The sequence below is a fragment of the Bradyrhizobium sp. USDA 4501 genome, assembly GCF_054062115.1.
The window spans coordinates 3,346,366-4,250,796 of sequence record NZ_JBSSEX010000001.1; the positions used below are offsets into that span (position 1 = coordinate 3,346,366).

The following is a 904,431-nucleotide window of genomic DNA, read 5'->3' on the forward strand; positions in this document are numbered from 1 at the left end:
TCGCTGCTGGTGAGCTTGAAGCTGCTCGAGACCGGGACGACGCTGTCCGTGAAGTTGGTGGTGAGCTTGGTGTTGGGATTGTTGTTGTCCGTGAACTTCAGCGCAAAGACGTCGGAGATCAGCTTCTGCGCATCGGTCGACAGTTGCGCCGACGAGACGAAGCTGACGCTGCCCTGGCCGTTGACAATGGTCTGGGTGCCGGCCTGATCGACGGTCGCGATCGGATTGAGCGTCGTCTTGTCGAACAGGATGTAGGAGCCGGTGCTGCCATCGGGCTCGACCAGCACCTGGAATTTGGCCGGCGGCACGCCGCCGGTGCCCTGCACGTCGAAATCGATCTCGACCAGCACCGCGGTGCCGCGGATGCCCATGGTCGCGACCGGCGTATCGACCTTCATGTCGCCGTGCTTGGCGGTCGCGCCGGCCACGAAGGAGATCGTGCCCGAGACCAGACTCATCAGCGACGTATTGCTCGACCCGTTCGGGTCGTAGATCATTTCGTTCAGCACCATCTTGGCGTTCGGGCCGAGACCGAACACGGTGCCGTCGATGAAGGTGATGCCGAGCGTCGAGTCGCCGCCGGATTGCACCACGTCACCCTTGTTGACGTTATCGCCCTGGTTCAGGACGATCGCGACGCCGTTGCGGATGGCCGTCGCGTTCCCGGTCAGCTTGGTGACATGGCCGATGACCTTGGCCGGCTCCGCCGCGCCGCCGGCCTGGGCATATTGAGTATAGCCGGTGAGTGCGCTGACGAGATCGCCGGTGAGATGCGCGCCGTCAGGCGACGCCAGCGGCGCGCGCTTCTCGCCCTTGAAATAGTCGTGCAGGACGAGTTCCCGATCGTCCTTCGCGATGACGAGGTCGAGCCCGGCCCGCTTGAGGTCGCCGGTGAACAGCAATTGCCCGTCGTCGACGATGATCGCGCCGGGCGGAGCATGCGTGGAAACGCTGTCGACGTGCACGTATCCACGGGCATAAGCGTCCGTGTTCGGCAACAGGCCGTCGAATTTCTCGACAAAGTTCACTGCGGATCACCGCACGAGAGTTAATATTGTTAAAATATCCGAATGATTATGCCTGCATATCATCGGATAAAGCTTGGCGAAACCACTCTGTGCTTGCGCAAGGTGGCCCTGTTGTGCGGTTTGACTGGATGTGACTTGGCTCACGCTGTGAAGAGCCGTGTAGTTCGGATTCGTTTGACGGTACCATAAGGTGGGATTCAAGCCAAGATACGTACTGAGCCACGTATTCGTGGTATTGATTGGCATTTCTGTACTTGCCTCTATTTCCCCTTAGCCCAGAGCGGGCATTTGACCCCAATTTCCCGGCCAAAGCTGTGACTTAGCTTACAAATCACAGCAGTCCCGTGCGCGGACCGGCCGGGTTAACCAGAGGGCAAGGATGAGTTGCAAAGCAGTGGAAAAAGGTTCGCCGCTTCCTTTCACAAACCGGTAAAGTTTTCGGGACCCCAAGCAGGCGCCCTTTAGCCTCTTCCCCTGATTCCCCACATCTTAAGTCGATTCGAAGGGATCGTTCGCCATGCTGCCCGGCATGAAACGATCCGATCGCGTGCGCGGTGCAATTTCCACCCGCCGAAGAGCGGACAGGGGGTGTCGGATGAGATTCTCGCTTCGCCCGCTTGCGCTGCGCGCCGTCATGCTGGGCTTCGGCCTGGCCCTGGCCGCGCCGGTTGCCGAGCTCAATGCCGCTTCGCTGCTTTCGCCCGGTCCGGCGACGCTGATCAGAAAATCGACCGAGCCGTTCGGCCTGACGACCAGCCTGCTTGCCGACGGCGGCCTGCACGACAAATGGCTCGGCGTGCAGCGCCAGCTCGCCGACGAATTGGAGCAACTGGCAGCCTGCGAGAGCGACCGCGCCGGCTGCGCGTCGCCGGCGGCGCTGCGATTCCTGGCGATCGTCGAAGCCGGACGGGCGCGTCAGGGTCGCGCCCGGCTCGGCGAGATCAACCGCGCGATCAACCTTGCGATCCGTCCGGGCAGCGATCTTGCGGCCTATGGCGAGCCCGACGTCTGGGCGACGCCGCTCGCCACCTTCGCCCGCGGCAGCGGCGACTGCGAGGACTATGCGATCGCGAAACTCGTGGCGCTGCGCAAGGCCGGCGTGGCGCCGGAAGATCTGCGGATCGTCGTCCTGCATGACCTCGTCGGCGGCGAAGACCATGCGGTGCTCGCCGCGCGGCTCGACGGCCGCTGGCTGACGCTCGACAACCGCCGCATGGCGATGATCGAGGACAGCGACATCAGGAGTTTTCGGCCGACCTTCGTGATCGACCAGCACGGCGTCAGCCGCTATGTCGATGCCCCGCTCGTCGCCGAGGCCGCTTGGCGGCCGGCGGCGCGTACGAACTAAGAGCCGGCCAGAAATACTTTCCGTGATTGCGAGCGAAGCGAAGCAATCCATCCCTCCGCGGAAAGATGGATTGCTTCGTCGCTCGCTCCTCGCAATGACGAGTGAATCCAGATGAGCGACTGCCCGTCAGAACATCAGATTATCCTTCACCAGCACCCAGCGGCCGCCCTTGACCTGCTGCACCTGGGTGATGGTGTTGGCGAGATGATCCGTCTTGGAGAACTTGGTCGGCGGCGAGCTGAAGATGTCGAGGAATTTGTCGCCTGACTCCAGCGAGTCCAGCATCTTCTGGCCGGAGAGATCCTTGCCCGCCTTCTGGGCGTAGAAGGCAAAGGTCATCACCGCGTTGTAGCCGATGATCGCCTGGGTATTGGCGTCGGTGTTGAACATCTTCTTGTAGTTCACCAGCCAGTCCTTCACCTTGCCCTTGGCCGTGTCCTCGTAGGGAATCTCGAAGCCCGAGGCCGCATAGAGCCCTTCGACGGCTTCCTTGCCGAGCGCCGGCACTTCGAGCACGTTGGTCGGGGTGGCGCCGAGGAAGGTCACGTCCCAGCCGAGCTTCTTGGCCTCGTTCATCGCGCCGATGGTCTCGCGGATCACGGTGCCGAGCACCACGAGGTCGCAGCCGTCGGCCTTCATCTTGGCGACCTGCGCCGAGAAGTCGGAGGCGCCGCGCTTGTAGCTCGTGACCGATGCCGGCTGCACCTTCATCGCGCCAAGCTGCTGGGTAAAGCCGTCGAGCACGTTTTTGCCGTACTCGTCATCCTGATGCATGATGCAGGGCTTCTTGAAGTTCTTCCACTCCATCATGTATTTGAGCGCGGCGCGCGTGCTCTCGACATAGGGCAGGAGGTTGTTGAACTTCAGCCGCTCCTGCGGCTTGGCGGGATCGAACTTGAAGGTGAATTCGGCGGCCGTCAGCGGGAACAGCTGCAACACGCCCGCATCGAACAGGATGTCCTGCGCGGCGAGCACGGTCGGCGAGCCCATCGGGCCGATCATCGCGAACACCTTGTCGCGCTCGACCATCTTCTGCGAGGCCAGCACCGCCTTCTTCGGATCGTAGCCGTTGTCCTCCAGGATCATCTTGATCTTGCGGCCGTTGATGCCGCCGCCGGCGTTGATCTCCTCAACCGCCATCTTCATGCCGTTGGACACCGGAACGCCCCAGACCTTGATCGGGCCGGACAAGTCCTGATGCGTTCCGATCACGATCTCGGTCGGCGAGATGCCTTCATTGGTGACCTTGGTCTGGGCTGCGGCCGGCAGACAGGTCAGCGCCAGCGCACTCACCGCAAGGCCCAGCGCCTTCAGCGATTTCGACATTGCAGTCTCCTCCTTACATGGCCCATGTTAAGCGAAGGGTCGGGCCTGCTCGCTCCTTCGCCAATTTCTTTCTCCTCGGCTATGCCACCGCGCGTTCGCCATACATGGCGGCGATCTCGGCCGCGTAGCGCTTGTTCACGAAGCTGCGCTTCAGCTTCATGGTCGGCGTCAGCTCCTCGTCCTCGGGCGTGAGCTGGCGCTCGATCAGATAGAATTTCTTGACGGTCTCGACGCGCGCGAACTTGACGTTGACCGCCTCGACCTCGCGCTGGATCAGATCCTGGATTTCGCGTGCGCGGCACAGGCTCGCGTAATTGGTGAAGGGGATGTCGTGGTCCTGGGCGTATTTCTCGACATTCTCCTGGTCGATCATGATCAGGCAGGTGAGATACGGCCGCTTGTCACCGATCACGACCGCATCCGAGACATAGGGTGAGAACTTGAGCTGGTTCTCGATCTCGGACGGCGTGATGTTCTTGCCGCCGGAGGTGATGATGATGTCCTTCATCCGGTCGGTGATCTTGACATAGCCTTCATTGTCGATCGTCCCCACGTCGCCGGTGTGCAGCCAGCCTTTGGCGTCGATCGTCTCGGCGGTCCTCTCCGGCTGGTTGAGATAGCCCATGAACAGGAAATCGCCCTTGATCAGGATCTCACCCTTCGGGCAGATCATCACCTCGCCCCAGGGCGCGGCCTTGCCGACCGAGCCGAGCTTGATGCGATCCGCCGGCATCATGGTCGCGACGCCGCAATTCTCGGTCTGGCCGTAGACCTCGCGCATGTCGATGCCGAGCGCGAGATACCAGCGGATCAGATCCGGCGAGATCGGCGCGGCGCCGGTCAGCGCAATCCGGCAGCGGTCGAGCCCGAGCATGCGGCGGATGTTGCGGAACACCAGCCAATAGGCCGCGCGGTTGGCGAGCCGCAGCGACAAAGGCGGCGTCTCGCCCTGCAGCCGACACTCGGTCATCCGGTTGCCGATCGCGAGCGCGCGGGCATACATCCAGTTCTGGAACGGGGTCGCATCCTTCAGCGCGATGGTGATGCCGGAATAGAACTTCTCCCAGATCCGGGGCACCGCGAGGAATGCGGTCGGCTGCACCTCGCGAAGATTGTCCGGTACCGTCTCCGGGCTCTCGGCGAAATTCATCACCGATCCCAGCGCGAGCGAGAGGTAGTAGCCGCCGACCCGCTCGGCGACGTGGCAGAGCGGCAGAAACACCAGCCGCTCCTCGCTGTCGGTCGAGGGGTAGAGATCGTTGGCGTGGCGCATCTGGTGCGTCACGCTGCGGTTGGAGTGCATCGCGCCCTTGGGCGGGCCCGTGGTGCCGGAGGTGTAAACCAGGATCGCGAGATCGGAGGCGGTGCGGCTGCCGGTCATCTCGTCCCACAGCGCCGGATTGCCCCAGGCATGATTGCGGCCGAGCGACGTGAATTCCGCGAGCGACAGCACCATCGGATCGGAGAAGCCGGAGAGGCCCTCCATGTCGAACACGACGATCCTCTCCAGCGTCGGACAGCGCGACCGGCAGGTCAGCACCTTGTCGAGCTGCTCCTCATCCTCGACGAAGATCACCCGCGTGCGGGAATCATTGATGAGGTATTCGACCTGCGCGGCCGAATCGGTCGGATAGATGCCGGACGAGACGCCGCCGGCGCACAGGATGCCCATGTCGGCGTAGACCCATTCCGGCACCGCGTTGGCGATGATCGAGCCAACGTCGCCGGGACGGAAGCCTGTGGCATGCAGGCCGTAGGAGATGTCCTTGGAGATCTGCAGCCATTCGCGCCAGCTGGTCGGTTGCCAGATGCCGAACTTCTTCTCGCGGATCGCGGGCCTGTCGCCACGCGTTTGAACCGCGAGCAGAAAGCTCCTCGCGATCGTGTCGGCAACCGTCAGCACCGCTGGTCCGGCCATGCGCGCTCCCTCCTCTGCCGCCCGTCTCACGCGCCGGCTTGTGTTGCCGGTCTTGTTGGCGAAGCGGGCCTGAAATCTAGCTCCAACTCTCGTTCAGTGCCAAACCTTCCTCGGCGCCATTGCCAGCGCCCAGTCATTCTCAACGCCACGTCTTCTTCTTTTTCCAGCGCCGCTCGCCGCGCGCACCGGCTTCCTTGGCGCCGAGGTAGAACTCCTGGATATCGGGTGAATTCATCAGCCGCTCGCAGCTGTCATTCATGACGACGCGGCCGATCTCCAGCACATAGCCGTAATGCGCCGTCTCCAGCGCGATCTTGGCATTCTGCTCGACCAGCAGGATCGACATGCCCTGCTCCTCATTGACGCGGCGGATGATGGTGAAGATCTCCTTCACCAGGATCGGCGACAGCCCGAGCGACGGCTCATCGAGCAACAGCAGCGTCGGCCGGTTCATCAGCGCCCGCCCGATCGCCAGCATCTGCTGCTCGCCGCCCGAAAGCTGCCCGGCCGGCTGGCCGAGCCGCTCCCTTAACCGCGGAAAATAGCCGTAGACGCGCTCGAGGTCCTGCGCCACACCGTCGCGGTCCTTGCGCAGATAGGCGCCCATCATCAGGTTTTCGCGCACCGACAGGAACGGAAACACCTCGCGCCCCTCCGGCACGTGGCTCAGCCCGAGCCTCACGATCCGGTCGGCCTCCATGCGCTGGATCGGCTTGCCGAGGAATTCGATCGAGCCCTTCTGCGGGTCGAGGATGCCGGAGATCGTCTTCAGGACCGTGGTCTTGCCGGCGCCGTTGGCGCCGAGCAGCGTCACGATCCGGCCGCGCGGCACCTCGAGGCTGATGCCGCGGATCGCCATGATCGGCCCGTAATAGCTTTCGATGTTGGAGAGTTTCAGGATGATGTCCGCTGTGCTCATGGCATCATCCTCATGCGCCGAGATACGCTGCGACGACGTCGGGATGGTGCTGCACCTCGGACGGCGAGCCCATCGCCAGCACGCGGCCGTAGTTCAGCGCGATGACGCGGTCGGAGACGCGGTTGACCAGCGTCATGTCGTGCTCGACCATCAGCACGGTGATGCCGAGCTCGCTCTTCATGTCGCGGATCCAGAACGACATGTCGTCGGTCTCCTCGACATTGAGGCCGGAGGACGGTTCGTCGAGCAGGATCAGCTTCGGCTCCGAGCACAGCGCCCGCGCCAGCTCGATCACCTTGCGCACGCCGTAAGGCAGTCCCGAGATCAGCTTGTCGCGGTAGGGCTCGAGATCGAGGAACTCGATCACCTGCTCGACGCGGCGGCGATGCGCCTTCTCGCCGGCGCGAACGCTCGGCAGGAACAATAGCTCCTGCCACAGCCGCGTGGTGGAATGGCGATGGCGGCCAACCAGCAGATTGCTCAGCACGGTCGCGTTCTCGAACAGCTCGATGTTCTGGAAGGTGCGGGCGATGCCGAGTTTCGCGATGTCGTAGGCCGGCTCCTGGGTGATGTCCTGATCCTCGAAGAAGATCTTGCCGGAGGTCGGCGGATAGATCCGCGAGATCAGGTTGAAGATCGAGCTCTTGCCGGCGCCGTTGGGCCCGATGATCGAGAGGATCTCGCCCTTCTCGACCGCGAAGCTGACCGCATCGACCGCCTTGAGGCCACCGAAGTGCAGCGACAGGTTCTCGGCGCGGAAATAGCTCATCTGTTCCGCTCCGATTTCACGTAGATCTTCTGCCGCTTGAAGGTTGCGCGTTTGTAGAGCGGGAACAGCTGGAAGAAGAGCTTGATCTTGAGCCAGCGGCCGTAGAGTCCGAGCGGTTCAAACAGCACGAACAGCACGATGATGATGCCGTAGATCGCGCCTTTCAGTCCGTTGGCGGAGGCGAAGGCTGCGACCGCGTCCTGGATATGGCCCGCGCGCTCGGTGCCGGCGCCGAGGGTCGCAGCAATGCCGCCGATCACGCCCGGCATATCGTCCTTCAGATAGGTCAGGAACGGATCGATCATGACCAGGAAGATCGCGCCCAGTACCGCGCCGTGCAGGCTGAACGTGCCGCCGATCAGGATCACGATGATGAACTCGATCGAAAGCTGCAGCGTGAACATCTCGGGCGAGATGAAGGAGAGCTTGTGCGCGAACAGCACGCCGGCAAAGCCGGTGATCGCCGCCGAGATCGCGAACGACTTCACCTTGTAGAGTGCGACATTGATGCCCATGCTGCGCGCCGCGGTTTCGCTGTCGCGGATCGCGACGAAGGCGCGCCCGGTCGGCGAGCGCAGCAGATTGAGCGTGCCGACGATGGTCAGCACCAGCACCGCAAGGCAGAGGTAATAGAAGGTCGGGCCGTCGCGCGACACCGTCGTGCCGAGCAGCTGCATGGTCTTGACCCGCATGCCCTCATTGCCGTTGGTGACGCTTTCCCAGCGCGCCAGGATCTCCTCGACGATGAACGCAAAGGAGATCGTCGCGATCACCAGATAGATGCCCTGCAGCCGGCAGCGCCGGAAACCCGACCAGCGCGCCGACCACGCCGGTCAACAACCCCGCGGCGAGGAAGTAGACCAGAAACGGCACATTGAACTGCTGCAGATAGGCCGCGGTGTAGGCGCCGATCGCAAGAAACGCGGCATGGCCGAGCGAGGCCTGTCCGGTGAAGCCGGTCAGGATCAAGAGCCCGACGCCGACGGTCGCGTAGATGCAGACGAAGACCAGCTGGCTCATCAGATAGCTTGAGAGCACGTAAGGCGCGATCAGCAGCACCGCCAGCAACAGGCCGTAGGAATAGATGTAGCCCGAATGCGGGAACAGCTTGATGTCGTCTTCGTAATCGGTCTTGAAGAGAAACCGCATCCGTTGCTCCTCAGACTTTCTTCCGGACGTGAAGGCCGAACAGGCCCTCGGGCTTGAGCAGCAGCACCGCGAGCAGCACGATGTAGGGCGCGACGTCCTTCCATCCCTGCGGCAGATAGAAGCCGGCCATGCTCTCGATCACGCCGATCAGGACGCCGCCGACCACGGCGCCCGGGATCGAGCCGAAGCCGCCGAGCACCGCAGCCGGAAACGCCTTCAGCCCCAGAACCAGGCCGACATTGGAATGAATGAAGGTGATCGGCGCCAGCAGCACGCCGGCGCAGGTCGCGACCGCGGCCGAGATCGCCCAGACGATCGAGACCACCCGCTTGACCGGAATGCCCATGTAATAGGCAGCCAGCATGTTCTCGGAGCTGGCGCGCATCGCGGTGCCGAGCGTGGTCCGGTTGAAGAACAGATAGAGCAGCGCGCACAGGATGATGGTCGCCGCGATCACCGACAGCTTGTCGTAGGCAAGCACCAGGCTGCCGATCCGAAGCACGCCCTGGCTGAACGGCGTCTCGATCTTGAAGTCGTCGGTGCCCCAGATCATGCCGGAGACCGAGCGCAGGAAATAGCCGAGCCCGATCGTCGCCATGATGATGGAGAATTGCGGGTAACCGAGGATCGGCCGCACCACGAGCCGCTCGGCCAGCATGCCGAACAGCGCCATGCAGATCACCGCGCCGGCGAACCCGACCCAGTAATTCAGCCCGAGCATGCCGATGAAGGTGAAGGCGAAAAAACCGCCCAGCATCATCAAATCGCCTTGCGCGAAATTGACGACCTCGGTTGCCTTGTAGACCAGCACGAAGCCGAGCGCGATCAGGCCGTAAACGCAGCCGAGCGCGATGCCGCTGACGAGCTGCTGAACAAAGTCCAGCATCGTTCCCTCCCCGATGCCCGGCGATTCTTATCCGATCGCTCGTTGCATCCCGCCTTCACGCCCTTGTGTCTGGAGCGCCGAAAGCCGCCTATGTCCGCCCCGATTGAGCCAAAAGGCCCGATCCCTGTCAACAAACCGCTGTTGTCGCTGTATCATCACATTTGCGGAGATTTGCCGCAGCACGGACTAATACGGATATCACCTTTGATTTGCCCCGTGCGATTCACTGCACCGAAACGGTTTTTGTCCAAGCTTTGCGCAACCGACGAGCGAAATTCCGGATCGCCACCCCGCCATGACACCTGAACTGTCCGCACTCGCCGTGCGAGGGTTAACCAAGCGTTTTGACCGCCCGGCGGTCGACGCGCTCGATCTCACGATCCGTGTCGGTGAGTTCTATGCGCTGCTCGGACCGAACGGCGCCGGCAAGACCACGACGCTGCGCATGGTGGCGGGGCTATTGCGGCCCGATGCCGGCTCGGTGTCGATCCTCGGCATCGACGCGCTGGCCGATCCGGTCGCCGCCAAGCAGATCATGGCCTGGGTGTCCGACGAGCCGATGATCTACGACAAGCTGACGCCGCTGGAATATCTCGAATTCGTCGCCGGCCTGTGGGGCATCGATCCGCGCACGTCGGAGAGCTCGGCGCGCGATCTCCTGATGTCGCTCGGGCTCGCGCCGCATCTCAACGAGCGCTGCGAAGGCTTCTCCAAGGGCATGCGCCAGAAGGTGGCGCTGGCCGGCGCGCTGGTGCACGATCCCCGCCTGATCATTCTCGACGAACCGCTGACCGGCCTCGACGCGCTGTCGGCGCGTCACGTCAAGGGACTGCTGCAGAAGCGCGTCCGCGCCGGCTGCACCGTGATCATGACGACCCACATTCTCGAAGTCGCCGAGCGGATGGCCGACCGGATCGGCGTGATCGCGGCCGGCAGGCTGATCGCCGAGGGCACGCTGGCCGAGCTGCGCGCGCAGAACGGCCGCAACGACACCACCCTCGAGGACATGTTCATCGCGCTGGTCGATACCGAAGCGGCGGCCGCGTGAGCTCGATCGCCCACCTCACCTGGTTCGCGCGGCACGAATTCCGCCTGGCGTGGCGCGAATGGCTGGCGATGATGACCGGCGGCCGTCGCCGGCGCAATCGCGCCGTGATCGGCCTTCTGATCTTCGCGGCGATCCTGCATCTGCCGGCTTATGCCGTGGTCAACCGCTATGCCGACCTGCGGTTTCCGCTCGACCCGTCGTCGCTGATCGTGCTGACCGCGACGATCTTCCTGGCCTGGGCGCTGATGCTCTCGCAGGCGATCGAGTCGGTGACGCGCGTGTTCTACGCCCGCGCCGATCTCGATCTGATCATGTCGTCGCCGGCAAAACTCACCAACATCTTCTCGATCCGGATCGCCGCGATCGCGCTGACGGTGAGCAGCATGGCGCTGTTGCTGTCGACGCCGTTCATCGACGTGCTGATCTATCTCGGCGGCCCGCGCTGGCTCGCCGGCTTCGGCGTCGTCCTTGCGATCGGGCTGTCGGCGGCAGCCGCCGCGATCGCCGTCACCGCGTTCCTGTTCCGCCTGATCGGGCCGAGCCGGACGCGGCTGGTAGCGCAGGTCGTCTCCGCCGTGATCGGCGCCGGCTTCGTCATCGCGCTGCAGGTCGTGGCCGTGCTGTCCTACGGCACGCTGTCGCGCTTTGCCTTTCTGACCTCGGAAACCGCGGCGCGAATTGCCCCCGCCCCCGACAGCCTGCTGTGGTGGCCGGCGCGGGCATCGCTCGGCGACCTCGAAATCATGCTGCTGCTGCTCGCCGCGGCGCTGGTGATGCTCGGCGGCGTGATGGCGCTATTCGCACCGCGGTTTGCCGATACGGTCGCCAGCGTCGCGGCCAATCCGGCTGCGGTGACGCGGGGACGCGCCCGCGCCTTCCGGGCCGGCTCGCGGCAGCAGGCGCTGCGGCGCAAGGAATTCTTGCTGCTGCGCCGCGATCCGTGGCTGCTGTCGCAGACCCTGATGCAGATGCTCTATCTGCTGCCGCCGGCGCTGATGCTGTGGCGCAGCTTCTCCGGTACGTCGACCGCGATCGTGCTGATTACGCCCGTCATCGTGATGGCCGCAGGCCAGCTCGCCGGCGGGCTCGCCTGGCTGACCATCTCCGGCGAGGACGCGCCCGATCTGGTGGCGACCGCGCCGCTGCCGCCGTCACGCGTGACCCGCGCCAAGGTCGAGGTGGTCCTGATCGCGATCGCCGCAATCTTCGCCCCGCTGGTGGCCGCGCTGGCGTTTGCCTCGCCAGGGCAGGCCGCGGTCACGGCGATCGCAATCCTCATCGCGACCGCATCCGCCGCCGCGGTCCAGCTCTGGTTCCGCGCACAGGCCAAGCGCAGCCAATTCCGCCGGCGCCAAACCTCCTCCCGCATCGCCACCTTCGCGGAAGCCTTTTCCTCGATCGGCTGGGCCGCAACCGCGGCGTTGGCCCTGACAATCCCGACGGCCGCGCTGGTCAGCGGCATTCTGACGCTGCTGACGCTTGCCATCGCCTGGAAGATCAGCCCGCGGCGCTAGCCTTCATCACCTCGATCACCGCCGAGGCAAACGCCTCGGGCGCTTCCTGCGGCAGATTGTGGCCGGCATGCGGAATCAGGCGATGGGCAAGGCGGCCGGTGTACTTTGCCGCGGTGCGACTGCCGTCGGTCGCGAACGTCACGCCGTCGTCGGCGCCGTCGAGCGAGATGGCGGGGACCCTGATGACAGGCAATGTGTCGAGCCGCCGCTGCAAATCCGCATATTGCGGATCCCCGTCGACAACGCCGTAACGGTGCCGATAACTGTGGATCACGACGTCGACATAATCAGGATTGTCGAACGCAACCGCGGTCCGCTCGAAGCAGGCGTCGTCGAACGCCCAGCTCGGCGACCATTGCGACCACAGGATTTTGGCGATGCCGCGCCGGTTGGCGGCGAGCCCCGCCCGCCCCCGCTCGAGCTGGAAGTAGTACTGATACCAAAGCGGCACCTCGCGATCAGGCGGCGCCGGCACCATCGCATGCGCGATGTCCTGGATCATGTAGCCGTTGGTGCAGACGAGTCCGATGCATCGTTCCGGCCACAGCGCCGCACCGATCGATGCGGCGCGGCCGCCCCAGTCATAGCCGGCGAACACCGCGCGCGCGATGCCGAGCGCGTCCATCAGCGCGATCAAGTCGGCGCCGACCGCCGCCTGCTCGCCCGAGCGCGGCGTCGCCTTGTCGCGGAACGCCGTCGGTCCGTAGCCGCGCAGATAGGGCACGATGACCCGACAGCCTTGCGCCGCCAGCATGGGCGCGACGTCCACATAGGAATGGATGTCGTAGGGGAAGCCATGCATCAGCAGCACGGCCGGCCCAATGGAGGGGCCCGCTTCGTAATAGGCGATGTTGAGCACACCGGCGTCGACATGGCGCAATGGCTCGAGCCGTTTGGTCGAAGGCGCGCGCTGCGAAGAGACGGTATCAGTCACGCAGAACTCCCTGATCTCGATCGTTTGCGCGGCATCCTAGCGTGTCCCGACGCAATAATCGCCCGGCTCGTGTTGCAGCCCGCGCCATGGAGCGATGCACGGGCCTCATCATGACGGCGCGCCAATTGCGCGCTACTCTTCCGTCCGCGGATGCCGCCGCAGACGGAACAGGTCATGCTGAGATTGCTCGCCGCGCTCGTCTTGCTGGGATCATTGACCGGTCACGCCTTCGCGCAGGACGCCCGGCGCAGCGAATGCCTGGCGATGGCAAATGCGCCGCCGCGCGCCGTTCCCGTGAGCTACCGCCGCGTCGCGGACAAGAACGCGACCAAGTCCGACGAAGTCGCGATCACCTATGCCGGCCATTCGACCTACTATATCGACACGCCCGGCGGCATCCGGATCGCGACCGACTACAACGGCGTCTATCGGACCGGGCGGCTGCCCGACGTCGCGACCATGAACCGGGCCCACGCGACCCATTACACGCTGTTTCCCGACCCCAAGATTCCCCACGTGCTGCATGGCTGGGGCGAGAACGGCCAGGCCGCGCATTACGCGATGCGCATCGGCGACGTCTATATCCGCAACGTCACCACCGACATTCGCCGCTACTGGGGCGAAGACCCCGGCGGCGAGATGATCAAGGACGGCAATTCGATCTTCATCTTCGAGGTCGCCGGCCTCTGCATCGGCCATCTCGGCCACCTCCACGTCAAACTCGACGACAGCCATTTCGCCGCGATCGGCCGGCTCGACATCGTGATGGTGCCGATCGACGGCACCTATACGATGTCGCTCGACGGCATCTCCGAGATCACCAGGCGATTGCGCGCCGCCGTCGTGCTGCCGATGCACCGCTTCGCCACCCCGCTCGACGAGTTCATGCACCTGATCGGCCAGCAGTTCGAGATCGATCGCCGCGGCGGCGAGCGCACTTTGCGGATTTCGCGCGACACCCTGCCGGCGACGCCGACGGTGATCATCCTCGATGGGGTGTGAGGCTCAACGCACTCATTCCTCCGCCGCCTGGCTGCGCCGGTAGTGCCGCCGCGATTTGGCAAGATTGCCGCAATCGCCCATCGAGCACCACCGCCGGTTCTGAGTACGGCTCTCGTCAACGAACAACCAACCGCAACCCCGCTCATCCTGGCACTGCTTCACCCTCAGCGCACGGGGCCCGGTCAGAAGGCTCACCGCCGACCATGCGATCGGCTTGAGCAGCGTCTCGGGCGCAACTTTCCCGGCTGTCGGCAGCCACCGCAGGGTGTCGCCGACAGGTGCGAGCGCAACACCGCCCAACGCGGCTTCAAGGTATCGGTTGATATCGGCCAGCGCCGTCGGATCGATCCGGCCGCCTCCGATGCGGGCGATAAAGATCCTGTAGAGCGCCTCGCGCAGACCATGCGCCGCATTCAGAAAGGCATCGGCCTCGTGCGGTGAGGCTTTCCATCGCGCCCTGAGCTGCGCGGCGATCCGGCTATCCGCCAGTTCGGCATCGACCAGCCATTTCAGAATGGAATCCGAGGTCGCGATCCGATCCTCAACCAGGTCGCGGAGACGCCATGCGACCGTATTGACGAACTTGATGCTGAGCTCTTCCCGGGACGACGCCTCAGGCGAAGGAACGCGCGGCATGGTCCAGCAACTCCTCCGGAACGCATAACCCCTTAATGGGTTGGATTTGATAACCCATTAAGGGGTTAGAATCTAGCTCGGGAGCCCCGTATGCCCAAGCGCCTTTTGATTGTCGGCGCGTTCGCCGCCATCTATCTGCTTTGGGGTTCCACCTACTTCGCGATCGCGCTCGGCTTGAAGTCGATCCCGCCGTTCCTGCTGATGGGCCTTCGCTCGCTTGGCGGCGGCCTGATCCTGATCGCGCTGAACGGGGCTGACGTCACGCGCGTTTCGCGGTGGAACTGGCTGACCGCAGCACTCTGCGGCGTGCTGTTCTTCGTCGGCTGCCATGGTGTTCTCGCTTATGCCCAGCAATCGGTTCCGTCCGGCATCGCCGCGATCATGCTGGCTACGATCCCGTTCTGGGTGTTGCTCATCGATTTCCTGTATCCGCAAACCCGGCGTCCCGCGACCGTGACGCTGGCCGCATTGCTGCCCGGCCTTGCTGGTGTGGCAATCGTGGGCTGGCAATCGGCCGAACAGGGCCATTTCAGTATCCTTCCCATTCTGCTGCTGCTCGCTGCGGCGTTCTCCTGGGCGGTGGGCACGGTGCTGTCGCGTCGGACTTCGGATCATGGTTCGCCAACATTGTCGTCAGGCATGCAACTGTCGATCGGCGGCGCGGTCCTGTTTGCAATCAGTCTTGCGTCGGGTGAACTGGAAGGCTTCTCGCCGCGCGACGTTTCGGCGCCCTCGCTCGCGGCCGTGATCTATCTCGCCATCGCCGGCAGCGTCATCGGCTTCACGGCATTTCGCTGGCTGCTCGACAATGTGTCGACGTTCATGGTCTCGACCTACATCTTCGTCAACCCGATCATCGCCGTGCTGCTCGGCACGCTGATTCTGGGCGAGCCGTTTTCCGTCACGATGTTGTTTGGAGCGCTTCTTGTCATCGCCTCGGTCATCATCACCTGGCGCACCGAGCAGGCATCGCCGGCGTCGGCGAGGCAAGCTCAGTCGATGACATGGTCGCGACCGGCAATACGGTCGGGGTGACCGGCACGCGCAGACGTACGCATGCCTCCTCAGGCAGAGGCCCGGTTTGACGCGCTCCTGCGCGGCTCGTTATCCTCCCCAAAGCCGACATCGTATCGGCGGCCGACAAGAGCAAGAACAGGGAGCATCATCCATGGCCAGCACTCTGCCCGCCTCCGCCAGCGGGCTCTATGCCAATCCGCGCGAAGACTGGCTCGCCCAATACACCGAGGAGATCATCGATCCGGCCCGTCCGATCGTCGATCCGCATCACCATCTCTGGGACCGCGGGGGCTTGCGCTATCTGATCGAGGAGATGCGCGACGACATCGCGTCCGGCCACAACATCGTGGCCACCGTCTATGTCGATTGCCGGTCGATGTACCGCGCCGACGGTCCGGAGGCGTTCCGTCCGGTCGGCGAGGTCGAGTTCGCCAACGGCGTCGCGGCGATGGCGGCGAGCGGCGGCTACGGCAAGGCGGCGATCTGCGCCGGCATCGTCAGCCACGTTAACCTTCTGATCGGCGATCAGGCCAAGGCGGTGCTGGAGGCGGAGATTGCCGCCGGCAACGGCCGGTTCCGCGGCATCCGCCACTCCTCGGCCTGGGATGAAGACCCCAACGTCGCGCATATGTACGCGAACCGTCCGAAGGGCATTCTGCTGGACTCCACCTTTCGTAGGGGGTTCGCCTGCCTGGCACCGCTCGGCCTCAGCTTCGATGCCTGGTTGTTCCACCCGCAGATCGGCGAGCTGACCGACCTCGCCCGCACCTTCCCCGACACTCGGATCGTGCTCGATCATTGCGGCGGGCCGGTCGGCACCGGCCGTTTCGCCGGCAAGCGCACGGAGACCTTTCCGGTCTGGCAGGCGTCGATCCAGGAGATCGCCAAATGCCCGAACGTCGTGGTCAAGCTCGGCGGGCTGGCGATGTGCCTGCTCGGCTACGACTTCCACCTCCGCCCCAGGCCGCCCTCGTCGGAGGAACTTGCTGCCGCCTGGCGGCCTTATGTCGAGACCTGCATCGAGGCGTTCGGTCCGGACCGTTGCATGTTCGAGAGCAACTTCCCACCTGATAAGGGGCAATGCAGCTACCAGGTCATCTTCAACACCTTTAAACGGCTTGCATCACAATATAGCGAAGCCGAAAAGACGGCGTTGTTCTTGAAGACGGCAAAGGATGTCTATCGGCTCGATATCGGGTAAGCTCTCGACTCATGGATGACGGCATCACCATCCGGCCGCTTCGAGAGGCTGATGCGCAAGCGGTGGTCGAACTTTACGCAAAGGCAGCCGCGGTGGAACCGCGGCTAGGCCCTGTCACGCTGCCGCAATGGGACCAGTTCCTGAAGCTGCCGCAGAACCGCGGCGGGCGCGACTTTCGCGTAGCCGAGCGCGATGGCGTGCTCGTCGGCCTCGCCGAGTCGTCGTTGCGCGACCAGGGCGCGCATCACACCCGATTCCTCAAGATCGTCGTGGCGCCCGAGATGCGCCGCCGCCGGATTGGCCTCGCGCTGTTCGACGAGGTGCTTGCGATCGACGCCGACGCCGATCTCACCGTTCAGACGCTGGTGAGCAGCGACTGGCCGGCCGGAATGGCCTTCGTGGCCGCCTTCGGCTTTGTTCATGTCGAGTCCGAGATCGGGATGAAGTGCGTCGAGCCGTTGCAGCCGGCGCGCACGCTCGCGGCCGCGCGCGCCACCATCGAGCAGGTCAGCGACGTCACCGCCTGCGCGGGCGAGGTCGCGCGCATCCATAACGCCGCCTATGCGTCGGACGCCGCCTTCCGCCTGTACTCGCGGGAAGAGATGGCGCAGGTCCTGACCGAGAGCGAAGTCTGGATCGCGTCGGAGGATGGACAGATGTCGGGCTTCTGCCTGACTGAACTGGAGCGGAACTCGATGTGGATCGAGTCGGTCGCCGTCGACCCGGTGCGGCAGGGACGCGGGCTCGGCCAGCTGCTGGTTTATCGCGTGCTGGCCGCACACGACGTATCGGTCGAGCACCCGTGCTGGCTCAACGTCTCGAGCCGCAACGCTCCCGCGCTGAAGATCTATCGCCGGCTCGGCTTCCGGCCGCAGCACGAGACCTGCCGCTTCAGCGCGCCACGCGGCGACCTGCTCGCCGCGCGGGGGCGGAGGTTTCAGTAGAGCGCGATGAGATTGGGTCGGTAGCGACGGCGACGGGATTGCGCTCCCTCGCCCCGTTCTTACGGGGAGAGGGTTGGGGTGAGGGGCCTCTCCACATATTCGGTGACAGCTGCATTCGCGGAGGCGCCCCCTCACCCGGATCGCATCTGAAGATGCGATCCGACCTCTCCCCGCACGCGGGGCGAGGTGAAGAGCGTCGGCCCCCTTACGCCCACTCGCCCTTGCGGAACACCGGCACGCTGCGACCGTCGGCATGGATGCCGTCGATATCGGTGTGGGCGGAGCCGATCATCCAGTCGATATGGATCAGGCTCTTGTTGCCGCCCAGCTCGGCGATCTGCTGCGGCGTCAGCTTGTCGCCATTAACGAAGCATTTCGAGTAGCACTGGCCGAGCGCGATGTGCGAGGCGGCGTTCTCGTCGAACAGCGTGTTGAAGAACAGCAGCCCGCTCTTCGAGATCGGTGAGGAATGCGGCACCAGCGCGACCTCGCCGAGGCGGCGCGCGCCCTCGTCGGTGTCGAGCACCTTCTTCAGCACTTCCTCGCCGCGCGAGGCCTTGGCCTCGACGATGCGGCCTTCCTCGAACTTGACCGAGATATTGTCGATCAGCGTGCCCTGATAGGACAGCGGCTTGGAGCTGACGACGTGGCCGCTGACGCGGCGGCAGTGCGGGGTGGTGAAGACTTCCTCGGTCGGGATGTTGGCATTGCAGACGATGCCGTTCTTGGCAGTCGACGCACCGCCCTCCCATTCATGACCGTCGGCGAGGCCGATCGTGAGGTCCATGCCGGGTCCGGAATATTTCAGCGCGTGGAAGCGCTGGCCGTTCAGCCATTCGGTGCGCTCGCGGAGCTTCGCATTGTGCTGTGCCCAGGCGGCGACGGCGCCATCCTGATCGACGCGGGAGGCGGAGAAGATCGCATCGGCAAGCTTGGCCACCGCGACGTCCTCGGCATCGTCGGGGGAACACCTGCTTGGCCCAGGACGTGCTCGGATAGGCGATGATGTTCCAGTTGGTGTCGAAATTGACGATCTTCTCCAGTGCCGGCTGGTAGGCGATCGAATTGGCCTTGCTGGCGCGCGCCACCTTGACCGGGTCTTCGCCCGACAGCAGCATCGGATTGTCGCCGACGATCGCAAGCCGCGCGGTGTTGGCGCCGAACGCCTTCGCCATGCCCTCATAGAGCCAGCTTGCGGCGCGATCGAAACTCGCATCGTTGGCGTAGCGGTAGCGCGCCAGCGTGAGCTCCTCGTCCGAGAAGAATGGCGTCACGAGACCCGCACCGGCCTTGTAGGCATGCTCCACCACCCGCCGCACCAGCGGCATCGCTCCGGCGGGCGCCGTGAGCAGGAGATCCTGCCCCGGCTGCAGCTGCAGGCCGACCTTGATCGCGACTTCGGCGAGCCGGTCGAGCTTCACGGGATCGATCGATGCGGAAAGGTTGCGTTGATGTGCGGTCATGAAGCGCCGTGTCGTTTGAGGAACCCTCGGGATTCGTAGTCCAATTCGATCCGCATCCGCAAGGTTCCTGCCCGCCGCGCCCGATCACGCGACGGCGAGCAATTGCCTCGAATTTTACCGCTTCACCGAGGCCAGCACCCGGTCGACCATCTGCGGCGCCAGGCCGAGATAGTTTTTCGGCGCGGTGAGGCGGTCGATCGTCGCCCGATCGATCCGGCTGGCAACGCGATCATCCGCCGCCAGCGCCTCGGCCAGCGTCAGGCCCTCGTCGTTGGCGCGGCGGCAGGCGTCATAAACCACGTCATGCGCCTCCTGCCGGCCGATCGCGGGCGCGAGGCCCATCATCACGGCTTCGGCCACGATCAGCCCGCGGCTGATGTCGAGATTGTCGGCCATCCGCTGCTCGTCGACGATCAGACCGCCAAGCGCGAACCTCGCCTGGTGCAGCGCGCCCGCGGTCAGCACGAAGCTCTCCGGGATCGCCATCCATTCGGCGTGCCACGGACCGGTGGCGCGCTCGAAATCCTGCACCATCGCATCCAGCATCAGGCCGGCATGCTGGCGCACCGCCTTGGCGGCGGCGAGCATCAGCTCCGACGAGATCGGGTTGCGCTTCTGCGGCATGGTCGAGGACGCGCCGCGCCCCTTCACGAACGGCTCGTAGACCTCGGCGAACTCGGTCGACGCCATGATCATGATGTCGAGCGCGATCTTGCCGAGCGTTCCCGTGACCAGCGCGAGGAAATTCACCGCTTCGGCCAGACCGTCGCGCGCGACATGCCAGGTCGCGACGGGCACGCCGAGCCCGAGTTCCTCGCACAGCGCCCGCTGAACCTCGAATCCCTTGTCGCCGAGCGAGGCCAGCGTGCCGGCGGCGCCGGCGAACTGGCCGACCAGCACGCGCGGCTTCAGCTCCACAAGCCGCGCGGCGTGGCGATCGAACGCGGCTAGCCAGATCGCGGTCTTGTAGCCGAACGTCACCGGCAGCGCCTGCTGCAGATGGGTGCGGCCGGCCATCGGCGTGTCGCGGTATTTTTTCGAGAGATCGGCGAGGATGCCGCGCAGCGCACCGATGTCGTCCTCGATGATCTTCAATCCATCGCGCAGTTGCAGCACGACGGCGGTGTCCATGACGTCCTGCGTGGTCGCGCCCCAATGAACGTAGCGGCCGGCCTCGCCGCACTGCTTGGCCATCTGATGCACCAGCGGCAGGATCGGGTAGCCGACGACGTCGGTCTCCTGCCGCAGCAGATCGAAATCGAGCGCGGCAACATCGGTACGTTTTGCGATCTCCGCGGCGGCTTCAGCGGGAATCACGCCGCAGCGCGCTTCGGCCTTGGCCAGCGCTACTTCGACCTCGGCATAGCGCTCGATCAGCCGCAGGTCGGAAAACACCTCGCGCATCTCGCGCGTGCCGAAGGCATCGCGAAACAATACGGAATCAAGCACGGTGGTCGAGGTCGGGAAGGCGGACATGGGCAGATCCTGTTGCCGGTCGCGGTCGGCAACGTCCCTATCACGGCAGAGGCCGGTGCCCTACCCCTCCGGCGGCGCCTCGCCGAACACCTCGGCTGCGATCTTGCTGGTCTCGATCGCGGCCGGAATGCCGCAATACATCGCCACCAGCAGCAGCACGTCCTGCACCTGCGCGGCGGTGCAGCCATTGGCCAGCGCGCCCTTGGCATGGACGCGGAACTCGGCGGGCTTGCTGCTCGCCGCGGTGATGCCGAGCATCACGAGGCTGCGGATCTGGTCGGACAGCCCGCTACGCTCCCAGACGTCGCCGTAGACATAGGCATTGATGATGTTCTGCAGCGGCGTGCCGAAGTCACCCGCAGCCGCCATCCGCTTGGCGACATCGACCTCGCCGAACATCTTCTGGCGCCGGCGCAGTCCGCGCGCATGGAGATCGCTGATGTCCACCATCGTCGTCGGGCTCCCTGAATGGGCTATTTATACGGATAAATATGACACACCTCAACATTCCAGCGGGCATAACGCTTGCCTTTCTGATGTATTTGTCCGTATAAATCTGCAAAAGCAGACACGGGAGGAGACCGGGATGAAGTTACGGCTGGGGCTGCTCGCAGTCCTGCTTGCGACGCTTTCCATCCTGCCGGCTTTCGCCGCGGACGATTTCCCGCAACGGCCGCTCAAGATCATCGTGCCGTTCCCGGCCGGCGCCGGCCCCGACAACGTTGCGCGGCTGGTCGGCCAGCATCTGCAGGACGCGTTGGGCCAGACCGTGCTGATCGAGAACCGCGCCGGCGCGCTCGGCAGCATCGGCGCCCAGGAGGTCGCCCGCAGCGCGCCCGACGGCTACACGCTGTTGATGGGCACCAACACCACCCATGCCAGCAACGTCGCGACGCTGAAGAGCCTGCCCTACGACCCGGTGAAGGATTTCGCACCTGTCATCCGCACCACCACCACGGCGATGGTGCTGCTGGTCAATCCCAAGCTCGCGGCCAGGGACCTGCCGCAGTTCCTCAGCTACGCCAAGGCCAATCCCAACCTGACCGCGGGCTACGGTTCCGGCGCATCGCAGATCTCGATCGCCCAGCTGCAATCGCGCGGCGGCCTGTCGCTGGTCGCGGCGTCGTATCGCGGCGTCCCGCAGGCGATGACCGACGTGATGGCGGGGGTGATCGATCTCACCTTCGGCGACTTCTCGGTCGCGATCCCGCAGATGCAGGGCGGCACCTTGCGCGGCATCGCCGTGACGTCGGCGACCCGCAACGAGCTGACGCCCGGCCTGCCCGCGCTCGCCGAAGCGATGCCGGGCTTCGAGGCCACGATCTGGTACGGCCTGTTCGCGCCCGCGGGCACGCCGGAACCCGTGGTCAGCAAGCTCTACGCCGAGTGTGCGAAGTACCTCGCGATGCCGGAGACGCGGAAGAAGCTCGCCGATGTCGGCGTGATGGTGGCGCCGCTCGCGCCGGCCGAGTTCGGCGCCTTCGTCAGGAGCGAGGTCGTGCGCTGGTCGGCGGAGGTCAAGGCGGCCGGCATCCAGCCGCAATAAAGCGAGGCGGCGTCGCATCATGGCTTGCGAGACACCCGTTGGCATGATTGGCCTGGGGCTGATGGGATCGGCGCTTTCCGCGCGGCTGATCGACGCCGGCATCGGGGTGATCGGCTTCGACATCGACGCGGCGAAGACAGATGGCCTGAGAGCCAGCGGCGCCGAGTTCGCAGCGTTCGCCGCCGACGTCGCGGCGCGCTGCCGGACCATCGTCATCGCGGTGTATGACGCGGCCCAGGTCAGGACGCTGCTGCCGGACCTCGCCAACGCGACGCCGCCGCCGCGCGTCATCTGCACCACCACCTGCGCGCCGGGTGAGATCGTGGCAATCGCCGAATTCGCCTCCCGCTCGCGCCTCGCCTTCATCGAAGCGCCGATCTCGGGCACCAGTGCCGAGGTCCGGGCGGGCGCGGCCACCGCGCTGGTCGCCGGCGATGCCGACATCATCGACGCCGCCGCGACGACGCTCGATATTCTCTGCCCGCAGCGGGTCAATGTCGGCGCGATCGGCAATGCCAGCCGCACCAAGCTCGCCATCAATCTGATCCTGCAGAACAACCGCGCCGCGCTGGCCGAGGGCATCGCCTTTGCCGAAAGCCTCGGCCTCGACGGCGCGGCGTTCCTCGCGACCGCGCGGCAATCGGCGGCATATTCCAAGGCGATGGACAGCAAGGGGCCGAAGATGCTGGCGCGGGATTTCTCGCCGCAATCGCATATCGCGCAGACCTTGAAGGATGCCGAACTGATCCTGCAGGAGGCCGGTCGGCACGGCCTGCCCTTACCGCTAACCTCGGTGCAGGCCGAACTGCTGCGCGCGGCGATCGCACTTCAAGGCCCTGACAACGACAGCGCCGCGGTCATCGAGGCGATCCGGGCCGGCCGCGGCCACGGTGAGGGACAATCATGATCAACTGTGCGATCGCAGGCCTCGGTCGATGGGGCCGCGCACTGGTCCGGGCCGCGCGCAACGAGCCGCGGCTCAGGATCGTCCGAGCGGTGGAACCCGACGCCAACGGCGCCGCCGGCTTTTGCGAGGCGCACGGCCTCTCCATCGCGGCGAGCCTGGACGATGTCCTCGCCGACCCTCGCATCGATGCCGTGCTGCTGGCGACGCCGCATTCGCTGCACAAGGGCCAGGTGATCGCGGCAGCCGGCGCCGGTAAGCAGGTGTTTTGCGAGAAGCCGCTGGCGCTTCGGCGCGCCGATGCCGCAGAGATGTTCGCGGCGTGCCGCAGCGCCGGCGTGGTGCTCGCGGTCGGGCATAACCGCCGGTTCTGGCCGTCGATGCAGGCGCTGCGCGCGATCACAGCCAGTGGCGAGCTCGGCACCATCCTGCATGTCGAGGGTCACAATAGCAACGAGAACTCGCGGAGCATCACGCAAGGCTGGCGGCTGTCGCCCGAGGAATCGCCGGGCGGCGGCCTGACCGGCGCGGGGCTGCATGTGCTCCACGGCTTCGTCAACCTGCTTGGTCCCGCGCGCCAGGTCTATGCCCGGTTGAGTGCGCGCGAGGCCGGACCGCCGCCGCTCGACACTGCAACCTTGGCGATTGAATTTGTGAATGGCGTGAGCGCAACCCTTGCGACAATTCGCGCAACACCGTTCTATTGGCGCGTGCATGTGTTCGGAACGAAGGGATCCGCCGAGGTGCTCGACGAACAGACGATGGTACTGCGGAAATCCGGCGAGGCGCCTGCGACGACGCGCTATCCGGCAATCGACACCCTCACCGCGGAACTATCGGCCTTTGCCGACGCCGTCGAAGGCAAGCAGCCGTTCCCGGTGCTCGAGGCAGACGTGCTGGCGACGCTCGCCGCGTTCGAGGCTGCGCTGCAGTCGATGCAATCGGGACATCCGGTCGTCTGCCATACGGCATACCAGTGATCCGCCATGTCTGAACAACCGGACCGAGCGCGATCGTCCCGTTACCGCGACATCGCCACCGGACTGCAGAAGGACATCCGGCTCGGCACCTATGCGGTCGGCAATCTGCTGCCGACCGAGACCGAGCTGATGGCGAGCTATCAGGCCAGCCGGCAGACCGTGCGCGAGGCGCTGCGCATCCTGATCGACCAGGGCCTGATCGTGCGCCGCGCCGGCCTCGGCTCGGTGGTGATCGCATCCGAGCCGCCGGTGCTGTTCACCCACAGCGTCAAGTCGCTCGGCGAGTGGCTGCGTTATTCCAACGAAACCTACCGCGAGGTCGTTGCGAGCAGCGACATCGTCGCCGACCGCAAGCTGGCCGGGCTCTTGAAATGCGAGCCCGGCAAGAGCTGGTTCCTGATCGAGGCGGTGCGCCGCTCCGACCAGTTCGCAGCCCCGCTCGGCTGGGCCGAGATCTACGTGCTGCGCAGGTTCGCCGATGTCGTGACCCGGCCCGACCACGGCCGCACCCCGGTGCATGAGCAGATTGCCAGGATGTACGGCCAGGTCACCGAGCGCGCGCAGATGGAAATCTTCGTGCGGGGCATGCCGGCGCCGATCGCCAGGGCGCTCGGCGTCAAGACCGGCTCGCCGGCGCTCACCGTGGTACGTCGCTACTACGGCCAGCGCGAGGAACTGTTCGAGGTCACCATCACCACGCACCCCGAGGGGCGCTACACCTACACGATGGATATGCAGCGCTCGCTGCGGCCGAAGCTCTAGCGCACCCGGGCCAGATGGGTGCTGGCAGAGGTGTGTGCCGTCTGCGGGGTGCCGCTCACGCCCCAGATCGCGACCGCAATCAGCGCGGCCGCCCAGACATAAGGCACAGCATTCAACTTCTTCATTTCCGGGATCATCCCCAACGTCTCAGCAGGACCGACCAACCTCTCGACCCAGGTCGTGAATCTCACCACCGCAGTCCTCAGCGTCTCACCAGGCAGCCGTCCTTCACAACGCTACTAAGGTTAGACCTTGTCGGTTTCAGGACGCCTTCGTGCGAATCCGGAAATGATTTCGTCGGAACCGGGCTCTCTTATCCGAATTGATGAGACGGCGGGCCGAAGGGGTCCGGCTCCATTCGAGACAACACTTAAGAGAATTTTCTGCCCAAATTTGAATCAGACGCACAGCAAACCTTCCAAAGATGCACCCACTGAATTCTTTTTGATTGTCGCCCCGACTCCCGCCGTGCCATCAGGGCCTGTGACACTGTGATGACAAGGGTTTCTCCCGTGACTGCCGAACCGGCCAAACCGCAAGGCGACTCCCGTCGCCGCTCCAAGGAAACCCAGGACGAGGTGGCGCGGTCGCTGGAACGGGAATTGAAGCTGCTGACGGAAGAGCGCCAGGAGCGCGCGCTCCGGTTCGGCCTCGACATTGCGGGCAAGACGCCGAAGGTGGACCAATAAGGTCGCCGCCGCGCTGAGAGCCTCGGGCGCATAGTTTCCTTAGCATTGTCGATTCGCGCGGCCGTCTGCCATGGCGGTGTGCGTGTTGGCGTGCGCCGGTCGTGATTTCCTGCGATCATGCCGCCAAGGTCGCTGCGCGGGCACGACGCCTTCTGCACTATTGCAACGACCAGTCCCAGCTACAACGTCCGCCGCGGCGTATGGGTCCCGGCCTTCGCCGGGACGACGCGAAGGAAGCCGAGCTTCACGTGCCCGAAATGGACAGGGACGCGGCCCGCGCTCGAGCTATTGCGCGCCCGGCGCTTCAGCGTCGGCCTTAACGTCGCGGCCGAAGCGATCCTTGCCGCTGAGCCGGGCCTTGCCGCCATCGAATGACAGCAGCCATCGGCGGTCGGTATCGCCGCCGACCAGACGCAGGTCGATCGCGAATGTCTCGTTGTCCTGCCACGTCCCCTTCAGCGCCATCACGCCGAGCGCCGTTGGCTGACCGAGACGGTAGGCACCGTCGAGCCCGATCGGTCCTGCCAGGGTCGTCACCGGCCTCGCCGGATCCGGCGTCGACGTTTCGAGTTCGTAGTGCGCGGGCTGATCCGTCAGATGCAGCGTTAGTGCCCGCAAATTGAAGCCATTGGCCGGGAAGCGCCAGGTCTTGCCGGAGATGGCGGCGGCCGTCTCGGGCACGGCACCAACCGTCGACGGCTTTTCGGTTGCGATATCGCGCAACGCGCCCGCGAGCTGATTGCCGCCGACGGAGTTCACCGGCAGCGCCGTGTCGGATTTGACCGCGCCCGAAATCTCGTCGGCCATTCTGCCGAACGAGCAATAGTCGCGCGCGGTCACGACCGTGACGATGTCGAGCGCGGGAAACAGCATGAGGAGCTGGCAGCGGTCGCCGACCGCCATGACAACCTGCCGCTGCGACATGACCCAGAAGAAATTGGCGTAGCGCAACGATGAGTCGAACGAGGCGTGCATCTCCGTCGTCGCATGCCTGATGCGGTCGACCCAGCCGGTCGGCAGCAAGCGCTGCCCGTCCCATTCACCGTCATGCAGATAGAGCAGACCGATCCTGGCCGCGTCGCGCGGCGCGAGCTGAAGCCCGCCGCCGCCCTGCGTCAGTCCGGGACCGATGCTGTGCCAGTACGGCGCGGCTATCCCGAGCGGGCGAAACAGTTTGGTCACCGCGTAGTCCCGCGCGCTCATGCCGGTGAGCTTGTTGATGATCGCAGCCAACAGCTGCGCATTGCCGGTGTTATAATCAAACGCCTCGCCCGGCGCCTTCGCCATCGGGCGGTCGAGGATGAACTGGATCGCATCAGGGCTGCGCCCCCACTCGATCAGCGAGTCCGGTCGGCCACCCTCAACGCCTTCGGTCCAGGCCATTCCCGAGGTCATGTCCAGCATGGTCTGGACCGTGATCGCCCGCTTGCGGTCGTCGAGATTGGCGATGCTGCGATCGCCGAAGAAATCCACCATACGATGGTCGAGGCTGTCGAGCACGCCATCCCTGAGCAGCATCGCGACCAGCGTGCCGGTCACCGCCTTGGTGACGGAATTGAACAGATGCGGGATCTCCGGCGTGTAGGGCGCATAATAGGCGTCGAGCACGATCCGGCCGTGCCGCGCGATCAGAAGGTTATCGAGACTGTGGTCCGCGCCAAAATTGACGAGCCGCGCCAGCGCGGCGGAATCCATCCCCTGCTCTTCCGGCGTCGAGGTCTGCCACTGCCAGGTCTGCCACTGCGAGGTCTGCGGCATCGGCTCGGCGGCGCCTTGCGCCCGGGCTGCGCCCGACAAAGCCGAAGCTGCAAGCACGAGCCCTGCAAGCATCGGCAGCGCCAAACGTTGAACTTGCATCGGCGTCTCATTGCGACACGGCGGAGAGCCGCACCATCCGCGATCCCTCGCTTGCTTGTCAATCGCCGCCGCGACCGCGCGCCAATCAGGACGGGCAAGACGTCTAGCGCTGCCGCTGCGCGAGATAGAATCCGGCCAACACGGCGGCCAATCCGGCCGCCTGCAGCGTGGTTGGTGGCTCGCCGATCAGGAGCCATCCCAACAGCAGGGTCAGCACCGGCACTGTCGCAGGAAATACGGCTGCGCGGGCAACGCCCAGGCGCTGGATCGACACCGCGAACAAATACATCGCCGCGGGCCCGGCCAGGATGCCCTGGGCGATGGCCTGCAGCGTGTTTTCATGCAGGCCGATGGCCGCATCGCGAGCGAGCCCACCCGAGACGGCATAGAGTGGAAACAGCGAGAGCGACAGCACGCTGATGACGCTGGCCACGGAGAACGCCGAGACACGCCAATAGCGCACCAGCGTGGCGAAGCCCGCGAACATCAAGCCGGTCGCAACGAAGATCAAATCGCCGATCACGGCGCTCGGCCCCATATGGCCGATCGACTCGCTGCCGATCACGGCAAGGCCGACGACGATGACGACAGCGCCGGCTGCCCGCGAGAGCGAGACCGCTTCCTTCAGCAAGACGACCGCGAGAAACAATCCACCCAGCGTCGCGCAGGACGGCTGGATCACGCTGCCATGCCCCAGCGGCACGAACATGAAGCCGGCATAGCTGATCAGCGACATCACCGGCCCGCCCAGCAGCATCAGCGCCATGCCGCGGCCCCAGCCGATGCCGCAGAGATCGCGGAGGCCGGCGCGCACAACGAGCGGCAGGAAGACGATGCCCGACCACAGGAAGCGATGCATCAGCAGGTCGACCGGTGTGAAACCGACCTTCAGGCCGTGTCGGGTCGCCACGAAGCCGAGCGCCCAGCACAGCGCCGCACCGAGGCCGCATGCGACCCCGAGCAGGATGGCTTTCGTATCCGGAAGAGCTGCAGCCTTGGCGATGGCCGAACGTTCGTTCATCGCGAACGACTACGTTAGTGCCGGAAGCGGATCAACCCATCGATACGCACGGCTGGTTGGCGCAAGCCTGCCAGGGTCCGCTTGGATCAAGCTCTGACGTCATTCCGCGCTGCCGCGATGTCCGCTTGCTGCAAAGGGCGAGCTCGAGGGCCGGTTCACCCTAAGGGAAGCTGGCCTTTCACAGACAAGACGTGGGACTTACTTCCGCGGTTCAACCACGGTTTTTGTCGATCCGTCCGGCGCTCCCTGCATTCCCGGCGGGCTTTGACCTTGCGGGCTTTCCGGCGGCGCACCACCTGATTTTGTTTCAAGTGGCCCGGTCCAACCTTGTGGCTGCAATTGACCTTTTTCTTCCGGTGCCGAGCGCCCCGTTGCCGTGTTCACGTCCTTGTTGGGATCGGCCTGGGCTAGCGCGAATCCACACGACAACGCCCAGCCAATCGTCGTCATCAGAATGATCCTCATTCCGACCTCCCTTGGCTAATCGTACCAAACAGGCTGCACCGGCTTCGGTTCCGTTTGCCGAAGGAGGCGACCAAAACCGGCGTCAAACGATACCCGCTATGGGTCCAGCAGCGGACGTTCGGATGTGGAGCATCAGTCTTAAGCCGCGGGCGAGCCGCTGCGTTGAGGAAACAGCCGAGGTGCCCCCTCAGGAAGTAACTCGCAAGCCTGGAGCACGCCGTAGACGAGCGCTGCTAAAATGATGAAACCGACAATGCGATTGAGTTTGAACACCAAATCTCGAAGCTCTTCGTTGCCAAGCGCCATATTGCCCGAGATGCATCACTCGCAGCAAGAGCACCGAGGCCACGAAGATCAACGCCGCCATCATGCCGCGATGATCGAATGCTTGTACAACCGGGCCACCAACGTAAACAAAGGCCCTTCGGAAGATCAGGCGGCGCTGTAGCCGCCGTCGACCACGTGCGATGCGCCGGTCATGAACGACGCCTTGTCCGAGCACATCCAGACCACGGCTTCGGCGATTTCCTCGGGCACGCCCAGGCGACGGACCGGCACCTTGGCGATGATCTCGTCGTAGCGTTCATCCATCGTCTCCTTTGTCATCGGCGTCTTGATGTATCCGGGATTGACGCAATTCACGCGGATGCCGTCCTGGGCATATTCGATCGCGGCGGACTTGGTCAGCCCGACGACACCGTGCTTGGTCGCGACATAGTGGCCGGACGTCGCGAGGCCGACCAGGCCTGCGATCGAGGCCGTATTGACGATGGCGCCGCCACCGCCCTGTTTGAGCATTTGCGCGACCTCGTATTTCAGGCACAGGAACACGCCCATCAGGTTCACCGAAAACATCTTGGCCACCGAGGCTTGCGTGAGTTCATGAATGCGCTGGCCGGGCGGGCCGACGGAGCGCCCGGCAACGCCGGCATTGTTGAACGCACAATCGATGCGCCCGAACGCCGAAACCGTGCGGGCCACCATGTTCGCGACGTCGGCCTCGTCGGTGACGTCGCCCTGGATCGCGATCGACTGGCCGCCGGCGGCATTGATCAGCGCGACCGTCTCCTCGATGCCGTCCTTCGAGAGGTCCGACACCGCCACGCGCGCGCCTTCACGCGCCATGGCAATTGCCGTCGCCCGGCCGATGCCGGAGCCGCCGCCCGTCACCAATGCGGCCTTGCCGTCCAGAATGCCTGCCAAGAGAAACTCCTCGAGCGCGATGAGAGTACGATGAAATTGGGCTGAATCATTAATGCGCATGAGCTCTTTGTTTGAGCATGTTCTTGTCGGAAAACCGCTTCGCACTTTTCCGGATCATGCTCTAGCGCTTGCCTTCGATTGCGATCTCGACGAGGTACGGCCGCTGCGCCGCGACAGCCTTTGCGACGGCACCGGCAATGTCGTCGGCCTTCTCGACCCTGACCGCCTCGACGCCCATGCCGGCCGCGAGATGCACGAAGTCGAGCGCGGGGCCGGTGATGTCCATGTTCTGATAGGGATGCTGGGTACCGGCCTCAAAGTTCTGGCGCCAGACGTCCACATTGTGCTTGAGGATGCGGTACTCGCGGTTGGCCAGCACCACGAACACGATCGCAAGCCTGTGGTGCGCGGCGGTCCACAGCGCCTGGATCGCGTACATCGCCGAGCCGTCGCCGGAGATCGCGACCACCGGACGATCCGGCATCGCGACCTTGACGCCGATCGCCCCGGCGAGGCCCTGGCCGATGCCGCCGCCGCGGCCGCCGAAATAATCGCCGAAGCCGCGATAGTCGAAGGCGCGCGCGAGATCGAGGCTCGCCGTGATGCTTTCATCAACGATGACGACATCATCGGGCAGGCCGCGACGAAGCTCCGCGGTGACACGCGGCATCGCGGTCGGCTGCCGGTCCCGGCTTTTCTCGACCCGCGCGCGATAAGCCTCCTTCTCCTTCGCCTGCAATTCGGCCAGCGCGGCATTGCGGTTCTGCGCGGCCTGCCTGAAGTCCGCGCTGGCCTTTGCACGCACCGCCTCCGTCAAGGCACCGACGCTGACGGCGATGTCGCCGACGATGCCGGCATCGAGCCGGTTGTTGAGCGCGAGACGCTCGGCCGAGGCTTCGATCTGCAGCACGGACGCGCCGTCAGGGATGTGGCCGCCAGGCGCAAACCAGATGTCCTCAAAGAACGGGCCGCCGACCAGCAGCACGAGATCGGCATCGCCGAGCGCCTTGCGCACCTGCCTTGCGTCGCCCGGAAGCGACTGACGATAGCTCGGATGGCTGGTCGGGAACGGCGCGTGATGGCGGAGCCCCTCGAACCACACGGTGGCGCCGATCGCTTCCGTGAGCACCACCAGCGCCTGCTCGCCGCCCGATCGTGCCACGTCGTCGCCAGCGATGATGGCCGGCTTTTTCGACTTCAGAAGCAGCGCGACAAACGCTTCGATGCCGGCCGGATCGGGGCGCGGCGAGCGCCACAAATTGTCCGGCGCCAGAGCATCGACCGCGGTCTCCTGTTCCATGACGTCGATCGGCAGCGACACGAACACCGGCCCCTGCGGCGCATCGGTCGCCACCTTGAACGCGCGGCGCATGATCGGCGCGATCTCGTCGGCGCGCTCGATCTGCACGCTCCACTTGGTCACCGGCGCCGCCATCGCGACGAGGTCATGGCCGAGCAGCGGATTCTTCAGCCGCATTCGCGTATCCTGCTGGCCGGCCGTCACGACCACGGGCGAACCCGCCTTCAGCGCGCCGTACAGCGAGCCGATGCCGTTGCCGAGGCCGGGAGCGACGTGCAGGTTGGCGACCGTGACACGCCCCGACGCCTGCGCGTAGAAGCTGGCGGCGCTGACCGCGACACCTTCATGCAGCGCCATGATGTATTCGAGTTGCGGAAATGCGGGCAGGCTGTCGAGCAGTGGCGTTTCGGTCGTGCCAGGATTGCCGAAGATATGACGCACGCCGTGCGACACGAACGATTCCATCAGCACACGGCGCCCGCGCATTCGCTCCCTCTCGATTGTTCTGATCCGTTTTGCGCATCATCGGCCGGGGAGCGCCCCGTGGCAACCGTGCGAGACGGCCAGCATCCGCGCGCCCGGCTGCGTCTTCCGCATGGCTTCAAGGCGCAGCCGCGCCAGCGAGACCACGGCCCTGCCACTTCCGCGGCCGAACCAGCCAAAGAAAAGGGCCACCGTTTAGGTGGCCCTTTTGCTTATTTCTTGAGGTTGGCGGCAAACAGCTTTGCGGCTTCGGCCTTGGATTCCTGATCGGCCTTGGCGTCGTATCTGAGCGGCAAATTGAACTTCTTGCCGAGCTCGGTGGCTTCGGGGTTGGTGAACGCGTGAACCGCGCCGGGATACTCGACGATACGGTAATCGGCCTTCGCGGCGTCGAAATCCTTCTTCAGCGCATCATACTGCTCGCGCTTCACGAACGGGTCGTCCGCGCCGTTCAGGATCAGGATTTTCGCCTTGATGGTGCCCGGCGCCGGTGCGGGGGTATTGAGACCGAGCGAGGCGTGGAAGCCCGCGACGGCGGCAAGATCGGCGCCAGTGCGCGCCATGTTCAGCACCACCGCGCCGCCGAAGCAGTAACCGACGGCGCCGATCCGCTGCGGATTGACCGAGGCCTGCTTGGCGAGTTGCTCGCGCGCGGCATTGAAGCGCTGCTCCATCACCTTCGGGTTCTTCATCACCGAGCCCGAGAGCGCGCCGGCATCCTTCGGGTTGTCGGCAGTCTTGGCGTCGCCGTACATATCCGCGATGAAGGCCACGTAGCCCTGCTCCGCGAACTTCCGCGCTTCGTTATGGATATGCGGGGTGATGCCCCACCATTCGTGCACCATGACGATGCCGGGCCGCTTGGCCTGGGTCGCGTCGTCATAGACGACGAAGCCCTTCATCGTGGTCTCGCCGTCGGTATAGGTGACCGGCTCTTCCTTGACCGCTGCGTGTGCGCTCGCGACCATCGCGATGGCGCAGAGTGCTCCCACTATGTTCGTTATGATCGTTCGCATGCTGACCTCCTGCGGGTTTGGCACGACGCGACATTGGCATACCAGCGAATCCTGCGCTAGGCTTGGAAAGCGGAGCCGCTTCGCTCGCCGGCTGCGCATCATCTCCCGAGCGCGCGGGCGTCTGGCCCGCGGCCGAGCGCGCCAACATTTCTGTCGGTTGCTGATCTGTGAACGATGTTGCGTCAAGGTCAGCGCGTCGCCGTTGCTGAGCTTGTCGCGCTATCGATGAACGCAACCGGGGTGCCCTTCGCGACACCGGCCGCGACGCGCTGCGCGTCCCAGTTGGTGAGCCGGACGCAGCCGTGGGACTCCGCCTTGGAGACCTTGCCGGGATCGGGCGTGCCGTGAATGCCATAGCCTTCGCCCGAGAGGTTGATCCAGACCACACCGACCGGGTTGTTCGGACCGGGCCTGATCGTGAACGGCGTCTTCGATCTGACGCCCTTGAACGCGTATTTCGGATTGTAGCGATAGGTCGGGTTCTTGTTGATCGCCGTCACCTTGAGCGTTCCGCTCGGCGTCGGCTTCTCCGCGCTGCCGACGGTCGCAGGATAGAAGCCGAGCAGCTTACCTGCTGCATCGAACGTGCTGAGCGCCTGCCGCGTCTTGTCGACCTCGACGCGCGCGACCTGCGGCGGTTTTCCGGCGTCGACGACGTTGGCAACCGCAATGGTCTCGCCGGCCTTGTCGAACTTCTGTCCCGGATTGAGCGCCTGAAGCAGTGCCTCGCTCATGTGGAATTTTTCGGCGAGCGCTTCGCGCGGACTGGTATAGCCCAGCGCCGGCAGGCTCTTCATGCTCTCCATCCTCGCGGGAATCCTCTTCGCGAACGGCCCCTTCACGTCGGCGTCGACGATCGTGTAGCTGACGATCGCAGGCCCCTCGCTGGCGGTTGTGAGCCCGCTCCAGAGCTCCGGCGTCACCGCCTTGTCGAAGGACAATCCATTCGCGTCGGCAAACGCCCGGAGCGCCTTCTGCGCGTTGTCGCCCAGCTTGCCGTCGATCTCGCCGGGAGAAAAATGCGCGCGGTCGAGCAGGATCTCGAGCCTGGCAACGAAGGCGTTGAGCTGACCACGGTCCGGCAATTTTGCCGGCGGCGCCGCCACGTCGTTGATCGCGGCCGCATCAAGACCCGCGGCCACCGCCGGCGCGGCCGACACAAGCAAAAGTGCAATCGCAAAACGTGCAACGGAAAACGGTCGGAACATCGTGCATCCCAACGTGATCATCTTCCGTAAAGCTACGGAAAGCGTCGAAGTTCCAATGCGAACAGCGGCGAAGTTCCACGGCGGAACAGCTGATTTCGCGGCTTCGCCGCAATCGACCCGCTAAAAAGTCGTGATCCGAAGTGCATTTGCGCGCAACTCACATCACAATTCAGGTCTCTGGAAGCAAATGCGATTTGTCATCGCGGCGCTTGCCGCGTTTCTTGTCTTGATGCTCGATTTCGATCGTTCGCCCGGCTCGATCAACGCCTCAACCCAAGCCCCGACATTCTCGCGCGACGCGACATCCGACGCCGTTCCGTTTGCCGCGCGCTTTATCGAAAGCGCTGATGCCAGCGAGGCGCCCGCTGCGACGGACGCGGACAAGACGCCCGCGCCTGCGGCGCAGCCGAGCGATGCCGCGGCCGAGCCGCAGCTGTCCGCGATCGACAAATTCTGCCACAGCCTGAAGGACGCGGCGCAGGCGAGCGAAATCCCCGTTGCGTTCTTTGCGCGGCTGATCTGGCAGGAGAGCCGCTTTCGCTCGAACGAAATCAGCCATGCCGGTGCGCAGGGCGTTGCGCAGTTCATGGCCGGAGACGGCGGCCGAAGTCGGGCTCGACGATCCCTTCGATCCGCTGCAGGCCTTGCCGGCATCCGCAAGACTGCTGCGCAAGCTGCGCGACGATTTCGGCAATCTCGGCCTGGCGGCGGCCGCCTACAATGCCGGCAGCGGCCGCGTCCAGAAATGGCTCGCCCGGCAGAGCGAGCTGCCGCGCGAGACCCGCGACTATGTCCGGATCATCACCGGCACCAAGGCGGAGGACTGGATCGAGCGTGCCGAGACGCTCGCCATCCGCATCGACTTGCCGGGCGAAGCGCCGTGCGAAGGCATAGGCGGCCTCTCGAAGGCGAAGGATGTCGCCTTCGTCGCGGCGTCGCCGACGTCCGCGGTGACGACGATCATCCGCAAGGCCGAGGCCGCGCGAGAGACGGCAAGGTCGGTCGCCGGCCGCACACGCAAGCGGCTCGCGCTGCTGCTCAGAAGGAGCTCGCCGGGCGCGGCCCGGCTCGGCAAGGCGCGCCCGACCGTCGTCGCCGCCAAAACGAAATCCGGCAAGACCCGCGCCATTCACGTCGCCTCGCGCGCGCGTTCGTCGAGCTGAGGCAGCGTCACGACGCGTGCACCGCCGCAAGCGTGGGCCGGCGATATTTCCGCTCAGGAAACTGAGCGCACTGGTGTATGTTGCCGGTCGTTTTCAGATCGGTTTGCTTGCAATTTTCGTTTCCCAGTGGGCGTTGTCATGACGTTGATCGATGGTTTGGGTTATCTGGCGTCGGCGCTTGTGTTGCTGACGTTCTGCATGAGTACGATGTTGAGCCTGCGCGCTGTCGCGATATTCAGCAATCTGGCATTCATCAGCTATGGATTGGGCGACCGGATCTACCCGGTGCTCATCCTGCATATCATTCTGCTGCCCCTGAACGTGGTGTTGCTGTTCCAGATGGTTCGGCTGCTTCGGAAAGCGAAGCGTGCTGCAGCGACGGACCTTTCTCCGAACTGGCTGCAGCCGTTCATGCAGCCGAAGCATCTCAAGGCGGGAGAAACGATCTTCCGGAAGGGCGACGACGCCGACCTGCTGTACATGGTCGTGTCCGGCGAGGTCACGTTTCCCGAGATCGATCGCGGGGTATCGGCGGGTGAACTGTTCGGCGAGATCGGGTTGTTTTCGCTCGAGCGCCGCCGCACGCAAACCGCTCAAGCCGCGACCGATGTAGATCTGCTCTGGATCAGCGACAGCGCACTGAGGAAGCTTTGCGAGCGCAACCCGGGACTGTCGCTGTATTTCCTGCGCCTGACGGCGACGAGGATGACGGAAAACGCGGCCCGCGCGATCGGGGTCGGCGAGGTGGCGCCCAGTCCGGCGTAAGGTGCGCCGCCTCGCTTGCCGGCGCTACGGCGCGGACGACGCCGCAAGGCTCGGCAGCGGCGCAAACTGCATCTCTGCAACGGCCGAGCCGGCGTATGCACTGGCGATCAGGATCATGACTCGAATGGCGACGAACATGGTGCCTCCTCAGTCTTGTTGTTGGTCTTTCAATGCCAGAGACTTCTTTCCCGCCGGTGAGGAAAGCTGGTTGCCGCAACCTTGAAGGCATTGGTAAGCGGGCCGTTTACGCAAGCCCATTCATGAGTTGGGAACCGTATCGGCCGATCGGCCGCAGCACTAAACGCGCGGTTCACCGTCACCGGGCATTGTTCGCCTCAATCAAGAAGGCGCAAGCACAATGCCGATTTTCAGGACGATCCTTGTTGTCGTATCGATTTTTCTTGCCGGTTTGTACGTCTACGACAGCTGCCGCAGCGATGGGCTCGCCATGCCGGTTTCGGTAAACGAAATCCTTGCACGGCGCTGGCCGGAACCGGACGCGTTTCATCTGACGGCAGCCCCTGTTTCCGCGACCGCCGGCACCGTGACGCCGGCCGCGCGCGTTAGGGAAACGTTTGCGATGTTCATCCCCAAGGATGCGCGACGCCATCCGATGCAGCGCAGCCTTTAGAGCATGATCCGGAAAAGTGGAAACCGGTTTTCCGAAAAGATCATGCTCAAACAAGGAGATGAGATCATGATGCGATTCTGTGGAAACGCATCATGATCTAGCGGCCTCGAGTCAGCCCAGCGACGCGCCGGCCTTGGCGCGGCTTATTCCGAGCGTCACGATGCGCTGCAGGAGATCCGGATAGTCCAGCCCGTCATGCCCGGCGGCCGTCGCGAACTCCTGGCTCTTGGCGATTTCGGGGTTGGGATTGGCTTCGATGAAATACGGAACGCCATTGGTGGACAGGCGGAAGTCGATGCGCGCATAGCCATCGAGCCCCAGGGTCCGGTAGATGCGCTTCGCCAGCCGTTGGATATGGGCGGATAGTTCCGGCGTGAGATCCTCGGCCGGGCCGTCGACAATCCCGACGCGCTCCTGATAGCTGGTATCGTGCTTGACCTTTTCGGTGGCGATCTGGCGCGCGGCAGGGCCGCCCATGCTGCCGAATTTCAGTTCCCACACCGGCAGCACCCGCAGCCGGTTGTTGCCGAGCACGCCGACATAGAGCTCGCGTCCCTCGATGAACTGCTCGGCGATCGCGGCCGTTCCGATCCGCTCATGGATGAAGGCGACGCGCTCGGCGAGCTTCTCGTCGGTATCGACGATCGACGCCTGCGAGATACCCAGCGATCCATCGCTGCTCAGGCTCTTGACGATCAGCGGCAGCTCGAGACGCGGCGGCCGCTTGACCTTGCGGCGCATCGGAAACACGGCGAAGGCCGGCACCGGGATCCGGCGATGGTGCACCAGCGTCTTGGACAGATCCTTGCCGCGCGCCAGGATCAGGCCGCGCGGGTTGCACCCGGTATAGGCGATCTTCATCAGCTCGAGATAGCTCGCGATGTGCTGGTCGTACACGACGTCGTAGTGAAACTCCTCCAGCAGCGTGAACACGACGTGCGGCTTGAAGCCCTCGATCTCGTCGCGCACCGGCTTGATTTCCTCCTGCACGCCGAGCGGACGTACCTCATGGCCGGCCGCGCGCAGGGTGCTGACGACGTCGTATTCCGTCTTCCACTCGTTGATCTCCCGCGCGCTGTATCCATCGCTGGAGTCGGGCGGCACACAATCCGGGTGCATCAGCACCAGAATGCGAAGCTGTTTCATAGCGCGATCCATTTCCGGCGCGACGGGCCGAACAGCGCGTGCATGGTCTTGGCGGTCAGCAGAATGGTGAAGTTTGTCACGAGCTTCTGCTCGGGGCCGACGGCACGCAGATTGAGCTCGCGGCAGCGCGAGATCATATCATCGAGCACGGCATCGAGCGTCAACTGGTTCTCGCCGGTCCACCGCGCCACCAGCTGCCTGATCTGGGCGCGGTGCCGCCTGATGAAGGCCGCGGCCGGCGGACGCCGATAATGCCGCGGATCGGCGGAGAACAGCTTGGAGAGATCGCGGTCGTAGGTCTTCGGCGGCGTGAAGGCGTAGAATGCCTGCTTCTTCCTGTAGTGCTCGGCGAGCGTTTGCTTGAGCGTATGCAGCGGATCGACCCGCTCGCGCGTCGGGAGCAGCGGCCGCTTGCCGGCGATCTCGCCCATCAGCTCGTCGACATATTCGAGCTTCTTCAGCGCGGGCCAGCCGGCATAGCGCGTCCGCCAGTTCGAGCGCGGCCGCAGCCACACCGCGAAGGTCTCGGCGAAGTCCTCATCCGGATGGCTCTGCGCGTACCAGAGCCGAAGATGCTGAACATAATTGCGGCTGGCCGGATTGGGCCGGTAGTAGCGCGGATAGTGCTGCGACGACGGGCCGAACAGCTGCTGCCAGCGCCGGCGGCGCTGCAGCTGGTAGCCGTGCTGCACGGCGTGCCCCGCCTCGTGGCGGAGAATGGCCATGCATTCGGACCACGAGGCGCCCTCGACGTCGAGCATCATCTTCTTCTCGAGCTTCATCAGGCGGGGATGGGCGAGGTAGAACGGGATCGCGATGCCGGGCACATCTGCCGGGCTGAACCATTCGCTCGAGATCCACGTGTGCGGCCGCAACCGGATGCCGCGCTCCTCGAGCTCCTCATAGAGAGTATTCACACAATCGGCGAGCCAGGTGCCCTCGACGGCAACCCTCAGACGATTGAGCGGTTGCGCGAGCAACTGCTCGTCCGTCAGCTTTTCCCAGGCAAATTTGCGGCGCGGCATAGGCTTCCAAAGTCTAAAGCAAATCGGACTCTGGATGGTGTCATAGGTTGCCGCCGGCAACAACCGCCGGGCCTTCGCGGCGAGCCTCGGGCCAATGCCGGCATCGGGCCGGCCCGAGTGTCCGCCTTGGGCGGCGGGCAGCGCGCCGAGCCCGATCGCCGGCGCAAGGCGACGCCCATCTGGCGTCCTACGGCCTGACCCAGCGTTGCACGGCCGCGGCGGTGTCGGCCGGCCTGGTGTTGAAGCAGATGGCGGCATCGGGGGCGAGCCGGTGCACCAGATTCAGGATCGTCTCGAACAGCAAGAGCCGCTCCGGCGGCTCGCGCAGCCCGGCACCGATCACGACGCAGTCGTAGCGGCGCGCGTTGAGGGCCGCCGCCGTCACGGCTTCCGCCGTATCGCCGAGGTCGATCAGGCAGCTCTCGACGTCGTAGCCGAGCGTCCGCAGGCCGTCGATCTGCGCGTCGAGATAGCTGCGCACCAGCTCGGGCGTGAACTGCGGCATGACGGACAGATCGACGAAGGTCGGGTCGAGGCCGATCGCCAGCACGGATGGCTTCGTCATGGTGGCAGTTCCCGGTCCGAGAGAATTTCGTCCGAGCATGCCGCAGGTTTGAGTCGAAATCGCGGACACGACGACCCGCAGCAACCTTGTGAAGCCCGGGTGAGCGAAGCGACACCCGGGGTCGCTCGTGGCAAAGACCCGCATGTCGCTTCGCTCATGCGGGCTACATGGTTTCGCTCCGCCGGAATCGCGGAGCCGTCAGCGGCAGCCATGATCCTGCGCGGCACGCGCAGCGATTGCGGCGCGCCGCTTGAGGAACTCGCGCTCGCGCGAATTGCCGGCTAATGCGGCGGCGGCCTCGAACGCGGCATGCGCCTCCGCGAAACGGCTCAGCTTATTCAGCAGATCGCCGCGCACGCTCGGCAGCAGATGATAGGATTTCAGCGCCGGCTCATCGGTGAGGCCGTCGACGATCGCGAGCGCGGCAAGCGGCCCCTCGGCCATGCCGATCGCAACTGCGCGGTTGAGCTCGATCACGGGTGAATCCAAGAGCGCGGCGAGATCGCCGTACAGCGCGGCGATGCGGCGCCAGTCGGTCGCGTCCGGTGTTCCGGCTTCGGCGTGGCAGGCGGCGATCGCGGCCTGCAGCACATAGAAGCCGCCGGCGCCGCCGAGCTCGCGGGCACGCGCCAGCGCGAGCTGCCCGCGGCGGATCTGCAGGCGATCCCACCGCGCACGGTTCTGGTCCATCAGCAGGATCGGCTCACCGGACGCATCGGTGCGCGCCGCCATCCGCGAGGCGTTGAACTCCATCAGCGCCAGCAGGCCGTGCGCCTCCGGCTCCGATGGTGCGATCGAGGTCAGCACGCGGCCCATGCGCAGCGCCTCGTTGCAGAGCTGCGGCCGCAGCCATTCGTCGCCGCTTGCCGCGGTATAGCCCTCGTTGAAGATGAGGTAGACGACCTCGAGCACGGAGGCGAGCCGCTCGGACAGCTCCTCGCCACGCGGCGTCTCGTAGGCAAGGCCTGACTCCGACAACGTGCGCTTGGCGCGCACGATGCGCTGGGCGATGGTCGCCTCCGCCTGCAGGAAGGCGCGCGCGATCTCCTCGGTGGTGAGGCCGCAGATCATCCTGAGCGCCAGCGCGGCGCGCGCCTCCCGCGACAGGCGCGGATGGCAGGCGGTGAAGATCAGCCGGAGCAATTCGTCGCCGATATCGTCGTCGAGCGCGGCATCGAAGTCGGGCATGGTCTCCTGCTCCCGCGCCAGGTCGTGCGCGATCACGCCGTGCTTTTCGGCCAGCATGCGGTTGCGGCGCAGATGATCGAGCGCGCGGCGCTTGGCCGTCGCCATCAGCCAGGCACCGGGCTTTTCCGGCACGCCATCGGCCGGCCAATGCTCAAGCGCGGCGACCAGCGCTTCCTGGGTCAGGTCCTCGGCGAGCGGCACGTCACGCAGCATCCGCGACAGGCTGGTGATCAGCCGCGGCTGCTCGATGCGCCACACCGCAAGAATCGTGGCCTGGATGTCGGCGGCCGTCATCGCCGCCGACCTGGATTCTCGTCCTGACGCGTTTTCTTCACGCGAACCGGCGTCCACTTCGCTTGCGAACGCCCTGTTCGCGCGGCGCATCAGGCGCAGGCGGACACATCGACCTGACAACCGCCGTCGGCGCCCGGGGTGGCGAATGGGCGAACCTCACAGGTTCCCTCCCAACCCGGCATATGCTCCTTGTGCAGCTGCATGAACTCCACGGCGGCGGCGACCGCCTCTTCCTTGTTGCGGAGCTCGAAGATCGCATAGCCGCCGATCATCTCCTTGGTCTCGACGAAGGGCCCGTCGACGACGTTGAGCTTGCCGTCGGTGATGCGGACCTGGGCGCCCATCGCGACCGGCAACAGCCCGCCGGTGTCGATCATGCGGCCCGCCTTGATTTCCCGCTCGGCAAGCCTGCCCATCGCCTCCATCAGAGCCGGCGTCGGCGGGCCCGGAGGCTGGGGCGAGGTGACGATATACATGAAGCGCATCGGAAAACTCCTGTTGGGCGAGACGCGGCGATGATCGCCGCAAGACCGGCTCGCTATGGGGAACGACGATCCGGGAGGGGGTGAATCGACATGGGAAAGGGAATTTTTTTCGGGCAGAAGCAAATCCTTGTCGTCCCTGCTTTCGCGCTAGCGTGTCTACACGGTTTTGGGGCGCGACAGATTGACTCGGTGCAGCAAGAAGTGGCGTCTCTGCAGCATGTTGTATGATTCTCTCACTGGCGCTTTGATTCGAAGGAGCGCCAGCGATGCAGCCGGATTTGTCTTTGGGTGAGTTCGGGGACGTTCGTCTCGACAAAAGGGGGCGACGCTTCTCCGGGCTATGCTTTGCACGCGCAGCGTCTGCTTGCGCCAGATGGCCCGGGGCGATTGGGCTGCCAATATGGCGTTCTGGCGGTTTGTGAACAACCCCCAAGTCACGATCGATAAATTGATTGAGGGCTGGAGCGCGCAGACGCGGACTGCGGTCAGCGGGCGTCATGTGCTGGCGATCCAGGATACGAGCGAGGTCAAGTTCCAGACCCAGGCGGGACGGCGGCGCGGGCTGGGCAAAGTCGGCAAGGGCAATGCTCGCGGCGTGCTGTTGCATGCGATGATGGCGGTGGATGCCGACAGCGGGGTCTGTCTTGGCCTTACTGGCGGCAACGTTTGGACGCGCAAAGGCAAGGTAAAAATCCCGCATGAGCGGCGCGCCTTGGCCGACAAGGAGTCGGCGCGCTGGGTGACGGCCGCCGAGCAAGGCCGCGACGTCCTGGCAGATGCCCGCATGATCACCGTCGTCAACGACCGCGAGGGGGATTTCTTTGCTCACTGGGCGCTGACGCCAGCTGAGAATGTCCATCTTCTGTCGCGTGCCATGCACGACCATGCGCTGGTCGATGGCGACACACTTTATCAGGCGGTCGAGCGGAGCCGCTTCTGCGACAACGCGGTGATCGATCTGCCGCAGCGAATGGATCGGCGCGGCCGGCAGGCCCATCTCTCGATGCGCTTCGGAACCGTCGTGCTCAAGCGGCCGCAGAGGCCCGGCGTCACCGACTTGGCGGAGGGCATCAAACTCAGCTTCGTAGAAGTGGTCGAGTTGCATCCGCCGAGAGGTGCGGAGCCCATTCGCTGGCTGCTCCTGACCACTCATCCGGTCGCCACCGCTAAAGACGCCTGGCAGATCGTCTCCTGGTACCGCCAGCGCTGGATCATTGAGCAACTCTTTCGCTCGCTGAAGAGCCAGGGTTTGCGCATCGAGGATAGTCAGATCGAGAGCGCCGAAGGCCTGATCAAGCTCGTGGCGGTCGCCACCAGAGCGGCATGTATCGTCATTCAACTCGTTCAGGCCCGCAACAGTGGCGAAGAATTGCCGGCTGAATTTGTCTTCACCGCAGAAGAGATCGAGACGCTCAGGGCCATCAACAAAACCATGAAAGGTCGCACCGAGCTTCAGAAAAACCACCATCGCCCCAACACCCTTGCTTGGGCGGCATGGATCATCGCAAAACTCGGCGGATGGACCGGCTACGCCTCCCACCGTCCACCTGGACCAATCACCTTCCACACCGGAATGGCCCGCTTCCAAATCCTCGCAAATGGCCCGACAAACGTGTAGATGCACTAGTGCGAAAGCAGGGACCCATAACCACTGGGTTGAGTTGCTGAAGCGAGCCATGGCCACAGCCGCGCAAAACCAACCGGCATCGTGGCTATGGGTCCCTGCTCCCGTGCGCAATTGCGCACTAGGCGCGGACGACACGGAGCTTGTGGCAATCCCGTAGCCGGGTGAGCGAAGCGATACCCGGGGAATGCACCGGCGAAATCCCGCATATCGCTTGCGCTCATGCGGGCCACGAAGCCAGCCCCGACCTACTGCTCCCGCAGCATGATCAGCGGATCGGCGCTGTCCGGGACACGGCGCCACTGGGCGTTGTCGTCGGCCTCGAACTGCCAGGTCTCGCCCTTGGCCGACATCAGGATCATCTGGCCGTGATCGAGCCGCCACATGGTCGGGTTGAAGGAAGCGACCGCGGGATCGCATTTGCCCTTCAGGAACACCTGGAAATTGTCGTTGCCGGCGTCGGTGTTGGTCAGCACCAGCGTGCAGATCGCCTGGCCGTTGCCGCGCACCATCGACCAGTCGCCGATCATCTGGTCCATCGATTTGGCGAGCGAGCGCGCCGCGGCAAGGTTTTGCAGGATGTAGACGCCCTCGTTGGTGCGCATGCCTTCGAAGATGCCGGTTTCGACCTCGGTGAAATCGATCACGGTCTCGCCGGCGGCATTGTGCAGCCGCACGATGTCGCCGAGGCCCTTGATGCTCCAGCCGGTGATGTCCTTGGTGAAGGGCAGCGCGGCGGCGCAAGCGGGCTCGAGCTCGAGCTTGAAGCCTTGCGGCGCCGCATCGCTCTTCAGCGTCACGACGCAGGTCTTGCTGCGCTCGGTGGTGGCGAGCTCCCACTGCCCGATCATGTCCTTCTTCAACGTCGTGACGTCCTGCGCCGCTGCCGGACCGCACGCGGCCAGCAGCAGACACAGCACGGCGTTGAAGCGGGACAACGACATCAGCGATCCTTGACGGGCGTTTCGGCAACCGGCGTCAGCGGCGGCTTGCCGGCGAACCAGTTCTTGATATTGTCGACCACGAGCTGGTCCATCGCGTTGCGCGTCACCACCGAGGCCGAGCCGATATGCGGCAGCAGCACGACGTTCTGCATCGCCTTCAATTCGTCGGGCACGTTCGGCTCGGCCGCGAACACGTCGAGACCGGCGGCCAGGATGGTGCCGGACTTCAGCGCCGCGACCAGCGCCGGCTCGTCGACCACCGAGCCGCGCGCGACATTGATCAGCACGCCGCGCGGACCGAGCGCCTTCAAGACGTCGGCATTGATCATCTTCGCCGTCGAGGCGCCGCCCGGCACGATGACGATCAAGGTGTCGACCGCCTTCGCCATCTCGATCAGATCGGGATAGTGCTTGTAGGAGACGTCCTTGGACGGATTGCGCGAGTGATAGGACACCGGCACCCGTGACGCATCGAGCCGGCGTCCGATCGCTTGGCCGATCCGGCCCATGCCGACGATGCCGATCTTGCGGTCGCGCAGCGAGCCGACGCTGAGCGGATAATTCTGGGTCTGCCACAGCCCGGAGCGCACATAGCGGTCGGCCTTGACGAACTCGCGCAACGTCGCGATCAACAAGCCCATCGCGACATCGGCGACCTCCTCGGTCAGCACGTCGGGCGTATTGGTGACCACGATATTGTGATCGCGCGCATAGGCGGAATCGACGTGGTCGTAGCCGACGCCGAAGCTGCCGACGATCTCGAGCTTCGGAAACATCGCCAGCGCGGTCTTGTCGGTCGCCATCGTGTGATAGGTGACGGCGATGCCGCGGATCTTGGCCATCGTATCGGGCGTCAGCCGCTCGAGGTCGCCGCGGCTCTCAGCGCGGTGCAGCACGTATTGATCGGGAAAGCCGTTTTCGAGGATTGGCCGGATCGGTCCATAGATCAACAGATCGATCTTTTCGGAAGAAATCGGGGCCATCAACTGTCCTTTCCTAACGCGCTTTCATGCCAACGCCGCAACAACAGGTGCGAAACTAGCGCCAGCAACCCATAAATGACAATCCCGGCCAGCGATAGCAGCAGAAGTGCCGCGAACATGCGGGGAATATTCAGCCGGTAGCCCGATTCAGCGATCCGGAAGGCGAGGCCCGAGCCGGCGCCGGCGCTGCCCGCCGCGATCTCCGCGACCACGGCGCCGATCAGCGACAGCCCACCGGCGATGCGCAGACCGCCGAGGATATAGGGCAGCGCCGCGGGCAGCTTCAGGAACAGCAGCGTCTGCAGCTGTGAGGCGCCATAAAGTTGAAACAATCCGGCGAGGTTGCGATCCACCGAATTGAGGCCGAGCGTCGCGTTCGACAGCACCGGAAAGAACGCCACGATCCAGGCGCAGACGATCACCGCGGTCTGCTGCTGCAGATAGATCAGGAGCAGCGGCGCGATCGCGATAACGGGCGTAACCTGCAGCACCACGGCATAGGGAAACAGCGAATACTCCAGCCATTTCGACTGGTTGAACAATAGCGCCAGCACGATGCCGCCGACTGCCGCGGCAACGAAGCCTTCGAGCGTGGTCAGGAGCGTGACGCCGAGCGATTGCGACAGGATAGGCCAGTCCGCAACCAGCGTCTTCAGCACCAATAGCGGGCTCGGCAGCACGTAAGGTTGGATGCCATAGCCGCGGACGATGGCTTCCCAGAGCAGGAGGCCAGCGGCGAACACCGCAAGCGGCAGCAGAAAACGGACGAGGTCTTGCGGAGATTTCATGCGCCCGCCTGCCCTGCATAGGATGGCGCCAACGCGCTGGAGACCTCGCGGCAGAACGCGGCGTATTCGGCCGACGTGCGGAACTCCTCGCCGCGCGGTTCCGGCGAGGTGATGCGAAACTCGGCGCCGATCCGGCCCGGGCGCGCGGTCATCACGATCACGCGCTCGGAAAGATAGACCGACTCGAACACGGAGTGCGTCACGAAGATGACGGTCTTGTGCAGGGTGCGCCACAGCGACAGCAGGTCGTTGTTGAGGCGAAACCGCGTGATCTCGTCGAGCGCCGCGAACGGCTCGTCCATCAAGAGGACATCCGGATCGGTGACCAGCGCGCGCGCCAGCGACACCCGCATCTTCATGCCGCCGGACAATTCGCGCGGATAGGCTCTCGCGAACTCCACAAGCCCGACCTGATCCAGCGCCGCATCGATGCGCGCGTCGGCGGTGGTCGCAGGCAGCCGGGCAAGCTTCAGCGGCAGGCGGACATTGTCGCGCACCGTGGCCCACGGCATCAGGGTCGGCTCCTGAAATACGAAGCCGATGCGGTGGCTGCCGCGCTGCTCCGCGCCATGATGCGAGACCTCGACCGTGCCGGCGCTTGGCGTGGCGAGACCTGCAATCAGCCGCAGCGCGGTGGATTTGCCGCAACCGGAGGGCCCGAGCAGCGAGACGAACTCGCCGCGCCTCACGTCGAGGTCGAGCGGCCCGAGTGCCCTCACGCCGCTGTCATAGGTCTTGCTGACGCCGCGCAGGCGCACAGCCGACGCTGCATCAGATCCAGACAACGCAGGCTCCGCCATCGCCCGTCCGCACCCGTCAGTTCTTCGGCCGGAGCTCGGCGCCGACCGCCTTGTTGACGAAGCGCAGCGTGTAGCCCTGGCGATAGTCGATGGCGCTCTTGACCACGCCGGCCCGCACCATCTTGTCGAAGAAGCTCGCCATCCGCTCGTCGGTCATGGCGCCGATGCCGTTCTTGATGGAATCGCCGGAATCGACGATGCCGTGCTCGCGCATCTTGGCGACGCAATAGGCGAGCAGCTCGTCGTTCATGTCGGGATTGAGCTTCTTGATCATCGCATTGCCGGCCGAGTTGTCGCCGTAGACGTAGTGGTACCAGCCGACGATCGAGGCATCGACGAAGCGCTGCACGAGGTCAGGCTTCTTGTCGACCAGGTCGCGGCGGGTCTCGATCAGCGTCGAGTAGGAGTTGAAGCCGTAATCGGCGAGCAGCAGCACGTTCGGCTTGAAGCCGGCGGCTTTCTCGACCGCGAAAGGCTCCGAGGTGACGTAGCCCTGCATCGCGGTCTGCTTGTTCACGATGAAAGGCTGCGGATTGAAGGTGTAGGGCTTCACCTTGTTCTCGTCGAAGCCGTATTCGGACTTCAGCCACTGGAAGTAGCTGGTGATGCCCTCCTTCGAAATCAAAAGCGTGAGCGGCTTCAGATCCTCGATCTTCGTGGCCTTGACCTCGGGATGGGTCAGGAAGACCTGGGGGTCCTTCTGGAACATGGCGGCGACGGCGACCAGCGGCACGTTGTTGGTGACGGCGTCGAAGGTCTGCAGCGAGTTCGCGCTCATGAAGAAGTCGAGCTTGCCCGCGATCAGCAGCATGCGGTTGTTCTCGTTGGGACCGCCGGGCACGATGGTGACGTCGAGGCCGTATTTCTTGTAGGTGCCGTCGGCGAGCGCCTGGAAGAACCCGCCATGCTCGCCCTCGGCGACCCAATTGGTGCCGAACGAGACCTTGTCCAAGGTCTTGTCCGAGGTCTGCGCCCGCGCCGGGGCAAGCGCCGCGGCAACGCAAAGCGCGGCGGTCAGAAGGCTTGTGGTTAACGCTCGCAGAAAAAAGGCCGGGATCATGGTTGGACTCCGTCGATCATTATGGCCCATGATGGAAGGCGGGAAGACGTGGACCGCGCCCGGAGACGCGAACCCGTTATGATGTTAAACAAACTAGCCTGCAAATCCATCCCGTGAAACGCTTGTATTGAAACGACCGGCTTGATGACTTCTCAGCTTCCGCCCCGCGACTGGACCGCCATCCACTGGCCCGATATCGCCAAGGATACGGCCGCGCACTGGATCGCGGTGCTGCCGCTGGCCGCGACCGAGCAGCACGGGCCGCATCTGCCGCTCGGAACCGACGTCATGATCGGCGAGGCCTATCTTTCGCGGGTGCGAGAGTTGCTGCCGGCGACCACTCCCGCCACGTTCCTGCCGTTGCAGCCGGTCGGCATCTCAACCGAGCACATCGATTTTCCGGGTACCTTGACCTTGCCGACCAACGTGGCGCTGAACAGCTGGATGGCACTCGGCGAGAGCGTGGCGCGCGCAGGCGTCAGGAAGCTCGTGATCGTGACCAGCCATGGCGGCAATTCCGCCGCGATGCAGCTGGTGGCGCAGGATCTGCGCGCGCACCATCAGATGCTGGTGGTGACCACGAGCTGGTCGCGCTTCGGCGCGCCCGACGGGCTGTTCGACGCCGGCGAACTGCGCCACGGCATCCATGGCGGCGCGGTCGAGACCTCGATCATGCTGGCGAAATATCCGCACGCCGTGCGCAAGGATGCGATCGCGGACTTCAAGCCGGCCAGCGTGCGGATCGAGAAGGATTATCGCTTTCTGTCGACGCAGCGGCCGGCGCCGTTCGCCTGGCAGGCGCAGGACCTCAATCCGAGCGGCGCGATCGGCGATGCGACCAAGGCCTCGGCCGAGAAGGGCGAGAAGCTGATCGAGCACGGCGCGCGCGCGTTCTGCGAGCTGCTCGCCGATGTCGACAGGTTCGATCCCGGCGTATTTCGCGGCAAATGACCGCGATTGCTTCGTCCTGACAAGCGCGACGAAACAATTCGCGAAACCATATTTCCGCCCCGATCTTCGAACCGGAACCGGACAGCCTCCGTCCAACGGGCATGCGGACCACACCGGCGCCGCCCACACAGGATGGAGTATTCCATGTCGATCAAGACCAAGTTCGCCGCCCTCGCCCTCACCGCGCTCGCCGTGACCGGCACCATCGCGTCCACGACGTCGCAGGCTGAAGCGAAGCCCTATGGCTGGGGCTGGGGCGTTGGCGCAGGTCTCGTCGGCGCCGCCGTTGTCGGCAGCGCGATCGCGGCCAGCGACGGCTATTACTACGGCGGTGGCTATCGGCGCTGCGGCTGGGTGCGCCAGTTCGACGCCTACGGCAATTACATCGGCCGCGTGCGCAGCTGCTCCTACTGATCGACGCAATTCCCAGGGTTGCGGATCCTGCGTTCGGCACGGGTCCTCATCCACCCCGTGTCGCAACCGACCCGTCCGGCGATCCCCCCGGGCGGGTCAATTCTTGAACGCAGCGATCACAGATACTTCGCGACCAGCCTGAAATCGCGCAGCACGGCTCGCCCTTTCGGCCCCGATGCCTTCAGCGTCTCCTCCAGGCTGTGACCGATGTGATCGTGGATCAGCGCCTTCTTGGCGCTCTCGATCGCGCTCTCCACCGCCTGCAATTGCTGGGCGATCTGCGCACAAGGCCGGCCCTGCTCGATCATCTCGACGATGGTGTCGAGATGGCCGTTGGCGCGCTTCAGGCGCCTGGCGATCGCCGCGTGCGGATGGTCGTCGGACATCTGGCTCTCCTATCCTCCGGGGAGGATAGCTATGATCCTCCCCGGAGGATAGCCGAATCGACTTGACAGGCCATTGTCGCGGGCGTAGTGCCCGATGGCGGGAACGTTCGTTCCGCCCCGGGGTTCTGGCCCCGGAGACAAGTCGATCCACGAGCCAGCACAGAAGGCACATGGGCAGTAGCAACTCAGGCGACAGTAGTCCGGCGATGCCGGGACTGGTGACGCCGCAACACAGCAAGACTGATCGCGCAGATCTCGCCTGCGTGGACGGGTGGTCGCGCCCAAGCTGACCACTGCTCCTCACCGGCCTGCCGCGACCAGCGGAAGTGGAGGTGAGCGATGTTCGAAAAGCTCGCAAAATTCCGGCAAGCAAGCCCGCGGCGCGTTGTCGAGCCGCGGCGCATGCCGCCGCCGGCCGCCATTCATTGCAATGACAACCTGCCGGGCTTTCGCCGCCTGGCGGGCCGCCGCCGGCGTCCAACCCCGGCCTGTCATTGGGTCCTGATCGACGGCCGCCTGGAATGCCGTTGGATCGTCGACGACAGCGGCGGTGATCTCGATCAGCAGCGACGCGCCGCAGCGAAGCCACGGCTGTGCGCTTAGGCCGACCGTGAGGGCGGGCTTGATAACGACGGTGCTGCCGCTCCCTCTCCCCGTTCTTGCGGGGAGAGGGTTGGGGTGAGGGGCCGTCTCCGCGCACACGGTGATAGCTGAGTTCGCGGAAGCTCCCCCTCACCCGGATCGCATCTGACGATGCGATCCGACCTCTCCCCGCACGCGGGGCGAGGTGAAGCGGCGCCCGCTGCTCGGTCGGAAGTAGTTGTCTTGGTTTAGGAGACCGACATGGACGAAGGACCTAGTTGCCCCGTTGCGCGGCATTCAGGCGCGGCAACGGGATTCTCGATCTGCATCACATCTGGAAATGCCGCTGCTCACGGCAGCGGAGACGTGCGCGCCTGACGACGCCTGCGTCCCTCCCGCCGTGCCGAAAGGCGGCGAGGAGACGCGAAATGACCGAAAGCAAGACCACACGAACCGCCATTCTCGACATCGCGCGTGCCGGCGACATCCACGGCGCGCTCGGCAGCATCGCTCGCGACGACACCGCGCCGCGCGCGACCTTGCTGGCCCGGCTGAAGACATTGCTGGCGATCGTCGGCCCCGGCCTGATCGTGATGGTCGGCGACAACGACGCCGGCGCGTTCGGCACCTATACCCAGGCCGGACAGAATTACGGCACCGCGCTGCTGTGGACGCTTCTGCTGCTGATCCCGGTGCTCTACGTCAACCAGGAGATGGTGGTGCGGCTCGGCGCCGTCACCGGGGTCGGCCATGCGCGGCTGATCTTCGAGCGCTTCGGCAAGTTCTGGGGTGCCTTCAGCGTCATCGACCTCCTGGTATTGAACGCGCTGACCATTGTCACCGAGTTCATCGGCATCACGTTTGCACTTCATTTTCTCGGCGTCTCGCAGTTCTGGGGCGTGTTGGCCTCGGCTGTTATCGTGATGCTGGCGGTCTCGACTGGCGACTTCCGCCGCTTCGAACGCTTCGGCATCGCGCTGGTCGCAGGCAGCCTGCTGCTGGTACCCGTGATCCTGATGGTGCATCCGCCGGTCGGGCAGATCGCCTCCGACTTCTTCGTGCCGAAGATGCCGCAGGACGCCAAGCTCAGTGAGGTGATGCTGCTGATCGTCGCCATCGTCGGTACCACGGTGGCGCCGTGGCAATTGTTCTTCCAGCAGAGCTACATCGTCGACAAGCGGATCACGCCGCGTTTCATCCGCTATGAACGGATGGATCTGTGCATCGGCATCGTGCTGGTCGTGGTCGGCGCGGTGGCGATGATCTCGTTCTGCGCGGCAGTGTTCGCAGGAAAGCCCGAATTCGGCAATTACACCGACGCGCTGGGGACCGCGGTCTGCCTCGAGACATATGCCGGCCGGCTGCCGGCGGTGCTGTTCGCCCTTGCGCTGCTCGATGCCTGCATCATCGGTGCTGCGGCAGTCTCCCTCGCGACCGCTTATGCGATCGGCGACGTGTTCGCGGTCAAGCACTCGCTGCACCGCAAGCCGTGGGACGCGAAGGGCTTCTACAGCGTCTATTGCGGTCTGATCGTGCTCGCGGCGGCGCTGGTGCTGACGCCGGGCACGCCGCTCGGACTATTGACCAACGCGGTGCAGACGCTGGCCGGCGTGCTGTTGCCGAGCGCGACCGTGTTCCTGCTGCTGCTATGCAACGATCGCCACATCCTCGGGCCCTGGGTCAATTCCGTCAGGCTGAACCTGTTCACCGGCGCGGTGATCGCGGGGCTGGTGATGCTGTCGGTGATCCTGACCGCCGCGGTGCTGTTCCCCGATCTCGGCGAGACGTGGATCATCGGCATCCTCGTCGCCGGCAGCCTGCTCGCGTTGTTGGTGACGGCAGCCGTCAAGTTCTACGAGATGTCGTCGCGCCGTCACGCGTCGTTCCGCTTCAAGCGCAAGCCGCCGCGAGAGTCTTTTCATGTCGAGCGCGACAGCTGGCGGATGCCGCCGCTCGACCGGCTGCCGCCGGCGCGGCTCAGCCCGCTGAGCCGGATCTGGATGATCGTGCTGCGCGGCTATCTCGTCGTCGCCGCCGGCCTCGTGCTGCTGCGGATCGTCCAGCTCGCCACGGTGGGAGCGTGACCGCGCTCAGTCGCGGCCGGCGATGGGGCGCGATCGTGCTGCTGAGGCTGGCGAGCGCCGTCCTGCGCGGCGCGGCCGCGCTCCACCGGAAACGCACAATCTCAAACGCCGGGCTGCGGACGGCGCTGTCGCTGGCGCGATGTGTCGAACGGGCCGGCGCGCGGGTCGTGCTCGGCAGGGCATCGCAGCCGGCACTCATCAACACATAGGACGAGAACAGTGACCGCATCGATTGAACGGTCGGGTCGCGACCGGTTTGCCATGGACAGGCGGCCGATCGCCGCCGATGTGGCCCGCCACCTCGCGCTGTTACGTGACTGTCACGGTGGCGTGCAAATCGGAACGGTATTGGGCGCGCCTCAGTTGCTATTGCGAATTATTTGCAATAAGCGACAGGGGATGCTAGGTGCTGATCTGGCTTTGGATGGGACGACACAGATCGGACCGGGGACGGCGGGCGATGATTTCAAATCTCGGGTGGCAAGCGGCCACCAAATCTGCAGTGATGCCGGGCGAAACCGCCACTCGTTCGCGGAAAGCCGCGTCATGACCTGCGTCCGCCTCTTCCGGGTCCAGATCGCCGCCGGCGCAGCGCTCGGTGCGGCAACCTTCGGCGCGCCGGCGACCGCGGCCGATCTGGCGCTCAAATCCCCCGCCGCCAGGGCGGTCTACAGCTGGACCGGATTCTATGTCGGCGCCCATGTCGGCTATGGCGACGGCACGCTGGGCCCCGGCACCAATCCGATCCTGGAACAGGGCGTGTTCTTTCCGCCCACCATCACCGGCGGGATCGGCGGCTTCCAGGTCGGATACAACAGGGAATTCGCCAACCGCTTCGTGCTCGGCATCGAGGCGGATGCGACCTTCACCGGCCCGACCGACCTGCCGCGGCGGGTGCTCGGCCCCTTCAATTCGTCGATCGACTATGTCGGCACGCTGCGCGGCCGCGCCGGCTACTCTTTCGGCACCTGGATGCCTTACGTGACCGGCGGCTTCGCCTGGGGCCACAGCCAGGTTCGGGTCAACGACGCCGCGGGCGAGGTGATCTCGGAGCCCGGCCAGTACCAGACCGGCTGGACCGTCGGCGCCGGCGCCGAATTCGCGGTGAGCGGCAATTGGACCGCCAAGGTCGAATACGACTATGTCGACCTGTCGCGCCGCACGCTCGGCCTCAATGATTTCGGCCTGCCCGGCGTCAGCATCGACCCGCGCATCCATTTGCTGAAATTCGGCCTCAACTATCAGCTCGGCGACTCGCCATGGTCGGCGACGCCGACGCGCACCGCACTGCCCGAATCGAGCGACTGGAGCGTGCACGGCCAGACGACGTTGCTGCCGCAGACCTATCCGTCCTTCCGCTCGCCCTATGCCGGCACCAACAGCCTTCCCGGCGCGAGGCAGTTGCAGCAGACCTGGACCACGACGGCGTTTCTCGGCGTGCGGCTCTGGGAAGGCGGCGAGTTCTACTTCAACCCGGAAACCGCGCAGGGCTTTGGCCTCAACGGCACGCTCGGCCTTGCCGGCTTCTCGAACGGCGAAGCCCAGAAGGCCGGCGCGCCGTTCCCGAAAATCCGGCCGCAGCGCTACTACTTCAAGCAGACCTTCGGCTTCGGCGGCGAGCAGGAAGACGTCGCCGACGGCCCGAACCAGATCGCCGGCAAGCGTGACATCGATCGCCTCACGCTCGTGGTCGGGCGCTTTGCGGTCGGCGATTTCTTTGACGGCAATTCCTACGCCAAGGACCCGCGCGCCGATTTCATGAACTGGGCGATGTGGGCGTCCGCCGCCTACGACTTCCCAGCCGACTTGCCCGGCTACACCCGCGGCGCCGTGGTCGAGCTCAACCGCAAGGATTGGGCGGTGCGCGCCGGCGTGTTCCAGGTGCCGAACGCACCGAACAGCGACGTTCTGGTGTTCAACACCGGCGGCGCCGTGGTGGAATTCGAGGGCCGCTATTCGATCTTCGACCAGCCCGGCAAGCTGCGCGTCGGCGTGTTCGGCAACCGCGGCAACACCGGCAATTACGCCCAGGCGCTCGCGATCGAGGACGCCAATCCGGGGCTCGACATCAACGACGTGATGGCCGGCATCCGCAAGGACAATCTGAAATACGGCTTCTATCTGAACGGCGAGCAGCAGATCGCAAAGGATGTCGGCCTGTTCGGCCGCCTCAGCTGGAACGACGGCCGGACCGAGATCCTGTCGTTCACCGATGTCGATCGCAGCGTGTCGGGCGGCCTGTCCATCAAGGGCAGCAGGTGGGGACGGGCGAACGACACGATCGGCATCGGCGGCGCGATCAACGGGCTGTCATCAGCGCATCGCGACTACCTTGCCGCCGGCGGCCTCGGCCTGCTGATCGGCGACGGCGCGCTGAACTACAGCCCGGAGCGGATCTTCGAGACCTACTACGCCTATCAGGTGAACAAGAACCTGACGCTGACCGCGGACTATCAGTTCATCACCAACCCCGCCTACAACGCCGACCGCGGCCCGGTGCACATCTTCTCCGGCCGCATCCACGGCGAGTTCTGAACGCGCCATCTCTGGGTCCCGGCCTGCGCCGGGACGACAGCAAATTGCCGCGCCGTTCTTCTCAACGATGTCTCGGAGTTGGTTGGTTCGGGCAGCGAACGCCCTCTCCCCACTCAGATATATGTAGACCCCCCGGGCTTGCCGCAAGCCCGGGGTCATCCCGTAGAACGCGCGCCCAATCGAACGGAGGGAGTGCGGGATGCGGGAACATGCTGTCGTGATTGCCGGCGGAGGTCCGACCGGGCTGATGCTGGCGGGCGAGTTGACGCTGGCGGGAATAGATGTTGCGATTGTCGAGCGGCGTGCGGGGGAGGACCTGATCGGCGCTCGGGCCGGCGGCCTGCACGCGCGCACCATCGAGGTGCTCGATCAGCGCGGCATCGGCGACCGCTTCGTCGCGCTGGGGACGCGCCATCCGGCAGTGCTGTTCCATTCGCACCTGGTTCCGCTTGAGATCACCGACTTTCCGACCCGGCGCAATTTCACGCTGGGGCTCCGGCAGAACCATATCGAGCGCCTGCTCGGCGAATGGGTCGGCGAACTGGCGGTGCCGATTATCCGCGCGCGCGACGTGACCGGCTTCACGCAGGACGACGTCGGCGTCGACGTCGAACTGTCGGATGGCCAATTGCTCCGGGCACAGTATCTCGTCGGCTGCGACGGTGGCCGGAGCCTCGTCCGCAAAGCGGCAGGCATCGAATTCGCCGGATGGGATCCGACCACGAGCTGGCTGATCGCCGAGGCCGAGATGTCGGGCGAGCCGGAATGGGGCTTTCGCCAGCACGACACCGGCACCTCGGCAATCGGCAAGGCGGACGCTGGCGGGCGGGTGCGGCTGGTGCTGGCCGAGCGGCAACTCGGCACCGACCGGGAGCCGCCCCTGCGCGACGTCAGCGAGGCGCTGGTCGCCGCGTACGGCACCGATTTCGGCATCCACAGTCCGGGCTGGATCTCGCGCTTCACAGACATGACCCGGCAGGCCGTGACCTACCGCAAACAGCGCGTGCTGCTGGCCGGCGATGCCGCCCATGTGCATCCACCGATGGGCGGCCAGGGCCTCAATATCGGCGTGCAGGACGCGGTGAACCTGGGCTGGAAGCTGGCCCAGGTGGTCAAGCAGATCGCGTCGGACAGCCTGCTCGACACCTACGAAGCCGAACGGCATCCGGTGGCGGCCCGCGTGCTGCGCAACACCATGGCGCATGTCGCGCTCAACCGCACCGATCCGCGCACCAAGGCGTTGAACGAGATCGTCTCCGACCTTCTGCGCATGGACGTGCCGCGCAAATGCTTTGCCGCGATGATGTCCGGCCTCGATCTTCACTACGATCTTGGCGACGGCCATCCGCTGCTCGGACGCCGCATGCCCGATCTCGATCTGGTCACCGCCAACGGCCCGGTGCAGGTCTTCGCGCTGCTGCAGCGGGCGCGGCCGGTTCTGCTGAATTTCGGCGAGCCCGGCGGCATCGCCATCGCGGGATGGACCGACCGGGTTCAGCTGGTCGATGCCGAGTATCGCGGCGCATGGGAGCTTCCCGCGCACGGCACGGTTTCGGCCCCGATCGCGGTGCTGGTGCGGCCCGATGGCTATGTGGCGTGGGTCGGAGAGGGAACGCGCGCGGGGCTAACCGAGGCGCTGACCAAATGGTTCGGCGCGTCCGCCGGTACGCAATGAGCGTAGCCCCTACCCCGCCGGCTGGAACGAATCCGCGCGCGCCATCGCCCAGGCGTCGCGGAAGCGGCGGTCCTGGGTGCCTTCGAGCAGTTCGCCGGAGCGCAGCGTCGGATAGAGCTCGGCGAAGGAAGAGACCTCGGTGGTCGAACTCCGCTGCGAGAAGTGGATCGGGCGCAGCTCCTTGGTGTGCTCGAGGCCGGCGGCGGCGAGCAGCTCGGTCAGCGCATGCAGGGTCGAGTGGTGGTAGTTGTACACGCGGTCGATCTTGTCGGGCACGTAGAGCGCGCGGTTGCGGATCGGGTCCTGCGAGGTGACGCCGGTCGGGCAGCGATCGGTGTGGCAGCTCAGGGACTGGATGCAGCCGAGCGCGAACATGAAGCCGCGCGCCGAATTGCACCAGTCGGCCCCGATCGCCATCGCGCGCGCCATGTCGAACGCGGTCGCGATCTTGCCGGAGGCACCGATCTTGATGCGATCGCGCGCGCCGATGCCGATCAGCGCGTTGTGGACGAAATTGACGCCCTCGCGCATCGGCATGCCGAGATGGTCCATGAACTCGAGCGGCGCGGCGCCGGTGCCGCCTTCATTGCCGTCGACCACGATGAAGTCGGGATAGAGGCCGCTCTCGTGCATCGCCTTGCAGATCGCCAGGAATTCCCAGGGATGGCCGATGCACATCTTGAAGCCGGCCGGCTTGCCGCCGGACAGCTTGCGCATCCGGGTGACGAATTCCATCATCTGCAGCGGCGTCGAGAACGCCTTGTGATAGGCCGGCGAGATGCAGTCCTCGCCCATCGGTACGCCCCGGATCTTGGAAATCTCCTCGGAAACCTTCGCCGCCGGCAGCACGCCGCCATGGCCGGGCTTGGCACCCTGGCTGATCTTGAGCTCGACCATCTTGATCTGGTCGTCACCCGCGACGCTTGCGAAGAGATCCGGATTGAAGGTGCCGTCGCGGTTGCGGCAGCCGAAATAGCCGGAGCCGATCTCCCAGATGATGTCGCCGCCCATCTCGCGGTGATAGGGGCTGACGCCGCCCTCGCCGGTGTCGTGGGCGAAGCCGCCCTTCTTGGCGCCGGCATTGAGCGCCCGCACCGCGTTCGGGCTGAGCGCGCCAAAGCTCATCGCGGAGATGTTGAAGACCGAGGCCGAATACGGCTTGGTGCAGTCCGGGCCGCCGATGGTGATGCGGAATTTCTGGTCGGCCCTCGGCTTCGGCGCCACCGAGTGGTGCATCCACTCATAGCCCTCGCGATAGACGTCCTCCTGGGTGCCGAACGGCCGCTTGTCGAGCACCATCTTGGCGCGCTGGTAAACCACCGCGCGGGTGTCGCGGGAGAACGGCATGCCGTCCTTCTCGCTCTCGAAGAAATATTGCCGCATCTCCGGGCGGATTTCCTCGAGCAGGAAGCGGACATGCGCCGAGATCGGGTAGTTGCGCAGCACCGCGTGGTTCTTCTGGGTGAGGTCGCGAATGCCGAGCAATGTCAACGCGCCGAAGATGACCAGCGGGATCAGGACGATCCTGAAGACCTTGTGATCGAAAATTCCAACCAGCAGCAGGAGCGCGGTGACGACGGCGCAGATGGTCAGCACGATGAAGCGCGGCGAGAACGGAAGCAGCACTGTATCCATGAAATTCCTCCGGTCTGCCCAAATGACCTGTCGGCCGCGAGCCTAATCCAACTCGCGGAACAAGTGCACTACGGTTATACGGCCGAGCAGTCACAGATGTGACAACCGCCCGAATGGGCGGGTGCGGATACCGGTCAAACTAAAACGAAATCGACTTTTGCACTGCAACGAAGGGGAGCGCATGCGATAACCTGCCGTCGCAGGGCGCGCTGCCAAAATATCGAAAACAACCCCATGCAAAGGAGCCGGCGACGCCTGCGCTCGACCAGGCACCTTGACACGTCGGGCAAATCAGCGGCATTATTCTATTATCCCGAAATCGTGATGTGAATCTGCGGCTCCTCCAACCCGTCATCCCTGCCTGGTGCGCAATTGCGCACGGGAGCAGGGACCCATACGCCGCGGCGGACCTTCATCGATCACGCCGATCGAGACACCTTCATCGCCAAATTCGTCCACGACTACAATCGAACCAGGCTCAAATGCCTCCGCTACCAGGCCCCAATGCGGGCCCTCGCCAATCATACGGGACCAAACACTTTCGCAGGGACGACGATGGGGATGGTTCTCGATTCGAGGCGTCGCACCACGCGGTGTCATCACCCGCGCATGTGAGTGCGCTTGCAGAGGAGATGAGGAGAGAGCACCGTTCGCCTAATGGTCGTGCGGCTGCAATTCGTGCGGGATGTGGCCCGGCTTCAGACCGTCGCCGTCGAGCCAGGCGTTGGTGGTGTCGAGCGCCCGCGTGATATGATCCGAGGTCCGGGAGAAATCGTAGGGCGAGCCGACCAGCGGGCAGAGCGGCGGCACCACGAAGTACTCGACATCGGGCCCGATGTTCTCGAGCTCGTTGACGAGCTGCCGCGCGATCAGGAGCGTCAGCGCGTGCAGGGCATTGGCGAGCGCGCCGACCGGCGGCGCCTGGTTGGCGCAGGCATGCCCGGTCGGCAGCACGATCAGCCGTTTGGCGCCGTGCCTGACCGCGACGCGGACCGGCGTGTTGCTGGAGATCGCGCCATCGGCCAGGAAACGATCGCGGTAGTGCACCGGCGTGAACGCGCCCGGGATCGCGGTCGATGCGACGATCGCCTCCGCGGTCGAACCTTCCGACAGCACCACGCTGTCGCCGCTGATGATGTCTGTGGTGACGATGTGGATCGGGATCCGCGCGTCCTCGAGATTGCGGAACGGGATGTAATCGTCGATCAGCTTGCGGACGCCGTCATGCGGGATCAGGAAGTCACGCCGCCACAGGAAGCTCACCAGCGTCCGCCAGGTCACCGGAAACACGTCCTGACGGCTGAGGCCGCGCCAGATCTCGGCCAACCGCGCGACGCCCGAGACCGTCGGGTCGCCGGCGTAGAACGCGCCGTTCAGTGCGCCGACGCTGGAGCCGACCACCATGTCGGCAACCACGCCATGCGCGGCCAGCGCCTGCAGCATACCGACCTGGATCGCGCCAAAGCTGCCGCCGCCGGCAAACACAAAGGCGGTTTTCGGTGCATCCGGATCGGTGATGGACAAGGTTCTGCTCCCAAATCGCCGCGTTCGCGCAAAGGCCGCGCGGCGTTGGGGGCGTTATAGCAGCGTGGCAATGGTGCGCACTACAAACACCATCGTCGTCCCGGCCTAGTCTAGTGAGCAATTGCGCACGGGGCCGGTGCCCATAACCACAAATCGGGATAGGGGGAAGCCTCGCGGCTTCTCCCCTCCCACACCACCGGACATACGGGTCCGTATCCGGCGGTTCGGTGGATTATGCGGGCTGCTGTGCCGCGACGGAAGCCAAGCCGAGTGCCCTGAAGAACGCGATTGGCATGGCGATGGTGAGCGCGGGGCTGTTCGCGAGCCGCCAAGGGCCATGCGGGCTGCCGGCGGTTTGTGCCGCCAGATCCCGGCCGACGCCGCAGCGTCGCAGCTCGGCAAAGCGAGTGTCACCGCGCTTCCATTGTTTCCAGGCGATGGCGCGCAACCGCCGCCTGAGCCATTCGTCAAGTGTGCGCAACACCGACGGGGTTTGGCAGATGCCGAAGTAGCCGCGCCATCCGATCAGATAGCGCGATAGTTCCTTGGCAATCTGCGCGAGGCTTCGGCCGCAGGTGCGTCGTGTCAGTCCTCGGACCTTCGCCTTGAAGCGGGCAAGTGCCTGCGGCGCGATGCGCCGACGCGGTTCTTTCCCACCGATAAAGCTGAAGCCTAAGAACTTGCGAACGCTCGGTTTGGCGACCGCGCTCTTGGCTTTGTTGACCTTGAGCTTGAGGCGCTTTTCGAGGAACCGTTCGATGCCCGCCAGCACCCGCTCGCCCGCCTTCCGACTGCGCACATAGATGTTGCAGTCATCGGCGTAGCGCACGAAGCGATGGCCGCGTCTTTCCAGTTCCCTGTCCAGCACATCCAGCATCAGGTTCGACAATAGCGGCGAGAGCGGACCGCCCTGCGGCGTACCCTCTTCCGTCGGACTGACCAGCCCTCTCTCCAGCACACCCGCATTCAGGAATCCGCGGATCAGCTTCAGGAGGCGCTTGTCAGTCACCCGCTTGGCAACGAGCCTCATCAGGATGTCGTGGTTGACCCGGTCGAAGAACTTCTCCAGGTCGATGTCCACCACGAAGCTGTGGCCGGCCGCAATGTACGTCTGCGCCCGTTCCACCGCCTGATGCGCCGAGCGCCCCGGCCGGAAGCCGAAGCTGGTCTCGGAGAACGTCCCGTCCCAATCCGCCTGCAGCACCTGCATCACCGCCTGCTGGATCAAGCGGTCGAGCACCGTCGGGATGCCGAGCGGCCGCAGGCCGCCCGACGTCTTCGGTATCTCCACCCGCCGCACCGGCTGCGGCTTGTAGGTGCCCTCAAGCAACTGGGCTCGGATCGCTAGCCAGTGCTCCTTCAGGTGGGCCGGCAACTCATCGACGGTCATCCCATCGACGCCCGCCGCGCCCTTGTTGCGCGTCACTTGCGCCAACGCCGTCTTCAGGTTCTCACGCTCGATTACCGCTTCCATCGACGGCCCTGCGGCCGCCGGGCGTTCGAGGGCGGTGGCCGCCGCGCGCGCTTCGGACTCTTGGGCGGCGGCGTTCGGGGCTTCACCCTTCGCTCCGGTGCCCAAGTTCAGCTCGACCTGATTCTTCTGCCGCATGGCTCGCGCGAGATCACCGTTCTACTGGCCACTTCCACCGTTTGGGCCTTCGACGGCACGCCACCGCCTACTATGCCCGCTGCTGACTTCTGCGCTGCGGTCAAGTCGCCTTACGACGACCTCAGTCCCGTTACCGGGACACAGCACAGACCTCCCGAGGTAAGACCGACCGCCTTCACCGCACGCTCGCCGGATTTACCACCCCGACCCTTGATGACTATGGACTTCGCGATCACATGCTCGCTCGTCCGGCCGGGTAGGCCTCGTTATCCGGTAATTGTCCATCGAGCCGCGGCTTTGCTCCACGCTGTCTTCAGACCCCACCTCGCGATGACGCCCTTGCGCTTCGCTAATCCTTCGCCGTCATCAGGCTGGATAGAGGACTTCCACCTCCAAGCTGTCGTTCATACTCGGCACACATGCAAAAGGCTGAAGCCCGGTGGGCCTCAGCCTTCGTCCAATCAGCAACGGTGGTTATGGGTCCCGGGTCGCGCTTCGCTTGCCCGGGACGACACCGGTCAGCGCTCGACGAACGCCTTCTCGATCACGAAGTGACCGGGAGTGTTGCCGCTGCCTTCCTTGAAGCCGCGCGTCTCGAACAGCTGCTTCAGCTCTTCCAGCATAGCCGGGCTGCCGCACATCATGATGCGATCGGTCTCGATGTCGAGCGGGCCCTGATGCAGGTCACTGAACAGCTGGTTGGAGGTGATCAGATCGGTGATGCGGCCGCGGTTGCGGAACGGCTCGCGCGTCACGGTCGGGTAGTACGAGAGCTTCTCGGACAGCAGCGGCCCGAACAGCTCGTCGTCGCGCAGCTTGGCGACCAGCTCCTCGCCATAGGCGAGCTCGGAGACCTGACGGCAGCCATGCACCAGCAGGATCTGATCGTAGCGATCATAGACCTCGGGGTCCTTGATCAGGCTGGCGAACGGCGCGAGGCCGGTGCCGGTCGACAGCAGCATCAGCCGCTTGCCGGGAATCAGGTTGTCGGTGATCAGCGTGCCGGTCGCCTTGCGGCCGACCAGAATGGTGTCGCCCTCGCGGATCTTCTGCAGCTTGGAGGTGAGCGGGCCGTCCTGCACCTTGATCGAGAAGAACTCGAGCTCTTCCTCGTGATTGGCGCTCGCCATCGAATAGGCGCGCAGCAGCGGCCTGCCGTCGACCTCAAGGCCGATCATGGCAAACTGCCCGTTCTGGAAGCGGAAACCGGAATCGCGGGTCGCCCGGAAGCTGAAAAGCGTATCGGTCCAGTGCTGAACGGAAAGAACTTTCTCTCGATAGAACGCGCTCATGGGTTTTCGTTTTCTCGACTGACCAGAATTAGAATGGTTTGATTTCTAGACGGCTCGCGACGGCGCGGAAGTGGCCGAAATCACTGAAGATCTCGCGTGTCCATTGCGCCAATGCAGGAGATAGTCAAGATCAACTGGCGTGCAATTGCGATCTCAGAATGGCAGTCGTTCGATTTCGCGCAGAGGTTCAACGACGTCATCGTTAACACGTGGCGCTGTACGTAATTTACTTGCTGAGATCGGCATCGATCTGGCAATTAATTGCTACAAAAACCGCGGTGAAGGGAAAATGATCTCGTGGTCCTGATCAGCCAGCGAATCTTCCTGGAAACCATCAAAAAATATTGTTTGGCGCACGCGATTGCCGTCGAGGTGCGGTCCGGCGGCTGGCTGGTCACCATGACCAAGGGCAACGCGCGGCGGCTCGCGATCGGCTACGACGTCGGGCTGAACAGCGCGGTCGCGCATCAGGTCGCCAACGACAAATCGGCCTGCGCGGACGTGCTGGCATCGGCCGGCGTCCCCGTCATTCCGCATACGCTGTTTTTGGGCGCGAAGCTCAGCAAGCACATCCCGGGATCGGACTCGCTGGACGCGATGCAGCGTCTGCTCGAGCAGCATCCGCAGGGGCTCGTCATCAAACCCAATGAGGGGACCTCCGGCGAGCTCGTGTTCCGCGTGACGACGCGGGCGCAATTGGAGACCGCGGTCGCGCGCGTCCTTGCCGCACATCCAAGTCTCGCCATCTCGCCCTATGTCGAGATCGTGGACGAGGTGCGCGTCGTGCTGCTCGATGCGCGCGCGCTGATCGTCTACGGCAAGGCGCGCCCGTCGGTGACTGGCGACGGCATCCAGTCGCTGCGCGCGCTGGCGCAGGCGAGCGCGACGGCCGAGCAACTCAAGACCATCACCGAGGATTTCGATGCCGCCGCGCTCGACGCCGTTCCGCCCGCCGGCGAACGGCTTCTGCTGAACTGGCGGCACAACCTCGATGCCGGCGCGGAGCCCGTGCTGCTCGCCGATGACGCAATGCGCGAGGCCTGCGTCGCGCTCGCGATCAAGGCCGCGCAGGCCGTCGGCATCCGCTTCGCCTCGATCGACGTCGTGCGCACGGATGGCGCGTGGAAAATCCTCGAGGTGAACTCCGGGGTGAAGATGGAAGCGCTGGGGCGCCGGCATCCGGCGTTGGTCGAGGCGGCGTATTCGGCGGCGCTGGACGAAGTGTTCGCGTAGCGTTTCCCTGCCCGACGACCCGGGCTCGCCGGCGCCATCCTGCACTGTGAGCGCCCGATCAGTCTTGCGGGTGCTCCTTTTCATAGGCGGCGACGATCAATTCCGATTGCTCGACCTGTGCCATGAGACGGTCGATCTCGGCTTGCGTCTCCGGAAACACGTCACCCCCCGCCGTATTTCCGGATTGCAATTCCGCGATCAGTTCCCGGTTCTTCGCAATCTGCTCCCGGTGCCAATCGATTTCGGGATCATCTTGCATGGGCCACCCGTCGGCGAGATCTACGACGCCAGCTCTCGCAGCAGCATGGGTGGATAAACCGGCTTCTCGAAAAACTTGACGCCCTCAGGCAGCGCGCTGTCCGGGGGCCGGCCCGAGATGACCATAACGCGCACGCCCGGGTCGCAATCGACGGCCAAGCGTGCAAGCTCGACGCCATCCATTTTGCCCATGAGCTTGATATCGGTAACCACCAGCGACGGATGACGCATCTTGATGGCCAGCGCTGCCGTCTCGGCATCTTCGCACTGGATGACGTCGAAATGGCCTTCTTCCAACAACAGCGCAATCATGTCGCGCTGGATCGTGTCGTCTTCGACCACAATTGCTATTTGACGAATTGGTCTCGCGTAAGCCATGGCGACCTCCGAACGATCAACCAGAGTTAATGATCGAGGACGCTGATGGTTCTGGTTCCCGCTTCATGAGGGACTGTTCCGGCAGACCTTTGCAGGTTCCGTGCGGAACAACTTTGCAGGTTTCAGCGTCATCGATGGGCGACAAGCCGGACGAGCCGAATGGTTCGGGCCTGAGCAAGGGAATTCTTGCGAGATAGTGCCAGGAGGCAGAGCTCATGAAGAACGTTGTGCAGTCGGATCAGGATCCTTGCGGACCCCACGGGACTGACGTGACGGCCGGCGCGACAGGCTATGCGTCCTCTCGACGATTGATCGAGGATCAGGCGCTTAAACGACCCGCGCTCGCCAAGCGGCCCAGGATGCAGCACGAGACGACCGATCCGCTCCGCGCTCGCCTGCCGCACGACGTCATTTCCGAAATGGAAGCAGAGCTGAAGCAACAGGTCGATCGAATCGTCGCCGAACGACATTAGCCGGTGAAGCGACGAGTTCGCAGACCGCAACAGCCGAATCTTGCCTGCCGATGATGCTCCAGAGATCGCGGCGCGTGGACACTCGAAGGAAGATCCCGCCGGATCGACGGAGCTTTGATGGGAGCGATTCTTGGGCGCGCGGTTTTCCAGGTCATGGTTGTTCTGGCGGCGGTCGGCATCGTTGCCCTCGCATGCATGGCGGTTCGCGGCGGCTGACGCGGGGGCGGCGGTACAGCCGGCACCGAAGTTCTGACCGTCACTTTGATCGATTCAGCGCCTTGCTCATCCTGCGCAAGGGAGTACGCTTCCGTGCATTGATTGATCCGGAAACAGATTATGCGCAAACTTCTTTTGAGCTTCGTCGCACTCGCGGCGTTCGCCGCCGCCTTCAATCCTCCGGCCGCCAACGCGGTGTTTTGGCGCGGCGTCACGGCGCCGACGAATATCGACATCCACGGCTACCCGATCATCAAGGAGCCGCCTCCGAGCACATGCCAGTTGATCCATGTGAACGGATACTGGGTCCGGCAGTGCCTGGATTTGTCGCGGCGCTATTGGCGGTGAACGGCGCGCACCGGACTTTCCGACCTCTCCCTTGAGGGGAGAGGCCTAAATTCGCGGCTAGTTCGACCCGCCCGGCGAATCGTCGAGCGCCTTGAAGGCCTCTTCGAGCTGCGGTGACAGCGCGACGTTGAGCTTCTCGCCGGTCGGCAGCCGGGCGACGAACCATTTGTTGTAGAGCGGGACGATGTCGCGGTTCGAGGCCAGCCTGCGGAACGCGCGCTCGACCACGTCCTTCATCTGCGGCTCGCCCTTGCGGTACATGATGCCGTAGGGATCGTAGGACAGGTAGTCGCCGGTGACGCGGAATTTGTCCTGCGACTTGTGCCGCGCGATCAGGCCGTGGAGCAGGATGTCGTCGGTCGCGAACGCATCCGCCTTGCCGTCCACCAGCATCTGGTAGGACTGCTCGTGGTCGGGGGCGGTGACGATGTTGAGGCCGAGCTTTTGCTTGGCGTCGACATTGTGCATCGCCTGCTCGTTGGTGGTGCCCTTGGTCACCACCACCGTCTTGCCCTTCAGGTCGGCGACCTGGGTGACGCCGGAGGCCTTCGGCACCATCAGCTTGGTGCCGGCCACGAACATCAGCGGCGAGAATGCGACCTGCTTGCCGCGCTCGGCATTCGCCGTGGTCGATCCGCATTCAAGGTCGATCTTCTTGTCGACGACCGCCGGAATGCGGTCGTCGGAGGTGACCTTGACGTAGTCGACCTTGAGATTGGCGTCGTCGACCTCGGTCCCGATCTCCTCGACGATCGCATCGCACAGCTCGAGGCTGTAGCCAATCGGCCGGTTGGAGTGATCGAGGAACGAGAACGGCGGCGAGCTTTCGCGATAGCCGATCCGCACCGTGTGCGTGGCCTTGATGTTGGCGAGCGTGGGGCTGAGCCCCTCGCCCGCCGGCTGTGCGGACGCCGGTGCGGCGAGCAGGCTTGCCGCCAGCAGACACGCTGACAGCAGGCGTGTCGACAGGAGAGGCGCCTCAGCCCGTATCGGCCTCCAGCGGGCGCGATGCATGCATCCCTCCCGTCAATGGCCGGCCATCACGGCGCCGGGCACCGCATCCTGCGGCACCGCGTCGTCTGGCCCGAGCTCGTGCTCGGGCTTCAACTCACCCTCCCACTTCGCGACCACGGCGGTCGCCAGCGAGTTGCCGATCACGTTGGTGGCGCTGCGGCCCATGTCGAGGAAGGTGTCGATGCCCATGATCATCAGCAGGCCCGCCTCGGGGATGTTGAACTGCGCCAGCGTCGAGGCGATCACCACCAGCGACGCGCGCGGCACGCCGGCGACGCCCTTGGAGGTGATCATCAGCGTCGCCAGCATCGCGAGCTGCGTGCCGAGCGACATCTCGATATGGTAGGTCTGCGCGATGAAGATGCTCGCGAAGGTGCAGTACATCATCGTGCCGTCGAGGTTGAAGGAATAGCCGAGCGGCAGCACGAAGGCCGAGATGCGCGAGGAGGCGCCGAACCTGTTCAGCCCCTCCAGCGTCTTCGGATAGGCCGCCTCCGACGAGGCGGTCGAGAACGCGATCATCAGCGGCTCGCGGATCAGCCGCAAAAGATGGCTGTAGCGCGGCCCGATCACGATGAACCCGACGACGACCAGGATGCCCCACAGGATCAGGAGCGAGAGATAGAATCCGCCCATGAAGACGATGAGCTTCCAAAGCACGCCGAGGCCGTTCTTCGAGACGGTCGCCATGATCGCGGCCCACACCGCGAGCGGCGCGAACAGCATCACATAGCCGGTGACCTTGAGCATGATGTGCGCGAGGTCGTCGATCAGGCTCATGATCGGCTTGGCCCGTTCAGGCATCGCACCGAGCGCGACCGCGAAGAACACCGCGAACACGACGATCTGCAGAATCTCGTTCTGCGCCATCGCGTCCGCGATCGAGGTCGGGATCAGATGGGTGAGGAATTTTTCGATCGAGAACGCCGACACCGGCAGCCCGGTCGACTGCGCCTTGTCGGGCAGCGTGCCGGGGAAGTTGGCGCCGGGCTGCAGCAGGTTGACCATCACGAGGCCGAGCAGCAGCGAGACGAAGGAGGCGGAGACGAACCAGCCCATGGTCTTGGCAAAGATGCGGCCGAGCTTGGCGCCGCTTCCCATATGGGCGATGCCGCCGACGAGGGTTGCGAAAACCAGCGGCGCGATGATCATCTTGATCAGACGCAGGAACAGCATCGCGATCAGGTTGACGTCTGCTGCGATCTCGGCACGGCTGTCAGGAAAGTAGTTGAAGACAATCGTCCCCATCGCGATGCCAAGTACCATCGCAATCAGGATATACTGCGTAAACCTGCTGGACATTCTCTTACCCCCGTCAGTTCCCGGCGGAGGGCAAGTGTGGCAGATTTACGCAGCTACGCAACACGCTTCGCGTCCAGCGGGACTTTGCCGAAACGTTCCCGTTGTGGAATGCCAGCGCGCGGACTAGCGTTCATGCAGCGCACAATCTGTGCAAGGCGCTGCGCGCGTCGCGGTCAATTTGCATGCGAAACGACCAACGCCAAGGGAAGGCAAAGCGAAGGCAAAGGGGGAGACACCGCCAATGAACGACACCGTCAATCGCCAGATCCTGCTTGTCGAAAAGCCGACCGGCAAGCTTGGCCCCGAGCATTTTCGTCTGACCACGGGGACGATCCCCACGCCGAAGGACGGCGAGGCGCTGGTGCGGACGCGCTACATCTCGCTCGATGCCGCCAACCGCGCCTGGATGCACGGCGCCACTTACCGCGCTGCGGTGGAAGCCAACACCGTGATGGCCGGCGGCAGCATCGCCGAGGTGATCTCGTCGAAGGATTCTACCCTGAAGCCCGGCGACATCGTGTTCGGCGACACCGGCTGGCAGGATTATGCCGCCGTGCCCGCCAAGCACCTGGCAAAGATGCCGAAGCTCGAGCCGATGACGCATCTGCTCAGCGTCTACGGCGTTGCCGGCCTGACCGCCTATTTCGGCCTGCTCCACGTCGGCAAGCCCAGGGAAGGCGAGACCGTGGTGGTGTCGGCGGCCGCGGGCTCGGTCGGCTCGATCGTCGGCCAGATCGCCGGGATCAAGGGCTGCCGCGTCGTCGGCATCGCCGGCGGCAAGGACAAGTGCCATTGGCTGACCAGCGAGCTCGGCTTCGACGCCGCGGTCGACTACAAGGACGGCGCGACCTACAAGGCGCTGCGCGCGGCGGCGCCCAAGGGCATCGACGTCTATTTCGACAATGTCGGCGGCGACATTCTGGAAGCCTGCCTGGCGCAGATGAACAATCGCGGCCGCATCGCCTGCTGCGGCGCGATCTCGCAATATGACGGCGTCCCCTCCGCACACGGCCCGCGCGGCGTGCCCGGCCTGATCGTGGTGAAGCGGCTGATCATGCAGGGCTTCATCGTGATGGACTACATGGACCAGCGCGACGCCGCACTCGCCGACCTGCAGTCCTGGGTCGCCTCGGGCAAGCTCAAGGTGCAGGAGGACGTGATCGACGGCCTCGAGAACACGCCGCAGGCGCTGATCGGGCTCTTGGCCGGCGAAAATCGCGGCAAGCGCATGGTGAAGGTGTAGGCGGGGAACATCTCCGAACCCGTCATCCCCGCGCAAAGGCTTCGCCTTCGTCGCTGGAGGAGCGCGTAGCGCGTCTCGAAGGATGCACGGCCCGGCTGGTGGCCGTCGCCCCTTCGAGACGGCCGCTTCGCGGCCTCCTCAGGGTGACGGGGATGCAGCGCAATCTCTCCCCTCGTCGTCCCGGCGAAAGCCGGGACCCATAACCACAGGGTTGAGTCGTTAGAAAGCTGTGGCCCCAGCGTCGTGCAGCAATGACCTTCGGTGGCTATGGGTCCCGGCTCCCGTGCGCAATTGCGCACTAGGCCGGGACGACATCGAGTATGTTGCGTCATCGAGAGTCATCCATTCACGGCCTCTCAGGGGCACGGTGATAGGTTTGAATGCGCAGACCTAATGCGCCGTGCCCGACGCCTGTGGAGCGGCTTGCGGCGCCGTCTTGCCTTTCTTCGCCTTGCGCCAGTTCTCAAAACTCTGCACCACGACGAAGAACGCCGGCACGAACAGCACGGCGAGGCAGGTCGAGGCGATCATGCCGGAGAACACGGTGATGCCGATCGACTTGCGGGCGTTTGCGCCGGCGCCGGTCGCGATCACCAGCGGCAGCACGCCGAGGATGAAGGCGAACGACGTCATCAGGATCGGCCGGAATCTCGCGCGCGCCGCGTCGATCGCCGCATCCAGCACCGACCGTCCGTCGCGCAGATGACGTTCCAGCGCGACCTCGACGATCAGGATCGCGTTCTTGGCCGACAGCGCGATCAGCAAGATGGTGCCGATCTGGGTGTAGAGGTTGTTCTCGATATTCAGGCTCAGCAGCACCAGCGTCGGGCCGAGCAGCGACAGCGGCACGGCGAGGATCACCGAGATCGGCGCGTACCAGCTCTCATATTGCCCGGCGAGCACGAGATAGACCAGCAGCAGCGCCAGCGCGAACACGTAGTAGATCTGACTGCCGACCTCCTTCTCCTGGTACGACATCGCCGTCCACTCAAAGCCCGACCCGGGCGGCAGCGTCTTGGCCGCGATCTCCTCCATCAGCGCCATCGACTGGCCGGACGAGTAACCCTGCGCCGGCAGCCCGATGATGGAGGCGGACGGATAGAGGTTGTAGAGGCTGATCAGCGACGGTCCGATCGAGGGCGTGATCTTGGCGACCGTGCCGAGCGGGATCATGTCGCCGTTGCTGTTGCGCACCATCATGTTCTCGATGTCGCGCAGGCTCAGGCGGTACTGTGCCTCGGCCTGGGTATAGACCTGGAAGGTGCGGCCGAACTTGGTGAACTGGTTGACGTAGCTGGCGCCGAGATAGGACGACAGCGCCGCGAAGATCTGGTCGGGGGTGACATGCAGGGTCTGCGTCTTGATGCGATCGACGTCGACGTCGAACTGCGGCACCATCGAGCGGAACGACGACTGGACCCGCTGCAGCGCGCTCTGGGTCTGTGCATTGGCCACGATCGCCCCGGTGACCGCCTGCAGCTTGCCGTAGTCGGCATTGCCGTCGCGCAGCTCGACCTGCATGGCAAAGCCGGCGGCGTTGCCGATGCCCTGGATCGGCGGCGGCGGGATCACCAGGATGCGCGCCTCCGGGATCACCGCGAGCTTGTCGTTGAGCCCGTAGACCAGCGAGCGCAGATCCTCGCCCGGCCCCCGCGCACTCCAGTCCTTCAGGATCAGATAGGCGACGCCGGCATTGGCGAGGCTCGAGGAATTGTCCAGCGCCGAGATGCCGGCGATGCTGACCACCTGGTCGACGCCCGGGGTCTTGCCGGCGATCCTGGTGACCTCGTCGAGCACGTGCTGGGTGCGGTCGAGGGCCGCGCCGTCGGGCAATTGCACCGCGGCGAGCAGATAGCCCTGGTCCTCGATCGGAATGAATCCGGTCGGCACCCGCGACAGGCCGTAGCCGGCAAGCCCGATGATGACAAGCGCAACAGCGACCGAGGTCTTGGCATGCCCGGCGATGCCGCTGACCAGCCGAGTGTAGCCGCGCTCGAGCCGGTCATAGACCGCGTTGAAGCCGCGATAGAAGAAATTGCGCTGCTCGGGCGGCGCGGGGGGACGCAGCCATAGCGCGCACTGTGTCGGCTTCAGCGTCGCGGCGTTGACGGCGCTGAGCAGCGCGGTGGCGGCGATCACCAGCGCGAATTGCGCGTACATCCGCCCGGTCAGCCCGGGCAGGAACGCCGCCGGCAGGAACACCGAGATCAAGACCAGCGTGATGCCGACGATCGGCGCGAACAATTCGTCCATCGCCTTGATCGCGGCGTCGTGGCCCGACATGCCGCGCTCGATATTGTGCGCCGCGCCCTCGACCACGACGATGGCGTCGTCGACCACGATGCCGATCGCCAGCACGATCGCAAACAGCGTCGACAGGTTGATGGTGAAGCCGAGCGCCGCCATGGCCGCGAACGCGCCGATGATCGTGACCGGCACGGTGGTCGCCGGCACCAGCATCGCCCGCCAGTCCTGCAGGAAGACCAGGATCACGACCAGCACCAGCAGGCCGGCCTCGAACAGGGTCTTGTAGACCTCCTCGATCGAGGCGTTGACGAATTTGGTGGTGTCGAACGGCGTGTCGTATTTGATGTCCTGCGGGAACTGCCTGGCGAGCTCCGCCATCTTCTTCTCGACGGCCTTCTCGACCTGCAAGGCATTGGCGCCCGGCGACTGGAACACGCCGATGCCGGTCGCGGGCTTCTGGTTCAGCGAGAAGATCTGGCTGTAGGTCTGCGCGCCGAGCTCGACCCAACCGACGTCGCGGACCCGGGTGACGTCGCCGACATTGCCTGTCTTGACGATGATGTCCTCGAACTGGCTCTTGTCGTCGAGCCGGCCGTTGACGTTCAGCGTGTACTGGAACGCCTGGCCCGCCGGCGTCGGCGGCGCGCCGACCTGGCCGGCGGTGACCTGCTGGCTCTGCTGCTGGATCGCCTGGATGACGTCCTGCGGCACCAGCCCGCGCACCTGCAGCTTGTTCGGATCGAGCCAGACCCGCATCGAATATTGCCCGGCGCCGAACACCGTGACGTTGCCGACGCCCGGAAGGCGCGACAGCTCGTCCCGGATGTTGATGGTGGCGTAGTTCGACAGGAACAGGCTGTCATAGGTCTTGTTCGGCGAGGTCAGCGTCACGAACAGCAGGATCGAGGTCGACCGCTTCTGGACCGTGACGCCCTGGTTCTGCACCGAGGTCGGCAGCTGCGACAGCGCGCTGGAGACACGGTTCTGCACCAGCACCTGCGCGAAATTGAGGTCGGTGCCGATCTTGAAGGTCACCGTCAGCGTATAGGTGCCGTCGGCGCCGCTGTAGGACTGCATGTACAGCATGTCCTCGACGCCGTTGACCTGCTGCTCGATCGGCAGCGCCACGGTGTCGACCACCGTCTTGGCCGAGGCGCCGGGATAGCGCGTCGTCACCTGTACCGTCGGCGGCACCACGTCGGGATATTGCGCGACCGCGAGATTGTACAGCGCCACGCCGCCGATCAGGATCATCAGGATCGCGATGACGTTGGAAAGGACCGGGCGCTCGATGAAGAATTTCGAGATCATGGCGCGTGCGTCCTATTTGGCGGCTGTCGGCGCCGCGTCGGCCTTCTGCACCTGCGGATCGACCTTCTGCCCGGGGATCGCGCGCAGCAATCCGGCGGTCACGATGCGGTCATCCGGCTTCAGGCCACTCTCGATGACGCGCAGCCCCTCATCGAGCGGGCCGGTCGTCACCTTGCGCTGCTCGACCACGTTCTCGGCATTGACGACCAGCACGTAGCGGCCGGCCTGGTCGCTGCCGATCGCGACGTCGGGCACCAGCAGCGCCTTGTCCTGCTTGTCGAACGGCACGCGAACGCGGACATAGAAGCCGGGCAGCAAGGTCCGGTCCGGATTTGGGAACACGCCGCGGACCGCGAGCGTGCCGGTCGACTGATTGAGGGTCGGCGAGATGTAATCAAGCTTGCCCTTGTGCGGAAAGCCGGTCTCGGTCTGCAGGCCGACCTCGACCGGCAACTGCCTGAGCTCGTTGACCGTCAGACCACGACGGCGCGCTTCATCCCGCACGCGCTGCACGTCCTGTTCGTTGACGTTGAAATTCACATAGATCGGATCGAGCTGCACGATGGTGGCAAGCTGCGTCGGCGACGTCACGCCGACCAGCTCGCCGATCGAGACCAGGTGATTGCTGACGATGCCGTCGAACGGCGCTGCCACGTTGGTGTAGCCGTAGTTGACCGCCGCGATCCTGGTGTTGACCTGAGCCTGCTGCAGGCTGGCCTGGGCGTTGTCCCGGGTGGACGTCGAGGTATCAAGGGTCGCTTGCGAGACCGCCTGCCGCTGCACCAGATCGGTCTGCCGCTTAAAGTCGAGCTCGGCCTGCTTCAGCGTCGCCTGCGCGCCGACCTCTGCGGCCTGCGCCTGTTCCAGCTTTAGCTTGTAGGTCTCCGGCTCGATCGTGAACAGCGTGGTCCCCGCCTTCACGAAGGAGCCGTCCTGATAGTTGATCGCCTGCAGGAAGCCCTGCACGCGCGCGACGAGATCGACGGTCTGGATCGGCGCGGTGTTTCCGGTGGCGTCCAGATAACGCGTGACGGCGCGCTGCACCGGCGGCGCAACCTCGACCTTGGGCGGCGGCGGCGCAACAAAACTGTTTTGCTCGCAGGCACTTAAACTGACGAAGGCCGATACGACGAACGCGATGCGCGCAAGCGGTGCATTTCGCAGCCGCACAAAACTGCTCCGACCGAAATGTGCCGACGCGCGCGCATGCCTCATGTCCGAGCCTCGATTCAAATGACTAAATTTAAAGATCTCGTGACGGGCAAGAAATCCGCCTGCTTCATCCATAGCAACAATCCGCTTGCAGCGGAACTCGAAAGCGAAAATGATGCCGCTCGCCGAGGTTGCTACAACAAGACTTTTTCAGAACTCAGTTCTGTTGAGCCGGAGACATCCGGCGCGACCAGAGGATTAATTCAGATGATCAATGCGTTGACACGAGCAACGAAGCTGTCCGCATGTCTTGCGCTTGCAGCATCCATGAGCACCGCACCGGCCTTGTCGCAGGCGCCGACCCAGGCGCAGCGCGACGCCATCAAGTCGCAATGCCGCAACGACTACATCGCCCATTGCTCAAGCGTACCGCCGGGCGGCGAAGCCTCGCTGCAATGTCTGCAGAAGAACATGGCAAGCCTCGGACCGGGCTGCGCCAGCGCGGTGAAGGCCGTCGAAGCTCCGGCTGCCGCACCGAAGGCAGACTCCGCGCCCGCGGCGGCCAAGACCGAAGCTGCTCCCGCGGCAGCGGCCAAGCCCGCCACCGAAGCCGCCGCACCGAAGGCGGCCGGGACGCCGTCCAACACGCAGATCTCCGCGATCCGCAGCGCATGCCGCTCCGATTATCCCAAGGTTTGCGCGGGCGTGCCGACCGGCGGCGCGGCGGCGCTGCAGTGTCTCGAAAAGAACAAGGGCAAGCTTTCGCCGGCCTGCGAGAAGGCCGTCGCCGCCGCTGGTGGCGGCGCCGCCGCGCCGGCCGCCGGCGCTGCAGCGACGACAGCACCAGCCGCGGCGCCGGCCGTGATCGCGTTGCGGCCGCTGCGACCGCGCGAAGAGCTGTTCGTGCTGCGCTCGGCCTGCGGCGCCGACGTCCGCTCGATCTGTGGCGGCGTCCAGCCGGGCGGCGGGCGGATCGTGCAGTGCCTTGCGACCAATGCCGGCTCGCTGTCGCCGGCGTGCCGCGACGTGCTGGCGCCGTTCGCAGCGCGGTAATCCTGTTGTCACGCTAGAGACCGGAGAAGGGAGCAAACAATGCTGCGTATCGTCCTGACCGCCGCGCTGCTTTGCGGCGCAACCGCTGTCTACGCGCAGGAACTGACCACCGCGCAACGCGACGCCTGCATGGGCGACTACGAGAAGTTCTGCAAAAGCGTGACGCCCGGCGGCGGCCGCATCATCGCCTGTCTCGCCAAGCAGAGCGACAAGCTGGCGCCCGCCTGCAAGAAGGTGCTGGCGGAAGCGGAAAAGAAATAGCCGCGCCGGCGGTGAGACGACAGGTGCCCGGCGATTTGCCGGGCACGGAACCGCAGCACCTTGTTGCCACCTGCAGGCCAACCATGCCTCACCCGGGAGAGGGAATTTTCATGCGTTCAATATTGCTGATCGCCGCGGCCCTGCTGTCCTTTGCCGCGACGATGACCTTTGAGTCCTCCGACGCCAATGCGGTCGTTTGCGCGCGCGGCGTCTACCGCGCCGGCTGCGCCGGTCCCAACGGCGCGGTCGTCGCCCGCAAACCCGTCGCCGCCGGCTGCCGCTGGGTATGGGTCGACGGGGTCAAGGCCCGCCGCTGCTACTGAACCCTTCGGCCCCACGCGGCTAGTCGCCGCACGCATTTTCCCTCTGGCGTTCCCGCCGGAGGGCGATTAGTCTGGCCTAAATTGTAAGTACACTGTCAATCTGGGAGGCAGACGTTGCGGATCGCCGTGATCGGCGGAGGGCCCGGCGGGCTCTATTTCGCCTATCTGTGGAAGAAGCGTCATCCCGACGCCGAGATCGACCTGTTCGAGCAGAACGCGGCCGGTGCCACCTGGGGCTTCGGCGTGGTGTTCTCCGAACAGGCGCTGGACTTCCTGCGCGCCGACGACCCCGAGACGGTCGACGCCATCGCCCCGCTTATGGAGAGCTGGAAGAACATCACCCTCAATCTGCGCGGCGAGAGCGTCGAGATCGACGGCGTCGGGTTCTCCTCGATCGGCCGGCTGGCGCTGCTGACGATCCTGCAGGAGCGCGTCCGCAGCACGGGTGTCACGCCGCGCTTCGACACCGTGGTGCAATCGGTCGACGAGCTCAGGGATTACGACCTGATCGTTGCCGCCGACGGGCTGAACTCGATGGTCCGCCGCGGCTATGAGTCCGCCTTCGGCGCGTCGGTCTCGCATTCCACCAACAAGTTCGCCTGGTACGGCACCACGAAGACCTTCGCGACGCTGTCGCAGACCTTTGTGGCCACCGAGCGGGGCAGCTTCAACGCCCATCACTATCGCTATGCGAAGGACATGAGCACCTTCCTGGTCGAATGCGACGCGGCGACCTGGGCGGCCTACGGCTTCGCCGACAAGAGCATCGAAGAGTCGCAGGCGATCTGCGAAGATATATTCGCCGCGACGCTGGACGGCCACCGGCTGATCTCGAACAAGTCGGTGTGGCGCAATTTCCCGTGGATCTGGAACGAGCGCTGGTCGCACGGCAACATGGTGCTGATCGGCGATGCGCTGCATTCGGCGCATTTCTCGATCGGCTCCGGGACGCGGCTTGCGATCGAGGATGCGATTGCGCTGACCAAGGCGCTGGAGACCGAGAGCGACATTGGCGCCGCGCTTGCCCGCTACGAGAGCGAGCGCAAGCCGATCGTGAAGAAGCTCGTCACCGCGGCGCGGACCAGCGCCGACTGGTACGAGCATTTCCCCGCGCACATGACGCTCGACCTGATGGATTTCGCCTACAGCTACATCACCCGCTCCGGCCGGATCGACGAAGCGCGGCTGCGCGCGATGTCGCCCGCCTTCATGGCCCGCTACGCAGCCGCAAAGGGACAATCATGACCGGGATCGCCGACCAGGTTCCGCTGGACAATCCCGGTGCGCGCGAGATCGGCTTTACGATCCCCGAGCGCTACAATGCGAGCCGCATCCTGTTCGACAATCTCGGCAACGGGAATGCCGAGCGCCTGGCGCTGACCGGCCCGGCAGGCTCGCGGACCTATCGCGAGCTCTGCACTGAGGCCGCACGCTGGGGCCACGCCTTCCGGTCGCTCGGACTGCAGCGCGGCGACCGCGTGCTGCTGTTCCTCGACGACACCCCGGCCTATCCCGCGGCATTCTTCGGCGCGGTGCGCGCCGGCTACGTGCCGCTCTTGATCAACACGCTGACGACGCCCGAGCTGCTGCAATTCTACCTGTCCGACGCCGGCGCGCAGGTCGCCGTCACCGATGCGGAATTCTGTGGGCGCTTCAACGCGGAAGCCTGCAAGGACACGCCGCTGCGTACGCTGGTGGTGGTCAACGGCGCCGCCGGCGATCACGCGGCTGCCGAAACGCGCGAGGCCGCTGATTGGCTGCAAGCGTTTCCGACCGAGCTCGACGCGGCCGACACGCACCGCAACGAGATGGCATTCTGGATGTATTCGTCGGGCTCGACCGGCCGTCCCAAGGGCATCGTGCATCTGCAGCACGACATGGCCTATAGCGAGCGCGCCTTTGCCCGCAATGTGCTGAAGCTTTCGCCCGGCGACATCTGCTTCTCGGTGCCGAAGATCTTCTTCGCCTACGGTTTCGGCAACTCGATCACGTTTCCATTTTCCGTCGGCGCCGCGACGCTGCTGCTGCCGGGCCAGCCGAAACCGGCCGCGATCTTCGCGGCGATCGGGCAATATCGCCCGACCGTGTTCTTCGGCCTGCCGACGCTCTACATCTCCCTGACCAAGGCTGAAGGTGCCGACACCGCCGATTTCTCCTCGCTGCGGATGGCGGTCTCGGCCGCCGAAGTGCTGTCAGCCGACGTCTTCAACGGCTGGAAGCGGCTCACCGGGCTCGAGATCATCGAAGGCCTCGGCTCGACCGAAGTGCTGCACGTCTATCTCAGCAACCGCGCGGAACAAAAGAAGCTCGGCGCCGCCGGCCTGCGCGTGCCCGGCTACGAGATCATGCTGCGCGACAGCGATGGCCGCGAGGTCGGCGACAATGAGGAAGGCATCCTGTGGGTGCGCGGCGATTCCGCGACCCCGCTGTACTGGAACCGGCCGGACAAGACCGCCGAGACCGTGCGCGAGGACGGCTGGATCTACACCGGCGACCGCTTCATGCGCGACAGCGACGGCTTCCACTTCTTCCGCGGCCGCGCCGACGATCTGATCAAGATCTCCGGCCAGTGGGTCTATCCGCTGGAGGTCGAGCTCTGCCTCGCCGATCACCCCGACGTCCGCGAATGCGCCGTCTACGCCGCCGAATTGCCGGACCGGCGCATGACGCTGCGCGCCGTGGTTGTCATGAACAAGGCCGGCTTCGACACAGCCGAAGCGACGCGGCGGCTGCAGGACTACGTCAAGACAAGGCTGTTGCCGTACAAATATCCGCGCGAGGTCAAATTCATCGACGAGCTGCCGAAGACCGGCACCGGCAAGATCGACCGGCAGGCGGTGATGCGGATGTAGGGCGTTGGTTGATGGACGCGGCCACCGCAAATTCAATGTCGTCCCGGCGAAAGCAGGGACCCATAACCACAAATGCTTGTGGCGCAAAGGCTGGGGCCCCAGCCTGCCATCACAACAGCCTTCGGTGGTTATGGGTCCCGGATCGCGCTTCGCTTGTCCGGGACGACGAGCATTAGCTGCCCCGCCATCCCGCCACACATTCGATGTCGTCCCGGCGAAGACCGGGACCCATAACCACAAATATTTGCGGCGCAAAGGCTGGGGCCCCAGCCTGCCATCACAACAGCCTTCGGTGGTTATGGGTTCCGAATCGCGCTTCGCTTGTCCGGGACGACGAGTAATTAGCTGCCCAGCCCCGTCCCGCCATACAGCCAGGCGATGTCATCGCACCACTCGACCTGCGACTTCGCGCTCATGATCGCGTTGCGGATGCGGGCGTGCTCGCCTGCGGGATGGTAGACGTGTTCGCCGATCGCGCGTGACATCAGTTGCACGCGCGCGGTGCGCGGGAAGCGTTGCGCGCTGTAGGCCTCCAGCGCCGCTGTCTGGTCATCGTGACTGGCCAGCATGTGCGACAGGCAGACCGCGTCCTCCATCGCCTGGCAGGCGCCCTGCGCGAAATATTGCAGCATCGGATGCGCGGCGTCGCCGAGCAGCACCACGCGGCCGTCGATCCACTGCTCGTTCGGATCGCGGTCGCACAACACCCAGAGCTTCCAGTTGGTGCCGTGGCGGATGATGTTCTGCGCCCGCTCATGGACGTGGGTAAAACCCTTCATCACCTCGGCCTCGGACACCGGCTTGCCTGCAACCGGCTCCGGCGCATTGTTGTGATAGGTGACGACGAGGTTGAACACCTTCCAGCCCGACAGCGGATAATGCACGATGTGGCATTTCGGGCCGGCCCACAGCGTCGCCGCATTCCAGCGCAAATCCTCCGGCATCTGCTCGGTCGGGATCACCGAGCGATAGGTGGTGTGGCCGGAGACGCGCGGCGGGCCGTCCGACGTCACCTGCTTGCGGATGTTCGACCACAAGCCATCGGCGCCGATCAGAAGCCGGCCGGTGATCCGCTCGCCATCGGCGAGCTTTGCCGTCACCGACGAACCATCCTGCTCGTAGCCTGCCACCTCGCTGGACACGCGCAGTTCGATCAGCTCGTGATTCTGGCACGCGCGCAGGAATACGCCATGCAGATCGCCGCGATGTACCACGGCATAGGGATTGCCAAACCGCGCGCGAAAGGCGTCGCCGAGATCGATATGGGTGATCTCGTCGGCGGTCAGCGCATCCATCAGCCGGAGCTGATCGATATAGACGGCCATGTTGCGCGCGGCCTCGCCGACACCGAGATAGTCGAAGGCGTGGAACGCGTTCGGGCCGAGTTGGATGCCGGCGCCGATCTCGCCGAGCGCGGCGGCCTTCTCCAGCAGGATCGAGCGGATGCCTTTTTGCGCGAGGCCCAGCGCCACGGCAAGGCCGCCAATGCCGCCACCCGCGATCAGGACAGGTCTCGTCTCCGCCATCAGCCCGACCTCCCGAGATGTTCGAGCGCGTCCTCGGCGCGCAGCGGCACCCGCGACGCTTCGTTGTTGAGGTCGACGAGCTGGGTCAACAGCGCCAGCAGCGTCTTGCGGTCGGCCGGCTTCAGCGGCTGCAGCATCCGCGCCTGCGCCTTGTCGACCGAGGGCATGATGTCGCTCAACACAGCCGCGCCGGCCTTGGTAAGATAGAGCAGCTTGACGCGCTTGTCCTCGGGCGCCGGCTTGCGCACGATGAACTCCTTGGCCTGCAGCCGTTCGATCACGTTGCCGAGCGTGGAACGGTCGAACGCGATCACCGCCGAGAGCCTCGTGGCGTCGATGCCGGGATGGGTCGAGATCGTGACCAGCGCGGCGTATTGCACCGGCGTCAGGTCGAACGCCCTGCACTCCTCGATGAACAGCGCGACCGCGATCTGCTGCATCCGCCGGAACAGGTAGCCGGGCGCGGTATAGACCGCGTCCATGGTGACAGGCGCTGGTTTGTTATTCGGCATCGGGCTGCTTGTCCGGAGCGGCGTCGGCAAACGCCTTGATTTGCTTTGCCGCGGCCTCGGCCTTGAGCAGGCGCGGATAGGCCGAAACGTCGACGCCGAAGCGCCGCGCATTGGCGAGCTGCGGCACCAGGCAGAGATCGGCCAGTGTCGGCGCATCGCCAAAGCAGAACGGGCCGGACTCCGCCGCGATCAGGGTCTCGCAGGCCGACAGTCCCTCGCGATTGGCCCAGGCCGCCCATTCCGTCACCTGCTCCTCGGGCAGGCCGAGCTGACGCAGCCGCGCCAGCACCTTCAAATTCTGCACCGGATGCGTGTCACAGGCGATCGCCTGCGCAAACGCCCGCACCTTTGCGCGCCGCAGCGGATCTTTCGGCAAGAGCGGCGGGTTGGGATTGGTCTCGTCGAGCCATTCGATGATCGCGAGCGACTGGGTGAGGATCGCGCCGGCATCGCTTTCCAGGGTCGGCACCAGCCCCTGCGGATTGATCGCGAGATAGGCCGGCGCGCACTGCTCGCCCTTGCGCAGATGATGCGGCAGATGCTCTGAGGTGAGCCCCTTCAGGTTGAGGGCGATCCGGACCCGGTAGGACGCGCTGCTCCGGAAATAGCCATGCAGCTTCATCGGAACCTCCCTTGCATTATTCTGGTTTGACGCGTTTTCCTTGCGCGAACCGGTATCCACTTCGCTCGAAAACGCCATGGCTTGCTTCATTGACGCTAGCCATATTGTCAGTATACTGTCAATTAAATTGCACCGACAAGAATGATGGGAGGCTTGCCATGGAAGCCGTGCAGAAGACCCCGGAGCGCGAGGCATTCTACAAGAAGATCGACGGCCAGAACCTCTCGGCGCTGTGGAACGTGATGAACGATCTGATCACGCCGGAGCCGAAAAGCGCCTGCCGTCCTCACTTGTGGAAGTTCGACCAGATCCGCGACTACATGAACGAGGCCGGCAAGCTGATCACGGCCAAGGAAGCCGAGCGCCGCGTGCTGGTGCTGGAAAATCCCGGCCTGCGCGGCCAGTCCAAGATCACGACCTCGCTGTTCGCCGGCGTGCAGATGGTGGTGCCGGGCGACATCGCCCCCGCCCATCGCCATGCCCAATCGGCGCTGCGCTTCGTGCTCGAGGGCAAGGGCGCGTTCACCGCCGTCGACGGCGAGCGCACCGCGATGTCGCCGGGCGATTTCGTCATCACCCCGTCGATGACCTGGCACGACCATTCCAACGAAACCAATGAGCCGATGTTCTGGCTCGACGGGCTCGACATCCCGGTGGTGCAGTTCTTCGACTGCTCGTTTGCCGAAGGCGCCAAGGAAGATCAGCAGTCGATCTCCAAGCCGGCGGGCGCCAGCTTCGCGCGCTACGGCCACAATCTGCTGCCGATCGACCAGAAGCGAACCTCGAAAACCTCGCCGATCTTCAACTATCCCTATGAATACACCCGCGAGGCGCTCGAGAAGGCCAAGGCCAGCGACGAATGGGACGCCTGCCACGGCCTGAAGCTGAAGTTCTCCAACCCCGAGACCGGCGATTTCGCGATGCCGACCATCGGCACCTTCATCCAGCTGCTGCCGAAGGGTTTCAAGACCGCGCGCTATCGCGCAACCGATGCGACCGTGTTCGCCGCGATCGAGGGCAAAGGCCGCACAAGGGTCGGCGACCAGACCTTCGAGTGGGGACCGCGCGATTTGTTCGTGGTACCGAGCTGGCACTGGGTCACCCACGAGGCCGATGCCGACTCCGTGCTGTTCTCGTTCTCCGACCGCCCGGTGCAGCAGAAGCTCGACCTGTTCCGCGAGGACAGGGGCAACGCGTAACGATCGTCTGCGCAAGGCACGCAGCGCCCACCTCACGTCGTCCCGGCGAAAGCCGGGACCCATAACCACCAATCTTGATTGGTTGAACGCGTTGGAGCCCCAGCCTTTTTCTAACAACCACGCCCTGTGGTTATGGGTCCCGGCCTTCGCCGGGACGACACTTTGTGTGTGGCGGCAGCGCCCCCCTCACCGCCAGTGCAACAACCTCGTCTCGAGCAAATTGATCAGCTTCCCCACCGCAAGCCCGAACAGCGACAGGATCACGACGCCGGCGAGCAGCTGATCGGTCTGCATCAGATTGCCGGCCTGCAGGACGAAGGCGCCGATGCCGTATTGCGCGCCGATCATCTCGGCGCTGACCACGAGCAGCAGCGCCACCGACGCGGTGATGCGGAAGCCGGCGAGGATCGAGGGCAGCGCGCCCGGCCAGATCACGCGGCGGACAATGGCGTGGAACGGCACGTTGAAGCTTTGCGCCATCCGGATCAGGTTGCGCGGCACGGCATCGACGCCGCTATAGACCGAGATCGCGGTCGAGAAGAACACGCCAAGCGCAATGGTCGCGATCTTCGGCTCCTCGCCGATCCCGAGCCACAGAATGAGCAACGGCAGCAACGCGATCTTCGGAATCGGAAACAGCGCCGAGATGAAAGTGATGCCGACGCCGCGCGCCATGGTCGACAGCCCGATCGCGAAGCCGACCACGACGCCGGCGGCCGTGCCGATGAGCCAGCCGGTGCCGATCCGCATAATGGACCACGACAAGTGCTGCCACAACGCGCCCGACATCGCGAGCCTATAGATCGCGACCGCGATCGCCGACGGCGCCGGCAGGAACAGCGGATTGACCCAGCCTGCGCTGCCGGCGAGCTGCCAGAGCGCGATCACGAGCGCGAGCGCGATCCAGCCGGCATGGCGGCTGCCGCCAGACGTGAAGCCGGCGCCGCGAAACGCGACCGGGCGCGTCGTCTCCGCCGACTGGTCTTTCGCTTCCTGCGGCGCGCGGTCAAGCATGCTGGACCTCGCGTTCGGCATCGATCGCTTCTTTCCGGATCAGCGACCACAGCTCACTTTGTAGCGCGGCCATCGGCCCGCGCGCGTCCATCGTGCCGCGCTCGGCGCGGGTCATCGGAATGGTCACGATTTCCCGGATACGACCGGGGCGGCGCGACAGCACCACGACGCGGTCGGCGAGCCGCACCGCTTCCTCGAGATTATGCGTGACATAGACCGCGCCCATCGCGCCGTCGGCGAGCAGACGCACGAAATCCTCCATCAGGAGCTCGCGGGTCTGCGAATCCAGCGCCGACAGCGGCTCGTCCATCAGCAGGATCGCGGGGCGAACCGCGAGTGCCCGCGCAATGCCGACGCGCTGGCGCATGCCGCCGGACAGTTGCTTCGGATAGGCGCTGCGGAAATCCGACAGCCCGGTGCGGCGCAGCGCATCGTCGATCACGGCGCGGCGTTCGCCGGCACTCAAGGCGGTGTGCAGCAGCGGAAACGCGACGTTCTCCTCGACCGTATCCCACGGCAGCAGCGCAAAATCCTGGAATACGAAGGTCAGCGGATTGAGGCTATCAGCCGGCGCCGCGCCGCGCAGCTCGGCAGCGCCTGTAGCTGGCCGCAGCAGGCCGCCAAGGATCGACAGCAGCGTGCTCTTGCCGCAGCCGGACGGACCGACGATCGCGACAATCTCGCCGGCGCGCACCGTGAAGGAGACATCGTCGAGCACGTCGAGCGCGCCGAAGCGATGGCTGATATGGTCGGCGATCAGGTCCATCTACCGGCTCACTCTTTGACCCGTCATCCTGAGGAGCGCGCACTTGCGCGCGTTTCGAAGGATGGACGGCCGGTCACTATCGGGGCCGTCGATCCTTCGAGACGCCGCTTCGCGGCTCCTCAGGATGACGGGGATAGAGTGGTGTCTGCGGTCTAACATCAATCCGCCTTCACGTAATCCTTGGCGATGATCGCATTGGCATCGAAACCCTTGTCCACGAAACCCTGCCCCTGCAGCCATTTGATCTGGTTGTCGAGGTTCTTCACGTCGAGCTTGCCGTCGGGATCGATATAGGCGCAATTGCCGACCACCTGCGCGACCGGCAGGTTGGTGTATTTGGCGATGATCTCGAGCAGCGGCCTGGTCTTGTCGTTGATCGGCGCCACGCCGTCCTTGATCGCAGTCAGGATCACGTCGTGATATTCGTGGTCGGCACGGGTGAGCGCGGTGAGCAGCCTGGTCACCAGCGGTGCGTTGGTCAGCGCCTTCGGCGACGCGAAGATCGCCCCCAGCTGCCACGGCGTCTCGTCGCCGACCCAGCCGAGCAATTTCGCGCCGTTGGAATCCATCAGCGTCCGCGCGGTCGAGACCGGCAGCAGCGCGGCGTCGACAGTTTCGCCCTTCAGCGCCGCGGCCGCGTTCGACAGCGACTGCAGCGGCACTACCTTCACGTCGGACAGCTTGAAGCCGTATTTGTCGGCGAGCAAGCCGAGCGAATAATGGAAGCTGGAGCCGACCTGGGTCACCGCGACGCGCTTGCCCGCCAGATCCTTCGGCGTCTTGAGGCCGGCGGCATAGGCGTTGTTGCTGGCGAAGTAGCCGATCAGGGGATAGCCGGCCTTCTCGCGGCTCATGCCGCCGATCACCTTCAGCGTGCCCTTGCCGGCGAGATTGTAGAGGCCGGCGGTGACGGCGGTGATGCCGAAATCGACATCGCCCGACGCGGTCGCGACCGCGATCGGCTGCGCCGCGTCGAAGAACTTGAGCTCGACGTCGAGGCCGGCGTCGCGGAAATAGCCCTTGTCCTGCGCGATGAACACCGGCGCCGAGGACGACAGCCGCAAGACGCCGATCTTCGCCTTCAGGAGATCATCGGCCCGCGCAATGCCGCTCGCGGCCCACACCAGGAGACCCGCGAGTGCGAGCCGCGCCCAACCCATCATTGCCGTCTCCACCTACAACCCCTCGGGCACGGCCTGATCGCGGCCGATGAACGCGCCCTGTTTGCCAAGCTGTTGTTGCAACTTTTCGATGGAAATGTCGCGCGGAATCGTATTGCCCGACAGCGCCAGCGCCGCCGCAGTTCCCGCCGCCTCGCCCATCACGAAGCAGGCACCGGAGACGCGCGCCGCCGATTGTCCCTCATGGGTCATCGAGGCGCAGCGGCCGGCGACCAGGAGATTGTCGACGCCCTCCGGTACCAGCATGCGGTACGGCAACTCGTTATAACCGCGGCTCTCGGGGATCGGCGGAAACTCGAAGATCACATCACCCGGCACATGGGATTCCTTCGGCCAACCATTGACGCCGATCGAATCCTCGAACGAGGCGCAGCCCAGCACGTCCTCGCCTGACAGCATGTAGCCGCCGATCACGCGCCGCGTCTCGCGGATGCCGAGCTGCGGCGGCAGATCGACGATGTAGGAATTCTCGAAGCCGGGCACCGTGCGCAGGAACCTGAACGCTTCGACCGCCTGGCGGCGGCCCTCGATCTCGCCGCGCGTCATGTCGTCAGGATCGATACCGGAAATGGCGCCGCCGTCGCTTCGCGTCACCTGGGTGAAATTCACCCGCCATTCGATCTGCGATTTCTGCGGCCGCACGATCGCCGACTTGCGCGGGAATGTGTGGGTGCCGGCGGCCTCGGCCTCAGCCATCAGCGCCGGGATGGTGCGCCAGGCATCGCCGGCCTTCGCTGGATCGATGCCGTTGAGGCGGAACATCATCGAGGGGTAGAGCATGCCGCCGGCATTATCGCCGACTTCATGGGGCGCACCGGCCCACACCGCGAGATCGCCGTCACCGGAGCAATCGATGAAGATGCTGGCGCGCACGGCCTGACGGCCGGCCTTGGTTTCCACCATCAGCGCACGGATATGCGAACCATCCATGACGACGCCGGCGCCGAGCGCGTGGAACAGAATGTCGACCTTGTGATGTGCGAGCAGATCGTCGGCCGCGATCTTGTAGGCCGCGGTGTCGTAGGCCTGCGCAAGGATCTTGCCGAGGATCAGATGTGGCGCGTTCAGCCCGCCGAGCCGGTCAATCCGCGCCAGGAGGTCGGAGGCGATGCCCTGCACCACGCGGTGCATCTCGCCGAAGATGTTGGCGTGCAGTCCGCAGAAGTTGGTCACGCCGGCCGCGGTGCCCATGCCGCCGAGAAATCCGTAACGCTCGATCAGGAGCGTCCGCCGTCCGGCACATGCCGCGCCGACCGCTGCCGCGATGCCGGCCGGTCCGCCGCCAAGCACCACCACGTCATATTCGCCATAGACCGGGACCTGCCGCGCAGGTTCTTCGATCGTGCTCGCTCGCATCATTTCCGCCCTGAACAAAGTTGATTGGGCCAACTATGAATTGATGCAGATTGCAGTACAATCCACCAAATTATGTAATCAGCTTTCGCGAATCGAGAAAGACGAGCAAGGCAGATGGATACGCTGGTCAATCTCGAAGCCTTCCTTGCCACCGCCGATGCCGGCGGCTTTTCCGCCGCGGCGCGCAAGCTCAACGTCGCGACATCCGTCGTCGCCAAACGCGTCACCCAACTCGAGCAGCGGATCGGCACCGCGCTGTTCCACCGCTCGACCCGCCAGTTGCGGCTGACCGAGTCCGGGCAGCAATATGTGCATCGCGCCCGTGGCGTGGTTGCCGATGTCGGCGATCTCTTGTCGCGGATGGGCGAGAAGCAGCGCGACCTCTCCGATCATCTGCGCGTCAAGGCGCCGACTTCGCTGACGGTGGCGCGGCTCGCCGATGCCTTCACGATCTTCCAGAAACAGAACGGAAGCGTGAAGCTCGAGATCGTGATGATCGATCGTCCGGTCGATCCGGTAACCGAAGGTTTCGACCTCGCGATCGGCGCCTTCCCGCATTCCTTCGGCGGCGTGGTCGACGAGCCCTTGTGCCGGCTGCCGCGCCTCGTGTGCGCCTCACCGGCCTATCTGAAGAAGCACGGCATACCGAAGCATCCGCGCGACCTGGTCGATCATCGCTGCCTCAGCTTCCTGCCGACCGGACCGGAATGGCCGTTCGAGGGACCGCGCGGCCGCATCAATATCCAGGTCCGCCCGATTCTCTCTTCGAACGAAGGCCGCGTGCTGACGCAAAGCGCGATCGCCGGCAACGGCATTGCGCTGCTCTCGCATTATCTGGTCGCGGACGCGCTGCGCGACGGCGCGTTGCAGCCGGTACTCACCGACTTTCCTATTCCGGAATTGTGGGTCAAGGCCGCCGTTCCCGAGCGCCGCATCGATGCCGCCGCGGTGCAGGCGCTGCTGAAGACATTGAAGAAATCGCTGTCGCAGCCGCTGTGATGCGACGCCGGCGTTGCCGTTGGCATGCCGACCTGAGACAAGGACGCGAAAGGATCGCCCGCTTGAAACTCCTGATCTCAATGTCGTTTGGTCTCATCATCGTCGCTGGGCCCGCGGCCGCGATCGAGACCTGCCGCTTCATTGAGGCCAAGGCGGAGCGCGAGGCCTGCTACCATCGGCAAGAGCAGGAACTTGCGGCGAAGCGCAAGCCCGAGCCGCCGGTGACGCGGTCGAGCGAATCGAAGACGTTAGATCAGCTGCAGCAGATGCGCCGCGACGACGAAGAGGTCTATCGCAGCATGCGCGGCATCTGCCGCGGCTGCTGAGCTTACGCGCCGCCGCCCCACCGGCCCGCGCGCTTCTCGGCGAAGGATGCAAGCCCCTCGGCAGCTTCCGCGGTCTGCCGCTTGGCTGAATGCAGCTGGACGAGGCGCTTGTAGGCCGCATCGTCCACCGCCATGCCGCCGAACGAGCTTTCCATCGCGAGCTTCTTGGTCTCGGCCATCGCATCCGGGGCATTGCCGAGCAGCTGCTCGACGACCTTGGCGCCGGCGCTGTCGAGATCGGCCAGTGGCACCACCTCATGGACGAGGCCGATGCGGCGGGCATCCTCGGCGCCGAACCGTTCGCCGGTCAGCGCATAGCGGCGCACCTGGCGGACGCCGATCGCGTCGCAGAGCTGCGGGATGATGATCGCCGCGGTCAGGCCCCAGCGCACCTCGGTGATCGAGAACAGCGCATTGTCGGCCGCGATCACGATATCGCAAGCCGAGATCACGCCGGTGCCGCCGCCGAAGCAGCCGCCCTGCACCAGCGCGACGGTCGGGACCGGCAGCGTGTTGAGACGCTGCACCGCCTCGAAGGTGGCGCGCGACGCCGCCTCGTTCTCCTCGAACGATTTCGGCCGCACGCCGTTGATCCATTTCAGGTCGGCGCCGGCCTGGAAATGCTTGCCGTTGCCCTTCAGCACGACGACGCGCACCGGCCTGGTCGAGAGATCGTCGATCGCGGCCAGCACGCCTGCAATCAGCGCGCCGTCATAGGCATTGTTGACCTCGGGACGATTCAGCGTGACGGTCGCGACACCCCGCGCATCGAGGCTCCACAGGACTGGGCTGGCCGACATGACGTTGCTCCCTCGTTCGGCATTGCTGTTATCTTGTACTGGCCTTGCACTATGGCGAGAGCGGATGCCTTGATCCATCACTTTCGAGCGCGCGCGACCGCGCCACGCGCATGACGGGTTGCGCGATGCCCCGCGCTTGTGGAAACTGACCGGGCACGTTGCGGAGAATTGTTCCACTCATGCGTATTTGCATTTTCGGCGCGGGCGCCGTCGGCAGCCACTTCGCGATCCGGCTCGCACGTGCCGGCCATGATGTGGCCTGCGTGATGCGCGGGCCACATCTCGACGCGGTCAGGACCAACGGACTGACGCTGAAGGTCGGCGACACCAGCATCACCGCGAAGGTGAAGGCCTCAGCCGATCCTGCCGATTTGGGACCGCAAGACATCGTCATCAGCACACTGAAGGCGACCGGCATCGGCGCGCTCGCAGCCGGGCTCCCGCCGCTGCTTCAGCGCGACACATCAATCGTGTTCGCGCAGAACGGCATTCCCTGGTGGTACGATCTCGGCCTGCCGCCACAGCATCCCGCGATCCCCGATCTCGGCTTCCTCGATCCCGGCGGGCATTTGCGCAGCGCCGTCCCGAAGCAGCGGATCATTGGCGGCGTGATCTTTTCCTCCAACGAGGTGGTCGCGCCGGGTGTCGTCGCGAACCTGTCGCCGGACCGCAACCGCCTCTTGATCGGTGAATGCGACGATCGGCAGAGCGAGCGCATCGCCCGCCTGCGCGCGGCGCTCAACGACGCCGCGATCGAATCGCCCGAGGTCAAGCAGATCCGCGAGACGATCTGGTCGAAGCTGTTGACCAACATGTCGATGTCGGTGCTCTGCCTGTTGACCGGGCTGACTGCGCGCGGCGTCCGCGACGATCCTGACATGCAGGACGTGATCCCGCGCCTGCTCGACGAGGCCAATGCGGTGGCGACACACTATATTCCCGAGGTCAAGCGTGTCACCCGCTCAGGGCCGGCGCCGGACCACAAGCCGTCGATCCTGCAGGACTACGAACTCGGGCGCGCCATGGAGATCGACGCGCTGGTGCGCGCACCGGCGGCATTCGCCCGCGCGGCCGCCATTTCGACCCCGATGCTCGACCTGATGGCCGCGCTCGCGATCCAGAAGGCGCGTGACAAGGGCCTGTATCAGGGCTGACAATCCGACCCACCACGATAACAAGCAGGGACATCGAACCATGCAAGTCAAGGACAAGGTCTGCGTCGTCACCGGCGGCGCGAGCGGGATCGGCGAGTCGGTGGCGCGGGCCTATGCGGACGCCGGTGCTCGCGGCGTCGTGGTCGCCGATCTCAAGACCTCGCGCGATCGGCTCGCGAGCGTCGCCGGCGATATCGACGGTCTTGCCGTTACCGCCGATGTCGGGCTCGAGGAGGACATCAAGGTGTTGATCGCCGCCGCCGAGGACAAATATGGTCCGGTCGACGTGTTCTTCTCCAATGCCGGGCTCTCGCGCAAGGGACAAGAGACCGCGTCCGATGCCGACTGGGACGTGAGTTGGCGCGTGCATGTGATGAGCCACGTGTACGCGGCGCGCGCGCTGGTGCCCGGCATGCTCGCGCGCGGCTCCGGCTATCTCATCAACACCGCATCCGCCGCGGGGCTATTGGCCTCGCTGAACTCGATGCCTTACGGCGTGACCAAGAATGCCGCGGTCGCGCTCGCCGAGCATCTCGCCATCCAGTATGGCGATCGCGGCATCCGCGTCTCCGTGCTCTGTCCGCAATCGGTGCAGACGGGCATGACGACGCCGGGTCCGAGTGCCGCGCGCGTCGACGGCGTGCTGCAGCCGGGCGAGGTTGCGCGCATGGTGATCGAGGCGATGGCGGAAGAACGTTTCCTGATTCTGTCGCATCCGCAGGTGCACGAATACATGCAGCGCAAGGCCACCAATCGCGAGCGCTGGCTGTCCGGCATGCGCCGCCTGCGCGACCGGATCTATGGCGGGGTGGCGTCATAAAAACTTCATCCGTCATTGCGAGGAGCGACAGCGACGAAGCAATCCATTCTCGGCATGCGGCGCCATGGATTGCTTCGCTTCGCTCGCAATGACGAAGCTTAGTCTTCTGGAGCCGGCGCGAATCCTTCGAGCAAACCCGTGTATCTCTTCGCCCCAGGTGAGGCATAGGCACCGCGGCGCGACGTCGTCAGCTTGAGGCCGGCAAGCGCTTCCGCCTGCTTCACCGCGGCGGCCACGCCGTCGACCACGGGCACGCCGAATTTCACCGACAGCTCATGGGCAAGATCAGCCATGCCGGCGCAGCCGAGCACGATGGCGTCCGCGCCCTTGTCCAGCGCGCGGGCGATCTCGGCCTCCAGCTTCGGCCTCGCGCCCGAGCCCGGCTTCTCGAGATCGAGCACCGCGACGTCGCAGGCAGTAACCACCGCGCGGTCGGCAAAGCCGTAGCGGCGGACCAGTTCCTCCAGCGGGACGATCGAGCGCGGCAGCGTGGTGACGATGCCGATGCGCTTGGCGATCTGCCCGGCGGTGACCAGCGCCGCCTCGCAGATGCCGACCACCGGATAGCGGGCCGCCGACCGCGCGGCATCGAGCCCGGTATCGTCGAAGCAGGCGATGATGCCGGCGTCGGCATCGGGCGTCTTCAGCAACGCCTCGATCAGCCCGGGAACGGCGAAGGCCTCGTCATAGAAGCCTTCGATCGAGGCCGGTCCCATCGCAGACGTGACGGCGACGATCTCGGTGCCCGGTGCGGCCACCGCCCGCGCGGCGGTCGCGATGGTTGCGGTCATCGACGCGGTGGTGTTGGGATTGACGATCAGGATCTTTGTCATGGGTGGAGAATAACATCCCTTTCGCGGCCAAGCGTAGCCCGGATGAGCCAACGGGTCGCGCGAACGCGCGCCCGATGACAGGCTCCGCGATATCCGGGACCGATCTCGCCCGCGGCATGCAGACCCCGGATGTCGCTTGGCTCATCCGGGCTACACACCTATGCATGCTCCGCCACCCAGCCCGCGAAGGCATCGAGCACCTCGGCCATCACCTCGTGGTCGTTGCGGCCGGAGCGCTTGAGGACATGGAAGGAGTGGTCGGCCTCCTGCACCAGATGCAGCGTCGCGCGATGACCCAGCCCCTTCACCACGGGCTCGAGCAGGTCGAGCTCGGCCAGCGCGTCGCGGGTGCCCTGCAGGAACAGCATCGGGACCTTGACCTCGGCGAGATGCCTGGCCCGCTCGCTCGACGGCTTGCCGGCGGGATGCAGCGGAAAGCCGAGAAACAGCAGCCCGCGCACGCCGGCGAGCGGCGCCTTGGCCTGTGCCTGCGAGGTCATGCGTCCGCCGAACGACTTGCCGCCGGCGAACAGCGGCAGTTCGCCGCAATGACGCGCAGCTTCCGCCACGGCGGCACGCACCGTTGCCTGCGCGACGGCGGGCGGATCGGGCCGCTTGCTGCCCTTCTCCATGTAGGGAAACTGATAGCGCAATGTCGCGATGCCGCGCTCCGCCAGGCCCTCCGCAATCGCGACCATCGAGGGATGCGTCATGCCGGCGCCGGCGCCATGGGCAAACACATAGGCGCTACGGGCCTGCGCCGGCCGCAGCAGCAGCGCGGACACCGTGCTGTCGTCCGAGACCGTGATCGTGAGCGGCTGCACGCCTGACGTGTTCAAGATGACATCTCGAAGAATTGTTGCGCCGTTGTTTCTAGCCGCAGGCCTCGATGCGCGCAAATGCCGCCGCGGAGGGAACGCCGCAAGTGAACTGGCTCACAGCCAATCAACATTTCCGTTGTTAGACCAAGCGCCGCCACTGTAGGATGGCGCACACCGCATCACACGCTTAACGCGAACTCGTTTTTCGGCGAATTTTAACATCTCATCCATATCACGCGCGGATACCGCGAATTGGGGGAACGGGGCATGCCTCGCAAGACGATATTCGTCATCGGACTGTTGATTGTCGCCGGCGTGCTCTATTTCAAGGACGATATCGAGACGGTGGCGAGCGGCTTCCGCGTCAAGGTCGTCGACTACCAGCCGCCGGCAAAGACGGTGTGGCTGGATCAGAATGTCAGCGCGGAGCGGCTGCGCTGGTTCTATCACGCCGACCAGGGCACACGGACCTTCGGCATTCCCCATGAATGGTTCATGGCGCTGGAGCAGCCGACGGTCTGGCCGCTGTTCACCGCGGCGCCGCGACTCAGCGAGACCAATTATCTCGGCCGCTTCGGCTTTATTCCCGACACGGTGATTCCGGGCAAACCCGATGCGCTGCCGATCGGCTTTTCGCAGGGCGGCCCGATGGCCGATGCCAACGGCGCGCCGTGGCGCAATCCGCACAGCAAGGCGGATATGACCGGCGTCGGCCTGACCTGCGCCGCCTGCCACACCGGCAGCTTCAGCTATCGCGGCACCGAGATCGTGATCGACGGTGGGCCGGCCAACACCAATCTGTTCGAATTCCAGAAGAGCGTCGGCGTCTCACTGCTGCTGACGCGGTTCTGGCCGGGGCGCTTCTCGCGCTTTGCCGACGAGATCCTCGGCAAGGATGCCAGCCTCGACGAGCGCATGGCGCTGCGCGGCCAGCTCGACCTCGTGCTGAAGCAATACGCCAACATCAATTCGCTGGAGAACAAGGTCGCCGCCAACAGCGTCGAGGAAGGCTATGCGCGGCTCGACGCGCTGAACCGGATCGGCAACCAAGTGTTCTCGATCGACCTGAACAACCCGAACAACTACGCCTCGCATTCAGCGCCGGTGCATTTCCCGCGAATCTGGAACGCACCGTGGTTCAGCTGGGTGCAATATGACGGCTCGATCATGCAGCCGATGGTACGCAACGCCGGCGAGGCGCTCGGCGTCAGCGCCGAGCTCAACCTGCTCGACGAGTCCAAGGGGCTTTACAAATCGAGCGCGCGGATCGACGTGCTGCACGAGATGGAGCGGATGATCGCCGGCGAGCCGCCCAGCGAGGACAAGGGTTTTGGCGGACTTGCTTCGCCGAAATGGCCGGAGAACATCCTGCCGCCAATCAACATGGACCTCGCGAAGAAGGGCGGCGAGCTCTACAAGACGCATTGCCAGGGCTGTCACGGCCCGGCGATCGACAGCAAGGCGCTGCCCGCGAGCGAAGCCTTTGCGCTGTTCAAGGACAAGAGGCGCTGGACCAGGAACGAGGCCGGCCAGCCGCTGCTCGATGTCGAGATGATTCCGATCAGCCATATCGGTACCGACAGCGCGCAAGCCGAGGGCCTCGCGCACCGCACCGTCGAGACGCCGGCCAATCTGAACATCAAGGACAGCAGTTTCGGTCCTGCGCTCGGCGATCTCGTCGAGAAGACCGTCGACTATTGGTACGACCAGAACAAGACCCCGCCGGAAGATCGCAAGCGCATCAACGGCTACCGGCCGAACGAGATCCAGGCGCCGCTCGCCTACAAGGTCCGGCCGCTCAACGGCATCTGGGCGACCCCGCCGTATCTGCACAACGGCTCGGTCCCGACCATCTACGCACTGCTGTCGCCGGTGAAGGACCGTCCCGCAACCTTCTATCTCGGCAGCCGGGAGTATGATCCGAAGGATCTCGGCTACGTCTGGAAGGACAAGATCAGGAACGCCTTCATGCTCGACACCACCAAGCGCGGCAACGGCAATTCCGGACACGAATTCTCCAACGAGAAGCGCACCGGCGTGATCGGGCCGGAGCTGAAGGAAGACGAGCGCCGCGCCCTGATCGAGTTCATCAAGACGCTGTAGGCCCCCGAAGGGACTGCGCCCCCTCTCCCGCTTGCGGGGGAATCGCATATAGAAAAATCTGTCGGGCAGCGTCCTCGCGGCCATCCTTCGAGACGCCGCTGCGCGGCTCCTCAGGATGACGGGTCTTGTTTTGCGGCACTCATGGTGAGGAGCGCCGCTTGCGGCGCGTCTCGAACCACGAGGCCGAGTTACCTCCGTAGCCGCTGAAGGTCATATGCGATTGCCCTACCCGCAAGCGGGAGAGGGAGCCGACTGCCGATGCAGCGGCTGTCCTTCAACTCCTCGGCACCGGCTGCCGGCGCGCCGGGCGGGTCATGGCCTCGAGCTCGAGGAGCTGGTTGAGCTGCGCTTCGGTCAGCAGTTTTTCCTCCAGCACGATGTCGGCGACCGAGCGGTTCTCCTTGAGCGCACGGCGCGCCACGCGCGATGAGGCCTCGTAGCCGAGCGACGGCGCCAGCGCCGTGATCAGGCCGATCGAGCCCTGCACCAGGCTGCGGCAACGCTCGCGATCGGCCTCGATGCCGTCGACACAGCGCTTGGTCAGCGTATCGACCGCCGCCGTCAGCATGCGCAGCGAACTCAAGACGCAATAGCCGATGGTCGGCTCGAACGCGTTGAGTTGCAACTGGCCGCCTTCGGCGCACATCGTGACCGTGAGGTCGTGCCCGATCACCAGGAAAGCCACCTGGTTGACCACTTCGGGAATGACAGGATTGACCTTGCCGGGCATGATCGACGAGCCGGCCTGCACGGCGGGCAGGCGGATTTCGCCGATGCCGGTGCGCGGCCCCGACGACAGCAGCCGCAGGTCGTTGCAGATCTTGGACAGCTTGACCGCAACGCGCTTGAGCACGCCGGAGAACAGGACGAAGGCGCCGAGATCGGACGTCGCCTCGATCAGGTTGGAGGCAAGCACCATCGGCTGGCCGGACAGCCGCGACAATTCCTCGACCGCGAGCGCCGCATAGCGCGGATCGGCATTGATGCCGGTGCCGATCGCGGTGGCGCCGAGATTGACCTCGCGGAACAGCGCGGAAATCTCGTTCAGGCGCGCGACATCCTCCTTCACGGTCACGTGGAAGGCATCGAATTCCTGGCCGAGCGTCATCGGCACCGCATCCTGAAGCTGGGTGCGCCCCATCTTCAACACGTCGGCGAACTCCACCGCCTTGCCTTTGAGCGAGTAGGCGAGATCGTCCAGCGCGCGCACCAGCGGCTGGGTGGCGAAAATCACCGCGAGCCGCAGCGCGGTCGGATAGGCGTCGTTGGTCGACTGCGCCATGTTGACGTCGTCGTTCGGATGCAGCGCGTGATAGTCACCCGGCTTGCGCCCCATCAGCCGCAGCGCGACGTTGGCGATCACCTCATTGGCGTTCATGTTGGTCGACGTGCCGGCGCCGCCCTGGATCGCGTCGACGACGAAGGATTCGGCATAGACCTTGTCGGTCGCAATCTGGGTGCAGGCCGCTTCGATCGCATCCGCCTTCTCCGGTGCGAGATAGCCGAGCCGCTTGTTGGCGCGCGCGGCAGCCTGCTTCACCAGCGCCAGCGCGCGGACGAATTCCGGGAAGTGCCCGACCGGCACGCCGGTGATCGGAAAGTTCATCACCGCGCGCTTGGTGTGAATGCCCCACAGCGCATTGGCCGGGACGTCGTCCTCGCCGAGCAGATCGTGCTCGGTGCGGGACTGCGCCTGCTCGATCGGCACGGTGCGGACGGTCGCGACCGCGAGCTGGCTGGGGCCGCTGCCGCTCTCGCCGGAGGGGGACGCGGCAGCTGCAGCGTTGGCGGTCTCAACCTTCGATTCGGCCATGGTACCTCCGTTACCTCACGCAGATCGTGTCGTCAGCGACGCCATGATGCGCCCGGCGGGCGTCGAAAGCCAATGCCTATCGGCAGAGTCTTGCACACCGGTGAGCGGCAAGACGCGGAAAACCGGCATTGGCGCGCGCCGAACCGTGAGATTAAGGACTTTGCCTTATCCGTCATGATAACAACAACTTATAGCTCGATATCGCGACCCGCTTCGCGACCGATGCGGCTGCTTTCTCCGCCCCGTCGTCGCGTGCTAGACGAGCATCGATTGGCGCAAGGGCGCCGCCGACACTGAACGAACCAAGGACCAAAGCCGTGTCCAACAATAACGAAGCGATCACCATCAAATTCCGCTGCCCCGCGGAGCTCGAGGGCAAGATTCCGCCGCCGATGCCTGCGTCGTTGGGGCTTCCCGGATGGCTCAAGGCGATGCCGACGCAGGCCTTCAATACGATGAGCAATCGCGAAGAGGATACCGTCAAGCGCTGCCCGCCATTCGTCGATGCGATGACATCGGGTTTCCTTTTGCCGCTGATCTGCGATCTCAAGGTCGAGAATGGCGCGATCACCTGGGACAACGACCTTCCCGCCGGCGGCGCGCTCGAATTCCCGCGCTCGCCTGTCGGCTTCCACGACGAAAGCCAGGTAGTCGGCTCGCCGCTGTTCGAGCCCGACCGTTTCGTCATCAAGTTCGTCAATCTGTGGACCATCGAGGCGCCGCCCGGCTACTCGCTGTTCTTCACGCATCCGGTCAACCGGTTCGACCTGCCGTTCACCACGCTGACCGGCATGGTCGATTGCGATCTGTTTCACGACAGCTGGGTTCATTTCCCGGCACGCTGGCACGACACCAGTTTCAACGGCGTATTGCCCAAGGGCACGCCGGTTGCGCAGTGCTTCCCGGTGAAGCGCGAAAACTGGGTCGCGCAGACCGCCGCGATGACGCCGGATGAAACATCGCGCGCCCAGGAACTGACCAACAGGATGGCCCGCGAGTCCGGACTCTATCGGCGCCAATTCCGGACGTAGAGCGGGCGCGCGAAGCTCCGCTGCGGCCTCCTCCGTCATTGCGAACTACCCGATGGGAGGCTCGGCATCCACCGCCGTCGTCCTGGCGAAAGCCAGGACCCTTAGCCACCGTCTTCGGTGATGAGCGGGACCGCGGCCCGGTAGCGCTCAACAATTGAGATTTGGGTAATGGGTCCTGGCTTTCGCCAGGACGACACCGACTATGGGGCGCGATCCTGAGCCAGTTCGGTGTCTTCACCCGGATGCGGGCGATCCAGCATTCCAGAGGCGCTTGTGCTTGAGCGCAGAGGCCGCGGCTTATCCCCGCCGCTCTAGATTCTAGTTTTGACGCGTTAGCGCGAGCCGGTGTCCGCTTCGCTCGAAAACGCCCTAGGACCGATCGACATTCATTGCATCCAGATCATTGCGGCAGCGAGATGGATGAAGCCGGTAAAGTTGTCAGATCGCCTGTCATAACGGGTTGCCAAGCGTCGGAAGTGTTTGAGCTGGCAAAAGCAGCGCTCGATGCGGTTGCGCTGTTTGTATGCGTCGGCGTCGTGCGGAATGATGATCCTGCGGGTGCGGTTTGACGGGATCACCGCCGTTGCGCCGATTTCCGCGATGATCGCACGCAGGGCGTTGCTGTCATAGGCCTTGTCGGCGAGCACGGCATCGCCGCTTTGGCCGTGGAGCAGTGCCGGCGCCTGGGTGATGTCATTAACTTGCCCAGCCGTGACGATGAAGCGGAGCGGACGGCCGAGCGCATCAGCCAGCATGTGGATCTTGGTGGTCAGTCCACCTCGGGAACGCCCCAGCGCCTGATCTTTGGCCCCCCTTTTCCGCTCGTCGCCTGCTGGTGGGCGCGAACGATGGTGCTGTCGATCATCAGATACTGGTTGTCGCGATCGGCGGTCAGAGCAGCGAACACGCGCTCCCAGACGCCGGCATGGCACCAGCGGCTGAAGCGCTGATGCACCGTTTTCCACTTGCCGTACCGTTCCGGCAGGTCGCTCCAGTGTGCGCCCGATCGCAAAACCCACAAACATCCGTTGACGAACAGTCGATTGTCCGCAGCCGTACGTCCCGGGTCGCCAGCTTTCCCCGGCAGCAGTGGCGCAATCCTCGCCCATTGCGCCTCCGTCAGCTCATATCGTTTCGCCGCCACCATCTGCTCCGTGTCTCGAATCACGGAACTCTATGAATCAGCGATCAAACCGCTTGGGAATCCTGAATGTCGACCGGTCCTAGCTCAGAAATTCCGCAAAGGCGCTGCGACGGAAGAAGAAGCGGCCGTGCGATGACATGATCAGCGCGGCGGTCGTGCGGCCGATCATTTGCGGCCGGCCGCGCAACGCGAGACGCAGATTGGCCTCGCCGGCCGCGCGGTCGCCCATTTCCAGAAGACTGGCGGAGAAGCTGAGACGCGTCAGCGGGTCGTCGGGGCGCTGCGCCACCACCTGGCGGTAGAGATCTGCCGCGGCGGCATATTCGCCATCGAGCAGCAGCACACGCGCGAGCGCGCCCAGAACATCGGGATGTCCCGGCGCCGCATTGCGCAGCTTCTCCAGAATCTCGCGCGCCCGGCCACGCTCATTGCGCTGGGGCAGCAGCTGCGCCAGCAGCAGCTGAAACTCGAGGCTCTCCGGCGCGAGAACGAGCGCGCTCTCGATGACGGCAACCGCCTCGTCGATGCGACCGGCCGAGTGCAATTGCCCTGCCAGCGCCTGGAATGCGGGCAGGTACGGCGGCCGCCGCGCGGTGGTTCGCCGCAGCACATCGATCGCCTCGCTGCCGCGACCAGCGCCGCCGAGCGCAGCGCCAAGCAGGGTCTCGAGGCCGGGATCCTCGACGCGGCGTACGGCTCGCTCGAGCGGTGCGATCGCTTCCTCGTTGCGGTTCTGGATCATCAGCGCCCGTGCCAGGATCGAGGCCGCGCCGACATCGGTCCGGTTTGCCTTCAAGACCTCCGCCGCCAGCCGCTCGGCTTCGACGACCTGTCCGATCTGCAATGCGACCACGGCGCGTTGCAGTACCGGGGATGGGCTGGGCCCGCGATTGGAAGGAGGCGGCGGTTTCGGCATGCGGTCCGTCGTGAGATGGTTGTTGTCAGCCGTTATCACTGCCGCCGACGGAGCGTCCAGCGAAAGTCGCATCCGGACACCGAGATACCGTCCGGTTCCAGCCCCGCCGACCGATTTCATACGTCCCTGCGGGCGTCAGGCGACAGGGGATCCACCCTCCCCCTGCAATTTTTCGACTGCTTAACCTATTCAATCTAGCTTGGGTTGCCATAACAGGGCCCGGCCTGATGCTCGCAACAACGCTCGAAACAATTCAGTCGACGGACTCGAAGCGCGCCAACTACACGCGCGGAATCCTCGTGATGCTGGTCGCCGCCCTCCTGTTCAAGGTTGTGTGGTTCTCCCAGCTGGGGCTGGGGCACGGCCGCGAACTGGTCGACTTCGCCGCCTTCTACATCACCGCAAAGCTGGTGTGGCTCGGCGACCTCGACCAGGCCTATCAATTCGCGAAGCTCGCCATCATCGAGAAGCAGGCGTCGGGCGGGCACGACGGCTTCATGCCATGGACCTATCCGCCGCAATTCAACCTGCTGCTGGCTCCGTTCGCGCTGGTCCCGTTCGGGATGGCCTATCTGTTGTTCATGGCCTCGACGCTGGCTCTTTATCTCGCGGTGCTGCGGCGTCTTGCCGGAAACCGGTTCGTGCTCGTGCTGATCGTTTTCTTTCCGACGATCGGGGTCACGCTGGCATGCGGTCAGAACAGCTTCCTTACCGCCGCACTGATCGGGCTGGTGTGCCTGTACTTCGAAGAGCGGCCGATGCTCGCGGGCGTGGCCCTTGGTCTCATGATCATCAAGCCGCATTTCGCCGTTGCCTTCGCACTCTATGCCATCCTGCGGCGCTCGTGGATCGTCGTGATGACGGCCAGCGCCGTCGTGCTGATCAGCTCGACGATCTGCACCGTGCTGTTCGGCATGCAGATCTGGACCGTGATGCTGCAGAGCGTGCACGATTCGTCGGTATTCCTGCGGGAAGCCTACTATCCGCTGTATCGAATGGTCTCGACCTATGCCGCGCTGCGAACCACGGGGTTCTCCGCATCGGCAGCGTTTATCGGCCAGGGCGTGGTCGCTGTCCTTGCGCTCGGCATCGTGCTGGTCGCGGTCTACCGCAAGATGCCCGCGCGCGAGAGTCTCGGCCTGACCGCGATCACATCGGTCTGCATCAGCCCCTATGCGTATGATTATGACTTCCTGATCTTCAGTGTCGGAATCGCGCTGCTGTTGCCGGCGCTTCAGGCCAAGGCCCGCGAGTGGGAACGTGCGATCATCTATGCCGCGCCGATACCGATCGGAGCCTTCGGCTACATGCACACGGTCCATAACAACACGCCGCGCACGGACGTCCATTGGGTCGACGTGCTTTCGATCGGAGGCTTCGGGATCGCCGCGCTGATCACGCTGATCGTCGCAATCCTGCTGCTGCGCGAGTCAAGCAGGGGCTCTCCCGTTCCGGCGCAGGGGCCTCTTGCGAGGATTTGAGCACCCGGCGCGACACGCCCAGCGATCACGCAACACTCACGGCGCCACCATTTCGAGACGATCGCGCGCCGGCAGGGTCGACGCGAAGGCCTTCAGCGCGCCGGCGACGAGCTCCGGCTCCGCGGCCGGCGTGACGTAGAAGCTTACGTCACCCCGCGCGCCGGTCACCGGAATCGTGTGCAGGATCGCGACCTTCCTCCAGCTCGCCGGCACGCCCTGCGCAAACCAGCTGTCGTAGATCATGGCGACGCCGACATGATACTCGTCGGCGAGCGCGGCCATCTCGGCCGGGCCGTAGCGGCCGGCGCGCTTCGCCTTGCGCACGCGCTCCGAACCGAGCCCCCACAGATCCAGGACGAAGTTCGCATTTCCCCAGGCAACGAGCCCAAGATCGTTCACGGCAACCGGCCGCCGGTAGAGCTGCTGGGCAAAGCGCCCCAACTGATAATGCTGCTCGTAGACGCCGCGCGAGGCAAACGGCGTCTCCAGGGCGGCGCTGACATAGCCCACGCTGGCAAAACCGGCCAGCCCGACGCTGGCGAGCGTCGCGGCGGTCCATTGCGGGACGCTCAAGACCGCTCGCGCGCGTGCAACCGCGTAGAGCAGCGCCAGCACCGCAAGCGCAACGATGTAAACCTCATACCGGTAGAACCAGCCATATTGGCCAAAGCCGAGATGCGCAGCGATCGCGGCGAGCACCGTCGCACAGACGATCAGGGCGCCGCGGTCGGAGCGGAGCAGCGCCATCACGGCGGCGAGCGCAAGACCGAGCAGCATCAGCCTGAAGCCGGCGGGATCAGCGAAGCTGTCGCCGAGATTGCGGAGGATGGAGGCGATGACGCCGGTCCCTTCATAGCCGGATTCGGCGATGCGCGATTTGAGCAATACCGAACTCGGCAAAAGCGGGAGACCGAGCGAGGCCATTCGCGCGAAATACGCGGCGAACGCGCAGAGCGTGACGGCGGCGGCCGCGGCGGCAAAACGGCGCTGGCCGAGCAGGGCAAACCCCGTCATCGCCGCGATGGCGAACGCGATTCCCTCGAAGCGAATCAGCGGCAGCAGCACCAGCGCCGCGAAGTGTATGACGGTCGGCGACCGTCCGCGCGCGGCTTCGGTCAGGCCGCCGAAAGTCGCGACCGTGGCCCAAACGTGAAGACTGTGCTCCATGCCGGTCATCGGCAGGGCGATCGCGCTTGACGAAAAAATGGCGAGCAACGCGACGAAAAACAGCAGCGACTTCTCCCGGCCGGGGCCAAGCAGTTCAGCCGATTCAAGAATGCGCAGGAAAGCCACGACGGTCGCGGCCGCTGCCGCGGCATTGATCAGGAGTGGACCGAATGCGCCAAGATGCAGCGTCTCGGTCACGGCCAGCAGATAGGGCCAGATGATCGACGAGCTTGGCGACGAGACCTCGGACGCAGTGACGCCGTAGCCGCCGGACAGGATGTGATCGGCGACGGCGAGGTGGATGTAGGGATCGTCGAGGGTGAAGATCAGCCTGCCGTCGCAGAGCATGACGCTGAAGATCAGCGTCGCCGCGAACAGCACGAGCCACAGCGATGCCGTCACAAGCGGGACGCTCTGCCGGATCGCGCTGGATCGCGGGAACGACGCGTGGTTGGCGGCGACGCCCGGCATCAGATACGCATCCGTTTGAAGATCGTCTCCGGCAGCGCGCAGATGATCGCCATCACCAGCCGGAAGCGGCGCGCCACATAGATCACGTCACGCGGCCTCGTCACATCGGCCCGGAAGATATCCTCCGCGACCCGATCCGGCTGCACCGTCAGGGGAGCCGGCAGCTTCATATGCGCCGTCATCCTGGTCCGCACGAATCCCGGCTTGACGGTGACGACACGGACCTTGCCCGCAAGCGCCAGGCGATTGCGCAAGCCGGACAGGAATTGCGAGAAGCCGGCCTTGGCCGCGCCGTAATAATAGTTCGAGGCCCGCCCGCGATCGCCGGCGACCGAGCTCACGCCGACGATGGTTCCCGAGCCGCGCGTCGCGAAGGCTTGCGCGAACAGTTCGAGCAGCAGGCTGGGCGCCTCGAAATTGGTGCGCATGATCTGCGTCGCAAGCTCGGGATCGGTCTCGGCACGCTGCTGATCGCCGAGCTCCCCGACAACGCATACGACGGTGTCGGGAAGTGGGGAAAGACCGGCGACGAAGCCGGCAAGCTGCCCGGTCTGCAGCGCGTCGAGCGCGACAACCGAGATTTCGGTACCGCTTCGCGTCTTGATGTCGTCCGCATTGCGCTGTGCCGCGGCGATATCGCGGGCGGCGAGCATCACACGCCATCCGTCCCTCGCATAGCGCAGCGCGGTCGCGTGCCCGATGTCCGAACTGCCGCCAATCACCAGAATTGATTTTGTGCCGGTCATCAAATTCCAAGCCGTGCTGAAAGATGGGACACGAGGCGACTGTTCGCCCCGATCTGCTGGCGGATGTCGCGCAAGGCCGCAAGGCCGGGATATCCGGATTCGAATGTCGCGCGGGACTGCCGCGCATCCTTGGCGAGATAGAGCCGGCCGCCGGCATCGACCACCAGCGCGTCGAGCTGGTCAAGAAACCCGAACAGCGCGTCGCTGACCGGAAAGTCCATCGTCAGCGTGTAGCCGCGGAGCGGAAACGACATCGGCCCGCTGCCTTCGCCAAGCTGCTTGAGCACCGCAAGAAACGACGCATCGCCGCGCCGCGACACACGATCGAGAATTTCGGCGAGAACGCGGCGCGCGCGGCCAGCCGGGATCACGCATTGATATTGCACGAAGCCGCGCCGGCCGTAGATCCTGTTCCAGTCGGCGATCGCATCGAGCGGAAAGAAATACGGGTCCCAATGGACCAGCCGCGGCTTGCCCGGATGCGCGGCGCCGCGACGGAAGTACAGCTCGTTGAACGCCCGCATCGATGCGCGATTAAGCAGCCATCCCGGAAACAGCTCCGGGACCGCGAGCCGCGACGCGCGAAGCCTGGGAAACGCTTCGAGGCCGGGTCCCAGCATATCCCTGACGCGCCGCGTGGCGTGCTCGGCAAGATAGACGAGCGAGCGTCCGAGCGATGCCCCGCGCGCGAGGCAGTCGATCCAGGCCACCGAATAGGTGGTCGATGCGCTGCTTTCCAGCTGATCGATCGCCGCGTCGAGATTGCCGGCGACGCGGGTGTCCTGACGCAGCCAGGCGGTCTCGATCGGCAGCAGCCGCAGCGTCGCGTCGAGGATCATGCCCGTCAGGCCCATGCCTCCCAGCGTCGCCGCAAACAGCGCGGCGTTTTCCGATCGCGAGCAGGTGACGATCTCGCCGCCAGGCAGCGCAAGGCGGAATGAATCGACGATGGTGCCGAAGCCGCCATCGCGATGATGGTTCTTGCCGTGGACGTCGGCCGCGATCGCGCCGCCGACCGTCACGAATTTCGTGCCGGGCACGACTTTGAGGAAGAAGCCGCGCGGCTCGAAAGCGGCAAGGATGTCGGCGATGGTCACGCCGGCTTCGACCGTCAATCGCGCGGTTGCGGCATCGAAGCTCCGCATCCGGTTCAGGCCGCGCGACGAAATCGTGGATTGCGTTCCGATCGCGGCATCGCCATAGGCCCGCCCGGCTCCGCGCGCGACGACGCCGGACCGCGCAACCAGGTGGTCCCGCGCGCCCGCGGGCGTCTGCGGCGCCAGCAGTTCGGACGACGCCTTCGGATAGTTGCCCCAGCCGGACAGGCTAATGCCGCCCGGACTGGAGGTCGACATCACAGCTCCTGGTAACGCAGCCGCCGGCATCGCTAGATGGCGGCGAACATGATGGCGCCGATCGCGCCGAGCGCGACCCAGCTGACGCGATCCCTCAGCGCAAAGATGACCGGATCGTCGTCGATCAATCCGCGCTGCGCGAACAACATCACGCGGCCGATCCAGTACATCAAGATCGGGCAACCGACCCAGAGCAGTTGCGGATGGCTGTAAAGCGCGCGCACCGTATCGGACGAGATGTAGAGCGTGAAGATCACGACGGCGTTGAAGCCTGACGCGGCGGCGAGGATCGCGATCATCGATTTGTCCCCGACCTGGTAGCCGCGCGCCGCCAGCACGGCGCCGTCCGGCTGGCCGGCGAGCTCGATATAGCGCTTCACCAGCGCCAGCGACATGAAGATGAACAGCGAGAAAGCGAGCAGCCATTCCGACATCGGCACGCTGATCGCGACGGCGCCGCCGATCACGCGGACGGTGTAAAGCGTGGCGAGCACGACGACGTCGACGGTCGCGATGCGCTTGAGCCAGAACGAATAGGAGGTGGTCAGTGCGAAATAGCCGAGCAGGACGCCGCCGAACTCGATCGATATCGACAAGGCGATCGCAAATGCGGCGACCAGCGCCAGGGCCATCGCGCCGACGGCCCGCGATGCCAGGATGGCGCCGCTTGCGATCGGGCGGTTGCGCTTGGTCGGATGCGCGCGGTCGGCCTCGACGTCGAGAAGGTCGTTCAGGATGTAGGCGCCCGACGCGCAGAGCGAGAATGCGATCACGGCAAACAGCGACGTCGCCGCCGATCCCAATGCGAATTTGTGTGCGGTCAGCAGCGGCACCAGCACGAGAGCGTTCTTCGCGTATTGATGCACCCTGAACAGCTTCAGCCAGCTGCGCATACTGACGCGCATACTGACCAGCGCGGGCGCGGACGGCTCGGATCGAGCGGGGCGCGCGAGGCGCGATGCGGAATCGGGCAACGCGACCGCCGCGCTGCCGATATAGTCAAAGCCCTGCCGAAGCACGGGCGGCAGCTCTTCGCGCTGCGCCGGCGGCAATTGACGTTCCGGCGCGGCGGCCCAGGCGGTGAAGACGCCAAGATGCTCGGCGACCGCGCTGACGAACGGCTCGGGATAGGTTTCCGAGCAAAGGTAGACCGGGCGGCCTTCGCCCAGCACCTGCAGCAGGAACCTCACCGCGTCGTGGTCGAATTGCGCCCGGGACGGATCGAACCCCGATGGATCTGCACCATGCGCTGATCGCGGTTGCGACCCGAAGGAAGCGGTGATCGCCGCGGCGAAAGCGCGGAGGCGGCGGATCAGATCGGATGCGATATCGGCCGGGACGGAGCTTCCCCGCACCATGACCTCGTCGACATCGACGACGAGCGGCCGGCCCTTCGAACGCAGCGGGTCGCGAAGGGCATCGCCGCCCCCCTGCTCAACCCGTTCTGGAACGCTAGCTCGCATACGTGCGGTCTTCCGGTGCCCCCTCCCCATTGTCCCGGGCTTTCCCTAATTTGGGGTGAACTTGATTTAGGGTGAACTTGGGGGGAGCGAACGCCGGGCAGATGGCGCCGAAATGCGTGGTGAAAAGCCTCACCGACAGCGCGCGGTGAGCGAAAAATGGCGATCCCGGGAAGACTCGAACTTCCGACCTACGGTTTAGGAAACCGTCGCTCTATCCGGCTGAGCTACGGGACCGCACGGCCCGCAGCGAAAGCATGCGGGCGTCGCCATCCCATAGCAGAGCTGCCGGGTGATCGCCAGCCCGCGCCACATCGGGCGCGCGCGAAGTTGCATGGCGTTTGGCGCGTCGCGCGTTACGCCACCTGGCGTGCCGGATTCGAGGCGGCATCCGCGCTGGCCCGACGCGCCGGGAGAAACTCGATGGCTTCATCCTTCAGCGAGCCGAAGCGCAGCGTCATGATATCGAGAGCATAATTCTGGTAGAGCCGCCACGGCCGGCGCGAGCCCTGCTTGGGGAACCTGGCGGCGGCGCGCTGGATATAGCCCGATGAGAAATCCACCCAGGGCAGTTCGGCGACATCAGGATCGTTCCGCCGCGGCGTGACCTGCGCGTAGCCGTTCGCCTTCATGTGGTTGAGCATGCGGCAAACATATTCGCAGGTCAGGTCGCATTTCAGCGTCCAGGACGCATTGGTGTAGCCGAAGGCGGCGGCGAGGTTCGGCACGCCCGAGTACATCAGCCCCTTGTAGTTCATGGTCTTCGACAGATCGACGCGCGCGCCGTCGACATTGATCTCGAGTCCGCCGAGCACCTGCAGATCGAGGCCGGTCGCGGTCACCACGATGTCGGCGTCGAGCACATTGCCGCTCTTGAGCTTGATGCCCCCACGCGTGAAGGTCTCGATCTGATCGGTGACGACGGACGATCTGCCGTTGCGCAGCGATTCGAAGAGATCGCCGTTCGGCACCAGACAAAGCCGCTGGTCCCACGGATTGTAGCGCGGCGTGAAATGGGTGGCGACGTCGTAGTCCGGACCGAGTGCATGCCGCACGCCGCCGAGGATCAGCTTCTTGACGCGCTCCGGATCGCGCTTGCAGAGCCGGTAGAAATACATACCGAACAGCACGTTCTTCCAGCGCGTGAGGCCGTAGGCGAGTTTCGCGGGCAGCCGCGCGCGCAGCCAGTTGGCGACTTTGTCCTCGTCGGGCCGCGCCACGACATAGGTCGGCGAGCGCTGCAGCATCGTGACATGGGCGGCGGTCTTGGCCATTTCCGGCACCAGCGTCACCGCGGTCGCGCCGCTGCCGATCACCACCACCTTCTTGGCGGCATAGTCGATGTCGTCGATCCATTTCTGCGGATGGACGACGCGGCCGGCGAAATCGGCGATGCCGGGGAAGTCGGGCGTGTAGCCGTGTTCATATTTGTAGTAGCCGCTGCACATGAACAGGAAGCTGCAGGTGAAGCGCTCGATCGTCTTCTCCGGCCCGCGCTCGACCTCGACCGTCCATTGCGAGTCCGCCGACGACCAGTCGGCGCGCACGACGCGATGGTTGAAGCGGATGTTCTTGTCGATGCCGTAGGCGCGCGCGGTCTCGCGCACATAGTTCAGGATCGACGGGCCATCCGCGATCGCTTTCGGCTCGGTCCACGGCCGGAACGAATAGCCAAGCGTGTACATGTCGGAGTCGGAGCGGATGCCGGGATAGCGGAACAGGTCCCAGGTGCCGCCAATGCAGTCGCGGCCTTCAAGAATGGCGTAGCTGCGGTCAGGGCAGTTGGCCTGCAAATGATAGCCGGCGCCGATGCCCGACAGTCCCGCGCCCACGATCAACACGTCGAAATGAACGGACACGCCTTGACCCTCCCGTGGCAGTATTGACAATACATATTGTCAGATAACTTGACATCTGACAATGCCTCGTGTCAATACACTTTCATGGCAAGCATCCGGAAAGCCCGCCTCTATGGCGGTATGGACGCCGAGGAACGCCGCGCCGAGCGGCGGCTCAAGCTGATCGACGCGGCGATCGAGGTCTATGGCGAGGTCGGCTATCGCGGCGCCACCGTGAAGGCGATCTGCGAGGCGGCCGAGCTGACCGAGCGCTATTTCTACGAGTCCTTTACGAACAGCGAGGCTCTGCTGATCGCCGCTTACGGCCATGTCGTCGGCCACCTGCACGAGGAAATGACCGCGGCCGCTGCAGCCGCAGGCGACGATGCCGAGATGAGGCTGCGCGCGGCGCTGACGCTCTATTTCACGCGGCTGAAGCAGCACCCGAAGCCCGCCCGGGTCTTTCTGCTGGAAATTTCAGGCATCAGTCCGGCGGTCGATGCCGTCAAGCTCGACGCCTTGCGCGTCTTCAGCGACATCCTGGTGCCGCCGGCGCTCGACCCGAAGCGCAGCGGCAAGGGCGCGGCCGCCTCGCTGCTCTCGGTCGGCATGGTGGGCGCCGTCATCTCGATCGCGCTGCGCTGGGTGTCGAAGCAATATCCGCAGGCCGTGGAAGAGGTCGTCGCGATCGCCGCCAGCTTCTGCCGCGTGGCGCTGACCGAGGCCGGCCACCGTGAGGATGGTCACTTATCGTAGCGGCCGGATCGCACCGGCCAGCGGGACCCGCCGATTTTCGATCATGTTTCGCCAGCGCTTGCGGACCCGGCCCCTAGCCTGTCGCTGATTTAACTTGCATATCGGGCCCCTGGGTTTTCTTATGCCCGGTACCGGGCGCAACGAGGTGCAGCCTGTTTCGCCTGACAAAACAACGCTGTTTGCATCGGCGGAGCTGAATTTTGGTCGATCTGCACAGGCTTGACGATGTGACCGCGCGCCTCGGCGATGTGGTTCTCGATCCCTCGACCTGGCCCTCCTTCATGGACGAGGTCTGCGCCGCCGTCGGCGCGACCGGCGCTGCGATGCTTCAGAGCGATATCCGCACTGAAGACATTCCGCGCACGGACTCGATCACCGAGTATTTCACCAAGACCTACTTCCCGCACAATCTTCACCTCACCGACATCCGCGCGGCCCGCGGCGTGCCGCTGATGCATGCCGGCGTCGATGTCATCACCGATGCGGATCTGTTCGAATCCGAAACCGAGATGCTGCGCGATCCGCTCTACGCCACGCTCGGCGAGTTCGGACTGAAATGGTTCGCGGCGATCGGCTTCCACTCCGGCCCGGCGTTATGGGCACTGACGATCCAGCGTTCGCCCAGAGAAGGCTTGTTCGACGCCGACGAGATCAAGGCGCTGCAAAGGGTGTCGGCGCCGCTCACGGAAGCCGCGACGCTCTCCGCCGTCGTCGGCCGCTCCGCACTCTCGGGCATCACCGGCGCGCTCGATCTGATCCAGGTCGCTGCGATTGCCGTCGGCCGCTTCGGCACCATCATCGGCATGAACAGCCAGGCGGAACGCTGCCTCGGCTACGACCTTGCGATCCGCAACAATCGCCTCACCCTGCTCGACCGACAGGCCAATGCCGATCTGACCAGGCTGATCGATCAGTTGGCCCACAGCTCGGACCTGCACCCATTGCCGTCGTCGCCGATCGTGGTGCGCAGGATCGACAAGCGGCCGATCGTGATCCAGATCCAACCGGTGCCTCCGGCGGCGCGCTCGCCGTTCCTCGGGGCGCGCGCGATCCTGTTGATCCGCGATCTCGAAGGCAGCGCCGCGTTCGATCAGGCGCTGCTGGCGGCGACGTTCGAGCTGACGCCGGCGCAGGCACGCCTCGCCGCGCGGCTTGCGCGCGGCGATTCGGTCGAAGCGGCCGCGCAGGCGGCCGGCGTTGCCCTTGCCACCGCGCGCAATCAGCTCAAGACGATCTTCCAGAAGACCGGCACCCACCGGCAGGCGGAACTGGTTGCGTTGCTGCACAGGGTGAAGTGAACGATTAGAGGCGAATTGTTCTGATCTCCGGCCCGTTCCGATGAGATTCTTCAATTATTCCAATCGCGAAGGCTGTGTTCCATCAGCCGCGGCAACATTCCACAGGTCAGGAAAATCGTCGGGTTCCCGGGTGACAAGTGTCACTAAAATGGCGACAATCTGCTCACTCTGTGTCGTTCGGGTTTGGTCTCAATGTCCGTGATGCCGTCACGATCATCGACGTTGGCTGTTGCCGCTTTCGCCGTCGCTTGCGTGCTGGCGCCGATGAGCGCGCACGCGCAATGGTGGCGCGGCGGCCCGAAGGACTTCGAGGACTGCGCAGACCTCGCCGAGAAGGCGAAGACCAGGGAAGACAAGACCGCGCAACTCGCCGATTGCAACGCCAAGTTCGCCGGCCGTCGCAAGCCTGGCGGTGGCTACACCTATTACGACTTCATGCAGGACCGCAGCTTCGACATCGCCGGTCCCAATCCGACGCCGGACGAGCAAAAGAAGATCGACCAGGAATATACCGGCTATCTCGAGCAGCAGCGCCGCTCGCGTATCGTCGCGGCGTTCAATGCGAAACAGCTCGAGCGGCAGGAGACACAGCCGGTGCGTCCGCCGCAGGTCCAGCAGGCGTCGTTGCACAATGAGCCGGTGCGCAGTGAGACTGCGAAGGTCCCCGTCCCTGCTGCAAGGCCGGTCAAGCCGCGGGGCGCTGCCGTACCTATTCCTGAGCCGCGGCCGCGGGCAAGCAACTGCGTGAAGGGTACGTTCTCCTGCGAATGGCCGCGGCTTTCCGAGGGATTGGACGGCCTGAAGAAGCTGTTCACGCCGACACCGCCGCCACCGACCAAGGTTGCGAAGCGAAACTGACGGTTCGCTTGGTCATTCCGGGGCTCGCGCAAGCGAGAACCCGGAATCTCTCTGCCGTCGAGATTCCGGGTTCGTCGCTTCGCTCCGCCCCGGAATGACACCGCAGGCTCAATCGGTAATCACCATCGCCCAAAACCTGCGGTACGGCGACTTCGGATTGTCGACGAAGGCGACGCCGACGCGCTTGGCGCCCGGCATCAGCAGGTTCTCGCGATGGCCCGGCGAATTCTCCCACTGCTTCAGCATCTCGGCGAAGGCGATGAAGCCGGCGCCGATATTCTCGGCGGCGCGCTGCTTCTTGAGCGGCGCGATGCGCGTGAAGAAGCTGCCGCCCGCGGAGTGGCTGACCGATCCGGTCGCCGACATCGCCTGGGCCTGCTTCAGCGCCATCGCGTTCAGCTTCGCGTCGAGCTTCACCGCGGGCATGCGGTTGGCGCGCCGGTAGGCACTGATCGAGCCGGCATAGTCGGCGGCACCTGAGGCCGTGGTGAAGCCAAACACGAAGGTGAGCGCGAGGAACAGCAGCTTCATCTGAAGTCGTCTCTGTAATGGATCAGTGCGCGCGGGTGCGCTTGTGGTGTCGGGGCGCGACCGATTTGTGCGCAGGCGTGGCCGCTCGGCTGGCTGCCGCAGCCGCCGCGCGCTGCTCCTGCAAGCGCGCATCATAGCCAGGCGACGGTGTCACGGTCGGCGGCGCCGCACGGACCGGGCCGGCCGCGAGCGCAGCAAGCGTGAACAGCATGATGCTGGACCATTTCATGATGTCATCTCCTCTGTTGTTCGATCGACGTGGCGGACGATCATCGGCGTTCATGGTCACTGCCATCGCGGATCTGTTCGGGCGTTAGCCCCGGCGAGCCCTTGCCGTCCGCCTCCGCCTTCCGGATCAGCGCGATGACGCGGCGCGACAATGGCGCCTCGAGCCCGCGGCGATCCGCGATCGCGGTAATCACGCCCTGCAAATAGTCGATCTCGGTGCGGCGGCCGCGCTGCAGATCCTCCCACATCGAGGAGCGCGCCTCGGGATCGATCTTCATGGTGCGGCCGAGCAGCATGTCGAACAGCGCATCGGGCAGCCGCAGCAAAGGCGGCATCCAGTTCGACGGCAGCGGCGTCGGCGACACCGGCGCAATGCCTTCGGCGCGCACCGCGGCCAGGCCCTCGGCCATCTGATCGGCAAGCAGTCGTCGCCAGCCGCGCTGCGCGAGCTGTTGCCGCAGCGGAATATTGGACAGCGCATTGAGCGCATTGTTGAGATTGACGATCAGTTTGCCCCACTGCACGCCGTCGATATCGCCGGTGGGCTTGATCGCAAGGCCCGGCACCGACAGCCGCGCCGCGGTGCCCGCGTCATCCTGCGCGATGACGATGTCGCCGGAGGTCGAGCGATGGAAGCGGCCGTCGCCGAGCGCGACCACGTTGAACGGCACCATGCCACCGAGCACCTTGCGGCCCGGCAGGCGGTCGCGCAGCAGCGGCACATTGCCGACGCCGTTCTGCAGGCTGATCACCGCGGCATCGCCAGGCGCGTGGCGCGCGATCACATCGGCCATCGCAGCGGTATCGGCACTCTTCACCGTCATCAGCACGGCCTGAACGTCGGACAAGATCGACGGATCGTCGGACACAATGAGCCGGTCCGCGGATACCGTCCGCTCGGAGCCGTCAAAGCTGCTGATCCGCAAGCCGTTGCCTGCGATCTCCTGGATCAGCCGCGGCCGCGCCAGCAGCGCGACACGGCGCCCCGCAGCCGCGAGCGTGCCGCCGACGAAGCAGCCGATGCTTCCGGCGCCCGCAATGCCGATCGGCCGGTCCTCGTTCATGTGGCCAAACGTCCATTCATCATTGGCTCGATAGCAGACCTGGGGTTGCCTGCCTATTTCGACGCACCGCGGGCCGGGTGGCCCGCCCTTGTAACCGTCATGGGCGGAAGCTATGTTTCCCGCTCGGGGCACGGTTGCGGCAGGAGACGATCATGGGTTTACTCGACGTACTCAACGGCATGCAGAACGGCCCGCGCGGTCCGAGCGCGCCAAGCACCTCATCCGACAGTTCGAGCGGCGGCGGAATGTCGCCGATGACGATGGCTATCCTCGCGCTGCTCGCCTGGAAGGCGGTCAAGCATTTCTCCGGCGGCCAGGCGGACGCGAGCGCCCCTGAGCCGAAGCCGGCGCAGGCGCCGCCGCTTCCTCCCGGCAACGTCACCGCAGGCCTGCCCGGCGGCGCCGGTGGCGGCGGGCTCAGCGATCTGCTGAAGGGCGGCCTCGGCGGCCTGCTCGCCGGCGGCGCAGCCGGCACCGTGCTCAGCGGCGGCCTCGGCGATCTGCTCAATCAATTGCAGCAGAAGGGCCATGGCGACGCGGCCAATTCCTGGGTCAGCAACGGTCCCAACAAGCAGATCGCGCCCGGCGATCTCGCCAACGCGCTCGGCGCCGACCAGATCAACTCGCTGGCATCGCAGAGCGGCCTCTCGCGCGACGAACTGCTGCAGGGCCTCAGCCAATATCTGCCCGACGCGATCAATCACCTGACGCCGGACGGCCGGCTGCCAAGCGGCGACGAGTTGCACCGCAGGCTCTGACGGTAGCGTTGATTCCATCTGAGGAGGACGACAGTCATGGGCGGCATCATCTGGGTCATTATCGTCGGCTTTGTCGCGGGGATCATCGCGCGATTCCTGTCGCCGGGACCGAACAATCCAAGCGGCTTTATTCTCACCACCGTGCTCGGCATCGCCGGCGCGTTTCTTGCGACTTTCATCGGCCAGGCGATCGGCCATTACGGTCCCGAACAAGGTGCCGGCTTCATCACCGCCACGATCGGCGCTCTGGTGGTGCTGTTCATCTGGAATCGGCTGGTCGCGGCGCGCGTGATCCCGGATATCGGAAACAGGTGACGCCGTAGGCGTCATCCCGGAGCGATGCGAAGCATCGAATCCGGGATCTCGAGATTCCGGGTTCGATGCTAACGCATCGCCCCGGAATGACGGAGCAACGACAGGTTCAAAATCAAAATGCCCGGGCCAGGCCCGGGCATTTTTCATTTGTGCAACGGCGCTCCGTCACTGAATCAGATGCATGCCGGCGTCCATGCGGACGAACTCACCGGTCATGTTGCTCGACGCCGGGCTCGCCAGGAAGCAGACCAGGTTGGCGATGTCTTCGGCCGTCGAGGCGACCTTCAGCGGCACGCGCGCCACCACGGCATCGCGCACCTGCTTGGCGCCGGCCTCGCCGCGGCCCTTGGTGAACCAGGGCGTATCTATATAGCCCGGACACACCGTGTTGACGCGGATCAACGGTGCCAACGCGCGCGCCAGCGACTGCGTCATGGTGTTGAGCGCGCCCTTGCTCGCGGCATAGGCGACCGACGAACCGCCGCCGGAAATGCCTGCAACCGAGGAGACGTTGACCACCGCCGAGGGACGGCTAGATGCCTTTGCGCCGGCTTCGAGCAGCGCGCGCGCGGCACGAACCATCTGGAACGGGCCGATGGTGTTGACGGCGTAGATGCGCTGGAAATCTTCCGCGGTCAGGCCGTCGAGATCGTGATGCGGCACGTGCTTGGTGGTGCCCGCATTGTTCACGAGCACGTCGAGGCGGCCCCAGCCCTGCGCGGCGGCTGCGATCTTCTTGCAGTCCTCATCGCGCGAGACGTCGCCCTGCACCACCAGCACCTCGGCGCCCTGCTTGCGGCAGGCTTCCGCGGTCGCCTCGGCTTCCGCCTTGCTGTTGGAATAATTGATGATGAGGCGCGCGCCCTGCGTGGCGAGGATTTGCGCGGTGGCGGCGCCGAGTCCCGATGCCGATCCCGTCACGATCGCGCACAAACCATCCTTGGACATCTGCATTTTCCTTGTTGTTGTGAGCCAGATGAACTCCGGCGGCGGCACACCATATCGCGTGGAACGACATCTGCAAGCCGCGCCCAAAATCCTCACGTGTACGCGTTCAGGCCCTTTTGCAGGCTGGCCCACTGCGCTTCGTCATGGCCGCAGATGATCTTGACGCCGGACGCCTCGAGCCTGGCGATCTCGTCGAGCGACTTCAGGAACTGGCCGACGTCAAGGCTGTTCCTCGGCGAGGTCCGCTGGTCGAGATTGGCGCGCACACTGAGCGCGTCGGAGGCGAGCAGGAATTCGCCGCTGTTGTCGAGCTTGACCAGCGCGCCGGTCGTTCCCTTCGAGTGTCCGGGCAGCGGGACCAGCGTCAGCTTGCCGTCGCCGAACACATCCATCTGCTTGTCGAAGATCTCCATCTTCAGCGGATGATCCCAATCCGCCTTGATATATCCGCGATCGAACGCGTTATCGGCATTCGCGGCCTCGATCTCGAGTGCGTGGACGAAGATCGTCGCCTTCTTGAAGAAGGCGTTGCAGCCGCAATGGTCGGTGTGCAGGTGGGAGCAGATCACCACGTCGATGTCATCAGCGCCAAGGCCAACGGCCTTCAGGCTCGTCAGCACATGATCATCCGCCGGCATGATCGGGCGCATGTATTTGGCGAGCGTGCCGAGCCGCCCTTCAGGATCGGTCGCGACATCGGGATGGCATCCGGTGTCGAACAGCACATTGCCCTGCGCATGCCGCAACAGCACGCAGGCGACCGGAAGCTCAATCATCTCGCCGCGCGCCGCATCGGGCAGATAGGTCCGCTTCGACATCTGGAGACGGCCGCCCGACAACATATGCATCTTCATCTCGTTACCTCCGCTTTTGGCTTCAAACTACATATGAGTTTTATGGAAACTCATAATGGATTTGACAGCATATTATTCGTCCTTATAGCTTCCGCGCAACGTCGCGATCGCATGACAAATGCGCTCAACGAAGCACCCGGGCTCCTTCGGATCGGCATCGTTGGCATCGATCAGCGGCCGTCGAAGGGAAGTTTCGCCACGATGTACACCGTGTTCAGCACGTTCGCTGCGACATCCGATGCGGCAGCGTTCAAACCCTTTCTCTGCATTCCCGCGCGTGCCGACCGCGCATACTTTCCCGATGGCGTCGAACTGTCCTATGGCGGCATTGCGCGGCAGGTCTGCGCATTGCGCGATCAGTACCGCGCAGCAGGCTTCGGCCACGGCCACCGCGCCTGCCTGCTGCTGGAGAACCGCCCCGATTTCATCGTGCACTGGCTGGCGCTCAATGGCATCGGCGTCTCGATCGTTCCGATCAACCCGGCCTATCGCGCAGCGGAAATCGAATACCTGATCGCGCATGCCGAACCCGACCTGATCGTCACGCTGGCCGATCAGAAGGAATTGCAGAAGCCGCTGACCGGCGACGTTCCGCTGCTCACCGTCTCCGGTGACGATCTCGGCGCCAGCGTCGAGACAGTCCCGCACGCCCAGCGGCCGCCACCGCGCGCCGACGAGCCGGGAAGCGAGACCGAGGCTGCGCTGCTGTACACGTCAGGCACGACGGCGCGTCCGAAGGGATGCATCCTGACCAATGAATACGTGGTCTCGACCGGCCGCTGGTACGTCAGCCACGGCGGCGAGGCGACGTATCATGCCGGAATGGAGCGCCTCTACAGCCCGCTGCCGCTGTTCCACATGGCCGGCCTGACGCTGACCCCGATCGCGATGATCTTGACCGGCGGCTGCCTGATCCTGCCGGAACGCTTCAACGCAAAGTTTGCCTGGCACGACATCGTCGCATGCCGCGCCAGCGTGCTGCATTATCTCGGCGTGATCGTCGCGGCCCTGCTGGCGCAGCCGGAGACGCCGGACGAGAAGGCCCATGCGCTGCGCTTCTCGATGGGCGTCGGCGCCAATCCCGAGCAGCGCGCGCGAGCCCGCGAGCGCTTCGGCATCCCCTTCGTCGAAGGCTGGGGCATGACGGAGACCGGGCGCAGTCCGTTCAACACGGTCGAGCCGCGCCATCTCGAGACCAACACCATCGGCCGCAGCGTACCGGGGCTCGAAATGACGATCCTCGATGCCGACGGCAATACGCTGCCGGCTGGCGCAGTCGGTGAACTCTGCGTGCGCCATTCGGAAGCGACGCCGCGGCGCGGCTTGTTCTCCGGCTATCTGAAGGACCCCGAGGCCACCGAGCAGGCCTGGCGCGGCGGCTGGTTTCGCACCGGCGACAGCGCCTGGCAGCACGAGGACGGCGCCTTCGTGTTCGTCGACCGGCTGAAGCATCTGGTCCGGCGCGCCGGCGAGAACATCTCGGCGGCGGAGGTCGAGGCCGTGCTGACGACGTCGCCTCAGGTCAAGCAGGCCGCAGTCATCGCCGCGCGCGATCCGATCCGCGACGAGGAAGTTGCGGCCTTCATCGTGAGCAACGACGGCGCCGATGCTTCACGCGAGCTCGCGCAGGACATCTTCCGCTTCTGCCGCGAACGCCTGGCGGCGTTCAAGCTGCCGGCGTGGATCGCTTTCGTCGCCGAGTTGCCGCTGACCTCGACCAACAAGATCCAGAAGCACGTGCTGCTCGGCGCGGACAGGGATCCGCAGTCGCATCCGGGCATGATCGACCTGCGGCAAGACAAGACCAACGCCATAAGGCAATCGAACTAGAGGAAACCAGGGACAATGACATCGAGATACGGATGGATCGCCGCGAGCGCTGCAATCCTCTCAGTCGCCTTCGCCGCCGCGCCATCCCACGCGCAGATTTCCGACGACGCGGTGAAGATCGGCGTGCTGACCGATCAGGCCGGACTCTACGCCGACGCCGCCGGCCCCGGAGCGGTCGAAGCGGTCCGGATGGCGATCGCGGATTTCGGCGGCAAGGTGCTGGGCAAGCCGATCGCGATGGTCGATGCCGACCATCAGAACAAGGCGGACATCGGCGCCGGCATCGCGCGGCGCTGGTATGAGCAGGAGAATGTCGACGTCATCGTCGATTTCGCCAATTCCGCCGTCGCCTTCGCCGTGCTCGAGCTCACCAAGCAGAAGAACAAGGCGATGCTGGTGTCGTCGGCCGGCTCCTCCGATCTGACCGGAAAGGGCTGCTCGGCGAATTCGGTGCAGTGGACCTACAACACCTATGCGCTCGCCAACAGCACGGTGCGGGCGCTGGCCAAGGAAGGCGCGAAGAGCTGGTACTTCGTCACGGTCGACTACGCCTTCGGCCACGCCCTGCGCAACGACGCGGCCAGGACCGTGGAGAAGGTCGGCGGCAGCATCGCCGGCGAGGTGCGGCATCCGCTCAACAGCATGGATTTCTCGTCCTATCTGCTGCAGGCCCAGAGCTCGAAGGCTGACGTGATCGCCTTTGCCAACACCGGCGGCGACCTCGCCAACTCGATCCGGCAGGCGCAGGAATTCGGGATGGCGCACACGCAGAAGCTCGCGGCCTTCCTGATGCAGACCAGCGACATCCACGCGATCGGTTTGCAGGCCGCCCAGGGGCTGCAGCTCGCGACCGCCTTTTATTGGGATCTCGACGACAAGACCCGCGACTTTGCCGCGCGCTTCATGGCCAGGACCAAGAAGCGGCCGACCATGGTGCAGGCCGGTCTCTATTCCGCGGTCATGAACTATCTCAAGGCGGTGGAGAAATCCGGCACCGACGACGGCCCCAAGGTGATCGCGCAGATGAAGGACATGCCGATCGACGATTTCTTTGCCCGCAACGCATTCCTGCGCGAGGACGGCCAGCTCATCCACGACATGTATCTCGTGCAGGTGAAATCGCCGGCCGAATCGAAGGGCGCCTGGGATTACGAGAAGCTGGTTCAGGTGATTCCGGGCAAGGAGGCGTTTGCGACGCCGGAGGAGAGCGCCTGTCCGCTGCTGAAGAAATGACTGCGCGCACGAATCCACGCACCACAGGCAAGAAACCACAGGCAAGGCTGGACATCCCATGACTGAGCTGCCGCTGCTGTTCACCCCGCTGCAACTGCGCGACCTCGAACTGAAAAACCGGATCATGGTCTCGCCGATGGCGACCTATTCGGCGCAGGAGGGGCGCGCCACCGATTGGCACACCGCGCATATCGGCAAGCTCGCCGCCGGCGGCGCCGGCCTCGTGTTCGTCGAGCAGAGCTCGGTGAACACCCAGGGGCGCATCACCCATGGATGCCTCGGCATCTGGGACGATGCGCACATCGCGGACCACGCCGCCCTCGCCGCGCTGATCCACAGCTTCAACGCCAAGGCCGCGATCCAGATCGCACATGGCGGCCGGAAAGGCTCCTCGCAGCGGCCGTGGGAAGGCGGCAACCCGCTCGGCGAAGCTGACATCAAGGCACGCGGCGAAGGCCCATGGCAGATCGCGGCCTCGAGCGGCATTCCCTTCGATGACGGCTGGCCGGCACCGCAGATGATGACTTCAGAGCAGATCGATGCCCTGGTGGACGACTATCGCCAGGCATTTCGTCGCGCCAGGGCGGCCGGCTATGACGTCATCGAGCTGCACTGCGCGCACGGCTATCTGATGCACTCGTTCCTGTCGCCGCTGGCGAACAACCGCAACGACGAGTATGGCGGGTCGCGCGAGAACCGCATGCGCCTGCCGCTGCGGATCGCGGCGATCATGCGCGAGGAGTGGCCCAGCCATCTGCCGGCCTTCGTCCGCATCTCGTCGGTCGACGGCGTCGACATCGGCTGGTCGATCGAGGACTCGATCGCGTTTGCGGCGGAGCTGAAGGCGATCGGGATCGACATGGTGGACTGCTCGTCGGGCGGCATGAAGCTGCCGCGCGGCAATTCGCTGGTGTCGCGCACCCCGGGCTTCCAGGTGCCGTTCGCCGAGCGCATCCAGAAGGAAGCCGGCATGCCGACGGTGGCGGTCGGGCTGATCCGCGAACCGGACTACGCCGAAGCCATTTTGCGGGACGGCAAGGCGACGCTTATTGCGCTCGGCCGCGAACTGCTGTGGAATCCGAACTGGCCCGCGCAGACGGCGCTTGCGCTCGGATGCGATCCGGAGTGGACGAGTTGGCCGGAGCAATATGGCTGGTGGCTGAAGCGGCGGGTGGCGCAGCAGGGACGATAGCGATGCCGGTGGCGAAGAAGGATGTAGCGAAGGCCGGCGCGGCTGCCGGCGCGCGGTCTTTCGACGGCCCCGATTTCCCCGGCGACACCTCGCGCGACCTGCCGAAGATGGACAATGCAGTCAAGTCGGCGCGGCGCGTGTTCGACGTGCTTGAATTCTTCGAGGAGCACCAGCGCGCCGCCTCCGCGATCGAAGTCGCGGCCGCGCTCAAGTTCCCGCAATCCAGCACCTCGGCGTTGATGCGGACGATGACGGCGTTCGGCTATCTCCACTATGACACCAGCCGCCGCACCTATATCCCGACGCCGCGGATCTCGATGCTGGGGCACTGGCTGAGCCCGGCGTTGTTCACGAAGGGACGCCTGGTCAATCTGATGGAAGAGCTCTCCGCGCGGACCGGAGAGACCATCATGCTCGCGGTGCGCAACGGGCTCAGCGCGCAGTATGTCCATATCATTCAGGCCAAGCTGCCGATGCGGCTGTATGTCAAGGCCGGAACGCTGCGGCCGCTGGCGCGATCCGCGTCGGGTTACGCGCTGCTGTCGGCCTATCCGGACAAGGAGGTGCGCCGCCTGGTGCGCCTGATCAACGCCAACGAGAGCCGGCCCGATCGTCAGGTCGACATCAAGGCGCTGCTGCTTGAGCTGAAGAAGGTCCGCGCCAAGGGGCACGCTTTCTCGCTCGGCCTGGTCACGCCGGGCGCGGGCGCCGTCGCCATGAACCTGCCGCCGATTGCGGAATCGAACGAACCGCTGGTGCTGTGCGTGGCCGGATTGAACGACGCACTGGTCACCCAGGAGACCGAGTTCGCCGACCTGATGCGGAAGGCAATCGAGTTTCATCTGGCGGACTGAACTTATGTCGGCGGCCGGTTTGCGCGTGTGCGTGGCATACAAACGGGGACAATCGAAAGTTCACTATGCGGAATTCATGCGCCAAGTCCGGCTTCATGCCATCCGCGCAAGTGGCCCTGCGGGCAGCGCTTGTCACGGCTATGGCTTTTCCGCATCATTGAGCGCAAGACAACATCGCAAGCAGGGCAGGGCCGAACAGCCAGCCCGAGCCAATCAACACGAGGAACGCTGTGGCGGAGAGTGAAAACATCGTCGCCGAGACCGCGGAAAAGATTTTCGCCGATCTCGCGGATGCCCAAACCATCAATCACGACAAGCAGGGCGCATGGAAGGCGCCGCTGTGGCAGGCGCTGACCGAAGCCGGCCTGCCGCTGTCCTGGGTGCCCGACGATCTCGGCGGTTCCGGCGCCAGCCTCGCCGAAGGATTCAGCGTCCTCAACGTCGCTGGGCGGCATGCGATCGCTGTTCCGCTGGCCGAAACAATGCTGGCCGGCTGGCTGCTGACGCAAGCCAGGATCGCCTCTCCCGAAGGCGAGATGACCGTGCTGCCGGCAAGCCCGAAGGACCGCGTCACGCTGAACGCCGACGGCTCGCTCTCCGGCCGCGCCCGCGGCGTGCCGTTCGCCAAGGACGCAAAACATTTCGCGGTGCTGGCTGAAGGCAATGGCGGCGTGTCGGTCGCGCTGCTCGATGCAGCGAAGTGCCGGATCGAATCCGGCATCGGGCTCGGCGGCGATCACAACGACACCGTCACGCTCGACAAGGTGCAGCCGGTCGCCACCAGGCCGGCGCCGAAGGGTTTTGACCAGACCACGCTGATGCTGATGGGCGGCGTGGTGCGCAGCCTGCAGATCGCCGGCGCGCTGGAAGCGATGCTCGACATCTCGGTGCGCTATTCCAATGAGCGCATCGCCTTCGAGAAGAAGATCTCGAAATTCCAGGCGGTGCAGCACAACCTCGCGCGGCTCGCCGGCGAAAACGCCGCGGCACTGGCCGCTGCGACCTCGGCGGCGGACACGATCGTGAACGCCAAGTCGCTGGACACTGATGCGGTGTTCCTGGAAGCCGCAGCGGCCAAGGTCCGCTGCTCGGAAGCGGCGGAGAAGGGCAGCGGCATCGCGCATCAGGTGCATGGCGCGATCGGCTTCACCATCGAGCACATCCTGCACCGCTATTCGCTGCGGGCGCTGGCCTGGCGCGACGATTTCGGCTCGGAGAGCTACTGGGCGGTCGAGCTCGGCAAGCTCGTCGCGAATCGTGGCGCCGATGAATTGTGGCCGCTGGTGGCTTCGCGCTGAGATCAGGCAGAAAGATCAGGACTGGACATCATGACTGCAGCCCTTCGTTTCGATCCGATCCGCCTGCCGGAAAAATGCGAGCAGCTCCGCAAGGAGGTGCGCGCCTTCCTCGCCGAGGAAATCGCCGCCGGCACCTTCGATCCCCACGCGCCGAACCGCGAGGACAATGACGCGCCGGAATTCTCCCGTCGCGTCGGCGCCAAGGGCTGGCTCGGCATGACCTGGCCGAAGAAATATGGCGGCCAGGAACGCTCGTTCCTCGAGCGCTACGTGGTCACCGAGGAGATGCGTGTGGCGAACGCGCCGACCCGGCGCTTCTTCGTCGCCGACCGCCAGAGCGGGCCGGTGCTGCTGAAATACGCGCCCGAGCACATCAAGATGGACATCCTGCCGCGCATCTGCCGCGGCGAGGTCTGTTTCGCCATCGGCATGAGCGAGCCGAACTCCGGCTCCGATTTGTTCGCGGCGAAGACCCGTGCAACCAAGACCGACGGCGGCTATCTGATCAACGGCACCAAGATCTGGACTTCGTCAGCGCACATCGCCGACTACATGATCGCGATCTTCCGTACCTCGCCGCCGACCAAGGAAAACCGCCGCCACGGCCTGACCCAGTTCCTCGTCAAGATGAAGCAGCCGGGCATCCAGGTGAATCCGATCGGCCAGATCACCGGCCAGTTCGAGTTCAACGAGGTCGTGTTCACCGACTACTTCGTGCCCGACGATCACGTGCTGGGCGAGGTCGATGGCGCCTGGAAGCAGGCGACGTCGGAGCTCGCCTATGAGCGAAGTGGTCCCGAGCGCTTCCTCGAGACCTATTACGTGCTCACCGAGCTCGTGCGCGCGGTCGGCAAGAACCCGGACACCCGCAGCGCCGAGGGCATCGGCCGCCTGGTGGCGCAGGTGCACACAATGCGCCGCATGTCGGTGTCGGTCGCCGGCATGCTGCAGGCCGGCAAGGAGCCGGTGGTGGAGGCCTCGATCGTCAAGGACATCGGCACGGTGTGGGAGCAGCAGCTGCCGCATCGCGTCCGCGATCTCGCCGCCTTCGTCGAGGAGACCGCGACCAACCGCGAGACGCTGGAAAAGCAGCTCGATTTCGCCATCAAGACCGCGCCCAAGCTGACGATCCAGGGCGGCACCACCGAAGTGCTGCGCGGCATCATCGCCCGCGGACTTGGCCTGCGCTAGCCGCGCGGGCACGCCTGCGCTAATTCAACGAGGACAGATCATGACCAAGTACACTGATATCGGCGTCGAAACCCACGGCCATGTCGGCCTGATCGAAATCCGGAAACCCCCGCTGAACTTCTTCGACGTCGCGCTGATCAACCAGATCGCCGACGCGCTGGAGGAGTTCGACAACAATATCGAGATCCGCGCCTCGGTGCTGGCGGCGCAAGGCAAGGCGTTCTGCGCCGGTGCCAATTTCGGCGATCCGGCCCGCCAGGAGCAGGAGGAGCGCGCCAAGAGCGATCCGGCTTCCAACCTGCCGATCAACCATCTCTACGTTCAGGCGGTGCGCATCTTCCGCAACAAGAAGCCGATCGTCGCGGCGATCCATGGCGCCGCGATCGGCGGCGGCCTCGGCCTTGCCGTCTCGGCCGACTTCCGCGTCGCCTGCCCCGAGGCACGCTTTTCGGCCAACTTCACCAAGCTCGGCTTCCATCCGGGCTTCGGCCTGACCGCAACGCTGCCGGAACTGATCGGCAAGAACAATGCCGAGCTGATGTTCTACACCAGCCGCCGCGTCACCGGCGAAGAGGCCTATCGCTGGGGCCTCGCCAATGTGCTGGTGCCGCAGGATCAGGTGCGGGCGGAAGCGATGAAGCTCGCGCAGGAGATCGCCGAATGCTCGCCGCTCGGCCTGGTCTCGACCCGCGCCACCATGCGCGCCGGCCTCGCCGACCGCGTGCTCGCCGCAACCAACCATGAGCTCGCCGAGCAGACCAAGCTGCGCGCGACCGAAGACTTCAAGGAAGGCGTCAAGGCCACCGCCGAGCGTCGCGTCGCCAACTTCAAGGGGCGGTAGCCGCAAGCGCCGCTCTCTCCACGGGTCGTCCCGGCCTAGGTGGTGTGGACTCTAAGGATTCCCTTTTAGGCGCAAATCAGATTCAAGGCTGCTTTTGGGGAGGCCGCCTTGGGTGTGATGGACCGCTTGGTATTGAGCGACGCGACATGGGAGCGGATGGCGCCGCTGATCATCGGCCGGCCTGACCAGAAGGGTTCGACCGGACGGGACAACCGGATGTTTGTGGAGGGCGTACTTTGGATCGTGCGCACTGGCTCTCCCTGGCGTGATCTTCCGGAGGTGTTTGGAGACTGGAACAGCGTGTTTCGGCGCTTCAGTCGATGGAGCATCAAGGGGGTCTGGTGGCGCATATTCGAAGCGATGTCCGGTGATCCGGACTTCGAGTATCTGATCGTCGACTCCACCATCGTCCGGGCGCACCAGCACGCCGCTGGGGCGAAAAAAGGGGGTCTGAAGATCAGGCGATCGGTCGCTCGCGCGGTGGCCTGAGCACCAAGATACATATGGCCGTTCGCGGCCTGGGATGTCCCGTACGGTTCAAGCTCACCGCAGGTCAGAAGAGCGACGTACCGCAAGCCGCCGAATTGATCGAGGGATTACCTGCCCAGGTCGTCATGGCGGATACGGCTTATGACGCCGATCACTTGCGCCAGGCGATCGCTGCCAAAGGCGCGCTCGCCGTCATCCCCAACAACCCGTCACGTGCGCTCAAATATCCGCTGGACAAGCACCTCTATGCCCAGCGTCATCTCGTCGAATGCTGCTTCTCAAAACTCAAGCAGTTCCGCCGCGTCGCAACCCGCTTCGAAAAGACCGCCCGAAATTACCTGGCCGTCGTTACTCTCGCAGCCATCGTCTTATGGATGCGATAAATGTCCACACCACCTAGTGCGCAATTGCGCACGGGAGCCGGGACCCATACGCCGCGGCCCGCGGAAGGGGCACAAGCGGCGTCGGCTTCTCTTACAACTCACTTCGGTGGTTATGGTCCCGGCTTTCGCCTGGCTTTCGCCGGGACGACACCGGGGAGATATCTAGCTACCCCCTCGGTACCACCAGCGCATCGACGATCGTGACGCCCTGCCCCTCGGGGTGCACCAGCACCGGATTGACCTCGATCTCGGCGATCTCGCCTCGGTGCTGCGCCGCCAGCACTGAAATCTGCGAGATCAATCGGGCGAGTGCCGCGACATCCGCCTTCGGCGCGCCGCGGAAGCCGTGCAGCAGCGGCGCGGCCTTCAGCGTCTCAAGCATCGTGCTCGCTTCAGCCGGGCTCACCGGCGCGGGGCGATAGACCACGTCCTTGAACAGTTCGGTAGTGATGCCGCCGAGCCCCACCATCACCATCGGCCCGAACGTCTTGTCCGTCATGGTGCCGACGATGATCTCGACGCCCTTCCTGGCCATCGGCCCGACCAGCACGCCCTGGATTTCAGCGCCCGGCCGCTGCTTCTGCACCGTCTCCAGCATGTCGCGATAGGCCGTGAATGCCGCGCCCTTGGCGGCGATGTTGACGCGGACGCCGCCGACCTCGCTCTTATGCGCGATCGCGGGCGACTGGATCTTCATGACCAGTGGAAATCCGGCGCGCTCGATCGCAGCGTTGAGCCCGTCGCGGTCGGTCACCAGCACCTCATCCGGCAGCGCAATGCCGGCCGCGCGCAGCAGCGATTTGCTGTCATATTCCGACAACGTCTTCGACGTGAGATGCATGGAGAGATCGTGCGCCGGCGACGCTGATGCCGAGATCTCCGGCGCGGGCTTGAAGCCGGCATAGTCCGCCAGCCGCCGCATTGCGACGCCGACATGGGTCAGTCCCGAGAGCACCACCACGCCCGACTTCGCCAGCTCCTGCCGCGCGAATTGCGACGGCAGCGTGTAGGAATAGAACACCACCGGCTTGTTCTGCGCCGCGATCACCGGCTTCAGCTCGGCTTCCTTGAACGGCATCCGCGTCTCGCTCGACAGCGACAGCACCACCAGCGTCGCGTCCACTTCATCAGACGTGTCGAACAGCTCGATGCTCTTCTGCAGTCCGCCGGATGACACGCCCTGCGCGGTCACGTCGACCGGATTGCCCGCCGCGCCGTAGGACGGCATCCATTGCTTGATCTGGCTCTGGATCGCGGCTGAAAGCTCCGGCACGCGCAGGCCCTGCATCGAGACGGTATCGGCGCCCCAAATGCCGGCGCCGCCGGACACCGTCAGCACCGCGACGCGATCGCCCTTCGGCAGCGGATTGGTGGTCAGAACCGCGGCAATGGTCACGGCCTCGTCGAGGTCGTTGGAGACGATGAAGCCGTATTTCGCGAACACCGCGTCATAGGCCGCCGACCAGCCGGCCATGCTCGCGGTGTGCGAGGCCGCCGCGCGCTCGCCAGCGCCGGAGCGGCCCACTTTAGTTACGATGACGGGCTTTTTGAGCTCTGCGGCGCGCTTCGCCGCCGCCAAAAACTTGTCGACGTCGCGGATACCCTCGATGAACAGCAGGATCACGTCGGTCGAGGCATCCTGCACCATGTAGTCGAGGAACTCGCCGGCGCCGAGATCGCTCTCATTGCCGGCGCTGACGACATAGCTCAGCGCGACGCCGAGCGCCTTGGCGCGATGATAGATCGCAAAGCCGATGCCGCCGCTCTGCGCGACGATGCCGATCCGCCGCTTGCTGGCGACCAGATCGGGCGCATCCGGCTTGACGTCGACGGTCGGGCTGAAGGTCGCGGCGACCTTCTGCGCCTGGCTGTAAAACCCTTCGGCGTTAGGGCCACTGATCCGCATCCCGGTCCGCTTCGCCAGCGCGACGATCGCATCCTGCATGTCAGCGCTGTCGCCACCTTCCTCGGCAAAGCCGGACGAGATGATGACCGCGTTCTTCACACCGGCCGCCGCGCATTGCTCCAGCGCCGGCAGCACTGCACGGGCGGGAATGACGATAACGGCAAGATCGATCGGCGCGCCGATCTCGGCGACCGACTTGAAGCATTTCAGCCCGTCGATCTCGTCATAGTTCGGATTGATCGGATAGAGCGCGCCGGGATAGCCGTTCTTGCGCAGCATCGCGAGCAGCCGCCCGGGAATCTTCTCATGATCGCGCGAGGCGCCGATCAGCGCGATGCTCTTTGGTGCGAAGAAGGTATCGAGCGGATGCGGCATGGGGGCGTGTTCCCAATTGTTGTTGTTGCTCTTGACGATATTGGATCACCGCCGCCGGCTCAACCGCTCTCCCCGCAAGCACCAATCGTTCACCGTCACCCTGAGGTGCGAGCGAAGAGAGCCTCGAAGGGTGCACGGCCACTAGCCGGGCCGTGCACCCTTCGAGACGCCGCTTCGCGGCTCCTCAGGATGACGGGAGAAAGATGCGTAGCCCGGATACAGCGCAGCGCAATCCGGGGGCCGGTCTATCCGCGAAGAACGCGGCGGCCCCGGATTTCCCTTCGCTGCATACGGGCTACGAAATCACGCCGTCAGCTTGAACGTCACGCCGCAGAGCTGGAACCCGTCGCCCTTCACCGCACAGCCTCTCGTCTTCGCCGCCTCCAGCACCTTCGCCTTGTCGGCGACCTTGAACGTCAAGCCGCTCATGATCTCGCTGTCGCCCTTGACGAAGCGGAAGGTGCTGTTCGGCAGCTTCACCACGGCACCATCGGCGGGAATGCCGATGATCCTGCCCCAATGCGTCGCCAACGCCTCAGGCTCGGGGCTCTGCATCTCGACCGTGGTCAGCGCCAAAGTCGTGTCCTTGCGGATCGACTTCTGCCAGTCGGGGCCGGCCGGCGGGTACGGTCCCAGCACGTCGTCGCTGCCGTCGGTGTGGTTGAACTCGATGAAGGCGGCTCGGCAGTCGCGCGGATGCAGCTGCACGCCGTGATATGGCGCGTGCGTGATCACGTTGGCGGTGCGCACGCCCATCGCGTTGGCCTTGGCGCCACGCGCGTCGGGATCCTCACAAACGAAGATCGCCATATAGCCGCCGCGGCCGCCGGTCTTCTCGATGAAGCGGCCGGCCGCCGTCCCCGGCCCCGGCTGGAACGGCGCGACGACTTCGAGCAGGATGGTATCGACCGGCAGCAGCGCATTCTCGAGGCCGTATTTCGCGACGTTGCCGTCGCGATAGCAGACGTCGAGGCCCATGATCGCGGAGATGTCCGCGATCACGGGCGCAAGCTGCGGCGCCACCAGGCAGATCTGCCGCAGCCGCATGTACTCGGCCATGGTCTACTGCCCCTGGAAGGTGGGCTTGCGCTTCTCGACGAAGGCTTTTGCCGCTTCCTTGTGGTCCGTGGTCTCGCCGGCACGCGTGTGGTGGATCGCCTCGCCGTCGAAGCAGGCTTCGAGGGTCATGGTCTCGGCATTGTTGATGTTGCGCTTGATGTAGCCGAGCGCCACTGACGGGCCCTGCGCCAGCGACCGCGCCAGCTCCAACGTCTCGGCCTCGACGTCGGCATCAGGCACCACCTTGGAGACCATGCCGAGATTGTATGCTTCCTGCGCCGACAGCACCGGCGACATCATGTAGAGCTCGCGCGCTTTCGCGCTGCCGAGCATCTTGGTCAGGAAGTAGGTGCCGCCGTAGTCGCCGGAGAAGCCGACCTTGGCGAAGGCGGTGGTGATCTTGCAGGAGGCGCCGGCAACGCGGAGATCGCAGGACAGCGCGATCGAAAGCCCGGCGCCGGCCGCGGCGCCGTCGAGCTGCGCCACCACCGGCTTCGGCATCTGGTGCAGGATGCGCGAGACCTCCATGCCGCGGCGCAGGTTGGCCATCTTGGCCTCGAACGGCAGCGGGGCGCGGCCTTCCGCCATCGACTTGACGTCGCCGCCGACGCAGAAGGTGCCGCCGGCGCCCCGGATCAGCACGGCGCGCACCTCGGTATCGTCCTGCGCCCGCCGCGCCGCCTCGACGAGGCCGCGCGTCATGTCGGGATTGAGCGCGTTGCGCCGATCGGGGCGGTTCATGGTGATGGTGAGCAGGCCCTTGTCGAGGGATTGGAGGACCATCTGATTATCGCTCATGGCGTTTTGCCTTTCGTTGTTATTTTGATCCCGGGTTCGTGCTTCGCACGCCCCGGGATGACTGCGTGACTTCGTCACTTCGTCACTTCTTCACCAGCGGGCAGCGCGACTCCGACAGCGGCTGGAAGGCCTGGTCGCCCGGCACGGTCGCCACCAGCTTGTAGTCGTCCCAGCGGCCCTTCGATTCCGACGGCTTCTTGACCTCGAACAAATACATGTCGTGCACCATACGGCCGTCCTCGCGGATCTTGCCGTTCTTGGTGAACATGTCGTTGATCGGGCTCTCCTTCATCACCTTCATGACGGCGGCCGCATCGGTGGTGCCGGCGGCCTTCACCGCCTTGAGATAGTGCGTCACCGAGGAATAGACCCCGGCCTGTGCCGAGGTCGGCACCCGCTTGGTGCGCTCCATGAAGCGCTTCGTGAAGGCGCGGCTGTCGTCGTTGAGATCCCAGTAGAAGGCTTCCGCCAGCAACAGGCCCTGCGCGGTATCGAGCCCGACGCTGTCGATGTCGGTGACGAAGGCCAATAGCGGCGACAGTTTCTGGCCGCTCTTGGTGAGGCCGAATTCGGCTGCCTGCTTGATCGCGTTGATGGTGTCGCCGCCGGCATTGGCAAGGCCGATCACCTTGGCCTTCGACGCCTGCGCCTGCAGCAGGAAGGACGAGAAATCCGAGGTGTTGATCGGATGCCGCACGCTGCCGAGCACCTTGCCGCCCGACTTCACCACGACGTTGCTGGTGTCCTTTTCCAGGTCCTGACCGAACGCGTAGTCCGCGGTAAGGAAGAACCAGGTATCGAGACCGGATTTCACCGCGGCAAGGCCGGTCACATTGGCCTGCGCGAAGGTGTCGAACACGTAGTGCACGGTATAGGGGCCGCAGGCCTCGTTGGAGAGGCGGATCGAACCCGGACCGTTGAACATGATGATCTTGTTGCGCGCCTTGGCGATTTCGGCAGCGGCGAGCGCGGTCGCGGAGGCCGCGACGTCGAAGATCATCTCGACGCCCTGGTTATCGATCATGTCGCGGGCGATGTTGGCGGAGAGGTCAGCCTTGTTGAGATGGTCGCCGACCACGATCTCGACCTTGCGGCCGAGCACCTCGCCGCCGAAATCCTCCACCGCCATCTTGGCAGCGGTTTCGCTGCCCGAACCGGTGATGTCGGCATAGAGGCTCGACATATCGAGGATGCCGCCGAGCTTCAGCGGAGGCTTGTCCTGCGCCAGCGACGCATTCGCCGAGATCGCAAACGCACAGGCCAACACGCCGGCCAAAACTCGTCTCATTCCAATCCTCCCTTGCAGCGCGGACCTCGTTCCATCAGGTCCGTTTCGAGGGCCGGATCATGCCGCATGGCCTGCACTGCAGCAAGCCGCAGCGGCAGCAATCTGTTTTCCACTAAGCGGAATGAAGCGCCGCGCCGGAGCTTCCGGCGGCGCTGCGATCAGAGATGAAAGTCGGGAACGGTCTGATGGGGCGTTCCCGCCGGCAGGCCGAGGAACAGGTACTGCATGCCATAATGTCCGGCGAATGCCGATGCCGTTGCATCCATGATGATGCGACCGCCCAGATCCAGATGCAATTCCGGCCGGGTAATAGCCCCGAGTGTGTAGGCCGGCACGATGGTCTCGTTGATATGCAGGGCGTCGAAGACGGCGGACACCGCCGAAAGCGAGGCCGCATTGCCGGCCAGGTCGACGACATCGGCGCCATCGGCGGCGAAGCCGGTCACCGCCAGCGATCCGGCACGATCCGTCGATGACACGATGTGATCGAATACCAGCTTCGAGGAATCGCCGAGCAGCGCCGTCGCCGCGGCGTCGTAGATTGCGGTGCCGCCATCGTTCAGCGTCAGGCTCGGCGTGCCGCCATTGACATGCACCGCCTCGTTGAAGCCGACCGTCAGTTGCACCAGCGAACCCGGCGCCGCGACGCCGCCGGAGGGCGTCGCCGTGATCCCGGCGAGATGGGGCGCCGTGGTGTCGAGGGTGAACGTCAGGCTCGACGACGCGCTGACATTGCCGGCGGCGTCGACCTCCTGCACCGTGACGGAGTGCATACCATCAGCCGTAAAGACCGGCGCCGCCGTGGAGAAGCCCGAGGCGCCGTCGGCCTTGTAGCGCAGCGTGTCGGCCGCATCGAACTTGGTGTAGTCGATCAGCGGATTGCTGGTGATGTGGTCGGCGCTGGAGACGCCGGTGTCGCGGTGCAGCGCCAGCGTCGGCGCCGATGGCGCCTTGGTGTCGCCGGTGAAGCTGACCGCGTTGCTCGCTCCGCCGGCGTTGCCGGCGATGTCGGTGTAGCTCGCCCCTGCAACCGAAAGATCGGCCGACAGATGGTCGGTGACATCGGCGGTGAAGGTCGCGGTGTAGATATCGTGGCCCGCGCCATTGATGCCGACATGGACGAGGCTGCCCAGCAGTCCGCCATGGACGGTGACGTCGCCGAGTCCGAAACCTGCGACCGCCTCGGAGAAGGTGAACGTCATCAGCGCGGCGTCGCCGGCGTGCAGCAGGGTGTGATCGGCCGCCACCGATACCGTCGGCGGATGCGTGTCGCCACCGATCGTCGCGGTATTGCTCGCCGCGCCGGCATTGCCTGATACGTCGGCATAGCTTGCGGCCGTGACCCGGATCGAACCCGCCACGACGTCGTTGATATCGGGCGTGAAGATCGCGGTGTAGACGTCCTGCCCCGACACGTTGAGCCCGACATGGACCAGGTTGGTCACCGTGCCGCCGGCGACGACGGTATCGCTGAGCGCAAAGCCCGCGACCTGCTCGGAGAAGGTGAAGGTGACAACCGAAGTCTGGCCCGAAAGCACCGCGCTCGGGCTCGCGGCAACCGACACCGTCGGCGCTCTGGTATCGCCAGTGAAGCTGATGGTGCCGCTCGCCGCACCGGTATTGCCGGCAACATCCGTATAGCTCGCGGCGGTGACTTGCACCGAGCCCGCTTCAGTGTTGCTTTCGTCCGGCGTGAAAATTGCCGTGTAGACGTCCTGGCCCGATGCGTTGACGCCGACATGGAGCAGATTGCCCAACGCCCCGCCATGCACCGTGACGTCACCGAGCGCGAAGCTCGCGATTTGTTCGGAAAAAGTGAACGTCACCAGCGCGGTCTGGCCCGCCAGCAGCGCGTGACGGTCAGCCGCGATCGACACCGTCGGCGCCAGCGTATCGCCGCCGATCGTCGCGGTGTTGCTTGCCGCGCCGGCATTGCCGGCCACATCGCCGTAACCGGACGCATTCACCTTCACCGAGCCGGTCTCGGTGTCGCTGACATCGGGCGTGAAGGTCGCGGTGTAGACGTCCTGCCCAGCCCCATTGAGCCCGACATGCACGAGATTGCTCAGCGCGCCGCCATGGACGGTGATGTCGCCAAGGGCGAAGCCCGACACGGCCTCCGAAAAGGTGAAAGTCGCGACCGAGAGGTCGCCGGCCAGCACCGTGTCGGGATTGAGCGTGACGGAGACCGTCGGCGCCAGCGTGTCACCGGTGAAGTTGATGGCGTTGCTGGCAGCGCCGGCGTTGCCGGCCGTATCGCTATAGCTCGATGCATTGACCTGCACCGAGCCAGCCTCGGCGTTGGTGACGTCGGGCGTGAAGGTCGCGGTGTAGATGTCCTGGCCGGCGCCGTTGACGCCGACATGGACAAGGCTGCCCAACGCGCCGCCGCTGACGCTGATGTCGCCGAGCGCGAAGCCCGCGACGGCCTCGGAGAAGGTGAAGGTCACGACCGCGGTCTGACCGGCGAGCAGCGTACCATGGTCAGCCGAGACCGATACAGTCGGCGCCTTGGTGTCGCCGCTGAAGCTGATCGTGTTGCTCGACGAGCCGGAATTGCCGGCCGTATCGCTATAGCTCGATGCATTGACCTGCACCGAACCTGCCTCGGTGTTGGTCACATCCGGCGTGAAGGTCGCGGTGTAGACGTCGTGGCCGGCGCCATCGATGCCGACATGGGTGAGGTTGCCCAGCGAACCGCCCTGGACCGTGACATCATCCAATCCAAAGCCGCTGACGGCCTCGGAGAAGGTGAACGTGACAACCGCGCTATCGCCGGCAACCAGCGTGGTGTGATCGGCTGCAACCGCCACCGTCGGCGCCTTGGTATCACCGGTGAAGCTGATCGCGCTGCTTGCCGCGCCGGCGTTTCCGGCGCTGTCGGTATAGCTTGACGCGTTGACCTGCACCGAGCCCGCCTCGGCGTTGGTCACGTCGGGTGTGAAGGTTGCCGTGTAGATGTCCTGGTGCGCGGCGTTGACGCCGACATGCACGAGATTGCTCAGCGCGCCGCCGCTCACCGTCGTGTCCGTCAACGCGAAGCCGGTAACCGCCTCGGAGAAGGTGAAGGTGACGGTCGAGGTCTGCCCGGCCAGCAGCGCGGTCGAGCTCGCCGCAACCGACACGGTCGGCGCGATCGCGTCGATCACGAGATGCAGGTCGGTCGCCGCATGGGTCACGTCGGCGTCCTGGCCGCCGGGATCCCTGATCGTGCCGCCGTTGAGCGAGAGGCTCTGCACCTGAAGATCGGACGTGCTGTCGCCGTCCTGCACCGTGTAGCTGAACACCAGCGCCTGCGAGCCGCTGCCGCTCAGATAGGTCGCGGCCTTGCCGTCGTTGAGCAGCAACTCCGGCGCGCCGGTCACGTTCACCGTGTTGCTGAAGTTGACGGTGATGGTCACTACCTTGCCGGCGTTCAGGATCGTGAGATGATCGGTGGTGTCAGAAGTGACCGAGGCGATGCTCGCCTGTGACCGGATCTCGAGATGCGGAGAGGCCGAGCCGTCGGACGCCAGCATCAACGAGCCGGCCGAGGCGCCAGCGCCAAAACTCAGTTTCAGTGATGCGAGCGTCGTGCCGCTGCCGCTTTTCACCAGCAACACGCCGTTCGCATAGGACAGCGTCGTCGTGGCATCATAGGCGATGTTGCCGAAGTCGATGGTGTCGCCGCCGGCAAAGCCGGTGATCGACGTGCTGAAGGAGGCGCCGGAGAATGCCGCGGCATCGAGCACGAGTTTTTCGGTACTGCCGTCGGTGAAGGCGATCGCGCCGGTCCCTGCCGCGCCGTTCGCCGCCAGCTCCAGGATGGAGCCCTTGATGACGGTGCCGCCCGAATAGGTGTTGTGCGCGGACAGCACCAACCGGCCGCCGCCGGTCACCTCGACATCACCAGGCGTCGTGCCATCGGAAATGACGCCGCTCTGGGTGACGGTCTCGCCGGCGGCGACGTTGAAGACCGGATCGCCCGCGACGGTGATGTTGCGGGTCTGCGTGAAGCCGTCGGTGAAGCTGATACCGGTGCCGTCGCCAAGCTTCAGCACATTGGTCACCGCGCCGAGATTCACGTTGGCGGAGATCGACACCCGGGTGCCGGCGCCGCTGACCGTGGTATTGCCGGTGTAGGTGTTGTTGCCGCCGAGGATGACGGTGCCGCCGCCGCTGATGGCGAGGCCCCCAATGCCCGCATTGGCACCGGTGCCGCCATTGCCGCTCTGGTCCGCGATGTCGTTGGCAACCGTCAGCGTCTGGCCGCTGGCCGGCGTGAAGCTGAGATTGTTGTTGCCCTGGATGAAGATGCCGGAGCCGAAACCCGAGCCGCTGGCCTGGCCGATGCCATTGGTGCCGCCCTTGACGGCGCTGAAGCCGGAATCGTTCGACAGCGAGCCGCCCTTGACGGTCAGCGAGCCGCCTTGCTGAACGAAGATGGTGCCACCAGCGCCGAGGCCGCCACCCCCACCCGCCGTGCCATCACCGCCGCCGAAGCCGCCGAGCCCGCTGACGCCGCCACCGCCGCCGAAGCCGCCACCGCCGCCATAGCCGCCGCCACCACCGAAGCCACCATTGCCGAACGCCCCGCCGCCACCGCCGTAGCCACCATTGCCGCCGTCGATTGCGTTGCCGCCGCCGACGCCACCGCCGGTACCGTGCGCGCGGTTGTTGTTGCCGAAGAAGCCACCCGCGCCGCCGCCGCCGCCATTGGCGCCGCCCGTTCCGCCATACCAGTAAAGCATGGTCCCGCCTCCGAACGGGATCAGGTAGCCGTCGACGCCTTTGCCGCCCCCCGCGGCGCCGGGAACGATGCCAGCGGCCCCGTTCTGAAATGCGGCAGAGTTCGCACCCTGTGCGTGAAGGCCGATGCCGCCACCGCTGCTGTTTCCGCCTTGGCCCCCCATGCCGCCACCACCGCCGAAGCCGTCGATGTTGGCGTTGCTCGCGGTACTGCCGGTTCCGCCATTGCCGCCGATCGCGACACTGTTGTGAAATACGACATTGTCGATCGTGGCGCTGCCGTTCGCCGAGACGAACAGGGCGCCGCCGAGCCCGGCGCCACCGCCGCCGCCGCCCTGGATGATGCCGCCGCCGGCCGCCACCGTGTTCTGGATGGTCAGGTTCTCGAGATTGACGTTGCCCGCATAGACGAAGAAGCCACGCTGGGCGTTGAGGCCGTCGATCGTGTGCGTGCCGCCGTGGCCGTCGCTGCCGTTGATGGTGACGCTCGATCCGCTCAAGAGATTGAGCGCGTACAGCTCCGACGAGAGGCTGAAGCTGGCGGTGATGTTGATGGTGTAGTTGGCATTCGGCGCGGCGTTCTGGCCGCCGGAATCCATCTGCAGGATGGCCGCATTGAGCTCGGTGACGTTTGAGACATTGAAGACGCGGGTCGACACAAGCTGCACGACCGTGCCGCCATTCGCATCCTGCGAAAGCTGGAAGCGGGCGCCGCCGTCGAGCCCGTTCACCGTCAGCGTATCCGTCACTGTGCCGTTCGAGATCGAGAGCGTGTTGCCGGAAAGACTGACCGTGTTGAGCGAGGTATTCTGGGTGTTGTAGTGCAGCCCGGTCAGGTCGATGGACTGGCCGGGATTGAAGTTGGAGATGCTGTTGGTGAGCGCGTTGCCGGTCAGCGCGGCGTCGTCGATCTTCAGCGTGCCGGGAAGGCCGGTCGTGAAGGAGATGTTGCCGGTGCCGGCTGCGCCGGCCGTCGCAAGCCACACTGTGCCGGAATAGATCGTCGTGCTGCCATAAGTGTTGGCATGGCCGAGCACGAAGGTGCCGCCGCCGTCGATGCCGAGATTGCCGCCGCCACTGATCAGGGCGGTATCGGTGACGGTTGCGCCGTTCGCGATCTTCAGGAGCGAGCTGCCGCCGACCGAAATTGAGTCGTCGAACGTGCCGCCCGTCGTCAGCGAAAGATGCGCGCTGCTCAGGTTGAGCGTCCCGGTCAACCCCGCGAGCTGACCGAGCCCGAGCTGCAACGTGCCGGCGCCCGACAGCGTGAACGTACCGGAGCCGCTGATCGCGCCGGTGTCGGCAATCGTGCCGGACGAGATGTCGAAGGTGCCGCCAGCGGCGGTGACCTGGATGTTGTGGGTGAAGGTGTAGCCGCCGGTCGTGGTCAGCGTGCCGCCGTTGAGGATCAGCGCACCGGCCGAACCGCCAATGTTGTTGTCGGCCGTGATCGAGAGAGTGTTGCCGGCATCGATCTGCGTGCCGCCGACATAGGTGCTCGCACCCGTCAACGTCAGCGTACCGCCGCCGGAGACGACCAGCTTGCCGGTCGTGCCGCTGCCGCTGATGCCACGTTCGTCGGCGATCGTGTCAGCTATCGTGAGCGTCGTCGATATCGTCGGCCCGCCCGCGAAGGGGGAGGAGATGGCGTGCGTCGGCGTGACGATCATCGTGCCCTGGATGAAGATGTCGCCATAGGCGGAGCCGTTACCCGCACCATTGGCGCCGGTGCCGCCGGTCTCGGTCGCATCCATCAAGGTGCCGCCGATGACCGTCAGCGTGCCGCCTTGTTGAACGAAGATGTCGCCGCCGGCGCCAAGGCCGCCGCCACCGCCGCCGGCGAGCGAGCCGCTGCCGGCGCCGAATCCGCCGGTGCCGGGCGTGCCGTTCGAACCGCCGCCTCCGCCGCCGAAACCGCCATTGCCGCCGGTATGCGCGTATCCGCTGCCGTTGCCGGAGCCGCCGCCACCGCCGCCCATGCCGCCGGCGCCGCCGAAGCCGATCAGGGTGCCCGAGGGGCCGCCGCCCACCGAGTTGGCGCCGCCGATGCCGCCGCCGCCGCCACCGACACCGCCGCCACCACCGCCGCCACTCGCGCCACCGCCGGCATGTGCTCCGTAGCCTGAGCCGCCGTAATTGTCGGCGCCCTGTCCGCCGCCCGCCGCACCTTCGATCGTCGCCGGTGTGCCGCCCGCGGTCTGCGCCCCGGTCGAGGGATGCTGGCTGTCGGAGCCCGCCTCGCTGTAACCGCTGCCGCCATTGCCGTGATAGCCGTAATAGTCTTGGCCGCCGAAGCCGCCGCCACCACCACCGCCGCCATTGCCGCTGCCGCCATCGGCACCGATGCCGCCGCCACCGCCGCCGCCGCCGGCCGGATCGACCACGCCGCCATCGCCGCCCTTGGCCGTGTTGCTGCCGAAATTGACGTCGTTCAGCGTGACGTTGGCGTTCTGTCCGACGAACAGGCCGCCGCCGAGGCCCGCGCCGCCGCCGCCACCGCCGACCCCGCCATTGCCGCCGCTCGCAACCGCGTTGACGATCGTGAGGTTCTTGAACGTCACCGTGCCTGATGTGACGACGAAGCCTTGATAGCCGCGCGCATCGATGATGTCGCTATAGTCCTGTCCGCCGAGTTGATTGTTGTAGTCGGAGTTGCCGTCGAAGGTCAGCGTTGAGCCGTTCATCAGATTGATGGCCGGCAGATCGTCCAGCAATTGCAGCGTGCGCGCGCCGGACGAGAGCGAGAAGTTGATGACGTAATCGGTGTTGGCCGCAGCCAGACCACCGCCGACGCTGATCGCCGAGATCGCGTTGTAGAGCTGGAGATAATCGTGCAGCGGATCGCTGGTCGTCAGCGTCAGAACAACGGGATTCGACACAAGGACCTCGGCAATATGCGTGAGCGACCGCAATCGGTCGCCTTTCAAAAAATTGCCGAATAGTTACCTTGCGCCGCAAGTCATTGGCAACAATAACGAATTCTCATTCCGCGCACGGAGTTGCAATCATGAATGGGTAAGGTTGACGCGTGCGAGGGCCGCTCGACGCACGATCGGACGGCAATTTTCGTCACGACGAGGGGTGCTGAAGACGAGTTCGTCCCGCGACAGGCACGCATTGATGTGAAACACCAATTTCGCCTGTGCACGCGATGAGAAGCGCCGCAGAAAAATTGACCACCGAATCAACGATGGCATCCCTCGATGCGATTTCGCTTCGCTTGTGGTGGCTCTGAAGCGATCTTTCCATCAGACTGTCCTTGTTGGCGACCACGCTCCGAGCGGAGCGCGCCGGAGTGACGAGTGCCGCATGACGCCTCCACGCGATAGAGCATGGCGTCGCCGTCCGTGGGCGGTGATGATGACAGCATGCGTCCTCGCGACCGGCGCGTGCAGCGGACGCGCCGAAGCGGCTGGATGCAATTTCGAGATTCAGGGCGAGGGTCGCGTCGCCGCCATCGTCGATGCGCGCAGCCTGCGGCTCGACGACGCCCGTGAGGTCAAGCTCGCCGGTATCGAGGTGGCCGACAAGGCGAAGACCATCGCTGCACTGACGGCGCTGCTGGTCGGCCGCGAGGTGACGCTGCGCGGACAGGACGACACGCCGGACCGCTATGGCCGGCAGCCGGCCTACGCATTCCTCGAAGGCAGTGAGAAGCCCGTGCAGAGCGAGTTGCTGCGCCAGGGCCTCGCTGTGGCGTCATCCGAGGTCGCCGACAAGGACTGTGCGGCGGCGCTGATGGCGGCCGAGGCCGAGGCCAGGGCCGCCCGATCGGGAACCTGGGCCGAGGCCACCGTCATAAAAAACGCCGAAAGTTCCGCCGATATTTTGACCGGGATCGGGCGTTTTACAGTGGTCGAGGGCAGGGTTTTGTCCGTGCGTCAGGCGGGCGCGACGACCTACCTGAATTTCGGTCGAAACTGGACTCAGGACTTTGCTGCGACTATTTCAAGGCGCATAGTCCCTGCGTTCGAGGCGGCCGGGCTTGCGCCCAAGTCTCTGGAAAATCGTAAGATTCGTGTACGAGGCTGGGTGGAAGCACGACGTGGGCCGCGAATCGAACTGCTCCGGGTGGGGCAGCTTGAAGTGCTCGGCGGGAACTAGAGGCCCAAGGGACTCAAGAGACCCAGGGGCCATGCCCCGGTCTTTTTACGGGACAATTTGTGAGTTTTTGACGTGATTGAGCGCGCAGGACGGCGTGAAGAGGGGACTGGCCGCCGCCTTTTGGCTGCGCCGGCGCTCGTCTGCGCCGCCCTGACGCTGTCGGCCTGCGGCAATGTCGGCCGGTTCGAGCAGGCCGCGCCCACGGCAGCAGCGGCGCCGGTAAAGCCGAACCGCGTGGTACAGCAGACGCCCACGAGCGAACGCGAACATGAGCGCATCCTGTCGTCCTATGGCGGCGCCTACGACGACCCGAAGCTCGAGGCCCTGATCAGCAAGACCGTCGAGCGGCTGGTCGCCGCCTCCGAACGACCCGACCAGGCCTACAAGGTCACGATCCTCAATTCCGGCGCGGTCAACGCCTTCGCGCTGCCGACCGGCCAGCTCTATGTCACGCGCGGCCTGATTGCGCTCGCCAGCGACACCTCCGAGCTCTCCTCGGTGCTGAGCCACGAGATGGCGCATGTGCTGGCCAAGCACGCGGCGATGCGCGAGGACCAGGCCCGCCAGGCGGCTGTGGTGACGCGCGTCGTCACCGACATGAGCACCGATCCCGATCTCACCGCGCTGGCGCTCGCCAAGACCAAGCTGACGATGGCGAGCTTCTCGCGCCAGCAGGAGTTCGAGGCCGACGGCATCGGCGTCGGAATCGCCGCTCGCGCGCATTTCGATCCCTACGGCGCGGCGCGCTTCCTGACCGCGATGGAGCGCAATGCCGCGCTCAAGATCGGCAAGACCGCGCTCGATCCGCGCGCGCAGGACTTCACCTCGTCGCATCCGGCGACGCCCGAGCGCATCAACAACGCGCAGACCACCGCACGGCAATACTCATCGCCCGAGAGCAACGAGCGCGATCGCGAGACCTATCTCGCCGCGATCGACAACATCGTCTATGGCGAGGATCCCAGCGAAGGGTTCGTGCGCGGCCGCCGCTTCCTGCATCCCAAGCTCGGCTTCACCTTCACCGCGCCCGATAATTTCACGCTCGACAACACCGCGCAGGCGGTGATCGGCGTGCGCGAGGGCGGCAGCCAGGCGATGCGCTTCGACGTGGTGCGGGTCCCGGCCGAGCAGTCGCTCGGCGACTACCTGAATTCGGGCTGGATGGAAGGGGTCGAGAAGTCATCGACCGAGGACCTCAACATCAACGGCTTTCCGGCGGCGTCGGCCACCGCCCATGGCGACCAGTGGCAGTTCAAGGTCTATGCGCTGCGCTTCGGCAGCGACGTCTACCGCTTCATCTTCGCCGCCAAGCAGAAGTCCACCGAGAGCGAGCGTAACGCGCGCGAGACCGTCAATTCGTTCCGCCGCCTGACGCTCGACGAGATCCAGGCCGCGCGCCCGCTGCGCATCAAGGTCATTAACGTGCAGCCCGGCGACACCGTGGAATCGCTGTCGCACCGCATGTCCGGCGTCGATCACCCGGCCGAGCGCTTCCGCGTGCTCAACGGCCTCGACGCCCATGCCCAGGTCAAGCCGCGCGACCGCGTCAAGATCGTGGTGGATTGAGGCCGCGAGGCGTCGTGCTCGCGCCTCACCACCGCTGTCGTCCCGGCGAAGGCCGGGACCCATAACCACCGTCGTTCATTATTGGAAGAAGCTCGGGCCACAGCGCGCTCGAACAACACAACCCTGTGGTTATGGGTCCCGGCCTTCGCCGGGACGACAGGCTACATTCTACTTCGCCTTCTCCTTGAGGAAGGCAATGATGTCGGCGCGATCCTTCGGGTCCTGAACCTCGTAGAACATCTTGGTGCCCGGAACCATCGTGTCCGGACCGGTGAGCCATTTGTCGAGATTCTCCTCGGTCCACACGATCTTCGAGTTCTTCAGCGCCGGCGAGTAGTCGTAGCCTGCGACGGAGCCGGCTAGGCGGCCGACGACACCCTTGTGCATCGGGCCGACGTCGTTCTTGTCGATCGAGTGGCAATCGCCGCAGCCTTGGTACAGCGTGGCGCCGCGCGCCGCATCTCCCGCGGCACGGGCGCTGTTCAGGGCGAGCAGAATTGCGATGGCCGCCATCGCGGCAATTTTGGCTTGCCGCGGCGCCAGCACGCCTGCGATCGAACGAATGCTCATTCCCGGGGCTCTCCTGTTTGCCACCACAACAGGAGCAGGCATGCCGCGATTCTATTCCCTGGAATGCCGCGCGCTCGCGCGACCGGCGACTGACGAAGATTTTTGAGCCAACCGGGAATTTCCCCGCGCCCCGCCGATCTCTATCGAAAGCTGCCACCTCCGCAGCGGCGCCGGGCTATTGGAGCATCCCCAGTGTTTCAGAATCGGTTCGGCGCCGTCGCTCGACTTGCCGAACTCGGGTGCGTGCTTGCTGCGCTCACACTCGCAGCAGCCACCGCCGCGCGCGCGGACGGCTGTCCCAAGCCGGGCGACGAAATCGCGACCGACCGGCCCGACGTCACCAATTCGAGTATCGTCGTGCCGGTCGGGAGCCTGCAGAACGAGAACGGCATCAACCTGACCGGCCGGAGCAGTGGCCGCAGCATCGACGGCAGCAACAGCCGCTGGCGGCTCGGGATTGCGCCCTGCCTCGAGGTGCTGATCGACCTACCGAGCTATGTCGGCACCGTGAAATCGCCCGGCGCGTCGGGCTTTTCCGACGTCGCGCCTGCCATCAAATGGCAGATCAGTCCGCTGCCGGGGAAGATCGACCTCTCGATCACGGCCGGCGTCGCGCTGCCGACGGGCGCTGCCGAAATCGCCGGTCGCGGCGCGCAGCCCTACATCCAGTTGCCGTGGTCATGGGAGTTGCATGACGGCTGGGGCGTCAGCGGCATGTTCACGGAATTCTTCCGCCCTGCCGAGCTGACCGGCCGGCACATGTCGGAAGCGACCTTCGTGATCGAGAAGAAGCTGACCGAGCGGATCAGTGTGTTCACCGAATATGTCGGCGACTATCCCGACGGTGCGCGGCCGACCCAGCTCATCAACTCCGGCGGCCTGTACCAGATCACGCCGACCCAGCAGATCGACTTCCATATCGCGTTCGGACTCAGCCGCAACTCGCCGAACTACATCGTCGGCCTGGGGTACTCGTTCCGCGTCGACGGATTGTTCCGCTAGCCCACCTCCCCTTGAAAAGGGGAGGTCGCTTTGCTCGCCAGAGCAAAGCGGGTGGGGATCTGCTCTCTCCGCTTGCAGCGGAGCCTATGGCTGATCCCAACCTTCCCCCTTTCAGGGGGAAGGAGAAGAGTTCAACCCTCGGCTTCGCGCAATCCGCTCAGCCACAGCGCCAGCAGCGTCCACACCGCGCCCGACAACAGGTACGCACCGGCCGAGATCAAGCCGAAATGCGTCGCCAGCAGCAGCGCCGCGAGCGGCGCAAAGCCGGCACCGAACAGCCAGGCTAAATCCGAGGTCAGTGCCGAGGCCGTGTAGCGATAGTTGCGCGCGAAGCTCGAGGCGATCGCGCCCGACGACTGGCCGAACGACAGGCCGAGCAGCACGAAGCCGAGCACCATGTACACCGTTTCGCCAAACGCGCCGGCATCGAGCAGCTGCGGGGCAAAGCCGCTATAGACCGCGATCGCGACCGCAGACCCGAGCAGCAGCGGCTTGCGCCCGACGCGGTCGGCGATCATGCCGGAGGCGACGATCGCGACGACGCCGACCATGGCGCCGATCATCTCGATGATCAGGAAGCGCACCGGGCTTTCCTTGGTGAACAGGAACACCCAGGACAGCGGAAACACCGTGACCATGTGGAACAGCGCAAAGCTCGCCAGCGGCGCAAAGGCGCCGAGCAGGATGTTGCGGCCCTCCTGCGCGATGGTCTCGCCGACCCGCGCCGGCTCGAGATCGCGGCTTTCGAACAGCTCGGAATATTCATCCGTCGCCACCATGCGCAGCCGCGCGAACAGCGCCACCACGTTGATCGCGAACGCGACGAAGAACGGATAGCGCCAGCCCCAGTCGAAGAAATCATCCGCCGAGAGGTTGCCGGCGAAGAAGGCGAACAGCGCGCTGGCCACGATCAGCCCGAGCGGCGCGCCGAGCTGCGGCACCATCGCGTACCAGCCGCGGCGATGCGCCGGCGAATTCATCGCCAGCAGCGAGGCAAGGCCGTCCCAGGCGCCGCCCCAGGCGATACCCTGCAGCACGCGCGCGGCGGCCAACAGCCAGATCGCCGCGACGCCGATCGTGTCGTAGCCGGGCAGAAACGCGAGCGCCACCGTGGCGGTGCCGAGCAGGAACAGCGCGATGACGAGCTTGGCGCCCTTGCCGTGGCGGCGGTCGACCGCCATGAAGATGACGGTGCCGAGTGGCCGCGCGGCGAAGGCCAGCGCGAAGATGCCGAATGAATAGAGCGTGCCGGTCAGTTCATTGACGAACGGGAACACCAGCTTCGGGAACACGATGACCGAGGCGATCGCATAGACGAAGAAATCGAAGAATTCCGACGTGCGTCCGATGATGACGCCGATGGCGATTTCGCCGGGTTTCGCCTGCCCGTGACCTGATGCGGTCGGGGTGCCGTGAGCCATTGCTGGGGCTTGTGCCATCGCCGGAGAACCGTCCTTTGGAGCACGATCAAACCGGTTTTCCGAACAGACCGTGCTCAAACAAGAAGTGAGGCCACGGGCAGATTGCCACGCGGTCCACCTCACCTTCTGACCCTCCATCCCGCAGTGCAACATTGGACAAATTGTCCAATGTGAACTTTGCTGCATTGCAGCTACCCCTTGGCGGAACTCATAAAATTCAAGTGGGGTGAGCCGTGCGCGCCTTGAAATTATTGGCCTTATTGCCGTTCGCGGCGCTCCTTGGCGGGTGCGATTTCGTCGTCCTGGCGCCTGCCGGCGACATCGCCGTCCAGCAGCGCGACCTCGTCGTCATCTCGACCGTGCTGATGCTCATCATCGTGCTTCCGGTGATGGCGCTGACCGTGTTCTTCGCCTGGCGCTACCGCCAGTCCAACGCCGCGGCCCCCTATGAGCCGGAGTGGGATCACTCCACCCAGCTCGAGCTCGTGATCTGGTCGGCGCCGCTGCTGATCATCATTTGCCTCGGCGCGCTGACCTGGATGGGCACCCATCTGCTCGATCCCTACCGCTCGCTCGGCCGCATCGCCGCCGACAAGCCGATCGAGAGCAAGGACGCCCCGCTCAATGTCGAGGTGGTCGCGCTCGACTGGAAGTGGCTGTTCATCTACCCGGATTACGGCGTCGCCGCCGTCAACGAGCTCGCAGCTCCGGTCGACCGCCCGATCCGCTTCCGCATCACGGCGTCCTCCGTGATGAACTCGTTCTATATCCCCGCGCTTGCCGGCCAGATCTACGCCATGCCCGGCATGGAGACCAAGCTGCACGCGGTCGCCAACAAGGAAGGCACCTATCGCGGCTTCTCCGCCAACTACAGCGGCGCCGGCTTCTCCGGCATGCACTTCGACTTCAAGAGCCTGTCTGGCGCCGATTTCGACAAGTGGATCGCCACCGCCAAGGCGAGCAGCAACATGCTCGGCCGCACCGACTATCTGCAGCTCGAGCGTCCGAGCCAGAACGATCCGGTCCGGCTCTACCGCTCGGTCGACCGCGATCTCTACAAGGCGGTCCTCAACATGTGCGTCGAGCCCGGCAAGATGTGCATGAGCGAGATGATGGCGATCGACGCCAAGGGCGGCCTCGGCCGCGAAGGCTTCAACAACACGCTGCCGCTGACCTACGACAAATACGCCCGCCGCGGCGCGCCGCTCGGCTCTGAGCCGACCTTCGTCGCCGGCATCTGCTCGATGGACGAGATCAAGGACGCGCCGTCGCACGAGGTCACCGCGCCGCTCGACCTGACGCCGCTGCGCGGCTTCGGGCTGAAGCGCCCGCCGTTCTCGCCCGCGCACCCCTCGTCGACATCCTTGCTGCTCGGTCAGCGTCCGAAATCAGAGTCCTGAGGAGGACCGCATGAATCCCGATCTCGTCAAGATGATCTTCGGCCGCCTCAATCTGGAGGCGCTGCCGATCCACGAGCCGATCCTGGTCGGCACCTTCGCGGTGGTGGCGACCGGCGGCCTCGCGCTGTTTGCGATCGTCACCTATTTCCGGCTCTGGACCTATCTGTGGCGCGAGTGGTTCACCACCGTGGACCACAAGCGCATCGGCATCATGTACATGATCCTCGGCATCGTGATGCTGCTGCGCGGCTTCGCGGACGCGTTGATGATGCGGCTGCAGCAGGCGATCGCCTTTGGCGGCTCCGACGGTTACCTCCCGGCCCATCATTACGACCAGATCTTCACCGCGCACGGCGTGATCATGATCTTCTTCGTGGCGATGCCGCTGGTGACCGGCTTGATGAACTACGTGGTGCCGCTGCAGATCGGCGCACGCGACGTCTCCTTCCCGTTCCTCAACAATTTCAGCTTCTGGATGACGGTCGGCGGCGCCGTGCTGGTGATGATGTCGCTGTTCGTCGGCGAATTCGCCCGCACCGGCTGGCTCGCCTACCCGCCGCTGTCGAACATCGGCTACAGTCCCGATGTCGGCGTCGACTATTACATATGGGGACTACAGGTCGCCGGCGTCGGCACGACGCTATCGGGCATCAACCTGATCTGCACCATCGTCAAGCTGCGCGCGCCGGGCATGACGATGATGAAGATGCCGGTGTTCACCTGGACCTCGCTCTGCACCAACGTCCTGATCGTCGCCTCCTTCCCGGTGCTGACGGCGGTGCTGGCGCTGCTGTCGCTCGACCGTTACGTCGGCACCAACTTCTTCACGAACGACTTCGGCGGCAACCCGATGATGTACGTGAACCTGATCTGGATCTGGGGCCACCCCGAGGTCTACATCCTGGTGCTGCCGGCGTTCGGTATCTTCTCCGAGGTGACCGCGACATTCTCCGGCAAGCGGCTGTTCGGCTACACCTCGATGGTCTACGCCACCGTCGTCATCACCATCCTGTCCTATCTGGTCTGGCTGCACCACTTCTTCACGATGGGCTCCGGCGCCAGCGTGAACTCGTTCTTCGGCATCACCACCATGATCATCTCGATCCCGACGGGCGCGAAGATGTTCAACTGGCTGTTCACGATGTATCGCGGCCGCATCCGCTTCGAGCTGCCGATGATGTGGACGGTGGCATTCATGCTGACCTTCGTGATCGGCGGCATGACCGGCGTGCTGCTGGCGGTGCCGCCGGCCGATTTCGTGCTGCATAACAGCCTGTTCCTGATCGCGCATTTCCACAACGTGATCATCGGCGGCGTGCTGTTCGGCCTGTTCGCCGGCATCAACTACTGGTTCCCGAAGGCGTTCGGCTTCAGGCTCGATCCGTTCTGGGGCAAGCTGTCGTTCTGGTTCTGGGTCTCGGGCTTCTACTTCGCCTTCATGCCGCTCTATGTGCTCGGCCTGATGGGCGTGACCCGAAGGCTCCGCGTGTTCGACGATCCCTCCTTGCAGATCTGGTTCATCATCGCGGGCTTCGGCGCGTTCCTGATCCTGCTCGGCATCGTCGCGATGCTGGTGCAGTTCGCGGTCAGCATTCTGCGCCGCGAGCAGCTGAAGGACACCACCGGCGATCCCTGGAACGCGCGGACGCTGGAATGGGCGACCTCGTCGCCGCCGCCGGACTACAACTTCGCCTTCACGCCCGTGGTCTACGACAACGACGCCTGGTGGGACATGAAGCGCCGCGGCTACAGGCGCCCGCTGACCGGCTTCAAGCCGATCCACATGCCCTCCAACACCGGCACCGGCATCATCCTCGCCGGACTTGCGACGGTGATGGGGTTCGGCCTGATCTGGTACATCTGGTGGCTCGCCGCCGTCAGCTTCGTTGCGCTGCTCGCGGTCGCGATCGGCCACACCTTCAACTATCACCGCGACTTCCACATCCAGGCGGATGAGGTGGTGCGGACTGAAGACGCGCGGACACGCGTGCTCGCCGCGGGAGCCCAGACATGAGCGTAGCAACAACCGTCTCCACCCAGGACTCCGAGCCGATCTTTCACGTTGTGGACGAGCACGATCATCCGGAAGGCGCCAGCACCATGCTGGGCTTCTGGATCTACCTGATGAGCGATTGCCTCATCTTCGCGATGCTGTTTGCGACCTATGGCGTGCTCGGCGGCAACTATGCCGCTGGGCCATCGCCGAAGGACCTGTTCGACCTCAAGCTGGTCGCGCTCAACACCACGATGCTGCTGCTCTCCTCGATCACCTATGGCTTCGCCATGCTGACGATGGAGAAATCGAGGATCGGCGCGACGCAAGCCTGGCTCGCCATCACCGGGCTGTTCGGCCTCGCCTTCCTCGGCATCGAGCTCACCGAGTTCGCGCATATGATCCACGAGGGCGCGACGCCCCAGCGCAGCGCCTTCCTGTCGTCATTCTTCACCCTGGTCGGCACCCACGGCCTGCACGTCACCTTCGGCCTCGTCTGGCTGGTGACGCTGATGGTGCAGACCGCGCGCTTCGGCCTCATCGAAGCCAACCGGCGCCGGCTGATGTGCCTCTCGATGTTCTGGCACTTCCTCGACGTGGTCTGGATCGGCGTCTTCACCTTCGTCTATCTCCTGGGAATGCTGCGATGACAACAAAAGCTCACGCCAAAGCTCATACGCTCGAAGCCAATGCCAGCCACGGACATGGCGATCACGGCGGCGCGGCTCACGGCTCGCTGCAGAGCTATCTGATCGGCTTCGGTCTCTCCGTCGTCCTCACCGCGGTGCCGTTCTGGCTGGTGATGACCGGCGCCATCGCCGACAAGCAGGTCACCGCGCTGATCGTGCTGGTGCTCGCCGCGGTGCAGATCGTCGTGCACATGGTGTACTTCCTGCACATGAACACGCGGTCCGAGAACGGCTGGACCATGATGGCGATGATCTTCACCGTCGTCATGGTGGTGATCGCGCTGACCGGCTCGCTGTGGGTCATGCATCATCTCAACATCAACATGATGCCGCTGCACGACATGAGCCAGATGCCGTGACGATGCGGTCTGCCAGACCCTCGCTGTTGCTGCTCACGCTCGGCATGCTGGGCGTGGTGCTGCTGAGCGCGCTCGGTATCTGGCAGATCGAACGCCGGACCTGGAAGCTGGCGCTGATCGAGCGGGTCGAGCAGCGCATGCATGCCGCGCCGGTCGCGCCGCCGCCCCCATCGTCATGGCCGGCGGTCACGGCCGCGAGCGATGAATACCGCCGCGTCACCCTACGCGGCACGTTCCTCAACGCCGACGGAACGCTGGTGCAGGCCGTCACGGCCGAGGGTCCCGGCTTCTGGGTACTGACCCCGCTGCAAGCCGCCGACGGAACCACCGTGCTGGTCAACCGCGGCTTTGTTCCCGCTGATAAGCGCGATCCCGCGACACGGCGCGATGGCGAGCCGCAGGGCGCCGTCAGCGTCACCGGACTGCTGCGGATGTCGGAGCCGAAGGGCGGCTTCCTGCGCAGCAACGATGCTTCGGCCGGCCGCTGGTATTCCCGCGACGTTGCCGCCATCGCCGCCGCGCACGGACTGTCGCATGTAGCCCCCTTCTTCATCGACGCCGATGCGACGCCAAATCCGGGCGGCTACCCAATCGGCGGGCTCACTATCGTGCGGTTTCCGAACAACCACCTGATTTACGCGCTGACATGGTTCGCACTGGCCCTTATGCTGGCGGGCGCGCTCCTGCGCGTCATCAGCGGCAGGAGCCGCGCCGGCGCCTCCGATCCAAGGTGGGATTCACGGCGCGCCGCCGTGCGCCGCTTGATCGGCGCAGCCCGCAATCTGTCTCGCGACACAGGCCCAGATGCTCGAGCGCACATCGGATCTGCATGACGACAAGGCCGCGACCGGCGCGGCGGTAACGCCGTCCGCCGCGGGCGCGGCCGCCGGCATGCCGTTCGACCTCGCAGCGCCCGCCGACATCGCGACCAATCGCAAGAACATGGCCCTCCTGGTCCAGCTGCGCTGGATCGCCGTGATCGGCCAGATCGCCACCATCGGCTTCGTGCAGTTCTGGATGGGCGTCGCGCTGCCGCTGCTGCCCTTGGCGGCCGTGATCTCCGGGCTGGTGGCGCTCAATGTCGTCAGCCTGCTGTGGCTGCGCTACCGCGCCGACATCAACAACCGCGAGCTGCTGGTCGCGCTGGCGCTCGACGTCGCGGCGCTGACCGCCCTGCTCTATCTCAGCGGCGGCGCCACCAACCCGTTCACCTCGCTCTATCTGCTGCAGGTGACGCTTGGCGCGGTGCTGCTCGATGCGCCCTCGACCTGGTCGCTGGTGGCGCTGGTCTGCATGAACTTCGCCTGGCTGACCAGCTATTACCGGCCGCTGGAGCTGCCGCAGCAAGGCTTCGCCGATGCCTTCAACCTCTATATCGCCGGCACCTTCATCGGCCTCGTGCTCGACGCCGTGCTGCTCGTGGTGTTCATGACCCGGATCAACCGCAATCTGCGCGATCGCGACCTGCGCCTCGCGGCGCTGCGCCAGCACGCCGCCGAGCAGGATCACATCGTCCGGATCGGCCTCCTGGCCTCCGGCGCCGCGCATGAGCTCGGCACGCCGCTCGCCTCGCTCTCGGTCATCCTGGGCGACTGGCGCCGGATGCCCGCGCTCGCCTCCGACCCTGAAATGTCGCAGGACCTCGGCGAGATGGAGATCTCGGTGCAGCGCTGCAAGTCGATCGTGACGGGCATCCTGCTCTCGGCGGGCGAAGCCCGCGGCGAAGGCTCCTCGCCGACCACGGTCACGGCGTTCCTGACGGCATTGGTGGAGGAATGGCGGACGACGCGGCCGTCGGCCACGCTGTATTTCCGCAACGCCTGCGGCGCTGATCTCGCGATCGTATCCGACATCGCGCTCAAGCAGGCGATCTTCAACGTGCTCGACAACGCCGCCGAGGTGTCGCGCGACTGGATCGAGCTGACCGCCGAGCGCAATGCCGACACGCTGGTGCTGTCGGTGACCGATCGCGGCCCGGGCTTCTCGCGCGAGATGCTGGCGCATATCGGCAAGCCGTATCAATCGACCAAGGGCAGCCCCGGCAGCGGCCTCGGCCTGTTCCTGGTGGTCAACGTGGTGCGCAAGCTGGGCGGCGTGGTGACGGCGCGCAACCGGCCGGACATCGGCGCCGCGGTCAGGCTCGAGCTGCCGCTCTCGACGCTCGCGATCGGAGACCATCTTGACGGATGAACGCCAGCTCCTGATCGTCGAGGACGATGCGGGTTTCGCCCGCACATTGAAGCGCTCGTTCGAGCGCCGCGGCTATGATGTGGCGGTGTCGGCCTCGCTCGACGAGGTCCGCCAGCTGCTCGAGCAGCAATCGCCCGGCTATGCGGTGGTCGACCTGAAGCTCGCCGGCGGTGCATCGGGCCTTGCCTGCGTCGAGGCGTTGCACACGCATGATCCTGAGATGCTGATCGTCGTGCTGACCGGCTTTGCCAGCATCGCGACGGCGGTCGAGGCGATCAAGCTCGGCGCCTGCCACTATCTGGCCAAGCCGTCAAACACCGACGACATCGAGGCCGCGTTCCTTAAAGCGCAGGGCAATGCCGCCATCGAGGTCGGTGCGCGGCCGACGTCGATCAAGACGCTGGAATGGGAGCGCATCCACCAGACCCTGATGGAGACCGACTTCAACATCTCGGAAGCCGCCCGCCGACTCGGCATGCACCGCCGGACATTGGCGCGCAAGCTCGAGAAGCAGCGGGTGAAGTAGGCGATAGAGGCGGATGACGCCGACGACATCCGCGCATGCGCACCTGCCTCTTGCTTTGTCACGACATCGCGGCAACATCCGCCGCAGTGTCAATGTACTCCTGAAAGCGGACCGCCTTCCCGTCACGGTACTTGAAAACGTGGGCCCATTCGTTCGTTACAGTCTTGCCTGTTTTCTTTGCCCGCGCCGTGAGTGTACCCAGGACCACGACGGTGTCGCCCTGCTCAATCATCTCACGCGGCGCGAACTCGCTGAATTCCAGATTCTCGCCAACCTGGACGAAGAAGTTTGCAATCTGCTGCTTTCCCTTGAAGGTCCCGGCCCAAGGCAGTTTGTCCTGGGGACCCGGGGTTATCCACGTGCAGTCGTCATCGATCAGATCCCTCATGAGCGTCGGAATGTCACCACGTTGAAAGGCCTCATAACCCTTCCTGGTTGCCTCAACATTGGATGTCATCGAATTTCTCCTCGCTGCAAATTGATGGGGTCAGTTTAATGTCGATCAAATAACGGCAGGGCGGTCAGCATAGCACGCCGCGCTCCGGTTGCCGTCGTCATCCATGAAGCAAGACAAGACGATACTGGTCAGGATCGTTTACGTAGCTTCGAGCGTCATTGCGGCTCGCTTCGCTGCCAGTGTAAAGCGACGGCATGAGTAATGCCGACAAGCTCTTCCAACCCGACCCTGACAATGCCGACCATGCGGCCATGATCGCGGCGGCGATCCGCTGCATCGACGATTTCACCGACCGCTTCAACGCTCGCGATCTCGCCGGCATGGACGCGCTGCTGCACTTCCCGCACGTCATCCTGTCCGGCGAGCAGCTCGTGATCTGGGATGGCCCGGGCCAGCTGCCGCCGTCGTTCTTCAACGATCTGGCGCGCACCACGGGATGGACGAAGAGCACCTATCAGCGCAAGGAGCCGGTGCTGGTCGGGCCGCGCAAGGTGCATCTGCTGGTCGAATACAGCCGCGACCGCGCCGACGGATCGATTGCCAGCCGTCACCGCAATCTATGGATCGTGACCTCCGAGAACCGCCGTTGGGGCATCAAGCAGCGCTCGTATTGAGCACGCGGCGCGGCAGCATCAACGGCGTAGCCGACGGGCTACCGCCGAGCCAGGAAGACCCCCAGCAAGAATGCAACGGCAAGCGATTGAAGCGGAGCCGCCCTGGTCGCTTCACTCAAGTGATGCAGCCACCGATCTTGTTGCGGCAAAGGTTCGAATACGCCGCGCTCAGCCATCTGACGGATCGCCTCTGACGCCTGCTCTATGCGTTGTTCAGGACTGGCAGTTGAAGCAATGGAGTTTTCGTTAGCCATCCGACGAACGGGCCTTCTGTATCAGCACTAACGTCCCTCGATTGCGGACTGTTCCTCGGCTCCTTCACTAAAGCGATGCGCTCAGTCATTCCTGAAGAAATTCGCGAACGGACGCGGCGGGGAGTCATCGTCTTCAGACGCCATGATCGGCACTTCGTGGCGTCGCGCCTGCTCCAAGAGCACCGGAGCTTCGCGGCGTTGCTCGCCTTGTTCGATGCGCCGCGGTTGACGCCTCGCCTGCTCGGTCGCGACGCGCTTCGCCTTGCGTTCGGCGTAGCGCTTACGCCGCTCCTTTTCTGCAATGTCAGATTTTCTCGTGTCCACCACGTCCGCCTGCTTCTCGACAGGCGCTTGTACGTCCTTGACCGGCTCCAGTGGCGGCTGCGGCGGTGAGGCTGCGTCTGGCGTGGCGGGCTCTCGTTGGGTGGCGGGTGGCGGTGGCTGCGCAGCTTCTGCCGTGGATGGCAGGATAACGCGCGCTGGTTCCGCGGGCGCTGGCGAAGAGACGCGCGCGGGGGCGCCGGCAGAATCCTTAAGCGCCGAATTCGCCATGAACAGTCCACCACCGAACCCAGCGCCTAGGATAATAAAAGTTGTTCCAACGCCTGCGAAAAAAATGCCTGCCTTTGATGTCATGGTCCGCTCTCCTCATTGGCGAGCGAACGCGCGAAAGTTACCGGCGTTCCGTTTCGGGATAAGTCGGCAACGTGTGCCGCTGGTCCAAGAGTCCAGCGGCGCGGACAGTTTGGAATATCGATCTGCCCGGGCGAAGATCGCGGTCGAGGGGCTGCAACTTGCGGAGAGCCTGCACCCTCACCCGGATTGCATTTGCCATGCAATCCGACCTCTCCCACAAGGGGAGAGGTAAGCGTGCCCCACGGACACGCCGCCAAAGCAAAAAGCCCGGTCTTGCGACCGGGCTTTTGTTTTCAATCCGTCGAACCCTTTCAGGCGGCTTCGTCCTCGACGGCGGTATCGTCGCCATCGGTATCGGCATCCTCGCCATCGGCATCACCCTCGCCTTCACCCTCGGCTTCTGCCTTGGCGCCGCGGCGCGGGCTCTTGGCGAGCTGGCCTTCGATCTCCTTGATCGCCTCGGTCTCGGTCGAGTGCTGCACGACCGCGATCTCGCGCGACAGGCGGTCGAGCGCCGCTTCATAGAGCTGGCGTTCGCTATAGGACTGCTCGGGCTGCGATTCCGAACGATAGAGGTCGCGGACCACCTCGGCGATCGCGACGATGTCGCCCGAGTTGATCTTCGCTTCATATTCCTGGGCGCGGCGCGACCACATGGTGCGCTTGACGCGGGCACGGCCCTTCAGCGTCTCCAGCGCCTTCTTGACCAGCGCCGGCTCCGACAGCTTGCGCATGCCGACATTGGCGACCTTCGCCGTCGGGACGCGGAGCGTCATCTTGTCCTTCATGAAATTGATCACGAACAGCTCGAGCTTGGCGCCCGCGATCTCCTGCTCCTCGATCGCCAGGATCTGGCCGACGCCGTGAGCGGGATAGACCACGAATTCATTGGCCTTGAAGCCCTGACGCTGCGTCACGACCTTCTTCGGCTCCTCGATGCGCGGCGCGGCGGCCGGCTTGGCGGCAGCCTTCGGAGCAGCGGCGGGGACGGCAGCCTTCGGGGCGGCCGGCTTCGGCGCAGCAGCCGTCTTGGTCGCGGCAGGCTTGGGGGCGGCCTTGGCAGCAGCGGGCTTCGCAGCTGCCGCTTTCGCGGCAGTCTTGGCAGTCTTTTCTGGCATCACGCTTCTTTTGTTCTTTGAGGACTTTGCAGCCGCCGCCTTCTTGGCCCCCTTCACGGACGCCTTGGCACGGCCCTTGGTTGCGCTGCGAGCAACGACAGCGGCTTTTTTCGTCGTCTTTGAAGCACTCTTTTTACGCGTTTTCTGTGACACAGCCTGCGCGCGGAAACTGCCACGCCCCTGTTCGAGTTTGCGGGAACCTCGAAGCCACAAGGTACGCATGGCAGGGGGTTCTTGGCCTGTAATGTGTCAGATATAGCACATTTTCCGCAAAAATCAATGGTTTACGCCCGATTCCGGGCATAACAGGGGCCGTTCAGGTCATATGTCCGTCATTAGGGTTAAATCGGCGGCCGAACGGAGGGCCGCGGCGGACCAGAGTCCGACCTTACCAAGGTACTCCCTGGCGAATCAGTCGCCGCTGCCGGGATTCGGAGAAAAATATTTCTCGAACTTGCCTTCCTTGCCTTCCCACTCCTTGGCGTCCTCGGGCGAGTCCTTCTTCTGGGTGATGTTCGGCCAGCTCTTGGCGTAGTCGCGGTTGACCTCGAGCCACTTTTCCAGGCCCGGCTCGGTGTCCGGCTTGATGGCGTCCGCCGGGCATTCCGGCTCGCACACGCCGCAATCGATGCATTCGTCGGGATGGATGACCAGCATGTTCTCGCCCTCGTAGAAGCAATCGACGGGGCAGACCTCGACGCAGTCGGTATATTTGCACTTGATGCAGGCTTCAGTGACGACGTAGGTCATCCAAAACTCCGGAACGATCGATTTTTCTGGGGTTGCGTAGCGCAGGAATACCGGGGCCGCAAGGGAAGCGGCCCTCGAAAAACGCCCGTATTCTCACGCTCCTGCCACCCAAATTGAGATAGCAAGCGCTAGATAACTACTCCTTACCGGCCTGCAAATTGCCAGCCTGCAAATCCTCGTACAGCACCCGCGCCGAGCTGGCATCGCCGCGCCGCTCGGCAAAGCCGATCACCTTGAGCACGCGGACGCTGTTGTCGAGCGCGACGGTGACGACGTCGCCCGCCTTCACCGCATGGCCCGGCGATTTCTCACGCGCGCCGTTGATCCGGACATGCCCCGATACGACGAGTTCAGCGGCACTGGTGCGGGCCTTCACCAGGCGCGCATGCCACAGCCATTTGTCGAGGCGCTGTCGATCCAAACTAGACCAAGCGTTAAACCAAGGGTTGGACTATTCCTTCCGGCCTGCAAGCTGCTCTTTCAGGGCAGCGAGCTTGGCGAATGGCGAATTCGGATCGATCGGCCGGTCGCGCTCGCGCGGCGCGCTCGAGGCGTAGGGCCGATGCGACGGGCCGCCCTCGCGCTTGTCGCGGCCGCCCTTGCCGAAATCGCGGCCACCGCGATCACGATCGCCGCGCTCGCCCTTGCGGTCGCCGCCGAACTTGTTGTCGCGGCGACGCTCATTGTCGCGATCGCGACCCTTGCCTTCGAAGCGCTCGCGGCGCTGGCCCTTGTCGTCCCTGTTGTCGCGGGCCTGCGCGCCTTCGGCGGGTGCCGCAGCCGGATCCGCGGGCGCGCCTGGACGCGGCGCGCGGAAATCCTGGTGACGGCGCGGACGGCGATGCTGTTCGCGCTTGCTGTCGCCCTCGCCGCCGCCTTCGGCGGCCTGCGCGCCCTCGGCGGGCTTGCCCTGGTGACGGCCGCGGTTGCGATCGTGGCCGCGATGATGCGGACGGCGCTCGTCGGAGCGGCCGCCGGGACGCCAGACTTCGACCAGCTGCGGCTCGGCCGGCGTCTCCGCGGCGGCGACAGCGGCTTCAGCCTGTGCTGCCTCGGCACTCGCGGTCTCCGCGGCTGCGTCTGTGGCGGTCTCGGAGGGTGTCTCTGCAGTGGCTTCCACGACAGGCGCGGGCTCGGATACCGCTTCCGAAGCGGGCGCCTCGGCAGCGGGCTCTTCGGCGACAGCGGCGGGCTCCGCGGCAACTTCTGCCACGGGCTCGGGCTTGGTCTCGACGACGACCGGCGTCGCCTCGCTGGACACCACCTCGGCAAAGCCGACATCGGGCAGCAGCGCGGCCGACGGTGCGGGATCGCCCGACACCGGCTGATCCGTGGCAGCCTCGGGCGCTTCGGCCACAACCTCGGCGGTGGCACCGACCGGCGCATCCACGGCGGCCTCAGAGGTGACCTCGACCGGCGGCGTCTCGGCGGCGACCGTCTCGGTGGTCCCGGCCACGGTCTCCGTGGTCTCGGCGACGGCCTCCGTGGCCTCGGCCGGCGCGGTCTCGACGGGCTTCGGCGGCAGCGGCGGACGGCGGTCCATGCGGTAGCCGAGCGCGCGCAGGATCGAGGCAAAATCCTCGCCTGCGGAGCCGGTCAGCGAGGTCATCGCCTGCGTCACGACAAAGCCGCGGCCGTCGAACGCACCCGCAGGCTTCTCGCCCGGCGAGGTCTCGCGCCAGGCCAAAGCGGGGCGGATCAGGTCGGCGAGCCGCTCCAGGATGTCGACGCGCACCGCGCGCTCGCCGCACTGGCGATAGCCGAGTACGCGATAGGCATCGCGCGGCAACGCCTTGTCGACCGGGAACGAGGTGCGGCCGCTGGAGGCGAGATGCTGCACATTCGACAGCGCCGCCATGTCGGCGTTGCTCTGCTTCTCGGCCCACAACAGCGAGGCCAGCGAGCGCGCCGCGGGCTTCAAGAGCTGCGGGAAATAGATGTGGTAGGCGCCGAACCGCACGCCGTATTTGCGCAGGGCCGCGCGCGAGGGCTGGTCGAGATCCTTCATCTCGGCCGCTATCTTCGCGCGTTCGAGCACGCCGAGCGCCTCGACCAGCTGGAAGGCGATGCCGCGGGCGATACCCTGCAGGTCCTCGGCCTTGGACAGTTCGAACAGCGGCCCGAGCAGCTTTTCAATATGCGTCTTGAGCCAGAGGTCGAGCCGGGTCTGCACCGCTTCGCGCGAGGCGCCGGTCAGCCGCTCGTCGGAGATGATGCGCAGCCGCGGATGCAGCGCGTCCTCGGCGGCCACCAGCTTGGCCACCGCATCGCCGGTCCAGCGGATGGTGCCGTCGGAGGTCAGCACGAACTGCTCGTCGGGGGCGGCGCCCAGTTTCTCGGCGCGCGCATCGATCTCGCGCGCCAGCACCTGCTGGGCGGCGGCTTGCAGCGCCTTGGCGTCGCTGCCGGCCTCGGCCGCATCAGGTGCGAAGGTGAAACCATCGAGCCGGCCGATCACGTGGCCTTCCACGATCACTTCACCGGTCTTGCCAATTTCCGTATTCAAAACTGAGTTCTCCCGCAGGCGGCGCATCAATACACTGGTCCGCCTGTCAACGAAACGCTCCGTGAGCCGTTCATGCAGCGCATCGGATAATTTATTTTCGAGCTCGCGCGTGATCCCCTGCCAGTGGTCCGGGTCGTAGAGCCAGTCCGGCCGGTTGGCAACAAAGGTCCAGGTCCTGATCTGCGCGATCCGGCCCGATAGCGTGTCGATATCGCCGTCGGTCCGGTTGGCCTGGTCGACCTGGGCGGCAAACCATGCGTCGGGGATACGCCCCTTTTGCATCAGGAAGCCATACAGCGTGGTCACGAGTTCGGCATGGGCGGCCGGCGACAGCTTCCGGTAGTCCGGAACCTGGCAGGCCTCCCACAGCCGCTCCACCGCGGCCGCCCCATGCGCGAGATCGCGCACCTCGGCGTCGCGCGCAACATGCTCGAGCACGCGCAGGTCCTCGGCCACCGGGGCCCGCGTCAGTGCCTCATGATTGGGCGACAGCGCCAGCGACACCTGCAACGCGCCGAGCGAGGCGAAGTCCAACTTCGCGTTGCGCCATTGCAGCACCTTGACGGCATCGAAGGTGTGGTTCTGCAGCGCGTTGACGAGCTCCGGCTCGAACGGCGCGCAGCGCCCGGTGGTGCCGAAGGTGCCGTTACGCGTCGCGCGCCCGGCGCGGCCCGCGATCTGCGCGAATTCGGCCGGCGTCAGGCGGCGGAACTGATAGCCGTCATACTTGCGGTCGGAGGCGAAGGCGACGTGATCGACGTCGAGATTGAGCCCCATGCCGACCGCGTCGGTGGCGACGAGATAATCTACGTCGCCGTTCTGGAACATCGCGACCTGGGCATTGCGCGTGCGTGGCGAGAGCGAGCCCAGCACCACCGCCGCGCCGCCATGCTGGCGGCGGATCAATTCGGCGATCGCGTAGACTTCGTCGGCGGAGAACGCGACGATTGCCGTTCTGCGCGGCTGCCGCGTGATCTTGCGGTCGCCGGCGAATTCGAGCTGCGACAGCCGCGGCCGCGTGATGATCGAGGCACCCGGCAACAGCCGCTCGATCATCGGCCGCATGGTCGCCGCGCCGAGCAGCAGCGTCTCGTCGCGGCCGCGGCGGTTGAGGATGCGATCGGTGAACACATGCCCGCGCTCGAGATCGGCCGCGATCTGGATCTCGTCGACCGCGAGAAAGGACACATCGAGATCGCGCGGCATCGCTTCCACGGTCGAGACCCAGAAGCGCGGCGCCTTCGGCTTGATCTTCTCCTCGCCCGTGACCAGCGCGACGTTATCGATGCCGGCACGATCCGCGATCTTGTTGTAGACCTCGCGCGCCAGCAGCCGCAGCGGCAGCCCGATCAGGCCCGACGAATGCGCCAGCATGCGCTCGATGGCCAGATGCGTCTTGCCGGTGTTGGTCGGCCCGAGCACCGCGGTGACGCCTGCACCGGGCACGCGGTCATTTCCGAACGAAGTTGAGAAAGCCATATTTTGCAGGTGTTTCTTGAATTGTTGGGGCGCTCTCTGATCCGTCATCCCCGGTACAACGGCGAATTCGCCGTTGTACCTATGGGCAGCGCGTCAGCGCGTCTCGAAGGATGCACGGCCGAGATCGACCCGTTTGCGGCGATCTTGATGAGACAGCAGGGCCGTCGCCCTTCGAGAGGGCCGCTGCACGGCCTCCTCAGGGTGACGGTGAGGGATTGACGCTCTGGTCTTCACTCCTTCACGCGTCCTTTTCACAAAATCTGTCTCACAATGCGACGCTTTCCGTGCCTACCTTAAGCGCTGGAACGACTCTAGAACGAATCGCGGCCGAATCGCTGACTCGATTTGGGACCTGAAACGTTCACCGCAACATCTCGGGCAGGCTGACGGCGGCGGCACTAGATCAAGTTTGAGAGGGCTCCACAAGCACAGGATATGCGGACTGAATTCCTTAAGTTCCAGGGGCGGGCGAGTCGAATCAGAAGCGGACAAGAGTCAACTGGATTCCGGTGACATTTGTTGCTGGTCCGCGCCTACCTCTGTCTGTCATTCCGGGGCGCGCGTAGCGCGAACCCGGAATCTCGAGATTCCGGGTTCGCGCTACGCGCGCCCCGGAATGACGGTGCGACTTACTGCGTCTTCGCCACGCGCGGCGGCGCGGCTGTGGTGACGAAGGAGGTCGCTTCCAGCATGGCCTGGCCGAGCGGGGTCGGGATCGTCATGCGGAACGGCACCAGCAGTCGGGTGCCGGCGATCGGCACGAAGGCGATCTCGATGTTGCGCTGGGCGGCGAGATATTTGATGACCGGGCGATCCGGGATGTAGCCCGAGATCGGTACGAAATAGAGCGCGCAAACCAGCGCCGGGCCGTGATAGCCGCGCTCGGCCTTGACGATCTCGACCCGCTTGAAATCGAGCTTGAGGTCGTAGCGCATGCGGCCGTCGAAGATGCCGGCGCCACTGCGGCAAATATCCGGGCTCATCAATTCGGCATTGCCGGGCGCGCGCAGGAACGAGCCGGTCATCGGATCGAACACGTTCTTCTTCTGCGCGTCGGTCACCGGCAGGCGGTCGGGATCGACCGGCGGCTCCGGCTCGATCGCGGATTCCTTGATGCCGCCATTCGCCAGCACCATCCGGATCGTCTCCGACTTCTTCGAGGTGGTGGTGGTCGCGGTGTAGGAGGTGGCGGCCAGCGCGCCGTTGACGACGCGGCCCTGCGAGGCGCCCGCGCCGGAGCCGCCGGAAAACGCCTTCAGGAGGCCTGCGGTGCCGCCCTGGGCCGAGGCCGAGAAGCTGTCGTCGCCGATTTCGATGGTCCAGCTGCCCTTGCCGACCGGGATACCGGCCAGGGTCGCCTCATACTGGGCGTCGAGCCGCCCCTGCGCGCTGGCGCGCTCGGCGCAGAACAGCAGCAATGCGCCCGCGCAGAGGCCGAGCAGCCGGCCGAGCGGGGGCAAAATGGCAATGGCGGTGGTCACTTAACCTACCTGACGGTCCTGCTATCGGCGCTCTATCCGTTGTCCATTTCGGCGTTCAATTCGGCCGGACAACAAGGCGCATCTTGTATGGAACCTAGACTTGCAGCCGAATACGCCCTTTATATGGTTGCCATATCTGCCGTTAAGTGGCTGGAAGACCTTATGAACCGGCATTTCCGGTGCCCCGCATGCGGCGATATAATCTTGACGCCCGGGTATTCTCCCCCTATACACCCGCGGTTCCTGGAAAATGGACGCGAATTCAAAACCCCCGCGCGGGCCGTGTGATTGCACGCCCTTCGAGCGGCGGGGATGCAATAAGGATTTTGTAAGATGTCCCGGCGCTGCGAACTGACGGCCAAGGGCCCCCAGACGGGCCACAAGGTGAGCCACTCGAACATCAAGACCAAGCGGCGCTTCCTGCCGAACCTGGCCAACATCACCTTCATCTCCGAAGCGCTCGGCCGCAACGTGCGCCTGCGCGTCTCGACCAACGCACTGAAGAGCGTCGACCACAATGGCGGCCTCGACGCCTACCTGCTCAAGGCCAAGGCCGACGTGCTCTCGCCCCGCGCCCTCGACCTGAAGCGCGCGATCGAGAAGATGGTCGGCAAGCCGGCACCGGTGAAGAAGGCGAGCTGAGCGAGACTGCGGGAGCGGAATTCGCGGGAAGAGAGATTTGAACGGCCGGGTCGGATGACCCGGCCGTTTTTGCTTGGCCAACAAACTGGCTACCGAGATGGTCGCTCTGGTTGCATGCGTCGCACATTCATGCGTGAACGCTGGACCAATTTCGGAAGGGGACACGCGGGCTCTCGTGTCAAGCGACGCATCAGTGCATTTCGTCGACTTGGTATCAAAGCAATAGAATTGAAATGAGACCGCGATCGAGGCGCGATGGCGAAGTGGAATCTTCTTTGCGCAATGACGACCGAAGTAAAATCATCCATTGCTCTGCGTAAGGAGAGATGGATTGCTTCGTCGCTTCGCCAAGGCTTCGGCGGACAAGTCGTCGCTTCGCTTCTCGCAATGACGGCGTCGCCATGGGTTGCGACAGTTCGCTGACAGCTGCTGCCAATGACAGCGGTGTCATCTCCTCCATCACGCGCACATCACACGAATCTTCTGCTTGATCCATCGAGAGCGCGTGAAGAAACGCTTAACGCGCGCGCCCCGACCCACAAAGAAAGCCTATAAATAAAGGCAAAAGCGGCTTCTCGCGTGGGCTTGTCGCGCCGCAGCCTTGGCGAAGGCGGACGTTAATCACAACCTCACGCGATCAATCACGAGCGCATGAGGCGCATGCAAAACGCCACGATCTCTTCCAGATATTAGTGTGCAAACAAGCCGTCCGACACGAATGCGATTCGACGCGGTACGCCGCATCGTCTCGAAGACCGTGAGAGACATCACGGCCAGCACAACTGATTGTGAGGCATGTGCGCCGCACTCTTGGGAAGAAGCCTGGCCGTTCCTATGTCACGTCCAAAGAACGACCCCGATAAAGGAATTGCTCGATGCAAGTTCGCGCAGCCGATCCGCGCGGAAGACTGGTGCCTGCGATTGCAACCGCCGCCGTGGCGGTGCTCGCCACGGCCGCCCTCGTCATCCTCGAATTCAACCCGCCCCGCAATGTGCAGGCCGCGGCCGAGCCCGGCATGATCACCTCCGCCGCCGCCAGCAGAGCCGGCGCCACCGTGCTGCCGACCGATCCGGTGACCACCGGCAGCGTGCGGGTGCGCTGAGGCGCGACTCTCTCATCATCGTCGTCCCGGCCGAGTGCGCAATTGCGCACGGGGGCCAGGACCCATTATCACTAAAGTTTGCCGTTACGCGGAATGTTGCCCCAGCGTCGCTCCAAATAAGCAGTTGGGGTAATGGGTCCCGGCCTTCGCCGGGACGACGCTGGTGGTTACACCGTGCCGCTATAGCACCAGCCGCATTTTCGCATCCCTGCCCCGGCGTCTCACCACAAGCCCAACGTGCGGCCGCTCACGTAAGCTCTCCCTCGCGAACAAAACAAAAAGCCACAGGGAGGCTCACGATGATCTGGAAGGCCATTGCGGCAACAGTCGCGCTTGCGCTCGCGACACAGGTTCACGCCGCCGAAAAGAAATATGGCACGGGCGCCAGCGACACCGAGATCAAACTCGGACAGACCTCGCCATTCTCCGGCGCGGCGTCGGCCTACAGCGTGATCGCGAAGACGCAGGCCGCCTACTTCAGGATGATCAACGACCAGGGCGGCGTGAACGGGCGCAAGATCAACCTGATCACGCTCGACGACGGCTACTCGCCGCCGAAGACGGTGGAGCAGACGCGCAAGCTGGTGGAGCAGGAGGAGGTCGCCGCGATCCTCAATCCGCTGGGCACGCCGACCGGCCTGGCCGTGCGCAAATATCTCAACGACAAGAAGGTGCCGCAGCTGTTCGTCGGCGCCGGCGCCACGCTGTGGGGCGACTACGCGCATTATCCGTGGACGATCGGCTTCCAGCCGTCGTACCAGGCCGAGACCGCGGTCTACGCCAAGTATGTCCTGACCAACAAGCCGGACGCCAAGATCGCGCTGTTCTACCAGAACGACGACGCCGGCAAGGATTACGGCAACGGCTTCAAGAAGGGGCTCGGGCCGGAGAACACCGCGAAGATGGTGGTGGCGGAAACGACCTATGAATCGACCGATCCGACGGTCGACAGCCAGATCGTGAAGCTGAAATCATCCGGCGCCAACGTGCTGTTCATGCACGCGATCCCCAAGCAGGCGGCGCAGGCGATCAAGAAGATCGGCGAGATCGGCTGGAAGCCCGACCTGTTCTTCCTCGCGGCGACCTCGACCTCGGTGTCCTCGGTGCTGAAGCCGGCCGGCTTCGAATATTCCAGGGACATCATCTCGTCCTACTCGCTGAAGGATCCGAACGATCCGCAGTGGAAGTCGGATCCGGACGTGATCGCGTGGCAGGACTTCATGAAGAAGTATTTTCCGGACGGCAATCTGCAGGACCAGCTGATCGTCTACGGCTATGTGGTGGCGGAGGCGACGGTGCAGGTGCTGAAGCAGTGCGGCGACGACCTCACCCATGAGAACATCATGAAGCAGGCCGCCAACCTCGACATCGCGCTGCCGATGTTCCTGCCCGGCATCAAGGTGAAGACCTCGCCGACCGACTACTTCCCGGTCGAAGCGATGCGGCTGCAGAAGTTCAACGGCGAGACCTGGCAGCTGTTCGGCGACACGATCGGGAACGATTGAGGGGGGGTTAAACGCAAATCCATCCACGTCGTCGTCCCGGCGAAGGCCGGGACCCATTACCCCGACTGGATGGAGTGGCGCGACGCTGGGGCCGCAGCCCGCTGCAACAACAGGCTGCGGTGGTTATGGGTCCCGGCCTCCGCCGGGACGACGAGGAGGTTAGAGTCCGTTCGCAAACAAAGGCCGGGACGACCGGAGATTAGACGCCCCGCTCCAGCAACACCCGAAAATCCGCCCGCGCGCGCTGCGCCTCGGCGCGTGCGGCCTCTGACGCGTCGCCGAGGCCGAAATAGCCGTGAATCAGGCCCTCGCCGGAATGATAGCTCACCGGCACGCCGGCCGCCTGCAACGCCTCGGCGTAGGCATGGCCCTCGTCGCGCAGCGGGTCGAACCAGGCTGTGGTGACCACCGCCGGTGCCACACCCGCAAGGCTCTTCGCGCGCAGCGGCGAGACGCGCCAATCGGCGCCCTCAGCCTTGTCGGCGAGATAGTGCCCGCAGAACCACTGCATCGTCGCCCGCGTCAGGAAGTAGCCGTCCGCATTCTCGGCGCGTGACGGAAATTTGGCGTTCTCGGCCACGTCGGCAAAATTGCCGACCACATCGGTGACGGGATAGACCAGCAATTGCCCGGCGAGCCTGATGCCGGCGTCGCGGCAGGCCAGCGCGGTGGCGGCGGCGAGATTGCCGCCGGCGGAATCGCCGGCAACGCCGACGCGGGCGAGATCGCCGCCGAATTCATCGATCCGCGCGACCACGTCGCGGATCGCGGCGAACGCATCCTCGAAGGCCCCTGGAAAGTGCGTCTCCGGCGGGCGGCGGTAATCGACCGAGATCACGACCGCGCCGGTGTCGATCACGAGGTTGCGGGCCTGGCGATCATGCGTCTCGAGATCGCCGGCGACCCAGCCGCCGCCGTGGAAGAAGATCACGGTCGGCGCCGTGCCACGGCCGCTCCGATAGAGCCGCGCGCCGAGCTTGCCGGCGGCGCCAGCGACCTCGATATCGCGTGCCACGTCGACCGGCGGCGGCGGCACCGCCTTGCGCGCCTCCGCCAACGCCCGGAGCGAATCGCGACAGCTCTGCGGCGTCATGGTTTCAGGATCGCGCAGCGGCAGCAGCGGGATGATCTTCTCAATGACGGGATCGAGCGGAAGCGGCATGGGAGTCCTTCAGTGCGAGTGCGTGGAGTTCAGGTGAGTTGCTTGGAAAGCGTGCCGGCCTCGATCGCTGCGATCTGCAGCGCGATGAAGCGGCTGTAGATGCGGGCCTGCGAGAACGCGCCGCCGGCGAACCAGAGGCCGGGCTGCGGCGTGCGCGTCCACATGTTGCGCAGCTCCTGGGTCGCCTCGTCGAAGCCCCAGACGCGGCCGACGCGGGCGGCGATGTCCTCGCCGAACAACCTGCCGACCAGATGGTCCGGGCCCTTGTAGCCGGTGGCGAGCACGAACAGCTCGGCGGCGAGCGACGTGCCGTCCTTCAGCGCAAGGCCGGCGGCGGTGATATCGGCGATGTCGGCGGCCTGGATCAGGCGGATCTTGCCGTCGGCGATCAATTCGGAGCAGCCGACATTGAAGTAGTAGCCGCCGCCGCGGGAGCGAAACTTCAGCGGCCAGCCGGTGCCGTCCTCGCCGAACTCGAGCCGGAAGCCGGCGCGCTCCAGCCGCGACAGCAAGGGCGCATCGAGCCGCTTGACCTCGTCGGTGATGATCCTGTGCGCGATCTTCATCACCGGGAGCGGCACGCCGGAATTGAGGATGTCGCGCACCTCGATCGGCGGGCCGTCGCCGAGATAGGTCTTGTCGTAGAGCTGCGCCGGCTCGACATTGACCACCATGGTCGGGCTGCGCTGCACCATGGTGACGTCGGCGCCGGCGGCGTGCAGCTCCTGGCAGATATCATGCGCGCTGGTGCCGGTGCCAAACACGACGACCGAACGCCCCGCCCATTCGCGCCCGGCCGCGAAGGCGCTGGAGTGCAGCACCTTCCCCTCGAAATTCCCGATGCCGTCGATCCTGGGAATGTTCGGCGTGCCGCTGACGCTGGTCGCGAGCACGATGTGCTTCGGATGCAGCGTGCGCGGGCCGCTGGTCCCTTGCAGCGTCACGGTCCAGCGCTGCGTCGTATCGTCATAGCGCGCGCCCTCGAACGAGGTCTCGGTCCAGAAGTCGAGCTCCATGATGTCGACATAGCTCTCCAGCCAGTTCGCGATCTTGTCCTTCGGGATGTAGTCCGGAAAGCTCGGCGGGAACGGGAGGTAGCGAAACAGATTGACCGGCGTCTTGTTGTGCAGCTTGAGCCCGCGATAGCGCAGCCGCCAATTGTCGCCGATGCGCCGCTCGCGATCGACGATCAGGGCATCGAGCCCGATCCGCTTGCACTCGACCGCGGCCGCGATGCCGGCATGGCCGCCGCCGACGATCAGCACATCGGGCTCGCGGTCGGCATAGGCGCGCGAGGCCTGCCGCTGCTCCAGCCAGTCGGGTGCGGCGAAATCGCGCGCATGGGATTGCTCGGCGGCGCCATCGGCGCGCGCCTCGCAGATGCGGTTGAAGTCGAGCATCGTGGAGAACGTCCACGCCACGGAATTTCCGCCCCTCTCATGCAGCAGGCGGACCGCACCGGTGCCGGGACCATTCGACGTGTCGAAGGTGAAGACCGCCTCGATCGTCTCGCGTCCGGCCACCACGGCCCGCCGCGGTATCAAGGCACGGTCATCGAGACGAAATCCGCTCGCGCCGACCGCTTCAGCGCGCGTCAGCAGTTCGGCAACGACGCGCTGCCGCCCGCTGAAGGTCGCAAATTGCCAGGAGATGCCGAAGATATTGCGCCAGTGGCTCTCCGGCGCAAGCAATGCGGATAGAGCCTCCATGGAGCGGCTCGCGAGCGCCGCATCCAGCGCGCCGATCCATCGCTCGGCGGCAAGTTCAGGCGCGTCCTCCGTAGCCGGGTTCAGTTTGTCCAGCATGATCGTGCTTTCTCGGGAGCAGTTGCCGTCTATCTGACAACATGCTCCCGAAAAGCACAACCATCATGCCAAGCCTCATGCGACGTGTTGCGCCAGCTGCGCGGGCTCGGCCTCGCCCTCATCGCCGGCGGGCTCGGCCTGCGGCGCGGGCGCCGCGGCGAGTTCCGCTGCTATTTCCTTGGCCAATGCAGTGGCACTGACATAGTCGGTCTTGCCGGTGCCGAGCAGCGGCACCTTGTCGATGACGCGGATATCGGCCGGCACCGCGAGCTCGGAGGCGCCGACGCTCTTGGCCTGGCGCTGCATCGCGGCGCGGTCGGCGTCCTTCTGCGTAGTGAGCAGCACGATGCGTTCGCCCTTGCGCTGATCGGGCAGCGTGACCGCAACCGACATGGCCTGCGGCCAGATCGCGGCCGCGATCGCCTCCACCGCGGACAATGAGACCATCTCGCCGGCGATCTTGGCGAAGCGCTTGGCACGACCCTTGATCGCGATGAAGCCCTGCGCGTCGACCGAGACGATGTCGCCGGTGTCGTGCCAGCCTTCGGGCAGCGGCTCGAGCACGCCGGGATTCTCGGCACGGAGATAGCCGAGCATCACGTTCGGGCCCTTCACCGACAGGCGGCCGCCTTCCTCGATGCCGGGGACCGGATCGAGACGGTACTGCATCAGCGGCGAGATGCGGCCGACGGTGCCCTGGCGATTGGCCATCGGCGTGTTCATCGCCAGCACCGGCGCGGTCTCGGTGACGCCATAGCCCTCGAGGATGCGGATGCCGTAGCGCTCCATGTAGATATGCCGCGTGCGCTCCTTCACCGCCTCCGCACCGGCGATGACGAGCCGCAGCGTGCGGAAGTCATAGGCATGCGCCGAGCGGGCGTAGCCGGTGAGGAAGGTGTCGGTGCCGAACAGGATCGTCGCGCCGGTTTGGTAGATCAGCTCGGGCACGATCCGGTAATGCAGCGGCGACGGATACATGAAGATCGGGATGCCGCCGAGGATCGGCATCATCATGCCGCCGGTCAAACCGAACGAGTGGAACACCGGCAGCACGTTGAACACCTTGTCGTTGGCATTGGCATCGACCCGCGCCAGCGCCTGTGCCGCGTTGGCGAGGATGTTGCGATGGGACAGCACGACGCCCTTCGGCGTGCCTTCCGAACCCGAGGTGAACAGGATGACCGCGGGATCGTTGGCCTTGCGGGCGACGCGCGGCGCGATGCCGGCGCGGAAGCCCGCGACCTTGTCGGCGAGGCCGATGCCGGCCCTGACATCCTCGAGATAGACGACGCGCGCCTGGCCGGCGAGCGCCGCGATCAGCTTGTCGAGCTTGCCCTTCTCGATGAAGGCCTGCGAGGTCAACACGGTCTTCACCTGCGCCGCCTTCATCGCCGCCAGCATGTTGACTGGACCTGCCGAGAAGTTGAGCATCGCCGGCACGCGGCCGATGGTCTGCAGCGCCATGAACACGACGGCGACGCCGGCCGAGTTCGGCAGCAGCACGCCGACATTCTCGCCGACCGCGGTGCCCTGCTCGAGCTTGCGGCTCAGCACCTGGGCGCCGAGGATCAGCTTGCGGTAGGTCAGCTTGGTGCCGAGCGCGTCCTCGATGATCGGCTTGCCGGTGTCGCGGTCGCGATAGGCGTGGCCGAGGCCCTCGAACAGCGTGTGGTCGAGCATCGCGTTCTGGACCATGGCGTTGATCATCACGTCCTGCAGCGCGGCACCGGCGGCATTGCGGCGCGCCTTGCCCTTCAGCGACTGGTCGACCGGCAGCTTCACCGGCGGCAGGATCGAGATCGTCACCTTGGGGAACCAGGAGCGCTTGATCTCGCCATTCTTGAGATAGCTGAGATGCGAACGCTGCGCGCCCTCGATGCGGACCGGGACGACGACCGCATCGGCCTTGTCGGCGATCATTGCGGTGCCGTCATAGACCTTCATCAACGAACCCGAGACCGTGATGCGCCCTTCCGGGAAGATCACCACCGGCTCGCCGGCGGCGACCAGCTTGATCAGGTCGCGCGCGGCCAGCGGCTTGGTCGGGTCCATCGTGTAGTGCTTGATCATCTTCAGGAACGGCTTGGCCCACCACGCCTTGGAGATGCCGGTGTCGACCGCGAAGCTCGCATCGATCGGCAAGGTGGCGTGCAGCAGCGGGCCATCGACCAGGCTGACATGGTTGGGCGCGATCAGCATCCGCGTGCCCGATGGCGGCAGGTTCTCCATGCCGCGCACCTCGACGCGGAACAGCGCCCGGAACAGCAGCGCGCCGAAGTCGCGCACGCCCTCCTTGCCCCACTTGCTCAGCACGAACCAGACGGTGCCGAAGCTCGCGACGGCGAGGCCGAAGAAAATCCAGGCGATCGGCAGGCCGATATATTGCAGGGCGCCGACGAACACCGCGCCGGCGACCATGAAGCCGGCCTGCAAAATGTTGCCTGCGGCGATGATGCGGGCGCGCTCGGACGGCGCGGTCCAGGCCTGCACGGCAGCGAACGACGGCACCACGAACAGGCCGCCGCCGAAGGCGAACAGGAAGAAGTCGGCCAGCATGCGGAAGCCGCCGAACGAGGTCGCGAACGCAACCGCGGTGACATCCTTGCCGAGCGAGGTGGTGGCGATCGCCCAGGCGAGGTCGAGGCCGACCACGCCCATCACGATGGCGCCGATCGGCACCAGCGCGAGGTTCGGGCGGACATGGCTCAGCTGCGCGGCGAACAGCGAGCCGGCGGCAATGCCGATCGCGAACACGGCAAGGCACAGCGTGACCACGCCCTCGGTGCCGCCGACGCCTTCCTTGATCAGCGCAGGCAGCAGCGACAGCACGATCGCACCGACCATCCAGAACCAGGACACGATCACCATGCCGTCCCACAGCCGCGGCTCGGCATAGAGCGACTTCAACAGGCGCACGGTCGAGGTCCAGGGATTCTTGGTGATCGGCAGATCCGGCGCGGACGGCTGCGTCACCGGGATCCGTGACGCAAAGCCCCAGGACAGCACCGACAGGCCGACCACGGCGGCACAGATCCAGCCCATGTGGCTGGCGCCGGCGACGAACATGCCACCCGCAATGGTGCCGATCAGGATCGCCATGAAGGTTGCGCCCTCGACCAGCGCGTTGCCGGTCGCGAGTTCAGACACCGACAGCTGGTCGGGCAGAACAGCATATTTCACTGGGCCGAACAGCGCCGCGACGATGCCGAACAGCGCCAGCGCGATGAACAGCAGCGGGATCGAATGAGTGAAGAAGCCGGCGGCGGCAAACGCCGCGGCGAAGATCTCGAAGAACTTCAGCCGGCGGGCGACGACGGACTTGATGTAGCGGTCGGCGAGCTCGCCGCCGAGCGCCGACAGCACGAAGAACGGAGCGATGAACACCGCCCCCGCGAGCTGGACCAGCGCCGGCCCCTGCTCGTTGGCGACGCCATACAGCAGCATGATGACGAGCGCGTTCTTCAGCACGTTGTCGTTCAACGCCGAGCAGAACTGCGACCAGAACAGCGGCGCGAAGCGGCGGGACGTCATCAATTCCTTGATCATGACCGGTTCCTTGGGTTAGCGCGCACGGCGCTGCAGGTCTGCGAATTCGGGTGGCGGAGAATGGTGAGCGTGGAGAAAATGACGGGGATGCCGCAGCCTTTAGTCTTTTCCGCAACGTATCGGTTCGAAGGCGCGCAAAATCGGGCGAACCGGGACGTCGCGACATTGCCCGCCAGAGATGTACGAGACCTTATCCAGACCTGGGGTTGATCGACGCCGGATAGGCTCGCAGGGGACATGGTGAGCGCTTTGTTGAGGTTTCGCCGACAATTGCGGGCCGCGTGCTTCAGGTCAGTTCACTCAAGCCGCCGAACGGTGACCATGGGCAGTTGCGCGGCTTGCAGCGGCCTCCGCTCGCAGCCGCCTGGCGCGGCGCGCGCCGATCCGCGCGCCGCTGCTCCAGGACGCCTGCGACGTCGCAGGCGCGGGCAATCCGCTCGATCGGCGCGGTCGCCAGATTGAGGACGGCGCGGCCGAAGCCCTTCACGAGCTCGATCGCGTCATCGACAAGGGTGGTGGTCAATTGAAGTGCTAGGGTCTGCATCTGAGTGGCCTCCTATGCCAACTTGAGCAACGCTCAAATTAGTAGTATAAAAATGAACACTGTTCAAGAAGAATCGCGACGAGACCGAAAAAAACTTCAGCGGCGGGCCCTGCTGATCGAGATCGCGTGCCGGTCAATCGCCACTAAGGGATTGAGATCACTCAAGGTTCGCGATGTCGCCGAGGCCGCCGGCTGCTCCATCGGCAGTGTCTATAATGAGTTCGGCGACTTCGACGGGTTGATCCTGACGGTGAACCGGGAGACCTTTCACGCCCTGACCACGCGGCTCAAGGCGGTCCCGGCCGACGATCCCCTGCGCCAGCTGCACGGACTTGCCGACGCCTATCTCGGCTTCGCCACCGAGCACGCCAATCTGCTGCGCTCGCTGTTCGAGCACCGGATGGAGGACGACCGGCCGTTTCCGGAAGACATCCTCACGATGGTGATGGAGGCGTTCGCGCTGATGCATGCGCCGCTGCTCCGGCTGCTGCCCGATCGCGATCCCGACGATGTCGCGTTGCTGTCGCGGACGATGTTCTCCGCGGTCCACGGCATCATCTCGCTCGGCCTCGAAGAGCGCATGGTCGCGGTCCCGCCTGAGATGCTGCGCGAGCGCCTCGCGCAGTTCGTCGACACGCATCTGGCGGGGCTCGGTGTTTCGCGGCGCGCGTAATCACACCGGGTGCGCTTCGATCAGGTTTGACTGCGTGCAATGGGGCCCGGGTGGGCAAGGGTCCAGAGCGGTTCGAGGAACACGACACCGGTACCTCCCTCGCGGAAGACGAGCTTGAACTCGATCCGCCCATCCGCGGCGATGGAGGCGGAATGCAGTCCGGTATTGCCGTCATAGCGCAAGACGTCGTCGAGGACATATCCGGTGAAGCCACCGGAAAAGCCGGGCCCGGGTACACGGCTGTGCGGCATCGCCGGGCCGTTCACGAGATAGCCGGTCGCGACACCATCCCGATCGACATTGGTGACGATCATCATGAATTGGCGGTGCGAATTGATCCAACCCTCGGCGCTCACCCACACGCCGAGAAAGCGGCGGACATTGTCCGGTACGTCACTTGCCGGCGCGCGAACGCGATAGGCGGGAAGCGGCAGCTGCTTCTCGGCGGCCAGCGCGGTGATCCGCTCGACATCCTGCTCCGGCACGATGCCGTGATCCTGCGGCACAAGCCAGTGCGCCAATTCGGCCAGAGGATGCCACATCCCGTTGGCCAGCGGCGGCACGGATGCGAATGATGCGAAGGCGATCACCGACAGGCCGGCGATCAGCAACCATCGGGGAAGCGCGGCCAAGCGTGCCGCGATACCGCGGGGAGCGGACGTTCGGCGCGAGACGTTCTGCGATCCATGATCGTGCGGCGGCGGCAGCGGCCTGGCATCGAGGCGATAGCCGCGGCGAGACACCGTCTTGATGATGCGGTGGTCATCATCGCGCAGCTTCAGGCGCAGCTCGCGGACGCACTGGACGAGCGAGTCGTCGGAAACCGCGACGTTACCCCAGACCGCCTCGTGCAGATCCTGCTTGGATGCCAGCCGCCCGGCATTGCCGGCGAGATAGCCGAGCACCGCGAATGATTTCGGCCTGAGATCGAGATCGACGCCATCCACGCGGGCTACGCCGCGGGCGAGATCAAGCTCAAAGGAATCAAATATCAAAACGGAATCAGTCGCCGGGTCCATAGAGGTCACTCCATGCCCACAGACGGCACCAATCGGGAAAATTTAGCAGGAAATTCGGCGTTCTGTCACTTCTTCATCAGGACTTCCCTGGCGCGAAGCCGATAGTCGCGAACCGGCCCGGCATCATCTCCGGGCTCGCGGGAGGTTGGCCATGTCGAGTACCCGGTTTGCCATGTTGGTCGGGGCCGTTCTGGCGCTTGCGGCGGTGCGACCGGGACCCACCCAGGCGCAGGACGTCGTAAGGGTCGGGCTGGTGATGCCATTGACCGGCGTTCTGGGGCCGGTCGGCAAGCAGGCGGTCGCCGGGGCGCGGCTCTACATGGCGCAGCACGGCGACATGGTCGCCGGCCGCAAGATCGAATTGATCGTCCGGGACGATGCCAGCCTGCCCGACAATGCCAAGCGCATTGCGCAGGAGCTGATCGTCAACGACGGGGTGGCGATCCTCGGCGGCGGGTTGACGCCGAGCGTGCTGGCGCTCGCGCCGCTGGCCAATGAGAGCAAGACGGCAACCGTCGTGATGGTATCGGGCACTTCGATCGTGACCGAACGGTCGCCTTACTTCGTGCGCACCAGCTGGACGCACGCGCAGCAGGCCAGCGTGCTGGCGGATTGGGCGGCGAGAAACGGATCGAACCGGGCCACCATCATCGCATCCGACTGGGCACCCGGGCGCGAAGCCGCCGGCGTATTTTCGGCGAGCTTCACCGCGGCAGGTGGAACGATCGTCGAAGCGCTGAAAGTGCCGCTGGCCAACCCCGATTTCGCGCCGTTCCTGCAGCGCGCGCGGGATGGCAATCCCGACACTCTGTTCATTTTTGTCCCGACAAGCCAGGCCGGTATCCTGGCCAAGCAGTTCGTCGAGCGCGGGCTCGACAAGAGCGGGATCAAGCTGATCGGCCCCGGCGACATCGCCGACGACGAGGACCTGCCGGGCATGAGCGATGCGATGATCGGCATGATCACGGCGGGGTTCTACTCCGCCGCGCATCCATCCGAGCTGAACCGCGACTATGTCGCGGCGTTTCGCAAGGCCAACGCGAATGTTCGACCGAACTTCATCAGCGTCAGCGCCTATGACGGCATGCATCTGATTTACGAGGCGCTGAAGGTGACCGGCGGCAAGACCAATGGCGATGCGTTGGTCGAAGCCATGAAGGGCATGGCCTGGGAAAGCCCGCGTGGCCCGATGTCGATCGACCCGAAGACGCGCGAAGTCGTCCACGACATCTACATTCGCAGGGTCGAGAAGGTCGGCGGCGAACTCTACAGCGTCGAGCAGGAGACGTTCAAGGCGGTCAAGGACCCCGCCAAGGTCGCGAACCGATGAGGGAGGCGCAGTAGCAGCTGATCCGGCTCGGCGTAGGCCTTTGCGGTGTCCCGGCGTAGCGGTGACGGCCGACACAGGACTTGCGTTCAGACCATCCCCCCTGCAACACGACCGATCCCGAGCCAGCAAACCAGCCTCGTCCAACGCCACTCCGACGCTTCACGCGCGCGCCCGCGCGATCGTGCCGCCGACGATCTGCATGGCAACGCCGAGCACCCAGCCCGCCATGATGGCCGCGGTCCAGCCGATGTCCGGCTCGCTGCGCAGCACGACGACGCCAACCGAGAAGAACGCAACCATTGTCGCGAGGAAGGTCCCGATCGCGCCGAGCAGCTCCGCCGCGTCGATTTTGCGCATCGAGGCCGTATCCTTCGGATGGAACAGCTTGGGGGGCGTATCGATGCCGAGATAGAAGCCGATCGCGCCGCCCAGCATCATGATGAGCAGGAACGCCTGCGAGGTCAGCGCCGAGACGCTCGAGCCGACATGGATGGCGACAAACAGACCGCTTGCAGCTCCCGCCAAAGCAAGGCCGAAGCGCTCTAGGACATGGGCAAATTTTCTGACGTGGCTGCGCATGGCTGTGCCTCATCAATGAATTGCGCCACTATCAGGCTAGGCCTTTTCGCAGCAGCGCGAAAGCGGTCACCTCTCACATGGCCGCGACCACGTGACGCTTTGTGCGCCAGTTCACACCTATCGCGGCATGGAATGATTAAAGAGCGATCAAAGGTAGCAATCGATCCGGTCCCTGCTACGCTGCGCCATCCGCTTCATTCGTTTCAGCGAGCATCCTTTAATGCCGAGTCCGAAGATCATTATTCTGTCCGACGGCACCGGCAACGCCGCTTCCAGCGTCTGGCGCACCAATGTCTGGCGGATATTTCAGTCGCTGGATTTGCAGGGCAATACGCAGGCCGCCAAGTATGATGACGGCGTCGGCACGTCGAAATTCATTCCGCTGGCAATCCTCGGCGGCGCCTTCGGCTACGGCCTCAAGCGCAACATCCTCGACGCCTACAAGTTCATCTGCCGGAACTACGACCACGCGAAAGATTCGAAGGTCTACCTGTTCGGATTCAGCCGCGGCGCGTTCACCGTGCGCACGCTCGCCGCACTCATCCTCGATCAGGGCCTGATCGCCGCGGACACCGAATCCGAGCTGCACGACGGCGCGGTGAAGGCCTATCGCGCATACCGGGCCGAGGGCTACCACTCGATCTGGCGCATCGAGGTGCTGTTCCGCGCGCTGCGCGACTATGTTCTTGTACCGCTGTGGGATCGCCTTCGAGGCAACAAGCCGTACGCAAGGATCGCGCGGAAGCCGGTGCCGGCGATCGAATTCATCGGCATCTGGGACACCGTCGCGGCCTATGGCCTGCCGATCGACGAGATGACGCGCGGCATCTCCAACTGGGTGTGGCCGCTCGAACTACCGAACCGGATTCTCAGCCCGAAGGTCAAGTGCGCGCGACACGCGCTGGCGCTCGACGACGAGCGCACGACCTTTCATCCGGTGCTCTGGACCGAGCAAGAGCCGGGGCAGCCCGCACCGGCCGTGCCGACCAGCATCGATGGCGAGCGCCTCGTCCAGGTCTGGTTCGTCGGCATGCACGCCAATGTCGGCGGCGGCTATCCGGACGACGCTGTCGCATTCGTGCCGCTGGCCTGGCTGGTCGACGAAGCCGTCAAGCGCGGCCTCGCATTCAAGAGCGCACCGATCGCCGACCCTGACGCGATCAAGTCAATCAAGTCCTCCGAGGACAAGGATGGCCGCCTCTACGATTCCCGGGCCGGCCTCGGCGCGTACTACCGGTACGGTCCGCGCAAGGTCGCCGACCTCTGCAACGATCCCTATGCCGGCGTCAGCGTGCCGATGCCGAAGATCCACGAGAGCGTGTTCGAGCGGATCGACAGCGGCGCCAATGCCTATGCCCCGATCGGACTTCCGCCGAACTACGTGGTCGTGTCGCGCAGCGGCCAGGTCACTCCGCTCGGCGCCAATACGTTTGAGACGCCCGCGGGCGCACCGGCGCGCTATGCCGCACAGGAGAAGCTGTGGAACTACGTCTGGATGCGGCGGATCGCCTACTTCGCCGCGCTGGCGGCGTCGCTGCATCTGGCCACGTTCTGGCTGTTCCATAACCAGCACAAGGAGCACGAATTCAGCTCCTATGTCAGGATGATTTCGGAGCTGGTGCGCTTCGTTCAATCGTTCCTGCCCGATTCCTTTCATTGGTGGACCGATTGGTACGCCGGCAATCCGGAATGGTTCGCCGGCGGCATCCTTGCTGTCATCGTGCTGATGGGTGCCGGCAGTTCGCTCAGCGCGACGATCAGCGACAGGATGCGGATCATCTGGCGTGACCGCGCGAAGCCGACGCCACTCTCCGGGTTCATGCACGAGGCGATCTATCGATTCCGTACCAGCGCGGTCTATCAGTGGATTCTCAACGTCGGAAAGCGGCATGTCGTCCCTTTCCTGCTCACGGCCCTGCTGGTCTGGTTCAGCGCGACGCTGGTCAGCCACTTCCTGTTCAATCTCGCCGATTCGACGGGGGCATTCTGCAAGGGCACTGCAACGGACAAGCTTGTCGCCGTCGACAAGGGCATCCCGCAGGATGCCGCCGACTTCGACACCGGCGCCATCTGTGCGCCGACCGGCCTCAAGGTCCGCACCGGGTTCAAATACGAGATCGCGATCACGATGTCGGAGCCATGGGAGGACGCCGGCCGCGCGGTGACGCCGATCGGATACCGGACCTCGACCATCGAAGGCACAAAGCAGTTGCGCGGCTATTTCGCGATCTTCCTGCGGCGGATCCTGTTCCGGCCATGGTTCAGGCTGATCGCACGGGTCGGAGAGACCGGCGTCGACGAGTATTTTCTCGACCCCCTGCCGGTGTCGAACACCGACCCGCAGGTCTACAAGGCGCGTTTCACCGCCGATCGCAGCGGCGAGATCTTCCTCTACGTCAACCAGGCCGTCATCAGCCTGCCCTGGGTCTGCGGATGGTTCTACGGCGACCATAAGGGCAAGGCGAAGGTCACGGTGCGGTTGCTGTAGGAAGCCGCGATCGGGCCCACAGCATCGCGGCCCAACGGGTGCGCACGACGTGACCGATCTGTGATCCTGCCGACAGACCAGGTTGTAGATTGTCTGGCATACTCTCCTTGCTAGATCAGCTGCCCCGACGCCCGGAACGATCCGACGCGACTTCAGGGATCGCCGGGCGACGTTGACGCGCCAGGTTCATGTCGACCGGATATTTCTCAGCCGCGATTTGGAGGCATCACCATGATTTTCCACAATTCAGGCGTTCCCGACCACCGACGGCATCTTCGTGGTCTGGGAGGTCGCGGCAATGATCCCGGACTGCCTCGGCTTTGCGCTGTATCGTCAGCAGCAGGGCAAAAGTGCAACCGTGGTCGACACCTGGGTCGGGTTCGAGGACCAGGCGCAGGATCACAAGCCGGGCGAACATCGGCCGAGCACCGAATGGCCGGTGCAGAAGACCAACTGGACCGATTTCCTGGCGCCAACCGACGCGCCGGTCCGCTATGGCGTCGTTCCGGTTCTCAAGGACGGCGCCACCAAGGTGAAGCCCGCCTACAGTGCGCCAGCGACATGGACCGAATACGTCTCCGCAATGCCGTCGGGCCCGCTCAAGCCATGGTTCAACCGCGGCACGATCTCGGCGCAATGGCTGTCGCGCGCGATCGGCAAGGACAAAAAGCCGGCGCAAACCCTGGAGAAGGCGATCTCGACCAAGGGCAACAAGATCCGTGACTTCCTCAAGGGCCAGCTCGGCGCCCGCCTGCTGGCGCTGTTGGCTGAAGCCAAGAAGAGCAAGCGCGACGTCTATCTCGCGCTCTACGAGCTCAACGACCCTGAGCTGATCGCCGCGCTGACCGCGATGAAGGGCAAGGCGCACGTCGTGCTCGGCAACAGCACAGGCAAGTCCGACGCCACCGCCAAGGACACCGAAAAGAACGCCGGCGTGCTGAAGAAGGCCGGCGTCGACATCGTTCGCCGCAAGATCGCGCCGAGCCGTTACGCCCACAACAAGTTCGCGGTGTTCTGCGACGGCGCGCAGAAGCCGAAGGTGGTCTGGACCGGCAGCACCAACTGGACCCGGACCGGACTGTGCACCCAGAACAACAACGGGCTCGAGATCACCGACGACAAGGTCGCGGCGGCCTATCATGACCATTGGAAAGCGATCTACGCCGACGGCAGCAAGTCGCCGAAGGCGCTGGCCGTGGCCGGCGATCACGAATGGCCCTTCACCATCGGCAAGTCGAAGCTCAGCGTCTGGTTCACGCCCACCACCAGGAGCGGTGACCTCAAGGAAGCCACCAGGATGATCGAGGACACCGAGCATGGCGCGGCGTGCCTGATGCTCAATCCCGGCAACAAGGGCCTGCTCGGCCCGATCCTGGAGAAGGCGCAGGACAAGAAGCTTTATGTGCGCGGGGTGCTCAACAATTTCCCGGCGCAGGGCAAGGACAGCCCGAAGGATCAGCTGCAGCTCCTGGCCGGCGACGGACAGCAGCAGGTCTTCAAGGGCAAGCAGATCGCCGACGTGATCCGGCCCGCCGGCATCGACAAGACCGCGGACTGGTGGGAGCACGAGATCAAGAACACCGGCAAATTCATGATCGCCGTGCACAGCAAGGTGATCGTGCTGGATCCGGCCGGCAAGAACGCGGTGGTCATGACCGGCTCGCACAATTTCTCCGACCGCGCCAGCACCAAGAACGACGACAACCTCGTCATCATCAGGGGCGATTCGCAGCTGGCGCTGACCTATGCCGCGCGCATCGTCAGCATCTACGGCCAGTATCGCTGGCAGGCCTGGCGCAACACGCCGGAGGGCCAGAAGGACAAGGGTCTGAAGCGCAGCGACACCTGGCTGAGCAACCGCATCGGCAAGGGCTGGGCGGAAACCGAAACGCGGTTCTGGCTCGGCACCACCTGACGCCGGCGATCCGTCGTGAACAAGGGGCAGCGTTACCGCTGCCCCTTGTTATCCTCTCCGCCAAACCTACGCCGCGCGGCCGACCGAGGCGTCGAGATGCTTCAGCCGCGGCAGCACCTCCTGCTTCAGGAGCCGCAGCGAATTGTGCCAGGCTTCCGGCTTGTGCTTGTAGTCGAAGCCGAACACCAGGAGCACGCCGAAGCCGCCGACCTCCTGGTAGATCTGCTCGATCTTCTCGGTGACGGTCGCAGGCGAGCCGACGATCCAGTTGTTGCGCGCGCAATATTCGACCGTGACGTCGCTGTCCGGCACGTCGGGCGAGGCCTTCAGGTAATCCTTGAAACCAAAGTGGCCGAGCAGCGGCAGGAAGTACTCGCCCATCATTCGGCCCATCATGTCGCCGGTCGACAGCTTCCATGCTTCTTCATCGGTGTCGGCGACGAATACCTCGCGCACCATTCGCCAATCCTTGCGGCTCGGCGTGCGGCCGGTCTTGGCCGCGCCGGCTTCGACCGAATCCCAGTGGCTGCCGACATAGGCAGGGTTGAGGTTGAGGCTCATCGGAATGAAGCCGCGCTCGCCGGCGAGCTTCAGCGTATCCGAATTCTTGGAGAGCCCCGCGACGCCGATCGGCGGATGCGGCGCTTGCTGAGGCTTGATGTGCGGCTTGAGGAAATCGAACATCGTGTCCGGCTTGGTCACGGTCCAGAACTTACCCTTGTGGGTCCAGGGAGCCGGCTCGGTCCACATCTTCAAAATGATCTCGAGCGCCTCGCGGGTCATGTCGCGGTTCTGTCCCGACATGCCGTCGACATTGAACATCGCCCAGTCGCTCGGCAGCCCGGAGGCCGCGACGCCGAAATTGAGCCGCCCGTTCGAGAGGTGATCGAGCATCGCGACGCGGTTGGCGAGCTCGGCCGGGTGATGATACGGCAGCAGGAAGCCGCCGGGCCCAATGCGGATGTTCTTGGTCTGCAGCAGCGCCTGCGCGATCAACAGATCAGGCGACGGATGCGGCTCCCAGGGTGCGGTGTGGTGCTCGCCGATCCAGGCTTCCTGATAGCCGAGCTCGTCGAGCCAGCGCAGCACCTGCAGGTCCCAGTCGTGGCCCTCCTTCAATCCGCACTCCGGCGGATGCGACGGCATCGCGAAGTATCCGAGTTCCATGGGTTTCCTCTCTTTGTTCGATGCGTGTCTTCCGCACGCGCTTCGAGAGTAGCTGCCCCGGCTACGGCAGAACAATGGCCTTGTCGCATCCGGCTCGGCCGGGATTCATGCGTAGGGCGTATCCTTCAGCATGATCGCGATACCGGAAAAGCTTCGCTCCATGATCCGCAGAAAGGTCTCGCGTGACGATGCAGCCGACCTGCGGGCCTTGTGCTCGCGAAGCCCTTCCGCATAGGCGACGGTCAGCGCCGTGACCACCATCGACGCGGCGAGCCGGGCATCGGCATCGGCGAGCGGGCGCTTGATAGCTGCCGCCAGCACGCTCGCGAGATCATCGACCAGTTCGTCACGCATCTCGCGCGCCCGCGCCGAGAGCGCCGGGCTCTCGGCGACGGTGCGCCAGAATTTCGCCGTCGCGTCGGTGAATTTCGCGAACGGATGCACGCGATCCGCCAGGCTGTGCACCAGCTTGCGGAGGGTCGCGATCGGCGCCTCGCCGGCCGGGCGCTCGGCAAAGGCAGTCCGCAGCAACTGACGGCTTTCCTCTTCACGGTCGAAGAACAGGTCTTCCTTGCGTGGAAAGTAATTGAACACCGTCATCCGGGAGACCTCGGCGGCCTCGGCGACTTCGGCCACCGAAACATTGTCGAAGCCGCGTTCCAGGAACAGCTCGGTGGCGACATCCGAGATCGCCTGGCGCGTCGCCTCCTTCTTCCGCTCCCGCAATCCGCCCTGATTTGACATGCGGGAATTTGTACCATAGTAAATATTATACTGAGTATAATTTTATGGTGACGGCGTGACGCGTGAACGAACCGATGTGGTTGTGGTCGGTGCCGGGCCGACCGGACTGCTGCTGGCGATCGAACTGACCCTGGGCGGCGCCGACGTGATCGTGATCGAGCGGCTGACCGAGCCCGACCAGACCATCAAGGCCGGCGCGATCGGCGCGCTGGCAGGCGAGGCACTGGAGCGCCGCGGCCTCGGCGACGCGATGAATGCGGTCGAACGCAGCATGGCGGACAGCATGTCCAGGCTCATGAAGGGCGCGGGCGATGCGAGCGAACTGCCGTTCAAGAAATTCGGCGGTCACTTCTCGGGCATTTTCCTGATCGACCAGACGCGTCAGCGCGAGCCGGACCGGCGGTTGCGCGGGGGTGAACCAGCAAGCCCTGGAAACGATGCTCGCCGGGCGCGCCCACGCGCTCGGCATCGAGATCAGGCGCGGCTGCGAGTTGATCGATTTCGAGGATAGCGGCGACGGCGTCGTGGCGCGGACCAGGGACGCGTCCGGCGATGCCACGCTGCACGCGGCCTATCTCGTCGGCTGCGACGGCGGACGCAGCGCCGTGCGCAAGCGCGCGGGCTTCGCATTCCCCGGCACCGAACCGACCCTCACCGGACACCAGGCCATCGTCGATCTCGATCATCCGGATCGACTTCTGCCGGTCGGCTGGCGGCGAACGCCGGTCGGCATGATGGCCTATGGACCGATTCCCGGCCGGGTGTTCCTGGCCGAGTTCGACGGACCGCCGGCCGATCGCAGCGCGCCGGTGACGCGCGAGGAGGTCGAGACCACGCTGCGCCGGATCAGCGGCGTCGACGTTCGCGTCACCGCTGTCAAGACCGCGACGCGCTTCACCGACAATGCGCGACAGGCCGACAGCTATCGCAGGGGCCGCGTCCTCTTGGCAGGCGATGCGGCGCATGTGCACTCGCCATTCGGCGGACAAGGCCTCAATCTCGGCCTGCTCGATGCGGTCAATCTCGGCTGGAAGCTTGCGGCGGTCGTGTGCGATCGCATGCCCGACAGCCTGCTCGACAGCTACACCGAGGAGCGGCATCCGATCGCGGCAAGGGTGCTGGCCAACACCCGCGCCCAGGTCGCCTTGATGCGGCCTGACGTCATGACTGATGCCCTGCGCGAGATCGTCGCTGATCTGATGAGCCTCGACGAGGGCACCCGCTATTTCGGCGAAATGATCAGCGGCATCAGGATCCGTTACGATCTCGGCAGCGACCATCCATCGGTCGGCCGGCTCTCCGGCAATTTCGCTCTCGGCGACGGCGACGCGGAAACAACCCTGTTCGATCAGATGGAGGACGGCAGGGCCGTGCTGGTCGATGCGACTGATGGAGCCGCGTCGGCGATCGCGGCACGCTGGGATATCTTCGTGCGATGCGTGCCGCGACGTAGCGGCGCTTCGCTGCTGATCCGTCCGGATGCCTGCATCGCCTGGGCGGCGGACGACGCCGACACAACGGGCCTCGACGCCGCGCTCACGCGCTGGTTCGGGCCCGCCATGCCGTGACCTCGCAAGCGAGGTGCGCTGTCAGCGCGTCCCGAACGTGGTCTTGCCGAACAGCGCTTTCTGCGTCGAGGGCTGCGAGCGCCAGTATTGCGGCGGCGCGTTCACCTCGCCGCCGAGTTCGGCGGCAGCGTGCCAGCCCCAGCGCGGGTCGTAGAGCATGCCGCGGGCGAGCGCGACCATATCGGCCTTGCCGGACGAGACGATCTCCTCCGCCTGCTTCGCTTCCGTGATCAGGCCGACCGCCATTGTGGTAACGCCGGTCGCCTCCTTGACCGCCAGCGCCGCCGGCACCTGGTAGCCCGGCCCGAGCGGGATCTTCTGCAACGGCGAGACGCCGCCGGACGAGACATCCATCCAGTCGACGCCGCGCTTCTTCAGCTCCCTGGCAAACTCGATGGTCTGCGCAAGGTCCCAGGCGCCCTCGACCCAGTCGGTCGCCGACACCCGCATGCCGATCGGCTTGTGATCCGGGAATACGGCGCGCACGGCGTCGAACACTTCGAGCGGGAAGCGCATGCGGTTTTCCAGCGAGCCGCCATAGCGGTCGGTCCGCTTGTTGGCAATCGGCGACAGGAACTGGTGCAGCAGATAGCCGTGCGCGCCGTGCAGCTCGAGCGCATCGATGCCGAGCCGGTCGGCGCGCCTCGCCGACGCGACAAAAGCCTCGCGGATGCGCGTCAGGCCGGCGTCGTCGAGCGCCACCGGCGCGGCCTCGCCTTCCTTGTGCGGGACGTCAGATGGTCCGACCGTCTGCCAGCCGCCTTCGGCAATCGGGATCAACTGCCCGCCCTCCCAGGGGCGCTGGCTCGACGCCTTGCGGCCGGCATGGGCGAGTTGCATGGCGACCGCCGCTTTCGAATGCTTGCGCACCGAGGCCAGGATCGGCTTCAGCGCCGCCTCGTTGGCGTCGTTGTAAAGACCGAGGCAACCCGGCGTGATCCGCCCGATATCCTCGACATGGGTGGCCTCGATGCAGAACATCGCCGCGCCGGACAGGGCCAGCATGTTGATGTGGGTGAAGTGCCAGTCGTTGGCGGAGCCGTCGACGGCCGAATACTGGCACATCGGCGAGACCATGACGCGATTGGAGAGTCTCAGGTCGCGCAGTTCGATCGGGGAGAACAGGGTGCTCATGCGGCGGATATCCGGGATCGGGGAGAGGGCCCGGTTAAGATAGAGGCACCACGGCCGATCACCAACCGTCCGGATGGCCGCGCAGGCCGGGGCGCAGATCAGCAATGTCCTGACGGGGTCCCTCCGGGCCGGCGCCCTCAGTCCACCAGCGTGAACTGCAGCAGCAGGTTGCGCTGGATCAGGGAGAAATTGTCGTCGGAGACCATGGTCAGCACGGTCTCGCCCTCCTCCGTGACATGGGCGTCGATGCCTTCCATATTGTCGATCTCGTTGCCGAGATCGGCATTGAAGATCGCGGGGCCGTCGACCACGGCGCCGGGCGCGATATCGGACAGCGCGAGACGGCGGATGCGGATGCCGACGCCGCCGAACCAGGAGAATTTCCGCTCCAGAATCAACAGACCGCCCGACGGCAGCAGGAGCGCGTCGCTGATATCGAAATTCTCGCTGCGACGGACGCTGAACTGGCCCGGCGTCTTGCCGCCGACCAGGAAGGCGACCAAATTGCCGCTCGCATCGAGCCCGCGTTCCGAGAATGCGATCAGCGTACCGGCAAGCGGCTGGCCTTTCGGCACGAAGACGAGCCCCTCCAGCCCCTTGTTGTTGGGAAGCTTGCGTACCGCCGGCGGCAGCGCAATCACCTCGCCGCGCGAGCGGGTAAAGCCCTTGGCGAAATCGAAGCGCAGCACCTGGTTGACCCGCTCGAGCCCGACATAGGCGAACGAGCCGTCGAGCGCGAGCGATTCCGAATCATACCAGCCGCGGGTCGCGGTGATCGGCCTGCCGTCGGCGCCGAGCAGCGGTGCCGCTTCGACATCCTCGAGCCCGACCATCTCCCGGCCGCGATAGACGATGCGACCGGTGAACCAGCTGCCCTGGTCGCTGACCGCGATGAAGCGTTCGCCCTTGGCATCGAGCCGTAGCGCGGAGAGGCCGCCGAAACCGGAGAACGACGAGGTCAGGATCAGACCGCTGCGATATTCCAGTGCGCCGAACCGCGTGCGCGCGCGGTCGCGGATATCGAACGACGGCAGCGGCCGCGCGTTGACGTCGATCGAAACCGGTTCGTTGACCCGGTAGGGGCTCGGCCTCGCAGCCGGCCTCGGCGTTGCCGGCGGCTGGGTCGCGCTCTGCGCCTGCGCAAGACGCGGCAAGGCGGCGGCCGACAGCCCCGCCGCCATACCTTGGAGGAAACGGCGGCGGCTAGGGGGGTGAGCGCATGTCTCACGAGTGGAGGCGGCGCCGGATGCCCGGCGCGGGCGCCGAGCCGTGGGTCTCGCTGAACAGCTCGGCGAGCTTTTCGGTGATGGCGCCGCCGAGCTCTTCGGCGTCCACGATGGTCACGGCACGGCGATAGTAGCGCGTCACGTCGTGGCCGATGCCGATCGCGATCAGCTCGACCGGCGAGCGGGTCTCGATCTCGTCGATGATGTGACGCAGATGCCGCTCGAGATAGTTGCCGGGATTGACCGACAGCGTGGAGTCGTCGACCGGCGCGCCGTCGGAGATCATCATCAGGATGCGGCGCTGCTCGGGGCGCGCGAGCAGGCGCTTGTGCGCCCAGTCGAGCGCCTCGCCGTCGATGTTCTCCTTGAGCAGGCCTTCGCGCATCATCAGCCCGAGGTTTTTCCGCGCGCGACGCCAGGGTGCGTCAGCCGACTTGTAGATGATGTGCCTGAGATCGTTGAGGCGGCCCGGATTGGCCGGCTTGGCCGGCCGCGAGCCACGCTTCGCGCGACTGCCCGCCCTTCCAGGCGCGCGTGGTGAAGCCGAGGATCTCGACCTTGACGCCGCACCGCTCCAGCGTGCGCGCCAGGATGTCGGCGCAGGTGGCGGCGACCGTGATCGGGCGGCCGCGCATCGAGCCGGAGTTATCCAGCAGCAGCGTCACCACGGTGTCGCGGAAGGTCGCCTCCTTCTCATGCATGAAGGACAGCGGATGATAGGGATCGGTGACGACGCGCGACAGCCGCGCCGGATCGAGGATGCCCTCCTCGAGATCGAAATCCCAGGCCCGGTTCTGCTGCGCCATCAGCCGACGCTGCAAGCGGTTGGCGAGCCGCGCCACGATGCCCTGCAGATGCGCGAGCTGCTTGTCGAGATAGGAGCGCAGCCGCTCGAGCTCGTCGTGATCGCAGAGGTCTTCGGCGGCGATCACCTCGTCGAACTTCGGCGCGAAGGCGTGATATTCCGGACCGCGCGGCTCGTTCTGTCCGCGCGCATTCGGCCGCGTCGCCTCGCCCGGCGTCTCGTCGTCGCCGAGCTCGCCGTCGTCGAACGTGTCCGACGTGGAGGCCTGCGCGCTCTCCATCGCGCTTTCGCTCATCTCTTCCGCTGACGTCTGCGCCTGGTCGGCGCTCATCTCCTGCGCGGCGTCGGAATCGGGCGAGCCCTCGGCACCGGACTGATCGCTCTCGCCGTCCTGATTCTCGTCCTGGTCGTCGTCATCGTCCGAATCCATGTTGCGGTCGTCGCCGAGATCGAGCGCCGACAGCAGATCATGGACGAGGTCGCCGAACCTCGCCTGGTCCTCGGTGAAACGGCTGAGCTTGTCGAGCCGCGAGCCGATCTTGTCCTCCAGGGTCGGACGCCAGAGATCGACCATCTTCTTGGCGGCCGCGGGCGGGGCCATGCCGGTGAGACGCTCGCGCACCAGCATCGCCAGCGCATCCGACAGCGGCGCGTCGGCGCGGTCGGTGATCTCGTCATACTTGCCGCGGTGGAAATGATCGTCGAGCATCGCGGTGAGGTTCTTCGCAACGCCCGCCATCCGCCGCGAGCCGATCGCCTCGACGCGCGCCTGCTCGACCGCCTCGAACACCCCGCGCGCCTGCGGATTACCCGGCATCAGCTTGCGATGCACCTTGGGATCGTGACAGGCGATCTTGAGCGCGATCGAATCGGCGTGGCCGCGCACGATCGCCGCATCGCGCTTGGTCATCTTGCGCGCCGGCTCCGGCAGCCGCGCCTTGCCGGGCGCAAGCCCGGGGCGCTCGGCGGCGAAGGAGACCTCGAGCTCCGGCTTCTTGGCGATCGCCTTCAGGCACGCCGATACCGAGCGCTTGAACGGCTCGGTCGGCGCTTCCTTGGATCCGGGACGGAATTTGATGTTGGAGGTTGTCATAGCGATTTCGTAAACCAATGGCGCGTCACGCCGCCGGGATACCCCTCAATCGAACCGAACTCTTTATATCCGTTGGCGCGGTAGAAGCCCGGCGCCTGGAAGCTCATCGTATCCAGATAGGATCGCGTCGCTCCGAAGCGCCGCGCCTCGTCCTCGATCGCCTTGATCAGCTTCGCGCCAAAGCCCTTGTTGCGAAACTTCTGCTCCATCCAGAACAACTGGATGAACAACACCGCGGTCCAGACCTCGCCGACGATGCCGCCGACAATCTCGTCGCCTTGCCGCAGCGAGATGGCGAAGCGCTTGTACTTCTGCTTCCCCATCTTCTTGTTGTTGTAATGGAGCAATCCGCCGAGCACCGCCTTCTTCGTCTGTGTGACTGTGCGCTCGACGGAGATTTTCGGCATGGACTAGCTGAGCGCCACGTTGACCGAGGATTCCGGCAGCTCGACGTTGAAGCAGCGCTGGTAGAACTCGGCGACCAGCGGCCGTTCCAGCTCGTCACACTTGTTGAGGAAGGTGACGCGGAACGCGAAGCCGATGTCGCTGAAGATGTCGGCGTTCTCGGCCCAGGTGATCACCGTACGCGGACTCATCACCGTCGACAGGTCGCCATTGGCGAACGCGTTGCGGGTCAGATCCGCAAGCCGCACCATCTTGTTGACGATGTCGCGGCCTTCCTGCGTGCGGTAGTGCTTCGCCTTCGCCAGCACGATCTCCACTTCCTCGTCATGGGCGAGGTAGTTCAGCGTGGTGACGATCGACCAGCGGTCCATCTGGCCCTGGTTGATCTGCTGGGTGCCGTGATAGAGGCCCGAGGTGTCGCCGAGGCCGACCGTGTTGGCGGTCGAGAACAGGCGGAACGCCGGATGCGGCTTGATCACCTTGTTCTGGTCGAGCAGCGTCAGGCGGCCGGAGACTTCAAGCACGCGCTGAATCACGAACATCACGTCCGGGCGGCCGGCGTCGTATTCGTCGAACACCAGCGCGATATTGTGCTGCAGCGCCCAGGGCAGGATGCCGTCGCGGAATTCGGTGACCTGCTTGCCTTCCTTGACCACGATCGCGTCCTTGCCGACGAGGTCGATACGGCTGATGTGGCTGTCGAGGTTGACGCGCACGCAGGGCCAGTTGAGGCGGGCCGCAACCTGCTCAATGTGGGTGGACTTGCCGGTGCCGTGATAGCCGGTGACCATCACGCGGCGGTTCTTGGCAAAGCCCGCGAGGATCGCGAGCGTGGTGGCGCGGTCGAAGCGGTAGTCGCTGTCGACTTCCGGCACATGCGGATCGACTTCGGAATAGGCGGGAACTTCCAGGTCGCTATCGATCCCGAAGACCTGCCGGACCGACACCTTCATGTCGGGCAAGCCGACGGGTTCCTGAGCTTTGGTCTGGACGGCGGTCGTCATTCATCCTCCGAGGTCCCGGGCGTTCCCGAAACCAGATTAATCGTTTGGCTGCGGATGGGGTGCTTCGCATAAGCCTAGCAGAGAGCAACGGTTGGCAGAAGCCCGCGAGCAAATCAAAGTTCCGTTGTTCTATCATAAAGATAGGAGCGAAACTCGGTTTTTGGAAGGCTGCCCTGCAAATCCCGCCGTACTTTTGCCGCAGCGCCACGACGGCCGGCCCGGATCGGGCACTTTTCAGCCCGGCGGGGAGTTGTTAGCTCTCAAACCGATAACACCGCCACATGGGAATTTTGTGACTTCATTCCTTGACCCTTTGATCGCGTTCGTTTCGGCCCATGCCTGGCTTGCCTATCTGACGCTGTTTCTGGCCGCCCTGCTGGAAGCGGTTCCGGTGATCGGCTCCCTGGTGCCGGGCTCGACCATCATCCTGGCGTTGAGCGCGCTGGTGCCGGGTGGGGAACTGAAGCTGCTCCCGGTGCTCGCCGCAGCCGCCGCCGGCGCGATGCTCGGCGACGGCACCGCCTACCTGATCGGCCACCGCAGCCAGCGCGAGATCCTGTCGGCCTGGCCGCTTTCCAACTATCCGCGCGTGGTGGCGCAGAGCGAGGCCTTCTTCAACCGCTGGGGCGTGCTCGCGGTGTTCTTTGCCCGCTTCGTGCCGCCGATCCGCGCCTTCGTGCCGATCACGGCCGGCGCGCTCGACATGCCGCCGGTGCGCTTCTACGCGGTCAACATCCCCGCGATCATGCTCTGGGCGCCGGCGCATGTGCTGCCCGGCGTGCTCGCCGTCACCGCGCTGCATGACTATGCCGGCCTGCCGCATCATGGCCATGTCGGCAAGCATCTGTGGATGTTCGCGGTCGCGGGCGGCGCCGTGATCCTGGCGCTGGCCGTCTGGACCATCCGCCGCCGGCACGGCGGCAGCCTGATCGAACCGGCCAAGCCGGCCAAATAGCTAGATACTGTTGGTCGTTCCCGCCCGCCCGGGCGCCGGTCCGACATAGCGCGCGCGAGGCCTGATCAACTTGCCGAGCTGAAGCTGCTCGCTGGCATGTGCGATCCAGCCGACGCTGCGCGCCATCGCAAACAGCGCAAGCTCGCTGCCCGCGGGCATCCGCAGCGCATGCACCAGCACCGCCAGCGCGTAATCGATGTTGACGAACTCGCCGGTCGCTTCCGCGATCCGCTCCGGCACTTCCCTGGTGAATTTGCGCGGCGCGCCGGCCCGCGTCAGCGCTTCGAGCAGCGAGATCGCACGCGGATCGCCCTTCTTGTAGACGCCGTGCCCAAAGCCGGCGAAACGCTCGCCAAGCGCGACCCGCTCACGAACCACCGGCGCAACGTCATTGTCGAGCATCGTCTTGACGAGGCGCGAGGCGAGCACGCCGGCACCGCCATGCATCGGTCCCTTCAACGCGACGAGACCCGCGATCACGGCGTCGTACAGATTGAGCCCGGTCGATGCCGCGCAGCGCGCGGTGAAGGTCGACGCATTCAGTTCGTGATCGGCGAGCAGCACCAGCGCGCGGCGGATCAGGTCGGGCGCGTGCTTGTTGCCTGGCGTCCAAACCTGCGCCACCTGCTCGTGCAGCGGCTCGTTCGATGGCGCAGCGTTCAGCATGGTCGCGACCAGCAGCCGCAGGATGCGGCCGCCGATCATGGCGCGGCCGTCCGGCGCGCGCGTGAAGGCGCCGGGATCGGCACTTGCCGCCAGCGCCAGCACGGCCACCGTCCGATCGATTGGCTGGGCGCGGCGCGCGGCTTCGGCGATCGCGCGCATTTCGTCCGAGACGTGCGGGCAATTGTCCGGCGCGAACGGATCGACGCCGGTGACATCCCACAGTAGCGTCGCGGTGTGCTCCAGCGTGTCGCGCTCGGCGAGCTCGACGCAGTTGACGCCGCGATAGATCGGGCCTTGCTCGGTGATGGTTGCGATCGCCGAATCCATCACCGGCAGGTCGGCGTCGAAATTACGGAAGCCCCGCGGCTCCGGCGACGGCACGCGGCGCTCCTTCAACCCCCTGATGTCCTCGGCGCGGTAGCGGTGGCTGCGCGAATCCGGCGACGGCTCTGAGCGGATTAGCCCGCGGCTGACATAAGCGTAGAGGGTCGCCGGCGAGATCGCGAGCTCGGCGGCGGCTTCGCGAGCGGAGAGGTAAAGCTCGGCGGATTTTTTCATATTGATTTATATAATCAAGATTGATCAACTCGTCGAGAGGCCTGACCTTGAAGGGGTGAAGCAAGGAGATCAGGCCATGAATATGCACCTCACCAAGAGCCAGATCGGTCTGGACGGCGTTCCTGCCGCCGAGACCGTGTTGAGCCATGTCGACGGCGAGCGCGGCGAATTGATCATCGCCGGCGAGCACGTCGCCGACCTCGCGGGCAAGTCGAGCTTCGAGGGCGTCACGGCGCGGCTGTGGAACGGCGCTACCGGCAAGGCGCTGAGTGAAGCCAATGTCCGCGCCAGCCTCGGCGCCGCCCGCCAACGCGTCTTCGCCCGCCTGCCGGACCTGCTGCCGGCGACGCGCGGCATGTCGATCGTCGACGGCTTCCGGGCCGCGATCGCGGGCTTGCGCGGCGAGAACGGGCTGGAGCACGAGGCGACCATCGTCGGCGCCTTCCCGGTGATCGCCGGCGCCCTGGTCCAGCACGCCAGGGGACATGACCCGATCGCGCCCGGACCCGAATGCCGGCCACGCCGCCGACACGCTGCGGATGCTGCTGGGCCGCAAGGTCGAGCCGCGCGAGGTCGCCGCGCTCGACGCCTATCTCGTCACGGTCTGCGATCACGGCATGAATGCGTCGACCTTCACCACGCGGGTGATCGCCTCGACGCAGGCCGACCTGTTCGCGGCGATCACCGGCGGCTATTGCGCGCTGACCGGCCCGCTGCATGGCGGCGCACCTGAGCCGGTGCTCGAAATGCTGGACGCGATCGGGACGCGCGAGCGCATCAAGCCCTGGGTTGACGGCGCGCTGGCGCACGGCGAACGGCTGATGGGATTTGGTCACCGCGTCTATCGCGTGCGCGACCCGCGCGCCGACGTGCTGAAGGTCGCCATCGAGCGCCTCGAGGCCAGTGGTGCCGACCTGCCATTTGCCGGCGAGGTCGAGGCTTACATCCGCGAGGCGCTGCGGAAAAAGAATCCGGAGCGGCCGCTCGAGACCAATGTCGAGTTCTTCACCGCGATCCTGCTCGACGGGCTGGAAATCCCGCGGCAGGCGTTCACGCCGATCTTTGCCACCGCGCGCGCCGCCGGCTGGACCGCGCACGCCCTGGAGCAGCGGCGCACCGGGCGCCTGATCCGGCCGAGCTCGTCCTATGTCGGGACGGTGCCGAAGGGGTGAGGGCTAACCACGAACCGTAGCCCGAATGGAGCCAACGGGTCGCGCGAACGCGCGCCCGACGACAGGCTCCGCGAAATCCGGGAACGGTCTTGCCACGGATCGAGGGGGCCCGGATTGCGCTGCGCTTCATCCGGGCTACAAAACTGCACCGTTGGACGATGGCGGAGCCACACACTCCGCCGTCGTCCCGGCGAAGGCCGGGACCCATACGCCGCGGCCCATCGATGGGGCAATCGGGCAGACATCTTGTGCAAACGATAACGGCCGGTGGTTATGGGCCCCTGCTCCCGTGCGCAACTGCGCACTAGGCAGGGGCGACGGAGGCAAGACTTCAGGCCTCGCGCACCACGGTCTTCAGATAGTTGTACGCCTTGATGATCTCGATCAGGCGATCCTCGGTGGAGCGGTCGCCGCCATTGGCGTCGGGGTGGTGCTGCTTGACCAGCGCCTTGTACTTCGACTTGACGTCTTCGAGCGTCGCCTCGGCCCCGAGCCCCATCACCTGCAGCGCCTTGCGCTCGGCGTTCATGACCTTGCGGGTCTCGGGCTTGGGCTCCGCGCCGCCCGGTCCGGGGCGCCAGCGGCCGCGGCCGTTGAGCTCGGAGAACACGTGGAACGGATCGGCGGCGGCATCGAGACCGCTCTCGCCCTTCTTGCCGTTGTTGGCGCCCATCTTCCAGGTCGGACGGTGGCCGGTCAGCGCGTCCTTCTGGTAGCGCGCGACGTCGTCAGGATTCATGCCCTGGAAGAAATTGTAGGACTGGTTGTATTCGCGGACGTGGTCGAGACAGAAGTGCCAATACTCGCGCGAATTCTCGCGGCCTTTCGGGGCGCGATGCGCGCCCTTGTTCTGGCAACCCGCCCACTCGCAGGTCACGGCCTGCTCGCCGGCCTGCGCCTGGCGCTTCGCACTGACCTTGGTCGGCTTGATGCGAATGGAGTCGAAGAATTTTGATGAATCGATCGGCATGTTCTCTTTGACTACGCAATGCACAAATCTTCAAGTCTTGACATTGCGCGGACCTCGTTTCCCGCTTGCACCATTGACGAAAAGCTGTCGCGAACCTAACTCCGCCGCCATGAGCACCAAAGACGCTATCATAAACAAGTTGCGTGAAGCTTTCTTGCCGGAAAGCCTCGACGTCGTCGACGAGTCACATCTGCATGAGGGCCACGCCGGCCACAGGCCAGGCGGGGAGACGCACTTTCGGGTATATATTGTGTCTCCGGCCTTCGAAGGGAAGAGCCGGATCGAACGCCATCGCATGATAAATGCGACGCTGGCGCAGGAACTCGCCGGCTCGGTGCATGCGCTGGCGATCCACGCCCACGGCCCCGGGGAAAAGCCGCGCTAGTTCGCGCTTGCCTCAAGACGAAGCAGTGGTTTTCCTCTATGAGAACAGGATGGACCTGCTCCCTGCGTGAGCAGGTGAAACTACGGATTGCACCGCCACGCATGATATGGGGCCATTGATGATCCCTTGCTGGCCACGTTTCCGGTCGATCGTCACCGCCGCCGGCCTGCTCCTGATCTGCGCGATGCGCCCGGCCTCGGCGCTGGACATGCCGAGCCCGTTCGTCCAGGAGGTGCTGATCAAGAGCATCCTGGTCTCGCTCAACGATGCGGTGGCCGCGAACAATTTCACCGTGTTCCACGCCAAGATCTCAAAGCCGTTCCGCGACCAGTTTCCGCCCGACAAGCTCAAGACCATCTTCAAGGATCTGGTCGACAAGCACGCGGTGTTCGACGCCGTGGTTGCCAAGCCGATCGTGCTCGACGAGGACGCCAAGATCGACGACAAGGGCGTGCTGCGACTGAAGGGACATTTCGACACCACGCCCAAGCAGGTGAAGTATCAGCTCGGCTTCATCCCCTCCGACGGCGCCTGGAAGCTGTCGGGCATCTCGATCGATATCGAGTAGGTCCACGCCGCTGCCTGATCCGTCATCCCCGCGCAAAGGCTGCGCCTTTGTCGCTGGAGGAGCCGCGAAGCGGCGTCTCGAAGGATGCACGGCCACCGGCCGGGCCGTCGACCCTTCGAGACGCGCGCGATGCGCGCTCCTCAGGGTGACGGTGCTAGGAGACTGGCCAACTCGAACTAGAACGCCGTCCCCGCCCGCTTCGGCTTCTTCTCCTCCAGCTCGGCCTCGCGCGGGACGGCGACGATGCGCAGCGCGGTGATGCGGTTGCGCTCGCGGCGGAGCACGCGGAAGCGGAAGCCGTGGAAGGTGAAGCTCTGGCCGCGCTCCGGGATCGAGCGCGCCTCGTGGATCACGAGGCCGGCGACGGTGGTCGCCTCCTCGTCCGGCAGGCGCCAGTCCATTGCACGGTTGAGATCGCGGATCGGCACCGAGCCGTCGACCACCACGGATCCGTCCGGCTGCGCCCGCACGCCGGCGACCACGACGTCATGCTCGTCGGAGATATCGCCGACGATCTCCTCCAGAATGTCCTCCAGCGTCACCATGCCTTCGACCTCGCCATACTCGTCGACCACGAGGGCGAAGTGGGTCTTGCGGCGGCGGAACGCCTTCAGCTGTTCGGAGACCGGGCGCATCTCCGGCACGAACCAGGGCGGCAGCGCGATCGCCGAGGCATCGATCGCCGACATGTCACCCTCGTTGGCGCGCATCGCGCGCAGCAGGTCCTTGGCGTGGAGCACGCCGACGATGTTCTCCGGCTTCTCCCGCCACAGCGGGATGCGGGTGTATTCGCTCGCCAGCACCTCGCGCACCAGTTCCTCGGGCGGCAGGTCGGCGTTGACCATGGTCATCTCGGTGCGATGGACCATGACGTCGGAGACCTGCAGTTCGCTGAGATCCAGCAACCCGCCGAGCATGTCGCGATCCTGCTTCTCGACCTTGCCCTCGTGATGCAACAGATCGACCGCACCGCGCAGGCGTTCGGTCGGCGACAGCACCGCCTGATGCGCCCCGACCTTGATGCCGAGCAGCTTCATCAGCGCCAGCACGATGGTCTCGATGATGGTGAGCAGCGGCCCCAGCACGAAGATTGTCAGCCGCATCGGCCGCGCGACCAAAAGCGAGATGCGGTCGGGCGCGTTGATCGCGATGGTCTTGGGCAGCACCTCTGCAAACACCACGACCATCACGGTCATGACAGCGGTGGCATAGAGCACGCCGACGTCGCCAAACCAGGCGGTGAACACGCCGGTCGCCAGCGCCGAGGCGCCGATATTGGCGATGTTGTTTCCGAGCAGCAGCGCGCCGATCATGCGCTCGCGCATGTTGACCAGCTTGGAGACCACACCGGCATCGGTGTTGCCCTGCTTCGACAGCCGCAGCATGCTGGCGCGCGAGGCGCCGGTCAGCGCCGTCTCACTCGCCGCGAAAAACGCCGAGATGAACAGGCAGAGCAGCACGATCGAGAAGGTGAACCATCCCACTGAACTGATCCGTGGCTAGAGCATGATCCGGAAAAGTGTGTAGCGGTTTTCCGAAAGGATCATGCTCAAATCAAAAAGATAGAGCGGGATGACGATCCGAAGGAGAGGCATCCCGGTCTAGGCCTTCAGCTTGGCTTGCAGGAAGTCGCGCACCGGCTGCGGCTCGACATTGTTGGCGATCACGGCGCGGCCGACGGCCTCCAGCAGGATGAAGGTGAGCTTGCCGCGCTTGACCTTCTTGTCCTGCGCCATCAGCGCCAGCAGCGCGTCGGCGTCGGCAAGGCCTTCCTGCGCGAAGCCTGCGATATCCTGCAGGCGCGTCGGCAATCCGACCGCGGACAGATGACGCGCGATGCGCCCCGCATCGTCGGACGAAATCATGCCGAGTTGCGCCGAGAATTCCGCCGCCAGCACCATGCCGACCGCGACGCCCTCGCCGTGGAACAGCCGGTCGGAGAAGCCGGTTGCGGCTTCCAGCGCATGGCCGAAGGTATGGCCGAGATTGAGCAGCGCCCGCTCGCCGGTCTCTCGCTCGTCGCGCGAGACGACGCCCGCCTTGGCGCGGCAGGAGGTTGCGATCGCGTGCTCGCGCCCGGCGCCGCCGGCGAAGATGTCGGTGTGGTTCTTCTCGAGCCAGGCGAAGAAGGCTTCGTCGCCGAGGATGCCGTATTTCGCGACCTCGGCGTAGCCGGCGCGGAACTGGCGCGGCGACAGCGTGTCGAGCACCGAGGTGTCGGCGATGACCAGCACCGGCTGGTGGAATGCGCCGATCAGGTTCTTGCCCTGCGGCGAGTTGATGCCGGTCTTGCCGCCGACGGAGGAATCGACCTGCGCCAGCAGCGAGGTCGGCACCTGCACGAAATCGACGCCGCGGCGCAGGATCGCGGCCGCGAAGCCGGCGAGATCGCCGACCACGCCGCCGCCGAGCGCGATCACGAGGTCATTGCGCTCGATCTTCGCCGCGATCAGCGCCTCGCTGACCTCGGTCAGCGTGGCATAGCTCTTCGAGCCCTCGCCCTCCTCGACGACGATCCGCGACGTCGGCACCCCCGCGGCGGCGAGCGACGCCTCGGTCGGCTCCAGCCAGTGCTTGGCGACGGTGCGGTCGGTGACGATGGCGGTACGCACGCCGGGCCGCAGCGCCGCGACACGCTCGCCGAGTGACTGCAGCACGTCGCGGCCGATCACGATGTCATAGGCGCGGTCGCCGAGCGCGACGTCGACGGTAACTGAGGCGGAATGTTTCAAGGGCGCAGTCATGAGGTCGCGTTCAATCCATCACAGGTGGTTGCTCGTCGGCCGGACGCGCACCGCACAGATGCGCATGCAGGGCCTCGAGGCATTCGTCGACGATGCGGTCGTGCGGCACGTCGCGCGAGGCAATCGTCAAATCGGCGGTGCCGTAGACCGGCTCGCGCTCGCTGAGCAGGCGGTTGACGGTCGCTTCGGGGTCGGGGGTGTGCAACAGCGGACGATCGGCGCGGCGGCGCACCCGGCGCATGATGATATCACTGTCGGCCTTGAGCCAGATCGAGATCGCGCGGTCGCGGATCCGGTTGCGGGTCTCCTCGCGCATGAAGGCGCCGCCGCCGGTCGCCAGCACGACCGGGCCATTGCCGAGGATGCGGGCGATCACCCGCGCCTCACCGTCGCGGAAATACGGCTCGCCCTTGCTCTCGAAGATCTCCGGGATAGTCATGTCCGCCGCCGCCTCGATCTCGGTGTCGGCATCGGTGAACGGCAGCTTGAGTCGCGCCGCCACCCTCCGGCCGATGGTCGACTTGCCGGCCCCCATCATGCCGACCAGCACGATCGACCTCGTCCCCAGCGCGGCCGCGATGTCGGCCTCCAGGGTCGGGTGGGTAGGCGCCGGTACGGCTGCGTCGGACATCAAAAAGCTCGGATATTGGGACGAATTGTTCAGAATTCGAGCCACCTATACTACCCCCGGCGACACCCTTACCAGCGACTCTTGCAACCGCGCGGGGAACATGTTGGATGATTTCATTGGTTAATTCGCCGCCCGAGTCGCCTCCATGCCCAGCCTGTTCCGCTTCCTGACGGTCGTCGCCGTGATTTTCGGGATCGGCTACGGCATCGTCTTCGCGCTGGCGAATTTCGTGCACCCGAAACCGCGGGAAATGACGGTGACCATCCCACCGGATAAGTTCCTCAAGAAATAGACGCTATGATTCCGGCATGCCCGCTGCTGCCAAAAATCCCGCCAAGACCCTCGCCAAGTCCTCCGACGCCAGACTGACCGCGTTGTTCCTCGACATGCTCGCCGCGGAACAGGGCGCCGGCGCCAACACGCTCGACGCCTACCGGCGCGACCTCACCGATTTCTCCGACTACCTCGCCCATGCCGGCGCCGATTTCACCAGCGCCGACACCGAGACGCTGCGTGGCTACCTCGCCGACCTCGATGTCAGAGGCTTCAAGTCGACCAGCGTGGCGCGGCGGCTGTCGGCGATGCGGCATCTCTACCGTTTCCTGCTCAATGAGCGGGTCCGCACCGACGATCCGGCCGCGATCCTGTCCGGCCCGAAGCGCGGCCGCGGCCTGCCCAAGGTGCTGTCGATCGCCGATGTCGACCGCATGCTGACCCGCGCCAAGGAACTGACCCAGACCGACGTCTCGCCGGCGCAGCGGCTGCGCGCGCTGCGGCTGTATTGCCTGCTCGAGGTGCTCTACGCCACCGGCCTGCGCGTCTCCGAGCTGGTGTCGCTGCCGGTCTCGGCGGCGCGGCGCGACGCGCGGATGATCGTGGTGCGCGGCAAGGGCAACAAGGAGCGGCTGGTGCCGCTGAACGACGCCTCGCGCCAGGCGATGGCAGACTATCTCGCAGCGCTGGAGGTGATGCAGCCGAAGGCGAAGAAGGCCGCGCCGGCGAAATGGCTGTTTCCGTCCTCCGGCGAGAGCGGCCATCTGACCCGGCAGCATTTCGCCCGCGATCTGAAGGAGCTCGCGAGCGCCTCCGGCCTTGCGCCGCGGCTGGTCTCCCCGCACGTGCTGCGTCATGCGTTTGCCAGCCATCTGCTGCACAATGGCGCGGACCTGCGCATCGTGCAGACCCTGCTCGGCCACACCGACATCTCGACCACCCAGATCTACACCCATGTGGTCGAGGAGCGGCTGAAGAGCCTAGTCCGCGACCTGCACCCGTTGGCGGAGAAGTCCTAGGGATTCGAAGCCCAGAGACCTCGATACCTTCATCTGATCCGCCTTGACTTCCGCTTCGTCTCCGCAGAAAGAGCGTCACCTGCTTGCGATCCCGAAGCGTGCATTCCACCCGGATGCGCGTTAACCGTTTGAAGTTACAAAGCTTCTCTTTCCGACGCCGAAACCGCTTCGCCCCTCGCACCGATCTTCCCTATATTGAGTTGATGCCCGACCCGATGCGCAGCTATCTCGACTTCGAAAAACCCGTCGCCGAGCTTGAATCCAAGATCGACGAGTTGCGTGCGCTTGCCGCAAGCGGCAGCGACATCGGCGACGAGGTCGCGCGGATCGAGGACAAGGCGGCGCAGGCGCTCACCGAGCTCTATTCCAATCTGACGCCGTGGCAGAAGACGCTGGTGGCGCGGCATCCGCAGCGGCCGCACTTCACCGATTTCATCGGCGGCCTGATCACCGAATTCACCCCGATGGCCGGCGACCGCAAATTCGCCGACGACGAGGCCCTGGTCGGCGGCTTCGGCCGCTTCCGCGGCGAGAGCATCTGCGTGGTCGGCCAGGAGAAGGGCGCCACCACCGAGAGCCGCATCAAGCACAATTTCGGCATGGCGCGGCCCGAAGGCTACCGCAAGGCGGTGCGCCTGATGGAGATGGCCGACCGGTTCGGCATTCCGGTGCTGTCGATCGTTGATTCCGCCGGCGCCTATCCCGGCATCGGCGCCGAGGAGCGCGGCCAGGCCGAGGCGATCGCGCGCTCGACCGACGCCTGCCTGTCGCTCGGTGTGCCCAATGTCGCGATCGTCACCGGCGAAGGCATGTCGGGCGGCGCCATCGCCATCACCACGGCGAACCGCGTCCTGATGATGGAGCACGCGATCTACAGCGTGATCTCGCCGGAGGCGGCATCCTCGATCCTGTGGCGCGACGGCACCAAGGCGCAGGAAGCCGCCAACAGCATGAAGATCACCGCCCAGGACATGCTGCGCTTCGGCGTGATCGACCAGATCCTGAAGGAGCCCTCGGGCGGCGCTCATCGCGACCCGGGCGCGATGATCGCGACCACGGGCGATGCCATCGCCCAGGCGCTCAACGACCTACGAAATCTTGATCCGGACGCGATTCGCAAACAGCGGCGCCAGAAATTCCTCGATATCGGCCGCAAGCTCGGCTGAGGCGCCCAAACCGCCCGATTTTTCGTCCAAATCGACCAATTTTGCCGTAATTGGGCCCCGAGCCGGGTCTTTAACATTCCTTGAACCATGCCTGCTACCGTGAGGGCTGTCCGCCCCGGTTCAGGTTGCGAGCAGGGGTCGTCGAAGGCTAATATTTTACACAATGGCTTCAGGGCATATTCGCCGTGTTGGGGTCGCGAAAATCGCCCGGTGGGTGTGGAGCTCGGACTTGACTCATCGCACGCTCGTACGCGCGCTTCTGACCTCGGCGGTCCTCGCCGCAGGCGTCATGCTCGCCGGTTGTGACAGCGACCAGATCTCGCTCGCGCAGAACGCCAAGGCCAACCAGCCGGTCCCGCCAAAGCTCGTCGCTGCCATGACCGAAAAGGACATGGACATGCAGTCGCCGATCCTGGTGCGGCTGTTCAAGCAGGAGGCCGAGCTCGAGGTCTGGAAGCAGAACCGCTCCGGCCAGTTCGCGCTGCTCAAGACCTATCCAATCTGCCGCTGGTCGGGCGACCTCGGTCCGAAGGTCCGCGAAGGCGACCGCCAGGCGCCCGAAGGGTTCTACTCGATCAACCCGAGCCAGATGAACCCGCAGTCGGCCTATTACCTGTCGTTCAACACCGGCTATCCCAACGCCTTCGACAAGGCGCTCGGCCGCACCGGCTCGCAGCTGATGGTGCACGGCGATTGCTCTTCGCGCGGCTGCTACGCGATGACCGACGAGCAGATCGCAGAGATTTACTCGCTCGGCCGCGAATCCTTCTTCGGCGGCCAGAAGGCGTTCCAGCTGCAGGCCTACCCGTTCCGGATGACGCCGGTGAACATGGCCAAGCACCGCAACAATCCGAACATGCCGTTCTGGAAGATGATCAAGGAAGGCTACGATCATTTCGAGGTGACGAAGCAGGAGCCGAAGGTCGACTTCTGCGAGAAGAAGTATGTGTTCGACGCGGTGAAGGCGCCGGGCGCGACACGCGATCCGGTGTTCGACGCCTCCGCGAAGTGCCCGGCCTATGTGATCCCCGAGGAGATCGCGAGCGCCGTGCACGAGAAGGAGCAGAAGGACGCCGCCGAGACCGCCAAGCTGGTATCCAAGGGCACGCCCGTTGCGCGCCTCAACACCGGCATCGACGGCGGCATGAACGCGATCTTCGCCTCGAAGATTCCGGAAGGAAACACCGGCCTCTCCGAAGGCGGCGACAGCCAGGCGCTGGCATCGATGTCGCTGGCGCGCGCGCCCGGCACGATCCCCGGTACGGTCAATCCGCCGAAGCCCAATCTCGCGGTCCAGCAGGAAGAGCCGGTCGTGGCGACGACGTCGTCCACCGCATCGTCAGCCGGCACCCGCGTTGCCTCGGCGAACGCGTCCGACAAATCCGCCTCTGACAAATCCGCCTCTGACAAGTCCGAAGGCTTCTTCTCCAGCTTTGCCCGCAAGGTCGGGATCGGCGGCACCGCCGACGCCAGCAAGACGACCGCTCCGGCCGCTGCCGCACCAGCCAAGCCGAAGGTCGCCGAGGCCAAGCCGCAATCGGTGGTTCGCGTCGCCCCCAAGGCTGAGCCGAAGCAGGCCGCCAAGCCCGCGCCGAAGCCGGCAGTGACCACGGCCGCAGCCGCCGCACCGGCCCCGTCGTCGTCGACCCAACTCGCCGGCTCCGCGCCTGTGGTGCAGACCAACTCGTTCGACACCCGCTTCTCGGCGGTGAAGTAGGCGCAGCGCGTCTGCGCGAAGACAGCTCGCTGCCGCTTGTCGCAATGCCGCTGTAGCGCAAACTATTTCCAGCCGTCGTCCCTGCGAAGCAGGGACCCAAAATCACCGAACTTGATCGTGAATGGGATCGTGGCCCCAGCGTCGCGCAACAACTCTCATTTGGGGTAATGGGTCCCGGCCTTCGCCAGGACGACACTGAATGTGTGGCGCGGTCTGTGAGTCACACCACAATGTTCTCGCGACATGATTTGTCCGAGCTTTGCTCTTCGTTCCGCCCTCTCCGTTGGCAGAGCGCGCAGGGAGGCCGGGCGCCGATCGCACTCAAGGCGCCGCACCGCCAGCTCGCGGCTTCAAACGCCACGCTCCGTCACGTCGCATGCGCGTTGGCAGGCGACGGGTTACATTCCGTGGCTTTCGAAAACCTTCTTGCAGCTTCGGCTCAGGCTGGCCCGCTTCATCTGAAGACAGTTCTGCACGGCACCGTCATTGCCGAGGTCCTTCCGGCAGAAGCGCTGTGCATCGCGCGTGCACGCGCTCTGTTCCGATGGCGTACCGGAATGCTGCGCCAACGCGGCACCGCTGCTCATCACGGCAGCAGCAACAAGAGCTGCAATCGAAATATAGCGCATTGTGACTTCCTCCCGCGGCCTAACGGGCAGCGGGGGCCCATCGTTCCTTTGGGAACCCGGATTCCATCCTACTTCGGCCGCGGGTCCTCAAGCCCCTTGCCGGGATCTTCCAGATGCCCGGTGCGCGCGAGGTCGACGGCGGCGCCGAGCGCCTGCGCGACATTGCGCACCTGTTCCTGGAAGGCCTTGTCTTCGTCGAGATCGCGATGCGACGTCGCATAGGGCTTCATGTAGCCGACATAGCCATCGATCTCGGCCCTGCCGCCGGCCGAGATCAACTCCATGTCGGTGAGCCAGTCCGCAAGAAAGCGGCGGCATGTTTCCGCACCGACGCTGTCGCCGTGGACCACGATGCCGAAATGCCGGCCGCGCAAATGCTTGGGGTATGGCCAGCCCTTGAGTTCGAGCGCCTTGGCTTCGCTCGCGGTCTTGCCGTGGGTCGAGGTCGGATCGGGATTGCCGCCATCGGCGCAGACCAGGCGATCGATCATCGCCTTGAGTCCGGTCGGCGTCTGGTACCAGTTGACCGGCGAGATGATCATGATGCCGTGCGCGCGCACCCACAGCGGATAGATCTCGTTCATCCAGTCGTCGGTTTGCCCGAGCGAGTAGTTTGGATAGCAGCTGCACGGCCAGTGGCAGAGTGCCATCGAGGTGGAGACGCAGGACTTGCAGGGGTGAATCTCCCTGCCGAACTCGGACGTCAGCCGCGACAGATCGAGCACATCGACCGCGAGGCCCATCTCGCGGAAGGCGGCCTCGGCGATCTCGACCATGCGCCAGCTTTTGGACATCTCGCCGGGACACGTGTGCTCGCTGCGCGAGGAGCCGTTGATCAGCAGGATATGCGGCGCTTCGTTTGGATCGTCGTGCCTGCGCTGCGCTTCATCGATGGCATCGCGCGCGGACAGCCAATCGACCGCGAGATCATAGTCGGGATCGGCAAAACCGGGGCCGGCCTTGCGGGTAACCGGCGCCTTGCGCGAATGACGATAGGCGTCCCAGGCGCCGGCGATGATCGTCGCAAGCTCCGTCTGCATGGATTGAAAGACCGGATCGGCAAATCGCTTGCGGTAGCGCCGTTCGAATTCATCGCGCGAAAGCTTGACCGGCGGCATCCCCTTGCGAACGTCCGGCTCCGTCATCGACACCTCTCCCTGCCTACAATCCATCGCCCGCCCTGCATCCCCATTGGCGCGCGAAGCCTCGGGATTGAGCCTTGGGATCGGGTCGAGACGGGCAAGAGTTCAAGAGCATCGATCTGCATTTGGTTCCTTGCACGCCGATTAGGACCCATGCCGCGCCTGGTGCGTTGGATGGGAACCTGACCATGGATACGACAACCAGAGTTCGCGCACGCCGCCAGCGAGGCGCCCCCTTCCCGATCACCATTCGCCCGACCGCGGCGGACGCCATGATCGCGCGTGCGATCGCCCGCAACACCGCACCTGCGCCGGAAGAGATCGCCCGCACACTGACCTGGGGCGCTGACGAAAAGGTCCTGCTTGCGCTCGCCGCCGCAGGCTGGCTCGCCTCGCGCGGGCGCGGTGCCTCGCTCGAGCGCGCCGGCAATCACGCGCTGCTGGTGACGGTCGCAGCATCGCTGCTGCCGCATGGCCTGAAGTTGCTGTTCAACCAGACTCGCCCGGATCGCCTGACCGTGGCCGGCCATGCCAACGGCATCCCGATCTCTGGCAGGCGCGACGACGCCTTCCCATCCGGCCACGCGCTGCATATGGGCGCGCTGGCGTCGGCGGCAGCGACATTGCCCGCCGGCGCGCGCCGCCCAATCCAGGCACTCGCGGTCGGCCTCTCGCTGACGCGCATTATGGTTCTCGCACACTGGACGAGCGACGTGATCGCGGGATTCGGGCTCGGAGCACTTCTCGAGCGGCTGCTGCGATTGTGGACCGGCTATCACGGTGACGATCCACCGCGGGGCAAGGCGCGATGAGCGAATATGTCATCCGCTTTCTCGTGGGCGGGGCCGTGGTGTCGGCCTTCGCGATGCTGGGTGACGTGCTGCGTCCGAAGAGCTTCGCCGGGCTGTTCGGCGCGGCGCCGTCGGTTGCGCTCGCCACCCTCGGCATCGCCGTGTACCAGCACGGCACCGACTATGCCGGCCTGCAGAGCCGCGCGATGATGGCTGGCGCCGTTGCGCTGGCCATCTATAGCTTCGTGGTCTGCCAATTGCTGATTCGCGCGAGGCTCCGCGCTGCCCCCGCCACCTTGCTGGCGCTTGTCGTCTGGCTCGCGATCGTGTTCGGCTTGCTGGGCGTTGCCGGAGGACAGGCATGACACCGGTCCGCGTCTCACTGTCCTCGCTCAGGGAAAGCCGCTGGACCGAATATCTGATCCGCTTCGTGCTCGGTGGCGGCGCCACCGTCCTGACCGGACTGATCAGCAGCACGTGCGGCGCCTATGTCGGCGGCGCCTTTCTTGCACTCCCCGCCATCTTCTGCGCCAGCGCCACCCTCATCGAGAAGCATGAAATCCGCCGCAAGCGGAACGCCGGCCTCGACGGCACGTGGCGCGGGCAGCAGGCCGCGGCGCTCGATGCGGCGGGCGCAGCGCTCGGCGCGGTCGGCATGCTGGCATTCGCCATCGTCTTCGCGCTGACGGTGGGCCGCAGCGTCCCGGCCGCCTTCATCGCGGCATCGCTGGCCTGGCTGATCTGCTCGGTCGCGGCCTGGTATGTGCGTCGCGAGATGCGATCGGCACGGCGGACGCGGACGCCGGGAGACGGCGTGATCGGCCGCAAGGCCGACCGCCTGCCGCATTGAAGCCTGCTACGGCGCCAGATAGCGCAGCAGTTCCGGATCGCTCCGCACCTCGCTGGCGCCGCCCTGCAGCGCGACGCGGCCGCGGTCCAGCACATAGGCATAGTCGGCGACGCGCAGCGCGAGGTCGAGATGCTGCTCGACGATCACGACCGAGATGCTTTTGGCGAGCTCGATCAGCCGTTCGGTGATCTCCTCGATCACGCCGATCCAGACGCCTTCGGTCGGCTCGTCCAGCAGCAGCAACTTTGGATTGCCGAGCATGGCGCGGCCGATCGCCAGCATCTTGCGCTCGCCGCCGGACAGCGTGCCGGCCGGCTGGTCGAGCCGCTGGCCGAGTTTCGGAAAGATGGCCAGCACGCGATCGACGGCGCTGGCATCGGAATTGAACAGCGAGCCGACGGCGAGGTTGTCGCGCACCGACAGGCGGGCGAACACCGAATGCTCCTGCGGCACATAGCCGATGCCGGAGCGCACCCGCTCCTCGGTGCGCCGCCGCGTGATGTCGCGGCCGTCGAAGAACAACTCGCCCTGCGAGCTTGCGAGCTCGCCGACGATGGTCTTCATCAGCGTGGTCTTGCCGGCGCCGTTGCGGCCGAGCACGGCGACGCCGCCGCGCCAGGGGATGCCGATGTTGACATCGAACAGGACCTGGCTGCGGCCATAACCGGCATCGAGATGCCGGATATCGAGGAAGGTTTGCTCAGGCACGGCGAAGATAGATCTCCTGGACGCTTTTGTTGGCCTGGATTTCCGCGACCGTTCCCGAGGCCAGCACCTTGCCCTGGTCGAGCACGGTGAGGCGGTCGCAGATGTCGCGGATGAAATCGAGGTCGTGTTCGACGATGACGAGCGAGCAATGCTGCTTGATCGGCTGCAACAGCTCGCCGGTGACACGGCGCTCCTCGAGGCTCATGCCGCCGGTCGGCTCGTCCAGCAGCAACAGCCGTGGCTTGCCGGCGAGCGCCATCGCGATCTCGAGCCATTGCTGCTGGCCGTGCGACAGGGCCGCGGCGGCATCATGTGCGCGATCGGCGAGCCGGAACTGGGTCAGCATCGTCATCACCTGATCGTGCAGCTTCTTGCGGGTCCGCGACAGCACGAGGTCGAACAGCGAGCAGTGTGCCTGCAGCGCCAGCAGGATGTTGTCATACAGCGTCAGCGTCGGCAGCACCGAGGTGATTTGGAACTTCAGGCTCATGCCGGCGCGCGCGCGCTCGGTCGGCGTGAACGCGGTGATGTCGGTGTTGACGAAGGAGACCTTGCCCGTGGTCGGCACCTCGGCGCCGGCGACGCATTTCATCAGCGTGCTCTTGCCCGAGCCGTTGGGGCCGATCAGGCCGTGGAACTCGTTCTCGCCGACGGTCAGCGCTGCACCGTCGAGCGCGGTCAGCTTGCCGAACACTTTGCTGATCCCTTGCGCCTCAAGGAGCGGCATTGCCGGTCTCCTTCGGGGCTTTGCCGAAACTGCCGACCCGCTCGCGCTCGCCGAGCACGAAGGAGATCAGCCCGAGCGGCCGGAACATGATGACGAGCAGCAGCAGCACGCCGAGGATGATCGGCCAGACGTCGCGGTAATTGTCGGACAGCCAGAAGCTGACGCCCTCGATGATCACGGTGCCGATCACGGCGCCGATCAGCGTGCCGGAGCCGCCGAACAAGACGTAGAGCACGACCTGGGTCGAGAACACGACGCCCAGCATGTTGGGCCAGACGAAGCCCTCGTGGAAGGCATAGAGGCTGCCGGCAAGACCGGCGATGGTGCCGCCGACCGCAAAGATGATCGCCTTCAGATGCTGCGCCTTGTAGCCGAAGAAGGCGATGCGCTGCTCGTTCTCGCGCAGGCCGGCGAGCGCGAGGCCGAATTGCGAGCGGACCAGGAAGCGGCAGAGCAGATAGACGACCACGAGGATGCCGAGCACCATGTAGTAGTAGATCGGCCCCTCCTCGAACTCGTAGCTGCCGAGGGTGAGCGGCGGGATCGACGGGATGCCGTTCTGGCCGCCGAGATAGTACCAGCCGCGCGCCAGCCGGTCCGCGGCATAGGAGCCGGTGAGGGTGCCGAGCGAGACGAAGATCACGCTCGAGGGATAACGCCCGAGCAGCAGGAAGCCGCCGAGCAGCAGCGACGCGGTGAGCCCGATCAGCGTTCCGGCAGGCAGGATCAGGAGGATCGAGGTGACGTTGAGATCGCGCGCCAAGAGCGCCACGCCGTAGCCGGCGGCGCCGAAGAACAGCGCCTGGCCGAAGCTCATGATGCCGGCATAGCCCCACACCAGGTCGAACGACAGGGCGAACAACGCGAGGATCACCACGCGGGTGGCGAACACCGTCAGATAGTCCTGCAGCACCCATGGCAGGACCAGTGCGATCAGCAGCACCAGCCCTTCCACGATCGGCAGGACCTTCCATCCTGCCGATACCCGTCCCGCCGGCGCGCTTGCGGCCGGTGCACCCTCGCCCGTCACGACATCTGGTTCCTCACCGACGCGTGCGACAGCCTCTCTTGCTCCAACCATGGATCGCTCAGCATTCCTTGGGATCAACGAGACCGTCGCTGCGCGCGACGATCTCATAGTTCCCGCCTTTGGCAACAGCGGTGTACATCTTCATCTTGCAGTGACGCTTGCCCGGCACCATCTCCGCCGGTCCGCCCGGCCCTTCGGCGATCTTGGCGTGGTCGAGCGCGGCCGCAACGGAGTCGCGGTCGACCTTGCCGGCCTCCTTGACCGCCGCCTCCCACAGCTTGAGGCCGCGATAGGTTCCGGTGGCGGCGCTGCCGGCCGCGAACAGGAAGTTGCCGGGGAAATCCTTCTCATAGGCTGCCTGGAGCTTGGCGTCGAACGGATCCTCCTTGGTCAGCACCTTGAAATAGTCGAGGCAGCTCGCAAGGCCCTCGATCTCGTTGGCCTGATTGATGTTGAGCGTGTTCTCGTCATAGTAGACGCAGGCGAGCCGCCCGCCGTTCTTGAGGAAGCCGGCTTCATAAAGCTGCTTGAAGAACGGGCCGACGCCGGGCGGGATCACGGTGTTGAACACGACGTCGACCTTGTTGGAGATGACGCGGTTCACGGTGGCCGAGAAGTCGACCTGGTCGAGCGGGTAGTATTCCTCGAACACCACCTCGCCGCCGTTCGATTCGATCACCTTGCGGGCGTAGACGTTGAGCGTGTGCGGCCAGACATAGTTGGCGCTCGGCAGCGCGAACTTCTTGCCGCCGTTCTTGATCAGCCAGGGAATGAAGGTGTCGCACTGCTGCGCCGGGGTCGGTCCGGTGCAGAACAGATAGGGCGTGCACTCCTTGCCTTCGTAGAGCTGCGGATAGATGTAGAGCGTCTTGCCGCGCGCCACGATCGGATCCTTGATCGCATTGCGCATCGACGAGGTGATTCCGCCGAGCACCATGTCGACCTTGTCGCGCTGGATCAGCTTGCGGACATTGCCGACCGCGACCGATTCGTTCGAGGCAGTGTCCTCGATGTAGAGCTCGAGCGGCCGGCCGAGCAGGCCGCCGCCGGCGTTGATCTCCTTGATCACCATCTTGGCGACGTTGGCGTCGGCGTTGCCGGCATAGGCGATCGGGCCGGTCAGGTCGGTCGCGATGCCGACCTTGATCGGTCCCTCCGCTGCGTTGGCCCAGTCGGGCCTGACCACCCAGCTGCCGACCCCGGTCGCGAGCGCGCCGGTCGCGAACGCGAAATTGCTCATGAAGCGGCGGCGCGTGAGATTGGTGCGATCGAACATCTGACTAAACCCCTTTTCCCGATATGAGGCCCTGCGGGCGGAATTTGATGAAGGCAATGGCGAGCACGAAGACCAGGACGTCGGCGACGACAGGAGACATCACCCAAGGCAGCGCCGCGCTGAGCGTGCCGATCACACCGGCGCCGGCGACCGGACCGATGAAGGAGCCGACCCCGCCGACCATCACGGCGACGAAGCCCTGGATCAGGAAGCGGATGCCGAGATCGGCGAACAGGCTGAACACCGGCACAATCAGCGCGCCGGCAAGTCCGGCCAGCGCCGCGCCGAACGCGAAGGTTGCCCCGTAGATCAGGGGCGTCGAGATGCCCGACGCGCGCGCCAGCGCCGGATTCTCCAGCGTGGCGCGGACCCGAAGCCCGAACGAGGTGCGCGCCAGCAAGAGATAGCAGCCACCCATCACCAACAGCGTGATCACGATGATGGTGAAGCGCCAGGCCGAGATGTGGACCGAACCGAGGTCGATCGAGCCGCCGATCGGCTCCGGCACCGTGAGATAGAAGCCGCCGATCAGGCCGCGCACGCTTTCGCGGATGATCAGGCCGAGCGCATAGGTGCCGAGCATCGCCACGATCGGCGCGGCGTAGAAGCGCCGGATTATGAGCGCCTCGAGCACGAAGCCGATCGCGCCGACCACGAAGGGCGCCGCGACCATGCCGGCCCAGACCGGTGCGCCGTGGGCGTAGGCCAGATAGGTGACATAGGCCCCGAGCAGGACGAACTCGCCCTGCGCGAAGTTAAAGATGCCCATCATGCTGGCGATGATGCCGAGCCCGAGCACCACCAGCACGATGATCGCGCCGAAGCTCACGATCTCGAACGCCGCGGCAAAAGTGCTAGCCATGTCGTTCGATCCGGCGTTCGATCCATCCAGCCTGCGTCTGCAACAAGCGGCGCCTCACATCTTCTTCCAGTCGCCGGCCTGCTCGAAGGCGTGCGCGGCGCGGTAGATGGTGGATTCCTCGAACATCCGGCCGACCAGCATCAACCCGACCGGCAGGCCGTCGACCATGCCGCAGGGCAGCGACATCGCCGGGTGGTGGGTGATGTCGAACGGCGCGGTGTTGGTGATCATCTCGAGCGCACGGGCGACATAGTCCTCGCGGCTGGCATTGGCCGCCGGCAGCGCCGGCGCCTTCATCGGCGTGGTCGGCAGCAGCAGCAAGTCGTAATCCTTGAACGCCTTGTCATAGGCCGCGGTGAGGCGGCGGGAGATGTTGAGCGCCTTGCCGTAGAAGCGCGGACCGAAATTGTTGTTGATGTAGGTGCCGAGCATCATGAACAGCTTGGTGGTCTCCGACAGCGAGTCCGCCTGGCGGCGCCAGCCGCGATGGAAGTCCATCAGCGAGGTCGAATAGAGGTCGGGCCGGCTGAGGCCGTAGCCGTCGCCGAACATCATGGTCTGGGTCAGGCCTTCGGTGCCGATCGGGGTCCAGATCGCGGGGCCGACCATGTGCATCGGGATCGACACGGTGTCGACCGAGGCGCCGAGATCCTTGAAGCGCTTGGCCGCCTCGCGCACGCTTTCATTGACCGCGGCTTCCGCGGTCGGCTGCTCGAAGCCTTCCTTGAGGATGCCGATCTTCATGCCCTTGATGCCCTTGCCCAGCGCCTTGGTGTAATCCTCGACCTTGGGCGCCTTGATGCGCGGATCGTAGCCGTCGTCGCCGGCGATCACCTCGAGCAGCAGCGCGTTGTCCTCCACCGTTGCGGTCATCGGTCCTGTGTGGTCGACGAAGATCTCGATCGGCATGATGCCGGTATAGGGCACGAGGCCCCAGGTCGGCTTCATGCCGTAGGTGCCGCAGAACGAGGACGGCATGCGGATCGAGCCGCCCTGGTCGCCGCCGATCGCCATGTCGACCTCGCCGAGCGCGACCACGACGCCGGAGCCCGACGACGAGCCGCCGGCCGAATAGCCCATCTTGTGCGGATTGTGCACCGCTCCGTAAGAGTTGGTGTGGCTGCCGCCGGACAGGCAGAAGTGCTCGCAATGGGTCTTGCCGGCGATCTCGGCGCCGGCATCGAGCATCCGCGTGACGATGGTGGCGTCGAAATCGGGGATATAGCCTTCCAGCGTCGACGAGCCGTTCGTCATCGGCACGCCGGCCAGCATGATGTTGTCCTTCAGCGCCACCGTCTTGCCCTTGAGCTTGCCGGACGCCGCGCCCTTCACGGTCGACTTGTAGTACCAGGCGTTGCGCGGGTTCTCCTCTGGCGCCGGGCGATAGCCGGGCGTGCGCGGATATTTCACCGCAGGCAGTTCGTCCGGCATCGCGGCGATCACGTTGTAGGCGTCGATCGAGCCCTGCATCAGGCCCCGGAACGAGGCCACATCCTCATCGGTCAGTGACAGGCCGCACTGCTCGGCGACGGCACGAAGTTGCGTTGGCGTGGGAAGGACGACGGTCACGGCGCTCTCCTGATAGCTTTTGATCTTTGGATTTGATCCCTCGACGCAGGTGCAGCGGCGCGCTGCCCGCGCGAACCGCTCACCCCGTTGCTGTATTGAAAACGGAAATATTTTCCTTTTCAAGTATTATTTCGCAAAACCTTCCGGCGACGCTGTCGCACTGCTCAGATCGGCTTGATCACCCTGAAGTCGAGACCGTCGGCTTCGGCAAGATACATCGGCATCCTGGCATGGCCGCTGCGCACCGTGACCGGACCGCGCGGGCCGCGATAGACGAGGTTGTCCGCCGCCGCGAGCAGCGGCCGCATGTCCAGCGTGCCGGCGCGCTTGGCGGCGGCCTCGAGCAGGCAGAACCCTTCATAGGCGGACTCGCTGCACGAGCCGACCGGCGGCGCGAACGCACCGAACATCGCGCGATAGCGGTCCCTGAAATCGTCGCCTTCGCGTGAGCCGACGGAGGGGAAATAGCCGGAGGCGCAGTAAAGGTTCTCGGTCTTGTCGGCGCCGATGCCGAGCAGCGCCGTCTCGTCGAAACAGCCGGCAAAGCGCAGCGTGGTGGCGGCAAGGCCGGCATCGGCGAAGGCGCGGTTGAAGGTCACGCTATCGGTGCCGATCAGCGAGATCAGCACGACATCGGGTTTCGCGGCGCGGATGCGTTCCAGCTGCGCGTCGTGATTATCCTCGCCGACCGGCACGAACTCCTCGCCGACCACGAGACCGCCGGTCTCCTTGATGTAACGCTTCACCGCGCGGTGCGACTGCCATGGCCAGACATAGTCGCTGCCGATCAGGTACCAGCGCGAAGCGCGCTTCGCCTCGGCCAGCCAGTGGATCGACGGCCGGTTCTGCCAGCGTGGCGTCTCGCCGATCGCGATGACGCCCGGCGTCCGCTCGCCGCCTTCATAGACCGGCGTGTAGATGTAGGGGATCTTGCTGCGGGTGATCAGGCCGCGCAGCGCGACGCGCACCGCGCTGGTGTGCATGCCCATGATGAGATCGACATCGTCGGACGCGATCGCCTGCTCGGCGCGATCGAGCACGTCCTCGATCGGTCCGCCGGCGTCATAGACCGAGAACTCGACCTCGCGGCCGAGGATGCCGCCGCGCCGGTTGATGTCGGCGACGGCGAGCTGTGCACTCGAGGTCGCGGCCGGTCCCCACATCCCGGGCGAACCGGTGCAGCAGACGAAGCCGGCGATCCGCAGCCGGCTGCGCGCACCGCGCGGACCGAAACCGTCCCGATCCATCGGAGAAAACACCCGATCGGACCGCGCCGACGTCAGGTTCCGGAACAGCAGGGAAGGCGGGCATGGAAGGCCGCCATACCTGTTGCTCAAGGTTCGGGCCATGACGTAGGGCGTCGAATGCACACCTGCTCCTGTCTGGCACCGGCAAGCCGCGCGGCGAGCGCGGCATCGCCCGGTCCATCTAGATCGTCCTGATCACATTGAAGTCGAGACCGTCGGCCTCGGCAAGATAGATCGGCATCTCGGCGCGGCCGTCGCGAATTGTGACGGTGCCGCGGGCACCGCTGTAGACGAGATTGTGCGCCGCGGCGGACAGCGGTCCGATCGACAGCGAGCGCGCCTGATTGGCCGCCGCCTCGAGAAAGCGCATCCCCTCATAATTGGACTGCCCTACCGAGCCGATCGGCGGCGCATGCGCCCCGAACATCGCGCGGTAGCTGGTCCGGAAGTCGTCATTGGCGCACGAATCGATGCAGCCGAAATAGCCGGAGGCGCAGAACAGGTTTTGGGTCGAGTCGGGGCCGATGCCGAGCATCACGGTCTCGTCCATCGCGCCAGCGTAACGCAGCGTGGTCGCGGCAAGCCCGGCCTCGGCGAAGGCACGGTTGAAGGTGATGCTGTCGGTGCCGATCAGGGTGATCAGCACGACATCTGGCCGTGCTGCGCGAATCCGCGCCAGATGCGGCTCGTGATTGTCCTCGCCGAGCGGAACGAATTCCTCGCCGACGACGTGGCCGCCGGCCTCCTTGATGTAGCGCTTCACCGCGCGATGCGACTGCCAGGGCCAGACATAATCGCTGCCGATCAGGTACCAGCGCTGCGCCTTCTTGACCTCGGTGAGCCAGTGGATCGCCGGCCGGCTTTCCGCGCGCGGCGTCTCGCCGATCGCCATCACCCCCGGCGTCCGCTCGCCGCCCTCATAGACCGGCGTGTAGACATAGGGGATGCGGCCGGCCGTGACCTTGCGCAGCGCGAGGCGCACCGCCGAGATATGCGAGCCCATGATCACGTCGATCTCGTCGAACGCGATCGCCCGCTCGGCGCGGCGCACCACCTCCTCGATCGGGCCGCCGGCGTCGTACATCGACAATTCGACCTCGCGGCCGCGGATGCCGCCGCGGCGGTTGATCTCGGCGACCGCGAGCATGACGCTGTTGGCGGAGATCGGCCCCCAGATGCCGGGCGCGCCCGAGAAGGTGATGAAATTGCCGATTCGAAGCTTGCTGTCGGTGCCGCCACGGCGCGAGGACCCCGGCTTGACGGTCAAAGCGAGATCGGCCGCGCAGGACGACGGATTTCGAAACAGCAGCGGCGGCGCGACGGGCAAGCCGCCATACGCCTGGGAAGAGACCGTCGAGAGCACGCCAACTCCTGTCTGGGAAGCAGTACGCAACGCAGCCAGCGGGCGGTCGCGGCATCCGCCCCTTGGTTGGGGGAATATCCTAGGTGAAAATATTGAATATTCAACAATTGAAGTGCATATAGAAACGGCATGAGTTGCCGGACATTCATTCACCGGGTCAGGAACCAGGTCTCACGCCGTGGCTAAACCGCCGAAAGAAAATTCCCCGATCACCGAACATCTCGCCTACCTGCTGGCGCAAGCCAACCGGGAGATCAACCGGCAGTTGGAGACGCGGCTCGCCAAGGAAGGCGTGCCGGTCGAGCAGTGGCGCATCCTGAAGGTGCTGTCCGACGGCAACGGCCACTCGATGGGCGAGCTTGCGGATGCTGTGCTGCTCAACCATCCGACGCTGACCAAGATGATCGACCGCATGGTGTCGGACGCGCTGGTCTATCGCGTCCAGGATCCCAAGGATCGCCGCAAGGTGCTGATGTTCGTCTCCGACCGCGGCAAGGCGCTGTGCCGGCGGCTCAACTCGCTCGCGGTGAGCCAGGAGGAGCACATCGTCGAGAGCTATGGCGACAAGTCGACCACCGAGCTCAAGCGCCTGCTGGAAAGCCTGATCGGCAGCGCCAATTAAGGCCGCGCCGGCCCGGCGCGCTCCTGCCGAAACCATCGAAAAAAGACCGGCAGGAAATGTCGGGATGCAGCGGTTTGGTGCGTCCTTGGGGCGCGCCCTGCGGCGCAGCCTTCGCGCGCCGTCGCGCAGGCTTCCCCGATCGACAATTAGCGAGGACTTCCCGTCATGACTTCGATCACGCCGTTCCTCTGGCTCGACAACAACGTCCGCGATGCCGTCGCCTTCTACCAATCGGTGTTTCCGAACGCCAAGATCGAGACCGTCAGCGATTTCATGGCGAGCTTCGAGCTCGAGGGGCAGCGGTTCCACGCGCTCAATGGCGGGCCGCAGCACAAGTTCAACGAGGCGGTGTCGTTCTTCCTGAGCGTCGAGACCCAGGAGCAGGTGGACTACTTCTGGGAGAAGCTCACCGACGGCGGCCAGGAATCGCGCTGCGGCTGGCTCAAGGACCGCTTCGGCCTGTCCTGGCAGGTGATCCCGACCGCGCTCGGCCGCTATCTCAGCGCCCCCGATCGCAAGGCAGCCGACCGCGCGATGCAGGCGATGCTGAAGATGCAGAAGATCGTGATCGCCGATCTCGACAAGGCCTTCGCCGGCTGAGAGCGATGCGGCTCGACGGGCGCGGGCCAGTCGCCCGCCGCCTCAGCGCGCGCGGCGGCTACGCGTACCGGCCGTGGCAGTGCTTGTACTTCTTGCCTGACCCGCAGGGACAGTCCTCGTTGCGGCCGACCTTGCCCCAACTCGCCGGATCGTTCGGATCGCGGTCGGTGGCAATCATCCCCGGCGCCAGCGAGGCCTGGGCGTAGGTCGCTTCGGTCAGGCGGGCCTGCGCGAACTCGTCCTCGCCGGTGTTGGGATCGAGCTTGTGCGCTTCCATCAGCGGCAGCGGCTGCGGCGGCTCCTCCGGCGGCACGATCTCGACCCGCATCAGCTGCGCGGTGACGGCCTCGCGCAGATGCGCGCTCATCTCCTGGAACAGGTTGAAGGCCTCGGTCTTGTACTCCTGCAACGGATCGCGCTGGCCATAGCCGCGCAGGCCGATCACCTGGCGCAAATGGTCGAGCATGATCAGGTGCTCGCGCCAGAGATGGTCCAGCGTCTGCAGCAGGATGGTCTTCTCGACGTAACGCATCACGTCGGGACCCCATTGCGCGACCTTGGCGGCCATGCGCTCGTCGACATGGGTCTCGATGCGCGTCAGCAGCTCCTCGTCGGCGATGCCCTCTTCCTTGGCCCATTCGTCGACCGGCAGATCGACATCGAGCACGCGCTTCAGCTCGTCCTTGAGGCCGGCGGTGTCCCACTGCTCGGCATAGGCGTGCTCGGGAATGTATTTGGCGACCACGTCCTCGACGAAGGCATGGCGCATGTCGGTCACGGTCTCGACGACGCTGTCGTCCTTCATCAGGTCGACGCGCTGGTCGAAGATCACCTTGCGCTGGTCGTTCTGGACGTTGTCGAACTTCAAGAGGTTCTTGCGGATGTCGAAGTTGCGCGCCTCGACCTTCTGCTGCGCCTTCTCGAGCGCCTTGTTGATCCAGGGATGGATGATGGCTTCGCCTTCCTGCAGGCCGAGCCGCTGCAGCATGCTGTCGAGCCGGTCGGAGCCGAAGATGCGCATCAGGTCGTCTTCCAGCGACAGGAAGAACTTCGAGCGGCCGGGATCGCCCTGACGGCCGGAACGGCCGCGCAGCTGGTTGTCGATGCGGCGGGATTCGTGACGCTCGGAGCCGATGATGTAGAGGCCGCCCGGCTTCTTCACGGTTTTCGCGGGCTTGTTGCCCTTGGCGGGCTCGACCTCGAAATCCTCTTCCGCCTTCAGCACGATCTCGCGGAAGCGCTCGATGTCGGCCTTGATCTGCTCGATCTTCTTGGCCTTCTCGGCCTCATCCGTGATCCCGGCGGTCTCCTGCTGGATCCGCATCTCGAGCGAGCCGCCGAGCTTGATGTCGGTGCCGCGGCCGGCCATGTTGGTCGCGATCGTGATCGCGCCCGGCACGCCGGCTTCCGCGACGATATAGGCTTCCTGCTCGTGGAAGCGCGCGTTCAGCACCGCGAACAGCTTTGCCGGCTTGCCGGCACGCGCGGCGGCGTAGAGCTTCTCCATGCCGGATTCGGACGTGAAGTCGATCTGCTTGTAGCCGTGTTTCTTCAGGTACTCGGCCAGCACTTCCGACTTCTCGATCGACGCCGTGCCGACCAGCACCGGCTGCAGCCGCTTGTTGGCGCGCTCGATCTCGGCAAGGATCGCGGCGTATTTCTCGTTCTGGGTGCGGTAGACCTCGTCGTCCTCGTCGAGGCGCGCCACCGGCAGGTTGGTCGGGATCTCCACGACCTCGAGCTTGTAGATGTCGAACAGTTCGTCGGCTTCGGTCAGCGCCGTGCCGGTCATGCCGGACAGCTTCTGGTACATCCGGAAATAGTTCTGGAAGGTGATCGAGGCCAGCGTCTGGTTCTCGGGCTGGACCGTGACGTGCTCCTTGGCCTCCAGCGCCTGGTGCAGGCCTTCCGAATAGCGGCGGCCCTGCATCATGCGGCCGGTGAACTCGTCGATGATGACGACCTCGTCGTCGCGGACGATGTAGTCCTTGTCGCGCGTGAACAGCGTGTGCGCGCGCAGCGCCTGGTTGACGTGATGCACGACGGAGACGTTCTCGACGTCGTACAGCGAGTCGCCCTTGAGCTGGCCGGCGTCGCGCAGCAGGTTCTCCAGCTTCTCCATGCCGGCTTCGGTCAGCGTCACCGTGCGCTGCTTCTCGTCGACCTCGTAGTCGTCCTTCTTGGCGAGATTCGGCATGAAGGTGTCGATGGTGTTGTAGAAATCCGAGCGGTCGTCGAGCGGGCCGGAGATGATCAGCGGCGTGCGCGCCTCGTCGATCAGGATCGAGTCCACCTCGTCGACGATCGCGTAATAGTGCTCGCGCTGGACCATGTCCTCCAGGCGGTACTTCATGTTGTCGCGCAGATAGTCGAAGCCGTATTCGTTGTTGGTGCCGTAGGTGATGTCGCAGGCATAGGCAGCCTTGCGCTCGGCGTCGTCGAGGCCGTGCACGATCACGCCGGTGGTCAGCCCCAGGAAGGCGTAGATCTGGCCCATCCAGCCGGAGTCGCGGCGGGCGAGGTAGTCGTTGACGGTGACGACGTGGACGCCCTTGCCGGCGAGCGCGTTCAGGTAGACCGCGAGCGTCGCGACCAGCGTCTTGCCTTCGCCGGTCTTCATCTCGGCGATGTCGCCCTCGTGCAGCACCATGCCGCCGATCAGCTGAACGTCGAAATGGCGCTGGCCGAGCGTCCGCTTGGCGGCCTCGCGTACGGTGGCGAAGGCCGGAACCAGGATGTCGTCCAGCGTCTTGCCGCTGGCGAGCTGCTGCTTGAACTCGGCGGTGCGGGCCTTGAGCTGATCGTCCGTCAGTTTGACGAGCTCGGGCTCCAGCGCGTTGATGGCGTTGACGCGGGACTGATACCCCTTGACCCGACGGTCGTTGGCGGAGCCGAAAAACTTGCGGGCGAGCGCGCCGATCATGCGAAATTCCTGTTCTTCGGTCTCGAGTTCGGTCTTCGTTCAGTGTTGGAATTCAACTTGGAATTCAGTCTTGGATTACAGCCTGAGATGGTCCGCCGGATCGCCTATCAACTCAACGTGACGCGCTACGGTTCGAGCCCCGGCCCGGGGGCTCCTCCGCCAATTGAGTGGGAAACAGGCCATCCTGGGTTCAACGGCGAAAAACGCAGCAAAATAAGCGCTCTCGCCGCTGACGCGGTTGGCCAGAGATATGGCCCGGTCGGGGGGTTGTCAACGCTGGCAAGATGTCAAGGAATTCATCATTTTGACAAGACTTTCGCGTTGCCAATGTAACACGATTGGGCGAGTGTCCGCCCCGCTCGAGCTTCCCCCCTTTGAGACAAGGATTTTGCATGACCACCTCGCCCCCGGAAACCAAAACCGGCCTGCGCCTCGGCCTCGCCACCCTGGCCGCGACGGGCTGTCTTGTCGCAGTGCTGGCTGCCGGCCTCCCGGTCCGGGCCGCGGAATCCGATCCGGTGCTGGCGAAGGTCAACGGCTCGGAGATCCACGCCAGCGACGTGGCGCTCGCCGAGGAGGAACTCGGCCAGAGCCTGCAGCAGATGGACCCCTCGACCCGCAAGGACAACGTGCTGTCCTTCCTGATCGACATGAAGATCGTGTCCAAGGCCGCCGAGGACAAGAAGATCGAGAACAATGACGACTTCAAGAAGCGGCTCGCCTTCACCCGCAACCGCCTGTTGATGGACAGCCTGCTTGCCAGCGAGGGCAAGGCCGCGACCACCGACGACGCCATGAAGAAGGTCTATGAGGAGGCCGCCAAGCAGATCACAGGCGAGCAGGAGGTGCGCGCCCGCCACATCCTGGTCGAGACCGAGGACGAGGCCAAGGCGATCAAGGCCGAGCTCGACAAGGGCGCCGACTTCGGCGAGCTCGCCAAGAAGAAGTCCAAGGACCCCGGCGCCTCCGACGGCGGCGACCTCGGCTTCTTCACCAAGGAGCAGATGGTGCCGGAATTCTCCGCGGTCGCCTTCTCGCTCGAGCCGGGCAAGATCTCCGATCCGGTCAAGTCGCAGTTCGGCTGGCACATCATCAAGGTCGAGGAAAAGCGCAACCGCAAGGCGCCCGACTTCGAGCAGGTGAAGGCCCAGATCGAGACCTATGTGACCCGCAAGGCCCAGGCCGACTATGTCGCCAAGCTGCGCGAGGCCGCCAAGGTCGAGCGCATGGACAAGCCGGCCGATGCGGCCGCGCCGGCGGATGCCGCCAAGGACGCGCCGAAGCCGGCCGACAACAAGATGGCGCCGGCGAAGAAGTAAGCTTTGCGACGTCGATAGCTTCAATGCGCGATGGCCGGGCTCGTCCCGGCCATTTTGCTTTTTTAGCCCGTCCTCGTAGCCCGGATGAAGCGCAGCGAAATCCGGGGTCTGTTGCCGCGGAGGGACTCGTCCCGGATTGCGCTTCGCTCCATCCGGGCTACACATTCGTCGCGCTACCGCTTCCTTGAACGATTCATGACAGCGCGTTCGCATCGCAGCCCTCTCCCGCTTCTTGCGGCGAGATGTTATGGAGCGCTTCCCTCCCCGTAGCCGGAAGCTTGCCGATGTCCACCGCCGTCTCCCCCCTCGCCCCGCCCGACGTTCCCGAGATGCCCGTGATCGCGGGTGTGCGGCTTGCGACCGCTGCCGCCGGCATCCGCTACAAGGGGCGCACCGACGTGCTGCTCGCGCTGCTCGACAAGGGCACCGCGGTGGCCGGCGTCTTCACCAAGTCGAAGTGCCCGTCGGCGCCGGTCGAATGGTGCCGCGCCAAGCTGCAGGGCGGCGCTGCGCGCGCGCTGGTGGTCAATTCCGGCAACGCCAACGCCTTCACCGGCAAGACCGGCAAGGCGTCGACCGCGCTGACCGCGCAGATCGCGGCGAAGGCGGTCGGCTGCTCGACATCGGACGTGTTCCTCGCCTCCACCGGCGTGATCGGCGAGCCGCTCGACGCCACCAAGTTCGACGGCGTGCTGGCGCAGCTCGCGGAGACCGCGACCCCCGATCGCTGGATGGACGCAGCGAAGGCAATAATGACCACCGACACCTTTCCGAAGGTCGCCACCGCGACCGTCAAGCTCGGCAAGGCCAAGGTGACGATCAACGGCATGGCCAAGGGCGCCGGCATGATCATGCCCGACATGGCGACCATGCTGTCGTTCATCTTCACCGACGCGCCGCTGTCGGCCTCGGTGCTGCAATCCCTGCTCAAGGCCGGCGTCGAGGACACCTTCAATGCGCTGACCATCGACGGCGACACCTCGACCTCGGACACGTTGCTGGCATTTGCAACCGGCGCAGCCGCTGCCAACGGCGCGCCGAAGATCTCGCGCGCCGGCGACCCGCGGCTGAAGGCCTTCACCAAGGCGTTCCAGCAGATCCTCGCCGATCTGTCCGAGCAGGTGGCGCGCGACGGCGAAGGCGCCCGCAAGCTGGTCGAGGTCGTGGTCGAGGGCGCCACCACCAAACCGTCGGCGCGCAGAATCGCGATGTCGATCGCCAATTCGCCGCTGGTGAAGACCGCGATCGCCGGCGAGGACGCCAATTGGGGCCGCGTGGTGATGGCGGTCGGCAAGGCCGGCGAACCTGCCAACCGCGACAAGCTCTCGATCTCCTTCAACGGCATCCGCGTCGCCAAGAGCGGCGCGCGCGACCCCTCCTACAACGAGAAAGAGGTGTCGGAGGCGATGAAGGCGCCGAAGATCCAGATCAAGGTCGCGCTTGGCCTCGGCAAGGCCAAAGACCGCGTGCTGACCTGCGACCTCACCAAGGAATACGTCGCGATCAACGGAGATTACCGGTCTTAATCGCACACCTTCCTACCCGTCATCCTGAGGAGCGCGTAGCGCGTCTCGAAGGATGCACGGCCACGAGAGCGCCGCATAGAGAAACCCTGGCCGTCGACCCTTCGAGAGAGACGGCCGCTTTGCGGCCTCCTCAGGGTGACGGTGATAGAGCGTGTGCGCTTCGCTAGCTGCTGATCCGCGCGTCGGCGACGGCCTTCTTGAACAGCGCGTTCATCGCGTCGGCGATGCCTTGCGTCGGGCTGACCTCGAAATAGAAGCCCGGCGACGCGCAGGCCTGCATGTTCTGCGCGATCTGGCTGTTCGGCGACGGGCCGAACGGGCCCTGGTTGAACGGATCGATCCAGGTCATGTACCAGCCGTTGGTCGGCAGCTGCAGGTAAGTCGTGTAGAGCACCGCGATCTTGATGCCGCGGTTCTTGATGGCCGTGCACAACGCCGGATTGATCGGCGACTGGCAGCGATTGCCGCCGCTGACCGGCTTCAGGCAGCTTGAATTCGGTTCGTCAGCCACGCCGTCGGACACGAAGAACAGGTATTTCATCGGCGCCGCCGCCGTGCCCGGGCCCGGCGCGCTGATCGCGTTGCTGATGGCCGGAAGCACCTTCGAGAACTGGCTGTCCTTGTCGGCGGTGTAGGAATCGTTGTTGCCGTAGACGCCCATCAGGTCGATGTTGCCGGCCGCGGTCTTGGCGCTCGACAGGCTGGTCGACAGCGAGAACAGTGCGCGCAGGCCGATCGTCTTCGACGAGGCGCCGAAATCGTAGATCGCCATCCGGTACTGGCTGGCATAGGTCGCGGTGTTCGCGGCCGTGTCCATCAATTGCTGGGTCGCGCTGCGCAGCACGTCGATCCGCGTCGTCACGCCGAGCGTCTTGGCGAGATTGTAGTAGTTGTTGGCGTCGTTGTAGTCGTGACAGGCGAAGGCGCACTTGTCGGACGTGTTGTTGACCATCTTGGTCACGTCGGCGGGCGTCGCCGCAACCCCCATCGACGGCGAGTTGTCGAGCAGGAGATAGAAATCGATATAGAGCGGCATGTTCGCGGTCGAGGTCGACGCGCCGGTCACCGTCATCTTGCTTTGTCCGATCACGCCGAGGAACATGGTCGGGACATCGGCGGTGAACTTGACCGTCGAGGTGATGACCCCGCCGGTCTTGGTCATGGTCGGCGTCACGCTGGTCAGCGTGAAGCTGTTCTGGTTCAAGATGTTGCCGTTGAAGATCTTGGCCGCATCGGCTTCGCCCGCCTGGATCTCGCCGTCCGAGGTCATGGCGCCGGCGGCGATGAAGCCGGGCGATGCCTTGGCGATCGATCCGACGCTCGCGGCGTCGGCGGCCGATATCAGCTTGCTGCGGATCTGGTTGGCGCGGGAATAGTCGACCGCGCATCCGACCGCGACGACGAGCGGCAGCACAGCGAGGCCAAAGGTCATTGCGATGTTGCCGGAGCGATCGCGACGGAAACGGCTGATGGTCCGGATCAAGGTGCTCATGGGTTATGTCGGCAAAGAATATGATGGGCAGATAAATGAGAACCTTCACCCTGCCGGATACGAATTAAGGCCGGCTTATCGCGATCGCGGAAAGCCGCGCGGGCATAAATCGTTTGGCTGACAGCGCGTTGCTGGTTAATGAAAGCTTGCAGACTGGAAGGAATCCCCCGCCGCATGGCTGACATCAAGCTGACCCTCGTCGTCGCCTGCGCGCTTGTCGATGCCGACAAGCGCGTGCTGCTGGCGCAGCGCCCCGAGGGCAAGGCGCTGGCCGGCCTGTGGGAATTCCCCGGCGGCAAGATCGAGCCCGGCGAGCGGCCGGAGCAGACCCTGATCCGCGAGCTGCATGAGGAGATCGGCATCACCGTGAGCGAGCCGTGCCTCGCGCCGCTGACCTTCGCCAGCCATGCCTACGAGACCTTCCATCTGCTGATGCCGCTCTACATCTGCCGGCGCTGGGAGGGCATCGCGGTGGCGCGCGAGGGCCAGAACCTCGCCTGGGTCCGCGCAAGCAAGCTGCGCGACTACCCGATGCCGCCCGCGGACATCCCGCTGCTGCCGCATCTGATCGATCTGTTGCTGTGATCCTCTTCGCCTCTTCCGCTTGCGAGGGAGGCGCGCTGCCAAAATATCGAAAACAACCCCATGCAAAGCAGGTGGCGGTGGCCGGCGTCCGACCAGGCGACTTGACACGTCGGGCAACTCACCGGCATAATTCCATTATTCCGAAATCGTGCAAGCTCCACTCGCCTTTTCCCGCAAGGACAGGGCAATCGCATATGGCCGTTTGAGGCGATCGGAGTTCCCACAAACTCGTCATGCCCGGGCTTGTCCCGGGCATCCACGTCTTCGTTTCCACGCGGAGAAAAGACGTGGATGGCCGGGACAAGCCCGGCCATGACGGCGCGGAAGAATCGGTTCATTCCATATGCAATTGCCCTCCCCCGCAAGCGGGAGAGGGAGCCCTAGCATCGTGCGTCCCTAGCGCTTCGTCCCCTTCACCGCCGCCTCAAGGCTCGCCTTCGCCGACCCTGGCTTGAGCGGCTTCGGCTGGCTTTCATGCGGCGCCCAGCCGGACAGCCAGACGATGTCGAAGGTGGCGCGGATGCGGCCGTCGGGATCGGCGAAGCGTTCGCCGTAGATCTGCGCCATCCGCAGCATGGTGGCGCGGCGGGTTAAGGTGTGCCGGCGCTCGCGCAGCACATTGGTCGCACCCATGCGTCGCAGGTCAGCCATCAGCGCGAACGCGCTTGAATAGCGCACCACGACGCGGTCGACGTCGGTGACCGGCAGCGCGAAGCCGGCCCGCTGCAACAGCGCGCCGATATCGCGCAGATCGGCGAACGGTGCGACGCGCGGCGACGCCCCGCCCTCGCATTCCGCCTCCGCCGCGGCAAAGCTTTGCCGCAGCTCGGTCAGCGTATCGCCGCCGAGCATCGAAGCGAGCAGCAGCCCGTCCGGCTTCAGCGCCCGGCGGAGCTGCGCCAGCACGCCCGGCAGATCATTGACGAACTGGAAGGCCAGCGCGGAGACCACAAGATCGAGCGACTCCGGCGCCAGACCGAGCGCTTCCGCCTCGCTGAAACCGATCGCATCGACCGCGGCGACACGCCCGCGCAGGACGTCCGCGAGCCCGACACCCGGCGTCCAGACATCGGCCGCCGCCGAAAAGCTGCGCGATACCGCCTGCAAGCGGTCCGCCATGTCTTCGCTGGCACGCTCGAGCAGGAATGTCGCCGCGCCCTCGCGCCGCGCGCGCGCCAGCCGCGCGCCGAGCAAGGCGCGGTCGAACAGGATGGGGGCTGAGGGCGGGTTCGGTGTCATGCCGCTGGTTACGCCGGACCGCCGCCGCAGGCAATGCGCCTTGAGCCGGCGTTGCTCAAACGCTAGCCTCGCCCGCCATGGACGCCGAGGCATCACCGACACGCTCCATTACCGGTCACGTCCAGCGCGCGCTTGGCGCGATCGGGGGCGCGTGGCTGCGCACGGCGCGGCTGGCGCTCGATATCGCGCTGCCGACGCTATGCGTTTCGTGCCGCGAGCCGGTCGATGGCGAGGGGGTGTGCGCGGCCTGCTGGGCCAGATTGTCGTTCATCGCGCCGCCGTTCTGCCCGCGGCTCGGGATTCCCTTCGTCTACGATCCCGGCCCCGGGCTGCTGTCGATGGAGGCGATCGCCAATCCGCCGGCCTACAGCAGAGCCCGCGCAGCGGTGCGCTATGACGATGTCGCGCGCACGCTGGTGCACGCATTGAAATACCAGGATCGCACCGATCTGGCGCCCACAATGGGTCGCTGGATGGCGCGGGCGGGGAAGGAATTGCTCCACGACGCCGATCTGCTGGTTCCGGTTCCTCTGCATTGGCGGCGCGGCTGGAGCCGGCGCTACAACCAGTCCGGGGCGCTCGCCAAGGTGATCGCGCGCCAGAGCGGCGTCAAAATGACTGCCGAAGCGCTGCGGCGCATCCGCGCCACCGAGCAGCAGATCGGGCTGTCACGCAAGGATCGCGCCAGCAATGTCCAGGGCGCATTCGGGGTCGCCGATGAACGCAAGGCTGACGTCCAGGGCCGCCGCGTGATCCTGATCGACGACGTCCTGACCTCGGGCGCGACAGTGGACGCCTGCGCGCGGGCGCTGCTCCGCGCCAAAGCCGCGCAGGTCGACGTGCTGGTGTTTGCCCGGGTTGTCGATACCCACCGCGCTCCCATATAATCTGACATTCTGGTTCAACCGAGCGCACCATGACCGCTGCCATTGAAATCTACACCCGCCCGGGCTGCGGTTATTGCAGCGCGGCCAAATCGCTTTTGACGCGCAAGAACGCCGCGTTCACCGAATTGAGCGTCGCCAGCAACCCGGCCTATCGCGACGAGATGTATGGCCGCGCCGGTGCCGGCTCGACCTTCCCGCAGATCTTCATCGGCAAGACCCATGTCGGCGGCTGCGACGAGCTCTACGCGCTCGACCGCGAGGGCAAGCTCGACGGCCTGCTCAGCAACGGAGGCGGCGCCTGATGACGGAGAACATTTTCACCGCCGCCATGGTGCAGATGCGCACCGGATTGCTGCCGGAGCCGAGCCTCGAGCAGGGCACGCGGCTGATCCGCGAGGCGGCGGCGCAGGGTGCCAAGTACGTGCTGACCCCTGAGGTCAGCAACATGATGCAGCTCAACCGCAAGGCGCTGTTCGAGCATTTGGCGAGCGAAGAGGACGATACGTCGCTCAAGGCGTATCGCGCGCTGGCCGCCGAGCTGAAGATCCACCTGCATATCGGCTCGCTGGCGCTGCGCTACTCGCCGGAGAAGGCGGTCAACCGCTCGTTCCTGATCGGGCCCGAGGGCAATCTGCTCGCGAGCTACGACAAGATCCATATGTTCGATATCGATTTGCCCGGCGGCGAAAGCTACCGCGAATCGGCCAATTATCAGCCCGGCGAGACTGCCGTGATCTCCGACCTGCCCTGGGGCCGGATCGGACTGACTATCTGCTACGACGTGCGCTTCCCGGCGCTGTACCGTGCGCTGGCCGAAGCCGGCGCATCGTTCCTCACCGTGCCGTCCGCCTTCACCCGCAAGACCGGCGAAGCGCATTGGCACACGCTGCTGCGCGCCCGCGCCATCGAGACCGGCTGCTTCGTGTTCGCGGCAGCGCAGGCCGGCCTGCATGAGAACAAGCGCGAGACCTTCGGCCATTCGCTGATCATCGACCCCTGGGGCGAGATCCTCGCCGAGGGCGGCGTCGAGCCGGGCGTGTTCCTGGCCGAGATCGACCCCGCCAAGGTCGAGACCGCGCGCAAGACCATTCCCTCGCTGCAGCATGGCAGGCGTTTCGGCATCGCCGACCCCAAGGCCGGCCCGGAACATCTGCACCTCGTCCGGGGTTCGGCATGATCCGCTACACGCTGCGCTGCGAGCGCGGCCACCAGTTCGAGAGCTGGTTCCAGAGCTCCTCGGCCTATGAATCGCAGGAGCGGCGTCACCTGATCGATTGCCCGTCGTGCGGCTCAAGCAAGATCGAGCGCGCGATCATGGCGCCGCAGATCGTCAGCAAGAAGGGCCGCGAACCGGCCCAGCCGGCGCTGGCCGCGCCCGTCGAAGCGACCGGCAATGAATCGACGTCGCTGATGATGGCGCAGGAGCGCGAGCTGCGCAGCAAGCTGAAGGAGCTGCGCGACCACATCGTGAAGAACGCCGACAATGTCGGCGACCGCTTCCCCAACGAAGCGCGCAAGATGCACTACGGCGATATCGAGCACCGGCCAATCTACGGCGAAGCCTCGCCCGAAGAGGCCCGCGCGCTGATCGACGAAGGCGTCGAGGTCTCGCCGCTGCCGACGCTGCCGGAAGACCGGAATTGACGCGCAGCGTCATTCCGGGGCACGCGAAGCGTGAACCCGGAATCTCGCGCCGCAACCTCGAGATTCCGGGTTCGGTGCTGCGCACCGCCCCGGAATGACAATCTGGGAAGAGCATGCCCCCCGACTCATTCTCCTCCTGGCAGGTCTGGGCGTTTCTTTCCGCCGTCTTCGCCGCGCTTACCGCGATCTTCGCCAAGGTGGGCGTCGAGGGCATCAACTCCGATCTCGCCACCCTGATCCGCACCGTGATCGTCTTGATCACGCTGTCGGCCATCTTGTTCGCGACCGGACAGTTCGCCCAGTCCGGGCCGATCTCGGCGAAGAGCTGGCTGTTCCTGCTGCTGTCCGGGCTCGGCACCGGCGCGTCATGGATCTGCTATTTCCGCGCGCTCAAGCTTGGACCAGCCACACTCGTCGCACCGATCGACAAGCTCAGCGTGGTGCTGGTGGCGCTGTTCGGCGCCACCTTCCTCGGCGAACGCCCCTCGGCCTATGGCTGGCTCGGGATCGCGCTGATCTCCGCGGGCGCGGTGCTGATCGCGGTGAAAGGGTAATTACGCGGCGATCAAGAGCGCGACGCCGATCACGATCAGGACGATGCCGAACATCTCGCGCAGCGAGAACGGCTGCTTGAGCGAGAAATAGGCCACGCCCTGCGCGAACAGAACCTCGATCAGCGCCAGCGTGCGCACATTGGCGGCGGCGGTGAGCGCGAACGCCAGGAACCAGAATTGCGATGAGAACGCGCCCATGAAGCCCGCGAACATCGAGGGCCGCCACAACTTGAGGATCGACCTCAGCACGTCGGGCGCGCGCAGCAACAGATAGACCGACAGGATCAGCGTCTGCACGAGGAGGCTCCACATCAGCGTGTAGGAGGCCGCCGTGACAAATGAGACGCCGGGCACCGCGATGATCGCGCCGCGAAAGCTCACCGCCGAGATCGCGAACACTGCGGCGGCGCCGAGGCCGAGCACGGTCGGGCGCAGGTCGGCAAAGCTCTTCTGCCCGCCGGGCCGCAGCGCGGTGATGATGACGCCGATGGTCGCGATCACGATCGCGATCACCTTGGTCGTCGTTAGATGGTCGCCGAGGAAGATGAAGCCGAAGATCGCGGTCTGGATCGCCTCGGTCTTCATGTAGGCCGTGGTGACGACGAAAGAGCGGTCGTTCATCGCCAGCAGCATGAAGCCGGTGCCGACGATTTGGCTGAGCGCGCCGGTCACCAGCCACGGCCAGAACGACGATGACGGCCACGGCACGCGATCGCCGGTCAGCAGCACCGCCAGCGCGAAGAACACCACCGAGAACGGCAGGCCGAACAGGAAGCGGATATTGGTCGCGCCCCAGGTCCCGAGCGGCCCGGTCAGATGCCGCTGCATCGCATTGCGCGCCACCTGCCCGAACGCAGCGACGATGGTGAAGGGAATCCAGAGCGAGGCGATCGTGAACATGGGGGATAAGGAAAGCATGCCGGCGGGAGTACACGCCCAGCGTGCCGATTGCCGCTGACGCGGTCAACCGAGTGGGCGCATGACTGGATTGCGCGATGTCCACAAACTTCCGTAGCCCGGATGAAGCGAAGCGCAATCCGGGGCCAGCTCATCCGCGGACGAAGGGGTCCCGGATTACGCTACGCTCCATCCGGGCTACGAATTCTGTGTTCGCAGGGACGACACCTGTTGTGTGGCCAAGGCCGTGACACTCAACTCACACCTCTTCCGCCACCACCATGTAGTTCACGTCCATGTCGGTCGACACGATCCATTTGTCGGCGAGCGGGTTGTAGACCACGCCGGCCTGTTCGGTGACGGTGAGGTTGACGTCGCCGAGATAGCGCTCGAGCTCGGCGGGGGTGACGAACTTGCTCCACTCATGGGTGCCGCGCGGCAGCCAGCGCAGCACGTATTCGGCGCCGACGATCGCCAGCGCAAAACTCTTCAAGTTGCGGTTCAGGGTCGAGACCACCATCAGCCCGCCGGGCTTGAGCATGACAGCGCAGCGCTTGATGAAGGCGCCGACGTCATTGACGTGCTCGACCACCTCCATCGCCAGCACGATGTCGAAGCGCTCGCGGGCGTCCATCTCCTCCACCGTGGTGCAGCGGTAGTCGATCGACAGATGGCCCTTGTCGGCGTGCAGCTTCGCGGCAGCGATGTTGGTGGCGGACGGATCGATCCCGATCACCTGGGCCCCTAACCGCGTGAACGGCTCGCACAACAGGCCGGCGCCGCAGCCGATGTCGAGCAGGCGCAGGCCGGACAGGCAGCTGAGGCTCTTGGCGTTGCGCTCGAACTTGCGGCAGGCCGCGTCGCGGATATAGGTCAGGCGCAGCGGGTTGATCTTGTGCAGCGGCGCCATCTTGCCGCGCGGATCCCACCATTCATCGGACAGTTTCGAGAATTTCGCGACCTCGGCCGGATCGACCGAGCTGGCGGAGGCATTGGCGGAGGAACTGGCGGAGAAACCGGAAAGAGTTGATTGCGTGGCCATGATTGCGCGCGCCCCTATCGCGCGGTGATCGAATTGCGGAACGACAGCGGCGCGGCGATGGTCCTGATGGTCTCGATGCCCTCGCCGACGCCGCGGATGGTGACGTCGCCGTAATTGAGCAGGCGTCCCATGATGCTCTGGTTGACGTCGACGCTTTCGACCTTGTCGAGGCTCATCTCGAAGGTACGCCGCTTGATGAAGCCGCTCTTGTGCACCACGCGGAAATTGGTGACGTCGGTTTCGGTGGTCCAGCGGTGGAACCAGGCCGCGGCGGTCCAGTACAGCGCCGCGACCGCGACCACGGCGGCGGCCGCAAAGCAGGCCATCACGAGGCCGTCGACCGTCGTCATCCGCGACAGGATCAAGAGCGCCAGCACCACGATCCAGGCCCCGATCGCCGGCAGATAGAACATCCAGTGCGCATTGGTGGAATACAGCACCTTCTCGCCAGGCTGCAGGATCTCATCGATATAACGTCCCATCCAATCCGCCTTCGAGTTGCCCCGTGTTACCCGTGCGCCACAACCCGCCCGCAACCGGTCAAAACACCCCCAAAAGACACTCGAGGGCCCCCTACCTACCGGCTTGCCCCCGGGCGCGGCGCTATGTATACGCGCGTTTCGGTCCCCGCGCTTGCGGTTTTCGGCATGGGTTAACCTACTTATCCTCTTAAAGGAATAGACGCGTCGTCATGGGCCGCCTCGTGATGAAATTCGGCGGTACATCCGTCGCCAATATCGATCGTATCCGCAACGTCGCGCAGCATGTGAAGCGCGAGGTCGACGCGGGCCACGAGGTCGCCGTCGTCGTCTCCGCGATGTCCGGCAAGACCAATGAGCTGGTGGCCTGGTGCACCGATGCCTCGCCGATGCACGACGCGCGCGAATATGACGCGGTGGTCGCCTCCGGCGAACAGGTCACTTCGGGCCTGCTCGCGATCGTGCTGCAGGGCATCGGCATCCAGGCGCGCTCCTGGCAGGGCTGGCAGATCCCGATCAAGACCTCGGAGGCGCATGCCTCGGCGCGCATCCTCGATATCGACGGCACCGAGATCATCACCCGCTTCAAGGAGCGCAAGGAAGTCGCCGTGATCGCCGGCTTCCAGGGCATCAATCCCGACACCGGCCGCATCACCACGCTCGGCCGCGGCGGCTCGGACACCTCGGCGGTGGCGATCGCCGCCGCGCTGCGCGCCGACCGCTGCGACATCTACACCGACGTCGACGGCGTCTACACCACCGATCCCCGCGTGGTGCCGAAGGCGCGCCGGCTCGACAAGATCGCCTTCGAGGACATGCTGGAACTTGCCTCGCAGGGCGCCAAGGTGCTGCAGGTTCGCTCGGTGGAACTCGGCATGGTGCACAACATGCCGATTTTCGTGCGCTCCAGCTTCGACAAGCCAGAGGATATCGACCCGCACGCCAACCAGCCGCCGGGCACGCTGATCTGCAGCGAGGAGGAAATCATGGAAATGCACGTCGTCACCGGCATCGCCTTCTCCAAGGACGAAGCCCAGATTTCCGTGCGCCAGATCGAGGACAAGCCTGGCGTCGCCGCCGCGATCTTCGGGCCGCTCGCGGATGCCAATATCAATGTCGACATGATCGTGCAGAACGTGTCCGAGGACGGCAAGACCACCGACCTCACCTTCACCGTTCCGGCCGGCGACTATAACCGCGCCAAGGACACGATTACCGCCGCCAAGGCCAAGATCGGCTACGCCCGCGTCGATACCGCGACCGACGTCGCCAAGGTCTCGGTGATCGGCAGCGGCATGCGCAGCCATGCCGGCGTCGCGGCCAAGGCGTTCAAGGCGCTGGCCGACCGCAACATCAACATCCGCGCCATCACCACCTCCGAGATCAAGTTCTCGGTCCTGATCGACGCCGCCTACACCGAGCTCGCGGTCCGCACGCTGCACACGCTGTACGGCCTCGACCAGGCGTAGGCGCGACCGGCAGGGGCAGGGCTCGCTCCGCTGTCATTCCGGGGCGATGCGACAGCATCGAATCCGAAATCTCGAGGTTCCGGGTTCGCCGCTTCGCGACGCCCCGGAACGACGAGACCGAGCACTGGCCGTGCTCCCCAGCCGCGCCCCGGAGTTAGAATTTCTCTTAGCGGGCGCAGCATTGGGCTGACGCAGACGTTATTTGCTACTGGCAGGCGTTTTGCTTGGCAAAGCAAGCCTCGATTGGCTATACGGCCAGTCAGGTAGGCTGTCGCAAACTGTGGCACAGTTTAGTGATCCCGAATCGGCGGGAACTGGCGAGCGGCGACGCCGAATGATTAAAATTGTTGTTTTTGACGAGTTTTGCGCCAACGGCCGGCCGCACCGGTGCGCTGGCTACGTGGGGAGGGACTGAAACATATGCGGAGCGCGTCGGGAGGCCCCCGCATCCTGTTGAGACGGCTCCGCGAGACCATGGCGGAGCAAGTCTCCGCCCAGGAGCGGCTCGACAAGATCGTGGTGCTGATCGCGGCCAACATGGTGGCCGAGGTCTGCTCCTGCTACGTGCTGCGCATCGACAACACCCTCGAACTCTATGCCACCGAAGGTCTGAACCGCGACGCCGTCCACCGCACGGTGATGAGCGCGCATGAAGGCCTGGTCGGCCTCGTCGCCAGCGAGGCGACGCCGCTCAACCTGTCCGACGCGCAAAGCCATCCCGCCTTCGCCTACCGCCCGGAGACCGGCGAAGAGGCCTACCACTCGTTCCTCGGCGTGCCGATCCTGCGCGCCGGCAACACGCTCGGCGTGCTCGTGGTGCAGAACCGCGCCAAGCGCACCTATGTCGAGGAAGAAGTCGAGGCGCTGCAGACCACCGCCATGGTGCTGGCGGAGATGATCGCCTCCGGCGAGCTTGCCGCGCTGGCGCAGCCCGGCGCCGAGCCCGCCGCGCGGCACTCGCTGCACAAGACCGGCGCGGTGCTCTCCGACGGCATCGCGCTCGGCCACGTCGTGCTGCACGAGCCGCGCGTCGTCATCACCAACTACATCGCCGAGGATCTGCCGAAGGAGATCAAGCGGCTCGACACTGCGCTCGCCAATCTGCGCGCCGATCTCGACCGCATGCTGGAGCGCGGCGACGTCGCCGACGGCGGCGAGCACCGCGAGGTGCTGGAAGCCTACCGCATGTTCGCCAACGACCAGGGCTGGTCGCACAAGCTGCACGAGGCGGTCGCCACCGGCCTCACCGCGGAAGCCGCCGTCGAACGCGTGCAGTCCGACACCCGCGCGCGCATGCTGCGCTCGACCGATCCCTATCTGCGCGACCGCCTGCACGACCTCGAGGATCTCGGCCATCGCCTGATGCGGCAGCTGGTCGGCCAGGACCATGCGCCGTCGCGCGAGCAGCTGCCCGACAACGCCATCCTGATCGCCCGCGCGATGGGCCCGGCGGCGCTGCTCGACTATGACCGCAAGCGGCTGCGCGGCCTGGTGCTGGAGGAAGGCACCGCGAATTCCCACGTCTCGATCGTGGCGCGCGCGCTCGGCATTCCCGCGGTCGGCGAGGTGCCGAACGCGCCCGGCATCGCCGACCCGGGCGATGCCATCATCGTCGACGGCATTTCCGGCGAGATCTATGTCCGCCCCTCGACCGAGATCGAATCCGCCTATGCCGAGCGTGTCCGGTTCCGGGCGCGGCGGCAGGCGCAATATTCGGCGCTGCGCGACAAGGCCTGCGTGACCAAGGACGGCCAGCCGATCGAGCTTCTGATCAATGCCGGCCTGACCATCGACCTGCCGCATATCGACGACACCGGCAGCGCCGGCATCGGCCTGTTCCGCACCGAATTGCAGTTCATGGTGAGCCCGAACCTGCCGCGCTCGAGCGACCAGCTCGCGCTGTACCGCACCGTGCTCGACGCTGCGGGCTCCAAGCCCGTCACCTTCCGCACGCTCGACATCGGCGGCGACAAGGCGCTGCCCTATATGGAGACCGTGATCGAGGAAAATCCCGCGCTCGGCTGGCGCGCGATCCGGCTCGGCCTCGACCGTCCCGGCCTGCTGCGCGGCCAGATCCGCGCGCTGCTGCGCGCCGGCGGCGGCCGCGCGCTGAAGATCATGTTCCCGATGATCTCGGATATCGCCGAGTTCGACCAGGCCAAGGCGATCGTCGAGCGCGAGTTGACCTATCTGCGCCAGCACGGCCATTCGCTGCCCGAGCGGATCGATATCGGCACCATGGTCGAGGTGCCGGCGCTGCTCTACCAGCTCGACGAGCTCCTGAAGAAGGTCGACTTCGTCTCGGTCGGCTCCAACGATCTGTTCCAGTTCCTGTTTGCTGTCGACCGCGGCAATGCCAAGGTCTCCGAACGCTTCGACATCCTCTCGGCGCCGATCCTGCGCGCGCTGCGCGACATCGTGCGCAAGGCCAAGGCGGCGAAGAAGGCCGCCTCGCTGTGCGGCGAGATGGCCTCGAAGCCGATCGGCGCGCTGGCGCTGATCGCAATCGGCTACCGTTCGCTTTCATTGTCGGCAACCGCGCACGGCCCGGTCAAGGCGTTGATCCTCGACCTCGATGCCAAGAAGGCCGAGGCGATGATCAATCCGCTGCTGGACGCGCCGGTCGGCAGCGTCTCGATCCGCGCGGCGCTGACGAAGTTTGCGGAAACCGAGGGGCTGGCCTTGTAGCGACGCTGCCGTCGCCGCTGCCGCCCCCTCCGTACCTTCCGCAATTCGAGATACCGCTATGCTACCCGAAGCCAAACTCGACGTCTTGCTCGCCCATCATGCCTCGCTCGAGGCCGAGCTGCTCGGCGAGGTCAAGTCCGAGCGCTATGTGCAGATCACGCGCGAGCTCGCCGAGCTCAACCCGTTGATCGACGCGGTGAAGCTCTACCGTTCTGCGCGCAGCGAACTGGCCGATACCGAGGCGATGCTGGCGGACGCCGGGACCGATCCCGAGATGCGCAGCATGGCGGAAGCCGAGCTGGAAACGCTGCAGGCGCGGCTCGGCGAGCTCGAGCAGCAGATCCGGATCGCGCTGTTGCCGAAGGACGCGATGGACGACCGCAACGTGATGCTGGAAATCCGTGCCGGCACCGGCGGCGACGAGGCGTCGCTGTTCGCCGGCGACCTGTTCCGGATGTATGAGCGCTTCGCGTCCTTGCAGGGCTGGAAGGTCGAGGTGATTTCGGCGAGCGAAGGCACCGTCGGCGGCTACAAGGAAATCATCGCCGAGGTGCAGGGCCGCGGCGCGTTCGCCAAGCTGAAATTCGAATCCGGCGTGCACCGCGTGCAGCGTGTGCCCGACACCGAGACACAGGGCCGCATCCACACCTCGGCCGCCACGGTCGCCGTACTGCCCGAGGTCGAGGACGTCGACGTCGATATCAAGGACACGGACTTGAGGATCGAGACCATGCGCGCGGGCGGCGCCGGCGGTCAGCACGTCAACAAGACCGAATCGGCGATCCGCATCACCCATCTGCCGACCGGCATCGTCGTGATGATGCAGGACAGCCGCTCGCAGCACAAGAACCGGGCGTCGGCGATGAACATCCTGCGCTCGCGCATCTACGATGCCGAGCGCCAGCGCGTCGAGGCGGCGCGCTCCGCCGACCGCAAGGAGAAGGTCGGCTCCGGCGACCGCTCCGAGCGCATCCGCACCTATAATTTCCCGCAAGGACGCGTCACCGACCACCGCATCAACCTGACGCTCTACAAGCTGCCGCAGGTGATCGCGGGCGAAGCGCTCGGCGAATTGATCGACGCGCTGACCACCGAGCACCAGGCGGCACAGCTCGCCGCGCAGGGCGCCACGGCCTGACGCGCGCCGCCGCTTGCGCCGGCGGATGCTGCACTCAGTCCTCTTCGGAAGACGGCGAAGACTTCAGCAAGCGGCGCAACGCCGGGCTCGCGACGCGGCGCAGTTCCTCGATGTTCTTCTTCGAGACCGCCTGGAGCTTCTGCTCTCCCTTTGCCGTCAGCTTGAGCTGAACCCGCCTCGCGTCGTCCGGATCGGCAAGGCGGCTGACCAGTCCGAGCTTTGCCATGCGGTTCATCAGTTCGACGGCGGAGTGATGCCGGATCAGCAGGAACCGGGCGATGTCGCCGACGGTCGGCGGACCGGGATCGACGAAACCCTTGATGCCGAGCAGCGCCTGATGCTGCCGCGGCGTCATTCCGGCCTTCCGGGCGCCCTCCTCGCTGAATGCGAGAAACCTGCGCAACTCGTAGCGAAACTGCGCCAGCGCCCGGTAGTCCACCGTCGCGGCCACGGCCTTGCGTTTGGTTGCGCCGGCGAGCGCTCGTCGTTGCTTTGGTTGCGGCATTCGATCGTCCTGCTGCTGGCTCGCTCCGCCGGACGGCAGACGCCGTGCAACGCTATCAAGCCCGCGCCGGACGCACCATACTACCGGCCGCCCTTCCACTCATGTTTTCAACGGTTTGACGATCGAGCGGCGGGGCCGCGCAAGCTCAGGGCTGCGGCCAGTGATCGTAGGTCGAGCTCAATATTTTCAGCAGCACGATCTGGAAGGCGACCGGAATCCGCGGGCTCCTGCGGCGAATGGATTTCTCCAGCGCCTCGGTGATCTCGCTCTTGGTGAGATGCCCGGCCGAGGCACGCGCGACCAGATCGCCCCAGACCTCCGACAACGACTTGCCGGTGTGATGGGGAGACGGGATCGTTATTCCGCGCGTCTCGGCCCAAGCGATGATCTCGCGCATGGTTTGCCGTCCGCAATTTCGCGCCGTCGCGAGGTGGCGCGCGGTGAGCAGCCGCAGCAGATCGTCCGGCGGCGCCCAGCCCACCTTCGGCGGCACTTCGTCGAGCAGCTCTACCGCCAGCTCCTTCAGGACGTTGATCGCGCGGATGCTCAGGCTGCCCGATTGCCCGGCGCCACCGTGCTCGGACACGGCGTGCTCTCCGGCATTTCCGGTGCGACTTGAAGGCTCCTGGATCATCGCTCCCTCACTTACAGGACCCGCCCCCGGTCGGTAAACCCTCGATACATCGTAGAACGATATTATTTCTATCGTATGCCGATATGATTCGACGAAAGGTGACATTGACTAAATATGCCGGTGGGGAATTGTAGCTGTGACAGGCTGGTCGATTGCAGCCGGCGCATCGTGCCGCCGATCGATCCGATCAGGCGACGAGTGAGCATGCGCGCCAACAATCAATATAATTGGAGGATACTGAACGATGAGCACCAAGGATTTTCGGCCGGGCAGTGCCCCGAACGTTTCGCGCCGCACTTTGCTGCAAGCCGGCGCGGGCCTGATCGGCGGCAGCGTGCTGCCGGCCTCGATCGCATCGCGGGCCTTCGCCGAGGACCACCCGGCGATCGGAACCTATCCCGCGGGCACGTCGGGCTCTTCGGCGTTCATCGGCATCTCGGTCCCGCGCACCGGCACCTATGCGGTGCAGGGCGAGGATGAGCTCAAGGGCTACCAGCTCGCGATCGAGCACATCAACAGCGGCCACGAGCTGATCAAGAAGATCTCGCCGAAGACCAGCAAGGGCGTGCTCGGCAAGGAGCTGAAATTCGGCGTCGCGGATTCCGCGGCGAAGCCGAACGAGGCCGTGCAGGCGCAGCAGCGCTTCATCTCCGAGAACAAGGCGGTGATGATCACCGGCGGCACATCGAGCGCGGTCGCGGTGGCGCTGAACAAGCTGGCGCAGCGCGAGAAGGTGATCTTCGTCTGCGGCATTTCCGGCTCCAACGACACCACCGGCAAGGATTGCGTGCGCTACGGCTTCCGCCAGAACTTCTTCGGCCAGACCGCCGCGGCGGCGATCGCGCCGGTGCTGATCAAGCAGTTCGGCAAGAACAAGAAGGCCGCCTACCTGACGCCCGACTACACCTACGGCCACACCGTCACCAAGTCGATGCAGGACTACCTCGCCCAGGCGGGCTGGACCACCGTCACCAACCAAGTCTCGCCGCTCGGCGCGCCGGACTATTCGTCCTATCTACTCAACGTCGCGAACTCCGGCGCCGACGTGCTGATCAACGTCAACTGGGGTCACGATGCCGTGCTGTCGACGCAGCAGGCCAAGCAGTTCGGCGTGCTCGACAAGATGAAGCTCGTGGTGCCCTACCAAGTGCCGTTCATCGCCCGCGAGACCGGCGGCCTGATGCAGGGCGTCTACGCCGCGACCGACTATTGGTGGACCATCGAGGACAAATATCCGCTGGCCAAGATGTTCAACGAGGCCTTCGAGAAGAAGTACGGATACAAGCCGGAATGGGGCGCAGAGAACGCCTATGTCAGCTTCGCGCACTGGGCCCGCATGGTCGAGGAAGCCGGCAGTTTCTATCCGCCCGACATCATCAAGGCCTATGAGAAGGGCGAGACGCTGCCCTCGCTGGTCGGCGACGTCCACTATCGCCCCGAGGATCATCAGTGCGTCCGCCCCGTCGTCATCGTCCGCGGCAAGATGGAAAAGGAGATGAAGAACAAGGAGGACTATTACGAGGTGATCGAGATCGTCCCCGGCGACGGTCTGATGCAGAAGCCGGATGCGTTCGGCTGCCATCTCGGCGACTACACCTGATTAACGTGGGAAGACTCGGCGCCGTGGGCGGGGCGACCCGGCCCGCGGCGCCGCTTTTCTCGGAACGCATCCTCCACTGACCGGGCCAGGTATACGGCTGAGTGAACGCGCGTCATGATCAACTGGCCAAATTTCGTCTCGCAACTTTTCAACGGACTGGCGCTCGGCGCGCTGCTCGCGCTGATCAGCTCCGGATTGACGATCATCTACGGCACACTCGGGGTGCTCAACCTCGCCCACGGCGCCATGTTCATGATCGGCGGCTACGCCGGATACGTGACCTATTCCTACACCGGCTCGTTCATTCTCGCCGTGATCGCAGGCTCGCTGTTCGTGATGGTGCTCGGGATTGCGATGGAGCGGATCATCGTCCGCCACTTCTACCATCGCCCGCATGAGGACCAGCTGCTGGTCACGTTCGGCCTCGGCATCTGCTTCGTCGAGATCGTGCGGCTGATCTTCACCAGCCAGTCGCAAGTGGTGCCGCCGCCGGCGCTGCTGCAGGGCATCACCTCGCTCGGCTTCCTGTTCTACCCGACCTACCGGCTTGCGGTCGTCGGCATCGTCGCGGTCGCGCTGGGCGCGCTGTTCCTGATCCTGTACCGCACCCGGCTCGGCATGATCGTGCGCGCCGGCATCGAGGATTCGGTGATGGTCGATTCGCTCGGCATCAACGTCTACCGCGTCTTCATGATCGTGTTCGGCATCGGCGCGATGGCCGCGGGCTTCGCCGGCATCATCAACGCGCCGGTGGTGTCGCTGACGCCGGGTGTCGGCGACGACATCCTGGTCGAGACCTTCGTGGTGGTGGTGATCGGCGGCGTCGGCTCGTTTCCCGGCGCCATCCTCGGCGGACTGATCGCCGGCGAGATCATCAGCATCACCTCGATGTTCAACCCCGGTTACGCCTACGTCATGCTGTTCGCGGCGATGACGCTCGTGCTGGTGCTCAGACCGCATGGCCTGCTCGGCACGCAGGGCCGCGAATGACGACGGATATCTAGATGCTTAAACAGCGCCCATACCTGATCGAACTCCTGACCGCCGCCGGCCTTATCGTCGCGCCCTTCGTGCTGCCGTGGCTCGGCTTCGCGCCCAACACGGTGAACCGGATCCTGGTCTGGGGTCTGTTCGGCCTCGGCTTCGACATCCTGTTCGGCTTCACCGGCCTGCTGTCGTTCGGCCAGTCGGCCTTTTACGGCACCGGCGGCTTCGTCGCGGCCTATCTGCTGACGCGCGCCGGTTTTCCATACGTCGTGCTCGCGCTCGTCATCGGCATGATCGCGGCCGCCGCCACCGGCTATCTGATCGGCCTGATCGCGCTGCGTCGCACCGGCATCTACTTCGCGATGATCACGGTGGCGATCGCCGAGGTGTTCTTCTTCGTCGAGTTCAATCCGCTGTCGGACTTCACCGGCGGCGAGAACGGGCTGCCGGGCGTGCCGACCCCGAGCTTCAATCTCGGCTTCACCACGCTGCACTTCACCACCGGCTGGTCGCTCTATCAGTTCCTGGCGCTGTGCTACTTCATCGGCGTCGTGATTGCGCTGCGCATCGTGCGCTCGCCGGTCGGTGCCGTGTTCAGCGCGATCCGCGACAACCCGCTGCGCGCGACCGCGGTCGGCCACAACATCCACGGCTACAAGCTCACCGCCTTCGTGATCGCCGCCGCCTATGCCGGCTTTGCCGGCGGGCTGCTCGGCGTGCTGCAGGCCTTCATGCCGCCTGACGCGTTCACCTTCGACACGTCGGGGCAGCTCGTGATGCAAACCGCGATCGGCGGCCGCGGCACGCTGTTCGGGCCGCTGGTCGGCGCCGCGGTGTGGCTGTCGCTGCAGGACTTCCTGCAGGCGGCGCTCGGGCTCGGCGCGGCCTGGAAGCTCGTGCTCGGCATCGTGTTCGTGCTGCTGGTGTGCTTCCTGCGCCGCGGCATCATCGGCGGCCTCGCCGATCTTTACCGCCTCCTGACCGGACAGCGCGGCGCCAAGGAGCCGGAGGAGAGCGCACCCGAGGTCGTCGCCGTGGCAAGCGAGCGGCACGCCACGGCGCCCGCCGCGCCGAAGCCGGTGGCGGCTCGCGCCGGCGGCAATCCGTCCGGCCCGATCCTCCAGGCCAGGGGCCTGACCAAACGCTATGGCGGCCTGCTCGCCAACAGCGACATCGACTTCACCGTCAATCACGGCGAGCTGCGCGGCATCATCGGCCCGAACGGCGCCGGCAAGTCGACCTTCTTCAAGATGCTGAGCTGCGAGGTGCATCCGACCTCGGGGACCATCCTGTTCGAGGGCCGCGACATCACCGGCATGAATGTCACCGACGTCTGTCAGCTCGGCCTGACCAAGAGCTACCAGGTCAACCAGCTGTTCACCGGGCTGACGGTGCGCGAGAATTTGGTGATCGCGGCGCTGTCGGCGCTGCGCGGCAAGTTCAAGCTCGATCTGTTCCGCAGCATCGACAGCATCCCCGGCCTGTCCGAGCGCGTGCAGCAGACGCTCGAGCTGGTCAATCTGACCTCGAGGCCGGACACGCCCGTGTCCGAGCTTGCCTATGGCGAGAAGCGGCGGCTGGAGATCGGGCTGGCGCTGGCAACGTCGCCGAGCCTGTTGCTGCTCGACGAGCCGCTGGCCGGCATGAGCCCGCGCGAGCGCGTCGAGACCGTCAAGCTGCTGAAGTCGATCAGCCAGGGCCGCACCATGATCATCATCGATCACGACATGGATGCGCTGTTCGAGCTCGCCGAACGCGTCACCGTGCTGCAGGAGGGCCGCGTGCTGGTCGAGGGAACGCCGGAAGAGATCAAGACCAATTCGACCGTCCAAGAAGCCTATCTTGGCGGCGTGCATGGAGTGCTCGCCGCATGAGCCTGCTCGAGGTCAATGGACTGAACAGCTATTACGGGGATTCCCACATCCTGTTCGACGTCTCGATGCGCGTCGAGCGCAACGAGGTGGTGGCGCTGCTCGGACGTAACGGCGCCGGCAAGAGCACGACGCTGAAGAGCCTGATGGGCGTCGTCACCCCGCGCCGCGGCTCGGTGATGTTCGACGGCGTCGAGATCTCCGGCCGGAAGAGCCACAAGATCGCGCAAGCCGGCATGCAGCTGGTCCATGAGGAGCGCCGTATCTTCGGCAGCCTGAGCGTCGAGGAGAACCTCGTGATCGCCGGCCTGACCGCCTCGCAGCGCTGGCCGCTCGACCGCATCTACGAGATGTTCCCGCGGCTGCGCGAGCGGCGCGGCAACCGCGGCACCGACCTGTCGGGCGGCGAGCAGCAGATGCTGGCGATCGCGCGCGCCTTGGTACGCGACCCCAAGATCATCCTGCTCGACGAGCCGTTCGAGGGCCTGGCGCCGGTGATCGTGCTCGACCTGATGAAGGCGTGTCGCGATCTCGCCGAGGCCGGACAGACCATCGTGCTGGTGGAGCAAAACCTCGCCGCGACGCTCGCGCTGGCGCAGCGCATCTACATCATCAACAACGGGCACATCGTCCATGAAGGGCCGGCGCAGGAGATCAAGGCGCAGCCCGATGTTCTGCAGCGCTATCTCGGGGTTTAGGGCGCGTCACTTTCTCCGCCGTCATTGCGAGCCAACGGGTCGCGCGAACGCACACCCGATGACAGGCTCCGCGAAGCAATCCATCGGTCCGCATGCGCGGATGGATGGATTGCTTCGTCGCTACAGCGCAAAATTGCTTTACAAATTTTGTCGCGAGCTCCTCGCAATGACGAACTCGATATTGCGCATGGCCTCTCGGGATAGGGATTACGGCATTCCCGCGTCGGACCGGGCCCACCCGCTCACCCACCCAGCGCCGCGATCATCCGCCTGGCGTGATCGGCGAGCACATCCATCTCCGCCTTGACGGTCTGCGCCGGCAGCAGTGCGACGCCGGCCTTCACCGGCATCACATGCATGTGCAGGTGAAACACCACCTGACCGCTGGCGGGCTCGCTGAACTGCTGGATGATGATGCCGTCGGCCGCGAACGCCTTCATCGCGGCGATGGCGATGCGCTTGGCCGACCGCGCCACCGCGGCGAGGTCGTCTTCCGCGATGTCGAGGATGCCGCGCGCGGGCGCCTTCGGAATCACCAGGGTATGTCCCGGCGATCGCGGCATGATGTCGAGAAAGGCAAAGGTCCGGTCGGTCTCGTAGACCTTGAAGCTCGGGACCTCGCCGCGCAGGATCCTGGCGAAGATGTTCTGGTCGTCATAGCCCGTCATGGTCGCGCGTTCCGGATCGCTAGGTTCAGATTCTGACCGTGCGCGCCGGCCGCACGGGGCGCAAGTGATATCGACGCCGCATCGACCATCGGCTAACAACGCGCCATGAGCGAACCCGCAGGACATGGCCAGACCGTCGAGAGCATCAGGCGCAGCCTCACCGCCCGCCTCAAGGCGGCCGGCCACGACGCCGCCGAGCTCGATGCGCGACTGCTGGTCGGCGCCGTGCTGGGGCTCGATCTGACCGGCATGATCACCGGCGCGAAGCGCGCGCTGACGAGGGACGAAGCCGATCGCCTCGAGCACCTCGCGCAGCGCCGCCTCGCCGGCGAACCGGTCGCGCGCATCCTCGGCGTCAAGGAGTTCTGGGGACTGCCGCTGCACCTGTCCGCCGCGACGCTGGTGCCGCGCCCGGACACCGAGACGGTGGTCGAGCGCGCACTCGAACTGCTGCGCGCCGACGGGGTGGCCGAGCGCGCGTTGCGGATCGCCGATCTCGGCACCGGTTCTGGCGCGATCCTGCTGGCGCTGCTCTCGGAACTGCCGAACGCGCATGGCTTCGCCACCGACATCTCGACGGAGGCGCTGCAGACCGCGAGCCGCAACGCCACCGCGCTCGGATTCGCCGATCGCACGACATGGATCGAGTGCGACTACGGCCGCGGGCTCGTCGGCGCGTTCGAGCTGATCGTGTCCAATCCGCCGTACATCCCCTCGGCCGACGTCGCCGGACTCGACATCGAGGTGCGCGCGCATGATCCGCGCGCGGCGCTCGACGGCGGTGCCGACGGGCTCGACGCCTACCGCGCGCTGATTTCGCAATCTGCGGGTCTTTTGACCTCAGGAGGATTTCTGGTTGTGGAAGTCGGACAGGGTCAGAGCGGCGACGTTGAAGCGCTGATGACGGCATCCGGGTTATTCCCAACGGGGCCGCCAAAGGCCGATCTGGGGGGCATCCCGAGGGCCGTTTCCGCCCGCCGGCTGCCCCGATAAAGTCCTATTGGAACGAAAAAAAACCTCTTGGATTATCCCCCGGGAACGACTACGTTCCGGGCACAACATCGGTGCTGGCCCCGTAATCCGTTACGGGTGATGACCAGGGTTCAGCAGAGCCCGCCGATCGAAAGGTTCCAGGAACGCAGGTCATTATAGAGCGCAATAGCCGAAGCTGTGCTGCTCTCGACCGCCAAGCGAACGAAAGCCTGTTATTGCGCTTGAAGACTTACGCACGAGAACTGAGCCTGTCTCAACGGGCGGAATGATTTGGTCGCTGGCGCGATTGCCGGCGGTTGGGGAACGCGTCTTTGCTGCACGCGACTTTGCTGAACGAGATGGTCGGCGACATCGAAACCACTTCGAACGGTATTGCGATTCCGTGTGCCTAGGCGCGCGCCGAATCGGACTCTGGGAATCGGACTTCTGAGAAATCGGACTGTGGACTGCAATAACTTCAGGGCTGGAATAAAAGGCGACAGATGAGAAACGGTCAGAACAACAAGCGGATGCGCAACCGGAATAACAACAACAATAACAACAACAATAACCGGCGCGGCCAGAATCCCCTGACACGGGTGTACGAATCGAACGGACCTGACATCAAGATCCGCGGCACGGCCTCCCACGTGGCCGAGAAATACGTTCAGCTTGCGCGCGATGCGCGCTCCTCCGGCGATCCGGTGGCCGCTGAGAACTACTACCAGCACGCCGAGCACTACTACCGGATCATCGCGGCCGCGCAGGAGCAGTTCCGGCAGAATCAGCAGCCGCCGCGCCCCGACGCCGAGGTCACCCCGACCGAAGACGGCGACGACGACAGCGACGGCTATTCGAGCTTCGGCCAGGAGCCGGGCTTCGTGCCGCAGCAGCAGCAACCTTTCATGCGCGACAACGGCCAGCAGCCGTACCAGCGCGAGCAGCAGCAGCCGCGCGAGCATCGCGAGCGCGACCAGCAGCCGCGTGAGCACCGCGAGCGCGAGCATCGTCCGCAGCCGCAATATCAGCCGCAACCGCAGAACCAGCCGCAGCCCGCGATGGCCGATGCCGGCGGCGTCGATCGCCTGCCCTCGTTCATCACCGGCGGCGCGCAGCCACAGGTCAACGGCGCCTATGAAGGCAATAATGGCGGCGCAGAACGCGGCGAACGGAGCGAGCGCTTTCCGCGCCGCCGCCGCCGTCCGCACGGCCCGCGCCCCGACATGGCGACGCAGCCCGCACCGAGCGACGACTTCAATCCGGGCAACGAGTAATCCTGAAAATCTGTCACCCTCCCTTCACGGGGAGGGTGAATTGTCCGCGTCACGCCTCGGGTCGTGTTACGACTCTGCGTGAGTCGATTTGCGCGTCGCCGTCGAGGACGGCACCAGCACCGGACGCAATGACGGGATCAGCTGCGTGCGCTCGCGACGCGCGGGAATCGCCCGATAGACCTGCTTGGTCGCCTCCACGATATGCACGCCGGCGAACGGCATCGACAGCGCCGCGCCGACCCGCTCCCACGCCATCGCCGAGCGCAGGAACCAGCTGCCCTGCACCGGCGGCATGAACAACGCCTCGCCCCACGACGACGGCGTGAACCAGGTCTGCCGCAACAGCTGCGTGATCTGCGCCCGCGAATAGGGCCGGCCATGGCCGAACGGCGTGGCGTCGGTGCGCGTCCAGACGCCGCGGCGGTTCGGGATGACCGCGATCAGCCGCCCCGACGGCGAGAGCACCCGCCACACCTCGCGCAGCAACCGCTCCGGGTCATCGGACATCTCCAGCGCGTGCACCAGCAGCACGCGGTCGACCGCGGCATCCGGCAGCGGCATCGAGAATTCGTCGATCAAGGTGGCCAGCGCCGGCCGGCCGGTCGGCCATTTCAGCACGCCCTGGGCCGCCGGCATGAAGGCAATGCAGCGCTCGCAGGACTCACGGAACAGGCCGAGATAGGGGGTCGGATAGCCGAGGCCGAGCACGCGCTGGCCTTCCGCGTTCGGCCACCGCGCGCGGATACCCCGGTTGATCAGCTGCCGCGCCACGATGCCGAGGCGCTGCGAATAGAAGTCGCGCAGGTCGATGACGTCCATGGTGTTTAGCCTAACACGCCCCCTGCTGCCCGGGTGCGCCGAAAATTGCATTGCCGCCGGAGCGTTAACGCCATATTTCACCCCTATATTGGGCGCGTTAAAAGCATGACCCGGGAAAGTCGATACCGGTCTTTCGAATACATCATGCTTTGAAAATGTCCGTCCCGTTTGTTCGTGGAGATATCATGACCGCCGAAATTCGCACCTTCAGCTGCCTCACCGACAATTTCGGGTATTTGATCCACGATCCCGCGACCAAGGCGACCGCGTCGATCGACGCGCCGGAAGCCGGCCCGATCATCAAGGCGCTGGAGCGCGAAGGCTGGACGCTGACGGATATCCTGATCACCCATCACCACGGCGACCATGTCGGCGGCGTCGCCGAGCTGAAGCAGAAATACGGCTGCCGCGTCGTCGCCCCGCACGACCAGTCGGCCAAGATCGCCAATGTCGATCTGCGCGCCGCCAATGCCGATGTCATCAAGGTCGGCAGCCTGCTCGCACGCGTGGTCGAGACGCCCGGCCATACGCTCGATCACATCTCCTATGTGTTCGACGGCGAGAAGGCGGTGTTTGCCGCCGATACGCTGTTCTCGATCGGCTGCGGCCGGGTGTTCGAGGGCACCTACCCCATGATGTGGGATTCGCTGCTGAAGCTGCGCTCGCTGCCGGACGATTTCCGTCTCTATTGCGGCCATGAATATACCGCTTCGAATGTGAAATTCGCGCTCACCATAGAGCCCGACAATCCGGCCCTGCAGAAGCGGGCCGAAGAGGTCACAAAGCTGCGCGCCGAGAACAAGCCGACGATCCCGGTGCTGCTCGGCGACGAGAAGAAGGCCAACGTGTTCCTGCGCGCCGACGAGCCCGCGGTAGCGGCGAAGCTGCACATGAAGGGCGCAGATCCGGCGCTGGTGTTCGGCGAGCTCCGCGAGCGCAAGAACAAGTCGTGATGGCCGACCTCTCGGCGGCCGACATCATCGCGCGGCTCGCGCTGCAGCCGCATCCCGAAGGCGGGCACTATCGCGAGACGTTTCGCGACGCGCGCTGCGACGCCAATGGCCGTGCGCATTCGACCGCGATCTACTTCCTGCTGGCGCGCGGCGAGCGCTCGCATTGGCACCGCATCGACGCCGTCGAGATGTGGCACTATTACGCCGGCGCGCCGCTGACATTGCGGATCGCGCAGGACGGCGGCCCACATTCGATCACGCTCGGGCCGGATGTGGCGCGCGGCGAGCAGCCACAGGCAATCGTGCCGGCGGACACATGGCAGGCTGCGGAAAGCAGCGGCGACTGGACGCTGGTCGGCTGCACCGTCGCGCCGGGATTCGAGTTCGCGAAGTTCGAGCTGGCGCCGAAGGGCTGGGAGCCCGCTTCGTAAGAGCTTTTTCCCGTCATCCCCGCGCAAAGGCTTTGCCTTTGTCGCTGGAGGTGCGAGCCTTGCGGCGCAATTGCGCCGCTGGGCGAGCCTCGAAGGATGAATCGGCCACAGACGGGGCCGTCGACCCTTCGAGACGGCCGCGTTGCGGCCTCCTCAGGGTGACGGTGAAACAGTAGCAACAACCCTCTTCGTAGGATGGGTAGAGCGCAGCGAAACCCATCAATTCCTATCTACTCTGCGGGATGATGGGTTTCGCTTCGCTCTACCCATTCTACGTTCTTTTTCTCAGCACCATGTCCTTTGCCGCGATCAGCCCGCCGCCGGCGATCAGGATCGCGGCGATCGCGATATTGGCGCTGGGCTTGGCGAAGCCCGCTGCGATCAGGAACGCGGTCGAGAGCAGCGGCGTGGCATAGGAGGCGGCACCGAGCACGCGGATGTCGCCGCGCTTCATGCCGATATCCCAGGCGAAGAACGCGGCCCCCACCGGACCGATGCCGAGCGCGACGACGGCAAGCCACTGCAGCGGCGTCGCGGGCCACACCGTCGTCTCCACCATCATGTGCACGAGCGCCGCAAGCACGGCGGTCGCGAGGCAGAAGCCTGCCACCGCATCGGTCGGCACCGCCTTGAGCCGGCGCGACATCACCGAATAGGACGCCCAGACGAACGCCGCGACGAAGGCGGCCGCGAAGCCTGGAATCTGCTCTTTTGTGAAGGCGCCGGTGTTGCCGGCGAACAGCAGCACGGTGCCGGCGAGGCCGAGCAGCGCGCCGACGATGTGATGCACCGCAAGCCGCTCGCCCGGCAGCAGCGACGAGAACAGCACGATCAACAGCGGCCAGAGATAATTGAGCAGCCCGGCCTCGGCCGGCGGGGCGAAGCGCAGCGCCAGGAAATACAGCGCGTGATAGCCGAACAGCCCGCCGACGCCGACGACCCAGGCGACAAGCGGTTGCTTCAACGCGCCGAAGGCTGATGGACGCAACAGGAAGCTCGCGAACGCCACCGCGGCGCCGATCGCAAAGGTCATGGCCGCGAGCTGGAACGCCGGGATCGTCCCGGTCGCGACCGTCATGACCGACAGCAGCGACCACATCAGGATGGCGGTCAGTCCGACAAGGGTGGCAGTTCGGGTCGTCATCTCAATTCAATCCGTCGTGGCCGGGCATGACTATCCAAAGGATGGCGGTCTGAAGCCGCTCGCCGATGTCCCGGCCGGCCACGTCTTCCTTCGCGTGTGGCGCGTTGTAAAGACGAAAATGCCCGGCACAAGGCCGGGCATTCGCTACTTGATTGTGCGCGCCTGCGACGCGACGACGCTACTCGCGTCAGGCGTGATACTGGCCGCCGTTCACCGTCAGCGTCGAGCCGGTGATGAAACCGGCATCGTCGGCGGCGAGGAACACCACGGCCCGCGCGATCTCTTCGGGTTCGCCGAGCCGGGCGACCGGAATCTGCGGGATCACGTTCTTCTCGAGCACGTCCTTCGGCACCGCCTGCACCATCTCGGTGTTGATGTAGCCGGGGCAGATCACGTTGACGGTGATGCCGCCCTTGGCGTTCTCCAGCGCCAAGGCCTTGGTGAAGCCGATGTCGCCGGCCTTGGCCGCCGAGTAGTTGACCTGGCCGAACTGGCCTTTCTGGCCGTTGATGGAGGAGATCGAGATGACGCGGCCGAACTTGCGGGCGCGCATGCCCTCGATCACCTGGCGCGTCATGTTGAACAGCGAGCCGAGGTTGGTGTTGATCACGGCATTCCACTGCTCGACCGTCATCTTGTGGAACGCGGTGTCCTTGGTGATGCCGGCATTGTTGACGAGCACGTCGACCGGGCCGAGATCGGCCTCGACCTGCTTGACGCCGGCCGCGCAGGCGTCGAACGATGCGACGTCCCACTTGTAGACCGGAATCCCGCTCTCCGCCTTGAACTTCTCCGCCGCGGCGTCATTGCCGGCGTAGCTCGCCGCCACCTTGTAGCCCGCCGCTTTCAGCGCCTTGCTGATCGCAGCTCCAATACCGCGCGTTCCGCCCGTCACCAATGCAACACGTGCCATGTCCGTTTCCTCCTTGGCCGTCTTTTATGACCGGATAACTCCGGCCTACGCACTCACAACCCCTCGAAACAAAAATGCCCGGCGCAAAGCCGGGCATCTTATTTATCAGCTCGCTTCGCGGTTGACAGATGATCTTTTCATCACCTAACCGGCCTCGCTGCCTTTTGTTCAGTCGCGTGCAACGCACATAGCGATGCCCATGCCGCCGCCGATGCACAGCGTCGCGAGGCCCTTCTTGGCATCGCGCTTCTGCATCTCGTGCAGCAGCGTCACCAGCACGCGCGCACCCGACGCGCCGACCGGATGGCCGATCGCGATCGCGCCGCCATTGACGTTGACCTTGGCCGGATCCCAGCCGAGGTCCTTGTTCACCGCGCAAGCCTGCGCCGCGAACGCCTCGTTGGCCTCGATCAGATCGAGGTCGGCGATGTTCCAGCCGGCCTTCTTCAGCGCGGCGCGCGAGGCGGGGATCGGGCCGGTGCCCATGATCTTGGGGTCGACGCCGGCCTGGCCCCACGACACGATGCGGGCCAGCACCTTCTTGCCCTGCTTGGCGGCTTCCTTGGCGGTCATCAGCACGACGGCGGCGGCGCCGTCATTGATGCCCGAGGCGTTGCCGGCGGTCACGGTGCCGTCCTTCTCGAAAGCCGCGCGGAGCTTGGCCATCGCGTCGAGCGTGGCGCCGTGGCGCGGATACTCGTCGGTGTCGACCACGATATCGCCCTTGCGGGACTTGATGGTGACCGGGACGATCTCGTCCTTGAACTTGCCGGCCTTCTGCGCCGCCTCGGCCTTGTTCTGCGAACTGACCGCGAACTCGTCCTGCTGCGACCGGGTGATCTGGTACTGCTTGGCGACGTTCTCGGCGGTGTTGCCCATGTGGTAGCCGTTGAAGGCATCCCACAGCCCGTCCTTGATCATGGTGTCGATCAGCTCGAGCCCGCCCATCTTGACGCCGCCACGCAGATATTGCGCGTGCGGGGCCATGCTCATGGATTCCTGGCCACCCGCGACGACGATCGAGGAATCACCGTTGAGCAGCGCCTGGTAGCCGAGCGCCACAGTGCGCAGGCCCGAGCCGCAGAGCTGGTTGACGCCCCAGGCCGGGCTTTCCACCGGGATGCCGGCCGCGATCGAGGCCTGGCGGGCCGGGTTCTGGCCCTGCGCGGCGGTGAGGATCTGGCCCATGATGACTTCGGAGACCTGACCGCCCTCGACGCCGGCACGCTCCAGCGCCGCCTTGATGGCGATGGCCCCGAGGTCATGGGCCGGCGTGGTGGCGAAAGCGCCGTTGAAGCTACCGACGGGGGTGCGGGCGGCGCTGACGATGACGACATCGTCTGACATGGACATCTCCTATGGGTTGTAGCTGGGTTTCTCGACGGCGGGCGGCCGATTTGGCGGGCCTGTCTCTTGACGGCTATCCTGTAAACCTCGTTGAGACATGTCAATCGCACTGTCGGGCAAATCGCGCCGCGACGCACTCAAAATGACGCCCTTGGCACTTTCCTGAGCAAATCCTATGCTTTGGAATTAACCGCACAGCACAAAACTGTAGCCGAACCGCTTTGAAAATGCTTACCTTTGCTGCGATGCGTTGCATTTTGCCCTGCGGCGATGCCGTAGGGTTCCAGGTTCTTCGGTGTTGAAGTGAGAGCCCATGGCAAAATCTGAACAACCGACCACGATCAAGAAATACGCGAACCGGCGGCTCTATAATACCGGGACGAGCACCTATGTCACGCTCGAGGATCTCGCGGCGATGGTGAAGGAAGGCGAAGATTTCCTCGTCTATGACGCCAAGACCGGCGACGACATTACCCGCTCCGTGCTCGCGCAAATCATCTTCGAGCAGGAAAACAAGGCCGGGCAGAACCTGCTGCCGACCACTTTCCTGCGCCAGCTGATCCGCTTCTACGGCGACAGCATGCAGATGGTGGTGCCGAAATATCTCGAACAGTCGATCGAGACGCTGACCAAGGAACAGGAAAAATTCCGCAAGCAGATCGCGGGCGCGCTGAGCGGGACACCGTTTGCGCCGCTGGAAGAACAGGTCCGCCGCAACATGGAGCTGTTCCAGCAGACCTTCTCGATGTTCAAGCCGTTCGTGCCGCAACGCGGTGGCGGCGAGGCCGACAAGGCGCCGGAGCCCACGCCCGATGACGGCAACATCGACGATCTTCGCCGCCAGATGAAGGACATGCAGGAACGCCTCGAGCGCATGTCGCAGCCGACGAAGAAGGACGAGTAGGTCTCGTTCAGGTCCGCTGCCGGCCCGGCCGGACCTCCGGCCGCCATCACTTCTGAAGTCCTGACGGCGGCTCTCGCCGACGTCGGGCGGTCTCCGTCTGGTCGAGCATACCCTCGCGGGCGCGTCTATGCAGGCCGGCGGCAGACGAGATCGATTTCGATCAACGCATCATAGGCGAGACCGGTGACGCCGACGCAGGTGCGGGCCGGCAGGCGGTCGGACGGGAAATAGCGGCGATAGGTCTCGTTCATCGCCGCATAATCTTCCTTGAAGCGCGTCAGATAGATGCGCGACATCACGATATGCTCGAGGCCGAGATCGAGGCCCGCAAGCACCACGCGCAGATTCTCCATCACCGCGCGGGTCTGCGCCACGATGCCCTCGGGCAATAGGCCGGGTGCGGCCGGCGTATCCGGCATCTGGCCGGTGACGAAAACGAAACCATCCGTCTCGACCGCGTGGCTGAACGGCGCGACCGGCTTCGGGCCGCCGGATATCATGTGAAATTGCAACGACGTCTCCTCGCCTGCTCTCTGATGGATCATGATGCGTTTCTACGGAATCGCATCATGATCTCATGTCTTTGTTCGAGCACGATCTTTCATGCTCTAGTGTCCCGAATCCGAAGTTCGCATCATTTGCCGCACCTTCGGAGCGAACTTCGGATTCGATAAGGACACTAGCAAACTTATGATTCTAGTGTGCTTTATGAATGCGAAGTTCGTGAAAGTGGCTGCCGCGAAATCGCACGAACTTCGCATTCAGCACTAGTTTTGCGGCGCGTGATCGAAGACGCGCTTGCTGAGAATGGCATGGACGCCCCAATTGCCGTCCACCACCTGCGTCACGCCGAAATCCACCGCCACCGACATCAGCGCGATCGCCTCGTCCTCGGTAAGGCCTTTGATGTTCATCAGGAAGCGCCGCATCTTGCGGAACGCATCCTTCATCGCGAGATCGAGCGACGAGGTCGCGTAGACCTCGCTCTGCCCCTTGGCGCCGAATTCGGCGAGATAGTTGGGATGACTGAAGCCCATCAGCACCCAGTCGGCTTCGGTCTCGATCAACGGATAGGTAAGATCGGCGAAGGGCTGATTGGTAAGCTCGTTCTTCTTGTGCAGGATGACCTGGAATGTGCCGGTCATCGAGCATTCGATGGCGGTGCCGCCGAGTTCGCCGTCACCCTGCGCAGCATGGGGATCGCCGACTGACAATAGCGCGCCCGGCACCGACACCGGCAGATAGACCGTCGAGTCCTTGCCGAGCCGCCAATTGTCGAGATTGCCGCCGAAATATGCGGGCGGGACGGAATCGACAAGCTCGGCCTCGCGCGGCGCAAGCGCGATGACTCCGAAATGCGGGCGCAGCGGAATGCGGATGCCGTCGAGCACGTCGTGGCGGCGCCGCACCGATGACGGCGGGATCGGGATGCCCGGATAGTCGTAAGTCTTGTGCAGCGTCCCGAACGGATCGGTCTGCGGCTCCCAGCGATAGGAATACAGCGCACGGGCATGCGGCGCGTCATCGTCGTCGACGATCTCGTAGATCGTCACCGCCTCATGGGCGTTCTGCTCGGCAAGGAACTCCTTGTAGTGATAGCCCCACCAGGCCGCGACGCTGCTGCCGAACACGCGGCCCTCGAAGTCCGGATTGCGGCTCGCGCGCGGCGCGATGTCGAGGATGCGGATTTCCAGTACGTCCCCTGGCTCCGCATCCTTCACGGCCACCGGCCCGGTGCAAATGTGAACGCCGAATCCCTCGCCGGCGCCGCGGCCGTAGATCGAGGCATCGAGCGGGCCGGCGCCGCGGCGATCGACGTTCTTCCGATCGCGCGTCCAGTGGAACACGCTCTCCGCGCCTGGATCACCCTTGATCATGCGCTCGGGATCGTCGGAGGCGTGCTGGGTCAGCGTCTCAATGGTGATGGTGTCGCCGGAGCCGATCTCGACCTGCGGCGGCAACGAATGGCTGAAATAGCCCCAATGCACGCGCGAGGCATCCGCGGCGAGATGGTGATGGCGCGGCGCGTCCGCGATCTCCACGTCGTGCGCGTTGAACGGCGCAGCCGTCCTGCGCGCCAGCGCTGCGCGCCGGCTGCACAGCTGCGCCAGCGCCTGTTGAGGCCAGCCGCGTTGCACCGTGGCCGCGGATGCGGTCTGCCGCTCGGCTTCATGCTGGCGGAATTCGCGCGGCGACAGACCGAAGCGCTGGCGAAACGCGCGGCTGAAATGGGCAGAGTCGTTGAAGCCGACGCGGAACGCGATCTCGGAAATCGAACGATGCGCCTCGGCGGGATTCGACAGATCGGCCCAGGTGCGCTGCAGCCGACGTTCGCGCAGGTAATGCGTGAAACTGGTGCCGGCCCCCTCGAACAGCTTTTGCAGATAGCGTTCAGAAATGCCCTCGGCACTGGCGATTTTGACCGGCGTCAGACCGGGTTCCTCGAGGCTGCGTTCGACGGTCTGGCACAGGCGATGCAGCGTCGCTGCCTTGGAAGCGCCGCCGCCGCGATCGCCCGCCGTCTCGCCGTGCTGACGCATGAAGGTCGGCAGCAGATCGGCGAGACTTCGCGCCAGCGCCGTCCATTCGACATCGGACAGCGCGTCGAGATCGCGCGCGGCGAGCTCCATCATCTGCGCGAATACGCTGCCAAAGCCGCCGGGCTGGAGCACCCGCACCTCGCCGCCTTGCAACGTGGCGCGATGGCGATGTGCCGGTTCGGACGTCACCGACAGCACTACCGCGCGCATCTCGCGCTGGAACGACACGCTCCAGTCCCCTGCGCGTGGCAGCAAGAGAAGATGCCGCGCAGCAACGATCTGATAACCGGTGGTCGTCTTCAGCGCCACCCCGTCTTCGAGCGGCAGCAGCACCAGCGGATGATCGGCCACAGCATCCGTGCGCGGCGACACCGATTGTGGCCCTGCCGAAAGCCTGGCCAGCGTCACGCCCTGAAAGCTGCGCCGCACCGCGATGGCATGGCCGGCATGGGTGCTCGTGGCGACCGTGGGCTGCAAGCCGACCGACGCCAGGACGTCCCGCCACGCCTCGGGGCGGTCGCCTTCGGAGTAGGATTCACTCGTGAACGGACGCAACCTCATGCATCGACCTTTATGGCCGAAGCGAAGCAATCTCCGTGCCATCCCCAAGGATGACACGTCCTGCTCGGTGGCCGGCGCGTGATCAGTCACACCGGAACACGTTCTTGCGGATGGTCCCGTGCACGCCCCAATTGGCGTCGACCACCTGCGTCACGCCAAAATCTGCCCCCACCGACATAAGCGAGATCGCCTCGTCCTCGCTGAGCTTGTGCACCGTCATCAGGAAGCGCCGCATCTTGCGAAAGGCGTCGCGCATGGCGCGGTCGAGGCTGGAGTGATTGGCGATTTCGAGCTGCGCATTGGCGCCGAGCTCGGCGAGATAGTTCGGGTAGGTGAAGCCGTAGACCGACCAGGCGTCGGGGGTTTCCAGCATCGGATGCGTCAGGCCTTCGAGCTGTGTGCCGCCGAGATCGCGATGCTTGTGCAGGATGAATTCGAAATCGCCGGTGAGCGAGGTCTCGATCGCCGTGCCGCCGAGCTCGCTGTCGCCCTGCGCGGCATGCGGATCACCGACCGAAAAGAACGCACCGGGCACCGCAACCGGATAGAACATCTTGGCCCCCTTGCCGACGCGCCAGTCGTCGATGTTGCCGCCGGTATAGCTCGGCGGGATCGAGGAGACGAAATCCTGCTCCGACGGCGCGAGGCCCATGGTGCCAAAATGCAGCCGCGCGGGCACACGGACATTGCTCAGAACATTCTCACGCTTGACGACGGTGGCGTGATCGACGCGGACGCCGGGATAATCGATGGTCGGGTGCACGATGCCATCAGGATCGGTCTGCGGCGTCCAGACATAATTGTAGACCGCTTTGGCGAAGGGCTCACCCGACGCGTCGAGCTCGAAGATCGTCACCACCTCGCGCGGCTTCGGCTCTTCGATCAGGTCGTGATAGTGAAAGCCCCAATTGGCCGCGACGTTGGAGCCGAAGCATTTGCCGGCATGGCAGGCGTTGCAGGCCGGCCTCGGTCGCACGTCGAGAATGCGAACCTCCAGCACGTCGCCCGGCTCGGCGCCTTCAATCGCCACCGGACCGGTGAGCAGGTGCACGCCGACGCCTTCGCCGGAGCCGCGGATGAACGGCCCTTCGATGGGCCCCGAACCACGCCGCACCACCGCCTTGTGCTCGCGCGTCCATTTGAATACGCTCTCGGCACCCGGATCGCCCTCGATCATGCGCTCGTAATCGTCATTGGCGTGATGCGTCAGCGTCTCGATGGTCGCGCGGTCGCCGGACTTCAGCGTCAATGCCGGCGCCACGACCTTGCTGAAATAGCCCCAATGCACAGTCTTCGCAGATACCGGCAGCAGATGATGTTTCACGCAGGGGTCCTCACGCGGATGGAAACGGAACGGGTTCTATTCATGCGACCTCGGCCTCCATGGCATTGAGGAAACGCTGCGCGACCGGATTGCGCGGATTGCTCAGCACCTCGTCGGCCGGGCCCTCCTCGACGATCGCGCCATCCGCCAGCAGCACCACGCGATCAGCGACTTCACTGGCGAAGCGCAGTTGATGGGTTGAGATGATCATGGTGAGGCCGTCTTCCACCGCGAGGCGACGGATCACTTCAAGGACCTCATTGACGAGTTCGGGATCGAGCGCGGAGGTCGGCTCATCCAGCAACAGCACGCTGGGATTCGGCGCGATCGCACGGGCGATGGCGACGCGCTGCTGCTGGCCACCGGAGAGATGCCGCGGCAACGCATCGGCGCGGTGGCTGAGGCCGACGCGCCCGAGCAGTTCGGTCGCCCGGCGATCCGCATCGATGCGCGACACGCCATGCACCCAGCGCAGCGGCCCGGCGATGTTCTCCTTCGCGGTGAGGTGACCGAATAGGTTGAACTGCTGGAACACCATACCGACACCGACCTCGGCGCGCGCCTGCGCCAACAGTCGCGGCGACAGCGCCTTGCCGCTATCGCTGAAGCCGAGCCGGCGACCGCCGACCTTGATGCTGCCGTCGTTCCAGAGTTCGAGATTGTTGATACAGCGGAGCAGCGTGCTCTTGCCGGAGCCGGACGGCCCGAGCAGCGCGACCACCTCGCCGATCCGCACCGTGAGATCGACGCCGGCGAGCACCATTTGCTTGTCATAGCTTTTGCGCAATGCGGCAACATCGACCGCCACATTGTTCCGCTTCAGGATCTCGTTGCGTTTGGCACGATCGACACGCTCGGTCTGCGCCCGCGGCGGCGGCAATTCGGCGACACCGGCATCGGGCAAGATCTCGGGCGGCGCGTCCTCGGCCGCAATCAGCGGATCATCGAATCCCTGCGCGCGATACCCCGGCATCATCCGCATCAGCTTGATCTGCTTCGATGCGCGGTCGAGATCGAACAGCCATTCGAGGAACAGCTGGATGCCGGCGATCGCCGCGGTAAGGAACAGATAGATCAGGCCCGAGGCGAAGAAGATCGAGAAGAAATCGAAAGTTGCCGACGCCATCTGGGTCGAACGCAACGTCAGCTCCTGCACGGCGATCACCGACGCCAGCGAAGAATTCTTCAGCGCGCTGACGGTCTCGTTGCCGAAGGCGGGGATCATCGAGCGGATCGCCTGCGGGGCGATGATCCGGCGCATCAGGACGCCGGGCGTCATGCCGAGCGCCTGCCCGGCCAGCACCTGGCCGCGATCGACGCCGAGCACGCCGGAGCGCAGCATCTCGGCGATGAACGGAGCTTCGTTGCAGGCCAGCGCGAGGCCGGCGGCGAGAATGGCCGGTAGCTTGATGCCGATCTGCGGCAGGGCATTATAGGCGAACACCATCTGCAGGATCAGCGGCGTGCCGCGAAAGATCACGGTGTAGACCCGGGCGAAGGACGCCAGCGCCCTGAAGCGGCTGAGTTGCATCCACGCCAGGATCACACCGAGGATCAGGCCGCCGAGCAGACCGAGGGCGGTGACCTGCAAGGTCGCCTGAATGCCCTCGATCATATACGGCATGGTCAAATAGTGGAGGAACAGCTCCATGGAGCATGTCGTCCTTTTGCCGGTGCTGGGGCCTACTTGACCGTCAGCAGACCGGGCTCGATCAGGTTCTCCGGATCGAGATTCCACTTCTTCAGCAACGCGAGCTGATCGCCCGATTTGTAGATCTCGGTCAGCGCCGCCTTCACGGCATCGCGGAAGGCCGGTTTGTCCTTGGGCACGCCGATGCCGACTTTGTACGGGATCGTCACCGCGATAGCTTTTTCGAGCTTGTCCGGATAGGCCTTCACCGCATTGTCGACGGTGTTGACGTCGTTGACATAGGTGTCGGCGCGTCCGGCCAGAATCGCCTGGATGCAGTTGGCGTTGTTGTCGTAGAGCTGAATGGTCGGCTCAGGCTTGCCCTCCTTCTTGCACTCCGGCACGAGCGCCTGGATCAGCGGAACTTCAACGTAGCCTGTGTTCTCGGCCGCTGCCGCACCGCACATCGAGGTGTTGATGCCGGAGATCTTCTTCGGATTGCCCTTGGCGACCAATACGCCGTCGAACACCTTCGAATAGGTGATGAAGTCGGCCGCCTTGGCACGCTCTTCCGTGGCGTAGATGTCGGAGATCACAATGTCGGCCTGACCACTGGACAGCGTGGTCAGAAGTGCGGCGAAGGTCACCGCCTTGTAGGTCAGCTTGAAGCCGAGGCATTCGCCGATCTGCTCGCCGAGATCGATATCGAAGCCGACATATTTGCTCGGATCCTTCGGATCGATCGACTCGTAGCCCGGCGTATGCGGATTGATTGCGTTGACGAGGGTCTTGCCCTTCCAGTCCGGATACTTTGCCTGCAGCTCCGCACAGGCGGCCGGCGCAGCTGCCCTGGCGTCGGTTGGAGCACCGACGCCCACAACGAGCAATGCCCCTAACGCTGCGATGTGCATGAGTTTGTACGCGCGCGGAAAAGATAACGTGACCATTCGATCCTCTTTCGACGTTGTCATGGCGCAAGCCACGGTCCAAACCTCGAAGAAGTAAACGGCGGTCTCCGGCGGAAAACTTGTCTGGGGACGCACAATTAATTGGATGAACTCCCGCCAAACCTTGGGCAGGACGCGCTCATATTTTGAGCAATCCCTTTCGCGGGTATCACGACCGATATTGTGAAACGGCCTATGGCCGCTTCAGCCCGTGGCGGGCACGGGCTTCTCCGCCGACGCGTTCCACGGGCGGTCCGGCGAGGCGAGGCCGATCAGGCGGCCCTGGATGAAGTCGCAGCCCCATTCGCGCAGCATCACGGCGGCTTCCTCGTCCTGCACCCATTCGGCGACCGTCCTGATCTCGAGGCGGCGGGCGAGATCGATCAGCGTTTGCACGAAAGCGCGGTCGTCGGCCGAACGCACGATGTTCTGCACGAAGGCGCCGTCGATCTTCACGATGTCGACGCCGAGCTTGCGCAAGTTGCGGAACGAGGTGTAGCCGGCGCCGAAATCGTCGATCGCGATCCGGCTGCCGAAGTTCTTCAGGCGCGTGACAAAGCCGCGCACGTCGTCGATATCCTGGATCGCCACCGTCTCGGTGATCTCGACGATCAGCCGCTCGCCGACGCCGGGATGCGCGCGCATCAGGGATTCGATGGTGGCCCACCAGTCCGGATCCATCGTGGTGTCGGGCGAGATGTTGAGGCTGAGCTGTACGCCGGGAGCGGCAGCGAGCTCGGCGATGGCGAGCTCCAGCACACGGTGATCGACCAGCCGGATCAGGCCGAGCCGCTCGGCGACCGGCACGATATCGGGCGCGAGCAGCGCGCGGCCGGTCGTCCTGCTCCATCCGGACCAGGCACTCGTAAAACGCGGGCTGCCGCAGGCGCGCATCGACCACGGGCTCGAAGCCGATCACGATGCGGCGCTCGTTCAGCGCGGTGACGATCTCGTCGGTGACGCGGATGTTGACGCGGCGCTGGGCGTCGCGCTCGACATTCGGCTTCCACAGCGCGAACGATCCGGCGCGGCGGCTCTTGGCCGCGTCCAGCGTCTCCTGGGCGCGATTGACCGCCTCCTCCGCCGACCGCGCATGGCGGGGAATGGTGACGGCGCCGATCGAGACCGTCACCGATACCGGGCCGGACTTGGTCGGCACCACCTCGTCGCGCACCGCGGCCAGGAAGCGCTCGGCCGCGACATTGGTGTCGTCGACGGTGCAGTTGCGCAGGATCAGGCCGAACTTGTTGCCGGAGAAGCGGCCGAGCATGTCGCCGCTGCGCAGCCGCGCACGAATCCGCTTCGCGACCTCGGCGATGACGGCGTCGGCGACATCGAAGCCAAAGGCATCGTTGACGCGCGCGAGGTGATCGATGCCGATCAGCATGAAGGCGCAGGAGGAGCGGAAGCGCGCGCACTCCTCCATCGTCTCGGCGAGCGAGGCGATCAGATGGGTGCGGTTGAGCTCATTGGTCAGCGGGTCGTGCCGCGACAGCTTCAGCAGTTGCTCGTCGCGGGCATGCCGCTCATTGTTGATGCGGACGACGCCCTGCACGCGCGCCGGCCTGCCGTCGGCGCCGGCAAACCAGCAGCCGGTCTCCTCGATCCAGATCACCGGCGCCGAGGTGACGGCCCGCACGCCATATTCGATCCGGTAGGGAACGCCCTCCCCGCCGCGTACCGGCGCCGGCGCGGACTGGCCCAGCGCATCAGTACGAACCGAGCGCGATGGCTCGATCAGCTTTGCAAGCTCGGCACCGCTCGCCAGCGCCGCGACCGGGATATCCGGGAAGACCGCCGCCACATTGTCGCTCCAGGCGATCGCATCGCTCGCGAGGTCCCAGGCGAATGTCGCTTGGCCGAGCGAGGCGAGGATGCTGGCAGCTGGCGGGACAGGGGGCATCGAACATGTCTCGATTTGGGACGGCGCCCGGTGATTCTACACGCTCTCAAGATAGTGGTTCCGGCGAATCCAACGCTAGGTGAAGTTGATAAATAATCTGGAAACCACGTTTTCGACTGTCCGGGAACGAACTGGGGACGGCGGGCATGACCCTTGCCACAGGGGTGTTGCGGAGGGCCGCAACGTCCCAAACTATGACGCTGCAACGGGTCGCAGACGATGCCGGATGTCGATCAATCGGAAATCCTCGACGGCGAGTGCACCGGCGATGCTGCGGCGGCCAGCACGGCGCTTGTGCCGCTGGCCGCGACCACCCATTGGGCGCCCAAGATCCCGCTGCCGCATGCCGATCCGTCGTTTGTGGCTCACCTGATCGCAACCGCCGCACACGAGCCGCAGACGCGCGGGCAGCGGCGTGGGTCATTGGCCGACGCGCAGAGCGCTTACGGCCCGCATGTCGACGAACGCCGCAGCGTGGCGCGGCGGACTCGGCAGATCATCTAGGAAAATATCAGCGCTGCGGCGTGTCCGACGGCGGATGGCCGCCCGGCTGCAAATCCGGCGAGGTCACCGTCGGCTTTGGCGCGGACTGATCGAGCAGCACGGATTCCGCAACCGACGTCGCCGAGGGGACCGGTGCGGCCGGTGGCGGCGCGGCAGGCGCCGGTGCTGCGACAGGCGCGGGCTCGGAACGCGGCGTGGGCGCCTCTGCCGGCGGCGCGGGCTGTGGCGCCTCGGGTTGCGGCCTGCTGACGCTCGGTGCCGCAGGCGCGACCATCGCACGGCGGCGGGTGCGCAGCGCAATTCCGGAAATGAAATCGACCAGCGCCAGCAGCGTGAGCAGGCCATAGGTCGAGTTGCCGAATTTCGGCCAGAGCACGAATTCGGCGGCGGCGGCGCCGAACACGATCAGCGACAGCAGATGGTCGGTGAGATATTTCGCGCCGGGGCGCGCGCCCTTGATGACCTCGAGCAGCAACAGCAGCACGGCGGCGGCGAGCAGCATGTCGCTGAGCGTGATCTGCCACTGCTCGCCCGACAGCAATGTCAGCCTGATCAGCGGGTCGGTGAACGACACGCCGGGCATCAGGAAAGCGATGATGTTGTAGACCGCGAGCGGAACGAGCAGCAGCGGAAAACCGACCATCGGGGCTTGCGCCTTATTCAGGGAGAACCAGCAATGCGGCGATGCTCATTGGCCTCGCCGCGGACGCGCCCGTCTTGGCCGCACTCGTTGACCGAATTCAGGCGCCGCGCCGCATGGCTGCGGCGCGTAGGCCGAATGTCCGATCAGGACTCTTTCTTGGCCTTCAGGACCTGGCGGCCCTTGTACATGCCGGTCTTCAGGTCGAGGTGGTGCGGACGGCGCAGTTCGCCGGAGTCCTTGTCCTCGACATAGGTCGGGGTCTTGATCGCATCGGCCGAACGGCGCATGCCACGGCGCGACGGCGAGGTTTTTCTTCTGGGAACGGCCATGACGGTGTCCTCTAGGGGTGTTGCGGAGGCATCGTCCGAAATGGGGACGAGCGCACAGCGCTTCAAAGCGCCAGCTGCGATGCCGGTAAGGCCGCGCTTATAGAGGAAGGCACTGCGTAAAGCTAGGGCCGGAGACAGCAAAAAGCGTCCGAAATCGGCCTCAGGAGCCGCGATTTTCGCGCCAGCAGCGCGTCACGGAGTTGGCCCGGACCATATAGGTGGCGGACAGCCTGCGGACCCCCGGGCCGGGGTTCCGGGCGCTCCTCTTGACCGGATTCGGCAGGATCGCGGCCAAAAGCGCGGCCTCGCGGGCTGACAGCCCAGCGGCGGACCGGCCGAAGGCATATTGGGCGCCGGCTTCGGCGCCGAACTGGCCGGACGGGCCCATTTCCGCGATATTGAGGTAGATTTCCAGGATCCGCTGCTTGGGCAGCACGAGATCGATCCAGAGGGCCAGCGGCAGTTCCAGCCCCTTGCGGATCACGCTGCGGCCGGACCACAGGAACAGGTTCTTGGCGACCTGCTGGGTGATGGTCGAGCCGCCGCGGGCCACCTCGCCATCCTCGGCGTCGTCGAGCACCTCGCGCAGCGCGCCCCAGTCGATGCCCCGATGCTTGCAGAAATGAGCATCCTCCGAGCCGACCACGGACCGCACCAGATAAGGCGACATCGCGCCGAAATCGATCCAGTGCCGCGTCACCGGGGCCCCGCGCAGGGTCCGCCACGCCATCAGCGCCGAAACCGGATGGCCGGTGCGGTAGAACGGCGCCACCAGATACGGCAGCAACAGCAGGGCCAGCAAAAGCAGCAATAAAATTCGGACGATGCGCAAAACAGGGGTTTCCGGGGAGGACCATTCCAGGAAGGATTTGGGACCCGCCCGCCAGAACACGGCCGGCGCCGTCGACGTCTGCGGGATAATTCACGGTTTTTCCAGCACTTTTAAGGCGCATTCCGTCGCAGGGCGGGAATTGACGAAGCCGATGCCATCAACGATTGTCCGGCCGAAAATCGATCTGGAGCAATTCTTAATGACGACCGGTACTGCAGAGTTTTCCAAGCGGCTGGACCAGACCGCGGAGGATACCGAAGCCCTGCTCGCCAAACTGCTGTCCGACGCGACCGAAAGCGATGAGATCGTGCGCCCGAAGCGGCTGATCGAGGCCATGCGCTATTCGAGCCTCGGCGGCGGCAAGCGGCTGCGGCCGTTCCTCGCGGTCGAGAGCGCGGCGGTGTTCGGCATCCCACGCGAATCCGCGCTGCTGGTCGGCGCCGCGCTGGAATGCATCCACTGCTACTCGCTGATCCACGACGATCTGCCGGCGATGGACAATTCCGATCTGCGCCGCGGCCGCCCGACCCTGCACAAGGCCTATGACGACGCCACCGCGATCCTCGCCGGCGACGCGCTGCTCACCATCGCCTTCGACATCATCACCCGTGATGCGATCCACAAGGACGCCCAGGTCCGCCTGCTCCTGACCCGCGCGCTGGCGCGCGCCTCCGGCGTCGGCGGCATGGCCGGCGGCCAGATCCTCGACCTCGCCGGCGAAGGCCGCTTCGGCGACCGCGAGCCGGTCGACGTCGCGCGCCTGCAGCAGATGAAGACCGGCGCGCTGCTCCGCTTCGGCTGCATCGCCGGCGCGATCCTCGGCCAGTCCTCGCAAAAGGAGTACCAGGCGCTCGACGATTACGGCAAAGCGCTCGGTGAAGCCTTCCAGATCGCCGACGATTTGCTCGACGTCGAGGGCGACGCCGCCGCGCTCGGCAAGCCGGCCGGCGCTGACGCCGCGCTCGGCAAGACCACCTTCGTCACCCAGCTCGGCATCGATGGCGCCAAGCAGCGCGTCCGCGATCTCCTCGCGCGTGCCGACGCCGCGCTGTCGGTGTTCGGCGACCGAGGCGACGTGCTGCGCGCGGCCGCCCGCTTCGTCGCCGAGCGCAAGAACTAGCCGAGAGCACAGCGCGAAATGAACAAGGAGATCGACGACCGCCTTGTTCGCTTCCGCAAGCTGCCGCTGCCGGTCCGCGTCGTCGTGGGCCGGCCGCGCACCTTCGGCTCGATCGCTTTCGGCATCCTGGCTGCGCTGCTGGTGCCGGGAGCACCGCGCATCGTCACGCGCCTGCTCGCGGGCTGGGATGCCTTCGCCGCGCTATATCTCGTGCTGGCCTATGTGATGATGCTGCGCTGTGGCGTCGCCCATATCAAGCGAAGCGCCATCCTGCAGGACGACGGCCGTTTCCTGATCCTGCTGCTGACCGCCTTCGGCGCGCTGGCGAGCCTCGCCGCCATCGTGTTCGAGCTCGGCGCATCGAAGGGCAGCCCGGCCGGACTGGCGCTGGCAATCGTCACCATCACGCTGTCATGGGCCTTGGTGCACACCGCGTTCGCGCTGCACTACGCCCATGAGTATTACCGAGGCAAGACGCCCGGCGGATTGCAGTTTCCGAGCGGCGAGGAACATGCCGACGCCGATTACTGGGACTTTGTCTACTTCTCGTTCGTGATCGGCATGACCGCGCAGGTCTCAGACGTCGGCATCACCGACAAGATCATCCGCCGCACCGCGACCGTGCACGGCATCATCTCGTTCGTGTTCAACACCGCGCTGCTCGCCCTGATGGTGAACATCGCCGCGAGCGCAATCTAGCTGCGCGGCATGATGAGATGCCGTGCGCAGGGCGGTCGGCAAGGGCTACAAGCAGCACGCCGATGACGTCGTGCGAATTTATTCCCCGCCTTGCGTCACGTGCTCCTGATATTGCGGCAGATCGTCCGATATCGCGTACCACGGCGCCTTGGAGCCGACGAAGATATGGGCGGTCGGCCGGATCGCCGGCGCATCGCGCAGCGTACCCATCGCGACATGGACATAGGCGCCGCCGCGGACCTGCGAATAGAGCAGCGAGCCGCAGCGGCCGCAATGCGCGTCGTGGGTGAGTTCATCGCCATAGATCAGGAGCTCATCAGCGCCGCTGACCACGGTGAATTTGTCGCGCGCGATTCCCGCGAATGGCTTGAACGCCGATCCCGTGGTGCGCCGGCAGTTCGAGCAGTGACAATTGAGCGCATAGGCAAACGCGTCGGCCACCTCGTAGCGCACGTCGCGGCAGAAGCATTCGCCGGTCAGGATATGTTCGTTCGAATTTGCAGATGCGGTCACAACTCGTCCCTCACGCAGAATTTTGTCGCCGGCCATGGCGCAATCTAGCGGTTCATGGCTAAATCCTAGCATTGTGTCTCTGACAGTCCATTCCGTCATTCCGGGGCGCGACGAAGTCGCGAAGCCGGAATCCAGAGGTTGTGGATCGAGATTCCGGGTTCTCGCTTCGCGAGCCCCGGAATGACACTGAGTGAATCACGCGTCAGAGACGCAACACTAACAGATCAAACCCTGCCGGGAGGACCAACCGATGAGCCAAGATCGATCCAGCGTCGAAAGCGTCGTGCAAACCTATTTCGACGGTCTCTACGAGAGCAATGCCGACAAGCTCGCCGAGGCTTTTCATCCGAGCGCCGATTTGCGCTGGGTGGAGAAGGGCGAGCTGAAGGTCCTGACCGTGCCGGACTGGCTTGCCCTGGTGCGCAAGCGCACCTCGGCGAAGGCCGAAGGCAAGCCGCGCGAGGATTTTATCGTCACCATCGACCGCTCCGACGACAACACCGCCTTCATCAAGGTGCGCTGCCAGCTGCCGCCGCGCTATTTCACCGACTATCTGGTGGCGATGAAGCTCGCCGACGGCTGGCAGATCGTCTCGAAGTCCTACCGCTACGACCTCAGGGATTGATCGATCGGGCGCGGCGCGCCCGCGACGGCTTTGTGACACGCCCTCCGCGGTCCGGCGCCGGCCGGACCGCATTGACTGGCACCGGTTTCCGGGCGAATTGAGCCCGTTATGGAAGCCAAATTTCAGATTTTTCTCACTTTGCTCGGCGTGCTGGCGGGAACCGCCCTGCTGGCGCGGCGGACCGATATCGCGCCCGCGATCCTGCTGCTGCTGGTCGGCATCGTGCTCGCCTTCGTGCCGGGCATGCCGTCGCTGGAACTGCCGCCCGAGCTGGTGCTGCTGGTGGTGCTGCCGCCGCTGATCTATTCGGCGAGCGTCGCGATGAGCTGGCGCGAGTTCAAGGCCAACCTGCGGCCGATCATCCTGCTGTCGGTCGGCTGCGTGATCTTCACCGCCTTCATGGTCGCAACCGCGACCCATTATCTGATCGGCCTGCCCTGGAGCATCGGCTTCCTGCTCGGCGCTATCGTCGCGCCGCCGGACGTGGTCGCCCCGCTGGCGATCGCCCGCAGGCTCGGCATGCCCCGCCGCATCCTGGTGGTGCTCGAGGGCGAAGGGCTCGCCAATGACGCGACCGCGCTGATCCTCTACCGCTTCGCGCTCGCCGCGATCACCACCGGGCTGTTCTCGCTGCCGAAGGCGACCGGCACTTTCCTCGTCATCGTCGCCGGCGAGATCGCGTTCGGCACCGCGGTCGGCTGGCTCAGCCTGCGCGCCCGCCGCCGCGCCCGGGATCCGCAGGTCGAGATCACGCTGTCGCTGATCACGCCCTATCTCGCCTACTGGATTCCCGAACATTTCGGCGGCAGCGGCGTGATCGCGACCGTCGCCTGCGGCCTCTACATGAGCTGGAACGGGCCGCTGTTGATCTCGGCCGCGACGCGCCTGCAGGGCATCTTCTTCTGGGACTTGATCATCTATCTGATCGAGGGCCTGCTGTTCCTCTTGACCGGCTTCCAGATGCGTTCGCTGTACGAGAAGTCGAAGTCGTTCCCGCTGCACGACATCCTCACCGCGACCGTGCTGGTCGCCGTCATCGTGATAGTGGCGCGCTTCGTCTGGGTGTTTCCCGGCACCTATCTGCCGCGCTGGATCAGCCGACGCGTGAGCGAGCGCGATCCGCTGCCGTCGTGGCGGGCGGTGTTCGTGGTCGCCTTCACCGGCGTGCGCGGCGCGGTCTCGCTCGCCGCGGCGCTGGCGCTGCCGCTGACATTGCCGAGCGGAGACGCCTTCCCGTATCGCGACCTGATCCTGTTCGTCGCCTTCGGCGTGATCTTCGTGACGCTGGTCGGGCTCGGCCTCACTCTGCCACCGGTGGTGCGCTGGCTCGGCCTCGTCAGGGACGGGCGCAGCGAGCACTTCGCCGAGCACGAGCAGGAGATCGCGGCGCGGCGCGAGGCGCTGAACGCCGCGCTGAAGTCGCTCGATGCCATCACCGACGACCGCGAGCTTTCCGACGAGGTGATCAAGCTTTTGCGCTCACGGCACGAGATCCGGATCAACCAGCTGCCCGACTCGCTCAATCCCGACACGCACGACGTTTCCGCCACCGGCACCGAGCTGACGCGGGAGCTGATCGCCTCCGAGCGCAAGTTCATCCACATGCTGCTGCGCGACGGCAAGATCACCGACGAGACAAGGCGCCGGATCGAGCGCGACCTCGACCTCGAGGAAGCGAGCCTCGCCAACCGCGAGTATCGCAGGATTCCGTTGTAGCGCGTGTAGCGCGCGGTATCCCTCCCCACGTCGTCCCGGCGCAGGCCGGGACCCATAACCACCGTCGCTGGCTTGGCGAAGGTTCGGGCCACAGCGCATCTCAACAATATCCAACGGTGGTTATGGGTCCCTGCTTTCGCAGGGACGACAGCAGAGATTACTCCGCCGCGGCGTTCTGGCCGGGACCGCCGACGAAGCCGGCGGGATCGCCGAACCGCTCGATCATGACGGCCGTGAGGTCCTTGGTCTTGCTGGTGACGCAGGCGCCGGAGCGCACGGTGTAACGGTCCTGATGCTGAGCATGCGGCGGCGCCTCGCCCTTCTGCAGCGCGCGCGCCGCCTCCATCATAAGCTTGCGGAAATGCATGATGCCGAGATCGGTCGGGCCGAGATGCTCGCGGGTGCGGTCGGCGATCGGGCCCTGGCTGTCCTGCACCGCGGCGTCCTGCTCGGAGACGCCCTTGATGCCGGTGTAGCTCTTGGTCCGCTGCAGCTTGCGGTCGATCAGATAGTCGTTGGCCTTGTTGCGCAGCGGCACGTAGTTCTCGTCGACGACAGCCATCACGCCGTTGCCGTTGGCGTAGCCTTCGCGCTCGGCATCGGTCAGCGGCCGGTGCGGATTCCACGCATAGGTGTAGATCCAGCAATTGGTGTCGGTGACCGGCACGAAGGTCTGGCCGAACATGTTCTCGCCCGGCATCGAGCTCGGCGCGTAGCTGTGGAACGGCATCAGGAACTGGGCGATGCGCCAATAGATGTTGTCGCTGCCGGTGAGCCGTCCGCCCGCCACCGTGAGGCCGGCCTCATGCGGATTGATCTTGATCACCGGGCGCGGGTCCTCGGCGATCCAGCGCATGTGATCGGTCGCGACCCGGGTCAGCGGGTTCACGAAATGCTTCTTGATGTCGAGGATCTCGTTCTCCTCCTTCTCGAAGGAGAGATGCGCGAAGGTGAAATGCGCGGTGTCGATCGAGCCTTCCACCGCCTGCACCCAGTTGCAGTCCTGCCACTTCTTGGTGACGAAGCGGTGCGAGGCCGGCAGCAGCGCCATCTCCAGCGCCGGCAGCTCGGGCATCTGATCGGCCGGACCCATATAGGCCCAGATCATGTCGCCCCATTCGCGCACCGGATAGGACTTGATCCGGATCAGGTCCTTTGCGTTGAGGTCGGGATACGAGGTCGGCATGTCGACGCAGCGGCCGTCGGTATCGAACTTCCAGCCGTGATAGACGCAGCGGATGCCGCATTCCTCGTTGCGGCCGAGCCAAAGATTGGCGCCGCGATGCGGGCAGTACTGGTCGATGACGCCGACCACGCCTCTGGTGTCGCGGAAGGCGAGCAGCTCCTCGCCCATCACGACGATCTTCTTCGGGTCGCTGTCCGGCTCCGGCAGTTCCTCGGACAGCAGCACCGGAATCCAGAACCGCCGCAGCAATTCGCCCATGCCGGTCCTCTCACCGGATTCGGTGAGGAATTTGTTGTCCTCGGCGCGAAGCATGGGCGGTCTCCCGAATTTATTTTCGTTGTAGTTCGTAGGATGGGTGGAGCGCAGCGATACCCATCAACTTTTCGAGCCACACGATGAGACGATGGGTTTCGCTGAGTTTATCATCGTGCCGCGCGTTGCGCGGACCCGTTGGCTCTACCCATCCTACGAAATCTCACACCGGCCGCTCTCCCTTCACGGTGACGCGGGTGCCGGAGCGGGTGTGCGGCCAGTAATCCCACATCGCGCGATGCTGGGCGCAACGGTTGTCCCAGAACGCGATCGCGTTCTCGGTCCAGCGGAAGCGGCACTGGAACAGCGGATTCTCGGCGTGCTGGTAGAGATAGGCCAGCATGGCGTCGCTCTCGTCGCGCGGGATGCCGACGATGAAGCGGGTGAAGCCGCGATTGACATAGAGCGACTTCTTGCCGGTCACCGGATGGGTGCGGACCATCGGATGCTCGGCGCGGGGATATTCCCGTTTGTCGGCGACGCCGTAGTTGGCATACAGGCCACGATAGGTCTGCTCGCCGTCATGCAGCGCGGTCAGCCCGTCGAGATAGGCCTTCATGCGGTCCGACAGCGCCTCATAGGCGGCGTACATGTTGGCGAACAGGGTGTCGCCGCCGCGCGGCGGGCACTGCTTGATGTAGAGGATCGAACCCATCGGCGGCTCGAGATCGCAGGACACGTCGGTGTGCCAGCCCTCGCCATTCGCGCGTGGCGAATCCTTGTCGGCATAAATCTTCATCAGCGCCGGATCGCCCTCGTTGGGCGCGGCCGGATGCACATGCAGCTCACCGAACTTGCGGCCGAAGGCGAGATGCTGGTCGGGACTGATGTGCTGGTCGCGGAAGAAGATGACGAGGTTTTCGGCGAGCGCGCGATGGATCTCGTCCATCTGGCGGTTGGAGCGCGCATCGTCGCCGACCAGCTTGCCGATATCGACGCCGGAGATCTCCGCGCCGATGATCGGCGTCAGCTTCTCGACGCCGATGGTCTCATAGGGCTCGGATTGGTCGGCGAGGTGGCGATAGCGCGGACCCTGCTTGCCGGATAGCGAGCTCATGGGCGTTCTCCCAATCATTCTTGATTGGGAGCATCGTAGCGCGCATCGACGGAAGCGCAATCTGCGCCTCAAACATATCTGTCGTCCCGGACAAGCGCAGCGAAGCGGAGCGCAGATCCGGGACCCATAACCACAGGACCGGGTTTTGCGGAGGCTGGTAACCCGCATCTCGCGCCACAACCACGTCCTGTGGTTATGGGTCCCGGCCTTCGCCGGGACGACGGTTGAGTGTGGGTCACGCGCGGAGTGAAACTACTCCGCGGCGCCGGCCTGTTCCGGCAGCTTGGCGCCGTTGCCGTAGCGCTGGTCGATATAGTCGATCACCAGTGCCTTGAAGTCGGCGGCGATGCCGGGGCCGCGCAGGGTGCGGAACTTCTTGCCGTCGACGAAGACAGGCGCGGCCGGCGCTTCGCCGGTGCCGGGCAGCGAGATGCCGATATTGGCGTGCTTGGATTCGCCCGGGCCGTTGACGATGCAGCCCATCACCGCGACGTTGAGCTGCTCGACGCCCGGATACTTGGTCTTCCAGGCCGGCATCTCGTCGCGGATGAAATCCTGGATCGAGCGCGCCAGCTCCTGGAACGTGGTCGAGGTGGTGCGGCCGCAGCCCGGGCAGGCCGCAACCAGCGGCACGAAGGTACGGAAGCCCATGGTCTGCAGCAATTCCTGCGCGACCTGCACTTCCAGCGTGCGATCGCCGCCGGGCTCCGGCGTCAGCGAGATGCGGATGGTGTCGCCGATGCCCTGCTGCAGCAGGATGCCGAGCGCAGCCGAGGAGGCGACGATGCCCTTCGAGCCCATGCCGGCCTCGGTGAGGCCGAGATGGATCGCATAATCCGAGCGGCGCACCACTTCTTGATAGACCGCGATCAGATCCTGCACGGCCGACACTTTGGCCGACAGGATGATCTTGTTCTTCGGCATGCCGAGCTCTTGCGCACGCGCGGCCGACAGCAGCGCCGACTGCACCATCGCCTCGCGGGTCACCGCGCGGGCATCGCGCGGATTGGCCGAGGCCGTATTCTCGTCCATCAGCTTGGTGAGCAGCTCCTGGTCGAGCGAACCCCAATTGGCGCCGATGCGCACCGCCTTGTTGTTCTTGTTGGCGATCTCGATGATGTCGGCGAACTGCGTATCGCGCTTGTTCTTGAAGCCGACATTGCCGGGATTGATGCGGTACTTGTCGAGCGCCTCGGCGCAGGCCGGATATTCGGCGAGCAGCTTGTGCCCAATATAGTGGAAGTCGCCGATCAGGGGCGTGGTGATGCCGCGCTTGCGCAGGCCGTCACGGATGTGCGGCACGGCAGCGGCGGCTTCCTCGCGGTCGACGGTGATGCGGACCATCTCGGAGCCGGCGCGGGACAGCGCGGCAACCTGGGCGATGGTGCCGTCGACATCGGCGGTGTCGGTGTTGGTCATCGACTGCACGACGATCGGCGCGCCGCCGCCGACGGCGACGTTGCCGACCATGACCTGCGTGGTTTGGTGCCGCGGCGCGGGGCCGGCGACGTCGTCTTGCGGCAAAATCTCGGGCTTGTTCATGGCGTCTCGAATATCAGGTTTTGGTGACATTCACCAAGGGGGCGATGGGCCTCGCGCGCGGCGGGCCAAACGATCATGTTTCGGAGTGAATTCAATAGCTTATGGCGCCGATTGAGGCCAAACGCAAGCCATGCAGCGGCGTCCTGCATGCCCAGCTATATTGGACCGGATTGGGGTGAATCAAAGGGCAAAGTGACAGCTTTTCATGTGATCTGGCGCATCTTAGCATCCCGTTAAACACACACCGGGAGGACGCAAAATGGCCGGCAACAGCGAGCTGATCACCACGGCGGAACTTGCCGAGATCCTGACCCGGCCGGATCTTCGCCTGTTCGACTGCACGACCTATCTGGAGCCGGCCCCCGCCGGCAGCAACGCTCCCTATATGGTCGTCTCGGGCCGCCAGACCTTCGAGGCCGGCCACATCCCGGGCGCCAATTTCCTCGATTTGCAGGCCGAATTCTCGGATGCCCATACCCATCTGCGCTTCATGATGCCGCCGACAGCGCAGCTCGAAGCCGCGTTCGGCCGCCACGGCATCTCGGCGGGCAGCCGCGTCGTGCTCTATTCGATCGGCACCGCAATGTGGGCGACGCGGTTCTGGTGGATGCTGCGCTCGCTCGGCTTCGAGGGTGCCGCCGTGCTCGACGGCGGCATCGACAAATGGACCGCCGAAGGACGCGACATCGAGACCGGACTTGCCGGCGGCTATCCGCCGGCGACGTTTCCGGCGCGGCCGAAGGACGGCATGTTCGTCGACAAGCATGACGTGCTCGCCGCGACCACGGAGGGCGACACCGTCATCGTCAACGCGCTCGGCCCGCAATTCTACAAGGGACTGGAGCCGAGCCGTTACGGCCGGCCCGGCCGCATCCCCGGCAGCGTCAGCGTGCCGGCGGCGACCTTGATCGATCCCAAGGCCAAGACGTTCGTGCCGCTTGAGGAGGCCGAAGCAATCTTCGCAGCGCAAGGCATCACCAGGGACAAGCGCGTCGTCGCCTATTGCGGCGGCGGCATCTCCGCGACCATCGACCTGTTCCAGCTGCATCGGCTCGGCTACGACAATCTCACGCTCTATGACGGCTCGATGGGCGAATGGGCGAAGGATGCAGAGTTGCCGATCGAGAAAGGTTAGCGATCGACAAGGCTCTTTCCACTCGTCGTCCCGGCGAAGGCCGGGACCCATAACCACCGCGTTTGGTGATGAACGGGATTGTGGCCCCAGCGGCGCGCAACAATTGAGATTTGGGGTAATGGGTCCCGGCCTGCGCCGGGACGACACTGAATTTGTTGCGCCGCTCGTGAGTCATACATCCGCATTCTCGCGACATGAATCGTCGGAGTCTTGAGGCGATCAAGCCGGCTTCTTGACGATCTCAAGGCCGCGGGCCGCCAACTCCTTCAAAATGCTCCGTGCCAGATGGGAGCACTCATCCGGCTTGATCCAGCACGCGCTCCGCCAGTCCGGATCATCCTCCTTGGAGTATGCGGTGAACGCGGAGCGAATACCGGCTTCAATTGCATCGATGGCATCGATTGGCATCAGCGCGCCTCCAACGGCATCCCTCGCATGGGAGCCTTCGTGGAGGCGATGTTGACGTAAATCGATACCGTCCGCAATTGCGCCTGAAGGCCACAATTGTCCGCTCAGCAATAGGGAAACGTAAATCTTCGCCGCTAGAGTGCTGCCGTCTGCCGGAGATGGTCGTGCATCCCACCGCGTCGATCGCCACCTGTTTCAGGAAGTATGCTGATTTCACCGGACGGGCTTCGCGCGCCGAGTTCTGGTGGTTCTTCGGCTTTTGTCTGCTGCTCCTGCTCGCAGCCCATCAGCTCGACAAGACGGTCTACGCCGCCGTCGCAATAGCGCTGCCGCTGTTTGCCGTGACGGCCCGGCGCTTCCACGACAGTGGCCTAACCTCCGGCCTTGCGGTGTTCTTCGCCGTTGCGCCGTTTGTCATCTTCTACTTCTTTTCCGCTGTCCAGGATCGCATCGAGGCATGGTTTGGCGTGCACGTGCCGTATGGATTGATCGCCGCGATCCCGGCGACCTGCGCCTTTGCTTTCTCTGCCTTCTGCTTCCTCGCCGCACTCGGCCGCCGAAGCCTGCAGACCGCTTCGACGGCACTTGCGACGTCCGGCGTCGATTCATCGGAAGCACGTCCGCCTGATCCGGCCGTGCTCGCCAGGCGAGAGGCGGAACGCAAGGTCTCCGGTTTTTCCAAAGCCGTCATGGCCGTATTCGCGATCCCGGCGGATGGCGGGGCGTCGGCCGTCGCCGACAAGACCGACCCCGGCGTAATTGCCGCGTGCGGGATCGTCGTCGATCTCTGCGCGCGTTACGGACACGGCATCACCTCACCGCCATTCAACGCGCTGTTTTCCGGATCAGGGGCGCGACTTGAGGCCGCCGGCTGGCACGCCCTACCGGACGGCGGCGCGGAGATCGACCTGAACCATCGCGCAAGCACCAGCATCGTGCGCAATTGCGCAGTTGAACTGCGCAAGGACGCGGGACAGACCGACATTGCCGGCCTGCTGCGCAAGGAGAAAGAGCAGTTGCAGGCGGCCGAGACGGCGACGCCGGAACAGGATCGGACGACGGCCTATTACGCGCTCGACGGAGCGGGCGCAGCCGGATTCATTGCGATCGAGAAGCTGCGTCAAAGCTACAACACCTATTTCCGAATCCGCATCTGCCTTGCCGAAGGGCATGGGCGCGCCGCGATGGAGACCCTGCGATCGTCGACGCTCTACCAGGCATTCCGCCACGCGTTCTCCGATGGCGCGCCGCCCTATCCCGCGTTCGGCCAGAGAATCATCAAGGGCTATCAGCCGATCCTCTACCGGGACGGGCTCGGCATCTCACTCGAGGTCACCGATCTCGGAGCCGGGAGCGCAAAAATGCTTGCCGGCCGCGGGCTGCATCTTCCGCCGGTCTACGTCGATTTCGAGATACATGAGCGGATGATGTAACGGGATTGCGCTCCGGTTGTCTGCGGCATTCCGCTTCTCTTTGCTCGTCATCCTGAGGCGCGAGCTCTTGCGAGCCTCAAAGGATGAACGGCCCGGGTGCCGGCTGGGCCGTCGTGCTTCGAGACGCGCGTTCCGCGCTCCTCAGCATGACGGGGAGAGAGTTGAGCGCACGGCACCCAGGATAACCTCACGCCGGCACGTTGGGATCCGGCGTCACCTTCGGGTCGGGCTTGTTGACGAGATAGAGCCCGGCGATCACCAGCAGCGCGGCGACGCCGAACACCGCCGTCAACGTGTCGTGCATGATGAAATAGGCCGCGACGACGCCGAACAGCGGCGTGACGAAGGTGAAGGCCGACAGCTTGCTCGCGGAGTAGGTTTTCACCATCGCAAACCAGATGACGAACGTGCAGCCCACCACCCAGACCGCCTGATAGGCGAGCAGCGAGATCGACAGCGCGCTCGGCACATGCTCGATGCGCTCGCCCGCGATCCAGGCGGCGAGGCCGAGGATCGGAATCGAGATCGCGACCTGGTAGCCGAGCGCCTTTTCCGGCGCGGCCTTGCGCAAGCCCGTGCCCTTGGCGACCAGCGTAGTTGCCGCCCACAGCGCGCCGCCGCCGACCACCATGAGGTCGCCGAGCAGCACCTTGGCATCGACGTTCGGCTGCGGCACGCCGATCGCGAGCGCGACGCCGGCAAAGCTCAGCGCAAGCCCGCTCCACTGCACGGTCGAGAGACGCTCGCCGAGGAACTGGTGCGAGCCGAGCGCAACGAAGAACGGCGCGGTGTAGAGGAACACCGAGGCGCGCGAGGCCGAGGTGAAGACGAGGCCGGTGAAGATCAGCACGAACTCGCAGCCGAACATCAGCCCGGCGACGATCCCGGGGACGAGGGTGCCGTCGCGCTCGAAGAATTTGACGCCGCGCAGGTGGCCGACGATCAGCATCACCGGCAGCGCGCCGGCGGAGCGGATCATCGCCTGCAGCATCGGCGGCACGTCGGGCAGCGCAAGCTTGACCGCGAGCTGGTTGAAGCCCCAGCTCACGCACAGCATCAGCATCACGGCGATGGCGCCGGGCGGCAGCCCGTGTCCGACGCTGACGGGCCTTGTGACGCTGGCGGAGATCGCTTGGGTCGACATGTTTCCTCGCGGGCCGGCTTGGTGCCGTGTTGTTAATTGCCGGTTGGGCTCCCTCGCCCCGCTCTTGCGGGGAGAGGGTTGGGGTGAGGGGCCGTCGCCGCAAATTCGATAGAGGCGAGCGTGCGGAGAGTCCCCCTCACCCGAAATTCGCTACCGCGAATTTCGACCTCTCCCCGCAAGCGGGGCGAGGTAGCTCGAAAGCAGTGCGAGTTAGCTGAAACCATCGCGCCATCACGTCTTTTGGCAGTGCGCACAGGTGCCGGCGATCTCGACGACGGAGAGTTTCGGGATGAACCCCGAGGCCCGCGCCGCCGCGGTCAGGCTTTGCGCGACGGGGGCGGCCGGGATCTCGCCGACCGAGCCGCAATGGTCGCAGATCAAAAACGCCACCATCGAGGTCTCGTCATGGTCATGCGCGCAGGCGAGGAAGGCGTTGCGGCTCTCGATGCGGTGGACGAGGCCGTTCTCCATCAGGAAGTCGAGCGCGCGGTAGACGGTAATCGGTGCCGGCCGCGGCATCGTCTTGGCCAGCTCGTCGATCACCTCATAGGCGCCGAGCGGGCGATGGCTCGACAGCAGCGCCTGCAGCACCTGACGGCGGATCGGGGTGAATTTCTGGCCGCGGCGAGCACACACCTGCTCGGCATGCGCCATCGCGTCCGCGGCGCAGCGGCCGTGATCGTGGTCGGGGGCAGGAAATGTCGGCTTGGCCAGGCTCATTGCCTCGATATGTAGCATTTGCGCGCCCGTTCCCAAAGCCCGGCTCTCAACCCCGGTTCGCCGCCGCGTTGCAGCCATGCCCGCAATGCGGGGCAGCCTCGCGTTAACCCGGCATGCAGAAATCATAAGCAAGCTTATTATATCCCAAGCTTATGGAGGCAGGATCGATGCGCGGTTCGGTGGACACCGATTTCTTGTTTACGTTGGGCGAAGTGTTCCGGCTGATCCGCGTCTATGCCGACAAGGAGGCCGCACGCTACGGCATCACCCGCGCGCAATGGGCCGTGCTGTCCAAGGTGGAACGCCAGGAAGGGTTGAAACAGACCGAGCTCGCCGAGCTGCTCGAGGTGCAGCCGATCACGCTGACGCGGCTGATCGACAAGCTCTGCGACAATGGCTGGATCGAGCGCCGCAGCGACGAGAACGATCGCCGCGTCAACCGCCTCTATCTGAAGAAGGCCGCGCGCCCGCTGCTCGGCAAGCTCGCCGGCCTCCGCTCCGAACTCACCGCGACCGCGCTCGAGGGCATCAGCCCCGCTGACGCGTATCGCCTGCTCACCCAATTGGAATCGATCAAGGAAAACGTTCGCAATGCCGTCCAGACCCCAGCCGGCGAGCCCTCCCGAAAGGAACAGCGCTATGGCTGAACCCGTCCTCAAACTGGCCCCCGAGCAGAAGAGCAATCCGGGCGAGCCTGCGCCGTCGGGCAAGGCCAGCCGCGCGCCGCGCCGTCGCCTGATGGCCGGTCTGCGGCGCTATCGCCGCACGCTGCTGCTGGTCGTGCTGCCGACGCTCGCTGCGATCGGCGGCATCGTGTTCTATCTCAATGGCGGCCGCTATGTCGGCACCGACGACGCCTATGTCGGCGCGCAGAAGGTGCTGATCACGCCGGAAATCTCCGGCAAGATCGACAAGATCGTCGTGAAGGAAGGCCAGCACGTCAGGAAGGGCGACGAACTGTTCGAGATCGACCCCGTGCCGTTCCGCCTCGCGGTGGCGCAGGCCAAGGCCGCGCTCGACCAGACTAGGACCACCTATGACAACCTGGTCGACAACATCAAGATCAACGGCAGGATGCTGGAATTCGCCCAGCAGAGCATCGAATTGAAGAAGCGCGACGTCGAACGCAAGTCGACGCTGGCCAAGCAGAATTTCGGCTCGCAGCTCGACCTCGACAACGCGGCGAATGCGCAAGTGACGGCCGAGAGCCTGGCGCAATACATCAGGCAGCAGATCTCCAAGGACAAGACGCAGCTGCTCGGCGATATCGACCTGCCGATCGAACAGTTCCCGCCCTACGCCCAGGCCAAGGCCAAGCTCGACGACGCCCAGCGCAATCTCGACCACACCGTGCTGCGCGCGCCGATGGACGGCGTCGCGACCCAGGTCGACCAGATCCAGCTCGGCCGCTTCGTCGCCGCCGGCTCGCCGGTGTTCTCGATCATCGACGTCGACCATCCCTGGGTCGACGCCAATCCGAAGGAAAGCGACTTCACCTATGTCGCGGTCGGCCAGCCGGTTGAGCTCGACGTCGACGCGTTCCCCAACCATCGGTTCAAGGGCAAGGTCGGCTCGCTGTCGCCCGGCACCGGCGCACAGTTCGCGATCCTGCCGCCGCAGAACGCGACCGGCAACTTCGTCAAGGTGGTGCAGCGCGTGCCGGTGCGGATCTATTTCGACGAGAACGATCCGTTCGTGAAGAAGCTGAAAGCCGGCATGAGCGTCTACGCGACGATCGACACCAACCACCGCCGCACGCTGGCCGGCCTGCTCGGGCTGGCGCCGGCCTCGGCGCACCCGGACCACGAGTAGAGAGAAGAAGCGGTCGATCATCGACCGCAGAGACAGTGCGCCCCCTGTCCCGCTTGCGGGGGAGCGGGTTTCCAACGCTCGAACAGGACCGACCTGAATGAATGCACCGTCACCATCCGCCGTACCCGGCATGCGCCGGAACATGGTGACGATCTGCGCGATGACCGCGACGATCATGCAGGCGCTCGACACCACGATCGCCAACGTCGCGCTGCCCTATATGCAGGGCTCGCTGTCGGCCTCGCAGGACCAGATCAACTGGGTGCTGACCTCCTACATCGTCGCGGCCGCGATCATGACCGCGCCGGTGGGCTGGATCGCCAACCGCTATGGCCGCAAGCGCATCTTCATCATCTGCTCGGCCGGCTTCACCGTCGCCTCGGTGTTCTGCGGCCTGGCGCAGGACATCAACCAGATGGTGCTGTTCCGCCTGCTGCAGGGCGTGTTCGGCGCGGCGCTGGTGCCGCTGTCGCAGGCCGTGATGCTCGACTCTTACGCGCTGCATGAGCGCGCGAAAGCGATGTCGATCTGGGGCATGGGCGTGATGATGGGCCCGATCATGGGCCCCTCGCTCGGCGCCTGGCTGACCGAGACCTATTCCTGGCACTGGGTGTTTTTCGTCAACCTGCCGTTCGGCGCCATCACCGTGCTCGGCCTTGCCGTCTTCATGGACGAAACCAAACAGGACCTCAATCTGCGCTTCGACTGGTTCGGGTTCGGCGCGCTCGCGGTCGCGATCGGTTCGCTGCAGCTCGCGCTCGACCGCGGCGAGCAGCTCGGCTGGCTGGAATCCAACGAAATCATGATCGAATTCATCGTCTCCGCGGTCGGCTTCTACTATTTCTTCGCCCATTCGCTGACGACCAGCCGGCCGTTCATCCAGTTCGCGCTGTTCAAGGACAAGAACTTCCTCGGCGGCTGCGTGTTCATGACTGTCATGGGCCTCGTGCTGTATTCGACGATGGCGCTGTCCTCGCCCTATCTGCAGAACGTGGTCGGCTACCCGATCATCACCGCGGGCCTGTTGTTGGCGACCCGCGGCGCCGGCACCTTCGTCGCGATGATGCTGGTCGGCCGCATGATGCGCTACATCGAGGCGCGCACGCTGATCATCTCCGGCCTGGCGCTGACCGCGGCCTCGCTGTTCCAGATGACCGGCTGGACCGACATGACGCAGGCCAACGAGATCATCGTCGTCAGCGTGATCCAGGGCTTCGGCTTCGGCCTCGTGTTCGTGCCGCTGTCGACGGTGGCGTTCATGTCGCTGCCCAACCATCTGCGCACCGACGGCACCTCGATGCTGACGCTGTTGCGCAACGTCGCAAGCTCGGTCGGCATCTCGATCGTGATCGCGCAGCTGACGGAAGGCGGACGGCGGATCTACGCAAAGCTGTCGGAGCAGATCAATCCGTTCAACCACGCGCTGCAGATGCCCGACGTATCGGGCATGATCAACCTCAACACCGATGCCGGCCGCGCGATGGCCGACAAGATGGTGGCGGCGCAGTCGCAGATCATCGCGTTCTCGCACGACTACCAGCTGGTGATGCTGTTCATCCTGGTCTCGATCCCGCTCGCGCTGATGATCGGCTCGACCAAGGCCACGCTGCGCGCGCAGTCGGCGCCATCGGATCATGCCGCGGTGATGGAGTAGGTTTTCGCCCTACGTTCTCCGAGTGTCGGGGCGATTGGTCACACCGTCATCCTGAGGCGCGAGCACTTGCGAGCCTCGAAGGATGCACGGCCCCGTTGGTGGCCGTCGACCCTTCGAGACGCGCTACGCGCTCCTCAGGGTGACGGTGAAAGAGTGAGGACGCCCCCTCCGAAAGCGCAAGACGCCGCAGCCGCAAGCCGCGTTGACTTTCCGACCTTGCCTCCCAATACTCCGCAAAAACAAGCAGACCCGTCATACAACTGACGGTTTCAGGGGAGGACGCGATGCCGACTTCACGCAGGACGCTGCTGAAGACTTCAGCGGCTGCCGCCGCTGCTTTCAGCTTGGATTGGACACGGGCGCAGGCGCAGGCCGAAACGGTCCGGATCGGTGTGATCTACGACCTGACCGGCCCGTTCGCCGCCGGCGGCTCGGTCGCCTCCTCGATCGGCACCCAAATCGCGATCGACCTCGTCAACGAGAAGGGCGGCATCGGTGGCAAGTACAAGATCGCGCCGGTCAACGTCGATTCCCAGAGCAAGCCTGATGTCGCGATCAACGAGGCCAATCGCCTGATCGACCAGGAGAAGGTCGACATCCTCAACGGCGTGTTCGCAAGCTCCCACGCGGTGCCGCTCGCCGCCAAGGTCGAGCAGCAGAAGCGGATCCTGTGGATCACGACCGCAGTCTCGACCGCCGTGTTCAAGGACAAGAACCTGCAATACGTATTCCGCGCGCAGATCCATTCCGACCAGTACGGCCAGGCCTTCGCGAGCTTCATCAACGAGCACGCCAAGGCCAAGCTCGGCATGGAGCCGAAGGACGTTAAGGTGGCGCTGATCCATGAGGACGGACCCTATGGCGTCGGCGTCGCCGCCGCGGACGAAGCCTTCGCCAAGGAGGTCGGGCTCCAGGTCGCGCTGAAGGAGGGCTATTCCGCCTCCGCGCCCGATCTCTCGGTGCTGGTCACCAAGCTGAAGCGCGCCAAGGCCGACGTGATCTCGCATGCCGGCTACAATCCCGACATCACGCTGTTCCTGCGCCAGGCACGCGAGAGCGGGCTGAAGTTCAAGATGCTGTTCGGCGCCGGCGCGGGCTACAGCCAGCTCGACAAGCTGCGCGCGACCTTCGGCGCCGACATCGACAATTTCTGCAACATCGATCCGGTGCCGGCGCAGCTGCTCGATCCCGCCAAGCTCGCGCCGGGAATCGGCGACCTCACCAAGACCATGGTCGCGCGCTACCGCGAGAAGACCAATGCGACCGAAGTGCCGCCGCACTGCTCGATGGGCTTCAACCAGACCTGGATCCTGCTCAACAATGTGCTGCCGGTCGCCAAGGAGAAGTACGGCGGCTTCGATCCCGAGGCGATCCGCAAGGCGGCGCTCGACGTCGACATCCCCGCAGGGGGCACCATCCAGGGCTATGGCGTGAAGTTCTATCCGCCGGGCACGCCGCTGTCCGGCCAGAACGAGCGCTCGACGCCGGTCGTGATGCAGAACGCCGGCGAGCGCATCACCGTGGTGTGGCCGACCAATATCCGCACCCAGGATCCGGTGTTTCCGCTGCCGAAGGGCTCGGTGTACGCGGCGTAGCGTGGCGACGAGGCGAGACTGCCGCCGCATCGGGGCTGCGCTCCCTCGCCCCGCTGTTGCGGGGAGAGGGTTGGGGTGAGGGGCTTCTCTCCGCGAATGCGATCGCGATGAGACCTGTACCCCCTCACCCGGATTGCATCTGGCGATGCAATCCGACCTCTCCCCGCAAGCGGGGCGAGGTGAGGTGAGATGTCGCCTCGCCGCTCGAGCGAATGACGCGGTGACAACCTCTCATCCGGCGCGCTGTGCGCGCCACCTTCTCCCACAAGGGGAGAAGGGAAGAGCAGCCGCAGGGTAACCAAAAGGAGTGCGACGACGTACCAGACTCACATGCTGCTCTCGACTCCGTCATCCTGAGGTGCGAGCGGAGCAAGCCTCGAAGGATGGACGGCCCGGCATACGCACTATGGGACGAGAGCAATCACGCTGCTCCTCCCGCGCCGTTACAACACCACCCGCCTGCCCTCATCCGCCGCCCAGTAGCCGGCGTAATTTACCCTGGTCGTCTCATACGCCAGCGCGAGGTCCGCGAGGGGCTGCCGCCCGGTCGCGACGCATTCCATGAAATCCTGGATCTCCTGCAGGTAGCCGCGGGTCCATTCCTCCTCGAGGCAGACATATTGCCAGCCGGTTTTGCGATCGACCTTTTCGGTGATGTAGACCGAGGCGAGCTTCTCCTCGCTCGTCTGGTAGCTGGTCAGATGCGTGTTCGGGGTGATGTTGGCAAACAGTGAGCCGCCGCTCGTATAGGTCTCGATCAAATTGCGCACGCCGCCCATGATCATGTCGCCGGAGAACACCGTTGCCTTGGTGCCGTCGGAGAAGGTTGCGGTCAGCGTGCCCCAATCCTCGACATCGACAGGATTGGCCTTGATGTAGGCGCGCTCCTCGGATTTAAGGCCGGCGGTGACATTGCCGACGTCGCAGGTGACGCTGGCGACCGTGATGGTCTCGCCGCGCGCTTTGGCCTCGACCTGCTTGAGATAGAGCACCGCCGACAGGGGATGACAGCCCATCCGGATCAGCGAGCCGCCGCCGGTCATCGCCCACTCGGCGGCATGCGCCGCATGCGAGCCGGAATGGCTCTCCTCGCCCTTCATGAACAGGATCTTGTCGCCTGTCGCGCGGATGATCTCCGCGGTCTTGGTCACCGCCGGTGCGTAGATCCAGTCCTCCGCATACATGAAGAGTTGTCCGCTTCGCTCGATCGCGGCGCGGGTCACCTCCATCTCCTCCATCACCCGCTGGTACATCAGCGCTTTCGGCACATGCCTGCCGATCGGCGCCTTGTCGCCGTCGCGGCCGAAATAGCCGCTGAACGGCTTCTCGCAGATCACGTGCTTGCCGGCCTGCATTGCCTCGACGATCATCGCGGCGTGAAGGTTCGGCGGCGTGCAAATGTCGATCACGTCAAGCTCGCGGTCGGCGATCAGCTCGGCGAAGCTGCGATAGGCGTTCGGGATTGCGTGCTTGCGGGCGAACGCATTGACATGATCGCCGCGCGCCGCGACCGCCCTCACCTCGACGTCGACGCCATAGACGCGCCGGTAGGCAACCATATGCAGCTCCGACACGAAGCCGCAGCCGGCCAGCCCGATCCTGATTTTTGTCATTTTGTGTCTCCGCCCCTCAGGCGGGCGCAGAGTAGCGTGCGGCCATCACCGCGTCGAACGCATTTGCCATGACATCCGTCGAAGGCATCATTGTCGTGAACAATTCGAACGCGTCCGCTGCTGCGTAGATCGCAAGATCGCGCCCGGTCAGAACTTTGGCGCCCTTGGCCTTGGCCGCCAACAGCAGCGGCGTCCACAGCGGCGTGTAGACGGCGTCGGCGACCCACATCGACGGATGCAACAAGCCGTCCGGCACAGGACTGTCGCGGCTCGGCAGCATGCCGACCGGCGTTGCGTTGACGACGCCGGTCGCGCCATCGACCGCGCCCTCGACGCTGGCGACACCACGAACCGCATGACGGCTGGCCAACTGACCGGCCAGCCGCGCGACCTTCGCGGCATCGGCATCGAAGATGCGGAACTCACCAACGCCGAGGATGGCGAGCGCGAAGGCGATCGCCTTGCCGACGCCGCCGGTACCGATCAGCGCGATCGGGCCGCGCGGCGCTGACGCAAGCAGCGGCGCGATTGCGCGCGCAAAGCCGGTCGCGTCGGTGTTGTGTCCGACCAGCCGCGTGCGATCGACGACGATGGTGTTGACCGCGCCGATCGCACGCGCATCGGGTGCGAGGTCGTCGAGCAGCTCGACCACCGCCTCCTTGTAGGGAAAGGTGACATTGACGCCGGCAAAGCCGAGCCGCCGGATGCCGTCGAGCATCGCGCGCAGCTCGTCGCGGCCGGCGCCGTTGACCTCGATGAGCTGGTAGTGGACGCGAACGCCGAGCGCTGCTGCGGCCGCTTCGTGCATCGCAGGCGCCGCCGAATGCGCGATCGGATAGCCAATCAGCCCCGTCAGGAAACGGTCGCGCATTGTCCCTCACGTCAGTCGCGTTCAGCTCATGCGGTCGAGTCGAGCATAGCTGTCTTCCATGCCGTGCTCCATGCCGGTCGCGAGCATCGCTGCGCGCGTTTCGGCATCCGGCAAGGTCATCCGCATCGTCATCAAGGTGCCGTCGCCGTCGGGCGCAAAGCGCGTCTCGACATGATTGTCCGGCGTCGGATCCGGCAGATGCATGCGCTCGACATGCACGATGCGGCTGAACGGTTCGAGCGCGAGATATTCGCCGGTCAAATGAAAGCCGCCGCCCTTCCCGTCGGTCCATTCGTAGCGGATCCTGCCGCCGGGCTTCGCCTCGCTGATGCAGACCGGCATGGTCCAGCCGTCGGGACCGAGCAGCCATTTCTGCAACAGCTCCGGCTCGGTATGCGCCCGATACACCGCCTCCGGCGGCGCGACGAAGCGCCTGGTCACGACGACATAGCGGTCGCCTTCGGTCTTCAGCGTCAACTTGCTCATGGGGATACCCTTCACTGCTCAGGCTTCATTGTGGCCAGCACACCGTCCAGCCGGTCGTAATTGGTTTCCAGCGCACGGCGCAGCATGCCGAGCCATTGATCGATCTCGGTAACCGCTGATGGCGCCAGCCGGCACGGTCGCTTGGTGCCCTCGATCCGCCGCACGATCAGGCCGGCGCCCTCGAGCACCTTGAGATGGCGGGAGATCGCGGGCTGGGTCATGTCGAACGGCTCGACTAGCTCCATCACAGTCGCCTCGCCCAGCGCGAGGCGCGCCAGGATCGCCCGGCGGGTCGGGTCGGCGAGCGCGGAAAAGGCGGCGTCGAGGTTGGCCATGCTTTATCTCGCATCTGTTATATAATAACATTATTATATAACAGATGCCGCATGGTCAAGCCAAATCCGCTGCGGCGAACGCGCGCAGCGGATTTTTCGGCCGTCCCCCAAAGTTGGATTGGCGCGCCGCTGGCGGCGCGCAGCTAGACGTCGAAGAACACCGTCTCGTTGTCGCCCTGCAGATGGATGTCGAAGGTGTAGACGCTGCCCGCGCCGGCGTTGCGCCTGGCGATCAGCGTCGCGCGTCGATCGGCCGGCACCAGCGCCAGCGTGGAATCTGTGGTGTTGCCGGCTTCATCTTCGAAATAGATCCGGGTGTAGAGGTGCAGCAGCATGCCGCGCGCGAACACCGCGAGCCCGATATGCGGCGCCTGCGGCTTGCCGTCGGCATCCGGCACCACGCCCGGCTTGATGGTGTCAAACGAGTAACCACCGCTCTTGTCGGTGCCGCAACGGCCAAAGCCCTTGAAGCTCGAATTGGGCAGCGCGCGCGCATCCTGCGGATCGGAGAAGCGGCCCTGGCTATCGGCCTGCCAGATCTCCAGCATGCAGTCCGGGATCACGGCGCCGTCGCCGTCATAGACCTTGCCCTCGACGCGGATGCGCTCACCCGAGACGTCAGGCGTCAGAAGGTTGTTGGTAAAAGCGTCGTTCCATTCATATTCGCCGTTCGGCGTCAGGCCATACTTGAAATAGGGGCCGACGGTCTGCGAAGGCGTGATTCCATCAGGACGCGGGTTCGACACGTTACTTGGTCTCCATCGGCGTGGCACTCTGCCCGCGCAGCACGATATCGAAGCGGTAGCACAGCGCCCATTCCGGCTTGGTGTTCTCGAGATCGAACGACGAGATCATCCGCGCCCGCGCCTTCTCGTCCGTCACCGAGTTGAAGATCGGATCGAACGGGAACAGCGGATCGCCCGGGAAGTACATCTGGGTCACCAGCCGCGAGACGAACGAGTGGCCGAACACCGAGAAGTGGATATGCGCGGGCCGCCAGGCGTTGTGGTGATTGCCCCAGGGATAGGCGCCGGGCTTGATGGTGATGAACTTGTAATAGCCCTTGGCATCGCTCTGGGTGCGGCCGGCACCCGTGAAGTTGGGATCGAGCGGCGCCGGGTGCTGGTCGACGACATGGATGTAGCGGCCGCAGGCATTGGCCTGCCACAGCTCGACCAGGGTGTTGGGCACGCCGCGGCCGTCCTCGTCGAGCACATAACCATGCACGATGATGCGCTCGCCGAGCGGCTCGCCCTTGGCCTGGATGGTGAGGTCGTTGTCGTGCGCGCGCACGGTCTCATGACCATAGACCGGCCCGGTCAGCTCCGAGAGCGTGTGCCGCAGCGGGATCAGCGGCTTTGAGGGTACGCGCTTGATCGCGCTGCGGTACGCAGGCGACAGGCGCGCCGGATGGACGCTGTTCGAAGCGACCGGATAGATCAATGTCATGCGCATTCTCCGGGCCGGATTGCCGTTGGCGCCGAACGTCAGGCCGGCGCCTTGAAATCGTAGGAGATGCGCCCGGCCGGCAGAAAGAACAGCGCGATGACCGCGCCACCCCTGACCTCCGGATAGTGCCGGCTGCCGGGATCCGGCGCGGTCCAGCCCGGCCCCTGCCAGCCCTGCAGCCCCTTCAACTGCGCGCCCTTGTCGAGGGGAACGACGAGGTTGAGCTCGCCATAGGGGTGACCATGATATTGCCCGCGCAGCACGTCGTGATCGTCCTCGTCCTTGAAGCGGCGCGGATCGGTGCTGTTCATGTAGACCGCGGTGATGCTGAACTGGAACGTCTCGGGGACCGGCTCGAGGATGCGGCTGCGCCGATAGTTCGGACCTTCCACCTCCTGGTTCGCCGCCCAGCCCTCCTCGACTCCCATTTTGATGAGGCGGGCGAGATCCTGGTACAGCGCGCTGTCCTCTCCATAGGTCTCGTTGAGCCATCGCTCCATCGCCGCGCTCGGCGTCATGTCCTTGACCTCGCGCAGAAACGGAATGCTGCGTTCGATAAGCTGTTCCCGGCTTCCCATGACTCTCTCCTGTCTAATCCTCGAAACCCTTGAAGGAGGCGAATGCCTCCAGTTCCGCGCGCGGCATCAGCCGCGTGCGCGACCGCTCCCTGGGGTGGCCCATCGAGATCCCGCAGGCCACCATCTGCTCGGCGGGCATCGACAGCAGCGGACGCAAGATCCGATGGAATCTGGCGAAGGTCTCCTGCGGACAGGATTGCAGCCCGCGTCCGACCGCCGCCAGCATCACGTTCTGGATGAACATGCCGAGATCGAGCCAGCTTCCCATCGCGAGACGCCGATCGATGGTGACGATCAACCCAACCGGCGCGCCGAAGAACATGAAGTTCTTTGCGGTCTGCCGGCTCCTCGCCGCAGCGTCGCTTTGCGCGATCCCGAGCGAGTCATAGAACAATCGCCCGAACTCCTGACGACGGCCGAGATACGGCTCGGGGAAAGCGCTGGCGTAGTATTGATATTCGGAGACGTGCTCGTTCGGCTCGTTCTCATACGCATCCAGCAGCGCAGCCGACACCTCGGTCTTGGCGGCGCCGGCGAGCACGTAGACGTGCCAGGGCTGGATGTTCGCGCCGCTCGGCGCGAACCGCGCCACGCGCAGGATCTGCTCGATGGTCGATCGGGAGACCGGACTGCCGGAGAACTCGCGGCACGACAGCCGGCCGGCGATCACCTCGTCGATTGGATTGCGTGCGGCTCCGCACGCCACATCCCGGTCGATCACGACTTCTTCACGAGCGAGCATCCGCCGTCCTCCATCGGTCTGAAGGCCTCTTCACCCGGGATGGTGGCCAGCAGCTGGTAGTAGTCGAACTGGTATTTCGACTCTGCCGGCGACTTGACGCGGAACAGATACATGTCGCGGACCAGCCGGCCGTCGGGACGGATCCTGCCGTTGCGGGTCATGAAATCGTTGACCGGCAATTCGCGCATCTTGGCCGCGACCGTCGGCCCATCAAGCGTGCCGGCGGCTTCGACCGCCTTGAGGTAGTGCATGACAGCACCATAGGTGCCGGCGTGGATCATGGTGGGCACCTTCTTCGTCTTCTCGATGAAGCGCTTCGACCACGCCCGCGTCTCGTCGTTGAGATCCCAGTAGAACGCCGAGCTCAGCATCAGGCCTTGCGCACTCTGCAGCCCAAGGCTGTGAATGTCGGCGATGAAGACGATCAGGCCGGCAAGCTTCTGCCCGCGCGTCACCCCGAACTCGCCGGCCTGCTTCACGGCGTTGATGAAGTCGCCGCCGGCGTCGGCGAGCGCGATCACGTCGGCCCTGGAGGCCTGCGCCTGCAGCAGGAAGGACGAGAAATCGGGCGTGTTGATCGGGTGTTTCACGGCGCCGACCACCTTGCCGCCGGTCGTGTCGATCACCTTGCGGCTGTCGGCCTCGAGCTGCGCACCGAGCGAATAGTCGGCCGAAAGAAAGAACCAGGACCTGGCGCCGAGGCGCGAAATCGCCCTCGTCGTCCCCTGCGACAGCGCATAGGTATCGTAGGTCCAGTGGATGCCGGTCGGCGAGCACTCGTCGCCGGTCAGCCGGGACGTTGCCGCGCCGGTGGCGAGAAACAGCTTCTTCTTGTCGCGCGTGATGCCCTGGACCGCCAGCGCGACCGCGGAATTCGGGACATCGAGAATGGCCTCGACATTGTCGTTCTCCAGCCAGCGCCGGGCAATCGCCGAGCCGGTATCCGCCTTGTTCTGATGATCGCCGGCAACGATCTCGATCGGGCGGCCCAGCACCTTGCCCTTGAAATCGTCCACCGCCATTTGCGCCGCGACCACCGAGCCCTCGCCGCCATTGTCAGCGTACAGCGACGACATGTCGGTCAGCACGCCGAGCCTGACCGGCCCGTTCTGTGCAATCGCCGACGTCGCCGTCGCCACCAGCATCAACGCCAGTCCGATTGATTTACGCGCGCCACTTCGGGCCAACATCACCCAGGCCTTCATCGCTCTTCTCCTCCCAACCCGGCGCCGGCAATCTTGGCCAGAACGCCGCGTTGCGGAAGTGAAAGTCTTGCAGAGTGATCCTGAACCGGCTTCAGATGGCAGGTGGTGACGACACGGCTATACGCTCGTGGAGAATCCGCTCGGTTGCATCCGCCAGACGCCTGGCCTTAACTGCCGTCGATCGCGGAATTTTGCCGAGGCGAGCGATCTGCCATAGACGGGGACTCTCAGCGTGTCCGTTTCCTTCAAGACTCTGGACCTGAACCTGCTCAAGGTGTTCGACGCCGTCATGGAGGAGCGCAGCGTGCTGCGGGCCAGCCAGAAGGTCGCGCTGAGCCAGTCCGCAGTTAGCCACTCGCTCGCGCGGCTGCGCGAGATGCTGGACGACGAGCTGTTCGTTCGCACCGCCACCGGCATGCAGCCGACCGCGCGCGCATTGACGATGGCCCCGCAGGTTCGCCAGGCGCTGCGATCGCTGGAGGCTGCGGTCGAGCTGCCGACCTTCGCTCCGGCGGTCTCGACCAAGCCGTTCACGCTGGCCGCGAACGACTTCACGACCATGGTGCTGGCGCCGCCGCTGCTGAAGATCCTGGGCCGGGAGGCCCCGTCGATCGATCTCACGATCAAGCCGGTGACCCGAATCGATCTTGCCGAGCAGATCGACCTCGGCCGCATCGACGTCGCGATCGGCGTGTTCTCGTCGCCGCCGAGCCGCTTCCGCACCGCGCTGCTGTTCGAATATGACGATGTGCTGATCGTCGGCAAGAAGCGCAAGCTCGACCGGCTCGACAAGGCGAAGCTCGCTATCTTGCCGCTGGTCGTCGTGTCCTTCGGCGGCGAGCAGGAGGGCGCGATCGGCGGCTTCATTTCCGAACGCGGGCTTGCCCGGCGTTCGGAGATGTACGATCGCCCCGCGCTCGAGCGCGCGCTGGCCGACAGCGACCGGCCGCCGCGGATCGCGGTCTCGCTGCCGCATTTCCTGGCCCTGCCCGCGCTGCTGGTCGATTCCGAATTGGCGGCGATCGTGCCGCGGCCGCTGGCGCGCGCGCTCGAACAGGCACATGCGATCACGACCCACGAGCTGCCCTACACCACGACGCCCGTGGAGGTTCGGCTGCTCTGGCACGAACGCGTCGAGGACGAGCCTTCGCACGAATGGCTTCACGAGGTGCTCCGGCGCGCCACCGAAGAGCTGCGGCGCGGCGGCTAGCGGCCGGGCTAGACGTCGAAGAACACCGTCTCGTTGTCGCCCTGCAGATGGATGTCGAAGGTGTAGACGCTGCCCGCGCCGGCGTTGCGCCTGGCGATCAGCGTCGCGCGTCGATCGGCCGGCACCAGCGCCAGCGTGGAATCTGTGGTGTTGCCGGCTTCATCTTCGAAATAGATCCGGGTGTAGAGGTGCAGCAGCATGCCGCGCGCGAACACCGCGAGCCCGATATGCGGCGCCTGCGGCTTGCCGTCGGCATCCGGCACCACGCCCGGCTTGATGGTGTCAAACGAGTAACCACCGCTCTTGTCGGTGCCGCAACGGCCAAAGCCCTTGAAGCTCGAATTGGGCAGCGCGCGCGCATCCTGCGGATCGGAGAAGCGGCCCTGGCTATCGGCCTGCCAGATCTCCAGCATGCAGTCCGGGATCACGGCGCCGTCGCCGTCATAGACCTTGCCCTCGACGCGGATGCGCTCACCCGAGACGTCAGGCGTCAGAAGGTTGTTGGTAAAAGCGTCGTTCCATTCATATTCGCCGTTCGGCGTCAGGCCATACTTGAAATAGGGGCCGACGGTCTGCGAAGGCGTGATTCCATCAGGACGCGGGTTCGACACGTTACTTGGTCTCCATCGGCGTGGCACTCTGCCCGCGCAGCACGATATCGAAGCGGTAGCACAGCGCCCATTCCGGCTTGGTGTTCTCGAGATCGAACGACGAGATCATCCGCGCCCGCGCCTTCTCGTCCGTCACCGAGTTGAAGATCGGATCGAACGGGAACAGCGGATCGCCCGGGAAGTACATCTGGGTCACCAGCCGCGAGACGAACGAGTGGCCGAACACCGAGAAGTGGATATGCGCGGGCCGCCAGGCGTTGTGGTGATTGCCCCAGGGATAGGCGCCGGGCTTGATGGTGATGAACTTGTAATAGCCCTTGGCATCGCTCTGGGTGCGGCCGGCACCCGTGAAGTTGGGATCGAGCGGCGCCGGGTGCTGGTCGACGACATGGATGTAGCGGCCGCAGGCATTGGCCTGCCACAGCTCGACCAGGGTGTTGGGCACGCCGCGGCCGTCCTCGTCGAGCACATAACCATGCACGATGATGCGCTCGCCGAGCGGCTCGCCCTTGGCCTGGATGGTGAGGTCGTTGTCGTGCGCGCGCACGGTCTCATGACCATAGACCGGCCCGGTCAGCTCCGAGAGCGTGTGCCGCAGCGGGATCAGCGGCTTCTGCGGCGAACGCTTCACGGTGGAGCGATAGTCCGGCGACAGCCGCGCCGGATGGGCCGCAAGCGATTGCAGCGGGTACAACAAGGTCATGGCGAATTCCTCCGCGGCCCACGCGCCCGGTGAGCTCACGTCAGATCATTATAATGCATAACCAATTTGGGGAAGGGCTGTTTTCAGCCCCTCCAAGCCATTGGCTTAATTAAGTTTTTCGATCGCGACCGCAACGCCCTGACCGACTCCGACGCACATAGTTGCCAAGGCAAGCTTCCCGCCCCGCTTCTCCATGCCGTGCACGGCGGTCAAGACCAGCCGCGCGCCGCTCATGCCGAGCGGATGGCCGAGCGCGATCGCGCCGCCATGCGGATTGACGAAATCGGCGTCTTCCTTGACGCCGAGCTGGCGCAGGCAGGCGATACCCTGCGAGGCGAAGGCCTCGTTGAGCTCGATCAGGTCGAAGTCCGACACCTTGATGCCGAGGCGTTCGACCAACTTCTTCGTTGCCGGCACCGGACCGATGCCCATGATGCGCGGCGGCACCGCGGCCGAGGCAAGGCCGAGGATTTTTGCGCGCGGCGTCAGGCCGTGCTTCTTCACCGCGGCTTCGGAAGCGAGGATCATCGCGGCGGCGCCGTCATTGACGCCGGACGCGTTGCCCGCGGTCACTGTGCCCGGATTGCGCACGATCGGCTTCAGCTTGGCGAGACCTTCGAGCGTGGTCTCCGGACGCGGATGCTCGTCCTTGTCGACGGTGATCGGGCCGGCCTTGCCGCCGGGCACTTGGATCGGAACGATCTCCTCGGCGAAATAGCCCGACGCAATCGCCGCGCCCGCACGCTGCTGCGAGCGGATCGCCATCGCATCCTGATCGGCGCGCGACACCTGGAATTCCTCAGCGACGTTCTCGCCGGTCTCTGGCATCGCATCGACGCCGTACTGCGCCTTCATCAGCGGATTGATGAAGCGCCAGCCGATTGTGGTGTCGTAGATCTCGGACGAACGCGAGAAGGCTTCCGCGGCCTTGCCCATCACGAACGGCGCGCGCGTCATCGATTCGACGCCGCCCGCAATCGCGAAATCGATCTCGCCGGCGCGGATGGCGCGGCCCGCAGCGCCGACTGCATCGAGGCCGGAGGCGCAGAGCCGGTTCAGGGTCTGACCGGGAACCGACTCCGGCATGCCTGCGAGCAGCAGCGCCATGCGCGCAACGTTGCGGTTGTCTTCGCCGGCCTGGTTGGCGCAGCCGAAATAGACCTCGTCAACCTCGTTCCAATTGAGCGTCGGGTGCTTGGCCATCAGCGCCTTGATCGGGGCCGCGGCGAGATCGTCGGCGCGCACCTTGGCGAGCGAGCCGCCGAAACGGCCGATCGGGGTCCGGACGGCATCGCAAATGAACACATCATGCATTGAATCTCTCCCTGAATGCCGCGACTTAGCGCTGGATCGGTTGGAACTTGAGATCGGTTTTAGGAGCGTGCCCGCGGCAGGTCAATTGATGCGGCTGCGCGCCCCGCACGCATTGCCGTGAGGGCTGACATAATTGGCGCGTGGACAGGGTGGAAAACCCCGACTTCGCGGATAGGACCGCGCGACGAAATTTTGTAGTTTCCGCCCCCTCATGACAGTCCAGCAGCCCATCCCCGTTCCGCCCGAGCCCGCTCCTGCCGCCGAGGCGCCGTCGCGCGTCACGCCGATGATGGAACAGTATCTGGAAATCAAGGCCGCCCATCCCGGCCTGCTGCTGTTCTACCGGATGGGCGACTTCTACGAACTGTTCTTCGAGGATGCGGAGATCGCCTCCCGGACGCTCGGCATCGTGCTGACCAAGCGCGGCAAGCATCAGGGCATGGACATCCCGATGTGCGGCGTTCCGGTCGAACGCTCCGAGGATTACCTGCATCGCCTGATCGGCGCCGGCCATCGTGTCGCGGTGTGCGAGCAGACGGAAAATCCCGCGGAGGCCAAAGCCCGCGGCAACAAGAGCGTGGTCCGCCGCGGCGTGGTGCGGCTGGTGACGCCGGGCACGCTGACCGAAGACACCCTGCTCGACGCCCGCACCAACAATTACTTGATCGCGATCGCGCGCGCCCGCGGCTCGGCCGGTGCGGATCGTCTTGGCCTTGCCTGGATCGACATTTCGACCTCCGAATTCATGGTGACGGAGTGTGCGACCGCGGAGCTCGCGGCGACGCTGGCGCGCATCAATCCGAACGAGGCCATCATCACCGATGCGCTCTACAGCGACAGCGAGCTGGCGCCGACCTTGCGCGAACTGCCGTCGGTGACGCCGCTGACCCGCGACGTGTTCGACAGCGCCACCGCCGAGCGGCGACTCTGCGACTATTTCGCGGTCGCGACCATGGACGGCCTGTCGGCGATGTCGCGACTGGAGGCGACCGCCGCGGCCGCGGCCGTCACCTATATCGACCGCACCCAGGTCGGCAAGCGTCCGCCGCTGTCGCCGCCGGCGCGCGAGGCCGCCGGCACCACGATGGCGATCGATCCGGCGACCCGCGCCAATCTCGAACTGACGCGCACGCTCGCCGGCGAGCGCCGCGGCTCGCTGCTCGATGCGATCGACTGCACCGTCACCGCGGCGGGCTCGCGCCTCCTGGCGCAGCGCCTTGCCGCGCCGCTCACCGACGTCGCCGTGATCGCGCGGCGGCTCGATGCCGTCTCGGCCTTCGTCGCGGATTCCGCGGCGCGCGAGGACGTCAGGACCGTGCTGCGCGCGGCGCCCGACATGTCGCGCGCGCTGGCGCGGCTCTCGGTCGGCCGCGGCGGCCCGCGCGACCTCGCCAGCCTGCGCGACGGCATCCTCGCCGCCGACCAGGCGCTGGAGCTGCTGGCGCAGCTTTCCAATCCGCCGGCCGAGGTTTCGACCGTGATGGCGGCGCTACAGCGTCCCTCGCGCGATCTGGCGCAGGAATTCTCCCGCGCGCTCTCCGAACAGCTTCCGCTGATCAAGCGCGATGGCGGCTTCGTCCGCGAGGGCTATGAAGCCGCGCTCGACGAGAGCCGCAATTTGCGCGACGCCTCGCGCCTCGTCGTCGCCGCGATGCAAGCGCGTTATGCCGAGGATACCGGCATCAAGACGCTGAAGATCCGGCACAACAACGTGCTCGGCTATTTCGTCGAGGTCACCGCGCAGCACGGCGACAAGCTGTTCGCGCCGCCACTGAATGCAACCTTCATCCATCGCCAGACGCTGGCGGGGCAGGTCCGCTTCACCACCGCAGAGCTCGGCGAGACCGAGGCCAAGATCGCCAATGCCGGCGAGCGCGCGCTCAATCTCGAGCTCGAGATCTTTGAACGCCTGAGCGCGATGGCGCTCGCGGCGAGCGCTGATCTGCGCAATGCCGCGCATGCCTTTGCGATGCTCGACGTCGCGACGTCATTGGCCAAGCTTGCGATCGACGACAATTACGTGCGGCCTGATGTCGACGGCTCGCTCGGCTTTGCGATCGAGGGCGGCCGGCATCCGGTGGTCGAGCAGGCGCTGAAACGCGATGGCCAGCCGTTCATCGCCAATGCCTGCGACCTGTCGCCGGCGCCGGGCCAGAAATCCGGCCAGCTCTGGCTGATCACCGGTCCGAACATGGCCGGTAAGTCGACCTTCCTGCGCCAGAACGCGCTGATCGCGCTCTTGGCACAGATCGGCTCTTACGTGCCGGCGTCGCGGGCGCGGCTCGGCATCGTTGACCGGCTGTTCTCGCGCGTCGGCGCCGCCGACGATCTGGCGCGGGGACGCTCGACCTTCATGGTCGAGATGGTCGAGACCGCGGTGATCCTGAACCAGGCCAGCGAACGGTCGCTGGTGATCCTCGACGAGATCGGCCGCGGCACCGCGACGTTCGACGGGCTGTCGATAGCCTGGGCCGCGATCGAGCATCTGCATGAGAGCAACCGCTGCCGCACGCTGTTCGCGACGCATTATCACGAGCTGACCGCGCTCTCGGCGAAACTGCCGCGGATGTTCAACGCCACGGTGCGGGTCAAGGAGTGGCAGGGCGACGTCGTGTTCCTGCACGAGGTGCTGCCGGGCTCGGCCGATCGATCCTACGGCATCCAGGTCGCAAAACTCGCCGGCCTGCCGCCCGCGGTGATCACACGCGCCAAATCGGTGCTGGCCAAACTCGAGGCGCAAGATCGCGGCCAGACCGCGCGCGCCTTGGTCGACGACCTGCCGCTGTTCGCCGTCCCCTCCCGCGCCGCCAGCGAGGACAAGCCGCCGAGCGAGGCCGATCTGCTGGTCGAGGCGGTGAAGGCGCTGCACCCCGACGAAATGTCGCCGCGCGAGGCGCTGGATGCGCTGTATGCGCTAAGGGCGAAGCTGCCGAAAGCGTAGGTGCTGTCGTCATTCCGGGATGGTCCGAAGGACCAGACCCGGAATCTCGAGATTCCGGGTTCGATGCTTCGCATCGCCCCGGAATGACGGCGTCAACGTTTTACTTTCCTCCGCCCGATCTGCCACAGCACCAGATTCCAGACGATGCAGGTGGCGAGCGCGCAGCAAAGGCCGATTAGCGAGCCGAGTTGCAGCACCGCGACGTGCAGCACCGCAACCCCGAGGCCAAAGCCCATCAAGCCCCAGGCGCTGTTGGCGAGCACGGCGGCAGTTGCGGGGCCGCCGACGCGCGGATGCAGGATCAGCATCATCGAGGAGAATACGATCGGAAACAGCGCCATCACGCCGGTGACGCGCGGGCCGACCCAGCCTGACGCCGTGACCACGGTGCCGACCAGGCTTGCGACCAGCGCGGCGCGCAGCGGAATGTCGTACCAGCGCCGCGCGATCAGCGGCATTTTCGCGACGTGCCGATAGGGCCGGAGCAGCGGGATGCAGATCGCAAAGGTGATGGCGTTGACGATCAGCCCGGCGGCGAGCGACCACTCGAACTGGCGGATGATGGTGGCGAGCACCAGCCACACCGCGATCGCGCTGCCCGCGCTGATCCACATGCTGAAGCGCTGCGCCAGCACGGCGTAGGTCAGGCCCATATAGATCGTGGCGGCGTTGACCGGCAGGCTCGCCAGCGCCCCCTCGGCGATGAAGGCGGGGTCATGGTCGAGCGCGAGGAAGGTGTAGGACGGCCCGGCCGAGATCGGCAGGGTTGCGATCAGCGCGCCGATCACCGGTCCCGAACGCTCCGTGATGATGGACGCGCTGACCACGAATGCGGCCGCAACCGCCATGCGCAGCACGAGGATCAGGACGAAGTGGAGTTCGGGGGACATTTGTTCCGTCGCCCCGGCGAAGGCCCATAGGCGCTAAGATAGTTTGATCATAGTCTGATAGTGGCGCTTATGTCTGGGTGGCTCGCGTAGATGTCGCCGGAGAGCGTGACTGGCTCTGCAGAGTAGAGCGATTGCGGGCTGTGGAATGATCGCTTGCCGTAGCGAAGCGACGAGCTGGCGCAGCAGACGCCACGTCACTGGGTGGGTCAGGCGGCGTCGGGCAAGCGGGGAGAGTCTTCGAGTTCGTCGACGAGCGGCTCGAGCAATAGAATGATCAGCAGATGAGCGAGGATATGGGGTCTGGCGGACCGCTCGTCGGTTCCGGGAGGTCCCTTCAGGCCAATCAGGCTTTTCAGCCGCTTGAAGCCGAGCTCAATGCGCCATCGCAGCCGATAGAGGGCGAGGATATCTGCAGTCGTGAAGTCCTCTGGCCTGAGTGAGGTCACCAGGATCACCCAATCTGCGGCGTCAAGTGTTTGCCTGGAGAGCTGATGACCTCCCTTTTGTGCAGTCCGGCGCGCCTTGCGTCGCGCAGCCGCAGCAGCTTGCGCCGGCTTCTTCGCGGCAACCAGACGCACTGCGAGCGGCGGCGCACCTGACTTGCGCTTTATCCAAATCGGCCGATCGATCAGGCCACGCGCCGAGGCGTTGCGCAGTTCGGCAGTGAGGTCAACAAGATTACCTTCGGCATCGAGCCAGCGCGCGCTCTTCCAGCCGGCCCGGATCACGAAGTCTGCATCGGCATCGACGAGATGCGCCATGCGCTCCGGTTGCAGATAGGCGCGATCGGCAAGACGGATCTCACCGGCAACCGCCGGTATCCGATCCAGCGTCTCGCCCGCTCGCTGATCGGTCAGCTCGAAGTGACCAAAGCGCTCCTGCGGAAGATCGAACGCGCTATGGATACGCCACACTGCGTTCTTGTTCCTGCCGCTCGTCCCAGCCTTGGGGACCGTCGTGGCGTCAACAATACGGATCAGACGACCGCGGCTCGCCTTCGGCGCCGCGTCGGCAAGCGCCTGCTCGACCAAGATTGCCAGCCAATCTCCGCACTGACGTAAGCGATACAACAGAGCCACGTTGGAGATATCGACAAGCCCAACCGACGTGGCCCATGCCGCCGTCAACCGCAGCCCTTTCTCACCAAGGCAATAAGCCAAGATCAGGCGCAGCAAGTCGACCGCATTGCTGATCTCCCGCGGACGGACAAACGCCTTCGTCTTGCGCGCGCTAATGTTCAGAGCCTCGGCTCCGCCAAGTCGGGCGACAACGCGCGCCCAATCTTTGTTCACAAGCGATTCGTGTGCCATTCCATCTTGGAATCACAAACGAATCCAAGGCGCAAATCCTATTTTAGCGCCTATGGGCGAAGGCCGGGATCCATAACCACGACTGTTCGTGTGGAACGAAAGCCGTCGGACAGCGCGGCTTGAACCGATGGGACACGGCGTATGGGCCCCGGCTCCCGTGCGCAATTGCGCACTAGGCCGGGGCGACGCGCTAAACCCGCTGCATCGTCACCGAAACCTTCGGGCCGCTCTTGATGGTCTGATAGACCACGCAATAGCGCTCGGTGAGTTTCAGCAAGAGATCGAGCTTGTCCTGCGGCGCGTCGGTGCCGATCTCGAAGCGGAGGCGGATCTCGCGGAAGCCGACCGGGGTCTCCTTGTCGACGCCGAGCGTGCCGCGGAAATCGAGATCGCCCTCGGCGAAGACATTGCCGGGCTTCAGCGGCACGTCGATCGCGGTGGCGACCGATTTCAGCGTGACGCCGGCGCAGGCGACCAGCGCTTCCAGCAGCATGTCGCCGGAGCAAAGCTCGAGCCCGGAGCCGCCGGTAGCGGGGTGGAGGCCGGCGATCGCGAGCGCACGGCCAGTCTCGACCTTGCAGGCGATGCTCTCATTGTCGATCGATCCCTTGGCCTTCAGCGTGATCACGGCGGCCTGGGGGTCGGTCTTGTAGCGCTCCTTGATCGGAGCCTGCATTGCGCGGAGTTCGGCGGAGTCCATGGGTCTGCTCCCGGCTATTCTTCTTAAAGCGCGATGAGACTCAGGCTGAAATCGTCATCGCGCTTTAGATTCTTGTTTTAGCATGATCTTTTCGGAAAACCGCTTCACACTTTTCCGGATCATGCTCTAGCCGATGTAAGGCCTTAAGGAGCGGATGTCACCACCACATCGCCTCGCCGGCGCTGGATTTGTCGGTGACGTCCCGCACCGAACGGTCGAGCGAGCGGTCGAGCGCGGTCAGCACGCGGCGCTTGAAGGTGTCGAACAGCTCCGATTTGCGGTCGCGCGGCCGCGCCAGGTTGATGGTAATCTCCTCGAACAGCCGGCCCGGCCGCGGCCGCATCACCAGCACGCGGTCGGCGAGCACCACGGCCTCGTCCACGTCGTGGGTGACCAGGATCAGGGTCGGCCGCGTGTCGGCCCACAGATCGAGCAGATGATCCTGCAGATCGCGCCGCGTGAAGGCATCGAGCGCCGAGAACGGCTCGTCGAGCAGCAGCACTTCGGGCTGCGGCACCAGCGCGCGGGCTATCGCGACCCGCTGCGCCTGGCCGCCGGACAATTCGCGCGGCCAGGCCGCGGCCTTGTCGGCAAGGCCGACGCGGGCGAGCGCCGCCACGACGCGCGCGCGCCTCGCCTCGGCCGGAAGGTCGGCGAGGCCGAAGCCGATATTGTCGGCGACGCTGAGCCAGGGCAGCAGCCGTGGCTCCTGGAAGATGATCCCGATCTTGGCGTGCGGCGATGATATCACCGCATTGTCGAGCGTCACGCTGCCTGAAGAGGCGCGATCGAGGCCGGCGATGGCGCGCAGCAGCGTCGACTTGCCGCAACCGGAGCCGCCGATGATCGCGATGATCTCGCCGGGCGCAATCTCGGCCGAGAACCGCTCCAGCGCGTGGACGCCGTTCGGATAGGTCTTGCCGACTACTTTGAGCGCCAGCATTACCGCCCTCCCCGCGCGCCGAACGCGTCCTGCCAGCGCAGCAGCGGTGCGGCGGCGACCTCGATCAGCCAGTCGGTGAGCTTGCCGAGAATCGCGAAGATCACGATCGCGGCGAGGATCTGCGCCGGCTTGCCGAGCTGCTGGCCGTCGAGCAGGAGGTAGCCGAGGCCTTCGGAGGCGCCGATCAGTTCGGCCGCGACCACGAACATCCACCCCAAACCGAGCCCGACCCGCAGCGCAACCACATAGGCCGGCAGCACGGCGGGCAACAGGATGCGGCGGATCATCGCCGGTCCGGACAGGCGGAACACGCGGCCGACCTCGACGATCTTGCGATCGACCGACAGGATTGCGCCCATCACGCCGAGATAGATCGGAAAGAACACGCCGACCGCGATCAGCGCGACCTTCGAGGTCTCGAAGATGCCGAGCCAGAGCACGAACAGCGGCACCCAGGCGAGCGAGGGGATCGCGCGCAGCGCCTGCACCGTCGGATCGAGCAGCCGCTTGGCGAAATCCCAATAGCCGGAGATCGCGCCCATGATGGTCCCGGCGACGACACCGAGCGCGAAGCCCGCGCCCACGCGCCACAGCGTCGCGAGGATATGGCGCGACAGCTCGCCGCTCTTGGCGAGCTCGACGATGGTCTCGAACACCTTTGACGGCGGCGGCACCAGGCGGCCGTTGGAATAGCCGAGAGAGACGACGAGTTCCCAGCCCAGCGCCAGCGCAACCGGCAGCACGAGCCCGAGCACCGGACGCGCATAACGCGACCACCGCGCAGGTGCACCGGGCGGGGCCGTCTGTTCCAGCGCGGGCAGGTCAACGGTCATGGCCATAGCAACAACTATTCTTCCGACGGGATTGCAAGGTGGGCCAGTCCAACTCCATCCACGTCGTCCCGGCGAAGGCCGGGACCCATAACCACAGGGCGTGGTAGTCAAGCGAGCTGGGGCCACAGCCTTGTTCAACAATAAAGCCCTGTGGTTATGGGTCCCGGGTCGCGCTTCGCTTGCCCGGGACGACGGAGGTTGGCTTAACGACGGCGGTTAGTTTAACGACAGCGGTTAGTTGGTGGGCAGCGGGACCTGATCGTCGACCAAGGAATCCAGCGCGGCCTTCACGTCGGTCTTGGCGTCGATCACGCCGGCCTGCTGCAGCGCGAGGCCAGCCGCGAGGATCGATTCGCGCTGCGGGGCGCCGATCCGGCTGTGGGTCAGCTCGGTGCGCTCCTTGAGCTGCTTGTCGACCACGGCGTCCGGCAGCTTGGTGACGGCGATGAAGGTCTTCTTCAGCTCGTCATAGTTGGCCAGCGAATATTTCCGCGCTTCCTCGTACGTCGCGAGCACGCGGCGGACGATATCCGGATGCGCCTTCAGGAACTCCTCGCGCACATTGAGGATGCCCCAGGTGTTGGCTTCCGCCTTGCGGTAGAACAGCTTTGCACCGTCCTCGACCTCCGCCTGCGCCATCATCGGATCGAGACCGGCCCAGGCGTCGACGTCGCCGCGGATCAACGCGGTCTTGCCGTCGGCGTGCTGCAACAGCACCGGCGTGATGTCCTTTTCGGTGAGACCGGCGCCGAGCAGCGCACGAACCAGGAAGATGTGCGGATCGGTGCCACGCGTCACCGCGACGCGCTTGCCCTTGAGGTCGGCGACGGACGCGATCCTGGAGTCCTTGGTCGTGACCAGTGCGGTCCATTCGGGACGCGAATAGACATAGATCGACTTGATCGGGTTGCCGTTGATCTTCGCGACCAGCGCCGCCGAACCCGCGGTCGAGCCGAGATCGATCGAACCGGCGTTGAGGAATTCGAGCGCCTTGTTGGAGCCGGCCGACTGCACCCAGACGATGCTGATGCCGTCCTTGGCGAATTCCTTTTCCAGGAGGCCCTTCTGCTTCAGGACCATCGACACCGGATTGTAGGTCGCCCAGTCGATCCGGATCTCCTTCAGCGCGTCGGCGGCGCGCGCCGCGCCGGGCAGCAAGGTCGAGACCGCGAGCAGCGCAGCGAACGTGCGCCGGGAAAATTTTTGCATTCGTCGACCCCCTCGATCAGTTTTAAGAAACAATCTTTTATTTCAATGAGTTAGCCTTGCGGTCAACGAGAAAATCTCTACCCTTTACGGGATGGCGCGAGAACGATCTTGCTCGAAGCGCCGCCATGAGAGCATGGAGCTGCTGTCGTTATACTTTGGTCAGTGACAGCAACGGCTCCGTCCGATATCGGATGAACCTATGGACAGCGTCGTAGCCGAGGCCCGCCCTGAAGCGGATGATCGTTTCGAGACCGAGCGGATCACCGCGGCGGTGAATGCACTTGCCGAACGGCATGCCGGCCGCGAGGACCAGTTCCGCGCCGCGATGGCGCAGCTGCTCAAGGCCGAGCTGATCGCCGCGCGCGCCACGGCGCAGGCGCTGCTGCTCAAGGACCGTCACGGCCGGCGCTGCGCCGAACGGCTCTGCTTCGTGCAGGACGAGATCATCCGCATCCTCTATGCGGCGGCGACCCGGCACCTCTATCACTCGCCGATCCCCTCGGGCGCCGAACGCATGGCCGTGGTGGCCACCGGCGGCTATGGCCGCGGGCTGATGGCGCCGGAGTCCGACATCGATCTGTTGTTCATCCTGCCCTACAAGCAGACCGCCTGGGGCGAACAGGTCGCCGAAGCCATTCTCTATTGCCTCTGGGACATGGGGCTGAAGGTCGGCCACGCCACCCGCTCGGTCGATGAATCGATCCGTCAGGCCCGCGGCGACATGACGATCCGCACCGCGATCCTCGAGACGCGCTTCCTGACCGGCGACCAGCCGCTTTATGACGAGTTGGTCGAGCGCTTCGACAAGGAGGTGGTGCAGGGCACCGCGTCGGAATTCGTCACCGCAAAGCTCGCCGAGCGCGAGGAGCGGCATCGCCGCGCCGGCCAGTCGCGCTATCTGGTCGAGCCCAACGTCAAGGACGGCAAGGGCGGCCTGCGCGACCTGCACACGCTGTTCTGGATCGCCAAATACGTCTACCGCGTGCGCGAGACCGACGAGCTGCTGGAACGCGGCGTGTTCGACGCGCAGGAATACCGCACCTTCCGCCGCTGCGCCGACTTCCTGTGGTCGGTGCGCTGCAATCTGCACTTCTTCGCCGGACGCGCCGAGGAACGGCTGTCATTCGACATGCAGCGCGAAATCGCGGTCCGCCTCGGCTACACCTCGCATCCCGGCATGCAGGACGTCGAGCGCTTCATGAAGCATTACTTCCTGATCGCGAAAGACGTCGGCGACCTCACCGCGATCCTGTGCGCCAAGCTCGAGGAAGAGCACAACAAGCCGGCGCCGGTGCTGAGCCGGATGGTGGCGCGGCTGCGGCCCGGCACCAAGCGGCGGCGGGTTAACGGCAGCGACGACTTCATCGTCGACAACAACCGCATCAATCTCGCCGCGCCCGACGTCTTCAAGCACGATCCGGTCAACCTGATCCGGATCTTCCGCCTTGCGCAGCAGAACAACCTCGCCTTCCATCCCGATGCGATGCGCACGGTGACGCGCTCGCTGAAGCTGATCAACACCCAGCTGCGCGAGAACGATGAAGCCAACCGCCTGTTCATGGAGATCCTGACCTCCGACAATGCGGAGATCGTGCTGCGGCGGATGAACGAGACCGGCGTGCTCGGCCACTTCATCCGCGCCTTCGGCAAGATCGTGTCGATGATGCAGTTCAACATGTACCACCACTACACGGTGGACGAGCATCTGCTCCGCTGCATCGGCTACCTGCAGGACATCGAACGCGGCGGCAACGAGGAGTTCACGGTCGCCAGCGACCTGTTCCGCAAGATCCGCCCCGAGCACCGCCCGGTGATCTATATCGCGACGCTGCTGCACGACATCGCCAAGGGCCGGCCGGAAGACCATTCGATCGCCGGCGCCAAGGTGGCGCGGCGGCTGTGTCCGCGGCTCGGCTTCTCGGCGGCCGACACCGAACTGGTGGCGTGGCTGATCGAGGAGCATTTGACGATGTCGACGGTGGCGCAATCGCGCGACCTGTCGGACCGCAAAGACCATCGAGAATTTCGCCGCCGTGGTGCAGTCGGTCGAGCAGATGAAGCTGCTCACGATCCTGACCACGGCCGACATCCGCGGCGTCGGCCCGGGCGTTTGGAACGGCTGGAAGGCGCAGCTGTTGCGCACGCTGTATTACGAGACCGAGCCGGTGCTGACCGGCGGCTTCTCCGAGGTCAACCGCGCCCAGCGCATCGCGGTGGCGCAAGCCGAATTCCGCCGCGCCTTCACCGAATGGCCGGAGGCGGAGCTCAACGCCTATATCGGCCGGCACTATCCGGCCTACTGGCTCAAGGTCGAGCTGGCGCGCAAGATCCGCCAGGCCCGCTTCATCCGCGCCAGCGAGCAGGCCGGCCACAAGCTTGCGATCAATGTCGGCTTCGACGAGGTCCGCGCCGTCACCGAGCTGACGATCCTGGCGACCGACCATCCGTGGCTGCTGTCGATCATCGCGGGTGCCTGCGCGTCGGCCGGCGCCAACATCGTCGACGCCCAGATCTACACCACGACCGACGGCCGCGCGCTCGACACCATCTCGATCTCGCGCGAATACGACCGCGACGAGGACGAGGGCCGCCGCGCCACCAGAATTGGCGAGATGATCGAGCACGTGCTGGAAGGCAAGCTGCGGCTGCCCGAGGCGGTTGCCAAGCGCACCGTCCGCAGCAAGGCGCGGCCGTTCATCGTCGAGCCCGAGGTGACCATCAACAACCAGTGGTCCGACCGCTACACCGTGATCGAGGTCTCCGGCCTCGACCGGCCCGGCCTGCTCTATCAGCTCACCACCGCGATCTCGAAGCTCAACCTCAACATCGCCTCCGCCCATGTCGCGACCTTCGGCGAGCGCGCCCGCGACGTGTTCTACGTCACCGACCTGCTCGGCGCCCAGATCACCGCTCCGACCCGGCAGGCCGCGATCAAGAGCGCGTTGCTGCATCTGCTGGCGAGCGAGGACCAGGCGGCGAAGCCGGCGGCGTAGATCGAATCGTAAGAAGCGTACACGCCTGTCCCGTCATCCTGAGGAGGCCGCGCAGCGGCCGTCTCGAAGGATCGACGGCCACGTTCCTTCCCCAAGAAAGTGGAAGTATGCGGAAGCGGCCGGGCCGTCGATCCTTCGAGACGCGCGTTCCGCGCTCCTCCAGCGACAAAGGCGAAGCCTTTGCGCGGGGATGACGGGATCGAAAGCCGTTTCCACCGAAGGAGCGAAGCCCCAATCCCATGGCGTATCAACCGAACAGCCGCATCAGCAGGGCCTTGCCGACCGGCGCGGCGCGCACGCCTTGGAAAGCGCGGACATATTCGCCGGCATAGAATGCGCGCACGACATTGACCCGGGTCGCGACCGCGTCCTCGAAGCGGACGCCGAAGCCGTCGCGGGTGCGCCGGACCACAGTCGCGGCGACGTTCTGTCCGTAGACATTGCATTTGATCAAGGAACCGATGGCGGGCGGGACGGGATCGATGAAGCGCGCACCGGAGATCGAGATGTCGGCCATCCGGATCAGCCGCATCTCGCTGTCCTGATGGATCAGGATCGGCTCGTCGCGCTCGAACCGCTCGGCCTTGCGGCGCCGCGGCTGCTCGATGCAGATGAAGCACACGATCGCGAGCACGACGCAATTGTACAGGCTCCAGGCCAGCGCCAGCCCGCCATAGGCGATGTTTTCGCCGCGCAGATGCAGGATGAAGGCGTAGGCGATCGCAAACAGCGTGATCAGCAGGGCGGCACCGTAGAGCCGCAGCAGCGGCCACTCGATGAAGCGGCGGTTGCGGTCGCCGCCCTTGGCCGTCACCTTGAATTTGTGGCCCTGCGGCCTGGCGAGGCCGGTCACGACCGCCTTCAGCACCGCGGGCGCCGCGATGTATTGCGACACGTCGGTCATGATCGCGAGCGAGCGGCCGCGCGAAATCCAGGCCATCGTGAAGGCGTGCCAGACATAGAACGGCAGGAAATATTTTAGCAGCTCGAACAGGTCGGCATGGACCGCCTTGATCCCGAACAGCAGATAAAGCCACGGCACGACCAGGCCGAACACCTTGGTGCCGTAGACCGCCGCCCAGCTCATGAAGGCGTCGACCAGCGACAGCCGGTCCATGAAGGCGAGCTTCGATTGCCGCGAGAACGGCCCGCTGCGGCCGCGGAAGATCTGCATGAAGCCGAGACACCAGCGTCCGCGCTGCGTGATGTATTCCTTCAGTCCCTCCGGCGCGAGTCCAATGGTCAGGCGCTCGTTCAGATAGACCGTGCGCAGTCCCTTCTCCTTCAGCCGCAGTGTGACGAGGTAATCCTCCGTCACCGAATCGGTCGGGAAGCCGCCGATCTGCATCAGGCCGGAGAAGCGGATCAGCGACGAGGTGCCGCAGCAGAATGCCGTGTCCCAGGCATCCTTGGCCGGCATCAGGATATCGAAGAAGAAGCGCTGCTCGTCGGGCCACACATCGGTCGCCGCGAGATTGGTCTGGATCGGATCCGGGTTGATGAAGTGCTGCGGCGTCTGCACGACGCCGACGCTGCCGTCCTGCATCAGGCTCATCGCCCGGGTCAGGAAATCCGGCATCGGGACAAAATCCGCATCGAGGATCGAGATGAACTCCGGCCGCTCGGCCAGCCCGGAAACGTGCTGGAGCGCATGATTGATGTTGCCGGCCTTGGCGTGGCGGTTGTCCGGGCGGGCCAGATAGTTGCAGCCGAGCTCCTGGGCGAGCCGGCGCAGCCAGAGCCGCCGCCCGTCGTCGAGCACCCAGACGCGGTAGTTCGGATAGTTCAGCCCGGTCGCGCCGATGATGGTGCGCTCCAGGATCGCTTTCTCCTCGTTGTAGGTGCAGATGAAGACGTCGACGAGCGGCGCGTTTGCGGGCAGCTTCGATCGGCGCAGGATCGAATTGACCTCGGGTGAGCGGTCGATCGTGCGGCTGAGGAACAGCAGCGACAGGCACACCGCGATCATCGAGGCCGCCTCGGCCAGCATGAAGGGATAGCCGACCAGCGCGTCGGCGGTGAGGCCCGGAGGCGGCAGGGTGTGGGTCACCCGCCACGCGAAATAGTGGACCAGCAGGACGAACGACATGCCGGTCATCATGACGCGGGCCAGGGTCTGCTCGCGGCGGAGCAGGGGCAGGATGGCAAGGCAGGCGCCGAAGGCGACCAGCCCGGGCGCGAATGCCGCCATCATGACTTTGCCACGTCCGCGTTGAACACCACGCGCCCGGTGCGGCCGACCGCGCAATCCTTGCCCGTGGTATCGAGCGCCGGCATCGAGACCGTGACCCGATAGGGTTCCTTGTTCAGCGCATCCGGATTGATCGCAAGGTTCGCGGGCGCGCCCGACGCGCCGGTGAGATTGACGATCTCGCCCTGCAGCGCGGCGCTGCCGTCATTCGGCTCGAAGCTCGCCTGCTCGCCGAGTTTCAGTCCGTTGTAGACGCTCTCGGTGACGTTCGCCGTGACCACCGCGCCGCTGCAATCGAGCAGCTTGAGCAAGGGCTGCCCGGCCCTGACGTCCTCGCCGGGCGACGTCATCATCTCCCAGATGCGCCCGCCGACCGGCGCCTTGATGTCGGCTTCCGCCCGGTTGACGTAGTGCAGCTGCTCGGCTGCGATCTCGTGGGTCAGCCAGTCGATCTCGGCATCGGCATGCGCCAGATCGGCGCGCAGATCGCTAACGCGCTGGCGCATCTCCTCTTCGCGCTGCACGGAGCTCGGCCGGTCATTGTAGCTGTCGCCGAGATAAGTGCCATTCCTTGCGGCGGTGAGCTCGACCTTGGCGGCGTCGAGACGCCGTCGAGCGCCGATTTCGGTCTGCTGCGAGATCGCCTGCTCGCGCGTCAGGCGGGCCATTTCGACCGTCGACACGCTGCCCGACTTGATCAGCGACGACGCCCGCTCGACGGCGGCCACGGCCTCCTCCCGCCGTGCGGCGGCGGCCTCGATCGCGGTCTGGATTTCGGCGATCCGGGCCTCGAGCTGAAGGATGCGGCCGTCACGGAACTGGCCGGCCTGGCGGGCAAGATCCTGTTGCGCCGTCTCGGCGGCCGCAAGCTTGGCGGCCAGACTCGGGCGCTCATTTTCCAACCGCGACATCTGTCGCCGGAGATCATCGAGCCGGGCGCGATCGCCGCGTGCGTTAACGACGTGAAGGATCGCATCGCCCTCGTGAACCACGCTGAGCTGCGTGGATTTCTGCGGCTTCGCGCTCACGGTGCCGTCGATCGGTGAGCGCAAGGTCACGATCCTGGCGTTGACCACGGCCTCCACGCTCGAGGTCTGCAACACAGCCCTGAGCGGCAGCCATCCGAAGACGGTGACGATGGCAAGGCCAATGCCGACCTTGAGCAGGCGGCGAACCATCCGGCCTGAGCCTGCGGGCGCTTCGGGATGGGGAGCGCTATCGCTGGCCGGCTCGTCATGCTCCGGCTGCAGCCGTTCCTGCAGATCGCGCTGCAATCCCCGTGCGCCGTCGGCCTCATTCCTGGTGACGGAATTATTGTCTTCGGGAAGCGGCTTGTGCTGCTGTGCCTGATTCATAGTGACCGGCCCCTGATCTGTCAGTGCGCGAACCAACGCACAGCTCTGCAGAGCGATGCCGTTGCCGGACAGATCCAATAATCAGGTGCTTCAAAAGCGGCTAAAGCGAACCGGGCATCTTTCGAAAAAATTGCTGCAATTTGCCGCCGTCGGGAGCCTGGCGCGGGAGCCGCGCCGTCGACCTGCTCCGCCCATCATTGCGGTGCGCCATTGCGCAGCCGAGGGCGTCTGCAGAACTGAGCCCGGAATCCATCAGGGCCGGGGCTAGGCGGGGAATGGATTCCGGGCTCTCACGGAGGCTGTGATCGGACCCGTCTTGCGCGACCCAGGCGTGAGCAGCCAGCGCTTCGGTCCCGGCAGCCTGCCGGACTTGGAATTCAGGGCCGGCTACCGCCCTGAGTCTGGCGCGTCGAATTGCGGCTGCAGCGCCGCCAGGCTCGCTCCCAGCAAGGCCAGGTAGCTGGCCTGACAGACCACCACGCCCAGATCGAATGCGTCCAGCAGATCGATCCACGGGTTGTCGGTCAGCGTGCTTGCTGTTTGCCTGCCACCAACGATAACGGAAGGCTGGAAGCTGCGATCGCGTCTCTGAGGCCTTGCCTCGTGGTCGACGTCGTCGGAGCAAACGATCAGATGCAGGCGCGCGCTGGGCATTTCAATCTCCGTCACTGATTGGCGATTGCTGAACCCCGGAAATCTCTGCCGTCGTCGAGTTACCCAATAAGCGTAGTCACCGGGATGGAACGGGCCATTGAACGGAGGTTGATCCGACCGTTACATTCGGTGGGGACGACTCATACTTGAGTTTAGGTCGCAACCTGGACCTGAGCGCGCTCAACGGCTTCGCTTTCTGCGCGATCCCACGGGTGTGGACCGCCAAAAAGGCCGGCGTCATCCGCCCGGGCGGCAAGAAAGCTGCTAATATACAGTCTATTGGGAGGGCGACGTTGTCGCCGCTGATGGTAGCAGTCACCTAGCGACGCAGCGCGGCCCATGATGATGGCCAAGTGCTGGGCTGCCGATGATCCGCGACCCGACCACGAAGTCCTGGTCGGCCGAGCAATGGCTGCTCGGCGGCATGGTGCTGGCCTTGGCGACAACCTGCATCGGGCTGTTGCTAGGTCCGCAGCCGGCAGCTTCCGCCCATCTGGTTGCCCTGGCGCTGCTCGTCGCGTCGCTGACCGCCGCATTGCTGATGATCCGCCTGGTGGGCCGTTCGCAAAGGCGGATGGAAGCCATGTTGCGCGGCCGAGCCAGCAGCGAGGAGCGCGCGATGGAGGCGCTGCGCAACAGCGATGCGCAATGGAAGGAAGTATTCGAGCACAACCCGGTCATGTACTTCATGGTCGACGCAACGGGGCTCGTGCTGTCGGTCAACACGTTCGGCGCGGCGCAGCTCGGCTACACCGTCGACGAACTGCTTGGACAATCGGTGCTGCGGGTCTTTGCCGCCGAAGACCGGGACATGGTCCAGCGCAACGTCGCGGCATGCCTCGACAACATCGGCCAGACCCACAATTGGGAAATCCGGAAGGTCCGCAAGGACGGTTCACGGATTTGGGTTCGTGAAAACGCCAAGGCGGTGCGGCGGCTGGGCGATCAGCTGATCGTGCTGATCGCATGCGAGGACATCACCGAGCGCAAGCACGCCGAAAATGCGCTGCAGCAGAGTGAAATGTACCTGACCGAAGCCCAGCGATTGAGCCACACCGGCAGCTTCGGCTGGCACGTCGCCAGCGGCGAGATCATCTGGTCGGAAGAGACGTTCAGGATCTTCGAATTCGACAGAGCTCCTTCCATCACACATGCCACGGTCCTGCAGCGCGTCCATCCGGACGATCGCGCCCGCGTGCAACGGACCATCGACCGCGCCTCGCTCGACGGCAAGGACTTCGAGCACGGCTACCGATTGCTGATGCCCAATGGGGCGATCAAATTTGTTCACGCCAGGGCGCATGCGGCGACGAATCTTTCGGGCGACACCGAATTCATCGGAGCGGTCACCGACGTGACCGCCCGCAAGCGAGCCGAGGCGGAGTTGCACGAAGCGCAGACCAACCTCGCACACGTCACGCGCGTGACGGCGCTCGGCGAGCTCGCCGCATCGATCGCCCATGAAGTGAACCAGCCGCTTGCCGCCGTGGTCACCAATGCCGCGGCATGCCTGCGGTGGCTCAACCGGGCGGCCCCCGATCTGAACGAAGCCCGCGGCGCGGTCAGGTCGATCATCAGCGACGGCAACCGGGCGGGCGAGGTCATCCAGCGCGTCCGCGCGATGGCGAACAAGACGACCGATCAGAAGGCGCCACTCGACGTCAATGAAGTCATCAACCAGGTGATCATCCTGGTGCAGCATGAACTGCAGCGCCACCATGTATCCTTGCAGCTCGACCTCGCTCCCGCGCTCCCGTCTGTCGTTGCCGACCGTATCCAGCTGCAGCAGGTCATCCTCAACCTGGTCCTCAACGGCATCGAGGCCATGCAGCCGGTCACGGACCGGCCGCGGGAACTCGTAATCCGGACGCGACATGACGAGGTCGGGCAGATCGTGGTCACGGTCACCGACTGCGGCGTCGGAATCGCGACCGAGAATGCCGAACGGCTGTTCGACGCCTTCTACACCACCAAGGCCAGCGGCATGGGAATGGGGCTGTCGATCTGCCGATCGATCGTCGAAGCCCACCGAGGCCGCCTGTCCGTGACCGGAAATAGCGGCCCCGGTGCGACGTTCCAGTTCACCTTGCCACTGCACGAAGAGGATCATGCATGGTGACCGGGCGCGCGGCATCGCCTTCTGGTCTGGCAAACGCCGAGGATCCCATCGTCTTCGTCGTCGACGACGACGCATCCGTGCGGGACGCGCTGAGCAATCTGTTCCGGTCCGTCGGCTTGCGGACCGCAGCATTCGGCTCGGCCCATGAATTTCTGCAGCGCAAGCCTCCGGATGTCCCGAGCTGCCTGATCCTCGACATCCGGCTGCCCCGGCTCAGCGGCCTCGACTTTCAGGGGGAGCTGGCGAAGGCGGGCATCGATATTCCGATCATCTTCATGACCGGCCACGGCGATATCCCGATGACGGTCAGGGCCATGAAGGCCGGCGCTGTGGACTTCCTGACCAAGCCATTCCGCGATCAGGACATGCTGGATGCCGTCACGACGGCGATCGAGCGCGACAGGAGTCGTCGCGATGAGGCCAAGGTTCTTGCCAACCTGCGCGCCGCCTTCGCGACCCTGACGCCGCGTGAACGCCAGGTGATGACGCTCGTCACGGCGGGGTTGATGAACAAGCAGGTCGCCGCCGAAATCGGTGTGGCCGAGATCACAGTGAAGATACACCGCGGGCACATCATGCGGAAAATGGCGGCAAAGTCGTTACCCGATCTGGTCAGGATGGCACAGATGCTCCAGATCGGACCGGCAGCCGGCGGGGCGCAAACCTAAGTATGATTCTCCGGCCCCGATTGGCGACGCACTGTGGTCCCCACATGATGCACACGCCAGAGGCCCTTCCGGCCCGGGATAACCTCCTTGCCCAACCCGCCAGTGATATCAATCATCGACGATGACATGTCGGTTCGCACCGCGACCGACAATCTCGTCAGGTCGCTAGGCTACGCGGTCGAGACCTACGCGTCGGCCGAGGAATTTTTGCACTCGCCCCGCCTGAATGACACATCCTGTGTGATCGCGGATGTCAGGATGCCGGCCATGAGCGGGCTCGACCTGCAGAGCCACCTCATTGCCAGCGGACACCGCTTTCCGTTCATTTTCGTCACGGCGTTCTCGGTCGAAAGCGATCGCGTCCGGGCGCTGAAGGCTGGAGCGATCTGCTTTCTGAGCAAGCCCTGCGACGGGGACGTCCTGATCAAATGCCTCGATACCGCCCTCAGGCAGCACAGCGCGGCGCCGGGTGCGTGAGTTGGATCAGCCATCACCAGGCCGGCTATACGCAAGGATGATGCCACAAAACATCTGGACAAGTTGCGCATGGACGGCGGCGGCGCGAGATTTCGCATCGTCGTCCTTCGGGAAGATCGACGGCGAGGACAGCACCAGACATTTTGATTGGCAAATGGCAATTCCTCGGAGGGAGGTCGCCATGCGTGCGGAACCGCGCTGCGCCCAGTGTGACAGCGAAGAGCCCAAGATCATCTGTTTGCGAAATCCGGCGGGCGAACGCTACTGCGGACGCCTCTGCCTCTACAAAGGCCAGGAGGACTTCATCCGCTGGCTTTGGCGCGCGAATGCGGAGGCAGCGTCATGACAGCTCGTTGCGGAAATCCGGCCTGCAAGCGGCCTTTCGGGCTGATCCGGCATAATTGGTATTTTGAGCAGTTTTGCTCGACGAAGTGTCGCGAGATCCACAAGCGGCAGCTGGAGCGCAACAAGGCCTATTGGAAGTGGCTGTATCCCTTCCCCAGAACCGGCGCCCCATCGAAAAAGCCGATCTGACGACGTTGGCCAACAACGCGCAAGGAGTCTCACATGACGACGGTCGATGCGATGCTGGTAGGAGCGATACTCGCGTGGGTGCCTTCGCTCGTCGTGTTCCTCTATGTCGTGCGCGATCTGCGTAACATGCCCAGCGAAGATCTCGATTGATCGCCACACCGGCGGCCGAAGCGGATTGCTGGATCGTTGTCTTGACGCGCTTCTTCACGCGAACCGGTTCCCACTCGAAAACGCTCTAGACCTCCACGCCCTCGTGGCGTAGCAGCCAGCGCTTGCGCTCCAGCCCGCCGCCATATTTGACCAGTGAGCCGTTGGCGCCGATCAGGCGATGACATGGCACGACGACGCTGATCGGGTTGGAGCCGTTGGCATGGCCGACCGCGCGCATCGCATTCGGCGCGTTCAGTTTCGCCGCCAGCGCGCCGTAGCTCATGGTGGTGCCGTGCGGAATGTTCGGCAGCGCGTGCCAGACCTTCTGCTGGAACGGCGTGCCGGCGACGCGCCATTCGACATCGGTGAGACGATCGAGATCGCCCTTGAAGTAATCGCCGAGCGCCTTGCGCATCGCAGCCGGCGCGTGGCCGTCCCGCAGCGTCACGGCGCCATAATGCAGCCGCAGCAGGTCGAGCATGCGCCCTTCATAATCGTCCCAGTCGAGCGCGCGCAGCACGCCGTCATCATCGGTCACCAGCAGCGCAGTGCCGATCGGGGTCTTGAGGCGGTCGAGGTTGAAGGTCTGTGGAGTCCTGCGGTCGGCCATTGTCATATCTCGGGCAAGCAGATCGGCCGGCATACAATTCACCGCCCGCATGCTAGCGTCCACCCGAATTCTGGGTAGAGCGTTTTTCGAGCGAAGCGGAGACCGGTTCGCGTGAAGAAAACGCGCCAAAACAAGAATCTTGAGCTTCGATTCTGATTCAATCAGAACCGAAGCTTTGGGGGGCCGCAATATGTTGTTGCTTGGCAATGTTCTGGTCGCGGTGGTGGCCATGCTGCACGTCTATTTCCTTGTGCTCGAGATGTTTCTCTGGACCAAGCCGCTCGGGCTGAAGACGTTTCGCAACTCGATCGAGAAGGCAAACGATTCCGCGGTGCTCGCCGCCAATCAGGGGCTCTATAACGGCTTCCTCGCCGCCGGACTGATCTGGGGCCTCGTACATGGCAATCCGGCCTTCGCGTTCCAGATCAAGACATTCTTCCTGCTCTGCGTGATCGTCGCCGGTGCCTATGGCGCCGCCACCGTCAGCCGCCGCATTCTTTATGTGCAGGCGGCTCCCGCTGCGTTGGCGCTGATCCAGCTCTGGCTGGCCTAAAGCGCGGGCGCGCTTTTGTTTTCTTGAGCATGATCCGCTCGGAAACCGCTTCACAGTTTTCCGGATCATGCTCAAACGCGACATCGCGCGCAGGGTGCATCGTCTTGCAATGGCCCAGCCGTTCCTCCATCATCCCGTGCAACGGTGACATCCGCCGGCCTGAGCTTGCGGACAAGATCACCGGCAACAGGGAGGTCACGGACATGAGAAGCGTGCAATTGCTCGCTGCGACGGCGCTTGCGATCGCGTTGTCGGTTACATCGGCCACCGCGCAGAAGAAATACGACATCGGCGCGACCGACACCGAGATCAAGATCGGCCAGACCGTGCCGTTCTCCGGCCCCGCATCCGCCTATGCCGGCATCGGCAAGACCCAGGCGGCGTACATGAAGATGATCAACGATCAGGGCGGCATCAACGGCCGCAAGCTGAACCTGATCCAGTATGACGACGCCTATTCGCCGCCGAAAGCGGTCGAGCAGGTACGCAAGCTCGTCGAGGGCGACGAGGTGCTGTTCACGTTCCAGATCATCGGCACGCCGTCGAATGCGGCCGTGCAGAAATATCTGAATGTCAAGAAGGTGCCGCAGCTGCTCGCCTCCACCGGCGCCTCGCGCTTCTCCGACCCGCAGAACGCGCCGTGGACGATCGCGTTCAACCCGAACTACCAGTCCGAGGGACGCATCTACGCCAAATACATCCTGGCCAATCACCCCAACGCCAAGATCGGCATCTTCTACCAGAACGACGATCTCGGCCGCGACTACATCACCGGCCTGAAGAGCGGGCTCGGCGACAAGGCCGCCAGCATGATCGTCACCGAGGTGTCCTACGAGCTGACCGACCCGACGGTCGATTCCCAGATCGTGAAGCTGAAGGCCGCCGGGGTCGATTTGGTCTATGACGCCTCGACACCAAAATTCGCCGCGCAGGCGATCCGCAAGATCGCCGATCTCAACTGGAACCCGGTGCACATCCTCGACATCAATGCGAGCCCGGTGTCGGCGACGCTGAAGCCGGCCGGTCTCGACATCTCCAAGGGCATCATCTCGACCAATTACGGCAAGGACCCCGCCGACCCGCAATGGAAGGACGATCCCGGCGTGAAGGCCTATTTCGCCTTCATGGACAAGTATTATCCGGAAGGCGACAAGCTCAACACCGTCAACACCTACGGCTACTCGACGGCCGAGCTCCTGATCCAGGTGCTCAAGCAGTGCGGCGACGACCTCACCCGCGAGAACCTGATGAAGCAGGTGACCAGCCTGAAGAAGTTCGTGCCGAGCCTCGCGCTGCCGGGCATGTCGATCACGACGGGGCCGAACGACTACCGCATCAACAAGCAGATGCAGATGATGAAGTTCAACGGCGAGCGCTGGGAGCTGTTCGGCCCGATCATCGAGGACACCGGACCGGCGGGCTAGCCGCGGTCGGGACGAGACTTCACTCACTCTCCCCGTTCTTACGGGGAGAGGGTCGGGGTGAGGGGCTGCTTCCGCGCACCGCTGCATTAGCTGCCCCCGCGGAGACTCCCCCTCACCCGCATCGCATCTTCGATGCGATGCGACCTCTCCCCGCAGGCGGGGGCGAGGTAAAGCGGGCCCCCGCCTTCGCGCCGCTCCACCCACCTTTTCGCAACGCCCCCTACTTTGGTTGACTGAAATCGCTCACCTTTTCGGCAGCGCTCGTCTTGCGTTGCAATAACGGTTCCTCCACTATCCCGGCCCAGCGATGGCGACCGCGGGACCTTGAACCCGCGGACAAGATCATCGGCCAACCATCAGTCACGTGAGGGAAACAGCACTATGAGGAACGGGATTTTCCACCTGGTCACGGGAACGGCGCTCGCGATCGCGCTGTCAGCAACGTCGGCCTTTGCGCAGAAGAAGTACGATCCGGGCGCGAGCGACACCGAGATCAAGATCGGCCAGACCGTCCCCTTCTCCGGACCGGCCTCCGCCTATGCCTCGATCGGCAAGACCCAGGCGGCCTACTTCAAGATGATCAACGATCAGGGCGGCATCAACGGCCGCAAGATCAACCTGATCCAGTATGACGACGCGTATTCGCCGCCCAAGGCCGTCGAGCAGGTTCGCAAGCTCGTCGAGAGCGACGAGGTGCTCTTGACCTTCCAGATCGTCGGCACGCCGTCGAACGCCGCCGTGCAGAAATATCTCAACGCCAAGAAGGTGCCGCAGCTGTTTGCCGCCACCGGCGCCTCGAAGTTCACCGACCCGAAGAACTTCCCCTGGACGCTCGGCTTCAACCCGAACTACTTCGTCGAAGGCCGCATCTACGGCCAGTACATCCTGAAGGAGCACCCCAACGCCAAGATCGGCGTGCTCTATCAGAACGACGACCTCGGCAAGGATTATCTGAACGGCATCAAGGCCGGGCTCGGCGACAAGGCCGCCAAGATGATCGTGGCCGAAGCCTCCTACGAGGTCTCCGACCCGACCATCGATTCCCAGGTGATCAAGATCAAGGACGCCGGCGCCGACCTGTTCTTCTCGGCCTCGACGCCGAAGCAGGCGGCGCAGGCGATCAAGAAGATCGCCGAGCTCGGCTGGCACCCGATCCACATCGTCGACATCAACGCGACCTCGGTCGGCGCCGTGCTGCAGCCGGCGGGCCTGGAAGCCTCCAAGGGCCTGATCAGCACCAATTACGGCAAGGATCCGGCCGATCCGCAGTGGAAGGACGATCCGGGCATGAAGCGCTATTTCGACTTCATGGCCAAGTACTATCCCGACGGCGACAAGAACTCGAACTTCAACACCTATGGCTACTCGACCGCCCAGTTGATGGTGCATGTGCTGAAGCAGTGCGGCGACGACCTGACCCGCGACAACGTACTGAAGCAGGCGACCAACCTGAAGAATGTCGAGCTCGACATGGCGCTGCCCGGCATCAAGGGCAACACCGCGCCGAACGACTATCGCGTCAACAAGCAGCTGCAGATGATGCGCTTCAACGGCGAGCGCTGGGAGCTGTTCGGCCCGATCCTCGAGGACGCCGGCCCGGCCGGCTAGTCGGTTCGCGCAGGTTTGAAATGCAATCGGCGGCCTCCAGGCCGCCGATTTTGTTTTTTGTGACTCGTCATTGCCGGGCTTGACCCGGCAATCCATCAATTGAGAAGGCCTTTTCTCCGATGGATGCGCGGGTCAAGCCCGCGCATGACGATATCGGCCGACGGCCGACATCGTCACTCCGGAATCTCGCCGAAATTCTTCCCCACCGGCAGCACGGCATGGCGGATCAGGCGGGAATCGTCCACCGCGGCCTGGCGGTGCTTCACCGCCTCGCGATAGACCGGATCGCGGATCATCTCGACGAAGGCAGCGACGCTTGGATATTCCGCGATGAAGCAGTGATCCCAGCGCTCCTCCTGCGGTCCGATCAGCATCAGCTCGAAGCGGCCTTGCCAGACGATGCGGCCGCCGAGCCGTTCGAACACCGGCCCGCTCTCGCGGCCGTAGGCCGCATAAGCCTCCGCGCCGGTGGCCTTGCGGCCGTCGGGATAGGCGGCCCATTCGCGCAGGCGCACCAGGTTGAGCATGTGGATCGGGCCCGGCCGGTTGTTGTCCCGGAACTGCGCGAAAACGTCCTTGGTCGGATCGATATGGCCCATGCGGTGCTCCTTCGTTTCTTGTTCCCTAGCGCGATCGCTCGATCGCGCTCTTCCATCCTGTTTGAGCATGATCTCCGCGCAAACGCTCCGCGTTTGTCGCGAGGGAAAACCGGTGCCCACTTTTCCTGATCATGCTCCTTATGTAGCACGCGCTGCCTCACCTCCTAATCCCCCGTTAAGCTTTGCGTAACCGCCCCTTAAACCGGGAACGCTAGCGTGCGTCCCTGTCAGGGTGTGAGCGTTGCGGATGGCGTGGGGACGGAAAAAAGGCGGTGCGCGCAAGGAGCCGCTGTTCGGGCTTCCGGCCGCGCTTGCCGACCTTCGGCTGTCGCCGTCCGATCGCATTCCCGGCGGCGGCGACGACAAGCCCGCCAAATCCAAACCCAAGAGCAGCGACAAGAGCAGCGATTCCGGTAGCGAGAAACCGCGCCCGTCGCGCAGCGGCAGCAAGCGGCGCAGCAAGTCGCGGGGCTTTGGCATCGGCCGCCTGTTCTATTGGACCGCGGTGCTCGGCCTGTGGGCCGGCATTGCGGTGATCGGTGTCGTGGTGTGGGTCGGCGCGCATCTGCCGCCGATCCAGTCGCTGGAGATTCCCAAGCGTCCGCCGACGATCCAGATCGTCGGCATCGACGGCAGCGTGCTGGCGCAGCGCGGCGAAATGGCCGGCGCCAATATCGCGTTGAAGGATCTGCCGCCCTATCTGCCGAAGGCCTTCATCGCGATCGAGGACCGCCGCTTCTATTCGCATTACGGCGTCGACCCGGTTGGCATCCTGCGCGCGGCGGTGACCAACCTCCTGCACCGCGGCGTCTCGCAGGGCGGCTCGACGCTGACCCAGCAGCTCGCCAAGAACCTCTTCCTGACCCAGGAGCGCACCATGCAGCGCAAGCTGCAGGAAGCCGAGCTCGCGCTCTGGCTGGAGCGCAAGCATTCCAAGAACGAGATCCTCGAGCTCTACCTCAACCGGGTCTATTTCGGGTCCGGCGCCTACGGCGTCGAGGCCGCCGCGCAGCGCTATTTCGGCAAGTCGGCGAAGAACGTGACGCTGCCGGAAGCCGCGATGTTGGCCGGCCTCGTCAAGTCGCCGTCGCGGCTGGCGCCAAACCGCAACCCTGAAGGCGCCGAGCAGCGCGCGCAGGTCGTGCTGGCGGCGATGGCCGACGCCAAGTTCATCACCGAGGCGCAGGCCAAGGCCTCGATCGGCCAGCCCTCGATTGCGGTGAAGCCGGCCGGCGCCGGCACCGTGAACTATGTCGCCGACTGGATCGGCGAAGTGCTCGACGATCTGGTCGGCCAGATCGACCAGGACATCGTGGTGCAGACCACGATCGATCCGAAGCTGCAGAACGTCGCCGAAGCCGCCATCATCGATGAGCTCGCCGCCAAGAGCGTGAAGTTCAATGTCAGCCAGGGCGCGCTGGTGGCGATGACGCCGGACGGTGCGGTGCGCGCCATGGTCGGCGGCCGGAACTACTCGGAGAGCCAGTACAATCGCGCGGTCACCGCGAAGCGCCAGCCGGGCTCGGCGTTCAAGCCGTTCGTCTATCTCACCGCGGTCGAAGCAGGGCTGACGCCGGATACCATCCGCACCGACGCGCCGCTCGACATCAAGGGCTGGAAGCCGGAGAACTACACCCACGAATATTTCGGCTCGGTGACATTGACCCAGGCCCTGGCGATGTCGCTGAACACGGTCGCGGTGCGGCTCGGCGTCGAGGTCGGCGCTAAGAACGTGGTGCGCACCGCGCACCGGCTCGGCATCTCCTCCAAGCTGGAGTCCAACGTCTCGATCGCGCTCGGCACCTCGGAAGTCTCCGTGATCGAGCTGGTCGGCGCCTATGCGCCGTTCGCCAATGGCGGCTACGCCATCTCGCCGCATGTGGTGACCAAGATCAAGACCAGTTCGGGCAAGCTGCTCTATGACCGTCCGACCGATCCGCCCAACCAGGTGATCGAGCCGCGCTATGATTCGATGATGAACAGCATGATGCGCGAGACGCTGATCTCGGGCACCGCGCGCAAGGCGGAGATCCCGGGCTGGACAGCCGCCGGCAAGACCGGCACCAGCCAGGATTATCGCGACGCCTGGTTCATCGGCTACACCGCCAAGCTCGTCACCGGCGTCTGGCTCGGCAATGACGACAATTCACCGACCAAGAAGGCGACCGGCGGCGGCCTGCCGGTCGAAGTGTGGACCCGCTTCATGAAGGCGGCGCATCAGGGCGTGCCGGTCGCGGCGATCCCGAACTCGCAAGGCAGCTGGGGGCCGGCGAACCTGATGCAGATCTCGTCACAGGTCACCGCGCCGTCAGCGCCGGCGGGACCGATGCAGATTCAGCCACCGATGCAGGCATCGCAACCGCCCGCGCCGGTACCATCCGGCGGTTACTATCGCCCGCCACCGCCGACGCCGGCCCGCGCCTCGGCGCCACCCAACCCGAACGCGCGGCCCGAGGCTGCGGCTGGACTGGACGGCTGGCTGGCGGATCGGTTGTTTCGGTAGAAGTCGGTAGGCGGACGGATCGCGTTGCTCCGTAGCCCTGATGAAGCGAAGCGTAATCCGGGACCAGTCACGCCATCGATGAAAGCTGCCCCGGATTACGCTTACGCTCCATCTGGGCTACGCACTCAAGCCGTCATCCCCCGCGAAGGCGGGGGATTCAGTACGCCTCAGCCCCTGGATTGAAGACAAACGCCTCTGGAATACTGCATCGCCCGCTTTCGCGGGCGATGACAGCAACGTTCGGGGCGAACAGCGCGCCCTACTCCTGAATTCCGTAGCGGTGCAGGTCGTTGCCGTAGGTGTCGAGCCAGTTCTTGGCGCGCGTTACCGACGCGCAGACTTTGTCGACCACCCGCCAGAACCGCGCCGAGTGGTTCATCTCGACGAGATGGGCGACCTCATGCGCGGCGAGGTAATCGAGCACGAAGGGCGGCGCCAGGATCAGCCGCCATGAGAACGACAGCGAACCCGCCGAAGTACACGAGCCCCAGCGGCTGGACTGATCGCGGATCGAGATCCGGCGTACCCGCACGCCGAGTTCCGCGGCGTGAAGCTGCGCCGCCTTCTGCAGGTCCTTGCGCGCCTCGCGCTTGAGGAAGTCGTGCACGCGGCGATCCATGTACTCGACGCCGCCGGCGACGCAAATGATCCTCTCGCCGCTGTCGCGCGTCTCGGTCCACACCGTGCCGCGCTCGCCCGAGCGGTGCACCAGGCGATGCGGCACGCCGCGCAACGGCACCACGGTGCCGGGCTGGAACGGCGCGGCCTTCGGCAAGCGGCCAAGACGGGCGGCGATCCAGCCGCCATGGAGATTGGCGAACTCCTTGGCTTCCGGAATCGTGCCGCGCGGCGGCATCGTCAGGATCGCTTCACGATCGGTTGGATGTATCCTGAGTGTGTAGCGGCGCGCGCGCCTATGCCGGCGCAACCTGACGGTGAAGAACTGGGAGCCGTGTCTGACCAATACGGTCGCGGGTTCGGCAGGCCGCCGATAGAGGAGCGCGCGAGTAGCCATTTCTGAGAGTCCGGGGAGCAGGAGTTCGCCCGAACTTTGCCATATCCGCCGCCAGGGAAAGCGCTCGGCGCAAAAACAAATCATTTGCCCAATATACAGGGGCTGGACGTTAATTGACCTCTACAGGCAGGGGCTGGAACCGGAATTTTTCCGATGAATCAAGGTTACGAAAAAGGCCCAAAGAATGAAATTACATTCACCCTTTTGGCCTTGCCCGATTTGGGATTCTTTTAGTTAAATCAGCGACTTGCGCGACCGCGAAAATCGCGGCCGGGGCGATACCTATTCGGCGGCGGCGACCAGCGAAAGTCGCGTATTGGCCGCCGAAACCATGAAATCGGAGATCCGCGGCACGATTTCGGAGCGGAAACGCGAGCCGTTGAACACGCCATAGTGCCCAACGCCCTTTTGCACGTAATGCACGCGGCGATGGTTCGGGATCGCGGTGCAGAGCGCGTGCGTCGCCTCGGTTTGGCCAAGACCTGAGATGTCGTCCTTCTCGCCTTCGACCGTCATCAGCGCGACGCGGCGGATCTTCGACGGATCAACCGGCTTGCCGCGATGGGTCATCTCGCCCTTCGGCAGCGCGTGCTTGACGAAGACGAGGTCGACGGTCTGCAGGTAATATTCGGCGGTGAGATCCATCACCGCGAGATACTCGTCATAGAATTCGCGGTGCTTGTCGACGAGATCGCCGTCACCCTTGACCAGATTGGCGAACAGCGCCTTGTGCGCGTCCATGTGCCGGTCGAGGTTCATGCTGATGAAGCCATTGAGCTGCAGGAAGCCCGGATAGACGTCACGCATCACGCCCGGATGCGGGAACGGCACCTTGGTGATGACATTGTTGCGGAACCACTCGATGCCGCGCTCTTCGGCGAGGTTGTTGACCGCGGTCGGATTGCGCCTGGTGTCGATCGGCCCGCCCATCAGCGTCATCGACAGCGGCACGAACGGATCGTTGTTGGCTTCCATCACCGAAACCGCTGCCACGACAGGCACGGAAGGCTGGCACACCGCGATGACATGCATATTGCCGCCGAGCGCGTGCAGCATCTCGATCAGGTAGTCGACATAGTCCTCGAGATCGAACCGGCCAGCCGCGAGCGGCACCATGCGCGCGTCGGCCCAGTCGGTGATGTAGACCTCATGGGTCGGCAGGAACGCCTCGACTGTGCCGCGGAGCAGCGTCGCATAGTGACCCGACATCGGCGCCACGATCAGCACGCGCGGCTGCGGCGAGCGCAGCGGGCGCGTCAGCTTGCGATCGAAATGCAGCAGGCGGCAGAACGGCTTTTCCCAGATCGAACGGACCTCGACCGGAGTGCGGATGCCGTTGACCTCGGTCGTCGGCAGGTTCCATTCCGGCTTGCCGTAGCGGCGCGTGGTGCGCTCGAACAGCTCACAACCGGCGGCGATCGACTTGCCGAACTCGGTGTGGGTCCACGGATTGAGCGGGTTCTGAAACAGGATCTTGGTGGCGTCGGTTACCGCGCGCACCGGATTGAGCGACGCATGCGCCATCTCGTACATCCAGTACAACGGCGTCGTGAGTGCCGGGCTGCCTTCCGCCGCTAGTGGCGGGGCACCGCCAAATTCACCGATGGGCATAGTATTTTCAGACCCCTGTTTTGCGCCGCAGCATACTGACCAATGCGTAACAATGCGTCAATGCGCCGCGAGCCGAATCTGGGGGCGATATCGGGCTAAAAGGCCGAGAATCCACGAGAAAGTGACATTTATTCACCACCGCCGAGCAGCGACCCGTTGCGCTTGGCGCTCTGCAAAAGGGCAAGGAAGATCGCAAAAGAGGCAGCGAACAGGAGCGCGTTGATGACCAGCGCCCACGCCATCAGGTCGGCGCGGAAGACGTGATCGATCAGAAGCGAGCGCATGCCTTCGAACACATAGGTCGGCGGCAGCGTCCAGGCGACAGCTTGCAGCCAGGCCGGCAGCACCTCGACCGGATAGTAGATGCAGGCGAGCGGCATCACCGCGAACATCAGCGTCCAGACGATGCTTTCCGCCCCTAACCCGTTGCGCAGCACGAGGCCCGAGGCGAACACGCCGACCGACCAGCTCGTGAAGATCAGATTGCAGAAGAACGCGATCAGCGGCAGCCCGATGGCGTAGAAGTTGAAGCCGAAAAAGAACAGCGCCAGCAGCGTCATCGGGATCACGCCGATGGCGAGCCGGATCAGGCTCATGATCATCAGCGAGAGCAGGAATTCGATCGGCTTCAGCGGGCTCATCATCAGGTTGCCGAGGTTGCGTGCCCACATCTCCTCCAGGAACGAGATCGAGAAGCCGAGCTGCCCCCGGAACAGGATGTCCCACAGGATCACGGCACCGATCAGCGTGCCGCCCGCCTTGGCGAAGAAGCCGGATGCCTGCGAGATGTAATTCTGCAGGAAGCCCCAGGTGATGATCTGCAGTGCCGGCCAGTAGACCAGCTCCAAAAGCCGCGGCCATGACGACATCAGAAGATACCAATAGCGCAGCACCATCGCGTTGATGCGTTGCAGTGAAATGGTGTGCTGGTGCTGGCTGACGAGTTCACTCATGGTGTGCCCTCAGGCGCGCCCTCCCGCACCCGGCCGCGCGCCACGTCGAGAAACACCTCTTCCAGCGTCTCGCGGTTGTAGCGCGCCATGATCCGCTCGGGGCTGTCGTCGTCCTCGATCTTGCCGCGCTTCATGATGATGACGCGGTCGCAGAGGCGCTCGACCTCCAGCATGTTGTGTGACGCCAGCAGGATGGTCGCGTTATGGGTCTTGCGATAGGTCTCGAGATGCTGCCGCACCCAGTCGGCGGTATCCGGGTCGAGCGAGGCGGTCGGCTCGTCGAGCAGCAAGAGGTCCGGTTCGTTGATCAGCGCCTTCGCCAGCGCGACGCGGGTCTTCTGCCCGGCAGAGAGCTTGCCGTTGGAGCGGTCGAGGAATTCCTTGAGATCGAGATCGTCGGCGAGCTGGTCGATCCGCTCACGCAAACGCTGCACGGCATAAAGGCGCCCGAAAATGGTCAGGTTCTGCCGCACCGTGAGCCGCATCGGCATGTCGACGTAGGGGCTTTCGAAGTTCATCCGGCCGAGCACGTCGTAGCGCTGCTCGGGGATTCGTGCACCGAGCACCTCGACGCTGCCCGAGGTCGGCAGCACCAGGCCCATGATCATCGCGATCGTCGTGGTCTTGCCGGCGCCGTTGCCGCCGAGCAGGCCGGTGATGCTGCCGCGCGCGATGCGGAACGAGATGTCGTCGACCGCGCGGGTGGTCTTGTAGACCTTGACCAGATGCGCAACGTCGATCGCGGCCGACTCGCCTTGTTCAGCCGCCGGAGCTTGCCTCTGACCTGTCCCGACCTGTTGCATATGGCCGTCATTGAGCCATTGCGACAATAAGCGCAAGGCTCGGCGGTAATTAAAGGCTTGGCGGTAATTAAAGGCTCGCCCTGCATCGTTGCGCTAAGTCGCGAATTTGTGCGCCGCCCACGGCACAGCTAAGGTCCCGGGATGACCGACGTCGCTTCCGATTTCCGCCAACCCCGCCGCTACGTCCGCCTGGATACGATCCTGCGGCTGCGCTGGCTCGCCGCGCTCGGCCAGCTCGTCGCCATCTTCATCGTGGCGCAGGGACTGGAATTCGACGTTCCGATCGTCCCATGCGTCACCATCGTGACGTTCTCGGCGCTGCTCAATCTGGCGCTGCAGATCGCCTTCAACCCGATGCAGCGGCTGGAGCCGGCCTATGCCGCCGCCCTGCTCGCCTTCAACATCGTCGAGCTCGGCGGGCTCCTGTACTTCACCGGCGGATTGCAGAACCCGTTCTCGTTCCTGTTCCTGGCACCGGTCCTGATCTCGGCCACCGTGCTGCCGATCCGGCTGACGATAGCGCTCGGCTGCCTTGCGGTCGCCTGCGCCTCGGCGCTGTTCTTCTACCATCTGCCGCTGCCTTGGGACGCCGACGATCCCTTGGTGCTGCCGCCGATCTATTTGATCGGCGTCTGGCTTTCGATCCTGCTCGCGATCGGTGTCACCAGTCTTTACGCATTCCAGGTGACGGAGGAAGCGCGCCAGCTCTCCGATGCGCTGGCCGCGACCGAACTGGTACTGACACGCGAACAGCACCTGACTCAGCTCGACGGCCTCGCCGCCGCCGCCGCGCATGAGCTCGGAACGCCGCTGTCGACGATCTTCCTGATCTCGCGCGAGCTCGAGAAGACGGTGCATGACGCGGCGATCGCCGGCGACCTCAAGACCCTGCGTGAGCAGGCGCAGCGCTGCCGCGACATCCTGAGCAAGATCGCGCAATTGTCATCGAGCGGTGCGCCGTTCGACACCATGAAGCTGTCGACCTTGATCGAGGAGGCGGTGGCGCCGCATCGCGATTTCGGCATCAACATCAAGGTGCGGCTTGCTGTCGCAGCAACGCCTGAACCGGTCGCCGCGCGCAATCCGGCGATCCTCTATGGCGTCGGAAACATTCTCGAAAATGCGGTCGATTTCGCGCACCAGACCGTCGAGGTGAACGCGTGGTGGAACGCCGAGACCGTTGAAGTCGTCGTCTCCGACGACGGTCCGGGCATCGCGCCCGACATGCTGAAGCGGATCGGCGAGCCGTATCTGTCGCGTCGCCGAGGTGCGGATGAGGCCCAAAACCCACGTGGGGGCCTCGGTCTGGGCGTTTTCATCGCAAGGACGCTGCTGGAACGCACTGGCGCCAAGGTGTCGTTTACCAATCGCACCTTTCCCGATCACGGCGCCGTGGTGCAGATCGTCTGGCCGCGCGAGCGCTTCGAGGAAGCCGCGCCTGGCGACGAAACCGAATCCTAAGAACGATTCTTAATCGCGACCCTGGCATTACGGATGCATTGCTCTTTCCGGACAAGCACGCGACTTTCGGCTGCCTTGGCAGCGCCGCAGTAGGACCCCATATAATAGGGGTCTGCCACAGGGAAAAATGGATCGTGAACGCCATCACTGAACTGAATGACCATGCCGACCGCTCGCTCCTCATCGTCGAGGACGACAAGCCGTTCCTGGAACGCCTGTCGCGCGCGATGGAGACGCGGGGTTTCGCGGTGAAGTCATGCGACACGGTATCTGATGGTCTCGCCGAGATCGGCCGCGCCGCGCCCGCTTTCGCAGTCGTCGATCTTCGCCTCGGCGACGGCAACGGCCTCGACGTCGTTTCGGCGTTGAAGCGCAAGCGCCCCGAGGCGCGCGCGATCGTGCTGACCGGCTACGGCAACATCGCCACCGCCGTCACCGCGGTGAAGATGGGCGCCGTCGATTATCTCTCGAAGCCCGCCGACGCCGATGACGTCGTCGCCGCGCTGCTCGCGACCGGCACCGAGAAGTCCGAGCTGCCGGCCAATCCGATGTCGGCGGACCGCGTGCGCTGGGAGCACATCCAGCGCATCTACGAGATGTGCAACCGCAACGTCTCGGAGACCGCGCGCCGCCTCAACATGCACCGCCGCACCTTGCAGCGCATCCTCGCCAAGCGCGCCCCGCGGTAAGCGATACTTCATTTGCTTTCGCGATGGCCGGGCTCCTCCCGGCCATTTGCTTTTGTAGGGTGGGCAGCTTCGTAGGATGGGTGGAGCGAAGCGATACCCATCCTCTCTCCCGGTGTCCCGAAGCTGATGGGTTTCGCTTCGATCTACCCATCCTACGGAATCCAACAAGCTGTCCGTCACCCTGAGGAGCGCGCCCTTGCGCGCGTCTCGAAGGGTCGACGGCCACCAGCCGGGCCGAACCATCCTTCGAGGCTCGCTCCGCTCGCGCCTCCAGCGACAAAGGCGAGGCCTTTGCGCGGGATGACGGGGCAACAGCAATGTTATTCGCTAAAACTCGGCGTGCCCCTGCGGATCGACCAGCCGGTTGATGCGCTGCGCCGCGGCCATTGCAAAGCGCACCGTCATCGCCTTGCGGGTTGCCGCCGGCAGGCGATGCTCCGGCGCCTCGCAATGCAGATGCCCGCCATAGGCGTCGGCGATGATCAAACCGGTGTCGACGGGAAAGATCTCGCACGGCAGATCCTGCGTGAAGGCGAAGAACAGCCGGTCGCAATGCATCCGGTAGTCTTGCCATTTCTGGTCGGCGCGCAGATCCTCGACCGATGACTTGATCTCAACGATCCAGATCTCGCCGCGCTCGTTCAGCGCGACCAGATCGGCTCTTCGGCCGGACGGCAGCGGCAATTCGCTGATGCAGGAAAATCCCAGCGATCTCAGAAGCCTCGCCGTGCCGCGCGCGATCGCAAGCGCGGTCTCCGACTGGCGTCGGTCGGGCGCGGGCACAAGCGCGATCTGGCGGGCGGATGAGTCCATTGCGCGAAGATTAGCCGATTCCACGAGACCATGATCCGGAAAAATGGAAGCCGGCTTTCCGCGAAGATCATGCTCCAGCCGATAGAGCGCGGCAGCGTCAGGCCGGCACGGAGCGTCGTCCGTCTCCGTTGTGGGACGGCGCTCCGCAGGAACCCGTCGCCGCTTCACCGCTTATCCTCCCGGCCGCCGCCACGGGTGGGACTGGAGAGGATTGCCTGGTGATCGACGACCTCTGGTACAAGAACGGAGTGATCTACTGCCTGTCGGTTGGCACCTACATGGATGCCAACGGCGATGGCATCGGTGATTTCAGCGGTCTGCTCCGGCGCCTGGACTATTTGCACGGGCTCGGCATCACCGCGATCTGGCTGATGCCGTTTCAGCCTTCGCCCAACAGGGACGACGGCTACGACATCTCGGATTATTACGACGTCGATCCGCGCTACGGCACGCTGGGCGATTTCGTTGAATTTACCCATGGCTGCCAGCAGCGCGGCATCCGCGTCATCATCGACCTCGTCGTCAATCACACCTCGGATCAGCACGACTGGTTTCGATCGGCGCGCAGCTCGAAGGACTCGCCGTACCGCGATTGGTATGTCTGGTCGGACAGGAAGCCCGCCAATGCCAACACCGGCATGGTGTTTCCCGGCGTTCAGAAATCGACCTGGACGCGCGACAAGCAAGCCGGCGCCTGGTACTTTCATCGCTTCTACGATTTCCAGCCGGACCTCAACACATCGAACCCGCATGTGCAGGCCGAGATCCTCAAGATCATGGGGTTCTGGATTCAGCTCGGCGTCTCGGGCTTCCGCATGGACGCCGTGCCCTTCGTGATCGCGACCAAGGGCGCCTCCAGGCGCAAGCCGGTCGAGCAGTACGACATGCTGCGATCGTTTCGGGAATTCCTGCAATGGCGCCAGGGCAACGCGATCATCCTCGCTGAAGCCAACGTATTGCCCGAGACGGACATGGAATATTTCGGGCGTGACGGCGACCGGATGCACATGATGTTCAACTTCCATGTCAATCAGCATCTGTTCTACGCGCTGGCGTCGGCGGATACGAAGCCGTTGGCGAAGGCGCTGACGGCGACCAAGCCACGGCCCGCGACCGCACAATGGGGCTTGTTCCTGCGCAATCATGATGAACTCGACCTCGGCCGCCTGTCGAAGCCGCAGCGCGAGACGGTGTTCGAGGCATTCGGTGCCGACAAGAGCATGCAGCTCTACGACCGTGGCATCCGGCGACGGCTTGCGCCCATGCTGGGCGGCGACCGCCGACGCATCGAGCTCGCTTACAGCGTGATGTGCACGCTTCCCGGCACGCCCGTGATCCGCTACGGCGATGAGCTCGGCATGGGCGACAATCTCGACCTGCCCGAACGCGGTTGCGCGCGCACACCGATGCAATGGTCGACCGAGCCACACGCCGGCTTCACCGAGAGCGATCGGCCATGTGTGCCCGTCATCGAGAATGGACCTTATGGCTATGAGCACCTCAACGCGGCCAAGCAACGGCGCGACCCCAATTCGATGCTGAACTGGACCGAGCGCATCGTCCGTATGCGCAAGGAAGTCCCCGAGGTCGGCTGGGGAGATTTCAAGGTTATCGCAAGCCGAAACCCCGCCATCCTGATCATCCGGTACGACTGGCGTAACAACTCGGTGCTGTTCGTCCACAACTTCGCGGAAAAGCCGCTCGAGATATCGTTCAACGTCGGGCTGCCCGACGACGCCGGCAAACTCCTCGTCAATCTCCTGACCGAGGACCACAGCCGCGCCGACGAGGCCGGTCGCCACAAGCTTCTGATCGAGGCCTACGGCTATCGCTGGTATCGGGTCGGTGGGCTCGACTATCTGCTCAAGCGCAGCGACATCGATACCATGGAGCCACGCACCCGGCGTCAATCGTCCTGATGCGGCCCAAGGATCACGCCCTCATTGGCGCGCAGATCGAGCACGCCTTCGACCTTCTCGCCCTGCCGGTCCATCAAGGTCGACAGCAGGACCTCATTGCTGAAGCCGATCGCGCTCGAGGAGACCGACGCGGCGGCCGCGCCGAAGTTCAGCGCGATCACGGCCACGCCCTCAGTGCTGCGCCGCCGGTAGAGCAACACATCACCGTGCGCCGCCACCGGCTCATAGCTGCCATGGACGAGCTGCGGCAGCCTTCGCCGCAGCGCGATCAGCGCCTTGTAGAGATTGAGGATCGACGTCCTCTCGGCTTCGAGACTTGCGACATTGTCGCTGGCAAAATCCTGCGCCAGCGGCAGCCACGGCGGAGCCGTCGAGAAGCCGGCATGGCGCTCGGCGCTCCATTGCATCGGCGTGCGGCAGCCGTCACGGCCGACGCCCATATCCGGCACGTTCTTCTCGAAGGGGTCGCGCACCTGATCCGGCGCAATCGCAACCTGACGCATGCCGATCTCGTCGCCGTAATAGAGCGTCGGCGTGCCGCGCAGCGTCAGCAGCAGCATCGCCGCGACCGGCGCCTGCGCCGGCCCTACCCGGCTCGCCACCCGCGGCCGATCGTGGTTGCCGAGCACCCAGTTCGGCCATGCCCCCGGCGGCAGCGCCTTTTCGTAGTCGGCGATTATCATCTCGACCGATCGCGCGCTCCACAAGGTCGACAGCAGCGCAAAGTTGAACGGCATCTGCGCGCCGCGCAGATCGTTGCCGTAATAGGCGACCAGCCGATGCAGCGGCAGATAGATCTCGCCGATCAGCACGCGGTTGTCGAATTCCTCGGTGACGCCGCGCATCTCGGTGATGACGGTGTGCACCTCGAGCTGATCGGTCGAATATTGCGTCAGCAGCTTCTCGTGTGGCGGTCGGCCCGCGCGATAATGCGGGTTTGTCGGGTTATCGCGGAAGTCGGCATCCTTGATCAGGTGCCAGATCACGTCGACGCGAAAACCGTCGACACCCTTGCGCAGCCAGAAGCGCATCACGTCGTAGATCGCGTCCCTGACCTCGCGATTGCGCCAGTTGAGATCGGGCTGCTGCGCGAGGAAGGCGTGATAATAGTATTGGCCTGAGGCCTCGTCATACGCCCAGGCGCTGCCGCCGAACTCGGACAGCCAGTTGTTGGGCGGGCCGCCGTCCGGCGCCGGATCGCGCCAGATGTACCAGTCGCGCTTAGGGTTATCGCGCGAGCTCTTCGCCTCGATGAACCATTGGTGCTGGTCGGATGTGTGGTTCGGCACCAGATCGAGGATCAGCTTGAGGCCGGAATCGTGCGCGGCCACGACCAGCGCGTCGAAATCCTCCATCGTCCCGAACAGCGGGTCGATGCCGATGTAATCGGAGATATCGTAACCGAAATCGGCCATCGGCGACGGGAAGATCGGCGACAGCCAGACCGCGTCGACGCCAAGCCGCGTCAGATAGGGCAGCCGCGTGATGATCCCCTTGAGATCGCCGACGCCGTCACCGTCGCTATCCGCGAACGAGCGCGGATAGACCTGATAGAAAATGCCGCGCCGCCACCAGTCCCTGCTGTCCTGATCCATCCCGTCCCCCCAAGCTCGCAGCCCGGCCCAGGCCGCTCCGCGCCCGGAGTGGCCGATCGGTTCAGGGATGACGCACAATTCGGGACGGAAAGATGGCCGGATTCGGCCGCTGTAGCCCGTTCAATGCCGAGCCATCGCCAGCTGATAGATGGTGATCAGCACCTCGAACAGGATCAGGAAGACGATGATCAGCTCCAGCCGCAGCGAGCGGCTGGTGTCGATGATGTCGGTCAGCACCTGCGCGGTTTCGGCGACGACTGCGAGCTTGCGGTTCAGCGATTCCGCACGCTCCTTCAATTCGTACTCGTCCTCGAGCCGTGCATAGAGGCGCTCGAGCTGCGGCTTGTCCCAGAGGATATCGGGCTTCTCCGACACCTCGACCGGTCCGGCTACGCGATGCCGCACCAGCAGCGCGTTGCCGATGTGCTTGAGGATCGCAACGCGTCCGCGATGGACGCGGCCGCCCTTGGCGAGCTCACGCGCAAGCGGCTCGGTCGTGTCGAAGACTGCGCGGACCTCGCGCTCGTGCCGCGCCAGCACCACGCTTTTCGCCAACGCCTCGCCGACCAGGATCAGCCGCTCCGGCGAGAGGCCCTGCAGATAGATCGGGCCGCCCGGCGGAATCTGATCCTCCTTCTCGGCGGCGAGCTCGATGATCGCGATCTCCTCCTCGCGCCGCGTGAACAGGCCGGTCATGCGCGACTGCAGGCTGCGCAGGAATTCATCCTCCTCCAGCGCATTGAGGCCGATCAGCACGACGACGCCGTAGCGGAACAGGATCGCCACGCCGTTTTCATTGACGCGAAACGCCAGCGGCGTCGTGGCCAGCACGTCGCCGCGCTCGAGGCCCGACGTGTTGATGCGATCCGCGACGAAGAAGGCGCGCGCGGTGGTCCGGGGTCCGCCGAGCGGTGATTTGGAAGCCTGGGTCATGAAGTTCCGGACTGCGAGGACTTGAATCATGATCGAGAGCAGCCGCGTACCGGCCTGCTCACGAACTTGTTCTGCTGGAGGTGACCTTATCACGGTCCTTTTTGGGATCACACGCCGGGGCAGCCGCATTTCCAGCGCGTGTTGACGGCGTTTCCCGGAAGCCTATGGTGCCCTCATGAACGAGACAACAGACACCAAACCGAAGGCCGGCGCGATCATCGTGCCGGTGACGCTGTTCGAGCAGAACTGCACCATCATCTGGCACGAGCCCACCAAGAAGGCCGTGGTGATCGACCCGGGCGGCGACGTGCCGAAGATCCAGGCCGCGATCAAGCAGACCGGCGTGACGGTCGAGAAGATCTGGCTGACCCACGGTCATATCGACCATGTCGGCGGCGCCGCCGAACTGCGCGACGCGCTGCAGGTCAAGATCGAGGGCCCGCATATCGCCGACAAATATCTGCTCGACAATGTCGTCTCGAGCGGCGCGCGCTTCGGCATGACCGGGGTGCGCAATTTCGGGCCAGACCGCTGGCTCGATGAGGGCGATCAGGTCTCGATCGGCGACCTCACCTTCGACATCCTGCACTGCCCCGGCCACTCACCGGGCAGCGTGGTGTTCTTCAACAAGGAGCTGCGCTTCGCCCATGTCGGCGACGTGCTGTTCGCCGGCTCGGTCGGACGCACCGATTTGCCCGGGGGCAGCCACCCGACCCTGATCCAGTCGATCAAGGACAAGCTGCTGCCGCTCGGCGACGATGTCGGCTTCATCTGCGGACATGGCGCCGGATCGAGCATCGGCCAGGAGCGGATGACGAATCCGTTCCTGACCGGCGAGATGTAGCTACTTCATCAGCCCCGCGGCGGTGAGCGCCCGCGTGATGACGCCGCCGACATCGACACCCTTGCTCCGTCGCTTGCGCGGCCGATCGCTCTTGCGGCCGGATGCCACCTCCGGCTCGGCCGCGGGCACCGGTACCGTCATCGAGACCGTGTCAGCGCGCTCGCGCGGAATTCCGGTCGGCGCGATATGCGGCTGACGGACCTTGTCGGTCAGGCCGAAGAAGCTCGCGATGTGATAGGAGGAGGAGATCCCGGCCTCGATCAGGAACGCGCCCTCCACGCCATAGCGCTCGTCATTGTCGGCAAGCCCGAGCGGCGTGCCATGCGCCATGTCGGCGATGGTGTAGGACTCGACCAGCGTTTCGCCCTCGGCGTTCCACCACACCTCGCGCGGATGGCCGTCGACATCCGCCTTCGACATCGCGGCAAGCGGCAGGCCGTGCACGTCGAGCCACTGCCGCACGATTGCATCGGCATTGCCGGGATGCACGGTGCGGTCGGCACTGCCGTGCCACACCGAAATCTTCGGCCAGGCGCCGCCATGCGTCGACGCGTTGCGCACCAGACCGCCGAGCTCGGGCGCGGAGAGCGCGCTGCCATGCATCATCGCGTGCAGCGCTTCGCGCAGATCGGTGGCGACGCCGAACGGCAGGCCGGCGATGATGGCGCCGGCCGCGAACACATCCGGATAGGTCGCGAGCATGACCGAGGCCATCGCGCCGCCGGCGGACAGACCCGTCACATAGATGCGGCGCGGGTCGATCTCATGCGTGCCGACCAGATGCGCGATCATCTGCCTGATCGACGCGGCCTCGCCCTGCCCGCGCGCGATGTCTTGCGGGTTGAACCAGTTGAAGCAGGTGTTGCCGTTGTTTAACGCCTGCTGCTCCGGCATCAGCAGTGCGAAGCCGTAATGCGCCGCAAGCGCCGACCAGCCGGCGCCGAGATCGTAGGACGCTGCAGTCTGGCCGCAGCCATGCAGCACCACGACGAGCGCGGGTGACCGCGCCAGCTGCGCGGGCACGAACGAGAACATCTTCAGATCGCCGGGGTTGACGCCGAATTCGGTCGTCTCGACGAGCGGCGTCGGCACGGCCGGCGCGAGTGCGCCAAGGCCGCTGAACGCGTTCATCTTCGGCAGATGACGCAGAAATTCGACGTTGTTGATCAGGGACAACAGCAACTCCTGAGGTGATTTAGTCTTCTGTGTCACCCGATCAGATAATTGCTGCACTGCAAAATGAAAAGGCCGTGTGCTGTCTTTCCCTGCGGAATTTGTGAGAATCGGCGTTAATGCGTGATCGCGCTGCGAGCCGGCCGAAATAGTTGCCATAGCACCTTGTTTGAGCACCAACTTTTCAGGAATGCGCGCCGCGTGGCGCCGGATTCACGCCGTGGCGCGGCGCATCCATGACAGAAATGCGGCTGAAATTGCGATCGACAGCACAAACAATGCGCATGCCGCAAACAGCGCCAGACGTGCTGACATCGTACTCTCGATTGCGAAGAAGACTGCGCCGATCGCGGCAACGCCGGCCGCGTTGCCGATCTGCGTCGTCGTGCCGTACATGCCGGAGCCGGCACCGGCGCTCGCGGGCTGCACGCTCGCGAGCACCGCGCTCGACAATGGCGCCATGACGAGCCCCTGACCGTAGCCGAAGATCATCAGCACCACCGCGAGCAGCAGTGCCGACGGTGCCGCGACCACCTCAATCGTCGCGACGAGCACGGCGAGACCGACGATCTGCAGCGCACAGCCCTCGATCAGCACCAGCGTGCCGCGATGCCGGGCGCGCACGCCGCTGTGACGCGAGGCAACCACGAAGGTCAGCGCCAGCGGCACGAACACCAGCCCGGCCTGTAGCGGCGGAATCTGCAAGCCCTTCTGCATGAACATGGTCATGATCAGGTAGAACGACAGGTTGGCGAAGAAGAAGGAAAAACACCGCGACCAGGCCGCGCATGAAGGCGCGATCCGACAGCAGCGACAGATCGATCAGCGGCATGCCGCCGCGGCGCGCGACGGACCGCTCGAGCCGCACGAAGGTCGCGATCACAGCGATGCCCACGGCCATCACCAGCCAGACCCATGCCGGCCAGTTGAGATCATGGCCAAACAGCAGCGGACCGATCAGGCACAGCAGGCCCGCGAACAGCACGATCGCGCCCGGGATATCGAGCCGCGTGCCGGCCCGGCGCGGCACCGTCGGCATGATCTTCAATGCCGCCGCGATGATGACGACGCCGCACGGCACGTTGACGAAAAACACCGCGCGCCAGCCGAGCCCGGCGAGGTCGAGCGTCACCAACACGCCGCCGAGCATGAAGCCGGCGGCGCCGGCGAGCCCCAGCACGATGCCGTAGATGCCGAACGCCCGCGCGCGGGCGGCGTCCGAGAACAACAGATGCAGCGTCGCCAGCACCTGCGGCACCATCAGCGCCGCGGTTGCACCCTGCGCCAGCCGGGCGATGATCAGCTCTGGTCCGGACTGCGCGAGACCACACCACAGCGAGGTCACCGAGAATCCGGCGACGCCGGCGATGAACACGTTCCTGGTGCCATGGATGTCGCCAAGCCGGCCGCCGGTGACCACCAGCGTGGCATAGGCGATCAGGTAGATCGCGATCACGGCCTCGATCTCTGCCGGCGTCGCGTGCAGCTCCGCCGCGATCGTCGGGATCGCGACGTTGACGATGAAGGCATCGACCCCGAACATGGATTGCGCCGACACTACGATCGCCAGCACCCACCAGCGGCGGGACGTGTCCGCTCGCGTCGAAACGATCTGGTGCATGTCCTGTCCTGCCCGAAATGACGTTATAGCGGACATCAGCAGATTCCGGTCATCGCTTCGATTACCTGCGAGGTAAGCCCGGGATCACAGACGCTCGAGCCCCGGCTGCCAATTTGCGTTGACGCGCTAGGAAACATTCCGGACGGCGGCAATCGCCGCCGATTTGCGCAACAACCATGCGACCGCCGCAACCCCCGAGCATTGCCTTGCCCCGGGCCACCCCGTAGGTTGGCGGAAAGCCCCCGATAACAATAGTCCGGAGAGAACGACCCATGGCGCGCCTCAAGTTCGGAGCCTTCCTCGCCCCGCATCACCCGATCGGCGAGCATCCGATGCTGCAATTCCGCCGCGACCTCGATTTCGTCGAGCAGCTCGACGCGCTCGGTTACGACGAATTCTGGTGCGGCGAGCACCACTCCTCGGGCTGGGAGACCATCGCCTCGCCGGAAATGTTCCTGGCCGCCGCCGGCGAGCGCACCAAGCGCATCAAGCTCGGCACCGGCGTGGTCTCGCTGCCCTATCACCACCCCTTCAACGTCGCGCAGCGCATGGTGCAGCTCGACCACATGACCGGCGGCCGCGCCATCTTCGGCTCCGGCCCCGGCGCGCTCGCTTCCGACGCCCACACGCTCGGCATCGACCCGATGACCCAGCGCGATCGCCAGGACGAGGCGATCGCGGTGATCCGCCGCCTGTTCAACGGCGAGCGCGTCACCGCCAAGACCGACTGGTTCGAGATGCACGACGCCGCGTTGCAGATCCTGCCGCTGCAGGAGGACATGCCGTTCGTGGTGGCCTCGCAGATCTCGCCGTCGGGCATGACGCTCGCCGGCAAATACGGCATCGGCATCATCTCGCTGGGCTCGATGTCGACCCAGGGCTTGATGGCGCTGCCGCAGCAATGGCAGTTCGCCGAAGATGCCGCCAAGAAGGCCGGCACCACGGTGAGCCGCGCCAACTGGCGCGTGCTGCTGTCCTGGCACATCGCCGAGACCCGCGAGCAGGCGCGGCGCGAGGCCGGTGCCGGGCTGATGCGCTGGCACAACGAATATAACGTCGGCACCCTGATGCGGCCGGGCCTGACCGCGTTCTCCTCGCCCGATGAGGCCGTCGACAAGACCGCGTTCGTCGAAGGCGCCGCGTCCACCATCGGCACGCCGGATGATCTGATCAAGATGATCAAGAACCTGGTCGATGTGTCGGGCGGCGTCGGCTCGATCATCGGCTTCGCGCACGACTGGGCCAATCCGGAAAATACCCGCCGCAGCTGGGACATGGTCGCGCGCTATGTCGTGCCCGAGATCAATGGCTATATTGACGGCCTGCGCAAGTCGCGCCAGTTCCTGATCGACAACCGCGCCGTGTTCGAGCGCGCCGGCCAGGCTGTCATGGCCAAGATCATGCAGAACGACAAGGCCGCCGCCGCCCTCCAGCAAACCGGCCCCGGCCGCGTCGCGATCCCCGCCGTGAACGCACCGGATCTTACTAAGGCCGCGGCGAAACAGAAGGCGTGATTTGTGATCCTTCCTGGAGGAAGAAAAAGCGCTGGAGGAAGAAAGAACGCCAGCTCGCGCCACACCCACCGCCGTCGTCCCGGCGCAGGCCGGGAGGTGGATTCACATTCGAAGTGCAACACTTGAGCAAAGGACTCGGCAGGCGTGCGGTAGTCAAGGCATTTGCGCGGGGTGTTGTTGTAGGCGGCGATGAACTGGCGGAATCTGGCGGTCGAGAGGGTTACGAGATCCGTCTTGCGGGGAATAAAGCGGCGCATCCTGCCGATGGCGTTCTCGATGCCACCCTTCTGCCAGGGGGCATGGGGATCGCAGAAGAAGGTCGCGATCGAGAGGCGGTGCAGCGCCAGGTGACCGGCGAACTCGGTGCCGTTGTCGAAGGTAACGCTCTGGCGCAGCTCTTGTGGAAGGGGCGCGAAGAAGCCCACGAGATGGCGGGCGACACCGCGCGCGACCTTGCTGGCAAGGCGGATGCCGAGCAGCAGCCGCGAGGTGCGCTCGTGCACGGTCAGCACGGCCTGACCGTATTTCGAGAACATCATCAGGTCGGCCTCCCAGTGCCCGGGCACGCTGCGGTCGGCCGCTTCGAGCGGCCGTTTTGCCAGGGATACACGGCCTTCGATGAAGCTTGCGGGGCTGCCGCCCCGCTTGCCGCGGCAGCCGGGCTTGCTCTTGGCGCGCGGCAGATAGCGCCGCCAGTTGAAGTCCGTGGTGCGCCTGAGTTGGCGATAGATGAAGCGGTAGATGGTCTCGTGGGAGATCACCTTGCGCCCGTACTCGCGGGCCAGCCGGCCAGCGACCTGCTCGGGCGACCAGCCGCGGCGAAGGCGTTGCAACACCGCGCGGCGCAGGCCGGGCTCCCGTTCGAGGCGTCCGCCCGTCCAGCGCCGCGCTCGCATCTGGTGCTGGGCATAGCTCGGCTTGTAGCCGACCTGGCTCCCCCGATTGCGCCTCAGTTCCCGAGAGATCGTTGATGGCGAGCGATCCAGAGCTGCCGCGATTTGCCGGACCGAGCTGCCATTGGCCGATCGGCAGGCAATCTCGCATCGGTCGTCCAGAGAGAGCTGCTTGTAAGTCCGCCCCATGGCAACACCTCCTCAAGGAAGTGTTGCACTTCGTTTGTGAACTCAGGGGGACCCATACGCCGCGGCGGGTGTTGTGAAAGGGGCTCGTCCTTCCAGCATTGGGCAACAATCACCATTCGTGGTTATGGGTCCCGGCCTGCGCCGGGACGACGGTGGGGATGGTTTGCGCTTCAAACGCCAAACAATGCGGCGTCATCACCCGCACATGCCGCGTGCGAGTGAGACCATTCGAATGTGTCAAGGTCGTAAGCCTGATGACCTCGCGCAACCAACTCTTCGATCGCGGACGATTTCTCCGTTCCAGACATGCCCGTGATCAAGACGCACTTCATACTTTCTCCTCGCCCTGAAGGAATCGGCAGTGCACGCTATGGATTGCTTCCGCCTTCGCCACGGTTTCGGCGGACAAGTCGCGTCGCTCGCAATGACGGATGCTGCTACCCCGCGCCCTGATCGAACGCCTTGCGCAGCGCGACGTAGCCGGCCTGCTGTTGGCTCCAGTTGCGGCCGCCGGTGATGGCGCCGTCGATCACGAGGTCATGGCCGTTGATGAAGCTCGACTCGTCGCTCGCCAGGAACACCGCGGCATGCGCGATGTCGTCGGGCAGGCCGGCGCGCGGCATCGGCTGCGCTGCCTTGTAGACCTCGCGCATCACGGCCGCGGTCTTCTCCGCCGCTTCCGTCGACAGCCCGAGCGCCTTGCCGAAAATGCCGGTGGCGATCGCGCCGGGCGAGATCGAGTTGACGCGGATGCCGGACTCGCCGAGCTCCATTGCCACGCATTTGGTGAAATGGATCACCGCGGCCTTCGCGGCGCCATAGACCATCGACGACGAGAAGCCGGCGAGCCGTCCGGCGATGCTGCCATTGTTGATGATACTGCCGAAGCCCTGTTTGCGCATGTAGGGCGCGGCATGCTTCATGCCGAGCATGACGCTGCGCACCAGCGTCGCCATCGCGGCGTCGAACCGCTCGACGTCGAGGCCTTCGATGCCCCCGGTCTGCGCCGGGCCGCCGGCATTGTTGAACAGGCAGTCGATCCGGCCGAACTTCTCGACCGCAAGCGCGATCAGCGCCTGCATCTGTTCCTCGACCGTGACATCGGTCTGACGGAACACGCAGGTCTCGCCGAGCTGTTGCGCCAGTGCCTCGCCCTCCGGCGCGCGGCGCCCGGCAATCACGACCTTCGCGCCCTCCGCGACAAAGATCTCCGCCGTGCGCAGCCCGATGCCGCTGGTCGCCCCTGTGATCACCGCGACCTTGCCGTCCAGCCGTCCCATGTCGGTCCCCTCAACTTACTTGTATGATGTTGCGGATATTCCCCAGCTCCTGCTGCCAATACAAGCACTTGCAAGCCGCCACGGTCGCGAGGTCCGCCTGTGGCCAGAAGGCCACTACTGCGGTTTTTCGGTCGCAGCGGCCTTATTTTGGGTCGCCTGTTCACGTGAACTGGAACGACCGATGGCGAAGTGGATCGACGATTTCAGGGCGTGTTGGCGGGGCGATGCCCAGCCGTCGGTGCGGCTTGCGGTCGCCTTCGCGGTGCTTTGTCTCGTTTTGGCCACGGCCGCGCGCTTCGGGCTCGCCCAGATCCGGCCGGATGTGTTCTTCACGCCCTATTTCCCGGCGGTGTTCTTTGCCACCGCCCTTGGCGGTTTCCGGATCGGGATCGCGACCGCGCTGGCGAGCGGCCTGCTCGGCGTCGTGCTCAATTTCAGCGGCGCGCACGCCGATCCTGCGCGCTTTGCGCTGCTGATGATCTTCTGGGTTGTGTGCGGCATCGCGATTTGGGGCGTCGAGCATTACCGTTCCCTGGTCGCACAGCAGCGCGAAGTTTCCAAACGGCTGATCGAGGAAGAGCAGTACCGCAAGGTGGTGGTCGACGAATTGCAGCACCGGCTGAAGAACAAGTCCTCGACCATTCATGCCGTACTGCATCAGGCGCTGCAGGACCGGCCCGATGTCTGGCAGCGCATCGACCATCGCATCCGCGCGCTCTCGGCAACCGACGATCTGATCGCGCGGGTCGACGGCTATGGCTGCGATATCAAGGATTTGCTGCGCTCGGAACTCGGGCCCTACGGCCACGTGCGGTTCAACCTCAATGGCGAGCAGCTGTTCCTGCCCGCCAAGCTCGCCGTCTCGCTGGCGCTGATCTTCCATGAGCTTGCAACCAACGCCGGAAAATACGGCGCCTTCTCCTCGCCGCGCGGATTTTTACAAGTGTCATGGACCGTCGACGACGGACGTCTCAACGTGATCTGGGACGAGACCGAGGGACCAGTGGTCGAGACGATCGGCGAAGCCGGCTTCGGCACCAAGCTGCTCAAGTCGGCGCTGCGGCCGTTCGACGGCAAGACCGAGATCAGTTACCTGAAGACCGGTGTTCACTGCACCATGCAGTGCAAGCTTCCGAGCTGTTGATAAGTCGGCTTTCCGGCACACGCGCATGCGTTGATGCAACCGCGCGCTGCGCAATCGCTTTCAGCAGCGGTCGCAGCCGACATTGATACTCTGTTAATGACGATTGCCGCGACGGCTTGCGAAAGCCGTCGCGGTCTCATTCTGTCACGGCATTTCGCAGGTCCGCTTAACCAAAACTACAACGGACTTTGCCAAGGTCGGCGCATGCACAGTCTCACCAGACACGATTTTCAGGCGGGCGCGGCAGTGCCCGGCCAAGACGATATTTCCGGCAATGAATTGCGTATCCTGCGCGACCTTCTCCAACTCCTTCCGGCGGGAGTGACCGTCCAGGACGAGCAGGGCCAGATCATCCTGGTGAATGAAGCAGCCGCGAGCCAGCTGCAGCTGGCCGCCAGCGCGAGCCAGCCGTCCCCGGTCGACGAGCGCCACGCCGCCAACCTGGACCTGCTGCGCAGCGGCCGTCCGGTGGTGCTCGAGGAAACGCTCTCCTGCGGCGCATCCAAATACGTGTTCCTGACCTCGCACCGGCCCGTCCGGATCGCCGGTCGCAATCTCCTGATCTCGACCTCGACCGACATCAGCGAGCAGAAGGCGTTCGAGGACCAGCTGTTCCGCTCGGCCTATTACGACGAGCTGACCGGCCTGCCGACCCGCCGGGTGATCGAGCACCGCGTCAACGGCTTGATCCGCGACGATTCGCAAGGCCATTTCGCGCTCGCCTTCCTCGACGTCGACAACTTCAAGCACATCAACGACTATTACGGCCACGCGATCGGCGATGCGCTGCTCGTTGAGCTGTCGAAGCGACTCGGCCACGCGCTGCGCGACACCGATATCCTGTCGCGCATCTCCGGCGATGAATTCCTGCTGCTGCTCAACCCGATCAGCGGCAATGACGAAGTCGCCGAATTCATCCATGTCATGCAGGAGCGGCTGAAGGCGCCGTTCTTCATCGAGGACTCCGAGATCTTCGCCTCGACCTCGATCGGCGTCAGCCTCTATCCGATGCATGGCCGGAGCTACGAGGCGCTGCGCCAGAATGCCGATATCGCGATGTACCGCGTCAAGAACAACGGCAAGGGCTCGACCGCGTTCTTCGACAACAGCATGGAGCGCGAGGCGCTGGCGCGGATGAAGATCGAGCAGTCGCTGCGGCTGGCGATCCTGGAAAAGCGCTTCTGCTGCGCGTTCCAGGCCAAGGTCGATATCCGCACCCAGGAGGTGAAGGGCATCGAGGCGCTGGTGCGGCTGCGCGACGACGAGGGCGTGATCCAGGCGCCGGGCACCTTCATTGATCTCGCGGTCGAGCTCGGCCTGATCGACGAGCTGACGTTCCTGGTGCTGGCGGAGATCGTCAAGTCGATCGACCTGATCAACGACACGTTCGGTCCGACGGCGACGATCAGCATCAATGTCGCCGCCAAGCAGGCCTCCAACCTCGAATTCATGCGCCGGTTCGCGCGCGCGCTCGAGGAGACCGGCTTCCCCAAACGCTTCATGATCGAGGTAACCGAGGACGCGTTCGTGACGCGGTCGCATTTCCAGGACCAGATCCTGCCGATCCTGCGCGGCATCGGCGTCGGCATCTCGATCGACGATTTCGGCATCGGCTATTCGTCGCTGTCGGCGCTCGCCGATATCACCGCCGACGAGATCAAGATCGACCGCTCCTTCATCACCGACATCCATCAGCGGCCGCGCAGCCAGGGCATCTTGCGCGCGATCGAATCGCTGAGCGAGGCGCTCGGCATGACCGTGATCGCCGAGGGTATCGAGTCCTACGAGGAACTCACCTATCTGCAGGCCGCGACCAAGATTCGCTATGCCCAGGGCTATTACTTCGCCAAACCGATCTTCCTCGAGGATTTGAAGCCGGCGACGCCGGTCGCCAGCGAAACGCGCGCCAGCATGGCCGCGCGCCCCGCCCAGGAAGGCCGCCAGGGCTATTCGCGCGCCAGCGGTTTCCGGCGGTAAGCGCGCGATGTGACTGCGCTCCCTCTCCCGCTTGCGGCGGAGGGTTGGGGTAGAGGTTTCACCACGAGTCAAAACTGGGGAGAGAGCCCCCACCCGCCGCGCGCTGCGCGCACGTCGACCTCCCCCGCAGGCGGGAAAGGTAAGAACGCGAGACCACTGCAGACGCCCTACTTCTCCAGCACCGCCAACGGCTGCACGCCGTTATTCGCGGGACCGGCCTGCATCGTGATCAGCATCATCGAGACCATGTCGTAATAGCCCATGATGGCGATGATATCCGTGATGCCGCGCTCGCCGAATTTATCCAGCGCCGCCTTGTAGACAGCGTCGCTGACCTCCTTGTCGCGATAGAGCGCGATGCCGAGATCGTACAGCGCGGCCTCGTCGTCCTTCATGCTATCGGGCCGCGTGCCCTTGGCGATCGCGTCCGCGATTTTCGGATCGAGCCCGCCCTTGATCGCCAGCGGATGGTGCGCGGACCATTCATATTGCGCGGTCCAGTGCCGCGCCGTGATCAGGATCGCCATTTCGCTGAGCCGCGCCGGCAGCGAGGTATTCCACCGCAGATACTCCGACAGGTTCGACAGCTTTGGTGCCAGATCGGGATTGCGGATATAGGCGCGGTAGGGCGGCGCGGTGAATTTGGCATTGCGCGGCGGCGCGCTGATCATGTCGGCCCAGGCCTTTTGCGCCGGCGACAGCTCCTCCGCCTTCAGCGGCGCGAAGCGCACGGCGTCCTCAGCCCGCACGGCCGACACCGACAATGCCAGCGCCGCCAAGATCCCTGCTCCGAATATTGTTCTCATTGTTGTTCTCCCTTTTCGGTGCAGGCGTCTTTGCGCCCTGCCCGGTCGCGCGAGATTAATTGCCGTCGCGATGGATGCAATGAGGTGCCAGCTGTCGTTCGGTGCCGGCCGCCGGTGAAGCGCCTCGTCACGGCAGGCGCGCGGTTAGGCCACACCTACCGCAGCGCCGGGCGGCGGCGTATATAAAGAGCAGTCCCAAGCGGCGCGAAGGTGTCAGCCATGCAGCCTGTATCTATCCTCCTGAACATCCTCTGGATCCTGATCGGCGGCGCGTGGATGGCGTTCGGCTGGCTGGTCGCCGCCGTGATCATGGCTGTGACCATTATCGGGCTGCCCTGGGCGCGCGCCGCCTTCAACATCGCCGTCTACACGCTGCTCCCGTTCGGCTCGCGTGCGGTGCGCCGCGATGAGGTGACCGGCACGTCCGACATCGGTACCGGACCGCTCGGCGTGATCGGCAATCTGATCTGGTTCATCCTGGCCGGCTGGTGGCTCGCGATCGGCCATGTGATCACCGCGATCCTGCTGGCGGTGACCATCATCGGCATCCCGTTCGCCTGGGCGCATCTCAAGCTTGCCGGCATCGCGCTGTGGCCGATCGGTAAGGTGATCGTGCCGGCGTGACGCTGGCCAGGCCGTCGACGGCTAGTGTCCCGAATCCGAAGTTCGCATCATTTGCCGCACCTTCGGAGCGAACTTCGGATTCGATAAGGACACTAGCAAACTTATGATTCTAGTGGTTTATGAATGCGAAGTTCGTGAAAGTGGCTGCCGCGAAATCGCACGAACTTCGCATTCAGCACACTAGAGCCAATCCTTCGTGGTCTGGCTGCAAGCCTGGTAGTCGCGCCGCCAGACGAAGCCAGCGCCACCACACGGCGGGCGCGGGCGCGAGGTGGCGGGACACTCATTCCTGACCCGCGCGGCGGTCCCCCAGCCGTCGATCACGCAGGCACCTCGTGAGGTCCTGTGGCAACCGTCACCGCATCCCTCTGCGGCGTTGGCCGGGGTCAAGCCGAGGAAGGCACCGGCTGTCAGAAGCGTGATCAAACCTGCTCTCATGATGTTCTCCATCGAGCTGTCGGTCGTGCTGCTCCATTCGCGGCACAAGCGTAGGCGATCTCTGTGCCGCTTGCCACCGTCTCCGCGCACAAATTCTGGTGTCGGGGGGCTCAGCGCGCTGCTTCGCAGCCGGGGATGTCGAATACGGCGGTCAGGCCGCAGGGCGAATTGAGCATCTTGCCGCCGGCATGGCCGACGCCGGGCACATCCCACACGCTGTGGTTTGGCGCGCCGCCGTCGCGGGCCTGCATCACGGCGGCATAGGAATGCCCGCGCGCGTAACGGTACGGCCCCTGGGCCTCCGCCATGCAGGATTTGTCGAGCGCGGGATGATTGGGGTTGGTGTCGAGCGTTCCGAGCAGATAGATCACGCGGCGCGCGACATAGGCCTGCTCCAGCGCAGCCGGCGAAGGCTCGGCAAGATAGGGCGGGCGGTCGTCCATACCGAATTTCCAGCTGTTGTAGCCATGGCAGTTCGCCGCGATCGCGGGCTCCGGCCGCTCCTTGGTGAAATAGGCGTAGGAGGACGGATTGGCGACCACATAGCGCACGCCGATGCCCTCGCGCAGCAGCAGCTGATCGCCCTTCACCGCGATCGCATAGCGCTGCACCACCTGGCCGCCGCCGGAATGACCGAACACGACGACCTGCTGCAGGTTCGGAAACAGCTTGCGGTCGCCGAGCTTCGCCAGGATGGCATCGAGCGCCTCGAACGAGCTCGCCGCGCTCGGCGCGAGCGCAGGCTCGCCGCCCTGCCAGCCATAGAGGCTCCAGCGCAGCGTCTCCGCCGGCAGCTTGAAGGCCTCGACGTCGGACTCGATCAGGAATTGCGGCGCGATCATCAGCGCATGCTCGCCGGCATCGCCGGCCGCGGCCTGCGCGCTCAGCGCCGCGCGAAAATAGTCGTCGGCATTGCGCAGCACGCCATGCAGCACGAGCACCGCGCGCGTAACATCCGGCAGCGGGTTGGACCAGTCGGCCGAGAGGTAGAGCGGAAAGCTCGCTTTGCCGACGGCAATCCGCGCATTGGCGATCTCCTTGACCGGTTTCCGGTCGCGCTCGGTCTGTGCCTGCGTCGCGGACGCCGCGGGTACGTGCGCCGCCGCCACGACGAGCAATGCCGCGGCCGCAAGCCAGGCCCGGTGATGCATGGTTCGACTCCGTTGCTGCCGCGAGCTCGGCTGGATCATGGCGCGTCAGGCGCAGATTCACCCGTGAATTTTCGGAAAGCTTCCGCACCCGCACCTCAGGCCACGAGCCGTCCATGATTGTTGGCGGCGAGGATCGGGCGGATCAGGCGGCCGAACCGCTCGGCCTCCTCGTCGTGCAGATAACCGGACAGGCAGAAGGAGTGGCAACCGGCATCGATGAACTGCTGCAAGGTCGCGGCGCATTGCGCGGGATCGCCGACCACCGCGATGCCGGCGCCGGGCCGCACCTTGGTGATGCCGGTCCACAGATGCGGCATCAGGAGATCGCCGTAGTCGCGCGCGAGCTGCTGCACGCGCTGGTTGGCCTCCGAGCGATTGTAGAGCGTCTTCATCTCCTGCTTCTGCCGCTCGGTGGCGTGGCGCACCAGCTGGTCGGCCGCCTCCCAGGCATCTGTCTCGTTCTCGCGGCAGATCACCTGCAGCCGCATGCCGAAGCCGATCGCATCCTCGCGGTCATGCGCCCGCGCCATCCGCCGAATCTCGGCGATATTCTCCGCGATGCGCTCCGGCAGGTCGCCCCAGAACAGATGGACGTCGGAATGCTTCGCCGACACCTCCCAGGCCTGCCGCGAGCCGCCGCCGAGATAGAATTTCGGAAACGGCTGCTGCAACGGACGCGGCCTGATATGCGCGCCGGAGATCGTGTGAAACCTGCCCTGGAAATGCACCGGGCCGCGCGTCGTCCACAGCGCCTTGAGGATCGAGACCTCCTCCTCCATCAGCGCGTAGCGTTCCTCTTTGGCATAGCGCACGCCCTCGGCCTCGACCTCGCTCTCGTTCTGGCCGGCGATCAGATTGATGCAGATCCGCCCGCCCGACATCTGGTCGAAGGTCGAGATCATCTTTGCCATCAGCACCGGGTTGATATAGCCGGGCCGCGCCGCAATCAGCGGCTTGATCCGGCTGGAGCGCGCCGCCATGAAGGCGCCCGTGATCCAGGCCTCCCAGCACACCGAGCCTACCGGGATCAGCAGATACTCGAAGCCGGCGTCCTCGGCGGCCGCGACCACGCGCTCGCAGAGTTCCGGCGAACCGGCGATCTGGGCCTCCATCAGCCCATAGGCCGTGGTGTCGCCATGCGTGGGCAGATACCAGCCGAATTCCAGCGGACGCATGGGCAAACTCCCTCGAAAGACAGCCTTTTTCCGCGGCCTGTCATATTGTCGGGAGCCAGTTTACAGCCCTTAACCAGTTGGACAACGCCGTTGCCGACGCGGAGCCAATCAGCTAAATGAACCCCTGCACGCACCCGTAGCTCAGCTGGATAGAGCGTTGCCCTCCGAAGGCAAAGGTCACACGTTCGAATCGTGTCGGGTGCGCCATTTCCGCTTCGTTCGCCGCCGTTCAATTGTAGCCTTTGCTGCGATTCCCCCAGCTTAGGGGATTCTTTCCACAACGTTGGGCCGGTTTTTCTCGAGCCAGGCGACGGCCTCGGGTCCATCGACGACACACTCGAAGGTTTCCCAAGTTGGGTCTTCCAAAGACTCCAATTGCAGTCGCTTCGCCGCATACTCAATGAGGTCGTGGAGGCGTTCGTATCCTCGTCTGTGCTCGAGGGAATCTGCAATCGCAGTGCTGGTCCATCCTCGTTGGGCCAAATCGATAATGCTCGGAGCGTCAGCCTCGCTGAACCACGGCGTGGCATCGAACTCGATGCAGCGAACATTGTCGGCGGTATGGCAGGTGGCGTGGATCATTGGATTCCTCCGTTTGCCGGCTAACTACCTGCGCCAGCATCGCGCTTCTCACATCGCTGCCTCGCACACCCTCAGGCCTTGACTAAGTCCCCCAGCAGGTTCGCCGCCACCGTCAGCTTGGCGAGGGTCAGGCCGCTGGCAGCGATCTCCTCGACCGAGCGGCGGATACGCGTCGCCTCGGGGTGAGCCGCGAGCCAGGTCTCGACGGCCTGCTGGCCAGACTGGCCGGTTGCCAGCATATCGGCGGCCAGTCTCCTTTCGGCGCCGGCGATCTGCTCGACGGCGCGATCTATGGCCATGCGTTCGAAATAATCGTTGGCCGGCACACTGCGTGCGGCGGCGATGATGCGGTCGAGACGGAAATTCGCCTCGGCGGCGTAGAAGGTCGCGGCGGCATCGCCGATGGGGCGCGTGGTGCGCTCGGCAACCGTCACGATGTCGGGAGCCGAGACCAAAGCGTCAAGATCGGCGAGCTCTCCGGCGAGGCCGGCCGGGACACCGGCGTCGGCGAGTTCCTGCCGCCGCTTGACGCGCGCGGCTTGCAAGTCCGGCGGCAAGGCAGTGTCGAGCCCGGCGACGATCTGGCGGATCGCCGGGCCGAAGCGCGCGACGACGGCCTCCAGCCCGTCCTTGAAATCGGCATTGCGCACGTACCAGACCATGCGGGAGAGCAGGAGGTCCTGCACCGAAGCGTAGAGGGACAGCTGCAGCTGCCCGTCGATGCAGGCGTCGAGCGCGTCGATCGCGTCATTGAGCCACTTCAGGCCGTAGCATTCATCGACCGCCACATAGGCCATGACGATGGTCGGGATGTCGGCGTCGGTCTCGTCGATCAGGCGCACGACGCAGGCCGGGCCGCCGCGATTGATCACCGCATTGGCAAGACTGGTCGCGATGATCTCCCGCCGCAGGCGATGCAATCCGGCCGCGGTCGGGAATTTGTCCTGAACCTCGCGCGGAAAATACTGGGATAGTTCGCGGGCAAGATAGGGGTCGTCGGGCACGCTGGTGACGAGCAGATCATCGTAGAGGGTCAGCTTGGCGTAGGCGAGCAGCACGGCAAGCTCGGGCCGCGCGAGGGACTGGCCGCGCCGTGTGCGCTCGGTGAGCGCGGCGTCGTCGGGCAAGAACTCCACGGCGCGGCTCAGCAAGCCGCGCTGTTCGAGCGACTGCATCAGGCGGGTGAGGAAACCGGTCTCTGCCACACCCTTGCGCTCGGCCAGCGACAGCGCCAGCGTCTGCAGATAGTTGTTGCGCAGCACCAGCACGCCGACCTCGTCGGTCATCGCGGCAAGCAGGCTGTTGCGGTCAGTGGGACTGAGGCGTCCCTCGCGTTCGGGGCGCGCCAGCGCGATCTTGATGTTGACCTCGACGTCGGACGTGTTCACGCCGGCCGAATTGTCGATGGCGTCGGTGTTGAGCTTGACGCCCTTCTGCGCCGCTTCGATGCGGCCGCGCTGGGTAACGCCGAGGTTGGCCCCTTCGCCGATCACCCGGGCACGCACGTCGCCGCCCGCGATGCGGATCGGATCGTTGGCGCGGTCCCCGACCTGGTCGTCGCTTTCCCCGGAGGAGCGGACATAGGTGCCGATGCCGCCAAACCACAACAGGTCCGCGCGAGCCTTCAGGATCGCCGTCATCACCTCGAAAGGCGTGGCTTGCGGCTTGTCGAGATCGAGCAGCGTGCGCACTTCCGGCGCAAGCGGGATCGCCTTGAGCGAGCGCGAGAACACGCCGCCGCCCTGCGAGATCAGCGACTTGTTGTAGTCCTGCCAACTCGATCGCGGCAGATCGAACAGGCGCTTGCGCTCGGCGAAGCTGGTCGATGGATCGGGTGAAGGATCGATAAAGATGTCGCGATGATCGAAAGCCGCCACTAGCCTTGTCGCCGGCGAGAGCAGCATGCCATTGCCGAAAACGTCGCCCGACATGTCGCCGACGCCGACCGCGGTGAACGGCATGGTCTGAATGTCGGTGCCGAGCTCGCGGAAGTGGCGCTTGACCGCCGTCCAGGCGCCGCGCGCCGTGATCCCCATCTTCTTGTGGTCGTAACCCTGGCTGCCGCCGGATGCGAAGGCATCGCCGAGCCAATGGTTCATCTCGGCCGAGATCGCGTTGGCGACATCGGAGAAGGTGGCGGTGCCCTTGTCGGCGGCGACGACGAGGTAGGGGTCGTCGCCGTCGTGACGCACGGTGGATTCGGGCGGCACGACGATGTCGCCGTCGAGATTGTCGGTGAGCTCGAGCAGCGAGCGAACGAAGATGCGATAGCTTTCGGTGCCCTCCGCGAGCCAGGCGTCGCGCTTGGAAGGCGGCGGCAGGCGCTTGGGCACGAAGCCGCCCTTGGCACCGACCGGCACGATCACGGCGTTCTTGACCTGCTGCGCTTTCACCAGGCCGAGGATCTCGGTGCGGAAATCCTGCGGCCGGTCGGACCAGCGCAAGCCACCGCGCGCAACCTTGCCGAAGCGCAGGTGGATACCTTCGACACGAGGGGAATAGACGAAGATCTCGTAGAGCGGTCGTGGAGCGGGCAAGTCGTCGATCCGGCGCGCCTCGAACTTGAAGGAGATCACCGGACGCGGGTGTCCATCCTCGCCGATCTGCCACAGATTGGTGCGAACGGTAGCCTGCACCAGATTGGTGAAGCGGCGCAGGATGCGGTCTTCATCGAGCGAGGCGACGGATTTGAGCTGTTCCTCGACCTCGGCAAGCAAAGCCGCCTCGCGCGCCGCGCGCTCGGCGTCCGTCAAGGCGAGGCGCGGATCGAGGCGGGTCTGGAACATCGCGACCAGGCTGGCCGTGATCGCGGCGTTCTTGCGCAAGGTCTCCCACATGTAATCCTGAGTGAACGGAGCGCGGATCTGGTGCAAATAACGCGACAGCGCCCGAATGGTCGAGACTTCCCGCCAACTTAGGGCGGTGCGCAGGATCAGGCCGTTATATCCGTCGGATTCGGCGCGATCGGTCACCACCGCCATGATCGAGGCTTCCAGGCGATGGCTGAATTCCGGATTGATCTCGATGGGCTGGCCGTCACTGGTCTCGATCGTCATGTCGTGCAGCCATACCGGGGCAGGCCTGGTACCGGGCACGACCTGATAGGTGCGTTCGTTGACCACGCGCAGGCCGTGATTTTCGATCACCGGCACGCGGTAGGACAACGACAGCGGTACGCCGTCCGAAAACACCTTCAGGCCGAAGCGCCTCGGATCGTCGCCTTCGATGCGGTAAACCGAAATCGTCACCGGGCGCGCCGGCGTCAGCTTTTCGACGGTCGTGATATCGGCGATCGCCTGTTCCGCGCCGAACACCTCGGTATAGCCGCCGCTGAAGGCCTGGGCATATCGGTTGGTGAGCATGCGCGCCCGCATGCCATCGGTCGACGCGGTGAGCGCGGCCTTCAGCTTGTCGGCCCAGGTCGCGGCAATGGCGCTGATCCCGGCTTCGAGCAGGGCGCGGTCGACGACGGGCGTTTTGCCTTCATAGCGCCCGATGATGAAGTGGACGCGCGCAAGCGCCCCTTCCGGGAATGACACGTAGGAGGCGGACAGCTTCCCTTTGTAGGCCTGCGCCAAAAAGGCTCCGACGCGCGTGCGGACGTCGGTGTCGTATTTGTCGCGCGGAATGAAGGTGAGGATGGAGACAAAGCGATCGAACTTGTCGACCCGCGGCAGCGCCCGGACGCGCGGGCGCTCGTAGAGGATCAGGATCTCGATGACGAAGTTGTAGAGCGTGTCGACATCGATCTGGAACAGCTCGTCGCGCGGATAATCTTCGAGAATATGCATCAGCGCCTTGCCGGAATGACCGTTCGGGTCGAAGCCCGCGCGCTGCAGCACCCGCGAAACCTTGTGGCGAACATAAGGGATCTGCCGTACCGAGCGAGTATAGGCGCCCGAGGTGAAAAGGCCGACGACGCGCAACTCGCCTTCGAGCCGGCCGTCGGGCGAGTAGAGTTTGATGCCCACATAATCCATCCGGGTGCGGCGATGGACGCGGCTGGAGACATTGGCCTTGATGACGATCAGCAGGGTCGGCTCGTGCATGAACTCGCGGATTTCCGGTGTCATCACCACCATTTCGCTGCCGCGACGCAGGACCTTCACGTCCGGATCGCGCAGAATGCCGAGGCCTTCGCCGGTTGTAATGTCGTCCGACGCGTCGCTGTCGGGCGAGAAGCGATATTTGCGCACGCCGAGGAAAGTGAAATTGTCCGCGCAGAGCCATTGCAGGAACTGATTGGCTTCGGCGAGTTCGTCGATCGGCAGCGGCGGCGGATTGGAAGAGAACGTCTTGATCGCTTCCTCGACACTGTCACGCATGACGCGCCAGTCGGCAACGCAGGCGCGGACATTGTTCAACGTCCTGGTCAGGCCGTCGATCAGCTTCTGGCGATCGGAATCCGCATCCAGGCGGGTGATGTGGAGATGAATCAGGCTTTCGCGCGCGCCCTTTGCTCCGTCCGGCAGTGCTTCCCCGTAGAATCGCAGCAGCTTGCCTCCATCGTCGCGCTCCACCGCGATGATCGGGTGAGCGACCAGGGTGACCTCGAGGCCCTGCTCGGCGAGCTCCGCCATGGTGGAATCGAACAGGAAAGGCATGTTGTCGTTGAGAATTTCGAGCACGGAAATCTCGCGTCCGTTCGGCAACGTCGGATTGACGACGCGGATATCGGCGCTGCCGGCCGTGCGCCGCTGCACGTGCTCCCAGGCCTGCTCCGCCAGCAGGGCAAGCGAGGCGGCATCGTAATTGGCGAGATCCTCGATATTGGTGTAGCCGAACAAGGGCTCGGCAAAGGCCCGGGGGCTCTTGCCCGCTGGCACGCTGCCCGCTGCATCGCGGATCAGGGCTGCCCGGGCCTTGTCGTCACGCCACGCCATAATGTCCTCCATTTGCCGTGCCGTCCGATCGCAGCCGCGACCATCCGCTTGATTCTGGAGTGCATCTCTTCGTGCGTTGCGATCGAATGCTACGCGAAATCCTAGCTTCGACGGCTGCCGACGACAATACTACGATCCCGCAGCGAACGGCGCACGCTGTCGTGAGGCGTGCTGAATTTCGCTTGCGACAGCGGGTGGGCCGAAGTCGGCCGACGGCGGCCGAACGCCTGGGGCAGGAAAAATCACATGCAATTTCAATTATGTATGGGTTCGCGCCGCTGTTCGGCAGGGATGTCGTATCTGACGGTGGCGGTCAGCGACGGCGGGCAACGACCGCACTCAGGTCAGGTCTTTCGGCATCGTGATGCCGAAGCGGACAATCTGGCGATGGATGGTCGAGCGATCGACGCCGCGTTCGCGCGCCACCTGCGAGACGTTCCAGCGATTGTTGCGCAACGCCGCAAGTAGCGCATCGGCTTGCCGCGACGTCGCCGCTCTGCCACGTGCCGGCTTTCCGGAGATATCCTCACCCAGGGGATGAGCGATCCGGTCCGGCAGATCGGCAAGATCGATCGTGCCGTCGTTCGACAGCGCGCAGCCATGATCGAGCGCATTGATCAGCTCGCGGATGTTGCCGGGCCATTGGTACTTGAGCAGCGCGCTGCGCGCGCTTGCCGTCAGCGCATAGTTGGCCTTGTGCTCCGTCGAAAGCCGATGCAGGGATTGATCGATCAGCCACTCGATATCGGTGCGCTGACGCAGCGGAGGCAGCGCAAGCACCGCGCCGTTGAGGCGGAAATAGAGATCCTCGCGGAACTGCCCCGCCTTCACCAGCGTGACGAGGTCGCGATGGGTGGCAGCGATGACGCGGACATTGAGCGGGACCGGCCGGGTGCGGCCGACCGGTGTCACCTCGCGCTCGGCGAGCACGCGCAACAGGCGCGTCTGCGACGAGATCGGCATGTCGCCGATCTCGTCAAGGAACAGGGTGCCGCCGTCGGCTTCGAGCACGAGACCCTTCTTGCCCTTGGCCGCCGCTCCGGTGAAGGCGCCTGCCTCGTGGCCGAACAGCTCGCTCTCGATCAGGCTTTCCGGCAGCGCGGCGCAGTTGACCGCGACGAAGGGCCTGCCTGCCCGCGCACTGACCGAATGCAGCGCCTTCGTCAGGTGCTCCTTGCCGGTGCCGGTTTCGCCGGTGATGAGCAAGCCCATCTGGGTGTTGATGAGCTTGGCGGCGCGCGTCACCACGTGATGCATGGCGGGATCGCCGCGGAACAGGTTTCGTAGCGGCGCCGGAAGCGCCGACTCGCTGCGGGAGGAGGCCGGCGCCGCCAGCTTGTTCGGGGGCGGCAAGGTTTGCGCGAACAACGTCGCGCCGCTATTGGCTAGCCGCAGCGTACGTTGGCCGGTGGGGCGCGAATGGGCGAAGCGCGGCAGATCGTCGATGGTGCATTCGAAGATGTCGGACACGCCGAAGCCGTCGGCCCGCAGGCGAAGGTCCGGACGCTTGGCCAGTTCGCGGGCGAGCAGCTGCCTTGCGCGATTGTTGAAGCCGATGATGTGGCCGCTGCTATCGACGGCCATCACATAGTCCGGATCGACATCGGCGAATTCCGCGGAGCCGGACAGCTTGATGATCCATTCCTGCCGGAAACGGTTTAGCAGATTCGCATTCTCGATCTTGTGAGCAAACGACTTGACCAGTTGCAGCGCCAGGAACTGGCTGGCCTTCGGTTCCGGCGAGCGCAGCGCGGAGATATCCAAGACCGCAGCGAGCTTGCCGCTGGGATCGAAGACCGGCGCGGCCGTGCAGGTCAGCGGAATATGGGTGGCGTCAAAATGGTCGGATTGATGCACCGTCAGGGCTTCTTCGGTCGCGATGCAGGTGCCGACTGCGCAAGTGCCGGCATGCGGCTCGTTCCAGTCGGCGCCGAGATAGAGGCCGGCCCTGCGAAGCGTGTTGTTGAATGTCGGGTCGCCGATGAAATCCACCGTGATGCCCCTGGCATCGGTGAGCAGCAGCACATAGCCGAGTCCGGCGATCTGACGATACAGCATCTCGACGCCGAAGCGCGCCGTGTGCAGGAACTCATCCATGGCGTCGCGATGCTCGCGCAGCCGCCCGGACGTTACGATATGAGCGTCGCGCAGCACCAACGGATCGAGCTTGTGTTCGGAGACGCATCGCACCCACGACTGATGGATGATTGCGTCACGCGCGCTGCTCTGGCCGTCCGCAACGCGAACCAGCTCGTCGATGTGCGCAGCCCGCTCCGTCGTCACGGCTGATGCTCCTGGATGTTTCCCCGCACGTTGTTGCGTCGAGTGTCACTCGGATTGTGCCGCCGATCAAGTTTGTTGCGTGCAACACCTGTTGCATGACGCAACAAGTGAGGCGGCCTGGCGCCGACAGCTAACGCGAGGAAATGCCGAGCGTTTTTCGAGATTCGCCGCAATGGCATGAGGCTTGCTGACATGGTGGTCGAGGCAAGATTCGACCTCGCTAACAAACGCGCCGGACCCACGACGCAAAGGCGATCGACGCCGGCATATGGGAGAATGAAACCATGCTCACGAAGGCCCCGGACGGAAAGATCACCGCGCTGCTCGACGAGTTCAACGTCGCATTGTCGTCGGGTGACATCGAACGCGCGATCGCGCTGTTCCAGACCGATTGCTACTGGCGCGATCTGGTCACCTTCACCTGGAACATCAAAACCATGGAAGGCAAGGATCAGATCCGCGACATGCTTCAAGCGCGGCTTGCGGATAGCAAACCGTCGGGATGGCGCATTGCCGATGGCGAAGCCGCGAGCGAGGCCGGCGGCATCATCGAGAGCTGGATCGAATTCGAGACCGATGTCGCGCGCGGCTATGGTCACCTGCGCATGAAGGATGGACGCATCTGGACCTTGCTCACCACCATGGCCGAGCTCAAGGGACATGAGGAAAAGTCCGGCTCCACCCGTCCGCTCGGCGCCAAGCACGGCCATTGCAAGGACCGTAAGAGCTGGCGCGAGGAACGTGACCAGGAAATCACCGAGCTGGGTCATGCAAAACAACCCTATGCGCTGATCATCGGCGGTGGCCAGGGCGGCATCGCGCTTGGCGCGCGGCTGCGGCAATTGAACGTGCCAACCATCATCATCGAGAAGAACGAACGCGCCGGCGATTCCTGGCGCAAGCGATACAAGTCGCTCTGCCTGCACGATCCGGTCTGGTACGACCATCTGCCCTATATCGACTTCCCGAAAAACTGGCCGGTGTTCGCGCCGAAGGACAAGATCGGCGACTGGCTGGAGATGTACACGAAGGTGATGGAGCTCAACTACTGGAGCTCGACCACGGCGAAGTCGGCCAAGTATGACGAGAAGGCCGGGGAATGGACCGTCGTGGTCGAGCGCGACGGCAAGGAGATCACGCTCAAGCCGAAGCAGCTCGTGCTGGCGACCGGCATGTCGGGCAAGGCGAACTGGCCCACCTACAAGGGGCAGGACATCTTCAAGGGTGAGCAGCAGCATTCCTCGACCCACCCGGGGCCGGAGAAATATCGCGGCAAGAAGGTGGTGGTGATCGGCTCCAACAACTCCGCCCACGATATTTGCGCGGCGCTATGGGAAGGTGGCGCCGACGTCACCATGGTGCAGCGCTCGTCCACGCATATCGTGAAATCCGACACGCTGATGGATATCGGGCTCGGCGCGCTCTATTCGGAGCAGGCGGTGGCGAGCGGGATGACCACGCGCAAGGCCGATTTGATCTTCGCCTCGTTGCCCTACAAGATCATGCACGAATTCCAGATCCCGCTCTACGAGCAGATGCGCGAGCGCGACAAGGATTTCTACGCCGCGCTGGAGAAAGTCGGCTTCATGCATGATTGGGGCGACGACGGCTCCGGCCTGTTCATGAAGTACCTGCGCCGCGGTTCGGGCTATTACATCGACGTCGGCGCCTGCGATCTCGTGATCGACGGTTCGATCAAGCTCAAGAGCGGCAAGGGCGCTGCGGTGCGGGAACTGACCGAAACCGGCGTCAGGTTCGTGGACGGCAGCGAACTCCCCGCCGATCTCGTCGTCTATGCCACCGGCTATGGCTCGATGAACGGTTGGGCCGCCGACCTGATCTCGAAGAACGTCGCCGACAAGGTCGGCAAGGTCTGGGGTCTTGGATCCGATACCACCAAGGACCCCGGCCCGTGGGAGGGCGAGCAGCGCAACATGTGGAAGCCGACCCAGCAGGAGGCACTTTGGTTCCACGGCGGCAATCTGCACCAGTCGCGGCATTACTCCCAGTATCTGGCGCTGCAACTGAAGGCGCGGATGGAAGGCATCCCAACCCCGGTCTACGGCTTGCAGAAGGTTCATCACCTCGGTTGATCGACCTGGCGATAACGAGGTGTCGGGCGGATCGTCGTGCGATCCGCCCCTCGACAGATCGGATGGAGATCGAACCGTGCCGATCGCCGTCCAGCTTCGGGCCGATGCCTGCGAGACAGCCGGCACCGGTTGCCTTCCCGGTTGACCACGATACTGGCCGGTCTGCCAGCTTCCCGCAGACCGGCCTCGCCTCAATGATGAGCCGACACGCTCTTCATGCATTGGGACAAGAGATCGGCACCGGCAAAGTGGCCTACATCGCCCAGGCTGATCATGCCAACCATCCGCTTGCTCTTGTTGATCACAGGCAGTCTGCGAATCTTCAGCGTTTCCATGTGATGTATAGCTTTCGTCAGGTCGTCGTCTTCCCGGCAGCAGTGGATGCCTTCGGTCATCACATCCCGCGCTGTGGTGCGCGCAGAGTTGAAGTCCTTGCTCGCGAGACCTTTGCAGACGAGGTCGCGATCCGTCACCATCCCGATCAGACGATCGTCTTGCCCGATCGGAATGCAGCCGATGTCGTGCCCTTGCATCAATTTCGCGATTTCGGTGATTGGCGTGTCGGGGCTCACCCAATCGACGCCCTTGTGCATCACGTCCTTGACTTTCATGGAGGACCTCCCGTCCAAGGCAGCACCCCCTCGCTCGCAATTATACAACAGAGCTGGCGCGACTGCATACGTGCTGCGCCTTAAGGCACGATGAAACCGGGTCGAAGCGTTATCGCGCTCGAGCCCCTTGCTTGAGCATGATCTCCGCGCAAGCGCGTTCCTCCCTTGCCTCGGGGAAGAGCCGCTTCGCACCCCTCCGGATCATGCTCCAGTCGGGGCGCACAGATAGATGGTCCCGCTGTCACGCCGCCTCAGTCATGCGCACTGAAGCTGCCATGCAGGGAACCGGCGGTCAGGCGTGCGAATTGCGCACGACCGAGATGAAGCAACGTCTCATGATCGCCGGCTTCGATATAGATCTCGGGCTGCATCCGGATGCTGTCATCAACGATAACGTCGAGCCCGTAGCAGCTACCGGCGGCGGGAACCGCCCCGTGCGCACAGTCCGTGAACAGCCGATCGATCTCGCCTTCAGCGGCCATGGCGATATCGTCACCGAATCTCGCCCTGAGATCCGCCAGCCTGAGGTGATGCGATGCCGGCAGCACGGCGAGCAGATACCCGTCGTTGCGGCGCAGCACAATGGCCTTGGCCAAGCGATCGCCCGAGACGTGACAAGCCTGGGCGGTAAGGGCTGACGACATCGTCAGTACGTGCGGGATTTCGTCGTACTCGATGTTTTCTGCAGCGAGATAATTGTGCAGTTTGGGAGAAATGGTCATGACGTCACCTCCGGTGCGACATGCAACCATCCACCGTGGTCGTGCCCGCCGCACGATGAGCGGCTGCGTGGTTCTCAAGACAGAACATAGGTCTTGTCGCAGGACACTGCAATTCGATCCCTAACGGGGGCGCCGCGCCAAGTTCAAGTTCCGGGCCTTGTCCAGATTGCGGGCCTCGGCCAGCGCCGCCGCGCTCGGCAACAGGGCCGACGCAAGGTCGGCCTCGGTGAAATCTGCGCCGGCGACATTGGCGTCGGATAGGTCGGCTCCCGCAAGGTCAGCTCTATGGAGGCTGCAGTTCGCCAAATTGGCATTCTGCAGTTGCGCAAATTCGAGATCGGCGCGCGAGAGATTGGCGCCGCTTAAATCCGCGTTCCGCAGATCGGCGGATTTGAGCACGCCACGCATCAGGCCCATCGATTGGTTGCGCATATCAGCGCTCAGATCGGCGCCCGCAAGCCTGGCCCCGATCAGGCTAGCACCGGAAAGATCGGCGGTTATCCGAGCGCCGCTCAAGTCGGCGCCGCCAAGCTTGGCGCGTTGCATCTGCGTGCCGAGCAGCGATGCCTTGACGAGGGACGCCCCCGTCAAGTCTGCGTCGATCAGCCAGGCCTGGTTCAAGATAGCCCGATCGAAGCGGGCGCCTTTCAGATTGGTCTGGTTGAGCTTTACGAGATGAAGGTTGCCGCCGGAGAAGTCGAGGCCCGAGAGATCGAGGTGCGACAGTCGCTTTCCATCCAAATCTGCAGTGCGTCCGTCCCCTTGAGGGATCGACTTGAGGAGCGCATCGACCTCGGCGCGCGTCATCTCCGACGCCGTCATTTCCGGACTGTTGAGGTCGACACTCCGCAGCATGTCCTGCGACACGGCGTCAGTCGAATCAACCAGCAGCGCCGCTATCGACACAAAGGCGAATGCGAGACGAAACGACATCGCCGTCTCCCGCCGCTCAGAAACCCGGTATTGTCTCTTGTATTCTCCGGGTTGGCCGCGCCGTCAGGTTAGCTGGCCGGCTCCGGCCTATGCCAGAGTATGAAACCGGATATCGATCCTGGCAATGCCAGTGACCGTCTCAGCCGGAGCAGCACGAGGCGGAGCAAGCCAGGCGCGGAATATGGTCGGGCACCTTCATGCCGCTGAAGGAATGGTGCCGGCTCAACCCGAGGCAGATCCCGATTGACGGGACGCCGCCAACACCTCGCGATGCGCCACCGAGCCGGTCAACGCAGGGTCAGCCGGCCGCGCTCGTCAACAAGCGCCGGAAAATGGGCCGCGAGAGTGGCGGTGAGCGGCGCGTCCCGCTCGACCACTTGAAACGTCATTCTGCCGAGCCGGTAGCCCGCCCCGAAGGCGGCGGCGAGATTGTCGGGCGAGACCACGACAACGGATTTAGGCTTGTTCGTGTCGGTGAACGTCACCAGCGTCGGATAATCCTTCGGACGCAGGACGCCGGATGGCTTGGCTTTGACAGCCGCGCTCATGGTTCTCGCGTTGTCCCCGGACGGAGGTGGCGGCGCCAGCTCGCGATAACCGAGAACCTGGACGACGATATGCGGCATGCTGCTCAGATAGCTGTAATTTCGATCGTAGTTCGTCGCGAACAGAACCTTTCCGTCGCCAAGATCCACAAATGGGGCTTCGCCGTGCACGGTGAAGCCACCACCCCAGTCGGAACCACCAGCGCCCGGCATCGGGATCAGGAATTCCCGCTCAAGGCGCAACTCCATGACTGAAGAGCCGGACCTCATTCCGCCGGGGGTTTCGACCTCGATGGTCATCCGGTAGCGCAAAGATGCCTGCGGCGTACTGCATCGGACCAACAGCCACGCCAATGCAATGGCCATGACGGCAAGAATGACAGGCCGTTTCAAAAGGACACCTTTGCGCAGCCAGCAATCGGATATTGGCCGTCTTTCGCTTCGCTGATCATTCGGCTGCCACCGGCAACCGCCTTTGCGGCGGATCTGTCAATTCGATACATCCACCCGCACATGTCTGAAGTCGTACCGTTCAAGATCGGAGCGGGAGATCGAGACGACGAGGTCGCTGACGTCGCCGCATCTGAAATGCGTGAGATTGTTGCTCGGAAATTGCAGCAGCATGACCGAGTTCGGCTTGTTTTCGATAAAGTCCGCGCACCAGCCGCGCGGGGCGCCGCCGATCTGGAGCGTGGCTTGCTCGGCGTCGAACGCCCAGTCGGTCTCAAGCGGATGCCGGGCCGCAGGGATCACTGCATCGGGATCGTCGGCGTAAAGCTGCTTGGCGATTTCGGAGCGCAACACCCTGTACCCCGTCGACCAAAACTCCGGCAGCGCCTGATCGGCCGCACGCTCATCGAGCAGCCGATAGAGCGCGGTCCACTCGTCGGGCACGAACGCGGCCTCGCTCTGGCGATTGCGGATCCTGCGCATGACCGCTTCCAGCTCTGCGACGAGCGCCTCGGCCTTCTGCTGCCTGCTCCGTGCGATGGCGGGCCTCTGGCCCTCGCTTGCCTCGGCCGTTCCGAACCTGCGCAATTGCTCATGCGCCCAGTCGCGCTCGCTCTCCGCGCGCCCGCGGGCGTCTGCCCAGCTTTCGGGCGGCGGCAGCCCGCGACCATGCGCCATCGTCGTCTCGAGCGCCGCGGCGTTGTCGATCCAGAACGCGTAGTACAGTTTGCGAATCCCGCGAACCCGCGCCGCATAGGCTTCCCAGTCCTGCGGAAACTTCTCCCTGTATTCCAGCCAGCCGGCGAGATCGGCTGAAACGCCCCTGTCGGGCGACGGCATCCGTACGTCGGCCTGAATATCTCGTTCAAGGTCCTGAATGAGCCGAACCAGCCCGGCATATCTGCGCCCTTGCTCGGTATCGGGCGGCAACAGAGGCGCTTTCGATTTCACCCAGATCGGCGCCAGAAAACCCTCGCCATTGGCGAGCTCGATTTCCGACTTGTCGAGCGCCGCAACGAAGCTGCCGCCACGCTGCAAGGTGATCTCGTCGTGCAGCTCCCTGATGCGCAGGACCAGTTCGGCGCGGGACAGCCAGCTTTGCAACGAGAATGGCTGCTCCGCTTCGGAACGTGCCAACGCCTCGCGCAGCCGTTCCGCTGTTTCAGCGAGTTGCTCGAACGCAGTCACCAGCTCCTTGCGCGGCGGCTTGAGCCGCGCTTCCTGCTGCCGCGCCGCGTCGGTCAGACGCGCCGCCCACGCCCTCGATTGGGCAAGCGCCTCCTGCACGAGCAGTTCGAGCGTTCTCCAATCGATCGGCTGAAGCTCCCACGATGCGATGGCGAAAACGGCATCGGCAGAAGGATTGCGCCGCAGCCGGTTTGGAACGCAGCTTTCGCCGTCGACGGGATGCACGAAGTCGAGCGGCCATCTGGGCGGCGGTGCCAGCAGCCCGTCATACTTGTCATCGACCCAATACAGACCCGTGGCGCTCTTCTGCCAGGCGCGTTCGTTGCCGCGTTGCGGTCCGAGCGTCGGTTGATGGATCACCTTCACGTCGATACGGCCGGACACGGCTGCGAAAAATGCCAGCCACCCCGCCCTCGGACCGACGCCGCCCCACAGGCTGGGCGGCAAGGATGCGCAATTGATCTGGCAAAGAAACTGATACGGCTGGCCGTCCCTGCCGGGCCATTGGAAGGGATCGGGAAGCTTTGGATTGCCGCCGATCCAACCGATCTCGGCTGCCGCCGGACGAGCCGGAATCGCAGCGCGCAGCCATACTGCATTCCGGTCATGCGCGGCCGGGTCCTCATCCGAGGCCTTGGCAAGCATCTCCAGATTGTACGTTAGGAACTTGGCAATAAAGTCCTTCATCGCGCGCCGCACCTCAACCTGGGCCAGAATATCGGCGTCGATTCAGGATTGCGCCATCCAAATTCTGTATCTTGGAAAGCGAGTTCTTAATTCCCGCGGACGGGCGCGCTTGATCAGGTAAAGGCCAGGACTGTGCTACGTGCCATTTCGCCGCACGTTGGGCGGCGCGGCGCGACCGCAGCGGCGCCGCTCACATCGACGATCGCACGAACGTCCGTCCAAAGTCGCCGAACGCGCCATCGACCGCTGACCTCTCGAGCCGATCGTCGCTCCAGCCGAGCCATTCCGTAAACACCTCGCCTGTGTGTTCGCCGAGCATCGGCGGCGGCGTGGAAGGTGGCGGCGGTTCGTCGCCGAACCGCGTCGGCCTCGCGATGAACTTCACATCTCCCGCCGCCGGATGGCTGATGGTCTGGACCATTCCCCGCTGCGTGAGTTGAGGCGTTTCGCAGACCTCGCCGACCGACTTGATCGCGCCGCACGGAATGCCCGCCGCGCCGAGCGCCTGCAGCCAGTCGGCGCGACTTCGCCGGGCAAAGATCGGCGAAAGGATCGCGACGAGCTCGTTGCGGCTCGCCGCACGCTTCGGAGCGGTTGCGAAGCGGATGTCCTCGCGCAGCTTCGGACGGCCGACGACGCCGCAAAACGCCGCCCAGAACTTGTCGTTCGCGACCCCGACATTGATCCAGCCGTCACTCGCCTCGAACGGTTCATACGGGCTGATGGTCGGATGGACATTGCCGCGGCGCTTCGGGCTTTGTCCCGAGGCGAAGTACATGCCGGCGTTGAACGTCAGCAGCGACGCCATGGCGTCGAGCATGGAGACGTCGACCCGGCCGCCCTCGCCGGTGCGGCTCTTGCGCATCAGCGCGGCCAACACCGAATGCGACGCATAAAGGCCCGTGACGAGGTCGGCGATCGACGTGCCGACCTTGGTCGGCGGTCCGTCCGGATCGCCGGTGATGTCCATCACGCCGGATTCGCCCTGCAGAATCAGATCGTAGCCGGGGCGCGCGGCGTCGGCACCGGTGCGACCGAATCCCGAAATGCTGCACAGGATGATGTCGGCCTTTCGGGCGCGCAGCGCGTCGAAGCCGAGCCCCCATTTGTCCAGGGTGCCGGGGCGGAAGTTCTCGATGACGACGTCTGCGACGGATGCAAGATCGAGCACCGCGTCGCGCCCAGCCGGCGACTTCAGATCGATGGCGCAACTTCGCTTGTTGCGGTTCACCGACAGAAAATACGCACTCTCGCCGCCGACGAAGGGGGGTCCGTAACGGCGGCTTTCGTCGCCTTGACGCGGATCCTCGATCTTGACGATGTCGGCGCCGAGATCGCCGAGCTGCATCGTGGCAAACGGGCCGGAGACCACTCGGCAGAGGTCGAGGACCCTGATGCCCGACAGCGGCTCGCGATCAGACGATCGCATCGGCGAGGTCCTTCATCGACGGCACCAGGATATCAGGCTGATGCGGCGTGATGCCGAACGGGCGGCTGCGCCGATCGATGAAGGCCGTCCGCATGCCGGCGGACTTGGCGCCGATGCAGTCGAAGGCATGATTGGCCACGAACAGCACCTGCGCCGGCTTCACGCCCATGATCTCGGCCGCTTTGGTGTAGGTCGCGACATGCGGCTTGAACGAATTGGCCTCCGCCACCGAGATCACGCGATCGAACGGGACCTTGTGGTATTGCTTCGCCGTCTCGAGCATGTCCGGATCGCCGTTCGAGAGCACGACGAGCTTGTACTTGCGTTGCAGCCGCGCGAGCGCGTCCGGCACCTCCGGAAACGGCACCAGCTTCTCGATCTCGCCCACGAGGTAACGCACATCGTCCATCGTGTAGTCGATCTTCGCGCGATCCATGACGTGGGCAACCGCGCGGTGCCCGATCTCGCGATAAGGCGTGTGCTCGCGATGCAGCAACGCATCGATCATCGAGTTCTCGAAATGCGTGCGACGCCACCACGTGACGAAGGAATCCGGATCGCCCCTCCAGCCCTTCTTCTCGAGGAACGGCGTCGCGATCCTGGTCAGGCCGCCCTGCATGTCGACGACCGTGCCGTACTGGTCGAACATGCAGATCTTCACGTCGCGCTTGATCGTCTCAAAGCTCATTGATGCCCTCCTTGGTCCTGATCGATTGATACGCGCTGCGCCATCATGGATGAAATGGATTTGTTATCTTTCGTCATTCACGATATGAATGATGGATGAACCTTCGATCCATCGACCTCAATGTGCTCGTCGCGCTGGACGCATTGCTGACCGAGCGTCACGTCACCAAGGCGGCAGACCGCGTCGGCCTCAGCCAACCCGCGATGAGCAATGCGCTTAACCGGCTGCGCGCGATGTTTAAGGACGAACTCCTGGTGCGGACCACAATCGGGATGAAGCCGACGCCCCGCGCCACCGAACTGGCGGAGCCGCTGCGCCAGGTCCTGCGCCAGGTCGAGCGCGTGATGGCGAGCGACGCCGGCTTCGATCCAGACCGGACCGAACGCACCTTCACGATCAGGATGTCGGACATTCTCGCGTGCCTGCTGCTGCCGCGACTCGCCGCAGCGCGGCCGCCGGAGGGGCGGATCTCCTACAACACGATCCATCTGCCGCCCGCCCTGACGATCGATGCGCTCGAGCGGGACGAGATCGACGTCGCGGTGAGCATGGGGCTCGAGCATTCCGCATCGATCCGTTCGGAAACGCTGCTGCGAGACCGCATGGTCTGCCTGATGCGACGCGGACACCAGATCAAGCGCGCACGGCTGACTTTTGAGCGCTTCATCGCGCAGGAGCACATGAAGGTCTCGATGAGCCCGACCGATCTTCGCTTCGTCGACGACGTGCTCGCCGAACGCGGCCATCGAAGACGCATTGCCCTGAACGTGCCGCATTGGCTGGTCGTGCCTCACGTCTTGAAGAAGACCGATCTGCTCGCGGTGATGCCGAGGCACCTCGCGACCGTGCTGATGGACGACGATCTGAGGATGGAGGAACTGCCGTTCGAGTCCGCGCCGTTCGACTGGATGTTGTACTGGCACCGCAGATACGATCAGAGCAACGCGAACGGCTGGCTCCGCGACCGGATCAGGGTGGCGTGCTCCGACCTGAACTAGGCGCCGAGGTCCGCCGGCCTCCGCGCCATGGGCGATTGACGTGCTGCCTCGGCGTCCGTGACGGCCGATGCGTCCTCTAAAGAGCGCCCCTTGGTCTCGAAACCGAACACGAGGAAGACCACGGCCTGGAAGACGAGGATGCCGGCCAGGGTCGTCAGCACGCCGGTCAGCCCCTGCCAGGCGAAGATCGCAACCACGACGTATTGAACCAGCGCGGTCGCGATGCGTCCGGATGTGGCGCAGATCGCCGTGCCGCGAAGCCGATACCGCGTCGGAAACAGTTCGGGGACGTGCATCGCGAACCCGGTCGCCAGCATCACGTAGATCGCCGTGATCAGCAGGAAGCCCACACCCGCGAGCGCAACACCATCCGGCATGTATGGATAGGCGATACCGAGCGCCGCTGCCGCAATCGACGAACAGACGATCGACAGCCTGCGTCCGAGCCGGTCCGCCAGCACGAGCCCGATCAGCGATCCGACCGGGCCGCCCAGCGCCATCACCGTGGTGTAGCCCAGCGAGGAAACCACGCTGTGGCCGCCCTTGACCATGAAGGTCGGCAGCCAGCCGATGAACCCGTAGAGGCTGAAGCCGACGACGATGTGCAACAGGCTGCCGAGCAGCGTGCGCGCGAGATACGGCGGCTGGAACAGACGCCAGACCGCGCCGGGAGACTCCTGCACCGGCGCGCGGGCAGCGACGGCAGGCAGTGTCGCCTTGCGCGCGGCCTCGACTTCGATCGCCGACAGGATCTTCTCGGCTTCATCGGCGCGTCCGTTGGCGGCGAGCCAGCGCGGCGATTCCGGCATCGACTTGCGCAGAATCCAGACGACCATCGCAAGGCAACCGACAAGGCCGAACATGTAGCGCCATCCAAGCGTCGGGATCACCCACAGGCCGACCATCGACGAGACGAACAGCGAGAAATTGGTGATCACGGCCAGTAGCCCGATCCAGCGCCCACGCGAGGAAGCCGGCACGAATTCCGTCAACGTCGCGTAGCCGACCACGATCTCTGCGCCGAGGCCAATGCCGATGATGAAACGCAGGCCGATCAGGACCATCATGTTCGGCGCGAAGGCCGCGGCGATCGAGGCGAGGCCAAAGATCGCGAGGTTCATCTGATAGGAGAAGCGGCGGCCGAACCGATCGCCGAGGATGCCGGAGCACCACGCGCCGATCGTCATCCCGACGAAGGTCGCGGAGACGAATGCGGCGTTGAGCTCGAGCGTCGACCAGCCTTCCTTGAGCACGGCGCCCAGCACGCCGCCGGCCAGATAGATATCGAACGCGTCGAGGAACATGCCGGCGCCGATCAGGGCCAGGATGCGCCAGTGGAATCCGCAGATCGGTAGCCTGTCGAGGCGCGCGCCCGCGTTGATGTCGATGTCGGCGGATCGCGCCATGCCAAACCTCTCTGCCCGGCCTTTGGCAGCCGGATGCTCCGGGCACCGATTGATGACGCGCAGGGGGTCGTCGTCCAATTCAAATCGAAAATTCGACTATTTGGCGCAGTGATGAAGCTGACGCGACCGCACCGTCGCGTTCCATCCTGACACCGAGCTGACTTGCATTCGCCGTCGTTAACGATCCCGCCGTCGCGCGATCTCGAAATCACGGTGTCAGCACAAACATTCACAACGGGTTCATGTCGCCGCCACTATTCGACTCCAACGCTGGGGGAAGAAGATTGGAGTATGTGCCATGCGCCGCATCGCCGGACTGCCTTTCGCCTTGGCTCTCAGCCTCTGCTTCTCTCACCGCTCGCGCCAGCACGCGGGCAGCTTGCCATCGGCATCACCGTCAATGCGGCGCCGCCGCCATTGCCGGTCTATGTCCAGCCGCCGATCCCCGCGCCCGGCTACATCTGGACTCCGGGCTATTGGGCATGGAGCGACGATACCGGTTACTACTGGGTGCCCGGCACATGGGTGCTTCCGCCTGCGCCTGAATTGCTGTGGACCCCCGGCTATTGGGGCTGGAACGACGGCGCCTACGCCTTCCACGCCGGATATTGGGGCGCGACCGTCGGCTTCTACGGCGGCATCTCTTATGGCTTCGGCTACACCGGCGTCGGCTATGAGGGCGGCTACTGGCGCGGCGGCAGCTTCTTCTACAACAGCTCCGTCAACAACATCTCGAACGTCTCGGTCACCAACGTCTACAACAAGACCGTCGTCAACAACACAACCAACGTCAGCTATAACGGCGGCACCGGCGGCACCACGGTGAAACCGACGCCGCAGCAGCTCGCGGCCCAGAGCGGGCACCACGTGGCCGCGACCGGCGAGCAGACGCGACACGCGGAAGCGGCGATGAAGAATCCGGCGCTGACGCTCGCCAACAACCATGGTCATCCGGCGGTCGCCGCGACCGCGCACGCAGCACGGTTCAGCGGCGCCGGCGTGGTGGCCGCGCGCCCGGGCAAGCCGATCGCGGCGCCGCCGCCCCGACATGCGCAACCCACGGCCGCACACGCCTTGCCAACGGGACATGCTCTCCCGACGGGGAATGCTCCGCCGCCAGGACATGCCCTGCCGACAGCAAATGCTTCGCCGGCCGGACACGCTCTACCGACGGGGAACGCTTTGCCGCCGGGACACGCCTTGCCGACTGCGCATGCTCTCCCCGGCACCGGCGCACATCCCGCACCCGCGCCGCACGTCGCTCCGCCGGCGTCAAGACCGCAGCTCGTGCAGCATGCACCGCCGCAGCCACGCGCGGTCGCGCATCCACCGGCACCGCGCGTCGCGCAAGCGGTTGTGCATCGGCCCGCGCCGCCGCATGTGTCACGACCGGCGCCACGGCCGCATCCTGCTGCGAGGCCGCGTCCGGCGCCACACCAACACTCATGATCGGGCTCATCGGCGTGCCTGCAAGGGCACGCCGATGTCGTATGAGACCCCATCGCGCACACCACGACCGCGATGCGATCATCATCCCTGACTTTTGGGCGCGAAGCGCGCCGTCAAGCCAGCGCGTCGGCCGCACAGCTGATCCCGTCGTAGATCTCCTCGAGATCCGCCTCGGTGACGCAATAGGGCGGCATGACGTAGATCGTGTTGCCGAGCGGCCGCAGCAGCAGATTGCGGCGTTCGAAGAAGGCCTGAAGCTTTGGGCCGATGCCGGCGAGATAGCCCGCATCGCTCGCCTTCAGATCAAGTGCGGTGACGGTCCCGGTGCGGCGGACGTTCTCGAAGCGCGCGTCGGCACGGAACGCGGCGAGCAGACGCTCCTGCATCGCAGCCACCGCGGAGACGCGCGCGCCTGCACCGTGTTGCCAGAGCTCGAGGTTTGCTTTTGCAGCAGCGCAGGCGACCGGGTTTGCCGTGTAGGAGCTGGAGTGGAAGAAGGTGCGCGAACGATCGCTGGAATAATGCGCGTCGTAGATCTCGGCCCGGCAAAGCGTCACCGCGAGCGGCAGCGAACCGCCGGTGAGGCCCTTCGAATAGCAGGCGATATCGGGCCTGACGTCGGCCTGCTCGCAGGCGAACAAGGTGCCGGTGCGGCCCCAGCCGGTCATCACCTCGTCGGCGATGAACAACACGCCAGCGGCTGCGCAGATGCGTTTCATTTCCTTCAGCACCCAGGGCGGATACATCAGCATCCCGCCCGCACCCAGGATCAGCGGTTCGACAATGAACGCTGCCGCGAATCCCTTCCTGCACGCGGCTTCGAGCGCGTCGAGCGTCGTCTGTTCATGGCCAGGCGCCGGAAACGGGATCGACGCGACGTCGAACAGCAGCGGCTCGTAAGCCTTGTTGAAGACGCCGCGCGCGCCGACGGACATCGTCCCGACCGTGTCGCCATGGTAGGAGTTTTCCATTACGATGATCTGCGTGCGCGTCGCGCCGATATTGTGCCAGTAGCCGAGCGCCATCTTCAGCGCCACCTCGACGCTGGTCGAGCCAGAGTCGGAGAAGAACACGTAATCGAGCCCATCGGGCGCCAGCTTCAACAGCCGCGCGGCGACCTGCTCGGCCGGATCGTGGGTGTGGCCCGCGAAGATGATCTGGTTGAGCTGCTCCGCCTGGTCCTGGATCGCGCGCGCGATGTGCGGATGGCAATGGCCGTGGGTCACGACCCACCAGGATGCGATCGCATCGATGATGCGGCGATCATCCGCGGTGTAGAGATAGGCGCCCTCCCCACGCACGATCCTCGTCATCTCGCCGTGCAGCGCGTGCTGGGTGAACGGGTGCCAGATCGGCGACTTCCGAGCGGATGTCATGGATTGAAATCTTCCCGCCGGAACGACGCCTTGAACGCTGCCTGCAGCGTGTCTGCCGCAAGCGGAGCAAGCCAGGGCAACCGGCCTAGCCGGCGCACCTGCCCGATCTCGCAGATCGCGCGCTCGCTCTCGGGATTGCTCTCGCCGATGAATGCGATCCCGTGAATGTCGATCCCGCGCGTGCGCAGCGCCTCGACCGACAACAGCGAGTGATTGATGGTGCCGAGCGCGGTGCGGGCGCACAGCACGACCGGAAGGCGCCATCGCGCGAAGATATCGATATAGAGCGTGTTGCCGTCGAGCGGCACCATCAGCCCGCCGGCGCCCTCGATCACCAGCGGACGGTCCCCGGCATCGGGCACGCCGAGCGCGGCAGCGTCGATGCGCACGCCGTCGAGTGCAGCAGACTGATGCGGCGAAGCCGGCGTTCGAAGCCGGTAACGCTCCTGCACGATGCGATCCGCCAGGAGCCCGCCAAGCCGTGCGACCAGTTCCGCATCGGTTTCCTCCTCGAGGCCGGCCTGAACCGGCTTCCAGTAGCGCGCGCCGAGGAAGCCGGCGAGGCCCGCGGAGAACACCGTCTTTCCGATCCCGGTATCGGTGCCGGTGATCACGATCCGGCTCGTCATCGCGACCAGCCTTTGGTCTCGTCGACCAGCGCGTCGAGCAGCGCGCGCACGTCGTCCTCGTCGACATTAAGGGTCAGCGCAATCCGCAACCGGGCAGAGCCTGCCGGCACGGTCGGCGGCCTGATGCCTCTGATATCGAAGCCGCGCGCCTGCAGCGCAGACGCCAGCTGCATCGCACGCGCATTGTCGCCGACGATATAGGGCACGATCTGCGAGCGCGACGGGCTGCGCCAACCGCGCAGGTCGAGCTCGCGATGCGTGAACGCGACCAGTTTTGCCAGGCGCTGCTGATGCACGGGCTCCTGCTGCAGGATCAGCAGCGCCTCGCGCACGGCGACGGCCACAAGTGGCGACGGTGCAGTGGCGAAGATGAACGGGCGGCAGCGATTGATCATGAAGTCGCGCAGCACGGTCGAAGCGGTGACCAGCGCGCCGGCGGCGCCCAGCGCCTTGCCGCAGGTATGAACGATCACGAGGTTCTCGCGCCCCTCATAGGACGCCGTCAGCCCACGCCCCTGCTCGCCATAGACGCCGGTGCCATGCGCCTCGTCCACCATCAGGAACGCGTCGTGCCGGTCCGCGATGGCGACGAGGTCGTCGAGCGGCGCGACGTCGCCATCCATGCTGTAGACGCTTTCGACCACGATCCAAGCCCGGCCCGTGCCGCCCTCGGCACGCCAGCCGCGAATGGTGTCTTCGACCGACTGGGGATCATTGTGCGCGCTGATCCGGAATTCGGCCCGGCCGGCCCGCGCGCCTTCATGGATGCTGGCGTGCACGAGAGAATCGAGCACCAGGAGATCGCCGCGCTGCGGCAGCGTCGTCAGCACGGCGAAATTGGCGACATAGCCGCCGCCGAAGAACAGCGCCGTCTCGGCTCCAAAGAACGCGGCGGCTTCGGCCTCTAGCCGTTCGTGCTCCTCGCAATTGCCGCGCAGCAGCCGCGACCCACCGGCGCCGATCGGTGTGCCGGCCTCGAGCGCGGCCGAGACCGCATTCTTGATGCGCGGCGCGTTCGCGAGCGCCAGATAGTCGTTCGAGACGAAATCGATGCCTGCGCGCGGCTTGAGACCGCGCAGCCGATCGTCCTTGCTCAGGGCGTGCAAGGCCGCGGCGTAATCAGCGACCTTGGCCGCATGGATTGCGCTCATGCTTCTCTCTCAGATTTGTAGTTGGTCGCGCGGCGAATCCCGCCGCGCGCGTGCCGGAGTTGCGCTCAGGCGAGGGCGGAGTTGATGCCGAGCCGGTCCAGCAAATCGGCGTCGCGATCGCGCTGCGGGTTCCTGGTGGTCAGCAGCACATCGCCGATGAAGATCGAATTCGCGCCGGCGAGGAAGCACATCGCCTGCAGCTCGTCGGTCATGTATTGCCGTCCGGCCGACAGCCGCACCACGCTCTTCGGCATCATGATCCGCGCAGTGGCAACCAGACGCACCAGCGCGATCGGATCGGGCCGTTCCGCGGTGTCGTTGACCGGAACGCCATTGACCTCGTTCCACAGATTGATCGGCACGCTCTCCGGATGGCTGGGGAGATTGGCAAGCAGCATCAGCATGCCGAGCCGGTCATCGACCTGTTCACCCATGCCGATAATGCCGCCGCAGCAGACCTTGATGCCGGCGTCGCGCACATGCGCGAGCGTATCGATGCGATCCTGCAGGGTGCGGGTGGTGATGATCTTGTCGTAGAACTCGGGCGAGGTGTCGACGTTGTGGTTGTAGAAATCGAGCCCGGCGTCAGAGAGACGCTCGGCCTGCTTTGGCGTCAGCATGCCGAGCGTGACGCAGGTTTCCATGCCGAGGCCCTTCACCGCGCTGACCATGTCGCAGACCTGATCGAGATCGCGGTCCTTCGGGCTGCGCCAGGCCGCAGCCATGCAGAAGCGGGTTGCGCCGGCGTCCTTGGCGCGCTGCGCGACCGCGACCACTTCGTCCCGCGGCATCAGGCGAGTGGCCTTCAGGCCGGTGTCGTAATGCGCGCTTTGCGAGCAGTAGCCGCAGTCTTCCGGGCAGCCGCCGGTCTTGATGCTGAGCAGGCTCGCGGTTTCGACATGGTTCGGATTGAAGTTGGCGCGATGCACGCCTTGCGCCTGAAACATCAAATCCGCGAACGGCAAATTGTAGAGTGCTTCAGCCTCGGTACGGTCCCAGGTCTTGCGGGGCGCTGCACTGGTGCCGCTGTCGGTCCGTTCGATTTCCACGACATCAACCATATGGCTTGCTTTCTCGTTTGCTGTGGACCATAGATAATCTGGCATATTATCTATGATCTGTGGACTTAGAACGATGCTAGCCGAGCCAGTACGCGCGCGCACCCGTTTTTACGATAGATAATCTATGACGAGCGAAGGCGAGAACACGACCACCGCGGGGCGCATCGCCGAAGCGATCGGCGAGCGCATCATCAACGGCGAATTGCTGCCGGACGCGCCGCTGCGGCAGGATCATGTCGCGCGCGAATTCCATTCGAGCCACGTGCCGGTGCGCGAGGCCTTCAGGCAATTGGAGGCGCAGCATCTCGTTGTTGCGGTGCCGCGACGCGGGGTGCGGGTCGCGCCGCTCGACACCAGGTCGGTGAAGGAAATCGCCGAGATGCGCGCCGCGCTCGAAGTGGTCGCGTTGCGCAATGCCGCCCCCAGGCTCACATCGGCCCATCTGGCACGGATCGAACTCGCCATGATCCAAGGCGACAATGCCGAGACGGTGCAGGATTTCGAGATGGCCAATCGCGCCTTTCACCATGCGCTGGTGGCGCCGTGCGCGATGCCGCGGCTGCTTGCCAGCCTCGACGGCCTGCAGCTTGCGAATTCGCGACTGGTGTTCGCGATGGCGCGCAACGCCGGCTGGCGGCCGCGGCCGAGCCAGGATCATCGCGTGATCCTGCAGGCGCTGCGCGCACGCAACATCGAACAGGCCTGCAGCCTGCTGGCGCGGCATATTCAGACTATCGAGCGGCTTGCCCTGCCGGCAGCGTGATCACTTTGCTCCGAATCGAGCGGTGGACTCCGGTTCACCTCGCCCCGCGTGCGGGGAGAGGTCGGAACGCATCGGCAGATGCGTTCCGGGTGAGAGGGGGGTCTCCGCGAGAGTATCTGTCTCCGCGTGTGCGGAGGCAGCCCCTCACCCCAAACCCTCTCCCCGTAAGAACGGGGCGAGGGGACGCGCCGCCTTTGCGACCGCCATTCAATCTAATCCCATCCTCTCTAAGCGATCGCGACGATCTCCAGCTCCTGATCGCCCGAGCCTGCGACGTCGCCCAGGGCTTTGCCCATCAGCGACCTCGCTACCGGCGAGACAAAGGAAATCGAGCCTGCCTTTGGGTCGGCTTCGTCCTCGCCGACAATGCGATAGGTCTGCACCCGCCCGTCGGCGCGGCTGAAAGTCACCGTGCTGCCGAAGGCAACAGTTTCGGTGGAAGCAGGGTCAGGCACGACCTGCGCGGTGCGGAGCCGCTCTGTGAGATAGCGCGCGTCGCGCAACGGAACCGCCGACTGCCGCCGCCGTTCGTTGACGTCGTCCAGCTGCTGCGCGGCCTCAAGGGCCTCGCGTGCCGCCTGGAGCTCACGCTCCAGCGCCTTGCGTCCTGCTTCGGTCACCAGGTTGGGATGCGGCGAAATGGGGCGGTCCGGCAACAGCGTTTCGGACGCGGTCTCGGCACTTTCTTCCTTGGTGAAGGCAACGCTCAATCCAGAACTCCATCGATGAGGCCAGCAGCATAGACCCGCCCCACGCGCCTCCCTAATGCGCGAAGGGATTAGGCAGGATCTAATGCGAGGCAGGCTGTTCCGCCTTGGTCCGTCTGCCGAAGCGGTTCTTTACACCCTCGCGCCAGCCCTGGAAGGTGACGAACAGCATCGGCACCAGGAAGATGCCGACCGAGCTTGCGGCGAGCATACCGCCGAACACCGCGGTGCCGACCGCACGGCGGCTGATTTCCGCGGCACCGGTCGCGACCACCAGCGGCACCAGGCCGAGGATGAAGGCAATTGATGTCATCATGACGGCGCGGAAGCGCATTTGCGCGCCCATCGTCGCGGCCTCCGCGATCGGCTTGCCGGCCTCGCGCTGCTCCTTGGCGAACTCGACGATCAGGATGCCGTTCTTGGCGGCGAGCGCGATCAGCACCACGAGGCCGATCTGACCGTAGAGATCGAGGTTGAGGCCCGCGAGCTTGATCGCAAGATAGGAACCGAACACGCCGACCGTGACCGATAGCAGCACGGGAATCGGGATCGTCCAGCTCTCATACAGCGCGACCAGGAACAGATAGGCAAACAGCACCGCGAGGCCGAGAATGATGCCGGTCTGGCCGGAGGCCGCCTGCTCCTGATAGGCCGTGCCGGTCCACTCGTAGGAATAGCCGGAAGGCAGCGTCGACTTGGAGAGCTCGGCCATCGTCGCGATCGCGGTGCCCGAGGACACGCCCGCCGCCGGGCTGCCGTTCACGGTGACCGAACGATAATTGTTGTAGCGCGTGATCACCTGCGGTCCGGTCACGATGCGCAGGCTTGCGATCGAGCGGATCGGCACCATCTCGCCGCCGCTGTTGCGCACATAGATCTGCCAGATGTCGGGAATGTCGCGGCGATCGGTGGCATCGCCCTGCACATTGACCTGCCAGGTGCGGCCGAACAGGTTGAAGTTGTTGACGTAGATGCCGCCGAGCGTGGCCTGCAGCGCGGTGAAGACGTCGGCCATGTTGAGGCCGAGCGCCTGCGCCTTGGCGCGATCGATGTCGAGATAGACCGACGGGTTGGTCGCGGTGAAGGTCGAGAACACGCGGGCCAGATTCGGATTGCGGTTCGCAGCACCGATCAGCCCGCCCATCACGCTGCTGAGCGAGGCCGGATCCTGCCCTTCGAGCGCCTCGAGCTGATATTCGAAACCGCCGGAGGTCGAAAGCCCGATGATCGGCGGCAGGTTGAATGGCAGCACCGAGGCCTGACGGATCTGCGATCCCCCGACGAAGGTCTGCCCGATCGCAGCCTGCACCGAGTCGGTGACAGCCTTGCGATCGGCGAACGCCTTCATGCGCGCCACCATGAATGCCGAATTCGGCTCGCTGGCACCGTCGAGCAGCGAGAAACCGATGATCGACAGCACATGGTCGATCGCCGGATTCTTCTTCAACAGCGCCTCGACCTGCTTGGTGACCTCGCTGGTGCGTGCCACCGACGCGCCGTCGGGCAATTGCACCGCGATGAAGAAGGCGCCCTGATCCTCCTCGGGCAGGAAGCCGGTCGGCGTGATCTTCGACACGCCGAACACCGCGCCGGCAAACACCAGCACCGCAACCAGTGACAGCACCGCCACACGAACCAGCCGTTGCACCACGCCGGCGTAGCGGTCACGTACCCAGTCGATGCTGCCGAGCACCCGTCCCATGATGCCGCGGCGCGGCCCGCCATGACGCAGGAACACGGCGCACAGTGCCGGCGACAAGGTCAGCGCATTCAGCGCCGAGATCACCATCGCGGCGCTGATCGTCACCGCGAACTGGCGGAACAGCGTGCCGGAAATGCCGGGGATGAACGCGATCGGCACGAACACCGAGAGCAGCACCAGCGAGATCGCGATGATCGGCGCCGTGATCTGCGCCATCGCCTTCTTGGTGGCGTCGGCCGGCGATAGCTCCGGCTCCTCCTCCATGACGCGCTCGACGTTCTCGACCACGACGATGGCGTCGTCGACCACGATGCCGATCGCCAGCACCATCGCCAGCAGCGAGACTGTATTGGCCGAGTAGCCCAGCGCCAGCAGCACCGCGAACGCGCCGATCAGGCTGACCGGAACCGCGACCGCGGGGATCACCGTGGCGCGCAGATTGCCGAGGAACAGGAACACCACGATCACGACGAGCACGAAGGCTTCGCCGAGCGTCTTCATCACCTCCTTGATCGTATCGGACACGAAGGTGGTGGAGTCGTACTGTACGAGATAGGTCAGCCCCGGCGGAAACCGCTCCGACAGCCGCGCAAGCGTGGCCTGCACCGCCTTGGCCGTGGTCACGGCATTGGCGCCAGGCGCGAGATAGATGCCCATCGGCACGCCGGGATTGCCGTCGATCCGCGACTCCGAATCCATGTTCTGCGCGCCGATCTCGACACGAGCAACGTCCCGGATCCGCAGCACCGAGCCATCCGGATTGGCCCGCAGCACGATGTCGCCGAACTGCTTGGATGTCGTCAGGCGGCCCTGCGTCTGCACATTGAACTGGAACTGCTGGTCATTGCTGATCGGACGCGCGCCGATGCGGCCGACCGGCGCCTGCACGCTTTGGGCCCGGATCGCGGCGATCACGTCCGACGGCGCCAAATTGAGGCTGGTCAGGCGCTGGGTGTCGAACCAGATCCGCATCGAGTAGTTCAGCTTCGCGAACAGCGAGGCCTGTCCGACACCAGGCGTGCGCGAGATCGCGTCCAGCACGTTGATGATGGCGTAGTTGGTGATGAACAGCGGATCCTGATCACCGCTCTTGCTGTACAGCACGATGAATTGCAGCACCGCCGAGGATTTCTTCTGCACGGTCAGGCCCTGCGCCTGCACCTCGGTCGGCAATTGCGCGAGCGCACTCTGCACGCGGTTGTTGACGTTGACGGTGTTGATATCAGGATCGGTGCCGAGCGCGAACGAGACCGTCAGCGTGTAGCTGCCGTCATTGCCGCTGGTCGACTTCATATAGAGCATCTTGTCGACGCCCACGACCTGCGCTTCCAGCGGCTGGGCGACGCTCGATTCCACCACTTCGGCCGATGCGCCGGGGAATACGGCGGAGACCGTGACCTGCGGCGGCACGATGTCCGGAAACTGCGCGACCGGAATCTGCATCAGCGCCAGCGCGCCCGCGATCGTGATCACGAACGCGATGACGATCGCAAGCCGCGGACGATCGACGAAGACGGCAGAAATCATGGGTTATTACCCGTCGATTTCGGCGCGCTGCTCGCGGCGCCATCCGCCGAAACCTTCATGCTCGACTGGATCAGCGCGCTGACGGGCCCCGGCGCCACCACCTCGCCCGGCTTGACCTTCTGCAACCCCTCGACGACGACCTTGTCGCCGAGCGAGATGCCGCTCGTCACCGCCGCAATCGTTGCGGTCGATTGCCCAAGCTGGATCCGCCTTTGCTCGGCCTTGTTGTCCGCGCCGACGACATAGACATATTCGCCCTGCTGGTCCGACAGCACTGCCGAACGCGGGATAGCCAGCACCTCGACCGGCTGCACGCCTTCGAGGAGAACGGTCACGAACTCATTGTCGGTGAGTTCGCGGAGCGAGCCGCCAGCCGCGACGGAAGTATATGTCGGCGGATTGGGGATGGTGCCGCGCAGGGAGATGGTATCGGTGTTCTGCGCGATCGTGTTGTTGACGAAGTTCAGTTCGCCGGTCTTGTCGAAGAGCCGGCCGTCCGGCAACCGCAGGCGGATGACGACGGCCTTGAAGCCGCCGCGCGTCGCATAACGGTCGCGCAGATCGAGCGCCTCGCGCACCGGCACGGGAAAGGTGACATACATCGGGTCCTGGCTGACGATTGTCGTCAGGGTTCCCGAGCTCGGCGTCACGACGTTGCCCTCGGTGACCGCGGTGCGTCCGATCCTGCCGTCGATCGGCGAGTGGATCATGGTGTAGTCGAGATTGATCTGGGACAGGTCGACCTGCGCCTGCGCGGCCTGCACCTGCGCCTCGAGGCTCTGCTGGTTGGCGACCGCCGCATCAACATTGGATTGCTGGCCGGCCGGGCCGCCCATCAGGGCCTTGGCGCGATCGGTGGTCAGCTTGGCGTTGACCAGCGTCGCCTGCAATTGGGCGACCTGTGCCTTCTTCGATGCGAGATCGGCTTCGAACGGTCCGCGCTCGAGTTGATACAAGAGATCACCGGCCTTGACCTCGGAGCCCTCGACAAAGTTCCGCTTGTCCAGGAACGCGGTCACACGCGCCACCACGTTGACGCGGTTGGGGGCTTCGATGCGTCCGAGAAATTCATTGGTTTCGGTGATCGGCCGCTTCACCGCCTCGAACACGCCCACGGCAGGAGGCCCGGGCGGCCCCGCCTGGGCATGGGCCGCCGATACTCCCGCCGCCATTAGTCCCGCCGATACGAGAAACCCTGCCAAGCCACCGAGCATGCGTTCCGTACCACTCATGCAGTCCAACCCTTCGGCTACCAACAGACGCTACGAGACGGATATGACGTCGAGTTCCCTCAGACCCGAAGGTCAGGATGGGCAGTGCGTTGCAGCAGATCATAACGCGGCCAATCCGACAATGCTGTAAGCTGATCGCGATCGTTGCGCCGATCCCGACGACAGCCAGCTTTGTGAAGCGCCGCGACGCCACCATGACACAGCCATTGCGGCCGCGCGGACCGGCTCAGTGCATGCCGCCGTCGCCGAAAGCTCCCGTCAATGTGATCCCACACGAGCGCACTCTCGGTACCCTCGAGGTCAGGCTGCGCTCACAACGCGATGGCGTTCTTCAAGCGAGAGGTGTCTTGATAGGCTGGCGACGCCAGACGTTCGGATAGCCACGGCCGCGCGCGCTTGCCGCTGACCTCGTGCACACCGTCGAAGATGTCCATGTCGATCAAATGCGGATGGCCTGACGATGCGTAGACCGACTGCATTTGAGAAAACTTTTCATCCCGCCCAAGTTCCAGCGCGTTTGCACCGTCACGGCTCCCGATCTCGACGAACAGCGGACACGGGCAGAGCAAGTACGCCAGCTCCGCGCCGGTGTACTTGGCGCGGCCGTTGCTGAAATGAATGTAAGCCGCAAGTTCGACGCCGAGATTCCTGGTGATCACGGATGACATCAGGAACTTCTTCTCGTCGCGCATATATCCGGACACGACAGTCGGCCGCATCTGCCCCGTCGCGGCTTCCAGATGCAGCGCGAGAAAGGCGCCCCAGGACACCCCGTAGACGCCGACATTCAAACCCGACACGCCGGTGAGCTTTCTGCAAACGATTTCGCCGGCGTCGAGCGATGCGCATGACACGTTGTGGGCGGAGATGCCGTGAGATGCCAGCATCGCGGCGATGTTGTTCTGGCTCTCCTGATTTCCGATCTGGACGATGTAAGGACACCAGACGACGTAACCGTCCCGACATAGCCGTTTGCCGAGCGCGTTCATGTAGTCCTTGTCGGCATCGTCGAAGCAGCGCTCCGGCGTGCTCGCCATGCCGTGGCCGAGCAGGATCAACCCCTTGAATTCTCCGTCGGGAATTCCAAGACATCCGCGCACCGGCACGCCGCATTCCAGATCGAACTCGACCTTCACGACCGAGAAGCCATCCGCCGGCGCGCGCCAGAGCACCCGGATCTCGTCGTGCGACGGCCGATAAAGCCGCCGCGCGCGGAAGAGAGATCGCATCTCTCCGCGAATCTCCGAACCGGTTGCCACCGCGCGCAGCCTGCCGCTTGCCGCGATATCGAACAACGACCGGCAGAACTGATCGTAGCCAAGGGTCGGCAAGTCGACATTCGCGCATGATCCCTGGCAATGGCCCAGCACCAGCCTGTCGCTGCCGGCCCGCGACGAGGGGCCGACCAGCGTCATCAACAATCCGGAAAGAGCCCTGCGACTGATCATCGACTCTCCCCGAGCCGACGATGGCTCGTATGAATGTCAGAGGTGGCCGCTCAAAGCGCGATCAGACCCGGTTTGAATCGTCATCGCGCCTTAGGCCGCCCGTTAGGCATGATCCTTTTCGAAAAACCGCTTCGCACTTTTCCGGATCATGCCCTAGCTGGCGCCACGGATTGCGCGGATACAAATTAAAGGATGTTCATGCTCGAACGATCGCGTGCAACGTTGCAAATGTGTGACGCCGGCGGGCTTGGCGCAGCGCCAGTCATGCCAATCCGGTTTCGGGATGCTTCGGAATGTTTCCATCTGTCACGTAGCTTCGATTTCGCCGCGCGCGGCGATGATCGTCAGGCCCTGATTATCGAGTCTTCATCAAGTCCCTATCAAGTCATGGGGCCGCCCCGCCGACCTGGCATCGAGCTTCGCCTTCGTCGTCCGTGCGCCGGCGGCCGCGCGCCGGATCGCAGCCGAGCGAGCGAGACCCCGGCCGCCGCGCGAAAATCGCGAAGAAGAGGCGGCGAAAACGTCGGAATTCCCTCCTGATGCGCGTGAACGCGCACCGGAATAACCCGGACTCGTGGGTTGGGCCGAATTACTCTACGCAATATTTCCGGGGTCGATGGGTTTATCTATTGGGCAACAACGGTTTTTGGGATGACCGATGGCGAACGACCTGCACGAGCATCTGATTGAACTGGCCTATGAGGCCGCGGTCGTCCCCGAATTGTGGCCGAATGTCCTGCATCAGGTCGGTGCAATCGCGCGTGCGCGCGGTATCGTGCTGCTGACGGCGGCCCCACACGACGTCCGCTGGGTCGCGTCGCCCGACATGCACGACGACACGGTGGCCTATGTCGAGGGCGGCTGGCACGAGCGCAACGGGCGATTGCCGCGCCTGCTCGCGGCCAACCATGCCGGCTTCCTGCGCGACATCGACGTGTTCGATACGCCCGAGGAGGTGCAGCAGGACTTCCAGATCCGCGAATTCTTCCGCCCGCGCGGGCTCGGATGGGGCGCCGGTACTGCGATCCCGGTGCCGAGCGGCGACGTGCTGATCTACAGCGTCGAGCGTGAATACCAGCACGGACCGATCGAGCGGGAAGCAATCGAGCAGCTCGACGCGCTGCGGCCGCATCTGGCGCGTGCCGCGCTGCTGTCGGCACGGCTCGGGATGGAGCGCGCCAGGGCGGCGACCGAATCGCTGGCGATGCTCGGCCTGCCCGCGGCAGTGCTGCGGCGCGGCGGCCGCCTGATGGCAGCCAACACGCTGTTCGACCGCCTGGTGCCCGACGTGATGCAGGATCGCGGCGAGCGCCTGACGCTGGCGGCGACCACTGCCGATGCGCTGTTCGCACAGGCGCTAGCCGCGCTTGATCAGGGACTGATCAGCGTGGAGGTGCGCTCGGTGCCGATCGCGGCGCAGGAGGATCGGCCGCCGCTGATCGTGCATCTGGTCCCGATCCATGGCGCGGCGCGTGACCTGTTCGACCGCGCGGCGGCGATCGTGATCGTGACGCCGGTGGTGCCGGCCGAGGTGCCGACCGCGGAAGTGCTGCAGGGCCTGTTCGACCTGACACCGGCGGAGGCGCGCGTGGCGCGCGGCATTGGCGAAGGACGCACCGTCGAGGCAATCGCCGGCGCTTTCGGCATCTCCCGCGAAACGGTGCGCAACCAGCTCAAGGCGGTGCTGGCCAAGACCGGACTGGGCCGGCAGGTGGAGCTGGCCAGACTGCTCGCCGGCGCGAAGGTGCCGCCGGGGTCGTCAGGAGACTAGCGCACGCCGCGCAAGCCTCGGTACAGGGGTCGATGCGATCCTCCGGGAATTCGCAAAACGATCGCATGTTCAAACGGCACCGGTTACGCTAGGGGTAGCTCCCGTCCCTCCGTGCGCCCTCCCGGCGCACGTCCAGTCAATGAGTGCATCTGAATGGCCGAAGCCGACCTCGACGCCGTCATCCGGCAAACCGCAAAAGCGCAGACCAAGGCCGTGATGGCGGCTGCCAAGAAGCGCCAAGCCGTCTGGGTCGCGCGCGCGGCCAAGGCCAAGGACAAGGAGACCAAGGCGCGCTTCCGCTTCCTGGCCAAGAGCACGATGCTGAACGCAACCGCGACCGCCAAGCGGTTGCAGAATTCGGCCGAGAACGCCGCCGACGCCTATGCGCGCGCCATGAAGAAGGCGATGGAAGAGCCGCCGCCGGCCAAGAAGCCTGCGAAGAAGAAAACCGACGGCTAGTCGATGCCGCGTTACGTCGTCCTGCTGCGCGCGGTCAATGTCGGCGGCACCGGCAAGCTACCGATGACCGAGTTGAAGGCAATGTGCGGCGATGAAGGATTTGCCGACGCGCAGACCTATATCGCCAGCGGCAATGTCGTGTTCTCCTCGAAGCTCGGCGCGGCCAAGGTCAAGGCCACGCTGGAGCGGCGGCTGCAGGCCTATGCCGGCAAGCCGGTCGGCGTCGCCGTCCGCAGCGCGGACGAGATCGCCGCGGTGCTGAAGGCCAATCCGTTTCCGAAAGCGCCGCCGAACTATACTGTCGCGATCTTCCTCGACGAGCCGCCGCCCAAGGACGCCTTGAAGGACATCAAGGGCCAGCAGGACGAAGAGGTGCGGCTCGGCAAGCGCGAGATCTATGTCGCCTATGGCAGCGGCATGGGCCGCTCGAAGCTGAAGATCCCCGCCGCCGCCAAGGGCACCGCGCGCAACATCAACACCATCGCGAAGCTCGCCGAGCTGGCGGCGGGGGACAACGAGGGTTAGTTCGCCCATTGAAATCCGTCATCCTGAGGAGCGCGCACTTGCGCGCGTCTCGAAGGATGCACGGCCCGGCTGGTGGCCGAATCATCCTTCGAGGCTCGCTCCGCTCGCGCCTCAGGATGACGGTCAAGCAGTCTGACAGCTAACTCTCCCGCACCGCGAATCCTTCGGCGCTGAGCCTTGCCAGCACCTCCTCCAGATGGGCGCGGTCGCGGGTTTCGATCACGAGCTCGAGCAGCGTCGCCTTCGCCGGAAGATCGGAGAAAGTGCGCTGATGCGAGACCTCGATGATGTTGGCGCCGGCATCGGCAAGCAGGATCGACACCGCCGCGAGCTGTCCGGGCCGGTCGACGATGTCGAGCGCCAGTTGCGTCAGTCGTCCCTCGCGCGCGAGCTCGCGGGTCAGGACCGAGGCAATCAGCCTGGTGTCGATATTGCCGCCGGTCAGCACCAGGCCGACTGAGCTGCCCGCAAAGCGCTCGGGAGCTGCGAGCACCGCCGCGAGACCGGCAGCGCCGGCGCCTTCGACCACCGTCTTTTCGATCGAGATCAGGGTCGCGACCGCGCGCTCGATCTGGTCCTCGCTGACCAGGATGATGTCGTCAACGAGCTCGCGCACGATTTTCGTGGTGATCTGCCCGGGCGCCTTGACCGCAATGCCCTCGGCGAGGGTGTCGCCGCGCATCGGCAGCTGCTCGCCTTTGACCGCATTGTACATTGACGGATAGAGCTGGGCCTGCACGCCGACGACCTGGATCGACGGCTTCAGTGCCTTCGCGGCCGTGGCGATGCCCGAGATCAGCCCGCCGCCGCCGATCGGTACCACCAGGATATCGAGCTCCGGCACCGTCGCGAGCATTTCAAGTCCGATCGTGCCTTGCCCTGCAATGATCAGCGGATCGTCATAGGGATGGATCAGGATCAGGCCCTTCTGCGCGGCATGCGAGCCAACGAACGCGAAGCATTCTTCCAGCGTCTGCCCGGTGATGATGACCTCGGCGCCGTGCCGTCTGGTGTTCTCGATCTTCACCATCGGCGTCCCGATCGGCATCACGATGGTAGCGGGGATGCCGAGCCGCTTGGCGTGATAGGCGACGCCCTGGGCGTGATTGCCGGCAGACATCGCGATCACGCCGCGCTTGCGCTCCTCTGGCGACAGCGCCTGCAGGCGATTCAGCGCGCCGCGCTCCTTGAACGTCGCGGTGAACTGCAGGTTCTCGAATTTGAGGAACAGGCGGCAGCCGCAGATCTCGCCCAGCGTGCGGCTCTCGTTGCAGGCCGTGACCATGACCGCATCCCGGATCACATCCGCGGCACGGCGTATGTCGGCAAGGGTGATGGCGGCGGTATGGGCAGGCTGCGGCATCGGGTTTCGCTTTGGTCCCGTTTCGTCAGACGGAACCTAGCGGGTTTCGGCGCCGAACACGACCGCGCTTTAGCGTGCGGTCAACACCCGTTCCTCCGGCCTCGCCGGCCCGGTCAGTTAAACCTCATCACATTTCGGGCATACCAGCGCGGTGCGGAAATGCTTGTCGAACACAATGGTTCGCGTCCTGCCGCACTGGCAGCGCATCGGCTTATCCATGGAAGACCGGCCCGGGTTAGAGATGCAAGGAAAGCGTGCGCCCGGCTACCTCGGTCCGGTTAACCCGATATGACTTGAGGCCGGATAATTTGTCGCGCGGCTAGAAGAGACCAGCGCTGAGATCGAGGCCGTAGCTTGCCCTGAGCGCCGCGACGAACAGGACCGCGGAGGCAAGCAGCAGGACATGCCGGGCGATGCTGCTCCGAAGCGAATTGGCCGGAAACGCGCGTGCGATCGATTGAGCCAAAGCAGTCATTTGCGACCTCCGGAACCACGTCCCGAAGGTAGGTCGCGGGCAGCGCAGTGAGGTTCAATGCGGCTCGCGGATCGGCCGGCGGCGCGCCAATGTGCTCTGTTCGGGATCACTCGGTGCCCGCACCCGATTCTTGAAGCGGTGACCGACCACGATCAGCCTGCCCTCGGCGCGGATTACGGTATCGGCCGATGGCGCGGACGGCAGATTGTCTTGCGTGACCGCTTCCAGTGCACGCAGGAACTCGCGACCGGCCGATGTGATCTCCCAGCCTTCGACGTCACGGAGCACATAGCCATGGCTAAAGATGTCGAGTTCGGGGACCCGCGACGCCAGACGTTTGATCCGCGCATGCCAATCGTCGCCGCTCGATGAGAGCACGGCGAGATCGTGCTTAAGTGAATTGATTGTGGTTTGCCGCGGACGTGACTGGCCAATATTTTTAAGATCGCAACCTGTATGCTCAACTCGACGCCTCGACCGCCACGGTTCTTTTTGTTCTGCGCAGCCGACCTGGAAATTATCGCGCTGATGACTGAGGCGTCCAGTCATCAGCGCCAGATATCCAGAACCCGACAAAACGGTATCGACTTACGCCGCGCGTGATGTGCCGACGCGGCGCTCGGGCCGGTGCGACGACATCGATTCCTCCTCCATATCCTGCGGCGCGCCCCAAAATTCCTGCACGGTGGGCCCGTTCTTCAACCTCTTGTCGCGCAGGAAGCCGAGGATTTCGTGCGGCCAGACCCGGCGGCCCATCTGCGTGTACCAGCGCATCGCGTGACGAAGTCCGGCGTCGCGGTGGAGCAGCACGCGGAGCAGCGCCTTCGGGCGGCACTGCAGCACCATCTCGGTGAACTTGAACCAGAGCAGCACGCGCCATGGCGGCATGTGCCGGGTCGCCAGCACCTGATGCTTGTAGTCCCAGAGCCTGCGATCGGTCTGGATGACGCGCCGCTCCGCCGCGAGACGGAAATACGGCGTCCAGCGATGCGGCGTGACGTAGAGCATCTGGATCTGGTCGGGATCATAGGACAACAGCTGCCTGAGACCACGCCAATGATCGCGATCGGTCTCCTCCTCGAAGCCGACCACCCAGGTCGCCATCGACAGGATGCCGTGCTGGCGCATCAAACGGATGGCTTCGCGATCGATCGTGGTGGTCGCGCCCTTGCGGATCAGCTCCAGCGTCTTCTCGTCGGTGTTCTCCATGCCGAGCAGGAAGCGCTGCCAGCCCGCCTTCTTGTAGAGATGCAGGATATCGGCGTCGCGCACGATGTCGTCGGCGCGGGTCGAGCCGACCAGGATCAGATCGACATCCTCCGCGATCAGGGCCTCGAGAAAGGCCCGCCACGCCTTCTTCGAGACGGTCGGATTCTCGTCGGCGAAATTGATCACCTTGACGCCGTGCTCGCGATGGAGCCGCGCCAGCTCCTTCGCAAAGCGCACGGGATCGCGGTGCCGCCACCGCGTCCAGAAGCCGCGCTGGCCGCAGTAATTGCACAGATGCGGACAGCCGCGCGAGAATTGCACGACGACGGCACGCAGCCCGCCCCAATAGCTGTAGCGCGCGTGATCGATCAATTCCCAGCCGACGCGATAGGCATCGAGGTCACGGATGACAGGCGCAGGCGGCGTCACGCGCGGCCCGTAATCGTCACGGAATGCGATGCCGTTGATGATACGGAGATCCTCGCCGGCCTCCAGCGCTCGCATCAGACGCCGCGCCGTCTCTTCGCCCTCGCCGCGCACGATCGCGGTGATGTAGCGCTCCTCGCGCAGGATGTCGCGCCAGTGATAGGTCGGAAACACGCCGCCATAGACGATCCGCACACCGGGCACGGCCTTGACGATCGCCTGCGCCACCTCGGCGATGACAGGATGGCCCGACGTCGAGCCGGAATGGCCGAACAGCACCGCATCCGGTGCAAATCTCGATGCCTCCGCCACGATGGCTTGGACCGGCATCGGCCCGAACTCAGCATCGATAAGACCAACGTCGTGGCCGTCATCGATCAGCGGCCCGCCGATCGACAGCAGGCCGAGTGGCGGCAGATGGTCGTCGGGGATCCGGCTGCCGATCGCCGGATGCGGCACGTTGATGAGAAGAATGCGCATGGATGATCGCTCCCGCTTTGGTTGGCGTGATCGTTCGTCCCCGCATCTTGTGAGAGAGAGCCCAACCCCCCGGCCGGGCTTTAGGAATAGAGCAGTTGGCGCGGCTTGACGCGTTAGAGGTTCGGCACCTCCGCCGGCGCGATCGCGGTCAGTCCGCCGAAGCGGCGCTCGCGGCGATGGAAGGAGCCGAGTGCGTCGGCGAGATCGTCGGCATCGAATTCGGGCCACATCCGCTCGGTGAAATGCAGCTCGGCATAAGCGCCCTCCCAGAGCAGGAAGTCCGACAGCCGCTTCTCGCCCGAGGTGCGGATGATCAGGTCGACGTCGCGCAGCCCGGCCTCGCCGGTAATGAGATCGGAGAGCGTCTCGCGGCTGAGCTCGCCGGCGCCGGCCGCGCGCGCGGCGGCGTTCAGGATGGCGTCGCGCGCCGAATAATCGATCGCGATGCGCAGATGCAGCGTGGTGCCGCCGGCGGTCTCGGCCTCGGCGCGCGTGATCGCGGCGGCGATGCCGTCGGGCAGCCGGTCGCGGCGGCCGATCACGGTGAGGCGAACGCCGTTGCGCACGAGCGCAGCGATCTCGTTGGCGAGATAGAAGCGCAGCAGCCCCATCAGTGCCGCGACCTCGGCCTTCGGACGGCGCCAATTATCGCTCGAGAAGGCGTAGAGCGTCAGCGTGCCGACGCCTTGGTCCGGCGCGGCCTCGACGATGCGGCGGATCGCCTCGACGCCGGCCTCGTGTCCGCGCAGCCGTGACAGGCCGCGCCGCGTTGCCCAGCGGCCATTGCCATCCATGATGATGCCGACATGGAGCCTGAAGGCGGCTTCCGGCTTGAGCGCGACGTTACTTTGCATCACAAAGTCTCCGGACAAAATGAGATGGTTCAAACCGGCTGGATACCGAGGCGGCCAGCTGCGCGGTCGTCCTTGCCGGCGGCCTTTTCTGCCGTGCCGGCGGCCCTCTCGGCCGTGCCGGCGGCCTTGGCCGCGTCGCGCACCAGCTGCTCGAGCACGGCGAGATAGTCGAGGAAGCGGCGACGACCACTCTTGGTCAGGCGGCAGGTGGTGTGCGGACGATTGCCTTCATAGCCCTTGATGACATCGACGAGACCGGCCTCCTGCAGCACCTGGAGGTGCCGGCTGAGGTTGCCGTCGGTCAGGCCGCAGAGCTGCTTGAGATCGGCAAAGGCGAGCCCCTTCGGATGCGCCATCAGCGAGCTCAGCAGGCCGAGCCGCGCCTTCTCGTGGATGACGCGGTCGAGGCCGTCATAGGCGAACGGCGCGGTGGTCAGGTCAGTCTTCGGCATCATGGCCTCCGGAAGCGAAATAGAGCAGCGCTGCGAGCAGCAACTGGCCGATCGCGAATGGCAGTCCCATGGTCCAGGGCGACAGCGCGTGGCTCTGGCTTGCGATCAAGAGCACCGTGAAGCCCGACAGGAAATACCAGGCGCCGCCGAGCGCGATCGTGCGCGGCAGCAGGCGGACCGAAGCGAACACGCCGAGGCTGACCAGCACCTGCCACAGGCCGGGCAGCATCCACAACGTCTCGGGCGCGAACTTCCATTGCAGGATCGCGAGCAGCACGCCGGCGATCGCCGCGGGAACGAACTGCTCGATCGCCTGCTGGACCATCGCGTCCGCAAGGCCGGAATGATGCCGCCGCGAGCGCGCCTGCATCTCGATCCAGATCAGCACGGCGGAGACCAACGCGGCCGCCGCCCAGCCTGCGAGGAACGCGATCGGATGAGCGGTGGGATCGGCGAGCCAGAGATATTGCGCAAGCGCCGTGACCAGCGCGATGCCGCTGGTGGCGGCGACGGTCGCCGGACCGTAGCCGCGGAACGCCGTTCCGGCCGCAATCTGGCTGCGGATGGCGAGGATATCGGCCAACGCCTTGTCGAGGTCACGCATGATTCGCCCGAACTTTGTATTGCAAAGTATACGGGATCACCAAGTAAACGCAAGCGGCATCGCGCGGCTTGCCGAGCGTGATATTTAACAGCCGGTTACTGCGCGGATTGCGGCGAAACCGTGCCGCGTCAGACCTTCACCAGGCTGGCGAAGCCGCCATAGATCATCCGCTTGCCGTCGAACGGCACGTCACCCATGCTCATCGATGCCAGGCGCGGATCGGCCATCACCTTGGCGTTGATCCGGTCGCGCTGGGCGCGCGACTTGTAGGTGATCCAGGCAAACACGACGGTTTCGCCGGCCTTCAGTTTCACGCTCTGCGGAAACGAGGTCAGCTTGCCTGGCTTGACGTCGTCGGCGACCCATTCGCGATAATCCAACGCGCCATACTCGCGCCAGACCTTGCCGGCCTTCTTCGAGAGTTGCGCATAGGCTTTGAGTTTCTTCTTCGGCACGGCGACGATGAATCCATCGACGTAAGGCATTGGGCGGTTTCCTGCTGTTTGGGCTCCCTCTCATTGCGAGCGCCAGCGAAGCAATCCATCTCTCCAAACGCTGAAGATGGATTGCTTCGTCGCTTCCACGCAAAATTGCCCTGCAATTTTGTCGCGAGCCCCTCGCAATGACGATCAGCTGTGACAGCAGGATGCCTGAACCGGCGCCGGTTGGTACTGGTCACGTAGCCGCACCCAATCCATCGGATAGGGCAATCCTTCCTCGTGGCGGCCGAGTGGCGTCAGGTCGAGATAGTGATAGGCGGCATTCATCATGTCGAGGCCGCGCGCGAAGGTCGAGTAAGTGTGGAACACGCTCCCTGTCTCATCGCGGAAGAACACGCTGATGCCGGGCAGTTCGGGACCATAGAGCGGCGTCGTTCCATAATTGTATTTCGCGTTCCCCGCATCGATCTGCGCTTGCGTGAACGACACGCCGTAATCGTAGTTGAAGTCGCTCTCTCCCGAGGAGACCCAGTCGAAGGTCCAGCCCATCCGCGCCTTGAATGCGTCGAGCTTGACGAGCGGCGCCCGCGAGATCGCGATCATCGTGGTGTCGCGCGCGGCGAGATGCGGAACCATGCGCTCGAAACCGTCGGCCCAGAACGAGCAGTTCTTGCACGCCGCGTCCCACTCCGGCGCGAACATCACATGCTGCACCACGAGTTGCGGCCTGCCCTTGAAGAGATCGCCGAGCGTCATTTTGCCGCCCGGCCCGTCGAACACATAGTCCTTGTCGACCTTGACCCAGGGCAGTTCGCGGCGCTGCCGGCTGAGCGCTTCGCGGGCCTGGGTCAGTTCCTTCTCACCGGCCATCAGCGCCTTGCGGGCTGCGATCCATTCTTCGCGCGAGACGATCATGTGCTGTTGCATGGGATGCTCCTTTGCAGGTCAGGCGTCGACGAAGCTTTCCAGATTGCCGAGGAATGCGGTCCAGCCGCGCTGGTGGTTGTCGCGGGCGGTCTCATCGACGAACTGCGCGTGATGGAAGGTGAGCAACGTACCGCCGGCATCGGGCTTGATCGATATCGTTACCTCGGATTCGCGTTCGGGCGTCGAATGCCAGGCCCAGCTGAACACCAGCTTCTCGTTCGGCACCACCTCACGATAGACGCCGCCGACCTCGTGATATTCGCCGTTGGTGCCGATGAATCCGATGCGATAGCGTCCGCCGACGCGGACATCGAGCTCCGCACGCGTCGTGGCCGGCTTGACCCCACCCGGTCCGAACCACTGCGCTAGATTTTCCGGCTCGGTCCACGCGGCGTAGACTTTTTCCGGCCGCGCGCGGAGGCGCCGCGTGAGGGTGAGGCTTGGGCGCGCGGCGAGGCCGGCGTCGGCGGCGACTGCGGATTGGTTTGCCATGGTTCTTCCTCCACAAAGGCTGCAAGGCGGTCGAGATTGTCGGACCAGAATTGCGCATAGCGATTGAGCCAGTTCATCGCCTGCTCCATCGGCCGCGCGGTGAGCCGGCACGCCACCGTGCGGCCGGTCTTTTCGCGCGCGACGAGACCCGCATCGGTGAGCACGTCGAGATGCTTCATGATCGCCGGCAGCGACATCGCGAATGGCTGCGCCAGCTCGCTCACCGACAGGCTTTCCTGGTCGCCGAGCCGCGCCAGCAGCGCGCGACGGGTGGGATCGGAAAGCGCCGCAAAGGTGCGGTCCAGCGTCTCATCCTGATACTTAACCATATGGTTTAGTATAGGCGCAAACGGCGTGACGTCAAGTGCGCGGCTTCACGATCACGTCAGCATGGACCTTGCGGTGATGCCGCAACGCTAGTCGGGATAAACGGTCCGGTGCCGACGCTGATAGCGGCCCGGTGGTGGCGGCGGCGGTTCGCTGAACAGGAAGCGCGGATTCTCGCCGCAATAGAGATAGCGGCCGGACACGCTCGCGAGGCATTGCTGGTAGGTCCGGTAAGCGCATTCGCCGGGATAACCCAGGCTCGGGCCCTGCGCGCACCATGGGTAGTCATAAGGATCGGCGGAAGCGGGCGTGATACTCGCCGCGCCTGCGAGCGTCATCGTTCCCAGAACAAGCATTGCCAATCCCGATGCGCGCATGATCCGGCTCCTCGGACGCCGCAGTTAGCCAGGTGCGGCATCTTTGATAAGGTTCCTGAAGGTCATTTTATTCCGCGTCAAGGCCGACGAAACCGGCTTCGGCCAGGGACCGGCTGTACCACGCGGGCCACGTTTGTCCCGCGCGATCCAGCATCGCGCCTCTTGCGAGGCCTACTCGACCTTGAGGCCGGCGAACTCGACCACCTTCTTCCACTTGTCGGTTTCGGCCTTGATGTCGTTGCCGAAGGCTTCCGGCGTCTGGATCAGCGGATCGCCGCCGAGCTCGACCAGGCGCTTCTTCATGTCGGGTTCGGCGAGCACGGCGTTGATCTCGGTGTTGAGCCTGGCGATAACTTCCTTCGGCATGTTCTTCGGCGCGCCCATGCCGAACAGCGCGCTCGCCTCGTAGCCCTTTACAGTTTCGGCAACCGACGGAACATCGGGCAGTTGCGAGGATCGCTCCGTTGAGGTCACAGCCAGCGCGCGCAGCGCGCCGGAGCGGATGTGCTGGATGATCGAGGGCATGTTGTCGAAGATCACCTGCACCTGGCCGCCGAGCATGTCGGTGATCGCGGGCGCGGCGCCGCGATACGGCACGTGCTGCATCTTGCAGCCGGTCATCGCCATGAACATCTCGCCGGAGAGATGCACCGAGGTGCCGTTGCCGGAAGAGGCCATGTTCACCTTGCCGGGATTGGCCTTCACATATTCGATGAACTCGGCGACGGTCTTGGCCGGCACGTCCTTGTTGACGGTCATCACGTTCGGCACGCGATTGAAGGAAGCAACCGGCGCGACGTCGCGCACGAAGTTGAACTTCAGATTGGCGTAAAGCGAGGCGTTGATGTAATTGGCCGGATTGACCAGCAGCACGGTGTAGCCGTCCGGCTCGGCATTGATCGCCGCCTCGGTGCCGATATTGTTGCCGGCGCCCGGCTTGTTCTCGATCACGAATTGCTGCCCGAGCCTCTCCGACAGCCGCTGCCCGACCAGGCGCGCGATGATGTCGGTGGCGCCGCCCGGCGGATAACCCACGATCCAGCGCACCGGCCGCGCCGGATAGTCGGCAGCGGAAGCGCGGCCGATCGCGAATGTCGAAATCCCCGACCCGATCAGGCCCAGCGCGGTACGGCGTGAAATCATGAAGTTTCTCCCAATCCAGCAGGGTTTGGCGCCCTGCCCGTTTCTGTTGCGTTGCGTGCGGCGCGGTTTTAACAAACAATGCCTGAAGCGACCAGTGCGACACGTGCGCCGCCGACCGCGACGAAAGACTAAGCTTCGGCTCTGATCGCACCAGAACCGGCGACCACATCGCTCGAAAGCACTCTGGACCGAAGAGGATCGATCATGTCCGTCAAGGTGAATGGGCTCGACCATCTCGTGATCAACGTCACCGATGTCGTGCGCTCGGTTGCCTGGTACAGCAGGATCCTCGGCATGGAGGTGAAGGTGTTCGACCCGGGCAAGGGCAAGACACCGCGCACCTCGCTGGTGTTCGGCAACCAGAAGATCAATGTGCGGCCGCGCGATGCCGACAAGGTGGACTGGTTCACCGCCGATCACGAGGCGGCCGGCAGCGACGATCTCTGCTTCCTCACTTCGAGCACGCCCGAGGAAGTGGTCGCACATCTGAAGGCCAATGGCGTCAGAATCGAGGAAGGCCCGGTGGCCAAGCAGGGCGCGCGCGGCACGCTGCGCTCGGTCTATTGCCGCGACCCCGACGGCAGCCTGATCGAGATTTCGTCGTACGAGAAGAACGCGACGTAGCTTTCGTTCGTCCTTGCGAGCCGACGCGGCGTCGAATGCGCGCCCGATGACGGATGCCGCGAATAAATCGATCTCTTCCGTGCGGCGGAACAGATTGCTTCAGCGCAAAACCGCTTTGCAAATCCCGATTTGCTCTCGGCGCACGCCGATGGCAGAACTGCTCCCAACCAAGATCAATGGCGGCCGGCAAGGCCGCGCGGGAGGACATATGAGCAATTCAAAAGCAGTGCCGGGCGTCGTGGGACCGTTTGCGGGGCTCGACGTGCCTTGGCTGCTGCGGATGCGCGCCGAAGTGCGCCGCGACCATCCATTCCTGATCTGGGCGCCGTTCGACACGGCGGCACGGCGCTGGAGCTACGGCGAATTCCATGAGCGCGTCGGCGCGCTGGCTGCGGGCCTTGCGAAGCGCGGCATCCGGCAGGGCGACTATGTCCTGATCCATCTCGACAATTGCGTCGAAGCGATCATGTCGTGGTTCGCCTGCGTCGAGCTCGGCGCCATCGCCGTCACCACCAACACCCGTTCCGCCGCCGCCGAGATCGAATATTTTGCCGGCCATTGCGGCGCGGTCGCCGCGATCACCCAGCCGGCCTATGCCGAGCTGATATCAGCCAACTGCAAGGGCCTGCGCTGGATCGCGGTGACCTCGCACGACGCCGGGCAAGCGCCGGCACAAACGCCCGCGCACGGCGACAGTTTTGACGCGCTGTTTGCCGACAGCGCCGACCGGCCACGTCGCCCGACCGATCCGCTCGCCCCCTGCAGTGTACAATACACCTCCGGCACCACGTCGCGGCCGAAGGCGGTGCTGTGGACCCACGCCAACGCGCTGTGGGGCGCCAAGATCAACGCCGCGCATCAGGATCTGCACGCCTTTGACGTGCACCAGACCTATCTGCCGCTGTTTCACACCAACGCGCTGGCCTATTCGATGCTGGCGAGCCTGTGGGTCGGGGGCACCTGCGTGATCCAGCCGCGCTTCTCGGCGAGCCGCTTCTGGCCGGTGGCGCTTGAGCATGGCTCGACCTGGACCTCGACGATCCCGTTCTGCATGAAGGCGCTGCTGGAGCACGAGGTGCCGAAGAAGCACAAATTCCGGCTCTGGGGCACTGCCGTGAACGAGCCGCCGGCATTCGCGGTGTTCGGCATCAAGATCATCGGCTGGTGGGGCATGACGGAGACCATCACCCACGGCATCATCGGCGAGGTCGATCAGCCCAACACCCCGATGTCGATCGGGCGCGCCGCGCCGGAATACGAAATCCGCATCGTCAATGACGACGGCGCGTCGACCGGCGTCGGCGAGACCGGCAACCTCCTGATCAAGGGCATCCCGGGCCTGTCGCTGTTCGCCGAATATCTGCACAACGAAAAGGCCACGCGCGAGAGCTTCGACGAGCACGGCTACTTCATCACCGGCGATCGCGTCACGATGCTGCAGCACGGCTACATCAAGTTCGGCGACCGCTCCAAGGACATGCTGAAAGTCGGTGGCGAGAATGTCGCGGCCTCCGAGATCGAACAGGTGATCGCGGTGGTGCCGGGCGTGCGCGAGGCCGCCGTGGTGGCGAAGAAGCATCCGATGCTGGACGAGGTGCCGGTCGTCTTCATCATCCCGCAGGCCGGCGTCGCCAAGCTGCCCGTCGACCTCCACGACAACGTCATGGCCGCTTGTCGCGCAGGCCTCGCCGACTTCAAGTTGCCGCGCGAAATCCGTTTCGTCGACGAGATGCCGCGGTCGACGCTGGAGAAGGTCGCGAAGGCGGAGCTCAGGAAGATGGTGGAGTGAGGCGGACTTGATCGCGTCATTCCGGGGCGATGCGTTAGTATCGAACCCGGAATCTCGAGATTCCGGGCCTGGTCCTTCGAACCATCCCGGAAGGACAAGTACTCAATTCACCTCGAACCGGATCGGCAGCTTCTTCGGGCCGTTGACGAAATAGGCCTGCGTCATCTTCACCTCGCCGTCGAGCGACAGCGACTTCAGGTGCGGCAGCAGCTCCTCGAACAGGATGCGCATCTCGAGCTTGGCGAGGTACTGACCGAGACAGAGATGCGCGCCATAGCCGAACGCGACATGGCGGTTGGGCTTGCGGTCGCTGCGGAAGCGATCGGGGTCCTCGAACACCTCCTCGTCGCGATTGCCCGAGGCGTAGCACAGCATCAGCCAGTCGCCCTTGGCGATCTTGCGGCCGCCGAGCTCGGTATCTGCGGTGGCCGAGCGCATGAAATGCTTGACCGGCGTCATCCAGCGGATCGACTCGTCGACCAGGCCCGGAATCAGGTCCGGATTGGCCTTCACCTTGGCGAATTCCGCGGGGTCCCTGGCCAGCGCCCAGATCGCGCCGGCGGTCGATGATGAGGTGGTGTCGTGGCCCGCGGTCGCGACGATCATGTAATAGCTGGTCTGGTCGTGCTCCGGCATGTAGTCGCCGCCGATCTTCGCATTGGCGATGACGGTGGCGAGATCGTCGCGCGGGTGCTGGCGGCGATCCTCGGTGATCTTGCGGAAGTAGGCGGAGAAGTCGGCGATGATCGCCTGCAGCATCGCCGAGACCTGCTCCGCGCTCAGCGCGTCGCGGACGCGCGCGGTGTCGGGATCCTGCGGGCCGAACAGCTCCTGGGTCAGCTTGAGCATGCGCGGCTCGTCCGCCTCGGGCACGCCGAGGATCTCCATGATGACGTGCAGCGGATAGCCGAGCGCGACATCCTCGACGAAGTCGCAGGCGCCGCCCCTCGCGAGCATGCGCTGCACCGTGGCGCGCGCGATCTCGCGGACGCGGGCCTCGAACTTGCCGAGATTGGCCGGCATGAACCAGCCTTGCGTCAGCGCGCGATATTTCGGGTGATCGGGCGCGTCCATCTGCACCAGCGAGCGCACCAAATTGGGCCCGCCCGTGATCTTGCGAACGCGCTCCTCGAGCGCCTGCGTCGTCAGGGTGGTCGGCCGATCGGCGTTGTGGAACAGCTCGTTCTGCCGGCTGATCGCCTGGATATGCGCGTGCTTGGTCACCACCCAGAACGGGTCGAACTTCTCGGGCCGCGCGATGCCGAGCGGGTTGTTGGCGCGCAGCCAACGATAGCTGTCGTGGATGCGGTCGTCCGCATAGGCGACGGGATCGACGAGGGTTGCCGCGATGTCGGCGGGGATGTCGAAATCCCCGGTCGTTGCCGTATCCATGATCGTCCTCACCCGTCGGAGCATCGGTCTTGCCGATGATCACCGGAATCTAGGCGGAGGTAAGGAGCGCGACTTGCGTTGATTGGCTAGAGCCATCGCCTCAGCCGGCATTGCGACGACGAAGCGACGAAGCAATGACGGGGTTGAGGACTCAATAGTGCCCGAACGCCACCGGGCGGAACGCCTGCAGCAATTGCTGGTCGAGCTTGCCGCCCATCTCCTCCATCATGGAGAACGCCTTGGCGTGGGTGAACTGCAGCCGGTAGGCGCGCTTCTCGACCAAAGCGGCATAGACGTCGACGATCGTGGTGACGCGGACGATGTCGCTGATCTGGTTGCCGCTGAGGCCGTTCGGATAGCCGGTGCCGTCGAGGAATTCGTGGTGATGCAGGATCACGTCGAGCATTTCCGGCGGGAAGCCGCCCTGCGCGGACAACGCCTCGTAGCCGCGGCGCGGATGCTCGCGCATCTCGGCCATTTCCTCCACCGTCAAGGCGCCGGGCTTGTCGAGCAGCGCGACCGGGACGAAGGCCTTGCCGACGTCGTGCAGCAGCGCGGCGCGGGCGAGCCGGCGCTGATCGTCCTCACGCATGCCGAGGTGCTGCGCGAACGCAACCGCAAAACCGGTCACGAACAGGCAATGACGATAGGTCTCCTGGTGATGGCAGCCGACCGTGGTCAGCCATTCGCGCAGCGAGTTGTGCTTGATCGCCTTGAGGATCTTGTTCTCGGCGGCGACGATGTCCTCGAACTTGAGCGGCTCCCCGGCGCGCATCCGCTCGAACATCTTGACCATCACGCCGTGCGCGGCTTCGACGCCGCGGTTGAGCGCCTTGCCGCGATCGGTCTCGTCATAGCCGCTGTCGTCGGGGAATGCGGCGCGGATGCGCTGCAGGATGCCGCGCGCATCGAACGGCCGCGAGATCGTGTCGGTGGCGCCGAGCGCCCAGGCCTGCATCGAGGCGTGATGCAAGGCGTCCGCCAGCACGAACAGCCGCGGCATCTCGCGATAGGCGTCGGCCTGCAGCTTGGCGCGGACGAGTTGCACGGCTTCGGGCGAGCGCAGATTGATGTCGACGACGATGCCGGAGAGATCGCGGGCCGGCTGCTCGGGAATGTCAGAGGTCGGAACGGTATCGACCTCGCCCACCGAGCGCAGGATGTTGGCGAGCTCATTGCTCTGATCGCTTCGATCTGACGCCAGCAGGAGGCGGCGCTTCGAAGTCTGGTTGTTGGCTAAGGCAGTCATGGCATCCCCGTCGCGGTAACGACCGACGCCGGACGCTACCTGACGATGCGTTCCCTCCGGCTTAATGGGGATGCTGAACGGCGCTTAAGCGCAATGGATACAATTTGAGCGATCGCCGAATCCGCCAGCAAAATCAGGCCGGCCGGAAATCGATGCAGTTGCGCAGATCGGCCGTGAATCATGAATTTCTGCGGCGTCAAGGTTGATGCCGTCACTGCCCGGCCGACGCGCGGAGCAAAGAAAAACGCCGGAGAGCTCGTGCTCTCCGGCGTTCTTGTTCGTTCAGGCCGTTACGCCTTCATCGCAGCCTTGACGGCTTCCGCGGTGATCGGCAGGCCGCGAACGCGGGCACCGACCGCGTTGAATACGGCGTTGCCGATCGCCGGCGCCACCACCGTCACCGCGGGCTCGCCGACGCCGGTCGCCTTCTCGCCATTGGCGATGACGTTGACCGCGACTTCCGGCAGCTGGCTCATCCGAAGCGGCGTGTAGCTGTCGAAGTTGGTCTGCTCGATGCCGCCGTCCTTCAACGTCGCCTTCTCAAACAGCGCCAGCGACATGCCCCACAGCGCCGCGCCCTCGACCTGGGCCCGGATGCCGTCGGGATTCACCTGCGTACCAACGTCGGTCGCAACCGTCAGCTTCTTCACCGTCACCTCGCCCGACGGGGCGACCGCGACATGGGCGACGCAGGCGGTCCAGCTCGCCGTGGCGCGCTCCTGCGACGACACGCAGGCCACCCCCATGCCTTCGCCCTTGGGCAGCTGCTTGGTGCCGTAGCCGGCAAGGCCCATCGCAGCAAGCAAGGTGTTGCGGAGACGCTGCGCGCCGCCGTCATTCTTGCCCTTGCCGTCGAGCAACGTGATGCGCAGCTGCGCCGGGTCCTTGCCGGTCGCATGCGCAATCTCGTCGATCATGCTTTCGACCGCCCAGAACGTCCAGCCCGGCGCCACCGAGCGGAGCTGACCAGACGGGGTGGCGTTGTGCGCCATCTCGTTCTTGATCGCCCGCACATAGTGGTTGGGCACGGTGTAGAAGAAGTCCGCTCCGTTCACGGTAAAGGAGTCGAGCGGACCCTTCTTGTCGACCGACGGTGTGAGGAAATCGGGGATTCCCCAACGCGCGGTCGGCCAGGCCGAGACCACGTCGTGGCTCATCGCGACGATCTTGCCGTCGCCGTCCATGCCGGCCTTCACCTTCTGGTAGGTCAGCGGACGCGAGAAATCCATCGTCATGTCGTTTTCGCGCGTGTAGATGACCTTGACCGGCTTGCCGACGGCCTTCGCCGCCTGCACCGCGGGCACCATCATGTCGGCGTCGAGACGCCGGCCGAAGCCGCCGCCCAGCCACATCTGGTGCATCACCACGAACTTCGGATCGATCCCGGCTGCGCCGGCCGCAATCGCGCCGGAGCGCGTCGCGAACTGGTTGCCGGAATAGATGTGCAGGATGTCGCCCTTGAACTCCGCGGTGGCGTTCATCGGCTCCATCGGAGCGTGGATGTTGATGTTGGTGGTGTATTCCGCCTCCAACACCTTGGCCGCCGAGCCGAAGGCCGCCTTGGGATCACCGTCCTTGACGAAGAACTGGCCGGAATCGTCCAGTCCCTGAAGCCGCTTGGCTTCCGTGAGCAGCGATTCGCTCGACAATTTTGCGTTCGGACCGCCGTCATAGCTGATCTTCAGCGCAGCCGCGGCCTTCTTCGCCTGCGCATAGGTGTTGGCGACCGCGACGACCCAGCCGGTCGTGGTTGTGGTCTTATCGTCGAGGGTGACGGCCTTGATGAAGCCGGGCAGCTTCTTGGCCGCGCTATCGTCGACCGACTTCACGGTGGCGCCGTAACGCACCGGCGGGGTAACCAGCGCGCCGTAGACCATGCCCGGCACCATCACGTCGATACCGTACTTGGCCGTGCCGTTGACCTTCGACGGAATGTCGAGTTGCGGCACCGAGACGCCGATCATGGTGTACTGGTCGGGCGTCTTGAGCTTGATCGCCTTCAGATCATCCGCCGTGAAAGTCTTGGTCGCCTTGCCGCTCTTCACCACTTCGGCGAACGACATCAACTTCTTCGACTTCGCATGGCTGATCTTGGAATCGCGCACCACCAGCTCGCCGGCCGGCACGCCCATGGAGGCCGCCGCCGCCTCGGTCAATGCGATGCGGCCGGCTGCGCCGGCGCGGCTCATGGCATCGAAGTTCATCATCGTCGACCAGCTGCCGCCGGTGATCTGCGCGCCGAGCACGGGATCGTTGAACTTCGGGTCGTTGGAGGCGAGCTGAACCCGCATGTCCTTCCAGTTCGCGCCGAGCTCTTCGGCCACGATCTGCGCCATGGTCGAGGCGACGTGCTGGCCCATGTCGGCCTTGCCGCAGGTCACGGTGACGAGACCGTCGGGCGCGATCGAATACCAGACGCTCGGCTCGAAGTTGGCGGGCGCGGGTGCCGCGAGCGCCTGATCGATGCCGGACCCGGCGTAGCCGAGCACGAGGCCGGTTGCAGCGGTGCCGACCAGGAAGGAACGGCGGCTGAGATCGGTCGTCTCTGGCGCGAGGTTTTTCACGTGCTTGTTCATGTGGCCCTCCGCTCGGATCCGGTGGCCGATGCGGTGCGCATGTCGGACGCAGCGCGCATGATCGCCTTCTGGATTCGTGAATAGGTCATGCAACGGCAGAGGTTGCCGTCCATATGCGCGACCACTTCTTCCTTGGTCGGGTTGGTGTTCTTCGACAGCAGTGCCGCCGCCTGCATGATCTGGCCGGACTGGCAGTAGCCGCATTGCGGCACCTGCTCGGCGACCCAGGCCTTCTGCAAGGGATGATCGCCCTTGGCGGAGAGGCCTTCGATGGTAGTGATCTTCTTGCCGACGGCGTCGGCGACCGAGGTCTGGCAGGACCGCACCGCTTCGCCGTTGACGTGAACCGTGCAGGCGCCACACAGACCGGCGCCGCAACCGAATTTGGTGCCCGTCATCTGCAATTGCTCGCGGATGACCCAAAGTAGCGGCGTGTCATTGGCCGCCTCGACGGACATATTCCGTCCGTTGATATTGAGATTTGGCATCTCTCTCCCCTTCCGGTGTAGGAAGCCGCTTACGGCGGCAACTCACTGTTGGGTCTTGGCCGGCGCCCACCGGGTAAGCGACAGTTGCCGAAACAATGATCCGGTTCCCGGCTGGAGGCAATCCAATTTGGAATTGCTCGAAAAGAATAAATTTCCGAAGATGCCTGTTGTGCGATGCGGCAACGGCATGACGCTTTTTGGAATACCAGCGTTGGTGTCTAATCGACAGGCGCTTGCTCAAAGCGTCGGCAGCAAGCATCGGCAACGCCGTCCGATGACAGCGGCGAGAGAAACACAAGGAGCCCGTCAATGGCCAAGCTCAACCGCAACGGCGTCGAGATCTACTACGAGATTCACGGCAGCGGCCCGCCGCTGATCCTGACCCACGGCTATTCCTCGACTTCGGCGATGTGGCAGGGCCAGATCGAGGCGCTGTCGCAGCGGCACAAGCTGATCCTGTGGGACATGCGCGGGCACGGCCAGTCCGACTATCCCGACGATCCCGATGCCTATAGCGAAGCGCTGACGGTCGGCGATATCGCCGCTCTGCTCGACGCCGCCGGCGCCGACAAGGCGATCGTCGGCGGGCTGTCGCTCGGCGGCTACATGTCGCTCGCCTTTCATCGCACCCATCCGGAGCGGGTGCGGGCGCTGCTGATCATCGACACCGGCCCGGGCTTCAAGAAGGACGACGCCCGCGAGGTCTGGAACAAGCGCGCCCGCGAGACCGGCGACCGCTTCGACCGCGAAGGGCTCGAGGTGCTGAGATCGCTGAGCGCCGAGCGCGCGTCGGTCACCCATCGCAACGCCAGGGGCCTCGCGCTCACCGCGCGCGGCATGCTGGCACAGCGCGATGCACGGGTGATCGAATCGCTGCCCGGGATCCAGGTGCCAGCACTGGTTGTGGTTGGCGCCGACGACACGCCGTTCCTGGCGGCGTCCGACTACATGGCGGCAAAAATCCCCGGGGCGCGGAAGGCGGTGATTCCGAACGCCGGCCATGCCGTCAACATCGACCAGCCGCAGGCCTTCATCGCCGCGGTGCTGCCGTTCCTGGATGGCCTTGAAGCCGGCGCGCCGGGAAAGCCCGCGCCATGAAGACAATCGCCGTTGCCTTGTTGCTGACTGCGGCGACGACAGGGGCGAGCGCGCAGAAGCTGCCGTTCGTCACAGCCCCGTCCACTTTCACTGCGACGTTGTCGAACACCACGCCGCTGGCGTTCGGCATGGGCGTTGCGGACGCGCAGCGCGCGCTCGGCACGCCGCTCACCTATGTCAGCGGACGGCCCGGCAACGAGATCTTCCTGACCTTCCGCGACCTCGGCGGCAGCGGGCTGTTTCCGCACCACGACCGCCTCTTCCTCCAATTCCGCAAACACCGGCTGACCGGCTGGAAGGCCGACTGGGGCGAGAACTGGATGTGGCGCTAGAGCATGGTCCGGAAAAGTGCGAAGCGGTTTTCTGAAACGGCCATGTTCAAACGAAGAGCCAAAGCGCGACGACGATGTCATCGCGCCTCATCATCGAGAGCTTCATGCACCCCCCAAACTGACAAGGATGGACCATGGGACAAGACATCAAACTCAAAGCTTCGGACGGATTTGAACTCGGCGCCTACCGCGCCGACCCTGCCGGCGCGCCGAAGGGCGCGGTCGTCGTGATCCAGGAGATTTTTGGCGTCAATCACCACATCCGCTCGGTCTGCGACCGGCTGGCGAAGGAAGGCTATGTCGCGGTTGCACCTTCGATCTTCGACCGCATCACGCCGAACTTCCAGAGCGGCTATTCCCCCGACGAGATCGCCGAGGCGCGGAAGTTCGTTGCCAATCCGGACTGGGCCGCGATGCTGCGCGACAGCCAGGCGGCGATCGACGCGGTGAAGCCGGTCGGTCCGGTCGGCATCATCGGCTTCTGCCTCGGCGGCAGCGTCGCCTATGCTGCCGCCACCAAGCTGGCCGGGCTGTCAGCCGCGGTCGGCTATTACGGCGGCGCCGTCGTGCGCTTCGCCGACGACAAGCCGGCGGTGCCGACGCAGCTACATTTCGGTGAGAAGGATGCCGGCATTCCCCTGAGCGATGTCGAGACCATCAAGTCGAAGCGGCCCGAGGTCGAGGTCTTCATCTATCCCGGCGCGCAGCACGGCTTCCATTGCGACGAGCGCGCCAGCTACGACAAGGCAAGCGCCGACATCGCCTGGCCGCGCAGCATGGAGTTTTTCGCAAAGCATCTGAAGAAGTGACGCTGCAAGCGTCATTCCGGGCGATGCGCAGTATCGAACCACAGATGCGCAATTGCGCATCGGGGAATCTCGAGGTTCCGGGTCTGGTGCTAACGCACCATCCCGGAATGAAGAAGGACACTATCCTTCTTCAGAACCAGCGCTCGCCGACGAATACCGTATCGCCCGGGCTCATCGGCGTGCCCAGCGGCACCACAAAGCGCCCGGAGCCGGACGCATCGGTGTGGGGTCAGCGTCACGCTGTCGCGGCGGGCACGCGGCGAGAAGCCGCCGGCAATCGCGACCGCGCTCTCGACCGTCATGTTCGGCACGTAGGGATATTGGCCGGGGGCCTGGACTTCGCCGAGGATGAAGAACGGACGATAGGACTCGATCTCGACCGCCACCGAAGGCTCGCGGATATAGCCGTTGCGCAGCCGTGCCGAGATTTCGCCGGCAAGCCCGGCCGGCGTGCGGCCGCGCGCCGGCACCGAGCCGATCAGCGGCATGGTGATCGCGCCCGCGGCGTCGATCGCATAGGAATTGGTCAGGCCTTCCTGGCCGTAGACCACCACGCGAAGCTTGTCGCCGGGGCCAAGGTGATAGCCGTTGTCGTAACCGGCGGGGGGTCCACCCGGGGAGGCGGCGGCATAGACGACCGGGGCGGCGGCCGGTGCGGCATAGCCATAACCAGGGGACGTGCTGGCGAAGGCGGAACGCAATGCGCTGATCGCACCGCCGCCGCCTGCATCGGCAACCGGAGCGGGTGCGTAGGCCGGGCCGTAGGTGACGGCATCGACGCCTTGCGGGCCGACGGCGACGGGACCGGACGTGCTCATGCAACCAGACAGCGCGAGCGCAGCCACAACGGCAGTGATCGGCAATCGTAACGCGCGTGCAACCGGCACCGGACCTATCCCTCAACGGCGAGACAGGCCCAGTCTTGCACCACTTATGGTTAACAAAGGGTTTTCGAGGATCGAGCGGGAGGCCGGAACAGCCGGCCTCCCATTGGCTTGGAGCCGCGCCCGGGAAGAGCGCAAACCGGCTTTCCAGAGCGAGCTCTTTCTCAACAAGACGATCAGGCGGTGACGCCGACGCCGATCGGGCAGGACACGCCGGTGCCGCCGAGCCCGCAATAGCCCGCCGGATTCTTGGCGAGGTATTGCTGGTGATAGTCCTCGGCGAAGTAGAATTCACCGGCTGGCGCGACCTCGGTGGTGATGGCGCCGAGGCCCTTGGCGGCAAGCGCCTTCTGATACATCGCCTGCGACTCATCGGCGGCTTTGCGCTGCGCGTCGCTGAACGTGTAGATCGCGGAGCGATATTGCGTGCCGATGTCGTTGCCCTGGCGCATGCCCTGCGTCGGGTTGTGGTTCTCCCAGAACGTCTTCAGCAGCCTCTCGTAGGAGATCTTCTTCGGGTCGAACACGACCAGCACCACTTCGGTGTGGCCGGTGCGCCCCGAGCATACTTCCTCATAGGTCGGGTTCGGCGTGTGGCCGCCGGCATAGCCGACCGCGGTGGTGTAGATCCCCTCGCCGAGTTCCCAGAACTTGCGCTCCGCGCCCCAGAAGCAGCCGAGCCCGAACACCGCCTGCTCGAGGCCTTGCGGATAAGGCGGCTGCAACTTGCTGCCATTGACGAAATGGGTGATCGCGGTCGGGATCGGCGTCGCGCGGCCCGGCAACGCCTCGGCGGCGCTTGGCAACGCAGTGGTCTTGCGCATGAACAACATGGACACCTCCAGGCGGGACATCGGCCGACGCGGCAACGGCCTGCGGGCCGGCTGTCACCTATATATGTCCTTACGCGGATGATGGCAGCCCCGTTACGGGGCGGTGCAGCCAAGGAGGGCTGCCGACAAGTCAGTCGCGCGCGTAGCCGATCAGGGGCTTACGCGGCCGGAACAGGATCATCAGCAGGATGCCGGCAATGCCGAGCACCGCGAATACCGGCTGCTCCAGAAGCAGGCGGATCACGTCATTCCAGAGCCAGGGCGCGAAGCGATCCACCCAGGCATGGAATGCCTGCTGGCTCGACTGGTGGATGTCGTTCCAGAACTGGCCGAATTGGGTGAACCGCAGGCTCTGGTCGGCGACGTAGCGGGCCCCGTCATAGACCATGAAGATGAAGCTGCCGGCCAGCAGCAGAAGGCCGATCAGACGGAAAAAGCCGCGGATCATGCGTCACCCTAACTCCCAGTCGCGCCCCACGCGTCGTCAGGCCTTACCGGGCGCCCCCCGGAAAATTCAACCTCTTCAGCGGCTTATCCGGCCCCCGCAGGGACGATTTCGGGCCCTTTTGGGGTCCCGAAAGCGTTGACGCTTAAGCCCGCGCCATCTATAAGACCGACCGATGGCGGCGGGCGCAATCCTGCCGCCGCTGTTCTTTGGACAGTGTCGCATGCGGAGGCAGCATTTTGCGCTCTTCGCATGGCCGCCTCAAGGACACCCAAGAAAACCACCTTGGACAAATACATCAGAGTTGAGATTTGAACCGGCCGGTGCGCGCAAGCCCGACCACCGAGCGATCACCGCCGAAGGACAGTTAGAGAACCATGGCCAACACCACCTCCGCCAAGAAGGCGACCCGCAAGATTGCCCGCCGCACCATCGTCAACAAGTCGCGCCGCACGCAGATGCGTGGCGCGGTGCGCACCGTCGAGGAAGCGATCAAGAGCGGCGACCGCGAGGCGGCACTGAAGGCGATGAGCCGCGCTGAGCCCGAGCTGATGAAGGCAGCACAGCGCAACATCATTCACAAGAACCTCGCGAGCCGTAAGGTGTCGCGCCTCACGCAGAGCATCGCCAAGCTCGCGAAGTAACGGCTTGCCACCAGAGCTGACTGGAAAACACATTTGTCACGAAGCCCGGCTCGCGCCGGGCTTTTTGTTTTTGTCTCGACTTTTGTCGTGGAAGTTTCATAGCGCGAGAACACTTCGCGTTGCCGCGCAACGAACTGCGTGTCATGTTTCGTTTCGTCGCGTCCGTAGTTCTACCGGCTCGACATGCTTAACGCGCCACACTCGCCCACAGATTGTTCTTCGCTAAGCTAGATAGATGGAATAGCGCGCGAGCATTTCGCGGACGAAACTTGCGAAGCGGGGTTACCCTGCAAAAGTAATCGAGAAAAATGACGTCTCGCGAATTACTTATGCACATAGCGTTGGACAGCGATTGGAAAAATGACCGGCGCGAGACCAAATGTAAATTTTCTATGAAAAATTTTTGGTATTGCACCGTCGTTTGTGACACGCGTGAATCTGTGCGCTGATTCAAAAACTTGCTTTCGCAACTCAGCATCGGCAACGCCGCAACAGTCGCGAAGAGTCTCGATCCCCGTCGAATCCACGGATTGTCAGAAAATCAGCTTGGTGTATTTATTTCTTGTTCGCGACGCCCACGGCTCTCCAGATCAGCGCGGTTTGAGACCCAGGGGCGGACGCACAAATCGGCGGCGGTGTGTGCGTTAGCGACGCTTTCCAAGCGAAGCTAGATTGACAACTCATAGCGATATGAGGACAGACGACCTGTGTCAAAAATTCTCCGGCGATGTCCTCGGCAATTTGGGGGATCGAACAAGAGAGACCAGGACGTCAGTCGGAATCTGGCAGCGGGAACGCGGAGCGAGTGAACGGGTTGACGACGACACGGCGGCGGCGAAGCGCCGGGCATTTCGGTGTTCGGTAGCAGCAGTTCGAATTTGAAGACACGAGCAAGCTGACAACTTGCCGCGATACGTCGCGGCGGGAGGGGGAGGTCATATGGCTTACGGTATCATCACTGCAGTCGAACCAACGACAGCCGAAGCGCAAATTTCCAGTGGTGCCGTAATCAACCCCTCGGACGTCAGCTCCCACCCGAAGCGTCCGTCGAGTACGCGCTGACCTCGCGGGGCGCATCTTCTCCAAACAGCTGATCTGTCGGGTGGCGCATGGACGCCACACGGGAGAGCTTTGTCCGGAGCAGACCGCGCCCGCTAGAGGTCGCGCCGCGGCAGGAAACCTGCACGGCGCTTTCGCAACGATCATCTCTCAGACTTGGAAGTACGAAGGCAATGACGAACACGGAACAGGATCGCTGGTCGCGGGTGAAGGGACGTTTGCGGACGAGCGTTGGCGAGGACGTCTACACGAGCTGGTTCGCTCGGATGGATCTGGAGAGCGTGCACGACGAGAGCGTGCACCTGTCGGTTCCGACCCGGTTCCTCAAGAGCTGGATCCAGGCGCACTATGCCGAACGCGTGCTCTCCTGCTGGCAGGCCGAGATGCCCGAAGTGCATCGCATCGACCTCACCGTGCGCTCGGCAATCCGCGCGACGGCTCCGGTGAAGGAAACGGTTGCGCCCGTCGAAGTGCGCCGCATCGAGCGCACTGACGGCCGGCTCGTGCCTGAACTGCGCTCGGTTGCGACCGCGCCGGTGTCCGCGAGCCACGACGCGCTCGGCGGCTCGCCGCTCGATCCGCGCCTGACCTTCGCCAGCTTCGTCGTCGGCAGGTCCAACACGCTGGCTCATGCGGCGGCCCGCCAGGTCGCGGAAGGTCGCCGCGGCGATCCCGTGATGTTCAACCCGCTCTACATTCATGCCGGCGTCGGCCTCGGCAAGACGCATCTGCTGCAGGCGGTGACCTGGGCCGGCAATTCCGGCGGCGAGCGCAAGGTGCTGTATCTCACCGCCGAGAAGTTCATGTACGGCTTCGTCGCGGCGCTGAAGACGCAGACGGCGCTGGCCTTCAAGGAGGCGCTGCGCGCGGCATCGACGTGCTGGTCATCGACGATCTGCAGTTCCTGCAGGGCAAGTCGACGCAGGCCGAGTTCTGCCACACGCTGAACGCGCTGATCGATGCCGGCCGCCAGGTTGTGATCGCAGCCGACCGTCCGCCGTCGGATCTGGAAAGCCTCGACGACCGCGTGCGCTCGCGGCTCGCCGGTGGCCTCGTGGTCGAGATGGGCTCGCTCGGCGAGGAACTGCGGCTCGGCATCCTGAAGTCGCGCGTCGCCGCCGCCCGCGCCCACCATGCGAGCTTCGATGTACCGGAGGAAGTGCTCGACTATCTGGCGCGCACCATCACCCATAACGGCCGCGACCTTGAAGGCGCGATCAATCGCCTGCTGGCGCACTCCAAGCTCAACAACCAGCCGGTGACGCTGGAGATGGCCGAGCGCGAGGTGCGCGACCTGATCCGCCCACAGGAGCCGAAGCGGATCAAGATCGAGGACATCCAGCGCGTGGTCGCCCGGCAGTACAATGTCAGCCGCTCCGACTTGCTGTCGTCCCGCCGTACCGCCAATGTGGTACGCCCGCGCCAGGTCGCGATGTATCTGGCGAAGACGCTGACCTTGCGCTCGCTGCCGGAGATCGGCCGGCGCTTCGGCGGCCGCGACCACACCACGGTGTTGCACGCCGTGCGCAAGATTGAGGCACTGGTCGCCAAGGACACGGCGCTGTCGGAGGAAGTCGAATCGCTGAAGCGCCAGCTGCAGGAATAGGGCCGCTTCATCCGGCCGGATCGTTCCATAGCCCTCCCCTCGCCAAAGGGGAGGGCTAAACTTTTTTCCGACCCAAAACGTGGGGAACGGGGCTCGTTTCGCGCCCGTATCGCTTGCACCGGCCGCCCATCCGCGCCACCTTGCGGTCCCCCCGTGGGTTTGATCAAATCCGGTATTGATCCGGCTTTTCGGGTTTCCAATGCCGCGGTGCTGCCCTGAACGGCCGCCCGGCTTTTCCATCTGAGGGATCTGGCGGGTATTGCAATGAAGGTCACCGTCGAGCGCGCGCAACTCCTGAAATCGCTGGGTCACGTTCACCGCGTGGTCGAGCGCCGCAACACCATCCCGATCCTCGGCAACGTGTTGATCCGCGCCGAGGGCGCCAAATTGTCGCTGAAGGCGACCGACCTCGACCTCGAGGTGACGGAGACCTTGGCCGCCGAGACCGGAACCGCCGGCTCGACCACGGTGCCCGCGCACATGTTCTACGACATCGTCCGCAAGCTGCCCGACGGCTCGCAGATCGTGCTGGAAGCCGACGGCGACCGCTCGGTGCTGGCCGTGCGTGCCGGCCGCTCGCGCTTCACGCTGCAGACGCTGCCCGAGAGCGACTTCCCGGGCCTTGCCGCCGGCGACATGACGCATTCGTTCTCACTGCCGGCGTCCGACATCAAGCGCCTGATCGACCGCACCCAGTTCGCGATCTCGACCGAAGAGACCCGCTACTACCTCAACGGCATCTATCTGCACGCGGCCGGCAGCGCCAAGGCGGCGACCCTGCGCGGCGTTGCGACCGACGGTCACCGGCTGGCGCAGATCGACCTCGCGCTGCCCAAGGGCGCAACCGGCATGCCCGGCGTGATCGTCCCGCGCAAGACGGTCGGCGAGGTGCAGCGGCTGATCGAGGGCGACGACGCCGAGATCTCGATCGAGCTGTCGGACGGCAAGATCCGCTTTACGCTCGGCAACGTGGTGCTGACCTCGAAGCTGATCGACGGCACCTTCCCGGACTATGGCCGCGTCATCCCGCAGAACAACGATAAGGAACTCGTCGTCGACAAGAAGGATTTCGAGGCCGCCGTCGACCGCGTCTCGACGATTTCCAGCGAACGCGGCCGCGCGGTGAAGCTCGCGCTGTCCGCGGGCAAGCTGGTGCTCTCGGTCACCAACCCGGATTCCGGCAGCGCCACCGAGGAGCTCGAGGTCGAGTACGCCTCCGACGCGCTCGATATCGGCTTCAACTCGCGCTATCTGCTCGACATCGCCGCCCAGATCGAGGGCGAGGTCGCAGTGCTGAAGCTCGCCGATCCCGGCTCGCCGACCCTTGTGCAGGACCGCGACAGCAAGGGCGCGCTCTACGTGCTGATGCCGATGCGGGTGTGATTCCTCCTTCTCGTCATGGCCGGGCTTGACCCGGCCATCCATCGAGCAAGAGATGACCTATTGGGTGTACATCCTCGCCAGCAAGCCCGGTGGAACCCTTTACGTCGGTGTAACCAATAATCTGGTCCAGCGCGTCTACGAGCATCGCGAAGGTCTGGCCGAGGGCTTTACCAAGAAGTACGGCATCAAGACGCTCGTCTATTTTGAGGCACACGAGACGATTGCCGCCGCCCTTCAGCGCGAGAAGAATATCAAGCACTGGTCGCGTGAGTGGAAGATCGATCTGATCGTTGCCGGCAATCCCGACTGGAGAGACTTATATGATGAAATTGTCCGCTGACGCGGACGATGGATTGCCGGGTCAAGCCCGGCAATGACAAGGTAACATGACCCCGTCCCGCATTCACCGCCTGTCGCTGACGCATTTCCGCAATTACCGGACGGCGACGCTGCAGGTCGCCGGCGACATGGTGGTGCTGGTCGGGCCGAACGGCGCCGGCAAGACCAATTGTATGGAAGCGGTCTCGTTTCTGTCGCCGGGCCGCGGCCTGCGCCGCGCGACGCTGGAGGACATCGCCGACAACCAGGGCGACGGCTCCTGGGCGGTCTCGGCCGAAGTCGAGGGCGCGCTCGGCCTTGCGACGCTCGGCACCGGTATCGATCCGCCGACCGGTGACGCCGGCAACACAAGGCGCTGCCGCATCGACCGCGAACCGGTGGGGTCCGCAACCGCGTTCGGCGATCATCTGCGCATCGTGTGGCTGACGCCGGCGATGGACGGCCTGTTCATGGGCGCCGCCTCGGAACGGCGGCGCTTCTTCGACCGCCTGGTGCTGGCGATCGATTCCGAGCATTCCAGCCGCGTCTCGGCACTGGAGCGCTCGCTGCGCTCGCGCAACCGGCTGCTCGAGGTGCGCAACTATGACGACCATTGGTGTGATGCGATCGAGCGCGAGACCGCCGAGCTTGCGGTCGCGGTCGCCGCATCACGCGGCCAGACCGCCGCCAAGCTCGCCGTGATGCTGCGCGAGCGCGGCGCGGCCTCGGCCTTCCCCTCCGCCGAGATCATGCTCGACGGCTGGATGGAGAATGCGCTGCTGCAGGAGCCTGCAACGGCGGTGGAGGACCGCTACCGCGAGATCCTGCGCGCCAGCCGGCCGCGCGATGCCGCCGCCGGGCGCACGCTCGACGGCCCGCATCTGACCGATCTGCAGGTGGTCTACGCGCCGAAGAACATGCCGGCGCGTGACGCCTCGACCGGCGAGCAGAAGGCGCTCTTGATCGGGCTGGTGCTGGCGCACGCCACGATGGTCGCGGAGATGACCGGCATCGTGCCGCTGCTGCTGCTCGACGAGGTCGTCGCCCATCTCGATCCGAACCGCCGCAAGGCGCTGTTCGACGAGCTCGCCAAGCTCGGCGCGCAGGTCTGGATGACCGGCGCCGATCCCGCGGCGTTCGTCGATATCGGCCCGCGAGGAGAGATTTTCGACGTCGAATCCGGCCGCGCCACGCGGCGCGGCTGATTGGCTAGTCTAGGGCAATCTGAAGCGATGGCGCCGTCGCAGAGCGCATTGCCAAAATATCGAAAACAACCCCATGCAAAGTGGCCAGCGGCGGCAGGCGTTCGACCAAGCAGCTTGACACGTCGGGCAACTCAGGAACAATATTCTAATATTCCGAAATTACGCGAGCATCCCTCGCCCCGGTTCGCCCTGCCCAGCGGGGAGAAGCGAACCTCCGAAGTCGCTCCAATTCAGCTTGGTCTCATCATGTTTCTGGCGGCGCAGAATCGGCCTCGATAGGGGCTCCGAATCCGCCACCGAATCGGGCTTTTCAAAGCCCTCGGAATCCGCCTTTGAAAGCCTTGAAACAGGCCTAAAAAATCCTATTTATTCAATAGTTTGTAGATGGAGACTTTGCGCTAGGCGCAACCCCTCTTTCATGGCACAAATAGCGGAATCAGCGCCTCATATTGCGCGGCTGATTCGGATATCCTCGAAGGCCTCACATGACTGAACCTGCCCGGCAGACCCCTGCCGAATCTGAGCATCCCGTTCCGGCCGAATATGGCGCGGAATCGATCCGGGTGCTGAAGGGCCTCGACGCCGTCCGCAAGCGCCCCGGCATGTATATCGGCGATACCGACGACGGTTCCGGCCTGCACCACATGGTCTACGAGGTCGTCGACAACGCCATCGACGAGGCGCTGGCGGGCCATGCCAGCCGCGTCCTGGTCACCCTCAACGCCGACAATTCCGTCACCGTGTACGACGACGGACGCGGCATACCGGTCGGCATCCACAAGGAAGAGGGCGTCTCGGCAGCCGAGGTCATCATGACCCAACTGCACGCCGGCGGAAAATTCGACCAGAACTCCTACAAGGTTTCCGGCGGCCTGCACGGCGTCGGCGTCTCCGTCGTCAACGCGCTCTCCAGCAAGCTCGCGCTGCGGATCTGGCGCGACGACAAGGAGCACTACATCGAATTCGCGCACGGCGATGCCGTGGCGCCGCTCAAAGTGGTCGGCGATGCCCCAGGCAAGCGCGGCACCGAGGTCACCTTCCTCGCCTCGGTCGAGACCTTCAAGAACATCGAATATGATTTCGCGACGCTAGAGCACCGGCTGCGCGAGCTCGCCTTCCTCAATTCCGGCGTCAACATCGTGCTCTCCGACATGCGTCACGCGGTCGAGAAGCGCGAGGAGATGCACTATTCCGGCGGCGTCGAGGAATTCGTCAAATATCTCGACCGCAACAAGAAGGCGATCGTGCCGGCACCGATCATGGTGCGTTCGGAAGCCAACGGCATCGGCGTCGAGGCGGCGCTGTGGTGGAACGACAGCTACCACGAGAACGTGCTGTGCTTCACCAACAACATTCCGCAGCGCGACGGCGGCACCCATCTGGCCGGCTTCCGCGGCGCGCTGACGCGCCAGGTCAACGGCTATGCCGAGGCCAATGCGAAGAAGGAAAAGATCGCGCTGACCGGCGACGATTGCCGCGAAGGCCTCACCGCGGTGCTGTCGGTGAAGGTGCCCGATCCGAAATTCTCGTCGCAGACCAAGGACAAGCTGGTGTCCTCGGAGGTTCGACCGGTGGTCGAGAACGTCCTGAACGAGGCGCTGGCCGCCTGGTTCGAGGAGAATCCGAAGGAAGCCAAGGAGATCGTCGGCAAGGTGATCCAGGCCGCCGCGGCCCGCGAGGCTGCGCGCAAGGCCCGCGAGCTGACCCGCAAGAATCCGCTCAGCGTCTCCTCGCTGCCCGGCAAGCTCGCCGACTGCCAGGAGAAGGACCCGGCCAAATCCGAACTGTTCATCGTCGAGGGCGACTCGGCAGGCGGCAGCGCCAAGCAGGGCCGTAACCGCGAATTCCAGGCGGTGCTGCCGCTGCGCGGCAAGATCCTCAATGTCGAGCGCGTCCGTCCCGACAAGATGCTGTCGTCCGAGCAGATCGGCACGCTGATCACCGCGCTCGGCACCGGCATCAGCGACGATTTCTCGGTCGACAAGCTGCGCTATCACAAGATCATCGTGATGACCGACGCCGACGTCGACGGCGCCCATATCCGCACGCTGCTGCTGACCTTCTTCTATCGTCAGATGCGCTCGATCATCGATGGCGGTTATCTCTATATCGCCCAGCCGCCGCTCTATAAGGTCTCGCGCGGCAAGTCCGAGCAATACCTGAAGGACGAGCGCGCCCTCGAGGACTACCTGATCTCGACCGGGCTCGACGAATGCGTCTTCAAGCCGGCCTCCGGCGACGACCGCTCGGGCCGTGATCTGCTGTCGCTGGTCGAGGACGCCCGGGTCATCCGCTCGGTGCTGCGCAACCTGCATAGCCGCTATAATCGCGCCGTCATCGAGCAGGCCGCGATCGCGGGCGTGCTCAATCCCAGGATCACGAGCGATATCGCCACCGCCAATTCGGCGGCCGAATACATCGCCAAGCGGCTGGACGCCGTGGCCGAAGAGGTCGAGCGAGGCTGGATCGGCACCTTCACGGAAGGCCAGGGGTTCCAGTTCGAGCGCACCGTGCGCGGGGTCAGGGAATTCGCCGTGATCGACGACGCGTTTCTCGGCTCGGCCGACGCCCGCAAGCTCGATGAATACGCGACCGAACTGCAAGAGATCTACGTGCGCGCGGGCAAGCTGCGGCGCAAGGATGCCGAGCAGATCATCCACGGCCCGATCGACCTGTTCGAGGCCGTGACCGACGCCGCCCGCAAGGGCATCTCGCTGCAGCGCTACAAAGGTCTCGGCGAGATGAACCCGGAGCAGCTCTGGGAGACCACGCTGGACACCGAGGCGCGCTCGCTGCTGCAGGTGAAGATCAAGGAGGTCGACGAGGCCGACGATATCTTCACCAAGCTGATGGGCGACGTGGTCGAGCCGCGCCGTGAGTTCATCCAGGACAATTCGCTCAGCGCAACCATCGACATCTAGGTTCCGCGCACGGCCAAGCGGGTGTGCGCTTTTCGGCGCCGTCGCGGCGCTACCTTTCGTGTGGAAGCTGCGCCGCCAGTTGTGTTACGGTGCCGCACGGCCGTTGATTCCGTTGCGGAATTTCCAATGGCCCAGTCTGAATGATGCGTTAGGGGACATTCCGCGTGCCGCCGATCCAATACATCGTCGAAGGCGGCCGCCGCCTTTCGGGCACCATCGAGCCGTCGGGCAACAAGAACTCCGCGCTGCCGATCATCGCCGCGGCACTGCTCACCGAGCACCCGGTCACGCTGACCAACGTGCCGCGCATCCGCGACACCGAAACGCTGGTCGAATTGTGCCGCTCGGTCGGCGCCACCGCCGAATGGACCGAGCGCAACACGCTGCAGATTCATGCCAGGGAGATCCGCGCCGCCGATCTCGATCCGGCGCTATGCGCGCGCATCCGCGCCTCGATCCTGCTCGCAGGCCCGCTGCTCGCCCGCTGCGGCGAGGTCGCGCTGCCGCCGCCCGGCGGCGACGTGATCGGCCGCCGCCGGCTCGACACGCACTTCCTGGCCTTCGAGCAGCTCGGCGCCACCGTCACCGCGACGCACCGGCTCGAATTCCGCGCCACGCGGCTGAAGGGCGCCGACGTGTTCCTCGACGAGCCCAGCGTCACCGCGACGGAGAACGCGCTGGTCGCCGCGGTCGCCGCCCGCGGCACCACCTATCTGCGCAACGCGGCCTCCGAGCCGCATGTGCAGGACCTCGCCAATTTCCTGATCGCGCTCGGCGCCAGGATCGAAGGTGTCGGCACCAACACCATCATCGTGCACGGGCCGGCAACGCTCGGCAGCACGACTTTCGCGATCCAGCCCGACCATATCGAGGTCGGATCGCTGATCGGGCTCGCCGCGGTGACCCGCTCGCCGCTGCGCATCGCGCGCGCCGGCGTCGAGCATCTGCGCTCGATCCGGATGGGCTTTGAGCGGCTCGGCATCGTCTGCGGCATCGAGGGCGACGACCTCGTCGTACCGTCCGGCCAGACCATGAAGATCCAGGACGATTTCGGCGGCCATGTGCCGAAGCTCGAGGACCAGCCCTGGCCGGCCTTCCCGGCCGACCTGATGTCGATCGCGATCGTCACCGCGACGCAGTGCGACGGTGTCATCCTGATGCACGAGAAGATGTTCGAATCCCGGATGTTCTTCGTCGACAACCTGATCGCGATGGGTGGCCGCATCGTGCTGTGCGACCCGCACCGCGCGATCGTCGCCGGCCCCAGCCGGCTGCGCGGCGCGCCGATGAACTCGCCCGACATCCGGGCCGGTATGGCGATGCTGCTGGCCGCGGTGTGTGCCGAGGGCACCTCCACAATCAACAACGCCGACCAGATCGAGCGCGGCTATGAGCGGATCGATGAGCGGCTCAACGCCCTCGGCGCCAAGATCAGGCGGATTCCCGCGCGATCGTGATTCCCTGCGGCAGCTTGGCCATCCTTCCGGCCGGTTTGCCGTGCTAAGCGTGCCGTCATGACCTGCATCGACAAGATCGACCCGGCCGCGCCGAACGCGGCCGTTGTCGTCCCTCGCAACCTGTTCACGGCCGAGCTCGCGGAAACGCTGAAGCTCGCGGTGCCGCTCGCGCTGACGCAGCTCGGGCAGATCGCGATGATGACGACCGATCTCGCCTTCATCGGCCGGCTCGGCAGCGAAAACGTCGCCGCCGCGGCGCTGGCGCACACCGTGTATTTCGTCAGCTTCACCATTGGCATGGGCATGATGTCGGCGGTCTCGCCCCTGGCCGCGCAGGCGTTCGGCGCGCGCAACCCGCGCGTGATGCGGCGCGCGCTCCGCGTCGGCCTGTGGGCCGGCTTCTTCATGGTGCTGCCGCTGATGGCGCTGCCGTTCCAGGGCGAGCGCATCCTGCTTATGCTCGGCCAGACCCAGGCCACCGCGCATCTGGCGCAGCAATATCTGTTCGGTCTCGCCTGGGGTATCCTGCCGGCGCTGTGGTTCATCGCGCTCCGCGGCTTCATGAGCGCGGTGAACCGGCCGGAGCCGGTGCTGTGGATCACGCTCGCGGCGATCCCGGCCAATGCGCTGATGGTCTACCTGTTGCTCTACGGCAAATGGGGCATGCCCGAACTCGGCATGTTCGGCGCCGGGCTTGCGACCACGATCGTCAATCTCGGCACCTTCCTTGCCGGCGTGTGGTTCGCGGCGCGCCGCCGCCCGTTCCGCAAGTACCACGTATTCAGCCGCGTCTGGCGCATCGACTGGCCGCTGATGGGCAAGCTGGTCGCCGTCGGCGCGCCGATCTCGATCGCTTTCCTGCTGGAGTACGGCCTGTTCGGCGCGGCCGGCCTGCTGATGGGGCTGATCAGCACCACGGCGCTGGCCGCGCACCAGATCGCGCTGCAGATCGCGGCGATCCTGTTCATGGTGCCGTTCGGCGTCAGCATGGCCGCTACCGTGCGGGTCGGTCAGGCCGTCGGCCGCCGCGATACCGACGCGGTGCAGCGCGCCGGCTTTGTCGCGATCGCGCTCAGCGGCATCTTCATGAGCATCATGACGTTCGCGGTGATCCTGGCCCGCTTCGAGATCGCGGCGCTGTTCCTCGGCGAGGCCTCCGATACCACCGCGCAGCTCACCGCGGCGCTGCTGTTGATTGGCGCGACCTTCTTCATCGCCGACGGCATCCAGACCACCACCGCGGGCGCGCTGCGCGGCATGAACGACACCCAGGTGCCGCTGCTGTTTGCCGTCATCAGCTATTGGCTGATCGGCTTCGCGTCGGCCTCCGCGCTCGCCTTCTGGGTCAAGCTCGACGCCGCCGGTGTCTGGATCGGGCTGTCGCTCGGGACGGCGGTCTATGCGACCCTCCTTGTCTTGCGTTTCCGCCTGCTGGCACGCAGACTGGGCAAATGAGGGTCGACGAGGTCACGCCGAACGTGGATTCCGCCGCGCTGCTCGCCGGCGCGCAGTTCGTCGACGCGTTCCGCATCGCGACCGCGCGCCCCGACCTCGATGCGCGGCACGCCGCCGAGGCGATGGTGGCGCGGCAGCCGCACTGGATCGAATGGCTGCTTGCCCTGCGTAATTTCATCGTCGCGCCGCTTGGCCTGAAAACCTCGGGCGCAGCCGACGGCGCGACACGCGATATGATCGGCATCTTTCCGGTGGTCAGCGAGACGCCGGAGCGGCTAGTCGCGGGATTCAACGACAAGCATCTCGACTTCCGGCTCGTCGTCGACGTCGCCTCCGCGGGAGCTGTGCGCAGCATTACCGCGACCACGCTGGTGCTGACCCACAACTGGTTCGGGCGCGCCTATCTCGCGGTGATCCTGCCGTTCCATCGCCTGATCGTGCCCGCGATGCTGCGCAAGGCCGGACGCTGAAGTAGTACTCGATCTCAAGCCGCGCTCTTCTCCGGCGTGTCGGCGACGATCTTCTCGGAGGCGTCGGCGTTGGTGCACCAATTGCCGTGGCAGCGCTTGAGGTCGTTGAGATTCTGCCGCATCTGGTCGAGCGAGAAGCCGAGCGCGTAGAAGCGCTCGGCGGCATCGACCGGCAGGCCGCGGATCAGGCCATCCCTGCGCACCGCGGCGACCTCCTCGCTATAGGCGTGCAGCGCCGCATCGACCGGCGCCATGTCGGCCGGGCCGCTGCCGGCGCGCAGAGCGGTCGCGACCGCCACCATGTAAGTCACGATCGCCTTGCTGACGTCTGCCAATGGGCGCGCCAGCCTCGCCTGGATATCGGCCGGCAGCGGCACCACGCAGGCCCGCCCGATCATCACGACGTCGTGCCGCAGCCGCTGGATTGTCCGCAGCAACGGGCCGGTGTCCGGTCCTGATGACAGATGCATGGAGCGCTCGCGCTCGGCCTCGAGGCCGGTCGCGTGCAGATTGGTCACCGCGGTGCCGATGCCGTCCTGGATCCGGTGCAGCGCGTCGTTGTCGAGGCCGCGGGTCAGGCCGGCGAGCAATTCGGCGAACGCCGCCGACAGCAGTTCCAGCAGCTTCGATCCGTTGACCCTGATCTGGCTGATCGCGCGCGACGGCAGCACCAGGAACGAGATCAGAAGCCCGGTGAGCGCGCCGACCGTCACCTCGAGGACGCGGTCGATCGCGGAGTCCAGCGGGTTGGAGTGATGCATCGTCGGCAGCAGCAACACGATCACCGCCGTCACCGTCGCCGAGTTCAGGCTCGGATTGAGCGCGGCGATGAAGGCCAGCGGCACGATCGCCAGCACCAGCAGCGCCAGCAGGCTGCCCTCGCCGGAATGCGGGATCAACACCGCGATCGCGCCGCCATAGACGGCACCGCCGATAGTGCCGAGCATGTAGTCGCGGCTGGCCTTCAGCGAGCGGCCGACGCTCATCTGGGTCACGATCAGCGAGGTCAGCACCGCCCAGAGCGGCAGCATCAGGTTGAGCGCCAGCGCGATGGTATAGGCCGCCACGCCGGCGGACGCGATCCGGACCGCCAGCGCCAGCTGCGTCTTGCGAGCCCAGAGCTGGTCGAACATGCGTTTTGCGAAGGTCCTCATGCACCGTGATCCGCAATCAAAGGAAAGGCCCGTGTTACATGACTTGAAGCTAACCGACCTGAAGCTAACCGATCTGGAGCATGGCAACTGCCCGCGGCGGCAAGGTGGCTTGAAAGGCCTGACCTGCCCGCCTACCCTGCGCCGCAAAATTGAGGAAACACGATGGCCCACGAAACCGCAACGCTCGCCGCCTACGTCGCCGACCTGAAATATTCCGACATTCCGCCGGAGGTGCTGGAGCGCGCCAAGGTTTTGACGCTGGATTTCCTCGGCAGCACCATCCGCGCCCGGCGCGATGCGGAATCGACGCCGTCGCTGATGAAGATGCTGGAGGCGCTGGCGCTCGACGGCAAGGGCGAGGCCACCGTATTCGGCGACACCAAGACCTGGACCCCGGCGGTCGCGGCGCTGCTCAACGGCGCGCTCGGCCATTCGCTCGACTTCGACGACACCCATGCCGATTCCTCGCTGCATCCGAGCGCACCGGTGGTGCCCGCCGCGTTTGCGGTCGGCGAGATGGTCGGCGCCTCCGGCCGCGACGTGCTGACCGCGATCGTCGCCGGCTATGAAGTGTGCTGCCGGCTCGGCAACGCACTCGACCCGACCTCGCATTACGCCCGCGGCTTCCATCCGACCGCGACCGCCGGCACCTATGGCGCTGCCGCGGCGGCGGCCAAGCTGTTCGGCCTGTCGAAGGAGCAGATCGTTTCCGCGTTCGGCGTCTCCGGCAGCCAGGCCGCGGGCTCGCTGCAATTTTTGGTCAACGGCGCCTGGAACAAGCGCTACCAGGTCGGTGCCGCCGCGATGAACGGCGTGATCGCCGCGACCCTGGCGCGCAACGACTTCATCGGCTCGAGCGAGTCGGTCGAAGGCAAGCACGGCCTGCTGGTCGGCTACAGCGACGATGCGCATCCGGACAAGGCGGTGGCGGACTTGGGCCACACCTACGAGACGCTGAAGATCGGCGTGAAGCCGTATCCGAGCTGCCGCTACACTCACGCCGCGATCGACGCGCTGATCGCGATGCGGCGCGAGCACAACCTGACGCCGGACCAGATCAGGAAGGTCGAGATCGGTCTGCACCGCAACGGCATCACGCTGACCGGCGACGCCGCCACCAAGCGCCACCCGACCTCGGTGGTCGGCGGCCAGTTCTCGATGTTCTTCACCGGCGCGATCGCACTCGACCAGGGCCATTTCGGCTGGGACGACTACGACCGGCTGGGCGATGCGGCCATCGACGCGCTCGCCGACAAGTTCGACGTGGTGCAGGACGACCGGCTCGAGGTCGGCCGCACCCATCCGTTCGGCGCCCGCGTCTCGATCACGACAGATGACGGCACCCATGAGCGCCTCTATGCCGATCCCTCCGGCGAGCCGACCTCGTTCCCCGACGCAAAGGCGATGCAGCAGAAGTTCCTGACGCTGGCCCGCCCGGTGCTCGACAAGCGCGCCGACCAGCTCGCCGACGCCATCCTGACGCTGGAGCGCTTCGATCGCGTGGAGAAGGCGACGCAGCTGGGAAGGCAGTAAGCAGGCCGTCGAGGCGCAGGCTGCACGCCACGCCCACAGCTGTCGTCCTGGCGAAAGCCAGGACCGATAACCACCGCATTTGATCATGAAGGGGATCGTGGCCCCAGCGTCGCGCAACAAGTCTCATTTGGGGTAATGGGTCCCGGCCTTCGCCGGGACGACGACGGCGGGGATGCGTCGTAATTCAAGAAGTCAAACAGCGCGGTGTCATCGCCCGCGTGGCGAAATGGATTCCGGGCTCATGCTTCGCATGCCCTGGAATGACGGCGCGTCCTACTCCGCTCCATCGATAATCACAAAATCCCCCTCTGAATATTTCTGCCGGATCACCTTCGCGGCCTGATATTCCGGGCAGGTGTAGCATTCCATCGCAGTGGCGCGGTCCCTGAATTCGATGACGAAGTTGCGCTGGCGCGTTGCGCCTTCCATCACGTCATAGGGGCCGTTGCGCACGATGAAATTGGCGCCGTACTTTTCGAACACCGGCATCGCGGCGGCGAGATATTCGGGATAGCGCGCTTCATCGTGAACCGTGACGTGCACGATCCAGTAGGCTTTCGGCATGATGGTCTCCGGTTGACGCGTGCTTCAAGAAACTATGGCGCGCCTCCTCACGAGATGCGCCATCGCATCAGAAAATTCCGGAGGCCGAGATTCAATTCACGATCGCGCGGGTGTTGTGTGACATGCCGGTCAATTGCCGCCCGCGAGCCGCGCACTTGCAGACGTCGCTGTGACGACGTCACGGACCAGATCGAACACGCCGTCCGCCTCGGGCGGCATGTTCGGCGAGCGGCCGAGGCGGACGATGACGAGGTGCTGCGACGGCACGATAATCACATATTGCCCGATCGTGCCCTTGGCGAAGAAGGCATCGCGCGGCCAGCCGTGCTCGACACGGAAGCGAGCGCCAAAGCTGTCGCCGAGATTGGTCCAGAAGCCCGCGCCATAGCCGACCCAGGCATTCGGCGTCGGCGATGCCGAGTATTTCACCCAGCCCTCGGGCAGGATACGCTTGCCGCCGGCCACGCCGTTATTGAGATAGAGCTGACCCAAGCGCGCCCAGTCGCGCGCGCTCGCCATCATCGCGCCCGATCCTTCCGGCGTGCCCGCAGCATCGAACTGCATCACGACATTGCGCATGCCGAGCGGTCCGAACAGCTCCTCACGCGCGAAGCGCATCACATCAGTCGCATGCCCGCCGGCGGCGTTGCGGATCAGGTGCGAGAGGATCAAGTAGTTGCCGTCGTGATAGTTCCAGACCCGGCCGGGCGCGCTCTCCAGCGGAGCGCTCTCGGCGAAGGCGGCCATATCCGATTCCATGAACTTCATGCGGTTGACCGGCTCGAGCACGGATGCCAGCGACGCCTGCAGCGAACTGCCGAGTGCGAGGCCCGCGGTGTGGCGCAACAGCTCGTCGACCGTGATCGCGTGGCGCGGATCGTCAGGATTCCGCCAGGCCGCGATTGGGACCGGCTGGTCGCGCGTCAGCCTGCCCTCGCGCACCAGGATTCCGATCAGCGCCGAGATCACCGATTTGGTCGCGGAGAAACCGAGCAGCGGCGTGTCGGTGCCAACGCCGGCGGCGTAGCGCTCGGCGACGATGCGGCCGTCCTTCATCACGACGACAGCGCGGGTGCGGCGGAACGGCGGCTCGGCCGGCTCGGCAAAGGCGCGGTCGAGCGCAGCCGCAAGCTGCGGGGTTTGCGGCGCGACGAGCGCGGGGCCGGCGATCTCGGGCAGCAGCGCGGCCTGCGGCCTCAAAGGCGGCAACGCAGTCTCGCCCAGCGTCTCGTCATGTTCGAGCGTGCAGCCCATGCCCTCGCGATAGACTGCATGGCTGCGGCCAAGCCCGAACAGCGTCACGGTGACGTCCTTGCGGTCGAGGTCGACCTCGGTGTCCATCGCCCAAGTGATCAGGCCGGCCCCCGGCATCGCGTCAGTGGTCTCGGTCAGGTTTCGCCTGGGGTCGAGCCCGCTGACGAAGGTCTCCGAGCAGATCACGTTGGCGACAAAGCCGGTCGCGACCTCAGGCACATCGCGGGCGCGGGCGGCGGACAGCGCCAACGCACCGAAGGCGGCGGTGGCGGCGAGAATGAGAAAGAGCTTTCGACGGGTCACGGGATCCTCCGGCATGGCGCAACGGGCGCGTGGCCGGATCGGGCCGCCGGGGACGGGAGAGCGCTCGCCGGATTTGGAAATCGGGCTGGTCGAGGATTGGAGGCGACTGGTCGATTCTGGAATTCTACAGCGATTACAAGGGCCTGTAATCGCGACGCCTCTTAGGTGGCGCGGACGAAGTCCGCGACGGATGAGGGGTCTCTCTCTATCCGAGGAGACAAACCCCTCACCCGGCTTCGATGCTACCGCATCGAATCCACCCTCTCCCACAAGGGGAGAGGGTGCAGCGGTATCCGCCGCAAGCAGGACATCTACACCGCGCTTGCCTTCAGCTTCCGGTACTCTGTCGGGGTCACGCCGGTCGTCGCCTTGAAGGCGCGGTTGAAGGGGCCGAGCGACTGGAAGCCGGCGTCCATGGCGATGGTGATGACCGGGACTTCGGCTTGGGAGGGATCGGCGAGCGCCGCCTTGGCCTCCTCGATCCGGTGGTTGTTCAAGAAGACATTGAAGTTGCGGTAGCCGAGCCGCTGGTTGATCAGCCGTCGGAGACGATATTCAGGGATTTTCAACCGGGTCGCCAGCGCGCCGATGGTGACGTTGTCATGGCGGTAGATCCGCTCGTCCGCCATCAGCCGCATCAGGGCATCGACCAGCTTGCGGTCGGCCGCCTCCTCGGCCGCGGCCGGCTTCGTCGGCACGACGGCCTCCGCCGGCACCGTGAACAGGTCGGCGCCGTCGACGCGCACCATCGCCCAGGTGATTGCGGCCACGATGGCGGTGAGCACGGCCGCGTTCACTAGGTTGGCCCATTCCACGGTCACGCGGCTGCCGGCATAGGCAATCTGCAGCAGCGCGTTCATTCCGCCGTACAGCGCAGACGCGGCGACGATGAAGACGCGGACACGTCGGCGACGCTCGACCAGATCCGCCGACCACGATCCGATGGTTTGCGCCACCGCGAGCGCAACGAAGACGAGCGTGAGCGAATTGACCATGATGATCGCGATCCGCGCGTGACCGGCGGGTGCAATCCACATGCAACTGACGAAGCTGTAGGCCACGACCGCGGCCCAGATCAGGCCGTGCCACCAGCGCAGCTGAAACGCGTCATCGAACAGCGCGCGCGTGAACAGCCAGAACACCACGATATCGCCGGTCGAGAGCGCGATCAGTGGCGCATGCCAGTCCGAGACCGGCGGCCCGGCACCGATCGAGGCGGTCACCGCATGCGCGGCCGAACCGAGCGCGAAGGCGGCCGCAAGGCGCCCGGCAAGCGCCTTGCGAAAATCAGTGAGCAGCAAGGCGGCAAGCACCAGCAGCAGCGCCACGCTGGCGCTGCGCAGGCAGAGTTCAAGTGCGGCCCAATGTGAAGCAGCCGATGTCATCGCCGGACAATCGTCGGTCGAACGTGGTTTTTCAAGATGGCTCGCGCTGCCAGCGTTGACGCGACGTCCCCCAGATGTCGACGACATCACCCTCGAGCTGGCCCGGCCCCTCATTCACGGCACCTAGCCGCCGCGCCACGGCCTGGGAAGCTGCGTTGGCCGGATCGATGCAATGGATAATGCGGTCGACCGTGAAGTTCGCGAACACAAAGTCGATCGCGGCACGCGCCGCTTCCACCGCATAGCCCTTGCCGCGATACTCTTTGGCGATGCCCCAGCCGACCTCGAAGCCGGGCCATTCCGGCGGATAATACGGGCCGACGCGGCCGATGCAGCGGCTGGAAGATTTCTCCTCCACCGCGAACATGCCGAAGCCGTGCAGCGCCCAGTGGCCCGAGATGACGGCGGCATTGCGCCAGCCCTTCAGCTCAGACGTGACCGGCTGGTGATCCGGCGTAATGAAGCGCGCCGTCTCGGGATCGGACAGCATCCGCGTGTTCGCAGCAATATCCGATGCGCGCCACGGCCGCAGGATGAGCCGCGCGGTCTCGATCACGGGACCGTCGACCTGCAGCAGACTTGCGCCTGGCTTGATCAGAGAAACCATGACTGTCTCCGGTTTCCAAGTTTGAACTTGCTGCCATCGGGAGCAGGTGCAAGCCACAAGTAATTCGTCGTCCCTGCGAAAGCAGGGACCCATAACCACCGATGTGTGTTGCTAGCGAAAGCTGGGGCCCCAGCCTTCGCAAGACTAGCATCGGTGGTTATAGGCCCCGGCTCGCGCGGAGCCTGTCATCGGGCGGCGCTTCGCGCCAACCCGTTGGCTTGGCCGGGACGACGGATAGAGAGTATGATCACGGCAAAAGAGTATCATCGCTACACTACTGTAAGGAGTCCGACATGAGCTGGCAGCCCTCGACCGATCCCGAACTCGGCGATCCCAAGACCTGCGACGCGCTGGATCTGATCATCGTCCCGCGCACCCGCGATCTCGGCGACGGCTTTGCCGTGCGCCGCGCGCTGCCGCACGGCAAGCGGCAGATGGTCGGACCCTTCATCTTCTTCGACCATTTCGGGCCGGTGCAGTATCTCGCCGGCAAGGGCATGGACGTGCGGCCGCATCCGCATATCGGGCTCGCCACCGTCACCTATCTGTTCGACGGCAGCATCATGCACCGCGACAGCGAGGGCAACATCCAGGAGATCCAGCCCGGCGCGATGAACCTGATGACCGCAGGCCGCGGCATCGCGCATTCCGAGCGCACCCCCGACGTGCAGCGCCGCGACGGCCAGAAGATGCTGGGCCTGCAAAGCTGGATCGCGCTGCCGGCGGGCAAGGAGGAGATCGCGCCGTCGTTCCAGCACTATGGCGCCGGCGATCTGCCGATGATCTCCGAGCGCGACTTCACCGCGCGCATCATCGCCGGCTCGGCATTCGGCATCACCTCGCCGGTCAGCATGGTCTCGCCCTGGTTCTACACCGAGGTGACCGCGAAGGCCGGCACCTCGGTGCCGCTCGACCCCGACCATGAGGAGCGCGCGATCTATCTCGTCGACGGCGAGGTCGACATCGCGGGCGACCGCCACGAGGGGCCGCGGCTCCTGATCTTCCGGCCCGGCGACCGCATCACCGTCAAGACGCTGCGGCCGACCCGCATGATGTTCCTCGGCGGCGACGCCCTGGAAGGGCCGCGCCATATCTGGTGGAATTTCGTCTCGTCATCCAAGGAGCGGATCGAGCAGGCCAAACAGGACTGGAAAACCGGCCGTTTCGCGCAGGTTCCGCACGAACACGAGTTCATTCCGCTGCCGGAGTGAGCTAATTCCTGTGATAATCTCGAACGCCCGCACGGCCGTGTGCGGGCGCTCGTCTTTGCAAGCCACCTATTTTGAAAAGCCACCTAGAAAGATCACGCCATGACCGCGATGCTATCCAGCGATTTGCCCCTGCCCCGGATCGGCCGCGGCAAGGTGCGCGATATCTACGCCGTCGGCGACGATCGTGTGCTGCTGCTGACCACCGATCGCATCTCGGCATTCGACGTGGTGATGGCGGAAACCATACCGATGAAGGGCGCGGTGCTGACCCAGATCAGCGCCTGGTGGTTCCGGCAGCTCGAGGACTCCGTGCCGCATCACATGATCAGCGCCGATGCCGACGAGATCATCCGCGCGGTGCCTGAACTGAAGGACCATCGCGCCGACATCCTCGGCCGCGCGATGCTGTGCAAGCGCACCACGGTGTTTCCGATCGAATGCGTGATCCGCGGCTACATCTCCGGCTCGGCCTGGAAGGAATACGCGGCCGAGGGCACGCTTGCCGGCGAGAAGCTGTCGGCCGGCCTGGTCGAGAGCCAGAAGCTCGAACCCGCGATCTTCAGCCCGGCGACCAAGGCCGAGGCCGGCCATGACGAGAACATCACGGTTAAGCGGGTGCGCGAGATCGTCGGTGTCGACGTGGCCGCGACGCTGGAGAAGATGGCGCGCGACGTCTATGGCTACGGCGAGCAGACCAGCCGCGCCCGCGGCATCATCATCGCCGACACCAAGTTCGAGTTCGGCCGCGACAAGGACGGCCGCATCATCCTGATCGACGAGGTGATGACGCCGGATTCGTCGCGCTTCTGGGCGGTCGATGCCTACAAGCCCGGCCAGCCGCAGCCGAGCTTCGACAAGCAGCCACTGCGCGACTATCTTGACGTCGAGCGCCGCGCCGGCCGCTGGAACGGCGATGCGCCCGCTCCGCCGCTGCCAGCGAGCGTGGTGGATGCGACGAGCAAGCGGTATCTGGAAGCGTATCGCCGCGTGACGGGAAGCGAGCTGAAGGTTTAGCTGCACCGTCGGCGCGTTCGCTCTTTCACCGTCACCCTGAGGAGGCCGCAACGCGGCCGTCTCGAAGGGTCGACGGCCCGGCTGGTGGCCGATTCATCCTTTGAGGCTGGCTCCGCTCGCACCTCGGGATGACGGGGAACGAGCGGTGCACGCTTCGCTTTGCCCACCCTGCGGAATTGCGCTGTCTGTCGCGGGATTGCAACGAACTCACCTCTGATGCCACTCTCCGGGCACAACAAGAACAGCCCAGGGAGCGCCCCATGTCCGATGCCGATACCGTGCTCGTCGAGCGCGACGGTCCTGTCACCATTATCTCCATCAACCGTCCGCACAACCGCAACGCCGTCGATGGCGCCACCGCGCGCAAGCTGTATGACGCGTTTCTCGCCTTCGATGCGGACGCGAGCGCATCGGTCGCGGTGTTCACCGGCACCGGCGGCTATTTCTGCGCCGGCGCCGATTTGAAGGCGGTGGCGGCGGGCGATCCCGAGAAGAAGCGCGAGGTCGGCGGCCACGACACGATCGCGCCGATGGGACCGAGCCGGCTGCGGTTGTCGAAGCCGGTGGTCGCCGCGATCGAAGGCTTTGCGGTCGCCGGCGGCATGGAGCTCGCGCTGTGGGCCGACATGCGCGTCGTGGCCGAGGACGCAACCTTCGGCGTGTTCTGCCGCCGCTTCGGCGTGCCGCTGATCGATCTCGGCACCATCCGCCTGCCGCGACTGATCGGCCATTCGCAGGCCATCGACATGATCCTGACCGGACGCCCGGTTGCCGGGCCCGAAGCCCACCGCATGGGACTCGCGAACCGATTGGTGCCGAAGGGTGAGGCCCGCGCCCACGCCATTGCGCTCGCCAAGGACATCGCGAGATTCCCGCAGAAATGCATGCGCGCCGACCGGCTGTCGGCGCTGCGGCAGTGGGACCTCGACGAGGAAGAGGCGATCAGGAACGAGATGCGCGGCGGGCTCGACGTGATAGCGTCAGGCGAAACGCTGTCGGGCGCGGCGCGCTTTGCCTCCGGCGTTGGCCGTCACGGCGCCTTCGGCACTGAGAGCGGCCACGGCTGAAGATTACGTCTCGCTAGCCTTCTCCTTTTCCTGAAAGGGGGAAGGTCGGGATGGGGTGAGCCGCAGGCGATGCCGCATGCGGAGAGAGCTGATCCCCACCCGCTTGCTCTGACGAGCAAAGCGACCTCCCCATTTCAGGGGAAGGTAATGCGGAGAGACTCCGGATTTCGCTTCGCTTCATTCGGGCTACGAAGGCGAGAACTACAGCGACCCGCGGCTTTCGCTCGCCGCAAGCTGACCCATCAGCGCCTTGTCGTCATAGCGCGCGAGCGAAAGGCTGCGGGCGAAGACTGGCACGGGCGCGCCGACCACAGCGCGGGCGCAGAGGTCGCCGGTGGCGCGGGCGCCCATCGTGCCGTAGCCCGACAGCGCGGTGGCGAGGAACACGCTTGGCGTCTTCGCCGCCCCGATCAGTGGCCAATTCTCTCTCGTCATCGGATAGTAGCCGCCGTAATGCACGCGGTCGCGCGGCAGCGCGCCGAGATAGTGCGCGAGCTTTGGCTGCAGCCGGCTCGCCGCGCGCAGCACGACTTCGGGGAAATAGGGATTCAGTTCCGGCTCGCGAACCGGCTCGGTGATCTGTTCCGCGTTGAACGCCCAGCCGAGCTTGATCCACTCGCCGTGATCGCCGCCGTCGGGCCGGCAATGGATGCTGCCCGGCATGCCCCCCACCCCAACCGTCTCCCCGCAAGAACGGGGAGAGGGTGCGCAGCGGCAGTTGCCGTCACGATACGGCCTAATCTCGCTACACTCTCAAAGGTAATGACGGCGATCAGACGCCGGCCATCATCACGTATTTGATCTCGACATATTCCTCCATGCCGTGGCGCGAGCCTTCGCGGCCGAGGCCCGATTCCTTGACGCCGCCGAACGGCGCCACTTCGGTCGTGATCAGGCCGGAGTTGACGCCGACCATGCCCGACTCCAGCGCCTCGGCGACGCGCCAGACGCGGCCGATGTCGCGCGAATAGAAGTAGGAGGCAAGGCCGAACGGTGAGGCATTGCACATCGCGATCACGTCGGCCTCGTCCTTGAAGCGGATCACCGGCGCGAGCGGGCCGAAGGTTTCCTCCTGCGCCACCAGCGCGTCGGGCCGCACGTCCGACAGCACGGTCGGCTCGAAGAAGCTGCGGCCGAGCGCGGAGCGCTTGCCGCCGGTCACGATCTTGGCGCCGCCCTTGACGGCATCGGCGATATGGCGCTCGACCTTTTCGACCGCCTTCAAGTTGATCAGCGGCCCCTGAGTCACTCCTTGCTCGGTGCCGTCGCCGATCTTCATCTCCGCGACCTTCTTCGACAGCTTCGAGACGAACTGGTCGTAGATCTTGTCCTGCGCATAGAGCCGGTTGGCGCAGACGCAGGTCTGGCCCATGTTGCGATATTTCGAAACGATGGCGCCTTCGACCGCCGCGTCGATATCGGCGTCGTCGAACACCACGAACGGCGCGTTGCCGCCGAGCTCGAGGCCGAGCTTCTTCACGCCGACCGAGGCCTGGCGGTACAGGATCTTGCCGACATTGGTCGAGCCGGTGAAGCCGACGAAGCGTACCGCCGGATGCTCGCACAGCACCTTGCCGATCGGCGGCGCATCACCGGTGATGATGTTGAGCACGCCCTTCGGCACGCCGGCCTTTTCCGCCAGCGCCGCCAGCGCCAGCGCCGACAGCGGCGTCTCGTTGGCGGGCTTCAGAACGACGGTGCAGCCGGCGGCCAGCGCCGGCGACACCTTGCGGGTGATCATCGAGTTCGGGAAATTCCATGGCGTGATGGCGCCGCAGACACCGATCGGCTGCCGGATCGCGAGCAGACGCGCGTCCGGACGCTGGGTCGGAATCGTCTCGCCATAGACGCGGCGCGCCTCTTCCGCAAAGAACTCGACATAGGCCGCGCCGATATCGACCTCGCCGAGCGCTTCCGCCAGCGGCTTGCCCTGCTCGGAGGTCAGGATCAGCGCAAGGTCCTCGCGGTTGGCGATGATCAGATCGAACCATTTGCGCAAGATGTTGGAGCGCTGTTTCGCGGTCAGCTTGGCCCAGGCCGGAAACGCGCGCTCGGCGGCCTCGACCGCCTTGGTCGCGTCATCGGCGCTCAGCTGCGGGATCTTGATCAGCTCGACGCCGGTCGCCGGATTGTTGACGGCGAATTCTGGCGTGCCTACCCAGGCGCCGTCGATGTAACAGCGGTCGCGCAGCAGCGAGGGGTCCTTCAGGCGGCTTTGCAGGGAGGATGCTGCGGATTGAGTGGCGCGTGCGGCAACGGGCGGGGTCATGGCGTTACTCCTTGAATTTCTTTGGGAGGTATTCGCCGTCTATATAGGCGGAAAGCCGTGGAGATGCATTGTCGATAGCGCGAGGCTGCTGGCGCGCAATTGCGGCTCTATCCGCCGTCATTCCGGGGCGATGCGCGAGCATCGAACCCGGAATGACGGGTCTTCCGTCAGACCGCCCCGCCAGACATGTAGGTTTCACGACGGCCGATCATGCGCTCGGCGGCGGCCTTGGCGGCCGCCTTGGTCGAGGTCGCGCAGGTGCGGTATTCGAGGTCGGCCTGCACCCGCACGTCGCGTCGGCCGAACCAGGATTTGGCGCCGGTCTGCAGCAGCGCCAGTGCCTGCGCCACATTCTCGACGGCCTCGAATGAGTGCAGCGCACCGGTACCCGCGTAGCGGACTTCGTAGAGACCCGGGCTGATCGGCGCCTCGATATTCTCGCCGCGGCCCGGCCGCGGATAGCGCTTCCATTCACTCCATGTCGAAATCATTGCTGCGTCCCCGCAAGGCGAAATGACGAATCCTTTCGTCAAATCCAGCCCAATCCGCTTGCATCGTTTATGCAGCGATCTGAATGCGTTAATGCAAAAAAACAGGTACGAAAATCAATCTGCCGATCACGTTACCGTGGCCGCCCCCGAAGGTCACCGGAACTGGCGCGAAGTCCCCCGCAAAATCTGCGCGCGTGGTGAACGCCTGCCGACCAGGGCCGTTCCTAGTGGCTCCGCCTTTCCCGACATCGCCACATCCTCGCATCGCGCCCGCTTGCGGGAGCGGAAAAGCGGGAGGATGATCCGCCCACTTCAGAACAATAAACCCACCGGAGGAAGCCCCCAATGCAGAGCAAGGCTCAGATCGATCAGGTATTGCGCCAGAAGAGCGAGGCAAAGGAAATTCCCGGCGTGGTCGCCATCGCGGCCACCGGCAAGGACGTGATTTACGAAGGCGCGTTCGGCAAGCGCGACCTCTCCAAGAGCGATCCCATGACGGCCGATAGCGTGTTCTGGATCGCCTCGATGACCAAGGCGGTGACCTCGGCGGGCGCCATGCAGCTCGTCGAGCAGGGCAAGCTCTCGCTCGATGAGCCGATCGGCAAGCTGCTGCCCGATCTCGCCGCGGTGCAGGTGCTCGACGGCTTCGACGCCAAGGGCGAGCCGCAGCTGCGGCCGGCGAAGAAGCCGATCACGCTGCGCCAGCTGATGACCCACACCGCCGGCTTCGCCTACGATATGTGGGACGGCAACCTCGGCAGGTATCTCGAAAAGACCGGCACGCCCGGCATCATCACCTGCCTGAATGCCGCGCTGAAGACGCCGATCATGACGGACCCCGGCACGCGCTGGGAATACGGCACCAATATCGACTTCGTCGGCAAGGCCGTGGAAGCCGCATCCGGCAAGAAGCTCGATGCCTATTTGCGCGACAACATGTTCGCACCGCTCGGCATGAGCGACACCGCCTTCAAGATCTCCGACGACATGCGCAAGCGGCTGGTCGGCATGCATGCCCGCGGCGAGGACGGCACGCTGGCGGCAATCCCGTTCGAGCTCGAACAGAACCCCGAATTCCACATGGGTGGCGGCGGCCTGTATTCGACCGCGGCCGACTACATCAAGTTCTGCCAGATGATCCTCAACAAGGGCAAAGGCAACGGCAATCAGGTGCTGAAGGCCGAGACGGTCGCGACCATGGGGCAGAATCACATCGGCGAGCTCACCGTCGGCAAGATGACGACGGCCTTGCCGATGTACACCAACGATGTCGATCTCTATCCCGACATCGTCAAGAAATGGGGCTTGAGCTTCCTCATCAACACCGCCAAGACGCCGGAAGGCCGCAGCGCCGGCAGCCTCGCCTGGGCGGGCCTTGCCAACACCTACTACTGGATCGATCCGTCGCGCGACGTCTGCGGCGTGATCCTGACCCAGCTGTTGCCGTTCGCCGACAAGCACAGCCTGGAAGCCTTCGCAGGCTTCGAGAGGGGCATCTATGCCGGGCTCGACGCCGGCAGCGGGCAGCGGGCAGCGTAAGGCTCGATGAGATAAGTCGTACCAACCGTGACGGGACTCCTCTCCCTCTCTCCGTTCTTACGGGGAGAGGGTTGGGGTGAGGGGGTGCTTCCGCGCAGACGGTCGCAATTGGACTCGCAGAGACTCCCCCTCACCCGGATCGCATCTTCGATGCGATCCGACCTCTCCCCGCACGCGGGGCGAGGTGAAGCGGAACCCGTCGCCGCCACAATCGAAAACCATACCCGCCATAGGTCGGGCCTGTCCCATCGGCGCCAAACGACTAAGATCGCGCAAAAAGCGTGACGACATGAACACGACCACGAGGAGGACGAGCTTGGCACCCACACCCAAGGGAAACAGCAAGGCAGACAGCTATGTCTGCGGCATTTCCGATACGCCGCTGCTCGGTGAAACCATCGGCCGCAGCCTCGACCGCGCACGGGCGCGCTGGGGCACGCGCGAGGCGCTGGTCTCGCCCAGCCACAATGTGCGCTGGACCTGGAACGAGTTCGCCGAGCGCGTCGATGCCTTGGCGGCGGGCTTCATCGCGCTCGGGCTGCAACGCGGCGAGCGGATCGGGATCTGGTCGCTAAACCGGCCGGAATGGACGCTAACGCAATTCGCCGCCGCGAAAGCCGGACTGATCCTCGTCACCATCAATCCGGCCTATCGCCTCAGCGAGCTGGAATTCGCACTCGGCAAGGTCGGCTGCGCCGCGATCGTGACGGCGACCGCATTCAAGACCTCGGCCTATATGGAGATGCTGAACACGCTGCTGCCCGAGCTTGCGAGCTCCGAGCCCGGCCATCTGCGCTCGGCGCGGCTGCCGCAACTGCGCGCCGTGATCCAGATCGGCGGACCGGCGGCGCCGGGCACCATTCTGTTCGATGCGGTATCGCAGATGGGCGGCGATCGCCATCGCGAGCTGCTTGCGGCGCTCGGCGAGAGCCTGCAATTCGACGATCCCGTCAACATCCAGTTCACCAGCGGCACCACCGGCTCGCCCAAGGGCGTGACGCTGACCCATCACAACATCCTCAACAACGGCTACTTCACCGGCCGCGCCATGCGCCTGACCGAAGCGGACCGCATCTGCATTCCGGTGCCGCTCTATCACTGCTTCGGCATGGTGATGGGCAACCTCGCCTCGGTCACGCTCGGCACCACCATGGTCTATCCCGGCGAAGGTTTTGATCCGCTGGCGACGCTGACGACGGTCGCGCAGGAGAGATGCACGACGCTGTACGGCGTGCCGACCATGTTCATCGCCGAGCTCGACCATCCCGACTTCGCGCGCTTCGACTTGTCGTCGCTGCGCACCGGCATCATGGCCGGCGCGCCCTGCCCGATCGAGGTGATGAAGCGCGTCAACACCGAGATGAACATGCGCGAGGTGACGATCGCCTATGGGATGACCGAAACCAGCCCGGTGAGTTTCCAGAGCGCGACCGACGATCCCTTGGAGCGCCGCGTCTCCACCGTCGGTCGCATCCATCCGCATGTCGAGGTCAAGGTCGTCGATCTCGACGGCAAGGTGGTGCCGCGCGGCGAACGCGGCGAGCTCTGCACCCGCGGCTACAGCATCATGCTCGGCTATTGGAACGAGAAGGAGAAGACATCAGACGTGCTCGACGCCAATGGCTGGATGCACACCGGCGATCTCGCCGTGATCGACGACGAGGGCTACTGCAACATCGTCGGCCGCATCAAGGACATGGTGATCCGCGGCGGCGAGAACCTCTATCCGAGGGAGATCGAGGAATTCCTCTACCGCCATCCGAAGATCCAGGACGTGCAGATCTTCGGCGTCGCCGACGAGCGCTATGGCGAGGAGCTGTGCGCCTGGGTCAGGATCAGGCAGGGTGAAACGCTCACCGCCGACGAGGTCCGCGCCTTCTGCCATGGCCAGATCGCCCACAACAAGATTCCGCGCTATGTCGAGTTCGTCGAGGAATTCCCGATGACGGTGACGGGGAAAATCCAGAAGTTCGTGATGCGCGACGCGGTCGAGCAGCGGCTCGGACTCAAGGCGGCGAAGACGGCGTGATCTCTCTTCTCCCTCGCCCCGCTCTTGCGGGGAGAGGGTCGGGGTGAGGGGCCGCCTCCGCAAACTGGATGAAGATGAGTACGCGGAGACTCCCCCTCACCCGGATCGCATCTTGCGATGCGATCCGGCCTCTCCCCGCAGGCGGGGCGAGGCGAGAAAGAGCGGCGCCCTTAAACCAGCAGCCCCTGCTGCTTCGCCAGATCCTGCAGCGACACCAGCGGCCTGGCGCCGATGTGCTGGATCACCTCGGCGGCGGCGAGCGCGCCGAGCCGACCGGCATTCTCATGGCCGACATTGCGCACGAGACCGACGAGGAAACCGGCGGCGAACAGATCGCCGGCGCCGGTGGTGTCGACCAGCCTGTCGATCGGCGAGGCGGGCGCCGAGACGACGCTGTCGCCTGATATCACGACGCAGCCCTTCTCGCTGCGCGTGACGACGCCGAGCTTGGTGTCCTTGCCGAACTGCTTCAGCGCGGTGTCGAAATCCGAGGTCTGGTACAGCGAGTGCAGCTCGGACTCGTTGGCGAATACCAGATCCACCACGCCCTTGCGCATCAGATCGACGAACTCGTCGCGGTAGCGATCGACGCAGAACGAATCCGACAGCGTCAGCGCGACCTGGCGGCCCGCGCCATGCGCGATGTCAGCCGCCTTCACGAACGCGTCCTTGGCGTTCTTCGGATCCCAGAGATAGCCCTCGAGATAGATGATGCTGGCGGCTGCGATCTGGTTCGGATCGATATCGTCCGGCGTCAGATCCTGCGCGGCCCCGAGATAGGTGTTCATGGTGCGCTCGCCGTCCGGCGTCACCAGGATGTAGGAGCAGCCGGTGGCCGGTCCGGTCCTGGCCGGCGCGGTGTCGAACGCCACGCCGGCGGCGCGGATATCATGGACGTAAAGCTTGCCGATCTGGTCGTCCTTGACCTTGCCGACATAGGCGGCGCGGGCACCGAGACTGCCGACGCCGACGATGGTGTTGGCAGCCGAGCCGCCCGACATCTCGGTCGCCACGCCCATGTCGCCGTAGATCGCGGTGGCGCGCGCCTCGTCGATCAGTTGCATCGAGCCCTTGGTCATGCCGTGACGGGCAAGGAACCCCTCGTCGGTCTGCACCAGCACGTCGAAGATCGCGTTACCGATCCCAAGAACGTCGTATTTTGCATCAGCCATAGACCTGCCCTGTGTTAACGCCACCCAACAAGAGTGGCGGCCTATCACGTTACGCCTCGGGGCAGCAAGCGAAGCTGAACCTGCCTGTTCCCCGTCATCCTGAGGAGCGCGCAGCGCGTCTCGAAGGATGAACGGCCCGGCTGTGGCCGATTCATCCTTCGAGGCTCGCTTCGCTCGCATCTCAGGATGACGGGTTTAAGACGGCACCACTGGAAGCTATACCTGCTACTGCTATACAAGCCTCATGTTCCGCTCCTTCCTCACGGTCTCCTCGGGAACGCTGGCCTCGCGACTGCTCGGCTTCGTGCGCGATTCCGCGATCGCGGCGCTGCTGGGCGCGGGACCGGTGGCGGATGCCTTCCTGGCGGCATTCCAGCTTGTGAATGTTGTGCGACGGCTGTTGTCCGAGGGCGGGTTGAATGCCGCCCTGGTGCCGGCCTGGCTGAAGGCACGCGATGCCGGCGGCTTGGAGGCGGCAACCGCCTTTGCCGGCCGCGTGCTCGGCACCGTCAGCGCCGCGGTGATCGCATCCGCGCTCGTCATCGGCCTGCTGATGCCGCTGGTGATCGCGGCGATCGCGCCGGGTTTTGTCGGCCGCGACACGCTGCAATTCGCCGTCGACGATGCAAGGCTGATGCTGCCCTATCTCGCCTTCGCCGGCCCGGTCACCGTGATGATGGCGCTGCTCAGCGCCCAGGGACGTTTCGCGCTGACCGCGTTCTCGCCGCTGTTGTTCAACATCGCGCTGATATCGGTGATGGCCGTGCTGCTGGTGCGGCAGCAGGAGCCGGCGCAGGCCGCGATTGTCATGGCGGCAACGATCGGCATCGCCGGCTTCCTGCAACTGTCGATGCTGGCGCTGCGCGGCGCAAGGCTCGCCTCGCCGCTCCGCGTGTCCTTCGATCCTGACATGCGCGGCTTTCTCGGCCGCGCGATCCCCGGCATGGTCGCGAGTAGCGCGCCGCAATGGCTGATGGTGGCAGGCGCGGTGATCGCATCGACCTCGCCGTCGGCGGTGTCCTGGCTCTATTTCGCCAACCGCTTGCTCGAGCTGCCGCTCGGCATTGTCGGCGTCGCCATGGGCACCGTGCTGATCCCGGAGATGACGCGCGCCGTGCGCAGCGGCGAATCCAGCGCAATCGCGCATGCGGAATCACGTGCCCTCGAGCTCGCGGTCGGGCTGGCGCTGCCGGCGACGCTCGGCCTGATGGTGCTGAGCGAACCGATCGTGCGGATGCTGTTCGAGCACGGCGCGTTCACCGCCCAGGATAGCGCGGCAACCGCGCAAGCCTTGATCTGGCTGACGCTGGCCTTGCCGGCGCATGTGCTGGTGAAGGCGCTGTCGCCGGCATTCTTTGCGCGCGAGGACACGCTGACGCCGCTGCTCGCGACGCTGAAGGCGGTCGTGGTAACGATCGCGGTGGCCTTTCTGCTCGGGCAGATCTTCGGTGCGAGCGGAATTGCCGCAGGCATCGCGCTCGGCGCCTGGAGCAACGCACTGGCACTGATCCGCAAGGGGGCCGCGACCTTCGGCTTCTCGATCGACGCCGATGCGCGCCGCCGGCTGCCGCGCATCCTGGCCGCGGCGCTTGCGATGGGCGCCCTGCTCTGGCTCGCGGAGGGCGGGCTGCCGTCAGCCGGCAGCCACGGTTTCGTGCAAGCAGGGTCCCTGCTCGTGCTGATCGCGGCAGGTATCGCCGCTTACGGGCTGTTCTTGCAGCTTTTCGGCGTCACCGGCTGGCGCGAGGCGGTTAACGCCGTCAGGCAAAGGCGCCCCGCCTGACTTGCGCGCGCGGAGCTTAAGTGGCAAACGACGCGGCAAAACTAGCCATTTCCGGGAATTAGACCATGGCGTTCGTTGAACGGGTTTTCTCAGGCGTCCAGCCGACGGGCAATCTGCACCTCGGCAACTACCTCGGCGCCATCGTCAACTTCGTGAAGATGCAGCAGACCCACAACTGCATCTATTGCGTCGTCGACATGCATGCGATCACGCAGGGCGTCGAGGTCTGGGGCGGCCCGGCCGAGCTCGCCCGCAACACCCGCGAGGTCACCGCGGCCTTCATCGCCGCCGGCATCGATGCCAAGAAGCACATCGTGTTCAACCAGAGCCAGATCGCCGGCCATGCCGAGCTGACCTGGATCTTCAACTGCGTCGCGCGGATCGGCTGGCTGAACCGCATGACGCAGTTCAAGGAGAAGGCAGGCAAGGACCGCGAGAACGCCTCGGTCGGCCTCTACGACTATCCGGTGCTGATGGCCGCCGACATCCTGCTCTACCGCGCGACCCATGTGCCGGTCGGCGAGGACCAGAAGCAGCATCTGGAGCTGTCCCGCGACATCGCGCAGAAGTTCAACAACGATTTCGCTGATTCAATTCGTGGTCATGGTTTCGCCGACGGCCTGTTCTTCCCGCAGCCCGAGCCGCTGATCACGGGGCCGGCGACGCGGGTGATGAGCCTGCGCGACGGCACCAAGAAGATGTCGAAGTCGGATGCGTCGGACAATTCGCGCATCAACCTCACCGACGACGCCGACACCATCGCGCAGAAGATCCGCAAGGCGAAGACCGATCCGGAGCCGCTGCCGTCCGAGGAGAAGGGTCTGGAAACCCGCCCCGAGGCCGACAACCTGGTCGGCATCTACGCGGCGCTGGCCGGCATCTCCAAGCAGGAGGTGCTGACGCAGTTCGGCGGCGGGCAGTTCTCCAGCTTCAAGAACGCGCTGGTCGAGGTTTGCGTCGCGAAACTGGCGCCGATCGCCTCCGAGATGAAGAAGCTGGTCGCCGATCCCGGCCATGTCGACGCGGTCCTCGCCGACGGCGCCAACCGCGCCCGCGGCATCGCCGACGAGACCATGCGCATCACCAAGGACATCGTCGGCTTCATCCGCCCGCGCTGACGCGCGAGGCAGGAACTGCGCGCTCCCTCTCCCAAACGGCGAGGGAGTATGGCACCATGGGTTGGTTTGGTTCAGCACCGGGACATGCATGACCACCCAGCGACGCAGCTACGAGTCAGGTCACAAGCCGAAATGCCTCGTCATCGTTGACGACACTGCGGAATGGGACCGCGCGGTCTATTACGCCAGCCGGTGGGCGATCCGGGTCGGCGGCGGCGTCGTGATGCTGCGGGTGATCGAGACCGAGGACCAGAACCAGCAATGGCTCGGGGTCGCCGACATCATGCGCGCGGAGGCCGAGGAAGCCGCCAACGAGGCGCTCGACCGCGCCGCCGGCCGCGCCAACGGCATCGCCGCGATCACCCCGGAGCGGGTGATTCGAGAGGGCGACCCGATCGAACAGATCCTCGACGTGATCGACAAGGACGTCGATATTGCAGCGCTGGTGCTGGCCGCCAACCCGGGCGCCGAGGGGCCCGGGCCGATCATCACCACCATGGCCAAGACCATGGGGGCATTCCCGATCCCGGTAACCATCGTGCCGGGCGGCCTGACCGACGCCGAGATCGACGCCCTGTCCTAACGCGTTACCGGCGCCGGACCCGCTTCCGGGCATGGGTATGCGCCTGGAACCGCGGTTTTGCGGCTTGATCGCGGGCTTTTTAGTTGCCATCTGACTCCTTGATTTGACGCGTTTTCTTCGCGAACCGGTGTCACTTCGCTCGAAAACGCTATAATGGAACCCAACGCGCCGGCCTTGAACCGGCGACGCCGGAGACAGCAGATGTTCATCCAGACCGAAGCCACGCCGAATCCCGCCACGCTGAAATTCATTCCGGGCCGCACGGTGCTCGACAGCGGGACGATGGAATTTTCCTCGCCCGAGTCCGCCGCGCGCTCGCCGCTCGCCGAACGGCTGTTCGCCGTATCCGGCGTCACCGGCGTGTTCTACGGTGGCGACTTCATCACCGTGACCAAGGCGGACGGCGACTGGCAGCACCTCAAGCCCGCGATCCTCGGCGCGATCATGGAGCACTACATGTCCGGCGCGCCGCTGCTCGCCGACGGCACCGCGGCCAGCGACGACGCCCGCGATGAGGAGGACGAGTTCTTCGACGAGGCCGACGCCGAGACGGTCGAGCAGATCAAGGACCTGATCGAGACCCGCGTGCGTCCCGCGGTTGCCAATGACGGCGGCGACATCACCTTCCGCGGCTTCAAGGACGGCATCGTCTATCTCAACATGAAGGGCTCCTGCGCCGGCTGCCCGTCATCGACCGCAACCCTGCAACACGGCATCCAGAACCTGCTCCGGCACTTCGTGCCCGACGTGCAGGAAGTCCGGCCGATGTGATGGAGCGGCGAATGGCGAGTGGCGAATCGCGAATAGCATTCTCCGCAAGACCCCTGTTCGCCATTCCCTATTCGCTATTCGCCCTCCCATGATGATTCTCGCCATCGATACGGCGCTCGACGCCTGCTCCGCGGCGGTGCTCGACACCACCTCCGGCAATACAATCGCCATTGAATCGCAGGCGATGCAGCGCGGCCATGCCGAGGCGCTGATGCCGCTGATCGCTCGGGTGATGAAAGAGAGCGGCATCGGCTTCGCCGGGCTCGACCGCATCGCCGTCACCACCGGCCCCGGCAGTTTCACGGGCCTGCGCGTCGGCCTCTCGGCGGCGCGCGGCCTGGCGCTGGCCGCAGAAAAGCCGGTGGTCGGACTGTCGACGCTCGCCGCCTACGCTGCGCCTGTCGTCGCCGAGAATGGCGCGGCTGCGATCCTGTCGGCGATCGATGCGCGGCATGATCACGTCTATTTCCAGCTGGTCGGCGGCGACGGCAGTCCGATCATCAAGCCGAAGGTGGCGCCGATCGCGGAAGCGCTCGAGGCCTCCCAACACGGCGCGCTGCATCTGGTCGGCAACGCCGCCAATATCCTCGCCGAGCGCTGGCCCGCCGACGCCGCACCGCCGGTCAAGGTCGACCGGCAGCCCGCGCCCGATATTACCTGGGTCGCCTGGATCGGCGCGGCCGTGGATCTTGAAACCGCGCCGCCGCGGCCGTTCTATCTGCGCGCGCCCGACGCCAAGCCGCCGAAGGACCGGCTCGAAATCAGCACGCCGCGATCGACATGATCGGCTGGCTGTCACGATGGTGGGGCGGCGGTCCGCCCGCGGTCGAGCCCGCATCGCTGCGCGACGCGGCGCGACTCGCGCAATTGCACGGCGCGTCGTTTCATCGCGGCTGGGGCGAAGGCGAATTCGAGGCGATGCTGACCGAGCGCAACACGCTGGTGCACCGGCTGCGGCAGGGACGCAAGGTGATCGGCTTTGCCGTCTCGCGGATGGCGGCGGACGAAGCCGAAATTCTGTCGATTGCGATCGATTCCAATCAGCGCGGCCGCGGGCTGTCGCGCGATCTGCTGCTGACCCATCTCGGCCATCTTGCCGGCCGCGGCATCCGCACCATCTTCCTCGAGGTGGAAGAGAACAATCAGCCGGCGCGACGGCTCTATGAAAAGGCCGGATTCGGCGTGATCGGCCGCCGCGAACGCTACTACAAGCAGCCCGGCGGGGAACATTTGAACGCGCTTCTGATGCGGCGCGACTTGTCGTAACATCGGCGCGATGGCAGAACAGCGCCCTGCTCTGCCATCCAAGGCTCAAGGACTGGCCAAGGACCTGCCAAGGACCCATGACGACGGTGAAAATCACGCCTGCGCAGAAGAATACCGGCATCGAGGCGCGCTGCGCCGCGACCGGCATGCGCATGACCGAACAGCGCCGTGTGATCGCACGCGTGCTGGCGGAGGCCATGGATCACCCTGACGTCGAGGAGCTCTACCGCCGCTGCGTGGCGGTCGACGACAAGATCTCGATCTCGACCGTCTACCGCACCGTCAAGCTGTTCGAGGATGCCGGCATCATCGAGCGCCACGACTTCCGCGAGGGCCGCGCGCGCTACGAGCAGATGCCCGAGAGCCATCACGACCACCTGATCAATCTGCGCGACGGCAAGGTGATCGAGTTCACCTCCGAAGAGATCGAGAAGCTGCAGGCCGAGATCGCGCGCAAGCTCGGCTACAAGCTGGTCGATCACCGTCTCGAGCTGTATTGCGTCCCGCTCGACGAAGACAGCAAGTCGTAAGCCGGGTGAGTTTCGACCTCGTCATCTTCGATTGCGACGGCGTGCTGGTCGACAGCGAGGTGATCTCCTGTCGCGCGCATGCGGAGACGCTGACGCGGCACGGCTTTCCGATTACACCCGACGGCGTGCTGAAGCGCTTCCTCGGCGTGTCCGACCGCGAGGCGCGGCGGATCGTCGAGAGCGAGATCGGCCGCGCTGCCCGAGACCTTCGAGGCCGAGGTCAAGCACGCGACGCTGAGCTTCTATGCCGACGATCTCAGCGCGATCGCGCATGTCGGCGAGGCGATCGCCGCGCTCGGCTTACCGAAATGCGTGGCGTCGAGCGGCACGCCGGAAAAGATCCATCACGGCTTGACCTGCGCCGGGCTCTACGACCAGCTCGCGCCGCATATTTTCTCCGCCACCCAGGTCAAGCGCGGCAAGCCGGCGCCCGATCTCTTCCTGTTCGCGGCGGCGCAGATGGGCGCCACCCCCGCGCGTTGCGTCGTGATCGAGGACAGCGTGGCCGGCGTCACCGGCGCCCGCGCCGCCGGGATGACCGTGCTCGGTTTTTACGGCGGCAGCCACTGCACGGCGGAACATGAGGGGATGCTGCGCCAGGCCGGCGCGGCGGTCACCTTCGCCGATATGCGGAAATTGCCCGATTTGATCGCCCGGGTGGGGGCCACGGCGAGCGCTGACTGACCCTGCGAGGTCATTCCGGGGCGCGACCGAAGGGAGCGAACCCGGAATCTCGAGATTCCCCGGTGCGCAATTGCGCACCTGAGGTTCGATGCTGACGCATCGCCCCGGAATGACGTCCAGACCGCTGGATTTTCCCCGGTTTAAGCTATATTTCAGCCTCGGCGCCCCGATGGCGCCGTTTCCATTTTTCACACTCAGGGTTCCATGACGACGCCGCGCAAGCTGCACATCAAGTCCTATGGCTGCCAGATGAATGTCTACGATGCGCAACGCATGGCGGACACGCTGGCCGGCGAGGGCTTTGTCGAGACCGCGAGCGCCGAAGACGCCGACCTCGTGATCCTCAACACCTGCCACATCCGCGAGAAGGCGTCGGAGAAAGTCTATTCCGAGCTCGGGCGGCTGCGCGTCGCCAAGGACGAGGCCGCGCGGGCGGGCCGCGAGATGAAGATCGCGGTCGCCGGCTGCGTCGCGCAGGCCGAAGGCGCAGAGATCATCCATCGCGCGCCGACCGTCGACATCGTGGTCGGGCCGCAGAGCTATCATCATCTGCCCGAGCTCTTGAAGCGCGCCAAGGCAAACGGCCGCGCGCTGGAAACGGAATTCCCGGTCGAGGACAAGTTCGGCTTCCTGCCGCAGCCGAAGCCGGATGCGATCCGCGCCCGCGGCATCTCCGCCTTCGTCACGGTGCAGGAAGGTTGCGACAAGTTCTGCACCTTCTGCGTGGTGCCCTACACGCGCGGCGCGGAAGTCTCGCGTCCGGTCGCCAGGATCATCGACGATGTGAAGCAGCTCGCTGACAATGGCGTGCGCGAATTCACGCTGATCGGACAGAACGTCAACGCCTATCATGGCGAAGGCCCCGACGGCCGCGTCTGGCCGCTCGGCAAATTGTTGCAGCGCCTCGCCGAGATCCCCGGCGTCGCGCGGCTGCGCTATTCGACCAGCCATCCGCGCGACGTCGACGACGCCCTGATTGCGGCACATCGCGATTTGCCCGAACTGATGCCGTTCGTGCACCTGCCGGTGCAATCCGGGGCGGACCGGATCCTTGCCGCCATGAACCGCAAACATACCGCCGATGACTACCGGCGCGTCATCGACCGGTTCCGCGCCGCGCGGCAAGACATTGCTTTTTCATCAGATTTTATCGTGGGCTTCCCCGGAGAGACCGCGGAAGAATTTTCAGCCACCCTCGCGCTTGTCACGCAAATCGGGTACGCTGCGGCGTATTCATTCAAGTATTCGCCACGGCCGGGCACGCCGGCGGCGGAGATGCGGGAGACAGTGTCAGCAGCCGAGATGGACGAGCGCTTGGGGCGGCTTCAGGAATTGATCGACAGCCAGCAATCGGCCTTCAACCGGGCTGCGATTGGCACAACGGTCGATGTGCTGTTCGAGCGCGCCGCGCGCAATCCGGGCCAGATCGTCGGCCGCACCGCCTATCTGCAGCCCGCCCATGTGATGGCATCGCCCGACATCATCGGCCAGGTCCTCCCGGTGAGGATCGACAGCCTCGAGCGCTACAGCCTGATCGGCGAGCTCGCGACGCGACCCGTGCCCGGCCTCATTTCGCAGACCATTGGAGCCTGAAATCCTTGCCCAAAAGCGCATCGGATTCGTCTTCGCTCGCTCCCAGCCGCAAACCTGACCGCGACATGCAAATGCCACCTGAGACCCGGCCCCCTGAAACTCAGGTCGTCATCGATTTCGACGACAACCGCGCGGCATCCGCGCTGGTCGGCCCCTACGGACAGAATCTGGCGCTGATCGAGCGGCGGCTCGGCGTCGTGGTCGATTCCCGCGGCAATCATCTCACCATCGCAGGCTCCCGCGACGGCTGCGACGCGGCGCGGCGCGTGCTGGAGACGCTCTACGCGCAGGCCGTCGAAGGACACGACCTCGATCAGGGCGAGGTCGAAGGCGCGATCCGCGCCGTGATCGCACAGGGCTCGCTGTTCGAATTCGACAACAAGACCGCCAAGCCGACCTTCGAGACCATCAATCTGCGCAAGCGTCCGGTGCGCGCCCGCACCGCGGCGCAGGATTCCTACATCCGCGCCCTGAAGCGGCATGAGCTGGTGTTCGGCATCGGCCCGGCCGGCACCGGCAAGACCTGGCTCGCGGTAGCCCATGCCGCGCAGCTGTTCGAGCGCAAGGAGGTCGATCGCATCATCCTGACGCGGCCCGCTGTCGAGGCCGGCGAGCGGCTCGGCTTCCTGCCCGGCGACCTCAAGGAGAAGGTCGATCCGTATCTGCGCCCGATCTATGACGCGCTGTACGATCTGATGGACGCCCGCGTCGTCGAGCGCGCGCTGCAGGGCAACGAGATCGAGATCGCCCCGCTCGCCTTCATGCGCGGCCGCACCCTGACCAATGCCGCCATCATCCTCGACGAGGCGCAGAACACCACGACGATGCAGATGAAGATGTTCCTGACGCGTCTCGGCGAGAACAGCCGGATGATCGTCACCGGCGACCCGTCGCAGGTCGACCTGCCGCATGGCCAGGCCTCGGGCCTCACGGAAGCCGTGAAGCTGCTCGACGGCGTCGAGGGCATCGCCCAGGTGCATTTCAAGGCCGAGGACGTCATCCGCCATGAATTGGTGGCGCGCATCGTGGCCGCCTATGAGGGATTGCCGCAAAAGCCGGCAAACGCCAGATCTTGAGACCAATAGCTTCGGCCGCGAGCCCGCACGATGCGGGATCCGGCCATAACGCAGATTTTGAAACCAACGTGTCCGCTTTTCCTGCCACCGAGGTTCTCGTCACCGCCGAATGCTGGCAGGCCGAGCCCAATGCCGACGCGGTGATCCACCGCGCCATCGAGGCTGCCGCTGAAATCGCCGATGCCGATGTCGCCGACGCCGAGCTTGCGGTGATGCTGACCGACGATGCCGGTATCCGCACGCTGAACGCCAACTGGCGCAGCATCGACAAGCCGACCAACGTGCTGTCGTTCCCGGCGCTGCAGCCCGAAGGCGCCGGCGGACCCGACGATGCCCCGCGCATGCTCGGCGATATCGCGATCGCCTATGAGACGACTCGGCGGGAAGCCGATGAAGAAGGGAAACCGTTCGACCATCATTTGAGCCATCTCGCGGTGCATGGCTTCCTGCACCTGATCGGTTACGACCACGAGAACGATGACGATGCCGAGGACATGGAGGCGCTCGAGCGCGAGGTCCTCTCTTCCCTCGGCATTCCCGACCCCTATGCGGATCGGACCGCCTGACATGCCGGATTCCGAACCGACCCACGACAACCCGCGCAACGTGAGCAACCTGCCCGCCGTGGTGCATGAGGGCGAGGTGCAGCGCCCGGCGGCCGAGGGCTGGCTGGTGCGCGCGATCCGCACCCTGTTCGGCTGGAAGGCCGGCTCGGTGCGCGACGATTTGCAGGTGGTGCTCGACGCCTCGACGCCCGACGATGTCGGCTTCTCGGCGATCGAGCGCACCATGCTGCGCAACATCCTGTCGCTGAACGAGCGGCGGATCGCCGACGTCATGGTGCATCGCGCCGACATCGTCGCGGTCAAGCGCGACATTCCGCTCGGCGAATTGATGAGCCTGTTCGAGAGCGCGGCGCATTCGCGGCTCGTCGTCTACAACGAAACCCTCGACGACCCCGAGGGCATGGTGCACATCCGCGACCTGCTCGCCTTCATGACCGCGAGAGCCCGCGTCACCGACGCGACCAAGACGAAGCGCAAGAAGCCGTTCCCGGCCGGGCTCGATCTGCGCAGCGTCGATCTCGCGCTGCCGCTGTCGGAAGCCAACATCATCCGCAAGCTGCTCTATATCCCGCCGTCGATGCGCGCGATCGACCTGCTGGCGCAGATGCAGGCCTCGCGGATCCATCTCGCTTTGGTGGTCGACGAATATGGCGGCACCGACGGACTGGTGTCGATCGAGGATATCGTCGAGCAGATCGTCGGCGAGATCGACGACGAGCACGATTCCGACGAGCCGCCGTCCATCGTGCGCCAGCCGGACAGCTCCTTCATCGCCGATGCGCGCGCCAGCCTCGACGATGTCCGCTCGGTGATCGGCGAGGATTTCGTGATCGGCGACGCCGGCGAGGAGGTCGAGACGCTCGGCGGTTACCTCGTATCGTTCGTCGGACGCCTGCCGGTGCGCGGCGAGGTGATTTCGGGACCCGGCAATTACGAGGTCGAGGTGCTCGACGCCGATCCGCGGCGGGTCAAGCGCGTGCGCATCAGCGCGCGCAAGGAACGGCCGACGCCGCGCAAGGAGCGCGAGAGGCGCCGCGAGCAGGCGCCGGACTCCGGAAACCCGCAGGCGAATGACAACCTGCCGCCGCCCGGCGAGGGAGCCGGTCCGCAGTGAGGCTGTCCGACAAGCTGCGATCGATCGGCCTTGCAATCATCCTGACCTGGGGATGGAAACGCGCCGTCCTCGCGCTCGCGGCCGGCGCGCTGTCTGCGCTGGCGATGGCGCCGTTCAACGCCTGGCCGGTTCTGTTTCTCACCTTTTCCATCGCGGTCTGGCTGATCGACGGCAGCGCGGCCGGCCGCTGGCGCGGTCTGCCTGCCGCGGCGCTGTCCGGCTTCTGGTTCGGCCTCGGCTATTTCGTGCCGGGGCTGTACTGGATCGGCTACGCCTTCTTCGTCGATGCGGACACCTTCGCCTGGCTGACACCGTTCGCGGTGCTCGGCCTGCCTGCCTATCTCGCTTTGTTCACCGCCTTCGGCTTCGCGCTGGCGCGGCTGATCTGGCCGCGCGACGCCTCGCGCGTGCTGGCGCTCGCGGTCAGCCTGACGATTTCGGAATGGCTGCGCGGCCATCTCCTCAGCGGCTTTCCGTGGAATGCGTTCGGCTACGCACTGACCGAGCCGCTGGCGCTGGCCCAGACCGCGTCGCTGATCGGGCTCTGGGGCATGACGTTCCTGGCCGTCGCGATCTTCGCAAGTCCGGCCGTGTTGATCGATGGCGCCTCGCGCGGCCGCAAGCCGTGGCGCGCGCCGGTGGCCGCGGTGCTGGTTCTGGCGGCGATGCTGGCGTTCGGCGTGGTCCGCCTCGCGCAGCAGCCGACCAGGTTGGTCGACGGCGTCAAGCTGCGCATCATGCAGCCCGATCTGCAGCAGGACGCCAAGTTCAACTACTCCGCCAAGGCGGCGGTGATGCAGAAATATCTCACCTTGTCGGATCGCGCCTCCGGGCCGCACGCCACCGGCGTGAAGGATGCCACCATCCTGATCTGGCCGGAATCCGCGTTTCCGTTCTTCCTGACCAAGGAAGCCGACGCGATGGCGCAGATCGCCGACCTGCTGCCGAAGGGAACCGTGCTGATCACCGGCTCGGTGCGCGCGCCCGATCTGCCGCCCGGCGTCCGCGTGACGCGCGCCTATAATTCCATCTACGTCATCGACCACGACGGCAACGTGCTTGCGGTCTACGACAAGCTGCATCTTGTCCCGTTCGGAGAATATCTGCCGTTCCAGGACTGGATGGAGAAGCTCGGCTTCGTGCAGCTCACCAAGGTGCAGGGCGGCTACATTCCCGGCACGATCCGCCGGACGCTCGATATTCCGAATGCACCGCGCGCCCTGCCGCTGATCTGCTACGAGGCGATTTTTCCCGGCAATGTCGTGAGCCGCGACGACCGTCCCGACTGGATCGTCAATGTCACCAATGACGGATGGTTCGGAATCTCGACCGGCCCTTACCAGCACCTGCAACAGGCCCGGCTGCGCACCATCGAGGAAGGCCTGCCGATGGTCCGCGCCGCCAATACGGGCATCTCGGCCGTGATCGACCCGGTTGGCCGGATCGTTGCACAACTCGGGCTCGGCATCGAAGGCGTGCTCGATGCGGGCCTGCCGGCGGCCATCGCGCCGACGATCTATGCGCGTGTCGGGAACGTCCCCGCCGCTGTGATTGTGATCACAGCCCTGGCGTTCGTGTTGCGGCGGCGGTTTGTGAGGCGAAAACCCTGACGGCTGCATATCGCCGGTTGTCGCGAACCCGAAAAAACGTCGAAATTTACCTCAGTATGATTCCACCAGTTGACAGATCGACCGTGCACTTCGCATTGTACGGGTCCACGCGAAATCACAAGCCAAGTCAGCCCCTTTGCGCAAATTGTCCGCATTTCGTCCCGATCCTCCTTGCAGGATTTGACGGCACCGGCGCCTGAGGCATACTCCACTTCCAACTTGCCTCATCCACGGGCGCGCAATCCCTTAGGAGAGTTGGAGATGTCCACCAAAGCGCCCAATCCTGTTGACAAATATGTCGGCAGCCGCGTCCGTATGCGACGCATCATGCTCGGCATGAGCCAGGAGAAACTGGGCGAGGCGCTAGGCCTGACGTTCCAGCAGGTGCAGAAATACGAGAAGGGCACCAACCGCGTCGGCGCCAGCCGGCTGCAGCAGATCTCCGAAATCCTGCAGGTGCCGGTCTCCTTCCTGTTCGACGGCGGCCCGAGCGGGGTCAAGACCGCCGACGGCTTCAGCGAGGGTGCCTCGCCGACCTACGTCTCCGATTTTCTGGCAACCGCCGAGGGCCTGGCCCTGACCCGCGCCTTCACGCGGATTGCGGACGCCAAGCTCCGCCGCAGCATCGTCGAACTTGTCGAGCAGATCGCGGCGCGCGAGGCGGCCGAGCAGGCCTGATTCAGCCATATCCGTTTGAGAGATCGTCAAATCTGGAATATGCCATTCCGACGCGCGCCAACGCGATGAGCTCAGCTTGAGCATCATCGCGCTTGAGCGCCTCCTTTGAGCATGATTCCTGATCGTGCTTCGGCGCGTGCGCGCAATGACAAAGCGAATTCACAGGCGACGACAACAGCATGTCCAGCAATCCGTTCGAAACCGCCGTGATTCTCGACGGCATCCGCCGCTGGGTCGAGATCGAATCTCCGACCGAGCGGCCCGATCAGGTCAACAAGCTGGCTGATCTCGTCGCGTCGGGCTATCGCGACCTGCCGGCCACGGTGGAGCGCATTGCGGGACGCGACGGCTGCGGCGATCACCTGGTGACGCGCTCGTCCTGGGGCCAGGACGCGCCGGGCATCCTGGTGCTGAGCCATCTCGACACAGTTCATCCGATGGGATTCATCGAACGGTTACCATTCAAGGTCGACGGCGACAGCGCCTTCGGCCCCGGCATCTACGACATGAAGGGCGGAGCCTACCTCGCCCATCATGCGTTCAGGCAGGTCTGCGCCGACGGCGCGCGCCCGCCGCTCGGCATCACCCAGCTCTACGTATCGGACGAGGAGATCGGCAGCCCGACCTCGCGGGCGCTGATCGAGGCCGAGGGCCGCAAGGCGAAATACGTGCTGGTGACCGAGCCGGCGCGCGACGGCGGCAAGATCGTCACCGGACGCAAGGGCGTTGCGCGTTTCGACGTGTTCATCAAGGGCGCGCCGGCCCATGCCGGCACGCGCCCCGAGGACGGCCGCAGCGCGATCCGGGAGCTCGGCAATGTGATCCAGGCGCTGGAGGCGATGAACGACCTGAAGCGCGGCGTCACCGTCAATGTCGGCGTCGTCCGCGGCGGCACCAAGCCGAACGTGATCGCCGAGGAGGCCTATGCGGAAGTCGACATGCGCGTGCCGACGATGGCCGACGCCGACGAGCTGGTGCCGAGGATCCTCGGAATCACCTCACGCACCGAGGGCGTCAGCGTGAAGATATCGGGCGAATTGAACCGTCCGCCCTATGAGAAAAGCAACGCCGGCGCCGCGCTCTACGAGCACGCCAAGGGGCTGGCCGCCGAGCTCGGCTTCGAGCTGGTGGATGTGTTCACCGGTGGCGGCTCCGACGGCAATTTCACCGCGCCACACACGGCGACCCTCGACGGCCTCGGCGTCGACGGCAAGGGCGCGCATACCCATTACGAGCAGCTCTACATCTCGTCGATCGAGCCGCGCGCGCGGCTGCTCCACCGTCTCTATCAAACGCTGCGATGACACCGGCTCCAGGCGACCGCGGCGATCGCGATTCCCCCGACGACGGCGCGATGGCGCATGCGCGCGGCTCGTTCTTCGGACGGCGCAAGGGCCACAAGCTGCGCCCGCATCAGGCCGACCTGATCGACACTCTGCTGCCGCATCTGGCGGTCGACATCTCGGCGCCCGCGCCCGAGGCGCTGACCGAGTTGTTCGATGACGGCATCGAGAATGTCAGGCTCGAGATCGGCTTCGGCGGCGGCGAGCATCTGATCGCGGAGGCACAGGCCTTTCCGGCCACGGGCTTCATCGGCTGCGAGCCCTATGTCAACGGCATGGCGAAGATCCTGACTCAGATCGAGGCGCTGAATATCGGCAATATCCGCCTGTTCGCCGGCGACGCGGCCGAACTGCTGGCCTGGGCGCCGACGCGTTCGCTTGCGCGCATCGACCTGATCCATCCCGATCCCTGGCCGAAGCGGCGGCACTGGAAGCGGCGCTTCGTGCAGGATGCGACGGTCGCTGCGATGACACGATTGCTGCCGCCGGGCGGCGAATTCCGCTTCGTCAGCGACATCGACGACTATTGCGCCTGGACGCTGGCGCATCTGATGCGCTCGCCCGACTTCGCCTGGCTCGCCGAGCGCGCGATCGACTGGCAGCAGCCGTGGCCGAACTACACAATGACGCGCTACGGCGCCAAGGCCGAGCGCGAAGGGCGCAAGGCGGCGTATTTGAGGTTCAAGCGCTTGCCTTGACGCCGTCATTCCGGGGCGTGCGAAGCACGAACCCGGAATCTCGAGGTTCCGGGTTCAATGCTTCGCATCGCCCCGGAATGACGGATATCTTCACGCCTGCCCCGCCAGCCGCGCCTTCCTGACGTCGGTCGCCTCCCACACCATCCGCTTGCCGCGCTCGCGGCCGAGCAGCTCGATCGGATCGTGATTGTCGATGTGGCCGAACTGGCCCTTGTAGACGCTGTAGCCACACAATTCCTGCAGCCGGCGCGGAAAGCGGGCTGCGGTCTCGCGCGGAATGCCGAGCTGCAGGTTCTCCTGCTGCCGCATCCAGCCCCAGCAATAGGCGCAGGAGAAGGCAAAGCGCCTGGCGTCGCTGCTGTTGGCGCCGCCGCCATGCCACAGCGCGCTGTCGAACAGCATCACGCTGCCGGCCGGCATGGTCGCGGTGACCGCGTCGTACTCCTTGCCGTATTCGGGCGACGAATCGAATTTGTGGCTGCGCGGGATGATCCGCGTCGCGCCATTATCCTCGCGGAAATCGGACAGCGCCCAGATCGCATTGATCGTGATCGGAATGTGCGGCCGCGGCAACGGGATCAATTGGGTGTCTTCGTGAATCGGCTGCGCCTCCTGGCCGGGCCCGAGCACCAGCGAGCAGAACGACGAGAGCAGGCATTCCCTGTCCAGCACGCGTTCGACCACCGGCAGCACGTTGTCATGCAGCGGCACCTCCCAGAACAGATCGTCATAGGTCAGGAGGTTGTTGATGCGCAGCGTCTTGAAGCCTTCGAACGACGTCCTGGCAGGTGCGAGATTGCGCTCGCTCTCGATTCTCAGCACCGCCGCCTTCAACCCCTCGACCAGATCGGGCGAGGCGGCGCGCTCGATCACGGTGTATCCGTCGTCGCGGATCCGCGCGGCGTGCGTTTGGATGTCGGCGTCCGTCAGCATGGCAATCTCCCTGTTGGCGCTGTGTCGCGCCTTGCGGAAAGCATAGCGGGCCGACGCAATTTTTGGGAAGTATTTTGACGCAGCTGATTCAGCTCGTCATTGCGAGCGAAGCGAAGCAATCCATGGTTCGGCGCGGGGAGATATGGATTGCTTCGTCGCTTCCCTCCTCGCAATGACGGGGAGAGAGACCGCCACGACCGCTTGAACTAGCGCGACTTCCAGAACTCCACGACGCGCTGCGCCGTCGAGGGCATCAGGCGCACGAAATTCACCCGCGCACCTTCGATATCGGCAGGAGACGGCACGCGGTTCGGCCCGAGCCGCATCAGGATCAGGGCGCGCACGGTCGGCCATTCGAAGCCGATCGTCTTGCTGGCGATCAGGATCGGATCGTAACGGTCGCCGGAGATCAGGCGATCGAGCGTGACGATTTTCACGCCGGCCATCGCGGCGAGCGCCGCCACGCATTCCTCATATTTGAAGGCCTTTGCGAAGCCGGCCACCGCGGCCTCGTTCAATTCGCCGGCGCGATGCAGTGCCAGGATGGCGCGCTGCGCGGCTGTGAAATCGCGGCCCTCGACCTGAACGATCACGCCCTCGATCTCGGTCATCGCCAGCTTGATCTCGGCCTGGCGTTCCGGCTTGGCGACGGCATGCAAACGGCGGCGGATCACGTCGATCGAGCCGGCGAGCAGGCCCTTCAGATGCTCGGGCGGAAGATCATCGCGGCGGCCGATCCGCAGCGTCAGCACGCCGTCCTGGCTGGCGCGTTGCACGAGCGTCGTGAAGGAGGCGTCCGAGAACGCCGCGCCCGCATTGCCGGCCGCGCATCGGATGACGTCGCGATCGCCGCGTCGGACGAGGACGTCGGTCAGCGCAGTCGAGAGCTTCGATCGCTCGGCCATCGCGAGCAGATGGCCCTGGCCCTTGGCATTGGCGATCTCGACCAGCACCTTTTCGTCAATCACCGGCGATCGGCGCAGCAGCGGCCCCGCGATCGCGACCTCGTCGTCGCGGGCGAGCTGCCCGACCAGATGCCGCGGCGCGTTGGCGAGCAGCGCGAGCCGTTCGGCGAGATCGACCCGCGCAGCAAGCTCGGCGTGCGGGACCAGGCTGGTCAGCACCCTGTCGAACAAGTCGATATGGTCGGGGCGAAAACTCGCGGCGCCCTGCAGGAACAGCTCGCCGAGCCGCCGCGCGGCCTCGGCGCGGCGCTTGAGGTCGCCACGGCGAACGATGTCGTCGAGTTCCGGAATCAGCGCAGGGGCTGTCGTCATGGGCCTTGTCCAACCGGCGACTTCTGCCGATTTTCGGCAATCTATGGTCCCGTTCGTAAACGGAGGGTTAGATCAATCCGGCATCCGGAGAGCCGTAAAATCGCCTCCCGCCGGACCCGGGGGCCTTGCCGGACCCGGGCAAAAGAGCTATATCCAGCGCAACTTATGGTATCTCATACGATCGCGTAGGAGAGTGGGCCCCCCGGGACCCGCTCTTTTTTATTACCTGACGGGACCCAACGAGGCCGGGTCCGGTTTGGGTAGCGTTAGCGGCCCCTTAAGGCCACCTGAACAACACAACAGACCTCAGCAGCCTTTAAGACCCTAGACAGCCTTTGACACTGGATATGACCGAACCGACCGCCACGTCCGTGGACACCGAACTGCTCGCCGAGCCGCGTCTCGTCGTCGAGCCCGGGGTTGCGGCGCGCGTCGCCGCGGTCGCGGTCCCGGTGCTGCAGGGCATGGGCTATCGCCTGGTGCGCATCAAGGTCTCGGGCGATGCCGGCTGCACCGTGCAGATCATGGCGGAGCGCCCCGACGGCTCGATGCAGCTCGAGGATTGCGAGGCGATCTCGCGCGCGCTGTCGCCGGTGCTCGATGTCGCCGACCCGATCGAGCGTGCCTACCGGCTGGAAATCTCGTCGCCAGGCATCGACCGCCCGCTGGTGCGCCGCTCCGACTTCGAGCGCTACACCGGGCATCTCGTGAAGATCGAGATGGCGGTGGCGCATCAGGGCCGCAAGCGGTTTCGCGGCGTGCTTGCCGGCGTCGAGGGCGATGCGGTGCGCATCAGGCGCGACGATCCGCGTCCCGACGAGGACGCCGAGGTTCTCCTGGTGATGGAGGACATCTCGGACGCGCGGCTGGTGCTGACCGACGAATTGATCGAGGAATCGATGCGCCGCGGCAAGGCCGCCGAGCGCGAGCTGCGCCGCGAGCTCGGCCTCGCGCCGCCGCAGCCGGCCCACGCCAAGAAGAGCGATCCGGCGAAGAGCCAGAAGCCGAAACCCAAGCCTGGTGATAAGCCTGCTCACAAGCCCGGCAAGAAGCCGGCCCCGACCAACACCAAAAAGCACCGCCTGGCGGCCGAGCGCGCGCGCCGTGGCGAGATCGATCCATCCGAAGGAGACTAAGCCATGGCAGTCAGCGCCAACAAACTCGAACTGCTGCAGATCGCAGACGCAGTTGCGCGCGAAAAGTCGATCGACCGCTCCATCGTGATCGCGGCGATGGAAGACGCCATCGCCAAGGCCGCGCGCGCCCGCTACGGCAGCGAGACCGACGTCCATGCCGAGATCGATGCCAAGAAGGGCGAGCTGCGGCTGACCCGCCACATGCTGGTGGTCGACGTCGTCGAAAACTCGTCGAACCAGATTTCGCTGCACGACGCGCAGCGCGCCAATCCGGGCGCCCAGGTCGGCGACACCATCGCCGACACGCTGCCGCCGCTGGAATATGGCCGTATCGCCGCGCAGTCGGCCAAGCAGGTGATCGTGCAGAAGGTGCGCGAGGCCGAGCGCGACCGGCAGTACCAGGAATTCAAGGACCGCATCGGCGACATCGTCAACGGCATCGTCAAGCGCGTCGAATATGGCAGCGTGATCGTCGACCTCGGCCGTGGCGAAGCGATCGTGCGCCGCGACGAGATGCTGCCGCGCGAAGTGTTCCGCAACGGCGACCGCGTCCGCGCCTATATCTTCGACGTCCGCCGCGAGACCCGCGGTCCGCAGATTTTCCTGTCGCGCACCCATCCGCAGTTCATGGCGAAGCTGTTCGCACAGGAAGTGCCGGAGATTTACGACGGCATCGTCGAGATCAAGGCGGTCGCCCGCGATCCGGGCTCGCGCGCCAAGATCGGCGTGATCTCGCGCGATTCCTCGGTCGACCCGGTCGGCGCCTGCGTCGGCATGCGCGGCTCGCGCGTGCAGGCCGTAGTGAACGAGCTGCAGGGCGAGAAGATCGACATTATCCCGTGGTCGCCCGACATTGCGACCTTCGTCGTCAACGCGCTGGCGCCGGCTGAAGTCGCCAAGGTCGTGATCGACGAGGACCGCGAGCGTATCGAGGTCGTGGTTCCCGACACCAATAACCAGCTGTCGCTTGCGATCGGCCGCCGCGGCCAGAACGTCCGCCTCGCCTCGCAGCTGACCGGCTGGGACATCGACATCCTGACCGAGCAGGAAGAGTCGGAGCGTCGCCAGGCCGACTTCGAGAACTCGACCCGCGTGTTCATGGAAGCGCTCAATGTCGACGAGGTGGTCGGCCAGCTGCTCGCCTCCGAAGGCTTCACCTCGGTCGAGGAACTCGCGCTGGTCGACGTCAAGGAACTCGCGGGCATCGAGGGTTTCGACGAGGAGACCGCCACCGAGCTGCAGACCCGCGCCCGCGAATATCTGGAACAGCTCGAGGCGGAACTGGAAGCCAAGCGCAAGGAACTTGGCGTCGAGGACGCCATGAAGGACGTGCCCGGCATCACCGGCAAGATGCTGGTGAAGCTCGGCGAGAACGATGTGAAGACGGTCGAGGATCTCGCCGGCTGCGCCACCGACGACCTGGTCGGCTGGACCGAGCGCAAGGAAGGCGGCGAGCCGACCAAGCATGCCGGGTTCCTCGACGGCATCGAGATCTCGCGCGACGAGGCCGAGGCCGTGATCATGCAGGCCCGTCTGAAGGCCGGCTGGATCACCGAGGCCGACCTCGCCAAGCCTGCCGAGGAGGCCGAGGCCGCCGAAGCAGAAACGACGGCTTCGTAAGGAGATGCCCCACGGATGCTGGCTCAGGCTGACCCCGATCTCGACGATGGGCCGCGGACGCAGAAGTCCGCGACCACGCGGATGTGCGCGGTCAGCCGCGAGGTGCGTCCGATCGACGAGCTGATCCGGTTCGTCGTCGCGCCCACGGGCGAGGTGATCCCGGATATCAAGCGCAAGCTGCCCGGCCGAGGACTCTGGGTTTCCGCGTCGCGGCGCAGCGTTGCGGAAGCGGTCCGCCGTCACCAATTTAGCAAGGGATTCAAGCGCGACGTCCGCGTCGCGCCGACCCTTCCCACCGATACCGACACCCTCCTGGTGCGCAGCGTCACCGAGGCCCTGGCAATGGCCGCCAAGGCCGGTCAGGTCGTTTCGGGCTTCGGCAAGGTCGAGGACGCACTCAACCGGAACGAAACTGCAGCCCTGATCCACGCTTCCGACGGCGCGGCGGACGGAATCCGCAAATTGGACGCGATCGTGGGGCAAAGGGGCGAAAAACGTGGTGAATCGCCGGTAATCCCCGTCGTCAATGTTTTGACGTCGGAAGAATTGGATTTGGCACTTGGGCGGTCAAATGTGATACATGCTGCGCTGCTCGCGGGCCCGGCGAGCAAGACGTTCCTGTCGCGCTGCCAGATGCTGGTCCGATACCGGATGGCCGACGACGACAAGACCGCCGAAGCGGCCAGAAATTCCAGAGCGTGATCCGGGAAGGCGGACGCCGTCTTTCCGACCGGTCATGCTCAGCAAACGACGACACGTTGAAGGATTTGTGCGGCAAACGCACAGCGAAACGAGATTAGGACTGCTGAATGGTTGATACCAAGACCCCTGGCGACAAGACTTTGAGTGTCCCGAGCAAGACGTTGTCGCTGAAGCCGCGCGTCGAGACGGGCACCGTGCGCCAGAGCTTCAGCCACGGCCGGACCAAGCAGGTCGTGGTCGAGAAGCGCGGCAAGCGTCGCGTCGGTGGCGATGGTCCCGGCGAGGCGCACGCGCCGGAACCCGTGGTTGCAAAGCCAGCGGCGCCGGCCGCCAGGCCGCCGCTCGGCCGCCCCTCAGGCCCGCCTCCAGGCCAGCAACAGCGTAACACCCGCTCCGGCGTGGTGCTGCCGACCCTGACCGAGGACGAGCGTTCCGCGCGCGCCAGCGCGCTGGCCGACGCCCGTCAGCGCGACATCGAGGAGCGCCGCCAGGCCGAAGAGGAAGCCAAGCGCCGCGCCGTCCGCGAGGCTGCCGAGAAGGCAGAGCGCGAGGCCGCCGAAACCCGCCGCAAAGCGGAAGAGGAGCGCCACCGCCACGAGGAAGAGGCCAAGCGCAAGGCCGAGGTCGAGGCCAAGCGCCGCTTTGGCGAGGGCGAAGCCAAACCCGGCGCTCCGGCCACAACAGCGGCCAGGCCTGCGACAGCCGCACCTGCGTCTGCTCCGCCTGCCCGCGCGCCCGCAGCACGCCCGACCACCACGACAACCGCGCGCGCACCAGCCTCTGCGCCGCGGCCGGCGGCAGTTGCGGCCGGGCCGGACGAAGACGAAGGTCCGCGCCTGGTGCGCCGCCCCGGCGGCGCCGTGCGCCCCGCCGCGGCTCCGAAGACCACCCACAAGCCCGGCCCGCAGAAGGAGCGCGGCCGCCTCACTCTGACCACTGCGCTCAACGCCGACGACGTGCGCGAGCGTTCGATCGCCTCGTTCCGCCGCCGCACCCAGCGCCTGAAGGGGCATGCGTCGAACGAACCGAAGGAAAAGCTGATCCGCGAAGTCACCATTCCGGAAGCGATCACGATCCAGGAACTCGCGAACCGCATGTCGGAACGCGCGGTCGACGTCATCCGCATGCTTATGAAGCAGGGCGCGATGCACAAGATCACCGACGTGATCGATGCCGACACTGCGCAACTGATCGCCGAAGAACTCGGCCACAGCGTCAAGCGCGTCGCGGCGTCCGACGTGGAAGAGGGCCTGTTCGACGTCGTCGACAATTCCACCGACACCGAGCCGCGCTCGCCGGTGGTCACCGTCATGGGTCACGTCGACCACGGCAAGACCTCGCTGCTCGACGCGCTGCGCCACGCCAACGTCGTATCGGGCGAAGCCGGCGGCATCACCCAGCATATCGGCGCCTACCAGGTGCTGTCGCCCGAGAGCGGCACCAAGATCACCTTCATCGACACACCCGGCCACGCCGCGTTCACCGCGATGCGCGCCCGCGGCGCCAAGGTCACCGACATCGTCGTGCTGGTGGTCGCGGCCGATGACGGCGTGATGCCGCAGACGATCGAGGCGATCAATCACGCCAAAGCGGCCAAGGTGCCGATGATCGTGGCGATCAACAAGATCGACAAGCCGGATGCGCGGCCGGAGCGCGTGCGCACCGAGTTGCTCCAGCACGAGGTGCAGGTCGAATCGCTCGGCGGCGACGTCGTCGACGTCGAGGTTTCGGCCAAGAACAAGACCAATCTCGACAAGCTGCTCGAGATGATCGCGCTGCAGGCTGAAATCCTCGACCTGAAGACCAACTCGGAGCGTCCGGCGGAAGGCACCGTGATCGAAGCCAAGCTCGATCGCGGACGCGGTCCGGTCGCGACCGTGCTGGTGCAGCGCGGCACGCTGCGCGTCGGCGACATCATCGTGGCCGGCGCCGAGATGGGCCGCGTCCGCGCCTTGATCTCCGACCAGGGCGAGAATCTCGAAGAGGCCGGCCCTTCGGTGCCGGTCGAGGTGCTCGGCTTCAACGGCCCGCCGGAAGCCGGCGATCGTCTCGCCGTGGTCGAGAACGAAGCCCGCGCCCGTCAGGTCACGAGCTATCGCGCGCACCAGAAGCGCGAGAATGCCGCGGCCTCGATCTCGGGCATGCGCGGCTCGCTCGAGCAGATGATGTCGCAGCTCAAGACCGCGGGCCGCAAGGAGTTCCCGCTGATCGTCAAGGCCGACGTGCAGGGCTCGCTGGAAGCGATCCTGGGCTCGCTCGAGAAGCTCGGCACCGACGAAGTCGCCGCCCGCATCCTGCATGCCGGCGTCGGCGGCATCTCGGAATCCGACGTCACGCTGGCGGAAGGCTTCAACGCCGCGATCATCGGCTTCTCGGTCCGCGCCAACAAGGAAGCGGCGGCCGCGGCCAAGCGCAACGGCATCGAGATCCGCTACTACAACATCATCTACGACCTCGTGGATGACATCAAAAAGGCGATGTCCGGCCTGCTCGCGCCTACGCTGCGCGAAACCATGCTGGGCAACGCGCAGATCCTGGAAGTGTTCAACATTTCCAAGGTCGGCAAGGTCGCGGGTTGCCGCGTCACCGACGGCACCGTGGAACGCGGCGCCAATGTTCGCCTGATCCGCGACAACGTCGTGGTGCACGAAGGCAAGCTGTCGACGCTGAAGCGCTTCAAGGATGAAGTGAAGGAAGTGGTCGCCGGCCAGGAGTGTGGCATGGCGTTCGAGAACTACGGCGACATGCGTGTCGGCGACGTGATCGAGTGTTACCGCATCGAGACGATCCAGCGCTCTCTGTAAGTCCAAATCTTACGAAGCGCAGATCTTGCTAGGCGTTGGGTCCATTTAACTGAAAATGCGACGGCGTGGCCGGACTTTAGTCCGGCCACCAGCGCATCGTCCGATTGAAAGCAAAGCAAGGACATTGATGCCCGCGGCCACGGCTGGCGGGCGCGACGGTTTTGGAAAAAGGTCATGCCCCGTCAAAAGAAGAGTTCCAGCCCCGGCGGATCGCAACGTCAGCTGCGCGTCGGCGAAACGGTTCGCCATGCAGTTGCCGAGATTCTGTCACAGGGTGAGGTTCACGATCCCGATCTGGAAGGCCACATCATCACCGTTCCCGAGGTGCGTATGTCGCCGGATCTGAAGCTCGCCACGATCTACGTGATGCCGCTCGGCGGACGGGACACCGACACGGTGATATCCGCGCTCGAGCGCAACAAGAAGTTCCTTCGCGGCGAGATCGCGCACCGCGTCAACCTGAAATTTGCACCCGACATTCGCTTCCGCGTCGATGAGCGGTTCGACGAGGCGGAGCGCATCGAGAAACTACTGCGGACACCTGCGGTGCAGCGAGACCTTGCACCCGATTCGGACGACGAGTGATGACTGTGATGACGACCAACAGCGTTATCGACGCGAAGGATACCGACGCGCGCGACGCTGAGCGGGATGCTTTTGCCGGCCATCGCACCGACGATGCGCGCCGCACCAACAACGACCCGCGCCAGAAGCAGGGCAGGCAGAACCAGCAGCCGCGCCGCGACAAGCGCGACGTCCACGGCTGGGTGGTGCTCGACAAGCCGATCGGCATGACCTCGACGCAGGCGGTCGCGGTGCTCAAGCGCCTGTTCCAGGCCAAGCGCGCCGGCCATGCCGGCACGCTCGATCCGCTCGCCTCCGGCGGCTTGCCGATCGCGCTGGGCGAGGCCACCAAGACGGTGCCGTTCGTGATGGACGGCCGCAAGCGCTACCGCTTCACGGTGTGCTGGGGCGAGGAGCGCGACACCGACGACACCGAGGGGCGGCCGGTCAGGACCAGCGAGAGCCGGCCGACCGCCGATTCGATCCGGGAACTGTTGCCGCGCTTTACCGGGGTGATCGAGCAGATCCCGCCGCAATATTCGGCGATCAAGGTGCAGGGCGAGCGCGCCTATGATCTGGCGCGCGACGGCGAGACTGTGGAACTGAAGCCGCGCCCGGTCGAAATTCACGAATTAACCCTTGTGGAACATGGCGATAACGGCCAGTCCGTGTTCGAGGCCGAGTGCGGCAAGGGAACCTATGTCCGGGCGCTGGCCCGCGATATGGGCCGGATTCTGGGCTGTTTTGGCCATATCTGCGCCCTGCGGCGGACCCTTGTCGGTCCGTTTACCGAACGGGACATGATTCCGCTGGAACAGTTGGAGGCTTTATGCAATAGAGCCGCGTCTGGCGAGGGCAGCCTCGCCGACGCGCTTTTGCCCGTTGAGACCGCGCTGGACGACATCCCGGCACTGGCCGTCACACGGGCTGATGCGGCAAGGCTCCACAGGGGCCAGGCCGTTTTGTTGCGCGGACGGGATGCGCCCAATACCAGCGGCACAGTCTATGTCACGGTGGCAGGCCGGCTTCTCGCGCTTGCCGAAATTGGCAATGGCGAACTCATCCCCAAGCGCGTGTTCAACCTGAACGGACTGACTGCCGGTCCGGCTCGCAACGATGAAAGTAACTGACGATGTCGATTACCGCCGAACGCAAAGCGGAAGTCATCAAGACGAATGCCAACAAAGCCGGCGACACCGGCTCGCCCGAGGTTCAGGTCGCGATCCTGTCGGAACGCATCAATAACCTCACCGAGCACTTCAAGAGCCATGTGAAGGACAACCATTCACGCCGCGGCCTCCTGAAGCTCGTGTCAACGCGTCGTTCCCTGCTTGACTACATCAAGCGCAAGGACGAGGCGCGCTACAAGGCGCTGCTCGAAAAGCACAACATCCGTCGTTGATTTGAGAAGCACGCGCGCGAGGGTTCGCGCGCGTTTTCGCATGGTCGTCCGTGAACTCGGGCTTTCGAATTGTCGAAAGATGATCATGCGCAGCATGGCAGTCGCGCCATGCACACTAGCGTCCAGCAGCAATCCGGCCGCTGGACCGGGCAAGATGCCCAGATGACCGAAAGGATGGACGCCATCCGAAATCCAGGGACCATGGCAGGATCGCCGGATGCTGATCGCGACAGCGCATCAGTGTCTCGCCGTCTTGGCATGGTCTTTGTGTTTCAGGGCGCCGTGCTTTCGTGAAACCATGAAAGAAAACCGAAATGTTCAATTCGCATTCCGTCGAAATCGACTGGGGTGGACGTCCCCTCAAACTTGAAACCGGCAAGATCGCCCGCCAGGCCGACGGCGCCGTGATGGCCACCTACGGCGAGACCGTGGTGCTTGCCACCGTCGTCGCGGCGAAGGCGCCGCGCGAGGGCGTCGACTTTCTGCCGCTTACGGTCGACTACCAGGAGAAGACCTACGCCGCGGGCCGCATTCCCGGCGGCTATTTCAAGCGCGAAGGCCGTCCGACCGAGAAGGAGACGCTGGTCTCCCGCCTGATCGACCGCCCGATCCGTCCGCTGTTCGTCGACGGCTGGCGCAACGAGACCCAGGTGATCGTCACCGTGCTCTCGCACGACATGGAGAACGATCCGGACATCGTGTCGCTGGTCGCCGCCTCCGCCGCCCTGACGCTGTCGGGCGCGCCGTTCAAGGGCCCGATCGGCGCCGCGCGCGTCGGCTTCGCCAATGACGAATACGTGCTCAACCCGACGCTGGACGAGATGACCGAGACCCAGCTCGACCTCGTCGTCGCCGGCACCGCCGACGCCGTACTGATGGTCGAATCGGAAGCCAAGGAGCTCAACGAGGACGTGATGCTCGGCGCGGTCATGTTCGGCCACCGCCACTTCCAGCCGGTCATCAACGCGATCATCGAGCTCGCCGAGAAAGCCGCCAAGGAGCCGCGCGAAGTCACCACGATCGACAATTCGGAGATCGAGAAGGAGATGCTCGGCATCGCCGAACAGGAGCTCCGCAAGGCCTATGCGATCCCGGTCAAGCAGGAACGCTATGCCGCGGTCGGCGCCGTCAAGGAGAAGGTGCTGGCGCACTTCTTCCCGGAAGGCCAGGAGCCGAAATACGACAAGCTTCGCGTCGCCGGCGTGTTCAAGGAACTGGAAGCCAAGATCGTTCGCTGGAACATCCTTGACACCGGCAAGCGCATCGACGGCCGTGACGCCAAGACCGTGCGCAACATCATCGCCGAAGCCGGCGTGCTACCGCGCGCCCACGGCTCGGCGCTGTTCACCCGCGGTGAGACCCAGGCGATGGTCGTGACCACGCTCGGCACCGGCGAGGACGAGCAGTACATCGATGCACTGTCGGGGACGTACAAGGAAACGTTCCTGCTGCACTACAACTTCCCGCCCTACTCGGTCGGTGAAACCGGTCGCCTCGGCGGCACCAAGCGCCGCGAAATCGGCCACGGCAAGCTCGCCTGGCGCGCGATCCACCCGGTGCTGCCGCCGCACCACGAGTTCCCGTACACGATCCGCGTGGTCTCCGAGATCACCGAGTCGAACGGCTCGTCCTCGATGGCCTCGGTGTGCGGCGCCTCGCTGTCGCTGATGGACGCCGGCGTGCCGCTGAAGCGGCCGACGGCCGGTATCGCCATGGGCCTAATCCTCGAAGGTCAGCGCTTCGCGGTGCTGTCGGACATCCTCGGTGACGAGGATCATCTCGGCGACATGGACTTCAAGGTCGCCGGTACCGACCACGGCATCACCTCGCTCCAGATGGACATCAAGATCGAGGGCATCACCGAGGAGATCATGAAGGTTGCGCTTGGCCAGGCCAAGGAAGGGCGCATCCACATCCTCGGCGAGATGGCCAAGGCACTGACCGCGGCGCGCGCCGAGCTCGGCGAATACGCACCGCGCATCGAGACCTTCAAGATCGCCACCGACAAGATCCGCGAAGTGATCGGCACCGGCGGCAAGGTGATCCGCGAAATCGTCGAGAAGACCGGCGCCAAGGTCAACATCGAGGACGACGGCACCGTGAAGGTCGCCTCCAACGATGGCGAGGCGATGAAGGCTGCGATCAAGTGGATCAAGTCGATCGCCTCCGATCCGGAGGTCGGCCAGATCTACGAGGGCACCGTCGTCAAGGTGATGGAGTTCGGCGCGTTCGTGAACTTCTTCGGCGCCAAGGACGGCCTCGTCCACATCAGCCAGCTCGCGTCCAACCGCGTGCAGAAGACCTCCGACGTCGTCAAGGAAGGCGACAAAGTCAAGGTCAAGCTGCTCGGCTTCGACGATCGCGGCAAGACCCGCCTGTCGATGAAGGCGGTCGACCAGGAGACCGGCGAGGATCTCGAGGCCAAGCAGAAGACCGAAGCGCCGGCTGCGGCGCCGCGCGAAGCTGCCGGCGAGTAAGCCAGGGCAAATCGATTGTTACCAAATCGACTGTTACGAAAAGGGCGGCCCTGTGGCCGCCCTTTTTGGTTTGCCGAGATTGGACGCAAATCAATCTCCGCTGATCGGCATGCGCGATTTTGACCCGGCATTGTGACCGGATTCGCTGGAACCCGTTCACAACTCGGGCCTAACATCAGGAAGCTTTCCCAGCACGGAGAACCACGATGTCCTCGATGTCCCGACGCCATTTGATCATCGCAGCAGGCGGCATCGCCGCGGCCGCAGCCGCATCGCGCACGGCATTCGCGCAGGCCCCCGCCGGACCGTTCAAGATCGATCCGCTGACCTATCCCACCAATGCGCTGGAGCCGCATATCGACGCCAAGACGATGGAAATCCATCACGACCGGCATCATCAGGCCTATGTCACCAACCTCAACAATTTCGCCAAGGACAATCCGCAGATCGCCGAGAAGCCGGTCGTCGAGGTGCTCGCCAATCTCGGCAGCGTGCCGGAGGCGATCCGCACCGGCGTGCGCAACAACATGGGCGGCCACGCCAACCACACCATGTTCTGGCAGATCATGGGACCGAACGGCGGCAAGGCGGACGGCGAGGTGCTCGCCGCGATCGATCGCGACCTCGGCGGCATGGAAAAATTCCAGACCGATTTCAACGCCGCCGGCGGGCGCGTGTTCGGCTCCGGCTGGGTGTTCGTCACCGTGACCAAGGACGGCAAGCTCGCGATCGAGACCCGGCCGAACCAGGACAATCCGATCATGGACGGCAAGCGCGCGCTGCTCGGCAATGACGTCTGGGAGCACGCCTATTACCTGACCTATCAGAACCGTCGGCCCGATTATCTCAAGGCGTGGTGGAATACGGTGAACTGGAAGGCCGTGGCTGAGCGCTATGCGGCAGCAAAGGCCGGCACGCTCGGCGTGTGAGCCGCCGGGCTCGCCGGTCGCAAACAACTACGCTAGAGTTGAAAGCTCCGCGAGGCGCTCGCGGGCTTTCACCTTTATGCACCCACAGCGTCGCGCCGCCGGCGTCGAAGGCGATAGGGAACAATGACGCTGCCGATCATCCGCCCCGCTCGTCCCGACGAACATGACGCGATCGCGCGCGCCTGGATGGCTAGTTGGGTTTCGACCGGGCTCTCGCAAGCCAGCGACAGCCTGTTGAACGATCTGCGTATCCGCTTGCCGCGCGAGATCGCCGGCGGCTGGAGCCTGTTCGTCGCCGACGATCAGGGCAGCATCGCCGCCATGCTGGCGCTGCACTTGCCGACCTTGCTGCTTGATCAGCTGATGGTGGTCCCCGCCTATCAGGGCCGGAGCCTGGGACGCGAGCTGCTTGCCTTCACGCGCCGGCAGATGCCCGACGAGATCTGGCTGAAATGCGTCCGGGAGAACGAGAAGGCCTGGCGCTGGTACGAGCGCGAAGGCTTCATCTTCGAGAAGGAAGCGCCCCATCCGGTCACCGGCTTCATGATGAAGCACTATCGGTGGATGAGAACAAACCGCACATCGGAGGCTAAGCCATGATCAAGCTGTACTGGTCGCCGCGCTCGCGCTCGTTCTCAGCCATCTGGCTGCTGGAGGAATCCGGCCTGCCATACGAACGGGTGCTGACCGACATCAGCACCGGGGCGCAGAAATCGCCCGATTTTCTCAAGATCAACCCGATGGGCAAGGTGCCCGCGCTGACCGACGGCGACGCGCAGCTCGCCGAGGCCGCCGCGATCTGCGCCTATATCGCCGACCGTTATCCCGAGACCAAACTCGCGCCGGCAGCGACGGACCCGAAGCGGGCGCGCTATCTGCAGTGGCTATTCTTCTCGCCGAGCTGCATCGAGCCCGCGCTGATCCAGCTCTTCACCAAGCTCGAGGTGCCGACCAGCACCGCGGCATGGGGCAGCGCCGCGCAGGTGTTCGACGTGCTCGACGCCGAGCTGCAGAAGGGGCCATGGATCCTCGGCGATCAATTCTCCGCGGCCGACATCGCGATCGGCGCGGGACTGAACTTTGCGGTGCGCGTGTTCAAGATGGTGCCGTCGCGGCCGTCATTCGAGGCCTATATCGGCCGCTGCGTGGCCCGGCCCGCGTTCCAGCGCGCAGAGAAGATCGCGGCGGGGTGAGACATGTAGCCCGGATGAAGCGCAGCGAAATCCGGGGCTCTCTGCCACAGAGGGACTGTCCCGGGTTGCGCTGCGCTCCATCCGGGCTACGAAGCTGTGATTGCGATGTTTCCCGAACGGCCTAACCCGGCACGACGCGGGGATCGACATCCTGCGTATAGTCGACGCCGTCGATGCCGAAGCCGAACAGGCGCAGGAACTGGCTCTTGTACTCGCCGAGATCGGCCAACTCGCCGAGCGTCTCGGTGGTGAGCAGTGGCCAGCGCCGCGACACTTCCGTCTGCACTTCGGGGGAAAGCTCCCAATCGTCGACCCGGACGCGCTGCGCGTCATCGAGCGCGACGCCCTTACCGAGCTTCGTCCGGAACAGGCGATCAATCTGCTCGATGCAGCCTTCGTGAAGCCCGAGCTGCTTCATCACCTTGAACAGCACGGTGCCATAGAGCGGCACCACCGGAATCGCCGAGCTCGCCTGGGTGACCACGGCCTTCAGCGCGACGACGCGGGCGGCGTCCGCACCGAGCCGGCCGCGGATCGCTTCCGCCTTGCTGTCGAGATCGACCTTGGCGCGGCCGAGCGTGCCGTTCCAGTAGATCGGCCAGGTCAGTTCGCTGCCGATATAGGTGTAGTTGAGCGTCTGGAAGCCCGGCGCCAAAACGCCGGCATCCGCGAGCTGGTCGATCCAGCGCTTCCAGTCGTCGCCGCCCATCACCGCGACGGTGGCCGCGGTTTGCTCCTCGCTGGCCGGTTCGAGCGTGGTCTGGAACACCTCGCCGGTCTCGGTGTCGAGCGTCTTGATCTCGACCGGGGCGCCCAGCGGCTTGATCACCGAACGATAGGTCTTGCCGGTGTCGGGATCAGTGCGGACCGGAGCGGCCATGCTGTAGACCAGGAGGTCGAGCTGCCCGAATTTCTCGCGCACGCGCTCGATGAAGGTCGCCTTCAGCTCGTCGGAGAAGGCGTCGCCCTCCAGCGTGAGCGGCGAGCGTCCGATCTTCTGGGCCTCGATCTCGAAGGCGCGGTTGTTGTACCAGCCGGCGCTGGCGCTTCTCTTTTCCGACGGCTCGCGCTCCAGCGACACGCCGATCGTATCGGCGCCGCCGGCGAAGGTCGCGACGATGCGGCTCGCGAGGCCATACCCCGTCGAGCAGCCCAGCACGGCAACGCGCTTCGGGCAGTCGGCGACCGGACCCTGCTTCAGAATATAGGCGATCTGTTCGCGGACATTCGTGGCGCAGCCGACGGGATGTGCCGTCGTGCAGATGAAGCCTCGCACGCGCGGTTCAATAATCATTCCCACCCCATTCCGGATCGTTGCAATGTTCCCATTCGCTGCCCGCGGATGTCCTTCAGCAAGCGAGGAGAGGCGAAATCACGCGTCAAGCCGCCTGAACACCAGCGTCGCGTTGGTGCCGCCGAAGCCGAACGAGTTCGACAGCACGGTGTTGAGCTTGGCGTTGTCGATGCGCTTGCGCACGATCGGCATGTCGGCAAACACCGGATCGAGTTCGGTGATATGCGCGCTCTCGCAGATGAAGCCGTTGTTCAGCATCAGCAGCGAATAGATCGCTTCCTGCACGCCGGTGGCGCCGAGCGAGTGGCCGGTCAGCGCCTTGGTCGCCGAGATCGGCGGGCACCTGTCGCCGGTGCCGAACACCTTGCGGATCGCCTCGATCTCCGGCGGATCGCCGGCGGGCGTCGAAGTGGCGTGCGGATTGATGTAATCGACCGGCGTGTTCACCGTCGACATCGCCATGCGCATGCAGCGCTCGGCGCCCTCGCCCGACGGCGCCACCATGTCGTAGCCGTCGGAGGTTGCGCCGTAGCCGACGACCTCGCCATAGATCCTGGCACCGCGCGCCTTGGCATGCTCGAGCTCTTCCAGCACCACGACACCCGCGCCGCCCGCGATGACGAAGCCGTCGCGGTTGAGATCGTAAGGACGCGAGGCGGTGGCGGGCGTGTCGTTGTATTTCGAGGACATCGCGCCCATGGCGTCGAACAGCACCGACAGCGTCCAGTCGAGTTCCTCGCAGCCGCCGGCGAAGATGACATCCTGCTTGCCGATCTGGATCGTCTCATAGGCGTTGCCGATGCAATGGTTCGACGTCGCGCAGGCCGACGAGATCGAATAGTTCACGCCCTTGATCTTGAACCAGGTGGCGAGCGTCGCCGACGCGGTCGAGGACATGCCCTTCGGCACTGCGAACGGACCGACCCGCTTCGGGCCCTTGGCGCGCGCGATGTCGGCGGCCTCCACCAGCGTGCGCGTCGACGGACCGCCGGATCCCATGATGATGCCGGTGCGGATGTTGGAGACTTCGTTTTCCTCGAGGCCCGAGTCGCGGATCGCCTGTTCCATCGCAACGTGATTCCACGCCGCACCTTCGGCAAGGAACCGCATCGCGCGGCGATCGATCACCTCGGCAGGATTGAGTGTCGGCGCACCGTGCACCTGCGAACGGAAGCCGAGTTCGGCGGCCTTCTCCGCGCGCGAAATGCCCGACTTCGCCTCGTAGAGGCTCGCAAGCACTTCCTGGGTGTTGTTACCGATGGACGAGACAATACCCATCCCCGTGATGACAACCCGCCTCATGTTCGCCTCGCCCTGCCTTTATGTTGCCGCATGATGATCCTGCTCAAGATGGAGCCGTGCCCTGCTTGAACAACCCGACCTTCAAGTCCTTGGCGCGATAGATAATCTCGTCGTCCATGGAAAGCCACCCGTCGGCAATTCCAAGCACGAGCTTTGACCGCATCACGCGCTTGATATCGATGTTGTACACAACCTTGCGCGCTTGCGGCAGCACCTGTCCGGAGAACTTCAGCTCGCCGAGGCCGAGCGCGCGGCCACGACCTTCGCCACCGATCCAGCCGAGGTAAAAGCCGACCATTTGCCACATGGCATCGAGGCCGAGGCAGCCCGGCATCACCGGATCATTCTTGAAATGGCAGCCGAAGAACCAGAGATCCGGTTTCACCTCGAGCTCGGCGCGCACCAGCCCCTTGCCGAACTCGCCGCCATTCTCCGAAATCTCGCTGATGCGATCGAACATGAGCATCGGCGGCAGCGGCAACTGGGCGTTGCCGGGACCGAAAAGCTCGCCCCGCCCGCAAGCCAGCAAATCCTCGTATTCGTAACCGCCGCGCCGATCCAGCATCCTCTTTCCACCTCTGATGTCCCGATGAGCGCTTTGCTTGGTCGGACCTTGATCTACCCACGGGAACCGGAATAACCCGTCCCGCATCTTGGCGCTACCTGGGTACGCTACGGCCCGTTATCTCTGCCGAAAGCGCATATGTGGTCCGCGCGCTCTCTAACATAGCGCCAACTGGGCGGCAAAGCGGCATTCCGAGGATAAATGACCGCTTCTCCTTAAGTTTCTACCGCAGCTTGGATTCGTTCTAGTTGCGAAAAACTTGCATCTGATAGGCATCCTTTTTATATTTATCAGGAATATTGCCTGAGTTGGGTGCATAGAGTGGATATGAACGAGGAAGTACCGGCTGTGAACGATGATGCCGTGCACCCGGCTGCGCGGGGCGCTGGTCACCACCCTGCCCTGACCGGCTGTCCGTGGCATGACGTCAACGAGATGTTGCAGTCTGCCGGTCTGCGGCCGACCCGTCAGCGCATGGCGCTGGGCTGGCTGCTGTTCGGCAAGGGTGCCCGCCACCTGACCGCTGAAATGCTGTACGAGGAAGCCACGCTGGCCAAGGTTCCGGTGTCGCTGGCGACCGTCTACAACACCCTGAACCAGCTGACCGACGCCGGCCTGCTGCGCCAGGTCAGCGTCGACGGCACGAAAACCTATTTCGATACCAACGTGTCGACGCACCACCACTTTTATCTCGAGCATAACCACGAGTTGGTCGACATTCCCGACCCGAACCTCGTGCTGTCGAAGATGCCCGACGTGCCCGAAGGCTACGAAATCTCCCGCGTCGATATGGTGGTGCGGCTGCGCAAGAAGCGCTAAACCGTCTTACCGTCGATTTGAGTTGTGATGGCCGGGCTCGTCCCGGCCATTTTCATTTGCGGTCGGGGAAGCTCAATCCACCTTCTCGTCGGCGTAGACGCCCCAGAGGCGCTGCTGCTCGATCCAGCCGTCGAACCCGCTGCCGGTGACCCGGCACCAGTTATTGGCGCATTTCTTCACCTGCGCGACGACTCCGGCCTGCAGGCGCGCCGCGATCGCGCTGGTGGCATCGGGACGGTCGTAGAGCGAGGCCAGATCGTCCTTGTTCTTCATCGTGACGACGGCGGTGCGGCGGCCGGACAGCAGGGAGTGATAGACCCAGCCTTCGGCACCCTCGGAATCGCGCACCCGGCGCCAGTTCTCGAACTCGGCGGTGATTTCGACCGGCAGCCCCGACCGGGTGTAGACCCAGGCGACGTCATTGTCCTTGGTCGGGCCGGCCCGGACGTTCACGTGATCCGACTTCAGGCTGACATAGCGCGGGATCGGCAGGCCACTGGTGGTGGGGCTCAAATCCTTGGCGGAATGTCCGGGCATGACCGACGCGCTCAGCATGCTACCGACCAGCGCCACCAATGAACTGAAACGCCAGAACGCCACCATCAACCCGTCTCCTGCCGAGATGCCCAATCGGCACTCGGCGAATTGCAACCCAAACCACGCCCGAAGGCCCCTGCGCCTGCGCCGTTCGCTCCCGCACTGCAAGTCCGAGGGGTTCTTGTCTTGGCCCGGCCTTCTGCTAGAGAGGACGGAACGCCTGAGAGCCAGAACACCCGAATTTGCCCGTCGTTTCGCCTTGGCGAAGAGCCGGGGCAAGTATCGGGGAACCCTAGGAAACGCGAAGGAAACGCCGGGACAGCGCGGCTATCAGCAGTGTCGAACAACCGGGTTAATGAGGCCTCAACGGTTTGCTTTTTGGCAAGCCGCGCGTCATGAAAGCAGGACATGTCGGTGAAGAAAAAGCCTCTCGTCGTCGTCACCCGCAAGCTGCCGGACTCGATCGAGACCCGGATGCGCGAGCTGTTCGACGCCAAATTGAATCTCGACGACACGCCGATGACGCCGGAGCAGATCGCCGAGGCGGCGCGAACCGCCGACGTGCTGGTGCCGACCGTGACCGACATGATCCGCGAAGACGTGATCAATCAGCCCGACTGCAAGCTGAAGATGATCGCCAATTTCGGCAACGGCGTCGACAATATCGATGTCGCCGCGGCGCATGCCCGCGGCATCACGGTGACCAACACCCCGAAGGTGCTGACCGAGGACACTGCCGACATGACCATGGCGCTGATCCTGGCGGTGCCGCGGCGCCTGATCGAGGGCGCCTCGATCCTGACCGAAGGCAAGCAGCATTGGGCGGGCTGGTCGCCGACCTGGATGCTCGGCCACCGCATCGCTGGAAAGAGGCTCGGCATCGTCGGCATGGGCCGCATCGGCCAGGCCGTGGCGCGCCGTGCCCGCGCCTTCGGCCTGCAGATCCACTATCACAACCGCCGCCCGGTGGCGCCTATGATCGCCGAAGAGCTCGGGGCGACCTATTGGGAAAGCCTCGACCAGATGCTGGCGCGGATGGACATCATCTCGGTGAATTGCCCGCACACGCCGGCCACCTATCACCTGCTCTCGGCGCGGCGGCTCAAGCTGATCCGGAAAGAGGCCTATGTCGTCAACACCGCGCGCGGCGAGGTGATCGACGAGGACACGCTGATCAAGCTGATCGAAGCCGGCGATATCGGCGGCGCAGCCCTCGACGTCTATGAGCACGAGCCCGCGGTGAACCCGAAGCTGGTGCGGCTCGCCAAGGCCGGCAAGGTGACGCTGCTGCCGCATATGGGTTCGGCCACCATCGAAGGCCGCGTCGAGATGGGCGAGAAGGTGATCATCAACATCCGAACCTTCCTCGACGCCCACAAGCCGCCGGATCGCGTGCTGCCGAGCATGCTGTAAGCGCTCGTAGCCCGGATGGAGCCAACGGGTCGCGCGAACGCGCGCCCGATGACAGGCTCCGCGCAATCCGGACCGCTTCTTTCCATAACCTCCCCTTGAAAAGGGGAGGTCGCTTTGCTCGCCAGAGCAAAGCGGGTGGGGATCATCTCTCTCCACGAGCGACGGTGCATGTGGCTGACCCCCATCCCGACCTTCCCCCTTTCAGGCGGAAGGAGAAGAGAGATCTGTAGCAGGGATGGAGCGCAGCGAAATCCGGGGCCTGTATCCGCGGATAGGCCGCCCCGGATTACGCTTCGCTCCATCCGGGCTACGGGACGTGGGTAGTCACACGCGACAGCCCTGCCGTCGCAGGGGCGCGCTGCCAAAATATCGAAAACAACCCCATGCAAAGGAGCCGGTGCGGCCGGCGAGGCGCATGCTGTAATCACGCATTCGGTGTCGTCCCTGCGAAAGCATGCGAAAGCAGGGACCCATAACCGCAGGGCCTCGTTGTTGCGAGGGCTGTGGCCCCAGCGTTGCAAGGCAATCCGCATTTGTGGGTACGGGTCCCGGCTCAAGGCCGGGACGACGATGTGGCGAGGTCCTGCTCTACTTCTTCCGTCGCGCCTGCTTGCGCCAGTCGGCGACGAATGACACGAACGCAGCGAGCGCCGGCGGCGGCTGGCGACGGCTCGGATAATAGAGGAACGGTCCGTCGAATGGCGGGCACCAGTCGTCGAGCACGCTGACCAGCGCACCGGATTTGACGCCGTAGCGGACATAGCCCTCGAACGTCGCCCAGTAGCCGACGCCGTCATGAACCGCGCGCAGCGCAAGGCCGAGATGGGTCGCGGTCAGCCTGGCCGGCGGCGAAATCTTCACCACGCGGCCGTTCTTCTCGAACTCCCAATCGAACATCACGCCGTTGCTGAAGCGGCTGCGGATGCAGGGGTGCGCCAGCAGATCTTTCGGATGCATCGGCCGGCCGTGCTTTGCGACATACGCGCTGGACGCCACGATCGCGTAACGTTGCGGCGCGCCAAGCGGAACCGCGACCATGTCCTGTGCCAGGTGCTCGCCGTAACGCACGCCGGCGTCAAAGCCCTGCGCGACGATGTCCACGAACGCACTCTCCGCAACGACGTCGAGCTCGACCCGCGGATATCTGGCGAGGAACGGCGCGATCATCGGCGCCAGCACCAGATCGACCGCGGGCGGCGGCGCGTTGATGCGCAACCGCCCCGACGGCTCGGCGCGCAGGCCGCGCACCTCGGTGATCGCATCGGCGACGTTGACCATGGCCGGCGCGACACGGGCAAGCAGCAGTTCGCCGGCCTCGGTCAGCGCGACGCTGCGGGTGGTGCGGTTCATCAGGCGGACGCCGAGCCGCTCTTCCATGTCGCGCAGGCGCTGGCTGAGGCTGGAAACCGAGACGCGCTGCTCGAGCGCCGCACGCCGGAAATTGCGCGTGCGCGCCACCGCCACGAAGGCGTCGAGGTCGCGAAGGTCGAAATTCTGCATTGTTCGATATAGTGAACAAGCCATTCGGGATTGTCCAGCTTATCGGCGAAAGCTGGCCGGCCCATATCACCTCGGCATTTGGCGACGGATTTTCCGCCGCAAACGTTCGAGGAACATCCACATGGACACACGCAAACTCGGCTCAACCGGGCCCACCGTCGCGGCCCTCGGCCTCGGCTGCATGGGCATGTCCGAGGTCTATGGCCCGGCCGATCGCGGCGAGAGCATCGCCACCGTGCACGCGGCGCTCGATGCCGGCATCACGCTGCTGGATACCGGCGACTTCTACGCCATGGGCCACAACGAGATGCTGGTGCAGGAAGCCCTGAAGGACGTCGCGCGCGACCGGCTGCAGATCAGCGTCAAGTTCGGCGCGTTGCGCGGCCCCGCGGGTGAATTCGCCGGAATGGACACCCGACCGGCCGCTACGAAGAATTTTCTCGCCTATTCGCTGCAACGTCTCGGCACCGACTACATCGACATCTATCGCCCGGCACGTCTCGATCCCAACGTTCCGATCGAGGAGACGATCGGCGGCATCGCCGATCTGGTGAAGTCCGGCTACATCAGACATATCGGCCTGTCCGAGGTCGGCTCCGACACCATCCGCCGTGCTCATGCCGTGCATCCGATCGTCGATCTCCAGATCGAATACTCGCTGATCGAGCGTGGTATCGAGCGCGATATCCTGACGACCTGCCGCGAGCTTGGCATCGGCATCACAGCCTACGGCGTGCTGTCGCGCGGGCTGATCAGCGGCCACTGGTCGAAGGAGTCCGGCAAGATCGGCAGGGACTACCGGCTGATGACGCCGCGCTTCCAGGGCGCGAACCTCGATGCCAATCTCGCGCTGGTCGAGCAGTTGCGCGCCGTTGCCGCCGAGATCGGGGCGACGCCGGCGCAGGTCGCGATTGCCTGGGTCGCGGCGCAGGGCAAGGAGATCGTGCCGCTGGTCGGCGCCCGCACCCGCAACCGTCTTGCCGAAGCGCTCGGCGCGACCAGGCTGACGCTGACGCAAGCTCATCTCGCGGCGCTGGCGAAAGCCTTCCCGCCGGATATCGCTGCCGGCACGCGCTATGCGGCCGAGCAGATGGCGCATCTCGACAGCGAGAAGCCGGCCAGCAGATAACGGCAGCAATCAGGTGCGATGGGCGCTGAGGTCAGTGATGACAGGCCCATCGCCATTGAGCGGGTTCTGCGAATCGCGCGCGTAGCGCAGGGTTTCGAACCGCATCGCGCGCGCATCCACCATCAGGAGGCGGCCGACCAGGCCCTCGCCGAAGCCGACGATCTCGCGGATCGCCTCCAGCGCCATCATCGACCCCAGGACGCCGGCGAGCGCGCCCATCACGCCGGCCTCGGCGCAGGCCGGCACCGTGCCCGGCGGCGGCGCCTCCGGAAACAGGCAGCGATAGGTCGGATTGAACACGCCGTCCGCATTCTTCTCATGCGCGCGGATCGTGGTCAGCGAACCGTCGAACTGGCCCAGTGCGGCCGTGATCAGCGGCCGCTTCGCGAGGAAGCAGGCATCGGCGACGAGATAGCGGGTCTCGAAATTGTCGGAGCCGTCGAGCACGAGGTCGTAGTTCGCGATCAGCGCCATCGCATTGTCGGCGGTGAGCCGCATCGAATGCGCCTCGAACGTCACATGCGGATTGAGCGCATGGATCTGTGCCGCCGCGCTGTCGACCTTGCGCTTGCCGATATCAGACGTCGCATGGATGATCTGGCGCTGCAAATTGGAGAGCGAGACGATATCGTCATCGATCACGCCGAGCCGGCCAACACCGGCTGCCGCCAGATACATCAGCACCGGCGCGCCGAGGCCGCCGGCGCCGATCACCAGCACCGACGCTTTTTTCAGCGCATTCTGGCCGGGACCGCCCACCTCGCGCAGCACGATATGGCGGGCATAGCGTTCAAGCTCGTCGGCACTCAGCATTGCGGTGTCCTGCGCGCTGTTCCCTGAACCGGAGCGCGGTTGTTGCCGACCAAGCAGATGTGCTTAATTGCCTGGACGTCAATGGTGTCAGTCATTCCCCCCGGATTTGTCATGAGATCGGTGCTTTCGGCAACATTGATGGCCGCTTCCATTACGGTCACAGGGATGGGCATGGCGCAGGCCCAGATGACGCCGCCCTCGACGGCGGGGGCGAAGCCGAAAACCGTGGCGACGGTGCCGATACGCCCCGGGCTGCAGAAGCCGGAGGATACCGCTGGCGCGATGGCGCAGGCCGAGCGGCTGGCGCTGCAATCCGACCTCGCCTGGGTCGGCGAATATAACGGCGCCATTACCGGCGACGTCAGCGAGCGCATGGTCAATGCGATCAAGGAATTCCAGAAGAAGCGCGGCGGCAAGCCGACCGGGGTGCTGAATCCGCAGGAGCGCGGCGTGCTCGCCGACACGGCGCGGCGGAAGCAGGAAGGTGTCGGCTGGCGGATCGTCACCGAGCCGGCCACCGGGGCGCGGCTCGGCATTCCCACAAAGCTGGTGCCGCAGCTCACCAGCGACGCTTCTGGCGCCAAATGGACCTCGCCGACCGGCACCGTCCAGGTGCTGCTGACCCGGCGCAAGGAAGCAAGCCCCGCCACCGCAAAGCTTGCCGAGCAGGAAAGGAAGGAGCCGGCCGGGCGCACCATCGACTACACCGTGGTGAAGCCGGATTTCTTCGTGCTGTCGGGCATGCAGGGCCTGAAGAAGTTCTATCTGCGCGGCACCTTGAAGGGCGACGAGGTCCGCATCCTCACCATCCTCTATGACCAGGCGATGCAGACCACGGTCGAGCCGGTGGTGATCGCGATGTCGAGCGCCTTCAACGCCTTTCCGTCCGCCGTGCAGGCCGGTCCGCCGCCGCGCAAGACCGTCGAATATGGCACCGGCGTAGTGGTCAGCGACGACGGCGCCATCGTTACCGATCGCGTGGCGACCGACGACTGCATCACGCTGACGATCCCGGGCTACGGCAATGCCGATCGGGTCGCCGAGGACAGGGATCACGATCTCGCGCTGCTGCGCATCTATGGCGCGCGCGGGCTGAAGCCGCTCAATATCGCAGGCCAGGCGACGCAGACCGCGCTCGACATCACCGGGATTGCCGATCCGCAGAACCAGGGCGGCGGAGCGGCCGCGAGCAGCGTGAAGGCTTCGGCCGCACAGATCGGCGGCGGCGATCAGGCGCTGTCACCGGCGCCGGCGCTCGGGTTCTCCGGCGCAGCGGCGACCGATAGCGGCGGCAGGTTTGCCGGGATCGCGGTGCTGAAACCCGTCATCGTTGCAGGCCCCGCAAACGCGGCGCCGCCGGCGCAGGCCGCGCTGGTGCCGGCCGACACGGTGCGCAGCTTCCTGAAGGCGCACGGCGTCACCGCGTCGGGCGACTCGGCAGACGCCAAGGCCGCCGTGGTCCGCGTGATCTGCGTCAGGAAGTAGAGTTACCTCGCCCCGCTTGCGGGGAGAGGTCGGATTGCATCGCCAGATGCAATCCGGGTGAGGGGGTACAGGTCCATCAATGGACACCACCTCGTGGAGTGAGCCCCTCACCCCACCCTCTCCCCGCGAGAGCGGGGCGAGGGAGCCTAACCAACCTCACCTCAACGCAAAGCGCACCCCGGCGCGCGCGAGGCCGCCGGCAATGCCGACCGGGGTGCCGTCGGCGCGCCAGCAGGCTGCGCCCGACATCGTGCCGTCGGCGTGAAACTGGATCGCGTTCATGCCGCCGGCCACCGTCGGCACGACCTGCACCTTGTGGCCCTTGGCTGATAGCGCGGCGCGGACAGCCTCCGGCACCGCCTGCTCGACCTCCAGCGCATTGCCCTCGGTCCAGACCCGCGGCGCCTCGACCGCCTCCTGCAGGCTCATGCCGTGGTCGATCAGATTGATCAGCGCCTGCATCGCGCTCGGGAAGATGCGCTTGCCGCCGGGCAGGCCGAGCGCGTAGGCGAGCTTGCCGTCGCGCAGCGCCATCATCGGCGACATCGAGGTGGTGACGCGCTTGCCGGCGGCCAGCGACAGCGCGTGTCCCGGCCGCGGATCGAACAGGTTCATGTAGTTGTTCGGCACGGTGCCGAGGCCCGGGATCAGGATCTTGGCGCCGAACAGATTGTTGATGGTCTGGGTGGTCGCGACCACATTGCCCATCGCATCCGCCGCGGTCATGTGCGTGGTGTGCGCGCTTTCGAGCTGGGTGACGCCGGCGCTCCAGGCTTGCGCGCGGTCGGGATCGATCGCGCGGCGGCGCTCCTCGGCATAGGCCTTCGAGGTCAACCGCTCCACCGGCACGTTGATATAGGCGGGATCGCCGCTCGCGGCCGCGCGGTCGGCAAAGGCGATCTTCAGCACCTCGGCAAGATAATGGATCGTCTCGGTCGTGCCGAAGCCGAGCCGCGCGATGTCATAGCCCTCGAGGATGTTGAGCATCTGCGTGATATGCACGCCCGATGCCGCGGGCGGCGGAGGCCCGAGGATTTCCCAGCCGCGGTAGTCGCAGCGGATCGGCTGCCGCTCGACGGTCTTGTAGGTCGCGAGATCCTCCTGCGCGATGAAGCCGCCGCTCTTTTTCATGTAGTCGACCAGGATGTCGCCAAGCGGCCCCTGGTAGAGCGCGTTGTCGCCATGATCGGCGATGTATTTCAGCGTCTCGGCATATTCCGCCTGCACCACGCGCTCGCCGGGCTTCAGCGGCGTGCCATCAGGCAGATAGATCGCCGAGATCGGCTTGTCCTTCAGCATCTCCTCGGCGCCGTCGGTGATGCATTCATGCAAATAGGGCGTCGCCGCATAGCCGCGCGCGGCGTGCTTGATCGCGGGCTGCATCACATCGGCAAGGCTCATGGTGCCGAAGCGGCGCAGCGTTTCGCACCAGGCTTTCAGCGAGCCCGGCACCGCGACCGCTTTCGGCCCGTTCAAATTCTCGTTGCCGACGGTGTCGAACACGTCGTGCGCCGATCCTGGCTTCGAAGTGTAGGTGTCCGGCCGCACCGCGTTCGGCACCGTGCTCTGGCCGTCGATGAAGCGATGGCTGCCGTCGGCGAGACGAATATGCGCCATGCCGCCGCCGATGATGCCGACCATCATCGGCTCGACCACGGTCAGCGTGAACAAGGTGGCGATCGCCGCATCGATCGCATTGCCGCCGGCAGCCAACATCTCGGCGCCCGCGCTCGATGCCAGCGGATGATTGCTCACCACCATGCCGCGGCTGCTGGTGGCCGGCTGCTTCTCGCATTGAAAACTTGTCGCGGCGCGGTCGCGCCAGGCGTCATTCATCGACATGCCGTTCATCGCCATTGTGTTCTCGTTCTTGATGGAGCGATCGGAGCCATGTTCTCCGGCCGCGCGTGCACGGTCAAGGCGCCGCGATTTTCCTCGCGGCGGTATTCGCAAATAACGTCACGGCTTCGCGCGATCGCGCAACCAGGTCTCGCGCGTCACCTTCCACTTCTCCGCTCTGGATTCGCCATTGTGGTGCGGAAGCTCGACGAAGCCGACGAATTCGGCTCCGGTCTTCTGCTTGACCCGGCGCGAGCCGACGTTGGACGGCGCGTTGCAGACATGGAAGTGATCGAGGCCGAGCGCCAGGAAGGCGAAATCGTTCACCGCCGCGATCGCCTCGGTCATGAGGCCCTGATTCCAATACGGCTCAGCGAGCCAGAATCCGCGATTGCCCTTGCGGCCGTCGGCGCGCGGCCGGAAATTGATGTTGCCGATCGCCTCGCCATCGCGGGCACGCAACACCAGTGACCATTGATAGCTTTCCTCTCCGGCCGCGATCTTGTCGAGCTCGCGCCTGATAAAGCTTTCCGCGCCGTCGCCGGGATAAGGCCACGGCACCACCGTGGCGAGAGTCTTGATCACATTCCAATTGTTGAAGTGACTCTGGATCGCCGCGGCATCCGACAGCGCAAGCGGCCGCAGGATCAGGCGTGGCGTCTCGATGCGCGGGGTCTCGAACATTGTTACTTCTGGCACTTCGGGCACCAGAACGTCGAACGGCCGTTCTGGGTGAAGCGCCTGACAATACCTTCGCAGCCCGACGTACGGCACGTCTCGCCCTCGCGGTCATAGACCTGGAACGAATGCTGGAAATAGCCGAGATCGCCGTTGGTCAATCGATGGTCGCTGATCGAGGAGCCGCCGGCCTTGATCGCCTGGTTGAGCACCGAATGGATCGCGTCGACCAGCCGCCTGGCGTGGTCGGTCGGCTCGCCCCCGGCAACGCCCTTGCGTTGTCCGGACTTGGTCGCGAGCGTCGCGGCCAATCGCCGCGGCGACAGATGCGAACGAAACAGCGCCTCGCAGACATAGATGTTGCCAAGTCCCGCCACCACGCGCTGATCGAGCAGCGCGGCCTTCAGGCTGGTCTTCTTGTTGTGACAGGAGCGCGCCAGCATCGCCGCGTCGAACTCGTTGCCGAGCGGCTCGGGACCGAGCCCTTTCAGGAGCGGCTCATCCTCGATCGCGTTGCGCGCGATGATCTTCATATAGCCGAAGCGCCGCGGATCGTTGAAGACGACGGCCGCGCCCGACGACATGTGGAACACCACGTGATCATGCACGCGATCCTCGCTGCGCGGATGGTGGAATTGCCCCGGCGTCGCCGCGCCGTCCTGCTTCAGCACGCGGAACGAGCCCGACATGCCCAGATGCATCAGCAGCACGTCGCCGGAGTTCAGGTCCGCCATCAGATATTTGGCACGGCGGCCGAGCCCGGTGATGGTCCGGCCCTCCAGCCGGGCGATAAAGTCTTTTTGAAACGGAAACCGCAAATCCTTGCGGCGAGCCTCGGCCTTGAGGATCCTGGACCCCTCCATGGCCGGTTGCAGGCCGCGGCGGACGGTCTCGACTTCGGGTAATTCCGGCATGGCAGGCATTCACCTTTTGGAAGTGACGTGATAGCGCCATTGCGGCCGCCGCGCTATGGTTTGGCTGGAGCGTTTTTCGAGCGAAGCGGCTACCGGTTCGCGTGAAGAAAACGCGACCAAAAAGGGTAAGAGTTCTGAGTGATGGATCGGCCGGATCAAACCACCCATTTCGGCTTCAGGGATGTGCCCCTGGGCGAGAAGCAGACGCTGGTGAACGACGTGTTTCACAGCGTGGCGTCCCGCTACGACCTGATGAACGATCTGATGTCGGCGGGCCTGCACCGGGCCTGGAAGGACGTCATGATCACGATGCTCGATCCGCCGAAGGGCGACCGGCCGTTCGCGCTGCTCGACGTCGCCGGCGGCACCGGCGACATCGCGTTCCGGGCCGCCAAGACCGCGGGCGCGGGCTTTCATGCCACGGTCTGCGACATCAATGCCGACATGCTCGCCGTCGGCCGCGAGCGCGCCGCGAAGCAGCACCTCGATGACCGGGTGTCGTTCGTCGAGGGCAACGCCGAAACGCTGGGTTTTGCCGACCGCGCGTTCGACGCCTACACCATCGCATTCGGCATCCGTAACGTGCCGCAGATCGACCTCGCATTGCGCGAGGCCTATCGCGTGCTCAAGCCGGGCAGCCGCTTCCTGTGCCTGGAATTCTCCACCGTCGACGTGCCCGGCCTCGACAAGATCTACGATCTGTTTTCCTTCAAGGTGATCCCCGCCGCTCGGCCGCGCCGTCACCGGTGACGCCGAGTCCTATCAATATCTCGTCGAGTCGATCCGCAAATTCCCGCGGCCGAACGCGTTCGCCGAGATGATCGGCGCCGCCGGCTTTGCCCGCGTGAAGTGGCAGAGCCTCTCCGGCGGCATCGTGGCGCTGCATTCGGGCTGGCGTTTGTGATCTCTGCACTGACCCACATCACGCGCCTCGCCCGCGCCGGTTTCGTGTTTGCGCGCGAGGGCGTGTTCGGCGTCGTCGATCCCGCGCTGGTGCCGCCGCCCGGGCAGCTCGCGCTGAAGCTGGCGCGGCTGATCGAGCGCCGCTCCGCCAAGTCAGGTCCGCGGTTGTCGCGCGCACTGACGCGGCTCGGACCGGCCTATCTCAAGCTCGGGCAATTCCTCGCCACCCGGCCCGACGTGGTCGGCGTGGCGATGGCGCGCGATCTCGAAGCCCTGCAGGACCGGCTGCCGCCGTTCGCGCAGGAAGCGGCCGAAACCGTCATCACGCAATCGCTGGAACGGCCGCTGCCGCAGGCCTTTGTGCATCTGGGCCCTGCGGTTGCCGCGGCCTCGATCGCGCAGGTGCATCGCGGCGAAATCGAGCGCGACGGGGTCCGGCATCAGGTTGCGGTCAAGGTGCTCCGGCCCAACGTCGCCGCGCGCTTCCGCCGCGACCTCAGCGACTTCTTCTTTGTCGCGCACAAGGCCGAGGCGCATTCCGCCGAGGCGCGGCGCTTGCGCCTGATCGAGGTCATCAACACGATGTCGCGCTCGGTCGCGATGGAGATGGATCTGCGGCTCGAGGCGGCCGCGCTGTCCGAGATGGCCGAGAACACCCGCGGCGATCCGGACTTCCGCGTCCCCGCGGTGGATTGGGATCGCACCGCGCACAGCGTGCTGACGATGGAGTGGATCGACGGCATCGCGCTGAACGATCACGTCCGGCTGGCGCAGGCCAAGGTCGATTTGCCCGATCTCGGCCGCAAGGTGATCCAGAGCTTCCTGCGCCACGCGCTGCGCGACGGCTTCTTCCATGCCGACATGCATCCCGGCAATTTGTTCCTCGACGAGGCCGGCCGGCTCGTTGCCGTGGATTTCGGCATCATGGGACGGCTCGGGCTGAAGGAGCGGCGCTTCCTGGCCGAGATCCTGCTCGGCTTCATCACCCGCGATTATCGCCGCGTCGCCGAGGTGCATTTCGAGGCCGGCTACGTGCCCGGCCACCATTCGGTGGAGAATTTCGCGCAGGCGATCCGCGCGATCGGCGAGCCGATCCACAACCGCACCGCCGAGGAAATCTCGATGGCGAAGCTGCTGACGCTTCTGCTCGAGGTCACCGGCCTGTTCGACATGCAGACGCGCCCCGAGCTGATCCTGCTGCAGAAGACCATGGTGGTGGTCGAGGGGGTGGCGCGCGGCTTCGACCCGAAGCTCGACATCTGGAAGATCGCCGACCCCGTGGTGCGCGAATGGATCACGCAGAATCTCGGCCCGGCCGGCCGCATCCAGGGCGCGATCTCAGGCGCGGGCGAGCTCGGCCGCATCCTCGCCAACTTGCCGTCGATCGCCAACCGCGCCGTCACGGTGCTCGAGCAGCTGGAGACCATGACGCTGGAGGGCCACATGCTGTCTTCGGACTCGATCGACGAAATGGCCCGCGCCGAGGCCCGCAAGGCTCGGGTGCAGACCGTCGGCCTCTGGGTCATTGCGATCGCCTCCATCGCGATCTTTTTCGCAATCCGGGCACACTGATTGCAATGCATGCACCATATGATAGCATCGCTATCATATTTATTTGAGCATGATGCCTGAGGGCACGCCATGGCCAGCCTGACCATCCGCAAACTCGACGACACGCTGAAGGCCTATCTGCGGCTGCGCTCCGCCAGGAACGGCCGCTCGGTCGAGGAGGAGGTCCGGGTGATCCTCCGGGACCTCGCAGACGGCGGTACGGAGCCCGCCGAGGCGCCCGGCCCAGGTTCCGCGACAGTGGCAGCCCCTGCTCCACGGGCCGCCAGCGTGGCCGGCGAGCCGCGCGTCACCCTGATCATCGGCGGGGGGATTGCGGCCTACAAGGCGCTGGATCTGATCCGGCGGCTCAAGGAACGGCACATCCAGGTCCGCTGCGTGCTGACCAGGGCGGCCCAGCAGTTCGTGACCCCGCTCGCCGCCAGCGCGCTGTCGCATGAGCGCGTCTACACCGACCTGTTCGACGCCGAGAGCGAATTCGATGCCGGCCATATCCGCCTGGCGCGGGACTGCGACCTGATCGTGGTGGCGCCGGCGACCGCCGACCTGATGGCGAAGATGGCGCAGGGCCATGCCGACGACCTCGCCACCGCCACCTTGCTGGCGGCCAACCGGCCGATCCTGCTGGCGCCGGCGATGAACCCGCTGATGTGGAACAATCCGGCCACCCGCCGCAACGTGCTGCAGCTCCGCCGCGACGGCGTCCATACCGTCGGCCCCAATGCCGGCGAGATGGCGGAAGCCGGCGAAGCCGGCGTCGGCCGGATGGCCGAGCCGACCGAGATCGCCGCCGCCGCCGACCGCATGCTGCGCCCGCCGCAGCCGCGGCCGCTGGCCGGCAAGCGGGTGCTGATCACCGCGGGCCCGACCCATGAGGCGATCGATCCGGTCCGCTATATCGCCAACCGCTCGTCCGGCAAGCAGGGCTTTGCCATTGCCGCCGCCGCGCGCGCCGCCGGCGCCGAGGTGGTGCTGGTGACCGGCCCGGTCGAGCTCGACGACCCCCAGGGCATCTCGGTGATGCGCGTGGAGTCCGCGCGCGACATGCTGCACCGGGTCGAGGCCGCGCTGCCGGTCGACATCGCGATCTTCGCCGCCGCGGTCGCCGACTGGCGGGTCGCCACCGAGGGCAGCCAGAAGCTGAAGAAGACCGCGGCCGGCATGCCGCCGCTGCAGCTGGTCGAGAACCCCGACATCCTCGCGACAATTTCCAAGCTGAAGGAGCAGCGGCCGCCGCTGGTGATCGGCTTCGCAGCCGAGACCGAGCATCTGATCGAGAACGCCAAGGCGAAGTTCGCGCGCAAGGGCTGCGACTGGATCGTCGCCAACGACGTCTCGCCGGCGACCGGCGTGATGGGCGGCGACCGCAACACCGTTCACCTGCTCTCGCGCGAGGGCAAGGACGTCACCGTCGACTCCTGGCCTGTCATGACCAAGGAGGAAGTCGCGACCGCGCTGGTGTCGCGCATCGCAAGAGCGTTTTCGAGCGAAGTGGTCACCGGTTCGCGTCAAGAAAACGCGACCAAACAAAAGGATTAGAGCATGATCCGATTCAATCGGATCATGCTCTAGAGCCGTAGGAACCGCATCGTGAGCGCCACCATCAAGCTCGAAGTCCATCAACTGCCGCACGGCGCCGACCTCCTGCTGCCGATCTATCAGACCGCCGACGCGGCCGGGCTCGACCTGCTCGCGGCGGTGCCGCAGTCGGCGCCGCTGCTGCTGCTCCCGGGCCGCTACGAGATGGTTCCGACCGGACTGACGATCGCGCTGCCGCCGGGCTACGAGGCGCAGGTGCGGCCGCGCTCCGGCCTTGCCGCCAAATACGGCGTCACGGTGCTGAACTCGCCCGGCACGATCGACGCCGACTATCGCGGCGAGATCAACGTGCTGCTGATCAACCACGGCCACGAGGTGTTCTCGATCCGGCGCGGCGAGCGCATCGCGCAGATGGTGATCGCGCCGGTCACACGGGCCGAGCTGGTTCCGGTCGACGTGCTGCCGGCGACCGGGCGCGGCAGCGGCGGCTTCGGCTCGACCGGACGCTAGTGCGCGACGACTTCACTCGAGCGGCGGCGCCACTTCACCTCGCCCCGCGTGCGGGGAGAGGTCGGAACGCATCGTCAGATGCGTTCCGGGTGAGGGGGAGTCTCCGCGAACGCAGCTATCACCGGATATGCGGAGACGGCCCCTCACCCCAACCCTCTCCCCGTAAGAACGGGGAGAGGGAGCCAAGCGCCTTCGCATCGGAGAAGTGTGCGGACGAGCTCGGGAAGATCACGCTTCGTGCGCGCTCTCCGCACCAATACGGAGTCAATTCGCGTAAAATCCGCCCCACCCGGCGGCATTTTTTCACAGGGGATTCTGCGTTCACGGTCTGGACTCTTACTCGCCGAGTCCCGTTGGGACTATTCTGTCTTGATTCGAGCACGACGGGGGGTCTTCGTCGGGCTGTCTGGTCCTGCTTGGGCATGATCGGCGGACAAACGTCGTACGTTTGCCGTGAGGGAACACCGGTCTCCTCTTTTCCGGATCATGCCTTAAGGTTTGTGCGTTCTGGGGCAACATATGTCGGGCGTAGTCGCGGCAATGCGTCGAACCCTGCTGTCATGCACCTCACTGGCGCGCGACGGCATGATTGGGCTCGCCATCACCGCATTGCTGCCAGCCCGCACCGCGTTTGCCGCCGAGAGCCCGGTCGCCCAGGCGATGTCGGATCATTTCGGCTTCAATCACCAGGAGGTCGCGGTCCTCGCGACGTCGCTTGCGCTGGTCGGCTTCTCGGCCGTCGCCGCGATCCTCTTGATGCGCACCCGCGTGCGCGCGACGAGGAACGAGGAACAGCTGCAGTCCGAGATCACGGACCTGCAGGCGCAATCGGACCGGCTGCGCGCGCTGCTGTTCGTCGAGCCGCAGGTCCTGATCTCCTGGGCCGCCGGCGACAACCGGCCACAGATCTCGGGCGACATCTCGCTGGTGATGTCGCAGGAAGGCTCGCCGCAGCGCGTCCTCGCCTTCGGAACCTGGCTGCCGCCCGAGCCGGCGCTGCAGATGGATCACGCCGTCGACGCGCTGCGCGAGAAGGGCGAGGCGTTCCTGCTCAACCTCTCGACCTCGGCCGGCCGCGCCATCGAGGCGATGGGCCGCGCGATCGGCGGCCAGGCCATCGTGCGGATCCGCGAGCTCGGCGGCCTGCGCCGCGAGCTCGCCGAGTCCAATCTGCGCTACAAGGCGCTGCAGGAGGAAACCGAGCTGCTGCGCGATTTCGCCGCCGCCGCGCCATGGCCGATCTGGGCGAAGAGCCTCGAGGGTAATCTGCGCTATGCCAACGCGGCCTATGTCCGCGCCACCGAGGGCAAGAGCGTGTCGGACGCGCTGCAGCGCAATCTCGAACTGCTCGAAAGCGACCAGCGCGGCGAATTGACCCGCGCGCTGAACGACAATGCCAATTATGCCGCGCGGCTGCCGATCGTCGTCAGCGGCGAGCGGCGGATCTACGACGTGCAGGCGCTCAAGCTCTCCGGCGGCAGCGCCGGCATCGCGATCGACGCCAGCGAAGCTGCGGCGTTGCGCGCGGCGATCGCGCGGATGGTCGAAGCGCACCGGCGTACCCTCGACCAATTGTCGTCGGGCGTCGCGGTGTTCGATGCCGACCGGCGGCTCACGTTCTACAACGAGTCCTATCGGCGGCTGTGGGGCCTCGATCAGGCCTTCCTCGACGGCAACCCCGACGATTCCAGCGTGCTGGACCGGCTGCGCGCCAACCGCAAGCTGCCCGAGCAGCCGGATTTCCGCGCCTGGAAGGCCAAGCTGCACGAAGCCTATCGCGCGGTCGAATCCGAGACCTATACCTGGTTCCTGCCCGACGGCCGCGCCATCAGCGTGGTCACCACGCCGAACCTCGAGGGCGGCGTCACCTATCTGTTCGACAACGTCACCGAGAGCCTCGACCTCGCCCGCCGCTACGACCGCCTGACGCGGGTGCAGCGCGAGACCCTGGACAATCTCGGCGAAGCGGTCGCGGTGTTCGGCAGCAACGGCCGCGCGGAACTGTTCAACCCGCCCTTCGCCAAGATGTGGAAGCTGCCGGCCGACGCGCTGCAGGGCGAGCCGCATATCGAGGCGGTGGAAGCACTGTGCCGGCCGCTGTTCGACGACGCCCTGACCTGGCGGACGCTGCGCGAGCAGATCACCGCGATCGAGAACCGCGCCCAGGTCGCGCTCAAGCTCGAGCGCAAGGACGGCAGCGTGCTGAATTGCATGACCATCCCGCTGCCCGACGGCAAGACCCTGCTCGCCTTCCAGGACATCACCGACACCGAAAATGTCGAGCGGGCGCTGCGCGAGCGCAACGAGGCGCTGGAAGCCGCCGACCAGATGAAGGTGGATTTCGTCCACCACGTCTCCTACGAGCTGCGCGCACCGCTCACCACCATCATCGGCTTCGCGCATTTCCTCAGCGATCCCTCGACCGGACCGCTGACGCCGAAGCAGGCCGAATATCTCGACTACGTCACCAAATCGACCAACGCGCTGCTGGCGCTCACCAACAACATTCTCGATCTCGCCACCATCGACGCCGGCGCGATGAAGCTCGAGCTCGGTCCGGTCAATATCGGCCAGGCGATCGAAGCCGCGGCCGAAGGCATCCAGGATCGCCTCGCGACCGACCGCATCACCCTCAAGGTCGATATCGAGCCCGACATCGGCGCCTTTGTCGGCGACGAGCGGCGCGTGGTGCAGGTGCTGTATAATCTGCTCGCCAACGCGGTCGGCTTCTCGCCGCACGACGCCACCGTCACGATCAGCGCCCACCGCACCGAGCACAGCGTGGTGTTTGCGGTGACCGACGCCGGTCCCGGCATTCCGGCGGAGATGCGCGACAAGGTGTTCAACTGGTTCGAGAGCCATTCGCACGGCTCGCGGCACCGCGGCGCGGGCCTTGGCCTGTCGCTGGTCCGCTCCTTCGTCGAACTCCATGGCGGACGGGTGCGCGTCGATTCGACCGTAGGCCGCGGCACGACCGTGACCTGCGACTTCCCGATCGACCAGACCGCACACCGCAACGCTGCTGAATGACGGCGACCTCGACATTCTCGGTGGCACTCGCGAACGAGACCGCGACAGCAGAGCTGATGGCCGACCTCGCGCTGCTGATCGGCGCCGGCGACGTCATTACGCTGTCCGGCGATCTCGGCGCCGGCAAGACCACGGCCGCGCGCGCGTTGATCCGCTATCTCGCCGACGACGACGCGCTGGAGGTACCGAGCCCGACCTTCACGCTGGCGCAGAGCTACGAGCTGCCGTCGTTTCCGCTGGTTCATGCCGACCTCTACCGCATCAACGACGCCGGCGAGCTCGAGGAGATCGGGCTGTCGCCGCTGCCCGACGACATCGTGGCGCTGATCGAGTGGCCGGAGCGCGCGCCCGACGCGATGCCCGCCGACCGCATCGATATCGCGTTCAGCCATCGCCCGGCACTCGGATCGGCGGCACGCGCGGCCGAGATCACCGGCCATGGCAAGGGCGCGGCGAAGGTCGCGCGGCTCAACGAGCTGCGCCAGTTCCTCGACCGCGCGGGCTTTCTCAATGCCCGGCGCGAACGCATGCCGGGCGATGCCTCGACGCGCTCCTATGCGCGGCTGCGCAACGACGACGGCACCGTCATCCTGATGAACTCGCCGCGCCGTCCCGACGGCCCGGCGATCTACAGCGGCCAGTCCTACAGCGCAGCGGTGCATCTCGCCGAAGACGTCAGGCCGTTCGTCGCGATCGGAAACGGCCTGCGCAAGCATGGTTTCTCGGCGCCCGCGATCCGTCACATCGATCTCGGATCCGGCTTCCTTATCACCGAGGATTTCGGCGCCGAGGGCGTCATCGAGGGCGACCCACCGCAGCCGATCGCCGAGCGTTACGAGGCCGCCGTCGACATGCTGGCGGCGCTGCACCGCGAGGTGCTGCCGGAGCAATTGCCGCTGACGTCGGACGAGAGCTACGACATCCCGGTGTTCGACATCGACGCCTGGCTGATCGAGATCGGGCTGATGCTGGAATGGTACCTGCCAGACCGCGGCGCGCAGCCGAGCGAGGAGCTTCGCGCCGAATTTCTCGGGATGTGGCGCGGCCTGCTGGAGAAGCCCGCAGCCGCACCGCAGACCTGGGTGATCCGCGACTTCCATTCGCCGAACATCATCTGGCTTGCCGAACGCACCGGCATCCTGCGCGTCGGCGTCATCGATTTCCAGGACGCGCTGCTCGGCCCCGCGGCCTATGACGTGGTGTCGCTGCTGCAGGATGCCCGGATCGATGTGCCCGAGCAGCTCGAGCTGTCGCTCTTGACCCGCTACATCAAGGCGCGGCGCGCGACCGATGAAAGCTTCGATCCGGCCGGCTTCGCCGAGCTCTATGCGATCATGTCGGCGCAGCGCAACACCCGCCTGCTCGGCACCTTTGCGCGACTCAACCGCCGCGACGGCAAGCCGCAATATCTCAAGCACCAGCCGCGGATCTGGACCTATCTCGAGCGGTCGCTGGCTCACCCCGCGCTGACCAGCTTCCGCATCTGGTACAAAGCCAACGTCCCTCCTCCAGTACCGTAGTTTACGGGTTATTAGCCTCGCCTCCCCTAAGGTTGCGGAGCCCGCACCTGATCCATGGCGCGGCCGGATCTGGAGCGGGACCACACGATGGGGACGGAACGACGCAAGGGCGATCGTGTCACGTTTGAGCGCGGCATAGCAGCGCACATGATGGGCATCGACGGCACCTGGCGGCGCGACTGCACCATGGAAGACGTGTCGGAGACGGGCGCCAAGCTCTCCGTCGACGGCTCGGTCGAGGGCCTGAACCTGAAGGAGTTCTTTCTGCTGCTGTCGTCCACAGGATTGGCCTATCGCCGCTGCGAGCTGGCATGGGTCAATGGCGACCAGATCGGCGTCAACTTTCTCAAACAAGGCGACAAGAAGAAGAAAACCGCCAGACGCGGCACGCAAGCTGCCGACGTCTAGGCCAGGGTCGTCATTGCCGTCTTACGGCCGTCATGTCTCGTGACTATGGCGTCTGATTGATGTGCTTGCCGAATCGCCGTGATATGATCGGCGCATGAGAGATGATGACCGAGAATATCCGGAAGATGCCCGTCACTCCCCATAAAGCCATGGTGCTCGCTGCGGGCCTCGGCGTGCGCATGCGCCCCCTGACCAACACGATGCCGAAGCCGCTGGTCAGCGTCGCCGGCCAGCCGCTGCTCGACCATGTGCTCGACAAGCTCGCCGGCGCCGGCGTCAGCGAAGCGGTCGTGAACGTGCACTATTTGCCTGACCAGATCATCGAGCACGTCAAGCCCCGCAGCCGTCCGCGCGTGATCATCTCCGACGAGCGCGACCAGGTGCTCGGCACCGGCGGCGCGGTGGTGAAGGCGCTGCCGCTGCTCGGCGATGCGCCGTTCTATCATCTGAACGCGGACACGATGTGGATCGACGGCGTGCGCTCCAATCTGGCGCGGCTCGCGGAAACCTTCGATCCCGCGCGGATGGATATCCTGCTGCTGATGGCGCCGACCGCTACGAGCATCGGCTATGGCGGGCGCGGCGACTATTCGATGTTGCCGGATGGCGCGTTGCGCAAGCGGCGCGAGCACCAGGTGGTGCCGTTCGTCTATGCCGGCGCCGCGATCATGTCGCCTGCGCTGTTCGCCGACGCGCCGGCCGGCGAGTTCTCGCTGACCAAGATGTTCGACCGCGCCAACGAGCAGGAGCGGCTGTTCGGCCTGCGCCTCGACGGCGTCTGGATGCATGTCGGCACTCCGGACGCGATCCAGGCTGCGGAAGAAGCTTACCTGGAAAGCGTCGCGTAGGCGGCGCCTTCGTCAGCCATCGGCGTCGATCGCGAGCACCGCGAAGCTCGCAAGCCAGTGTTCACCCATATAGTCGCTGGCGATATACGGCAGGCCGGCGTCGAGATGCCGGCGCGCGGCATCCTGCAGGATCGGACGGCGCGCATCGGCCGCCGGCAACGCACCGGCCAGCGCCCGCCAGCACCATGCGCGGCTGAGATTGAGCCCGTCGAGATGTGCCAGCTTGCCATCCGAGCGATCGGTGACCGTGGCGGGCCGGAACAGGGTTGCGGGTTCGCGCAGCTCGAGCCGCGGCAGGAAGCGGTCGAACCAGGGCAGGAAGTCACCCGGTGCCAGCAGCCGGCGCATGCACTCCGCTTCGATCAGCGCGGACGACTGGAAGTCATCACCGCTCGGCTCACCCCAGGCGGGGCAGTCCTGATCGGCGCCGTACCAGCGCAGCGCTGTGTCGCGCAACAGCGCACTGAGCGCATCGTCCTGTGTCACCGCGGCGTAGTCGGCTGCCATGCGCAGTCCGAACGCGGTGTTGAAATGGGTGCCGACCCGCACCGGATAGGTGGCGAGCGGCAGGAAATCGCGGTAGCGCTGCGCGAAGATCTCGGCGAGCGGAGCGATCCGATCGCGCCAGTTGGTGTTCTCGACGAGCGAGAGCTCTGCGGCGAGCTTCAACAGCCAGCCCCAGCCGTAAGGTCGCTTGAAGCCGCGCGCGGTCGGGGCGGCGAGATAGCTGCATTCGGCCGCGATCTTCTCCGCAACGAACTGCGCGTCGAACAGCGCGCGGATATCGTCCGCCGCCTCGGATGAGGGATAGCGGCGCAGCAACCGGGCAAGCATCCAGTAGCTGTGGACGCAGGAATGCCAGTCGTAGCTGCCGAAGAACACCGGATGCAGCTCGCGCGGCGTGCGCGCATCCTGCGGCCCCGCCAGCACGTGATCGGGCTTGTTCGGATATTCGCGCGTGACATGGCCGAGCGCGATGCGCGCGAAACGGACGGCGAGGTCTTCGGTCAGGATCGTCGCGCTCATGGTGAGGCATTCTCCTTGCACTCGCGGCGAACAAGCATCTCGATCAGCCGCGGCGTCATATAGATCGGAAACTGCGTGGCGGCGAAGAACAACGCCGTCATCGGCGACACCGCAGCGCCCATCGCCGACCAGACCAATCCGACATTGCGGTTGCCGAGAATGAGGCCGCTGGTCAGCCGTGCAGCCAGATTGCCCGGCGTGAGCAGCGCGCCACACAATTGCAGGGCGAGATTGCAGCCGAAGGCAAGGCCGACGCAGGTGAACGCGGCGGCCGGTTGCGCTTCGATCTGGGTGCGCACCCCGGCCATGGTGGCGATCGCGAACAGCAGCAGCGAGGCCAGCACGAGCGCGTCGATGATGCGCGCATGCTGCACCAATCGTGCCGCGGCCTGACGGCGCAGCAGCAACGCCAGCGCGCCGGCGCCGCCAACCAGCAGCGCCAGCCGCGTCGCGAGCGCCAGCGGATCGAGCGCGAGACCGGCAAATCCCGCCGCGATCAGCGGCACGGTGACCGGCGCCAGCGCCATCGACAGCAGCGTCACGGCAAGCGGAATGGTCGCATCGAAGCCGAGCATGCGCGCGACGGCCGCCGTGCCGCTCGACGGCGGCGCACACGCCGACAGCACCAATGCGACGATCAGCTCTGGTCGAAAGCCGGCGCCGCGCGCCGCGAAGCCGACGGCAAGCGGGCTCGCCAGCATGGCGAGCGCCGGCAACAGCAGCCAGACCAGCGGCCGCCGCAATGCGCGCCGGAACGCCGTGCCGTCGACCTGGAGGAAGGTGCCGAGCACCAGGACGAAGATCGCCGCCGTCATCAGCGGGCGCACGCCGTCCGCCAACGCAGGGAAAGCCAATCCTGCCAGCACGCCGATGATCAGCAGTGTCGGCCCGCTTGGCACCAGCCTCGCAAATCTCGCCAATTCCTGGGTCCCGTCGTCATGTCCGACCAACGAGCATAGGCCGGGGCAAATCATTGTTGAAATCGATTATTCTTATAAGCATTATTGCTACGATGAATTTATCCGCCATCGATCTCAACCTGCTGGTCGCCTTCGAGGCGCTGATGGAGGAGCGCCACGTCACCCGGGCGGCCGAGCGCATCGGGCTCGCCCAGCCGTCCATGAGCAGCGCGTTGCGGAGGCTGCGCGCGCTGTTTGCGGATGAGCTGTTCCTGCGCGCCGGCGCGGGCATGCAGCCGACCGAAAAGGCGCTGGCGCTGGCCGGGCCGATCGGCGAAGCGCTGCGGCAAATCCGGAGCGCGCTGGTGCCCGATCAGGGCTTCGATCCCGCGATCGCGCGACGGCGCATCACCATCGCCGCGACCGACTATGGCGATCTCGTCGTGGTGCCGGAACTGACCCGGCTGCTGCGCGTCGAAGCGCCCGGCATTGACCTTGCCGTGCGCCCGCTCACCGATGCGACGGTGGCGCTGGCGAAGCTGGAGCGCGGCGAGCTCGATGCGCTGATCGGCGGGCACCTGCCCGACTCGCCGCGCTGTGTCCGGCACCGGCTGTTCGAGGAGCGCTTCGTCTGCGTCCGTGACACCGCGCGCACGAGCCGATCGGAGCGCCTCGGTCTGGAAGATTACGCGACCTTGCCGCACGCGCTGTTCTCGGCGGCCGGCGGCGATGGCCTGCCCAGCGTGATCGACGCGCTGCTGGCGCGCCATGGACTGAAGCGACGGGTGGCGGTGACGCTTGCGCATGTGGTGGCCGTTCCGTTCGCCGTGGCCGGCACCGATCTGATCGCCACGATGTCCGAGCGCATCGCCCGGCGCTTCACGCATCTGGCCGACATTGCCGTCGTCGCACCGCCGATCGACATCCCCGCCTTCGCGATCGACCTGATCCATACGAGCCGCGCCGCCCGGGATCCGGCGCTGCGCTGGTTCCTGGATGCCGCCGATCGCTGCGCCGGCCGATTGCGATATTGAGCGGTGACGGTTCTCCGACAGGGGTGGCTAACGACGGTCGCCGCTCCCTATATTGGCGCCGGATTCGAATCAGGCAGCCCATGCGCGTCTTCAGTGTTCCCGTTTCTGCGCCGTTCCTGCGGACCGTCATCTCGGCGCTGGTCGATGGCCGGCTGGTCGCGGGATTCGAGGCGCAGAGCGATCCGGCAAGGCTCGCCAACGCCACGCTGTATCTGCCGACCCGCCGTGCCGGGCGGCTGGCGCGGGAAATCTTCCTCGATGTGCTCGAGTCGGACGCCGCCGTGCTGCCGCGCATCGTCGCGCTTGGCGACATCGATGAGGACGAACTCGCCTTCGCCGACCAAAGCGAGGACGTCGGCGGCGCCGCGCCGCTGGAGATTCCGCCAAGGCTGGGCGAGCTCGAGCGCCGGCTGACGCTGGCGCATCTGGTCGCCGCCTGGGCGAAGACGCCGGTATCGGCGCCGCTGGTGGTCGGCGGGCCGGCCTCGACGCTGCAACTCGCCGGCGATCTGGCGCGGCTGATGGACGACATGGTGACGCGCCGCGTCGACTGGCGCGCGCTCGACCGCCTGGTGCCGGACCAGCTCGACAAATACTGGCAGCACTCGCTCGACTTCCTGCGCATCGCGCGCGACGCCTGGCCCAGCTACCTCAAGGAGATCGGCCGGATCGAACCCGCCGCGCGCCGCGATCTGCTGATCGAGGCGGAGGCGGCGCGGCTGACCGCGCACCACGCGGGCCCGGTGATCGCGGCCGGTTCGACCGGCTCGATGCCGGCGACGGCGAAATTCCTGCACGCGGTGGCGAAGCTGCCGAACGGTGCCGTGGTGCTGCCCGGGCTCGACACCGATCTCGACGAGGACTCCTGGGACACGATCGGCGGCGAGCGCGGCGACGACGGCAGGTTCGTAACGCCGCCCTCGTCGAACCATCCGCAATTCGCGATGCACGCCTTGCTCGACCGCTTCGGCATCACGCGCCGCGACGTCGAGAGCCTTGCCGAGCCGGCGCCGCTCGGCCGCGAGGTGCTGGTGTCGGAGACGATGCGTCCCTCGACCGCGACCGCGCAGTGGCACGACCGGCTGGAACGGCCGGAGATCGTGGCGCGGATTTCCGCCGGGATGACCAACCTCACCGTGGTCGAGGCGCCCAATCCGGAAATGGAGGCGCTGGCGATCGCGGTTGCGATGCGCGAGGCGCGGCATCTCGGCAAATCGGCCGCGCTGGTGACGCCGGATCGCGCGCTGGCGCGCCGCGTGATGGCGTCGCTGACGCGCTGGAAGCTCGAGTTCGACGATTCCGGCGGCGATGCGCTGATCGAGACGCCGGCCGGCGTGTTCGCCCGCCTGACCGCGGAGGCGGCGGCCAAGGGGCTGGAGCCGCCGACGCTGCTCGCGCTGCTCAAGCATCCGCTGTTCCGGCTCGGCGGTTCGCGCGGCGCGCTGCGGCGCGCGATCGAGGTGCTGGAGATCGCGCTGCTCCGCGGCACGCGGCCGCAAGCCGGGACCGGCGGCCTCGCCCGCGACTTCGCGCGCTTCCGCGCCGAGCTGGTCAAACTGCACGGCGGCGAGACCTCGTCGCTGCACGCCATGGAGCCGCGCGCCCGGCTGCGCGACAACGAGCTCAACCGGGCGCAGGACCTGATCGCCAGATTGCAGGCGGCGCTGGCGCCGCTCGAAGGCATGGCGTCGTCAAAACCCCATGATTTCGCGGAGCTGGCCGCGCGCCACCGCGAGGCCCTGATCGCGCTGTCCGGCGACCAGAACGGCGTTGCCGTCGTGTTCGAGGAGCGCGCCGGTGCGTCGCTGGCGTCTGCGTTCGACGAGCTGCTCGCCAAGCAGCAGCCGAGCGGGCTGATGACGCCGCTCGCCGATTATCCCGAGGTGTTCCAGACCGCGTTCGCCGACCGCATGGTGCGGCGACCGGAATCGGCGCGCGCGCAGCTCAACATCTTCGGCCAGCTCGAAGCACGTCTCACCGAATCCGATCGCGTCATCCTCGGCGGCCTGGTCGAGGGCGTCTGGCCGCCGGCGCCGCGGATCGATCCGTGGCTGAGCCGGCCGATGCGGCACGAGCTCGGGCTCGACCTTCCCGAGCGCCGCATCGGGCTTTCCGCGCACGACTTTGCGCAGCTGCTCGGCCATGACGAGGTGATCCTCACCCACGCCGCAAAAGTCGGCGGTGCGCCGGCGGTCGCCTCGCGCTTCCTGCACCGGCTCGAAGCGGTCGCCGGCGAGGCGCGCTGGAAGGCCGCGACATCGGCCGGCGAAACTTACGTGCAATATGCCGCCGAGCTCGACCGGCCCGACAAGGTCGAGCCGATCCCGCAGCCGGAGCCGCGGCCGCCGCGCGAGGCACGTCCGCTGAAGATGTCTGTCACCGCGATCGAGGACTGGCTGCGCGATCCCTACACGATCTATGCGCGCTACATCCTGCGGCTCGATCCGCTCGACCCCGTCGACATGCCGCTGTCGGCGGCCGATCGCGGCTCGGCGATCCACGAGGCGCTCGGCGAGTTCACGCAGGTCTATGCCGACGCGCTGCCTGCCAACACCCTGCTCACGTTGCGCGAGATCGGGGCCAAATATTTTGCGCCGCTGATGGAGCGGCCCGAGGCGCGAGCGCTGTGGTGGCCGCGCTTCCAGCGCATCGCAACATGGTTTGCCGAATGGGAGCAGGCCCGGCGCGGCCAGATCGAGGCCATCAAGGCCGAGATCCGCGGCGAGATCGGCATCCCGCTCGACGATGCCAGGACCTTCACGCTCTCGGCGCGCGCCGACCGCATCGAGCGGCGCGATGACGGCAGCTTTGCGATCCTCGACTACAAGACCGGCCAGCCGCCGACCGGCAAGCAGGTGCGCATGGGCCTGTCGCCGCAGCTCACCCTGGAAGCCGCGATCCTGCGCGAGGGCGGCTTCGCCGACATCCCGGCCGACTCCTCGGTCGGCGACCTCGTCTATGTCAGGCTGAGCGGCAACAATCCGCCGGGCGAGCAGCGTTCGCTGGAGCTGAAGATCAAGACCAACGATACGCCGCAGCCGCCCGATGAGGCCGCCGACAGCGCGCGGCGCAAGCTCGAGGCCCTGATCCGCGCCTTCGACGACGAGCAGCAGGCCTACACCTCGCTGAACCTCTCGATGTGGGCGAACCGCTACGGCGCCTATGACGACCTCGCACGCATCAAGGAATGGTCCGCCGCCGGCGGCCTGGGGATCGAGGAATGGTGAAGGCGCCCCGTCCGATTCCGCCCGCCGTGCGCGACGCGCAGGCGCGCGCGTCCGATCCGAAAGCGTCGACCTTCGTGTCGGCCAACGCGGGCTCGGGCAAGACCCACGTGCTGGTGCAGCGCGTGATCCGGCTGCTGCTGTCGGGCGTGCCGCCGGAAAAGATCCTCTGCATCACCTTCACCAAGGCGGCTGCCGCGAACATGGCCGAGCGCGTGTTCACGACGCTCGGCCATTGGGTGACGCTTGACGACGCCGGGCTCGACGCCGCGATCCGCGAGGCCGGCATTGCCCATCCTTCCGCCACGTTGCGGCGCGAGGCGCGCAAACTGTTTGCCTGCGCGCTGGAGACCCCCGGCGGCTTGAAGGTGCAGACCATCCACGCGCTGTGCACCCGCCTGCTGCAGCAGTTTCCGTTCGAGGCCAACGTGCCGGCGCGCTTTGCCGTGCTCGACGACCGCGACCAGAACGAGATGATGGAGCGCGCCAATCTCGCGGTGTTCCTCGAAGCCTCGCGGATTCCCGACAGTCCCATCGGCCGCGCGCTGCGGACGGCGATGGCAAATGCCGCCGACGTCACTTTCAAGGAGGTGGTCCGCGAGGCCTGCCTCAGCCGCGACCATTTCATGGCCTGGACCGATGCCGCCGGCAACGCCGCGGTCGCCGCAGCGCAGATGTCGGCCGCGCTCGGCGTCTCCGCCGATGATCGCATCGAGGAGGTCGAGCGCGAGATCGTCGACGGGCCGAACCTGCCGCGCGCGAGCTGGAAGGAGATGGCGACGCTGCTCGATACCAGCAGCAAGGCGGATCAGAAGCAGGCCGAACGGCTGCGGAGCGCGCTGACCTTCACCGGTGCAGCGCAGGTCGACGAATATCTCGGCGTCTTCCTGACCGATGAACGCGCCCCGCGCGCGTCTGTCGTCACCAACAGTTTCATCAAGAAGAATGCGGTCGCGGGCCATCGGTTCGAGGCGGAGGTCGACCGTCTCGGTCCGTTGATCGAGCGCCGCCGCGCCGTGGTCGCGCGCGACCGCACCGAGGCGCTGATCCACATCGCGACCGCGGCTGCCGCGCATTACCGGCGCGAGAAGGTGGAACGCGGCCTGCTCGACTATGACGATCTGATCGACAAGACGCTGGCGATGCTCGACCGCGTCTCGTCGGGCTGGGTGCATTACAAGCTCGACCGCGGCGTCGATCACGTGCTGATCGACGAGGCGCAGGACACCAGCCCGCGGCAATGGGACATCGTCGCGCACATCATCTCGGAATTCACCTCCGGCGCCGGCGCGCGCGACGGCCTGGTGCGCACCGTGTTCGCGGTCGGCGACGAGAAGCAGTCGATCTTCTCGTTCCAGGGCGCGGCGCCGCGCGAATTCGACCTGCGCCGGCGCGAGCTGAAGCGGCGGTTCGAGGAGGCCGGGCTGAAATTCGACCCGGTGTCGTTCACCTATTCGTTCCGCTCGGGGCCGGTGATCCTGCACTCGGTCGACCATGTGTTCCGCGAGCAGGACATCTTCCGCAGCATTCATGCGGTCGAGAACGGCTACCCGATCCACAACGCGATGGCCGATGCCGGCCCCAGCCAGATCGAGCTCTGGGATCTCGCGGTTGCCGACGACCGCCAGGACATCGAGGGCTGGCGGGCGCCGTTCGACGGCGTCTCGGTGACCAGCCCCGAGGTGAAGCTGGCAAGGCGCATCCAGGCCGAGATCAAGCGCCTCGTTGCCAGCGGCACCATGACCGGCAGCGCCGGCGGGCGGCGGCCGCTCAGCTACGGCGACATGCTGATCCTGGTGCGGCGGCGCGGCAACGCCTTCGACGCGGTGATCCAGGCGCTGAAGCACGCCGGCATCCCGGTCGCCGGCGCCGACCGGCTGAAGCTGACCGAGCACATCGCGATCATCGACCTGATGAACCTCGCCGATGCGCTGTTGCTGCCGCAGGACGATCTGGCGCTCGCGGTGGCGTTGAAGAGCCCGCTGTTCGGCCTCGACGACGACGATCTGTTCAAGCTGGCGTATCAGCGTCGCGGCTCGCTGCGCGAGGCACTGGCCGCGCAGGCGCCGACCGACGAACGATTCTCGGCCGCGCTGCGCCGTCTCGAACAATGCGAGCGCCGCTTCGCCCAGGAGACGCCGTTCGCGTTCTACGCCTGGCTGCTCGGCGGCGATGGCGGGCGGGCGCGCATTCTGCGCCGGCTCGGCCATGAGGCGAACGACGCGCTCGACGAGTTCCTTGAGCTTGCGCTGAGCTACGAGCGCAAGGCGCCGGCCTCGCTGCAGGGCTTTGTCGCCTGGCTGCGCGCCGCCGACACCGAAGTGAAGCGCGACATGGAGATTTCGCGCGACGAGGTCCGCGTCATGACCGTGCACGGCGCCAAGGGCCTCGAAGCGTCGGTGGTGTTCCTGGTCGACACCACGACCTCGCCGTCGGACACGCAGCGGCTGCGGCTGATCCATCTGCCGCAGGGCAACGCCGCGCCGAACGCGCCCGGCGTCGTGGTGTGGGCCGGCAAGAAGGCCGAGGATCCGCCCGGCGTCGCCGAGGCGCGCAAGGCGATGCTCGGCGACACCGAGGACGAGTATCGCCGCCTGCTCTATGTCGCGATGACCCGCGCCGCCGATCGGCTGATCGTCGGCGGCTGCATGCCGGGCAACATGAACACGGTGCGGAAATCGTCCTGGTACGATCTGATCACCAAGGGCCTCGCCGGTTCCGGGCTCAAGCTCGAGGAGCTGGAGACGCCAGGAGGCAAGGTGATGCGCTATTCGCGGCCGGATGACGTCGCCGATCTCACCGGCGCGACTGCGTCGGCGGCCGCGGTGCCGATCGCTTTGCCGTCCTGGCTGCGGGCTCCGGCCGTACCAGAAGCATCGGCGGCGAGCATGCTGCGTCCGTCCGATCCGGCTGATGACGACAGCCATCCGATCCGAACCGGCGAATCGGTGCAGCTGCGCGCCCGCGCCCTGCAACGCGGCACGCTGGTGCACCGGCTGCTGCAGTCGCTGCCCGACGTCGCCCTCGAGCGGCGGCGCGCCGCCGCGCTCGGCTTCCTCGCGCGCAATGCCGACGGCTGGAACGAACAGGAGCAGGTCGCGCTCGCCGATCAGGTGCTCGGCCTGATCGGCGATCCGCGCTTTGCCGCCGTGTTCGCGCCGGGCAGCCGCGCCGAGGTCTCGATCGTCGGGCGGCTGGAGCGGCCGGGCCAGCCGAAGGCGCTGGTGTCGGGCCAGATCGACCGCCTGGTGGTGACGCCAACCGACGTCCTGATCGTCGATTTCAAGACCAACCATGCTCCGCCCAAGACGGCAGCCGAGGCGCCGCGGGGCTACGTCCGGCAGCTCGCGCTATACCGCGCGGTGCTCGCCAGGCTTTATCCCCAGCTGCCCGTGCGGGCCGCCCTGCTCTGGACCGAAACGACTGAAATCATGGAGATTTCCGCCCCCGCGCTGGACGCCGCCCTGGCATAAGTTCATGTCGGCGTGAGCAAGCTTGACCCGGCAAGGGGGCGTTCATAGGTTTGACCCATGCTCCCGGGCGCGATTCCCAACCGCGCCCTTTGGTCTCAACCGAACGAGGTACTCACATGGCCGTTGGCAAGGTTTCTGACGCCGATTTCGAAGCCGAAGTGCTCAAGGCGACCGGGCCGGTGGTCGTCGACTTCTGGGCCGAATGGTGCGGCCCCTGCCGCATGATCGCGCCCGCTCTCGATGAGATTTCCGGCGCGATGGGCGACAAGGTCAAGATCGTGAAGCTCAACGTCGACGAGAGCCCGAAGACCGCATCGAAGTATGGCGTGATGTCGATCCCGACCCTGATGATCTTCAAGGGCGGCGAGATGGCGTCCCGTCAGGTCGGCGCCGCGCCGAAGGCCAAGCTGCAGCAGTGGATCACCGCTGCGGTCTGATCCCGCTTCTTCTGATTAATAAATTCGTGCACGGCCGGCGGATTCGCCGGCCGTTTGCGTTGGGACCGCGTGTGTTGCGTTTGAAGGTCCCGGCACTTGCCCTCCCCGCGTCAAAAGCCCGCTTCCAGGTCCACGCCGCGCGTTGCGATGGAGGCGCGCTCGGTCGATGCCATCCCGCGCGGGAAGGAGTGGCAGTACGAACCCAAGTGGGACGGCTTCCGCTGCCTGCTGAAACGCGAAGGCCGCAAAGTCGACCTGCGCTCGAAATCCGGCGAAGATCTCGGCCGCTACTTCCCGGAGCTGGTCGCCGCGGCGCTGAGCGTGAAGGCAACGTCATTCGTGCTCGACGGCGAGATCGTGGTGCCGCACGGCCGAACGTTCTCCTTTGACGATCTCCTGCAGCGCATCCATCCTGCCGCCAGCCGGGTGACGCGGCTCGCACAGGAAACGCCCGCCTTGTTTCTGGCGTTCGATCTCTTGGCCTCGCCAACCAGGAAGAAGCTTTCCGGCCAGCCCTTGAGCGAACGACGACCGCAGCTCGAGGCGTTCGCCAGGTCGCAATTGAAATCCAATTCCAGCTTTCGGCTGTCTCCCGCGACGACGAGCTACGCGCTTGCCGGGAAATGGCTGGCGCGATCCGGCGGCGGCTTCGACGGCGTGATCGCCAAGCGCCTGGACCTGCCCTATCAGGCCGGCAATCGCGACGGCATGCAGAAGATCAAAAGGTTCAGGAGCGCCGACTGTGTGGTCGGCGGCTTTCGCTACGCCACCAACAGGACCGGCGACCGCCAAGTGGTCGGCTCGCTGCTGCTCGGCCTCTATGACGACGACGGCTTGTTGCATCATGTCGGCTTCACCTCCGCAATCAGGCAACAGGACAAGGCGGCGCTCACCGACCGTCTCGAGCCGTTGATTGCCAAGCCCGGCTTTACCGGGAATGCGCCGGGCGGCCCGAGCCGGTGGTCGACCGAGCGCTCGGCGCAATGGTGTCCGCTGAAGCCGAAGCTCGTGATCGAGGTCTGCTACGACCATTTCAGTGGCGATCGTTTCCGCCACGGCACCTCGATCCTGCGCTGGCGTCCGGACAAGGCGCCGAAGCAATGCTCGTTCGAGCAACTGAAGCAGAAGGCGGCCGACCCGATGAAGCTGTTGAGGGGATAACGGCACTGCCGTTGCGGTGCAGCGAATAGGAACCCGGACAGGCAGTCGATGTTGAGGGATCAAATGGCCCTCAGGAGGGACCCATGTCGAACCCCAGATCAACCGCGCAGGTCGCGGGACATCCTATCCATCCGATGCTTATTCCATTTCCAGTCGTATGCTTTGTTTTGACCTTCGTTGCCGATCTCGCTTTCTGGAAGACGGGCACTGACTTCTGGGCCAGCGCCTCGCTCTGGCTGCTTGGCATCGGCTTGATCATGGCCGCGCTCGCCGCCATCGCCGGCGTGATCGATCTCCTCGGAGACGATCAGGTCCGCAATCTTTCCGATGCATGGCAGCACGCCGGCGGCAATGTCATCGCGGTGCTGATCGCGCTCTACAACTGGTATTCGCGCTTCGAGCACGGCGCATCCGCCATCGTGCCGACCGGTCTCGCGCTATCGCTCATCGTGGTCCTGATCCTGCTGTTCACCGGCTGGAAGGGCTGGGAGATGGTCTATCGCGAGCATGTCGGCGTCTCGGATGAGGCGCATATCCATTAGCGGAGCGTCGTCTCGATCAGGCTGAGGAAACCTGAATCCCGGTCGTCATGGCCGGGCTTGACCCGGCCATCCATCTGCATTCGAAAAATGCCCTTGCGAAGATTGATGGATACGCGGGTCAAGCCCGCGTATGACGAATCGACCTTGGGGCGCGGTTACCGAATCCACCCCGTCGCCAGCGCCGAGGCGAGTTCGGCCTGGCCGTGCTGCCGCGCCAGCGCCGCCATTGCTGCGTGGTCGTAGGGGATGTGGCGGAAGGTGACATCCCAGCCACCATCGACCTGTTCGAAGATCGCATAGCGCGCATCGGGCGAACCGGCCTCGACGACATGCGGATGCGGCTTGCCGACGCGATAGCCGGGCGAGCCGACGCTGCCGGGATTGACGATCAGCCGGCCGTCGCGAAGCCGCACGGCGCGCGCAGTATGCGTGTGTGCGCAGAGGATCAGCGATTGCGGCACGCCCGCCGCTCTCGCCTCGATCGCTTCCAGCGAGGACATGCAGACTTCGCCGCCCGGCAGCACCGTCTCGAGCCAATAGGTCTCGTCATTCTGGGGCGTTGCATGACAGAGGAAAACTTCGTCGCGATAGATCGAATTCGCCGGCAGCGTGCGCAGCCAGTCGAGATGCCGCGGCTCGAGCTGGGTATAGGTCAGCCGCTCCCAGGAGCCCATTTTCTCATGCGGGCGGTCGATCAGGTAGCGGTCGTGATTGCCGAGCAGATGGACCGCATCGAGCGCCATCAGCGTATCGATGGTGGGCCGGGCGTCGAGCGGCCCGCTCACCATGTCGCCGAGGTCGACGATGTCGGAAATGCCCTGCGCGCGGATGTCCGACAGTACGGCTTCGAGCGCGAGATGGTTGCCGTGGATGTCGGCGATCGCAGCAAAACGCATGATGCTCGTCCTCCCTCATGCGCACCGCATCCGGGACGCGTCACCTGTTATGCAGGAGGCGTGCCGTTGGCCGCAAGCACGGGACCGGCCAGATACAGCGAGCCCGTGATCAGGATGCGCGGCGGCACCTCGTAGGCCAGCGCAGCAAGCCGCCGCAAGGCGGCGTCGACGCCATCAGCGATCTCGACCCGCATGCCGAGCGCGCGCGCGGCGTCCGCCAGCCTGTCCGGCGCCATGCCGTTGTCGCGGCCGGGCACCGGGACCGCGATGATGTGGCGGGTCAGTCCGGCGAAATTGGCGAGGAATGCGTCGGCATCCTTGTTGGCCATCATCCCGACGATCACCACCAGCGGCCGCGACACGCGCTCCTCCAGATCGCCGAGCGCAGCCGCCGCGACGCGGCCGCCCTCGGCATTGTGTCCGCCGTCGAGCCAGACCTCGGAGCCCTGCGGCCCCTGTCCGACGAGAGTGCCGGAAACCAGCCGCTGCATTCGCGCCGGCCATTCCGCATTGACGATGCCGGCTTCAAAGGCCGCGATGTTGAGCTTGAATGCGTCGATCGCGCGCAGGGTCGCGATCGCAAGGCCCGCATTGTCGAACTGGTGCCGGCCGAACAGTTTCGGCGCGGCGAGATCCAGCAGGCCGCGCTCGTCCTGATAGACCAGCCGGCCGCGCTCGACGCCGACATGCCATTGCTGGCCGGCCGCATGCAGCGGCGCGCGCATGCGGTTCGCCTGCGCCTCGATCACGGCCATCGCATCCGGCGCCTGCTCGGCACACACCACCGGCACCTTGCGCTTGATGATCGCGGCCTTCTCGCCGGCGATCGCCATCAGATTGTCGCCGAGGAATTCCATGTGGTCCATGCTCACTGGTGCGATCACCGAGGCGAGCGGCGCCTCGACCACATTGGTCGAATCGAGCCGGCCGCCGAGCCCGACCTCGAGCAATGCGACGTCGGCCGGATGCTTGGCGAACAGGCAGAACGCCACCGCCGTTTCCATCTCGAAGATGGTGATGGGACTATCGGCGTTGATGCGCTCGCAGTGCTCGAACGTCTCGCGCAGCTCTTCGTCGCCGACCAGCTTGCCGCCGCCGACGGCGCCCAGCCGGTAGCATTCGTTGATCCGCACCAGATAGGGCGAGGTGAAGACGTGCACGCGCAGGCCGGCGGCTTCGAGAATCGCGCGCAGATAGGCGATGGTCGAGCCCTTGCCGTTGGTGCCGGCGACATGGATCACCGGCGGCAGCTTGCGCTCGGGATGATCGAGCCGCTCCATCAGGCCGCGCATGCGATCGAGGCTGAGATCGATGCGCTTGGGATGCAGCGCCGATATCCGCGCGATCAACGCCTCGAACGAGGCTTGCGGTGAGGTGGCGCTTGCGGTCACGCGTGCGGCGCGGCCGGCACCGTCTCAGGCGCCGTGACGATCTGGGCCGGCTCGGTGACCGCGGCCTTGGGCTTCGATGCGGATTCAAGCGCCGGCGCCTTGGTCAGCAGGCGGCACAGCCGCGCCAGCGTGGCCTTCATCTCGTGGCGGTGCACCACCATGTCGACCATGCCATGCTCGCGCAGATATTCGGCGCGCTGAAAGCCGTCCGGCAGCTTTTCGCGGATGGTCTGCTCGATCACGCGCGCGCCGGCAAAGCCGATCAGCGCACCGGGCTCGGCGATCTGGATGTCGCCGAGCATCGCATAGGACGCGGTGACACCGCCGGTGGTCGGATTGGTCAGCACCACGATGTAGGGCTGGCGCGCTTCGCGCAGCATCTGCACGCCGACGGTGGTGCGCGGCATCTGCATCAGCGACAAGATGCCTTCCTGCATCCGCGCGCCGCCGGATGCGGCGAACACGATGAAGGGCGACTTCTTCTCGACCGCGAGTTCGAGCCCGCGCACCATGGCTTCACCGGCGGCCATGCCGAGCGAGCCGCCCATGAAATCGAAATCCTGCACGGCGACCACGACGCCGGCACCTTCTAACTTGCCGTAGCCGACCTTGATCGCGTCGTTCAGCCCGGTCTTGGTGCGGGCGTCCTTGATGCGGTCGACATATTTGCGCTCGTCGCGGAATTTCAGCGGATCCGCCGTCACCTCGGGCAGCGCGACGTCGAACCAGGTCTCGTTGTCGAAGATCGACTTCAGGCGCGCCACCGCGCCCATGCGCATGTGGTAGTTCGAGCCGGGGATCACGAACTGGTTGGCCTCGACGTCCTTGTAGAACACGAGCTGCCCGGAATCCGGGCACTTGATCCAGAGGTTTTCCGGCGTCTCGCGCCGCAGGATGTTGCGGATCTTCGGCCGGACGACGTTGGTGAGCCAATTCATGGTTCGCTCCGAAATGCGGATCGGTTCCGCACCAGCTGGATATATGGCGGGCCGGGCGAGCCCGGCAAGCCGCCATCGGCGGCCTTGTTGCCGCAAAATGTGGCTTATTCAGCGGCCTGCTTGGCGCCCCGGACCCCCTGCGCCAGCGCCGACACCAGGTCCGCCACCGCGCTCACCGTCTTCGGCGTCGCACGGCCCTCGGCATCGAGATTGGCACGCACCACATCGACGATCGCGGTGCCGACCACCGCGCCGTTGGCGTTCTCGGCGATCGCGCGCGCCGTCTCCGGGGTGCGGATGCCGAAGCCGACGCAGACCGGCAGCTTGGTGTGCCGCTTGATGCGGGCCACGGCCTCCGCGACCACCTTCGAATCGGCCGTCGCGGCGCCGGTGATGCCGGTGATCGAGACGTAATAGACAAAGCCCGAGGTGTTGGCGAGCACCGCCGGCAGCCGCTTGTCGTCGGTGGTCGGCGTCGCCAGCCGGATGAAGTTCAGCCCGGCCTTCATCGCGGGGATGCAGAGCTCGGTATCTTCCTCCGGCGGCAGGTCGACGATGATCAGGCCGTCGACGCCGGCGGTCTTGGCGTCGGCCAGGAAGCGGTCGACGCCGTAGATGTAGATCGGATTATAGTAGCCCATCAGCACGATCGGCGTGGCGTTGTCCTCCTTGCGGAAGTCGCGGACCATCGCCAGCGTCTTGCGCAGCGTCATGCCGCCCTTGAGCGCGCGCAGACCGGCGGCCTGGATCGACGGGCCATCCGCCATCGGGTCGGTGAAGGGCATGCCGATCTCGATGACATCGGCGCCGGCCTTCGGCAGCGCCTTGAGGATATCGAGCGAGGTCTTGGCGTCGGGATCGCCGGCCATCACGAAGGTGACGAAAGCGGAGCGGCCCTGCTGCTTCAGCTCGGCGAAACGTGCGTCGATACGGGTGGTCACTTCTTCCTCGCCTTCAAGATGTCGCCGACCTGCGGCACGTCCTTGTCGCCGCGACCCGAGAGGTTGACCACCATCAGGTGATCCTTCGGCCGCTGCGGTGCGAGCTCGGACAGTTTCGCGATGGCGTGCGCCGATTCCAGCGCGGGGATGATGCCCTCGAGCCGCGACAGCAGCTGGAATGCGGCCAGCGCCTCCTCGTCGGTCGCCGAGAGATATTTCACGCGGCCGGTCTCGTGCAGCCAGGCGTGCTCCGGGCCGATGCCGGGATAATCGAGGCCGGCCGAGATCGAATGCGCTTCCTCGATCTGGCCGTCGGCGTCCATCAAGAGATAGGTGCGGTTGCCATGCAGCACGCCGGGACGGCCGCCGGCCAGCGAAGCGGCATGCAGCTGCGTCAGTCCGTGACCGGCAGCCTCGACGCCGAAAATCTCGATCAAGGGATCGTCGAGGAACGGATGGAACAGGCCCATCGCATTGGAGCCGCCGCCGATGCAGGCGATCAGCGAATCCGGCAGGCGGCCCTCGGCCTCCTGCATCTGCTTGCGTGTCTCGTGGCCGATGATCGACTGGAAGTCGCGCACCATCATCGGATAGGGGTGCGGACCCGCCACCGTGCCGATGCAATAGAAGGTGTTGTGCACGTTGGTGACCCAATCGCGCAGCGCGTCGTTCATCGCGTCCTTCAGCGTGCGCGCGCCCGACTGCACCGGGACGACCTTGGCGCCCAGCATCTCCATGCGGATCACGTTCGGCTGCTGCCGCTCAACGTCGACCGCGCCCATATAGACCACGCATTCGAGCCCGAACCGCGCGCACAGCGTCGCCGTCGCCACGCCATGCTGGCCGGCGCCGGTCTCGGCGATGATGCGCTTCTTGCCCATGCGGCGCGCGACCATGATCTGGCCGAGCACATTGTTGACCTTGTGCGAACCGGTGTGGTTGAGCTCCTCGCGCTTCAGATAGATCTTGGCGCCGCCGAGATGCTCGGTGAGCCGCTCGGCGAAATAGAGCGGCGAGGGCCGGCCGACATAATCCTTCAGATAGACATTCATCTCGGCCTGGAACGCCGGATCGGCCTTGGCGTCGGCATAGGCTTTTTCGAGATCGAGGATCAGCGGCATCAGCGTTTCCGCAACGAAGCGTCCGCCGAAAATGCCGAAATGCCCGCGCTCGTCGGGACCGCTGCGGAAGGAATTGGGCAGATTTGGATTCATCGAACCATCAGTTCTTCTTGCCGGCTTGCGGCGCTGTTTCCGCTCCCTCGCCCCGCTCTTGCGGGGAGAGGGCTGGGGTGAGGGGTTTCTCCAATTGCTCGATCATCGTTGCAGCGCCCCTCACCCGCCCGCGCGTTGCGCGGTCGACCTCTCCCCGTGAACGGGGAGAGGTGAAGAATGCTGGATTGCGCGCGCGGCGCGGATGAAGGCGCGGATCAATTCGGGATCCTTGACACCGGGCGTGCGCTCGACGCCCGACGAGACATCGACGCCGCCGGCGCGCGTGACGCGGACGGCTTCAGTGACGTTGTCGGCGTTGAGCCCGCCGGAGACCATGTAGGGCAGCGCAAGATCGAGATTTTCCAGCACGTGCCAATCGAAGGGCGCGCCGAGGCCACCCGGCCGCGTGGCATCCTTCGGCGCGCGGGCATCGAACAGGATGCGATCGGCGACACCGGCATAACCCGGCAGCGGCGCAAGGTCGGCCGACGTCTCGACCGGCAGCGCCTTCATCAGCGGCAGGCCGAACTTCGCCTTGATGTCGCGCAGCTGCGCCGTGGTCTCCTTGCCATGCAATTGCAGGATATCCGGCCGCAGCGTCTCGACGATGTTTTCCAGGATCGCATCGTCGGCATCGACGGTGAGGGCGACCTTGACGGCGCGGCCCTTGGCGCGGCTGCCAAGCTCGCGCGCGGTCTCGAGGCTGATGTGACGCGGCGACGGCGGAAAGAATACGAACCCCACCATATCGGCACCGCCTTCAAGCGCGACGTCGAGCGTCTCGCGCGTGGACAGGCCGCAGATTTTGACGAGCAGGGGCATGGTCTCGAAACGGGTCTCAAAACGGGTTGTCGGGCGACCGGAACCGGGGTGAACCCTGGTCCGGTGGGGCGGGTTCTACAACGTCGCGCCCTGCTTGTCTCGCCCGGCGGCCCCGTAAAAGCCGAGTTGCGCCGGGGCCGGACGGCGCTGCGCGTCGTCCCGGGAGGCGGCGGCCTTGAGGTCGGCGAGCTCGGCGCGGACATGGCGGGCGTCAGCCTCGTGCTGCCGGGCCGCGCGGCGCCAGCGCCCTTGCTTGAACCAGGTTCCGATGCCGCCCGCGATCACGCCCAGGATCGCGGAGGCGATGATGACGACGAACAACGGCAGCGTGACCGCAACCGTCGGGGTCACCGAATTGAAGGGATCAAACGACACCGTCACCCAGTGACGGTTGGCGACTGCAAAAATGATGAAGATCAGACCGAGCGGAACGACGACCACTGCCGTGAAGAACTTTCGCATGACCATCTCTCGCAGCGATGGAGCAAATGCGGGCATATCGCCCGCAACACGGCAACGCCTGACGTCGCGCCTTAGGCGTCGGCCTTAAGCATCAGCCTTGGGCGCATCGACCTTGGCGGCGCCCGCCTCGGTCACGTCGCGGTTGAGGCGCTCGCGCATTTCCTTGCCGGTCTTGAAGAACGGCACGCTCTTCTGGTCGACCGGCACATGCTCGCCGGTGCGTGGATTGCGGCCGGCGCGCGCCGGGCGGTGCTTCACCGAGAATGCGCCAAAACCGCGCAACTCGACACGGTCGCCACGTGCCAGCGCTGCGACGATTTCATCGAGAATCGCATTCACAATGTTCTCGACATCCCGCTGATAGAGGTGCGGGTTGTGCTCGGCGATACGCTGAACAAGTTCGGATTTGATCATCGAAAGTGGGATCCGGGCTCTTGCGGAAACCCATTTCCGTGAAAATGCCGTGCACTGTCAAGACGCTAAATCGATTTAGGGCGTCGTGAAATCACGTGACAAATAGCCCAATTGGGGCATGCGGCGATTCCCGCAAAGCGGGAATAGCCTGACGAGCACGCCTTTGGCAGCCGATCAGTTGGTTCCAGCCGGGCTCCACAGCGCCAGCATGCCGTCAAGCCCGAACCGGTCGACCGCCTCGGCCACGCCGCCCTGCTCGATCCGCCGCGCGATCGCACCAAGACCGAACGCATCGAGCGTCACGGACGCCGCCGTGCGCAGGAAGGTCAGATCGCCGAACCGCGGATTAAGCTTGTAATTGCGCACCGGCAGGTCGCTTTTGACCTTCTTCTCGGCAACCAGCCAGGCGATCGCGGTCTTCTCGTCCCCCAGCTGATCGACCAGCTTGAGATCGACCGCCTGCCGGCCGGTGAAGACGCGACCGTCCGCGACCTTCTCCAGCAGGTCATCGTCCATGCCGCGCCGTTGCTTCACCAATCCACGGAACCATGCATAGGAGTCCTTGACGAGACCGTCGATCGCGGCACGGGCCTCCGGGCTGGTCGGCTCGAAGCCGTTCGGCGCGGCCTTCAGCGGGGAAGATTTGATCTCCTCCATCTTCACGCCGACAGTCTTGAGCAATTCCGAAACGTTCGGATACTGGAACAGAACGCCGATCGAGCCGACCAGCGAGGTCTGCTGGGCGACGATATGATCGGAGGCGATCGCCGTGATGTAGCCGCCCGAGGCGGCCAATCCCTCGACCACGACGACAAGCGGCTTCTTCGCCTTCAGCTGCATCAGCGAGTCGTAAAGCTGCTCGGAGCCCGCAGTGGTGCCGCCGGGCGAATTGATGTGCACGACAACAGCCGCATAGCTCGACTTGCCGAGCCGCTCCAGCGCCTCGACGCGATCCTGGTCGCTGCGGATCAGTCCGTCGATATTGACCCGCGCGATCGTGTTCGATGTCGAAAAGGTGCCGCGCCCGCCGGCGGCGATCACGCCCACACCGACGATGGCCGCGATCGCAATGACCGCGGCGGCGACGCGCCAGAACGTCAGTTTGCGCCTGATGCGGCGACGATCGACGATCACGTCCGAATCCAGCGACATCCGATCTCTCCAGAAATGGTCAGCGCGCAATCCGCGCGTTTTGCAGTCGCAGCGTCACTATCAGCTTAGCCAAATACATCAATTGCGACGCAATATGAAGAAAACAAGGCCCGGTATTCGGAGGCACTCGTAGCCCGGGTGCACGTGCGCTTCATCCCAGCCGCGCCCTAACCTCCCCTTGAAAAGGGGAGGTCGCTTTGCTCGCCAGAGCAAAGCGGGTGGGGATCAGCTCTCTCCATGAGCAGCATCGCCTGTGGCCGACCCCCATCCCGTCCTTCCCCCTTTCAGGGGGAAGGGGAAGACAAATCCGTAGATGGGGTAACGGGCCGGCCGCCCGCTCGCTACGGCGCAATTTGGAAGCGCGCTCGCGAGCGGCCTGTTGGTTGGAAGGCGGTCGTCCCTCAAACTGATGGTGTTCAACGGAGTCGGGCAAGCCCGCTCCAAGCATCATTAAGGGACGACCATGTACCACTATGCAGGAATTGACGTGTCTTTGGAATGCTCGAGCGTTTGCCTTGTCGATGGGACAGGCAAGATTTTGCGCGAGACGAAGGTTGCGAGCGAGCCGGCGGCGCTGATCGCCTGGTTCCGGTCGCTGGGTCTGGTACTGGAACGGATCGGGCTGGAGGCAGGCCCCTTGTCGCAATGGCTGTATGCGGGTCTGCGAGACGCAGGGCTTGCGGTCGAGCTGCTGGAAACGCGGCACGTTCGCGAAGCCTTCAAGTCGATGCCGGTGAAGACGGACCGCAACGATGCCCGCCGGATCGCGCAGTTGATGCGGCTCGGCTGGTTCCGGCCGGTGCACTGCAAGTCGGTCGCGGCGCAGGAGACCCGCGCCATCCTGACGGCGCGCAAGCTGCTGCAATCCAAGCTTCGCGATGTCGAGAACAGCCTGCGCGGCATACTTCGCGGTTTTGGCCTGAAGGTCGGTGCGACCACCGAGCGCACGTTCGCCGGACGCATCCGCGAGCTCGTGACCGGCCATCCCGGACTGGAGTTGGTCGCGGCGGCGCTGCTCCAAGCCCATGCGGTGCTGCTGCGGGAGTTCAAGAGCCTGGACAAGCACACCCAGAAGCTCGCCAGGACGCATCCATCCGCCAAGCTCCTGATGACAACGCCGTCCGTTGGTCCGATCGTGGCGCTCACCTATGCCGCGGCGATCGACGACCCGAAGCGCTTCCGCTCCTCGAAGGCCACGGGAGCCCACTTTGGGCTCACCCCGAAGAAGTACCAGTCCGGTGAGACCGACTACACCGGCCGCATCAGCAAGATCGGGGATGCCTCCGTGCGCGAGGCACTCTACCAGGCAGCTCACGTCATGCTGACCAAGCCGGTCAAGAATTGCTCGGCATTGAAGAGCTGGGCGATGCGGATCGCCCGGCGCGCAGGCATGCGCAAGGCCAAGGTAGCGCTGGCTCGCAAGCTCGCCGTGATCCTGCATCGCATGCTCGCCGACACCAAACCGTTCAACCCGATGACCAAGGCCATCTAGCCAGGAGCAGCAATCGGTTCCGGGCGGGCCACGACACCAGGCTCTCCCCGAGCGAAGTCCCTCCGCTGGGACGATGGATCCGGTCAGGCCGCCATCCGGGAAGTGGCTCACGACCACGCAATCCGTAGATTGGCCGGCCGGCTCCTCAATGCACCCCATCAGGCGACGGCCTTCGCGCCGATCCCGTACAGAAGCAAGTGCCCGGCGAGTGGATGACGCGAAAAGGGATTGACTAACCAAGGCCCGTTACAGAAGCCCGGATGAAGCGAAGCGTAATCCGGGAGGCTTCAGCAGCACGGATAGAAAGTCCCGGATTTCGCTTCGCTTCATCCGGGCTACGGATGCCCCAAAGCAAAGGGCCCCGGCTTGCACCGGGGCCCCGATTGTTCGCCTCAAATCGCGCGAACGCTTACTTGTCGGTGCCGCGGTTCTTCAGCGCGGTGCCGAGGATATCGCCAAGCGTCGCACCCGAATCGGAGGAGCCGTACTGCGCGATGGCTTCCTTCTCTTCGGCGACTTCCAGCGCCTTGATCGAGACCTGCACCTTGCGGGCCTTCTTGTCGAACTGGATGACGCGGGCATCGACCTTCTCGCCGACGGCGAAGCGCTCGGCGCGCTGGTCGTTGCGGTCGCGGGCCAGCTCGGACCGCTTGATGAAGGTGGTGAACTCGGTGCCCGAAATCCGGACCTCGATGCCGCTCTCCTTCACTTCGAGCACTTCGCAGGTCACGACCGCGCCCTTCTTGACGTCGCCCGGCTCGGCGAAGGGGTCGCCTTCGAGCTGCTTGACGCCGAGCGAGATGCGCTCCTTCTCGACATCGACATCGAGCACCACGGCCTTGACCATGTCGCCCTTCTTGAAGTTGTCGATGACCTGCTCGCCCGGAAGCTTCCAGTCGAGGTCGGAGAGGTGGACCATGCCGTCGACATCGCCCTCGAGACCCAGGAACAGACCGAACTCGGTCTTGTTCTTGACCTCGCCCTCGACCACCGAACCGACCGGAAACTTCTCGACGAAGACTTCCCAGGGATTGCGCATGGTCTGCTTGAGACCGAGCGAGATGCGGCGCTTGACCGAATCCACTTCCAGCACCTGCACTTCGACTTCCTGCGAGGTCGAAACGATCTTGCCGGGGTGCATGTTCTTCTTGGTCCACGACATCTCGGAGACGTGGATCAGGCCTTCGATGCCCGGCTCGAGCTCGACGAACGCGCCGTAGTCGGTGATGTTGGTGACGCGGCCGGTGAAGCGGGCACCCAGCGGGTACTTGCCTTCGATGCCCTGCCACGGATCATCCAAGAGCTGCTTCATGCCGAGCGAGATGCGGTGCGTCTCGTGGTTGATCTTGATGATCTTGACCTTCACGGTCTGGCCGATGGTCAGCACCTCGGTCGGGTGGTTGACGCGGCGCCAGGCGATATCGGTCACGTGCAGCAGGCCGTCGATGCCGCCGAGATCAACGAACGCACCGTAATCGGTGATGTTCTTGACCACGCCGTCGATCACCTGACCCTCTTCGAGGTTCTGCACCAGCTCCTGGCGCTGCTCGGCGCGGGTCTCTTCGAGAACCGTGCGGCGCGACACCACGATGTTGCCGCGGCGGCGGTCCATCTTGAGGATCTGGAATGGCTGCGAATTGTTCATCAGCGGCGCAACGTCGCGGATCGGACGAATGTCGACCTGCGAGCGCGGCAGGAAGGCCACCGCACCGTCGAGGTCGACCGTGAAGCCGCCCTTGACCTGGTTGAAGATGACGCCGTTGACCTTTTCGTTGTTCTGGAACGCCTTCTCGAGCTTGCCCCAGCTTTCCTCGCGGCGCGCCTTGTCGCGCGACAGCACGGCTTCGCCGAGCGCATTCTCGATACGGTCGAGAAACACCTCGACTTCGTCACCGACCTTGAGATCGCTTTCACGGCCGGGGCCGGCGAATTCGCGCAGCGCAACGCGACCTTCGGTCTTCAGGCCGACGTCGATGACGGCCATGTCCTTCTCAATTGCAACCACCTTGCCCTTGATGACCGAGCTTTCCTGCAAATTGCCGCCGGCAAAGGACTCATCAAGCATCGCCGCGAAGTCATCGCGGGTGGGAGTATAGGAAGACGCAGAATTCGAAACCATTTGTTCTCCAGATGCGGGATCTCGCCGGCCGTTCGGGTTGATGGGCGCACCGTGCGTGAAGTGTCGGGGTTCCGCAAACCCTGACGACCGCTCATTGCAGGAGGTGCAACAGCGGGCCGGCAGCAAGACTGCACGTTCGGTACGTATGATTGATCCGGAGCCTGAAACGAAAATATCGACTGCAAGACCTGGGAGCGGGCGTTCCTCCAGATGCGGCGTTGGTTTCGTTTGAGATTGGTTCAAACCCATCGCCGGCCCGCTCAGACACGGCCTCGACATCGTCGATGCTGCTCCGAACGGCGCTGATATAGCCCTGCATGCGACTTTCGGCAAGCAGGAAACGCCCAATTTTGCTGGGTTTTCGCGCCGAAAGCGCCGCGGCGGCCCGCGATTCTAGCGCCTGGCGCGCGCCGCCTCGACGATGGCGATGGCGGCGCGGACGCCGGCCTCAATGTCCAGATTTGAATTGTCCAGCGTGTGGGCGTCCGGAGCCGGCCGCAAGGGTGCAATCGCCCGGTTCTTGTCTCGCTCGTCGCGCTTGAGGATGTCGGCGAGCACCGCCTCTTCGTCGGCGTCCTCGCCGCGGGCGCGCGCCTCCAGCGTGCGCCGCCGTGCCCGCACGCGGGGGTCGGCGACCACGAAGATCTTCACGTCGGCATCCGGGCAGATCACGGTGCCGATATCGCGTCCGTCCAGCACCGCACCGGGCGGATCGGCGGCAAACTGGCGCTGGAAGTTCACCAGCACCTCACGAACCTGCGGAATCGCCGACACCACGGAGGCGGCATCGCCGACCTTCTGGGTCTTCAGGATCGGATTGCCGAACTTTTCGGGGTCGAGCTCGAGCGCCGCGGCCACGGCCAGCACCTCGTTGCTGAGCTCGGCACCAGCTTGAATCATCGCATAGGCCACCGCACGGTAGATCACGCCGGTGTCGAGATGACGATAGCCGTAGTGGTGGGCGAGCCGCTTGCCAAGCGTACCCTTGCCCGAGGCGGCGGGTCCGTCGATGGCGATGATCATGCGAAATCAGCTCCGAGCGCGCGCATCATCGGGATGAAATCCGGAAAACTGGTGGCGATGAAGGCGGTATCGTCGATTTTCACCGGCCGATCGGAGGCGCAGCCCATCACCAGCGCCGACATCGCGATGCGATGATCCATATGGGTGGCAACGAGGCCGCCGCCTGGAACATGGCCGCGGCCCTCGACGATCAGATCGTCGCCGGAGACCTCGACCTTGACGCCGTTGACCCGCAGCATGTCGGCGGTGGCTTCAAGGCGGTCGGATTCCTTGACGCGCAGCTCCTGCAGGCCGCGCATGATCGTGGTGCCCTCGGCGAAGGCGGCCGCGACCGCCAGCACCAGATACTCGTCGATCATCGACGGCGCGCGCTCCGGCGGCACTTCGACACCCTTCAGCTTCGAGGCGCGCACACGCAGCTGCGCCATCGGCTCGCCGGCATCGCCGCGCACATCGCTCTCCTCGATCGAGGCGCCCATCTCGCGCAGCGTGGTGAACAGGCCGGTGCGTAGCGGATTGGTCATCACGTCTGAGAACACGACATCGGACCCTTCGACGATCAGTGCGGCCACGATCGGGAATGACGCGGAGGACGGATCGGCGGGCACCACGACGTTGGCGCCGTGCAGCTCGGGCTCGCCGTGCAGCGAGATTCGCCTGCCGTGGCTGCCTTCCTGCTCGGAGGAGATCTCGGCGCCGAAATGCTTCAGCATCAGCTCGGTGTGGTCGCGGCTTGCCTCCTGCTCGATCACCGTCGTGATGCCGGGCGCGGAGAGCCCCGCCAGCAACACCGCGGACTTGATCTGGGCCGAGGCGACCGGCGTCTTGTAGACGATCGGCACCGGATAGCGGGCGCCGTGCAGGGTGAGCGGCAGCCGGCCGCCCTCCCTTATGTCGCTGGTTCGGGCGCCCATCAGCTCCAGCGGGTCGAGGATGCGGCGCATCGGCCGCGAGCGCAGCGAGGCGTCGCCGTCGAAAATGGCGGCGATCGGGCAACCGGCCACCGCGCCCATCACCAGCCGGCAGCCGGTGCCGGAGTTGCCGAAATCGAGCGGCGCGGCAGGCTGGGCGAAGCCGCCGACCCCGACGCCGGACACCGACCAGGTAAACGGCGCCGTCCGCTCCACTTTGGCGCCGAGCGCGCGCATGGATTTGGCGGTATTGAGGACGTCCTCGCCCTCCAGGAGGCCGGAAATGCGGGTTTCGCCGACCGAAAGCGCCCCCAGGATCAGGGCGCGGTGGGAAATCGATTTGTCGCCGGGAACGCGGACCGTGCCGGCCAGGGGGCCGCACGCGCGCGATTCCAGCGAGGTCGGGGTGTCAGAATGGGCCAAGATTGTGTCCTCTCGCGTCGCGGCAGGTATCACATAGGCAACACCGCGTCACGCGCCCGTCAAATGCGCGCAGACCGCTATTGACAGCGGCTCCTCAACTAGCCAAGTGAAGCTCCGTTTTTCAGGAAAATTCTGGGATTACCACGTGGCCAAGTCCGAGCTCGGAACCAAGCGCATTTGCCCGACCACGGGCAAGAAGTTCTACGACCTCAACAAGAATCCGGTGATCTCGCCCTATACCGGCGAAGTCGTGCCGATCGCGCCGATCGCCCCGCCGCGGGGCCGTGGCGCCACCGTCAGTTCGCCTGCGACCGCAGCCGACATGCCGGAGCCCGCCGAGGCCGAGGAGATGGTCTCGCTCGAGGAGGCCGATGCCGAGGAGAACACCGGGAAGGTCAAGGCCCAGGTTCCCGAATCCGAGGACGATATCGAGGTCGATGAGACCATCGACGACGATGACGACGACGATTCGACCTTCATCGCCGACGAGGAAGAGGGCGATGAGGACGTGACCGACATCATTGGTGACGTCGGAGGCGACGAAGAGACTTGAGATCGGCGCCGATCTATGATCAACGGTGCTGCCGCGCGAGTCGTCCAGGCCGCGCGGACCGGGATCGATCCCCCAGGATCATCCCAACTGGATAAGGGGCCATAGCTCAGCTGGGAGAGCGCTTGCATGGCATGCAAGAGGTCGGCGGTTCGATCCCGCCTGGCTCCACCAGCCTTCGCGAGCTTCGGCTCGGCAAGCCCGGATAGTCCATCGTAGCGAAGTGAGCGAAGGCTGCCGCGGCGTAGCCCGAAGGGCGGAGCCGGGCTCTCTCCGAAATCCGAATGCGTTAGCATCCACCCCATCAGCCGTGTGTTGGGGGGAACAGATGAAATACGTTTACATTCTCGAGAGCCTTGATTGCCTGCACTTCTATGTCGGGATTACCGATCTGCGGGCTAGACTGGCTAAGCACAATGCCGGGGAAGTGCCCCATACATCCAAATTTGGACCGTGGCGGCTCAAGACCTACGTCGCTTTCAGCGACGAGAAGCAGGCCGTCGCTTTTGAAAATATCTGAAGTCCGCATCCGGCCGCGCCTTCGCCAAGAAGCGCCTAACCGCCCCGACCGCCCCTACTCCCCCAGCACCGCATTCAGCCGGTCGCGCAGCGCGACGATCTCGTCCTTCATCGCCATCAGTTCGCCGACGGTGCAGTCCGAGGCCGCGAGGATCGACTGCGGCACGGCCTTGGCCTTTTCGCGCAGCGCGTGGCCCTGCGGCGTCAGCGCGATCAGCACCACCCGCTCGTCCGCGGTGCTGCGGGTCCGTTTGATCAACTCCGCCGCCTCCAGCCGCTTCAAGAGCGGCGTCAGCGTGCCGGAATCCAGGAACAGGCGCTCGCCGAGGTCCTTCACCGCGACGTCGTCGCGCTCCCACAGCGCTAGCATCACGAGATACTGCGGATAGGTCAGCCCGAGCCGGTCGAGCAGCGGCTTGTAGACGCGGTTGAAGGCGTGCGCGGTCGAATAGACCGCAAAGCAGATCTGATTGTCGAGCCGCAGCGCCTGATCCGCGGCCGTCGGTTTCCTGGCCATGATTCCCATCGAATCCATCTCGTTTCCGGGTCATTCTGGGCCCACGGGACCGCGGATTCAATTGCGAACAATTAAATGTGAGACCGCATACTTTATATTGCGCGCAATCTATTTGCGTGCAATACATGCGTCATCGAATTCAAGCCCAACCCACCAAGGGAGACCACGATGTCTGTGAACGTGCTCTACAAGACCAGCGCCAAGGCAACCGGCGGCCGCGACGGCCATGCGGCGACGCTCGACGGCGCACTCGACGTCAAGCTCACGACCCCGAAGGAGCTCGGTGGCGGCGGCGGCGCCGGCAACAATCCGGAGCAGCTGTTCGCGGCCGGCTATGCCGCCTGCTTCATCGGCGCGATGAAGTTCGTGGCCTCGCAGGGCGGCCCCAAGGTTCCCGCCGACGCCTCGGTGACCTCGACGGTCGGCATCGGCCCGCGCTCGGAAGGCGGCTTCGGCCTCGCCGTCGAGCTCGCGGTGTCGCTGCCCGGCCTTGCGCGCAACGATGCCGAAGCGCTGGTCGAGAAGGCCCACCATGTGTGCCCCTATTCCAACGCGACCCGTGGCAATGTCGACGTCAAGCTGAGCGTCGTCTAATTCCACATCACGTAATGGTCCGCCGCAACACGTGGCGGACCATTGCTCTTTCAGCGGCTGGTTCGCTTGGCGAACGCATGCGCCGCCTGCTGCATGGGCCTGCGCCGACGGAAGCATTGCTGCCCCGGCTGAAGACCGTTAGCTCTGGGACCCTCGTTATCTGATCCCAACTGAGCGAAGGTTGCTTCCATGAATACCCCAGCGGCTACGGGCGCGATGACCGGCCTGCGCGTGATCGATCTGACGCGCGTGCTCGGCGGTCCGTATTGCACCCAGATTCTCGCCGACCACGGCGCCGACGTGATCAAGGTCGAGCCGCCCGCCGGCGACGAGGTGCGAGACTGGGGTCCTCCCTTCCACGAAGAAGACGCGGCCTATTTCGTCGGCATCAACCGCAACAAGCGCTCGATCGGCCTCGACCTCGCTTCCGAGGGCGGACGCGCGGTGCTGATGAAGATGCTCGAGACCGCCGACGTGCTGATCGAGAATTTCAAGCCCGGCACGCTCGACAAATGGGGCATCGGCAACGACGTGCTGCGCGCGAAATTTCCGCGCCTCGTGCATTGCCGGATCTCCGGCTTCGGCGCCGACGGCCCGCGCGGCGGCAATCCCGGCTATGACGCGATCATCCAGGCGATGACCGGCATGATCGCGGCGACCGGCTCGCCGGAGAGCGGCCCGATGCGGATCGGCGTGCCGCTGGTCGACATCACCACCGGGCTCTACGCCACGATCGGCATCCTGATGGCGCTGTCGGAGCGGCAGCGCTCGGGGCTCGGCCAGTTCATCGAGACGACGCTGTACGAGACCGGGCTCGCGATCATGCATCCGCACACCGCGAACTACTTCATGCACGGCAAGCCGCCGTCGCTCACCGGCAACGAGCATCCCAACCTCGTTCCGTACGCGATCTTCCCGACCAAGACCGACAACATCTTCATCGGCGTCGGCAATGACGGAACCTTCCGCAAGCTCGCCAAGGAGATCGGCAAGCCCGAGCTCGGCACCGACCCGCGCTTTGCCCGCAACAAGGACCGCATCGCCAACCGCGATGCGCTCCGCGTCGAGCTGGCCGCGGTGTTCAGCCAGCACGAGGCCGAGCCGCTGTGCAACCGGCTGCTCGCCGCCGGCCTGCCAGCTGGCCCGGTGCAGAAGATCGACCAGGCGCTGACCAACCCGCACACCATTCATCGCGGCGACGTCATCGAGAAGGATTGGTACAAGGGCGTCGCCTCGCCGATCCGCCTCGAACGCACCAAGCCGAACCTGCGCCGGACGCCGCCGAAGTTCAGCCAGCACGCCGCGGAAGTGCTCGGCGAGTTCGGCTACTCGAAGGACGAGATCAACGGCCTAGTTGAGAAGGGCGTGGTCTGCGGTCCCCAGCGCAAGCGCTAAAGGCGTTTTCGAGCCTGTCCCGCACGTGATGCGGGATGCGCACCGGTTCGCGTCAGGACAAAGCTGGAGCGTCGGCCCGTATCGAACCGGCCGACGCATCAACACTGCGGTGCAACGTCGCGTTTGGCGCTGCACCGCACGGAGCCGGCTGCGGTCTTCGCCTTTTTTACCGCTTCCCTTCGCTTCGGCTTCCCCCCTACCATGACTTTCGTTTATACGGTCATTTGAACGTCATCCGGCGCTGATAACGCGCGCAACGAAGGTGATGTTCCAATTGGGAGGGGTTTTGATGTTCTTTCGACGACTAAGCGCTGCCGCGGCAGCCGCTGCCGCGCTTGCATTCGCGTCGCCCGCGTTCGCGGTGACCGAGATCCAGTGGTGGCACGCGATGACCGGCGCCAACAACGACGTCATCGTCAAGCTGGCCAACGACTTCAACGCCTCGCAATCCGACTACAAGGTGATCCCGACCTACAAGGGCGGCTACGCCGACACCATGAACGCCGGCATCGCCGCGTTCCGCGCCGGCAACGCGCCGCATATCATGCAGGTGTTCGAGGTCGGCACCGCGACGATGATGGCCGCCACCGGCGCCGTCAAACCGGTCTACAAGCTGATGGCCGACGCCGGCGAGAAGTTCGATCCGGGCGTCTATCTGCCCGCGATCACCGGCTACTACTCGACCTCCAAGGGCGAGATGCTGTCGTTCCCCTTCAACTCGTCGTCGACGGTGATGTGGATCAATCTCGATGCACTGAAGAAGGCCAACATCGCGGAGATTCCGAAGACCTGGCCGCAAGTGTTCGACGACGCCAAGAAGCTGAAGGCAGCCGGCTATAACACCTGCGGCTTCTCCGGCTCGTGGGTCACCTGGGTCAATCTCGAACAGCTCTCGGCCTGGCACAATGTGCCGCTCGCCAGCAAGGCCAACGGCCTCGACGGCTTCGACACCGTGCTCGAATTCAACGGCCCGCTGCAGGTCAAGCATCTCGAGAACCTGGTCGAGCTGCAGAAGGACAAGACCTACGACTATGCCGGTCGTACCAACACCGGCGAAGGCCGCTTCACCTCGGGCGAATGCCCGATCTACCTGACCTCGTCGGCGTTCTTCGGCAACGTCAAGGCGCAGGCCAAGTTCAACTTCACCGCAGCCCCGATGCCGTATTATCCCGACGTCAAGGGCGCGCCGCAGAACTCGATCATCGGCGGCGCCTCGCTCTGGGTGATGGGCGGCAAGTCGGCCGAGGAATACAAGGGCGTGGCCAAGTTCCTGACCTTCCTCTCGGACACCGACCGCCAGATCTGGATCCACAAGGCCTCGGGCTATCTGCCGATCACCAAGGCCGCCTATGCCAAGGCCAAGGAAGAGGGCTTCTACAAGGACCAGCCCTATCTCGAGACCCCGCTGCTCGAGCTCACCAACAAGGAGCCGACCGCGAATTCCCGCGGTCTGCGCCTCGGCAACATGGTGCAGCTGCGCGACATGTGGTCGGAGGAGATCGAGCAGGCGCTGGCCGGCAAGAAGACCGCCAAGCAGGCGCTGGACGCCGCCGTCGAGCGCGGCAACCAGATGCTGCGGCAGTTTGAAAAGACCGCCGTCCGCTGACATGATGCCTTCGGGCATGAACCGGACAAGCGCGAAGCGGTTTTCCACCATGCCCAGACGACAAGCTAAGGCGCGATGACGATCCAACCTCATCTCATCGCGCCTTAGGGCGATCAACCGGCGGGCCGCATCCGCGGCCTGCCCTTCTTCCGAGCCCATGCAAAAGCAAGCGATTTTCCAATCAAAGCTGTTGCCTTACGCGCTGGTTGCCCCGCAACTCGCGATCGTCCTGATCTTTTTCTACTGGCCGGCCCTGCAGGCGGTGATCCAGTCCTTCCTGCTGCAGGACGCCTTCGGTCTCTCCACCAGCTTCGTCTGGTTCGAGAACTATCTCGAGCTGTTCAAGGAGCCGGCCTATTTCGAGGCGATCGTCCGAACCTTCGTGTTCTCGTTCGCGATCGCGGTCTCATCGCTGTCCTTCGCGCTGCTGCTCGCGGTGATGGCTGACAGGCCGCTGCGCGGCTCGACGCTGTATCGCACGCTGCTGATCTGGCCCTATGCGGTGGCCCCGCCGGTGGTTGGCGTACTCTGGGTGTTCATGCTGCACCCCTCGCTCGGCGTGCTGTCGCGCTATCTGCGCGCCATGGGCATCGACTGGAATCCGCTGCTCGACGGCGACCAGGCGGCGGCCCTGATCATCCTCGCCGCGGCCTGGAAGCAGATCTCCTACAATTTCCTGTTCTTCCTCGCCGGGCTGCAGAGCATCCCGAAAAGCGTGATCGAGGCCGCCGCGATCGACGGCGCCCGGCCGATGCGGCGGTTCTGGACCGTGATCTTCCCGCTGCTGTCGCCGACCATCTTCTTCCTCTTGGTCATCAACATCGTCTACGCCTTCTTCGACACTTTCGGCATCATCGACACCATGACCCGCGGCGGTCCCGGCAAGGCGACCGAGACGCTGGTTTACAAGGTCTATACGGACGGCCTGCTCGGCGGCAATCTCGGCTCGTCGGCGGCGCAGTCGGTCATCCTGATGGTCATCGTCGTCATGCTGACGGCGATCCAGTTCCGCTTCGTCGAACGCAAGGTGACCTACTGATGGTCGAGGAGGAAGGCTTCCAGCGCTATCTGGCTCACGCCATCCTGTGGATCGGGATCGCGATCGTCGCCTTCCCGGTCTATCTCGCGCTGGTCGCCTCGACCCAGGACAACGCCGTGATCGCCAACGGCCAGATGTCGCTGCTGCCCGGCGGCCATTTCCTCCAGACCTACTACCAGACGCTGTTTGTCGGCACGAGCGGCTCGACCCGCGAGCCGGTGCTCCACATGATGCTGAACTCGCTGGTCATGGCGCTCTTGATCGCGGTCGGCAAAATCGCGATCTCGATCATCTCGGCCTACGCGATCGTGTATTTCCGGTTTCCGTTCCGGATGGCGATCTTCTGGATCATCTTCATCACGTTGATGCTGCCGGTCGAGGTACGCATCTATCCGACCTACAAGATCGTCGCCGATCTGCATCTGCTCGACAGCTATGCCGGCCTGTCGCTGCCGCTGATTGCGTCGGCCACCGCGACGCTGCTGTTCCGCCAGTTCTTCATGACCGTGCCGGATGAATTGCTGGAGGCTTCGCGGATCGACGGCGCAGGCCCGTTCCGCTTCTTCTGGGATACGCTGCTGCCGCTATCGCGCACCAACATGGCCGCGCTGTTCGTGATCCTCTTCATCCTCGGCTGGAATCAGTACCTCTGGCCGCTGTTGATCACCACGCGCGACGACATGCAGACCATCCAGGTCGGCATCCGCAAGATGATCACGACGACGGACGCGCTGACCGAATGGCCGATCGTGATGGCGACCGCGTTGCTCGCGATGCTGCCGCCGGTGTTCGTCGTCGTCGTGATGCAGAAACTGTTCGTGCGCGGATTGGTGGAGACGGAAAAGTAATGGCTAACGTCACGCTGCGCAGCGTCCGCAAGACCTATCCCGGCGGCTTCGAGGCCATCAAGGGTGTCGATGTCGACGTCGGCGACGGCCAGTTCTGCGTGCTGGTCGGCCCATCCGGCTGCGGCAAGTCCACGCTGCTCCGCATGGTCGCGGGGCTCGAGACCATCACCGGCGGCGAGATCGACATCGGCGGCCGCGTCGTGAACCAGGTCGAGCCTGCTGATCGCGACATCGCGATGGTGTTCCAGAACTACGCGCTCTATCCGCATATGAGCGTCTACAACAACATGGCCTACGGCCTGCGCAACCGCGGCATGGCCGAGGCCGAGATCAAGACCCGCGTCGAGGAAGCCGCGCGCGTCCTCGAGCTCTCGCCGATGCTGGAGCGCAAGCCGCGCCAGCTTTCCGGCGGCCAGCGCCAGCGCGTCGCGATGGGCCGCGCCATCGTGCGCCAGCCGAAAGTGTTCCTGTTCGACGAGCCGCTGTCGAACCTCGACGCCAAGTTGCGCATCGCGATGCGGGTCGAGATCCGCAAACTGCAGCGCCGGCTCAACACCACGTCGATCTACGTCACCCACGACCAGCTCGAGGCGATGACGCTCGCCGACATCCTCGTCGTCATGAACGGCGGCCAGGTCGAGCAGGTCGGCAATCCGCTGGACATCTACCAGAAGCCGGCGACCACCTTCGTCGCCTCCTTCATCGGCGCCCCGCCGATGAACCTGATGCCGCTGCGCGCGGACGAGCTGAAGCCCCAGATCACGGGCGCCGACGGCGCCGGCATTGTCGGGATCCGGCCGGAGGATTTCGTGATCTCGGGCGAGACCGCATCCGGCGGCGTCGCGCTCGGCCTCACCGTCGAGGCGATCGAGCATGTCGGCGCCGAGACCTTCGTCTACGGCAGCCGCCAGCGCGAGGAGCAGGGCGTTGCCGCCAATCCGGGCGAGCTGCCGCCCGGTGAGGTGATCGTCCGGGTTCCCGGCGTCTCGGGTCCCGCCATCGGCGAGCGGATCCGGGCCGTCGCCCCCCGCGACAAGCTGCATCTTTTTACCGCCGATGGCCGCAAGCGCGTCGGGGAGTAACCGATCGGGAAGAATTTACCCCCATGTTGCGGGCGTTTAGGCTGGTTTCGGGGCTGCTTGAACGCTATCCAGATCGCCCCCATATCCCTCACTGACCGGAGGCCAGACGGCCCGCCGGTTGCATGGGGCGCCGCAAGGGCCCCTCAAAGTCGCTTCGAGAGGACTTTGTAATGTCTCGTGTTCCATCGTTGTCCAGTCCGTTCCTTCTGGGATTCGACGAGATCGAGCGTGCGCTCGACCGCGTCGTGAAGGGCGCCGACGGCTATCCTCCGTACAACATCGAGCGGTGCGACCGTACCAACGGGCAGCCTGAGCGGCTGCGCATCACGCTGGCGGTGGCGGGCTTCACCCGCGACCAACTCGATGTAACTATTGAGGAAAATCAGCTCGTCATCCGCGGCCGCCAGCAGGACGACAAGGCCCGGCAATACATCCATCGCGGCATCGCCGCGCGCCACTTCCAGCGCACCTTCGTGCTGGCGGAGGGGATGCATGTGCTGGGCGCGGATCTGAAGAACGGGTTGTTGTCGATCGACCTGGCCAGGCCGGAACCTGAACGGGTCATTAAGACAATCGCTATCAATGAGCACGAATAATAGAAACAACGAGCGGACTCGACCGCTTATCTGACTGAGGAGTCGAGACCATGAGTGAACTGAGTACCACCACCATCGAATCCGAGAGCGTCACGCCGGAAGCGCTGGCCCATCTGGGCGAAGGTCATATCGCCTACGTGAAGCAGGTCCGCTCCGAGGACGTGCCGGATCTCTTTCCACAGGCGCCGAAGATCGCGCCGGGCCTCAAACTGTTCGCACTGCACGCCGCCGACGGCACGCCGATCATGCTGACCGACAGCCGCGAAGCCGCGGTCGCGAATGCGTGGAGCAACGAGCTGCAGGCTGTCAGCGTCCACTGACGCAAATCTACGGCTGAATTCAGCATCCGCGAATTCAATGCGCGGGCCTGCTTCGTCACTGAGGGGGGCCTGCGCATTTTTTATGGCGATGAGGTCGACGTGGCGAGCATCGGGCCCATGCTGAGCTGCACCTCGCCGGGCACGTTGTAGTCGCGCATCAGCATGCGGTTGTTGCGCAGCCCGCAGGCTTCCCGCTGCACCACGAACATCCAGAGCGCATGGCCGGCCTCCCGCACCAGGAGGCGCCGTGCCTGTTGTGTTGACGTCGATGTTTCAGCGCGCGGATGGGCGGCATCGAACTCGCGCAGCCTGGCGAGTGCCTGTTCCAGCGCGCGGCCCATGCGGCCGAGCGCACTCGCCCTCTCTTCGGCGAGCTCGTAAGCGAGAACGTCGACGGGAACGCGATCAAGGCGAAAATCGCGGGACATCAGTCATCCCTGGTTCGTTGCGCGCGTCCGTCTTCCGGTGTCATCGGCTGGTTATCAATAGGTGCTCGTGTCTTCGATCGCCAAGCGAAAGCTCGCTCAACTTGAGCAATTCATTGCGCAGGCTTGGGCAGCGGACCATGGCCGCGGCTCCATTTCGCTCTGTGCATTTCCGTGCTGTAATAACTTCCTGCGAGAAGCACTGCGACAAGGAATTTCCAGCACGAATTATTCGCCGCCAAATCGATTGAAGGAGATGCGAACATGCAGAAGAGCTCGCTGATCAATCTCGTTGCTTCGGTGTCGATTTCCGTCCTCGCGGCTGGTGTCGCGATTTCCGCGCAGGACAAGTACAGTCTGCAGGTGCCCAACGGTCTCGCGTTCTCTGAGTTCAGGGGATACGAGGACTGGCCCGTGATCGCGATCAGCGAGAACGAAGGCGTCATCGCCGCGATCCTGGGCAATCCGGCGATGATCGGCGCCTACCGGGAGGGCATACCCGGCAATGGCAAGCCGTTCCCGGATGGCGCCAAGATGGCGAAGATCCATTGGATCCCGAAGAAGCAGGAGGCGTATCCCGGTCAACCGACGGTGCCGGGTGCGCAGCATGACGTCGACTTCATGGTCAAGGACAGCAAGAGGTTCGCAGACAGTGGCGGATGGGGATACGGCGCGTTCGAGTATGACGCGGCGTCAGATGTGTTCAGGCCCGCCACTACGGCGGACAATCCGCCGCAGGAAAACGACGCGAAGTGCGGCCATGCGTGCCACACGGTGGTACAGAATCGCGACTACGTGTTCACCGAGTACGGCAAGAGGTAGACATCGGATCGCACGGGCTAGCGTTGCACCAGCCGCGCGCGGATGTCCGGCTTCAGTACCTTGCCGACCTTGGAACGCGGCAGATCGTCCCAGACCTCGATCTGCTTCGGCGTCTTGATGCTGCCGATCTGCTGCTTGACGAAGGCGGCGAGCCCGCTCGCGTCGACAGTGTGGCCGACGCGCGGCTGCACCACGGCGACGATCCGCTCGCCCCATTTGTCGTCAGGCAATCCGATGACGGCGCAATCCTGCACCGCCTCGTGGGCGCGCAACGCGTTCTCGACCTCGATCGAATATACGTTGAAGCCGCCGGTGATGATCATGTCCTTGGCGCGATCGACGATATAGAGATAGCCGTCGCCGTCGATGTAGCCGATGTCGCCGGTGTGGTGCCAGCCATGCGCCGAAGCCTCGCGCGTGGCCTCGGGGTTCTTGTAGTAGCCTTCCATCACCAGCGAGCCGCGTACCACAATCTCGCCGCGCGATCCCGCCGGCAACAGCTTGCCGTCGCCATCCATGATGCCGGCCTGCACCAGCGGGCCGATCCGCCCGGCCGACGAGAGTCGCTCCATCGCGATGGTGCCGTCCGGATTGTAGTGATCGGCGGGCGGCATCATCGAGATCATCATCGGCGCCTCGGTCTGGCCGAACAGCTGCGCCATCGGCCCGATCCGCTTCAAGGCTTCCGCTAGCCGCGTCGCCGAGATCGGTGCCGCGCCGTACCAGAAGCATTGCAGCGAGCTGCGATCGGCCGCGTCGAGCCCGGGATGATCGAGCAGCATGTAGATCACGGTCGGCGGCAGGAAGGTGTGGGTGACACGGTAGCGCTCGATCAGCGCCAGGAACTCGCCGATGTCAGGGTGGTGCATGATCACGACCCGGCCGCCCAACGTCATGATCGGGAAACAGAGCACGCCGGCGGCATGCGTCAGCGGCGCCAGCGCGAGATAAATCGGGCGGCCCTTGAACGGATAGCCCATCAGGGTCAGCGCGGTCATCGCCTCGATGTTGCGTCCCGACAGCATCACGCCCTTCGGCTTGCCGGTGGTGCCGCCGGTCCCCGGGATCATCGCGAGATCGTCGATCGTGGCGCGCTGATAGACATCATCAGTAAGCCCGCCGAGCCAGCGCTCGAATGACGGCGCGAACGGCAGCTCGGCGTCGAGACAGACCAGCGCGCGCAGCTTGGGCAGGTCCTGCCGGACCGCCTCGACCATCGGCGCAAAGCTGGAATGAAACAGCAGCAGGCTGCAATCGAACTGATCGAGGATGAACTTGTTCTCGGTCGCCTCGTTGCGCGGATTGATCGGACACCACACGGCAGCCGCGCGCGAGATGCCGAACACGCAGGCGAAAGCGAGCGGATCGTTGCCGGACAGGATCGCGACCTTCTCGCCCGGAGAGATACCCGACCGCTCGAGCCCGCGCGCGATCCGGTAGCTCAGCCGCTGCACCTCGCCATAGCTGAGGTCGCGCCCGTCCATGGTGAGACACGGCACGTCGGCGCCGAGCGAGGCACCCTTATCGAGATAATCGATGAAGCGCATGGCAGGTCTCGCGCAAGAGGCGGGTGACGCGCTACTGCGTCACCCGCGGAAGGTGCGTTTTCGAGCAAAACGAAAACGCTTCAGGGAAGGAGTGTCGAGCCCCGATCCGAGCGGGGCTCAAGCTCAATCATGCACGGTCAGGACCGGCTTGCCGACCAGGCCGAAGCTGCGCAATTGCCCGAGCAGCTCGCGATGGCCGAACGCCTGACAGCCGGAGGCGAACCCTACGCGCTTGGGCGGCTGCTGCAGCAGGTGCGCGGCAGCATAGGCCTGCAGCATGCCGGTCTGCTTGTAGTTGCTGTTTCCGTAGATGACGCAGTGCGCGCGCCCCAGCGGGCCGGAGGCATACACCGAATCCAGCGACTTGTTGACACGCGGGTTCTCGCGCGGCGGCATGGTGTTCATCACGCCGGCAGCGGTCTGTGCCAGCGCGGCGTAGCGCTCGTCGGGCTTCATGTCCTTGGTCGCCTCCAGCGCGGCGGCGACGATCTGCGGCACGCCCAGCATCAGCGCGCGATTGAACACGCCGCCCAGCACCTTCACGTTGGCGACGCGCGGATCTTGCTTGAACCACACCGGGTGCGATGTGCCGCCCCACGGCAGCGCCAGCGCCAGCTCGTGCTGGCCGGGGATGGCGAGGTTGTAGAGGCCGGCATCGGGCTGATGCTCGACGTACTTGTTCTGCTCCAGGTAGTAGGCCTTGGCCATCGCGGCGTTGACCAGGATGGTCTGCGTCGAGGCGATGGTCGGGCTGCCGCCCCAGAACACGGCGATATCGAGTGTGTCGAGGCCGGGCGTTTCCAGGCACAGCTGCGCGGCGATCTCGCCGGTGGTGTACATCTGCGCGATGCCCGGCGCCAGCAGCAGGCCGGCATTGGCGAATTTCGTACCAAACTCCTGCTCGAGCGTGATCAGCCAGTCCTGCTCGCCGGTCGTGTCGGTGTAGTGGCACCTGGCAGCCAGGCAGGCCTGCACCACCTCGCCGCCGAACTTGGCGAAGGGGCCCACGGTGTTGAGCACCACCGAGGCGCCCTTGAACAATTCAGTCAGCGCGGCCACGGTGTGCGGCACCGACACGACCTCGTAGTCGGCGGTCTCGATGCCGGCCACGTTCGACTTCATCGCGGCGTTGAGCTTCTCGGCGCTGCGGCCAGCGGCGATGAAGGGGATGTTGTACTCGCGCAGATATTCGCAGACCAGCCGGCCGGTATAGCCGGAAGCGCCATAGACGATGACGGGCTTCTTGTCGCTCATTGCGATCCTCCGAAATGCTTGTTGTCGGCTTTGTTGCTACATGCCCATGCCGCCATCGACCGGCAGGCCGATGCCAGTGATGAATCGCGCATCGTTCGAGCACAGGAACACGGCGGCGTCGGCGATGTCGGAGACCTCCGCGAGCTTGCCGAGCGGCGTCTGCTCCACCACCGAACCGACAGCGGCGTTGACGTCGGGCGCGAGACCGATCTTCACGATGTCGTTGGCGAGCTGCAGGCCCATGTCAGTCGGGATCAGGCCTGGATAGATGCAGTTGACGCGCACGCCATAGCCGAGCTTGCCGGCTTCCATCGCGCCGACCCGCGTCATGCGGTCGACCGCGGATTTGGTGCCGGAATAGACCGCGATGCTCGGGAAGGCGATCGTCGCCGCGACCGAAGCGATATTGACGACCGCGCCGCCCTTGCCCGCGGCGCCGCCCGGCCGCATCGCGCGGAAGGCGTGCTTCATGCCGAGCACGGTGCCGACGATGTTGACGTCGCACATGCGGCGCGCGTCCTCGGCCTTGATGTCGGCGACCAGCGACGTGAACTCGATGCCGGCATTGTTGATCAGGATGTCGAAGCCGCCGAGAGTTTCGACCGTCGCTGCGGCGGCCCGCTCCCATTGCGCATCGTCAGTGACGTCGAGCTTGACGAAGCCGGTCTTGACCCCGGCCTTGGCGATCTCGGCGACGCTGGCCTTGCCGGCGTCATCCAGAATGTCACCGATCATGACCGCGGCGCCGGACCGCGCCAATGCCTGCGCGATCGCCGCGCCAATCCCCCGGGCGCCGCCGGTGACCAGGGCTTTCCTGCCTTCAAGGCTCTTCCCAACCATGACGTAGTCCTCCCTTTGCTTGCCGATTGATGGTGGTGCTGACAGAGGCAGCGCGGGCCGGGGCCTGCGCATTTGGAGCGCAATGGTGATCGCGGCCGGCGTCGGCAGGGCGCAGCGTTGGCGCGCCCCGGCGGTGCATTTCCTCCTGGTTCGTCGATTGGTCAGCCGTCTTGACGGTTGTCCAAATTATTTCGCCAACCCTCGTCCAGGAACTTGACACTTGTCAAGTCTAAATTTGACAAGTGTCAAAGAGGATGGTTGTGAAGAGATGGAGCGCGCCGCGGTCGCCGCGGTATAGTTGTTCGAGGGAAGAAGCAGAGGGAAGGCACGGAATGGCGCGGCAAGCGACAGGAGCGGCCCAACGGGTGGCTGTAGCGGCCGAGGCGCTGCGCGACGAGAAGTTCAACGCGCGGCGCGTCGAGCTCGCGGAGGCCGCGCTGGAGACGCTTGGCGAGCTCGGCTTCGCGCGCACCAGCCTGCGCGAGATCGCGCAAAACTCCGCATTCACGCACGGCGTGTTTCACTACTACTTCAGCGACAAGCTCGATTTGATCTGCTGCTGCGTCCGCCACTACAAGGCGAAATGCGTGACGCGCTATGACGAGGTGGTGACGACAGCACGCAGCCGCGACGAATTGACCGAAGGTTTTCTCGCCAAGCTCGCGGCCACGCTCGAAAACGAAGCGCGCATGCATCGGCTCTGGTACGATCTGCGCTCGCAGGCGATGTTCGAGCCGGCGTTCCGCAAGGACGTGCTCGAGATCGACAAGAGCCTGGAAGCGATGATCTGGCGCATCGCCACGCGCTACGCCGAGCTCGGCAACAAGCGGCCGGCATCGTCACCGGCGGCGCTGTACGCGCTGTTCGACGGCCTGTTCCAGAGCGCGCTGCTCCGGCATCTCGCCAATGACGAGAAGGCAATCCCCGATCTGCTCGACGAGGTTCGCCGTCTGCTGCCAACGATCTGCTGAGAGGTTTGCGAACGCTCCGTAGCCCGGATGGAGCGCAGCGTAATCCGGGACTGAACTATCCGCAGTTAGAGTAGCTCCGGATTGCGCTTCGCTCCATCCGGGCTACGGACTACTCCAATGAAGCCTTGAGCGCCAACAGCGCGGCCTTCAGCGGTGGTAGATCATCCTTGACCTCGTGGCGTCAACGCCACCTCGTGGCGTCAACGCGCTGGTAATCATGCCGCAAGATGTTGCCTATGCCTGCGATGTCTTTCCAGCGGACATTCTCGTGCTGAGCCTTTAACTCGCTGCCGAGGTGGCGGCTCGCTTCCGAAATGACTTCGATTCCGCGTTCAATTGCGGAGCGCAGCAGCCACGAGCGCTCGTAGTCGCGGATGGATTTTCCTGCCAACGCCTTTTCGATGCCACGGATGCTTTCGAGCATGTCGTGGATACGAAGCAAGGGGGAGCGCACGCTCATTCAGAAAACCCGCGTTGCCTCCGCCTCGATCCGCTCTCGAATCAGTGGATGAAGTCCTTTGCGTGTGGTGAGATCGACTTCGACGCCGAGACTCTCTTCGAGCAGTCGCTTGGTCGCGACCAGGTCGAGAGCATTGAACCGGCTGCGAGGATCGTAGTCCACGAAAAGATCAATATCACTCCCTGCACGAGCCTCGTCGCGCGCAGTCGAACCAAATAGATACAGCGAAGTCGCCCCGAGTGCCTTGATGGCATCGGCCTGGTCACGGAGCTTCCTGAGGGCTTCGGTTCGCGTCATGAACGAACTATACCACGGGCCGCCAAGCGCCCGCAAAATCGTACGGCAGGCGGACTTACGCCGCGCTCGCCGGCGGCAGTGCGAGCACCGAGTAGATCGCCTGGGCGTCGCGCGAGGCGCGCAGCTTCTTGGCGACGTCCTGGTCGCGCAGCAGGCGGGCGATCCGCGCCAGCGCCTTGAGGTGGTCGGCGCCGGCGCCTTCCGGTGCGAGCAGCAGGAAGATCAGATCGACCGGCTGGCCGTCCATCGCCTCGAAATCGATCGGGCGTTCGAGGCGGGCGAAGAAGCCGAACAGCTTCTCCAGCTTGGGCAGCTTGCCGTGCGGAATGGCGACGCCATAGCCGACCGCCGTGGTGCCGAGCTTCTCGCGCTGCAGCAGCACCTCGAAGATGGCGCGCTCATTCTGCCCGGTCAGCGCGGAGGCACGCGCGGCGAGTTCCTGCAGCGCCTGCTTCTTGCTGATGACTTTCAAAGCCGGGAGAATCGCCTCGGGTGCGACCAAATCGGTAATCGGCATTGGGACGTTCCGAGGTGAATGACCGTCAGGTTGCGAAATAGGCTTTACAGCGGCGGCGTCAAGAAGATGAGGTGGGATGCGGGCTTAGCCCGGGTCCGGTTGGCAGGGCTTCTACTCCAACGTATCGGCGGTGCCAACACCTGCGAACCCTGTTCCGCCCCCCTTGTTCCTGGAGGCGGCGGACCATAAGCAGGGCCGGCTTCGGACGTCAATGCCATCTGCCAACTATCCTCAAGGGCTCACCGCCGGCGGATCGACCCAGCCGACATTACCGTCCGTACGGCGGTAAATGATGTTCAACCGGCCGCTGCCGCCATGCTGGAACACCAGGCAGGAGGCGCCGGTCAGATCGAGCTCCATCACGGCTTCGCTGACCGACAGCCGCTTCAGCGCGGTGGTTGCCTCGGCAATGATCACCGGGCTGTATTCGGTGACCTCGTCCTCGTTCTCGGGCGCCTCGATGACGTAGCTCGGCGCGTCGAGCCCGACGCCGTTCAATTCGGCGAGCGCGGCCGTCGCGGCATAGGTCTTGCGGGCGGAGCGATCCTTGAGCCGGCTCTTGTAGCGGCGCAGGCGCTTCTCGATCATCAAGAGCGCGGCGTCCGCGCTGGCATAGGCGTCGGTGGCGTTGGATTCGGCTTCCAGCGTGATGCCGGAATCCAGATGCAGCGCGCAATCGGTTCGGAAGCCGAAGCCATCCTTGCTCAGCGTGATGTGACCCGAATAGTTGCCATCAAAATACTTTCGCAGGACCTCGTCGGTGCGCTCGCTGACGCGCGCGCGAAGCGCCTCGCCGATGCTGATGCTCTTTCCCGAGATTCGAAGGGTCATTTGATGCCTCAATTGCTGGATGCCTCGATCACTCTTGCAGGAGCATGATGCTTGCTGGGCTTCCGGTTACCTCCCCTTCTGGACGACGCTCGACCTGGAAAGATTGAGACTATCCCGATTTGGCGCGAACGCAACGAGCGCATGGCCCGGTCCGTACCCGAACGGGGTCACGCTCAAGAAGTAACCTAAACGGAGGCTGTATCGCGCGACCGGTCGGACGAGGAGGCAGGAGCCGAAAGGGCATTACCGAGCATGCTCTGTTTGTCACGGCGGCGCTGCACCGAGGATGGTATCCGCATCGCCTCGCGATACTTCGCGACGGTACGGCGGGCGATATCAATGCCCGAGGCGCGCAAACGTTCCACGATCGTGTCGTCGGACAGGATCGCCGACGGGGCCTCGCCGTCGATCAATTGCTTGATGTGATGACGCACCGCTTCGGCCGAATGCGCCTCGCCGCCGTCGGCCGACGCGATCGAGGCGGTGAAAAAATACTTCAATTCAAAACTGCCGCGATTGGTCGCCATGTATTTGTTGGCGGTGACGCGCGACACCGTCGATTCATGCATCTGGATCGCGTCCGCGACCGCCTTCAGATTGAGCGGCCGCAAATGCGCGACGCCATAAGTGAAGAAGCCATCCTGCTGGCGGACGATTTCGGTCGCGACCTTCAGGATGGTGCGGGCGCGCTGATCGAGCGCGCGGACCAGCCAGGTCGCATTCTGCAGGCAGTCGGTGAAGTACGACTTGTCACCGTCCTTGCGGATCGTCTTCGACAGCTCAGCGTAATAGGTCTGGTTGACCAGCACGCGCGGCAGAGTGTCGCTGTTGAGCTCGACATGCCAGCCGCCGTCGGGACCCGGACGCACATAGACGTCGGGCACCATGGTTTGCGTTCGCGCGGTGCCGAACTTCAGTCCGGGCTTCGGGTCGAGCCGGCGGATCTCGGCGATCATGTCGGTGATGTCTTCGTCGTCGACGCCGCAGAGCTTTCGCAAGGCCGCGATGTCGCGCTTGGCGAGCAGGTCGAGATGCTCGACCAGTGCCTGCATCGCGGGATCGTAGCGATCGAGCTCGCGCAGCTGGATCGCGAGGCATTCGCTCAGGTTTCGCGCGCATACGCCGGGCGGATCGAACTTCTGCAGCACGGCGACGACCTCGTCGACCGCTTGCTGCGACGCACCGAGCCGCTCGGCGGCCTGGCCGAGATCGGCCGGCAGGTAGCCGGCGTCGTCGACCAGGTCGATCAGATACTGCCCGATCATGCGCTGCGCCGGCGCCGAGAACGCGACCGCGAGTTGTTCGGCGAGGTGGTCGGCAAGCGTCAGCTCGGCGGCCACGAAAGCTTCGAGATTGTACTCGTCGTCGCTGGAGGCGCCGCCGCCCCATTCGGTGTAGACCGATGGCGGTGCATCCTGCGCGGCGCGCGCCGCCGCCTCCGCCGGCTCCTCGGAAAACACGTTGTCGAGGCGGGTATCGAGCGTCTGCTCGATTTCGGCGCGGCTGCCGAGGTCGCGGTTCAGCCATTCCTCCTGGCCGGGATCGAAGCCGGCCTCGCCGCCTGGGCCTGCGGCCATGTCGGAGGAGTCGCCATCGTCCCCATAGCTGCTGGAACCGTCGGAATCGCCGTAGTCCGGCCGCTCCATGGCGGGCTCGCCCGCCACCGGCGGCTCCGGTCCGTCGGCCGCCCGCTCCAGCAGCGGATTGCGCTCCAGCTCTTCCTCGACAAAGGCCGACAGATCAAGGTTCGACAGTTGCAGCAGCTTGATCGCCTGCATCAGCTGCGGCGTCATCACCAGCGACTGCGACTGGCGGAACTCTAGTCTTTGGGTCAGCGCCATGGAGGCAAGAACGATCCTAAAAGTTGGCTCGATTCTTGCTTATATTAGTCCGAAGCCCTTGTACACGGCTTGACGGATTGGAAAATAGCGATAACCGCGATCAGCAAAAGTGGACGCCCCGGTTTTGCGTCCGATCGCGCGTCAAATTCTTTAATTAGCGCATGATCTTATCGCCAAACCGCTTCACACTTTGGCGGATCATGCGCTACAGGCGGAATTCCTCGCCAAGGTAAAGCCGACGTACATCGGGATCATTAACGATCTCCTCCGGGCTTCCCTCAGTCAAGATTTCACCGGCATAGACGATATAGGCGCGGTCGGTCAGGCCGAGCGTCTCGCGGACATTGTGGTCGGTGATGAGCACGCCGATGCCGCGGTTGGTGAGATGGCGGACGAGGTCCTGGATGTCGCCGACCGCGATCGGGTCGATGCCGGCGAACGGCTCGTCGAGCAGCATGTAATTGGGGCGCGTCGCCAGCGCGCGCGCAATCTCGACGCGGCGGCGCTCGCCGCCGGACAACGCGATCGACGGGCTCTTGCGCAGCCGCGTGATGTTGAACTCGTCGAGCAGCGAATCCAGCTCGTGCTCGCGCTTCTTCTTCGAGGGCTCGACGACCTCGAGCACCGCGCGGATGTTCTGCTCGACCGACAGGCCGCGGAAGATCGAGGCTTCCTGCGGCAGATAGCCGATGCCAAGGCGCGCGCGCTGATACATCGGCAGCTTGGTGACGTCGTGGCCATCGAGCTCGATGGCGCCGCGATCGGCCTTGATCAGCCCGGTGATCATGTAGAACACGGTGGTCTTGCCGGCGCCGTTGGGCCCGAGCAGGCCGACCGCCTCGCCACGGCGCACATAGATGCTGACGCCGCGCACGACCTGGCGGCTGCCGAAGCTCTTTTCCACGCTATGCACAGCCAGATAACCCGGCCGCTTGATCAGCTGCGGCGCGGCGGGAGCGCTGTTCCTGGCCGGCCTCGCACGCGCCGGCGCTGCTGCCGGTTGGGATCGCGGCAGCTCGACGCCGGGAGCCGACGCGGCGCGCGCCATCGGCGGCGCGTCACGCACTGGAGACGTCAGCATCTCGCCGAACTGGTCATCGGGCGCCGTGATGTCGTCATGCGAGCGCGCAAATCCGGTACTGCGTTTCGCAGAGCGCCGCCGGAACATGCCGAGAAAATCCACCATCCCCGCTTCGCTTCAGCCTTTCACGGTGATCCCGCGACCTCGCCTGCGCATCGATCGATTCGCGTGCGAAGCCGCAAGCATGAGCCGGAAATCTGAATACCGGCCTTCCCGCGCGACAAAAGCGGACGCGTTTGCGCGGAGATCATGCTCGAACAACACGGCAAAGCGCGATCACCCGCGCCTTGAATGAATGGATGCCCCTGTCCCGGCCGACATATTCCCCTCGAGGCGCATTGTTCGGCCGGGCCGCTGCAGTAGATACAGTCTCGCCCCGCCGGCTTCAACCACGCGGCCGCAGAATATTATCTAACTGATTGATTCTGCTTGACCTTACGTGAAGCTTACTTGGACTTGCCGCCCGGAAGCAGCTGCATCGGCGACGGGGCCGGGGCTGAGCCGGGGGCGGCCGGCGTGCCGCACTTGCCGCTCTGTCCGCCCGGCGACTGGATGAACAGGCCCTGCACCTTGCCATTGTCGGCTTCGACGCGCGAGACGCCGGTGGTCATGTCGACCAAAAGGCGGTCGCCGCGCAGCACATTCTGGCACTGGGTCAGCACCACCTGGCTGCCGCCGCCGCCAAGCATCGTGATCAGATTGGTCTTGGTGTCGAAGATCGCGGTCTCGCCGGTGACGACCTGATCCTTCTGGGTCACGACGACATTGCCCTTCGCCTCCAGCCGCTTGATCGAGGAGGCGCCGCCGGGGCCCGGGGTTGCCGTCTGCATCGGCGCGGCGCCCTTGGCGTTTGCCCCCTTGGTGCCGGCCGGGGCGGGCGCCGGCGCCTGGGTCGATTTATCCTCGTAGAACACGACCAGCGTCTTCGACGTCATGGTGGTGTCGCCCTGCACGACCTTCACATTGCCGGCGAAGGTCGCCTCCTTTTTCTTGTCGCGCATTTCGAGCGAAGCAGCCTCGATCTGGATCGGCTGGTCGCGGTTCTGCGAGAAGCCCTGCATAGCGTTGGGCACGCCGCTCATCGAGCCCTGCGCGAACGCGGCACTCGCGGAGAAAAGCGCGAGCAGGAACGCCGCAATTGCCATGCCGTGCGGAAAACGTCTCATCATCAAAATCATTTCGTGTTGGCGGATTTGCGCGGCTTCGGCGGCGGCGGCGGTGGAGCGGGCTCGGCAGGCGGGGCAGCATTGTTGTCACCAAGCTTGTCGAGATTCATCACGACATTGCCTTCGAACCGCACCAGCTCGCCGCTGTTGTAGATCCGGAGCCTGTCGGCGGTCAGCGTGCCGTCGAGCAGCTTGACGTCGACATGCTCGTCCGACGACACGTTGCCCTTGTTGATGTCGACGAAGGCCTGCGTCAGCCTCGCCTCATAGCCGGTGGACGACTGCAGGAAGATGTCCTGGCGCAAGTCGAGCAGCTGCTTCTTGTTGTCGAAGAAGCCGGTGCGCGCATCCATCGTCACCGTCGACCGATCCTGCTGCGCCACCTTGGCGCGGATCGTCTTCAGCTCGACATGGTCGGGATCGGTGACATCCTGGATCGCCGCCTTGGCCCACATTTCGTAGGGCCGTCCGTCGTTGGAGAAGCCGGCGATATGCGGCGCTTCCATCGTGATCTTGGTGCCGGACACGACGAGGTTATCCATCTCGAGCGGCAGCTTGGGGATCAGGTCGTGGAACGGATTGAAGAGTGCGATGTAGATGATCACGGCCATCGCCAGCCCGACCATCGCGGGAACCGCGACGCGCAGAATCCGCACCATGCGACTGTGCCGCGCGGCGGCGGCAAAGCGCGCCTCGAGGCCCGTGACATAGGCTGGATTCTGAACCGAATTCACCTGAGCTCCAGAGGCGCGAAACTGCCCCTATTCTAGCCGGAGCCGCCCGAATATGCAGCCCGGACCTCACCTCGCGCCCCTGCACCGGACCACGCGTGAACAGTTTGGCCGAAACGGGGCGGAACTGCCCCGGCCGCGACGAATTCGGCGCTCATCATGAATGGGCGAAAATGTCCTCGGCCTCCCAGCCGTCGAGATCGAGCCTGGCACGGGCGGGAAGGAAATCGAAGCAGGCCTGGGCGAGATCGGTCCGTCCCTCGCGCGCGAGCATGACATTCAACTTGTCGCGCAGCGCATGCAGGTGCAGCACGTCGGAGGCCGCGTAGGCGAGCTGGGCCTCGCTGAGGCTTTGCGCGCCCCAGTCGCTCGACTGCTGCTGCTTCGACAATTCGACGTTCAGCACCTCGCGCACCAGATCCTTCAGGCCGTGGCGATCGGTGTAGGTGCGCGACAGCCGCGAGGCGATCTTGGTGCAATAGACCGGCGTCGGCATCACGCCGAACGTGTTGTAGAGCACCGCGACGTCGAACCGTGCGAAATGGAAGATCTTGGTGATCTTGGGATTGGCGAGCAGCGCCTTCAGGTTCGGCGAATCGGTGTGGCCCTTCGGAATCTGGATCACGTCGGCGGTGCCGTCGCCGCTCGACATCTGCACCACGCAGAGCCGGTCACGGTGCGGATGCAACCCCATGGTCTCGGTGTCGATCGCCACCGAGTCGGTGTAGCGGGACAGATCGGGCAGGTCGCCGCGATGCAGGCGGATGGTCATGCTGTCAAAAACCTCGTCGAATCGCTGTCGGAATAAACTACCGTCCAATCCGCCGACAGGCGAGCATGCGCCAGTCTTCGGATCGCGCATTGGTATCGGGGCCCGTCAGGGCCGGACACGAGCAGCGGGAATCCTTAATTGTTCCGGCACAGATAGTTCAGGGTGTACCGCCATTGTGCAGCGGAGACAATGGGTTGCTGTCCCCGCCGCGCGCCCCCCCCCACGAGGGCGCGCCATCATTGCCAGCTGACGCGGAGGCCGAAGCGGCCAGTGATGTCCTCGCGATGGAGGCTGTCCACCGAGGTCGTGTAGCCGGCGCTCGCATAGGCGCTGATCGTGCGATTGAGCTGCGCGGAGATGCCGGCACCGATCTCGACGGCGGTGCCGCGGCTTTGCACGCCGATCAGGTCCGTCGTCGCGAACGCGATGCTGCGGTCATTCGCGGCCGTGTGCCAGAGATTGGCCTCGAGATACGGACGCAGTTCGGCCGTGCCGACGACGAAGGTTGAGGGAATGCGCACGCCGAGCCGCCCGGTCAGCGTATCGGCACTGCCGAGCGCGACGCTCGAAAACATGTCGTTGAAGCTGTCGAACGACTGCCGTTGCCAGATCAGCTGCACCTGCGGCTCGATCGCGAGAAAACTGTTCAGCGGGATCGGCGCGCCAGCTTCCAGCGATGCAGCGACGCCGGTGCCCGACACCCGTGCGCCGACCTGACGATCCGACTGCGGGCTTGCGCCGTAGAAACTGCCCATCAGCACGGCGTCGAGATACCAGCCCGACGGGCCGACATGGGTCCAGTAGCCGCCGATATTCTGGCTGTCGATCGAGAGCGTGCCGGTGCGGACGTCGTTCAGGCCGAGCGCGAAGCCGCTGATGTTGCCGTTGGCCCAGCCATACGCATAGAAGAAGCCGGCGCGATCATGATGCTCGGGCGCGGACTGGAAGCGCAGGATGTCGACGCCGACCTGCACGCCGGCCATGGTGCCGTCGAAGGCGGGGCTGACCGTGCCGGCCCAGCTCTGCGAGCTGTGCGAGCCATAGGCACGCGCCCACGCCGCCGGCTGTTCGCCGCCGCTGGTCAGCAAGGCCTGATCGCCCTGGCGCTGATGGAAGGTGCCGAGCGTCGCCAGCCCGAGCTTTTGAGCCACCTGCGGCAGCGCCGAATAGACCGACACCTCCTCCCGGTAGAGCTGGACCGGTGCGGCGCCCGCCGGCGGCGGCGTCAGCGACGACAGATCCTCCGCAGGCAGCCCCGGAGGCGGCGGTACCACGTTGGGCGATAAAGGCGGCGCCGGCGCGGGCGCAGCCGGCGGCGCAGGCGAGGCCGTGCCGGGCAACAATGTCGAGCGCAGATACCAGTTGTCGGCGCTGCCGGCGGAGACGCCGCCGCGGAACAAGAGATATTCGTGCGCGCCCGCCACCACGGCGTTGGAGAGACCGAATGCGCCCGCAGCCGTGGTGCCGCCGTTGACGGCCTGCACCACCATGATGCCGTCGGCGGTGGTCAATGCGCCCGTGCCGCCGGCATTGGTCACGGTCACCGCGGTCGAGCCCGACGCATTGCCGCCGGAGATGACGAGCCGATCCGACGGCGACCCATCGCCGCCGAGCACGGTGCGCAGATAAAGCCCGCCGCCATTGCCGACATAGTTGCCGGCAATGGTCAGGCTGTTCGCCGCGGTGGCGCCGCCATTGGTCAGGTTGATGACGCCGGCATTGGTGACGGTGATCTGCGGGCCGCCCGGAAACGGCGTGATCGACGGATTGGCGCCGTTGCCCGCCAGCAGGCTGGTGCCGGCCGCAGTCGACACATTACCGATCAGCGACGTCTGCAGCGTCAGCGAGCCGCTGTTGACGAAGGTGTTGGCGAAGGTGCCGGTGCCGGCCCAGGTCCAGTCATTGCCCTCCATCGTCAACGTCTGGAATCGCGCGAACGCATTGTTGGCCGCGCCGCTGCCTTGCAGCCGCACCTGGTTGCCGCCGCCGCCGCCGCCATCGGCAAGCCCGACGATCTGCGAGCCGGTTTGCAGGATCATCGTCACCGCACCGCCGCCGCCCGCGAGCGCCGTACCGCTGTTGCCGGCGATCAGGCCGGCATTGACGATGGTGGTGGCGCCGTTGAGCGTGCGGATCGCGGGTCCCCCCTGGCTGATGATCTTGCCGCCGGCGAGGTTCTCGATGCGGGCGGTGAACGACGATCCGGCGGTGTTGGAGAACACGCCGTCGGCATTGACGCCGCGCGCCTCGATCGTGCCGCTGTTGCGCAACACGCCCGCATTGCCCTGCATGAACACGGTGTTGTTGGCGGTGCCGCCCGCGTCCCCACCGGTCGTGAGCAGCGTGCCGGTATTGGTGATGGTCGCAAACTGGCCGGCGGAGAAGATCGCACGGGCGCCTGCGCCGGCCGTGGTGATGGTGCCGCTATTGGTGAAGGTGTTGCTGTCGCCGGTCTGCACATAAAGGCCGTGCGATTGCGGGCCCTGGGTGGTGATCGTCCCGGTATTGATCAGCGTGTTGTTGTTGTGCTGCGTGAGACCGGTGATGGCAAGGCCGCGCGAGGTGCCGTTCTGCGTCGTGATCGCACCGTTATTGATCAGCGTGTTGCCGTTGCTGCTGGCGGCGATCGCATTGCTGCCGGCGCCCGAGGTCGTGATCACGCCCGACGCGCCGTTGGTGAAGACGTTGCCGTCGCCGCTGCCGAAGATGCCGGTGCCACCGCCGCTGATGGTCAGCGTGCCGTTATTGGTGGCGGCGCTGCCGGAGACAAGCCCGATCGCGGTCGCTCCGGCGCCGGGCGTGATGCCGGCGCCCTGCGGCACGTTCACGGTGACGTTCGAGCTGCCGGCAGCGGCCTGCACGCCGGCCGGCGAGGGATTCGGCGCTGCGGTCAAGCAGGTTACCGTCTGCCCGCTCGCCGGCGCGAGACTGTCGCAGGCGGCAAACGCCGGCGATGTGGACAACAGGCAACCGCCACTTAGAGCCGTGCACGACAGGATCGCCGCGAGCCGCGAGGAAACCATGCCCTTACTCCAACGTCGGCGCGAAACCGAGCCCCCGGCCTCGCGCCATCTGCTACCCCCGCCCCGCTCTCAGCTCATCCGATCGCTCCATTCAAACTTGAAACGATTTGCAGCGACCTGTTGCGCGGTCGCCACAGACGGAACCATGAGATGCATCCGCATGATTCACATCCTTGACGTGCGTACGCTTTCAAGGTTGTGAAGTACAGCATTCACCCGTTGCGGTTATCGACCGATACAACCGGAAACAAAATCGCCATGGCGTCTCGGTTGCGCCGCTGTCCCATTTTCTCGCCAAGTTCGACGTGGGCACGCAGCCAAGTCGGGGGCCAAGTCATTGCCGTGACGCGTTCAATTTCGAGGGAACTGTTGCCCGCGCGCCCCATGAAATCGGGCCGCGCCGACCCTATCTGTTGCCAGCCCGAACCCGCCTTCCCAATGAAATGAGCCTTATGTCCGACCAGACCATCGCCGCGCCGATCGACGACCAGCAGGAGCGCGGCTTCTCGCGGTACCAATCGTTCCTGATCGCGCTGCTTGCCTTCACGCAATTCACGCTGATCCTCGACTTCATCATCATGTCGCCCCTCGGCGCCATTCTGATGCCGTCGCTGAACATCACGGCCGGGCAATTCGGCGTCGCGGTCTCGGCCTACGCGTTCGCGGCCGGGATTTCCGGCGTCCTCGCCGCCGGCTTTGCCGATCGCTTCGACCGCAAGCGGCTGCTGCTGTTCTTCTATGTCGGCTTCATGCTCGGCACCGTGCTCTGCGCGCTGGCGCAGAATTTTCACGTGCTGCTGCTCGGCCGCATCGTCACCGGCGTGTTCGGCGGGGTGATCGGCTCCGTCGTGCTTGCCATCGTCACCGACCTGTTCCCGCTGCAACAGCGCGGCCGCGCCATGGGCATCCTGCAGACGGCGTTCGCCGCGAGCCAGGTGCTCGGCGTCCCGGCCGGCCTGTTCCTGGCCAATCACTTTAACTGGCACATCTGCTTCGTGGCCATTGTCGGCCTGTCGATTGCGGCGATCGCGGCGATTGCGATCGCGATGCAGCCGGTCGATGCCCATCTCAAATTGCAGCACGACAGCAATCCGTTCCGCCATCTGATCGCGACCGTGGGCCAGCCGCGCTACACGCTGGCTTTCCTGGTGACCACGCTGCTCGCGACCGGCGGCTTCATGCTGATGCCGTTCGGCAGCGCCTTCACCGTGCACAATCTCGGCATCGACATCGTCCACCTGCCGACGATCTATCTCGTCTCGGGCCTGTTCAGCATCATCATCGGGCCGCTGGTCGGCCACGCCAGCGATGCGTTCGGCAAATATCCGACCTTCGTGTTCGGCTGCGTGGTGTCCGTCATCATGGTGCTGATCTACACCAACCTCGGCCACGTCTCGCTGCTGACCGCGATCCTGGTCAATGTGCTGATGTTCATCGGCATCTTCTCGCGCATGATCCCGTCCCAGGCGCTGATGTCGGCGATTCCCGACGCCAGCCAGCGCGGATCGTTCAGCGCGATCTCGGCCTCGGTGCAGCAGCTGTCGGGCGGGCTGGGCTCGGTCTTTGCGGCGGCAATCATCGCGGAAAATCCCGACGGTTCGCTGCTGCATTTCGACCGGCTAGGCTACATCGTCGTCGCAACGACCATCATTTCGATGATCGCGATGTATTTCGTGCAGCGGCCGATCGCGCGACGCGCGGGCCGGCGGATCGTGTGACGGCAGGGGCCGCTCGTTCCGGCTACGCGGGCTTCGGCAGCTACATTTGAAGCGAGGAAACGAGAGGAATTGCGCAGAATGCTTTGTCAAGCAAGGCCTTGCGAAGGCGCTGCGCAACACCGCGGAGCTTCGGGTGGTGTTCCACCAGCCGCTTGGTGCGGTCCACCGCGGACATCACTCCGGCGGCCTGTCGGCCGAGCCTGGTGAGCGGAATGAAACTGTCGAACAATGGCTCGTCGTCCTTGCAGAACAGCCGCTTGTACTCAAGCGAGCCGAGGCCGAAGTCGAAGGCGCGATAGTGCCGGCCGGCAAAATGATGGATGATTTCCTGCATCAGGAGCAGGCCGGGACTGAATTTCGCGTTGTCTGACAAAGTATAGGTGTTGAACATCGTCGAGAAGCGGTGGCCATCGGCAGCCAAGGCGAAGATCGCGATCACTTCCTCGTCGCATTCGAGCGCATGGATTTCGATGACACGGCCGCCGTGGGACAGCCTTGTCGTGCAGGCGGCGCGGATGAAGTTCTCCACCGCGCCTTCGGCGAACACATTGGACACCTTCCGCTCGGCCAACCGCTCCGACTTCACGCGGAAAAACCAGTCGAGCAGGCGGGCAATGTCGGCATCAGTGGAGGCAACGTGATAGCGGTAGCCGGTCAGCTCCAGCAGTTTGCGCTGCTTGAGCTTCATGCGGCGGGAGGCATTGCCGATCAGGTTCGCGGCCGTTGCGCCCGGCTCGATTGTGCGCATCGGGCAGTTCAAGACCAGGGGCTCATGAGGCAGCAGCGCCAGCGGGTTTTGCACGCCGCGCCACTGCGCCGGCTGCTGGCGCAACGCCAGCACGTCGACTTTGTCACGCTTGGCGAGCATCGCCATGAATGCGTGGAGATCGGCCTTCGTGGCACCCAAGGCGAACCCACGCTCCCACAGGCCCATATTGAAGGTTGCGTGCTCGCCGCCCATGAAGCTCGCGCGGCGGACGCCGAGAACCGTTTGCAGAGCAAGCGGGAGCAAGCCCCGTGGTTGGCCATCGCCGTCACGCGCGATGACGATGAAAGGCGACAGTCCCGCGCGCTCACCGACCTCACGCTGCCAGGGGGCGAGGAAGTCGAACCGCTGAAAGGGCGTGATGGAATGACTCGAGTTCTCAAGACTCCGCCAGATCATCTCGGCGGCGTCGAGATCATGGACGACGTCGACGGCGGCGATGCGCGCTGATTGAGCTCGCGCCGTCCGGCTTTCGATCGCGATCATCGCCAAGCTCTGTCGTGGTGCATAGTCGGAGCGCGGCTGAGGCCGTCCAGTCGGCGCCCGATCTGAGCGTAATTCGATGTCGGGACAAAATTGGCAAAATGCCGCAGGACGAGAGAACTGGGATTACCTCCATCGTTTATTCGTTGGTCATGAAGCTGTCGCTTCGCGCGACGCGCGGGCCGACGGATCGTGTGACGGCAGGGGCTGCGGCGGCGATCGCCGGCGTTCTCAAATTCCCAGCATCGGCCGACGTGTTCAGCCAATCGCAAACATGTCGGCACGCTCAATGATCAGATCGCGGAATAGTCTCGCGCGGCGCGACATCCAATGCGGGTCAGGATAGACGAGATGCATCGGTAGCGATGGTACCGCATAATCCGGCAGCAGATGAACAAGCCGGCCTGCGGCGATGTGTTCGACGGCGCACCAGCTTGGCAGCACCGCGACGCCGAGCCCCTCAACCGTCGCGAGCGTCATCACGTCGGCGTCGTCGCAGGTCATGGACGGCGCGATCTCGACCACATGGCGGCCGGTCTCGGCTTCGAACGTCCACTGATTCCGCGGCGACAAGCGTGAATACGTTACGCTCGGCATGCGGCGCAGATGGTCGGGGAGGAGCGGGGCTTGATGCCGTGCGAGCAGTGAAGGGGCCGCCACCAGGAGGCGCTTGATGGTGCCGACGCGCCGTGCCACCAGCGAGCTGGAGTTCAGCATTCCGATCCGAATTGCCAGCTCCGTCCCGGTCTCCACCAGGTCTACGAACTGCTCGGTGAAGCTCGCATCGAGCCGCACGTCGGGATAGCGGCGAAGATATTCTGCGAAAATGCCGCGGAAAAAGTAGCGACCGAACGAGGTCGGCACAGTGATCCGCAAGGTCCCCGACGGACTGCGAACCCGGCTCTGCGCCGGCGTGCTGGCACTTTCCAACAGCGCGACGATATCCTTGGCGAGCTTGAGCACGCGATCGGCCTCCGGCGTCGGACGAACCTTGCGCGTGGTGCGGACGAACAGCCGGCAGCCGAACTCCGCCTCCAACAACGCCACGCGCTTGCTGATGGCCGGCTGTCCGAGGCCCAGATCGCTCGCGGCCTGGCTGAAGCTGCCGGCCTCCATCACGCGAATGAAGGTTTGCAGCGCATCGATCCGATCCATGCATTCCTCCCAGGAATTTGTAATATTCTTATCATTCCCTACATGGACACAGTCGATCCGGTCTAGCCTCTCGGTAACCAGGGAGGATCAACAATGAACAAATCGATCGGGATCGTCGGCGCTGGAATCGGGGGCCTGCATCTGGCTCTTTATCTCCAACAGCATGGGATCCAGGCGACGGTGCTGACCGACCGCACTCCGGAGCAGTACGCCTCGGCGCGGCTGATGAACACGGTCGCCCATCACAGCGTCACGATCGCGCGTGAGAACGAACTAGGCGTGAACCATTGGGATGACGCCGCCACGATCTACCACCACCACGACCATTTCTTTAATTTCCCAGGCAACGGGCTGCTGTTTCGCGGCGCGTTCAAGAAGCCGAGCCGGGCAGTGGATTACCGCATGTACCTGCCCGCGCTGATGAGGGATTTCGAGCATCGCGGCGGCAGCATCGAATATGCCAGCATCCAGGACGACGACATCCCGGCTCTCGTTTCACGCTTTGACCTTCTCGTCGTGTCGACCGGCAAAGGTGCGCTCGGGCGAATGTTCGCCCATCGGCCGGAGTTGTCCCCCTACAGCCAGCCACAGCGCCTGCTCTGCGTGGGCCTCTATGACGGCGTCGATCACGGCAGCCCGGACGGTGACGACCCGCGCGGTGTCACGCTCTCGGTGTCGCCCGGACATGGCGAGATGATCGTCATTCCGACGCTGTCATTCAGCGGCATGAAGACGGCGCTCCTGATGGAGAACATTCCCGGCGGCGACATGGCCGATCTGGTCTCGCTGAGCTACGACGCGGACCCTGCAGCCTTCCGCCAGACAATTCTCGACAAGCTGGAAAAGCATCATCCGCACACCTACAACCGGATCGACACCCATCGCTTCGGGCTTGCCCAGCCGCTCGACCTGCTGCAAGGCGCGGTGGTGCCGACCGTGCGGCAATCGTCGGTCGCCTTCGATGGTGAGAAATTCGCCGTCGCGCTGGGCGACGTACATTCAGTGGTCGACCCGCTGATGGGCCAAGGCGCCAACATCGCCTCCTACGCCGCCTTCGAACTCGGCAAGGCGATCGTGGAAACGGTGGCCTTCGACGCACGCTTCGTTGAGGAGGTGGATCGCGCCCGCGAAAATCGCGTGTTCGCGGCTGCGCGCTGGACGAATCTGATGCTGCGGCCGCCGTCCGAGGCGATGGGTCGGCTGATCCTCACCATGGCGCAGGACCGAGAACTCTGCGACGAGTTCACCGATAATTTCAACTACCCGGAGCGTCAGTGGGATCGTGTCGCGACCGACAAGCGCATCCACGCTTGGATCGACAGGCGCGCGCCGCTCGCTGCCTGACGCAACAATGATCGCGAGCCGGCCGCACGGTCCACTTGCACCAGGCCGCGACTGCGTGCCGACAAACCATCTCTCGAACCACACGCCGAAAGGCGCGACCTCTTGCCGTTTCGCCATGGAGCGCGATCGATGAACCCGCATCCCGATCCGGCGAGCTTCCGGGCGGCCGCTGCGCGATTCCCCACAGGCGTGACAGTCGTGGCGAGCATCGACCGCGACGGCACTCCGGTCGGCATGACGGCCAACAGCTTCACGACCGTCTCCACCAAACCGCCGACCGTGCTGGTCTCGGTGATGCGAGGGCGGACCTGGCAGGCGATCATGGATTCGAAGCGTTACGCCGTGAATGTCCTTCACGCGGAAGATCTCGCACTCTGCGCGCACTTCTCCGGCAGGCCGCAGGCCGAAAGCTCGCCATCGCTGGTCAACCGGGAAGAGTTTCCCGTCCTGTCGCAAGCGATCGCCCAGTTCGCTTGCGACGTGGTCCGGTCAATTGACGTCGCCGACCACACGCTGTTCATTGGCGAGGTCCGCTGGTGCCGGCAGCGAGACGGTTCCCCGCTCGCCTTTTATTCCAGCCGATTCTGCAACGGGCTCGGCATGACGATCGAGCCCGCGGAGGCAGTCGCCTATCCCGCCGACGGATGGGCGATCTAAGGCGAAGCGCGAAGCCTTCGCGCGACGACCCCTGGAGAACCCGAAATTTGCGGCGCACTGGAGCGGTGGCGCCACGGGGGAACGATCGCAAGCGCCAGCTGAGCAGGGTGCCTGCCAAGCTCGTCAAGCCCGTCCTGAGATGGTGGAATGAAGATCGGGGACAGAGTCGAAGTCGTGGCGATTCCAGATACGCTACCGGAATACACGGGAACGCGGACATTCTTCACGAGGTGTCTCGGCCGCCATTTTCCGACCGTCGATCTCAAGGGAGAACTGGTCGAACTCGAAGTCGGCGAGGTGGTCGAGGAGTCCAGCTACATGCACTCGATTTGGATCGAACGAGAATACGTCCGTCGCGTCTAACGACGAGACATGAGGGCCAACGGTAGAATCGCTGTCTCGCCTCTACCCTCGCTGGGTGACAGCTTGCCCGCACCCACCCCCCGGATACTGAGCGATTTCAATCGCTTAAAAGGGGGTGGTGCCCAGGAAAGGACTCGAACCTTCACGGCCGTTAAGCCACTGGCACCTGAAGCCAGCGCGTCTACCAATTCCGCCACCTGGGCATGTGGAGCGGCTTAGTAAGGATCGGTTGCGCGCTTGTCAAATTCGCGATTGGAAATTCAAATACCCTGTACAGGATAAGGCCGATGGCGTATCGCCAGACGGTTAACCTACGTCAATCGCTCTCGAATCCCACAGGAATCACCCCATGGCATCGAACCTGGACACGCTGGTCACGGTCTTCGGCGGATCGGGTTTTCTGGGGCGGAACGTGGTCCGGGCGCTCTGCAAGCGCGATTACCGCGTCCGAGTCGCGGTGCGGCGGCCCGAGCTAGCCGGCCATCTGCAGCCGCTCGGCCGGGTCGGGCAGATCCATGCCGTCCAGGCCAATGTGCGCTACCCGGCCTCGGTCGAGGCGGCGATGCGTGATTCGCATATCGCCATCAACCTGGTCGGCATCCTGGCCCAGGGCGGTGGGCAGAGCTTCGATGCCGTGCAGGTGAAGGGCGCCGAGACCATCGCCAAGGCGGCGGCCGCGGCCGACGGGCGGATGGTCCATGTCTCGGCGATCGGGGCCGACGCGGATTCGCCCTCGAGCTATTTCCGCGCCAAGGCGGGCGGCGAGGCAGCGGTGCTGGCGGCGTTGCCGTCGGCCACCATCATGCGGCCGTCGCTGCTGTTCGGGCCCGAGGATCAGTTCACCAACCGCTTTGCGGCGCTGGCACGGATGTCACCGGTGCTGCCGCTGGTCGGCGGCGGGGTCAACACGGTGCAGCCGGCCTATGTCGGCGACGTCGCGGACGCCGTGGTCCATGCCGTGGACGGCGAGGCGAAGCAGGGCGCAGCTTACGAGCTCGGCGGGCCGGAAGTGCTGACCATGCGCGAGGTGATGCAGATCATCCTCAAGATCACCCAGCGGGATCGCATGCTGGCGCCGCTACCGTTCGGCCTCGCCAAGTTCCAGTCGTACTTCCTGCAGTTCGCGCCGGGGCCGTTCACGCTGACGCCGGACCAGGTCGAGATGCTGCGTTCGGACAATGTGGTGTCCGACGCCGCCAAGGCCGCCGGCCTGACCTTCGCAGGCCTCGGCATCTCGCCGGATTCGATGGAAGCGATCGCCCCGCAATATCTCTGGCGCTTCCGCGCGACGGGTCAGTTCCAGAAGAAGAGCGCGTAGGCAGCTCTCTCCACCTGTCGTCCCGGCCAAGCCAACGGGTCGCGCGAACGCGCGCCCGATGACAGGCTCCGCGCGAGCCGGCACGGCACCACTACGCTTTTCCCACGCTACCAAGCCCTTCCCCGTCATCCCCGCGCAAAGGCTTTGCCTTTGTCGCTGGAGGTGCGAGCCTCGAAGGATGAACGGCCGGGATCGCGGCCGTCGCCCTTCGAGACGGCCGCTTTGCGGCCTCCTCAGGGTGGCGGTGATGGGATGGTGTCCGTCGCGCCTTACCGTCCCATCGCCAGCGCGATCAGGCCGAGCGTGCCGACGATCACGCGCCACCAGGCGAAGAAGGTGAAGCCGCGGCGGGTGACGAAATTGAGGAAGGCCCGCACCACGATCATCGCCGTGATGAACGACACCACGAAGCCGACCGCGATGACGCTGAGATTGTCGGAGGTGAAGTCGGCCCGGTTCTTGTAGAAATCATAGGCGAACGCGCCGACCATGGTCGGGATCGCGAGGAAGAACGAGAACTCCGCCGCCGAGCGCTTGTCGGCGCCGAGCAGCATCGCCGCCACGATGCTGGCGCCCGAGCGCGACACGCCGGGAATCATCGCCAGGCACTGCGCGACGCCGATCCAGAAATACATCAGCAGCGGGAAGCGGGTCGCATCGTCCTCGTACACTTTGAGATCGAGCTGATCGACCCACAGCAGCACGGCGCCGCCGACGATCAGCGTGAAGCAGACCACCCACGGATTGAACAGGAACTCCTTGATGTATTTGCCGGCGATCAGGCCGATCACGACCGCGGGCAGGAACGCCACCAGCACGCCGATCACGAAGCGGCGGTCGTCGGGATTGGTGAACATTCCGAGCGCCACGCGCCACAATTTGACGAAGTAGAGCGCAAGGATCGCGAGGATCGCTCCGAGCTGGATCAGGATCGCAAAGCTCTTCCAGAAATTGCCTTCGCCCAGATTGAAGAAGCGCTCCGCGAGCAGCAGGTGGCCTGTCGAGGAGACCGGCAGGAACTCCGTGACGCCCTCGATGATGCCGAGAATCACCGCCCGCAGCATATCCGTCATTATGTTGTGGCCTGCCCTGTGTGGAAAACGGGATTCTTCTCGCTTATTCGCACATTGGCCGCAATCGCAAAAAATCGTCAAACAATGGGTTACCCGGCCGATTTGCTGAGCTATAGCGTTTTTGTGACCCGCACCATCTGCGGGGATGGCTACCGGTTTGCGTGCTGACGCGACATAGAGACGACCGGAACTGGTCTGGCCAAAGCACAGGTCCAGACCGCACAGGTTGATGATTTCTTAAGCGCCGCGAAACTACCAAGGGCTTCATGTACACGCTGTATCACCATCCGTTCTGTCCGCATTCGCGCTTCATTCGGCTCGTGCTCGGCGAGTATGGGCTCGATTTGCGCCTTGTGGAGGAACGGGTGTGGGAACGGCGCGAGGCGTTCCTGGCGCTCAATCCGGCAGCCACCACGCCGGTGCTGATCGCCGAGAGCTTTCCGCCGATTCCGGGTGCGCCTGTGATCGCCGAATATGTCGACGAGACGCACGGCCTCGATGCCGGCGATCGGCGGCTGTTGCCGACGTCGACGGCCGAGCGCGTCGAGGTGCGCCGGCTGATGGCGTGGTTCAACGAGAAATTCTTCGAGGAAGCCTCCAACCCGCTGGTGACCGAGCGGATCTACAAGCGGTTCATGAGCGAGGATAATGGCGGCGGCCCGCCGGCGCCCGACATCATGCGCGCCGCCAAGGTCAATGTGCGCTATCATCTGAGCTATATCGGCTGGCTGGCGAAGACGCGGAACTATCTCGCCGGCGACCGCCTGACCTACGCGGATCTCGCCGCCGCGGCGCATCTCTCGGCGATCGACTATCTAGGCGACGTGCCATGGAGCGAGGACGACGCGGCAAAGTCGTGGTACGCGCGGGTGAAGTCCCGCCCGTCGTTCCGCCCGCTGCTCAGCGAATGGCTGGCGGGGGTGCCGGCGTCGCGCACCTATGTGGACCTCGACTTCTGAACCCGGCGGTCAGGCTCTCCCCTTCCGATCTCAAGGCAGCGCTTCAGCGCGAGGCGCATGCGCTCGGCTTCGACGCCGTCGGCTTCACCGCGCCTGATGCGACCAGCGAGGCCGGAAAATATTTCCTCGAATTCCTCGGCTCCGGCGGCCATGGCGACATGGACTGGCTCGCGGCCAATCCGGAGCGGCGCACCGATCCGCGCGTGCTGTGGGGCGGCGTGCGCTCGATCATCATGCTCGGCGTCAATTACGGGCCCGACGACGACCCGCTCGACATCCTTGCACGCCGGTCGCATGGCGCGATCTCGGTCTATGCGCAGGGCGACGACTATCACGACGTGATCAAGAAGCGGCTGAAGGTCCTGGCGCGCTGGCTCGCCACGATCACCGGCGATGAGGTGAAGGTGTTCGTCGACACCGCCGCTGTCATGGAGAAGCCGCTTGCCCAGGCAGCCGGCATCGGCTGGCAGGGCAAGCACACCAACCTCGTGTCGCGCGAATTCGGCTCGTGGCTGTTTCTCGGCGCGATCTATTCGGCTACCGAGCTGCCGCGCGATGTTGCCGAGGCCGATCATTGCGGCAGCTGCCGCGCCTGCCAGGACATCTGTCCGACCGCGGCGTTCCCCGCGCCCTACAAGCTCGATGCGCGGCGCTGCATCTCGTATCTGACGATCGAGAACAAGGGTCCGATCCCGCACGAATTCCGCAAGAGCATCGGCAACCGCATCTATGGCTGCGACGATTGTCTCGCGGTGTGTCCGTGGAACAAGTTCGCGCAAGCGGGGCGCGAGCAGAAGCTCGCCGCGCGCGATGCGCTGCGGGCGCCCGCGCTTGCCGATCTCGCACGGCTCGATGATGCCGCCTTCCGCGCGCTGTTCACGAAGTCGCCGGTCAAGCGCATCGGCCGCGACCGCTTCATCCGCAATGTGCTGATCGCGATCGGCAACTCCGGTGACGCAAGCCTTGTCGGCGAAGCGCGGCGTTTGCTCGACGACGCGAGCCCGCTGGTGCGCGGCGCCGCGGTGTGGGCGCTGTCGCAACTGACCGCCCGCGAAGCATTCGCGGCGCTGGCGTCGCGGGCCGGCGGCGAGCCCGACGTCACCGTGCAGCAGGAGTGGCGCGCGGCCACCGCCTCTTGATTTCATCGCGCCATTCCCGTCATGGTCGCACGCCATGACAAACCAGCCCTTCTTCACCAGGCACGGCGACGGCTTCATGCCGACGGCCGTTGCGAACGGACCGTGGAGTCCGGAATCCCTGCACGGCCGCGTCGTGATCGGCCTCCTCGCCTTCGTCATCGAGGAGCGCCACGGCTCCGACGATTTCGTCCCCGCCCGGCTGACGGTCGACATGTTCCGGCTGCCCAACATCACGACGCCGATCGAGGTGACGACCAAGCTGGTGCGCGACGGCATGCGCATCAAGATGATCGAGGCCGAGTTTGTCTCCGGCGGCACCAGCATGGCGCGCGCCTCCTGCCAATTGTTGCGCCGGACGGAAAATGCCCCCGGCAATGTGTGGTCCCCGCCGAACTGGCAGGTGCCGGCGCCATCGGACATTCCGAAGCCGACCGATCCGAGGCTCGGCATGAACGGCAAATGGGAGACGCGGCCGATCGTCGGCCATATGGGCTCGCTCGGCGAGCGCCGGCTCTGGATGAGCGAGGTGCGCGAGCTCGTCGCGGGCGTGAAGATGACGCCGTTCGTCCATGTCGCGACCGGCGCGGATTTCGCCAGCCCCTTCGCCAATGCCGGCGACCAGGGGCTCGGCTACATCAACAGCGACGTCACGATCTATCTGCACCGCTTGCCGGTGACCAACTGGATCGGCTTCGAGGTCGTCAACCATCACGCCACGGACGGCATCGCGATCGGCGAATGTTGGCTCTATGACGAGAGGGGCCCGATCGGCACCTCCACCGTGGCGGCGCTCGCCCAGCGCAAGCCGATGACCAATCCGCCGCCGCCATGATTGTCATTCCCCGGTGCGCAATTGCGCACCTGAGGGCGATGCGCAGCATCGAACCCGGAATCCATCGGGCCGTAAAGACCAACGGAGATATGGATTCCGGGTTCGCGCTTCGCGCGTCCCGGAATGACGACGGGGGGATTGAGGCTTAGACTAAGCCAGATGCCGCTGCATCTCCGGCCGCGCTTTCAGCTCCGCGCCCTGCTTGCCGACGATCTTGGCGATCCGCTCCGGCGCGAAGTTCAAATCGACGAAGGCCGGCGCGGTGTTGGCGACCTCGTGGTACTCCGTGATCTTGCCGTCGCGCAGCCGCATGATCGCGACGCCCCCGAACATCGCACGCGCGCCCTTGGCTTCCGGCAAGGTCGAGCGGTAGCTGAACGTGTAGCGCGCGTAGAGCGTCGTGCCATCGCTCACGGGATCATGCATCACCCAGCGGAAATCGGTCGCGGTCCGGTAGAACCAGTCGTCGATCATCTCGCCGATTTTGCCGTGGCCCTTGAAGGCACCGTAGAACACATCGTGATAGACGCCGTCCTCGTTGAAGAGATTTGCAAAGGCCTTGCCGTTGCGCTGTTCGACCGCGTCGCAGAACGCGCGCAGCATTGTTGTCGTGTCCATTGGTAGTCTCTCCCGGCTCCTCGCTTCTTCTTCCCTCTCCCCTTGTGGCAGAGGGTGGATCGAATGAGCGAGAGCTCATTCGAGACGGGTGAGGGGTCTGTGTCCGCGGAGAGAACCCCTCATCCGGCGCGGACATCGTCCGCGCCACCTTCTCCCACAAGGGGAGAAGGAAAAAAGCTTAGCCGATCTCCGCCACCGCGGCGATGATGCGGGCGATGTCCTGCGGACGCGACAAGCGGTGGTCGCCGTCCTGGATCATGGTGAGCACGACATCTTCAGCCGGCAGGCGGTGCACCAGCGCGAAGGCGTGCTTCCACGGCACGTCGGGATCCTGCGCGCCCTGCAGGATGCGCACCGGGCAGCCGACGTCGATCTTGCTGCCGAGCAACAGGTGGTTGCGGCCCTCCTCGATCAGGTTGCGGGTGATCGGATAGGGCGTGCCGTCGCCATAGTCGGACGGACGCAGCCACATGCCCTTGGCCTCGATCTCGGCGCGGACCTCCGGCGAGAAGGCCTTCCACATCAGCTCCTCGGTGAAGTCGGGCGCCGGCGCGATCAGCACGAGGCCGGCGAGCGAAGCGCTGCCGCCGCCAGCATTGGCCCGTTTGGCGATCTCGCGCGCAAGCAGCAGCGCCATCCAGCCACCCATCGAAGACCCGATCACGACCTGCGGCCCGCTGCAGAACTGCGAGAACACCGCCACGCTCTCCTCGAGCCAGCGGCCGATGGTGCCGTCGGCGAAATCGCCGCCGGATTCGCCGTGGCCGGAATAGTCGAACCTGACGCAGCCGCGGCCGTGCTCGGCCGCCCACGCATCGAGCGCCAGCGCCTTGGTGCCGGCCATGTCGGACTTGAAGCCGCCGAGCCAGAACAGCCCGGGATTGCTGCCGGCACGGGCCCGCACCGCGATCCGGCGCGCCTCGCTGCCCTCGCCGACCTCGATGAAGGCAGGTTCCTGTTCCGATGCGGCGGTTTGGCTCATGGTTCGGTCACTCGCGTGTCAGACATCTGCTTTTCAATTGTCGCGCGGCACCGGTCAACGGCTGCGACCCCTGCCTTGCGGAGCAGACGAGCCCGCTATATGTGCCGGGCGTGGCCAAAATGCCTCGCAATTGGCGGTTTTGCCGCTTAAAGAAGCGAGTTCGCTTGCCCGTTGCGGCATCTTGCTTCAAAATATCCGCCTTCCCTTTCACAACTTTGGAGAGTTACCCATTCGCCGTCCCAATAGAGCCCCGCCCACAGTCGCCAAAGAAGGGCCGCGCACCAATGACGAGATTCGCAACGCACAGATCCAGCTGATCGATGCGGAGGGTGTCAATCAGGGCACCGTCGAAACCATGGTGGCCATCAAGATGGCCATGGAAGCCGGCATGGATCTCGTCGAGATTTCGCCGAATACCAGCCCTCCCGTCTGCAAGATCATGGACTACGGGAAGTACAAGTATTCCGCGCAGAAGAAGGCTGCCGAAGCTCGCAAGAAGCAGAAGGTCGTCGAGATCAAGGAGATCAAGCTCCGCCCGATGATCGACGATCACGACTATGACGTGAAGATGCGCGCGATGCAGCGCTTCTTCGAGGAAGGCGACAAGGTCAAGATCACCTTGCGCTACCGCGGTCGTGAGATGGCGCACCAGGAGATCGGCACCAAGCTGCTGGACAAGGTGAAGGCTGACGTCGCCGAATTCGCCAAGGTCGAGCAGGACGCGAAGTTCGAGGGCCGCCAGGTCGTGATGGTTCTGGCGCCACGCTAGTTCGAATTTGTCGCTTTGTTGAAATGAAATGGCCCGTCAGGCGATCTGGCGGGCTGTTTCGTTTCCGTAGCCCGGATGGAGCGCAGCACATCCGGGGGGCCGGTGCGTCCGCGGCGCGACCTGCCCCGGATTGCGCTGCGCTCCATCCGGGCTACCCGGTTCCGGCCCCGATTCCCCGCCTGAAACGTTGCAAAACCGCCGATCCTCTGTCATAAGCCGGGCCTTCGCCGCCCGGCTGATCAAGGGCTGCCGTGGCGACGTCTGGTGCAGGTTCTTTCAATTCGGAAAAAACCTTAGCACTTTCAACGCTCTAACGAGCATTTTAGCCGGCCGGACGCCTCTCGGGGCGATTTTCGTGCTGTGCGACAGGAGAGCCAAATGCCCAAGTTGAAGACCAAGTCGGGCGCTAAAAAGCGCTTCAAGGTGACCGCCACTGGCAAAGTCATGCACGCCCAGCGCGGCAAGCGCCACGGCATGATCAAGCGGACGAAGAAGCAAATCCGTCAGCTCCGCGGCACCCGCGTGCTGTTCAAGACCGACGGCGACAACGTCAAGAAGTACTTCTTGCCGAACGCCTGATCGCACCGATCGCTTGAACCCTCGCCGCGACTGCGCGGCGCCCAGTCACCTCTTCCAGATCAAGGATTTCCGTCATGTCTCGCGTCAAACGCGGTGTGACCGCTCACGCCAAGCACAAGAAAGTCTACAAGGCCGCCAAGGGCTATTACGGCCGCCGCAAGAACACCATCCGCGTCGCCAAGCAGGCCGTCGAAAAGGCCGGCCAGTACGCCTTCCGCGACCGCAAGCGCAAGAAGCGCACCTTCCGCGCGCTCTGGATCCAGCGCATCAACGCCGCGGTCCGTCCGTTCGGCATGACCTACAGCGTGTTTATCAACGGCCTCTCCAAGTCGGGCGTCGTCGTCGACCGCAAGGTGCTGTCGGATCTCGCGATCCACGAGCCGGTTGCGTTCCAGGCGATCGCCGAGAAGGCCAAGGCCGCGCTGGCCGCCTGATCCTAGCGGGCGGCCCTAACGCGATTTGGGGCCCGCCTTCAGCGCCTTCTGCGAATAGCGCTGGGCGACGATCGCCCGGCAGAACGCCGTGAACGAGCGGTACATGGTGCCGCTTTCGTGGTCGTATTTGTGGTCGCAGCGCTTGAGCTGGCCGGCATAGGCCTTCTTCTGCGACGCTCCGAGGCCGGACAGGAAGTCCCCCTCGCACCTCTTCTCGACCACGGCGCCGAACTGGACGTCTCCGCTGGCGCCGTATTCGCACGCCTCGAAGATCTTCATCGCGCGGTTGCAGCTCGGCGCCTTCTGAAGCTCCGCGATGATGTCGTCCATCTGGGTCGATTTGGCGGGACATTCCTCGGTCGCGGCATGCGCCGTTGTGAGCATCAACAGCACCGCCGGCACGGCCAGGCAAGATCGCAGCAACATCGCGTGGGCCTCCTTGAACTCCCCTTGGGTAGCCCGGCCTCCGCGCGGGGTTCAATGCTGCCGGCCACCGGCTCGAAATGACCGGCTTTTCGCTTGACGTTACCGCCTTCGGGCGGCGACAACCCAGCCGAATTTTGGCGCATGGTACCGGTTCGGGCAGCGGTTCTTCCCACCGGATCATGCTCCGCTCAAGCGCAGGAATTGACCGTGTCCGACCTCGCAACGCTCGAACAATCCATCCTCGACCAGATCGCCTCAGCCGCTGACGAGGCCGCCCTCGAGGCGGTCCGCGTCTCGGCGCTCGGCAAGAAGGGCTCGATCTCGGCCTTGCTCGCCACCCTCGGCAAGATGTCGCCGGAGGAGCGCAAGACCGAAGGCGCCAAGATCAACCTCGCCAAGGATGCGGTGACGCAGGCGCTCGCGGCCAGGCGCGACGTGCTGAAAGCGGCCGCGCTCGATGCGCGCCTCGCCGCCGAGACCATCGACGTCACGCTGCCGCTGCGCGAGGCGCCGGCGGAGACCGGCCGCATCCATCCGTTGAGCCAGGTCTGGGACGAACTCACCACGATCTTCGCCGACATGGGCTTTGCGGTCGCCGAAGGTCCCGACATCGAGACCGACGACTACAACTTCACCAAGCTGAACTTTCCCGAAGGCCATCCGGCGCGCGAGATGCACGACACCTTCTTCTTCAACCCGAAGGAGGACGGCTCGCGCATGCTGCTGCGGACCCACACTTCTCCGGTGCAGGTGCGCACCATGCTGACCCAGCAGCCGCCGATCCGCGTGATCTGCCCGGGCCGCACCTATCGCATCGATTCGGATGCGACGCACACACCGCAATTCCACCAGGTCGAGGGCCTGGTGATCGACAAGGGCTCGCATCTCGGCCACCTCAAATGGATCCTACACGAGTTCTGCAAGGCGTTCTTCGAGGTCGACCACATCAACATGCGGTTCCGGCCCTCGTTCTTCCCGTTCACCGAGCCGTCGCTCGAGGTCGACATCCAGTGCCGCCGCGACAAGGGCGAGATCCGCTTCGGCGAGGGCGAGGACTGGCTGGAGATTCTCGGCTGCGGCATGGTGCACCCCAACGTGCTGCGCGCCTGCGGCCTCGATCCCGACGTCTACCAGGGTTTTGCCTGGGGCATGGGCATCGACCGCATCGCGATGCTGAAATACGGCATCGCCGACCTGCGGCAATTGTTCGACAGCGACGTGCGCTGGCTCAGCCACTACGGCTTCAAGCCGCTCGACATCCCGTCGATCGCGGGGGGCTTGAGTTCGTGAATCTTGTCTTCGGTCCCATTGTGAAGAAAGCCGCCACCCTAACCCTCCCCCGCAAGCGGGAGAGGGGACTGGAGAAGTCATCGTCATGAAGTTCACCCTCTCCTGGCTGAAGGAACATCTCGAGACCGACGAGCCGCTCGACAAGCTCGCTGACAAGCTCACCATGATCGGGCTCGAAGTCGAGAACATCGAGGACAAGGCGAAGGCGCTGGCGCCGTTCACCATCGCGCGCGTGATCTCGGCCGAGCAGCATCCGAATGCGGACCGGCTGCGCGTGTGCATGGTCGACACCGGCGACGGGGCTGAGCCTGTGCAGGTGGTGTGCGGCGCGCCGAATGCGCGTGCCGGGCTGATCAGCGTGTTCTCGCCGCCCGGCACCTACATCCCCGGCAAGAACATCACGCTCGGCGTCGGCACTATCAGAGGCGTCGAGAGCCGCGGCATGCTGTGCTCGGCGGCGGAATTGCAGATCTCCGAGGATCACGACGGCATCATGGAGCTGCCGGCGGACGCGCCGCTCGGCAAGGGCTATGCCGACTGGGCCGGGCTCGGCGATCCCACCATCGAGATCAATTTGACGCCGAACCGGCAGGACTGCACCGGCGTGCACGGCATCGCGCGCGATCTGTCCGCCGCCGACATGGGCAAGTTCAAAGACCCCGGCATCAGGCCGATCAAGGGCGAATTCCCCTGCCCGGTCGAGGTGAAGGTGGAAGACGCCACGCTGTGTCCGGGCTTCGCGCTGCGGCTGGTGCGCGGCGTGAAGAACGGCCCGTCGCCGGAATGGCTGCAGAAGCGGCTGACCTCGATCGGCCTGCGCCCGATCAACGCGCTGGTCGACATCACCAACTTCATGACCTACGACCGCGCCCGCCCGCTGCACGTGTTCGACGCCAAGAAGGTGCAGGGCAACCTCACCGTCCGCCGCGCCAAGGACGGCGAGACGCTGCTCGCGCTCGACGGCCGCACCTATACGCTCGACAGCAACATCTGCGTCATCGCCGACGAGCACGGCGTCGAATCGCTCGCCGGCATCATGGGCGGCGAGGCCTCGGGCTGCGACGACAACACCACCGACGTGCTGATCGAATCGGCGCTCTGGAACGAGATCAACATCGCGCAGACCGGCCGCAAGCTCGGTATCAATTCGGACGCGCGCTATCGCTTCGAGCGCGGCGTCGATCCGGCCTTCATGGTGCCCGGGCTCGAGCTCGCGACCAAGCTGGTGCTGGCGCTGTGCGGCGGCACGCCGTCCGAGAACGTCGTGGTCGGCAAGCAGTTCGGCGAGGATCGCGTCATCGACTTCCCGCTCAGTGAAGTGAAGCGCCTCGCCGGCATCGAGGTGCCGCTGGTCGAGGTGAAGCTGATCCTCACCCGGCTCGGCTTCATGCTGGCCGGCAACGGCCCCGTGGTGAAGATCGCGATCCCGTCCTGGCGCACCGACGTGCACGGCAAGGCCGACATCGTCGAGGAGATCGTGCGCATCGTCGGCGTCGACAAGGTGCCGATGACGCCGTTCGAGCGCGGCGAGGAGCCGCGCAAGCCGGTGCTGACGCCGATGCAGCTGCGCACCCGCCGTGCCAAGCGCGCGCTCGGCGTGCGCGGCATGGTGGAAGCCGTGACCTGGTCGTTCATCACCAATGACGCGGCAAAACTGTTCGGCGGCGGCCAGAGCGAGCTCGTGCTTGCCAACCCGATCGCGGCCGATCTTTCCGACATGCGGCCGAGCCTGCTGCCGGGCCTCGTCGCGGCGGTTCAGGCCAACATCAATCGTGGCTATCCCGATGTGGCACTGTTCGAGGTCGGCCAGGTGTTCCGCGGCGACCGCCCGGAGGACCAGTTGGTCGCCGCCTCCGGCGTGCGCCATGGCTTCGCCTCGTCGAAGGGGATCGGGCGGCACTGGGCCGGCTCGGCTGCGGCGGATGCGATGGATGCCAAGGCCGACGCCTTCGCCGTGCTGGCGGCCGCCGGCGCGCCGATGCAGGCGCTGCAGATCGTCCCCGGCGGTCCGGCCTGGCTGCATCCGGGGCGCTCCGGCACCATCCAGATCGGCCCGCAGAACGTGCTCGGCACTTTCGGCGAGCTGCATCCGCGTGCGGCCGAGGCGCTCGGCGCCGACGGCCCGATGATCGTGTTCGAGGTGATCCTCGAGCGCATCCCGCAAGGCAAGCAGCGGGCGACGCGCGCCAAGCCGGTGCTGGAGCTCTCGGCATTCCAGCCGGTGTCGCGCGACTTCGCCTTCATCGTCGATCGCAGCGTCAAGGCGGGCGACATCGTCCGCGCGGCGCAGAATGTCGACAAGAAGCTGATCACTGATGTGACCGTGTTCGACGTCTACGAAGGCAAGGGCATCGACCCCGACAAGAAGTCGATCGCGATCGCGGTGACGATCCAGCCGCGCGAGAAGACCATGACCGACCAGGAGATCGACGCGGTCGCCGCCAAGGTCGTCGCCGATGTGACCAAGAAGACCGGCGGCACGCTGCGCGGGTGATGTGAACCACAGGCGGTCTATTGCACCGTCACCCTGAGGAGGCCGCGTAGCGGCCGTCTCGAAGGGTCGACGGCCCCGCCTGTGGCCGTGCATCCTTCGAGGCTCGCTCTGCTCGCACCTCCAGCGACAAAGGCGAAGCCTTTGCGCGGGGATGACGGGTCTGAGTAGGGGCGCTTTGAGTTGCCAGCCAGCTAGTCGAATCTCGTTATCCTTTCATGACCTCCTTCAGCCTGATCCCCTCCGACATCTCGACCAGCATCGCGCTCGCGATTTGCGCGATCGCCTTCGTGTCGGGCACGGCGCGCGGCTTCTCGGGCTTCGGCTCGGCGCTGATCTTCATGCCGCTCGCGAGCAGCGTCGCGGCGCCGCGGCTGGTGGCGGCGCTGCTGCTCGTCATCGACTTCATCGCCGCCACGCCGCTGCTGCCGAACGCCTGGACCCACGCCGACCGCAAGGCGACCGCGGTCATGGTCGCCGGCGCGCTGGTCGGCGTCCCCATCGGCACCTATTTCCTGACCGTGTTCGAACCCGTCACGACGCGCTGGATCATCTCCTGCTTCGTCGCGGTGCTGCTCGCACTGCTGCTGTCGGGCTGGCGCTATCACGGCAAGGAGCACGTCGCCCTCTCCGTCGGCGTCGGCGGCCTCTCCGGCTTCTGCAGCGGCCTCGCGCAGACCGGCGGCCCGCCGATCGTCGCCTACTGGCTGGGCCGCCCGATCTCGTCGGTGATCTCGCGCGCCAATATCGTGCTGTTCTTCGGTGCCTCGGACTTCTTCTCGCTGGTCAGCTACTGGTTCACCGGCCTGATCACGATCGAATCGGTCAAGTTCTCGCTGATCGTCGGCCCGATCTACGGCATCGGAGTCTGGTTCGGCGCCGCGCTGTTCGGCAAGGCGAGCGAAAATGTGTTTCGCGCGATCTGCTACGCGCTGATCGCCGCGGCCGTCATCGTCGGCCTGCCGGCGCTTGATGGCATCCTGCGCGGCGGCTAGGGTCGCAGCACAAAAAAGAGACCAGGGAGACACCGATGATCGATCGCCGCAACGCATTGAAACTGGCGCTCGGCAGCGCCGCCGTGCTCGCGGCACCGGGCGCGCGCGCGCAAACCGACAAGGCGCGGACCCGCATCGTGTTCCTCGGCACCAAGGGCGGGCCGCGCGTCGGCAACGGCGCTTCGAACCCTGCCAATCTCGTCGTCGTCAACGATACCCCGTTCGTGATCGATTGCGGCATGGGCGTCAGCCGCCAGCTTGTGCGCGCGGGCGTGCCGATCCCGCAGGTCAAGTACATCTTCATCAGCCATCATCATTCCGATCACAATCTGGAATACGGCAATCTGTTCTACAACGCCTGGGCGGCCGGCCTCTCGACGCCGATCCATTCGTTCGGCCCCAAGGGCATCGAGGCGATGACCAAGGAATATTGGGAGCTGAACAAGTTCGACGTCGAGACCCGGATCGAGGACGAAGGCCGCCCGGACCCGCGCAAGCTGCTGATCGCGAAAGACATCAGCGACGACGGTGTGGTGCTGAAGACATCGGATGTCACCGTGACCGCGTTCCGCACACCGCATCCGCCGATCACGGATAACTTCGCCTACAAGTTCGAGACCCCGGACGGCACCATCGTGTTCTCCAGCGACACCGCCTACAACCCGAAGCTCGCCGAATTTGCCAAGGGCGTCGACGTGCTGGTGCACGAATGTCTCTACGTCCCCGCGGTCGACCGCCTGGTCGCCACGACCAAGAACGGCGCCACGCTGAAGAAGCATCTGCTCGACAGCCACACCTCGACCGAGGACGTCGGCCGCATCGCAGCCGCCGCCGGCGTGAAGACGCTGGTGCTGAGTCACTTCGTCCCCGGCGACGATCGGCAGGTCACCGACGATGACTGGACGAGGGACGTGAAGAAGAACTATTCCGGCCGCATCGTGGTGGCCAAGGATCTAATGGAGCTGAAGCTGCCGGTGTGATCGGACAAATCATGTCGCGAGAATGCGGATTCATGACCACCTGCTGCGCAACATACTCGGTGCCGTCCCTGCGAACGCAGGGACCCATAACCACAAACGGTTATTGGTGAACGATGGTGGAACGACGAGTCCCGATCACAACATCTGCTGCGGCGTATGGGTCCCTGCTTTCGCAGGGACGACATCTGTTGTGCGGCAGCACTCGCCACCAAATCAAATCATCGCACACACGACGGTAAGGCCGGCCGCGCTCAACCGTCACCTCGCCCGACCGTCAATTCATCGCCCCGGAGCGAGGCGACGTGCGGCGCTTGAGTTTTGCGGCGGGCGCTGCGGGCGCCGGTGTCGCTTCCTTCGCCCCGCCGATCCTGCGCAGCGCGGCGTCGGCGGCGCGCTCGCCGCTGTCCCAGGCGCCGTCGATGGTGCCCCACAGCGTCTCATGGGTGGTCTCGCCCGCGAGATACATCGCGCCGATCGGCTCGGCCAGGATTCGGCGCGAGAATTGTGCGCCGGGTGCAGCAGCCGACATCGCGCCCATAATGAAGGGCTGTGCATTCCAGCGCGTCGCGCTGGTCTTCTTCACGGCGGCGCCGACCTCGCTGCCATAGAGCTTGGTCAGCCATTCCACCGCGAAAGCCGACATCGCCTGCTCGCCCTGCGCCGACAGGTCGCGGCCGAACGAGCCTGCGACGTCGATCGTACACAGCGAGGAGCCTGCGATATTGCCGTAGAGCAGCGCCGTCTTGGTCGAATTGCTCTGCTCAATGATGACGTCATCGCGCGACAGTCCGAGCGGATTGCCGGGGATCTGCAGCGCGATGCGATCGTAGCTGCCGAGGCTGAGCTTGGCGGCGGCATCGAGCGCGCGCTTCGGAAGCTCCGGCGCGAATTTGATATTGCCGCTCGCGAGCACGTTGCTCGACACCGTGACGATGGCGGCGCGCGCGGTGATCTTGCCGGAGGGCGTCTCGACCATGACGTCGCGATTGCTCCACAGGATACGCTGCGCCGGCGTCGACAGCGCCAGCGGCAGTCCTTCGCCGAGCTTTGCGATCAGCGCGCCGAGCCCCTGCCGGCAAGCGATCGCGGTGTTGCGATCCTGCGCGCGCACCTTGTCGACGGCGGAGAGATCCTTCAGATCCTTGCCGCAGAAACTGGGCCCGAGTAGGAATTCCGCGGTGCCGGCCCAATCGCCGAGATCCTTCGGCATCGCAGCGGCGCAGGCGATATCGGCCTTGCGCCCAGCGTCGTCGATGGCGCGATTGGCGCGCACCAGCGCCGCCAAAAACTCCTCGGTCTCGCCGGGGCGGGCATAGCGCCGGCCGATGCGAATCTTCTGCCCCGCAGGCGCCGTGACGATGTCGAGGCCCGCGGAGCGGGCCAGCCGGATCATCGGATTGGTCTCGGGATTGTGCATCCAGCGCGCGCCGCGGTCGAACGGCACACCGAATGTCGACGCGTCGGTCTGGCAGCGACCGCCGACCTGGCCTGCCGCTTCCACCACGATCACCTTGCGGTTGGCGGCAACGATCCGTCGCGCCGCGGCAATGCCTGCGGCCCCTGCGCCGATCACGACGATGTCGGCCTCGCGCGGCGGCGGCGCCGCAAGCACCCGGCCGCCCAGCGCAGGCACCAGCGCGAAGGCTGCGGACGCCGAAAGGAAATCGCGGCGGGTCACGGTCATGACATAGCTTCTGGCATGGTTTCCGGGGACTTGCGGAGAACGGGAACGCTTCGCGAACTGTGCCGCATCTCACCGACCGCAGCAACCATCACGGTAAATCAATCATGATTGATCCGCCGATGGCATGAACTAAATTGCAACAGCTTGCGACCATGATTAAGTGAAACACAAGCGGTCATAGAACCGCTGGGGGGAATCCATGGGCGTAATGCTCGATACCGTCGGTAAATGGATCGCGGGGTACCTGCAGAAGGAAGTCCCCGGTTACGAGCCGTTCACGCCGAGCGACCCGGACCATCTGCGGAGCATCATGCAGCCCGGCGACGTGCTGCTGGTCGAAGGCAACAACCGGATTTCCGGCATCATCAAATACCTCACGCAGTCGACCTGGTCGCACGCCGCGCTGTTTGTCGGACCGATCGACGGCGCGTTCGAGCCTGACGGCGAACAGCATGTGCTGATCGAGGCCAATATCGGCGAAGGCGTGACCTCCGCGCCGCTGTCGAAATATCTCGCTTACCACACCCGCCTCTGCCGTCCGGTCGGCCTGTCGTTCGAGGACCGCACCACGGTGTGCCGCTACGCCATCAACCGCATCGGCTTCGGCTACGACACCAAGAACATCGTCGATCTCGCGCGCTATCTGTTTCCGCTGCCGATCCCGCAGCGCTGGCGCCGCCGCATGATCGCGTTCGGCTCCGGCGATCCGACCAAGATCATCTGCTCGGCGCTGATCGCGCAGGCGTTCGACGCCGTGCGCTATCCGATCCTGCCCAAGATCACGCGCGCCGCCAGCCGCAAGGCGCGCCGCGAGATCCTGCATATCCGCGATTCCTCGCTCTACATGCCTCGCGACTTCGACATCTCGCCCTATTTCGAAGTCGTCAAACCCACCATCGTGCACGGTTTCGACTATACGGCCCTGCACTGGGCCGACAAGCAGAAGCCGCTCCAGGAGGTGGCGGGCGAATTCGGTGTGTTTCCAGAACGTAAGTCGCCGCCGCTTGTTCCTGAAGCGACTGACGAAGAGACGGCGCTTCCGGCTGCGGAAATGACCGCGGAAGGTCGCGCGCCGGTGTGACGATCAGAACGTTGCCGCAAGCGTCAGCCGAACGGCAAGCGGCTCGGCAGGATGCACATGGCGGTCGGCGACGCCATCGATCGGCTCGCCCGGCAGCCGCGACAGATAGTAGTATTCGATCTGGTTGGTTTGCGCGTTGAAGAGATTGAGGACGTCGAGCTGCAGCCGCATCCCGTTGTCGAATTTGTAGCCGGCGCGGGCGTTGACGATGAATGACGACAGCGAGCGCACGCTGTCATCCTCGATCAGCGGGCGCGGGCCGAAATAGCGGGCGCGCAGGCTGCCGAACCAGCCGGTCTCGCGGCCGAAGGTGACGCCGCCGCTGGCGACCCAGGCCGGCGCACCCGGAATGAAATTGCCGGCCGGATCGACATCCGTGAAGCGGGCGCGGGTATAGGCGAGGTCGAAATCGAGGCTCACCCACGGCAAGAGCTTGTACTGGTTGGTCCACTCGACGCCGACGCGCCGGCTCGGCCGGCTCGGCTCGGTGGTGCCGGCATCGCCGACGAACAGCAGCTCGGAATCGAAATCGAGCACGAACACGGCGAGCGACGAGGTGAGGCCGTCGATCGCCCTGGTGCGGATGCCGAGCTCGGCGCCCTTCGAGCGCACCAGCAGCGGCACGCGCTCGAGCGGCGTCACCTTGTCATTGGGATCGACGGTGATGGTCGCGCCCCTGATGTCGTTGGAATGCAAGCCGAAGCCGGCATTGCCGTAGAACTCGGTCCTGGACCAGGGGCCGAGCACGATGCCGGCCTTCGGGCTCGTCATCGCCGCCTGGGCGTTGCCGGAATTCTGCGGCGTGTCGCTCAGCACATGGCCGGCAAAATAATCCTCGCGGATGCCGACCGTGGTGCGCAGCCAGTCGGTCCAGCGCGCGGTGGTATCGGCCCACAGCGCGACGCTGCCCTCCTGCACCTGGTCGTTGCGCACGCTGGACAGGATCTCGCGCTGCACGGTCTTGAACAGACCGACATTGATGTCGTCGTAGCGGGTCTGCACGCCGACCCGGGTCTGCGTATCGACGCCGGCGAAACGAAGGTCGAAAGCATGGCTGGCGTCGAGGCCATAGACGGTGCGCCTGTCGGTCTGGCTGAACTGGTCACCGTTGACGGGGTCGTCGAGGAAATAGGTGAAGTTGTTGTCAAGCTGCAGCGACGAGCGGATCACATAGGCGTTGAGCTTGCTCTGCCCGTAGTCGCTGGACTGCGCCCAGTTGCCGGACAGGCTGAAGCGGCTGGCGGTGCCGCCATCGGTCGGATCGAGCGTGCCATAACGGCCGATCAGGCCCTGGTCGATCGCACGTTGCGCGACCTGGTCGGTCGAATTCCAGCCATTGGAATAGGCCATCGCGGTCAGCGAGAAGCCGTCGGTCGCGGTACCCTGGCTATAGCGCAGTACGCCGTTGAGCTTGCGAATGTCGTCGGGCACGTCCCACGGGCCATTGTATTTGTTGGCCTCGAAGGCTGCGAGCAGCGTGCCATCGCCGGCCTTGGCCGAGCTGGCTGTCATCGCGCGCAGATAGCCGAAGCTGCCAACCGTCAGCTCGGCGATGTTCTTCGGCAGTGCGTTCAGATAATTGATGTCGACCGCGCCGGCGGAAGCGAAGTCGCCCTTGTCCGCGTAGTATGGACCCTTGCGGACATCCATCGACCGGATCAGCTCCGGGATCAGGAAATTGATGTCGGCATAGCCCTGGCCATGACCATGGGTCGGCATGTTGACCGGCATGCCGTCGACGGTGATGGCGAGGTCAGTGCCGTGATCGAGATTGAAGCCGCGCAGAAAATATTGATTGGCTTTGCCCTCGCCGGAATGCTGAGTGACGATCAGACCCGGCACCACCTCCAGAACTTCGCCGACGCGCGAGATCGGCCGCGCATTCACCTCGTCGCCGCTGATCTGCCGCGCGCTGGCGGCGGTCGGTTGCAGATCGGACGCGGACACGGTCGCCGAGCCGCCGGTGATTCCGTCGCTCGCAGCGGTGGGCTGGCTCGGTTGGAGCGCTGCGGGCTTGCGGCCGCCGCCGGCGACACGGCGCGGACGCTGGGACGGTCTGGCGTGCCTGGGTGGCCCCTGGTCCGGCGACGTCACCGTCACCGGCGGCAACTGGCCGGGCACGGTGGCGACCGCCTGCGCTTCGGCGGCCGGCGCAAATGCTGCAATGGACGCGGCGGCGGGAAATATCCGCCATGCAGTACGACGCAACGCCCATGCCCCCGCATGATACCTGTTACAGTCACGCGACGACCGCACCAGTCCAACCAACCTCGGCAAAGCGACGCTACCAAGCACAGTATGACGTTACAAGAAAAATGTCATACCGCCAGGCAATCGAGCCACCACGGATAATCCATGCAACGCATCACCATCACCATCGAGGATGACCTGCTCGCGGAGATCGACGCCGCCGCCGAGGCGCGCGGCTATCAGAACCGCTCCGAGATCATCCGCGATCTCGCACGCGCCGGCTTGCAGCAGAGCGCGGAAGAGGCGCCGTCAGGGCAGTGCGTTGCGGCGCTGGTCTATGTCTACGACCACGCCGCGCGCGATCTGTCGAAGCGGCTGGTGCAGAATTTCCATGGCCATCACGACCTGTCGCTGGCGACGCTGCACGTCCATCTCGACGACGACAGCTGCATGGAGGTGACGGCGCTGAAGGGTGCCAGCAGCGAGGTCCGCCATCTCGCCGATCACGTCATCGCCGAGCGCGGTGTGCGTTACGGCCGCGTCGTGATGATCCCGACCGCTCCGGACAAGAAACCGCGCAAGCGGGGGCACGGGCACGATTGAGAGCGTGTCGTCTCGTAGCCCGGATGGAGCGCAGCGAAATCCGGGAAGCTCCGTCTGCGGGCGAGGCCCCGGATTTCGCTTCGCTCCATCCGGGCTACGCAATGAATACGCTACGCCGCCCTCGCCTTGGTGCCGCGCGGCAGGCCGGCGCGGGCGAGACCGCCATAGAGCGCCTCGTTCGGCATCTCCGATTTCAGGATCGCGCGCACCTCGACCAGGCGATCGAGATCGATGCCGGTCGGAAATCCCTTGCTCTCGCAGAGAAAGACGAGGTCCTCGAACACGACATTGCCGGTGGCGCCCGGCGCGAACGGGCAGCCGCCGAGGCCGCCGAGCGAGCCGTCGAGCACGCGGGCGCCCTCATCGAGCGCGGCGGAAGCATTCGCGATGCCCATGCCGCGGGTGTCGTGCAGATGCACGCAGACCGGCTTCGATCCCGCGATCTTCACCGCGCCCCGCGTCAGCTCGCCGACCTGCTTCGGCCCGGCATAACCCACCGTGTCCGCAATCGCGACCATGTCGACGCCGACCTCGTAGAGCTTCTCGGTGAGGCGCAGCACCTCGTTCGGATCGACGGGACCGACGATCGAGCAGCCCAGTGCCATCGAGATCGCGGCATTGACCAGGGGCTTGTGCGCGCTGGCATCGCGCAGCTCGCAAAGCCGCTTGATGTTCCCGATCGCGGATTCGCGCGAGCGGTTGGCGTTGGCCTGGCTGTGCTCCTCGGTCGCCGATACCACCGAGGCGATCTCGGCAACGCCGGTGGCCAGCGCCTCGTTGACGCCGCGCTCGTTCAGCGCCAGCGCGACGCCGTGCGCCCCAGGCAGCGCGGCGATGGAGGCGACCACGTCGCGGACATCGACGAATTGCGGGAAGGTCTTGGCCGGCAGGAACGAGCCAGCCTCGAAATGCCGTACGCCGGCGGCGTATTCATCGCGCACCCAGCGCTGTTTCGCCGCGGTCGACGGGAACGTCTTCACGAGCTGCAGCCCGTCGCGCAGGCCGACCTCGCGCAGGCTCACCTTGTCGGTGGGATAGATATCGTGGACACGGGTCATGTCAGCCTCACGCAGCGTTTCCGGTTGATGAAATCTTCTGTTGTGCGAGCTCGGCGCGCACCGCTTCGGTATCGGCGCCGAGCACCGGCACCTTCAGACCTTCGCCGATATTGCGGCCGTTCCATTCGAGCGGCAGCGCGGGGACGCGGAACGGCTTGCCGTCGGCGTTCACGTTGTTGACCAGCCCGCCGGGACGCAGCACATGCGGATCCCCGAGCAGATCCTCCGGCCGGTTGATCGGCGAGAAGCAGATGTTAAGCGCGTCGAGCCTCGCCGAGAGGTCCGCCACGTTCCAATCCTTGATCACCGCGGCAACGCGCGGAATGATCCGGTCGCGCGCCATGATGCGGTCCGTGGTCGAGCGCAGCGTCGGATCGTCGGCGAATTCCGTGAGGCCGAACTCGCGGCAGAAGCTCTGCCAATGACCTTCGGTGACGACGCCGATGAAGATGCGAGCGCCGCCGGCGGTATCGAAGATGTCGTAGATCGGCCAGGCATGCTCGCGTTCCGGCATCGAGCGCGGCTTGCGCCCGGTCATCTCGTACTCGACCATGTGCTGGGCGACCAGGAACAGGCAGTTCTCGAACAGGCCGATGCGGATGTCAGCGCCGCTCCTGTCGCCGCCACGCTTCTGATAGAGCGCGGCGAGGATCGAGATCACCCCGAACATGCCGCCCATGATGTCGTTGGCGGAGGAGCCGACGCGCTGCGGCTTGTCGCGCGTGCCGGTCATCGCCGCGAGCCCCGACATCATCTGCACGACCTCGTCGAGCGCCGGCCGATGATCATAGGGACCGGACAGAAAGCCCTTGTGGCCGGCGATGATCAGCTGCGGATATTTTTGGCGAAGCTCCTCGGCGCCGAGCCCCTGCTTGTCGAGCTGGCCGTCGCGAAAATTCTCCAGGAACACGTCGGCGCTGGCAAGCAGCCGGTGCATCGTGTCGCGGTCCTCGGGCTTGGCGAAGTCGAGCACGACGCTGCGCTTGCCGCGGTTGAACAGCGGGAAGAACGAGACGCCCATGCCGCCGAGCGAACGGGTCTTGTCGCCGGCGGGCGGTTCGACCTTGATCACCTCGGCGCCGAGTTGCGCCAGGATCATGCCGCAGGTCGGCCCCATCACCATGTGGGTCATCTCGACGACCCTCACGCCTTCCAGCGGCAGTCCGTTCCCGGTCATCGGTTTCTCCGTGCTCGTTGCGCTCTTGTTCTGACGCGTTTCTTCACGCGAACCGGTATCCGCTTCGCTCGAAAACGCTTTGTGATCGGCGCAGGTTAGGCTTCCGCACGCTATCTGAAAAATATAATCTGTCGAATAGAGTATTCGTGGTTCTAGAACGCTGAACCCTCATGGATTCGCGCCAGCTTCGCTATTTCATCGCGGTTTACGAGCAGCGCAACCTGTCGCGGGCGGCGGATCAGGCCAACGTCGCGCAATCCGCGCTCAGCCACCACATCGCTAATCTGGAAGCTGAATTCGCCACGCCGCTGTTCGAGCGCAAGCCACGCGGCATGGAACCGACCGCGGCGGGCGAGCGGCTCTATGAACATGCCCGCATCATCCTGCGCGCGATGGCGGCGGCCGAGCGCGAGATCAAGGAAGGCGCCAGCGTGATCGCCGGCGATATCTCGATCGGCATGGCCAATTCCGGGATGAAGGCGATCGGCGTGCCGCTGATGCGCACCGTGCTGACGAAATATCCGAACCTGAAGCTGTCGCTGACCGAGAGTCTCTCCGGCGCGACGCTGCTGCATCTGCTGAGCTCCGAGGTCGACCTCGCGCTGGTCTACAATCCGCCGTCGGAAAAGGACCTCATCGCCGAGCCGGTGCTGGAGGAACAGATGTTCTGCGTCGGCACCGAGAAGCTGATCGGGAAGAAAACGCCAATCACCTTCGAGGAGGTGACGCGGCTGCCCCTGATCCTGTTGCGGTACGGACTATCGGCGCGCGCGCTGCTGGATGATCCCGTGCTGCTGAAGCGGCTCGAGGCCAATGCGATCATGCATCTCAACTCGACCAGCGGCATGATCGGCGCGCTGACCGCGGGCTTGGGCTGCACGATCGCGACGACGCATTTCGTCAGCGAGCCATTGAAGGCACGATCGCTGGTCGCGCGCGAAGTCATCGAACCAAAACTGACCCGCACGCTCTATCTTTGCCGCTTGCGCAACCGCCCAATGACTTACGTCATGGAGGAGATGTGCCGCCTGATCCGCGCCCTGATCGCAGACCAGGTGGGCCGCGGTGCCTGGGAGGCGACGCTGCTGATCTGAATGTATGACCCAGTGGTTGCACAGGTTCAGTGTCGTCCCTGCGAAAGCAGTGACCCATAACCACCGAACCGCAAAGTTGCGCACCAGTGGGACGACGAGTCCCTTTCACGACACCCGCCGCGGAGTATGGGTTCCTGCTTTCGCAGGGGCGACAGTTGAACAAGCCGTTTGAAAGGTGAATCAATGCAACCCTCCCCCCAGAGTTCGAAAATATCGAACGATTCCTTCGATATGTTCGTCTGGATTTCTGGCTCCCGGCTGCCAAACATGCGCGACCGGCACGCCTTCGCAAGAAGGGCGGCCGTTGCACCATTCGGGGAGGACCATCATGAGCGCCGTCGAACTCGGCTCGGTCGCCGATCTCGCCACCACGACAAGCGGACCCGACCAGATTTCGCGACGGCTCGAGGCGCTGCCCACGTCCGGCTACGTCTGGCGGCTGGTGATTCTACTCTCGCTCGGCGGCTGCTTCGAAATCTACGACCTGTTCTTTACCGGCTATATCGCGCCGGGCCTTGCCCGCAGCGGATTGATGACCACGACGACGCAGGCGTTCTTCGGCTTCTCCGGGATCGGCGCCTTCGTCGCGGCGACCTTCGCCGGCCTGTTCGTCGGCACGTTCTGCCTCGGCTTCCTCGCCGATCGCTTCGGGCGCAAGGCGGTCTTCACTTGGTCGCTGCTGTTCTACAGCGCCGCATCCGTGATCATGGCGTGCCAGACCACACCCGGCGGCCTGCTGCTGTGGCGCTTCATCGCCGGGATCGGGATCGGCATCGAGGTCATCACCATCGACGCCTACATCACCGAGCTGGTGCCGAGCTGGATGCGCGGCCGGGCGTTTGCGATCAACCAGGCGGTGATGCTGTCGGCGGTGCCGATCGTCGCCGCGCTGTCGTGGTGGCTGGTGCCGCTCTCGCCGCACGGCATCGACGGCTGGCGCTGGGTCGTGCTGATCGGCGCCGCCGCCAGCATGATCATCTGGGTGCTGCGGCTCTACGTTCCGGAAAGCCCACTCTGGCTGGCCCGCCATGGCCGCGCTGCCGAGGCCGAGACAATCATGCGGACGCTCGAAGCCGCATCGCCGACGGCGGCGCCGCGCCCGACCGCGACGGCGGCGATGGCGCCGGCAGGTGCGCCGGCCGAGACCGGCTATGCCGACCTGTTCAGGCCGCCCTACGCGTCGCTCGTCGTGCTGTTCATGATCTTCAATCTCTGCCAGGCATTCGGCGTCTACGGCTTCTCCAACTGGGTTCCGGCGCTCTTGGTGCAGAAGGGCATCAACGTCACCAAGAGCCTGCAATATTCCTTCATCATCGCCTTCGCCTATCCGCTCGCGCCGCTCTTGGCCGCAACCTTCGCCGACCGCTTCGAGCGCAAATGGATCATCTGCGGCGCGGCCGCCGCGATCTCGGTGTTCGGTCTCGCCTTCTCGCAGCTCACCGAGCCGGTGCTGCTGATCGCCAGCGGCGTGCTGGTGACGGGGGCCAACATGACGCTGTCCTACGCCTATCACGCCTACCAGACCGAGGTGTTTCCGACCGCGATCCGGGCACGCGCCGCGGGCCTCGTCTATTCGATGAGCCGGCTCAGCGCGACCTTCTCCGGCTTCATCGTGGCGTTCATGCTGAAGGAGGCCGGCGTCGGCGGCGTGTTCGGCCTGATCACCGCGGCGATGGTCATCGTGATCATTGCCATCGGTGTCTGGGGACCGAACGTCCGCGGCAGGCCGCTCGACGCCTAGAGCAATTCACTCGAAAACGCTCTCGCCGCGGCACAAACGGCACTTGCCGAAGCCATATTGGGTGTCTACCTCTCGCGGGTCATTTGTGCAGAGGTAACCCAGTCATGTTAGCCGCCGCCGTCAAGGCGCTTTCGCAAATCCTGTCGCCGCCGATGCGCTCGATCCTGTGGCGCTCGATCGGGCTCGCGCTGGTGCTGATCACCGTGCTGGCGATCGGATTGCAGCGGCTGCTGAGCTGGTTTGCCGACTATGGAGAGGTCTGGGCCGAAGGCATGCTCGGCCCCAATTTCCATTCCACGCTGCACGTGCTGTCCTGGATCGTCTCGATCTCGGCGGGCCTTGGCGTCGTGCTCGGCGGCATCTTCCTGATGCCGGCGATCACCTCGCTGGTGGCGAGCCTGTTTGTCGACGACGTCGCCGACCATGTCGAGCGCGAGCATTATCCGGCCGACCATCCCGGCGTGGCGCTGCCGGTGACGCTCGCGACGATCGAGGGCGTCAAGACCGCGCTGCTGACGATCCTGGTCTATCTGGTCGCGCTGCCGTTCGTGCTGTTCGCGGGCGCGGGCTTCATCATCTTCTTCCTCGCGACCGCCTGGCTGCTCGGCCGCGAGTATTTCGAGCTTGCGGCGATGCGGTTCCGCTCGCCTGATGACGCCAAGGCGATGCGCAAGGAGAACGCGGCGACAGTCTTTACCGCGGGCCTGTTCATCGCCGCCTTCGTCTCGATCCCGATCGTCAATCTGGCGACGCCGCTGTTCGGCATGGCCTTCATGGTGCACATGTACAAGCGGCTGTCGGGCCCGCGGCGCGAGTTGCTCGAGCCGGCGCGGCGAACCAACGTGTCCTCGGTCTAGGTGTTATCCGGAAGGCCGGGCAGCGATGCCGGTACCCGATCGCTTGCGAAGGGTACAAGCAGCAGTCCGACGATCGCCACGCAGGCGAGCATCGCCCATGCTTCGTTCACGGTGAGTGCGAGCGACGCCCGTTCGACCAACGGCCGGATGAATGCCACCGTGGCGTCGTCCGGCAGACCCGGCGGCCGGTCGATCAGCAACTTCGGATCGAGCCCGATCGCCTGCGCCGCAGTGACATCCCCCGCCAGCAGGCGCAGGCGGAAATCCTCGCCATAGATCGGGCTTCGCCCATAGAGGATGGTATCGATCAGGGCGATCCCGATCGCGCCGCCCAGATTGCGCATCAGATTGAACAGTCCGCTGGCGTCGGCAATGTCCGCCTCCGGCAGGGCGCCCAGCGCAATGCGCGTCGGCGGTAGCAGGCAGAAAATGATCGCGACGCCACGCACGACCTGCGGCCAGAACATCTCGCCAAAATCCGCCGTGCGCGGCTGAATGGCGCTCCAGCCGAGGCCGAGCGCGAACAAGGCGAAGCCCGCGCCGGTCAGCCGCCGCGCGCCGACGCGGCTTTCGAGGATCGCCGCAAGCGGCGCGGCGGCGAGCTGCGCAACCCCCGTGACCAGCATGATCGTGCCGATCTCGAAGGCGTCATGGCGGCGGACGAAACCGAGGAATACCGGCATCAGATAGGTCGATCCATACAGGCCAATGCCGAGGCAAAAGCTCAGTGCGCAACCGATCGCGAACGGACGCCGCTTGAAAAGCGTCAATTGCGCGATCGGATCCACCGCGCGGAGCGTGCGCCGGATCAGCAATGCCATCCCGGCAATGCTTCCGATCAGCAGGCCGAGACAAGGCATCGACGCCCAACCGCGTTGCGGCGCTTCCTTCAGACCAATCATGAAGCTTGCGAGCGTCGCTGCTAGCAGGACAAGCGACCATTTATCCAGTCTGGAGAACGCCCGAAGCTGCACGCCTTCCCTCGGAAGCAGCAACGGCGTGACTGTGGCTGCCACCGTTCCCGGAGCCAGATTGATCAGGAACAGCCATGGCCAGGACCATGTCTGCGTGATCCAGCCGCCGACGACGGGTCCGACGGTCGGCGCGAGCACCGCGACGACGCCGCCGATCGTGGTGGCCACCGGATGAAGCCGCGCCGGGAACAGCGTGAACACGGCGGAGAACACTGCGGGGATCAGCACGCCGCCGGAAAATCCCTGCAGCACGCGAAACGCCAGCAGCGCGGCAAAGCCGCCGCTGAGGGCGCAGCCGACCGAGGCGGCAGTGAACAGGCTCACCGCAAGCGCGAACAGCCATCGCAACGACAGCGCATGCGTGAAGAGGCCGGTCAGTGGGATCGCGATCACCTCCGCGATCAGATAGGCGGTCTGGATCCAGCTCATCGCCGCCGGCGAGATCGCTAGCGCGCGTTGGATCGTCGGCAACGAGGTTGCGACGACCTGGATGTCGAGAATCGCCATGAACATGCCGAAGCACATCAAGAGGAAGCCGGTCCAGGTCGCAGCCGATGGGCCGTCGGTTCGGTGATCCGCCTTGCTCATGGCGTGCTTGTGCGCGGCCAATCGGAGACGGAGAGCGCGCGGTTCTCGATCCGAATCCGGACCGCAAGCACCGCGAGATTGAGGAGGGTAAAGATCAGCGCCAATCGCGGCAGGTGGAGCGCGAGGGGAAGAAGTGCGATTTCACCGACCACGACGGCGTAGTTTGGATGCGGGAAATATCGGTACGGCCCGGATGCGACCAGCGGCGCGCCCGGCAGCACGACGATTCGCGTGGTCCATCGCGGCCCCAGCGCGACGAGGATCCATATCCGCAAGCCTTGCAGCACCAGGAAACCCGCCAGCGCGGCCAGATTGACGTCCTGGTCGCGGCCCCAGATCCACAGCGCGGTCAGCCAGCCGGCGTGAACCAGGACAATGAGCGGGTAGTGATTGGCGCCGACCTCGACCGCGCCTCGTGCGAGAAGCCGCTCGGTGTTGCGACGTGACAGCACGAGCTCGCCGAGACGCTGCAGCGTGACCAGCGAGAGGATGACCGACGCGAAGCTCACGCCGCGTGCCTGAGCGCAACGCAGCTGAGCGTGAAGCCTGGCCCGAGCGCCGTGAGCAGCGAGCGCGGCGGCAATCCCTTGGCGCAGGCTCGTTCGAGAACAAAGAGAACCGTCGGGCCCGACATGTTGCCGCAAGCCGCGATGACGTCGCGTTCGTGATCGAGCGTGCCCTGATCGAGCGCGAGTGCCCGCTCCAGCGCGGCGATGACCTTGGCGCCGCCGGGATGGCAGAGGAAGCGGTCGATGTCATCGGCGATCAGCTGCATCCGCGCCAGGATTTCGGCGACGGCTGGTCCAACATGGTCGCGGACGAAATCCGGAATGGTTCGCTGAAAGACCACGCCGAATCCTTCCGGATCGACCGTCCAGCCCATGATGTCGAGCGTATCCGGCCACAGCTTTTCGCCCATCGCCTCGATCCGCGTCGCGCCACCGTCGCCGGCACGCAGCACGATCGCGGCCGCGCCATCGCCGAACAGGCTGGCCGCAACGATATTTGCCTTGGTGAGCTCGTCGTGCCGGACCGCGAGCGTGCAGAGTTCGAGCGCAACCAGCAGCACGTTCGCTCCCGGCCGCGCTTCGGCCAGCCGCGCCGCGATCGACAGGCCCGACACGCCGCCCGCGCAGCCCAGGCCGAACACCGGCACGCGCGACACATCCGTCCGCAGACCGAGCTTGCCGGCGACGCGCGCCTCCAGCGTCGGCGTGGCTATACCCGTCGAGCACACCGTGACCACGATATCGATGTCCCCGCCGGTCAGGTCGGCGCGCGCAATCGCCTTGCGGGCCACGTCGACGTACAGCGTCTCCGCGCCCTCCAGGAACGCCAGCGTTCGCTCCGGCCAGCCGCGCCGTTCGAGATACCATTCGATCGGCTTGACGCCGTAGCGATGCTGGATGCCGGTGTTGGCGAACAGGCTGGAGAGCGTCTCGAATTCGGGATAGCGATCGGCGAGGAGATTGCGCGCGGCCTGCAGGACCTGTCCCTGATGGAATAGATGCGGTGGAACCGCCGTCGCCAGGGAAACAAGCGCGGCCGTCTGCTTTATCTCGATCATCATGGCTCCATTTCCCCCGCTCTTGGAACCGCGCGATGAGCAAAATATTTCAACACGCCTGCGACATAGCGCGAGCGCCGCATTCACTATAAATTGACCCGGCGCCGATATCCGCGCCGCCTCTTCGAAAATCAGGAAGCGGTGACGCCCAGCCTGCGCATCGCGCTCTTCACCAAGCCGAGCGGCGCCGGCGACAACGGGCCCTGCGGCGCGCGCGTGATGAAGGCGACCAGGACCAGCGCCAGGATCGCGAGCCAGAAGCACAGCCAGAAGCCGTCGATATAGGCGAGCGTGTTGGCCTCGCGCTGCACCAGCGCCGCCAGCGTGCCGACGGCGCGCCCCGTCGCCGTCCCGATGCCGTGGCCGGAAAATTCACCCGCCAGCCGCTTGAGCAGGTTCACGACGTCGATATCGCCATTCTGGACGTGCTGTCCGAGATAGTTGGAATGGATCTGCTCGCGGACCCGCAGCCAGGTCCCCATCAGCGCGACGCCGATCTCGGCGCCGCCGAGGCGCATGATCTGGATATAGGCCGCGAACGCCGTCGCCCGCGACGGATCGGAATTCGACAGCGCCATGATGATGATCGGCAGCAGCGTGAACGCCTGCCCGATCGAGGTGAGCAGGACGATGCCGACGAAATCCTCGCGCGCCCAGACGTGGCTCAGCTGCGTGCCCCAGAGATTGGTGGCTGCGAACGCCGAGAAGCCGAGCACCACGACGATGCGCGGATCGAGGTGGCGCAGCAGCAGAATCGAGATCGGCACCAGCACGAACATCGGCAGCGCGCCGTAGGTGAACAGCAGCACGCCCGACTGCTCCGGCCGCAGCGCGCCGACGGTGCCGAGGAAGTTCGGCACCAGCGACGAATTCGACAGGCTGGTCAGCGTGTACAGCAGGATGACGACCAGCGAGAGCCCGACATTGCGCGAGAACAGCACGTTGAAATGCGCCCAGGGCCGGCGCGCGATCATTTCGTTGATCATGAAGGCGACGATCAACAGCCCGCCGCCGATCAAGAGCGCCATCACCGTGCCCGACGACAGCCAGTCCAGCCGGTTGCCCTGATCGAGCCCGGCATAGACCATCGACACCCCGGCGCCGAGCAGCAGCATGCCGCCCCAATCGGCATGGTGCAGCAGGTCGCGATTGACGGGTTCTTTCGGCGTGCCGAGATACACCATCAGCCCCATCAGCGGCGCGATCACCACGCCCTGCCAATACAGCCACTGCCAGCCGAGATGCTCGACATAGAAACCGACCAGCGAGCTTGACGAGTCGAGCGCGAAGCCGACGCGGATCGAGTACATCGCAATCGCCGGCAGCCACCATCGGATCGGCAAATTGCGCAGGATGATCATCAGCGTCGCCGGCACGAAGGTGCCGAGCAGCATGCCGTGGGCGATGCTGAGCGCGATCAGCGTCGTGTAGTCGCGCACGAACGGAATAGTCAGCGAGACCACGGCATAGACCAGGCTCGGAATGCCGAGCACCCCGCGCAGGCCGAACACGGTGGCAAGCCAGGCCACCGCAGGCGCAACGAAGATCTGCGAGCCGATGGCAGCCGTGGAGAGCCAGGCGCCCTCGTCAAAGCTGAGCGAGAATGCGCCGCGCAGATCGGGCAGGCCGACCGAGGTCAGGCGGCTGTCGAAATTCGCCAGGAACGCGCCGAGCAGCACGGCGACGACCGCGAACAGCGGATAGCGCGCGACGTCGCCGCGCGAGACCGGACCACGGTCGCGGTCGTCACTTTCCGCCATTGGCGACCGCCTCGCCGGTGTCGATCCGCGTGACGACCGACATGCCCGGCAGCAGGCGCTCGAGCAAGGGCTGGCCCTTGTCGAACTGGATCCGCACCGGAATGCGCTGCACCACCTTGGTGAAATTGCCGGTGGCGTTGTCGGGCGGCAGCAGCGCGAACTGCGATCCGCTCGCCGGCGCGATGCGCTCGACGACGCCGCGCAGCTTCTGGCCCGCGAACGTATCCACGGTGACCTCGACCGGCTGGCCCGGCTTGACGTTGGTCAGCTGGGTCTCCTTGTAGTTGGCGATCACATAGACGTTCGGCAGCGGCACGACGTTGATCAGATTGGCGCCGATGTTGACGTAGTCGCCCGGCTGGACTTGGCGCTCGCCGGTGACGCCGTCGAACGGCGCGACGATCTTGGTGTAGCCAAGCTTGAGCTTGGCCGATGCCAATAGCGCCTTGGCGGCGTCGAGGTCGGCGGCGCGCTGCTTCTTGGTGCCTTGCAGGACCTCGAGCTGATGGCGCTGTGCCGCGATGACGGCGCGGCTGGCGCGCACGTCGGCCTCCGCCTTGGCGTAGGATGCGGTCGCCTGCTCGAGCCGCTGCCGCGTGCCGGCGTCGGTTTGCGACAGCGACTGCTGACGCTCTTCCTCCTGGCGTGCCAGAGTCTGCTGCGCCTCCGCGGACAGCCGCGCAGCTTCGGCCTGCGCGATGGTCGCATATTGCAGCTCGACCTGGTTGTTGAGGTTGTCGAGCACGGCCTGAGCACCGACCACGCCGGCCTCGGCTTGCGCCACCTGCGCCTGATAATCGGCCGGATCGATCTGCACCAGGAGATCGCCGGCCTTGACGTGCTGGAAATCGGAGACGGCGACGGTGAGCACCTCGCCGGACACGCGGCTGGAGAGCTGGGTCAATTCGGCGCGCACATAGGCATCATTGGTGGTCTGGATCGTGGCGCTGCCGACCCAGGCATCCCAGCGGCTGGTCGCCACCGCGACGAACACCAGCGCGACGAGCACGGCAAACAGCGGAATCGCGAAACGGCTCCAGAAGCCGCTTGCCGAAGGTTGCGGCTTGGCAGGTGCCGCAGCAGGCGCGGTCTGGCTGGCGGGTGACGGACCATCTTCAACCTGCTCTGCCACACCGCACTCCCTCAATCACGCACCGGAACAGCCGACGAACCTATCACGCGGACCGGCATCCACTTCGCTCGAGAACGCCCTGATAGCACATGACGACGATCATGCCTCAGACGGTCTTTTCCGGCCACCGGCAGAGATCATTGATCAGACACACGTCGCAACGTGGACCGCGGGCGAGGCAGGTGTAGCGGCCATGCAGGATCAGCCAGTGATGGGCGTGCAGCATGAACTCGGTCGGGATCACTTTTTCCAATCCCAGCTCGACCTCGAGCGGCGTCTTGCCGGGCGCGAGCCCGGTGCGGTTGCCGACGCGAAACACATGGGTGTCGACCGCCATCGTGTGCTCGCCGAACGCCATGTTGAGCACGACATTCGCGGTCTTGCGGCCGGCGCCGGGCAGCGATTCGATCTCGGCACGCGTGCGCGGCACCTCGCCGCCGAACTCGGCGATCAGCTTCTGCGAGAGCGCGATGACGTTCTTCGCCTTGTTGCGATAGAGCCCGATGGTCTTGATGTAGTCGCGCACTTTGTCCTCGCCGAGCTCAAGCATCTTGTCCGGCGTGTCGGCGACCGCGAACAGCGCTCGCGTCGCCTTGTTGACGCCGGCGTCGGTCGCCTGCGCCGACAGCACCACCGCAACGAGCAGCGTGTAGGGATTGAGGTGCTCGAGCTCGCCCTTGGGCTCGGGATTGGCTTTGCGGAACCGGTCGAAGGCCTCGTAGACCTCCTCCGATGTCCATGGCTTTGACTTTACGGTTCGCTTGGCGGCCTTCTTTGCCCCGCGTTTGGGCAGCAGCCTTGCCGCATTCGCAGGCTTCTTCTTCGGTGCGGAACGAACGCTTGATGTGCTGGCGCGTTGAGAGCGGATGATTTTGGCCATGAACCGGATATACTGATACGTCATGACCGCAGGCAACGACTTTGATCCGGGCGAAGACCGCAGGGCCAATGATCTCGCGGCTGATGCCGCTGAGGCCGAGCCCAAACTGTTCTCGGCATTGCTGACGCCGCACCGCTCGCTGAATCGCACCGGCTTTATCGTGCTGATGTCGTTCGTCACCGTGGTCAGCTTCATCGCCGGCGCGGTGTTCTGGTGGCTCGGCGCCTGGCCGATCTTCGGCTTCTTCGGCCTCGACGCGCTGGTGATCTATTGGGCGTTCAAGGTCAATTTCCGCTCCGCCAAGGCGAGCGAGGAGATCACCGTCACACCGTCGGAACTGCGGGTGCGCAGGATCAGCCATCGCGGCCATGTGGCCGAATGGGTGCTCAATCCGCTCTGGGTGCGGTTCGAACAGATCTCGCATGAGGAGTTCGGTATCGAGCGGCTCTATCTGGTCTCCCGGGGCCGCCGGGTCAGCGTTGGCAGCTTCCTCGGACCGGACGAAAAGGCCAGCTTCTCCAAGGCCTTGACGGCGGCGCTCAACGCCGCGAAACGCGGACCGACTTACAACCCCATCCACTAGTGTGCTGAATGCGAAGTTCGTGCGATTTCGCGGCAACCACTTTCACGAACTTCGCATTCATAAAGCACACTAGAATCAAAGGTTTGCTAGTGTCCTTATCGAATCCGAAGTTCGCTCCGAAGGTGCGGCAAATGATACGAACTTCGGATTCGGGACGCTAGTCGAGCTTACTTTTGAGCATGATCTTGCCGGAAAACCGGTCCCCACTTTTCCGGATCATGCTTGTCAGAAATCGGGTGGTTTGGACGCGCCATGGCTCCTAAATCAGACACCATGATGACACTCGCCATACACGACCAGCGCCTGGCCAAGCCGGGCCTCCAGAGCGCCGCGCTGCGCGACTATGACTCGGTTCGGCGCGCCATCGCGTTCATCTCGGAGCATTGGCGCACACAGCCGACCATCGAAGCGATGGCCGATGCCGCCGCCGTCACGCCGGATGAGTTGCACCATCTGTTCCGCCGCTGGGCCGGGCTGACGCCGAAGGCTTTCATGCAGGCGCTGACCCTGGACCACGCCAAGAACCTGCTGCGCGATTCCGCCAGCGTGCTCGACGCGGCACTCGACTCCGGCCTGTCAGGGCCGGGACGGCTGCACGACCTGTTCGTCACGCATGAGGCGATGTCGCCGGGCGAATGGAAGACCGGCGCCGGCGGCATGACGCTGCGCTACGGCTTCCATCCCTCGCCGTTCGGCACCGCGATCGTGATCGCAACGGATCGCGGGCTTGCGGGGCTTGCCTTCGCCGATCACGGCGACGAGCAGACCGCATTCGCCGACATGAAGCGGCGCTGGCCGAACGCGACCTATGTCGAGGACACCGACGGCACCGCCGCGCTGGCGCAGCGCGTGTTCGATACAAGGTTGTGGCGGGCGGACCAGCCGCTGCGCGTCGTCTTGATCGGCACCGACTTCGAGGTGCGGGTGTGGGAGACGCTGCTCAAGGTCCCGATGGGCCGCGCGGTCAGCTATTCCGACATCGCCTGCAAGATCAACAGCCCGAAAGCCTCGCGCGCGGTCGGCGCCGCGGTCGGCCGCAATCCGGTGTCGTTCGTGGTGCCCTGCCATCGCGCGCTCGGCAAGAGCGGCGCGCTGACCGGCTATCACTGGGGCATCACCCGCAAGCAGGCGATGCTGGGCTGGGAAGCCGGCCAGGTCGGATTGCACTAACCTCTATCTCGTCATTACGGGATGGTCCGAAGGACCAGACCACAGATGCGCAATTGCGCATCGGGGAATCTCGAGATTCCGGGTTCGATGCTGCGCATCGCCCCGGAATGACAACATCAAACCTCTACCCCGCGAGATCGACCTTGGACGCAACGGTGGAATCGGCATTGAGCCGATAGACCACCGGCGCGCCGGTGGCGAGTTCGCGCTTGAGGATCTGCTCCGGCGTCAGCTTCTCCAGCACCATGATCAGCGCGCGCAGCGAATTGCCGTGGGCGGCGATCAGCGTGCGCTGGCCGCGCAGCACGCCGGGCAGGATCTCCTGTACGTAATAGGGCAGCGTGCGCGCCAGCGTGTCCTTCAGGCTTTCGCCGCCGGGCGGCGGCACGTCGTAGGAACGGCGCCAGATCAGAACCTGATCCTCGCCCCACTTCTTGCGGGCGTCGTCCTTGTTGAGGCCGGAGAGATCACCGTAATCGCGTTCATTGAGCGCGAGATTCTTCGTGGTCGGCAATCCGGTCTGGCCGATCTGCTCCAGCATCAGCTTCAGCGTGTGCTGCGCACGGGTAAGATCGGAGGTGAACGCGACATCGAACGACAGGCCCTGCGCCTTCAGCTTGCGGCCGGCCTCGTTCGCTTCGTTGACGCCCTGCTCGGTGAGATCAGGGTCCTTCCACCCGGTGAACAGGTTCTTCAGATTCCAGTCGCTCTGACCGTGACGAACGAGCACAAGGAGACGATCACTCATTTCAGATTCCGTTTTCGCTTAGCTGGATTTCATTCCGTCGAGCGGTGTCAGTCGCTCAACCCGAGGACGTCGGCCATCGAATACATGCCTGGCTTCTTGCCATGCGCCCACAGCGCTGCCTTCAGCGCGCCCTGCGCGAACAGCGCGCGATCTTCTGCATGGTGCGAGAGCGTGATGCGCTCGGAGGGGCCGGCAAAGATCACGCTGTGATCGCCGGCCGCGGTGCCGCCGCGCAACGAGGCAAAGCCGATATCGCCCGCGCGCCGCGCGCCGGTGAGACCATCGCGGCCGCGCGCCGAATGCTGATCGAGCGCGATTCCGCGTCCCGCGGCCGCGGCTTCGCCGAGCATCAAGGCGGTGCCCGACGGCGCATCGATCTTGGACTTGTGGTGCATCTCGAGAATTTCGATGTCAAAGCTCTGGTCGAGCGATTGCGCGACGCGCTTGACGAGCGCGGCGAGCAGATTGACACCGAGGCTCATATTGCCTGACTTCACCACGATGGCGCGGTTGGTCACGCTGCGGATCACCGCATCGTCGGACGGCGACATCCCGGTGGTGCCGATGACGTGAACGAGGCCGCGCTCGGCCGCGATCGCGACGTTGGCGATGGTCGCGGCCGGCACGGTGAAATCCAGGATGCCGTCGGCGCCGGCCGACATCGACCACAGATCGGCCGACAGCTTGACGTCATTGGCGGGGAGGCCGGCGAGCACGCCGGCGTCCTTGCCGAGCAGTTCCGAGCCCGGCGCTTCCAGCGCGCCGACCAGCACCGCCCCCGGGGTTTCGGAAATCACCCGGGTCAGCGTGCGGCCCATCCGGCCGCCGGCTCCCGCAACGATCAAACGCATGTCAGCCATGGCTCACCTCTCCACGCGATATAGCGAGCCAAGGCTGTTCCGGCAACCGAACCGGCTACCCGATGTGCGGACTATGGGCTGTCGTGCCCCTCGATGATGATGAGGTCGGCGATCGAATGCGGCTGCCGCACCTTGATGTTGGCTTGGTATTCCGGCGATTGGTAGCAAGCGAGCGCGGTCGCGTAATCGGGGAATTCGATCACGACATTGCGGGAGCGGCTCTGTCCCTCCACGCCGGTGAACTTGCCACCGCGAACGATGAACTTGCCGCCGAATTTCTGGAAGATGGCGGGGTTGGCCGCCATGTAGGGCTTGTAGCCTTCCTCATTGTGAACGTCGACGCGTCCAATCCAGTATCCCTTCGCCATCTCTGTTCTCCCTCTTGTTGTTCAGGCGAGCGCCTGGGCGATTTCGGCGTGAATGGCTTCGGCTGATGCCTTCGGGTCGGCGGCTTCCATCACCGGACGTCCGACCACGAGAAAGTCGGCGCCGGCGGCAATGGCGCGAGCCGGCGTCATGATGCGCTTCTGGTCGCCGGTCGCCGAGCCTGCGGGGCGGATGCCCGGGGTCACCAGGTTCATCTGGTCGCCGACGATCTTGCGCAAGGCGGCGGCCTCCTCGGGCGAGCTGACGAGGCCGTCAACGCCAAGCGCCTGCGCCTGTTTGGCGCGCGCTTCGACGAGATCGGAGACGTTGAGGCGATAGCCCGCCGCATGCAGATCGGCGTCGTCGTAGGAGGTCAGCACCGTCACCGCGAGGATCTTCAGGCCGGAGCCGGCGCGTGCCTCGACCGCCGCCTTCATGGTCTGCGGGTAGGCATGCACGGTGAGGAAGGTCGCGCCAAGCCCGGCGACGCTTTCGACCCCGCGCGCGACGGTGTTGCCGATGTCGTGCAGCTTCAGATCGAGGAAGACCTTCTTGCCGCTGCCTGCAAGCTGCTTCGCCAGGATGAGGCCGCCGGCATAACCGAGCTGATAGCCGATCTTGTAGAAGGTGACGGCATCGCCGAGCCGGTCGATCATCGCCTCGGCGCTGGCGACGGACGGCAGATCGAGCGCCACGATCAACCGGTCTCTTGGAGCGATCCTGGTTGGCTGCATGTCACCTCACATCATGCGTTGGGAATGGTCGATCAGCTGCCGCACCAGCGCGCGCATCGCGTCGATGTCGGCCTGGTGCTTCAGATGATCCATATCGTCATAGGCCTGCTCGGCGAATGACAGCGCGAGCTGGTTCGGGATCACGGTGGCGCGGCACGCCGACAGGATCAGGCGCAGCGCCGCGAGCGCGCGGGTGCCGCCGAGCCGGTTGCCGGATGCGGCTGAGATCGCGAACGCGCGGCCGTGGAACACTTGGCCTCGCACCTCATGCGGATCCTGCACGCGGCTCACCCAGTCGATCGTGTTCTTCACCAGCGCCGGCACCGAGGAATTGTATTCCGGCGTCACGATCAGCACGCCATGATGGGCGCCGATCATCCGTTTCAGATTCACGGCATGCTGCGGCACGCCGGATTTCGCCTGCAGGTCGCCATCATAGATCGGCAGCGGAAAATCGCCGAGCGAGATGCGGGTGACGTCGGCGCCGGATTGCGCCAGTTCGTGCGCCAGCACGGCAGCCAGCTTCGCATTGAGCGAGCCTGACCGAAGCGATCCGGGGATCACGAGGATTTTCAGCGCGGACATTTTGAAATCGCAGGTAAGGCGCTCGCCCGGCGCGACGGCGCCGGGTGGTCAGCCCTTGCGATACACCCAGACCCGCGCGGGCGGAAGGTTCATCCAGATCCGCTCGGAGGCCTCTGTGGACACGCCCGGCAGCGACTTCGGAATCGGAGGCACCACCGAATAGGTGAACTGAATGAACGGCGCGCCGGGTGCGAGCGCCAGGAAAGCGTCACGGACCAGCCTCAGGCGGGTCAGCATCGGCTTGGTGACGAGCGGCAGGCCGGAGACCACGGCCGAGGCGGGAGATTTCATGACATCCCACAGCGTGTCGCGGAGCCTGTAGGCGTCGCCCTGGACCACCTTGGCCTGCGGATAACGTTCGCGCAGCAACGCGCAGAAACCGGGATTGTATTCGACCAGGACGAGACGCTTCTGGTCGACGCCGTGCTCGATCAGCGCGTTGGTGATCGCCCCGGTGCCGGGTCCAAGTTCGACGACCGGCCCCTCGGCGTCGCGATCGACATATTGCGCCATGGTGCGGGCGAGCAGCCGTCCGGACGGCATCACCGCGCCCATATGCAGCGGCTTCTCCATCCATGAACGGAGAAATCGAACCTCGTCGTCGAGACGGAGGGGCTTCTTCGACGCACGCACGGACGATTGCAAAGGCATGTCGCTACCAGGCGGGGACCGCACAATCGAGCGGTTGTCAGAAAACAGTCACAAAGACGTATAGATCGAAGTCGTTACGGTCAAGCATAACGACTGCGGCTAGACGGAGCGATTGCCAAAGAAGTCCTTGACCTTAGAGAAGAAACCCGCTGCCTCCGGCTGAGTTGCGCCGGACGACAGCTTTTCGAACTCCATCAGCAGTTCTTGCTGCTTCTTGGTCAGATTCTGCGGCGTTTCGACCACGACCTGGACATACATGTCGCCAGTCTGGCGCGAGCGGAGCACCGGCATACCCTTTGATGCGATGCGGAATCGCCGGCTGGACTGGGTGCCGGCAGGCACCTTCACCTTAGTCTTGCCCTTGTCGATGGTCGGCACCTCGAATTCGCCGCCGAGCGCTGCGGTCACCATCGAGATCGGCACGCGGCAGTGCAGGTCGGCGCCGTCGCGCTGGAAGAATTGGTGCGTGGTCAGCGACAGGAAGATGTAGAGGTCGCCGGGCGGTCCGCCGCGGACACCGGCCTCGCCTTCACCGGCGAGACGAATGCGGGTGCCGTCCTCGACGCCCGGGGGAATGTTGACCGACAGCGTGCGCTCGCGCGTCACCCGGCCGGAACCGGCGCAGGAGGTGCAGGCATCCTCGATCATCTGGCCGCGACCCTGACAGCCGGGACAGGTCCGCTCCAGCGTGAAGAAGCCCTGGGCCTGCCGGACACGGCCGGCGCCGCCGCAATGCGAGCAGGTCTTCGGCTTGGTGCCGGCCTTGGCGCCGGTGCCCGAGCAGGATTCGCAGGTGACCGAGACCGGGATCTCGATCTGCGCGGTCTTGCCCTGGAAGGCCTCCTCGAGCGTGATCTCCATGTTGTAGCGCAGGTCGGCTCCGCGCTCGCGGCCGCCGCTGCGACGCTGCCCGGCCATGCCGAACAGGTCTTCGAAAATGTCGGAGAAGGATGAGGCGAAGCCGGCGCCGAAGCCGGGGCCGCCACCGCCCATGCCCTGCTCGAAAGCGGCATGGCCGAAGCGGTCATAGGCGGCGCGCTTGTCGCCGTCCTTCAGCACCTCATAGGCTTCGTTGATTTCCTTGAATCGGACTTCGCTGGTGGCGTCGCCCGGATTCTTGTCCGGATGCCATTTCATCGCGAGCTTGCGGAAAGCCGATTTGAGCTTGGTCTCGTCCGCGTTCCGCTCAACCTCGAGGGTCTCGTAATAGCAGCGCTTGGTGGACATCCTTCAATTCCGTCCGAAGTTCATCGCGATCGCCAAAGATTGCGCTGACGATTGCGTCAAGGATTGCGCCTGTCTGGAAGATGCAGCGATCGCCTTAAAGAAAAATGACCCCCACTCCTCCGAGACGCGGCGCGTGCTCATTGGTGTGAGGGTCATGATCGCAAATCCGCGCTTAAGCAGACTTCTTGTTGTTCTTGTCGTCGTCGACCTCGGTGAACTCCGCGTCGACAACGTCATCCTTAGCAGCGTCCTTGGCCGCATCGGCCTCGGCCTGCTGCTTGTACATGGCCTCGCCGAGCTTCATCGAAGCCTGCGCCAGCGTGTTGGTCTTGGCCTTGATCGCCTCGGCGTCGTCGCCCTTCAGCGCTTCCTTGAGGTCGCTGACGGCGTCTTCGATCGCGCGGCGCTCGGTGTCGGCGATCTTCGAACCGTGTTCGGCCAGAGCCTTCTCGGTCGAGTGAACCAGACCGTCGGCATGGTTCTTGGCGTCGACAGCCTCACGGCGCTTCTTGTCCTCGGCCGCGTTGACCTCGGCGTCCTTGACCATCTTGTCGATGTCGGCCTCGGACAGACCGCCGGATGCCTGGATCCGGATCTGCTGTTCCTTGCCGGTCGCCTTGTCCTTGGCCGAGACGTTGACGATACCGTTGGCGTCGATGTCGAAGGTCACCTCGATCTGCGGCATGCCGCGCGGAGCCGGCGGAATACCCATCAGGTCGAACTGGCCGAGCATCTTGTTGTCGGCCGCCATTTCACGCTCGCCCTGGAAGACCCGGATGGTGACTGCGCCCTGATTGTCTTCGGCGGTCGAGAACACCTGGCTCTTCTTGGTCGGGATCGTGGTGTTGCGGTCGATGATGCGGGTGAACACACCGCCCAGCGTCTCGATGCCCAGCGACAGCGGGGTCACGTCGAGCAGCAGCACGTCCTTGACATCGCCCTGCAGCACGCCGGCCTGGATCGCAGCGCCGATCGCGACGACCTCGTCGGGATTGACGCCCTTATGCGGCTCCTTGCCGAAGAACTGCTTCACGACTTCCTGGATCTTCGGCATGCGGGTCATGCCGCCGACCAGCACCACTTCGCCGATCTCGCCGGCGGTCAGGCCGGCATCCTTCAGCGCCTTGCGGCACGGCTCGATGGTCTTCTCGACGAGATCGGCCACCAGCGCCTCGAACTTGGCGCGGGTCAGCTTCATCGTCAGATGCTTCGGACCGGTCTGGTCAGCCGTGATGAACGGCAGGTTGATTTCGGTCTGCGTGGTCGACGACAGCTCGATCTTGGCCTTCTCCGCAGCCTCCTTCAGGCGCTGCAGGGCAAGCTTGTCGTTGCGCAGGTTGATGCCCTGCTCCTTCTGGAATTCGTCGGCGAGATAGCCGACCAGGCGCATGTCGAAATCTTCACCGCCGAGGAAGGTGTCGCCGTTGGTCGACTTCACCTCGAACACGCCGTCGCCGATCTCGAGGATCGAGACGTCGAAGGTGCCGCCGCCGAGGTCGTACACGGCGATCGTGCCGGACTTCGACTTGTCGAGACCGTAGGCGAGCGCGGCAGCCGTCGGCTCGTTGATGATGCGCAGCACTTCGAGGCCGGCGATCTTGCCGGCGTCCTTGGTGGCCTGACGCTGCGCGTCGTTGAAATAGGCGGGAACCGTAATGACGGCCTGCTCGACCTTCTGGCCGAGATGCGCCTCAGCGGTCTCCTTCATCTTCTGCAGAATGAAGGCCGAGACCTGCGAGGGCGAATAGGTCTTGCCATCGGCTTCGACCCAGGCGTCGCCGTTCGATGCCTTTACGATCTTGTAGGGAACGAGCTTCTTGTCCTTCTCGACCATCGGGTCGTCATAGCGGCGGCCAATGAGGCGCTTCACCGCAAAGAACGTACGCTCGGGATTGGTCACCGCCTGGCGCTTCGCCGGCTGGCCGACGAGGCGCTCGCCATCGTCAGTGAAAGCAACGATCGACGGCGTCGTTCGCATGCCCTCGGCATTCTCGATCACCTTGGCGTTCTTGCCATCCATTACGGCGACGCACGAATTCGTGGTGCCGAGGTCGATCCCAATGACCTTACCCATGGTTTTGATATCCTCTTTGCTACGGCAGGTTGGTTGGGCCCTGACGGCGCTCCGTACCGAACCCCCAGACGTTCACATACTCGCGATATTGCGACGGTGAGCCTGATATAGGAGAGAGGGTCCTGCCCGCAAGGACTGGACGCAACGTTGAGGCCTGAAAAGACTGACGTTTGAAAGATTGTGTCAGCCCGGCTGCAGCGCCGGTTCAAGCCCGATCCAAGTTAACAAATCGGCAATGATGCGGCACGCCGTCGACCGCGAACATCCGCCACGCGACGTCCGCGCTGTTGAGTGAACACTCACAAACGTCGTATGCGGAAGCGGGCGCAGGCCGAGGGCGCGCTGTTTGGCCGCTGGTGGCCGATCGTCGGAAACGTCGGGAAACTGGAAAGTGCCAGCCAATCGGGACGAAAAGCCCATGGAATCGGGCCTGCAGGCCCGGAGCGCGGCTTTGGCGGCCTGTTGCAGGGTCATCAAAACCGCTAAAAGCGGTCCGACTGAAAGAGGCCATCCAGCCCTGCACCGGCCCCGTTGCGCGGCCACCAAGCAAAACCGGTAGATCCCCCATGACGCCTTTTCGACTTCTCGTTGCGGTTGCCTTGCTGCTTGCTGCCACCTGTCGTGGCTTTGCCACCGACGTGGTGTTTCCGCCGGGCGCGCATGTCGGGATGAAGCCGCTGGTGGGCCTCAACCGCGCCAAGTCGTTCATCGGCTTCGAGACCGAGGACCAGGGCGTGAAGGTCTTGATCGCCGATCTGCCCGCGGACGCCTACAACGAGGTCGTGAGCGCCTTCAAGGCCAACCCGGCTGGTAGCGGAAACATCAAGCCGGAGAGCCTCGAGACGCCGGCCGGCCTCGCCTATTACACCGTGGAGAGCGCGCGTGACGGCACCACCAATGTGCGGCGCTATTCCATGATCCTGCCGGGACCGACCTTCTCCGGCTATGTCGCGGTGCAGGTGCCGGAGAACGCGAGCAAGATCTACACCGACGACGCCGTGCGGCAGATGTTCGCCACCGCCCAGATCCGCAACGAGGTGCCGGTCGACGAACAGCTCGGCATGATGCCGTTCAAGGTCACCGAGCTCAGCAGCTTCAAGAATGTCCGCATGCTGGCGCCGGGCGCGGCGCTGCTGATGGCCGACGGCGACGACAAGGGCCTTGAGACCAAGCCCTTTATGCTGCTTGGCATCATCGGCTCGGCCCCGGCCACACCGGATGATCGCGGCCGCTTCGCCCAGCAGATAGCCACCACGATCCCCGGCGTGCGCGACGGGCGGATCACCATGTCCGAACCGATCCGGATCGACGGCCAGCCCGGCTTCGAGACGCGCATCGACGCCGTCAGCGGCAAGGACAATACCCCGGTGACCATCGTGCAATGGCTGCGGTTCGGCGCGCAAACATCGATGCGCATCATCGGCAGCTCCCCGCGCACCGATTGGGAGAAGGCCTTCCCGCGCTTCCGCGCGGTGCGCGACGGCATCCAGCCGCGCGGCTGACAGGCCCGCCGAAAAATCGGACTTTCGCAGCTCCACGAACGGAACTAGCCTCCTCGCACGGTTATCAGAGCGAGGAGGGGCGCGATGTTGGATCGACGACAGGTCGTTGCAGGGCTCGGTACGCTGGCGCTTGCGGCGCTGGTTCCAAAACATCTCTGGGCGGCTGCGATCAAGCCCGACGACGGCTCCGCGCTGCTCGTGATCGACGTCCAGAACTGCTTCCTGCCCGGCGGCAGCCTTGCCGTGAAGGACGGCGAGCAGGTGGTGCCGGTGATCAACCGGATCGCCAAGAGCTTTGCCAATGTGGTGATGACGCAGGACTGGCACACGCCCGGACACATCTCCTTTGCCTCGACCCATTCCGGCAAGAAGCCGTTCGAGACCGTCGACCTTGCCTATGGCAAGCAGGTGCTGTGGCCCGACCACTGCGTGCAGGGCACCGACGGCGCATCGCTGTCGAAGGAACTCGCGATCCCGCAGGCCGAGCTGATCATCCGCAAGGGTTTTCACAAGGACGTCGACAGCTACTCCGCCTTCACCGAGGCCGACGGCAAGACCACCACCGGGCTCGCCGCCTATCTCAAGGCGCGCAACGTCGAGCGGGTTTTCGTGGCCGGGCTCGCCACCGATTTCTGCGTGGCATGGACCGCGCTCGATGCGCGCAAGGCCGGCTTCGAGACCTATGTGGTGGAAGATGCCTGCCGCGGCATCGACACCCAGGGATCGCTCGCCAAGGCCTGGGACGACATGGCCAAGGCCGGCGTCAAGCGCATCCAGTCCTCGGATATCGCGTAAGACGCAGCCTCGCGAGATTCGCATGGCCGAGCCTGCGTCACCTCATGCATTCGATCTCGCGCAGCGCCTGCCGTCGCCGCGCATGGCTGGCCTGATCGTCCGGATCACCGGTTATCGCGAGACCGCAACGGGCCGGTTCGCGCAGCGGCAGACCGCGCCGCTGATCGTCCCGCTGATCATCAGTTTCGGCTCGCCGTTCCTGATCGCGCTGTCGCGCGAGCCCGGTGCGGCCGATCGTCAGCTCAGCTTCGCCGCCGGCCTGCATGCCGGGCCTGTCTACATCGAGTCCGACGGGCGCGCCGCCTGCGTGCAGGTCGATTTCACCCCGCTCGGCGCCTACGGCTTCTTCGGCGGCGCCGTGACCGACCTGGTCGGGCGCATGGTCGATATCGACGATGTGCTCGGCCATGATGGCCGTCGTCTGCGCGAACAGCTCGGCGCCGTGACCTGCTGGCAGCGCCGCTTCGACCTGATCGAGGCGTTCGTGCTGCGCCGCGCCGGCCACATGCCGTCTCCCGAAGTCGCGTTCGCCTATCGAAAACTGGCGCGTTCGGCCGGCGCTATCAGCATCACGGCATTGGCCGACGAGATCGGCTGGAGCCGCAAGCATCTGGCTGGCCGGTTTCGGTCCGAACTCGGCCTCGCCCCCAAATCGCTGGCGCGCATGATGCGGTTTCACCGGGCGAGCCGGCTGGCGCAAAGCGGCGCAGCGCTTGGCTGGGCGGGGATCGCGGCGGAAAGCGGCTATGCCGACCAGGCCCATCTCGCCCGCGAGTTCGTCGAATTCGCAGGCGAACCGCCAACCGCCTGGTCGCGCCGCCGGGCGCTGACCGACCGCCGGCTGGTTCACGCCGGCGATGGGCTGGCGGACTGGTAACAAACCTTCAAGCCAACGCCGCGTTGCCCCGTGCAGGATGGCGCCGTCAGCCAAGGAGGTGAGCGACCATGACGCACGACATCGAACCGCCCCGCATCTACCCGACCCTGCGCTGCAAGGATGCCGAGGCGATGACCAATTGGCTCACGACGGTGCTTGGGTTCACCGAACACGTCGTCTACCGCGATGGCGGCGTGATCCATCACGCCGAGCTCGCCTTTGGTTCCTCGATGCTGATGCTGGGCCAGAGCCGCGACGACGCATATGGCAGGCTGGTCGGCGACCTCGACAACCGCCGCACCGACTCGATCTATATCGCCGTCGACGATCCCGACGCGCTGCACGCGAAGGTCAAGGCTGCCGGAGCGAAGATCGAGATGGAACTGCGAAACACGGATTATGGCAGCCGCGACTTCGCCTGCCGCGATCCGGAAGGAAATCTCTGGAGCTTCGGCACCTATTGGCCGAAGGCACACGAGAAGCCGCGACCGTGAGCCCGCGCAATCCGCGAGCTCACAGACGGGTGTCCGGGATCGGACGGATCAGGCGGTGATGTCGGCGGTCGGGGCGGCCTTGGCGCCGCCTTTGGAGACGCCGACCAGCGCCGGACGCAGGATGCGCTCGCCGATCATGTAACCGGCCTGCACGACCTGCACCACGGTGCCCGACGGCACCGACGGATCGGGCACCTCGAACATCGCCTGCTGGAAGTTCGGATCGAACTTCTCGCCGATCGGGTCGAACTTCTTGACGCCGTTCTTCTCCAGCGCGTTGAGCAGCGAACGTTCGGTCAGCTCGACGCCTTCGATCAGCGCCTTCAGGCCGGGATCGGCGGCTTCCTTGGTCTCGGCTGGCACCGCATCGAGCGCGCGCTGCAGGTTGTCGGCGATATCGAGCACGTCGCGGGCAAAGCCGGTGATGCCGTAGGTCTTGGCGTCGGCGACCTCGCGGCGGGTGCGCTGGCGGAGATTCTCCATCTCGGCCAGGGTGCGCAGCGTCCGGTCGCGCGCCTCGGCGAGCTCCTTGGTCAGCGCCTCCGCCGATCCGGCCTCGGGCTCGTCAGGCATGATGTAGGGTTTCGAGACCACGGGCTCACCCGTCGGCGCCGAATTCTCGGTGTTGTCATTGGCCCGGTTCGGATCGGTCATGGCTTGCCTTCTCGAAAAGTCGCGTCGGTTCAAATCTTGGGGATTGCTTGCCGGGATATCGTGCTTTGGGCGGCGAAAATCAAGCGCAACATACCGGTCTCGGGAACTGGGATCTCCGGCTTGGGTGAAGAAAACCCGTCAAATGAAAGCGAAATCGCCCTCCGGTCAGCCGCCGAGCATCTTGCTGACGATGCGCGCGGCATAATCGACGGTCGGGATCACCCGCGCATAGTTCAGCCGTGTCGGTCCGATCACGCCGAGGACGCCCACGATCCGCCCCTGGGCGTCGCCGTAGGGCGCGATGATGGTCGAGGAACCCGACAGCGAGAACAGCTTGTTCTCCGAGCCGATGAAGATCCGCACGCCCTCGCCGCGCTCAGCGCGGCCGAGCAGATCGATCACGCCGCGTTTGGTTTCGAGATCGTCGAACAGCGACTTGATGCGCTCGAGATCGTCGAGCGCATGCAGGTCCTCGAGCAGATTGGCGTGACCGCGCACGATCAGCTGGCGGTCTTCGTTCTCGCCGCCGGACCAACTCGCAATGCCCGCCGCGACCACCTTCTGCGTGAGCTGATCGAGCTCGGCGCGGTTTTGCGTCAGTGCCGTCTCGAGCTCGAGCCGCGCTTCGGCCAGCGTCCGGCCGCGGATCCGCGCATTGAGGAAATTGGTCGCCTCGGTCAGGGCTGAGGATGGAACACCCGGCGGCAGTGCCAGCACGCGGTTTTCGACCTGGCCGTCTTCGCCGACCAACACGACCAGCGCCTTTTCCGGCTCCAGCCGGACGAACTCGATATGCTTCAGCCGTGCATTCGACTTCTGCGTCAGCACCACCGCCGCGGCGCGGGTCAGGCCCGACAGCCGCGTCAAGGCCTCGCCGAGCGCGGCCTCAACGGATTGCGCGCGGCCGACGGCCGCAAGCTGGGTCTGGATCGATTGACGCTCGGCCTCGGTGAGGTCGCCGACCTGCATCAGCGCATCGACGAAGAAGCGCAGCCCGAGTTCGGTCGGCAACCGGCCGGCGGAGGTGTGCGGCGCATAGATCAGGCCGAGTTGCTCGAGATCCGACATCACATTGCGGACCGAGGCCGGCGACAGCGGTAATGCGATCAGGCGCGAAATGTTGCGCGAACCGACCGGCTCGCCGGTCGCGAGATAGCTTTCGACGATTTGACGAAAAATGTCGCGCGAACGCTCGTTGAGCTGGGCGAGCCCGGCATGCGGCGCGATCAGGCCAATCGGATCGTGGTGAGTCACACTCCAGTCCCTCACAATTACTGCATAATTTGTCGATCCGGGAGGCCGATGACAAGCATGCATTCGGCCCCCTCGTACCGGACCCTACCGGGGCCGAAAACCCTCGCCAAAACCCTTGCCGCTGCCCCTTCCCGCTCCTACAAGCACCGCCAGCCAATTTTCTCGGATTTCTGGAGGATTTCATGCGGCCAAGCCGCCGTGCACCCGATGAACTGCGTCCCGTGTCGCTGGAACGCGGCGTCGTCAAATATGCCGAGGGTTCCTGCATGGTGAAGTTCGGCGACACCCATGTGCTGGTGACCGCCACGCTGGAAGAGCGATTGCCGCCGTGGCTGAAGGGCCAGGGCCGCGGCTGGGTCACCGCCGAATACGGCATGCTGCCGCGTGCCACCCTGGAACGCACCCGCCGCGAGGCTTCGGCCGGCAAGCAGGGCGGCCGGACGGTCGAGATTCAGCGGCTGATCGGCCGCTCGCTGCGCGCGGCCGTCGATCTCGAGGCGCTCGGCGAACGCCAGATCACGGTCGATTGCGACGTCATCCAGGCCGACGGCGGCACCCGCACCGCCTCGATCACCGGTGCCTGGGTGGCGCTGGCCGACTGCATCAACTGGATGAAGACCCGCAACATGCTGAAGACCAACGTGTTGCGCGACAATGTGGCGGCGATCTCCTGTGGCATCTACCAGGGCACGCCGGTGCTCGATCTCGACTATGCCGAGGATTCCGAGGCCGACACCGACGCCAATTTCGTCATGACCGGCGACGGCCGGATCATCGAGGTGCAGGGCACCGCCGAGAAGACGCCGTTCTCGGAAGGCGAATTCCTGGCGCTGATGGCGCTGGCGCGCAAAGGTGTCGCGCGTCTGGTCGACTTGCAAAAGATCGCGGTGGCGTAGTCAGATTGGTCATGCACCGCCGAATCACCGGAAGGCTCGTCATCGCCACCCATAATCCCGGCAAGCTTGCCGAGATGCGGGAACTGCTGGCGCCGCACGGCGTGGAGGTGGTGTCGGCCGGCGAGCTCGACCTCGCCGAGCCCGAGGAGACCGGCAACAATTTTCGCGCCAACGCGGCGATCAAGGCGATCGCGGCAGCGAAGGCGACCGGACTGCCCGCCTTCGCCGACGATTCCGGCCTCGTGGTCGATGCGCTCGACGGAGCGCCCGGGATCTACTCGGCGCGCTGGGCCGGCGAGGGCAAGGACTTCATGGCGGCGATGACGCGGATCGAGCGGCTGCTGCAGGAACGCGGCGCCACCGCACCGGACCGGCGCAAGGCGCACTTCGTGTCGGCGTTGTGCCTGGCCTGGCCCGACGATCATCTCGAGGAGGTCGAGGCCCGCGTCGATGGAACCCTGGTCTGGCCGCCGCGTGGCACCGCCGGCTTTGGCTACGATCCGGCCTTCCTGCCCGACGGCTACACGCGGACCTTCGGCGAGATGACCAGCATCGAGAAGCACGGCCTGCCGCCGCTCGGGCTCGGCCTGTCGCATCGCGCCCGCGCCTTCGTGAAGCTCGCGGAGATCTGCCTTGAGCCACGCTGACCGAGAAGTCTTCGGCGTCTACGTGCACTGGCCGTTCTGCCTGTCGAAATGCCCGTATTGTGATTTCAACAGCCATGTGCGGCATGCGCCGGTCGACGAGGAGCGTTTCGTGCGCGCGTTCGCCCGCGAGATCGAGACGACGGCCGCGCGCGTGCCGGGGCGGCAGGTGTCCTCGATCTTCCTCGGCGGCGGCACGCCGTCGCTGATGCAGCCGAAGACCGTCGGTGCCGTGCTCGATGCGATCGGCAAGCACTGGCAGGTGGCGCGCGATGTCGAGGTCACGCTCGAGGCCAATCCGACCAGCGTCGAGGCGACGCGCTTTCGCGGCTATCGCGCAGCCGGCGTCAACCGCGTCTCGCTCGGCGTGCAGGCGCTCGATGACGCCTCGCTGAAAGCGCTAGGCCGCCTGCACACCGCGCGCGAGGCGCTCGACGCGGTCGCGATCGCGCGCTCTGCGTTCGACCGTTACTCGTTCGATCTGATCTATGCCCGCCCCGACCAGACGCCGCGGATGTGGGCCGATGAACTTAAGCAGGCGATCTCGGAAGCGGCCGAGCATCTGTCGCTGTACCAGCTCACGATCGAGGAAGGCACGCCGTTCTTCGGGCTGCATGCCGCCGGCAAATTGCAGACGCCGGACGAAGCGACCGCGCGCGCGCTCTACGACGTGACGCAGGAGGTCTGCGCCCGCGAAGGGTTGCCGGCCTATGAGATCTCCAATCACGCCCGCGCCGGCGCGGAGTGCAAGCACAACCTCGTCTACTGGCGCGGTGAGGAATATGCCGGCATCGGCCCGGGCGCACATGGAAGGCTCGACATCGATGGCGTCAGGCACGCGACCGCAACCGAGCGGCGTCCCGAGGCGTGGCTGTTGAACGTCGAGGAGCGCGGTCACGGCGTCGTCAGCGATGACAGCCTCAACAGCGAAGAACGCGCCGACGAGTTTCTGCTGATGGGGCTGCGGCTCGCCGAGGGCATCGATCCCAAGCGCTATGCGAAGCTCTCCGGCCGCCAGCTCGACCCGCACCGGATCGCGATGCTGCGCGAGGAAGGCGCGATCGCCGTCGACGCCGACGGACGACTGCGGGTGACGACGTCGGGATTCCCGGTGCTCGACGCGGTCGTTGCGGATCTCGCCGCCTAGAACCTATCCCGTTCCGATTGAATCGGAACGAGGCTCTAGATTCTTGTTTTGACGCGTTTTCTTCACGCGAACCGGTATCCACTTCGCTCGAAACCGCTCTATGTGCACGCTGCCAAAATATCGAAAACAACCCCATGCAAAGGAGCTGGCGGGTGCCGGCGCTCGACAAGGCAGCTTGACCGCCCGACGAAAATCAAGCGCCGAAGCTCTTCGGCGAGCCTGCTACCGGCGTGCTGCCGCCTGAGGCCACCTTCATGACCGCAAGGCCACGCTCATTGGTGCCGTCGGAGCGGAAGCGGAACAGACCGTCGATACCGGCAAAGCCGGACGGATTGGTCAATGTCTCCGGCGCAAAGCGCTGCGCCCCTTGCGTGCGCGCGAGCGCCGCCATCAGCGCCACGGCATCATAGGCAAGCGTCGCGGTGCGCACGGGCTCGCCGCCATATTTGCCGCGGTAGCGGCCGGCGAAGCTGCGGAAGCCGGACGGATCGGGCGCGGCGTAGAGGCCACCCTGCAAGACGGGGCTCGCGAACACCCGCGGATTGTCCCACAGCCCGGTGCCGAGCAGCTGAATGTTGCGCAGATTGGCGCCGGCTGCGGTCAAGGCATCGGCGGTCGCGACCACCGAATCACCATCGTCGGCGATCAGCAGCGCATCGGCCTGGCCGAGCGCCTGCGCCACGGTTCGCGCCGGCGTCGCGCGATCGGCGCCATATTTCTCGAATGCGACGACGCGGCCGTTCTTGCGGCCGACCGCCTGCTTGAACGCGGCCTCGACCACGTTGCCATAGGCGTTGTCCGGCACCATCGCGGCGAACGAGCGCTTTCCGATCCCCGCCGAGTAGTCGACGATGCGGTTGATGTCGGACTCCGGCAGGAAGCTCAGCAGATAGACGCCGCGCCCGGCCACGCTCGAATCGGTGGAGAACGCGATCACCGAGGTTCCGCGCGGCCGCGTCAGTTGCGCGACGGCCGGCACCGAGCCTGCGAACAGCGGTCCCAGAATGATCTCGGCGCCTTCGGACAGTGCCTGCTGGGCACCCTGCGATGCGCCCTGCGGGCTGCCGCCATCGTCCTTGATCAGGAGCTGGATGTTCGGGTTCTGAAATTCCGCCAGCGCCATTTCGGCCGCGTTCCGCATCGACTGGGCGGCAAGCCCGGCATTGCCGGACGCCGACAGCGGCAGGATCAGGCCGATCTTGACCTGCCCGGTGCCGACCGCCTGCGGCTGCTGCTGCGGGCCGGCAGGACCGCCTTCCTGGTTGCCGCCGAACGGGCTGGAAAACTGGCTCAAGCTTTGCTGCACGCCGGAACAGGCCGTCAGCAGCGGCGCGCCCACGATGAGGCCGAGCGCGGTCCGCCGGGTGGTGCCCGACGGCGGGGACTTGCGGTGATGCGGGCCTTCCATCGTCTCTCTTCTCTTGGCCGACCGTGATCAGCCAGGACTCCATCCAGCTCTGATGAGGCGGGTGGATTCAGGCATATTCTCGGCGAATAGTTAACTAAAACAAAAGGATTATGGCCCCGCGGCGCCCTTGCCGCGGCCTCCATTCCCCCGTCAGCCAGCGTTCCGTCACCGCCGTTTGCGGATGTGGCGCAAGCGCCGCCATCCCTCTAGATTGGCATTATGCGCGCAAAAGCCAGTTCCCTCCACAGTTCGGATGCCACGACAGGCGCTGCGGCCAGAACATTTTCGATCGGCGGCCAGCAATTGGCTGCGCCAAGGGCAGCACCCGGGCTCCATCTGGTCGCGACCCCGATCGGAAATCTCGCCGACATCACCCTTCGCGCGCTGGAGACGCTGGCCGGTGTCGACGTCATCGCCTGCGAGGACACAAGGATCACCCGCCGGCTGACCGAGCGTTATGCGATCGCCGCCGAGCTTGCGCTCTACCACGAGCACAATGCGGCCCAGGCCCGCCCCAAAATCCTGGAGCGGCTGGCGCAGGGCGCCGCGATCGCGCTGGTTTCCGACGCCGGCACGCCGCTGATCTCCGATCCCGGCTTCAAGCTGGTGCGCGACGTCTGCGCCGCCGGGCATGCCGTCATCGCGGTGCCGGGGCCATCATCGGTGCTGACGGCGTTGTCGGTCGCGGCATTGCCGACCGACCGGTTTTTCTTCGAGGGATTTTTGCCCGCCAAGGAGCACGCGCGCCGCGCCCGGCTCAACGAGCTGGCGAGGGTCGATTCGACGCTCGTGATGTTCGAATCCGGCAATCGCGTACAGGACACGCTGCGCGATCTCGCCGCGATCATGGCCGGCCGCGATGCCGCGATCTGCCGCGAGCTGACCAAGCTGCACGAGGAGATCACGCGCGCGCCGGTCGCCGCGCTGGCGGCAGGCGCGGACGCGCTGGAAACGCGCGGCGAGTTCGTGCTGGTCATCGGACCGCCGGCCGATGATGCCGGGGTGATGGACCAGGATACGTTCGACGATCTGCTGCGGGCGCAACTCGGCCGCGGCAGCGTCAAGGATGCGGTCGCCCATGCGGTCGAACTGTCGGGTCGGCCGCGCCGCGAGGTCTATGCCCGTGCCCTCGAGCTTGCGAAGACCATCGGGGACGGCAATGGCGAAGACTGACAGCGCCTCGCCCGAGCGCGTCGCGGCGTTCCGGACCGGCATCTCGGCGGAGAGCCGCGCCGCAGCGCTTCTGATCGCCAAGGGCTATCGCATCCTGGCACGACGCTTCCGCACCCCCTTTGGCGAGATCGACCTGGTGGTGCGCCGGCGCAATCTGCTGGCCTTCGTCGAGGTCAAGGCCCGGGCCAGCCTCGACGACGCCGCCTATGCGGTGACGCCGCGGCAGCAGCTGCGCATCATCAATGCCGCCCAGGCCTGGCTGATGGCGCATCCCGAACATGCCGAATTCGAGCTCAGATTCGACGCCGTGCTGATTGCGCCGAAGAGCCTGCCGCGCCATTTGTTAGCGGCATTCGATGCAAGCCCTTAACGCTATCCTCAGACCTCGCGGAACATGCCTATGAAATTGAAGATCGCCGTCCAGATGGATCCCATCGCGCGCATCAATATTCGCGGCGATTCGACCTTTGCGCTGCTGCTCGAGGCGCAAAAGCGCGGCCACGGCATTTCCTACTACACGCCCGACAAGCTGTCGCTGCGCGGCGAGGAGCTGGTGGCGCCGGTGCAGCCTCTCACCGTGCGCGACGAGGTCGGCAATCACTTCACGCTGGGCGAGCCGAAGCGCGAGGCGCTCAACGGCTTCGACGTCGTGCTGCTGCGCCAGGATCCGCCGTTCGACCTCGCCTACATCACCTCGACCCATTTCCTCGAGCGCATCCATCCGAAGACCTTGGTCGTCAACGACCCGGCCAGCGTGCGCAACGCGCCGGAAAAGCTGTTCGTGATGAACTTCCCGAAGCTGATGCCGCCGACCCTGATCTCGCGCGATCTCGACGAGATCAACGCATTCCGCGACCAGCATGGCGCCGTCGTCATGAAGCCGCTGCACGGCCATGGCGGCGCCGCCGTCTTCCGCGTGATGCCGCAGGACATGAACTTCGGCTCGCTGTTCGACATGTTCTCCGTCACGTTCAAGGAGCCCTGGGTGATCCAGCGCTTCCTCCCCGAGGTGAAGCATGGTGACAAGCGCATCATCCTGGTCGACGGCGAGTTCGCCGGCGCCGTCAACCGCGTGCCGGCGGCGGACGATCTGCGCTCCAACATGGTCCGTGGCGGCGCAGCCACGGCGACCGAACTCTCGGATCGCGAGAGCGAAATCTGCGCCACGCTCGGACCGGCGCTGCGCGAACGCGGCCTGCTGTTCGTCGGCATCGACGTGATCGACGGCAACCTGACCGAGATCAACGTCACCTCGCCGACCGGCATCCGCGCAATCCAACGGCTCAATGGCCCCGACGTCGCGGCGATGATCTGGGATACCATCGAGAAGAAGCGCGCCGCGAAATAATCCTCCCTTGTGCGCCGCACAGCTGGCTGAAATTTTAGCCAGCGTTCGATCGCGCATGCGTTCTCCTTATTCTTCTTGCCAGCTTGCGCGGGCGAGGGCAGCATCCGCTTGCCTGCGTCAGGTCAAGCAGCGGGTCAACGCGCGGGCACAACGCGAAAATCTTATAAAAATTCTGGAGGAAGACGTTATGACGCTCAATGTCTCACGACGATCCTTGCTCGCGCTCGGTGCCGGTCTCGGCGCCAGCACCCTGCTCGGGGGCACCGCACAGGCACGCGCGCCGAAGCTCGGCACGCAGACACCCTACTGGCACCGCTTCATGCTCGGCGAAGCCGAAGTGACCGTCGTATCCGACGGGCCGCTTCCGCTCGGCGACCCCTCCGGCACCTTCACCGGCGTGCCGAAGGAGGAGGTGAAGAAGATGCTCTCCGACAACTTCCTCTCGCCCGACAATGTCGTGCTCGAGCAGAATTCGCCGATCGTCAACACCGGCGACAAGCTGATCCTGTTCGACACCGGCATGGGCACGTCGCAACTGTTCGGCAAGACCACCGGGCGGCAGCAGAAGAGCATGAAGGAAGCCGGCATCAAGCCGGAGGACATCGACGCGGTCGTGCTGTCGCACGCGCATATCGATCATATCGGCGGCATTGTCGGCGCCGACGACAAGCCGCTGTTCCCGAATGCGCAATATTACATCGCCCAGAGCGATCTCGAGTTCTGGACCGACGAAGGCAAGATGGGCAGCCCGTTGAAGGATTTCATCGTGCATGCCCGCAAGAACCTGCTGCCGGTGCGCGACCGCATCGTGTTCTTCAAGGACGGCCAGGAATTCCTGCCCGGCGTGACGGCAATCGCAGCGCCCGGCCACACCGTGGGCCACACCATCTTCATGGTGAGCTCGGGCGGCAAATCCTTCGCCTTCCTCGGCGACCTCTCGCATCACGCGGTGCTGCTGCTGGAGCGGCCGCGGATGGAATTCTCCTACGACACCGATCCGAAGCAGGCGGCGGCGTCGCGGGTCAAGCTGCTGGAGATGCTGGCCGCGAACAAGACGGCCGTGATGTCCTATCACTTCGCCTGGCCGGGCTACGGCCACGTCGCCAAGGCCGGCGAAGGCTTCCACTACTATCCGGAGCCGATGCAGATGAACCTGTGACGGACTGATTGCGAAGACGGACTGCCTCGGGAGCGGCCGCCGTCGCTCCCGAATGCATTTGCCGCCCGGTGTAAGATGCCCACAGGGCGCCCGGCCTATTCCGCCGGCGCAAGGCGCCTCGCGGAGCGAGTGCGCATCGTCTCTCGCGCGCCAATCCGCGCACGACGTTTGCGCCACCAGATCACGACGCCCGTCACCGACAGCGCCGCGACCACCAATCCCATCAGCGAGATCAGGATGCGCCCGGGCAGGCCGGCGATCCGGCCGGAATGCAACGGAAACTGCATCTGCACGAACACGTCGGCCGCGGTGCCGACCCATGGCAGCCGCTCGCCGAGCGGACGGCCATCCTCGCTGTCGTAGTAAAGCTGCGCCGGCCCGACGCCCGCGGCGCCATGTTCGTCGCCCGGCTCGAAGAATGCGACCGCATAGACGCCATGCGCCGGACCATAATTGATCGAACCGATCGGTGTGGTCCAGCCGCGCGCCTTGCCGTCGGCCGCGGCGCGCGCGGCGATCTCCGCATAGGTCATCCTCGGCTCGATCGGATCGTCGAGATGACGATATGGTCGCTGCTCGTAGGGTGTCGACGTGTAGTTGGACACGGTCTTCATCAACGGCGAGAACACCTCGAAATAGAGGTTCAGCGAGAATGCCGTGAACGCGATCACGGACAGCAAGGCCCAGGTCCACAGGCTGAAGGCGCGATGAATGTCGAAATTGATTCGATAGGCGCTGCCTGAGGTCTTGATCTTCCAGGCCGGTGCCCAGCGGGTCCAGAAACCCTTGCCGCGCGGGCCCGATATCGCCGCCGCCCGCTGCGCCCTTGCGCGCCGCCGCGACGGCAGGGTCAGGTAGAAGCCGACGAAACAATCGATCGTCCAGATGACGGCGATGACACCGAGGAAGCGCATGCCCCAGCGATCGCTACCCAAGAATTCGGGGATGTGCATCGTGTAATGCAGCTTGTAGAGGAACGAGACGAAGTTTTCGCGGGTCACCGGCCAGACCGCGCCCCAATAGCGGCGTCCGAGCTCGGCGCCGGTGTTGGGATCGAGGAAGACCTGGTTGTAGTCGAGCGTGTAGCGCTTGCCGGTCGCCGGATCGATCCGCGGCAGCACGAAGAACCACAGTGACTCGCCTTTCTCCGCCGTCATGAACATGTGGACGACGCGGGCGCGATGATTGCGCTGCTCGATCAGCCGGGCGAGCTCGACCGACGGGATCGCCGGTCCGGAGCTCGTCACCTCGAACAGCTTCCTGTTGAGCACATCGTCGATCTCGTGGTCCCACGAGATGATCGCGCCGGTGACGCCCGAGAAGAACAGGAAGGCCGCGGTGACAAGGCCCGCCCAGCGATGCAGTCGTCCGAAGATCGGTCTCATGGGGATTTCAGCAAGTTGTGGGGTGATCACCAGCGATAGGTCAGCTTCGCGATCGCCTTGCGGCCCTCCGCGTAGAAGCAGCTGGTGTTGCCGTAGCAGGCTGCCACGTAGCGCGTGTCGGCGAGGTTGGTGACGTTGAGCGAGAGGCGATAATTGTCCCTGGTATAGGCGACGAGCGCATCGACGACCGTCGACGCCGGCACCTTGAAGGTGTTGGCATCGTCACCGAACGTCGATCCGACATAGCGGACGCCGGCCCCGAACTGGACCCCGGCGAGCGGACCGCCCTGAACGATGTAATCGCCCCACAGCGAGAAGCGGTTGAGCGGCACCGTGGTCGGCGCCTTGCCGACATTGACGGGATCCTTGGTGACTTCAGCGTCGACATAGGCGTAGCCACCGCGGATGTTGACGCTCTCGACCAGCGTCGCGGTGCCTTCGAGCTCAACGCCGCGCGACCTGACTTCGCCGGTCTGCTCGGCGAAATAGAACGGCGGGGCGTAGGTGACGACGTTGGACCGGGTCAGGTCGAAGGCGGCCAGCGTGATCAGCGCATTGATGCCGACCGGCTGGTACTTGACACCGACTTCGTACTGCACGCCGGACTCCGGCTTCAGCAGATCGCCGGCGGCGTTGATGCTCAGCACCGGCAGGAATGATTCCGAATAGCTGAAATAGGGCGCGATGCCGTTGTCGAAATTGTACATCACGGCGGCGCGACCGGTGAATGCCGAGGCGTCGGTCGACGTCGACGTTTTCGCGAGATTGTTGTCGAGGTCCGTGGTGACGAAATCCTGCCGCCCGCCAAGCAGGAACGACAGCCGGCCGAGCCTGATCTGGTCCTGCAGATAGAGGCCGGCCTGCGACTGCTTGATGCCGGTGTCGTCATACGGTCCGTTGTTGGTCCAGCTGTTGGTATAGACCGGCGCGAAGACGTTGAGCTTGCCGGTGCTGTAGCTCGAGGCCATGTCGCGGAACGAGGTGTTGCGGTAATCGACGCCGAACAGCGTCGTGTGGCTCAGCATGCCGGTGACGAACTTGCCCTGCAGCTGGTTGTCGACCGCGAAGGAATCGATCGTCGAGCTGCCGCCGGCGCCGCCGCGCGACAGCAGGCCCGCGGCTTCGTCGGCCGCCGATGCATAGCCGGTGCCGTAGAAGCTCTTCTGCTCGTTGTGCATCCACGAATAGCGCAGGTTCTGGCGGAAGGTCAGCGCCTCGTTGAAGTCGTGCGACAGCATGTAGCCGACCGAGGACTGCTCGGTGTCGAACTGGTTGAAGCCGGGCTCGCCGACGAAGCGCGTGTTCGGAATGTAGCGGCCGTTATTGGCCCAGACGGTGCCGGACGGCGGCAGGAATTGCAGGCCCCAGCCGGTGCGTTCCTTCTGGTAGTTCGCGAGGAAGGTGATCGTGGTGTCCTCGTTCGGCTTCACGGTGACGGCGGGCGCGATGAAGACGCGATTGTCCTTGGTGTAGTCGACCTGGGTCTCGCCATCGCGCGCGACGCCGGTCAGGCGCCACAGCACCGTCCCTTCCTTGTTGGCGCGGCCGCCGATGTCGAACTCGCCCTGATAGCGGTTGAAGCTGCCGCCCGACAGCGACACTTCCCCGAACTCGCGCGCGGTCGGCAGCTTGCTGACATAGTTGAGGATGCCGCCGGTGCCGCTGCCGCCGAACATCGCCGAGGATGGCCCTTTCAGGACCTCGAGGCGCTCGGCTCCGTACGGATCGAGCCCGAGGAAGTGCACATAATTGCTGCTCGGCAGCCGCAGGCCGTCGAGATAGAGGCCCGGCATCGTCATGTCGAAGCCGCGGATCTGCAGGCCGCCGAAGCGGGTGTCCGAGCCGCCATTCACGTCGCCGCTGACCCCTGCGGTGTAGCGCAATGCCGCGCCCACCGATTCCGCACCCTGGTTCCTGATCTGGTCCGTGGTGACGACCGAGATCGATTGCGGGATTTCGATCAGCGGCGTGTCGGTCTTGGTCGCCGTGCCCGAACGCGTGGCAACGAACCCGACCACCGGACCGCCGGCTCGCTCGCCGGCGCCGGCACCGGATCGTGCCGCAGCTGGCGTCGTCGCCTGCTGGGATCGAGCCACACGATTGGCGCGGCTCGCGCGTGCGGCCACCGGACGACGAACCGGTTTTGCATTCGCAGTGATCGCGCGCTGCTGAGGCGCGTCCACGCTCACCGGCGGCAGTTCCGATTGCGCGTCGGCGCGTTCGGTCGCGACTCCTGCGGCAAGGACGGCGGCGGTACACAGACCGATCGTTCGCAGCGCTGGATGTTGACGGGTGGAATGCGAAGCAAGTCGATCGATCACGCGAAGGCGCCCCTGATATCAGCCTGGATGGATTTGTGATCCGGCTCTACAGCGCGGGGCTCGCGAGTACAGACCTCGGCAGTTGGAATAGATCGAGACTGCGCGCGCGATCAGCGTGCGATCGCTGAAACAGCGGGGAAATCGACGACGCGCTGCGACAATAAGCGCGCGATGCTCGTCGTGCTGGAATGATTCTTGAGAATGATTCCTGCAGTTGTCGACGATGCGAGCTGTGTTCGATCGCGCGAGGCGCGCGTCATGGCGCCGACGCCTGACGCCTCCGCGCCGGCCGGAAACGGATGCGCCGCGCGGTGAACTGGTACCGGGCGACCAGCCCTCGGCGCCGCGAATGTTCCTGTAATGTTCTTGCACTTGCCGCCCGGTTCCGCTACCTTCGATTGCGGAAGAATAGGGGCAGCATGGTCCAGCGCGTTTCCACCGTCGCATTCGAGGGGATTGAAGCCCGCGCGGTCGACGTGCAGGTGCAGGTCGCGCCGGGATTGCCGGCATTCGCAATAGTAGGCCTGCCCGACAAGGCGGTGTCGGAAGCCCGCGAACGCGTGCGTTCGGCGCTGATCGCCTCCGGCCTCGCGCTTCCCGCCCGCCGCATCACCGTCAACCTCGCACCCGCCGACCTGCCCAAGGAGGGCAGCCATTACGACCTGCCGATCGCGCTCGGCCTGATGGCGGCGATCGGCGCGATCCCGCCGGATGCGCTGAACGGCTTCACCGTGCTCGGCGAGCTCGGGCTCGACGGCTCGCTCGCGCCGGTGGCGGGCGTGCTGCCCGCGGCAATCGGCGCCAATTCGCGCGACGAGGGATTGATCTGCCCGGCCGCCTGCGGCTCGGAAGCCGCCTGGGCCAGTCCGGACATCCAGATCATCGCGGCAGATTCGCTGATCCAGATCGCCAACCACTTCAAGGGCACGCAGGTGCTGTCGCGGCCGCAGCCGAAGGTGCATGAGCGCGAGGAAACGCTTTTGGACCTGCGCGACATCAAGGGCCAGGAGAGCGCGAAACGCGCGCTCGAGATCGCCGCCGCCGGCGGTCATCATCTTCTGATGATCGGCTCGCCCGGCGCCGGCAAATCGATGCTGGCGGCGCGACTGCCCTCGATCCTGCCGCCGCTGTCGCCGTCGGAGCTGCTCGAAGTCTCGATGATCGCCTCGGTTGCCGGCGAGATCCGCGACGGCGCCCTGACCGCGCGACGCCCGTTCCGCAGCCCGCATCATTCCGCCAGCATGGCCGCGCTGACCGGCGGCGGCATGCGCGCCAAACCGGGCGAGATCTCGCTGGCGCATCAGGGCGTGCTGTTCCTCGACGAATTGCCGGAGTTCGATCCGCGCGTGCTGGATTCGCTGCGTCAGCCGCTGGAGAACGGCGAGGTTTCGGTGAGCAGGGCCAACCACCGCGTCACCTATCCGGCGCGCTTCATGCTGGTCGCAGCCATGAACCCGTGCCGTTGCGGCCATGCCTATGAACCCGGCTATTCCTGCAAGCGCGGCCGGCTCGACCGCTGCACCGGCGACTACCAGATGCGGATCTCCGGCCCGCTGATGGATCGCATCGACCTGCGGATCGAGGTGCCCGCCGTGACCGCGGCCGATCTGATCCTGCCGCCGCCGGCGGAGGGATCGGCCGAGGTTGCCGCCCGCGTCGCGGCCGCGCGCGACATCCAGCTCGCGCGCTATGCGGCTGCCGGCATGCCGCATGTCCGCACCAATGCGGAAGCGCCGAGTTCGCTGCTCGAGACCATCGCGCAACCCGACGCGCATGGGCAGAAGCTGCTGCGCGAGGCCGCCGACAACATGCACCTCACCGCGCGCGGCTATCACCGCGTGCTGCGGGTGGCGCGCACGCTTGCCGATCTCGACGGCGCCGAGACGATCGGCCGGCTACATCTCGCCGAAGCGCTGTCTTATCGTGCATTGGCCGACGATTTGCGCCGCGCGGCGTGATCTCCGCCGGCTTCCGGCCGGTGCCCGCCGCGTCAACGTGACAGTAACCACTCTCATTTACGCTCCGCAAACCATAAGCACCGCGATCGGCGGCAAGCTTGGGTCGAGCGAGTTGTGTCATGTTGCGTTTGAAGATTTTGACCTCGGTGGTCCCCCTTGCCGTGGCCGCGGTCCTTGCCCGCGCCGAATTCCTGCCGGGCCCGCGGCCCTGCATCGAGGTGGGCGGCGCCACGATGCAGATCGCATCGATCCCCTGGCTGGCGCAGCTTCACGTCAGCTTCACTGACGACCCCAGCCAGGCCACCGTCCGGGTCCAGATCGCCGACAGCGCCGACGCCGCCGACTTCACCGTGATCGACGACATCGACGACGCCGAGGCCGGCGCCTGCGAGAGCAGCGCGACGGCGCAGCTGATCGGGATTTCCGGCGATGCCTCGGCAACCGGCCCCGTCATCTATCTGACGCGTGATGCTGGCCCGTCCGACTACCGTGTCTTCGTGCAATCGAAGACGTTCTCGGTGCGGGATGCCGCGGCCTTGATCGTCAGCGCCCGCGGCGGACACCGCCGACTTGAAGCCGCATCGCCCGCACCTGACAAGCGCGTCCCGAACCGGGTCATGGCGGAATTAACCTCCCGCTAACCTTGTTCTGAGGGCAGCGCGAAATGGCCACCAATTTCAAGCACTTTGCAAGCTGGCCGACGCATCGTCAGCGCCAGATCAAGCTGTCTCAGGGTCACCATTGATGGGGCGTTTCTTCCGGATCAAGTTGCGCCTTCGCCGCTTCCTCCGGCGCCATTCCTGGCTCGCGACAATCGTGCGCTCGTTCACGATCTTCTCCGTCGCGTTCGGCAGCGCCTTCGGGTTCATTTCGGGCGCGCTCTCGCAACAGAGCGGCTACGATCCCAATGCATTCGCGATCGGGGTCAGCTTCCTGTTCGCGCTCGCCTGCCTTTGGATCGTGACGCTCGGCATCCGCCTGCGGCTGATGCGCAAGCGGCTGCGCACCATCGCCATGCACAATGAAGCGATGGCCGACCGCAACTGGGAACTGCAGGAGGCCGAGCAGCGCGCCTCCACCCTGTTCGAAGCGCAGGACGATTTGATCGTGCTGCGCGACCTCGACGGGCTCATCACCTATGCCAACGATGCCTATTGCGAGCTGGCGCAGAGGCCCCGCAGCGAATTGATCGGCAGCACCGCGACGCTGAAGGTGCTCGAGCAGGGCGACACCGCGCTCGAATCCAACGGCACGCGGGTCTACGACCAGAAGATCGAGGGCCCGCTCGGACCGCGCTGGATCGCCTGGCGTGAAGGCCTCGTGCGCAACGATGCCGGCGCGCCCGCGGAAATGCAGAGCGTCGGCCGCGACGTCACCGACCGCACCGAGAGCGAGCGCGCGCTCGCCGAAGCGCGCGATCAGGCCGACGCCGCCAACCGCGCCAAGTCGCGCTTCCTTGCGATGGCGAGCCACGAGATCCGCACCCCGCTGAACGGCATCATCGGCATGAGCGGATTGCTGATGGATACGCAGCTGACGTTGGAGCAGATGACCTACGTCAAGGCGGTCAAGACATCCGGCGACGCGCTGCTCGCGCTGATCGAGGAGCTGCTCGATTATTCCAAGATCGAGGCCGGCAAGATCGATCTCGAACACCGCGCGTTCGCGCTGTCCGGCCTGATCGAGGACATCACCGAGCTGCTGGCGCCGCGCGCGCAGACCAAGGGCATCGAGATCGCCGCCTATGTCGACGAACGGCTGCCGATGCAGGTGACCGGCGACGCCGCGCGGCTGCGTCAGGTGCTGCTCAATCTCGCCGGCAACGCCATCAAGTTCACCGCGACCGGTGGCGTGGCGCTGATCGTCGAGCCCGGCATCTGGCCGAACGAGATCAGCTTCCTGGTCCGCGACACCGGCATCGGCATCGCGCCGGAAGCGCAGCAGCGCATCTTCCGGGAGTTCGAGCAGGCCGACGACCGGATCGCGCGCAGCTATGGCGGCACCGGCCTCGGCCTCTCGATCAGCGACCGCATCGTCAAGCGGATGGGCGGCCGCATCACGCTCGCAAGCACGCCGGGCGCCGGCTCGACCTTCGAGGTGTCGATCCCGCTCGTCGCCGCCGATACCGGCGAGGCCAACGGCTTCGCCGCGCCCGACTTGACGGGACAGTCGATCATGCTGGTGGCGCCACACAGCATCGAGGTCTCGCTGATCTCGCGGCGGTTGCAGCGCTGGGGCGCACAGACCTGCATCGTGTCGGATGCCAACGTCGCCGAGGCGCTGCTGCCGGAGCGGAGCTGGCATGCGGTGCTGATCGACCACACGCTTGGCACGCCGACGATGGAGGCGTTTGCCGACGCCTCCCGCCTCCATGCAACCCATCGCATCGTGATGTTCACGCCGGCGACGCGGCAGGACCTTTCGGCTTCCGAGTCAGCCATGTTCACCGGCTACCTGGTGAAGCCATTGCGCGCGTCGTCGCTCGCCCGCGCGCCTGACCGCATCGCCGGAAGTCGCTGCGCCGAGCCTTGCGATCGAGGCGGCCGCCGAGTCCGCGCCCACAGCGCTTGCATCCGCGCTGCCGGACAAGGGGTTCTCGATCCTGGTCGCCGAGGACAATGAGATCAACGCGCTGTTGATGCGCTCGCTGCTCACCCGGCTCGGCCACAACGTGGTCATCACCACCAATGGCGAGCAGGCGATGGAGTCCTGGCTGTCGGCGACCTCAGCCGGCACGCCCTATGATCTCGTGCTGATGGACATCCAGATGCCGCGCCTCAACGGCATCGAGACCACCAAGCAGATCCGCACCCATGAAGCGGCACAATCCGTCCGCCGGACCCCGATCCTGGCACTGACGGCAAATACGCTGGTGGAGGACCGCTATGCCTGCTTCGAAGCCGGCATGGACGGCTTTCTGATCAAGCCGCTCGACCGCGAAAAGCTGGAAGAAGCGCTCGCGGGCCTCGCCGCCGCACGGCACATTGCGGCGTAGCAGCCAATACCTCGGTGTCGTCCCTGCGCAAGCACTAGTGCATCTACACGTTTGTCGGGCCATTTGCGAGGATTTGGAAGCGGGCCATTCCGGTGTGGAAGGTGATTGGTCCAGGTGGACGGTGGGAGGCGTAGCCGGTCCATCCGCCGAGTTTTGCGATGATCCATGCCGCCCAAGCAAGAGTGTTGGGGCGATGGTGGTTTTTCTGAAGCTCGGTGCGACCTTTCATGGTTTTGTTGATGGCCCTGAGCGTCTCGATCTCTTCTGCGGTGAAGACAAATTCAGCCGGCAATTCTTCGCCACTGTTGCGGGCCTGAACGAGTTGAATGACGATACATGCCGCTCTGGTGGCGACCGCCACGAGCTTGATCAGGCCTTCGGCGCTCTCGATCTGACTATCCTCGATGCGCAAACCCTGGCTCTTCAGCGAGCGAAAGAGTTGCTCAATGATCCAGCGCTGGCGGTACCAGGAGACGATCTGCCAGGCGTCTTTAACGGTGGCGACCGGATGAGTGGTCAGGAGCAGCCAGCGAATGGGCTCCGCACCTCTCGGCGGATGCAACTCGACCACTTCTACGAAGCTGAGTTTGATGCCCTCCGCCAAGTCGGTGACGCCGGGCCTCTGCGGCCGCTTGAGCACGACGGTTCCGAAGCGCATCGAGAGATGGGCCTGCCGGCCGCGCCGATCCATTCGCTGCGGCAGATCGATCACCGCGTTGTCGCAGAAGCGGCTCCGCTCGACCGCCTGATAAAGTGTGTCGCCATCGACCAGCGCATGGTCGTGCATGGCACGCGACAGAAGATGGACATTCTCGGCTGGCGTCAGCGCCCAGTGAGCAAAGAAATCCCCCTCGCGGTCGTTGACGACGGTGATCATGCGGGCATCTGCCAGGACGTCGCGGCCTTGCTCGGCGGCCGTCACCCAGCGCGCCGACTCCTTGTCGGCCAAGGCGCGCCGCTCATGCGGGATTTTTACCTTGCCTTTGCGCGTCCAAACGTTGCCGCCAGTAAGGCCAAGACAGACCCCGCTGTCGGCATCCACCGCCATCATCGCATGCAACAGCACGCCGCGAGCATTGCCCTTGCCGACTTTGCCCAGCCCGCGCCGCCGTCCCGCCTGGGTCTGGAACTTGACCTCGCTCGTATCCTGGATCGCCAGCACATGACGCCCGCTGACCGCAGTCCGCGTCTGCGCGCTCCAGCCCTCAATCAATTTATCGATCGTGACTTGGGGGTTGTTCACAAACCGCCAGAACGCCATATTGGCAGCCCAATCGCCCCGGGCCATCTGGCGCAAGCAGACGCTGCGCGTGCAAAGCATAGCCCGGAGAAGCGTCGCCCCCTTTTGTCGAGACGAACGTCCCCGAACTCACCCAAAGACAAATCCGGCTGCATCGCTGGCGCTCCTTCGAATCAAAGCGCCAGTGAGAGAATCATACAACATGCTCCAGAGACGCCACTTCTTGCTGCACCGAGTCAATCTGTCGCGCCCCAAAACCGTGTAGACACGCTAGTGCGAAAGCAGGGACCCATAACCACCGAAGCCAGTTTTACGCCCGCTGGGGCTACAGCGCTGCAAATCACAGACACCTGTGGCTATGGGTCCCCGCGTTCGCGGGGACGACAGCTGTGATGTGGCGCGTTCGCTGGAATGCGGTGCCGGCTACAGCCGGCGCAGCGCGACCGACTGCACCACGTGGTCGGCGCCCTTCTTCAGGATCAGCGTCGCGCGCGGGCGGGTCGGCAGGATGTTGTCCTCGAGATTGGCGAGGTTGGTGCGCTCCCAGATCGCGATCGCGGTCGCCGTTGCTTCCTCGTCCGACAGCGGCGCGTAGCGGTGGAAGTAGGACCTCGGATCGGTGAACGCGGTGTCACGCAGCGCCAGGAAGCGCTTGATGTACCACTCCCGCAGCACGGCCTCGTCGGCGTCGATATAGACCGAGAAGTCGAAGAAGTCGGAGACGAACGGCACCGCCTTGCCGTCGCGCGGCAGCCGCCCGGTCTGCAGCACGTTGACGCCCTCGACGATCAGGATGTCCGGCTGGTCGATCTCGACCCATTTGTTCGGCACGATGTCGTAGGTCAGATGCGAATAGACCGGCGCGCGCACGCGGCGCCGCCCCGCCTTGATGTCGCTGAGGAACGACAGCAGCGTCGGCAGGTCGTAGCTTTCCGGAAAGCCCTTCTTCTGCATGATGCCCTGCCGCTCGAGCACCGCGTTCGGAAACAGGAAACCGTCGGTCGTGATCAGATCGACCTTCGGCCGCGGCGACCAGCGCGCCAGCAGCGCCTGCAGCACGCGAGCCGTGGTCGACTTGCCGACCGCGACGGATCCGGCGACACCGACGATGTAGGGCATCTTGCGGTCGCGGATGTTGAGGAACTGGCGCTGCGAGTAATACAGCCGCTGGGTCGCGTCGACATAGATCGAGAGCAGCCGCGACAGCGGCAGGTAGATGTCCTCGACCTCCTGCAAATCGAGGCGATCGTGCATCGAACGCAGGCGATCGAACTCGCCGGGCTCGAGCGTCATCGGCGTATCGTCACGCAGATGCGACCATTGCTGGCGCGTGAAGATGCGGTAGGGGTTGTACTGTTGATCTGGTGCCCGGATGTCCATGAGGCCGCCCCTCTCGATGCGCTCGATCATTTGCGCTAGTCGCGCTTGCGCGACGCCTTCTCTTCCAGTCCCGACATCGAGGTGCGCTTCTCCAGCGCGGCCTCGACGTCCTCCAGCTTCACGCCGCGGGATTTCAACAGAACCAGCAGGTGAAACACGAGATCGGCACTTTCGGCGATGAGGTGATCGCGGTCATTCTCGACCGCGGCGATCACGGTCTCGACCGCTTCCTCGCCCAATTTCTTGGCGCAATGCTCCGCGCCCTTGTCGAGCAGCTTGCGGGTGTAGGACGCCTCACCGCCCGTTGCAGCGCGGGCGTCGATGGTGGCGGCCAGATCGTGGACCGTGAAACGCGACATCAACTCAACTCAAGCATGCACAGCGGCACCGCACGGGTACCATCCCTTAGGTGGGGACTTAGCATTTTTGTGACAAGGAGTCCCAGCTCTCCCTGTTTGAGCGTGGTCTTCACGGAAAACCGGTTTCCACTTTTCCTGACCACGCTCACGCTAGGGATCGAGCCGCATCGGCAGGCCGGCGCGCACCATGTGATCCTTGGCCTGGCGGATGGTGAATTCCCCGAAGTGGAAGATCGACGCGGCCAGCACGCCGGTGGCGTGACCCTCGCGGACGCCGTCGACCAGGTGGTCGAGATTGCCGACACCACCGGACGCGATGACCGGTACGGGGACACTGTCCGCGATCGCCCGGGTCAGCGGCAGGTCAAAGCCCTGCCTGGTGCCGTCCCGGTCCATCGAGGTCAGCAGGATTTCGCCGGCGCCGAGCGAGACGACCTCCTGGGCGTACTCGATGGCGTCGATCCCGGTGGCATTCCGTCCACCATGGGTGAAGATCTCCCAGCGGTCCGAGCCGCCGGCGCGCTTGACCCGCTTGGCGTCGATCGCGACCACGATGCATTGCTCGCCGTATTTCTCGGCCGCTTCCTTGACGAATTCGCGCCGGCTGACGGCCGCTGAATTGATCGAGACCTTGTCGGCGCCGGAGCGCAGCAGGGTCTTGATGTCGTCGACGGTGCGGACGCCGCCGCCCACGGTCAGCGGCATGAAGCAGGCTTCCGCCGTCCGCCGCACCACATCGAGCATGATGCCGCGGTTTTCATGGGTGGCGGTGATGTCGAGGAAGGTGAGCTCGTCGGCACCGGCGGCGTCATAGGCGATCGCGGCTTCGACCGGGTCGCCGGCGTCGCGCAGATCGACGAAGTTGACGCCCTTGACCACGCGCCCGTCCTTGACGTCGAGGCAGGGGATCACGCGAACCTTGAACATGACCTCCTCCTACGCGCCGCGGATCAGCTGAAGGGCGGCGGCCGGATCGAGCCGTCCGTCATAGAGCGCACGGCCGACGATCGCGCCGGCCAGCTTCTTCGCACGCGGCTCCAGCAGCGCCTTGACGTCGTCGATCGAGGCAAAGCCGCCGGAGGCAATCACTGGAATCGAGATGCGGTCGGCGAGCGCGATGGTGGCGTCGAGATTGAGGCCCTTGAGCAGACCGTCGCGGGCGATGTCGGTGAAGATGATCGCGGCGACGCCGGCATCCTCGAAGCGCTGTGCGATCTCGAGCGCGGTCACGTGCGAGGTCTCGGCCCAGCCTTCGACCGCCACCTTGCCGTCGCGCGCATCGAGACCGACCGCGACGCGGCCGGGGAATGTGTTCGCCGCGCCCTTCACGAGCTCAGGATCGCGCACCGCGGCGGTGCCGATGATGACGCGCGTGATGCCCTTGTCGAGCCAGGCCTCGATGGTCTTGAGGTCGCGGATGCCGCCGCCGAGCTGCACCGGCATGGTGACGGCCTTCAGCATCGCCTCCACCGCATGCGCATTCATCGGCTTGCCGGCGAAGGCACCGTCGAGATCGACGACGTGGAGATATTCGAAGCCCTGCGCGGCGAAGCTCGCCGCCTGCGCCGCCGGATCGAGATTGAACACGGTGGCGCGCGCCATGTCGCCCTGCTCCAGGCGCACGCACTGGCCGTTCTTCAGATCAATCGCTGGAAAGAGAATCACGGCTTCCACTTCAAGAAATTGGCGATCAAAGCGAGGCCGAAGCGCTGGCTCTTCTCGGGGTGAAACTGGGTGCCGATCGCGGTGTCCTTGCCGACGATCGCGGTCACCGGCCCGCCATAGTCGGCGCGCGCGAGCACGTCCGCCTCATTGGCGGCGTTGAGGTGATAGGAGTGCACGAAATAGGCGTGACGTCCTTTCGGCCCGAGCGGCAGCCGCTCCAGCACCGGATGCTCGCGCACCATGTCGAGCGTATTCCAGCCCATATGCGGGACCTTCAGGCTCTCGTCGCGCGGCTCGATCTTCTCGACATCGCCGCCGATCCAGTTGAAGCCCTCGGTGATCACGTGCTCCTTGCCGCGCGTCGCCATCAGCTGCATGCCGACGCAGATACCGAAGAACGGCCGGGCCTTGACCCGCACCGCCTCGGTCAGCGCCTCCAGCATGCCGTCGACCGCGTCGACGCCGCGGCGGCAATCGGCGAACGCGCCGACGCCGGGCAGCACGATGCGATCGGCGCGATACACCGCATCGGGATCGCGCGTCACCTTGATGGCTTGCGGATCCTCCATGCTGCGCGCGGCGCGCTCAAAGGCCTTGGCCGCCGAATGCAGATTGCCGGAGCCGTAATCGATGATTGCAACGGTCATCGCGTTCCTCCTGGCTCTGGAAACAATCCGATGATGCCGCCTTGCGGCATCGACGGGGGTTTTGAGAACGACTGACCCGGAACGTCGCGGGTCGGCGGCGGCGCGCCGCGATCGACCGAGCGCTGATCGTGGACGGCGCCGCGATGCCGCGCGGTCCAGCGCGCGAAGAAGCGGCGCTCGGCGGCCTCCGCATCGTCGCCCACGACGATGTCGATCTGGCGCCACCTGCGCCGCGACAGCGTCCAGCGCTGCAGGGTCGCGGCCTCGAGGCCGAGCAACACCATCAGCACCAGGTCGACGAAGAAGATCGCGCTACGGCCGACGCCAAGCTTGGCCAGCGCGTAATCGATCACGAAAGTAAGAACGAACCAGCCGATCAGCGCCAGCCAGAGCCGATGCCAGGCCAACCAGATCACGCCCGCAACCGCGGCCCAGAAATGGAAGCCGTCTCGCACGAAGACGAACTTGTCGGTCGCCGCGAGATCGGCGCCGTTGGCCACGGGGGCATGCACTGTATAGACCGGCATCGAACGCTCCGCCGAGGATGGACTCTTAGTTAAAGCACGATCTTTCGGAAAACCGGCATCCACTCTCCCGGATCATGCTCCAGAGATCAGCCGCCGAGCTGACCCTTGGTCGAGGGCACTTCGCCCTGGGCACGCGGATCGATCGCAATTGCCGTCCGCAGCGCCCTCGCCAGACCCTTGAAACAGGATTCGGCGATATGATGGCTGTTCTCGCCATATAGGGTCTCGACGTGCAGAGTCACGCCGGCGTTCATCGCGAAGGCGTTGAACCACTCGCGCACCAGCTCGGTGTCGAACTCACCGATCTTGTCGCGCGGGAATTCGGCCTTGAACACCAGCACCGGGCGGCCGGAAATGTCGATCACGACGCGCGAGAGCGTCTCGTCCATCGGCATGTGGATCGAGGCATAGCGGGTGATGCCGGCCATGTTGCCGAGCGCCTGCTTCACGGCCTGCCCGAGCGCGATCCCGACGTCTTCGGTGGTGTGGTGGTAATCGACATGGAGATCGCCATCCGCCTTCACCGTGATGTCGATGCGCGAATGCCGGGCCAGGAGGTCGAGCATATGGTCGAAGAAGCCGATCCCGGTCGAAACCGTGGATACGCCTGCTCCGTCGAGGTTGACCGTCACCTCGATGTCGGTCTCCTTGGTCTTGCGCTTGATGGTTGCGGTGCGCATGAAAATTGAGCTTTCCCGTGCCGAAAACGCCGGTCTTTTAACAGGCTGATGTCACCTTCGCTACTGCGGGATGACCTCGAAACGCCCCAACTTCCGGCCATGGTGACCGGAAATCGTTGTCGATCTGGTTCTGCCGCGCTTTCCTCACGCGAACCGGTGCCCACTTCGCCTGAAAACACGCCGATTTCGTCCCGATTGTAACCCCCTGCCCGACCGCCTAAATCTGCCCGGAAGAGAGGTAACCTATGCAAGCATCCCCAAATGAGCTGCCGGTCTGGCATGGCACCACGATCTGCACGGTCCGCAAGGGCGGCAAGGTGGTGATTGGCGGCGACGGGCAGGTCTCGATCGGCCAGACCGTGATCAAGGCCAATGCCAAGAAGGTCCGCCGGATCGGCAAGGGCGACGTGATCGGCGGCTTTGCCGGCGCCACCGCCGACGCCTTCACCCTGTTCGAGCGACTGGAAAGCAAACTGGAGCAATATCCGGGGCAGCTCACCCGGGCGGCCGTCGAGCTCGCCAAGGACTGGCGGACCGACCGCTACCTGCGCCGGCTGGAGGCCATGATGATCGTGGCCGACAAAGACGTTTCCCTGGTGCTGACCGGCACCGGCGACGTGCTGGAGCCCGAATCCGGGGTCATGGCGATCGGTTCCGGCGGCAATTACGCCCTCGCCGCGGCCCGCGCGCTGGTCGATACCGACAAGGACGCCGAGACCATCGTCCGCCGCGCCCTGGATATCGCCGCTGATATCTGCGTCTACACCAACCGGAACGTGACGATCGAGACGATCGGCGGCTGAGCATGGCCAGCCCCTATCATTTCCGCCCGATGACGCCGGCCGACCTGCCGCTGGTCAAGCAGTGGCTGGCGTTGCCGCATGTCCGGGAATGGTGGGGCGATCCGGCCGAGCAATATGCGCTGGTCAGCGGCGACCTCGATGAGCCGGCCATGGACCAGTTCATCGTCGCAACCGATGCGTCCGATTTGGGCTACATCCAGTGCTACGACCTGACGGCGTGGAATTCCGGCTTCGGGGTCCAGCCTGAGGGCACGCGCGGGGTCGACCTCTTCATCGGCGAGCCCGACATGATGGCAGGTGGCCACGGCTCGGCGCTGATCCGCGCCTTTGTCGATGACCGGCTGGCGCAGGGCGCGCCACGCATCGTCACCGATCCCGATCCGGCCAATGCGCGCGCGATCCGCGCCTATGAGAAGGCGGGTTTTCAGAAGGTGGGTATGGTCGATACGCCGGACGGGCCGGCGCTGCTGATGGCGCGCGACGCATGACGATCGCGCACAAGCCCATCACCGGCGTTTCAGCGTGGCATTGGCTGGCGATCGCGGCAGCGCTGCTCGTGCTGCAGGCGGCGCTGCTTTATGCGATGGGCCGTCTTCCGATCTGTGCCTGCGGCGACGTCAAGCTCTGGCATGGCTCGGTTCAGAGCTCGGAGAACTCGCAGCACGTCGCCGATTGGTACACGCTGTCGCATGTGCTGCATGGCCTGCTGTTCTACGGTCTGACCTTCCTCCTGTTGCCGCGCCTCGCCTGGCCCGGGCGGCTGATTGTCGCGATGCTGATCGAAGGCAGCTGGGAGCTCGTCGAAAACTCCAACTGGATCATCGAGCGCTACCGCGCCGGCACGATCTCGCTGGACTATTACGGCGACACCATCGTCAATTCGGTGTCCGACACCCTTGCGATGGTTGTCGGCTTCCTGCTGGCGCGCAAGCTGCCGATCGCGGCGACCGTCGCGCTCGGCGTGTTGTTCGAAACCGTGCTGCTGCTTCACATTCGCGACAATCTGACACTGAACATCATCATGCTGATCCACCCGTTCGAGGCGATCAGGCAGTGGCAGGCCGGGCCGCCGATTCTTTAGGGGACGATGCCTTGGAGGACTGCCGCTTGCCGAGACCGCGATTCCAACCTAGCTAGAGCCAATGACTCACTTCTCTCCCCGTGAAATCGTTTCTGAACTCGACCGCTTCATCGTCGGCCAGACCGACGCCAAGCGCGCCGTCTCGATCGCGCTGCGCAACCGCTGGCGGCGGCTGCAGCTCGCCGGTTCCCTGCGCGAGGAGGTTCTGCCCAAGAACATCCTGATGATCGGGCCGACCGGCGTCGGCAAGACCGAGATCGCGCGGCGGCTGGCCAAGCTCGCCGGCGCGCCGTTCCTCAAGGTCGAGGCCACCAAGTTCACCGAGGTCGGCTATGTCGGCCGCGACGTCGAGCAGATCGTCCGCGACCTCGTCGAGGTCGCGATCGCACAGACCCGCGAGCGCAAGCGCAAGGACGTTCAGGCCCGCGCCCAGCTTGCCGCCGAGGAACGCGTGCTGGACGCGCTGGTCGGCCCGGGATCGAGCCCGGCGACGCGCGAGTCGTTCCGCAAGAAGCTGCGCGCCGGCGAGCTCAACGACAAGGAAATCGAGATCGAGACGCAGTCGGGCGGCAGCGGCATGCCGATGTTCGAAATCCCCGGCATGCCCGGCGCCCAGATGGGCGCGATATCGCTCGGCGACATCTTCGGCAAGATGGGCGGACGCAGCAAGACTCGCCGCCTGACGGTGGAGGGCTCGCACGAAATCCTCGTCAACGAGGAATCCGACAAGCTGCTCGACACCGATCAGCTGGTGCAGGAGGCGATCAACGCGGTCGAGAACAACGGCATCGTGTTCCTCGACGAGATCGACAAGATCTGCGTGCGCGAGAACCGCGCCGGCGGCGACGTCTCCCGCGAGGGCGTGCAGCGCGACCTGCTGCCGCTGATCGAGGGCACCACGGTCTCGACCAAGCACGGCGCCGTCAAGACCGACCACATCCTGTTCATCGCCTCGGGTGCGTTCCATATCGCCAAGCCGTCGGACCTTTTGCCGGAGCTGCAGGGCCGCCTGCCGATCCGCGTCGAGCTGCAGGCACTGACCCGCGACGACATGCGCCGGATCCTGACCGAGCCGGAGGCGTCGCTGATCAAGCAATATGTCGCGCTGATGAAGACCGAAGGCGTCACGCTCGACATCACCGACAATGCCATCGACGCGCTGGCCGATGTCGCCGTGGCGGTGAATTCCACGGTCGAGAATATCGGCGCAAGGCGGCTACAGACCGTGATGGAGCGGGTGCTCGACGAGATCTCCTTCACCGCGCCCGATCGCCACGGTGAGACCATCCAGGTCGACGCCGACTACGTCACCAAGCATGTCGGCGACCTCGCCAAGAACACCGACCTGAGCCGGTTTATTTTGTAGGCGCCCCCGCTAAGATCGTCGTCCCTGCGAAAGCCGGGACCCACAACCCCGCAGCTCGAAGTGACCAAGACTCGGGCCGACATTCCCCTTAGAACTGCCTTCGGTTGTTAGGGTCCCGGGTCGCGCTTCGCTTGCCCGGGACGACAAGAGTGGGCGATCGATGAATCTGCGGGTGTGGCAAAACCCCTGGCGCCTGATGCTGGCCGTCAATGCGGCGGTGCTGGTCGGCGTGTTCCTGCACAAGATCGCGCTGCCGCCCTTCGTTCCCTACATCCATCTGCTGGTCGACTATCATTACGGCTTCACCAAGCGCGCGCTGGTCGGGGCGATCGTGTCGCTGTTCACCGACAAGGTGCCCGTATGGCTGGTGTTCGCGCTGGCCGGCGCGATCTGGCTGGTGACGCTGGGGCTGTTCATCAAACTGTTCCGCCGCACATTCGGCTTCAACGACGCGCATTGGCAGTTGTTCGTCTTCATCGCGGGCTCGCCGTTCTTCCTGAAGAACTTCATGCACACGCTCGGCCATTTCGACATCTATGGCTGTGCGCTGACGATCGTGCTGCTGCTGATCCCGGCGCGTTCAGTGGCGTATGTGCTGATTGCCGCGCTGTTCTCGATCCTGCTGATCCTGGTCCATCACATCTTCGTCTTGATGTATGTGCCGACCATCACGGCGATCGTGGTGCTGCGCTTTTATCTGGTGCAGGACGTGACGCCGCGGAACGCCGTCTTCGGCATCGCAGCGCTCGCAGGGATCGGCATCCTGTTCCTGGTCGCGCAATTCGCTGGCACGGTCGACGTGCCCTATGACGAATTCATCCGTCATCTGCAGAGCCGGATGGCCGATCCGTCACGCACCGACCTGCTTCAGTTCGGCTACATCTGGTACCAGCCGCTGTCGAAGGAGTTCGCCGACACCTGGGCGCGCATGCCCTCGAACATCCTGGGCGTTCCGGTGTTTGCGCTGCTGATCTGGCTGCACACGCCGCTGTGGCGCTATTTCGCGCGACTGATTGGCGCGCTCGCGAGTGAACTGCATCGCCGGATCGTGCTCGGAGCGCTCGTTGTGATCAGCGCCGGCTATTTCGTGATGTTCGTGACCGTGTTCGACTATTCGCGCTGGATCTCGAACTGGGCGGTCTGCATGTTCCTGATGCTGCATGCCACCAGGATGCTGCCGGCGTCGAAGGACGTGCCGGCGATCCCGTCGGACGACCGCAAGACGACGATATCAGGCTGGATCGTAACGCTGATCCCGCGCGTCGGGATCGTCCGCCCGTTTTAGCTTTAGGCTCGCGCGCGCCGGACACGCACGTAAAGCGCGCCCTCGCCGCCATGGCCGATATGCGCTTCCTCGAAGCCGACAACCAGCGAGCGGAATTCCGGCAGGCTGAGCCATTCCGGGACCTGGCGGCGCAGCACGCCGCGTTCGGAATCGAGACCACCGACCTTGCCCTTGCCGGTGATGACGAGCACGAAAGTGAGCCCGTCGCTGTGCGCGCGCTGCAGGAAGGTGAACAGCACGCGATGCGCGCGCAGCTGGGTCATGCCGTGCAGATCGAGCCGCGCATCGATCTCCTGCCGGCCGCGCGAGAGCTTTGCACGTTCGCGACGGCCGATCGGCGCCAGCGGCGGCGCGTGCGGGCGTTGCGCCGGCGCAGCCTTGACCGCTGTCGCCGGCTTGACCGGGATGGGTTTGGCAATCGCGTGATGGGTGGCCGGGTCAGAGGCGGCGGCGGGGGCCTTCGCGGCGACCGGCCGCTTGCGCAGTGGCTTGACCTGCTTTGCCACGCTCTCCCAGAGCGCGCGCTCCTCTTCGCTCAGCGCGCGCTTGCGCCGCGACGGCGCGGACAGATCGGGGATCGGCGCGGGTCGTTTCATTGATCGCGGTAATGGCGATAGCGCCGGAAGCGCCGCTTCTCCGGTTGCGGAATATCGGGCCGGGCGACCGGCAGCGGCACCGGTTCTGCCACAGGTGCGGCCTGCGCGACAGGGGTCGTTGCTGCCGGCGTTGCGGGCGCGACATCCTTCGCGGCCGGGTTCCTGGCGGCGCTATTGCCTGAGTCTTTCACCGCGCTTCTGGCGATGCCGGCGGTCGGCACATCCGCAGCCTTCGCCGCCGGCTTGTCCTTCGGCGGCTCGGTCTGCGGAAACAGCTTTGCGATCTTGGCCGAGGGCCGCTCATCCGGGAGAGGCAGCTTGTGGCCGCGCGCGACAGGGTCGAGACCCCTCGGCACCAGCATGACGAACTGCATGTTGTGCCGCAGGCGGCCCGAGACCTTTCCAGCTTCCGCGCCGGCGCCGAAATAAAGATCGGCGCGCGCCGGGCCGACGATCGCAGAGCCAGTGTCCTGCGCGATCATCAGCCGGTGGAACGGCGTCTTCGACTGCTCGGATTCGATCGGCAGCTCGCCGGCGATGAAGAACGGCGTGCCGTAGACATGCAGCGCCTTGTCGACCGCGATCGAGCGGCCCGGCGTCAGCGGCACGCCCTGCGCGCCGACGGCCTCGTCCTTGTCGGACAGCGGAACCTCGCGGAAGAAGACGAAGGAGCGGTTTTGCCGGCGCAGGTCCTTGGCGCCGTCGGGGTTCTGCTCCATCCACTCCCTGATCTTCTGCATCGACATCTGATCCTTCGGGATGATGCCGCGGTCGATCAGGACGCGTCCGACCGGCGTATAGGGATAACCATTATGCGCGTCGTAATTGATGCGCAGCGTGATGCCGTCCTCGAGCTTGATCCGCGCCGAGCCCTGGATCTGCGCGAACAGGAGATCGGTCTGGCTCTTCAGCCAGCAGATCTCGAGCCCGCGGCCGGCGATCGCGCCGTCCTCGATCTGGCCGCGGTCGTAATAGGGCACGAGCTTGCGGCGGCCGATCTTGCGATACACCGCGCCGCCATTGGGCAGCCCGACCGAATTCTGCGTCTTGCCGCGCACGAACAGGTTGGACGGACGGCGATAGACCGGCACGTTGTAGACGTCGGTCTGGGTCCGCGATCCATCGAGCACCGGCTCGTAGTAACCGGTGACGAAGCCGGCGTCCTCGCCGAGCCGCGAGATACGCAACGGCACGAAATTCTGCTCGAAGAAGTCCTTCGCCTTGACGCCGTCGCTCAGCGCGAGTCCCTTGGCGATCCGGCAGGGATCGCGCAGCGAGCTCCCGAGCGCTTTCGAATCTGCAGGCGCACCCTGCTGGGCCGCGATCGGCTTGCAGCTGGTGCGAAACGCCTTGTAGGCCGCGAGATGATCGTCGGCGCTCCAGCCGGCGACGTTGGACCAGGCGAGCGGCTCGTACTGGCTGCCGCTGACCTGCAGCGGCATTTCCAGATTGGGATAGGGGATCGGGTGGCTATGCTCGTGTCGCGGCGGAGGGTGCCGGCTTGATCTGTAGCGCGCGGCAATCGCTGCGGTGGAGCACAGCACCGCGAGCGCGCAGCACGCCACCGCGAGCCGCCCGTAGCTGAGATGCTTAGTGAGCGCTTCCAGTGCCAACCAGCTTCCAATTCGGATCGCGGGAAGTCGAGTCGCGGGCGAATGTCCAGATATCGGTGATGTCGGCGACCTTGTCCGGGCTGCCGTCGACGATGGTGCCGGCCTTGTCGCGCGTGACCGAGATCATCTGCGACACGAAGCGGACGGTGAGCTGAGTCGAGCGGTCGCGCGTCTCCGCGCTGACGATCTCGGCCTTGTCGATCGAGACGAACCGCGTCTCGGTCTTCTGCTCGTGCTTCTCGCGATCCTTGATCGCGGCCTCGAAGCTTTCATAGACCTCGGTCGACAGCAGGTCGCGCAGCGCGCGGCGATCGCCATTGGCGAACGCCAGCACGATCATTTCATAGGCCGAGCGGGCACCTGAGAGGAAATGCCGCGGATCGAACGAGGAATCCTGGACGGCCACCGCGTCGAGACCCTGCGCCAGCGCCGTGCCGGGCTCGGCGATGCCCTTCCAGCGTTCCGTGGGCTCGACCGGCTCGGCGGGCGCCGCCGAGGCCGGCTGGTCGATTACCGATCCCGGGATCGGAACGACGTTGTTGTCCTGACCGCGCTGCACGACGTTGGGCGCGGCGCGATCATAAGGCGGCCGCTCGCTTCCCGTGCGCTGTCCGAGAACGCTGCGCAGGCGCAGAAAGATAAACACGGCCAGCGCCAGGAAGATGATGGTGTAAATATCCACGTCGAATTCGCTTTCTGGTCTCTGCCGGCAACGGGCCGGCCGTCAAAGCGTTCCCGGTCGGGAACAGCAGAGATCACATCACCGATAGAGTCCGAAGATGTAGGCACGAAACTATGCCCGGCCAATGGCGCTTTTTGGCACGGGTAGTGTAGCGCGTTTTGACCCCCGGGGGAAACCGTTCCTTTTCAGGAAATCGCGCATCTTCAATAATTTAGGAAGCTGTTAAGAGATCGGGCAGGCTCGCGCGCGCTGTCCTTTGCCGGGAGAATTTGCCGCCGGCCCGCCCTTTCGTCGTCCTTGTGGACCGAGCCGGGCCTATGATAGCCACTCGCCCGGCATCGGCATTCTCAACACCTTAACGCGTGCCGTCGGACATTCTGTCCATCGAGCGCTGCTCCAGGAGACATTTTCATGACCAATGGCAACGGCGCCCCCGTCGAACAACCCGCTCCCCAGCTCAACGTCCTGGCGCAGTACACCAAGGACCTGTCGTTCGAGAACCCGAATGCGCCGGCCTCGCTCGGCCAGCAGCAACAGCAGCCGGCGATCAACATCCAGATCAACGTCTCCGCCAACAACCTGTCGGAGAACGAGTACGAGGTGATCCTCTCGATCGAGGGCAAGGCCGAGACCGCAGGCAAGGTGATGTTCAGCTTCGACCTCGCCTATGCCGGCGTCTTCCGGATCGTGAATGTGCCGAAGGAGAACCTGCATCCGCTGGTGATGATCGAGTGCCCGCGGTTGCTGTTCCCGTTCGCACGCGAGATCGTCGCGACCGCGGTCCGCGACGGCGGCTTCCCGCCCTTGTTGCTCGACCCCGTCGATTTCCTCGGTCTCTACCGCCAGAACATGGAGCGGCAGGCGGCCGGCCAAGCCGCTCCCGGCGTCAAGCCGAGCTGAGTTCTAAACTCGAAAAAATGTAACACGCGCGGAAGTGTGATCCGTCATCCTGAGGAGCCCGCGCTTGCGGGCGTCTCGAAGGATCGACGGCCCGACTGCGACCGCGCATCCTTCGAGGCTCGCTCCGCTCGCGCCTCAGGATGACGGGGATAGAGCGCAATAGGGGCTCAAGCCGCCGGTGCTGCAGCAGGCGCTGGCGGCGGCAGGTAATCGTTCCAGATCGGCTTGTCGCCGAGCGTGGCAATGAAGGCCCTGTGGGCCTCCCGATCGGCGTCACTGACCCGCGCGAGTAGCGGGGTTTCGCGCTGCCGCCGCGGCATGTCACCACTATGGCCGCCCACACGCGCATCCGACGTTTCCGATGCCAGGATCAGCTGCGACTGCCGCGCGCCGATCAGGTCGATATAGACCTCGGCCAACAGCTCGGCGTCGAGCAAGGCGCCGTGCTTGGTGCGGCGGGAATTGTCGATCTGATAGCGCGAACAGAGATCGTCGAGCCGGTTCGACACGCCGGGATGCTTGCGCCGTGCCAGCAACAGCGTATCGACCAGCTGGTCCTTCGGGATCGCCTTCCGCTTGATGCGGTCGAGCTCGGCGTTGATGAAGCTGATGTCGAACGACGCGTTGTGGATCACCAGCGGCGTATCGCCGATGAAGGCCAGGAACTCGTCGACCACTTCAGTGAACAGCGGCTTGGAGGCCAGGAACTCGGTCGACAGCCCGTGCACGGCGAACGCTTCCGCCGGCATGTCGCGCTCGGGATTGATGTAGACGTGGTAGGTCTGTCCCGTCGGCATGCGGTTGAAAATCTCGACGCAGCCGATCTCCACCAGCCGGTCGCCGCGCAGCGGATCGAGGCCAGTGGTTTCGGTATCGAGAACGATTTCGCGCATGACGTGATGGAATCCGAAAAGGCGGGCGAATCAGGCGCGCCGCTTCGGCATCTTAACAACCTCGGCCAGAATGTCGCGGATACGCGCCCGCACCGGATCGAGGCCGTGCGAGGTATCCACTATGAAATCCGCGCGTTTGCGCTTCTCGGCGTCCGGCATCTGCTTGGCGATGATGGCGTCGAGCTTGGCCGCATCCATCGTGCCGCGGGCCAGCACCCGCTCGCGCTGCAGTTCCGGCGACGTGGTGACGACAACCACGGCATCGACGCGCTTCTCGCCGCCGGTCTCGAACAATAGCGGCACGTCGACAACGACGATCGGGTTACCTGCGGCTTCCGCATCGGCGAAGAATTTCTGGCGCGACGCGCCGAGCATCGGATGCACGATCTGCTCGAGCTGCTTCATCGCAGCAGGATCGTGCACCACGCGCGCTGACAGTTTCGCGCGATCGACCTTGCCGCCGGCGGTGGTGCCGGGAAAGGCGGCCTCGATCTCCGGCGCGGCTTCGCCTTCGTAGAGCTGATGCACGGCCGCATCGGCGTCATAGACCGGCACGCCGGCCTCCATGAACAGTTTGGCCGTGGTGGATTTCCCCATCCCGATCGAGCCGGTCAGTCCAACTATCAACATCGGTTCAGCATCTCTCCCGTCGCCACGCCTCACACCGCAAGCAGTTTCTCAGCACGCAGGAACGCAAGCAGCGACAATAGCGGCAGGCCGAGGATGGTGAAATGGTCACCTTCGATCCGCTCGAACAGATGCACGCCGAGGCCCTCGAGCTGGTAGGCGCCGACGCTGGTCATCACCGCCTCCCCGGCATGGTCGAGATAGCTCTCGATCTCGTCGGCGGCGAGCCGCCGCATCGTCATGCGGGCCACACCCACATCGCTGAACAGGACCTTTCCATCGCATGCGACCGAGACGGCGGAATGCAGCTCATGGGTCCGTCCGGCGAGCAGGCCGAGCTGCTCGGCAGCCTGCGCGCGGCCGGCGGGCTTGCTGAACATGCGCTGCCCCAGCGCCAGCGTCTGGTCGGCGCCGACGACATATTGACCGGGCCTCTGCCTGGAGACGAACAACGCCTTCTCGCGCGCCAGGAGCGATGCGATCTCGCCCGGGGCCGAAAGGCCGGAATTCTTCTGCACCGCGCGTTCATCGATGTCGGCCGGCAGCGCCTCGAAATCGAGGCCGGCATTTTCAAGCAGCATCTTTCGCGCGCGGCTCTGCGACGCGAGGATCAGCTTCTGTGGGCCGCGCCAGATGCTCATGACGTGGGAATCATTCCGACGGCCGCGCGCGCTGGCGGTCGTTGAAGAGTTTCATCACCGCGGCCGCGGTCTCCTCGATCGAACGCCGTGTGACGTCGAGCAGCGCCCAGTTGAATTTCGCGCTGAGGCGCCGGGCAAAGGCGACCTCGTCGGCTACCGACTGCTTGTCGATGTAGGTGTCATTGTCGCGGTCGCCCATCGTGAGCAGGCGGTTCTGCCGGACCTGGATCAGGCGCTCGGGCGTCGCATGCAGGCTGACCACCAGCGGCTTCTTCAGGGTCTCGAGCTGGTGCGGCAGCGGGATGCCCGGCACCAGCGGCACATTCGCCGTTCGGATGCCGCGGTTGGCGAGATAGATCGAGGTCGGTGTCTTCGAGGTGCGGGATACCCCGACCAGCACGACATCGGCCTCCTCGAGGCCTTCGACATGCTGACCATCGTCATGCATCATCGTGTAGTTCAGCGCATCGATGCGGCGGAAATATTCCGCGTTCAGCACGTGCTGCGCGCCGACGCGCCCGGTCGTCGCGGCACCCAGATACGCCTCGAACAACTGCATCACAGGCCCGATGATCGACAGGCTCGGAACGTTGATCTCCTTGCACTTGCCCTCGAGCCGGCCGACCAGATCCTTCTCCAGCAGCGTGAACAGGACGATGCCGGGCGATTCCTCGATCTCGTCGAGCACGCGATCGAGCTGCTTCTGGCTGCGCACCAGGGGATAGACATGCTCGACCGCGGTCACATTGGCGTATTGCGCGGCGACCGCGCGCGCCACGGTGATCAGCGTCTCGCCGGTCGAGTCCGACACCAGATGCAGGTGGAAATAATTGGAAGTCGTCGGCACCAGAGCCCCTGTCTATCCTGTGAATCCCTGTGGAGGTCGAGGAGAAGAATCCGGGTCCATGGCCAGGCCCCTGTATATCTCGCCCCCTTCTTCACAGCACGTCGCAAAAGGATAAGTCGACGTCATGGCGGAGATGATAGTGAAGCAGTGTGGATTTGTCTCTTCATAAGCTGGCCATAGAGGCGCACAACCAATTGAGTCCTGCGACAGATTCCGGATATCCGCCGCCGCCGACCGGAATGTTGAGGGATGTGAACAAGCGCGCAGCAACCGCTGGACCGGATTGCATGAGTCAAATTCACTGCCATTAAGACTCAAACCTTAGATTCTAAAATTAATTAGGTTTAGGAGAGCCGTGTGTGCGGATATGTATCCGTCCCTCGCCGGCGAAGCCTTGCGCGCAGCGCTGAGCCCTCCCGAACTGTTCCCCGAAAGGCATCACTGCGATGTTCGACTGGATCAACGCCCTGCCGATCTATGCCTGGGTCAAGGCCCTGCACATCGTCGCCGTGATCTCGTGGATGGCCGGCATGCTCTATCTGCCGCGGCTGTTCGTCTATCATTGCGAGGCCGAGGTCGGCTCCAGGCAGTCCGAGACCTTCAAGATCATGGAGCGGCGGCTTTTGAAGGGGATCATCAACCCCGCGATGATCGTGACCTGGCTGGCCGGGCTTTTCCTGGTCTGGGCCGGACACTGGTACCTATCCGGCTGGTTTCACGTCAAATTTGCGCTGGTGCTCGCCATGTCGGGTATCCACGGCTTTTTGTCCCGCTGCGTGAAGGATTTCGCCGCCGACCGGAATCAACGAACCCAGAAATTCTATCGTATTATCAATGAGGTGCCGACGGTTCTGATGATCCTGATCGTGATCATGGTGGTGGTGAAGCCGTTCTAGACATCACGATGGTCAAGACGCATGCTTCAGTCCTTCTTGCGAAGGACGAATCGATTTTCTATATAGGATTTATCCCACCCCACGCAGGCGGATGTGGTCGCGTTCCGGTTCTTTTCGGACCGGCGCCGCATCAGGTTTGAAAGCCCAAACGGCACTTTCCTGGCTGAGACCTGCGGACCTTCCTTTGGCGTCCGCTTTTTCCAGAGCCACCTCGCACCCCTTCCCTACCTACTTCCTCACAGGACGACCCCAATGCGGGAAATCAAACTCCAGGACCTCAAATCGAAAACGCCGGCCGAGCTCGTCTCGTTTGCGGAAGAGAATGGGGTCGAGAATGCCAGCACCATGCGCAAGCAGGAGCTGATGTTCGCAATTCTCAAGCAGCTCGCGATCGCCGAGACCGACATTATCGGTGAGGGCGTTGTCGAGGTGCTGTCCGACGGCTTCGGCTTCCTTCGTTCGCCCGACGCGAACTACCTGCCCGGTCCCGACGACATCTACGTTTCGCCGTCGCAGATCCGCCGTTTCGGCCTGCGCACCGGCGACACGATCGAAGGCCATATTCGCAGCCCGAAGGAAGGCGAACGCTATTTCGCGCTGCTGAAAGTCAACACGCTCAATTTCGAAGATCCGGAAAAGTCGAAGCACAAGGTCAATTTCGACAACCTCACGCCGCTGTTTCCCAATCAGCGTTTCCGCATGGAGCTCGAGGATTCCACCAAGAAGGACCTTTCCGCCCGCGTGATCGATATCGTCGCGCCGATCGGCAAGGGCCAGCGCGCGCTGATCGTGGCGCCGCCGCGCACCGGCAAAACGGTGCTGATGCAGAACATCGCGCACTCCATCACCGCCAATCATCCCGACTGCTATCTGATTGTGCTGCTGATCGACGAGCGTCCGGAAGAAGTCACGGACATGCAGCGCTCGGTGAAGGGCGAGGTGGTGTCGTCGACCTTCGACGAGCCTGCGGTACGTCACGTCCAGGTCGCCGAGATGGTGATCGAGAAGGCCAAGCGCCTCGTCGAGCACGGCCGCGACGTCGTGATCCTGCTCGATTCGATCACGCGCCTCGGCCGCGCCTACAACACCGTCGTGCCGTCATCCGGCAAGGTGCTGACCGGCGGTGTCGACGCCAACGCGCTGCAGCGGCCGAAGCGCTTCTTCGGTGCCGCGCGCAACATCGAGGAGGGCGGTTCGCTGACCATCATCGCGACCGCGCTGGTCGATACCGGCAGCCGCATGGACGAAGTCATCTTCGAAGAGTTCAAGGGCACCGGTAACTCCGAACTGATCCTCGACCGCAAGGTTTCGGACAAGCGGACCTTCCCGGCGATCGATATTGCCCGTTCCGGCACCCGCAAGGAGGAGCTGATCACTGATCCGCAGGTGCTGAAGAAGATGTACGTCCTGCGCCGCATCCTCAATCCGATGGGCACCATGGACGCCATCGACTTCCTGCTCGACAAGCTCCGCAATACGAAGAGCAACTCGGAATTCTTCGATTCCATGAACACCTGAGGCCACGGCCGAAAAGAACAGGCGCTCCGCACAAACGGGGCGCCTTTTTTCATGCTGCGGATTTGCTGCAGCGAAGTGCAGCATAAAGGGAGCGGCTCCCCCCACTAACTTCTCATTTAACTATCTGAATTTATTTATATTTATATCGTAGCTTTGTGAGCTAGCTGACGACACCCGCAGCAAAATTGCTGCGCGGCTGTTTGCAGTGAAACCAGACGATGCTGCGCTGCAACATTCTTCTGCGGGAAGGCGTGCGAAATCGAAGCGGCATTGCCTTTGCCGATTTGCTGGAAGAAATAGGCGATGCATCCGCGCGACCAGACTATTTTCGCATTATCCTCGGGGCGGCCGCCGAGTGCGATCGCCATCGTCAGGTTGTCTGGCCCAATGGCCGAGTCGGTCATTGCAGGACTGGCGGGCAAGACGCCGGTGCCGCGGCTGGCGACCCGCGCGCTGCTCCGCGATTCGAACCATCAACCGATCGATGACGCGGTCGTGCTGTGGTTTCCAGGCCCGGCCAGTGCCACCGGCGAAGACGTCGCCGAATTTCATGTCCATGGCGGACGCGCGGTGTTGGCGGCGATGTTCGATGCGATCGCGGCATTCGACAATGTGCGGCCGGCCGAGCCGGGCGAGTTCACCCGGCGGGCCTTCGAGAACGGCAAGCTCGACCTGACCGAGGCCGAGGGCCTCGACGACCTGATCCACGCCGACACCGACCGTCAAAGGCGCCAGGCGCTGCGCCAGCTGAAGGGGTTGCTCGGCGACCGCGCGCGGGACTGGCGCGAGCGGATCATCGCGGCGTCGGCGCTGATCGAGGCCGGCATCGATTTCTCAGACGAAGGCGATGTGCCGGCCGAGCTGATCGCGCCGGCGCTCAAGCGGATTCGCGCGCTGCATGATGAGATCAAGCAAGTCCTTGCAGGGCAGGGGCAAGGTGAACGGCTGCGCGACGGCCTCGTGGTCGCGATTGCGGGTCCGCCGAATGTCGGCAAATCGACCCTGATCAATCAGCTTGCCAAGCGCGAGGTCGCGATCGTCTCGCCGCATGCCGGAACAACCCGCGATGTGATCGAGGTGCAGCTCGACCTCGACGGCTATCCGGTGACGGTCATCGACACCGCCGGCATTCGCGAGACCGACGACCCGGTGGAGCAGGAGGGCGTCCGCCGCGCCCGCGCCCGCGCCGCGGAGGCGGACCTGGTGCTGTGGCTGGCCGACAGCGGCGATGCAAAGGCGGGACATGGCGGAGCGACGCCGACCTGGCTGGTGCGGAACAAGATCGACCTGGTCAGGACCGCGGCGGGTGAGGGCGGCAGTTACCCCGAATTCAGGATCTCGGCTGCTCGTGGTGATGGGTTGCCAGAGCTGATCGCCGCGCTGGTCGGGTTCGCTCAGGACTATTTTGGAACCAGCGAAGGCGGCTTGATCAGTCGGACGCGGCAGCGCGGATTATTGCAGGAGACCGTCGAATCCCTTCAGCGCAGCATCGACGTGGTCGGGCAGGGGGAAGAGCTGGCGGCGGAGGAACTGCGCCGAGCTGCCTACTCACTCGGTCGTTTGCTCGGCCGGGTGGATGTTGAAGACATCCTTGATGTTATCTTCCGCGAGTTCTGCGTCGGGAAGTAGCGGGCGCCCATCTTGTTTCACGTGAAACGTGGTTTCGATCCGGTTAAGGAGCCCTCGGCCTGTTTCACGTGAAACAATTGCCGGTCAGACAGCCGCACTGTTTCACGTGAAACGGTTCCGCCTGTCATTGCGAGCGAGGCGAAGCAGTCCATATTTGCCTCGGGCTTCGGTCTCAGAGCGGCGATCCCAACTTCGTTCTTCCGGCTTTCACGACTCCACGATAGAAGTCCCGGCATGACTTCCAGGGCAGATTCATTTGACGTCATCGTCATCGGCGGCGGCCATGCCGGCTGCGAGGCCGCGAGCGCTTCTGCCCGGATGGGCGCCAAGACCGCCCTGGTAACCCATCGTTTCGTGACCATCGGCGCGATGTCGTGCAATCCCGCCGTCGGCGGGCTCGGCAAGGGCCATCTGGTCCGCGAAGTCGACGCGCTGGACGGTCTGATGGGCCGGGTGGCCGACGCCGGCGGCATCCAGTTTCGCATGCTGAATCGCCGGAAGGGTCCAGCGGTTCGTGGCCCCCGGGCCCAGGCTGACCGCAAGCTCTACGCTGCGGCGATGCAGGCGGCGATCACCGAGACCGCGAACCTCAGCATCATCGAAGGCGAGGCGGATGAACTGATCGTCGTCGATGGTCGCGTGACCGGCATTTGCCTGGGCGATGGCCGCCGGCTGTCGGCGGGGGCGGTTGTCATCACGACCGGGACCTTCCTGCGTGGTCTGATTCATCTCGGCAAGAAGAATTGGCCGGCGGGCCGGGTCGGCGAGGCGCCGGCCATGGGCCTGTCTGCGTCCTTCGAACGGGCAGGGTTTGTGCTCGGCCGGCTCAAGACCGGGACACCGCCGCGCCTCGACGGCACCACGATCGACTGGTCCGCGGTCGAAATGCAGCCTGGAGACGAGCCTCCGGAGCCGTTTTCGGTCATGACTGACCGGATTACGACCCCGCAGATCCAGTGCGGCATCACCCGGACCACGCCGGCGGCCCACGAGGTGATCCGGGCCAATGTGCATCGCTCGCCGATGTATTCCGGCCAGATCAAGAGCTCCGGACCGCGCTATTGCCCCTCGATCGAGGACAAGATCGTCCGCTTCGGCGACCGCGACGGTCATCAGATCTTCCTGGAGCCGGAAGGGCTCGACGACACCACGGTCTATCCGAACGGCATCTCGACCTCGCTGCCGGAAGAGGTCCAGCTTGCGATCCTCGCCAGCATCCCGGGCCTCGAGCGGGTCAAGATGGTCCGGCCGGGCTATGCGATCGAATACGACCACGTCGACCCGCGCGAGCTCGATCCGACCCTGCAGACCAAGCGTCTGCGCGGGCTTTTCCTGGCCGGCCAGATCAATGGCACCACGGGCTATGAGGAGGCCGCGGGGCAGGGTGTTATCGCCGGACTCAATGCCGCGCTCGCTGCCGGCAGTGCAGATCCGATCGTGTTCGACCGCGCCGACGGCTATCTCGGCGTGATGATCGACGATCTCGTGACCCGCGGGATCACCGAGCCGTATCGCATGTTCACTTCGCGCGCCGAATATCGGCTGACGCTGCGTGCTGACAATGCCGACCAGCGCCTGACCGACAAGGGCATTGCGCTCGGATGCGTCGGAACGGCGCGCGCCGAGCGCCATCGGACCAAGATGGCGGCGCTGGGGGCGGCCAAGCGGCTGGCGAAATCGCTCGCGATTACGCCGAATGAGGCCGCCAAGCACGGGCTCGCGCTCAATCGCGACGGCCACCGCCGGTCGGCCTTCGAGTTGCTGGCTTACCCCGAGATCGAGTGGCCCGCGGTCCGGGCCATCTGGCCGGAGCTGTCGGCCATTGACCCTGCGATCGCGGTGCATCTCGAGATCGATGCCACATACGATGTCTATCTGAAGCGCCAGACCGCCGATGTCGATGCCTTCCGGCGTGACGAGGGTCTGGTTCTGACCGACGTCGACTATGCCGATGTTCCCGGTCTTTCGAACGAAGCGCGCGTCAAGCTGCAGAAGGCGCAGCCGCGGACGGTCGGGCAGGCGGGCCGGATCGACGGCATGACGCCGGCGGCATTGGGTATCCTAGCGGCCTATCTGCGGCGCGAGGCGCGACGGAAGACTGCGAAGGCCTCTGCCTGACGTTTCACGTGAAACGGCGGCGGCCCTCGTCATTGCGAGGAGCGGAAGCGACGAAGCAATCCATCGCTTCCTCACGCGGCACTACGGATTGCTTCGCTTCGCTCGCAACGACGAGCTCGACCGGCATTCCAGAGAATGGCTTCAATTTCGCAATCCGCCGAACTCAGTGTCTCCGCCAAGGACAAGGCCGCGGCGCTCGCGCTGACGCCTGTTTCACGTGAAACAGAGGCGCGGCTCGACCGCTACGTCGCCCTCCTCCTGGCGTGGCAGGCCAAGACCAATCTCGTCGCGCCATCGACGCTGCCGACCCTCTGGACCCGCCACGTCTCCGATTCGCTGCAGCTCCTGAGTCTGGCGCCGACGGCGAAGTCGTGGGTCGATCTCGGTAGCGGCGGCGGCTTCCCCGGCGTCGTGCTGGCCTGCGCACTGGCCGAAACTCCGGGCGCGTCGATTCATTTGGTTGAGCGAATCGCCAAGAAGGCGGCATTCTTGCGCGAGGCGATACGGGTGACGGGCTCGCCGGGGACGGTGCACCTGGCTGATATCGGGGATACTGTGGATAGAATCCCGGGGCCCATCGATTGCGTCACCGCGCGGGCGCTGGCTCCGTTACATCAACTCATCGGCTTTGCGGAGCCGTGGGTCAAAAAGGGCGCCAAGGCGCTGTTTTTGAAGGGTCAAGATGTAGAGGCCGAATTGACCGAGGCCACTAAATATTGGATTATTGAGCCAAAGCTACACTCCAGCCGGACCGGCGGACAGGGCTGGATCGTCGAACTCGGGTCAATCGAGCGGCGCTAGGGGACTCCGCGAGAGCAAATGGTATTTTGGTATGACTGTGATGGACGAGGTTTATCAAGAGGATAAGGCGTCCCAGCCGCCTGGCCATCCGCGCATCCTGTCGCTCGCCAACCAGAAGGGCGGCGTCGGCAAGACCACCACAGCGATCAATCTTGGGACCGCACTCGCTGCGATTGGCGAGCGCGTCCTGATCGTCGATCTCGATCCGCAGGGCAACGCCTCGACCGGCCTCGGCATCGATCGCCGCAACCGCAGCTGCTCGACCTACGACGTCCTGATCGGCGAAGCGCCGCTGCGCGATGCCGTGGTCGCGACCGCGGTGCCGCGGCTGCACATCGCGGCTTCCACCATGGACCTCTCCGGCCTCGAGCTCGAGCTCGGCACCACGCCGGGCCGCGCGTTCCGGCTGCGCGATGCGATCGCAGGATTGAACAACAATGTCTCGCCGGAAGCCGACTACACCTACGTGCTGATCGACTGCCCGCCCTCGCTCAATTTGCTCACGGTGAATGCGATGGCGGCGTCGGACGCGATCCTGGTGCCGCTGCAATGCGAGTTCTTTGCGCTCGAAGGTCTGTCGCAATTGCTGCAGACCGTGGAGCAGGTGCGCTCGACGCTCAATCCGAACCTGTCGATCCACGGCATCGTGCTGACCATGTTCGACTCGCGCAACAACCTCTCCAACCAGGTCGTTGCCGACGTGCGCCAGTTCATGGGCGACAAGGTCTACGACACCATGATCCCGCGCAACGTGCGCATCTCCGAGGCGCCGTCCTACGGCAAGCCGGTTCTGGTCTACGACCTCAAATGTGCCGGCAGCGATGCGTATCTCAAGCTCGCCACCGAAGTGATCCAGCGCGAGCGCGAGCTGCGCACGCATTGATGTTGCGTAGGATGGGTAGAGCGAAGCGAAACCCATCACTCTCATTGCGAGCCGCGATGGGTTTCGCTTCGCTCTACCCATCCTACGTTTCTTTTGAAATTCAAGTCTGGAGTACTGCGTGTGAATCCAAGGGAGCTCGCAACAATGGCCGATGAAGCGCGTTCGCGACTGGGGCGCGGGCTGGCAAGCCTGATCGGAGATGTCGGCGGCGAGGCGGCCGCGCATGTCGAGCGGCCGCGCAACCAGCGCAAGGTGCCGATCGAATTCCTCAAGGCCAACCCGCGTAACCCGCGGCGCACCTTCGCCGACACCGAGCTCGGCGAGCTTGCCGATTCGATCAGGCAGCGCGGCGTGATCCAGCCGATCGTGGTGCGTGCGATCAAGGGCGCGCAGGACCGCTACGAGATCATCGCCGGCGAGCGCCGCTGGCGCGCCTCGCAACTCGCCGGCCTGCACGAAGTGCCGATCGTGCCGGTCGAGGTCTCTGATTCCGACGCGCTCGAGATCATGATCATCGAGAACGTCCAGCGCGAAGACCTCAATGCGATGGAAGAGGCGCAGGGCTATCACGCGCTCGCCGACGAGTTCAAACGCAGCCAGGAAGAGATCGCCAAGATCGTCGGCAAGAGCCGCAGCCATGTCGCCAACATGATGCGGCTGACCAAGCTGCCCGTCGAGGTGCAGGCGCTGATCTCGAAGGGCGATCTCTCCGCCGGCCACGCCCGCGCCCTGATCGGCGTGCCGGATCCGCTCGCTGTAGCGAAGCGCATCGTCGCCGAGGGTCTCAACGTTCGCCAGGCCGAGGCGCTGGCGCATGAGGAGGGCGTGCCGGAGCGCAAGCCGCAGAAGGCGCGCAGTGGCAGCGCGGCCAAGGTCGACAAGGATGCCGACACGCTGGCGCTCGAGAAACGCGTCAGCGATGCGCTCGGCCTTGCCGTTACCGTCAGCCATCGCGATCCCGGCGGCACCGTCCAGATCAGCTACCGCAACCTCGAGCAGCTCGACGAAGTGGTGCGGCGGCTGGAGGGCGGCTAGCGGTTTCGTCATTCCGGGCGCGCGTCAGCGCGAACCCGGAATCTCTTTTTCAACATCTCTGGATTCCGGGTTCATGCTTCGCATGCCCCGGAATGACTTCTTCAATTTACCCCCGGCGCTTCGCATTCGCCGCGATCGAGAGCAGCGCGCGCTGCGCGATGACGGCGGCGAGCGAGGCCTGCTTGCGCATGTCGAGTGCCGCGGTGGCGAGCTGATCGATCACGTTCACCAGCCGCGGCGGCGTGAAATTGCGCAGCGCGATCTCGACCGCGGGTTTGCGCGAGAAGTGCAGCCGCGGGAATCCGCCTTCGAGCACGGCTGACGCCGGCGTGCCGTCCGCGATCGCGAGCGCTGATTTGTGCAGCCATGCCGCCTGGCGCTGCGCGGCCGAGATGATCACGCCGGGATAGGTGCCGGCGACCATTGCCTTGGTGAACTCGCTTTCGACCAGCGCGGCGTTGCCGGCGAAGGCGCCGTCGACGATCGGGTCGAGCTTCAGCTCGGAGGCGTCGGACACCACGGTCATGACGTCCTCGAGCGTGATCTCGCCCTTGCCGTGCGCGAACAGCGCCAGCTTGCGCAGCTCGTTGCGCGAAGCCATGCGGTCGCCGCCGAGCAGCGACATCAGTACCGCGCGCGCATCCTGTGCGAGCCGCAGATTCGATGCGCGCAGCTCGTCCTCGATCAGCTTGGTGAGATCGCGCTCGGTGTCGGGATAACAGCCGATCGCCACCGCATTCTTGGCGCGCTCGCAGATCTTGCGCAGCGGCGATTCCGGCCTGAGCTCGCCGGCCTCGATCACGATGCGGCAATCCCTGAGCGCCGTGGTCTCGGTCAGCGTCTCGACGCCACTCGAGAAGTTGCGCGAGCCGGCGCGGACGCGGATGGCGCGGCGGCCGCCGAACAGCGGCACCGTCATGGCCTCGTCGACCAGCCGCGACGGCTCGGCGGCGAGCTCGTCGCCATCGAGCCGCACCAGCGAGAATGGATCGTTGGGATCGTCGACCGCGGAGGCCATCAGCGCGTCGGCACGCTCGCGCACCAGCCCGAGGTCCGGGCCGTACAGCAGGATGATCGGACGGCCGGCGTCAGGCCGGGCGAGGAAGCTGTCGATCTCTTTTCCGCGAAGCGCGACCATCTCGCCTTAAACTGTCATTCCGGGGCGCCTCGTCAGAGGCGAACCCGGAATCTCGATCCATCATCTCCAGATCCCGGGTTCGCGCCGGTGGCGCGCCCCGGAATGACCTCCCGCCTCAGGTTCCGGTGGAGAAGAAGGAGGCGAGGCGGGTCTGGATGTTGTCGGCGATCTCCTGCGCGGCGCGGTCCTCGGCGTCGCGGAAGGCGCGGGCGCGGGCGAAGCGCTGGTAGGAGCCGGGCATGTCATAGGACACGCGCGAGAACGTGGTGCCGGTCATGACCGACTTGTTCGAGGCGATCTCGATCAGGTTGAACTGGGCGTCGATGGCGTAGTTCTCGCTGGTCGGCAGCGCGGTGGCCGGATCGATCATCAGCGAGGAGCGGCTGGTGTTGAAGCGCAGCACCAGCCGATGCGTAGGCGGCATGCCGGTGGCGGTGCCGTAGAGCTTGAAGGCGAGGGCGTTGCGGACCTCGACGCCAACCCGGGCCTCGCGCGAGGCGTTCGGCTTGTCGACCGGCGGAACCTCGACGCCCATCAGCTTTTCGCGCAGCGCGGACGACTGGCCGTCAAGGGTACGCTCGGCATACATCGGCTGGAAGCATCCGGCCGTCAGCGCGGCCAAGGCAGCCACGGCCACGAGCCGGGCGGCGATCCTGATCCTAGCCGACAACATTGACGATCCTCATGGGCACCACGATCACCTTGCGGACGGGTTTGCCGCCTAAGGCGGCTTTTACCGCATCGAGCGCCAAAACGGCAGCCTCTATATCCGCATTTTGGGCCGCCCGTGGCACGGTAACATCACCTCGTTTTTTACCGTTGACCTGGACAACCAGGGTCACGCTGTCTTCGACCAGCAAATCGCGCTCGATTTGCGGCCAATCGGCCTCGGAAACCAGCCCGGTCTGGCCCAGAACCACCCAGCACTCCTCGGCCAGATGCGGCATCATCGGCGAAAACAGCTGCACCAGGATGGTCGCCGCCTCCTTGACGGCCCAAGAAACATCTGGAGCCAGGTCCGGCGCCGGCTTGTCGCCCTTTGCCAGCACCTCGGACAGCGCATTGGCGAACTCGCGGATATGGGCGAGACACACGTTGAAATGCAGCCGCTCGATCCCGGACGACACCTTGTCGAGCGCGCCATGGGCGGCCTTGCGCAGCGCCAGCGCCTCGGCTCCGAACGTGGCCGGCCGGGCCGCCGGCGCCGTCTTGGCAATCTCGGCCGATTCGTTCACCAGCCGCCACAGCCGCTGCACGAAGCGTGAGGCGCCCTGCACGCGCTCGTCGCTCCAGATCACGTCGCGGTCCGGCGGCGAGTCCGACAGCATGAACCAGCGCGCGACGTCGGCGCCGTAGCTCGCGATGATGTCGTCGGGGTCGACGGTGTTCTTCTTCGACTTCGACATCTTCTCGATCGGGCCGATCGCGACGTCCTCGCCGGTCGCCATCAGCACCGCGCGGCGGCCGTTGCCGCCAACCTCGATCTTCACCTCGGCCGGCGTGACCCAGCTGCCGTCGGCCTTCTGGTACGTCTCGTGCACCACCATGCCCTGGGTGAACATGCCGGCGAACGGCTCGCTCATGTCGACGTGGCCGGTGGCCTTCATCGCGCGGGTGAAGAAGCGGCTGTAGAGCAGATGCAGGATCGCGTGCTCGACGCCGCCGATATACTGATCGACCGGCATCATCCGGTTGGCGACCGCAGGCGTGGTCGGCGCGGTCTCGTTCCACGGGTCGGTGAAGCGCGCGAAATACCAGGACGAGTCCACGAAGGTGTCCATCGTGTCGGTCTCGCGCACGGCCTTGGCCCCGCACTTCGGGCAGCTGACGTGCTTCCAGGTCGGGTGATGGTCGAGCGCGTTGCCCGGCTTGTCGAAGCTGACATCCTCCGGCAGCGTCACCGGCAGCTGGTCGTCGGGCACCGGCACCACGTCGCATTTCGGGCAGTGGATCACCGGGATCGGGCAGCCCCAGTAGCGCTGGCGCGAAATGCCCCAGTCGCGCAGGCGGAAATTCACCTGCCGCTCGCCGACCGGCGCATTACCGCGGACTTCGCTTTCCAGCCGCTTGGCGACCTCTTCCTTGGCCGCTTCGATGGTCATGCCGTCGAGGAAGCGCGAATTGATCATGCGGCCGTCGCCGTCATAGGCGACGTCGGTGATGACGAACGTCTTCGGGTCCTGGCCCTCGGGGCAGACCACCGGCGTATTGCCGAGATTGTACTTGTTGACGAAGTCGAGGTCGCGCTGGTCGTGCGCCGGGCAGCCGAAGATCGCGCCGGTGCCGTATTCCATCAGCACGAAGTTCGCGACATAGACCGGCAGCTTCCAGCTCGGATCGAACGGATGCACCGCCTTGATGCCCGTGTCGAAACCCTGCTTCTCGGCGGTGTCGATGATCGACTGCGCGGTGCCGATCTTCTTGATGTCGGCGATGAACTCCGCGAGCTTCGGGTTCTTCGCGGCAGCCGCTACCGCCAGCGGATGATCCGCCGAGATCGCCATGAACTTGGCGCCGAACAGCGTGTCCGGCCGCGTGGTGAAGATCTTCAGCTCGCTCTCGCCGGCCGGCGTCGTCGCCGCATCCAGCGCAAAGCGGATCAACAGGCCCTCGGAGCGGCCGATCCAGTTGCGCTGCATCAGCCGCACCTTGTCGGGCCAGCGGTCGAGACCATCCAGCGCTTCCAGGAGCTCCTGCGAGTACTTCGTGATCTTGAAGACCCACTGGCTCATCTCGCGCTGCTCGACGACGGCGCCCGAGCGCCAGCCACGGCCGTCGATCACCTGCTCGTTGGCGAGCACGGTCATGTCGACCGGATCCCAGTTCAGCTTGCGCTTCTCGCGCTCGGCGAGGCCGGCGCGCAGCATGTCCAAAAACATCTTCTGCTGATGCTTGTAGTAGCCGGGGTCGCAGGTCGCGAACTCGCGCGACCAGTCGAGCGACAGCCCGATCGACCGCAGCTGTTTCTTCATCGCGGCGATGTTGTCGTAGGTCCAGGCCTTCGGCGCCACCTTGCGCTCGATCGCGGCATTCTCCGCCGGCAGGCCGAACGCGTCCCAGCCCATCGGGTGCAGCACGTTGTAGCCCCTGGCGCGCATGAAGCGGGCCAGCACGTCGCCGAGCGTGTAGTTGCGGACATGGCCGATATGGATGCGCCCCGACGGATAGGGGAACATCTCGAGCACGTAGTATTTCGGCCGCGGATCGTCGTTCTTGGAGGCGAAGATCGCCTTTTCGTCCCACAGGCGCTGCCAGCGGGGCTCGGATTCACGGGCGTTGTAGCGTTCGGCGGTCATGAAATCGCAAGGATTTTGGGTGGCTTTGGGTGGTTTTCGGGTCCCGTCCGGGGACGGCGGACTAGGCCACAAAAGCGCCTGCGCGGTCAACGGCTTGGGGCCTCCAAACGTCCCATTCCCCTCGCGCAGCCGCCCTGCCGCTGTCGCAGGGGCGCCGTCTGCAGCCTTCTCGACGTCCTGGCGAAGGCCTGGACCACAGAGCTTTGTCGAGGAAGGGATCGTGGCCCCAGCTTCGCGCAATAATAAACGGTGGGGGTAATGGGTCCTGGCCTTCGGCAGGACGACGCTGAATATGCGGCGTCGCCGATGGTCATGGTTCCGCGCTCATGGCGCGGCTCGATCACGCACGATCTCAACTCGCCAGCGCCATCCCGGCTTCGTCCAGCGTCTGCAGGAAGCCGTGCTCGATCACGGCGTTCCTGCCGCGGCGCTTGGCGGCGTAGAGGGCGGCATCTGCCGCTTCGATCAGGTCGCCGGGGCGCTGGGTCTCGTTCGGTCTGGTCGTCGCGACGCCGACGCTGACGGTGACGACGCAATGGCTCGAGGACGCGTGCGGCACGGCGAGGCCGAGCACGGCGGTGCGCACGGTCTCGCCGATCGCGAGCGCATGCGCGGCGTCGGTGTTCGGCAGCAAGAGGCAGAATTCCTCGCCGCCATAGCGGCCGGCGAAGCCCATGGTGTCGGCGGCGATCCCCGACAGCACTTCGCCGATTCGGGTCAGGCAGGCATCGCCTTCGGGATGGCCGTAGGTGTCGTTGTAGAGCTTGAAGTGATCGACATCGATCATCATCAGCGACAGCTCGCATTCATATTGCTGCGCCCGCATCCACTCGAAGTCGAGCCGGCTCTGGAAGCCGCGGCGATTGGCAAGGCCGGACAGCGCATCGATCGAGGCCATCACGGTGAGACGATCGTTGGAGGCGACCAGCTCGCGCTCGCGCTGGCTGAGCTGCGCCGCCATCGCGTTGAAGGCACGCGCCAGCGGCACGAATTCCGCCGGCAGCTTGTGCTTGGCGACGCGCGCCGACCAGTCGCCCTCGCCGAACCGCCGCGCCATGCCGGTCATCAGCTCGATCGGATGGATGACGAGCCGCTCGGCGCCGACCAGGGCGCCCAACAAGACGAAAAGGCAGACAAATCCAAGCTGCAGATAGGCGGTGCGGATCTCGCGGTTGATCGCCGCCGTCACCTTGGCCTCGTCCATGCTCACGATCAGCCGGGACTGCGTGCCGGCGATGTGCGCGAAGCTCAGCGTGCGCTGTGCGCCGTCGGACGCGGTGAACGACACCGAGCCGGACGGCTCGTCATAGCTCAGCGCCTTCTCGGCGATCGCTGCCATCAGCGGGATGGTGTCGAGCGAGCGGCCGATCAGGCTCGCATGATCGGCGGGCGCGGCGATCACGACGCCGGTAGAGTCGACCAGCACGGCCGACATGCCGGGCTGGCCGCCGAGATTGGCCATGATCTGCGACAGCCAGTCGATATTGATGCCGGCGACCACGACGGCATCCTGCTCCGGATTGATCGCGGCGACCGGATAGGCGGCCATCATCATCGGGCGGCCATTGGTCCTGCCGCGCAGATAGTCGCTGAACACGAAGTCGCGGTTGTCCTGCGCCTTCTTGAAATATTCGCGGTCGCCGACATTGAGGCCGACCTGGACGTTGAGGGTCGAGCATTGCACCAGCCCGTCCCTGGAAACGAACATGATGCTGCGGATCCAGGGCAGCACCGTCGGCAGGCTGGCGCGCAGCACCTCGCAGCTCTGCGCGATGCCGCCGGAGGCGCGGATATAGGCTGCGGATTTCAGCATGGTCTCGACCGAGGAGACCACCTCGCGCTGGGTTTCCGCGGCATGCGCGGTGAGGCTGGCATAGCCGGCCGCGGCCTGCGCGATCTGCTTGCTGCGGGAATCCTCCAGCGTGCGGACGCGGTCCAGCATCAGGGGCGCGACCAGCATCAGCGCAAGCAAGGCCAGCCGGGCACGAATTCCCAGAACCTTCTTGAGCCTGACCCGGTTGCGGTTGAAAGTAACGCCCGACATTCTATTCCCTTGCCCGTGCGCAAGTTAGAATGCAGGGCTTCAAAAAGCCTTTCCCGAATTTGGTAAAATTCGAGCCAACCCCCCCGCACCTGTCAGAGAACGGCACAAGCATGACGCAAAGCCCGACCACGCCGTTACCGGCCGATTCACCACATGGCCTCGCCGCCGTCGAACGCGAGATCGTCCATGCCTGCAAGGAAGCGCGGCGCGACCGCACGTCGGTGACCTTGATCGCGGTGTCGAAGACGTTCGCGGCCGACGCAATTTTGCCGATTATCGGCGCCGGACAGCGCGTATTTGGCGAAAATCGCGTGCAGGAGGCCAAGGGCAAGTGGCCGGCGCTAACCCAGGCTCATCCGGGATTGCAGCTGCATCTGATCGGACCGTTGCAGTCGAACAAGGCCAAGGAGGCCGTCGCGCTGTTCGATGCGATCCATTCGGTCGATCGCGCCAGCATTTGCGAAGCGTTAGCCAAGGAAATCAAAAATCAAGGCAAGCACCCGGAACTGTTCGTCCAGATCAATACCGGCGAGGAGCCGCAGAAGGCCGGCGTCGCGCCGCAGGACGCAGATACCTTCATCGCGGCATGCCGTGACACCTACGGCCTGCAGATATCAGGACTGATGTGCATCCCGCCGGTCGACCAGGCGCCGGCGCCGCACTTCGCGCTCTGCGCCAAGATCGCCGCGCGCAACGGGCTGACGAATCTCTCGATGGGCATGAGCGCGGACTTTGCCGTCGCGATCCAGATGGGGGCCACCCATGTGCGGGTGGGCTCGGCGATCTTCGGGACGCGGACGGTGCCGCATAACTGACTGTCGTCCCCTGCTTTTGAAAGCAGGGACGACAGCGGTGTGTGTGGCGCGTGCGCGGCGCCTACACGAACCGCACCGACACTTTTCCGATCGCGCCAAAATCGGCGGCGAATTTATCGCCGGCGGTGATCGGCAGCGGGGGATGGCAGGTGCCTGTGGTGACGACTTCCTCTGCCCGCAAGGTCAGCCCGAGCGCGCGCAGCTCGTTGGCGCACCAGGCGAGCGCTGCGCAGGGATCGCCGAGCACGTTCTTGCCGTGGCCGATATAGCGCTCGCCGCGCAGCGTGATGACCGGGCGGTCCTCGACCAGGTCGATCGCGCGCCAGTCGGCTGAGGTTGGGGGTCCGAGCACGAACAGATGCGCGCAGGCATTGTCGGCGATCAGCTGCGCTTCGCCGGCGGCGACGAAATCGGCGAAACGCGAATCCGGAATCTCGATCGCCGGATGCAGCGTGCCGACGGCCTCCAGCACCTCCTGCACGCTGTACGGCGTCGTGCGCGGCGCGAGATCGCGCGCCATGCGGAAGGCGTATTCCGGCTCGCCGACGCGCATCTCGTTGCCCTGCATCGACGCGGTGCCGCCATCCGGTATCACCGTCTCGGCAAGGATGCGCCCGGCGAGCGGTCCGGCGACATTGATGTGCTTCTGGCCGGCCGCGCTGGTCGCCGCGATCTTCCAGCCGAACAGTTTTTTGCGCGACGTCTTTTCCAGTTCGGCCTGCACCGCATAGCCCTCGGCACGATCGCGCGGCCGAATGGCGACATCGAGCGCTGCGAGCTTGGTGCCGGCGTGCCAGTGATCGTGCAGGACCTTCGAGGCGGCGGCGATCTTGTTGTTGTCGAGCATGCTGTTTCGCTCCCCGCGGGAATTATTTTCTGTTGTGCACGATCTCAGCACAAACGCGTCGCGTCTGTCGCGTGGGAAAACCGATGCTGAGCTATTCCACCACCCTACTCAATAACGATCCGGGTCTGCGGCGACATCCGCCGCAACAGCCGCAGCATCGAGGTCTTCGTCATCGAGACGCAGCCCGCGGTCGGCGAGAAATTCGGCCGCGCCAGATGCAGGAACACCGCGCTGCCGCGGCCGGCGACGCGCGGTGCGGCGTTGTGATCGATCTCGATAATGAAGTCGTAGAGATGGTCCTCGCGAGTCAGGCGGTCGCCGCCTTGCATCCGATCGAGCCGGATCGGCTGGTTGTAGTGACGGTCGGCGGGGTCCTCGCACCAGGCGTCCTCGCGGTGGATCGGCCGGGTCGGCAGGAAAGTCGTCGGACGCTGGTGCCGGTCGGCGCGCCACCAGAGCTGGCGCGGATGGAAAACGCCGCGCGGCGTGCCGCCGTCGCCCTCGCGCTTGTTGGCGAGGATTCCGCCGCGCCCGAGCGCCACCGGCACGGTCCAGCCGTCAGCCGACAGCCAGCCCCGGCGCGGGTCGCCGGCGGCTGCTCGGACCTCGATGATGGAGAGCGGGCGATCACGTTTGGCTGTCATATAAGTGATTGAAATAGCTGACCTTCCCCTAAGAATCGTTCCAAACTGAGCTTGCCTTGGAGGTTCAGAACATCCTATCTCCCGGCATTACAGGACATTCACGTCCTGCCCCGCCGGATTTGAGGTAGACTGCGTTGCCTTGTGAATCGGTAACAATCGCCTACCTGAACACATATCTAGCCGATGTTACGGCCATAAGCGTCCTCTGCTTCTGACCGCCCGCCCCCGAAGGATTATACCTATGGCCAATGCCCGCAAGATCTTGATCGTGGATGACGATACCGATCTGCGCGATACGCTGGTCGAGCAGCTGTCGCTGCACGAGGAATTCGAAGCCTCCGCAGTCGACACCGGCGCCAAGGGCGCCACTGCCGCCAAAGCTAATTCCCCCGATCTGGTCCTGATGGACGTCGGCCTGCCCGACACCGATGGCCGCGAAGTGGTCCGCTCGCTCCGCAAGGGCGGCTTCAAGGCTCCGATCATCATGCTGACCGGCCACGACACCGATTCCGATACGATCCTGGGGCTCGAATCCGGCGCCAACGACTATGTGGCGAAGCCATTCCGCTTCGCGGTGCTGCTGGCCCGGATCCGGGCGCAGCTCCGCCAGCACGAGGCCAGCGAGGACGCGGTGTTCTCGGTCGGTCCGTACTCGTTCCGGCCCGGCTCGAAGATGCTGACCGGCGCCAATGCCAGGAAGGTGCGGCTGACCGAGAAGGAAACCGCGATCCTCCGCTTCCTCTACCGCGCCGGCCAGATGCCGGTGTCGCGCGAGACCCTGCTCCAGGAAGTCTGGGGCTACAATTCCGGTGTCACCACCCATACGCTGGAAACCCACATCTACCGCCTCCGCCAGAAGATCGAGAAGGACGCCGCCAGCCCGGAAATCCTGGTGACGGAAGCCGGTGGCTACAAGCTGGTGCCGTGATACGCTTTGCGCTCAACGATTCGTGAAATCGAGGCGCACCGCGGTTACCGGACCTGAATGTCGATCGATGATGACGTAGCCCTGCTCGAGCGGGTCCCGACAATGCGTCTGTTGGGCGAAAGCTCCTTGCGCATGCTGGCGATCGGCTCCGAGCAACGTGATTTCAACGCAGGCGACGTGCTGTTCAAGGCCGGCGACGCCGCGGACGCCGGCTATGTCGTGCAGCGAGGCACCTTCCGCGTCGAGGAAGGCGGCGCCGAGATCATCGCCGGTCCCGGCGCGCTGATCGGCGAGCTCGCATTGATCGTCGCGATGAAGCGGCCATCGACCGCCACCGCGCTGGAGCGCGGCTCGGTGATCCGAGTCGCGCGCAGCCTGTTCCAGCGCGTGCTGGAAAGCGATCCCGCCGCGGCCCTTCGGCTGCGCGACGAGCTCGCGCTGCGCACCAGCCAGCTCGCAAGCGATATCCTGATGGCGAGCGGGAAGCTGAGTACGTGATCTTTCCGCGCGTCATTCCGCAAGGTCATTGAACCGTCACCCTGAGGTGCGAGCCTTGCGGCGCAATTGCGCCGCTGGGCGAGCCTCGAAGGGTCGACGGCCACCAGCCGGGCCGTGCACCCTTCGAGACGCGCGTTCCGCGCTCCTCAGGATGACGGGTCGAGGGTCGGCGGCGCCCTTAAACCTCCATCACCGCCGTCACCGGCACGTGGTCCGACGGGCGCTCCCAGCTGCGGGCGTCGCGGGTGATCTTGAAATCGCTGACCTGATCCTTCAGCGCGCGCGAGACCCAGATGTGATCGAGCCGTCGGCCGCGATCGCCGACGGTCCAGTCCGCCGCGCGGTAGCTCCACCAGGTGTAGACCTTTTCCGACATCGGGATCCGCTCGCGCGCGATGTCGAACCATTCGCCATGCGCCTGCGCGGCGAGCAGCTTCTCGGTCTCGACCGGCGTGTGCGAGACCACCTTGAGCAGCTGCTTGTGCGACCACACGTCGTTCTCATGCGGCGCGACGTTGAGGTCGCCGACCAGGATGTGGCGGTCGTCGCCGCGCGGATGCAGCGGCTCGCAGGCCTTCATCTCGTCGAGGAATTGCAGCTTGTGCTCGAATTTCGGATTGAGCGCGGGATCGGGAATGTCGCCGCCGGCCGGCACGTAGAAATTATGCAGCACCAGCGGCTTTGACAGCTGCGCCTTCTCGCCGAAGGACACCGAGATGTGTCGTGAATCGATCTTGTCGCAGAACGTCCTGATGTCGGTCGTCTCGAACGGCAGGCGCGAGACGATGGCGACGCCGTGATAGCCCTTCTGTCCGTTCAGCGCGACGTGCTCATAGCCGAGCCGCTTGAAGCGCTTGAGCGGAAACGCATCGTCGATGCATTTGGTCTCTTGCAGGCACAGCACATCCGGCCGCGCGCTCTTGATGAACTTGGCGACGGTGTCGATGCGCAGGCGCACCGAGTTGATATTCCAGGTGGTGACGGAGAACCGCATGAGAGGTGCGTCTTAGCACGGTTCTCGGTGCGGATTTCAATTGTCCACAGGGAGGCTCCCACCTCGCCCCGCTTGCGGGGAGAGGTCGGATCGCATGGAGCGAAGCGCAATGTGATCCGGGTGAGGGGGACTCTCCGCGTACTCGCGTCTTTCGGATTCGTGGAGGCAGCCCCTCACCCAACCCTCCAAGAGCGAGCTTCGCTCGTCTCGACCCCGCAAGAGCGGGGCGGGGGAGAAGGAAAGGCGGTCAGCCCGGCGAGGTGCCGGGATAGGTCGTGAAGTCGATCTTGAACAGCGCCGGATCGGGCTTCTGCGTCGCGTCGAGATTGTAGACCGCAACTGTCGTGTCGTAGCCCTGCGGGTCGGTAACGGTCCACTGCTTGAGCTTGCCGTCCTTGGCGCCGATCATCAGCAGGAAGCGGCTGGTGCCGACCAGCGCCTGCTTTTCCTCGATCGTGATGCTGACGAACACGTCGTCGGCGGTGACGCTGATGACGTTGGTGTCCTTCATCAGGTCGATGCGGTCCGACAGCAGATAGCGCAGCGGGGTCTGCGACAGCGGATAGACGTCCTGGGTGGCGAGCCTGCGGTCGCGCACCGCGACCGAGGAGCCGTCCGCGATCACCTCGATCGGGCTCGGATCGTCATATTCGAAGCGCAGCTTGCCGGGCTTCTGGATGTAGAAATCGCCCTTGGTCTTGGTGCCGTCGGGGCCGACCTGGACGAAATTTCCGACCAGCGTTTGCAGCGACGAGAGATAGGCCGAGACCTTGGCAGCCTGCGCCTTCTGGTTGGCGTCGAAGGTCTGGAAGATGTTGGCGGGCACGTTGCGGCGCGGATCGGGAATCACCGGGTTCGGCGGTGCCTGGGTGGCGCCCGTCGTCGTCGGACCCTTGTCCGCATTGGTCTGCGCGCCAGCGTCCTTCTTTGGCGCAGCCTTGGATCCGGCGTTGGGCGCGGGCTTCGGGGGCGGCGCATTCTGCGCAGTCGCAGCGCCGGCGATCGCGGCGGTGACGAGAAGAGCGAGCGCAGTGCGCGTGCCGCGGTCAATGAGGTGTTTTGCCATCAGATATGTCAGGTCTCTGTTCGACGTCGTCCCGCTGCGCCGGATTTTATCCCGCCTCTTCCGAGGGAGATATGGTTTTTCCGTGATGATCGTCCCCGATCAGAACTGGCCTTCTTCCTCCCCGACCAGGATTTCGCGCTTTCCGGCGTGATTCGCCGGACCGACGATGCCCTCAAGTTCCATCCGCTCCATCAGCGAGGCCGCGCGGTTATAGCCGATCTGCAGCCGGCGCTGAATGTAGGAGGTCGACGCCTTGCGGTCGCGCTTGACGATCGCAACCGCCTGCGTGAACAGATCGCCGCCGCCGTCGCCGCCCATGCCGGTGGCATCGAACACGGCGCCGTCCTCGTCGGTCGGCTCTTCCGCGGTGACGGCTTCGAGATACTCCGGTGCGCCTTGCGTTTTGAGGTGACGCACGACCTTCTCGACTTCCTCGTCCGAGGCGAACGGTCCGTGCACGCGGCTGATGCGGCCGCCGCCCGCCATGTAGAGCATGTCGCCCTGGCCGAGCAGCTGCTCGGCGCCCATCTCGCCAAGGATGGTGCGGCTGTCGATCTTCGACGTCACCTGGAAGGCGATCCGGGTCGGGAAGTTCGCCTTGATCGTGCCGGTGATGACGTCGACCGACGGACGCTGCGTGGCGAGGATGACATGCAGGCCGGCGGCGCGCGCCATCTGCGCGAGGCGCTGCACCGCGCCTTCGATATCCTTGCCGGCGACCATCATCAGGTCGGCCATCTCGTCGACGATGATGACGATGTAGGGCAGCGGCTCGAGGTCGAGCTTCTCTTCCTCGTAGATCGCCTTGCCGCTCTCTTTGTCGAAGCCGGTGTGGACGGTGCGCGTCAGCTCTTCGCCCTTGGCCTTGGCTTCGACCAGGCGCGCATTGTAGCCGTCGATGTTGCGCACGCCGAGCTTGGCCATCCGCTTGTAGCGCTCTTCCATCTCGCGCACGGCCCATTTCAGCGCCACCACCGCCTTCTTCGGATCGGTGACGACGGGCGTCAACAGATGCGGGATGCCGTCATAGACGGAGAGTTCGAGCATCTTCGGATCCACCATGATCAGGCGGCATTGATCCGGCCGCAGCCGGTAGACCAGGCTCAGGATCATGGTGTTGATCGCGACCGATTTACCGGAGCCGGTGGTGCCGGCGATCAGCATATGCGGCGTGCGCGCCAGATCGATGATGACGGGGTCGCCGCCGATCGTCTTGCCGAGGCACAGCGGCAGCTTCGCAACCGAATCGACGCTTTCCTTGGCGACCAGAAGCTCGCGCAGATAGACCTTCTCGCGATGCGCGTTCGGCAGCTCGATGCCGATCGCGTTACGGCCGGCGACGACCGCGACGCGGGCCGACAGCGCGCTCATCGAGCGCGCGATGTCGTCGGACAACCCGATCACGCGCGACGACTTGATGCCGGGCGCCGGTTCGAGCTCGTACAGCGTGACCACCGGGCCGGGATTGGCCTTGACGATCTCGCCGCGCACGCCGAAGTCCTGCAGCACGCCCTCGAGCGAGCGCGAATTGGCTTCGAGCTCGGCCTTGCTCAGCGGCTGTCGATCGCTGGCTTTCGGCGCGCTGAGCACGGAGACCGAGGGCAGCTCGAACTTGTCGGAATTCTTCTTCTTCGGCTTCGGCTCGGCCTTCTTGCGCGGGGCGCGGGCGGCGGGAGCTTCGTCCTCCTCGTCCTCCTCTTCCTCCTCGTCGTTGAAAGCCTCAGCCTCGTCCTCATCATGGTCTTCATGCGCCGGTGCGATCGAGGGCGCCGAGCGGCCGCCGCCGATATTCGGCTCCTGGCGCTCGAACGCGGCGCTGCGGCCCTGGGCTCCGCTCGAGACCAGCGATTTGTAGGCGGTGGTCAGCAGCCAGCCGAGCCGCGCTTTCGCGCTCATCAGCGCATGGAACAGCCAGCCCAGCGAGACCGAGCTGCGGTCGTTGTCTTCGTCCTCGACGAACGGCTCGTCATCGTCGGAGATCGGCGTCAGCTCGTCGTCCTGCTCCTTGGCGCCCCAGCCGCAGGCGAACAGGAAGCTTGCCGCCATCGCGACGAACAGGATCAGGCCGAGCACGACGCGATAGATGAAGCCGGGCGGGCCGAACACGACGGCCGGCGCACGCAGCAGCGCGTCGCCGACCACGCCGCCGAGCCCGGTCGGCAGCGGCCATGCGGTGTTGTGCGGCCAGCAGCTGGCGAAGCCCGCCGCGATCACCGTGCACAGGATCCAGCAGCCGAGCCGCAGCGCCTCGCGGTCGAACGGGCGATGCGTCAGCATCCGCCAGCCCCACACCGCGACCGGCAGCAGCAGCATGATCGCGCCGAGACCGAGAATCTGCATCAGGAGGTCGGCGCCGATCGCGCCGGGATAGCCGAGCACGTTGCGGATCGCGCGCGAGGTGGCGTGGCTCAGCGACGGATCCTGCACCGACCAGGTCATCAGCGCCGCCGTGATGGCGCCGGACAGCGCGATCAGGCCGAGCCCGGTGAGTTCGCGCAGCCGTCGCGCCAGCGCCTCGCGGAGCGAGAGCGGCAGATGGCCGACCAGGGGGATGACACGTTCGATCGCTGGCATACTCAATCTTCGCGCTTCGCGATTAACCCAGGGTTTCGACCAGGCGATGCATCGCCTCGGCCGTCGATTCACTGTCGGAGACGAGCGCAAGGCGGATATAGCCCGCGCCCGGATTGGAACCGTCGGTCTGCTGGCGCGCCAGATAGCTGCCGGGAATCACGCGCACGCCGGCGTCGCGATAGAGCCTGACCGCCGCAGCCTCGTCGCCGCCGCGCCCGGAGACGTCGAGCCAGACGCAGAAGCCGCCGGCGGGACGCTTGTAGCCGTAGCGGTTGCCGAGGATCTGGTCGGCGAAATCGAACTTGATGCGATAGAGCCGGCGGTTCTCCTCGACATGCGCCTCGTCGCTATAGGCGGCGACCGCGACATGCTGCAGCGGCACCGGCACCTGCGGTGCGGCGACATTGCGCAGCTCGTGGAATGCGGCCAGAAACTTCCTATCGCCCGCGGCAAAGCCGACGCGCATGCCCGGCAGGTTCGAGCGCTTCGACAGCGACTGGAACGCCACGACATTGCTGAAGTCGGGACCGGCGCATTCGAGAATGCTGCCCGGCGCCTCGCGGGTGTAGATTTCCGAGTAGCACTCGTCGCTCAGGATGATGAAGCCATAGCGATCGGCGAGCTCTTTCAGCCGTGTGAAGTAGGCGCGCGAGGCGACCGAGCCCTGCGGATTGGCGGGCGAGGCGATGAAGAACGCGACGGTGCGCGCCAGCGTCGCCTCGTCGATCGAATCGAGGTCGGGCAGGAAACCGTTAGCGAGCGTGGTCGGCAGGTAGATCTGCTCGCAGCCGGCCGCGCGGGCGCCGGCGCCATAGGCCGGATAGAACGGGTTCGGCATCAGGATCGCCGGCCGGCCCTTGCGCGGCGCGACGTAGCGCGAGGCTGATATCGCGGCAAAGAACAGCCCCTCGCGGCTGCCGTTCAGCACCATCACCTCGCTCTCCGGATCGACCGGTCGCGGCAACTGGAACCGGCTTCCCAGCCAGGTCGCGACGGCGCGGCGGAACGGTTCGATGCCCTTGGCGATCGGGTATCGGCCGAATTCGGCGGTATGTTTTGCCAGCACCGGCCCGACGAAATCGGGCACCGGGTGCTGCGGCTCGCCTAATGACAACGTAATCAAGGGCTTGGCAGGCTGATACGGCGCCAGCAGCTCGGTCGTGCGCAGGAAAGGGGAACGCTCGGCCTGGCCGGCGGATGCGACATCGCCGGCGCCCTGCGCCAAGCCGGATGAGGCGGTCATTGCCATGATTGAAATGCCAGCACTTTCACTGCGGTCGGAGGGTAGGGGCGCCGACCGTAAACCGATCAAGTCACCATAGATAGGGCGAGGTTAAGACGCGATTAACCATCGGCGGTGCGGCACGATCGGCCGACGCGTGATATCCGCGCTGATCCCAAGGCACCGCATCGAAATTGCTCCGAGACATGATCCACCGCCGCGCCGTCCGGGCGCTGATCATCACCGGCGAGCGCGAAGTCCTGCTGATGCGGATTCGCTCGCCGCACGGCGGCGACTGCTTCTGGATCGCGCCGGGCGGCGGCGTCGAGGGCGACGAGACGGCTGAAGCGACGTTGCAGCGGGAACTGGCCGAGGAGTTGGGGCTGATCGATTTCGAGCCCGGGCCCGCCGTCTGGCGGCGGCACCACACCTTCAACTGGGGCGGCAGGCGGATTTCCCAGAAAGAGGAATACCGGATCGTTCACGCGGATCGCTTCACGCCGGTGATGGCCGACGAGGCCGAGGCGCGCGTGCTCGATTGCTTCCGCTGGTGGTCGATCGCCGACCTACCCGGTGCGAGCGAGCGCCTGACGCCGCTGTCGCTTGCCGACATCCTGGAGCGCTATTTGCGCGACGGCGCACCGAGCGAGCTGCCGGATGAGGGAGTTTTGATCGACTGACGCGGCTCCATGGCGTGACCCACAACTTGTCATGCCCGGGCTTGACCCGGGCATCCATCGACTAGGCCAGAGTCTTGCGAAGCGGGATGGATGGCCGGGTCAGGCCCGGCCATGACGATTCGAATTTGCCGGTCGATCCGGGCTACGCGCGCGACGCGTGACGGCTACCGCGCTGGCAACTTCTCGAACGACGGCTTGCCCTCGGGCACGTGGTGGAAGGTCTGCTTGTCGCAGGTGTAGATCGTCATCTGCGGGGTGAACACCGAGGGGTCGTCGAAGGTGCCGACCTTCAGGATGGTGGCGGGCAGGCCCGGCACCTTGGTCACGAGATGCGTGCCGCATTCCGGGCAGAACTCCCGCGTCACGGCGCGGTCGAGATCCTTGCGGGTGAACTGCTTGGGCTCGCTGGCGGTGTATTTGAAGCCGGTGGTCGGCATCGCCATGAACATGTTCGGTCCGCCGCCCGTGATGTACTGGCATTCGCGGCACAGGCACTGCGCCGCCATCATCGGCTCGCCCTCGGCCTCATAGCGCACGTTGCCGCAATAGCACCTGCCTTGCACCTTCATGACGTCCTCCCGTTTTCGTTGTTTGTAGCCTGTCATTCCACAATGGCAGGCAATTCCGACAATATTTTCTCAAGCCGCGGAAAAAAGAAAGGGGCCCCAGCTTGCGCTGGAGCCCCTCAACGGCCCGGACATTGCCGGGTATGTGTCCGGACCGTAGTTCTGGACCCGGCCCCGGAGGGAGCCAGAGTCCCGGGAGAACTCACATGTTGTAGGCGCGCTCCGTATGCTCGGTGATGTCGAGGCCTTCACGCTCGGTCTCGACGTTGGCGCGCAGGCCGACGATCACGTCGACGATCTTGTAGAGGATCGCCGAACCGATGCCCGACCACACCAGCGTGGTGCAGACGCCCCAGACCTGCGAGATCATCTGCGCCGCGAAGTCATAATCGGCGACCTTCGGCGGGATCGCGGTGTAGTCGATGATGCCTGCACCGCCGAGCGCCGGGTTGACCAGGATGCCGGTGCCGAGCGCGCCGACAATTCCGCCGACGCAGTGGACGCCGAACACGTCGAGCGAGTCGTCATAGCCGAGCGCGTTCTTCACGACCGTGCAGAAGAACAGGCAGACCACGCCGACCACGAGGCCGAGCACGATGGCGCCCATTGGGCCGGCATAGCCGGCCGCCGGGGTCACCGCGACGAGGCCCGCGACCGCGCCCGAGAGCGCGCCGAGCAGCGAGGGATGGCCCTTGATGATCCATTCCGCGAACATCCAGGCCAGCGCCGCCGCGGCAGTGGCCACGAACGAGTTGGTCATGGCGAGCGCAGCGCCGCCATTGGCTTCGAGGTTGGAGCCGGCGTTGAAACCGAACCAGCCGACCCAGAGCAGCGAGGCGCCGATCATGGTCATGGTCAGCGAGTGCGGAGCCATCAGCTCCTTGCCGTAGCCGGTCCGCTTGCCGATCAGCAGCGCGCCGACCAGGCCGGCGATACCCGCGTTGATGTGCACGACGGTGCCGCCCGCGAAGTCGATCGCGCCCTTCTTGAAGATCCAGCCGGCATCGGCGTTGATCTCGTCGAGCTTGGCCTGCGCCGCGGTCTTGGCCGCGCCGTCAGCCGCGGCGGCGAGCGCCTTGGCGGCATCCTGGATCGCGTCCGGGCCCGGCCAGTACCAGACCATGTGCGCGATCGGGAAATAGATCAGCGTCACCCAGAGCGGGATGAACAGCGCGATCGCCGCGAACTTCATGCGTTCGGCGAAGGCGCCGACGATGAGGGCCGGCGTGATCGCCGCGAACGTCATCTGGAAGCACATATAGATGAGTTCCGAGATGTTGGCGTCGACCGAGAAGGTCGCCGCCTTCGAGTCCGGCGTGATGCCCATCAGGAAGGCCTTGGAGAAGCCGCCGATGAAGTCGGAACCGCCGGTGAAAGCGAGGCTGTAGCCGTAGAGGGCCCAGAGCACGGTGACGAGGCAGACCGTGTAGAACACCTGCGCCAGCACCGAGAGCATGTTCTTGGAGCGGACCAAGCCGCCATAGAACAGCGCGAGGCCCGGGATGGTCATCAGCAGCACCAGCACCGTCGAGGTCAGCATCCAGGCGTTGTCGCCCTTGTTGACGGTCGGCTCGGCGTAGGCGGCGGTCGCGGCGAACAGGCCGACTGCAAGGGCCGCCAGTCCCGCGCCATAGGGACGCTTGAACGTCATGTTATTTCACTCCTGAGGTCTTAAGGTTTGAGCGCGAAATCAGAGGGCCGCTGCATCGGCCTCGCCGGTGCGGATGCGCACGGCGTGTTCGAGGCTGATGACGAAGATCTTGCCGTCGCCGATCTGGCCGGTCTTGGCGGCGGAGGTGATGGCGTCGATGGTCTTGTCGACCTGATCGGAGTTGACCGCGACCTCGATCTTGATCTTCGGCAGGAAGCTCACGGCATATTCGGCGCCGCGATAGATTTCCGTGTGACCCTTCTGACGGCCGTACCCCTTGACTTCCGTCACCGTGAGACCGTGAACGCCAATGGCGGTCAGGGCGTCACGGACCTCTTCCAGCTTGAATGGCTTAATGATCGCCATAACAATTTTCATGAGTCCTATCCCCGCTTGGGCCCGGTGCGAATGAACACCGGGAGTTTCGACTGAGGTTCACCACGCGGAGGACATCCACTACGCGGGCACAGCCTGGAGCCTTAGAATCAAATGCCGTGCCAAACGGCCGGAGCTCGCTAATGGATTATGAATCCGGACCTTTTCCCGCTTTACGGGTGGGAGGTGCCCCTGCGCTATTCCGCCGCGCCTAAAATATGGTCAGATCTGTCTAGAACGCAGGCACGGCTAACTCCGGACACAATTCTGCTCAGCCGCGGGGCAGCAGGCGGTATCCGGCGAGGGCTTCCGGGCCCGCCCCGCGGTCCGCGAACACCCTCTCGATCATTTCGCCATTGGCGTCTGTCGGACGATTGCGCGATGGGAATTTGATGTTGGGCTTCATCGGCTTGTTTGGGTTCCCACCCGAAACGGGACCGGCGCGAAGACAGTTGCGGGCATCCTCGCCGCGTCGTTCTGCGCGAAGCGGACAAGGGCTCGCATCAGGTACGCCCGCCCGGACAGCAATGCTGGACTTTTGCCGGCGCTCGTTACCGATCGTTAGCTGTCTGTAACATTGTCGTTCCGGCGTTAACGCCGCGGTTGCCGTCGTTGCGCTATTGCCGCCGCATAAGAACTTCAATGACAGGTGGGGCAACCAATGATTGATCGTATCCGCGCGCTGCTCGAGCAGCAGCCGATGATTTCGCTGGATTTCAACACAATCACCGACGACACGAATCTCTATGACGCAGGGCTGACATCCTTCGCCACGGTGCAGGTGATGCTGGCGCTCGAGGAAGAGTTCAACATCGAATTTCCCGAAACGATGCTCACGCGACGGACCTTCTCGTCGCTCGCCAACGTCGCGGACGCCGTTTCACGGCTGACACAGCGGGCGGCGTAAGACCATGAGCGTGGTGAGAAAGATAGAGCCCGTGCCGGCCTCTGCCGCCACGCCGGCCGAGCGCATGCGTCGGGTCGCCAAGGTCGCGGCGCAGCAGGTCGATGCGGTAGACCGTGAGGGCCGCTTCCCGGCCGATACCATCGAAGCATTGAAGCGCGAGCGCCTGCTCGGCGTCGCGATTCCCGTCGAGCATGGCGGGGAGGCATTGGGCACGATGGAGATCGCGGAGCTGATCGTTCAGCTCGCCCAGGCCTGCGGCTCGAGCGCCATGATCTACGCCATGCACCAGATCAAGACGTCGAGCTTCGTCAGCCATGGCGGCGCCAGCGACTGGCATCTGGCCTATATGCGCCGCATTGCGGCGGAGCAGTTGCTGATGGCCTCGGCGACCACGGAAGCCGGCATCGGCGGCAATCTGCGCAATTCGATCTGTGCGGTCGAAGTGGCAGACGGCCGCTTCTCGCTGACAAAGGAAGCAACCGTTATTTCCTACGGCCGCCACGCCGACGCGATTCTTGCCACGGCGCGGCGCGCTCCCGACGCGGCAAGCTCCGATCAGGTGATGGTTGTCATTCCCGCGGACCTGAGCCGCACGCTGGAGCGCACCTCCGTATGGGATACGCTCGGAATGCGCGGCACCTGTTCGGACGGTTTTCATCTCGTCGCGCACGGTGACGCGGCGCAGATTTTCCCCAAGCCGTTCTCGGAGATCGCGGCACAGTCGATGCTGGCGAGCTCGCATATCTTCTGGGCAGCGACCTGGTTCGGTATCGCCACCGATGCCTTCAATCGCGCGCAAGCATTCGTCAAGGCTGCGGCGCGCAAGCAGGCGGATGGAAGTCTGCCCCCGGGCGCGCTTCGGCTCGCCGAGGCGGCCGCCCTACTTCAGGAGATGAAGGGTCATCTCACGGCGGCCATTGACCGCTTCGATGCGGCCAAGGGTAATGACGACGCGCTCTCCTCGATTGGCTTTACCGCCGAGATCAACGCGTTGAAGGTCGCTGCGAGCGAGAAGGCCGGGGCGATCGTGCGGCTCGCCATGCTGGTCAACGGCATCGTCGGCTACAAGAACGGCACGCCGTTCAGCGTCGGCAGGCACCTGCGCGATGTGAGCTCAGCGCCGCTGATGATTTCGAACGACCGTATTCTTTCCAACACCGCGACGCTCCTGCTGATGAGCCGCTTTGACACCAGCCTGAGAGGTTGAGATGGACGCCAAGACGTTCGATGCCAAGAGCCTGCTCGATACACTGTTCGACAAGAGCATCCTGTTCAAGACCGGAGTAGACGGGCTTTATGGCCGCTCCGGCGTTTTCGAAGACGTGATCGAGCGCTTTGAGCGGCTCGTGACCAGCATCGGAGCGCCAGACAAGGCAACCCGCATCCACTTCCCACCGGGCATGAGCCGCGCCACGCTTGAAGGCAGTGGCTATATGAAAAGCTTCCCCCAGCTTGCAGGCTGCGTACATTCCTTCATGGGCGGCGAGCGCGAGCATGCGCAGCTTCTCGGCATGATGGCTGCGGGAGAGGACTGGACCGAACTGCAGCAGGCGACGAACGTCGTGCTGACGCCAGCCGCCTGCTATCCGCTCTATCCGACCGTTGCCGCGCGCGGTCCGGTGCCCGATGACGGTGTGCTGTTCGAGCTTTCCTCCTATTGCTTCCGTCATGAGCCTTCCAAGGATCCCGCGCGCATGCAGCTGTTCCGCATGCGCGAATTCGTCCGCATCGGTACGGCCGAGCAGGTGTGCGCCTTCCGCGAAAGCTGGCTGGAGCGCGGCAAGGCGATGATCGAATCCCTCGACCTGCCCTGCGAGGTTGATCTCGCCAACGATCCGTTCTTCGGTCGCGGCGGCAAGATGATGGCCAACAACCAGCGCGACGAGGGACTCAAGTTCGAGCTGCTGATCCCGGTGACCAGCATCGAGAAACCGACGGCCTGCTTGTCCTTCAACTATCATCGCGACCATTTTGGCCAGACCTGGGGCCTCAAATTCGCGGATGGCAGCCTGTGCCACTCGGCCTGCGTCGGCTTCGGGCTGGAGCGCGTGGCGCTCGCGCTGTTCCGCCATCACGGCCCTGACGTCGAGGCATGGCCGGCTTCCGTGCGTGACACGCTTTGGGGCAACTGAAATGCAGAGTGCCATCGCCGGGCTCGATCCGGCCGACTACAAGCCGCACCGGCTACACGATCCGGAGCGGCGATGGCCGCAGACCAACTGCTATGTCGATCTGCTGATCGAGGTGATGCATGCGACCGGGAATGACCCGGCCGCGGCGCTCGGCTTCACCGTCGCGCAGGATTTCGAAGGCGACCAGTTCACGTTCTTCAAATTCCCGACGGCCGATCTGCAGCGATTGGCCGGCCTGGATATCCAGGAACTGTCCGTGTTCGATCGTCTGGAGGCGCACGTTCTCAACCAGATCGAGCGCGGGCGGCTGCCGCTGGTCGAGGTCGATGCCTTCTACCTGCCCGACACGAAGGGCATCACCTATCGCAGTGGCCATTCCAAGACGACGATCGGCGTCAACGTCCTCGTTCCCGGGCGCCGCCACATGGCCTACTTCCACAACGACGGCTACTTCGCCCTGGACGGCGAGGACTATGACGGCATTTTCGAGCAGCGCAACGGCGCGCCGGCCGGCGGCCTGCCGCTGTTTCCCTATGCCGAGTTCGTCAAGTTCGACACCACGCGCCCCTCGCGCGATCCGGTCAGTGCGGCCACGGAAATCCTCGCGCAGCATCTCCGGCGCAGGCCGAAGCGCAATCCGCTCGATGCCTATGCGGCCGTGTTCGGCGGCCATGCCGAGGCACTGGCTGCCCGGTCACCGGAGTATTTTCACATCTACGCCTTCAACACATTGCGGCAGGTGGGCGCCAATTTCGAACTCCTCTCCAGTCATCTGGAATGGCTGGGACGGCGCGGCGAGACCGGTCTGGCCGAGGCGATCGAAGCCGCCGCGGCAATCGCCGAGGGCGCCAAGGTCATGCAATTCAAGCTCGCCCGCGCCATGGCCCGGCATCGGTTCGATGGGCTCGCGGACGCCATCGGGCCGATGGCCAAGGCCTGGCAAACGGTGATGGACGCTCTGGACAGTCGCATGGCGGATCTCGCCAGCAAGGCAGCGTAGGACCGGCCTGCCGGTCATGGGAATGCATGTGTATGGACGCTTTGGTGTCGACGACCGACACGGCCGAGCCTCTGGACAGCGGCTGGTGCATGGTCGTCTCGCCGGCCGGCGCGTGGGCGTCTCCGGCGGCGATCGACGGCAGCGCCGAATGGCTGGAGGCGGCGTGCCCCGGCACGGCCGCTGCTGCGCTGGAACGGCTTGGCCGCTGGGACCGCAACCATCCCACTCCGCTGCACGACCAGGACGTCTGGTATCGTCGCCGGCTCGATGTCGCCGGCCCGGCCCGTCTCGTATTTGACGGCTTGGCGACGGTTGCAGAGGTCTGGCTCGACGATCGCCTCGTGCTGTCCTCGACCTCGATGTTCGAGCGCCATGATGTGGCCCTGACGCTTGCCGGCGGCGAGCAACTGGCCATCGCATTCCGCAGCCTCGACCGCCATCTGGAAACCCTGACCGGTCCGCGTGGGCGCTGGCGGCCGCGCATGATCGACGATCAGCGGCTGAGGCTCGTACGGACCACGCTGATCGGCCATATGCCGGGTTGGTGCCCTGGCTTCGACATCGTCGGACCATGGCGACCGATCAAGCTGATCCGCGATACCAACCGGCAAGGCGTGCGCGATGTGCAAATGCAGGCCGACCTCGCCGGCACAACAGGGCATCTTTCCATCGCGATTACGCTGGACGATCCGTTTGATGACGCGCCGGCCACGGTCGCCTGCGCGGGCGCTGTCGCCGCATTGACCTCGGAGACAGCGACGCGGCTGACGGCGAAACTGGATATTGCGAACGTTGCGCCATGGTGGCCGAGCAGCCATGGCGATCCGGCGCTGCACGAGGTTGTCGTCACGCTAGGCTCGATCCGAGTAGCGCTCGGCCGCGTCGGTTTCCGGCATATCGAGATCGATCGCGGCACCGACGGACGCGGCTTTCGGCTGGTCGTCAACGGCGTATCCGTCTTTTGTCGTGGCGCGGTGTGGACGCCGTCCGACCTGGTGCGGCTGCCGTCCTCACGCGAAGAGATCGCGCGCGACCTCGATCTTGCACGACGGGCGGGCGTCAACATGCTCAGGGTCGGCGGCACGTTCGTCTACGAGAGCGACGCGTTTCACGAGCTCTGCGACGAGATGGGCATCCTGGTCTGGCAGGATCTGATGCTCGCCAATTTCGACTATCCGGCGAAGGACGAAGCCTGGCAGGCGTCGCTCTCGCGCGAGGTCGGGAATTTGCTCGGGCGGCTCAGGCATTCGCCGTCACTCGCCGTTCTGTGCGGCGGCAGCGAGGTGGCACAGCAGGCGGCGATGATGGGCATGCCGATGTCGATGGATCCGACGCCCTGGTTCGACAAGGTGGTGCGCCCCATCGCTGAAGCGAAGCGTCCCGACCTGGTGCTTGTGACGTCATCGCCATCCGGCGGCAACCTGCCTTTCACGGCTGATGGCGGGCCGATGCATTACTACGGGGTCGGCGCCTATTGCCGGCCGCTGGATGACGCGCGCCGGGCCGAAGTGCGCTTCGCGAGCGAATGCCTTGCCTTTGCCAATGTGCCTGACCAGGCAACGCTGGATGCGCATCTGCCGGTGCCGCCGGTGCACGATCCGCGCTGGAAGGCGGGTGTGCCGCGCGACGTCGGCGCGTCGTGGGACTTCGAGGATGTGCGCGAGCACTATCTGGAAACGCTTTTTTCCGTCGACGCGCGCCGGCTGCGCATCGAAAATACCAGACGCTATCTCGAGCTCTCCCGTGCGGTGACGACCGAGATAGTGGAGCGCACCATCGACGAATGGCGCAGACCCTGTTCGCCGACGGCTGGAGCACTGCTGTTCTTCTGGAAGGACTTGCGGCCGGGCGCGGGTTGGGGCCTGGTCGATTCGACCGGCCGGCCTAAGCCCGTCTGGCACGGGCTGAGGCGGGCATTTGCCCCGCTACGGCTGATCCTGAGCGACGAGGGCGTCAACGGGCTGACCGTCCATGCCGTCAACGATACCGCGCAGACCGTTCGGGCGACATTATCGCTGACCTGTCTGCGGGACGGCGTCACGCCGGTGGTGTCGGCGCGCCAACCGATCAGCGTGCCGGCGCACGGCGGCCTGTCGCTTTCGGCCTTCTCGGTACTCGGCGCCTTTTTCGATATTTCCTACGCCTATCGCTTCGGGCCGCCCGGCCATGAAGTCACCGTTGCAAGGCTGGAAGGCGACGACGGGAAGGTCTTTGCCGAGGCCTTCCATGTGCTGCCGGGTGTCATGACCGCGCAGCGCGACGTCGGCCTGACTGTGAGTTTGGTGCGTTGGAAGGACGCGTGGCGGCTGCGGCTGGCCTGCAAACGCGCGGCCTACCACGTCTCCATCCAGGATGATCGGTTCGTTCCAACGGAGAACAATTTCCACCTGATGCCGGGCATCGAGCGGGAGGTCGGCCTTGACGGTCCGTCCCTGGCGACGCCTGGCGGCGCGGTGACAGCGCTCAATGCCGATCGCGACGCGAGCTACGAGGTGCCGAGAGCGGAAGAATTGGAAGTCGTGCGGACAAGGGAGTCCGCCGGGAGCATGACATGAAACCAGTTGTCTTTGCCGATACCATCGGCTGGCTGAACGTAGCGAAGGGGCGGCGGGGCGTTGTCATAGCCGGCGCGCATGGTCATGAGGATCTGTGCAGTCGCCGATTCCTGAAGCTGTTGTCCGACAGGGCGGCCGCGGGGGGCCTGCCTGTCCTGCTGTTTGACTATCCCGGTTGTGGCGACGCTGCCGGCGACCATTCGGCGCCGGGCCGGGTGATGGCCTGGACCGCCAGCATCGGCGCGGCGATCGACCGGTTGAAGCGGGATTGCGGCGTGGAGGATGTCATCCTCGCCGGCTTCCGTCTCGGCGCGCTGCTGGCCCCGCTCGCTGCGGCGGGGCGGGACGACGTGGCAGGCCTTGCGCTGCTTGCGCCACCGAGTTCCGGCAAAACCTATGTGCGCGAAATCACCGCAATGTCGCGCGTGATCGATGGGTCGCTCGCCAAGAGCGCCGCAAGCGACGCGACGTTCGCCGAGGGCCGCGAGGTCGTCGGCTTCCGGCTTTCGCATGAGACGCTCGCCGATCTGTCGAGGCTGGATTGGCGGCGGGCCGTCGCGGCCCTTCCGCCCCTGCCGATGCTTTTGATCGCGAACGGAAAGCCGTTGGCAGGCTCTGAAATCCGCGACGGTCGAACTTCTTTCGAAGGCGCGACAATCGCGGAGTTCAAGGACTATCACCTGCTCATGTGCGACCCGACCGCGAACCGGATCCCGGCCGACGTTGTCGATTGCTGGGCGGATTGGTTGTCCGACCGGGCCGTCGCCGGCGTAGCTCAGGGCGTCGAGTCCCTGACCGGCCGCGAGCTATTGGAGGGATCGCACTACACGGAAGAGCCGGTTGTGATCAGGCAGGCGCCATTGATCTGTGGCGTGCTGACCCGGCCACGTGACGGCCATGCTGCGGCCGATCCGGTCATCTTGCTCAACTCCGGCGGCGTGCCGCATGTCGGTTGGGCGCGCGGCACGGTCGAGGCGGCGCGCGAGCTTGCCGCCGCCGGCGTGGCGTCGCTACGCATTGACCTGCCGGGCCTCGGCTTGAGCGACGATGCCGGGAGCAATCGTCTGTTCCTCTATGATTCCCGCACCCGCTTCGACGTCAGCGCGGCGATTGACTGGATGCAGCGGGCGGGCTTTGCCAAAGTCGAGCTTGTGGGCACATGCTCGGGCGCCTTCCAGGCCTTTCACACTGCGCGCGCGGACCGCCGCGTCAGCGCCCTCACCATGATCAACCCGCTCTGCTTTGCCTGGAACAGTTCCTACGCGCTGGAGCTTACGGCCTGGAAAGCATACGAAACCTCCAAGGCGAATCGCGGAAGCCAGCAGCAGATCGGTCCGGCGGACGGGCCTGCGATGACGACCAGGTCCGCCTGGAAGCTGTCAGTGTCAGATAGCGCCAGGCGGCTGGTGCGGCGCGGATTGGAAGCCGTCAAGTCGACGCTGTCGGCGATGCATCCGTCCGCCTTGCTTGGTCGTAACCGCGTCGAGCGCTGGATGCGCGAGCTTTGTAGCCGCGGCGTGCGCGTCCTCATGGTCACCTCGGACGGCGATCTCAGCCTGCAGGAGATCGCACGGCATTTCGGTCAGGACGGCAAACGGCTCACAAGTATACCTGGAGTGACGCGGTTGACGCTGCCGAACGCCGACCATTCGCTGACGCCTCGTCATGCGCGGCGCGCTGTCGTCGCGCGCCTGATCGACCACCGCGGCGGCGGCAGGCGCGGAGGATCGAGCCGTCCCGATGCCGTGCGGGTCACGGTGCAGCATGCCGAGGTGAAGCCTAAATCGATGGCGCTGTCATAAAACGGTTTGGCCGCTCCAGCGACGAAGATCAACGCGGCACCGGATCATGTTTTTCGGCGGCGTCGCGTGCCGCAAAGACCTTGTCGATCAATCCCCATTCGAGCGCCTGCTGCGCGGACATGAAGTGATCCCGATCCAGGGTCCGTTCCACGTCGGCTTCGGTGCGCCCGCAGTGCTGCGCATAGAGTCGGATGATGCGCCGCTTGGTCTCCTGCATCTCGGTGGCATGGATCAGGATGTCGGACGCCTGGCCCTGGAAGCCACCGAGCGGCTGATGCACGTGGAGGCTCGCATTCGGCAGCGCGGCGCGGTGACCGGGCTCGCCGGCCATCAAAAGGAACGACCCCATCGAGCGCGCCGTGCCCATGCACAGCGTGTGCACCGGCGCCTTGATGAACTGCATGGTGTCGTACATCGCAAGCCCGCTGGTGATCACGCCGCCATAGGAGTTGATGTAGAGGTTGATCGGCTTGTTGGGGTTGTCGGCTTCGAGGAACAGCAGCTGCGCGCAGACCAGGCCGGACATCGCATCATTGACCTCGCCGTTCAGGAAGATGATGCGCTCGCGCAGGAGCCTGGAATAGATGTCGAAGGAACGTTCGCCGCGGCTCGACTGTTCGACGACCATAGGGACGAGTTGCATCATGTCGCGCATCGGCGACCTCCATTGCTGCAGGTGATGAAGTCTCGGTAGGTGAGGTTGGGGATCAGGCCGCGCGCATCATTGTGCGGTTGTTGCTGTTGGCCGGTTGCGGCTGTTTTGCCCTGATGTCGCAGGCTTGCTGGACGATGCGAAACCTTGTGCCGCCGGCCTCGTTCGGCTCGATCCGGAAGGTGACATGGCTTTCGCGAAACGGCGGCTCGGACTCGCGCAGCCGGAAGCGCACCTCTTCGCCAGCGATCGATGACAGGGGTTCAGCGTCCGCGAGATCGCAATCCGGGAGCCAGCGTTCGCGCAGAGCCGGAATGGTCACCGCGCGCCATACTTTTTCAGGCGGTGCATCGAGCTCGTATTCGAGCATCAGGTCGGCGTCGGCATGATCAGGCTCAACTGTGTCGCTCATTGATCCATGTCCTTCAGCAGATCGGAGAGCGCTTCGATGCGCTTCGGCCAATAGGCGCGGTAGCGGGCAAGCCAGGTCCCGATGCTGGCGATGCCGTCCGGGTCGACCTCATAATTCACGAAGCGGCCCTGTCGCTGCTCGCGCACCAGCCCTGCCGCGCGCAGCACCGCCAGATGCTGCGACATCGCCGGTTGGCTGATCTCAAGTCCGTCGCGCAAGGCGCTGGCGTTCAGACTGCCGCCGGCCAGCTTCTCAAAGACCTTGCGGCGGGTCGGATCGGCCAGCGCCTTGAAGATGTCGGTGTCGACCATGACGACACATAAGCATACACTTATGTGTCGTGCAAGCCCGAACCTTGCTCGCGCCGTACTTCGTGACGTCGCGGCGCTCGGGTCCTTTGCATGGGGTTGTTTTACAAATTCGCCCTCGCGGTGGCCGGTGTCGTCGTCCTGGCCCCGTGAGTCCGGCTGCCACCGCCGCCTCTGCTACTTACTGCAGCGCCTCGCCATGCTGGGACATGTCGAGACCTTCGAGCTCCTGCTGCATCGAGACGCGCAGCGGGACGAAGGCGCTGACCAGCTTGAGCAGCACGAAGGTGACGCCGCCGCACCAGACAAAGGTGACCGCGACGCCGTAGAGCTGGATCAGCAGCTGCTTCGGATTGCCCTCGAGCAGGCCGGACGTGCCGCCGATCGCCGAGGCCGCGAACACGCCGGCAAGCAGCGTGCCGGTCAGGCCGCCGATGCCGTGCACGCCGAACACGTCGAGCGAGTCGTCATACTTGAAGCGATGCTTCAGCCAGGTGCAGGCCCAGAAGCAGACCAGGCCGGCAATGATGCCGATGACGACGCCGTGCCACGGCGCGACGAAGCCGGATGCCGGGGTGATGGTGCCGAGTCCCGCGACCGCACCCGAGATCATGCCGAGCACCGACGGCTTGCGGCGCGTCGCCCATTCGATCGCGCCCCAGGTCAGCGCGCCGGCGCAGGCCGCAAGATGGGTGGCGGTGATCGCCATCACCGCGCGCGAATTGGCCGCGAGCGCCGAACCGCCGTTGAAGCCGAACCAGCCGACCCAGAGCAGGCCGGTGCCGACCACCGCGAGCGACAGATCGAACGGCGAAAGATTGTCATGGCCATAGCCGTGGCGGTTGCCCATCACCTTGGCCGCGACCAGGCCGCTGATGCCGGCGGAGAGATGCACCACAAGACCGCCGGCGAAATCCAGCACGCCCGTTGCAGCGAGGAAGCCGCCGCCCCACACCCAATGCGCCAGCGGCACATAGGCGAAGATGAACCAGCCGATCGAGAACAGCACATAGGCGGAGAACCGCATGCGGTCGGCGACCGAGCCTGCGACCAGCGCCACCGTGATGATCGCGAACGTCATCTGGTACAGCATGAACAGCGCTTCGGGGATGGTCTTCGCCGCCGGATTGATGCTGTCCATGGTGATGCCGGTCAGGAACCAGCGATCGAGCGAGCCGAGCCAAGGACCGTCGCCGACGAAGCTCAGCGAATAGCCGAAGGTGACCCAGAGGATCGAGACGAGCGCAACGGCGGTGAGGCTCTGCGCCATCGTCGCCAGCACGTTCTTCTTGCGCACCATGCCGGAGTAAAACAGCGCCAGTCCGGGGATCGTCATCATCAGCACCAGCGCGGTGGCGACGATCATCCAGGCGGTGTCGGCGGCGTTGACGCCGGCGCTGGATGCCGAGTCTTGCGCGAAGGCCGGCGTGGCTTGCGCGAACAGGATTGCAGCAGTGATCGGCGCAGCTGATATCGCTGCACGAAGAGCTCGTGCCCCCATCATCATTCCCCGGCGGTCGTCGTTTCTTGGTGTGCGGTTGTGGCGTGCGCCGGCGTCGTTGCCGGCGATGATCTCGATCGTTTTGTTTGGGCATGATCTCCGCGCAAACGCTTTCCGCGTTTGTCGCGAGGGATCAGGCTCCAGGGTTCAGAGCGCGTCGTTGTCGGTCTCGCCGGTGCGGATGCGCAGCGCATGATCGATCGGCGTCACGAAGATCTTGCCGTCGCCGATCTGGCCGGTGCGGGCGTGCTCGGTGATGACGCTGACCGCCTTGTCGGCGAGCTCGGTATCGACGGCGATCTCGATCCGAAGCTTGGGCAGGAAGTTCACGACATATTCGGCGCCGCGATAGATCTCGGTGTGGCCCTTCTGGCGGCCATAGCCCTTCACCTCGGTCACCGTCATGCCGTGGACGCCGATCGCGGTCAGCGCTTGGCGCACCTCATCGAGCTTGAACGGTTTGATGATCGCGACGACGAGTTTCATGGTTCAGGCCTTCATTCCCTTGAGGTTTTCCGTGTGCGCCCGTCCCGGAGCGGCACTTGCCGTCCCGCGAGCCGGCACCTGCTGCCTCCCGGAGCGGCAATTTGCCATCCCCGAGCGGCACTTCGCGTTCGCCAAATCTGGCAGCTTTCTGGGCAAATGGCATAAAAAACTTGCAGGTTGAAGCGGAAAACATGCGCAGCGCGTGTGCTCCCTCACTGTACGGAATGGAAACGCTCGGCCACAATGTGGCTTTCCCGCCCCGGCCAGCGCTCTTGCTGGTTCGTTTCGCCTATCGCGTGTCCCTGTGCGCGCGCCCCGAGGAAACAAGAAATGTCGAACCGAAACTGGTTTTATGCATCCGAAGGCCAGCAAAAGGGCCCCCTGCCTGAAACCCAGCTCCGCGACCTGATCACCCGGGGCACGGTGGGGGCCGACACCCTGGTGTGGACCGAGGGCATGGCCGGCTGGCAGAAGGCCGGGGAGATTCCGGGCCTCGTCCCGAGCGCCGGCGCGCCGCCGGTATTTCCGCAAGCCGGCGGACCGCCGCCGGTGGTGGCGTCCGGAAGCTATAGCGGCGGCACGCTGTCCGCCGACTTCCCGATCTGGGGCCTGTTCGGCCGCAGCCTCCTGATGTTCATCGGCCAGATTCTCGTCATCCCGGCGCCGTGGACCGCGACCGGCCTGTACCGCTTTGCGATCCCCTATATCCGCGTGCCGGGCCGGCCGCATTTCGCCTTCACCGGGCAGCCGCTCGACATCTGGTGGGTCTTCATCGTGCTCGGCCTTCTGACCTATGCCGGCGTGGCCGACAGCAACATCGTGACGCTGCTCTCGCTGCTGTTGCAGGGCTTCCTGAGCTGGATGATCGTGCGCTGGATCATCGGCCATCTCAGCTCGAGCGGCCAGGACCTGCCGATCTCGTTCAAGGGCAGCCCGGTCGCCTATGTCGGCTGGTACGTGGCGATGGTGGTCTCGGCCATCACCATCATCGGCTGGGCCTGGGTGCTGACCGCCTGGATGCGCTGGATCTGCCGCAACATCGACGGCACGCGCCGCGAGGTCAGCTTCAATGCGTCCGGCATCGAGGTGCTGTGGCGAACCATCGTGTTCACCATCGCCTGCGGCTTCCTGATCCCGATTCCGTGGGTGCTGCGCTGGTACGGCAACTGGTTCGTCTCCCAATTCGCGCTGACCGAGCGCGGCGCCTACGCCGGCCAGTAAGCGCGATCTCATCGTGCCCACCGGCTCCGTTCGAGCGTGAGCGCTACGCCTTTCGCTCGCGCACCGATCCTTCCTGCGCGACGGACGCCACCAGCGTGCCGTCGGGCTTGAAGATCAGGCCGCGTGTCAGGCCGCGGCCCGACTGTGCGCTCGGCGAATCCTGCGCGTAGAGCAGCCATTCGTCGGCGCGGAACGGGCGGTGAAACCACATCGCGTGATCGAGGCTCGCAGGCATCATGCGCTTGTCGAACAGCGTGCGGCCGTAGCGCGCCATCACGGCATCGAGCAGCGAGAAATCCGATGCATAGGCGAGCGCGCACAGATGCAGCGCGGGATCGTCGGGCAGCTTGGCGGCGGTGCGGATCCAGACATGGATGCGGCCGTCGTCGATCTTCTGGCCGAAATAACGGCCGAGCTCGACCGGGCGCAGCTCGATCGGCCGGTCGCTCTCGTAATAGCGGCGGATGAACTCCGGCATCTCCTTGAACATCGGCTGCTTCGACACTTCCTCCGCGGTCAGCTTCTCCGGCGGCGGCACGTCGGGCATCTTCTCCTGATGATTGAAGTTGCTCTCCTCCTCGGCATGGAACGACACCATGATGGAGAAGATCGCGTTGCCGTGCTGGATCGCGGTGACGCGGCGGGTGGTGTAGCTCTTGCCGTCGCGCAGCCGCTCGACCTGGTAGATGATCGGGATCTGCGGATCGCCGGGCAGGATGAAGTAGCAATGGATCGAGTGCGGCAGGCGGCCCTCGACGGTGCGGCAGGCCGCCACCATCGCCTGGCCGATCACCTGGCCGCCGAACACGCGCTGCCAGCTCGTTTTCGGGCTGTTGCCGCGAAACAAATTCACTTCGAGCTGCTCGAGATCGAGGATGGACAGCAGGTCGATCAGGCTCTTGGACATCGGCGGCTTTCGGTTTGACTTGAACGGTCATTCCGGGGCACGGGCAAGCGTGAACCCGGAATCTCGAGATTCCGGGTTCGATGCTGACGCATCGCCCCGGAATGACGTCCGTTAGGTTCGTGACCTTGTTTCTGGCCCCTGTTTCGCCCAGCTATTATCAGGTAGCAAGCATAGTCTGAGAGCGTGAGGCGCGTAAGGGAAGGGCAATGCCGGCACAGCGAAGTATTGTCATCTGCGGGGGCGCATTTGCAGGGTTGGCGCTGGCCGTGGCGCTGCGCCAGGGGCTTGGGCCCGACATCCCGGTCATCGTGGCCGATCCGGCGCTGAGCCAGCGCCCGAGCCGCGATCCGCGCGCGACCGCGATCGTGGCGGCCTGCCGGCGGCTGTTCGAGACCCTCGGCGTCTGGGGCCAGGTGGCGCCGACGGCGCAGCCGATCACGGATATGGTCGTGACCGACTCCAAGCTGGAGGACGCGACGCGCCCGGTATTCCTGACCTTCGCCGGCAATGTCGCGCCCGGCGAGCCGTTCGCCCATATGGTCGAGAACCGCTATTTGATCGATGCGCTCGCGAGCCGTGCCGAAGCCGAGGGCGTCGAGCTGCGCGCCGCCGCGGTGTCGAGCTTCGCGTCGCGGCCCGACGGCGTCAGCGTTACGCTGGCCGACGGCACCGTGATCGATGCGAGCCTGCTGGTTGCCGCCGACGGCGCCCGCTCGAAGCTGCGCGAGCGCGCCGGGATTGCGACCCATGGCTGGGACTACGACCAGTCCGGCATCGTGGTCACGGTCGGGCACGAGCGCGAACATCACGGCCGCGCCGAGGAGCATTTCCTGCCCGCCGGGCCGTTCGCGATCCTGCCGCTGACCGGTAATCGCTCGTCGCTGGTGTGGACCGAGACGCGCAACGATGCCGCGCGCATTGTCGCCTTGAACGAAGAGCAATTCCACGCCGAGCTCGAGCAGCGCTTCGGTCTGCATCTCGGCGAGATCAAGCCGCTCGACAAGCCGCGCGCCTTCCCGCTCGGCTATTTCGTCGCGCGCTCGTTCATCGCCGAACGGCTGGCGCTGATCGGCGACGCCGCGCATGTGATCCATCCGATCGCGGGGCAGGGGCTCAACATGGGCCTGAAGGATGTCGCTGCGCTCGCCGAGGTCGTGGTCGATGCGGCGCGGCTCGGCATGGACCTCGGCCAGGCCGACGTGCTCGAGCGCTACCAGCGCTGGCGCCGCTTCGATACGATGGCGATGGGCGTCGCCACCAACTCGCTGAACTTCCTGTTCTCCAACGAATCGACGCTGCTGCGCACCGTGCGCGACATTGGCCTCGGGCTCGTCGATCGCGCGCCGCCGCTGAAGGAGATGTTCATCCGCCAGGCGGCGGGACTGTCAGGCGAGGTGCCGCGGCTGCTGAAGGGCGAGGCGCTTTAGCCCTCGTAGCCCGGATGAAGCGAAGCGAAATCCGGGGCCGGCCTTTCAGCGGTGCGACTTCCCCGGATTTCGCTGCGCTCCATCCGGGCTGCGCGCTGACATCAATCGATCTTCCTCGCCTCTTCCGGCAGCATGATCGGAATGCCGTCGCGGATCGGATAGGCGAGCTTGGCGGAGCGCGAGATCAGCTCCTGCCGCGCGGCGTCGAATTCCAGCGGCCCCTTGGTGATCGGGCACACCAGGATTTCGAGCAGTTTTGGGTCGGCAGTGCTCTCGAGATGGTCGGTCGTGGAATTCATGGGAGTCTCCGGCTCGCCGTGATGTAGCACATCCAAATAAGCGCTGTCAGCGCTTGGCCATCCGCAGCAGTTCATCGATCGCGGCCTGCTGACGCGGCTTCGGCAGCGCCTGCTCGGACAGCGCGTAGCCGATGAACGCCCAGTAGAAGATCTGCGCGCGGCCGCGCGCCACGTCGTCCGGGAATCCGGCCTGCCGCAGCAGGGTTTCGATATAGCCGACCCGGCGCTGGTCGACCTCGAGCACGGCGGCGCGCGCCACGGCATCGGCGGTGGCCCAGCTGCGCACCGCGCGTTCCAGCGCCAGCCGCGCCGAGAAGGCACGGCGCAGCAACAGCGCCAGCGCGTCGCCGCCTTCCGGAATGGTCTCGAGCTCCGCGATCACCTGCTCGGCCGCGACCTCGCGCCAATGGGTCAGGATCGCCGCGCGGTAGGCGCCGATGTCGGCGAAATGCCAGTAGAAGCTGCCGCGCGAGACGCCCATGGCCTTGGCCAGCGGCTCGGCCTTGAGCGCCGTGAAGCCGCGTCGCGCCAGCGTCTTCAGGCCCTGATCGAGCCAGTCCTTGACCGAGAGCTGATCCGTCATGGTTCCCCGTCCCGCCGCCACCATACACAGGTGTATTGACAGGCGCCAGCGGGCGGTGTCATATCCATACAGTAGTGTATGGAGGCATTGCGATGCGTGATCTTCTGCTGCAGGGCGCCGGCGTCGTCGCCATTCTGGTCAGCCTGATCCATGGCGTACTCGGCGAGACCAGGATATTCGCGCGCGCCACCGTCGAGCCGCCGCGGCTGCGGCTCTTGCTTCGCCTGGTCTATCAGGCCGGCACCATTGCCTGGATCGGCGGCGGCGTGCTGCTGATCGCCGCGCCCGCGATGGCCTCCGATGCCGCGCGGCACTGGATCGTGGCGACGCTCGGCGTCGTGTTCGGCATCGCGGCGCTCGCCAACGCGGTGGCGACCCGCTTCCGCCACTTCGGCTGGATGGCGATGAGCGCCGTCGTGGCGCTCGCCGCCGCCGGCTATTAGCGAGGGCGACCATGACGACTGATCGCATCAGCCTCAGCATCGCCGATGGCGTCGCGGACGTCAGGCTCAACCGCCCCGACAAGCTCAATGCGCTCGATCCGGCGATGTTCGCCGCGATCGCCGAGATCGGTGCGCAGCTTGCGGACAACCGCAAGCTCCGCGCTGTGGTGCTCTCGGGCGAAGGGCAGGCCTTCTGCGCAGGCCTCGACATGGAGCGGCTGGTCGCAACGACGGAGGGCGAGTCCATCCTGCCCTTTGCCGATCTCGGCCGGCGGACCCACGGCATTGCCAACTTTGCGCAGCATCTGGTGTGGCTCTGGCGCGAGCTGCCGGTGCCGGTGATCGCCGCCGTTCATGGCGTTGCGTTCGGCGGCGGCTTTCAGCTGATGCTCGGTGCCGACATCAGATATCTCGCACCCGGCACGCGCCTTGCGATCATCGAGGCCAAATGGGGGTTGGTGCCCGACATGGCCGGCACGCAGCTGATGCGCCATCTCGCGCGCGAGGATGTGGTCCGTGAACTCACCTACACCGCGCGCGTCTTTTCCGCGGACGATGCGCTTGGTCATGGCTTCGCCACCCGGATCGTCGAACAGCCGCGCGAGGCCGCGCTGGAGACGGCGCGCGCGATCGCGGACCGCAGCCCGGATGCGATCCGCGCCGCCAAGCGGCTGCTCAATCGTGCAGCCGATCGCGATGCGGCGACCGGACTCGCAGCCGAAACGGCCGAACAGGCGCTTCTGCTCGGCTCGCCCAATCACATCGAGGCCGTCAGGGCGAATCTCGAACGGCGGCCCCCGCAATGGAGCTTTACATGACGACTGGCCCGGGCTTCGATCTCGAACGTCTCGTTGCGACCAATGCGTCGGCGGCCTTCAATCGGCTTGCCGGCTTCGAGGTCGTCTCCGCCGGCACCGGCACGGTGGAACTGCGGATGCCTTGGCGCGACGATCTCACCCAATATGCGGGTCACCTGCATGCCGGCGTGATCGCGGCGCTGCTCGACACCGCCTGCGGCTTTGCCGCGGCGTCGATCGCAGGTTCCGTCACCGCATCGCATTTCTCGATGAACTGCTTGAAGCCCGCGCTGGGCCGCTGCTTCATCGCCAGAGGAACCACATTGCGTGCCGGACGCAGGCAGGTCTTCGCGCGCGCGGAACTTTTTACGGAGAACGAGCAGGGTGAAGCCTCGTTGGTTGCAACCGGTGAAACCGTGCTCGTTCCGCTGGCAGGCTAAGCCGCGCGGATCGCGCATGACTGTGAAATTTATGGAGCCATCAATTTCGGTGCGGAATCGGCTTACGCGCGGATAACCATGCCACTGAAAGTTGCAGAATATTATCGAGAAGACAATTCAATCAGCCTAGCCTGTGCGCACGGACAACCATGGACCGACGCATGTTTCGTGTTCTTACGTGCCTTTCAGGTGAGCATGACTGGCGGCTCGTTCTGCTCGCCGGACTGGTCTGCTTCGTTGCCAGTATTGTGGCCGTCAATATTTTTCATCGCGCAATTGCATCGCAGGCGAGGACCCGGCTGATCTGGATTGCGATCGCGGGAGCCGCCATCGGCTACGGTATCTGGGCAACGCATTTCATCGCCATGCTGGCCTATGAGCCGGGAATCCCGACCGGCTACGGTATCGTCCTCACCGCGCTGTCGCTCGCCGCGGCGATGATGCTGACATCCGGCGGCCTCGGCCTTGCCGCCAGCGACTCCAGCCGCTGGCGCGCGCCGGTCGGCGGCGCCGTGATCGGAGCCGGCATCGCCAGCATGCACTATCTCGGGATGTGGGCGCTGGAGGTGCCGGGCCACGTAGTCTGGTCGCTCGATCTCGTGGCGGCCTCCGTCGTGCTCGGCATGCTGTTCGGCTACGCCGCGCTGGCGATCGCGGTCCGCCGTCAGGACCGCTGGATGTCGCTCGTCGCAGCGCTGCTGCTGACGCTCGCGATCGTGTCGCATCATTTCACCGCGATGGGCGCGGTCGAGATCGTTCCGGATCCGTTGCTGGCTCCGGCGGCCCTGTCGCTCTCGCCTGCCTTCCTCGCCATCGTGATCGCCGGTGTGGCGCTGTCGGTGCTCGGGATGAGCCTGGTCGGCGTGCTCGCGGATCGCCGGCTGGCGCTTCGCACCCGCCGCTTCGAGGAGATCATCAGCCAGCTTTCGTCGGCGCGACAGCAGGTCGAGGCGTCGCAGAAGGCGCTGGAGGAGCAGAGGTTCCGGCTGGATACCGCGATCAACCACATGGGCGAGGGCCTCTGCATGTTCGATGCGGAGAAGCGCCTCGTCGTCTGCAACGATCGCTACGCCAAGATGTACCGGTTGCCGCCGGAATTGCTGCTGCCCGGCACGGCCCATCGCGCGATCATCAGGCATCGCATCGCCAACGGCATTCTCAAGGGCGAGACCAGCGACAGCGCCGCGACGCAGGTGCTCGCGACACTGAACGCGCTCCCGGCCGGCGAGATCAACAGCCGGGTCGACGAGCTCGCCGACGGCCGCTTGATCTGCGTGACGCGGCAGCCGATGCCCGGCGGCGGCTGGGTGGCGACGCATCGCGACGTCACCGAGCAGCGGCGCTCCGAGGCCAAGATCACCTATATGGCGCAGCACGACGCGCTGACCGATCTGCCGAATCGCGTGCTGCTCAAGGAATGGATGGAGCGCGCGCTCTCCGGTGCCCGGTGCGGCGGACCGAGTCTTGCGGTGCTGATGCTCGATCTCGACCGCTTCAAGGACGTCAACGACACGCTCGGGCATCCGGCGGGCGATGCGCTGCTGAAGTCGGTGGCCGCGCGCTTGCGCAGATCCGTCAGTGATACGACGCTGGTTGCGCGGCTCGGCGGCGACGAGTTCGCGGTGATCGACCATGTCAGCGATCCGGTCACGGAAGCGGGCCTGCTCGCCGAGAAGATCAGGAAGGCGCTCAGCGAGCCGATCGATCTCGGCGATCATCGGGTGACCACCACGACCAGCATCGGCATTGCGATCGCTCCGCGCGACGGCACCGATTCGGACGAGGTGCTGCGCAGCGCCGATCTCGCGCTTTACTCGGCCAAGAGCGGCGGGCGCGGCTCGTTCCGCTTCTTCGAGCCGGAGCTCGATCGGCTGCTGCAGGCCCGTCGCAGCCTCGAGCGCGACATGCGCAGTGCGCTCGCCAATGGCGAGTTCGAGCTGCACTATCAGCCGTTCATCCACGTCGCGAGCGGGGAGACCTGCGGCTTCGAGGCGCTGCTCCGCTGGCACCATCCGCACCGCGGCATGGTATCTCCGGCGCAGTTCATTCCGCTGGCGGAAGAGACCGGCCTGATCGTGCCGCTGGGGGAATGGGTGCTGCGCACCGCGTGTGCGGAAGCAGCCAAATGGCCGGGCGACCTCAAGATCGCGATCAACCTGTCGCCGGTGCAGTTCAGGAGCCCTGAGTTGGTCCCGGTGATCGTGCGCGCGCTGGCGAGTGCCGGAATTTCGCCGGAGCGCCTCGAGCTCGAGGTCACCGAAACCGCCATCATTCAGGACAGCGAAGCGGTGTTTACCGCGCTGAGCCAACTGCACGATCTCGGGGTGCGGATCGCGCTCGACGACTTCGGCACCGGCTACTCGTCGCTGAGCTTTCTGCAGAAGTTTCCGTTCGACAAGGTCAAGATCGACCGCAGCTTCGTGTCCGAGCTCTCGGGAGCGAGCGACGAGTCGCGCCGGATCGCGCGCGCGATCGTGCGCTTTGCCGTCAGCCTCGGCAAGACCACGACGGCCGAAGGCGTCGAAACCAGGGAGCAGCTCGACATCCTCCGCGCCGATGCCTGCGTGGAAGTGCAGGGCTTCCACTTCAGCCCGCCGGTGCAGAGCGAGAAGGTCGCACAGATGATCGGCGGGCGAACCCCGGCAGCGGCCGAACGGCCTACGGTCCGTCTTGCAATGGCGGGTGCCGCGTCCTGATCGATGGGCTGCGCCGGCGGCCCCGATACGCATGAGGCTTAAGGCCGCAGCACGCCTTCAAAACCGATCTGCGCGTGGAGCGCAAAGCCGTTTTGGCGACCGTTAGAATTCCTCTAAAGCCAGCCGTCGCGGCGCTTCCTTGACTTGGCAATCGCCTCAGCATTCTTCACGCATATGCCCTGCGCGAAGGCGTTGTGGGTATGATTGTCAACGGAGGGGATATGCGCGTGAGAGTGATTTCGAGTGCTGCGCTTGCAGCATGCGTCCTTGGGAGCGTTCTTGGGTTGACCGGATCGGCGGCGTTCGCCGACGGCTACAAGAATTGCACCAAACTCGACAAGGCGTCGTGGAAGCCGGCAAGCGAGGCCGAAGCCAAGGCCAAGGCGCTCGGCTACGAGGTGCGCCGGTCGAAAATCGAGGGCTCCTGCTACGAGGTGTACGGCGTCAAGGAAGGCAAGCTCTACGAGCTGTTCTACAGCCCGGAAGACCTCAGCCTGAAGCACACGATCGCGAAGTGAAGCAGGCGCGATGACGGAGGCGGCGCGGGGCGCCCGCGGCGCGACCAGCGTGCAGGTCTGGGACCTGCCGCTGCGGCTGTGGCACTGGGCGCTCGCCATCCTCGTCCTGGTCGCCTGGGTGACGCCCAGCACCTATGACCGGCTGCACCGGCTGGCGGGTTATTCGGTGATCGCCCTGCTGGCGTTCCGGCTGATCTGGGGCTTTGCCGGCACGCGCTACGCGCGTTTCGGCAGGCTCGGCGTCCGCCTGCGCGCCGCGCCGCGCTACATCTGGAATCTCCGGCGCGGCATCACCGGGCGCTACATCGGACTCAATCCGGCGGGCACCGTGATGCTGGTGGCGCTGCTGTTGCTGCTTGCGATCTCGACAATCACGGGCGTGATGGAGGTCACCGTGACCTTCTTCGGAGTCTGGTGGGTCGAGGATACCCACGCCTATGCCTCGGATGCGGTCATGGTGCTGGTCGGGCTGCATGTGCTCGGCGTCGTCGTGGTCGGTTTGCTGCAGCGTCAGAACCTGGTGCGCGCGATGTTCACCGGCCGCAAGCAGCTGCGCAATCGTTCTTAAGCTGAAGCCGCACCGGAAGTTTACCTCTCCCCGACGGGGAGAGGTGGACGATCGCGGGCCGAGCCGATCCAAACAACAAACGTCTGATCCCGGTCGGTAGCTACTGCACCGGCGGGTCGCCCGAGGTGCGCTTCTTGGCGAGGTCCATTTCGGTGACCGCGATCAGGATCTCGGCGCGGGTCTTCAGGTCCGGCGCCTCGAGCATCGCCTGCTTCTCGGCGGGGCCATAGGGCGACATCATCGCCAGCGCATTGACCAGCGCCTCGTTGGGCGCGGACTCGATACCTTCCCAGTCGACCTTCAGATTGTTGGCTTCCAGGAAATCGGCCAGCACTTCGAGCAGCGCCTTGCGGTCGACGGCCTCCTCACCCTTGCGCGCGGTGAAGTCGCCGGCGAAGGAGAAGAAGTCGACCTTGCACTGCCGGTACGGCGTCTGCACGGTCAGCTCCTCGACCACCTTGAAGCGCGCGACGCCGGTCAGTTCGAGGATGTAGCGGCCGTCGCCGGATTCGGCGAGCTGGGTGATGCGGCCGACGCAGCCGATCCGGAACAGGACCGGCTTCGCCTCTTTCTGCGAATGCGTCACGTCGGGCTGGATCATGCCGATCAGGCGATGGCCGTCGCGCAGCGCGTCGTCGATCATCGCGAGATATCGCGGCTCGAAGATGTTGAGCGGCATCTGGCCGCGCGGCAGCAGCAACGCGCCGGGCAGCGGGAACACCGGGATCACCTCCGGGAGCTCGCCGGGCCCGCGATATTCGGCATTGATCGGCATCTGCGGTCCCGCTGCTGTGACGGGCGTGCTTTACGAGAACAGGATGGTCGACAACCGCTTGCGCCCCTCGACGGTTGCCTCATCGGTGCCGCCCCACGCCTCGAAGAACTGCACCAGCTGCTTGCGCGCGCCGTCGTCGTTCCACTTGCGGTCACGCCTGACGATGGCGAGCAATTGCTCGGTCGCTTCCGTGCGCTTGCCCATCGCATTGAGCGCGGTGGCGAGATCGAATCGGGCCTGATGATCGAGCGGGTTTGCGGCGACTTTCTGTTCCAGCTCCGCGACCGGGCCGACCGCTTCCGCCTGTTCGGCGAGATCGATCGCCGCCTGCACCGCCTTCACCGCGGCGTCGTTGCGCTTGGATTCCGGAACCATCGCCAGCGTCTGCTTGGCCTGCTCCATCGCACCCGACGTGACGTAGCACTTGGCGAGGCCGGCGAGGGCCGCGATGTTGGTGGCGTCGTGCGCCAGCACCTCGGCATAGATCTGCGCGGCCTGGGCGGCGTCGCCCTCGGCAAGCACGGCGTCGGCCTCGGCCAGGATCTCGGTGAGATTGGGCTCGCCGGCGGCCGGCACGCCCTTGGTGATCTTCTCGATGAAGGCGTTGACCTGGCTCTCCGGCACCGCGCCCATGAAGCCGTCGGCGGGCTGGCCGCCCACGAAGGCGATCACGGCCGGGATCGACTGGATGCCCATCTGGCCGGGGATCTGCGGATGCTCGTCGATGTTCATCTTGACCAGCTTGACCCGGCCCTTGGCGTTGCGAACCGCCTTTTCCAGGATCGGCGTGAGCTGGCGGCAGGGACCGCACCACGGCGCCCAGAAGTCGATCATGACCGGTTGACGGCGCGATTCCTCGATGACGTCCTTGACGAAGGTCTGGGTCGTCGTCTCCTTGATCAGATCGGGCGCTGCCTCGGGCGTGGGGCCGCCCTGCTCCATTATCGTCACGTTGTCCTCGCCTGCTTCTGAGGTCGGAAATCCGGTGGGCGTTCTAGCACGCCCGGAACGGCACGTTCAGCCGTTCTGTCAGCTAGAGCATGATCCCGGAAAAGTGGGAACCGGTTTCCGGGATCATGCTCCGTAAATGGCAGTCAGCCGGCAAAATTCAATCGCTTGGCCGCCCGTCCCGTTCCATCGGAGATCGGGTGGGTTGGTGCCGCGGAACGGCCGATGATGGCGATCATTCATGACAGCAGGGGAGCGCTCGTGGCAAAGGCCTATTACAGCACGGTGTTCGAGCAGCCGGCCGGCGAGGTCTGGAAAATCATCCGCGATTTCAACAATTACCCGGTCTGGGTCCAGGGCGCGGGGGCGAGCGAGATCGAGGACGGCAAATCCGGCAATACCGTCGGGGCGGTGCGCAATGTGCTGTACCGGGGGCGGCGGATCCGGCAGCGGCTGCTCGCGCAGTCCGACGTCGAGCGCTTCCAGACCTACGAATTCGTCGACACCCCGACCCTGCCGATGACGGATTTCAGTGCGACCCTGCGGGTAACCCCGGTGATCGACGGCGACCGGGCCTTTATCGAATGGTGGGCCGTGTTCGATTGCGACCCGACCCGCCGCGTCGAGCTGGCGCAGACGCTGGCCGGCTGGTTCGAGACCTGGCTCGAATCGCTCCGGGACGAGATGGCCCTGAGGCCGGATCAGGCGGAAATCTAAAAAGAAATCGGCGGCGCAGCCGGTTTCGGCCGATTCGGGGTCAATTTTTAGAGAAACCGTGCGATTTCGTGAGGTTCGGACCGCGCTCTTGTGTTGCATTCACAGACAGCTTTTGGCATAGGTCTGCCGTTGCCGGCGAGCGATCGCCGCCATTTCGGATGCGGGTGTAGCTCAGTGGTAGAGCACGACCTTGCCAAGGTCGGGGTCGAGGGTTCGAGCCCCTTCGCCCGCTCCAAAACTTCTCGCTGACCGAGCTGACAGTCTGATGAAGGCCCGCTATTGGCGCGGGCTTTTTGCTGTCCGGCCCGAGGTCGCGTCTCCACGGCGCGATTGCGAGGTCAAGATGCCGCGGCCCGCCGTGGCGGTTTCCGGCCTTTGTTAACCGGCAAACGTTGCATTCTCAAAACTGATAGAAATCTGTGGTTGTGTTGGCGCTGGAATGGTTGCCGCCGGTTTTGCCGGCGCGGCAAGCGCGTGAACGATGTCGATCTGTTGGAAGCCGGCTCCGGGTTAAGTCGCCGCTTGGCTCGCGCAAACGTCGCTGCGCTGGTCGTGCTGGTCGGCGTCTGGACATGTTCGGGCGCATCAGCGCAGCAATTGCCGAGCGACTCGGCGTATGCCCCGGCGCCCAGCTTCTCTCCCATGCCTGGCTTTGGGCCGGCGCCTGACTTCGAGCCGGCCGAACGGCCGCGAGCGCGGGTCTACATCACGACGCGGTCGCACCGGGGCGGCCAGCAAAACTTCTGCGTCAGGACCTGCGACGGCCGCTTCTTTCCGTTGCCGCGCGTCAGCGAGACGGCGGACGTCAAGGCATGCGAGGCGGCCTGTCCCGCCGCCGAGGTGAAGCTGTACTCCAGCTCCGATATCGACAGCGCCAGAACCGAAGCCGGCGAGACCTACAAGGCGCTCGCCAATGCATTCCGCTTCCAGCGCGAGATGGTGCCGCAATGCTCGTGCAGCGCCGGCGCGTCCACCGGCCTTTCGCCGATTGCGATCGAGGACGACATGACGCTTCGCACCGGCGACATCATCGTCGCCGATGACGGCTTCAAGATCGCGGCGATCACGAGCGGGCAGCGGCGCAGCGTGTTGTTCAGGCCGCTGTCGAAGGCCAAGGCGCAAGCGCTCGGTCTGGCGCGCCTGTCGTCGCGATAGAGGCGATCACGAGCGTTAGCTTCATTCGAATATCACGCTGCGGTGCAGAATGCCTTGTTATCAGGCAGGCTGCTCAGGAAAATTTCGTCTCAAATATCGTCTCAACTAGTTTTGACGCAGCGCACACCGGCGGACGCGCTTTTCAGCGTCGATGGATGTGCTACCATTTTGCCGTCTGACCTACCTCACAGACCGCCACCATCATCTCTCAGGGCGTTCAAAATCAATAACAGGCAAGCTGCAACGGCTTGCGTAGGGGAGTGACGCGATGAAATCCGCTTTCAATCGATCAATACTTGCGTTCGCGGCGATCGTGCTGCTGGCGGGGACGACCTTCGCCAGTGCGCAGCAACAGACAGACAAGAATCGTGCGCTGAAGAAGTACGAATCGGGCACCAAGGAATTCTGGACCCATCCGCCGGACGACTGGTTCCTCGGCGACGAGACCGAAGCGCAGAAAGGCCTTGCCCCGCCGTCCGGTCCGCCGACCGGTGCGTCGGATTCCGAGCTCGCGACGATGATGAAGAAGATCAAGCTGCCGCCGGGCTTCAAGATCGAGGTCTATGCCTCGAACGTGCTCGCCGCGCGGCAGATGGCCTGGGGTGACAAGGGCACGCTGTTCGTCGGCTCGTTCGGGCTCGGCAACGTTTATGCGATCAAGGACAACAACGGCAAGAAAGAGGTCAAGACCATTCTCAAGGGCCTCAACATGCCGACCGGCCTCGCCTTCCGCGACGGCGCGCTCTACGTCATCGCGGTCGACAAGCTGATCAAGTACGACAACGCCGAAGCCAATCTCGACAATCTCGGCAGCGGCAAGGTGGTGTATGACGACATGCCGTCCTACGCGGCGCATGGCTGGAAATACATCGCCGTCGACAAGGAAGGCTGGTTCTACATTCCGTTCGGACCGCCCTTCAACATCGGCATTCCGCCGACCTCGGTGTCGCAGATCCGCCGCGTCGATCCGAAGACCGGCAACGCGGAAATCTGGGCGCTCGGCGTGCGCAACTCGGTCGGCGGCGACGTCGATCCGCGCACCGGCAAGTACTGGTTCACCGAGAATGCCCGCGACTGGATCAGCGACGATCTGCCGAGCGACAAGCTCAACGTGATCTCGAAGATCGGCGAGCACTTCGGCTATCCCTATTGCCACCAGGGCAACCTGCCGGACACCAAGTTCGCGATGGGTCACAAGTGCTCGGAGTTCACTCCGCCGGTGTACAATCTCGGTGCGCACGTCGCGCCGCTCGGCATGAAGTTCTATACCGGCAGCCAATTCCCGGCCGAGTACAAGAACAGCATCCTGATCGCCGAGCACGGCTCCTGGAACCGGCATAAGTACCAGGGCGGCCGCATCGTGAAGATCACCGCGAGCCCTGACGGCAAGAACGCCAAGCAGGAGATCTTCGCCGACGGCTGGATCGAGGGTGACCAGGGCTATCTCGGCCGTCCCGCCGACATCCTGCTCGACAAGGATGGCTCGATTCTCGTCGCCGACGACTGGGCCGGTGCGATCTATCGCATCAGCTACAGCAAGAAGTAACGGTTGAAACAATGCGGGGCTGCGGTGGCCGATCAGGCAGCCGCAGCCCCGTTTACGTGGTTCGGCAAGCCCAACGACGGAACAGACTCGTCATGCCCGGACTTGATCCGGGCATCCATCCAAACAACAACCCTTCTGCAAGCCAGATGGATTGCCGGGCCAGGCCCGGCAATGACCCGTGGAGAAAACTGGCAATGCGTGTTGCGTCCTTTGCAATCCTGTTCGCGGCGGTGATCGCAGTTGCGTCGTCCGCCAATGCCGTCGATGTCGCCGCCGGCAAGGCGAAGGCCGAAATCTGCGCCGCTTGCCACGGCGACAACGGCATCTCGCAGACCGAGAACATTCCCTCGCTCGCCGGCCAGCTCGACCAGTACGTTCAATGGCAGCTGGTGTTCTTCCGCGCCGGCGCGCGCAAGAACGAGCAGATGCAGCCGATCGTCGAGCAGCTCAACAACGACGACATCCGCAATCTCGGTGCCTATTTCGCGTCGCTGACGCCGTTCAAGGGCGGCAAGGACGACAATCCGGACTTGTCCGAAAAGGGCAAGCAGGCCGCCGCCGGCCGCCGCTGCGCCTCATGCCATGGCGATACGTTTGCCGGTACCAAGGCGGTGGCCCGCATCGCCGGCCAGCGCGAGGAATATCTCGTCAAGGCGCTGCACGATTACAAGTCGGGCCAGCGCTCCGGCGGCGCCCAGGCCGCGATGGCCGATGTTGCCTATCCGCTGAGCGACGAAGAGATCACCGCGCTCGCGCATTATCTGGCACATCTGTAGGTACGAAAAATGTGCGTAGCCCGGATGGAGCGCAGCGCGATCCGGAGCGCTCTATCTGCCGCGAGATGATTCCCGGATTTCGTTCCGCTCCATCCGGGCTACAAGATCACCCAGCCCGCTGCTTCTCATACGCCTTGAGATGCGTGTAGGCCGCGCGCAGCTTCGGCACCGGGATCTTGGCGGCGTCGGCGCGCACGATCAGGTCGCCGATCACGTGATCGGCCTCGACCGGCAGCCCCGCCTTGATGTCGCGGAACATCGATGCGGTCATCGGCGAGCCCTCGGTGGTCAGGAGCCCGCGGGTGCGCTGGAAGAACGGGCCGCCCGGGCCATGGCCGGCGTCGGCGGCGATCGCGCTGCATTCGTCGAGGATGCCGAGCAGGAAATCCTTGCCGCCGGGCGCGGCCAGGATGTTGCCGACCGAGGTCCGCATCAGGCTGGTGGAGGCGGCGAGCGAGGCCAGGAACACCCACTTCTCCCACATGTCCTGCATCACATGCTCGCTGGCGTTGGCGCCGTTGATCGCCGAGAAAGTTTCAGCGATCGCGCGCACCCGGTCCGACAGGCCGCCGGCGCGCTCGCCGAAGCCGAGCGACTGCATCGGCTGCAGCTGCACCACCTCGCGCTTCTCGTTCAGCGTCGCCGCGATCGCGCACAGGCCGCCGAGCACATGCTGAGCTCCGAACGTCTTGTCGAGCGTATCGAGATGCAGCATGCCGTTGAGCAGCGGGATGATCGCGGTCTTGTTGCCGACGGCGGGCGCAAAGGACTTGATCGCATCCTCGAGATCGAACGCCTTGCAGCTCAACAGCACGACGTCGAACTTGTCCGACAGCTTGTCGGCCTGCACGGTCGGCGGGTTGTTCAGCGTGACATCGCCGTTCGGGCTCTTGATCACGAGCCCGGCGGAGGCGAGCTCGGAAGCGCGGCGAGGGCGCACCAGGAAAGTGACGTCGCGGCCGGCCTGAAGCATCCGGCCACCGAAATAACCGCCGATCGCACCGGCGCCGACCACGAGAACGCGCATGGGAATTTGTCCTTCTTTGTTGTTGCCCGAGGAGGCGAGCGAATAGGGAGTAGCGAATAGATAAGGATACTGTTCGACTATTCGCTACTCGCTATTGGCCATTCGCTCATCTCACTTTCCCGATACCATTTCCTCGACTTCGCGCAGCTGCTCCTTGCCGAAGAAGATCTCGTTGCCGACGAAAAAGGTCGGCGAGCCGAACGCGCCGCGCTCGACGGCGGATGAGGTATATTCGATCAGCTTGGCCTTCACATCCGCGTCCTGTGCGCGGGCGAACAGTTTCGCGGCGTCAAGGCCGGAGGAGGCGATGGCTTTACCGGCGACCTCAGGATCGTCCATCTTCTTGGGCTCGACCCACATGTGGTGGAAGGCGGCCTCGATATACTTCTCGAACACGCCCTCAAACTGGGCGGCGACCGCCGCGCGCATCAGGTTCAGCGTATTGACCGGGAAAAACGGGTTCCAGGTGTAGGGCTTGACGTTGAAGCGCTTGAGAAAGCGTTCGGTCTCGATCTTCTGAAACTCCGGCTTGTTCCTGACGCCCGCCAGCGTCTCGGCCGGCGACTTGTTGTTGGTGGCCTTGAAGATGCCGCCGAGCAGGATCGGGACATATTCGAACTTGACGCCGGTGCGCTTTTCGATTGCCGGGATTGCTTCATGGCTGAGGAAAGCGTTGGGGCTGCCGAAATCGAACAGGAATTGCGGATTTTGGCTCACGGCGGTCTCTCCCTCGGCCTGTCTAGTTTGGGCTTATTTAGCATGGACCTGCTGTCGCAGGCGCCATCTGTAGAATATGATAGTCATCATGTGAGCCGCGGCGCGCGATGTCAAATCAGCCGCTTGATGGTCTGCTTGCGCCATACCAGGGCGTAATAGGCCATCTGCAGCACGAACATGGTTGCGAAGGTGACGGGATAGGCGATCCAGATGCCGCTGACTCCGATGGAGCGGCTGAGCAGGATCGCGACCGGCACCTCGACCACCGCGATCGCCAGCGTCGAGAGCAACAGCGGCATCCACACCGTGCCGCCGGCGCGCATCGCGCCCGAAAACACCGTCGCCATGCCGAACAGCACCATGCTCCACAGCACGATGTACAACAGCTGCTGCGCCAGCCCGAGCACGGCATTGTCGACGATGAAGAAGCCCATCAGCGGCCGCGCGAAGAGATAGCCGAGCACGACCAGCCCGCCGGTCAGCGCGAGATTCATCTCGATCCCGGTCCGGACGATGGCGCCGACCCGGGCGGAATCGCCGCGGCCGATCGCCTGCGCGCCGAAGATCGACACCGATATCGCGATCGAGATCGCCGGAAACTGCACATAGCCGATCACCTGGTTAACCGCGCCATAGGCCGCGGTGGCGTCCGAGCCGAAGCCGTTGACGAGGCCGAGCAGCACCAGTTCGGCGAGCGAGACCACCACCATGCCGATCGCGGTCGGAATGCCGAGCCGCAGCACGATGCGCAGCAGCGCGCCGTTCGGCCGCATCGCGCGCAGAAACGCGGCGTCGAAGGCCAGCGCATGGCGGTGCCGCAGCATATGGACATGCAGCCACAGCAGCGTGACCACGCCCGAGACCGCGGAGGCAACCGCAGCGCTGGCGACGCCGAGCATCGGCAGGCCGAGCCAGCCGCGGATCAGCGCCGGTGTCACCACCAGGCCGATGGCGGTCGAGACCGTCAGCGCAACCAGCGGCGTCACGGTGTCGCCGACGCCGCGCATCATCGCCGTCAGCAGCAGGAATGCGAAGGTGATGGGCATCGTGATCATCATGATCCGCGCATAAGCCGCCGCGGCGTCGAGGACGTCGGATGGCGTCGCGAGCGCGATCAAGAGCGGGCGGGCGAACAGGCCGCCGAGGACCGCGATCGCCAGCGCGAGCAGCAGCGTCACGGTCATGGTGGTGCCGGCGACCGCCTTCACCCGGTCGGGCTCGCCGGCGCCCCAGGCCTGGCCGATCATGACCGAGGCGCCGGCGCTCAGGCCGATCACGAAGGAAATGAAGAAGAACATCACCGGAAAGAACACCGAGACGGCGGCGAGCGCGTCGACGCCGATCATCTGGCCGAGATAGACGCCGTTGATGGTGCCGAACAGCGACTGCAGCACGTTGCTGAGCAGCATCGGCGCGAGGAAGGCGAGGAAGGCTTTGCGCAGGGAGGGAGGGTTGGACACGTTCAACTTCCAAAAATTGCGACGTCAGGGACGGCGGCGGACCAGGGCTGCGGTTCAGTTCGATCAGAACCGAATCGCCGGCAGGCCGGGCCGCCATCCATGTCACTCGAAACCAGTCAGTCCGCTTGATCGCTATAGGCGAGCCGGATCGCGTGATCGCGGATGTCGGCCGGCCAGTCCGCGATCAGCGTCGCAAAGCGGCGCCGGTCGTGGGCGAACAGCGCGCGGATCGCATCTTCATAGTTCGGCCGATTGCCGGCCATGACAGTCATGAAGCGATAGGCGGCGTCCTGCGCGCTGCGCGTGCGATCCTTGTCGCCGCTCGCGCGGCGCGCCTCGTCGACCAGCTTGCGGATCGCAACCGATGCACCGCCCTTCTGCTGCGCGAGCCAGTCCCAATGCCGTGGCAACAGCGTGATCTCGCGCGCGACGACGCCAAGCTTCGGACGTCCCGGGCCGCGCGGCGCGGTCGGCGTCGGCTCCTCGTCGCGCGCAGGTGCGGGCTGCGGCAGCCGCGCCAGCACGTCGTCGACCGAGCCGCGGAAATCGATATCGACCAGCGCCGAGGTGCGGCCGTTGAACACCAGGATCGCGGCGTCCTTGCGTTGGTCGAGGTGTTGCTTGGCGGCGCGCGCAACCTCCGGGAGGTCGCCGGCCCCGATGCGGTGCTCGCCTTCGAACGCGACATAGGCAGGATTCATGGTAGACCTCTCAGATTGCGCGACATACTGCCCGGATAATTCTTGGCAATCGCAGCGCGTGGATCTCGACTTTCTGGTTTCCCGCTGGCACCAAACGTCGCCCGATTGCGCTGATCTTTCAGAGGATGCCCATGCTGACGGTTCATCACCTCAACAATTCCCGCTCGCAGCGCGTACTGTGGCTGCTCGAGGAATTGGGTGTGCCCTACGAGATCGTGCGCTACCAGCGGCAGCCCGACATGCGGGCGCCGAAGGAGCTGCGCGCGATCCATCCGCTCGGCAAGTCGCCCGTCGTCACCGACAACGGCCACACGATCGCGGAATCCGGCGCGATCCTCGAATACATCATCGCGACCTACGGCAACGGGCGCCTCATCCCGCGGGCCGATACGCCGGAGCGGCTGCGCTACACCTATTGGCTGCACTACGCCGAGGGTTCGGCGATGACGCCGCTGCTGCTGAAGCTCCTGTTCACGCTGATGCCGAAGCGCGCGCCGGCGCTGCTGCGGCCCTTGGTGCGCAAGGTATCCAACACGGCGCTGTCCACGCTGGTCAATCCGCAGCTCAAGCAGCACATGGCCTATTGGGAAGGAGAGCTCGGCAAGAGCGAATGGTTCGCCGGCAGCGAGTTTTCCGGCGCCGACATCCAGATGAGCTTTCCGCTCGAGGCCGCCGCGGCGCGCGGCGGGCTCGAGGACGGCCATCCCAAGTGTGTCGCGTTCTTGGAGCGCATTCACGCCCGCCCGGCCTATGCGCGGGCGCTGGAGAAGGGCGGGCCGTACCAGGTCGGCCGGTAAATACGCGGTCATCGCGGCAGCTCGACCAGCGGCAGCAGCCGCGAATCCGCCAGCGCCGCGGTGCGGTGTCCGGTGCCGGCGAGGTAGGCCTCCGCCACCGCGAAGGCGAGGAACGCGCCACGGCTCTTCAGCCGGATCAGCATCGCGCGATCCCAGCGCTCGCCCTCCGGCCCGACCAGGAACGGGCCGCCTTCACCCATGAACAGGATATCGCCGCCGCTCTTCCGCAGATGCGGCAGCGTGTGCGCGACATAGCAGTCGTAGGCCTCCGCCCCCGTGATCGGCTGCGGCGGGGCGAGCTCCGGGCTTTGCGAATAGTCGGCGATCACGCGGAAGCGCAACAAATTGAGCATCACCAGCTCGCCCGCGATCTCGCGCTGGGCAAAGTCGCGCCCGGCGTTCCAGGTCGGCTCGAGATAGCAGGCGGCGGTGTCCATATCGGTGTCCCATCGAAGGTTGATGGCACTTTTTACCCGGGCATAATTGCTTTGTCAATAATACCCGGATATAAATAGCCCGACAGAACGACAGGAGTCACCATGAAGACCGAGGACCGCAAGCAAGCCATCGCCGACTACAAGAAGCGCGCGAGCGTCGCCGGCGTGTTCGCGATCCGTTGCCGCGCGACCGGTGAGGTTTGGGTCGGGCAGGCGCTCGACCTCGACAAGATCGAGAACCGCATCTGGTTCACGCTGCGGATGGGCAGTCATCGCAACGCCGAGCTGCAGCGCGCCTGGTCGGGGCATGGCGCGGACAATCTCTCGCTCGAAACGCTGGAGCGGATCGAGGACGAGGAGCTCGCCTATGTGCGCGACACGCTGCTGAAGGAGCGCGTGCAGCATTGGCGCGCGGAGCTGAATGCGTTCGCGGTGTAGCCTAGTGTGACGGCAGCGGCTGCACGGTGACGCCGGGCGGCGGCACGTCGTCGTCGGGCACGAAGAAGTCCGACATCAGCGGCACCGAGGGATCGACGCGGTAGCGCTCGAAGTCGCGGACGCCATTGGCATAGAGCACCTTGTCGTCGATGCAGAAATGCCCGGTGAATTCGCGCGACGGCCGGGTGATGATCGCGTAGGCCGCATCGCCCATGATCTCGGGCGTGCGGCTCGCGCGCATCATGGCGTCGCCGCCGAGCAGATTGCCGATCGCGGCGGTCGCGATCGTGGTGCGCGGCCACAGCGCGTTGACGGCAATGCCGGCCGATTTCAATTCGCCCGCGAGCCCGAGCACGCACATGCTCATGCCGAACTTCGCCATCGTGTAGGCGGTCGAGTGCTCGAACCATTTCGTCTTCATGTCGAGCGGCGGCGACAGCATCAGGATGTGCGGATTCTCCGCCTTCTTCAGGTGCGGGATGCAGTATTTCGACACCATGAAGGTGCCGCGGGTGTTAATCCCCATCATCAGGTCGAACCGCTTCATGTCGGTCGCCTGCGAATTGGTCAGGCTGATGGCGCTGGCATTGTTGACGCAGACGTCGATGCCGCCGAACTCGGCGACGGTCTGCTCGATCGCCGCCATCACCTGCGCCTCGTCCCTGATGTCGCAGAGCACCGGCAGCGCCTTGCCGCCGGCGGCGCGGACCTCGTCGGCGGCGGTGTAGATCGTGCCCCTCAGCTTCGGATGCGGCTCGGCGGTCTTCGCCGCGATCGCGACATTGGCGCCGTCACGCGCGGCGCGCAGCGCGATCGCCAGCCCGATGCCGCGGCTCGCGCCCGAGATGAACAGCGTCTTGCCTTTGAGCGACGTCATGAGAATGGCCTCCAGTTAGGGACGCACCATTGTCAGGCTCCCTCTCCCCTTGGGGGAGCCCGAGGCGAGCGAAGCTCGCTCTCGAGGTTGGGGTGAGGGTTATCTTTCCGCCTAACCATCCGCATGCAGCACGCGGCCGCGGGTTTCCGGCAGCGCGTAGGCGGCAATGAAGAACACGCCGTAGGCCGCCACCGCGAAGATCGCGATCGCGTTGGCGAGCGTGGTCGTGGTCGACAGCGCGCCGACCAGGAACGGGAACAGCGCGCCGATGCCGCGGCCGAAATTGTAGCAGAAGCCCTGGCCGGAGCCACGCAGCCGGGTCGGATACAGTTCGGTCAGGAACGCGCCCATGCCGGAGAAATAGCCCGAGGCAAAGAAGCCGAGCGGGAAGCCCAGCACCCACAGCACCTCGTTGGACAGCGGCAGCTGGGTGTAGAGCAGCACCACCGCGATCGCGCCGATCGAGAAGATCAGGAACAGATTGCGCCGGCCGATCCGGTCGGCGAGCCAGGCGCCGACCAGATAGCCGATGAAGGAGCCGATGATCAGCGTCGCGAGATAGCCGGTCGAGCCGACCACCGAGAGCTTGCGCTCGGTGGTAAGGAAGCGCGGCACCCAGAAGGTGATGGCGTAATAGCCGCCCTGCATGCCGGTGCCGACCAGGGAGGCCAGAAGCGTGGTCTTCAGGATCGGTCCGTGGAAGATCTCCCACAACGCGGCGGGGCCGCTGCCGGAGGCCTGCGCCTGCGCCATGGTCGCGGCGGAGATTTCCGGCTCGGTGACGTAGCGGCGCAGGTAGAACACGAGCAGCGCCGGCAGTGCGCCGATCACGAACATCCAGCGCCAGGCGTTCTCCGCCGGCAGCACCGAGAACAGGATCGCCTGCGCCAGCACCGCAAGGCCCCAGCCGACCGCCCAGCCCGACTGCACCGAGCCGACCGCACGTCCGCGATACTGCGGCCGGATCGCCTCGCCGATCAGCACCGCGCCGGCGGCCCATTCACCGCCGAAGCCGAGCCCGAGCAGCGCGCGGGCGATCAAGAGCTGATCGAAATTCTGCACCAATGCGCAGACCAGCGAGAAGAACGAGAACCAGATGATGGTGAGCTGCAGAGTCTTCACCCGGCCGATCCGGTCGGACAGATAGCCGCCGAGCCAGCCGCCGACGGCCGAGGCCAGCAGCGTCACGGTGCCCGCGAGGCCGGCGGTGCCGGGGTCAACTTTCCAGAGCGTGATGATGGTGCCGATCACCAGCGGATAGATCATGAAATCCATGCCGTCGAGCGTCCAGCCCGACGCGCAGGCCCAGAACGTGCGCCGCTCCTGCAGGTTCATGTCGCGATAGAAGGCGAGGAGGCTGGTGTCCTCGATCTCTGCGACTTCCATTGACTTGGATTCGGCCGTGCTCATGCGCGTTCCCCGGAGAAATCTTTCACCGGCTGTTTGCGATCCGCGGCCGGAGGTGCGCGGACCGCCAATCTATCGCGATGTTGCAGGCGGGGCAAAGCCGCGTTTGCACGCCTTAGGTGCGGATCATCCTTTAGTACCCCGCGGCCTCCGAGCCGCGCGTGCGCGGATCCGGCGCGCCGAGCAGACCGTTGGTCGTGACGAGGATCGAGTTCGCGGAGGAGTAGCCGAGCGGCTCGACCAGCTTGTGGCCCTTGGCCTTCAGCTCGGTCAGCACCCCGTCGGGAAAGCCGCGCTCGATCCGGACCTCGTCGGGCAGCCATTGATGGTGCATGCGGGGCGCGGCGACCGCGGCCGCGATGTCCATCTTGTAGTCGATCACGTCGACGATGATCTGCGTCACGGCGGAGATGATGCGGCTGCCGCCGGGCGAGCCCGTCACCAGCACCGGCTTGCCGTCCTTCAGCACGATGGTCGGCGACATCGACGACAGCGGACGCTTGCCGGGTCCCGGCAGATTGGCCTCGAAGCCGACCAGGCCGAAGGCGTTGGAGGCGCCGGGCGCTGCGGTGAAATCGTCGAGCTCGTTGTTGAGCAGCACGCCGGTGCCGTCGGCGACGAGGCCGACGCCGTACGGGAAGTTCAGCGTATAGGTGTTGCTGACGGCGTTGCCGCCGGCATCGACGACAGAGTAATGCGTGGTGTTGTCGCCTTCGTGAGGCTGCTTGGCGTTGCGCACATCGGTCCAGGGCGTGGCGCGGGCAAGATCGATGGTGGCGCGCTGTTTGGCGGCATAATCCTTGTCGATCAGCAATTGCGTCGGCGCGTCAACGAAGGCGGGATCGCCGAGATAGCGCGCGCGATCGGCATAGGCCCGCTTCATCGCCTCGATCATCACATGCAGCGAGGCGGCCGAGCCCTGCTTCATGTCGGACATCGGAAAGCCTTCGAGGATGTTGAGGATCTCCAGCAGCACGACGCCGCCGGAGGAGGGCTGCGGCATCGAGACGATGTCGTAGCCGCGATAGCTGCCGCGGATCGGCGTGCGGATTACCGGCTGGTAGGATTTCAGATCCTCGAGCGTAAAGATGCCGCCGGCATTCTTGATGCCGCTGACAAGCTTCTCGGCAATCGGACCTTCGTAGAAGCCGCGCGGGCCCTGTTCGGCAATATCAGTCAATACGCCGGCGAGATCGCCCTGGATCAGGCGGTCGCCCTCGCGCAGCGGCGTGCCGTCGGCGTGCGAGAATGTTTTGGCCGAATTCGGCCAGCGCGACATGCGGCGATACATGTCGTTCAGCGTGTCCGATGTGTCGTCGGTGACGATGAATCCGTCACGCGCGAGATCGATCGCGGGCTTGAGGCTCTGCGCCAGCGTGAACTTGCCGGAGCCGTATTTCTCCAGTGCGAGCGCGAGACCCGCGACCGTACCGGGCACGCCGATCGCGAGCGCGGAGTTGCGCGACTTGTCGGAATCGGGCTTGCCGTCGGCGTTCAGGAACATGTCGCGGGTAGCGGCCTGCGGCGCGGTCTCGCGATAGTCGATCGCGACATCCTCATTGCGCCCGGCGAGATGGATCACCATGAAACCGCCGCCGCCGATATTGCCGGCGCGCGGATAGGTCACCGCCATCGCGAAGCCGGTGGCGACCGCGGCGTCGACCGCGTTGCCGCCCTGTCGCAGGATGTCGGCGCCAACTTGCGCAGCCAGCTTCTCCTGCGCCACCACCATGCCGTTTTCGGCGTGAATGCTGCGAATCGTGTCCGCGGCCGAAGGTTCATAGAAGCGGCGCTGGACCTGGCCGAGGGCAGGCGTCGCGATACCAATCATCAGGAGAGCGGCAAACAGCCGTCGCGACATCGTTGCCGTCAGCGCCATCGAAATGTCCTGCCCAGTTCATCGCCGTATCAGTCAAACCGGCCCATGCTATATGGGAGCGGATTGGAGCGGCAAAAGCCTGCCTGTGGTTCGAGTTGGGGGATATCTTTCGCGATGACGGCAACAATGCAGACGGGCGCCGGTGACGCGAAGGCCACCACCAAGGTTTATCCTGGCCGCGCCGCCGTCATCAGCTGGATCTTCTTCGATTGGGCTGCGCAGCCATATTTCACACTGATCACGACCTTTGTGTTCGCGCCTTATTTCGCGAGCTTCGTCGCGCCTGATGCCGCGAGCGGCCAGGCGCTGTGGGGCTTTGCCACCGCGGCGGCCGGACTTGCGATCGCGCTGCTGTCCCCGGTGCTGGGGGCAATCGCCGATGCCAGCGGCCGGCGCAAGCCGTGGATCGCGGGCTTCGGCGCGCTGCTCGTGATCGGCGCCAGCGCGATGTGGATCGGCAAGCCCGGCAATCCCGACATCATCCCTATGCTGCTGCTCGCCTATGCGATTGCGAGCGTCGGTGTCGAGTTCGCGACCGTGTTCAACAATGCGATGATGCCGACCCTGGTGCCGCCGGACAGGATCGGGCGGCTGTCGGGCACCGGCTGGGCCACCGGCTATGTCGGGGGCATCCTGAGTCTTGTTCTCGTGCTCGGCTTTCTTGCCGCCAATGCCGAGACCGGCCGCACGCTGTTCGGCTTCACGCCGCTGTTCGGTCTCGATCCCGCCATGCATGAAGGCGACCGCATCACCGGTCCGCTGACCGGGTTGTGGTTCATCATCTTCGTGACGCCGATGTTCCTGTTCACGCCGGACTATCCGACGAGGCGCCCGATGCGCGCGGCGCTCGGCGAAGGCCTGCGCGAGCTCAGGCAATCGTTGTCGAGCCTGCCGAAGCAGAAGTCACTGGCGCGCTTCCTGCTGGCGAACATGATCTACACCGACGGGCTGGTCTCGCTGTTTGCGTTCGGCGGCATCTATGCCGCAGGCACGTTCGGCTGGGACACGATCCGGATCGGTACCTTCGGCATCATCCTCGCGGTGGCCGGCACGTTCGGCGGCTGGATCGGTGGCAAGCTCGATGATGCATTTGGACCGAAGCGCGTGATCACCGCCAGCTTGCTGATCCTGCTGTTTGCGATCGTCGTGATCCTCACCGTGAACAAGGATTCTGTCCTGTTCATCCAGGTCGTGCCGCCGGTGCCTGGCGGTCCGTTGTTCGCGGGCGCCGCCGAGCGCGCCTACATCGTGCTGGGCTGCCTGATCGGCGCCACGGGTGCGCCGCTGCAGGCCGCCTCGCGCTCGCTCCTGATCCGCCTCGCGCCGAAGGATCGCATCGCGCAGTATTTTGGCTTGTTCGCGCTTACCGGCAAGGTGACGTCGTTCATCGGCCCGCTCCTGATCGGCGCGATCACCGCGGCGACCGCGAGCCAGAAGGCCGGCATGGCGGTGCTGGTGGCGTTCTTCGTCGCGGGACTGGCGCTATTGGCGAAGGTGCGGGAATAATAAACACTGTCGTCCCGGCCAAGCGAAGCGCGAGCCGGGACCCATAACCACCGCTGCTCGTGTTGCGCGGCGCTGGAGCCTCAGCTCGTTCCAACAAGACACGCTTGTGGTTATGGGTCCCTGCTTTCGCAGGGACGACAGGTTGCTCTAGTGCCGGAAATGCCGCACGCCGGTGAACACCATGGCGATGCCGTGCTCGTCGGCGGCCTTGATCACCTCGTCGTCGCGCATCGAGCCGCCGGGCTGGATCACCGCGGTGGCGCCGGCCTCGATGCAGGCGAGCATGCCGTCGGCGAACGGGAAGAAGGCGTCGGAGGCGACCACCGAACCCTTGGTCAGGGGCTCGGCGAGCTTCAGCTCGGCGGCCGCGTCCAGCGCCTTGCGCGCGGCGATCCGTGCCGAATCGACCCGGCTCATCTGGCCGGCGCCGATGCCGACGGTCGCGAGGTCCTTGGCGTAGATGATGGTGTTCGACTTGACGTGCTTGGCGACGCGGAACGCGAATTTGAGATCGCGCAGCTCGGCGTCGGTCGGCGCACGCTTGGTCGCGACCTTCAGGTTCATGTCCTCGACCACGGCATTGTCGCGGCTCTGCACCAGGAGGCCGCCGGCGACGGTCTTGGCGGTGAGGCCGACCGCGCGCGCGTTCGGCAGGCCGCCGGCGAGCAGCAGGCGCAGATTGCGCCGGCCGGCGATGATCGAGATCGCCTCCTCGGTTGCGTCGGGCGCGATGATCACCTCGGTGAAGATGCCGATGATGGCGCGCGCGGCATCCGCATCGAGCGTGCGATTGACCGCGATGATGCCGCCATAGGCCGAGGTGGAATCGCAGGCGAGCGCGCGGGCATAGGCGGTGGCGAGATCGGGGCCCTCGGCGACGCCGCAGGGATTGGCGTGCTTGACGATGACGCAGGCCGCGGTGCGCTGCGGGTCGAACTCGCCGACGCATTCATAGGCCGCGTCGGTGTCGTTGATGTTGTTGTAGGACAGTTCCTTGCCCTGCAGCTGGCGCGCGGTCGCGACGCCCGGCCGCTTCTCTGGCGTGGCATAGAACGCCGCGGTCTGGTGCGGGTTCTCGCCATAGCGCAGCGACTGGATCAGCTTGCCGCCAAAGGCGCGGAAGTCCGGCGCCTTGGTGTCGAGCTGTACGGCAAACCAGTTCGAGATCGCGGCGTCATAGGCCGCCGTGCGCGCATAGGCCTTGGCGGCGAGCCGGCGGCGCAACTGAAGCGAGGTTGCGCCCTTGTGCGCGGCGAGCTCGTCGAGCACGGCAGAATAGTCGTTCGCCTCGACCACCACGGCGACGTCGTCATGGTTCTTGGCCGCGGCGCGGATCATCGCGGGACCGCCGATGTCGATGTTCTCGATGCACTCCTCGAAGCCGGCGCCTTTGTCGACGGTGGCCTCGAACGGATAGAGGTTGACGACCAAGAGGTCGATCGGCGCGATGCCGTGCGAAGCCATCGCCGCGGTGTGTTCCTTGTTGTCGCGGATCGCGAGCAGGCCGCCATGCACCTTCGGGTGCAGCGTCTTGACCCGGCCATCCATCATCTCCGGAAAACCGGTGAGCTCGGAGACGTCCTTGACCTTCAGCCCGGCCGCCGCGATCGCCTTGGCGGTGCCGCGCCGGTCGAGACCAGCTCGACGCCATGGTCGGCCAGCGCCTTGGCGAAATCGATCAGTCCGGCCTTGTCGGAGACGGACAACAGAGCGCGGGTCACGCGGCGAAGCTGCTCGGTCATATCGGAAAATCCCTGGCTGTTAAGGCAGCCGGGTAGCATGGTTTTGTGCCGTACGAAACCGGTACATGCGCCTGATTCCCCGCAAATTGAGGGTGGTCCGGTATTCTTTCCCCGTCACGCTGAGGAGCGCGCAGCGCGTCTCGAAGGGTCGACGGCCACCGGCGGGGCCGTGCATCCTTCGAGACGCCGCTTCGCGGCTCCTCAGGATGACGGGTCGGAGGACTCACCCGTCCTACAGCGGCAGTTCCGGCTCGCGGCGGGCGTTGCGGCGTGCGGTGGTGGCGGAGGCCGAGGTCGAGGAGCGCACGAAGCTCCAGCGGATGGTGCCGGCCTGCCTCGCGTCCTGCCGGATCACGATCTGGGAGGTGCGGCGCGGGCCGTCATTGCCGGCCAGGAACACGCTGTCCTCGAGATCGACCTTGTCGTCCATCGCCTCGAAGGTCCAGACGTCGCGGTTGGGCAGCACCAGCATCACGCCGCGGGCATCCGACAGCCGGCTCGCCTTCACCGAGGGATGCAAATGGAAGCGCAGCGCGAAATCGGCCTCGCTGCCCTTGATGCGGCCGCCCGGCGCCGGCGACAGCGAATCTTCGCCCTCCAGCCGCGTGCCGTCCTGCGAGACCATCAGCACACGGCGGTGGATCACGCCGAAGCGCGAGAGATAGCCGTCATGCGAGGCGGTGAGCACGTCGCCGTCGGGAACGGCTTCGCGGTAGCTCTCGACATTGCTCGGACCGCTGGTGATGGGCGCGCCGCGGAGCAGCCGCTTCATCGCCGACAGCTCGACGAACTGGCATGACGAGGCGTCGCGATAGGTCAGCGTCGAATGCGCCGCGGTGGAGCGCGCGAACGGCCGCCAATTGTCGCGGCCTGTGCTTGGCATGCCGCAATTGACGACAATGCGGCTCACCCCGGAGGAGAGCTCGAACGACAGGCAGCCGGCATGCGCGTCCTGGCTGACGCTGGCCGGCGGCGGCGGGCCGGTATCGATGATCAAGGCGGTGTTGCCGGCATCAAGCCGCTGAAAGCCGGTATGCGGCATGCTCGCCATCGGCACGCCGCGGGTGTCGTCATAGGCGAGCAGCGTCGCGACGAGATCGGACGGCGCGGTGCTCATGCCGTTGAACAGCGCGAAGCTGCCGTCGCCGTGCCGGAAGAAGCGCAGCATCGGCATCATGCGGTCGATCGCGTTGAGCAGCGCCGGCGGCGGCGCGATATTCCGTGCGGCAAAGGTCTGCCGCAGCGGCAGGAGATCGCTGAGCAGCTCGACCAGCGCGCCGGGATTGCGCGAGATGTGGCCGCCATCGGGCAGGATCTGGCGCTGCAATTCGTCGGACAGCTTGCGCGTCGCCGATTTGATGTTGCGCGCCTGGTTGGCGAGACAGAGCGAGGCGTAGCACAGCGCGATCAGCACCTGCAGGCGCGGAACGCCGTCATTGTCGAGCGTCGCGTGGCGCAGATAACGGATCTCGCGCGCCAGCCCGCGCAGATATTTGCGGTAGAATTTTCCGTCGGTGTCGCCGAGCACCAATGGAGCCTGCGACAGCAGCGAGATCACCCGCCGCGCGCGCACATCGGCGCGGCGCTCCAGCGGCCGCTTGCGGGCCTGGTTGGAGATCCAGTCGTCGACCAGCGAACGGGCGTTGGCGCGGGTCAGCGCGGTGTCGGCGGCGCGCAGATGGCGCAGCCAGCCGAAGCCGAGCAGGGCGGCTTCCCAATCCTCCGACGGCGGCTCGAGATCGAAGATCGAGCGGCCGTGGCAGGTGACGATCTTGCCGGCGAAGACGAATCGTCCGGCATAGATCTCGGCCGCGCGGGTGGCGTCGGCGGTCCGCAGATCGTGCGGGGCGATGACCAGCCGGTCGGTGCGGCCGGGCCAGAGCCGCGACAGCGCAACCGTGCTCCCGCTGGCGCGTGCGAGCATGCTGCGGGCAAAGCGGCCAGCAATCAGCGTCGAGATGCGTCTGCTTTGAGCGACCGACACGCCTAACCTTGCGGGGAGGGAATTTTCAACGAATCCTTATTTAGTCCGGAAACGCGGCCAAGACACCTGCCAAGAAACTTGCCCAGGCACCCTCTTGATACCGCACGAATCACTTCGAGCTTAGAGGACTGAAGTTTAAAATCAGGATTTAACCAGCCGGGCCGCGTAAAATCCATCCAGCCCGCCGAGCCGCGGGTCGGCATTGGGCAAATGGCTCGGCAAAGTGCGCAGATCGCCGTCGGCGGTGATGATGTCGTCGAGGCCGGCGACCTCGCTTGTCTCGACCGGCGCACGGCGCAGGCCTGATTCGCTCGCCAGCAGCGCGGCGATCGCGTGCTCGCCTTCCTCCGGCTCCAGCGAGCAGGTACAGTAGACCAGCGTGCCGCCGGGCTTCAGCAGATTGGCGGCTTTTTGCAGCAGCCGCTTCTGCAGCGCCGACAGCGCGGCGATGTCGCCTTCCTGCCGCAGCCAGGCGACGTCGGGGTGGCGGCGGATGGTTCCCGTCGAGCTGCAGGGCGCATCGACCAGGATACCGTCGAAGCTTGCGGCCTCGGCGGGCCATTCGGCGGCGTCGGCAACGACGGTCTCGGCCTGCAAGGCCAGACGCGTGAGATTGTCGCGCAGCCGCGCCACGCGCGCCGGCGAGCGGTCGACCGCGGTGACGTGCGCGCCGGCCAGCGCGAGCTGGGCGGTCTTGCCGCCGGGCGCGGCGCAGAGATCCGCGACCGCCTTGTCCTTGATGTCGCCGAACAGCCGCACCGGCAGCGCGGCGGCGGCGTCCTGCACCCACCACTGTCCTTCGGCAAAGCCGGGCAGCATCGTGACGGAACCCTGCAGCAGCGTGCGCACGGTTCCCGTCGGCAGCGTCTCGCCGTGCAGGCGGGTCGCCCATTGCGCCGCGTCCGACTTCACCGTCAGATCGAGCGACGGCTCGTGGCCGAGCGCAAGCGCCATGTCGCGCGCGGTAGCTTCGCCGTAATGCGCGTTCCAGCGCGCCAGCATCCATGGCGGCAGGTCCAGGGTCTGCATGCTGATCTCGTCGATCAGGCCCTGGCCCTCGCGCGCGCAGCGGCGCAGCACGGCGTTGACGAGCCCGGCATATTTCGCGGCGCGCCGGTCGGACTGCACCAGCCGCACCGAGAGATCGACCGCGGCATGGTCGGGCACGTCCATCCAGAGAATCTGTGCCGCGCCGATCAGGAGCGCGCTCTGCGCGCGCGGCGCATCGGTCGGGATGCCGCGATCGAGCAGGCGCGACAGCAGATGGCCGAGCGTGCCGAGCTTGCGCAAGATGGTCGACACCAGCCGGCGCATCAGCGCACGGTCGCGATCGGCGAGCGATTTCAGGCCGGGATGCGCGCCGGCGCCGTCGAGCTGGTCGTCGAGCGTGCGGTGCTTGTGCAGCACGCCATCGAGGATGTCGGCCGCGATGCGGCGAGCCGCGAGACCGGGGACTTCGGCAGGTACTGCAAATCTTGAAGGAGGCATGAAGCGGAGATATCTCGAAGGTGCTGAGTTACATTCGGCTCATGCCCATCAACTCCATACCACCTCTGGCATGCGAATATGCCAAATGTAAGAATCGCCTTGCGGGATTTCGTGATCGTGATGTCGTCACTGAGCCAGTACAGAGATACGGAATCCGCAGGCAGAAAGTTTTGCCATGTCTGATAAATCGCCGTTGTCATCGCCGCTGGAGGCCGCGCCGCGCAAGCCGCTGACGCCAGCCGCGCAACGCGCGCTCGCCGAGGCCGCGGCGCGGCGCAGGGCTGCCGAGGAGGCGGCCGCGCAGAACGCGGCGGCGCGGCCGAAGGAGTTCCAGGGTCCGAAGGGGCCGGAACCGACGCGTTACGGCGATTGGGAGACCAAGGGCATCGCCTCGGACTTCTGAGAGCCTTGCCTGACGGCTCGACTCGCGCCAGTCTGGGAAAATGTCCCCATACGAAAGAATAAATGCTTATCGTGGGACGGGACGTCCGCCCTTCCGAAGATCACCTTGGGGCCGCCGCGTCTCGGCGGCGCTGCCATGGGTGTTCGTGCTCGGCATTGCCGTCGGCAGCACGCTGCCGATCCGACAATGGGTGCATCTGCCGCCGCATTGGTCGCTCGGCAGGTCGCGCGACACCGACGTGATCTGGCAGCGGGCCGGCGCGCCCGACATCAGGCACAACGTTGATGTGATCAGGACGATCGACGGCGACACGTTCGAGGCGCGGGTGCATTTCTCGCCGGGCCCGGATCTGTACACGCGAGTCCGGCTGCGCGGCATCGATGCGCCGGAGCTGAAGGCGTCGTGTGCGCGCGAACTGCAGATGGCGCAAGCGGCGACGGTGGCGCTGCGTGACCTGCTCGGCCAGGGCGACGTCGCGATCTACAATGTCGGTCCCGACAAATATCAGGGCCGTGTCGTCGCCGACGTCGCGACCAGGAAGACCGACAACGTCTCGGCCGCGCTGCTCGCGGCCGGTCATGCGCGGGCCTACAATGGCGGGCACCGGTTCGGCTGGTGCGGATATTTCGCGCGCTAGGCGACAGCGTCAAACCAGGCTGGGCAAACAAAAGCCGCGCATCTGCGCGGCCTTGCTTTGGACGAGGCGCTGTGCCTGATCAGCGGGTGACGACGACCGTCGTGCCAATCTCGACGCGCGAATAGAGGTCGGTGATGTCGGTGTTGAGCATGCGGATGCAGCCGTAGGAGACGAAACCGCCGACCGAGCCCGGCACGTTGGTGCCGTGGATCGCATATTCACCGCCGGCCAGCGTCATCGCAGCGACGCCCATCGGGTTATGCGGCGAGCCGCCGGCGATCACGTTCGGGATGCTGGGCTTGTCGCGCTTGACCTCGGCGGGCGGCGACCAGGCTGGGTTGCGATATTTGCCGTCGATCTTCGTGGTGCCGGCCCACTGCTTGCCGGACTTGCCGACACCGACCGGATAACGCATCGCGTGGCCGGAATCGAGAATGAGGTAGAGCCGCCGTTCGTTGGTCTTCACGACGATGGTGCCTGGCTCATAGTTGTCGGCGTGTATTCCCACCAGTTCCGGCCGGGCTTCGGCCGCCTGCGATATCAAAGCAACCGCACCAAGGGTGGCAGCCAGCGCCACCGCAAACTTCCTCGACATCAACCTCTCCACTTCCCAACAGCTCCCGCAAGGAAGCCAAAAACGAAGATGCAGAGCCCTTGAAAAACCGGGCCTGCCGGTCTCACGCACGCAACATTAACTGCGTGTGTTAACCGGGTGGTTTCACACCGGCCGCGAGACACGTCTTGATGGCGGGAGAGAATGAAAAGTTCGGATTAAAGTAAATGACCTGGAAACAACACTTCGCCACAAACGCGCCTCAATCGCGCCTTGCCTATGACAATCCCGTGAAGCGCCCGTTGCAGAAAACGGGAAGGGCCGCGGCGGTGATCGCGCGCGGCCCTTCTTTGGTCTTCTGATCCTTGCTGCTGCTGGCCTTACGCCGGCGCGCCCTTCTTGTTCTGACGGTTCTGCACGAGGTCGTCGACCACGGCCGGATCGGCCAGGGTCGAGGTGTCGCCGAGGCTCGACGACTCGTCCTCGGCGATCTTGCGCAGGATGCGGCGCATGATCTTGCCGGAGCGCGTCTTGGGCAGGCCGGGCGCGAACTGGATCAGGTCCGGCGAGGCGATCGGCCCGATGTCCTTGCGGACCCAGGCGACCAGCTCCTTGCGCAGCGCTTCTGTCGGCTCGGTGCCCTTCATCAGCGTGACATAGGCGTAGATGCCCTGGCCCTTGATGTCGTGCGGATAGCCGACGACCGCGGCCTCCGAGACCGCCTCATGCGCGACCAGCGAGCTCTCGACCTCGGCGGTGCCCATGCGGTGGCCGGAGACGTTGATGACGTCGTCGACGCGGCCGGTGATCCAGTAATAGCCGTCGGCATCGCGCCGGCAGCCGTCGCCGGTGAAATACTTGTTCTTGTAGGTCGAGAAATAGGTCTGCTCGAACCGCGCGTGGTCGCCATAGACCGTGCGCATCTGGCCCGGCCATGACCTGGTCAGGCAGAGATTGCCCGAGGTCTCGCCGTCCAGCGTCTTGCCGTCGGCATCGACGATCTCCGGCACCACGCCGAAGAACGGCCGTGTCGCCGAACCGGGCTTCAGCTTGGTCGCGCCGGGCAGCGGCGTGATCAGGATGCCGCCGGTCTCGGTCTGCCACCAGGTGTCGACGATCGGGCAGCGGTCGTCGCCGACCACGCGGTAATACCACTCCCAGGCTTCCGGATTGATCGGCTCGCCGACCGAGCCGAGCAGGCGCAGCGATTTGCGCGAGGTCTTCTTCACCGGCTCGTCGCCGCCCTGCATCAGCGCGCGGATCGCGGTCGGTGCGGTGTAGAAGATGTTGACCTTGTGCTTGTCGACCACGTTCCAGAAGCGCGAATTGTCCGGATAGTTCGGCACGCCCTCGAACATCAGCGTGGTCGCGCCGTTACAGAGCGGCCCGTAGAGAATGTAGCTGTGGCCCGTGACCCAGCCGACGTCGGCGGTGCACCAATAGATGTCGCCGTCGTGATAATCGAACACGTATTGATGCGTCATCGACGCAAAGACGAGGTAGCCGGCCGAGGTGTGCAGCACGCCCTTCGGCGTTCCGGTCGAGCCCGAGGTGTAGAGGATGAACAGCGGGTCCTCGGCGTGCATATGCTCGGCCGGGCATTCCGTCGTCACCATGGCAGCGGCCTCGTGATACCAGAGGTCGCGGGTCGGGTTCATGTCGATCTTGCCGCCGGTGCGCTTCACCACTACGACCCAATCGACGCCGCCGGTCTTGGCGATGGCGGCATCGACATTGGCCTTCAGCGGCACTTTCCTGCCGCCGCGCAGGCCCTCGTCGGCGGTGATCACCACCTTCGAGTCGCAGTCCTTGATGCGCTGCGCGAGGCTGTCCGGCGAGAAACCGCCGAACACCACCGAATGAATGGCGCCGATCCGCGCGCAGGCCAGCATGGCGTAGGCCGCTTCCGGAATCATCGGCAGATAGATCGTGACGCGATCGCCCTTCTTGACGTTCCGCGTGCGCAGGATGTTGGCCATCTTGCAGACTTCGTCGTGCAGCTGGCGGTAGGTGATGTGTTTGGATTCGGAGGGATCGTCGCCCTCCCAGATGATCGCGGTCTGGTCGCCGCGCTTGTCGAGATGGCGGTCGATGCAGTTCCAGGCGACGTTCAGCACGCCATCCTCGAACCATTTGATCGAGATGTTGCCCGGTGCGAAGGAGACGTTCTCGACCTTGGTGAAGGGCTTGATCCAGTCGATCCGCTTGCCGTGCTCGGCCCAGAAGCCGTTCGGGTCCTTGACCGAGTGCGCATACATCTCGCGATATTTGGCGTCATCGATATAGGCGCGCTTGGCCCAGTCGGCCGACACGTCATAGATCTTCTCGGACATCATTTTCCTCCACTCATTGCCGATCGCGCACGACGCGACGGCAAGCCGTCTTGATCATTGCCGCGATTATGCGTTGCCGCATTCCGGCCCGGCAAGGAAAAAGGACTGTCACTTTCGTCGCGTTGAAGCCGCCGGATAGTCCGCCGGCTTCCGCTTGTGATAGGACGGCTTACCGCAACGCATCGACGAGAGAAACCTATGCGCCATCGCTTGCTCGGGGTCACTGGTCTCTTGGTCGTAGTGGTATCGTTCTCTGCGCGTTCGCCGTCGCTGCAGTGGTGCCGCGTGCGACGACGATGCGCTGACGCCGATTTTGATCGACGGCTTCGGGCACAATTGAACGAATTGTCGGACGCCGCCGCGATGAGCTGCGTCAACACGTTCGTGACCGAATAATCCTTGATTGCGGCCAGCGGTTGGACCGTCCCGTGGCTGCCGAGCTCGAGCCGCGCCCCGGCGAGAGCGGCGCGCGAAAGGGCAAGGTCGCTGACCTGATCTGGGGGACCGCGGTGGACCTCCGGGCGTTCAAACGCCGGTTTCCGGCACCGCGCTCGCGTCATTTTGTCCGATCCCTGGCAGCCCAAAATCAACGTTAGCGGGCGAATGGCACCCATGAAAGGTAATTTAATACAGTCAATAACTGATTCGCGACTCGCAATGTCGGCCCCGACGCCCTAAATCGCGTTTCCGAGGCCAGACGGCCCACCGGAACGAAGCCCGAAGCAACGGCATTACCGGGAGAACAGCGGAACAAGGCGTCTTGCGAGAGTAATGATGGATCAGCAGAATATCGCGGCTGTGCGGCCCGTTTCCGCCGATCCCGCTGTCGCCTTGGCAAAGGCACTGGGCCAGTGGCCGTCCAAGCCGCCGCGGGCAAGGCTGCAGCCGCCGGCAAAACTCAAGCTCGACGCGCCCGCTGCCATCAGAACGACGGTTGAAGAACTGGCGCGCGATCTGGGCCTGCGGCTCGGCGACCAGAACGAATTGACCATCCGCCGCATCAAGCGCGGCAAGACCTATTCATTCGTCCGTGCCAATGGCTCGCGGGTCCGCGATGCGCGCACCATCCGCCGGCTGCACGCGATGGCGGTCCCGCCGGCCTATCGCCAGGTGCGCTATTCCAGCGATCCGAGCTCGCATCTGCAGGCAGTCGGCCGCGATGCCGCGGGCCGGCTGCAATATCGCTATCACGCTGACTGGGAGAAGGTTCGCGAGCAGCGCAAGGCGCATCGCCTCGCCAAGCTGGTGGCCGCGCTGCCGAAGATCCGGCGCAAGGTCTCGGCGTTTCTGTCCGGCGACGAGCCGACGCGCGAGTTCGCGCTGTCGGCGGTGATCGAACTAATCGCGCGCACCGCGATCCGGCCTGGCAACGAATCCTATGCGCGCCTCAACGGCACCCGCGGCGCCACCACGCTCTTGAAGTCCAACGTCACGCTGGAAGACGACTCCCTGGTGCTGACCTTCAAGGCCAAGGGCGGCAAGGCCGTGCGCAAGGAATGCGATGCGGCCAAGCTGGTGCGTGCGATCGGCATCCTGCGCGGCGTCCCGGGCAAGCGCATGTTTCAGTATTACGACCGCTCCGGCGTGGTACGGGCCGCCTCGACCACGGCGGTGAACGCGTTCCTGCGCGAGATCGCCGGCATCAAGATCTCGCTGAAGGATTTCCGCACCCTGATGGCGTCGGCGGTCGTCGTGGAATCGCTGTCGCGGATCACGCCGGCCACCAGCCAGCGCGGCCGCAAGCGCCAGGTGCTGGATGCGATCCGCGCCGCCGCCGACCAGCTGTCCAACACGCCGGCGATCTGCCGCAAGAGCTATGTCCACGACACCATCGTCACCGCGTTCGAGGACGGCATCCTCGAACGCTTCGCCGCGACGATGGGAGGCTACCGCACCCAAAGCAAGCGCGAGCAATTGCTGGCGCAGGTGGTGATGGCGGCCGGGGCGTAGGTCCCGCAAGCCGTCGTCCCGGCGAAAGCCGGGACCCGTTACCACAGCCGCCTGTGATTAGAATTCGCTGTGGCCCCAGCTCGTTTCAGCAATCGACATTTGGGTAATGGGTCCCGGCCTTCGCCCGGCCTTCGCGGGACGACAGTAGAGTTGGACGAGACATCACAGCCCGCCCATCTTGCAGACGTACTTCCACTCCTCCGCGGTCACCGGCTGCACTGAAAGCCGCGAATACTTTACCAGCGCCATGTCGGCGAGCTTCTTGTCCGCCTTGATCGCGGCCATCGTCACCGGCGTCTTCAGCGGCTTGTCGGCCTTGATGTCGACGCAGACGAACTTGCCGGTCTTGTCGGTCGGGTCGGGATAGGCTTCCTTGATGATCTCGGCGATGCCGACGATCTCTTTGCCCTCGTTGGAATGATAGAAGAACGCCTTGTCGCCCTTCTTCATGTTGACGAGATTCTGCCGTGCCGTGAAGTTGCGCACGCCGGTCCAGGCTTCGCCCTTCGCGCCCTTGGCGACCTGATGGTCCCACGACCAGACCGACGGTTCGGATTTCACCAGCCAGTAATTCATCGCAACTCACCCCGTTCGATTGCGCTGCAATCTACAGCGACGCGGATGCCCGCGACAAGCACGGGCATCTGATCCCGGCGCGGCACCTACTGTTTCAAATATCGATCGAAGAACCTGGCGATGTCGGTGAACGCCTCCTTCGTCTCGGGCGCGTCGACGTTGAACTGGTACTGCGCGTGCGACTGCCCCTCATAGACATTGAGATCGGCGATCACGCCGGCGCGGCGCAATTTGCGATGCGTGCGAACCGTGTTGCTGAGGAACAGATCGCGCGTGCCCGATGTCAGGATGGTCGGCGGGAAGCCCTTGAAGTCACCATAGATCGGCGAAATGTAGGGATTCTTCAGGCTGGTGCCGTTTGCATAAAGCCTGGCGGCGCGGCCGAGCCAGCCGTCCCAGGTCACCAGCACGTTGTCGACCCATTCATTGCTCGCGTAGCTGTCGCCGATCTTGTCGATATCGGACCATGGCGTGCCCGGCGCGATGGCGGCGGGCAGCGGCAGCTTCTCATCCTTCGCCCGCAACACCATCGCAAGCGTCATCGCCCCACCGGTTGAGGTGCCGAAGATGGCCAGCCGGCGGTGCTCGTGCGATTTCAGAACTTCCTTCCAGACCGCCATCGCGTCGTCCATCGCCGCCGGATAGGGGAAGTCCGGCGGCATCCGGTAGTCGACCGAGAGGACCTTGAAGCCGCCAAAGCCGGCCATCATGATGGCTTCCGGCAACGCGGCTTCGCCGGGGCCGAACACGTAACCACCGCCATGGACGTGGATCAGCAGGCGTCGCCTGTTCTCGAGCGCGATCTTGTTCGGGGTCACGATGTAGCAGTGCACGCCGGCAAGCCTGGTTTCCTCGACCTTGACGCCGAGCTTCGCCTTCAGCGCCGGAATACCCGCGATCAGAAGCTTGGCGCGGCGATCGATCAACTCCTTCCATTCCGCAGGGGTTTTGGGGTCGGCATTGAAATGCGGCGGATAGGGCGCGCCGATCATTGCCTGCATCTCGGCAGACACGTCGGTGGTTGGATTGCCGATCGATTTGAGTGGCGCGACCCGCTTGCCGTTGTCGGCATTGGCGGCGGCCTCGCTCTTGGCAAGGTCGTCGTAGGTCGTGGCCGTTTGGGCGTGGGCTATGGCGGATGAGGCGGTGAATGCGACGGCGAGGCTGATCGAAAGGATGGCGCGATGCGGTTGACGCATGGGTTTTCCCTTGGGATCCGTTTTTCGATTTGTTGGACCGGGATCCGACGGTTCGCCGCCACGCTAGTACGGCGCGCACGGATCGTGAAGCTCTGCCACGCGCGACCGTGACGTGCGCTACTCCGCCTTGAACGGCCGCGTCAGCAGGCCTTCGATCGCTGCGTCAATGGTCAGCCGGTCGCTCAGGATCGCGGCGACCGCGTTTGACACCGGCATGTCGACCTTCTGCGCAGCGGCGAGCTCGCACAGCACCGGCGCGGTGAACGCGCCTTCGGCGAGCTTGCCGATCGGGGCGGCTTCGCCGCGGCCGAGCGCGAGGCCGAGTGCGAAATTGCGCGATTGCGCGGTCGAGCAACTCAGCAGCAGATCGCCCAATCCCGACAGGCCGGAGAGTGTTTCGGCGCGGGCGCCGCAGGCGCGGCCCAATCTTGCGAGCTCGCTGAAGCCGCGCGTGGTCAGTGCGGCGAGCGCGGAGGCGCCGAGATTCTTGCCGACCACGATGCCGGCGGCGATCGCCAGCACGTTCTTGGCCGCGCCGCCGATCTCGACGCCGCGCACATCGGTGGTGTGATAGGGCCGGAAGGTCGCCGAGCCGAGCGCCTGGACGAGCGCGCGTGCCAGCGCTTCGTCCATGGTGGCCAGCGTTACGGCGGTGGGCAGTCCGCGCGCGACGTCGTCGGCAAAGCTCGGCCCCGACAGGATCGCGGGGACCGCGCGCGGCGCGGCTTCCGCGATCACCTCGGTCATGAATTTATGCGTGCCGTGCTCGATGCCCTTGGCGCAGGCGATGACAGGCGTGTCGGGTTTGAGATGCGGCGCAAGATGCCCGACCGCCGCGCGCAGATGCTGCGCCGGTGTCACGGCCAGGATGATGTCGGCGAGTGCCGCGACGGCGATATCCGACGTCACAGCGATGCCGGGATGAAGCTGGACACCAGCCAGCCGCGGATTGACCCGCGTCGCCTGGATCTGCGCGGCATGCTCGGCATTGCGCGCAAACAGCGTCACCTTGCGCCCGGCGCGCGCCGCGACATCGGCCAATGCCGTGCCCCAGGCGCCGGCTCCGATCACGCTCACGGACATATGCGCCGGCATCAGGCGGGCCTGTCTTCGCTCCCTCTCCCCGCTCTTGCGGGGAGAGGGTTGGGGTGAGGGGCTTTATCCGCGAGCGAGCCGAGTGTTGAGACCTGTACCCCCTCACTCGGATTGCTGCGCAATCCGACCTCTCCCCGCAAGCGGGGCGAGGTGCGACGGTGCCTGATGCGCGCCCCGTCGTACATTGTTCAATATCCGGCGCGGCTGTTGGCGTGGCCGGCCGGCGCCTTGGCGTTGGCGTCGAGCAGCCAGCGCGCGCGCGGCGGCGCCTCCATCGTGTCGGTGAGGCCAAGCGCCATCCGCTCGGCGCCGGCCCAGGCGATCATCGCGCCATTGTCGGTGCAGAGCGCCGGCGGCGGGATGATCAGCGTGGTCTGCGCCTTTGCCGCAACCTCCTGCAGCGCACTGCGGATCGCATGGTTGGCGGCGACGCCCCCGGCCGCGACCAGCGCGCGCGGCGTGCCGAACCGCTCCTGAAACAGCTTTAGGCCGACGCTCAGCCGGTCCGCGGTCGATTCCAGCACCGCGGCCTGGAAACTCGCGCAGAGATCGCTGACGTCCTGCGGCTCGAGCGGCTCCAGCCGGCTGGCTGCATTGCGCACCGCCGTCTTCAGTCCCGACAGCGAGAAATTCGCATCGGCGCGGCCGAGCATCGGACGTGGAAAGCCAAACCGCGTCGGGTCGCCGCCGGCGGCCGCGCGCTCGACCTCCGGTCCGCCGGGATAGGGCAGCGACAGCATCTTCGCCACCTTGTCGAACGCCTCGCCCATCGCGTCGTCGACCGTGGTGCCGAGCCGCACATATTCACCGACGCCGACCACGGCGACGATCTGGGTGTGTCCGCCCGAGGCCAGGAACAGGCAATAGGGAAACGCCAGCGCGCAGGTCAGCCGCGGCGTCAGCGCGTGCGCCTCGAGATGGTTCACCGCGATCAGGGGCGTATCGTGCACCATCGCGATCGCCTTCGCGGTGGTGAGGCCGACGATGACGCCGCCGATCAGGCCGGGGCCCGCGGCTGCCGCGACCGCCGACAATTGTCCGTAGCCGACGCCGGCCTCCTTCATCGCGGAGGCGACGATGCCGTCGAGCAGGTCGACATGGGCGCGCGCCGCGATCTCCGGCACCACGCCGCCGAAGCGGGCGTGCTCGTCGGTTTGCGAGCGCACGACGTTGGAGAGGATTTTCGCCTGCCCGTCAGCCTGGCGCTCGACCACGGCGGCCGCGGTCTCATCGCAGGTGGTCTCGATCCCCAGCACCAGCATCGGCGGTTCGTGTCCCAATTTCGGTCCTTGTGCTACGAGCATGATCCGGACAGGCCGGAACCGGTTTCCGGCAAGATGATGCTCATCAAAATGTCCGCTCCGGGGTAGCATTGCGAGGTCTTAAAGTGCAATCGGTCGCCAACGTCCAATTTATACGGCTGGAGGCCTGAAACCCTGACAATCCTTGTCACACGACCGCATCCGGACAATGACGCGACGCTCGCGACGCTGCGCCAGCGCGGCTTTGACGCCCTGTCGGCGCCGGTGCTGCGCTTCGAGCCGGTGCCGTTCCGCGGCGACGACGATGCGGATTATGATGCCGTCATCCTGACCAGCGCCAATGCGCTGCGTGCGGTCGATCTCGCGACCAGCCGCTTGTTGCGGCTGCCGCTGTTTGCGGTCGGGGTACACACCGCCGATGCGGCGCGCGCCGCCGGCTTCGACAAGGTGATCGTGGCGAAGGGCGATGCGGTCTCGCTGCGCAATCTCGTGCTCGCACGGGTCGAGGCCGGCGAGCTGCCGGCGTCTGCGACGCTGCTCTATCTCGCCGGCGCCGACCTGTCGCGCGATCTTGCGGGCGAGCTCAGCGAGCGCGGGCTCAGCGTCGTCACCCACACCACCTACCGGATGGCGCCGGTGGCCGGCTTCCCGAGGGAAGTCAGCGACGCCTTCATGGCGAACCGGATCACCGCGGTGCTGCATTATTCCCGCCGCAGCGCGCAGGCCTTTCTGGACACGGTCCGAGCCGACGGGATCGAGATTTCGGCGCTCGCCTTGCCGCAATGCTGCATCTCGGCGGCCGTCGCCGCGGTGCTCCATGACGCCGGCGCGACCAAGGTGGTGGTGGCGGCGCGGCCGGACGAAAATGCCCTGCTGGAGGCGCTGAGCCGCGCCCTGCGGCCGAGACCGGAATAATTCTTTCGTCTGACCATGATGTTAGGCAATGCTCGGTTATTCGGATCGTGCTCTAAGAGCCTGGGCCGATTCTGGTACAATATGCGGCCAATAGTTTTGAGGACCCCCCGCGATGGCTGAAGAAAGGCCAGACGACCCAGGATCTTCGCCGGATTCCCGGCCCAAGCGCGCGCCGCCGACCATCGATCTTCAGGCGACCGAAATCTCCAGCGAACCGTCGAAGGCGGAGGGGGCCGAGGAAGCCGCCAGGGAGACGGACCAGGATGCCGGCAAGGATGCTGCCAAGGCGTCCGCGGACGCGGCGACGCCTGAGGCCGAGCCCCAGCCTGAGGCCGAGCCCCAAGGCGACGCCGCAGCGCAAGCGGAGCCGCAGCCCGAGACCGCCTCCGCGGCGCCGGACGCCGAACCGGCGCGGCCGGTATCGCCCTGGGTGGTGGCTCCGATATCCGGCGCCGTCGCGGCGGCGCTGGTGATCGGGGTTGGCTGGCTGCTCGGCTGGCCCGTCGTGCAGCCGGTCCCGGCGCCGCTACCCAATGCCGCCATCGACCAGCTCGGCACGCGCCTGAGTGCGCTGGAATCGAAAGCCGGCAGGCCGGTCGCGGCGGCCGCCGATCCCGCGGCGACGGCGCGGCTGGAGGCGCTCGACAAATCGATCGCCGCACTGCGCACCGAACTCGCCGCGACGCGGGCGCAATCCGACAAGCTTGCGGCGGCGGTCAATGACGCGAAAGCCGCGCCGCGCGATGGCGCGGCTGCGGCTGATCTCTCCGGCATCACGGCGCGCATCGACAAGGTCGAAGGTGCGGTGAAGGCGCAGGGTGCTGCGATCGCGAGGCAGGACGGCAAGATCGCCGACACCAAGGCCGAGGCGAAGGCCGACGATGTGCCGCTGCGCCGCGTCGTCGCGGCATCGCTGCTCGACGTCGCGGTGCGTCACGGCGATCCCTATGCCTCCGCGCTCGAAGCCGCGAAGGCGCTGTCGGATGATGCCGAGGTGCTGAAGCCGCTCGCGACGTTTGCGACCTCAGGCGTGCCGAGCCCGAACGCGCTGTGCCGCGAGCTGATCGAGATCGTGCCGAAACTTGCGCCGCCTCCGCCTGAGGCTGCGGCAGCCAGCGCCGGGCTGGTCGATCGTCTGAAGGCCGGTGCCTCCACGCTGATCCAGATCGAGCGGACCGACGGCACGGGGACCGATCGCGGCAGCATCGTCGCGCGCGTGACATCGGCCGCCCTGCATAATGACCTCGCATTGACCGAGCGTGAACTGAAGTCGCTGCCGCCCGCGGATCGCACGGCGGCGCAAGCCTGGCTCGCCAAGGTGGACGCGCGCCGCGCCGCGCTCGACGCGTCGCGTAAATTTGCCGACAACGCCATGGCGGCGCTCGCCACGGTCAACCAGTAAGTCTTTGCAATAGGTCTTTGATGATCCGGATCATTCTGTTCCTGCTGCTGATCGCGCTCGCTGCAGCGGGTGCGGCCTGGATGGCCGATCAGCCCGGCGATCTCGTGCTGAATTGGGGCGGCTTGCGGCTGACGTCCAAGCAGCCGATGTACCTGCTCGGCCTCGTCGTCGTCGTCGCGATGGTCGCCGGCGTGATCCTGCGCGGGCTCTGGAAGATTCCCTCGCACATCCGTCGTGGCCGGCGCGAGCGCCGTCACGCCCGCGGCCGCCACGCCATCACGCAAGGCCTGCTTGCGATCGGGCATGGCGATTCCTCGGCGGCGCGCGCGCATGCCGAAGTGGCGCGGCGCCACGCCGGAGGCGATCCGCTGGCACTGCTGCTGCACGCGCAATCGGCGCAGCTCGACGGCGACCGCGACGGCGCGCAGCGCGCCTTCCGCGCCATGGCCGGGCGCGAGGACACGCGGCTGCTTGGATTGCGCGGTCTGTTCATCGAGGCGCAGCGCGCCGACGATCCGGTTGCGGCCGTGATGATCGCCGAGGAAGCGCTGAAAATGTCGCCGTCGTCGTCATGGGCTTCGCATGCGGTGCTCGGCTTCTGCTGCGCCAAGGGCGATTGGGCCGGTGCGCTGTCGATCATCGACAACAACCAGAGCGCCGGATTGATCGACAAGGCGACCTATCGGCGGCAGCGCGGCGTGCTGCTGACGGCGCGCGCGCTGGAGTTCGAGACCGTCGATCGCGACCTGTCGCGCGCGAGCGCGATGGAGGCGGTCAAGCTGGCGCCGACGCTGATCCCGGCCGCCGTGCTCGCGGCGAAGTTCGAGAGCGAGGCGCATCAGGTGCGCCGCGCGATGCGCATCGTCGAGACCGCGTGGCTGGCGCAGCCGCATCCCGATCTCGCCGACGCCTATTCGCATGTGCGGCTCGGCGATTCCGCGCGCCAGCGCCTGGTGCGGGTCGAGACGCTGGCGGCGAAAAAACCTGGCCATATCGAGGGCGCGCTGGCGATCGCGCGCGCCGCGATCGACGCCGCCGAGTTCGCCAAGGCGCGCGCGGCGCTGGAGCCGTTTGTCGCGGCGCCGACCCAACGCGTCGCGCTGTTGATGGCCGAGATCGAGCGCACCGAGCATGGCGACAGCGGCCGGGCGCGGGCCTGGACCCTGCGCGCCGTGCGCGCGCTGCACGATCCGGTCTGGACCGCCGACGGTTATGTGTCGGACCGCTGGCGCCCGGTCTCGCCGGTCACCGGCCGGCTCGACGCCTTCCAGTGGCAGACCCCGGTGGCGGCGCTGCCGTCCGACAAGGGCCATGCGATCGAGCCGTCGCCCTTCGAGGAGGCGATGCTGGCGCCGCGCCGGGTCGAGCCGCCAAAGGAAGTCGCCAGCGAGCCGGCGGACGCCAAGCCGGCCGAGCCGGTCGAGGTGAAGCAGGTCGAGGCGAAGCCAGTCGAGCTCAACCCCTTGGAGCCGGCCGCGCCGACGGTGCAGGATAACGCCCCGCTGCCGGCGGCCATCGAGGCCGGGCCCGCCCCGGCCTCGGCCGAACCCGCCGCGCCGGAACCGGCTCCCCCTCCAGCCGCCGAATCGGCGCCCCCGGCGCCGGCCCCCTTGTTCCGGTCCCGGACCGACCTGCCCAAGGCCGCACCGGCGCCCATTCCGGCCGTAATCCCGATCATCCGGGCCCCTGATGACCCCGGGGTCGACGAGGACGGTCCGGTCGACGAATTTGCGGAACAAATCGGCCCGCCCAAGGCCCAGGTGGGCGGTTGGCGCGGATTTCTGTCACGTTTGGGAAGCTAATTCGGGGTTAGGTTAACGGCTGTATGGTTCGATACCCGCGTTGTCCTTGCCAATCGGGGTCATGCCCGATATCAGGTGGCCGCGTGATCCGGCCGTTGCCGAACGGTTCGCCGCAATAGCTCAGTTGGTAGAGCACGTCATTCGTAATGACGGGGTCGGGGGTTCGAGTCCCTCTTGCGGCACCATTTCCCAGCCAGAAGTGAAGCTTGCTCCCAGCGCGCATCAAGGCGCCCGGATACGACTTGCTCAGAGCGTCGAACCCCTCGCTCGCGCCGGTAGACCAAGTTCTAGAGGCGCTATTTCAAGGGGTTGGGCAGATGCTTCCGAAAATCGCCCACGTGATAATCATAGGGCTCTCTGAAGAAGAGCGCGGCAAGCTCGATGAAAGCACCCGCAAGATACTTCACTTCAGCGATCCTTCCTGGGAATACAAATCGTACGGCTGCGACACCTTGCAGGAAGCCGCGGCGATCGCGAAAGACATGGCGCGAGTCGATATCGTTTATGTTGCGGGGGGAGCTGAGTCCGAATCCATACCGTACGAAAAGTTCGGTCTCGAACTTGACTACGAGATACTAGGGGAGCTGATGGAAAATCATTCCAGCAAGCCGGTGGTCAGCTATGCGAGGCCTGATCGGCCGAACAAGCTCGCAACAGCGATCTTTGCGCTTTGGCGTGACCGCAGCAAGTCAACCTCAGCTTGACGGCATCGATGTTCTTCTCAACCGGGCTCGCTCGGGCCGCCCGCTGAAGCCTAGATCCGCACCCCACACAATCCGCTCATGATCGCGATCGCGACCAGCCCGCCTATCGCGAGCCCGGTTGCCCAGATCCGGTTGGCAACCGCCGTGGCAACGCCGTGCGCGATCAGAACGCCGCGTAATCCCGACGTGAGATGCGCGAGGACGAAGAAGACGCCGAGCGCGTAGTGCGGCACCAGGCGAATGCTCCAGGCGTCGTGGATCAGGCCGGTCGGTGCGCCCGACGCCCAGGCCCAGTTGGTGTCGATGTGGTGCACGGCGCGCGCCGAGACCAATGCGGAATTCAGATGGGTGACGATGAACGCCGCGAGGTAGACGCCGGAGCCGATCTGAAACACGCGGTATGCATCCGCAGGCGCCGAGCTCCAGCGCCAGGCGAGCCGCATCCCGACGGCGACCTGGAACAGCATCAATACGACGAGGATGGGCTCCACCACGGACGACCGATAGACGGTGCGCCCCGCCTTCATCACGGCGGCATGAACATCAGGTCCGAGCCAACCCAGCAGATGATTGGTGAGATGGAATGCGACGTAGAAAAGGATGATTGCTGCGGCGACGCCATGTGTCACGCGCCATTTGGCGATAGAGGGCGCAATCGCGGCTGACCTTGCCGGGCGCTCTTGCTCGCTGCCGAACAGCACATAGAGGCACGCGACGAGCCAACCCGCGACCCAGACAATCTCGTCACTGACAGGGATGTGCAGCAGGCCGAGACCGACGCCGGTCAGCACGAACAAGGGCGGCGCGGCGATGCCGAGGTAGGCGAGGCGCCGGGCGCGCAGCGCGAACGATGACGGTGCGGCCTTGGTCATCCAATGAGCGCAAGCCAGAGCCAGCAAGGGCGCGGCGGTCGCGGCCAACAGGCAAAGCGCCGCCAGGGCCAGTCGCCCAAACGACATCGGACCAGCAGCGGGAGAGACCGCGAGGTGAAATGCATCGAGCAGGAACGGATAGGCCATCGCTCCAGCCGCCGGGACCATCGAACGCAGCTTTTCGGCGGCCGTATTCGCCAAGCCATCGCCGCCGGGCCGTACGCGGCCTTGTTCGAGTGCACTCACTGAGCTCTCCAAGGTTCGGGCATCGTGAAAGAGAGGGCCAAACCGACGAATCTATTCCCGGATCATCGTCGAAGGCGCGGCACACAGGCTGGTGCTGCAGATGCCGGCGTGCACGGGCAAGCGGCGTTGCGCCGAGACCATGTCTCAAGGCGCAAAAACTACAGCGATACGGGCCCACCGATAGGACCGAGTTTCAACAATCCGACTGGACCACGCCAACCCGTCGGCAACTGCTGTGCTGACAGCGTGATGCATCTCACAAAATGGGCTCGACGTGGCTGGTCTCCCCCACCAACGGGCGAGGGATGCGTGATTTCGGAATATTGGAAATGTATCCCTGATTTGCCCGACGGGTCAAGTTGCCTTGTCGAGCGCCGGCATCCGCCAGCTCCTTTGCATGGGGTTGTTTTCGATATTTTGGTGGAGCCGCAGCCGCCGGGCGCGATGGTGCCACTCTCGAAGGCGCACAGGCGCAGAAGGTGGCTGCGATCAGAAAGCGAAAGCGCCCCTGGATCGGATCCAGGGGCGCTTTGAGTTGAGAGTGTGTTGGCTGCGTTACTCGGCGACCGTCTGCACGACGTTGCCGATCGGCCGGCCCGTTGCGATCGGCTTCTCGGTCTTCGCCATCATCGCGTCGTATTCGGGCAGCGTCTCGAGCTGGGTCTTGGCCTTCATCCAGACCACCTTGTAGCCGCCGGCCTTGAGCTTGCGGAGCAGCGTCGGCAGCGCCTGCGCGGTGTGCTTTTGCAGGTCGTGCATCAGGATGATGCCCTTGTGCTCCTTGTCGAGCTTGGTCATCACGTTGTTGATCACCTCGTCCGCGCTCTTGGACTTGAAGTCGTTGGAGTCGACGTCGACCGAGAACATCGCGATGTTGCGGGTGCCGAGATAGGCGGTTGTCGCCGGGGTGTGCGCCAGCGCCGGGAAGCGGAAGAACGGAGCAGGGTTGGCACCCAGCGCCAGCTTCACCGCGCTAAAACCCTTTTCGATCTCGTCCTTGGCCTGCTGCTCGGTCAGCTTCTTGCTGGCGAGATGCGCATGCGACCAGGTATGGGCGCCGATGGTGTGGCCGGCGGCGGCGACCTGGCGCAGGATGTCCGGGTGATAGGTAGTGTGCAGGCCGATCGGGAAGAACACCGCCTTGGTGCATTCGTCGGCCAGCGCCTTGAGCACGGCCGGCGTGGTCGGCCACGGACCGTCGTCGAAGGTCAGCACGACCTCCTTGTCGGTCAGGAAGTCATACTGCTTGTACTGCAGGAAGCCGAAGCCCGGGCCGCCATTGGTGTCGACCACGACGGTGCGGCTGATGCCGAGCGCGTCGGGGTTGGCGCATTTGGCCGCGGCCGCGACGGGGGCCGGCGCCGGCGCAGGAGTGGCGGCCGGGGCCGCGGCCTGAGTGGCATCGGCGCGCTTCGACAGCGCTGCGGTCGTCTCGACATCGTCCCTGGCGGCCTGTTTTGCCGCCGCGGGAAGCGGATCGGCCTTGGCCGCAGCCGTGGTTTGCGGAGGAGCCGCGTCGGCACGCGGCGAGGAGGTCCAGAACCACACGCCGGCGATCACGATCGCCGTTACAACACTGGCCAGCATCAGGCCCAACGCACTACGCATCGCTACACACTCTCTCGGAACTTAAGGATACGCCACAGCCGTAACGAGCGATTAATGCCAACAAGGTCTTAACGCGATCCCAACAAGGCGCCGGAAGGACAAGAAAAAGCGGGCGCTACCATGCGTGATGACCGTCACAGTCGGTTTCAAGCTTCTTCGCGGCACGGAAACGCTATAGAACCGGCGTCGCATTCCCTGGAGCCGTTTCCGCTGCGATGAAATCAGAACGGGGCTCCGGATTTCCTATTTGACGCGTTTTCTTCACGCGACCCGGCACCCCTTCGCGCGAAAACGCTTGAGAGGCTTTGAGAGATGACCCGATTTCTGTTTGCCGTCGTTCCGCTGGTTTTGTTGACGTCGGCCGCCCCGGCGCAGCAGCAGGGGCGCGATGCCTGCTCACGCGATGCCTCGCGGTTCTGCCGCGCCCATCTCAGCGAGGGCGATCAGGTCGTGCTGGCCTGCCTGAAGGAGCATCGCAGCCGCCTCAGCAAGGCCTGCCAGCAGACGCTCGCCGATCACGGGCAGTAGACCCATCAGCTGTCATTCCGGGGCATCGTGGAGCGATGAACCTCAGATGCGCAACGGCGCATCGGGGAATCTCGAGCTGATAATCTCCAGATTCCGGGTTCGCGCTATTCGCGCGCCCCGGAATGACAATGGAGAGACTACGTGCTGCTGCCCGCTGCGGTCGCGACCACCGGGATCACCTCCTTGGCGGCGCGGTCCGGGGTCTCGTCCTTCCAGCGCACCGATCCGAACGGACGCTCCAGCATCCGGCGCACGCGGATCGGCTCGGCGCCGATGTGGAAGTCGGCGGCCTTCTGATGCAGTTCGCGCTCGATCTGCGTGGCGCGGTTGCGCTGGCGCAGGAAATCGAGCCAGGTCGGGCAATGATAGCGCTCGGTCCACAATTCGGGATCGGCGATGTCGCGGGCAATCGACCAGCCATAGGCGCCGTTGCGCTGGCGGCTGAGCTGCACGTCCTGCATCACATTGTGGAAGGCGCGGGCATTGTCTTGCGCCACCCGGTATTCGATCTCGACCACCAGCGGCCCGCTGCGCCCGCTCAGTTGCAGCCGCACCTCGGGATCGGCCAGCGCATCGGTCGCGTCCTCGTTGCGTGCGCCGATCGGCGGCATCCTGAGCCAGATGCCGAGCAGCGGCGACAGCAGCATCAGACCGGCGGAGATCAACAGCGCCATCTCGACGCCGCCGACATCCGTGATGCGGCCCCAACACCAGCTGCCGATCGCGATGCCGCCGGCGATCGCGGCCTGGAAGGCCGCCAGCGAACGTCCCGCGACCCAGCGCGGTGCGGAGAGCTGCACGCCGATATTGAACAGCGCGATCGCCAGCATCCACACCGCTCCGGCAACGACCAGCGCGGCGGCGGTGATCACCGGCTGCTTGCTCACGGCAACCGCGGCGATCGCCGCGCCCATCGTCAACGCACAGACGCGGATGGCGGCTTCGCCGCTGAGCCGGCTGCGGATCTCGCTGATGTTGAGCGCGCCGATCACCGCGCCCATGCCGAAGGCGCCGAGCATGATGCCGTAGGTCTGCGCGCCGCCATGCAACAGATCACGCGCCACCAGCGGCATCAGCGCCGAGACCGAGCCGCCGATGATGCCGGTCACCATGGTGCGGGTCAGCACGATCTTGATCGACGGCGAATTGGTGATGTAGCGCACCCCGGAGACGATGGCGCGGTTCAGCCGCTCGCGCGGCAGCCGCGACGGCTCGCTGACGCGATTCCACAGGAACAGCACGACGAGCAGCGGCAGGTACAGCACGGCATTGGCGGCGAAGGCGGCCACGGCGCCCGCGGACGCCACCACGATGCCGCCGATCGCCGGACCAAAGCTGCGCGCGATGTTGTAGCTGATGCCGTTCAGCGCGACCGCCGCGGGCAGCGTCTCCGGCGGCACCTGCTCGCTGACCGAGGACTGCCAGGCCGGGCCGAACAGCGCCATGCCGCTGCCGACGACGAAGCACAGCGCGAGCAGGATGTTCGGCGTTACCAGATTGAGCCAGACCAGCACGGTCAGGATGGTGGCGCCGGTCAGCGCGATCGCCAGCGACACCAGCGCGACGATGCGGCGGTCGTGCATGTCGGCGATGGCCCCGGCCGGCATCGAGATCAGCATCACCGGCAACATCAAGGCGGTCTGCACCAGCGCGACCTTGTCGGCCTCCGCGGTCATCTGCGTCATCGCCCAAGCGGCGCCGACGCCCTGGATCAGGATGCCGAGATTGGAGAGCAGGCTCGCGAGCCAGATTCGCCTGAAGATTGAATGCCGCAACGGTGCAGTGATACTATCGGAGCGATCGCGCGGTTCGGTCATATCCAGTTCCGGTTGGCCTGCTATGGCTTGTTGGACGATTCCGGCTGCACCAACTGATGCCCGCGAAACGCGTGTTCTGTCCAGCGATTACGGCATCCTTGGCGGGGACAGGGCACAGCTAAGGCACTGAAAGAGCTGAGGAAGGCTTGGGGAGGGGGCAATGGCGCTGTCGCGGCGGAGAATATTGCAAGGGGCCGGCGCCCTGTCCCTGCTGGCCGGCCGCCTCGGCGCCCCGGCCTTGGCTCAACCGGTCTTGGCTCAGTCGGCCTTCGCTCAGTCGGCCTTGGCTCAGCCGGCGCCCGCCGGTGATACCCCGCCGATCCTGTTCGTGCACGGCAATGGCGATCACGCCCCGCTCTGGATGACGACGCTGTGGCGGATGGAATGCAACGGGGTGCCGCGCGAGCGCATGGCCGCGATCAATTTCACCGATCCGCTGGCACGCACCGACGACAAGATCGAGCAGGCGAGCCGCTCCTCGACCGAGGATCAGCGCCGCGAGCTCGCCGAGGCGATCAGGGAGCTGAAGCAGAAGACCGGCGCGCCGCGGGTCGCGCTGGTCGGCAGTTCGCGCGGCGGCAACGCGATCCGCAATTACATCAAGAATGGTGGCGGCGGCGACATCAGCCACGCGGTGCTGTGCGGCACGCCCAATCACGGTGTGTATGCGTGGGACGACGGGCTCGGCAACGAGTTCAACGGGCGTGGTCCGTTCCTGCGCGGACTGAACGATGGCGACAGCGAAGTGACTGTCGGCACCCTGTTCCTGACGCTGCGCAGCGACGGCCTCGATAAATATGCGCAGGCCGACGGCCGCTTCGTCGGCAAGCCGGGCACGCCGACCAACGTCACGACGGACGGCCCGGCGCTGAAAGGCGCGACCAATCTGGTGCTTGGCGCGGTCGATCATCGCGAGACCGCCTTTCATCCGCGGGCCTTTCGCGAGATCTACAAATTCATCGCAAGGCACGAGCCGTCGCGGATCGAGATCGTGCCGGAGACCGCGGTGAGGCTGAGCGGCCTCGTCACAGGCATGCCCGGCGGCGTGCCGACCAACCGGCCGGTGCCGGGGGCCACGGTAGATATCTATCATGTCGCGGCGGAGACCGGCGAGCGCATCGGCGGCCCGCTGCACAGCTCGCAGACCGGCGCTGACGGTCGCTGGGGTCCGGCGCAGGTCGACCCGTCGTGGCCGCTCGAATTCGTGCTGACGTCACCTGGTACGGCGACGACGCACATCTATCGCTCGCCGTTTACGCGCTCGTCCGAGATCGTGCATCTGCGCGCGGCGCGGCCGCTGGGACCGGCCGATGCCGGCGCAGGCGCGGTTGTGCTGATGTCGCGGCCGCGCGGCTATTTCGGCCTGCCGCGCGATATCGTGCTGTTCGACGGCAAGGAGCCGGCCGATGTAAAGCCGGGCGTGCCGACCGATTCGGTGACGACGCTGCGGCTCGCCGCGGACGATGTCGGCCGTCCGGTCGCCGCGATCTTCAACGGGGAGCGCATTATGATGCGGGCCTGGCCGGCATCGGAGAATCGCATTGCGGTCGCCGAGCTGACTTATTAGGTCTGGTGCAGGGTCCGCGCGCCTTCATGGCGCCGGGATCGCATGGCCGGATCGGCCGTCGCGTGAGGCAGGGAAGCGAGGACCATGAGCATAGCCGAGGTCTACGATATCACGGTCACGCGGCGTCCCCTGGTCCCGCCGGCCCCGCCGCGTGCGCCCGACGACATGGGCGCGTTCCAGCGCATGCGGGTGATGCGCAACTCGCCGATCGAGACCTGGGGCCAGCGCGCCTATGAGGACGATATCGTCCAGGGCCGCTTCCTCAAGCACTCGAGCTTCATCCTCAACACGCCGGATGCGATCCGCCATGTGCTGGTCGACAATTACGAGAACTACACCCGCACGCCGGCCGGCCTTCGCGTGCTGCGTCCGATGCTCGGCGAGGGGCTATTGATCGCCGAAGGGCGTGCATGGAAACACCAGCGCCGCACGCTGGCGCCGGCGTTCACGCCGCGCGCGGTGACGACGCTGGTGCCTTACATGATTGCGGCGGTCGACGAGACCATCGCAAAGCTGAACTCCGCCAGCGGCGGCCCGGTCGATCTGCGCGAGGCGATGCAGCGGATGACGCTGGAGATCGCCGGCCGCACCATGTTCTCGTTCGGCATGGATCGCCACGGCGCCGCGCTGCGGGATTTCGTGATGGAGTATGGCAACACGCTGGCGCGGCCGCACATGCTCGATCTGGTGCTGCCGTTGAACTGGCCGACGCCGCAGGATTTCCGCCGCGCCCGTTTCCGCAAGCGCTGGACCGCGTTCGTCGGCATGCTGATGGCCGAGCGACGTGCGGCCGGCAAGGATGACAACGCGCCGGCCCGCGACCTGTTCGACCTGATGGGCGCCGCGCGTGATCCTGAAACCGGCGAGGCCTTCACCGATGCCCAACTCGGCGACCAGGTCGCCACCATGATCCTGGCCGGCCACGAGACGACTGCGACCGCGCTGTTCTGGGCGCTCTATCTGCTGGCGCTCGATCCCCTGACCCAGGAACAGCTGGCGGCAGAAGTCGGGAGCGCGGCGACGTCTGGCGCGCTCGACATCGAGCGGCTGAAATTCACCCGCGCGGTGATCGACGAAACCATGCGGCTTTATCCGCCGGCGTTCCTGATCGCGCGTGCGGCGGGCGGTCCCGATACCATCGCGGGCCGTCCGGTCAGGAAGGGTGACGTAATCCTGATCGCGCCGTGGCTGTTGCACCGGCATGAGAAGCTGTGGCGCGATCCGAACGCGTTCGTGCCGTCGCGTTTCATGACGGGAACGCCGCCCGATCGGTTCGCCTATCTGCCGTTCGGGGTCGGCGCGCGGGTCTGCATCGGGGCGCATTTTGCGTTGGTCGAGGCGACGCTAGCGCTTGCGAAGATCATCGGCGCGTTCCGCGTCGCGCTGGCGGACAAGGATCCGGTGCTGCCGATCGGCGTGGTGACGACACAGCCGAGCCGCTCGCCGGTGTTTACGATCAAGCCGCGCTGATCTTGCGCGGCGGTGTCCCAATGCTCATCTAGGGGCTCACCATGAGCGATACGCAGGCCCATTTCGCAGTCCTCAGGCAGACGACCGATCCGGCCGTCGTCGATGCCATGCAGCAGCTGATCGCGGACGGTCATGACCGGGATCTCAATCGCATCAATCTGCTGGATTTCTCGAACCGCACCGGGCTCGACCAGGAGAAGGTAATCTCCGGCTTCCTGCATGCGTCGCGGCTCGGCCTGTTCGACATGAGCTGGAATGTGCTGTGCCCGGGCTGCGGCGGCGTGCTCGATGCGCATTCGACGCTGAAGTCGTTGCGCCATGACGACTACAACTGCGCGCTGTGCGCGGCCGGATACGAAGCGTCCGTCGACGATCTGGTCGAGGTCGCCTTCACCGTCAGCCCGCGCGTGCGCCGCATCGGCGCGCATGATCCGAACACGCTGCCGATCTGGGAATATGTCCGCCAGATGTTCTGGAGCTCGGGCATCGAGCTCAACGAAGACTCGCTGGAGCGCCTGCTCAAGGAGGTGACGCTGGAATCGCTGGAATTGCCGGCCGGCGAAAAGGCGCTGCTGTCGCTGCAATTGCCGAAGCAGTTCCTGATCGTGTTCGAGCCGGTGACGCACTCGGCGCATTTCTTCGACGTGCAGGGCGAGCCGACCACTGAGCGCCAGCAATTCTCGATCGTGTTCAACAAACTGCAGGCGCCGACCGGCACCACGGTGCTGCGGCCGGGGCCGCTCCGGCTGTCGCTGGACAACCAAACCGACACCCGCGTGCTGCCCGCTGTTTGGGTCGCGGCCGATGCGCTGCATGAGCTGCTCGGCAAGCGCAAGCCGATCCTCACCGCGAAGCGGATGCTGTCGAACCAGACCTTCCGTGATGTGTTCAAGGCCGACAACCTCACGGTCGACCAGCGGCTGAAGATCACCGCGCTCACCTTCCTGTTCACCGACCTCAAAGGCTCGACTGCGCTCTATGAACGGGTCGGCGATCTCGCCGCATTCGATCTGGTGCGCGCGCATTTCCACGCGCTGCTCGAGATCATCGCTTCCGAGCACGGCGCCGTCGTGAAGACGATCGGCGATGCCGTGATGGCGACCTTCATCCGGCCAGAGCATGCATTGTCGGCGGGCCTGCGCATGCGGGCGGCGATGAAGCAGCTCAACACCGCGCGCGGCAAGGAAGATCTGATCGTCAAGATCGGCATCCATGAGGGGCCGTGCCTTGCGGTGACGCTCAACGAGCGGCAGGATTATTTCGGCCAGACTGTGAATATCGCAGCCAGGGTGCAGAGCCTGTCGACGTCGCAGGAAATCCATTTGACCCAGCCGGTGATGGAATCGGCTGAGGTCGCGGGCATCCTCGATCGCGCCGCGATCAAGCCGATCCAGAAGGAAGCGGCACTGCGTGGCATTGCCGACAAGCTCGTGGTGTACGAGATACCGTAGTTGAGCACATCGTCATTCCGGGATGGTTCGTCAGGACCAGACCTCAGATGCGCAATTGCGCATCGGGGAATCTCGAGATTCCGGGTTCGATGCCTTCGCATCGCCCCGGAATGACTCAATCCATGTTGCCGAAACGTAATGTCGCAGCGGGAACTTGCGCGGATTGCACCGGTTCTGTTTCCACGCCATATAGATTTCAACGGAGCGGGATCCGGGAAAACTTGATGGCCGGAAGATCACGCTCAATTCAGGCAGGCTTCATTCCACAGAGAGAACGATGCTCGACGGACTTCGCCAATTCATTGCCGATATCGTTTCCCCCGATGCTCAGGCCGACCGCACCTTCGATGACGGCGACTATCGCCTGGCGGCGACGGCGCTGCTGGTGCATGTCGTCTCGCTGGATGGCGAGCCGACGCCTGCCGAGACGCGCAAGCTGCACGGCCTGATCGAGAGCCGTTTCCAACTCGATCGCGGCGCGGCCGACAAGCTGATCGCCTCTGCCATGCGCGTCGAGGGCGAGGCCGTCGATCTCTATCACTTTACCAGTGTGATCATGCGCTCGGTGAACGAGGAGGGACGCCTGCGCATCGTCGAGATGATGTGGGAGCTGGTCTATGCCGACGGTCAGGTCAGCGAGTTCGAGGACAATGTGGTCTGGCGCGCCGCCGATCTGCTCGGCATTTCCTCGCGCGACCGCATCGATCTCAAGCATCGGGTTGCCGAGAAGCAGGCGGCGCTGCCAAAGGGCCCATGGGGCACGGCGGACGCCGCAATCTGACGCGATTGCCCGCGCCGGCGGACGCATCGTCACCGGTATCAGGGATGACGAAATTTTAATGTCCGCCGCGATTGTGGGCGATCCGACTGAAAATCTGGCGTTTCATCACAAAACCAGTGCCTCGCCGCTGTCCACAAGCTTACACACGGCTTGCGTCCCACCGCATGCCTATGCTCTCGTCGGCTTGTTGGGGACCTCACTAGAATTTGCAGTAAGAGTTTGAAACGTGACCGAGCGTGTGACGCTGATAACCGGGGCATCGGCGGGCATAGGCACCGAACTGGCGCGCGTGTTTGCATCGAATGGTCACCGTGTGGCGCTCGTGGCGCGGCGCGCCGACCGCCTGAAGGCGCTCGCCGACGAACTCGGGGCCAAGGGCGGCGCAGCGCCGATTGTGATCCCCTGTGATCTCCAGCACGCCGATGCGGGCGACCGGATCGCGCAGGCCCTGACCGACGCCGGGGTCGAGGTCGAATTTCTCGTCAATAATGCCGGCTTCGGCCTGTTCGGCCGCGCCATCGAGCGCGACCGCGCCGAGCAGCTCAACATCATCAATGTCAATATCCGCGCGCTGACCGATCTGACGCTGCGCTTTGCCGACCAGCTGATCCGCAACCGCGGCGGCATCCTCAATCTCGGCTCGATCGCCGGATTTCTGCCGGGCCCCGGCATGGCCGTGTACTACGCCAGCAAGGCCTATGTGTTGTCGTTTACCGAGGCGTTGCGCTGTGAGCTGGCGCCGCAGGGCGTGCGTGTCACCGTGTGTTGCCCGGGCCCGGTACCATCGGAGTTTCAGGATCGCGCCGGATTTGCCCCTGGATTCGATTCCGCCATCCTCAACGTTTCACCGGAAGAGGTGGCCCGTCAGGCCTATCGCGGGTTGATGGCCAACAAGCGCGCGGTGCTGCCCGGCACCTTCATCAAGCTGGTGCCGTTCCTGCTCCGGCTGTTTCCGCGCGACTTCATCCTGACGGCGGTCGGCGGATTCCAGCTCCGCAAGCGCTAGCTGCCCTGGAAAGCCCACTCGTTGCCGCTAAGGCTGTTTCTGGCCCGCGATTTGCTTCGCTTGGCTGTGCGCAAACTCACACGATGTTAACGACCACTTAGCTATGATCGCGCCTTACGTGCCGAAACTTTAAGCAGAGGCAATGTCGTTCCGGACTGACCAGAGCCGTGTCGTGGTGCCCTTCGCCAGCCGAAAGCCGGCCGCGGTCACGCCCAGGGATCAGGTCTTGGATCAGATCTCGTTGCGGCCGGTGCTGATCGTGCTGCATCAGGAGACATCGACTCCCGGCCGGATCGGCAACGCCCTGCGCGCGCTGGGTTACCGCCTCGACATCCGCCGCCCGCGCTTCGGCGACGCGCTGCCCGAAACGCTCGATGCGCATGCCGGCGCGGTGATCTTCGGCGGTCCGATGAGCGCCAATGATGGCGACGACTATGTGCGGCGCGAGATCGACTGGATCGCCGTTCCGCTGCGCGAGCAGCGTCCGTTTCTGGGCATCTGCCTCGGCGCGCAGATGCTGGCGCGGCAGCTCGGCGCCGAGGTCGCGCCGCATCCGCAAGGCCGTGTCGAGGTCGGCTATTATCCGGTCAGGCCGACCGAGGCGGGCCGCGCGCTCTGCCCGGACTGGCCGGCGCGGGTCTATCACTGGCACGGCGAGGGATTTCAATTGCCGGCCGGCGCCGACCTGCTCGCGGCGGGCGATGATTTCCCGGTGCAGGCGTTCCAGTTCGGCAACGCCTTCGGCCTGCAATTCCATCCCGACGTGACCTACGCGATGATGCATCGCTGGACCACACGCGGTTGCGCACGGATGGATTCGCCGGGCGCACAACCGGGCCATCTGCACTTCGCCGAGCGTGCCGTGCACGATGCCGCCGAGCGCGCGTGGCTGAAGCATTTCATCGACGGCTGGATCGCGCGCGTGCCGCAGCGGCAGCTGCTGCAGGCCGCTGAATAGCCGCCACGCGGAATTTCGCGCCGGCTTTTCATTCTCGTGAATGTGCTACTGTCGGCCGCCGCGCGCAGGCCGCATCGCCGCGCGTATCGATAACAACAAGGCACAGGGAGATCGCCGTGAGCTACGAGCACATCCTCTATGAGGTCAGCGACAGGATCGCGACCATCACGCTCAATCGCCCCGATCGCATGAATGCGTGGACCGCGATCATGGAGCGCGACGTGCGCCACGCCATGGAGGCGGCGGCCAACGACGAGAACGTTCGCGTCATCGTGCTGACCGGCGCGGGCCGCGGCTTCTGCGCCGGCGCCGACATGGACGCGCTGAAGGGGATCGATCCCAACGAGGTCAGGCGCGGCGAGAACATCCCGTTCGACATGAACCGCCGCGCCGACTGGCAGACGCGCTACGCCTACTATCCCGCGATCCGGAAGCCCGTGATCGCGATGCTCAACGGCGCCACCGCCGGCATCGGCCTGGTCCACGCGCTCTATTGCGATTTGCGCTTCGCCGCCGACACCGCGGTGTTCACCACCGCCTTCGCGCGGCGCGGCCTGATCGCCGAACACGGCATCAGCTGGATGCTGCCGCGGATCGTCGGCCACGCCAACGCGCTCGATCTGTTGATGTCGGCGCGGCGGGTGTCGGCCGAGGAGGCGCTGCGCATCGGCCTCGTCAACCGGCTCTCCTCGCCGGAGAAGCTGCGCGAGGAGACCTATGCCTATGCCCGCGACCTCGCCGATTTCGTCTCGCCGAGCGCGATCGCGGTGATCAAGCGCCAGATCTACGACGTGCCGTTCCAGACGCTCGCCGAAGCCACCATCGATGCCAACCGCGAGATGCAGATCGCGCTGAAGGGCAATGATTTCCAGGAAGGCGTCGCGAGCTTTGTGGAGAAGCGGCCGCCACGGTTTACCGGGACGTGAGGGGCTAACGGACAAAGTCCATCTTCGCCCTGCGGGCAGATTGCCTCGGCCCGGCTTCGCCCTTCGGGCTACGCCGCGGCAGCCTTCGCTCGCATCGCTGCGATGGACTATCCGGGCTTGCCGAGCCGAAGCTCGCGAAGCGAGCGAAGGCTGGTGGAGCCAGGCGGGATCGAACCGCCGACCTCGTCATTGCGAACGACGCGCTCTCCCAGCTGAGCTATGGCCCCATCGCGGCCGGGTGTTGCTGAGTATCCCGGCCGTCAGTCGGGCGCCATTTACAGTCCCGTCCAAGGTCAAGTCAAGAACGGTGAAAGCGCGGTTTTCGGCCTGTCCCGCCGGGAACTTCCCTTGTTTGCGGGGGGATGAACCGATATCTAGGGTGTGATCCCGACCCGGCGGACCGCCCGAGCGCCCAGTGCATAGCGGTTTTCCGAAACGATCCTGCTCAAACAAGAAGCGCGATGGCGGCTCAGTCCGGTCTCGTTGCGCTTCAATCGGTTGTCTTACCCGCGAGCCCCCCTCATATGCGCGCTGTTCTCGACATCGTCATCATCATCCTCGACCTCTATGTCTGGCTGCTGATCGCCTCCGCCATCCTGTCCTGGCTGGTCGCCTTCAATGTGGTCAACACGCGCAACCAGTTCGTTTCCGCGGTGGCCGAGTTCCTCTACCGGATCACCGAGCCGGTGCTGCGGCCGATCCGCAACGTGATGCCGAATCTGGGCGGGCTCGATATATCGCCGATCATCGTGATCCTGATCATCATGTTCATCCAGCGGGTGATCGCCTATTACATCTATCCCAACGTGATCTGACCCTTTCTCGACGGGGCCTTGATGGATCCGTGGCGCTATTCCACCGAGGGCATCAGCATCGCGCTGCGCGTGACGCCGCGCGGCGGCCGCGACGACGTCGACGGGATCGAGACGCTGGCCAACGGCCGTTCGGTGGTGAAGGTGCGGGTGCGCGCCATCGCCGAGGGCGGCGAGGCCAACCGTGCGGTGACTGAGCTGCTGGCCAAGGCGCTCGGCGTGCCGAAAGCCAGGGTGAAGCTGTTGTCCGGCGCCACCTCGCGGCTCAAGCAGGTCGCGGTGGACGGCGATCCGAAAGGGCTCGGCGATACATTGAGGAAGCTGACTGCGGCCAAGCCGAACCAGCAGACAAGGGACTGACATGACTGCCCGCATCATCGACGGAAAAGCCATCGCCGCCGAGCTTCGCGCCCGCGTCGCCGACGAGGTCGCCCGCGTCAAGCGCGACCACCAGCTCACGCCGGGGCTCGCCGTCGTGCTGGTCGGCCATGATCCCGCGAGCGAGGTCTATGTCCGCAGCAAGCACACCCAGACCCAGGCCGCCGGCATGGCCTCGTTCGAGCACAAGCTGCCGGAGGATGTGTCGCAGGCCGATCTGCTGGCGCTGATCGCGCGGCTCAACCGCGATCCCATGGTGCATGGCATCCTGGTGCAGCTGCCGCTGCCGAAGTCGCTGCACACCGAGACCATCATCAACGCGATCGATCCGGCCAAGGACGTCGATGGCCTGCACCCCAACAATGCCGGCCGGCTCGCCGGGGGCTTGGCGGCGCTGTCGCCCTGCACGCCGCTCGGCTGCATCATCCTGACCAAGAGCGTGCACGCCTCGCTGGAGGGCATGAACGCGATCGTGATCGGCCGCTCCAATCTGGTCGGTCGTCCGCTGGTGCAATTGCTGCTGAACGAGAACGCGACGGTGACGATCGCGCATTCGCGCTCGCGCGATCTGCCAAAGCTCTGCGCCCAGGCCGATCTGGTCTATGCCGCGGTCGGCCGGCCCGAGATGGTGCGGGGCGACTGGCTGAAGCCGGGCGCGACGGTGATCGATGTCGGCATCAACCGCATTCCGGTGCCCGGCGGCAAGCCGAAACTGGTCGGCGATGTCGCGTTCCAGGAAGCCCTCAATGTCGCCGGCGCAATCACGCCGGTGCCCGGCGGCGTCGGGCAGATGACGGTGGCGTGCCTCCTGGTCAACACGCTGCGCGCCGCCTGTGCGATTGCCGGCTTGGCGGCGCCGGCGGTGTGAAATGCTCCCTCGCCCCGCTCTTGCGGGGAGAGGGTTGGGGTGAGGGGCCCCTCTCCGAGATGGGACTGTCGAAAGACCTGTACCCCCTCACCCGGATCGCATTCCGCTCCGCTACATGCGATCCGACCTCTCCCCGCAAGCGGGGCGAGGTTAGTCACTTCTTCTTCGCGCGCTCGATGCCTTCGAGGATCAGCCTGCGGGCTTCGTCGGCGTCGCCCCAGCGTAGCACCTTCACCCACTTGCCCTTCTCGAGGTCCTTGTAGTGCTCGAAGAAGTGCTGGATTTGCTGCAGCGTGATGTCGGGCAGGTCGCTGTAGTTCTGCACCTTGTCGTAGCGCTGGGTCAGCTTCGATGACGGCACCGCGATGATCTTCTCGTCGCCGCCGGCCTCGTCCTCCATCAGGAGCACGCCGACCACGCGGACGCTCATCACCGCGCCCGGCACGATCGCGCGGGTGTTGACGATCAGCACGTCGCAGGGATCGCCGTCGCCGGACAGCGTGTGCGGGATGAAGCCGTAATTGCCGGGATAGCGCATCGGCGTGTAGAGGAAGCGGTCCACCACGAGCGTGCCGGCTTCCTTGTCCATTTCGTACTTGATTGGCTCGCCGCCGACGGCAACCTCGATGATGACGTTGACGTCGTGGGGCGGATTTTTTCCGATCGATATGGCGTCGATACGCATGGATTGCTCCGCGTGGCCTCTGGAAGTTGAGAACGATGTGATTTTTTGGTTGGCGCCGCCGGGCCGCGAAACGGCTCCCGGCCCGGCCTTGAGACCGGGCTGGCCGACGCGCGCAGCGCTGGAGGCTGGTTTAGCCTTGCTGCAGCTGCGAGAGAAGCAGGATTTTCAGTTGGCCCAGGCGAAAGCGACCTTGTCGAGCGACTTGGGCCCGAACCGCTCCGAAGAGCGCGCCACCATCCGGCCGCCCAGCGCACGGTAAAACTCGGTTGCCGGCTCGTTGTCGGAGAGCGCCCAGATCACCATGCTCTTGAGGCCGCTCTGCATCAGGTCGCGGCGGGCGGAGGCGAACAGGCGCCGGCCGAAGCCAAGCCCCTGGAATTCCGGCCGCAGATAGAGCTCGTAGATCTCGCCTTCGAAATGCAGGCTGCGGGCGCGGTTGCGGCCGTAATTGGCGTAGCCTGCGACCCGGTCGCCGAACACCAGCACGCTGACGCGGCTGCCCTTGCGGATGGCGCTGTCCCACCACTGCGGGCCGCGGCGATTGATCAGCTTTTCGAGTTCGGCGCCGGGGATGATTCCCTGATACGCCGAGCGCCAGGCTTCGTCATGGGTAGACGCCACCGCCGCCGCGTCTGCAGCTTTGGCCGGCCGGACCTCGATTAGCGTTGTGCTCATGGGTGTAATCAAAGCAAGTCGGCGGGCCGCCTTCAAGGTCCATCGTTAATTATCGGTTAATCTGTGGATTTTTTGCATCAGTGTCGTGAGAACTTGTTCCGAAAGAGGACACTTGCCGGAGTTCAAGCGGCCAACCGCCGATCCGGAGCTGTGCAAAGCGTGGATCGCGAGCGCAGTATGACACTGCCATAGTTGGAAAAAGCTCATTCGGGGGCTGATTCGCGGCCGGGATTCTGCGGGCGAATCCAGACGCGATGTGGGTACTCCGACCGCGCCACGCCTGCGCCGCCGCAGTGGATTTTCGCGCCCGACCGGCCTATGGCAGCGGCGGTATTTGTGCGCGCCGAAGTTGGCCTGATCACGAGCGGACTGCGATGACGCTCTACTTCCTGATCAAATATCTGCACGTGCTCGGGGCCATCGTGATCCTGGGCACCGGGACCGGCATCGCCTTCTTCATGCTGGCGGCGCATCGCACGCAGGATGTGGCGTTCATCGCGCGCACGGCGGCGACCGTCGTGATCGCGGACATGATCTTCACGCTGAGTGCCGTGCTGCTTCAGCCGGTGAGCGGCGGACTGCTGATGCTGTTGTCGGCAACGAGCATCACCGAGCGCTGGCTGGCGGTTTCGCTTGCGCTCTACGCGCTGGCCGGCGTGTTCTGGGTTCCCGTCGTCTTCATGCAGATCGAGATGCGCAACCTCGCGCAGGCGGCCGTCGAAAAAGGCCTTCCGCTGCCGCCGCGTTATTTTGCGCTGTTTCGCCGCTGGTTCCTGTTCGGTATTCCCGGCTTCGGCTCCGTGATGATCATCCTCTGGCTGATGATCGCGAAACCATTTTAGCGCAGTGTCGTCATTCCGGGACGATGCGAAGCATCGAACCGCAGATGCGCAATTGCGCATCGGGGAATCTCGAGATTCCGGGTTCGCTTCGCACCCCGGAATGACGCCAAATAGTCTGGGGCCTCATGAGTGACGACGCATCACACAACATCCTCGTGCTCGGCGCCTCGGGCCTGATCGGGCGCACCATCACCGACGATCTGCGGGCGCGCGGCTTACACGTGATCGGGGTCGCGCGGCATTTCACGCCGGCGCAGAAAATCAGCGCGACCGACATCGAGCTGCCTGTCATGTCGATGGATGCCGCGGCGCTGACGCAGCTGCTTCGCACCCATGAGGCCGACATCGTGGTGAATTGCCTCGGCGTGCTGCAGGATGGTCCGGGCAGCGACACAAGCGCGGTGCATCGCGACCACGTCGCGCGGCTGTTGCAGGCGATCGGTGACAGCCACCGCGCCATTCGTCTCGTCCACATCTCGATTCCCGGCGCTGCCGATGCGGACCGCACCGCCTTCAGCACCACCAAGCGCGAGGCCGAACGGCTGATCGCAGCGTCCGAGATTCCCCACGCGATCCTGCGCCCGGGCTTCGTCATCGCGCCGTCGGCCTATGGTGGCAGCGCCATGCTGCGCGCGCTGGCGGCGCTGCCGGTCGAACTGCCGGCCGATGAGGCCGCGACGCCGTTCCAGCCGGTCGCGGTCGAGGATATCGCCGCGACCATCGCCTGGCTTGCGGCGCGCGATGTCGCCGATGAAGCGGTGCGATCGGTGACATGGGACCTGATGCAGGAGCAGCCGATTTCGCTCGGCGGCGTCATCGCCCAGTTCCGCCGGTCGTTCGGCACGGCAAAGCATGTCCGCATCGCGACGCCGCCAGTCCTGATCGATCTCGGCGCCCGCCTCGGCGATCTCGCGAGCCGGCTCGGCTGGATGCCGCCGCTGCGCTCCACCGCGATCGCCGAACTGCGCCGCGGCGTCACCGGCGATCCCGCAGGCTGGATGCAAGCGACCGGCATCGTGCCGACGACAATCGCGCAAGCGGTCGGCGGCCGCCCCGCGACCATTCAGGATAAATGGTTCGCGCGGCTGTTCCTGATCAAGGCGCTGATCTTCGCAAGCCTCGTGCTGTTCTGGGTCGCATCCGGCTTCATCGCGCTGGTGATCTCCTATGACGCCGCGGCGGGCATTTTGCGTGCGCACCATTTCCCGGCGGCGCTGGTCGGGCCGGTGACGGTGTTGACCAGCCTGATGGACATGAGCATCGGGGTGCTGATCGCGATCCGTCGCACCGCGGCGTTCGGTCTGATCGCAGGCATCGTCGCCTCGCTCGGCTACATGGCGGGATCGGCGATACTGACGCCGGATCTCTGGATCGAGCCGCTCGGCGCGCTGGTGAAGACGGGACCTGCGATCGTGCTGATGCTGGTCGCGCTGTTGATCCTGGATAACCGGTAGCGTTTTCGAGCGAAGTGGGAGCGGGTTCGCGTGAAGAAAACGCGTTGAGGGAATCGAGATGAGCAGTTGGCCCGACGACGACGTGATCCTCTATGACGGCGTCTGCATCTTCTGCTCGCGCTGGGTCCGCTTCGTCATCGCCCGCGACACGGCACGCCGCTTTCGCTTCACGCCGATCCAGTCCGGCTACGGCACGCGGCTGGCGAAGAGCTTCGGCATCGATCCTGACGACCCCGACACCAACGCCGTCGTCCATGGCGGCGTCGCCTACATGAAGTCCGACGCGGCGCTGACGGTGCTGAGCCATCTGCCCGGCTGGCGCTGGACCCGCACACTGTTCGCGGTCCCCAAGCCGCTGCGCGATGCCGTCTACAGCCTGATCGCCCGCAACCGCTATCGCATCTTCGGGAAGTACGAGACGTGCTTCGTGCCCGACGCGGATATGCGGGCGAGGGTGCTGGAGTGAAGTCTGGTCGTTCGGACCATCCCGGAATGACCAATCTGACGGCTACCCCTTATGCGGAAATCCATCCGCCACTTCCCTCGCCGCCCGCTCGCCCGAGTCCCGCGCGCCGTGCGCCGTCGAGAAAAACTCCGGCGACGTCGCTTCGCCGGCGAAGAACAGCCGCCCGTCGACCGGCGCGGCCAGCACGGCGCGCTTGTCGGCGTGGCCGGGCAGTGCGTGCGAGTAGGAGCCGCGGGCGAACGGGTCATGGGCCCAGCGGGATTCGCTGAGCGGCTTCAGCTTGCGGCGGAAATCGCTGCCGAGAAAGGAGACGATCTCGTCGATACTGTGCGCGGCGATGGCGCCGTCGCCGGCATCTTCAAGCTGTCGCGCAAAACGGCCGCCGAAGAAACCTTCGATGCAGGGCTGGCCGAACGGGCGGATGTGATAGGTGCCCATCTCGGTGCGCATGGTGGCGCCGCGCAGATTGCCTTCCTTCGGCAGCGCCTCGGGCTCGGCGAGCGCCAGCGTCACCTTGTCGGCAAGGCCGAGCGGCAGGCCGCGCGCGGCGTCGAGCTTGTCCGGCAGCGCAGGTAAAAAGCGGATCGTCTGATCGGCGATCAGGTTGGTCGGCACGGTGACGATCACCTTGTCCGCCTCAAGCGCGCCGCGCGAGGTCTCGATGCGGATCCGCTTGCCGGAGTGATCGATCAGGCTGACCTCGCAGTTCAGCGCCACCGGCACCTGCGCGCCATAGGCCGCGACCAGCGCGCCATAGCCGCGCCGCACCCGCCAATTGACGTCGGTGTCCTCATAGGCGTCGACGTCGAGGATCGAGACCTGGTCGAGCTCGCAACCGTTCACATAGGTGGAGATCGCATCGATCATCGGGTTCCAGCGGTTGCCAGGCTCGAGGTACAGGCTGGCCGGGCAGTCCTTGCCGTGCCGCGCCGCCTGCTCGATGCGGTCGTAGAATTGGTCGAGTGCGTGCGTGAAGTCGTCGCGAGCGGCCTGCGGGAACGCCTCGCCGTAGGCGCGCTCGCGCCACGGCGGCAAGTCCTTGTTGAGCTCGAAGTTGAGTTGCCGGGCGATGCCGACAAAGCTGTTCCGGTCGGCCGAGTGCAGCCAGCCGCAGCCGACGTCGAACACCACGTCAGGCGCGGCCTGAATCGTATGCGCGCGGCCGCCGAGGCGGTCGCGGGCTTCCAGCACGATCGTGGAGAGGCCGGAGTCCTTCAGCGCATTCGCGGCACCGAGGCCTGCGGCGCCGGCGCCGATGATGGCAACATCGATCGTGGAGGGAGGGGAAGTCATGTCCCGGCTCTAGCACGTCCGCCGCCGGGCCTGAAGCCGCCACATGCATGACTGTCATCACCCGCGCAGGCGAAGGCGGGTGATCCGTATTCCAGAGACAGAGGAGCTCAAGCCGACAGGTCGCGGCGTACTGGATGCCCCGGACAAGCCGGGGCACGACAGGCTACTACGCCACCGCTTAAGCTACAGCTTCCTTGGCCTTTTCGGCGCGCTTGCGGTCGTTCGGGTCGAGGTGCTTCTTGCGCAGCCGGATCGACTTCGGCGTCACCTCGACGAGCTCGTCGTCCTCGATATAGGCGAGCGCCTTTTCCAGCGTCATCCGGATCGGCGGCGTCAGGCGCACCGCCTCGTCCTTCGAGGTGGTGCGGATGTTGGTGAGCTGCTTGCCCTTCAGCACGTTGATCTCGAGGTCGTTGTCGCGGGTGTGCTCGCCGACGATCATGCCCTTGTAGACCTTCCAGCCCGGCTCGATCATCATCGGGCCGCGGTCTTCCAGCTTGAACATCGCATAGGCCACCGCTTCGCCCTGGTCGTTGGAGATCAGGACGCCGTTGCGGCGGCCCTGGATCTCGCCCTTGTAGGCGGCATAGCCGTGGAAGATGCGGTTCATGATCGCGGTGCCGCGGGTGTCGGTGAGCAGTTCGCCCTGGTAGCCGATCAGGCCGCGGGTCGGCGCGTAGAACACCAGCCGCAGGCGGTTGCCGCCGGACGGGCGCATCTCGATCATCTCGGCCTTGCGCTCGCTCATCTTCTGCACGACGACGCCGGAATGCTCCTCGTCGACGTCGATCACGACTTCCTCGATCGGCTCCTGCCAGGCGCCGGTCGCCTCGTCCTTCTGCAGCACGACGCGCGGGCGCGACACCGAGAGCTCAAAGCCCTCGCGGCGCATGGTCTCGATCAGGATCGCGAGCTGCAATTCGCCGCGTCCGGAGACTTCCATGGAATCCTTGTCGGCGGCCTCGACGACGCGCAGCGCGACATTGCCCTCGGCCTCGCGCATCAGGCGGTCGCGGATCATGCGCGAGGTCACCTTGTCGCCTTCGGTGCCGGCGAGCGGCGAGTTGTTGACGATGAACGACATCGACACCGTCGGCGGATCGATCGGCTGCGCCGGCAGCGGCGTCTCGACGGTGGGATCGCAGAAGGTGTCGGCAACGGTGCCCTTGGTGAGGCCCGCGATCGCGACGATGTCGCCGGCCTCGGCCTCCTCGAGCGGGGTGCGCTCAAGGCCGCGGAAGGCGAGGATCTTGGTCAGGCGGCCGCTCTCGATCAGCTTGCCGTCGGCGGACAGCACCTTGACCTGCTGGTTCGGCTTGATCGAGCCCGAGGAGATGCGGCCGGTGATGATGCGGCCGAGATAGGGGTTGGCCTCGAGGATGGTGCCGATCATGCGGAACGGACCTTCCTCGACCTTCGGCGGCTCGACGTGGCGCACGATCAGGTCGAACAGCGGCTGCATGCCGAGGTCCTTCGGACCCTCCGGGCTCTCCGCCATCCAGCCCTGCTTGGCCGATCCGTACAGGATCGGGAAGTCGAGCTGCTCCTCGCTGGCGTCGAGCGCCGCGAACAGGTCGAACACCTCGTTGATGACCTCGGTCGGGCGTGCGTCGGGACGGTCGACCTTGTTGATCACGACGATCGGCTTCAGACCGATCTTGAGCGCCTTCGACACCACGAACTTGGTCTGCGGCAGCGGGCCCTCGGCGGCGTCGACCAGCACCAGCGCGCCGTCCACCATGTTGAGGATGCGCTCGACCTCACCGCCGAAGTCGGCGTGGCCGGGGGTGTCGACGATGTTGACGCGGATGTCCTTCCACTGCACCGAGGCGGCCTTGGCCAGGATGGTGATGCCGCGCTCGCGCTCCAGGTCGTTGGAGTCCATGGCGCGCTCGGTGACCTTCTGGTTCTCGCGGAAGGTGCCGGATTGCTGCAGCAGGCGGTCGACGAGGGTGGTCTTGCCGTGGTCGACGTGGGCGATGATGGCGACGTTGCGAAGGTTCATGGCTCTTCTTCTGGTCGTGCAATGGTCAGATGCGCGATCTCGCCGGACCAGTTTGGCCGGCCGCTCGCTCGCGTGGCCCATTCGGGCCCGGATCACGCTCATACCCAAGAAATTTGACGGGGACGCATCACCCCAAAAAGGAAGCCCGGTCAGAGGACCGGGCACCTTGCGCGTTGCGGCGCAATATAGTCAGAAAACGCCAAAAAACAATGATTTATTGGCTGTTTGGAGGGCTGATTTTGGTTCCAAAGGCGGGTTTTGAGGGGCTTTCAGGTCCTACTTCCGGGTAATCGCGAACACGATCAGGCCAAGCCCACCCAGCGCCACCATCATCACGAACATGGTGATGGGGTCGCCGCCGGCCCCGGCGCCCATCTTGGCGTTGAGAATGGCGCACAGGACGCCAGGGATCAGCAGGATCACCCCTACCACCAGCATGAGGGCGGTCAGGCAGCCGTTGCGCTGTCTCTGTTTCCGGGTTTTGCTGAAAACTGCTCACGATACCCCGGACTAGCGTCCCTTAATCGCGGCGCGGATCAGCATCACGCCGGCGAAGCAGACCGCGAGCCCGAGCAGGATCAGGAAGAGAATGGAGGGATCGGTTTTCGACTCGCTCAGGACGCCGAACCCGAACAGCAGGGCGCAGAGCCCCGGCAGCAGCAGGACCAGCCCGAACAGCACCATGAACGCGGTGGCGCAGCCGCTGCGTGGTGACGGTGGCGACGGGACGTATTGGTAGGGTGGCTCCGGTGGTGCAGGCGGGATGGGCGGTGGATTGGTCTCGCTCATCGCGGCGCCTCCTCGCTTTGCCGGGCTTCACGATAGGTCTGGCCGGCCAGCGCGGCGCGGATGCCGTCGATCTTTCCGTCACGGTAGAACAGATTGTAGGTGTCGAATGGGATGATCGCGCCGCTTTCGGTGACGAAGTGGATGCAGCTTCGCTTGACGTTGCCGACACAGAAATTGAAGCGGTCGAGAAACTGCACGATGGTGACGCGGAACACGTTCTCGTAGGTAAGCCCCTCCGGCACCTCGAAGCTCGGCAGGCAGCACAGCAATTCGCAGACCCGCTCCGATGTGTTCAGCGGCCCCGACGACAGCGAGAACAGGTCGACAAACTTCTCCCGCAACACCGGATACTTCTCCGGGCTGATGGTGTTGGGCATCACGGCGATGAGCTGCTCCTGCGGGATCAGCGAGGTCAATGGCAGCACCTTGTCGCCGTTGCGCAGGCCGTAGCCGATCGAGATGCTCTCGGGATTGCAGGGCAACGGGATCATGTCGTCAGCGCCGAACACCCCGGTCTCGATCACGCGCCGGCGGATCTCCGACAGCATGATGCGGTCGGTGTCCTTGTTGAAATGCTCGTTGCGGCCGGCATCCTGCACCGGCTGCAGCGTGACGCCGCGGACGCACTTCCAGGTCAGCGCGTGACGGACGATGTCGCCGATCTCGCCGTCGTTGACGCTGCGCTTAATGGTCGCGACCAGCGTGGTCGAGACGCCGTGGCGCTCGAGATTCTCCAGTGCCTGTTGGCGGATCTTGCGTAAGTCCGCGCCGCGCAGATTGACCAGCGCCTCGCGCTGCAGCGAATCGAACTGCAGATAGACCTCAAGCCCGCGCTTGTTCTCGGCGAGCTTCGCCACGAAGTCGGGCTCGCGCGCGATCCTGAGGCCATTGGTGTTGATCATGACATGGCGGATCGGGCGGGCGCGCACCGCATCCAGAATGGCGAAGAAATCCGGATGCAGCGTCGGCTCGCCGCCGGAGATCTGCACCAGGTCGGGCTCGCCCTCGCTCGCGACCAGCGCGTCCAGCATCTTCTCGATTTTCGCCAGCGGCGTGAAGCTGGTGCGCGCCGGCGAGGAATCCGCAAAGCATACCGGGCAGGTCAAATTGCAATGCTCGGTAATCTCGATCAGCGCCAGGCAGGAGTGCTGCTCGTGGTCGGGGCACAGTCCGCAATCATAGGGGCAGCCGAATTCGGTGTGGCGCTGGAACGCGAGCGGCCGGTCGCCGGGCTTGATGAAATCCTTGCACAGCCGCCAATAGGCCGCATCCGTCGAGACCAGCGTCGACTGCACGCCATGCTGCTTGCAGCGCTTCTCGTACCAGACCTCGTTGCCTGATATCTGGATCTTGGTCGGCACCAGGGTGAGGCAAGTTTCGCATAGCGACTGGGTCTGGCCCCAGAAGATGTAAGGGCGTGCGTTACGCAGCGGCGCGTTCATGCTTCAAGCTCACATTCGGCGCCGTCGCCAGCATGACGGCGGCGTAAATCATGACAAACAGCGACAGCAGGTGAAACAGCGAGAATGGTCCGATCAGCGCGCCATAGGGCTTGATGAATTCCCACAGGAAGCGCTGCAGCCCGTAGTAGAACAGCACGAGGTAGAATCCGTTGGTGATGACGGCGGCATTTCGGTTCAATACGGCCCAGGCATAGAATGCCGCGAACCCCGCCATCGCCAAGCTTTCATAGAGCTGCACCGGATGGCGCAGCACGCCGTCGCCGAAATCATGGCCCCAGGGCAGCGTGGTCGGTGTGCCATAGGTGAAGTCCTCGAGCCCCGCGAAATAGCAGCCGAGACGGCCGACCGCGACGCCGATCGCAAGCGGCAGCGCGAACCGCGCGCCGGTGCGCAACGAAATCCCGTGTCGCCATTTGTAGAGCTCGATCGCGACGATGCCGCCGGCCAGCGCGCCCTCGACCGAGCGGGCGATGCCGGACATGCCGGAGAACCACAGGTTCAGCGTGCCGAAGATGTAGGCGCCGATGCCGGCGCCGAATACCAGCGCGGCGATGTAGGTGAGCTCGAAGGATTGCCGCGGGAATTGCAGCCCGCGCCGGCGCGACAGCCACCACATCGCGAGCGCGGCCGCGCCCCATGCTGCGACGTCGAAAACGGCGTGAAGTTCAGCCCCACTCATGAGGCGAGTGTAGCGCGGTTTTCGCGGTCCGCGATAGCGGCTTCCCGATTGCAATGGCGGAACGAGGTTATAACCCGTCCGCCTGGGAGCGGCGGGCTGATGGACCACACCGGCGACGCCAGCCCGCGCAAAACGACAAAGGCTGTAACCGCGCCAGAACGGATATAGCCGATGTTACGGCGTCCATCCGAAGCGCTATATCCGAACTGACGGCTGGGCTTTCGACCTTACCAAGATGACATTCTGTCCGGAGTGCAAAACCCGTCCCGATTGCGCGGAGCGATTGCGATGAGGAAGGCTACGATGGATTTTTCGCGGATGTCGGACGGGATCCGGCTGCATCACGCCTCTCATCGCGACGATGGGCACGATGGTGACGACGAGTCGGGTCCGGCACCGAGCAGCCCGTTTGCAGGGCTCGATGCGCATCCCGCGACGGCGAATTCCCCGCCTTATGACTCTGGCCCGGGCCAATCCGACCATCCCACCGCGTCGGGGGTCGACACGTACGGCCACGTCGGCAACCACACTGCGGCGAGCCTGGATGCTTCGGCAACGAAGCCTGCTGCCGGCGCATCCCATTCCGCGACGGGCATCGCTTCGATCGAGAGCGGGGCGAACACCGCCGGGAACGGCGGAGACGGTTACTTTTACGGAGGTATCATTCACGCATCCCTGTTGATCTATGAACCGATCAACATTTCGGTGAGTTTGGGATACGGCTCGGCCGCCGTGGCCAACCAGTCGAACGATTTGAATGTCGATCAATCCGCCTTTCAGATCGCCGGCGTCGGCGGACATGGTGGGAATGACAACCTTGCATCGGGAGGCAGCATCAGCGCTTCCCTGGGCTCCGGCGTGATCGGGAGCGGCGACAACGGCGCCGGAAACGGCGGCAGCGGCCATTTCTCGGGTGCGTTGGTGGACGCTCCCGTGGTGATCTATCATCCGATCAATATTGCGGTGGCGAGCTCAGGCGGCACGGCCCATGCAAGTCAATCGAACGCAGTCGACATCGATCAATCGGCCACGCAGATCGCGGGCGTCGGCGGCAGTGGCGGAAATAGCAATGTGGCCTTCGGCGGCAGCATCATCACGCTCGACCCCAGTTGGGGATCAAGCAACGGAGGAAGCGTCTGGGACGTTCAAACGGGCGGGAGTCAGGCCGGCAATGGCGGCGACGGCGCGTTCCACGGGAGTCTCGTGCATTCCTCGATCTTGGTGTACGACCCGATCAACATCGCAGTCGCGGGCTATGGCTCCAACGTTCATTCAGTCCAGACGAATGACGCCAACGTGGATCAATCCGTAGTTCAGATCGCCGCTATGGGCGGGCACGGCGGCAATGGCAACGCCGCGACGGGCGGCCATGCAAGCCTTCTTTCCCACGGCTTGTGGGGCGGCTCCGACACCATTGCGACCGGCTCGAACGGCGCAGGCAACGGCGGCAACGGCTATTTTGCCGGCAGCCTGATCGATGTCAGCGTCGCGATCTATGCACCCATCAATATCGCAATCGCGGGGCCCCATTCGACGGCCGTGGCCGATCAGGTCAACAACGTGCACATCGACCAGAGTGCGGTCCAGATTGCCGGACTTGGTGGGGACGGCGGCTACGGCAATCTCGCGCTGGGTGGCGATCTTTCCGCCCATCTTCTGTCCGATCTTCACCTGTTGGCATAGCGAAACATCGAGCCGCTCGCGCAGGCCGGTCGCAAGGTAGCGGACTCCCTGCGCATGCAAATCTCGCGCAGGGGCGCCTCCCGATGTTTCGAGCTCCGATGTTGCTCGACGAATGTCATACTTTCGTACGTAGGTCGACCAACCCGGATGGTGTCCGATTTGACATCTATCGGCAGCGCGCATCGCCGGATCAGACTCGCCCGTGCGCGTCCGCCTGATCGGGATGGATGATGCACGACAGCCAACACAAGGACGGAGGCTCAAATGTTGCCCAAGGCGATCAGCATCTCGGATTCGATCGAATTCAAATCGATCAACACCGGTGGTCAAAGTGTCGGAAATGGCGGCGACGGTACCTTCAAGGGAGCTATCATCAGCAAGCCGACCCTCAACTTCGATCCAACCAACAAGGCAGAAGGCGCCGATGTGCATGTGAACACCGGCGACCACGTCACTCAGACCGCAGATTGGGACGCCGGCGGCGCAAACGCGACGGCCTCGGTGTTTGCGAAGGCCCATGGCGGAAGCGCCGAGTCGAACGGAAGCCAGAAATCCTACAGCGGCCACGATACCTCCAAGGTATATGCCAATACGGATGCCACTCAGATCAACAAGCTCGCGGTGGACCAGCACCAGGAGGTCCTGGCCGGCATCGGCGGCAATGGCGGAGACGGCAACGCCGCGCTGGGTGGAGAAGTGAGCTTCCACCTCGATACATTCTGACCATCGGCTCGTCCGACCACGGCGGGACCGGCGGCCATTGCTGCCGGTCCCGCAGTTCAAGCCGATGCCCGCCGATGCCCTGCCGATGCGCTTCTTGGCAGCTCGCGTTGGCCGTCGGGCAAGTGCGCCGGACTCCGATTTCAGGCGGTGACGATCATGCTGATGCCGCCCATTCGGTTGCCTGTCCTGCCGCAGATCTCGACGCCACTGCACGCGGCCCTTTGGTCCTGTGCGGGACCGCTTGGTCTCGTATTCGCGTATAGCTGCAGCTACAACCTGCTTTTGTTTGCGCCCTCCATCTACCTTCTTCAGATCTACGACAGGGTGTTGTCGAGCCGGAGCGGCGACACGCTGCTCCTGCTCACGCTCATTGTCGCGATCACGGTCGTGGTCGGCGGCGTGTTCGATGCCTTGCGGCGCGCTGTCCTGGGTCGCCTTGGCGCCTGGCTCGACGATCGGCTCCGTCCCTGCGTGCTTTCGGCCAGCCTCGAATCCGCGTTTCGCAGCGATTGGACGCGGGCGTCGGACGCCTATCGGGATCTCACCGCGCTGCGCCAGTTCATCGATTCCGGCGCATGTCCGATGCTGTTCGACGCACTCTGGGCGCCCCTGTTCCTCCTGGTCCTCTTTCTCATCCATCCCCTGCTTGGCGTGGTAGGCGCCTGCTGTGTGGCTTTCCTCTTCGCTCTCACGGTTGCCGGAGATCTGGTTACCGAGGACGTTCTGCTCAGATCCGGCGCCGCGCTGTCCAGAAGCTACGGCCGCCTCCAGGCCGCCGCAGGCAACATCCATATGATCCGCGCCATGGGAATGCTCGATAGCGCTGCGCGCGCGATCTATCATGACGCGCAGCAGGCACGCAGAGAGCACGATGTGGCAGTCCGGCGAAGCGAGATCGTGATGCTGGTCACCAAGCCGGTCCGCGCGCTGTCGCAGGTGTTGATAATGGGGGCTGCCGCGTGGCTTGTCCTCGAGCACGGAAAGAGTCCGGCGATCATTTTTGCTTCGACACTGATGTTCAGCCGCGCGCTCGCGCCGGTCGAAAGTGCGATCGCAGGCTGGAAGTCACTCAGGACGGCCGTGAGTGCCTGCCAGCGGCTCGGCGCGGTTCTCGCCGCGTCCCCCGCCGCCGCCGGACGGCAGGATCCGGAGGTTTCGCAGCGGCAAGCGTCGAGCGGTCTCGTTGTCGACAACGTCGGCGTGAGGCTATCGGGGACCAATCACCTTCTGCTGAACGGTGTCTCGTTCACGCTCGCGAGCGGAGAATGTCTTGGCATTATCGGTGCGTCCGGGTCAGGCAAGTCCCTGCTTGGCCGGGTGATTGCCGGGCTGTCGACGCCAACTCATGGCTGTGTCCTGCTCGACAATACCGACGTCTCGCTGCTTCGCGAGGGCCTAAGCGGTCACCGTCTCGGTTATCTCCCCCAGGACATCGACCTGCTCGGCGATACGATAAGCGATATCATCGCACGGCTTGATGATGCCGATCGGCGGAAGGTCGTGGAAGCGGCCAAGCTGGTCGGAATTCATGAGGCGATCATGCGCCTGCCGCACGGGTACGACACGGTGGTTCACCGTGAAAAATCCTTCTCGCGCGGATATCGGCAGCGCCTCGGTCTTGCCAGGGCCTTTTTCGGCGGTCCACGCCTGATCGTTCTCGACGAACCGAATGCCAGTCTCGATTACGGGGGCGAGCGAATGCTGCTGGACGCTATCGAGCGCATGAAGCTCGCCGGTGTCATCCTGGTCGTCGTCACTCATCGTATGGGTCTCCTCGCAGCCACAGACAAGATTGCCATTATGGAAGAGGGGGCGGTCGTCGCTTTCGGCGACAGCGAGGAAATCTTCGAGCGGCACCTGAACCGACCCCAGGTTACATCGCGGATTGCGCCATGATCCGCAATCCTCTCACCATCTGGAAGCTTCCCACGATATCGAGGCTACCCACGATCTGGGACCGGCTCGTGCGAGCGCCGGCAAGCCCCCCGCTCGCCGGACGGCTCGGAGTCGTGGTTACCGCGATCGACGATTTCGAGCCCCTCGAATATCCATGGTGTGCGACCCCGACACCCATCTCTCCGCGTAGACGGCTTCGCGGTATCACGCTGGCGGGCAACCTGCTGGTGCTCTGCTTCATGCTGGGGCTTGGCACATGGGCGTGCCTCGCGCCTCTCGAGAGCGCCGCGATCGCTTCCGGCGTCGTGGAATCAGAATCGAGCCGCAAGACGATTCAGCACCTGGAAGGCGGGATCGTCAGGAAGATCCTGGTTGCGGACGGCGATATCGTGCGAAGCGGACAGACGCTGATCGCGCTGGACGACACACGGCCCGGTTCGGAGGTGCAAAGCCTTCAAGGCCAGTTGTGGGATGCAATTGCTCGTGCCGCACGGCTTCAGGCCGAGCAGCAGAACTTCGAGAGCATCGCAATCCCGAGCGCGCTGGAACAGGACAGCAAGCGAAATGGGGTGGCCGCCGCCGCGGTATCGGCGCAGCAGTTCATTTTTCAGGCGCGCCGGCAGGTTCATGAGTCGCAGCTTGCGGTCATTCGCGAACGGAGGCTTCAAGTCGAGAGGGAGATCGAAGGTCTCAAGGCTCAGCAGAACGCCACCGGGCAGCGGGTCGACATCGTCCGGGAAGAACTGGATATGGTCACGACGCTCGTGAACAAGGGACTCGAACGGCGGCCGCGGCTTCTGAACCTGCAACGTGAACTGGCCGACGTTGAGGGTCGCCGCGGCGAGATCACCGCGCAGATTTCTCGCGCCGGGCAGGTCATCAGCGAGCAGCAGGCCACATTGTTCAAGCTCGAGAGCGATAGGCAGAGCGAGATCGCACAGTCGCTTCGTGAAGCACAGAACCAGATGTTCCAGCTCCGCGAGCGGTTGCTTGCGGCCAGGGACCAGCTATCGCGAACGGAGGTGAAGGCGCCTGAGGACGGCGTGATAACCGACTTGCGGATTCACACAGCGGGCGGCGTCATCGGGGCGGGTGCTCCGCTCATGGATCTGGTGCCTCGGCAAGACCGCCTCATCGTGACCGCCCGCCTGAGGCCCGAGGACATTGATGTGGTTCATCCCGGCCTCAATGCCGAGGTGCATCTCGTGCCGTACAATCAGCGTCGCGTACCGCGCCTGAAGGGAAGCGTCGTGCACGTATCGGCAGACCGGCTACTCGACAAGCGTACCGACCAGCCATACTACGCGACCAAGATCCGGATCGACGACGCGCAGATCGCCGCAAACGACTTCCAGATCGTCCCCGGTATGCCGGTTCAAGTGTTCATCACCACGGGGCGCGGTACCGTCGCACTTTACGCGCTCAGGCCCCTGCTCGACAGCTTCCGCGGTGCATTCAGAGAGGATTGATCCCGCTCAGTGTGACTAGGTCTCCGGCATTGGGGCTGTGCCCGGGTCGTGATCGCGATTCTGCGCGAGCGACCGGCCGCGCCAGCGGAGGACCGCTTCCGTGCGATTGTGAGCGGCACATTTCCTCATGATGTGCTGAATGTGCATTTTGACGGTGCTTTCCGAGAGCTTCAATTTGGCTGCGATCAGCTTGTTGGGCAGGCCGAGCTCCAATTCCGCCAGAACGTGCTGCTCTCGAGGCGTGAGACCGCTCCTGTCGATGGCCGCCCTGGCTGCCTCGTTCATCAGATATGCGGACGCAAGCCCGCGCGCGTCCGGCGGATCGAAACCCGGCATCCTGTTCATCTCGGCGACCGGCAACGGCCTGTAGACGCCGCCGACAAGAACAAGGCGCAGGCCGGCTATGACGACCTCGATTGGTAGCGAGGTGGGAAGAAAGCCGCGAACACCCCGCTGCATCGCGGCTTGCGCGGTCGGTTCGTCGTCATGGTTTGACAGGATTGCGACGGCGGCATTGGGACAGTGCTCGGCCACGAAGGCGAGATCGTCCTCGACCGAGGGATCGCCGATGGGCTTGTCCGCGATGCTCAGCAGCACCAGACGAACGTCGCGGGTTGACATGCAGTCCAGGCCTCGGACCGTTGCCATGTCGAGGATCTCGAAGTCGGCCAATTCCCGCCTGAGGACGTTAAGAATACATGTGCGGGGCAACAGGTGCGGCTCGATGATCACCAGAACCGGTACGTGAAGCGCTCCATTGAGCCGTTTTGAGGTTATGTCGTCCATGATTTCCTCGGAATGAAAAGAATTTCTGCGACAGTCCCATCGATCCGTATTGCGCATTTACCGTTGCGGCATTCATCCTGAATGCATCATCACGCGCAGCCCCGACATCAGGATCGCATCCATTGCGGGATAGCCTGGCGCCTCGGTGGGAAATTCTTTCCGCTCAAATCATTTGGACGCGCGCCGTGGCGCGGTCGACGCATCCCCTATTTGCAGATATTTCGATACGCCGTTGACGCCGCCGACCCCGACTTGCCGTCGACGACATACGCTTCATCCTCCTTCACAAGATACAGAAACGGCCTCCCTCCAGTCTCTCCGCCCCACGCACTTCTTCCTTTCACGCGCCCGCAAATCGTATCCACGGCGCGTCCGAACGTGTTCTTTCGCATGGCGCGCTTCATGTCGCTGAATTCGGCCGATCCCGGATCCTCTATCTGCGCTGCAATCGTGACCTTCGCTTTGGTGAGGACAGGATCTGCCATGTCCGCGGCGTGTTCGGGTGTCGGGACGTTGATCCTCGTCCGCGGGGACGCCGCCTTGGCGAGGTCGGGCGGTCCGTGTTTCTTCGATGATGGTCTCCTGCCGGATCTTGCCGGGGTTGCAGAATTCGATTTGACGATCGCAGGCGCAGGCGCAGGCGCAGGCGCTAACGCCGCCGGCACTGGCTCCGTGGGTCGGGCGACTGCAACCTTGTCGAAACAGGGTCTTGACTCACACCCAAGGAAATCCCCTCGGGAAGGCGCGAACCAGCCAAAGCCGATCAGGATTCCTGCCAGCGCTCCGACAAAAAGCAGTCCCATCCGATTCCCCTCCTCGGGAGCTCGGCTCGCACTCATAACTAGGACTAATTCCGCGCTGGTAATCCTATCTGTTGCGCAAAAGCGTTAAGCGCTCATTAAGCGCGCGGGGTTGGGGCGATAGGACGAACCCCTACGGCGATGTCGGGTTCAGCGTCGGCTTCCGGAAGCATGGCGGATGCGACGAATAATGAGTACACACCCTAGTTCTGCGGGTTATCCTCGCTTGGATACACGCCGCGCAGCACTTCCTCGAAATGATCCTTGACGGCGTCGTTGCACAGGCAGGAGCGCTGCCGCAGCTTGTCCGCGTCGCGGATCACGATCGCGCCGCGGCGCGTCTCGAGCACGCCTTCCGCCTTGAAGTTCTGGATCACGCGGCTGGTGTAGCTGCGGCCGACGCCGAGCAAAGTCGAGAGCTGTTCATGCGTGAGTGGCACCATGCCGTTGCCATTGGTGCGCTCCATCGCCGAGATGATCCATTTCGCCGCGCGCTGCTCGATCGAGTGGATCGCATTGCAGGCGGTCGACTGAAAGATCTGCGCCAGCATACAATCGGCATAGCGCGCGAAGATGTTGCGCACGGAGATCGACGTCAGCTTGGCGGCGTCGAGCTTGCTGACCGGCAGCCGCGCGAACGGGCCGCCGAACTTGACGGTGATGCGGGTATAGGCCGGCAGGAAGCCCTGGCTGACGATGCCGCCGACCGCGCCCTCGCGACCGACCAGGATGGTCTCGACATCGCGGCCGTCCTCATTGGGCACCATGTAGGACGCAAGGCTCGGCCCGCATGGAAAATGCACGGTCTGGACGTCGTCGCCGGGATTGTAGAGCAGATCGCCGGCCGCGGCCTCGACCAAGGCAAGGTGCGGCGCGATCAGTTCGTAATCGGCGGCGTTCAGCCGGCGCAAAAGATTGTTGAACGGCCGGTCACTCGTCCCGGCCAACTCGGTCCGTTTCGTGATCATTGGAAATCCTGAGAACCCAACGCGGACCATAATCGGAAAGTTCCCGGATTTATGTTCACTAGTGAACAGACGCGGCAGCCCGCGATGTGATGGGTTTCACCTCGGGAACAGCCGGCGTGCTTTCAGGCGCCGGTCGCGGGCCAATCCGGCCGGACTGATCCGGTCTTTCATCCATGCTTTAAAAACGGAAACTGGCACGCCATGGACTTCACCCCCAATGCCGGCACGCCCGGTGACGTCCTCGTGGTTGAGGACGATCCGATCATCTCGCTCTATTTCGAGGACACCATCCTCGGCTTCGGCGCTCGGACGGTGCGCACCGCCACGAACGTCGCCCGGGCGCTCGAGCTGATCGCCGAACGCGCGCCGGATTTCGCGCTGCTCGACGTCGGCCTCGTCAGGGGCGAGAAGACGTTCGCCATCGCCGAGCGGCTGGATGCGCTGAAGGTGCCGTTCGCGTTCGTCACGGGCTATGGTGCGGACATCCGGCTGCCGGCATCGCTCGCCGACAAACCGCGGCTGACCAAGCCGTGCTCGAGCGAGGCGCTGGAGGCGGCGCTGCGAAACGGACGTTGACGCATTGCCGGCTTCGGCCTCGCCGTCGGCGCGTTCGTCGTCTACCATCCAGCCTGTCGGATTCGGTGACGCAAGCGCTTCGGGAAAGCGTCATGGTGGTCAGGATATTTGCCGCGCCCGCAGCCGCGCTCGCTCTCGGGCTGCTGCCAGCGCCGCCGTTCGGCTCGGCCGTCGTCGGTCGCTTCGTGTCGCCAGCTCTCGCTACGCCGGCCGCACTCTCGAGCGAGCAATCGGCCGCGCTTGAGACCTACGACAAAGCCCTGAAGGGCTTCGAGTCGATCCTGCGCCAGCGCCGCGCGCAGATCGATGCCAATCAGCCGCTGCCCGACTTGCCGGGTCAGGCGATCTATCTGGCCCGTGTCGAGATGATGAGCGCCTACAAGGACCTCACCGATGCGCTTCCGTCCAGGATCGGTAGGCCCAACAGATTCGGAATCCCTCCGGCCTATTTCGACGCCGACAAGGAGCCGCTGCTCGATGAGTACCGGAAGCTCTTCGACGTCATGGAGGCGCCGCCCGCCGGTGCGCAAACATCCGATACACCATTCAAGGACGTGGTCGATCTGGCGACGGTGATCGCGCGCGCCAAGGGTCTGGATGCCGCCGACGCCGCCGTCGCGGGCCGTATCAGCCTCGGCCTCTTCTTTGCCGAGACGAACGGCAAGCAGAATGCGGGCAATGCGCGGTCGAACACCTACAAGGGCAGCTTGCAGACCGGTCCATCCGAAGATCGCAACGGCAGAAGCAAGTGGGCAGCCATCAAGAAATCGATCGAGGTCCTCGATCCTGCACTGAGCCGTCGCGACGACCGGGAAGAGGCGCGGGTCGGCAACCTCGACCACAGGTTCAATCACTGGACCGCCGTGCGGGACGGCCTCATGAACGCACACGCCGAACTTTTCCCGCAGGTCGCGGCGATCCAGAAAGCGCTGCCGGACCCGATCGATCAGATGAAGGTCTTTGAGCTGATCCAGATCATTCCCACGCCGACCAGAGCAGCGCTCAAATCGGGCAACCTCGTCGGCTACAGAATTTCCGATCCCAGGATCATGCGATATCTGCGCAACAACAGCGTCTTCGCGTTCGGACGGGCCGACCGGGCAAGAACATCCGCGACCTTCCGCGAGATCCTCGATGCGATGTGGTTGTTCAACGCCAAGTTCGAGCAGGCGCTTGCCAAGTTCAAGGAGATCAAGTCGGGCAAGCCGGGCTGAGGAGGAGTTGATCGCTCGGCCGTCAGGGTGGACCGAGCAGCGCCCATCGCGGCTCGCAGAATTCCTTCACGGCGGAAGCAACGCTGCTGCTGATGAGGTTTTGGCGCTCGGGCGAGTCCATCTCGCGTTCCTCGTCCCGGTTGATGATCGAGCCCGCCTCCAGCAGGATCGCGGGCATCGCGGTCTTTCTCAGCACGATGAGTTCATCATTGCTGTAGACGCCGGTATCCTTGTTCAGCAACGGGTGCTGGTAACGACCCATGATGGCCTGGCTGTATTGCTCGGCATAATGCAGGCCCTGGGCCTTCATTTCCCCGGCGACCAGTTCGGCGAACCGGAGGCTGGTCTTGAAGTCCGGATTGTCCCGGGAGACGAACACGGAGTAGCCGCTGAAGCGGTCGCTGAAGTGGCTTTTCTTGCCCTCGAACTCCCAGTCCTCGAGCATCTTGTTGGGCACGGAGTCATGGTGGATCGACATCAGCAGATCCGCGTGCAGATTGTTGGCGGCGGCGACCCGCTTGAAGAGGCTCGGTCTCGCTTTGCCTTCGGTCAGTAGCAGCCTGGTTTCGGTAAAGCCTTCGGCCTTCAACCTCTCCTCGATCAGCCGCGCAAGGCGCAGGTTGAAGGTGAACTCGGCGACATTCCGCGCGCTGATCGCGCCTTCCGATTGCGCGGTATGTCCGACATCCAGCACGATCCGGAACGTCGCGGGATCGCATTTGGCAGCGGCCGGCTTGAGAGCCGAAAGCGGCAGGGTGACTGGCCCAAGGGCGGCCAGCCGCATGGCGCGGTGCCTGGGCGGAGCGCGGTGCCTTGCCAATTTGGCAGCCCTTGTCGCCTTCGCGCGCTTCGGCGACTTGGCATGCTTGGGTGAGCTCCTGAAGAGATCGGGCAGCCAGCCGGCATCGCTGACTTCGATCGGCAGCAGCGCGAACACTGCGATCGCGACGACCAACAAGCGGCGAGGCCGAAACCTCGCAACGCTACCACTGAGCACGCGAAAGAATTCGCAGCGCCTCATGCTCCGCCCCTCCGGGCCCCCAGCATAACGGCTCTGACATCGGTACCGGAAGAGGCCGGGGAGGTCCATCCCCGGCAATCGCGTTGCCTCGCCTTGGAGGCAAGACCGTCAGGACAAAGAGCCCGGTTCCGTCGTGGCTGTGACCGAACTAGTGTCCCGAATCCGAAGTTCGCATCATTTGCCGCACCTTCGGAGCGAACTTCGGATTCGATAAGGACACTAGCAAACTTATGATTCTAGTGTGCTTTATGAATGCGAAGTTCGTGAAAGTGGCTGCCGCGAAATCGCACGAACTTCGCATTCAGCACACTAGACCGGCTTCGGGTCGAGCGTGATCGCGCACAGCTCGGCGTCGACGCGGTCGCGCAGGCTCACCATCATCTGCCCGCTCTTGCCGTCGATCTTGACGTGGCCGAAGAACTGCATGCCCGCCGACGGCGGCAGGTTCTGGTTGCCTTCGCCCGGCGCCTTGATGAACTTCACCTCGGGGCCGAAGGTGTTGTCGAGCTCGTTCGGACCGAACGTGCCGGCATGCAGCGGGCCGGAGACGAATTCCCAGAACGGATCGAACTCCTGGAACTGGGCCTTGTTCGGGTTGTAGTAGTGCGCGGCGGCGTAATGCACGTCGGCGGTCAGCCACACCGTGTTGACGATTCCCGCGGTCTTGATGAAACGCAGGATGTCGGCGATTTCGAGCTCGCGGCCGCGCGCCGGGCCATCGCCCTGCGCAAAGGCTTCCGAGCCCTTCTTGTTGGCGGCATCGTCATAGACGATCAGCGAGAGCGGCATGTCGGAGGCGATCACCTTCCAGGTGGCGCGCGAGTTGAGCAGCGCGCGCTTCAGCCAGGCCATCTGGTCCGGGCCGATGAAATAGGCGTCGGGGCCGTACTGCTCCTGCAGGTTCGGGCCGTTGGGGCCGCGATAGCTGCGCTCATCGAGCATGAAGACGTCGAGATGCGGACCGTAGCTCAGCGTGCGATAGACGCGGCCCGGCTCGACGATGCTCTCGCGCATCGGATACATCTCGTGGAAGGCCTTTGCCGCGCGCGCCGCGAGCACGGTGATGTCGCGCTCCTTGTAGGCCGCCGGCAGCTGTTTCGACAGCGACCAATTGTTGGTCACCTCGTGATCGTCCCACTGCACGAAGATCGGCACCTCGGCATTGAAGGCGCGGACGTTGTTGTCGAGGAAGTTATACTTGTGGGCGGCCCGGTATTCGTCGAGCGTCTCGGCCACCTTCGCCTTCTCGGGTATAGTGACGTTCTTCCAGATCTCGCCGTCGGGAAGCTTCACCTCGGACGGGATCACGCCGTCGGCGTAGATCGTGTCGCCGGAGTGCAGAAGGAAATCCGGAGCGTGCTTCTTCATCGCGGCGAAGGTGATCATGCCGCCGTCGTCGGGATTGATGCCCCAGCCCTGGCCGGCGACATCGCCGCCCCACACGAAGGAGACGTCGCGGCGGTCGCTCGGCGCGGTGCGGAAGCGTCCGACCACCGGCTCGCCGACGATGTCGATATGGGCGAGGTCGCGGAAGCGGACGCGGTAGAAGATGTCCTGGCCGGAGGGCAGGTTCTCCAGCAGCATCTTGGCGGTGAAGTCGCTCTCGGGCAGCGCCGCGATCGGCGGCAGTGTATGGGCGTCCTTGAACGATTCAGTGGTCGCGACCTCGACCATCATCTGCGCCGGCCGGTCCGCACGCGCCCACACCACGCCGCCGTCGACGCCGACATCGCCGGACTGCACGCCATGGGTGATCACGGGACGGTCGGCGGCGCGCGACAGATAGGGCATCGCAATCACGCCGGCGCCGGCCGCAGCCGCCGTGGAGAGAAAGCGTCGGCGGGTGAGATTTCGCGAGAACCGGATCGTCATAGGGAGCCTCCTCAGGTCACAGCGACAATGCGCCGCAGGCGCGCCAAGACCTAGAAAAATTCCATGACGGAGAGATTACAGCGGCGGGAGTGCGGGACGTAAGGGAAGCGCATCTGTCAGGCTCCCTCTCCCGAGTGCGGGGGGAGGCAAGGGGGATTTGCGGATAAAGATTGGCGGCGCCCCTACGCCGTGCCCGCCGCCCTGAACTGCGTCGCAGCCCGTTGCAAATTCTGCGGCATGCTGAACAACAGCGCCTTGCGGTCGGCGACGGCGTTATGAAGCTGCTCGAGCGCGATGTTGAACGCGGTCAGCGTGCCTTCCTCGATCGCGCCGTGCTCGAAGCAGTCCAGCGTGTGGCGCAGGATGTCGTCGGCCTCCGCCTGCATCTGGTCGAGTTCCTCGATCGAATCGCTGTGCCGCGCGGCTTTCAGCATCTCCAGCAGGCGTTCGCGCTGCGAGGTGTTGGTGTTGCGCTCGTCCTGCTTGAGATAGCCGGCGAACCACGCACCGGCCGAGCCCATCGCCGAGAACGCCATCAGACTCCACCAGATGTAGTCGCTGTAGCGGTCGAGGAAGGTTTTTTCCTCGCCGTCGACAAACGCGGCGGCGCCCGGATGCACCGGAATGGTGGCATCCTTGTCGGTGTCCGGCGTCTCGATCTTGGCGGCGAGCGGGAAATCGGTCTTGAGCGACTGCCGGATCGCGAACAATTGCCGCGTGAATGCCGCGACCGTCGAGTCCGACAGGCCCTTCCGCGCAACGATGTGGTGCGAGAAGCTGATCGTCTTCACCTCATCATCGGGCCGGTCAGCGGAGCCGAGCGAGCCGGCGGGGATTTCCGCGGCCTCATAGGCCGGATGGTTCTGCGCGATCGCCTCGGAGGCGTCGATCGCAAGGAAGCTGGGCTCGCCGCCGTCGCGGACCGACGCCGTGATCGCATCGATCGTGATCTTGCTGTTGGCCGGGCCGACGGCGAGATAGGCGTCGGCCTTGAGGTTCTTGATCGCTTCCGCCGCCTCATTGGCCGGGAATTGAACGATCTCGACCTTCATCGGGTCGACGCCGTATTGCGTCAGGATCAGCTTCAGCAGATTGACATTGGCCGGGGTGCGGCCGACGACGCCGATCTTGCGGCCGGCAAGCTGCGCGATCTTGGTGATCCGCGCGGATTTCCGAACCTTGCCCTTGGCGGGCGGAACCCACATCACCACGACATTCTTGCGCAGGGTCGCGACCGCCTGGGCATTCTTCGGCACCTCGAGATCGCCGCGGATGATGGCGAGATCGGCCTTGCCGTCGGCCAGCGTCTGGGCGCTGGCAGTGGCGCCCTCGGTCTGCACCGGCCTCAGCTTGACCTGGGTGTTCTGCTGGTTGTTGAAGGCCTGCGCCAGCGCCTGCACGACCTTGACGTCATCGCTGTTGGCAGGACCGACCGCGATCCGCAGCGTCACCGGACGCACGGCGAAATAATAGCCGGCCAGCAACGTGCCGATGATGGCCAGCGCGCCCGCGATCAAAACGAACATCAGCCGCCGCTTTGCCGAACGCAGCGGCTTGGGCGACATGCTGGCGGAGCCGTCTGTCATCGATCTCGCAAACAATCGTCGGGGCTCAATCTCGCAAAACTACCAACGCGCATACATCCTCTATGTGTAGCAAATTACTGAACGGACAGATGTTACAACTCCGTCATGGTTACCAGCGGCGATAGGACGCGATTTCGGCCTTAATTTGGGCGTGGATCCCGTCCCGGAGGCCGGTTGTTAGGCTAAAGTCGGCGTCAAACGGGAGGTTACCATGGTCGAACGGCTGTCAGCGGAGGCGAGGAAGGCCGCCCTTTGGGAACTGGCCGGCTGGTCGGAGGCGTCCGGCCGCGAGGCGATCGCCAAGACTTTCGTGTTCAAGGACTTCAACGAGGCCTTCGGGTTCATGGCCCGCGCCGCCCTGGTCGCCGAGAAGAGCGACCATCACCCCGAGTGGAAAAACGTCTACAAGACCGTCGAGGTGGTGCTGTCGACCCACGATGTCGGCGGGGTGACCAAGCGCGATATCGACCTCGCCAAGGCCATGAACGCGATCGCAAGGCAGCTTGGGGTCAATTGACTCCGGCGCGTGGAACCTTGCGCGGGTCCGCCGATGTCCCCAGATTCGCATCGTCCGCCGCCGAACTGGCGCGGCGTCGAGGAACCTTGCGATGACATCGAGCGAACCCGGCGTGGGATTTGGGCCTGCCGATCGGCTGGCGCAGGACCCCGAAAGCGTGCGCCGCCGTTTCTGGATCAAGTTCAAGAAGGTGGTGGCGAGCCTGCCCTTCGCGGAGGACCTGCTGGCCGCCTATTACTGCGCCTTTGACCGGCAGACGCCGCGCCATGTCCAGGCGGCGCTGCTCGGGGCAATCGCCTATTTCATCCTGCCGTTCGATTTCGTGCCCGACATGCTGCCGATCCTCGGCTTCACCGATGACGCCGCAGTGCTCGCAACTGCGCTCCGCATGGTGGCAAGCCACATCACGCCGGAGCATCGCGATGCCGCCCGCGCCGCGCTGAAGCGCGGGGTGCCGGAAGAGGAGTGAGATCTGCCTTCTCCTTCCCCCTGAAAGGGGGAAGGTCGGGAAGGGGGTCAGCAACAGGCGACGCTGCAAGCCGGCAGATTTGATCCCCACCCGCTTTGCTCTCGCGAGCAAAGCGACCTCCTCTTTTCAAGGGAAGGTTATGATGCATCCCGGATTTCGCTGCGCTCCATCCGGGCTACGAAACTTTCGATCCGTCATCCTGAGGAGCGCGAAGCGCGTCTCGAAGGATGTACGGCCACCAGCGGGGCCGTCGACCCGTCGAGACGCGCGCAAGAGCGCGCTCCTCAGGGTGACGGAGACGGTAGGGAGCGCCATGGTAGTCCGTTCGGCTCCTTCCGGGCTGCGCAATCTCGGTTCAGCTTCCCGGATGCAGGATCACCTTGCCCATCGCCTTGCGGCCGGCGAGCACCTTCAGGGCTTCTGATGTCTGCGACAGCGGGAAGGTGCGGTCGACATGCGAGGAGATCTTGCCTTCCGCGGTCCACTGCACGAGCTTCTCGAGGTTCTTGCGGTTCTTGTCCGGATTCTGCCGCGCCCAGGCGCCCCAGAACACGCCGCGGATATCGCAGCCCTTCAGCAGTGCGAGGTTGAGCGGGATCTTCGGAATCTCGCCGGCGGCAAAGCCGATGACCAGGAAGCGGCCTTCCCACGCGGTCGAGCGCAACGCGGCTTCGGCATAGGCGCCGCCGACCGGATCGAACACGATGTCGGCGCCCTTGCCGTCGGTCAGCTTGCGCAGGCCCTCTTTGAGATCTTCCTTCGCATAGTTCAGCGTCAGCTCGGCGCCGTGTTGCTTGGCGAATGCCAGCTTCTCGTCCGACGAGGCGCAGGCAATCACCTTCAACCCCATCAGTTTGCCGAGCTCGCACGCAGCAAGGCCGGTGCCACCGGCGGCCCCCAGCACCGCGAGCGTCTCGCCCGGCTTCGGGCTCGCGCGATCTTCCAGCGCATGCAGCGCGGTGCCGTAGATGATGATGATGCCGGCGGCGCGGTCGTAGTCGAGATTGTCGGGAATCTTCACGATCGAATTCGCCGGCAGCGCGATCTTGTCGCGCGCGCCGTTGTGGCCGCAGGATGCGACGACGCGATCGCCGACCTTCAGGTCAGTGACGCCGGCGCCGACGCTTTCGATCACGCCGGCAACTTCGGCAGCCGGCGAGAACGGGAACGGCGGCTTGATCTGGTACTTGCCCTGGATCATCAGGATGTCGAAGAAATTCAGCGCCGCCGCCTTGATCGCGATCACGGCTTCGCCGGGAGCCGCCACCGGATCGGGCACATCAGCCAGCACGAGATCGTCAGGTTGACAGTATTGCGAGCAGAGGATGGCTTTCATGGACACACCTGAGTTTCGGACGCAGAAAGAGCTGCAAGATCTTGGACTACAAGCTTCATGCCGGATTTGCGGCGGAGCGACAATACAAAGCGGAGGGATCAAACTATGTTTGAAAAAGGCCTGCTAGCAAAAAAGCGCATCCTGATCACCGGCGGCGGCTCCGGCCTTGGTGCTGCGATGGGCTACCGCTTCGCCGAACTCGGCGCCGAATTGATCATCTGCGGGCGGCGCGAGGGGCTGCTGGAGGAAACCGCAGCAAAATTCCGTAGCGAGCTCGACGCCAAGGTTTCCATCGCGCGCTGCGATATCCGCGACGGCGCAGCGGTCGAAGCGATGATGGATCAGGTCTGGCAGGACGCGCCGATCGACGTGCTCGTCAACAATGCTGCCGCAACCTTTATTGCGCAGAGCGAACATTTGTCGTTCCGTGCGGCGGACGCGATCCTCGCGCCGACACTGCATGGCACGATGTACTGCACGCTCGCCGCCGGCCGCCGCTGGATCGACGGCAAGCACAAGGGCGTGGTGCTCTCGATCCTGTCGACCTCGACCATCACCGGCCGCGCGTTCACGGTGCCGTCCGCGATGGCGAAGACCGCCGTGCTGGCGATGACCAAGAGCCTGGCGGTGGAGTGGGGCCCGAAGGGCATCCGCACCGTCGCGATCGCGCCCGGCGCGTTCCCGACCGCAGGCGCGACCGGACAGTTGCGCCCCGAAGGGCGCGGCGAGAGCTGGGCGCATCGCAATCCGCTCGGCCGCGCCGGCGAGCATTCGGAGCTCGCCAATCTCGCGACCTTTCTGATCTCGGATCAGGCCGGCTACATCAACGGCGAGATGGTGGTGCAGGATGGCGGCTCGCACTTACGCAGTTCCGGTGCCGAGGACCTGCTGCAATGGACCGATGCGCAGTGGGAGAAGCAGCGCGCTGCGCGCGCCAAGTGATAACGCGTCGCGATTACGCGCCCGACGGTGAGCGGCGTTCGCCTTTCGGCCTAACTGCCTTCCCAAAAAAGCGTTTCCCGGTTATCCATCCGAGCCGGCGGAGGGGAATCGCCGGGCCATCTTGCAGTCACAATGATGGGGGAACCAGTTGGCCGTGCGGCAGATTCTGACATCACTGGTTGCTTGTATCCTGGGCGGGTTCATCACCCTCGCGCCGGCGCAGGCCGCGCCCAAGAAGGATACGGCCAAGGAAGCAGCCAAGCCGGCGCCTTCGGCCGCGGCGGCTGCGGCCGGCGGCGCGGAGCCGACGCTGATCGGCCAATTCGGGACCTGGGGCGCGTACACGGCATCGCCCAACGGCAAGAAGGTGTGCTTTGCGCTCGCCAAGCCGTCGTCGTCGAAGACCAATCCGGCGAACCGGCCGCGTGATCCGGCCTATGCCTTCATCTCCACCCGTCCGGCGGAGAAGGTCGTCAACGAAGTCTCGATCATGATCGGCTACACGGTGAAGCCGGGCTCCGAATCGACGCTTCAGGTCGGCGGCGGGACCTATGCGATGTACACGCAGGGCGACGGCCTCTGGATCAAGAATGCGGCCGAGGAGGAGCGGATGGTGGAGTCCATGCGCAAATCGGCCGAACTGACGGTAAAAGCCGTCTCGGCCAAGGGCACCGAGACGACAGACACCTTCTCGCTGAAGGGCCTGGCGCAGGCGCTCGACCGGCTCGGGCAGGACTGCCGACGCTAGAGCATGATCCGGAAAAGTGTGAAGCGGTTTTCCGGAAAGATCATGCTCTAAAAATCGACTTAAGGCCTGAAATCGAGGTATTCGGTGGCTTTCCAGCACCGGCTGGAAGGCCTATTTGAGGTTTCATGACCGACACCGTGACCACCCATGCCGTCTCCGGCGCCAGCGCGCTGGTCGAGAAGGTTCCGCTCGAGACCTACGTGCCGCCGGCCAAGCCGTCGCTGATCGGGCTGTCGCGCGCCGAGATCGCCGATCGCCTGGGCGAGATCGGGGTGCAGGCCGGCCAGCGCAAGATGCGCACCCAGCAGCTCTGGAACTGGATGTATTTCCGCGGCGCCAAGAGCTTTGCCGAGATGACCAACGTCTCGAAGGACATGCGCGCCGAGCTCGAGAAGCATTTTACCGTCGATCGTCCCGAGGTGGTCGCCGAGCAGATCTCCAATGACGGCACCCGCAAATGGCTGCTGCGGCTGCCGAGCGGCGACAAGGTCGAGCGGCCGCACGAGGTCGAGTGCGTCTACATCCCCGAGACCGATCGCGGCACGCTGTGCGTTTCCTCGCAGGTCGGCTGCACGCTGAACTGCGCATTCTGCCACACCGGCACGCAGCGGCTGGTGCGCAACCTCACCGCCGGCGAGATCGTCGGCCAGGTGATGGTGGCGCGCGACCGGCTGAATGACTGGGCCGACCGCGAGGACGGCACGCGCCGCGTCACCAACATCGTGATGATGGGGATGGGCGAGCCGCTCTACAATTTCGACGCGGTGCGCGATGCGCTGCTGATCGTCGCCGACAATGAAGGCATCGGCATTTCGCGCCGGCGCATCACGCTGTCGACCTCGGGCGTGGTGCCGAACATCCAGCGCACCGGTGACGAGATCGGCGTGATGCTCGCGATCTCCTTGCATGCGGTGCGCGACGAGCTGCGCAACGAGCTGGTGCCGCTGAACCGCAAATATCCGATCAAGGAATTGCTGCAAGCCTGCCGCGATTATCCCGGCGCCTCCAACGCGCGGCGCATCACCTTCGAATATGTGATGCTCAAGGGGGTCAACGATTCGCTCGATGACGCGAAGCTCCTGGTGAAGCTGCTCAAGGGCATTCCGGCGAAGATCAACCTGATCCCGTTCAATCCGTGGCCGGGCACCGCCTACGAATGCTCGGACTGGGAGCAGATCGAAAAATTCTCCGAATACATATTCAACGCCGGCTACTCCTCGCCGGTGCGCACGCCGCGCGGCCGCGACATCCTCGCCGCCTGCGGCCAGCTCAAGTCGGAGACCGAAAAGCTCTCGGCCCGCGAGCGCCAGGCGCTGCGCGCGATGGCGATGACGGATTGAGTGTGACGCCCTCCATGCAATCCGTCATTGCGAGGAGCGAAGCGACGAAGCAATCCATGCCTCGGCGAGCTGCGAGATGGATTGCTTCGCTCCGTCGCAATGACGGGGAGGTCGTAGCATGGCCCTGATCGGCCGCCTGTTCGTCGTCGCCTTCGGCTTCCTGATGGCCTGCTTCGTGGCAGGGATCATCGTGGTCGTCGCGGTGCTGTATCCCGAGATCAGCGATTTCGGCGGGCAGATCGACCAGAGCGCGATCAACGTTGTGCTCGGCTTCGGGTTCATCTTTATCTCAGGCTTTGCGCTGCTGCCGGCGTTGATCGTGGTGCTGATCACCGAGGCGTTCTTCATCCGGAGCGTGCTGGCCTATGCCGTCGGCGGCGCGATCGTCGGCGCGGCGTGCTATCTCGGCCTGGTTCCGTTCGATCCCGACATGATGCAATTCCATGGCATCGTGCGCCGGCACATGGAGATCATGACCGGGGCCGGCATCGTCGCGGGCCTGGTCTACTGGCTGATCGCCGGCCGCACCGCCGGCGCCTGGCGCGAGCCGGCGCGACCGTTGCCGCCGCCCCCGCCATTGCCGTCGCAACGGCGGCCGCAAACACCGCCGTCATCCTGAGGAACCGTGCGCAGCACGGTGTCTCGAAGGATGGGCCGCAGCAAGACCGCATCCTTCGAGGCTCGCAAGAGCTCGCACCTCCAGCGACAACGGCGAAGCCGTTGCGCGGGGATGACGTCACTTCCCATGCTCATCCGCCTCGGCTAAACCGCGCGCCATGAACCGGACCGGACTTTTCATTGCGCTGGGGCTGGCGCTCATCATCGGCATCCTGTTCGGGATCTATCCCGAGCTCGACCTGAAGCTGGCGGCGCTGTTCTACGATGTGGCGCAGAAAACCTTCCCGCTGAAGCTCGACGCGGTGGCGTCGTTCGCGCGCGATGCGGCGATGTGGATCGCCTGGGCGCTGGTGCTGCCGGCGATCGTGACCATCGTCTGGAAATTCATCCGCCCGGACCGGCCGATGCTGATGTCCGGCCGCGCCGCGGTGTTCCTGCTCACCACGATGCTGCTCTCGGCCGGCGTGCTCACCAATTTCACCTTCAAGAATTATTGGGGCCGGCCGCGGCCGGTGTTCGTGACGCAGTTCGGCGGCGACCTGCAATTCATGCCGTGGTGGGACCCGCGCGGCGGCTGCCCGCGCAACTGCTCGTTCTTCTCCGGCGAGGGCGCCACCGCGTTCTGGACCTATGCACCGGCGGCGCTGACGCCGCCCGCGTGGCGGCCGCTGGCCTTTGCCGGGGCCACCGTGTTCGGCATCGTCACCAGCGGGCTTCGCATGGCCTTTGGCGGCCATTTCTTCACCGATGTGGCGATCGCGGGCCTGGTGTCGTTCTTCACGGTCTGGCTGTTCTACGCGCTGATCTACCGCTGGGCAGCGACCCGGCTGACTGACGCCCAGGTCGATGCCGCGCTGACGCGCCTTGCGATGCCCGGCTACCGGTGGATGCAGCGCTGGCGCCGGGGCGGCAAGGCGGCGTCCAGCCAGACCGAGGCCTGATTTGGGCCTGATTAAAGGCGTGCTCAGCGTTCGGAAATTTGATATCGCCACCCCGGAAACATCATTGATTTCGACCGATTGGACCGTCCCATGAGTACGATTCTGAAAAGCCTGCCCACTGGCGAAAAAGTCGGCATCGCGTTCTCGGGCGGGCTCGACACCTCGGCGGCGCTGCTCTGGATGAAGCTGAAAGGCGCCAAGGTCTTCGCCTATACCGCCAATCTCGGCCAGCCCGACGAGGCCGACTACGACGCGATCCCGCGCAAGGCGGTGGATTTCGGCGCCGAGAAGGCCCGCCTCGTCGATTGCCGCACCCAGCTGGTCCATGAGGGCATCGCCGCGATCCAGTCCGGCGCGTTCCACATCTCGACCGGCGGCATCACCTATTTCAACACCACGCCGCTCGGCCGCGCGGTGACCGGCACGATGCTGGTCGCGGCGATGCAGGAGGACGGCGTCAACATCTGGGGCGACGGCTCGACCTTCAAGGGCAACGACATCGAGCGCTTCTATCGCTACGGCCTGCTGACCAACCCGAGCCTGCGCATCTACAAGCCCTGGCTCGACCAGCAGTTCATCGACGAGCTCGGCGGCCGCGCCGAGATGTCGGCGTTCATGACCGCGCAAGGCTTCGCCTACAAGATGAGCGCGGAGAAGGCCTATTCGACCGACAGCAATCTGCTCGGCGCGACGCATGAGGCCAAGGATCTCGAGAGCCTTGCGAGCGGCATCACCATCGTCAACCCGATCATGGGCGTGCCGTTCTGGCGCGCCGATTGCGACGTCAAGGCCGAGAAGGTCGTGGTGCGCTTCGAGGAGGGGCAGCCGGTCGCGCTGAACGGCAAGACGTTTGCAGATCCGGTCGCGCTGTTCCTCAAGGCCAATGCGATCGGCGGCCGCCACGGCCTCGGCATGAGTGACCAGATCGAGAACCGCATCATCGAAGCGAAGAGCCGCGGCATCTATGAGGCGCCCGGCATGGCACTCTTGCACATCGCCTATGAGCGCCTCGTCACCGGCATCCACAACGAGGATACGATCGAGCAGTACCGCATCAGCGGCATGCGGCTCGGCCGCTTGCTCTATCAGGGCCGCTGGTTCGATTCGCAGGCCTTGATGCTGCGCGAGACCGCGCAGCGCTGGGTGGCGCGTGCCGTCACCGGCGAGGTGACGCTCGAGCTGCGCCGCGGCAACGACTACTCGATATCAAACACCGAGAGCCCGAACCTCACCTACGCGCCGGAGCGGCTCAGCATGGAGAAGGTCGAGGACGCCGCCTTCACGCCGGCCGACCGCATCGGCCAGCTGACGATGCGCAACCTCGACATTGCTGACACCCGCGCCAAGCTCGGCCTGTACAACAAGACTGGCCTCATCTCGAGCGGCGAAGGCTCGCAGATCTTCCAGCTCGAGAACGACAAGGACTGAGGCGGCACCCCTCTCGCCTTGTCGTCCCGGGCAAGCGAAGCGCGACCCGGGACCCATAACCACCGGCCATGGTTATGAAGCACGCTGGTGCTCCAGCGCGCTTTTACGACTCCTCCCTGTGGTTATGGGTCCCGGCCTTCGCCGGGACGACGTGGGGAGAGAGGCCTGCCTACTTCACCCTGAGCGCATCGAGCAGCGAGCGGAACGCGCGCGCGTAATCGGTGCCGGTCTTGCCGATATCCGGCCCCGCGGAGACCGCAACCGCGGCTTCCGTCACCGCGCCGAGCAGCAGCCGCGCCAGCGGCTCGATCGGCTGCTTGGCGATCACGCCGGCATCCATCGCGGCGGCCAGCGCGCGCGGAAACTTGCCGCCGAAATGCTTGGCGTCGATCTCGCGCCAGCGTTCCCAGCCGAGCACGGCGGGGCCGTCGCGCAAGATGATCTGGCCGGTCGGGCCTTTCGAGCACGCCGCGAAATAGCCCTGCGTGCCCGCCGCCATCGCCGCCAGGCGGATCGTTCTCGGCGCGCGAGATGCGGTCGAGATCGGCAACAAGGTCGATCGACACCTGCTCGAACACCGCCTCGAACACCGCCTCCTTGGTCGCGAAGTGATGATAGACCGCGCCCTTGGCAACACGCGCGCCGGCGGCGATGTCGTCCATCGTCGCAGCGGCGAAGCCGCGCTCGCCAAAAATGCGCCGCGCCGCCTTGACGATGGCGGCTCTGGTTTTCTCGCGCCGTTCGGCCTGGGTTGCCATGGCGCATCTCTAGCCCAGTTCCAGACGCAAGCCAATTGACTTACCGACTACTAGTCGATAAATACCGACTGTAAGTCGGTAAATGGAGAATGCCCGATGCCCTCGCTTAGGACGTTGCAAGCCTTCGCTGACACGGTCGAGTCCAACGACCATGTCGGCGCGATCAGGAACTTCTATTCAGTCGATGCCCGCACCCAGGAGAACGACGGCGAGTGGCGGGTCGGCCGCGAGGCGCTGGCGGCGCGCGAGGCGGCGGTGCTGGCCGCGGTCGCCGGCGTCAAGACCACGCGGCTCGGGCCGCTCCTGCTTGACGGCGATCATTCGGCGATCTGCTGGCGCTTCGAATTCACCGGCAAGGACGGCAAGGTCCGCAGCATGGAGGAGGTCGCCTGGCAGACCTGGCGCGGCGAGGAGCTGGTCGAGGAGCGCTTCTTCTACGATCCGCAGCAGATGGCGCGCTGAAATCACGCCGGCCTTGCGGCAATACGCCCCGGCGCGCCTCATTGCGCCGTCATCCGCCGCAACTAGCCTCCGCTCCGATGCGCATGATGCGCGAGAGCGGAGCATCGATCATGATCAAGCAAGTTGCCGGGATGGCCGTCACGCTGGCGTTGTCGGCAGCGCCGGCGTTCGCCCAGACGATCTATCCGATCGATCGCGCCGATATCCTCGTCGGCGCCAAATTCGACTTCAAGGTCGAGCTTCCGGGGGTGGTCGATCAAGCAAAGCTCAAGGTCACGCTGAACGGCGCGGACTATGCCGCGGTGTTCGGCCAGGGCGGCACATTCACCGTGCACGAGGCCGGCCGGGAGCAGTCAGCGCTGGTGCTGCGCGATGTCTCGCTCGTCAAGCCCGGGCAGGTCGCCGTCGAAGTCAGTGACGGCACGCAGAGCCGGAAGATGACCTGGACCGTCTACGACACCGGGGCACGCAAGGCCAGGAACGTGATCCTGTTCATCGGCGACGGGATGTCGCCGTCGCATCGCGTCGCCGCGCGAATCCTCTCCAAGGGAATCGCGGAGGGCAAGAGCCGCGGCAAGCTCGCGATCGACGACATGCCGCATATGGCGCTGGTCGCGACCGCCGGCTCGGACTCGATCATCACCGATTCGGCGAATGCCGCGAGCGCCTACGCCACCGGCCACAAGGCCGCGGTCAATGCGCTCGGCGTCTACGCCGATCGCACGCCCGATCCGCTCGACGATCCCAGGGTCGAGACCATCGCGAGCCTCGCCAAGCGCCGGGCGGGCCTCGAGGTCGGCATCGTCACCAACACCGAGGTCGAGGACGCGACGCCGGCGGCGATGGTTGCGCATACCCGCCGCCGCGCCGCCTATGACGCGATCGTCGCGCAATATTTTGACGCGAAGCCCGACGTGCTGATGGGCGGCGGCTCCGCGAACTTCCTGCCGCAATCCGCGTCCGGATCGAAACGCAAGGACGATGTCGACTATCTCGCGCGCTTCCGCGACGCCGGCTATCCGGTCGCGACGACCGCAGGCGAACTCGCCACGCTCGCGGCCAAACCGGACACCCGCCAACTGCTCGGCCTGTTCGCCGCCGGCAACATGGACGGCGCGCTTGACCGCAAATTCCTCAAGGGAGGCGGCGTCAGGAAATTCCCCGAACAGCCGGACCTGACCGAGCAGGTCCAGGCCGCGCAGGTCCAGGCCGCGCTCACGGTGCTGTCGAAGCACGAGGCCGGCTTCTTCCTAATGATCGAGTCCGGCCTGATCGACAAATACGCCCATCTGCTCGACATGGAGCGCGCGGTCTACGACACCATCATGCTCGACAACGCGGTGCGGCTCGCAAAGGACTGGGCGAAAGCGCGCAACGACGACACGCTGATCCTGGTCGTGGCCGACCACAACCATCCGAACAGCCTGGTCGGCACCATCAATGACGACATGGCGGCGACACCCAACGTGCCGCTGCGCGAGCGCGTCGGTGTCTACGAGAAAGCCGGGTTCCCGAATTATCCGGCGCCGGACGCCGAAGGTTATCCGTCACGCGTCGATGTCAGCCGGCGGCTTGCAATCTTCTCCGCCAGCCTGCCGGATCACTACGAGACGTTCCGCCCGAAACTCGACGATCCGAACGAGCCGACCGTGAAGGCCGACCAGCCCGACACGTTCAAGGCCAATGACAAGTACAAGGATGTCCCCGGCGTCGTGCTGCGCTTCGGCAATCTGCCGGCGATGATCGGCGCCAGCGTGCATTCCGGCGAGGACGTCATTCTCACCGCGACGGGCCCGGGCAGCGAGCGCGTCCACGGCTCGATGGACAACACCGAAGTGTTCCGCGTGATGGTCGAGGCGCTGGGACTGGGTGCGGGCAAGTAACGCATGATGAGATTGAGACGAGGCATGCCCGCTGTACCCCTCCCGCTTGCGGGGGTCGAGATGAACAAAGTTTGCTGTTGGAGGGTTGGCGTGACCGGCGAGGCTTCTCCGACCTCCCCTTGAAAAGCGGAGGTCGCTTTGCTCGCGAGAGCAGGCGGGTGGGGATCTGCTCTCTCCGTAGACACCGTCACCTGCGGCTGACCCCCATCCCGACCTTCCCCCTTTCAGGGGAAGGAGAACAAACAAAAATGGCCGGGATCGCTCCCGGCCATTCCGTCATGTCGCGGCGGCTCAGCGCGGCGGCGCGGCCGAGGCGGTGCCGCCGTTGAGCAGCGGGGTGATGCGGCGGACGGTGACGCGCCGGTTGATGCGGCTCGGTCCGTCGGTCTGCTCCTTCGGATATTGAGAGCCATAGCCCTGCGAGGTCAGGTTCTCAGCCGGCACACCGAACTGCTGCGTCAAGAGCTCGGCGGCGGATTGCGCACGGCGGTCCGACAGCGACAGATTGTCGGTGTCGTTGCCGGTCGCATCCGTGTGGCCCTCGATCAGGAACACCTCGCGCGGGTTGCGCTGGATGGCCCGGTTGAGGCCGTCGGCGATCACCTGCAGCCTCGCCGCCTGGTCCGGTGGGATGGTCCACGATCCGGAGTCGAAGTTGATCGTGTTGACGTCGATGCTCGGCATCTGCATGCGGATATTAGGGCTGTAGCGGATCTCGTCCAGCGAGTAGCGCCGTTCGATCCGCTGCACCGGCGGTGCCTCCATGGTCTCGTAGATCACGTCGGGCGACGCGTCCTGAGCATCGACGATGTAGCGATCGTAGGGAATGTTGACCACCGGCGGCGGGGCGTCGACATAGAAGCCGCCGACCGCCCGCGGATCGCGATAGCTGTTGTCGATGATGACGACCTCGCGGCCGCCAGTATCCCTCCGGATTCGGCGCAACATCTGGCCGTCGGAGCCGACCACCGTGATGATCTCGCTGCCGTCGGGACGAACCACCACGGTGCGGGTTTCGCCGCCGATCGTCTCGGTGCGGATATCGCGCGCGCCATAGCGGAAACGATAGACGTCGTCGCCGCGGACATAGGCCTGGCCGCCCGGATCGCGGATGATGACGCGGTCCGGCTCGGTGTAGATGGTGCGGCCGCCCTCGACGACCTCCTGCCGCTGGCTGTGCAGGTCGGCGATGCTGCCGCCGATGATGGCGCCGGCGACCACGCCGGCACCGACGGCGGCGCCGATCGCGAGCGGCTTGATGTTGTCATGGCGCGGTGGCGGCGGCAGCGGCGCTGCGACGGCAGGCGCGGCGCGGAAGGCGGGCGCAACCGTCGGCGGCGCATATTGCGCGCGGCCGGGCGGCGGCGTTGCGGCGGCCGAGCCGGGGACGACCGATGGCGCGGGCGCGCCCATCGCGGCGCCCTGGGCTGGCGATACGCCGGGCGCGACGCCCGGACGTGCTGCCGGCTGACCCGGAGCCGGGGTCGCGCCGGGCGCGCCCATTGCCGCGCCCGGGGTCGCCGGCGTTCCGGGCGGTGTCGCCGGACGTCCCTGCTGACCTGGCGCCGGTGGCGTCGGCGTCGCGCCGGGTGCCGGAGGCGTTGTTGCGGCAGGCGGGGTGCCTGGACGCGCGGGCTGTGCGCCGGCTGCCGGAGGTGTCGGCGTCGGTGTCGCACCGGGAGCTGTCGCGGCGGGCGGCGTGCCCGGTCGTGCCCCTGCTGCCGGAGGCGTTGTCGTTGCCGAAGGCGCCTGCGTTGACGTCGCCGCGGGCGGCGTGCCCGGCGGTTGCTTGGCGCCGCCAGGACGTTCACCGCGTTCGCCACCCGGACGATCGCCGGGACGGCGTTCGGCCGGCGCCGTTGTCGGAGCTCCCGGCGTTGCGGGCGTCGGTGTCGGCGTTGCCGCCGTGGGCGGGGTGCCGGGACGTGCTGCGGGCGCGGCATTCGGCGTGGCGCCGGGCGCCGGCGTCGGCGGTGTGTGCGCGGGTCCTGCGCCGGGCGGCGGCGTGCCGGGTCGCTGCGGTGCTGCGGCCGGCGGCGGTGGCGTCGGATGTGCGGGGGCGGCCGCCGGCGGTGGCGGGGTCGGCTTCGCAGGCGCTGCTGCGGGCGGCTCCGGCCGTGCCGGTGACGGCGATGGCTTCGCGGGTGCGGCCGCGGGCGGCGGCGGTGTGGGATGTGCGGGAGCAGCCGACGGCGGAGGCGTCGTCGGGCGCGCGGCAGGCGGCTCGGGCCGTGCGGGAGCCGGCGGCGGTGCCGGATGCGGTGCGGCTGCCGGAGGCGGCGTCGGCTTTGCCGGTGCAGCTGCGGGCGGCTCGGGCCGGGCAGGGGCTGGAGGCGGGGTCGGCTTCGCGGGTGCTGCGGCCGGCGGAGCGGGATGCGCGGGTGCCGCGGCGGGAGGTGGCGCCTGCGGATGCGGTGCTGCGGCCGGCGGTGCGGGACGTGCGGGAGCACCCGGCGCACCCGGCGCGCCCGGCGCCGGCCGCGCCTTCGGCTTTCCGTCAGGTCCGGTTTCTTCCTTCTGCGCCTGTGCGACGACCAGCGGCGAAGTTTGGGCGTGCGACGCTGAGGTGGCGAATTGCATCACCGTCAGCGCAGTCGTGGCAAGCAGCACGAGACGAAGCTTTGTCATTGTCTAGGAGTCCCCGGCGGAAAGTCTGGGCAGGAAAGCAAAGTGAGAACCGAACAATTCGGCAGGACGATGAACCGCCAGCCGTTAGGCCGGATTGTGGCGAGCCACGAATCATCGGCGAAGTTTATTTCGACATTATAACGGGTTGCGTGTGTGGTTGTTCACCGCGCGTTCAGAAGAAACGCGCCTACACATTTGCAATCGACGTGGAACTTGGGCGCAAGGGCGACTCACCGGCGGCGAGTCGATCTGTCGCAGGCGGCGGGCCGGACGGTCCAGGCGGTCCGCGCACCGGTGATTCGTCAGGTGTCTTGCCGGGCAACTCGTCCGGTCGCGGCGGCTCGCCGGGTTCGCGCACCGGCTCCGGAATCTCGGGGCGCGGACTGCCGGGCGGAATTCCCGGCGGCGGTTCGCTCGGTGTGCCCGGCGTCGTCGGCGGAATCTCGGGAGGCTCGATCGGCATCATATCGAGGCCCCGCGGCTGCCGCCGCCAGATCGCGTCGCGCGCATTGATCGCTCCATCGAAGTTCGAAGCGACAACGGATCGCGCGCCGCGGCGTTCCGATGTTTCACCCGGGCGTGTGGCAGACCGCCTCGATATTGTGGCCGTCGGGATCGAGCACGAATGCGCCGTAATAGTTCGGGTGGTAATGCGCACGGATGCCGGGCGCGCCGTTGTCACGGCCGCCGGCCGCCATCGCGGCCTTGTAGAAGGCGTCGACGGTAGCGCGGTCCCTGGCCGTGATGGCGATATGCACCGGCTTGTTCATTGCGCCTTCGCCGCCGATCCAGAAGTCCGGCTTGCCGTCGGCGCCGAAGCCCGCGGCGGGCGCGTGCCCGGTCACCTCCGCGGGCACTTCCATGATCAGGCCGTAGCCGAGCGGCGCCAGCGCCGTCTGGTAGAAAGCCTTCGCGCGTTGATAGTCGGAGACGGAAAAGCCGATATGGTCGATCATCGCGAGCCTCCCTTGTTGTGTGACGCTACAGACTCGTTGCACCTCCTCCGCAAGCGGGAGAGGGAGCAGATCTCAGCCGCGGCCAGGTCTCAACTCCGCACCAGCAGCGTGTTGCTCCGCGTCCGGCCGTGCTCGACGTAACCGCGCGCATGCATGTCCGCAATGCAGTCGTCGGTCCATTCGTCCTTCGACAGATGCTCGATCACCACCGCGCGCGGCCACAGTGCCTGGGGCGCGTCGCGGAAGAAGCCGATCAGCACGCGGTCCTCGAAACCCTCGACGTCGATCTTGAGCGCATCGACCTTGCTCGCGCCGGCCTCGTCGAGGATGCGTTGCAGCCGCAGCGAGGGCACCTTGAACGCCTTGCCCGTCGGCGTGCCGATGACGATGTGGCTGGCGCCGAGATTGTCGCCGTCGGTCTCGATCATCAGTTCGCCATCGGTCGGGCCGGCGGCCGCCGCAACCAGGCGCACCTGCGGAAAGCCGGAGGCCTGGGTGTTGAATTTGAGCCGCGCATGCGTCACCGGATGCGGCTCGATCGCGATCACCTTGCCGCCGGGCCCGACATCGCGCGCCAGCGCCAGCGCATAGGTGCCGACATTGGCGCCGAGATCGACGAAGGTGCCATCCGCGCCGACATGCGCCCGCAGGAAGGCGAGTTCTTCAAGGTTGTAATCGGGATTGAACAGCGCGCCGCGCTCGGTCGCGCTTTGCTGATGATAAAAGCGGAACGATGCGCCCTGATAGGTCACGTCCAGCGGTCCGGCGCCGAACAGATTGACCAGTTTCGACAGCCAGGGCCGGAATGCGCCGCGCTTCAATCCTGAGCCATGCGCCAGGCGGATGATGGCGGCCTGCGCCGCATTGGGCGCGAAGGCGCCGAACGGCGCCGGCGATATGTCGTTGCTCGGGATCACGCATGGCCTCGTCGAAAGCGCGGCATGCATAGCCGGTTTTGCCGGCAGCGCCAACGCCCGTTACGCCGCCTTGCCCGCTGCCTGCCGTTACCGCAGGAAGCGGCCGAGCAGCCTTCGCTTGCCCTTGCGCGGGATCAGGTCGACGTCGCTGACCAGTTTGGCGCCGCCCTTGCGGCGCTCCAGCACGATCTTGCGGCTATGGAACGCTTCGAGCTCGACGCGGTGGGCGACGCTGACGATAGTCGCCTTCGGCAGTTCCGTCGTCACCGTCTCCATCATCTTGTCCTGGCTCTTCTCGTCGAGCGCGGACGTCGCCTCGTCGAGCACGACGATGTCGGGGGCATGCAGCAGCAGTCGGGCAAAGGCGAGCCGCTGCTTCTCGCCGCCGGACAGGGTCTGGTCCCACGGCGCGTCCTCCTCGATCTTGTCCTTGAGATGGTCGAGGCCGACCTTGTGCAGGGCACGGCTGATCTCATCGACGCTCCAGTCCTCCGCCGCGCCGGGATAGGCCACCGCGCGCCGCAGCGTGCCCGAGGGCACGTAGGGCTTTTGCGGCAGCATGAACAATCGGCGGTCCGCGTGCAGGCCGACACTGCCGCCGCCCCACGGCCACAGCCCGGCGATGGCGCGCACCAGCGTGCTCTTGCCGGTGCCGGATTCGCCGGCGACCAATAGCCGCTCCCCCGGTTCGATCACCACTTCGGTCTCGCCGACCACGGCGGTGCCGTCGTCCAGTGTGACGGAGAGATCGTTGAGGCTCAGCATGGCCTCGCCCGCGGTCTCGCCGCGCTCGATGCGGCCGAAGCCGTCGCCGGTCTCGGCGCGTTCGAGCCCGTCAAGCGACGTCATCAGCGAGGCGATGCGCCGGGCGCAGGCGTTCCAGTCGGCGAGCCGCGGATAGTTGTCGACCAGCCAGCCGAACGCGGTCTGCACGATGGTGAAGGCCGAGGCCGCCTGCATCACCTGGCCGAGCGACATGCTGCCGTCGAGGAATTTTGGCGCGCACAGCAGCAAGGGTACCACCGGCGCAATGAGGTTAGATCCCTGCGACACCAGCGTCGTGCGCATGTGCTGCCCAGCGAGCCGCGCCCATTGCCGCAACACATTCGAGAACGTCTTGTCGATGCCGTCGCGCTCCTCGGTTTCGCCGCCGAGCAGCGCGATGCTTTCGCCATTCTCCCGCACGCGGGTCAGTATGTAGCGGAATTCCGCTTCCGCCTGGTTCTTGTCCTCGGAGATCTGCGCGAAGCTGCGGCCGATCGCCGTGATCGAGCCCGACGCGATCGCCGCATAGATGATCGCGGCAATGACCAGGAAGCCCGGGATGCTGATCGACGAGCCGCCGAGCGTCACCGTCAGCGCGCCGCCGATGGTCCAGAGCACGACGATGAAAGTGACGGCCGAGAGCAGCGCCGACGTCACGCCGGCGACGAAGTCGACCGGAGAATCGGTCGCGATCCGCAGATCCTCCGCGATCCGGTACTCCGGATTCTTGTGATCGCCGTCGACGAGGTTGAGCTGGTAGTAGCGGCCGTTCGTCAGCCAGCGCGAGACGACGGCGTTGGTCAGCCAGGCGCGCCAGCGCCGCTGGATGCCCATGCGGCCGAACACCTGCGCGACCCCCAGCAGCACGCTGCCGATCGCCAGCGGAAAGAAGATGGCCGTCAGGTGGAAGACACTGGCCGCGTCGCGCTTTTCGATCGCATCGAAGATCGAGCGATTCCAGACATTGATGCCGTACTGAACGGCGACATTGGCGACGATCAGCAGCAGCAGGCCGATCGTGAACAGCCACGCCAGCCGGTCGCCGCTCCGGCCCCAATAGCCGCGCGCGCTGATCCAGAACCGCGTCAGCAAATAGTCCTTGCGCGCCTGTTCGGCCTCTTCGGCCGACAATTCGGGATCGGGTTCGACGATTTCCGGCGGCGGCGGTTCGACATCCTCGCCGCCTTCGGCAATCACCTCGACGAATTCCGACTTCTCATCCCCTTCGCTAGGCGCGGGATCCTTGCGCTCTTGACCGGCCGCCTTTGCGCTCGCTTTCCGGGACGATGCAGTCCTGGCCGACGACGGCCCGTCCGACGATTTGGATTTTGCCTCAGCTTTGCCCATGGCACGATAACGCCAGGCAAATTACCCGGTTCCGCACTGGGACCGGCGGTCAGTCGCGCGGATTGCAACGACTTCAGGGGCTGAGGCCCGCGCATGCGGGCGATCCAGTACGCCGCGACCTCTTGATTCAAGCACAGCCGTCTCTGGGACACTGGATCACCCGCGGGTGATGACACCGATATTCGATATCTTGAAACGAGACCTATCCTCATCGTCGTCCTGGCTTTCGCCAGGACGACAACGTGCTTGAGATGTGCCGCGCAACTACCTCACTCCGCCGGCGCCTGATCGCGCTTCAGCCGGCGCGAGCGCGTTGCTTTGTGCAGCACGCGCGCGAGCTGCTCGGCCGAATAGGGCTTCTGCAGCAGCTCGAAGCCGCCGCTGCCCTGCTGCGACAGCACCTGGCTGTAGCCGGAGGCGAGCACGATCGGCAGATCGAGGCGCTGCCGGCGGATCTCTTCCGCAAGCTCGATGCCGCTCATGCCGGGCATCACGACGTCGGTGAACACCAGGTCGAACCGGTCGGCGTCGACGGCGAGCTCCTCCAGCGCGTGGGTGGCGTTGTCCACCAGCACGCAGGTGCAGCCGAGCTGGGTCAGCGTGTCGGCGGCAAACTTTCCGACCTCGGCATTGTCCTCGACGATCAGGACCGATGCGTTGGTCCGATCGACCGAGGGCGCGTCCTCGGTGCGCTGCGCTTGCGCGCCATGCCCGCCGACGACGCGCGGCAGATACAGCGTGAATGTCGCACCCTTGCCGACTTCGCTGGTGACGGTCACCTCGCCGCCGGACTGCTTGGCGAAGCCGAACACCTGCGACAGGCCAAGGCCGGTGCCGTGACCGACCTCCTTGGTGGTGTAAAACGGCTCGAAGATGCGGCCGAACAGCTCCTGTGGAATTCCGACGCCGGTGTCGGTCACCGACACCGCGACGTGGCCGGGCGAGATCGGCGGCGTGCTGGTCGCGGACGGCAGTCTGTCCACGGCGCGGACCGCGATCGTGAGCCGGCCGACGCCGTCCATGGCGTCGCGCGCGTTCACCGCCATGTTGATGATGGCGGTCTCGAACTGGCCGGCATCGGCGTTGACGAGACAGGTCTCGTCCGGCACCTGCGCTGTGATCTCGATGCGCGCGCCGATCAGGGTTGCGATCATCTCGCTCAGGGTGCGGACATTCTGGCAGGCGTCGAACACCTCGGGCTTGAGGGTTTGCCGCCGCGCGAATGCAAGCAGCTGGTTGGTCAGCTTGGCGGCACGGTTCACGGTGTTGGAGATCGCATCGATGTAGCGCTGCCGCCGCGGCTCCGGCAGGTCCGGCCGCCGCAACATGTCGACCGACGCGCGGATCACGGTGAGCAGGTTGTTGAAGTCGTGCGCGACGCCGCCGGTGAGCTGCCCGAGTGCCTCGAGCCGCTGGCCGTGCCGCAATGCCTCCTCGGCCTCGATGCGCCGGTTGGCCTCCTCCTGCAGGCGCTGGGTTCGTCGGAAGGCGAGTGCGAGCAGGCCGAACAGCAGGGCGGTGGCCGGGATCCCGAAGATCAGGTGCTGGGCCATGGTCGACATCCAGCGCGACTGGATCGCCGAGGTTTCAAGGCCGGCACTGACATAGACCGGGTATTCCGCCAGCCGCTGATAGCGCATGCGCCGCTCGATGCCGTCGGCTGGGGATTGGATCGTCATCGTCCCGGCCTCGGGACTGGCGACGATCTGCCGCCCGAGCGGGCCGCTCGGCTGGAACCGGACATCGTGGCCAACGGCAGGGAAATGCGCCAGCACGGCGCCGTCGGTCCGGATCAGCGCCAGGAAGCTGCCCGGCTCGCGGCCGATCCTGGCGTAGAAATTCTCGAAATATTCCGGAAGCACGGAGGCCTGGATCACGCCGGCAAAGCTGCCGTCGTCGCCGTTGCGGCGCCGGCCGACGCTGAAGAACCGCGAGCCCTGATAGGGCGGCCGCGGCGTCAGCACCTCGCCGATATAGGTGCCGATGTCGCCCTGGGCATGGATCCGGAAGTAATCCCGGTCCGAGAAGTCGACGTCGGGGGCCGGCTGCACCAGGCTGTTGACGAGGGCACGGCCGTTGGCATCGAACACCCAGACCGATTTCACCTGGGGAAGCGCCATGGCGACCTGCCGCAGCCGCTCGTGCAGGCTCTTCTCGCGCGCGCCGATATCGGCATCGCCCATGCCGCGGACGACCTCGGTGACCTCGGCTAGGCCCCGATCGATGGTCTCGAACACCTTCAGCGCATGCTCATGGGCGACATCGAGCGTGCGCTGGATCTCCCGGTCGGCGGCCTCGCTGATCGAGATCCAGGACATTGCGGAGGCAAAAACGAACAGCGCCAGCGGAAGGGCCAGCGCGGCGGCCATCATCAATTGCAGCAGTCTCAGCGAATTGCGTTGTGCGGTCTGCACGGGCGCTCCGGCTCCGCGCGGACCATAACGCAAACCGTTGCGCGGGAGGAAGCGAAACGGCGCCGCCGGGCGCGGCGCGGACGCCCGTTCGCCATTCCGCGACCCGTCAAGGTTACCGGAGGCCAACCCGGATCGATCAATTCGCAGCCGGCTCGCGTCCGGGGCAGCACGGGGCGGCTGCGGCGCGGCGGCATCACGACCTCGTTAGCGCCTCGCCGGCAGTCAAGCGGAAAATCGGCCTGGATGGCGCTTCCGGGCGCTGTTTTTAGGAGTTCTAAAACCTCTCACGGGCAAACGCTTGACCCTGTGACTACCTGCTGAAAAACAGGCCGCATGACAGGCGATCCAAACAGCTCCCGGGATGATTTGCAGGACGTCCGGCTCGGACATGCGGATCGCGGTTTTGTCGGAAAGATCATCAGGCTCGATGCGCTCGTGACGGGCTCATCGCTGTCTCCGCAGGAGCTGGAGCAGCGCCTGGTCGAGATGGGATTTGTCGAGGGCGCGCGCGTGGAAATCCTGCATGAAGGCACGATCCGAAAGGACCCGATCGCGGTGCGCGTCGACAACATCACGATCGCGCTGCGCCGGAGCGAAGCCATGGCTGTGATCGTCGAATGACCGCTGCATCCCTGCGCCTGGCGCTGGTCGGCGCGCCGAACACCGGCAAGACGTCGCTGTTCAACAGCCTGACCGGCAGCCGTCAGAAGGTCGCCAACTATCCGGGCGTCACGGTCGAGCGCAAGTCCGGCGGCTTCGTCACGCCCGAGGGCCGCAGCGTGACCGTGCTCGACCTGCCCGGCACCTATTCGTTGCGCGGCCGCAGCCCGGACGAGGAGATCACCCGCGACATCGTGCTGGGCCGCTTCGACGGCGAGGCGGTGCCCGACCTCGTGCTCTGCGTCGCGGACGCCACCAATCTGCGGCTGACCCTGCGGCTGGTGCTCGAGCTGAAGCGCGTCGGCCGGCCGATGATGCTCGTGCTCAACATGATCGATATCGCCAAGCGCCGCGGCGTCACGATCGACATCGACCGGATGTCGCAGGAGCTGGGACTGCCGATCGTGACCTCGGTCGCGGTCCGCAAGGGCGGCATCGACGAGCTCCTGAAGCGGACCGACGAATTCCTCTCCAAGTCGCATGAGGCGGCGGCCAGCGAATGGACGACGCCGACGATTGCCGACCTCAAGGCGGCGCAGCGCGAGGCGGACCGCATCATCGCGGCGGCGGTGACGCTGCCGACCAAGCCCGACACGCTGACCAACCGGATCGATTCGGTCGTGCTGCATCCGGTCTGGGGTCTCGTGATCCTGGCCGTGATCCTGTTCGTGATGTTCCAGGCGGTGTTCACCTGGGCGCAGCCCGCGATGGAGTTCCTGTCGGACAGCTTCGCCGCGCTCGGGCAGCTGATCCACAATTTGCTGCCCGAAAGCTGGAGCCTGTTGCAGAGCTTCCTGCAGAACGGCGTGATCTCCGGCGTCGGCAGCGTGATCGTGTTCCTGCCGCAGATCATCATCATCTTCCTGTTCATCCTGCTGTTGGAAGATTTCGGCTACATGGCGCGCGCCGCGTTCCTGATGGACCGCATCATGGGCGGCGCCGGGCTGCATGGCCGCGCCTTCATTCCGCTGTTGTCGAGCTTTGCCTGCGCCATTCCCGGCATCATGGCGACGCGCGTCATCGACAATCGCCGCGACCGCCTGACCACGATCCTGATCGCGCCGCTGATGACGTGCTCGGCGCGCATTCCGGTCTACACGCTGATTATCTCCGCTTTCGTTCCAGCGACCACGCTGTGGGGTTTCGTCAATCTGCAGGGACTCGTGATGTTCGGCCTCTACGCCGCCGGCATCACCAGCGCGCTGACGGTGTCGGCGATCGCGAAATTCTTCTTGTGGCGCGATCACGCGCCGGCACCGTTCATGCTGGAATTGCCCGACTACAAGATGCCGCGGCCGAAGAGCATCGCGATCGGCGTGTTCACCCGCGCCAAGATGTTCCTGTACCGGGCCGGCACCACGATCCTCTCGATGATGGTGCTGATCTGGTTCCTGGCCTCGTTCCCGCAGGCGCCGGCCGGCGCCGAGGGGCCGGCGATCAACTACAGCTTTGCCGCGATGATCGGCCATGCGCTCGAGCCGCTGCTGCGGCCGATCGGCTTCAACTGGCAGATCGCGGTGGCGCTGATCCCCGGCATGGCGGCGCGCGAGGTCGCGGTCGCGGCGCTCGGCACGGTCTATTCGATCGAGGGCGGCAAGGAGGCGGCGGACCAGATCGGCCAGGTGCTGGCGCAGAAATGGACGCTGGCGACCGCGCTCTCGCTGCTGGTCTGGTACATCTTCGCCCCGCAATGCGCCTCGACGCTCGCGGTGATCCGCCGCGAGACCGGCGGCGCGAAGTGGATGGTGGTGACGTTCGTCTACATGCTCGCGCTGGCCTATGTCGCGAGCTTCCTGACTTTCAACCTCGCGCAGGCGCTCGGCCTGCATTGATCGGCAACACAGTTTCATCATCTCGACTCGAAACTGCGATAGGTGCATGCAACCAAGCGAAGCAGTAGAGTTGGTCGAGGGCGCATGAAGCGGGCGCCTCCGCGTGTTCCCTGCGAGACCATGCAATGTCGACGTACGGCCTGGAGCGGCTATTTTCGCCTCGAAGCATCGCAATCGTCGGCGGCAGCCCGCGTCCGTCGTCGCTCGGCGCGGCGGTGCTCAGGAACATCAGAGCGAGCGGCTTCACCGGCCGCGTCGGCGTCGTCAATCGGAACTATGCCGACGTCGATGGTGCGCCGACCGTTCCCGACCTGAAATCGCTGCCATTCGTTCCGGACCTCCTCGTCATCAGCGCACCGGCGGCTGCGGTTCCGGAGATCGTCGCGGAGGCGGCTTCGGCCGGCGTTGTCGGCGCGGCGATCCTGTCGGCCGGTCTCGGCCATGGCCCGGGCTCGCTCGCGGAGACCGCGGGGCAGACGGCGCGACGGCATGGCATGCGCCTGATCGGGCCGAATTGCCTCGGCGTCATGGTGCCGCGCGCCAAGCTCAATGCGAGCTTCGCCTCGCATCAGCCGTCCGACGGGCACGTTGCTCTGATCTCGCAGTCCGGCGCGGTCGCGTCGGCGATGATCGAATGGGCGGCGGAGCGGCGGCTCGGCTTCTCCGGCATCGCGTCGATCGGCGACCAGCTCGATGTCGACGTCGCCGACCTCCTGGATTATTTCGCGCTCGACGACCACACCAGCGCGATCCTGATCTATCTCGAAGCCGTCAAGGACGCGCGCAAGTTCATGTCGGCGGCGCGCGCCGCGGCGCGGCTGAAGCCGGTCGTCATCGTCAAGTCGGGACGGATGGAGCAGGGCGCCAAGGCCGCCGCGACCCACACCGGCGCGCTGGCCGGCTCCGATGCGGTCTACGACGCCGCATTCCGTCGCGCCGGCATGCTGCGCGTCTACGACCTGCGTCAGCTGTTCGATTGCGCCGAACTGCTTGGCCGCGGCTTCGTTCCGCGCGGCAACCGACTGGCGATCCTGACCAATGGCGGCGGGCTCGGCATCCTCGCGACCGACCGGCTGGCCGAGCTCGGCGGCGTTCCTGCGACACTGACGGCGGAGACCATCGAACGGCTCGACAAGGTGCTGCCGCCGGGCTGGTCCTATGCCAATCCGGTCGACATCGCGGGCGATGCCGATGCCGATCGCTACGTGGTGGCGCTCAGCGCACTGCTCGATGATGCGAACAGCGATGCGGTGCTGGTCGCGAATGTGGAAACCGCGGTTGCGCCGGCCCAAGGAATTGCAGAGGCGGTGGCGCAATGCGTCCGCGACCGCAGGACGAAGCGGAGTGCGGTCGCCGCACTGGTGCTCGCGGCCTGGGTCGGCGCCGACGAGCGCACCGGCGCGATCTTCGAGGCGGCACGGATTCCGCACTTCCCGACCGAGGACGATGCGGTGCGCGCCTTCATGTATCTGGTGCGCTATCGCGAGGCCTCGACCGCGCTCGCCGCAACCCCGCCTGGCGGCGCATCGGTGTTCACGCCGGAGACGGCGGCGGCGCGCCATGTCGTCGTGAACGCGCTGTCGGAAGGGCGCGCCTGGCTCGATCCGGCCGAGATCGTCGCCCTGTTCGCGGCCTATCGTATTCCGATCGCGACGACGCTCGTCGCCAACAGTGCCGAGGACGCTGCCGAGAAGGCGGCGCCGTTCCTCGCCGAGGGACATGCGATCGTGGTCAGGGTGTTCTCGCGCGACATCCGGCACGCCTCCGACGTCGGCGGCGTGATCCTCGACCTGCGCACGAAAGACAGCGTCGTTGAAGCTGCCCGGACCGTCATGGCGCGGGCACGAAGTGCCCGGCCCGATGCCATCCTGCAAGGCGTGACGATCCAGCCGATGATCGTGCGGCGCGCGGCGCGCGAACTGATCCTCGGCATCGCCGAAGATCCGACCTTCGGTCCGGTGATCGTGTTCGGGCGTGGCGGCCCCGCGGTCGAGGTGATCAACGACAAGGCGCTGGCGCTGCCGCCGCTCGACATGAATCTCGCTCGCGAACTGATCGGGCGCACCCGCGTCTCGCGGCTGCTCGGCGGCTATGGCGATGTGCCGGCGGTCCCGGCGGACGTCGTGCCGCTCACCCTCGTCAAGCTGGCGCAGATGGCGGCCGACATTCCCGAGGTCGCCGAGCTCGACATCAATCCGATGCTGGCGGACGAGAGCGGCGTGCTCGCGCTCGATGCGCGGGTCGCGATCCGCAAGCCGGCGCGGCTGTTTGCCGGCCACACCCGGCTCGCCGTCAGGCCCTATCCGTCGCAATGGGAAGGTGAGCTTGCGCTGCGCGACGGCTCGCGTGTCACGGTGCGCCCGATGCGGCCGGAAGACGAGCCGATGGTGAGCGAGTTCTTCAAGCGCGTCACCGCCGAAGACCTCAGGCTGCGCTTCTTCCATGCGATGAAGGAATTCTCGCACGCCTTCATCGCGCGCCTGACCCAGCTCGACTATGCGCGGGCGATGGCGTTTGTGGCGCTCGATCCGAACACCGGCGAGATGATGGGTGCGGTCCGGCTGCATTCGGACTCGCTGTACGAGAATGCCGAATACGCGATCCTGCTGCAGTCCGATCTCAAGGGCAAAGGGCTCGGCTGGGCGCTGATGCAGCTCCTGATCCACTATGCGCGGTCGGAGGGATTGAAGCGTCTGTCCGGCCAGGTGCTGACCGAGAACACCACGATGATCGGGATGTGCCGCGATCTCGGCTTCACCGTGACGATGGATCCGGACGATCACAGCATCGTCGATGTCGTACTCGACCTCGATCGATCCGGCGTCGATGCGGTCGGCGCCGATATCCTGATCCGGCCCGCTGCGGCTGGCCGCTGATAACAGCGCCAGCCGCGGCTGCAACGGATCAGATTTGGCGTTCGACCAGCTTGAACTTGAGCTCGGCGATCGCTTCGGAGGGGTTGAGGCCCTTCGGACACGCCTTGGCGCAGTTCATGATGGTGTGGCAGCGATAGAGGCGGAACGGATCCTCGAGATTGTCGAGCCGCTCGCCGGTCGCTTCGTCGCGGGAATCGGTGACCCAGCGGTTTGCCTGCAGCAGCGCGGCGGGGCCGAGGAAGCGCTCGCTGTTCCACCAGTAGCTCGGGCATGAGGTCGAGCAGCAGGCGCACAGGATGCACTCGTAGAGGCCGTCGAGCTTCTCGCGGTCCTCGTGGCTCTGCCTCCACTCCTTCTGCGGCGTCGGCGTCGTGGTCTTCAACCACGGCTCGATCGAGGCATATTGGGCGTAGAAATTGGTCAGGTCCGGAACCAGGTCCTTCACCACCGGCTGGTGCGGCAGCGGATTGACCTTCACCGCGCCGCCGGCACCGACGTCGTGCATCGACTTGGTGCAGGCCAGCGTGTTCTGGCCGTCGATGTTCATCGCGCAGGAGCCGCAGACGCCTTCGCGGCAGGAGCGGCGGAAGGTCAGCGTCGGGTCGATGTGGTTCTTGATCCAGATCAGGCCGTCCAGCACCATCGGACCGCAATCATTGGTGTCGACATGATAGGTGTCGACGCTCGGATTCTTGCCGTCGTCCGGGTTCCAGCGATACACCCGAAATTCGCGCGTCTCGGTGGCGCCGGCCGGCTTCGGCCAGGTCTTGCCGCCGGAAATCTTCGAATTCTTCGGAAGTGCGAATTCAACCATGCTTGCTCGCCTTCGTTCTCAGTAGACCCGCGCCTTCGGCGGGATGTACTGCACGTCATTGGTCATCGTGTAGCTGTGCACCGGACGGTACTCGATCGCGGTCTTGCCGGCCGGATCGATCCAGGTCAGCGTGTGCTTCATCCAGTCCTTGTCGTTGCGGTCCGGGAAGTCCTCGCGCGCATGCGCGCCGCGGCTTTCGGTGCGGTTCGCCGCCGAATCCATCGTCACGACCGCCTGCACGATCAGATTGTCGAATTCCAGCGTCTCGACCAGGTCGGAATTCCACACCAGCGAGCGGTCCGACACCGAGATGTCGCCGACGCCGCCATAGACCTTGTGGATCAGGTTCTGGCCTTCCTGCAGCACGTCGCCGGTGCGGAACACCGCGCAATTGTTCTGCATCACATGCTGCATGCTGTCGCGCAGCTTCGCAGTCGGCGTGCCGCCGGAGGCATGGCGGAAATGATCGAGCCGGCCGAGCGCGAGGTCGGCGGAATCCTTCGGCAGCTCCGGCTGCTTGGCGTTCGCGGTCAGCTTGTCGGCAAGGCGCAGCGCCGCGGCGCGGCCGAACACCACGAGGTCGATCAGCGAGTTGGAGCCGAGGCGGTTGGCGCCGTGCACCGAGACGCAGGCCGCTTCGCCGATCGCCATCAGGCCCGGCACCACCGAATTGTCGTCGCCATTGCGCTTGGTCAGCACCTCGGCGTGATAATTCGTGGCGATGCCGCCCATGTTGTAGTGCACGGTCGGCACGATCGGGATCGGCTCGCGGGTGACGTCGACATTGGCGAAGATCTTTGCCGATTCGGAGATGCCCGGCAGCCGCTCATGCAGCACCTTCGGATCGAGGTGGTCGAGGTGCAGGAAGATGTGGTCCTTCTTCTTGCCGACGCCGCGGCCTTCGCGGATTTCGATCGTCATCGCGCGCGAGACGACGTCGCGCGAGGCGAGGTCCTTGGCCGACGGCGCATAGCGCTCCATGAAGCGCTCGCCCTCGGAGTTGACGAGATAGCCGCCTTCGCCGCGGGCGCCTTCGGTGACGAGGCAGCCCGAGCCGTAGATGCCGGTCGGATGGAACTGGACGAATTCCATGTCCTGCAGCGGCAGGCCGGCGCGCAGCACCATGCCGCCGCCGTCGCCGGTGCAGGTGTGCGCCGAGGTGCAGGAGGCATAGGCGCGGCCATAGCCGCCGGTCGCCAGGATCGTGGTCTGGGCGCGGAAGCGATGCAGCGTGCCGTCATCGAGCTTGAGCGCGATGACGCCGCGGCAGACGCCCTGATCGTCCATGATCAGGTCGATGGCGAAGAACTCGATGAAGAACTCGGCCGAGTGGCGCAGCGACTGGCCGTACATCGTGTGCAGCATGGCGTGGCCGGTGCGGTCGGCGGCGGCGCAGGTGCGCTGTGCCTGGCTCTTGCCGAAGTCGATGGTCATGCCGCCGAACGGGCGCTGATAGATCTTGCCGTCCTCGGTGCGCGAGAACGGAACGCCCCAGTGCTCGAGCTCGTAGACCGCGTCGGGCGCGTTGCGCACCATGTATTCGATCGCGTCCTGGTCGCCGAGCCAGTCCGACCCCTTCACGGTGTCGTACATGTGCCAGCGCCAGTCGTCCTGATGCATGTTGCCGAGCGAGGCCGAGATGCCGCCCTGCGCCGCCACCGTGTGCGAGCGGGTCGGGAACACCTTGGTGATGCATGCGGTGCGCAGCCCGGCTTCCGAACAGCCGACCACTGCGCGCAGGCCCGCGCCGCCGGCGCCGACCACGACGACGTCGTAGGTGTGGTCCTGGATCGGGTAGGCCTTGCCGTTCGTGGCCGGGCCACCGTTGGTGGCCTTGCCGTTTCCTTCACCGGCCATGGATCAAACTCCCGACGACAATTTGAGGATTGCGTAGATCGAGGCCAATGCGACCGCGACGCAGAAGAAGTTGTTCGCCATCACGCTGGCGATCTTCAGCTTCTCGTTATGGATGTAGTCCTCGATCACGACCTGCATGCCGATCTTCATGTGCCAGGTGCTGGCGACGATGAAGAGCAGCAGGATGATGGCGATTGGGATCGAGCCGAGGATCTGCGCCGCGCCGGCATGGTTGCGGCCGATCAGCGTGATCACCACGACGATCACGGGAACGATCAGCAGCGTCATCGCAACCGCGGTGAGGCGCTGGCGCCAGAAATCGCCCGTGCCGGTGTGCGCGGAGCCGAGGCCGCGGACGCGCTCCAGCGGCGTGCGCATCGAGGAGGGGCCGCTCATCGTCCACCTCCCACGGCGTAGGCAATGATCCAGACCAAAACGGTCAACGCGATGCCGGCGACCAGCGCGCCCCAAGTCAGGGCTTCGCGCTCATTGGCCTTGAAGCCGTAGCCGAGGTCCCAGACGAAATGCCGGATGCCGCTGCAGAGATGGTGCATCAGCGCCCATGTGTAGCCGAACACGATCAGCTTGCCGATCGCGCTGCCGGTGAAGGCCTGGACGTTGGCGTAAGCCGAGGGGCCGGAGGCGGCGGCGATCAGCCACCAGGCCAGCAGCAGCGTGCCGAAATAGAGGGCCAGACCCGTGGCGCGGTGGACGATGGACAGCGCCATCGTCAGCGTCCACCGGTAGGTCTGCAAATGGGGTGAAAGCGGTCGTTCGATCCTGGCGGTCATCGGCGGGCTTTATGTTGTGAGGGACCGCGGCCGGCCCATCGGGGAACGCGGTAGAGGAGTTCTATTTACGGAGTCGGATCACCCCGCGCAACGGCCAAATAGCCTTCGGTCGAACCGAAGTTCATTGTTAGAGTTGCCGAATTCTGGTTGATCCGCAGTGTGGTATACCAGATGCAAGGTTGAGCGAACCAAGTAGTGAATTGAGATGTTCGAGGATCGATTGGCGCGCTCAGCTGCCCGCAAACGGGGGGCGCAAGGCGTCGATTTTGCCCCAGCGTTCCACCAGATAATCGACAAATGCCCTGATCTTAGGCGATGCGAGACGTGACGGCTGAAGCATCAGATGCAGCGGCGTCGGCGCCGGCTCATGGTCGATCAACAGGCGCGTCAGGCGACCGTCGGCGAGTTCGGACTGCACTTGCCAGGACGGCACGCGGACGATGCCGGCGCCCTCCCGCGCCGCGCTGACCAGCGCGTCGAGGCTATTCATCCAGAGCCGACCGGATATGCGGATTTTGCGACCCGTCTTGCTGCCGTCGGCAAAGCGCCACTCCGCGCTGCCGGGCGAATCGGAAAACACCAGGCAGTCATGCCCGGCAAGATCAACCGGTGTCTGCGGCGCGCCGCGCCGGGCCAGATAGTCCGGCGACGCGCACACGATCAGCTGCAGATCGGTGAGCTTGCGCGCCACGAGTTGCGAGTCGCGCAAGCGGCCGATGCGTATTGCCAGATGGATGTCCTCGTCGACCATATCGACGGCGCGGTCGACCAGCAGAAGGTCGACGGACAGCGCCGGATAGCGGCGCAGAAACTCGACCAGCAGCGGCGCGATCACGAGCCGACCGATCAGACTCGGCGAGCTGACGCGGATCCGTCCCGATGGCTGATGCGGGTCGCGCGCCAGCGCCGCCTCGATCTCCCTGATCTCGCCGAGGATCGATTTCGCGCGCTCGTAGAGGATGCGTCCGTCGTCGGTCAGCGCGAGCTGGCGGGTGGTACGCAGTAGCAGGCGGGTGCCGAAATGCTCCTCGAGCGCGCTGATCTGCCGGCTCACTGAGGTCAGCGAGCTTGGCAGCGCGCGCGCGGCCGCCGACAGGCTGCCGCTCTCGACCGCGCGGACAAAGGCCGCCATCGCCGCAAGCTGATCCAAGCCTGATCCTTCCGCATTTCGCAAGAGAGCCTGCTCATCTGCAGCAATACCCCCGTCTTTCAGAAGGGTCTAGCCTCACGGCTCCACGATTTGAGGAGTTCGACATGGCCTCAACGTCCATCCGTCCAACTTCGCTCGAGCGGCGCGGACGTGCCGGTGCCGACGATCCGGCCATCCTGCTTGTTTTCTCCTGCGTCGGACTGTTAATCGACGTGCTGACGTTGCCGATGCAGGGCGCGACGTCCTCGATCCCACTCCGCTTTGCCTTGATTGCGGTCGCTGCTCCCGTGGCAGCGTTGGTCGCACTGTGGTTGGCCGACCGCACCGAGGCAGGCGCCTCCTGACGATGCGAAGGACATGATGGCCGGCCTCGATCCCAAGGAATTGCTCGAACTTGCGCTGCTACTGATTGCGGTCGGGGCGCTGTCCGGCTTTCTCGCCGGCCTGTTCGGCATCGGCGGTGGCGCGATCCTGGTGCCGGTGTTCTACGAATGCTTCCGCCTCGCCGGCGTGCCGCTCGAGGTGCGGATGCGGCTGTGCATCGGTACCTCGCTCGCGATCATCATCCCGACATCGCTAAGCTCGTTCCGCGCCCATTATCGTCGCGGCGCGGTCGATATGGCGATCCTGAAGCGCTGGTGGCTGCCGATCGTGATCGGCGTTGCCGCCGGCAGCGTCACCGCGCGCTTTGCGCCGGAGCGGCTGTTCAAGATCGTGTTCGTGATGGTGGCGTGGTCGGCGGCCGCGCGATTGTTACTGGCGCGCGAGACCTGGAAGTTCGGCGACGACGTGCCGAAGGGCTTCCTGATGCGCGTCTATGGCTTCTTCGTCGGCCTGCTCTCGACGCTGATGGGCATCGGCGGCGGCCTGTTCGCCAATTTGCTGATGACCTTCTACGGCCGGCCGATCCATCAGGCAGTCGCGACGTCTTCCGCGCTCGCGGTGCTGATCTCGATCCCCGGTGCGCTGGGCTACGTCTATGCCGGCTGGCCCGCCGCCGCGCGCTTCCCCGACGTCGCCGCGCTGCAATTGCCGTTCGCGCTCGGTTACGTCTCGCTGATCGGTGCGCTGCTGGTAATGCCGACCACGCTGGTCACCGCGCCGCTCGGCGTCAAGGTCGCGCACGCGCTGTCGAAGCGGGCGCTGGAGGTGGCGTTCGGGGCCTATCTCTTCATTGTCGGCGGACGGTTCGTGATCAGCTTGCTGGGCGGGCACTGATCGGGATCGGCTCGTCCTTCAGCCGCACTTCGCTGTGACCCCACCGTCGGAGGTCTCCGACACCCTCGATCCGACCGGCGTGGGACAAGAATCGCAAGCGTGCTCCGATCATTTCAGGAGCTATTGGCAATTTCAGTTTCTCGCAGTCTGCCATCACGACCCCTATAATCATCGCGACCTTCTGCCATCGCGATGTCAGGGCCGACATGATGATGTCGTCGAGCGCAGCTTCCGTAGCGTCGCGGGGGAGACGCACGTCGCTCCACTTCAGTTCGGAGGTCGGGGGAGGCAGTTCTTCATGAAGCTCCAGCTTCATCAGGTCGCGAAACTGTTCGTAGAGCGGTAGCATCACCTGCCATTCCAGCTCGAGCAGGAGGTCATAAAGCGGGCCATCCAATTCAAGCCGCTCCTGTTTTCCGATCTCCGCAATCGCGACTCGAGCCTTCTTCATCGCCTCGTGCGCGATGACGAGTTGATCGTTAATCTGGATGCCTGCTCCCGCTCCATCTACCCCTCACGACGTTCTTGCGGCTTCATCCCTTTGCGTAGATATCCTTATACGTATCGCGCAAAATATTCTTCTGCACCTTGCCCATCGCGTTGCGCGGCAATTCCTCGACGACGAAGACGCGCTTCGGCATCTTGAACTTCGCCAGCCGTCCGTCGAGCGCCTTCAGCACCGCGGCCTCGCTGACATCGGCGCCCTTGGCGCAGACCAGAACGGCGGTGACGCCTTCGCCGAAATCGGCATGCGGCACGCCGATCACGGCTGACTCGATCACGCCGGGCATGGCGTCGATCTCGCTCTCGATCTCCTTCGGATAGACATTGAAGCCGCCCGAGATCACAAGATCCTTGCCGCGGCCGAGGATGTGGACATAGCCCTTGTCGTCGATCTTGCCGAGGTCGCCGGTGATGAAGAAGCCGTCGGCGCGGAATTCGGCCTTGGTCTTCTCCGGCATCCGCCAGTAGCCCTGGAACACGTTCGGGCCGTTGACCTCGATCATGCCGATGGTCTCCCGCGGAACCTCCTTGCCGGTCTCGGGATCGGTGACCCGCACCGAGACGCCGGGCAGCGCGAAGCCGACGGCGCCGGGTACGCGGTCGCCGTCATAGGGGTTGCTCGTGTTCATGTTGGTTTCGGTCATGCCGTAGCGCTCGAGCACGGCGTGGCCGGTGCGATCAGACCATTCGCGATGGGTGTCGGCGAGCAGCGGCGCCGAGCCCGAGATGAACAGCCGCATGTGCCCGGTGGCGTCCTTGTTCAGGCCGGGATTCTGCAGCAGGCGGGTATAGAAGGTAGGCACGCCCATCATCACGGTGGCGCGCGCCATCAGCTTGATGATCACGTCCGGATCGAACTTCGGCAGGAAGATCATCGAGGCGCGCGCAAACAGCGTCACGTTGCTGGCCACGAACAGGCCGTGGGTGTGATAGATCGGCAGCGCGTGGATCAGCACGTCCTTGTCGGTGAAGCGCCAGTAGTCGACCAGCGAGTACGAGTTCGAGGCCAGATTGTCGTGCGACAGCATCGCGCCCTTGGAGCGGCCGGTGGTGCCCGACGTGTAGAGGATCGCGGCGAGATCATTGTTGCCGCGCGGCACGGTGGCGAATTCCTTCGCCGCCTGGTCGGCGGCCTCGGTCAGCGAGCCGTTGCCGTTGGCACCGAGCGTCTCGACCTTGGCGCCTACCTTGGCGGCGATCGCCTTGATGCCGTCCTGCTTGGAAGGATCGCAGACCACCAGCGCCGGCTCGGCGTCGGTGATGAAGTATTCGAGCTCGTTCAGTGTATAGGCGGTGTTGAGCGGCAGATAGACGCCGCCGGCGCGCACGGTGGCGAGATACAGCACCAGGGCCGAAACCGATTTCTCGGTCTGCGCCGCGACGCGGTCGCCCGGCTTGACGCCGCGCTCGACCAGCACGTTCGCCATCTGGCCGGCGCGCGCGATCAGATCGCCATAGGAGATGCGGCTGCCGTCGAGCTGCTCGATCGCGAGCCGGCTGGGGTCGTCGAGGCCGTCGAACAGGCGGGAAAACAGGTTGGCGTTGGTGGTCGTGTTCATGCAAAGATTCCCCGAGGGGCGAAGGGCCGGAAGATTTCGGCTGGATTAGCAAAAACGCCCTTCAGAAAGCAACGGAGACAGTTTGCATGACAAATAATGGGAAACGCGTGGCCTGGGTTACCGGCGGCGGTACTGGAATCGGCGAATCCGGGGCGGAATTCCTGGCTGCGGACGGCTGGACGGTGGTGGTCTCCGGCCGCCGCAAGGAAGAGCTCGACCGCGTGGTGGCCAACATCACCAAAAAGGGCGGCAAGGCCGAGGCAATCCCGCTCGATGTCAGCAACAAGGCCGACGTCAACAAGGCCGCCGAGGCGATCGTCGGCAGGCACGACCGCATCGACCTCCTGGTTAACAGCGCCGGCATCAACGTGCCGAAGCGCAGCTGGGCCGACATGGAACTGGAAGGCTGGGACAAGCTCGTCGAGGTCAACCTCAACGGCGTGCTCTACTGCATGCGCGCGGTGCTGCCGACGATGCGCAAGCAGAAGGACGGCTGCATCATCAACGTCGCCTCCTGGGCCGGCCGCCACGTCTCGAAGATGCCGGGCCCGGCCTACACCACGACCAAGCACGCCGTGCTGGCGCTGACCCATTCCTTCAACATGGACGAATGCGTCAACGGCCTGCGCGCTTGCTGCCTGTCGCCGGGCGAGGTCGCGACCCCAATCCTGAAGCAGCGGCCGGTGGTGCCGAGCGAAGCCGAGCAGGCCAAGATGCTGCAGCCCGAGGATTGCGGCCGCACCATCGCCTTCGTCGCCAGCATGCCGGCACGGGTGTGCATGAACGAGATCCTGATCAGCCCGACCCACAACCGCGGCTTCATCCAGACGCCGGCGAACCGGGATTAGATGAGGTCCGTCTTCTCCTTCCCCCTGAAAGGGGGAAGGCCGGGATGGGGGTCAGCCGCAGGCTATGCTGTATGCGGAGAGCGCTGATCCCCACCCGCTTTGCTCTGCGAGCAAAGCGACCTCCCCTTTTCAAGGGGAGGTTGGAGCTCCGTAGCCCGGATGGAGCGAAGCGTAATCCGACGGTCTGCCCGCGGAGAGGCTGGTTCCGGATCTCGCTGCGCTTGATCCGGGCTACAAACGACGGAGTCCCGCGCGACTCACTCGATGATCTCGTTCAGCTCTTTCCCGGTATGCTCCGGCACGAACAGGAACACGCCGATCGCCATCGCGATCATCAGCACCGGGATGCAGAGGAACGACAGCGCGAACGAGCCGGTGTGCTGCTGAAGCGCGATCGAGACGAAGGGAAACAGCACGAAGCCGACGAAATAGGCGATCGCCCAGACCACGCCGTTGGCGGCGCCGCGGATGCGGGTCGGGAAGATCTCCGCGGTCAGCGTCGTGCTCGGCCCCCAGAAGCCGAGGAAGCCGAGACACCAGGCGAGCCCGAACGTCCATAGCAGCACGCGGTCTTCGGAATAGACCCAGAGCGTCATGAAGATCGCACCCTCGATCAGGGTGATGATGAAGGTGCGACGGCGGCCGATCTTGTCGATCAGCCAGCCCACCAAGCACAGTCCAAGGAAGCCGCAGAGCCCGTAGAACACGTAGAACAGGCTGTACTCGGCGGTCGACCAGTGCTTCTCGGTCGACAGATACAGCGGCATCCAGGCGCCGACCGTGCCGTAGATGCAGGTCGAGGCGCAGGCGACGAACAGCGCAACAAGCGTGGCGGGCAGCACGTCGGGCATGAACACCTGGCGGATGCCGACCGACTTGGCCTTGCCGAACCAGGCGCTGTCCTCGGCGCTGACCGTGCCGCCGCGCGCCAGCGTCTCCGAGATGCGCCGCTTGCGGTCCTGCGCGCGCACCCAATAGGGCGATTCCGGGCAGGTGGAGCGGATATAGATCGCAAGCAGCGCGATCACGCCGGGCACCATCACTGCGATGCGCCAGCCGAAATTGGCAGCCACGAGCCCGGTGATTGCGCCGGCGAGCGTGGCGCCGAGGCACCAGGCCGAGCGGGTGATGCTGATGACGCGGCCGCGCAGCCGGGCCGGCCAGGTCTCCGCGACCAGCATCGAGCCCAGCGACCATTCGCCGTTGAGCGCGAAGAACAATAGCGAGCGCGCGATCACGAACACCGCGAAGGTCGGCGACATCGCCGCGACCCGGCATCAGGAGCGAGAACAGCGCGATATTGACGGCGAGCAGCGTGCGGCGACCGTAGCGGTCGGCGAGCCATGGCCAGAAGTAAAGCCCCGCGATGCCGACGAACAGCGCGATCTGCATGCCGGAGCGGTACTCCGGCAGGCTCAGCGAAAATTCCTTGATCACCATCGGCGAGATCAGCGCGAAGATCACGCCGTCCATGCCGTCGAAGCCCCAGCCGAGCGCGTTGGCGGTGGCGATATGCCAATGCGTTTTCGTGATCTCGGTTGTGTCCGCAACCGCGCGGTAGTTGGCGTATTGCAGGTGCTTCTGCTCGAGCGGACCGATGTCGATACTTGCATCGTTCACCGCAGGTGCGGCGTGGCCGTCAGCCGTGATGCTGCTCATGATGCCTCCCCGCGGCCGCTTTCTGCGAAGCTGTGCCGCAACCTCAAGCTGAACCAATCAGCTGACTGCGGCAAGCAAATTGCTCGCGGCAGCGCACGCGTCCATTCCGCTGAATGGAATGCATGCCGGGCAGCGCGAGGCGTCGCGTGTACGCAGCGCGCGCCGGCCGGTTTCAACAATCACAAAGAATTATTTCCGGAAACCGTCCGGAAAGCCTGCCGTAGCTCAGCCAACGACGACGCACTGATCAACCAGCACGCGCCGTTGTTGCCCCTTCAACGCCGGCGAAGCCTCGCCGGTCGGCCTACTCATCGGGAGATGAAACCATGTCGAAGCGTATTGCCTATCTCGCCGCCGCCGCCTTCAGCGCGCTTGCGATCACCGCCACTGTCGTGGCGCCGGTCCGTGCCGAGGAAAAGACCGTGATGGTCGGCGGCGCCGCGATGTTCCCGTCGAAGAACATCGTGCAGAACGCCGTCAACTCGAAGGATCACACCACGCTCGTCGCCGCAGTGAAGGCTGCGGGCCTGGTCGGCACGCTGGAAGGCAAGGGCCCGTTCACGGTGTTCGCGCCGACCAATGCCGCGTTCGGCAAGCTGCCGGCCGGAACCGTCGACACCCTCGTCAAGCCCGAGAACAAGGCGACGCTGACCAAGATCCTCACCTACCATGTGGTGCCGGGCAAGCTCGAGGCCTCCGACCTCACCGACGGCAAGAAGCTGAAGACCGCCGAGGGCGAGGAGCTGACCGTCAAGAAGCAGGACGGCAAGGTCTGGATCGTCGATGCCAAGGGCGGCAGCTCGATGGTGACGATTTCCAACGTCAACCAGTCGAACGGCGTCATCCATGTGGTCGATACCGTGCTGATGCCGGCGACGTAACACCTGGCGGCCTGCTTTAGTCCCTCAAAGGACCCGCGACATAGCGAGCCGGCGCCTCGCCCGGCTCGCATTTTTGTGACCATGTGAAGCAGCCTATATCAAACTGATGATGCCTGACCCCGTAACGGAACGCCGGTTCCGGGCGTATAACCTGGTAACGATCACGAGCAGAGACATCCCATGACGAGCCTTGCCGTCAGCGACCACCAGGCAGAGACCGCGACGCCCGCGAAGGCGATCCAGCCGGTCTGGGTGCGCATGGTGCACTGGATCAACGCCTTCGCGATGATCCTGATGATCATGTCCGGCTGGCAGATCTACAACGCCTCGCCGCTATTTAGCTTCACCTTCTCGCGGAGCATTACGCTCGGCGGCTGGCTCGGCGGTGCGCTGCTCTGGCATTTCGCCGCGATGTGGCTGTTGATGGCCAACGGCTTGGTCTATCTGGCGCTGGGTTTCGCCACCGGCCGCTTCCGCAAGAAGCTGCTGCCGATCACCCCCGGCGGCGTGATTGCCGACACCAAGGCGGCGCTGGCCTTCAAGCTGTCGCATGACGATCTCAGCAAATACAATTCGGTGCAGAAGCTGCTCTATGCCGGCATCATCGTGGTCGGCGTCGTCATCGTGCTGTCCGGCCTGTCGATGTGGAAGCCGGTGCAGCTGCATTGGCTGGTGTCGCTGTTCGGCGGCTACGATTTCGCCCGCTACGTTCACTTCACCTGCATGGCGCTGATCGTCGCCTTCCTGGTGATCCATGTCGCGCTCGCGCTGCTGGTGCCGAAGAGCCTGCGCGCCATGATCATCGGACGCTAGGGAGGTAGTCATGGGTCGTCTCCGCAAGCTCCTGATCCCCGGTGTCGACAAGAAGCTGCTCGTGCGCGATGCGGTGAAGACGATGCCGGAGCTGACGCGCCGCCGCTTCATCACGGCGGGCACCAGCCTCGGCGCGCTGACGCTGCTCACCGGCTGCGATGTGGTCGATTCGTCGTCAGCCGAGGAAATGCTCAAGCAGGTCTCGAAGTTCAACGATGCGGTGCAGGCCTGGATGTTCAATCCGGATGCGCTGGCGCCGACCTTCCCCGAGAGCATGATCACCAAGCCGTTCCCGTTCAACGCCTATTACGATCTCGACGACGCGCCTGAGATTGCGGCAGCGGACTGGAAGCTCGAGGTGCGCGGGCTGGTCGAGAACAAGAAGTCGTGGACGCTCGACGAATTGTACAAGCTGCCGCAGGTCAAGCAGGTGACGCGGCATATCTGCGTCGAAGGCTGGAGCGCGATCGGCAGCTGGACCGGTACACCCTTGCGCGATTTCCTCAAGCTGGTCGGCGCCGACACCCGTGCCAAATATGTCTGGTTCCAGTGCGCCGACAAGGACGGCTACAACTCGCCGCTCGACATGCGCTCGGCGCTGCACCCGCAGACCCAGATGACGTTCAAATTCGGCGACGAGATCCTGCCGCGCGCCTACGGCTTTCCGATGAAGATCCGGGTCCCGACCAAGCTCGGCTTCAAGAACCCGAAATACGTGCTCTCGATGGAAGTCACCAACGACTACAAGGGCGGCTACTGGGAAGACCAGGGCTACAATTCGTTCAGCGGGAGCTAACTCGCTGTCGTCCCGGCCTAATGCGCAATTGCGCACGGGAGCCGGGACCCATACCCCGCGGCCGCGGGAATAGGTACGAGGGGAGACGCTCCCTTCCATCACAACCGCTTGTGGTTATGGGTCCGGCCTTCGCCGGGACGACGCTGGGAGGGGACCTTCCTCTGAAACGCCGACAGCAGCGCGCCGAGCGCGAGCATCGCGGCCGAGACGTTCAACGCGAATGACAGGCTGCCGACCGCGTCGGTGATGGCGCCGACCACGATCGGTCCGAGCGTCTGGCCGATGCCGAAGGCGATGGTCATCGCCGCGATCGCGGTCGGCCAGGATTGCGGCGGGTAGTTGAAACGCACGAAGGCGGTGGTCGAGCCGACCACGGCGAAGAAGGCGACGCCGAACACCAGCGCCGAGATCGCCAGCAGCAGCGGCGAATGCCCGAAGATCGGCAGGCTGGCGCCGAGCGCGTTGACGCCGAGGATGATGGTGGTGGCGAGCCCGCCGCGGTCGAGCGCCAGCACCCGCCCCCAGACCCAGGGCGTGACGAATGCGCTGACGCCGATCAGGCTCCAGAACGCGCTCTGTGCAGCTGCGCCGCCGCCGCCGTCCCGGACATAGGCGATCATGAAAGTCATGTAGGCGATGTAACCGGCGCCGAACAGAAAGTAGGCGGCGAGGTAGATCAGGACCGGCATGACAGCGAATTGGGTCCGCACGATACCGCCGGCGGCGGTGTTGGCGTGGAGCGGCGCCAGCATCAGCGGCACGGTCATGATCGCGGAAAGCAGCGTCATCGCCCACCACACGATCGACCACGAGCCGGCGCCGAAACCCTGCAGCACGAAGGGCGCGATCAATCCGGATGCCAAGATGCCGACGCCCGGCCCGGCATAGAACAGGCTGAGCAGGAAGTTCGCGCGTTCGGGTCGCGATTGCGCGATGGTTGCCGCAAGCGCGCCGCCGCCGACAAAGCCGATCGCGGCGGCGAAGCCGACCAGCAGGCGGGCAAAGCTCAGCACCACGAAATTGCCCGAGAGGGCGCAAAGCGCCAGCGACAGCGCGCAGGCCAGCGTCGACCAGCGCACCGACGCGGCAAGTCCGAAGCGTTCAATCAGGCGTGAGGCGAGCAGCGCGCCGACCAGATAGCCGGCGGCGTTGATCGTGTTCATGAAGCCGGCGGCCGAATAGGACCAGGCCAGCTGCTCGCGCATGTCGGGCAGCACCAGCGAATAGGCAAACCGGCCGATGCCGAGACCGACCGTCGGTGCGAGCGACAGAATAAGGATCAGCCGCGCGGCATGCGGGTAGGACGGGGCGGGGGCTCTCACAATTCACTCCGGCAATGCGGCCATTGTGACAGGCCGCGGCGGCGCTGCCCAGCGCCGATGCCCGCAACACTGTCTTGCGTATCAGGCAATCAGGCGATCAGGACCAGCGCGACGCCGATCACGGTCAGCAGGGTTCCGCCGACGATCCGCGCGGTGATCTCGACATGCTTGAGCACCACCGCGCTCATCACCACGGTGACCAGCGGATAGATCGCGGCGAGCGGCGCCACCAGCGTGATCGGGCCGTTGCGGACCGCGGCGAACAGGCTGAGCGCGCTGAGCCCGTTGCTGATCCCGGTCAGCGCGAACCAGAACCGGCCCTCGCGCGGCGCCTGCACCATGAAGCTGCCCTTGCGGACCCGTTGCACGGTCAGCACCACCAGCGAGGACATGACGTAGCCGACCAGGCAGGCCCATAGCGGGCTCGGCCAGATCGCAAGGCCGAGCTTGGCGATCGGCGGCACGATGCCGCGCACCAGCGCGCTGGTAAGCGGCAGCAGCAGCGCCCAGCTGCGCCAATGGCCGAGGTCGCGCGGCCTCGTCACGGTGATGATGGCGGCGCCCGCGACCGCGACGACGAGGCCGATGAGCTGCTGCGGCAGCAAGGGCTCGTGCAGCAGCACCACGGCGGCGGTGACCGCAAACAGCGGCGCCAGATTGCCCAGCGTCGAGGTGATGACCGGTCCCAGCGCCCGGTTTGACGCAAAGGTCAGGAGCGTCAGCGAGGCCGGGAAGAACAGCCCGATCGCCATGAAGATCGGCAGCGCACGCCAGACCACCGGCTCGCCATGCAGGATCAGCGGCGACAGCACCAGGAATAGCAGGGTGAAAGTGGGCACGCTGATCGCGGCGCCCGACAGCGGCTCGACGGTGCGCAGGCCAAGCTGCGCCAGCACCACCCCGGCGCCGAGGAAAATCGCCGAGGCGAAGGCGTAGACGATGGCTGCGGTCATGAGGTCCGTCTTGTTGGCTTCTGAAGGCGCGGGTTGCCCGTTGGGACCATTCTGGGCCGATCCGGGGTGCCTTGCCAATCCGGCTCCGGCGTTTTAGCACTCCGGCCGGATTTCCCCCGCTCGTCATGCCCGGGCTCGACCCGGGCATCCATCCATCTTCAGAGAGACCTTTCGAAGCGGGATGGATTGCCGGGTCATCTGTGCGAGGACGCGCTTCGCGCTCTTGCCCGGCAAAGACAACAACGATTAGCTCGAGGTAACACCATGGCGACCCATAAACTGCTGCTTCTCCCCGGCGACGGCATCGGCCCCGAAGTGATGGCCGAGGTGCAACGCGTGATCGACTGGCTGAATGCGCAGGGCATCGCGAAGTTCGAGACCGAGCAGGGCCTGGTCGGCGGCTCCGCCTATGACGCCCACAAGGTGTCGATCTCCGAGGGCGACATGGCCAAGGCGACGGCGGCGGACGCCGTGATCTTCGGCGCGGTCGGCGGCCCGAAGTGGGACAGCGTGCCCTATGAGGTCCGTCCCGAGGCCGGCCTGCTGCGGCTGCGCAAGGATCTCGGCCTGTTCGCCAATCTGCGCCCGGCGGTGTGCTACCCGGCGCTCGCCGAGGCCTCGAGCCTGAAGCGCGACGTGGTTGAGGGTCTCGATATCATGATCGTCCGCGAGCTCACCGGCGGCGTCTATTTCGGCGAACCGAAGACCATCACCGATCTCGGCAACGGCCAGAAGCGCGCGGTCGACACCCAAGTCTACGACACCTACGAGATCGAGCGCATCGGCCGCGTCGCCTTCGACCTGGCGCGCAAGCGCCGCAACAAGGTGACGTCGATGGAGAAGCGCAACGTCATGAAGTCGGGCGTGCTCTGGAACGAGGTCATGACCCAGGTCCACGCGCGCGAATACAAGGACGTCACGCTCGAGCACCAGCTCGCCGATTCCGGCGGCATGAACCTCGTCAAGGCGCCGAAGCAGTTCGACGTCATCGTGACCGACAATCTGTTCGGCGACATGCTGTCCGACATCGCGGCGATGCTGACCGGCTCGCTCGGCATGCTGCCATCGGCCTCGCTCGGCGAAGTCGACTCGAAGACGAAGAAGCGGCGCTCGCTGTTCGAGCCGGTGCACGGCTCGGCGCCCGATATCGCTGGCCGAGGCCTCGCCAACCCGATCGCGATGATCTCGTCGTTCGGCATGGCGCTGCGCTATTCCTTCGACATGGGCGAGCTCGCCGACAAGGTCGATGCCGCGATCGCGGCCGTGCTCGCCAGCGGCCTGCGCACCGCCGACATCAAGTCGGAAGGCACCACGCCGGCCAGCACGAGCCAGATGGGCGAGGCGATCCTGAAGGAATTGCAGAAGCTGCACGCGTGACGGCTCTGCCGTCATTCCGGGGCGATGCGTAGCATCGAACTATGGTGTGCGCTTGCGCACCTGAGAATCTCGAGATTCCGGGTTCATCGCTGCGCGATGCCCCGGAATGACAGCACCAAAAATGAAAATGCCCGGCCGGAGCCGGGCATTTTCGTATCGGCTGCTCGCCGAAATTCTCAGTACAGCGGGAAATTCCGCGGATAGCCGCCGAGATCGGCCGGCGGGCTGAGCGGCTGGCGATCGATCGGGCGGTTGTTGTTCTCACGCGCGAACGAGGGATAACCGATCTCCGGCGGATAGGCGTAGTCGTTGAACTTGCGGTCGCCCGGCAGCACTTCGGTGCCGGCGTCGAGCCACGAGCGCGTGGTGACGTAAACGCGGGTGCGCGGACCCTGCTGATAGACCCGGTTCGGACCCTGCGCGCCGTAGTAGCGGCGGCCATCGCGGTCATACTGCTCCTGCTGCTTGCGCGTGCTCGGGCTCTGCGCGCTGGCTGCGGTCATGCCGAACGCGGTTGCGGTGACGGCAGCCGCGGCAAGCAACACCACGAGCTTGTTCGCGGCAGGGAATTCTAGGGTCATCGCATCCTCGTCATTACGGCCCCGTCGGGGCTGGCGCGTCCGCCAAAATCACTCGGAACACATTGTAGCCATGGTGGGGAGGCCGTCACTAGGTCAATTGCGCCACACCGGCCGAGATAATGAGTGTCCAAGCGCAAAAGTTTCATGAAAACCAGTGCTTTGCCACGGTCTCGCCATCAAAGGGCGCCGCGCAGGCGCGGGTTCTCGCTGCCCATGACCCAGTCGGCCGACAGGGCCGGCGCGCTGGAAGTAACGCAGTCGGTGCGCTTGAGCTCGGCATGCGCGAACAGGGCGGCGAGCCGCGGATCGTTGCCCGCGGCCAGCAGGGTCAGGCGGTTCAGCATGCAGATGATCGCGGCGCGCCGGGCCGGCAGGCTGGCGCCCTGGCAGGTCCAGCCGGAGATCCGGAGGTCAGGCGCGTCGGCCTGCTTGAGGAAGCCGAGGCAGGCGCGGTCGCCGTCCTGCCGCGCCGGGCGCAGCAAGGTGACGCTGCCGAACTTGCTGTCGACGATGCCGGCAGCCTCGAACTCGCGGACGCCGCCCGGGTGGAGCCGCCCGGCAATCTCGGTGACCGCAGGCCCCATGGCCTCGCCGCCGGGGCGATAGATTTCCAGCTCGGCGACTGTTGCACCGTTGGCATCGGCCCAACGGAAGGCGTCCTTGCGGCCGCCCTCGGGGTGCCGGAAGATCTCGTAAGTCTCTGTTTTATCTCGCAGATCGAGCCGGCTTACGGCAAAGGCCGGCGCCGTGCGGCCGGCCGGGCTCCAGCCTGCGGCGGCAGGGGCCGCCATCGCCGTTGCGTCGGGCAGTTGCTTCCATAGATAGTTGCCGAGGACGACGAACAGCGCGAGCACGGCGACATAGGCGAACAGCCGGGAGAGCGTGGCGTACACCTCGTCGACGAAGCTCGTCAGTGCTGACGGAATTCTCGTATGATGGGGCGCGGCCGGATCGGCCCGAAATAAACGCATCAAAACGCTCAAAAGCTACGCAACGTTGTCTTGACGGGGTTTCTCGCATAGAAGCGCTGCCTCTTCCCTTTCCGCAGCCTGCGGGGGAACGGGCATTTTTCGTCGGAGAGTGAACGATGGGTTACAAAGTCGCGGTGGTCGGAGCGACCGGCAATGTCGGGCGCGAAATGCTCAACATTCTCGACGAGCGCAAATTCCCCGCCGACGAGGTCGTCGTGCTGGCCTCGCGCCGCAGCGTCGGCATCGAGGTCTCCTATGGCGACCGCACGCTGAAGGTGAAGGCGCTCGAGCACTATGACTTCTCCGACATCGACATCTGCCTGATGTCGGCCGGCGGCTCGGTCTCCAAGGAATGGTCACCCAAGATCGGCGCCGCCGGCGCCGTCGTGATCGACAACTCCTCGGCCTGGCGCATGGACCCCGACGTGCCGCTGATCGTGCCCGAAGTGAACGCGGATGCGACCGCCGGCTTCACCAAGAAGAACATCATCGCCAACCCGAACTGCTCGACCGCGCAGCTCGTGGTCGCGCTGAAGCCGCTGCACGACAAGGCGACGATCACGCGCGTCGTGGTCTCGACCTATCAATCGGTGTCGGGCGCCGGCAAGGACGCAATGGACGAATTGTTCTCGCAGACCAAGGCCGTCTACACCAATGACGAGCTGGTCAATAAGAAGTTTCCGAAGCGCATCGCCTTCAACGTCATTCCTCAGATCGACGTCTTCATGGAAGACGGCTACACCAAGGAAGAGTGGAAGATGATGGCGGAGACCAAGAAGATCCTCGATCCGAAGATCAAGCTCGCCGCCACCTGCGTACGCGTGCCGGTCTTCGTCGGTCACTCCGAAGCCGTCAATGTCGAGTTCGCCAATCCGATCACGGCGGACGAGGCGCGCGACATCCTGCGCCGCGCGCCGGGCTGCCTCGTGATCGACAAGCACGAGCCGGGCGGCTACGTCACGCCCTATGAGGCTGCCGGCGAGGACGCGACCTATGTCAGCCGCATCCGCGAGGACGCGACGGTGGAGAACGGCCTGTCGTTCTGGTGCGTGTCGGACAATCTGCGCAAGGGCGCGGCGCTCAATGCCGTGCAGATCGCCGAAGTCCTGATCAACCGCAAGCTGATCACCGCCAAGCAGAAGGCGGCATAAAAGCTGCCGCGGGAATACGTCGTCAGGAAGCGCGTGGCATGGCGGAAGCGGAACAACCGGGGACCTATCGGCCCAATCCGACGCTGAAGCGGGTTGAACGTCGTTTCGAGAACCTGCTGTTCAACAGCCGTTGGCTGATGGCGCCGTTCTATTTCGGTCTCGTCATCAGCCTCGCGGCATTGCTGTTCAAGTTCTGCATGGAGCTGTGGCACTTCATCCTGCATGTGCCGGATGCCAAGGAATCCGACATCATTCTCGGCGTGCTGGCGCTGATCGACATCTCGCTGACCGGCAATCTGATCCTGATCGTGGTGTTCTCAGGCTACGAGAACTTCGTCTCGAAGATCGATCCGGAAGGGCATCCGGATTGGCCGGACTGGATGACCAAGGTCGATTTCGGTGGCCTGAAGCAAAAACTGCTGGCGTCGATCGTCGCGATCTCGGCGATTCAGGTGCTGAAGGCGTTCATGAACCTCGATACCGCGTTCGACCCCAGCAAGCTCGCCTGGCTGGTCGGCGTGCACCTGGTATTCGTGGTGTCGTCCTTCATGCTCGCGATCTCCGACCGCTGGGGCAGCGGCCATCACGGCAACGAGTAGATTACTGGTCTGATTTCAGCTCGTCGCGGACGCTGATGAATTCCTTCGCGACCCGGTCGAGCACGAACAGCGAGCCCTCGGCGACGCCGAAATAGGCACCGTGCAGCTGCATCTCGCCGCTCTCGACGCGTTCGCGCACGAATGGGAACGTCATCAGGTTCTCCAGCGAGCGGAACACCGCGGCCTTCTCGATGCGGACGACGAAGTCCTGCATGGTCTCATGCTCGCGTTGCTCGACGATTTCGCCGGGCTTGATGAACATCTGCATCCATTTGCCGATGAAGTCGCCGGGCGTGAGCGGCTTGATCTTGTCGACGAAGGCGCGGATGCCGCCGCACTGCGCGTGGCCCAGCACCACGATGTTCTTCACCTTCAAAACGGTCACGGCATATTCCAGCGCGGCCGAGACGCCGTGGGCGTTGCTGTCGGGCTGATAGACCGGAACCAGATTGGCGATGTTGCGGACCACGAACAACTCGCCGGGGCCGGCGTCGAAGATCACCTCCGGCGAGACGCGGGAGTCGCAACAGCCGATCACCATGGTCTCGGGAAACTGGCCGCGCTCCGAGAGATCCTGATAGCGCGACTGCTCGGTCGGCAGCCGCTGGGTCGCGAACGTCCGGTAGCCGTCGATCAACTGCTTCGGAAAGAATTTCATGGCCTCTGGCTAACCACATGCGGGTAGCGGGAACAAGACTTTCGGCGTGTGGCCTGAGATGATACGGCAGCGTTGAAGAATGGTTCCCGCCCGATGCCTAAACAATGGCCACCGGCGGAGCCCGAGCCTCCAGGAGAATGTCGATGACCCGTCCGCGCCGCAGCTTGTTGTTCATGCCGGGATCGAATGCACGGGCGCTGGAAAAGGCCCGGACGCTGCCGGCGGACGGCATTATCCTCGACCTGGAGGATTCCGTTGCCCCCGACGCCAAGGCCACAGCCCGGGAGCAGATCGCCACGGCGGTCGCGGCCAAGGGCTTTGGCAAGCGCGAGGTGCTGATCCGCATCAACGCGCTCGACACGCCCTGGTGGGTCGACGACATCGGCATGGCCGGCAAGTCGCAGCCGGACGGGATCCTGGTTCCCAAGATCTCGACCGTCGACGATCTCAACGCCGTCGCCGATCGCCTCAGCGACATCAATGCGCCTGCCTCGATCCGGGTCTGGGCGATGATCGAAACCGCGCGCGCGGTGCTCGACGCCGACAAGCTGGCCGCGGCATCGAAGGATTCCGAAACCCGGCTCGCCGGCTTCGTGTTCGGGCCGAACGACATTGCCCGCGAAACCCGGATCCGGATGAAGCCGGGCCGCGCGGCGATGATTCCGATGATCACGCATTGCATCCTGGCGACCCGCGCGCACGGGCTCGAGATCCTCGACGGGCCCTACAGCGACATCAGCAATGTCGACGGCTTCGCGGAGGAATGCGCGCAGGGCCGCGATCTCGGCTTCGACGGCAAGACGCTGATCCATCCGAGCCACATCGATGCCTGCAACGCGATCTTCACGCCGCCGGAGGCCGAGGTCGCCGAGGCGCGCAAGATCATTGCCGCCTTCGAGAAGCCGGAGAACGCCTCGCGCGGCGCGATCCAGCTCGACGGCCGCATGGTCGAGCGCCTGCACGCCGAGATGGCCAGGCGCACCATCGCGATCGCCGATGCGATCGCCGCGATGGGGCATTAGCCCAGCGAAGCGTCTTCCTTCTCCCCCTGTGGGAGAAGGTGGCGCGAAGCGCCGGATGAGGGGTTATCTCCGCTTCCGGGATTCTCCCGTGGGAGAGAACCCCTCACCCGGCTTCGCTTCGCGAAGCCACCCTCTCCCACAAGGGGAGAGGGTGCAGCGGTGTTTGCGTTACGCTCCAAACCTCTCCGCCGCCCACGCGTAGAGGCTGCCCGGGATCGGCGCCTCCTTGCCGCGCCCTTTCGGCGAGATGTGCAGGCCGATGATCGCGGGATCGTTCAGGTAGCGCGAAAAACCCGACGGCTCGAAGAACAGCTTCGGCTCGGCATGCACGGCGTAGAATGATCGCTTCGGCAGCGCGTGCTGCAACTCGCCCGCGCGGCGCGCCAGCGCGGTGAGTGCCGCCGGGCCGTAGATTGCGACACGGATGTCGGCGAGGCGGTTGGATTTGCCGCGCAGCCGGCGCATCGCGAAGGTCAGGCGATGGCGCAGCGCCAGCCAGTCCGGGATCAGCTCGTCCTGCTGCATCAGCGCCTCGAACGCGCGCACGATCGGATCGTCGGGCGGCAGATACAGCACGGAGTTGCCGAGCTGCCGCGGCCGCTCCCAGGCAAAATAGGGCTTGGCCGGATCGAGCTCGACGCCCTTCAGCAGCAGCACGTCAGCGTCGAGCCAGAGACCGGCGCGCCGCGCCATCAGCCGCATGCGGAAGAAGTCGCTGAACTGCAGCATGGTCCAGTCGCGCCACGAGCCGTCGGGCTCCGCCGGGCGCAGCTTCTCCGCGAACGAATGCGGCAGCACGGCTTCGGCTTCGGCATTGCCGATACCGTCGGGCAGGCCGGGAATCGGATCGAAACTGTAGACGGTGACCTTGTGCCCCGCCGCCGCCTGCGAGCGCAGGCAGGTCTGGCGCAGCGCGTCCATCGAGCCGTGCCAGAAGGTGACGATGTCAGGCAGCATGCGCGTCAGCTATCAGCGGGTTTGCGGCGAGCGAATTCGGCAAAGAAAAGCCCCGGCGCCTGACGGCACCGGGGCACGATGATGCGCTGAGCCTCAAGCCCAGGCGCGTTCCCTAAGCTTCGTCTCGTAGCTGTCGATCGACGATTTCTTTTCCATCGTCAGGCCGATGTCGTCGAGGCCGTTGATCAGGCAGTGCTTGCGGAACGGGTCGATCTCGAACTTGACCTTGCCGCCGTCGGGACCGCGGATCTCCTGGTTGGGGAGGTCGATGGTCAGCGTCGCGTTGGCGCCGCGCTCGGCGTCGTCGAATAGCTTGTCGAGGTCCTCCTGCGACACGCGGATCGGCAGGATGCCGTTCTTGAAGCAGTTGTTGTAGAAGATGTCGCCAAACGAGGTCGAGATCACGCAGCGGATGCCGAAGTCGAGCAGTGCCCAGGGCGCGTGCTCGCGGCTCGAGCCGCAGCCGAAATTGTCGCCGGCGACCAGCACCTTCGCGTTGCGATAGGCGGGCTGGTTGAGGACGAAATCCGGGTTCTCGCTGCCGTCATCCTTGTAGCGCTGCTCGGAGAAAAGCCCCTTGCCAAGGCCGGTGCGCTTGATGGTCTTGAGGTATTGCTTCGGAATGATCATGTCGGTGTCGACATTGATGATCTTCAGCGGCGCCGCGACGCCTTCCAGCGTGGTGAACTTATCCATCGGTGCTCTTCCCGGGCAAAAAATAGCGGATATCGGCCGGATGTTTATCGCGAATGTGACAGCGGTAAAAGGGCCATTTCTGCAGGGCTAGCCCGCATCGGCCTCAATCGCCTCCATATCGGCGTCGGAGAGGCCGAAATGGTGCCCGATCTCATGGATCAGCACGTGGCGAACGATGTGGCCGAGGGTCTCGTCGTGCTCCGCCCAGTAATCCAGGATCGGCCGGCGGTACAGCCAGACCAGGTTGGGCAGCCGGGCCACGTCGCTATGGCTCTGCTGCGGCAGGCCGATGCCCTGAAACAGGCCGAGCAGGTCGAACTCGCTCTCGGCCTGCATCTCGTCGAGCACCTCGTCGGTCGGAAAGTCGTCGACGCGGATGATCAGGCCCTCGCAGAGGGCCCGGAACGTCTTGGGCAGGCGCTCGAAAACCTCGTGCGCCATGGCCTCCATCTCGGCCAGCGAGGGGGCTTTTTCTGTGGTCCACATGACACTCCTTTAGCGCGAGTGCTATCGGCGGCGCCAGCGCAGTTGACCTTGGCGGCGCAATGGGAGACCGTGCCGCCCACGAATGGGGCTCAAGAATCGAGCTTGGGTGGGCGTAATGAAACGGATCGTGGCGACAGCGCTGTTGGCTGTAGCAGTCGGGCTCTCGCTCCCGGCGACAGAGGCGCAGGCACAGAGCGCGGCGGCTGAGGCGCGCGTCGGCGAGGCGGCACCGGTCGCGCGCACGCGCGTCGTCGAGCGCCGCCGGCTGAAGCGCGTGCCGATCTACCGGTCCCGGCCCGATCATTGGGAACCCGATGTCATCCCGCGCTACAACCCCGGTCCGAACGCCGTGCGCGACTGCACCGCGACCTATGTGCAGGAGCACCGGCCGAGCGGTACCGTGATCACGCCGCGCATGAACTGCTTCTGGCGGCCGGGCTAGTTACGCGTATGTCGGCGCGTTGCGCCGATCATCGCAACAGCCGCGATCAAACCTGTCGCCCATAAACCGCCGCCGCCATCAGCATCCGCGTGCGATGGCTTGCGGTGCCGATGTCGTCGCCCGGTCCTTGGCGGCGAGCGCGACATCGCCGAGCATGATGGAACAGCTGAGCGCCGCGAGGGCTGTTCGAAGCAGCCACCTGCGTGCGCGTTTGTGTCATGGCAATCCTGCAACGGACAGAACGCGAGATACGACCATCGTCTATGTCGTTTGCACACCAACGCGAAAAATCGCGCGCAGTGCCGGAACCTGAAGCGCGCCGGCAGCATTCATGTTCGTGGCGCAGTCATTCACTTCCCATTCACGTCGTCCGCATTCTGCTAGCGATCTGCGTCGCGGCAACGGCGTCGATTCGAAAGCTGAAGCGTTTTCCAGCGGAGCCTGTCCCGCGCGTGATGCGGGACGGACACCGGTTCGCGTGAGGAAAACGCGTCAAGCAGAAGTTCAAGTCGTCGCTGCAAGACGTGACATCAAAGGATCAAGGAGACAATTCATGAAGGCGATGAAGGTTCTGGGGCTCGCGGCTGTCGGTGCCGTGTTGGTGTTGGCGGCGCCGGCCGAGCGTGCAAGCGCGATGTCGCTCGCCACGCCGGGCACAGCCGCCACGGTTCAGGACAACGCGAACCAGGCGACCACGCAGGTACGCTGGGGTGGGCGCGGGTGGCATCGTGGCTGGCATCGCGGACATCACCGCGGCTGGGGGCATCGTCGCCACTGGCGCCGTTGATCGCGCGGCGTATTAGCGCAGTTGAGACACAGGCCCGTGAGCAGCGGGCCTGTTGTCGTTCTCAGCCATCAAACCGGCAGATTCGCCCACGCGAGATGATATCCATCGCAATCTGCAGGAGTTGATCATGATGAGATGGATCGGTGTCGCGGCTGTCGCTTGTACATTCGCGTTGACGGCGCCGGCATCGGCAACCGCCGCGGCATCAGCCCAGCCGCAGGCCGCGGCACCGCAGCGGCAAGTAGGCAAGGCAACGGATATCAGCGCGCAGCGCTATCATCATTACCATCGTCGCCACTATCACTACGGCTACCGTCCTTATTACCGGCCGTACTACCGGCCCTATTCCTATTATCGGCCGTACGGCTCCTATTATTACGGGCGGCCCTATTACTATCGGCCGTACCCCTATGCTGCGCCGGCGCCATTCACCTTCGGCTTCGGGTTCGGCCCGTTCTGGTGATGCACGCAGTCGCGCCGTGCGCGACATCAGCCGTGCAACAAGAGAGCAGCTCTCCGATCGGAGCTGCTCCGTCCGCCTCAGGGCGCGAAGCCCTTCGCCAGCAGCACAATGCCCTGCGCACCCGCCTTGCGATCCCTGGAGATCTCGACATATTCGGGCGACTCCGACCAGGCGCGGAATGCGGCTTCGTCAGGGAATGACATCAGCACCAGCTTGTCGCGATCCCAGCTGCCCTCGAGCACCGCGGGCTGTTCGTCGGCCGACAGCAGGCGTCCGTTGAACTTCCTGAATACGTCGAAGAAGCGCGCCTGATACCGATCATAGGCGGCGCGATCGGTCATCTTGAGTTGCACGATCACATAGACAGTCACTGACGTTTCTCCCGGACGTTTCGCCGCAGCGTTTTGCGCGTTCATGGCGCATTCACTCAGCGATTTCTAGCGTCATGCCGGGAGCGACTGCAATGAACGCAATGAAACCGGCTGCCATGCAGCTTGGTGCTCGTTGCCGTTGTCAGGGAGGTTCAGAGATGAGGGAGAGCTATTTGCGGCGCGGATTGGTGCGCCGTCTCGGCGTTGCGGCGGCCGCTGTCTTCGCATTGTCGGTTGCTTCGCAGCAGCGCGCCGAAGCGCTGTCGCTGGCAAGCCCGGCCGCCGCGCCCGCGGCAAGGTCTGCGGCCGATGCCATGACGACCCAGGTCCGGCACGGCGGTGGCGGCCACGGCGGCGGAGGTTTTCATGGTGGCGGCTTCCGCGGTGGTGGATTCCACGGCGGCGGATTTCACGGCCGCGGCTTCCGTGGTGGCGGCTTCCGCGCCGCGCCGGCGTTCCATGGCGGCTATCGCTATGGCGGCTTCCATCGCCATTATGGTGGCTACCACCGCTTCTACGGCGGCGGTTACCGCTACGGCTATCGGCCCTATTACCGCCGGCACTTCCATCACCGGCGCTTCTTCTACGGATCGTCCTACTATTACCCGGCCTATTATCATCACCGCCGTTGCCGGGTGGTCTGGACCTATTACGGACCGCGCCGGATCTGCCGGCCGTGGTGGCACCACCGCCACTACTGGCGGCCGTATCGCGTCTATTGGTAAAGTTTGAAATGACAGCGGGCGCCTCACGGCGCCCGTCTTGTTGGGTCCCTCTCTTTGCGCGCTGGAGCGTGTTCGAACGAAGTGGGCGCCGCTTCGCGTGAAGAAAACGCGTCAAGAAAGGGGCGTTAGTCCCAGTTCTTCAGCTTCCAGGACTTTATCTTCCACGGCGTCAGGTTTTCCATCCGCCATTGCGTCCAGCGCTCCGGCGGCCAGTGGCTGAGGCGCGAGGTTTCCTTCACCTCGGGAAGCGGATCGATGATGCGCGCCACGGCACGACGGCGCTTCTGGCGCGTCGCGTCGCTGATCATGTCGACGAATTCGGGTTTATCGGCCACGGCACGCGCTCCTTGCGAAGGCTTGTTTTCGCAAGTAGGCAGTGTGCGTGCGCTCCGTTAACGAGCCGTTTCCGAAACGGCTCGAGCTTGAGACGAAGCAATAGCGTTTTCGAGCGAAGTGGCCCCGGTTCGCGTGAAGAAAACGCGTCAAAAAAGAATCTGGCGCGTACCTTACCGCCAGTCGCGGACGTCGACGAAGTGTCCGGCGATCGCGGCGGCCGCGGCCATCGCGGGCGACACCAGATGGGTGCGGCCCTTGAAGCCCTGGCGGCCCTCGAAATTGCGGTTCGAGGTCGAGGCGCAGCGCTCTTCCGGCTTCAGCTTGTCCGGGTTCATCGCAAGGCACATCGAGCAGCCCGGCTCGCGCCAGTCGAAGCCGGCAGCAATGAAGATCTTGTCGAGGCCTTCGGCTTCCGCCTGCTCCTTCACAATGCCCGAGCCCGGCACGATCATCGCGTTGACGTTGCCGTTGACGGTTTTGCCCTCGGCGATCTTCGCGGCAGCGCGCAGGTCCTCGATGCGGCCGTTGGTGCAGGAGCCGATGAAGACGCGGTCGAGCTTGATGTCGGTGATCTTCGTGCCGGCGATCAGGCCCATATATTTCAGCGCGCGATGCTTAGAGATGCGCTTGGCCTCATCGGCGATCTTGTCGGGATCGGGCACGAAGCCGGTCACCGAGATGACGTCCTCAGGGCTCGTGCCCCAGGTGACGATCGGCGGCAGCTTGGCCGCATCGAGCCGGATCTCGTGGTCGAAATGCGCGCCCTCGTCGGAGCGCAGCGTCTCCCAGTAGCGCATCGCGGCGTCCCAGGCGGCGCCCTTCGGCGCCTTCGGGCGGCCGCGCAGGAAGTCGAGCGCCTTCTGGTCGGGCGCGACCAGGCCGGCGCGCGCGCCGCCTTCGATCGACATGTTGCAGACCGTCATGCGGCCTTCCATCGAGAGCGCACGGATCGCCTCGCCGGCATATTCCAGCACGTAGCCGGTGCCGCCGGCGGTGCCGATCTCGCCGATGATCGCCAGGATGATGTCCTTGCCGGTCACGCCTTCGGGCAATTTGCCGTCGACGATCGCGCGCATGTTCTTGGCCTTCTTCTGGATCAGTGTCTGCGTCGCCAGCACGTGCTCGACTTCGGAGGTGCCGATGCCGTGCGCGAGCGCGCCGAACGCGCCATGCGTCGAGGTGTGGCTATCACCGCAGACGATGGTGGTGCCGGGCAGCGTAAAACCCTGCTCCGGGCCGATGACGTGAACGATGCCCTGGCGCTTGTCGAACTCGTTGTAATACTCGATGCCGAATTCCTTGGCGTTCTCGGCCATCACCCGCATCTGCTCGATGCTTTCAGGGTCGGGGTTCGGCTTCGAACGGTCGGTGGTCGGGATGTTGTGGTCGACGACGGCGAGCGTCTTCTCGGGCGCGTGCACCTTGCGGCCGGCGGCGCGCAGCCCTTCGAACGCCTGCGGCGAGGTCACCTCGTGCACCAGGTGGCGATCGATATAGAGCAGGCAGGTGCCGTCGTCGGCCTCGTGGACCAGATGGTCGTTCCAGATCTTGTCGTACAGCGTGGTCGGTTTGGACATGAGCTTCAGCTCCAGAAGAAATTCAGTGGTGGGATGACATGAGCGCGTCTTAAGCGCGCGATCAGGCGAAAGCGTCCAGGCAGCGTTACGCTGCGCGTCTAAGCTCAGACGTTGCCGACGTCGCAAAGCGACCGAAGAAGCGGCCGGGCAGCCGCGAGCGATCGTCGATCACGACGCGCTTGCAGGTCTGACTTGGACAGCGCTTGCTTGCTTGATCCGGAACCATTCTAAATTTCTAACACAGGGCTCGCGCCCACGACAATCGATCCATGCGCGGGCCTGCACGTCAGATAGGTATGCCGCAACAAAAAAGCGCGGGGCAGGCCCCGCGCTTTCGGTCACATCCCTGAGGGAAACGTTACTCGCCAACGGCGGTCTGGCGGTCCTGCTTCTCGACGATGCGGGCCGACTTGCCGCGCAGGTTGCGCAGATAATAAAGCTTGGCGCGACGAACCTTGCCGCGACGCACTACCTTGATCGAGTCGATCATCGGCGACATCACCGGGAAGACGCGCTCGACGCCTTCGCCGTAGGAGATCTTGCGCACGGTGAAGCTCTCGTTGAGGCCCTGACCGGAACGACCGATGCAAACGCCCTCATAGGCCTGCACGCGGGTACGCTCGCCTTCGACCACCTTCACGTTGACGATGACGGTGTCGCCGGGGCCGAATTCCGGGATATCCTTGGTGGCGGCGAGTTTGTCGAACTGCTCTTTTTCGAGCTGCTGAATAAGGTTCATTGAAATCTCCATCGGCGGCGCGCCCAGCCTTTCGCGGGCTGCGCAAACGTCCATCTATCCTGCGCGGGTGCGGATTTGGCCGCCCGTATAAGGCAAAGCGCAGGGTTTGTCACCCGTCTGTCTTGTTTTTTGTCCGGCGCGGAGCGGCTTTTTGGCCGGCCTTGCGGGCCCAGAGGTCGGGCCGCCGGGCCGCCGTCAGGGCCTCGGACTGGGCCAGCCGCCAAGCCGCGACCTTGGCGTGATCGCCGGAAATCAGGATTTCCGGGATTGGCCGGCCCTCGAACGCCTGTGGGCGGGTGTATTGGGGGTATTCCAGTAGTCCTTCGGAAAAGCTTTCCTCGGTTCCCGAGGCCTGCTTGCCCATCACCCCCGGCAACAGGCGGACGCAGGCGTCGATCAGGGCCATCGCGGCGATTTCGCCACCGGACAGCACATAATCGCCGATCGAGACCTCCTCGAGGCCCCGCGCCTCGATCACCCGCTGGTCGATGCCCTCGAAGCGGCCGCAGACGATCAGGGGCCCGGGCCCGGCCGCCAGCTCCGCGACCTGGGTCTGGGTCAATGGCCGACCGCGCGGGCTCATCAAGAGGCGCGGACGGTCAGGCGCGATATCAGCGGCGTCGATCGCCGCCGCCAGCACATCGGCCCGCAGCACCATGCCGGGGCCGCCGCCGGCCGGCGTGTCGTCGACGCTGCGGTGCTTGTCGGTGGCCGAGGCCCGGATGTCGCGCGCTTCCAGCGCCCAGAGTCCGCCAGCCAGCGCCTTGCCGGCGAGGCTCACGCCGAGCGGCCCCGGAAACATGTCCGGGAACAGGGTCAGCACGGTGGCGCGCCATGGTGTCGCCTGGGCTGTGGTGTCTTGCGATGTCATGGCCTCTGGTTACGGCACCACGGCCGTGAGGTCGAGGCTCTGCATCATGGCGGCCGCGTCCACCGCGCGGCGGAAGTCGGCAAGCTTGAAGGTCGCGACATTGATCTTGCGCAGGTCCAGCAGGCCTTCGGCGGCGAGGCCGGCGAGCTGGCCTGGTGCCGTGCGGTCGTACATGAACTGCCCGACCACCTCCCAGTCATTGGCCAGCATCTCGCGGAACGAGAGTTCGAGCGGCACCTCGGCGCTGCCCATCAGCACCACCCGGCCGCCACGCCTGAGCGCGCGCAGGGAGGACAGCGTGGTCGAGGTGCTCTTGGCGGCGCCGAGCAGATCGAGCGCGACATCGGCGCTGCCGCCAGCGGCGCGGCGGATGACCGCAAGGTCGGCTGCGGCATCGCCGCTGACGACGGCGGGAATGACGCGCGGGCCGAACGCGTCGCGCAACTGCTCGAGCGCGGCCTCCTTGCGGCCGACGGCGACGACGCGGCCCGCGCCCATCGCGACCGCGAGCATCACGCCGCCCGAACCGAAATAGCCGGTCGCGCCGTTGACAATGATGGTCTGCCCGCCGCGCAGGCCGGAGCGCTGCAAGCCGCCGAACGGCACGATCAGTTTTGCGAGCCCGATCAGCTCGGTCGCCCGCTTATCGTCGAGATTGGCAAGTGGCGTAACGCAGGCGGCCGGCCAGTGCGCGATCTCCGCGAATACGCCGTCGCGCCAGCGCGCCTGCAACGCGAACGCCTCCGGCGTCGTCACCGTGGCGGTGAGGCCGATCAGGATCTGCGGCGGATCGCGATCCGGCACGTCGCCGCGCAGATGCGGGCTGAGAAATACGCGGTCGCCGCTTTGCACATGCGTGACGTTGTCGCCGGTGGCGACGACGCGCGCGATCGCATTGGTGCCCGGCACGAACGGCATCGGCGGCAGGCTGTAGGGCAGCGCGCCGGACAGCAGCTTGTTGGTGTAGGACAGCACCATGCCGGCCTCGATCCGCACTACGACGCCATCGGGCGCGGGCATCGGCGTCGTGACATCCTCGAAGCGCAGATCGTTGTGGGCGTGCAGCCGCCAGGCCTTGTGCGTGCTTGTCATTGGGATGCTCCGTGAGACCATTGCTTAAGTAGCCCGGATGGAGCGAAGCGCAATCCGGGGGACTGCCGGCGCGGATTGGGTGCCCCGGATTACGCTTCGCTTCATCCGGGCTTCTGTAACGGGCCTTGGTTAGTCAATCCCTTTTCGCGTCATCCACTCGCCGGGCACTTGCTTCTGTACGGGATCGGCGCGAAGGCCGTCGCCTGATGGGGTGCATTGAGGAGCCGGCCGGCCAATCTACGGATTGCGTGGTCGTGAGCCACTTCCCGGATGGCGGCCTGACCGGATCCATCGTCCCAGCGGAGGGACTTCGCTCGGGGAGAGCCTGGTGTCGTGGCCCGCCCGGAACCGATTGCTGCTCCTGGCTAGATGGCCTTGGTCATCGGGTTGAACGGTTTGGTGTCGGCGAGCATGCGATGCAGGATCACGGCGAGCTTGCGAGCCAGCGCTACCTTGGCCTTGCGCATGCCTGCGCGCCGGGCGATCCGCATCGCCCAGCTCTTCAATGCCGAGCAATTCTTGACCGGCTTGGTCAGCATGACGTGAGCTGCCTGGTAGAGTGCCTCGCGCACGGAGGCATCCCCGATCTTGCTGATGCGGCCGGTGTAGTCGGTCTCACCGGACTGGTACTTCTTCGGGGTGAGCCCAAAGTGGGCTCCCGTGGCCTTCGAGGAGCGGAAGCGCTTCGGGTCGTCGATCGCCGCGGCATAGGTGAGCGCCACGATCGGACCAACGGACGGCGTTGTCATCAGGAGCTTGGCGGATGGATGCGTCCTGGCGAGCTTCTGGGTGTGCTTGTCCAGGCTCTTGAACTCCCGCAGCAGCACCGCATGGGCTTGGAGCAGCGCCGCCGCGACCAACTCCAGTCCGGGATGGCCGGTCACGAGCTCGCGGATGCGTCCGGCGAACGTGCGCTCGGTGGTCGCACCGACCTTCAGGCCAAAACCGCGAAGTATGCCGCGCAGGCTGTTCTCGACATCGCGAAGCTTGGATTGCAGCAGCTTGCGCGCCGTCAGGATGGCGCGGGTCTCCTGCGCCGCGACCGACTTGCAGTGCACCGGCCGGAACCAGCCGAGCCGCATCAACTGCGCGATCCGGCGGGCATCGTTGCGGTCCGTCTTCACCGGCATCGACTTGAAGGCTTCGCGAACGTGCCGCGTTTCCAGCAGCTCGACCGCAAGCCCTGCGTCTCGCAGACCCGCATACAGCCATTGCGACAAGGGGCCTGCCTCCAGCCCGATCCGTTCCAGTACCAGACCCAGCGACCGGAACCAGGCGATCAGCGCCGCCGGCTCGCTCGCAACCTTCGTCTCGCGCAAAATCTTGCCTGTCCCATCGACAAGGCAAACGCTCGAGCATTCCAAAGACACGTCAATTCCTGCATAGTGGTACATGGTCGTCCCTTAATGATGCTTGGAGCGGGCTTGCCCGACTCCGTTGAACACCATCAGTTTGAGGGACGACCGCCTTCCAACCAACAGGCCGCTCGCGAGCGCGCTTCCAAATTGCGCCGTAGCGAGCGGGCGGCCGGCCCGTTACCCCATCTACGGGCTAACCCACGTTATGGTCACGCCGTCGTCGGATCGTCAGCGAGATGCCGCGCGAGCGCGACGGCAAGCGGACAGATCGCCAGCGCCGTGAGCGCGGTTGCTGCGGTCGCGAGCGACGGGCCGAGCGCGTCGCCAAGCAGGCCGTAGATAACAGGCGCGATCGCGCCCGATCCGATCGTTCCGGTATAGAACAGCGCGAAGGCGCGCTCGGTCTGATGCGCGGGGGTGAGTTCGGGCACCGTGCCGTAGAGAACCGAGGAGGTGCCGTTGAGCATCACGCCGAGCAGCGGCAGCAGCACGATAGCGGGTGCGAGCGGCAGCGCCAGCACGGCTGCGATCAGCGCCGCCGTACCGCCTTCGGTGATCAGCACGGTGCGCAGCGTCCCGACCCGCGCGCCGAGCCAGCCGCATGTGAATTTTCCCGCAGCGCCGCCGATGAAGACCAGCGCCAGCGCAAGGCCGTTGGTCGGCAGCGAGGCGCCCTTGTCGCGCAGCAGGAACGGGAGGAAGGTGAGAAAGCCCATCCTGACCGCGGTGTCGAGAATTCCGATCGCGAGCAGCCAGTGAAAGCCGCGGCCTGTGCTGGCGCCGCGCGATGCTGATGCCGCCTTGTGCTCGGCGCCCTTGCCGACGGCCGGCATCCAGAGCGCAATGCAGACCGCGACGAGCAAGCCTGCGAGAGCGAGCACGAGCAGCGCGTGCCGCCACGACATGATCACCAGCAGGATCGAGGTCAGCGCCGGGATTGCCGCCTTGCCGAGATCACCACTGAAATTGTAGATGCCGAGCGGCCCGCGCGCCGCCGTGCCATAGGCGCGCGACACCGCGGCGGAAGCGATCGGATGCTGCGTGCTCGACCCCGCGCCGGAGAGCGCGAGGGCGAGGCCAAGGCCAATGACACCGCCGGAGAATCCGGCAAACGCGTAGCCGAGCGCCGACAGCGCCGTGCCCGCGATCAGGATGATCTTGCCGTCGATCCGCTCCGCGATGCGTCCGACCGGAATCTGCAGCCCGGCCATGGCGCCGGCATAGAGCCCGCGCAGCAGCGCCAGCAGCCCGTAGCTCAGCGCGAATTCGGCCTGCCAGACCGGCAGCAGCACGTAGATGACGTCGGTGTAGCCATCGTGGAGGGCGTGGTTGAGCCCGGTCACGGTCAGGGTGCGGGTTGACCGGGCACGGTCGAGCCGCGTCGTGCCGGTTTCGGCCGACACGCTCATTGCCGCCCTCCAATGCAAGAAAATCTAAAGATTGGGCGGGCGAGCATCAGGAGGGGACCCCAGAAAAGAAAGCTATACAAGGAGCTTGCATGGCAGTATGCGCCGCCAAGGCGCTTGTCACAAATCAGTAATAATCGGATCATACGTTAGAAAATCTTGTTGAGGGATCATGTTCGTCCCACGCCGCAGCCTGCCGCCGCTCAATGCGGTGCGTGCCTTCGAGGCCGCCGCCCGGCTAGGCAGCTTCAAGGAAGCCGCCGCTGAGCTCAGCGTGACCCATGGCGCGGTCAGTCAGCAGATCCGCCTGCTCGAGGAATGGCTGGGGGCGCCGTCGCTGTTTCGGCGATCGGTGCGGCGCGTGGTGCTGACGCCGGCAGGCGCGGCATTGCTGGCAGAGTTCGCGCCCGCGCTCGACCGGATTTCCGCCGCCGTGCAGCAGCATCGCGAGCGGCGCGGCGATCTGGCGGTCGCGGTGTTGCGCGTCAATGCGCTCGCGACCTTCAGCCTGCGCTGGCTGCTGCCGCGGATGAGCCGGTTTCGCGCCGAGCATCCGGATATCGAGGTACGCCTGAGCACGTCGAACGATCCGGTGGATGCGTTGTCTGAATCATTCGACGTCGTGATCCGCGGTGGTCCCGACACCTTCCACGGCTTCTCGTCGCGCTTCCTGGTGTCGGAGCGGAGATTGCCGGTGTGCAGTCCGTCGCTATTGGCGCAGCTGCCGCTCAATGAGATCGCGGACCTCTCCAGGCACACGCTGCTGCATGTCACGTCGATGCCGCGGCTGTGGCGCGACTGGCTCACCGAGGCCGGGCAATCCGCGCTGGAGCCGGCGGCCGCGCTGACCTTCGATCACTTCTATCTGACGATCCAGGCCGCGCTCGACAGTCTCGGCGTCGCGATGGGACCGACCGCGCTGATCGCGGATGATCTCGCGGCCGGGCGCCTGGTGACGCCGTTTCCGGATGTCAGCCTGCCGGCGCGGAGCTACTTCGCGTATTTTCCGGCGGGCCGCAGCAACGATCCGCACAGCGCGGTGTTCTGCGACTGGCTCGAGCAGCAGGGCCGGATGACGGGTTGAAAATTATTCTCGGTCAGGCGGCCGACGGATCGTCGCCGTCAATTTCCTTGGGCAGGTCGATCACCACGCGGCCGCCGTCGAGATCGACAGTCGGCACCACGGCATTGGTGAACGGCAGCAGCATCGTCGCGCCCTGCGGCGGGGCGATCTCGATGATGTCGCCGGCGCCGAAATTATGGATCGCGATCACCTTGCCGAGCGGCTGCTCCGTCGTCGTCACCGCGGCGAGCCCGATCAGATCGGTGTGGTAGTATTCGCCGTCGTCGGTGTCCGGCAGCCGGTCGCGCGGAACGTAGAGCTCGAGCCCGTTGAGCCGTTCGGCATCATCGCGGCTGGCGACGCCCTTCAGCGTCACCACCAGATGGTCCTTGGCCTCACGCACATGCGTGACCTCGAACTGGCGCGTGCCGTCCCTGGTCATCAGCGGACCGTAGTCCTTCACGGCCAGCGGATCTTCGGTGAAGGTCCAAAGCCTGACGGCGCCGCGCACGCCATGCGCAGCGCCGATACGGGCGACACAGACCGGTGCAGCCACCGTGGTCGCCGTTCAGCTTAGGCCTTGGCGGCGGCTTCGGCCTGCGCCTTGCGCTCCTTGCGCGGCACGGCCTTTTCCGGGTTGTTGCGCGGCGCGCGCTTCTTGACGCCGGCGGCGTCGAGGAAGCGGGTCACGCGATCCGACGGCTGCGCGCCCTTGGCGAGCCAGGCCTTCACCTTGTCCATGTCGAGCTTCAGGCGCGACTCGTTGTCCTTCGGCAGCAGCGGGTTGAAGTGGCCGAGACGCTCGATGAAGCGGCCATCGCGCGGGAAGCGCGAGTCGGCGACGACGACGTGATAGACCGGACGCTTCTTGGTGCCTGCGCGAGCGAGGCGGATAACAACGGACATTCAGTTCTCCTTCAAAGGTCGATGTGTTCGATTGATTGGCATTCCGCGTCGCGCCGGCCGTATACGAGCCGTCGCGACGAATTCCTCATTTCTTCTTGCCCGGGAAACCGCCGAGGCCCGGCAGCATCGGCTTGCCGGAAAGGCCGGTTAGGCCCGGCACGTTCGGCAAGCCGCCGCGCAGCCCGGCCGGCAAATCCTTCGGCAGATTGGGCAGGCCGCCGCCGGCGCCGCCCTGCATCTTCTCGGCGAGCGCCTTCATCTCCTCGGCCGAGGGCGGCTTCATGCCGCCGCCGAATCCCATCGCCTGCGCGATGCCGGCGAGCGGGCCGCGTTTGCCGCTGCCCATGGCCTTCATCATGTCGGCCATGTTCCGGTGCATCTTCAGCAGCTTGTTGACGTGCTCGACGCTCTGGCCAGCGCCTGCCGCGATGCGCTTCTTGCGGCTCGCCTTCAGGATGTCCGGGTTCTTGCGCTCCTGCCGCGTCATCGAGTCGATGATCGCGACCTGGCGCTTCAGGATCTTGTCGTCGATGCCGGCCGCCGCGATCTGGTTCTTCATCTTGGAGATGCCGGGCATCATGCCCATCAGGCCGCCGATGCCGCCCATATTCGCCATCTGCTGCAGCTGCTCGCGCATGTCGTTGAGGTCGAACTGACCCTTGCGCATGCGTTCGGCGGTGCGCGCGGCCTTCTCGGCGTCGATATTGGCGGCGGCCTTCTCGACCAGCGAGACCACGTCGCCCATGCCGAGGATGCGGCCGGCGATGCGGTTCGGATGGAAGTCTTCCAGCGCGTCGGTCTTTTCGCCGGTGCCGATCAGCTTGATCGGCTTGCCGGTGACCGCGCGCATCGACAGCGCGGCGCCGCCGCGGCCGTCGCCGTCAACGCGCGTCAGCACGATGCCGGTGAGGCCGACGCGCTCGTCGAACGAGCGCGCGAGGTTGACCGCGTCCTGGCCGGTGAGGCTATCCGCGACCAGCAGCACTTCGTGCGGGTTGGCGGCGGCTTTGATCTCGGCCGCCTCCTTCATCATGTCTTCGTCGAGCGTGGTGCGGCCGGCGGTGTCGAGCAGCACGACGTCGTAGCCGCCGAGCTTGCCGGCCTCCAACGCGCGCCTTGCGATCTGCGGCGGCATCTGGCCGGCGACGATCGGCAGCGTCGGAATGTCGAGGTCGCGGCCGAGCACCGCGAGCTGTTCCATCGCCGCCGGGCGGTAGACGTCGAGCGAGGCCATCAGCACCTTGCGCTTGTCGCGCTGGACCATGCGGCGCGCGAGCTTTGCGGTGGTGGTGGTCTTACCGGAGCCTTGCAGACCGACCATCATGATCGGCACCGGCGGCACGGAGTTGATATCGATGGTCTGGCCGTCGGAGCCGAGCGTGGCGACGAGCTCGTCATGGACGATCTTCACCACCATCTGGCCCGGCGTCACCGACTTGACGACGGTGGCGCCGATCGCCTGCTCGCGGACCCGGTCGATGAAGCTACGGACCACCTCGAGCGCGACGTCGGCCTCGAGCAGCGCGCGGCGCACCTCGCGCATTGCGGCATCGACGTCCTTTTCGGTCAGCGCACCGCGCCCCGTCAGACGATCGAGAATGCCACCAAGCCGTTCCGACAGATTGTCGAACAATGCCGTTGTCCTCTTTTACCTCTCCCCGCCTGCGGGGAGAGGTCGCCGCGCATTTGCGCGGCGGGTGAGGGGGTACAGGGCTATCCACACGCACAGTGCGCGGAGAGAGCTCCTCACCCCGACCCTCTCCCCGCAAGAGCGGGGCGAGGGAGAAGGAAATCCAAACACTTTCGCGCCCGAGGGCGCATCGCGCTGTCGGGCGTTGGCCTCTGGCCTCCAGGACCAGTCGGCGGGTCGAAAAGACGGAGCTTTCCGAGAAAGTGGCCGGGTTAAACGCTGCCGGGGCGGCAAAGTCAAGGAAAGTTTCGCTGAAATCCGCTCAGTCTGGACAGTAAGGTACTGAAATCACGTCGATTTGCCCTATTGGTTCCGAATTCGCCGCTGCCACCCATATAACCGGAGCCTGCCTCCTATTCCGGAACCCGCGTGCTGATCACCCGCCGCCGCCTTCTCGCAACCTTGACCGGAGCCGCCGCAGCGATCGGTGTGCCCTCGATCTGGATGATGACCATGAAAACCTACGACGGCCCCGTGTCCGATCATTTCGACGGCCTGCACTTCTTCGATCCGGACGGCTCGCCGCCGAAATCGCTTGGTGAGGTGCTGCGCTGGCAGTTCGGGGGCGGCCGGAAGCGCGCAGTCTGGCCGGAATGGGCGCCGAGCCCCCATGCCGATACGCCGCCGCCCCGCGTCGAGGGCGACAAGGTGCGGCTCTGCTTTGTCGGTCATGCCAGCTGGCTGATCCAGACCGCGGGCCTCAACATCCTGTTCGATCCGGTGTGGTCGATGCGGGCCTCGCCGTTCAGCTTCGCCGGGCCGAAGCGGCACAACGATCCCGGCATCGCATTCGATAAACTGCCCAGGATCGATGTCGTGCTGGTGTCGCACGGCCACTACGACCATCTCGACGTCGCGACGCTGTCGAAGCTCGCGGGGGCATTTGGTCCTCGCGTGATCACACCGCTCGGCAACGACGTCACGATGCGCGCATCCGATGCCGCGATCAAAGCCGAGGCCTTCGACTGGCATCAGCGCGTCGAGCTCGGCAATGGCCTTGCCGTGACACTGGTGCCGACGCGGCACTGGTCGGCGCGCGGGCTGTTCGATCGCAACAAGGCGTTGTGGGCGAGTTTTGTTTTGGAGACGCCGGCCGGCAAGCTCTACATCGTTGGCGATTCCGGCTACGGCGACGGAGGACATTTCCGCCGGGTGGCCGAGGCGTATGGACCGTTGCAGCTCGCGATCCTGCCGATCGGCGCCTATGAGCCGCGCTGGTTCATGCGCGACCAGCACATGAACCCGGAGGATGCGGTGAAGGCGTTGGCCGATTGCGGCGCCGCCCAGGCGCTGGCGCATCACCACGGCACATTCCAGTTGACCGACGAGGCGATCGACGCGCCCGCGATGGCGCTTGGCGAAGCGCTCGACGCCGCCAAGGTGCCGCGCGGGAAGTTTGTCGCGTTGAAGCCCGGGCAGGTGTTCGAAATCTAAATGCTGTCGTCCCGGCGAAGGCCGGGACCCATTACCCCAAATATTAATTGTTGCGCGACGCTGGGGCCACGATTCCGTTCACAACCAAACTCGGTGGTAATGGGTCCCGGCCTTCGCCGGGACGACGTCAATTGGCTGCCTTGAATTACTTCTCCTTGATCGCCCAGGAGACGCTGACATTGACCGTCAGTGTTTCCTCGCCTTGCGCCACCGGCGTCGGCGCGGCGAAGCCTGCCGTCGCCATCTTGGGACGGAACACCGGGACCGGCGCCGAGCCGACCTCCGCAATATTCACGGGTGCGCCGAGCGTGACGCCGGCGGCCTTGGCGTAGATCTCGGCCTTGCGGCGGGCGTCGGCGATCGCCTTTTCGCGCGCCTCGTCGAGCAGCTTCGAGGCCTGTGACACCGAGAAATTGAGCCCGCCGATATCGTTGGCGCCGGCGCCGACCAGCACGTCGATGACGCTGGCGACCTTGCTTACATCGTGCAGCCTGATCGTGACGCGATTGCTCGCATGGTAGCCGACGATGCTGGGCGGGGCGTTCGGCGACGACGGCCCACGATTGGCGAATTGCGGCTGCAGCGACAGCCGCGAGGTCTGAAAGTCCTTCTCCGCGATCCCGGCGCCCTTCAGTGCGGCCAGCACCTTGCCCATCGTCACATTGTTGGCTTCGGCGGCTTCGCGTGCGGTCTTGGCGTCGGTGGTGACGCCCGCGTCAAGCTGCGCCTGGTCGGGCGGCGCCGACACGGTCGCCTCGCCGGTGACCGAAATCGCAGGCGGAAAGTCGTCATTGGCCAGTACGGGCGCAGCCAGCAGCGTGGTCGCGATCAGGGGGACGGCGAAGGAGAGGCCGAAGGGGAGGCCAAGGAGAAGGCGATGGGTCATCTGGCTCACTTCAGGGGTACGTAGACGTTGATCACAAGCTTGTCCTCCGCGGTCTTCAGCGGATCGGTGATGTATTCCTCGACAAAGGTGTCCTTGGCTTCGAGCTTCTTGTCGTCGAGGTGGTTGGTGATCGCCTCATAGGTGTTGTCCATGTTGTCGTAGGAACCGCGATGGACGAACTTCAGCGCCTTGCCGTCGGGCGAATTGCCCATGCTCATGTTCTTGCCGAGGTTCTTGACGTCCTGATCGACCGGGATCTCGGCGATGAAGGTGAAGCCGGTGTCGTCGGTCGAGGTGTAGACGATCATCGGATTGCCCGATGCCTTGACGCCGTCCTTGTCGAGCAGCGCGGTGAGCTGCTTGAACGCCTCGATCAGGGCGTCGAAGGCGGAATCCCAATTGGCCGTGCCCTTCAGCATCACGACCTTTTTCGGCTCCAGCGTGAACGGCTCGCCGAAGGGATCGGCGGTCTGCACCGGGGCGGCCGGCGCCGGCGCCGGGGTCTGCGCTGCGGCCGGGCTGTCGGCCGGCGACTTGGTCTCGGCCGGCGGGGGCACCGGTGTCGCCGACGGTGCAGGGGCAGGGGTCGGGCTCGCTGCGGGAGCGGGCGTGGCTGACGGCGACTGGGCAGGGGCCGGGCTTGCCAGTGCGATCGCGGCCAAGGGCAGCAGCGCGACCAGGGCCGCGCGGAGCGTGTTGATACGGTTCATTGGTTTTTCTCCATCCCCTGCCTCGAACGGCCGCTCGATCTGTCCCGGCGCGCGGTCCGCGAGGTGCGATATTCCTAACACGCAAGTTCTGCATTCGTCCCATGACAGATGTGTCATGGGGCCATTCAGGCTGGCTAACTGGCCACCACTCGCCATATAACCGGGCAGAATTTGGGAAAATCGATGAGCGCGCTCGCCAATCACGCATTCGCCAAGATGAACGGCATCGGCAACGAGATCGTCGTCGTCGACCTGCGCGATTCAGCGGTACAAGGTCGGGCACAGGTGTCGGCAGCGGAGGCGCGCGCCGTGGCTTCGCCGGCGGGCGGCGTGCCCTATGACCAGCTGATGGTGCTGCAGCCGCCGCGGCTCGACGGCACCGAAGCGTTCATCTCGATCTACAACAATGACGGCTCGGAGGCCGGGGCCTGCGGCAACGGCATGCGCTGCGTGGTGCGGCGGATTTTCGAGAAGACCGGCCAGACATCAGCGACGTTCCAGACCCGCGCCGGCCTGCTCAATTGCTGGCAGGGGCCGGCGCCCGATCTCTACACCGTCGACATGGGCGCGCCGAAGTTCGGCTGGCAGGACATTCCGCTGGCTGAGGAATTTCGCGACACCCGCTACATCGAGCTGCAGGTCGGGCCGATCGACAATCCGGTGTTGCATTCGCCCTCGGTGGTCTCGATGGGCAATCCGCATGCGATCTTCTGGGTCGATGACGTCAATGCCTACGATCTCGAACGTTTCGGCCCGCTTTTGGAAAACCACCCGATCTTTCCGGAACGCGCCAACATCACCCTCGCCCATATCGTCGATCGCGACCACATCACGATCCGCACCTGGGAGCGCGGCGCCGGTCTCACCAAAGCGTGCGGCTCGGCGGCCTGCGCGACGGCGGTTGCGGCGGCGCGGCTGAAGCGTGCCAATCGCAGCGTCGAGATCACGCTGCCCGGCGGCAAGCTCGGCATCGAGTGGCGCGAGCGCGACGATCACGTGCTGATGACCGGCACCGCCGATTTCGAATATGAGGGCCGCTTCGATCCGGCGCTATTCGCCAGCGTCGCTTGATCGGGCGTGAGATCGGTTATGGGCGTCGATGTCGTCACCTTTGGCTGCCGCCTCAACGCATTTGAGTCCGAGGTGATTCGCCGCGAAGCCGAGCAGGCGGGGCTTTGCGACACCATCGTCATCAACAGCTGCGCCGTCACCAACGAGGCGGTGGCGCAGGCGCGGCAGTCGATCCGCAAGCTGAAACGCGAACGCCCGCATGCGCGCATCGTCGTCACCGGCTGTGCGGCGCAGACGCAAAGCCGGATGTTCGCCGAGATGGCCGAGGTCGATCGCGTCGTCGGCAATGACGAGAAGATGCGTGGCGACGCCTGGCAGGCCACGCGCGCCGCGTTCGAGGCGCCGTTCGGCATCGACACAAGCGAGAAGGTCGCCGTCGCCGACATCATGGCGGTGACCGAGATGGCGCCGCATCTGCTCGACGGCTTCGAGCGCGGCCTGCCTCGCGTATTCGTGCAGGTGCAGAACGGCTGCGACCATCGCTGCACCTTCTGTATCATCCCCTACGGACGCGGCAATTCGCGCTCGGTGCCGATGGGCGCGGTGGTCGATCAGGTCCGCGCGCTGGTCGAGCGCGGCCATGCCGAGATCGTGCTGACCGGCGTCGATCTCACGAGCTATGGCGCCGACCTGCCGGGCGCGCCGAAACTCGGCCAGTTGACCCGGCAGATCCTGCGCCATGTGCCCGAGCTGAAGCGGCTGCGCATCTCGTCGATCGATTCGATCGAGGCGGATCGCGACCTGCTCGATGTCATCGCCGACGATGCGCGGCTGATGCCGCATCTGCATCTGTCGTTGCAGTCCGGCGATGACATGATCCTGAAGCGGATGAAGCGCCGACATTCACGCCGGGACGCGATCGATTTCTGCGCGCAGGTCCGCCGGCTGCGGCCGGACATCGCTCTCGGCGCCGACATCATCGCGGGCTTCCCGACCGAATCCGAAGAGATGTTCGCGCGTTCGCTCGATCTGGTCGCGGAATGCGATCTCACCTTCCTGCACGTGTTTCCCTATTCGCGGCGTCCGGGCACGCCCGCCGCACGGATGCCGCAGGTCGATGGCGGCGCGATCAAGGAGCGCGCCAGGCGGCTGCGCGCGGCAGGCGAAGCCGCGCTGCTGCGCCGGCTTGACGCGGAAGTCGGCGCGATGCGCGAGGTGCTGATCGAGAGCGAGCGGCAAGGCCGCACCGAGCACTTCCTGCCGGTCGCGATCGAGAGAGATGTGCCGGGCATGGTACGCGCGATGACTATCCGCGGCCATGACGGTGCGCGGCTCATTGCATCGGGCCGCTGAGAAAGTTCGCTCCCATTGTTCTCCCGGCGCAGGCCGGGGCCCATTACCCCAGATCTCAATTGCTGCGCGACGCTGGGGCCGCGATCTCGCACGGTCACAGAATGCGGTGGTTATGGGTCCAGGCTTTCGCCACGACGACGAATGTGGGGAGCCGCGCATGGCGGGTCCGGAGCAGCGGATCACCTGCATTTCGCATGTGATCATACTGAACGAGCTATTTGACAGGTTGAATCTCTACATGCGCATCGTGCATGACGCACTCAGTGCGTGCGCCCGCCCAGCCTTGCCGGCTGCGACGCGCGAACCTGCCAGAACCGCAGCAGGCGATCTGCGTTTTCGCGGGTCAATTTCGTGAACTGGCTCTTCGCATGGGCGAGTTCGACCGGTCCCATGGAGCCGGTGGTATAGCGACATTCCATCACCGCGGCGGCGGTATCCCAACTCAGGCCTGCTGCCCGGCACGGCACCAGCAGGCCCTCACTGCGCAGGCTTTGCATCAGGGAGCGGATCACCTCGATGTTCGACTGCGCAAGATACGCCAGCGCAACGATGGTCTCTTCATATTTTCGCTGCCTGGCGAAACCGAGCAGTGAGGCTTCGTTGAGCTCGCCGTCGTCCTTCAGCTTCGCGACGTGGTGCTTGGCCGCGGTGAAGTCGCGGACTTGCGACATGTCGCGCTCGACGCCGGCGGCGACCGCTGCGATCGCATGCCGGATTTCTTCGAACAGATAGGGCGGGGCGCGTTCCAGCAGACGGCCGCGAACCTCTTCCGTCGCGCGGCGCAGGAGCTGAAGGCGGAGCTCCGACGGCAGGTCGGCGCGAATGCCGGTCTCGACCGCAAGCACCGGATCGTGCTCGGCCTGCGCGAGGATGACGGCAAATCCGCCCGGCGATACTTTGGCGCCGGGATTGGTGACCAGGCGGTGGCTCACGCTCGCAAAGCGACGCGCCAGAAGCGCGTCAGTGACGACCTCCTTTAGCCACCAGCGGCCGGCGACGGCGAGCAGATGCTGCTCGCTCTTGGTCCGTGCGATCTCGACCAAATCGTCCGCGCTGAGCCGCGACGATTCCTGCAGGATCGGCCGCGCGATCCTGATCTCGTCATTGCTGGCGAGACGGCGAATGATCGCGGGCGGTGCCTGGGCGACCGGTGCGAGCTGCTCGCTGATGTCGGTGAGCGCCATCCGGGCGCTGATGTCGGCGAGCGCGCGCAACTCGATGGTCTTCACCAGACGCTCGAGCACGTTGTCGAACAGCTCGATCTGTTCGCTGTTGAACTTGCCGGCGGATGCGAGGAAAAGGCCGGTGACGCGCCTTGCCGTGGCCAGGCATTTATCGGCGGAGCCGGCGCGTATCGCAGCCTCGACCTCGTCGACAATTGCTAGTCCATCATTCAGCATTGCTCGTCCTGAGCCGTCCGGTCCCGGCGCGCTTTTCTAAGCCGCCTTCAGGACTATCGGATGGGCCTGAATGTTCCGTAAAGGATAATTCTCCGTAAAATCACGGAGGCTAAAGCGCGATGAGGTTGGGCTGGATCGTCATCGCGCTTTAGCTCTTTGTTTGAGCATAATCCTTTCGGAAAACCGCTTCGCACTTTTCCGGATCATGCTTAGTCGCCGTTCCAGCCGCAGGCCTTGAGCCGCTTCCGCATGTGCTCGGGTGCCGGCGCGACCACATGCACCGGGTCCTTGTTCCTGGAGATCGGGATGCCGATCTCGCGGGAATGCAGATGCAGGGTCGGCTCGCCGAAGCGCGGGCCGTTGCCATAGATATTGTCGCCGACGATCGGCCAGCCCATCGCCGCCGAATGCACCCGCAGCTGATGGGTGCGGCCGGTGACCGGCTCCATCGCGAGCCAGGTGAGGCCGTCGCCACGCCCCAGCACCTTCCAGTTGGTGATCGCCTTCTGGCCATCCGGGTCCGGCTTCTGCCACCAGCCGCGCTCGGCGTTGAGCCGGCCGAGCGGCATGTCGATTGTGCCTTCATCCTCGGCAGGGCCGCCCTCGACCACGGTCCAATAGGTCTTCGCAATCTTGCTGTGCTTGAACAACAGCCCGAGCGAGGCGGTCGCCTTGCGGTGGCGTCCCAGGACGAGGCAGCCCGAGGTGTCCTTGTCCAGCCGATGCGCCAGCACCGGCGGCCGCGGCAGGCCGAACCGCAGCGCGTCGAACGAGGCCTCCAGATTGGGGCCGCCCTTGGGACCGCGATGCACCGGCAGGCCGGCCGGCTTGTCGATCACCAGCATCAGCCCGTCGCGGTGGAGCACCCGGCCCAGGATTTCTTCCGCGGTCAATTGGGGAACATCGATCAATTCGTCGAGACTTTCGTTTATGGGCCGAAACGGCTAACACGTCCGCGCCATGAACGATACCACTGCGGGAACTCCAAAACAGAGCTGGTGGCAGCGGCTGAAGGGCGGCCTGAAGCGAACCTCGAGTTCGATCGGGACCGCGGTCGCCGACCTCGTCACCAAGCGCAAGCTCGATGCGGCCATGCTCGATGACATCGAGGATGTGCTGCTGCGCGCCGATCTCGGTACCGATGTCGCGGTCCGCATTGCGGAGGCTGTCGGCAAGGGGCGCTACGACAAGGCGATCTCGGCCGACGAGGTCAAGGACGTGGTCGCGACCGAGGTCGAGAAGGTGCTGTCGCCGGTGGCGAAGCCGCTCGAGATCGATGCCGCGAAGCAGCCGTTCGTCATCTTGGTGGTCGGCGTCAACGGCTCTGGCAAGACCACGACGATCGGCAAGCTGGCCTCGAAATTCTCCGCCGAGGGCCGCAAGGTCATGCTGGCCGCCGGCGACACCTTCCGCGCCGCGGCGATCGAGCAGCTCAAGGTCTGGGGCGAGCGCACCAAGTCGCCGGTCATATCAGGCGCCCAGGGCTCGGATTCGGCGAGCCTTGCCTTCAGCGCGCTGACCGCGGCCAAGGAGCAGGCGCGCGACGTGCTGCTGATCGACACCGCCGGCCGCCTGCAGAACAAGTCCGAGCTGATGAACGAATTGGAAAAGGTCGTGCGCGTCATCAGGAAGGTCGATGCGTCGGCGCCGCACGCGGTGCTGCTCGTGCTCGACGCCACGGTGGGACAAAATGCGTTGTCGCAAGTCGAGGCGTTTCATCGTACGGCAGGCGTCACGGGGCTCGTGATGACCAAGCTTGACGGCACGGCGCGCGGCGGCATCCTTGTCGCGCTGTCGGAGAAGCACAAGCTGCCGGTGCATTTCATCGGCGTCGGCGAAGGCGTCGAGGACCTCGCGCCCTTCGCGGCGAAGGATTTTGCCAAGGCAATTGCCGGAATCGAGGCATGACCCCGAAACGTGGACACCGGTTTTCGGATCGGGTCATGCCTCAAATCAAAGTAGAGAGTTGATGGACAAGACCCAGCCGCATCCGCTGTTCAAGCTGGCGACCGAACTCGGGCCACTGCTCGTGTTCTTTATCGCCAACGCCAAGTACCATCTGTTCGTCGCGACCGGCGCCTTCATGGTGGCGATCGTGGCCGCGATGATCGCATCCTATGTGGTGACCAGGCACGTGCCGATCATGGCGCTGGTGACCGGCGCGATCGTCTTGGTGTTCGGCACGCTGACGCTGGTGCTGCACGACGAGACCTTCATCAAGGTCAAGCCGACCATCATCTACGGGCTGTTCGCGGCCGTGCTCGGCGGCGGGCTGTTGTTCGGCCGGTCCTTCATCGCCATCATGTTCGACCAGGTGTTCAACCTGACGCCGCAGGGCTGGCGCATCCTCACCCTGCGCTGGGCGCTGTTCTTCGCCGGCATGGCGGTGCTCAACGAGCTTGTCTGGCGCACGCAGACCACGGATTTCTGGGTGAACTTCAAGGTGTTCGGCGTGACGCCGCTGACCATGATCTTCGCCATCGCCCAGATGCCGCTGACCAAGCGCTATCACCTTGAGCCGGTCTCGCTGGAGGCGAGCGAGGCCGACGCGGGCGACGTGCGGAAGGGGTGATCAGCACTCTGCTCCCTCGCCCCGCTCTCTTGTCCGCCGAAGCCCGCCTTCGGGCGAAGGCGGATGCGGGGAGAGGGTGGGGTGAGGGTCTCTCCACGGATAGGCTCGGAGTTTATTACAAACACCGTCCAAAGCCCCTCGCCGTAAAGGACGGGGAGAGGTGAGCGCAAGTAACGGCTATCAACTGCCCGCCGCGAGCGCCTTCTCGATCTCGGCCTTGAGCACGCGGTTGACGTTGTCCGGAGTCACCGGGCCGACCAGCTTGTAGACGATGGTGCCCTCGCGCCCGACCAGGAAGGTCTCGGGCACGCCATAGACGCCCCATTCGATCGAGGCGCGGCCGTTGCCGTCGACGCCGACGATGCCGAACGGATTGCCGTAGCGGCCGAGGAAGCGCCGGGCATTCTCGGGCGAGTCCTTGTAGTTGATGCCGATGATCTGGAAGCGCTTGTCCTTGCCGAGCTCGGTCAGCAGCGGCGCCTCGTCGTGGCAGGGCACGCACCACGACGCCCAGACATTGACGACCGAGACCTTGCCCTTGAAGGCGGCGGGATCGAGACCGGGGACCGGCGCACCGTCCCGCACCAGGCCGTCGAGCGCGGGCAGGGCGGTCTGCGGCGCCGGCCGGCCGATCAGCGCCGACGGGATTTTCGAGGGATCGCCGCCATAGAGCCGCAGCAGGAACAGCCCGGCGAGGCCGAGGAAGATCAGCAGCGGCAGCACCACCAGCAGGCGGCGCGCTTGCGGCGGGCTGTTGGTTGCCTGATCGCTCATCTTATATCTGCCGCGCTGCGGCCGGAGCGGCGCGTCACGCCGCTGGCCTCGATCTCCCTGAGGCGCGCCTGTTGCCGGCGATAGTCGGCGATGATCCAGACGATCAGCAGCAGCACAACCGCCGCGACCAGCGCGTAGGACGTCACGATGAAGGAGGCGTAGGGACCAAGCGCCATCGTATCACGCCGCTCCAATTTCGTTTGACGCGGTTGCTTGCGAACCGCCGCCCACCTCGCTCGTGAACGAGACGCGGCTCGCCTGCATCATCTGCAGGCTGCGCACGCGCCGGCGCAGGATCTCGTTGCGCATCGCCGCCAGGTGCAAGGTGATGAACAGCAGCGAGAACGCGATCGCCATCACCAGCAGCGGCCACAGGAACGCCTTGTCGAGCGTCGGCCCGCCGGCGCGAAACACCGAGGCCGGCTGATGCAGCGTGTTCCACCAGTCGACCGAGAACTTGATGATCGGGATGTTGATCGCGCCCACCAGCGTGAGCACCGCCGCCGCCCGCGCCGCACGCGACGGGTCCTCCACCGCGCGCCACAGCGCCATCAGGCCGAGATACATCAGGAACAGGATCAAGACCGAGGTCAGGCGCGCATCCCACTCCCAATAGGTGCCCCACATCGGCCGGCCCCACAGCGACCCGGTGACGAGCGCCAGAAAGGTGAAGGCGGCGCCGATCGGAGCGGCAGCTTTCGCGGCGACGTCGGCGAGCGGATGCCGCCACACGAGGGTGCCGAGCGCGGCCACGCTCATGACGCCCCAGACGAACATCGACAACCACGCATTCGGCACGTGGATGAACATGATCTTCACCGTGGCGCCCTGCTGGTAGTCGTCGGGCGCCATCGCCGACTGGTAGAGCCCGATCGCGAGCAGGATCGCGGTCACGCCGGCGAGCCACGGCAGGATGCGCGCGGTCAGCGCCAGAAACTTGGTCGGATTGGCGAGGTCGGTCAGCGTCATGGCACCCTGATAATCGTCCGATGTGTCGCAGGCAATTGGCCGATTTCCTCCCGGCGAGATTTGATCTGGCTCATCTCAGTCCAGCCCGTGCCGCAGGCTCGCGGCCGCGGCAAAGGGGCCGATCACGAGGCTGGCAAGCGACAGCGCGCAGAGGATCGAGAACGGCGTTCCAAAGGGCAGGGGGCCCGAAATCGCCGCCTGCGAGGCCGCAACACCGAAGATCAGCACCGGGATCGACAGCGGCAGCACCAGCACCGCCAGCAATAGCCCGCCGCGATGCAGCGTCACCGCCAGGGCCGCGCCGATCATGCCGGTGAAGGTCAGCGCCGGTGTTCCCGCCAGCAGCGTCGCCGCGACCGCGAGCGTCGCCGTGCCGTCGAGATTGAGCAGCAGGCCGAGCACCGGGGTTGCGATGATCAGCGGCAGGCCGGCGGCGATCCAGTGCGCCAGCGCCTTGGCGGCGCAGGCGAGTTCCAGCGGCGTCCGGCTCATCACGATGAGGTCGAGCGAGCCGTCCTCGTGGTCGGCCGTGAACAGGCGGTCGAGCGTGAGCAGGCTCGCCAGCAACGCGCCGAGCCAGAGGATGGCGGGGCCGAGCCGCGACAGCAGCGCGAGATCCGGGCCCACCGCGAACGGCATCAGCACCGTGACGGTGAGGAAGAACAGCACGCCGATCAGCGCACCGCCGCCGACGCGCAGCGCGATGCGGATGTCGCGGCGGATCAAGGCGCCAAGCGCGCTCATGCCGCGCCTCCCATCCGCAGATCGCGCGCATCGATGCCGAGCGGCAGATGCGTCGCCGCGACGATCAGGCCGCCCCGTGCGAGATGGTCGCGCATCAGGTCGATGAACAGCGCCTGTCCGGCCGCGTCGAGCGCCGATGTCGGCTCGTCCAGCAGCCACACCGGTCGCCGCACCGAGAGCAGGCGCGCGATCGACAGGCGGCGGCGCTGCCCGGCGGAGAGGTAGGCCGCCGGCAGATGCGCGGCGTGGTCGAGCGCCACGGCGGCAAGGCAGCGGCCGGCGTCCTCGGTCTCGCCGCCGAGGAATTCCCGCCAGAAGGACAGATTTTCCGCAACGCTCAGCGCCGGCTTCAGGGCGTCGCGGTGGCCGAGATAGTGGGCCTGCTCAGGCAGGCTGAGCTCGGCGTCGCCGCCTTCGAGCGCGACCACACCCTCGGCGGGAACCAATAGCCCGGCGAGGACGCGCAGCAGCGAGGTCTTGCCGGCGCCGTTAGGGCCGCTGATGGCGAGCGCCTCGCCTGACGTGGCCGACAGATCGAGGCCGGAAAACACCTCGCGTCCGCCGCGCACGCATTTCAGATTTCGTCCCGAGAGCCGCATGGTTCGTCTTGTCACAGCCCTCTGAAATCTTTCGCTACCGCGTGAGAATTTTTGGGTCGCGCAACGCTGTCGCACGCTTGTCGGTGTGGCGGCGCTTCTAGAAAGGTTCTATAAGCCCGGAACTTGATGCAGCACACACAATCGGCGGCCGCAACCCACCCCAGGCCATCCCTTGGCCAGTCTCGATCGCCGGTGTTTAGTTACCCTTGCCGGGTATAACTGAGAATTGGGATTCCTCGCATGACCTCGCTCGACAGCTTCAAATGCCGCAAGACCCTGAAGGTCGGCGGCAAGTCCTACGTCTATTACAGCCTGCCCCAGGCAGAGAAGAACGGACTGAAGGGGATTTCGAAGCTGCCGTATTCGATGAAGGTTCTGCTGGAGAACCTGCTGCGCAACGAGGACGGCCGCACCGTCAAGAAGGAAGACATCGTTGCGGTGTCGAAGTGGCTGAAGAAGCGCCAGCTCGAGCACGAAGTCGCGTTCCGCCCGGCGCGCGTCCTGATGCAGGATTTCACCGGCGTCCCGGCCGTGGTCGACCTCGCGGCGATGCGCAACGCGATGCAGAACCTCGGCGGCGATGCCGAGAAGATCAACCCGCTGGTGCCGGTCGATCTCGTCATCGACCACTCGGTGATCGTCAACTTCTTCGGTGACAACAAGGCGTTCGCGAAGAACGTCACCGAGGAATACAAGCAGAACCAGGAGCGATACGAGTTCCTCAAGTGGGGCCAGAAGGCGTTCTCGAACTTCTCGGTGGTGCCGCCCGGCACCGGCATCTGCCACCAAGTCAATCTCGAATATCTCGCGCAGACGGTGTGGACCAAGAAGGAGAAGATGACGGTCGGCCGGAAGACCGGCACCTTCGAGGTCGCCTATCCCGACTCGCTGGTCGGCACCGACTCGCACACCACGATGGTCAACGGCCTCGCCGTGCTCGGCTGGGGCGTGGGCGGCATCGAGGCGGAGGCCTGCATGCTCGGCCAGCCGCTGTCGATGCTGCTGCCCGAAGTGGTCGGCTTCAAGCTCAAGGGCCAGCTCAAGGAAGGCGTCACCGCGACCGACCTCGTGCTGACCGTCACCCAGATGCTGCGCAAGCTCGGCGTGGTCGGCAAGTTCGTTGAATTCTTCGGCCCGGGCCTCGACTATCTCTCGGTCGCGGACAAGGCGACCATCGGCAACATGGCGCCCGAATACGGCGCGACCTGCGGTTTCTTCCCGGTCGATGCCGCGACCATCGATTACCTGAAGACCTCGGGCCGCAAGGCCGATCGCGTCAAGCTGGTGCAGTCCTACGCCAAGGCGCAGGGCCTGTTCCGCACCGCCAAGTCGACTGACCCGGTGTTCACCACCACGCTGACGCTCGACCTCGGCGACGTCGTGCCGTCGATGGCCGGGCCGAAGCGCCCCGAAGGCCGCATCGCGCTGCCGGCGGTGTCGACCGGTTTCGCGACCGCGCTGGTCGGCGAATACAAGAAGCCCGAGGGCGAGCAGAAGCGTTATGCGGTCGAGGGCCGTGACTTCGATCTCGGCCATGGCGACGTCGTGATCGCGGCGATCACCTCCTGCACCAACACCTCCAATCCGAGCGTGCTGATCGGCGCCGGCCTGCTGGCGCGCAAGGCGGCCGCCAAGGGCCTCAAGGCCAAGCCGTGGGTGAAGACCTCGCTCGCGCCGGGCAGCCAGGTGGTGGCGGAGTATCTCGCCAATTCTGGCCTGCAGGCCGATCTCGACAAGGTCGGCTTCAACCTCGTCGGCTTCGGCTGCACGACCTGCATCGGCAATTCCGGCCCGCTGCCGGAAGACATCTCGAAGTCAATCAACGAAAACGGCATCGTCGCCGCCGCCGTGCTGTCGGGCAACCGCAACTTCGAAGGCCGCGTCTCGCCCGACGTGCAGGCGAACTACCTCGCCTCGCCGCCGCTCGTCGTCGCGCATGCGATCGCCGGCACCGTGACCAAGGATCTCGCGGTCGAGCCGCTCGGCATCGGCAAGGACGGCAAGCCGGTGTTCCTCAAGGACATTTGGCCGACCGCCAAGGAGATCAACGCCTTCATGAAGAAGTACGTCACCGCGACGATCTTCAAGAAGAAGTACGCCGACGTGTTCAAGGGCGATACCAACTGGCGCAAGATCAAGACCACGGAAAGCGAGACCTATCGCTGGAACATGAGCTCGACCTATGTGCAGAACCCGCCCTATTTCGAGGGCATGAAGAAGCAGCCGGATCCGGTCACCGACGTGGTCGACGCGCGGATCCTCGCGATGTTCGGCGACAAGATCACCACCGACCACATCTCGCCGGCCGGTTCGATCAAGCTGACCTCGCCCGCCGGCAAGTTCCTCAGCGAGCACCAGGTGCGCCCCGCCGACTTCAACCAGTACGGCACGCGGCGCGGCAACCATGAAGTGATGATGCGCGGCACCTTCGCCAACATCCGCATCAAGAACTTCATGCTGAAGGGCGCGGACGGCAATATTCCGGAAGGCGGTTTGACCAGGCACTGGCCCGACGGCGAGCAGATGTCGATCTACGACGCCGCGATGAAGTACCAGCAGGAGAGCGTGCCGCTGGTGGTGTTCGCCGGCGCCGAATACGGCAACGGCTCGTCGCGCGACTGGGCCGCAAAGGGCACGCGCCTGCTCGGCGTGCGCGCGGTGATCTGCCAGAGCTTCGAGCGCATCCATCGCTCCAACCTGGTCGGCATGGGTGTGCTTCCGCTCACCTTCCAGGACGGCACGTCGTGGTCCACGCTCGGCCTCAAGGGCGACGAGAAGGTCACGATCCGCGGGCTGCAGGGCGACCTGAAGCCGCGCCAGACGCTAACGGCCGAGATCGTCTCCGCTGACGGCGGCAAAAAGGATGTCCCGCTGCTCTGCCGCATCGATACGCTGGACGAGCTCGACTACTATCGCAACGGCGGCATCCTGCATTATGTGCTGCGCAAACTCGCGGCCTAAGGCCCCTTTGTTTGAGCATGGTCTGTCCGGAAAACCGCTTCACACTTTTCCGGACCATGCTCCAACGCGGATTTGTGATCGGTGCCTCACTGCTTAGTGAGTAGCGGCTAAAAAGAAGGCGGCCTATGAAAAGGCCGCTTTCTCGCGTTTTGGGGCACGCAAGTTCAGGGACAGACTTCATGCTCCGTACAATTACGGATGGAAATCATCACGACTGGTTCGCAGTATGACAGCGATGATGGCCTATAACTGTATCTCGCGATGGTCCAGCGCCCTTGGTATCTGCGCAATCGTCGCGATCATCCGCCCCGCCCACGCCGATCCGCGTGCCGTCGTCGAACTCTTCACCTCGCAGGGATGCTCGTCCTGTCCGCCCGCGGACAAGATCATCGGTGACCTCGCGAAGGACCCCAACGTCATCGCGCTGAGCATGCCGATCGACTATTGGGACTATCTCGGCTGGAAGGACACGCTGGCCGATTCCCGTTTCAGCGCGCGCCAGAAGGCCTATTCGCATGTTCGCGGCGACCGCGACGTCTACACGCCGCAAGCCGTGATCAATGGCTCCGCGCATGTGATCGGCAGCGATCGCGCCAGTATCGAGGACGCCATCAAGGACACCGAAAGGAGCGGCAGCGTGATGTCGGTGCCCGTGACGATGACGCTGAGCGGCAAGCAGATCAACGTGTCGGTCGCCGCATCGAAGTCGCCGGCCGTGTCGCGCGGCGAGGTCTGGATCTGCTCGATCTCGAAGTCGGTGCCGATCTCGATCGCGCGCGGCGAGAACCGCGGCCGCGAGATCACCTACCACAACGTCGTGCGCAATCTCCTCAAGGTCGGTGACTGGAACGGTTCGTCCGGGAGCTGGACCGTGCCGCTGGAGAACATCACGCGTGACGGTGTCGATGCTGCGGCGGTGTACGTCCAGGACGGCAACCGCGACAAGCCGGGCCCGATGCTCGGCGCTGCCTTCACCTCACTTCACTAGCGCCTCGCTGCGGTAAGGCGCGATGCGCTGGCTTCCGCCGGTCGCACGCATGTTTTCGTGCAGCCGCATGGCGACAAACCTGCATTCAGTGATCTGCCGAAAGGAAGGCGCCGGTGCTTGGCGCGCGCGTCTCGCTTGCGCAGGCCCCAAAACAAAAAGGACCAACTTTCGTTGGCCCAGTGTTGGGATTTGACTCCCCTGCGAACAGGCCCGATCCCGACGGCCCCGGGGGGCTGGGGGCTGAGGAATCCGGAACCGAAAGGACCGGGCCAACGCAGGATTTCCTTTTCGCAGGGCAGCGGGGCGGGCGATGGGCGGAAGTGGGGCAGCAATATGATTCCGCTAACGTTCCCGTGACTCTGCGGTTTTTCGGACAATCCGCCGCGCGCGGCGGTGGTTAAGGCCCGGTTGCATTGCGATTGGCCCCTTGCGGGCCCGCGCGCTTAGCGCGATCATGTCACTCTCGTGACGATCCCGAAGAGGGGCCTTCGGAACCCGATCGCCACCGAGGTGACAGGAGGCGCTCGATGAGTTTGATCTCGGAGGACACTGATCCGAGCGGGAGTCGTGCCGCGGCGCGCACCGCCGCCGCGACCCCTCAGCCCAATCGCGTGACTTTCAATCGACTTGAACTCAACCGCATTCTCAATCTCTACGGCCGCATGGTCGCCGACGGCGAGTGGCGCGATTATGCGATCGACTTCCTGAAGGACCGGGCCGTGTTCTCGGTGTTCCGGCGCGCGTCGGAAGTGCCGATCTACCGGATCGAGAAGGACCCCCGGCTTGCGCGCAAGCAGGGCATGTACAGCGTGATTTCCGCGACCGGCCTGATCCTCCGTCGTGGCCATGAACTCGAACGCGTGCTGTTCGTGATCGATCGCAAGCTGTCGCTGGTGTAAGCGCGTCAGGTCAGTCCGCTTGTAGCCCGGATGGAGCCAACGGGCCGCGCGAACGCGCGCCCGATGACAGGCTCCGCGCAATCCGGGGAAGCTGTACTCGCGTGGTAAGACCGTCCCGGATGTCGCTTCGCTCATCCGGGCTACAAATCCGCTGATCCGGCGGCACAGTTGTGCCCGAGTTTCGTAGCCCGGAGGAGGCAACAGGGCGCGCAAACGCGCTCGATGGCAGGCTCCGCTCAATCCGGGGCCGTTGAAGCCGCGGATGAGCCTGTCCCGGATTTCGCTTGCGCTTCATCCGGGCTACATCACATCTCGCCTCGCCCAAAAGAAAAGCCCCGGCGGAATGGCCGGGGCTTGGATTTGATCGGCTCGCTCGAGGCGCTTAGTCGCGCTGGCCGAGCAGCTGCAGGAGCAGCGTGAACAGGTTGATGAAGTTCAGGTAGAGCGACAGCGCACCAGTGATTGCCGCACGCTCTGCCATCACGCCACCCTGCGAGGCGTAGCCGTAGATGTAGTCGTTCTTCAGCCGCTGGGTGTCCCAGGCGGTGAGGCCCGCGAACACCAGCACGCCGACCACCGACACGATGAACTGCAGCGCCGAGCTCGCCAGGAACAGGTTGACCAGGCTCGCGATGATGATGCCGATCAGACCCATGAACAGGAACGAGCCCATGCCGCTCATGTCACGCTTGGTGGTGTAGCCGTAGAGGCTCAGCGCACCGAACGTTGCCGCGGTGATGAAGAACACGCGCACGATCGAGGTGTGCGTGTACACCAGGAAGATCGACGACAGCGACAGACCCATCAGCGCCGAGAACACCCAGAACAGGAGTTGGGCGGTCGCGGGCTGCAGGCGGTTGATGCCGGCCGAGATGACGAACACCATCGCCAGAGGGGCGAGGATGAACAGCCACTTCAGCGGGCTCACGAACATCGCGTAGCCGAACTGCGTCAGATAGGCGTTGCCGAACTTGGCGACGGCGGCCGACTGGTCGGTCGTCACCGCACCCATGTAGACGCCGAGCGCGGCGAGGCCGGTGATGGCCAGGCCGATGCTCATGTAGTTGTAGATGCGCAGCATGTAGGCGCGCAGACCGGCGTCGACGGCCGCAGCGTCAATGCGCCCGGCGGCCCGGCCGAAAGGAGAAGCGTAGTTGCGGTCTAGGTCCGACATGGTCGAATTCCCGTGGTTGGTCCCGGTGGAGCGCAAGGGATTTGCGGCGCCGGTCGTAAATCTATCTCAGATGGCTCGGTTTGCGGAACATTAATTCCGTGTCATTCAAACCGACCATCCGACCCGATTGGTATGTGGGAAATTAACACATCCGACGCAAGCTTCCACGCGCGGCCGAATGTCGCTCTGCCCTAGCATCATAGGCAAAAACGGCGCTCGCGCCGCTACATTTTGTCACAAATTCCGCAACACTGAGGCCGGCTTCTGGTTTAGCGCGAGCAGCGTCCCGGCGAGCCCCAGTCCGACCGTGACGACCAGCGCGGCGACCACGACCAGCGCGGCGCTGCCGGCCTGCCAGATAAAACTCAGCGTCATCAGCCTAGTCACGATCAGCCAGGCCGCGATCGAGCCGGCGATCACCCCGAACACCGCGGTTGCAAAACCGATCATCAGATACTCCAGCGCGTAGGCGCCGAGCAGTCGCACCCGCGTGGCGCCGAGCGTCTTGAGAATCACGGCGTCATAGACGCGGTGGCGGTGTCCGGCGGCGAGCGCGCCGCCGAGCACCAGGATCGCGGAGATCAGCGTCACGGCGCTGGCGCCGCGGATCGCCAGCACCAGATTGCTGACCACGCTGCCGACCGTCTCCAGCGCCTCGCGGACCCGCACGCTGGTCACCATCGGGAACGCGTCGGCGACCTGCTTGATGATGCGCGCGTCGTCGGCGGAATCGGCGTGTGGTTCCGTCAGGGTCGCGACATGGCTGTGCGGCGCACTCCTGAAGGCATTCGGCGAGAACACCAGCACGAAATTGATGCCGAGGCCCTGCCAGTCGATGTTGCGCAGGTTGGCGATTTTCGCCGGCACGTCGCGTCCGAGCACGTTGACGACGATCTCGTCGCCGATCTTCAACGACAGGCCGTCGGCGATCTTCTTCTCCATCGAGACCAGCGGCGGCCCGCTGTAGTCCGGCCCCCACCATTCGCCCTCGACGATCTTCGAGCCCTTGGGAATTTCGCCGGTGTAGGTCAGGCCCCGGTCGCTCTGCAGCACCCACTCCGAATCGACCGACGGCTTGAGCTGGTCGGCCTTGACGCCGCGCGCGGCCACGATCCGTCCGCGCAGCATCGGTACATCCTCGACGGTCGAGCCGGCGGCGACCTTCGCCAGGAAGGCATTGAAGCGGTCGGCCTCGGTGGAGGGAATGTCGATGAAGAAGAACGACGGCGCCCGCTCCGGCAGGGCGGCCAGGAATTGCCGGCGCAGATTGCCGTCGATCTGGGTGATGGTGACGAGCACCGCCAGCCCGAGCCCCAGCGACAGCACCACCGACGGCGTCAGCGCGCCCGGCCGGTGGATGTTGGCGATCGCGAGCCGCAGCATGGTCATGCGGCTGCGCGGCAGCCGCCGCGCCACCGCCATCAGGAGCTCGGCGATTCCGCGCAGCAGCAGGAACACCGCGATCGACGAGGCGACGAACACGGCAGCGACCCGCTTGTCATAGGCAAGCCCGATCGCGACTCCGATCAGGAGCGCGATCACCACGGCCATCAGCGCCAGATAGCTCCAGCGCGGGCGATGCCACTCGCTGGTGACGGTCTCGCGGAACAGCGCCGCGACCGGCACGTCATGCACCCGGCCGAGTGGCCACAGCCCGAACGCCAGCGCGGTGAGCTGGCCGTAGAGGAAGGACAGCGCGAGCTCGTCGGGATGCAGCGCGGGCACTACCGGCAGCGGCAGCAGCTTGCCGAACAGGCCGACGATGACGAAGGGGAGCGCGGCGCCGAGCACGAGCCCGATCACCGAGCCGATCCCGGCCAGCACCACCACCTGCGTGCAGTAGATCGTGAAGACGTCGCGGCCGGTGGCGCCGAGCGCCTTGAACGAAGCGATGACGTCGCGGCGCCGGTCGATATGGCTCTTCACCGCGTTGGCGACGCCGACACCGCCGACCAGCAGCGCCGCGAGGCCGACCAGGGTCAGGAACTGGGTGAAGCGGTTGATGGTGCGCTCGAGCTGCGGCGAGGCATTGCTGCGGCTGCGGACCTCCCAGCCGGCCTCCGGCGCGGCGGTCCGCGCGCCGTCGATCAGCGCGGTGGTGGCGCGATCGTCGTTGGCGCCGTCAGGCAGCTTCACGCGGTAGATCCAGCGCACCAGGCTGCCCGGTTGCAGCAGGTCGGTGGCGTGCAGGCTGGCTTCGCTGACCAGGAAGCGCGGCCCGAGGCCGACGCCGCCGGCAAGCTTGTCGGGCTCGGCCACCACCACGCTGCGGATCTGGTAGGTCGCACTGCCGATGGTGACGCGGTCGCCGAGCTTCAGGTCGAGCCGCGCCAGCAACGTCGAATCGGCGGCCGCGCCGTAGACGCCGTCGCGTTCGGCAAGCAGATCGGCGACCGGCATGTTCGGCTCGAGCGTCAGCTCGCCGAGCATCGGATATTTGCCGTCGACGGCCTTCAGCTCGACCAGCGCCAGCTTGCCGTCATTGCTGCGGGCCATCGCGCGCAGCGTGGCCGCGATCGAAACCTCGCCGCGTGTGCGCAGATAGGCGACCTCGTTGGGTTTGGCCTCGCGCGAGATCAGCGAGAATGCGACGTCGCCGCCGAGCAGCGTACGTCCCTCGCGGGACAGGCCGTCGCCAAGGCTCGCGGCGACCGAGCCGACGCCGGCAATCGCCATCACGCCGAGCGCGATGCAGGCGATGAACACGTAGAAGCCGCGCAGGCCGCCGCGCAATTCGCGCAGCGCATAACGGAAGGCAAGCGACGACGCGCGGCCCTGCACCGCGGCTTCGGACGCGATGCTCATGTCGTGGATTGTCCGTCGATGCGGCCGGAGCGCAGCCGCACGACGCGGTCGCAGCGCTGCGCGAGCGCGAGATCGTGCGTCACCAGCACCAGCGTCATGCCGCGCTCGGCGTGCTTGGTGAACAGCAGGTCGACGATCTGCTTGCCCGTCGTCTCGTCGAGATTCCCGGTCGGCTCGTCGGCAACGAGGATCGCGGGATCGGGCGCGAGCGCGCGCGCGATCGCGACGCGCTGCTGCTCGCCGCCGGAGAGTTGCGTCGGATAATGATGCAGCCGCTCGCCGAGCCCGACCGATTGCAGCTCCTGCGCGGCGCGCGCGGCGGCATCGGGATTGCCGGCGAGTTCGAGCGGCACCGCGACGTTCTCCAGCGCCGTCATGGTCGGGATCAGATGGAACGACTGGAAGACGATGCCGACCTGGCGGCCGCGGAAGCGCGCCAGCGCATCTTCGTCGAGGGCATTGAACGAGGTGCCGTTGACGACCACTTCTCCACTGTCAGGACGTTCGAGCCCCGCCATTACCATCAGCAAGGTCGACTTGCCCGAGCCCGACGGGCCGATCAGGCCGATGGCCTCACCCGCTGCCACACGAAGGCTGATATCTTTGAGGATATGGACCCGTGCCGCGCCGGTGCCGAGCGAGAGATTGACGTTCCTGACGGCAATGGTGTCCGGCTCGACGTCGGTCAGTGAAGAGGATTCGATGAGACTGTCCATGGTTCGGTCATATGGCACTTCCGCGTCTGCGGTCGAGGGCCGGTTGAGAATCTTCGTGCACATACTCGTGTTGCTTATGGGCTTGATGACGGCGGCCAGCGCGCAGACGCCAAGGCTGGAGAATGGCCCGGAGAAGGGCCCGGCGAAGCCGATCAAGATGGTGATTCTGGGCGATTCCCTGAGCGCCGGGTACGGCCTCCCGGGCCCGGCGGCATTCCCGATCCGGCTGCAAAAGGCGTTGGAAGCCAAGGGGATAAAGGTCGAGATGAGCAATGCCGGGGTGTCCGGCGACACCGCCTCGGGCGGCCGCGAGCGGCTCGACTGGTCGGTGCCTGATGGAACCGATGCCGTGATTGTCGAGCTTGGCGCCAACGATGCCTTGCGCGGCATCGATCCCGCCGTCACGCGTGCCGCGCTCTCCGACATCATCACAAAGTTGCAGGCGCGCAAGATCGCCGTGCTCTTGTGCGGCATGCTCGCGCCACCGAACTATGGCAGTGAGTATGCAGCGAAGTTCAACGCGATCTATCCGGATCTCTCGAAGACCCTTGGCGTGCCGCTCTATCCGTTCTTCCTCGATGGGGTTGCCGCCGACGCGAAACTCAACCAGGCCGACGGCATGCATCCGACGGCAGCAGGTGTGGACATCGTTGTGAAAAATATCCTGCCCACAGTGGAGGCATTTCTCGGCGCAATATCAGGGCAACGCAGTTGAAGCGCAGGCAGTGAGCCGTGCCGTGTCCGTAGGTTTACGAGCTGTTAACGGGTCATGCTTCGCAGAGTCACATATCTCGGGTACAAATAGGCATCGGTGATTCGTCGCCGGGCCGTTACAGGGTGCGGGCTCCCAAAACCCGCGCCAAGCATCGAGGATTATTGCGATGCCGCGTCTGTTCACTGGACTGGAAATTCCGGCCGATATCGGCCAAACCCTCTCCAGCTTGCGTGGCGGCCTTCCCGGCGCACGCTGGATCGATCCCGAAAATTATCACGTCACTCTGCGCTTCATCGGCGATATCGATGGCATGTGGGCCAACGAGATCGCGACGATGTTGTTTCGGGTAAACCGCAAGCCGTTCGAGGTCAAATTGCAAGGCCTGTCGAGCTTCGGCGGACGCAAGCCGCGCGCGGTGGTTGCCGCCGTCGAGCCGAGCCGGCCGCTGATCGAACTGCAGGCCGAGCTCGAGCGGATGATGCAGCGGATGGGGCTCGATCCCGAGGGCAGGAAATTCACGCCACATGTCACGCTCGCTCGTCTGCATGACGCTTCGAGCCAGGACGTCGCGGATTATCTGTCCGTGCGCGGCTACTTCCCGAGCCGCAGCTTCCTGGCGGACCGCTTCGTGCTGTTCTCGTCGCGCGCGTCGACAGGCGGCGGCCCCTATGTGGTCGAGGATTCCTACGCGCTCTGCGCGTGAGCCTCTTCACCTCGCCCCGCTTGCGGGGAAAGGTCGGATCGCATCGAAGATGCGATCCGGGTGAGGGGGTACGGGTCCGTCGATAGAGCGCGTCGGGTGGTGAGAGCCCCTCACCCCAGCCCTCTCCCCGCAAGAGCGGGGCGAGGGAGAGGAAAGTGCATACCCCACTGGCACAATTCACGGCTTGCAATTTGCCGCACACTAGGGCCGTAAGGTGGGCTCATGCTGTCCACCTCGCCCAGTTCCTTTCTCGAGCTCTACAAATCCCTGGTCGCCTCCGGCGCGATCGAGGCCGATCCCGCCCAGGCCCGCGCCGCCGAGGCATTCGGCGCGCTGGATGAGCGGCTCGCGAGCTACAAGCCGCAGCGCAAGCAAGGCCTGTTCGGGCGGCTGTTCGGCGGCGACAAGGACGACAAGCCGCCGCGCGGGCTCTACGTCCACGGCGAGGTCGGTCGCGGCAAGACCATGCTGATGGATCTGTTCTTCCAGCAGAGCCCGGTCGAACACAAGCGCCGCGCGCACTTCCACGAATTCATGGCCGAGGCGCATGAGCGCATCTACGGCTACCGTCAGCAGATCGCGCGCGGCGAGATCGCGGACGGCGACGTGATCGCGCTCACAGCGCAGGCGATCTTCGACGAAGCCTGGCTGCTCTGCTTCGACGAATTTCACGTCACCGACATCGCCGATGCGATGATCCTCGGCCGGCTGTTCGCCAAGCTGTTCGATCTCGGCACCGTGGTGGTCGCGACCTCGAACGTTGCGCCTGACGATCTCTACAAGGGCGGGCTCAATCGCGCGCTGTTCCTGCCGTTCATCGCGCAGATCTCCGACCACATGGACGTGCTGCGGCTCGATGCGCGCACCGACTTCCGGCTGGAGAAACTCGTCGGCGTCAAGATGTGGCTGGTGCCCGCGGATGACGCGGCCGATGCCGCGCTAAACGCGGCCTGGCGGAAGATGACCGGCAATGCCCCGTGCAAGGCACGCCTCATTCCGATCAAGGGACGCATCCTGAACGTGCCCTGCTCGGCGCACGGCGTCGCGCGCTTCAGCTTCATGGACATCTGCGAGAAGCCGCTTGCCGCGTCCGATTATCTCAGGCTCGCGCACGATTACCACACGATCCTGATCGACCACATTCCGGTGATGGATTACGCCGAGCGCAATGCCGCCAAGCGCTTCATTTCGCTGATCGACACGCTCTATGACAATGCCGTGAAGCTGATGGCCTCGGCCGAGGCCGATCCGGTGTCGCTGTACCTTGCGACCGACGGCGTCGAGGCGATGGAGTTCAAGCGCACATCCTCGCGCCTGATCGAGATGAGCTCGGAATCCTACCTGGCGCTGGCGCACGGCCGGAAGGACTCCTCCGCGAGCGGCGCGTCGACCGGCCTGGTCGAGACCTGAAATTCAGCCTCGAAATTCCGTCTCGAAATTCCGTCTTGCGCGCGGTCCGGTTCGGAGCAACTTTTCGTGTCTCCGCGGCGGATGTTGCTGGCATGCCTGATCGAATTCCAGGCAGGGCCCGCAATCGGGCAGGCCGCGACTTGAATGGATCATTCGAAAGGGATAACCACCCTTGCAACCGACTTCCCTCCCTCCCGTACACAGTTCAAAGGACTGATTTCCCATGGCACGCGACAAGATTGCTCTGATTGGCTCCGGACAGATCGGCGGAACGCTGGCGCACCTCGTCGGCCTCAAGGAACTCGGAGACGTCGTGCTGTTCGATATTGCCGAGGGCGTGCCGCAGGGCAAAGCGCTCGACATCGCGCAGTCGTCGCCGGTCGACGGTTTCGATTCCAATCTGGTCGGCGCCAATTCCTATGAAGCGCTCGACGGCGCCAAGGTCTGCATCGTCACCGCCGGCGTGCCGCGCAAGCCCGGGATGAGCCGCGACGATCTCCTCTCCATCAACCTCAAGGTCATGGAGCAGGTCGGCGCCGGCATCAAGAAGTACGCGCCCGACGCCTTCGTCATCTGCATCACCAACCCGCTCGACGCCATGGTGTGGGCGCTGCAGAAGGCCTCGGGCCTGCCGCACAAGAAGGTGGTCGGCATGGCCGGCGTGCTCGACTCCGCGCGTTTCCGCTATTTCCTGGCCGACGAATTCCACGTCTCGGTCGAGGACGTCACCGCCTTCGTGCTCGGCGGCCACGGCGACACCATGGTGCCGCTGACCCGCTACTCGACTGTCGCCGGCATTCCGCTGCCCGACCTCGTCAAGATGGGCTGGACCTCGCAGGCGCGCATCGATGAGATCGTCGATCGCACCCGCAACGGCGGCGCCGAGATCGTCAACCTGCTCAAGACTGGCTCCGCCTTCTACGCGCCGGCTGCGTCCGCGATCGCGATGGCCGAGAGCTACCTGAAGGACAAGAAGCGCGTGCTGCCCTGCGCCGCCTATCTCAACGGCGAGTACGGCGTGAAGGACATGTATGTCGGCGTGCCGGTCGTGGTCGGCGCCAAGGGTGTCGAGCGCATCGTCGAGATCGAACTGGCGGGCAAGGACCGCGAGGCTTTCGACAAGTCGGTCGGTGCGGTGCAGGGCCTGGTCGACGCCTGCAAGAAGATCGCGCCCGATCTGCTCGGCAAGTAATCTCGATTGGCAATGACCCGATAGGCGGTTTCAATCGCCTGTCGGGTCCAAGGCGATGAAATTCCGGCGGATTTTTTAGTTGCGCGAGCTTTGGTATATGGTATGCCAGTCTCAAGGCTGACGTAAAAGGTCGCCGCACGAGGGTTTGGGAGCGTCTTTCCATGAATATCCATGAATACCAGGCCAAGGCTTTGCTGCATGAATTCGGCGTGCCGATCTCGCGCGGCGTGCCGGTGCTGAAGCCGGAAGAGGCCGACGCGGCGGCCAAGCAGCTGCCTGGCCCGATCTGGGTGGTGAAGAGCCAGATCCATGCCGGCGGCCGCGGCAAGGGCAAGTTCAAGGAAGCATCGGCCGGCGACAAGGGCGGCGTCCGCATCGCCAAGTCGGCCGCCGAGGTCGCCGAATTCGCCAAGCAGATGCTCGGCGCGACGCTGGTCACGGTGCAGACCGGTCCGCACGGCAAGCAGGTCAATCGCCTCTACATCGAGGAAGGCTCCGACATCGACAAGGAGTTCTACCTCTCGATCCTGGTCAATCGCGAGACCTCCGAAATTTCCTTCGTGGTGTCGACCGAAGGCGGCGTGAATATCGAAGAGGTCGCGCATTCGACCCCGGAAAAGATCGTCTCGTTCTCGGTCGATCCCGCGACCGGCATCATGCCGCATCACGGCCGCACGGTTGCCAAGGCGCTGAAGCTGACCGGCGATCTCGCCAAGCAGGCCGAGAAGCTGACCGGCCAGCTCTATGCCGCCTTCGCCGCCAAGGACATGGCGATGCTCGAGATCAATCCGCTCGTCGTCACCAAGCAGGGCCAGCTGCGCGTGCTCGACGCCAAGGTGTCATTCGACAGCAACGCGCTCTACCGTCATCCGGACGTGGTCGCGCTGCGCGACGAGACCGAGGAAGACGCCAAGGAGATCGAGGCGTCGAAATACGACCTCAACTACGTCGCGCTCGACGGCACGATCGGCTGCATGGTCAACGGCGCCGGGCTCGCCATGGCGACCATGGACATCATCAAGCTATATGGCATGGAGCCGGCTAACTTCCTCGACGTCGGCGGCGGCGCCAGCGTGGAGAAGGTCGCGGCCGCGTTCAAGATCATCACTGCCGATCCGAACGTGAAGGGCATCCTGGTCAACATCTTCGGCGGCATCATGAAGTGCGACGTGATCGCCGAGGGCGTGGTCGCCGCGGTGAAGCAGGTCGGCCTCAAGGTTCCGCTGGTGGTGCGCCTCGAAGGCACCAATGTCGAGCAGGGCAAGAAGATCATCCGCGAGAGCGGCCTCAACGTCCTGCCCGCCGACAACCTCGATGACGCTGCACAGAAGATCGTGAAAGCCGTCAAGGGAGGCTAACGATGGCCGATCATCTCGACGCTCCGACACCGCTGGACGAACACCGCAAGCTCGCGGCGTTTGCGGGCGAGTGGAGCGGCGAAGAGATGGTCTATCCGTCGCGCTGGACCGCGGGCGGTCCGGCCACCTCGCAGGTCGTTGCGCGCATCGCGCTCAACGGCTTCTACCTGATCCAGGACAGCGTGCAGACCCGCGACGGCAAGGAGAGCTTCGCCACCCACGGCGTGTTCACCTACGACCGCGACGATCGGGCCTACAAATTGTTCTGGCACGACTCGCTCGGCTACTACCCGCCGTCACCGGCGTCCGGTGGCTGGGCGGGCAAGTCGCTGATCCTGGTGCGCGGCTCGCTGCGCGGCAATGCCCGTCACGTCTACGAGGTCGTCGACGACAACACCTACAACATGAAAATCCAGTTCTCGCCTGACGCGGAAGGGTGGGCCGACGTGCTCACCGGCGTGTACCGGCGTATTCACTGAGCATGATCCGGAAAAGTGGTCTCCGGTTTTCCGACAAGATCATGCTCAAACCATAGAGTCCCATCACCGATCGTCTCGCGAAAGCATCTCGAACCATGTCCATTCTGATCGACAAGAACACCAAGGTCATCTGCCAGGGCTTCACCGGCAAGAACGGCACGTTCCATTCGGAAGCGGCGATCGCTTACGGCACCAAGATGGTCGGCGGCGTGGCGCCGGGCAAAGGCGGCTCGACCCATCTCAACCTGCCGGTGTTCGACACCGTCGCCGAAGCGCGCGAGAAGACCGGCGCCGACGCCAGCGTGGTCTATGTCCCGCCGCCGGGCGCAGCCGACGCGATCTGCGAGGCGATCGACGCGGAAATCCCGCTGATCGTCTGCATCACCGAGGGCATCCCGGTGCTCGACATGGTGCGTGTGAAGCGCTCGCTGTCGGGCTCGAAGTCGCGGCTGATCGGGCCGAACTGCCCCGGCGTGATGACCGCCGGCGAATGCAAGATCGGCATCATGCCGGCCAACATCTTCAAGCCCGGCTCGGTCGGCATCGTCTCCCGCTCCGGCACCCTGACCTATGAGGCGGTGTTCCAGACCACCCAGGAGGGTCTCGGCCAGACCACCGCGGTCGGCATCGGCGGCGACCCTGTCAAGGGCACCGAGTTCATCGACATGCTGGAGATGTTCCTGGCCGACGAGAAGACCAAGTCGGTCGTGATGATCGGCGAAATCGGCGGCTCCGCCGAGGAGGACGCCGCCCAGTTCCTCAAGGACGAGGCCAAGCGCGGCCGCAAGAAGCCGATGGTCGGCTTCATTGCCGGTGTCACCGCACCTCCAGGCCGCCGCATGGGCCATGCCGGCGCGATCATCTCGGGCGGCAAGGGCGACGCTGGTTCCAAGACCGCGGCGATGGAAGCCGCCGGCATCAGGGTGTCGCCGTCGCCGGCGCGCCTCGGGCACACGCTCGCGGAAATGCTGAAGTAACCGCCGTCCGGCGAGTTCCCTTCGAGGTTTGGCGTGATTTGGGGCGGGTTCTCCTTGGGGAACCCGCTCTTTTATTGCGTTTTGGTGCCGGAATGCCGATCAATAAAAAATGAAAATAAATTCATTTCTTAGTTCTTTTAGGCAGGAATATCTGTCCTACATAGGGTAAAGGGTATCAATCCAGCCGGCGCACTTCCAGACCGGCATCAGCGCCGTCTCCTACGCGCGAACCGAAAAAATCACCAGGACTGCCCATGTCTCGCCAAGACGCGAACGCCGCTTTTGCACTCTCATCATTCCTGCAGGGCACCAACGCCGCCTACATCGACGACCTCTACGCCCGCTACGAGCAGGACCCGTCGTCGGTCGACGCCGAATGGCAGGATTTCTTCAAAAGCCTGAAGGACGCCCCGGCCGATGTCCAGAAGAACGCCGAGGGCGCCTCGTGGGGCCGCGACAACTGGCCGGTGACGCCGCGCGACGAGCTGACCTCGGCGCTCGACGGCAACTGGGCCCAGGTCGAGAAGGCGGTCGGCACAAAGCTCGCGGCCAAGGCGCAGGCCAAGGGCGCCGAACTGTCCGATGCCGACGTCCATCAGGCCACCCGCGATTCGGTTCGCGCACTGATGCTGATCCGCGCCTACCGCATGCGCGGCCATTTCCACGCCAAGCTCGATCCGCTCGGCATCGAGGCGCCGCGCGACCGCGAGGAGCTCGATCCGCGCTCCTACGGCTTCACCGAGGCGGACTTCGATCGCAAGATCTTCCTCGACCACGTGCTCGGCCTCGAATACGGCACGCTGCGCGAGATCGTGCAGATCTGCGAACGCACCTACTGCCAGACGCTCGGCGTCGAATTCATGCACATCTCGAACGCCGCGCAGAAGGCGTGGATCCAGGAGCGCATCGAGGGGCCGGACAAGGAAATCTCGTTCACGCCCGAGGGGCGCCGCGCGATCCTCAACAAGCTGATCGAGGCGGACGGCTTCGAGAAGTTCTGCGACACCAAGTTCACCGGCACCAAGCGCTTCGGCCTCGATGGCGGTGAATCGCTGATCCCGGCGCTCGAGCAGATCATCAAGCGCGGCGGCAATCTCGGCGTGAAGGAGATCGTGGTCGGCATGCCGCATCGCGGCCGCCTCAACGTGCTGACCCAGGTGATGGGCAAGCCGCACCGCGCGCTGTTCCATGAGTTCAAGGGTGGTTCCGCCAACCCCGACTCGGTCGAAGGCTCGGGCGACGTCAAGTATCACCTCGGCGCCTCCTCGGACCGCGAGTTCGACGGCAACAACATCCATCTGTCGCTGACCGCAAACCCGTCGCATCTCGAGATCGTCGATCCGGTCGTGATGGGCAAGGTGCGCGCCAAGCAGGACCAGCACGGCGATCCGCCGGATATGCGTATCTCCGTGCTGCCGCTGCTGATGCACGGCGACGCGGCATTCGCAGGCCAGGGCGTGGTGGCTGAATGCTTCAGCCTGTCCGACCTGAAGGGCTATCGCACCGGTGGCTCGCTGCATTTCATCGTCAACAACCAGATCGGCTTCACCACCTACCCGCGCTACTCGCGCTCGTCGCCCTATCCGTCCGACGTAGCGAAGATGATCGATGCGCCGATCTTCCACGTGAATGGCGACGATCCGGAGGCCGTGGTGTTCGCGGCCAAGGTCGCGATCGAGTTCCGGCAGAAATTCCACAAGCCGGTCGTCATCGACATGTTCTGCTACCGGCGCCACGGCCACAACGAGGGCGACGAGCCGGCCTTCACCCAGCCGGTGATGTACAAGAAGATCGCTTCTCACCCGTCAACGCTCGAGATCTACGCCAAGCGGCTGGTCGCTGACGGCGTGTTGACCGAGGGCGAGGTCGAGAAGGCCAAGGCCGACTGGCGCGCGCGGCTCGACGCCGAGCTTGAAGCCGGCGCCGGCTACAAGCCGAACAAGGCCGACTGGCTCGACGGCAAGTGGGCAGGCTTCAAGATCGCCGACCAGGAAGAGGACGCCCGCCGCGGCGTCACCGGCGTCGATGTCGCCGTTCTCAAGGATATCGGCCGCAAGATCACCAAGGTGCCGGACGGCTTCCGCGTCCACCGCACCATCCAGCGTTTCCTCGACAATCGCGCCAAGGCGATCGATAGCGGTGTCGGGATCGACTGGGCCACCGGCGAGGCCCTGGCATTCTGCACGCTGCTGCAGGAAGGTCATCATGTGCGACTGTCCGGCCAGGATTCCGAGCGCGGGACCTTCTCGCAGCGCCATTCAGTGCTGATCGACCAGGAGGACGAGAGCCGCTACACGCCGTTCAACCATCTCGGCGGCGAAGACACCGGCCACTACGAGGTCATCAACTCGCTGCTGTCGGAAGAGGCGGTGCTCGGCTTCGAATACGGCTACTCGCTGGCCGAGCCGAATGCGCTGGCGCTCTGGGAAGCGCAGTTCGGCGACTTCGCCAACGGCGCGCAGGTGGTGTTCGACCAGTTCATCTCCTCGGGCGAACGCAAGTGGCTGCGCATGTCGGGCCTCGTCTGCCTGCTGCCGCACGGCTACGAAGGGCAGGGACCGGAGCATTCCTCCGCGCGCCTCGAGCGTTACCTGCAGATGTGCGCCGAAGACAACATGCAGGTGGTCAATCCGACCACGCCGGCGAACTACTTCCACGTGCTGCGGCGCCAGCTGCATCGCGAGATCCGCAAGCCGCTGATCCTGATGACGCCGAAGTCGCTGCTGCGCCACAAGCGCGCGGTGTCGCAGCTCGAGGAGCTCGGCAAGAACGCCACGTTCCACCGCATTCTGTACGATGACGCGCAGATGCTGCCGGACGAGAAGATCAAGCTGGTGCCGGACGACAAGATTCGCCGCGTCGTGCTGTGCTCCGGCAAGGTCTACTACGATCTCTACGAGGAGCGTGAGAAGCGCGACATCGATGACATCTATCTGATGCGCGTCGAGCAGCTCTATCCGGTGCCGCTGAAGGCGCTGGTGCAGGAGCTCGGCCGCTTCAAGAACGCCGAAGTGGTCTGGTGCCAGGAAGAGCCGCGCAATATGGGCTCCTGGCACTTCATCGAGCCCTATCTGGAATGGGTGCTCAACCAGATCCACGCACCCAACAGGCGTCCGCGCTATGCGGGCCGTCCGGCATCGGCGGCAACCGCGACCGGCTTGATGTCGAAACATCTGGCGCAGCTCAAGGCGCTGCTCGACGACGCACTGAACTAACGACTTTCATTGAAGCCATGCCCCGCGAATGCGGGGCATCCGGTATCCCGCGTCATCCAGCAGAAGTGCTGTCGTCACGGAGTACCGGATCGCTCGCTTTGCGGGCGGTGGCGGACAAGTTTCACGACCGCAAATTTTGCGACCGCAGGGTTATCGAGGAAAAGACCATGACTGAAATTCGCGTTCCAACGCTCGGCGAATCCGTGACCGAGGCCACGATCGGCCGCTGGTTCAAGAAGGCCGGTGAAGCTGTCGCGGTGGACGAGCCGTTGGTGGAGCTGGAGACCGACAAGGTCACCATCGAGGTGCCCGCGCCGGTGGCCGGTACGCTCGGCGAGATCATCGCCAAGGACGGCGAGACGGTCGCCGTCGGCGCGCTGCTCGGACAGATCAATGACGGCGCCGCTCCGGCCGCCAAGCCGGCTGCTGCGGCTCCCGCCAAGGCCGCCGCACCGGCTGCCGCTGCTGCGCCGGCTGCTGCCGCTGCGCCGAAGGCGCCGCCGGCGGATGCGCCGCTGGCACCCTCGGTCCGCAAGCTGTCCGCTGAAAGCGGCATCGATGCGTCCACCGTTCCCGGCTCGGGCAAGGACGGCCGCGTGACCAAGGGCGACATGCTGGCCGCGATCGAGAAGGCCGCCTCGGCGCCGACCCCGGTCAACCAGCCGGCCGCCGCCGTGCAGGTTCGTGCGCCGTCGCCGGCGGACGACGCCGCGCGCGAGGAGCGCGTGAAGATGACCCGGCTGCGCCAGACCATCGCGCGCCGCCTCAAGGACGTGCAGAACACCGCCGCGATGCTGACGACCTTCAACGAGGTCGACATGACCGAGGTGATGAAGCTGCGGGCCCTCTACAAGGACACGTTCGAGAAGAAACACGGCTCGAAGCTCGGCTTCATGGGCTTCTTCACCAAGGCGGTCGTGCAGGGGCTAAAGGACATTCCGGCGGTCAACGCCGAAATCGACGGCTCTGACCTGATCTACAAGAACTACTATCACATCGGCGTTGCGGTCGGCACCGACCGCGGCCTCGTGGTGCCTGTGGTGCGCGACTGCGACCACAAGTCGATCGCCGACATCGAGAAGTCGATCGCCGACTACGGCCGCCGCGCCCGCGACGGCCAACTCAAGATCGACGAGATGCAGGGCGGCACCTTCACCATCACCAATGGCGGCATCTACGGTTCGCTGATGTCGACGCCGATCCTGAATGCGCCGCAGTCCGGCATCCTCGGCATGCACAAGATCCAGGAGCGGCCGATGGTGGTCGGCGGCAAGATCGAGGTGCGCCCGATGATGTATCTGGCGCTGTCCTATGATCACCGCGTCATCGACGGCAAGGAAGCGGTTACCTTCCTGGTGCGCGTCAAGGAGAGCCTGGAGGATCCGGCCCGCCTGGTGCTGGACCTCTAAGGTCGTATCGCGCGCGGCGTCCGATCGGCTCGGGCGCCGCGATCTGTTGGTTGCTCACATTTGGGGATCAAAGTGACGGATAAGGTCGTTGTCATCACCGGCGGCAGCCGCGGCATCGGCCGCGCCACCGCGCTCGCTGCCGCCGCGCGCGGCTATCGCATCGTGGTCGGCTATGCATCCAACAAGACCGCGGCGGACGAGGTCGTCGCCGCGATCGAAGCCAGCAACGGCAAGGCGATCGCGGTGAAATGCGATGTCGGCAGCGAGCAGGACATCCTGGCGCTGTTCAAGGCGGCCGACGGCTTCGGCACGCTCGGCGCGCTCGTCAACAATGCCGGCATCGTCGGCAAGAGCGGCGTGCGTGTCGACGAGATGTCGGCCGAGCGTATCCAGCAGATGATGGCAGTGAATGTCACCGGCAGCATCCTGTGTGCGCGCGAGGCGGTGAAGCGCATGTCGACCAAGCACGGCGGCAAGGGCGGCGTCATCGTCAACCTGTCCTCGGTGGCGGCGAAGCTCGGTGCGCCCAACACCTATGTCGACTATGCCGCTTCCAAGGGCGCGATCGATTCCTTCACGATTGGCCTCGGCTACGAAGTCGCGAATGAGGGCATCCGCGTCGCCGGCATCCGGCCGGGACTGATCGACACCGACATCCACGCCGCGGGGGGCGAGCCCGATCGCGCGCACCGGCTTGCCCATATGGTGCCGATGAAGCGTGTCGGCACCGCCGATGAAATCGCCAACGCCATCGTCTGGCTGATCTCGGACGAGGCTTCCTATGTCACCAGCGCGATCCTCGACGTGTCGGGCGGTCGCTAGCACACGATCAAGAGCGGGCGGCGGTCTGCCGTCACGATCGCGCCCCGCGTAATTGTCACAGAGCTTAGCTACAGGACCTTCCATCATGGCTTCTTACGATCTCGTCGTCATCGGCACCGGCCCGGGCGGATATGTCTGCGCGATCCGCGCGGCGCAACTCGGCATGAAGGTCGCCGTCGTCGAGAAGGACGCGACGCTGGGCGGCACTTGCCTCAACGTCGGCTGCATGCCGTCGAAAGCGCTGTTGCACGCCTCCGAGATGTTCGAGGAAGCCGGGCACTCCTTTGCCAAGATGGGCGTCAGCGTCCCGGCGCCGAAGCTAGATCTGCCCGCGATGATGAACTTCAAGCAGCAGGGCATCGACGGCAACGTCAAGGGCGTCGAGTTCTTGATGAAGAAGAACAAGATCGACGTGCTCAAGGGGACCGGCAAGATCCTCGGTGCCGGCAAGGTCGAGGTCTCCGGTGACGGCAAGTCCGAGACCGTCGAGACCAGGAACATCGTGATCGCCACCGGCTCCGATATCGCCCGCCTGAAGGGTATCGACATCGACGAGAAGCGCATCGTGTCCTCGACTGGCGCGCTGTCGCTGGAGAAGGTGCCGGAGAAATTGCTGATCATCGGCGCGGGGGTGATCGGGCTCGAGCTTGGCTCGGTCTGGCGGCGTCTCGGTGCGGACGTCATGGTCGTGGAATTCCTCGACCGCATCCTGCCCGGCATGGACGGCGAGGTGGCAAAGCAATTTCAGCGCATGCTCGAGAAGCAGGGCTTCGTCTTCAAGCTCGGCGCCAAGGTCACCGCGGTCGATAGCTCCGGCAAGACGCTGCAGGCCAAGGTCGAGCCCGCCGCGGGTGGCGCTGCGGAAACCATCGAAGCCGACGTCGTGCTCGTCTGCATCGGCCGGGTGCCCTACACCGAGGGGCTCGGGCTGAAGGAAGCCGGCGTTGCGCTCGACAATCGCGGCCGCGTCGAGATCGACGCGCACTTCTCGACCAACGTGAAGGGCATCTACGCGATCGGCGACGTCGTGGCCGGGCCGATGCTCGCGCACAAAGCGGAAGACGAAGGCGTTGCCTGTGCGGAGATCATCGCGGGCCAGGCCGGCCACGTGAACTACGACGTCATTCCAGGTGTTGTGTATACCACGCCGGAAGTGTCGTCGGTCGGCAAGACCGAGGAAGAACTCAAGCAGGCCGGCGTCGCGTACACCGTCGGCAAATTCCCGTTCACGGCGAACGGCCGGTCCAAGGTCAATCAGACCACCGACGGCTTCGTGAAAGTTCTCGCAGATGCGAAGACGGATCGGGTGCTTGGCGTCCACATTGTCGGCCGCGAAGCCGGCGAAATGATCCACGAAGCCTGCGTTCTGATGGAATTTGGCGGATCTGCCGAGGATCTGGCACGCACCTGCCACGCGCACCCGACCCGTTCGGAGGCGATCAAGGAAGCCGCGCTTGCGGTGGGCAAGCGCGCCATCCATATGTGATGATCGAAAGTCCGGCGTCAGCCGGGTTGAGATCATAGCGATGCTGCGCCGCCTGCTTCAGCCGTTCTGGGTCCTGCTTGCGATCATCTTCCTGGTCGAGGCTTGGCTATGGGACCATCTCGAGCCGATCGTGGCGCGGGCGGTGGCGTGGATTCCGCTCCGCGCGCTCAAGCAATGGCTTGCCGACCGGGTCGATTCGCTGTCGCCGGCGATGACCCTGATTGTCTTCGTCGTGCCGGTGATCCCGCTGTTTCCGCTCAAGCTGATCGGGCTCTGGCTGCTGGCGAACCAATACTGGTTCAGTGCGGTCTCGCTGATCCTGTTCGCCAAGTTCGTCGGCGTCGGCGTGACGGCCTTCCTGTTCGACGTGACGCGGCCGAAACTGCTGGAGATGCCCTGGTTCGAGGCACTCTATAATTTCGTGATGGCGCTGCGGGCCAAGGCCACCGCGCTGGTCGAGCCAATCAAGCGGCGCATTCGCGAGATGATTAGTGGCGACGGCGAGGGCTGGGCGGCGCGCACGCTGCGCGTGATCGCGCGCTTCCGCAAAAGCGTGCATCAGACCAGCAAGCCTCTTTGATCAAAACTTTCTATTCCGTCATCCTGAGGAGCGCGGAACGCGCGTCTCTAAGGATGCACGGCCCGGCCGGTGGCCGTCGATCCTTCGAGACGCGCGCAAGGGCGCGCTCCTCAGGATGACGGTTCGAAAGCGGCGCGCTGCGCTCAATGCAGATGCAGCAAGTGCGGCTGGAACAGGCCGAGCGCCGTCATCACGATGCCGGCGAGCGTCACCAGGCCGGAGACCCAGGCCAGCGCGATGATGCCCGTAATGATGGTTGCCGACGCCAGCACGATGGCGATCTGGAAGGCGGCGGAGGCAAGCTCGAAATGATGATATTTCGCGGTGGCCTCGTCGCGCTCATGCTCGGCGTGCTTGGCGCGTTCGGAGAGCTGCTCTGAACCCTCGCCGGTTTCCGGCTCCGAGCGGTAGCGCGCCGCGGTCTTCTGCCAATCGTCGATCTGCTTCTGCAGCGCGGCCCTGGCCGCCTCGTCGGTGGTGGTCGCGAGGTTCAGCTTGCCCTGTTCTGCCGCGATCTGCACCGTGGTACGGCGGATGCTCTTGGCCTGGAAGAAAGCCCACAGGTTGGAGGCCTCGACATTCTTGCTGATCGATTCGGTCTGGGCGCCCTTGCCGAGCGTTTCCGACAGCGCCAGGCACAGGGCGATCACGGCGATCAGGAGCGCGATCTTCTTGTTCTCGCCCGAGGCATGCTCGGCATGCTCCGCGTGCTCCATACTTTCATGTGCGCTCATGATTCCCCTCCGGATGAGACCGCGCCACGATTGCCGAATGCGGCGCACAAGGCAAGGGCCGAAGGGTTTTGGGTAACCGTCTGAAGATGAACGGCGCATGACGGCGGCCAAAGCCCGCGCTTTATTTTTTCAGAACCGAACGTTCAACCTCGGGGATGCGCGGAGCGATAGACTTCGAGCAGGCGCTCGCTGTCGATGCCGGTGTAGATTTGCGTGGTCGACAGCGAAGCGTGGCCGAGCAATTCCTGGATCGCGCGCAGATCGCCGCCGCGGCTCAGCAGATGCGTGGCGAAGGAATGCCGCAGCGCATGCGGCGTTGCGCTGTCGGGCAGGCCGAGCGCGCCGCGCAGCCGCTCCATGGTGAGCTGGATGATGCGCGGGCTCAAGGGGCCGCCGCGCGCGCCGACGAACATCGGCCCCGCGGGGCTGAGCTGATGCGGGCAGATCGCGGCATAGTCCGCGATCAATTGCAGCACGTTCTGCAGCACCGGCACCATGCGGGTCTTGTTGCCCTTGCCGGTCACCACGAGCACGTCGCCTTCGCCAGGTTTCGGCACGTCGCGGCGCTTCAGCCCCAGCGCCTCGGAGATGCGCAGGCCCGAACCATAGAGCAGCGCCATGACGGCGGCGTCGCGCACCAGGATCCAGGTCTCGCGGGTTTCGTCCGCGCGCTCGTCGGCGTCGGCAAAGCGTTTCGCCGCTTCCATGTGAATCGGCTTCGGCAGGCTCTTCGCCACCTTGGGCGCGCGGATCGCCGAGAGCGCGCCGACCTTGCCCTTGCCCTCGCGTTCCAGGAATCGTCCGAACGAGCGCAGGCCCGCCAGCGCCCGCATCAGCGACCGCCCGCCGATCTCCTCGGTCCGGCGCATCGCCATGAAGGCGCGCACATCGCTCGCCTCGAGCGCGGAAAATGCCTCAAGCGTCACCCGCGCGCCCCAGTGCCCGGCCAGGAAGGCGAGGCATTGGCGCACGTCCCGGGCATAGGCCTCAAGCGTCTTCGGCGACAGCCGCCGCTCCGCACGCAGATGCGACAGCCAGCGCGTCATCTCCTGCGTGATCGATGCATCGGCGCAGTCGAGCTCGAGTGGTTGGATGGGCTGATCGGTCCGGGCCATGTCCGTGTCTTAAGTCCGTGTCTTAAGGGCTATTGGCGCTGCTCATCTCCTGATTATATCGCACTGCCTTCGTTTACCGTTCGCTAAGGCGCGAAGCGGTGGTAGAGCGTTTTCGAGCGAAGTGGACGCCGGTTCGCGTGAAGAAAACGCGTCAAAACAAGAAGCTGGAGATTTGGTTCTGATTCAATCAGAAACCAAATCTCTAGCCCGCTCGGGTTCAAGGTTTCTGATTCAATGGACCATACCACGCGCCCCGGCCCAGCCTCTGCATCGACGATACGTGTCGTCGACGTGCTGGTGCCTGTCGCGCTGAACCAGACCTATTCCTACCGCGTTCCGCGCGGCATGGAGCTTGCGCCGGGCGACGTGATCGGCGTTCCGCTCGGGCCGCGCGAGGTCGTCGCGGTGGTGTGGGCGGAAAATGCCAATCCGGATCCGCGGCTGCACAACCGGCTCAAGGACGTCAGCGAGAAGCTCGATGTTCCGCCGCTGAAGCCGGAGTTGCGCCAGCTGGTCGACTGGGTCTCCAATTACACCCTGTCGGCACGCGGCATGGTGCTGCGGATGACGCTGCGGATGGGCGAAAATCTCGGGCCGGAGCGGATGCGGCTCGGCGTGCGGCTGGTCGGCGAGCCGCCGCGGCGCCTGACGCCGGCACGCCGGCGGGTGATCGAGGTGCTGTCGGACCGCTTGCTGCACGGCAAATCGGAGGCGGCGCGGGAGGCCGGCGTCAGTTCCGGCGTGATCGACGGCCTGGTCGACGAAGGCACCCTCACGGTCGAGGCGATGCCGCCGCCGGCACCGCCGCCCGTTCCGGATTCCTCCTATGCGCAGCCGGATTTTTCGCGCGAGCAGCGCAGTGCCGTCGACGTGATGCGGACGCTGGCCGCGAGCGGCAGCTTTCACGTCGCGTTGCTCGACGGCGTCACCGGTTCCGGCAAGACCGAAGTCTATTTCGAGGCGATCGCCGAGAATATCCGCCGCGGCAAGCAGACGCTGATCCTGATGCCAGAGATCGCGCTGACCGGCCAGTTCCTCGACCGTTTCGCGCAGCGCTTCGGCGTGCGGCCGCTGGAGTGGCATTCGGAGCTGACGCCGCGCACGCGCGCGCGCAACTGGGCCGCGATCTCCGAGGGCAAGGCGCCGGTCGTGGTCGGCGCCCGCTCGGCGCTGTTCCTGCCCTATGCCGATCTCGGTCTCATCATCGTCGATGAGGAGCACGACCAGGCCTACAAGCAGGACGACGGCGCGCATTATCACGCGCGCGACATGGCGGTGGTCCGCGCCCATATCGCAAAGATCCCGATCGTGCTGGCCTCTGCCACGCCGTCGGTCGAGAGCGAAGTCAATGCGCGCAAGGGGCGCTACCAGCGCGTGGCGCTGCCGTCGCGGTTCGGCGGCCAGCACATGCCGCATATCGAGGCGATCGACATGCGCCGCGCGCCGCCGCCGCGCGGCCGCTTCATTTCGCCGGTGCTGGCCGAGCAGATTCGCCATGCGATCGAGCGCCGCGAGCAGGCGCTGCTGTTCCTCAACCGCCGCGGCTATGCACCGCTGACGCTGTGCCGGGCCTGCGGCCACCGCTTCGCCTGCACCATCTGCGATGCATGGCTGGTCGATCACCGATTCCGGCAGCGGCTGGTCTGTCATCACTGCGGCTTCTCGATGCCGCGTCCGAATATCTGCCCGCATTGCGCGGCCGAGGAATCGCTTGTCGCGGTCGGGCCCGGCGTCGAGCGCTTGCAGGAGGAGGCCGCCCACATCTTCCCCGAGGCACGGACGATGGTGCTGTCGAGCGATCTCATCACCTCGATCGAGACCATGCGCAGCGAGCTCAACGAGATCGCCGAGGGTCGCGTCGACATCATCATCGGCACCCAGCTGGTGGCGAAGGGCCACAACTTCCCGCGGCTCAATCTGGTCGGCGTCATCGACGCCGATCTCGGCCTGAGCAATGGCGATCCGCGCGCCGCCGAGCGAACGTTCCAGCTGCTGAACCAGGTGGTCGGCCGCGCCGGCCGCGAGCAGGGCCGCGGCGTCGGCTTTCTGCAGACCCATCAGCCGGAGCATCCGGTGATCAAGGCCCTGATCGCCAATGACCGCGAGGCGTTCTATGCCAGCGAGATCGAGATTCGCGAGCGCACCGGCTACCCGCCGTTCGGCCGGCTGGCGAGCCTGATCGTCTCCGCCGGCGACCGTCCGACCGCGGAAGGCTTCGCCCGCAAGCTCGCCGCGGTGGCGCCGCTCGATGAGCGGATCCAGGTGCTCGGCCCCGCCGAGGCGCCGCTCGCCGTCATCAAGGGCCGCTATCGCTTCCGCCTGCTGGTGAAGTCGCTGCGCAATGTCGATCTGTCGCAATATCTGCGCGAATGGCTGGAATCCGGTCCCAAGACCAAGGGCAATCTGAAGCTCGAGGTCGACGTCGATCCGCAGAGCTTTTTGTAAGCAGCTTCAATCTTGACCGTCATTTGCGAGGAGCGAAAGCGACGAAGCAATCCATCGCTCCGCGCATGCGGGTCCATGGATTGCTTCGCGGAGCCTGTCATCCGGCGGCGCTTCGCGCCGACCGGGTGGCTCGCAATGACGCAGGCTGGCGGCCGCAGCCCGCAAAAGAAAAAGCCTGCCGTCATTTGCGACGGCAGGCCATTTTTTGGCGCGAAGCAGGCCTCGCGGCCGTTACGCAACGCAACGCTTACTGAAGGCGCTTACGAGACGACCTCAGCGGTGACGCGGCCGACGCCGGCACCGGTCAGGCCGATGGCGCGTGCTGCGCCGGTGGAGAGGTCGAGCACGCGGCCGCGGATGAACGGGCCACGATCGTTGATGGTGACGACGACGCTGCGGCCGCCATGGGTGACGCGGAGCCTGGTGCCGAACGGCAGCGAGCGGTGGGCCGCGGTCATGGCGTTCTGGTTGAAGCGCTGGCCGGAAGCGGTGCGGCTGCCCGACTCATTGCCGTAGAAGGAGGCCATCCCCGAGAACGAGTGGCCGCCGGACGGCTGGATCGATGCATTGGCGTCGCGCCAGGACGAGCCTTCGGCGCGGGCGTGGTGATGATGGTGGTGGCGATGATGGTGGTGCCGGGACTTCGCGGACGCCTCGGTCACGCTGCCCCCGACCAGAATAGTTGCGGCTACAAAAGCAAGCGCCGTACGCGAGCGGGTTACGTTGCCCGCCGCCTTCTTGATATTCAGCATTGATAAGACCCTCAGACAGTATTGCCGCTAACGCGGCAAGTGGAACCCCCGTCCCTTCGTTGACCAAGGCCGTTTGGTTTCCCAATGAGGCACGAATTGGGCAGTAAATCCGGATTATCTCGTGCTGAAATATCTTGTTACCGCCTTGGGGTAGTCAATCGAGGTTCAGTAATCTTGCTGTTTAACCAATTTTTAACGACAAATATACTTGCCAATACTGACTATCGAGGCGACGGTAAGTTTTCGGTAAGTAATCGCTAAATGAAACAGCAGCCGGCCAGGAGTTCCCTGCGCGCTCGGCCATAGGCCTATGCAAATTTCGATGGAACAAAATCGCGGCAGCGCGAATCGTAGCCGACGCGCGCGAATTCCGCGCGCCAAATTTTCCGGTTCGGCCACCGGCTGCGGTCGGCAAAAAGCGCATGCGACAAGGCGGCACTCACGATGCCGTCATGTTGCACCTGCGCGATTGCTATGTTAGCAAAGCCGCGATTTTAACGGTCCCGGCACGTCCTGTGCCGGTCGAAAATCGAAGTCCCGCTTGAATTCCAAGGGCTTGGATCGCTAGGCGCTGCTTTGGTGGCGACGGTTTTTCCCTTGCGAATTTGACAGCAAAAAAGAGCGAGCTCGTGGCTGCTGAAGATCCGTCCGTTTCGGGAGTGTCCGGTCGTTATGCAACGGCCCTGTTCGAGTTGGCGCGCGACGAGCAATCCGTCGATCAAGTCCGGGCCGACCTCGACAAGTTCGAGGCCTTGCTCAACGAGAGCGCCGATCTCAAGCGCCTCGTCCGCAGCCCGGTGTTCGCCGCCGACGCCCAGCTGAAGGCGCTGACCGCGGTGCTCGACAAGGCCGGCATCTCCGGCACGTCGGCCAAATTTCTCAAGGTGCTCACCGCCAATCGCCGGCTGTTCGCCGTTGCCGATGTGATCCGCGCCTATCGCGCGCTGGTGGCGAAGTTCAAGGGCGAGGCGACTGCGGAAGTCACCGTCGCCGAGCAGCTCAGTGACAAGAATCTCGACGCGCTGAAGGCCGCACTGAAATCAGTGACGGGCAAGGACGTCGCGCTCAACGTGAAGGTCGATCCCTCCATTATTGGTGGCCTGGTGGTCAAGCTCGGCAGCCGCATGGTGGATAGTTCGCTTCGCACCAAACTCAATTCGATCAAGAACGCGATGAAAGAGGCAGGCTGATGGACATCCGCGCCGCAGAAATTTCTGCGATCCTCAAGGACCAGATCAAGAATTTCGGCCAGGAAGCCGAGGTCACCGAAGTTGGCCAGGTGCTGTCGGTCGGTGACGGTATCGCCCGCGTCTACGGTCTCGACAACGTTCAGGCCGGTGAAATGGTCGAGTTCGAGAACGGCACGCGCGGCATGGCGCTCAACCTCGAAACCGACAACGTCGGTATCGTGATTTTCGGCGCCGACCGCGAGATCAAGGAAGGCCAGACCGTCAAGCGCACCCGCGCGATCGTGGACGCGCCGGTCGGCAAGGGCCTGCTCGGCCGCGTCGTCGACGCGCTCGGCAACCCGATCGACGGCAAGGGCCCGATCCAGGCCACCGAACGCAAGCGCGTCGACGTCAAGGCGCCCGGCATCATTCCGCGCAAGTCGGTGAACGAGCCGATGGCCACCGGCCTCAAGGCGATCGATGCGCTAATCCCGATCGGCCGCGGCCAGCGCGAGCTGATCATCGGCGACCGCCAGACCGGCAAGACCGCGATCGCGCTCGACACCATCCTGAACCAGAAGCCGCTCAACGCCCAGCCGGACGAGAACCTCAAGCTGTATTGCGTCTACGTCGCGATCGGGCAGAAGCGCTCCACCGTCGCGCAGTTCGTCAAGGTGCTCGAAGAGCAGGGCGCGCTGGAATACTCGATCATCGTCGCGGCCACCGCGTCCGATCCGGCGCCGATGCAGTACATCGCGCCGTTCACCGCCTGCACCATGGGCGAGTACTTCCGCGACAACGGCATGCACGCCGTGATCATCTATGACGACTTGTCCAAGCAGGCCGTCGCCTATCGCCAGATGTCGCTGCTGCTGCGCCGCCCGCCGGGCCGCGAAGCCTATCCGGGCGACGTGTTCTACCTGCATTCCCGCCTGCTCGAGCGCGCCGCCAAGCTCAACAAGGAGCATGGCTTGGGCTCCCTGACGGCGCTGCCGGTCATCGAAACCCAGGCCAACGACGTGTCGGCCTACATTCCGACCAACGTGATTTCGATCACCGACGGCCAGATCTTCCTGGAAACCGATCTGTTCTTCCAGGGTATCCGTCCCGCCGTGAACGTCGGTCTGTCGGTGTCGCGCGTCGGTTCGTCGGCGCAGACCAAGGCGACCAAGAAGGTCGCCGGCAAGATCAAGGGTGAGCTCGCGCAGTACCGCGAAATGGCGGCGTTCGCGCAGTTCGGTTCGGACCTTGACGCTTCGACCCAGCGCCTGCTCAACCGCGGCTCGCGTCTGACCGAACTTCTGAAGCAGCCGCAATTCTCGCCGCTGAAGATGGAAGAGCAGGTCTGCGTGATCTGGGCCGGCACCAACGGCTATCTCGATCCGCTGCCGCTCAACAAGGTGAAGGCGTTCGAGGACGGTCTGCTGTCGCTGCTACGCGGCAAGAACGCCGACATCCTCGATGCGATCCGCACCAGCCGCGATCTGTCCGACGACACCGCCGCCAAGCTCAAGACGGCCGTCGAGGGCTTCGCCAAGACGTTTGCATAACGAATGGGGCGTCGCCCGGCTCGCCGCCGGGCGTGACGAACGGAGGCTTGCGATCTGACCATTGTGGTCGGATCGCCGGGGTGAACGAAGAATGGCGTCACTAAAAGACATGCGGGTCCGCATCGCCTCGACCAAGGCGACGCAGAAGATCACCAAGGCTATGCAGATGGTCGCAGCCTCGAAGCTGCGCCGCGCGCAGAACGCCGCCGAAGCGGCGCGGCCCTATGCCACCAAGATGGATGCGGTGATTTCCAACATCGCCGCGGCGGCCAACGGTACGCCCGGCGCGCCGGCGCTGCTTGCCGGCACCGGCAACGATCAGGTGCACCTGCTTCTGGTCTGCACCGGCGAACGCGGCCTGTCCGGCGCGTTCAACTCTGCCATCGTGCGCCTGGCGCGCGAGCGGGCGAGCGCGCTGCTCGCGCAGGGCAAGGAAGTCAAATTCTTCTGCGTTGGCCGCAAGGGTTACGAGCAGCTGCGCCGGACCTTCGAGAAGCGCATCGTCGAGCACCTCGACCTGCGTTCGGTGCGCCAGATCGGCTTCGCCAATGCCGAGGACATCGCCAACAAGGTGCTGGCTCGGTTCGAGGCCGGCGAGTTCGATGTCTGCACATTGTTCTACTCGCGCTTCCAGTCGGTGATCGCGCAGATCCCGACCGCGCAGCAGATCATCCCGCTGGAGGTGGCTGAGCCCGCGGCCAATGCGGCGCCCTCCACGTCCTACGAATACGAGCCTGAAGAGGACCAGATCCTCGGCAGCCTGTTGCCGCGCAACCTCGCGGTGCAGATTTTCCGCGCGCTGCTCGAGAACAACGCCTCGTTCTATGGCGCGCAGATGAGCGCGATGGACAGTGCGACCCGCAATGCCGGCGAGATGATTCGCAAGCAAACCCTGATTTACAACAGAACCCGTCAGGCCCAGATCACGAAGGAGCTGATCGAGATCATCTCCGGCGCTGAGGCGGTCTAAGGCAGATTTCGAAGGAGAACAGTCCATGGCTACAGCAGCCAACCAGATCGGTCGCGTTACCCAGGTCACGGGCGCCGTGGTCGACGTGCAGTTCGAAGGCCACCTTCCGGCGATTCTGAACGCACTCGAGACCAAGAACGGCGGCAACCGCCTGGTGCTCGAAGTCGCGCAGCATCTCGGCGAATCGACCGTCCGCACCATCGCGATGGACATCACCGAGGGCCTCGTGCGCGGCCAGGAAGTGACCGACACCGGCGAACCGATCCGGGTGCCGGTCGGCGAAGGCACGCTCGGCCGCATCATCAACGTCATCGGCGAGCCGATCGATGAAGCCGGCCCGATCAAGTCCGACGGCCTGCGCGCCATCCATCAGGAAGCGCCGACCTATACCGACCAGTCGACCGAAGCCGAAATTCTCGTCACCGGCATCAAGGTCGTCGACCTTCTTGCTCCGTATGCGAAGGGCGGCAAGATCGGCCTGTTCGGCGGCGCCGGCGTCGGCAAGACCGTGCTGATTCAGGAGCTCATCAACAACGTCGCGAAGGCGCACGGTGGTTACTCGGTGTTCGCCGGCGTCGGCGAGCGCACCCGCGAAGGCAATGACCTCTATCACGAGTTCATCGAATCGAAGGTCAACGCCGATCCGCACAATCCGGATCCGAGCGTGAAGTCGAAGTGCGCGCTGGTGTTCGGCCAGATGAACGAGCCGCCGGGCGCCCGCGCCCGCGTCGGTCTGACCGGTCTCACCGTTGCCGAGCACTTCCGCGACCAGGGCCAGGACGTGCTGTTCTTCGTCGACAACATCTTCCGCTTCACCCAGGCGGGCTCGGAAGTGTCGGCGCTCCTCGGCCGTATTCCTTCGGCGGTGGGTTATCAGCCGACGCTCGCGACCGACATGGGCGCGCTGCAGGAGCGCATCACCACCACCCAGAAGGGCTCGATCACCTCGGTGCAGGCGATCTACGTGCCGGCCGACGACTTGACCGACCCGGCGCCCGCCACCTCGTTCGCGCACTTGGACGCCACCACGGTGCTGTCGCGCGCGATCTCGGAAAAGGGCATCTATCCGGCGGTGGATCCGCTCGACTCGACCTCGCGCATGCTGTCGGCGCTCGTCGTCGGTGACGAGCACTACAACACCGCGCGCATGGTCCAGCAGATCCTGCAACGCTACAAGTCGCTGCAGGACATCATCGCCATTCTCGGCATGGACGAATTGTCGGAAGAGGACAAGCTGACGGTCGCCCGCGCCCGCAAGGTCGAGCGCTTCCTGTCGCAGCCGTTCCACGTCGCCGAAGTCTTCACCGGCTCGCCGGGCAAGTTCGTCGACCTCGCCGACACCATCAAGGGCTTCCGCGATCTCTGCCAGGGCAAGTACGACCATCTGCCGGAAGCGGCGTTCTACATGGTCGGCACCATCGAAGAAGCCGTCGAGAAGGGCAAGAAGCTGGCGGCCGAAGCCGCCTAAGCTTTGGGATGTCGTCATCGCCGGACCTGATCCGGCGATCCATCGCACGTGAAGTATTTTGACTGATGGACCCGCGGGTCGAGCCCGCGGGTGACAGCGCAAAGAACGGAAAGACCATGGCCACCTTCCACTTCGATCTCGTCTCTCCCGAAAAGCTCGCCTTCTCCGGCGAGGTCGATCAGGTTGACGTCCCCGGTGTGGAGGGTGATTTCGGTGTGCTCGCCGGACACGCTCCGGTCATCGCCACGGTTCGTCCGGGCATCCTGACGATCACGACCGCCGGCAAGCGCGAGAAGGTGATCGTGCTCGGCGGCCTTGCCGAGGTGTCGGACAAGGGCCTCACCGTGCTCGCCGACGTCGCGACCGCGCTTGCGGACATCGATCGCGCGAAATTCGCCGAGACGATCAACGAGATGCAGGAGAAGCTCGCCGAGAAGGAGGGCTCCGAGCTCGACCACGCGATCGAGCGGCTCGACCACTTCAAGAGCATCCAGCAAGAGCTCAACACGACGGCTATGCACTAAGGCGCGGTTGCCGACCGGCGATCGCGCCGCCATGTCGAGTGAGCCGACCCCTTAGTGGAATAGCTCACACTTTTTCTATCATCGCCTGAGAAGGCTTGAATAATTCAACGCTCGCCACGCCCTGGCGAGCGTTCAATGCTTGTTGCGCGCGGGATCGTCTGGCGGCATTCTCCCCGGCATATCTGGGTTCGGGGGCTGGTACTCATGAAGCGCAAGGTCGCAGCGATCCTCGCGGCCGATATCGCAAGTCAGAGCCGATTGGTTGCCGACGATGAGGAAGAGACGCTGCGGCGGCTCGCTTCTTCTCGACAAGTCCGCTTCTTCGCGGTCGGCCCGAACGAACGACCTGCAAATATGTGAAGCAGCTTGCAGCAGGGATCGTGCACAAATGACAAGCTGCAGCGCGATTACGATTTGGCCCGACCGCATCGCGATTTCATTCCTGACATAACGGACAAGCTGCCGTGCTGACCTTCACCACCGATGCTCTCCGCCCGCAGGACCGTTTCGAGCACTGGTGCGAGGTGCGCGGCAAGAGCCTGTTCGGGGTCACGATCGAGCTCGAGCGCGACAAGAGAGCCGATTTCCGCGGACACTTCTCGGCGACGCCCGTGGGCAGTGCCGTGCTGGCGCAAATGTCGGCTTCCTCCTACCGCGTCAGCCGGACCGCATCCGACATCGCGCGCGTTCCGAGCAACAGTCTGCATCTCGCCTGGCAGGTGCGCGGTCCCGGCCACATGAATATCGGTCGCGATCGCGTCCAGTTCGTGCGCAACGGCGACCTGGTGTTCGGCCATTCCAATCTTCCGTTTGCCTCGACACCCGAACGGACCGACGGCTTTGACTTCTTCAGCCTCAAGATCCCGGTCACCGACGAGCTCGTGCTCGGCGCGCGGATCGAGGATGCGCCGCCGGTCGCGCTGGCGCGTGATGCGAGCCTGACCCGGCTTGTCGGCGCCATGTTCCGCTCGATGACGCGAGATCTCGCGCAAGCCGGGCAGTTCGCCGACGACGTTGCGCATATGGTGCGCCTGGCGCTGCTCGCGCGCGGACGCGTGCGGCCACGCCAGGACGAAATCCGTGCCGCGCTGCATGCGGGCTACCTTCATGCCGCCCGCGAAATTCTGTTCCGCGACCTGCATCGCGCCTCGCTCACGCCGGCCGCGGTTGCCGCCGAGCTCGGCATCTCACTGCGGCAATTGCATGCGCTGTTCGAGCCGACCGGCCTGTCATTTGCGCGGACGCTGACGGCGGCAAGGTTGAAGGCGGCGAGGCGCGCGCTCTACGCCATACGGGAGCGCAGCATCGACGAGATCGCGTTCTCGTGCGGCTTCGACAGCATCGCGACCTTCTATCGCGTCTTCCGTTCGACCTACGGCATGACACCGGGCGACGCGCGGCGCATACCGCCGCAGGATCAGCCGGCGAATTCCGCGAACCGGGTCGCCACCGCGCGATAGACGTCGCGGCGGAACGGCACCACGAGATCGGCGACGCGGTCGAGGCGCTCCCAGCGCCATTGATTGAATTCGGCGGGCTGGCCGTTGCGCGGCGTCAATGGATCGATCTCCTCGTCGCGTCCGGTGAAGCGCAGCGCAAACCATTTCTGCCGCTGGCCGCGGAACTTGGCGAGCCGGTGCGATGCCGGCCCGTCATAGGCGGGGAATTCGTAGGTCATCCAGTCGGTCTCGCCGAGATAGTCGGCGTTGACCGCCCCGGTCTCCTCCCACAATTCGCGCATCACGGCCTGGCGCGGATCCTCGCCGGCGTCGATGCCGCCCTGCGGCATCTGCCATTCGAGGCCGGGCAGCACGATCTCCGGACCGTCGTCCTTGATCCGGTGGCCGATCAGCACGCGTCCGTCGGCGTTGAACAGCGCGATGCCCACATTGGGGCGATAGGGCTTATCTGATGACATCTCGGTGGGTACGTCGCGCGTTGACCCGGTCGGCTACTTGGCCGCCAGACCGGCGAATTCCTTCACGACGCGCTCATAGACCGGACGCTTGAACGGCACAATCAGCTCCGGCAGATTCTTCATCGGTTCCCAGCGCCAGGTGATGAACTCGGCCTTGTGGCCGCCGCCCGGATTGGCGACGTTGATCTCGTTCTCATTGCCGGTGAAGCGCAACGCGAACCATTTTTGCCGCTGTCCGCGATAGCGGCCCTTCCAGGCGCGGCCGGCGACGGTGCGCGGGATATCATAGATCAGCCAGTCCGAGACCTCGCCGAGCTTCTCCACGGACTTGATGCTGGTCTCCTCATAGAGCTCGCGTCGCGCCGCCTGAAACGTATCCTCGCCGGGATCGACGCCGCCTTGCGGCATCTGCCAGACATGCGCGTCGTCGACATGCTCGATGCCGCCCGCGCGGCGTCCGATGAAGACCAGCCCCGCTGTATTCAGCAGCATGATGCCGACGCAGGTTCGATAGGGCAGGTCTTCATAACGTGCCATGCTGCCGCTACCTCGCACATTTTCTGGAGCCGCCCGACCCGGCCCCCCGGCAAGGTCTCGAGCTGCACCAACGGATTGAATCTTTAGCCCGATTTTGATTTCAGCATCGCCGTTGTCAATGGCACAAGCATAATGCCCTTGGAGTCCAGTGTCTTGAGCCAGGCGCCGAGCCGCTCGATCGAGACCGGCAACGCCGAGGCGACGCCCACCGCCACGCCGCGTTCCTTGGCGATCGTTTCCAGCTTGACCAGCGCGCGGTCGATTTCCGCCGACGTCGGCACTGCGTCGATGGCGAAATCGGCCTTGGCGAACGGCAATGCCTGCCCCGCTGAGAGGGTCTGCGCGACGCTACGCGGGGTGGAACCGTCGTCGAAATAGCTCAGGCCGCGCTTTGCCGCTTCGCGGACGATGGGCTGCATCACGGGATCGGCCGCAACGAACCGGCCTCCCATGAAATTGGCGATCCCGGCATAGCCCTGCAGGCGGCTGAGGTGCCAATAGAAGCGGTCAAGGTTCTGCTCGCTGCTCAGCGTGGTCAGCAGGGTTTGCGGCCCGGGATCATTGTCGGGATAGTCGAACGGCTCCATCGGGATCTGCAGCAGGATCTCGTGACGCTGGGTCCGGGCACGTTCCGCAAGCTTGCCCGGATCGGAGCCATAGGGCGTGAAGGCCAGCGTCACCGCCGGCGGCAGCTTCATGATGGCGTCGGTGGTCTTGGCGGCGCCGACGCCGAGGCCGGCGACCACAATGGCGACCACGGGCATCCGGGCGGCCTTGGCGCGGTCAGCCTCGGCCGCGTAGACCGTGAACGGCTTCAGGCCGTCGGCGACCACCGGGATCATGCCGTAGCGTGACTTTTCCAGCAGGCGCGGATCGATGCCAGTCATCGCGAGTGGCGGCGTATCGCCATCGGCCTTGTCGGCCGGATCGCCGGCGCCGATCACCACGTCCTGGCGCTTGCCGCTGGAGCCGTCGATGATGGTGACGGTTCTCGCGTCACTGGCTGCGGCCGGGGTCTTGGCGGCGGATTTGGCCGCCGGTTCGGCCGCCGCCTGGGCGGCTGGAGCGTGCTTGTCGTTAGCGGCGGCGGGCGGAGGATTGCGGAGCGTGACACGGGCGATCGGCTCGCCCCCGAGCGGGTTGTCGTTGAACAGCGCGATGCCGACAAAGCCGACCAGCACGAGCCCGAGCAGCACGGCGAGCGCCTGCATCGCCGTGAATGGCAGGCGAAACCGGCGCGTCCTGCCCACGGTCGTCTGCCCAAGCGGCGTGCTCAGTTCGTCGGCCGCTTCTGCCATGACCCTCCCCGAATCAACAGCGCGAACGATAGCACGATGCGGTGCAATCCCGCGCGCCGGCCTGCCCGGCAAAGCACGGTTACGGGTGGACACCGAAAGCAGAAAGGGCGGCCCGCGGGCCGCCCTGTTCGCCGAATCGATCGGATTAAATCAGTTCGCGGCCTTGTTGCCCGGCTTGTCGACCGCGGCCTTGTCGCGCGCGGCCTCCGGCGCCGCTGGTGCGCTTGAGGTCGACTTGATGCCGTGCAGCAGGTCGTCGGCCATCTTCAGCGCCTTGTCGTCCTTGGCGTCCGGCGGGACGTAGGACTGCGAGCCGGTCTTCTCGTCGCCGTCGTTCTTGAGATGGCCGCGCAGCGAAGCTTCGCCCTTGGTGTCGGTGCGCGCCTTCAGCTCTTCCGGCACGTCCTGCAGCACCTCGATGTCGGGCACGATGCCCTTGGCCTGGATCGACTTGCCCGACGGCGTGTAGTAGCGCGCGGTGGTCAGGCGCAGCGCGCCATTGCCCGAGCCGAGCGGGATGATGGTCTGCACCGAGCCCTTGCCGAACGAACGGGTGCCGACCAGCGTCGCCCGCTTGTGGTCCTGCAGCGCGCCGGCGACGATTTCGGAGGCCGATGCCGAGCCGCCGTTGATCAGCACGATCACCGGCTTGCCCTTGGTCAGGTCGCCCGGATGGGCGGCGCGGCGCTGGGTTTCCTCGGCGTTGCGGCCGCGGGTCGAGACGATCTCGCCACGCTCCAGGAAGGAGTCGGACACCGTGACCGCTTCTTCGAGCAGGCCGCCGGGGTTGTTGCGGAGATCGATGACGTAGCCCTTCAGCTTGTCGCCGATCTGGCCCTGCAGATTGGTGATCTCCTTCTTCAGGCCTTCGGTGGTCTGCTCGTTGAAGGTGGTGATGCGGATATAGGCGATGTCATCGGCCTCGACGCGCGCACGCACCGAGCGGACGCGGATGTTGTCGCGCACCAGCGTGACGTCGATCGGATTGTCCTGGCCCTTGCGGATGATCTTGAGCTTGATCTTGGTGTTGACCGGACCGCGCATCTTCTCGACGGCTTGGTTCAAGGTCAGGCCCTGCACCGCCTCGTCGTCGAGGGTCGTGATGATGTCGTTGGCCATGATGCCGGCCTTCGAGGCCGGGGTGTCGTCGATCGGCGAGACGACCTTGATCAGGCCGTCTTCCATCGTGACCTCGATGCCGAGGCCGCCGAACTCGCCGCGGGTCTGCACCTGCATGTCGCGGAAGCTCTTGGCGTCCATGTAGCTCGAGTGCGGGTCGAGGCCGGTCAGCATGCCGGAGATCGCGGATTCGACCAGCTTGCTGTCATCGGGCTTCTCGACATAGTCGCTGCGCACCCGCTCGAACACGTCGCCGAACAGATTGAGCTGGCGATAGGTGTCCGACGTCGCGGCGCGCGCGCTCGATCCCATCAGCACAGCGCGGGGCTGCGTAACGAAAAGCGTCAGGGCCGCGCCGGTGGCGGCGCTAAGGAGAATTACCGAAGTCTTGCGCATCATCCGCGAACCTTTTCGCCTTCATTTGCGGCCCACCATGGACCTGGATCGATTGGAGTGCCGTCTTTCCGGAACTCGACATAGAGCACTGGCTGGCTCGCATTTGTCGCGAGAATGGATGCAACTTGGGACGTCGACCCCATGGTCGCAACCGGCTCCCCCGTAAGTACAAACTGGCCGATGTTTACCGAAATACGCTCCATCCCGGCGATCAGGACATGATACCCGCCCCCGGCATTGAGGATCAAGAGTTGTCCATAGCTACGGAAAGGACCAGCGTAAACAACCCAGCCGTCACACGGGGTTGTGACCTGCGCGCCCGGCTTGGCTGCCAAAGAAATGCCTTTTTGTACGCCCCCCGCGCCGTCGGAACCGCCAAATTCGCGAATCTTGGTACCGTTCACGGGATAGGAGAACAGGCCCTTGGCCGAGGCGAAAGCGACCGCCGGGCTCATGCGGGCCGGGTCCTTGAGCGCCCCCAGATTCGGCTTGCCGTTAACCGTCGCCGGCGCTCCCTGGAGGCTGGCGGTGGCGGCGGCCTTGGCCGCGCTCTTGAGATCCTGCTCCATCTTGGCGATCAGGGTCTGCAGATTGTCGGCCTGCTTCGACAGCGCGATGGCACGGGCGCCTTCGGCCTCCATGTCCTTTTCGGCCGCGCTCTGCTGCCGTTGCCGTTCGTCGACCAGCGCCGCCAGCCGGGTCTGGTCTTCCTTCAGCTTGTCGCGGTCGGCCGCCAGCGCATCGCGTTCGGTCGAGATGGTCTTGCGCAGCGCCACCAGCTCGCCGAGATCGGCCGCAAGCTTCTCGGCGCGGACGCGCAACTCCGGCACCACGGCGCCGAGCAGCATTGCGGTGCGCAGCGATTGCAGCGCGTCCTCGGGCCGCACCAGCAGCGCCGGCGGCGTGCGTCGCCCGGCGCGCTGCAGCGCGGCCAGCACCTCGATCACCTCGGAGCGGCGTGAATCGAGCGAGGCGCGGATTTCGCGCTCACGGCCGTCGAGCGGCTGCAGGCGTGCCTCGGCGTCAGCGATCCGCGTCTCGACGCCGCGGACCTGGCCGGCAATATCGATCAGCTGCTGATTGAGCTTGCTGCGGTCCTGGCCGATCGCGGCGATGTCGGCCTTCAGCTTCTCCTGCAGCTCGGTCGCCTTGCGCTGCTGCTCGCGCGCGGCCTCGAGTTCCTGTTCGCGCTGCTTGATCGCATCGGGCGATGGCTCCGCGGTTGCGGCCTGCTGCGCCGGCGGCGCGGATTGCTGCGCTGGTGGTGTCGCTTGCGCGTGCGCCGCGGCCAGCGGATAGGCGGCGAACATCGCGATCGACAGCGGCAGCAATGCCGGCAGCCGGCGGCGGCGCGCGGTGCCGGCATGCGAAGCCGAATACGAAGCTGTGTCCCGCTTGTGCTGCATTCGCGTGAGTTCAGTGGTTTCGACTGTCCGTCACCACGCCTTACGCGCGATGATAGGGGTGGCCGGCCAAAATGGTTGCGGCGCGATAAATCTGTTCCAGAAGCATGACGCGGACCATTTGATGCGGCCAGGTCGCGGAGCCGAATGCAATTCGCAACAAAGCCTTGCGCTGCAATTCAGGCGAAAGTCCGTCTGCGCCGCCGATCACGAAAACAGTATGTGCTGTTCCCTCGTCGCGCCAGCGGCCGAGCTGCCGGGCAAAGGTCGCACTGTCGATGCTCTTGCCGCGTTCGTCGAGGGCGACCAGCGCGTGCTTCTCAGGCAGCAATGCGGAGATCGCCGCAGCCTCCTCGGCAATGCGCGCGGCGGTGTCGCGCGCGCGGCTTTCCGCGATCTCGTGGATGTCGAGGCCGCGAAACCCGAGCTTGCGGCCGATATCCTCGAAGCGCTCGCGGTAACGCTCGGCGAGCTCCCGTTCAGGGCCCTGTTTCAGACGGCCGATGCAGATCACGACAAGGCGCATCAACGCAGACTAGCTGCGCTGCAGCCGATTCGCATCGGCTTCGAACCCCCTTAGACCGCCGCGACCGCCGGGTTCTGAGTCCACAACCGCTCGAGGTTGTAGAACTCGCGCACCTCAGGCCTGAACACGTGCACGATCACCTCGCCGGAATCGATCAGCACCCAGTCGCAATTGGGCAAGCCCTCGACATGGATGTTCTTGACCCCGTTCTCCTTGAGGCTCTTCGTCACATTTTCCGCGATCGCGCCAACGTGCCGGTTAACCCGGCCGGTGGTGACGATCATGTAGTCGGAATATGCGGATTTGCCCCGAAGGTCGATGGTGACCGTCTCTTCCGCCTTCATGTCCTCGAGGCGGGAGAGGATCAGGCTCAGCGTCTTGTTGGCATCCGGTTTGTCGGCGTCCGGTTGCGCCTGCAAGGCCGCGGTTTTGGTCGATGTTTTACGCGCAGTCTTTGGAACCTTGGGTAAAACAGACTTTGACAATACAGATGTGGCCAGGGACCATTCCTTTCACTGTATCGCGGGTGCCGAATCCTCGGCCCCACGCGCCATACTACGCATGTGGGGTTAATGGTTTCAATATTCCAGTAACCCTTTTGCGCTTCATGCCGTTCTCCAGCTCCCGTCCGGGTTCCGAAGTCCGGTCGAAGACAAATTGGATTTCATTCCTGTCAGGAACACCCAGGCCGGCGCCTGCTGGTCGGCCAGCCGTGTCGCCTGATTTTCGGGCATGCGATAGCGCGCGAGCGCCTGCGCCGCCGGTGCGGCAAGGGCGCGGAAACTTTGGGGCGGACGGTCGATCACGGCAATCGGCACATCGGACGCAATGCGCCGCCAATCTTTCCAGCGATGAAATTGCGCGAGATTGTCAGCGCCCATGATCCAGACGAAGTGCACGCCGGAGACACGGCGGCGCAAGTGGATGATCGTGTCCACAGTGTAGCTGACGCCAATGACAGCTTCGAGACAGCTGATGTCGATGCGCGGATCGTCGGCAACGCGGCGCGCGGCCTCGGCGCGCTCGGCGAGCGCGTGCAGGCCATCATGGTTCTTCAGCGGATTGCCCGGCGTCAGCAGCCACCACACGCGGTCGAGCTGCAGGCGCTTGAGCGCGAACAGGCTGATGGCGCGATGCGCGGCGTGCGGTGGATTGAACGAGCCGCCAAGCAGCCCGATGCGCATGCCGTTGGTATAGAACGGAAGCGCTTGGGCTGCGGATAACGACACGCTCGATGCTTGCTGCAATGGCTTACCGTGCGCGTGCGACAATGATCACGGCCGCGTTTGCCCGGTGCCGTGGACGCGGTACTTGAAGCTCGTCAGCTGCTCGGCGCCGACAGGCCCGCGGGCGTGGAATTTGCCGGTAGCAATTCCGATCTCCGCGCCGAAGCCGAACTCGCCGCCGTCGGCGAACTGGGTCGAGGCGTTGTGCAGCACGATCGCCGAATCGACCTCGTTAAGAAATCTTTGCGCGGCAGCGGCATCCTCCGTCACGATCGCATCGGTGTGATGCGAGCCGTGATTTTGAATATGCGCAATCGCTTCATCGAGACCGTCGACGATCCTCGCCGAGATGATCGCGTCCTCGTATTCGGTGTCCCAGTCCTCGTCGGATGCGGGCTTCACCCTGGCATCGACGCCCTGCACGGCGTCGTCGCCGCGCACCTCGCAACCGGCATCGATCAACAGCTCGACCAGCGGTTTCAGCTGCGTCGCGGCAGCGTTGCGATCGACCAGCAGGGTCTCGACGGCGCCGCAGACGCCGGGACGGCGCATCTTGGCGTTCAGCACGACCGCCTTGGCCATATCGAGCCTGGCGCTGGCGTCGACGTAAATGTGGTTGACGCCCTCGAGATGCGCGAACACCGGAACGCGTGCCTCCGCCTCGATACGTGCGACCAGGCTCTTGCCGCCGCGCGGCACGATCACATCGATGCCGCCGTTCAATCCCGTCAGCATCAGGCCGACGGCCGCGCGGTCACGGGTCGGCACCAGGGTAATCGCGGCCTCGGGCAGGCCGGCCTCACGCAGGCCCTGCACCAGGCAGGCATGGATCGCGCGGCAGGAGCGGAAACTGTCCGAGCCGCCGCGCAGGATCACGGCGTTGCCGGACTTCAGGCACAGCACACCGGCGTCGGCGGTGACATTGGGCCGGCTCTCGAAGATCACGCCGATGACGCCGAGCGGCACGCGGACGCGTTCGATGGTCATGCCGTTCGGCCGCTGCCAGCTTTCGGTGACGGCGCCGACCGGATCGATGATCTCGCGCACGGTCGCAACGCCATCGGCCATGCCGGCAACGCGCGCCTGGGTCAGCGTCAGGCGGTCGACGAAGGCGAAGGTCATGCCGCTCGCGCGCGCCTCGGCGACATCCTCGGCATTGGCGGCGAGGATGGCCGGCGCGTCGGCGCGGATCGCGCGCTCGATCGCGGCGAGCGCCCGGTCCTTCTGCTCCGGCGGCGCCAGCGCCAGCACGCGCGCCGCGGCGCGCGCCTTGGCGGCGAGGTCGGTCATCAGGGCAGTAAGATCGGCGTTGCCGTCGATCGCCTTCAGGGGGGCGCTCATGAAACTACCAGCTTTGGACTAAGGCCATGTTCTAGCATGGCAATTGAAGGGTGGCGAGGCGCGGAACCGGCATGGCAGGTGGGCGGCAGGCCGCCCCGCTCGGCCAATGGCCTATCCAGTGGCTTATTTGGGCGGGATCGCCCCGGCTGGACCGATCACGAGGTCGTCGCGATGGATCATCTCGGACCGGCCGCTGATGCCCAGAATGGTCATCACGTCGGGCGAGGAGCGGCCCATGATCTTCTCGGCGTTCTCGGCGTCGTATGCGACCAGGCCGCGGCCGATCTCGTGGGTGTCGGGGCCGCGCACCACCACGGCATCGCCGCGGGCGAACTGGCCGTCGACCCGGATCACGCCAGCCGGCAACAGGCTCTTGCCGGCGCGCAGCGCCGCCACCGCGCCGGCATCGATGGTCAAGGTGCCCTTTGGCTCGAGTGAGCCCGCGATCCAGCGTTTGCGCGCGGTGACGGGATTGGCGGGGGTCAGGAACCAGGTGCAGCGGCCGCCGTCGGCGATCGCAGCAAGCGGATGCTCGATCTTGCCCGATGCGATCAGCATGTGGGTGCCGGCCGTGGTCGCTATCTTCGCGGCTTCGATCTTGGTGGTCATGCCGCCGCGCGACAATTCGGACCCGGCCGAGCCGGCCATCCCCTCGATCTCCGAGGTGATGCTTTCGACCACCGGGATCAGCCTGGCGTCGGGATCGAGCGCGGGCGGCGCGGTGTAGAGGCCGTCGATATCGGACAGCAGGATCAAAAGATCCGCGCTCGCCATGGTGGCGACGCGGGCGGCGAGGCGATCATTGTCGCCGTAGCGGATCTCGGTGGTTGCGACCGTGTCGTTCTCGTTGATCACGGGCACCGCGCCCCATTCCAGCAGCTTGGCGATCGTCGAGCGCGCGTTGAGATAGCGGCGGCGCTCCTCGGTGTCCTGCAGCGTCACCAGAATCTGCCCGGCGCCGATGCCGTGATGGCCGAGCACCTCCGACCAGATTCGCGCCAGCGCGATCTGGCCGACCGCTGCGGCAGCCTGGCTCTCCTCGAGCTTCAGCGGGCCGCGCGGCAGCTTCAGGCGGCTGCGGCCGAGCGCGATCGAGCCCGACGACACCACCATGACCTCGCAGCCTCGTTTGTGGAGCTTTGCGATGTCCTCGACCAGCGCGGCGAGCCAGGACGCGCGCACTTCGCCGGCCTGCGAGTCGACCAGCAGCGATGAGCCGACCTTGACGACGATGCGGCGAAAGTTCTTGAGCGCGGGGCGTTTCATGGATTCGGTCTGGCAGGAAGGTGGAAGCAATAGACGCCACAATGTGGCTTGGGAAGTCCAGGCGTTGCGCGGCTTGTGCCGTTCAACCCTGCGGCACCGGCGTCGCCCACGGCTCCGCCTGACCCTTGGCCTTGTTGGACACCGGCGCTTCGCCGATCACGTCGACCAGCGCGCGCAGCGCATCCTGCACGCCTTCGCCGGTCGCGCCTGACAGCAACAGCGGCGTCTTCTTCGCCGCCCGCTTGAGGCGGTCCTTCTGCTTCTTCAGTTCGTCGGGCGCGACGGCGTCGATCTTGTTGAGCGCGACGATCTCGATCTTGTCGGCGAGATGGCCCTCATAGGCTTCGAGTTCGGTGCGCACCGTCTTGTAGGCCTTGCCGGCATGCTCGCAGGTCGCGTCGACCAGATGCAGCAGCACGCGGCAGCGCTCGACGTGACCGAGGAAGCGGTCGCCGAGCCCGGCGCCTTCATGCGCGCCCTCGATCAGGCCGGGGATGTCGGCGAGCACGAATTCGCGGCCGCCGAAATTCACCACGCCAAGCTGCGGATGCAGCGTGGTGAAGGGATAGTCGGCAATCTTCGGCCGTGCCGCGCTGACCACCGACAGGAAGGTCGATTTGCCGGCATTGGGCAGGCCGACCAGCCCGGCGTCGGCGATGAGCTTCAGCCGCAGCCAGATCCAGCGCTCTTCGCCGGGCGCGCCGGGATTGGCGTTGCGCGGCGCGCGGTTGGTGGAGGATTTGAAATGCGCGTTGCCGAAGCCGCCATTGCCGCCTTCAGCCAGCACGAATTTCTCGCCGAGTTCGGTGAAGTCGTGCAGCAGGGTCTCGCGGTCCTCGTCGAACACCTGGGTGCCGACCGGCACCTTCAGCACGATCGGCTTGCCGTTGGCGCCATGGCGGTCCTTGCCCATGCCATTGGTGCCCTTCTGTGCCTTGAAGTGCTGCTGGTAGCGGTAATCGATCAGCGTGTTCAGTCCGTCGACGGACTCGATGATGACGTCACCGCCGCGACCGCCATTGCCGCCGGAGGGACCGCCGAACTCGATGAACTTCTCGCGCCGGAACGCGACGCAGCCGTTGCCGCCGTCGCCCGAGCGAATATAGACCTTGGCTTCATCGAGGAATTTCATGATTTTCACTAGTTAGGGCAGGGTGGCCGCGGCGGCAACCCGGAAAGGCCCTGACTTCAGCGAAAAGCCTTAATTTTCGGGCCTTTTTACGGCCCTTGCGGCTAACTCGGCCGCCGCCGGACCAGGAATTTCTGCATCCCCTCCAGCACCAGCTCGCGGCGCTGGTTGTGCACGGTCGAGCGCAGCGTCACGACGCCGGTGGTCTTGCCCGGTGACAGCTCGATCACCTCCAGCGCAGGGTAGATGGTATCGCCGGCATAGACCGGCTTCAGGAACTTGCTCGATTGCTCGAGGAAGCCGATCAGCGACTCCTCCACGACATAGGGGAACAATCCCGCGCCGGGCGCGGTGTGCACCAGGGTCTGGAAGCCGTGCGCGAGCAAATCAGGCATGCCGCGCGTGCGGCAATATTCGACGTCGTAATGGATCGGATGGGTGTCGCCGCTGGCGGTCTGGAACGCAGCGAAAACAGCTGAGGTCTGGGTCCGGCTCGGAATCACGAAGCGCTCGCCGAGCACGAAATCCTCGAACCAGCGCTGCGCGGGGACCATGCGATGCTGGGTGGGGTCGAATTCGCTCATGCGGCGTTTCCTGCTCTTTTTGTTGCCGGGATGAGCTACCGGTATCGCAGCGGCGCAGGTGCGGCAATCCGTTCAATTCGTCACGGCCGGGCTTGTCCCGGGCATCCACGTCTTTAAAACCGGACGACTCGGGAACAAAAGCGCAAGTCTGCTCATGAGCCTGTTCGCAAAGCTGTCCTCCTACGACGACCGATCGGCGCGGCTCGCCGGCATCGGGTTGATGCTGCTGTCGATCTTCATGTTCTCGTTCGGCGATGCGATGGGCAAATTCATCGTCGCGACCTATTCGGTCGGGCAATTGCTGTGGCTGCGCGCCTGCGCGGCGCTGCTCGTGCTGCTGCCGATCGTGTGGCAGCGGCGCGCGGATTTTCTGCATCTGGAACGCCCGTGGCTGCAATTGCTGCGCGTCACGCTGTCGACGGTGGAGGTTGCGGCGTTCTTCCTGGCGACGGTCTATCTGCCGCTCGCCGACGTCATCACCTACTACCTCGCCGGACCGATCTTCGTCACCGCGATGTCCGGCCTCGTGCTCGGCGAGCATATCGGCTGGCGGCGCTGGACCGCGATCCTGGTCGGCTTCTGCGGGGTGTTGATCGCGCTTCGGCCGTCGGCGCAGACCATCAGCTGGCCGGCAATGATCGCGCTCGGCGGCAGCCTGTCGTTCGCGGTGCTGATGCTGATCACGCGCTCGCTGCGCGCGACCCCCGATATCGTGCTGGCGACGTCGCAATTCGGCGGCACCTTCATCCTGGGCCTCGTGCTCTCGCCGTTCGGCTGGGTGACGCCGTCAGCCGGCAGCCTCGTGCTGTTCTTCACCGCCGGCATCATCTCGGTCGCGGCGCTGCTCTGCGTCAATCGTTCGCTGAAGCTCGCGCCGGCGAGCGTGGTGGTGCCGTACCAGTATTCGATGATCGTCTGGGCGGTGATCTTCGGCTTCGTGGTGTTCGGCGACGTGCCGTCCTGGGCCACCATCATCGGTGCCGCTGTTATCATCGCGGCCGGCCTCTACATCTTCGTCCGCGAGCAACAGCTTGGACGCCCGGACTCCGCGATCAATCCGCCGGCGTGATGTTTACCCTCCCCTGGAGGGGGAGGGTCGACGCGAATGCAATGAGCGGCGGGGTGGGGTGAAGGTCTCTCCTCATCCAACGGTGCCCGAGTGGATAGATCACCCCACCCCGCTGCGCTTCATGCGCAACGACCCTCCCCCTCCAGGGGAGGGTGAAGCCAAAAGCCTCAGCTCTCCCGCCGGGTCGAGTTGTTCCAGCTCTTCAGCGACGTCCAGACGCCGCGCGACAGGCGGAAGCAGTCGACCGGGCTCGAGGAGCCCAGCGCCTCGAAGCGGTGCAGCTCGACGCCGCCCCACTGGAAGCCGCACTTCTCGAGAATGTTGCGCGACGACGGATTGACGACGCGGGCGCCCGAGATCAGCTGGTCGAGATCGAACTCCTCGAAGAAGTAATCGATCACCGCGCGCGCAGCCTCGGTGCCGAAGCCCTGGCCCCAATAGTCGACGCCGAGCCAGTAGCCGAGTTCGGCCGATGTCTCCTCGCGCCAGTCGATGCCGACCATGCCGATCGGCGTGTGATTGTTCTCGATCAGGAAAACGGTTTCGCGCCCGCCGGCGCCGAGCGCGCGCACGAAGTCGATGGCGTCGTCCTGGGTATAGGGATGCGGCAGGCGGCGGGTGTTCTCCGCGATGCGGCGGTCATTGGCGAGGCGTGCGATTGCTTTTACGTCCGCGAGCGTCGGCTTGCGCAATGTCAGCCGTTCTGTCTCGAGGACGCAAGCTCTTGCCTCGCGCAAGGTCGGCGTCGGGATGTCCTGCAACATGTCGAGCTCCTGTGATGCGAAAAAATCGGTACGCAACGCTTGGAACGTCACGCGCGGTCGAAGTGGAACGCGCGCAACAAAAAGGGGAGGCCGGTCATCCCGCCTCCCCTTGGAGCCCTTTGCGACTCCGCCGGTTCAACAGGACCCGGCGGACTCATGTGTGTCCACCGTCTACTCGGCCGCCTCTGCCATCGGAATAACCGATACGAATGTGCGGCCGTTGGCTTTGGCACGGAACTCGACATGACCCTCGACCTTGGCGAAGAGAGTATGATCGGTGCCCATGCCGACATTAAGGCCAGGATGCCAGGTGGTGCCGCGCTGACGCGCGATGATGTTTCCGGGGATCACGCGCTCGCCACCGAACGCCTTGATGCCAAGGCGCTTGCCCTTGGAATCACGCCCGTTGCGCGATGAACCGCCTGCTTTTTTGTGAGCCATGGCTCGTCTCCGACTTCGCTTTGATCTCTAGATCAATTCCTTGACGGAATCATTTCACGTTTTGTCACGCTTCACATCTGAAAGCGCGACGATCACTTCTTCTTAAGCCTTGGCCGCGGCCTTCTTGGCCGGAGCCTTCTTGGCGGCCGGCGCCTTTGCGGGCGCCTTCTTCTTGGCCGCCTTTGGCGCTGCATCCTCGCCATCGGCGGGCGCTGCGACCTTTTCCTTCTTCGGCCGCGGGCCGACGGTCGGCTTGGCGTTATCGGCGAGGATCTCGGTGATGCGAAGCACCGTGAGTTCGTCGCGATAGCCGCGCTTGCGGCGTGAATTCTTGCGGCGACGCTTCTTGAACGCGATCACCTTGGCGCCGCGCTTGTGCTGCAGCACTTCGGCTGCAACGGACGCGCCTGCGACGGTGGGCGTTCCCAGCACCGGCGTGTCACCGCCGAGCACCAGAACTTCGCCAAGCTGCACGATCGTGCCGACATCGCCGGCGATCTTGCCTATCTCGAGTACATCATTCGGAACGACACGGTATTGCCGGCCGCCGGTTTTGATGACTGCGAACATCGTTTGATTCCTTCGTGTTCGATCCCGGCCTCGGACGATTCGCCCGGGTCGGCTTTTTGTTCAGTCGCTATGGGTTGCGTGTCTCGTGCGAAGGGAATGAATTCCCAAATGGTCCGCACAAAAACGATCGGCGCGAGAAATCCCCGCGCCGGATGGGGGGACTTATAGCCGCAAACGACCGAGAGTCAAGGTAAAGCAGGGCAAAAACCGGCCAAAAATGAAGGGTTTGGCATGGTTTTGGCCGAGATTGGCGGCTCAAGCCTGCGCCTGGGCCGCGATCCTCGCGTGGCGTCGGATGGTCTGGGGCGGCTGGCCCAGCACCCGCAAGAACGCCCGCCGCATCCGTTCGCGGTCGGCAAAGCCGGTCTCTACGGCAATTTCGTCCATCGAATGGCGGCCGTCACCGATCAATTCGCGCGCCGCCTCGACCCTAAGGTGCTCGATCGCCTTGGCCGGTGACTGGCCGGTCTCTGAACGGAAGGCGCGGCTGAACTGGCGCGGGCTGAGCCGTGCGACGGCGGCCAACTCCTCGACCGAGAGCTCGTTGCGCAGATGCGCCTTGGCGTACTTGAGCGCGTTCTGGATACGATCGGATTTCGGGTCGAGCTCGAGCAGCGCCGAAAACTGCGACTGTCCGCCGGTGCGGCGGTGATAGACGACGAGCTTGCGTGCCACCGAACGGGCGACCTCGACGCCGAGGTCATGCTCGACCATCGCCAGCGCCAGATCGATCGTCGCGGTCATGCCGGCCGAGGTCCAGATCGGCCCGTCGACGATGTAGATGCGGTCCTGCTCGACTTTCAGCTTGGGAAAGCGCGCCTGCAGCTCGGCGGCGTATTGCCAATGCGTGGAGACGCGCCGGCCGTCGAGCAGGCCGGCTTCGGCGAGCGAGAAGGCGCCGACGCAGGGCGCGGCGATGCGCTGTGACGCCGTCAGGGCGCGGCGAACATAGTCGGTCAGCTTCGGTGACGCTGGATGCAGCTCGGTGCCCGCGCCGACGAACAGCGTGTCGAAGCTGCGCGCGCTGAACGCTTCGGTCTCGACATTGAAGCCCGCGGATGACCGCACCGGGCCGCCATTCTCGGACAGCAGTGTGACCCGGTAGAAATTTTCACCCGCCACCAGATTGGCGATCTCGAAGGCGGTGATGGCGGTGAAGCCCATCACCTGGAAGCCCGGGAAGACGACGAAGCCGATCTCCTGCATGGAACCCTCCAGCCACGATACATGTCCTAAAAAGGTGTATATATGACATTTGAGCCATGCAAGGGGGCTTGTAAAACTTGAGCCGCGGCCAAAACCGGCCGCCCAGGTCAAACAGGAGACCAACATGACCAAGTCAGCCAAAGGAACGGCGCTCGTTACCGGTGCGTCGTCCGGAATCGGTGCCATCTACGCGGACCGGCTCGCACGGCGTGGCTACGATCTGATCCTCGTCGCACGCAACCGCGAGCGCCTCGATGGGCTTGCCAAGCGTCTGTCGGCGGAGACAGGCCGATCGATCGAGATCGTTGCCGCCGACCTCGGCAAGCGCGGCGACGTGTCACGGATCGAATCCATTCTGCGCAGCAATACCGGCATCAGCGTGCTGGTGAACAATGCGGGCGTCGGTGCGACCGCGCCGCTGCTCGCGTCCGATGTCGACAAGATGAGCGACTTGATCGCGCTCAATGTCGACGCGCTGATGCGCCTGACCTATGCGGCGGTGCCGGGATTCGTCGCGCGCGGCGGCGGCACCATCGTCAACATCGCCTCGGTGGTCGGCGTCGCGCCGGAGATGCTCAACGGCGTCTACGGCGGCAGCAAGGCTTTCGTCCTCGCCTTGACGCAATCGTTGCAGCACGAGCTCAAGGACAAGAACATCCGGGTCCAGGCGGTGTTGCCGGGCGCCACCGCGACCGAATTCTGGGGCGTGGCCGGTACGCCGGTCGAGCATCTGCCCGGCGAGATCGTGATGAAGGCCGAGGACATGGTCGACGCCGCGCTCGCCGGTCTCGACCAGGGCGAAGTCATCACCGTGCCGTCGCTGCCGGAGGCTGCCGATTGGCAGGCCTATGAGGCGGCCCGCCAGAAGCTGATGCCGAACCTGTCGCGCAGCACGCCTGCGGTCCGCTATGGGGTGAAGGCCGCCTGACGCCCTTGCGAAAATTGCGTCCCGCGCAGGCCGAGTGCCCGAACGCGGGACGCAACCATTTGAGTTCCCGACCGTTACAGCATGATCCGGAAAAGTGTGAAGCGGTTTTCCGAAAAGATCATGCTCAAGAAATAGTTCTGGGACCCTCAAGCGGGCAGGCACGGGCAAATGGCCGAAGACACTGGATTGACCACCGGCATCGCGCACCACGGTGCCGCGCGGTTGCCGTCTGTCGACATCGACAGCTTCAACATCGAGCTGAAGGACGACGAGGGCTTTCTCGGCGATCGCGCCTCGAAGGGCGCGTTCCGCAAGATCCTTGACCGTTGGCGCAAGCCGCTGCGCAAATCGGACGAGGATCCGTTCGGCGACGAGCCGTCGGACAAGATCAGCAAGAAGAAGCTCGATGAGCTGCTGGTCGGCGACGACACCGAGGCCTCGGCGGTCGTGCACAGCGCCATCGAGGAGTTTGCGCAGGAGCTCGCCCATGTGACGCGGCGCTTCCTCAACACCAAGGCCTGGGCCAAGACCGAGCGCATCGTGGTCGGCGGCGGCTTCCGCGACTCCAGGCTCGGCGAGCTCGCCATCGCACGCACCGAGATCATCCTGAAGTCGGAGGATTTCAAGGTCGATTTGCTGCCGATCCGCTTTCACCCCGACGATGCCGGCCTGATCGGCACGCTGCATCTGGCGCCATCGTGGATTTTCGAGGCCCATGACGGCGTCCTCGCCGTCGACATCGGCGGCACCAATATCCGCTGCGGCGTGGTCGAGTCGCGCTGGAAGAAGGCGCCCGATCTCTCCAAGGCGGCGGTCTGGAAATCGGAGCTGTGGCGCCACGCCGATGACGAGCCGACGCGCGAGGGCGCGGTGAAGCGGCTGGTGAAGATGCTGAAGGAGTTGATTGCCGCCGCCGAGAAGGAGAATCTCAAGCTCGCGCCGTTCATCGGCATCGCCTGTCCCGGCGTCATCAATGAGGACGGATCGATCGAAAAAGGTGCGCAGAACCTGCCCGGCAATTGGGAGAGCAGCAAGTTCAACTTGCCGGCGAGTCTGGTCGAGGCGATCCCGCAGATCGGCGATCATGACACCGCGATCGTGATGCATAATGACGGCGTGGTGCAGGGGCTGGCCGAGGTCCCGTTCATGCAGGACGTCGCGCGCTGGGGCGTGCTGACGATCGGAACCGGGCTTGGCAATGCCCGCTACACCAATCGCAAGCGGGAGAACGGCAAGGACGAGAAGAAGGCCGAGAAGAAAGACACGGACGACGAGAGCGAAAAGAACGAGAAAAAGGCCAAAAAAGCCAGGAAGGCCGATGCCTGAGCCGCGCGGGCTGCAGCGTTCGTGCGCGCTCCATCCGGGCTACGGTCTGCCTTCTCCTTCCCCCTGAAAGGGGGAAGGTCGGGATGGGGGTCGGCCGCAGGCGATGCTGTTTGCGGAGAGAGCAGATCCCCACCGGCTTTGCTCTGGCGAGCAAAGCGACCTCCCCTTTTCAAGGGGAGGTAAGCATGCGTAGCCCGGATGCAGCCAACGGGTCGCGCGAATGCGCGCCCGATGACAGGCTCCGCGAAATCCGGGGCACCTCCATCCGCAGATCCAGCGGCCGCGGATTACGCACGGTAAGGTTGATCGGTTAGGTTAAGATCGGGTTCGCGTTGCCGTTTCGACGTCGGTCGCTACCGTGGACCGTGTCGCTCCCGCCGACCGGCGAAGCCGCACTTCCCGGCCAGCAATATTAAGAAGCGGCACGGGACCGCCAGTTTTTGTCGCGTCCTGGCGGTCCCACCACTTCTACTTCCAATTGATCCGCCCGAAGAAGCCGGCGATCTCGGCGGCCGCGCGGTCGGGGTCCTCGCGATGCGGGAAATGCCCGACATCGGGAAACATCCCAAGGTCCAGATTGGAGAAGGTCTCGCCTAATCGGTCGGTCCAGGCATAGGGAAACAGCGGATCGTGCTCGGCCCAGCGAATGCAGGTCGGAACAGTGATCGGCGGCAGCGCCGGGGCTTCGCCCTGCATCATCCTCACGCGCGCCGCATGCGACGCGCGATAATGCGCAAAGCCGCCGGCGAGATTGCCGGGCTTGAAGAAGTTGTCGGCGAAGTCCTCGATCACGTCGTCGAACGCAGCCTTGCGGTGCGACCAGTTGTGCAGGAAATGGCCGATATAGCTGCGGCAGCTGTCTCTGTTGGCGCCGACCAGCGCCGGCGCCATCTCCATATGGTGGAACGACTGGTACCAGATGTGGTTCAGCCGGTCGGGCGCGGCCATCCGCGGCCCGATGCCGGGATAGACGAAATCGAAGAAAAACAATCCGGCGATGCGCTCGGGCGCCTTGCGGGCGAGGGGCTGCATCACGGCGCCACCGACGTCGTGGCCAACCACGCCGGCCTTGTCGATCCCGAGCGCGTCCAGCAGCGCCAGCATGTCGTCGGTATGCTGATCGGGGCCATAGGGGCCTTCGGGCTTGTCGCTGTCGCCGAAGCCGCGCAGGTCGGGGGCGATCAGGGTGTAGCGGCCGGCGAGGCGCGCCATGACAGGCTTCCAGGTCAGCCAGAACTCCGGCCAGCCGTGCAACAGCAGCAGCGGCTTGCCCGTCCCGGTCCGCGCGACGTGGAACGCCGCGCCATTGGCTCGAATCGTCACATGCTCCATGGCCCGCTCCTGCTCCGGCTGGTTCGCTCGCGCGCCGATCGAGCCAGAACCGTTCTGCTAGCGCTTTGTTTCCGCGCCCTTTCTCCGGCCGTCCTGGTGCTTTGGTGGCGCGAGGCGCGGGTGACGGAAATATTATTGCAGCGCCTTGTCTGGCCCGCCATCCTCGCCTAGAACACGCCCCGACCGCGGGTGGCGCAAATCACCCGGGCCATCGGAGAGGTGGCAGAGTGGTTGAATGCACCGCACTCGAAATGCGGCATAGGTGCAAGCCTATCGGGGGTTCGAATCCCTCCCTCTCCGCCACCCTTCAATTGTCCAGCCCGGAGACATGGGTAACAGGTCGTACCTAAGACGTCGACCGTTAAGAAGCCGGATTGAGCTGAGCTGGGCAGTTGAGCGTGTGCCAGAGCGAGACCAACAATAGGCGCAAAAGTTCTCTGAACCAGGCGAGGATGCGACGGAAGTTGTGGCCGACGGCTGAGAGGACGACGTTGGCGGCATCGCCGGCGCGGCCCTTGAGGTAGCACCGGCCGAGGTGTCCTTCAGCCTTGAGGTGTCCGATGATGGGCTCGATGGCGGAGCGGCGGCGCAGCTCGCGCTTGATGGCGCCGAAGACACCGCGCTTCTGGCCGGAGATGAAGACGCGGCGGGGATTTTGCGCGTCGTGGCCGCGGTAGCCCTTGTCGACATAGGCCCGCTCGATCGCGCAGCCGGTGAGTGTCTCGGTGCGGTCCATAACGTCCCGCAACGTGTGACCGTCGTAAGGGTTGTCGGGCAGCGACCTGGCATGCAGCACGAACAGGCCGCCGGGGGCGCGGCGATTGTTGGTAACGATGGAGGCCTTCACGCCGAACTCGTAAGGTGCGGCGGCCTTGCCCTTGCCGATGCATTCCACCTCCGGGGCATGGAAGGAATAGAGCTTGAAGCCGCGCTGGCGCTGCTGCTGCGATCGGATCTGCGTGGCCCGACCAAGCGGAAGGGCGAACGCCTCCTCCAGCGTCGCCTGGCCTTCGATCTTGCGACGAATGTCGCGGATGATCCGACCCAGCCGGCTGCGCAGGATACGCAGCTGCCGCTGCTGCCGGTTGAACTGTTTGGCGTGAGCGTAACGGCCCGCCATCATCGCCGCGCTTTTTGCCACGCGACAATAGGATTGCCGCAGCCTGACCCCGTGCTTCCTCGCCAGACGGTTCAGCCCCCGGATCGCTGCATGCAGCAGTTTGGCGTCGGTCGGGAAGCTGATGGCCTTCGGTTGCACTGTGGTGTCGATCGTGACCCGCTTGAGGTCCTGGCTGCGTAACGCACCGGCCTCGTGCGCCACCCGAAGGCTCTCGGCCAACAACCGCTCCAGCTTGTCGCCGAGCCGCTTGCGCCAATGGCTCAGGTCCGAGCGCTCGTGCGGGAAAACGTGCTGGAAAAACTCTTCGCCGGTGAAGAGCTGGAAGTACGGATCGTGGACCCAGCGTTCGCACACCCCCTCATCGGACAGCCCGTAAATGTGCTTGAGCAACAGCAGCCCGATCATGAAGCGGGTCTCGATCCCAGGCCTGCCGCTCTCGCTGTAGAGCGGCGCGATCTCGCCGTCGATCCAGTCCCAGTCGATCTTGCCGGCAAGCAGAACGAGCTCGTGCTTCATGTTGATGATCTGGTCCAGCCGTGCCCGGAACAGATCGTTCGATCCCGTCGTCTTGTGCTTCTTCGGCCGCATCGTCCCTCCGATGCACCACAGAAGCACGGTTCACAGCAGAGAGGAATCCACAAAACGAATTTGCAAGGTTTGCGGCCATCAAGCCTCAAATCCCTGCAATCTCAAACGCCATCAAATCCCAAAAACAGATTCCCCCTCAATCGCTTACAGGCTTGTTCACAGCCGACTAAGACATGGGTGACAGCCTCGTGCCGAACGGGTTGTCGAGGGGTTGCAGGGTTTTCTGCTCCAGGTCGAAGTATCCCAAATCATAGTGCATGAAGCTGACGAGCCAAATGCCGTCGTCGACCTCCTTGATGCCGAGTTTTTGTCCAGCCAGCACGGTGGAGAGGTTGATGCGCTTGCGATGCAGGCAGAGCCGTCCACAGGCGGTGACGAGTTCCCCGCCGATCAGGCGTTCCTGGCCTCGCTCCGATCGGCCGGAATGGGCGGCCCGATCGATGTGCGCGCGGCGTGGGGGATGTTTTGCCACGACCTAGCGTGCTGGCAGCTTGTTCGGCCATGGCGCGTTGATGATTGAGGTCACGGCTTCGAAGCAGTGCGTCGGCCAGGTCGGCATCAACCATGGACCGCTGTTTCCGGAGCAGGAGCTTGGCTGGCTGCTCTATGACGGACAAGGCTACGCCACTGAGGCGGCGCTTGCCTTGCGCAACTGGACCTTTGCGGCAGCGCGATCCGCTACAGCCTCGACCTCCCGGTATTTCGAACAGCCTTAGCGGGAAAACTAGCGATCCGAATCAGCCAACTGCGCCGTTTGGCGCCCGCCGTTCAACTCTCTCAACTGATTTACGTATTCCTCAGGCTTCAACAAATGGAATGGCGCCTTCAGGCCCATGAAGTTGGCGATGCGACCAATAAAGGCCGTGCAATTGGTCGTTTCCGCATTCCAAACAGGCGAGGTCGCCTGGAGGTGCTTGATGTACGCAAAGACCTTCTTCGCGTCGGCCTCGCTCAAGTACACGCGATAGCTGGCCGTCAGATACTGCTCGTCAAGGTCGCCGTAGCTCGCTCCGGTCTCGGAGGGCACCCAAGTAAGATGTCCGAGCACATAAGGCAGGACATCGCCCGCCGGGTGCAGCCCGGCGACTTCGACCTGCTTCTCGCTTGTCTTGCCGTACCAAACAAACGCATGCCCATAAGAAGCCGCCGTGCGGGCACGAAAGTCGACGTAGTACGGCCCTTTGGCCGAGGACCTTCGAACCGGCTTCGCGGCTGCTCCGGAAGCGGGACCGCTTGAACCCGCGACGGCCGTTGCCACAACCGACCTCGTCGACGGCTTACGCGGCTTGTCCTGCCGCAGCGGCGCTTGATCCGTTTGCGCAGCCAATTGCTGCGCATGACCGATGCCGGCTCCCAAAGTCACGGAAGCCACAATGACACCAATTCCGGGAAGCAGCCACAAGCCGCCCCGTGTCCGATTGGATTCTGGCACGTTCAAGCCCTCACAAGGGTAGTCGGCCCCAAGCAGCGCCTTCAGCAAAACTAAAGCGTGCGCTGACTGAGCGATCCTCGAGCTAACCCTTCGTCACGATCGGAGCAGGAGCTTTTCCAACCGGGTACTTACCGACGGGGTACTTGCCAACCGGATACTTGCCGATCGGCATCTTGCCAACCGGAGCCGTAGCAGTAACCGGCTGCGGATGAGGAAGATCTGCCGCGCTGGCGGCAGCCACAAAACCAAACGTCGCAACTCCAGCAACCAGGAACTTCAACATCGTGATCTCCGAGATGGGTAGCGTGAACATGAACAGCCTACCCTCTAAAGGCCATGGCGTAATTAACGCTGTAGCAAAGCTGGCGCTTGCGCGGTCATTTCCTTGCCGAGTGTGACAAAAACGGCACGGCATTATTGCTTTGTGTGAGTATCCGGACGTGAGTTCGGCGAGAGGAGTCTCTTGTGGCCGGCTCAGAACAGCCTCGGTAAAAGGCGTCCGGTCCGGGCCATATATTCGCGATACTCGTCGCCGAAGGCTTCCAGCATCATCTGCTCTTCTCGGGCAACTCGCCCGAAAAACAAGGTTCCAAATCCGATCAGGCCTGCGAAACCGGCCACCCAGTTCGGAAGGAGCAATGCCTGAGCAGCAGCCCAAAGCCAGAATGCAGTATACATAGGATGGCGAACTGTCCGATAAATACCGTCTGTGATCAGGCGATGATTTTCCCGCACGTCGAGGCTTAAGGACCAATTCCGACCAAGAGCTCGGTGGGTCAGCCGGAACATGACCAGCGCCGCAACCGCGACGAAAACACCCAGCCAGGCTTGAGCTGGCCGGAAAGCGTATGATGCGAAATGAGGCATGGCCGTTGCGATGTAGACGAGCGGCACAATGCCAAGACCCGTGAGCGATATCAGCAGCAGGGTGTTTTCGCGCGAGCCTCGGGCGCTTCTCGCGACCTTTTCACGGCGAGCACGACGCGCGTGTCTGTAGCGGATGAGATACCAACCGACCGCCATCATCACGAACACGAGCTTGGCAATACCGGGCGTCATCATGGACCACGCGCTTGTTTCGCTGGCGCGCCATCTTCGCCGATCATCGAAAGGATAGCATCCTTGGCGAGCGTCTGAGATCTGACAGAAGCACGTCCACAGACCGGCATGAACCAATCATACAGGGCTTGCGGGTCGTTTCCACCGATTAGTTGGCAGTCCGACAGGTGGATCCTGGGTGGATGCGTCGCCCGGTTCGCTCTATCGAACCGGATAGCACAATGCCGGCATGGCAAGGCTTTTTCTATCTCGCGCGCGGCGGAGGCACGGTGGCTCTCCGGTCTATCTCCAACACTCGCGGGAGCAATTGCGACGCTATGAAAGCATGCCCGGCAGCCGTGAGGTGAATAAGATCGAAAGCGTAATACTGCGGAGGAATCTCTTCGTCGTACAAAATGACTTTGATGGCGCGATCACGGAGCCGTCGCTCCATCGCCGCGATGTTGGCCGCCCGCTGCTCCTTCGTGACAAGGAAGCGCCTATCGTTGCCTCCAGGCTGCAAGATGACGATGTCGGTTCCCTTTGGCACGTCGCTATCAATGCGCTTCAACATGCCGGCGGTGGTGTCAAAGGGAACTCCGGCATTGGCGACGGTCGCATTGACGCCCTTCTCTCTCAGCAGGGCTTCTAGCTTGGCCGGGTAAGCGCCTTGCCTCCCAACGTACCAGCCTTGGGTGTTGCTTGCGCCGACTGCCACGATATGAATCGGCTTTGTGAAGGCTGCACACACGGCCGCCACGCAACAAATGGCGATGGCGGCTGAGAGCTTTCTAAATGGCGTCACTGACTTTCTCCCGGCCTAAAGTGCTAAGCAAAAACAACACCGACACCGGGCTCCTGCAGGGACCCAATCTAAAGCCTCACATCTTGCGTCAACGCCAACTTCAAACTGTCCTTTTGGACGGTATGCTAAGAGTTGGTCGAAGCTCGGGCTGCAGATGAAACGGGTTCGAAGGACTCTGATTTCTTCGTGGGCGCGCGACAGCCGATGCGATTGCCCTGATCTTTCGTAGAACCATGCTATGCAACGCCGTGTCTTTATCGATGTTGAAGTGAGTGACGTTTGCATTACGAACATAGAAATTCGTCAGCTCGCCGCGGAAGCCGGGTCCGCGACCTATTCTAACGCCTTCATTTTTGTACAGATTTAGAACGCGCCCTACGTTGGCCGATGCCATATGCGACGATGTTCCGTCGAATGGGACGACCAAAGCAACCGGCACGCCCATTTGGCCAAGGTGCTCCGCCATCGACATCACGGCATCTGCACCAAGAGAGTGCCCCACCAGTATGATAGGCCCGCGCTGGCCTGCCCTATATCTTACGATGATTTCGTCGGCGACGCTTCTCCATTGAGTGTGATTTGCGACAGCCGCGACAACGCCAGCCGCTTGCAACTGAGCGGCAAGGTCGTCCATGCCCAAAGAAAAGACGTTCAACAATCCGCGGAATAAATAAACGTGCGCCGCAGAAGAGTGCAGTCGAGCGGGCGAATTTGTCGATCTAAGCGCCACCGCCGTTCCGGGCTTCGCCTGAGCCCCATTGTTCAAAAGCAGACTGCTTGCCAAAAGAATCGTCAAGCCGGCGCAAATCAGCGCCGTGCTGCAACGCAATCTCTCCATTGTCAGAATCCCCGCCACCTCAGGTCGAGACGCATTAAATCAGACTTACGAATCGTGACAATCCTGAACGGCTTCGAAAAACGCGTTGAGGCGCGCAATTGGCTCGCTGTCGCGGATTTGCCACACGAAGAAAGCGATCGTGCCGCGACCGTCAGGACCCTCTACTGTCAGTGACTCCGGCGCCCTGCGCTTTTTTGCTCAAAGCCAAACTCAACGAGTGCCACCCCGCGGACGAAGTGGTAATTTTACAAGCCGAGATCCGCATCATCCATGTCAGGTTCGCCAAGGGCTGCGGTCAACGAGGAGTAGCGCCAAAGTGTCCATGCATTTCCGTCTTACAGAATGAGCGCCGATCAATATCTTTACAGAATTCGAGCTGCTGGATGATTCGACGACGGCACGTCTTTCACATTGGTGGTTACGATCCAATCACCCCCGAAGAGCAGGTCGAGCGCTTGCGGCGCTCGCTCTCGAGCTTCCAAAAGATTTGGGGCGCTTCTTCACGGCTGTCGGAGATATCGAACACGTCTGCAATTAGTGCTTCATGCAGCCTGGAAGCATGGGGGCCAAACTGGAAAACTCACGTCACCTTCGAAATACTCCGCTGGGATGATCTCATTCGGTGCGATTCGAAAGCCGGCTTCGTGTCTCGTCTCGTTCAATCCTTGAAAGCGCTATTCGACTTCATCGTGACGGGAACAATATTTAGATATGCGATCGCGAGCTGGAAGTACGCTGTCTTTTTCATCTTTCCATATTGCTGCTTGCTATTGATCGCATTTTGCAGCCTTGGGCTGTCATATCTGGTGATCAGGCTCATACACGCTACATTTTGGATCGAATTACTGCTTGGACTTTCTTTGTCGCTTGCCATCTTCGTCGGCGCGATGCTCTGGATCGGACCAAAGCGTAGGATAAATCACATTCTCGATGATGCCATTTTCTCCCACCAATTTCTTTACGGGCAGAAGAACAAACTTGACGAGCGGCTCGGCGCTTTTGCGAACCTGATATCAAGAACGGTTCGGGCCGCAGAAGTTGATGAAGTTCTGATTGTTGGCCACTCCCTCGGCGCAGCGCTCACAATTGCGGCGGTGGCGCGCGCGCTGAAATCGGATCCTCCGCTCGAAACGTGTGGACCCAAACTATGCGTTCTCACGGTGGGCGCTACCATTCCTAAATTCGCGCTGCATCCGATGGGCGGCCAAATACGGAAAGCGGCGCAACTTGTGGCCGGAACGTCTGCGATAGGCTGGGTCGAATACCAGGCTCGAGATGACGCAATCAGCTTCTATCGCTTCGACCCCGTCACTCTGAAACGTGTCAGTCGAGACCATTCAGGTGGCCACCCAAGGATTCGGCGCGTCCAAATACATTCAATGATAAGTCCAATCCGCTTCAGACGTCATCGATTCGATTTTATGCAGATTCACTATCAGTTTCTAATGGGAAACGATCAACGTTCGGCTTACGACTATTGCATGATTACTTGCGGTCCGCTCGATTTCGACGTTTCGACTTCACCGTGCGGAGCGGTTGGCCTGTTCGACGCGGACGGTTCGGTGATGACGACCAAAGTTGATGATCGGCTGGATCCGTCATGCCGAGAATAGACGCGAGCCAGCGCAGCCAGGCGTCGTGCACGACATCCGTCGTGCACGACATCCTCCGCGTCCGCGACCGAGCCCAGCATCCGATAGGCTAGCCGGATCAGGCGCGGACGCAGCTCGGTGAAGATTTCGGCCGCCGACGCTTCGGCTGCATCGTTCATGACGCTGCCCGAACGGTCGCCGTGGCCGCGTCACGGCCGCGCACGAACTAAAGCGCGGTTTTCGCGACCCGCTTTCCCAGGTGACCGGCGGTTGCGAGATCGGATCCCGGCGGCGCGGTGTCCGCACCCTCGTCGGTGTTCGATTGCGCGCCGGCTCCCAGCCAAAATCCCAGCCTGTTCGGATCGGCTTCCGATCCCGATGCGGAGTTGTTCCCTGGGGGCAGATCGAGATTGACCCAATGCATCCCATGCTGCGCGGCGAACAATGCAAGCTGGATCAATGTGGACAGCTTGTCGCCGGCGTGTGCCCCCGAATTGGTGAAGCCTGCCGCGAGCTTGTCTTTCCAGCGATAGCCTTTGGACATCACCGCGCGTGAAGTTGCTTCCTGAAAGGCTTTGAAGGCCGCGGAGGCGGCGCCCATGTAAGTGGGCGTGCCGAAGATCAGCGCTTCCGCATCCATCAGCCGATCCCAGTTCTGTTCCACGTTCTCGACGGGCACCAGAAGCGCCTCTGCGCCATCGATATCCTGGACGCCGGACCTGACGGCCTCCGCCTGCCGCCGGGTATGGCCGTAGGCGCTATGATAGACGATTGCGATCAGGGTGCGACCGCCGCCGGTTCCGAGTGTGTGCATGCTGTCCTCTGCTGCTGCCCTTGCAGAAGCCAAGACAAGACAGCGCGTCGAAACGTGACATGCCCTGCGAATTTTCGTCCGGAGGATGTTGCTCCAATTGACCCCCACGCAGGCCGGGAGCGGCGGCCGCCGGCTCCTTTGCATGGGGTTGTTTTCGATATTTTGGCGGGAGCCGCGGTCGCGTCGGGGGCGATCGACCTCGCCGAAGGTTGACCCCGACAATCCCATCCATCATCACCGGGTGTCGGCAGCGAGGTCGAACCTCGCGCGGTCGCGCCGGTAACCTTAATTTTTCCTTTCGATTGTCGATAAAGTTTTATCGATTATCCTCGTGACAGTTGAGCGGTGTGACGAACCGCACGATGAGCGGCAACAGCCGAGTGGCTGGACGACCGCTCTGAAATCGAAGGGTGGGCAGAGCGCAGTGCCAGCCACCTTTCGGGCTGTCCGGCGGCGGCCGGCGGGGCAAATCAATTTTGAAGTGCTTTTGATTGCCAGGTTGCGGCGCATATCGCTCCGCATGAAGCCTTTCAATTGGGATGTTCCAAGATGACGCTCGCGCATGTCTTGATCGCGGCCGGTGGCGGCTTTTTGTTGCTCGCTGGCTTCGTCGCATTTGCCCTTTGGAGAAACGCGCTTCATTCGACGGCGCGGATTTAGCAACAGACCAGATTCAGCTCCGACGGCCTCGCGCTTGGGGACAAGCGAGGCTGGCGGGATGGCCGCACCGCCGCGCGGCCTGACAGCCGAGCACCGCGCCTTACGACCTACCCCAAGGCGACGCGTGCTCGGCTGTTCACTTTCCTGACCAATCTTCGTCGTTCGAAACATTGATTGCGCAATGGCAATTGCTCCGCTCTCCGCGTCACCTCCACGACGCGAGATCCAGTCTGCGCGTGATCGCGATGGCCTCGAGGAAGGCCTCATCGTGGCTGACGACCAGCAGCGCGCCGTCATAGGCGCGCAAGCCGGCCTCGACCGCTTCCATGGATTCGATATCCAGGTGATTGGTCGGCTCGTCGAGGATCAGGAAAGGCGGCGGCCTCACGCCGCCCAGCACACAGGCAAGACCGGCGCGAAGCAATTGGCCGCCGGAGAGGCTCGCAACGGCCTGCAGCGCGGCATCGGCGCGGAACATGAATCGCGCCAGCGCCGCGCGACAGGCGTTCTCGCCGGCGTCCGGATTGATGCGGCGGAAATTGTCCAGGATGGAGGCCGAGGCATCGAGCAGGCTGACCGCCTGATCGAATACGGCGAACCGGGTCATCACCTCGACGGTGCCGCGCGCCGCGGTCAGGTCGCCACCGACGAGCTTGAGCAGCGTCGTCTTGCCGGCACCGTTGGGGCCAGTGATCGCGACGCGCTCCGGACCCGACATGGAGAAGGTGACGTCACGCAGGATCGGCGCTTCCGTGCCGTAGCCGACATCGGCCGCGTCGATCCGCAGCACCATCCTGCTCGCCGGCAGATGCGTCGAGGGCAGCTGCACCGCGAACGGTTGCAGCACCTCGATGCGTTGCCGCGCCGCGGTGGCAAGTTCGAGCGCTTGCGTCCGCCGTCGTTCGGCGAGGCGGGCGTTCTCGCCGCCGCTGTCCTCGCTGCGGTCCTTGCGCAGCCCGGCGGCGATGCGCGGCAGATCGCCCTTGGCGCGCTTCCTTGCACCCGCGCCGTCCTTGCGCGCCTTCCGTTCGTTGGCTTCTCTTGTGTTACGGTCGATCTCGGCGACGCGCTTCTCGGCATCGGCCAGATCGTGTCGTGCTGCCGACAGCTCGATGGCCTTGCGTGCGCGATACTGGCTCCAATTGCCGCCGTACCGCCTGGCTTCCAGCGATGTCAGTTCGACGATCGCATCCATCGTCTCCAGCAGTTCGCGGTCGTGGCTGACGATGATGGCGCCTTGCCGCCAGTCGGCGAGCAGGTCGATCACCGCCTCGCGTCCCGCTCGGTCGAGATTGTTGGTCGGCTCATCCAGCAACAGAAAGTCGGGCTGCGCGAAGGTCAGGGCGGCGAGGCGCGCCCGGGTGGCCTGGCCGCCGGACAGCGCTGCCAGCGGCGCGTCGAGTGCATCGCTCAGTCCGACGCGCTCGAGCGCGGCCGCGATGCGCGTATCGAGCGTCCAGTCGACGTCGGCAATCTCCTCGGAGCTCGCAAGGCCCTGTTCGGCACGACGTAGCGCGGCCAATGCGCGGCGCGCGTCGAACAGGTCGACGACGCGTTCATCCGGCTTTAGCTGAACCGTCTGATGCAGCATCCCGACGCGTCCCTGAACCGAGACCGTGCCGGATTGCGGCGTGCGCACCCTCGCGATGAGGTCGAGCAGCGTCGTCTTGCCGACGCCGTTCCTGCCGACAAGGCCGGTGCGTTCAGGTCCGAAATTCAGATCGACATTGGAAAGGAGAACCCGGCCGTCAGGCGCGGACAGGGTCAGGTGAGAAAGCGCGATCGATGCAGGCATGAATATCCCCGAGGGCAAAGCTGATGGGCGTTGCTGTCAGGGTGAAATCCATGGTCGCCGGCATCCTCGTGGATTGATAATTGACGTGATGTAGTTGTCTATTGAGCCGGGATCAAGGCGCGAACCCAGCCGTCACGCGGCTTCGGCGAAGGTCCAGCGGTCGGGATCGGGTGTGTGGCCGATCAAAGCGAGGCCGTAGGCGATCGATTCGAATTGATCCGCCGAAGTCAGCCGTGCCGCGCCGAAGCGCTCGGCGAACAGCCGCTGCACGGCCGGCACGAACGAGGTGCCGCCGGTCAAAAACACCTTCTCGACGTCGCGCGCGGTGATGCTCGACTTGGCCAGCGCCTCGTCCACCGTCGCGCCGAGCCGCTCGATGTCGTCGGCGATCCAGGATTCGAAATCGTCGCGCGTCACTGTGGCGCCGATATCGATGCCGTCGCGGGCGAAGCGGAACTCGACACGGTCGCGGCTCGACAGCGCGACCTTGGTGTCGGACACGGCGCGATAAAGCGCGAAGCCGAGATCGTGGTCGACGATGGTAATGAAATCTTGCAGCGGCGCCGGATCGAGCGCGGTGCGCGCGAGCTGCTGCAACTCGCGCAAATCGCCATTGCCCCGCATCATCGCGAGCTGATGCCAGCGGGCAAGGCTCGAATAATAGTGATTGGGGATCGGCAGCACTTTGTCGAACGAGCGGTAGCTGGTGCCCTTGCCGAGTCGCGGCGAGACGATGTGGTCGACGATGCGGTAATCGAAGGTGTCGCCGGCGATGCCGATGCCGGCATGGCCCAGCGGTTCGGCGCGCAGCACGCCGCCCTTGCGCGAGAACCGCATCACGGAGAAGTCGCTGGTGCCGCCGCCGAAATCGGCGACCAGCACGGTGGCATCGTGGTCCAGTGTGCGCGCGAAGGAGAACGCCGCGCCGACCGGCTCGTAGACATAGCGCGCATGGCCGGCGCCGAGCCGCTCGAATGCGGCGCGGTAGCGCTGCATCGCGAGCTCGTCATTGGGATTGCCGCCGGCAAATTTCACCGGACGGCCGACCATGATGGTCGGCGCGCCGAGATCGAATCCTTCGCCGGCATGGCGCGTCAGCGTGCGCAGGAACGCCGCGAGCAGGTCCTCGAACTTGTAGCGTTGCCGGAAGATCTGGGTGGTGTTGAAGGCCGAGCTTGCCGCGAACGTCTTGAACGACTGGATGAAGCGATGGATCGTGCGTCCCTCGAGGAACTGCTCGATCGCCCACGGGCCGCCCTCGGCGCGCGGATGCAGGCCCGCGCCCGGCCGCTCCTCCCAGAAGCACAGCGCAGACACATAGACGCTATGCGTGCGGCCGCCGTGGTCGAAGCGAACAGCCTCGACGCGGCCATCGCCGTCGGACAGCGCGACCCACGGTGTTGCTGGTCCCAAAATCGACGCCAATCGAGACGGCGGGCGGGGCGCTCGACATGTCATGCTCGGATTGTCTGTGAAAGGGGGCGGACCTTTAGCGGCTTTGGCCGGATTTGCCAACCCGTCTGGACGCTATCCAGCTGGGCCAGTTCCACCTCCCCGGAAGGGGAGGTCGCTTTGCTCGCCAGAGCAAAGCGGGTGGGGATCCGCGCCCTCCGCAGAGAGCATTGCCTGCGGCTACCCCCATCCCGACCTTCCCCCTTTCAGGGGGAAGGAAGATGACGGCCTCAATGACGCGGCTCAATCCTTCAACGCGTAGGCGATGACGTAGTCGCCGCGTTTGGTGCCGAACGAGCCGTGGCCGCCGGCCGCGGTGACGACGTATTGCTTGCCGCCAGCCTCGTAGCTCATCGGCGTCGATTGCGCGCCGGCCGGCAGGCGATCCTCCCAGAGCACCTTGCCGTTGCGGACATCGTAGGCCCGGATCGCGTACTCATAGGTCCCGGTGTAGAACGCAACGCCGCCGGCGGTAGTGATCGGCCCGCCCAGCATCGGCACGCCCATCTTGAATGGAAGCGGCAGCGGCGTGGTGTCCCGGATCGTGCCGTTGGGATGCTGCCAGACGATCTTCATCGTCTTCAGATCGATCGCGGCCATCGAGCCCCATGGCGGCCGGTAGCACGGCACGGAGAGCGGCGAGAGGAAGCTCGAGATGCCGACGCCGAACGGCGTGCCGTACATCGGCTGCACCCCGACCTCGCTGCCGACCGGTTTCTCGGCCGTCGGCGCCGGAGGATTGAGCGGACCGCGCGGAATGAGCGTGGAGGCGAACGGCAACGACATCGGATTGGCGATGGCGATCTGCCTGACAGGATCGACCGCGATGCCGCCCCATTCGAACATGCCGAGATTGCCCGGGAAGACCAGCGTGCCCTGCAACGAGGGCGGCGTGAAGGTGCCTTCGTAGCGCAAGCGGTGGAACATGATCCGGCACAGCAACTGGTCGAAGATCGTGCCGCCCCACATGTCGGCGCCGGTCAGCTTCGCCTCCGGGCGGAAGGTCAGTTCGGAAAACGGCTGGGTCGCTGCAGAGCGGTCGCCGGGCGCGGGCCCTTGCGGCACCGCGCGTTCCGGCGCCGGCACGATCAGCTCGCCGGTCCTGCGGTCGAGCACGAAGATGTTGCCCACCTTGGTCGGCTGGATCAGCGCGGGAACGACGCCCTTGGCCGTCGTCACATCGACCAGGCTCGGTTGCGAGGGAACGTCCATGTCCCAGAGATCATGATGCACGGTCTGGTACGACCAGACGCGCTTGCCGGTGTTGACGTCAAGCGCGACGATGGCGCTGGAATAGCGCTCGACCAGCGCATCGCGATTGCCGCCCCAGATGTCAGGTCCGTTGTTGCCGGTCGGGATGTAGACCAGATTCAATTTCGGATCGAACGAGGCCGTGATCCAGGAATTCGGCGACCCGTTGGTGTAATGACGCGTCGGCGACGGCAATGCGTTCTCGTCCGCCGCGCCGGAATCCCAGGCCCAGACCAGCCTGCCGGTATAGACATCGAAGCCGCGGATCACGCCCGACGGCACCTCGACCGCATAATTGTCGATCACCGCGGCGGCCACGACCAGGATCTTGTCGCTGACGACCGGCGGCGACGTCGGCTCGAAGAAGCCGGCGGTCTTGATCCCCATGCCTTGCTGCAGGTCGAGGATGCCGTGATCGGCGAAGCCATCGCAGAGCTTGCCGCTGTCGGCATCGAGCGCGATCATGCGGCCGTCATTGACGGGCAGGAAGATCCGCCGTGGGCATTCGGCCGGCGCCGGATTGCCGCCAGAGTCGACGGCGCCCTGCGCGGTTTCGTGATAGGAGACGCCGCGGCAAGTCATGTGCTGGAACGTCTTGTTGTGCACGAGCTTGGGGTCGTAGCGCCAGCGCTTCGTGCCGGTCTTGGCGTCGAGCGCGAACAGCACCTGGTGCTGCGAGCAGAGATAGAGCGTGTCGCGCACCTTGATCGGGGTGACCTCGAAGGTCGTCTCCCCGGAATCGTCTGGTGTCTTCACGTCGCCGGTGCGGAAGGTCCAGGCGACCTTGAGGTTGCCGACATTGTCAGGCGTGATCTGCTTCAGCGGCGAATAGCGCTGTCCGAACTGCGTGCGTCCATAGGCGCGCCAGTCGCCGTCCGGCTGCGGGTCGGCTTCGCTTTGCGGCACGGCAGAGCCGGACTCGGCAATCGTGCCGTTGATGTCGTGATAGCTGGACAGCAGCCCGGCGATGAGCACCGCCGCAGCAGCGACGACGCCGATCCAGAGTGGCGCCGTCGCGCGCATGTAAGGCACCGGCCCGCTTCGTGTCAGGGCACGAACGATCACCGGCGTAAGCAGCCAAAGCGCCATGGGGAAGATGATGTCGCCACGCGCCGCGAGCGGCCACCAGTCGAACCGCACCTCATAGACGGCCCACGCCAGCGTGCCGAGCAGCACGATCGCAAACAGCCAGAGCGCCTGATGGCGCCGCGCCAGCAACAGCGCAGCCGTGGCGAGAATGCCGACGCCGAGGACAATGTAGAAGGGCGATCCACCTAGTGCGGCGAGCCAAATGCCCCCGCCCGCGAGGACCAGGCCGATCAGGGCGTAGACGATAGCCGTGATGAAGACTGCCCTGGATCGCTGCATGGTCGCTCCGGTGCGGGGGAGGGACCGGGCTTGTCCCGCACAAGCGCGACAGACCGCGTCCGCCATCGCGGACTGTCGTTCAGCCAACCGCAACTTGCAACCTGGAACTGCGATGTTGATGTGCCACAAGCGCGTAAGGTTGCTATGCAAAACCCGCCGAAGCAAATCATTCAAAATGCGCGCATCTTCAACGGGGAGCAGTGGAGCTGCGGGGCTGACGCAAAGGTGAGAGATCTTCAGCGAATTTTGAATCGACGCGCTCTTCCAGTCCTGTGCAGGCGCTGCTCTATACCGTTCCGCGGATCGCACCGCGGATGGTTGGCGCGCAGGAGAAGCAACAATGACACTGAACCCCACTGCCGAGAATTATCGTGTCGCGGTCGCCGCCTACGAGGCGGGCCGGCCGAGCTACCCTGCGGAGATCGTCGCCGCGCTGCCGCTTGCGGCCGCGCGCTGTGCCGTCGACCTCGGTGCCGGAACCGGCAAATTCACCCGCCTGCTGCTGCAGCATTTGCCCGCGGCTGCGCGCCTGATCGCGGTCGAGCCCGTCGCCGAGATGTCGGCCAGGCTGGCCAGGGAAGCCGGGGTGGAGGTCATCAACACGCGCGCCGATGCGATCAATCTTGATACCGGCAGCGTCGACCTCGTCACCTGCGCCCAGGCGTTCCACTGGTTCGACAACGAGGCGTCGGTGGCCGAGATCGCGCGACTGCTGCATCCCGGCGGGACGCTTGCGCTGGTTTGGAACAACCGGGATGACCGCACGCCGTGGGTCGACGCGTTGTCCGTCATGATCGAGGGCTATGCGGGCGACACGCCCCGGCAACGGACCGGACGCTGGCGCTGGATCCTGAAGGACCCGCGCTTCGTGCTTGAGAGGGAAATCGTGCAGGACCATCCGCACCGGATGAAGCGACAGGACGTCTTCGAGCGCATCGCATCGACGAGCTATGTCGCCAATTTGCCCGATGCGGAGAAGGCGATCCTGCGCGACAAGACCGACAATATCCTGCGCGAAGCCGGTCTCGGCGACGCCGACGAAGTGGTGTTTCCCTATGTCACGCAGCTCTTCTTGCTGAAGCGGGCATAGACGCGCTATTGCGCGGCACGTCCTTGCTCGACCGCCTGCTTCAGGCGCGGCAGCGTCATGCGCCAGTAGAAGGCAACGTGTTTGGCGCCTGAGTCAGGCCCGATTTCCCAGCCGCTTCCGCGGCGGATCGGCGAAGGCGGCACCTGCTGGGTGACGGTCAGCACCGTTTCGCCGCCGTCAGGCACGAGCGTCATCGTGATCGTTGCATAGGATTGCGGAACATCCGGCAGGCCGGAGACCTGCGACCAATAGGAGTATTCGAGCCGCATCGGCGGCTCGACATGGAGGACGCGGCCCCTGTCGCGATAGCGCTTTGTGCCGATCTCCGCCTCGATCTCGATCGGCGCGCCGATCCGCCAATCGGTCCTGAAATGCGCGTTGCGCCATCTCTCGCCCGCTTTGGAGTCCATGATCGCGTCCCACACCTGCCTTGGCTCGGCAGCGATGCGGATCGTTTCGGTGACGGACTGGAAGGCCGGGGGCTCGTGCGTCATCGAATGCTCACTTGTCGCCCACGACCTTCCATCTTCCATCGGCGCCGCGCCGCAGCGAGGGATCGCCGATGCGGATGTGTTGCGCAAGAAAATCGATGAAAGCGCGGACCCGTGCCGGCAGCGGGCCGGCATGGCCGACATAGACCGCGTGGATGTCCTCGCGGTCGCCGGGATTGAGATTTTGCAGCACCGGCACCAGGCGCCCGGCCTCGATATCGGGGCCGATGTGAAACAGCGCCAATCGTCCGAGCCCGATACCGCCGAGCGTGAGCTGGCGCGCGGCTTCGCCGTCGCTGACGCGGGCAACCGGCGGCGGCAGCGCTTCTTCGATCCGTTCAGCGCGGCGAAACGGCCAGCCGCGGATGCTGCGCGGAAAGGTCCAGCCGATGCCGCGATGGGCGGCGAGGTCGGCCGGCGTCTTCGGCGTGCCGAAGCGCGCGAGGTAGGACGGCGCGGCGGCCACCACCATGCGGCTGGTGCCGAGCTTGCGTGCGATCAGCCGCGAGGCGCCGAGCGGGCCGACCCGGATCGCGACATCAGCGCGCGCCTGCATCAGATCGACCAGCGTGTCGGTCAGCACGATGTCGAGCGTGATGTCGGGATGTTCGCGCATGAAGCGCGGCAGCAGCGGCATCACATGCAGCATGCCGAACGGGATGTTGCTGTTCACGGTGAGATGGCCGCGGGGCACGCATGAGGCGGCCTCGCGTTCGGCCTCGTCGATATCGGCGAGGATGCGCTGGGCGCGCTGGTAGAACGCCTGGCCTTCCTCGGTGAGCTGCAGCTTGCGCGTGGTGCGGTTGACCAGCCGCGTGCCGAGCCGGGTCTCGAGCCGGGAGACCAGCTTGCTGACGCCCGACGGTGTCTGGCGCAGGCTGTTCGCGGCAGCCGTGAAGCCGCCGAGATCGACGACGCGGACGAATACGTCCATCTCGCCGGAGCGGTTGGTATCTGTGCGGGCCATCTTGAATTCAAGTCACAAATGATTGGATTGCGGTCATTCTAATCCTTCCCCGCCCGGACCGCTATCTCGCTTTGCGGAATCCTTTTTGTCCGGAGCGACACATGCCTGCTGCAGTCCTTGCCTTGACCGCCGGTGCCTTTGGTATCGGCACCACCGAATTCCTCATCATGGGACTGCTGCTGCAAGTCGCCGCCGACATGCAGGTATCCGTATCCGCGGCTGGCCTGCTGATCTCCGGCTATGCGCTCGGCGTATTCGTCGGCGCGCCGATCCTGACGCTGGCAACACGGCGGATGCCGCGCAAGGCGGTTTTGCTGGCGCTGATGGCGATCTTCACGCTCGGCAACGCAGCGTGTGCGCTGGCGCCGAGCTACGGGCTCTTGATGGCGGCACGCATTCTCACCTCGCTGGCGCACGGCACCTTCTTCGGCGTCGGCTCCGTGGTGGCGACAAGCCTCGTCCCGGAAGACAAGCGCGCGTCGGCGATCGCCACGATGTTCATCGGGCTCACGGTTGCGACCCTGCTCGGCGTGCCCTTCGGCGCCTGGTTCGGGCTGATGCTCGGCTGGCGCGCGGCGTTCTGGGCGGTGGCCGCGATCGGCGTGATTGCGTTCATCGTGCTGGCGGTGCTGGTCCCCGGCCATGTCGGCGCCAACGACAAGCCCGCGCCGCTGCGCGAGGAGCTCGCCGTGCTCGGCCGCCCGCAGGTCCTGCTCGGACTGGCGATGACGGTGTTCGGCTTCGGCGGGCTGTTCGCGGTCTTCACCTATGTGCAGCCGATCCTGACGCGGCTCACCGGATTCTCCGACGCCGCGGTGTCGCCGATCCTGCTGGTGTTCGGTGCCGGCCTTGCGATCGGCAACGTCGCCGGCGGACGGCTCGCCGACAAGGGACTTGCACGGGCGCTGCTGGTGTCGCTCGGCGGCCTCGCCGCCGTGCTCGTCGCGCTGACGGCGGTCGTCTCGATCAAGGCATTGGCGGTCGTGCTGCTGTTCATTTTAGGCATCGCCGCGTTCGCGACCGTCGCGCCGCTGCAGCTCCGCGTGCTCGAAGCCGCCGGCGTCGAAGGGCGGACGCTGGCCTCCAGCCTGAACATCGCGGCGTTCAATCTCGGCAACGCGCTCGGCGCCTGGGCCGGCGGCGTCACCATCGATCGCGGCCTCGGCCTCGGCGCGCTGCCGCTGGTGGCCGCCGTCATCACTGCAATCGGCCTGCTGCTCGCGCTGTGGAGCCTGCGCCTCGATCGGCCGATCGCGCTCGCCGCGCAGTGCCCGGCGGAATGAATGATCAAGGGAGCATGACCATGGAATACCGCAATCTCGGTGCATCCGGCCTGAAGGTCCCCGTGCTTAGCTTCGGCACCGGCACCTTCGGTGGCCAGGGGCCGCTGTTCTCGGCCTGGGGCCGCAGCGACGCCAGCGAGGCGCGCCGGTTGATCGACATCTGCCTCGAGGCCGGCGTCAATTTGTTCGACACCGCCGATGTCTATTCAAACGGCGCGTCGGAGGAGATCCTCGGCGCCGCGATCAAGGGCCGCCGCGACAAGGTGTTGATCTCGACCAAGACCGGCCTGCCGATGGGCGACGGCCCGCTCGATGCCGGTACGTCGCGATATCGCCTGGCCGCCGCGGTCGACGCCGCGCTTCGCCGGCTCAACACCGACTATATCGACCTGCTGCAGCTTCACGCTTTCGATGCCTTCACGCCGGTCGATGAGGTGCTGTCGACGCTCGACGCGCTGGTGCGCGCCGGCAAACTGCGCTATGTCGGCGCCTCGAATTTCTCCGGCTGGCATCTGATGAAATCGCTCGGTGTCGCCGAGCGGCACGGCTGGCCGCGCTATGTGGCGCACCAGGTCTATTATTCGCTGGTCGGCCGCGACTATGAATCCGAGCTGATGCCGCTTGCGCTCGACCAGGACGTCGGCGCGCTGGTCTGGAGCCCGCTCGGCTGGGGCCGTCTCACCGGCAAGATCAGGCGCGGGCAGCCATTGCCGACCAACAGCCGCCTGCACGAGACCGCGCAGTTCGGGCCGCCGGTCGACGACGAGAAGCTTTACGCGATCGTCGACGCGCTGGACGCGGTCGCCACGGAGACCGGCCGCAGCGTGCCGCAGATCGCGATTGCCTGGCTGTTGGCGCGGCCGAGCGTGTCGTCCGTAATCATTGGCGCCCGCGATGAGGCGCAGTTGCGCGACAATCTCGGCGCGGTCGGATGGTCGCTCTCGCCGGACCAGATCGCGCGTCTCGACCGCGCGAGCGCAGTGATGCCGGCCTATCCGTATTATCCCTACCGAATCCAGGAAGGCTTCGCGCGCCTCAATCCGCCGCCGGTGTGAGTCCGTCGCAGTCTCACGCCTGGACGGTGTGCTCGCAGACCTGCCGGCGGTATTCCGCCGGCGTGACGTTCATGTGCTGCCGGAACACGCGATTGAGGTGGCTTTGATCGGCAAAGCCGGCGAGCAGCGCGATCTCCTTCAGCGCGACGCGGTCCTTGCGCAGATGCTGGCACGCATGCTCGACCTTGCGCCGCAGGACATAGGCGTGCGGCCGCATGCCGTAATGCACGCGGAACTTGCGGGCGAACTGGACCGGC

General features: G+C 65.1%; 813 protein-coding genes, 8 tRNA genes and 21 pseudogenes (2 of these 842 cut by a window edge). 392 read left to right on the top strand and 450 right to left on the bottom strand.

The window, feature by feature from the left end:
* Positions 1–1,028, bottom strand: partial view of a VCBS domain-containing protein gene (locus tag ACVWZM_RS15395; RefSeq protein WP_076832609.1) — the beginning only. It extends 3,139 nt beyond the left edge of the window; only the first 1,028 of its 4,167 coding nucleotides appear in the window; it begins with the start codon at positions 1,026–1,028; its stop codon lies beyond the left edge, outside the window.
* 595 nt (positions 1,029–1,623) lie between these two features.
* Here ACVWZM_RS15395 and ACVWZM_RS15400 point away from each other — a divergent pair.
* The gene (locus ACVWZM_RS15400; protein WP_229190241.1) at positions 1,624–2,376 is read left to right on the top strand and encodes a transglutaminase-like cysteine peptidase; all 753 of its coding nucleotides are present in this window, start codon (positions 1,624–1,626) and stop codon (positions 2,374–2,376) included.
* A gap of 126 nt (positions 2,377–2,502) precedes the next feature.
* On the opposite strand, the gene ACVWZM_RS15405 is transcribed toward ACVWZM_RS15400, so the two are convergent.
* From ACVWZM_RS15405 to ACVWZM_RS15430, 6 genes and pseudogenes are all read right to left on the bottom strand, one after another.
* Entirely contained in the window at positions 2,503–3,702 is a 1,200-nt protein-coding gene (locus ACVWZM_RS15405) for an ABC transporter substrate-binding protein (protein WP_050382511.1), read from the bottom strand.
* Positions 3,703–3,781: 79 nt separating this feature from the next.
* Complete coding sequence (locus ACVWZM_RS15410) at positions 3,782–5,620, bottom strand: AMP-dependent synthetase/ligase (protein ID WP_057020092.1); 1,839 nt, start codon at positions 5,618–5,620, stop codon at positions 3,782–3,784.
* Between the two features lie 139 nt (positions 5,621–5,759).
* Complete coding sequence (locus ACVWZM_RS15415) at positions 5,760–6,539, bottom strand: ABC transporter ATP-binding protein (RefSeq protein ID WP_076832616.1); 780 nt, start codon at positions 6,537–6,539, stop codon at positions 5,760–5,762.
* A gap of 10 nt (positions 6,540–6,549) precedes the next feature.
* Positions 6,550–7,308 carry an ABC transporter ATP-binding protein gene (locus tag ACVWZM_RS15420; RefSeq protein ID WP_028336610.1) on the bottom strand — a complete coding sequence of 253 codons (759 nt, stop codon included), beginning with the start codon at positions 7,306–7,308 and terminating at the stop codon, positions 6,550–6,552.
* Positions 7,305–8,457: pseudogene (locus ACVWZM_RS15425) on the bottom strand (branched-chain amino acid ABC transporter permease). The gene ACVWZM_RS15420 and the pseudogene ACVWZM_RS15425 overlap by 4 nt, the downstream one beginning before the upstream one ends.
* A 10-nt stretch (positions 8,458–8,467) precedes the next feature.
* Positions 8,468–9,343 (bottom strand): branched-chain amino acid ABC transporter permease, encoded by an 876-nt coding sequence (locus tag ACVWZM_RS15430; protein ID WP_028336612.1) that lies wholly within the window; start codon positions 9,341–9,343, stop codon positions 8,468–8,470.
* Positions 9,344–9,638: 295 nt separating this feature from the next.
* Between ACVWZM_RS15430 and ACVWZM_RS15435 the strand changes: the two genes are divergently transcribed.
* Both ACVWZM_RS15435 and ACVWZM_RS15440 read left to right on the top strand, forming a co-directional pair.
* Positions 9,639–10,391, top strand: coding sequence for an ABC transporter ATP-binding protein (locus tag ACVWZM_RS15435; RefSeq protein WP_456853787.1), 753 nt, complete (start codon positions 9,639–9,641; stop codon positions 10,389–10,391).
* Positions 10,388–11,905 carry a permease gene (locus ACVWZM_RS15440; protein WP_456853788.1) on the top strand — a complete coding sequence of 506 codons (1,518 nt, stop codon included), beginning with the start codon at positions 10,388–10,390 and terminating at the stop codon, positions 11,903–11,905. Before ACVWZM_RS15435 ends, ACVWZM_RS15440 begins: the two co-directional genes overlap by 4 nt.
* Here ACVWZM_RS15440 and ACVWZM_RS15445 read toward each other — a convergent pair.
* A complete protein-coding gene (locus tag ACVWZM_RS15445) occupies positions 11,889–12,839 on the bottom strand; it encodes an alpha/beta fold hydrolase (RefSeq protein ID WP_076832629.1) in 951 nt (316 codons plus the stop codon). The genes ACVWZM_RS15440 and ACVWZM_RS15445 overlap by 17 nt on opposite strands.
* Positions 12,840–13,013: 174 nt before the next feature.
* Between ACVWZM_RS15445 and ACVWZM_RS15450 the strand changes: the two genes are divergently transcribed.
* A complete protein-coding gene (locus ACVWZM_RS15450) occupies positions 13,014–13,841 on the top strand; it encodes an MBL fold metallo-hydrolase (protein WP_456853790.1) in 828 nt (275 codons plus the stop codon).
* Positions 13,842–13,853: 12 nt separating this feature from the next.
* Here ACVWZM_RS15450 and ACVWZM_RS15455 read toward each other — a convergent pair whose 3' ends face one another.
* Complete coding sequence (locus tag ACVWZM_RS15455; protein ID WP_076832632.1) at positions 13,854–14,477, bottom strand: CGNR zinc finger domain-containing protein; 624 nt, start codon at positions 14,475–14,477, stop codon at positions 13,854–13,856.
* 90 nt (positions 14,478–14,567) lie between these two features.
* On the opposite strand from ACVWZM_RS15455, the gene ACVWZM_RS15460 reads away from it, so the two are divergent.
* The 3 genes from ACVWZM_RS15460 to ACVWZM_RS15470 all read left to right on the top strand — a co-directional run bounded on the left by ACVWZM_RS15460 (position 14,568) and on the right by ACVWZM_RS15470 (position 17,639).
* Complete coding sequence (locus ACVWZM_RS15460; protein WP_456853792.1) at positions 14,568–15,512, top strand: EamA family transporter; 945 nt, start codon at positions 14,568–14,570, stop codon at positions 15,510–15,512.
* A gap of 133 nt (positions 15,513–15,645) precedes the next feature.
* Positions 15,646–16,695, top strand: a complete 1,050-nt coding sequence (locus ACVWZM_RS15465) for an amidohydrolase family protein (RefSeq protein WP_076832638.1) — start codon at positions 15,646–15,648, stop codon at positions 16,693–16,695.
* Between the two features lie 11 nt (positions 16,696–16,706).
* Entirely contained in the window at positions 16,707–17,639 is a 933-nt protein-coding gene (locus ACVWZM_RS15470) for a GNAT family N-acetyltransferase (RefSeq protein WP_456853794.1), read from the top strand.
* A 205-nt stretch (positions 17,640–17,844) separates the two neighbouring features.
* Here the strand turns inward: ACVWZM_RS15470 and ACVWZM_RS15475 are convergent.
* The 3 genes and pseudogenes from ACVWZM_RS15475 to ACVWZM_RS15485 all read right to left on the bottom strand — a co-directional run bounded on the left by ACVWZM_RS15475 (position 17,845) and on the right by ACVWZM_RS15485 (position 21,028).
* Positions 17,845–19,102: pseudogene (locus ACVWZM_RS15475) on the bottom strand (aminopeptidase).
* Positions 19,103–19,216: 114 nt separating this feature from the next.
* On the bottom strand, positions 19,217–20,578 hold the full coding sequence (locus ACVWZM_RS15480) for a class-II fumarase/aspartase family protein (protein WP_076832646.1): 1,362 nt from the start codon (positions 20,576–20,578) through the stop codon (positions 19,217–19,219).
* 60 nt (positions 20,579–20,638) lie between these two features.
* Entirely contained in the window at positions 20,639–21,028 is a 390-nt protein-coding gene (locus ACVWZM_RS15485) for a carboxymuconolactone decarboxylase family protein (protein WP_083715163.1), read from the bottom strand.
* 136 nt (positions 21,029–21,164) lie between these two features.
* Here ACVWZM_RS15485 and ACVWZM_RS15490 point away from each other — a divergent pair, with 136 nt between their 5' ends.
* Genes ACVWZM_RS15490 through ACVWZM_RS15505 form a run of 4 tightly spaced genes read left to right on the top strand, consistent with a single transcriptional unit; the run spans position 21,165 to position 24,770 of the window.
* Positions 21,165–22,124, top strand: coding sequence for a Bug family tripartite tricarboxylate transporter substrate binding protein (locus tag ACVWZM_RS15490; protein ID WP_076832649.1), 960 nt, complete (start codon positions 21,165–21,167; stop codon positions 22,122–22,124).
* Between the two features lie 43 nt (positions 22,125–22,167).
* On the top strand, positions 22,168–23,031 hold the full coding sequence (locus ACVWZM_RS15495; protein ID WP_158074231.1) for an NAD(P)-dependent oxidoreductase: 864 nt from the start codon (positions 22,168–22,170) through the stop codon (positions 23,029–23,031).
* A complete protein-coding gene (locus ACVWZM_RS15500) occupies positions 23,028–24,008 on the top strand; it encodes a Gfo/Idh/MocA family protein (RefSeq protein ID WP_076832654.1) in 981 nt (326 codons plus the stop codon). The genes ACVWZM_RS15495 and ACVWZM_RS15500 overlap by 4 nt, the downstream gene beginning before the upstream one ends.
* Positions 24,009–24,014: 6 nt before the next feature.
* Positions 24,015–24,770 carry a GntR family transcriptional regulator gene (locus ACVWZM_RS15505; protein WP_028337580.1) on the top strand — a complete coding sequence of 252 codons (756 nt, stop codon included), beginning with the start codon at positions 24,015–24,017 and terminating at the stop codon, positions 24,768–24,770.
* On the opposite strand, the gene ACVWZM_RS15510 is transcribed toward ACVWZM_RS15505, so the two are convergent.
* On the bottom strand, positions 24,767–24,961 hold the full coding sequence (locus ACVWZM_RS15510; protein ID WP_141340538.1) for a hypothetical protein: 195 nt from the start codon (positions 24,959–24,961) through the stop codon (positions 24,767–24,769). The two genes, ACVWZM_RS15505 and ACVWZM_RS15510, sit on opposite strands and share 4 nt — an antisense overlap.
* A gap of 321 nt (positions 24,962–25,282) precedes the next feature.
* On the opposite strand from ACVWZM_RS15510, the gene ACVWZM_RS15515 reads away from it, so the two are divergent.
* A complete protein-coding gene (locus ACVWZM_RS15515; protein ID WP_162832420.1) occupies positions 25,283–25,459 on the top strand; it encodes a hypothetical protein in 177 nt (58 codons plus the stop codon).
* A 285-nt stretch (positions 25,460–25,744) separates the two neighbouring features.
* Here ACVWZM_RS15515 and ACVWZM_RS15520 read toward each other — a convergent pair whose 3' ends face one another.
* The 7 genes from ACVWZM_RS15520 to ACVWZM_RS15550 all read right to left on the bottom strand — a co-directional run bounded on the left by ACVWZM_RS15520 (position 25,745) and on the right by ACVWZM_RS15550 (position 34,012).
* Positions 25,745–27,316 carry a serine hydrolase domain-containing protein gene (locus ACVWZM_RS15520; protein ID WP_076832657.1) on the bottom strand — a complete coding sequence of 524 codons (1,572 nt, stop codon included), beginning with the start codon at positions 27,314–27,316 and terminating at the stop codon, positions 25,745–25,747.
* Between the two features lie 103 nt (positions 27,317–27,419).
* Positions 27,420–28,337, bottom strand: coding sequence for a DMT family transporter (locus ACVWZM_RS15525; protein ID WP_076832660.1), 918 nt, complete (start codon positions 28,335–28,337; stop codon positions 27,420–27,422).
* Positions 28,338–28,535: 198 nt separating this feature from the next.
* Positions 28,536–28,802, bottom strand: a complete 267-nt coding sequence (locus ACVWZM_RS15530; protein WP_141340539.1) for a hypothetical protein — start codon at positions 28,800–28,802, stop codon at positions 28,536–28,538.
* A gap of 432 nt (positions 28,803–29,234) precedes the next feature.
* On the bottom strand, positions 29,235–30,005 hold the full coding sequence (locus ACVWZM_RS15535; RefSeq protein WP_076832663.1) for an SDR family NAD(P)-dependent oxidoreductase: 771 nt from the start codon (positions 30,003–30,005) through the stop codon (positions 29,235–29,237).
* 121 nt (positions 30,006–30,126) lie between these two features.
* The gene (locus ACVWZM_RS15540; RefSeq protein WP_456853796.1) at positions 30,127–31,791 is read right to left on the bottom strand and encodes a thiamine pyrophosphate-binding protein; all 1,665 of its coding nucleotides are present in this window, start codon (positions 31,789–31,791) and stop codon (positions 30,127–30,129) included.
* Positions 31,792–32,000: 209 nt separating this feature from the next.
* Positions 32,001–32,804, bottom strand: coding sequence for a dienelactone hydrolase family protein (locus ACVWZM_RS15545; protein ID WP_244558952.1), 804 nt, complete (start codon positions 32,802–32,804; stop codon positions 32,001–32,003).
* Between the two features lie 188 nt (positions 32,805–32,992).
* Positions 32,993–34,012: a L,D-transpeptidase family protein gene (locus ACVWZM_RS15550; protein WP_076832888.1), complete on the bottom strand. Its 1,020-nt coding sequence runs from the start codon at positions 34,010–34,012 to the stop codon at positions 32,993–32,995.
* A gap of 229 nt (positions 34,013–34,241) precedes the next feature.
* Between ACVWZM_RS15550 and ACVWZM_RS15555 the strand changes: the two are divergent.
* The 3 genes and pseudogenes from ACVWZM_RS15555 (at position 34,242) to ACVWZM_RS15565 (ending at position 36,571) form a co-directional block, all read left to right on the top strand.
* Positions 34,242–35,175: pseudogene (locus ACVWZM_RS15555) on the top strand (lytic transglycosylase domain-containing protein).
* A 138-nt stretch (positions 35,176–35,313) separates the two neighbouring features.
* Positions 35,314–35,940 carry a Crp/Fnr family transcriptional regulator gene (locus ACVWZM_RS15560; protein WP_456853798.1) on the top strand — a complete coding sequence of 209 codons (627 nt, stop codon included), beginning with the start codon at positions 35,314–35,316 and terminating at the stop codon, positions 35,938–35,940.
* 358 nt (positions 35,941–36,298) lie between these two features.
* A complete protein-coding gene (locus ACVWZM_RS15565; protein ID WP_253588189.1) occupies positions 36,299–36,571 on the top strand; it encodes a hypothetical protein in 273 nt (90 codons plus the stop codon).
* 111 nt (positions 36,572–36,682) lie between these two features.
* Here the strand turns inward: ACVWZM_RS15565 and ACVWZM_RS15570 are convergent, their stop codons facing one another.
* The 5 genes from ACVWZM_RS15570 to ACVWZM_RS15590 all read right to left on the bottom strand — a co-directional run bounded on the left by ACVWZM_RS15570 (position 36,683) and on the right by ACVWZM_RS15590 (position 41,274).
* Positions 36,683–37,717 (bottom strand): D-alanine--D-alanine ligase family protein, encoded by a 1,035-nt coding sequence (locus ACVWZM_RS15570; RefSeq protein ID WP_050382451.1) that lies wholly within the window; start codon positions 37,715–37,717, stop codon positions 36,683–36,685.
* Positions 37,714–38,742: a putative zinc-binding metallopeptidase gene (locus tag ACVWZM_RS15575; protein ID WP_057020110.1), complete on the bottom strand. Its 1,029-nt coding sequence runs from the start codon at positions 38,740–38,742 to the stop codon at positions 37,714–37,716. Before ACVWZM_RS15575 ends, ACVWZM_RS15570 begins: the two co-directional genes overlap by 4 nt.
* Positions 38,743–38,929: 187 nt before the next feature.
* The gene (locus tag ACVWZM_RS15580; protein ID WP_076832674.1) at positions 38,930–39,307 is read right to left on the bottom strand and encodes a type 1 glutamine amidotransferase family protein; all 378 of its coding nucleotides are present in this window, start codon (positions 39,305–39,307) and stop codon (positions 38,930–38,932) included.
* 198 nt (positions 39,308–39,505) lie between these two features.
* Complete coding sequence (locus ACVWZM_RS15585) at positions 39,506–40,789, bottom strand: RNA polymerase sigma factor (RefSeq protein ID WP_057020111.1); 1,284 nt, start codon at positions 40,787–40,789, stop codon at positions 39,506–39,508.
* Between the two features lie 89 nt (positions 40,790–40,878).
* Positions 40,879–41,274, bottom strand: a complete 396-nt coding sequence (locus tag ACVWZM_RS15590) for a YciI family protein (RefSeq protein ID WP_076832680.1) — start codon at positions 41,272–41,274, stop codon at positions 40,879–40,881.
* Positions 41,275–41,674: 400 nt separating this feature from the next.
* Between ACVWZM_RS15590 and ACVWZM_RS15595 the strand changes: the two genes are divergently transcribed.
* Positions 41,675–42,892, top strand: coding sequence for an IS4 family transposase (locus tag ACVWZM_RS15595; RefSeq protein WP_456853800.1), 1,218 nt, complete (start codon positions 41,675–41,677; stop codon positions 42,890–42,892).
* 254 nt (positions 42,893–43,146) lie between these two features.
* Here the strand turns inward: ACVWZM_RS15595 and ACVWZM_RS15600 are convergent, their stop codons facing one another.
* Genes ACVWZM_RS15600 through ACVWZM_RS15620 form a run of 5 tightly spaced genes read right to left on the bottom strand, consistent with a single transcriptional unit; the run spans position 43,147 to position 47,473 of the window.
* Positions 43,147–43,842 carry an AprI/Inh family metalloprotease inhibitor gene (locus ACVWZM_RS15600; RefSeq protein WP_253588190.1) on the bottom strand — a complete coding sequence of 232 codons (696 nt, stop codon included), beginning with the start codon at positions 43,840–43,842 and terminating at the stop codon, positions 43,147–43,149.
* Positions 43,842–44,825, bottom strand: a complete 984-nt coding sequence (locus ACVWZM_RS15605; protein WP_076832688.1) for a 2-hydroxyacid dehydrogenase — start codon at positions 44,823–44,825, stop codon at positions 43,842–43,844. Before ACVWZM_RS15605 ends, ACVWZM_RS15600 begins: the two co-directional genes overlap by 1 nt.
* Positions 44,825–45,613 (bottom strand): ABC transporter permease, encoded by a 789-nt coding sequence (locus tag ACVWZM_RS15610; RefSeq protein WP_253588191.1) that lies wholly within the window; start codon positions 45,611–45,613, stop codon positions 44,825–44,827. The genes ACVWZM_RS15605 and ACVWZM_RS15610 overlap by 1 nt, the downstream gene beginning before the upstream one ends.
* Positions 45,610–46,413, bottom strand: a complete 804-nt coding sequence (locus ACVWZM_RS15615) for an ABC transporter ATP-binding protein (protein ID WP_229191285.1) — start codon at positions 46,411–46,413, stop codon at positions 45,610–45,612. The genes ACVWZM_RS15610 and ACVWZM_RS15615 overlap by 4 nt, the downstream gene beginning before the upstream one ends.
* Positions 46,414–46,429: 16 nt before the next feature.
* Complete coding sequence (locus tag ACVWZM_RS15620; RefSeq protein ID WP_253588192.1) at positions 46,430–47,473, bottom strand: ABC transporter substrate-binding protein; 1,044 nt, start codon at positions 47,471–47,473, stop codon at positions 46,430–46,432.
* Positions 47,474–47,617: 144 nt separating this feature from the next.
* Between ACVWZM_RS15620 and ACVWZM_RS15625 the strand changes: the two genes are divergently transcribed.
* Positions 47,618–48,424: a creatininase family protein gene (locus ACVWZM_RS15625; RefSeq protein ID WP_456853803.1), complete on the top strand. Its 807-nt coding sequence runs from the start codon at positions 47,618–47,620 to the stop codon at positions 48,422–48,424.
* Between the two features lie 144 nt (positions 48,425–48,568).
* Entirely contained in the window at positions 48,569–48,838 is a 270-nt protein-coding gene (locus ACVWZM_RS15630) for a hypothetical protein (protein ID WP_057020179.1), read from the top strand.
* Between the two features lie 116 nt (positions 48,839–48,954).
* On the opposite strand, the gene ACVWZM_RS15635 is transcribed toward ACVWZM_RS15630, so the two are convergent.
* The gene (locus tag ACVWZM_RS15635) at positions 48,955–49,224 is read right to left on the bottom strand and encodes a metal-sensing transcriptional repressor (protein WP_016840607.1); all 270 of its coding nucleotides are present in this window, start codon (positions 49,222–49,224) and stop codon (positions 48,955–48,957) included.
* Positions 49,225–49,563: 339 nt separating this feature from the next.
* Here ACVWZM_RS15635 and ACVWZM_RS15640 point away from each other — a divergent pair, with 339 nt between their 5' ends.
* The 5 genes from ACVWZM_RS15640 to ACVWZM_RS15660 all read left to right on the top strand — a co-directional run bounded on the left by ACVWZM_RS15640 (position 49,564) and on the right by ACVWZM_RS15660 (position 56,100).
* Positions 49,564–49,827 (top strand): hypothetical protein, encoded by a 264-nt coding sequence (locus ACVWZM_RS15640; RefSeq protein WP_057020120.1) that lies wholly within the window; start codon positions 49,564–49,566, stop codon positions 49,825–49,827.
* A gap of 407 nt (positions 49,828–50,234) precedes the next feature.
* Complete coding sequence (locus tag ACVWZM_RS15645) at positions 50,235–51,890, top strand: NRAMP family divalent metal transporter (protein ID WP_456853805.1); 1,656 nt, start codon at positions 50,235–50,237, stop codon at positions 51,888–51,890.
* Complete coding sequence (locus ACVWZM_RS15650) at positions 51,887–52,099, top strand: hypothetical protein (RefSeq protein WP_253588197.1); 213 nt, start codon at positions 51,887–51,889, stop codon at positions 52,097–52,099. Before ACVWZM_RS15645 ends, ACVWZM_RS15650 begins: the two co-directional genes overlap by 4 nt.
* A 337-nt stretch (positions 52,100–52,436) precedes the next feature.
* Complete coding sequence (locus ACVWZM_RS15655; protein WP_253588198.1) at positions 52,437–54,425, top strand: carbohydrate porin; 1,989 nt, start codon at positions 52,437–52,439, stop codon at positions 54,423–54,425.
* Between the two features lie 199 nt (positions 54,426–54,624).
* Positions 54,625–56,100 (top strand): FAD-dependent monooxygenase, encoded by a 1,476-nt coding sequence (locus ACVWZM_RS15660; RefSeq protein WP_456853808.1) that lies wholly within the window; start codon positions 54,625–54,627, stop codon positions 56,098–56,100.
* 9 nt (positions 56,101–56,109) lie between these two features.
* Here the strand turns inward: ACVWZM_RS15660 and ACVWZM_RS15665 are convergent, their stop codons facing one another.
* The 4 genes from ACVWZM_RS15665 to ACVWZM_RS15680 all read right to left on the bottom strand — a co-directional run bounded on the left by ACVWZM_RS15665 (position 56,110) and on the right by ACVWZM_RS15680 (position 62,160).
* The gene (locus ACVWZM_RS15665) at positions 56,110–57,735 is read right to left on the bottom strand and encodes an FMN-binding glutamate synthase family protein (protein ID WP_456853810.1); all 1,626 of its coding nucleotides are present in this window, start codon (positions 57,733–57,735) and stop codon (positions 56,110–56,112) included.
* Between the two features lie 654 nt (positions 57,736–58,389).
* Positions 58,390–59,259 carry a patatin-like phospholipase family protein gene (locus tag ACVWZM_RS15670; protein ID WP_456853812.1) on the bottom strand — a complete coding sequence of 290 codons (870 nt, stop codon included), beginning with the start codon at positions 59,257–59,259 and terminating at the stop codon, positions 58,390–58,392.
* A 232-nt stretch (positions 59,260–59,491) separates the two neighbouring features.
* On the bottom strand, positions 59,492–60,868 hold the full coding sequence (gene ltrA, locus ACVWZM_RS15675; RefSeq protein WP_456816111.1) for a group II intron reverse transcriptase/maturase: 1,377 nt from the start codon (positions 60,866–60,868) through the stop codon (positions 59,492–59,494).
* 518 nt (positions 60,869–61,386) lie between these two features.
* The gene (locus ACVWZM_RS15680) at positions 61,387–62,160 is read right to left on the bottom strand and encodes a ferredoxin--NADP reductase (protein ID WP_076832718.1); all 774 of its coding nucleotides are present in this window, start codon (positions 62,158–62,160) and stop codon (positions 61,387–61,389) included.
* Between the two features lie 297 nt (positions 62,161–62,457).
* Here ACVWZM_RS15680 and ACVWZM_RS15685 point away from each other — a divergent pair, with 297 nt between their 5' ends.
* Positions 62,458–63,393, top strand: a complete 936-nt coding sequence (locus tag ACVWZM_RS15685) for an ATP-grasp domain-containing protein (RefSeq protein ID WP_057020126.1) — start codon at positions 62,458–62,460, stop codon at positions 63,391–63,393.
* A 58-nt stretch (positions 63,394–63,451) separates the two neighbouring features.
* On the opposite strand, the gene ACVWZM_RS15690 is transcribed toward ACVWZM_RS15685, so the two are convergent.
* Both ACVWZM_RS15690 and ACVWZM_RS15695 read right to left on the bottom strand, forming a co-directional pair.
* Positions 63,452–63,652 carry a hypothetical protein gene (locus ACVWZM_RS15690; RefSeq protein WP_456853814.1) on the bottom strand — a complete coding sequence of 67 codons (201 nt, stop codon included), beginning with the start codon at positions 63,650–63,652 and terminating at the stop codon, positions 63,452–63,454.
* 20 nt (positions 63,653–63,672) lie between these two features.
* Complete coding sequence (locus tag ACVWZM_RS15695; protein ID WP_076832727.1) at positions 63,673–64,029, bottom strand: response regulator; 357 nt, start codon at positions 64,027–64,029, stop codon at positions 63,673–63,675.
* A gap of 215 nt (positions 64,030–64,244) precedes the next feature.
* Here ACVWZM_RS15695 and ACVWZM_RS15700 point away from each other — a divergent pair, with 215 nt between their 5' ends.
* Positions 64,245–64,502, top strand: coding sequence for a hypothetical protein (locus tag ACVWZM_RS15700; protein ID WP_456853816.1), 258 nt, complete (start codon positions 64,245–64,247; stop codon positions 64,500–64,502).
* A 336-nt stretch (positions 64,503–64,838) separates the two neighbouring features.
* The gene (locus ACVWZM_RS15705) at positions 64,839–65,066 is read left to right on the top strand and encodes a hypothetical protein (RefSeq protein ID WP_028337614.1); all 228 of its coding nucleotides are present in this window, start codon (positions 64,839–64,841) and stop codon (positions 65,064–65,066) included.
* Positions 65,067–65,123: 57 nt separating this feature from the next.
* Here ACVWZM_RS15705 and ACVWZM_RS15710 read toward each other — a convergent pair whose 3' ends face one another.
* Positions 65,124–66,080: an amino acid ABC transporter substrate-binding protein gene (locus tag ACVWZM_RS15710; RefSeq protein ID WP_057020130.1), complete on the bottom strand. Its 957-nt coding sequence runs from the start codon at positions 66,078–66,080 to the stop codon at positions 65,124–65,126.
* 12 nt (positions 66,081–66,092) lie between these two features.
* Entirely contained in the window at positions 66,093–67,382 is a 1,290-nt protein-coding gene (locus ACVWZM_RS15715) for a dicarboxylate/amino acid:cation symporter (protein ID WP_057020131.1), read from the bottom strand.
* 241 nt (positions 67,383–67,623) lie between these two features.
* On the opposite strand from ACVWZM_RS15715, the gene ACVWZM_RS15720 reads away from it, so the two are divergent.
* On the top strand, positions 67,624–68,625 hold the full coding sequence (locus ACVWZM_RS15720; protein WP_253638015.1) for an NADP-dependent oxidoreductase: 1,002 nt from the start codon (positions 67,624–67,626) through the stop codon (positions 68,623–68,625).
* A gap of 390 nt (positions 68,626–69,015) precedes the next feature.
* Here ACVWZM_RS15720 and ACVWZM_RS15725 read toward each other — a convergent pair whose 3' ends face one another.
* Together ACVWZM_RS15725 and ACVWZM_RS15730 are read right to left on the bottom strand one after the other, a co-directional pair.
* Positions 69,016–72,183, bottom strand: a complete 3,168-nt coding sequence (locus ACVWZM_RS15725) for an efflux RND transporter permease subunit (protein WP_076832735.1) — start codon at positions 72,181–72,183, stop codon at positions 69,016–69,018.
* A gap of 12 nt (positions 72,184–72,195) precedes the next feature.
* Complete coding sequence (locus ACVWZM_RS15730) at positions 72,196–73,353, bottom strand: efflux RND transporter periplasmic adaptor subunit (RefSeq protein ID WP_253588204.1); 1,158 nt, start codon at positions 73,351–73,353, stop codon at positions 72,196–72,198.
* A gap of 249 nt (positions 73,354–73,602) precedes the next feature.
* Between ACVWZM_RS15730 and ACVWZM_RS15735 the strand changes: the two genes are divergently transcribed.
* The 5 genes from ACVWZM_RS15735 to ACVWZM_RS15755 all read left to right on the top strand — a co-directional run bounded on the left by ACVWZM_RS15735 (position 73,603) and on the right by ACVWZM_RS15755 (position 77,824).
* Positions 73,603–74,388: a cysteine rich repeat-containing protein gene (locus ACVWZM_RS15735; protein ID WP_456853819.1), complete on the top strand. Its 786-nt coding sequence runs from the start codon at positions 73,603–73,605 to the stop codon at positions 74,386–74,388.
* Positions 74,389–74,427: 39 nt separating this feature from the next.
* Entirely contained in the window at positions 74,428–74,649 is a 222-nt protein-coding gene (locus ACVWZM_RS15740) for a cysteine rich repeat-containing protein (RefSeq protein ID WP_028336261.1), read from the top strand.
* A gap of 110 nt (positions 74,650–74,759) precedes the next feature.
* Positions 74,760–74,972 carry a hypothetical protein gene (locus tag ACVWZM_RS15745; protein ID WP_253588206.1) on the top strand — a complete coding sequence of 71 codons (213 nt, stop codon included), beginning with the start codon at positions 74,760–74,762 and terminating at the stop codon, positions 74,970–74,972.
* A 114-nt stretch (positions 74,973–75,086) separates the two neighbouring features.
* On the top strand, positions 75,087–76,217 hold the full coding sequence (locus ACVWZM_RS15750) for an FAD-dependent monooxygenase (RefSeq protein ID WP_253588207.1): 1,131 nt from the start codon (positions 75,087–75,089) through the stop codon (positions 76,215–76,217).
* Positions 76,214–77,824 carry a benzoate-CoA ligase family protein gene (locus ACVWZM_RS15755; RefSeq protein ID WP_253588208.1) on the top strand — a complete coding sequence of 537 codons (1,611 nt, stop codon included), beginning with the start codon at positions 76,214–76,216 and terminating at the stop codon, positions 77,822–77,824. The genes ACVWZM_RS15750 and ACVWZM_RS15755 overlap by 4 nt, the downstream gene beginning before the upstream one ends.
* 341 nt (positions 77,825–78,165) lie before the next feature.
* On the opposite strand, the gene ACVWZM_RS15760 is transcribed toward ACVWZM_RS15755, so the two are convergent.
* Genes ACVWZM_RS15760 through maiA form a run of 3 tightly spaced genes read right to left on the bottom strand, consistent with a single transcriptional unit; the run spans position 78,166 to position 80,484 of the window.
* Positions 78,166–79,350, bottom strand: a complete 1,185-nt coding sequence (locus ACVWZM_RS15760) for a 3-hydroxybenzoate 6-monooxygenase (protein WP_253638022.1) — start codon at positions 79,348–79,350, stop codon at positions 78,166–78,168.
* Positions 79,350–79,862: a MarR family winged helix-turn-helix transcriptional regulator gene (locus tag ACVWZM_RS15765; protein ID WP_057020139.1), complete on the bottom strand. Its 513-nt coding sequence runs from the start codon at positions 79,860–79,862 to the stop codon at positions 79,350–79,352. The genes ACVWZM_RS15760 and ACVWZM_RS15765 overlap by 1 nt, the downstream gene beginning before the upstream one ends.
* Complete coding sequence (gene maiA / locus ACVWZM_RS15770) at positions 79,852–80,484, bottom strand: maleylacetoacetate isomerase (protein WP_076832895.1); 633 nt, start codon at positions 80,482–80,484, stop codon at positions 79,852–79,854. The genes ACVWZM_RS15765 and maiA overlap by 11 nt, the downstream gene beginning before the upstream one ends.
* A 158-nt stretch (positions 80,485–80,642) precedes the next feature.
* Between maiA and gtdA the strand changes: the two genes are divergently transcribed.
* Positions 80,643–81,683, top strand: a complete 1,041-nt coding sequence (gtdA, locus tag ACVWZM_RS15775; RefSeq protein WP_456853821.1) for a gentisate 1,2-dioxygenase — start codon at positions 80,643–80,645, stop codon at positions 81,681–81,683.
* A gap of 186 nt (positions 81,684–81,869) precedes the next feature.
* On the opposite strand, the gene ACVWZM_RS15780 is transcribed toward gtdA, so the two are convergent.
* From ACVWZM_RS15780 to ACVWZM_RS15795, 4 genes are all read right to left on the bottom strand, one after another.
* The gene (locus ACVWZM_RS15780) at positions 81,870–82,697 is read right to left on the bottom strand and encodes an ABC transporter permease (RefSeq protein WP_168858953.1); all 828 of its coding nucleotides are present in this window, start codon (positions 82,695–82,697) and stop codon (positions 81,870–81,872) included.
* The gene (locus ACVWZM_RS15785) at positions 82,690–83,463 is read right to left on the bottom strand and encodes an ABC transporter ATP-binding protein (RefSeq protein WP_253588210.1); all 774 of its coding nucleotides are present in this window, start codon (positions 83,461–83,463) and stop codon (positions 82,690–82,692) included. The genes ACVWZM_RS15780 and ACVWZM_RS15785 overlap by 8 nt, the downstream gene beginning before the upstream one ends.
* Positions 83,464–83,621: 158 nt before the next feature.
* The gene (locus ACVWZM_RS15790) at positions 83,622–84,626 is read right to left on the bottom strand and encodes an ABC transporter substrate-binding protein (RefSeq protein WP_253588211.1); all 1,005 of its coding nucleotides are present in this window, start codon (positions 84,624–84,626) and stop codon (positions 83,622–83,624) included.
* A 12-nt stretch (positions 84,627–84,638) separates the two neighbouring features.
* Entirely contained in the window at positions 84,639–86,000 is a 1,362-nt protein-coding gene (locus ACVWZM_RS15795) for an FAD-dependent oxidoreductase (RefSeq protein WP_253588212.1), read from the bottom strand.
* A 114-nt stretch (positions 86,001–86,114) separates the two neighbouring features.
* On the opposite strand from ACVWZM_RS15795, the gene ACVWZM_RS15800 reads away from it, so the two are divergent.
* Both ACVWZM_RS15800 and ACVWZM_RS15805 read left to right on the top strand, forming a co-directional pair.
* The gene (locus ACVWZM_RS15800; RefSeq protein ID WP_253588213.1) at positions 86,115–86,999 is read left to right on the top strand and encodes a LysR family transcriptional regulator; all 885 of its coding nucleotides are present in this window, start codon (positions 86,115–86,117) and stop codon (positions 86,997–86,999) included.
* 62 nt (positions 87,000–87,061) lie between these two features.
* Positions 87,062–87,325 carry a hypothetical protein gene (locus ACVWZM_RS15805; RefSeq protein ID WP_063790168.1) on the top strand — a complete coding sequence of 88 codons (264 nt, stop codon included), beginning with the start codon at positions 87,062–87,064 and terminating at the stop codon, positions 87,323–87,325.
* Between the two features lie 2 nt (positions 87,326–87,327).
* Here ACVWZM_RS15805 and ACVWZM_RS15810 read toward each other — a convergent pair whose 3' ends face one another.
* Positions 87,328–88,125 carry an enoyl-CoA hydratase-related protein gene (locus ACVWZM_RS15810; protein WP_057020146.1) on the bottom strand — a complete coding sequence of 266 codons (798 nt, stop codon included), beginning with the start codon at positions 88,123–88,125 and terminating at the stop codon, positions 87,328–87,330.
* A 179-nt stretch (positions 88,126–88,304) separates the two neighbouring features.
* Between ACVWZM_RS15810 and ACVWZM_RS15815 the strand changes: the two genes are divergently transcribed.
* Positions 88,305–89,279 carry a ketopantoate reductase family protein gene (locus ACVWZM_RS15815; RefSeq protein ID WP_253588214.1) on the top strand — a complete coding sequence of 325 codons (975 nt, stop codon included), beginning with the start codon at positions 88,305–88,307 and terminating at the stop codon, positions 89,277–89,279.
* Positions 89,280–89,319: 40 nt separating this feature from the next.
* On the top strand, positions 89,320–90,099 hold the full coding sequence (locus ACVWZM_RS15820; RefSeq protein WP_229191901.1) for an SDR family oxidoreductase: 780 nt from the start codon (positions 89,320–89,322) through the stop codon (positions 90,097–90,099).
* 98 nt (positions 90,100–90,197) lie between these two features.
* Here the strand turns inward: ACVWZM_RS15820 and ACVWZM_RS15825 are convergent, their stop codons facing one another.
* Positions 90,198–90,932: an aspartate/glutamate racemase family protein gene (locus tag ACVWZM_RS15825; protein ID WP_253588215.1), complete on the bottom strand. Its 735-nt coding sequence runs from the start codon at positions 90,930–90,932 to the stop codon at positions 90,198–90,200.
* A 158-nt stretch (positions 90,933–91,090) separates the two neighbouring features.
* Positions 91,091–91,771 carry an alpha/beta hydrolase family protein gene (locus tag ACVWZM_RS15830; RefSeq protein ID WP_076832777.1) on the bottom strand — a complete coding sequence of 227 codons (681 nt, stop codon included), beginning with the start codon at positions 91,769–91,771 and terminating at the stop codon, positions 91,091–91,093.
* 249 nt (positions 91,772–92,020) lie between these two features.
* Here ACVWZM_RS15830 and ACVWZM_RS15835 point away from each other — a divergent pair, with 249 nt between their 5' ends.
* Complete coding sequence (locus ACVWZM_RS15835; protein WP_253588216.1) at positions 92,021–93,856, top strand: c-type cytochrome; 1,836 nt, start codon at positions 92,021–92,023, stop codon at positions 93,854–93,856.
* Positions 93,857–94,130: 274 nt separating this feature from the next.
* Here ACVWZM_RS15835 and ACVWZM_RS15840 read toward each other — a convergent pair whose 3' ends face one another.
* Positions 94,131–95,669: an aspartate ammonia-lyase gene (locus tag ACVWZM_RS15840; RefSeq protein WP_082654006.1), complete on the bottom strand. Its 1,539-nt coding sequence runs from the start codon at positions 95,667–95,669 to the stop codon at positions 94,131–94,133.
* 317 nt (positions 95,670–95,986) lie between these two features.
* On the opposite strand from ACVWZM_RS15840, the gene ACVWZM_RS15845 reads away from it, so the two are divergent.
* Entirely contained in the window at positions 95,987–96,700 is a 714-nt protein-coding gene (locus tag ACVWZM_RS15845) for a hypothetical protein (RefSeq protein ID WP_028336241.1), read from the top strand.
* Between the two features lie 386 nt (positions 96,701–97,086).
* Here the strand turns inward: ACVWZM_RS15845 and ACVWZM_RS15850 are convergent.
* A protein-coding gene (locus tag ACVWZM_RS15850; RefSeq protein ID WP_210185730.1) for an IS5 family transposase occupies positions 97,087–97,847 on the bottom strand; the annotation gives its coding sequence in 2 pieces (ribosomal slippage) (positions 97,087–97,502 and positions 97,502–97,847; 762 coding nt in all).
* A gap of 76 nt (positions 97,848–97,923) precedes the next feature.
* The gene (locus ACVWZM_RS15855) at positions 97,924–98,697 is read right to left on the bottom strand and encodes a tetratricopeptide repeat protein (RefSeq protein ID WP_309249301.1); all 774 of its coding nucleotides are present in this window, start codon (positions 98,695–98,697) and stop codon (positions 97,924–97,926) included.
* Between the two features lie 290 nt (positions 98,698–98,987).
* Between ACVWZM_RS15855 and ACVWZM_RS15860 the strand changes: the two genes are divergently transcribed.
* On the top strand, positions 98,988–100,241 hold the full coding sequence (locus ACVWZM_RS15860; protein ID WP_253588217.1) for a glycosyltransferase family 87 protein: 1,254 nt from the start codon (positions 98,988–98,990) through the stop codon (positions 100,239–100,241).
* Positions 100,242–100,277: 36 nt separating this feature from the next.
* Here the strand turns inward: ACVWZM_RS15860 and ACVWZM_RS15865 are convergent, their stop codons facing one another.
* From ACVWZM_RS15865 to ACVWZM_RS15890, 6 genes are all read right to left on the bottom strand, one after another.
* Positions 100,278–101,879, bottom strand: coding sequence for a hypothetical protein (locus tag ACVWZM_RS15865; RefSeq protein ID WP_253588218.1), 1,602 nt, complete (start codon positions 101,877–101,879; stop codon positions 100,278–100,280).
* Complete coding sequence (locus ACVWZM_RS15870; protein WP_253588219.1) at positions 101,879–102,625, bottom strand: SDR family oxidoreductase; 747 nt, start codon at positions 102,623–102,625, stop codon at positions 101,879–101,881. Before ACVWZM_RS15870 ends, ACVWZM_RS15865 begins: the two co-directional genes overlap by 1 nt.
* Positions 102,625–103,980 carry an FAD-binding oxidoreductase gene (locus ACVWZM_RS15875; RefSeq protein ID WP_253588220.1) on the bottom strand — a complete coding sequence of 452 codons (1,356 nt, stop codon included), beginning with the start codon at positions 103,978–103,980 and terminating at the stop codon, positions 102,625–102,627. The genes ACVWZM_RS15870 and ACVWZM_RS15875 overlap by 1 nt, the downstream gene beginning before the upstream one ends.
* Before the next feature lie 32 nt (positions 103,981–104,012).
* On the bottom strand, positions 104,013–105,443 hold the full coding sequence (locus ACVWZM_RS15880; protein ID WP_253588221.1) for a UbiA family prenyltransferase: 1,431 nt from the start codon (positions 105,441–105,443) through the stop codon (positions 104,013–104,015).
* A gap of 157 nt (positions 105,444–105,600) precedes the next feature.
* A tRNA-Arg gene (locus ACVWZM_RS15885) sits at positions 105,601–105,677 on the bottom strand.
* 119 nt (positions 105,678–105,796) lie between these two features.
* Positions 105,797–107,299, bottom strand: a complete 1,503-nt coding sequence (locus tag ACVWZM_RS15890; protein WP_229192606.1) for a flavin-containing monooxygenase — start codon at positions 107,297–107,299, stop codon at positions 105,797–105,799.
* An 84-nt stretch (positions 107,300–107,383) separates the two neighbouring features.
* On the opposite strand from ACVWZM_RS15890, the gene ACVWZM_RS15895 reads away from it, so the two are divergent.
* The 3 genes from ACVWZM_RS15895 (at position 107,384) to ACVWZM_RS15905 (ending at position 110,190) form a co-directional block, all read left to right on the top strand.
* Positions 107,384–108,034: a TetR/AcrR family transcriptional regulator gene (locus ACVWZM_RS15895; RefSeq protein WP_253588222.1), complete on the top strand. Its 651-nt coding sequence runs from the start codon at positions 107,384–107,386 to the stop codon at positions 108,032–108,034.
* A 200-nt stretch (positions 108,035–108,234) separates the two neighbouring features.
* Positions 108,235–109,332 carry a helix-turn-helix transcriptional regulator gene (locus ACVWZM_RS15900; RefSeq protein ID WP_057020156.1) on the top strand — a complete coding sequence of 366 codons (1,098 nt, stop codon included), beginning with the start codon at positions 108,235–108,237 and terminating at the stop codon, positions 109,330–109,332.
* Positions 109,333–109,524: 192 nt separating this feature from the next.
* Positions 109,525–110,190 (top strand): hypothetical protein, encoded by a 666-nt coding sequence (locus ACVWZM_RS15905; protein WP_057020157.1) that lies wholly within the window; start codon positions 109,525–109,527, stop codon positions 110,188–110,190.
* A 108-nt stretch (positions 110,191–110,298) separates the two neighbouring features.
* On the opposite strand, the gene ACVWZM_RS15910 is transcribed toward ACVWZM_RS15905, so the two are convergent.
* From ACVWZM_RS15910 to ACVWZM_RS15920, 3 genes are read right to left on the bottom strand one after another with little or no spacing between them, the layout of a single operon-like run.
* Positions 110,299–110,721, bottom strand: a complete 423-nt coding sequence (locus ACVWZM_RS15910; protein ID WP_057020158.1) for a CAP domain-containing protein — start codon at positions 110,719–110,721, stop codon at positions 110,299–110,301.
* 22 nt (positions 110,722–110,743) lie between these two features.
* Positions 110,744–110,950, bottom strand: a complete 207-nt coding sequence (locus ACVWZM_RS15915) for a hypothetical protein (RefSeq protein ID WP_253588223.1) — start codon at positions 110,948–110,950, stop codon at positions 110,744–110,746.
* A 40-nt stretch (positions 110,951–110,990) separates the two neighbouring features.
* Positions 110,991–112,013, bottom strand: a complete 1,023-nt coding sequence (locus ACVWZM_RS15920; RefSeq protein ID WP_253588224.1) for a 2-dehydropantoate 2-reductase — start codon at positions 112,011–112,013, stop codon at positions 110,991–110,993.
* 152 nt (positions 112,014–112,165) lie between these two features.
* On the opposite strand from ACVWZM_RS15920, the gene ACVWZM_RS15925 reads away from it, so the two are divergent.
* Both ACVWZM_RS15925 and ACVWZM_RS15930 read left to right on the top strand, forming a co-directional pair.
* Positions 112,166–112,771: a YidB family protein gene (locus ACVWZM_RS15925; protein WP_168858718.1), complete on the top strand. Its 606-nt coding sequence runs from the start codon at positions 112,166–112,168 to the stop codon at positions 112,769–112,771.
* A 36-nt stretch (positions 112,772–112,807) separates the two neighbouring features.
* A complete protein-coding gene (locus ACVWZM_RS15930; protein WP_024582682.1) occupies positions 112,808–113,086 on the top strand; it encodes a GlsB/YeaQ/YmgE family stress response membrane protein in 279 nt (92 codons plus the stop codon).
* 165 nt (positions 113,087–113,251) lie between these two features.
* On the opposite strand, the gene ACVWZM_RS15935 is transcribed toward ACVWZM_RS15930, so the two are convergent.
* Both ACVWZM_RS15935 and ACVWZM_RS15940 read right to left on the bottom strand, forming a co-directional pair.
* On the bottom strand, positions 113,252–114,034 hold the full coding sequence (locus ACVWZM_RS15935; RefSeq protein WP_225164107.1) for an SDR family NAD(P)-dependent oxidoreductase: 783 nt from the start codon (positions 114,032–114,034) through the stop codon (positions 113,252–113,254).
* Between the two features lie 92 nt (positions 114,035–114,126).
* Positions 114,127–114,888, bottom strand: a complete 762-nt coding sequence (locus ACVWZM_RS15940; RefSeq protein ID WP_076832809.1) for an N-acyl homoserine lactonase family protein — start codon at positions 114,886–114,888, stop codon at positions 114,127–114,129.
* Between ACVWZM_RS15940 and ACVWZM_RS15945 the strand changes: the two genes are divergently transcribed.
* The 8 genes from ACVWZM_RS15945 (at position 114,877) to ACVWZM_RS15980 (ending at position 124,199) form a co-directional block, all read left to right on the top strand.
* On the top strand, positions 114,877–116,718 hold the full coding sequence (locus ACVWZM_RS15945) for an AMP-binding protein (protein ID WP_456853829.1): 1,842 nt from the start codon (positions 114,877–114,879) through the stop codon (positions 116,716–116,718). The two genes, ACVWZM_RS15940 and ACVWZM_RS15945, sit on opposite strands and share 12 nt — an antisense overlap.
* Positions 116,719–116,733: 15 nt before the next feature.
* Positions 116,734–117,951: an ABC transporter substrate-binding protein gene (locus ACVWZM_RS15950; RefSeq protein WP_057020163.1), complete on the top strand. Its 1,218-nt coding sequence runs from the start codon at positions 116,734–116,736 to the stop codon at positions 117,949–117,951.
* Positions 117,952–118,009: 58 nt separating this feature from the next.
* Positions 118,010–119,143 (top strand): NADH:flavin oxidoreductase/NADH oxidase, encoded by a 1,134-nt coding sequence (locus tag ACVWZM_RS15955; RefSeq protein WP_253588226.1) that lies wholly within the window; start codon positions 118,010–118,012, stop codon positions 119,141–119,143.
* A 2-nt stretch (positions 119,144–119,145) separates the two neighbouring features.
* Positions 119,146–119,997, top strand: a complete 852-nt coding sequence (locus ACVWZM_RS15960) for an IclR family transcriptional regulator (protein WP_057020165.1) — start codon at positions 119,146–119,148, stop codon at positions 119,995–119,997.
* 230 nt (positions 119,998–120,227) lie between these two features.
* A complete protein-coding gene (locus ACVWZM_RS15965; RefSeq protein WP_253588227.1) occupies positions 120,228–121,295 on the top strand; it encodes an acyl-CoA dehydrogenase family protein in 1,068 nt (355 codons plus the stop codon).
* Positions 121,296–121,325: 30 nt separating this feature from the next.
* The gene (locus ACVWZM_RS15970; RefSeq protein ID WP_018269158.1) at positions 121,326–122,486 is read left to right on the top strand and encodes an acyl-CoA dehydrogenase family protein; all 1,161 of its coding nucleotides are present in this window, start codon (positions 121,326–121,328) and stop codon (positions 122,484–122,486) included.
* A gap of 40 nt (positions 122,487–122,526) precedes the next feature.
* Positions 122,527–123,327, top strand: coding sequence for an enoyl-CoA hydratase/isomerase family protein (locus ACVWZM_RS15975; protein WP_028341859.1), 801 nt, complete (start codon positions 122,527–122,529; stop codon positions 123,325–123,327).
* A 108-nt stretch (positions 123,328–123,435) separates the two neighbouring features.
* A protein-coding gene (locus ACVWZM_RS15980) for an IS5 family transposase (RefSeq protein ID WP_139481326.1) occupies positions 123,436–124,199 on the top strand; the annotation gives its coding sequence in 2 pieces (ribosomal slippage) (positions 123,436–123,771 and positions 123,774–124,199; 762 coding nt in all).
* Between the two features lie 166 nt (positions 124,200–124,365).
* Here ACVWZM_RS15980 and ACVWZM_RS15985 read toward each other — a convergent pair.
* The 5 genes from ACVWZM_RS15985 to ACVWZM_RS16005 all read right to left on the bottom strand — a co-directional run bounded on the left by ACVWZM_RS15985 (position 124,366) and on the right by ACVWZM_RS16005 (position 137,232).
* Positions 124,366–126,480: an acetate--CoA ligase family protein gene (locus ACVWZM_RS15985; RefSeq protein ID WP_253588228.1), complete on the bottom strand. Its 2,115-nt coding sequence runs from the start codon at positions 126,478–126,480 to the stop codon at positions 124,366–124,368.
* 303 nt (positions 126,481–126,783) lie between these two features.
* On the bottom strand, positions 126,784–127,539 hold the full coding sequence (locus ACVWZM_RS15990) for a VOC family protein (protein WP_253588229.1): 756 nt from the start codon (positions 127,537–127,539) through the stop codon (positions 126,784–126,786).
* 3 nt (positions 127,540–127,542) lie between these two features.
* A complete protein-coding gene (locus tag ACVWZM_RS15995) occupies positions 127,543–128,337 on the bottom strand; it encodes an enoyl-CoA hydratase (protein ID WP_076832822.1) in 795 nt (264 codons plus the stop codon).
* A gap of 82 nt (positions 128,338–128,419) precedes the next feature.
* Entirely contained in the window at positions 128,420–129,625 is a 1,206-nt protein-coding gene (locus ACVWZM_RS16000; protein WP_057020170.1) for an ABC transporter substrate-binding protein, read from the bottom strand.
* A 158-nt stretch (positions 129,626–129,783) separates the two neighbouring features.
* The gene (locus tag ACVWZM_RS16005; protein WP_456853832.1) at positions 129,784–137,232 is read right to left on the bottom strand and encodes an Ig-like domain-containing protein; all 7,449 of its coding nucleotides are present in this window, start codon (positions 137,230–137,232) and stop codon (positions 129,784–129,786) included.
* Positions 137,233–137,710: 478 nt separating this feature from the next.
* On the opposite strand from ACVWZM_RS16005, the gene ACVWZM_RS16010 reads away from it, so the two are divergent.
* Positions 137,711–138,457 carry a thermonuclease family protein gene (locus ACVWZM_RS16010; protein ID WP_253588230.1) on the top strand — a complete coding sequence of 249 codons (747 nt, stop codon included), beginning with the start codon at positions 137,711–137,713 and terminating at the stop codon, positions 138,455–138,457.
* Between the two features lie 72 nt (positions 138,458–138,529).
* Entirely contained in the window at positions 138,530–140,023 is a 1,494-nt protein-coding gene (locus tag ACVWZM_RS16015; protein ID WP_076824772.1) for a M48 family metalloprotease, read from the top strand.
* Positions 140,024–140,191: 168 nt separating this feature from the next.
* Here the strand turns inward: ACVWZM_RS16015 and ACVWZM_RS16020 are convergent, their stop codons facing one another.
* Entirely contained in the window at positions 140,192–140,593 is a 402-nt protein-coding gene (locus ACVWZM_RS16020) for a c-type cytochrome (RefSeq protein ID WP_057015128.1), read from the bottom strand.
* Between the two features lie 192 nt (positions 140,594–140,785).
* On the opposite strand from ACVWZM_RS16020, the gene ACVWZM_RS16025 reads away from it, so the two are divergent.
* A complete protein-coding gene (locus tag ACVWZM_RS16025) occupies positions 140,786–141,595 on the top strand; it encodes a transporter (protein ID WP_456853834.1) in 810 nt (269 codons plus the stop codon).
* Positions 141,596–141,726: 131 nt separating this feature from the next.
* Here ACVWZM_RS16025 and ACVWZM_RS16030 read toward each other — a convergent pair whose 3' ends face one another.
* Entirely contained in the window at positions 141,727–143,016 is a 1,290-nt protein-coding gene (locus tag ACVWZM_RS16030; protein ID WP_168858674.1) for an MFS transporter, read from the bottom strand.
* A gap of 233 nt (positions 143,017–143,249) precedes the next feature.
* On the opposite strand from ACVWZM_RS16030, the gene cyoA reads away from it, so the two are divergent.
* The 7 genes from cyoA to ACVWZM_RS16065 are packed head-to-tail and all read left to right on the top strand — an operon-like array spanning position 143,250 to position 150,173.
* Positions 143,250–144,416 (top strand): ubiquinol oxidase subunit II, encoded by a 1,167-nt coding sequence (cyoA, locus tag ACVWZM_RS16035; RefSeq protein WP_253588232.1) that lies wholly within the window; start codon positions 143,250–143,252, stop codon positions 144,414–144,416.
* Between the two features lie 10 nt (positions 144,417–144,426).
* The gene (cyoB, locus tag ACVWZM_RS16040; protein ID WP_057015510.1) at positions 144,427–146,430 is read left to right on the top strand and encodes a cytochrome o ubiquinol oxidase subunit I; all 2,004 of its coding nucleotides are present in this window, start codon (positions 144,427–144,429) and stop codon (positions 146,428–146,430) included.
* A complete protein-coding gene (gene cyoC, locus ACVWZM_RS16045; protein WP_057015511.1) occupies positions 146,427–147,059 on the top strand; it encodes a cytochrome o ubiquinol oxidase subunit III in 633 nt (210 codons plus the stop codon). The genes cyoB and cyoC overlap by 4 nt, the downstream gene beginning before the upstream one ends.
* On the top strand, positions 147,056–147,457 hold the full coding sequence (gene cyoD, locus ACVWZM_RS16050; protein ID WP_076824778.1) for a cytochrome o ubiquinol oxidase subunit IV: 402 nt from the start codon (positions 147,056–147,058) through the stop codon (positions 147,455–147,457). The genes cyoC and cyoD overlap by 4 nt, the downstream gene beginning before the upstream one ends.
* Before the next feature lie 2 nt (positions 147,458–147,459).
* Positions 147,460–148,290, top strand: a complete 831-nt coding sequence (locus ACVWZM_RS16055) for an SURF1 family protein (RefSeq protein ID WP_456853837.1) — start codon at positions 147,460–147,462, stop codon at positions 148,288–148,290.
* On the top strand, positions 148,262–149,647 hold the full coding sequence (locus tag ACVWZM_RS16060) for an ATP-binding protein (protein WP_057015514.1): 1,386 nt from the start codon (positions 148,262–148,264) through the stop codon (positions 149,645–149,647). The genes ACVWZM_RS16055 and ACVWZM_RS16060 overlap by 29 nt, the downstream gene beginning before the upstream one ends.
* Complete coding sequence (locus tag ACVWZM_RS16065) at positions 149,637–150,173, top strand: response regulator transcription factor (protein WP_057015515.1); 537 nt, start codon at positions 149,637–149,639, stop codon at positions 150,171–150,173. Before ACVWZM_RS16060 ends, ACVWZM_RS16065 begins: the two co-directional genes overlap by 11 nt.
* A gap of 58 nt (positions 150,174–150,231) precedes the next feature.
* On the opposite strand, the gene ACVWZM_RS16070 is transcribed toward ACVWZM_RS16065, so the two are convergent.
* The gene (locus ACVWZM_RS16070) at positions 150,232–150,630 is read right to left on the bottom strand and encodes a nuclear transport factor 2 family protein (protein ID WP_057015516.1); all 399 of its coding nucleotides are present in this window, start codon (positions 150,628–150,630) and stop codon (positions 150,232–150,234) included.
* Positions 150,631–150,824: 194 nt separating this feature from the next.
* On the opposite strand from ACVWZM_RS16070, the gene ACVWZM_RS16075 reads away from it, so the two are divergent.
* Complete coding sequence (locus tag ACVWZM_RS16075) at positions 150,825–151,244, top strand: hypothetical protein (RefSeq protein ID WP_057015517.1); 420 nt, start codon at positions 150,825–150,827, stop codon at positions 151,242–151,244.
* Between the two features lie 335 nt (positions 151,245–151,579).
* Here the strand turns inward: ACVWZM_RS16075 and ACVWZM_RS16080 are convergent, their stop codons facing one another.
* The 6 genes from ACVWZM_RS16080 to ACVWZM_RS16105 all read right to left on the bottom strand — a co-directional run bounded on the left by ACVWZM_RS16080 (position 151,580) and on the right by ACVWZM_RS16105 (position 159,447).
* Entirely contained in the window at positions 151,580–152,134 is a 555-nt protein-coding gene (locus ACVWZM_RS16080) for a hypothetical protein (protein ID WP_253588233.1), read from the bottom strand.
* A 311-nt stretch (positions 152,135–152,445) separates the two neighbouring features.
* The gene (locus ACVWZM_RS16085) at positions 152,446–153,252 is read right to left on the bottom strand and encodes a CarD family transcriptional regulator (RefSeq protein WP_076824782.1); all 807 of its coding nucleotides are present in this window, start codon (positions 153,250–153,252) and stop codon (positions 152,446–152,448) included.
* Positions 153,253–153,663: 411 nt separating this feature from the next.
* Positions 153,664–154,002 (bottom strand): ferredoxin FdxA, encoded by a 339-nt coding sequence (gene fdxA, locus ACVWZM_RS16090; RefSeq protein WP_016844914.1) that lies wholly within the window; start codon positions 154,000–154,002, stop codon positions 153,664–153,666.
* A 136-nt stretch (positions 154,003–154,138) separates the two neighbouring features.
* On the bottom strand, positions 154,139–154,423 hold the full coding sequence (locus ACVWZM_RS16095) for an RNA-binding S4 domain-containing protein (RefSeq protein WP_076824784.1): 285 nt from the start codon (positions 154,421–154,423) through the stop codon (positions 154,139–154,141).
* A 30-nt stretch (positions 154,424–154,453) separates the two neighbouring features.
* Positions 154,454–157,987, bottom strand: a complete 3,534-nt coding sequence (locus tag ACVWZM_RS16100) for a helicase-related protein (RefSeq protein ID WP_456853840.1) — start codon at positions 157,985–157,987, stop codon at positions 154,454–154,456.
* Positions 157,988–158,616: 629 nt separating this feature from the next.
* On the bottom strand, positions 158,617–159,447 hold the full coding sequence (locus tag ACVWZM_RS16105; protein ID WP_168858678.1) for a DUF3108 domain-containing protein: 831 nt from the start codon (positions 159,445–159,447) through the stop codon (positions 158,617–158,619).
* A 354-nt stretch (positions 159,448–159,801) separates the two neighbouring features.
* Here ACVWZM_RS16105 and rpmB point away from each other — a divergent pair, with 354 nt between their 5' ends.
* A complete protein-coding gene (gene rpmB, locus ACVWZM_RS16110) occupies positions 159,802–160,110 on the top strand; it encodes a 50S ribosomal protein L28 (protein WP_456853842.1) in 309 nt (102 codons plus the stop codon).
* A gap of 214 nt (positions 160,111–160,324) precedes the next feature.
* Here rpmB and ACVWZM_RS16115 read toward each other — a convergent pair whose 3' ends face one another.
* Entirely contained in the window at positions 160,325–160,606 is a 282-nt protein-coding gene (locus ACVWZM_RS16115) for a hypothetical protein (RefSeq protein ID WP_253588235.1), read from the bottom strand.
* A 379-nt stretch (positions 160,607–160,985) separates the two neighbouring features.
* Between ACVWZM_RS16115 and ACVWZM_RS16120 the strand changes: the two genes are divergently transcribed.
* Complete coding sequence (locus ACVWZM_RS16120; protein WP_028336196.1) at positions 160,986–161,213, top strand: hypothetical protein; 228 nt, start codon at positions 160,986–160,988, stop codon at positions 161,211–161,213.
* Between the two features lie 299 nt (positions 161,214–161,512).
* Positions 161,513–162,718, top strand: a complete 1,206-nt coding sequence (locus ACVWZM_RS16125) for an ABC transporter substrate-binding protein (RefSeq protein WP_253588236.1) — start codon at positions 161,513–161,515, stop codon at positions 162,716–162,718.
* 199 nt (positions 162,719–162,917) lie between these two features.
* Here ACVWZM_RS16125 and ACVWZM_RS16130 read toward each other — a convergent pair whose 3' ends face one another.
* The 4 genes from ACVWZM_RS16130 to ACVWZM_RS16145 form a co-directional block, all read right to left on the bottom strand.
* The gene (locus ACVWZM_RS16130) at positions 162,918–163,880 is read right to left on the bottom strand and encodes an alpha/beta hydrolase (RefSeq protein ID WP_253588237.1); all 963 of its coding nucleotides are present in this window, start codon (positions 163,878–163,880) and stop codon (positions 162,918–162,920) included.
* A 29-nt stretch (positions 163,881–163,909) separates the two neighbouring features.
* A complete protein-coding gene (locus ACVWZM_RS16135; protein WP_253588238.1) occupies positions 163,910–165,685 on the bottom strand; it encodes an NAD(P)-binding domain-containing protein in 1,776 nt (591 codons plus the stop codon).
* Between the two features lie 75 nt (positions 165,686–165,760).
* A complete protein-coding gene (locus tag ACVWZM_RS16140; protein ID WP_253588239.1) occupies positions 165,761–169,231 on the bottom strand; it encodes an acyl-[ACP]--phospholipid O-acyltransferase in 3,471 nt (1,156 codons plus the stop codon).
* A 286-nt stretch (positions 169,232–169,517) separates the two neighbouring features.
* Positions 169,518–169,775, bottom strand: a complete 258-nt coding sequence (locus ACVWZM_RS16145) for a hypothetical protein (protein WP_253588240.1) — start codon at positions 169,773–169,775, stop codon at positions 169,518–169,520.
* 52 nt (positions 169,776–169,827) lie between these two features.
* Between ACVWZM_RS16145 and ACVWZM_RS16150 the strand changes: the two genes are divergently transcribed.
* Entirely contained in the window at positions 169,828–170,448 is a 621-nt protein-coding gene (locus tag ACVWZM_RS16150; protein ID WP_253588241.1) for a TetR/AcrR family transcriptional regulator, read from the top strand.
* A 20-nt stretch (positions 170,449–170,468) separates the two neighbouring features.
* On the opposite strand, the gene ACVWZM_RS16155 is transcribed toward ACVWZM_RS16150, so the two are convergent.
* Entirely contained in the window at positions 170,469–171,467 is a 999-nt protein-coding gene (locus ACVWZM_RS16155; RefSeq protein ID WP_456853846.1) for a winged helix-turn-helix domain-containing protein, read from the bottom strand.
* A 151-nt stretch (positions 171,468–171,618) separates the two neighbouring features.
* Here ACVWZM_RS16155 and ACVWZM_RS16160 point away from each other — a divergent pair, with 151 nt between their 5' ends.
* Positions 171,619–172,797: an ABC transporter substrate-binding protein gene (locus ACVWZM_RS16160; RefSeq protein WP_253588244.1), complete on the top strand. Its 1,179-nt coding sequence runs from the start codon at positions 171,619–171,621 to the stop codon at positions 172,795–172,797.
* Positions 172,798–172,956: 159 nt separating this feature from the next.
* Here ACVWZM_RS16160 and ACVWZM_RS16165 read toward each other — a convergent pair whose 3' ends face one another.
* Positions 172,957–173,376, bottom strand: a complete 420-nt coding sequence (locus tag ACVWZM_RS16165) for a hypothetical protein (RefSeq protein ID WP_028343281.1) — start codon at positions 173,374–173,376, stop codon at positions 172,957–172,959.
* 220 nt (positions 173,377–173,596) lie between these two features.
* On the opposite strand from ACVWZM_RS16165, the gene ACVWZM_RS16170 reads away from it, so the two are divergent.
* On the top strand, positions 173,597–175,864 hold the full coding sequence (locus ACVWZM_RS16170) for a T6SS phospholipase effector Tle1-like catalytic domain-containing protein (protein ID WP_253588245.1): 2,268 nt from the start codon (positions 173,597–173,599) through the stop codon (positions 175,862–175,864).
* Between the two features lie 298 nt (positions 175,865–176,162).
* Complete coding sequence (locus tag ACVWZM_RS16175; protein WP_456853849.1) at positions 176,163–177,779, top strand: phospholipase D-like domain-containing protein; 1,617 nt, start codon at positions 176,163–176,165, stop codon at positions 177,777–177,779.
* Positions 177,780–177,845: 66 nt separating this feature from the next.
* Here the strand turns inward: ACVWZM_RS16175 and ACVWZM_RS16180 are convergent, their stop codons facing one another.
* Positions 177,846–178,946: an LLM class flavin-dependent oxidoreductase gene (locus ACVWZM_RS16180; protein WP_057015535.1), complete on the bottom strand. Its 1,101-nt coding sequence runs from the start codon at positions 178,944–178,946 to the stop codon at positions 177,846–177,848.
* Positions 178,947–179,051: 105 nt separating this feature from the next.
* On the bottom strand, positions 179,052–179,690 hold the full coding sequence (locus ACVWZM_RS16185; RefSeq protein ID WP_253588247.1) for a TetR/AcrR family transcriptional regulator: 639 nt from the start codon (positions 179,688–179,690) through the stop codon (positions 179,052–179,054).
* A gap of 82 nt (positions 179,691–179,772) precedes the next feature.
* On the opposite strand from ACVWZM_RS16185, the gene ACVWZM_RS16190 reads away from it, so the two are divergent.
* Both ACVWZM_RS16190 and ACVWZM_RS16195 read left to right on the top strand, forming a co-directional pair.
* Positions 179,773–180,201, top strand: a complete 429-nt coding sequence (locus ACVWZM_RS16190) for an FAD-dependent oxidoreductase (protein WP_456853851.1) — start codon at positions 179,773–179,775, stop codon at positions 180,199–180,201.
* Entirely contained in the window at positions 180,104–181,258 is a 1,155-nt protein-coding gene (locus ACVWZM_RS16195) for an FAD-dependent monooxygenase (protein ID WP_456853853.1), read from the top strand. Before ACVWZM_RS16190 ends, ACVWZM_RS16195 begins: the two co-directional genes overlap by 98 nt.
* Before the next feature lie 21 nt (positions 181,259–181,279).
* Here ACVWZM_RS16195 and ACVWZM_RS16200 read toward each other — a convergent pair whose 3' ends face one another.
* The 5 genes and pseudogenes from ACVWZM_RS16200 to cobS all read right to left on the bottom strand — a co-directional run bounded on the left by ACVWZM_RS16200 (position 181,280) and on the right by cobS (position 186,925).
* A complete protein-coding gene (locus ACVWZM_RS16200) occupies positions 181,280–182,392 on the bottom strand; it encodes an NADH:flavin oxidoreductase/NADH oxidase (RefSeq protein WP_253588249.1) in 1,113 nt (370 codons plus the stop codon).
* A 137-nt stretch (positions 182,393–182,529) separates the two neighbouring features.
* The gene (locus ACVWZM_RS16205) at positions 182,530–183,573 is read right to left on the bottom strand and encodes an esterase-like activity of phytase family protein (RefSeq protein WP_456853855.1); all 1,044 of its coding nucleotides are present in this window, start codon (positions 183,571–183,573) and stop codon (positions 182,530–182,532) included.
* Between the two features lie 43 nt (positions 183,574–183,616).
* A pseudogene (gene cobT, locus ACVWZM_RS16210) lies at positions 183,617–185,516 on the bottom strand (cobaltochelatase subunit CobT).
* The gene (locus ACVWZM_RS16215) at positions 185,513–185,923 is read right to left on the bottom strand and encodes a GNAT family N-acetyltransferase (RefSeq protein ID WP_253588251.1); all 411 of its coding nucleotides are present in this window, start codon (positions 185,921–185,923) and stop codon (positions 185,513–185,515) included. The pseudogene cobT and the gene ACVWZM_RS16215 overlap by 4 nt, the downstream one beginning before the upstream one ends.
* Before the next feature lie 3 nt (positions 185,924–185,926).
* A complete protein-coding gene (cobS, locus tag ACVWZM_RS16220; RefSeq protein ID WP_057015539.1) occupies positions 185,927–186,925 on the bottom strand; it encodes a cobaltochelatase subunit CobS in 999 nt (332 codons plus the stop codon).
* A 292-nt stretch (positions 186,926–187,217) separates the two neighbouring features.
* Here cobS and ACVWZM_RS16225 point away from each other — a divergent pair, with 292 nt between their 5' ends.
* A complete protein-coding gene (locus ACVWZM_RS16225; RefSeq protein WP_253588252.1) occupies positions 187,218–187,880 on the top strand; it encodes a DedA family protein in 663 nt (220 codons plus the stop codon).
* Here the strand turns inward: ACVWZM_RS16225 and ACVWZM_RS16230 are convergent, their stop codons facing one another.
* Positions 187,881–189,104, bottom strand: a complete 1,224-nt coding sequence (locus ACVWZM_RS16230) for a citrate synthase family protein (protein ID WP_253588253.1) — start codon at positions 189,102–189,104, stop codon at positions 187,881–187,883.
* Positions 189,105–189,180: 76 nt separating this feature from the next.
* Here ACVWZM_RS16230 and ACVWZM_RS16235 point away from each other — a divergent pair.
* Positions 189,181–190,276 (top strand): annotated as a pseudogene (locus ACVWZM_RS16235) (citrate synthase/methylcitrate synthase).
* A gap of 331 nt (positions 190,277–190,607) precedes the next feature.
* Here ACVWZM_RS16235 and ACVWZM_RS16240 read toward each other — a convergent pair.
* Entirely contained in the window at positions 190,608–191,246 is a 639-nt protein-coding gene (locus ACVWZM_RS16240; RefSeq protein WP_456853858.1) for a J domain-containing protein, read from the bottom strand.
* 109 nt (positions 191,247–191,355) lie between these two features.
* Between ACVWZM_RS16240 and ACVWZM_RS16245 the strand changes: the two genes are divergently transcribed.
* Both ACVWZM_RS16245 and ACVWZM_RS16250 read left to right on the top strand, forming a co-directional pair.
* Entirely contained in the window at positions 191,356–191,631 is a 276-nt protein-coding gene (locus ACVWZM_RS16245; RefSeq protein ID WP_028338206.1) for a BolA family protein, read from the top strand.
* A 118-nt stretch (positions 191,632–191,749) separates the two neighbouring features.
* Complete coding sequence (locus tag ACVWZM_RS16250; RefSeq protein WP_057015542.1) at positions 191,750–192,199, top strand: hypothetical protein; 450 nt, start codon at positions 191,750–191,752, stop codon at positions 192,197–192,199.
* A gap of 176 nt (positions 192,200–192,375) precedes the next feature.
* Here the strand turns inward: ACVWZM_RS16250 and ACVWZM_RS16255 are convergent, their stop codons facing one another.
* The 3 genes from ACVWZM_RS16255 to ACVWZM_RS16265 form a co-directional block, all read right to left on the bottom strand.
* A complete protein-coding gene (locus tag ACVWZM_RS16255) occupies positions 192,376–193,683 on the bottom strand; it encodes an HlyC/CorC family transporter (protein ID WP_057015543.1) in 1,308 nt (435 codons plus the stop codon).
* 117 nt (positions 193,684–193,800) lie between these two features.
* Positions 193,801–194,943 carry a 3-dehydroquinate synthase gene (gene aroB, locus ACVWZM_RS16260; RefSeq protein WP_057015544.1) on the bottom strand — a complete coding sequence of 381 codons (1,143 nt, stop codon included), beginning with the start codon at positions 194,941–194,943 and terminating at the stop codon, positions 193,801–193,803.
* A gap of 10 nt (positions 194,944–194,953) precedes the next feature.
* Positions 194,954–195,574: a shikimate kinase gene (locus ACVWZM_RS16265; RefSeq protein WP_076824827.1), complete on the bottom strand. Its 621-nt coding sequence runs from the start codon at positions 195,572–195,574 to the stop codon at positions 194,954–194,956.
* A 145-nt stretch (positions 195,575–195,719) separates the two neighbouring features.
* Here ACVWZM_RS16265 and ACVWZM_RS16270 point away from each other — a divergent pair, with 145 nt between their 5' ends.
* The 4 genes from ACVWZM_RS16270 (at position 195,720) to ACVWZM_RS16285 (ending at position 199,749) form a co-directional block, all read left to right on the top strand.
* On the top strand, positions 195,720–195,866 hold the full coding sequence (locus tag ACVWZM_RS16270; RefSeq protein WP_016843561.1) for a hypothetical protein: 147 nt from the start codon (positions 195,720–195,722) through the stop codon (positions 195,864–195,866).
* 16 nt (positions 195,867–195,882) lie between these two features.
* Positions 195,883–196,866 carry a site-specific tyrosine recombinase XerD gene (gene xerD / locus ACVWZM_RS16275; protein WP_057015546.1) on the top strand — a complete coding sequence of 328 codons (984 nt, stop codon included), beginning with the start codon at positions 195,883–195,885 and terminating at the stop codon, positions 196,864–196,866.
* Positions 196,867–197,069: 203 nt separating this feature from the next.
* Complete coding sequence (locus ACVWZM_RS16280; RefSeq protein ID WP_057015547.1) at positions 197,070–198,032, top strand: acetyl-CoA carboxylase carboxyltransferase subunit alpha; 963 nt, start codon at positions 197,070–197,072, stop codon at positions 198,030–198,032.
* A gap of 229 nt (positions 198,033–198,261) precedes the next feature.
* On the top strand, positions 198,262–199,749 hold the full coding sequence (locus ACVWZM_RS16285) for a L,D-transpeptidase family protein (protein ID WP_456853861.1): 1,488 nt from the start codon (positions 198,262–198,264) through the stop codon (positions 199,747–199,749).
* A gap of 398 nt (positions 199,750–200,147) precedes the next feature.
* Here ACVWZM_RS16285 and ACVWZM_RS16290 read toward each other — a convergent pair whose 3' ends face one another.
* Both ACVWZM_RS16290 and ACVWZM_RS16295 read right to left on the bottom strand, forming a co-directional pair.
* Complete coding sequence (locus ACVWZM_RS16290) at positions 200,148–200,378, bottom strand: hypothetical protein (RefSeq protein WP_028337297.1); 231 nt, start codon at positions 200,376–200,378, stop codon at positions 200,148–200,150.
* A gap of 68 nt (positions 200,379–200,446) precedes the next feature.
* The gene (locus tag ACVWZM_RS16295; RefSeq protein ID WP_057015634.1) at positions 200,447–201,523 is read right to left on the bottom strand and encodes a flavodoxin family protein; all 1,077 of its coding nucleotides are present in this window, start codon (positions 201,521–201,523) and stop codon (positions 200,447–200,449) included.
* Between the two features lie 185 nt (positions 201,524–201,708).
* On the opposite strand from ACVWZM_RS16295, the gene ACVWZM_RS16300 reads away from it, so the two are divergent.
* From ACVWZM_RS16300 to ACVWZM_RS16310, 3 genes are read left to right on the top strand one after another with little or no spacing between them, the layout of a single operon-like run.
* A complete protein-coding gene (locus tag ACVWZM_RS16300; protein ID WP_456853863.1) occupies positions 201,709–202,332 on the top strand; it encodes a phosphatase PAP2 family protein in 624 nt (207 codons plus the stop codon).
* Positions 202,329–202,676 (top strand): DUF3147 family protein, encoded by a 348-nt coding sequence (locus ACVWZM_RS16305; RefSeq protein ID WP_057015633.1) that lies wholly within the window; start codon positions 202,329–202,331, stop codon positions 202,674–202,676. Before ACVWZM_RS16300 ends, ACVWZM_RS16305 begins: the two co-directional genes overlap by 4 nt.
* A complete protein-coding gene (locus ACVWZM_RS16310) occupies positions 202,673–203,161 on the top strand; it encodes a DUF3147 family protein (RefSeq protein ID WP_229189792.1) in 489 nt (162 codons plus the stop codon). Before ACVWZM_RS16305 ends, ACVWZM_RS16310 begins: the two co-directional genes overlap by 4 nt.
* 6 nt (positions 203,162–203,167) lie before the next feature.
* Here the strand turns inward: ACVWZM_RS16310 and ACVWZM_RS16315 are convergent, their stop codons facing one another.
* From ACVWZM_RS16315 to ACVWZM_RS16350, 8 genes are all read right to left on the bottom strand, one after another.
* On the bottom strand, positions 203,168–203,869 hold the full coding sequence (locus ACVWZM_RS16315; RefSeq protein ID WP_057015632.1) for a branched-chain amino acid ABC transporter ATP-binding protein: 702 nt from the start codon (positions 203,867–203,869) through the stop codon (positions 203,168–203,170).
* A complete protein-coding gene (locus tag ACVWZM_RS16320; RefSeq protein ID WP_021081562.1) occupies positions 203,862–204,596 on the bottom strand; it encodes an ABC transporter ATP-binding protein in 735 nt (244 codons plus the stop codon). Before ACVWZM_RS16320 ends, ACVWZM_RS16315 begins: the two co-directional genes overlap by 8 nt.
* Positions 204,583–205,677, bottom strand: a complete 1,095-nt coding sequence (locus tag ACVWZM_RS16325; protein WP_253588262.1) for a branched-chain amino acid ABC transporter permease — start codon at positions 205,675–205,677, stop codon at positions 204,583–204,585. Before ACVWZM_RS16325 ends, ACVWZM_RS16320 begins: the two co-directional genes overlap by 14 nt.
* 7 nt (positions 205,678–205,684) lie before the next feature.
* Complete coding sequence (locus ACVWZM_RS16330) at positions 205,685–206,902, bottom strand: substrate-binding protein (RefSeq protein ID WP_028337305.1); 1,218 nt, start codon at positions 206,900–206,902, stop codon at positions 205,685–205,687.
* A gap of 4 nt (positions 206,903–206,906) precedes the next feature.
* Complete coding sequence (locus ACVWZM_RS16335; RefSeq protein ID WP_028337306.1) at positions 206,907–207,764, bottom strand: branched-chain amino acid ABC transporter permease; 858 nt, start codon at positions 207,762–207,764, stop codon at positions 206,907–206,909.
* Positions 207,765–207,818: 54 nt separating this feature from the next.
* The gene (locus tag ACVWZM_RS16340; RefSeq protein WP_456853865.1) at positions 207,819–209,333 is read right to left on the bottom strand and encodes an amidase; all 1,515 of its coding nucleotides are present in this window, start codon (positions 209,331–209,333) and stop codon (positions 207,819–207,821) included.
* Positions 209,334–209,497: 164 nt separating this feature from the next.
* Positions 209,498–210,682 (bottom strand): substrate-binding domain-containing protein, encoded by a 1,185-nt coding sequence (locus ACVWZM_RS16345; RefSeq protein WP_456856699.1) that lies wholly within the window; start codon positions 210,680–210,682, stop codon positions 209,498–209,500.
* A 79-nt stretch (positions 210,683–210,761) separates the two neighbouring features.
* A complete protein-coding gene (locus ACVWZM_RS16350; RefSeq protein WP_456853867.1) occupies positions 210,762–211,943 on the bottom strand; it encodes a substrate-binding domain-containing protein in 1,182 nt (393 codons plus the stop codon).
* A gap of 178 nt (positions 211,944–212,121) precedes the next feature.
* On the opposite strand from ACVWZM_RS16350, the gene ACVWZM_RS16355 reads away from it, so the two are divergent.
* Both ACVWZM_RS16355 and ACVWZM_RS16360 read left to right on the top strand, forming a co-directional pair.
* Positions 212,122–212,565: a MarR family winged helix-turn-helix transcriptional regulator gene (locus ACVWZM_RS16355; RefSeq protein ID WP_016847408.1), complete on the top strand. Its 444-nt coding sequence runs from the start codon at positions 212,122–212,124 to the stop codon at positions 212,563–212,565.
* A gap of 165 nt (positions 212,566–212,730) precedes the next feature.
* Positions 212,731–213,165 carry a VOC family protein gene (locus ACVWZM_RS16360; RefSeq protein ID WP_168858585.1) on the top strand — a complete coding sequence of 145 codons (435 nt, stop codon included), beginning with the start codon at positions 212,731–212,733 and terminating at the stop codon, positions 213,163–213,165.
* Positions 213,166–213,223: 58 nt separating this feature from the next.
* Here the strand turns inward: ACVWZM_RS16360 and secA are convergent, their stop codons facing one another.
* Positions 213,224–216,088: a preprotein translocase subunit SecA gene (secA, locus tag ACVWZM_RS16365; RefSeq protein WP_253588264.1), complete on the bottom strand. Its 2,865-nt coding sequence runs from the start codon at positions 216,086–216,088 to the stop codon at positions 213,224–213,226.
* A gap of 392 nt (positions 216,089–216,480) precedes the next feature.
* Here secA and ACVWZM_RS16370 point away from each other — a divergent pair, with 392 nt between their 5' ends.
* On the top strand, positions 216,481–217,407 hold the full coding sequence (locus ACVWZM_RS16370; RefSeq protein WP_057015624.1) for a peptidylprolyl isomerase: 927 nt from the start codon (positions 216,481–216,483) through the stop codon (positions 217,405–217,407).
* Between the two features lie 284 nt (positions 217,408–217,691).
* Positions 217,692–218,933: a bifunctional glutamate N-acetyltransferase/amino-acid acetyltransferase ArgJ gene (argJ, locus tag ACVWZM_RS16375; protein ID WP_456853869.1), complete on the top strand. Its 1,242-nt coding sequence runs from the start codon at positions 217,692–217,694 to the stop codon at positions 218,931–218,933.
* A 163-nt stretch (positions 218,934–219,096) separates the two neighbouring features.
* On the opposite strand, the gene ACVWZM_RS16380 is transcribed toward argJ, so the two are convergent.
* Positions 219,097–220,425, bottom strand: coding sequence for a TadE/TadG family type IV pilus assembly protein (locus ACVWZM_RS16380; RefSeq protein WP_456853871.1), 1,329 nt, complete (start codon positions 220,423–220,425; stop codon positions 219,097–219,099).
* A gap of 174 nt (positions 220,426–220,599) precedes the next feature.
* On the opposite strand from ACVWZM_RS16380, the gene ACVWZM_RS16385 reads away from it, so the two are divergent.
* On the top strand, positions 220,600–221,010 hold the full coding sequence (locus tag ACVWZM_RS16385; protein WP_028343243.1) for a (deoxy)nucleoside triphosphate pyrophosphohydrolase: 411 nt from the start codon (positions 220,600–220,602) through the stop codon (positions 221,008–221,010).
* A 396-nt stretch (positions 221,011–221,406) separates the two neighbouring features.
* Here ACVWZM_RS16385 and ACVWZM_RS16390 read toward each other — a convergent pair whose 3' ends face one another.
* Positions 221,407–222,249, bottom strand: coding sequence for a methyltransferase domain-containing protein (locus ACVWZM_RS16390; protein WP_456853873.1), 843 nt, complete (start codon positions 222,247–222,249; stop codon positions 221,407–221,409).
* Positions 222,250–222,326: 77 nt separating this feature from the next.
* On the opposite strand from ACVWZM_RS16390, the gene ACVWZM_RS16395 reads away from it, so the two are divergent.
* From ACVWZM_RS16395 to ACVWZM_RS16415, 5 genes are all read left to right on the top strand, one after another.
* Entirely contained in the window at positions 222,327–223,136 is an 810-nt protein-coding gene (locus tag ACVWZM_RS16395) for a ComF family protein (protein WP_456783219.1), read from the top strand.
* Between the two features lie 29 nt (positions 223,137–223,165).
* Positions 223,166–223,438 carry a glutaredoxin 3 gene (grxC, locus tag ACVWZM_RS16400; protein ID WP_057015554.1) on the top strand — a complete coding sequence of 91 codons (273 nt, stop codon included), beginning with the start codon at positions 223,166–223,168 and terminating at the stop codon, positions 223,436–223,438.
* Positions 223,438–224,313: a carbon-nitrogen hydrolase family protein gene (locus ACVWZM_RS16405; RefSeq protein WP_168858580.1), complete on the top strand. Its 876-nt coding sequence runs from the start codon at positions 223,438–223,440 to the stop codon at positions 224,311–224,313. Before grxC ends, ACVWZM_RS16405 begins: the two co-directional genes overlap by 1 nt.
* Entirely contained in the window at positions 224,310–224,780 is a 471-nt protein-coding gene (locus tag ACVWZM_RS16410) for a DUF1178 family protein (RefSeq protein ID WP_456853875.1), read from the top strand. Before ACVWZM_RS16405 ends, ACVWZM_RS16410 begins: the two co-directional genes overlap by 4 nt.
* Positions 224,781–224,893: 113 nt before the next feature.
* A complete protein-coding gene (locus ACVWZM_RS16415) occupies positions 224,894–225,334 on the top strand; it encodes an EamA family transporter (RefSeq protein WP_456853877.1) in 441 nt (146 codons plus the stop codon).
* Here ACVWZM_RS16415 and ACVWZM_RS16420 read toward each other — a convergent pair whose 3' ends face one another.
* The 3 genes from ACVWZM_RS16420 to ACVWZM_RS16430 all read right to left on the bottom strand — a co-directional run bounded on the left by ACVWZM_RS16420 (position 225,335) and on the right by ACVWZM_RS16430 (position 227,755).
* Positions 225,335–226,234 carry an EamA family transporter gene (locus ACVWZM_RS16420; protein WP_456856701.1) on the bottom strand — a complete coding sequence of 300 codons (900 nt, stop codon included), beginning with the start codon at positions 226,232–226,234 and terminating at the stop codon, positions 225,335–225,337.
* Positions 226,235–226,490: 256 nt separating this feature from the next.
* Positions 226,491–227,273 (bottom strand): bifunctional 2-polyprenyl-6-hydroxyphenol methylase/3-demethylubiquinol 3-O-methyltransferase UbiG, encoded by a 783-nt coding sequence (ubiG, locus tag ACVWZM_RS16425; RefSeq protein ID WP_456853879.1) that lies wholly within the window; start codon positions 227,271–227,273, stop codon positions 226,491–226,493.
* Between the two features lie 14 nt (positions 227,274–227,287).
* Positions 227,288–227,755: a PH domain-containing protein gene (locus ACVWZM_RS16430; protein ID WP_057015559.1), complete on the bottom strand. Its 468-nt coding sequence runs from the start codon at positions 227,753–227,755 to the stop codon at positions 227,288–227,290.
* 209 nt (positions 227,756–227,964) lie between these two features.
* On the opposite strand from ACVWZM_RS16430, the gene ACVWZM_RS16435 reads away from it, so the two are divergent.
* From ACVWZM_RS16435 to prfA, 3 genes are all read left to right on the top strand, one after another.
* Positions 227,965–229,221, top strand: coding sequence for an aspartate kinase (locus tag ACVWZM_RS16435; RefSeq protein WP_057015560.1), 1,257 nt, complete (start codon positions 227,965–227,967; stop codon positions 229,219–229,221).
* Between the two features lie 420 nt (positions 229,222–229,641).
* Positions 229,642–231,909: a phosphoenolpyruvate--protein phosphotransferase gene (ptsP, locus tag ACVWZM_RS16440; protein ID WP_028343590.1), complete on the top strand. Its 2,268-nt coding sequence runs from the start codon at positions 229,642–229,644 to the stop codon at positions 231,907–231,909.
* Positions 231,910–231,967: 58 nt separating this feature from the next.
* Positions 231,968–233,047, top strand: a complete 1,080-nt coding sequence (gene prfA, locus ACVWZM_RS16445; RefSeq protein WP_456853881.1) for a peptide chain release factor 1 — start codon at positions 231,968–231,970, stop codon at positions 233,045–233,047.
* Between the two features lie 34 nt (positions 233,048–233,081).
* Here prfA and ACVWZM_RS16450 read toward each other — a convergent pair whose 3' ends face one another.
* Positions 233,082–233,552 (bottom strand): MarR family winged helix-turn-helix transcriptional regulator, encoded by a 471-nt coding sequence (locus ACVWZM_RS16450; protein WP_057015561.1) that lies wholly within the window; start codon positions 233,550–233,552, stop codon positions 233,082–233,084.
* Between the two features lie 145 nt (positions 233,553–233,697).
* The gene (locus ACVWZM_RS16455; protein ID WP_456853883.1) at positions 233,698–234,138 is read right to left on the bottom strand and encodes a hypothetical protein; all 441 of its coding nucleotides are present in this window, start codon (positions 234,136–234,138) and stop codon (positions 233,698–233,700) included.
* 292 nt (positions 234,139–234,430) lie between these two features.
* On the opposite strand from ACVWZM_RS16455, the gene ACVWZM_RS16460 reads away from it, so the two are divergent.
* The 4 genes from ACVWZM_RS16460 (at position 234,431) to ACVWZM_RS16475 (ending at position 239,342) form a co-directional block, all read left to right on the top strand.
* Positions 234,431–235,786 (top strand): substrate-binding protein, encoded by a 1,356-nt coding sequence (locus tag ACVWZM_RS16460; RefSeq protein ID WP_456853885.1) that lies wholly within the window; start codon positions 234,431–234,433, stop codon positions 235,784–235,786.
* 114 nt (positions 235,787–235,900) lie between these two features.
* Entirely contained in the window at positions 235,901–236,776 is an 876-nt protein-coding gene (locus ACVWZM_RS16465; RefSeq protein ID WP_057015564.1) for a branched-chain amino acid ABC transporter permease, read from the top strand.
* A 14-nt stretch (positions 236,777–236,790) separates the two neighbouring features.
* Positions 236,791–238,647, top strand: a complete 1,857-nt coding sequence (locus ACVWZM_RS16470) for a branched-chain amino acid ABC transporter ATP-binding protein/permease (RefSeq protein WP_456853887.1) — start codon at positions 236,791–236,793, stop codon at positions 238,645–238,647.
* Positions 238,644–239,342 carry an ABC transporter ATP-binding protein gene (locus tag ACVWZM_RS16475; protein ID WP_456853889.1) on the top strand — a complete coding sequence of 233 codons (699 nt, stop codon included), beginning with the start codon at positions 238,644–238,646 and terminating at the stop codon, positions 239,340–239,342. Before ACVWZM_RS16470 ends, ACVWZM_RS16475 begins: the two co-directional genes overlap by 4 nt.
* A gap of 242 nt (positions 239,343–239,584) precedes the next feature.
* Here the strand turns inward: ACVWZM_RS16475 and ACVWZM_RS16480 are convergent, their stop codons facing one another.
* On the bottom strand, positions 239,585–240,010 hold the full coding sequence (locus ACVWZM_RS16480; protein WP_057015567.1) for an HIT domain-containing protein: 426 nt from the start codon (positions 240,008–240,010) through the stop codon (positions 239,585–239,587).
* A gap of 105 nt (positions 240,011–240,115) precedes the next feature.
* Between ACVWZM_RS16480 and prmC the strand changes: the two genes are divergently transcribed.
* Complete coding sequence (gene prmC / locus ACVWZM_RS16485) at positions 240,116–241,003, top strand: peptide chain release factor N(5)-glutamine methyltransferase (protein ID WP_456853891.1); 888 nt, start codon at positions 240,116–240,118, stop codon at positions 241,001–241,003.
* A 482-nt stretch (positions 241,004–241,485) separates the two neighbouring features.
* Positions 241,486–242,256: a DUF4167 domain-containing protein gene (locus ACVWZM_RS16490; protein ID WP_076824705.1), complete on the top strand. Its 771-nt coding sequence runs from the start codon at positions 241,486–241,488 to the stop codon at positions 242,254–242,256.
* Between the two features lie 66 nt (positions 242,257–242,322).
* Here the strand turns inward: ACVWZM_RS16490 and ACVWZM_RS16495 are convergent, their stop codons facing one another.
* Entirely contained in the window at positions 242,323–243,075 is a 753-nt protein-coding gene (locus ACVWZM_RS16495) for a class I SAM-dependent methyltransferase (protein WP_456853893.1), read from the bottom strand.
* A 185-nt stretch (positions 243,076–243,260) separates the two neighbouring features.
* Here ACVWZM_RS16495 and gloB point away from each other — a divergent pair, with 185 nt between their 5' ends.
* The gene (gene gloB, locus ACVWZM_RS16500; protein WP_456853895.1) at positions 243,261–244,028 is read left to right on the top strand and encodes a hydroxyacylglutathione hydrolase; all 768 of its coding nucleotides are present in this window, start codon (positions 243,261–243,263) and stop codon (positions 244,026–244,028) included.
* Positions 244,028–244,459, top strand: a complete 432-nt coding sequence (locus ACVWZM_RS16505; protein WP_076824702.1) for a cupin domain-containing protein — start codon at positions 244,028–244,030, stop codon at positions 244,457–244,459. The genes gloB and ACVWZM_RS16505 overlap by 1 nt, the downstream gene beginning before the upstream one ends.
* Before the next feature lie 271 nt (positions 244,460–244,730).
* On the opposite strand, the gene yddG is transcribed toward ACVWZM_RS16505, so the two are convergent.
* The 3 genes from yddG to ACVWZM_RS16520 form a co-directional block, all read right to left on the bottom strand.
* The gene (yddG, locus tag ACVWZM_RS16510) at positions 244,731–245,603 is read right to left on the bottom strand and encodes an aromatic amino acid exporter YddG (protein ID WP_057015572.1); all 873 of its coding nucleotides are present in this window, start codon (positions 245,601–245,603) and stop codon (positions 244,731–244,733) included.
* Positions 245,604–245,790: 187 nt separating this feature from the next.
* Positions 245,791–246,516 (bottom strand): acetoacetyl-CoA reductase, encoded by a 726-nt coding sequence (gene phbB / locus ACVWZM_RS16515; RefSeq protein ID WP_016841131.1) that lies wholly within the window; start codon positions 246,514–246,516, stop codon positions 245,791–245,793.
* Positions 246,517–246,684: 168 nt separating this feature from the next.
* On the bottom strand, positions 246,685–247,863 hold the full coding sequence (locus ACVWZM_RS16520; RefSeq protein WP_057015573.1) for an acetyl-CoA C-acetyltransferase: 1,179 nt from the start codon (positions 247,861–247,863) through the stop codon (positions 246,685–246,687).
* A 313-nt stretch (positions 247,864–248,176) separates the two neighbouring features.
* Here ACVWZM_RS16520 and phaR point away from each other — a divergent pair, with 313 nt between their 5' ends.
* Positions 248,177–248,767: a polyhydroxyalkanoate synthesis repressor PhaR gene (phaR, locus tag ACVWZM_RS16525; RefSeq protein WP_057015574.1), complete on the top strand. Its 591-nt coding sequence runs from the start codon at positions 248,177–248,179 to the stop codon at positions 248,765–248,767.
* 125 nt (positions 248,768–248,892) lie between these two features.
* On the opposite strand, the gene ACVWZM_RS16530 is transcribed toward phaR, so the two are convergent.
* The 6 genes and pseudogenes from ACVWZM_RS16530 to ACVWZM_RS16555 form a co-directional block, all read right to left on the bottom strand.
* The gene (locus ACVWZM_RS16530) at positions 248,893–249,279 is read right to left on the bottom strand and encodes a RidA family protein (RefSeq protein ID WP_076824761.1); all 387 of its coding nucleotides are present in this window, start codon (positions 249,277–249,279) and stop codon (positions 248,893–248,895) included.
* Between the two features lie 255 nt (positions 249,280–249,534).
* Positions 249,535–251,868 (bottom strand): acetamidase/formamidase family protein, encoded by a 2,334-nt coding sequence (locus ACVWZM_RS16535; protein ID WP_456853897.1) that lies wholly within the window; start codon positions 251,866–251,868, stop codon positions 249,535–249,537.
* Positions 251,869–251,950: 82 nt separating this feature from the next.
* The gene (locus ACVWZM_RS16540; protein WP_316398854.1) at positions 251,951–253,192 is read right to left on the bottom strand and encodes an acetamidase/formamidase family protein; all 1,242 of its coding nucleotides are present in this window, start codon (positions 253,190–253,192) and stop codon (positions 251,951–251,953) included.
* A 40-nt stretch (positions 253,193–253,232) separates the two neighbouring features.
* On the bottom strand, positions 253,233–254,843 hold the full coding sequence (locus tag ACVWZM_RS16545) for an amino acid ABC transporter permease/ATP-binding protein (RefSeq protein WP_456783213.1): 1,611 nt from the start codon (positions 254,841–254,843) through the stop codon (positions 253,233–253,235).
* Positions 254,844–254,875: 32 nt separating this feature from the next.
* Positions 254,876–255,769, bottom strand: coding sequence for an ABC transporter substrate-binding protein (locus ACVWZM_RS16550; protein ID WP_076824695.1), 894 nt, complete (start codon positions 255,767–255,769; stop codon positions 254,876–254,878).
* 204 nt (positions 255,770–255,973) lie between these two features.
* Positions 255,974–257,672: pseudogene (locus ACVWZM_RS16555) on the bottom strand (putative bifunctional diguanylate cyclase/phosphodiesterase).
* Between the two features lie 219 nt (positions 257,673–257,891).
* On the opposite strand from ACVWZM_RS16555, the gene ACVWZM_RS16560 reads away from it, so the two are divergent.
* Positions 257,892–258,176, top strand: a complete 285-nt coding sequence (locus tag ACVWZM_RS16560) for a hypothetical protein (protein WP_456853899.1) — start codon at positions 257,892–257,894, stop codon at positions 258,174–258,176.
* Positions 258,177–258,183: 7 nt separating this feature from the next.
* On the opposite strand, the gene ACVWZM_RS16565 is transcribed toward ACVWZM_RS16560, so the two are convergent.
* The 3 genes from ACVWZM_RS16565 to mtgA all read right to left on the bottom strand — a co-directional run bounded on the left by ACVWZM_RS16565 (position 258,184) and on the right by mtgA (position 259,980).
* On the bottom strand, positions 258,184–258,819 hold the full coding sequence (locus ACVWZM_RS16565) for a hypothetical protein (protein ID WP_168859167.1): 636 nt from the start codon (positions 258,817–258,819) through the stop codon (positions 258,184–258,186).
* Between the two features lie 143 nt (positions 258,820–258,962).
* Positions 258,963–259,148 carry a 50S ribosomal protein L32 gene (gene rpmF, locus ACVWZM_RS16570; RefSeq protein ID WP_021077536.1) on the bottom strand — a complete coding sequence of 62 codons (186 nt, stop codon included), beginning with the start codon at positions 259,146–259,148 and terminating at the stop codon, positions 258,963–258,965.
* 160 nt (positions 259,149–259,308) lie between these two features.
* Positions 259,309–259,980, bottom strand: coding sequence for a monofunctional biosynthetic peptidoglycan transglycosylase (gene mtgA, locus ACVWZM_RS16575; RefSeq protein WP_028337347.1), 672 nt, complete (start codon positions 259,978–259,980; stop codon positions 259,309–259,311).
* Between the two features lie 199 nt (positions 259,981–260,179).
* Between mtgA and ACVWZM_RS16580 the strand changes: the two genes are divergently transcribed.
* Together ACVWZM_RS16580 and ACVWZM_RS16585 are read left to right on the top strand one after the other, a co-directional pair.
* Positions 260,180–261,100: a polyprenyl synthetase family protein gene (locus tag ACVWZM_RS16580; protein ID WP_076824685.1), complete on the top strand. Its 921-nt coding sequence runs from the start codon at positions 260,180–260,182 to the stop codon at positions 261,098–261,100.
* Between the two features lie 18 nt (positions 261,101–261,118).
* On the top strand, positions 261,119–261,799 hold the full coding sequence (locus ACVWZM_RS16585; protein WP_225162686.1) for a DUF1345 domain-containing protein: 681 nt from the start codon (positions 261,119–261,121) through the stop codon (positions 261,797–261,799).
* 78 nt (positions 261,800–261,877) lie between these two features.
* Here the strand turns inward: ACVWZM_RS16585 and ACVWZM_RS16590 are convergent, their stop codons facing one another.
* Positions 261,878–262,312, bottom strand: coding sequence for a GFA family protein (locus ACVWZM_RS16590; RefSeq protein WP_456853901.1), 435 nt, complete (start codon positions 262,310–262,312; stop codon positions 261,878–261,880).
* Between the two features lie 250 nt (positions 262,313–262,562).
* Here ACVWZM_RS16590 and ACVWZM_RS16595 point away from each other — a divergent pair, with 250 nt between their 5' ends.
* On the top strand, positions 262,563–262,937 hold the full coding sequence (locus ACVWZM_RS16595) for a nuclear transport factor 2 family protein (protein WP_016847513.1): 375 nt from the start codon (positions 262,563–262,565) through the stop codon (positions 262,935–262,937).
* Positions 262,938–263,045: 108 nt separating this feature from the next.
* Positions 263,046–264,653 carry a Na+/H+ antiporter gene (locus ACVWZM_RS16600; protein WP_456853903.1) on the top strand — a complete coding sequence of 536 codons (1,608 nt, stop codon included), beginning with the start codon at positions 263,046–263,048 and terminating at the stop codon, positions 264,651–264,653.
* Between the two features lie 157 nt (positions 264,654–264,810).
* Here the strand turns inward: ACVWZM_RS16600 and ACVWZM_RS16605 are convergent, their stop codons facing one another.
* The 3 genes from ACVWZM_RS16605 to ispG form a co-directional block, all read right to left on the bottom strand.
* The gene (locus ACVWZM_RS16605; protein ID WP_456853906.1) at positions 264,811–266,151 is read right to left on the bottom strand and encodes a Rieske 2Fe-2S domain-containing protein; all 1,341 of its coding nucleotides are present in this window, start codon (positions 266,149–266,151) and stop codon (positions 264,811–264,813) included.
* Positions 266,152–266,314: 163 nt separating this feature from the next.
* Positions 266,315–267,208, bottom strand: a complete 894-nt coding sequence (locus ACVWZM_RS16610; protein WP_229192010.1) for a TauD/TfdA dioxygenase family protein — start codon at positions 267,206–267,208, stop codon at positions 266,315–266,317.
* A 252-nt stretch (positions 267,209–267,460) separates the two neighbouring features.
* Positions 267,461–268,750, bottom strand: coding sequence for a flavodoxin-dependent (E)-4-hydroxy-3-methylbut-2-enyl-diphosphate synthase (gene ispG / locus ACVWZM_RS16615; RefSeq protein WP_456853908.1), 1,290 nt, complete (start codon positions 268,748–268,750; stop codon positions 267,461–267,463).
* Between the two features lie 259 nt (positions 268,751–269,009).
* Here ispG and ACVWZM_RS16620 point away from each other — a divergent pair, with 259 nt between their 5' ends.
* The gene (locus ACVWZM_RS16620) at positions 269,010–269,885 is read left to right on the top strand and encodes a sulfurtransferase (RefSeq protein ID WP_253638103.1); all 876 of its coding nucleotides are present in this window, start codon (positions 269,010–269,012) and stop codon (positions 269,883–269,885) included.
* Between the two features lie 219 nt (positions 269,886–270,104).
* Here the strand turns inward: ACVWZM_RS16620 and ACVWZM_RS16625 are convergent, their stop codons facing one another.
* The gene (locus tag ACVWZM_RS16625) at positions 270,105–270,293 is read right to left on the bottom strand and encodes a hypothetical protein (protein WP_076824677.1); all 189 of its coding nucleotides are present in this window, start codon (positions 270,291–270,293) and stop codon (positions 270,105–270,107) included.
* A 164-nt stretch (positions 270,294–270,457) separates the two neighbouring features.
* On the opposite strand from ACVWZM_RS16625, the gene ACVWZM_RS16630 reads away from it, so the two are divergent.
* Positions 270,458–271,726: a DUF805 domain-containing protein gene (locus ACVWZM_RS16630; protein ID WP_456853910.1), complete on the top strand. Its 1,269-nt coding sequence runs from the start codon at positions 270,458–270,460 to the stop codon at positions 271,724–271,726.
* 187 nt (positions 271,727–271,913) lie between these two features.
* On the opposite strand, the gene ACVWZM_RS16635 is transcribed toward ACVWZM_RS16630, so the two are convergent.
* Positions 271,914–272,870, bottom strand: coding sequence for a DMT family transporter (locus ACVWZM_RS16635; RefSeq protein WP_316398848.1), 957 nt, complete (start codon positions 272,868–272,870; stop codon positions 271,914–271,916).
* A 231-nt stretch (positions 272,871–273,101) separates the two neighbouring features.
* Positions 273,102–273,590, bottom strand: coding sequence for a Fur family transcriptional regulator (locus ACVWZM_RS16640; protein WP_026191999.1), 489 nt, complete (start codon positions 273,588–273,590; stop codon positions 273,102–273,104).
* A 167-nt stretch (positions 273,591–273,757) separates the two neighbouring features.
* Between ACVWZM_RS16640 and ACVWZM_RS16645 the strand changes: the two genes are divergently transcribed.
* The 4 genes from ACVWZM_RS16645 (at position 273,758) to ACVWZM_RS16660 (ending at position 278,651) form a co-directional block, all read left to right on the top strand.
* On the top strand, positions 273,758–274,237 hold the full coding sequence (locus ACVWZM_RS16645; RefSeq protein ID WP_085970781.1) for a MarR family winged helix-turn-helix transcriptional regulator: 480 nt from the start codon (positions 273,758–273,760) through the stop codon (positions 274,235–274,237).
* Positions 274,230–275,402, top strand: coding sequence for an HlyD family secretion protein (locus tag ACVWZM_RS16650; RefSeq protein WP_253588282.1), 1,173 nt, complete (start codon positions 274,230–274,232; stop codon positions 275,400–275,402). The genes ACVWZM_RS16645 and ACVWZM_RS16650 overlap by 8 nt, the downstream gene beginning before the upstream one ends.
* A gap of 97 nt (positions 275,403–275,499) precedes the next feature.
* The gene (locus ACVWZM_RS16655; RefSeq protein WP_057016784.1) at positions 275,500–277,056 is read left to right on the top strand and encodes an MDR family MFS transporter; all 1,557 of its coding nucleotides are present in this window, start codon (positions 275,500–275,502) and stop codon (positions 277,054–277,056) included.
* 284 nt (positions 277,057–277,340) lie between these two features.
* Positions 277,341–278,651: an ABC transporter substrate-binding protein gene (locus tag ACVWZM_RS16660; RefSeq protein ID WP_057016785.1), complete on the top strand. Its 1,311-nt coding sequence runs from the start codon at positions 277,341–277,343 to the stop codon at positions 278,649–278,651.
* A gap of 443 nt (positions 278,652–279,094) precedes the next feature.
* Here ACVWZM_RS16660 and ACVWZM_RS16665 read toward each other — a convergent pair whose 3' ends face one another.
* From ACVWZM_RS16665 to ACVWZM_RS16705, 9 genes are all read right to left on the bottom strand, one after another.
* Positions 279,095–280,264, bottom strand: coding sequence for a Gfo/Idh/MocA family protein (locus ACVWZM_RS16665; RefSeq protein ID WP_057015446.1), 1,170 nt, complete (start codon positions 280,262–280,264; stop codon positions 279,095–279,097).
* A gap of 16 nt (positions 280,265–280,280) precedes the next feature.
* The gene (locus tag ACVWZM_RS16670; protein ID WP_456853912.1) at positions 280,281–281,135 is read right to left on the bottom strand and encodes a shikimate dehydrogenase; all 855 of its coding nucleotides are present in this window, start codon (positions 281,133–281,135) and stop codon (positions 280,281–280,283) included.
* Between the two features lie 21 nt (positions 281,136–281,156).
* The gene (locus ACVWZM_RS16675; RefSeq protein ID WP_028344907.1) at positions 281,157–281,621 is read right to left on the bottom strand and encodes an SRPBCC domain-containing protein; all 465 of its coding nucleotides are present in this window, start codon (positions 281,619–281,621) and stop codon (positions 281,157–281,159) included.
* 11 nt (positions 281,622–281,632) lie between these two features.
* Complete coding sequence (locus tag ACVWZM_RS16680) at positions 281,633–281,956, bottom strand: ArsR/SmtB family transcription factor (RefSeq protein ID WP_057015449.1); 324 nt, start codon at positions 281,954–281,956, stop codon at positions 281,633–281,635.
* 143 nt (positions 281,957–282,099) lie between these two features.
* Entirely contained in the window at positions 282,100–282,702 is a 603-nt protein-coding gene (gene pcaG, locus ACVWZM_RS16685; protein WP_456853914.1) for a protocatechuate 3,4-dioxygenase subunit alpha, read from the bottom strand.
* A 1-nt stretch (position 282,703) separates the two neighbouring features.
* Positions 282,704–283,405, bottom strand: a complete 702-nt coding sequence (gene pcaH, locus ACVWZM_RS16690) for a protocatechuate 3,4-dioxygenase subunit beta (protein ID WP_456853916.1) — start codon at positions 283,403–283,405, stop codon at positions 282,704–282,706.
* A 38-nt stretch (positions 283,406–283,443) separates the two neighbouring features.
* Entirely contained in the window at positions 283,444–283,983 is a 540-nt protein-coding gene (locus ACVWZM_RS16695) for a 4-hydroxylaminobenzoate lyase (RefSeq protein WP_229193455.1), read from the bottom strand.
* Between the two features lie 13 nt (positions 283,984–283,996).
* Entirely contained in the window at positions 283,997–284,725 is a 729-nt protein-coding gene (locus ACVWZM_RS16700) for a nitroreductase (RefSeq protein ID WP_082653659.1), read from the bottom strand.
* Complete coding sequence (locus ACVWZM_RS16705; RefSeq protein ID WP_082653660.1) at positions 284,701–285,930, bottom strand: ABC transporter substrate-binding protein; 1,230 nt, start codon at positions 285,928–285,930, stop codon at positions 284,701–284,703. The genes ACVWZM_RS16700 and ACVWZM_RS16705 overlap by 25 nt, the downstream gene beginning before the upstream one ends.
* A 232-nt stretch (positions 285,931–286,162) precedes the next feature.
* Between ACVWZM_RS16705 and ACVWZM_RS16710 the strand changes: the two genes are divergently transcribed.
* Entirely contained in the window at positions 286,163–287,140 is a 978-nt protein-coding gene (locus tag ACVWZM_RS16710) for a LysR family transcriptional regulator (protein WP_057015118.1), read from the top strand.
* Between the two features lie 8 nt (positions 287,141–287,148).
* On the opposite strand, the gene pcaG (ACVWZM_RS16715) is transcribed toward ACVWZM_RS16710, so the two are convergent.
* The 3 genes from pcaG (ACVWZM_RS16715) to pcaF form a co-directional block, all read right to left on the bottom strand.
* Complete coding sequence (pcaG, locus tag ACVWZM_RS16715; RefSeq protein ID WP_456853914.1) at positions 287,149–287,751, bottom strand: protocatechuate 3,4-dioxygenase subunit alpha; 603 nt, start codon at positions 287,749–287,751, stop codon at positions 287,149–287,151.
* A 1-nt stretch (position 287,752) separates the two neighbouring features.
* A complete protein-coding gene (pcaH, locus tag ACVWZM_RS16720; RefSeq protein WP_076824658.1) occupies positions 287,753–288,454 on the bottom strand; it encodes a protocatechuate 3,4-dioxygenase subunit beta in 702 nt (233 codons plus the stop codon).
* Positions 288,455–288,559: 105 nt separating this feature from the next.
* Positions 288,560–289,768, bottom strand: coding sequence for a 3-oxoadipyl-CoA thiolase (pcaF, locus tag ACVWZM_RS16725; RefSeq protein ID WP_456853919.1), 1,209 nt, complete (start codon positions 289,766–289,768; stop codon positions 288,560–288,562).
* A 211-nt stretch (positions 289,769–289,979) separates the two neighbouring features.
* Between pcaF and mutS the strand changes: the two genes are divergently transcribed.
* Complete coding sequence (gene mutS / locus ACVWZM_RS16730) at positions 289,980–292,709, top strand: DNA mismatch repair protein MutS (protein WP_057015406.1); 2,730 nt, start codon at positions 289,980–289,982, stop codon at positions 292,707–292,709.
* A 92-nt stretch (positions 292,710–292,801) separates the two neighbouring features.
* Here mutS and ACVWZM_RS16735 read toward each other — a convergent pair whose 3' ends face one another.
* The 6 genes from ACVWZM_RS16735 to ACVWZM_RS16760 all read right to left on the bottom strand — a co-directional run bounded on the left by ACVWZM_RS16735 (position 292,802) and on the right by ACVWZM_RS16760 (position 298,594).
* On the bottom strand, positions 292,802–293,599 hold the full coding sequence (locus ACVWZM_RS16735) for a hypothetical protein (protein ID WP_456853921.1): 798 nt from the start codon (positions 293,597–293,599) through the stop codon (positions 292,802–292,804).
* A 206-nt stretch (positions 293,600–293,805) separates the two neighbouring features.
* Entirely contained in the window at positions 293,806–294,891 is a 1,086-nt protein-coding gene (locus tag ACVWZM_RS16740) for an IS4 family transposase (RefSeq protein ID WP_456851881.1), read from the bottom strand.
* A gap of 208 nt (positions 294,892–295,099) precedes the next feature.
* Positions 295,100–295,609, bottom strand: a complete 510-nt coding sequence (locus ACVWZM_RS16745) for an OsmC family protein (RefSeq protein ID WP_057015404.1) — start codon at positions 295,607–295,609, stop codon at positions 295,100–295,102.
* A 157-nt stretch (positions 295,610–295,766) separates the two neighbouring features.
* Positions 295,767–296,552, bottom strand: a complete 786-nt coding sequence (locus ACVWZM_RS16750; RefSeq protein ID WP_456853923.1) for an ABC transporter ATP-binding protein — start codon at positions 296,550–296,552, stop codon at positions 295,767–295,769.
* Positions 296,552–297,385 carry an ABC transporter permease gene (locus ACVWZM_RS16755; protein WP_456856702.1) on the bottom strand — a complete coding sequence of 278 codons (834 nt, stop codon included), beginning with the start codon at positions 297,383–297,385 and terminating at the stop codon, positions 296,552–296,554. The genes ACVWZM_RS16750 and ACVWZM_RS16755 overlap by 1 nt, the downstream gene beginning before the upstream one ends.
* Before the next feature lie 234 nt (positions 297,386–297,619).
* Positions 297,620–298,594 carry an aliphatic sulfonate ABC transporter substrate-binding protein gene (locus ACVWZM_RS16760; protein WP_456853925.1) on the bottom strand — a complete coding sequence of 325 codons (975 nt, stop codon included), beginning with the start codon at positions 298,592–298,594 and terminating at the stop codon, positions 297,620–297,622.
* Positions 298,595–298,793: 199 nt separating this feature from the next.
* Here ACVWZM_RS16760 and ACVWZM_RS16765 point away from each other — a divergent pair.
* Positions 298,794–301,587: pseudogene (locus ACVWZM_RS16765) on the top strand ([protein-PII] uridylyltransferase).
* A 247-nt stretch (positions 301,588–301,834) separates the two neighbouring features.
* Here the strand turns inward: ACVWZM_RS16765 and ACVWZM_RS16770 are convergent.
* From ACVWZM_RS16770 to ACVWZM_RS16780, 3 genes are all read right to left on the bottom strand, one after another.
* Positions 301,835–303,781, bottom strand: a complete 1,947-nt coding sequence (locus ACVWZM_RS16770; protein WP_076824643.1) for a glycosyltransferase — start codon at positions 303,779–303,781, stop codon at positions 301,835–301,837.
* Entirely contained in the window at positions 303,778–305,133 is a 1,356-nt protein-coding gene (locus tag ACVWZM_RS16775) for an HlyD family efflux transporter periplasmic adaptor subunit (RefSeq protein ID WP_253638120.1), read from the bottom strand. Before ACVWZM_RS16775 ends, ACVWZM_RS16770 begins: the two co-directional genes overlap by 4 nt.
* A 387-nt stretch (positions 305,134–305,520) precedes the next feature.
* Positions 305,521–305,787, bottom strand: coding sequence for a hypothetical protein (locus tag ACVWZM_RS16780; protein WP_057015418.1), 267 nt, complete (start codon positions 305,785–305,787; stop codon positions 305,521–305,523).
* A 367-nt stretch (positions 305,788–306,154) separates the two neighbouring features.
* Here ACVWZM_RS16780 and ACVWZM_RS16785 point away from each other — a divergent pair, with 367 nt between their 5' ends.
* The 3 genes from ACVWZM_RS16785 (at position 306,155) to ACVWZM_RS16795 (ending at position 309,051) form a co-directional block, all read left to right on the top strand.
* Positions 306,155–307,906, top strand: coding sequence for a PAS domain-containing sensor histidine kinase (locus ACVWZM_RS16785; protein ID WP_456853927.1), 1,752 nt, complete (start codon positions 306,155–306,157; stop codon positions 307,904–307,906).
* Positions 307,900–308,574 (top strand): response regulator transcription factor, encoded by a 675-nt coding sequence (locus ACVWZM_RS16790; protein WP_076824640.1) that lies wholly within the window; start codon positions 307,900–307,902, stop codon positions 308,572–308,574. The genes ACVWZM_RS16785 and ACVWZM_RS16790 overlap by 7 nt, the downstream gene beginning before the upstream one ends.
* 102 nt (positions 308,575–308,676) lie before the next feature.
* Entirely contained in the window at positions 308,677–309,051 is a 375-nt protein-coding gene (locus ACVWZM_RS16795; RefSeq protein ID WP_076824638.1) for a response regulator transcription factor, read from the top strand.
* Between the two features lie 769 nt (positions 309,052–309,820).
* Here ACVWZM_RS16795 and ACVWZM_RS16800 read toward each other — a convergent pair.
* A complete protein-coding gene (locus ACVWZM_RS16800; protein ID WP_210262929.1) occupies positions 309,821–310,345 on the bottom strand; it encodes a methylated-DNA--[protein]-cysteine S-methyltransferase in 525 nt (174 codons plus the stop codon).
* 190 nt (positions 310,346–310,535) lie between these two features.
* Between ACVWZM_RS16800 and ACVWZM_RS16805 the strand changes: the two genes are divergently transcribed.
* The 3 genes from ACVWZM_RS16805 (at position 310,536) to ACVWZM_RS16815 (ending at position 313,930) form a co-directional block, all read left to right on the top strand.
* Positions 310,536–310,898, top strand: coding sequence for a DUF1304 domain-containing protein (locus tag ACVWZM_RS16805; RefSeq protein WP_083714868.1), 363 nt, complete (start codon positions 310,536–310,538; stop codon positions 310,896–310,898).
* A 203-nt stretch (positions 310,899–311,101) separates the two neighbouring features.
* A complete protein-coding gene (locus ACVWZM_RS16810; RefSeq protein WP_283065858.1) occupies positions 311,102–312,322 on the top strand; it encodes an ABC transporter substrate-binding protein in 1,221 nt (406 codons plus the stop codon).
* A gap of 381 nt (positions 312,323–312,703) precedes the next feature.
* A complete protein-coding gene (locus ACVWZM_RS16815) occupies positions 312,704–313,930 on the top strand; it encodes an ABC transporter substrate-binding protein (RefSeq protein ID WP_018269220.1) in 1,227 nt (408 codons plus the stop codon).
* 173 nt (positions 313,931–314,103) lie between these two features.
* On the opposite strand, the gene ACVWZM_RS16820 is transcribed toward ACVWZM_RS16815, so the two are convergent.
* Positions 314,104–314,529 (bottom strand): DUF1330 domain-containing protein, encoded by a 426-nt coding sequence (locus ACVWZM_RS16820; RefSeq protein WP_028335618.1) that lies wholly within the window; start codon positions 314,527–314,529, stop codon positions 314,104–314,106.
* Between the two features lie 247 nt (positions 314,530–314,776).
* Here ACVWZM_RS16820 and ACVWZM_RS16825 point away from each other — a divergent pair, with 247 nt between their 5' ends.
* Positions 314,777–317,032, top strand: coding sequence for a transglycosylase domain-containing protein (locus ACVWZM_RS16825; RefSeq protein ID WP_456853930.1), 2,256 nt, complete (start codon positions 314,777–314,779; stop codon positions 317,030–317,032).
* 259 nt (positions 317,033–317,291) lie between these two features.
* On the opposite strand, the gene ACVWZM_RS16830 is transcribed toward ACVWZM_RS16825, so the two are convergent.
* The 4 genes from ACVWZM_RS16830 to ACVWZM_RS16845 form a co-directional block, all read right to left on the bottom strand.
* Positions 317,292–318,131 (bottom strand): M48 family metallopeptidase, encoded by an 840-nt coding sequence (locus tag ACVWZM_RS16830; protein ID WP_076824634.1) that lies wholly within the window; start codon positions 318,129–318,131, stop codon positions 317,292–317,294.
* 198 nt (positions 318,132–318,329) lie between these two features.
* A complete protein-coding gene (locus tag ACVWZM_RS16835; protein WP_028341465.1) occupies positions 318,330–319,658 on the bottom strand; it encodes a polyhydroxyalkanoate depolymerase in 1,329 nt (442 codons plus the stop codon).
* Positions 319,659–319,786: 128 nt separating this feature from the next.
* The gene (locus ACVWZM_RS16840) at positions 319,787–320,611 is read right to left on the bottom strand and encodes an ABC transporter permease (RefSeq protein ID WP_456853932.1); all 825 of its coding nucleotides are present in this window, start codon (positions 320,609–320,611) and stop codon (positions 319,787–319,789) included.
* Positions 320,608–321,414, bottom strand: a complete 807-nt coding sequence (locus tag ACVWZM_RS16845; protein WP_456853934.1) for an ABC transporter ATP-binding protein — start codon at positions 321,412–321,414, stop codon at positions 320,608–320,610. The genes ACVWZM_RS16840 and ACVWZM_RS16845 overlap by 4 nt, the downstream gene beginning before the upstream one ends.
* A 141-nt stretch (positions 321,415–321,555) precedes the next feature.
* Between ACVWZM_RS16845 and ACVWZM_RS16850 the strand changes: the two genes are divergently transcribed.
* Both ACVWZM_RS16850 and ACVWZM_RS16855 read left to right on the top strand, forming a co-directional pair.
* A complete protein-coding gene (locus tag ACVWZM_RS16850) occupies positions 321,556–322,875 on the top strand; it encodes an ActS/PrrB/RegB family redox-sensitive histidine kinase (RefSeq protein WP_076824632.1) in 1,320 nt (439 codons plus the stop codon).
* Positions 322,876–323,009: 134 nt separating this feature from the next.
* The gene (locus ACVWZM_RS16855; protein WP_016845514.1) at positions 323,010–323,564 is read left to right on the top strand and encodes an ActR/PrrA/RegA family redox response regulator transcription factor; all 555 of its coding nucleotides are present in this window, start codon (positions 323,010–323,012) and stop codon (positions 323,562–323,564) included.
* Positions 323,565–323,891: 327 nt separating this feature from the next.
* Here ACVWZM_RS16855 and ACVWZM_RS16860 read toward each other — a convergent pair whose 3' ends face one another.
* Positions 323,892–324,377, bottom strand: coding sequence for an MmcB family DNA repair protein (locus tag ACVWZM_RS16860; RefSeq protein ID WP_456793406.1), 486 nt, complete (start codon positions 324,375–324,377; stop codon positions 323,892–323,894).
* A gap of 218 nt (positions 324,378–324,595) precedes the next feature.
* Here ACVWZM_RS16860 and ACVWZM_RS16865 point away from each other — a divergent pair, with 218 nt between their 5' ends.
* Positions 324,596–326,296, top strand: coding sequence for an alpha-amylase family protein (locus tag ACVWZM_RS16865; protein ID WP_456853936.1), 1,701 nt, complete (start codon positions 324,596–324,598; stop codon positions 326,294–326,296).
* Here the strand turns inward: ACVWZM_RS16865 and ACVWZM_RS16870 are convergent.
* On the bottom strand, positions 326,284–327,891 hold the full coding sequence (locus tag ACVWZM_RS16870) for an alpha-amylase family glycosyl hydrolase (protein WP_456853938.1): 1,608 nt from the start codon (positions 327,889–327,891) through the stop codon (positions 326,284–326,286). The genes ACVWZM_RS16865 and ACVWZM_RS16870 overlap by 13 nt on opposite strands.
* A 120-nt stretch (positions 327,892–328,011) precedes the next feature.
* Positions 328,012–328,824 carry an RMD1 family protein gene (locus ACVWZM_RS16875; protein WP_057015413.1) on the bottom strand — a complete coding sequence of 271 codons (813 nt, stop codon included), beginning with the start codon at positions 328,822–328,824 and terminating at the stop codon, positions 328,012–328,014.
* A gap of 175 nt (positions 328,825–328,999) precedes the next feature.
* Between ACVWZM_RS16875 and ACVWZM_RS16880 the strand changes: the two genes are divergently transcribed.
* Complete coding sequence (locus ACVWZM_RS16880; RefSeq protein WP_057015387.1) at positions 329,000–329,668, top strand: MBL fold metallo-hydrolase; 669 nt, start codon at positions 329,000–329,002, stop codon at positions 329,666–329,668.
* On the opposite strand, the gene ACVWZM_RS16885 is transcribed toward ACVWZM_RS16880, so the two are convergent.
* Entirely contained in the window at positions 329,669–330,844 is a 1,176-nt protein-coding gene (locus ACVWZM_RS16885; RefSeq protein WP_456853940.1) for an extracellular catalytic domain type 1 short-chain-length polyhydroxyalkanoate depolymerase, read from the bottom strand.
* A 210-nt stretch (positions 330,845–331,054) separates the two neighbouring features.
* Positions 331,055–332,462: pseudogene (locus ACVWZM_RS16890) on the bottom strand (MFS transporter).
* Positions 332,463–332,734: 272 nt separating this feature from the next.
* Between ACVWZM_RS16890 and ACVWZM_RS16895 the strand changes: the two are divergent.
* Positions 332,735–333,976, top strand: coding sequence for an LLM class flavin-dependent oxidoreductase (locus ACVWZM_RS16895; protein ID WP_076824620.1), 1,242 nt, complete (start codon positions 332,735–332,737; stop codon positions 333,974–333,976).
* A 95-nt stretch (positions 333,977–334,071) separates the two neighbouring features.
* Here ACVWZM_RS16895 and ACVWZM_RS16900 read toward each other — a convergent pair.
* Both ACVWZM_RS16900 and ACVWZM_RS16905 read right to left on the bottom strand, forming a co-directional pair.
* Positions 334,072–335,058: pseudogene (locus ACVWZM_RS16900) on the bottom strand (IS30 family transposase); the annotation flags it as partial.
* Positions 335,059–335,495: 437 nt separating this feature from the next.
* Positions 335,496–336,338, bottom strand: a complete 843-nt coding sequence (locus ACVWZM_RS16905; RefSeq protein ID WP_456853942.1) for an SDR family NAD(P)-dependent oxidoreductase — start codon at positions 336,336–336,338, stop codon at positions 335,496–335,498.
* Between the two features lie 181 nt (positions 336,339–336,519).
* Between ACVWZM_RS16905 and ACVWZM_RS16910 the strand changes: the two genes are divergently transcribed.
* Positions 336,520–337,482, top strand: coding sequence for a sensor histidine kinase (locus ACVWZM_RS16910; RefSeq protein WP_057015384.1), 963 nt, complete (start codon positions 336,520–336,522; stop codon positions 337,480–337,482).
* A gap of 204 nt (positions 337,483–337,686) precedes the next feature.
* Positions 337,687–339,459 (top strand): putative bifunctional diguanylate cyclase/phosphodiesterase, encoded by a 1,773-nt coding sequence (locus tag ACVWZM_RS16915; protein ID WP_057015383.1) that lies wholly within the window; start codon positions 337,687–337,689, stop codon positions 339,457–339,459.
* A gap of 167 nt (positions 339,460–339,626) precedes the next feature.
* Here ACVWZM_RS16915 and ACVWZM_RS16920 read toward each other — a convergent pair whose 3' ends face one another.
* On the bottom strand, positions 339,627–340,265 hold the full coding sequence (locus ACVWZM_RS16920) for a carboxymuconolactone decarboxylase family protein (protein ID WP_456853944.1): 639 nt from the start codon (positions 340,263–340,265) through the stop codon (positions 339,627–339,629).
* Positions 340,266–340,484: 219 nt separating this feature from the next.
* Here ACVWZM_RS16920 and ACVWZM_RS16925 point away from each other — a divergent pair, with 219 nt between their 5' ends.
* Positions 340,485–340,889: a YccF domain-containing protein gene (locus ACVWZM_RS16925; protein ID WP_016843571.1), complete on the top strand. Its 405-nt coding sequence runs from the start codon at positions 340,485–340,487 to the stop codon at positions 340,887–340,889.
* A gap of 180 nt (positions 340,890–341,069) precedes the next feature.
* Here ACVWZM_RS16925 and ACVWZM_RS16930 read toward each other — a convergent pair whose 3' ends face one another.
* From ACVWZM_RS16930 to ACVWZM_RS16940, 3 genes are all read right to left on the bottom strand, one after another.
* Complete coding sequence (locus tag ACVWZM_RS16930) at positions 341,070–341,327, bottom strand: GCG_CRPN prefix-to-repeats domain-containing protein (protein ID WP_156436045.1); 258 nt, start codon at positions 341,325–341,327, stop codon at positions 341,070–341,072.
* Between the two features lie 110 nt (positions 341,328–341,437).
* Entirely contained in the window at positions 341,438–342,478 is a 1,041-nt protein-coding gene (locus ACVWZM_RS16935) for an alpha/beta hydrolase (protein ID WP_456783194.1), read from the bottom strand.
* 95 nt (positions 342,479–342,573) lie between these two features.
* Positions 342,574–343,653: an LLM class flavin-dependent oxidoreductase gene (locus tag ACVWZM_RS16940; protein ID WP_168856590.1), complete on the bottom strand. Its 1,080-nt coding sequence runs from the start codon at positions 343,651–343,653 to the stop codon at positions 342,574–342,576.
* Positions 343,654–343,783: 130 nt separating this feature from the next.
* Here ACVWZM_RS16940 and ACVWZM_RS16945 point away from each other — a divergent pair.
* Positions 343,784–343,860, top strand: a tRNA-Arg gene (locus ACVWZM_RS16945).
* A gap of 54 nt (positions 343,861–343,914) precedes the next feature.
* Here the strand turns inward: ACVWZM_RS16945 and ACVWZM_RS16950 are convergent.
* From ACVWZM_RS16950 to ACVWZM_RS16960, 3 genes are all read right to left on the bottom strand, one after another.
* Entirely contained in the window at positions 343,915–344,235 is a 321-nt protein-coding gene (locus ACVWZM_RS16950; protein ID WP_168856591.1) for a hypothetical protein, read from the bottom strand.
* 71 nt (positions 344,236–344,306) lie between these two features.
* Entirely contained in the window at positions 344,307–349,130 is a 4,824-nt protein-coding gene (locus ACVWZM_RS16955) for an NAD-glutamate dehydrogenase (protein ID WP_456853946.1), read from the bottom strand.
* Between the two features lie 327 nt (positions 349,131–349,457).
* Positions 349,458–351,401: a sigma-54-dependent Fis family transcriptional regulator gene (locus ACVWZM_RS16960; protein ID WP_456853948.1), complete on the bottom strand. Its 1,944-nt coding sequence runs from the start codon at positions 351,399–351,401 to the stop codon at positions 349,458–349,460.
* Between the two features lie 284 nt (positions 351,402–351,685).
* On the opposite strand from ACVWZM_RS16960, the gene ACVWZM_RS16965 reads away from it, so the two are divergent.
* Positions 351,686–353,494 carry an NAD(P)/FAD-dependent oxidoreductase gene (locus tag ACVWZM_RS16965; RefSeq protein WP_456853950.1) on the top strand — a complete coding sequence of 603 codons (1,809 nt, stop codon included), beginning with the start codon at positions 351,686–351,688 and terminating at the stop codon, positions 353,492–353,494.
* Positions 353,495–353,685: 191 nt separating this feature from the next.
* Here ACVWZM_RS16965 and ACVWZM_RS16970 read toward each other — a convergent pair whose 3' ends face one another.
* The 7 genes from ACVWZM_RS16970 to ACVWZM_RS17000 form a co-directional block, all read right to left on the bottom strand.
* Positions 353,686–354,105, bottom strand: coding sequence for a CBS domain-containing protein (locus ACVWZM_RS16970; RefSeq protein ID WP_057015376.1), 420 nt, complete (start codon positions 354,103–354,105; stop codon positions 353,686–353,688).
* A 251-nt stretch (positions 354,106–354,356) separates the two neighbouring features.
* Positions 354,357–354,827 carry an aminoacyl-tRNA deacylase gene (locus ACVWZM_RS16975; RefSeq protein ID WP_176937234.1) on the bottom strand — a complete coding sequence of 157 codons (471 nt, stop codon included), beginning with the start codon at positions 354,825–354,827 and terminating at the stop codon, positions 354,357–354,359.
* Positions 354,828–354,947: 120 nt separating this feature from the next.
* Positions 354,948–355,760: a pentapeptide repeat-containing protein gene (locus tag ACVWZM_RS16980; protein WP_168856595.1), complete on the bottom strand. Its 813-nt coding sequence runs from the start codon at positions 355,758–355,760 to the stop codon at positions 354,948–354,950.
* Between the two features lie 287 nt (positions 355,761–356,047).
* Positions 356,048–356,698: a hypothetical protein gene (locus tag ACVWZM_RS16985; RefSeq protein ID WP_456853952.1), complete on the bottom strand. Its 651-nt coding sequence runs from the start codon at positions 356,696–356,698 to the stop codon at positions 356,048–356,050.
* Positions 356,699–356,794: 96 nt separating this feature from the next.
* Positions 356,795–358,630 (bottom strand): DUF1963 domain-containing protein, encoded by a 1,836-nt coding sequence (locus tag ACVWZM_RS16990; protein ID WP_456853954.1) that lies wholly within the window; start codon positions 358,628–358,630, stop codon positions 356,795–356,797.
* A 190-nt stretch (positions 358,631–358,820) separates the two neighbouring features.
* Positions 358,821–360,059: a CaiB/BaiF CoA transferase family protein gene (locus ACVWZM_RS16995; protein ID WP_076824594.1), complete on the bottom strand. Its 1,239-nt coding sequence runs from the start codon at positions 360,057–360,059 to the stop codon at positions 358,821–358,823.
* A complete protein-coding gene (locus ACVWZM_RS17000) occupies positions 360,046–360,747 on the bottom strand; it encodes a haloacid dehalogenase type II (protein ID WP_057015370.1) in 702 nt (233 codons plus the stop codon). The genes ACVWZM_RS16995 and ACVWZM_RS17000 overlap by 14 nt, the downstream gene beginning before the upstream one ends.
* A gap of 95 nt (positions 360,748–360,842) precedes the next feature.
* Between ACVWZM_RS17000 and ACVWZM_RS17005 the strand changes: the two genes are divergently transcribed.
* Positions 360,843–361,745 (top strand): LysR family transcriptional regulator, encoded by a 903-nt coding sequence (locus ACVWZM_RS17005; protein WP_456853956.1) that lies wholly within the window; start codon positions 360,843–360,845, stop codon positions 361,743–361,745.
* On the opposite strand, the gene ACVWZM_RS17010 is transcribed toward ACVWZM_RS17005, so the two are convergent.
* Complete coding sequence (locus tag ACVWZM_RS17010; protein WP_456853958.1) at positions 361,742–363,151, bottom strand: MFS transporter; 1,410 nt, start codon at positions 363,149–363,151, stop codon at positions 361,742–361,744. The genes ACVWZM_RS17005 and ACVWZM_RS17010 overlap by 4 nt on opposite strands.
* A 417-nt stretch (positions 363,152–363,568) precedes the next feature.
* On the opposite strand from ACVWZM_RS17010, the gene ACVWZM_RS17015 reads away from it, so the two are divergent.
* Entirely contained in the window at positions 363,569–364,600 is a 1,032-nt protein-coding gene (locus ACVWZM_RS17015; protein WP_456853960.1) for a hypothetical protein, read from the top strand.
* 113 nt (positions 364,601–364,713) lie between these two features.
* Here ACVWZM_RS17015 and ACVWZM_RS17020 read toward each other — a convergent pair whose 3' ends face one another.
* The 4 genes from ACVWZM_RS17020 to bioB form a co-directional block, all read right to left on the bottom strand.
* Entirely contained in the window at positions 364,714–365,976 is a 1,263-nt protein-coding gene (locus tag ACVWZM_RS17020) for an adenosylmethionine--8-amino-7-oxononanoate transaminase (protein ID WP_456853962.1), read from the bottom strand.
* Positions 365,973–366,605: a dethiobiotin synthase gene (gene bioD / locus ACVWZM_RS17025; protein ID WP_456853964.1), complete on the bottom strand. Its 633-nt coding sequence runs from the start codon at positions 366,603–366,605 to the stop codon at positions 365,973–365,975. Before bioD ends, ACVWZM_RS17020 begins: the two co-directional genes overlap by 4 nt.
* Entirely contained in the window at positions 366,602–367,756 is a 1,155-nt protein-coding gene (locus ACVWZM_RS17030) for an 8-amino-7-oxononanoate synthase (protein WP_456853966.1), read from the bottom strand. The genes bioD and ACVWZM_RS17030 overlap by 4 nt, the downstream gene beginning before the upstream one ends.
* Positions 367,757–367,821: 65 nt before the next feature.
* Entirely contained in the window at positions 367,822–368,817 is a 996-nt protein-coding gene (gene bioB / locus ACVWZM_RS17035) for a biotin synthase BioB (protein WP_316395150.1), read from the bottom strand.
* Between the two features lie 124 nt (positions 368,818–368,941).
* On the opposite strand from bioB, the gene ACVWZM_RS17040 reads away from it, so the two are divergent.
* Positions 368,942–369,580, top strand: a complete 639-nt coding sequence (locus ACVWZM_RS17040; protein WP_057015362.1) for a GntR family transcriptional regulator — start codon at positions 368,942–368,944, stop codon at positions 369,578–369,580.
* A gap of 227 nt (positions 369,581–369,807) precedes the next feature.
* On the opposite strand, the gene greA is transcribed toward ACVWZM_RS17040, so the two are convergent.
* The 4 genes from greA to ACVWZM_RS17060 all read right to left on the bottom strand — a co-directional run bounded on the left by greA (position 369,808) and on the right by ACVWZM_RS17060 (position 376,196).
* Positions 369,808–370,290: a transcription elongation factor GreA gene (greA, locus tag ACVWZM_RS17045; protein ID WP_076824576.1), complete on the bottom strand. Its 483-nt coding sequence runs from the start codon at positions 370,288–370,290 to the stop codon at positions 369,808–369,810.
* 79 nt (positions 370,291–370,369) lie between these two features.
* Positions 370,370–373,516, bottom strand: a complete 3,147-nt coding sequence (locus ACVWZM_RS17050; RefSeq protein WP_076824574.1) for an efflux RND transporter permease subunit — start codon at positions 373,514–373,516, stop codon at positions 370,370–370,372.
* A complete protein-coding gene (locus ACVWZM_RS17055; protein ID WP_375166536.1) occupies positions 373,513–374,748 on the bottom strand; it encodes an efflux RND transporter periplasmic adaptor subunit in 1,236 nt (411 codons plus the stop codon). Before ACVWZM_RS17055 ends, ACVWZM_RS17050 begins: the two co-directional genes overlap by 4 nt.
* A 311-nt stretch (positions 374,749–375,059) precedes the next feature.
* Entirely contained in the window at positions 375,060–376,196 is a 1,137-nt protein-coding gene (locus ACVWZM_RS17060) for a hypothetical protein (RefSeq protein WP_456853968.1), read from the bottom strand.
* 658 nt (positions 376,197–376,854) lie between these two features.
* Between ACVWZM_RS17060 and ACVWZM_RS17065 the strand changes: the two genes are divergently transcribed.
* The 3 genes from ACVWZM_RS17065 to ACVWZM_RS17075 all read left to right on the top strand — a co-directional run bounded on the left by ACVWZM_RS17065 (position 376,855) and on the right by ACVWZM_RS17075 (position 378,951).
* Positions 376,855–377,967: a helix-turn-helix transcriptional regulator gene (locus tag ACVWZM_RS17065; RefSeq protein WP_092080909.1), complete on the top strand. Its 1,113-nt coding sequence runs from the start codon at positions 376,855–376,857 to the stop codon at positions 377,965–377,967.
* A 153-nt stretch (positions 377,968–378,120) separates the two neighbouring features.
* Positions 378,121–378,426 (top strand): hypothetical protein, encoded by a 306-nt coding sequence (locus ACVWZM_RS17070; protein WP_168856609.1) that lies wholly within the window; start codon positions 378,121–378,123, stop codon positions 378,424–378,426.
* A 3-nt stretch (positions 378,427–378,429) separates the two neighbouring features.
* The gene (locus ACVWZM_RS17075; protein WP_456853970.1) at positions 378,430–378,951 is read left to right on the top strand and encodes a DUF1697 domain-containing protein; all 522 of its coding nucleotides are present in this window, start codon (positions 378,430–378,432) and stop codon (positions 378,949–378,951) included.
* Between the two features lie 139 nt (positions 378,952–379,090).
* Here ACVWZM_RS17075 and ACVWZM_RS17080 read toward each other — a convergent pair whose 3' ends face one another.
* From ACVWZM_RS17080 to ACVWZM_RS17140, 13 genes and pseudogenes are all read right to left on the bottom strand, one after another.
* On the bottom strand, positions 379,091–380,314 hold the full coding sequence (locus ACVWZM_RS17080; protein WP_253625183.1) for a threonine ammonia-lyase: 1,224 nt from the start codon (positions 380,312–380,314) through the stop codon (positions 379,091–379,093).
* 319 nt (positions 380,315–380,633) lie between these two features.
* The gene (locus ACVWZM_RS17085) at positions 380,634–380,789 is read right to left on the bottom strand and encodes a response regulator (protein WP_225162097.1); all 156 of its coding nucleotides are present in this window, start codon (positions 380,787–380,789) and stop codon (positions 380,634–380,636) included.
* Positions 380,790–380,843: 54 nt separating this feature from the next.
* Entirely contained in the window at positions 380,844–381,338 is a 495-nt protein-coding gene (locus tag ACVWZM_RS17090; protein ID WP_456853973.1) for an aminoacyl-tRNA deacylase, read from the bottom strand.
* A 39-nt stretch (positions 381,339–381,377) separates the two neighbouring features.
* Positions 381,378–382,904 carry a magnesium-protoporphyrin IX monomethyl ester anaerobic oxidative cyclase gene (bchE, locus tag ACVWZM_RS17095; RefSeq protein WP_456853975.1) on the bottom strand — a complete coding sequence of 509 codons (1,527 nt, stop codon included), beginning with the start codon at positions 382,902–382,904 and terminating at the stop codon, positions 381,378–381,380.
* A gap of 113 nt (positions 382,905–383,017) precedes the next feature.
* A complete protein-coding gene (locus tag ACVWZM_RS17100) occupies positions 383,018–383,758 on the bottom strand; it encodes a di-trans,poly-cis-decaprenylcistransferase (protein ID WP_456853977.1) in 741 nt (246 codons plus the stop codon).
* A gap of 29 nt (positions 383,759–383,787) precedes the next feature.
* Positions 383,788–384,210 carry a transcriptional regulator gene (locus ACVWZM_RS17105; protein ID WP_456856703.1) on the bottom strand — a complete coding sequence of 141 codons (423 nt, stop codon included), beginning with the start codon at positions 384,208–384,210 and terminating at the stop codon, positions 383,788–383,790.
* Positions 384,197–384,814: a hypothetical protein gene (locus ACVWZM_RS17110; protein ID WP_057015349.1), complete on the bottom strand. Its 618-nt coding sequence runs from the start codon at positions 384,812–384,814 to the stop codon at positions 384,197–384,199. Before ACVWZM_RS17110 ends, ACVWZM_RS17105 begins: the two co-directional genes overlap by 14 nt.
* A gap of 128 nt (positions 384,815–384,942) precedes the next feature.
* Positions 384,943–385,299: a DUF1428 domain-containing protein gene (locus tag ACVWZM_RS17115; RefSeq protein WP_028335567.1), complete on the bottom strand. Its 357-nt coding sequence runs from the start codon at positions 385,297–385,299 to the stop codon at positions 384,943–384,945.
* A gap of 144 nt (positions 385,300–385,443) precedes the next feature.
* Complete coding sequence (locus ACVWZM_RS17120; protein ID WP_057015348.1) at positions 385,444–386,181, bottom strand: DUF899 domain-containing protein; 738 nt, start codon at positions 386,179–386,181, stop codon at positions 385,444–385,446.
* Between the two features lie 18 nt (positions 386,182–386,199).
* Positions 386,200–386,562: pseudogene (locus ACVWZM_RS17125) on the bottom strand (SRPBCC family protein); the annotation flags it as partial.
* Positions 386,547–387,002, bottom strand: a complete 456-nt coding sequence (locus tag ACVWZM_RS17130; RefSeq protein WP_225162100.1) for an ArsR/SmtB family transcription factor — start codon at positions 387,000–387,002, stop codon at positions 386,547–386,549. The pseudogene ACVWZM_RS17125 and the gene ACVWZM_RS17130, both read right to left, overlap by 16 nt.
* An 87-nt stretch (positions 387,003–387,089) precedes the next feature.
* Positions 387,090–387,377, bottom strand: a complete 288-nt coding sequence (locus ACVWZM_RS17135) for a DUF3551 domain-containing protein (protein WP_076824556.1) — start codon at positions 387,375–387,377, stop codon at positions 387,090–387,092.
* Positions 387,378–387,548: 171 nt separating this feature from the next.
* Positions 387,549–388,520 (bottom strand): Bug family tripartite tricarboxylate transporter substrate binding protein, encoded by a 972-nt coding sequence (locus ACVWZM_RS17140; RefSeq protein ID WP_057015345.1) that lies wholly within the window; start codon positions 388,518–388,520, stop codon positions 387,549–387,551.
* A gap of 204 nt (positions 388,521–388,724) precedes the next feature.
* Here ACVWZM_RS17140 and ACVWZM_RS17145 point away from each other — a divergent pair, with 204 nt between their 5' ends.
* Both ACVWZM_RS17145 and ACVWZM_RS17150 read left to right on the top strand, forming a co-directional pair.
* Positions 388,725–389,144 (top strand): VOC family protein, encoded by a 420-nt coding sequence (locus ACVWZM_RS17145; protein ID WP_057015344.1) that lies wholly within the window; start codon positions 388,725–388,727, stop codon positions 389,142–389,144.
* Between the two features lie 208 nt (positions 389,145–389,352).
* On the top strand, positions 389,353–390,933 hold the full coding sequence (locus ACVWZM_RS17150) for an AMP-binding protein (protein ID WP_456853979.1): 1,581 nt from the start codon (positions 389,353–389,355) through the stop codon (positions 390,931–390,933).
* A gap of 102 nt (positions 390,934–391,035) precedes the next feature.
* Here ACVWZM_RS17150 and ACVWZM_RS17155 read toward each other — a convergent pair whose 3' ends face one another.
* The 4 genes from ACVWZM_RS17155 to ACVWZM_RS17170 form a co-directional block, all read right to left on the bottom strand.
* Complete coding sequence (locus tag ACVWZM_RS17155; protein ID WP_057015343.1) at positions 391,036–392,325, bottom strand: cytochrome P450; 1,290 nt, start codon at positions 392,323–392,325, stop codon at positions 391,036–391,038.
* A 151-nt stretch (positions 392,326–392,476) separates the two neighbouring features.
* Positions 392,477–393,574, bottom strand: coding sequence for an HD-GYP domain-containing protein (locus tag ACVWZM_RS17160; protein ID WP_076824550.1), 1,098 nt, complete (start codon positions 393,572–393,574; stop codon positions 392,477–392,479).
* A 290-nt stretch (positions 393,575–393,864) separates the two neighbouring features.
* Positions 393,865–396,150 (bottom strand): molybdopterin cofactor-binding domain-containing protein, encoded by a 2,286-nt coding sequence (locus ACVWZM_RS17165; RefSeq protein ID WP_456853981.1) that lies wholly within the window; start codon positions 396,148–396,150, stop codon positions 393,865–393,867.
* Positions 396,147–396,638 carry a (2Fe-2S)-binding protein gene (locus tag ACVWZM_RS17170; protein ID WP_026192016.1) on the bottom strand — a complete coding sequence of 164 codons (492 nt, stop codon included), beginning with the start codon at positions 396,636–396,638 and terminating at the stop codon, positions 396,147–396,149. Before ACVWZM_RS17170 ends, ACVWZM_RS17165 begins: the two co-directional genes overlap by 4 nt.
* Before the next feature lie 309 nt (positions 396,639–396,947).
* Between ACVWZM_RS17170 and ACVWZM_RS17175 the strand changes: the two genes are divergently transcribed.
* The 3 genes from ACVWZM_RS17175 (at position 396,948) to ACVWZM_RS17185 (ending at position 398,877) form a co-directional block, all read left to right on the top strand.
* Entirely contained in the window at positions 396,948–397,736 is a 789-nt protein-coding gene (locus ACVWZM_RS17175) for an alpha/beta fold hydrolase (RefSeq protein WP_456853983.1), read from the top strand.
* The gene (locus ACVWZM_RS17180; protein ID WP_028335556.1) at positions 397,733–398,068 is read left to right on the top strand and encodes a hypothetical protein; all 336 of its coding nucleotides are present in this window, start codon (positions 397,733–397,735) and stop codon (positions 398,066–398,068) included. Before ACVWZM_RS17175 ends, ACVWZM_RS17180 begins: the two co-directional genes overlap by 4 nt.
* 134 nt (positions 398,069–398,202) lie before the next feature.
* Entirely contained in the window at positions 398,203–398,877 is a 675-nt protein-coding gene (locus tag ACVWZM_RS17185; protein WP_076824544.1) for a dienelactone hydrolase family protein, read from the top strand.
* Between the two features lie 130 nt (positions 398,878–399,007).
* On the opposite strand, the pseudogene ACVWZM_RS17190 reads toward ACVWZM_RS17185, so the two are convergent.
* The 3 genes and pseudogenes from ACVWZM_RS17190 to ACVWZM_RS17200 form a co-directional block, all read right to left on the bottom strand.
* Positions 399,008–399,764, bottom strand: a pseudogene (locus ACVWZM_RS17190) (polysaccharide biosynthesis/export family protein).
* 173 nt (positions 399,765–399,937) lie between these two features.
* On the bottom strand, positions 399,938–400,594 hold the full coding sequence (gene msrA, locus ACVWZM_RS17195) for a peptide-methionine (S)-S-oxide reductase MsrA (RefSeq protein WP_057015336.1): 657 nt from the start codon (positions 400,592–400,594) through the stop codon (positions 399,938–399,940).
* Between the two features lie 130 nt (positions 400,595–400,724).
* Complete coding sequence (locus tag ACVWZM_RS17200) at positions 400,725–401,042, bottom strand: hypothetical protein (protein ID WP_016842666.1); 318 nt, start codon at positions 401,040–401,042, stop codon at positions 400,725–400,727.
* 374 nt (positions 401,043–401,416) lie between these two features.
* Between ACVWZM_RS17200 and rpsT the strand changes: the two genes are divergently transcribed.
* The 9 genes and pseudogenes from rpsT to ACVWZM_RS17245 all read left to right on the top strand — a co-directional run bounded on the left by rpsT (position 401,417) and on the right by ACVWZM_RS17245 (position 413,557).
* Positions 401,417–401,683 (top strand): 30S ribosomal protein S20, encoded by a 267-nt coding sequence (rpsT, locus tag ACVWZM_RS17205; RefSeq protein WP_057015335.1) that lies wholly within the window; start codon positions 401,417–401,419, stop codon positions 401,681–401,683.
* Positions 401,684–402,915: 1,232 nt separating this feature from the next.
* Positions 402,916–404,348 (top strand): annotated as a pseudogene (gene dnaA / locus ACVWZM_RS17210) (chromosomal replication initiator protein DnaA).
* Between the two features lie 264 nt (positions 404,349–404,612).
* Positions 404,613–405,731 carry a DNA polymerase III subunit beta gene (gene dnaN, locus ACVWZM_RS17215; protein WP_074126563.1) on the top strand — a complete coding sequence of 373 codons (1,119 nt, stop codon included), beginning with the start codon at positions 404,613–404,615 and terminating at the stop codon, positions 405,729–405,731.
* 52 nt (positions 405,732–405,783) lie between these two features.
* Complete coding sequence (locus ACVWZM_RS17220; RefSeq protein WP_057015332.1) at positions 405,784–406,071, top strand: GIY-YIG nuclease family protein; 288 nt, start codon at positions 405,784–405,786, stop codon at positions 406,069–406,071.
* Between the two features lie 46 nt (positions 406,072–406,117).
* Complete coding sequence (gene recF / locus ACVWZM_RS17225; RefSeq protein ID WP_092080951.1) at positions 406,118–407,254, top strand: DNA replication/repair protein RecF; 1,137 nt, start codon at positions 406,118–406,120, stop codon at positions 407,252–407,254.
* A 485-nt stretch (positions 407,255–407,739) separates the two neighbouring features.
* Complete coding sequence (gene gyrB, locus ACVWZM_RS17230) at positions 407,740–410,175, top strand: DNA topoisomerase (ATP-hydrolyzing) subunit B (RefSeq protein ID WP_057015330.1); 2,436 nt, start codon at positions 407,740–407,742, stop codon at positions 410,173–410,175.
* 164 nt (positions 410,176–410,339) lie between these two features.
* Positions 410,340–411,632 carry a UDP-N-acetylglucosamine 1-carboxyvinyltransferase gene (gene murA / locus ACVWZM_RS17235; RefSeq protein WP_456853986.1) on the top strand — a complete coding sequence of 431 codons (1,293 nt, stop codon included), beginning with the start codon at positions 410,340–410,342 and terminating at the stop codon, positions 411,630–411,632.
* A gap of 57 nt (positions 411,633–411,689) precedes the next feature.
* A complete protein-coding gene (locus tag ACVWZM_RS17240; protein WP_057015328.1) occupies positions 411,690–413,087 on the top strand; it encodes an MATE family efflux transporter in 1,398 nt (465 codons plus the stop codon).
* Complete coding sequence (locus ACVWZM_RS17245; RefSeq protein ID WP_456853988.1) at positions 413,084–413,557, top strand: DUF2867 domain-containing protein; 474 nt, start codon at positions 413,084–413,086, stop codon at positions 413,555–413,557. The genes ACVWZM_RS17240 and ACVWZM_RS17245 overlap by 4 nt, the downstream gene beginning before the upstream one ends.
* Positions 413,558–413,571: 14 nt before the next feature.
* Here ACVWZM_RS17245 and ACVWZM_RS17250 read toward each other — a convergent pair whose 3' ends face one another.
* On the bottom strand, positions 413,572–414,711 hold the full coding sequence (locus ACVWZM_RS17250; protein WP_076824532.1) for an FUSC family protein: 1,140 nt from the start codon (positions 414,709–414,711) through the stop codon (positions 413,572–413,574).
* A gap of 162 nt (positions 414,712–414,873) precedes the next feature.
* On the opposite strand from ACVWZM_RS17250, the gene ACVWZM_RS17255 reads away from it, so the two are divergent.
* Complete coding sequence (locus ACVWZM_RS17255) at positions 414,874–416,244, top strand: MmgE/PrpD family protein (protein ID WP_456853990.1); 1,371 nt, start codon at positions 414,874–414,876, stop codon at positions 416,242–416,244.
* Between the two features lie 273 nt (positions 416,245–416,517).
* On the opposite strand, the gene ACVWZM_RS17260 is transcribed toward ACVWZM_RS17255, so the two are convergent.
* The 4 genes from ACVWZM_RS17260 to ACVWZM_RS17275 all read right to left on the bottom strand — a co-directional run bounded on the left by ACVWZM_RS17260 (position 416,518) and on the right by ACVWZM_RS17275 (position 420,357).
* Positions 416,518–416,808, bottom strand: a complete 291-nt coding sequence (locus tag ACVWZM_RS17260) for a DUF1330 domain-containing protein (protein WP_316395106.1) — start codon at positions 416,806–416,808, stop codon at positions 416,518–416,520.
* A 129-nt stretch (positions 416,809–416,937) separates the two neighbouring features.
* On the bottom strand, positions 416,938–418,365 hold the full coding sequence (locus ACVWZM_RS17265) for a serine hydrolase domain-containing protein (protein ID WP_456853992.1): 1,428 nt from the start codon (positions 418,363–418,365) through the stop codon (positions 416,938–416,940).
* Positions 418,366–418,676: 311 nt separating this feature from the next.
* Positions 418,677–419,750, bottom strand: coding sequence for a helix-turn-helix domain-containing protein (locus ACVWZM_RS17270; RefSeq protein ID WP_229192911.1), 1,074 nt, complete (start codon positions 419,748–419,750; stop codon positions 418,677–418,679).
* Positions 419,751–419,781: 31 nt separating this feature from the next.
* Entirely contained in the window at positions 419,782–420,357 is a 576-nt protein-coding gene (locus ACVWZM_RS17275; protein ID WP_456853994.1) for a GNAT family N-acetyltransferase, read from the bottom strand.
* A gap of 293 nt (positions 420,358–420,650) precedes the next feature.
* Between ACVWZM_RS17275 and ACVWZM_RS17280 the strand changes: the two genes are divergently transcribed.
* From ACVWZM_RS17280 to ACVWZM_RS17290, 3 genes are all read left to right on the top strand, one after another.
* Positions 420,651–421,568, top strand: a complete 918-nt coding sequence (locus ACVWZM_RS17280; protein ID WP_253588331.1) for a pirin family protein — start codon at positions 420,651–420,653, stop codon at positions 421,566–421,568.
* A 99-nt stretch (positions 421,569–421,667) separates the two neighbouring features.
* Entirely contained in the window at positions 421,668–422,582 is a 915-nt protein-coding gene (locus tag ACVWZM_RS17285) for a phosphoribosylaminoimidazolesuccinocarboxamide synthase (RefSeq protein ID WP_456853996.1), read from the top strand.
* 260 nt (positions 422,583–422,842) lie between these two features.
* The gene (locus ACVWZM_RS17290) at positions 422,843–423,649 is read left to right on the top strand and encodes a crotonase/enoyl-CoA hydratase family protein (RefSeq protein ID WP_057015319.1); all 807 of its coding nucleotides are present in this window, start codon (positions 422,843–422,845) and stop codon (positions 423,647–423,649) included.
* A 201-nt stretch (positions 423,650–423,850) separates the two neighbouring features.
* On the opposite strand, the gene ACVWZM_RS17295 is transcribed toward ACVWZM_RS17290, so the two are convergent.
* The 3 genes from ACVWZM_RS17295 to ACVWZM_RS17305 all read right to left on the bottom strand — a co-directional run bounded on the left by ACVWZM_RS17295 (position 423,851) and on the right by ACVWZM_RS17305 (position 426,409).
* A complete protein-coding gene (locus tag ACVWZM_RS17295) occupies positions 423,851–424,312 on the bottom strand; it encodes an FAD-binding oxidoreductase/lyase (protein WP_057015318.1) in 462 nt (153 codons plus the stop codon).
* Positions 424,313–424,421: 109 nt separating this feature from the next.
* Positions 424,422–425,918 (bottom strand): NAD-dependent succinate-semialdehyde dehydrogenase, encoded by a 1,497-nt coding sequence (locus tag ACVWZM_RS17300; protein WP_456853998.1) that lies wholly within the window; start codon positions 425,916–425,918, stop codon positions 424,422–424,424.
* A 167-nt stretch (positions 425,919–426,085) separates the two neighbouring features.
* On the bottom strand, positions 426,086–426,409 hold the full coding sequence (locus tag ACVWZM_RS17305) for a hypothetical protein (protein WP_456854000.1): 324 nt from the start codon (positions 426,407–426,409) through the stop codon (positions 426,086–426,088).
* A 345-nt stretch (positions 426,410–426,754) separates the two neighbouring features.
* On the opposite strand from ACVWZM_RS17305, the gene ACVWZM_RS17310 reads away from it, so the two are divergent.
* A complete protein-coding gene (locus ACVWZM_RS17310) occupies positions 426,755–427,948 on the top strand; it encodes a serine hydrolase domain-containing protein (protein ID WP_456854002.1) in 1,194 nt (397 codons plus the stop codon).
* 289 nt (positions 427,949–428,237) lie between these two features.
* Entirely contained in the window at positions 428,238–429,977 is a 1,740-nt protein-coding gene (locus ACVWZM_RS17315) for an AMP-binding protein (RefSeq protein WP_410469842.1), read from the top strand.
* A 170-nt stretch (positions 429,978–430,147) separates the two neighbouring features.
* Here ACVWZM_RS17315 and ACVWZM_RS17320 read toward each other — a convergent pair whose 3' ends face one another.
* Positions 430,148–431,149, bottom strand: coding sequence for an adenosine kinase (locus ACVWZM_RS17320; RefSeq protein WP_076824515.1), 1,002 nt, complete (start codon positions 431,147–431,149; stop codon positions 430,148–430,150).
* Positions 431,150–431,393: 244 nt separating this feature from the next.
* Between ACVWZM_RS17320 and murJ the strand changes: the two genes are divergently transcribed.
* From murJ to ACVWZM_RS17400, 16 genes and pseudogenes are all read left to right on the top strand, one after another.
* Positions 431,394–432,932 carry a murein biosynthesis integral membrane protein MurJ gene (gene murJ / locus ACVWZM_RS17325; protein ID WP_456854005.1) on the top strand — a complete coding sequence of 513 codons (1,539 nt, stop codon included), beginning with the start codon at positions 431,394–431,396 and terminating at the stop codon, positions 432,930–432,932.
* Between the two features lie 65 nt (positions 432,933–432,997).
* Positions 432,998–434,050: a tryptophan--tRNA ligase gene (gene trpS / locus ACVWZM_RS17330; RefSeq protein WP_076824511.1), complete on the top strand. Its 1,053-nt coding sequence runs from the start codon at positions 432,998–433,000 to the stop codon at positions 434,048–434,050.
* Between the two features lie 88 nt (positions 434,051–434,138).
* Positions 434,139–434,633: a universal stress protein gene (locus ACVWZM_RS17335; protein WP_028335525.1), complete on the top strand. Its 495-nt coding sequence runs from the start codon at positions 434,139–434,141 to the stop codon at positions 434,631–434,633.
* A 201-nt stretch (positions 434,634–434,834) separates the two neighbouring features.
* On the top strand, positions 434,835–435,404 hold the full coding sequence (locus ACVWZM_RS17340) for a NifU family protein (RefSeq protein ID WP_456854007.1): 570 nt from the start codon (positions 434,835–434,837) through the stop codon (positions 435,402–435,404).
* 88 nt (positions 435,405–435,492) lie between these two features.
* The gene (gene tsaB / locus ACVWZM_RS17345; RefSeq protein ID WP_456854009.1) at positions 435,493–436,188 is read left to right on the top strand and encodes a tRNA (adenosine(37)-N6)-threonylcarbamoyltransferase complex dimerization subunit type 1 TsaB; all 696 of its coding nucleotides are present in this window, start codon (positions 435,493–435,495) and stop codon (positions 436,186–436,188) included.
* Positions 436,185–436,670: a ribosomal protein S18-alanine N-acetyltransferase gene (rimI, locus tag ACVWZM_RS17350; RefSeq protein WP_057015309.1), complete on the top strand. Its 486-nt coding sequence runs from the start codon at positions 436,185–436,187 to the stop codon at positions 436,668–436,670. The genes tsaB and rimI overlap by 4 nt, the downstream gene beginning before the upstream one ends.
* Positions 436,671–436,747: 77 nt before the next feature.
* Positions 436,748–437,200, top strand: coding sequence for a Fur family transcriptional regulator (locus ACVWZM_RS17355; protein ID WP_016840396.1), 453 nt, complete (start codon positions 436,748–436,750; stop codon positions 437,198–437,200).
* 5 nt (positions 437,201–437,205) lie between these two features.
* Positions 437,206–437,884 (top strand): annotated as a pseudogene (locus ACVWZM_RS17360) (HAD family hydrolase).
* A gap of 204 nt (positions 437,885–438,088) precedes the next feature.
* Positions 438,089–439,477: a tRNA (N6-isopentenyl adenosine(37)-C2)-methylthiotransferase MiaB gene (gene miaB, locus ACVWZM_RS17365; RefSeq protein ID WP_456854011.1), complete on the top strand. Its 1,389-nt coding sequence runs from the start codon at positions 438,089–438,091 to the stop codon at positions 439,475–439,477.
* A gap of 5 nt (positions 439,478–439,482) precedes the next feature.
* Positions 439,483–440,553, top strand: coding sequence for a PhoH family protein (locus ACVWZM_RS17370; protein ID WP_077231173.1), 1,071 nt, complete (start codon positions 439,483–439,485; stop codon positions 440,551–440,553).
* 68 nt (positions 440,554–440,621) lie between these two features.
* A complete protein-coding gene (gene ybeY / locus ACVWZM_RS17375; RefSeq protein ID WP_057015306.1) occupies positions 440,622–441,119 on the top strand; it encodes an rRNA maturation RNase YbeY in 498 nt (165 codons plus the stop codon).
* Between the two features lies 1 nt (position 441,120).
* A complete protein-coding gene (locus ACVWZM_RS17380; protein ID WP_076824743.1) occupies positions 441,121–442,233 on the top strand; it encodes a hemolysin family protein in 1,113 nt (370 codons plus the stop codon).
* Complete coding sequence (gene lnt, locus ACVWZM_RS17385) at positions 442,230–443,843, top strand: apolipoprotein N-acyltransferase (protein ID WP_229190998.1); 1,614 nt, start codon at positions 442,230–442,232, stop codon at positions 443,841–443,843. Before ACVWZM_RS17380 ends, lnt begins: the two co-directional genes overlap by 4 nt.
* 261 nt (positions 443,844–444,104) lie before the next feature.
* Positions 444,105–444,521 carry a helix-turn-helix domain-containing protein gene (locus tag ACVWZM_RS17390; RefSeq protein ID WP_028335515.1) on the top strand — a complete coding sequence of 139 codons (417 nt, stop codon included), beginning with the start codon at positions 444,105–444,107 and terminating at the stop codon, positions 444,519–444,521.
* Positions 444,522–444,700: 179 nt separating this feature from the next.
* On the top strand, positions 444,701–445,825 hold the full coding sequence (locus ACVWZM_RS17395; protein ID WP_057015302.1) for a M20 family metallopeptidase: 1,125 nt from the start codon (positions 444,701–444,703) through the stop codon (positions 445,823–445,825).
* Positions 445,822–446,562: a tRNA (guanine(46)-N(7))-methyltransferase TrmB gene (locus ACVWZM_RS17400; RefSeq protein ID WP_057015301.1), complete on the top strand. Its 741-nt coding sequence runs from the start codon at positions 445,822–445,824 to the stop codon at positions 446,560–446,562. Before ACVWZM_RS17395 ends, ACVWZM_RS17400 begins: the two co-directional genes overlap by 4 nt.
* A 90-nt stretch (positions 446,563–446,652) precedes the next feature.
* On the opposite strand, the gene ACVWZM_RS17405 is transcribed toward ACVWZM_RS17400, so the two are convergent.
* Together ACVWZM_RS17405 and ACVWZM_RS17410 are read right to left on the bottom strand one after the other, a co-directional pair.
* Positions 446,653–447,495 carry a phytanoyl-CoA dioxygenase family protein gene (locus ACVWZM_RS17405; RefSeq protein ID WP_076824505.1) on the bottom strand — a complete coding sequence of 281 codons (843 nt, stop codon included), beginning with the start codon at positions 447,493–447,495 and terminating at the stop codon, positions 446,653–446,655.
* A gap of 206 nt (positions 447,496–447,701) precedes the next feature.
* The gene (locus tag ACVWZM_RS17410; RefSeq protein WP_456854013.1) at positions 447,702–448,772 is read right to left on the bottom strand and encodes a DUF2336 domain-containing protein; all 1,071 of its coding nucleotides are present in this window, start codon (positions 448,770–448,772) and stop codon (positions 447,702–447,704) included.
* 347 nt (positions 448,773–449,119) lie between these two features.
* Here ACVWZM_RS17410 and rimP point away from each other — a divergent pair, with 347 nt between their 5' ends.
* The 11 genes from rimP to ACVWZM_RS17465 all read left to right on the top strand — a co-directional run bounded on the left by rimP (position 449,120) and on the right by ACVWZM_RS17465 (position 461,599).
* Complete coding sequence (rimP, locus tag ACVWZM_RS17415) at positions 449,120–449,908, top strand: ribosome maturation factor RimP (RefSeq protein WP_016840382.1); 789 nt, start codon at positions 449,120–449,122, stop codon at positions 449,906–449,908.
* Between the two features lie 3 nt (positions 449,909–449,911).
* Positions 449,912–451,528: a transcription termination factor NusA gene (gene nusA / locus ACVWZM_RS17420; protein WP_057015297.1), complete on the top strand. Its 1,617-nt coding sequence runs from the start codon at positions 449,912–449,914 to the stop codon at positions 451,526–451,528.
* Between the two features lie 15 nt (positions 451,529–451,543).
* Positions 451,544–452,230, top strand: coding sequence for an RNA-binding protein (locus ACVWZM_RS17425; protein ID WP_057015296.1), 687 nt, complete (start codon positions 451,544–451,546; stop codon positions 452,228–452,230).
* A 107-nt stretch (positions 452,231–452,337) separates the two neighbouring features.
* On the top strand, positions 452,338–455,034 hold the full coding sequence (infB, locus tag ACVWZM_RS17430) for a translation initiation factor IF-2 (RefSeq protein ID WP_076824501.1): 2,697 nt from the start codon (positions 452,338–452,340) through the stop codon (positions 455,032–455,034).
* Positions 455,035–455,208: 174 nt separating this feature from the next.
* Positions 455,209–455,619 (top strand): 30S ribosome-binding factor RbfA, encoded by a 411-nt coding sequence (rbfA, locus tag ACVWZM_RS17435; RefSeq protein ID WP_028343913.1) that lies wholly within the window; start codon positions 455,209–455,211, stop codon positions 455,617–455,619.
* A complete protein-coding gene (gene truB, locus ACVWZM_RS17440; protein WP_456854015.1) occupies positions 455,619–456,728 on the top strand; it encodes a tRNA pseudouridine(55) synthase TruB in 1,110 nt (369 codons plus the stop codon). Before rbfA ends, truB begins: the two co-directional genes overlap by 1 nt.
* A gap of 2 nt (positions 456,729–456,730) precedes the next feature.
* Positions 456,731–457,000 carry a 30S ribosomal protein S15 gene (gene rpsO / locus ACVWZM_RS17445; protein ID WP_016844725.1) on the top strand — a complete coding sequence of 90 codons (270 nt, stop codon included), beginning with the start codon at positions 456,731–456,733 and terminating at the stop codon, positions 456,998–457,000.
* 314 nt (positions 457,001–457,314) lie between these two features.
* Positions 457,315–459,477 (top strand): polyribonucleotide nucleotidyltransferase, encoded by a 2,163-nt coding sequence (pnp, locus tag ACVWZM_RS17450; RefSeq protein ID WP_050383431.1) that lies wholly within the window; start codon positions 457,315–457,317, stop codon positions 459,475–459,477.
* Between the two features lie 206 nt (positions 459,478–459,683).
* A complete protein-coding gene (locus ACVWZM_RS17455) occupies positions 459,684–460,406 on the top strand; it encodes a superoxide dismutase (protein WP_057015294.1) in 723 nt (240 codons plus the stop codon).
* Between the two features lie 123 nt (positions 460,407–460,529).
* Entirely contained in the window at positions 460,530–461,006 is a 477-nt protein-coding gene (locus tag ACVWZM_RS17460) for a GNAT family N-acetyltransferase (RefSeq protein ID WP_456854017.1), read from the top strand.
* The gene (locus ACVWZM_RS17465) at positions 461,003–461,599 is read left to right on the top strand and encodes a glutathione S-transferase family protein (RefSeq protein ID WP_057015292.1); all 597 of its coding nucleotides are present in this window, start codon (positions 461,003–461,005) and stop codon (positions 461,597–461,599) included. Before ACVWZM_RS17460 ends, ACVWZM_RS17465 begins: the two co-directional genes overlap by 4 nt.
* A gap of 121 nt (positions 461,600–461,720) precedes the next feature.
* Here ACVWZM_RS17465 and fabV read toward each other — a convergent pair whose 3' ends face one another.
* From fabV to fabA, 3 genes are all read right to left on the bottom strand, one after another.
* Positions 461,721–462,893, bottom strand: a complete 1,173-nt coding sequence (gene fabV, locus ACVWZM_RS17470) for an enoyl-ACP reductase FabV (protein WP_456854019.1) — start codon at positions 462,891–462,893, stop codon at positions 461,721–461,723.
* 78 nt (positions 462,894–462,971) lie between these two features.
* A complete protein-coding gene (fabB, locus tag ACVWZM_RS17475) occupies positions 462,972–464,195 on the bottom strand; it encodes a beta-ketoacyl-ACP synthase I (RefSeq protein WP_456854021.1) in 1,224 nt (407 codons plus the stop codon).
* A 43-nt stretch (positions 464,196–464,238) separates the two neighbouring features.
* Positions 464,239–464,760 carry a 3-hydroxyacyl-[acyl-carrier-protein] dehydratase FabA gene (fabA, locus tag ACVWZM_RS17480; RefSeq protein ID WP_057015289.1) on the bottom strand — a complete coding sequence of 174 codons (522 nt, stop codon included), beginning with the start codon at positions 464,758–464,760 and terminating at the stop codon, positions 464,239–464,241.
* Between the two features lie 327 nt (positions 464,761–465,087).
* Between fabA and irrA the strand changes: the two genes are divergently transcribed.
* Positions 465,088–465,579, top strand: coding sequence for an iron response transcriptional regulator IrrA (gene irrA / locus ACVWZM_RS17485; RefSeq protein WP_026192029.1), 492 nt, complete (start codon positions 465,088–465,090; stop codon positions 465,577–465,579).
* Positions 465,580–465,651: 72 nt separating this feature from the next.
* Here the strand turns inward: irrA and ACVWZM_RS17490 are convergent, their stop codons facing one another.
* The gene (locus ACVWZM_RS17490) at positions 465,652–466,179 is read right to left on the bottom strand and encodes an SH3 domain-containing protein (RefSeq protein WP_076824741.1); all 528 of its coding nucleotides are present in this window, start codon (positions 466,177–466,179) and stop codon (positions 465,652–465,654) included.
* A 345-nt stretch (positions 466,180–466,524) separates the two neighbouring features.
* Between ACVWZM_RS17490 and ACVWZM_RS17495 the strand changes: the two genes are divergently transcribed.
* Positions 466,525–467,529, top strand: coding sequence for a 2-hydroxyacid dehydrogenase (locus tag ACVWZM_RS17495; protein ID WP_456854023.1), 1,005 nt, complete (start codon positions 466,525–466,527; stop codon positions 467,527–467,529).
* Positions 467,530–468,117: 588 nt separating this feature from the next.
* Here the strand turns inward: ACVWZM_RS17495 and ACVWZM_RS17500 are convergent.
* Positions 468,118–469,029 carry a LysR family transcriptional regulator gene (locus ACVWZM_RS17500; protein WP_168856647.1) on the bottom strand — a complete coding sequence of 304 codons (912 nt, stop codon included), beginning with the start codon at positions 469,027–469,029 and terminating at the stop codon, positions 468,118–468,120.
* Between the two features lie 121 nt (positions 469,030–469,150).
* Between ACVWZM_RS17500 and ACVWZM_RS17505 the strand changes: the two genes are divergently transcribed.
* Positions 469,151–470,158, top strand: a complete 1,008-nt coding sequence (locus ACVWZM_RS17505) for an aldo/keto reductase (RefSeq protein WP_253638172.1) — start codon at positions 469,151–469,153, stop codon at positions 470,156–470,158.
* A gap of 9 nt (positions 470,159–470,167) precedes the next feature.
* On the opposite strand, the gene ACVWZM_RS17510 is transcribed toward ACVWZM_RS17505, so the two are convergent.
* Positions 470,168–470,971, bottom strand: coding sequence for a HesA/MoeB/ThiF family protein (locus tag ACVWZM_RS17510; protein WP_253638173.1), 804 nt, complete (start codon positions 470,969–470,971; stop codon positions 470,168–470,170).
* 111 nt (positions 470,972–471,082) lie between these two features.
* On the opposite strand from ACVWZM_RS17510, the gene ACVWZM_RS17515 reads away from it, so the two are divergent.
* On the top strand, positions 471,083–472,456 hold the full coding sequence (locus ACVWZM_RS17515; RefSeq protein ID WP_456854025.1) for a serine protease: 1,374 nt from the start codon (positions 471,083–471,085) through the stop codon (positions 472,454–472,456).
* 156 nt (positions 472,457–472,612) lie between these two features.
* Here ACVWZM_RS17515 and ggt (ACVWZM_RS17520) read toward each other — a convergent pair whose 3' ends face one another.
* The 3 genes from ggt (ACVWZM_RS17520) to mutM form a co-directional block, all read right to left on the bottom strand.
* Positions 472,613–474,292 carry a gamma-glutamyltransferase gene (ggt, locus tag ACVWZM_RS17520; protein ID WP_253640934.1) on the bottom strand — a complete coding sequence of 560 codons (1,680 nt, stop codon included), beginning with the start codon at positions 474,290–474,292 and terminating at the stop codon, positions 472,613–472,615.
* Between the two features lie 123 nt (positions 474,293–474,415).
* Positions 474,416–474,979, bottom strand: coding sequence for a GNAT family N-acetyltransferase (locus ACVWZM_RS17525; protein WP_253638175.1), 564 nt, complete (start codon positions 474,977–474,979; stop codon positions 474,416–474,418).
* 2 nt (positions 474,980–474,981) lie between these two features.
* Entirely contained in the window at positions 474,982–475,887 is a 906-nt protein-coding gene (gene mutM / locus ACVWZM_RS17530) for a bifunctional DNA-formamidopyrimidine glycosylase/DNA-(apurinic or apyrimidinic site) lyase (RefSeq protein WP_057020428.1), read from the bottom strand.
* Between the two features lie 141 nt (positions 475,888–476,028).
* On the opposite strand from mutM, the pseudogene ubiE reads away from it, so the two are divergent.
* From ubiE to ACVWZM_RS17570, 8 genes and pseudogenes are all read left to right on the top strand, one after another.
* Positions 476,029–476,791, top strand: a pseudogene (gene ubiE, locus ACVWZM_RS17535) (bifunctional demethylmenaquinone methyltransferase/2-methoxy-6-polyprenyl-1,4-benzoquinol methylase UbiE).
* On the top strand, positions 476,788–478,362 hold the full coding sequence (gene ubiB / locus ACVWZM_RS17540) for a 2-polyprenylphenol 6-hydroxylase (protein ID WP_076833825.1): 1,575 nt from the start codon (positions 476,788–476,790) through the stop codon (positions 478,360–478,362). Before ubiE ends, ubiB begins: the two are co-directional and overlap by 4 nt.
* 69 nt (positions 478,363–478,431) lie before the next feature.
* On the top strand, positions 478,432–479,898 hold the full coding sequence (gene coaBC, locus ACVWZM_RS17545) for a bifunctional phosphopantothenoylcysteine decarboxylase/phosphopantothenate--cysteine ligase CoaBC (RefSeq protein ID WP_456854027.1): 1,467 nt from the start codon (positions 478,432–478,434) through the stop codon (positions 479,896–479,898).
* A gap of 51 nt (positions 479,899–479,949) precedes the next feature.
* Positions 479,950–480,408, top strand: coding sequence for a dUTP diphosphatase (gene dut, locus ACVWZM_RS17550; RefSeq protein ID WP_456854029.1), 459 nt, complete (start codon positions 479,950–479,952; stop codon positions 480,406–480,408).
* A 519-nt stretch (positions 480,409–480,927) separates the two neighbouring features.
* Positions 480,928–483,438 (top strand): sensor histidine kinase, encoded by a 2,511-nt coding sequence (locus tag ACVWZM_RS17555; protein WP_057020424.1) that lies wholly within the window; start codon positions 480,928–480,930, stop codon positions 483,436–483,438.
* A complete protein-coding gene (gene tsaE / locus ACVWZM_RS17560; RefSeq protein WP_076833817.1) occupies positions 483,435–484,958 on the top strand; it encodes a tRNA (adenosine(37)-N6)-threonylcarbamoyltransferase complex ATPase subunit type 1 TsaE in 1,524 nt (507 codons plus the stop codon). Before ACVWZM_RS17555 ends, tsaE begins: the two co-directional genes overlap by 4 nt.
* Positions 484,959–485,045: 87 nt before the next feature.
* Positions 485,046–485,366, top strand: a complete 321-nt coding sequence (locus ACVWZM_RS17565) for a PilZ domain-containing protein (RefSeq protein ID WP_028337556.1) — start codon at positions 485,046–485,048, stop codon at positions 485,364–485,366.
* Positions 485,367–485,491: 125 nt separating this feature from the next.
* Positions 485,492–486,214 (top strand): nucleotidyltransferase family protein, encoded by a 723-nt coding sequence (locus ACVWZM_RS17570; RefSeq protein ID WP_057020444.1) that lies wholly within the window; start codon positions 485,492–485,494, stop codon positions 486,212–486,214.
* 12 nt (positions 486,215–486,226) lie between these two features.
* On the opposite strand, the gene ACVWZM_RS17575 is transcribed toward ACVWZM_RS17570, so the two are convergent.
* Together ACVWZM_RS17575 and ACVWZM_RS17580 are read right to left on the bottom strand one after the other, a co-directional pair.
* Entirely contained in the window at positions 486,227–487,240 is a 1,014-nt protein-coding gene (locus ACVWZM_RS17575; protein WP_076833815.1) for a DUF2891 domain-containing protein, read from the bottom strand.
* A complete protein-coding gene (locus tag ACVWZM_RS17580; protein ID WP_456854031.1) occupies positions 487,237–488,160 on the bottom strand; it encodes a hypothetical protein in 924 nt (307 codons plus the stop codon). Before ACVWZM_RS17580 ends, ACVWZM_RS17575 begins: the two co-directional genes overlap by 4 nt.
* Before the next feature lie 92 nt (positions 488,161–488,252).
* On the opposite strand from ACVWZM_RS17580, the gene ACVWZM_RS17585 reads away from it, so the two are divergent.
* From ACVWZM_RS17585 to ACVWZM_RS17610, 6 genes are all read left to right on the top strand, one after another.
* Positions 488,253–489,173: a LysR family transcriptional regulator gene (locus ACVWZM_RS17585; RefSeq protein ID WP_456856704.1), complete on the top strand. Its 921-nt coding sequence runs from the start codon at positions 488,253–488,255 to the stop codon at positions 489,171–489,173.
* A gap of 80 nt (positions 489,174–489,253) precedes the next feature.
* The gene (gene addB, locus ACVWZM_RS17590) at positions 489,254–492,400 is read left to right on the top strand and encodes a double-strand break repair protein AddB (protein ID WP_456854033.1); all 3,147 of its coding nucleotides are present in this window, start codon (positions 489,254–489,256) and stop codon (positions 492,398–492,400) included.
* Positions 492,394–495,870, top strand: coding sequence for a double-strand break repair helicase AddA (gene addA, locus ACVWZM_RS17595; RefSeq protein WP_456854035.1), 3,477 nt, complete (start codon positions 492,394–492,396; stop codon positions 495,868–495,870). Before addB ends, addA begins: the two co-directional genes overlap by 7 nt.
* Positions 495,871–495,986: 116 nt before the next feature.
* On the top strand, positions 495,987–496,307 hold the full coding sequence (trxA, locus tag ACVWZM_RS17600; protein WP_016847387.1) for a thioredoxin: 321 nt from the start codon (positions 495,987–495,989) through the stop codon (positions 496,305–496,307).
* 147 nt (positions 496,308–496,454) lie between these two features.
* Positions 496,455–497,468, top strand: a complete 1,014-nt coding sequence (locus ACVWZM_RS17605; protein WP_456854037.1) for an ATP-dependent DNA ligase — start codon at positions 496,455–496,457, stop codon at positions 497,466–497,468.
* A gap of 83 nt (positions 497,469–497,551) precedes the next feature.
* Positions 497,552–498,010: a DUF2231 domain-containing protein gene (locus ACVWZM_RS17610; RefSeq protein WP_057020418.1), complete on the top strand. Its 459-nt coding sequence runs from the start codon at positions 497,552–497,554 to the stop codon at positions 498,008–498,010.
* A 155-nt stretch (positions 498,011–498,165) separates the two neighbouring features.
* Here ACVWZM_RS17610 and ACVWZM_RS17615 read toward each other — a convergent pair whose 3' ends face one another.
* From ACVWZM_RS17615 to sppA, 9 genes are all read right to left on the bottom strand, one after another.
* Positions 498,166–498,906 carry a metallophosphoesterase family protein gene (locus ACVWZM_RS17615; RefSeq protein ID WP_456854039.1) on the bottom strand — a complete coding sequence of 247 codons (741 nt, stop codon included), beginning with the start codon at positions 498,904–498,906 and terminating at the stop codon, positions 498,166–498,168.
* Between the two features lie 47 nt (positions 498,907–498,953).
* Positions 498,954–500,198, bottom strand: coding sequence for a bifunctional folylpolyglutamate synthase/dihydrofolate synthase (locus ACVWZM_RS17620; protein ID WP_456856706.1), 1,245 nt, complete (start codon positions 500,196–500,198; stop codon positions 498,954–498,956).
* A 95-nt stretch (positions 500,199–500,293) separates the two neighbouring features.
* Complete coding sequence (gene accD, locus ACVWZM_RS17625; protein ID WP_057020415.1) at positions 500,294–501,235, bottom strand: acetyl-CoA carboxylase, carboxyltransferase subunit beta; 942 nt, start codon at positions 501,233–501,235, stop codon at positions 500,294–500,296.
* 104 nt (positions 501,236–501,339) lie between these two features.
* Positions 501,340–502,176, bottom strand: coding sequence for a tryptophan synthase subunit alpha (gene trpA / locus ACVWZM_RS17630; RefSeq protein ID WP_057020414.1), 837 nt, complete (start codon positions 502,174–502,176; stop codon positions 501,340–501,342).
* Positions 502,173–503,390, bottom strand: coding sequence for a tryptophan synthase subunit beta (gene trpB / locus ACVWZM_RS17635; protein WP_057020413.1), 1,218 nt, complete (start codon positions 503,388–503,390; stop codon positions 502,173–502,175). The genes trpA and trpB overlap by 4 nt, the downstream gene beginning before the upstream one ends.
* A 120-nt stretch (positions 503,391–503,510) precedes the next feature.
* A complete protein-coding gene (locus ACVWZM_RS17640) occupies positions 503,511–504,212 on the bottom strand; it encodes a phosphoribosylanthranilate isomerase (RefSeq protein ID WP_456854041.1) in 702 nt (233 codons plus the stop codon).
* Between the two features lie 75 nt (positions 504,213–504,287).
* A complete protein-coding gene (locus ACVWZM_RS17645) occupies positions 504,288–504,674 on the bottom strand; it encodes a LapA family protein (RefSeq protein WP_253588354.1) in 387 nt (128 codons plus the stop codon).
* Between the two features lie 84 nt (positions 504,675–504,758).
* Positions 504,759–505,088 carry an integration host factor subunit beta gene (locus ACVWZM_RS17650; RefSeq protein WP_016847379.1) on the bottom strand — a complete coding sequence of 110 codons (330 nt, stop codon included), beginning with the start codon at positions 505,086–505,088 and terminating at the stop codon, positions 504,759–504,761.
* 174 nt (positions 505,089–505,262) lie between these two features.
* The gene (sppA, locus tag ACVWZM_RS17655; RefSeq protein WP_168856666.1) at positions 505,263–506,240 is read right to left on the bottom strand and encodes a signal peptide peptidase SppA; all 978 of its coding nucleotides are present in this window, start codon (positions 506,238–506,240) and stop codon (positions 505,263–505,265) included.
* A 463-nt stretch (positions 506,241–506,703) separates the two neighbouring features.
* On the opposite strand from sppA, the gene ACVWZM_RS17660 reads away from it, so the two are divergent.
* Positions 506,704–507,732, top strand: coding sequence for an IS110 family RNA-guided transposase (locus ACVWZM_RS17660; RefSeq protein WP_057016162.1), 1,029 nt, complete (start codon positions 506,704–506,706; stop codon positions 507,730–507,732).
* Between the two features lie 409 nt (positions 507,733–508,141).
* Here ACVWZM_RS17660 and rpsA read toward each other — a convergent pair whose 3' ends face one another.
* From rpsA to aroA, 3 genes are all read right to left on the bottom strand, one after another.
* Complete coding sequence (rpsA, locus tag ACVWZM_RS17665) at positions 508,142–509,851, bottom strand: 30S ribosomal protein S1 (RefSeq protein ID WP_028337539.1); 1,710 nt, start codon at positions 509,849–509,851, stop codon at positions 508,142–508,144.
* A 393-nt stretch (positions 509,852–510,244) separates the two neighbouring features.
* Complete coding sequence (cmk, locus tag ACVWZM_RS17670) at positions 510,245–510,874, bottom strand: (d)CMP kinase (protein WP_057020410.1); 630 nt, start codon at positions 510,872–510,874, stop codon at positions 510,245–510,247.
* Complete coding sequence (gene aroA, locus ACVWZM_RS17675; protein WP_253588355.1) at positions 510,871–512,208, bottom strand: 3-phosphoshikimate 1-carboxyvinyltransferase; 1,338 nt, start codon at positions 512,206–512,208, stop codon at positions 510,871–510,873. The genes cmk and aroA overlap by 4 nt, the downstream gene beginning before the upstream one ends.
* A 145-nt stretch (positions 512,209–512,353) precedes the next feature.
* Here aroA and ACVWZM_RS17680 point away from each other — a divergent pair, with 145 nt between their 5' ends.
* The 3 genes from ACVWZM_RS17680 to ACVWZM_RS17690 all read left to right on the top strand — a co-directional run bounded on the left by ACVWZM_RS17680 (position 512,354) and on the right by ACVWZM_RS17690 (position 513,278).
* Complete coding sequence (locus tag ACVWZM_RS17680) at positions 512,354–512,761, top strand: TIGR02300 family protein (RefSeq protein WP_057020408.1); 408 nt, start codon at positions 512,354–512,356, stop codon at positions 512,759–512,761.
* A gap of 95 nt (positions 512,762–512,856) precedes the next feature.
* Positions 512,857–512,932 (top strand) — tRNA-Ala (locus tag ACVWZM_RS17685).
* Positions 512,933–513,086: 154 nt separating this feature from the next.
* A complete protein-coding gene (locus ACVWZM_RS17690; RefSeq protein ID WP_253625207.1) occupies positions 513,087–513,278 on the top strand; it encodes a GIY-YIG nuclease family protein in 192 nt (63 codons plus the stop codon).
* A 54-nt stretch (positions 513,279–513,332) separates the two neighbouring features.
* On the opposite strand, the gene ACVWZM_RS17695 is transcribed toward ACVWZM_RS17690, so the two are convergent.
* Positions 513,333–513,794 (bottom strand): MarR family winged helix-turn-helix transcriptional regulator, encoded by a 462-nt coding sequence (locus ACVWZM_RS17695; protein ID WP_057020441.1) that lies wholly within the window; start codon positions 513,792–513,794, stop codon positions 513,333–513,335.
* A gap of 168 nt (positions 513,795–513,962) precedes the next feature.
* Here ACVWZM_RS17695 and ACVWZM_RS17700 point away from each other — a divergent pair, with 168 nt between their 5' ends.
* The 8 genes from ACVWZM_RS17700 to ACVWZM_RS17735 all read left to right on the top strand — a co-directional run bounded on the left by ACVWZM_RS17700 (position 513,963) and on the right by ACVWZM_RS17735 (position 521,274).
* Positions 513,963–514,388: an organic hydroperoxide resistance protein gene (locus ACVWZM_RS17700; RefSeq protein WP_076833862.1), complete on the top strand. Its 426-nt coding sequence runs from the start codon at positions 513,963–513,965 to the stop codon at positions 514,386–514,388.
* A gap of 189 nt (positions 514,389–514,577) precedes the next feature.
* A complete protein-coding gene (locus tag ACVWZM_RS17705) occupies positions 514,578–515,783 on the top strand; it encodes a CaiB/BaiF CoA transferase family protein (RefSeq protein ID WP_076833791.1) in 1,206 nt (401 codons plus the stop codon).
* A gap of 289 nt (positions 515,784–516,072) precedes the next feature.
* Positions 516,073–517,389, top strand: coding sequence for a sn-glycerol-3-phosphate ABC transporter substrate-binding protein UgpB (gene ugpB, locus ACVWZM_RS17710; RefSeq protein WP_253588359.1), 1,317 nt, complete (start codon positions 516,073–516,075; stop codon positions 517,387–517,389).
* Between the two features lie 157 nt (positions 517,390–517,546).
* Complete coding sequence (gene ugpA, locus ACVWZM_RS17715; RefSeq protein WP_076833788.1) at positions 517,547–518,428, top strand: sn-glycerol-3-phosphate ABC transporter permease UgpA; 882 nt, start codon at positions 517,547–517,549, stop codon at positions 518,426–518,428.
* Positions 518,428–519,276 (top strand): sn-glycerol-3-phosphate ABC transporter permease UgpE, encoded by an 849-nt coding sequence (gene ugpE, locus ACVWZM_RS17720; RefSeq protein WP_057020404.1) that lies wholly within the window; start codon positions 518,428–518,430, stop codon positions 519,274–519,276. The genes ugpA and ugpE overlap by 1 nt, the downstream gene beginning before the upstream one ends.
* Positions 519,276–520,358 carry a sn-glycerol-3-phosphate import ATP-binding protein UgpC gene (locus ACVWZM_RS17725; protein WP_456854043.1) on the top strand — a complete coding sequence of 361 codons (1,083 nt, stop codon included), beginning with the start codon at positions 519,276–519,278 and terminating at the stop codon, positions 520,356–520,358. Before ugpE ends, ACVWZM_RS17725 begins: the two co-directional genes overlap by 1 nt.
* 170 nt (positions 520,359–520,528) lie before the next feature.
* Positions 520,529–520,954, top strand: coding sequence for an Hsp20 family protein (locus ACVWZM_RS17730; RefSeq protein WP_057020402.1), 426 nt, complete (start codon positions 520,529–520,531; stop codon positions 520,952–520,954).
* A 50-nt stretch (positions 520,955–521,004) separates the two neighbouring features.
* Entirely contained in the window at positions 521,005–521,274 is a 270-nt protein-coding gene (locus ACVWZM_RS17735) for a BQ00720 family protein (RefSeq protein WP_016843536.1), read from the top strand.
* Positions 521,275–521,354: 80 nt separating this feature from the next.
* Here the strand turns inward: ACVWZM_RS17735 and ACVWZM_RS17740 are convergent, their stop codons facing one another.
* Positions 521,355–521,702 (bottom strand): DUF6665 family protein, encoded by a 348-nt coding sequence (locus ACVWZM_RS17740; protein WP_057020400.1) that lies wholly within the window; start codon positions 521,700–521,702, stop codon positions 521,355–521,357.
* Positions 521,703–521,963: 261 nt separating this feature from the next.
* On the opposite strand from ACVWZM_RS17740, the gene ACVWZM_RS17745 reads away from it, so the two are divergent.
* Positions 521,964–522,521, top strand: a complete 558-nt coding sequence (locus ACVWZM_RS17745; RefSeq protein WP_456854045.1) for a cytochrome P460 family protein — start codon at positions 521,964–521,966, stop codon at positions 522,519–522,521.
* Between the two features lie 17 nt (positions 522,522–522,538).
* On the opposite strand, the gene ACVWZM_RS17750 is transcribed toward ACVWZM_RS17745, so the two are convergent.
* The 3 genes from ACVWZM_RS17750 to ACVWZM_RS17760 all read right to left on the bottom strand — a co-directional run bounded on the left by ACVWZM_RS17750 (position 522,539) and on the right by ACVWZM_RS17760 (position 526,162).
* Positions 522,539–524,068, bottom strand: a complete 1,530-nt coding sequence (locus ACVWZM_RS17750; RefSeq protein WP_253588361.1) for an AMP-binding protein — start codon at positions 524,066–524,068, stop codon at positions 522,539–522,541.
* Between the two features lie 123 nt (positions 524,069–524,191).
* On the bottom strand, positions 524,192–525,322 hold the full coding sequence (locus tag ACVWZM_RS17755; protein WP_092081095.1) for a DUF5938 domain-containing protein: 1,131 nt from the start codon (positions 525,320–525,322) through the stop codon (positions 524,192–524,194).
* Between the two features lie 36 nt (positions 525,323–525,358).
* Entirely contained in the window at positions 525,359–526,162 is an 804-nt protein-coding gene (locus ACVWZM_RS17760; protein WP_456854048.1) for an SDR family NAD(P)-dependent oxidoreductase, read from the bottom strand.
* Between the two features lie 365 nt (positions 526,163–526,527).
* Here ACVWZM_RS17760 and ACVWZM_RS17765 point away from each other — a divergent pair, with 365 nt between their 5' ends.
* Positions 526,528–527,133: a TetR/AcrR family transcriptional regulator gene (locus tag ACVWZM_RS17765; RefSeq protein ID WP_026192040.1), complete on the top strand. Its 606-nt coding sequence runs from the start codon at positions 526,528–526,530 to the stop codon at positions 527,131–527,133.
* Positions 527,134–527,314: 181 nt separating this feature from the next.
* On the opposite strand, the gene ACVWZM_RS17770 is transcribed toward ACVWZM_RS17765, so the two are convergent.
* The 10 genes from ACVWZM_RS17770 to ACVWZM_RS17815 all read right to left on the bottom strand — a co-directional run bounded on the left by ACVWZM_RS17770 (position 527,315) and on the right by ACVWZM_RS17815 (position 537,852).
* Complete coding sequence (locus ACVWZM_RS17770; protein ID WP_253588363.1) at positions 527,315–527,593, bottom strand: HepT-like ribonuclease domain-containing protein; 279 nt, start codon at positions 527,591–527,593, stop codon at positions 527,315–527,317.
* A complete protein-coding gene (locus ACVWZM_RS17775) occupies positions 527,594–527,890 on the bottom strand; it encodes a nucleotidyltransferase family protein (RefSeq protein ID WP_057020394.1) in 297 nt (98 codons plus the stop codon).
* A 55-nt stretch (positions 527,891–527,945) separates the two neighbouring features.
* Positions 527,946–528,407, bottom strand: a complete 462-nt coding sequence (gene ptsN / locus ACVWZM_RS17780; RefSeq protein ID WP_016843543.1) for a PTS IIA-like nitrogen regulatory protein PtsN — start codon at positions 528,405–528,407, stop codon at positions 527,946–527,948.
* A 231-nt stretch (positions 528,408–528,638) separates the two neighbouring features.
* Entirely contained in the window at positions 528,639–529,238 is a 600-nt protein-coding gene (gene hpf, locus ACVWZM_RS17785) for a ribosome hibernation-promoting factor, HPF/YfiA family (protein WP_028337939.1), read from the bottom strand.
* 185 nt (positions 529,239–529,423) lie between these two features.
* Positions 529,424–531,079, bottom strand: a complete 1,656-nt coding sequence (rpoN, locus tag ACVWZM_RS17790; protein ID WP_456854051.1) for an RNA polymerase factor sigma-54 — start codon at positions 531,077–531,079, stop codon at positions 529,424–529,426.
* A 205-nt stretch (positions 531,080–531,284) separates the two neighbouring features.
* Positions 531,285–532,265 (bottom strand): LPS export ABC transporter ATP-binding protein, encoded by a 981-nt coding sequence (gene lptB, locus ACVWZM_RS17795; RefSeq protein ID WP_456854053.1) that lies wholly within the window; start codon positions 532,263–532,265, stop codon positions 531,285–531,287.
* A 341-nt stretch (positions 532,266–532,606) separates the two neighbouring features.
* Entirely contained in the window at positions 532,607–533,338 is a 732-nt protein-coding gene (locus ACVWZM_RS17800) for an LptA/OstA family protein (RefSeq protein ID WP_057020392.1), read from the bottom strand.
* Positions 533,335–534,060: an LPS export ABC transporter periplasmic protein LptC gene (gene lptC / locus ACVWZM_RS17805; RefSeq protein ID WP_057020391.1), complete on the bottom strand. Its 726-nt coding sequence runs from the start codon at positions 534,058–534,060 to the stop codon at positions 533,335–533,337. The genes ACVWZM_RS17800 and lptC overlap by 4 nt, the downstream gene beginning before the upstream one ends.
* Positions 534,061–534,214: 154 nt before the next feature.
* A complete protein-coding gene (locus ACVWZM_RS17810; protein WP_057020390.1) occupies positions 534,215–534,829 on the bottom strand; it encodes a ribonuclease H-like domain-containing protein in 615 nt (204 codons plus the stop codon).
* Positions 534,830–535,065: 236 nt separating this feature from the next.
* Complete coding sequence (locus tag ACVWZM_RS17815) at positions 535,066–537,852, bottom strand: autotransporter family protein (RefSeq protein ID WP_456854055.1); 2,787 nt, start codon at positions 537,850–537,852, stop codon at positions 535,066–535,068.
* A gap of 452 nt (positions 537,853–538,304) precedes the next feature.
* Between ACVWZM_RS17815 and ACVWZM_RS17820 the strand changes: the two genes are divergently transcribed.
* Complete coding sequence (locus ACVWZM_RS17820; RefSeq protein ID WP_456854057.1) at positions 538,305–539,570, top strand: MFS transporter; 1,266 nt, start codon at positions 538,305–538,307, stop codon at positions 539,568–539,570.
* Positions 539,571–539,610: 40 nt separating this feature from the next.
* On the opposite strand, the gene ACVWZM_RS17825 is transcribed toward ACVWZM_RS17820, so the two are convergent.
* Together ACVWZM_RS17825 and ACVWZM_RS17830 are read right to left on the bottom strand one after the other, a co-directional pair.
* Complete coding sequence (locus ACVWZM_RS17825) at positions 539,611–540,822, bottom strand: GNAT family N-acetyltransferase (protein ID WP_456854059.1); 1,212 nt, start codon at positions 540,820–540,822, stop codon at positions 539,611–539,613.
* Between the two features lie 255 nt (positions 540,823–541,077).
* Positions 541,078–541,974, bottom strand: a complete 897-nt coding sequence (locus ACVWZM_RS17830) for a LysR family transcriptional regulator (RefSeq protein ID WP_057020387.1) — start codon at positions 541,972–541,974, stop codon at positions 541,078–541,080.
* A 93-nt stretch (positions 541,975–542,067) separates the two neighbouring features.
* Between ACVWZM_RS17830 and styA the strand changes: the two genes are divergently transcribed.
* The 3 genes from styA to ACVWZM_RS17845 all read left to right on the top strand — a co-directional run bounded on the left by styA (position 542,068) and on the right by ACVWZM_RS17845 (position 544,338).
* Positions 542,068–543,318: a styrene monooxygenase subunit StyA gene (gene styA / locus ACVWZM_RS17835; protein ID WP_057020386.1), complete on the top strand. Its 1,251-nt coding sequence runs from the start codon at positions 542,068–542,070 to the stop codon at positions 543,316–543,318.
* Between the two features lie 129 nt (positions 543,319–543,447).
* Entirely contained in the window at positions 543,448–543,975 is a 528-nt protein-coding gene (locus tag ACVWZM_RS17840) for a flavin reductase family protein (RefSeq protein WP_076833763.1), read from the top strand.
* 174 nt (positions 543,976–544,149) lie between these two features.
* The gene (locus ACVWZM_RS17845) at positions 544,150–544,338 is read left to right on the top strand and encodes a hypothetical protein (protein WP_253588369.1); all 189 of its coding nucleotides are present in this window, start codon (positions 544,150–544,152) and stop codon (positions 544,336–544,338) included.
* Positions 544,339–544,454: 116 nt separating this feature from the next.
* Here ACVWZM_RS17845 and ACVWZM_RS17850 read toward each other — a convergent pair.
* A tRNA-Leu gene (locus tag ACVWZM_RS17850) sits at positions 544,455–544,541 on the bottom strand.
* A gap of 146 nt (positions 544,542–544,687) precedes the next feature.
* On the opposite strand from ACVWZM_RS17850, the gene ACVWZM_RS17855 reads away from it, so the two are divergent.
* Complete coding sequence (locus ACVWZM_RS17855; RefSeq protein ID WP_253588370.1) at positions 544,688–545,656, top strand: complex I NDUFA9 subunit family protein; 969 nt, start codon at positions 544,688–544,690, stop codon at positions 545,654–545,656.
* A 269-nt stretch (positions 545,657–545,925) separates the two neighbouring features.
* Here the strand turns inward: ACVWZM_RS17855 and ACVWZM_RS17860 are convergent, their stop codons facing one another.
* Positions 545,926–546,729, bottom strand: a complete 804-nt coding sequence (locus ACVWZM_RS17860; RefSeq protein WP_456854064.1) for an undecaprenyl-diphosphate phosphatase — start codon at positions 546,727–546,729, stop codon at positions 545,926–545,928.
* A gap of 266 nt (positions 546,730–546,995) precedes the next feature.
* Between ACVWZM_RS17860 and ACVWZM_RS17865 the strand changes: the two genes are divergently transcribed.
* From ACVWZM_RS17865 to ACVWZM_RS17875, 3 genes are read left to right on the top strand one after another with little or no spacing between them, the layout of a single operon-like run.
* Positions 546,996–547,688 carry a glutathione S-transferase family protein gene (locus tag ACVWZM_RS17865; RefSeq protein WP_057020382.1) on the top strand — a complete coding sequence of 231 codons (693 nt, stop codon included), beginning with the start codon at positions 546,996–546,998 and terminating at the stop codon, positions 547,686–547,688.
* Positions 547,637–548,827: a tRNA epoxyqueuosine(34) reductase QueG gene (gene queG, locus ACVWZM_RS17870; protein WP_456854066.1), complete on the top strand. Its 1,191-nt coding sequence runs from the start codon at positions 547,637–547,639 to the stop codon at positions 548,825–548,827. Before ACVWZM_RS17865 ends, queG begins: the two co-directional genes overlap by 52 nt.
* A 34-nt stretch (positions 548,828–548,861) precedes the next feature.
* The gene (locus tag ACVWZM_RS17875; protein WP_253588372.1) at positions 548,862–549,659 is read left to right on the top strand and encodes an acyl-CoA thioesterase domain-containing protein; all 798 of its coding nucleotides are present in this window, start codon (positions 548,862–548,864) and stop codon (positions 549,657–549,659) included.
* 150 nt (positions 549,660–549,809) lie between these two features.
* On the opposite strand, the gene ACVWZM_RS17880 is transcribed toward ACVWZM_RS17875, so the two are convergent.
* Both ACVWZM_RS17880 and ACVWZM_RS17885 read right to left on the bottom strand, forming a co-directional pair.
* Entirely contained in the window at positions 549,810–550,277 is a 468-nt protein-coding gene (locus ACVWZM_RS17880; RefSeq protein ID WP_456854068.1) for a nuclear transport factor 2 family protein, read from the bottom strand.
* A gap of 178 nt (positions 550,278–550,455) precedes the next feature.
* Positions 550,456–551,259 (bottom strand): alpha/beta fold hydrolase, encoded by an 804-nt coding sequence (locus ACVWZM_RS17885; protein ID WP_253588374.1) that lies wholly within the window; start codon positions 551,257–551,259, stop codon positions 550,456–550,458.
* A 229-nt stretch (positions 551,260–551,488) separates the two neighbouring features.
* On the opposite strand from ACVWZM_RS17885, the gene infC reads away from it, so the two are divergent.
* From infC to rplT, 3 genes are all read left to right on the top strand, one after another.
* Complete coding sequence (gene infC / locus ACVWZM_RS17890; RefSeq protein ID WP_026192043.1) at positions 551,489–552,028, top strand: translation initiation factor IF-3; 540 nt, start codon at positions 551,489–551,491, stop codon at positions 552,026–552,028.
* Positions 552,029–552,406: 378 nt separating this feature from the next.
* Positions 552,407–552,607, top strand: a complete 201-nt coding sequence (rpmI, locus tag ACVWZM_RS17895) for a 50S ribosomal protein L35 (RefSeq protein ID WP_008539890.1) — start codon at positions 552,407–552,409, stop codon at positions 552,605–552,607.
* A gap of 74 nt (positions 552,608–552,681) precedes the next feature.
* Entirely contained in the window at positions 552,682–553,041 is a 360-nt protein-coding gene (gene rplT, locus ACVWZM_RS17900; RefSeq protein ID WP_018269297.1) for a 50S ribosomal protein L20, read from the top strand.
* A gap of 15 nt (positions 553,042–553,056) precedes the next feature.
* Here the strand turns inward: rplT and ACVWZM_RS17905 are convergent, their stop codons facing one another.
* Positions 553,057–553,467 carry a hypothetical protein gene (locus ACVWZM_RS17905; RefSeq protein WP_057020377.1) on the bottom strand — a complete coding sequence of 137 codons (411 nt, stop codon included), beginning with the start codon at positions 553,465–553,467 and terminating at the stop codon, positions 553,057–553,059.
* 207 nt (positions 553,468–553,674) lie between these two features.
* On the opposite strand from ACVWZM_RS17905, the gene pheS reads away from it, so the two are divergent.
* The 4 genes from pheS (at position 553,675) to ACVWZM_RS17925 (ending at position 559,223) form a co-directional block, all read left to right on the top strand.
* The gene (pheS, locus tag ACVWZM_RS17910; protein WP_057020440.1) at positions 553,675–554,757 is read left to right on the top strand and encodes a phenylalanine--tRNA ligase subunit alpha; all 1,083 of its coding nucleotides are present in this window, start codon (positions 553,675–553,677) and stop codon (positions 554,755–554,757) included.
* Positions 554,758–554,842: 85 nt separating this feature from the next.
* Complete coding sequence (gene pheT, locus ACVWZM_RS17915; protein ID WP_076833752.1) at positions 554,843–557,251, top strand: phenylalanine--tRNA ligase subunit beta; 2,409 nt, start codon at positions 554,843–554,845, stop codon at positions 557,249–557,251.
* A 215-nt stretch (positions 557,252–557,466) separates the two neighbouring features.
* Positions 557,467–558,243, top strand: a complete 777-nt coding sequence (locus ACVWZM_RS17920) for a sulfite exporter TauE/SafE family protein (RefSeq protein ID WP_456854070.1) — start codon at positions 557,467–557,469, stop codon at positions 558,241–558,243.
* A 35-nt stretch (positions 558,244–558,278) separates the two neighbouring features.
* Positions 558,279–559,223, top strand: a complete 945-nt coding sequence (locus tag ACVWZM_RS17925) for an MBL fold metallo-hydrolase (RefSeq protein WP_057020374.1) — start codon at positions 558,279–558,281, stop codon at positions 559,221–559,223.
* A 274-nt stretch (positions 559,224–559,497) separates the two neighbouring features.
* Here the strand turns inward: ACVWZM_RS17925 and ACVWZM_RS17930 are convergent, their stop codons facing one another.
* Entirely contained in the window at positions 559,498–560,907 is a 1,410-nt protein-coding gene (locus tag ACVWZM_RS17930) for a flavin monoamine oxidase family protein (RefSeq protein WP_456854073.1), read from the bottom strand.
* A 199-nt stretch (positions 560,908–561,106) separates the two neighbouring features.
* Here ACVWZM_RS17930 and ACVWZM_RS17935 point away from each other — a divergent pair, with 199 nt between their 5' ends.
* Entirely contained in the window at positions 561,107–561,988 is an 882-nt protein-coding gene (locus tag ACVWZM_RS17935) for a YiiX/YebB-like N1pC/P60 family cysteine hydrolase (RefSeq protein WP_057020373.1), read from the top strand.
* A gap of 3 nt (positions 561,989–561,991) precedes the next feature.
* Here the strand turns inward: ACVWZM_RS17935 and ACVWZM_RS17940 are convergent, their stop codons facing one another.
* The gene (locus ACVWZM_RS17940; protein WP_456854075.1) at positions 561,992–564,196 is read right to left on the bottom strand and encodes a TonB-dependent receptor; all 2,205 of its coding nucleotides are present in this window, start codon (positions 564,194–564,196) and stop codon (positions 561,992–561,994) included.
* Between the two features lie 147 nt (positions 564,197–564,343).
* On the opposite strand from ACVWZM_RS17940, the gene nikR reads away from it, so the two are divergent.
* Positions 564,344–564,781 carry a nickel-responsive transcriptional regulator NikR gene (gene nikR / locus ACVWZM_RS17945; protein ID WP_076833744.1) on the top strand — a complete coding sequence of 146 codons (438 nt, stop codon included), beginning with the start codon at positions 564,344–564,346 and terminating at the stop codon, positions 564,779–564,781.
* A 110-nt stretch (positions 564,782–564,891) separates the two neighbouring features.
* Here nikR and ACVWZM_RS17950 read toward each other — a convergent pair whose 3' ends face one another.
* The gene (locus tag ACVWZM_RS17950) at positions 564,892–565,839 is read right to left on the bottom strand and encodes a hydroxymethylglutaryl-CoA lyase (protein WP_456854077.1); all 948 of its coding nucleotides are present in this window, start codon (positions 565,837–565,839) and stop codon (positions 564,892–564,894) included.
* Between the two features lie 7 nt (positions 565,840–565,846).
* On the bottom strand, positions 565,847–567,016 hold the full coding sequence (locus tag ACVWZM_RS17955; protein ID WP_456854079.1) for a CaiB/BaiF CoA transferase family protein: 1,170 nt from the start codon (positions 567,014–567,016) through the stop codon (positions 565,847–565,849).
* Positions 567,017–567,186: 170 nt separating this feature from the next.
* On the opposite strand from ACVWZM_RS17955, the gene ACVWZM_RS17960 reads away from it, so the two are divergent.
* The 3 genes from ACVWZM_RS17960 to ACVWZM_RS17970 all read left to right on the top strand — a co-directional run bounded on the left by ACVWZM_RS17960 (position 567,187) and on the right by ACVWZM_RS17970 (position 570,708).
* Positions 567,187–568,110, top strand: a complete 924-nt coding sequence (locus ACVWZM_RS17960) for a LysR family transcriptional regulator (protein ID WP_016840003.1) — start codon at positions 567,187–567,189, stop codon at positions 568,108–568,110.
* A 328-nt stretch (positions 568,111–568,438) separates the two neighbouring features.
* The gene (locus tag ACVWZM_RS17965) at positions 568,439–569,851 is read left to right on the top strand and encodes an MFS transporter (RefSeq protein WP_057020369.1); all 1,413 of its coding nucleotides are present in this window, start codon (positions 568,439–568,441) and stop codon (positions 569,849–569,851) included.
* A gap of 104 nt (positions 569,852–569,955) precedes the next feature.
* A complete protein-coding gene (locus ACVWZM_RS17970; protein WP_316398090.1) occupies positions 569,956–570,708 on the top strand; it encodes a sulfate transporter family protein in 753 nt (250 codons plus the stop codon).
* Here the strand turns inward: ACVWZM_RS17970 and ACVWZM_RS17975 are convergent.
* From ACVWZM_RS17975 to nth, 6 genes are all read right to left on the bottom strand, one after another.
* Positions 570,705–572,270 (bottom strand): DHA2 family efflux MFS transporter permease subunit, encoded by a 1,566-nt coding sequence (locus ACVWZM_RS17975; protein ID WP_456854082.1) that lies wholly within the window; start codon positions 572,268–572,270, stop codon positions 570,705–570,707. The two genes, ACVWZM_RS17970 and ACVWZM_RS17975, sit on opposite strands and share 4 nt — an antisense overlap.
* Complete coding sequence (locus ACVWZM_RS17980) at positions 572,267–572,779, bottom strand: isoprenylcysteine carboxyl methyltransferase family protein (protein ID WP_057020367.1); 513 nt, start codon at positions 572,777–572,779, stop codon at positions 572,267–572,269. The genes ACVWZM_RS17975 and ACVWZM_RS17980 overlap by 4 nt, the downstream gene beginning before the upstream one ends.
* A complete protein-coding gene (locus ACVWZM_RS17985) occupies positions 572,776–573,828 on the bottom strand; it encodes a type III polyketide synthase (RefSeq protein WP_253640938.1) in 1,053 nt (350 codons plus the stop codon). Before ACVWZM_RS17985 ends, ACVWZM_RS17980 begins: the two co-directional genes overlap by 4 nt.
* A gap of 140 nt (positions 573,829–573,968) precedes the next feature.
* Positions 573,969–575,597 carry an MFS transporter gene (locus tag ACVWZM_RS17990; protein ID WP_456854084.1) on the bottom strand — a complete coding sequence of 543 codons (1,629 nt, stop codon included), beginning with the start codon at positions 575,595–575,597 and terminating at the stop codon, positions 573,969–573,971.
* The gene (locus ACVWZM_RS17995; protein WP_168856183.1) at positions 575,584–576,729 is read right to left on the bottom strand and encodes an HlyD family secretion protein; all 1,146 of its coding nucleotides are present in this window, start codon (positions 576,727–576,729) and stop codon (positions 575,584–575,586) included. The genes ACVWZM_RS17990 and ACVWZM_RS17995 overlap by 14 nt, the downstream gene beginning before the upstream one ends.
* Before the next feature lie 106 nt (positions 576,730–576,835).
* Positions 576,836–577,609: an endonuclease III gene (gene nth / locus ACVWZM_RS18000; RefSeq protein ID WP_200844514.1), complete on the bottom strand. Its 774-nt coding sequence runs from the start codon at positions 577,607–577,609 to the stop codon at positions 576,836–576,838.
* A gap of 22 nt (positions 577,610–577,631) precedes the next feature.
* Here nth and ACVWZM_RS18005 point away from each other — a divergent pair, with 22 nt between their 5' ends.
* The gene (locus tag ACVWZM_RS18005) at positions 577,632–578,192 is read left to right on the top strand and encodes a DUF2244 domain-containing protein (RefSeq protein ID WP_244558980.1); all 561 of its coding nucleotides are present in this window, start codon (positions 577,632–577,634) and stop codon (positions 578,190–578,192) included.
* Positions 578,193–578,465: 273 nt separating this feature from the next.
* Positions 578,466–579,362 carry a methylated-DNA--[protein]-cysteine S-methyltransferase gene (locus ACVWZM_RS18010; RefSeq protein WP_057020364.1) on the top strand — a complete coding sequence of 299 codons (897 nt, stop codon included), beginning with the start codon at positions 578,466–578,468 and terminating at the stop codon, positions 579,360–579,362.
* 124 nt (positions 579,363–579,486) lie between these two features.
* On the opposite strand, the gene ACVWZM_RS18015 is transcribed toward ACVWZM_RS18010, so the two are convergent.
* The 8 genes from ACVWZM_RS18015 to dnaK form a co-directional block, all read right to left on the bottom strand.
* Complete coding sequence (locus tag ACVWZM_RS18015) at positions 579,487–580,110, bottom strand: 2,3-bisphosphoglycerate-dependent phosphoglycerate mutase (protein ID WP_028341753.1); 624 nt, start codon at positions 580,108–580,110, stop codon at positions 579,487–579,489.
* A gap of 47 nt (positions 580,111–580,157) precedes the next feature.
* Complete coding sequence (dapB, locus tag ACVWZM_RS18020; RefSeq protein ID WP_016841511.1) at positions 580,158–580,970, bottom strand: 4-hydroxy-tetrahydrodipicolinate reductase; 813 nt, start codon at positions 580,968–580,970, stop codon at positions 580,158–580,160.
* A gap of 71 nt (positions 580,971–581,041) precedes the next feature.
* The gene (locus ACVWZM_RS18025) at positions 581,042–581,338 is read right to left on the bottom strand and encodes a DUF1330 domain-containing protein (protein WP_057020363.1); all 297 of its coding nucleotides are present in this window, start codon (positions 581,336–581,338) and stop codon (positions 581,042–581,044) included.
* 21 nt (positions 581,339–581,359) lie between these two features.
* On the bottom strand, positions 581,360–582,070 hold the full coding sequence (pyrF, locus tag ACVWZM_RS18030) for an orotidine-5'-phosphate decarboxylase (RefSeq protein WP_229192238.1): 711 nt from the start codon (positions 582,068–582,070) through the stop codon (positions 581,360–581,362).
* 6 nt (positions 582,071–582,076) lie between these two features.
* On the bottom strand, positions 582,077–582,655 hold the full coding sequence (locus ACVWZM_RS18035) for an NADPH-dependent FMN reductase (RefSeq protein ID WP_229192237.1): 579 nt from the start codon (positions 582,653–582,655) through the stop codon (positions 582,077–582,079).
* Positions 582,656–582,703: 48 nt separating this feature from the next.
* Positions 582,704–583,306, bottom strand: a complete 603-nt coding sequence (locus ACVWZM_RS18040) for a class I SAM-dependent methyltransferase (protein WP_057020360.1) — start codon at positions 583,304–583,306, stop codon at positions 582,704–582,706.
* A gap of 99 nt (positions 583,307–583,405) precedes the next feature.
* Entirely contained in the window at positions 583,406–584,533 is a 1,128-nt protein-coding gene (gene dnaJ / locus ACVWZM_RS18045) for a molecular chaperone DnaJ (protein ID WP_050383491.1), read from the bottom strand.
* Between the two features lie 172 nt (positions 584,534–584,705).
* Complete coding sequence (dnaK, locus tag ACVWZM_RS18050; protein ID WP_028335770.1) at positions 584,706–586,607, bottom strand: molecular chaperone DnaK; 1,902 nt, start codon at positions 586,605–586,607, stop codon at positions 584,706–584,708.
* A 566-nt stretch (positions 586,608–587,173) separates the two neighbouring features.
* Here dnaK and ACVWZM_RS18055 point away from each other — a divergent pair.
* The 4 genes from ACVWZM_RS18055 (at position 587,174) to ACVWZM_RS18070 (ending at position 590,275) form a co-directional block, all read left to right on the top strand.
* Entirely contained in the window at positions 587,174–588,109 is a 936-nt protein-coding gene (locus ACVWZM_RS18055; protein ID WP_456854087.1) for a hypothetical protein, read from the top strand.
* 84 nt (positions 588,110–588,193) lie between these two features.
* Positions 588,194–588,904, top strand: a complete 711-nt coding sequence (pncA, locus tag ACVWZM_RS18060; protein WP_038382697.1) for a bifunctional nicotinamidase/pyrazinamidase — start codon at positions 588,194–588,196, stop codon at positions 588,902–588,904.
* Between the two features lie 22 nt (positions 588,905–588,926).
* A complete protein-coding gene (locus tag ACVWZM_RS18065) occupies positions 588,927–589,781 on the top strand; it encodes a helix-turn-helix domain-containing protein (RefSeq protein ID WP_456854089.1) in 855 nt (284 codons plus the stop codon).
* Positions 589,782–589,849: 68 nt separating this feature from the next.
* Positions 589,850–590,275, top strand: a complete 426-nt coding sequence (locus ACVWZM_RS18070) for a VOC family protein (RefSeq protein WP_456854091.1) — start codon at positions 589,850–589,852, stop codon at positions 590,273–590,275.
* Between the two features lie 48 nt (positions 590,276–590,323).
* On the opposite strand, the gene grpE is transcribed toward ACVWZM_RS18070, so the two are convergent.
* Together grpE and hrcA are read right to left on the bottom strand one after the other, a co-directional pair.
* Positions 590,324–590,929, bottom strand: a complete 606-nt coding sequence (gene grpE, locus ACVWZM_RS18075) for a nucleotide exchange factor GrpE (RefSeq protein ID WP_028341763.1) — start codon at positions 590,927–590,929, stop codon at positions 590,324–590,326.
* A gap of 165 nt (positions 590,930–591,094) precedes the next feature.
* Positions 591,095–592,183 (bottom strand): heat-inducible transcriptional repressor HrcA, encoded by a 1,089-nt coding sequence (hrcA, locus tag ACVWZM_RS18080; protein ID WP_016841498.1) that lies wholly within the window; start codon positions 592,181–592,183, stop codon positions 591,095–591,097.
* A 182-nt stretch (positions 592,184–592,365) separates the two neighbouring features.
* On the opposite strand from hrcA, the gene rph reads away from it, so the two are divergent.
* From rph to hemW, 3 genes are read left to right on the top strand one after another with little or no spacing between them, the layout of a single operon-like run.
* Positions 592,366–593,079, top strand: coding sequence for a ribonuclease PH (gene rph, locus ACVWZM_RS18085; RefSeq protein WP_016841497.1), 714 nt, complete (start codon positions 592,366–592,368; stop codon positions 593,077–593,079).
* 11 nt (positions 593,080–593,090) lie between these two features.
* Positions 593,091–593,726 carry an RdgB/HAM1 family non-canonical purine NTP pyrophosphatase gene (gene rdgB, locus ACVWZM_RS18090; RefSeq protein ID WP_456854093.1) on the top strand — a complete coding sequence of 212 codons (636 nt, stop codon included), beginning with the start codon at positions 593,091–593,093 and terminating at the stop codon, positions 593,724–593,726.
* On the top strand, positions 593,713–594,870 hold the full coding sequence (gene hemW / locus ACVWZM_RS18095) for a radical SAM family heme chaperone HemW (protein WP_456854095.1): 1,158 nt from the start codon (positions 593,713–593,715) through the stop codon (positions 594,868–594,870). The genes rdgB and hemW overlap by 14 nt, the downstream gene beginning before the upstream one ends.
* 193 nt (positions 594,871–595,063) lie before the next feature.
* Here hemW and ACVWZM_RS18100 read toward each other — a convergent pair whose 3' ends face one another.
* Complete coding sequence (locus ACVWZM_RS18100; RefSeq protein ID WP_057020352.1) at positions 595,064–596,278, bottom strand: penicillin-binding protein activator; 1,215 nt, start codon at positions 596,276–596,278, stop codon at positions 595,064–595,066.
* Between the two features lie 219 nt (positions 596,279–596,497).
* Here ACVWZM_RS18100 and rsmI point away from each other — a divergent pair, with 219 nt between their 5' ends.
* The 4 genes from rsmI (at position 596,498) to ACVWZM_RS18120 (ending at position 599,958) form a co-directional block, all read left to right on the top strand.
* Positions 596,498–597,451 (top strand): 16S rRNA (cytidine(1402)-2'-O)-methyltransferase, encoded by a 954-nt coding sequence (gene rsmI, locus ACVWZM_RS18105; protein ID WP_456854097.1) that lies wholly within the window; start codon positions 596,498–596,500, stop codon positions 597,449–597,451.
* Positions 597,438–597,821, top strand: coding sequence for a YraN family protein (locus ACVWZM_RS18110; protein ID WP_028335783.1), 384 nt, complete (start codon positions 597,438–597,440; stop codon positions 597,819–597,821). The genes rsmI and ACVWZM_RS18110 overlap by 14 nt, the downstream gene beginning before the upstream one ends.
* 30 nt (positions 597,822–597,851) lie before the next feature.
* Positions 597,852–598,799: a glutathione synthase gene (gene gshB, locus ACVWZM_RS18115; protein ID WP_456854099.1), complete on the top strand. Its 948-nt coding sequence runs from the start codon at positions 597,852–597,854 to the stop codon at positions 598,797–598,799.
* 187 nt (positions 598,800–598,986) lie between these two features.
* Positions 598,987–599,958 carry an MBL fold metallo-hydrolase gene (locus ACVWZM_RS18120; RefSeq protein WP_456854101.1) on the top strand — a complete coding sequence of 324 codons (972 nt, stop codon included), beginning with the start codon at positions 598,987–598,989 and terminating at the stop codon, positions 599,956–599,958.
* 95 nt (positions 599,959–600,053) lie between these two features.
* On the opposite strand, the gene fsrB is transcribed toward ACVWZM_RS18120, so the two are convergent.
* Together fsrB and ACVWZM_RS18130 are read right to left on the bottom strand one after the other, a co-directional pair.
* Positions 600,054–601,343: a siderophore utilization protein FsrB gene (gene fsrB / locus ACVWZM_RS18125; protein ID WP_456854103.1), complete on the bottom strand. Its 1,290-nt coding sequence runs from the start codon at positions 601,341–601,343 to the stop codon at positions 600,054–600,056.
* Between the two features lie 26 nt (positions 601,344–601,369).
* Positions 601,370–603,361 carry a TonB-dependent siderophore receptor gene (locus ACVWZM_RS18130; RefSeq protein ID WP_456856707.1) on the bottom strand — a complete coding sequence of 664 codons (1,992 nt, stop codon included), beginning with the start codon at positions 603,359–603,361 and terminating at the stop codon, positions 601,370–601,372.
* Positions 603,362–604,083: 722 nt separating this feature from the next.
* On the opposite strand from ACVWZM_RS18130, the gene ACVWZM_RS18135 reads away from it, so the two are divergent.
* The 3 genes and pseudogenes from ACVWZM_RS18135 to ACVWZM_RS18145 all read left to right on the top strand — a co-directional run bounded on the left by ACVWZM_RS18135 (position 604,084) and on the right by ACVWZM_RS18145 (position 608,617).
* Positions 604,084–605,622: a YifB family Mg chelatase-like AAA ATPase gene (locus ACVWZM_RS18135; RefSeq protein WP_141339863.1), complete on the top strand. Its 1,539-nt coding sequence runs from the start codon at positions 604,084–604,086 to the stop codon at positions 605,620–605,622.
* 119 nt (positions 605,623–605,741) lie between these two features.
* Positions 605,742–606,263: a hypothetical protein gene (locus ACVWZM_RS18140; protein ID WP_456854105.1), complete on the top strand. Its 522-nt coding sequence runs from the start codon at positions 605,742–605,744 to the stop codon at positions 606,261–606,263.
* A 103-nt stretch (positions 606,264–606,366) separates the two neighbouring features.
* Positions 606,367–608,617, top strand: a pseudogene (locus ACVWZM_RS18145) (response regulator).
* A 43-nt stretch (positions 608,618–608,660) separates the two neighbouring features.
* Here the strand turns inward: ACVWZM_RS18145 and ACVWZM_RS18150 are convergent.
* From ACVWZM_RS18150 to hisB, 8 genes are all read right to left on the bottom strand, one after another.
* The gene (locus tag ACVWZM_RS18150) at positions 608,661–609,878 is read right to left on the bottom strand and encodes an IS4 family transposase (RefSeq protein WP_438071829.1); all 1,218 of its coding nucleotides are present in this window, start codon (positions 609,876–609,878) and stop codon (positions 608,661–608,663) included.
* A 402-nt stretch (positions 609,879–610,280) separates the two neighbouring features.
* Positions 610,281–611,237, bottom strand: coding sequence for a type I pantothenate kinase (coaA, locus tag ACVWZM_RS18155; protein ID WP_026192056.1), 957 nt, complete (start codon positions 611,235–611,237; stop codon positions 610,281–610,283).
* A 35-nt stretch (positions 611,238–611,272) separates the two neighbouring features.
* Entirely contained in the window at positions 611,273–611,596 is a 324-nt protein-coding gene (locus ACVWZM_RS18160; protein ID WP_028341982.1) for a phosphoribosyl-ATP diphosphatase, read from the bottom strand.
* 150 nt (positions 611,597–611,746) lie between these two features.
* The gene (hisF, locus tag ACVWZM_RS18165; protein WP_038382736.1) at positions 611,747–612,523 is read right to left on the bottom strand and encodes an imidazole glycerol phosphate synthase subunit HisF; all 777 of its coding nucleotides are present in this window, start codon (positions 612,521–612,523) and stop codon (positions 611,747–611,749) included.
* A gap of 9 nt (positions 612,524–612,532) precedes the next feature.
* Complete coding sequence (gene hisA / locus ACVWZM_RS18170) at positions 612,533–613,261, bottom strand: 1-(5-phosphoribosyl)-5-[(5-phosphoribosylamino)methylideneamino]imidazole-4-carboxamide isomerase (protein WP_076833848.1); 729 nt, start codon at positions 613,259–613,261, stop codon at positions 612,533–612,535.
* Complete coding sequence (gene hisH / locus ACVWZM_RS18175; RefSeq protein ID WP_028341984.1) at positions 613,258–613,908, bottom strand: imidazole glycerol phosphate synthase subunit HisH; 651 nt, start codon at positions 613,906–613,908, stop codon at positions 613,258–613,260. The genes hisA and hisH overlap by 4 nt, the downstream gene beginning before the upstream one ends.
* Positions 613,905–614,435, bottom strand: a complete 531-nt coding sequence (locus ACVWZM_RS18180; protein WP_076833691.1) for a DUF2628 domain-containing protein — start codon at positions 614,433–614,435, stop codon at positions 613,905–613,907. Before ACVWZM_RS18180 ends, hisH begins: the two co-directional genes overlap by 4 nt.
* Positions 614,436–614,521: 86 nt before the next feature.
* Positions 614,522–615,115: an imidazoleglycerol-phosphate dehydratase HisB gene (gene hisB, locus ACVWZM_RS18185; protein WP_016841476.1), complete on the bottom strand. Its 594-nt coding sequence runs from the start codon at positions 615,113–615,115 to the stop codon at positions 614,522–614,524.
* A 245-nt stretch (positions 615,116–615,360) separates the two neighbouring features.
* On the opposite strand from hisB, the gene hslV reads away from it, so the two are divergent.
* The 5 genes from hslV (at position 615,361) to ACVWZM_RS18210 (ending at position 619,650) form a co-directional block, all read left to right on the top strand.
* Entirely contained in the window at positions 615,361–615,918 is a 558-nt protein-coding gene (gene hslV, locus ACVWZM_RS18190; RefSeq protein WP_057020343.1) for an ATP-dependent protease subunit HslV, read from the top strand.
* A 2-nt stretch (positions 615,919–615,920) separates the two neighbouring features.
* Complete coding sequence (locus ACVWZM_RS18195; RefSeq protein ID WP_057020342.1) at positions 615,921–616,406, top strand: GNAT family N-acetyltransferase; 486 nt, start codon at positions 615,921–615,923, stop codon at positions 616,404–616,406.
* A complete protein-coding gene (locus ACVWZM_RS18200; RefSeq protein WP_456854108.1) occupies positions 616,403–616,999 on the top strand; it encodes a DUF2585 domain-containing protein in 597 nt (198 codons plus the stop codon). The genes ACVWZM_RS18195 and ACVWZM_RS18200 overlap by 4 nt, the downstream gene beginning before the upstream one ends.
* 61 nt (positions 617,000–617,060) lie before the next feature.
* Entirely contained in the window at positions 617,061–618,365 is a 1,305-nt protein-coding gene (gene hslU / locus ACVWZM_RS18205) for an ATP-dependent protease ATPase subunit HslU (RefSeq protein WP_057020340.1), read from the top strand.
* A gap of 160 nt (positions 618,366–618,525) precedes the next feature.
* Entirely contained in the window at positions 618,526–619,650 is a 1,125-nt protein-coding gene (locus tag ACVWZM_RS18210) for a hypothetical protein (RefSeq protein ID WP_456854110.1), read from the top strand.
* A gap of 2 nt (positions 619,651–619,652) precedes the next feature.
* On the opposite strand, the gene ACVWZM_RS18215 is transcribed toward ACVWZM_RS18210, so the two are convergent.
* Genes ACVWZM_RS18215 through ACVWZM_RS18225 form a run of 3 tightly spaced genes read right to left on the bottom strand, consistent with a single transcriptional unit; the run spans position 619,653 to position 622,541 of the window.
* Entirely contained in the window at positions 619,653–620,246 is a 594-nt protein-coding gene (locus tag ACVWZM_RS18215) for a Smr/MutS family protein (protein ID WP_168856142.1), read from the bottom strand.
* Positions 620,243–621,859 (bottom strand): murein transglycosylase A, encoded by a 1,617-nt coding sequence (gene mltA, locus ACVWZM_RS18220; RefSeq protein WP_233285960.1) that lies wholly within the window; start codon positions 621,857–621,859, stop codon positions 620,243–620,245. Before mltA ends, ACVWZM_RS18215 begins: the two co-directional genes overlap by 4 nt.
* Complete coding sequence (locus ACVWZM_RS18225) at positions 621,837–622,541, bottom strand: Tim44/TimA family putative adaptor protein (protein WP_057020336.1); 705 nt, start codon at positions 622,539–622,541, stop codon at positions 621,837–621,839. Before ACVWZM_RS18225 ends, mltA begins: the two co-directional genes overlap by 23 nt.
* Positions 622,542–622,952: 411 nt before the next feature.
* Between ACVWZM_RS18225 and secB the strand changes: the two genes are divergently transcribed.
* The gene (gene secB, locus ACVWZM_RS18230; RefSeq protein ID WP_057020335.1) at positions 622,953–623,441 is read left to right on the top strand and encodes a protein-export chaperone SecB; all 489 of its coding nucleotides are present in this window, start codon (positions 622,953–622,955) and stop codon (positions 623,439–623,441) included.
* Positions 623,442–623,608: 167 nt separating this feature from the next.
* Here secB and dnaQ read toward each other — a convergent pair whose 3' ends face one another.
* From dnaQ to ACVWZM_RS18250, 4 genes are read right to left on the bottom strand one after another with little or no spacing between them, the layout of a single operon-like run.
* Positions 623,609–624,334: a DNA polymerase III subunit epsilon gene (gene dnaQ, locus ACVWZM_RS18235; RefSeq protein ID WP_168856141.1), complete on the bottom strand. Its 726-nt coding sequence runs from the start codon at positions 624,332–624,334 to the stop codon at positions 623,609–623,611.
* A gap of 30 nt (positions 624,335–624,364) precedes the next feature.
* Positions 624,365–624,964 (bottom strand): dephospho-CoA kinase, encoded by a 600-nt coding sequence (coaE, locus tag ACVWZM_RS18240; RefSeq protein WP_456854112.1) that lies wholly within the window; start codon positions 624,962–624,964, stop codon positions 624,365–624,367.
* A gap of 29 nt (positions 624,965–624,993) precedes the next feature.
* Entirely contained in the window at positions 624,994–625,602 is a 609-nt protein-coding gene (locus ACVWZM_RS18245; protein ID WP_456854114.1) for a Maf family protein, read from the bottom strand.
* A gap of 10 nt (positions 625,603–625,612) precedes the next feature.
* Entirely contained in the window at positions 625,613–626,449 is an 837-nt protein-coding gene (locus ACVWZM_RS18250; protein WP_016841463.1) for a pyruvate, water dikinase regulatory protein, read from the bottom strand.
* Positions 626,450–626,922: 473 nt separating this feature from the next.
* Here ACVWZM_RS18250 and hemJ point away from each other — a divergent pair, with 473 nt between their 5' ends.
* Positions 626,923–627,345 carry a protoporphyrinogen oxidase HemJ gene (gene hemJ / locus ACVWZM_RS18255; RefSeq protein ID WP_057020433.1) on the top strand — a complete coding sequence of 141 codons (423 nt, stop codon included), beginning with the start codon at positions 626,923–626,925 and terminating at the stop codon, positions 627,343–627,345.
* A 252-nt stretch (positions 627,346–627,597) separates the two neighbouring features.
* Positions 627,598–628,863 (top strand): transcription termination factor Rho, encoded by a 1,266-nt coding sequence (rho, locus tag ACVWZM_RS18260; RefSeq protein ID WP_021078151.1) that lies wholly within the window; start codon positions 627,598–627,600, stop codon positions 628,861–628,863.
* 140 nt (positions 628,864–629,003) lie between these two features.
* Here rho and ACVWZM_RS18265 read toward each other — a convergent pair whose 3' ends face one another.
* Positions 629,004–629,267, bottom strand: coding sequence for a hypothetical protein (locus tag ACVWZM_RS18265; protein ID WP_456785684.1), 264 nt, complete (start codon positions 629,265–629,267; stop codon positions 629,004–629,006).
* On the opposite strand from ACVWZM_RS18265, the gene mnmE reads away from it, so the two are divergent.
* From mnmE to ACVWZM_RS18290, 5 genes are all read left to right on the top strand, one after another.
* Complete coding sequence (gene mnmE, locus ACVWZM_RS18270) at positions 629,167–630,492, top strand: tRNA uridine-5-carboxymethylaminomethyl(34) synthesis GTPase MnmE (protein ID WP_456783088.1); 1,326 nt, start codon at positions 629,167–629,169, stop codon at positions 630,490–630,492. The genes ACVWZM_RS18265 and mnmE overlap by 101 nt on opposite strands.
* A gap of 234 nt (positions 630,493–630,726) precedes the next feature.
* Positions 630,727–632,610: a tRNA uridine-5-carboxymethylaminomethyl(34) synthesis enzyme MnmG gene (gene mnmG / locus ACVWZM_RS18275; RefSeq protein ID WP_456854116.1), complete on the top strand. Its 1,884-nt coding sequence runs from the start codon at positions 630,727–630,729 to the stop codon at positions 632,608–632,610.
* A gap of 135 nt (positions 632,611–632,745) precedes the next feature.
* Positions 632,746–633,411 carry a 16S rRNA (guanine(527)-N(7))-methyltransferase RsmG gene (rsmG, locus tag ACVWZM_RS18280; RefSeq protein ID WP_456854118.1) on the top strand — a complete coding sequence of 222 codons (666 nt, stop codon included), beginning with the start codon at positions 632,746–632,748 and terminating at the stop codon, positions 633,409–633,411.
* A gap of 31 nt (positions 633,412–633,442) precedes the next feature.
* The gene (locus ACVWZM_RS18285; RefSeq protein WP_028335813.1) at positions 633,443–634,294 is read left to right on the top strand and encodes a ParA family protein; all 852 of its coding nucleotides are present in this window, start codon (positions 633,443–633,445) and stop codon (positions 634,292–634,294) included.
* 144 nt (positions 634,295–634,438) lie between these two features.
* Positions 634,439–635,329 (top strand): ParB/RepB/Spo0J family partition protein, encoded by an 891-nt coding sequence (locus ACVWZM_RS18290; protein WP_456854120.1) that lies wholly within the window; start codon positions 634,439–634,441, stop codon positions 635,327–635,329.
* 106 nt (positions 635,330–635,435) lie between these two features.
* Here the strand turns inward: ACVWZM_RS18290 and holA are convergent, their stop codons facing one another.
* The 4 genes from holA to ACVWZM_RS18310 all read right to left on the bottom strand — a co-directional run bounded on the left by holA (position 635,436) and on the right by ACVWZM_RS18310 (position 641,807).
* Complete coding sequence (gene holA / locus ACVWZM_RS18295; protein WP_057020328.1) at positions 635,436–636,467, bottom strand: DNA polymerase III subunit delta; 1,032 nt, start codon at positions 636,465–636,467, stop codon at positions 635,436–635,438.
* 115 nt (positions 636,468–636,582) lie between these two features.
* Entirely contained in the window at positions 636,583–637,140 is a 558-nt protein-coding gene (gene lptE / locus ACVWZM_RS18300) for an LPS assembly lipoprotein LptE (protein ID WP_076833672.1), read from the bottom strand.
* Positions 637,127–639,763: a leucine--tRNA ligase gene (gene leuS / locus ACVWZM_RS18305; protein WP_310883453.1), complete on the bottom strand. Its 2,637-nt coding sequence runs from the start codon at positions 639,761–639,763 to the stop codon at positions 637,127–637,129. Before leuS ends, lptE begins: the two co-directional genes overlap by 14 nt.
* Positions 639,764–640,115: 352 nt before the next feature.
* Complete coding sequence (locus tag ACVWZM_RS18310; protein WP_057020326.1) at positions 640,116–641,807, bottom strand: sensor domain-containing diguanylate cyclase; 1,692 nt, start codon at positions 641,805–641,807, stop codon at positions 640,116–640,118.
* Between the two features lie 110 nt (positions 641,808–641,917).
* Between ACVWZM_RS18310 and ACVWZM_RS18315 the strand changes: the two genes are divergently transcribed.
* A complete protein-coding gene (locus ACVWZM_RS18315; protein WP_057020325.1) occupies positions 641,918–642,622 on the top strand; it encodes a YggS family pyridoxal phosphate-dependent enzyme in 705 nt (234 codons plus the stop codon).
* Between the two features lie 61 nt (positions 642,623–642,683).
* On the opposite strand, the gene ACVWZM_RS18320 is transcribed toward ACVWZM_RS18315, so the two are convergent.
* Together ACVWZM_RS18320 and ACVWZM_RS18325 are read right to left on the bottom strand one after the other, a co-directional pair.
* Complete coding sequence (locus tag ACVWZM_RS18320) at positions 642,684–643,469, bottom strand: 2-keto-4-pentenoate hydratase (protein WP_057020324.1); 786 nt, start codon at positions 643,467–643,469, stop codon at positions 642,684–642,686.
* Between the two features lie 104 nt (positions 643,470–643,573).
* Positions 643,574–644,113 (bottom strand): L,D-transpeptidase family protein, encoded by a 540-nt coding sequence (locus ACVWZM_RS18325; RefSeq protein WP_057020323.1) that lies wholly within the window; start codon positions 644,111–644,113, stop codon positions 643,574–643,576.
* A 241-nt stretch (positions 644,114–644,354) separates the two neighbouring features.
* Here ACVWZM_RS18325 and ACVWZM_RS18330 point away from each other — a divergent pair, with 241 nt between their 5' ends.
* Both ACVWZM_RS18330 and ACVWZM_RS18335 read left to right on the top strand, forming a co-directional pair.
* Positions 644,355–645,041, top strand: a complete 687-nt coding sequence (locus tag ACVWZM_RS18330; RefSeq protein WP_057020322.1) for a response regulator transcription factor — start codon at positions 644,355–644,357, stop codon at positions 645,039–645,041.
* Between the two features lie 57 nt (positions 645,042–645,098).
* A complete protein-coding gene (locus ACVWZM_RS18335; protein ID WP_057020321.1) occupies positions 645,099–645,539 on the top strand; it encodes a cyclic nucleotide-binding domain-containing protein in 441 nt (146 codons plus the stop codon).
* A gap of 178 nt (positions 645,540–645,717) precedes the next feature.
* Here ACVWZM_RS18335 and ACVWZM_RS18340 read toward each other — a convergent pair whose 3' ends face one another.
* From ACVWZM_RS18340 to ACVWZM_RS18355, 4 genes are all read right to left on the bottom strand, one after another.
* Positions 645,718–646,533: an exodeoxyribonuclease III gene (locus tag ACVWZM_RS18340; RefSeq protein ID WP_028335822.1), complete on the bottom strand. Its 816-nt coding sequence runs from the start codon at positions 646,531–646,533 to the stop codon at positions 645,718–645,720.
* A gap of 247 nt (positions 646,534–646,780) precedes the next feature.
* On the bottom strand, positions 646,781–647,599 hold the full coding sequence (locus ACVWZM_RS18345; protein WP_028335823.1) for an outer membrane lipoprotein carrier protein LolA: 819 nt from the start codon (positions 647,597–647,599) through the stop codon (positions 646,781–646,783).
* A 99-nt stretch (positions 647,600–647,698) separates the two neighbouring features.
* Positions 647,699–650,179, bottom strand: a complete 2,481-nt coding sequence (locus tag ACVWZM_RS18350) for a DNA translocase FtsK (protein WP_057020319.1) — start codon at positions 650,177–650,179, stop codon at positions 647,699–647,701.
* A 16-nt stretch (positions 650,180–650,195) separates the two neighbouring features.
* Positions 650,196–651,422, bottom strand: coding sequence for an aminotransferase class I/II-fold pyridoxal phosphate-dependent enzyme (locus ACVWZM_RS18355; RefSeq protein ID WP_057020318.1), 1,227 nt, complete (start codon positions 651,420–651,422; stop codon positions 650,196–650,198).
* Positions 651,423–651,601: 179 nt separating this feature from the next.
* On the opposite strand from ACVWZM_RS18355, the gene ACVWZM_RS18360 reads away from it, so the two are divergent.
* Positions 651,602–652,075: an NUDIX hydrolase gene (locus ACVWZM_RS18360; RefSeq protein ID WP_456854124.1), complete on the top strand. Its 474-nt coding sequence runs from the start codon at positions 651,602–651,604 to the stop codon at positions 652,073–652,075.
* A gap of 164 nt (positions 652,076–652,239) precedes the next feature.
* Here the strand turns inward: ACVWZM_RS18360 and ACVWZM_RS18365 are convergent, their stop codons facing one another.
* The 3 genes from ACVWZM_RS18365 to ACVWZM_RS18375 all read right to left on the bottom strand — a co-directional run bounded on the left by ACVWZM_RS18365 (position 652,240) and on the right by ACVWZM_RS18375 (position 654,670).
* The gene (locus ACVWZM_RS18365) at positions 652,240–652,644 is read right to left on the bottom strand and encodes a GFA family protein (protein WP_456854126.1); all 405 of its coding nucleotides are present in this window, start codon (positions 652,642–652,644) and stop codon (positions 652,240–652,242) included.
* A gap of 199 nt (positions 652,645–652,843) precedes the next feature.
* Positions 652,844–654,292: an ammonium transporter gene (locus ACVWZM_RS18370; protein ID WP_456854128.1), complete on the bottom strand. Its 1,449-nt coding sequence runs from the start codon at positions 654,290–654,292 to the stop codon at positions 652,844–652,846.
* A 39-nt stretch (positions 654,293–654,331) separates the two neighbouring features.
* Positions 654,332–654,670, bottom strand: a complete 339-nt coding sequence (locus ACVWZM_RS18375) for a P-II family nitrogen regulator (RefSeq protein ID WP_024583097.1) — start codon at positions 654,668–654,670, stop codon at positions 654,332–654,334.
* A gap of 658 nt (positions 654,671–655,328) precedes the next feature.
* Between ACVWZM_RS18375 and ACVWZM_RS18380 the strand changes: the two genes are divergently transcribed.
* The 6 genes from ACVWZM_RS18380 to ACVWZM_RS18405 are packed head-to-tail and all read left to right on the top strand — an operon-like array spanning position 655,329 to position 663,063.
* A complete protein-coding gene (locus ACVWZM_RS18380) occupies positions 655,329–655,574 on the top strand; it encodes an acyl carrier protein (RefSeq protein ID WP_229192078.1) in 246 nt (81 codons plus the stop codon).
* 4 nt (positions 655,575–655,578) lie between these two features.
* On the top strand, positions 655,579–656,781 hold the full coding sequence (locus tag ACVWZM_RS18385; protein WP_456854131.1) for an acyl-CoA dehydrogenase family protein: 1,203 nt from the start codon (positions 655,579–655,581) through the stop codon (positions 656,779–656,781).
* A 1-nt stretch (position 656,782) separates the two neighbouring features.
* Positions 656,783–657,706 carry an amino acid--[acyl-carrier-protein] ligase gene (locus ACVWZM_RS18390; protein ID WP_057020313.1) on the top strand — a complete coding sequence of 308 codons (924 nt, stop codon included), beginning with the start codon at positions 656,783–656,785 and terminating at the stop codon, positions 657,704–657,706.
* 1 nt (position 657,707) lies between these two features.
* Positions 657,708–658,706, top strand: a complete 999-nt coding sequence (locus ACVWZM_RS18395) for a DUF1839 family protein (protein WP_456854133.1) — start codon at positions 657,708–657,710, stop codon at positions 658,704–658,706.
* 44 nt (positions 658,707–658,750) lie between these two features.
* Positions 658,751–661,261 (top strand): glycoside hydrolase family 2 protein, encoded by a 2,511-nt coding sequence (locus ACVWZM_RS18400; protein WP_456854135.1) that lies wholly within the window; start codon positions 658,751–658,753, stop codon positions 661,259–661,261.
* Positions 661,258–663,063, top strand: coding sequence for an alpha/beta fold hydrolase (locus tag ACVWZM_RS18405; RefSeq protein WP_456854137.1), 1,806 nt, complete (start codon positions 661,258–661,260; stop codon positions 663,061–663,063). Before ACVWZM_RS18400 ends, ACVWZM_RS18405 begins: the two co-directional genes overlap by 4 nt.
* A gap of 28 nt (positions 663,064–663,091) precedes the next feature.
* Here ACVWZM_RS18405 and ACVWZM_RS18410 read toward each other — a convergent pair whose 3' ends face one another.
* The 5 genes from ACVWZM_RS18410 to ACVWZM_RS18430 form a co-directional block, all read right to left on the bottom strand.
* Complete coding sequence (locus tag ACVWZM_RS18410; RefSeq protein WP_316395421.1) at positions 663,092–663,718, bottom strand: ATP-dependent Clp protease proteolytic subunit; 627 nt, start codon at positions 663,716–663,718, stop codon at positions 663,092–663,094.
* Positions 663,719–663,770: 52 nt separating this feature from the next.
* Positions 663,771–664,127, bottom strand: coding sequence for an SRPBCC family protein (locus ACVWZM_RS18415; protein WP_076833645.1), 357 nt, complete (start codon positions 664,125–664,127; stop codon positions 663,771–663,773).
* On the bottom strand, positions 664,124–664,438 hold the full coding sequence (locus ACVWZM_RS18420) for an ArsR/SmtB family transcription factor (protein WP_016841428.1): 315 nt from the start codon (positions 664,436–664,438) through the stop codon (positions 664,124–664,126). The genes ACVWZM_RS18415 and ACVWZM_RS18420 overlap by 4 nt, the downstream gene beginning before the upstream one ends.
* A gap of 178 nt (positions 664,439–664,616) precedes the next feature.
* Positions 664,617–665,936 (bottom strand): ammonium transporter, encoded by a 1,320-nt coding sequence (locus tag ACVWZM_RS18425; protein WP_456856708.1) that lies wholly within the window; start codon positions 665,934–665,936, stop codon positions 664,617–664,619.
* 147 nt (positions 665,937–666,083) lie between these two features.
* Complete coding sequence (locus ACVWZM_RS18430) at positions 666,084–666,422, bottom strand: P-II family nitrogen regulator (RefSeq protein ID WP_028335836.1); 339 nt, start codon at positions 666,420–666,422, stop codon at positions 666,084–666,086.
* 330 nt (positions 666,423–666,752) lie between these two features.
* On the opposite strand from ACVWZM_RS18430, the gene ACVWZM_RS18435 reads away from it, so the two are divergent.
* The gene (locus ACVWZM_RS18435) at positions 666,753–667,643 is read left to right on the top strand and encodes a DUF4339 domain-containing protein (protein ID WP_316395419.1); all 891 of its coding nucleotides are present in this window, start codon (positions 666,753–666,755) and stop codon (positions 667,641–667,643) included.
* Between the two features lie 43 nt (positions 667,644–667,686).
* Here ACVWZM_RS18435 and tesB read toward each other — a convergent pair whose 3' ends face one another.
* Entirely contained in the window at positions 667,687–668,550 is an 864-nt protein-coding gene (gene tesB / locus ACVWZM_RS18440) for an acyl-CoA thioesterase II (RefSeq protein WP_016841424.1), read from the bottom strand.
* A 206-nt stretch (positions 668,551–668,756) separates the two neighbouring features.
* Between tesB and ACVWZM_RS18445 the strand changes: the two genes are divergently transcribed.
* Positions 668,757–669,977: a ubiquinone biosynthesis hydroxylase gene (locus ACVWZM_RS18445; RefSeq protein WP_076833641.1), complete on the top strand. Its 1,221-nt coding sequence runs from the start codon at positions 668,757–668,759 to the stop codon at positions 669,975–669,977.
* A gap of 101 nt (positions 669,978–670,078) precedes the next feature.
* Here the strand turns inward: ACVWZM_RS18445 and ACVWZM_RS18450 are convergent, their stop codons facing one another.
* Both ACVWZM_RS18450 and ACVWZM_RS18455 read right to left on the bottom strand, forming a co-directional pair.
* Positions 670,079–670,276: a Trm112 family protein gene (locus tag ACVWZM_RS18450; protein WP_018269337.1), complete on the bottom strand. Its 198-nt coding sequence runs from the start codon at positions 670,274–670,276 to the stop codon at positions 670,079–670,081.
* A gap of 46 nt (positions 670,277–670,322) precedes the next feature.
* The gene (locus ACVWZM_RS18455) at positions 670,323–670,859 is read right to left on the bottom strand and encodes a TetR/AcrR family transcriptional regulator (protein WP_456854139.1); all 537 of its coding nucleotides are present in this window, start codon (positions 670,857–670,859) and stop codon (positions 670,323–670,325) included.
* Between the two features lie 92 nt (positions 670,860–670,951).
* On the opposite strand from ACVWZM_RS18455, the gene ACVWZM_RS18460 reads away from it, so the two are divergent.
* The 6 genes from ACVWZM_RS18460 to ACVWZM_RS18485 all read left to right on the top strand — a co-directional run bounded on the left by ACVWZM_RS18460 (position 670,952) and on the right by ACVWZM_RS18485 (position 676,321).
* The gene (locus tag ACVWZM_RS18460) at positions 670,952–671,302 is read left to right on the top strand and encodes a hypothetical protein (protein ID WP_456854141.1); all 351 of its coding nucleotides are present in this window, start codon (positions 670,952–670,954) and stop codon (positions 671,300–671,302) included.
* Positions 671,303–671,313: 11 nt separating this feature from the next.
* Positions 671,314–672,120, top strand: a complete 807-nt coding sequence (locus tag ACVWZM_RS18465) for a crotonase/enoyl-CoA hydratase family protein (protein WP_456854143.1) — start codon at positions 671,314–671,316, stop codon at positions 672,118–672,120.
* Positions 672,117–672,539: a PaaI family thioesterase gene (locus tag ACVWZM_RS18470; protein ID WP_456854145.1), complete on the top strand. Its 423-nt coding sequence runs from the start codon at positions 672,117–672,119 to the stop codon at positions 672,537–672,539. The genes ACVWZM_RS18465 and ACVWZM_RS18470 overlap by 4 nt, the downstream gene beginning before the upstream one ends.
* Before the next feature lie 161 nt (positions 672,540–672,700).
* The gene (locus ACVWZM_RS18475) at positions 672,701–675,235 is read left to right on the top strand and encodes a bifunctional diguanylate cyclase/phosphodiesterase (protein WP_456854147.1); all 2,535 of its coding nucleotides are present in this window, start codon (positions 672,701–672,703) and stop codon (positions 675,233–675,235) included.
* A 221-nt stretch (positions 675,236–675,456) separates the two neighbouring features.
* Positions 675,457–675,753, top strand: a complete 297-nt coding sequence (locus ACVWZM_RS18480) for a PepSY domain-containing protein (protein WP_092081268.1) — start codon at positions 675,457–675,459, stop codon at positions 675,751–675,753.
* Positions 675,754–675,763: 10 nt separating this feature from the next.
* Positions 675,764–676,321 carry a cytochrome b/b6 domain-containing protein gene (locus tag ACVWZM_RS18485; protein ID WP_456854149.1) on the top strand — a complete coding sequence of 186 codons (558 nt, stop codon included), beginning with the start codon at positions 675,764–675,766 and terminating at the stop codon, positions 676,319–676,321.
* 100 nt (positions 676,322–676,421) lie between these two features.
* Here the strand turns inward: ACVWZM_RS18485 and ACVWZM_RS18490 are convergent, their stop codons facing one another.
* Together ACVWZM_RS18490 and trxA (ACVWZM_RS18495) are read right to left on the bottom strand one after the other, a co-directional pair.
* On the bottom strand, positions 676,422–677,096 hold the full coding sequence (locus ACVWZM_RS18490) for an LON peptidase substrate-binding domain-containing protein (protein WP_028335846.1): 675 nt from the start codon (positions 677,094–677,096) through the stop codon (positions 676,422–676,424).
* Positions 677,097–677,126: 30 nt separating this feature from the next.
* Positions 677,127–678,047 (bottom strand): thioredoxin, encoded by a 921-nt coding sequence (gene trxA, locus ACVWZM_RS18495; RefSeq protein ID WP_026192069.1) that lies wholly within the window; start codon positions 678,045–678,047, stop codon positions 677,127–677,129.
* A gap of 222 nt (positions 678,048–678,269) precedes the next feature.
* Between trxA (ACVWZM_RS18495) and ACVWZM_RS18500 the strand changes: the two genes are divergently transcribed.
* From ACVWZM_RS18500 to ACVWZM_RS18520, 5 genes are all read left to right on the top strand, one after another.
* Positions 678,270–678,761: an SRPBCC family protein gene (locus ACVWZM_RS18500; RefSeq protein ID WP_057021346.1), complete on the top strand. Its 492-nt coding sequence runs from the start codon at positions 678,270–678,272 to the stop codon at positions 678,759–678,761.
* A 160-nt stretch (positions 678,762–678,921) separates the two neighbouring features.
* Positions 678,922–678,996: transfer RNA gene (locus tag ACVWZM_RS18505), tRNA-Gly, on the top strand.
* A gap of 287 nt (positions 678,997–679,283) precedes the next feature.
* Positions 679,284–679,916: a DUF2865 domain-containing protein gene (locus ACVWZM_RS18510; protein ID WP_456815185.1), complete on the top strand. Its 633-nt coding sequence runs from the start codon at positions 679,284–679,286 to the stop codon at positions 679,914–679,916.
* A 268-nt stretch (positions 679,917–680,184) separates the two neighbouring features.
* Entirely contained in the window at positions 680,185–681,462 is a 1,278-nt protein-coding gene (locus tag ACVWZM_RS18515; protein WP_057021345.1) for a PQQ-dependent sugar dehydrogenase, read from the top strand.
* 194 nt (positions 681,463–681,656) lie between these two features.
* Positions 681,657–682,238, top strand: coding sequence for a c-type cytochrome (locus ACVWZM_RS18520; protein WP_456854152.1), 582 nt, complete (start codon positions 681,657–681,659; stop codon positions 682,236–682,238).
* Positions 682,239–682,344: 106 nt separating this feature from the next.
* Here ACVWZM_RS18520 and panE read toward each other — a convergent pair whose 3' ends face one another.
* The 4 genes from panE to ACVWZM_RS18540 all read right to left on the bottom strand — a co-directional run bounded on the left by panE (position 682,345) and on the right by ACVWZM_RS18540 (position 686,143).
* Positions 682,345–683,265 carry a 2-dehydropantoate 2-reductase gene (gene panE, locus ACVWZM_RS18525; RefSeq protein ID WP_456854154.1) on the bottom strand — a complete coding sequence of 307 codons (921 nt, stop codon included), beginning with the start codon at positions 683,263–683,265 and terminating at the stop codon, positions 682,345–682,347.
* A 111-nt stretch (positions 683,266–683,376) separates the two neighbouring features.
* The gene (locus tag ACVWZM_RS18530; RefSeq protein ID WP_057021342.1) at positions 683,377–683,982 is read right to left on the bottom strand and encodes a 2-hydroxychromene-2-carboxylate isomerase; all 606 of its coding nucleotides are present in this window, start codon (positions 683,980–683,982) and stop codon (positions 683,377–683,379) included.
* Between the two features lie 110 nt (positions 683,983–684,092).
* Positions 684,093–685,442 carry an MATE family efflux transporter gene (locus ACVWZM_RS18535; protein WP_433994863.1) on the bottom strand — a complete coding sequence of 450 codons (1,350 nt, stop codon included), beginning with the start codon at positions 685,440–685,442 and terminating at the stop codon, positions 684,093–684,095.
* 116 nt (positions 685,443–685,558) lie between these two features.
* A complete protein-coding gene (locus ACVWZM_RS18540; RefSeq protein ID WP_057021341.1) occupies positions 685,559–686,143 on the bottom strand; it encodes a DUF2239 family protein in 585 nt (194 codons plus the stop codon).
* A 131-nt stretch (positions 686,144–686,274) separates the two neighbouring features.
* Here ACVWZM_RS18540 and ACVWZM_RS18545 point away from each other — a divergent pair, with 131 nt between their 5' ends.
* Positions 686,275–686,940, top strand: coding sequence for a glutathione S-transferase family protein (locus tag ACVWZM_RS18545; protein ID WP_057021360.1), 666 nt, complete (start codon positions 686,275–686,277; stop codon positions 686,938–686,940).
* Positions 686,941–686,948: 8 nt separating this feature from the next.
* On the opposite strand, the gene ACVWZM_RS18550 is transcribed toward ACVWZM_RS18545, so the two are convergent.
* Positions 686,949–687,377: a DUF1330 domain-containing protein gene (locus ACVWZM_RS18550; RefSeq protein WP_057021340.1), complete on the bottom strand. Its 429-nt coding sequence runs from the start codon at positions 687,375–687,377 to the stop codon at positions 686,949–686,951.
* Between the two features lie 102 nt (positions 687,378–687,479).
* Between ACVWZM_RS18550 and ACVWZM_RS18555 the strand changes: the two genes are divergently transcribed.
* On the top strand, positions 687,480–687,815 hold the full coding sequence (locus ACVWZM_RS18555; protein WP_057021339.1) for a GIY-YIG nuclease family protein: 336 nt from the start codon (positions 687,480–687,482) through the stop codon (positions 687,813–687,815).
* Position 687,816: 1 nt separating this feature from the next.
* Here the strand turns inward: ACVWZM_RS18555 and ACVWZM_RS18560 are convergent, their stop codons facing one another.
* From ACVWZM_RS18560 to ggt (ACVWZM_RS18570), 3 genes are all read right to left on the bottom strand, one after another.
* Positions 687,817–688,692: an SDR family oxidoreductase gene (locus ACVWZM_RS18560; protein ID WP_456854156.1), complete on the bottom strand. Its 876-nt coding sequence runs from the start codon at positions 688,690–688,692 to the stop codon at positions 687,817–687,819.
* A gap of 111 nt (positions 688,693–688,803) precedes the next feature.
* Positions 688,804–690,102, bottom strand: a complete 1,299-nt coding sequence (locus ACVWZM_RS18565) for an MFS transporter (protein WP_057021337.1) — start codon at positions 690,100–690,102, stop codon at positions 688,804–688,806.
* 130 nt (positions 690,103–690,232) lie between these two features.
* On the bottom strand, positions 690,233–691,978 hold the full coding sequence (gene ggt / locus ACVWZM_RS18570; protein ID WP_456854158.1) for a gamma-glutamyltransferase: 1,746 nt from the start codon (positions 691,976–691,978) through the stop codon (positions 690,233–690,235).
* A 126-nt stretch (positions 691,979–692,104) separates the two neighbouring features.
* Between ggt (ACVWZM_RS18570) and ACVWZM_RS18575 the strand changes: the two genes are divergently transcribed.
* A complete protein-coding gene (locus ACVWZM_RS18575; protein ID WP_456856709.1) occupies positions 692,105–693,484 on the top strand; it encodes an MFS transporter in 1,380 nt (459 codons plus the stop codon).
* A gap of 147 nt (positions 693,485–693,631) precedes the next feature.
* Here the strand turns inward: ACVWZM_RS18575 and purH are convergent.
* From purH to ACVWZM_RS18590, 3 genes and pseudogenes are all read right to left on the bottom strand, one after another.
* Positions 693,632–695,226, bottom strand: a pseudogene (gene purH / locus ACVWZM_RS18580) (bifunctional phosphoribosylaminoimidazolecarboxamide formyltransferase/IMP cyclohydrolase).
* Between the two features lie 232 nt (positions 695,227–695,458).
* On the bottom strand, positions 695,459–697,210 hold the full coding sequence (locus tag ACVWZM_RS18585; RefSeq protein ID WP_168858083.1) for a heparinase II/III domain-containing protein: 1,752 nt from the start codon (positions 697,208–697,210) through the stop codon (positions 695,459–695,461).
* A 141-nt stretch (positions 697,211–697,351) separates the two neighbouring features.
* Positions 697,352–698,698, bottom strand: coding sequence for an RsmB/NOP family class I SAM-dependent RNA methyltransferase (locus ACVWZM_RS18590; protein WP_057021332.1), 1,347 nt, complete (start codon positions 698,696–698,698; stop codon positions 697,352–697,354).
* Between the two features lie 175 nt (positions 698,699–698,873).
* Here ACVWZM_RS18590 and ACVWZM_RS18595 point away from each other — a divergent pair, with 175 nt between their 5' ends.
* Together ACVWZM_RS18595 and ACVWZM_RS18600 are read left to right on the top strand one after the other, a co-directional pair.
* Positions 698,874–699,101 carry a DUF1674 domain-containing protein gene (locus ACVWZM_RS18595; protein ID WP_057021331.1) on the top strand — a complete coding sequence of 76 codons (228 nt, stop codon included), beginning with the start codon at positions 698,874–698,876 and terminating at the stop codon, positions 699,099–699,101.
* Between the two features lie 40 nt (positions 699,102–699,141).
* Complete coding sequence (locus ACVWZM_RS18600; protein ID WP_210262897.1) at positions 699,142–699,738, top strand: thermonuclease family protein; 597 nt, start codon at positions 699,142–699,144, stop codon at positions 699,736–699,738.
* Positions 699,739–699,817: 79 nt separating this feature from the next.
* Here the strand turns inward: ACVWZM_RS18600 and ACVWZM_RS18605 are convergent, their stop codons facing one another.
* Positions 699,818–700,333, bottom strand: coding sequence for a L,D-transpeptidase (locus ACVWZM_RS18605; protein WP_057021359.1), 516 nt, complete (start codon positions 700,331–700,333; stop codon positions 699,818–699,820).
* A gap of 185 nt (positions 700,334–700,518) precedes the next feature.
* Between ACVWZM_RS18605 and ACVWZM_RS18610 the strand changes: the two genes are divergently transcribed.
* On the top strand, positions 700,519–700,653 hold the full coding sequence (locus tag ACVWZM_RS18610) for a hypothetical protein (RefSeq protein ID WP_283809232.1): 135 nt from the start codon (positions 700,519–700,521) through the stop codon (positions 700,651–700,653).
* An 18-nt stretch (positions 700,654–700,671) separates the two neighbouring features.
* Here ACVWZM_RS18610 and acs read toward each other — a convergent pair whose 3' ends face one another.
* Positions 700,672–702,624, bottom strand: coding sequence for an acetate--CoA ligase (gene acs / locus ACVWZM_RS18615; protein ID WP_057021358.1), 1,953 nt, complete (start codon positions 702,622–702,624; stop codon positions 700,672–700,674).
* A 771-nt stretch (positions 702,625–703,395) separates the two neighbouring features.
* On the opposite strand from acs, the gene ACVWZM_RS18620 reads away from it, so the two are divergent.
* Complete coding sequence (locus ACVWZM_RS18620) at positions 703,396–704,574, top strand: DNA topoisomerase IB (RefSeq protein WP_076835000.1); 1,179 nt, start codon at positions 703,396–703,398, stop codon at positions 704,572–704,574.
* A gap of 162 nt (positions 704,575–704,736) precedes the next feature.
* Here ACVWZM_RS18620 and ACVWZM_RS18625 read toward each other — a convergent pair whose 3' ends face one another.
* The 4 genes from ACVWZM_RS18625 to tsaD all read right to left on the bottom strand — a co-directional run bounded on the left by ACVWZM_RS18625 (position 704,737) and on the right by tsaD (position 708,706).
* Positions 704,737–705,150 (bottom strand): EVE domain-containing protein, encoded by a 414-nt coding sequence (locus ACVWZM_RS18625; RefSeq protein ID WP_057021328.1) that lies wholly within the window; start codon positions 705,148–705,150, stop codon positions 704,737–704,739.
* A gap of 86 nt (positions 705,151–705,236) precedes the next feature.
* Positions 705,237–706,349: an alpha/beta hydrolase gene (locus ACVWZM_RS18630; RefSeq protein WP_456854162.1), complete on the bottom strand. Its 1,113-nt coding sequence runs from the start codon at positions 706,347–706,349 to the stop codon at positions 705,237–705,239.
* Positions 706,350–706,466: 117 nt separating this feature from the next.
* Complete coding sequence (locus ACVWZM_RS18635; RefSeq protein WP_456854164.1) at positions 706,467–707,444, bottom strand: NAD(P)H-dependent glycerol-3-phosphate dehydrogenase; 978 nt, start codon at positions 707,442–707,444, stop codon at positions 706,467–706,469.
* Between the two features lie 188 nt (positions 707,445–707,632).
* Positions 707,633–708,706, bottom strand: coding sequence for a tRNA (adenosine(37)-N6)-threonylcarbamoyltransferase complex transferase subunit TsaD (gene tsaD / locus ACVWZM_RS18640; protein ID WP_076834997.1), 1,074 nt, complete (start codon positions 708,704–708,706; stop codon positions 707,633–707,635).
* Between the two features lie 174 nt (positions 708,707–708,880).
* On the opposite strand from tsaD, the gene ACVWZM_RS18645 reads away from it, so the two are divergent.
* The 5 genes from ACVWZM_RS18645 (at position 708,881) to ACVWZM_RS18665 (ending at position 713,529) form a co-directional block, all read left to right on the top strand.
* Complete coding sequence (locus ACVWZM_RS18645) at positions 708,881–709,621, top strand: uroporphyrinogen-III synthase (RefSeq protein WP_456856711.1); 741 nt, start codon at positions 708,881–708,883, stop codon at positions 709,619–709,621.
* A 112-nt stretch (positions 709,622–709,733) separates the two neighbouring features.
* Positions 709,734–711,023, top strand: coding sequence for a hypothetical protein (locus tag ACVWZM_RS18650; protein ID WP_456854166.1), 1,290 nt, complete (start codon positions 709,734–709,736; stop codon positions 711,021–711,023).
* Between the two features lie 20 nt (positions 711,024–711,043).
* The gene (locus ACVWZM_RS18655; protein WP_456854168.1) at positions 711,044–712,825 is read left to right on the top strand and encodes a heme biosynthesis HemY N-terminal domain-containing protein; all 1,782 of its coding nucleotides are present in this window, start codon (positions 711,044–711,046) and stop codon (positions 712,823–712,825) included.
* Between the two features lie 109 nt (positions 712,826–712,934).
* A tRNA-Thr gene (locus tag ACVWZM_RS18660) sits at positions 712,935–713,010 on the top strand.
* 132 nt (positions 713,011–713,142) lie between these two features.
* The gene (locus ACVWZM_RS18665; RefSeq protein WP_156436600.1) at positions 713,143–713,529 is read left to right on the top strand and encodes a hypothetical protein; all 387 of its coding nucleotides are present in this window, start codon (positions 713,143–713,145) and stop codon (positions 713,527–713,529) included.
* Positions 713,530–713,579: 50 nt separating this feature from the next.
* Here ACVWZM_RS18665 and ACVWZM_RS18670 read toward each other — a convergent pair whose 3' ends face one another.
* Together ACVWZM_RS18670 and ACVWZM_RS18675 are read right to left on the bottom strand one after the other, a co-directional pair.
* Entirely contained in the window at positions 713,580–714,647 is a 1,068-nt protein-coding gene (locus ACVWZM_RS18670; RefSeq protein ID WP_245311986.1) for a hypothetical protein, read from the bottom strand.
* Positions 714,648–715,202: 555 nt separating this feature from the next.
* Positions 715,203–716,255, bottom strand: coding sequence for a polysaccharide deacetylase family protein (locus ACVWZM_RS18675; RefSeq protein ID WP_057021319.1), 1,053 nt, complete (start codon positions 716,253–716,255; stop codon positions 715,203–715,205).
* A gap of 312 nt (positions 716,256–716,567) precedes the next feature.
* On the opposite strand from ACVWZM_RS18675, the gene ACVWZM_RS18680 reads away from it, so the two are divergent.
* Positions 716,568–716,783, top strand: a complete 216-nt coding sequence (locus ACVWZM_RS18680) for a cysteine rich repeat-containing protein (protein WP_057021318.1) — start codon at positions 716,568–716,570, stop codon at positions 716,781–716,783.
* Between the two features lie 137 nt (positions 716,784–716,920).
* Here ACVWZM_RS18680 and ACVWZM_RS18685 read toward each other — a convergent pair whose 3' ends face one another.
* Positions 716,921–718,600: an MFS transporter gene (locus tag ACVWZM_RS18685; protein ID WP_456854171.1), complete on the bottom strand. Its 1,680-nt coding sequence runs from the start codon at positions 718,598–718,600 to the stop codon at positions 716,921–716,923.
* A gap of 160 nt (positions 718,601–718,760) precedes the next feature.
* Between ACVWZM_RS18685 and ACVWZM_RS18690 the strand changes: the two genes are divergently transcribed.
* The 7 genes from ACVWZM_RS18690 (at position 718,761) to ACVWZM_RS18720 (ending at position 726,759) form a co-directional block, all read left to right on the top strand.
* The gene (locus tag ACVWZM_RS18690) at positions 718,761–720,167 is read left to right on the top strand and encodes a hydrolase (protein WP_456854173.1); all 1,407 of its coding nucleotides are present in this window, start codon (positions 718,761–718,763) and stop codon (positions 720,165–720,167) included.
* An 84-nt stretch (positions 720,168–720,251) separates the two neighbouring features.
* A complete protein-coding gene (locus tag ACVWZM_RS18695) occupies positions 720,252–721,637 on the top strand; it encodes a cytochrome P450 (RefSeq protein WP_456854175.1) in 1,386 nt (461 codons plus the stop codon).
* A 41-nt stretch (positions 721,638–721,678) separates the two neighbouring features.
* A complete protein-coding gene (locus tag ACVWZM_RS18700) occupies positions 721,679–723,088 on the top strand; it encodes an adenylate/guanylate cyclase domain-containing protein (protein WP_225642287.1) in 1,410 nt (469 codons plus the stop codon).
* A gap of 277 nt (positions 723,089–723,365) precedes the next feature.
* On the top strand, positions 723,366–723,869 hold the full coding sequence (locus ACVWZM_RS18705) for a tellurite resistance TerB family protein (RefSeq protein ID WP_016847256.1): 504 nt from the start codon (positions 723,366–723,368) through the stop codon (positions 723,867–723,869).
* A 226-nt stretch (positions 723,870–724,095) separates the two neighbouring features.
* Positions 724,096–724,875 carry an SDR family NAD(P)-dependent oxidoreductase gene (locus ACVWZM_RS18710; protein WP_076834982.1) on the top strand — a complete coding sequence of 260 codons (780 nt, stop codon included), beginning with the start codon at positions 724,096–724,098 and terminating at the stop codon, positions 724,873–724,875.
* A 142-nt stretch (positions 724,876–725,017) separates the two neighbouring features.
* A complete protein-coding gene (locus tag ACVWZM_RS18715; RefSeq protein ID WP_456854177.1) occupies positions 725,018–725,833 on the top strand; it encodes a glutamine amidotransferase in 816 nt (271 codons plus the stop codon).
* A gap of 116 nt (positions 725,834–725,949) precedes the next feature.
* Positions 725,950–726,759: an enoyl-CoA hydratase gene (locus ACVWZM_RS18720; protein WP_456854179.1), complete on the top strand. Its 810-nt coding sequence runs from the start codon at positions 725,950–725,952 to the stop codon at positions 726,757–726,759.
* A gap of 151 nt (positions 726,760–726,910) precedes the next feature.
* Here the strand turns inward: ACVWZM_RS18720 and ACVWZM_RS18725 are convergent.
* Positions 726,911–726,986: transfer RNA gene (locus ACVWZM_RS18725), tRNA-Ala, on the bottom strand.
* Positions 726,987–727,283: 297 nt separating this feature from the next.
* Between ACVWZM_RS18725 and ACVWZM_RS18730 the strand changes: the two genes are divergently transcribed.
* The 3 genes from ACVWZM_RS18730 to folD are packed head-to-tail and all read left to right on the top strand — an operon-like array spanning position 727,284 to position 728,817.
* Positions 727,284–727,574, top strand: a complete 291-nt coding sequence (locus ACVWZM_RS18730) for a YggT family protein (protein WP_016847252.1) — start codon at positions 727,284–727,286, stop codon at positions 727,572–727,574.
* A 21-nt stretch (positions 727,575–727,595) separates the two neighbouring features.
* Positions 727,596–727,931 (top strand): DUF167 domain-containing protein, encoded by a 336-nt coding sequence (locus ACVWZM_RS18735; RefSeq protein WP_456854181.1) that lies wholly within the window; start codon positions 727,596–727,598, stop codon positions 727,929–727,931.
* 1 nt (position 727,932) lies between these two features.
* Entirely contained in the window at positions 727,933–728,817 is an 885-nt protein-coding gene (gene folD / locus ACVWZM_RS18740; protein ID WP_253625278.1) for a bifunctional methylenetetrahydrofolate dehydrogenase/methenyltetrahydrofolate cyclohydrolase FolD, read from the top strand.
* 154 nt (positions 728,818–728,971) lie between these two features.
* Here the strand turns inward: folD and ppa are convergent, their stop codons facing one another.
* Positions 728,972–729,502: an inorganic diphosphatase gene (ppa, locus tag ACVWZM_RS18745; RefSeq protein WP_028337382.1), complete on the bottom strand. Its 531-nt coding sequence runs from the start codon at positions 729,500–729,502 to the stop codon at positions 728,972–728,974.
* A gap of 165 nt (positions 729,503–729,667) precedes the next feature.
* Positions 729,668–730,177: a GNAT family N-acetyltransferase gene (locus ACVWZM_RS18750; protein WP_028343770.1), complete on the bottom strand. Its 510-nt coding sequence runs from the start codon at positions 730,175–730,177 to the stop codon at positions 729,668–729,670.
* 374 nt (positions 730,178–730,551) lie between these two features.
* On the opposite strand from ACVWZM_RS18750, the gene ACVWZM_RS18755 reads away from it, so the two are divergent.
* The 3 genes from ACVWZM_RS18755 (at position 730,552) to ACVWZM_RS18765 (ending at position 732,939) form a co-directional block, all read left to right on the top strand.
* Positions 730,552–731,019 (top strand): DUF2269 family protein, encoded by a 468-nt coding sequence (locus tag ACVWZM_RS18755; RefSeq protein WP_456854183.1) that lies wholly within the window; start codon positions 730,552–730,554, stop codon positions 731,017–731,019.
* 125 nt (positions 731,020–731,144) lie between these two features.
* Positions 731,145–732,473: an SDR family oxidoreductase gene (locus tag ACVWZM_RS18760; RefSeq protein ID WP_456854185.1), complete on the top strand. Its 1,329-nt coding sequence runs from the start codon at positions 731,145–731,147 to the stop codon at positions 732,471–732,473.
* A 58-nt stretch (positions 732,474–732,531) separates the two neighbouring features.
* Positions 732,532–732,939 (top strand): thiol-disulfide oxidoreductase DCC family protein, encoded by a 408-nt coding sequence (locus ACVWZM_RS18765; RefSeq protein WP_076834976.1) that lies wholly within the window; start codon positions 732,532–732,534, stop codon positions 732,937–732,939.
* A gap of 42 nt (positions 732,940–732,981) precedes the next feature.
* Here the strand turns inward: ACVWZM_RS18765 and ACVWZM_RS18770 are convergent, their stop codons facing one another.
* The 6 genes from ACVWZM_RS18770 to ACVWZM_RS18795 form a co-directional block, all read right to left on the bottom strand.
* Positions 732,982–734,232, bottom strand: a complete 1,251-nt coding sequence (locus ACVWZM_RS18770) for a flavin monoamine oxidase family protein (RefSeq protein ID WP_456854187.1) — start codon at positions 734,230–734,232, stop codon at positions 732,982–732,984.
* Between the two features lie 178 nt (positions 734,233–734,410).
* On the bottom strand, positions 734,411–736,237 hold the full coding sequence (typA, locus tag ACVWZM_RS18775; protein WP_016847242.1) for a translational GTPase TypA: 1,827 nt from the start codon (positions 736,235–736,237) through the stop codon (positions 734,411–734,413).
* Positions 736,238–736,513: 276 nt separating this feature from the next.
* On the bottom strand, positions 736,514–736,675 hold the full coding sequence (locus ACVWZM_RS18780) for a hypothetical protein (protein WP_456854189.1): 162 nt from the start codon (positions 736,673–736,675) through the stop codon (positions 736,514–736,516).
* A 72-nt stretch (positions 736,676–736,747) separates the two neighbouring features.
* On the bottom strand, positions 736,748–737,026 hold the full coding sequence (locus ACVWZM_RS18785; RefSeq protein WP_456854191.1) for a hypothetical protein: 279 nt from the start codon (positions 737,024–737,026) through the stop codon (positions 736,748–736,750).
* Positions 737,023–738,468 (bottom strand): radical SAM protein, encoded by a 1,446-nt coding sequence (locus ACVWZM_RS18790; protein WP_456854193.1) that lies wholly within the window; start codon positions 738,466–738,468, stop codon positions 737,023–737,025. The genes ACVWZM_RS18785 and ACVWZM_RS18790 overlap by 4 nt, the downstream gene beginning before the upstream one ends.
* Positions 738,449–739,168: a prolipoprotein diacylglyceryl transferase gene (locus tag ACVWZM_RS18795; protein WP_456854195.1), complete on the bottom strand. Its 720-nt coding sequence runs from the start codon at positions 739,166–739,168 to the stop codon at positions 738,449–738,451. The genes ACVWZM_RS18790 and ACVWZM_RS18795 overlap by 20 nt, the downstream gene beginning before the upstream one ends.
* Before the next feature lie 303 nt (positions 739,169–739,471).
* Between ACVWZM_RS18795 and ACVWZM_RS18800 the strand changes: the two genes are divergently transcribed.
* From ACVWZM_RS18800 to ACVWZM_RS18815, 4 genes are all read left to right on the top strand, one after another.
* On the top strand, positions 739,472–740,851 hold the full coding sequence (locus ACVWZM_RS18800; protein ID WP_456854197.1) for a hypothetical protein: 1,380 nt from the start codon (positions 739,472–739,474) through the stop codon (positions 740,849–740,851).
* A 264-nt stretch (positions 740,852–741,115) separates the two neighbouring features.
* A complete protein-coding gene (locus ACVWZM_RS18805; RefSeq protein ID WP_028343759.1) occupies positions 741,116–741,574 on the top strand; it encodes a hypothetical protein in 459 nt (152 codons plus the stop codon).
* A 156-nt stretch (positions 741,575–741,730) separates the two neighbouring features.
* Complete coding sequence (locus ACVWZM_RS18810) at positions 741,731–743,470, top strand: type I secretion system permease/ATPase (RefSeq protein ID WP_456854199.1); 1,740 nt, start codon at positions 741,731–741,733, stop codon at positions 743,468–743,470.
* A complete protein-coding gene (locus ACVWZM_RS18815) occupies positions 743,467–744,939 on the top strand; it encodes an HlyD family type I secretion periplasmic adaptor subunit (protein WP_456854201.1) in 1,473 nt (490 codons plus the stop codon). Before ACVWZM_RS18810 ends, ACVWZM_RS18815 begins: the two co-directional genes overlap by 4 nt.
* A gap of 15 nt (positions 744,940–744,954) precedes the next feature.
* On the opposite strand, the gene ACVWZM_RS18820 is transcribed toward ACVWZM_RS18815, so the two are convergent.
* From ACVWZM_RS18820 to ACVWZM_RS18830, 3 genes are all read right to left on the bottom strand, one after another.
* Positions 744,955–745,725 (bottom strand): response regulator transcription factor, encoded by a 771-nt coding sequence (locus tag ACVWZM_RS18820; RefSeq protein WP_057021302.1) that lies wholly within the window; start codon positions 745,723–745,725, stop codon positions 744,955–744,957.
* A 206-nt stretch (positions 745,726–745,931) separates the two neighbouring features.
* Positions 745,932–746,528, bottom strand: coding sequence for a hypothetical protein (locus ACVWZM_RS18825; RefSeq protein WP_456854203.1), 597 nt, complete (start codon positions 746,526–746,528; stop codon positions 745,932–745,934).
* Between the two features lie 200 nt (positions 746,529–746,728).
* The gene (locus ACVWZM_RS18830; RefSeq protein ID WP_057021301.1) at positions 746,729–747,493 is read right to left on the bottom strand and encodes a Crp/Fnr family transcriptional regulator; all 765 of its coding nucleotides are present in this window, start codon (positions 747,491–747,493) and stop codon (positions 746,729–746,731) included.
* Positions 747,494–747,694: 201 nt separating this feature from the next.
* Between ACVWZM_RS18830 and ACVWZM_RS18835 the strand changes: the two genes are divergently transcribed.
* A complete protein-coding gene (locus ACVWZM_RS18835; RefSeq protein ID WP_229191914.1) occupies positions 747,695–748,069 on the top strand; it encodes a response regulator in 375 nt (124 codons plus the stop codon).
* A gap of 92 nt (positions 748,070–748,161) precedes the next feature.
* Complete coding sequence (locus tag ACVWZM_RS18840) at positions 748,162–749,283, top strand: hypothetical protein (protein WP_456854205.1); 1,122 nt, start codon at positions 748,162–748,164, stop codon at positions 749,281–749,283.
* A gap of 22 nt (positions 749,284–749,305) precedes the next feature.
* Here the strand turns inward: ACVWZM_RS18840 and ACVWZM_RS18845 are convergent, their stop codons facing one another.
* From ACVWZM_RS18845 to ACVWZM_RS18855, 3 genes are all read right to left on the bottom strand, one after another.
* Entirely contained in the window at positions 749,306–750,238 is a 933-nt protein-coding gene (locus tag ACVWZM_RS18845; protein ID WP_076835004.1) for an N-acetylmuramoyl-L-alanine amidase family protein, read from the bottom strand.
* Between the two features lie 375 nt (positions 750,239–750,613).
* Positions 750,614–752,176 carry an alkaline phosphatase D family protein gene (locus ACVWZM_RS18850; protein ID WP_456854207.1) on the bottom strand — a complete coding sequence of 521 codons (1,563 nt, stop codon included), beginning with the start codon at positions 752,174–752,176 and terminating at the stop codon, positions 750,614–750,616.
* Between the two features lie 182 nt (positions 752,177–752,358).
* Complete coding sequence (locus ACVWZM_RS18855) at positions 752,359–753,762, bottom strand: TAXI family TRAP transporter solute-binding subunit (RefSeq protein ID WP_229160558.1); 1,404 nt, start codon at positions 753,760–753,762, stop codon at positions 752,359–752,361.
* Positions 753,763–753,973: 211 nt separating this feature from the next.
* Here ACVWZM_RS18855 and ACVWZM_RS18860 point away from each other — a divergent pair, with 211 nt between their 5' ends.
* A complete protein-coding gene (locus tag ACVWZM_RS18860) occupies positions 753,974–754,279 on the top strand; it encodes a 4a-hydroxytetrahydrobiopterin dehydratase (protein WP_057021297.1) in 306 nt (101 codons plus the stop codon).
* A 91-nt stretch (positions 754,280–754,370) separates the two neighbouring features.
* Positions 754,371–754,748: a YkvA family protein gene (locus tag ACVWZM_RS18865; RefSeq protein WP_057021296.1), complete on the top strand. Its 378-nt coding sequence runs from the start codon at positions 754,371–754,373 to the stop codon at positions 754,746–754,748.
* Between the two features lie 355 nt (positions 754,749–755,103).
* Here the strand turns inward: ACVWZM_RS18865 and ACVWZM_RS18870 are convergent, their stop codons facing one another.
* The gene (locus ACVWZM_RS18870) at positions 755,104–756,084 is read right to left on the bottom strand and encodes an NADPH:quinone oxidoreductase family protein (RefSeq protein ID WP_057021295.1); all 981 of its coding nucleotides are present in this window, start codon (positions 756,082–756,084) and stop codon (positions 755,104–755,106) included.
* A 105-nt stretch (positions 756,085–756,189) separates the two neighbouring features.
* Between ACVWZM_RS18870 and ACVWZM_RS18875 the strand changes: the two genes are divergently transcribed.
* The 6 genes from ACVWZM_RS18875 (at position 756,190) to argG (ending at position 762,101) form a co-directional block, all read left to right on the top strand.
* Positions 756,190–757,026, top strand: a complete 837-nt coding sequence (locus tag ACVWZM_RS18875) for an SDR family oxidoreductase (RefSeq protein ID WP_057021294.1) — start codon at positions 756,190–756,192, stop codon at positions 757,024–757,026.
* 154 nt (positions 757,027–757,180) lie between these two features.
* The gene (locus tag ACVWZM_RS18880) at positions 757,181–757,774 is read left to right on the top strand and encodes an invasion associated locus B family protein (protein ID WP_057021355.1); all 594 of its coding nucleotides are present in this window, start codon (positions 757,181–757,183) and stop codon (positions 757,772–757,774) included.
* A 125-nt stretch (positions 757,775–757,899) separates the two neighbouring features.
* Positions 757,900–759,114 carry a 23S rRNA (adenine(2503)-C(2))-methyltransferase RlmN gene (rlmN, locus tag ACVWZM_RS18885; protein WP_057021293.1) on the top strand — a complete coding sequence of 405 codons (1,215 nt, stop codon included), beginning with the start codon at positions 757,900–757,902 and terminating at the stop codon, positions 759,112–759,114.
* 118 nt (positions 759,115–759,232) lie between these two features.
* Positions 759,233–759,733, top strand: a complete 501-nt coding sequence (locus tag ACVWZM_RS18890) for a hypothetical protein (RefSeq protein ID WP_076834963.1) — start codon at positions 759,233–759,235, stop codon at positions 759,731–759,733.
* A gap of 157 nt (positions 759,734–759,890) precedes the next feature.
* Complete coding sequence (locus tag ACVWZM_RS18895; protein WP_076834962.1) at positions 759,891–760,673, top strand: phosphatase PAP2 family protein; 783 nt, start codon at positions 759,891–759,893, stop codon at positions 760,671–760,673.
* Between the two features lie 90 nt (positions 760,674–760,763).
* A complete protein-coding gene (argG, locus tag ACVWZM_RS18900; RefSeq protein ID WP_456854209.1) occupies positions 760,764–762,101 on the top strand; it encodes an argininosuccinate synthase in 1,338 nt (445 codons plus the stop codon).
* Between the two features lie 169 nt (positions 762,102–762,270).
* Here argG and ACVWZM_RS18905 read toward each other — a convergent pair whose 3' ends face one another.
* Both ACVWZM_RS18905 and ACVWZM_RS18910 read right to left on the bottom strand, forming a co-directional pair.
* Entirely contained in the window at positions 762,271–762,600 is a 330-nt protein-coding gene (locus ACVWZM_RS18905) for a hypothetical protein (RefSeq protein WP_456854211.1), read from the bottom strand.
* A gap of 136 nt (positions 762,601–762,736) precedes the next feature.
* A pseudogene (locus ACVWZM_RS18910) lies at positions 762,737–762,859 on the bottom strand (TetR family transcriptional regulator); the annotation flags it as partial.
* A gap of 96 nt (positions 762,860–762,955) precedes the next feature.
* Between ACVWZM_RS18910 and ACVWZM_RS18915 the strand changes: the two are divergent.
* Both ACVWZM_RS18915 and ACVWZM_RS18920 read left to right on the top strand, forming a co-directional pair.
* Positions 762,956–763,321 carry a hypothetical protein gene (locus ACVWZM_RS18915; RefSeq protein WP_028340880.1) on the top strand — a complete coding sequence of 122 codons (366 nt, stop codon included), beginning with the start codon at positions 762,956–762,958 and terminating at the stop codon, positions 763,319–763,321.
* A gap of 110 nt (positions 763,322–763,431) precedes the next feature.
* Complete coding sequence (locus tag ACVWZM_RS18920) at positions 763,432–765,204, top strand: alkaline phosphatase (protein ID WP_456854213.1); 1,773 nt, start codon at positions 763,432–763,434, stop codon at positions 765,202–765,204.
* A 291-nt stretch (positions 765,205–765,495) separates the two neighbouring features.
* On the opposite strand, the gene ACVWZM_RS18925 is transcribed toward ACVWZM_RS18920, so the two are convergent.
* From ACVWZM_RS18925 to ACVWZM_RS18950, 6 genes are all read right to left on the bottom strand, one after another.
* Positions 765,496–767,832, bottom strand: a complete 2,337-nt coding sequence (locus tag ACVWZM_RS18925) for an OmpA family protein (RefSeq protein ID WP_456854215.1) — start codon at positions 767,830–767,832, stop codon at positions 765,496–765,498.
* 187 nt (positions 767,833–768,019) lie between these two features.
* Complete coding sequence (locus ACVWZM_RS18930; protein WP_076834722.1) at positions 768,020–768,295, bottom strand: hypothetical protein; 276 nt, start codon at positions 768,293–768,295, stop codon at positions 768,020–768,022.
* Between the two features lie 106 nt (positions 768,296–768,401).
* On the bottom strand, positions 768,402–768,788 hold the full coding sequence (locus ACVWZM_RS18935; RefSeq protein WP_057021286.1) for a VOC family protein: 387 nt from the start codon (positions 768,786–768,788) through the stop codon (positions 768,402–768,404).
* 89 nt (positions 768,789–768,877) lie between these two features.
* The gene (locus tag ACVWZM_RS18940; RefSeq protein ID WP_456854217.1) at positions 768,878–769,735 is read right to left on the bottom strand and encodes an FkbM family methyltransferase; all 858 of its coding nucleotides are present in this window, start codon (positions 769,733–769,735) and stop codon (positions 768,878–768,880) included.
* A gap of 57 nt (positions 769,736–769,792) precedes the next feature.
* Positions 769,793–771,817 (bottom strand): ABC transporter ATP-binding protein/permease, encoded by a 2,025-nt coding sequence (locus tag ACVWZM_RS18945; RefSeq protein WP_456854219.1) that lies wholly within the window; start codon positions 771,815–771,817, stop codon positions 769,793–769,795.
* A 269-nt stretch (positions 771,818–772,086) separates the two neighbouring features.
* Positions 772,087–774,231 carry an ATP-binding protein gene (locus tag ACVWZM_RS18950; protein ID WP_456854221.1) on the bottom strand — a complete coding sequence of 715 codons (2,145 nt, stop codon included), beginning with the start codon at positions 774,229–774,231 and terminating at the stop codon, positions 772,087–772,089.
* Between the two features lie 333 nt (positions 774,232–774,564).
* Between ACVWZM_RS18950 and ACVWZM_RS18955 the strand changes: the two genes are divergently transcribed.
* The 3 genes from ACVWZM_RS18955 to ACVWZM_RS18965 all read left to right on the top strand — a co-directional run bounded on the left by ACVWZM_RS18955 (position 774,565) and on the right by ACVWZM_RS18965 (position 779,599).
* A complete protein-coding gene (locus ACVWZM_RS18955) occupies positions 774,565–774,852 on the top strand; it encodes a FeoA family protein (protein ID WP_057018132.1) in 288 nt (95 codons plus the stop codon).
* A complete protein-coding gene (feoB, locus tag ACVWZM_RS18960; protein WP_057018133.1) occupies positions 774,849–776,723 on the top strand; it encodes a ferrous iron transporter B in 1,875 nt (624 codons plus the stop codon). Before ACVWZM_RS18955 ends, feoB begins: the two co-directional genes overlap by 4 nt.
* 125 nt (positions 776,724–776,848) lie before the next feature.
* A complete protein-coding gene (locus ACVWZM_RS18965) occupies positions 776,849–779,599 on the top strand; it encodes a bifunctional acetate--CoA ligase family protein/GNAT family N-acetyltransferase (RefSeq protein ID WP_456854223.1) in 2,751 nt (916 codons plus the stop codon).
* 28 nt (positions 779,600–779,627) lie between these two features.
* On the opposite strand, the gene ACVWZM_RS18970 is transcribed toward ACVWZM_RS18965, so the two are convergent.
* The 5 genes from ACVWZM_RS18970 to ACVWZM_RS18990 all read right to left on the bottom strand — a co-directional run bounded on the left by ACVWZM_RS18970 (position 779,628) and on the right by ACVWZM_RS18990 (position 784,211).
* Positions 779,628–780,413 (bottom strand): succinate dehydrogenase iron-sulfur subunit, encoded by a 786-nt coding sequence (locus ACVWZM_RS18970; RefSeq protein WP_028337893.1) that lies wholly within the window; start codon positions 780,411–780,413, stop codon positions 779,628–779,630.
* A gap of 18 nt (positions 780,414–780,431) precedes the next feature.
* Positions 780,432–782,270 carry a succinate dehydrogenase flavoprotein subunit gene (gene sdhA / locus ACVWZM_RS18975; RefSeq protein ID WP_057018135.1) on the bottom strand — a complete coding sequence of 613 codons (1,839 nt, stop codon included), beginning with the start codon at positions 782,268–782,270 and terminating at the stop codon, positions 780,432–780,434.
* Positions 782,271–782,273: 3 nt separating this feature from the next.
* Positions 782,274–782,648, bottom strand: coding sequence for a succinate dehydrogenase, hydrophobic membrane anchor protein (sdhD, locus tag ACVWZM_RS18980; protein WP_141341401.1), 375 nt, complete (start codon positions 782,646–782,648; stop codon positions 782,274–782,276).
* 14 nt (positions 782,649–782,662) lie between these two features.
* Entirely contained in the window at positions 782,663–783,061 is a 399-nt protein-coding gene (gene sdhC, locus ACVWZM_RS18985; protein WP_028337891.1) for a succinate dehydrogenase, cytochrome b556 subunit, read from the bottom strand.
* Positions 783,062–783,290: 229 nt separating this feature from the next.
* On the bottom strand, positions 783,291–784,211 hold the full coding sequence (locus tag ACVWZM_RS18990; RefSeq protein ID WP_456854225.1) for a LysR family transcriptional regulator: 921 nt from the start codon (positions 784,209–784,211) through the stop codon (positions 783,291–783,293).
* Positions 784,212–784,315: 104 nt separating this feature from the next.
* On the opposite strand from ACVWZM_RS18990, the gene ACVWZM_RS18995 reads away from it, so the two are divergent.
* The gene (locus ACVWZM_RS18995; protein WP_456854227.1) at positions 784,316–784,555 is read left to right on the top strand and encodes a hypothetical protein; all 240 of its coding nucleotides are present in this window, start codon (positions 784,316–784,318) and stop codon (positions 784,553–784,555) included.
* Positions 784,556–784,568: 13 nt separating this feature from the next.
* A complete protein-coding gene (locus ACVWZM_RS19000; RefSeq protein ID WP_456854229.1) occupies positions 784,569–785,429 on the top strand; it encodes a sulfite exporter TauE/SafE family protein in 861 nt (286 codons plus the stop codon).
* Here ACVWZM_RS19000 and ACVWZM_RS19005 read toward each other — a convergent pair.
* Together ACVWZM_RS19005 and ACVWZM_RS19010 are read right to left on the bottom strand one after the other, a co-directional pair.
* Positions 785,407–785,880 (bottom strand): DUF3658 domain-containing protein, encoded by a 474-nt coding sequence (locus ACVWZM_RS19005; protein ID WP_456854231.1) that lies wholly within the window; start codon positions 785,878–785,880, stop codon positions 785,407–785,409. The two genes, ACVWZM_RS19000 and ACVWZM_RS19005, sit on opposite strands and share 23 nt — an antisense overlap.
* Positions 785,881–785,962: 82 nt before the next feature.
* Complete coding sequence (locus ACVWZM_RS19010; RefSeq protein ID WP_456854233.1) at positions 785,963–787,492, bottom strand: malonate--CoA ligase; 1,530 nt, start codon at positions 787,490–787,492, stop codon at positions 785,963–785,965.
* Between the two features lie 86 nt (positions 787,493–787,578).
* Here ACVWZM_RS19010 and ACVWZM_RS19015 point away from each other — a divergent pair, with 86 nt between their 5' ends.
* Complete coding sequence (locus ACVWZM_RS19015) at positions 787,579–788,340, top strand: SDR family oxidoreductase (RefSeq protein ID WP_057018142.1); 762 nt, start codon at positions 787,579–787,581, stop codon at positions 788,338–788,340.
* Positions 788,341–788,597: 257 nt separating this feature from the next.
* Here ACVWZM_RS19015 and ACVWZM_RS19020 read toward each other — a convergent pair whose 3' ends face one another.
* Positions 788,598–789,602 carry an MFS transporter gene (locus ACVWZM_RS19020; protein WP_456854235.1) on the bottom strand — a complete coding sequence of 335 codons (1,005 nt, stop codon included), beginning with the start codon at positions 789,600–789,602 and terminating at the stop codon, positions 788,598–788,600.
* Between the two features lie 167 nt (positions 789,603–789,769).
* On the opposite strand from ACVWZM_RS19020, the gene ACVWZM_RS19025 reads away from it, so the two are divergent.
* The 4 genes from ACVWZM_RS19025 to ACVWZM_RS19040 all read left to right on the top strand — a co-directional run bounded on the left by ACVWZM_RS19025 (position 789,770) and on the right by ACVWZM_RS19040 (position 792,489).
* Positions 789,770–789,901: a hypothetical protein gene (locus tag ACVWZM_RS19025; RefSeq protein ID WP_456854237.1), complete on the top strand. Its 132-nt coding sequence runs from the start codon at positions 789,770–789,772 to the stop codon at positions 789,899–789,901.
* Between the two features lie 424 nt (positions 789,902–790,325).
* Complete coding sequence (locus ACVWZM_RS19030) at positions 790,326–790,880, top strand: fasciclin domain-containing protein (protein ID WP_057020966.1); 555 nt, start codon at positions 790,326–790,328, stop codon at positions 790,878–790,880.
* Positions 790,881–791,060: 180 nt separating this feature from the next.
* Complete coding sequence (locus ACVWZM_RS19035; RefSeq protein ID WP_076834681.1) at positions 791,061–791,693, top strand: cytochrome b/b6 domain-containing protein; 633 nt, start codon at positions 791,061–791,063, stop codon at positions 791,691–791,693.
* 10 nt (positions 791,694–791,703) lie between these two features.
* Positions 791,704–792,489: a molybdopterin-binding protein gene (locus ACVWZM_RS19040; RefSeq protein ID WP_057020964.1), complete on the top strand. Its 786-nt coding sequence runs from the start codon at positions 791,704–791,706 to the stop codon at positions 792,487–792,489.
* A 98-nt stretch (positions 792,490–792,587) separates the two neighbouring features.
* Here the strand turns inward: ACVWZM_RS19040 and ACVWZM_RS19045 are convergent, their stop codons facing one another.
* The gene (locus tag ACVWZM_RS19045) at positions 792,588–793,811 is read right to left on the bottom strand and encodes a YbfB/YjiJ family MFS transporter (RefSeq protein ID WP_253588491.1); all 1,224 of its coding nucleotides are present in this window, start codon (positions 793,809–793,811) and stop codon (positions 792,588–792,590) included.
* Between the two features lie 89 nt (positions 793,812–793,900).
* A complete protein-coding gene (locus ACVWZM_RS19050; protein ID WP_057020962.1) occupies positions 793,901–794,764 on the bottom strand; it encodes a DMT family transporter in 864 nt (287 codons plus the stop codon).
* Positions 794,765–795,028: 264 nt separating this feature from the next.
* Here ACVWZM_RS19050 and leuB point away from each other — a divergent pair, with 264 nt between their 5' ends.
* Positions 795,029–796,141 carry a 3-isopropylmalate dehydrogenase gene (gene leuB / locus ACVWZM_RS19055; protein ID WP_038387231.1) on the top strand — a complete coding sequence of 371 codons (1,113 nt, stop codon included), beginning with the start codon at positions 795,029–795,031 and terminating at the stop codon, positions 796,139–796,141.
* Between the two features lie 176 nt (positions 796,142–796,317).
* On the opposite strand, the gene ACVWZM_RS19060 is transcribed toward leuB, so the two are convergent.
* Complete coding sequence (locus tag ACVWZM_RS19060) at positions 796,318–796,722, bottom strand: hypothetical protein (RefSeq protein ID WP_057020960.1); 405 nt, start codon at positions 796,720–796,722, stop codon at positions 796,318–796,320.
* A 176-nt stretch (positions 796,723–796,898) separates the two neighbouring features.
* Positions 796,899–797,693, bottom strand: coding sequence for a hypothetical protein (locus ACVWZM_RS19065; RefSeq protein WP_456856712.1), 795 nt, complete (start codon positions 797,691–797,693; stop codon positions 796,899–796,901).
* A 116-nt stretch (positions 797,694–797,809) separates the two neighbouring features.
* Between ACVWZM_RS19065 and ACVWZM_RS19070 the strand changes: the two genes are divergently transcribed.
* Both ACVWZM_RS19070 and ACVWZM_RS19075 read left to right on the top strand, forming a co-directional pair.
* Complete coding sequence (locus tag ACVWZM_RS19070) at positions 797,810–798,844, top strand: aspartate-semialdehyde dehydrogenase (RefSeq protein WP_456854239.1); 1,035 nt, start codon at positions 797,810–797,812, stop codon at positions 798,842–798,844.
* Positions 798,845–798,882: 38 nt separating this feature from the next.
* Positions 798,883–799,443, top strand: a complete 561-nt coding sequence (locus ACVWZM_RS19075) for a TIGR00645 family protein (protein WP_225645284.1) — start codon at positions 798,883–798,885, stop codon at positions 799,441–799,443.
* Position 799,444: 1 nt separating this feature from the next.
* Here ACVWZM_RS19075 and ACVWZM_RS19080 read toward each other — a convergent pair whose 3' ends face one another.
* Positions 799,445–800,101 carry a carbonic anhydrase gene (locus tag ACVWZM_RS19080; protein ID WP_168858194.1) on the bottom strand — a complete coding sequence of 219 codons (657 nt, stop codon included), beginning with the start codon at positions 800,099–800,101 and terminating at the stop codon, positions 799,445–799,447.
* A gap of 143 nt (positions 800,102–800,244) precedes the next feature.
* Between ACVWZM_RS19080 and ACVWZM_RS19085 the strand changes: the two genes are divergently transcribed.
* Complete coding sequence (locus tag ACVWZM_RS19085; protein WP_229192521.1) at positions 800,245–801,123, top strand: HpcH/HpaI aldolase/citrate lyase family protein; 879 nt, start codon at positions 800,245–800,247, stop codon at positions 801,121–801,123.
* A gap of 168 nt (positions 801,124–801,291) precedes the next feature.
* Here ACVWZM_RS19085 and ACVWZM_RS19090 read toward each other — a convergent pair whose 3' ends face one another.
* The 3 genes from ACVWZM_RS19090 to ACVWZM_RS19100 all read right to left on the bottom strand — a co-directional run bounded on the left by ACVWZM_RS19090 (position 801,292) and on the right by ACVWZM_RS19100 (position 803,262).
* Entirely contained in the window at positions 801,292–802,080 is a 789-nt protein-coding gene (locus tag ACVWZM_RS19090; protein ID WP_456854241.1) for a hypothetical protein, read from the bottom strand.
* Between the two features lie 93 nt (positions 802,081–802,173).
* The gene (gene leuD, locus ACVWZM_RS19095) at positions 802,174–802,776 is read right to left on the bottom strand and encodes a 3-isopropylmalate dehydratase small subunit (RefSeq protein ID WP_028336269.1); all 603 of its coding nucleotides are present in this window, start codon (positions 802,774–802,776) and stop codon (positions 802,174–802,176) included.
* A gap of 87 nt (positions 802,777–802,863) precedes the next feature.
* On the bottom strand, positions 802,864–803,262 hold the full coding sequence (locus ACVWZM_RS19100) for a metallopeptidase family protein (protein ID WP_016847635.1): 399 nt from the start codon (positions 803,260–803,262) through the stop codon (positions 802,864–802,866).
* 115 nt (positions 803,263–803,377) lie between these two features.
* On the opposite strand from ACVWZM_RS19100, the gene ACVWZM_RS19105 reads away from it, so the two are divergent.
* The 3 genes from ACVWZM_RS19105 (at position 803,378) to ACVWZM_RS19115 (ending at position 804,954) form a co-directional block, all read left to right on the top strand.
* Positions 803,378–803,704, top strand: a complete 327-nt coding sequence (locus ACVWZM_RS19105) for a hypothetical protein (RefSeq protein ID WP_092086985.1) — start codon at positions 803,378–803,380, stop codon at positions 803,702–803,704.
* 553 nt (positions 803,705–804,257) lie between these two features.
* On the top strand, positions 804,258–804,491 hold the full coding sequence (locus ACVWZM_RS19110; protein ID WP_057020951.1) for a hypothetical protein: 234 nt from the start codon (positions 804,258–804,260) through the stop codon (positions 804,489–804,491).
* Positions 804,492–804,618: 127 nt separating this feature from the next.
* Positions 804,619–804,954 (top strand): hypothetical protein, encoded by a 336-nt coding sequence (locus ACVWZM_RS19115; RefSeq protein WP_063790190.1) that lies wholly within the window; start codon positions 804,619–804,621, stop codon positions 804,952–804,954.
* A 77-nt stretch (positions 804,955–805,031) separates the two neighbouring features.
* Here ACVWZM_RS19115 and ACVWZM_RS19120 read toward each other — a convergent pair whose 3' ends face one another.
* Positions 805,032–805,325, bottom strand: a complete 294-nt coding sequence (locus ACVWZM_RS19120; RefSeq protein ID WP_016847630.1) for a DUF1330 domain-containing protein — start codon at positions 805,323–805,325, stop codon at positions 805,032–805,034.
* A gap of 158 nt (positions 805,326–805,483) precedes the next feature.
* Between ACVWZM_RS19120 and ACVWZM_RS19125 the strand changes: the two genes are divergently transcribed.
* On the top strand, positions 805,484–806,050 hold the full coding sequence (locus tag ACVWZM_RS19125) for a hypothetical protein (RefSeq protein WP_076834658.1): 567 nt from the start codon (positions 805,484–805,486) through the stop codon (positions 806,048–806,050).
* A 125-nt stretch (positions 806,051–806,175) separates the two neighbouring features.
* On the opposite strand, the gene ACVWZM_RS19130 is transcribed toward ACVWZM_RS19125, so the two are convergent.
* The 7 genes from ACVWZM_RS19130 to ACVWZM_RS19160 form a co-directional block, all read right to left on the bottom strand.
* On the bottom strand, positions 806,176–806,385 hold the full coding sequence (locus ACVWZM_RS19130) for a hypothetical protein (protein ID WP_016847629.1): 210 nt from the start codon (positions 806,383–806,385) through the stop codon (positions 806,176–806,178).
* A 171-nt stretch (positions 806,386–806,556) separates the two neighbouring features.
* Positions 806,557–807,963, bottom strand: a complete 1,407-nt coding sequence (gene leuC / locus ACVWZM_RS19135; RefSeq protein WP_456854244.1) for a 3-isopropylmalate dehydratase large subunit — start codon at positions 807,961–807,963, stop codon at positions 806,557–806,559.
* 358 nt (positions 807,964–808,321) lie between these two features.
* Positions 808,322–808,702, bottom strand: coding sequence for a 50S ribosomal protein L19 (rplS, locus tag ACVWZM_RS19140; RefSeq protein WP_018269387.1), 381 nt, complete (start codon positions 808,700–808,702; stop codon positions 808,322–808,324).
* A gap of 109 nt (positions 808,703–808,811) precedes the next feature.
* The gene (gene trmD / locus ACVWZM_RS19145; protein WP_456854246.1) at positions 808,812–809,573 is read right to left on the bottom strand and encodes a tRNA (guanosine(37)-N1)-methyltransferase TrmD; all 762 of its coding nucleotides are present in this window, start codon (positions 809,571–809,573) and stop codon (positions 808,812–808,814) included.
* Positions 809,574–809,582: 9 nt separating this feature from the next.
* The gene (locus tag ACVWZM_RS19150) at positions 809,583–810,665 is read right to left on the bottom strand and encodes a zinc-binding dehydrogenase (protein ID WP_456854248.1); all 1,083 of its coding nucleotides are present in this window, start codon (positions 810,663–810,665) and stop codon (positions 809,583–809,585) included.
* Positions 810,666–811,030: 365 nt separating this feature from the next.
* On the bottom strand, positions 811,031–812,059 hold the full coding sequence (locus ACVWZM_RS19155) for an IS110 family RNA-guided transposase (protein WP_057016162.1): 1,029 nt from the start codon (positions 812,057–812,059) through the stop codon (positions 811,031–811,033).
* A 173-nt stretch (positions 812,060–812,232) separates the two neighbouring features.
* Positions 812,233–813,432 carry an MFS transporter gene (locus tag ACVWZM_RS19160; RefSeq protein ID WP_456854250.1) on the bottom strand — a complete coding sequence of 400 codons (1,200 nt, stop codon included), beginning with the start codon at positions 813,430–813,432 and terminating at the stop codon, positions 812,233–812,235.
* A gap of 169 nt (positions 813,433–813,601) precedes the next feature.
* On the opposite strand from ACVWZM_RS19160, the gene gcvA reads away from it, so the two are divergent.
* On the top strand, positions 813,602–814,513 hold the full coding sequence (gene gcvA, locus ACVWZM_RS19165) for a transcriptional regulator GcvA (protein WP_225163580.1): 912 nt from the start codon (positions 813,602–813,604) through the stop codon (positions 814,511–814,513).
* 13 nt (positions 814,514–814,526) lie between these two features.
* Here the strand turns inward: gcvA and rimM are convergent, their stop codons facing one another.
* The 3 genes from rimM to ffh all read right to left on the bottom strand — a co-directional run bounded on the left by rimM (position 814,527) and on the right by ffh (position 817,031).
* On the bottom strand, positions 814,527–815,048 hold the full coding sequence (gene rimM, locus ACVWZM_RS19170; protein WP_076834650.1) for a ribosome maturation factor RimM: 522 nt from the start codon (positions 815,046–815,048) through the stop codon (positions 814,527–814,529).
* Positions 815,049–815,065: 17 nt separating this feature from the next.
* Positions 815,066–815,398 carry a 30S ribosomal protein S16 gene (gene rpsP, locus ACVWZM_RS19175; RefSeq protein WP_016847621.1) on the bottom strand — a complete coding sequence of 111 codons (333 nt, stop codon included), beginning with the start codon at positions 815,396–815,398 and terminating at the stop codon, positions 815,066–815,068.
* An 85-nt stretch (positions 815,399–815,483) separates the two neighbouring features.
* A complete protein-coding gene (gene ffh / locus ACVWZM_RS19180) occupies positions 815,484–817,031 on the bottom strand; it encodes a signal recognition particle protein (protein ID WP_018269389.1) in 1,548 nt (515 codons plus the stop codon).
* 426 nt (positions 817,032–817,457) lie between these two features.
* Between ffh and ACVWZM_RS19185 the strand changes: the two genes are divergently transcribed.
* Positions 817,458–818,522, top strand: coding sequence for an MBL fold metallo-hydrolase (locus ACVWZM_RS19185; protein ID WP_456854252.1), 1,065 nt, complete (start codon positions 817,458–817,460; stop codon positions 818,520–818,522).
* Positions 818,523–818,667: 145 nt separating this feature from the next.
* On the opposite strand, the gene ACVWZM_RS19190 is transcribed toward ACVWZM_RS19185, so the two are convergent.
* Complete coding sequence (locus ACVWZM_RS19190) at positions 818,668–819,408, bottom strand: SIMPL domain-containing protein (RefSeq protein WP_456783012.1); 741 nt, start codon at positions 819,406–819,408, stop codon at positions 818,668–818,670.
* Positions 819,409–819,413: 5 nt separating this feature from the next.
* Positions 819,414–820,118 carry a GyrI-like domain-containing protein gene (locus ACVWZM_RS19195; protein ID WP_456854254.1) on the bottom strand — a complete coding sequence of 235 codons (705 nt, stop codon included), beginning with the start codon at positions 820,116–820,118 and terminating at the stop codon, positions 819,414–819,416.
* A gap of 183 nt (positions 820,119–820,301) precedes the next feature.
* Between ACVWZM_RS19195 and dapF the strand changes: the two genes are divergently transcribed.
* Both dapF and mtaB read left to right on the top strand, forming a co-directional pair.
* A complete protein-coding gene (dapF, locus tag ACVWZM_RS19200; protein WP_456854256.1) occupies positions 820,302–821,189 on the top strand; it encodes a diaminopimelate epimerase in 888 nt (295 codons plus the stop codon).
* An 18-nt stretch (positions 821,190–821,207) separates the two neighbouring features.
* Positions 821,208–822,482: a tRNA (N(6)-L-threonylcarbamoyladenosine(37)-C(2))-methylthiotransferase MtaB gene (gene mtaB, locus ACVWZM_RS19205; protein ID WP_456854258.1), complete on the top strand. Its 1,275-nt coding sequence runs from the start codon at positions 821,208–821,210 to the stop codon at positions 822,480–822,482.
* Positions 822,483–822,742: 260 nt separating this feature from the next.
* Here the strand turns inward: mtaB and ACVWZM_RS19210 are convergent, their stop codons facing one another.
* Both ACVWZM_RS19210 and ACVWZM_RS19215 read right to left on the bottom strand, forming a co-directional pair.
* A complete protein-coding gene (locus tag ACVWZM_RS19210) occupies positions 822,743–823,882 on the bottom strand; it encodes a DUF2336 domain-containing protein (RefSeq protein ID WP_456854260.1) in 1,140 nt (379 codons plus the stop codon).
* Between the two features lie 209 nt (positions 823,883–824,091).
* Entirely contained in the window at positions 824,092–824,793 is a 702-nt protein-coding gene (locus ACVWZM_RS19215; protein ID WP_456854262.1) for an RluA family pseudouridine synthase, read from the bottom strand.
* Positions 824,794–824,842: 49 nt separating this feature from the next.
* Between ACVWZM_RS19215 and ftsY the strand changes: the two genes are divergently transcribed.
* Together ftsY and ACVWZM_RS19225 are read left to right on the top strand one after the other, a co-directional pair.
* Positions 824,843–825,790, top strand: a complete 948-nt coding sequence (gene ftsY, locus ACVWZM_RS19220; protein ID WP_456854264.1) for a signal recognition particle-docking protein FtsY — start codon at positions 824,843–824,845, stop codon at positions 825,788–825,790.
* Positions 825,791–825,851: 61 nt separating this feature from the next.
* Complete coding sequence (locus ACVWZM_RS19225; RefSeq protein WP_057020937.1) at positions 825,852–826,454, top strand: septation protein A; 603 nt, start codon at positions 825,852–825,854, stop codon at positions 826,452–826,454.
* Between the two features lie 180 nt (positions 826,455–826,634).
* Here ACVWZM_RS19225 and ACVWZM_RS19230 read toward each other — a convergent pair whose 3' ends face one another.
* The 5 genes from ACVWZM_RS19230 to ccmA all read right to left on the bottom strand — a co-directional run bounded on the left by ACVWZM_RS19230 (position 826,635) and on the right by ccmA (position 829,540).
* A complete protein-coding gene (locus ACVWZM_RS19230) occupies positions 826,635–827,228 on the bottom strand; it encodes a DsbE family thiol:disulfide interchange protein (protein WP_057020936.1) in 594 nt (197 codons plus the stop codon).
* Entirely contained in the window at positions 827,225–827,404 is a 180-nt protein-coding gene (gene ccmD / locus ACVWZM_RS19235) for a heme exporter protein CcmD (RefSeq protein WP_057020935.1), read from the bottom strand. The genes ACVWZM_RS19230 and ccmD overlap by 4 nt, the downstream gene beginning before the upstream one ends.
* Before the next feature lie 4 nt (positions 827,405–827,408).
* Positions 827,409–828,197, bottom strand: coding sequence for a heme ABC transporter permease (locus ACVWZM_RS19240; protein ID WP_225163870.1), 789 nt, complete (start codon positions 828,195–828,197; stop codon positions 827,409–827,411).
* 75 nt (positions 828,198–828,272) lie between these two features.
* Positions 828,273–828,941, bottom strand: coding sequence for a heme exporter protein CcmB (gene ccmB / locus ACVWZM_RS19245; RefSeq protein ID WP_057020933.1), 669 nt, complete (start codon positions 828,939–828,941; stop codon positions 828,273–828,275).
* Entirely contained in the window at positions 828,938–829,540 is a 603-nt protein-coding gene (ccmA, locus tag ACVWZM_RS19250) for a heme ABC exporter ATP-binding protein CcmA (protein ID WP_456854266.1), read from the bottom strand. Before ccmA ends, ccmB begins: the two co-directional genes overlap by 4 nt.
* Positions 829,541–829,780: 240 nt before the next feature.
* Here ccmA and acnA point away from each other — a divergent pair, with 240 nt between their 5' ends.
* The 3 genes from acnA to ACVWZM_RS19265 all read left to right on the top strand — a co-directional run bounded on the left by acnA (position 829,781) and on the right by ACVWZM_RS19265 (position 834,388).
* Positions 829,781–832,501, top strand: a complete 2,721-nt coding sequence (gene acnA, locus ACVWZM_RS19255) for an aconitate hydratase AcnA (RefSeq protein ID WP_456854268.1) — start codon at positions 829,781–829,783, stop codon at positions 832,499–832,501.
* Positions 832,502–832,727: 226 nt separating this feature from the next.
* A complete protein-coding gene (locus ACVWZM_RS19260; protein ID WP_057020930.1) occupies positions 832,728–833,489 on the top strand; it encodes a DUF1223 domain-containing protein in 762 nt (253 codons plus the stop codon).
* A 527-nt stretch (positions 833,490–834,016) separates the two neighbouring features.
* The gene (locus ACVWZM_RS19265) at positions 834,017–834,388 is read left to right on the top strand and encodes a DUF2794 domain-containing protein (RefSeq protein WP_028340822.1); all 372 of its coding nucleotides are present in this window, start codon (positions 834,017–834,019) and stop codon (positions 834,386–834,388) included.
* 382 nt (positions 834,389–834,770) lie between these two features.
* On the opposite strand, the gene ACVWZM_RS19270 is transcribed toward ACVWZM_RS19265, so the two are convergent.
* The 3 genes from ACVWZM_RS19270 to ACVWZM_RS19280 all read right to left on the bottom strand — a co-directional run bounded on the left by ACVWZM_RS19270 (position 834,771) and on the right by ACVWZM_RS19280 (position 839,083).
* On the bottom strand, positions 834,771–835,562 hold the full coding sequence (locus tag ACVWZM_RS19270; RefSeq protein ID WP_021078796.1) for a Bax inhibitor-1/YccA family protein: 792 nt from the start codon (positions 835,560–835,562) through the stop codon (positions 834,771–834,773).
* A gap of 234 nt (positions 835,563–835,796) precedes the next feature.
* Positions 835,797–838,367 (bottom strand): ABC transporter permease, encoded by a 2,571-nt coding sequence (locus tag ACVWZM_RS19275; protein WP_057020929.1) that lies wholly within the window; start codon positions 838,365–838,367, stop codon positions 835,797–835,799.
* Complete coding sequence (locus ACVWZM_RS19280; RefSeq protein WP_028336302.1) at positions 838,364–839,083, bottom strand: ABC transporter ATP-binding protein; 720 nt, start codon at positions 839,081–839,083, stop codon at positions 838,364–838,366. Before ACVWZM_RS19280 ends, ACVWZM_RS19275 begins: the two co-directional genes overlap by 4 nt.
* Before the next feature lie 55 nt (positions 839,084–839,138).
* Here ACVWZM_RS19280 and ACVWZM_RS19285 point away from each other — a divergent pair, with 55 nt between their 5' ends.
* The 12 genes from ACVWZM_RS19285 (at position 839,139) to ACVWZM_RS19340 (ending at position 853,429) form a co-directional block, all read left to right on the top strand.
* A complete protein-coding gene (locus ACVWZM_RS19285) occupies positions 839,139–839,798 on the top strand; it encodes an arylesterase (RefSeq protein ID WP_057020976.1) in 660 nt (219 codons plus the stop codon).
* 166 nt (positions 839,799–839,964) lie between these two features.
* Positions 839,965–840,501 carry an RNA 2',3'-cyclic phosphodiesterase gene (gene thpR / locus ACVWZM_RS19290; protein WP_057020928.1) on the top strand — a complete coding sequence of 179 codons (537 nt, stop codon included), beginning with the start codon at positions 839,965–839,967 and terminating at the stop codon, positions 840,499–840,501.
* A gap of 222 nt (positions 840,502–840,723) precedes the next feature.
* A complete protein-coding gene (gene zapE / locus ACVWZM_RS19295) occupies positions 840,724–841,911 on the top strand; it encodes a cell division protein ZapE (protein WP_456854271.1) in 1,188 nt (395 codons plus the stop codon).
* Positions 841,912–842,134: 223 nt separating this feature from the next.
* Positions 842,135–843,103 (top strand): malate dehydrogenase, encoded by a 969-nt coding sequence (mdh, locus tag ACVWZM_RS19300; protein WP_028336306.1) that lies wholly within the window; start codon positions 842,135–842,137, stop codon positions 843,101–843,103.
* 161 nt (positions 843,104–843,264) lie between these two features.
* Positions 843,265–844,461, top strand: a complete 1,197-nt coding sequence (gene sucC, locus ACVWZM_RS19305) for an ADP-forming succinate--CoA ligase subunit beta (protein ID WP_057020926.1) — start codon at positions 843,265–843,267, stop codon at positions 844,459–844,461.
* 2 nt (positions 844,462–844,463) lie between these two features.
* On the top strand, positions 844,464–844,940 hold the full coding sequence (locus ACVWZM_RS19310; RefSeq protein ID WP_057020925.1) for a DUF1579 family protein: 477 nt from the start codon (positions 844,464–844,466) through the stop codon (positions 844,938–844,940).
* A 95-nt stretch (positions 844,941–845,035) separates the two neighbouring features.
* The gene (sucD, locus tag ACVWZM_RS19315; RefSeq protein ID WP_456854273.1) at positions 845,036–845,917 is read left to right on the top strand and encodes a succinate--CoA ligase subunit alpha; all 882 of its coding nucleotides are present in this window, start codon (positions 845,036–845,038) and stop codon (positions 845,915–845,917) included.
* 254 nt (positions 845,918–846,171) lie between these two features.
* Complete coding sequence (locus ACVWZM_RS19320; protein ID WP_076834628.1) at positions 846,172–849,132, top strand: 2-oxoglutarate dehydrogenase E1 component; 2,961 nt, start codon at positions 846,172–846,174, stop codon at positions 849,130–849,132.
* A 167-nt stretch (positions 849,133–849,299) separates the two neighbouring features.
* Positions 849,300–850,541, top strand: a complete 1,242-nt coding sequence (gene odhB / locus ACVWZM_RS19325; protein WP_076834705.1) for a 2-oxoglutarate dehydrogenase complex dihydrolipoyllysine-residue succinyltransferase — start codon at positions 849,300–849,302, stop codon at positions 850,539–850,541.
* Between the two features lie 72 nt (positions 850,542–850,613).
* Positions 850,614–851,363, top strand: a complete 750-nt coding sequence (locus tag ACVWZM_RS19330) for an SDR family oxidoreductase (protein ID WP_057020974.1) — start codon at positions 850,614–850,616, stop codon at positions 851,361–851,363.
* Positions 851,364–851,448: 85 nt separating this feature from the next.
* Positions 851,449–852,849 carry a dihydrolipoyl dehydrogenase gene (lpdA, locus tag ACVWZM_RS19335; protein WP_456854275.1) on the top strand — a complete coding sequence of 467 codons (1,401 nt, stop codon included), beginning with the start codon at positions 851,449–851,451 and terminating at the stop codon, positions 852,847–852,849.
* A 40-nt stretch (positions 852,850–852,889) separates the two neighbouring features.
* A complete protein-coding gene (locus ACVWZM_RS19340; RefSeq protein WP_225163860.1) occupies positions 852,890–853,429 on the top strand; it encodes a hypothetical protein in 540 nt (179 codons plus the stop codon).
* Between the two features lie 143 nt (positions 853,430–853,572).
* Here ACVWZM_RS19340 and ACVWZM_RS19345 read toward each other — a convergent pair whose 3' ends face one another.
* Both ACVWZM_RS19345 and ACVWZM_RS19350 read right to left on the bottom strand, forming a co-directional pair.
* On the bottom strand, positions 853,573–854,163 hold the full coding sequence (locus ACVWZM_RS19345) for a DUF4337 domain-containing protein (protein WP_316398400.1): 591 nt from the start codon (positions 854,161–854,163) through the stop codon (positions 853,573–853,575).
* Between the two features lie 143 nt (positions 854,164–854,306).
* On the bottom strand, positions 854,307–855,278 hold the full coding sequence (locus ACVWZM_RS19350; protein WP_316398401.1) for a tyrosine recombinase XerC: 972 nt from the start codon (positions 855,276–855,278) through the stop codon (positions 854,307–854,309).
* 234 nt (positions 855,279–855,512) lie between these two features.
* Here ACVWZM_RS19350 and ACVWZM_RS19355 point away from each other — a divergent pair, with 234 nt between their 5' ends.
* Positions 855,513–857,723, top strand: a complete 2,211-nt coding sequence (locus tag ACVWZM_RS19355) for a primosomal protein N' (protein WP_456854278.1) — start codon at positions 855,513–855,515, stop codon at positions 857,721–857,723.
* Between the two features lie 260 nt (positions 857,724–857,983).
* Here ACVWZM_RS19355 and ACVWZM_RS19360 read toward each other — a convergent pair whose 3' ends face one another.
* On the bottom strand, positions 857,984–858,475 hold the full coding sequence (locus ACVWZM_RS19360; protein ID WP_229189994.1) for a septal ring lytic transglycosylase RlpA family protein: 492 nt from the start codon (positions 858,473–858,475) through the stop codon (positions 857,984–857,986).
* Between the two features lie 629 nt (positions 858,476–859,104).
* Between ACVWZM_RS19360 and ACVWZM_RS19365 the strand changes: the two genes are divergently transcribed.
* The 7 genes from ACVWZM_RS19365 to ACVWZM_RS19395 all read left to right on the top strand — a co-directional run bounded on the left by ACVWZM_RS19365 (position 859,105) and on the right by ACVWZM_RS19395 (position 865,616).
* Positions 859,105–859,665 carry a F0F1 ATP synthase subunit delta gene (locus ACVWZM_RS19365; protein WP_229189993.1) on the top strand — a complete coding sequence of 187 codons (561 nt, stop codon included), beginning with the start codon at positions 859,105–859,107 and terminating at the stop codon, positions 859,663–859,665.
* Positions 859,665–861,194, top strand: a complete 1,530-nt coding sequence (atpA, locus tag ACVWZM_RS19370; RefSeq protein WP_028340804.1) for a F0F1 ATP synthase subunit alpha — start codon at positions 859,665–859,667, stop codon at positions 861,192–861,194. Before ACVWZM_RS19365 ends, atpA begins: the two co-directional genes overlap by 1 nt.
* Before the next feature lie 91 nt (positions 861,195–861,285).
* Positions 861,286–862,164 carry a F0F1 ATP synthase subunit gamma gene (locus ACVWZM_RS19375; RefSeq protein WP_456854280.1) on the top strand — a complete coding sequence of 293 codons (879 nt, stop codon included), beginning with the start codon at positions 861,286–861,288 and terminating at the stop codon, positions 862,162–862,164.
* A 25-nt stretch (positions 862,165–862,189) separates the two neighbouring features.
* Positions 862,190–863,632, top strand: a complete 1,443-nt coding sequence (atpD, locus tag ACVWZM_RS19380) for a F0F1 ATP synthase subunit beta (protein ID WP_016843821.1) — start codon at positions 862,190–862,192, stop codon at positions 863,630–863,632.
* Between the two features lie 116 nt (positions 863,633–863,748).
* The gene (locus ACVWZM_RS19385; RefSeq protein WP_028336321.1) at positions 863,749–864,156 is read left to right on the top strand and encodes a F0F1 ATP synthase subunit epsilon; all 408 of its coding nucleotides are present in this window, start codon (positions 863,749–863,751) and stop codon (positions 864,154–864,156) included.
* Between the two features lie 135 nt (positions 864,157–864,291).
* Positions 864,292–864,516: a hypothetical protein gene (locus ACVWZM_RS19390; protein WP_253641114.1), complete on the top strand. Its 225-nt coding sequence runs from the start codon at positions 864,292–864,294 to the stop codon at positions 864,514–864,516.
* A 104-nt stretch (positions 864,517–864,620) separates the two neighbouring features.
* A complete protein-coding gene (locus ACVWZM_RS19395; RefSeq protein ID WP_316398403.1) occupies positions 864,621–865,616 on the top strand; it encodes a helix-turn-helix domain-containing protein in 996 nt (331 codons plus the stop codon).
* Here the strand turns inward: ACVWZM_RS19395 and ACVWZM_RS19400 are convergent.
* The 12 genes from ACVWZM_RS19400 to ACVWZM_RS19455 form a co-directional block, all read right to left on the bottom strand.
* The gene (locus tag ACVWZM_RS19400) at positions 865,574–866,074 is read right to left on the bottom strand and encodes an RNA pyrophosphohydrolase (RefSeq protein WP_092087086.1); all 501 of its coding nucleotides are present in this window, start codon (positions 866,072–866,074) and stop codon (positions 865,574–865,576) included. The two genes, ACVWZM_RS19395 and ACVWZM_RS19400, sit on opposite strands and share 43 nt — an antisense overlap.
* Positions 866,075–866,107: 33 nt before the next feature.
* Positions 866,108–866,611 (bottom strand): RNA pyrophosphohydrolase, encoded by a 504-nt coding sequence (locus tag ACVWZM_RS19405; RefSeq protein WP_076864732.1) that lies wholly within the window; start codon positions 866,609–866,611, stop codon positions 866,108–866,110.
* An 83-nt stretch (positions 866,612–866,694) separates the two neighbouring features.
* Positions 866,695–867,909, bottom strand: a complete 1,215-nt coding sequence (locus tag ACVWZM_RS19410) for a divergent polysaccharide deacetylase family protein (RefSeq protein WP_456854283.1) — start codon at positions 867,907–867,909, stop codon at positions 866,695–866,697.
* 150 nt (positions 867,910–868,059) lie between these two features.
* Entirely contained in the window at positions 868,060–869,427 is a 1,368-nt protein-coding gene (locus ACVWZM_RS19415) for a S41 family peptidase (protein WP_057020912.1), read from the bottom strand.
* Positions 869,424–870,830, bottom strand: a complete 1,407-nt coding sequence (locus ACVWZM_RS19420; protein ID WP_456854285.1) for a murein hydrolase activator EnvC family protein — start codon at positions 870,828–870,830, stop codon at positions 869,424–869,426. The genes ACVWZM_RS19415 and ACVWZM_RS19420 overlap by 4 nt, the downstream gene beginning before the upstream one ends.
* Before the next feature lie 40 nt (positions 870,831–870,870).
* A complete protein-coding gene (gene rlmH / locus ACVWZM_RS19425; RefSeq protein WP_076834612.1) occupies positions 870,871–871,353 on the bottom strand; it encodes a 23S rRNA (pseudouridine(1915)-N(3))-methyltransferase RlmH in 483 nt (160 codons plus the stop codon).
* A 50-nt stretch (positions 871,354–871,403) separates the two neighbouring features.
* Positions 871,404–871,772: a ribosome silencing factor gene (gene rsfS, locus ACVWZM_RS19430; protein WP_016847840.1), complete on the bottom strand. Its 369-nt coding sequence runs from the start codon at positions 871,770–871,772 to the stop codon at positions 871,404–871,406.
* A gap of 186 nt (positions 871,773–871,958) precedes the next feature.
* Entirely contained in the window at positions 871,959–872,582 is a 624-nt protein-coding gene (locus ACVWZM_RS19435) for a nicotinate-nucleotide adenylyltransferase (RefSeq protein ID WP_080583350.1), read from the bottom strand.
* 45 nt (positions 872,583–872,627) lie between these two features.
* Positions 872,628–873,920, bottom strand: a complete 1,293-nt coding sequence (locus tag ACVWZM_RS19440) for a glutamate-5-semialdehyde dehydrogenase (RefSeq protein WP_456854287.1) — start codon at positions 873,918–873,920, stop codon at positions 872,628–872,630.
* 123 nt (positions 873,921–874,043) lie between these two features.
* Positions 874,044–875,186: a glutamate 5-kinase gene (gene proB / locus ACVWZM_RS19445; RefSeq protein WP_057020908.1), complete on the bottom strand. Its 1,143-nt coding sequence runs from the start codon at positions 875,184–875,186 to the stop codon at positions 874,044–874,046.
* 82 nt (positions 875,187–875,268) lie between these two features.
* On the bottom strand, positions 875,269–876,318 hold the full coding sequence (gene obgE, locus ACVWZM_RS19450; RefSeq protein ID WP_038384668.1) for a GTPase ObgE: 1,050 nt from the start codon (positions 876,316–876,318) through the stop codon (positions 875,269–875,271).
* Between the two features lie 101 nt (positions 876,319–876,419).
* Entirely contained in the window at positions 876,420–876,899 is a 480-nt protein-coding gene (locus ACVWZM_RS19455) for a MaoC family dehydratase (protein WP_057020907.1), read from the bottom strand.
* A 154-nt stretch (positions 876,900–877,053) separates the two neighbouring features.
* Between ACVWZM_RS19455 and ACVWZM_RS19460 the strand changes: the two genes are divergently transcribed.
* Positions 877,054–877,968, top strand: coding sequence for a DMT family transporter (locus ACVWZM_RS19460; protein ID WP_057020906.1), 915 nt, complete (start codon positions 877,054–877,056; stop codon positions 877,966–877,968).
* 167 nt (positions 877,969–878,135) lie between these two features.
* Here the strand turns inward: ACVWZM_RS19460 and ACVWZM_RS19465 are convergent, their stop codons facing one another.
* From ACVWZM_RS19465 to ACVWZM_RS19480, 4 genes are all read right to left on the bottom strand, one after another.
* Positions 878,136–878,732, bottom strand: coding sequence for a GNAT family N-acetyltransferase (locus ACVWZM_RS19465; protein WP_057020905.1), 597 nt, complete (start codon positions 878,730–878,732; stop codon positions 878,136–878,138).
* Positions 878,733–878,903: 171 nt separating this feature from the next.
* Complete coding sequence (gene rpmA / locus ACVWZM_RS19470) at positions 878,904–879,173, bottom strand: 50S ribosomal protein L27 (RefSeq protein WP_016847848.1); 270 nt, start codon at positions 879,171–879,173, stop codon at positions 878,904–878,906.
* 102 nt (positions 879,174–879,275) lie between these two features.
* Positions 879,276–879,743 (bottom strand): 50S ribosomal protein L21, encoded by a 468-nt coding sequence (gene rplU / locus ACVWZM_RS19475; protein ID WP_016847849.1) that lies wholly within the window; start codon positions 879,741–879,743, stop codon positions 879,276–879,278.
* 255 nt (positions 879,744–879,998) lie between these two features.
* Positions 879,999–880,949, bottom strand: coding sequence for a GlxA family transcriptional regulator (locus ACVWZM_RS19480; protein ID WP_456854291.1), 951 nt, complete (start codon positions 880,947–880,949; stop codon positions 879,999–880,001).
* A 124-nt stretch (positions 880,950–881,073) separates the two neighbouring features.
* On the opposite strand from ACVWZM_RS19480, the gene ACVWZM_RS19485 reads away from it, so the two are divergent.
* Positions 881,074–881,877, top strand: coding sequence for an SDR family NAD(P)-dependent oxidoreductase (locus ACVWZM_RS19485; protein ID WP_253588526.1), 804 nt, complete (start codon positions 881,074–881,076; stop codon positions 881,875–881,877).
* 168 nt (positions 881,878–882,045) lie between these two features.
* Positions 882,046–883,203 (top strand): ROK family protein, encoded by a 1,158-nt coding sequence (locus tag ACVWZM_RS19490; RefSeq protein WP_456854293.1) that lies wholly within the window; start codon positions 882,046–882,048, stop codon positions 883,201–883,203.
* Between the two features lie 468 nt (positions 883,204–883,671).
* Here ACVWZM_RS19490 and ACVWZM_RS19495 read toward each other — a convergent pair whose 3' ends face one another.
* On the bottom strand, positions 883,672–884,535 hold the full coding sequence (locus ACVWZM_RS19495) for an alpha/beta fold hydrolase (RefSeq protein ID WP_456854295.1): 864 nt from the start codon (positions 884,533–884,535) through the stop codon (positions 883,672–883,674).
* Positions 884,536–884,748: 213 nt separating this feature from the next.
* Here ACVWZM_RS19495 and ACVWZM_RS19500 point away from each other — a divergent pair.
* Positions 884,749–884,838 (top strand) — tRNA-Ser (locus tag ACVWZM_RS19500).
* 58 nt (positions 884,839–884,896) lie between these two features.
* On the opposite strand, the gene ACVWZM_RS19505 is transcribed toward ACVWZM_RS19500, so the two are convergent.
* The gene (locus ACVWZM_RS19505) at positions 884,897–886,243 is read right to left on the bottom strand and encodes an IS5 family transposase (RefSeq protein WP_456854297.1); all 1,347 of its coding nucleotides are present in this window, start codon (positions 886,241–886,243) and stop codon (positions 884,897–884,899) included.
* Positions 886,244–886,409: 166 nt separating this feature from the next.
* A pseudogene (locus ACVWZM_RS19510) lies at positions 886,410–886,622 on the bottom strand (IS481 family transposase); the annotation flags it as partial.
* On the opposite strand from ACVWZM_RS19510, the pseudogene ACVWZM_RS19515 reads away from it, so the two are divergent.
* A pseudogene (locus ACVWZM_RS19515) lies at positions 886,590–886,917 on the top strand (GNAT family N-acetyltransferase); the annotation flags it as partial. The pseudogenes ACVWZM_RS19510 and ACVWZM_RS19515 sit on opposite strands and share 33 nt — an antisense overlap.
* 50 nt (positions 886,918–886,967) lie before the next feature.
* Here ACVWZM_RS19515 and ACVWZM_RS19520 read toward each other — a convergent pair.
* From ACVWZM_RS19520 to ACVWZM_RS19540, 5 genes are all read right to left on the bottom strand, one after another.
* Positions 886,968–887,645 carry a hypothetical protein gene (locus tag ACVWZM_RS19520; RefSeq protein WP_253588530.1) on the bottom strand — a complete coding sequence of 226 codons (678 nt, stop codon included), beginning with the start codon at positions 887,643–887,645 and terminating at the stop codon, positions 886,968–886,970.
* Positions 887,646–887,757: 112 nt separating this feature from the next.
* The gene (locus tag ACVWZM_RS19525; protein WP_057020971.1) at positions 887,758–887,958 is read right to left on the bottom strand and encodes a hypothetical protein; all 201 of its coding nucleotides are present in this window, start codon (positions 887,956–887,958) and stop codon (positions 887,758–887,760) included.
* Positions 887,959–888,149: 191 nt separating this feature from the next.
* Positions 888,150–888,734 carry a protein-S-isoprenylcysteine O-methyltransferase gene (locus tag ACVWZM_RS19530; RefSeq protein ID WP_456856713.1) on the bottom strand — a complete coding sequence of 195 codons (585 nt, stop codon included), beginning with the start codon at positions 888,732–888,734 and terminating at the stop codon, positions 888,150–888,152.
* Positions 888,735–888,978: 244 nt separating this feature from the next.
* Positions 888,979–889,518 (bottom strand): SGNH/GDSL hydrolase family protein, encoded by a 540-nt coding sequence (locus ACVWZM_RS19535; protein WP_229191613.1) that lies wholly within the window; start codon positions 889,516–889,518, stop codon positions 888,979–888,981.
* A gap of 100 nt (positions 889,519–889,618) precedes the next feature.
* Positions 889,619–890,356: a thioesterase domain-containing protein gene (locus ACVWZM_RS19540; RefSeq protein WP_456854299.1), complete on the bottom strand. Its 738-nt coding sequence runs from the start codon at positions 890,354–890,356 to the stop codon at positions 889,619–889,621.
* Positions 890,357–890,739: 383 nt separating this feature from the next.
* On the opposite strand from ACVWZM_RS19540, the gene ACVWZM_RS19545 reads away from it, so the two are divergent.
* Positions 890,740–891,969: a hypothetical protein gene (locus tag ACVWZM_RS19545; RefSeq protein WP_456856876.1), complete on the top strand. Its 1,230-nt coding sequence runs from the start codon at positions 890,740–890,742 to the stop codon at positions 891,967–891,969.
* Positions 891,970–892,007: 38 nt separating this feature from the next.
* Here the strand turns inward: ACVWZM_RS19545 and ACVWZM_RS19550 are convergent.
* The 5 genes and pseudogenes from ACVWZM_RS19550 to ACVWZM_RS19570 form a co-directional block, all read right to left on the bottom strand.
* Positions 892,008–892,127: pseudogene (locus ACVWZM_RS19550) on the bottom strand (sigma factor); the annotation flags it as partial.
* 47 nt (positions 892,128–892,174) lie between these two features.
* A complete protein-coding gene (locus ACVWZM_RS19555) occupies positions 892,175–892,762 on the bottom strand; it encodes a flavodoxin family protein (RefSeq protein WP_253590533.1) in 588 nt (195 codons plus the stop codon).
* Between the two features lie 865 nt (positions 892,763–893,627).
* Positions 893,628–895,217 (bottom strand): ABC-F family ATP-binding cassette domain-containing protein, encoded by a 1,590-nt coding sequence (locus ACVWZM_RS19560; RefSeq protein WP_456854301.1) that lies wholly within the window; start codon positions 895,215–895,217, stop codon positions 893,628–893,630.
* Between the two features lie 132 nt (positions 895,218–895,349).
* A pseudogene (locus tag ACVWZM_RS19565) lies at positions 895,350–896,670 on the bottom strand (Hsp70 family protein).
* A 242-nt stretch (positions 896,671–896,912) separates the two neighbouring features.
* Positions 896,913–899,288 carry a glucose/quinate/shikimate family membrane-bound PQQ-dependent dehydrogenase gene (locus tag ACVWZM_RS19570; protein ID WP_456854303.1) on the bottom strand — a complete coding sequence of 792 codons (2,376 nt, stop codon included), beginning with the start codon at positions 899,286–899,288 and terminating at the stop codon, positions 896,913–896,915.
* Between the two features lie 340 nt (positions 899,289–899,628).
* On the opposite strand from ACVWZM_RS19570, the gene ACVWZM_RS19575 reads away from it, so the two are divergent.
* Entirely contained in the window at positions 899,629–900,378 is a 750-nt protein-coding gene (locus tag ACVWZM_RS19575; RefSeq protein WP_253638327.1) for a class I SAM-dependent methyltransferase, read from the top strand.
* A 5-nt stretch (positions 900,379–900,383) separates the two neighbouring features.
* Here ACVWZM_RS19575 and ACVWZM_RS19580 read toward each other — a convergent pair whose 3' ends face one another.
* Positions 900,384–900,872: an SRPBCC family protein gene (locus tag ACVWZM_RS19580; protein ID WP_456854305.1), complete on the bottom strand. Its 489-nt coding sequence runs from the start codon at positions 900,870–900,872 to the stop codon at positions 900,384–900,386.
* A gap of 7 nt (positions 900,873–900,879) precedes the next feature.
* A complete protein-coding gene (locus tag ACVWZM_RS19585; RefSeq protein WP_456854307.1) occupies positions 900,880–901,836 on the bottom strand; it encodes a LysR family transcriptional regulator in 957 nt (318 codons plus the stop codon).
* A 101-nt stretch (positions 901,837–901,937) separates the two neighbouring features.
* On the opposite strand from ACVWZM_RS19585, the gene ACVWZM_RS19590 reads away from it, so the two are divergent.
* Together ACVWZM_RS19590 and ACVWZM_RS19595 are read left to right on the top strand one after the other, a co-directional pair.
* Positions 901,938–903,119, top strand: coding sequence for an MFS transporter (locus ACVWZM_RS19590; RefSeq protein WP_028343803.1), 1,182 nt, complete (start codon positions 901,938–901,940; stop codon positions 903,117–903,119).
* Between the two features lie 20 nt (positions 903,120–903,139).
* Positions 903,140–904,174 carry an aldo/keto reductase gene (locus ACVWZM_RS19595; protein WP_456854309.1) on the top strand — a complete coding sequence of 345 codons (1,035 nt, stop codon included), beginning with the start codon at positions 903,140–903,142 and terminating at the stop codon, positions 904,172–904,174.
* 13 nt (positions 904,175–904,187) lie between these two features.
* Here the strand turns inward: ACVWZM_RS19595 and ACVWZM_RS19600 are convergent, their stop codons facing one another.
* Positions 904,188–904,431 carry the 3' portion of an AraC family transcriptional regulator gene (locus ACVWZM_RS19600; protein WP_057020892.1) on the bottom strand. 659 nt of this gene lie beyond the right edge of the window, so 244 of the gene's 903 nt are visible here — the last part of the coding sequence; the start codon falls outside the window, past its right edge; it ends in the stop codon at positions 904,188–904,190.

Excerpts from the sequence above, each read along its gene's own strand:
- ACVWZM_RS15400 (WP_229190241.1), top strand. The coding sequence starts at position 1,624 with ATGAGATTCTCGCTTCGCCCGCTTGCGCTGCGCGCCGTCATGCTGGGC.
- ACVWZM_RS15405 (WP_050382511.1), bottom strand. The coding sequence starts at position 3,702 with ATGTCGAAATCGCTGAAGGCGCTGGGCCTTGCGGTGAGTGCGCTGGCG.
- ACVWZM_RS15410 (WP_057020092.1), bottom strand. The coding sequence starts at position 5,620 with ATGGCCGGACCAGCGGTGCTGACGGTTGCCGACACGATCGCGAGGAGC.
- ACVWZM_RS15415 (WP_076832616.1), bottom strand. The coding sequence starts at position 6,539 with ATGAGCACAGCGGACATCATCCTGAAACTCTCCAACATCGAAAGCTAT.
- ACVWZM_RS15420 (WP_028336610.1), bottom strand. The coding sequence starts at position 7,308 with ATGAGCTATTTCCGCGCCGAGAACCTGTCGCTGCACTTCGGTGGCCTC.
- ACVWZM_RS15430 (WP_028336612.1), bottom strand. The coding sequence starts at position 9,343 with ATGCTGGACTTTGTTCAGCAGCTCGTCAGCGGCATCGCGCTCGGCTGC.
- ACVWZM_RS15435 (WP_456853787.1), top strand. The coding sequence starts at position 9,639 with ATGACACCTGAACTGTCCGCACTCGCCGTGCGAGGGTTAACCAAGCGT.
- ACVWZM_RS15450 (WP_456853790.1), top strand. The coding sequence starts at position 13,014 with ATGCTGAGATTGCTCGCCGCGCTCGTCTTGCTGGGATCATTGACCGGT.
- ACVWZM_RS15455 (WP_076832632.1), bottom strand. The coding sequence starts at position 14,477 with ATGCCGCGCGTTCCTTCGCCTGAGGCGTCGTCCCGGGAAGAGCTCAGC.
- ACVWZM_RS15460 (WP_456853792.1), top strand. The coding sequence starts at position 14,568 with ATGCCCAAGCGCCTTTTGATTGTCGGCGCGTTCGCCGCCATCTATCTG.
- ACVWZM_RS15465 (WP_076832638.1), top strand. The coding sequence starts at position 15,646 with ATGGCCAGCACTCTGCCCGCCTCCGCCAGCGGGCTCTATGCCAATCCG.
- ACVWZM_RS15470 (WP_456853794.1), top strand. The coding sequence starts at position 16,707 with ATGGATGACGGCATCACCATCCGGCCGCTTCGAGAGGCTGATGCGCAA.
- ACVWZM_RS15480 (WP_076832646.1), bottom strand. The coding sequence starts at position 20,578 with ATGTCCGCCTTCCCGACCTCGACCACCGTGCTTGATTCCGTATTGTTT.
- ACVWZM_RS15485 (WP_083715163.1), bottom strand. The coding sequence starts at position 21,028 with ATGGTGGACATCAGCGATCTCCATGCGCGCGGACTGCGCCGGCGCCAG.
- ACVWZM_RS15490 (WP_076832649.1), top strand. The coding sequence starts at position 21,165 with ATGAAGTTACGGCTGGGGCTGCTCGCAGTCCTGCTTGCGACGCTTTCC.
- ACVWZM_RS15495 (WP_158074231.1), top strand. The coding sequence starts at position 22,168 with ATGATTGGCCTGGGGCTGATGGGATCGGCGCTTTCCGCGCGGCTGATC.
- ACVWZM_RS15500 (WP_076832654.1), top strand. The coding sequence starts at position 23,028 with ATGATCAACTGTGCGATCGCAGGCCTCGGTCGATGGGGCCGCGCACTG.
- ACVWZM_RS15505 (WP_028337580.1), top strand. The coding sequence starts at position 24,015 with ATGTCTGAACAACCGGACCGAGCGCGATCGTCCCGTTACCGCGACATC.
- ACVWZM_RS15520 (WP_076832657.1), bottom strand. The coding sequence starts at position 27,316 with ATGCAAGTTCAACGTTTGGCGCTGCCGATGCTTGCAGGGCTCGTGCTT.
- ACVWZM_RS15525 (WP_076832660.1), bottom strand. The coding sequence starts at position 28,337 with ATGAACGAACGTTCGGCCATCGCCAAGGCTGCAGCTCTTCCGGATACG.
- ACVWZM_RS15530 (WP_141340539.1), bottom strand. The coding sequence starts at position 28,802 with ATGAGGATCATTCTGATGACGACGATTGGCTGGGCGTTGTCGTGTGGA.
- ACVWZM_RS15540 (WP_456853796.1), bottom strand. The coding sequence starts at position 31,791 with ATGCGCGGGCGCCGTGTGCTGATGGAATCGTTCGTGTCGCACGGCGTG.
- ACVWZM_RS15545 (WP_244558952.1), bottom strand. The coding sequence starts at position 32,804 with ATGCGAACGATCATAACGAACATAGTGGGAGCACTCTGCGCCATCGCG.
- ACVWZM_RS15550 (WP_076832888.1), bottom strand. The coding sequence starts at position 34,012 with ATGTTCCGACCGTTTTCCGTTGCACGTTTTGCGATTGCACTTTTGCTT.
- ACVWZM_RS15560 (WP_456853798.1), top strand. The coding sequence starts at position 35,314 with ATGACGTTGATCGATGGTTTGGGTTATCTGGCGTCGGCGCTTGTGTTG.
- ACVWZM_RS15565 (WP_253588189.1), top strand. The coding sequence starts at position 36,299 with ATGCCGATTTTCAGGACGATCCTTGTTGTCGTATCGATTTTTCTTGCC.
- ACVWZM_RS15570 (WP_050382451.1), bottom strand. The coding sequence starts at position 37,717 with ATGAAACAGCTTCGCATTCTGGTGCTGATGCACCCGGATTGTGTGCCG.
- ACVWZM_RS15575 (WP_057020110.1), bottom strand. The coding sequence starts at position 38,742 with ATGCCGCGCCGCAAATTTGCCTGGGAAAAGCTGACGGACGAGCAGTTG.
- ACVWZM_RS15580 (WP_076832674.1), bottom strand. The coding sequence starts at position 39,307 with ATGACGAAGCCATCCGTGCTGGCGATCGGCCTCGACCCGACCTTCGTC.
- ACVWZM_RS15585 (WP_057020111.1), bottom strand. The coding sequence starts at position 40,789 with ATGACGGCCGCCGACATCCAGGCCACGATTCTTGCGGTGTGGCGCATC.
- ACVWZM_RS15590 (WP_076832680.1), bottom strand. The coding sequence starts at position 41,274 with ATGCGCTTCATGTATATCGTCACCTCGCCCCAGCCTCCGGGCCCGCCG.
- ACVWZM_RS15595 (WP_456853800.1), top strand. The coding sequence starts at position 41,675 with ATGGCGTTCTGGCGGTTTGTGAACAACCCCCAAGTCACGATCGATAAA.
- ACVWZM_RS15600 (WP_253588190.1), bottom strand. The coding sequence starts at position 43,842 with ATGTCGTTGTCCCGCTTCAACGCCGTGCTGTGTCTGCTGCTGGCCGCG.
- ACVWZM_RS15605 (WP_076832688.1), bottom strand. The coding sequence starts at position 44,825 with ATGGCCCCGATTTCTTCCGAAAAGATCGATCTGTTGATCTATGGACCG.
- ACVWZM_RS15610 (WP_253588191.1), bottom strand. The coding sequence starts at position 45,613 with ATGAAATCTCCGCAAGACCTCGTCCGTTTTCTGCTGCCGCTTGCGGTG.
- ACVWZM_RS15615 (WP_229191285.1), bottom strand. The coding sequence starts at position 46,413 with ATGGCGGAGCCTGCGTTGTCTGGATCTGATGCAGCGTCGGCTGTGCGC.
- ACVWZM_RS15620 (WP_253588192.1), bottom strand. The coding sequence starts at position 47,473 with ATGATCCCGGCCTTTTTTCTGCGAGCGTTAACCACAAGCCTTCTGACC.
- ACVWZM_RS15625 (WP_456853803.1), top strand. The coding sequence starts at position 47,618 with ATGACTTCTCAGCTTCCGCCCCGCGACTGGACCGCCATCCACTGGCCC.
- ACVWZM_RS15630 (WP_057020179.1), top strand. The coding sequence starts at position 48,569 with ATGTCGATCAAGACCAAGTTCGCCGCCCTCGCCCTCACCGCGCTCGCC.
- ACVWZM_RS15635 (WP_016840607.1), bottom strand. The coding sequence starts at position 49,224 with ATGTCCGACGACCATCCGCACGCGGCGATCGCCAGGCGCCTGAAGCGC.
- ACVWZM_RS15640 (WP_057020120.1), top strand. The coding sequence starts at position 49,564 with ATGTTCGAAAAGCTCGCAAAATTCCGGCAAGCAAGCCCGCGGCGCGTT.
- ACVWZM_RS15645 (WP_456853805.1), top strand. The coding sequence starts at position 50,235 with ATGACCGAAAGCAAGACCACACGAACCGCCATTCTCGACATCGCGCGT.
- ACVWZM_RS15655 (WP_253588198.1), top strand. The coding sequence starts at position 52,437 with ATGACCTGCGTCCGCCTCTTCCGGGTCCAGATCGCCGCCGGCGCAGCG.
- ACVWZM_RS15660 (WP_456853808.1), top strand. The coding sequence starts at position 54,625 with ATGCGGGAACATGCTGTCGTGATTGCCGGCGGAGGTCCGACCGGGCTG.
- ACVWZM_RS15665 (WP_456853810.1), bottom strand. The coding sequence starts at position 57,735 with ATGGATACAGTGCTGCTTCCGTTCTCGCCGCGCTTCATCGTGCTGACC.
- ltrA (WP_456816111.1), bottom strand. The coding sequence starts at position 60,868 with ATGCGGCAGAAGAATCAGGTCGAGCTGAACTTGGGCACCGGAGCGAAG.
- ACVWZM_RS15680 (WP_076832718.1), bottom strand. The coding sequence starts at position 62,160 with ATGAGCGCGTTCTATCGAGAGAAAGTTCTTTCCGTTCAGCACTGGACC.
- ACVWZM_RS15690 (WP_456853814.1), bottom strand. The coding sequence starts at position 63,652 with ATGCAAGATGATCCCGAAATCGATTGGCACCGGGAGCAGATTGCGAAG.
- ACVWZM_RS15695 (WP_076832727.1), bottom strand. The coding sequence starts at position 64,029 with ATGGCTTACGCGAGACCAATTCGTCAAATAGCAATTGTGGTCGAAGAC.
- ACVWZM_RS15700 (WP_456853816.1), top strand. The coding sequence starts at position 64,245 with ATGAAGAACGTTGTGCAGTCGGATCAGGATCCTTGCGGACCCCACGGG.
- ACVWZM_RS15705 (WP_028337614.1), top strand. The coding sequence starts at position 64,839 with ATGCGCAAACTTCTTTTGAGCTTCGTCGCACTCGCGGCGTTCGCCGCC.
- ACVWZM_RS15710 (WP_057020130.1), bottom strand. The coding sequence starts at position 66,080 with ATGCATCGCGCCCGCTGGAGGCCGATACGGGCTGAGGCGCCTCTCCTG.
- ACVWZM_RS15715 (WP_057020131.1), bottom strand. The coding sequence starts at position 67,382 with ATGTCCAGCAGGTTTACGCAGTATATCCTGATTGCGATGGTACTTGGC.
- ACVWZM_RS15720 (WP_253638015.1), top strand. The coding sequence starts at position 67,624 with ATGAACGACACCGTCAATCGCCAGATCCTGCTTGTCGAAAAGCCGACC.
- ACVWZM_RS15725 (WP_076832735.1), bottom strand. The coding sequence starts at position 72,183 with ATGATCTCGAAATTCTTCATCGAGCGCCCGGTCCTTTCCAACGTCATC.
- ACVWZM_RS15735 (WP_456853819.1), top strand. The coding sequence starts at position 73,603 with ATGATCAATGCGTTGACACGAGCAACGAAGCTGTCCGCATGTCTTGCG.
- ACVWZM_RS15740 (WP_028336261.1), top strand. The coding sequence starts at position 74,428 with ATGCTGCGTATCGTCCTGACCGCCGCGCTGCTTTGCGGCGCAACCGCT.
- ACVWZM_RS15745 (WP_253588206.1), top strand. The coding sequence starts at position 74,760 with ATGCGTTCAATATTGCTGATCGCCGCGGCCCTGCTGTCCTTTGCCGCG.
- ACVWZM_RS15755 (WP_253588208.1), top strand. The coding sequence starts at position 76,214 with ATGACCGGGATCGCCGACCAGGTTCCGCTGGACAATCCCGGTGCGCGC.
- ACVWZM_RS15760 (WP_253638022.1), bottom strand. The coding sequence starts at position 79,350 with ATGGCGGAGACGAGACCTGTCCTGATCGCGGGTGGCGGCATTGGCGGC.
- ACVWZM_RS15765 (WP_057020139.1), bottom strand. The coding sequence starts at position 79,862 with ATGCCGAATAACAAACCAGCGCCTGTCACCATGGACGCGGTCTATACC.
- maiA (WP_076832895.1), bottom strand. The coding sequence starts at position 80,484 with ATGAAGCTGCATGGCTATTTCCGGAGCAGCGCGTCCTACCGGGTCCGG.
- gtdA (WP_456853821.1), top strand. The coding sequence starts at position 80,643 with ATGGAAGCCGTGCAGAAGACCCCGGAGCGCGAGGCATTCTACAAGAAG.
- ACVWZM_RS15780 (WP_168858953.1), bottom strand. The coding sequence starts at position 82,697 with ATGCTTGACCGCGCGCCGCAGGAAGCGAAAGACCAGTCGGCGGAGACG.
- ACVWZM_RS15785 (WP_253588210.1), bottom strand. The coding sequence starts at position 83,463 with ATGGACCTGATCGCCGACCATATCAGCCATCGCTTCGGCGCGCTCGAC.
- ACVWZM_RS15790 (WP_253588211.1), bottom strand. The coding sequence starts at position 84,626 with ATGATGGGTTGGGCGCGGCTCGCACTCGCGGGTCTCCTGGTGTGGGCC.
- ACVWZM_RS15795 (WP_253588212.1), bottom strand. The coding sequence starts at position 86,000 with ATGCGAGCGAGCACGATCGAAGAACCTGCGCGGCAGGTCCCGGTCTAT.
- ACVWZM_RS15800 (WP_253588213.1), top strand. The coding sequence starts at position 86,115 with ATGGATACGCTGGTCAATCTCGAAGCCTTCCTTGCCACCGCCGATGCC.
- ACVWZM_RS15810 (WP_057020146.1), bottom strand. The coding sequence starts at position 88,125 with ATGTCGGCCAGCCCAGTCCTGTGGAGCCTCGATGCGCGGGGTGTCGCG.
- ACVWZM_RS15815 (WP_253588214.1), top strand. The coding sequence starts at position 88,305 with ATGCGTATTTGCATTTTCGGCGCGGGCGCCGTCGGCAGCCACTTCGCG.
- ACVWZM_RS15820 (WP_229191901.1), top strand. The coding sequence starts at position 89,320 with ATGCAAGTCAAGGACAAGGTCTGCGTCGTCACCGGCGGCGCGAGCGGG.
- ACVWZM_RS15825 (WP_253588215.1), bottom strand. The coding sequence starts at position 90,932 with ATGACAAAGATCCTGATCGTCAATCCCAACACCACCGCGTCGATGACC.
- ACVWZM_RS15835 (WP_253588216.1), top strand. The coding sequence starts at position 92,021 with ATGCCTCGCAAGACGATATTCGTCATCGGACTGTTGATTGTCGCCGGC.
- ACVWZM_RS15840 (WP_082654006.1), bottom strand. The coding sequence starts at position 95,669 with ATGGCCGAATCGAAGGTTGAGACCGCCAACGCTGCAGCTGCCGCGTCC.
- ACVWZM_RS15860 (WP_253588217.1), top strand. The coding sequence starts at position 98,988 with ATGCTCGCAACAACGCTCGAAACAATTCAGTCGACGGACTCGAAGCGC.
- ACVWZM_RS15865 (WP_253588218.1), bottom strand. The coding sequence starts at position 101,879 with ATGCCGGGCGTCGCCGCCAACCACGCGTCGTTCCCGCGATCCAGCGCG.
- ACVWZM_RS15870 (WP_253588219.1), bottom strand. The coding sequence starts at position 102,625 with ATGACCGGCACAAAATCAATTCTGGTGATTGGCGGCAGTTCGGACATC.
- ACVWZM_RS15875 (WP_253588220.1), bottom strand. The coding sequence starts at position 103,980 with ATGTCGACCTCCAGTCCGGGCGGCATTAGCCTGTCCGGCTGGGGCAAC.
- ACVWZM_RS15880 (WP_253588221.1), bottom strand. The coding sequence starts at position 105,443 with ATGCGAGCTAGCGTTCCAGAACGGGTTGAGCAGGGGGGCGGCGATGCC.
- ACVWZM_RS15895 (WP_253588222.1), top strand. The coding sequence starts at position 107,384 with ATGGCAAGCATCCGGAAAGCCCGCCTCTATGGCGGTATGGACGCCGAG.
- ACVWZM_RS15905 (WP_057020157.1), top strand. The coding sequence starts at position 109,525 with ATGTCCGTGATGCCGTCACGATCATCGACGTTGGCTGTTGCCGCTTTC.
- ACVWZM_RS15910 (WP_057020158.1), bottom strand. The coding sequence starts at position 110,721 with ATGAAGCTGCTGTTCCTCGCGCTCACCTTCGTGTTTGGCTTCACCACG.
- ACVWZM_RS15915 (WP_253588223.1), bottom strand. The coding sequence starts at position 110,950 with ATGAAATGGTCCAGCATCATGCTGTTCACGCTTGCTGCGCTCGCGGCC.
- ACVWZM_RS15920 (WP_253588224.1), bottom strand. The coding sequence starts at position 112,013 with ATGAACGAGGACCGGCCGATCGGCATTGCGGGCGCCGGAAGCATCGGC.
- ACVWZM_RS15925 (WP_168858718.1), top strand. The coding sequence starts at position 112,166 with ATGGGTTTACTCGACGTACTCAACGGCATGCAGAACGGCCCGCGCGGT.
- ACVWZM_RS15930 (WP_024582682.1), top strand. The coding sequence starts at position 112,808 with ATGGGCGGCATCATCTGGGTCATTATCGTCGGCTTTGTCGCGGGGATC.
- ACVWZM_RS15935 (WP_225164107.1), bottom strand. The coding sequence starts at position 114,034 with ATGTCCAAGGATGGTTTGTGCGCGATCGTGACGGGATCGGCATCGGGA.
- ACVWZM_RS15945 (WP_456853829.1), top strand. The coding sequence starts at position 114,877 with ATGCATCTTCATCTCGTTACCTCCGCTTTTGGCTTCAAACTACATATG.
- ACVWZM_RS15940 (WP_076832809.1), bottom strand. The coding sequence starts at position 114,888 with ATGAAGATGCATATGTTGTCGGGCGGCCGTCTCCAGATGTCGAAGCGG.
- ACVWZM_RS15950 (WP_057020163.1), top strand. The coding sequence starts at position 116,734 with ATGACATCGAGATACGGATGGATCGCCGCGAGCGCTGCAATCCTCTCA.
- ACVWZM_RS15955 (WP_253588226.1), top strand. The coding sequence starts at position 118,010 with ATGACTGAGCTGCCGCTGCTGTTCACCCCGCTGCAACTGCGCGACCTC.
- ACVWZM_RS15960 (WP_057020165.1), top strand. The coding sequence starts at position 119,146 with ATGCCGGTGGCGAAGAAGGATGTAGCGAAGGCCGGCGCGGCTGCCGGC.
- ACVWZM_RS15970 (WP_018269158.1), top strand. The coding sequence starts at position 121,326 with ATGACTGCAGCCCTTCGTTTCGATCCGATCCGCCTGCCGGAAAAATGC.
- ACVWZM_RS15975 (WP_028341859.1), top strand. The coding sequence starts at position 122,527 with ATGACCAAGTACACTGATATCGGCGTCGAAACCCACGGCCATGTCGGC.
- ACVWZM_RS15985 (WP_253588228.1), bottom strand. The coding sequence starts at position 126,480 with ATGCCGCATCCGCTCGATACCTTCTTCGCACCAAAGAGCATCGCGCTG.
- ACVWZM_RS15990 (WP_253588229.1), bottom strand. The coding sequence starts at position 127,539 with ATGGCCGAGTACATGCGGCTGCGGCAGATCTGCCTGGTGGCGCCGCAG.
- ACVWZM_RS15995 (WP_076832822.1), bottom strand. The coding sequence starts at position 128,337 with ATGAGCGATAATCAGATGGTCCTCCAATCCCTCGACAAGGGCCTGCTC.
- ACVWZM_RS16000 (WP_057020170.1), bottom strand. The coding sequence starts at position 129,625 with ATGAGACGAGTTTTGGCCGGCGTGTTGGCCTGTGCGTTTGCGATCTCG.
- ACVWZM_RS16010 (WP_253588230.1), top strand. The coding sequence starts at position 137,711 with ATGATGACAGCATGCGTCCTCGCGACCGGCGCGTGCAGCGGACGCGCC.
- ACVWZM_RS16020 (WP_057015128.1), bottom strand. The coding sequence starts at position 140,593 with ATGAGCATTCGTTCGATCGCAGGCGTGCTGGCGCCGCGGCAAGCCAAA.
- ACVWZM_RS16030 (WP_168858674.1), bottom strand. The coding sequence starts at position 143,016 with ATGGCTCACGGCACCCCGACCGCATCAGGTCACGGGCAGGCGAAACCC.
- cyoB (WP_057015510.1), top strand. The coding sequence starts at position 144,427 with ATGAATCCCGATCTCGTCAAGATGATCTTCGGCCGCCTCAATCTGGAG.
- cyoC (WP_057015511.1), top strand. The coding sequence starts at position 146,427 with ATGAGCGTAGCAACAACCGTCTCCACCCAGGACTCCGAGCCGATCTTT.
- cyoD (WP_076824778.1), top strand. The coding sequence starts at position 147,056 with ATGACAACAAAAGCTCACGCCAAAGCTCATACGCTCGAAGCCAATGCC.
- ACVWZM_RS16055 (WP_456853837.1), top strand. The coding sequence starts at position 147,460 with ATGCGGTCTGCCAGACCCTCGCTGTTGCTGCTCACGCTCGGCATGCTG.
- ACVWZM_RS16060 (WP_057015514.1), top strand. The coding sequence starts at position 148,262 with ATGCTCGAGCGCACATCGGATCTGCATGACGACAAGGCCGCGACCGGC.
- ACVWZM_RS16070 (WP_057015516.1), bottom strand. The coding sequence starts at position 150,630 with ATGACATCCAATGTTGAGGCAACCAGGAAGGGTTATGAGGCCTTTCAA.
- ACVWZM_RS16075 (WP_057015517.1), top strand. The coding sequence starts at position 150,825 with ATGAGTAATGCCGACAAGCTCTTCCAACCCGACCCTGACAATGCCGAC.
- ACVWZM_RS16080 (WP_253588233.1), bottom strand. The coding sequence starts at position 152,134 with ATGACATCAAAGGCAGGCATTTTTTTCGCAGGCGTTGGAACAACTTTT.
- ACVWZM_RS16085 (WP_076824782.1), bottom strand. The coding sequence starts at position 153,252 with ATGCCAGAAAAGACTGCCAAGACTGCCGCGAAAGCGGCAGCTGCGAAG.
- fdxA (WP_016844914.1), bottom strand. The coding sequence starts at position 154,002 with ATGACCTACGTCGTCACTGAAGCCTGCATCAAGTGCAAATATACCGAC.
- ACVWZM_RS16100 (WP_456853840.1), bottom strand. The coding sequence starts at position 157,987 with ATGGCTTTCTCAACTTCGTTCGGAAATGACCGCGTGCCCGGTGCAGGC.
- rpmB (WP_456853842.1), top strand. The coding sequence starts at position 159,802 with ATGTCCCGGCGCTGCGAACTGACGGCCAAGGGCCCCCAGACGGGCCAC.
- ACVWZM_RS16115 (WP_253588235.1), bottom strand. The coding sequence starts at position 160,606 with ATGGATCAAGCAGAAGATTCGTGTGATGTGCGCGTGATGGAGGAGATG.
- ACVWZM_RS16120 (WP_028336196.1), top strand. The coding sequence starts at position 160,986 with ATGCAAGTTCGCGCAGCCGATCCGCGCGGAAGACTGGTGCCTGCGATT.
- ACVWZM_RS16125 (WP_253588236.1), top strand. The coding sequence starts at position 161,513 with ATGATCTGGAAGGCCATTGCGGCAACAGTCGCGCTTGCGCTCGCGACA.
- ACVWZM_RS16130 (WP_253588237.1), bottom strand. The coding sequence starts at position 163,880 with ATGCCGCTTCCGCTCGATCCCGTCATTGAGAAGATCATCCCGCTGCTG.
- ACVWZM_RS16135 (WP_253588238.1), bottom strand. The coding sequence starts at position 165,685 with ATGCTGGACAAACTGAACCCGGCTACGGAGGACGCGCCTGAACTTGCC.
- ACVWZM_RS16140 (WP_253588239.1), bottom strand. The coding sequence starts at position 169,231 with ATGATCAAGGAATTGATGACGTCCCGCCGCTTCGCGCCGCTGTTCTGG.
- ACVWZM_RS16145 (WP_253588240.1), bottom strand. The coding sequence starts at position 169,775 with ATGCAGACCCTAGCACTTCAATTGACCACCACCCTTGTCGATGACGCG.
- ACVWZM_RS16150 (WP_253588241.1), top strand. The coding sequence starts at position 169,828 with ATGAACACTGTTCAAGAAGAATCGCGACGAGACCGAAAAAAACTTCAG.
- ACVWZM_RS16155 (WP_456853846.1), bottom strand. The coding sequence starts at position 171,467 with ATGGACCCGGCGACTGATTCCGTTTTGATATTTGATTCCTTTGAGCTT.
- ACVWZM_RS16160 (WP_253588244.1), top strand. The coding sequence starts at position 171,619 with ATGTCGAGTACCCGGTTTGCCATGTTGGTCGGGGCCGTTCTGGCGCTT.
- ACVWZM_RS16165 (WP_028343281.1), bottom strand. The coding sequence starts at position 173,376 with ATGCGCAGCCACGTCAGAAAATTTGCCCATGTCCTAGAGCGCTTCGGC.
- ACVWZM_RS16170 (WP_253588245.1), top strand. The coding sequence starts at position 173,597 with ATGCCGAGTCCGAAGATCATTATTCTGTCCGACGGCACCGGCAACGCC.
- ACVWZM_RS16175 (WP_456853849.1), top strand. The coding sequence starts at position 176,163 with ATGATCCCGGACTGCCTCGGCTTTGCGCTGTATCGTCAGCAGCAGGGC.
- ACVWZM_RS16180 (WP_057015535.1), bottom strand. The coding sequence starts at position 178,946 with ATGGAACTCGGATACTTCGCGATGCCGTCGCATCCGCCGGAGTGCGGA.
- ACVWZM_RS16185 (WP_253588247.1), bottom strand. The coding sequence starts at position 179,690 with ATGTCAAATCAGGGCGGATTGCGGGAGCGGAAGAAGGAGGCGACGCGC.
- ACVWZM_RS16200 (WP_253588249.1), bottom strand. The coding sequence starts at position 182,392 with ATGAGCACCCTGTTCTCCCCGATCGAACTGCGCGACCTGAGACTCTCC.
- ACVWZM_RS16205 (WP_456853855.1), bottom strand. The coding sequence starts at position 183,573 with ATGGCGGCGGGGCTGTCGGCCGCCGCCTTGCCGCGTCTTGCGCAGGCG.
- ACVWZM_RS16215 (WP_253588251.1), bottom strand. The coding sequence starts at position 185,923 with ATGCCGAAAATCTCCGTCGAGCGCACAGTCACACAGACGAAGAAGGCG.
- cobS (WP_057015539.1), bottom strand. The coding sequence starts at position 186,925 with ATGACGACCGCCGTCCAGACCAAAGCTCAGGAACCCGTCGGCTTGCCC.
- ACVWZM_RS16230 (WP_253588253.1), bottom strand. The coding sequence starts at position 189,104 with ATGAAAAAATCCGCCGAGCTTTACCTCTCCGCTCGCGAAGCCGCCGCC.
- ACVWZM_RS16240 (WP_456853858.1), bottom strand. The coding sequence starts at position 191,246 with ATGCCGATCGATTCATCAAAATTCTTCGACTCCATTCGCATCAAGCCG.
- ACVWZM_RS16245 (WP_028338206.1), top strand. The coding sequence starts at position 191,356 with ATGAGCACCAAAGACGCTATCATAAACAAGTTGCGTGAAGCTTTCTTG.
- ACVWZM_RS16250 (WP_057015542.1), top strand. The coding sequence starts at position 191,750 with ATGATCCCTTGCTGGCCACGTTTCCGGTCGATCGTCACCGCCGCCGGC.
- aroB (WP_057015544.1), bottom strand. The coding sequence starts at position 194,943 with ATGACTGCGCCCTTGAAACATTCCGCCTCAGTTACCGTCGACGTCGCG.
- ACVWZM_RS16265 (WP_076824827.1), bottom strand. The coding sequence starts at position 195,574 with ATGTCCGACGCAGCCGTACCGGCGCCTACCCACCCGACCCTGGAGGCC.
- ACVWZM_RS16270 (WP_016843561.1), top strand. The coding sequence starts at position 195,720 with ATGCCCAGCCTGTTCCGCTTCCTGACGGTCGTCGCCGTGATTTTCGGG.
- xerD (WP_057015546.1), top strand. The coding sequence starts at position 195,883 with ATGCCCGCTGCTGCCAAAAATCCCGCCAAGACCCTCGCCAAGTCCTCC.
- ACVWZM_RS16280 (WP_057015547.1), top strand. The coding sequence starts at position 197,070 with ATGCCCGACCCGATGCGCAGCTATCTCGACTTCGAAAAACCCGTCGCC.
- ACVWZM_RS16290 (WP_028337297.1), bottom strand. The coding sequence starts at position 200,378 with ATGCGCTATATTTCGATTGCAGCTCTTGTTGCTGCTGCCGTGATGAGC.
- ACVWZM_RS16295 (WP_057015634.1), bottom strand. The coding sequence starts at position 201,523 with ATGACGGAGCCGGACGTTCGCAAGGGGATGCCGCCGGTCAAGCTTTCG.
- ACVWZM_RS16300 (WP_456853863.1), top strand. The coding sequence starts at position 201,709 with ATGGATACGACAACCAGAGTTCGCGCACGCCGCCAGCGAGGCGCCCCC.
- ACVWZM_RS16305 (WP_057015633.1), top strand. The coding sequence starts at position 202,329 with ATGAGCGAATATGTCATCCGCTTTCTCGTGGGCGGGGCCGTGGTGTCG.
- ACVWZM_RS16310 (WP_229189792.1), top strand. The coding sequence starts at position 202,673 with ATGACACCGGTCCGCGTCTCACTGTCCTCGCTCAGGGAAAGCCGCTGG.
- ACVWZM_RS16320 (WP_021081562.1), bottom strand. The coding sequence starts at position 204,596 with ATGCCGCTCCTTGAGGCGCAAGGGATCAGCAAAGTGTTCGGCAAGCTG.
- ACVWZM_RS16325 (WP_253588262.1), bottom strand. The coding sequence starts at position 205,677 with ATGGTTGGAGCAAGAGAGGCTGTCGCACGCGTCGGTGAGGAACCAGAT.
- ACVWZM_RS16330 (WP_028337305.1), bottom strand. The coding sequence starts at position 206,902 with ATGTTCGATCGCACCAATCTCACGCGCCGCCGCTTCATGAGCAATTTC.
- ACVWZM_RS16335 (WP_028337306.1), bottom strand. The coding sequence starts at position 207,764 with ATGGCTAGCACTTTTGCCGCGGCGTTCGAGATCGTGAGCTTCGGCGCG.
- ACVWZM_RS16345 (WP_456856699.1), bottom strand. The coding sequence starts at position 210,682 with ATGGCCCGAACCTTGAGCAACAGGTATGGCGGCCTTCCATGCCCGCCT.
- ACVWZM_RS16360 (WP_168858585.1), top strand. The coding sequence starts at position 212,731 with ATGACTTCGATCACGCCGTTCCTCTGGCTCGACAACAACGTCCGCGAT.
- secA (WP_253588264.1), bottom strand. The coding sequence starts at position 216,088 with ATGATCGGCGCGCTCGCCCGCAAGTTTTTCGGCTCCGCCAACGACCGT.
- ACVWZM_RS16370 (WP_057015624.1), top strand. The coding sequence starts at position 216,481 with ATGACCACCTCGCCCCCGGAAACCAAAACCGGCCTGCGCCTCGGCCTC.
- argJ (WP_456853869.1), top strand. The coding sequence starts at position 217,692 with ATGTCCACCGCCGTCTCCCCCCTCGCCCCGCCCGACGTTCCCGAGATG.
- ACVWZM_RS16380 (WP_456853871.1), bottom strand. The coding sequence starts at position 220,425 with ATGAGCACCTTGATCCGGACCATCAGCCGTTTCCGTCGCGATCGCTCC.
- ACVWZM_RS16385 (WP_028343243.1), top strand. The coding sequence starts at position 220,600 with ATGGCTGACATCAAGCTGACCCTCGTCGTCGCCTGCGCGCTTGTCGAT.
- ACVWZM_RS16390 (WP_456853873.1), bottom strand. The coding sequence starts at position 222,249 with ATGACACCGAACCCGCCCTCAGCCCCCATCCTGTTCGACCGCGCCTTG.
- ACVWZM_RS16395 (WP_456783219.1), top strand. The coding sequence starts at position 222,327 with ATGGACGCCGAGGCATCACCGACACGCTCCATTACCGGTCACGTCCAG.
- grxC (WP_057015554.1), top strand. The coding sequence starts at position 223,166 with ATGACCGCTGCCATTGAAATCTACACCCGCCCGGGCTGCGGTTATTGC.
- ACVWZM_RS16405 (WP_168858580.1), top strand. The coding sequence starts at position 223,438 with ATGACGGAGAACATTTTCACCGCCGCCATGGTGCAGATGCGCACCGGA.
- ACVWZM_RS16410 (WP_456853875.1), top strand. The coding sequence starts at position 224,310 with ATGATCCGCTACACGCTGCGCTGCGAGCGCGGCCACCAGTTCGAGAGC.
- ACVWZM_RS16415 (WP_456853877.1), top strand. The coding sequence starts at position 224,894 with ATGCCCCCCGACTCATTCTCCTCCTGGCAGGTCTGGGCGTTTCTTTCC.
- ACVWZM_RS16420 (WP_456856701.1), bottom strand. The coding sequence starts at position 226,234 with ATGTTCACGATCGCCTCGCTCTGGATTCCCTTCACCATCGTCGCTGCG.
- ubiG (WP_456853879.1), bottom strand. The coding sequence starts at position 227,273 with ATGGCCACGCAATCAACTCTTTCCGGTTTCTCCGCCAGTTCCTCCGCC.
- ACVWZM_RS16430 (WP_057015559.1), bottom strand. The coding sequence starts at position 227,755 with ATGGGACGTTATATCGATGAGATCCTGCAGCCTGGCGAGAAGGTGCTG.
- ACVWZM_RS16435 (WP_057015560.1), top strand. The coding sequence starts at position 227,965 with ATGGGCCGCCTCGTGATGAAATTCGGCGGTACATCCGTCGCCAATATC.
- ptsP (WP_028343590.1), top strand. The coding sequence starts at position 229,642 with ATGCGGAGCGCGTCGGGAGGCCCCCGCATCCTGTTGAGACGGCTCCGC.
- prfA (WP_456853881.1), top strand. The coding sequence starts at position 231,968 with ATGCTACCCGAAGCCAAACTCGACGTCTTGCTCGCCCATCATGCCTCG.
- ACVWZM_RS16450 (WP_057015561.1), bottom strand. The coding sequence starts at position 233,552 with ATGCCGCAACCAAAGCAACGACGAGCGCTCGCCGGCGCAACCAAACGC.
- ACVWZM_RS16460 (WP_456853885.1), top strand. The coding sequence starts at position 234,431 with ATGAGCACCAAGGATTTTCGGCCGGGCAGTGCCCCGAACGTTTCGCGC.
- ACVWZM_RS16465 (WP_057015564.1), top strand. The coding sequence starts at position 235,901 with ATGATCAACTGGCCAAATTTCGTCTCGCAACTTTTCAACGGACTGGCG.
- ACVWZM_RS16470 (WP_456853887.1), top strand. The coding sequence starts at position 236,791 with ATGCTTAAACAGCGCCCATACCTGATCGAACTCCTGACCGCCGCCGGC.
- ACVWZM_RS16475 (WP_456853889.1), top strand. The coding sequence starts at position 238,644 with ATGAGCCTGCTCGAGGTCAATGGACTGAACAGCTATTACGGGGATTCC.
- ACVWZM_RS16480 (WP_057015567.1), bottom strand. The coding sequence starts at position 240,010 with ATGACGGGCTATGACGACCAGAACATCTTCGCCAGGATCCTGCGCGGC.
- prmC (WP_456853891.1), top strand. The coding sequence starts at position 240,116 with ATGAGCGAACCCGCAGGACATGGCCAGACCGTCGAGAGCATCAGGCGC.
- ACVWZM_RS16490 (WP_076824705.1), top strand. The coding sequence starts at position 241,486 with ATGAGAAACGGTCAGAACAACAAGCGGATGCGCAACCGGAATAACAAC.
- ACVWZM_RS16495 (WP_456853893.1), bottom strand. The coding sequence starts at position 243,075 with ATGGACGTCATCGACCTGCGCGACTTCTATTCGCAGCGCCTCGGCATC.
- gloB (WP_456853895.1), top strand. The coding sequence starts at position 243,261 with ATGACCGCCGAAATTCGCACCTTCAGCTGCCTCACCGACAATTTCGGG.
- ACVWZM_RS16505 (WP_076824702.1), top strand. The coding sequence starts at position 244,028 with ATGGCCGACCTCTCGGCGGCCGACATCATCGCGCGGCTCGCGCTGCAG.
- yddG (WP_057015572.1), bottom strand. The coding sequence starts at position 245,603 with ATGACGACCCGAACTGCCACCCTTGTCGGACTGACCGCCATCCTGATG.
- phbB (WP_016841131.1), bottom strand. The coding sequence starts at position 246,516 with ATGGCACGTGTTGCATTGGTGACGGGCGGAACGCGCGGTATTGGAGCT.
- ACVWZM_RS16520 (WP_057015573.1), bottom strand. The coding sequence starts at position 247,863 with ATGTCAGACGATGTCGTCATCGTCAGCGCCGCCCGCACCCCCGTCGGT.
- phaR (WP_057015574.1), top strand. The coding sequence starts at position 248,177 with ATGGCAAAATCTGAACAACCGACCACGATCAAGAAATACGCGAACCGG.
- ACVWZM_RS16535 (WP_456853897.1), bottom strand. The coding sequence starts at position 251,868 with ATGAGGTTGCGTCCGTTCACGAGTGAATCCTACTCCGAAGGCGACCGC.
- ACVWZM_RS16545 (WP_456783213.1), bottom strand. The coding sequence starts at position 254,843 with ATGGAGCTGTTCCTCCACTATTTGACCATGCCGTATATGATCGAGGGC.
- ACVWZM_RS16550 (WP_076824695.1), bottom strand. The coding sequence starts at position 255,769 with ATGGTCACGTTATCTTTTCCGCGCGCGTACAAACTCATGCACATCGCA.
- ACVWZM_RS16560 (WP_456853899.1), top strand. The coding sequence starts at position 257,892 with ATGCCGGATGTCGATCAATCGGAAATCCTCGACGGCGAGTGCACCGGC.
- ACVWZM_RS16565 (WP_168859167.1), bottom strand. The coding sequence starts at position 258,819 with ATGGTCGGTTTTCCGCTGCTGCTCGTTCCGCTCGCGGTCTACAACATC.
- rpmF (WP_021077536.1), bottom strand. The coding sequence starts at position 259,148 with ATGGCCGTTCCCAGAAGAAAAACCTCGCCGTCGCGCCGTGGCATGCGC.
- ACVWZM_RS16580 (WP_076824685.1), top strand. The coding sequence starts at position 260,180 with ATGACGACCGGTACTGCAGAGTTTTCCAAGCGGCTGGACCAGACCGCG.
- ACVWZM_RS16585 (WP_225162686.1), top strand. The coding sequence starts at position 261,119 with ATGAACAAGGAGATCGACGACCGCCTTGTTCGCTTCCGCAAGCTGCCG.
- ACVWZM_RS16595 (WP_016847513.1), top strand. The coding sequence starts at position 262,563 with ATGAGCCAAGATCGATCCAGCGTCGAAAGCGTCGTGCAAACCTATTTC.
- ACVWZM_RS16600 (WP_456853903.1), top strand. The coding sequence starts at position 263,046 with ATGGAAGCCAAATTTCAGATTTTTCTCACTTTGCTCGGCGTGCTGGCG.
- ACVWZM_RS16605 (WP_456853906.1), bottom strand. The coding sequence starts at position 266,151 with ATGCTTCGCGCCGAGGACAACAAATTCCTCACCGAATCCGGTGAGAGG.
- ACVWZM_RS16610 (WP_229192010.1), bottom strand. The coding sequence starts at position 267,208 with ATGAGCTCGCTATCCGGCAAGCAGGGTCCGCGCTATCGCCACCTCGCC.
- ispG (WP_456853908.1), bottom strand. The coding sequence starts at position 268,750 with ATGAACAAGCCCGAGATTTTGCCGCAAGACGACGTCGCCGGCCCCGCG.
- ACVWZM_RS16620 (WP_253638103.1), top strand. The coding sequence starts at position 269,010 with ATGGCCGGCAACAGCGAGCTGATCACCACGGCGGAACTTGCCGAGATC.
- ACVWZM_RS16625 (WP_076824677.1), bottom strand. The coding sequence starts at position 270,293 with ATGCCAATCGATGCCATCGATGCAATTGAAGCCGGTATTCGCTCCGCG.
- ACVWZM_RS16635 (WP_316398848.1), bottom strand. The coding sequence starts at position 272,870 with ATGTCGACCCAAGCGATCTCCGCCAGCGTCACAAGGCCCGTCAGCGTC.
- ACVWZM_RS16640 (WP_026191999.1), bottom strand. The coding sequence starts at position 273,590 with ATGAGCCTGGCCAAGCCGACATTTCCTGCCCCCGACCACGATCACGGC.
- ACVWZM_RS16645 (WP_085970781.1), top strand. The coding sequence starts at position 273,758 with ATGCGCGGTTCGGTGGACACCGATTTCTTGTTTACGTTGGGCGAAGTG.
- ACVWZM_RS16650 (WP_253588282.1), top strand. The coding sequence starts at position 274,230 with ATGGCTGAACCCGTCCTCAAACTGGCCCCCGAGCAGAAGAGCAATCCG.
- ACVWZM_RS16655 (WP_057016784.1), top strand. The coding sequence starts at position 275,500 with ATGAATGCACCGTCACCATCCGCCGTACCCGGCATGCGCCGGAACATG.
- ACVWZM_RS16660 (WP_057016785.1), top strand. The coding sequence starts at position 277,341 with ATGCCGACTTCACGCAGGACGCTGCTGAAGACTTCAGCGGCTGCCGCC.
- ACVWZM_RS16665 (WP_057015446.1), bottom strand. The coding sequence starts at position 280,264 with ATGACAAAAATCAGGATCGGGCTGGCCGGCTGCGGCTTCGTGTCGGAG.
- ACVWZM_RS16670 (WP_456853912.1), bottom strand. The coding sequence starts at position 281,135 with ATGCGCGACCGTTTCCTGACGGGGCTGATTGGCTATCCGATCGCGCAT.
- ACVWZM_RS16675 (WP_028344907.1), bottom strand. The coding sequence starts at position 281,621 with ATGAGCAAGTTGACGCTGAAGACCGAAGGCGACCGCTATGTCGTCGTG.
- ACVWZM_RS16680 (WP_057015449.1), bottom strand. The coding sequence starts at position 281,956 with ATGGCCAACCTCGACGCCGCCTTTTCCGCGCTCGCCGACCCGACCCGC.
- pcaH (WP_456853916.1), bottom strand. The coding sequence starts at position 283,405 with ATGACATTGATCTATCCGGTCGCTTCGAACAGCGTCCATCCGGCGCGC.
- ACVWZM_RS16695 (WP_229193455.1), bottom strand. The coding sequence starts at position 283,983 with ATGGGAAGCCGGGAACAGCTTATCGAACGCAGCATTCCGTTTCTGCGC.
- ACVWZM_RS16700 (WP_082653659.1), bottom strand. The coding sequence starts at position 284,725 with ATGCTCGCTCGTGAAGAAGTCGTGATCGACCGGGATGTGGCGTGCGGA.
- ACVWZM_RS16705 (WP_082653660.1), bottom strand. The coding sequence starts at position 285,930 with ATGAAGGCCTGGGTGATGTTGGCCCGAAGTGGCGCGCGTAAATCAATC.
- pcaH (WP_076824658.1), bottom strand. The coding sequence starts at position 288,454 with ATGACCTTGTTGTACCCGCTGCAATCGCTTGCGGCCCATCCGGCGCGG.
- pcaF (WP_456853919.1), bottom strand. The coding sequence starts at position 289,768 with ATGCATGATGTGTTCATTTGCGATGCCGTCCGGACCCCGATCGGCCGT.
- mutS (WP_057015406.1), top strand. The coding sequence starts at position 289,980 with ATGACAGTCCAGCAGCCCATCCCCGTTCCGCCCGAGCCCGCTCCTGCC.
- ACVWZM_RS16735 (WP_456853921.1), bottom strand. The coding sequence starts at position 293,599 with ATGTCCCCCGAACTCCACTTCGTCCTGATCCTCGTGCTGCGCATGGCG.
- ACVWZM_RS16745 (WP_057015404.1), bottom strand. The coding sequence starts at position 295,609 with ATGGACTCCGCCGAACTCCGCGCAATGCAGGCTCCGATCAAGGAGCGC.
- ACVWZM_RS16750 (WP_456853923.1), bottom strand. The coding sequence starts at position 296,552 with ATGCTGGCGCTCAAAGTAGTCGGCAAGACCTATCCGAACGGCGTCCAC.
- ACVWZM_RS16755 (WP_456856702.1), bottom strand. The coding sequence starts at position 297,385 with ATGACCGTTGACCTGCCCGCGCTGGAACAGACGGCCCCGCCCGGTGCA.
- ACVWZM_RS16760 (WP_456853925.1), bottom strand. The coding sequence starts at position 298,594 with ATGCAAAAATTTTCCCGGCGCACGTTCGCTGCGCTGCTCGCGGTCTCG.
- ACVWZM_RS16770 (WP_076824643.1), bottom strand. The coding sequence starts at position 303,781 with ATGATGGCGGCATTCGCGCCCGGGCTGGTCGCCTTCGGCGCCTGCCTT.
- ACVWZM_RS16775 (WP_253638120.1), bottom strand. The coding sequence starts at position 305,133 with ATGAATCAGGCACAGCAGCACAAGCCGCTTCCCGAAGACAATAATTCC.
- ACVWZM_RS16780 (WP_057015418.1), bottom strand. The coding sequence starts at position 305,787 with ATGCCCAGCGCGCGCCTGCATCTGATCGTTTGCTCCGACGACGTCGAC.
- ACVWZM_RS16785 (WP_456853927.1), top strand. The coding sequence starts at position 306,155 with ATGATCCGCGACCCGACCACGAAGTCCTGGTCGGCCGAGCAATGGCTG.
- ACVWZM_RS16790 (WP_076824640.1), top strand. The coding sequence starts at position 307,900 with ATGGTGACCGGGCGCGCGGCATCGCCTTCTGGTCTGGCAAACGCCGAG.
- ACVWZM_RS16800 (WP_210262929.1), bottom strand. The coding sequence starts at position 310,345 with ATGGCCGACCGCAGGACTCCACAGACCTTCAACCTCGACCGCCTCAAG.
- ACVWZM_RS16805 (WP_083714868.1), top strand. The coding sequence starts at position 310,536 with ATGTTGTTGCTTGGCAATGTTCTGGTCGCGGTGGTGGCCATGCTGCAC.
- ACVWZM_RS16810 (WP_283065858.1), top strand. The coding sequence starts at position 311,102 with ATGAGAAGCGTGCAATTGCTCGCTGCGACGGCGCTTGCGATCGCGTTG.
- ACVWZM_RS16815 (WP_018269220.1), top strand. The coding sequence starts at position 312,704 with ATGAGGAACGGGATTTTCCACCTGGTCACGGGAACGGCGCTCGCGATC.
- ACVWZM_RS16820 (WP_028335618.1), bottom strand. The coding sequence starts at position 314,529 with ATGGGCCATATCGATCCGACCAAGGACGTTTTCGCGCAGTTCCGGGAC.
- ACVWZM_RS16825 (WP_456853930.1), top strand. The coding sequence starts at position 314,777 with ATGGCGTGGGGACGGAAAAAAGGCGGTGCGCGCAAGGAGCCGCTGTTC.
- ACVWZM_RS16830 (WP_076824634.1), bottom strand. The coding sequence starts at position 318,131 with ATGATTTGTTTTTGCGCCGAGCGCTTTCCCTGGCGGCGGATATGGCAA.
- ACVWZM_RS16835 (WP_028341465.1), bottom strand. The coding sequence starts at position 319,658 with ATGCCCATCGGTGAATTTGGCGGTGCCCCGCCACTAGCGGCGGAAGGC.
- ACVWZM_RS16840 (WP_456853932.1), bottom strand. The coding sequence starts at position 320,611 with ATGAGTGAACTCGTCAGCCAGCACCAGCACACCATTTCACTGCAACGC.
- ACVWZM_RS16845 (WP_456853934.1), bottom strand. The coding sequence starts at position 321,414 with ATGCAACAGGTCGGGACAGGTCAGAGGCAAGCTCCGGCGGCTGAACAA.
- ACVWZM_RS16850 (WP_076824632.1), top strand. The coding sequence starts at position 321,556 with ATGACCGACGTCGCTTCCGATTTCCGCCAACCCCGCCGCTACGTCCGC.
- ACVWZM_RS16860 (WP_456793406.1), bottom strand. The coding sequence starts at position 324,377 with ATGGACTCATCCGCCCGCCAGATCGCGCTTGTGCCCGCGCCCGACCGA.
- ACVWZM_RS16870 (WP_456853938.1), bottom strand. The coding sequence starts at position 327,891 with ATGGATCAGGACAGCAGGGACTGGTGGCGGCGCGGCATTTTCTATCAG.
- ACVWZM_RS16875 (WP_057015413.1), bottom strand. The coding sequence starts at position 328,824 with ATGACCCAGGCTTCCAAATCACCGCTCGGCGGACCCCGGACCACCGCG.
- ACVWZM_RS16880 (WP_057015387.1), top strand. The coding sequence starts at position 329,000 with ATGAACGAGACAACAGACACCAAACCGAAGGCCGGCGCGATCATCGTG.
- ACVWZM_RS16895 (WP_076824620.1), top strand. The coding sequence starts at position 332,735 with ATGGCGCGCCTCAAGTTCGGAGCCTTCCTCGCCCCGCATCACCCGATC.
- ACVWZM_RS16905 (WP_456853942.1), bottom strand. The coding sequence starts at position 336,338 with ATGGGACGGCTGGACGGCAAGGTCGCGGTGATCACAGGGGCGACCAGC.
- ACVWZM_RS16910 (WP_057015384.1), top strand. The coding sequence starts at position 336,520 with ATGGCGAAGTGGATCGACGATTTCAGGGCGTGTTGGCGGGGCGATGCC.
- ACVWZM_RS16915 (WP_057015383.1), top strand. The coding sequence starts at position 337,687 with ATGCACAGTCTCACCAGACACGATTTTCAGGCGGGCGCGGCAGTGCCC.
- ACVWZM_RS16920 (WP_456853944.1), bottom strand. The coding sequence starts at position 340,265 with ATGAGAACAATATTCGGAGCAGGGATCTTGGCGGCGCTGGCATTGTCG.
- ACVWZM_RS16925 (WP_016843571.1), top strand. The coding sequence starts at position 340,485 with ATGCAGCCTGTATCTATCCTCCTGAACATCCTCTGGATCCTGATCGGC.
- ACVWZM_RS16930 (WP_156436045.1), bottom strand. The coding sequence starts at position 341,327 with ATGAGAGCAGGTTTGATCACGCTTCTGACAGCCGGTGCCTTCCTCGGC.
- ACVWZM_RS16935 (WP_456783194.1), bottom strand. The coding sequence starts at position 342,478 with ATGCATCACCGGGCCTGGCTTGCGGCCGCGGCATTGCTCGTCGTGGCG.
- ACVWZM_RS16940 (WP_168856590.1), bottom strand. The coding sequence starts at position 343,653 with ATGCGTCCGCTGGAATTCGGCTGGTATCTGCCCACGCATGGCGACACC.
- ACVWZM_RS16950 (WP_168856591.1), bottom strand. The coding sequence starts at position 344,235 with ATGATCCACGCCACCTGCCATACCGCCGACAATGTTCGCTGCATCGAG.
- ACVWZM_RS16955 (WP_456853946.1), bottom strand. The coding sequence starts at position 349,130 with ATGGAGGACATTATGGCGTGGCGTGACGACAAGGCCCGGGCAGCCCTG.
- ACVWZM_RS16965 (WP_456853950.1), top strand. The coding sequence starts at position 351,686 with ATGCTCACGAAGGCCCCGGACGGAAAGATCACCGCGCTGCTCGACGAG.
- ACVWZM_RS16970 (WP_057015376.1), bottom strand. The coding sequence starts at position 354,105 with ATGAAAGTCAAGGACGTGATGCACAAGGGCGTCGATTGGGTGAGCCCC.
- ACVWZM_RS16975 (WP_176937234.1), bottom strand. The coding sequence starts at position 354,827 with ATGACCATTTCTCCCAAACTGCACAATTATCTCGCTGCAGAAAACATC.
- ACVWZM_RS16980 (WP_168856595.1), bottom strand. The coding sequence starts at position 355,760 with ATGTCGTTTCGTCTCGCATTCGCCTTTGTGTCGATAGCGGCGCTGCTG.
- ACVWZM_RS16990 (WP_456853954.1), bottom strand. The coding sequence starts at position 358,630 with ATGAAGGACTTTATTGCCAAGTTCCTAACGTACAATCTGGAGATGCTT.
- ACVWZM_RS16995 (WP_076824594.1), bottom strand. The coding sequence starts at position 360,059 with ATGCGATCGTCTGATCGCGAGCCGCTGTCGGGCATCAGGGTCCTCGAC.
- ACVWZM_RS17000 (WP_057015370.1), bottom strand. The coding sequence starts at position 360,747 with ATGAGCTTTGAGACGATCAAGCGCGACGTGAAGATCTGCATGTTCGAC.
- ACVWZM_RS17005 (WP_456853956.1), top strand. The coding sequence starts at position 360,843 with ATGAACCTTCGATCCATCGACCTCAATGTGCTCGTCGCGCTGGACGCA.
- ACVWZM_RS17010 (WP_456853958.1), bottom strand. The coding sequence starts at position 363,151 with ATGGCGCGATCCGCCGACATCGACATCAACGCGGGCGCGCGCCTCGAC.
- ACVWZM_RS17020 (WP_456853962.1), bottom strand. The coding sequence starts at position 365,976 with ATGACATCCGCTCGGAAGTCGCCGATCTGGCACCCGTTCACCCAGCAC.
- bioD (WP_456853964.1), bottom strand. The coding sequence starts at position 366,605 with ATGACGAGCCGGATCGTGATCACCGGCACCGATACCGGGATCGGAAAG.
- ACVWZM_RS17030 (WP_456853966.1), bottom strand. The coding sequence starts at position 367,756 with ATGAGCGCAATCCATGCGGCCAAGGTCGCTGATTACGCCGCGGCCTTG.
- bioB (WP_316395150.1), bottom strand. The coding sequence starts at position 368,817 with ATGGTTGATGTCGTGGAAATCGAACGGACCGACAGCGGCACCAGTGCA.
- ACVWZM_RS17040 (WP_057015362.1), top strand. The coding sequence starts at position 368,942 with ATGACGAGCGAAGGCGAGAACACGACCACCGCGGGGCGCATCGCCGAA.
- ACVWZM_RS17050 (WP_076824574.1), bottom strand. The coding sequence starts at position 373,516 with ATGATTTCTGCCGTCTTCGTCGATCGTCCGCGGCTTGCGATCGTCATC.
- ACVWZM_RS17055 (WP_375166536.1), bottom strand. The coding sequence starts at position 374,748 with ATGAGTGGTACGGAACGCATGCTCGGTGGCTTGGCAGGGTTTCTCGTA.
- ACVWZM_RS17060 (WP_456853968.1), bottom strand. The coding sequence starts at position 376,196 with ATGATCAGTCGCAGGGCTCTTTCCGGATTGTTGATGACGCTGGTCGGC.
- ACVWZM_RS17065 (WP_092080909.1), top strand. The coding sequence starts at position 376,855 with ATGGCGAACGACCTGCACGAGCATCTGATTGAACTGGCCTATGAGGCC.
- ACVWZM_RS17070 (WP_168856609.1), top strand. The coding sequence starts at position 378,121 with ATGGCCGAAGCCGACCTCGACGCCGTCATCCGGCAAACCGCAAAAGCG.
- ACVWZM_RS17075 (WP_456853970.1), top strand. The coding sequence starts at position 378,430 with ATGCCGCGTTACGTCGTCCTGCTGCGCGCGGTCAATGTCGGCGGCACC.
- ACVWZM_RS17080 (WP_253625183.1), bottom strand. The coding sequence starts at position 380,314 with ATGCCGCAGCCTGCCCATACCGCCGCCATCACCCTTGCCGACATACGC.
- ACVWZM_RS17085 (WP_225162097.1), bottom strand. The coding sequence starts at position 380,789 with ATGACTGCTTTGGCTCAATCGATCGCACGCGCGTTTCCGGCCAATTCG.
- ACVWZM_RS17090 (WP_456853973.1), bottom strand. The coding sequence starts at position 381,338 with ATGACTGGACGCCTCAGTCATCAGCGCGATAATTTCCAGGTCGGCTGC.
- bchE (WP_456853975.1), bottom strand. The coding sequence starts at position 382,904 with ATGCGCATTCTTCTCATCAACGTGCCGCATCCGGCGATCGGCAGCCGG.
- ACVWZM_RS17100 (WP_456853977.1), bottom strand. The coding sequence starts at position 383,758 with ATGCAAAGTAACGTCGCGCTCAAGCCGGAAGCCGCCTTCAGGCTCCAT.
- ACVWZM_RS17105 (WP_456856703.1), bottom strand. The coding sequence starts at position 384,210 with ATGCCGAAGACTGACCTGACCACCGCGCCGTTCGCCTATGACGGCCTC.
- ACVWZM_RS17110 (WP_057015349.1), bottom strand. The coding sequence starts at position 384,814 with ATGCGTGACCTCGACAAGGCGTTGGCCGATATCCTCGCCATCCGCAGC.
- ACVWZM_RS17115 (WP_028335567.1), bottom strand. The coding sequence starts at position 385,299 with ATGCCTTACGTCGATGGATTCATCGTCGCCGTGCCGAAGAAGAAACTC.
- ACVWZM_RS17120 (WP_057015348.1), bottom strand. The coding sequence starts at position 386,181 with ATGCAACAGCACATGATCGTCTCGCGCGAAGAATGGATCGCAGCCCGC.
- ACVWZM_RS17130 (WP_225162100.1), bottom strand. The coding sequence starts at position 387,002 with ATGGTTAAGTATCAGGATGAGACGCTGGACCGCACCTTTGCGGCGCTT.
- ACVWZM_RS17135 (WP_076824556.1), bottom strand. The coding sequence starts at position 387,377 with ATGCGCGCATCGGGATTGGCAATGCTTGTTCTGGGAACGATGACGCTC.
- ACVWZM_RS17140 (WP_057015345.1), bottom strand. The coding sequence starts at position 388,520 with ATGATTTCACGCCGTACCGCGCTGGGCCTGATCGGGTCGGGGATTTCG.
- ACVWZM_RS17145 (WP_057015344.1), top strand. The coding sequence starts at position 388,725 with ATGTCCGTCAAGGTGAATGGGCTCGACCATCTCGTGATCAACGTCACC.
- ACVWZM_RS17150 (WP_456853979.1), top strand. The coding sequence starts at position 389,353 with ATGAGCAATTCAAAAGCAGTGCCGGGCGTCGTGGGACCGTTTGCGGGG.
- ACVWZM_RS17155 (WP_057015343.1), bottom strand. The coding sequence starts at position 392,325 with ATGGATACGGCAACGACCGGGGATTTCGACATCCCCGCCGACATCGCG.
- ACVWZM_RS17160 (WP_076824550.1), bottom strand. The coding sequence starts at position 393,574 with ATGACTGCCTTAGCCAACAACCAGACTTCGAAGCGCCGCCTCCTGCTG.
- ACVWZM_RS17165 (WP_456853981.1), bottom strand. The coding sequence starts at position 396,150 with ATGAACAAGCACGTGAAAAACCTCGCGCCAGAGACGACCGATCTCAGC.
- ACVWZM_RS17170 (WP_026192016.1), bottom strand. The coding sequence starts at position 396,638 with ATGCCAAATCTCAATATCAACGGACGGAATATGTCCGTCGAGGCGGCC.
- ACVWZM_RS17175 (WP_456853983.1), top strand. The coding sequence starts at position 396,948 with ATGGCCAAGCTCAACCGCAACGGCGTCGAGATCTACTACGAGATTCAC.
- ACVWZM_RS17180 (WP_028335556.1), top strand. The coding sequence starts at position 397,733 with ATGAAGACAATCGCCGTTGCCTTGTTGCTGACTGCGGCGACGACAGGG.
- ACVWZM_RS17185 (WP_076824544.1), top strand. The coding sequence starts at position 398,203 with ATGGGACAAGACATCAAACTCAAAGCTTCGGACGGATTTGAACTCGGC.
- msrA (WP_057015336.1), bottom strand. The coding sequence starts at position 400,594 with ATGTTGTTCATGCGCAAGACCACTGCGTTGCCAAGCGCCGCCGAGGCG.
- ACVWZM_RS17200 (WP_016842666.1), bottom strand. The coding sequence starts at position 401,042 with ATGATCCGCGGCTTTTTCCGTCTGATCGGCCTTCTGCTGCTGGCCGGC.
- rpsT (WP_057015335.1), top strand. The coding sequence starts at position 401,417 with ATGGCCAACACCACCTCCGCCAAGAAGGCGACCCGCAAGATTGCCCGC.
- dnaN (WP_074126563.1), top strand. The coding sequence starts at position 404,613 with ATGAAGGTCACCGTCGAGCGCGCGCAACTCCTGAAATCGCTGGGTCAC.
- ACVWZM_RS17220 (WP_057015332.1), top strand. The coding sequence starts at position 405,784 with ATGACCTATTGGGTGTACATCCTCGCCAGCAAGCCCGGTGGAACCCTT.
- recF (WP_092080951.1), top strand. The coding sequence starts at position 406,118 with ATGACCCCGTCCCGCATTCACCGCCTGTCGCTGACGCATTTCCGCAAT.
- gyrB (WP_057015330.1), top strand. The coding sequence starts at position 407,740 with ATGACTGAACCTGCCCGGCAGACCCCTGCCGAATCTGAGCATCCCGTT.
- ACVWZM_RS17240 (WP_057015328.1), top strand. The coding sequence starts at position 411,690 with ATGACCTGCATCGACAAGATCGACCCGGCCGCGCCGAACGCGGCCGTT.
- ACVWZM_RS17245 (WP_456853988.1), top strand. The coding sequence starts at position 413,084 with ATGAGGGTCGACGAGGTCACGCCGAACGTGGATTCCGCCGCGCTGCTC.
- ACVWZM_RS17250 (WP_076824532.1), bottom strand. The coding sequence starts at position 414,711 with ATGAGGACCTTCGCAAAACGCATGTTCGACCAGCTCTGGGCTCGCAAG.
- ACVWZM_RS17255 (WP_456853990.1), top strand. The coding sequence starts at position 414,874 with ATGGCCCACGAAACCGCAACGCTCGCCGCCTACGTCGCCGACCTGAAA.
- ACVWZM_RS17260 (WP_316395106.1), bottom strand. The coding sequence starts at position 416,808 with ATGCCGAAAGCCTACTGGATCGTGCACGTCACGGTTCACGATGAAGCG.
- ACVWZM_RS17270 (WP_229192911.1), bottom strand. The coding sequence starts at position 419,750 with ATGACATCGGCTGCTTCACATTGGGCCGCACTTGAACTCTGCCTGCGC.
- ACVWZM_RS17275 (WP_456853994.1), bottom strand. The coding sequence starts at position 420,357 with ATGGTTTCTCTGATCAAGCCAGGCGCAAGTCTGCTGCAGGTCGACGGT.
- ACVWZM_RS17280 (WP_253588331.1), top strand. The coding sequence starts at position 420,651 with ATGAGCTGGCAGCCCTCGACCGATCCCGAACTCGGCGATCCCAAGACC.
- ACVWZM_RS17285 (WP_456853996.1), top strand. The coding sequence starts at position 421,668 with ATGACCGCGATGCTATCCAGCGATTTGCCCCTGCCCCGGATCGGCCGC.
- ACVWZM_RS17290 (WP_057015319.1), top strand. The coding sequence starts at position 422,843 with ATGTCCGATGCCGATACCGTGCTCGTCGAGCGCGACGGTCCTGTCACC.
- ACVWZM_RS17295 (WP_057015318.1), bottom strand. The coding sequence starts at position 424,312 with ATGCCGGGCAGCATCCATTGCCGGCCCGACGGCGGCGATCACGGCGAG.
- ACVWZM_RS17300 (WP_456853998.1), bottom strand. The coding sequence starts at position 425,918 with ATGACCCCGCCCGTTGCCGCACGCGCCACTCAATCCGCAGCATCCTCC.
- ACVWZM_RS17305 (WP_456854000.1), bottom strand. The coding sequence starts at position 426,409 with ATGATTTCGACATGGAGTGAATGGAAGCGCTATCCGCGGCCGGGCCGC.
- ACVWZM_RS17310 (WP_456854002.1), top strand. The coding sequence starts at position 426,755 with ATGCAGAGCAAGGCTCAGATCGATCAGGTATTGCGCCAGAAGAGCGAG.
- ACVWZM_RS17315 (WP_410469842.1), top strand. The coding sequence starts at position 428,238 with ATGAACACGACCACGAGGAGGACGAGCTTGGCACCCACACCCAAGGGA.
- ACVWZM_RS17320 (WP_076824515.1), bottom strand. The coding sequence starts at position 431,149 with ATGGCTGATGCAAAATACGACGTTCTTGGGATCGGTAACGCGATCTTC.
- murJ (WP_456854005.1), top strand. The coding sequence starts at position 431,394 with ATGTTCCGCTCCTTCCTCACGGTCTCCTCGGGAACGCTGGCCTCGCGA.
- trpS (WP_076824511.1), top strand. The coding sequence starts at position 432,998 with ATGGCGTTCGTTGAACGGGTTTTCTCAGGCGTCCAGCCGACGGGCAAT.
- ACVWZM_RS17335 (WP_028335525.1), top strand. The coding sequence starts at position 434,139 with ATGACCACCCAGCGACGCAGCTACGAGTCAGGTCACAAGCCGAAATGC.
- ACVWZM_RS17340 (WP_456854007.1), top strand. The coding sequence starts at position 434,835 with ATGTTCATCCAGACCGAAGCCACGCCGAATCCCGCCACGCTGAAATTC.
- tsaB (WP_456854009.1), top strand. The coding sequence starts at position 435,493 with ATGATGATTCTCGCCATCGATACGGCGCTCGACGCCTGCTCCGCGGCG.
- rimI (WP_057015309.1), top strand. The coding sequence starts at position 436,185 with ATGATCGGCTGGCTGTCACGATGGTGGGGCGGCGGTCCGCCCGCGGTC.
- ACVWZM_RS17355 (WP_016840396.1), top strand. The coding sequence starts at position 436,748 with ATGACGACGGTGAAAATCACGCCTGCGCAGAAGAATACCGGCATCGAG.
- miaB (WP_456854011.1), top strand. The coding sequence starts at position 438,089 with ATGACGACGCCGCGCAAGCTGCACATCAAGTCCTATGGCTGCCAGATG.
- ACVWZM_RS17380 (WP_076824743.1), top strand. The coding sequence starts at position 441,121 with ATGCCGGATTCCGAACCGACCCACGACAACCCGCGCAACGTGAGCAAC.
- ACVWZM_RS17390 (WP_028335515.1), top strand. The coding sequence starts at position 444,105 with ATGTCCACCAAAGCGCCCAATCCTGTTGACAAATATGTCGGCAGCCGC.
- ACVWZM_RS17395 (WP_057015302.1), top strand. The coding sequence starts at position 444,701 with ATGTCCAGCAATCCGTTCGAAACCGCCGTGATTCTCGACGGCATCCGC.
- ACVWZM_RS17400 (WP_057015301.1), top strand. The coding sequence starts at position 445,822 with ATGACACCGGCTCCAGGCGACCGCGGCGATCGCGATTCCCCCGACGAC.
- ACVWZM_RS17405 (WP_076824505.1), bottom strand. The coding sequence starts at position 447,495 with ATGCTGACGGACGCCGACATCCAAACGCACGCCGCGCGGATCCGCGAC.
- ACVWZM_RS17410 (WP_456854013.1), bottom strand. The coding sequence starts at position 448,772 with ATGACGACAGCCCCTGCGCTGATTCCGGAACTCGACGACATCGTTCGC.
- rimP (WP_016840382.1), top strand. The coding sequence starts at position 449,120 with ATGACCGAACCGACCGCCACGTCCGTGGACACCGAACTGCTCGCCGAG.
- nusA (WP_057015297.1), top strand. The coding sequence starts at position 449,912 with ATGGCAGTCAGCGCCAACAAACTCGAACTGCTGCAGATCGCAGACGCA.
- ACVWZM_RS17425 (WP_057015296.1), top strand. The coding sequence starts at position 451,544 with ATGCTGGCTCAGGCTGACCCCGATCTCGACGATGGGCCGCGGACGCAG.
- infB (WP_076824501.1), top strand. The coding sequence starts at position 452,338 with ATGGTTGATACCAAGACCCCTGGCGACAAGACTTTGAGTGTCCCGAGC.
- rbfA (WP_028343913.1), top strand. The coding sequence starts at position 455,209 with ATGCCCCGTCAAAAGAAGAGTTCCAGCCCCGGCGGATCGCAACGTCAG.
- truB (WP_456854015.1), top strand. The coding sequence starts at position 455,619 with ATGACTGTGATGACGACCAACAGCGTTATCGACGCGAAGGATACCGAC.
- rpsO (WP_016844725.1), top strand. The coding sequence starts at position 456,731 with ATGTCGATTACCGCCGAACGCAAAGCGGAAGTCATCAAGACGAATGCC.
- pnp (WP_050383431.1), top strand. The coding sequence starts at position 457,315 with ATGTTCAATTCGCATTCCGTCGAAATCGACTGGGGTGGACGTCCCCTC.
- ACVWZM_RS17455 (WP_057015294.1), top strand. The coding sequence starts at position 459,684 with ATGTCCTCGATGTCCCGACGCCATTTGATCATCGCAGCAGGCGGCATC.
- ACVWZM_RS17460 (WP_456854017.1), top strand. The coding sequence starts at position 460,530 with ATGACGCTGCCGATCATCCGCCCCGCTCGTCCCGACGAACATGACGCG.
- ACVWZM_RS17465 (WP_057015292.1), top strand. The coding sequence starts at position 461,003 with ATGATCAAGCTGTACTGGTCGCCGCGCTCGCGCTCGTTCTCAGCCATC.
- fabV (WP_456854019.1), bottom strand. The coding sequence starts at position 462,893 with ATGATTATTGAACCGCGCGTGCGAGGCTTCATCTGCACGACGGCACAT.
- fabB (WP_456854021.1), bottom strand. The coding sequence starts at position 464,195 with ATGAGGCGGGTTGTCATCACGGGGATGGGTATTGTCTCGTCCATCGGT.
- fabA (WP_057015289.1), bottom strand. The coding sequence starts at position 464,760 with ATGCTGGATCGGCGCGGCGGTTACGAATACGAGGATTTGCTGGCTTGC.
- irrA (WP_026192029.1), top strand. The coding sequence starts at position 465,088 with ATGAACGAGGAAGTACCGGCTGTGAACGATGATGCCGTGCACCCGGCT.
- ACVWZM_RS17495 (WP_456854023.1), top strand. The coding sequence starts at position 466,525 with ATGTCGGTGAAGAAAAAGCCTCTCGTCGTCGTCACCCGCAAGCTGCCG.
- ACVWZM_RS17500 (WP_168856647.1), bottom strand. The coding sequence starts at position 469,029 with ATGCAGAATTTCGACCTTCGCGACCTCGACGCCTTCGTGGCGGTGGCG.
- ACVWZM_RS17505 (WP_253638172.1), top strand. The coding sequence starts at position 469,151 with ATGGACACACGCAAACTCGGCTCAACCGGGCCCACCGTCGCGGCCCTC.
- ACVWZM_RS17510 (WP_253638173.1), bottom strand. The coding sequence starts at position 470,971 with ATGCTGAGTGCCGACGAGCTTGAACGCTATGCCCGCCATATCGTGCTG.
- ACVWZM_RS17515 (WP_456854025.1), top strand. The coding sequence starts at position 471,083 with ATGAGATCGGTGCTTTCGGCAACATTGATGGCCGCTTCCATTACGGTC.
- ggt (WP_253640934.1), bottom strand. The coding sequence starts at position 474,292 with ATGAATGACGCCTGGCGCGACCGCGCCGCGACAAGTTTTCAATGCGAG.
- ACVWZM_RS17525 (WP_253638175.1), bottom strand. The coding sequence starts at position 474,979 with ATGTTCGAGACCCCGCGCATCGAGACGCCACGCCTGATCCTGCGGCCG.
- mutM (WP_057020428.1), bottom strand. The coding sequence starts at position 475,887 with ATGCCGGAATTACCCGAAGTCGAGACCGTCCGCCGCGGCCTGCAACCG.
- coaBC (WP_456854027.1), top strand. The coding sequence starts at position 478,432 with ATGGCCAGCCTGACCATCCGCAAACTCGACGACACGCTGAAGGCCTAT.
- ACVWZM_RS17555 (WP_057020424.1), top strand. The coding sequence starts at position 480,928 with ATGTCGGGCGTAGTCGCGGCAATGCGTCGAACCCTGCTGTCATGCACC.
- tsaE (WP_076833817.1), top strand. The coding sequence starts at position 483,435 with ATGACGGCGACCTCGACATTCTCGGTGGCACTCGCGAACGAGACCGCG.
- ACVWZM_RS17565 (WP_028337556.1), top strand. The coding sequence starts at position 485,046 with ATGGGGACGGAACGACGCAAGGGCGATCGTGTCACGTTTGAGCGCGGC.
- ACVWZM_RS17570 (WP_057020444.1), top strand. The coding sequence starts at position 485,492 with ATGCCCGTCACTCCCCATAAAGCCATGGTGCTCGCTGCGGGCCTCGGC.
- ACVWZM_RS17575 (WP_076833815.1), bottom strand. The coding sequence starts at position 487,240 with ATGAGCGCGACGATCCTGACCGAAGACCTCGCCGTCCGTTTCGCGCGC.
- ACVWZM_RS17585 (WP_456856704.1), top strand. The coding sequence starts at position 488,253 with ATGAATTTATCCGCCATCGATCTCAACCTGCTGGTCGCCTTCGAGGCG.
- addB (WP_456854033.1), top strand. The coding sequence starts at position 489,254 with ATGCGCGTCTTCAGTGTTCCCGTTTCTGCGCCGTTCCTGCGGACCGTC.
- addA (WP_456854035.1), top strand. The coding sequence starts at position 492,394 with ATGGTGAAGGCGCCCCGTCCGATTCCGCCCGCCGTGCGCGACGCGCAG.
- trxA (WP_016847387.1), top strand. The coding sequence starts at position 495,987 with ATGGCCGTTGGCAAGGTTTCTGACGCCGATTTCGAAGCCGAAGTGCTC.
- ACVWZM_RS17605 (WP_456854037.1), top strand. The coding sequence starts at position 496,455 with ATGGAGGCGCGCTCGGTCGATGCCATCCCGCGCGGGAAGGAGTGGCAG.
- ACVWZM_RS17610 (WP_057020418.1), top strand. The coding sequence starts at position 497,552 with ATGTCGAACCCCAGATCAACCGCGCAGGTCGCGGGACATCCTATCCAT.
- ACVWZM_RS17615 (WP_456854039.1), bottom strand. The coding sequence starts at position 498,906 with ATGCGTTTTGCTGCGATCGCCGACATCCACGGCAACCATCTCGCGCTC.
- ACVWZM_RS17620 (WP_456856706.1), bottom strand. The coding sequence starts at position 500,198 with ATGCGCGGCCTGATGGAGCGGCTCGATCATCCCGAGCGCAAGCTGCCG.
- accD (WP_057020415.1), bottom strand. The coding sequence starts at position 501,235 with ATGAATTGGCTCACCAACGTCGTCCGGCCGAAGATCCGCAACATCCTG.
- trpB (WP_057020413.1), bottom strand. The coding sequence starts at position 503,390 with ATGAATCCAAATCTGCCCAATTCCTTCCGCAGCGGTCCCGACGAGCGC.
- ACVWZM_RS17640 (WP_456854041.1), bottom strand. The coding sequence starts at position 504,212 with ATGCCCCTGCTCGTCAAAATCTGCGGCCTGTCCACGCGCGAGACGCTC.
- ACVWZM_RS17645 (WP_253588354.1), bottom strand. The coding sequence starts at position 504,674 with ATGCGAAAGTTCTTCACGGCAGTGGTCGTCGTTCCGCTCGGTCTGATC.
- ACVWZM_RS17650 (WP_016847379.1), bottom strand. The coding sequence starts at position 505,088 with ATGATCAAATCCGAACTTGTTCAGCGTATCGCCGAGCACAACCCGCAC.
- sppA (WP_168856666.1), bottom strand. The coding sequence starts at position 506,240 with ATGTCGCTGGATTCGGACGTGATCGTCGATCGTCGCCGCATCAGGCGC.
- ACVWZM_RS17660 (WP_057016162.1), top strand. The coding sequence starts at position 506,704 with ATGTACCACTATGCAGGAATTGACGTGTCTTTGGAATGCTCGAGCGTT.
- rpsA (WP_028337539.1), bottom strand. The coding sequence starts at position 509,851 with ATGGTTTCGAATTCTGCGTCTTCCTATACTCCCACCCGCGATGACTTC.
- cmk (WP_057020410.1), bottom strand. The coding sequence starts at position 510,874 with ATGATCATCGCCATCGACGGACCCGCCGCCTCGGGCAAGGGTACGCTT.
- ACVWZM_RS17690 (WP_253625207.1), top strand. The coding sequence starts at position 513,087 with ATGAAATACGTTTACATTCTCGAGAGCCTTGATTGCCTGCACTTCTAT.
- ACVWZM_RS17695 (WP_057020441.1), bottom strand. The coding sequence starts at position 513,794 with ATGGCCAGGAAACCGACGGCCGCGGATCAGGCGCTGCGGCTCGACAAT.
- ACVWZM_RS17700 (WP_076833862.1), top strand. The coding sequence starts at position 513,963 with ATGTCTGTGAACGTGCTCTACAAGACCAGCGCCAAGGCAACCGGCGGC.
- ACVWZM_RS17705 (WP_076833791.1), top strand. The coding sequence starts at position 514,578 with ATGAATACCCCAGCGGCTACGGGCGCGATGACCGGCCTGCGCGTGATC.
- ugpB (WP_253588359.1), top strand. The coding sequence starts at position 516,073 with ATGTTCTTTCGACGACTAAGCGCTGCCGCGGCAGCCGCTGCCGCGCTT.
- ugpA (WP_076833788.1), top strand. The coding sequence starts at position 517,547 with ATGCAAAAGCAAGCGATTTTCCAATCAAAGCTGTTGCCTTACGCGCTG.
- ugpE (WP_057020404.1), top strand. The coding sequence starts at position 518,428 with ATGGTCGAGGAGGAAGGCTTCCAGCGCTATCTGGCTCACGCCATCCTG.
- ACVWZM_RS17725 (WP_456854043.1), top strand. The coding sequence starts at position 519,276 with ATGGCTAACGTCACGCTGCGCAGCGTCCGCAAGACCTATCCCGGCGGC.
- ACVWZM_RS17730 (WP_057020402.1), top strand. The coding sequence starts at position 520,529 with ATGTCTCGTGTTCCATCGTTGTCCAGTCCGTTCCTTCTGGGATTCGAC.
- ACVWZM_RS17735 (WP_016843536.1), top strand. The coding sequence starts at position 521,005 with ATGAGTGAACTGAGTACCACCACCATCGAATCCGAGAGCGTCACGCCG.
- ACVWZM_RS17740 (WP_057020400.1), bottom strand. The coding sequence starts at position 521,702 with ATGTCCCGCGATTTTCGCCTTGATCGCGTTCCCGTCGACGTTCTCGCT.
- ACVWZM_RS17745 (WP_456854045.1), top strand. The coding sequence starts at position 521,964 with ATGCAGAAGAGCTCGCTGATCAATCTCGTTGCTTCGGTGTCGATTTCC.
- ACVWZM_RS17750 (WP_253588361.1), bottom strand. The coding sequence starts at position 524,068 with ATGCGCTTCATCGATTATCTCGATAAGGGTGCCTCGCTCGGCGCCGAC.
- ACVWZM_RS17755 (WP_092081095.1), bottom strand. The coding sequence starts at position 525,322 with ATGAGCGACAAGAAGCCCGTCATCGTCTATGGCGCTTCCGGCTATACC.
- ACVWZM_RS17760 (WP_456854048.1), bottom strand. The coding sequence starts at position 526,162 with ATGGTTGGGAAGAGCCTTGAAGGCAGGAAAGCCCTGGTCACCGGCGGC.
- ACVWZM_RS17770 (WP_253588363.1), bottom strand. The coding sequence starts at position 527,593 with ATGAGCGTGCGCTCCCCCTTGCTTCGTATCCACGACATGCTCGAAAGC.
- ACVWZM_RS17775 (WP_057020394.1), bottom strand. The coding sequence starts at position 527,890 with ATGACGCGAACCGAAGCCCTCAGGAAGCTCCGTGACCAGGCCGATGCC.
- ptsN (WP_016843543.1), bottom strand. The coding sequence starts at position 528,407 with ATGCCGATTACCGATTTGGTCGCACCCGAGGCGATTCTCCCGGCTTTG.
- hpf (WP_028337939.1), bottom strand. The coding sequence starts at position 529,238 with ATGACCCTTCGAATCTCGGGAAAGAGCATCAGCATCGGCGAGGCGCTT.
- rpoN (WP_456854051.1), bottom strand. The coding sequence starts at position 531,079 with ATGGCGCTGACCCAAAGACTAGAGTTCCGCCAGTCGCAGTCGCTGGTG.
- lptB (WP_456854053.1), bottom strand. The coding sequence starts at position 532,265 with ATGGTGGATTTTCTCGGCATGTTCCGGCGGCGCTCTGCGAAACGCAGT.
- ACVWZM_RS17800 (WP_057020392.1), bottom strand. The coding sequence starts at position 533,338 with ATGATTTTGATGATGAGACGTTTTCCGCACGGCATGGCAATTGCGGCG.
- ACVWZM_RS17810 (WP_057020390.1), bottom strand. The coding sequence starts at position 534,829 with ATGACCATCCGCCTGCATCGCGGCGACCTGCCCGATCTGTCCCGCTAC.
- ACVWZM_RS17815 (WP_456854055.1), bottom strand. The coding sequence starts at position 537,852 with ATGGTTTCCTCGCGGCTCGCGGCGATCCTGTCGTGCACGGCTCTAAGT.
- ACVWZM_RS17820 (WP_456854057.1), top strand. The coding sequence starts at position 538,305 with ATGTCCGACCAGACCATCGCCGCGCCGATCGACGACCAGCAGGAGCGC.
- ACVWZM_RS17825 (WP_456854059.1), bottom strand. The coding sequence starts at position 540,822 with ATGATCGCGATCGAAAGCCGGACGGCGCGAGCTCAATCAGCGCGCATC.
- ACVWZM_RS17830 (WP_057020387.1), bottom strand. The coding sequence starts at position 541,974 with ATGGATCGGATCGATGCGCTGCAAACCTTCATTCGCGTGATGGAGGCC.
- styA (WP_057020386.1), top strand. The coding sequence starts at position 542,068 with ATGAACAAATCGATCGGGATCGTCGGCGCTGGAATCGGGGGCCTGCAT.
- ACVWZM_RS17840 (WP_076833763.1), top strand. The coding sequence starts at position 543,448 with ATGAACCCGCATCCCGATCCGGCGAGCTTCCGGGCGGCCGCTGCGCGA.
- ACVWZM_RS17855 (WP_253588370.1), top strand. The coding sequence starts at position 544,688 with ATGGCATCGAACCTGGACACGCTGGTCACGGTCTTCGGCGGATCGGGT.
- ACVWZM_RS17860 (WP_456854064.1), bottom strand. The coding sequence starts at position 546,729 with ATGACGGATATGCTGCGGGCGGTGATTCTCGGCATCATCGAGGGCGTC.
- ACVWZM_RS17865 (WP_057020382.1), top strand. The coding sequence starts at position 546,996 with ATGTACACGCTGTATCACCATCCGTTCTGTCCGCATTCGCGCTTCATT.
- queG (WP_456854066.1), top strand. The coding sequence starts at position 547,637 with ATGGCTGGCGGGGGTGCCGGCGTCGCGCACCTATGTGGACCTCGACTT.
- ACVWZM_RS17875 (WP_253588372.1), top strand. The coding sequence starts at position 548,862 with ATGACAAACCAGCCCTTCTTCACCAGGCACGGCGACGGCTTCATGCCG.
- ACVWZM_RS17880 (WP_456854068.1), bottom strand. The coding sequence starts at position 550,277 with ATGGACACGACAACAATGCTGCGCGCGTTCTGCGACGCGGTCGAACAG.
- ACVWZM_RS17885 (WP_253588374.1), bottom strand. The coding sequence starts at position 551,259 with ATGAGCCAAACCGCCGCATCGGAACAGGAACCTGCCTTCATCGAGGTC.
- rpmI (WP_008539890.1), top strand. The coding sequence starts at position 552,407 with ATGCCCAAGTTGAAGACCAAGTCGGGCGCTAAAAAGCGCTTCAAGGTG.
- rplT (WP_018269297.1), top strand. The coding sequence starts at position 552,682 with ATGTCTCGCGTCAAACGCGGTGTGACCGCTCACGCCAAGCACAAGAAA.
- ACVWZM_RS17905 (WP_057020377.1), bottom strand. The coding sequence starts at position 553,467 with ATGTTGCTGCGATCTTGCCTGGCCGTGCCGGCGGTGCTGTTGATGCTC.
- pheT (WP_076833752.1), top strand. The coding sequence starts at position 554,843 with ATGAAGTTCACCCTCTCCTGGCTGAAGGAACATCTCGAGACCGACGAG.
- ACVWZM_RS17920 (WP_456854070.1), top strand. The coding sequence starts at position 557,467 with ATGACCTCCTTCAGCCTGATCCCCTCCGACATCTCGACCAGCATCGCG.
- ACVWZM_RS17925 (WP_057020374.1), top strand. The coding sequence starts at position 558,279 with ATGATCGATCGCCGCAACGCATTGAAACTGGCGCTCGGCAGCGCCGCC.
- ACVWZM_RS17930 (WP_456854073.1), bottom strand. The coding sequence starts at position 560,907 with ATGACCGTGACCCGCCGCGATTTCCTTTCGGCGTCCGCAGCCTTCGCG.
- ACVWZM_RS17935 (WP_057020373.1), top strand. The coding sequence starts at position 561,107 with ATGGGCGTAATGCTCGATACCGTCGGTAAATGGATCGCGGGGTACCTG.
- nikR (WP_076833744.1), top strand. The coding sequence starts at position 564,344 with ATGCAACGCATCACCATCACCATCGAGGATGACCTGCTCGCGGAGATC.
- ACVWZM_RS17950 (WP_456854077.1), bottom strand. The coding sequence starts at position 565,839 with ATGACCCGTGTCCACGATATCTATCCCACCGACAAGGTGAGCCTGCGC.
- ACVWZM_RS17955 (WP_456854079.1), bottom strand. The coding sequence starts at position 567,016 with ATGACCGGGAACGGACTGCCGCTGGAAGGCGTGAGGGTCGTCGAGATG.
- ACVWZM_RS17960 (WP_016840003.1), top strand. The coding sequence starts at position 567,187 with ATGGATTCGCGCCAGCTTCGCTATTTCATCGCGGTTTACGAGCAGCGC.
- ACVWZM_RS17965 (WP_057020369.1), top strand. The coding sequence starts at position 568,439 with ATGAGCGCCGTCGAACTCGGCTCGGTCGCCGATCTCGCCACCACGACA.
- ACVWZM_RS17970 (WP_316398090.1), top strand. The coding sequence starts at position 569,956 with ATGTTAGCCGCCGCCGTCAAGGCGCTTTCGCAAATCCTGTCGCCGCCG.
- ACVWZM_RS17975 (WP_456854082.1), bottom strand. The coding sequence starts at position 572,270 with ATGAGCAAGGCGGATCACCGAACCGACGGCCCATCGGCTGCGACCTGG.
- ACVWZM_RS17990 (WP_456854084.1), bottom strand. The coding sequence starts at position 575,597 with ATGGCGGAAAGTGACGACCGCGACCGTGGTCCGGTCTCGCGCGGCGAC.
- nth (WP_200844514.1), bottom strand. The coding sequence starts at position 577,609 with ATGGCCAAAATCATCCGCTCTCAACGCGCCAGCACATCAAGCGTTCGT.
- ACVWZM_RS18005 (WP_244558980.1), top strand. The coding sequence starts at position 577,632 with ATGACCGCAGGCAACGACTTTGATCCGGGCGAAGACCGCAGGGCCAAT.
- ACVWZM_RS18010 (WP_057020364.1), top strand. The coding sequence starts at position 578,466 with ATGATGACACTCGCCATACACGACCAGCGCCTGGCCAAGCCGGGCCTC.
- ACVWZM_RS18015 (WP_028341753.1), bottom strand. The coding sequence starts at position 580,110 with ATGAGTGATCGTCTCCTTGTGCTCGTTCGTCACGGTCAGAGCGACTGG.
- dapB (WP_016841511.1), bottom strand. The coding sequence starts at position 580,970 with ATGGCTGACATGCGTTTGATCGTTGCGGGAGCCGGCGGCCGGATGGGC.
- ACVWZM_RS18025 (WP_057020363.1), bottom strand. The coding sequence starts at position 581,338 with ATGGCGAAGGGATACTGGATTGGACGCGTCGACGTTCACAATGAGGAA.
- pyrF (WP_229192238.1), bottom strand. The coding sequence starts at position 582,070 with ATGCAGCCAACCAGGATCGCTCCAAGAGACCGGTTGATCGTGGCGCTC.
- ACVWZM_RS18035 (WP_229192237.1), bottom strand. The coding sequence starts at position 582,655 with ATGTCCGCGCTGAAAATCCTCGTGATCCCCGGATCGCTTCGGTCAGGC.
- ACVWZM_RS18040 (WP_057020360.1), bottom strand. The coding sequence starts at position 583,306 with ATGCCTTTGCAATCGTCCGTGCGTGCGTCGAAGAAGCCCCTCCGTCTC.
- dnaJ (WP_050383491.1), bottom strand. The coding sequence starts at position 584,533 with ATGTCCACCAAGCGCTGCTATTACGAGACCCTCGAGGTTGAGCGGAAC.
- dnaK (WP_028335770.1), bottom strand. The coding sequence starts at position 586,607 with ATGGGTAAGGTCATTGGGATCGACCTCGGCACCACGAATTCGTGCGTC.
- ACVWZM_RS18055 (WP_456854087.1), top strand. The coding sequence starts at position 587,174 with ATGACGCCTTTTCGACTTCTCGTTGCGGTTGCCTTGCTGCTTGCTGCC.
- pncA (WP_038382697.1), top strand. The coding sequence starts at position 588,194 with ATGTTGGATCGACGACAGGTCGTTGCAGGGCTCGGTACGCTGGCGCTT.
- ACVWZM_RS18065 (WP_456854089.1), top strand. The coding sequence starts at position 588,927 with ATGGCCGAGCCTGCGTCACCTCATGCATTCGATCTCGCGCAGCGCCTG.
- ACVWZM_RS18070 (WP_456854091.1), top strand. The coding sequence starts at position 589,850 with ATGACGCACGACATCGAACCGCCCCGCATCTACCCGACCCTGCGCTGC.
- grpE (WP_028341763.1), bottom strand. The coding sequence starts at position 590,929 with ATGACCGATCCGAACCGGGCCAATGACAACACCGAGAATTCGGCGCCG.
- rph (WP_016841497.1), top strand. The coding sequence starts at position 592,366 with ATGCGGCCAAGCCGCCGTGCACCCGATGAACTGCGTCCCGTGTCGCTG.
- rdgB (WP_456854093.1), top strand. The coding sequence starts at position 593,091 with ATGCACCGCCGAATCACCGGAAGGCTCGTCATCGCCACCCATAATCCC.
- ACVWZM_RS18100 (WP_057020352.1), bottom strand. The coding sequence starts at position 596,278 with ATGGAAGGCCCGCATCACCGCAAGTCCCCGCCGTCGGGCACCACCCGG.
- rsmI (WP_456854097.1), top strand. The coding sequence starts at position 596,498 with ATGCGCGCAAAAGCCAGTTCCCTCCACAGTTCGGATGCCACGACAGGC.
- ACVWZM_RS18110 (WP_028335783.1), top strand. The coding sequence starts at position 597,438 with ATGGCGAAGACTGACAGCGCCTCGCCCGAGCGCGTCGCGGCGTTCCGG.
- gshB (WP_456854099.1), top strand. The coding sequence starts at position 597,852 with ATGAAATTGAAGATCGCCGTCCAGATGGATCCCATCGCGCGCATCAAT.
- ACVWZM_RS18120 (WP_456854101.1), top strand. The coding sequence starts at position 598,987 with ATGACGCTCAATGTCTCACGACGATCCTTGCTCGCGCTCGGTGCCGGT.
- fsrB (WP_456854103.1), bottom strand. The coding sequence starts at position 601,343 with ATGAGACCGATCTTCGGACGACTGCATCGCTGGGCGGGCCTTGTCACC.
- ACVWZM_RS18135 (WP_141339863.1), top strand. The coding sequence starts at position 604,084 with ATGGTCCAGCGCGTTTCCACCGTCGCATTCGAGGGGATTGAAGCCCGC.
- ACVWZM_RS18140 (WP_456854105.1), top strand. The coding sequence starts at position 605,742 with ATGTTGCGTTTGAAGATTTTGACCTCGGTGGTCCCCCTTGCCGTGGCC.
- ACVWZM_RS18150 (WP_438071829.1), bottom strand. The coding sequence starts at position 609,878 with ATGGCGTTCTGGCGGTTTGTGAACAACCCCCAAGTCACGATCGATAAA.
- coaA (WP_026192056.1), bottom strand. The coding sequence starts at position 611,237 with ATGGACATCCGGGCACCAGATCAACAGTACAACCCCTACCGCATCTTC.
- ACVWZM_RS18160 (WP_028341982.1), bottom strand. The coding sequence starts at position 611,596 with ATGTCGCGTTTCACGGTCCACGATCTGGCCGCCACCATCGACGCCCGC.
- hisF (WP_038382736.1), bottom strand. The coding sequence starts at position 612,523 with ATGTTCAAGGTTCGCGTGATCCCCTGCCTCGACGTCAAGGACGGGCGC.
- hisH (WP_028341984.1), bottom strand. The coding sequence starts at position 613,908 with ATGACCGTTGCAATCATCGATTACGGCTCCGGCAATCTGCATTCGGCG.
- ACVWZM_RS18180 (WP_076833691.1), bottom strand. The coding sequence starts at position 614,435 with ATGCCGGTCTATACAGTGCATGCCCCCGTGGCCAACGGCGCCGATCTC.
- hisB (WP_016841476.1), bottom strand. The coding sequence starts at position 615,115 with ATGCGCACCGCAACCATCAAGCGCAAGACCAAGGAGACCGACATCGAG.
- hslV (WP_057020343.1), top strand. The coding sequence starts at position 615,361 with ATGCAAGCATCCCCAAATGAGCTGCCGGTCTGGCATGGCACCACGATC.
- ACVWZM_RS18195 (WP_057020342.1), top strand. The coding sequence starts at position 615,921 with ATGGCCAGCCCCTATCATTTCCGCCCGATGACGCCGGCCGACCTGCCG.
- ACVWZM_RS18200 (WP_456854108.1), top strand. The coding sequence starts at position 616,403 with ATGACGATCGCGCACAAGCCCATCACCGGCGTTTCAGCGTGGCATTGG.
- hslU (WP_057020340.1), top strand. The coding sequence starts at position 617,061 with ATGACTCACTTCTCTCCCCGTGAAATCGTTTCTGAACTCGACCGCTTC.
- ACVWZM_RS18210 (WP_456854110.1), top strand. The coding sequence starts at position 618,526 with ATGAATCTGCGGGTGTGGCAAAACCCCTGGCGCCTGATGCTGGCCGTC.
- ACVWZM_RS18215 (WP_168856142.1), bottom strand. The coding sequence starts at position 620,246 with ATGAAACGACCCGCGCCGATCCCCGATCTGTCCGCGCCGTCGCGGCGC.
- secB (WP_057020335.1), top strand. The coding sequence starts at position 622,953 with ATGACCAATGGCAACGGCGCCCCCGTCGAACAACCCGCTCCCCAGCTC.
- dnaQ (WP_168856141.1), bottom strand. The coding sequence starts at position 624,334 with ATGCGCGAAATCGTTCTCGATACCGAAACCACTGGCCTCGATCCGCTG.
- coaE (WP_456854112.1), bottom strand. The coding sequence starts at position 624,964 with ATGTTGATAGTTGGACTGACCGGCTCGATCGGGATGGGGAAATCCACC.
- ACVWZM_RS18245 (WP_456854114.1), bottom strand. The coding sequence starts at position 625,602 with ATGAGCATCTGGCGCGGCCCACAGAAGCTGATCCTCGCGTCGCAGAGC.
- rho (WP_021078151.1), top strand. The coding sequence starts at position 627,598 with ATGCGGGAAATCAAACTCCAGGACCTCAAATCGAAAACGCCGGCCGAG.
- mnmE (WP_456783088.1), top strand. The coding sequence starts at position 629,167 with ATGCATCCGCGCGACCAGACTATTTTCGCATTATCCTCGGGGCGGCCG.
- ACVWZM_RS18265 (WP_456785684.1), bottom strand. The coding sequence starts at position 629,267 with ATGACCGACTCGGCCATTGGGCCAGACAACCTGACGATGGCGATCGCA.
- mnmG (WP_456854116.1), top strand. The coding sequence starts at position 630,727 with ATGACTTCCAGGGCAGATTCATTTGACGTCATCGTCATCGGCGGCGGC.
- rsmG (WP_456854118.1), top strand. The coding sequence starts at position 632,746 with ATGGCTTCAATTTCGCAATCCGCCGAACTCAGTGTCTCCGCCAAGGAC.
- ACVWZM_RS18285 (WP_028335813.1), top strand. The coding sequence starts at position 633,443 with ATGACTGTGATGGACGAGGTTTATCAAGAGGATAAGGCGTCCCAGCCG.
- ACVWZM_RS18290 (WP_456854120.1), top strand. The coding sequence starts at position 634,439 with ATGGCCGATGAAGCGCGTTCGCGACTGGGGCGCGGGCTGGCAAGCCTG.
- holA (WP_057020328.1), bottom strand. The coding sequence starts at position 636,467 with ATGGTCGCGCTTCGCGGAAAAGAGATCGACAGCTTCCTCGCCCGGCCT.
- lptE (WP_076833672.1), bottom strand. The coding sequence starts at position 637,140 with ATGTTGTCGGCTAGGATCAGGATCGCCGCCCGGCTCGTGGCCGTGGCT.
- leuS (WP_310883453.1), bottom strand. The coding sequence starts at position 639,763 with ATGACCGCCGAACGCTACAACGCCCGTGAATCCGAGCCCCGCTGGCAG.
- ACVWZM_RS18310 (WP_057020326.1), bottom strand. The coding sequence starts at position 641,807 with ATGTCGGGCGTTACTTTCAACCGCAACCGGGTCAGGCTCAAGAAGGTT.
- ACVWZM_RS18315 (WP_057020325.1), top strand. The coding sequence starts at position 641,918 with ATGACGCAAAGCCCGACCACGCCGTTACCGGCCGATTCACCACATGGC.
- ACVWZM_RS18320 (WP_057020324.1), bottom strand. The coding sequence starts at position 643,469 with ATGCTCGACAACAACAAGATCGCCGCCGCCTCGAAGGTCCTGCACGAT.
- ACVWZM_RS18325 (WP_057020323.1), bottom strand. The coding sequence starts at position 644,113 with ATGACAGCCAAACGTGATCGCCCGCTCTCCATCATCGAGGTCCGAGCA.
- ACVWZM_RS18330 (WP_057020322.1), top strand. The coding sequence starts at position 644,355 with ATGGCCAATGCCCGCAAGATCTTGATCGTGGATGACGATACCGATCTG.
- ACVWZM_RS18335 (WP_057020321.1), top strand. The coding sequence starts at position 645,099 with ATGTCGATCGATGATGACGTAGCCCTGCTCGAGCGGGTCCCGACAATG.
- ACVWZM_RS18340 (WP_028335822.1), bottom strand. The coding sequence starts at position 646,533 with ATGCGGTTCTCCGTCACCACCTGGAATATCAACTCGGTGCGCCTGCGC.
- ACVWZM_RS18345 (WP_028335823.1), bottom strand. The coding sequence starts at position 647,599 with ATGGCAAAACACCTCATTGACCGCGGCACGCGCACTGCGCTCGCTCTT.
- ACVWZM_RS18355 (WP_057020318.1), bottom strand. The coding sequence starts at position 651,422 with ATGGCAATGACCGCCTCATCCGGCTTGGCGCAGGGCGCCGGCGATGTC.
- ACVWZM_RS18360 (WP_456854124.1), top strand. The coding sequence starts at position 651,602 with ATGATCCACCGCCGCGCCGTCCGGGCGCTGATCATCACCGGCGAGCGC.
- ACVWZM_RS18365 (WP_456854126.1), bottom strand. The coding sequence starts at position 652,644 with ATGAAGGTGCAAGGCAGGTGCTATTGCGGCAACGTGCGCTATGAGGCC.
- ACVWZM_RS18370 (WP_456854128.1), bottom strand. The coding sequence starts at position 654,292 with ATGACGTTCAAGCGTCCCTATGGCGCGGGACTGGCGGCCCTTGCAGTC.
- ACVWZM_RS18375 (WP_024583097.1), bottom strand. The coding sequence starts at position 654,670 with ATGAAAATTGTTATGGCGATCATTAAGCCATTCAAGCTGGAAGAGGTC.
- ACVWZM_RS18380 (WP_229192078.1), top strand. The coding sequence starts at position 655,329 with ATGATTGATCGTATCCGCGCGCTGCTCGAGCAGCAGCCGATGATTTCG.
- ACVWZM_RS18385 (WP_456854131.1), top strand. The coding sequence starts at position 655,579 with ATGAGCGTGGTGAGAAAGATAGAGCCCGTGCCGGCCTCTGCCGCCACG.
- ACVWZM_RS18390 (WP_057020313.1), top strand. The coding sequence starts at position 656,783 with ATGGACGCCAAGACGTTCGATGCCAAGAGCCTGCTCGATACACTGTTC.
- ACVWZM_RS18395 (WP_456854133.1), top strand. The coding sequence starts at position 657,708 with ATGCAGAGTGCCATCGCCGGGCTCGATCCGGCCGACTACAAGCCGCAC.
- ACVWZM_RS18405 (WP_456854137.1), top strand. The coding sequence starts at position 661,258 with ATGAAACCAGTTGTCTTTGCCGATACCATCGGCTGGCTGAACGTAGCG.
- ACVWZM_RS18410 (WP_316395421.1), bottom strand. The coding sequence starts at position 663,718 with ATGCGCGACATGATGCAACTCGTCCCTATGGTCGTCGAACAGTCGAGC.
- ACVWZM_RS18415 (WP_076833645.1), bottom strand. The coding sequence starts at position 664,127 with ATGAGCGACACAGTTGAGCCTGATCATGCCGACGCCGACCTGATGCTC.
- ACVWZM_RS18420 (WP_016841428.1), bottom strand. The coding sequence starts at position 664,438 with ATGGTCGACACCGACATCTTCAAGGCGCTGGCCGATCCGACCCGCCGC.
- ACVWZM_RS18425 (WP_456856708.1), bottom strand. The coding sequence starts at position 665,936 with ATGGGGGCACGAGCTCTTCGTGCAGCGATATCAGCTGCGCCGATCACT.
- ACVWZM_RS18430 (WP_028335836.1), bottom strand. The coding sequence starts at position 666,422 with ATGAAACTCGTCGTCGCGATCATCAAACCGTTCAAGCTCGATGAGGTG.
- ACVWZM_RS18435 (WP_316395419.1), top strand. The coding sequence starts at position 666,753 with ATGTCGAACCGAAACTGGTTTTATGCATCCGAAGGCCAGCAAAAGGGC.
- tesB (WP_016841424.1), bottom strand. The coding sequence starts at position 668,550 with ATGTCCAAGAGCCTGATCGACCTGCTGTCCATCCTCGATCTCGAGCAG.
- ACVWZM_RS18445 (WP_076833641.1), top strand. The coding sequence starts at position 668,757 with ATGCCGGCACAGCGAAGTATTGTCATCTGCGGGGGCGCATTTGCAGGG.
- ACVWZM_RS18450 (WP_018269337.1), bottom strand. The coding sequence starts at position 670,276 with ATGAATTCCACGACCGACCATCTCGAGAGCACTGCCGACCCAAAACTG.
- ACVWZM_RS18455 (WP_456854139.1), bottom strand. The coding sequence starts at position 670,859 with ATGACGGATCAGCTCTCGGTCAAGGACTGGCTCGATCAGGGCCTGAAG.
- ACVWZM_RS18460 (WP_456854141.1), top strand. The coding sequence starts at position 670,952 with ATGCGTGATCTTCTGCTGCAGGGCGCCGGCGTCGTCGCCATTCTGGTC.
- ACVWZM_RS18465 (WP_456854143.1), top strand. The coding sequence starts at position 671,314 with ATGACGACTGATCGCATCAGCCTCAGCATCGCCGATGGCGTCGCGGAC.
- ACVWZM_RS18470 (WP_456854145.1), top strand. The coding sequence starts at position 672,117 with ATGACGACTGGCCCGGGCTTCGATCTCGAACGTCTCGTTGCGACCAAT.
- ACVWZM_RS18475 (WP_456854147.1), top strand. The coding sequence starts at position 672,701 with ATGTTTCGTGTTCTTACGTGCCTTTCAGGTGAGCATGACTGGCGGCTC.
- ACVWZM_RS18480 (WP_092081268.1), top strand. The coding sequence starts at position 675,457 with ATGCGCGTGAGAGTGATTTCGAGTGCTGCGCTTGCAGCATGCGTCCTT.
- ACVWZM_RS18485 (WP_456854149.1), top strand. The coding sequence starts at position 675,764 with ATGACGGAGGCGGCGCGGGGCGCCCGCGGCGCGACCAGCGTGCAGGTC.
- ACVWZM_RS18490 (WP_028335846.1), bottom strand. The coding sequence starts at position 677,096 with ATGCCGATCAATGCCGAATATCGCGGGCCCGGCGAGCTCCCGGAGGTG.
- ACVWZM_RS18500 (WP_057021346.1), top strand. The coding sequence starts at position 678,270 with ATGATGGCGATCATTCATGACAGCAGGGGAGCGCTCGTGGCAAAGGCC.
- ACVWZM_RS18515 (WP_057021345.1), top strand. The coding sequence starts at position 680,185 with ATGAAATCCGCTTTCAATCGATCAATACTTGCGTTCGCGGCGATCGTG.
- ACVWZM_RS18520 (WP_456854152.1), top strand. The coding sequence starts at position 681,657 with ATGCGTGTTGCGTCCTTTGCAATCCTGTTCGCGGCGGTGATCGCAGTT.
- panE (WP_456854154.1), bottom strand. The coding sequence starts at position 683,265 with ATGCGCGTTCTCGTGGTCGGCGCCGGTGCGATCGGCGGTTATTTCGGT.
- ACVWZM_RS18540 (WP_057021341.1), bottom strand. The coding sequence starts at position 686,143 with ATGAATCCTGCCTATGTCGCGTTCGAAGGCGAGCACCGCATCGGGGCC.
- ACVWZM_RS18545 (WP_057021360.1), top strand. The coding sequence starts at position 686,275 with ATGCTGACGGTTCATCACCTCAACAATTCCCGCTCGCAGCGCGTACTG.
- ACVWZM_RS18550 (WP_057021340.1), bottom strand. The coding sequence starts at position 687,377 with ATGGACACCGCCGCCTGCTATCTCGAGCCGACCTGGAACGCCGGGCGC.
- ACVWZM_RS18555 (WP_057021339.1), top strand. The coding sequence starts at position 687,480 with ATGAAGACCGAGGACCGCAAGCAAGCCATCGCCGACTACAAGAAGCGC.
- ACVWZM_RS18560 (WP_456854156.1), bottom strand. The coding sequence starts at position 688,692 with ATGACGTCGCTCAAAGGCAAGACGCTGTTCATCTCGGGCGCGAGCCGC.
- ACVWZM_RS18565 (WP_057021337.1), bottom strand. The coding sequence starts at position 690,102 with ATGAGCACGGCCGAATCCAAGTCAATGGAAGTCGCAGAGATCGAGGAC.
- ggt (WP_456854158.1), bottom strand. The coding sequence starts at position 691,978 with ATGGCGCTGACGGCAACGATGTCGCGACGGCTGTTTGCCGCTCTCCTG.
- ACVWZM_RS18575 (WP_456856709.1), top strand. The coding sequence starts at position 692,105 with ATGCAGACGGGCGCCGGTGACGCGAAGGCCACCACCAAGGTTTATCCT.
- ACVWZM_RS18590 (WP_057021332.1), bottom strand. The coding sequence starts at position 698,698 with ATGCCTCCTTCAAGATTTGCAGTACCTGCCGAAGTCCCCGGTCTCGCG.
- ACVWZM_RS18595 (WP_057021331.1), top strand. The coding sequence starts at position 698,874 with ATGTCTGATAAATCGCCGTTGTCATCGCCGCTGGAGGCCGCGCCGCGC.
- ACVWZM_RS18600 (WP_210262897.1), top strand. The coding sequence starts at position 699,142 with ATGTCCCCATACGAAAGAATAAATGCTTATCGTGGGACGGGACGTCCG.
- ACVWZM_RS18605 (WP_057021359.1), bottom strand. The coding sequence starts at position 700,333 with ATGTCGAGGAAGTTTGCGGTGGCGCTGGCTGCCACCCTTGGTGCGGTT.
- ACVWZM_RS18610 (WP_283809232.1), top strand. The coding sequence starts at position 700,519 with ATGACCTGGAAACAACACTTCGCCACAAACGCGCCTCAATCGCGCCTT.
- acs (WP_057021358.1), bottom strand. The coding sequence starts at position 702,624 with ATGTCCGAGAAGATCTATGACGTGTCGGCCGACTGGGCCAAGCGCGCC.
- ACVWZM_RS18620 (WP_076835000.1), top strand. The coding sequence starts at position 703,396 with ATGATGGATCAGCAGAATATCGCGGCTGTGCGGCCCGTTTCCGCCGAT.
- ACVWZM_RS18625 (WP_057021328.1), bottom strand. The coding sequence starts at position 705,150 with ATGAATTACTGGCTGGTGAAATCCGAACCGTCGGTCTGGTCGTGGGAC.
- ACVWZM_RS18630 (WP_456854162.1), bottom strand. The coding sequence starts at position 706,349 with ATGCGTCAACCGCATCGCGCCATCCTTTCGATCAGCCTCGCCGTCGCA.
- ACVWZM_RS18635 (WP_456854164.1), bottom strand. The coding sequence starts at position 707,444 with ATGCCGGCGCATATGTCCGTGAGCGTGATCGGAGCCGGCGCCTGGGGC.
- tsaD (WP_076834997.1), bottom strand. The coding sequence starts at position 708,706 with ATGCTGGTGCTGGGGATCGAGACCACCTGCGATGAGACCGCGGCCGCC.
- ACVWZM_RS18650 (WP_456854166.1), top strand. The coding sequence starts at position 709,734 with ATGGCTGAAGAAAGGCCAGACGACCCAGGATCTTCGCCGGATTCCCGG.
- ACVWZM_RS18655 (WP_456854168.1), top strand. The coding sequence starts at position 711,044 with ATGATCCGGATCATTCTGTTCCTGCTGCTGATCGCGCTCGCTGCAGCG.
- ACVWZM_RS18665 (WP_156436600.1), top strand. The coding sequence starts at position 713,143 with ATGCTTCCGAAAATCGCCCACGTGATAATCATAGGGCTCTCTGAAGAA.
- ACVWZM_RS18675 (WP_057021319.1), bottom strand. The coding sequence starts at position 716,255 with ATGCGTAGTGCGTTGGGCCTGATGCTGGCCAGTGTTGTAACGGCGATC.
- ACVWZM_RS18680 (WP_057021318.1), top strand. The coding sequence starts at position 716,568 with ATGACCCGATTTCTGTTTGCCGTCGTTCCGCTGGTTTTGTTGACGTCG.
- ACVWZM_RS18685 (WP_456854171.1), bottom strand. The coding sequence starts at position 718,600 with ATGACCGAACCGCGCGATCGCTCCGATAGTATCACTGCACCGTTGCGG.
- ACVWZM_RS18690 (WP_456854173.1), top strand. The coding sequence starts at position 718,761 with ATGGCGCTGTCGCGGCGGAGAATATTGCAAGGGGCCGGCGCCCTGTCC.
- ACVWZM_RS18695 (WP_456854175.1), top strand. The coding sequence starts at position 720,252 with ATGAGCATAGCCGAGGTCTACGATATCACGGTCACGCGGCGTCCCCTG.
- ACVWZM_RS18700 (WP_225642287.1), top strand. The coding sequence starts at position 721,679 with ATGAGCGATACGCAGGCCCATTTCGCAGTCCTCAGGCAGACGACCGAT.
- ACVWZM_RS18705 (WP_016847256.1), top strand. The coding sequence starts at position 723,366 with ATGCTCGACGGACTTCGCCAATTCATTGCCGATATCGTTTCCCCCGAT.
- ACVWZM_RS18715 (WP_456854177.1), top strand. The coding sequence starts at position 725,018 with ATGTCGTTCCGGACTGACCAGAGCCGTGTCGTGGTGCCCTTCGCCAGC.
- ACVWZM_RS18730 (WP_016847252.1), top strand. The coding sequence starts at position 727,284 with ATGCGCGCTGTTCTCGACATCGTCATCATCATCCTCGACCTCTATGTC.
- ACVWZM_RS18735 (WP_456854181.1), top strand. The coding sequence starts at position 727,596 with ATGGATCCGTGGCGCTATTCCACCGAGGGCATCAGCATCGCGCTGCGC.
- folD (WP_253625278.1), top strand. The coding sequence starts at position 727,933 with ATGACTGCCCGCATCATCGACGGAAAAGCCATCGCCGCCGAGCTTCGC.
- ppa (WP_028337382.1), bottom strand. The coding sequence starts at position 729,502 with ATGCGTATCGACGCCATATCGATCGGAAAAAATCCGCCCCACGACGTC.
- ACVWZM_RS18750 (WP_028343770.1), bottom strand. The coding sequence starts at position 730,177 with ATGAGCACAACGCTAATCGAGGTCCGGCCGGCCAAAGCTGCAGACGCG.
- ACVWZM_RS18755 (WP_456854183.1), top strand. The coding sequence starts at position 730,552 with ATGACGCTCTACTTCCTGATCAAATATCTGCACGTGCTCGGGGCCATC.
- ACVWZM_RS18760 (WP_456854185.1), top strand. The coding sequence starts at position 731,145 with ATGAGTGACGACGCATCACACAACATCCTCGTGCTCGGCGCCTCGGGC.
- ACVWZM_RS18765 (WP_076834976.1), top strand. The coding sequence starts at position 732,532 with ATGAGCAGTTGGCCCGACGACGACGTGATCCTCTATGACGGCGTCTGC.
- ACVWZM_RS18770 (WP_456854187.1), bottom strand. The coding sequence starts at position 734,232 with ATGACTTCCCCTCCCTCCACGATCGATGTTGCCATCATCGGCGCCGGC.
- typA (WP_016847242.1), bottom strand. The coding sequence starts at position 736,237 with ATGAACCTTCGCAACGTCGCCATCATCGCCCACGTCGACCACGGCAAG.
- ACVWZM_RS18780 (WP_456854189.1), bottom strand. The coding sequence starts at position 736,675 with ATGCTGGTGGTAGGGGTGATCCTGCTGATCCCTGGCGTCCTGTGCGCC.
- ACVWZM_RS18785 (WP_456854191.1), bottom strand. The coding sequence starts at position 737,026 with ATGAGCGAGACCAATCCACCGCCCATCCCGCCTGCACCACCGGAGCCA.
- ACVWZM_RS18790 (WP_456854193.1), bottom strand. The coding sequence starts at position 738,468 with ATGAACGCGCCGCTGCGTAACGCACGCCCTTACATCTTCTGGGGCCAG.
- ACVWZM_RS18795 (WP_456854195.1), bottom strand. The coding sequence starts at position 739,168 with ATGAGTGGGGCTGAACTTCACGCCGTTTTCGACGTCGCAGCATGGGGC.
- ACVWZM_RS18800 (WP_456854197.1), top strand. The coding sequence starts at position 739,472 with ATGGATTTTTCGCGGATGTCGGACGGGATCCGGCTGCATCACGCCTCT.
- ACVWZM_RS18805 (WP_028343759.1), top strand. The coding sequence starts at position 741,116 with ATGTTGCCCAAGGCGATCAGCATCTCGGATTCGATCGAATTCAAATCG.
- ACVWZM_RS18810 (WP_456854199.1), top strand. The coding sequence starts at position 741,731 with ATGCTGATGCCGCCCATTCGGTTGCCTGTCCTGCCGCAGATCTCGACG.
- ACVWZM_RS18815 (WP_456854201.1), top strand. The coding sequence starts at position 743,467 with ATGATCCGCAATCCTCTCACCATCTGGAAGCTTCCCACGATATCGAGG.
- ACVWZM_RS18820 (WP_057021302.1), bottom strand. The coding sequence starts at position 745,725 with ATGGACGACATAACCTCAAAACGGCTCAATGGAGCGCTTCACGTACCG.
- ACVWZM_RS18825 (WP_456854203.1), bottom strand. The coding sequence starts at position 746,528 with ATGGGACTGCTTTTTGTCGGAGCGCTGGCAGGAATCCTGATCGGCTTT.
- ACVWZM_RS18830 (WP_057021301.1), bottom strand. The coding sequence starts at position 747,493 with ATGATCACGAAACGGACCGAGTTGGCCGGGACGAGTGACCGGCCGTTC.
- ACVWZM_RS18835 (WP_229191914.1), top strand. The coding sequence starts at position 747,695 with ATGGACTTCACCCCCAATGCCGGCACGCCCGGTGACGTCCTCGTGGTT.
- ACVWZM_RS18840 (WP_456854205.1), top strand. The coding sequence starts at position 748,162 with ATGGTGGTCAGGATATTTGCCGCGCCCGCAGCCGCGCTCGCTCTCGGG.
- ACVWZM_RS18850 (WP_456854207.1), bottom strand. The coding sequence starts at position 752,176 with ATGACGATCCGGTTCTCGCGAAATCTCACCCGCCGACGCTTTCTCTCC.
- ACVWZM_RS18855 (WP_229160558.1), bottom strand. The coding sequence starts at position 753,762 with ATGACAGACGGCTCCGCCAGCATGTCGCCCAAGCCGCTGCGTTCGGCA.
- ACVWZM_RS18860 (WP_057021297.1), top strand. The coding sequence starts at position 753,974 with ATGGTCGAACGGCTGTCAGCGGAGGCGAGGAAGGCCGCCCTTTGGGAA.
- ACVWZM_RS18865 (WP_057021296.1), top strand. The coding sequence starts at position 754,371 with ATGACATCGAGCGAACCCGGCGTGGGATTTGGGCCTGCCGATCGGCTG.
- ACVWZM_RS18870 (WP_057021295.1), bottom strand. The coding sequence starts at position 756,084 with ATGAAAGCCATCCTCTGCTCGCAATACTGTCAACCTGACGATCTCGTG.
- ACVWZM_RS18875 (WP_057021294.1), top strand. The coding sequence starts at position 756,190 with ATGTTTGAAAAAGGCCTGCTAGCAAAAAAGCGCATCCTGATCACCGGC.
- rlmN (WP_057021293.1), top strand. The coding sequence starts at position 757,900 with ATGACCGACACCGTGACCACCCATGCCGTCTCCGGCGCCAGCGCGCTG.
- ACVWZM_RS18890 (WP_076834963.1), top strand. The coding sequence starts at position 759,233 with ATGGCCCTGATCGGCCGCCTGTTCGTCGTCGCCTTCGGCTTCCTGATG.
- ACVWZM_RS18895 (WP_076834962.1), top strand. The coding sequence starts at position 759,891 with ATGAACCGGACCGGACTTTTCATTGCGCTGGGGCTGGCGCTCATCATC.
- argG (WP_456854209.1), top strand. The coding sequence starts at position 760,764 with ATGAGTACGATTCTGAAAAGCCTGCCCACTGGCGAAAAAGTCGGCATC.
- ACVWZM_RS18905 (WP_456854211.1), bottom strand. The coding sequence starts at position 762,600 with ATGGCGGCGGGCACGCAGGGCTATTTCGCGGCGTGCTCGAAAGGCCCG.
- ACVWZM_RS18915 (WP_028340880.1), top strand. The coding sequence starts at position 762,956 with ATGCCCTCGCTTAGGACGTTGCAAGCCTTCGCTGACACGGTCGAGTCC.
- ACVWZM_RS18920 (WP_456854213.1), top strand. The coding sequence starts at position 763,432 with ATGATCAAGCAAGTTGCCGGGATGGCCGTCACGCTGGCGTTGTCGGCA.
- ACVWZM_RS18925 (WP_456854215.1), bottom strand. The coding sequence starts at position 767,832 with ATGACAAAGCTTCGTCTCGTGCTGCTTGCCACGACTGCGCTGACGGTG.
- ACVWZM_RS18930 (WP_076834722.1), bottom strand. The coding sequence starts at position 768,295 with ATGCCGATCGAGCCTCCCGAGATTCCGCCGACGACGCCGGGCACACCG.
- ACVWZM_RS18935 (WP_057021286.1), bottom strand. The coding sequence starts at position 768,788 with ATGATCGACCATATCGGCTTTTCCGTCTCCGACTATCAACGCGCGAAG.
- ACVWZM_RS18940 (WP_456854217.1), bottom strand. The coding sequence starts at position 769,735 with ATGCATGCCGCGCTTTCGACGAGGCCATGCGTGATCCCGAGCAACGAC.
- ACVWZM_RS18945 (WP_456854219.1), bottom strand. The coding sequence starts at position 771,817 with ATGGGCAAAGCTGAGGCAAAATCCAAATCGTCGGACGGGCCGTCGTCG.
- ACVWZM_RS18955 (WP_057018132.1), top strand. The coding sequence starts at position 774,565 with ATGACAGGCGATCCAAACAGCTCCCGGGATGATTTGCAGGACGTCCGG.
- feoB (WP_057018133.1), top strand. The coding sequence starts at position 774,849 with ATGACCGCTGCATCCCTGCGCCTGGCGCTGGTCGGCGCGCCGAACACC.
- ACVWZM_RS18965 (WP_456854223.1), top strand. The coding sequence starts at position 776,849 with ATGTCGACGTACGGCCTGGAGCGGCTATTTTCGCCTCGAAGCATCGCA.
- ACVWZM_RS18970 (WP_028337893.1), bottom strand. The coding sequence starts at position 780,413 with ATGGTTGAATTCGCACTTCCGAAGAATTCGAAGATTTCCGGCGGCAAG.
- sdhA (WP_057018135.1), bottom strand. The coding sequence starts at position 782,270 with ATGGCCGGTGAAGGAAACGGCAAGGCCACCAACGGTGGCCCGGCCACG.
- sdhD (WP_141341401.1), bottom strand. The coding sequence starts at position 782,648 with ATGCGCACGCCGCTGGAGCGCGTCCGCGGCCTCGGCTCCGCGCACACC.
- sdhC (WP_028337891.1), bottom strand. The coding sequence starts at position 783,061 with ATGACCGCCAGGATCGAACGACCGCTTTCACCCCATTTGCAGACCTAC.
- ACVWZM_RS18995 (WP_456854227.1), top strand. The coding sequence starts at position 784,316 with ATGGCCTCAACGTCCATCCGTCCAACTTCGCTCGAGCGGCGCGGACGT.
- ACVWZM_RS19000 (WP_456854229.1), top strand. The coding sequence starts at position 784,569 with ATGATGGCCGGCCTCGATCCCAAGGAATTGCTCGAACTTGCGCTGCTA.
- ACVWZM_RS19005 (WP_456854231.1), bottom strand. The coding sequence starts at position 785,880 with ATGAAGAAGGCTCGAGTCGCGATTGCGGAGATCGGAAAACAGGAGCGG.
- ACVWZM_RS19010 (WP_456854233.1), bottom strand. The coding sequence starts at position 787,492 with ATGAACACGACCACCAACGCCAACCTGTTTTCCCGCCTGTTCGACGGC.
- ACVWZM_RS19015 (WP_057018142.1), top strand. The coding sequence starts at position 787,579 with ATGACAAATAATGGGAAACGCGTGGCCTGGGTTACCGGCGGCGGTACT.
- ACVWZM_RS19020 (WP_456854235.1), bottom strand. The coding sequence starts at position 789,602 with ATGTCGCCGACCTTCGCGGTGTTCGTGATCGCGCGCTCGCTATTGTTC.
- ACVWZM_RS19030 (WP_057020966.1), top strand. The coding sequence starts at position 790,326 with ATGTCGAAGCGTATTGCCTATCTCGCCGCCGCCGCCTTCAGCGCGCTT.
- ACVWZM_RS19035 (WP_076834681.1), top strand. The coding sequence starts at position 791,061 with ATGACGAGCCTTGCCGTCAGCGACCACCAGGCAGAGACCGCGACGCCC.
- ACVWZM_RS19040 (WP_057020964.1), top strand. The coding sequence starts at position 791,704 with ATGGGTCGTCTCCGCAAGCTCCTGATCCCCGGTGTCGACAAGAAGCTG.
- ACVWZM_RS19050 (WP_057020962.1), bottom strand. The coding sequence starts at position 794,764 with ATGACCGCAGCCATCGTCTACGCCTTCGCCTCGGCGATTTTCCTCGGC.
- leuB (WP_038387231.1), top strand. The coding sequence starts at position 795,029 with ATGGCGACCCATAAACTGCTGCTTCTCCCCGGCGACGGCATCGGCCCC.
- ACVWZM_RS19060 (WP_057020960.1), bottom strand. The coding sequence starts at position 796,722 with ATGACCCTAGAATTCCCTGCCGCGAACAAGCTCGTGGTGTTGCTTGCC.
- ACVWZM_RS19065 (WP_456856712.1), bottom strand. The coding sequence starts at position 797,693 with ATGCGTTTATTTCGGGCCGATCCGGCCGCGCCCCATCATACGAGAATT.
- ACVWZM_RS19070 (WP_456854239.1), top strand. The coding sequence starts at position 797,810 with ATGGGTTACAAAGTCGCGGTGGTCGGAGCGACCGGCAATGTCGGGCGC.
- ACVWZM_RS19075 (WP_225645284.1), top strand. The coding sequence starts at position 798,883 with ATGGCGGAAGCGGAACAACCGGGGACCTATCGGCCCAATCCGACGCTG.
- ACVWZM_RS19080 (WP_168858194.1), bottom strand. The coding sequence starts at position 800,101 with ATGAAATTCTTTCCGAAGCAGTTGATCGACGGCTACCGGACGTTCGCG.
- ACVWZM_RS19085 (WP_229192521.1), top strand. The coding sequence starts at position 800,245 with ATGACCCGTCCGCGCCGCAGCTTGTTGTTCATGCCGGGATCGAATGCA.
- ACVWZM_RS19090 (WP_456854241.1), bottom strand. The coding sequence starts at position 802,080 with ATGCTGCCTGACATCGTCACCTTCTGGCACGGCTCGATGGACGCGCTG.
- leuD (WP_028336269.1), bottom strand. The coding sequence starts at position 802,776 with ATGGATAAGTTCACCACGCTGGAAGGCGTCGCGGCGCCGCTGAAGATC.
- ACVWZM_RS19100 (WP_016847635.1), bottom strand. The coding sequence starts at position 803,262 with ATGTGGACCACAGAAAAAGCCCCCTCGCTGGCCGAGATGGAGGCCATG.
- ACVWZM_RS19105 (WP_092086985.1), top strand. The coding sequence starts at position 803,378 with ATGAAACGGATCGTGGCGACAGCGCTGTTGGCTGTAGCAGTCGGGCTC.
- ACVWZM_RS19110 (WP_057020951.1), top strand. The coding sequence starts at position 804,258 with ATGAAGGCGATGAAGGTTCTGGGGCTCGCGGCTGTCGGTGCCGTGTTG.
- ACVWZM_RS19115 (WP_063790190.1), top strand. The coding sequence starts at position 804,619 with ATGATGAGATGGATCGGTGTCGCGGCTGTCGCTTGTACATTCGCGTTG.
- ACVWZM_RS19125 (WP_076834658.1), top strand. The coding sequence starts at position 805,484 with ATGAGGGAGAGCTATTTGCGGCGCGGATTGGTGCGCCGTCTCGGCGTT.
- leuC (WP_456854244.1), bottom strand. The coding sequence starts at position 807,963 with ATGTCCAAACCGACCACGCTGTACGACAAGATCTGGAACGACCATCTG.
- rplS (WP_018269387.1), bottom strand. The coding sequence starts at position 808,702 with ATGAACCTTATTCAGCAGCTCGAAAAAGAGCAGTTCGACAAACTCGCC.
- trmD (WP_456854246.1), bottom strand. The coding sequence starts at position 809,573 with ATGACATCGCAAGACACCACAGCCCAGGCGACACCATGGCGCGCCACC.
- ACVWZM_RS19150 (WP_456854248.1), bottom strand. The coding sequence starts at position 810,665 with ATGACAAGCACGCACAAGGCCTGGCGGCTGCACGCCCACAACGATCTG.
- ACVWZM_RS19155 (WP_057016162.1), bottom strand. The coding sequence starts at position 812,059 with ATGTACCACTATGCAGGAATTGACGTGTCTTTGGAATGCTCGAGCGTT.
- ACVWZM_RS19160 (WP_456854250.1), bottom strand. The coding sequence starts at position 813,432 with ATGAGCGTGTCGGCCGAAACCGGCACGACGCGGCTCGACCGTGCCCGG.
- gcvA (WP_225163580.1), top strand. The coding sequence starts at position 813,602 with ATGTTCGTCCCACGCCGCAGCCTGCCGCCGCTCAATGCGGTGCGTGCC.
- rpsP (WP_016847621.1), bottom strand. The coding sequence starts at position 815,398 with ATGTCCGTTGTTATCCGCCTCGCTCGCGCAGGCACCAAGAAGCGTCCG.
- ACVWZM_RS19190 (WP_456783012.1), bottom strand. The coding sequence starts at position 819,408 with ATGACCCATCGCCTTCTCCTTGGCCTCCCCTTCGGCCTCTCCTTCGCC.
- ACVWZM_RS19195 (WP_456854254.1), bottom strand. The coding sequence starts at position 820,118 with ATGAACCGTATCAACACGCTCCGCGCGGCCCTGGTCGCGCTGCTGCCC.
- dapF (WP_456854256.1), top strand. The coding sequence starts at position 820,302 with ATGAGCGCGCTCGCCAATCACGCATTCGCCAAGATGAACGGCATCGGC.
- mtaB (WP_456854258.1), top strand. The coding sequence starts at position 821,208 with ATGGGCGTCGATGTCGTCACCTTTGGCTGCCGCCTCAACGCATTTGAG.
- ACVWZM_RS19210 (WP_456854260.1), bottom strand. The coding sequence starts at position 823,882 with ATGCTGAATGATGGACTAGCAATTGTCGACGAGGTCGAGGCTGCGATA.
- ftsY (WP_456854264.1), top strand. The coding sequence starts at position 824,843 with ATGAACGATACCACTGCGGGAACTCCAAAACAGAGCTGGTGGCAGCGG.
- ACVWZM_RS19225 (WP_057020937.1), top strand. The coding sequence starts at position 825,852 with ATGGACAAGACCCAGCCGCATCCGCTGTTCAAGCTGGCGACCGAACTC.
- ACVWZM_RS19230 (WP_057020936.1), bottom strand. The coding sequence starts at position 827,228 with ATGAGCGATCAGGCAACCAACAGCCCGCCGCAAGCGCGCCGCCTGCTG.
- ccmD (WP_057020935.1), bottom strand. The coding sequence starts at position 827,404 with ATGGCGCTTGGTCCCTACGCCTCCTTCATCGTGACGTCCTACGCGCTG.
- ACVWZM_RS19240 (WP_225163870.1), bottom strand. The coding sequence starts at position 828,197 with ATGACGCTGACCGACCTCGCCAATCCGACCAAGTTTCTGGCGCTGACC.
- ccmB (WP_057020933.1), bottom strand. The coding sequence starts at position 828,941 with ATGAGCGCGCTTGGCGCCTTGATCCGCCGCGACATCCGCATCGCGCTG.
- ccmA (WP_456854266.1), bottom strand. The coding sequence starts at position 829,540 with ATGCGGCTCTCGGGACGAAATCTGAAATGCGTGCGCGGCGGACGCGAG.
- acnA (WP_456854268.1), top strand. The coding sequence starts at position 829,781 with ATGACCTCGCTCGACAGCTTCAAATGCCGCAAGACCCTGAAGGTCGGC.
- ACVWZM_RS19260 (WP_057020930.1), top strand. The coding sequence starts at position 832,728 with ATGACAGCGATGATGGCCTATAACTGTATCTCGCGATGGTCCAGCGCC.
- ACVWZM_RS19265 (WP_028340822.1), top strand. The coding sequence starts at position 834,017 with ATGAGTTTGATCTCGGAGGACACTGATCCGAGCGGGAGTCGTGCCGCG.
- ACVWZM_RS19270 (WP_021078796.1), bottom strand. The coding sequence starts at position 835,562 with ATGTCGGACCTAGACCGCAACTACGCTTCTCCTTTCGGCCGGGCCGCC.
- ACVWZM_RS19275 (WP_057020929.1), bottom strand. The coding sequence starts at position 838,367 with ATGAGCATCGCGTCCGAAGCCGCGGTGCAGGGCCGCGCGTCGTCGCTT.
- ACVWZM_RS19280 (WP_028336302.1), bottom strand. The coding sequence starts at position 839,083 with ATGGACAGTCTCATCGAATCCTCTTCACTGACCGACGTCGAGCCGGAC.
- thpR (WP_057020928.1), top strand. The coding sequence starts at position 839,965 with ATGCCGCGTCTGTTCACTGGACTGGAAATTCCGGCCGATATCGGCCAA.
- zapE (WP_456854271.1), top strand. The coding sequence starts at position 840,724 with ATGCTGTCCACCTCGCCCAGTTCCTTTCTCGAGCTCTACAAATCCCTG.
- mdh (WP_028336306.1), top strand. The coding sequence starts at position 842,135 with ATGGCACGCGACAAGATTGCTCTGATTGGCTCCGGACAGATCGGCGGA.
- sucC (WP_057020926.1), top strand. The coding sequence starts at position 843,265 with ATGAATATCCATGAATACCAGGCCAAGGCTTTGCTGCATGAATTCGGC.
- ACVWZM_RS19310 (WP_057020925.1), top strand. The coding sequence starts at position 844,464 with ATGGCCGATCATCTCGACGCTCCGACACCGCTGGACGAACACCGCAAG.
- sucD (WP_456854273.1), top strand. The coding sequence starts at position 845,036 with ATGTCCATTCTGATCGACAAGAACACCAAGGTCATCTGCCAGGGCTTC.
- ACVWZM_RS19320 (WP_076834628.1), top strand. The coding sequence starts at position 846,172 with ATGTCTCGCCAAGACGCGAACGCCGCTTTTGCACTCTCATCATTCCTG.
- odhB (WP_076834705.1), top strand. The coding sequence starts at position 849,300 with ATGACTGAAATTCGCGTTCCAACGCTCGGCGAATCCGTGACCGAGGCC.
- lpdA (WP_456854275.1), top strand. The coding sequence starts at position 851,449 with ATGGCTTCTTACGATCTCGTCGTCATCGGCACCGGCCCGGGCGGATAT.
- ACVWZM_RS19340 (WP_225163860.1), top strand. The coding sequence starts at position 852,890 with ATGCTGCGCCGCCTGCTTCAGCCGTTCTGGGTCCTGCTTGCGATCATC.
- ACVWZM_RS19345 (WP_316398400.1), bottom strand. The coding sequence starts at position 854,163 with ATGAGCGCACATGAAAGTATGGAGCACGCGGAGCATGCCGAGCATGCC.
- ACVWZM_RS19350 (WP_316398401.1), bottom strand. The coding sequence starts at position 855,278 with ATGGCCCGGACCGATCAGCCCATCCAACCACTCGAGCTCGACTGCGCC.
- ACVWZM_RS19355 (WP_456854278.1), top strand. The coding sequence starts at position 855,513 with ATGGACCATACCACGCGCCCCGGCCCAGCCTCTGCATCGACGATACGT.
- ACVWZM_RS19360 (WP_229189994.1), bottom strand. The coding sequence starts at position 858,475 with ATGCTGAATATCAAGAAGGCGGCGGGCAACGTAACCCGCTCGCGTACG.
- atpA (WP_028340804.1), top strand. The coding sequence starts at position 859,665 with ATGGACATCCGCGCCGCAGAAATTTCTGCGATCCTCAAGGACCAGATC.
- ACVWZM_RS19375 (WP_456854280.1), top strand. The coding sequence starts at position 861,286 with ATGGCGTCACTAAAAGACATGCGGGTCCGCATCGCCTCGACCAAGGCG.
- atpD (WP_016843821.1), top strand. The coding sequence starts at position 862,190 with ATGGCTACAGCAGCCAACCAGATCGGTCGCGTTACCCAGGTCACGGGC.
- ACVWZM_RS19385 (WP_028336321.1), top strand. The coding sequence starts at position 863,749 with ATGGCCACCTTCCACTTCGATCTCGTCTCTCCCGAAAAGCTCGCCTTC.
- ACVWZM_RS19390 (WP_253641114.1), top strand. The coding sequence starts at position 864,292 with ATGCTTGTTGCGCGCGGGATCGTCTGGCGGCATTCTCCCCGGCATATC.
- ACVWZM_RS19400 (WP_092087086.1), bottom strand. The coding sequence starts at position 866,074 with ATGTCATCAGATAAGCCCTATCGCCCCAATGTGGGCATCGCGCTGTTC.
- ACVWZM_RS19405 (WP_076864732.1), bottom strand. The coding sequence starts at position 866,611 with ATGGCACGTTATGAAGACCTGCCCTATCGAACCTGCGTCGGCATCATG.
- ACVWZM_RS19410 (WP_456854283.1), bottom strand. The coding sequence starts at position 867,909 with ATGGCAGAAGCGGCCGACGAACTGAGCACGCCGCTTGGGCAGACGACC.
- ACVWZM_RS19415 (WP_057020912.1), bottom strand. The coding sequence starts at position 869,427 with ATGATGCGCAAGACTTCGGTAATTCTCCTTAGCGCCGCCACCGGCGCG.
- ACVWZM_RS19420 (WP_456854285.1), bottom strand. The coding sequence starts at position 870,830 with ATGCAGCACAAGCGGGACACAGCTTCGTATTCGGCTTCGCATGCCGGC.
- rlmH (WP_076834612.1), bottom strand. The coding sequence starts at position 871,353 with ATGCGCCTTGTCGTGATCTGCATCGGCCGTCTGAAACAGGGCCCTGAA.
- ACVWZM_RS19440 (WP_456854287.1), bottom strand. The coding sequence starts at position 873,920 with ATGAGCGCCCCCCTGAAGGCGATCGACGGCAACGCCGATCTTACTGCC.
- proB (WP_057020908.1), bottom strand. The coding sequence starts at position 875,186 with ATGAAACGCCCCGCGCTCAAGAACTTTCGCCGCATCGTCGTCAAGGTC.
- obgE (WP_038384668.1), bottom strand. The coding sequence starts at position 876,318 with ATGAAATTCCTCGATGAAGCCAAGGTCTATATTCGCTCGGGCGACGGC.
- ACVWZM_RS19455 (WP_057020907.1), bottom strand. The coding sequence starts at position 876,899 with ATGAGCGAATTCGACCCCACCCAGCATCGCATGGTCCCCGCGCAGCGC.
- ACVWZM_RS19460 (WP_057020906.1), top strand. The coding sequence starts at position 877,054 with ATGAGCCTGTTCGCAAAGCTGTCCTCCTACGACGACCGATCGGCGCGG.
- ACVWZM_RS19465 (WP_057020905.1), bottom strand. The coding sequence starts at position 878,732 with ATGTTGCAGGACATCCCGACGCCGACCTTGCGCGAGGCAAGAGCTTGC.
- rpmA (WP_016847848.1), bottom strand. The coding sequence starts at position 879,173 with ATGGCTCACAAAAAAGCAGGCGGTTCATCGCGCAACGGGCGTGATTCC.
- rplU (WP_016847849.1), bottom strand. The coding sequence starts at position 879,743 with ATGTTCGCAGTCATCAAAACCGGCGGCCGGCAATACCGTGTCGTTCCG.
- ACVWZM_RS19480 (WP_456854291.1), bottom strand. The coding sequence starts at position 880,949 with ATGCAGGAGATCGGCTTCGTCGTCTTCCCGGGCTTCCAGGTGATGGGC.
- ACVWZM_RS19485 (WP_253588526.1), top strand. The coding sequence starts at position 881,074 with ATGACCAAGTCAGCCAAAGGAACGGCGCTCGTTACCGGTGCGTCGTCC.
- ACVWZM_RS19490 (WP_456854293.1), top strand. The coding sequence starts at position 882,046 with ATGGCCGAAGACACTGGATTGACCACCGGCATCGCGCACCACGGTGCC.
- ACVWZM_RS19495 (WP_456854295.1), bottom strand. The coding sequence starts at position 884,535 with ATGGAGCATGTGACGATTCGAGCCAATGGCGCGGCGTTCCACGTCGCG.
- ACVWZM_RS19505 (WP_456854297.1), bottom strand. The coding sequence starts at position 886,243 with ATGCGGCCGAAGAAGCACAAGACGACGGGATCGAACGATCTGTTCCGG.
- ACVWZM_RS19525 (WP_057020971.1), bottom strand. The coding sequence starts at position 887,958 with ATGTTGAAGTTCCTGGTTGCTGGAGTTGCGACGTTTGGTTTTGTGGCT.
- ACVWZM_RS19530 (WP_456856713.1), bottom strand. The coding sequence starts at position 888,734 with ATGACGCCCGGTATTGCCAAGCTCGTGTTCGTGATGATGGCGGTCGGT.
- ACVWZM_RS19540 (WP_456854299.1), bottom strand. The coding sequence starts at position 890,356 with ATGGAGAGATTGCGTTGCAGCACGGCGCTGATTTGCGCCGGCTTGACG.
- ACVWZM_RS19545 (WP_456856876.1), top strand. The coding sequence starts at position 890,740 with ATGATTCGACGACGGCACGTCTTTCACATTGGTGGTTACGATCCAATC.
- ACVWZM_RS19555 (WP_253590533.1), bottom strand. The coding sequence starts at position 892,762 with ATGCACACACTCGGAACCGGCGGCGGTCGCACCCTGATCGCAATCGTC.
- ACVWZM_RS19560 (WP_456854301.1), bottom strand. The coding sequence starts at position 895,217 with ATGCCTGCATCGATCGCGCTTTCTCACCTGACCCTGTCCGCGCCTGAC.
- ACVWZM_RS19570 (WP_456854303.1), bottom strand. The coding sequence starts at position 899,288 with ATGCAGCGATCCAGGGCAGTCTTCATCACGGCTATCGTCTACGCCCTG.
- ACVWZM_RS19575 (WP_253638327.1), top strand. The coding sequence starts at position 899,629 with ATGACACTGAACCCCACTGCCGAGAATTATCGTGTCGCGGTCGCCGCC.
- ACVWZM_RS19580 (WP_456854305.1), bottom strand. The coding sequence starts at position 900,872 with ATGACGCACGAGCCCCCGGCCTTCCAGTCCGTCACCGAAACGATCCGC.
- ACVWZM_RS19585 (WP_456854307.1), bottom strand. The coding sequence starts at position 901,836 with ATGGCCCGCACAGATACCAACCGCTCCGGCGAGATGGACGTATTCGTC.
- ACVWZM_RS19590 (WP_028343803.1), top strand. The coding sequence starts at position 901,938 with ATGCCTGCTGCAGTCCTTGCCTTGACCGCCGGTGCCTTTGGTATCGGC.
- ACVWZM_RS19595 (WP_456854309.1), top strand. The coding sequence starts at position 903,140 with ATGGAATACCGCAATCTCGGTGCATCCGGCCTGAAGGTCCCCGTGCTT.